Source organism: Myxococcus sp. MH1 (genome assembly GCF_059738865.1).
Map to the genome: position 1 here is coordinate 4220833 of NZ_AP026947.1, position 922746 is coordinate 5143578.

Here is a 922746-nt window from a genome sequence, read left to right on the forward strand (position 1 = left end):
GCTGTCGAGGATGTTGGCCGCGGGCGTCGGGCCCACCACCTTGTTGGCGGGCAGCACCACCAGCGACGAGGGGGCGACGCCGAAGCTGCATTGCAGCATCGCTCCCATGACGACCTGGGCACCCATGGTCCACCTCGCGCGCGTCCCGGGCTCCGGGATGGAGCGCCTGACGCGGAGCCACCCCATTGCGCGAGTCGTGCCAGCCAGTGGACAGCGGCGCTTCCCTCTGGGGACCCCCGTCGGGGGCTGCGGCGCGTTGGCGGTGCGCGTTGTCGACGAACGCGGGCGCGTCCGGCGCGTACGCGTGGATTACCGCGAGCCTGTACGCTCGTCCTCGCCCGGGGCCCGGACGCTCTCCCGCAGGCGGCCGCGCAGCGCGGTGAGGGCCTGGAACATCGGATCCGTGGACTTCTGATGGAGGGCGCCGATCAGGTACTGGGCGCGGCACCAGGCCTCGTCGATGCGCCCCTCCTTCGTCCGGTGGGGGAGCAGGGGGAAGAACTCGACGCGGTCTGGCAGGTGCTCGGCGCCCAGGCGCAGCTCCAGCCTGCGTCTGACCTCGACGCGGCGCGCGTCCTGCTCCTTGGCGAAGCCCTCCGCGTCCTCCGCTCCGGTGAAGAGGATCAAGACGTGGGGCGCGTGACGGGAGGTGCCCGCGGAGGCGGCGGGGGTGACGGACGCGCCGTGGCAGAAGGGCAGGTCGGCGAGCGCCTCGATGACCTCGGCGGAGGGGTAGACGCGGCCCTCGCGGCGCGTGTCGCGGGTGCCGGAGAACAGGTACTGCTCGCGCTGGCGGGTGAGCAGGACGAAGGGCGGGGGGCGGCCCTTGTCGGGCAGCGGCGTGAAGAGGCCCACGTCCCCGGCGGCCTCCTGGCCGCTCAGGTTGAGGTCCTTGAAGGCCCAGGCGCGGCCCGGCGAGGGGGCCAGGGCGGTGTGGAGCTCGCCGGTGTGCCGGCGGGACGCGAGCACCGCGCCGCCCTCGGCCGCGTCGATGAGCACGTGGGTGTGGGGCACGTTGGCCACGTCGCACTGGCGCATCCAGTCGCGCCACGACTCCCAGTCGAGCGCGTCATCGGCGGAGCGGAACCAGTGGGCCACGCCGCGCAAGGCCCCCTTGTTGGCGCGGACCAGCGCCTCGCGCAGCGCGGGGGAGACGCCGAGCGAGCGCAGGGGCAGCTCCGTGAGCCGCGCGGGCGCGCGCTCCACCTCCGCGGGCTCCAGGTGGACATAGGTGGCGCCGCGCAAGAGCGTGGCGAAGAGGAGCGCGGGCTGGTGCTGGAGGAAGTGGAAGCCGGGCGCGGCGAAGGCGTCCCCGGCGCCCAGGCCGAAGGTGAGCAGCCCGTCGACCAGGGCGCCGTTCCACGCCCGCTCGGCCGTGAGGGGGACGGGCGTGTCCGGCGGGTCGACGAGCGGGGAGAACAGCAGGGCCACGGTGTCGCCGGGCTTGTACGTGTGGGACGTGAAGCCGGGCGCGACGTCGCCCTTGGAGCGCAGGAGGAGCGCCTCATGGCCCTTGATGAGCGGGGCCTGGTGGGCCTCCGCGGAGATGTGGGCGGGCTCCAGGCGCGCGAGCCTGCGGGCCAGGAAGTGGGTGCCAGTGGGGGGCAGCACGCTGACGCACGCGCCCAGCTTCAGTGAGGCCAGCAGGGACACGAGCAGCTCCGGCCCCAGCGGATGCACCAGCGCGACCCTGGCGCCCGCCTTGACGCCCTGGGCGGCCCACTCGGCGGCGCGGCGCGAGGCCCGGTCCGCCAGCTCGCGGTAGCCGAGCAGCTGCCACCGGGCGCCGTCCCAGGTGCGCAGCGCGGGCGCGGTGGAGTCCGCGTGACGGACGACCAGGTCGTGGAAGAAGTCGTGGTGCTGGCCCGGACGGCTCTTGGGCGCGGGCCCACCCCGGCTGGCGTGGTGGGCGGCGAGCGTGGCGATGAAGCCGGGCGCGTCGCTCCAGCTGTCGCGCAGCCAGGCCGGAAGTGCTCCGTCGCTGGTCGTGGCTTCCGTCTGGCGGAGGATTTCCCGGAGGTCGAAGGGCATGGTGGCGTTCTCGGGGGGAGTCTACGCGACGCGACGGACGCGTGGGGCCACCCGCACGCAAGACCCGGGCCGTCGGTGAGGCGCGCGGCCGCTCCGATGGAGCGGGTGGACGCGGGGTGGGGTGGGGCTCGGGGGTATCCACTAGGGCGGGGGCAATGGCTTGCATTGCCAACAGTCGTGACGCGGCCGAGCTTGACTGGAATTGCCAACAAGCCTGCGTGGCTGGGATTGAATCGGGTGGAGCGGATCGGCTTTGCTGATCCGCATGATCATCGCCATCCCCCGTGAAACGGTGCCGGGTGAAAGGCGGGTCGCGCTCGTGGCGGAGAGCGTGAAACGCCTCGTCGGCAGGAAGCACGAAGTGGTGGTCGAGAGCGGCGCGGGCCTGGGCGCGGAGTGCTCCGACGAGGAGCTCCACGCGGCGGGCGCGCGCATCGAGCCGAGCACCGACGCGTTGTATGCGAAAGCGGAGGTGCTGCTGAAGGTCCAGCCTCCGGATGACGCGGAGGTGGAGCGGCTGCGGCCGGACTCGGTGCTGGTGAGCCTGGCCTATCCGCTGGCGAACCCGGCGCTGGCCAGGGCGCTGGCGAAGCGGCGGGTGACGCTGCTGGCGGCGGACATGGTGCCGCGCACGACGCTGGCGCAGATGATGGATGTGCTCAGCTCGCAGGCGACCATCGCGGGGTACCGCGCGGTGGTGCTCGCGGCGGAGGCGCTGCCCCGGCTGTTCCCCATGTTGATGACCGCCGCGGGCACCATTCCCCCCGCGAAGGTGCTGGTGCTGGGGGCGGGCGTCGCCGGCTTGCAGGCCATCGCCACGGCGCGCCGGCTGGGCGCGGTGGTGGAGGCGTACGACGTGCGCAAGGTGGTGAAGGAGCAGGTGGAGAGCCTGGGCGCGCGCTTCGTGAACATCGACATCGAGGACGCGGCGGGCTCGGGCGGCTACGCGAAGGAGCTGGGCGAGGAGGCCCGGCGCAAGCAGGCGGAGGTGCTCGCCCAGCACGTGGCGAAGTCGGACGCGGTCATCACCACGGCGCAGATTCCCGGACGGCGCGCGCCGGTGCTGCTGCCCGCGGACATGGTGCGGCGGATGAAGAGCGGCTCGGTGGTGGTGGACATCGCCGCGGAGCAGGGCGGCAACTGCGAGCTGACGCGGGTGGGGGAGCGCTACCGCACGGACTTCGGCGTCACCATCGTCGGTGAGCGGAACCTGCCCAGCCAGCTCTCCGTGCATGCCAGCGCCATGTACTCGCGCAACATGGAGAAGCTGCTCGCGCACGTCACCGACAAGGACAACGTGCTGAAGCTGGATGTCTCGGATGAAATCGTGAAGGGCATGCTCATCACCCGCGGCGGCGAGGTGGTCCACCCCGCCGTGGCGGATGTGGCGATGAGGGAGGGCTGACATGTCATTGACGTTGATCTTCGGCCTGTATGTCTTCTTCCTGGCGGCCTTCACGGGCTACCAGGTCATCTCCAAGGTCCCGCACCTGCTGCACACGCCGCTGATGGCCTTCACCAACGCCATCTCCGGCATCTCCCTGGTGGGCTCGCTGCTGGCGGCCGGCGGGCACTACGGCACGGTGTCCACGGTGCTCGGCGCGGTGGCGGTGCTGGCGGCCACCATCAACGTGGTGGGCGGCTTCCTCATCACCGACCGCATGCTGCGCATGTTCAAGAAGAAGGGCGGCGCGCGATGACGGCGGCCCTCTCGCTCACGGAGACGTTCGTCCAGCTGCTGTACCTGCTCGCCTCCATCCTCTTCGTGCTCGGCCTGAAGGACCTGGGCGACGCGCAGACGGCCCGGCGGGGCGTGCTGCTCGCGGAGCTGGGCATGGTGGCCGCGGTGGCCGGCACGCTGCTGTATGGCGTGGGCGTGACGCACGTCATCGTGCGCTGGGAATGGATTGTCGTGGCGCTGCTCATCGGCTCGGCGGTGGGCACGGGCATGGGCTTGTGGATTCCCATGACGAAGATGCCGGAGCGCATCGCGCTCTCGCATGCCTTCGGCGGGCTCGCGGTGGGACTGGTCGGCGTCGTCGAGTATCTCCAGCACGGCGGCCCCCAGATGACCACCCTCCAGATCTCCGCCACGGGGCTGGAGGTGGCGCTCGGCGCGCTGACCTTCACCGGGAGCTTGATGGCGTTCGGCAAGCTCCAGGGCTTCATCACCGGCCGGCCCGTCACCTATCCGGGGCAGAACCTCTCCAACCTGCTGATGATCGTCGGCACGCTGGGGTTGATTGGCCTGCTCGTGTATTCGCCGGGCTCGGCGTGGGCCTTCTACCTGGTGGCCGCGCTGGGCGTGCTGCTGGGGGTGTTGCTGGTGCTGCCCATCGGCGGCGCGGACATGCCGGTGGTCATCTGCTTGCTCAACTCGTACGCGGGCCTCGCGGCGGCGGCCACGGGCTTCGCGCTGGGCAACAACGTGCTCATCATCTGCGGCGCGCTGGACGGCTTCTCCGGCTTCCTCTTGGGCATGATGATGTCCAAGGCGATGAACCGCTCGTTCTCCAACGTGCTCTTCGGCGCGTTCGGCGCGGTGCCGGAGGCCAAGGCCGTCACGGAGGGCGCCCAGCCCTCGGGACCCGCGCCCAACGTGGGCAGCGTGGAGGAGGCCGCCGAGGTGCTGCGCGCCGCGCGCTCCGTCATCGTCGTGCCGGGCTACGGCATGGCCGTGTCGCAGGCGCAGCACGCGGTGCGTGAGCTGGCCAACGTCCTCCAGGCCAACGGCTGTGACGTGCGCTACGCCATCCACCCGGTTGCGGGCCGCATGCCGGGCCACATGAACGTGCTGCTGGCGGAAGCCAACGTGCCGTACGACCACCTGTTCGACCTGGACGTCATCAACGACGACTTCACCGCCACGGACGTCGCGCTGGTGGTGGGCGCCAACGACGTCGTCAACCCGGCCGCGCGCAGCAACCAGAGCAGCCCCATCTACGGCATGCCCATCCTCTCCGCGGACCTGGCCAAGACGTGTGTCGTGCTCAAGCGCTCGCTCAACGCGGGCTTCGCCGGCATCGAGAACGAGCTCTTCGTCCGCTCCAACACGATGATGGTGCTGGGGGACGCGAAGAAGACGCTGATGCAGTTCACCTCCGCGCTCAAGGAGTAGCTAGAAAGGGCGCATGCCCCTTCCGCGCGAAGCGACCTCGGACGACGCCGCGCTCCTCGCCCGCCTGCTGCGCGAGTCGTTCGAGGAGTACCGTGGGCGGCTGGAGCCTCCCTCCAGTGCCCACGGCAAGACGGAGGCCGCGGTCCGCCGAGAGCTGGAGGACGGCGGCGCGCTGGTGTCCGAGACGGACACCGGTGACCCGGTGGGCTGTGTCTTCTTCCACGTGAAGCCGGACCACGTGTACCTGGACCGCCTCGCGGTGCTGCCCGCCCATCGGGGGCGGGGACTGGCCCGTCTGCTCGTCGACGCCGTGGAGGCGCGTGCCCGCGCGGCGGGACGGGACAGGGTGCGCCTCTCCGTCCGGCTCGCGTTGAAAAACCACCACGTCTGGTATGGCCGGCTCGGCTACCAGCTCCACTCGCAGGGCACCCACCCGGGCTTCCCCGCGCCTACCTTCCTCGTCCTGGAGAAGCACCTCTGTGTCGAGTGAGACTGGAGGTCTTCTGCTGTATGCGTGGGGAGATGTGCGGTGGTGTGTCTCGTGATTCGGCGTGAGAATGGAGATTTCCGCCCCCTCTCCTTCTTGAGTGTGGACCCTGGCCACCTTCGCGCAGAGACTCCCCGTTGACGAAATCGCGCGTCGGCATTCCATTGTTGGGGTTCTGATGGCGTCGGGGCGTGGTGGAAGCAAGGAGCTGGCGAATGGTCGGCGATTCACGGGACGGTAAGTCCCAGCCGGATGAAACAACCGCGGGCCCCCACGAGCCGGACGGCGGAGGCACCCCTGTGTTCGGCGGGGTGTCCGAGGCGGAGCTCGACGTCTTCGTCAGCAAGCTGCGCACGGACAAGAACCCCCGCGTGGCGGCGGCCAACGCGCGCGCCCGCAACGACGTGAACGAGGAGCGGCTGCACAAGGGTGTGCGTCGCTCGCTCGTGTCCTCCGTGCTGGTGGAGGAGGACGCCACGCCCACGCCGCCCATCGCGGCGAACCACGCCTGGTTCCTCGCCCTGGGCGCCCAGCCCTCGGGCCCCTTCGACGCGGAGGCCCTCAAGGAGCCCTGGGCGCGCGGTGAGCTGCGGCCGGAGACGCTGTGCTGGCGCGCGGGCTTCCAGGCCTGGGTGCCGGTGAGCCAGGTGCCGGAGCTGGTCGAGGCGCTGATGCCGGCGACGCAGGAGCTCAGCGCGGCCCTGGACGCCGCCCTGACGGAGCTGCCGGGCGCGCCTGGGCTCGCGGTCGTGAGCGAGGCGGATGTCTCGGGCATTCCCGCGTGGGCCGTGGTGGCGTCACCCGCCGCGCCGAGTGCTCCCGCTCCCGCCGCTTCGGTGCCGGTGGACCCGGTGGGCGCCCACGCGGTGCTGGCCGAGGTGACGGCGGCCACCGAGCAGGTCGAGGCGAAGTGGAGGCTGGGTGGCTGGTGGTTCACGCTGGCCGGCGGCGTCGCCGGAGGCGTCACCGTGGCCATCGTCATGGGCCTGTTCGGCTCGGGTGTCGGGGCCTCGCAGCTGCTGTCGCGCTTCAACCTGCCCGCGTTCATGAAGTCCGAGCCGCCCGCTGCGTCCGCTCCGGCCCCGGTGGCTCCGGCCGTGCCCGCCGCGGCGCCGGCTCCGATGGCACAGGTGCCGGCCGAGCTGTCCGTGGCGCCCGTGCTCGTCGAGACGCCTCGCGAAGTCGCGGCGAAGCCTCCCGCGCCCGCCGTGGCGGACGCGCTCGCGCGCTCAGCCGTGGGGGCGCCCGGCGGTGGCGCCGTGATTCCAGCCGGAGGCGCCGTCGCGACGGCGAGCGCGCCCTCGCGTCCCTCGCTCACGGGGGTCGTCACCGTGGAGCGGGGTGGCTCGGTGCCGGTGGTGCCCGCGTCGGGTGGCGGGCTCGCGGCCGAGGTGAGCGGCATCTCTCGCACGTCGCGCCAGGAGCGGGACGTGGAGTCCGCGCCGCCCGTGTCGCCGAGCTCCCGCGCCGCCTACGTGAAGCTGTCCTCCCGGTCCACCGCGCCCGCGCCCACGCCCGCCGAGGCGCCCGCGGCGGCGGAGGATGACTTCGGGGACCTGGAGAGCGACCTGGGCCCGGACGCGGCCTATGCGCGCGAGCTGTCGGGCCCGGCGTCGGGCCCGCGCAAGCGTGAGCCGCCGCCGTCCGTCTACATCCCGCCGGTGGCGCCCATCCAGAACCCGCGCCTGTCGCTCACCCAGTCGGACGTCTTCGAGGTCGTGCTCGCCAAGAAGGGCGAGGTCACCGCGTGCGCGAACGTGAAGCCACGCCCGGTGGACGAGGGCACGCGCGTCGTCGTGCGCTGGTCCATCCTCCCCAGTGGCGAGGTGTCGGAGGTCGTCACCGAGACGGCGTCACTCCGGGGCACGTCGTTCGCTCGCTGCATCGAGGCCAAGGTCCGTGCGTGGGACTTCCCCAAGCACCAGGAGCAGGGGGGGCCCGTGCGGTTCCCGTTCGTGTTCTGAAAGCCCACCGACAGGAGAGCGCCCATGCCTGCCTACGTCGTCGTCGAAATCGCGGTGCATGACGTGCAGACGTATGAGCGCTACCGGCAGCTGGCGCCGCCCTCCATCGCGCGGTACGGCGGGCGCTACCTGGTCCGGGGTGGGGCGACGGAGGCGCTCGAGGGGACGTGGCAGCCGCCGCGCTTCGTCATCCTCGAGTTCCCCAACGTCGAGCAGGCCCGCTCCTGGTGGTCCTCGCCCGAGTACGCCGCCGCGAAGGCGCTGCGCCACGCGAGCGCCCACACGATGATGTTGTTGATGGACGGCCTGCCGCGCGACGAGGGCCTCCCGGTGGTCGCCGGCGTCTCCACGCTGGCGCCCTGAGCGGGCCCTTGCGCCGAATCGGAGTAGCCTCCACGCCCGAGCCCGTCCCGCGCGTCGTCCCGGCGCGAGCGGAGCGGTGCGAACTGGAGCGTCATGTCCGCCGAGCCTGTCCTGCGTCGTGGGCTTCTTGCCCTCGCTCTCGCCGCCTGTCTGTCTTGGGCTTGTGATGACGGAGACCCCGTCGTCGAGGAGGACATCTTCGCGCGCCTGTCCGCCATCCCCGGCCTGACGGTGCGCGAGGAGGCCCTGGACGCGCAGTTCCCCGCGTCGGCCCGCTTCTTCGTCATGGAGTTCGAGCAGCCCGCGGACCACACCCGCCCGGACGGCCCGCGCTTCCGTCAGCGCATGACGCTGCTGCATGTCTCCAGCGACCGCCCCATGGTGCTCTACGCGGGCGGCTACTTCGTCTCGCTCCAGGCCTCGCGGCGCGAGCCCACGCAGCTGCTCGACGCCAACCAGCTCTCGCTGGAGCACCGCTTCTTCGGCCCCAGCCGCCCGTCGCCCGCGGACTGGAGCCTGCTCACCATCAAGCAGTCCGCGGACGACTTCCACCGCGTCGTCCAGGCCTTCAAGCCGCTGTATCCCCGGAAGTGGATCTCCACCGGCGCCAGCAAGGGCGGCGAGACGATGGTGTTCTTCCGGCGCTTCTATCCGGACGACGTGGACGGGACGGTGGCGTACGTGGCGCCGCTCGCCCGCTACGACGACGCGCGCTTCGTCGCCTTCCAGGAGTCCGTCGGCACCGCGGAGTGCCGTGAGCGATTGAAGGCCTTCCAGCGCGCGGCCCTCGGCCGGCGCGAGGCGATGCTGGCGCTGATGGAGACGCGCGCCCGGGAGCGGCAGCTCGCCTTCACGCACCTGGGCCTGGAGCGCGCCTTCGAGCACGCCCTCATCGAGCACTATTTCTACTTCTGGCAGTACGACAGCCTCTCGCGCTGCGACACCGTGCCCCCGGCGACCGGCAGCGACGCCGCGCTCATGGACGAGCTGGACGGGCGCGTGGGGCTCGCCTTCTTCGCGGACGCGGACGTGGACGCCTACGGGCCCTACTACTACCAGGCCGCCGCGGAGCTGGGCTTCCCCCGGCCGTTCGAGTCCCACCTGGCGGACCTGCTGCGCTTCCCGGGCACCGACGTGCCGGCGACGTACCTGCCCCAGGGCGTGACGGCCACCTTCGTCGAGCACGCCATGCCGGACATCCAGGACTGGGTCTCGCGCGAGGGCGAGCGCTTGATGTTCGTCTACGGCGGGCAGGACCCGTGGACGGCGGCGGCCGTGGAGCTGGGCGGCGCGCGTGAGTCCGCGCTGTACACCGTGCCCGCGGGCAACCACGGCGCGCGCATCTCCCAGCTGCCCGTCGCCGAACGCAACGAGGCCCAGGCACTCCTTCGCCAGTGGGCTGGCGCGGAGTCCCGGGCCTCGGGACTGCAATCACAATCCTGGCGACTGGAGCCGGAGGGCGAGGAGTTCGGCCCCCGTCCTCCCGGCTCACGTCAGCGCTAGTTCACGCCGACGGCGGTCCAGCTCTCCTTGACCTTCGCCACCTCGGTCGAGTCCGCGCCGTACAGGTCCGTGGCCGCCTGGACGGTGGCGGCGCGGGCCTGGGCGAACGTGGTGTTCGGCGTCATGTAGTGGGCCAGGGCGCGGTAGTAGATCTTCAGGCCCTTGTCCATGCCGATGCCGTCCTTGACCTCGATCTGCGACGTGCGGTTCGTGCCGCCGTTGGCCAGCAGGTAGAACGCGTTGTTCGCGATGCCGCTGGAGCCGTGGACCTCCGTCTGCTTCGGGTAGTCCTTGTAGTTGTCGATGGAGTAGTTGTCCCGCTTCGGGTCGTCCATGTAGCGCAGGCCGTCCTCGGAGTCGCCGTTCGTCGGCGTCCAGGCCGTCTCGCCCACCGTCCAGTTGAACTTCACGGCCGGGTTCTTCGTGGACGCGTACCACTCCACGCCCGCGCCCATGATGTCGCTGAACGCCTCGTTCAGACCACCGGACTCGTTGCGGTAGATGAGGCCGGCGGTGCGCTCCGTCAGGCCGTGGGCGATCTCGTGGCCGGCGATGTCCAGCGCGGTGAGCGGGCCGGACGTCTTGCCGTCGCCGTCGCCGTAGCTCATCTTCGTGCCGTCCCAGAACGCGTTCACGTAGTTGGTGCGCACGTGGACGAAGGAGTTGAGCGCCTCGCCCGCGCCGTCGATGGAGTCACGGCCGAGGACCTCCTTGAGGAAGTCGTACGTCATCGCCGCGCCGTAGTGCGCGTCCACGCCCGCCTTGGTGCGCTGGCCGTCGGTGGCCTCGCCCCAGACGTCGTTGTCGTCCGTCAGCTGCGTCTTGCCCGACGCCGTCGACTTGTTCATCGCGTCGTAGGTGTTCACGCCCTTGCCGCGCGTGCTGTCCTCGAGCGTGTACGTGCCGTCCGGCTGCTGCTTGGTGTCCAGCGCCACCTTGCCGCTGTACAGCGACGTGTCGTCCGCCTTGCTGCCGGGCTCGGGGGGCACTTCCTTCGGGGTGATGCTGATGCCCCAGCCGTTGAGCGTGCCCGTGTCGCGCTTGGCCTTGTCCTCGACCGTCAGCGTCCACTCGCCCTTGGCCGACTCACCGGCGAAGTCGCTCAGGTCGAACGTGCCCTTCACGTCGTCCGCGCTGCCACCGGCGCGGTTGTGCACCACCGCGCTCTTGCCCGAGGGGCTGGTCAGCGTGACCTTCAGGTCGCCCTTGAACGTGTGGGCGATGTCCAGGTCCAGCTTCAGGCTCTCGATGGTGCCGTCCTGGTCCACCTTGACCTTGGACGTCACGGTGCTGTTGTCGGCGATCTCCGCCTTGGTGGTGTTCGTCGCGGAGATCTGCCCGGCCGACACGCCCGCCTTCGGCAGGCCCTTGTTGGAGCCGTAGAAGCCGCCGATCTCGTTGTACGACTCGAAGATCTTCCCGGTGTTCGCATCCACCAGGTAGTTCATCTTGCGGGGGCGGTCCTGGCCCTCGATCTGCGACATCTGCACGCGGTAGGCGGAGTGATACTCACCGGCCTTGTCCTGGTAGATGACGCGCTCGGCGTGCGGCTGCTTGTCCGGCTTGCCGCCGAACTCCTTGCGCGCGATGTCGATGGCGGACTGGGTGTTCAGCTTGGGCAGCTCCTTGCCCAGGCCCTCGGGGACCACGGACTGCTCGCCGGTGACGCTCGTCACCTTGCCGTCCTTGTCCAGGTGCGTGATGACCTGCTCGCCGAAGACCTTCACGCCCTCGTGAACGCGGTCCAGACGCACGTGCGTCATGCCCAGCGCGTCCTTCTCCACGTTGGCGGCCGCGAACGCGGGCTGCTGCGCCATCAGCGTCTGCGCGCCCTTGAGCGGGTTGAGGTGGCTGAGCGAGGTCTGCACGGCCTTCTGCGCCTCGGGGCTCTGCAGCGCCAGACGGCCCGGGCCGGCGGGGACCTGCGTCAGCGTCTTCTCCGCGCGCGCCAGGTCCGTCGTGCGCGCCGCGGGGCCGAAGCCGTCCTTGGTCTGCAGCGGGGTGCTGGCCGCCTTCGCGGTGTTCTTGGGCTGGGTCTCGGTGGTCGCGGGGCGAACGCTGACGGGCTTGGTGTCGACTCGGCGGATGGTCATTTCAAAGCTCATTCACAGCGGGGGATGCGAGAATTGTCGCACCCACGTCACATGGAGTTGCCGCCCCCCCTGCTGCGACGCGCCATTTCGGGTTTGTCGGCTTGTTTCAGCCCGTGTTTCAGTGTTTTCAAGCGGTTTTGAGGACACGGAGTGCTGGCCGTCACTCTGGGGGTATGAGCCCACCCGGGCGGGTTTCCGGACCGCGAAGCCGAATTAACCGTGAATTATCCCAGGATTTTTCCAGCCTCACCGGCATGGAAAGGCGCTCTTCCGGGGCTTCGGGGTGGATCAGGGCCCGCCGAAGAAGGACGCCTCGAGCACGCGCACGAAGAGGTTGCAGGCGGCGTGGAAGAGGGCGGCGCCGACGACGGTGCCGGTGCGCTCGCGCATCCAGCCGAACAGCAGGGCGGGGAAGAAGACCGACAGCCGCCAGGTCTGGAAGATGGCCAAGTGGCCCAGGGCGAAGAGCAGGGCGGTCACCCAGAAGGCGGGCCCCAGCCGGGCGCCGAGGAACTTGCGGCCCTGGGGCCAGGCGTCGCGCAGGCGCGCCTGCAGATACCCCCGGTAGAAGAACTCCTCGGGCAGGGCCACGACGAAGAGCTGATCCACCACCCACTCGCCGAAGCGCGGCGGCAGCCGGAGGCGGAAGTGGACCTCGCCGCCCAGGGGCGTGAGGTGTCGCGCGAGTGACTCGGGCAGGTGGGGCAGCAGCTCCACGAAGCCGGCGAACGCGAGGAAGAACAGCGGGCCCACCAGCGCGGAGACCTTGAGGAACAACACCAGGTCTTCGCGCCACGCGCGGGCGGACAGGCCGTAGTCGCGGTAGTCCTCGTCCCGCCAGCGCATGGGGATGAGGGGCAGGTAGAGGAAGCCCACCGTGGCCACCAGCTTGGGGATGCTGGTGCCGCCGAAGGCGAGGAACGAGGCGATGATGCCCGCGAAGCCCAGGGCCCACAGGCCCACGGCTTCCTGCACGGCGCTGGGGCGCCAGGGAGTCGCCACCGACTGCTGGGTCATGGTCCGTCCGCGGAGGCGAGCGTCACCTTCACCTCGCCCATGGGCAGCACCCTGCAGCCGCGCCGGGTGCGCTGCACCACCACCGCCACCAGCCTGCCGTCCCCATCGAACACGGGGCTGCCGGGAGGAAGGGCGAGGGGCACGTCATAGAAGGGCGCCGTCGCGCGGGAGACCTGGGCCGCCGTCGGCTTCGCGGGACGGCCCCGGGTGCCGGGCACCACGCCCACCACCCAGCGTCCCTCCAGGCTGTCGCCGTCCTTGAGAAGCCGCACCGCCACCGCGGGGTACGCGCCATCCGGCGCCGCGACGACGGCGACCTTCAGCGCGCCGTTGGCGAGCAGGACGCGCGCCGGCAGGGCCTGGCCCGCGTGCTCCACGGTGGCGACCTGGAGGCCGACATACTCCTCGCCCACGGGCTCCACGGAGGTGAGCACCTGTCCGGCGGCACCCACGATGACGCCGTGGCCGGTGCGCTGGGGGCCGGTGACCTTCACCACGGAGCGGGTGTGCTGCTCCAGCACGCGCTGGAGGTCCGCGCGCGAGGGGCGCGCCTTGTCCGCCGCGACGGCGGGCAGGGCGAGGAGACACAGTGAGAGGACGAGCGGGGACAGGCGGGACATCGGCGCGCCAGGCAGCCTATCACCGCCCGGCGCGCAGCGCGGTGAGGAAGCGCTCGGCGCTCTGGGTGTTGAGCACGTCCTGCTTGCGGGCCCAGCCCCGCCGGGCGGTGGCGACCCCGAAGGCCAGGTTGGCCAGGTCCTCGCGGCGGTGTGCGTCGCAGCTCACCACCAGCTTCACGCCCAACTGCACCGCCTTGCGGACATACTCGGCCTTGATGTCCAGCCGCGCGGGCTTGCCGTTGATCTCCACCGCGACGCCGCGCCGGGCGGCGTGCTCGAGCACCTCGTCCATGCGCAGGGGATAGGGCTCGCGGCTCTGGAGCAGCCGGCCGGTGGGGTGCCCGAGGATGTGCAGGTGCGGGTTGTCCAGCGCGGTGAGGACCCGCTTCGTCATCTGGTCCTCGTCCATGGAGTGGCGCACGTGGATGGAGGCGATGACCACCTCCAGCTTCTCGAGTACCTTGTCGTCGTAGTCGAGCGCGCCGGACTCGAGGATGTCCACCTCGATGCCCTTGAGCAGGCGCATGCCGGGGACGGCGGCGTTGACGCGGTCGATCTCCTCCCACTGGCGCTCGAGCGCCTCCACCTTGAGGCCGCCCGCGTAGATGGCCGCCTCGCTGTGCTCGGTGATCGTGAGGTACTTCAGCCCCAGGGCCTTGGCGGCGAGCGCCATCTCCTCGAGCGTGTTGCGGCCGTCGGACCAGGTGGAGTGGGCGTGCACGGCGCCCTGCAGGTCCTCCATCGTCACCAGGTCGGTGGGCAGCTTGCCCGCGCGCGCGGCCTCCACCTCGCCGTTGTCCTCGCGCAGCTCCGGCGGGACGAACTGCATGTCGAGCAGCGCGTAGAGCGCGGCCTCGTCCGCGACGGGCAGCTTGGTGCCGTCGTCGCGGTGCACGCCCCACTCGGAGATCTTCATGCCGCGCTCGTGGCCCAGGTTGCGCAGGCGGATGTGGTGGGCCTTGGAGCCGGTGAAGTGGTGCAGGGCGGTGGCGAAGTCCTCGTCGGGGAGCACGCGCAGGTCCACCTGGAGGTCGCCGGCCTCCATGCGAACGGAGCACTTGCTGTCGCCCTTGCCAATCACGGTGGCCACGCCGGGGGAGGTGGCGAGCGCGTCCAGCACGGGGCCGGGGTCCGCGGCGGAGGCGATGATGTCCACGTCCGCCACCGTCTCGGCGCGGCGGCGCACGCTGCCGCCCAGGCTGGCGCGGATGACCCCGGGGGAGGCGCGTACGCGCTCCAGCAGGCCCTCGGCGATGGGGAGCACGTCGCCCAGCAGCTTCCGCTCGCCGCGGGCGCGGCGATACAGGGTGATGCCCTCGAGGATCTTCGCCTGGCTCTTCTCTCCGAAGCCCTTGAGCTGCTTCACGCGCCCCTCGCGGCAGGCCTGCTCCAGCGCCTCGACGCCGCCGATGCCCAGCTCCTTCCAGAGGGTGGCGACCTTGCGCGGGCCGATGTCCGGCAGCTTCATCAGCTCCAGGAGTCCCGGAGGGAACTTCGCCCGCAGCTCCTCGAAGTAGGTCATCCGTCCGGTGGTCACCAGCTCGGTGATCTTCTCGGCGAGCGCGGGGCCGATGCCCGGCAGGCTCTCCAGGCGGCCCTCGGCGACGAGGGTGCCCAGCTCCTGGGTGAGGCCGAGGATGCGGTCGGCCCCCATGTCGTAGGCACGGGAGCGGAAGCCGTTCTCGCCCTGGAGCTGGAGCAGCAGGGAGATGTCCCGGAGGACCTGGGCAACGGTGGCTTTGTCGACGATGGGCGGGGTCACGTCAGAGGTCACCTGGAAGAAGGTAATGCCCGGGGAACGGGGGTGCAGCTTGCTTCTCGTTGTGGGAAAAGGGCGGCGATGACGAAGATCAAGCTCGGACCGGCGGACTTCGCCGAGAGGGAAATGCGCGGCTACGAAGTCGGCAAGCGCAATGTCTGCATCGCGAAGATTCACGGCCGTTACAAGGGCCTTGATGACTGGTGCAACCACGCGGGCTGTCTGCTGTCGGGCGGACGCATCGAGGACAACATGGTCGTCTGCCCGTGCCATGAGGTCGGCTTCGACATAGACACGGGGAGGAACGAGACCTCGCCCGGGGTCTGTGACGACCAGCCGACAGTGAGCGTCGAGGTCCAGGACGGCGCCCTCGTCGTCGAGCTTCCCGACAACACCTGACGTGCCTCCGGCACCGGAGTCTCCTCCTCATGGCACACGACGACCATGACCACGGCGGCGCGCCGCCCTCGCATCGGCACGAGCACCACCACGAACATCCCCACACCCATGAGGATGGCGTGGTGCATTCCCACGAACACGCGCATGAGCACGAGCACGCGCATGACCACCGACACGGTCATGACGCCGCGCACGCGCATGACCACGGGCACTCGCATGAGCACGGCCACGGTCATGACCACGAACACCGCCACGGCCACGAGCATGAGCACGCTCATGACCACGGCCACGAGCATGGGCACGCTCATGCCCACGGCCACGGCCACGAGCATGGGCACGCTCATGCCCACGGCCACGGCCACGGACACGAGCATGGGCACGGCCACGGCCACGGCCACGAGCATGGGCACGGCCACGGCCACGGCCACGAGCATGGGCACGCTCATGCCCACGGCCACGGACACGAGCACGGTGCGGCAAGCGTCTCGCACGAGCACAAGTCGCGTGCGCCGGTGCACGTCAGCACCTTCGTGGTGACGTGCTCCGACAGCCGCGATGCCTCACGTGACGCGAGCGGCAGGGTGCTGCGCGAGGGCCTCGAGTCCGCGGGCCACGGCGTCGCCGGCTACGTCGTCGTGAAGGACGACCCGGAGGCCATCCGGCAGGCGGTGGCGGAGGCCCAGTCGGTGGGCGCCCGGGCCATCCTCTTCACCGGGGGCACCGGCATCGGTCGGCGCGACACCACGGTGGAGACGCTGCGAGGTCTGTTCGAGAAGGAGCTCCCCGGCTTCGGTGAGCTGTTCCGCATGCTCTCGTACAAGCAGATTGGCAGCCCGGCCATGATGTCGCGCGCGACCGCCGGCACGTATCAGGGAATGATGATCTTCGCCCTGCCGGGCTCGCCGCAGGCCGTACGGCTCGCGCTGGAGGCGCTCATCCTCCCCGAGCTGGGCCACGCCGTTCGGGAGCTGACCCGGTAACGAACGCGCGGTTTTTTCATCGCGCGAGAGTTATTGCGGCTTTCCCTTATTGCCAGGGGCTTGAGGATTGACCCACGGGAAATGTTTACGCAGAGTATACGGAATTCGCTGCTCTGTCGCGAATAGGTCCCGTTGGTCGTCCCTTCAAAGTTGACCCTCCCGGAGAGGAGGAGCCCCATGCATATGAAACGACTGGGTTCGTTGGCGTTGATGCTTGGCTGTGTCTCGGCGTACGCGAAGGCGCCGGAGCGCGAGGTGTGGATCACCCTCGGCGCGGATGCCGTCACGGAGGTGAACGCCGCGTTCATCGTGGCCGGAGAGCGGGTTCCGGCGCTCGCGGGGCGCCAGGGCGACGTCGTCGCGATGAAGCTGCCCGAGTCGCGCATCGACCTCGTCTCCGAGGTGATGCACGAGAAGCTCAAGCGCTGTGGCGGCTTCCTCTATCACGAGACGGAAGCGGACGCGCTCGCGGAGCTGGCCATCGAAGGTGCGCCCGCGCTGGCCCCCTCGCTGGCGGTGACGTACTCGCTGGACAAGGCCCCGGTGGTCAACACGCTCATCGGCGGCATGGCCGCGACGAACATCCACGCCAACATCCAGTACCTCTCGACGCAGTTCCCCACGCGTTACTACACGTCCACCCATGGCGTGGCCGCCGCCACGTGGGTGCGGGACCTGTGGGCGGGTTATGCCGGCGCGCGAGCGCAGACCGGCGGCGACGTCACCGTGGAGCTCTTCACCCACGCGTTGTGGGCGCAGCCGTCCGTCATCCTGACCATCCAGGGCACGCAGCAGGTGCCGGCGGGAGACGAGGAGATCGTCGTCCTGGGTGGCCACCTGGACTCCACCAACCTGTCGGGCTCCGCGGCCCCCGGCGCGGATGACAACGCGTCCGGCATCTCGACGTTGTCCGAGGTCATCCGCGTGGCCATGGCCTCCAACTACCAGCCGCTGCGCACGGTGAAGTTCATGGCCTACGCCGCCGAGGAGGTGGGCCTGCGCGGCTCCAAGGAGATCGCCGACAAGGCCAAGAACGAGGGCGACAAGGTCGTCGGCGTCCTCCAGCTCGACATGACGAACTACAAGGGCTCCGTGGCCGATGTCGTGCTGATGACGGACTTCACCAACGCGGCGCAGAACGCGTTCATCGGCAGCCTGATCTCCACCTATGTCGCCGGCGTGCAGCAGGCCACCTCGGCGTGTGGCTACGGCTGCTCGGACCACGCGTCCTGGAACGCGGCGGGCTTCGCGGCCTCCATCCCGTTCGAGGCGATGATGGGGCAGCACAACAGCACCATCCACACCGCGAACGACACCCTCGCGGTGAGCGGCAACAACGCGAACCACGCGCTCAAGTTCGCCAAGGTCGCGGGCGCGTACATGGTCGAGCTCGCCAAGGGCACCGCCACGCTGTCCGACCCCGTGGCGCCCACCGTGTCGCTCACCGCTCCGTCGGCGGGCACCACCGTGTCCGGCACCGTCACCGCCAGCGCCAACGCGCAGGACAACCAGGGCATCAGCCGCGTGGAGTTCCTGGTGGACGGCGCCGTCGTCGGCACCGCGACCACGTCCCCGTACTCCATCGCGTGGAACACCGCCGTCATCGCCAATGGCAGCCACGCCGTCGTCGCCCGGGCCTATGACCTCATCGGCAACACCACCGACAGCGCCCCCGTCACGGTGACCACCAGCAACTCCTCCGGCAACGCCATCTACGACCCGGTGCTGCGCGTCCCGCGCTGCGCCAACGTGTCCAACGTGTGTGACTCCACGACGCTGCTCGTCGGCCGCGCGAGCCTGGGGCCCGAGGCGAACGGCCCCAACACCGTCAACAACTCGTGCGCCGACGGCATCAACGGCACCTTCCACTTCGATGAGTCGAACGACCGCATCAAGGTGTCCACCGTGAGCGGCAACCCCTTCGCCGCCGGTGAGACGGTGCTCATCGAGGCCACCGTGTGGGCCCTGGCCGCGCGCCCGGACAAGCTGGACCTGTACCACGCGCCCGACGCCAGCAACCCGGTGTGGACGAAGATCACCACGCTGGCGCCTCCGGCGGGCGGTCAGCACACGCTGTCGGCCACCTTCACGCTGCCGGCCGGCGCCAACCAGGTCGTGCGCGCGCGCTTCCGCAAGCAGGGCAGCGCCACGCCGTGCTACGCGGGCGCCTACGACGACCACGACGACATCGTGTTCGCCGTCAGCCCGTAGCCGTGTCGTAGGATGCCCTCCCGTGCCTCCTCCTGATTCGCTGGAGGAGGCGCGGGACTCCCGGGCCCCATGTGGGCCCGGGAAGCGTGGGCGGCGGGCCGCCGTTCCAGGAACATTTGGGAGCCCCGACGTGACACGCCGCTCGAAGACGCACCCTGGCCTGAGCCCTCGGGCAGTGCAGCACCTGCGCCCCCGGCTCGACGCCGTGCTGGCCTCCACGGATGCCCGCGCCCGCATCGGGTTCGACCCGGTGGAGTTCCCCCACCGCTACCAGGACGCCCGCGACATCGAGGTCTCCGCGCTGCTCGCCGCCTGTCTGGCCTACGGGCGCGCGGACCTGTTCCGTCCCAAGGTGGACTCGCTCCTGAAGCGGATGGGCCCGTCGCCCGCGGACTTCGTGCGGAAGCTGGACGTCGCTGGCGCCAAGGCCCTGCTGACGGGCTTCGTGTACCGCTTCAACGTGGGCACTGATTTGGCGGTGCTGCTGCTCGGCATGGGCCAGGCGCTGCGGGAGCACGGCAGCCTGGAGTCGCTGTTCGTGAGGGGACTTGCGGCCGAGGGCTCGCTGCACGGCGGCTTGAGCGCCTTCACCACCGCGCTGCGCCGCCTCCCCATGGAGCCCCTGCGCGAGGCGATGGGACCCGAGCGGGGGCTTCACCACCTGTTGCCCTCGCCGCTGGGGCCGGGCGCGGCCAAGCGGTTGAACCTGTTCCTGCGGTGGATGGTGCGCGGACCGGACACGGTGGACTTCGGCATCTGGAAGCGGGTGCCCGCGTCGGCGCTGCTGATTCCGTTGGACACGCACATCGGCCGCATCGCCGGACACCTGGGCCTGACGCGTCGCACGGACCTGACGTGGCGGACGGCGGAGGAGGTGACGGCGTCGCTGCGGGCGTTGGATGCGGCCGACCCCGTCCGCTACGACTTCGCGCTCTGCCACTATGGAATGAGCGGCGCGTGTCCGGCCCGGCCGCTCCCGGAGAACTGCGAGCGGTGCCCGCTGCTGCCTGCCTGCCATGTCGGGCCGGACGTGGTGGCGGGGGCGACCCGACGGGTCCCCAGTGCCTCGCGGCTCAAGGGCCGCGCAATGTCCGGAAGGGAACGTCGTTGATTCCTGCATGAGGGAACGCTGCAATCCGGCCGGGTGTCTGCGTGTGAATTCCACGGGGACATCAGGGCCTGCCCGGGCCGAGGAGCGTGATGCGGTGCTCGCGACACTGGTGTCGGTGCCTGCGGCGGTGGTGGAAGCGGTGGAGCGCGGCCTGCGCGCGTCGGGGGCGAGCCCGTCCTGCCATGTGTTGAGCGTGACGGGGGCCGATGTCATCGCCGCTCCGGTGGAGGAGGGGCTGCTGGTGGCGTGGGACGCGGGAGGGCCGCTGGACGCCCTGCTCGAGGATGTGCGCCGCCTGCATGCGCTGCGCGTGGTGGCCCGCACGCACCTGGTGGTGCTCACCTCGCGGGACGACGCGCAGACCGAGGCGCTGGCGGAGGCGGGCGCCGACGAGTGCGTGGCCTCGGTGGGCCCGGGCTGGGGCGCGCGGGTGGTGGCGCTGCGTCGACGGCTGGCCTCGGACACGGAGGCGCATGATGTCCGGGCCCTGCGCCGCGCCAACACGTTCCTGCGCAGCGCGCTGGACGCGGTGCCGGAGCCGCTCTTCGTCAAGGACCGGCAGCACCGCTGGGTGGCGGTCAACCAGGCCTTCTGCCGCGTCATGGGACATCCGGCGGAGGCGCTGCTGGGGCGCTCCGACCACGAGTTCGTCGCCGCGCACGAGGCCGACAGCTTCTGGCGCAACGACGAGCGGGTCTTCCTCACGGGGGGCCCCGACGAGAGCGAGGAGACGCTCACCGACAGGACGGGGCTGGCCCGCGTCCTGGTGACGAAGAAGGCCGGGTTCGACGGCGCCGGGGAGGCCTTCCTCGTCTGCATCATCCGGGACATCACGGACCAGAAGCGCCTGGAGTCGCAGCTGCTGCTCGCCGAGCGGATGGCGTCGGTGGGCACGCTGGCCGCGGGCGTGGCGCACGAAATCAACAACCCGCTGGCCTATGTCAGCTCCAATCTCGCGTACGTGAGGGATCTGCTCGCGCTGCCGGAGCTGTCCGCCGAGCAGCTGCCGGAGCTGCGAGAGGTGGTGGCGGAGGCGCTCGACGGCGCGGGCCGCGTCTGCGCCATCGTCCGGGACCTGCGCACCTTCGCCCGAGGCGACGAGGAGCGACACGGACCGGTGGACGTGGTGCGGGCGGTGGAGGGCGCGCTGCGGCTGGTGCGCAACGAGCTGACGCACCGCGCGCGCATGGTGTGCACCCTGGAGCGCGTGCCGCCCGTGCACGGCAACGAGGTGCGGTTGGGGCAGGTGGTGCTCAACCTGCTGGTCAACGCGCTCCAGTCGTTGCCCGAGCGGCCGGCCGAGGAGAACCGCGTGCGCGTCAGCCTGCGCACCGGGCGCGCGGGCCAGGTGGAGCTGGAGGTCAGCGACAACGGGCACGGCATGGCGCCGGAGGTGCAACGCCGCATCTTCGACCCGTTCTTCACCACGAGGCCGGTGGGGGAGGGCACGGGGCTGGGGTTGTCCATCTGCCTCACGCTGGTGCAGGCGATGGGCGGGCGCATCGAGGTGAGCAGCGCGCAGGGGTGGGGGAGCACCTTCCGCGTGGTGCTGCCCGCGCTCGCGGTGGGCACCGTCGCCGCGCCGGAGTCCCCGGTGCTGGGCAACGTGGTGCCGCTGGCCATGCGCAAGAGGCTGCTGCTCATCGACGACGAGCCGTCCGTGGGCAACTCGGTGAGCCGGCTGGTGCGGGACGTGTACGAGGTGCACGCGGTGCAGGACGCGCGCGAGGCGCTGAGACGGTTGTCCACCGGCGAGCGATTCGATGCCATCCTGTGTGACCTGATGATGCCGGGCATGAGCGGAATGGACTTCGTGGTGGAGCTGGAGCGGCTGGCGCCGGAGCTGGTGCTGCGCACCGGGCTGATGACGGGTGGGGCCTTCACCGCGCAGGCGCGGGAGTTCGTGGGGCGCCACTCGCGAGGGCTCTTGGAGAAGCCCTTCGAGCGCGAGCGCCTGTGCACCTTCGTGGAGCACCTGTTCCCATGAAGCGCAAGACCTGGCGGTGGGTGGGCATCGGCCTGGTGGCGATGCTCGGGGCCCTGGTGTTCGTGGGCGCCGACTGGCTTCGTGGGTTGTCCTTCGTGGTGCGCGCCGCCGGGATGCAGGGTCCGGTGCCGGAGGCGGTGGCGGGGTTTCGCAACGCTCCGTTCGAGAAGAGCGAGCTGCGGGTCCCCACCCGGCATGGCGAGGTCCGCGCGCGGCTGTATCGCCCGCGAGAGGTGCGAGGGCGCACGGTGGTGCTGACCTCGGGCGTGCACGCGGATGGCATCGATGAGCCGCGCCTGGTGAAGCTGGCGGAGGACCTGGCCCGGGGCGGGCAGATGGTGCTCTCGCCCGAGCCGCCGGACCTGCTGCGCTACGAAATCACCCCGCGCCTCCCGGACATCATCGAGGACGCGGCCCTGTGGGTGAGCGGCCGCGAGGACCTGGCGCCGGGCGGGAAGGTGGACCTGTTCGGCATCAGCTTCTCGGGCGGGCTCTCCGTGGTCGCAGCGGGACGGCCCGCGCTCCGGGACAAGGTGGCCTCCACGCTCTCGTTCGGAGGCCATGGTGACCTGCCCCGGGTGCTGACCTTCCTGTGCAGCGGTCAGCTCCCCGATGGCTCGCACCTGACGCCGCATGACTATGGCGTGGTCATCATCCTCCTCAACGTGGCGGACCGGCTGGTGCCTCCCGAGCAGGTGGAGCCGCTGCGCGAGGGCATCCGCACGTTCCTGCGGGCCTCGCACCAGACTCAGACGGACCGCAAGCTGGCGGAGGAGACGTTCGCGCACGCACGGGTGCTGGAGACACGGATGCCCGAGCCCGCGTCGAAGTTGATGGGCTATGTGAATCTTCGGAACGTGGCGGCGCTGGGTCCGTTGTTGTTGCCGCTGGTGCGTGAGTTCGCCGCGGACCCGTCGATGTCTCCGGCACGCTCACCCGCGCCGGCCTCGCCCGTCTATCTGCTGCATGGCGCGGGCGACACGGTGATTCCGTCCATGGAGTCGGTGCTGCTGGCCCAGGCGCTGCGGCCGTACACGGAGGTCCATCAGCTCTCCACGCCGCTCATCAGCCACGCGGAGGTGGACAAGAAGGCGGGCGCGGCGGACATGGTGCGGATGGTCGGCTTCTGGGCGAGCCTGCTGGACGAGTGAGGGGAAGGCTCAGCTCTCGCGCGCGACGCTCGCCGCCGTGCGCACGCCGCCCACCGCCGTGGCCAGGGTGCTCTGTCCGGGGAACGCCGAGTCGCCCACCAGCCAGAGGCCCTCCATGACGCGCAGCGGGCCCAGCTGTCGGTAGTGGCTCAGGCCCGCGCGACGGGGGACGCCGCCCACCGCGCCGGACTCCCGCTGGGTGAAGCGTTGGAAGGTGCGCGGGGAGGCCGGGAGGACCTTGGTGACGTGGGGCATCCACTCGGGCGTGAGCTGCTCCAGCGACTCGCGCATGCGTGTCTGGATGTCCGCGATGTAGCGCCCCTGCTCCTCGGTGGACATCGCCCCCAGCTTGCGCAGGGGCACATGTGTGGACGTCGTCACCGTGCGATGTCCCTCGGGTGCACGGCCCGTGTCCTCCTCGCCGCTGATGGACATGAAGACGTGGTTGCCCTCGATGAACGGAGCCTGCTCGTCACGCACGAGCTCCAGGTGGCTCGCCTCGCGTGACACCGCGTCGGGCGCCTTGATGACGAGATAGAGCATCGCCGCGCCCCAGCCCTCGGCGACGCGCTCCGACAACACACGCATCGAGCCGACGCGCTCGGGTGACAGGCCCGCGAGGCGCATCAGTCCTCCCGGCAGCAGATTGGCCACCACGTGTCGGGCCCGGAGCACGCCTCGACGGGTATCGACCTGCCAGTGTCCTGGCTGACGGGACAGGCCTTTCACGCGGTTCGCCAGCATCAGCGTTCCACCGCGGGCCTCCATCGCTCGGGCCAGGGCCCACGCGAGCTGTCCGATGCCGCCCCGGACGTGGCCCGTGCCTCGCCAGTAGTAGTCCATCGCCGCGAGCGCGAACGGTGTCTCCGCTTCCGCGGCCGAGCACTGCACGGTGATCTGACAGAGGGCATCCAGGTAGGTACGCAGCGGAGTGAAGCGCGAGAGGCCGAGGTGCTCCAGCACCGCTCCGAGCGGACGCCCGAGCCACCGCGCGAGGGGCGCATAGCGATGCAGCCGCGCGGCGTGACGGAAGAGCGCGCGAAGGTCGAAGGGTGGCAGCAGGTCCGGGTCATCGAACATGGCCCAGAGCGCGCCGGCCACCTGGGACTGGAGGTCGAACAGGCGACGAATCGCGGGTGCGGGCGCTTCCGGCAGGGCGCACAGGGTCTCGATGAAGCGGGCCCGGTCTCGTGTCACCGGCAACCGCAGCCCGGGCGTGCGCAGCTCCACCACGGGGTCCAGCCAGTCCACCGTCACGTCCAGCGCGTGCTCGCGAATCCAGCGACCGAAGAGCTGATGGGGCTCGAAGCCGGAGAACAACGTCGCGCCCGACTCGAACGCGAAGCCGCCGCGACGAAACGTGCTGGCGCAGCCCCCGGGATAGCTGAGCGACTCGCACAGCGCCACGCGCGCACCTCGCCGGCTCAGCTCCAGCGCCGTGGCGAGCCCTCCGAACCCCGCGCCCACCACCACCACGTCGTAATCCAAGTCCGACATCTCCAGGTCGAGTCCAGGGGCGGACCTCCTAACGGGTCCACGCCAGGGGGGCGACTCTTTCGTCACAAGGGTGGGGCTCCTGACACTGGTGTGCGCCTCGACTCGCCCGGGCCGAGCCGTGGAATCCGTGCGGAGAAATCGTTTCGATTCGAGGCCGGAGCCAGGAGGCTGGCGCGGGGAGGGCGTAGACTGTTGTCGACTGCTCACTGAAAGGGCTCCCGTGCACCGCCTCCTCGCCGTCCTCTGCCTCGTGCTCGTGGCCGGTTGCGCCTCCGCCCCCAGGAGCAACCCGGAGCCCCAGGCCGCCGCCGCACCGGAGCCCTCGAAGCGGCCTCCGTTCCTCAATCCCGCCGAAATCATCAAGCGCATCGAGGACTCGCCGGTGACGTATCGCATCGACGGGAAGGACTCGCCGCCGGGTGGCTGGGCGGACCAGCTGTGGCCGCAGCGCGTGCAGGCGCTCGAGGCGCCGCGCGTGGTGGAGCAGGGCGGCGAGCGCGTCATCGTCGAGTGGCCCGAGAGCCCCGAGGCGCGAGCGCTGCTCGACGAGGCCGAGCCGCACTTCCAGGCCAAGCGCTACGAGGAGGCGGGGAAGCTGTACGAGAAGGCCACGAGCGTGTGCCCGCAGTGCTATTTCGCGTGGAACTTCCGCGGCGACGCGGCGTACTTCGCGGGCGACTCGGCCACGGCGCTGGGGCACTACCAGCAGGCCACGCGCCTCAACCCGAATGACCACCGCTCGTGGTTCTTCCTGGGCAACGCGCTCGCGCGGCTCGGACGCTTCGAGGAGGCCCTGGAGTCGTGGGCGTGGTGCCTGGTGCTCAACCCTCGCTACCCTGTCATCCGCCAGTTCTTCCGCGCCAACGCGGGCCTGGGGCTGGTGGTGCGCGAGGACGTCATCGTCCCTCGTGGCTACGCGGAGCGGGACGGCGAGGAGATCTCCATCCAGTTCGACCCCGACCACGACCCGGCGTGGTTCGCCTTCGCCAACTGCAAGGCGCTGTGGCTGGGAGAGCCGTCACACCGCCAGGAGATGACAGGCACCACAAAGGAGCACTTCACGTCGCTGGAGGAGATGGAGTGCCTGGGCTCGGCGCTGCTCGTCCACGAGAACCAGAAGAAGAAGGGCGAGACGGAGCGCTCGGACCCCACGCTGGAGCGGCTGTCCCGCATCACCGAGGAGGGCCTGTTGATGCAGGCCGTGCTCTTCGAGGTGGGGGCCCGGGTGCACCCCCAGGTCGTGCTCACCCTCGATGACGACATGCGCCAGCGCCTCAAGACCTACGTGCTCAAGCACGTGCTGGTGCCGGCGTCATCGGTGGGCAACTACGACCTGTGAGGCCCCGTCGCGTGACTAGCGCGGCAGCTTGAAGCGGAGCGTGAACACGTAGGAGACGCTCACGGCCTTGCCCTGGAACTTCACGGGGCTGTAGCGCCGGGTGTGCAGCGCCTCCGTGACGTGCTCATCCATGTGCGCCATGCCCTTGATGATGCGGCAGTCGCGCACGTCGCCCTCGCGGGTGATGACGCACTTGGCGATGACCGTGCCTTCCACGCGCGCCATGCGGGCCTGCTCTGTGTAGTCGAGCGGCTGGCCACCCATGAGCACCGGCGGCGTCATGCCTCCGCCGAACGGGATGACGTCCTCACCGGTGCCCTCGCCGACTCCGCCCGGAGGCAAGCCGGGGACGAAGGGCAACCCGATGACCGTGCTGTTCGGGTCACCCTCCGGATGACCGCCCGGGACGCCCGTGGGCTCGGTGTCACCCGTGTCCGGCGCGTTCGCCACCGGCTCCGGCTCCACGTCGACGGGCTTGGGGTCCACCGGCATCGGGTTGATCTGCGTGGGGAAGGTGTCGCGCTTGGGCTTGCGCGGCTTGGGAGGAGCCGCCTGCGTCTTGGGCTGCGCCGGCGCCGCGTAGCCCTTGGCCACCTGCGGACGCGCCGCGAGCTTGATGACGATATCCGGCTCCGGCTCGGGCGGCACTTCGGCGGGCCGCGCGGAGATGACCAGGACCGCGCCGAAGAGCGCCGCGTGCACGGCGACGGACCACCACATCCCAGCACCCAGACGCCCAGCTCGCTGCCGCTCGATGACAGACTTGAACATGGAAGGCCTCCTCCCCGATGGGCGCTCCCGGAGGTCCACCACGCCATGCGGCGTCTCTCCGGCGTGGGCGTCTTGGCTTCGGAGCGCCCCGTCCACGCAGGATTCAAACTACGAAGTCCCGGGTGGGCGATGGCGAAGGGCCGTCCATCTGTTGGTCATGGTTGCGTCATGGTGACGAGACCTCCATCCGGTACCCCACACCGCGCAGCGTGTGGATGCTGAAACCGGAGGCGCTCGTCCACCCGAGCTTCTTCTTCAGACTGGAGACGAAGTTGTCCACCGTGCGCGGGTCCACCACCACGTCACGGCCCCACACCGCGTCCAGGATTTCTCCCCGGGGCAGCGCGCGCTCGCGGTGGCGCAGGAGGTAGGCGAGCAGGTCGAACTCCGTGCGCGTCAGCTCTACGCCCGTGCCATCCGGCTTCGTCACCGTGCGGCGTCCCAGGTCCAGCGAGTACCCGCCGAACGTCGTCACCTGCGCCGGGGCCGTGCCCGCACGGCGCACCAGCGCGCCCACCCGCGCGAGCAGCTCCCTCAACCGGTAGGGCTTGGTGAGGTAGTCCTGCGCCCCCGCCTCGAACCCGCGGACGATGTCGTCCTCGAGCGAGCGCGCGGTGAGCATCATCACCAGGCTCTTCACCCCTTGCGCCCGCAGGCGCCGGCAGAAGCTGTAGCCGTCCTCGCCCGGGAGCATGACGTCCAGGATGAGCAGGTCGAACTCGCGCTCGCGCAGGAGCGGCTCCGCGTCTCGCGCGCTCGGGGCCTCGGAGACGACGTAGCCCTCGTCCAGCAGGTTGTCCCGCAGGCCCACGCGCAGGTGGGCGTCGTCCTCGACGATGAGGATGGTGGGACGGGTGGTGGAGGGTGTGGAGGTGGTGGTCATCGACGCGGCTCGTGAAAGGTCAGCGCGAACGTGGTGCCCTCGGGCGTGGACGAGGCCACCTGGATGTCGCCGTGGTGCAGCTTCATGATTTTGCGGCAGAGCGCCAGTCCCAGGCCGCTACCGTGGACATCCTGTCCGGGAGGCGTCAACCGATAGAAGTCCTGGAAGACGTTCTCCCATTCATAATCCGGGATGCCCACGCCGTTGTCGCGGAAGAGCACCGTGCAGCCGTGGCCTTCAATCACCCGGGCGCTCACCGACAGGCGCACCGGCGTGCGTTGGTTGTACGCACACGCGTTGCGGCCCAGGTTGGAGAAGAGCAGTCGCAGGAGCGTGGGGTCCGCCTCCAGCTCCGCGTCGTTCAGGTCCGTGGTCAGCTCCACCGGCGTGGAGGTGGCCGCGGCCAGGTCATCGCGCAGCGGGTTGACCAGCTCCTCCAGCCGCACCCGCGAGGGGCGCAGCGTCCAGCGCCCCTTGTCGATGCGGTTGAACGACAGGATGTTCTCCACCAGGAAGTGCAACCCGTCCGCGGCCTGGACGATGCGCGTCGGGTAGTCGCGCACCTCGGGCGCGTGCGCCAGCCTGCGCTCCAGCGTCTCACCCATCAGCCGGATGGAGGCCAGGGGCGTGCGCAGCTCGTGCGACACGGTGGCGACGAAGTCGCTCTTGAGCTCGAGGAAGCGGTACTTGCGCTGCTGAGACACGACGGCGAGCGCGACGATGGCCGCGGCCAGCACGCCGCACACCGCCACCAGCAGCGTCTTCAGGCCGTAGCGCGCCTCGATGTCCACCTCCGCGCGGGACCACTCGGGCAGGTCCACGCGCACGGGCAGCTCGCGGACCGGAATCGCCGGGCGGTCGCCCACCAGCCGCACCTGACCGCCGTTGCCGAACAGGCCGCGCGCCCGCATGTCCTCGGCGATGGGGACCAACTGCGCGGCGATGTCCACCGCGATGCCGTAGACGACCTCGCCCCGGGGCTCCACGTACCACTGCTGGCCCAGCAGCGTGGGCTCCACCAACTGCTCGGGCATCACCAGCGCGCCCGCGCCCGTCTCTCTCGAGCGCTCCAGGAAGTCCCCCATGGGCTCGCCCAGGGCGCTGCTCAACAGGAGGATGCGCGCCTGCAGGAAGTCGAAGTCCGCCTGCGTGAAGCGCGAGCGCTCGCGCAGCAGGTCCCGCTGCAGCCCCGCGCCTCGGCCGATGCCGCCGAACTCCTCCGGCAGCCCCTCGCGAAGCAGCGAGCGCACCAGCGGCGTGGAGCGGGCCCCCTGCTGCAGGTGCTCCACCGCCAGCAGCAGGAACGGCAGCTCCTGGTCCGCGGGCAGCGCGTGGTTGGCGTGGTAGCGCAAGAGCTCCTCCACCATCGCCGTGGCTCGCGCGGGGCTGCCCTCCCGGAGCGCGGACTCGGCCGCGCGCAGCCGGGCCAGGCGCGCCTCCCACGGGCCGGGCGTGGCGCCGTCCCGCAGCTGGTCCGCGAGCGTCTCGTACAGCGCGCGCGCGGGCATGTCGTGGCCGGGCAGGGGACGGGTGAGGCGGGGGAGGAACTGGTGGCCGCGGAACTGGAGGTAGAAGCCCTCGCCCGGCGCGAGCGGGTTGTCCACGGCGGCGTGGATGGCGGAGACCTGCTCCTCCAACTGCCGCGCGAGCACCTGGCGCAGCGACTCCGTGGCGGCGTGCGCCAGCGCGTCCCGGCGCGAGCGCACCTGCGCGTGCGCGTCCTCACGCTCGCGCGTGAAGATGCGCTGGAGGCTCACCAGCCCCCAACCGAGGGCGAGGAGCCCACAGCCCAGGGCCACGAGGGTGGGGAGGAGCCGGCGCAGCATGTGTTTTCGCTGCGGGCCACTATCGCACAGCCCCTGGCTTCCGGAGCGCTTTCACATCACCCCCGGGGACAGGGCCAGTGTCCCTGGCGGGCGGACGGCCGGGCTCGCGGTCCACGGGATGACAGCCGCGAGGGGAGGGGACTGGCCGACAATGCAAGAGGGTGCCGAGCTTGCGTCGTGGGCCCGAGGAGTCCACGCGGGGCCCTCACTCAATGGAGGGAGGTCCGCCCATGCACTTTCCCCTGTCACGGCTGTCCCCCGAAGGGCCGGTGGTGCTGTGGGGGGGAGAGCTTCCCTCCGGTGGTCTGAAGTACCTCACCTTCTCCCGCTACCTGGAGACGGTGCCGGAGGGTGCGTGTGGACTCGTGGAGCTGTCCGGCTCCTCGTCCTCGCTCGCGCTCGACGCGCTGGGCCGCGAGCGGGGGCTGCCCGTGCTCGCGCTCACCGACACGGCCGGCGCCGCGTACCTGAGGGACCAGGGCTTCGGCGGCGAGGTGCGCACCGTGCGCCGGCTGTCCGAGGCCTGGGAGGTGGCCCTGGGCTACGAGCGTCAGGGGTGGTGCTGGCCCCGGCAGCTCTCCAATGGCGCCCTCGTGGGGTGCGTGGAGGGCTGGGCGGGCGAGCTGCGCGACTTCGTCCGGGACGCCTTCCCCTCCGTGCGGCGGGTGGTGTGCGGCTTCGGCACCGGCGCCACGCTGGTGGGCCTGCACCGCGCCTTCACACCCCAGGGCTATGAGGTGGTGGGCCTCCAGCCCGCGAAGGGCTCGTCGCTGCCGGGCTGGCGCCGGTGGCAGGAGCAGAACCTGGGCAAGGAGGACCTGTTCCATCCCCACCGCGAGGAGGTGGTGCTGGAGACGGCCGCCCCCAAGCACTCCGATAGCCTCGCCGCGCTTCTGAAGTATGCTCGCGCGGAGACGCACCCGGAGGAGATGCTCGTCATCGGCCACAACGCCCGGCCACCGTTCGGGTGACGCCGCGCGCCCGGATTCGCGTCTGGGAATAATCCTAGACGTGAATTCCTGGCATTGGCCGTCAGGCTTAGCGTCTATCCTGGGTTTGCTGGCACCCTGAGGGAGTGAGTTCAGGGGGGCCTATTGTGTTCATAACAAAATAGTAAATAACCTCTGGACGCCCCAGCCGAGCAGGCGTCCGACGGCGAGGGGCCCTCCTCCTCAAACCCCCGAAAGAGGTTGTCGTTCATGAAGCGTCTCTGGATGGGCACAGTGAGCGCCGTGCTCGCCGTGCTGATGTGGTCCCCGTCGGTCTCCGCGCGAGGGGCCTCGGTCGATGCCTTCCTCCGCTCCCCGGCGGATCGCTCCCTGCCTTCGTCCGCGGCGAACGCACCCCAGCGCGGGCTGCGCATCAACAGCGTGGAAGGCCGCCTGGGCGTCCCGACGTTCGTCTTCAGCGAGCGCGCCCTGAACGCGACGTCGGCCCCGAAGGCCGCGCGTCCCCTGACCAAGGCGAGCGTGAACGCCTCGGCGCGCGAGCACCTGCGCGGCGTGGCGGACCTGTACCGCCTGGGCTCCGCGGATGTGGATGGCGCGGAGCTGCGCCAGGTGCACCTGCCCAAGGACAACGACGGCGCGGTCATCGCGACCTACGGTCGTCGGGTCAACGGCATCGAGGTGTTCCGCAACGAGGTCAAGGTGGTGATGGACCCGAGCCAGCAGCTCGTGGCCATCTCCGGCTACCTCCAGCCGCGCAACAAGGATGACGAGAAGAACGCCCAGGCCTCGGCCTTCCGCGTCTCCGCGCCGCAGGCGATTGCGCGCGCGTTCCAGGACGTGACGGGCGCGTCGCTGGATGCCCGGGCGCTGGCGCCTGCGGGCTCGCAGGGCGACTACAGCCACTATTCGGTGGACCGCAACCTGCTCTCCACGCACGGCTTTGGCGATGCGCCGCGCGCGAAGAAGGTCCTCTTCCCGCTGCCGGACGGCCTGGTCCCCGCGTACTACGTGGAGATCAACGCGGGCCTGGCGAGCAACCCGGACGCGAACTACGTCGCCTTCGTGGTCAACGCGCAGGACGGCTCGGTCCTCTTCAAGCACGACCTGACGAAGTCGGAGGCCTTCACCTACCGCGTGTGGGCGGACCCGGCGACCAAGCTGCCCTACGACGGTCCCCAGGGCAGCGGCGCCACGCCGCACCCCACGGGCGAGCCCGACGGATACCAGGAGCCGCTGGACAACCCGGCCAACCTGGTCACCCTGCAGAACTTCCCGTTCAGCAAGAACGACCCGTGGCTGCCGGCCAACGCGCAGGTGACGACGGGCAACAACGTCGACGCGTACGCGGACCTGGGCGGCACTGACGGCTACCAGGAGGGCATCGACCTGCGGGCGCCCCTGAGCAACGCGGGCTCGCGGACGTTCGACTACACGTTCGACGTCACGAAGTCCCCGGCGTCCAGCGTCGAGCAGCGGCAGGCGGCGGTGGTGAACCTGTTCTACGTCACCAACTTCCTGCACGACTGGTTCTATGACGCGGGCTTCGACGAGGCCTCCGGCAACGCCCAGATGAGCAACTACGGGCGCGGTGGTCTGGAGGGCGACAGCCTCCGCGTCGAGGCGCAGGACTTCGGCGGCCGCAACAACGCCAACATGGCCACCCCGGCCGACGGCGCGCGTCCCCGCATGCAGCAGTACATCTTCGATGGCGTCGCGGAGCTCGTCGTCTCCGAGCCGTCGCCCCTCGCCCGGGGCTACCTGACGTACAACGCGTCGTTCGGCACGCGGGTGTACGACGTCTCCGCGGACTTCGTCGTGCCTCCGTCTCACGAGGATCCGGCGATTGCCTTGGGCTACCGCCGTGGCTGCGCGGACGGGACCGGCGCGGACCCGTACGGCGGTCAGAAGCTCTTCACGGGCAAGATCGCCCTCATCGAGCGCGGTGACTGCAGCTTCGGTTTCAAGGTCCTCAACGCCCAGAACGCGGGCGCCGTGGCCGTCATCATCACCAACAATGCCACGGGCGCGCTGGGCACGATGGGCGCCAGCGGCGTCCCGGCGGTCGACAATGCCATCACCATCCCCTCGCTGATGGTGTCCAAGCCGGACGGCGATGCCTGGCGTACGGCGCTGGAGTCGGCGGCCGTCAAGGGCCGCCTGCGCCGCAACGCGGACCTGGATCGCGACGGTACGCTCGACAACGAGATCATCGCGCACGAGTGGGGGCACTACATCTCCAACCGCCTCGTGGGGAACGGCTCTGGCTTGACGAACAACCAGGGCGGGTCCATGGGCGAGGGCTGGGGCGACTTCCACGCGATGATGCTGTCCGTCCGCGAGGAGGACCGTGACCGCAATGGCAACAACAACTGGCAGGGCACGTACGGCATGGCGGGCTACACCCAGGCCGGTGGCCGTAACGACGGCTATTACTGGGGCATCCGCCGCGTCCCGTACAGCACGAACCTGGCGAAGAACGGCCTGACGCTGCGCCACATGGCGGACGGCACGGCGATTCCGGCCGACGTCAAGTCGAACCCCGACTACGCGGGCTCCAACAACGCCGAGGTGCACAACGCCGGCGAGGTCTGGGCCACGATGCTGTGGGAGTGCTACGCCAGCCTGCTCAACGCGCACCCGTTCGGCGAGGCGCAGGACCGCATGAAGCGCTACCTGGTGGCGTCGTACAAGGCCACCCCGTCGTCGCCGACCTTCCTCGAGGGTCGTGACGCGCTGCTGTCCGTCGTCGCCGCGGCCGACCCCGCCGACTACCAGCGCTTCGTGGCGGCGTTCGCCAAGCGCGGCGCCGGCTTCGGCGCCCGGGTGGCGGACCGCGACAGCGCGGACCACATCGGCGTGGTGGAGAGCTACCAGACCGGCAACGTGCTCGAGGTCGTGAGCGTCACGCTGGATGACTCCTCCGTGGGCTGCGACAAGGACGGCGTGCTGGATGCCGGCGAGACGGGCCTCCTGCGCGTCACGCTGCGCAACGTGGGCGCTGAGAGCGTCTCGGGCGTGACGGCCACGGCGGCCTTCAACGAGTCGAGCGAGGGTGTCGCGGCGACGTTCGGTGGCGGCAACACGCTGACGTTCGGCAACATCGCGCGCGGTGGCACCGCGGTGGCGACCATCCCGGTCTCCCTGACGGCGGCGCCGGCGCAGGCCGATGGCGTGCTCGCTGTCGTGGGCGTGGACGTGACCTTCCCCATCACCCTGCTGCAGGGTGGGACGGTCCACGAGTTCCGCACCAACGTGAACTACGACGAGGTCGCGAACTCCTCCAACACGGACTACGTCGAGACGCAGAACACCAGCTGGACGAACTCCACGTTCAACTACCGTCCGCTGTGGCAGAACGGTCATGCGACCACGGGCTACTGGCACGCGGCGAACGAGTCGGAGTCGCGTGACATCCGCCTGACGTCGCCGCTGTTCGACGTCGCCCAGGGCCAGAACTTCGTGCTGTCCTTCTTCCACCGCCACTCGTTCGAGTCCGCCGTCGTTCAGGGCCAGTGGGTGCACTTCGACGCGGGCGTCATCGAGGTCTCCGTCGATGAGGGGCCGTGGGAGAACTGGTACCTCTACCTGACGGCGGCCGAGCGGGCGCGGCTCACGAACCAGGGCATCATCGACGCGGGCAACCCGTACATCGGTGACTGGCCGGGTTACGTGCGCATGAGTTCGGACTACCCCAGCTTCATCCCGGCGCAGACCAACTTCGGTCGCATCTTCGGCGGGCACCAGGTGCGTCTGCGCTTCCGCCTGGGCACGGATGGCTTCGTGGGTGCGTATGGCTGGGACGTGAGGAACATCCGCGTCACGGGCATCACCAACACGACGCCGTTCTACTCACGCGTCGCGGAGACGGGCTCCGGGACGTGCAACGTGGCGCCCATCGCCGAGCCGGGCATCTCCCAGACGGTGACGGAGTACGTCGTCGGCCCGAACGGGACGCGCACGCTGCGCGTCATCACGCTCAACGGCTCCGCGAGCTTCGATCCGGATGCCGTCGCGGGCAGCACGCTGACGTACGCGTGGACCCAGATTGGCGGCCCCGCGGTGACGCTCACGGGCGCCGACACGGCGACCCCGAGCTTCACGGCGGAGGTTCCCGCGGCCACCATCTTCACGTTCCAGCTCGTGGTGAGCGATGGCACGGACTCCAGCCACCCGCGCGTGGTGCAGGTCCTGGTCAACAACGTGAACGCGGCGCCCGTCGCGGTGGCCCGCGTGAAGGACAACGGCCCCACGACGGTGGACGAGCGCTCGGGCAGCGTCACGCTCGACGCGACGGGGTCGTCGGATGCGGACGGCGAGCCGCTCGACTTCGCCTGGACGCAGACGGCGGGCCCGGCGGTGGAGCTGGATGACGACACCAGCGCCACGCCGACCTTCACGCCTCCCGAGGTGACGGCGGACACGGCCTTCACCTTCACCCTGGTCGCCAGCGACGGCATCGCCGCGAGCGCTCCGGCGACCATCACCATCACCGTGCGCAACGTGGACCGTGCTCCCGTGGCGAACGCGGGTGAGAACCAGACGGTCAACCAGGGCAGCCAGGTGACGCTGAACGGCAGCGCCACCGACGAGGATGGCGACACCATCACCTACGCGTGGACCCAGACGGCGGGTCCGTCCGTGACGCTCACGGGGGCCGATGCGGCCACCGCGACCTTCACGGCGCCGAGCGTGACGGGGAACTCCGTCGACCTGACGTTCAGCCTGGTGGCCACGGCCGCGGGGCAGGCCAGCGCGGCGAGCACGGTGACGGTCACCGTGACGCGCACCAACACCAAGCCGGTGGTGAGCGCGACGTCGAGCTACACGGTGCACGAGGGCTCGGGCGTGAAGCTCACGGCCACGGGCACGGACGCCGACGGTGACGAGCTGTCGTACCGCTGGGTGCAGGTCGCGGGTCCCACGGTGAAGCTGGATGGCGCAGAGACGGCCCAGGCCTACTTCGTGGCGCCCGAGGTCTCCGAGACGACCATCTTCCTGTTCCGCGTCCGGGCGAACGACGGCGTGGCCAACAGCGACACGGTGGACGTGGCGGTGACGGTGCGCAACCTGACGGACAGCGGCGGCTGCACCGCGGCGGGTGGTAGCGCCACCAGCGCGCTGCTGCCGGCCCTGGCCATGTTGGGCCTCGCGCTGCGCCGTCGTCGCAAGTAATGAAATGAGCCCGCCGGCCTCCGTGTGAGGTCGGCGAGCGGAGTGTGAGGGGCGGTCCCGGGATGTCTTCCGGGGCCGCCCCTTGTTTTTCAACGGGCTCGCGTGCGAGGTGCTCGGGGAGGAAGTGAGGATGCGGATGACCAGGACGTGGAATCAAGCGCTGCGGTGGACGTGCTGTGTGGCAATGGTGTGGGCGCTCGGGTGCAAGGGGGGAGGGGAGGAGCAGCGTCGTGACGCCGCCTCGGCGCCGGAGACAGCGCCCGCTGCCGAGGCCCCCAGGTCGGCGGACGTGCCGGAGTCGAAGGAGCGCCCCCGGGTGGCAGAGCCGGAAATGGACGCCGGGCGCACGGTCTGCCCGGAAGGTCAGTACCTGTGCTGCGACGGGAGCTGCGGCGACAGCAAGGGATGCCCTGGCATTGCGTGCGACCCGCGCCGGATGCCGCCGACCATGACGAAGTAGCGGCCTCGGCGCGCAAGCTCGTGCGCGCCCAACGACTTGCATGGCGCGGAGGGGCGGGCGACGGCGCTCCTACTCGGGAGTGCTCTGCTCCCAGGGATTGACACACCGGGTTCTCCGCCTGTTCGCGGGAGCGTCGGCTGCGTCAATCGTGCTGGGGAGCTCCTTCCCGTAGTAGGTGAATCGCAGCTCAACGAGCTTCTTCGCGCCATGGGCACGGACCACGAGTGGCGTGCCCGCGAGGATGCCTCCACCGGGAGGGCCCGGGCAGGTCATTCCCTGGCGCTGCCCATCGCTCAACTCAATGTCTTCGTCGAGCACGACGAACTGGGCGGGGCCATACCACCCGTCCAGAATGTAATCCCGAGCAATGATGCTTGAGAGAATCCCCAGGAGAAAGCCGCCGAGGATGGCAATGGAGGTCCTGGTTCGTGACATTGAATGGCGCTCTCGCGCATGTCCGCGGATGTCTGTCTTTGCAAGCGCAGACCTCCTTGTGAATCATTGCGTTACTGGTCGCCGAAGCGTCCCTCGCGAGGTCCGCGAGGGCGGGAGTTCATCTGCTCCTCGCGCCGCATGACCTGGTACTTGGCCAGCTGCTCCGCGTCGAGCATTCCCTTCATGACCTGGTCCGTCTCCTCGCGCTGGGCTCGCAGGGCCTGGCGGATGTCACGCGCGGACTTCGTCCCGGCGCGGACCTCGTCGAACAGGGTGTTTCGGGAGGTCTCCTCCTGCTCCAGCCGGCGCGTCAGCTCCTGCTCCTGCGAGTAGTTCAGCTTCGCCTCGGACACCAGCCGCTTCACCCGCTCCTGGCGCTGCTCCTGCCCGCGGACCTGCGCCTGCATCCACTCCTCCTGGCGCCGGTTGAGCTGCTCGGTGCGCATCTCCTGCTGCACCGAGCGCATCGCGTCCTTCAGCGCCTCACGCCCGCCCTCCGTCGTCAGCGTCTCGCCCGCCATCAGCCCGCGCACCTCGTTGCGCAGCTGCTCCAGCTCGCCCGCCGCCACCGCGGTGCCTCCGCCCGCGGGCGCAGTGCCGGGCTGCTTCTCCAGCTCCATCAGGCGCCGGGACAGGCTCAGCGTGGTGTCCTCGAGCGCCTGGATGCGCCGCTCCAGGGCCTCCTGGTTCGCGGGCCGCTCGGCGACGGGCTCGGGCGTCTGGGACGGGGAGGGCGCCTCGACACGCCCGGGGGCCCAGAGGGCCACCGCGAGCGCGGCCGAGGCGAGGACGAAGGAGGCGGGACCCAGTAGCTTGTTCATGGCTTCTCCGACGGGGACGGCAACGACGTATTCCATACCCCGTCGCGCCCACCTGGCTCCACCCCGTCGTGGCCCTCCGGGCGCCAGGCCCTCGCGCGGCTCCTCGCCCGAGGGCCCTCGGCTTCAGCTCCGGGGCTGCTCGGCCTTCGCCGGGTCGTCCATGTCGATGGGGCCCTGACCCGGACCCAGCGGCAGAGCGCACTCGTCGCACATCCAGAAGCGGACGATCATCCCGTTGTCACCCGTGGAGACGTAGGTGGAGCCGACCACCTCGCCGCCCTCGGTCTTCTTGCAGGAAATGCAGGTATGCGTCTGCTTGCTCTGCGTCATCTGGGAGTCCTCGGGGTGTGGAAACGCGGACGGACCGACACCCTCGCCGGAGTGCCGGTCCGCTCGAAGTCTACTTCACTCCATCCAGGCGCGGGTCATCTCACCCGATGGACATCTGGTAGCCGCCGTTGGGGTTGGAGTTCAGGAAATGCCGCATCTGCTCGGGCGTAATCGTCTTCACGTTCGCGTCCGCCGGGTCGCGCACGATGAAGTTGCCCTTGGCATCCATGCCCGCCACCGTGACGTAGTGGCCGGACGTGCGGCCCTCGTTCTGGTGCGGCGGCATCGCGTGGTAGTCGCCGTTGGCCACCACCAGCTTGCCCTGCTTGAGCTGGTCGGCGATCCACTCCACGTTGGCGCCCGGGCCCTTCGTCACGGCGTCCTTGCCCATCGCCTTGGCCATCTTCGCGATGCCGTTGACGTCCGTGCCGTTGCCCGACGTGCCGCCAATCCGGCCCAGGTGGTTGATGAGCTGGGCATCCGTCATGTCCTTGCCGTATCCAAAGGCACGCGCGATCTGCGCCATGGACGTGGGGCCGCAGTTGGCCGGGCCATTCGTATACGAGCCGTCCTTGCCCGCCGGGCTGTACTGGCTGATCTGCGGGACCTTGCTCGGGTCCACGCGGCCGTCACCCGTCACCGGCGCGGCGCCGTCCGTGGCCTGCGGGCCCGTGGGCTTGGGGTTCAGGTCCACCGGGCCCGGCTTGTTCGTGCCCGGCGTGAAGGTGCTCTGGTCCTTGCCCGCGATACCCGGCAGCTTCAGCGTGTCGCCCGCGAAGATGAGGTTGGGGTCGGTGATCTTCGGGTTGAGCTGGCGGATCTGGTTGATGACATCCCAGTGCGAGCCCTCCATGCCCTTGGCCTTGAGCTCGGAGGCGATGCCCCACAGCGTGTCGCCCTTCTTGATCTCCCGGTCCGACGCCGCCACGGGCGTGCGCGCGTCGTCCGTCTTGCCCGGCGTGAGCCCCGGCTTGCTGCCCGGCTTCGACGTGTCCGTGCCACCCACCGTGGTGTCGGGCACGTCGGCCGTCGTCCCGCTCGGCGTCTTGCCGCCCGGGAACAGCCGGCTCATGTGGTTCTGGATCTTGTTCTGGTAGTCGTAGCCCCGCGCGTCGTTCATGTTGCCCGCGCCCCGGTGCCACTCGCGCGCGGCCGCCATGCCGCTGCCGTGCTTCTTGGTGAGGTCACCAATCGTCTTCGCCAGGAACTCCATCTGCTTCTCGGGCGGAATCGTCTTGGCGTTCGCCCCGCGGCCCACCTGCATCCCGGACCACTTCTCGAACGAGGGCAGCAGGCCGTTGTCGTCCAGGCCGATGAGCCCATGGCCCGTGCCGTCCGCGTGCACGCCGTGGTTCTTGAAGGAGGACTCCTGCGCGACGATGCCCGCGAGCACCTTCGGGTCCGCGCCGTACTTCTGCGCGTACTTCTCGATGTACGGCCAGAGCTGCTGGAGGTTGAGCTGCGCGTCGCGGCCCTGCGGCAGGCCCTCGGCCTGCGCGGAGGTGGGCGAGTACGTCTGCTGGCGACGCTCGATGCGAGGAGACATGGGGTCACTCCACGAGTGGAGAAACAGGGGGTGTGGGAACGACTGATGACCGATTGTCGGCGGCTGAGAAAAAGAGTTGCGGCGACCCAGGTCGGTTTGGCCTGACTTCCGGGTTCGGAGAGCGATAGGAGTCGCCCTGTCTGGGTGAATCCACACAAGGAGTCGCGAATGAATGCACTGCGTTACGGACTCGTGACTGGCGCGGCATTGTGTCTGTGGGCGGGCCTCGCGGCCGCGCAGCAACAGTCGCTCACGGGGGTCTATGCCAAGCAGGGCGGCTCCCTCGTGGTGCTTGAGGGGGATGGGCAGACGCTCGTTCAATACGAGTCAACTTTTCCACAGGGCCAGAGCATGGGTGCCTGTGAATGCACCTTCGCTGTCCAGAAGAAGACCTCTCCGAAGTCGTGGGCCCTGACGACCTTCCAGTCCCAGGGGAAATGGACGCTGTATCTGGAGCCCAACAAGCTGGTGCTGAAGGGGCCTGGGACGGATTGCTGCGGGGCGGGGTGGTCCGGACAGGACAGCTTCTCGCGGCCATTCAGCCGAGCGCTGTCGACGTGCACGGTGAAGGCGAAGGAGGCGCGCCTGCAGCCGCTGGATGGGAGTCGGCAGGGGCCCACGGTGGTGAGCGGGGACAAGGTGGAGGCGCACGCCGCGTCACCGTTGCCGGACGTGGTGCCCGTGCGCGTGGTGAAGGGGACACAGGTCGTCACGGGCCTGTTGCCGGGTGGTGAGCTGGACTGCGGGACGCAGGCGGCCGGCGTCGAGGCCGCGTCGTCCGGGGCGCTCAAGGCCCTGGCCGGCAAGTGGCTCCAGGTGCGCCGCAAGGGCAAGGGCTACCTCATCGAGGAGTGGTGCGGGGCGAACACGCCCTCGGTGACGGTGGACGCGGCCGGGTCCATCCTCATCGACTTCGGCCAGGATGACCTGAAGGGCCAGGTGAAGTCCGTGAAGTCCGAGGCCCGCGGCGGCTCGACGCTGCAGGTGGCCTATCCGAGCGGTTCCAGCGAGACGCTGAAGTGGACCGTCACCGACGCGAAGCGCAACGTGATGCGCGTGCAGGGCGGGAAGGACTATTTCCGCGAGGGGTATCTCTACGTGCGTGACGACGCGCGCAAGGACATCCCGGTGAAGGCTGAGGTCTGCGAAGAGGAGGAGTAGTCGCCCTGTTCGCGAGGGACGGGAGGCGAGGGCGCCTCCCGTCTCTTTGGCACGGCGTCGTGCTTCAGCCGAGCTTGAACGGCTCCAACTCCGGCACCTTCTCCAGCAAGAGCGGCGGCGAGTGCAGGTAGGCCGTGCTGCGGCGCTTCTGGTCGATGTCGTCGTAGACGCGCTGCACCTGGGTGGGCGTCAGGCCCATCACCTGCGCGGCCTCGTCCGTGGGCACGTCGTGGTTCTTGGCCCACATGAGCAGATCCAGCTGCGAGTAGTGCACGGAGAAATAGAAGTCCTCCTGCGACTGGGGAAGGCTGAAGGTGTCCGTGGTCGGCTCGCCGCTGGTGATCTCCTCGATGACGCCCAGGTGCCTGGCCAGTTGATATGTCTGGGTTTTGTAGAGGCCGGCGATGGGCTTCACGTCCGCGGCGCCGTCGCCCAGCTTCACGAAGAAGCCCTGGTCATACTCCAGACGGTTGGGCGTTCCCGCCACCGCGAAGTTCAGGCGGTCCGCGTGGAAGTAATCCATCATCTTCCGCGTGCGCTGCTTGAAGTTCGTCGCGGCGACAATCTGGGTATAGGCCTGGGGCGGCAGCCGGAAGCGGCGCTCCTCGCCATTCACTTGCACCACGACGTAGAAGAAGTTCACCGCGTCCGTGTTGAGCCGGTCGCCGTGCATGACGATCTTCCACTTCATGTCCGGGGTGAACTCCGGGAAGACGGAGCGCACGGCCTCGTCGCGCTGGCGATAGCAGCCGGCGGCCTCGAGGATGGGGGCGATGTCGTGGAGCTGGTATTTGATTCCCAGCTTCTCGCAGAGCTTGCGGCCCAGCTGCGAGCTCCAGCCGCTGGAGTCGCGCTCGGGCAGGAGGATGCCGAAGACGCGCTCGGGGCCCAGGGCCCGCACGGCCAGGGCCGCGACACACGCGGAGTCGATGCCGCCGGAGATGGCCACGACGAGGCCGCGCTTGCGCAGCTTCTTGAGCACCGTCTCGCGCAGCCCCTCGGACAGCTCGGCCGCCTTCGCCTCCCAGTCCAGCTCCAACACCTGCTTGGAAAACTTCATTGTGTGACCCCTCTCGAACCCTTCACGACGAACCGATGGATGAATATTGGGTGCGCAGCTCCGCCTTGAGCACCTTCCCACTGGGCCCTCGCGGCAGCGCGTTCGTGAACACCACGTGCCGGGGCACCTTGTGTGCCGGCAGCGATTCCCTGCAGAAGCGCCGCAGCGTGTCCTCCTCGACCGTGGCTCCTTCCTGGAGCACGACCACGGCGCAGGCCGCCTCTCCGCCCAGCGCGTCCGGGACCCCCACGACGGCCACCTCGCGCACCGATGGGTGCCTCGCGAGCTGATGCTCCAGCTCCGCCGGGCTCACGCGGTGGCCGCCGACCTTGAGGATCTCCTTCGCGCGTCCCACCAGGAAGATGAAGCCCTCCGCGTCGCGCCAGGCCAGGTCTCCGGTCCACAGCCAGCCGTCGCGCAGGATGGCCGCGGTCTCCTCGGGGGCGCCCAGGTAGCCCGGCGTCACGTTGGCGCCGCGCGCCACCAGGTGGCCTGTCTCGCCCGTGGGGAGCGCCTTGCCGTCCTCGCCGACCACGCGCAGCTCGACACCGGGAATCGCCACGCCGATGGAGCCCGCCTTCTCCGCGGCCCGCGTCGGGGGCAGGTAGCTCAGTCGCGCCGTGGCCTCGGTCTGGCCGTACATGACGTACAGCTCGGCGGGGTAGAGGGCTTCGCGCGTCCACTGGATGGTGTCCGGAGACATGCCGCCGCCGGCCTGGGTGGCGTAGCGCAGACGGAGCTTCGAGAGGGCCTCCGCGCCGGCCTGGCGCTTGAGCAACTCGAAGGTGAGGGGGACGCCCGCGAAGCCGGTGCTGCGCTCCTGGGCCATCGCCTCCAGCACCACCTGTGGGTACATGAAGCGCGGGTCCAGGAAGACGGAGCCGCCCACGAGCAGGTGTGTCTGGAGGACGCTCTTGCCGTAGCAGTAGTGCAGCGGGAGGACCAGGTGCGCCCTGTCGCGTGAGGACAGGCCCAGGTACTCGACGATGGAGCGCGTGTTGGCGGCGATGTTGCCGAAGGTCTGGATGACGCCTCGGGGCGTGCCGGTGCTGCCGGAGGTGTAGACGATGGACGCGTGGGCGTGGGAGGGCGTGGTGGGCAGGGCGTCCAGCGGCGCTGCCTTTGCCTCGGGGTCCACCGCGCCGTCCTCTTGCACCCACGTGCAGGTGGCGGGGGCGAGCGCCTGGAGCATCCGCTCCGGTGGGCGCGTGGCGTGAATCACATACACGTGCGTCAGGCCCGGCTTTCCGGTCCACTTGCGCGCGTCCTGTCCGAAGACGAAGGCCTGTCGCGCGCCCGTCTGCGCGAGGATGGCGTCCACGGATGTCGCGCCCGTCTCACGGTCGAGCTCCACCGCGCATGCTCCCAGGGCCTGCACCGCGAGCCCTGCCACCGCGCCCGCCGAGCCGAGGGGCAGGGCGATGAGCACCTTGTCTCCGGCGGAGACGCCCGAGGCACGCAGGTGCCCCGCGAGCGCGGTCATCCGCTCCGCGAGCTGCGAGTACGTGAGCCGGGTCCACGGCGAGTCCACCGCCGAGGCCGTGGGGGTGCGCTGCGCGTGGGCCATGACCCACGCTGGTGCGGAGTCCGTCGCGCTCACGCGACCTCCTGAAGCACGGCTGGTTTAATCGCGGCGAAGATGTGCGCGGGGAGGTCGCGAGTAATCACGCGACCTTCCGATGCGGGACATCTGTGGTTGCGGCGAGGCGCGAGACCGTCGCGAGGGTTCACGCGACCTCCCGATGCAGGACATGTGCGGACGCACCAGCGCTCCGCACGTGAGCATCACTGCCGCTCATGCCGCCTCCAGCACCACGGCGTCGAGGTCCGCCTGCGGCGGTGCGCGCGGCGTGAGGAAGTGGTGCGCGAGCAACTGCGTCGACGCGATGGCAAACAGCGCCATGGTGTCCGCCTCGCTCTCCGCCGCGTTGGGAGCGCGCAGCTTGGCCACGAGCCGCTCCGCCTTGCGTGCATCGAACACCCCCACCTTCGCCACGGCCTCGGGCGCGAGCAGCTCCCTCGCCCACGCGGGCGCCTCCGGTCCCACCAGCGCTCCGGCAATGGGCGCACGGTACGGGAACTTGCTGCGCTCCAGGATGGACGCCGGAACACGGCCCTTCGCGTAGCGCTTGAGCACGTGCTTCTCGTCCAGCCCCTTGAGCCGCATGCGCTCGGGGATGCGTGCCGCCAGCTCCATCACCGACGTGTCGAGGAATGGGAAGCGCCCCTCCACCGCGTTGCCCAGCAGCATCCGGTCTCCCTGCGCCGACAGCAGGTATCCCGACAGCAGCGTCTTCGCCTCCAGGTACTGCGCGCGCGCCAGCGGCCGCCAGCGGGCCACGTGTGCGGGCACCGTCGAGAGCACCGACGCCGTCGGCTCCTCGTCCGCCACGCTCGCCGCGAAGTCCGGCGCCAGGAAGCGCGAGATCCGCCCGCTGTTCGCCCACCGCACCAAGTGCGAGAAGCCCAGGCTGCCCGGGTCCTCCAACCCCATGCCGAAGAACTCGCGTAGCAGCTCCACGTTCTGCTGGCTCACCGACAGGGTGGGGTAGAGCCGACGAAGCAGCAGCGGCCGCCACTTCGACGCCGGCTGCCGCGCCCAGAACTGCCGGACCTTCGTCTCCTTGAACAGGTCGTAGCCCAGGAACATCTCGTCCGAGCCCTCCCCCGTGAGCACCACCCGGATGCCGTTCTGCCGCACCCACTCGCTCAGCCGCAGGAACGGCGCGGGCGCCGAGCGCATCATCGCCTGCTCCGCGTGGAAGATGACGCCGGGCACCAGCGTGCCGATGTCCCCGTCGCGCATCTCCACCACGCGGTGCTCCGTGCGAAGCTCCCCGGCCACCGCGGCCTGGTGCTCGCGCTCGTCGAACCGCGCGTGCGCGAAGCCCACCGAGAACGTCCGCAGCGTCCCACCCAACTGCCCCTGCGCCAGCGCGCACAAGAGGCTCGAGTCCAACCCGCCCGACAGGTACGCCGCCACCGGCACATCCGCGCGCAGCCGCAGCCGCACCGCGCGCTCCAACGCCTCGCCCAGCTCCTCCTGGATGCGCGCGTCGCTGGCCGTGCTCGGCTCCACGCCGAAATCCAGGTCCCAGTACCTGAACGTCTCCAGCACCCCCGCGCGGAACCGAGCCGAGTGCGCGGGCGGCAGCAGCCGCACCCCCTCGAACGACGTGCGCGGCGCCACCGGCGACCACAGCTGGAACGTCTGCTTCAGCCCCCGCGCGTCCAGCGCCGGCGTCACCAGCCCGCTGGCGAACAGCGCCTTGGCCTCCGAACCGAACGCGAGCTGCCCACCCGGCAGCTCCGCGTAATACAGCGGGCAGATGCCCACCCTGTCGCGCGACATCCACAGCGTGGAATCCCTCGGGTCCCACAGCGCGAAGGCCCACTGCCCCTCGAACCGGCGCACACAGTCGATGCCCCACGTGAGGAACGCCGCGAGGATGACCTCCGTGTCCGAGCGCGTGCGGAACGCATACCGCCCGGCGAGCTGCTCGCGCAGCTCCACGTGGTTGAAGATCTCCCCGTTGAAGACGACGGTGAGCCCCGTTGCCGCGTCACGCATCGGCTGGTGGCCCCCCTCCAGGTCCACGATGGACAGCCGCGTGTGGCCCAGGGCCACCCCGTTCAACACCAACGCCCGCTGCGCGTCCGGGCCCCGGTGACGGATGCTCGCCGTCATCCGGACCAGCCGCTCGCCCGCCTCGGCCCCGGCGCCCCCTCCCGCCGGGTAGGTGAATCCCGCGATGCCACACATGGCGCGCTCTTTTCAGCCCGCTTGCGGCAGGCGCTGGTTCTGCTTGCGCTCGACGAACGCCACCACGCGCGTCAGCGAGTCCAGGTTCTCCGGAACCAGCTCCTTGTCCTCCAGCTTGATGCCGAAGTCCGACTCCAGGAACGCCACCAGCTCCATCATCCCCGTGGAGTCGATGAGCCCCTTGCGCAGGAAGGAGTCGTCATCGCCGAAGTCGTCCACGAAGAACGTGTCGACGATGAAGGTACGGATGCGTTCACGAATGCTCACGGTAGGACGTCCTGTCTGGAAGTGCGGTGGTGAAGTGATGGAACAAGCCGGGCGCGAAGCAAGACGCGCCCGGGACGAAGACTTGAGGTGCTCAGCTGCCCGTGTCGCGGGAAACCAGCTCCAGGCTCATGTTGCGCGCGGGGTTGCCCATGGCCAGCGTGTCGGGCGGCACGTCCTGGGTGACGATGCTCCCGGCGGCGACCACCGAGCGCGCTCCCACGCGCACGCCGGGCATGATGATGGCGCCGTGCGCCACCCAGACATCGTCCTCGATGATGATGGGCGCGGTGTGGAGCCCATCCCGGTCTCCCACGCGCACGAACGACGCGAACATGCACCGGGCCCCCACGCTCACCGAGCGCCAGGCCTCCAGGCACACCCCGTAGTTGAACTGCGTCTCGTTCCCGATGGTGAGCTGGCCACCCGGGTGGCACACGAGCGAGCTGGGCAGCATCCCCCCGGAGAACGTCAGCCGATCCCCGAGGACCATCTCCCCTTCGTTGTGCACGCTCACCGGCCCATAGGCCGCCACGTTGCGCCCCAGCGACTGGACGGCGCGGAACTGCCAGCGCGCGCGCACCATCGCCACCGCGCGCTCCGCGCGAGGCCGGGCCGCCCGGCCCATCTCCTCCAGCTGGGCGACCACTTCGGGAATCCGGACGAATGGGCTACGCGACGTCATCCCATCACCTCCCTGCGCAGCACCCTCGCGGGCGCTCCCCCCACCGTCACCCCCGCCGGAATCCGACGCGAGATGACGGTGCCGGGCGCCACGGTGCAGCCCTTCTGCAGCTGCGCGCCCGGCAACAGGATGGCACGACTGCCCACCGTCACGCCCTCTTCGATGACCAGGGGCACCGACGGAGGCCGCTCATGGCGGTTTCCCCTCAGCGGGTGGTGTTGGTTGTCCATCACCTTGCTGAACGGCCCCAGCCGGGCGCCCCGGCCCACCGAAATCGAGCTGAGCGCCTCCAGCGACGCGCCTCCCTCGATGTGGGCCTCGTCCCCCAGGATGATGACGCTCTGGGGCGACATGGCATGCAGCTCGATGGGCGCCAGCCGGCCATCCAGCACCACGCGGTGTCCCACGAGCACCCGGCCCGCGCCGTGGATCCACACGCGGCCCAGCACCGTGGGCGAGTCCCCTATCTCCTGACAGCGCCTCAACTTCAGGCGCGCCATGAGCTTCCCCCACTCGCGCGACAGTGATTGATGTAACGGCCTCATGTCACGGCGTGGCCTGGACCGCGGGGATGGGAGGCTGCACCACGGGCGCGGGCAGGCCGGCCAGGAAGTTGAGCAGCTCGGTGGCCAGGCGCTTCTGGGCCGCCGCGTTCAGGTGGCCGCCGTCATCCGAGTAGCCCGACACCATGGCCGGCCACGTCTGGCCATTGAGCTCGTACGTCTCCCGCGAGCCGTCGGGCGCGGTGGACTCCAGGCGCGCCAGGTCGAACAGGGGCTCCTTGTCCGCGTACGTCTTGCGCATCAGCTCGTTGAACGTCTCGCGCTGCACGTTCTCCGCCACGCCCCAGACGGGCCGGCCGAGCAGCTCCTTCAGCCACGCCTTCGCGCCGCGCTGCACCGTGGTGAGCGGCGCCGTCACGTGCACGAAGGTGGTGCCGGGGTGGCGCGCCTTCAGGCCCTCCATGGCCACGCGGTACTTCTCGAACAGCGCGCGCGTGTCCGTGGCCCCGTTGATGTCGATGTAGCAGAACTTGAAGAAGGCCACGTCCGTCGACTTCGCGAGCCCCGCGTCCATCAGCCGCTCGAAGTCGGCGATCTTCGACTCGGGCTTCTCGTTCTGTCCCACCATGGCGTGCGCCAGGGTGCCGGGGGCCAGCGACTCCGTGGGGCTCTGCACCTCCACCACGCGCGGCACCACGCCCTGGGCCGAGTTGGGCAGCGCCTTGACGCCGTCCAGGATGTTGCCGCCCACCGACTGGTGGCCGAAGAAGATGCGACGACCCGACAGCTTCTCCAGCGGAGCGCTCGGCGCGGAGGCCTGCGCCACCGTGCCGTGCAACGCCATCAGCAGCATGGCGGGCAAAGCCAGCACGCTCACGCGAACCAGAAACGTCCAGTCGAAGTGCATGCGGACTCTTAAACCCTTCCGTCGGCAAGCGTCAAAGGGCAGCCGAGCAGGACGTCCGCTGGTGCCCGTAAACGCGTGGAACGCAGGGGCTGGGGCGAAGTCACCCCATGCCTGCCCGCCGAGCTGGCGCGGGCCCGTGGCGGGGCCTTGAAGCTGCCTGGGCGCGGCGTTCCGCCAGCGGCGGAAGCTACTCCGCGCGCAGTGACACGGACGGTGACACCCGACTGGCGCGCAGCGCGGGAATCCACGTGGCCAGGAGCGACACCAACCCCAGCGCCGCCGCGACTCCCAGGAACACGCCCGGCTCGTGGGCCTTCACACCATAGAGGAGCGCCGCGAGCAGGCGCATGCAGCCGAAGGCCGCCAGCAGGCCCACCCCCACGCCCAGGAGCGTGAGCATGAGGCCCTGACGCATCACCAGCCCGAGCACCTGTCTGGGGTGGGCGCCCAATGCCAGGCGGATTCCCAGCTCCCGGGTGCGCTGGCCCACCGCGTAGGCCATGACGCCATAGACGCCCACGCCCGCGAGCACCACGGCGAGCGCCGCGAAGGCCGCGAGCAGCCGCGCCGTCGCCAGGGGCCGGGATACCTGCCGGTCCATCCGGTCGACGAAGGGGGCCACGTCGTACGCGGGCTGCTCCGCGTCCACGGCCTTGAGCTCCTGGCGCACGGCGGCCACCAGGGCGGAGGGTTCGCGCGAGGTGCGCAGCAGGATGGACATGGTGCGCACCGGGTACTGCTCGTACGGCAGGTAGGTCTCCGGCTGGGCGGGCTCCGTCAGGCGGTTGTGACGCACGTCCGCCACCACGCCGACGATGTCGCGGAAGGGCTCGTTGTCGCTCCAGCCCAGGCGAACCCTGCGGCCCAGCGCCTCGCCGCCGCCGAGGAACTTGCGCACGAAGGCCTCGTTGACGATGACGCTGGGGGCGCCCTTCTCCGAGTCGCGGCCGTCGAAGTCGCGTCCCTCGCGCAGCGCGACGCGCAGGGCCCGGAAGTAGCCCGGCGAGGCCACCCGGTACTCGGTGACGTAGCGCAGCCCCGAGTCCCGCGGCGCCCCCTCCAGCGTGAAGTCACCGTTGGAGTTGGTGCCCCCCAGCGGCGCGTCGTTGACCATGCCCACGCTCTCCACGTCCGGCAGCGCGCGCAGGCGCTCGAGGTAGTCGGCGAAGAAGCCGCGCTGCTGGTCGGGGCCGCCATACTTGAGGTCCGGCAGCGCCAGCCGCGCATGCAGCACCCGCTCCGCGTCGAAGCCGGGGTCCACCGCCTGCAGGTTGCGCAGCGTCTGCACCATCAGCACCGTGCCCACCAGCAGCACCAGCGCCAGCGCCAGCTGCACGGCCACCAGCCCGTTGCGCAGCGGGTGATTGGCGCGCGCGCCCGCCGCGCTCCCGGACTGCTTGAGCAGCGGCAGGACGTCCGCACCGGAGGTGTGCAGCGCGGGCGCCAGGCCGAAGAGCAACCCGGCGCCGAGCGACAGCGCCACGCTGAACAGCAGCGCGGGCACGCTCAGCTCCACCGGCGTCATGCGCAGCATCGAGGCTGGCAGAAGCGCGCGCACCAGCTCCATGCCCCACATGACGAGCAGGAGGCCCACCAGCCCGCCGACGAGGCCCAGGAGCACGCTCTCCGCCAGCGCCTGCTGGATGCGCCGACCCCGACTGGCCCCGAGCGCCGCGCGGATGGCGCCGTCCCGCTGCCGCGCCAGCGCTCGCACAAACAGGAGGTTGGCCACGTTGGCGCAGGCGATGAGCAGCACGAAGCCCACCGCGGCCCAGAGCGCCCACAGCACCGGCCGCGAGGTGGACGTGAGGTAGCGCTGCCACAGGTCCGTCGTCACGCCGTGGGCCTTCTCGCCCGGCGCGCCCGGCCGGGCGATGAGCTGGGCCACCCGCGCCAGGTCCGCCGTCGCCGCCTCCAGCGTGACGCCCGGGGCCATCCGCCCGATGACGCTCATGTAGTGGTTGCCGTGCGACTCCGGGTCCAGCCAGTTGGGCAGCCACACGTCGACGTCCTCGGAGAACTCCGGGAAGGTGAAGCCCTCCGGCAGCACGCCCGCGACGGTGTACGTGCGCCCGTCCAACCGCACCGTCCCGCCCACCGCGTCCGAGGCTCCGCCCAGCGCCTTCTTCCAGAAGGCATGGCTCACCACCACGCCGCCCGGGGGATTGCCCGGCTGCGCGTCCTCGTCCCGGAAGTCGCGCCCCTGCGTGGGTGTCACGCCGAGCGTCTGGAAGAAGTTGGGGGTGACGCGGGCCGCGCGGACGCGCTCGGCGGAGTCCGCCCCCGTGCGGCTCATGTCCCGACGGGCGAAGCCGGCCAGCTGCGCGAACGAATGGCCATGCTCCCGCCAGCCGAGCAGCTCCGGCGGGGACACGGACGCCTGAGGGAAGTCCAGCTGCTGGCACCACAGCCGCACGAGCGCCTCCGGCGCCTGGAAGGGCAGGGGCTTGAGCAGCATCGCGTGGATGGCGCTGAAGAGGACGGTGTTCGCGCCGATGGCCAGCGCGAGCGTCACCACGGCGGCCAGGGTGAAGGCCGGCGTGTGCCTCAGCGTGCGCAGCGCGTAGCGGAAGTCCTGACGAAGCGAGTCCATGGCGGGCCCCCGAAGCGAAGGCCATGCCAGCCCTCCTGGAGCGAGGCAACCCCCCAGGTTCCCTGGAGGGAGGCCCGCCGCGGGCTCCGCGCCGTTCGCGGATGCGGGAAGCCCGTGTCCCGGAAGCGGACACGGGCCCCGCGGGCCGTCAGTGGAAGTTCCAGCGGCCGGCGATCTCCTCGCAGGCGAGCACGACGTCCTGGAGCCGGCGCTGGCGGGCCTTCGGCGCGACGAACAGGCGGCCGGCGAACACGTCGAAGACGCCCACCAGGCGCGGGTCCACGGGCCCCTGCTGCTCCAGCCGCTCCTCGGCGAAGAGCTGGAGCACGGTGGCGATGTACTGGCCGGCGCGCTCGTCGAGCGGCGTGTGCTTGGAGAAGTAGAGCTTCAGCACGCCCGAGCGCATCTGCCCGCGCGCGTCCACGCCCCGGAGGAGGACCTCGGGGCGCACCTTCACGGCGACGCCGGCGAGCTCCAGGGGCGCGAGCTCCGGGTCCGCGGGGCTGGCCACGGCGCGGGTGGCCAGGTCCTCCGTGGCGACGAGGCAGCGCTGGAGCGCCTCCGCGCACAGGGCGAGCCGGTGCGCGTCGAAGTCCGAGTCCGCCTGGGCGTTGAGCATCCGGCGCTGGTGGTAGCGCAGGATGACCTCGTCCCGGCCCTCGCAGAGGAACTCGGTGATGGCCTGGGCCGCCGCGGGGTAGCGCAGGTACTGCGGATCCACCGGGTTCTTCTGTCCCTGGATGATGCGCTTTCGCAGCGACGGCGTTCCGGTGAGGTACTGGCCGAGCTGGTTGACCGAGACACACGGGTTCTCACGAGGGGTGGTCATGTCGACGACTTCCTTTCCGGTAGCGGGAATGAAGAGAGACTACCGGAAGGGTCTGACATTCCCTCGGAGACGGGGCGGCCTGGAGGCCCCCAGAAACGCACCCCCTGGCAGGTAGGGTGGGCGGGCACGACCAGGGCGGGGAAGGGGCTTCGGGAGGCCCGGTGCGGGCTACTCGTGGTGGGAGCCGTGCAGGCCGAAGATCTGGCGCAGGCGGCCGAGGATGCGGCCCACCTCGGCGGGGATGGGGTCCCCGGTGGCGCCGCTGGCCTGGGCCACGGCGCGCAGCTGGGTGCGCCGCTGCGCGAGGATGGAGGACAGCTGCCGGGCCAGGTTGGGGTGCTCGCCGAACAGCCGCGCGAAGGTGGGCCGGTCCACCTCGAGCAGCAGCGAGTCCTCCAGGGCCACCACGGTGGCGGCGCGCTTCTCGCCGGTGAGCAGCGACATCTCGCCGAAGTAGCCGCCCTGGCCCAGCCGCGTTACCTCGGACTGGGACTTGCCGGCGCGCACGCTGACCTCGCCGGAGGCGAGCACGTAGAACGTCCGACCATCATCGCCCTCCTGGATGATGTGCTCGTCGCGGCCAAAGCGGCGCACGTGGACCTCCTGGCCCAGCCGCTCCAGGTCCGCGTCCTTCAGGGGCTCGAACAGGTCCACCGCGCGCAACAGGCGCAGCACGGTGTGCGCGGGCAGCTCCGGCCGGGCCGCGTCCTCGCGCATGCGCACCACGCGGTGGGGCACGGGCGGCTCGATTCCGTCGCGCCGCATCCGGTACCACAGGCGCGTGTGCACCTCCGCGATGGTCGCGTCCGCGAGCGAGAAGTCGTTCACGAAGAAGCGCAGCATGTAGCGCACCGACTGCTCGTCGAACGCGAGCGTGCGGGCGATGGGCGGCGGGTCCACCAGCACCTGCGGAATCTCCCGCGCCACGTCCAGCAGGGCCGCCTTCATCACGTTGGGCGGCGTTTCGTACGTGGCGCGCACCTGCATGTCCACGCCCACCGGCTCGCGGTCCTGGTTGAACGTCTTGAGCTGCTCCTTGGCCACCATGGAGTTGGGCAGCGTCACCAGCTCACGGCGGAACGTCATGATGCGGATGGAGCGCCAGTTGACCTGCGCCACGCGCCCCACGTGCTCGCCGATGCGCACGAAGTCGCCGACCTCGAAGGGCTTGTCCAACTGCAGGGACAGGCCCGCGAAGAGGTTGCCCAGCGTCTCCTGGAGCGCCAGACCGATGACCACCGACAGCACCGCGGACGTGGCGACCAGGCCCGTCAGGTCCAGGTCCAGCTGCGTCTGGACGATGGGCACCGCGGCGAGCGTGTAGAGCAGGAAGTCGATGACGTTGCGGAGGATCTTCGGCGTCCCCACCGACGTCGAGCGCAGCCGGGCCAGCTTCAGGCCGAAGCCCACGCCCGCGCGGATGACGCCGAAGGCGAACGTCAGCATCCAGGCGACCTGCAGCGCCTTCATCGGCCCGGGCGGCGTGGTGGCGGGCAGCGCCCAGGCGCCCACGCGCAGGATGAGGAACATCACCATCAGCCGCAGGGCCCCGGTGAGGTCCCGCTTCAGGTCCGCGTCCTGGCTGGAGGCCCGGGTTCCCAGCAGCACCAGCGCCAGTATCGCGCCGACGGCCAGGGACAGATTGCTCTGGAGGAAAGGCAGCAAGGCCCCCTGACTCTCTCCCGCGCGTACATGGGGGGTCAAGGCAGCGGTTGACGCGTGGCGCGCAAGCGGGGATACACGCGCCATGACCCTCGCATCGGTGCTGGGACAGCCCCGCGCGATTGATTCACTTCAGGCGGCACTTCGCTCCGGCGCGGTGCACCACGCGTATCTCTTCGCGGGGCCGGAGGGCGTGGGCAAGGAGCGAGCGGCCGTGGGCCTGGCCCAGGCGCTCACCTGCCCCGAGCAGCCGGACGTGGGCTGCGGCACCTGCGCCAGCTGCACGCGCGTCTCGCGCGGCCTCCACCCGGACGTCACCTGGGTGATGCCGGACGACGAGCGCGTGTCGCGGGGCCTCGCGGGGCGCTCGGACTTCACGGGCACGCCGAGCCGGGACCTGCGCGTGGAGCAGATCCGCCAGCTGCAGGAGCGGCTGGCCCTGCGCGGCCTGGAGTCGCGCCGCAAGGTGGCCATCCTCGTCTCCGCGCAGGCGATGAACGTGCAGGCGCAGAACGCGTTCCTCAAGACGCTGGAGGAGCCGCCCGCGGACACCACGCTGGTGCTGGTGGCCAGCGCCATGGACAAGCTCTTGCCCACCATCCGCAGCCGGTGCAGCAAGGTGCACTTCGGCCCGCTGCCGGTGGAGCTGGTCGCCGAGCGCGTGCGCACCGAGCGCAAGCTGGACGCGGACACCGCGCAGCTGGCGGCCATCATGGCCGGAGGCAGCCTGGGCCGCGCGCTGTCTCTGGACGTGGAGGCGCTGGCCCGCCGCAAGGACGTGGTGACGGCCTTCGAGAACCTGCGCGGCGACAACGCGGTGGGGCTGTTGCGCTTCGCGGACGAGCACGGCGGCTCGCGCGAGGACGCGGAGGCGACGCTGGAGCTGTTGACGCTCTGGACGCGCGACGTGGCCCTGGCCAAGGTGGGACGCGAGGACGCGCTGGCGAACCGCGACCTGCGCCAGCTGGCGGTGGAGGTGGGCGCGCGCCTGTCCGATGCGTGGCTGCACCGTCGCCACGCGCTGCTCGACGGCGCGCGCGCGGCGGTGGCCCGCAACGGCGCGCCCCGGCTGCAGCTGGAGCGGATGCTCATCGACCTGTTCACGGAGACGTCCCGATGAGCTCGGAGCTGGATGACGTGCTGGCGGGCGTGAAGGCCGGGAAGCTTTCGCCCCTGTACCTGCTGTGGGGCGAGGAGTTCCTGGTCCGAAAGGGCGCCGACGAGCTGGTCAAGGTGCTGGTGCCCGACGCGGCGGTGGGGCTCAACCTGGTCACGCTGGACGCGGGCAGCCCGCGCGAGGTGGCGCAGGAGCTGGCCACGATGCCGCTGTTCCCCGGCCGCAAGGTCGTGGTGGTGAGGGACCCGGAGTTCCTCGCGCCGAAGAAGGGGCGGGGAGACCCGCTCGCCAAGGCGCGCGAGGCGTGGAAGGCGGGCAAGCGCAAGGAGGGCGCGCGGCGGCTGCTGGCGCTGGCGGCGCGCGCGGGCTGGGGCGTGGACCAGCTGGACCCATCCGCGTCCAGGGCGCCGTCGGTGGAGCAGTGGAAGGAGGAGCTGAACGTCGACCTCGCCGAGGCGGACGTGGCGTTCCTGAAGGAGGCCGCGGCCTTCTGCAAGGAGGAGCGCATCAGCGCCCCGGAGGGTGACGCCACCGCGCTCATCGAGCTCATCCAGAAGGGCGCGCCTGCGGGACACGCGCTGGTGATGGCGGCCACGGAGGTGGACGCGAAGAACCCGCTGGTGAAGCTGGCGCAGGACAAGGGCCACGTCGTCGAGCGCAAGGTGGCCGCGCGCCACAAGGACCTGGACCTCTCCGACATCGCCAAGGAGTTCCTGGCGCCCTTCAAGAAGAAGCTGGGGCCCGGCGCGCTGGAGGAGCTCAAGGAGCGCGTGGGCGGCAACATCCGCCTGTTGCAGTCGGAGCTGGAGAAGCTGGCCACGTACTCGGAGGGCCCCGCAATCGAACGCTCCGACGTGGTGATGCTGGTGCACCACGCGCGCGAGGAGGAGTTCTTCGAGCTGTCGGAGGCGCTCCAGAAGCGCGACTTCCGCGGCGCGCTGTCCTACGCGGAGGACGCGATGGGGCAGGGCACGCACGCGCTGCAGCTGTTGGGCGCGGTGGCCTCCATCGTCCGCACGCTGCTGGAGAGCCACGAGTGGCTGACGCGCTACGCGGGAGGCACGCCGCCGCGCACCGCGAAGGACGTGGAGGCCCGGGTGTTCCCCAAGCTGGAGGCGGAGCTGAAGGGCACCCGGCGCAAGATGCCCAACGCGTGGGCGCTCACCTTCAGCATGAAGGCGGCCGCGGGCTACGAGCGCAAGGAGCTGCTGGGCGCGCTGGTGGCGTGCGCGGAGGCGGACCTGTCCTTGAAGTCCTCGGGCAACGGGCGGCTGGTCATCGAGCGGCTCCTGGCCACGGTGTGCCTCGGCGCCTGAGGGAGCGGGCGGGCACACTGGGACGTGCACTCGGAGTCCGGCTCGGGTAGAGGAGGCCGCGTATGGCGGACAAGCGTCGCTTCGACCTCTTCGCGGACTTCATCGTGTCGCGCTTCATGGCCCCTCGCGTCTTCGACGTGGCGGGAGGGCAGGGGCGCCTCAACGAGGCCCTGACCCGGCGGGGCCGCGCCGTCACCACGTTCGACCTGCGGCACAAGCACCTGCCGGTGACGTATGCCCAGCGCATCTTCACGCTGGACGAGCCGTGCGAGGCGGAGCTGGTGGTGGGAATGCACCCGGACGGCGCCACGCGCGTCATCATCGAATACGCGGCGAGACATCGGCTGCCGTTCGCCGTGGTGCCGTGCTGCTCGGACAACGGGATGCCCTACAACCCGTGGATGCGTCACCTGGCGGAGCTGGCGCGTGAGTCCGGCTTCGGCACTGTCGAGGAGGTGAAGCTCTCCATGGACGGCCGGGCACGCGTCCTCGTGGGCGAGCCCGCGCCCGCCGGTCCGGCCTGAGGCGAGTGCCGGCCCGACGACACGGCCTGTGTCCCGGGGGCTGGCTGCGCCGAACCCACATCGGCGTCTAGCTTCCCGTACATCGACGCGGGGAGCGGGAGATGGTGACGGAGTGGGACGGGCATGCGACGGCGCAGGTCTGGCGACCCGGCACATACCCGGGACTGGTGCTGTATCGGGTGAGTGGCCGCGCCACCACGCAGGCCCTGCATGTCCATGACGAGCTCCAACTCACGCTGGACGCGGGGCATGTCCAGCAGGTGTGCTGCGGAGGTGTCCGGCTGATGGCGCCGCCCGGAAGCCTCGTCGTGATTCCTCCAGGTGAAGTCCACGCGCTGCACGCCGAGAGCGGTCGCCCCGGGGTGCTGTGCGGGATGCTCGTGCCGGTGGCCCTGCTCAGGCCGCCGTCGCGCCGTGGATGGGAAGACGAGGACGTGGCGCTCGTCGACGACCTCTTTCCCGGAGGGGGCGCCGTGCTCGACGACCCGGACGTGGCGCGGGACTTCGTGGCGCTGCATCGCGCGCTGCGCGGGCTCGGCGCCGAGCAGGGCGCGCACCCGTGGCCCCTGCTCTCACGGTTGCTGGCGCGCCTGGGCGAGGGGCGCCGCGGGCTCAGCGCGTCGTGGGAGGGGGGACATCGAGCATCCCCGTGATGTCCTCCCAGGAGCCCTCGCACGGCGCGGACTGCGACACCAGGTAATGCCCCACGCGTCCCGGAGCCAGGGCGACGATGGAGGACCAGCGCGTGCCATAGGCGGGCGTATGGATGCAGAGCGCCTGCAGGCGACGCAGGAAGTCGGGGGGCAGCGACTCCCCGGGCGCGGGGCGCGGCGTCCCGCTCTCCGGGGGCAGCAGGTCGTCCCCGAGCAGGGCCTTGAGCCCGGATTCGAACCGGGGCCAGGGCTCGTGCGGCAGCTCGGCGGCGAGCATCCGGGCTCGCGCCACCTTGGGGAGCTCCGGACTGTCGAGCACGTCATTGGGGAGCACGTGGATGCCTGGGGGGACGTCCTCGCGCCGCAGCTCGGCCTGGCCCGTCCTGGCGTAGGCGACCCGCAGCGTCCGGGCATCGCCGTAGAGGAGGTTGAAGGGGAGGAAGTCCTCGCCGGACAGCGTGTCCAGGTAGCGCTCGATGCCCTCCACGCTGGCGGCCCGCAGGGCCTGGAGGACCACCTCTCCCCTCGAGCGGGGGGCCGGGCCCTTCCCCTGTCCTCCGCGCTGGTTCGTCAGGCCCACGAAGAGGCCCTCGTTAGTCACTCCCATCCACGTCCCGCCGCGCTCCACGTCCCGTCCGCCGACGGCGCGAGGGGACTCGAGCAGGACCTGGGGGCCCGTCGTGGGACGTGCGTAGAACTCGTCCCGGTTGGCCGCGAGCACCAGCGGCCACTCGGGGTGGACCTGACGAAGGATGACGATGGTGCACATTCGTATCCGGTCGATAACATCCCCGGCTCCGTCGTGCATTCGTGCGCGCGGCCCCACGCCGTCGATGACCTCGGCCCCCCGAGCGGCTAATGTCCGCCGCCCCCAGGAGAGTCCATGGCGGAGAGAATCCTCGTCACCAGTGCGCTTCCGTACGCGAACGGCCCCATCCATCTCGGGCACGCCGTCGAGTACATCCAGACCGATATCTACGTGCGCTTCCTCCGCTCATGCGGCAAGGACGTCGTCTACTTCTGCGCGGACGACACGCACGGCACGCCCATCGAGCTCAACGCGGCGAAGCACGGGCTCAAGCCCGAGGAGTTCATCGCCCGCTTCCAGGACGAGCACCAGAAGGACTTCCACGACCTGGACGTGCGCTTCGACTCCTTCCACTCCACCAACTCGCCGGAGAACCGCCACTACGCGGAGCTCATCTACGGGCGGCTGAAGGAGAAGGGCGACATCGAGCGCAAGGACGTCGAACAGGCGTACTGCGAGAAGGACCGCCGGTTCCTGCCGGACCGCTTCATCAAGGGCACCTGTCCCAACTGCAAGTCGCCCGACCAGTACGGTGACGTCTGTGAGAAGTGTGGCAAGGCGTACAGCCCCACGGACCTCATCGAGCCGCGCTGTGCGCTCTGCGGGACGCCTCCGGTGCGCAAGTCTTCGGCGCACCTGTTCTTCAAGCTCTCGAAGCACGCGGACTTCCTCCAGGCGCTGCTGCGCAAGCCGGGCTTCCTCCACCCGGGGCTCGCGACGCAGCTGCAGGGCTTCTTCGAGAAGGGGCTCGCGGACTGGGACATCAGCCGTGACGGGCCCTACTTCGGGTTCGCCATCCCCGGTGAGACGGACAAGTACTTCTACGTCTGGCTGGACGCGCCCATCGGCTACATCGCCACGACGGAGAAGTGGGCGAAGGAGACGGGCAAGGCGAAGAGCGCGCTGGACTACTGGGAGAAGGACAGCGGCGCGCGCATCGTCCACTTCATCGGCAAGGACATCGTCTACTTCCACGCGCTGTTCTGGCCCGCGGTGCTGGACGTGGCGGGCCTGCATGTGCCGAGCGAGATCAAGGTCCACGGCCACCTCACGGTGAACGGGGAGAAGATGTCGAAGAGCCGCGGCACCATGATTCCGGTGCGCGACTACCTGAACCAGCTGGACCCCAGCTACCTGCGCTACTTCTACGCGGCCAACCTGGGCGCGGGCGTGGAGGACCTGGACCTCAACCTCAAGGACTTCCGTCTGCGGGTGAACGGGGAGCTGGTCAACAACGTGGGCAACCTGGCCAACCGCGCGCTGTCGCTCCTGGCCGGGCCGCTGGGCGGGAAGCTGGCGCCGGGTCGGGCCGAGGGGCCTGGACGCGCGCTGGTGGAGTCGGTGCTGGCCCGGGTCGGCGAGGTGCGCGAGGCGTTCGAGAAGCTCGAGTACCGCAACGCCATCCGCGTCATCACGGACATCGCGTCGGCTGCGAATGCCTTCGTCCAGGCGCAGGCGCCGTGGGCGCTGGTGAAGAAGGACGCGGAGGCGGCGCGCGCGGACCTCTCCGACGCGGCGGACGTCGTGTACCTGCTGGGCGCGTTGCTGGGCCCGGTGACGCCGAGGTTGTCCGAGAAGCTGTTCGCGCAGCTGGGCGCGCCGCCGCTCACGTTCCAGGCGCTGGAGGGCGGGAAGTATCCGCTGCTGGACCGCAGCCGTCCCATCGGCACGCCGGAGCCGCTGTTGCCCCGGCTGGAGGAGGAGCGCGTCAACGCCATCCTCTCGCTGCCCGCGGGCGGCGCGCCGGCTCCGGCGGTGGAGGCGAAGAAGGCCGAAGGTGGCAAGGAGAAGAAGGTGGAGAAGAAGCCGGCCGAGGCCGCGCCCGTCACGCAGGCGACGGAGGGCGCAGGGGAGGCGTCCGCTGAGATCGAGTACGCGGACTTCGCCAAGGTGGTGCTCAAGTCGGGCAAGGTGCTCGCGGCGGAGAAGGTCCCCAAGGCGGACAAGCTGCTGAAGCTCACGGTGGACGTGGGCGAGGCGACGGGGCCGCGCACCATCGTCTCGGGCATCGCCGAGGCGTTCGCGCCGGAGTCGCTGGTGGGGCGCAACGTCGTGGTGGTGGCGAACCTGAAGCCCCGCAGCCTCAAGGGCATCTCGTCGCGCGGCATGCTCCTGACGGCGGGGCCGGGCGGCAAGGACCTGTCCTTGTTGGATCCGGGCAACGTGCCGCCGGGCAGCGACGTGAAGTAGTCGGCGCGGACGGGGCAGGGTGGCAACCCCCTGCCCCTGTTCGCTCGAGGTGCTCGAAGCGGACGCTGTCGGGCAAGCGAGGTGATGGGACGTGACGGATTGGCGTGCGGAGCGGGACCGGGCCTTGCTGGCGCTGGAGAACGAGAAGCGCCCCGCGTTTCGCGCGGAGGCGGCCGAGCAACTCCATCACCTCGCGGCGGAGGTGCCCTCGCGCGCGCCCGAGTTCACGGAGGTCGTGCCGCGGATGCTGTCGGACGCGCAGCCCGAGGTGAAGCGCTCGGGCATCGCGCTGGCCACCGTGGTGCTGCCTCAAGAAGAGGCGATCGCGCTGCTCATCTCGCGGCTTCGCGATGAGGAGTCGCTGGTGCGCCTGGAGGCCACGGGCCGACTGGCGGACATGGCCCGTCCCGAGCTGCGCGGTGCGCTCGCGGGCATGCTGGAGGACTCCGTCCCCGAGGTGCGCTTCGAGGCCGCGCGAGGCATCGCCGCCCTCAAGCACCCCGCGGGGCTCGAGGTGCTCATCGACGCGCTGGACGCGGACCTGCTCCGCTTCCGCGCCCTGGGTGCACTGGCGGAGCTCGAGGACGCTCGCGCGCTGCCCGCGGTGAAGAAGCTGTTCGGCCGCTGGCTGCTCCCCGCCTTCGACAAGACGCAGGCCGCGGGAGTCCTCGCCCGGCTGGGTGACGCCGACGGCGCGGCGCACCTGCTCCAGCGCTCGCGCAAGAAGTGGAGTCAGGACCGCGCGCTCGCGGTGGAGCTGCTCGGCGAGGTGAAGGCGCCCGGCGCGCTGGAGCGTTTGAAGGCCATCCTCGATGACCCGAAGGACTCCTGCCGGGGTGCCGCCGCGCGCGGCCTGGGGCGCCTGGGGGACGAGCGGGCCTTGCCCTGGCTGCTCGCGCTGCTGCGGGACGTGAGCGCCCAGGAGGAGGACCGGCTGGACGCGGCGGATGGGCTCTGGAGATTGGGCCTCCCCGAGGGCCGCGAGCACGTGCGCGCGGCGGTGAGCACCTTCACCTCACCCGAGGCACGGCAGGAACTGGACGACTTGTTTCAGGAGGGGACATGAGACTGGTGGATGCGCACTGCCACCTGGAAGTGAAGGACTTCGCGGACGCGGCCCCGGTGCTGGAGCGCGCGCGCGCCGCGGGCCTCATCCACGCCATCGTCGTGGGCCAGTTCCACGGTCCTGGCGAGTGGGGCAACGCACTGGAGCTGGCCGCCGCGCATCCGGAGTTCCTCTCGCCCACGCTCGGCATCCATCCGCACGAGGCCGCGCGCGCCACGGAGGACGACCTGGCCACGCTGGAGCGCACCTGCGCCCGGCCCGAGGTCCGCGCCGTGGGCGAGGCCGGCCTGGACTACTACTACGACCACTCGCCCCGGGAGGCGCAGGCGCGCATCTTCCGACACCAGTGCGAGCTGGCCGTGAAGCTGGGCAAGCCGCTGGTGGTGCACGTGCGTGACGCGCACGAGGACTGCGACGCGATTCTCGGCGAGGTGGGCGTGCCCAAGGGCGTCATCCACTGCTTCACCGGAGACACCGACGCCGCGCGGCGCTACCTGGACCGGGGCTTCTACCTCTCGCTCTCCGGCGTCATCACCTACAAGAAGACGGAGGCGCTGCAGGACGCGGTGCGCTTCGCGCCGCTCGACAGGCTGATGGTGGAGACCGACAGCCCGTACCTGGCGCCCGTGCCGCACCGGGGGCGCAAGAACGAGCCCTCGCACGTGGTGGAGACCGCGCGGAAGCTGGCGGAGCTCAAGGGCGTGACGCTGGAGACGGTGACCGAGGTCACCACCGCCAACGCCGCCGCCCTCTTCAACCTCAACCTGCGCTGACGCCGCCGGCCAGGGCCTGGAGGTCCTGGTCCATCTGCGGCACGTCCAGCAGCAGCGCGTCCGGGTCGTACTGGAAGTCGGCCTGCTTGAGCTTCAAGAGCGCCTGGAGCGCGGGCTCTCCCGTGTGTCCGCCGAATGAAGCGAACACGACGCGGCCGCTCTCCAGGTGCATCGAGCCCTCCAGGGTGTGCTGACGCAGGTTGAGCTTGCCGCTCTTCCTCGCGCTGCCCAGCGTGCGCAGCAGCTCCTTCGGAGGCAGCTCGTCGAAGCTGCCACGCACCACGCGACCCGGGCCGTTGTGCAGCACCCGGTCCTCGAGCAGCGCGCGCACCGCCTTGGCGACGAGGGACTTGTCCCCGGGAGGCAGCAGCTCCGTCGCGCCGCCCATCATCAGCCGCTCGCGCGTGGGCGCATCCGGCTCACCCACCACCGCGATGGGCAGCCCCGCCGTCTCCGGCGCGGAGCGGGCCTGCTGGAGCAGATCCAACACCTCCTGCTGACCCAAGCGCAGGCTCACCACCAGGACATCGCAGTCCTGCCGGGCGAGGCCATCCTGCGCGCCCTCTTGCGTGGACAGCGCATGGGCCACCAGCCCCTGCTTGAGCACGGCCTCCAGCAGCTCGCCGCGAGCCGTCTCGTCCGGCTCCACCACGAGCACCTGCCGGCCCTCGCTCTCCAGCCGGTGGCGGAGCAGCTCGCCGCTCTGCAACTGGATGACGATGTCCGCCACCACCGGGTCGTAGAGCACGCCCGCGTTCGTGCGCAGGTGCTCCAGGGCCTGCTCCTTGGGCAGGGCCTTGCCCAGCGCGTTGCCGGGGTTCTTGGTCAGCTCCAGGAAGCTGTCCACCGCCGCGAGGATGCGCGCGCCCAGGGTGATCTCCTCTCCCTTGGCGCCCTGGGGCGTGCCCGAGCCATCCCAGGCCTCATACAGCTGCGCCAGGATGGTGTTGACCTGCGCGGGCAGGTGCACCGTCTCGAACAGCTTCGTGGGCGCGCGGCACGCGGCGCGGGCCTGCGCCTTCCACTCCGAGTTGACGGCGTTGCTCGCCAGCGAGAAGTGCCGCTCGGACGGCTTGCCCAGGTCGTGCAGGTACGCGGCGATGGACAGCGCGGCCAGCTCCTTGTGGGGCATGCCCATGCGCTGACCGACGATGCCCGCCTGCCGCGCCAGCTGCGCGGAGTGTCCCCGGTGCCGCTGGCGGTCCTGCTCCAGCAGCCCCACGAGGATGCCCAGCGTCTCCACGTAGTCGATGTCGCTGACCAGCCCGCGCGGGCCACCCGGCTCGCGCCGCTGCGTGGACGACGGACGCCCGGCCACCTGTGTGCCGCCGCTGGGGCGCTGCACCCGCATGCGCGGGTCCGTCTCCATGCGGAAGGACAGGCTGCTGCGGTTGCTGGTGGACGTGCGGTTGTGCTCCGGCGCGCCGGAGCGCGACGTGGACTCGGCGGGGCCGGACTGCGCGCTCGCGGCCTCCAGCAGCGCGGCGAACGCGGTGGGGTCGCCGTAGTAGTGCTTGCGGATGGCCGCGGCGATGGCGCCGCGCAGGCCCACGTACGCGTAGACCTCCGACATGCCCGTGACGAGGGCAATCTCGTCCATCAGCGCCTTGTTCTGCGGCTCGGCGGCGACCACGGACAACAGCTTCCGGTCCGGGTCCACCGCCAGGGGCAGCACGTTCTGCGCCTCGGCGAGTCGCACCGGGAGCCTGTCGAGCACCTCGGTGGCGATCTTCGCCTTGGCCAGCTTGTCCGCGCTCACGAAGCGCGTCTGGAACTCCGCGGCCAGGAAGCGCAGCAACGCCGCTTCCTGGAGGAGCCCCAGCTCCACCAGACAGTCCCCCAGCTTGTGGCCGGTGATCTTCTGGTGCTCCAGGGCCTGCTCCACGGCCCCGGCGTTGACGAGCCCCGCCTCGATGAGGCGCTCACCCAGCTTCTTCGCCATGACGACTCAGCTTTCCGACGAACCCTCGCCACTCTTGTCGCCCGAGAGCGTCGTCAGCGCGCTGAAGGGCTTGAAGGTCAGCTCCTTCGGCAGGCTGTTCGGATCCCTCGGCGGACGCGGCGGACGCTCCTCGCGGGGCGCGCGCTGCTCGTCCCGGGCGCGCTCCTCGCGCGGCGGACGGTCCTCGCGGGGAGGCCGGTCCTCGCGAGGCGGCCGCTCGCGGCGGGGAGGACGCTGCTGCGGCTGCTGCTCCTCACGCGCCACCACCGGCGCGCCGCCCTCATGCGAAGGGGCCTGCTGCTGCGGAGCCTTGTCGCCCCGGTTCTTGCGCTTCTCCTCGCGCGACTTGCGGCGGCCACCGCCACCACCGCCGCCACCCTCGACGGGTCCGCGGCCGCGCACGGTGGGCAGGGGGCCCTTCCAGAGCTGCCGGTCGTAGTGGCGCAGCACGTCCGTCCACTTCTCGTTCGAGTCGCGCTGCATGGCCTCCAGCCACGAGGCGATGCGCGAGTCGAGCGAGTCGAGCGCGTGGACGATGTGCGCCTCGATGGTCATCGGCACCTTGGGGCTGCCGTACTCCAGCTGCCCGTGGTGCGAGATGGCCAGGTGCGTGAGGTGGTTCTCGAGCAGCGGCGGGAAGCCGGGGATGGACAGCGTCTTCTCGCGGATCTTCTGGGCCGTCATCACCAGGTGGCCCACGAGCTTGCCCTCGTCGGTGTAGTCGAAGCCCTTGTCCGGGGAGATCTCCGCCACCTTCATCACGTCGTGCAGAAACGCGCCCGCCAGCAGCAGGTCCCGGTCCGCCATGGGGTAGTGGTCCGCCACCCGCAGGGTCAGCCGCATCACCGACAGCAGGTGCTCGGCCAGGCCGCCGCGCCACGCGTGGTGCATGCCCTTGGCGGCCGGCGCCACCGGCAGCCCCGCGGCCACCTGCGGGTCGTCCAGGAACGCAATCAGGAGCTGCTTCACGAACGGATCGTTGATGCGCTCGTTGATGAGCTCGCGGATGAGGCCCGCGGCCCGGGCGCCACCGCCGCCGTCGTGACGGGGCTCGCTCTTCTCGCTCTTCTCACCCTTGTCGGCCTTCTCGGCGCGCGGCTCGGCGGCGGGCTTCGCCTCCGGGGCGGCCTTGGCCTCGACGGGAGGCGCCGGGGGCGGCTCGAACTCCTTGGGGTCCAGGGGCTCGGGGTCCAGGCGCTCCAGGCCCTCCACCACCACCTGCGTGCGGCCGTGGAACTGGATGACGTTGCCCTGGACGAGCACGAAGTCGCCGGACTGGAAGGACGGCTCGAGCGCGTCGACCTTGTCGAACACGCGCGCGTCCACCTCGCCGCTCTTGTCGACGAGCGTCAGGGCCAGGAACACCTTGCCGCTGCGGGCCGTCACCTTCTCCTTCTTGGTGACGCGGAAGACGGTGTGGACGCGGTCCTTCTCACGCAGGTCGGCCGCGTACACCTTGCGGACGGTCTCGACGGAATCCGCCGGGGTGGAGGTCGCGGTCTGGGGGGCGTTTTCGTTGGTCATCGCGGGCGCGGACACTAGCACTCCCCACGGCGGAGCGGTGCTTTCCCGCGTCAGCTCACCTCCAGCGCCACCGTGTCCAGGTACTCCGCGCCGGGGGAGCCCACCAGCGTCGGGTGGTCCGGAGGCAGTCCGGGCCGGGCCAGCCGGGTGGCGATTCGCGCCTCCGCCTCGCACGCGGTGGCCACCAGCTCGTCGAAGCCGCCGAACGCCAGGGGTGGGTGATAGCCGACCACCATCAGCCGGCCCCCATGCCGGGTGCGTCGCAGCGCGTACCGCAGGTGCTCCACGAACTCCTCCTCGGTCGCCACCCGGAGTGTGTCCAGCAGCACCAGGTCGAAGGTCTCCCGCACCGCGCGCAGGGCCTGCAGCGCGGTGCCCTTCTCCACCAGCACGCGCCCCAGAAGCCCGTTCGCCTCGGCGTTCTCGCGCGCCAGGTCCGCCGCGTCCGCGTCCGCGTCGAAGGCGAGGATGTGCCGCGCCCCGTGCAGGCCCGCGTGCACGAAGAGCCCGCCCACGTTGCAGGCGGCGTCCAGCACCCGGCCGTCCCAGGCCATGCGGCCCACCACGCGGCGCAGCTCCCTCTGGTCATAGGCGTAGCCCGTGCCCTGGCCGTACGTGAGGTCCACGGTGAACCTGGCGCCCAGCTCCAGCAGCCGGCACCAGCGGGGTGGGGTGCCGTAGAGGACATGGGGGCGCTGGGTGGACAGTCCCAGGGCCTTCCTGCGCGGGGAGTCGTTGCGCAGCAGCACCGAGCTGGCGCCCGTCACCTCCACCAGCGCGCGGGTGATGTCCTGGTGCCGGGCGTCCATGGAGCGCGTCAGCGTCTGCACCACGAAGTGGGTGTCGTACCGGTCCACGATGAGGCCGGGCAGCCCGTCCCCGTCATCGTTCACCACCCGGCAGAAGCGCGGGTCGTCCACCATGCGGCCCCGGCGCTCGAAGGCGCGGCGCAGGTGGCGCGGAATCAGCCCCTCCACCGCCTCGTCCGGCATGCCCAGCCGCCGCACCGCGAGCGAGGCCTCCAGGTCCACGTCCCCCAGCCCGAGCACCGCGCCGTCCTCGTCCCGCAGCTGCACGGGCTCGCCGGGTTGGGGCGTTCCCTCCATGGAGACGATGTCCTCCCGGCGCAACCAGGGGGCTCCATGGCGCAGTCGGCGGGCGGCATCTTTGGACAGGTAGGTGCTGAGCAAGTGCGTCCTCCCCTCTCGCGTGGCTGACTTCCAGCGGACAAGATGGGCCGTGCGCTTGCCGATGTCGGCGGGCGTCGGGCCCTCCGGCTGGAGAGCAGGGGAGGAGGCGGGCCTCAGGCCTGGGGCGGAGGCCGCTTGAAGGCCTTGAACGTCACCCGCGTGAGCAGCGAGCTGACCACCAGGGCCAGGACGATTCCCAGGATGCGCAGGTGCCAGGAGTCGCGCAGCACCAAGGACAGGGCCAGCGCGCCCACCAGCACCGCGCCCGCCACCGTGAGCCACTGGCCTCGCGCCGCCAGCCCCGAGGACGGCGACTTCGCGCGCGCGAGCACCGGCAGGCTGCCCGCCTTGCGCCACGTCTGGGAGGTCTCCTCCCGCACCTCGTCATCGGCGTCCACCAGGCCCTGGACGTAGGCGCGCTCCACGTCCAGGAGGCTGGGGTAGGTCAGCTCACCATCCGGAGTGCGCACGACGTAACGCATGGCAGGGCTCCCTCTGTTGGGGCGCGGGCGTGGCTCACGCCAGCTCGGTGGCAATCTGCTCCGCGACGCGCAATCCATCAATGGCCGACGAGACGATGCCGCCCGCATAGCCGCACCCCTCGCCCGCGGGGTACAGGCCCTTGCAGGACACCGACTGCAGGTCCTCGCCGCGGGTGATTCGCACGGGGGACGACGTGCGGCTCTCGATGCCGATGAGCTTGCCCTCGTCGCTGATGAAGCCGCGCATCTTCCGGTCGAAGGTCTTCAGCGCCTGCTTGAGGGACGTGGTGAGCCGCTCCGGGAACAGCCGGTTCAGGTCCACGTGCGCCAGGCCCGGACGGTAGCTGGTGCCGCCCGGGTCCTTCTTCACGCGCCCGGCCAGGTAGTCCGGAATCGTCTGCGCGGGGGCGAAGAACTTCCCGCCGCCCAGCTCGTACGCCTTCTGCTCCCAGTGCCGCTGGAACTGCAGGCCCGCCAACGGTCCGTGGAAGCCCTCGCGCTCGAAGTCCGCCACGGAGACGGAGACGACGATGCCCGCGTTGGCGTAGCGCGCGTTGCGGCGCGAGTTGCTCATGCCATTGGTGCACTGCAGCCCGTCCTCGGTGGGCGTGGGCACCACGATTCCGCCCGGGCACATGCAGAACGAGTAGACGCCGCGCACCTCGCCGTCGACGTCCAGGTTCTCCGCGAGCTTGTAGTCGGCGGGGGGCAGCTTCGGGTTCTTCGCGGCGCTGCCGTACTGGATGCCGTTGATGAGCGTCTGCGGGTGCTCGGCGCGGAAGCCCAGCGCGAAGGGCTTGGCCTCCACGCTGACGCGGCCGTCGGCGGCGAAGCGCTCGTACAGCTCGCGCGCGGAGTTGCCGGGGGCCAGGATGACGCGGTCGCTCTCCAGCGTGCGCCCGTCCGCGAGCTTCACGCCCGCGACGCGGCCGTCCTTGTAGACGAGGTCGTCCACGCGCTGGCCGAAGTGCACCTCGCAGCCGCCAGCGATGAGCTCCTCGCGCAGCTTCGCCACCGCGCCCGGCAGCAGGTCCGAGCCGATGTGCGGCTTGCCCTCGACCAGGATGGCGTCCGGCGCGCCGTAGCGGGCGAAGGCCTCGATGACCTTGCGCACCATGGGGTGGTTGATGCGCGTGGACAGCTTGCCGTCCGTGTACGCGCCGGCGCCGCCCTCCCCGAAGTTCATGTTGCTCTCCGGGTCCAACGTGCCGTCGCGCATCAGCTTCGCCACGTCCTTGCGCCGCGCCACCACCTCGCGTCCCCGCTCGATGAGGATGCTCTTCACGCCGCGCTCCAGCAGCCCCAGCGCGGCGAACAACCCCGCGGGGCCCGTGCCGATGATGATGGGCCACTGCTCGGGCGGCTTCACCGACGTCAGCGGCTCGGGGGGCGGCGGCGCCTCGCCCACGTCCGGCGGCAGCTGCTTGGGCTTGCGCCCCGGCGCCATCTCCACCTCCAGCGTGTAGATGTAGCGCGGGCTGCCCTTCTTGCGCGCATCCAGCACGGAGCGCACCACCCGCACGGAGGCCAGGTCGGAGCGGGTGACGCCCAGCTTCTCCGCGGCCCGCTGACCGAGCAGCTCCTCCGGCTCGTCCAGCCACAGCCCGATGTTGTTCACCCGATACGCCATTGCCATTCGCTCCTGGTGGGGGGCGCGTTCTGCTCCACCCCGCTGAAAGATTGCAAGCACTTGAAACCACGAGGGGCTCGCCGCCGCGGAACGGGTGCGTACCTCGTGATGCACCCGGCCATCCAGTTCCCTCGGGGGTTCCCCCGGGTGCGTAGCCCCCTTCGCACCCCAATTCACCCCATGCCGACCCGCGCGGCTCTTCAACCCCTGGGAACTGCTGGTGAATCCGTTTGGAAGAGAACGACTGGCACGGGGGTTGAAGAACAAGGCTCAAGTGATTAGCCGGCGGCCCTCGTTGTTCGCGCCGCCCCCAAATTTGGAGGCATTGACTGTGAGCACCGATCAAAAGGGCACCCGGATCCTGGCGCGCACCTTCTTCAACCAGCTTCGCGCCAGCGGCTACACGCCGCACCAGGTCATCGGTATCGCCACGGAGCTGCTCGATCTGGTGACATCGGACCTGAAGGAAGGCGACAAGGCCGTCGCCGTGCCTGCGTCCCCGGAGCAGGGCTCCGAGTGGCGTCAGCGCGCCTGAGCGTGCGAGACTCACCCTAGCGACCCTCGGCGGGTGAGCGAGCTCCGGACGGGTTCCGGGGCTCCCGCCCCCTGAGGCGGTGGTGGACCGGCGTCAGCCGGTTTTTTTATGTCCGGTTGACCGCCGAATCGCCCGCTGGCGCCCCTGGAGAGCCCGCTTCGCGTCGGCGGGTGTAGGCCGCCGAGCCCGCGACGAAGAGCAGCCCCGCCGTCATCGCGGTGAACACGGTGCTGGCCGTGTACTGGGCCAGGAATGCGAGCAGCACGCCGCCCGCCACGAAGGCGCCCACGTCCACGCCGACGGGCCTTCGCTGCGGCAGCACCAGCACCACCACGCACGCCGTCAGGGGCAGGCCGAGCGCCACCTGGCGGACGATGGCGTCGGTGCTCGTGCGCACCGTCTCCCAGTTGTGCACGAGGATGGCCGCGAAGATGACCACCGTGCCCAGCGCGAGCACCAGCACGCCCGCGGCGGCCGCGTCCTTGGTGAGCCGGGCCTTCTCGTCGAACTGCTGGACGGCCAGGTCCACCAGGTGCTCCAGCGCGCTGTTCAGGATTTCCGCGAAGAAGATGAGCAGCACGCAGAAGATGAGAGTGACCTTCTCGGCGAGCCCCAGGGGGATGCCGCTGCCCACCAGCCCCACCAGCACGGCGGAGATGAGGTGCAGGCGCATGTTGCGCTGGTGCACGACGGTGTGGATGAGGCCCGCCCAGGCATGGCCGAACGAGGCGAGGAACCCCGAGCCGCGACGGGGAGGGAAGGTGGGAGGTGGCCGGGCAGGTACGGTCATCGGAACCTGAAGGGACGGGCAGGCTAGCACTCACGGGTCCGATTGCCGTGGAGATGTGAATGGGTAAGGTCGGCCGCCATGAGCACCGACTTCTTCCGGGCGCGTCCAGGTGGCGTGCTGCTGGCCCTCCTGTTGACCTCCACCCTCGCCGCCGCCCAGGCCCCCGTGCACACCCACGAGGGCGAAGTGGGCGCCTGTGGACTGGAGCCCCCGGACGCGGTGTACCTGCCGGCGCCGACCCGCCGCGCGCACGAGTCGAGGAAGCTGAGCGCCTCCGACGCCCCCGTGGTGCGGCGCGAGCAGCGGGATGGCACGACGAAGGCCTCGCTCGCGGGGGTGCCCCAGACGCGGACGCGGGCGGGCGCGCTGTCCGGGAAGGTCATCTACCTGAGCCCCGGCCACGGCTTCTACCGGGCGCCCACGCTGTCGCGCTGGGCCACGCAGCGGCCCAACACGTGGGCGGTGGTGGAGGACCTCATCTCCGCGGAGGTGGTGAACCAGTACCTGTTGCCCATGTTGATGGGCGCGGGCGCCACGGTGGTGCCGGTGCGCGAGGCGGACCTGAACTCGCGCATGGTCATCGTGGACGACGGTGGCCCGGGCTACTCGGAGGAGGGGGACACGGGGCTGTTCCGCGCGACGGAGCAGAAGGGTTGGGCGACGCCTGCCTTCCCCATGGGCAACGGCGTGGAGCCCTTCACGCAGGGCACCACGCGGGAGCTGCTCACCACGCAGACGTCCACGGCCACGGCCACGTGGGCTCCCGTGGTGCCCGCGGACGGCAACTACCACGTGTACGTCTCCTATGGCGCCGCGCCCACGCGCACCGAGAACGCGCACTACGTCGTGCGCCACGCGGGCGGCGAGAGCCACTTCCGCGTCAACCAGCGCCGCCACGGCGGGACGTGGGTGCTCCTGGGCCGCTTCTTCTTCAAGGCGAACGCGGGGCCGGAGCGCGCTGCGGTGGTGCTGATGAACGACGCGGAGGAGGGCGCCACGGTGTCGGTGGACGCGGTGCGCTTCGGCGGAGGCTCGGGCGTCATCGGCGACGCGCAGATGGCCGCGCTGTCGCGTCCCCGCTACGAGGAGGCCGCGCGCTACCACGTGCAGTTCAGCGGCGCGCCCGCGACGGTGTACGCGCCCACCGGGGCCAACGCCATCGCCAACGAGCGCAACGCGGACGTGACGGCCCGCGCGCGCTTCGCCGCGTGGCTGCACGAGGAGGGGGAGGACGCGGTGTACGTGGCCTGGCACACCAACGCCTCCACCACCGGCAACGTGGTGGGCACCGAGGCCTATGTCTACGGGCCGAACCCGGTGGACGGCACGCTCAACTTCACCGGCGTGCCCGGCAGCGACGTGCTGGGGCGGGCGCTGTTGGACGAGCTGGGCGCGGACCTCAAGCGCGAGGTCGACCCGTCGTGGCGCGTGCGCAGCCTGCGCTCGGCGAACCTGGGCGAGGTCAACCCCACGCACAACCCGGAGATGCCGTCGGTGCTGCTGGAGATCGCCTACCACGACGCGGTGGCGGACTCGAACCGGCTGAAGGAGCCGGCGTTCCGCCGCGTCGCCGCGCGCGCCATCCTCCAGGGCCTCATCAAGTACTACGCCGCGCGGGACGGCGTGGCGGTGACGCTGCCGCCCGAGGCCCCCGACGCGGTGGTGGCGCGCAACGTCTCGGCCGGCACGGTGGAGGTGCGCTGGGCCGCGCCCCAGGCCAACCCGGACGAGGAGGGGCGCGATGCGCCCAGCGCGTACCGCGTCTACCAGAGCGAGGACGGCCAGGCCTGGGACGACGGCACCGAGGTGTCCGGGACGAGCCTGAGCGTGCCGCTGGCGGCGGGCGTCTCGCGCTACTTCCGCGTCGCGGCGGTGAGCGCGGGCGGCGAGGGCTTCCCGTCCGCCATCGTCGGCGTGCGCTCGGGGGACGCGCCCCCGGCGCTGGTGGTCAACGCCTTCGAGCGGCTGGACTCCGCGCTGGCGTGCGGCGAGGCGCTGGACGCGTATGGCCTGGAGGCCCCGCTGCGGGTGCTCCTGGAGACGATGAACGACGGCACGTACGTGCGCCGCCACGGGGACGCGATGAGCCAGTCGGGCGTGGCCTTCGACAGCGCGACGAGCGGGGCGGTGGCGGCGGGGCTGGTGTCCGTCGGAGCGGGCTACCGGGTGGTGGACTGGTTCACCGGGCGGGGTGGCGCTGCCGGCGCCGGACTGACGCGCGCCGAACAGGACACGCTGCGCGCGTATGTGATGGGCGGTGGACATCTGCTGCTGTCGGGCAGCCAGGTGGCGTCCGCGCTGTCGGTGGGGGACGCGGACGACAAGGCCTTCCTCACGGACATCCTCCGGGCCTCGGTGGGGACCGGCGCGCCGCCTCGGAGCGTGGAGGGCGTGCCGGGAGACTTCCTGGCGGATTGGACGGGCGTGGCCCTGGACGACGGCACCCGGGGCGCCTATCCGGTGGGGTCCACCGATTTGCTCATCCCGGCCTCGGGCGGCTCGGCGGTGGTGCGGTACGCGGGGACGGAGCTGGGGGCGGGCGTGTTCTCCATGCCCGCGGGGCAGGTGCTGCTGTTGGGGGTCCCCTTCGAGGCGGTGGTGGACCGGGCGGCGCGGGCGCGGCTGTTGTCCGCGTTCCTGGTGCGCGCGGGCTTCCCCGCGCCGGGCTCGCCGCCCGTCGGGGATTCCGGCGAGACGGGGCCCGGCCTGTTGAGCGGGTGCGTGGCGCCGCGCGGGGTGGACCCGCATCCTCCCGAGGAGCCCGAGCCTCCCGAGCCCCCCGAGCCCATCGTCCTGGACGTGCTGCCGCAGTTCTACCATCCGCTGGGCGACTCGGGCTGCGGCTGCGGGGCCGGCGGGGGAACGGGCGCGGGGCTGTGGCTGTTGGTCGGGGTGATTGTTCAGCTTCGACGCGCGCGCCGTCGCACGAGCGACCTGAAGCGTTGACTCAGCGGGGCCGCGTGCCTACGGTCGGCGGCCCTCGTTTTCTGACGTGAAAACCGTTCGTGGGCGCGCCTTTCGCGCCCACCTCTTCTAAGGAGACACGCACATGGCCACTCGCATCGCCATCAACGGGTTTGGACGCATCGGTCGCTGCATCCTCCGCGCCGCGCTCAGCCGCAAGGAAGACCTGGAGATCGTCGCCATCAACGACCTGGACAAGCCCGCCGCCCTGGCGCACCTGTTCAAGTACGACTCCGTGCACCGCACCTGGCCGGGTGAGGTGAAGGCGACGGACAAGGGCATCGTGGTGGACGGCAAGGAGATCATCGTCACCGCGGAGAAGGACCCCACGGCGCTGCCCTGGAAGAGCCTGAACGTGGACGTGGTGCTCGAGTGCACCGGCCGCTTCACCGGCCGCGAGGGCGCCGAGAAGCACCTGAAGGCGGGCGCCAAGAAGGTCCTCATCTCCGCGCCGGCCAAGGGCCCGGACCTGACCATCGCCTACGGCATCAACCACGGCGAGTACGACGCGTCCAAGCACCACATCATCTCCAACGCCTCGTGCACCACCAACTGCCTGGCGCCCATCGCCAAGGTGCTGGTGGACAACTTCGGCATCGAGAAGGGCCTGATGACGACGGTGCACAGCTACACCAACGACCAGCGCATCCTGGACCTCACGCACGAGGACATGCGCCGCGCCCGCGCCGCCGCGCTCTCCATGATTCCCACCAGCACCGGCGCCGCGAAGGCCATCGGCGAGGTGATTCCGCAGCTCAAGGGCAAGATGCACGGCCTGGCCGTCCGCGTCCCCACGCCGAACGTGTCCCTGGTGGACCTGACGGTGAACACCGAGAAGAAGATCACCCAGGAGGCCGTGGTGGAGGCCTACCGCGCCGCCGCCGCCGGTCCGCTCAAGGGCATCCTGGAGTTCAGCGACGCGCAGACGGTGTCGGTGGACTACAACGGCAACCCGCACTCGGCCATCTTCGACTCCACCAACTGCTTCGTGATGGGCGACAACATGCTGAAGGTCATGGCCTGGTACGACAACGAGTGGGGCTTCTCCAACCGCATGGTCGACACGGCGAAGTTCCTCGTGTCGAAGGGCGTGTAGTCCGTTTCCGGTCCAGGGAGAGCCAAGATGATCCGCTACATCGACGAGCTGCAACTCACGGGCAAGCGCACCTTCATCCGCGTGGACTTCAACGTCCCGCTCGACGGCCGGAAGGTGACGGACGACACCCGCATCCGTGAGGCGCTGCCCACCATCCGCCGCGCGCTGGAATTGGGCGGCAAGGTCATCCTGGCCTCCCACCTGGGACGTCCGAAGGGACCGGACCCCAAGCTGTCGCTCGAGCCGGTCGCCGTGCGGCTGGCCGACCTGCTCGGCGGCAAGCACGAGGTCATCCTCACGGATGACTGCGTGGGCGACGGCGTGAAGAAGCAGGTGAAGGAGCTGAAGGAGGGGCAGGTGGTGGTGCTGGAGAACCTGCGCTTCCACAAGGAGGAGGAGGCCAACGACGAGGCCTTCGCGCGCGAGCTGGCCGCGCTGGCGGACGTCTACGTCAACGACGCCTTCGGCACCGCGCACCGCGCCCACGCCTCCACGGCGGGCATGGTGCCCTTCGTGAAGGAGAAGGCGGCGGGCCTCCTGATGAAGAAGGAGATCGAGTACCTGGGCCGCGTGCTGAAGACGCCGGAGAAGCCCTTCGTGGCCATCCTGGGTGGCTCGAAGGTGAGCGACAAGATCAAGGTCATCGAGAACCTGCTGCCCAAGGTGGACGCGCTCCTGGTGGGCGGGGCGATGGCGTACACGTTCCTGAAGGCGCAGGGCGTGGAGGTGGGCAAGTCCCGCGTCGAGGAGGACAAGCTGTCCTTGGCCACGCGCCTGCTCGAGGCGGCGCACCGGCTGAAGACGCCCATCGTCCTCCCGGTGGACCACATCGTCGGCACCGAGCCGACGGAGAAGAGCTCCGCGCAGGAGACGCCGGACAACGCGGTGCCCAAGGACATGATGGGCCTGGACATCGGTCCGAAGACGCGCTCGCTGTTCACGCAGCACATCCGCGACGCGCGCACGGTGGTGTGGAACGGGCCCATGGGCTTGTTCGAGGTGGCGAAGTTCGCCGAGGGCACGCGCTCGGTGGGCACGGCCATGGCGAACAACAAGCAGGCCATCACCGTGATTGGCGGCGGGGACAGCGCGGCGGCCGTGGAGCAGATGGGGCTGGCGGAGCAGCTCAGCCACGTGTCCACGGGCGGCGGGGCCTCGTTGGAGTTCCTGGAAGGCCGCGAGCTTCCGGGCATCAAGGCGCTGGAGACGCGGTAGTCTCCGTCGCGCCCAAGCAGCAGCACCACCACATCCACAGCGCTGGGGGAGTGACACATGGCCGTCTCGTCTCGACGTCGGAAGATCGTCGCCGGCAACTGGAAGATGAACAAGACGGTGCCGGAGGCCCTGGCGCTGGTCCGTGAGCTGCGGGGGGCGGTGACCTCCGTGGGGGATGTGGTGGAGGTGGTGGTGGCGCCGACGTACCTGGCGCTGCAGGCGGTGCACGTCGCGCTGGAGGGCGCGCCGTTGCAACTGGCGGCGCAGAACTGCCACTGGGAGTCGTCGGGTGCGTTCACCGGCGAGGTGTCCGCGCCGATGCTGGCGGAGCTCGGGTGTGCCTACGTCATCGTGGGGCACTCGGAGCGCCGGCAGCTGTTCGGCGAGACGGACGAGACGGTGAACAAGAAGGCCAAGGCGGTGCTGGCCGCGAAGATGACGCCCATCCTCTGCGTGGGCGAGACGCTGGCGGAGCGCGAGGCGAACCGGACGTTGGAGGTGGTGGAGCGTCAGGTCCGGGGAGGGCTGGAGGGCTTCGAGGCGAAGGACGTGGCGGGCTTCGTGCTGGCGTACGAGCCGGTGTGGGCGATTGGGACGGGGCGCAACGCGACGTCGGCGCAGGCGCAGGAGGTCCACGCGGCCATCCGGGCGCTGGTGGGCCGGCTGTACGGCGAACAGACGGCCGCCCAGGTGCGCATCCAGTACGGCGGCAGTGTGAAGCCGGATAACGCCGCGGAATTGCTGGGGCAGCCGGACGTGGACGGGGCGTTGGTGGGGGGGGCGAGCCTGAAGGTCGGCGATTTCGCGGCCATCATCCAGGCGGCCCGGTAGGGTAGGGCGCGCGATTTGGTGCTATCGGCGCACTGTTTTCTGCAATAAGGTGCGCCCTCTTTTCACGGAACGTTCGGAAAACTCCACATGCTGACCTTCGTCACGATCGTGCACGTCCTCGTGTGCGTGTTCATGATCTTCGTCATCCTGCTGCAGCCGGGTAAGGACGCTGGCATGGGCTCGGCCCTCGGCGGCGGCGCGGCCACGAGTGCCTTCGGTGGTCGTGGCGCGGTGACCTTCCTGAGCAAGCTCACCGGCGTGTGCGCGGCGATGTTCTTCTTCACGTCGCTGGGCCTGTCCTTCGTCGGCCTGAAGTCCTCGGTGGCGGCGGGTGGTTCCATCGCGGCGCCCGCCCCGGCGGCTCCCGCGGCGCCGGCTCCTGCGGCGGGTGAGACGTCGTCTCCGGCGGGTCAGCAGGCGGCCCCTGGGACGGTGGAGCAGCCGCGCGGTGAGGCGGCTCCGGCCGAGGGCCAGCAGGCCCCCGCGCCGACCCCGGCTCCCTGAGGAGCGGGTTGAAACAAATCGGAGCACGCAGCGGTTAGAAACTCGTTGCGTGATCCGAAGCGGTCCTGTAGATGGTCCGCGCAGCAACGCCCAGGTGGTGGAACTGGTAGACACACCATCTTGAGGGGGTGGCGCCGAAAGGTGTGCGGGTTCGAATCCCGCCCTGGGCAACCCGAAAGAGCCTCCAAGTCCCTAGGACTTGGGGGCTTTTTCATTTCTAGGCCGTGGCCTCCTCCTCATGTTGCACGTATGTCGCACGCGGCATCACGGGCCCGTCGAGGACTCGCACTGCATCCCGTCGGGTGTCCGGACTCAGATGGGCGTACCGCATCGTCATGTCGAGCGTGGCGTGCCCCATCAGCTCCTGGATGACCTTCATGGGGATGCCCCTCATCGCGAGGTGGCTGCCGTAGGTATGGCGCAGGTCGTGCCAACCGATGGTCCCCTTCTCCCGCGTGATGCCCGCCCGCTTCAGCGTGGTGATGAGCAGGTGGTCCATCATCCCCGGCGTGAGGTGCTCTCCGTTCTCCTGGCAGAAGACGAAGGGGCCTCGGAGGTGCCGGTGGGCCTTGAGAGCGTCCACGACGGACAGAGGCAGGTCCACCGTCCGGGTGCTGCCTCCCTTGGGAGTGCCCTCGACACCGCGCCAGATGGTCCGCTTGACGTGGAGCTTGGCGCGGACGAGGTCGACGTCCGACCACTGGAGCCCGATGAGTTCCCCCTGCCGTAGGCCCGTCTTGAGCGCCGTCGTCAGGAGGGCCATCTCTTGGGGCGTGGCCGCATCGAGGAGCTGCTCCACCTCCTCGAAGGTGAGGAAGTCGTAGTCGGGCTTCGCGACCTTGAAGAGCTTCACGTCTGGGGTGTGGGCCAGGACGTTCTGCTCTTTGGCGAGGTTGAGGAGCTTGCTGAGGACGGCCAGGGCGTTGTTGATGGTCTTCAGGCTCAGAGGCTTCGGCGTGCGGACCTTGCGCCTACGGAGAGCGCGCTTGGAGGGCGCTTCCGAATGTCCGCTGAGCCGTCGAGGCTTCTTCTTCATGGCGGCCTTGAAGTCCTCGATTTCGGCCGGGCCGATGGCGTCGAGTGCCATCTCCCCGAAGAACGGAATGAGGTGGTCGTCCAAGATCTGCCGCTTGCTCACGACGCTGGAGTGCTTGTTGTTGTTCTCGCTGTAGGTGAGGAATCGCTGGGTGAACTTCGCCAGCGTGAGGGGGGCTTCCTCGCTCTTCTTCTCCTTCCCGAAGGACCCATCGAGGAGGGCGGCTCGCAGCTCGCGTTCGTAGGCTTCAGCACCTCGACGGGTCTGAACGGGCGAGAACTTCACGACTCGCTGTTTCCGTCCGTCCGCGTGCTGAAAAACGAAGTCCACTTGCCACGCCTCCTCTGACTTCCCTTCCTTCGTCGTCCACTTCCGCAACCTGGCGCTCATCGTCGACTCTCAAGCGCAGAATCACGGCCCTTACCGGCCGTGGAATCTACCAACACGACATGCCGGATGCGCAGGGCCTTGCCGATGCGAACAACGCCCGGCACTTGCCCCAGGCGAATCGCCTCGTAGAGCGTCTTCCGGTTCACTCGGAGGAGAGCTGCGGCCTCGTCGACCGTCAGGAACTCGGGAGGGTTCCCCACTTCGACCTGCTCGGGCTGCTTCATTTCGAGTCCCTCAAGGCGGCACCGAACAGCCGTGCGTGCAAGAGTCCGTAGGCGAGTGCCGCTTGCTGGGGCACGACGCCGTTTCCGAGGAGCCGCAGTCGGTCGATCCGATGGGCCAGCCCATCAGCCATTCGACAAACCGCGGGTTCAACGTCCGGGCGCCCGGCGAGGACGGAGCGCCATCCTTCGAGGTCGTCGCGTCCTGGGGGCCATGAGGGAAGCTCAGGATGGCTTCCGAGAGCTGCCGTCGACGCTGGCCGATGCAGCTCGCGGCCTTCCAGTCGCACGCCCCCGGCGTCGGCCAGTCCTTCACGAGCGCGCTCAGGTCCGCCCCCGATTGCCGGCCGTTGCGTGGTCTCCCGCCACGTCTCCCATGGCCGTTCGAACTCTCCCCGGTGTTCGGCGTGGGCCAGGAGGAAGAGCCGCTCTCGTTTGTGGGGAGCCCCGGCGTCGGACGCTCGGAGACAAATCCACTCCGCATCGAACCCGAGGGCGGCAAGGTCGGCGAGCACGCGGTCGAGGCCCCTCGAACGGAGCGCCGCGACGTTCTCGACGAAGACAAAGCGGGGTCGAACCTCAGCGACGATTCGCGCGTACTCGCGCCACAAGCCAGAGCGCTCGCCTTCGAGGCCAGCACCCTTGCCAGCAAAGCTGATGTCCTGACAGGGGAAGCCCCCACTGACGCAATCCACGACGCCACGCCATGGGATGCCATTGAAGGTTCCAACGTCGTCCCAGACAGGAGCCGAATCCAGTTCTTCCTTTTCCATCCGGGCCACGAGGCAGGCCGCTGCGTATGCCTCCCGCTCGACGTAACAAACAGTCCGAAGGGAAGGCACGGCCAGCTTGAGGCCGTGAGCGATCCCGCCGCCGCCAGCGAAGAGTTCGAGTGCGCGGCGGGGATGAACTCCGAGGGGATGAACAGCCAGGCCATGCGCGCTCACCTCGGAAAGACTTTCCTGGGTGCGAGTCGGCCGACGACGTGCAGGCCGATGCCAATCGCATCCCAAACGTTGTGGTGCTTGTCCTGGGCTCGCGGGAGTTGGACTCGCAGGTATTCGTGCGGGCGCTCGGCGAGGCGTGCCTTGATGCGCTCAATCATCACGTCGGCATCGAGCGTGCCCTTCCACTCGCGCGGCAGGTAGCTCCGCTCCGACGTGGCCTTCAGGGAGCCCGCGACGCGCCCCACGACTCCCGCCAGTTCGATGAGGTCGTTCGGGTCGCCCTTGCTCTTCCCGGCCGTGTAGACCTGGGGGCATTCGCTCGCGAGGGTGATGGAGATGACTTCACCTGCGGCCCTGTACGGCTCCAGGAACGACGAAACGAACGCGGACACCCCATCGGCCATCCGCGCCCATGCCGGAAGCCCTCGGGCCTTCCGCTCGGCATTGGTGGGCATGCCCGCCGCGAGCAGCTCGCCCGAGTCCATGTCGAAGAGCGCGACGCCACATTCGCGAAGCCCGGGGTCGAGCGCCACGAGGAGCTGTCGCACGGTGGAAGCTGAGGTCATCCGTTGCACCATCCAGAGAGCGCGTGTGCTTCCTAAATGGGTGCGGATTCGGAGCGTGGTTCATGCCGCGCGCTTCGCGGGTGGCTCCCAGATGAGCAGCCGGCCCGAGCTGTCGCGCACCGTGGCGACGTCCTTCGACATGATGCGGGACAGCGCGGGCTCTGCTTCGATGGACGGTGCCAGGTCGGGCGTCACCTCGCGCATCGCCTGCCGCATCAGCTCCGCCTTGCGCTCGGCCGCGTCGTGCAATCGCTGCGGGTCATCGGCGCGCAGCTCGCTAATCAGCTCGTCGTGGACCATGAGCACGAGCCGGGAGCCGTACAGGGGCGAGCTGCGGTCGACGTACATCTCGCGACTGACGCGCCACATGGCCCGCTTGCACCCGACGGCCCCCAGGCCCTGGAACGGCGTGTTCAGAATCTGGGTGTAGCCGCATGCCCCGCGCAGGATGTTGGCGCCCGGAATCATCACGTCGGCGAACCCGCCCCCGTAGGTGCGCGACTTCGCCCGGTGCTGTAGCTCGCGCTGCTCGGGCCACGCGTTGAGCCACTTCGTGTCCAGTTCCTTCGCGACCTCGACGCACGCCCGGCAGACCATCTTCGGCTTGCGCTGGACATGCACGACGACGCGCTCGACACCGCAGACGTCTGCGCGCTTCGCCAGCAGGCAGAACGAGACGCGGTCTTTCGCACGCGCGTTGTAGACGAGGGAGCCACCCGTCATGCCGCCGCCCTTACCGAAGTTGAGAATCTTCGCGAGCTGCCGGAAGGCGACCGCGACGGGTTCCTTCGCCTTCACCTTGGCGAGCAGCTCGTCGTAGCTCGCCCCGAGGAACTCGGCCGCGGCAAGAGTGTGGACGTCGAGGCCACTGTTCAGGGCGTCGGCCATCTTCGAGAAGCCAAGTTCCCAGATGGCCCGCTGAGCCATGGTGCGAAGCTCAAGCCCGCCGTAGTCGACTGAGCAGTAGACGAAGCCGGGGCGGGCCTCGTGGACCTCGCGGATGCCGCCCTTCTGCGGGAGCTGCTGGTAGTCGCTGGAGACGCGCGTCGTGGACACCAGCACGTTGAAGCGCGGGTTGATGGGGTGCGAGGTGCCGGCCTCGACGACATCCAGGTAAGTGGACTTGTACTTGTCGACGCGTCCGCTCTTCCCCAGGTCTTCGAGGAGCGCGTCACCCGAGCCCATCAACGTGTCGCGGTCGGTCGCGACCTGGCCCTGGGGGAACCTGTCGCTGGGCGCGGTGATAGGAGGCTGCCCGTCATAGGCGGCAGTCACGAGCGCCGCGAGGCGCTTCGAGTCCTTCGTGCCGTCCTCGCGGTAGATGCCCGCCGCCTGGAACTTCGCCCGGTTCTCGCCCCACTCCCTCTCGACGCGCTCACGGAGCTGGGCCACCGACGCGCCGCTCGTCCGCATGCCCCAGATGGAAGCGAGGTGGAGCGCGAACGCCGCGCGCATCTGGTCGGCCTCGGCATGCAGGTTGCCGCCGTTGGGAGCCTCGCGCGCGATGGCCTCCTGCCGGAAGTAGACGTCGAGCGTGTAGCGAGCGTCGCGCTTCGGGTAGTCCGCCGCTTCCTGGGGCCAGCGCTCGACATGGACGCCGTCGAGTTCCGCGTAGCGCAGTCGCCATGCCTTCGGGTTCTTCTTCTCCTCGCTGATGTCGAGCCCCAGGTGGCGCTGGACGAGGAGCGCGAGCGGGTAGCGGGCTCCCTCGTCATCGTCGAGCTTCCGGCCGGTGGACGGGTCGACGCCGTACACCCCTCGGGCGATGTCGATGAGGGCTTCACGGACCTGGACGCAATGCAGCCGCCCGGCATCGAGCGCCGCGAAGATGGGGGCGACAAGGCGCGGGTCATCCGCCGCCATCACTCCCAGGTCATAGACGAGGTTTGCGCCGACGAGGTGTGTGTCGAGGGCGTTGATTGCCTCGCGGAAGAAGGCGCGGGCCTGGGCCTTGTCGAGTAGCCGTTCGGTGCCCGGGGCCTGTGCCGCGACGCTCCCGCAGACGAGAGGGGGCGCAAGCAAGCCGGGCTGAATCAGCCACGTCTCCGTGTCGAACGACCAGACGTTCACGGGAAGCCTTGTGTGGGAGGGAGAGCGGCCCGTGTCGTGGGCCATCCGCTGACGGAGCGCGCGCCGTCAGTCGCCGCCCGGCATCAGGCCAGGGCGTCAGCGAGCGCGGGGAGCTTGCTACCCTTGCGGGCCTGCTCGACCTGGGAGAGCTGCTCGTCGTTCAGCTCGACGTGGGACCAGCGGAAGCCGGTGATGACCTTGCCGGCGTGGCCGTCCTTCGCGGGGAGCTGCTTGGGGAAGACCTCGCAGCGAATCAGGACGTGGGTGCCCGCCTGCCGCTCGTCGAAGAACTTCTTCAGGACGGCCGGGTTGGCGAACTCGTGCTCGTCGGCACCCACCAGCGTCATGAGGAAGGACTTGAAGCGCCCGCCGCCGCCCTTCTTCTGGTCGCTGAGGTTCTCGACGTAGTCGACCGTCTCGCCCACGCGGCTGGGTGACTCACTACCCGGGAGGGCTTCGGACTCGCGGACCTTCAGCTCGGCGATGGCCGAGTCGCCCTTGAAGCCCTCCTTCATGCGGATGACGGCGACTTCGAGCAGGTAGCGCCCGGCGCGGGGGTAGCGGCCTCCGGTGGCGGCCTGGGCGGTGGCAATCTTCGTCAGTGCGTTGTTCATGGTTACGTGGGCCCTTGGGCTTGGGTTGAGTCAGCGAGGAAGTGTGCTGACCCCACGTAAATGCGTGCGGATTCTGGGAGTGGCTCGGTAGCGCGAAGGGACTTGAACCGAGCTTGATTCTTGAACCATCATCCGACCGAGGAGCCAGAGCCAAATCCGGCGCCTAGTGTCAGCCAGTCCCAGGGGGAAATTATGTCGATGGTTGAGCGTGAAGTGCGCAGAAAGAAGGTTCGAGAGCTCCTTTCTGACTACGAGAAGCAGGCGCGCGAGAAGTGGGCCGACTCGACCGAAGAATCTCTCGATGTGGTCTTAAACACGTGCATGAACAAGAGCAGGGCAGCTCGCGCTAAACTTCTCTCTTCGTCACGAGCGGTTGTCGCACTAGGGCAAGCATTTGAACTGGTCCGCGATGACTTGAATGAGGATGAACGAGAAGAGGTTCTCAAAGCGCTTGATTTTCAGCGCCAGGATTTTGTGGACGCATCTGAAGAGTTTGCCAGATTGGAAATCATGTCCATGGGCTTAGTTGGTGCTAGGAATTCGCTATTCCCTAAGTAGTCGTACTCGCATGGTGCGTCCTGAAGGACGAGAAAGAGGAGCACGTCCATGCTCCACCAGACCTGCGGGTGAGAGTCCCGTCCGGGTAGACACCGGAGTGCCCGGTAGCAGGCCCCAGCCGGTCGCCGAGAGGCGGCAGGCCACAGCGGGGCGTCAAAAGCCTCCGACAGGGAGGGAGCAAGAGCACGGGCCGCAACATGAAGTGAAGCCTGCCGCCTCGACAGAGACACAATGGGAGAGCCGAGCCGAGCATGTCACGGTGAAGGCCAGGTCCGCTGCGGACGAGTCCGGGTGTGAAGCAGCGGAACTCCCCGGGGTATGGGGCGCGGCACGTGTTCAAGGAGTGGTGGGGAACAGGAGAGACCCGACTGCGCAGCCGTCGTCGCGGCAGGGCCCCGCGTATAAGCCGAAGGCGAAAGCGAGGGGAGTGCAGCGGGAGTCCGAGGGGGCCGTAGTACCGATGAGGGGCGTGCAGGACAACGCGCCCGGAGGGAAGGGCCCCTGCTTGAGTGGTGCTTGGGTGGGAGGTAAGCGCGAGGGCATGAGCCGCCACGGCGGCTCCAATCTCCCCGGTGGACCAGAGTCCACCGACAAAGTTCGACGACTCCAGCGCAAGCTCTTCGTGGCAGCCAAGCGGTGCAAGGAGCGCCGTTTCCATGCGCTGTATGACCGAGTCCACCGGAGTGACGTCCTGTGGGAAGCGTGGGAGCGGGTTCGACGCAACAAGGGCGCGGCTGGCGTGGATGGAGTCACGCTGGCGGCGGTGGAGCGGTACGGCGCGCAGCGGCTGGTAGAGGAACTGGGCGAGGTGCTGCGAGCAGGAGCGTACAGGCCGCCCGCGGTACTGAGGCGGTACATCCCCAAGGCGGACGGGAAGCGAAGGCCGCTGGGCATTCCGACGGTGAAGGACCGCATCGTGCAGATGGCGGTGAAGTTGGTGCTGGAGCCGGTATTCGAGGCGGACTTCCTGCCGTCCTCGTATGGCTTCCGGCCTCGCCGAAGCGCGTTGCAGGCCCTGGAGCGCATCCGGGAGGTAGTCAATGCCGGATGTCGCCACGTGCTCGACGCGGATATCCGCGATTACTTCGGCAGCATCGAGCATGAGCTGCTGATGGAGCGGGTGGAGCGACGGGTGTCGGACCGCAGGGTGCTCAAGCTGCTGAGGCAGTGGCTGAGTGCGGGAGTGGTAGAAGAGGGCCGGTACTCCGAGACGGTCTCGGGGACGCCGCAGGGCGGAGTGGTTTCTCCGTTGCTCTCCAACATCTACCTGCACGTCTTCGACAGCGTGTGGCAGCGGCAGTGCGCGCGGGTAGGCGAGCTGGTGCGCTACGCGGATGACTTCGTGGTGCTGTGCAAAAGCCGCGAAGCTGTCGAGGAGGCTGAACGAAGAGTGCGAATCATCTTCGAGAGGCTGAAGCTACGACTGCATCCGGAGAAGACGCGGCGAGTGGAACTCACCGAGGGCAAGGAAGGCTTCGACTTCCTGGGCTGTCACCTGCATCAACGCATGTCGGGCAAGCTGCTGGAGGAGCGTGGCCTCAAGCGCTACTACCTGCACAGATGGCCGTCAGCGCGGAGCATGAAGCGGGTGAGGGCCCGGGTGAAGGAGCTGACGAGTCGTCAGCGGTACGGGGTGAAGGACGTGCGAGTCATCATCGCCGACCTGAATCCGGTGCTGCGAGGGTGGGGCAACTACTTCCGCAGCGGGAATGCAGCCCGGAAGTTCAATCAGCTCGACTCCTACGTGTGCAGGCGGCTGCACCAGTTCATGGTGAAGCGCAGGGGAAGGAACCTGCGAGCCGGACAGGCTCACGAGTGGAATCGGGAATGGTTCTGGGGACAGGGGCTCCACCGATTGCGTGGGACGATTCGTTACCCGAAACCGTGCATGCTGCACGACAACACTCTCGTTAAGCCGTATGCGGGAAAACCGCACGTACGGTTTGAAAGGAGGCGGGTGGAAACGGGCCGCTGACCGGTACCGCGCCACCCATCTACCAATGAGTGGTTCGACGTGTAGCTCGCCGAAGCACAGCTTCTGCGGAGTGCCTTCTGTCTGTTCGATGAACCGGGCGAAGTCGCGGGCCTTCTGGAAGGCCCCGACTAGCTCGTTCGTGTGCTGGTACAGCTCCACCTCGACTTCGTCGGCGAACTGCCCCTGTCGGTGGCATCGGCCGATGGCCTGTTCCCATGCGGCCCCATCCGCTGGCGGGTTCACGAACAGCATCCGGGAGAACATCGTCAGGTTCTTGCCCGTCCCATGGGCGCGCAGCGACGCGACGATGGACCGCTTCCCGCTCTCCCGGATGATGGTCGCCGACGCTTCCGGGCCGCCGCCGTAGAACGGCACTCCCGCCGCCTTCGCGATCCGCTCGCCCAGTTCCGGGAACTCTACCCAGACGATTCCCGGCTGCCCCTTACGAGTCGCCCACTTCGCCGCGTCCTTCACGATGAAGTCGGACAGCCACACGGCCTCCGTGACGTGGACCACGCGCTTGTGAATCTCGCCCCATGCGGGCCAGGACGCCGCGCGCCACGTGGGCAGGTCGCCGTCATAGGGCGGGGACTGGTGGGCGCGAATCGCGGCGCGCACTAGCAGCCCGGGCGAGTCGAGGTGCTCGGCGGGCCGCTTGAGGCGCTCGCGCAGCTCCCGGTTGAACTCCTGTCGGCGTGAAAACCAGCGAAGAATCAGCTCGGGGTCCTGCGGCACTCCCTGAATGGCCGGGTATCGCCAGCGGTGGAAGAAGCCGCTCGCGAGCTGACGCGCGCAGACGACGCGTTGCAGCTCGTCGACGAACTCCTCGCCGTCGGGGCGTTGCCCGCCGAGCGCCGTTTGAATGTGGGCGAGCAGCTCGTCGGGCACCTTCCCCGGGTCGCGAGTGCGGATGACCAGCGGCATGCCGACGGCGCTCTCGTCCGTGGCCACGACGCCCGGGGTTGCGTTGCGCCAGCGCCGATAGGCGTCACGCACCCGCCGCCGCTCGCGCTCGGCCTCGTTCTCTCCTTCGAGCGGGGCCAAGGGGGCGGCAGGGTCGACGAGCTTGAGCAGCTCTCCAGGAGGCGCAAGGGCATGTCCTGGGTCCAACGCCGCGGCCCACTCCTCGACGACGTGGTGCTTGAGCGGGAGCGGACTCCTGTCGCGTAGGGCGTACTCCGCGAGGTGGGCGTAGTCCTTCACCGTTCGTGTCGCCAGCGTGCCCGACTGGGCCACGAGGCGCGTCTCGGGGTGCTGTTCCAGATAGCGGAGGAACCGGCCCGTGCGCGCGCTCTTCCGGTCCTTCAGCTTGTGGGCCTCGTCGCAGACGATGAGGTCGGGGCGGATGCGCGTCAGGAGGTCGGTGCCTTCCTGGGTGGAGAACTTCTCGTAGGTGATGACGTGGAGGACCGGTAGGCCAGGCCGGAACCACCTGCCGCCCGCGAGGTTGGGCAGGCGCCAGTGCCCGCCGTAGTAGTGCCAGTCGACGTCGACGAGCTGCGCGCGCAAGTTGGACGGCAAGAGGAGCACGGCGACCTTGCACCCGGGCATGACCAGGGGCAGCAGCAGGTCGACCAGCGTCTTCCCGTGGCCCACTCCGATGGGGAAGAGCCCGCCACCCGTGCGCGCGGCTTCCAGGAGGGCAAGGCGCTGGATGGGGAGCAACGAGGACGGGCACCGCTTCCCGAGCGTCCGGCAGGTGCAACGAACCTCGGGAGGGGCCCGCAGCGAGGCTTCCAGGGTGGCGAAGTCGCCGTCCCCGTAGACGCGCGTGAGGTCCCGGCGAGGGAGGCCGAGAACCCGGGCGAGGTCGGGGGACCAGCCAACGGGCTGCCCCTTCGCGATGGTGGCGCGGTCACCCGCGAGCTTCGCGAGGGCGAAGGGCGTAGTGGTTGCGGGGCGCTCAGCGGAAATCGCCGCACCCGGGTTGAGCCGGTGGAGGAGTTTCATTTGCGGCGTTCTAGAGGCTAGAGTTGACCTCAAACAGGGGAGGGGTTCATGTCCTATCGAGAGCTTCTGAGTGCACGTTTTCAGGTCAGGCTTAGAGAAGAACAGCAAGCAACCCGTCAGCGTATCGGAGATGACGATGAGTCGTATCGCGCGCGTGGGGGGTATGGCAGTGGCCCGCATGTGACGAGCGGAGCTCAAATCTACATTGAGGGTGTTGAGCGATTGGTGGTGGGGATTCTGAAGGAGTTGCGCCAGGAGTCGATGCAGCTTTCGCCGAGAGCATTTGCCGAGCTGTGGGAGTCTGCTGGATCATGCTTGGATGAGCAGATGAAGACTGAATTTAGGCGGCGCAAGCTCACGCTGAAGTCGGCACTTGAGCAAAGAGGGCGCTGGGATATGTCCATGGAGATGGTCGTAGGGCAGATGTTCGAACAGCATGCGTCGAATCTTCGCCTTGATGTCCATCACCGCATTGAGGAGGCTAAGCATTCCTACGTTCTGCTTACTGTTCCGAGTCGCCCTCCAACAAACGAACTGCTGGTTCTTGTTGAGGAGGTGAAAAAGCTCGTGGCTGCTCAGGGGGATGTTTCGGCGTTCTTGAGCCAGAACGCGCCACGCTTGGATCGGATTGAGTCGGAGATCAAGCGTGTGGGGCTGGATGTAGAATTTGCTGCCGACGTGCTTACGCAACAGCTTGGGGACAAGCTCACGAATAGAGGTGCGATATCTCAATTCTTGAGCGGGGTTTCCACTAACGCCGGCTATGACGTGATCAAGTCTGCTCTTGGTGCACTGTCGGGACTTGCTGGCGGGTAAGCAGGCTTCAGGAGGAACTGTCGCGCTGCGGAGGCGAGCTAGAACTCTACCGGGTTCCACGAACGACCACGTCGAATGACGGTTCGAGGGCCTCGACGATGACCTGCATCAGCTCCGAGTGCGCGAGGCCGAGCGCGAAGTAGTGCCCCGGGCAAGGCGGCTCGGCGCGAACGGCCATCGCCAGCGCGCCACGCCACTTGCCGAACCCCAGTGAGGAGTCGGAGCCCGCGAATCGCACGTCGTCGACACCGCCCGCTTCGGCGACCTTGCGGTGCATCCTGTCGACGTAGGCGGTGAGCGCCATGGGGGGCGGCCCGTCGAACGTGGTCGGCAAGCAGTCCACGAAGAGGACGCTGCGCTGACGCACCGACGGCGCCACCTCCGCGGCCTGCTCGGGCTTCGGCGGGCGGCCTCGACGCTTCGGCGCGGGCTGCTCGGCGACCTCGGGCGCCACCTGGACGGGATTGGGCTGGGGCGCGTCGGGCGGCAGGACGGCGGGCAGGTCGGACTTGTTGAGCAGCTTGTCACGCAGGGACATCGTCTTGCTTCCTCCAGTGAGGCACTTCGCCATGAACGGACACCCGCCGTACTTGGCGCAGGCGGGGCCGTAGTTCGCGGGCACGTCGGAAGCGCGGGCGGCTTGCGCGTGCGCTTTCATCGCTTCGACCTGGGGCTCGGCCTTGGTCCGCCACTCGCGCGCGACGTGCTCGACGGGCACCGACGCGACGACGGAGGCGGCAAGGCGCTGGCCTCGGGTCTGGTAGTAGATGTGTTCGAGTTCCAGGACACGCAGGCCCGGGAAGCGCTCGACCTGGCCGAGTGTCCACGCGCCATAGCCGACCATCTGGAGCCCGGGTTCCGTGTCGGCGTCGGCGAGCTGCTCGGCGCTCGCGGCGTTGCTCGCGATGTTGCTCGTGAACTTGTGGTCGGTGATGCGCAGCACGCCCTCGGAAGCGAGACGCCGCGCGTCCACGAGGTCGATGAACCCGGTGAAGGGGATGCCGCCCGCCGTTAGTGGGGGCGCGCCGTCGAGGGGCTGTTCTACGAGTAGGTCGGCGCCGGGCGTCGGCAGGAGATGGGCGCCCGCCTTCGCGAACGCGCCGAGCACGTCTTCGCCCGTGGACAGGAAGTGCTCAAGCTGCGCGTGGCCTTCGGTGCCGACCTGCTGAGCCCCCGTGGTGGGCTCCGGAAGGCGCATGACCTTCTGGAAGAACCACGCACGAGGGCACAGCTTGTGGCGCTTGAGTTGCGAGACGCTCAACCGTTGGATGACCCCGGCGATGACCGAGGCGGTGTTGCTGGGCGCATCGAGCGAGGGCGTCACCCTCCCTAAATGAGTGCGGCTTCCGGGAGTGGCTCATCTGCGCGATGAATGAGGGATGCTCCCCACCTTCGTGCCCATTGGTTGTCCCTGCTCACCAACGCGTTAGGCAGTAGCTGATGGCGGGCTCCATGTGGTTACGAGTGCGCACAAGACTGATGGTCTCAAGGCCAGGCGCAGGGGATGTGTAGTTCTTGAGTGATTCTCGATAGTTAGATGGAGTGGGGATGGTCAACCATCCTCCAGTGATACCCAGGTCGACGAGCTTGGGGGCTGGGAGCGTGCTGCTGTCGGGTTTCTGTCGCCCTGCTGTCGTGGTGCGGCGAGCCCTCCCAGATGAAATTCAGGGGGCGGAAGAGGAGAACTCCACTTGAACGAGGTCATTGAATTGAACGCGGTCATTGCAGAGAACGTCCGGCGCCTGCGGGAACATAAGTCGTGGAGCCAAGAAACCCTCGCTGGAGCTGCGGAGATCAATGTCCGAACGGTCCAGCGGGTGGAGAGGGGGAAGGGGGCAGGAAAAGAATCGCTCCTTGCGATCGCTAGTGCGCTGGAGGTGTCCGTAGACGACTTACGCACAGATCCGCGGCAGGGACTTGCACAGTTGTTTGGGGTCGCGCTGCATGACATTACGCCGGAATTTATTGCAAAGAAGGCGGAGGAGGCAAAGGAGAAGTACGAGACTGTCCCACTTGTTGCTGCAAGCACGGCCGCCGAGTTGGATGCGATTTTTGATGTTGATTCAATGCGAGTCGACTGCATCTCTGACTTGGAGGCAGTCAAGGACGTGGCGGCAGAGTTGGAGGAGTTTCTAACGGATTTGCTTGATGTCTCCGGAGAGTGTGGGGCCGTCCAACGACGAAAATATGCGAAGGCTGCATTCGAGATCGTTCAGCAGATTCAGGAAATGGGCTCTGTCGTTTCAATTGGCGTCGATAGCCATCGGCTCTCTTTGGCCGGGGGGGAGTCCGTGCCTTGGCGCACGCTATATGTAGTGATCGCTCCATCCGATCAGATCAAGACGGCCGCTATTGTAGAACGCAATGTGAAGGTGCGATTTCGTGTCTGAAGTACTTGCGGCGTCGGTCTGATGTGGCTGTTTCCTGTGTCGTGCCCCTCTGGCCGAAAGTCTGCTCGGGCTGTGGGGGACGTGGCTAATTCCCTGGGAGCGGTGTCATGAATGTGTCGAGTGCGTTCGGTGTGGCCATGAAGGCTGGGCTTGAGCTGGACCTCGTTGGGTTACTTGTTTTTATTGTCGTGTTTTCGTTTGTCTGCCTGTGGGCCATGGTCTGGAGTGCATGGCAGCGGTACGTCACTGGCGGTGCAGTCGTTAGGTCAGGTGGACGTTCTGCGCATAGACGGAGGATGCGTCGGTAGGGGCTCTTTGGCTCGGAACTAATCAACGGGATGTAGTTGTGTGATGTGCGCTGCCATTGAAAGGCTGGTCTATTGGTGGTTGTTCTAGGGTCCTGTCAAGCGGGGTGCAAATTGATTGTCTAGCCGCGATGGTGCGCAGTCTCGATGATGCCTTCTTGGGGAGCACGTCACTTGCCACGCTTCTCCATCGGCGCGTTCTTCAGTTCGTCCGGGAGGTAGTAGACCAGCGGGCGCTTCCCGTCCCCCATCCGGCGCTGGCCACGGGTGAAGCCCAGTGACTTCAGGGCCGCCCCAATCTCCCGTGAGAACCGCATGTCCACCTGGGCGGGGTGAAGCGCGAAGGCTTCGACGCCGACCTGGAGCAGCGTCACGTCGTTGGGCCGCCTGTCGGCCGGCATCTCCAGCAGCCATTTCAAGATGACTTCCTTCCGGCTGTCTCCCACGTTCTCCATGCGCAGCGCGGCCTGCTGCTCGGCCCCGGCTGCTTCCTCGTTGGTCAACCACCAGTCCTCTCCCTGGTGGAAGCGCACGACGGCCTCGGCCCAAATCTGGCTGCGGTCGCGCGCGAGCCCCTCGGTGTCGATGCGAGTGCACTTCACCGGCCAGAAGCGGCGATGCCCCGTAGGGTCTCTCAGGTAGTCATCGTCGTTCGTGGTCCCGACGAAGATGCACCGACGCGGAGCCTTCACGTTGGCGCGTCCGTAGGGAGGCCGGTACGTGTCCTCAACCCGCGTGATGAACGCCTTGAGTGCCTGATCCTCGCTCTTGCGGAACGTGCTCAGTTCGGCCAGTTCGATGAACCAGAACTGAGAGGCCAGCATCGCGCTGTCCTTGCTGGTGACATCGATGGTCGCGTCGCTGAAGTACCTGCCGCCCAGAATCCGGAACGCCGTTGACTTCCGTAGGCCCTGGGGGCCCTCCAGAATCATCACCGTGTCGACCTTGCATCCAGGGCGCAGGGCACGTGCAACGGCTGAGATGGCGAACTTCGCTCCGACGGCCCGCAGGTAGTTGGGCTCACCTCGCGCGCCGAAGTACGTCACGAGCAGCTCGTCGAGCCGCGGCTTTCCATCCCAGACGAGTTCCGCGAGGTAGTCGGCCACCGGGTCGTAGCTGTTGGCCTTCGCCACGGCGAGGAGCTGCTGCGCGACGACGTGCGCCTTCGGCATCAGGCCGAGCTGTCCGTACTTGCTGAGCTGAATCCAGTTGGCGACGAGCACGTCGAGCGTTTCCAGGTCCACACTGGGGCCGAGCGGGCTGGCCTCCACTTCGAGCCCCTTCGTGACTTCGTTGAAGCGGAAGACGTCGCGCCACTCGGGGGACTTGAGGAGCACCGTGAAGACGTTCGCCTCGCAGTTGCGAATGCGCTTGCCGCCGTCCTTCGTGGTGTCGAGCAGCAGCTCCCCCACCCAGGCGTCGGGGTCCGGGGCGTCTTCCTCGAAGCCGGGGGCGTCGATGGAGAGCGAAGCAGGTGTGCTCCCGCCGAGGGCCTCCCAGATGGCGCGGTTATCGGCGAGCTGCGACGCGTCCCTGGCTCGACGACGTTCCTTGTGGCGCCGCAGCTTGAAGAGGGCCTGCTCGCACAGGTGCTCCGTCCCTTCCTGCCAGTCCGTAGCCGCGAAGGACGCGCGGAACAGCTCGACGATGGCCGATTCGGGCGTGGCGAGCGGCAGGACGAAGGCCGCGCACGACATCAGGGCGTTCAGGGCGTTGTCGTGGCCGCCGACGGGGGCCAGGGGCTCACCGGCAAGGGCTCGGCGCACGAGGTCGACATGCTCGGGCTTCCGGATGCGCCGCAGAAGGGCCCTCAGCTCGTGCAGGTCGGTCGGAGAGGCATCAGGGGGCGGGGGAGTAGCCGGAAGGCCCGAACGCGCCATGGCGAGCAGCCCGTCGACGTCCAGGGGCATTCCCTCGCCGCTGAGGGCCATGGGTTCGACTCCCTCGGGGGCATCCGGCAGGAAGTAGAGGCGAGCCAGGTCCTTCGTGGCCGGGTCGGCGGGGAGGTTGAGCAGGCGGATTGCGGCCTCGCGAACGGCGGACCACTCCCGGGGCATGACGGGCCGGGACAACGGCATGACGAGCCGCAGGCAGTAGTCCTCGGGCGGGCGGTTGCTGTGCGTCGAGTGGACCGCGAAGGCCAGTCCCCGATTCCTGACGGCATCCAGGCACGAGAGCTGCGACGCGCTGAGGTGGTCCAGGTCGAACACGGCGACGGTGACGGCGCGCACGTTCTCGGTGCGTCGTCGCTCGACGATGTCGACGGGGCTCCATGCCGGGCCATTCTTCGCGGGACAGCCACGAGGGCAGGGCGACGTCGGGCAGCGGCTGCGACGATGGGCGACGAGCTTTGCTGACAGCTCGGGCCACGAGAGGTCCGCGACTTGCGGCACGTTGTCTTGAGCGGACGCGTAGAAGGCGACCTTCAGCCGGTGGGCATGGAGGGGCGAGGGGACGGGCTTCGGGGCGGAAACGTCGAGTGGTTGGCTCACCCCTGCTAAATGCGTGTGACTTCTCGCAGTGGCCCGCGTGCTCGTTTTGTTCGCCGGCAGGAGGGGTGTCAGCTCGTCACTCGTCAAAAAGGCTGGCTTGCTAAACCCCTTAGCTCCCCCTACCTCTTCTCCTCCCTTATACTACTTCACCTTCTTAATCTTTAGAGAGTTAGAGAGAGTAAAGAGAAGAGAGGATAGTCAGTTGACTAGATAGGGTCGGTTTGGAGCTGAGGTCTCTACCTCGGGCTCGACTCGCCTTCTTCTCCTGCCGCCTGCTTCGCTGGGCCACGGTGAGAAGTCACACGCATTTACTCAGGGACGGCACTCATGCCGTTGGGCTGCCGCAGTGCGGTCCTGTTACGAGGGGCGATGTGTCACCGTGTCTGAGACTGCGTGTGAATTGGGTGGGGTCGGCATGAGGCGTGCTTTGCGCGCGGCGATGTTTCACGAGCCCAAATGTTTCAGGGCCAGCGCTGGGAGGGCCGTTGCACGCTACGGGTACGTCACCGAGGCAGCACAGCAGACTGTCCTCGTGACGCGAATCGTTCAGGCCCGAGAGGACGGGGACGCCGCGCTTGAGCGACTCCTGTCCGCCGAGCTGCTCGTGTCCGTGCGTCCCGTCATCCGGTGCGCCGTCTTCAAGTGCCTGCCGTTCGCCGGCTCGCTGTCGCCTGAAGATCTCGAACAGGTCGCCGCGATGGCCGTGCTGCGCACCGTCGACAAGTTCGACCCGTCGAGGGGACGGCAGTCGTTCGGCGATGTGGCCTACTTCCGCGCACGGACCGCGTGTGAGCAGTACGCGCGACTCCACGCGAGCGACGTGCATCCGAGCGATGGCGCGCACAAGGGCCGCACGGCGGGTTCAGTGCGTGATGCCGAGCGCAACACGATTCGAATCCATCGCATGGACACACTGTCTCATTTCTCGGACGGTTCCCCAGGCCACGAAGAGCTGTTCGACGAGTTGGAGGCCGCACTCTACGAGCGCTCGGGACGCGATGCCGACGACGAGACGCCCGAGGCGATGCTGCTGGCGGCTGAGTCACGAGCCCTCGTGTTCGAGGCCGTGCGGCAGTTGGCTCCCCAGCAGCGCGAGCTGGTGTCGCGCGTCTTCGGTATCAACCGCCCCGCGCAGTCGGTGCGCTCCGTGGCCGAAGCATGGGGCGCGCCAAAGAGCCGGGTCGACCGGATGCTGGCGCGAGCCCTGGTGGAGCTGCGAGTTCGGCTTGTTCGTCAAGCGGAATAGCGTACCCCGTCGTTGTGGGGCGACGAGCACTAGAACTGTAGTGGATTCCCTGCGACGGCGTCACTCCATCCGCTGACTACAAACCGTGTTACGCGTGGTCCGCCACCTGGATGTGACGCTGTTTCGTTGAGCCCGAGATGCAGCATTAGGTCTGTGGGAAATGAGCTTACGGGTGTGTTGAAGGTGCCAACTCCGTCGGTCACTGTTCTGATGTCTGACTCGATGAGTGGATGTTCATGGATAGGAATGCCCCACTTTCCAAGTAGCCAACCTCCGACGTAGTCGGCAACATACTCTTCGTCGTGTGCCGATGTATTGAGGATACCTGCCTCCTGCTTGGAAGTGGCATAGAGATGGCCGACTTCATGGAAGACAGAGAACGCCAATAGGCGCGGGGTGCAGGCTGCGAGATAAGTAGGTCGAAAGACTATCAGTTGGCCAAGGCCTGCAAATGCAGCGTCTCCATCCTCGCGCCCGAGATCTACCGAGATTGGTTCTAGCGACAGTTCTTTGGACGCCCAGTCGGCGTATTTTTGGGCAAGTTGGCGCAGGGGCTCATGGGCTGATGTTCTCATTTTGACTTAGTCCACTTGTGTGACCACTTCGCCTGAGGGGGCTGTTGCGAAGGTCCAGTCCCCAAACAATGGAGGTTAGTGTCGCGCGTGTTCAGCATCCCAGGTCCCTAGATCGTGGTCGATTGTGGCTGGACGAGCAGGAGGTCCGACGTTGTCACGGTACTTAGGCCAACGGCGCGTGCAGAGTTGAGCATCTTTTTGTCATTGGTGACCAGAATCCAATCCTTGCGCACGAATAACAGATGTGCTAGGTCGAGAGCTTCGTTTCGCCCCATTGTGCCAATGGACATGGCCGTCTTTGAGAATGCTGAAATAAAGGCATCGATTGATCCATCGTAGCTGTTGTAGATGCGGCCGATGAAGTCCTCGGTTGGCCTGCTTGTGACGTCGTTTGCAGCTCGCAACGCCAATCCGTGGATGGTGATTGACTCGTTTGATTTTCGGCATTCGATCGAGAACCACTCGCAGAATTTTGAGTATCCGGCGTCGAGGATCTCGCGGGGCACCTGCGTGACTAGTTGTCCTGCCTTGGCTTTCTCAAAGGCATCTCGGACCTGTGGGTTCCCTTGGCGGTTCATCTGTATCAGGGCATCTCCGAAGTTAGTGTCGTATTCTTCGAAATATGGCCTGCCGAAGTCCAATTTTAGTTTGGACTCTTTTGTTTTGAAGTCGTCCCGGTCGCTGGATGTTGTTATGCATTGGGCGAGTTGCTGGAGTGAGGATGGGCGCTTGTCAGTGAAGGTGTAGTTTTTTTCTATTTCTGAGAAGCACAGGGCGAGCGGCCTGTCTGGTAGTGTCCACTCGATTTCGCAGCTCTTTAGACTCAGAAGAGCTGTCAGTGCGGCCCGCCTGCTCTTGAATTCTTTGTCGCATGCAAGGATGCCGTTCACGAGTTCGGAGACAGTAAGTGCGGACGTTTTGAAGACTCTATCTGGCGTCTCGATCTGATTCAGGCGAGAGCTGAATCTGCGGACGGCGCTCGTGTCTAGGTAGTATGTCGTGGGCATGGTTTTTATGGGCTGGATAGTTGAAGCTTGGTGATGGTGGCCTGGGAGTTGCCGTAGTTGAGTGTATAGGTGACGCCAGCTATGCTATAGGTGTGCTGCTTTTGGCTGGAGTGGTCTAGTTGTTTGGATTTGCCCTGACGTCTCCTGGGCGGCTTGCTTGGGGCTCAATCTCGACCCAGGTGGATAGGTTGTTGAGGACGAATTGTCGAGCGGCGGTGGGAAGCCGCTGGAATTGCTTTTCTGCGTCGGGATGAATGTCGATTTTTATGGTGGGTGAAGACATCGTTTCAACCTCGCTGGCGTTGCTGATTGAGTAGACTATATCCTACGCTCAGTTGCGGTTGCGCTATCGGGAAAGTGCGGCCCAACTTTGTCGGTATGTGACTATGTGCTCTTGTGTGGGTGGGTTGTCTGGGCTGCCCCCGGCTAGCATTTCCTTCCACGGGCTGAATCCTGGCTTGCTCGGCGCGCACCACTTTTCAGAAATTTTTGGGAAAACCGCTGGGGCCGCTGCGTTTTGTTGGGCGCCCCCATGAAAAAGCCCGCGAAACCGCACGCATTTAGATGGGGTGGCACGACCGACCAAACTCACCCCTGAGCTTCAGCAGCAGATCTGCGACCACTTGAGGTCCGGCCTCTTCCGTCGAGCGGCGGCGGGCCTCGTGGGCGTCGACGAGCAGACCCTCTCCCGCTGGTTCCATCGTGGCGCGAGCGAGCCGCGCGGGCTCTACCGCGAGTTCTTCGTCGCGGTGAACCGGGCGGAAGCCGAGTTCATGCAGGGGGCGACCGAGACCCTGCAAGCCGCCGCGACGACGAACCCCAAGCACGTCCAGTGGTTGCTGTCCCGACGCTTCCCGGAGCTGTACGGCCGGCGCGACAACGTCGAGGCGAAGAGCCCCGAGGACCAGGCCGCCGACACCGCCGCCCTGCGCGAGCTGCTGATTGACCGGCTGGGGAAGTTCCTCCCCGACGAGCTGCCCGCCACCGAGGCCGCTTCCCCCGTGCCTCCCAATGAGAAGGGGGGCGAGTGATGCGCAGCGTTCTGACTGGGGCCTGGGCGAAGTTCGCTGAAGGGCTCGCTCCCCACGAGTCGCCCGCGTCGAGGATGGTCCAGGTGGCCGGCTCCCGCGCGCAGCTCGCGAAGCTCTTCGGCGGGCTCGACGACAAGGAAGTCGAGCTGCTCGTCTACGACCTCGACTACTGGGCGCGGCGCGAGCAGACCCCTCCGGACAAGTTCTCGACGTGCTTCGTGATGGCCGGGCGCGGCTTCGGGAAGACGTGGTGCGGCGCGCGGTGGGTCATCAAGAAAGCGTGGCAGGCGAAGAGCGTCGGGGCGCTGATTGGCCCGACGGCGGCGGACGTGCGCGACACGATGATTCGCGGTGCGTCCGGCATCCTCGCCCTGTCGCCGCCCTGGTTCACCCCCAAGTACGAGCCCAGCAAGCGCCGGGTGACGTGGCCGAACGGCGTCTACGCCATCTGCTACTCGGCGGATAAGCCCGACCGGCTGCGCGGCCCGAATGCCGGCTGGGGCTGGGGCGACGAGCCCGCTTCGTGGAAACACGACATGGCGGCGGTGGACCAGCTTCCCCTGGTGCTGCGCATCGGCTCGCGCGAGGACCCGCCGCAGCTCCTGCTGACGGGGACGCCGCGCCCGCTGAAGAAGATTGAAGAGCTGCTCTTCTCGAACACGGAGACCCAGGAATTGAAGCCGGGCGTCGTGCTGCGCACGGGCTCGTCGCTGAGCAACGCCGCGAACCTGGCGCCCACTGCCGTGGCGAACATGCGTGCGCTGGCGGGGACGCGTTGGGGGCAGCAAGAGGTGCTCGGGCGACTGCTGCTCGACACGCCGGGGGCCATCTTCGGCTCGGCGAAGTGGCGGCGTGTCGACTCGGACCCGCACGATTACGCGCAGCAGTTGGACCGGCGCATCGTCAGCGTGGACCCGAGCCCGACGAGTGAGACGGGCTCCGACGAGACGGGAATCATCGTCGAGGGCTGCAAGTCGAGCGCGCTGTTCGGTGCCGACGGCATCCCGCTCAAGCGCGTGTCGGTGCTCGCGGACCTGTCGTGCCGGGCCAGTCCTAGGGAATGGGCGACGAAGGCCATTCGCGCCTATCTGGAGTGGGGCTGTGACGCGCTCGTGGTGGAGGTGAACACGGGCGGGGAGATGGTGGAGACGCTTATCTCCACTGTCGCGGGCGAGATGGGCGTGTCCGTCAACGTGAAGCCCGTCCGGGCGACGAGCGCGAAGAGCAAGCGCGCTGAGCCCGTGTCCGCCCTTGCCGAGGCGAGCCGCGTCGAGTTCGTCGGGACGTTCCCCAAGCTCGAACAGCAGCTCAGCAAGTTCACCGGCATCAACGGGCGGCGTGATGACCGTGCCGATGCCTTCTGCTGGGGCGTCCACGACCTCGTGTTCGCCGAGCAGTTCTTCGCGGTGTGAGGTGATGGGTATGGGGTTGCTCGACAAGATGCGCGCCGCGCTGGGCGGTGGCAGCAATCGCAAGGGAACAGGGCTGGAGCTGAGCCGGTGGACGTCGGCCCCGCCGCGCCGCGAAGTGCCCGCGCTGCTCGCGGCCTACGCGGAGATGCCGTGGCTTGGGACCATCGTCGACACGGTGGGCGACGCCTTCGCGGACGTGACGTGGCGCGCCTTCGTGCGGCAGGACCCCGCGACGAGGAAGGCGCTCGTCGACGTGTCGCTGCGCCGGGCCTGTGGCGACATGCGCCGGGAGCGGTTGAAGTCGCTCGTGGAGTTGGGCGGCGCGGTGGAACTGGCGGACCATCCCCTGTTGCGACTGCTCGCGGACCCAAACGACATGATGACGGGCCGCGACTTCGCGAAGCTGTTCTGCCTGCACTACGACCTGACGGGCGAGTTCTTCGCCGTCGTCGAGGAGCTTGCTAGCGTGCCTGTGGGACTGTGGCCGGTGCCTCCCGACTGCGTGCTCGCGCTGCCCGACTTGAGCAAGCCGAAGGCGGAGCGCACGTACACGGTGACGGCGGGTGGGCGCATGTTCTCGCTGCCCGCCGCGAGCGTCGTCTACGTGAGGCGGCTGAACCCTGCGGACCCGCTCGGCCGCGGCATCGGCATCGCCTACGCCCTGGGCGACGAGGTCGACACCGACGAGCACGCCGCGCGCTTCACGAAGAATGCCTTCTTCAACAACATGTTGCCCGGCGCCGTCATCGCGATTGAGGGCTTCAACGAGGGACAGGCCGGGCCCGCGCGCGCCTTCAAGGAAAGCCTCGCGCGCGAGTACGGAGGCCCCGCCAATGCCGGCCGGGTGATGATTACGAGCGGCAAGACGACCTTCGCGCGGCTCGACACGCCCTTTCGCGACATGCAGCTCGTCGACCTGCGCCGCTTCCTGATGGACTACATCCGGATGGTGTACCGCGTGCCCCCGGAGATTGTGGGCGACGTGACGAGCAGCAACAAGGCGACGAGCTACGCCGCGCGCGAGCACCTCGCCGAGCAGGCCACGAAGCCGCGCGCGGAAGTCTTCCTGGCCGCCGTGCAGAAGTACCTGGCCCCGCGCTTCAACGACGACGTCCTGCTCTCCTACGACTCACCCGTGCCGGCCGACCGTGAACACCGCTTGAGGGTGATGGGGACACTCCCGAGCGCCTTCACCTTCGACGAGTGGCGCACCGAAGCGGGCTTCAAGCCCCACGCCGAGCGCAAGGGCTTCGCGGAGCTGTTGCCGGGCCAGAAGCCCAATGAGCCGGGGCAGACACCGACGCCCGCCGAGGGCAGCTCAGCGGAAGCGCATGCCGAAGCTGCAAGCGAGCGCTGAGCCACTCCCAGAAGTCACACGCATTTACAGGGGGAATGACACGACCCATTACACGCTCCCTGAGCTTGAGCGCCGTCCGAAAGGACGCGGCGACGTTGAGCGCCGTCGAGTCCGTCGGCGGGCGGCGCGTCTACAAGTTCCGGGCGAGTGACGGAGACTTCGACCGCTACTCGGACCGGCTCAACGTGAAGGGCTGGCGCGTCGACGGCTACAACGCCAACGGCGTCGTCCTCTTCAACCACGACGACGGGGCCGAAGCCGCATCGTCGGGCGCCGAGCCGCAGTTGCCCATCGGCAAGGGGCGGGTCTACGTCGAGGGTGACGCCCTGATGGTCGACGTGGAGTTCGACGACGAGGACGAGTTCGCGAAGCGAGTCGAGCGCAAGGTGTCCAAGGGCATCCTGAATGCCGTCTCCGTCCGCTACCTCATGCTCCCGGGCCAGTACCGGCAGAACGAGCGGGGCGGCTACGACTGCGACGCGCAAGAGCTGCTCGAAGTCTCCGTCGTGACGATTCCGGGAAACGCTCGGGCCGTGAGGGCGAAGTCCTTCGAGGACGAGGGCGAGGACATCGTCGAGCGGATTGCCGCGCGCGTCGTTGAGCTGCTCGACGCACGCGCCGAAGCGAAGTCGACGGACGACGAGGACGAGACCGAATCGCCGGAAGCGGCCGACGAGCCCGCGCCCGAGACGAAAGAGGCGCCCGCCGACTCGCCGAAGGCGGACGACGAGGACGAAGAGGACTTCAACGCCCCCGACGCCGCGAAGCGCTTCGTCGAGGCATTCAAGGGCTACATCCGAGGAGTGAAGCAATGACGCGCGAGCAGGTTGCAGAGATGGTGAAGGCACTGGGGCCCGAGGTGGCGCGCGAGCTGATGGACGCCGCCGCACGAAGCGCGCCCGGCCGAGTGGAGTCGGACAAGGGGGCGCTCCCGGGAGGCGTCTATTCGAGCGTCGAGAACCTCGGTGCGTTCGCGAAGAGCGTCATCGCGGCGGGCCGTCGCACGGGCGCCGTCGAACTGGTCGACGCCGCGAAGCGCTTCGGCAATGCCGACGTGCAGAAGGCCGTTCAGCTCAGCAAGTTCGACTCGGCGGGTGTGCTGGTGCCCATCCAGCAGAGCGGCGAGGTCATCGAGTTCCTGCGGCCCGAGGCCGCGCTGCTCAAGCTGGGTGTGAGGACTCAGGCATTCAAGGGCGAGCTGCATATGGGGCGGCAGACGGGCACCTCCGAGTTCCGCTGGGTGGGTGAAGGCGAGACGGTGCCGAAGAGCGCGCCCAAGTACGGCAAGGTTGTACTCAAGGCGCACAAGGGCATGGTGCTGACCGACATCAGCAACGACTTGCTGCGCACCCCGGGAGTCGGTGACGCGGGCGTGGGCGAGGACATCCGCGCGACGGTGGCGGACGGGCTCGACGACGCGGGCTTCAACGGCGATGGGTCGGGCCCGGCGCCGAAGGGGCTCTTCGCGCAGCTCGACGCGGCGCACTCTTTCGCGTCGACGGGCACCACGGCCGCCGCGTACCTGGCCGACATCGATAAGGCGGTGGAGCTGCCGCTGACGGCGCATGTCCGCATGGGCAATGCGGCCTGGGTGCTTCACCCGACGCGGGCTACGGCGCTGCTTCAGCTCCAGAACTCCGGAGTCTGGGTGTTCCGACAGGAGATGCTCGACCGGGGCACCATTCGGGGCTTCCCCTTCGTGATGACGACGCGCGTCCCCGCGACTCGAATCACCTTCTCGGCCGACTGGCGTCAGTTCATCTACGGAATCGACGAGGACCTGATTCTGAGCGAGCACGACACGCGGGCCGAGTTCGACGAGACCACCGTTCGCGCCATCGTGAAGGGGGACTTCAAGGTCCGCCAGCCGAAGGCGTTCAGCTCCATCACCTACGGCACCTGAGAGGCCCCACCATGAACGCCAGTTCCACCGACGCGGGCGTGCTCGTCGGCATTCGCCCCGGAACCGTGCCCGCCGCCGTTGGCGCGGGGACTCGCAACAGCGCCGCCATCGACCGCATGGGCTTCGACTCCTGCGTGCTGACGGCTTCGACAGGTGCCGCCACGGGCGCGCCGTCGGCCCTGTCGCTTGCCGCGAAGCTCCAGGACAGCGCCGACGGCCAGAACGGATGGACCGACCTCCCCGGTGCCGCTGTCGAGCCCCTCACGGCCCCCAACGCCGTGGCCCGGGTCAACGTCCGGTTGCCCACTGCGCGCCGCTACCTGCGCGTCGTCGAGACGGTGGCCCTCACGGGCGGCACGTCCCCGACGCTCGGCGCGTCCAGCCTGATTGTCCTGTGCGGCCCCGACGAGATTCCCGCCACCTAGCGCCACGAGACGAAGCCGGGGCCCCTCACCCCTCCTGGCCCCGGCTTCGTCGCTCCTAGGCCCTCCTGAGCCCCTTCCATGGCCCGTCCGACAGACCTCTGCCTTGCCGCCACCGTGGCCGCCGACCTGGGCGTGGCCGTCGACCCACACGTTGAGCGCTGCGTCAGTGCCGCGAGCGGCGCCATTGCCGCCCTGTGTGGCCGGGCCTTTGAGCGGGCCACGGTGACGGAGTACCCCGCCAGCTACGCGCGCCCCTACGTCCTGCTCGCCCGCCCGCCGCTGGTGGAAGTCCTCCAGGTGCGTGTTGGGGGCGAACTGCTCGACGCCCTGGCCTACACCATCGCCGGGGACCTCGCGGCAGGGGGGCTCCTCTACCGGCTCTCCGGCGTGTGGCCCGAGACGGCGCATGTCGGCGGGCTTGTCACCCTCACGGTGGACAGCCGCCAGGGCCATCCCGGGGCGCTGGCGGTGACGTACACGGGCGGCTTCGTGACTCCTGGGCAGGTGGCCGGCGACGCGTCCCTGGGCCCCGTCACCCTGCCGGCTGAAGTCGAGGAAGCCGCCATCCTCGAAGCCTGCGCGCTCTACCGGGGCCGGGGGCGCGACGCCGACGTGTCTGCTGAGAGCCTTGGGGATTGGTCCGTGAGCTACCGGGAGCGGGGGGCGGGCCAGCACCTCGCGAATCCCCGCGCGGAACTGCTCGTCGCGCCGCACGTCCTGTGGAGGGCGAGCTGATGGGCGGCCCCGAGACTCACTTCCGGCAGCTCGTCCGCTACGCCGAAGTCACGGGCCGCGACGCCTGGGGGGCTCCACTCCTGGGGCCCGTCCATGAGGCCCGCGCGCGCATCCAACCGAGCCGCAAGCTGATTCGCGACGCCAACGGCGCCGAGTTCGTCGCGTCCTTCGTCGTCTACACCGCCGCGCCGCTCACGTTGCGTCATCGGCTCTGGTTCAAGGGCGACGACACCAGCGACTTCAACCACGCCCGCCGCCCTGCCGCCGTTGACGAGCACGTCGACGGTGGAGGCGTGGTGCGCTACCGGAAGGTCTGGCTCTGATGGCTCGGGATACCGCCGCCGACGTTGCGAGTCTCCTCGCAGCAGCGGAGCTGGGCCTTCGCGTCGGCACCAACCTCTTCCTGGGGCCCACGCTTGAGGACGACGACGCGACGGTGCCGGACGTCTCGTGCTTCGTGCTCCAGACGGGAGGCGACCCGCCGCAGGGCTACTTGGGAGGGCGCAAGTCGTACCGGACCGTCACCTGTCAGGTTCGCGTGCGCTCGGACCGCGAGAGCTTCCGGGCGGGACAGTCCCTCGCGCTCGCGGCCCTCGGGGTGCTGCACCTCGCGGATGCCGCGTCCTACGTGCTGATAGAAGTCGACGAGGGCAGTCCCAACTACATCGGCACGGATGGCAGTGACCGCCACTGGTGGACCTTCACCGTGGACGCGTCCTTCGTCGATTCGGGCGCGTGAGCCACTCCCGGAAGTCACACGCATTTACAGGGGGCAATGGCACTCAAAGTCACCCTGGACTTCAGACTGCTCGACAAGCTGCGCAAGGTCGAACGGCCCGTGCTGGAAGACCTGGCTCCGCTGGCCCACGCGCACGCTTCCACGGTGCTCCAGGCGAGCCGGGCCCTCGTCCCCGTCGGTAAGAGGGACACGGACGGCAAGCCGCCGCTGAGCACCTCGGGGTTCGTCGATGGCCCGGAGGTGAATCGCGAAAAGTCGAGTGTCAGCGCGACGGCCGGCTACGCGCACGACGCGGCCGGCGCCATTCACGAAGGCTTCCACTGGGGAGAGCAGCGCTTCGCCGAGCCCGTCCACTTCCTGCGCAAGCCCGCGAGGAAGGGTCGCGCGAAGTTCCGCAAGGCGGTGGCGGCCCAGATTCTTTCAACCCTCTCGCGGCTCTTCCCGAGCCGATAGGCACTCGCATGTCCACCCCTGTTGCTGCCCACCTCGATAGCGTGTCGGTGCGCTCGGACACGAATGCCGCGCTGCCTGCGGACCGTGTGGATGGACTCACCGACGCGTCGCTGAGCGAGACGGGCGACTTCACCGAGACGAACTACCTCGGAGGCTCGGGCTACAAGTCCCGCGTCCAGACGCTGAAGGACACGAGCGCGGACCTGTCCGGCCACTTCATGGAGGGCGACGCGCCGCAGTCAGTCCTGCGCGACGCACGCGACACGGGGGGCACCGTCTACGTGACGTTCGTCTTCGACCCGGGCGCCGCCGCTGGCAGCAAGGGCAAGCGCATCCCCATGGTGGTCAACAGCTACGACGAGAAGATGACACCCGGTGGTGTCGTCGAGTTCTCGTGCAAGCTCCTGGGCAACGGCGCCCCGGTGGCCGTCTGATGTCGGTCATCCCCGCGCACGTCGGCTCCCTCTCCATCGCGGGCGAGCCGGAAGAGTTCCTCAATGCCGACGCCGCCCTCGTGGCGGGTGGCGTGTTCCGAATCGTCGACCCGGCCCTTCGTCGGCTCGCCCCTGGGGCACCTGTGCTCGTCGAGACCTCGTCCGACGGTGACGAATGGGAGGATGCCGAGGCCGTTGTCGACGCACTCTTCGGATTCGTCCACCTCGCCAGCGCTCCAGGGCCTTCGGCGCGCGTGCGTGTCTCGGGCGCCTCGCTCCCAACCCTTCCCGTGGCGCTGGTGCGCTCCATCTCCCTGTCGGTGACGAACGACGTCGTCGAGCTGCAAGTCATGGGGGATGGGTACAAGCGGCGCGCGGTGTCGCTGCGGGACTTCTCCGGGGAGCTGGTGGGCCTGACGGCGCTCGACGTGCGCTTCGAGGATGGCGCTCCGCTGCTCGTCGAGGTGAGCAAGGGCGCTGGCTCCGAGGTGTTCCGCGCCTGGGTGAAGGTGCCTGAGCTGTCGCACAAGCTGACGCCCGGGGCCCTCTACGAGCGCACGGTGAAGTTCATCGGCCACGCCTTCCCCATGGGGAGCGGCGGCGCCATCGCCTGGGGCTACGGCATCCCCTGAACCACTGCCGGAAGGAAAGCACATGTCGAACAAACACAAGCTGCTCGCGAAGAACCGGCGCGTCGTGAAGTCCGTCGAGATTGATGGCGTCAAGGTGGACATCATCAAGCCCACCATGGGCGACCGGCTGCGGCTGATTGAGCAGGCACGCGCGGCCGGGGAGATGACGGAGAAGAACGAGCCGACGGGCGATAGGGCCGGCGCGCGCATGCTGGCGCGAATCGCCGTGTGCGTCATGCAGGACGCGGAGACGGGCCGCCCCATGTTCTCCGTCAACGACGTCGACGAGCTGCTGGACGAGTCGTGGCTGGAGGACTTCGCGACGGACCTCACGGACGTGTTCAACGTCACCGAAGAGAAGATGCGGGGAAAATAGACGGCGACCCCGAGGCGAGTCTGCTCTACGGGGTCGCGTCTCTCCTGAAGGTGCCGCCCGACACAGTGCGGGCGATGGCTTACGAAGACGTCGTCGGGCTGGTGGCCTACGCCCGGAAAGAGGCCGAGGAGTTGGAGCGCCGCTCTTCCTCGCCAACCGCCTCGGGCACGTCTCCACAAGGACAGCAGTCGGTTCGACGTTTGCGTCGGAGGTGATTCGTCATGGCGGGTGGTGGTCTCAAAGTCGGGGACGTCTATGTCGTCGTGACGGCCGCCGTCGGCGAGTTCTCCAAGTCCATGCGGAAGATTGTCTCCGACGTGGCCGCCACCGCTGGGAAGGTCGAGCAGCTCGGCAATAAGATTGGAGAGATTGGCGCGATTGTGAGCGCGGGCCTGTATGGGGCGCTCGCGGCGGCGGCTGCCTTCGACGCTTCGGTGACGGAGCGCATGGACCGAATCGCGCTCGTCTTTCAGAACGTCGGCGCGGAGATTGGCGACGCGATTCTCCCTCACCTGGAGCGGCTCTCCGACTCGTTGGAGTTGGCCCTCGGGTGGTTCCAACGGTTGGACCCTGCGGTGAAGTCCTCCATGGGGAGCTTCCTCTTCTGGGGCACGGCGGCGGGGCTCGCGGGCGGGGCCGTCGGCAAGGTGGCGGGCGCGGTGAAGCAGATGGCCGAGAGCTTCCTGGCCTTCGTGGTGCCCGCGTTGGATGGGGCCGGCAAGTCCGTGGTGCGCTTCTCGTCATTCCTCCGCGCTGAGACGCCCGTCGTCGAAGGCAACCTGAAGAAGGTCGCGAAGGGGGCCGAGCAGGTCGACGAGAGCTTCGCGAAGGCGTTCCGCAACGCTGCCGCTCGCATCCTGACGGTGGGCGCGCCACTCGCCGCGGTTGCGCTGGCGGTGGCAGGCGTCGTCATGCTCGCGGGCACGCTCTACAAGGCATGGCACGACAGCAGCACGGGGATGCGTGACGCCTTCGTCGCCATGTGGCGGGCGGTGACGGACGTCGCGTCGCGCGTCGCGAGGTTCTTCCAGGAAGTCTTCGCGGGGCTGGCGGCTGTCGTGGGCATGTGGGCGCGGCGGCAGCTCGACACCTTCGCCTTCGTGGTGCGCAACCTGGCTCGACTGGCGGCGCCTCTCGCGCGTGCGCTGAGCCTCGACGGCGTCGCGGGCGCGCTGGAGGGGCTGAAGGATTTGACGGGCGACACCGTGCTCGGCGGGCTGAAGGGACTCGTCGACAGCACTGTCGGCACGCTTCGCGATGGGATGGTGTCCGTCTGGGAGGGTGTGTCCTACGGGGCAAGCTACGCCTTTGACGGCGTGAAGATGATGGGAGGAGATGCCGCCGCGTTCCTCCGCGAGAAGTTCGGCGGTGTCTTCGACGACATGCTCGGGCCGAAGGGCAAGCTACGCACGCCCACGGAGTCACCCGAGATTGAAGTCGGCAACGTCGAGGTCGGGAAGTTTGACGCGAAGAAGTTCCTCGCGAGCGTCGGCAACACCGCGTCCATTATCGCTGAAGTCGCGCGCCGCAAAGCGAAGGAACTCGCCGACGCGCTCGCCCGTGCGGCGGACGAAGCGAAGCGGGCCCTGACGAGCCGCTTCTCCCAGGCATTCGGGCGTGTCTACGAGCTGGTCGACCGCTTCCAGCAGGGCATGTCGGCTGGTGGCGTGTGGGGTGGACTGATTGCCGTCGTCGCGGAGCTGCTCTCGCAGTCGACGACCTTCGGCACGTTGCTCCAGATGGTGACGAACTTCATCCAGTACGTGGCGGACGTCATCGGCCGCGTGTTGGCCCCCGTGCTGCCGCTGCTCGCGTCCGTGTTCAACATGGTGACACCGCTCCTGGACGCGCTGGTGCCGGTGCTGGAGATGTTCTCGAAGCCCATCGAGGCGATTACACCCATCTTCGAAGTGCTCGGCATGCTCTTCGAGGGGCTCGCTCCCGTCGTGACGGTGTTCGGCCAGATTCTCGTCGCGCTGCTTCAGCCCCTGACCCTGCTCAGCGGCCCCATTATGAAGGGACTCTTCGCCGTCATCCGCGTGGTGGCGATGGGCATCCTCTACGTCGTGAAGGGAATTGGGACGGTCTGGAACGCCATCATCGGGTTCATCGCGAGCGTGTTCAAAACGCTCGGCAAGATTCCCTTCGTCGGTGGTGCCTTCAAGAAGATGGCGCAGGGCTTGGAGAGCATGAAGGTGCCCATGGACCAGGTCGACGGCGCCTTGGATGCGCTGAAGGACTCCAGCTATGACGCCGCCGCTGCGAATGCCGCCGCTGGCGTTGCCGCCTGGGAGAACGCCGCCGCGACCAACCGCGCGACGGAGGCCCTCACCAACGTCCCGACGGGCTTCAAGGTGGCGCTCGCGCGCTTCAACGCGCAGGACCCGATAGGAGGGGCGCCGCTGGCCCCTGGTGCGTCGCCCGTCACGCCGAGCCCCGTCGTTCCAGTGAGCGGCGGAAACGTGAGCGTGGGGCAGATTGTCGTTCAGGGCGTCGACGACCCGGAGGCGACGGCGCGACACGTCTACATCGAAATGAAGCGCGAGGCCCACCGACGCCGAGGCAACGGTGAATGGCTGAGTGGGAGGTACTGAGATGACCTTCCTCGCGCTGAACGGCATCCCCGTGCCCGTGGTGGAGGGCCGGCGTAGGCAGGTGAGCATCGGCACGGACTCGCGCGCCTTCAGCGGGGCCTATCGCCTGGGGCGGCGCGCCGTCCGGCAGGAGTGGGAATTCAGAACGCCCCCCTTGCCGCGCGACGAGGTGCTCGCCCTGCGTGGGCTGATTGCTGGGGACGGGCACACGGTGTCCTTCGACGGTGACGCCTTCACCAGTCGCGGGCTCAATCATGCGAGCGCTACGGGGGGCGTGTTCCAGGGCGCGCGCTTCGGCGGTGGGTTGAACCTGGCTGTCGGCGCGTCCGCTTCCTGGTCCATGCAGCTCGGGGCGCGCTGGACGGCGTTGCACCACGTCTTCAGCAGCTCGGCGGGCGCGTGGCTCCAGGTCATCAACAGGAGCGACGGCAAGCGGTGGGTGCAGGGCGTGCCTTCGACGAATGCCAGGGGCCTGTCGGTCGTCTCCGGTGCGCTCGCGGTGACGGGCGCCACCAACGCGGTGAGCTTCGACGACGTGGTGGGGCTGCCCTTCGAGGTGCCCGACGCGTGGGTGCCTCACCTCGTCGCGTGGCACGCCGCGCGCGCCTGGAGCGCTCTTCCGTTCCTCGTGGCGAGCGGGAGCTTCCTGGCCACTGAAGCGAAGGTGCTCGGGGAGGTGCGCGACGGCGAGTTCGTCGAGTTCAGCCACAACGGGACGCGCGTCGTCGGCGAGCGGCTCGAATTCACTCTGCGGGAGGTCTAGTCAGCATGCGTGGTGTGTCGTCTCAGGGGCTCGCGGTCCTCACGAATCCGGCGGGGCATGCGTCCCATGTCCGGGTGAAGGTCCGTGGCGGGGCAGGTGCGTGGGTGGACTTGAGTCAGCTCGAAGGGCGCGACTTCCTCGACGCGGTGGAGGTCGACGAGGACGTTGACCAGCCCGTCTCCGCCGCGACGGTGACGCTCAAGCGGCAGGTGGACCTAATGAGCCTGTCGCCGCTCCGGGCCGACTCGAAGCTGAACGCCAGCAACGCGCCGCTCATCCGGCCAGGTCGCGAGTTCATCGTCGAAGCTGCGGTGTCTCCGGTGGACATGGCGCCGAGCGCGGGCGAGTGGCGCATGCTGTTCCATGGCCACATCGACGAGGTGGACTTCGGGAGCGATCCGCTCGTCTTCCGTGGAAGGGACCTCGGGGGCCGGCTCCAGGACACGTTCATTGAGATTGAACGGCCCTACGGGGACGACGTGGCAGGTGTCGCGTTGGAAGTCGCGATGCAGAGCATTCTCGCCGACAACGGGACGGGTGTCCTGCTGCACACGCCCGTCGCCCCCGGCTGGAAGATTCGGAAGTACGCCCAGAAGAAGGCGAGCGTGCTGGACGCGCTCCGCGACTTGGCCCAACAGATTGGCTGGGAGGTGCGTTACCGCTGGCGAGAGGCGAGCGGGAGCTTCGTCCTGACGCTCAGCGAGCCCCAGCGCGTGAGTCCCATGCTCGCGTGGACCTTCGGCCCCAGCGACTACCGCGACGTCTCGAAGCTCACCATCAACGTGGCGCAGGTGCGTAACAAGGTCGAAGTCATTTACTCGGACGCGGGGGATGTGGACGTCACGGGGCAGCCCAAGCGCAAGAGCGTCATCGTCGAGGACGCCGCTAGTCAGACCACTTATGGCACGCGCTTCATCCAGCTTGCCGAGGACGCGTCGAGCAACATCGACCGCGAGGCCGAAGCGAGGAAGATGGCGGAAGCGGCGCTGTCCGACTTGAAAGAGCCGCTCGCGGACCAGGAGGTTGAAGCCGACTTCTTCCTGCCGGTGGAACTGGGGGACTTCTACCAATTCCGTGCGAACGGCGTGCATTACTCGGATGACCAGAACCTGGCTGTGACGGGCTTCCGGCATGCCTTCACGGCGGAAGGCGACGCACGGACCACGCTCACCACGCGAGGCAAACCTTCCTTCGGTGTCTCTGTGTGGCTGGAGATGGACGCGCGCCCCGGGCTGAGTGAGCCGGCCCACACGCTCCCGCCGCTGGACCCGCTCAACGTGACGGTGTCGCCCGTGGTCAACGGCTTCAGCGTATCGCTCAAGCCGGCCCTGAGTGGCCCTGCCGTGGCGTCCTACGAACTGCACGTCTCGACGACGAGCGGCTTCTCGCCGAGCAGCTCCACGTTGCGCGGCACCTTCGACACGACGTCCTTTGGTGTGGCGGACCTGATGCCGGGGACGGCCTACTTCGTGCGCGTCGTTCCTCGGGACAGGTTCGGTAACCGCGGCAATGCGTCCCCTCAGTTCGAAGTCGCCCCGAAGAAGCTCGAAGGTGCGTCGCTGAGCGACTCCGCAGTCAGCTACCAGCACCTCCTGCACCCGCCGACCGACAACCTCATCCCCAACGGGTACAACGACGCGGGCCTGCGCGCGGTGGGCAAGCTCCCCGAGGGCGACAAGCTCGTCGAGGACCCGGTCAACGCGCGCTCGGGGCGGTGGGTGCGGCGGGTGGAGCTGGCGAGCGCCGGGAGCTGGGTGGGGCTGAACTGGACGGGCGGCTACGGCTCTTCGGCTCCCGGTGGCCGGCTCAAGTGCTCGCCCGGGGACCAGTTCTTCGCGGAGGTCTACGTCAAGGCGTCGTCGGCCACCGTGGGTGGCATGGGCACGCTCTATCTGCTCTGGGAGGACGCGAGCGGCACCTACGCGGGGCAGACGTCGGCCGTGGAACTGGGGACGGTGGGGACGTCCTATCGGCGCGTGACGCTGATGGGGACGTGCCCGGCTGGATGCACGGGGCTTCAGCTCTTCTGGGAGACGGAAGTCATGCCGGCCGACGTGGGCAAGCGGCTCAACTTCGACGCTGTCTCGCTCCGGAAGATGGTCACCTTCGACCTGTTGGCCGCGAACACGTTGAAGACGTCGAACTACGCGGAGGACGCCAACGGCATGCCGACGGCGGGCGCGAAGCTGGACAACGTGGGGACGACGCTGAAGGTCGCCTCGAACAACGTACAGGTGGGGCGCTACTACCTGAGCGATGGGTTCTTCCGGTCCGTCCAAGCACTCGCGGACACAGGGAGTCGCGTCTACTACCGGGGCAACAACGACGGAGTGCCGAACATCGAGCGTCTCAACATTCAGGTGGTTGAGGGCAACGCGCTCGTTGGGGGCAGTGGTGGCGCGGCGAACTTCACCTGGGCGCACTACAGGGCCTCGATTCAGCCGCAGGCTCAGGGCGACAACCTGGACGCGCTGCGCTTCATGGAGGTGGGCTTCTATTGGGCGTATGGGGACAACAACGTGCCCCAGTGGCTCTACGGCACCGCTGTCCCCCTGCCGGACCGGAAGTATCAGAACGGAGTGCAGGACGACGACGCCAGTAACGCGGTGAGCGCGGGGTTCTCATTCATGTATGGCGACCGCTTCAATCGCCTGCGCGACTCACTCTCGAACAAGCTGCTCTACCTCAAGGTCCGCATCCACAACGCGAGCGGCTTCAGTGCGGAGCGGTGGTTCTTCCCTCCGTACGCCTACAACACCAACATGGCTCGCAGCGCGACGGGTCCGGCCTCGACACCATCAAGCGGAGGCGACGACGGGGGACGCGACCATGGAACGTGCGTGGCGCCCTGGGAGCTGGTGATGCTCAGCAACGGCGCCGAGCTGCCTGCTGGGATGCTTCGCCCCGGCATGCGGGTGCTCACCATGCACGAGCACGAGAAGGACGGGGGCGTGTTCGAAGTCGTGCACGTCAGGCGCCACAAGGCGCCGCGCTCAAAGCTCTTCATGGAGGATGGCCGGGTATTGGTGGTGACGCCCGACCACCGCTGGCGCACCGTGGAGCGCGGATGGACTCGCACGGATGCGCTGCGAGCTGGCGAGATGATTGAAGGCTTCGCGCCGGGCCGCGTGGTGAGAGTCGAGCCCACGGCGGCCGGCGACGTAATGCAGATTTCGGTGCGCTTTGCGAAGACCTATGTGGTGAACGGGCTGCTTGCCCACAACCTCAAGCCACGTAGCTAGATGGCAGGCGGCACCGAGGGGGATGGGCTGGTGGGCGTCTGGCTGATGCCAAGTTCAGCGAGGAACTTCTCCTGAATTAGGACAAAGTCTCGCCTTAGGACAAGTGTGTTGGAAAAAGGTAGTGGCTTGTCCAGGGCTTCGAAGCTGCGCCATAGTTGGCCATATAGTTTGCTGTCGTCTGACAGGTAGTCGTCTAGGTCATGACTGGAGAAGGTGTCCCCTTTCCATTGATTGATCTCTTGGGGAGGGCCGTCAGGTGGCCACGAGGTTGTCTTTCCGTGTTTGATAATATTCTCCAGTTCGCGATTGTGACGAACAGGGTGCTTGCCGAAGGATGCGCCTGAAAAGATGCGATTGCCCAAGACTATGGCCGTCCTGACCTCGTCTATCTGATTGAGGTTGTAGCCTGTTTTTTGGCTTATGGTTGTGCGGAATTCCTTGTCCTTCCATAGCGCAAGGAAGCGATCGAGTTGCTCGACACCTTTCTGTATTCTTCCGAGGGTGGTCTGCTGCTCGGTTGTGCTGGTCGGAAGAATCGTGTTCTTGCACTCAAAGATGTAGAGCTTTCCATCCAGCACTGCAAGGACATCGATATCTCCTTCCTTTTTTTTGTGGCGGTATTTTACGTTTAGTGCCGTCAGAGGTGTCTTTGTGCGAAGAGCCTCTTCGAGGTAATGAGATATGGGGTCGTCTGCTCCGTCGGCATAGAACCTCTTGTTCTCTGTTATTAGTGGATTTCGGAAGATGTTCGAGGTTAGGTGGATTGCCAGCGGAATTGCAATTGTTTTGCCGAAGCGGATGAATGGTCGATACTGGAGGTCTACGAGTTGCTCGCTGTTTTGGGGATTCCACGTGAATATTTCGATGTAGGATTCTGCTTGCTGCGGTGAGAATCCTGCGGCGGTGATTATTTCGACTAGGCTTGTGTCGGGGATGCCAAGCAGGGAGGAGTTCCACATTGCGACGATGTTGCTATCTCGTAGTTCGATCAATTTCTGTAAACGTGCAAAGAATACAAGTCGGAGCAGTCTTGAGATTGCGAGAATGTCGAACAAGGAGAGGTCCGGCGTGACTTTAAGCGCCTCCATGTCGGAAAAATTTGTTCCGAGCTCGTAGCAGGCGTTGTGTATGCCGTGCATCTCCTCACGAAAGAATCTGCGTTTCGAGAGAATGAGTTCGCCTAGGTGCTTGACGTGATCGACCGGAATTGCAAGCCGTATTCTGGGGATTTTGTCCGATGTGACCTGGACGATTTGGTTGCCGAATTTTTCGAACCATAGCTTGAATGTGTCTTTGAGCGATGCTGCCTCGGAATAGTCGGCAGGGGCATTTTTTATGGCCGTCATCCACTGGTTCTTGATGTATCCCAGGGCGACTGACATGCCTATTCTGTCGGACTCGGCAGTGTGGATGTATGTGTTTTTGGCGGTTTTGGTGAACCTGTAGTTGAGACGAAAGATGGACGCCTCCATCTCTTTGAGTTCGCGAAGGCGGTGTGCGCTCAATAGGATTCCCTCTGCCTTCTCAGGGGAGTCTTCGATGTGGGTGAATGGTTTGAATTGATTGAAACTTAGTGGTGTGCTTTTGTTGAGTGTGTCAAGGGCGAAAGATGCTGCTGATGCACTCTCTTCTAGAGTTAAATCCTTTAGTCCCGTTGGTAGAGTTGGAGAGGAATACCAAGTCGCTCGACTGTGGAGGCCGCTGAATTGGTACTCGACAAGCGTTAGGATGGAAAGTGCTGGACGGCTTGGGGACTTCAAGGCTTGCAAAAGGTGGTGCTTGTCTGTCTGTGTGTCGGCGATGACTTTGGTGTAGTTTGCTATGGAGTCGAGTTTTGTTGAGGTGGGTGTGCTGGGGAGTAAGATGGAGATGGAGTTTGAGAGTCTTTGGAGGAGGGAGGAGAGCTTTGGCAGGGCGTGGGGTGGGTGTTTGGATGGTCTGAATGAGTCTGTGAATTTTGCGTGCTCAAGTATTTCGCCCTGGGAGAGGTGTAGCGCAAGTAAGGCCCAATTGTATGCGCGGCCGATTTGGCCTTTTTGGAGATATTTCTGAACCTCGGAAACAAAAAGACTTCGAGCGGTATCGTCAAGGGTGCCGGTAGAGAGTTTGGGGGCTTTGTTCTCCCAATCGCGTGTGTCCCATGTGGAGGTGATGCTCTGGATTGTGTTGCGTGAGTAATTGGTGGTGGTGCCTATTTCTTGGGTGGGCTTGATTGGGTTCATGTTTTCTGGTTGCAGTGTTGTGCTTTGCTGGTCAGTGAGTGGGAGCGGGTGGTCGGTTCCTATTGTGCGGTATTCGCGACGCCGGGCCATCTTCAATATTCGCACGCATTTACCAAGGGTACTCTCGCACCCTGGTGATGCTGTGACCGTAGAAGAGACCCAGTCCCTACAGCTCGTAGTCGGCTCCCTGCTCGGAACGGCGGGAGTCGGTGTCCTCACCTGGGCCGCGAAGTCCCTCGTCGGAGAGATTCGCTCGCTCGTCGAGAAGGTCGCCCGTCAGGACGAGCGCATCAATGCCCTCGCGGTGGAGCTGGGCGCCTTGCGGCGTTGGCGCGACGAGTTCGCCGTCGGTCTTCCCGTCCAGGTCCGGCAGACGGTGGAGCTGGAGCTTCTTCGCAGGGCCCAGGTCGTGTCGGGGGATTCCAGATGACCCGGGCCAACTTCAAGCGGGTCGACCTTGACCGCGTCTACCTGCCGCTCGTGTCGGTCGCCCTTCAGCTCGTGGCGCGGTGCGAGGCCCGGGGCGTGAACTACGTCGCGACCTACGGCTTCCGGAGCCTCGAAGAGCAGGCCGAGCTGCGGCGCCTGTTCCTCGCGGGCAAGGGCGGCAAGGCGTCTGCGGCGGGTCTGTCCGCTCACAACTACGGGCTCGCCTTCGACTTCGTCTGCGACGGCGACGCGCGGCCGGGAGTCCAACCCGATTGGCGCCTGCCAGCGTACTGCGTGCTCGGCGAGGAAGCGACGAAGGCGGGACTCGTCTGGGGCGGCAGGTTCGGCGACGCGCCGCACGTCCAGTGGCCGGGCTACGTGAGCGCGCTTCAGCTCACGCCCCTTCGCACGCTGGTGGAGAGCAGCTCGGTCGCCGCTGTGTGGGCTCGGCTCGACGAAGAGCGCAAGTCGCCGCAGTGGCGTGCCGCAAACCCGAAGCTCGCGGCCGAACTGAATCGGCTCGACTTCTAACTCGGAGGAAACATGGTTGACGTGGGCATGGTCGGTCCGAACCCCGAGCAGTTCGAGGTGTTCGCCCAGATGCTTCTCGACGCGGTGACGGGCCAGAACTACGCGCTCGTCGCGTCACTGGTGGTGGTGCTGCTCGTCTACCTCCTGCGACGGTTCGGCGGGTCGTTCGTTCCGTTCTTCAACACGGACCGGGGCGGCGCGCTGCTGGTGCTGGGCGTCTCGCTCGCGGGGGCCGTGGCGAACGCGCTCGCCGCTGGGGCGCCGTTCTCCCTGTCCCTGATGCTGACCGCCGTGAAGGTGGCCCTGACGGCGGCGGGTGGCTTCACGCTCATCAAGCGGCTTCTCTTCGGGGACGCCGCGATTGAGAGCGCGGAGCACGCGGGCGAGATTGCCGCCGGCCAGGTCGCGGGCAAGGCCGCGGCGCTTGCCGTGCTTGAGCAGCTCGACAAGCGGGGCGACAAGTGAATCTCGGCGCGCTCGTGCTGGTGGTGCTCGTCGCGACTCCTGCGGCGGGCTCCGAGGTCATCGGCGTGGAGCGCGCTCAGCTCTTTCCGGATGGAGGGACGGCAGCCGTCGAGGTCGAGGGCGGCTGCTGGCTGTCCGAGAGTCTCTGTGTGCGGACCGCCGCCGAGATTGAGCGGCTCCGGGCCGAGAACAAATCCCTACGCGAACAGGCCGGGGACGTGTCCTTCACCGTCGTTGCCGTGGCCCTGGTGCTCGGGCTCGGGGCCGGGTTCGCCGTTGCGAGGCTCTCTGACTAAGAGTGGGCGGCTGCGGCATCGGCGCGGTTGGTCTGGGACCTCGCAACGCCGTGAACTGCGTACTCACCACAGCCGCCCGACACGGGACTTAGGCACGGAGCCCCGGTGGCGGCAACGAGGGGAGGGGGCCAGGTCGTCTTTGGTTCGCACCGTGTGCTCGGTTTCGTGGCTCATCGGACCAAGCCTCGTTTCCGAACCGGTCTACTCAGGACGTCGGCCCGAATGACGGACCTGCTGTTGGTCGTGCCTCCAGGGCTGTTCGGGTGCCGTTGGCCTGTGGCATCTCTAGGCTCCAAGGTGTGCCGACAACCACATGAAGAGGCGCTTCGGCTGTAGGAAAGAGACCGACTGCGCGCACGTCCGCGGTGGTAGTCTCCCCATTTGGGAGGTCACGCACCGTTGCTCCAACCTTTCAGATTGGCGCTCTCTCTCGTGCTCGTGTCGGGGGTTGCTGCTGCGGCTGAGCCAATTCCCAAGGGACGAGTCCGGCGGGAGCGCTCCGTGACCGTCGCTCGCTCTTCCTCCGAGGCCCCTCCCGTTATTCGTGTCGCGGGGGACACCTCGACGGTGATCCTCTTCTCCGCGCCCATCCAGAAGAACTCCCTGACCTTCGACGAGACACGGCTCCGTGTTCTGGACGTGGGGGAGCGGTCCGTCATCGTCCAGCCCCTTGCCGACCTCCGGGGCGATGAGCGGCAGGAGATGGGCGTCTTCTTCGCCGATGGTAGCTCGCCAGCACGGGCCGCTTTCGTCCTCGTGACCGACCCAGCGGAAGTGGACTCGCGCATTGATGCGCAGCGGCCCGAGTCGTTGAACTCGCCCTGTCATCCGGACACGCCCATGCCAGCGCCGAGACCGGAAGACTTCGTATTGCTTGGCTTCGTGGACGACAGCGGCGTGACTGCTTCGAAGGTCAAGGACGTTGCCGACGAGGCTCAGGGGCTCTCCTCAAGCTTGACCTTCTCCTACAAGGGTAATGGCTGGGCACTGGTTGATGTGACCATCAGGAATGAGGCAGGTCGACCGGCATGGACGCCGCGAGAGGCCGCGTTTGTCGGTCGTGCGGGTATGCCTCTTCGGGCACGACTAGTTTCAGCCAAGAAAGGTGCGATTCTCCCCGGTGCGGAGAGGCGCGTTCTTGCGGTCGTTGATCTGCTGGAGCCGAAAGCGAGTCTCGTATTCACAGTAGAGGTGCGGGGCGATGGCGGCCGGCACCTCGTGATTCCGAACGTTCGCTTTCCCAAGGCGGGTGCAGGGGAGGTTCGATGACTCCCCTCGAAACGGTTGTCGATGGATGGCAAGTTTCAAGGGAGCTTGGAAGTGGAGGGTTTGCATTCGTCTTCCTGGGCGAGAAGAACGGCAAGAGTGCGGCGCTCAAGGTGGCCCGGCATCGCGAGGCCAGTGGTGATTCCAAGCAAACCCATGCCCGGACATTGAGGGAGTTGACGGCGTTGCTGATGCTGGAGCACCGCAACGTTGTCCGTCCTCAAGGGTATGGCTACACGTTGACTGGCAACGTCTACCTTGCGCTCGACTACGTGGACGGCTGGACGCTCGCGGAGTGGGCTGAGCGCAAGCATCCAACATTTCGCGAGATCATCCGTGTCTTCGAGAAGGTCGTCGGCGCCCTGTCGTACATGCACGGCCGGGGCGTCCTGCATCGGGACTTGAAGCTGTCCAACGTCCTCGTCCGGAAGAGCGACGGCGAGCCCGTCATCATCGACTTCAGTTGCGCGACCTACACACTCGCCGAAGAGCTGACGGACGGTGGGCTTCCCCCAGGCACCGACCGCTACCGTGCGCCTGAGCAGTTCAAGTTCCTGCAAGAGCACAAGGACGAGCATCGGGCCCGATATGCCTTTCAGGTCGCCGATGAAATCTTCGCGGTCGGAGTCATGCTGCACGAACTGCTGACCGACCCTCGCCCGATGGAGCTTCACGCGCGCTTCGACCTGAACGACCCTCGCTATGCGCCCCCGGCTCCTCGGCTGGTGAATGCGCGTATCCCCGAGGCGCTGAGCGAACTCGTCGAGGGCATTCTGTCGAGGTGCCCGTCGCGGCGTCCGGTTGATACCGAATCGCTTCGGCGAGAACTGGCGGAACTCCGCGACGACCCGGTTCCTGGCTACGACGTTCCGGCACATGCGCCCTCGGAGCAGCGTCAGCTCGCTCTTGCCGTGCATGAGGGAACTGCCGATTCGTTGCCTCCGGAGTACACCCCCCGCAAGTGGCAAGGCGGCCTTACTGCTAGCTCTCGCAGGGCTGGGAGGTGGGGCGTCGCGATAGTCGGTGCCGTGGCTCTCGTCGTGGGCGTTGCCTTGTGGCGTTATCCGGCCGCGAAGCGCGAACCCCCAATGGGGCTGGACGTTGCTTCGGTGCCTCGTGCTCCCACCGCTCCAGATTCTTCGCCGCCCAGGATGGGCCCCCCTGCTATGTCACTCTCGGGCCCCTTTTCTTTGGATACCCCGGGGCTGGCTCTTGTCGCTGCACAGAAGGAAGGTTCAACCGTGAAGACCCCGCCGGCCGAGTCGCCAACCCAGGGCCGCGCAGCCCGCATGTCGAAGAAGTTCGTTGCTGCCGCTGAGTGCGCGTCGTTGTCGCTCGTCGCGGCGCTGGCGGCGGGTTGCCCTGGTGCCCAGATACGGCCTGAGTCGTTCACCTGTCCTGCTGGTGCCGAACAAGCGATGCTGGAGAACCTCCGCTGGACCTACGGTGAGCGATTCTCGCTTGTCCTCGATGACCGACACGGGGTCGACGACAAGGTCTGGTTTACCGCAGGGGGGGATGTGGTGGGCGTCGTCCCGAAGGGCATGGACGAGGATCGGCAGAGGGAGGTCGCGCCTGTCGGGACTCGCTTCTATGGGAAGGCTTACTACCTGTCCGACAAGATGGGCCGGGCGGATGGACCCGCGCTCGTCGTTCGGTATGACCGGGTGAAGCTGCCTGGGCAGGACGAGCAACCCATCTGCTTCGTCGTGGAGGGCACCGTGTTGGCCTACAAGGATGGCCGGGTGAAAGCGCGGAACTGGAATGGCGGCATCGTCGTGGCCCGATGGCCTTGAGTCTGCGTGCAGGACGTATTGGGTAGGTGGTCGATTTCGCCAGAGTCGTCGACGGACGGCATCGGACCTACCAGGGCCTTCCTTCGATACCCCATCTCATGGGTAGCATGGTCTCCGCAGCGCGTGGCGTTCGGGCCTCGCGCAGGTGGAGGGACACGCATGGCGGCAATCGAGTTCGGCGTTCCACGGGGGGCGATCCTCTTCGAGAAGGACGGCTTCAAGTACGAGTTCCGCGACAGCTTGGGGGAGGCTCATCACGGGCTGAGCCTGTTCGTCGCGAGGCGCCGGACGCTGGAGGGCAACCATCCACGGGGGAGGGTGCTACTCAAAGCGGTCGCGGCGCATACGAGCCAGGATGTGAGGCGCGTCAAGAGGGCGAGGCAGAAGCTCGAAGAGCAGGTGCGCCTCGCGATGTTCCTCGACCACCCGGCGATCCTTCGTGTCCACGGACTGCACAAGGCGGAAGGGGCTTCGTACGTCATCACGGAGCACCCGTCCGGGCATTCGGTGCGGGAGCTGCTGGCGCTCGCAGGGGAGTGTGGGCACACCTTCTCTCCGCTGTTCGTGCTCTACCTGGGAGCGCAGGTTGCCGCGGCGCTGGAGCATGCCCACGAAGCGAAGGACGAGCAGGGGCGGCCCCTCAACATCGTGCATCGAGCCATCGACCTCGGAACCCTCTTCGTTGATTGGAAGGGTGGGGTGCAGGTCGCCGACTTCGGTCTCGCCCTATCGAGCTTGCCGGGCCGCGTTTCATCGACGGTGCACCGACCGCAGGGGGATGCGTTCTACTCGTCTCCGGAAATGCTCCTGACGGGGCGGGTCGACGCGCGCTCGGACCTGTTCGCGCTCGGTGTCGTGATGCTCGAACTCGCGACCGGGAAGAACCTCCTCGACGCTCCGGACGAGGTGACGGATGCGGTGAAGGACTCCTTGTCGAGGCGTCAGCGGGTCCGCGTCCGGCGTGCCATCAAGCGGGCGCATCTCGCCGACTGTCATCCCCTGGTGGGGGACGCCATCTGGCGCGCGGCGACCTACACGCAAGCGGACCTGGTGGCATTGACGGCGAACCTGCCGCAGGGGCTGGGCCTGACGTTGCTCAAGCTGCTTCAACGGTCTCCCGATGCCCGCTACCCCTCAGCGAGGGAGCTGGCGACGGACCTGGGGCGATGGCTCGGGGGCGAGGGGGTCTTCGGTAAGGCGGACGCAGAAGCCGAACTGCTCGGGCTCATGAAGAAGGCTGGAAGCGCGATGGCCGAGCTGGGGATTCGGCGACCCCGTGGCGTCGAGGTCTCCGACGAGGCCAGCACCCACTAATCGGGCGCTTTCCGGTGCCGAACCGCACGTTCAGGGGCCGGCCGCATGTTGCACGTATGTCGCATGAGCCTGCGGAATGGGCTGGGACAAGGTGGGATGAATCGGCACAGGGCGGGACTTCGACTTCTAGCGATTTCGGGCGGTTGCGCGGTAAGGACCTGATTCTGCTGAAGTTTTCGCACCGTCCGTCGCGGGTTCGAATCCCGCCCTGGGCACTCTCAGAAGGCTCGTAATCCTCCGGGGTTACGGGCCTTCTGCTTTTTTAGCTTCCGGTCATTGCCCCTGTATTGCCCCTCGCCAGCAAGGGGCCGTCGAGGAGCTGCACTGCGTCCTGCTTCACCTGGGGACTCAGGTGCGCGTACCTCATGGTCATGTCGAGCGTGGCGTGGCCCATCAGTTCCTGGATGACCTTCAGCGGCACGCCCCTCATGGCGAGGTGGCTTCCGTAGGTGTGACGGAGGTCGTGCCATCCGATGGTGCTCTTGTCGCGCGTGACGCCCGCCCGCTTCAGCGTGGTGATGAGCAGGTGGTCCATCATTCCCGGGGTGAGGTGCTCTCCGTTCTCCTGGCAGAAGACGAAGGGGCCTCGGAGGTGCCGGTGGGCCTTGAGGGCATCCACGACGGATTGCGGAAGATCCACCGTCCGCGAGCTGCCGCCCTTGGGAGTGCCCTCGACGCCGCGCCAGATGGTCCGCTTGACGTGGAGCTTGGCGCGGACGAGGTCGACGTCCGACCACTGGAGCCCGATAAGTTCCCCCTGCCCCCCCGTAGGGTCGTGTCCCTATAAGTGTGTAGTCGGCGAGCAGGGACGAGCGGGAAAGAGGGAAGCTCCTCGGTGAAACCAACCGAGACGGTCTCCCCCTGGCAGGGGAGCCGAGGAGTTCCCTGAAGTGGACGATACCGAGTTTGCCGCGCCCTCGCACGAGGAGGTGCGCACCGACGTGCGAGGCCTGTTCCTGGGAGCCATCCGCATGACGCTGGAGATGCTGCTGGAGGAGGAGATTCGAGGGCTGGTGGGGGCCGGGCGCTGGCAGCAGGTGGCAGGGCGGAAGGACCAGCGCAACGGCAGCTACCTGCGAGGCCTGCTGACGTCCATGGGGCACCCGTGCCCCGGACGCGGGCCAGCGGCTCGGCGGAGGCCGTCCTGGGCCGCTACAAACGGCGCAGCGAAGAGCTCGACGAGGCGATTACCAGCGCATACGTGCAGGGCGTCTCCACGCGGAAGATGGGCCGGGTGACGCGAGCGCTCATGGGTGAGGAGGTTTCGCGTTCGACGGTGAGCCGAGTGACGAAGTCCCTCGAAGAGAAGGTGGAGGGCCTTCGCACCCAGCCTCTCACCCAGGCCTTCCCCTACCTGTACCTGGATGCCACCTTCCTGGACGCCCGGTGGGCGCGCACGGTGCAGAACGTCTCGGCCCTGGTGGCCTACGGCGTGGGAGAGGATGGGCACCGGCACCTGTTGGCCGTGACTCTGGGGGGCAGCGAGTCGCAGGACTCCTGGCTGGAGTTGCTGCGCCAACTGCTCGAGCGAGGGTTGAGGGGCGTGCGCCTGGTCATCGCCGACGGGCACGCGGGACTGGCCGCCGCGGCCCGGCAGGCACTGCCCGAGGCCCAGCTCCAGCGCTGCACGGTGCACCTCACCCGGAACGTCCTCGCCAAGGCTCCCTGGCGCCTGCGCGGACGCCTCGGCAAGGAGACCTCGGCCGTCTCGAGGCCCCCTCTCTCCTGGACGCCAGGAAGCGTCTGGAGGCGCTCCAGGCCGGACTGGGCCGCCAGGTCCCCGAGGCCATGGAGTGCCTGCGCGAGGGCTTCGCCGCCGCCACCTGCTTCTTCTCCTTCCCCAAGGCCCACTGGAAGCGCCTGCGCAGCACCAACGGCCTGGAGCGTCTGCACGGCGAAGTCAAGCGCCGCATCCGCTCCGTGGGCGCCTTCCCGGACCGTGCCAGCGCGCTGCGTCTCATCACCGCCGTCGCCCTCGAAGTGACTGGTATCTGGGACGACCGCCGCTACCTCGACATGACCCTGCTCAACTCAACCCCAGACACTGCCGCTGCTTGACCCCGCCAAGGAGCATTCCTCCCCCGAACCCCCCTCCGAACAACTACACACGATTCGGGACTTGACCCCGACAATGGCGGCCATGACACGGACCTGGTGCTCGCAATCGAATCCGCCACGCTCGTTCTCGTGGTAGCGGTGCATGAGGTAGCGCACCGACACTGCATTCAGGATGCCACGGGCCACTTTGCTCTCCACCTTCCGAGCAAAGGCGTCCTCCTGGTCGAACTCGATATCCACCAGGAGGGCATCGCCCTGAACGCAGGCGCGCGCCTTGCCGATGGGCAGCACGTCCTTGCGCCCCGTGCCAAAGAGGCCGCAAGAACCGTCGTCGTGGTTATAGAGGACGACGGGGTTTGCTTTGAAGGCCTCCAGCATCCAGCCCTGGACGCTCAGACGATCGTTGAAGCGGTCGAAGTCGCCGTCGTTGGCGAGGAAGGTGTGGAACCTCGGCGCACTCTCGGCGAGCTAAGGGGCGTCCTGCTGAACGGTGAAGGGGCGGGCTCTTGATAGAGGACATGTCATTCACCTCTCATTATGGGGGTGCTTTTTGCGAGTGGCCCGCGCGGCGACCAAATGCAGGATCTGCGCCCAAGGACACCTGCCCCTGAACAGCAATGGCAGTATCTTGCCAGGGACCTGCTCTACTGATTAGCTCCCGACATGGGGGATTTATGAAAGCTCGCTATGAGGGCGATAAAGGGAAGCGGATACTCATTGAAGCTCTGATGCAACAAGCAGTTGTGCAGCACGATCCTGCACTTGCCGAGGGCCTCGCCAATATAGGGAGCCTAATTGAGTTCAAGGCTGGCGACGTAATCATGGCCCAGAACGACATTGACAACAGTATCTTCTTTATTCTCTCTGGAACAACGTCTGTCTTCATCAATGGCCGCCACGTTGCCGACAGAGGGTCACGCGAAGCCCTCGGAGAAATGGCCCTTATCGATCCGTCCGCCCCTAGGGCGGCGACCGTCAAGGCCAAAGACCCCGTAGTCGCAATGAAGATACAAGAGCCAGACTTTCATCAAATAGCCGATACTCATCCAAAAATCTGGCGCGCCATGGCCCTCGTCATGGCTCAAAGACTCAGACAGCGAAACAATTTCTATCGCCCCCCCAACGAACACCCACTGATGTTCTTGGGCTCGTCAACAGAGGGACTCTCGATCGCAAAAGAAATACAGCTAAACCTAAAGCACACCGCAACCGTTTGCATATGGACTAACGGGGTTTTTGGTCCTTCGGGAGTTCCTATTGACGACTTAATTAAGCAGGTCGATGCATGCGACTTTGCCGCCTTCGTATTCGGGCCTGATGACACCACCATAAGCAGAAGAGAACTCTATGATGCCCCTCGCGACAATGTGGTTTTCGAGCTCGGGCTCTTCATGGGGCGTGTTGGGAGAGAAAGGGCATTCATAATCAAGGAGCAGAACACTGAGATAAAGATACCTAGCGACATGCTTGGAATCACCCCAATTACGTACATCGCGAGACCTGGGGACAAGGAACTCTCGGCGGCATTAGGGCCTGCCTGTACCGAGATCGAAAACGTCATTAAAAGAATTGGCACACGATAAGCAAGGACCTCTCTCAGAATGGCACTGAAAGACGATCTCAAGTCCGAAGTCGTGGCAATCTTCAAGACTGACTGGAAGAAGAGGGCTGGACAACAGGTCCCTGAGCCTGAAAATATCGCGCTGGGAAACGACGCCGTCGAACTCGACGCCACTGTTCTGTATGCCGACCTTGCAGAATCCACGGGGCTTGTGAACGATTACAAGGCCCCCTTTGCGGCAGAGATATACAAGACCTACTTGGTATGCGCATCAAGAATCATCAAGGCCGAAGGCGGCGCCATTACTGCATTTGACGGCGACCGAGTAATGGGCATCTTCATTGGAGACAGCAAGAACACATCGGCCGTCAGGTCAGCACTCAAAATCAACTACGCAGTGACGCAGATTATCAATCCATCACTCAAGGCGCAGTATCCGACCAGTGAGTACGAAGTCCGACAGTCGGTTGGCGTAGATACAAGCACCTTATTTGCAGCCCGAACCGGCATTCGGGGTTCTAACGATCTTGTCTGGGTAGGGCGAGCAGCGAATTACGCAGCAAAGCTCTGCTCTTTGCGCGAGGGCGTATACACGTCATGGATCACATCATCAGTATATGACGTGATGGCTAATGAGGTGAAGACCACCAATGGTACTTCCATGTGGGAGAAGCGACACTGGACTGCTCGAAAGATCGATGTCTATCGGTCCTCATGGCACTGGGCACCATGACAATTAGGAACGAAGTCTACCCTTCAACTTCGATAGGAGACTGGCCCGGCATAGGCAACGGATGCCCCTGCCTGTTAGGGTCCGGGCGAAGTCCAGCGAGTTCCCGCCATTCGTCGTAGCTGAACGCCTCCGGCGTGGCGCCCATGACGCGGAGCTGGTGTTCGCGGTCCGCCGGCACAGGGCTGTCGTAGTCGAGAATGACCCCTTCGTCGCCCAGAAGAGGCATCAATCGCATCTGATACTCGGTGCGCAGGAACTCCATGCGAGGTAGCGTCGCTTGCTCGGCAAGGTTCTCCCTCGCAGCGAAGGCCGTGGCCTTGTTCGAGCTGGAGATGTCTCCCACGATTTCAGGCGGCACCCGGAAGGTCATCCGGACGAAGTCTATCAGGAAGCGGCGCAGTTCCACCCTCAGTGGTCACCCAAAACCGGCCAATGAAGGTCCCCTGAAAAGCGGCCAAAGGGGAGGGCCGAGACGTTGACGCCCGGTTAGGACGTGGGGTCCGCCTGGGGGATGGCCACGTCCTCGGCCCGTACGCCACGCGCCTTGCGCAACTGGCGCACCATCCGCTTCACCGGCGAGGCGCTCGCCGTGAAGCCCTCCACCTCCAGCCGGAGCCTGTCGTGAATGGCTCGCGGCCCCAGTCCTTGGCTCAGCAGCGCCTCTACCCGCTCCTGCCAGGGCACCAGCGAGGACGTCTGCTGCGGTGACACCTTGGACGGCAGGTACTCCTGCACCAGGGCCTTGAGCACTTCCAACTCGGGCACCTCGTCCACGGGGCCTTCCAGTGCGCCGGCCCTCACGAGGGCCGCTCGGTACTCCCTCTCCGTATTCGGACCCATTCCCAACAACCAGGCCACTTCGCGCGCACCCGCCCCCATGCGGTGCAACCGCACCCACTCTCGCAACCTGTCCATGTCGACTCTCCGGTAGCTCATCCGCGCGCGTCCCTGGCCGCACCGCGGGGCGGTGCTCTTGGACTCGCGAAGATGCACGGGATGACTGGCCCCGTAGGCGCTCTCGCCCCCGCCAACTGCGTTTCTTCCAACGGTCTTCAGGGTGGAACGGACCGCCGCCCCGACTGCTCCTGATTGCGGTCCGCTTGGCCGACCCCGCTACGAACAGCTTGGGTGACCCGCCTGCGATCCATTACCCCGGTCCGTTACGCTCGTCGCTGGGACGGGCTACGCGCTCTCCGCCTCGGGGCTTGTCACCTTCGCCGCAGCCCCAGCGGCGGGCGCGGCGCTCACCTTCACCGGGGCCGGCGCGCGGGTGCACCGCGTCGTCTGCGAGAGCTGGTCCACCAGCGTGAAGGAACTCAACGCCCACGACGTCAGCGCGGAGTTCCAGGAGGTGGCAGGGTAGGAGCCTCGGGGTGGTAGCTGCTCAAGAGTCAAAACCACTGAGGGGTATTTGCATCATGATGGCATATGTTGTTTGGTGGCAGTCTCGATGCATTTGCGCTATATTCTAGTTAAGCGCGAGTTTGTGCGCGCTTTCTCAGGGAGAATACATGCGGTCTAGCATGAGGTGGCTGTTCCTGGCGGTCGCGCTGTCGAGCGGGCTCGTGGCAGCTGAGGAGCCGAACGAAGTCTCGGAGACGTGTACCGGAATCGTGACGGATGAGACGGACCCGAAACTTCGGGAGTATCTCGCGCGACCTGATGTGTCCGTCTACCAGGTAGGGGAGACGAGGACCGTGCGGGTGTCGAAGGACAAGACGGTCTCGACTGTGGATGTCGTGTGGGTGAACTCCTCTCTCAATGATCCGCTGCCGGAGCCGGGAAAGGTGGAGTGCATCCTTGAGTGCAGCGGACCGTCGTGCAGTGGCTATGGGTGTCAGGCGCATATGAATGGCTCATGTACGCCCTTCAGTTGCTCTGGAAATGGCTGTTCTGGCAAGTGCACGCAGAAGACTGTTAGCGGTGGCCCCCTGCCTGAGTAGCTGCTGACCGTGGTGTTGTGCGTCCATATCAATGCCTTCCCCGGCGACGAGAGGTCGGTCGCCGCGGTGGGCCGGTTCATGAGAGCATGCGACGGCCAAGGCGCTCATCCTCGATGCGCGGACCCATCGCGGCGGAGGCCCTCGCGAGATGAACGTCCTGCTGTCCTATCTCTTCGAGCAGGAGACCCTCCTGGCGTACTTGGACACCCCACGGCGCAACCTCGAGCTCGAATGCGGGCCGCCCGAGGACGTCCTGATGCGCGAGGGCCCTGGGCCCGAGGGAATCCATCGGCGGGAGCACCGCGTGCACCCCCACACGACGGAGTCACGCCTCTTCGGCGCGCGGGTCTTCTACCTCGTCTCCAGCCGGACCGCGTCCGCGGCCGAGCACCTGGCGCTGGCCCTCCAGCGCACGGGGCGCGCGACCCTGGTGGGCGAGACCACGGCAGGGGCCAATCACTTCGCCTGCCCACAACCGCTCGGGGACTCGCTGGCCGTGGTCCTCCCCGTCGGGCGGACCCTGGACCCCGACACGGGAAAGGACTGGGAGGGCGTCGGCATCACCCCCGACATCCTGGTCCCCGCCGACCAGGCGCTCGAGGAAGTGCTCCAACGCCTCCGGTGAACCGGGCTCCGCGTTCACGCGCACGGACCTGTCGGACCCGGGGCGCGGCGTCACGAGAGGGCCGCGATACCGCGCTTCATCGCCACGGTGACTGACCGGAGGAGCCGTGGGTCGCAGCTCCTGCGTGGACTCGGACTGGAGGACCCAGGACGCATCTCGGAAGAGGGCCATGCCGCGAATCCACACTGCGCCGGGGCGGCACGGGCCCGCATGGAGACCCGGTGTTGCCCGGCACGTGCGATTCGTGACGACAGTCTCTGGGGGGCGCCTTCGCCGTGCGCTGCGGCCTGAAGACAACCTTCAACAGGAACGGCAACCGCGCGCCTCCCACAATGAGCAGGAGGCGCGCGACCGGACGTTCAGTACACCACCACCGAGGCGTAGACGCTGGTGCCGTTCGTGTACGCCACCAAGGCGCCGCCGTTCGACGGGAGCGCGGCGACCGCGGGCACGTTGCCCGGCCCGATGGTCCTGGCGTCCGTGGGCTGAATCAACGTCGCCCCCACGAGCATCCGGTCCAACTGGATGTTGCCCGTCCCCCGCTGCGTGACGATGTAGCCGTTGCCGAGTGCGTCCGCGTCAATCGACCGGACCGGAGCCGGAGAGACATCCGTGGGCAGGCCCGTCACCTGGATGCTCGTCCCCGGCGCGGACACCGGGATGACATCCACGTTGTCGTCCCCGAAGGAGCCCGTGACGTAGATGAACCCGTTGGAGCCCGTCCAGTCCGAGAAGAACGCCTGCCCCGGCGGCGAGCTCTGCGGACCGAAGCTCGTCCCCTGATCGCTGCTCCGACGGATGCGGAACGTCGGGTCATCGCTCACCGAGAAGACATCGCCGCTGATCTTGTCCACGAGTACGTCGAAGAAGGCATTGTTCTGGTCCACGTCCGTCACGCTGAAGTCGCCCGTGCCGCGCGCGAAGTTGCGCAGGACGCGCACCCCCGCGCCGCCTCGTGAGACGGCGACGTAGACCGCGTCGCCTGTCGAATCCAGGCTGACGGTGGGGTTGCCCGCGTTGCCGAGGCTTCGCGGCGCCTCCCAGCTCGTCCCCGCGTCCACGGTCCGGGTGAACAGCAGCGAGCCCGCGCTCGTGGCCGCCACATACGCGGTCCCCGTGGGGCCGCCCTCGATGGCGACCTCCGCCGCGTCGGTGATGCCCAGCGGCGTCGGCCCTACCCAGGTGAAACCCCGGTCCGCGCTCACGCTGACATGGACCGAGCCACCGCAGAGCATGACGACGTAGAAGCGCCCCAGGGCGTCCACCGCGGCCTTGCGGCCCGTGTTCGAATTGGCCGTGGTGCAGTTCAGCGTCCCGCTGATGAGCGTGGGAGGAATGTTCGAGAAGGCGTCCAGCTGGCACTCGGCGTCGCAGCCATCTCCCGGCGTCGTCCCGCCATCATCGCACTGCTCTCCCGCCGCGCTGTCGACCAGGCCGTCGCCGCACACCTCCAGGCCCTGACAGTCCGCTCGACAGCCATCGCCCGCGGCCCGGTTGCCGTCGTCGCACACCTCGCCCGAGTCGACGAAGCCGTCACCGCAGACCGGCGGCCCCCGGACGGTGATGCTGACGGTGGCAGTGTTCGACGTCAGCACGCCGTCGTTGGCCGTGAAGGTGAACGCGTCCGTCCCCTGGTAGTCCGCGTTCGGCGTGTAGAGCAGCTGGGCCCCCGTCCCGGACAAGGTCCCGTGGGCGGGCGGCGTCGTCACCGTGAAGCCCAGCACATCCCCGTCCACGTCCGTGGCCACCACGGTGACGGGCGTCGACGTGTTGTGGTTCACCGTCACCGCCGCGGAGGTCGCCACGGGCGCGTCGTTGACCGGCGTCACCGTGACGGTGACGGTGGCCCTCGCCTGCTTCTTCCCGTCCGAGACCGTGACCTGGAACGCATCCGTCCCGTTGAAGTTCGCGTTCGGGGTGTACGTCACCACGGCTCCCGTGCCCGTGAGCGTGCCATGGTCGGGCAGGGTGAACGTGTAGGTCAGCGCGTCGCCATCCGGATCCGTCGCGGGGAGGGTGATGTCCACCGCGGTGTCCTCGGGGGTGGTCGCCTGGACGGGCTCGACGGTGGGGGCGCGGTTGTTGTCGCAGACGCTCGGCTGTCCCGTGCAGGTGTAGCCCGGCTCGACCTCGCAGACACTGCTGCAGCCGTCTCCGGAGTGCTGATTGCCGTCGTCACAGACTTCGTACCCGTCCAGCACGCCGTCCCCACAGATGACCCGCAGCGACGTCTCCACCGCGTCCACCAGATACACGGCGAGCGCCCCCTTCAGGCGCACGTAGCGATAGGGCACGTTCCCAGGGTACCTCGCCACCGCGATATGGGTCCCCAGGCCCAGCTCGACCAGGTGCAGCGGGCTGGAGCCAATGAAGGTCCCATCCGCCTTCAGGAAGTCCACCTGGGCCACCAGCGCCAGCGACAGGCCCTGGTAGTAGACGCGCAGGTCCCCGGTCCCTTCTTCACCCTGGCCCAGGTCCAGCACCAGCGCCGCGTTGAGCAGGCCCAGCAGGGTCGCCGCCCTCCCGTCCGGAGCGCCCAGCGCCGCGCTCGCGTTGAGCACCGCCGCGTTGGTGCCCGACGCCACCGCGTCCGCATACGGGTCCCACGTCAACGCCGCCTCCCCGGATTGCGACATCCCGGGCTCCGGAGCACGGACCTGCTCCTCCACCACGGGTTCCGCACCGCACGCCGCCAGCGACAGGGCCAGCGTCACGCCGAGCCCCCATGACCACGTCATCCCAGGACCACTTCGCATCGATGGACTCCCCCCGAGGAGCAAGATGATGCCCGGAATGGACCATCCCCCTCGTGGATTGAACGACAGCTCTTCTTGCGACCGACGTCTCGTCGCGCAATACATGAATGGCCAACGTCCTCCGGCCACCAGCCGCCAGGCACTCGAGTGCCATGGACACATGTCAACGACAGGTGTCGACAGCGCTTCGCGTCTCAGGGGCTCGCTTCAGACATGCTCGTGACGGGGCCTTCAGTGACCCTGACCAGGAGCGGCTCGGAGACGACCCGGCGACTCATAGCGCATTGCCTGTCGTGATACCAGGAATGCCGTCAATTCTCGGGCGCTAGGGCAGACATCCAGCATCCTCGGCCTGGCGTCACGACCCCGCTCCTGACACGTCAAATCCTTCCCTTGACATGTCAAACCACGCGGCGTGGCCCCAGGCCGCGAACGGGGTCACCGGGCCCGGGCTTCTTCATCTCCGGGTGTGAGGTTTGCAGCGCGGGCTCCCGCCCGACGATCCGGGCCCAACCGGAGATGACCGATGATGCCTCGCCGCTCCTTGTCCTTCCTCGCACTGGGAAGCTGCCTCTTGATGTCTGGCGCCGAAGCGCAGACGCCTTCCTCCCAGGCGCCCGCGAATGCGTGCTACCTGTGGAAGGGGCGCGGGGGCAATCCCACGCAGAGCTACATGGTGACCCACGCCAGCTGCCGCCCCTGGAATCGCAACCACGGGTGGAGCTTCATCCAGACGAACAATGGGGTGGACTACTATCGCGGAACCTTCGAGGGCGCGGCGGCCACGCCCTCGCTCTGGGCCGTCTACGCGGACTTCGGCTCCGCGGTGCTCACCACCCAGGCGGACTACGACGCCTTCATCGCCAACACCCGGTTGTCCGGCTCCTGCGCGGACTGTCTGCCGTAACCGCGGAGCTTCGGTGCTGGTGGGGCCGCCAGGCGTGGCCCCCTTCGAGATGAGGCGCCGAGGGTCCCTCGCGCCTCATCCGCCGCCTCGGTCTGTCGCCGCACAACGGGCTTCGCACCCGGGCGGGAGTGTGCACCGGGCTGCACATGCCAGGCACCACGTCGCGTGAGCGGGCCGCGCATCTGCTGGAAACTCCTCGGGGCTCGGAGGGGCTCCTGGCTTGCAGTGGCGCATGCGCATGTTCGTCATCACGGCACGACTCCTGTCGACATGGTCCTTGCTGTTTTCACTGCTGTTCCTCTCCCCGCGCCTCGCGCTCGCGTCCAGCGAGGGCCCCGGGGCCGCTGAAGCGCCCCTTCCGGATGGAGCCACGAGCATTCCGCCTCGGGAGGCGGCCCCGTCATCCGACGCAGCGGCGCTCGCGGCGCTTCGCACGAGTGCCCGCATCGCGGTGGAGATTGGCGCCATGTCCGTGACCTCCTTGTCGATGGGGCTCCCCGGCTTCTTCGTGGGCAATGCGTCTTGTCAATCCCGCTCGGGAATCGGTGCGTGCATCGACAATGCAGCTGCGGGCTTCCTCGTGGGCGCCGCCGTGGGCGCGCCCATCGGCATCATGTGGGGAGCACGCATCCTGGATGGAAAGGGGACGTGGAGCGGAACGCTCCTGGGGGCCGGGGTCGGCGCGGGGACGGGCACCGTGGTGTCTCTGCTCCTGGTGGAGAAGGGCGACTTCATCATCGTCCCTTCGGTCGCCCTGGTGGGCTCGGTCCAGGGGTCCTTCGTGGGCCATGAACTGTCCCATGCCGCCAACAGCGCGCCGCCGGCCCCGTCGGACGTCCACCTGCAACCCCTGGTCTCGGTGACCCAGGGGGGGATGACGTTGGGGTTGGGCGGCCGGTTCTGAGCGTCGCCTCACAGGCGGTAGACGAGCACGTCGTGGTTCGAGGGACTCATCCACACGATGGCGTCCAGGCTGGGGAAGTCGATGGCCCGGCGCCGCGCGATGCCGCACCGCGGGGCGGGGGCGGCATTGGCGAACGTCTTGGGCCGCGGCGTCGCGGGCGTGGTCCTCCGGTAGACAGTTTCGCTGACATGCGCGTGAGGCCCCCATGGCTCGGGGGCGCGCGAATTCATTCGGAGGGCTTGCGTGGAGCGGGGCTATCCTCCCTGGAGGGGCGGAGGGCAGGCGGAGACCTGCCAAGAAGCGCAATCCTGTTGCAGTCATTGCGTAGGGCCACAGGGGTGTTCTCGCGCAGGAGCTTTCATGCAAGGTCGTTCGGGGCAGAGGCGGATCTTCGGCGTCATCCTTGGTGTCCTCCTCGCGGCGGGGCCCGCGTTGGCGCAGGGCTCGTTGCGAGGGCGCATCGACGCGTTCGTCCAGGCGGAGCAGAAGCGTCAGGGCGTGGTGGGGCTCGCGGTGGGCGTGGTGCACAATGGGCGCGTCGTGCTCGCGAAGGGGTACGGCTCCGCCGACCTGGAGCACCGCGTCCCCGTGGGGACGGACACGCTCTTCCAGTCGGGCTCGGTGGGGAAGATGTTCACCGCCATGGCGGTGATGGCGCAGGTGGAGGCGGGCAGGGTGTCGCTGTCCGACTCCATCACGAAGCACTTCCCGGACGCCCCCGCGTCCTGGGCGCCCATCACCGTGCGCCACCTGTTGACGCACACGTCCGGCATCCAGGACCTGGAGGGGAAGCTCGACGAGCGCAAGGACTACACGGACGAGGAGTTCGCGCGGTTCATCTACACGCTGCCCCTGGAGTTCCCGGCGGGCCTGCGCTTCAGCTACAGCAACTCCGGCTATGTCCTGCTGGGCCTGCTGGTGAATCGCATCACGGGCACGACGTATGTCGATGTCCTGGACGCGAAGGTCTTCAAGCCCGCGGGCATGAAGACGGCGCGCGGCATCAGCGAGGCCGACATCATCCCCAACCGCTCGTCCGGTTATCAGTTGGTGAAGGGCACGCCCAAGCACCAGACCTGGGTGTCCCCGTCACTCAACACGACGGGAGACGGAGCGCTCTACTTCTCCGTGAAGGACCTGCTGGCGTGGGACACCGCCGTGCGGAAGCGCGCGCTCTTGAGCGAGGAGAGCTGGCGCGAGATCCTCTCACCGGTGCGGCTCAACAGCGGCGCCACGCATCCCTATGGGTTCGGCTGGCAACTGCTGGAGCGCAATGGCAAGCCGCTGCTCCAGCACGGTGGCGCGTGGCAGGGCTTCCGCGCCAACTACTCTCACTACGTGGGGGACTCGCTGTCCATCATCGTGCTGGCGAACACGGCGCAGGCCAGCCCCGGGCGGTTCACCGAGGGCATCGCCGCCATCGTCAACCCGGCGCTCGGTCCGCCGAAGCTCGCCGCCGTCGAGGACACCGAGCCGCAGGTCACCGCCCAGCTGACGGCGTTCCTCGAGGAGGTGAGGGCGGGGACGGTGGACAAGGCCCGCTTCGCCTACGCGCCGCCGTGGCTCGCCTCGGAGGCGCTGCCGCATTTCACGGAGCGCCTGAAGAAGCTGGGGCCCACGGGGAAGTTGCGGCTCGCCCAGCGAGAGGTGGTGGGCGATGACCGCGTCTACACGTACCTGGTGGACTTCGGCACCGACACCTACGTGTACAAGGTGTCGGTCATCCCGGATGGCCGCGTGTCCCTGTTCGGCATGAACGAGCTGAAGAAGTAGCGAAGGCCCTGGAGGCCCATGCGGCCAGCGGGTTGGTCCCCGGGGCGGTGCTATGACATTGGGCGCATCTCAGGTTGAAGAGCAGTGGCCCCGTGATGGGGTTGCCCGGCAGGAGGTCTTCCGCGTGAGCGACGGGGGATGCCACGACAAGCACAGGGCCAGCAGTCCCAGAGTCAACCTGTGGTGGGAGGTCGAACGCAGCCTGGTGGTGCTCCTTGTGTGGGGTGATTCATGAAACACGTCCCAAACGAGCTGAAGTCGGCTTCAAGGAGGGTGTTCGAAGAGGGACGCTCCCTGTGTCTGCGGGCGAGTGGATGTTCGAGGATGTCTCAGACTCGACTTTCGCCATTTTAGAGCGAGGGAGAGAGCGCGACGGTCTACTCCGTGCTCTCCTGAGATGGCGGGGCGCGAGAGGCAGCACGTAAGTTGGCGCGAAGTCGACGCGGCGAATGCCAGCGGGCCCGGGCCAGGGAGGATTGAGCCAGGCGGAGGACATCCGCGAAGCTGACCGTGGTCTTGGTGGTGTACCAGGGGCGCAGAGGCCACCTCATCTGTTGCCAGCTGGCGGTGAGCTCCAGGTACCAGAGGACGAGAAGGGTGTAGCTCAAGCCAGCGAAGGGAGCGGTGCGAAGCACGGCCAGGCGACGGCGGGCCCGCGAGTCGGCGAAGCCAAGCAGTTGCTTCAAGTCCCGGAAGAGCACTTCGATGCTCCACCTGAAGGCATACCGTTCCACCACTTCGAGGGCAGACAGGGAGGGGGCGGTGCAGAAGAAGACTCGCAGGGGGCGGCTTCCACTTGTCATCCGCACGACGACCACCTTGAGCATCCGCTCGCCGGCAGCACTCCTCCACCGGGCCACTACCTCCTTGTAGTCCACCTGCTGCGAGCGGCCGTAGAGCTGGGCTGTCAGCCGCATCCAGGGGAGTGCTGAATCTCTGGCAAGGGCCTCGGGCTTGGGCACCGGCACGTCACGCGTCAGCCAGCGGCCCGTTTTCCGCGAGCGGCAGCGGTGCACGCGCGGGCGCGTCAGCACTGCATCTGGACGCATGGCTCCGACGAAGACGAGCCGCTGCGGCAACCCCTTGAGCAGGGTGCTGCATGAGTACGCTTCGTCCGCGGCCAGTTCCAAAGGGCCCGTTGGCAGCCAGCTGAGGACACGCTCAACCAACTCTCGGCCCAACTGCGTTTTCTTCCGGTGCCGGATGTCCCTCCTCTGGCACTCGGCTTGGGTGCGGTAGAGCCGGAAGAGAACGGGCAGTGCCCAGGGGCGCGCAGCAAAGGGCACGTGCACCAGCACCGCGAGCGTCACCCAGACGTGGCCGAAGCAGAAGACGCGCATGGCCCGGGTGGAGCGAACCGCATCCAGGTGACTGCCCAGGCCGAAAACCTTCGGCCCCTTGTGACTGCAAAGGGTGTCATCGAGTACCAACCGCACGGGTCCCAATGCCGCCAGCTTCAACAGGAGCAGTCGGCCTACCTCGTCCGTACTCCACCGCGTCCGGGAGAAGAAGCGATGGAAGGCCGCATGGTGCTGCACGCCCGACACTCCCGCTGCCACCAGCGCCTCGGTAACGGCGTGCGTGCCTCCACTGCACACCCAGCCGGCGAACAGCACCAGGAAGCGGAGGAACGAGGGCTCGGTGAACGCCGGCCGAACCAGCTGCAGGACTCGAAGCAGTGCATACAAATGGGAAGCGGCCATCGCAGACCTCGAAGGTGCTGGAAGAGGCGTGTCTTGCCGGACACCTCTCTCAGCTGGTCTCGATGGCCGCTCTTTACCTACCCTCAGCCCTCTCTCCTCTCGGCCCCCTGCTTGGGCATCCCACCCCAAAAGGGCGAAAGTCGAGTCAGAGCTCGACACCTGGGCTCGACCTGGGGCGCTCCAAGGCGGCCCATGCGGGCCTGGGGCTCCCCGGACCTGCGCTGTAGCGCGGGGACGTGCGGGGCCCCCTCCCAGACCTGTCCCGCTCAGGGCATGCTAGGCACCCGTGGAGGGTTGTTGCCTGTTCCTGACCGCGGGGTCCCATGGCTGTCCAGGATGGTGATGAGCCGTTGCTCGGGGTGGCGCTGGCTGAAGGCCTGCTCACCCGGGACGAGGTGACTGCGATTCGCGAGGAGGCGCTCCGGATGGGGAAGAGCCCCCTCCAGCTCCTGCTGGAGCGTGGGCGGCTCTCCGCGCAGACGCTGGCGGCGCTGCGTCAGGACCTGTCCAGTCACCCGGCTCCGAACCCCGCGGCGGGCCCTTCTCCCGACGACACGGTCACGGTGTCGCCTCCCGTCGAGGCACGGAGCGCGATAGCGCCCGAGGACTTCCCCGTGCCCGGGTGGGACCGCTACCAGCCCGTCCGGCTCCTGGGGCAGGGCGGCATGGGGCGCGTGTTCCTCGCGTGGGACCCGCGCCTGCGACGTCAGGTGGCGCTCAAGTTCGTCCGCGACGAGTCGTCGTGGCTCACGCGCCGCTTCATCGCGGAGGCCCGCGCCCAGGCCCGCGTGAGTCACGAGCGCGTCTGCGAGGTCTATGAGGTCGGTGAGGTCCAGAACAAGGTCTTCATCGCCATGCGGTTCATCGACGGGCAACCCCTCGGCACGCTCGCTCCGTCGCTGCGCCTGGAGCAGCGGGTGATGGTGCTCCGGGATGCCGCGCTCGGCGTGCACGAGGCGCATCGCGTGGGCCTCATCCATCGCGACCTGAAGCCCTCCAACATCATGGTGGAGCGCGCCGATGACGGCACGCTGAAGCCCTATGTCATGGACTTCGGCCTCGCCCGTGACTGGTCCGCGAGCACCACCCTGGATGGGACGCTGCTGGGCACGCCCCACTACATGGCCCCCGAGCAGGCCCGCGGCGAGCACGCCTCGCTGGACCGCCGCGCGGATGTCTACAGTCTGGGCGCCAGCCTCTACTTCCTCCTCACCGGGCGTGCTCCATTCGAGGGGCACACGGCCCTGGAGGTGCTGGAGCAATTGCGCACCGCGGAGCCTCGGCCACCCCGGATGCTGGACAAGGCCATCCCCGAGGACCTGGAGGCCATCACCCTCAAGTGTCTGGAGAAGGACCGCTCCGCTCGCTACGACTCGGCGCGCGCGCTCGCGGAGGATTTGGAGCGCTACCTCTCGGGCGAGCCCGTGCGCGCGCACCGGGGCGCCAGCTACCAGCTCCGCAAGCGGTTGCGCAAACACTGGCGCCGCGTGGCAGTGGCCGCCGCGATGCTCCTGGTCGTCGCGAGCGCCCTCGGGCAGGTGGCATTGGCTCGCCATGAGGCCTCGGTGCGTGAGCGCCTGGCCCGCCGCTTCACCGAGCAGGTGGAGCGCATCGAGGCCCTGGCGCGCTACTCCGCGCTCGCCCCGCTGCACGATACGCGCGAGGACCAGCGCAGGTTGCGCGAGCGGATGGAGGTGCTCGCCGCCGAAATCGACACGGGTGGGCCGAGCGCCCAGGGCCCCGGACACTACGCGCTGGGACGAGGCGCCCTCGCGCTGGGCGACCTCGCCCAGGCCCGCCGCTCCCTGGAGTCCGCCTGGAGCGCGGACTTCCGTGAGCCCCGCGTGGCCCAGTCCCTGGCCCTGGTGATGGGGCAGCTCTACCGGGAGCACCTGCTCGAGGCCGAGCGCCTGCGCTCTCCCGAGCAACGACAGGCGCGCCTGAGTGATCTGGAGCGCGACTATCGAGACCCGGCGCTCGCGTACCTGCGCCAGAGCCAGGGCGCGGAGGGGCTCGCTCCCGAGTACGGCACGGCCCTGCTGGCCTTCTACGAAGGGCGCCTGGACGAGGCCCTCGGTCTGCTGGACACGCTGGGCACCCAGCAGCCCTGGCTCCACGAGGCGCCGATGCTGCGCGGGGACATCCTGGTGGCTCGCGCGACTCGCAAGGGCACCTCCGGTGCGCGTGAGGAGGCGCTGCGCGACTTCGAGGCCGCTCGCGGCGCCTACTCCCGGGCCATCGCCATCGCCGAGAGTCTGCCCGCGTCGCATCGGGCCCTGGCTGGGCTCGAGTACGCGGTGCTGTTGATGGAGCTCTACGACAAGGGCGATGTGGGGCCCGCCTACGAGCGGGGGCTCGCCTCCGTCGCGCGGGCGCTGGCCGCCTCACCCGAGGACTATGAGTCGCTCGTCCTGGAGGCGCGCTTCCATCGTCGCTGGGCCGAGGACCGGGGCCGCCATGGCGTGGACCTGGAGGCGCTGCTCCAGAAGTCCTCCGAGCGCCTGCGGGCCGCGCTGGCGCTCGCACCCCAGCGGCCCGAGGCGCGGCTCGAGCTGGTCAACGTCCTGCTCCAGTGGGGACAGTCCCGCCGGGAGCACGGAGGCGACCCGCGCGAGCGCTTCCGCGAGGCCCTGGCGATGCTGGAGGGAATCGCTCCCGGGCAGCGAGACCACGGGTTCCACAACCAGCGAGGGCTGCTCCACAAGGAATGGGCGGAGTACGAGGAGCAGGCGGGGCTGTCCTCGCGGGCAGCCCGTGGGAGGGCCATGGAGGCCTATCGCGAGGCCATCGCGCTCGACCCTCGACTGCCCGAGCCGTACATCAATCTGGCCATCGCATACATCACCCGGGCCGAGGGTTCGCACGGCGCGGAGCAGGAGGAGGACCTGTCCCGGGCGCGCGATGCCCTGGCCGAGGGCCGACGCATCAATCCCAGACACGTGGTGGCGTTCTTCTATGGAGGCGAGGTCCATATCCTCCTGGCGGCGCGCCGACGGAACTCGGGCGGAGACCCGGAGCCGGAGCTGAACGCCGCGCTGGAGCTGTACCGCCAGGGATTGGGCATCAATCCGCGACTGCCCCACCTCCACAACGGCGTGGGACGGGTGCTCCGACGGCTGGCGGAGGATGCGTGGGAGCGCGGCGAGGCCTCGGAGCCGCTGCTGGCCCAGGCCCAGGCGAGCTATGAGAAGGCGCTCGAGGTGGCGCCCAAGTGGCTCCCCGCGCTCAACAACCTGGGCGAGGTGCACGCCGTGCGGACCCTGCACCTGCGCGAGGCGGGGAAGGACCCGGGCGTGAGCCTCCGCGCGGCGCTGGAGGCCTACCAGCAGGCCGTGGTGCTGGCGCCGGAGCATGCCCAGCCCTGGTCCAATCTGGGCACCAGCGAGGTGCAGGGGGCCGCGGAGGACCTGGTACGAGGTAGAGACCCGGGCCCTGCGTTGAGGCGCGCGGAGGACGCGCTCCAGAAGGCCCTGAAGCACAACCCCCGGCTGGCGGAGGCCTGGAGCGGGCAGGGGGAGCGGCTCGCGGTCCTCGCCCGCTGGCGTGCATCGAAGGGGCAGGGGAAGGATGAGGACTTCGAGGCCTCGGCGCGAGCGTTCGATGAGGCCCTGAAGCTTGCTCCCGAGCGCCATGACTTCCGGCTGGCCTTCGTGCGGCTCTGTCTGGATTGGGCGGCGTGGAGCGCCGGGCGGGGCGCGGACGCGAAGGCCCTGCTGGTGCGAGGTCTCCTCCGCGTGGACGAGGCGCTGGAGGCGAGGCCCGGATGGCCCAACGCACAGGCCCACCGCGCGGGCCTGCTCCTGGCGCGGGCGGAGCTCACGCCAGGAGAGGGTGAGGACTCCCGAAGGGCGCGGCTTCAGGCGCGGGAGGCGTTGAACCTGGCGCTCTCCCGCAACCCGAATCTTGCCCCCCGTTGGTCGAACGGACGGGAGCCGCGGGGCGCCACGCTCACGCGTTGACGTGGGAGTTTCCGCGGGGCTCCTCGGTCCCCATGCCGACGTTCAACGTCCCGGTGATTTCGCCAGCCAGGACGTCTCGGAACTGGCAGGTGATCGTGTATTGCCCCGCGGGCAGGAAGTCTGGAATGGGGACGTTCTTCGGGACGAAGAGGTCGACAGGCGGACGCGAGTCGAAGCCTTGCGTCCGGAGCTGGATTCGAGCATCTCCGAGGTCGTGTGCGGTCATGAACAGGAGCACATGGGTGCTGCCCGCCGTGACGTTGATTCTACCGTCCTTGACCGGTTTCTCGTTGTGGAGCCAGTACTGCCGCGTGGCCTTGATGACGTCGAGTCCACCGCGCGCCGGGTCTTGTCTCTGTTTGGGTGGAATCCCCATGCACAACCTCCGTGATGTGAGAAGTGCCCGGGATGTGCAATCCACGGGCCCCGCCCATTCGTGCGGCTCGGGTTCAGCAACCCGGGCTGGAGTCGTCCACGCCCGCTGCTCGTGGCGACACCGAGGATGGGGGCTCATCTCCACCCTTTCCGACGTTCAACGTCCCCGTCATGTCACCCAGCAGCTTCTTCTCCGAGGAATAGACCGTGAGCAGGTAGCTCCCGGAGGGCAGGACGTCGGGAAGCAGGGTGTTCAGGCGGACGGGGGTGTGGAGGGCGGCTGCCGCGCCGCTGAGTCCGATGTGGAGCTGGACAGGTACGTCCTCGAGGATGGAGCGGGTCCCGGCCGTGATTGTGAACAGGAGGGTGTTTTCGCGGCCCGCTGGGATGCTCATGCCTTGGCGGGGCGACTTCACGTTGTTGAGATACCAGCCATCGTCCCTGAGTTCGATGCGGTAATCGGCGTGTCTCTCCAGGGGGCGCTGAGGAGCTGGGGTGCTCATCCTGGCCTCGCTTTCGCCCTGCTTACTTGTGTGCGTCGTCATCGGTGCCGGTGCCGACGTTGAGGGTCCCCGTGAGGTCTCCAGCGACGTCGCCCTCGCCCGTGTATGTGCATTCGACCGGGTGCATGCCGGGGGCCAGGCCCATGATGATGGCCCCGTCCCCGACGGGGGAGCCATCCAGGTAGAGCTGCGGTTTGATGAACTGAGGCGACGCCTCGAGTTCGACCGAGGCATGCCCTGGGATGGGAATGACCTGGCCGGGCTGATAGCCCGTGCCGTCGAGGCTCCAGAGATCCGGCTCGGCCTCGAGGGTTTCGAGGCCCGGGGCGGGTGCCAGTGGTTGCTTCTTGGGAAGGGGATTGCTCATCCATGCCTCCACTTCGTGAGAGGCACGATGTGATTGCAATCCAGGGGCCCCGTCATCGGGTCAGCCGAGCCCCAGCTCCTTGATGCGACGGCTGAGCGCGCGCCGGGAGACTTCCAGGCGGCGGACCATGGTGTCGAGGTCACCCTGGCACTCGTGGAAGCAGCGGGTGAGCTCCTCCACGCTCAAGTCCCCGGCGAGCCGGATGACCGGGCTGCGCTCGATGAGGTTGTAGATGGACGAGCGGGGGATTCCCAGGTGGTCCGCGGCGCGCTTGACGTCCCACTCGTGCGCGCGCAGGGCCTCGAGCAGCTCCGGCTCCGTCACCTCCGTGGACTTGCGGCGGGTGAGGGGCTCGGCGTCAGGCGACGCGGGAGCCGGAGGCCGCGCGAGGGGCAGGGGAGACTCCAGCTCCTGTGCGAGCCGCGGGCCCAGCTCCAGCTGGGATTGTCCCCGGCTGCCGACCACGAGCTGTCGCGCGACGTTGCGCAGCTGGCGGATGTTCCCGGGCCAGGAATGGCGCAGCAGCCGGACCGCGAGCGCCGGTGGCAACCAGGGCTCCTGGTAGGGGTCTCCCGGTGTCAGTCGATGCGACTCCCCGATGGACTCCAACGCCTCCCGGGCGAAGTGGAGGAACAACGGGGCGATGTCCTCGCGGCGCTCGCGCAGGGGCGGCAGCTGGATTTCATAGCCCGCGAGCCGGTGGAGCAGCGGCGCCTTGAAGCGGCCGTCGCGGATGTGGGTCTCGAGGTCCGCGTCCGTGGCGGCGACCAGCCTCACGTCCGTGCGAACCGGCGTGCTGGCGCCGACGGGGAACAGCTCACCCGTCTCCAGGACTCGCAGGAGCATGACCTGGAGCTCGGCGGAGGCCTCGCCGATTTCATCCAGGAAGAGGGTGCCGCCCTGGGCGGCGCGGAAGAAACCATCACGTGCCTGGTTCGCCCCGGTGAAGGCCCCCTTGGCGGCGCCGAACAGCTCCGCCGCCGCGAGCTCCCTGGGGATGGCGCCCAGGTTGATGCTCAGGAAGGGCTTCCTCGCGCGCGGGCCCTGCTGGTGGAGCGCCTGGGCGACCAATTCCTTTCCGGTCCCCGTCTCACCCCGGATGAGGACACACAGGTCCAGGTCCGCCACGCGCTGGATGTCCTTGCGCACCCGGCGCAATCCCACACTCTCTCCCACCATGCCCGGCGATGCGAGCGCGGTGGACGGTCCGGGTTCGCACAGATGCAGCAGCAGGACGAGTCGCCCCGCCAGCTCCAGGGGCACCCCCGAGCGCACCGCCTCCAGGTCCCACTCGCGCGAGTCCCGCAGTGGCACGCCGTCCGACGTGCACCGGGTCTCGGGCCCCACGCTGACGCGAATCCCTGTCTGCGTGCGATTGAACCGGAGGAAGGGCTTGCGGCTCAGGAACGGGTCCCCCAGCGGCGCACCGAAGGCGCTGGACGCGGGCGTGAAGTCCGGAGCGTTGCGCGAGAGGACCCACTCCTGCCCCGCGAGGAGGTCCTCGAGCACCCGCCGCTCGCCCACCCGGGCGAGCTGGGGATGGGCGACGAGCGTCAATACCGCCGCCGGGTGGTGCATGGGCTCACCGCCCCGGCGCGGGGGCTCCGCGGCCGTCGAGACATCCGCGAGGAGCTGGGGCGATGGAGGGGAGACGAGAGGGGGCCGGGACACGAGCTGGCATTGTAGCCGGCTTCCCACCCGCGGAGGCGCTAGTCCTGGACCAGCTTGTAGAGCGAGGCGAGGCTCTGCAAGGCGATGGACGCAGTCTGTGAGTTCTGGAGGCTGGTCGCGTTGATCCACACCACCTGCTCCCCGTTGCCCTGGAGGTTCCACTGCAGTGTCTGGGACTCGGCGCGGTTGATCTGCACCAGGTCCTTGAGCCGGGAGGTCGCGTAATAGAACGCGCTCGTGGGCTCCACCTGGCTGTTCACGAGGTTGACGGTCGCCTTCTTGGAGGTGAACTGGACGGACATGAACTGATTGACGTTGCTCTGCAGCTGTCCCTGGTACCAGGAGGGCTGGGGCGCGGTGTGGTACCGCGTGAACGTCTTGAGGGGATGCAGCTTCCCATCCGCCTCCAGCAGCGTGTTGTTGAGGCCCGTGGTGTTGGTGGGCATCTTGACGCTCCCGATGAAGCACTGCACCTGGGCTCCAGGCTGGTTGTTGCTCATGCCCACCGAGACGCTGTTGGTGTCGTCACCCGACACGAAGAACAGCGACGCCAGCCCCTGCTTCGCGTTGGTGCCGGGCACTCGCACCGTCACAGGCGCCTCGCTGGTCTTCCACACGACGGTCAGCGTGGCGCCGGTCTCGTTCTGCGCGCTGTTGTAGAAGAAGAGCGCATGGAGCAGATCCTTGTTGAGTCCGCCCGCGCAGCTCGCGGTGTCGCCTTGGGACAACGTCAGGATGTGGCCGTCGTTCCATTGATAGGAAGCCATTGCTCTCTCCAGGAGTGGGGACCGGCGTGTCGCTCACGCCGAGCCTGTCGAGAGCAGGACATGTGCCACGCAACCCGACGGCCCCGTGGAGGGCGGCCTCGAAGACCTGGCGTGTCGACGACATGTCCACGGCATGTCCTGGACACACTCCCTGGAGCTACCCGCGCATTCGCGGAGGGTGAGTCTCACCGTGTGAGACGGCAGGCGGAGCCGGGCTGCATTTCCCTGCGCGTCCAACAGGGCTGGCTTGGAAAGCCTGACTCCCAAATGAGGCGGTGTCGCGGAGAGTGTTTCGGGGTCGAAAAATCGCCCGCACTCCTTTATAGGTGACCGAACGTTCGCTGAGGCTCGTGCCCCGGTCGGCCCGCTGGGAGTCGTCCCCTGAAGTACTCGCACTCATTGGTCTTCCCCACGCACACCCTGTCCTGGCTGGCGGGGGGGCTCGTCCTCATCTACTTCGCGCTCGCGATGATGCTCACGCCCTCGGGCATCCATCTGCTGCCCGCGGACATGGTGAAGGGGATGGTGCGCAGTCAGACGGGGTTCGCCTTCTCGCTGCTCGGCATCCCGTGTGGGCTCTATCTGATTCTCTGGCGCGCGGGCGACCTGTTCGCGTGGCTGCTCTCGCCGAACTCGCTGGTGCTCGACGCCCGCGGCATCCACGTGGGCAAGAAGTCCGTCCTGTGGCGCGACATGACGAGCATCGTGCGCGAGCACAACAACGAGTGCCTCATCCTCGCGCACCGCGGCAGCAAGTACCGGCTGCGGCTGCACCTGTGGAGCGACTCCGACGAGCTGGAGGCCGTGGTCACCCAGCAGGTCGTCTCCATGCTGCTGCCGGCCATCCGTCGCCAGGTGGCTCGCGGCGAAGAGGTGCGCTTCGGTCCGCTGTGGATCCGCGCCGAGGGGCTGGTCTTCAAGAAGAAGCTCATCGAGTGGGAGGACATCGAGTCGCTGCGGCTGCAGGACGACTTCGAGCAGGGCGTCTCCACTCGGGAGCTGCACATCCTCGCGAACGGTCGGCTGCACAAGATCGACGAGGAGAAGCTCGTCAACGCGCCCGTCCTGTTCTCCTACCTCTCAGACCGGCTCGCCGGCTGAGCTTTTCGTCCTCACCCCACCGTCAGGCAGCACATCATGGAACTCTACCGATCCGCTCAGTCGAAGGCGAAGTCGAACCAGCCCCAGCATTTCTACTACTCGCGCACGAAGCTCATCATCGGCACCGTCATCTGGGTGGTGGCCACGGCGTTCTTCGGCTACCTCGCGTTCGCCGCGCGTGACAAGGGCGCCGCCGTGCTCGCCATCGCCGGGCTCATCCTGTTCGGCTGTCTGGTGATGCTGGTCAACTGCATCAAGCCGATGGTGCTGGGCAAGATGGACCAGCCCGGGCTCACCATCGGCCACGACGGCATCCACTTCGCGGATGGCGTGCACATCGCCTGGGAGCACATCGAGGAGAACACCTACCTCGACCAGTCGTACATGGGCATCCCCATCGGGAAGTTCGTGGTCATCAAGACCACGCTGAAGAAGCCCAAGGGCAAGCAGTACCGCGTGGCCGCGCTCGACATGTCGAGCGACGAGTACCTGGCCACCTGCGACCGCTACAGCCAGCGCTGAAGCCCTCGCTCGCCGCCTGTCTCCAGGCGGCCGGCCGTCCCCGTGTGCGCGTGGCACGCGGCGCTTCGTGTCGCTTGGGGGGACCGGCCCTCCGGTCTACCCTCGGGGCATGAGCTCCGAGCACCGCACCGCGATTCTCGACGCCGCCACGGACAGCTTCTCCCGGCTCGGCTTCAAGAAGACCTCCATCGAGGACATCGCGAAGCGCGCGGGCATCGGCAAGGGGACCGTCTACCTCCACTTCGAGAGCAAGGAGGCCCTGCTCGGCGCCGTCATCGACCGCAACCGGGGCGAGGCGCTCGTCCACCTGGAGGCCGCGGTGCGCAGGGCGGCGACTCCGGAAGCGAAGCTGCGCACGTTCATCGAGGTGCGCGAGGCGCAGCTCACGCGCGTCACGCGGACGCTCTCGCTCCCTGAAACCGCGATGCTGGAGTTCATCCCCGTCGCCGAGCCCTTCCTCCGGGAGGACCGGGCGCGGGAGCTCGCGCTGCTGGAGTCCATCATCGTCGAGGGGAAGGCGCGGGGGGCCTTCGTCGTCCGCGAGCCCCGGAGCGTCGCGATGGGGCTGTTGGCCGGGCTCCACGGCATCACCGGAATGCTCCTCACGTCAGCGGAGGGCGCCGGTCAGCGTGCGGCGCTCTCGGAGATGCTCGAGCTGGTGCTTCGTGGGCTGACGATGCGGTCACCCGTTTCCGATGACACTTCATCGCGAGGGTGAGTGGGGCGGGGCACATCGAACTGCCGGGCCTCGCGCGTTAGAGTCGCGCGGCTGTCCGTCCAAGCCGGGGGTACGCACATGAAGCCGTCGGGAGTCATGTTGGCGTTGTTCGTCGCGCTTTCGTTCATCGGATGTGGTGGAGCGGAGCTGGAGCCCGGCTCCGCGGCGCCTTCGGAGGAGGGCGCGACGCATTCCCAGCTCGCCGTGTGTTCCGTGTCGTGTCCCGGGTCCACGTCCGTGTCGTGTTCGGGGACGACGTGCTCGGGCACGGATGGGCAGGGCGTCACATGTGATGGCGTGTTCACCGCCTGTTCCCAGTCCACCTGCGCGGGTCTCCCCGTGTGCGGCCATTACGCGAACCAATCCTGTCCCCGCAGTCAGATTGGGACGCAGATGGCGTGTTGCAGCGCCAGCGGGTCCGCGGATGCGCTGTTGTGCACGCCATCCTCGGGCTCGCCCACCGGCGCTCGGTGGCTCTACTTCTGAGGTCCTCGAGGTGAGCGTGCTCGGGAGCTTGGGGTCGTGACGTCGCGCCGCATGTGGCTCCCGCGGCAGGGGCGCGCGGTGGGAGTGGACTGGAGTGGCGCGGTCCACGCCCACCGGAAGGTCTGGGCCGCCACCGTGGAGTTCGAGGCGGGGCGGGCGAGGCTCGTGTCGCTCGTGCGCCCGTTCTCCTCCGGAGGCGCGCTCGTGGTGGCGGAGGGGCTGGGGCCCTGGTTGTCGTCCCACGGCGCCGACGTGGCCGGGCTCGACTTCTGCTTCAGCCTGGAGGCGAGCCAGCTCCAGCGCCTGGGGCTCCCCGTGACGGGCCCCTCGCGGTTGGGGGCCGCGGTGGCGAAGGCGCATGCCTCGGCTGACGCGTTCAGGGACGCGGTGGGGCCGGAGAAGAAGCGCGTCACGGACGTGACGTGCTCGGCGCCGTTCGCGCCCACGAACCTGCGCATGTTCAGACAGACGTACTGGGGCCTGCGTGCGCTCGCGGGCTGGCGCGGGGCCGTTCCTCCGTGGAGCATGCACCCCGGGCCGGCGGTGGTGGAGGTGCTCCCCGCGGAGGTCGTCCGCTGGTTGGGATTGCCCAGGACATACAAGGGCCGCGACTTCGCCGAGCGCCGCCGCGACCTCCTCCGATGCGTTCGTGCATCCACCGGGCTGGTCATCTCCACCCGCGACCAGCTCACCCTGGTCTCCGACGCGGATGGCGACGCGCTCGATTCGCTCCTCGCGGCGCTGTCGGCCGCGTCGGCCTGGGCCTCGGGGTTCAGTGGGGCTCCCGCCTCCGTGGTGCGCTCGGGAGAAGGGTGGATCTACCCGGTACAGGAGCGCCCCGGCCCATAGCGCCCCGAGGAGACGCGCGGCACTCGCAACCGACGAGGTCCTCCGTCCCCACGCCGCGAGGTGCGCTCCGGCTCGGAGCGCGCGCGCCGCAGCTCACCAGGGGCGGCCTTGGTCTGTGCCAGGTCGGAGCGATGAGGACCTCGAGGCTCGGCGTGCCGCTCGCGGCAGGGCTTCTGTGGACGCCATGCTGGCACGAGCCGCTCGGCTTCATCAGCTCGGGGCGCGCAGCTTGCGCGTGGCCTGCAGCTCCGTGGGCGCGGCCTCCACTGGCGCCACCAGCTGGGTGGGGACGAGCTCCACCGGAGCCACCCCGGGCGCGCGCGACTGGAGCGCCTCCACCTGCTCGGGCGTGGGGTCGCTCAAGTCCGCGAGCGCGCACTCATGCGCGTACTTCTCCACGAAGTCCTCGCGCAGCCACCGCGCCAGATTCACCGCAGGCAGCGCGTGCCTCAGCCCCTCCAGCGCCAGCTCCATCTGCCGCGCATCCTCGAAGCGCCGCGCGGGCATGGGGTGCAGCGCCCGGTCGACGATGGCCCGCAGCTTCCGGTTCACCTCGGCCGCCTCGGGCCCATCCCACAGCGCGCGCTGCTGGAGGCTCATGCCGATGCCCGGTAGCTCACCCCACAGCAGCTCATGCAGCACGCAGCCGAGCGCATACACATCCCCGGACACCGTCGCCGGGGCGCCCGCCCTCCGCTCGGGCGGCATGTACGCGACCTTGCCGATGACGTCGCCTTCCTGGGTGAGGTGGCTCAGCGCGGGCACGGACGCGGTGGACACGGACGACTCCTGCGGCGCGCCCAGCCCGTGCGCGATGCCGAAGTCCACCACCTTCACCACGCCGTCGAACGTCACCACCAGGTTGTCCGCGCTGATGTCCCGGTGGATGACGCCGCGCTCGTGCGCGTACGCGAGCCCCCGCAGCGCCTGCACGCAGATCTCCACCACGACCTCGAGCGGCACCACGCTCCCGCGCCGCACCTGCCGCGCGAGCTTCAGCGCATTCACGCCGCTCAGGTACTCCATGACGATGAACCACGCGCCGTCGACCTGTCCCAGGTCATGCACGGAGACGATGTTCGGGTGATGCAGCCTGGCCGCCGTACGCGCCTCGCCGATGAAGCGCTGCAGCCGCACCGCGAGGTCCTCGCCCCCCTCGTCGACCATCCGCTTGAGCACCACCAGCCGGTGGAACCCCGCCCGCCCCGTGCGCACCGCGAGCCACACCTCGCCCATCCCGCCACGCCCCAACCGCGACAGGCGCCGGTAGCGGTGGATGCCCGTGCCCAGGTCCGCGCCCCGCAGCGAGCGCGCGGTGAGGATGGCCAGCGCCGTCGTCGCCAGCATCAGGAAGGGAATCCCCACCAGCGTCGTCAAGGACGGCCCCTGCGTCCACCCCAGGTCCACCGCCAGCTCCCGCCCCAGGATGCCGAGCGCGCACAGCGCGGCGAACAGCACCGCCACCGCCATGGCCCCGCGCCGCTTGAGCGCCCGCAGCGCCTCCACCGCCCACGTCCCGCCCACCGTGAAGGCGAGCAACCAGAACATGGGCAACCCCAGGCTGGAGGTCGCCTGGCCCAGCTCCGCCGGCGTCATCCGCACGCTGGCGCTCGAAAGCACCGAGCCCAGCACGTCCACGATGCGCAGCGCGCCGAAGGCCACCGCCAGCGCCACCAACACCTTGCGCCAGGGCGTCAGCGGCAGGTCCAACAGCGCCCACAGCACCCGCAGCAGCGTGTAGGGCAGGGGGATGGCCATCAGCGCGCCCAACAGCAACCAGGGCCGCGTGTCGATGAACAGCCGCCCCGCCTCGTGGCTCGTCACGCCGGTGGAGAAGCTCAGCGCCGCGAAGCCCAGGAAGCTCGTGGCCAGCCACAGCTGCACCCGCTGGGAGCGCACCGCGCCCCACGTCGCCAGGTGCACCAGCGCGAGCACCAGGAAGGCGCCGGCCAATGCCAGATGCAACATCGTGTAGGGCGTCACGACGCGGGAGCCTAGTCCAGGCCTCCCGCTCCTCGCGAATTACGACTTAGACGGGGCTCAAACCAAGCCACCGGGGTGGTCGAGGACCCCCGTGGAAAGGCGCTACTTCTTGCCCGCGACCTTCGCGTACGTGCCCTTGAGGGCGACGCCGATGGCGAAGGTGCCGGCGTGGCACTCGATCTCGGTCGCGTGCTGCAGCTCGTTCTTCTTGTAGTAGCTGACGATGCCGACCACGGCGTTGGCGCCGCGCTTCTTGGCGCCCTCCTGCAGGGCGATGAGCGCGGACAGGGTGGCCCACTTGCAGCCCTCCTCGTCGGACTTGTTGAGGCCGTTGGTCTTCTTGTTGGAGACGTCCTCGCCCATCTCCTTGACGATGTCGGGCGTCTTGGCGCCGGCCAGGTAGAAGCGCACCGTGCCGTCCAGCTTCTCCTGGGCCTGGGGCATGGCCAGGACTTCCTTGAGCGGAATCATGACCACGGTGTCGCGCGCCAGGGCCGGGGTGGAGACGGTGAGCGCGAGCAGCGACAGCAGCATTGCCTTCTTCATGGAGTTCTCCGTCACTGCCACCGGCGGAAGATCAACGAGGTGTTGATGCCACCGAAGGCGAAGTTGTTCGACATGACGACGTCGGCCTGGATCCTTCGGCCATTTCCCGTCACGTAGTCCAGCGGGGCGCAGCGGGGATCCACCGACGCTTCATCCAGATGGAGCGTGGGGGCGAACCACTCCGAGCGCATCATCTCCACCGTCATCCACGCCTCCAGCGCGCCGCAGGCGCCCAGCGTGTGTCCCATGTAGCTCTTGAGGGACGAGATGGGCATCCGCTCGCCGAAGACCTGGTTCGTGGCCACGCTCTCCGCCACGTCGCCCGTGTCGGTGGCGGTGCCGTGCGCGTTGACGTAGGCCACCGCGCCCGGCTCCACGCCCGCGTCCTCCAGGGCCAGTCGCATCGCCAGGGCCATGGTCTCCGAGTGCGGCTGGGTGATGTGGCGCCCGTCGCTGTTGGTCCCGTAGCCGATGAGCTCCGCGTAGATGCGCGCGCCCCGGGCCCGGGCGTGCTCCAGCTCCTCCAGCACCAGCGTGCACGCGCCCTCGCCGAGCACCAGGCCGTCGCGCTGGGCGTGGAAGGGGCGGGGCGTCAGCTCCGGGGTGCCGTTGCTCTTCGTGCTGGTGGCGAACAGGGTGTCGAACACGGCGGCGCCGGTGGCATCCAGCTCCTCGGCGCCTCCGGCGAGCATGGCCACCTGCCGGCCCATCTTGATGGCCTCGTACGCGTAGCCGATGCCCTGGCTGCCGGACGTGCACGCGCTCGACGTGGTGATGATGCGCCCGGTGAGCCCGAAGAAGACGCCGATGTTGACGGCGGCCGTATGGGACATGGAGCGCACGTAGGACGTGGCGGTGATGCCCTCGGTGCTCTTGTTCATCAGCATCCGGCCGAAGTCGCCGATGCTCGGCGGCGAGCCGGTGGACGAGCCGTACGACACGCCCATCCTCCCGCTGGAGAGCAGCGCGTCGCCCAGGAGCCCCGCGTCGACGAGCGCCAGCTCACTGGCGCGCGTGGCCAGCAGCGCCACCCGGCCCATGCCGCGCATCGTCTTGCGCGAGTAGGTCTGCGGCGGCAGCTCGAACGGCGCGGTGGGCGCGCCCACCTGGGTGTTGAGCCCCTCGTACTGCTTCCAGTCCTCGATGACCTGCACGGCATTGCGCAGCGACCTGAGCCGGGCCTCCACCTGCGGCCAGTCATGGCCCAGGGGGCTCAGCGCGCCCACGCCCGTGACGACGACCCGCTTCATCCCAGCAGCCCTCCATTCACGGAGATGACCTGCCGCGTGACGTACGCGGCGTCCTCGCTCATCAGGAAGCTCACCGCGGCGGCGACCTCCTCGGGCCTGCCCAGCCGCTTCGCCGGAATCATCTTCAGCGCCTCCTCGACGACGTGCGGCTCCACCATCTCCGTGTCGATGAGGCCCGGCGCCACGCAATTCACCGTGATTCCACGGCTGGCCAGCTCCACCGCCAGCGCCTTCGTGGCGCCGATGATGCCCGCCTTCGCCGCGCTGTAGTTCACCTGGCCCCGGTTGCCCATGAGGCCGGACACCGAGGACAGCGTGACGATGCGCCCGGGCTTGCGCCTGCGCACCAGCGGCATGCTCAGCGGGTTGAGCACGTTGTAGAACGCGTCCAGGTTGGTGTGGATGACCGCGTCCCAGTCCTCCGCGGGCATGGCGGGGAAGGCGTTGTCCCGGGCGATGCCCGCGTTGCACACCACGCCGTAGTAGCAGCCGTGGGCCTCGATGTCCGCGAGCAGCACCTTCTCCGTGTCGGCGCGGTCGGCCACGTCGAAGCGCAGCACCCGCGACGCGCGGCCCAGCTCGCGCACGCCCGCGGCCACCGCCTCCGCCTCCTCCACCTTGGCGCGGCAGTGCACCACGACGTCGAAGCCGTCGCGCGCCAGCCGCAGGGCAATGGCGCGGCCGATGCCCCGGCTGGAGCCCGTCACCAGTACCGTCTTCTCACTCATCCTTGCCCACCTTCGTCAGGTCCACCGAGGCCGGCGGCTGGAACACCGTCAGCGCCGCGGTGGCCACCGTCTCCCCGCCCACGCCCAGGGTGCAGTCGAACTGGCTCATGCCCTCGTCCGTCCAGAATTGTCGGCGGACCTCGATGCGAAGGTGCTCGCCCACCTTGAACGACGGGCGGCTGCACTCGTACTTGCGCGTGCCCAGGAGGAAGCCCATCCGCTGGGGCTGTCCCTGCAGCCGCTGCCGCCAGCCGGCGTAGGCGGCGATGGCCTGGGCCATGAACTCGATGCCCACCCAGCCGCCCACCTCGCCCCCTTCCTGGAAGAGGCAGTCCTCGCGCAGCGTCACCTCGGCCACCAGGCCCTCCTCGTCGCCTTCCACCGCCCTGTCTATCAGCCGCATGCGGTCGGCGTGGGGGACAATCTCCGAGATGTCGAAGGCAATGGGCGTGCGCATCAGGCCGTCCCCAACAGAAGCGCGGCGTTGCTGCCGCCGAAGGCGAAGGAGTTGCTCAGGACATAGCGCGGCGGGCGCCCCAGCGCCGTTCCCGGCTTCACCAGCGCCAGCGCGGGCAGCTCCGGGTCCGCCTCGCCGTCCCACCAGTGGGGCGGAAGCCGCCCGTGGGCGTCGGTGAGCGTCAGCCAGCACAGGGCCGCCTCCAGCGCGCCCGCGGCCCCCAGCGTGTGCCCGGTGAGCGGCTTGGTGGAGCTGCACGGCACGGCCTGCCCCAGGAGCGAGGCCACCGCGCGGCTCTCCATGGCGTCGTTCTGCGGCGTCGCCGTGCCGTGGAGGTTGACGTAGCCCACGTCGGCCGCCGTCACGCCCGCGCGCTCCATCGCCGTCCGCATGGCGACCAGGGCGCCCCGTCCCCCGGGCTCGGGTGCGGAGAGGTGGTGAGCGTCGGAGGACTCGCCCCAGCCCGCGAGCCGCACGGGCCCCGGCTCGCGCGTCATCAGGAACAGCGCCGCGCCTTCCCCGATGTTGATGCCCCGGCGGTGGACGCTCATCGGGTTGCACCGGGCCTCGCTCACCGAGTCGAGCGAGGCGAAGCCCGCCACGGTGAAGGCGCACAGCGCGTCCGCGCCGCCGGTGATGACCGCGTCGGCGATTCCCGAGCGCAGGAGCCGGGCCGCGGTGGCCAGGGACTTGGCGCTGGACGAGCACGCGGTGGAGATGACGAACGACGGCCCGTTCACCCCGAGCACGTGGTTGAGTGCCAGCGCGGGCGAGCCCAATTCCTGTTGTCGCACGTCGAAGTGCGCGGGCAGCTCGCCCGTGGCCTCGCGGACCTTGATGGCGGCCTCGCTCTCGCCGATGCCGGAGGTGCTGGTGCCCAGGACCACGGCCACGCGCTGGGGCCCGTAGCGCAGCAGGGCCTCATCCACGGCGGGACGCACCTGGGCGAGCGCGGTGAGCAGGAGCGCGTTGTTGCGGCTTCGCAGGTGCACCGGCAGCGCGTCCGTGGCCACGAGCGGCGAGGTGACCTGCCCCACGTGCAGCACGCGGGAGGCGAAGTCGGGGCTGGGGGCCACGCCCGTCGGCTGGGTGCCGAAGAGGGCCTGGGCCACCTCGGTGGTGCCATGGCCCAGGGCGCACACCACGCCGAGGTGGTTGAGGAAGACGGGCGGCGTCACGGGCTCACTCCTCCGTGGGTTGGGAGTCGATGGTCAGCCGGTAGTGTTCCGCCGCGTTGACCAGCTCCGCGCGGCCCTTCCAGCGGGGCTCTCCACCATAGCGCACCGACATCCACTCCTTGTCTCCATACCGCAGGACCCGCTGGCCCGGGGCGTCCTCGAGCGTCCATCCTGGCGGCAGCGCATCCCGCACCGCGGGGGCGGGCCAGTAGACCCACTGGATGTCGCGCAGCACCGTCCGAGCCTGGAACTGCTCGGGCACCCGCGCGTCCCGCTGCTCCTCCAGCCGCTCACCGTCCCACTCCATGGTGAAGACCCGCTGGCCCAGCGCGAAGCCGGCCAGGCGCAGCGCCGCCGGGTCGACCTCCAGCAGGGCCTCCAGCGAGCGCGGGCCGCCCGGGTCCAGCGCGTGGGCGAAGCTCAGCCGCTGCGTCAGGCTGACGCTGGCGCCGAGCGAGGCCGGCGGCAGGGCGAGCGCGGGCAAGGCCACCTCCGGCGCGCCCCGGCGCGGGGCCGGGGTGACGCAGGAGGCGAGCCCCACCAGGGCGAGGGTGGCGCTCAGGCCGCGCACAGCTTCTCGAGCACGCCGAGCCGGCGCTTGCTGTCGGCCACGAAGGGGTTCTCCTTGTCCCACGCGTAGCCGGCGAGGATGGCGGAGATCATCTTGCGCACCTCGGGCGAGGCGTTGGGGTGGAAGATGACGTCCTGGAAGCCGCCCTGGTACCAGGACTCGACGAAGGTGCGGAACGTGTCCACGCCGCCCTTGAGGGGCACCGCGTAGTCGGCCTCCCAGTCGACCTTCTCACCCGCGAACTCCCGGGCGATGCACTTCGCCGCCAGGCTCGCGGACGTCACGGCGATGGTGACGCCCGAGGAGAAGACGGGGTCCAGGAACTCGCCCGCGTTGCCGAGCAGCGCGAAGCCGTTGCCCCACAGCGACTTCACGTTGGCCGCGTAGCCGGTGATGGCGCGCGCGGGCGTGTCCCAGACGGCGTCCTTCAGGAGGCCGGACAGCGAAGGGTCCTCGGCGACGATGGCCTTGAGCCGCTCGGTCTCCGTGCCCTTGAACTGCTCCAGGTACTCGCGCCTGGCCACCACGCCCAGCGAGCAGCGCCCGTTGGAGAAGGGGATGGTCCAGTACCAGACGTGCACGTGCTGGGGGTGCACGGTGATGCGGATCTTGCTGCGGTCGAACGTGCCCGGCGCGACGCGGTCCTCCACGTGCGTGAAGAGCGCGCCGCGCACCGGGAAGTTGGACGGCGTCTCCAGCGACAGGAGGCGGGGCAGCACGCGGCCGAAGCCGCTGGCGTCGAGCAGGAAGCGGGCCTGGACGCGGTAGGGCTCACCGTCGGGGCCGCGCGCCGTCAGCTCCGGCGTGGGGCCGGAGACGTCCACGGACTCCACGGTGTGGCGGAAGCGCAGCGTGGCGCCCATGCGCTCGGCGGCGAGCGCCAGCACGTGGTCGAATTGTGCGCGCTGCACCTGGTACGTGGTGCCCCAGCCCTGGGAGAACTTCTCGCGGAAGTCGAAGTCGGTGTACTTGTCGCCGCGTACGAAGGACGCGCCGTTCTTGTACTGGAAGCCCGCCTCCACGACGTCGCGGAGCATCCCCGCTTCCTCGATGTACTGCATGCTCTGCGGCAACAGGCTCTCTCCGATGGAGAAGCGGGGGAATTCCTCGCGCTCCAGGATCAACACCTGACGGCCTTGTTTGCGCAGGATGCCCGCCGCCACTGAACCCGACGGACCCGCCCCGATGATGACGACTTCCGTTTTTTCGATCTTCACGACACGTCCTTGCCTGATGGCAGTCTGCAACAGGGCGTGAGCACCCAGATGGTGACTTCGCCCAACAACATGGTGAGTCCGAAGGAGCGCAGCGCCGGCGTGGCGGAGAGTCCCAGGAGTCCGAAGGAGAGCAGGGTGCTCACGCCCGCCAGCGCCACCGCGAGCCAGGCGGAGTTGTCCCCGGGGTGCTCCAGCATGAAGATGCCGTAGTCCACGCCCATGCCCAAAAGGAGCATGAAGCCGAGCACCGTGAAGAGCTGGAGCGGCTCGCCGACCCAGCCGAAGCAGGCCAGCGTCACCAGTGTCCCCAGCGCGGTGGGCACCCACGCCCGCCAGGCCTGTCGGCCGAAGCGCGCGACGAGCAGCAGCAGCACCGCGACGTAGCCCAGCACGATGAGCCCGCCCATGAGCCGGCGGTAGCGCTCCAGCAGGCTGGAGATCTCCCGCGTCTTGTCCACCCAGCGCACGCCCTCCAGCCCCTGTGCGGCATCGGCCACGCGCGGCAGCACGGACGGGTCATTGAGCCCGCGCAGCATGACGATGCTGAAGTGGCCGTCGCCCAGCTGGCCCAGCCACTGCTGGCGGATGGCCGCCGAGGCGGGGCTGGCCAACAGCCGCTCGGGGGTGAGCACGTCGTCGGCGAAGCGGGCGCGCGTGGGGGCCTCGCCCGTGGCCTCGGCCACCGCGGCCACCGCCTGCGCCTCCGCGCGCGCGCTCAGCTCCGCGTCCGCGCGCTGCCGCGCCATGCTGGGCAGCCAGTCCGACACCGCGCGGTAGCCCGAGAGCACCTTCTGCATGACGAGCGGGTCCAGCTTCGCCTTGAGCGCGGCCTCCCGCTCCAGTACCTGCTCCGCGTCGTCACCGCCCACCAGGAAGAACTGGGCGGGGCTGGGCAGGCCGAGCAGGCGCCCCAATTCGCGCTGGTCGGAGATGAGGTGCGCGGGCGCGTTCTGGAGCTGGCGCACGTCGTCGCGCGTGCCCAGCCGCCACAGGCCGCCGACGACGAACAGGCCGAGCACCGCCGTGCCCACCCACCACGCGGGCGTGTGCGTGAAGCGCGGCCAGCGCGACAGCGACGCGCCGAAGCGGGTGGCGAAGGACGTCACCGGCAGCTCACCCGTGTCCAGCAGGGGGAACCAGCACGCGACGGTGAGGAACGCGGCGACCAGGCCCGTGGCGGAGAAGAGCGCCATCTGCCGCAGGCCGGGGAAGGGCGCCACGCCCAGCGCCAGGTACGCCACCACGCTGGTGGCGAGCGCCAGCACCATGCCAGGCAGGAGGCCGCGCATCAGCGGCCAGCGCTCCGAGGGCGGCCTGCCCTGGCGCGCGGCGAAGTAGTGGAAGCCGTAGTCCTCCGCCACGCCCACCAGGCTGGAGCCGAACACCAGGGTGAGCAGGTGCACCCGCTCGAAGACCAGGGCCGTGACGCTCAGCGCCACGGCGCACCCGAGCGCCAGCGACACGCCGACCAGGACGATGGGCCGCACCGAGCGGAACGTGAGCCAGACGAGCAACAGCACCGCCGCGAGCGAGCCGATGCCGATGGTGGACATCTCCGAGCTGGCCTGGGACGCGGCGGCCTCCGCGTACAGCGGCACGCCCGCGGACACCATCCGGCTGCCGGGCACCTGGGCCTCCATGGTCGCGCGCGCTCGCGCCACCGCGGAGGTGATGTTCCCCTCGTCGCCCAGCGCGAAGGCGGACACCTGGCTGTGCCACGCGAGCAGCACCCACTCACGCCCCTCGCCCGACAACCACAGGCGTCCATCCCGCGGACGCGCGGTGCTTTCCGATGCGCGCGCCGCCCACCAGTCGGGCCACAGTCCCAGCGGGTCCGCCTCCCAGTCCGTCAGCTTGGGGCCCGCGGGCTGGTACAGCTTCATCAGCGCGGTGCCGCCCAGCTCCTCCGGGCTCGCCTTCGCCAGCCACTCGCGCTGCGAGGCGGTGAGCAGCCTGTCGCGATAGGGCCGGTACAGCTCCAGCGCCGTCTCCAGCGAGGACGCATCCAGCGCGGAGGCCTTCAGCGGCGAGTCCTCGCGCGACAGCTCCGCCTTGACGACGTCCGCCGCGCGCTGAGCGGACTCCCAGTCCGCCGCGCCCACCAGCATCACCAGCTCACGGCCGGCCTGGTCGGCGAGCTTGCGCGTGGCGGCGCCGACCTCGGGGGCCTGCTCGTCCTCGGGCAGCAGCGCCAGCACATCCGTGTCCAGGCGCGCCGAGCGCCAGAACCGGACCTGGTGCGCGCCCACGACGAGCACCACGAGCAGCCACAGGATGGCCCACTTATTTCGCAAGGCGTCCGGCTTCCGCGTCGCTGGGAGGAGGCGTCTGGCTCAGCTTGTCGAAGAGGATGACGCTCGAGTCGCCTCGGGCCTCCTCCAGTTGCACTCGCCGCACGTACTGGTCGCCCTCCAGGTGGATGCTCCGGAACACGCGCTGCAGGCCCGTGTCCGTGGGCGTGAGCGTCAGCTTCCAGCCCGCCGCGCCCACCAGCTCCCCCTCGACCTTGAAGCGCCTGGAGAGCGCCTTCACGTCGCCGGACAGCAGCGCGAACATCACCTCGTTCACCGCGGCGAGCCCCGGCTCCTTGCTCGCGTCCAGGTGGTACGACGCCGCGCCCGTGCCCTGCTCGGCGCTCAGCGACTTGCGCGTCAGCGTGAGGGTGGAGGCGAAGGGCGCCTTCGTGTCCCACAGCACGCCCTGTTCGCGCGACAGGAGGAAGACCCCGCGCGACACCAGCGGCTTCTTGAAGCCGGAGACCGTCTTCTTCTGCTCGAAGTCGCCGCGCAGCAGCGGCACATCCACGAGCCGCTCGCGGACCTGGGACACGACGTCACGGGCGCTCGCCGCCGCTCCCCAGAGCAGCGCCACGAGCAGGAGCACGCGCTTCATTCGGGCTTCACCCCCAGCCGCTGCCAGAGCACCGGCGGACAGACGTACAGCATCTCCTTGGTGGCGATGGACACGGCGACCTGGATGGTGTGGGCCTGGTTCACCTTCTGGCCCGTGGCCGCGTCGCGCAGCACGTAGTCGATGCGCAGCCGGTTCTCCCACTCGGTGATTTCGGCGCGAATCCTGAGCGCCTTCCCGTACGTCGCCGAGCGCACGTACTTCAGCCGCATGTCCACCACGGGCCACGCGTAGCCGGACGCCAGCATCTGCGGGTAGTCGTAGTCGAACTTCGCCAGGAGCGCGCACCGCGCCAGCTCCAGGTACTTCACGTAGTGGCCATGCCAGACGACCTCCATCAGGTCGATGTCATGGAAGGGCGGCGTCAGCTCGATTTCGTGGCTGAGGTCAGGCTTCATAGAGCCTCCACTCACGGGCGCGGATGGCCCCCAGCAGCGCTTGCAGCTCACGGTCCATCGCGCGGTCCTCCACCACCAACGGGATTCGCTGCTCCAGCTCGGCCTGCATCGACGCCAGAGACGCCGTGAGATTCAAACCTTGAGCAACGCGTTGCCGCAGCGCGATTCCCTGACGCGCCGCGATGAGCATGGCGGCCACCACCTGCTCGGACAGCTCGAGGACGCGCAGGCAGTCGCGCGCGGCGATGGTGCCCATGCTCACCTTGTCCTGGTTGTGGCACTCGGTGGAGCGGGAGAAGACGGACGCGGGCATCGTCTGCTTGAGCGCCTCCGCCGTCCACGCGGACACGCTGATCTGCACCGCCTTGAGGCCGTGGTTGATGGCCGCGCGCGGGCCCGTGGCCCCGGAGAGGTTGGACGGCAGGCCGTGGTTGTAGCGGGTGTCCACCAGCAGCGCGAGCTGACGGTCCAAGAGGTCCGCCACGTTGGCCACCGCGTTCTTCAGCCCGTCCATGGCGAAGGCGATGTGGCCGCCGTAGAAGTGCCCGCCGTGCAGCACCCGCTCGCTGTCCGGGTCGATGAGCGGGTTGTCGTTGGCGCTGTTGAGCTCGTTCTCAATCTGCGCGCGGAAGAAGGGCAGGGCGTCCTCGAGCACGCCGATGACGTGGGGCGCGCAGCGCAGCGAGTAGCGGTCTTGCAGGCGCTGCTCGTTGCGGCTGGGGCGCTCGGTGGCCAGGTCCTGCCGCAGCCTCGCGGCCACGCGCTGCTGGCCCACGTGCGGCTTGACGGCGAACAGGGCCTCGTCGAAGTGGTGCGCGTTGCCGGCGCTCGCCACCACGTTGAAGGCCGTCAGCCGCGTGGCCAGCCGGCTCAGGTACTCCGCGCGCTCCCACGCGAGGCAGGCCAGGGCGGTCATCACCGCCGTGCCGTTCATGATGGCCAGCCCCTCCTTGGGGCGCAGCCTCAGGGGCACGAGCCCGTGCTTCGCCAGCACCTCGGCTGCGGGACGGCGCTCACCCCGGTGGAGGACTTCGCGCTCACCGCACAGCGCGGCGGCCACGTAGGACAGGGGCGTCAGGTCACCGCTGGCGCCCACCGAGCCCTCGGCCGGAATCAGCGGCAGGATGTCCAGGCGCAGGAACTGCTCCAACTGGTGGAGCAGCCCCAGGCCCACGCCGGACACGCCCTGCGACAGCGACGCCAGCCGGGCCGCGAGCACCGCGCGCGTCTCCTCGGGGGTGAGGAAGCGGCCCGCGCCGATGCCATGGTAGGCGTAGAGGTGGTGCGGCAGCTCGGCCACCAGCTCCGGGGGGATGGTGACGGTGCACGAGTCTCCGTACCCCGTCGTCACCCCGTAGATGTGCCCGTCCTCGGCCAGCAGCCGGTCCAGGAACTCCGCGCCCCGGGTGATGCGTCCCCGGAACTCCGCGGCGGTGCTCAGCTCGGCTTCGCGCTCGCGGCGCGACAGCGCGGACACGTCCTCGATGGCGAGCCGGCTCCCATCGAACCGGACCGCGCGCTCACTCTTGATTCCTGGCGGAGACATTCGCCTGATCCCAGAAGGGAAAGAAGTTGAACCAATCGAACGGTGAGCGCTTCAGCAGCGCCGTCACCTGTCCGGCATAACGCCTGGCGTGCTCCGTCAGCGCGGGCACGCGCCTGCCTCTGGGCAGCTCGACCTTCTCCGCCAGGCACTCGAAGTGGATGGTGTAGCCGCCGTTCTCGTGGATGCAGCCCAAGAGGTACAGCGGGCACTTGAACAGCGAGGCCAGCACGTACGGCCCCACGGGGAAGGCGGCCGGGTGCCCCAGGAACTCCACGTCCACCGTCTGGCTGGCGTTCACCGGCACGCGGTCCCCGGCAATCACCACGAACTCGCCCGCCGCCACGTACTTCTCCAGCGCGACGGCGGTGCCCGGCCCCATGTCCGTGACCTCCACCAGTTGGAACATGCTGTCGGGGTTGAGCCGCTTGAGCAGCCGGTTGAACTGCTCGGCGTGGCGGGTGTGCACCAGGATGTGGAGCTTCACCTCGCCGCGCTTCTCCGCCATGGCCCGGCACAGCTCCAGGCAGCCCATGTGCGCGGTGACGATGATGCCGCCCTTGCCCTGCTTCACCACCTCGTAGAACTGCTCGCGCCCCTCGGTGCGGACCTGCTCGAAGCGGTAGCGGCCGCTGACGGCGAGCAGCTTGTCGAGCATCGTCTCCGCGAAGGTCACCAGGTGCTTGAGGCTGTCCTTCCGGCCCGGGGTGTGGCCGATGGCGCCCGTGGCCGCCTGGACGCGCGTGAGGTACTGCAGCGACGCGTCGCGGACCACGGGGCGCGACAGCCAGTGGACGAACACGACGGGGTACAGGCACAGGCGGAACGGCCAGCGGCCCAGGAGCCGGTGGACCCAGTACAGGAGCCAGATGCCGAGCACGAACGTGCTCTCTCCCATCTCCGCCCAGTGCCGCGCCCTCATGAGGAGACCTTCCTCCAGAGGAGCAGCGGCAGCCGCGCCAGCATCCCGAAGAACAGCTTCGCGTGCATGCCGGAGATGCGCACGTTGTCCCAGAGCACGTCGAAGTGGGAGATGCCGTCGGTGGGGTAGCGCACGCGGGTGGGCTGGTTGAGGATGCCCATCCCCCGCCAGTACAGCCGCACCAGCACCTCCACGTCGAAGTCCATCCGCTTGCCGATGCGCACCTGGTCGATGAGCGCCACGGTGGGCGCCAGCGGATAGACGCGGAAGCCGCACATCGAGTCGCGGATGGCCAGGGACAGCGTGTTGATCCACACCCAGATGTGCGTGGCGTAGCGGCCGTACAGCCGGCCCTTGGGCACCGACTCGTCGTACACGGGCGTGCCGCAGACGAGCTTGTCGGGCGCGCCCTTCGCCAGCTCCAGGAAGCGCGGGATGTCGCCGGTGTCGTGCTGACCGTCGGCGTCGATCTGCAGCGCGTGGCTGTAGCCCGCGGCCTGGGCCGCCTTGAGGCCCGCCATCATCGCGCCGCCCTTGCCCTCGTTCTGGGGCAGGCGCACCACGGAGACACCGGACGTGTCGCTTGCCGCGAGCGAGTCCAGCACCCGCGCGCAGCCCGGCTCGCTGCCGTCGTCCACCAGCACGCACGGCAGCCCATGCGAGCGCACGGCGTGCACCACCGCGCCCACGGCCTCGCCGTGGTTGTAGACGGGAATCACCGCGCAGACCTTCATCCGTGGACCTCGGTGAACAGGATGCGGCCGCTCCCGTGGGTGCCGGCCTCGGAGGTGTACTTGAAGTGGAGGCTGCCCTTGGCCGCGCTCCACGTCAGCTCCAGCGTCACCTGCGTCCTGGGGACGATGAGCTGCTGGAACTTCACCACCTCCATGCGCAGGAAGTGGGGCGGCAGCGTGAACAGCTCGCGGGCGAACTGGATGGCCCATTCAATCTGCGCCACGCCGGGCAGGATGGCCTTCTGGGGGAAGTGGCCCTTGAACTGGGGCAGGCTCGCCGGCGTCTCCAGGCTCAGCACGGCCTTCTCCGGACCCTGCTCGAGCACGCGCAGGGGCGGCCTGCGGGAGTCGAAGAGGGCGGTGAGTGCCGCCTCGGTGGATTTGCCCTGGCTGTTGACTGGCATCGCCTCCAGATACCGGAATCGACGCGGAAGGACAGCAGGCTCGAAGCCGTGGGCCAGCTGTTCCCGCAGGGCCTGGTTCAGCGAGCGCTTGCCCTGTTCCGTGAGGAGCCTCCCGCCAGCGGCCGTGGGCACCGCCACCACCGCGAGCGTCACCCGCAGGCCCTCTTGCAGCGGCACCACGCGCGCCTCGGTGAGGAGCCCGCCCGCCACGAGCGTTCGCTCCATGGCGCTCAGCGACACGCGCTTCTCCTCGAGCTTGAGCAGGCGGTCCTTGCGCCCCAGCAGCTCGAAGCCCTCCGGCAGGAGCCGCGCCCGGTCCTCGGTCTGGAACCAGCCGTCCTCCGGCAGGTGCGGGGAGCGGACCGCGAGCGCGTCGTCCTCCAGGCGGACCTCCAGGCCCGGCATCAGCGTCCAGCCCGCGTCGTCCTCGCGCGAGCGCTGTCTCCACGCGATGCCGCCCGTCTCCGAGCTGCCGTAGACCTCCACCGGCGCCTGACCCAGGAGCGTCCGGCACGCGTGCAGCGCCTCGGTGGGAAGCGGCCCTCCGGACGAGTACACCGCGCGAAGGTTCCCGCGAGCGCCCTCCCACGCCAGCGTCCCGGGCAGCCGCTTGAGGTGGGCGGGGCTGGCCACGAGCACGGAGGGGCCCTTCGTCAGCTCCGCGAGCAGCTCCTCCGGATACGGCAGGCTCCGCGCGAGGAAGGGCCGGCCCGCCGTCAGCGGCCAGAGCACCCGGAACAAGAGCCCGTAGATGTGCTGATGCGAGACGGTGGCGAGCACGCGGGCGTCGCCGACGCGCGCGTCGAAGAGGCGGCCCAGCGTGTGGACCTCGCGCGTGAGCTGGCCCAGGTGCTTGTCGATGGCCGCGGGCTCGCCGCTGGAGCCGGAGGTGTAGACCACCAGCGAGCGCGCCCCCGAGGACAGCGGCCTCCAGTCGGAGCGCCGGGCCTCCTCGGGCACGAGCGGGGAGAGCGAGGCGGGGACCTGTCCGGCGAAGCCCTCCACCTCGCGCGCGAGCCGCTCCAGCGTGGCGGGCTGGAGGTCGGACGGCAGGTAGACACACTTCCCCGCGTGCCAGGCGCCCAGGAGCGCGGCGGCGAACTCGTACGTGTCCTCGAAGTACAGCGCCAGGCGCCGACCCTCGCGCCGCTCGAAGGCCGCGCGCCAGCCGGCGGCCCGGGCCTGGAAGGCCGCGAACCCCAGCACGTGCCCGTCCCGCAGCGCCACCGGGAAGTCGGAGGGGCGGCCGTGGGTGAGGAGCTCTTCGAGGGCGACGCTCTCAGCCATGGACGTGGCCCGCCCTCACGCGTCGGCGCACCAGCCACTCGCCGGCGAAGAGCAGCCCCATCAGGCCGTAGGAGATGAGCCCGTTGTACAGCGCCCACGTGGCGTCGCTCGCCCACAGGGCCGTGGCGAGCGCGATGCCGCCGTTGACGACGAAGAAGCCGCACCACACCTGCGTCACCCGCCGCGTGTAGGCCACGCCCGACGCCGGGAGCTGGGGCTCGCGCAGCCGCGCCAGCCGCTCGATGACGGTGGGCGGATACACCAGGCTGGTGGCGAAGACGGCGAGCAGCATCGAGTTCACGAGCACCGGATAGAGCTTCAGCGGCAGGGCGTGGTTGCCCAGCATGCTGGTGCCCGCGAGCACGAGCGCGAGCGCGGCGGTGACGAGCCACACGCGCTCCTTCGTGGCCACGGCGCGCAGGACGGCCATGACCACCAGGGGTATCGCCATCCAGCGAGGCTCGAACCGGCCCAGCCCGCTGTACATCAAGAGCGGGTACGCGAGGCTCAGCACGCCGAGCAGCGCTGGACGCAGGTGCTTCACGCCGCCACGGATTCGTCGAGCAGGCTGTGCAGCGCGTCGACGACGTCCTGGATGGTGCGGACCGACTTGAAGACCTCCGGCGAGATGCGCTTGCCCGTCACGGGCTTGAGCTTCACCAGCAGGTCCACCGCGTCGATGCTGTCGATGTCCAGGTCGTCCCGGAGGCGGGCCTCGGGGGTGATTCGCGCCGGGTCGATGTCGAAGGTGTCCTGCAGGAGCGTGCGCAGGTTCTCGAAGAGCTGGTTCTTGGTCATGTGGTGCATAAGGGCCCCCTCGAATGAATGGTGGATGCTCAGGACTTGCGGTGGGCGCTCACGAAGGTCGCGAGGGCGCGCACGCTGGCGAAGTGACGACGGTTCTCCTGGGAATCGCTCGCCAGGGCGACGCCATAGGTCTTCTGCAGCGCCAGGCCGAGCTCCAGGGCATCGATGGAGTCCAGCCCCAGGCCCTCGACGAACAGCGGCGCACCCGGGTCGATGTCCTCGGGTTTGACGTCCTCGAGATTCAAGGTCTCGATGACCAGCTTCTTTATCTCCTGCTCAAGCACCTGCATGACGTTGTGTCTCCGTGGAGAAGTAGTCGTGCAATCTCTCGGTGAGATGGCGGGCCGCGAGCGCCTCTCCGTGCGCTTCGTCGACCATGGACGCGACCTGGAGGTCGTCCTGGACCACGATGGTGAAGTTCATCTTCGAGGGGGGCACGCGCCACCAGGGCAGGCCCTTGGTGAGGCTCAGCGGCTGGCAGCGGATGGTGACGGGGGTGATGTCACAGGGCCCGCGCACCGCGATGTTGGCCGCGCCGCGCTGCAGCTTCATGGGCCCCGTCACCGGCGTGCGGGTGCCCTCGGGGAAGATGATGAGGTTGTTGCCCGCCTTCACGGACGCGATGCACGCCTTGACCAGCTCCGGGCCGGAGTCGTTGCACAGGTAGCCGGTGGCCTCCACGGGCCCCCGGGTGAAGGGGTTGTTGGCCAGGCTCGCCTTCACCACGCAGTCCGCGTTGGGCACCAGCGAGATGAGGAACACCACGTCGATGAGCGTGGGGTGGTTGGCGAGGATGAGCAGGCCGGGGCGCGCGAGCTTCTCCACGCCCTCGATGCGGTAGGCCAGCACGCCCACCACGCGCATCAGCTCGATGAAGAAGCGGAACGAGTGGTGCACCGCCAGCCGGGCCAGCCGCGTGCGCCGGGGCCGGTCGCGCACCAGCAGCGACAGCAGCGGGAAGAAGAAGATGCGCAGGGCCAGCCCGCCCAGCCCGAAGGTGGCGAAGCAGAAGCCCGTGGCGAACACGCGCCAGTAGTAGTTGAGGCGCTCAGACATCGCGTTCCCACCGCCACAGGCGCGAGCCCAGGACCCGCTCCAGGCGCGCGTCGCCCAGGACGAGGAAGCGCAGCACGGACAGCTCCTCCGGGAGCCCCTCCGGCGTCGGCGCGGGAGGGACACCCTCCGCGGCGCCGCAGGACAGCCGGAAGCGGGGGCCGTCGCCCGCGGGCCTCACGCTGCAGGCCCAGGCGTGCGCCAGGGACGTCTGCTCCGGGAAGTGCTGGAAGGGCGCGGGGCGGGGCTCGTCGTAGACGATGACGACGACCTCCGGAGCGCCCTCGCCGAGCAGCCCGCACGCCTCCACGAAGGCGGCCTCCACCGTCTCCGCGCCCGCGGCCACCGCGCTCTGCGCCGTCAAATCCCCCCGGGCGATGGAGTACAGCCCGCCGATGGCGTTGTGCACCGACAGGCTGAAGGACGTGGGCGACAGCGGGGTGGACCTCGCGAGCTGCTCCAGCAGGTCCACCGAGCGGCCCATGTCCCCATACCGGGACGCGAACACCAGGGGACACGCGGGGGCGTCCGCCTGGCACGTGTACGCCGCCTGGAGCGCGATGCGGCCCAGCCTGTCCACCCGACGGCGCATCATCGGCGGCATCTCCGTCAGGGGAGGCGTTCCCTCGGACGGGAGTGGATGGGGCTTGGAGAGCCAGGACCTCCAGGCGTCTTGCCCGAAAAGCCCAGGAGCCCACGCGGCCCAGTGGTGGACGGAAAAAACCATGATGGCGGGGAAGAAAGGCGGGTGCTGCCTGCGGCGGTCCTCTACCAAAGCATCATATACGAGACAATTGGCTCCGATGGGGCGTTGCCTCCGAGGACGAGACAGGGCACCCGCGCATTCACTCGCTCATGCTACGCCGCGCCCGCACCGGGCCGAGAGGGGTGGGGTGGACGACGCGCTCGCATGGCCGGTGGGGAGGTGGCCGGCGCCCGCCCACGGGTCGATTCCGCGTCGAGGGCCCTGGGCCACGAGCGCGCGAGCGTGCCGTCCGGAATGGTGACGCCCCGTGCGCCGCCTCCAGACCCTGGGTGGTAGAGGGTAGGAGAGACCTCGTGGTTTCCCATGGTGTGATGACGACCCGGATCACCGAGGGACTGCGCAAGCGGCCGGACCCCGTGATTTCCGCCAGGGAGGAATCGACGCCGCGGGCCCCGCGCTTTCGAAGAAACCGGGCGGAGCGCGTTGGCGCGAAGCGTGCGCCGGGCCGGGATGACACGCGGGGCAATGACATACGGCGGCGGTCCGCTCCTCCCGGGCGACGGAGGCGGTCCCCGCGCGCCCGCATGCGCAGCTGTCCCGCAGTCAGGTGTCACGCGTCGGCGCGTGGCCGTCCCTTCGGGGCTCGTTGCCGCGATGCATGACCGGAGGCAGCTTGGCCGCTCCCTCGACAGCCCGCTGTGGGCCGCACGGGCCCCGGGCAGGAGCGTCACACCATGTTCCAGGTCCTCGCAGGCATCCTCGCCGCGGCGGGTGTCGCCGGTTCACAACCCGTCCCCGAGGCGCCTCCCGACGCCGCCCCGGAGCTGGCGCGGGCCTGCACCACGCTGACCGCGCCCGGGAACCGCCGGGCGAACGTCTGCAAGACGTGGACGGCGATGGGCGGTGGCGTCTATCGGGGCACGTGGTCCACCAGCAGCCACGCCAGCGGCACCCGGCTCCAGTTCTACGCGGACGGCTACGTCTTCAACGCGGCCTGGAGCGGCGAGTACTCGGGCGTCCAGCGCTTCCTGCTGCGGCTGTGCAACACGAGCACGGGGCGCTGCTCCGCGTGGTGGTAGCCGGCGTCAGGGCGCCGCGCTCCAGTCCCACGCCACCACGGCCCACTCGTCCGTGGCGTCGCGATAGGTGTGCAGCGTCCTGAAGCCCACGCGCTCGTGGGCGCGTAGGGAGCGCGTGTTGCGCGCGGACACCTCGGTGACGAGCAGGTCGAAGCGGCCGCGGTAGAGCTCCCGGTGCTTCGCGTAGAGCTGGTCGAAGAGCCCCTTGCCCCGGTGGGCCTTGTCCACGCAGACCTGCCCCATGACGTAGAAGCGCTGCTCTCGCAGCGCGCGCCCCCGGTACTCCAGCGTGTCGAGCAGGTCGAACATCGGGACGAGCAGGGGCATCAGCGCCCGGCACTCGCGGGGCATCGTCAGCGCGTACGCCACCAGCTCGTCGCCGTGGTGCGCGACGATGCTGGGCGCCAGCGCGTGCATCTGCTCCAGGGCCGTCACGTCGTGCTCCACGGTGACGAAGCCTTGCGAGCGCATCTCGTCATCCTCGAGCACCTGCTTCAGGTTCCTGCGCTGCAGCTCCAGGATTCGCGGGAGCTCCGACGGGCCGCGCACCGCCGTCACCTCATAGGGGCTTGCCATGGTGCTGGGAGGATAGACGAGGCGCGGTGTGTCGCACGAGCCAGCGCTCGACGTCCTTGAACTGCTGGGTACGGGCGGGCAGGTGGGACTGGTTGTAGCGCTGCGCGGCGTTCGCCAGCGTGAGGGCGCGCTGGCGCTGGCCGGGCTCGGCCTCGAGCGCTCGGGCCATCGAGTAGCGGGCGCTGGCCAGCTCATCGGCGTAGCGCTCGGCGGAGGGCTGTTCGAGCAGGCCGAGGGCCCGCTCCAGCAGGGGGATGGCCTTGCGCGACTCCCCCAGGCCCAGGTGGTCATCGGCGACGTTCATCAGCTCCATCCCCACCCGGGCATCCTGGGGACCGTAGCGCTTCTCGCGGATGGTCACCGCGCGCTGGTGGTGCTTCAGCGCCTCCTCGTGCCGCCCCAGCGAGGCCAGCACCAGGCCCATGCGTGAGAGGGACGCGCCCACGTCGCTGGCGTCGGGGCCCTGCACCTTCTCGTGGATGCGCGCCGCCTTGATGTAGTGCTGGAGGCTCTCCTCCGGGCGCCCCTGCTCCATCAGGAACCCCGCCAGGTTGTGGTACGCGCTGGCCACCGCCTCGCTCTCCTCGCCGTAGACGCGCTGGTTGATGGCCAGCGCCTCCCGTCCGTATCGGAGCGCGGCCTCGATGTCGCCGAGCCGCACGTTGAAGACGGCGAGGTTGCTGAGCACGGTGGCGAGGTACGGATGCTCGGGGCCGTACTTCTCCCGGTAGATGGCCTCCGCCTCGGTGAGGAAGCGAAGCCCCTCCGCGTGGCGGTCGAACTCGTGGAGCGCGTGGCCCATGGTCAACAGCGCCGTGCCGAGCTCCGGCTCGTTCGAGGTGTAGAGCTTGCGCGCCAGCTCCACCGCGCGCTGGCTCGCGGCCAGCGCCTCCTCGCGTCGCCCGCGCCTGCGGTGGAGGCTGGCGAGGTTGCGGAAGTACATCGCCTCGATGCGCGCGTCGCCGCCCAGCCTGCGCAGCGCCGCCTCCGCGTGTCCGGGCACGGCGCCGTCCGGGTCCACCTCCGGCCCCACCAGGCTGAGCAGGCGGATCATCCCCGCCCACGACTCGGCGGCCTGTCGGTCATGGCGACTGGCGGTGGCCACCTGGATGGCCTGGTGCAGGGTCTTGATGGCGTCGCGGTACGCGAGGTTCTTCCCCTGCGTCTCGGCGAGCAGGTCCAGCACCTCCGCCTCGAGCGGCCCGTAGCCGATGGCGTGGGCCTCGGCCGCCACCTCGTTCGCCATCAGGAGCGCGGGCGCGACCTGGCCCGCGTTGAGCTTCGCGCGCACCTGGGCCCGTCGGGTGCGCAGGGCCTCCATGTGCTTCTGGCTGGCCTCGTCGGTGGGCGGCGGCTCGGGCGCGGCCAGCGCGGCCAGGTTGGCGCAGACGGACACGCTCTCCAGCGAGTGCACCACGCGCGTCGCGTTCTGGATGACCTGCGCGTCCGCGGCGGCGAGCGTGTCCACCACGGCGCCCAGGTCCTTGAGCCGCTGGTCCAGGCAGATGACCTGTCGCTCGAGCAGCCGCTCCGTCTGCTGTCCCTTCACGCGCGTGGCGACACACGCCTCGTGGCTCGCGGTGAGCCAGGCCCGTGCCTGGCCGTTCAACGTGCGCTCCACCTCGCTCCACGCGCCTGCGGCGTAGGGCAGGGGACTCTGCGTGAAGCGCGCGCGCACGGCGGCCGCGCGGGCGTCATCCCAGACGCCGACGAGGGCCTGCTCGTTGCTGGCGCAGGGCGACGCGGACGTGGTGCGGTGCAGGACGGCGCCTCCGACGAGCAACACCAGCCCCGCGGCCGTGGCGAGCGCGGCGCGGCGCCACCGGGTCCCGGGGGCATGGCTGAGCCCGCGCAGGAGCGCGTCCATGGATTCGTGGCGCGCCTCCGGCGAGGCGGCGAGTCCTCGCAGCAACACCTGATGCAGCCACACCGGGACATCCGAGCCCGGTGGTGGCCGAGGTCCGGGCGGCACGCGGACAGGCAGCTGCGTGCCGGGGCTCGCGGGCTCGGCCGGGGTGAAGGGGCGCTTGCCATAGAGGGCCTCGTGCAGCGCGACGCAGAAGCTGTACTGGTCGCTGCGCGCGTCGGAGGGCTCGCCGCGCTTCTGCTCGGGCGCCATGTAGGCCGGCGTTCCCAGCACCATGTCCGAGCGGGTGTGCCACTCGCTGCGCAGCGGGGTGGGCGGGCCGCTCGGGGGGGGCGTGGGCGTGTCCTCGACGCCCTCGACGATGCGCGCCAGCCCGAAGTCGGTGATGCGCACGCGCCCGTCCTTGCCGACGAGCGCGTTGTCGGGCTTGAAGTCCCGGTGCACCAGCCCCTGCGCGTGCGCCGCCGCGAGCCCGCGCCCGGCCTGGATGAACAGGCCCAGCGTCTCGCGCCAGTCCTTGGGGCCCTTGCTCGCGCGGATGTGCGCGCGCAGCGTGGTGCCGTCCACCAGCTCCATGGCCAGGAAGACGTGCTCACCGAAGCGGCCCACGTCGTGGATGGTGATGACGTTCGGGTGGATGACGCGGGCGGTGGCCTGGGCCTCGCGCAACAGCCGCGCCTGGGCGCGCTCGAGGTGGGCGGAGCTGCTGGAGTCGATGCGGATCAGCTTGAGCGCGACGCGCCGGTCCAGCTCCGGGTCATACGCCGCGTGGACGACGCCCATGCCCCCGGAGCCGATGCGCTCGAGTACCACGTAGCGCCCGAGCAGCGCCCCGCGCTCGATCCACGAGCGCGCGGAGGTGGGCGTCGCGGGCGTCGAGGACGGAGGGCTTGCCTCCTCGTCCCGCGAACGCGCGGCCTCCGCCAGGAGTGCTCGACAGGAGGCGCAGGAATCAAGATGCTGCTCCACCTCATGCGTCGCTTCGACGTCCAGCTCACCCAGTGCGAAGGCGAAGAGTCGTCGTGTCTCGATGCATTCCATGACCGTGGCGAAGATAACCGACGTGGGCGGTCAAGACGATGAGTGGCTCCGAGCATGATGAGGACCTGGCCTTCGCGCGCGCCTGTGCGCGGCAGGACGCCAGCGCCCTGACCGAGTTCGAGTCGCGCTTCATCCCTTCGCTCCGCAAGGCGCTGCTGCACCGGGGGCTGGAAGTCACGGTGGCGGATGAGGCGCTCCAGTTGCTGCGCGTGAAGCTTTTCCTTCCCAGCGGAGAGCGCGCGCCGCGCATCGCCGACTACGAGGGGCAGGGCTCGTTGCTGGCGTGGCTCCGCGTGGCCGCCCTGCGCACCGCGCTCAACCTGATGCGGGAGCGGAAGATTTCGCTCGACCTGGATGACTCCAAGCTCGCGGAGACGAGCGTTCAAGACGTGGACATGGACCGGCGCTTCATCCAGGAGCGCTACCGCGAGGACTTCACGGTGGCGTTCCAGGAGGCGCTCGGCGCGCTGGAGCCCCGGGGGCGGACGCTGCTGCGGCTGCACCTGGTGGAGGGCATGGGCACGGCGCAGATTGCCCGCGCGTACCAGGTGGACCGCTCCACGGTGAAGCGGTGGCTGGCGCAGTTCCGCGAGCGGCTGCGGCAGGACGTGCGCGAGCGGCTCGCGGCCCGGCTGGGCGAGAACTCCGAGGGGCTCACCAGCCTGTTGCGGGTGCTCCAGAGCCAGCTGGACCTGAGCATCCGCTCGGTGATGCGCGACGCGACGCCGTCTTGAGCGCTGGCGCGCCCGGATTCTTGGGGAAAAGCGAGGCGCGAATGCGCCACTTCGCGCCGGGGCGTGTCGAGAGGGTGATGTGCCCCGATACCGCGCTTGCTTCCCCACACCCCCTGCGCGGACCCGGGGACGGCTGACCGCTCCTGGTCGGGAATTCGAGGGGAGCGTGGAGAAGGTCCGCGGGGGGCCTCTCCACGCTCCTTGTTCGAGCGTGCGCTCAGGCCTTCGTCGTCGCGAGCGCCTGTCGGATGGCGACCACCAGGGGGCAGTCGTCCTTCTCCAGGTCGAAGGGCTTGCGAGGGAAGAGGGGAGGCTGCGCCATGAAGCGGGGGCGGGTGCCCCGGTGCGGCTGCGCGGCGTGGGCGATGAACGGATGGCAGAGGTAGACGGTCCCCGCGTCGCCCGTGGCCAGCGCCTCCGGTCGTGACGCCGTCTGCTCCATCCGCTGCGCCAGCTCCATGAACGAAAGGCCCGCATCGCCCATGGGGGCCAGCATCCGCGCGACGTCGTGATGCGAGCCGACACGGAGTCGCGTGGGAGCGTCGCTCTCTCCGACGTCGGAGAACAAGAAGAGCATCAGGAGCGCGCGCCCCTGGGTGGAGACGTTGCTGCGCCACTCGAAGAAGGAGTCGGTGCCGCCCGGTGGAGGGAAGCTGACGTCGACGTGCCAGCCGTCGTCACCGGGGTTCTCGGTGCTGGGGAAGCGGACCGGGAAGGAGCCCAGGCTCATCCTCGGCCACCATCGCTCGAAGCCGACGAGCTGGTCGTACGCGGCCTTCAGCCTCGGGGTGTTCGCGGCCGCGCGGAAGACGTCCTGCGTGTACTCGCCGAGCCGGACCACGGGGCGGGTCCAGCTCGAAGGGTCGTCGGGTGAACAGCCGGTGTCCTTCCAGAGGAGGGCGCGCGCCTCGGCGGCGACCTCCTTCGGGAAGGCGTCATCGAGCCGGACGAAGCCCTGCTCGATGAACTGTTGAAGCTGGGACGCACTCAGGACCGGGGAGGATTCAGGGGGCATGGGGCGCGGGGACGGAGGGTCGCGCTGATCCTGACAGGTCCCGCGTGGGGACGTCAGGGCTGTCCCACGACCTGGAACATCTGGATGAGGTTGCCGCAGGTGTCCTCGAACGTGGCGATGATGGCGGGCCCGAACTGGGTGGGCGCCTTCGTGAACACCACGCCGCGCGCCTTCAGGCGCTCATATTCCTCGTGGATGTTCGTCGACGTGAAGGCCGTGGCGGGGATGCCATCCGCGAAGATGGCCTTCTGGTACGCCGTCGCCGCCGGGTGCCCGTTGGGCTCCAGCAGCAGCTCCGTGCCGTTCGGGTCGTCCGGCGACACCACCGTCAGCCAGCGCGCTCCACCCGCGGGCACGTCCACCTTCGTCACGAAGCCCAGCTTCTCCGTGTAGAACTTCTGGGCCTTGGCCTGGTCGTCGACGAACACGCTATTCATCGAGATGCGCATCGGTTCCTCCAAGAGGGGACAACGTCGTCGACGCGGTCCTCCCGCGTGACGTTCAACCATTTCGTTGAGAATAGCGATGGAGGCGGGACAGTCAACCATCTGGTTGTGAGTGCGGCTCGGGCGTGAAGGGGGTCAGCTTCCGGACTCCCTGGCGCGGGCGCGGACCTCGGCGGCGAACAGCTCGGCGGCGGGGGCTCGGGGCGCACCCTTGCGCCAGAGGAGGGCGGCCAGCTCGGAGCGCGGCGCCGGGGACAGCCGCTTGACGACCAGCCGCTCCACGTCGGCGAGACGTGGCTCGGGCAGCACCGTGACGGCGAGCCCCGCGCGGACGATGGCGAGCACCGTGCCCACGGCGTTGGACTCGAGCGCGATGCGCGGGGACAGCTTCAGCGTGGCGAAGTACGCGTCCACGCGCGAGCGCACCCGCAGGCCCGGGGAGAGCAGGGCGAAGGGCTCGTCCGTGAGCTGCTTCACGCCCACCGTCTCCGCGCCCGCCAGCACATGGCCTCGCGCGACGACGAGCGCGAGCCGGCTGTCGAACACCGGCTCCGTGTCCAGGTCCGGCGCGCGCGCCGGTGCGTAGCCCAGCCCCACGTCCAGCTTTCCGTCCGTCAAGCGCCGCTCCATCCTGCGCACCACCAGCTCCTCCGCGCTGAGCGCGAGGCCGGGGTGCCGGCGCAGGACGGCGGCGAGCGCGGGGACGACCAGGCCTCGCATGCTGGGGGGATAGCCCACGCGCAGCGCGCCCGTGGCCAGGCCTCGCAGCGCGCCCACCGCCATCCGTCCCGCGTCCACGTCCTCCAGCGCGCGCGACGCGTAGCTGCGGAACAGCTCTCCGGCCTGCGTCAGGCGCACGCCCGCGCGGGAGCGCTCGAAGAGGGGCGTCCGCAGCTCCTCCTCCAGCTGGCGGATCTGCTGGGACAGCGTGGGCTGCGAGACGTGGACCCGCCGCGCGGCCCGGCCGAAGTGCAGCGTGTCCGCCACGGCGGTGAAGTAGCGCAGGTGTCGGAGCTCCATGGGGCCATCATAGATGGTGCCTATCGAAGCGATGCGAACAAACGAATGTACGAATCGAGACCGGTCCGTAGAACTTCGGTGTCACCGGAAGGAAGGACCGCGAGATGAAGGCATCGGACCTGTTCGTCAAAGCGCTGGAGGCCGAGGGCGTGCGCTACGTCTTCGGGCTGCCCGGCGAGGAGAATCTGGACCTCTTGGAGTCGATGCGCGGCTCCAGCCTGAAGCTGGTGCTGACCCGCCACGAGCAGGCGGCCGGCTTCATGGCGGCGACGTGGGGGCGGCTGACCGGCAAGGCGGGCGTCACCCTGGCGACGCTGGGGCCGGGCGCCACCAACCTCGTCACGCCCGCCGCGTACGCGCAGCTGGGCGCCATGCCCATGGTGATGCTCACCGGGCAGAAGCCCATCAAGGCGAGCAAGCAGGGCCACTTCCAGATTGTCGACGTGGTGGGGATGATGCGCCCGCTCACCAAGCTGACGCGCACGCTCGTCTCCGCGGAGCACGTCCCGTCCGCCGTGCGCGAGGCCTTCCGCCGCGCGGAGGAGGAGCGCCCCGGCGCCACCCATCTGGAGCTGCCCGAGGACGTCGCGCGCGAGGCCACCGAGGCGCCGTTGCTCGCGCCCAGCGCGTGGCGCAGGCCCGTGGCGGACGAGGGCTCCATCGCGCGGGCGGTGGAGACGATTGCCTCCGCGCGCCGGCCGCTGCTGATGGTGGGCGCGGGCGCGAACCGGAAGCTCACCTCGGAGATGCTGCGCGTCCTGGTGGACCGGGTGGGGATTCCCTTCTCGAGCACGCAGATGGGCAAGGGCGTCGTCGATGAGTCCCACCCGCTGTGGATGGGCACCGCCGCGCTGTCGGACGGAGACTTCGTCCACCGCGCCATCGAGATGTCCGACTGCATCATCAACGTGGGACACGACGTCATCGAGAAGCCGCCGTTCGTGATGCGCGACAGCAGCCGCGCCGTTGTCCACCTGAACTTCTCCTCGGCGGAGGTGGACCCGGTCTACTTCCCGAAGCTGGAGGTGACGGGGGACATCGCCAACGCCGTGTGGCGCATCGCGGAGGGGCTGGGACAGCGTGGGGCGAGCTGGGACTTCGCGCCGTTCGAGAAGGCCCGGGCGGGGCTGGAGGCGCAGCTGGCGCGAGGCGCGGCGGATGACCGCTTCCCCATCTACCCCGCGCGGCTGGTGGCGGAAGTGCGCCGCGCGCTGCCGGATGACGGCATCGTGTGCCTGGACAATGGCATGTACAAGCTGTGGTTCGCCCGGTACTACCGCACGCGGCGGCCCAACACGCTCCTGTTGGACAACGCGCTCGCGACGATGGGGGCGGGGCTGCCCTCCGCGATTGCGGCGAAGCTGGTGCATCCGCGCCGCAAGGTGGTGGCGGTCTGCGGTGACGGTGGGTTCATGATGAACTCGCAGGAGCTGGAGACGGCGGTGCGGCTGGAGCTGGACCTGACGGTGGTCGTCGTGCGTGACGACGGCTACGGGATGATTCGCTGGAAGCAGGGGGAGATGGGCCTGCCGGATTTCGGTATGGCGTTGGGCAACCCCGACTTCGTCCGCTACGCGGAGGCGTACGGCGCCAGGGGGCATCGACCCACGAGCGCGTCGGAGTTCGGCTCCACCCTGTCACGTTGCCTGGAGTCGGGCGGCGTGCATGTCATCGACCTGCCCATCGACTACTCGGACAACACCCGCGCGCTCGGCGTCGGGGAGAAGGAAGGCGAGGTGCTCCATGTTGGCTGAACGCTACCCGTACTACGTGGCCAACCGGCCGCGCTGGCCGAACACGGACCTGCCCGTGGTGGACAAGTACTCGGGCGAGGTGGTGACGCGCGTCGCGCTCTCGGACGCGGCCGCGGTGGAGGAGGCCATCGCCGCCGCGGTGCGCGCGGCGGGGCCGATGCGGCGGCTGCCCGCGCATGCCCGACAGGCGGTGCTGGAGCACTGCGTGCGTCGCTTCCAGGCGCGCGCGGAGGAGCTGGCCTGGGTCCTCTGCATCGAGGCGGGCAAGCCCCTGCGTGACGCGCGCGGCGAGGTGACGCGGCTCATCGAGACCTTCAAGGCCGCCGCCGAGGAGGCGGTGCGCGGGGGCGGCGAGGTGTTGAACCTGGAGGTGTCCGCGCGGGCCGAGGGTTATCGAGGCTTCACGCGTCGGGTGCCGGTGGGGCCCGTGTCGCTCATCACGCCATTCAATTTCCCGCTCAACCTGGTGGCGCACAAGGTCGCCCCCGCGATTGCCGCGGGCTGCCCGTTCATCCTGAAGCCGTCGGACCGCACGCCCGTGAGCGCGATGATTCTGGCGGAGGTGCTCGCGGAGACGGACCTGCCCGAGGGCGCGTTCTCCGTCGTCACGCCGACGCTGAAGGACATCGGTCCGCTCATCGAGGACGAGCGGCTGAAGCTCCTGTCGTTCACGGGCTCGGAGAAGGTGGGCTGGGAGCTCAAGGCGCGCGCGGGGCGCAAGAAGGTGGTGCTGGAGCTGGGCGGCAACGCGGCGTGCGTGGTGGACCGCGAGCCGGGCGCGCCGCTGGAGGCGGTGGCGGACCGCGTGGCGCTCGGGGCGTTCTTCCAGTCGGGGCAGAGCTGCATCTCGGTGCAGCGGGTGCTGGTGCATGCGTCGCACTACGACGCATTCAAGGCGCTCATCGTCGCGCGGGCGCGGGCGCTGCGCTCGGGGAACCCTCGGGACGAGGCGACGACGCTGGGGCCGATGATCGACGAGCCGGCGGCGAAGCGGCTCGAGGGGTGGATCCAGGACGCGGTGGAGCGGGGCGCCCGGGTGCTGACGGGCGGTGGACGCAAGGGGGCGCTGCTGGAGGCCACGGTGCTGGAGGGTGTGCCCGAGGACGCGCCGCTGAGCGCGGAGGAGGCGTTCGGTCCGGTGGTGCTCTTGCAGCCCTTCACGTCCTTCACGGAGGCGATGGCCCAGGTCAACGCGGGGCGGTACGGGCTCCAGGCAGGGCTCTTCACCAACGACCTCTCACGGGCGATGCACGCCTGGGACGAGCTGGAGGTGGGCGGCGTGGTGGTGGGGGACGTGCCGAGCTTCCGCGTGGACACCATGCCCTACGGCGGCGTGAAGGGCTCCGGCCTGGGGCGCGAGGGCGTGAAGTACGCCATCGAGGACATGACCGAGCTGCGGTTGCTGGTGCTGCGCCAGCGCGCGCCCCAGGAGGATTGAGGCGCGGCGCGAGCGTGGCCAAGATGCCCGGATGGACCAGGACGAGCGCGACTTCATCGAGCGCATCAAGAAGGAGGATCCCTCCCGGGGGCTCCGCGTGCGCGTGAGCGACTCGGAGGAGTACCGAATCACGGCGCTCGGCCGCGGCGAGATGGGCTTCTACCAGCAGAACGACAGGGCCCTGCTGTTCGAGTTCAGCGCCGGCTTCGGCTTCATCGTCAAGAAGTCCATCCGGCGCTGGGACGACGGCAAGAAGGTCACCGACGCGGAGCGCGAGGTCATCGTCCAGCGCATCGCCGACTACCTGAAGGCCGGCGGTGCGCAGTACGTCAAGGTCATCGAGTGACCCCGCGTCAGCGGATGATGGCGTAACCGGCGTGCGCGTGGTCGCTCACGCCGTCCGTCTTCACCTGCGCGGCGTTGTGCGTGTCCAGCCCGCCCGACACCCAGACCTGGTCGAAGTTGTCGCCGTTGGCCTTCTTGCCGCCGACCACGCGGTGCAGCCCCGCGCCCTCGAGCGCCTTGCCCACGTTCTCGGTCGAGTCGTTGAAGTCACCCATCACCACCAGCTCGCGCGCCGGCGGCCCCTTGGCCTCCGCGCGCGCCACCTCCGCGAGGAACTGGAGCTGCTTCTCACGCAGCCCCGCGCCTTCCTTCCCCGCGGCCAGGTGCACGTTGATGATGCTCTTCTCCTGGCCATCCGGCCCCACCACGCGCGTCACCAGCGCCGTGCGCGGCTCGGAGGGACTGTTCTTCCTGAGCGCCTCGTTGCGCTCCCCCAGCGCCTTGCGCTCGGACTCCGTCAGCTTGCCGTCGCCCAGCGCCGCCAGGTCCTCCTTCGACGACACCGCGGGCCCTCCGGACTCCGCCGCCGGCAGCGTCACCGTGTACGCGTCCACCACCTTGTCCGGCGCCCCCACGTAGATGGCGTTGCCGTACGTCGCGTCCGCGCCCGTGTCGCCCTTGATGCTCCTGTCGTCCCCGGAGAACGACTCGCCCGTCACCAGCGTCCCCTCGGGCGTCTGGTACAGCGTCGTCCCATCCGCGCCCTGGCGGATCGCCGTGGCCGGCGCGTCCTCGTGCAGCCCCACCGTGGGCACCGTGCCCGACTTGAACGCCTCGAACGCCGGGTTCAGGTGCCGCGCGATGTCCAACGCCGTGTTCGCGTTCCCGCTGCGGTCCACGCCGATGTCCACCTCCTGGAACCCGGCGATGGTCGCGCCCGTCTCGCGGATGAGCTCCGCCTGCTCCTCCCGGTTCTTCGCCGTGCGGTACTCGGAGCCCGCGCCGTTGGCCAGGTTCAGCGTCAGCACCCCCGTGCCGTTCTGGATGTCCGGCAGCTCGTCCGCGTGCACCGGCTTCGAGTAGCCGCTCGGCCCCTCGTTCGCTCCCCCAGACAAGTCCGGCCGCGTGGGGCTGGGGCCCGGTGACGGAGACGGCGTGAAGGAGTCCTTCGCCTGCGCCGAGCCCGACGCCGCGCCCGCGCCATCCTTGGGCCGCGCCTCGTTGGCCGTGGAGGGGGCGGGCGGCTGCTGAACGACGCTCCGGGCCCAACGGCCCGCGACATTCCAGATGCTCATCACCATCTCCTGCGCTCAGGAAGCACACGGCCCGGGCCGTGGTTCCGCGTGGACAGCGTGGGGCCCGAGTCTCCCTCAACCCGGTCATCCCGGAAAGCCGCGCCGGGTCCAGGGGAACCTCCCTCCAAAAAAGGTCCTGGACCATCCCCGCTCGTACCGTTAGTAGGTTTGACCTCAAACATTAAGCCCGGGAGCACGGAGTCCACGCGAGAGGGAGGCGCGGGACCGGGGCTCGCCGTGCGCCCCGACTCGAAAGGTCCCAGACATGGTGCGTTCCATCCCCTTGCCCTGGCTCTCCGCCGCGACTCCCGAAGCACCCGTGGCGAGCACCCCGCCGCCTCCGTTGCCCGTCCCGGTGCCCGAGGGCAGCGCGTGGGGCCTGGAGCTGTGGCAGTGGGCGGGGCTGGCGGTGCTGTTCGTGGGGGCGTGGCTGTTGGGGCGGGCCCTCGAGTGGCTGGTGCTCAGGTTGGTGGACCGGGCCACCGCCATGACGAAGTCGGGCTGGGATGACCAGCTGGCGACGTCCGCGCGAGGCCCCACGCGCTACGTGCTGTTCGCGGTGTTGGTGGCCTCGGGGCTGTGGGCGCTGAAGCTGCCGCCGGTGGCGAAGCACGGCGTGGAGCTGGTGACGCGCTCGGTGGGCCTGGTGGCGGTGGCGTGGTTCCTCTTGCGCTTCGTGAAGCTCGCCGCGGGCTTCGTCGAGCAGACGGTGGTGCGCGAGGAGAAGGGCGGCAACGTGGGCCGGGCCCGCGGCCTGCGCACGCAGCTGGCGGTGCTGCGGCGGGTCGTCGAGGTCGCCGTGGTGCTCATCGGCGCGTCGCTGATGCTGCTGCAGTTCGAGGCGGTGCGGAACGTGGGCGTGTCGCTGCTCGCCTCGGCGGGCATCGCCGGCCTGTTCATCGGCCTGGCGGCGCAGAAGTCCATCTCCACGCTGCTGGCCGGCATCCAGCTGTCCATCACCCAGCCCATCCGCATCGGCGACACCGTCATCGTGGAGAACGAGTGGGGGTGGGTGGAGGAGATCACCCTCACGTACGTGGTGGTGAAGGTGTGGGATTTGCGCCGGCTGGTGATTCCCATGGGCCACTTCCTGGAGAAGCCCTTCCAGAACTGGAGCAAGGTGTCTCCGGACATCATGGGCACCGCGGAGTTCTACGTGGACTTCCGCACGGACGTGCCCGCGGTCCGCGCCGAGCTGCGGCGCATCCTGGAGCAGGAGTCCAACGGGCTGTGGGACGGCAAGGTGGGCGGGCTGCAGGTGACGGACATGTCCGAGCGCACCATGAAGCTGCGCGCCCTGGTGAGCGCGGCGGACTCCGGCAAGGCGTTCGACCTGCGGTGCCTGGTGCGCGAGCGGCTGATGGCCTTCCTGCGCGAGCAGCCCTACGGCCTGCCCATGGTCCGCACCGAGGCCTGCCTCACCGAGCACGAGCCGTCCTCCCACAACGGCGCCCGGCCGGGCACGAATGTGGTGGCCGTGCTCCCCAGCGAGTGACTGGCCCGCACTCCACGGCCGTGCAGGTGGGGCCGTGGAGGCGCAACGCCCATACGGAGCGTCCATGTTGAATGGTGAATAGTTCACCCTGCGTCTCCGGGGTGGGGTAGGTTGTCCGCAATCGCGGATTAAGCGGAAAGTGCGGTTCCGTCTCCCGAGGGCGCGCGCGGCAGCAGTGCGCGCGCCATGTGGAGTCCACACGCGGAGGCCGTGCGATGCGGCTGGCCGCGGTGATCCGCGACGCACCACCCACCCAGCAAGGAGCGCTGCCCATGAAGCGGTTGATTCCGTTTGCCCTGATGTTGCTGAGCCCTACCGCGTCGTTCGCGGGGGCCGAGGACCGGGAGCTGTGGATTTCGTTGGGCGCCGACGCCATGGAGCCCGTGGCGGAGGCGTTCGCGAAGGAAGGCTGGAAGCTGCCGCCGCCGTCGCTGACGAAGAAGGAGGTGTCGGTGATTGCGGTGCGCGAGTCGCAGCTGGAGCGCATCGCGCATGTCATGCACGAGAAGTTCAACCGGTGTGCGGGCTTCGTCACGTTCGAGACCCGGGACGAGGCGGAGAAGTCGCTGGTGCCCGAGCCGCTGGCGGCCACGCAGGAGCTGGTGACGTACACCATCGACAACGCCACCGCCGTCAACTGCATGATTGGCCGGCTGACCGAGCCCGGCGTGCGCTCCACCATCACCACGCTGTCGGGGTACACCACGCGCTACTACACGCACACGACGGGCGTGAACGCGGCGAACGCGCTGCGCACCCTCTGGGCGAACATCGCCGCGTCGCGCAGCGACATCACCGCGTCGCTGTTCACCCACGCGGCGTGGGCGCAGCCCTCCGTGGTCCTCACCATCCCTGGCTCCACGCTGGCCAGCGAGGTGGTGGTGGTGGGCGGCCACCTGGACTCCATCTCCTCGGGCTCCACGGCGCCTGGCGCGGATGACAACGCCTCCGGCATCGCGTCCTTCACGGAGGTCATCCGCGCCGCGGTGTCCTGCAACTACCGTCCGCTGCGCACGGTGAAGTTCATCGGCTACGCGGCCGAAGAGGTCGGCCTGCGCGGCTCGAAGGAGATCGCTGCCTGGCACAAGAACAACGGCATCAACGTGGTGGGCGTGCTCCAACTGGACATGACCAACTACAAGCGCGCCGGCAACACCCATGACGTGGGCGTGGTCACGGACTACACCAACGCCGCGCAGAACACGTTCCTGCGCAACATCATCACCACCTACGGCGGTGGCATCGTCCAGCGCGACACCACGTGTGGCTACGCGTGCTCGGACCACGCGTCGTGGACGAACCAGGGCTTCGCCGCCTCCATCCCGCACGAGTCCACGGTCAGCTCGGGCAACCCCTACATCCACACGGTCAACGACACGATTGCCCAGTCGGGTAACAACGCCAACCACGCCCTGAAGTTCTCGCGCATCGCCGCGGGCTTCGTGGGTGAGCTGGCCAAGGGCGTGACGAACTAGGCCGTCCGTCCTCCGCCGCGCCGGCTGTCCCGGGGCGCGGCGGAGGGCGTCGAATCGTCGTCCCCGTCGGCAGGGGGCACTGTAGGCTCGCGCGCGCAGCTTGGACCGCGCAGTGCGAGGACCCATGGCCTACTCGTCGGAGATCAGCCGCACCCAGCCCGCTTGCATCCTGCTGCTCATCGACCAGTCGGGGTCGATGGACGACCCCTTCGGGGGGCAGGGCGGCACGCGCAAGAAGGCCGAGGGTGTGGCGGACGTCACCAACCGCCTGTTGCAGAACCTGGTGGTGCGGTGCGCCCGCGAGGAGGGCATCCGGGACTACTTCCACCTGGGCGTGCTCGGGTATGGCGAGAAGGTCGCCCCGGCCTTCTCCGGCGCGCTCGCGGGGCGGGGGCTGGTGCCCATCAGCGAGGTGGGGCATGCGCCCGCGAGGCTGGAAGAGCGCACGCGCGAGCGCGAGGACGGGATGGGGGGCCTGGTGCGCGAGAAGGTCCGCTTCCCCATCTGGGTCGAGCCGCACGCGCACGGCCCCACGCCCATGTGCGAGGTGCTCCTCCGGGCCCGCGAGCTGGTGACGACCTGGAGGCGCGAGCACCCGGAGAGCTTCCCGCCCATCGTGGTGAACATCTCCGACGGCGAGCCCACGGACGGCGACCCGACGGAGGCCGCGGCGGCGCTCCGCTCGGTGCAGGGCGCGGACGGCGCGGTGCTGCTGCTCAACGTGCACCTGTCCTCGAACCCGGCCGTGCCCATCCAGTTCCCCGACTCGGAGACGAACCTGCCGGACGCGCACGCGCGCAGGCTCTTCGCGCTCTCCAGCCCGCTCACCCAGGGCATGCTCGCCGCGGCCAGGGACGAGGGCCACGCGGTGCGCGAGGGCGCGCGCGGCTTCGTCTTCAACGCGGACATCCTCTCGCTCATCAAGTTCCTGAACATCGGGACGCGGCCGAGCAACCTGCGTTGAGCATGCGAATCGGGCTCGAGGTGATGGGCGTCCAGAAGGACGGCAACGCGCCCTCGGAGAACGAGGACGCCGCGGCGCCCGAGCACGCCTGTGTCATCGAAGAGGACACGCTGCACGTGGCCGTCGCGGACGGGGCGACGGAGAGCCTCTTCTCCGGTCTGTGGGCGCGGCTGCTCGCGCGTGAGTACGCCCAGGGCCCGCTGCGGGCGCCCCCGGACCTGCTCCAGGCGTTGCCGGGACTGCAGCGTCGCTGGCTCGCGGAGGTCGAGGGGCGGGAGCTGCCCTGGTACGCCCAGGAGAAGCTCCGCGAGGGGGCCTTCGCCACGCTGCTGGGCGTGAGCCTCGTGGGGACGCCGGCGCGAGGGGACGGCGTCGTGGGCACGTGGTCCGCGCTGGCGGTGGGGGACTCGTGTCTGTTCCAGGTGCGCGACGAGCAGCTGGTGCGGAGCTTCCCCCTGGAGCTCGCGTCGTCGTTCGGCTCGCGTCCCTTCCTGGTGTCCACGCACGGCGCGCAGAACGCACGCGTCGTCGAGCAGGCGCGCGGGGCGACGGGCGAGGTGCGCGCGGGTGACATGCTGCTCCTGATGACGGATGCGCTGGCCCACTGGTTCCTGGGGGAGCATGAGCGGGGAGCGCGGCCCTGGCTGGCGTTGCCCGCCCGGGCTTCATTCGAGTCGTTCGTGGCGGGCCTGCGCGCGGCGCGGAGCATCCGCAATGACGACACCACGCTGATGCGCCTGTCGGTGGGGGCGTGACGTCATGTCCCTGCCTTCCGACAGCGACTATCAAGCCGCCCTCCAGCATCCGGGACAGGCCTTCTCCGACGCTCGGCTGAAGGCGGGCGTCGTCGAGCAGGGGACGGGGGCGATGGCGGGGCTGCCCCGGCCTCGCGCGGGCAACTTCGCCACCACGTACAAGGTGACCTGCGGCGACCAGGTCTACGCCGTGCGCTGCTTCACGCGCCCGTATCCCCGGGACCAGGAGTCGCGCTACCTCGAGATCCGGCGGCATCTGGAGCAGCGCTGGCTGCCATCGTCCGTGGGGGTCTGGTTCCAGCCTCGTGGCATCCACGTCCGTGGCCGTTGGCTGCCCATCGTCACGATGGAGTGGGTGCAGGGCGAGTCCCTGGAGCGCTACGTCGGCCGACACCTGCATGAGCCGCTGACGTTGTTCAGGCTCGCCGCGGAGTGGCTGGGGCTGCTGTCGGCCCTGCGTGACGCCGGCATCGCGCACGGCGATTTGCAGCACGGCAATGTGCTCGTCACGGAGCGGGGGCTGCGGCTCATCGATTACGACGGCATGTGCGTACCCGCGCTGGTCGGGCGCACGGGCCACGAGACGGGTCACCCGAACTACCAGCACCCCGGCCGCGACGCGGCGTTCTTCGACCTGCGGCTGGACCACTTCTCGGGCTGGGTGGTGTGGCTGTCGCTCGTGGCGCTCGCGCACGAGCCGTCGCTCTGGGAGCGCTTCCAGGGCGGGGATGACTGTCTGCTGTTGCGCCGCAGGGACTTCGTCGAGCCGGAGCGCTCCCCGCTGCTCCAGGCGCTGCGGACCTCGCCCCACGCGCGGGTGCGCGAGTACGTGGCCCCCATGTTGTCGCGACTGCTGGCGATGCGCGCCGACGCGGTGCCCGAGGTGTCGCTGGACGTGTCGCCGCCCAGGGCGGGCGAGGCGTCGCCGACGATGGCCTGGCTGCGCGAGCTGTCGCGGTTCCTTCCCCTCGACAAGCCCGTGGTGCGGGAGTTCTCCCGCGAGGGCTCGCTGGAGCGCGGCATGGTCGGCGGGCTGCTGGTCACCGCGGCGCTGGGCCTGGTGCCCGCCGTGGTGTTCTCGCCGTGGTGGCTGCTGGGCGCGGGGTTCGTCGGGAGCGTGGGGGCGGTGCGCAGTCGAGCGCTGTACCTGCGCGACGCACTGGCGCGCGAGCGCCTCGCGTGGGAACGCCAGCGGACCGAGGCGGCCACGGCGCGAGTCCGGTTGGAGGAGCAGCTGCGTCGGCTGACCCAGTCCCGTCCCGCCGTCCTGCGCGAGTCCCAGGCCGCGCGCTCCCCATTGCTCACGGAGCAGGACGCCCTGCACGCGTGGATGGAGGACGTGCGTCGACGCAACCTCGACGTGGACAGCTCCGAGCTGGAGCGCATCGAGGGACGGCGGGCGCAGGTGGAGCGCGAGGAGCTCAACGCTCGCAAGGACCTGGAGGTCGAACGTCGACGCTGGGAGGACGACGCGGAGCTTCAACAATCGCTCTCAGCCCGCGCGCGCGACGAGGCGCTGCTGCGTTTCAAGCAGCGCCTGGCTGCGCTCGAGGCCCGGTTCGACGAGCGCCGCGCCGCGCTGGAGGCGGAGGAGGACACCGCGGCGGCCCAGGCTCGGACCTCTGGCGTCCTCTCCAGGGCCTTCCGTGAGGCCATGTCCCGGGCCGCCGCGCTCATCGAGCTGCTGCGGACGCAGGTGAGTCCGCTCACCGAGGTGGACCGCGCGCTCGCTCAGACGCGACATGACCTCGTCGTCGAGGGCTCGCGTGAGCTCGTCGCCGAATGTGCGCTCGCCGCTTACGGCTCCAGCCAGTTCTCCCATTTCCTCGGCTGGCTCTTTCAGGAGACTCCCGACAAACCGTGAAAAGTTGTATTGAGCAGGTCCATGACGACTCGCTCGAGCATCTTCACTGCGGCAGTGGGATGGGCAGTCCTCGTCGTGGAGGGCGGGTGCTCGGAGCTCATCGGCGCTGGCAGCGGCTCCATCTGGGTGGATGGCTCCAGCGCGGGCCCCGAGCGCATCATGTTCCAGGGCCTGGGCGGCTCGCTGGTGATGAACAACATCATCCTCGGAGCCCGGACGGGGACGCGCTTCAACGTCACCTTCTCCAACAACATCGTCGCGGGCGCGCCGACGACGCACGCGGGCAATGGCAACAACACGGCGTGCCTGGACCCGCTCGCGAGGGCGAACCTGGTGTCCACGCAGCTGTCTGCGGCGGGCTTCAGGGACGCGGCGGCGAAGGACTTCCACCTGCTGGCCTCCTCGGCCGCGGTGGACAAGGCCGTGACGCTCACCGGCGTGGTGGACTTCGACTACGACGGCGCCCAGCGCCTGCCTCCCTATGACTACGGCGCGTACGTGGCGGCCGCGGGGATTCCGCTCGTCACGCCGCAGCTCCAGGTGGAGCGCTGATGTTTCGGGTGGGAGCGTTGGTGCTGGGGCTGCTCGCGGTGGGGACCGCTCAGGCGACGGATGCGGGCCCCGCGCGTGCTTCGCTCCAGTCCGTCGTGGACTCGCTGGCAGCGGAGGCGGCGAGCCTGTCGCCGGGCTCGGACATCGCGTTGGCGGTGCGGGACTCGAGGACGGGGGAGTACGCCGGGTTCTCGGACACGGTGCCGCACATCTCCGCGAGCTCGGCCAAGGTGTTCTGGGTGGCCGCGGCGCTGAAGAAGGCCGAGGAGAAGAAGGTGGCCCCGCTGGCGGAGAAGGTCTTCCGCACCTCGGACAACGAGGCCTCGGGCGCGGTCATCGACCTGGTGGGTGGGCCGGACGCCATCAACGACTATCTGCGCTCGCTCGAGGTGAAGAACACCGCGCTGACGAAGTGGAACTACGGCAAGCCGCGCTGGGCCACCAACTCCCCGAAGGTGATGGGGAACGACAACTACCTCTGCGCGGCGGACGCGGTGGCCTTCCTCCATCGCCTGGCGGCGGGCGAGCTGCTGAAGCCCCGGCCGACGTCGCGCCTGTTGAAGTGGATGGAGCTGACGCCTCGCGAGGGCTGCGGTGGGTGGCTGGGCACGCGCCTGCCGGCGAAGGCCCGCGCGAGCTTGCGGCACAAGGCGGGGTGGCTGCCTCCGGGGTGCTGCTCGGACGACGCGCGCTACAACGTGCTCAACGAGGTGGGCGTGGTGCGGCTGCCGGACGGCGGGCACTACACGGTGGCCATCCTGGTGGCGCGCGGGCCGGACTGGCCACGTCAGGCGTTCTTCGTCGAGCGCGCGTCATGTGTGCTCTACCGCACGCTGTCGGGGGAGGCATCGCTCGACTGCGGAGAGGCGCTGGCGAAGCGGGGCGGCCCCGCGCCGGTGGTCATCGAGGACGGGGGGACACCTCCCGACTACGACTGCTGACGACGGCGCGCCCCTGGGGCGTCGAGCCACGGTAGATTGCGGCCTGGACCCTCGCGGGAGGACGTCATGGGCTTCGGGTGCTGCCACTACCAGGAGGTGGGGGAGGGATGTGACTCCGCCTTCACCATGGAGTCCTCGCGCGTCACCTTCGGACGGGGCTGCCTGTCGGAGGTGGGGGACAGGGCGAGGGCGCTCGGGATGCGGCGCGTGGCGCTCTTCACCGACGCGGGGGTGGCCAGGCTGCCCATCTTCGGCACCGTGGTGGAGTCGCTGCGCGCGGCGGGGCTGGAGTTTGGCGTCTTCAAGGACGTGAGCATCGAGCCCACGGACCAGTCCTTCCTGGAGGCAATCCGCTTCGCCGCGGACCTGCGTCCGGATGGCTATGTCTCCCTGGGCGGTGGCTCCGTCATCGACACGTGCAAGGCGGCGAACCTCTTCGCCACCTGGCCGTCCGACTTCCTGACGTACGTGAATGCGCCGGTGGGCGAGGGCCGGCCGGTGCCCGGGCCGCTCAAGCCCCACCTCGCGTGTCCCACCACGTCCGGCACGGGCAGCGAGGTGACGGGCATCACCATCTTCGATTTGCGCTCGCTGGGCGCGAAGACGGGCATCGCGTCGAACGCGCTGCGGCCCACCGAGGCGCTGGTGGACCCGGACTGCACCGCCACGCTGCCGGGCGAGGTCGTGGCGGCCAGTGGACTGGATGTCCTGTCCCACGCGCTGGAGAGCTATACGGCCCGGGCCTATGTGCGCCGGCCCGCGCCCGCGCGTCCGACGCTGCGGCCGATGAGTCAGGGGGCGAATCCCTGGAGTGATTTGGGCTGCCGTGAGGCGCTGCGGTTGATGGGGCTGTATCTGGAGCGGGGTGTGGCGGACGCGACGGACCACGAGGCTCGAGAGCAGTTGATGTGGGCGGCGACGCTGGCGGGCATCGCGTTCGGCAACGCGGGCGTGCATGCGCCGCACGGCATGGCGTACGCGGTGGCGGGGCTGGTGCGGGACTTCCGTCCCTCGGGTTATCCCCAGGAGGAGCCGCTGGTGCCACACGGCATGGCGGTCATCCTCAACGCGCCGGCGGTGTTCCGCTACACGGCGGCCGAGAGCCCGGAGCGTCATCTGGAGGCGGCCACGTGGCTGGGCGCGGACGCGCGGGGCGCGGGGCCTGGGGACGCGGGCGAGGTGCTGGCGGACAAGCTCATCCGCATCATGCGCGCGGTGGGGATGCCGAACGGGCTGCGGGGCGTGGGGTACACGCAGGAGGACGTATCGGCGCTCGCGTCGGGGGCGCTGCCCCAGCAGCGCCTGCTCCAGAACGCGCCCCGAGAGATGACGCGGCCGGTGCTGGAAGGGCTCTTCCAGCAGGCCCTGGGGTACTGGTCGCCGTGATGAGAGGGATTGTGCCGTGAGTGACGTCGAGACCGCCGAGCGCTACACCTACTTCCTGCCCATCACCACGCGGTGGATGGACAATGACGTCTACGGTCACATCAACAACGTCACGTACTACAGCTACTTCGACACCGTGGCGAACCACTACCTCATCCACGAGGGGGGGCTGGACATCCACGCGAGCCCCATCATCGGGTTGGTGGTGGAGTCGAAGTGCCAGTACCGCGCGCCGCTTGCGTATCCGGACCGCCTCCGGGCGGGGCTGCGGGTGGACAAGCTGGGCACGCGCTCGGTGACGTATGGGATTGGCATCTTCAAGGAGGGCGAGGCGGAGGCCGCGGCCCACGGCCACTTCGTCCATGTGTTCGTGGACCGACAGACGCGCAGGTCCACGGCGATTCCCGAGCGATTGAGAGAAGCGCTTTCGCGGTTGCGGCTGCCCTCCTAGGGAGATGTCATGGCGTCCCTTTCCCAGTCAGGTCCTGCTCTCGAGCTCTTCCTGCCGCTCGCGGCGCTGTGGTTCGCGTTCGTGTTGTGGGTCTTGTCGTGGGTGAGTGGCTGGCGCGGGCTGGCGCGGAACTTCGGGACAGACGCCGGGGACCGGCCCGAGTCGATGCGGTGGTTGCGCTCGGCCCGGTTGGGGTGGGCCTCGTACAACCATTGTCTCTGGATGGGTGGAGACGAGCGCGGCCTCTATCTGCGGCCCGTCCTGCCGCTGCGGCTGTCCCATTCCCCGCTGCGCATCCCCTGGTCGGAGATTCGAGCGTGGGAGCGCAAGAAGTTCCTGTTCCGGTGGACCGACACGCTCCTCCTCGGCCCGACGCACCTTCGGCTGACGGTTCCCTCGTCCGCGATGGAGTCGCTCACTGCCTACCTGGAGGACGGCCGCGATGGACGCGTTCAGACTCGTCTTCGATGAGCAGCGGGAGCTGGTGGGGGAGGTGCCCCCGGTGTCGTGCGGGCTGTGCGCCGCGCCGGCGAAGGGGCGGCTGCTCGAGGAGGGCGCGCTGGCGGGGAGCTTCGGGTGGGAGTGTGGCTGTGGCGCGCTGGGGATTCATGCGCCGCTGTATGATCTGGATGAGCTGTACGACGAGCTGCTGGCCGCGTGGGGGCTGGGGGTGGACCTGCCGGAGGCGGAGCCGCTGACGCCGGTGGGCGCCTCGGGGTTCCTCTTCGCGACGTATGTCGATGGGCCGAAGCTGCTCCAGCAGCTCTTCAATCGGGCCAGGGCGGAGGGGGCACAGGTGGCGGCCACCGAGGTGCAGGTCGTCATCGAGACCCCCGGCTCCGCGGGGTTGGAGCTGACCTGGGATGTGCTCTGGGCGCGTGCTCCGCGCCGGGGCGAGTGAGGAGGGATTCAGATGCTGGAGTCACGAGACATGCTCCTGCTGGCGACGGGGGCCTTACCGGGCTGGCTGTTTCCTCCGTTGTTCGTGCTGGGCCTCGTGGGCATCTCGTTCTTCGCGTCGGTCAAGGGTGGCTGGTCCGGGCTCGCGAAGCGCTACCGGACGAGCGCGCCCCGGCCGGACCTGTTCATGAAGATGTCGACCGGGCGGATGGGCTGGACGCACTACAACCGCTGCCTGACGGTGGGCGCGAGTGAAGCGGGGCTCTATCTCGCGATGATGCCCAGCTTCACACCGTTCCATCCGCCGCTGCTCATCCCCTGGTCTGAAATCAAGGAGCGGCGGCGTGAGACCTCCCAGTTCCAGCGCGTCGAGACACTCGTCATCGGGCCCGACCGGACCGTGGTCCGAATCGAGGCCCTGGTGATGGATGGACTCGGCCGATACCTGCCGCGCCTGGAGCCTGGGCTTCAACGGTTTCCGTCTCGAGGCGAGTGAGGTCGCTAGGATGTCCGTCAGGCTGACCCGATACTTCCGGCTCCCCGACGCCGTGCAGCCAGGCACCTGGTCCTTGGGCGCCCCGCTGGATGGACAGGGCCAGGAGCTGGATGACCCGACGGTTTTTATCGGGGGCCGGTCGCTACCAGGGGGTGGAGCGCGCCCACTCCGGCTTTGGGTCAGGCGGAGAGGTTCTCCGGCGCCTGCGCCGCGTGCACGGGCGGCCTGCGCACGGACCAGGGGCGGGCGTGCTCCAGCTGGCCCGCGAGCCGGAACAGGGTGGCCTCCTCCGCGAAGCGGCCGACGAACTGCACGCCGATGGGCAGACCCTGCGCGTTCCAGTGCAGGGGCACGGACATGGCCGGCTGTCCCGTCACGTTGAAGAGCGGCGTGAAGGGAATCAGCGTGAAGACGTGCCGGTACCACTCGCCCGCGCCCATGGGCTTGTTCGAGTCCAGCACGCCGAGCGGGTAGGGCGGCACGGCCACGGTGGGCGTCAGCAGCGCGTCGTGGTCCACGAAGAACGCGCCCACCACGCGGCTCACCTGGTTGAAGACCGCGAACGCCGCCTGCAGGTCCAGCGCGCGCAGACGCCGTCCGTGCTCCACGGCGGCCCACGTCGTGGCCTCCAGCGTGTCCGGCCCCAGCGTGCGCCCCAGCGCCCCGCCGAGCATCTCCGCGAGCGCCGCGTTGCTCGCGCACCACACCGACACCATGGCCTCCACCAGGACCGCGTCGTCATAGACGGGCGCGGCCTCCACGATGTCGTGCCCCAGCGACGCGCACAGCTTCGCCGCGTCCTCCACCGCCGCCACGTTGTCCGGGTGCACCGGCACGCCCGACGCCGCCTTGCGTGAAATCGCGATGCGCAGCTTCCCCGGCTCCCGACGCACCTCCTCCAGGAACGGCCGCTCCGGCGGCGGCGCGTAGTACGGGTCACCCGGCGCCGCGCCCTGCGTGGCATCCAGCATCGCCGCGCTGTCGCGCACCGAGCGGGTAATGACATGCTCGATGCCCAGGCCGTTGACCGCGTCGCCTCCGTCCGGACCCACCGAGACGCGCCCGCGCGTGGGCTTCAAGCCGAACACACCGCACAGCGAGGCCGGGATGCGCAGCGAGCCGCCGCCATCGTTGCCGTGCGCCACCGGGACGATGCCCGACGCCACCGCCGCCGCCGAGCCGCCGCTCGAGCCACCCGGGCTGCGCGACAGGTCCCACGGGTTGCGCGTGGGGCCGTACGTCACCGGCTCCGTGGTCGCGTTGTTGCCGAACTCCGGCGTGTTCGTCCGCCCCATCAGCACCAGGCCCGAGCGGCGATAGCGCTCCATCAACACCGTGTCATGCGGGAGCACCAGGCCACGCGCCAGCCGGCTGCCCAGCTCCGTGGGGATTCCCGCGGCGTGCACCACCAGGTCCTTGATGAGGAAGGGCACCCCACGGAAGGGCCCATCGGCCACCCCCCGCTTCAAGGCCTCGCGCGCGTCGGCTTCCCGGACGTCGATGACCGCGTTCAGCTTCGGATTGACGCGGGCGATGGCCTCCAGCGCCGCGCGCAGCAGCTCGTCGGGGCTGACTTCCTTCTGACGCACCAGCTCCGCCAGCCCCAGCGCGTCGTATCGCGTGTAGTCGTCCAGGTGCATGAGTCCTCGTGGCGCACCGGCCGACGGGACGCGGCCCAGGTGCGGCGCGAGAGGATACCGCTACACCTCTCGCCGCTGCTCGCGCGCGCCGCGCCGGGTCGCCACCGCACCACCACGCGAAGCCGATGACGCAAGGCGGCGACAACTGTCACCGAATGTTTCAAGCAGCACGGACGCGGCTCGAAATGCGCGTTGAGCGAGGAGTATCCTCACCACCGCGGCCGCGGAGCCATCCGCCCGCATCCCGAGAAGGAATCCCCCGCTTATGTTCATGTCCCCGCGTCATCGACGCCAGGGTGTCCTGGCCCTTCTTCCCTTGAGCCTGTGTCTGGGGCTCGCCTGCGGTCCCGTGCAGGAGGAGGCGCCGTCCGAAGCGCCCGCGACCGAGTCCGAATCCCAGCCGCTGACGGCCCCGGGCTTCGCGGAGCTGCACCACCACATGTTCGCGGAGGAGGCCTTCGGCGGTGGCTGGTTCCACGGCAGCCACACCGGCTCGCTGACGAGCTGTGACGGCGGCCTTCCGGAGAGCGACCACGCCCGCGTGCGCATGGACTTGAGCAACCTGCTCAACCTGTGCCCGAACTCGGGAGGCATCAACCTGGGCGGCAACCCGCTGCTCGCGGCGCTCTTCGGCCTGGGCGGCGCGGTGGGCTCGGAGTTCATCGGCAAGATTGAGGGCACCGAGGGCGACACCGGCATCCACCTGGGCCGCATGTCCGTCAACACCCAGTGGCCGCGCTGGGACACCATCGCCCATCAGCAGTCGTGGGAGGGGTGGCTGCGGCAGGCGCACCAGGGCGGCATGTCGCTGGTGATGGTGTCGCTGGTCAGCAACGAGTTCCTCTGCAAGGTGTTGCCGTACCAGAACATCTCGCGGCCGTGCGACGAGATGGTGGACGTGGAGCTCCAGCTCCAGATGGCGCGTGACTTCGACGCGCGCAACGACTGGGTGGAGATCGCCCTGACGCCCTCGCACGCGCGCAACATCATCGCCTCCGGCAAGCTCGCCATGGTGCTCTCCATCGAGACGAGCAAGCTGTTCGGCACCAAGGACTGGCGCACGGAGCTGGACCGCTTCTATTCGTTGGGTGTGCGCTCGCTCCAGCCGGTGCACCAGCTGGACAACCGCTTCGGCGGCGCGGCGCTGCACAACGCCATCTTCCAGGCCGCACAGTTCCTGGAGACGTGCCACGTGGACACCGACTGCGGCGTGACGACCGACACGATGACGCTCGGCTTCGACGTGTACCGCGACGCGGCGGGCAACTGCCGCAACACCAAGGGCCTCACCGCGGACGGCAAGGCGCTGGTGCAGGCGATGATGAGCCGCGGGATGCTCATCGACGTGGCGCACCTGTCGGAGAAGGGCCTGCAGGACGCCTTCGCCCTGGCGCAGGCGAACACGTACTACCCGCTGGTCATCTCCCACGGCCACTTCCGCGAGGTGATGAACCCGAAGCTGGCGGACGACGAGAAGACCACGCCCGCGTGGGTGGTGCGCTACCTGCGCCAGACGGGCGGCATCTTCGGCCTGCGCACGGCGCATGACGAGACGCGCACGTACTCGCGCTCGGGCGTGGCCAACAACTGCCACGGCTCCACGCGCTCCTTGGCGCAGGCGGTCGAGTTCGGCCGCCAGGGCCTCAAGGTGCCCATGGCCTTCGGCGCGGACCTGAACGGCTTCATCCAGCAGACCCGTCCGCGCTTCGGCAACAACGGCGCATGCTCGGCCACGTTCCAGGCGGAGGCGGACGCGCACCTGCGGCAGCAGAACGTCGCCGGCCCCACGCGCCTGGGCACGGGCTTCGACGAGTACGGCCTCGCGCACGTGGGCTACCTGCCGGACCTGCTCAAGGATTTGGGCCGCGTGGGCGCGAACACCGCGGGCCTGTCGGGCTCGGCGGAGACGTTCCTGAAGACGTGGGAGCGCGCCGTGAACCCGCGCACGGGCATGGCGGACGCGGCGGCGGACATCGACACCAGCGGCGTGGCCACCTACGTGGACAAGGCCACCCGCGAGACGCAGTACCCGCTCTTGTGCGGCGTGCGCTACGCGCCGGACTCCAAGGCCGTGGGCGAGTCCTGCCGCTTCAAGGAGGAGTGCATCAGCGACGCGTGCACCGCGTCCGGCTGCAACAGCTCCGGCACCTGCATCTGCGACGAGGAGGCCGACTGCGCGTCGACGCAGTACTGTGGTTGGGGTCTCAACAGCGGCAAGTGCCAGCCGAAGAAGGCCCGAGGGGCCACCTGCCTGTACGGGAAGGAGTGCTTGTCGGGTAGCTGCCGCTGGACGCTGACCTGCGGCTGAGCCGGGGGGCCGGGGTGCGCATCGCCGTTGCGCGGCGCACCCCGGGGGCGTAGGGAGTTCCCATCCCCTATGTCCGCCACCGTCCAACTGCTCGAAGCCGTCCGGAAGGAAGCCCGCCCCGGTATCTGGTCCAACGGAGTGAACCTCTCCCGCGCCGGGGCGGTGGTCCTCCAGTCGAAGACGGAGAGCGAGCTGGAGCTGAGGGTGCGCTCGTCGGGGCGCCCGGTTCCCTTCACGGTGACGCTCTATCCGGCCGACGAGGCCTGGGAGTGTGACTGCCCCAGCCGCGTGGACCCGTGCGAGCACGTGGTGGCCGCGGCCCTGTCGCTCCAGCAGGCGGAGAAGACGGACGCGCCCATGGAGACGGCGGCCACCCGCTGGTCGCGCGTGGTGTACCACTTCGCGCGCACGGGCGACGGCCTCCAGCTCAAGCGCACGCTGGCCCACGCGGACGGACGCGAGGAGGCGCTCGACGGCAGCCTCGCCTCGTACATGGCGAAGCCGGCGCAGGCCGCGCAGCTCCAGGTGGAGCAGGCCGACCTGCTGGCCGACCGCATCCTCGAGCAGCGCCGCACGCGCGGCGCCCTGGCCCCCGAGACGCTGGAGGCGCTGCTCAAGGTCCTGGTGCAGGCGCGCAACGTGCTGCTCGATGGCCGCCCCGTGGCCATCCCCGACGAGGTCGTCGTGCCCCGGGCGCTGGTGGAGGAGCGTGGCGGGCAGCTGGTGGTGACGGTGGCGAGGGACTCCCGCGTGACGGAGGTGGTGAGCCCCGGCGTCGCGCTGGTGGGGGACGCGCTGGCGCGGCTGGGCGAGACGGGCATGACGGGCCCGTGGCTCAACAACCTGCCCATCGTCCGCACCTACGGCGCGGAGCAGCTCGGCGAGCTGACCTCCAAGGTGCTGCCGGAGCTGGGGCGTCGCATGCCCGTGGACGTGCGCACGAAGCGGGTGCCGTCCATCGACCGCGAGCTCAAGCCGCGCATCCTGCTGGAGCTGCACCAGCTGGAGTCCGGGCTGTCGGTGCTGCCGACGCTGGTCTACGGCGCGCCGCCGGCGGTGCGCATCGACAACGGCCGCATGGTGTACCTGCGCGGCGCGGTGCCGCTGCGCGACGAGGCCGTGGAGCAGCGCCTGGTGCACGAGCTGCGCGAGGAGCTGAACCTGGTGCCGGGCCGTCGGGTGACGGTGCAGGGGCCGGAGATGGTGCGCTGGGCGGACAAGCTGCGGCGGTGGGGCGGGGACCTCGCCGGTGACGGCGCGTCGGTGGTGAGCCCGGACGTGCGGCTCAAGCCCTCGTTGTCCGTGGAGGGTGCCACCAACGCGCTCGGCGTGCCGGAGGTGCGCTTCACGCTCGACTTCCAGGTGGAGGGGGGCAAGGGCGGCGAGACGCGCTCGGTGGACGCGGCCGCAGTGGTGCGCGCGTGGCAGGAGGGGCTGGGCCTGGTGCCGCTGGTGGGCGGGGGCTGGGCGCCCTTGCCTCGCGCCTGGCTGGAGAAGAACGGCCAGCGCGTGGCGGACCTCCTGGCCGCGCGTCAGTCGGATGGCCGCGTGTCCAACCACGCGCTGCCGCAGCTGTCGCAGCTGTGCGAGACGCTGGAGCAGCCGCCTCCGCCGGGCCTGGACAAGCTGGCGCCGCTCGTCGAGGGCTTCGAGAAGCTGCCGCCGCCGGTGTTGCCGGAGGAACTCAACGCGTCGCTGCGCCACTACCAGCAGACGGGCGTGAGCTGGCTGGGCTTCCTCAAGAGCGCGGGCCTGGGCGGCATCCTCGCGGACGACATGGGCCTGGGAAAGACGCTCCAGACCATCTGCGTCCTGGGAAAGGGCTCGCTCGTCGTGTGCCCCACCAGCGTGCTGCCCAACTGGGCGGCGGAGCTCAAGCGCTTCCGTCCCTCGCTGAAGGTCTGCGTCTACCACGGCCCCGGCCGCGCGCTGGACGCGGCGGCGGACGTGACGCTCACCACGTATTCCATCCTGCGCCTGGACGCGGCGGTGCTGGGGGCGCAGGACTGGGCCATGGTGGTGCTGGACGAGGCGCAGGCCATCAAGAACCCGGAGAGCCAGGTGGCGCGCGCCGCCTTTGGCATCAAGTCCGGCTTCCGGCTGGCGCTCAGCGGCACGCCGCTGGAGAACCGCCTGGACGAGCTGTGGAGCCTGATGCACTTCACCAACCCGGGCCTGCTCGGCGGACGGCGGCAGTTCGAGGAGAAGCTCGCGCGCCCCATCTCCGAGGGCAACGCGGGCGCCGCGAGCGAGCTGCGCCGCCGCATCCGTCCCTTCGTGCTGCGCCGCCTCAAGCGCGACGTGGCGCCGGAGCTGCCGCCGCGCATCGAGTCGGTGATGCACGTGTCGCTGGATGAGCGCGAGCGCTCCATCTACGACGCGGTGATGGCGGCCACGCGCGCGGAGGTGGTGGCCCTGCTCAACGAGGGCGGCAGCGTGCTCAAGGCGCTGGAGGCGCTCCTGCGCCTGCGTCAGGCCGCGTGCCACCCGGCGCTGGTGCCCGGGCAGAAGGCCACCTCGTCGTCGAAGGTGGACACGCTGGTGGAGGCGCTCGACACGGCGGTGTCGGAGGGCCACAAGGCGCTGGTGTTCTCTCAGTGGACGTCGCTGCTGGACCTCATCGAGCCGGCGCTCAAGCGCGCGGGCATCGGCTTCGACCGGCTGGACGGCAGCACGGCGAACCGGGGCGAGGTGACGGCGCGCTTCCAGGCGGACGACGGCCCGCCGGTGCTCCTGATGTCGCTGAAGGCGGGCGGCACGGGCTTGAACCTGACGGCGGCCGACCACGTGTTCCTGGTGGACCCGTGGTGGAACCCGGCCGCGGAGGCGCAGGCGGCGGACCGCGCGCATCGCATCGGCCAGGAGCGACCCGTGAACGTCTACCGGCTGGTGTCGCAGGGCACCGTCGAGGAGCGCATCCTCGGGCTGCAGGACAAGAAGCGCGCGCTGATGGAGGCCGCGCTGAGCGAGGCCGGCGGCGCGGCGGCCATCACCCGTGAAGACCTGCTGGAGCTGTTCTCGTGAAGCGGTTGCTCGGACTCACCCTGGGGTTCTTCCTGATGCTGTCCATGGATGCCGAAGCCAAGAAGCAGGACGCGGCCACCACGCTGCGCACCATCCTCGAGCGCGACTGGCAATACCAACTGGAGCGCAGCCCGACGTACGCGTCCGTCGCCGGAGACCGGCGCTGGAACACGCGCTGGGATGACCTGAGCCTCACCGCGCTCCAGGCGGACAACACGCACTCGCGCCAGGTGCTCGAGCAGCTGAAGAAGGTGGACCGCGCGAAGCTGTCCGAGGAGGACCAGCTCAACCTGGACCTGTTCCGCAAGGAGCACGAGACGTGGCTGGAGGAGTTCCGCTTCGGCTGGCACCTGCTGCCCGTCAACCAGGTGGGCGGCATCCCCGAGGGCATCCGCCAGCCTCCGGGCGTGCAGACGGCCTACCAGCTCGCGGACACGCTGCGCTTCGACACGGTGAAGGACTACGAGGACTGGGTGGCCCGGCTGGAGGGCTTTCGGACCTACGTGGAGCAGGTGACGGCGCTGATGCGCGAGGGGGTGCGCCAGAAGAAGGTGCACCCGCGTGTCATCCTCCAGCGCGTGCCGCCGCAGATCGAGCGGCAACTGGTGGAGGACCCGACGAAGAGCGGCTTCTACACGCCCTTCCTGCGCTTCCCCGCGAAGCTGTCCGCCCAGGACCAGCAGCGCCTGGCGGCGGCGGGGCAGAAGGCGGTGCGCGAGGGCGTGGTGCCCGCGCTGCGTGCCTTCCACCGCTTCCTCGTCGAGGAGTACCTGCCCGGCGCGCCCGAGGCGGTGGGCATCTGGCAGTTCCCCGACGGCCAGGCCGCGTACGGCTTCTTCGCGCGCCGGTTCACCACCACGTCGCTGACGCCCGAGGAGATCCACGCGCTCGGGTTGTCGGAGGTGAAGCGCATCCGGGCGGAGATGGACGCCATCATGAAGCGCACGGGCTTCAAGGGCACGCTGCCGGAGTTCTTCCAGTTCCTGCGCACGGACCCGCGCTTCTACTCGCGCACCGGTGAAGAGCTGTTGATGCGCTACCGGAGCCTGGCCAAGCAGATCGACCCGCTGCTGGTGCGGCTGTTCAAGACGCTGCCCCGGCAGCCGTACGCGGTGGAGCCCACGCCGGAGGCCATGGCGCCGGACGTGACGACGGGCTTCTATTACGCGGGCTCCTCGGACGGCTCGCGCCCTGGCACGTACCTGGTGAACCTGTACCGTCCGGAGACGCGGCCGCACTGGGAGATGGTGCCCCTCACGCTGCACGAGGCCGTGCCGGGACATCACCTGCAGACGTCCCTGGCCACCGAGCAGACGGCGCTGCCGGACTTCCGCCGCTTTGGCTACTACGTGGCGTACGGCGAGGGCTGGGCGTTGTACTGCGAGACGCTCGGCGACGAGATGGGCCTGTACGAGAACCCGTACGACAAGTTCGGCCAGCTCTCGTACGACATGTGGCGCGCGGTGCGGCTGGTGGTGGACACGGGCATGCACGCGAAGCAGTGGACGCGTCAGCAGGCGCTCGACTACTTCATGGAGAACGCGCCCCGCCAGGCGTTGGACATCACCAACGAGGTGGACCGCTACATCGCCTGGCCGGGACAGGCGCTGGCGTACAAAGTGGGGCAGCTCAAGATTCGCGAGCTGCGCACCCGCGCCGAGGCCTCGCTGGGTGAGCGCTTCGACGTGCGCGAGTTCCACGACGTGGTGCTGCTGAGCGGCTCGCTGCCGCTCGACGTGCTCGAGCGCAAGGTGGACGCGTGGGTGGCCCGCCAGAAGGCCCTCGCGAAGTAGGGGAGCGCGGGCTACTTGCCGCGCCCCACGGTGACGCGCACCAGGTGCTTGATGGCCCGGTGCGCGCGCTGGCCTCCGGCGGACTTGATGAGCCGGTCATTCAGGTCATCCACCAGTCGGTGGCGCAGGGGCGGCTCGGTGGTGAGCAGGGCCTCGTAGCTGGCGCGCAGCTCCTCCTCGCGCCTCGTGGAGCACTCGAGCTCGAACTCCTTCGACGCGAGCAGCTCGCGCACGCCGTGCAGCTCTCCCCTGAGCGCCGTGCCCTCCGCATCCCGGTGGGCGAGCTGCTGCTCCAGCTCCCTCACCCGCGCCTCACCCGCCTCGCAGCGTGCGAGCAGGGCGTGGTGGCGCGCCTGGAGCTCCTCGAGCGCGGAGCGCGTCGCCTGGGTCTCCTCGGCGCGCAGCTGCTTCTCCTGCCGCAGCTCGGCGCGGACCTCCTCCAGCCACGTCGCCGCGCGCGACACCCAGTTCACGTTGGCCACCGGCTGCGCGAGGTTCGTCGCCAGCCGTGACAGCCACTCGCGCCGGAGCTTCCGCTGCTCCTCGATGTACGCGCCGCCGCGCTCCAGGGACGCGGGCAGGCCGCCCTCGAGGAAGTCCTTCAGCGACGTCTCCGACTCGGCCAGCCCCGCCTTCTTCTGGCGGTAGTACTCGTTGAAGGCGAACAGGTGGCTGGGCACGCCGGACACCTTGCCCAGCAGCGTCACGTGGTACGAGGACGCGACGAGCGCCTCGCACTCGCGGATGCGCTCCACGGCCTGGGACAGGCGCCCCTGGAAGAGCAGCCCCACCAGGTCCACCACGTCCGCCTGCGGGAAGTGCTCCGTGAAGGCCGTCTTGCGCATGGCCGCGAGGCTGTCCTCCACCACGGGGCGCTCGTCGATATATGCATTGAGCACCACCGGCGCCGCGGCCTCGCCGAAGTGCGCGCGCAGTGCCTGGAGCTGCTCGTTCATCGTCGCGGCGGGAGGCGGCAGCGAGTCCGGGTCCACGCCGGGGTCCGTATACGCGTAGGTGGACAGGTTCATGTGCAGCGCGAAGCGACCCGGCGCCTTCGGCCGGGGCTCCTGACGCGAGGCCTCCTCGGCCGCGCGGTCCAGCTCCTCGAGCGCGTCATCCCCGGACAGGAGCGCCGGGGCGCCATGCTCCACCAACGCCTGGACGGACTCGGGGTCCCGACACCCGAGCAGCAGCGGTTGCCATTGGTGCGCGTGCGCGGCCAGCCGGCTCGCGAACTCGGGACCGACCTGCAGCCCCGACAGCACGTAGTGCCCCGGCAGCCAGGCGTGCAGCAGCGACTCCACGAGCGCCAGCATCCCGTCGCCCCAGCGGCCATTGAAGTAGCCACCGCCATAGACATGCAGCCGGGCCGCGCCCCTCAGGCGCGTGGGCGAGACGGGCTCCAGGCCCAGCTCCCTCGCCTTGGTGGACGCGGTGTCTCCGCTGTCCGCGGAGAAGAAGACGAAGTCCTCCGTCCCGAGCACCACGGGGAGCTGACGCAGGTACTGCGCGTCCTGCACCCGCCCCAGCTCGTGGATGGAGACGACCGCCGACTCCTTGCGCCCCAGGTGCCAGCGCACGGCGCCCTGCAGCATGAGGATGTCCCCGAAGTTCCAGTATCCATTGAATCCTCCGGCCAGGAGGATCTTGGACATCTCGGGGGCATAGAGCTTCTTCAGGGTGGTGGAAGTCGCGAAGAACGAGAAGCGCATTCCCGTTCCTTAATCACGGACGTGACAATGTCGTCACTCGATACTTGCATGACAAAGAATGACTGTGGCCCGGGCGACGGCGGGTGGGTCTCCGAGTGGCCGCCTGGAGCCCATGCGAGCCGCCGCCCGAGTCCGGTCAGGGCTTCGCCGTCTTGCGGGTCGCCGGCGCGGGCGCGGCGGGCTTGAGCCGTCCGTACTTCTTCATCGCCTTGACCAGGCCGTCGTGCGGCAGGCCGAAGACGCGGATGTTGTCCGCCCCGGTCATGGTGTCGGAGGCCAGCATGGAGTTGAGGATGGCCTCCTGCGTGGCCTGGACGGTGGCCGCGAAGAGGGGGTTGAGGCGATCATTTCCGAGCACCGCCACGTTGGCGACGTGTGCCTGGGTCGGCGGCTTCAGGTGCTGGGTGGAGAAGGCGAGGAAGATGTCGCCCGAGTAGTTCTCACCCAGGCCGCCCATCTTGGCGATGCCCAGCGGCACGCGGCGGACGAGCCGGTTGAGCTGGTGGGGCAGGAGCGGCGCGTCCGTGGCGACGATGACGATGATGGAGCCCGCGCCCTCGAAGGGGTTGGGTGCCTTGGACGGGGCGCCCGTCGCGTCGCAGGACGGCACCGCCTGCATCATGGGGCTGCCGGGCTTCTGGGAGCCGAGGTAGCACGGCCGCTGGTCCGGGAGCTCCTCTCCCACGGGCACGCCCTCGACGGAGAAGAGGCGGCGCGAGCCGTAGTTGCATTGCACCAGTACCCCGAGCGTGTAGCCGCCGGCGGACTCGGGCAGCTTGCGCGACGCGGTGCCGATGCCGCCCTTGAAGTTGTGGCACACCATGCCCGTGCCGCCGCCCACGGAGCCCTCCGGGACGGGGCCGGTGCGCGCCGTCTCGAGTGCCTGGTGCGCGTGCTCGGGCTTGACGTGGAAGCCATACACGTCGTGCAGCATGCCGTCCCACGTCTCCGCGACGACGGGCAGGCCCAGGTCCCACGCGAGGTCCTTCTTCACCGCCCAGGTGATGACGGCCTCGCGCACGGCGCTGATGTCGTTGGTGTTGGTGATCATCACCGGGCCGTTGAGCTCACCGGACTCCTGAATCCAGTGCGTGCCGGTCATCTCGCCGTTGCCGTTGAGGGCGTAGGTGGAGGCGAAGACGGGCTCGCCCACGTTGGCCTTGCCTCGGGGCAGCACGGCGGTGACGCCGGTGCGCACGGGGCCCTTGCCCGCTTCGATGCGGCCCTGGCCGGAGATGAGCGTGGTGTGGCCCACCTCCACGCCCGGCACGTCGGTGATGGCGTTGAGGGGGCCTGATTGCCCCCCGAAGGTGATGCCCAGGTCCCTGGCGCGAGGCCTGGGGCGCTCGGCCTGGGCGGCGCCGAGCGTGGGAGTCAGCAGCAGCGACAGCAGCACGGAAGAGGAGAGCAGGGTGCGCATGCACCGCTTCCTACTCCTCCGCGCGGTGGTCGTGTAGCGCGGGGATGAGGGCGCCCGCGTCATTCCGGGCGCCCTCGCACCGCGTCAGAACGCGGTGCCGTCCGCGCGCAGACCCGGCGACGAGGTGAGGCCCGTGGGGGACACGACGTTGTGCGGCTTGAACAACGAAGCGCGCGGGGGGTGTTTCCACTGTAGCGCGAGTGCCTGTCATGGGGGGAGGTGTGCGCCCGCGGGGAGCGTCAGGTCCCCTCCGGACCTGGCGTCTGCGGCCTCGAAACCGGCCCCCCCGAGCTCGGTTCCCAGACCAGGAAAAAGCCATGTCAGAACGCGAGTTGACCCATCTCGAGGTGCCGTGTTTCGTCGATTTCTCGGAGGCCCTGGCGGGCCGAGAGGTGGTGGCGCAGGGAGTTGGGCCCGACCTCGACCTGTGGCTCGTGGCATTGGACGGCAAGCGCGACGACCGGATGTCCTTCACGCCGGGAGGTGCCTCGTTCGCCAAGTCCCACGCGGACGCTCCGCAGTCCTACGAGGTCCTGCGCTATCCCTCCCCGGACGCCGAGCCCGAGTCCATCCTCCTTCCACCCGAGCGCCTCAACTTCCACTTCGTCCAACCCCTGCCCGATGGAGACCTGCTGCTGGCGGGGGCCCGGTGCGCCTACGTGGACAAGGACGCTCACGCCCGCAACGCCATCGTCTACTCGCGACAAGGCGTGGCCCGGCGCGAACTGACGCTCGGTGATGGCATCCAGGACATCCAGACCACGAGCGATGGTCGGCTGTGGGTGAGCTACTTCGACGAAGGTGTGCTCGGCAACCGGGGTTGGGGGCAGGGTGACATCGACAGCGAGCCCATCGGCCGCAGCGGGCTGGTGCAATTCGATGCGATGGGGCGGCGCTTGAGTGAGTTCGACCCGCGCGCCGCCGGGACGGACATCATCATCGACTGCTATGCGCTCAACGTCGCGTCGGACGACGAGACCTGGCTGTACTTCTACACGGACTTCCCGCTGGTGCGGCTGCGCGACGGCGCGAAGCCGGTGACCTGGAAGACACCCGTCGCGGGAGCGAGCGCGATGGCGGTGGGCTCTACGCACGTGTTGTTCGGCGGCTCGTATTCGGCGCGCTCCCAGTTCGAGCTGTACGTGCTGCACGGTCGCCGCGAGAAGACGTTGGCCTCCGCGGGGACCTTCGTCTTCGTGGACCCGGACGGCGAGCGCTGGCAGCCCACGTGGATGCGCGGGCGTGGGCCCTGGTTGTATGGCGGCGAAGGCACTCGCGCGTTTCGCATCGACCTCGACACCCTCGTGGCCTCGGCCCGGGTCTGGCACTGAATGCTCCTGACACTCTCGACGACCCACTCTCCCGCGACGGACCTGGGCTACCTGCTGCACAAGAGCCCGCACAAGCCCCAGTCGTTCGACGTGTCGTTCGGCACGGCGCACGTCTTCTACCCGGAGGCGACCGAGCAGCGCTGCACGGCCGCGCTCCTGTTGGAGGTGGACCCGGTGGCGCTGGTGCGCGAGCGCAAGGGCCCCTCCGGCGACGGCGGCGCGCTGGAGCAGTACGTCAATGACCGCCCCTACGTGGCCTCGTCGTTCCTGAGCGTGGCGCTCTCGCGCGTCTTCGGCGCGGCCCTCTCCGGCCGCAGCCGCGAGCGGCCCGAGCTGGCGGCCCGGGCGCTGCCGCTCACCGCGCGGCTGTCCGTGCTGCCGTGTCGTGGAGGCGAGCCCTTCCTGCGGCGCCTCTTCGAGCCGCTCGGCTACACCGTGACGGCCACCCGCCACGTGCTCGACGAGACGGTGCCGGAGTGGGGGCCCAGCCGCTACTTCACGGTGACGCTCCAGGGGGACAAGCCGCTGTCGGACCTGCTCAGCCACCTGTACGTGCTGGTGCCGGTGCTGGACGACGACAAGCACTACTGGGTGACGGAGGATGAGGTCGACAAGCTCCTGCGCCACGGTGAGGGCTGGCTCGCGTCGCATCCGGAGCGGGAGGTCATCACGCGGCGCTACCTGCGCCACCAGCGCAGCCTCGCGCGCGAGGCGATGTCGCGTCTGCTGGAGGGCGAGGACACCGGTGTGACGGACGCGGTCGAGACGGCCCGCGACGAGGCCGAGGCCACGCTGGAGCGGCGGGTCAGCCTGGACGAGCAGCGGCGGGAGGCCGTGCTGACGGCGCTCGTCGAGCAGGGCGCGGCGTCGGTGGTGGACGTGGGTTGCGGCGAGGGCAAGCTCCTGCGGGCCTTGCTCCAGGAGCGTCGCTTCACGCGCATCACCGGCATGGACGTGTCCACGCGGGCGCTGGAGGTCGCCGCCGAGCGGCTGAAGCTGGAGCGGCTCCCCGACCTCCAACGTCAGCGCATCCAGCTGCTGCAAGGCTCGCTGCTGTACCGGGACGCGCGGCTCTCGGGCCATGACGCCGCGACGGTGGTGGAGGTCATCGAGCACCTGGAGCCGTCCCGGCTGGCCGCGTTCGAGCGGGTGCTGTTCGAGTGGGCGCGTCCGGGCGTCGTGGTGCTGACGACGCCCAACGCGGAATACAACGTGCGCTTCGAGGGCCTGGCCCCGGGCGCGTTCCGGCACAAGGACCACCGCTTCGAGTGGACGCGGGCGCAGTTCGAGTCCTGGGCGCGGCGGCAGGCGGAGCGCTTCGGCTACGGCGTGCGCTTCGTGCCCGTCGGGACGCTGGATGCGGAGGTCGGCGCGCCGACCCAGATGGCGGTGTTCACACGATGAAAATCTCCCTTCCCGAGCTGTCCCTGGTCCTGCTCGTTGGCCCCTCTGGCGCCGGCAAGTCCACCTTCGCGCGCAAGCACTTCCTCCCGACGGAGGTCCTCTCGTCCGACACCTGCCGCGGCTTCGTGTCCGACGACGAGAACGACCAGGACGCGACGCGCGACGCGTTCGACGTGCTGCGCTTCATCGCGGCGAAGCGGCTGGCGCGCGGCCGGCTGACGGTCATCGACGCGACCAACACCCAGCCCGAGGCGCGCAAGCCGCTGGTGGCCCTGGCGCGCGAGTACCACGTGCTGCCGGTGGTCATCGTCCTGGACGTGCCCGAGGCCACCTGCCACGCGCGCAACGCGCTGAGGCCCAACCGTCAGTTCGGACTCCGGGTGGTGCGCCACCAGCTCCAGCAGCTGCGCCAGTCCCTGCGCGGCCTGGAGCGCGAGGGCTTCCGCCACGTCCACATCCTCAAGCCCGAGCAGCTCGAGGACCTGGTCATCGAGCGTCAGCCGCTGTGGAACAACCGCAAGCAGGAGACGGGGCCCTTCGACATCATCGGCGACATCCACGGGTGTCTGGACGAGCTGGTGCTGCTGCTGACGAAGCTGGGCTACGTCGTCACGCCCCAACCGGTGGGGGACCCTGGTTTCGACGTGCGCCCGCCCGAGGGCCGCAAGGTGGTGTTCCTGGGCGACCTGGTCGACCGGGGGCCGGGAGTCGTCGGGGTGCTGCGGCTGGTGATGGGGATGGTGGAGGCGGGCACGGCGCTGTGCGTGCCGGGCAACCACGAAATCAAGCTGATGCGGAAGCTGCGGGGCGGTGACGTCAAGCTGTCCCACGGCCTCGCGGAGTCGATGGAGCAGCTCGAGCGCGAGCCCCCGGAGTTCCGCGCCCAGGTGGTGAAGTTCATCGACGGGTTGGTGTCCCACTACGTGCTGGACGGTGGAAGGCTCGTGGTCGCGCACGCGGGGCTCAAGGAGTCCATGCAGGGGCGCGGCTCGGGCAAGGTGCGCGACTTCGCGCTCTACGGCGAGACGACGGGGGAGACGGACGAGTACGGGCTGCCCGTCCGCCACGACTGGGCCTCCGAGTACCGGGGCAAGGCGATGGTGGTCTACGGCCACACGCCCGTGCCGGAGGCCGAGTGGCTCAACAACACGCTCTGCGTGGACACCGGCTGTGTCTACGGCGGGAAGCTGACGGCGCTGCGCTATCCGGAGCGGGAGCTGTGCTCCGTGCAGGCGGCGCGCGTGTACTGCGAGGCGCGCAGGCCGCCGGGCATCGGAGGCGCTCCCGCCGCGCTGACGGCGCAGCAGCAGGACGACGACGTGCTCGACGTGGCGGACGTGCTGGGCAAGCGCATCGTGACCACGGGGCTGATGCGCAACATCACCCTCCGCGAGGAGAACGCCGCGGCCGCGCTGGAGGTGATGAGCCGCTTCGCGGTGCACCCCAAGTGGCTCATCTACCTGCCGCCCACCATGTCGCCGTCGGAGACGAGCGCGCGCCCCGGGCTCCTGGAGCACCCGGAGGAGGCGTTCGCCTACTTCCAGCGCGAGGGCGTGCTGGAGGTGGTGTGCGAGGAGAAGCACATGGGCTCGCGCGCCGTCGTCGTGCTGTGCCGCGACGCGGACGTGGCCCGCCGGCGCTTCGGGCTCGACGGGGACGAGCGGGGCGCGTGCTACACGCGGACCGGGCGGCGGTTCTTCCAGGACGAGGCGCTGGAGGCGGCGTTCCTGGCGCGGCTGGGCGCGGCCTTCGACGCCTCCGGGTTCTGGGGGGAGCACCAGACGGACTGGGCCTGCCTGGACTGCGAGCTGATGCCGTGGTCGCTGAAGGCGCGGGAGCTGGTGCGCGAACAGTACGCGGCGGTGGGCGCGGCGGCGTTGGCCTCGGTGGGCGCGGCCCGGGAGGCGGTGGCCCAGGCGGCGGCGCGGGGGCTGGACCTGTCGGCGCTGGTGAGCCGCTTCGAGCGCAAGGCGGACGGCGTGGGGCGCTATGTCGCGGCCTATCGGCGCTACTGCTGGCCGGTGGCTTCGCTGGAGGACGTGCGGCTCGCGCCGTTCCACCTGCTGGCGACGGAGGGCGCCGTGCACACGGACAAGGACCACGTGTGGCACATGGAGTCGCTGGCCAGGGTGTGCCGCGCGGATGCCGGGTGGCTGGTGGCCACGCCCTATCGCGTGGTGTCGCTGGCGGACGCGGAGGAGGTGGCGGCGGCGACGCGGTGGTGGGAGTCGCTGACGGCGAACGGCGGCGAGGGCATGGTGGTGAAGCCCCGGGCTTATGTGGCGCGTGGCAAGAAGGGCTACCTCCAGCCGGCCATCAAGTGCCGCGGGCCCGACTACCTGCGCATCATCTACGGCCCCGAGTACACCGCGCCCGAGCACCTGTCGCGCCTGCGCCAGCGGGGCGTGTCCACCAAGCGCTCGCTGGCCATGCGGGAGCTGTCACTGGGCCTGGAGGCGCTGGAGCGCTTCGTGCGCCGGGAGCCGCTGCGGCGCGTGCACGAGTGTGTCTTCGGCGTGCTCGCGCTGGAGAGTGAACCGGTGGACCCCCGGCTGTAGCCGAGGGTCCGCCCCGCTCCCCGAGTCAGTGAACGCCCGGCGGCTGCTGGGTGGAGGACTGCACGCGCGCGCGGCCCTGGGACGCGCCGCGCTCCGCGTAGTGGCCCATGCCCTCGAAGTCCACCGCGATGCAGGGCTCGTCGCCAATCACCCAGCCATCATGGCCCGGCGGGATGATGGCCACGTCTCCCGGGCCCGCTTCGAGCTCGGTGCCGTCATCCATCCGGATCACCATGCGCCCGCTGACGATGTAGCAGGCGTGCGCCACCTGGCAGGAGTCGGTTCCCGCCAGCGGCTTGACGTCCTGGGACCACTTCCAACCCGGCTCGAAGACGACCCTTCCCACCGTCGTGTCGTCGTCGAAGCGGAGGATCTCCGCGTGCCCGTGGTCGGCGAACGGCCGACGCTCGTCGGGCGTGGAGAAGCGCTTGATGCTGAGCTCGCTCATGATGTTCCCCCCTGCGAGCCTGCGGAGGAGCGCCGGAGCGCCCCGGAACCCGTGGCCCGACTGTGATGTCTCAAGGGAAACGTAGGGATGCTCCCGGGGCGCGACAGGGCCTCAGGTCGTCAGCTCCAACGACATGGCCTGGCCCGCCTCGAAGCCCGGCTCGCGGCGCAGCCGCTCCAGCACGCCGCGTGTGCAGTGCAGCGTCACCAACGGAAACACCCCGGGCTCGCTCACCCAGCGCACCGCGCTCATCAACTGGTGCGCCCGCAGGAAGCCGAGCACCTGGTCGCGGAACTGGCGGCTCTCCTCCCCCGCACGCTGGTGGATGGCCGCGCGGCTCTCCAGGGGCGCGGCCGCGGACGCACGCCTGGCCTCGCCGCGTGGAGCGGCTCGAACCTCCGCGGGCTTCTCTCGGGGCATGACGATGGCTTCGACCCACATCGCGTCGCCTCCTTCCGGGCGTGATTCCAGGTCTGCTTGAAGATTATCGGACATGGCGCAGTCCGGTTGTGTCCCGTCGCTGTCGGACTGAAGGGTGGGGCGCCAGCACCCTCACGGCACAGGTTCGTTCCGGCGCGCCGCCAACCGCCCCGTGGAGTCAGCGCGCGCACGGGGGCTCGGCCGTCCGCCTGCTCCACGAGACACCGAGCGTCGACGCCCCTGGGCCCGGGCGCTCGTGCGCGCGAGCGTCCCGCGCTCGTGTGGGTGGGGGACTGACTGGCGGCGCGCCACTTCCTACCTTGTCGCGCATGAAGGACTCAGGACGCCAGCTCCCCGTCTACGTGCCCGCCCGCACGGTGTGGGCCGTGGGGCTTCAGGTGCTGTTGCTCGCGGTCTGCTGGCTGGTGCTGCGCAGGCTCTATCCGCTCCTGACGCTGCTGGCCGTCGTGCTCCTGCTGTCGCTCGCGCTGGACCCGCTGGTGCGCAGGCTGGAGCGCTGGGGCGTGCGCCGCGGCCTGGGCGTGGCGGCGGTGGCGCTGCTCCTGCTGGGGTTGATGGGCGTGCTGGTGGGGACGCTGGTGCCCGCGCTGGTGCAGCAGCTGGAGGGCCTGGTCCAGTCCGCGCCGGGGCTGTTGGAGAAGCTCTCCCAGTCGAAGTGGCTCCAGGAGCTGGGGACGCGCTACGGCTTCGAGCTGAAGCCGGAGGAGCTGCTGCGCTTCGAGCCGCTGGACCTGGCGGGTCGCGCGGTGGGCGTGCTGTCCTCCTCCCTGGGACTGCTCGCCGGTGGAATCACGGTGGTGGCGCTCACCGTGTTCGGCCTGCTGTTCGGCGGCGAACTGTACGAGAGCATCCTCCAGTGGGTGGCGCCGCGGCGGCAGCACCACGTGCGCCAGCTGGTGGGCCGCATGCGCGAGGCGGTGAGCAACTACATCGCCGGCACCCTGTTCGTGATGACCATCGGCGGCGTGGTGGCGGCCATCGTCGCGCTCGCCCAGGGCGTGCCGTACTTCCTGCCGTTGGGGCTGGCGGTGATGGTGCTGGGCGTCATCCCCTACATCGGCAGCATCGTCAGCGGTGTGCTGGTGTGCCTCACCACGCTGGCCACCGTGGGGTTCCGCTCGGCGGTCATCGCGTTGATCATCTTCGTCGTCTACAACCAGATTGAGTCCAACGTGCTGGGCCCCATGGTGCAGCGGCGCGCCATCCGGATGAACCCGCTGCTCATCTCGCTGGTGGTGCTGTGCGGAGGCGCCCTGGCGGGGCTGCTCGGCGCGGTCATCGCCGTGCCGCTGGCCGCCGCCGCGCAGGTGCTGCTCCAGGAGGTCCTCCGCGAGCGGCAGCTGCGCTTCAGGCGCGCCCACCACCGCGAGCGCGCGCGCCGCCAGGTGGGCAAGGGCGCGGTGGAGGAGGGGCTGTTGCTCGCGGGCCCGCTGGAAGGCGGCGAGCCTCCGTCGGAGCAGGGCCCCGGCGAGCGCCACTGAAAGACAGAGGGCCTCCGGCGGACCGCCCGGAAGCCCTCGTCATCCATCCCTGCTGTCACTCACCCGCGTCCCTCCGGCCCGCTTGCACCGGAGGGGACGGGAGGCGTCGGTCAGCGGCCGGCGGGAGCCGCGCGGCCCTGGGACGTGGTGGACTTGCCCGAGTCCGCGGAGGCCACGGCCGCGCCGACGGAGAAGACCATGTCGTCGCGATCGTTGTAGCTGCCGCTGGCGCAGGCGCTCGCCGTGCCGGTGAAGCGGAACTGCGGGCGGATGGCGTGCGTGCCCGCCGTGTTGGCCAGGTTGAACGTGTGCGTGAACTTCTGCACGCCGCCCGCCGGGCAGACCACGCCGGTGACCAGGGCCGTCCACGTCGGGGACGCGGCGTTGGTCGTGTAGTACAGGTCGAAGAAGTCGGAGGAGCCGGTGCTGTAGCACCACACCGTGACCTCCACCGTCACCTGCTTGCCCGCGGCGAACGGACCCTGGTCGACCGTCTTGATGACGACCCGGTCGATGCTCTCGTCGCCGTGGTAGGAGCCGGAGGTGCCGTCCGCGCACGAGTCATTGATGGTGTTCGGCTGGTTCGGCTCGATACCGCCGGACATCGAGCCGCGGCCGTTGACCAGCGTGGGGCCGGTGTCGCAGCCGCACACCGTGCCGCACGTGGGGGCCTGGCGGGTGGTGTCGAACGTGGCGAGCGTCGGCGTGCAGACGGTGGACGTGGTGAAGCTGCGCACGGCGCTGAAGGCGCTGGTGCCGCAGACGTCCGCCGCCCGGGCCCGCCAGTAGTACGTCGTGGCGCTGCTCAGGTTGGGGGACACCGTCCAGTTGCTGGTGGTCAGCGCGTTGGCGGAGCGGACGATGTTGGCGAAGCCCGCGTCCGTGGCCACCTGCACCTCGTACGTCGCCGCGCTCGGCACGTCGGCCCAGTCCAGCGCCGTGGCCGAGGCCACGCCCGTGGCGCCATCCGCCGGGGACGCGAGCGTGGGCGCGGAGAGCGCCACGCAGCCGCGCGTGGTGAAGCTGGACGCCGTGGACCAGGTGCCCACGCCGCCGCACGAGTTGTTCGCGCGCACGCGCCAGTAGTAGGTCGTGTTCACGTTGAGCGACGGCGTCACCGTCCAGGTGCTGCCCACCAGCGAGTTGGCGGACGCCACCACCGTGGCGAACGTGGGGCTGGTGGAGACCTGCACCTCGTACGTGGACGCACCCGTCACGTCGTTCCAGTCCAGCACCGTGGCCAGCTCCGCGCCGGTGGCGCCGTTGGACGGCGTGGACAGGGTGGCGACGCCCGGCGCCGCGCAGACCGGCGTGGCGCACGTGCAGGCGCTCGCCGCGCCGTAGCAGGCGTTGGAGGACGCGGGGACGATGGAGTAGCAGTACTCGCGGCCGTTGGCGACCTCGGTGTCCGTGTAGCTGGTGCCGGAGACGGTGGCGACCTTCGCCTTGCCGAAGTCGCAGCCCATGCCCTCGGTCTTCATCACCCAGTACTCCGTGGCGCCCGCGGAGGCCGTCCAGTTGAGGGACACCTGGCTATCACCCGCCGTGGCGGTGTGCGTGGGCGCCGCGGTGGGGCCGGACGAACAGCCGGAGTTCACCGGGGTGATGGTGTTACAGGCGATGTTGTGGCGCGCGAACGCGGAGTGGATGGCCGTCATGTGCGGCGTGCCGTCGTTCAGGTTGCCGTTGTCGTCGTCCGCCGCCAGCCACTGCATGTAGCCGTTGGTGGAGCCGCAGCCGTCGGACGTGCCGCCCGAGCAGTTGCAGGCGTGCCAGGCGCCGATGTTGCCGGAGCCCTGGTAGAACAGCTTGTTGCCGACGATGAACGCCGTGTTGGAGTCGTAGTTGAACGGCGCGGCCGTCAGGTCACGCGTCACCAGGTCCCACGCGGCCTGACGCGCGGGCGAGGCCGCGCAGTGCACCTGGCGGCTGCAGGGGCCGGAGCCGGACGAGCACATGGGGCACACGAAGTTCTGCGGCGTGGCCGGGGGCGCCGGCACGAGCGTCGGAGCGGACGGGGTGGCGTACAGGGCCGCGCCCCAGTCCGCGTCGCGAACGCCGGAGCAGCGCGTGTCGCACCACTTGTAGCCGGAGACCTGCGACTCCTGCTGGTTGTAGCCCGAGCCGTCCGGCGTCTGGCCGCAGCCCAGGTTGGACGTGTGGAAGAAGCCGTAGCCGACGCAGGAGGTCTGCAGGCGGTAGATGGCCGCGATGTCCGCGTAGCCCTCGCTGGAGCTGGACAGCGAGCCGTTGGCGTCGAAGTCATCCAGGCCGTGGCCCCACTCGTGGTCGAACACGGCGCCAATCTCACCCGTGTTCCGGCAGCCGCCGCCGCTGCGGTAGAAGTTGACGGACGTGCCGTTCCAGAAGGCGTTGCACGTGCTGTTGATGTTCACGTTGGCGAGCAGCTGCTGCTGCAGCCACGTGTTGTTGGGCAGGTAGCCGCGGGCCTGCTCCGCCAGCTTGTTGAGCTCGTAGAAGCTGGAGCGCGACGCGGCGGTGTTGCCCGGGGACGTGCCGGTGGGCACCGTGCAGTCGTGGTCGTTGTTCACGCCGCCCAGGGCGATGGTGCCCGTGGCGGAGCTGACGTTGATGGCGCCGCAGCCGTCGGACACGCGGACGTAGCGGCCGGCGAGCGACGTGGTGGTGGTGCCGGAGCTGTAGTTGAAGACGCCGGCGCCGTCCGTGAAGTTGTTCGGCGAGGCCAGGCCCGTGTTCGCCCAGGGCATGGGCGAGTTGGGCTTCATGGTGCCGCACACGGTGTTGTCCGCGCACGTGCCGATGTTCGTGGACGGGTAGATGCCGCCGTTGATCTGCGCGTCGAGGTAGTGGTTGTCGTCCTCGACGGCGAGCGTCTCGCCCGAGTTCGCGTCCACCGTGACCTTCCAGCGCTGGTGGCCGTTCGGGTCCTGGAACCCGTAGGCGTACACCAGCTGGTGCTTGTAGCCGGTGCCCACGGCGCCGGCGAAGGACTCACCTTCCGGCGCGACGGGGGCGATCTCCAGCGTGGGCTGCTGCCACAGGCCCTGGGGGCTGGTGTTCAGGCCCACGAAGCCGTTGCCGGCCACCAGCGCGTCACCGGCCGAGAGCGCCGGGCGGGTCTCGATGCCCACCGTGGCCCACGCCTCGGTGCCGACGAGGACGAGGTTGCCGTGGCTGATGGTCGCCGCGATGCGCGCGTGGCGCACGGGGATGCCGTTGACCACCTGGCCGATGTGCACCTGCCAGAGGTTGTCGTTGATCTTCGTGACGCGCGGCGCGCTCATCTGCATCACGTCGAGGTTGAAGGCGGCCTGGTTGTCCGCGATGTACTTGAACACCAGGTCACCGACGACGGACTCGTCCACCTCCGCCACGGAGCGGCCGATGGCCTCGCGCACGCTGTCGAGCGTGACGCGGTTGCGCACGCCCTTGCCGGGGATGATGGGGTAGGCGCCCTCGATGCCCGACGGCGTGCCGGTGCGAGGGTCGATGTGGACGCGGAAGTCCCTCCCGTTGCGCTTGAAGAAGTCGTCCCAGCCTCCCACCGCCGCCTTGTCCAGCGTCTGCTGGGCCTGCTGCAGCGGCATGTTCTGGATGGGAAGGTAGAACTCCGGCTTGAAGAAGGCCTTGTCGGCGACGGCGCTCGGTCCCGCCTGGGGGGGCTGGACCGCCCAGCTCGTCCCTGACAGGAGCAAGGCAAGACATGCTGCTGACACCTGGGTGTGGCGCATGCGGTTCTCCTCTATGGGGGTCCCGAGGGGCGGACCCCGAAGGCTCCGGTGCGGAGCCCGCAGACGCCTTACTGATGCCCCGCAGAAAATTGAATATGGCTTATTCCCAGAGATTCGTTCCAGACATGTGCTCTAGGGAAAACGCGGGGTAGGAGTGTTGACTGGCGAACACTTCGACGCACCCTAAGTGAATACCGCTATGGCGCTGGGCGCGTATTTGTGCCACCCTCATCCAAATTTTATTGACAGGTTGTTCTGGCTCACTTCGGCCAGATGCGCACCCAGTCGTCCTGGATGAGCTTGCCGCTGGTGCGGTCCGTGCTGCCGCTGGCCATGAAGCCGCGGGGCGCGCCGAGCGCGAGCGCCCCGGCCTCCACCCACAACAGGAGCAGCAGGACGCCCGCGACCGCGGGCACGCGCAGGGCGAGCGCGGGCCTTCGCGCGGTGAGCGCGACGAGGGGCAGCAGCAGCAGCGGGAGCAGGGCGGGGAAGATGGTGAGCAGGCCGCGCGTGTAGCCGAAGAAGGCGGCGGTGATGAGCGCCCGGTGCAGGACGACGAGCGACAGCAGGCTGAAGGCGCGCCAGCGGGGCGTCACGGACAACAGGACGCCCGCGACGAGGAGCGCGACGAGCGGCCACTTGAGCGCGCCGCCCTCGGGGACGAAGAGGTCCACGGGCGCGCGCGAGCCGCTCAGGCCCGAGGGCAGGTTGGACGCGCCCAGGCCCAGGCTCAGTCCATCCAGCCACCGTCCCAGCTTGGCGCTCCACAGCCGCGCGGCGTCGGCGGGGTGCTCGCGCATCCACGCCAGGCCCACCGCGTAGCCGTGCAGGAGCAGGTGTCGCTGGGCGGTGTTGGCCACGTCCAGGTGGCCGTCCTGGCCCAGCTGGTTGACGGAGTCCGGGGTGAAGCCGCCGGTGGCGCCGGCGTGGTTCGCCATGGCGAAGTTGATGGGGCCGTACACGGTGACGGGCGCCATGACGGGCAGGGGCTCCAGCGCGGGCGTGCTCGCGTTGAGCTCCTGGAGCACGCGCGCGTTGCGCAGGGCCCACGGCGCGAGCACCAGCGCGGACACGAGCACCGCGGCGCCCCAGCGGGTGGCCAGCGACGTCAGCGGCGTGGAGCCCCGGTACAGCCAGGCCCACGCGAGCAGGAAGGGCCACAGGTACAGGTGCTCGGCGCGGGTGAGCGAGCCCAGTCCCATCGCGAGCCCCAGCAGCACGGCGCCGACGGGCGTGGGCCCCGCGCGGTGGCGCAGCACGAGCGCGAGCGTGGCGGTGAGGAAGAAGGCGTACAGGACCTCGTTGCTGTACGTGGTGGACAGCACCAGCCAGCCGAAGCTCGCGGCGAACAGGCCCGCGGCCACGAAGCTCCACGCGGTGCCCAGCAGGCCCCGCCACCACGTCCACGACAGCGCCACGGTGGAGGCGCTGAGCGCGGCGAGGCACAGCTTGTACGGATAGGCGTTGCCCTGGGGCTCGCCCAGCACGCGGTACAGCAGGCCCAGGAGCCACGGGAACAGGGGCGGGTGGTAGGGCAGGGTGGCGGAGCTCGCGAGGCCCCGGGCGTGCTCGAGCGCGTACGTGTGGAAGAAGCGCGAGTCGCCGTAGAAGAAGATGGAGAAGGGCCAGGCGCGGTCCGGCGCGGACTGGAGATACAGCCAGCGCAACAGCAGGCTGAGCGAGAACGTCACCGCGACACCCAGCGCCACCGGGTGCCGCTGCCACAGCTCCCTCGCGCTGACGACGAACCGGCGCATGCCACCCCCAGGGGAGGCGTGCACGCTAGCACCAAGGCCCGGGGCGGGGCCCGTCGTTCAGAAAAGCGCCCTTGCCCCGACTTGTGGATGGCAAGGGGCACGACGCGCTTCCTAGAGTCCGGCCCGCCGTCGTGCTTGGGCGGCTCCCCATTCCGGCTCGGAGGGCCGAGTGTCCCACGCAGGTGACAAGTCCATCCTGGCCATCGACCTGGGTACCTCCGCCGTGAAGCTGGCGGTCGTCACGCTGCGCGGGCGCATCCTCGGGGGCGAGGTGGAGCCCCTGGCGCTGGACTTGTTGCCGGACGGCGGCGCGGAGCAGGACCCGGAGGCGTGGTGGAGCGCCATCGTCCGGGGCACGCGCAGGCTGCTCGGCGCGGGGGCGGTGTCCGCGCGCGACATCATCGGCGTCAACTGCAGCTCGCAGTGGTCCGGCACGGTGGCGGTGGACGAGCAGGGGACGCCGCTGCGTCCGGCGCTCATCTGGATGGACTCGCGCGGGGCGCCCCACGTGAAGCGCGTGGCGGGGGGCCTGGTGCCCATCGAGGGCTATGGCGTCACGCGGCTGTTCCAGTGGATCCGCCTGACGGGCGGCGTGCCGAGCCTGTCCGGGAAGGACCCGGTGGGCCACATCCTCTACCTCCAGGCGGAGCACCCGGAGGTCTACCGCGCGACGTACAAGTTCCTGGAGCCCAAGGACTGGCTCAACCTGAAGCTGAGCGGACGCTTCGCGGCGTCGTACGACTCCATCACCCTGCACTGGGTGACGGACAATCGGACGCTGGGCCGCGTGGACTACGACGCGGGGCTGTTGCGCATGTCGGGCCTGCACCGCGAGAAGCTGCCGGACCTGGTGCCCGCCGCGAGCGTGCTGGGGCCGCTGAGCCCCCGGGCCGCGAGCGAGCTGGGGCTGAGCGAGGACGTGCGGGTGGTGACGGGGGCGCCGGACATCCTCGCCGCGGCGGTGGGCTCGGGCGCGGTGCGCGACTTCGAGGCGCACCTGTGCGTGGGCACGTCGTCGTGGCTGTGCTGCCACGTGCCGTACAAGAAGTCGGACCTGTTCCACCAGATGGCGTCCGTGCCGTCGGCGCTGCCGGGGCGCTACCTGCTCGCCAACGAGCAGGAGTCCGCGGGCATCTGCCTCACCTTCCTCAAGGACAACATCCTGTATGGCCAGGCGGGCCGGCCCGAGGGGCAGGAGGAGGACTCCGCGGAGGTGTACCGGTTGATGGAGCGCGAGGCGAGCCAGGTGCCCGCCGGAAGTGACAGGCTCATCTTCCTGCCCTGGCTCAACGGCGAGCGCAGCCCGGTGGACGACAAGTCGCTGCGCGGCGGGTTCTTCAATCAGTCGCTGAAGACGACGCGGGCGCACCTGGTGCGCGCGGTGATGGAGGGCGTGGCCTTCAACTCGCGCTGGCTGTTCACCTACGTGGAGCAGTTCGTCGGGCGCAAGCTGGAGTCGCTGCGCATCATCGGCGGAGGGGCGCGCTCGGCGCTCTGGTGCCAGATTCACGCGGACGTGCTGGGCCGCTCCATCCAACAGGTGGACGAGCCGGTGCTGGCCAACGCGCGCGGCGCCGCGTTCCAGGCGGCCGTGGCGCTGGGGGAGCTGACGGTGGAGCAGCTGCCCGCGCTCGTCCCCGTGGCGCGGACCTTCGAGCCGGACCCCGCGAACCGCGCTCTGTACGACGAGCTGTTCCGCGAATTCGTCAACCTCTACAAGAGCAACAAGGCCATCTTCGCGCGGCTCAACCGCGCGCGAAGCGCCTGAAGGCCCAGGAGCCGCGCATGGCATTGCCCGACCCCAAGTCGCTGAACCTGCTGAACCACGTCCCGCCCCGCCTGCTGTCGGCGGCCGAGCGCTATCTCAAGGCCGTGCCGCTGGTGCGCGACCTGCTCTCGAAGGAGACGGACACGCTGCTGTCGGAGCTGGAGGGAGGGCTCAAGCCGTACCGGGGCAAGATGCCCGCGTTCGACCGGCTGCCGGTGACGGGGCGCTCGCGCGAGGAGGTGCTGCGCGAGCTGCAGGCGCTGGAGTCGCAGGAGGAGGAGCGCTGGCGGGACGGCAAGGTGTCCGGCGCCGTGTACAGCGGCGACTCGGAGCACATCGACTTCCTCAACCGCGTCTACGCGCTGCACTCGCAGAGCAATCCGCTGCACGCGGACCTGTGGCCGAGCGCCACCAAGTTCGAGGCCGAGGTCATCGCCATGGCCGCGACGATGTTGGGCGCGGACGCGGCGAACGCGGGGCGCCCGGCCTCCGAGCACGTCTGTGGCTCGATGTCCTCGGGTGGCACCGAGAGCATCATGCTCGCCATCAAGACGTACCGGGACTGGGCGCGGGAGACGAAGGGAATCACGAAGCCGGAGATGGTGGCGCCCTCCAGCGCGCACCCGGCCTTCGACAAGGCGGCGCACTACTTCGGCGTGAAGATGGTGCGCGTGCCGGTGGGAGCCGACTACCGCGCGGACGTGGCCGCGACGAAGAAGGCGCTCACCCGCAACACCATCGTGCTCATCGGCTCGGCGCCGGGTTTTCCCCACGGTGTCATCGACCCGATCGCCGAGCTGTCCGAGCTGGCGCGCAAGAAGCGCATCGGCTTCCACACCGACGCGTGCCTGGGCGGCTTCGTGTTGCCCTTCGCGAGGAAGCTGGGGCGCGAGGTGCCGCCGTTCGACTTCCGGCTGCCGGGCGTGACGTCGATGTCCGCGGACACGCACAAGTTCGGTTACGCGGCGAAGGGCTCGTCGGTGGTGTTGTACCGGGGCACCGAGCTGCGCTCGCATCAGTACTTCACGGCCACGGAGTGGCCCGGCGGCATCTACTTCTCGCCCACGTTCTCCGGCAGTCGTCCCGGCGCGCTCATCGCGGTGGCGTGGGCGTCGCTGGTCAGCATGGGGGAGCAGGGCTACCTGGAGGCCACACGCCGCATCCTCGAGACGGCGGATACGATCAAGCAAGGCATCCGCGCCATCCCCGAGCTGCACGTGCTGGGGGACCCGCTGTTCGTCATCGCGTTCGGCTCCGAGACGGTGGACATCTTCAAGGTGATGGAGCGGTTGGGTGAGCAGGGGTGGAGCCTCAACGGGTTGCACAAGCCCGCGGCGGTGCACCTGTGCGTGACGTTGCGGCACGCGCAGCCGGGCGTGGCGGAGCGCTTCCTGTCGGACCTGCGCGCCGCCGTGGACCACGTGAAGGCGAACCCCGGCCAGAAGGGGACGATGGCGCCCGTCTACGGCATGGCCGCCGCCGTCCCCTTCCGTGGCCTCGTGAGCGACTTGCTCAAGAAGTACATGGACCTGCTCTACAAGGTCTGAGGCGCCCTGGGACGTGGGCGCGCGGCCCACTCCCACGTGGTCCCCTGGTGCAGCGTGGCGTAGATGTCGTCGCGCAGCTCGTTGCACTCGTCATGCGTGAGGGTTCGCTCCAGGGAGCGCAGCACCACGCGCAGGAGGACGTTCTTCTGGTCCGGGCGGAGGGCCAGGCGCTTCATGGCGTTGGGGTGGAGCTCGGCGTAGGGCGTCTGGCTCACCACCTCGACGCTCTCCACCAGCTCCGCCCGTGCGCCCAGCGCGGCGCGGACGGCGTCGCCCAGCTCCTCCGCCGTGCGGTGCTCGTCGATGACCAGGGACATGTCGCGGCGCACGGCGGGCATCGAGGACACGGGCTGATAGGGCGTCAGGTCCAACAGCTGCGTGGCGATGCGTGGGTCGGTGGAGCGCAGGAGCCGGATGTCGTCCAGGCCCTTGCGCAGCATGAGGATGCGGTCGAGTCCCAGGCCCATGGCGAGTCCGGTGACGGGGCCCGCCTCCAGGACGCTCTCGGCCAGCAGGGCGGGGAGCGCGAGGCCGCACTCGCCGATCTCCACCCAGTCGTCGCCGTCCCGGACGTCGATCTGCAGGCCGTCCGTCGTGTACGGGTGCACGGCGTCGGTGAGCTTCAGCTCGCGTCCGGGGAGGAGTGCCTGGACCACGGTGGCGATCATCTGGCGCAGGTCCTGGGGGGTGAGGGGCGGGCCACGGCGGATGCGCCACAGGTCCATCTGATGGGGCTCGCCGGTGTGGAGCCGGTCGATGCAGTCGCGTCGATAGACGAGGCCGGGACAGGCGACCAGTACGTCCTCGGGTGGGGAGGAGGCGAGGCGGCGCAGGACGCCGGGAATCATGGCGGAGGTCTGCGAGCGCAAAAGGGCGGTGTCACAGACGTATCGGGTGTAGCGCGCGTCGCGGGCGACGCCTCCGGGTGGGTAGTGGAGGCGGTCGTAGTTGTCGGCGATGGAGACGACGGGGCTTTGTCGATGCGTCAGGACCTCGCAGCGCCAGGCGGTGCGCAGGGCGTCGAGCGCGGAGGCGACGAGGAGCTGGAGGGCGTGAGGACCCGAGGCGGGGTCGGTCAAATCGCGAACGGACAGGGCGCGCCGAAGCTCCTCGGCGCTGAGGACGGCGATGGGAAGGGACGACATGGGGAAGACCTCTCGGAAGCGAACGGGAAACGCAGCGGTCTCCGGCACGCCGAGCGAGGAGTCCGCCAGGCGTCACCGGCCTCGGATGCCCCCCCGGCGGCTCCGGGTGGGCGTCGCGCCAGACGGCGTTTCGCCAACGAGAGGTGCGTGCGCGCTCAGAGCAGCACGGCCTCCCGACACCCGAAGGGGGCCGGGGGGCGGCTAAATCGACGAGCAATCACGACGCGAACCATGGGCGTACGAATAACGCTCCCGCGATTTGCTGGCAAGAGGGCCTCGGGTGGGCCTCACTTCGCCAGCGTGCGTCCCATGACGTCGAGCAGCTCGCGCCAGTGTTCCTCGGCGGCCTCGGGCTGATAGGCGGCCGAGTCCTCCACCGCGTAGCCGTGGCGGGCTCCCACGTGGAGTCGGGACTGGTGTCGCACGCCGGCCGCCTTCAGCGCTGCTTCCAGTCGCTGGATGGCATCAGCCGGCATGGAGGCGTCCTGGTCCGCGTGGCCGAAGACGAGCTCGCCCTTCACGTCGCCCAGGCGCAGGTGAGGACTGTCCGGCGAGTCCGTCGCGAGTCGACCGCCATGATTGGACACGGCGGCGGCGATGACGTCAGGGAAGTCCGCGGCCAGCCGCACGGCGATGCCGCCGCTCATGCAGTAGCCGGCGACGCCGACCTTGGGGCCACGCACCTGAGGAAGCCGCGCGAGGAAGTCCAGCTCCGCCGCGCCGTCCGTGCGCACGCGCTCCGGCGTCAGCGTGGCGATGAGCGCGTAGATGCGCTTGCGGAAGGCCTCATCCGCGAAGGAGCCGTTCAAGTCCAAGGTCGCGGCGCGCCCCTCGCGATAGAAGACATTGGGCAGCAGCACGACAAAGCCGGCGTCCGCGAGCCGCTGGGCCGCGTGCTCGAAGGCGGGGCGGATGCCCATCGCGTCCGTGAGCAGCAGCACGGCGGGCCAAGGGCCGCGTCCTTCGGGCTGGAACAGCTTCGCGTCCATCGTTCCATCAGGCGTGTCGAGGTCGATGTCTTCCATAGGGTTCCTCGTGAATGCCGGGGGCTACAGCGCACGGGTGGCGATGTGCGTGAGCTCCGCGTCAGTGAGTGGAAGCGGGTTGGCCTTCATGCTGCTCGCGGCGCGCGCCTTCGTCACCAGCTCCGGCACCCGCTCCAGGCTCAGTCCATGACGAGCCAGGCCAGGGATGCGCAGCGCTCCCCGCAAGGACTCCACCCATTCGATGGCATCCTCGGCGCTCGCGCCCTCGCGGCCCGTGAGCAGCGTCGCCAGCTCCCGGTAGCGCGGCAGCGCCGGGTGCTCGGGAGCACGCTCCCGCAGCGCGCGCAGATTGGTCTCGAGCACCGCGGAGAGCAGCGCCGCGCAGACCGCCCCATGCGGCGCATCGAACATGCCTCCGAGCGGCGCCGCGAAGCCATGCACCGCACCCAGCCCCGAGTTGGCCAGACACAGTCCACCGAAGAGGCTGGCCAGCGCCAGGTCCTCTCGGGCCTCGGCATCCGGCTCCGTCGACAACACAGCCCGGCGCAGCGAGCGCGCGGACCGACGCAACCCCTCACGCGCCAATGCGTCCGTGAGCGGATTGGCGCGCGCGGAGAGGAACGGCTCGATGAGCTGCGACAACGCATCCATGCCACTGGACGCGAGCACCGACGGCGGCGCGCCGATGAGCAGGTCCGGGTCCACCAACGCCACCCGCGGCAGCAGCTGCGGTCCGCGCAGGCTCGCCTTCACCTGCGCCTCCTTCGACCCCAGCACCGCGTTGCGTGTCACCTCCGACCCCGTGCCCGCCGTGGTCGGAATCGCCAGGAAGGGGAGGGCCACCCCGGTGAGCGGCTGTCCGCGGCCGATGACCTCCAGGTAGTCCAGCGGGTCGCCCCGCTGCGTCGCCAGCGCGGCGAGCGCCTTGCCCGCGTCGAGCGCGCTGCCACCTCCCAGCGCCACCACCGCCTCGCATCTCGCCGCCGCGAGCACCGACAGCCCACGCCGCACCACGTCCACCGTGGGCTCGCCCTCCACCGAGAACGTGCTCACCACCAACCCCTGCGCCTCCAGCGCCGTCTGGAGCCCGCGCGCACGCCCGGGGTTCTTCCCTGTCACGAGCAACACGCGCTCCGCGCCCAGGCCGCGCACCAACGCGGGGGCCTCCGACAACCTGCCCGGTCCGAAGACAATCCGCGTGGCGGTGGCGAACTCGAAGACCGCGGGGCCCGCCGTCACCACCCGGCGTCCTCGGGGAACAGGTTCACGTACTTCCGGCTGGTGCGCGGCTCCGCCATCATCGGCGCCACCGTGTCGCGCCAGCGCAGGTAGTGCGCCGTGTCCTTGTGCGCGGCCGGTGCCTCGGCGCTCCGGTACACCTCCACGAGCACGAACCGCGTGGCGTCCTCGCTGTCCTGGATGACATCGAAGCGAGCCACCCCCGGCTCCTTCACGCTCTCGCGCGCGTTGGCCAGGGTGGCTTCCCGGAAGGCGTCCACGTGCTCGGGCTTCACGTGGACGTGGACATGGACGACCCGCAGGGTGTTGGGCATGCCCCGAAACTACTCCGGGCCCGGGCCGCGTGGGGACGCGACCAGGACCCGGAGGTTGAAACCGTGTGGAGTGCCGTACAGCCGTCGCCGGGCTACGGCGCCTTGACGATGGCCGTGGGGCTCAGCACGTCCTCGAGCTTGCGCGCCATCACCCAGCCATCGTGGTAGACGATGCCGGTGGGGGAGATGGTGTCGTTCCGGTACAGGCCGATCTTCAGGTAGTTGACCTGCCCCTTGTACTGCGTGGCGATGTAGCGCTTGGGCAGCACCAGCTTGCCGTCCACGTACAGCTCCACGAAGCCCACCTTCGCGTCCGCCGACCAGCGCACGTGGAAGATGAAGTCCATCCACCTGGCGCGCACCAGCGGCGCCCGCCAGACGATGGTGCCCGGGTTGCCGCCGATGTTCAGCCGGACCTCGTTGCCGTAGACGTAGAACTCCACCGGCGGCGAGCCGCCCACCGTGTCGCTCTCCTGGTGCCACTGCGTGAACAGCTGCCACGTGTTCACGTTGGGGAACGTGGAGTCGAACATCGTGCTCCAGCGGTAGTAGTACTCGGAGCCGGACGGCTCCTTCGTCATGCGCACCAGCTCGTTGCGGTTGCCGCTGGAGTTGATGGGGTCATCGCCCTTCTTCACCGTGGCCTTCAGCGCGTAGCCGCCCTGGCGCTTGGGTGAGGACACCAGCGCCAGCCGGTCCGAGCTCACCATCTGCGCGCGCGTCCACTGGGTGCGGTCTCCCGTCTCGAAGTCACCCACCCACACCACGCTGCTGCCGGTGGGCGGAGGCGGGGACGTCACGGTGCTGCCGCAGGCGCGGGCCTCCGCGATGGACGCCCAGTCGTTCACGGTGTTGCCCATGACGGTGATGCGCACCCGGCGCGCCGACGTGGTGCCGAAGGAGTACGTCTGCGCCGCGGTCTGCAGCGCGCTCGTGCCGCTGTAGACCTGCGTGTACGTATAGCCATCCGGCGACACCGACACGGTGAAGGTGTTGGAGCGCGTGTTGCCCTCGTGCCAGGCCACCGTGACGCCGGAGATCGACTTGATGGCGCCCAGGTCGTAGTCGATCCACGCGCCCTTGCCGAGCATGCTCCAGCGCGTGTCGAGCCGGTCATCCATCGTGTTGGCCGGCACATTGCCGTCGTGGCCCTTGGCGATGACGGAGGTGGCCGTGAGCTGCGTGCAGTTGGAGGCGGTCAGCGCGGCGGCGGACGTCGCGAACGCGGTGGCCTCCGCGCCGGAGGGGGCCTCTCCCAGCTCATTGTAGTCCTGGGGACCGCACGCGGTGGCGCCAAGGCCGAGCAACGCGCCGGCCAGCAGAAGAGACTGCTTCATGTGGGAACCTCTGGGGGGATTCAAAAACAGACAGACGGGGAGTGTGTCCGGCGACGTCTCACGACGGGCCGACGAGTGATTTCAGTTGCGGGGCTTCTCCAAGGTCACGGCGGGGGTTCGCCGCGTTGCAGCGGAGGACAACCATCGCCTCATTTTATTTCGTATTCAACAGTTCTCGTCGAGCCTGCCTGCTGGGCAGGAAACGCGGCGCGCATACTCGGCGTGTGGGTCTGGGCGATGGCGCTGGAAATGTCTGGCATTGGTGGCGAGCCCATCCATGCCGTGAGGGAAAGGGCATACATCCAGCGGGGGCGTGCGTGCGTGCGGTGGCCTGGAGGGCAGGCCCACAGGCGGATTCAATACAGACGCACAGCCCCCGGGCGCGAGGCGCGTGAAGGGGCCGTGGCGTTAGAGGTTCGGGCTCTGGAGGTGCTCATGACCGCGTCGTCGGGCGTGTGCCTGGCCTGTGGGACACGACTTTCCCCGGGTCTCTCCACGTGCCCGCGCGCGCTGCTGCTCGCGCCCCTGGCGGGCGGGGTGCGCCGCTGGGGGCTCGCCTCGTGTCAGCCGCCGCTCGTGGGGCGGGTGGCGCACCTGGAGCGGCTGAAGTGGTGCGCCGAGGAGGCGCGCCGGGGGCTGGGGCGGGCCATCTGGCTGGTGGGAGAAGAGGGCATCGGCAAGTCGAGGCTGAAGGACGCGCTGGTGGAGTCGCTGTCCGCGCACCGCTTCGACATCTGGGAGGGCAGCGGCTTGGCCCATCCAGGGACTCCGGCGGGGCCGCTGTTGGACCTGCTGGACGCCACGCGCTCGCTGCGGCCGGTGGCGGGCGTGGGGCGCATGTCGAGCGCCGAGGCGGAGCGGGTGGCGGGGTGGCTGGAAGGGCGGCGGTGGCGAGGCGTGCCCGCGAGCCTCTCCGCGGAGAGCATCGCCCTGCTCGACGCGCTCTGCCATGCGCTGCTGCCACACCGGACGCCGCGCGTCCTCGTCCTGGAGGACTGGCAGCACGCGGATGGCCTCAGCCGGGCGATGCTCGAGGTGCTGGTGACGCGGCTGGCGCATGCGCCGGTGCTCGTGCTCGTGCTGGAGCGCACGGGGGCGTCCGTGCCGCCACCGGCCGAGGTGCTGGAGGTGGGAGCGTTGAGCGCGAGCGAGGCCGCCACGCTGGTCTCCGCGCGCCTGCCCGCGGGCCTGCCGCGGGAGGCGCTCTTGCGCGTGGGCGCGGGCCATCCGCGCAGGTTGTTGCAGGCGCTCGCGCTCCACGAGGAGTCGCCGCTGGAGCCGTTGCCCGCGACGGCGGAGCAGGTGGTGTCGGCCCGGTTCCAGGCGCTGTCGGACGCGCGGCGCGAGGCGCTGCGGGTGGGCGCGTTGCTGGGGCCGTGTTTCCCCCGGGCGGTGCTGGGCGCGCTCGTGGGGGGCTTCGCGTCGCTCGCGGGGTTGGAGTCGGGCGGGTGGCTCACGCCCGTCTCGGGAGGCCGCTACGCGAGCGCGACGCGGGCGCCGGGGCTCGAGGCGACGTGGACGGAAGCGGAGCGGGTGGCCTTGCACGCGCGCGTGGCGGAGGCCTACGAGGCGCTCTCCGAGGAGACGCGTCGGCGCGCGTGCGCGGAGGTGGCCCGTCACTGGCTGGGGGCGAAGCGGCCGGAGCGCGCGCTGCCGCACCTGTTGGAGGTCGCCGGGTGGAACCTGGCCGCGATGGAGCCCGCGGCCGCGCTGGAGGTGTACCGCTTCGCGCTGGAGGTGACCTCGCGGCTGTCATTGGAGTCCGCGTGTCAGTGGGGGCGGGTGTTGTGGGAGCGGATGGGGGATGCGCACCGGCTGGCGGGGGAGCGGGGGGAGGCGGAGTCCGCGTGGCGCATCGCCCTGTCCCTCGACGAGGTGGGGGGACGCGGGGGGACGGCCGGGCGGCTCCAGTGCTTGAGCAAGCTGGTCTCGGTGGTGTTGTCGCTGGAGCGCCACGAGGAGGTGGTGGCGCTGGGCGAGGTGGGCGTCGTGGAGGAGTCGTCCGAGGAGGCGCTCGTCGCCGCCGCTTCGTTGGACGCGCTGTCCTCGCTCGCGCTGTGCTGGCTGGGCCGCTTCACCGAGGCGGAGGCGCGGCTGGGGAGCGCGCGCGCGCGGCTGCTCCAGGTGTCGGGGCAGGACGGCGTGGGCCGGGCGAGCGCGGAGGCGTCCCTGCATCGCGCCATGGGGATGCTGCTGATGCGGCAGGGGCGCGCGGAGCAGGCCACGGCGGAGTACGCGGCGGTGCTGCGCTGGACCGAGCGCGCGGGGGACACGTGGGAGCACTCCACGGCGCTGTTCAACCTGGGGGATGCCTACGCGCGCTCGGGGGACCGTGAGCGCGCGGTGCACTACTTCCAGCTCGCGCTGGACTCGAAGGCGCGCACGGGGGACCGGGGCGGCATGGCGTACACGCACCATGGCCTCGCGCTCTTGCACAGCCAGGCGGACGCGCCGGAGCTGGCGAAGGAGGACGCCGTCCGGGGGCTCCAGCTCGCGGGCATGCTGGGAGACCGGAAGCTGAAGTCGCTCCTGCGCTGCGCCCTGGGGCGCGCCCACCTGCGGCTGGGAGAGCGCGAGGAGGCCGCGCGACAGTTGCGGCTGGCCGCGCAGGACGCCGCCGCGGCCAATGCCCACCCGGAGCTGCTCCAGGCCCAGGCGGCCCTGCGCGCGCTGGAGGCCCGGCGCTGACGAGGGGGTTGACGGAACCGTCGGCGCGGCCCGAGTGTCCAGGACACGTGCCTCGATTCGTGCTCCGTCGTGGCGGGCTCCTGTCCTGCCTCCTGTTCGCCCTGGTCACCCCACGCGCGCTCGCCGAGGCGCCGGATGTCTTCGAGGCCTGGCTGCGTCCGGCCCACGCTCCCGCGGACGGGTTCGAGGCGTGGGCGGACCTGGGCGGCGCGAAGCCCGGCGCCGAGGCGCGCTCCCTGGCGCGAGGCCGCGTGGTGGCGGCCACGGGCGAAAGCGTCACCCTGGAACATCTGTATCACGAGAACCACGAGCTCCAGCGCGTGCGCGCCGTGTACTCGGGACTGGCGTCGGTGTCGCTTGAGCGCGGAGCCGGGGTGTCCCGCGGACAGGTGCTCGGGCGCGTGGGGCCGCGGGCCTCGGTGGTGCTGCACACGGACCGCGAGCTGTCCCCGGCGGAGGCCCGGCGCTTCACCCGGGAGCGGGCCCGCCTGCCGCAGCCGTTGGAGGAGCCGGTGCTGGTGCTCATCTCGCACGCTCGGAACGAACTCCGGTTGTACGAGCGGGGCGTCGAGCGGGCGAGGGTGGAGGTGGGCTTCGGCCAGGGCGAGGGACCCAAGCAGGAGCGAGGCGACAACCGCACGCCCGTGGGCATGTACTTCATCGTGCAGACGGTGCGCGGGAACATCACCGGGCCGTACGCGGCCTATTACGGCGGCCACTGGCTGCGGGTGAACTACCCGAACCCGTGGGACGCGAGCCGGGGCGTGAGGCGCGGGTGGCTCACGGAGAAGGCGCGCCAGGGGATTGCGCGCGCGTGGACGGCGCGCGAGGCGACGGACGCGAGCACCCGGCTGGGCAGCGGCATCGGGTTCCACGGCTGGTCGGGCGAGTGGTCCCTGGAGGAGAGCGGCGGGCGGCTGTCCTGGGGCTGCGTCGTGTTCCACCCGGGGGACATCACCAGGCTGTACGAGCAGATGCCCAAGGGCACCATGGTGGTCCTCTTCTAGCCTTCAAGATGGCCGCGATGCGTGGAATCCTTCCGGGGTGATCGAGCTAGAGACTCCCGAGGCCTTCGAGCGGCATCTTCGCGAGGGACACAGCCTCGCCAACGTCGTCATCCAGGGGCTGGACCTGAGGCGCTACACGCGCGAGCTGGGCACGCTGCCGCTGGCGGGCACCGTGTTCCTGGGCTGCGAGCTGGAGAAGGACGCGCTCCAGGCGGCGCTCGCCCACGGCGCGCTCGTCTTCCCGCCCATCTCCGGGGTGCCCTATCAGCCGTACCGGGGCACGCTCTACACGCCGGAGGAGCTGTACGCGGGCTTCGACCCGGCGCGCCCGGAGACGTACGAGGACACGCTCGACGCGCGCATCTATCGCCACTGGGAATCCCACGGCCGGGGCACGCCGCCGACGCTGCTGGAGACGCTCGCGCAGCGGCTGCATGACCACGCGGTGACGGACGCGATGGAGGGCCTGCTCTTCAAGGCGGGGCCGCCGCGCAAGGTGGTGGCCATCATGGGAGGGCACTCCATGAAGCGCGGCATGCCCGACTATCGCGAGGTGGCCACGCTGTCGCGCGAGCTGACGCGCGCGGGCTTCTTCCTGGTGAGCGGCGGAGGCCCCGGCGCGATGGAGGCCACACACGTGGGCGCCTGGTTCGCCACGCGCACGGAGGCGGAGCTCGACGCGGGGCTCGAGATCCTCGCCAGGGCCCCCAGCTATACGGACCGCGAGTGGCTGGCGCGGGCCTTCGAGGTGCGCGGCGCGTTCCCCCTCGGGCCCAAGGACGTCTTCGCCTGCTCGAGCCTGGGCATCCCCACGTGGCACTACGGCCACGAGCCGCCCAACCCGTTCGCCACGCACATCGCCAAGTACTTCGCCAACAGCGTGCGCGAGGACGGCCTGCTCACCATCGCCAAGGGCGGCATCGTGTACGCGCCCGGCAGCGCCGGCACCATCCAGGAGGTGTTCCAGGACGCCTGCCAGAATCACTACAACAGCGTGGGCGTCATCAGCCCGATGATCTTCCTGGGCCGGGAGTTCTGGACGCGCACCCGCCCGGTGTACCCGCTGCTGGCGCAGCTCGCGCAGGGCCACGAGTACGCGCGGCACCTGCTCCTCACGGACTCACGCGAGGAGGTCGTCGAGGCGCTGCGGGCGTACGACCGCTCATCGCCGGCCGCCAGCTGAGCCGCTGGACTTCACCCGCGCCGTGAGGCACGGGAGGATGCGATGCGAAAGAAGGGTGGGCAGTACGCGGACAGACGCTGGATGGACAAGCCCCGGGCCTTCGGGAAGCACGGCCCGGTGCGTCCGAAGGCGCTCTTCTTCGACGTCGACGACACGTTGGTCGACCGAGGGGGCGCCTTCACGCGCTACTTCGAGAGCTTCATGGCCCGCTTCCCGGACGTCTTCCCCGCGCACCGTCGCGCCGAGGACCTGGCCACCTTGCGCGTGCTCGACGAGCGGGGTGGGCGCGACCGGCAGGCGTTCTTCCAGGACCTGCTCGAGCGCTTCCCGGTGGGGCTCTCCGAGAAGGCGGTGCGCGCGGAGTTCCACGTGGGGCTGGCGCGGCAGGTGACGTCGGACCCGGAGCTGGTGGCGTGGCTCGCCGCGCGGGCGGGCCGTCAGCCCGTGGTGGTGGTGTCCAACGGCGCGGCGGACACGCAGCGCATGAAGCTGCTCCACGCCGGGCTCTACCACTGCGTGCCGCAGGGCTTCTTCTCCAGCGAGGTGGGCGTGGAGAAGCCCGACCCGGCCATCTTCCAGGCGGCGCTGAAGCACGTGAACCGCGCGCCCTCGGAGGTGCTCCACGTGGGCGATGACCCGGTGCGCGACATCGTCGGCGCGGGGCGGCTGGGCATCACCACGTGCTGGGTGTCGCACGGGCGCGAGTGGCCCGCGTCGCTGCCTCCGCCCGACTTCACCGTGGAGCGCGTCTCCACGGCCGTGCGGGACCTCGAGCGGGTGCTCTCGACATGGACATGAACCAGGTGGTCGGCTCGCACGACCTGCTCCTCCTCACGCTGGACACCTTGCGCCACGACGTGGCCACCGAGCTGGCCGCCTCGGGGCGCATCCCGAACCTGGCCGCGCTCCTGCCCGGAGGACAGTGGGAGGAGCGGCACTCGCCCGCGAGCTTCACCTACGCCGCGCACCACGCCTTCTTCGCGGGCTTCCTTCCCACCCCCGCGCGCCCGGGTCGCCACCCGCGCCTGTTCGCCATGCGCTTCGAGGGCAGCGAGACGACGGGGCAGGGGACGTGCGTGCTGGATGCGCCGGACCTGGTGACGGGGCTCGCGGGGCGCGGCTACCACACGGTGTGCATCGGCGGCGTGGGCTTCTTCAACAAGCTGAACCCGCTGGGCAACGTGTTGCCGGGCCTGTTCGCGGAGAGCCACTGGGCGCCGGAGCTGGGGGTGCGCGAGCCCCGCTCGACCGAGCACCAGGTGGCCCTGGCGGTCCGTCGCCTGGACGCCCTCCCGAGGCAACAGCGAGTCTTCCTGTTCATCAACATCTCCGCGCTCCACCAGCCCAACCGTCATTACCTGCCGGGCGCCAGCGAGGACTCGCGGGAGACCCACGCGGCAGCCCTGGAATACGTGGACAGTCAGCTCCCTCCCCTGTTCGCCGCGCTGCGGCGGCGGGGGCCGGCTTTCTGCATCGTCTGCTCGGACCACGGCACGGCGTACGGCGAGGACGGTTATAACGGTCACCGCGTGGGTCACCCCGTCGTCTGGACGGTGCCCTACGCGGAGTTCACCCTGCCGTGAGAGCCCGCACCATGACGCGCCTGGAGCAGATGTTGGGAGAGTCGCCGTACGTGGCGTACCTGTATGGGTACCCGCACAAGACGGCCTACCGGCCCTTCACGCCGCCGCTCTCGTTGGAGTCGGTGTGGGCCGAGGAGCGGCGCGACGCGCTGTTCCTCTACTTCCACGTCCCGTTCTGCGAGATGCGCTGCGGGTTCTGCAACCTGTTCACCGCGGCGGGCCCCAGGCAGGACGTGGTGGACGGGTATCTGGGCGCGCTGGAGCGCGAGACGCAGCGGGTGAAGGACGCGCTGGGTCGGGCGAGCTTCGCCAGGCTGGCGCTGGGCGGAGGCACGCCGACGCTGCTGGACGTGGCGGGGCTGAACAAGGTGTTCGACCTGGCGGAGAAGGTGCTGGGGGCGGACCCTCGGAACATCCCGGTGTCGGTGGAGGTGTCGCCGGAGACGGTGGACGCGGAGAAGCTGCGGACGCTGCGCTCGCGGGGCACGGACCGGGTGAGCATGGGCGTGCAGAGCTTCATCGAGGCGGAGGTGGCCGCGGTGAAGCGACCGCAGAAGACGGCGCAGGTGGAGTCGGCGCTGGACCTCATCCGCTCGACGGGCTTCCCGACGCTGAACCTGGACCTCATCTACGGGATGGAGGGGCAGACGCCGGAGAGCTTCCTGTACTCGCTGCGGGAGACGCTGCGCTTCTCGCCCGAGGAGATCTACCTGTATCCCCTGTACGTGCGTCCGCTGACGTTCCTGGGGAAGAAGGCGCGCGCGTGGGATGACCTGCGGCTGTCGCTGTACCGCACGGGCCGGGACTTCCTCCTGTCGCAGGGGTACACGCAGGTGTCGATGCGCATGTTCCGCGCGAAGCACGCGCCGGACGCGGGGGGCCCCGTGTACCGCTGCCAGGAGGACGGGATGGTGGGGCTGGGCTGCGGGGCGCGCTCGTACACGGGGGCGGTGCATTACTCGTCCGAGTACGCGGTGGGCTCGCGCGAGGTGCGCAACATCATCGCGTCGTACAGCGCTCGGACGGCGGAGTCCTTTGGAGAGGTGGGGTACGGCTTCCGGTTGGACGAGGGGGAGCGGCGGCGCAGGTTCATGTTGCTGTCGCTGCTCGCGGAGGGAGTGGACCTGGCGGCGTACCGGGCGCGGTTCGGCGCGGAGGTGCTGGAGGACTTCCCGGAGCTGTTGGAGCTGGAGGCGCACGGCCTGGGGCGCAGGGACGCCACGGGGCTGCGGCTGACGGCGGCGGGGGTGGAGCGCTCGGACTTGATTGGTCCGTGGCTGCATTCGGACGGGGTGCGCGCGCTGTCGTCGGAGTATGCCTGGCGATGAAGCTCACGGTGCTCTATCGGGGGCCGTTGTCGAGCTGCAACTACGGCTGCGAGTACTGCCCGTTCGGGAAGTGGAAGCACACGGACGAGGAGCTGGCGAAGGACCGCGCGGACCTGGAGCGGTTCATCGCGTGGGTGGAGGCGCGCACGCAGGACACGGTGTCGGTGTTCTTCACGCCGTGGGGTGAGGCGCTCATCTGGCCCTGGTATCAGCAGGCGCTGGCGCGGCTGACGCATCTGCCGCACGTGGAGCGAGTGGCGGCGCAGACGAACCTGTCGTGTCGGCTGGACTGGGTGAAGGACTGCCGCGCGGAGAAGCTGGGCCTCTGGGCGACGTACCACCCGGAGTGGACGAAGCGGCCGCGCTTCCTGAAGCAGTGTGAGACGTTGGTGTCGCTGGGCGTCCGGCACAGTGTGGGCGTGGTGGGCTTCCTGCGCTTCGTGGAGGAGGCGGAGACGCTGCGCCGCGAGCTGCCGGCCGAGACGTACCTGTGGATCAACGCGGTGAAGGACGGGCAGGAGGAGCCCTACACGCCCGAGGACGTGGCGCGCTTCACGCGGTTGGACCCCCTGTTCCCGGTGAACAACGTGCGTCACCCGAGCCTGGGGAAGGCGTGCAGGGGAGGGGAGTCGGTCATCTCCGTGGACGGGGAGGGCACGGCGCGGCGGTGTCACTTCATCGACGAGGCGATTGGCAACATCTACGCGCCGGACTTCGACCAGGCGCTGCGACCCCGGCCGTGCTCGAAGGCGACCTGCGGCTGCCACATCGGCTACGTGCACATGGACTACCTGGAGCTGGATCGGGTCTTCGGCTCCGGAATCCTGGAGCGCGTGCCGGCCGAGCCGCTGTGGCGGCGTGAGCCTGTCGCGAGTCGCTGAAGCCTGGGCGTCGCGGCCGCAAAGCTAGACATGGCGCGTCTGTTTGTGCGCTGCACCTGCATGGCCCGGGGCTATTGGGGCGGTTGATGTGAGGGCAGCGGGGGCCAGGTGCGTCGACGGCCCTCGTGTCGCATTTGAATCCCGATTGTATCAGCAGGGCTGTGGCTGTTTCCGGGATTCCAGCTTTTGTGCAGACTCCAGGTGCCTACCGTCGTTCACCCTGGAGAGCACACCATGCTGCTACGTTGGATGTTGCTGTGTTTCGTGATGGGGGTTGTTGCTTGCGGAGGGGAGCTGGGGGAGCACGAGTCCCTGGAGGCGCAGGGCTCGCGGCTCACCGTCACCACCGAGGACCAGCTCGTGACGCGCATGCCCGCGAGCACGGGCACGCTGTACGGCTACGTCGAGTACCTGCCGCCCGGCTACCTGACGTCTCCGGAGACGCGCTACCCGGTCATCATCCACCTCAACGGCCGGGGTGAGTTCGGCACCGCGCAGAACGAGGCGGCCCTGTTCGAGAAGGGCACGGCCAACGGGGCGCTGAAGAAGATCCGCCACGAGCCCACGGCCAAGACGTACTTCGGTCAGAAGCAGGTGATGATCTTCACGCCGCAGGCGGCGACGAACTGGGTCCCCGCCGAGGTCAACGCCTTCGTCGACTTCATCGTGGCGAACTACCGCGTGGACCTGTCCCGCATCTACGTCACGGGCCTGAGCTACGGCGGCTATGGCGCCTGGCAGTACGCATATACTTACGGCCACCGCCTGGCGGCGCTCGCGCCCATGGCGACCAACATCGGCGGCCCGGGACCCACCATCACCCAGCTGAAGAACGTGCCGGTGTGGGCCGTGCACTCGTTCGCGGATGGCAACTCGCTGCTGGCCGAGCGCTCGTGGCTGATGGGCGTGACGAAGAACTTCAACCAGGGACAGATGGTGACGGTGCCGCAGCCGTCCGCGACGCTGACGTACCTGTTCGCCGGCGCCGCGAGCAACGTGTGGACGTCCCAGCCGGGCTACGTGTCGACGGGCAACCTCCAGGCCCGGCTCACCGTGATTCCCGGCAGCGCGCATGACTGCTGGACCCAGACCTACAACAACTACGCCTTCTGGGACTGGCTCCTCGCGCAGCAGCGCGCGTCGGTGCCCTGAGCTCCGGCTCCTGAGGACGGGCGCCCTCGTGGGGTGGCGCCCGTCCTCACCTCCGTGACGTGCGCGTGTCGCGCCCGAGAACGACCGTTCGTCGTGCTCGAAAACGCGTGCACGCCGCACAACCGGAAATCTCGCGTGCACACAACTCCTGTCAGGATTCCAGCGGGATTTCGTCCGCCGCGAATTGCTGACGTCGCTTCGGAGGATTCACTCCGGGCGCATGCGGATTTGGTGGCATGAGCGCGCGTATTCGGTAGAGGAGAGGCCGCGCCGGAAGCATTTCGGCCGCCCGTTTCAGTCCCCCACCCCCGAGGACTTCATGTGGTCTCGTTCACGTCGGCTCACGCCGGCGTTCGTTGGAATGCTGTCTGGCGCCGTGCTGCTCGTCGCCTGTGAGAAGCCCGCCGAGCAGCAGCAACAGCAGCAGCAGGCTCCCCAGGCCGCCCCCGTCACCGTCGTCACCCTCAAGTCGGAGTCCGTGCTGCTCACGCGCGAGCTGCCCGGGCGCACCCAGGCGTTCCTCGTCGCGGAGGTCCGCCCCCAGGTCAACGGCCTGGTCCAGCGGCGGCTCTTCACCGAGGGCGGCCAGGTGAAGGAGGGCCAGGCCCTCTATGAGCTCGATGACGCCACCTACCGCGCCGACTACGCCAGCGCCAAGGCCGCGCTGGAGCGCGCCCAGGCGACGCTGACCTCGGTCGCCCTCTCCACCAAGCGCTCCGCCGAGCTGTTCAAGCTCGAGGCCGTCACCCCCGCCGACAACGAGAAGGCCGTCGCCGCGCTCGCCCAGGCGGAGGCGGACGTCAAGGCCGCGCAGGCCGCCGTCCAGCGCGCCGGCGTGACGCTCGGACACGCGCGCATCACCTCGCCCATCTCCGGTCGCATCGGCAAGTCGTCCGTCACCCAGGGCGCGCTCGTCACCGCCAACCAGCCGCAGGCGCTCGCCGTCGTGCAGCAGCTGGACCCGCTCTACGTCGACCTGACCCAGTCGAGCAGCGAGCTGCTCCGCCTGCGCAAGGAGCTCAGCGCCGGCACGCTCAAGCCCACCGACAGCACGCCCGTCACGCTCCTGTTGGAGGACGGCAGCCGCTATGCCCACCCCGGCTCGCTCACGTTCTCCGACGTGACGGTGGACCCGGGCACCGGCACCTTCGCGCTGCGCATCACCGTCCCGAATCCCGACCAGATGCTCCTGCCCGGGATGTATGTGCGCGCGCTCGTGGGCAACGGCCTGCGTCAGGAGGGACTCCTCGTCCCGCAGCAGGGCATCGCGCGCGACGCGAAGGGCAACGCCTCCGCGCTCGTGGTGGGCAAGGACGGCAAGGTGGAGCCGCGCACCGTCGCGGTGAGCCGCACCGTGGGAGACCGCTGGCTCGTGGACAGCGGCCTGTCCGAGGGCGACCGCGTCATCATCTCCGGCCTCCAGAAGATCCAGCCGGGCATGCCCGTCCAGGCGACGGAAGCCCCGCCGACAGAGACGAAGGGGGGCGAAGCCGCGCCCCTCGTCCCGCCGGCTCCCAACCAGTGACGGAACGCGGCCATGGCAAGATTCTTCATTGATCGACCCATCTTCGCGTGGGTCCTCGCCATCATCATCATGATGGCTGGCGCGCTCTCCATCACCCGGCTGCCCATCGCGCAGTACCCCATCATCGCTCCGCCGACCGTGACGGTGGGCGCCGTGTACCCGGGCGCCTCGGCGAAGGCCATCGAGGACTCCGTCACGCAGGTCATCGAGCAGACGATGAAGGGGCTCGACAACCTGCTCTACATGTCGTCGACCAGCGAGTCGAACGGCGCGGCGACCATCACCCTCACGTTCGCCAACGGCACCGACCCGGACATCGCGCAGGTGCAGGTGCAGAACAAGCTGCAGCTGGCCACGCCGCTACTCCCGCAGGCCGTGCAGCAGCAGGGCATCGCCGTCACCAAGGCGGCCTCGGGCTTCCTGCAGGTCATCGGCTTCGTGTCCGAGGACGGCAGCATGGGCGGTGACGACATCCAGGACTTCGTCGCCACCAACATGGTGGACCCCATCTCCCGCGTCCCGGGCGTGGGCAGCACGCAGGTGTTCGGCACGAAGTACGCCATGCGCATCTGGCTGGACCCCAACAAGCTGGACACCTACGCGCTGACGCCCACGGACGTCATCGGCGCCATCCGCGGGCAGAACCAGCAGGTGGTGGTGGGCCAGCTGGGCGGCACGCCCGCGGTGAAGGGCCAGCAGCTCAACGCCACGGTGACGGCGCAGGACCGCCTCCAGACGCCGGAGCAGTTCCGGAACATCGTCCTGCGAGGCAACGCGGACGGCTCCGTGCTGCGGCTGGGCGACGTGGCCCGCGTGGAGCTGGGCTCCGAGGATTACAGCGTCATCAGCCGCTACAACGGCAAGCCCGCCACGGGCATCGCCGTGTCGCTGGCCACGGGCGCCAACGCCCTGGACACCGCGCAGGGCGTGGCGGCGGCCCTCAAGGAGATGGAGCCGACGCTGCCCAAGGGACTCAAGGCGGTGGTGCCGTTCGACACCACGCCGTTCGTCCGGGTCGCCATCCAGGGCGTGGTCTCCACGCTGCTGGAGGCCATCCTCCTGGTGTTCCTGGTGATGTACCTGTTCCTGCAGAACTTCCGTGCCACGCTCATCCCCACCATCGCGGTGCCGGTGGTGCTGTTGGGCACCATCGGCGTGCTCACCGCGCTGGGGTACTCGGCGAACATGCTCACCATGTTCGCGATGGTGCTCGCCATCGGCCTGCTCGTGGATGACGCCATCGTCGTGGTGGAGAACGTCGAGCGCGTGATGAGCGAGGAGGGGCTGTCCCCCAAGGAGGCCACGCGCAAGTCGATGTCGCAGATCACCAGCGCGCTGGTGGGCATCGGCGTGGTGCTCTCCGCGGTGTTCATCCCCATGGCGTTCCTGGCGGGCTCCACGGGCGTCATCTACCGGCAGTTCTCGGTGACCATCGTGACGTCCATGGCGCTGTCGGTGCTGGTGGCGCTGGTGCTCACGCCGGCCTTGTGCGCCACGCTGCTCAAGCCCATTCCCAAGGGCCACCACGCGGCGAGCAAGGGCTTCTTCGGCGCGTTCAACCGCGCGTTCGACTGGAGCAACGCCCGCTACCAGTCGGTGGTGAAGGGCATCCTGGGCCGGGCGTGGAGCTTCATGGTCGCCTTCGTGGCCATGGTCGCGCTGATGGTGGTGCTGTTCCTCAAGCTGCCCACCTCGTTCCTCCCGTCCGAGGACCAGGGCTTCCTGTTCGCCCTGGTGCAGACGCCGGTGGGCGCCACGCAGGAGCGCACGATGAAGGTCATCGAGCAGCTGGAGGACCACTTCCTGGAGAACGAGAAGGACACCGTCAAGGCGCTCTTCAGCGTGCAGGGCTTCAGCTTCGCCGGCAGCGGTCAGAACGCCGGCATCGCGTTCATCAACCTGCGGGACTGGAAGGAGCGCAAGTCGGCGGAGCTGGGCGTCAACGCGGTGGCGGGTCGCGCCGCGGGGGCCCTGGGGCAGATTGAGGACGCGCTCGCGTTCGCCTTCCCGCCGCCCGCGGTGGCAGAGCTGGGCAACTCGGCCGGCTTCACGTTCTTCCTCAAGGACAACATCGGACAGGGGCACGAGGCGCTGACGGCCGCGCGCAACCAGTTCATGGGCGCCGCGATGCAGAACCCGCTGATTGCCTACGTGCGGCCCAACGGCCAGGAAGACACGCCGCAGTTCCGCGTGGACGTGGACGTGGCGAAGGCGACCGCGCTGGGGCTCTCCACGACGGACATCAACAACACGCTGACGGCGGCGTGGGGCGGTCAGTACATCGACGACTTCATCGACCGGGGCCGTGTGAAGCGGGTGTTCATCCAGGCGGACGCGCCGTTCCGCATGGTGCCGGAGGACTTCAGCCGCTGGTCCGTGCGCAACGCGAAGGGGGAGATGGTGCCGTTCCCCGCGTTCGCGAGCGTGCGGTGGGGCTCGGGCTCTCCCCGGCTCGAGCGCTTCAACGGCGTGTCCGCCATGGAGCTGACCGGTGAGGCGGCGCCCGGAGTGAGCTCCGGCGATGCCATGGCCGCGGTGGAGCAGATGGTGGCGCAGCTGCCGCCGGGCTTCAGTCTGGAGTGGACGGGCCAGTCGTATCAGGAGCGGCAGGCGGGCTCGCAGACGCCGCTCTTGTACACGCTGTCGCTGCTCCTGGTGTTCCTGTGTCTGGCGGCCATGTACGAGAGCTGGACCATCCCGACGGCCGTGCTGCTGGTGGCGCCGCTGGGCATCCTCGGCACGGTGCTGGGCAGCTTCATGCGAGGCATGGACCGCGACGTCTACTTCCAGGTGGCCATGCTGACCACGGTGGGGTTGTCGAGCAAGAACGCCATCCTCATCGTGGAGTTCGCGAAGGAGAACGTCGAGAAGGGCATGGAGCTGGTGGAGGCCACGCTGCTCGCGGTGCGTGCGCGTCTGCGGCCCATCCTGATGACGTCGCTGGCGTTCGGCTTCGGCGTGGTGCCGCTGGCCATCGCCTCGGGCGCGGGCGCCGGTGCTCAGCGGGCCATCGGCACGGGCGTGCTCGGCGGCATGCTGGTGGGCACGTTGCTCGGAATCTTCTTCGTGCCGCTGTTCTTCGTCGTGGTGCAGCGCCTGTTCACCCGACGCAAGACGGAGTCCTCGGCTCCCGTGGATGACTCACACGCGACGTCCTGAGCCTGGGACGACGTGAAGCCCGAAGAGGCCGCCGGCGCGTTGTCGGCGGCCTCTTTTCATTCCGACGCCCAGGTGATGCGCTCGAAGGTGGCCCTCAAGCGGGCTCCTCGCGCCGGGTGCAGATGCTCCACCCAGGCAATCCTCCCGAGCAGGTGCGCGCGGAAGTCGGGATGCTGCTCGGTGTTCTGGCTCTCGGGGCCGCGTGTGCGGCACAGGTGCAGCACGGCCTTCAGGCGCTCGTAGTCCTCGCGAGGGACGGTGGGGTGTGCGTTCACCACGACGCCCGCGAGCCGCTGCTGCTGGCCCTGGTGCATCACGCGCGTCTTGCCGTGGCGCACGGTGAAGCCCTCCTCACGGATGATGCGCGTCACGCACGTGAGCAGCCTGCGCGCGCGTCGCGCCAGGGCTTCGTCACCGGAGAAGGCCAGGTCATCGGCGTAGCGCGTGTACCGGGCGCCCAGCGTCGCCGCGAGCGCGGACAGGCGGACATCGAGTCGATAGGCCGCGAGGTTCGCGAGCGCCGGTGACGTGGGCGCTCCCTGCGGGAGGTGTCTCGCGGAGAGCCTGCGCGACAGTCGCCAGCAGGCGTCAAGCTCCTGTGCGCTCTCGGCCCGGCGTGCCTGTTCAACGACGGCGCCCGGCGTCCGATTGGTGCAGAGCCCGGCGAGCGCGTTGACGACGCCATCGGGGTAGCCGGCCGTCCGGAACACGCCCCACACCTGCGCGGGCCGCACCGCGTGGAAGAAGTCCTCCAGGTCCACGCGCACCACCACTGCGCGGCCCACGTGGGGGCTTGCGAAGTCCTTCACTCCGAGGCCCCGGACGAAGCCGCGAGCGGCGGCGTGGGGCGGGATGACGTCCAGGATGTCGTGGAGCACCTTGCGCTGCAGTCGCGCGAGGTCCAGCCCTGGCTGCTCCAGGAGTCGCTTGCCTCCCGTGCGCTTGGGAATCCAGACGTAGCGATAGCGTCGCCACTGGCCGGGACGCGACGTGCGCTCGAAGCCCGAGCCATCCACGAGCCAGCCGAGCTGCGCATCCGTCACCCCGAGCCACTCCGCGAGGGCTGCCTGCGTCGTCAGCTCGGGAACGGGCCAGGGCCGCCGGCCCATCTGAGGCTCCGCGTCCAGCCAATGGTGGATGCGGATGGGCTCGGCGCTGTTGCCGCAGGCGCGGATGAGCGCTGGGCGGGTGGCGAGCAGCTCGGTGAGCAGCTCGATGCGGGCGTGGGGCGGGCGAGGAAAGTACCTCAGGATGCCGCGGACGACGGGCACGAGCCAGCGCGGGCGGCCGCCCACGACATGGGCGCCTCGTTCCCTCAGTCCCGCTCGAGTCCAGGGACCCGCGAGGAACGCGGACGCGAGCGCCGCCGCCACGGGGTGGCGCGTGCTCACGTCCGGGCCTCCGGGTGCCATGCGGCGGCTCGGGCCCACCTGTCCCGTCCGGCGTGGCCAGACTCGCGGCTCGCCGCGATTCCGGCCTCGAGTGGGAGTGTGTTCCTCATGAAGAGTCCCCGGGGGTGCCCCGGAGATGCAGAGGGTCGTGTCACCACGGACCGTCTACGCGCTGGGTTTCCGAGCCGCCGCATGGCGAGGCGGACCCTACTACTTCAGCGCCTCCAACAGGGCGGCTTGCATCGCCTTGCGGTTCTCCGGGAAGCCCTGGCTGGGGAAGGGCCGCGCGCCGTGGATGAGCGGCTCGAACTTGCGGTACATCGGGTCCGAGCGCGCGGGCTCCTGCTGGTAGAAGGCGCGGTTGGCCTGGAGCAGATAGCGGGGCAGGGTGCCCTGCGGTCCCTCGCCGCTGAAGGCGATGAGGCCGCGCACCTCGGGGCTCCCCAGGAACGTGGTGAGCGCCTTCGCGTCCTCCGCGCACGTGCCCGTGCAGCCCGCGTTGAGCACCAGCGCGTCCACGAACACGGTGGGCGCCGAGCCGCCACCCAGCGGCACCGAGACGACGTCCGGCAACGCCATCCCCGGCCGGGCCTTCAGGATGGGCACCAGGCGCTCGGTGTAGCCCATGAACCCGTTGGCCTGCTCCGTGGCGAACGCCTCCTCCGCCGCCGTGTTGTCCGCGTACGTCCCATCCAGGCACGGGTTGACGCCGGGCTCCATCGCGCAGCTGTCCACCACGGTCTCGAACGGGGTCAGCGTCGTCGCATCCAGCGGCAACGACAGCGCGCCGGGCAGGGCGTCCGCCGGGTGCGTGTCTCCCCAGGCATCGATGTACGAGGAGGGCAGCGTCCAGCTCCCGTCGAAGTTCGCCGCCAGCGGCCGCTTGCCCGGAGAGACCTCTCGCAGGATGTCCACCAGCGTCGCGCCATTCGTGGCGGAGCGGATGTTCGTGCTGTGCGAGTACACCACGTAGGTGCACAGGTACGTGGGCATGCCGTAGCTGGTGCCGGAGATGCGCACCGCCTCCTCGGCCGCCGGATGCACCGTGCCCGCCGCCGGCGTCACCGGCTGAATCCAGCCCTTCGACACCAGTGAGCCCAGGATGAGCGTGTCCACCTCCACCACCTGCGCCGCCGAGGGGCCCGAGCCGAGCAGCTGGTTCAGCGTGCCGCCATCATCCAGGTCATACACATCCAGGTTGGCATCGAACACGATGTCCAGGTCGATGTCCGAGTGCTCCCGCTCGAAGTCCGCTTCGAGCCGCGCCGCGAGGCTCGCGAAGCCGTCCCCCACCGTGTCCGGGATGTACGGGAACAACACGGCCTTCATCGGCCGGGGCGGCGTGGGCGTCGGGTCCGGAGACTCCGAGCAGGCCGTCAGCGTGAAGAGCAACGCACCGAGTGACGCTTTCCAATTCATGGCGGAACCTTCCTCGAGAAAGGTTCGCACTCTAGGCCCGGTGAGGCGGATAAACCGCTCTTTCGCGTCCGTGCCTGTCTTTGCGACGGAGGTGTCAGGCGGGCACGTCGAAGCCCGCGGCCCGCAGGGCCTCGCGAATCTCCCACTCGTACACGGTGAGGCCATCGCGCTTCAGGCCGGGCAGCAGGTCACCGAAGGCATTCGCCTCCAGCACGCGGTGCCCGGTGAAGTACTCCTCGAACATGAGGTCGATGCCGACGTGCAGGCAGTCATGGGCGCGCGCCACCTGGCGGCAGCTCTCCATCGCGGCGTCCCATTCGTTCCGGGGCACCGCCGCCTCCAGCTCCTCCAGCTCTCCGCGCCAGCCGCCCAGATGCAGGTTGGTGATGGGCAGCCGGCTCTGGCGCACCACGATGAACGCGGGCTCGCCGCGCACCGCCAGCACCCGACAGTCGAAGAGGTCGCCACCCAGCCGCGCCTTCGGAATCGAGCGCTCCACCTGCGAGCCCTCGCGCAAGAGGAAGCCGAGCACCTGCTCCAGCGGCTCCGGCTCGCGGATGCGGCGCACCTTGAGCGTGTTGAACCAGCCCCTCGGCGACTGCTCGACGGTGGTCACCAGCGACTCGTGGCCGCGAAGTCGCCGGAAGATGCCCAGGCACGACGCGGACGAGCCGCAGGACACCTTCACGAACACCTCGCGCCAGCCTTCCTCGTCCATGCGCTCGCGCAGCGACGCCACGTCCGTCACCCCGTCCAGGGGCTCCGGCACCGGCACACCCAGCCCGGCGTACCTGCGCGAGGTGATGCGCTTGTCGAACAAGTCCCCGATGCTCGCGGGCGACTGGAGCACCCGCCACGACGGGCGCTCGCGGAACACGGCCTCCAGTTCCGAGAGGACGCGGAGGAAGCCGAGGTGTCCCTGCCGGGGCGCGAGGATGCGCCCGGGGGCCTCGACGAGCGCGTCGACTTCGTCCGGGGCGAGCACCTGTCCGCGGTGCGCGAGCGCGTCCTCGTAGCCCCGCTTCAACAGGCCCTTCTCCACCTCCCAGCTCTCGCCCGCGGCGTCGATGCGGACGAGCGCCTCCGTGTCGGGGAGCTCGGCGAGGCGGGCAGGGGACTCCAGCAGCTCCCGCCAGGGCACCACCTTCGCGGGCGGCAGGCCCTGACGGTCCAGCGCGTCCTGGAACAGCGAGACGCGCCGGTTCTCCGCGTTGCCGATGACGATGAAGCCGGGCAACGCGGACATGGGAGGACTACTCGCCCACCGCGGCGTAGTGGTACTCGGGGTCGTAATCGCGCTGGTTGCCCGCGGCCACGGTGCCGGCGAGCTTCGCCACCAGCTTCGCCCCCGCGTCGGTGAGCGTGTTCTCCGTCAGGTCCAGGTGCTTGAGGTGCTTGAAGGCCGCCGCGTTCTCCGCGAGCGTCTTCGCGCCCTCGTCCGTCAGACAGCCCATGGACAGGTCCAGCTTCTCGAGCTGGGGGAGCACCTTCGCGGTCGGCAGCACCTTGACCAGGTCATTGGTGAACTCCGAGTTGCGCAGGCCCAGCACCTTGAGGTTCGACAGGCCCTTGCCGTCGAGGATGGGCTGGATGTCCGCCACGCCACCCTCGGCGCCGTAGCTGTCCTGGCCGAACCACACCTCCAGCTTCTCCAGCTTGGGCCACTTCGCGCTGGCGATGGACTTCACCGCGCCCAGCGGCAGGCCGCCCGTCTCGATGGTGAACTCGCGCAGCTCCGGCAGGTCGATGTCGCCCAGGTCCGCGCCCGCGCCGCGCAGCCGCAGCGAGCGCAGGTTTGGCACCAGCTTGTAGAGCGCCGAGACGTCGTTCACGTAGGACCAGGAGATCTCGGTCTCGTCCGGGTACTCGAAGTCGCCCAGGAACAGGTGCTCGAGCCCCTTGGGGGGCGCCTCCTGCAGGGCCTCCAGGACGGGCTCGTAGCTGTTCTCGCCATCCGAGGCGTCGACGATGCCCACCGCGAGCGAGCGCAGGAAGCGCCCCGACGGGTGCGTCAGCAGTGTCTTGACGCCCTCGCCCACGTCGAACTCGGAGTCGTACTCCTTGCGGCCCAGGCGCGCCGAGCGGATGAAGCCCAGGTGCCACTCGAGGGTGATCTCCTCGTCGCTCCAACCCTTCGCCATGGAGCCGAGCAGCAGCGCCTTGTGCTTCTTGATGTGCGCGGACACCTGCTTCTTGAGCGCGGTGGCCTCGGCGCCGGACGCCTTGGAGAGCGCGTGCTGCAGCGCGATGAGCTCGCCGCGCGGGTCGCCCTGGGCCTGGAGCCAGTCGCCATAGACGAGGTACGCGTCGACGTTGTCCGGGTCCTTCTGGATGGCGGCCTCGAGCTCCGGGTTCGACTTGCCCTCGACGGCCTCGCCCTCGTCGTCGTCGTCGCCCTCGCCGTCGCCCACCAGCTCGTAGCCCTTCTTCTCCTTCTCACGGACGAGCTTGTCGTACTCCTTCTGGGCCTTCTCGTCGGAGTCGAACGACTGCGTCTTCTCCTGGCCGTCGGTGCCGATGCGGCCCCAACGCGTGGTGAAGGAGTCGCCCTCGAGCTTGATCTCCCAGAACTTGCTGGAGCTGCCTTCCTTGAACTCGTACCGCGGCATGGCCGTCCTCTCCTGCGCCGAGCGTGGCGCGTCCGACCGGAAGCTAGAGAAGCCCTCGCGCAAGCTCAAGCGTCGCGCCCATCCAGGCTTCCCAGGGCGTCTCGGGCACGCGCCCTGCCTGCCCGTCTTCCGGGATTCCCTGCGCGGGGACACCCGGCCGTGACGTCTGCACCCGAGGGCTCGGCCCGCTCAGGTCCACCCGGTGCACGCTCACGTGCGAGGGCAGCCCGCGCGTGTCGAGCGGCGACTGACGGACCGCGTCGAGCCACAGCACGTCCACGCGTGCCCGCTTCGCGTCGACACGCACCTGCTCCAACACCTGCTCATTGTCTCGCGGCGTGAGAATCTCCACCGTGCCGCGGGCGCGCCACTCACGCAGGAGCAGCTCGCACAAGCCGCGCTCGGCCTCGAGCGGGTGGGGGCCCTGTCCCTCCCAGGGGAAGGCCACCTGGAAGCGCAGGTCCTGGTCTCCGAGCCACACGGAGAGCCGCCGCACCAGACACAGCACCAACCCCAGGGCCACGACGGCGCGCTGCCAGCTCACGCCGCTGTCCTTCACGCGCGCGTCCGCGAGGCTCACGGGCAAGAGGAACACGAGCACCCGACGGCGGCGCACCGCGAGGCTCTCGTCGCGCGTGTAGTAGAGCAGCTCGCCCTCGACGTAGCGCACGTCGAACAAGTCGAGCGTGGGCTCGTCCTCCATGTAGACGAGCTCGGAGGTGACCAGGTTCTCCAGGCTGCCCACGTTGGAGACCGACGAGAAGCCGCCCTGCGGGAACGCGGCCTCGTCCTCCAGCGCGGTGGGCGCGGGGCCCTGCGAGACGGCGCGCGCGCGCAGACGCGGCGGCAGCGTGCGCGACAGGGACTCGGCGGCCTCCACGGCCTGCTCCAACGCCAGGCGCTGCGCCTTGCCCTTCAGGTGCTCCAGGTTCTCCAGCGTGAAGACCTCGGCGTCGCCGAGCAGGGCGCTGGCGCGACGCGCCCCGGTGGCCAGCGCCTCGTAGCCCCGGGCGAGCGACTCGAGCGCGGAGTCCCGCTCGCGCAGGGCGCCGTATCCCGATTGCAACAGTTCACCCGGTGGCTTCTCGAGGATGCGCCGTGCCAGCGCGGGGCTGACGGGCGTGCCCGAGGTGAAGCCCATGCGCGTGAGCACGCGGCTGACGAGGAAGGCCAGGCCCTTGGGCCGCAGGGCCTGGGGCACGCGGGCCAGCGCGGCGGACACGGCCTCCAGGGAGGGCTCGGCGGCCAGGCGCGCGAGGACGTGGTCGTCGTAGGCCCGCACGGCGTCGCGCAGGCGGGGCAGGGTGTCCGCGATGGGGAGGGAGGGTGCGGGAGGCTGCCCCGAGACGAGCCGCCCCAGGTCGGCGATGAGCGCGGGCGGCGGGAGCGTGGGGGCCTCCTCGAGCATGGCCCTCAGCCCGGGGATGCTCGCGGCGAGCGCCTCCGCGTCGAGCTCCTCCTGCCGTGAGAGGCAGAGCCCCGCGCACAACCAGCGTTCCAGGTCCTGGGGGGTTCGCGGCTCGGGGACTCCCATGCGTCCACCATGTATCACTTCCCGCTGGGGGCGGATGCAGGGGCGTGTCGGTGCGCGGCGCCGAGGCGCCGTGGTTTCGGCAGGGGACCGGAGGAGCGGTCCCTGTCTCGACGCGGACAGGCCCCTGCGACTTCGGGGCAGTTGTCCAGCCCAGGGTCGGTTCCCACCCTCGCTTCCTTGCTCCCTCGCGGGAGAGGAGGCCACATGCGCGCGAAGTCTGGCTGGGCGGTGATGTTGCTGGGGGCCCTGGGCTGCGGAGGACCGGAGGCGAGGGCGGAGAGTCCCGTGAGCACGGCGGAAGCGCCGCTGCTGGCACCGTCATGCCCGACCGGTGGCGCGCAGCGGGTGAAGGTCGTCATTCCCCCGGGGACGCCCGAGCCTCCGCCGTTCGCGGGGCTGTCACCCGCGGGCTTCGTGGGTGTGCAGGGCACGGCGTACTTCACCGTGAACTACCCCGACGGCGCCTCCGTGCTGTGGCGTACGCAGGGCACCGAGGGCAGCACCGTGCAGGTCCGCGCCTTCTCCGCGATGTGGCCCGAGCGTGCGCTGTCTCCGCGGGCGCCGCTCGGCGACAAGCTGCTGTTCACCGTCTACACGCCGGAGTCGGGCCGCGAGCCGTGGGTGTCGGACGGGACGGAGGTTGGCACGCGGCTGCTGAAGGACGTGACACCCGGACCGGAGGGCACGGCGATGTCGCAGGTCTCCGTGTGGGGCAACAGCGCGTCGTTCTTCCGCACCCGGCAGGTGCTCACGCCGCCCCGGACGCAGGTGGAGCTGTGGCGCACGGATGGCACGGAGGCCGGCACGCGGATGGAGGTGAACCTGGGCGTGCTGAGCACGCTGTCGGAGAAATACGTGCGGACCACGAGCGCGCACTTCTTCTTCATGTCCAATGCGACGGACGGCACGTCGCTGTGGCGCACGGATGGCACCGCGGGCGGAACGGTCTTCGTCAAGAAGCTGGATGCCGGACAGGTCCCCGTGATGGACGTGGGCACCACGCAGGATGGCGCCGTGGGGCTGTTCACCCTGCTGGATGGCGGCAACACGGAGGTCTGGAAGACGGACGGGACGGCCGCGGGAACGGTGCGGCTGGAGACCTTCGGCAAGCGCATGCTGATGCTCGGCTCGCTGGGCGGCTCGGTGTACCTGGTGGACAGCGCCTACCTGCCCATCATGACGCTCTCCAGCGTGTCGCTGGCGGGGGGCGGGAAGGCGAACGTCACCCAGTTGGAGAACCCATGGGGGAATGACCCGGATGCGGGGACCTACGTCCAGGGCGTCGTGCGTTCGGGGGACACGCTCTACTTCTCCGTCGCCATCGGGACGTCGGGTCCCGCGCCGCGCAGGGTGTGGCTGTGGGTGACGCAGGGGACGGCCGGGACGACGCGGCGGGTTCCCGCGGCGCTGAGCACCTCCGACGAGTACTGGTCTCCGCTCATCGCCGCGGACAATGGCGGGGTGGTGTTCACCGCGGGCGGCGAGGGCTCCTTCGCGGTGCCGTGGGTGTCCTACGGCACCGACGAGACCTCGTCCGAAATCACCACGAGCCCGTCGCGCACGCATCTGGCGACCGCGTTCGCCCGGGTGGGCAACCGCATCTACTTCGGCGCGAGGGATGACACGGGCTACCACCAGCTCTGGGCCATGCCCTCGAACGTGAGCTGCACGCCGTAGCCGAAGGGACGGGAGCGGAGGGCAGGGCGCCTTCCGCTCCTTCCGGACTCACGTCAGGCCGAGCAGCCGGGGCACCTTCTCCTCCAGGAGGTCGATCTCCTCTCGCGTCTCTCCCAGGTAGGAGAGGAGCTGGAGGTCCTGCCGCTCCACCGCGCCGCCGTGGAAGATCCACGCGCGCGTGCGCAGGAGCCGGTAGAGCTTCACGAGCTTGCGGTCGCTGATGAACACGCCGTCCTCGCGCGTCAGCGTCTGCACCACGCGGCGGAACTCACGCAAGAGCTCGTCGCGGAAGAACAGGTCGCGGTCTCTCAGCTCGCGTCCCTCCGGCCCGGCCTCCTTGCGGCCCATCATCAGCGTCAGGTAGCGGTGCGCCTTGAGCACGTCCTCCAGCGTGGCGTGCCCCTCCGCCCAGGGCTTCTGGTTCAGCTCCCGGTTCGTCTGCGATTCCAGGCCCGAGTCGAGCAGCTCCAGGAAGTAGCGGTCCTGCACCGGCCGGCACGCGGCCTTGAGGCAGAAGCGGTCCTTGAGCGCGCCCAGCTCCGCGTGCTCGGGCAGCTCGTTGGTGGCGGCGAAGAGCACCTTGAGGCGCACCGGCTGCGGCGCGCCGTCCTGGTAGAACTTGCGCTCGTTGATGACCGTGAGCAGCGCGTTGAGGATGGCGGAGCTCGCCTTGAAGACCTCGTCCAGGAAGACGAGCCGGGCGGTGGGCAGCTTGCCGCCCTCGCGGCGGATGTAGCGCCCCTGGCGCAGCAGGTTGATGTCGATGGGGCCCAGCACCTCCGACGGCTCGGTGAAGCGCGTCAGCAGGTACTCGAAGTAGTCCTCGGAGGGGATGCGCAGCGCCTCGCGGAACTTGAGCACCAGGTCCGACTTGGCCGTGCCCGGAGGGCCCACGAGCAGCAGCGGCTCCTGGGCCACCGCCGCCACCGTCATCAAGTCCACCAGGGTCTGCTTGCCCACGAAGTGCCGCCCCAGCGCCTGACGGAAGCGGTTGAGTCGGTCTCTCAGCCCCTGGGCCTCGCGCGACAGCGCATCGAACGTCAGCGCGGAGATGGGGTCGGCGGCGGGCTCCTCACGCCGGGGAACACTGCTCATAGACGCTCCTCCAACTCCTGGTGGATGCGTCGTCGCACCAGGAACTCATCCTCATCCAACCAACCACGCGCGCGCTCACCCGAGCCGCGCGCCACTTCCACGTGTCCCAGCACCAGCATGTCCGCCAGCTCCACCACCGAGAGGCAGAAGTGGCTGTTGGTGTTGTAGCTGTCCGTCACCAGGGGCAGCACCTCGGACAGGCGCGCCAGGCCCGACAGCGCCAGGTCCGCGGGCGCATGGGACAGCGCTCCCGCGAGGCTGCGCATCAGCGCCAGCCGCTCCGGGAGCGTGCCCTTCAGCGCGTCGAGCGCCTCGAACGCGGCGTCGAACACGGGCAGTGCCTCCTGCATGCGGCCGACGAAGGCCATGCCGGACGCGACGCCGAGTCGCGCGGCCACCGGCGTCTTGGGCCGCGTCAGCAGGCCGCGCGTCGCCTCCACCAGGTCGCCCGCCTCGCGCGTCAGGCCCACCCGACGCAGGCCGCGCAGGCTCGCCTCCAGGATGCCCGCGCTCCACGCGTGGGAGTCGGGCGGCAGGCCCGCCAGCACGGTGCGCAGGCGTCCCGCGAAGGTGGTGGCGCGGTCCACCCGGCCGAAGAGCGCCGCCAGCGCGAGCGCGTCTCCGAGCAGCCGCGCCTGCACCTCGCCCGGCAGCGTGTCCACCGCGGACACGAGCGAGTCCATCAACGGCAGCGCGCGCGCCATCGGGAGCCGGGGCAGCGTCTCCAGCAGCCCGCCGATGAGCCGCTGTCGTTCGGCCGCGTTCAGCTTCGCCCCGGTGGCGCGCTGGACGAGCTGGCGCACCTCGTGGTCGACGACCTCCGGGTCGCGGATGTCTCGCAGCGCGGCGAACTCCTCGCCACGCAGGTCGCGCGTCCCGCGTCCGAAGGCGCGCGCCGGGTCCAGTCGCTCGCTGGGCTCCAGCAGTCCGGAGCCCTGGCGCAGCCGGTCCACCTTGTACCGCTGGAAGGTGACCAGCGCGTTGAGCTCCGCGGCGATGTCCGCGGGGAGCGGCGTCTCCAGGGGCTCGCCCTCCATGGCCTGCGTCACGCGCGCGCCGTACGCCCGGACGAGGAAGCCGTGGATGGGGTCCGACTTGGAGAGCGCCGCCGTGGCCGCCTCCACCAGCGTGCGCGCGTGCTCCGGCTGGCCCACCCGTGCGAGGCCGCAGGCGAAGACGAGGCGGACATAGGCCTGGGTGAGCGCGGTGGGGGCTTCCACCGACGAGCGTCGGCGCGTGGTGCGCTCGAAGCGGTCCAGGAGCGTCGTCAGGTGCGTCGCCAGCCGGGGCAGCAGCGCCGCGTCCGTGCCTCCGCGCAGGAAGAGCGGCACGTCGCGCGACAGGGAGAGGCCGCGCTGGAGCATCTCCTGCACCCGGTCTCCCGCCTTCGCGAGGCTCAGCGGATCTCCCCCCGCGAGCTTGTCCAGCGCCGCGCGGGACAGCCACAGCGTGCGCACGTCGAGCGCGGTGTCGTGCTTGTCCAGCCAGCGCTGGACCGTCGGGACGTCGCTGAAGGTCGCCCCTCCCGATGCGCGTGCCGCGTGCACGAGCGCGCTCGCGAGGCCGCGGACGTCGTCCTCCGACGGCGTGTCCCGGGTCAACAGCTGCTCGGGGGGCTGGCCATTGCGAGTCTCGGCGCGGGCCCAGCGCTCGGCCAGCTCGGTGGCCTCATCGCCCGTGGCGCTCCACAGCGCGCGGGTCCAGCACAGGGTCGCCTCGCGAGCGCGTCCGAGCTGCACCTGCAGCTCCGCCATGCGCACCCACAGCGCCTGTCGCTCGGGGGCATCGGCCGGGACGTCCAGCGCGAGGAAGTCCTTCTCCGCGCGGGCGAGCGCCTCGGCCGCCGCGTCCTGTCGCTCGGGCGCGAGGGGGACGAGCGGCGCGCTCGGGGCCTTCGTGGCCGCCTTCTTCGAGGCCTTGCGCGAGGGCTCCGCGACGGGCTCGGGCTCGGCGGTGTCATGGGCGCGGCGCTCCGTCCGCGAGGGCTGCGCGTCCTTGGGCTTCTTCTCCGCGGACGGGGCGCGCGTGGTGCCGGGAATCCACTCCCCGTCAGCGAGCTCGATGGCGTCGAAGTCGAACGTCGCGCCCTTCATCCAGGGCTCCAGCGCGACGGCGCTCGCGTCCACCACGTAGTCCACCCAGGTCTCGAGTGGCTGGAAGGCCTTCTCGCAGATGCGCTCGGCGCGGAAGCCTCCGTCCCCCGTGGGGTGCAGCCACGTCACCGTCTCCGGCGTGGGGACGAGCAGCGCGCGCAGCCGCTCCTTGCGCACGGGCGGCTCCAGCAGTCCGTCGCACGGCAGGTACAGCTCCGCGACCTGCGGCAGCGGCGCATAGGCCATCGCGGACAGGCCCAGCTCCGGAGGTCGCTCCCGGCCGGCGCGCGCGCGCAGGATGATGCAGGGCGCGTCCGGTGGACCCGTCACCGCGAAGCGGAGCTGCGCGAGAACGGGCTCGGGCAGCGTGTGGACGAGTGACTCCACCTGGGCCACGGCGTTCTCTCGCAGCACCCAGAGGCTCGCGGCCTCGGTGCGCGCGGCGCGGGTGAGGCGCAGCGGGACGGACAGCCGGCCGGGCGCGGGCAGGGGCTCCCAGGCCCGCGCGGGCTCCGGGAGCCGCAAGTCCGTGAGCTGGTACAGGTCCAGCCAGGGGCCATCCGCGGCCGTCAGCCACGCGCCCTCGCCCGGGATGAGCAGCACGTTGCCGGCGGCGGGCTGGAGCGTTCGCGCCAGCGGATGCACATGCCCCAGCTCCACCCAGACGGATGTCTGACCCGGGACGGCGGGGACGAAGGCGCGCAGCCCGCCCGCGCGGTCGAGGGCGCCCGTGAGCGTGAAGTACGGAGGCGCCACCGCGCGCAGCAGCGCCCGCGAGCCCGCCTCGCCCTTCGCGAAGCAGAGCTCCTGTCGGTCGCATCCCAGGCGCAGCAGCTCACCCGCGAGCGCGAGCAGCGCGTCCGCGTCGGTGGGCAGGAACATCACCGTGCCGGGGAGCACGCCCTCCAGCGGGACGCGGTGGGTGGGCAGCAGCTCCGCCCAGCAGCGCACCATGGCCTCACCGCGAGGGGCCTTCGCGTCGACGCGGACGCCGAACGCGGCCAGCTCCGCGAGCGCGGCCTTCGTCAGCGGCGCGTGCGGCGTGACGTAGAGCGGGCCCTCGGCGCGGGTGTGGTGATGGGCCGGCGCGGCCTGGACTTCGGGAGGGACGAGTCGGGAGGTCAGCGCGAGGTGGAGCGCTTCCCGGGTGGGAAAGACGAGCGTGGACATCAGGCCTTCTGGCTCACCTTCTCGGCGTTGCCGTCGGACGTGGACTCGGGGTTCGCGGCCTGGCCGGACGGCGTGTCGCGCTGGACGATGACCTGGCCCAGCTCCGACGCCTTCAACGCGCCCCCGGCGATGAGCTGGTCCACGAGGCGGCGGTGCTCGTCCTCGTGCTCCATGGGCAGCGCGTCGGAGTCGCTCTCGTACTGGATGACGACGTCCTTGCGGCCCGTCTGGGGATTGACGAGCAGGCGGAGGATGAGACTAGCCATGGGCCGGCTCCTTCTTGGGCGCCGCCTCGGGCGCCAGGTGGACGAATGCCTCGCGGTCCAACACCTTGCGCTCCAGGAGCAAATCCCGCAGCGCGACGAGGCGGGGCTTCTCGCGGCGCAGGATGTCGCGCGCCCGGGCCCGCTGCACCTCGAGCACCTCCAGGATGGCCGCCTCCAGCGTGCCGCGCGTCGCGTCGGAGAGCGCGTGTCGGTCCGCGTTCCTGCCCGGCGCGTCGAAGCGGCGCACGGGCAGGCCGTCGCCGCCCATGCCCAATTCCTCCACCAGCTCGCGGGCGATCTCCGTGGCGCGCTCCAAGTCATGCGCGCTGCCGATGGACAGGTCCTCGAGCAGCAGCGCCTCCGCCTCGCGTCCGCCGAAGAGCATGCAGATGCTGTCGAGCAGCTGCCCCCGGGTGACGACGTGGCGATGCGCGGGGTCCGCGTACTGCACGAAGCCGAGCGTGCCCGCCAGGTCACCGCGGATGCTGATGCGGTCGATGGCGGGAGCGCTGGGGCAGAACAGCGCGCACACCGCGTGGCCGGCCTCGTGCGTGGCGACGACGCGCTCCTCGGTGGGCGTGAGTGCGGGCCGGTCCAGGTAGTCGGTGAGGGCGCGTTCGACGTCCACGGGCTCGGTGGGCGTCTGGGCGCCTTCACGCAGCCGGCGTCGCGCGAGCGCGCGACACAGCGCCTGGATGTGGTCGCCGGAGAAGCGCGTGCCCGTGCCCTCGACGCGGTCTCCGGTGCGCTTCACCGCGTAGTCCAGCGCGCGCTCGGTCATGCCCAGGGCCAGCTTCTCGTTGTAGATGGACAGGATGGCCCGGCGGTCCGTGTTGTTGGGGTAGGGGATGCACAGCTGGAACTCGAAGCGCCCCGGCCGCAGCAGCGCGGGGTCCAGCGACTCCACGAAGTTGGTGGTGCCCACCACGAAGACGAGCTCCTCCTTGCGAAAGCCGTCCATCTCCGTGAGCAGCTGGTTCACCATCGAGTGCTCCACGCCGGAGCCCGTATAGGTCCCACGCGCGGAGGCGAACGAGTCCAGCTCGTCGAAGATGATGATGCTCGGCGCCGCCTGCCGGGCCCGGACGAAGATCTGCCGGAGGTTCTCCTCGCTCTCGCCCACCCAGCGGCTCTTGAGCTCCGGGCCGCTCACCACGAGCACCGCCGCGCCCAGCGAGGACGCCATGGCCTTGGCGAAGAGCGTCTTGCCCGTGCCCGGCGGGCCCCAGAAGATCATCCCGCGCGGGAGCAGGCCCTCGACACGCTTCACCGCCTCCGGGTCCGACAGCGTGTCCTTGTGCGCGAGCACGTCGAGGATTTCGCGCTGGAGCCGGTCCTTCACCTGCGTGTAGCCGCCGATGTCCGCCCGCAGGTCCAGGTCCGGCACGTTCAGCGAGCCGCTCAGCGTGGCCGAGCGGAGCTGCGCGTACGCGGGCCGCGCGTCGCTCGGATAGTCCTCGCCAGTGATGGCGCCGAGCAGCCGACGCAGGCGGACGGCGTTCACTCCGGACACGTGCTTGTAGAGCACGTAGGGCTGGAGGCCCCGGCCGAACTTGCGGCACTCGCGCTGGGTGACCAGGTGGCGCAGCCGCTCGCGGCTCACACCGAGGATGGTCTCCTTGTGCGGGAACAGGTTCTCGATGACCCGAGGCAGCGGGAAGGACGGGTCCTTGAAGCCGACCCAGACCATCTCCGGGTTCTCGTAGAGCAGCGGAATCACCTCGCGCGCCTCGGAGGTAAGCCCTCCGCTGCTGGTGGTGAGCAGGTCGAGGTGCGGCAGCACGACGATGCGCTCTCGCACCGCGCCGCGCACCGCGTCCCGCAGCTGGCCGATGAGCGTGGCCATCATGCTGGGCGCGGGCATGCCCGGAGGCGGCTCCGCGGCGGCGCGTCCGTCCAGATAGAGGAACTGCTTGCCGTCCTTCTTCAGCCTGTCTCGCAGGCACTTGTAGAAGTAGGGCGTCAGCTCCTTGTCCGCCTCCACCATGACGGGCAGGCCGCGCAGGAGCGCCTCGCGGGTGCGCTCCAGCTCCGCGGGGTACGCGGCCTCGACCGCCTGGAACGGCGTCAGCTCCGTGGGGAGCGAGTCGTCGGGGATGCGCTGGCTCATACGCGGACCTTGATGGTGAGCGAGCCCGTCGCCGCGTCCTCGTGGATCTCCTCCACCGTGCCGAGCTGGGAGGCGCGCACCTTGAGCGCCTCCGCCGTCACCTTGTTGGAGATGGCGTCCAGCTCCGCCTTGAGGTCGCGCAGGCGGCCCTCCAGCTTGCGAGTGACCTCCTCGCGCAGCGCCTCCGTGGCGTCCTGGGCGCGGTCCTCCAGCTTCGCGCGTGCCTTCTCCCGGGCGAGCTTCTGCGTGGCCTCGGTGCCGGAGGGGGCATTGGTGAGGACCTCGCCCACGGCCGTCAGCTCCACCTCCTGCTGGGCCGCGAGCGTGACGCTGACCTCGCCGGTGGTGACGTCCACGGCCACGCGCACGCCGTCCGCCTCCGTGCGCACCGCCACGTCGCCTTCCTGGACGAAGCCTCGCGCGGCGAGGTCCGCGGCGAGCAGGCCCGCCGTCTCCTCGCGCGACAGCAGCGGCAACAGCTCCAGCTTGGAGCACACGCCGTCGTCGGCGTGGACGATGCGGTTGAGGGACTCGGAGACGGAGATGCGATAGGCGCGGCTCATGGGGCGCTCCCGGTGAAAGTCGAAGAGGCCCCGTCCTCGGGGACCTCGGAGGAAACCATCAGGTCCGAGCCCAGCTCGCGCTCCCGGTCCGCCGCGAGCCGGAAGCCCGCGTCGCCGAACGAGGACCACTCGGAGAGCAGCAGCTGGGCGTCATCGTGGTCATCGTCGAAGAAGCGCACCGCGCGGTGCTCCTGGTCCCACCGCGCCAGTCGGGCCAGGGCACGCAATCCCGCGCCAGCGCCACGGCGTGCCTCGACCTTCGCGCCCAGCGGCGCGCGCGGCGACAGGTGGGCCACCCAGCGGGCCGCGGGCTGGTCCACGAGGGGGCGCAGCGCGTCCAGCAGGAAGCCCGCGAGGTCTCTTCGGCGCGCGCGGTCCAGCGCATCGAAGAAGGCGTCCAGCACCCGCGTCTGCGAGGCCCCCAGCTCGACGAGCTCCCGGGGTTCGATTCGCCGGCTCTTGGACTCCTCCATCTTCCGCCAGCGCAGGGCCAGCTCGTCCTGGACGGCCTCCAGGAGCCAGCCACCCTCGGCGAGCAGCGGCGCGAAGTCGTCGGCCGAGAGCGAATCGGACACGGAGGCGAACACGTCGGGGAACCCGAGCCGGCACAGGGCGGAGCGGCGGAACTGGGGCTCCTTGCCCAGCGCCGGCGCGCAGGAGGTCCCCACGAGCATCCGGCAGCACAGATACAGGAACAGCTCATCCGCGAGCGTCGGAGGCGCGTCGACGTCCAGGGCACGGTGGTCGGGGACGGTGAGCGGCTGCTCCACCAGCCAGCGCAGGGTGTGGAAGCAGAGCGCGGAGAAGTGGAGCGGGCGGGGCGGGTGTCGCTCCCAGAGCCGCGTCGTTCCGGAGGTGGAGGGCAGGTGACGGCGCTTGCGACCCCCGCCCATCCGCGCGAGGGCGAGCACGGTGCCCTTGGACAGCAAATCCCTCAGCGCGGAGAGCGCCGCGGGGCCGAGCTGGGGAGGACAGACGTGACTGCCCCGGAACAAGTCCTCCACGGCCACGTAGGGGCCCTGGCCCAGGATGGCGCGCGCGAGCGTGAGCAGCCGGTGCTCGGAGGGCGAGACGCGCGTCATGGGCGCAGTCGGTCCGCGAGGTCGGGCCAGCCGTTGACGATGATGCGCCCCTCGATGAGGTGGACCTCGGCCGTGTTCGGCGCGGTGAACGTTGGGTCCTCCGGGGCGTAGCGCGGCGTGAGGAAGTGCATGACCTGGTTGCGAGAGCCGATCCACCGCCGGCGCGTCTCCGGCTGGTCCTTCTCGTAGCGCCCATCCACCAGCAGGTCCAGCGAGGCGAGCAGGCGCTCGACTCCGGGGCGGCCCTGCGCCTTCAGCTCGGCCAGCGTGTAGCCGGTGAAGACGAGGGTGCTGAGCCCGCCGGCGCGGACGCGCTCACACAGCTCCGCCACGGCGTCCGCTTGGGAGAAGGGCTCACCGCCCAGGATCGTGAGGCCCTCGATGCCGGGCGTCGCGAGCACCCGGGCCGCCATGGCTTCCACCGTGACGACGGCGCCGCGCTCCATCGCGAACATCTCCGGATTGCAGCAGCCGGGGCAGCGCAGCGGACAGCCCTGGACCCAGAGCGCGAAGCGGCGGCCAGGGCCCTCCGCCTCGGTGCGAGGAACCTGCTGGGCGACCCGGAGCACCGGGCCGGTCGAGGACGTGTCCGGGCTCGAGGACATGGCGGAGGGGCGCAGCATGCCAGGAACGGCGCGGGCCGCGCATCACCCCAGTCGGGAGGGGAGCTTGCCGCCGCCGCGCCGGACGCTCGGGTCCGTGTGGGAAACACCGGAAGTCCCGGAGCCCAGCGCGTTCTGGAGCGCGTCCCGCATCCGGCCCGCGAGCCGCAGGTCCAGCGTCCGGGCGACGGGCACATCCGCGTGACACTTCGGACAGCGCGAGGCCTCCTGTCGGATGCGCGCGCCACAGCCGGCGGGGCAGGGGCGCCGGCCACGTGCCTCCAGCCGGTAGGCGAACCAGCCGGCCACGGCGCAGGCCAGGGTGAACAGCAGGACGAGCACCAGGGCGAGCGGGGCCCAGAGGATGGCGACCGCCGCGAGTCCCAGTCCGAAGCAGTCCTCGATGCGCAGGAGCCACTTCCGGGGGCGCAGGACCTCCGTCTCCAGTTGGTCCACGCGCGTGTGCAGCCACTGGCGCAGCGACAGCGTGGACACGGCGACGAAGGCGCCCACCGCGCCCACGGCCCAGGGTGGGAGAGTCTCGGTGCCCACGCCCACGGAGGCGAGCGCCACCGTGGCGCCGCTGCCCGCGCTCAACGCGAACTGCGCGAGGCCGAGCACCATGCGCAGGTCGCTGTCGCGCTGCGTGTACATCTCGAACGCGAGCAGGGCCACCATGGCGCCGAGCGCCTGCGGCGTGGCGAGCCACGTCAGCTCAGGAGGCAGCGTGAGGTACTGCGCATGCGCGGCCAGCGCGAGCAGCAGCAGGCTGCCTCCCGCGCGAGTCCCCGAAGCACCGCTCAGGCCGATGGCCTGCGAGACGAGGGCGTACGTGAGCATCGCTCAGCCTCCCACCGGCATGACGAGGAACTCCTTCACGAACCCCAGGGACTGGAGCACGTAGAGCACCAGCAGCACCGACGCCGTGGTGAAGGCGAGTAGCAGGAGCATCCACGCTACGAGAAGCCCCAGCTCCCACCAGGCGATGGGCACGCCCCGGGCTTCGCGTCCGGTCTGCCACGCCAGGTAGCGACGCGCGAAGAGCCCCGCCACGGCGACCTGTCCCGCGCTCAGCGCCACCTTCGCCAGCGCGCCCAGGCCGGGCACCAGCGTCAGGAGCTCCAGCAGGAGGACGGACAGCGCCACGAAGCAGCCCGCGGCCAGCCGCAGCGTCCAGCGTGCGACGAGCTTGCGCTGGAGCGAGAGGAGCTGGAGCGCGGGCGTCACCAGCGTCACGCGAAGCCACACGAGCGCGGCGACCAGGAGCAACGACGTGAGCAGCGGCACCCAACTGGCCACCAGGGCCGCGGCCGCGACGCCCACCACCGCGACGCTCAGGCGCACCGTGGCGCGCTGGGTGGCGAGCTGGTGGAGCACCTCCCGGTCCTCGGGGCTGGGCAGCGTGGCCTCGGCACAGCGAGGGCAGGGGCGGCCGCGCAGCGCGGTCCCTCCCGGAATCCGCTCGGCGCAGCGCCGACAGCGTCCGCCGAGCAGCAGCGCGAGCTCGTGTTCCTCGCCGCGAGGGCTCGCGGTGGTGGTCATCGTCAAGATGGGACTCCCCCTCATCTGCGTGCGCGCATCATGCCCCGAACCCGCGAGCGAGTCAGGTCCGGTCTCCGCACCCCGTCGCGACCTCCCATGTCGACAGGTCCGTTACCGGGAGCGTGCTCACTGAGGGAGGGGCCTTCCTGCCGTCTCGCCAGCCCGTGTCGACAGGCTCGTCATCAGCGGCGCTCTCGTCGAAGGAGGGGCGTTCCATGGGTGGAGCGTGCGGAACGAGGGGCGGCTCCGTTGCCTCGCCATTCCAGGTCGATGCTCCCCCCGGCGGTTGCTCCTGCTGAAGGCGGCCGGCGCTATCTCTCCAGCCCATGTCGACTGTCTCTCCGGCCGTCGCGCTTGTTGAAGAAGCGCCCTCGGGCATCTCGTCATCCCATGGCCATGCCGCCTTTCGCGAGGGCGCTCTTGCCGAGTGAGGCGACCCCCTGTCTTCTCTCCCCCTGGAGTCTTGCTCGATGAAGGGTGCACCGATGCGCTTTTCGCCCGTGTCGCTGTCGCTGAAGGAGGGTCGTCCCTGTCTCATCCGGGAGGCGACGCCCGAGGATGGACCCGCGTTGTTCGAGCTGGAGCGCGCCGTCGTCCAGGCTCGCGAGGGGCTGGTGAAGCTGCCGGACGAGCTGCCCGCGGACGCGGCCGCCTTCACCGCCCGACGTGAGGCCGCGGGGCTCCACCGCCAGGACGGCACCGCGTTCCCACTCGTCGCCACCGCACCCGGAGGCGCGCTCCTGGGCGAGGCCTCCTTCCTGAGGCCGAGCTACCGGATGCTGCGCCACGGCGGCGTGCTCGGCATCGGCGTCCACCCCGACGCCCAGGGCCTGGGCGTGGGTCGCGCGCTGATGCATCACCTGCTCGCGTGGCTGCGCGCCCATCGCGACGTGAACGGCGACAGAATCCACCGCGTGGAGCTCCAGGTCCGGGGCGACAACCCCCGCGCCCAGGCCCTCTATCGCTCCTTCGGCTTCGTCCTCGAGGGCACCCGTCGCGACTTCCTGCGCACCGAGGAGGGCGTCTGGGTCGACGACCTCCTCATGAGCCTGCTGCTCCACCCCGAGCGGCCCTGAGTCGCCTTCCACCCTCACTCCGCCACCGGGCTCGCCCGCACCGCCCCTCGACGACCGGACGGCGACATTGTCTTTCCCCTGCCGCCGCAATTTCCCAGCAAGGCTTCATCCGTGAAGTAGACTGCGGGCGTCATGACGCGGCCTGTGTCCGCCTACGCCCCTCGAAGCGAACGCAAGCCGTTGTACGTGAAGGTGGTGACGCAGCCCGCGCTCCCTGGGTGCTGGGCCGTCAACATCAGCGAGACCGGCATCGGCCTCATCGCCACGCCGCGTGGCCCGCAGGAAGGCCCGTGCGAGGGCGAGTCCGTGGAGCTGTCCTTCTCCCTGCCGGACTCGGGCGAGCACATCCGCGCCCGGGGCGACGTGCGCTGGCGGCACGAGACGGGCGGCCCGGTGACGGCGCTCGGCGTCTTCTTCCACGCCTTCGAGGACTCGGACGGGGTGAAGCTGGCGCGCTATCTGGCCACCGCGCGGCTCCACGTGGTGGTGGCGTTCGCCAGCGACGAGGAGGCCCAGGACGTGCGGGCCGCGCTTGAGGGCCAGGCGGTGCCACACTTCGCGTCGAGCGCCGAGGAGGCCCAGGCGCTCCTGGCCCGTGGCGACGCGGCGGCGCTGCTGGTCTGCGGCCGTGACGAGGAGCGCGCGCTGTCGTTGGTCGCGGGGCTGGGCACGCCGGCCGAGGACGTGGACCTGTCCTCCGCGGGGCCCCCCTCCGACCTGACCTCGCGCATCATCTACTGCGCGCCCGCCGCGCCCGAGCGACTGGTGGCCCTGTTCAACGCGGGGCTCGTCTTCCGCGCGCTCGGTGAGTCTCCCCCTCCCGAGGCCGTGCTCCAAGCCGTGCTCCAGGCAGGCCGCGAGCGGGGCGTGCGCACCGAACAGTGGCGCATGGCGCTGGAGCTCGAGCGCAACCTCCTGCGTGAGCGCGCGCTGTCGCAGGCCCTGCCCTCGGTGTCGGGGGCACGGGGTGAGGAGGAGGTGGGCCTGCGCAGCGCCGCCATGCAGCGGGTGATGGAGATGGTGCGGCTGGTCGCTCCGCACCGCGTGGCGGTCCTGCTGCAGGGCGAGACGGGCACGGGCAAGGAGGTGCTCTCGCGCATCGTCCACCGCCTCAGCGGGCGCGGCGAGGCCCCGCTGGTCATCCAGGACTGCGGCGCGCTCACGGAGACGCTGCTGGAGAGCGAGCTGTTCGGCCACGTGAAGGGCGCCTTCACCGGCGCGGTGGCGGACCACCCGGGCCTGTTCGTCCTGGCCAACGGCGGCACCATCTTCCTGGATGAGATCGAGAACACCACCCCCAACCTGCAGGCGAAGCTCCTGCGTGTGTTGGAGACGGGCGACGTGCGTCCGGTGGGCGGCACCCAGGTGCGCCACGTGGACGTGCGGGTGCTGGCCGCGAGCAACAAGGACCTGGGCGAGGAGGTGCGCGCGGGGCGCTTCCGCGCGGACCTGTTCTACCGGCTCAACAGCTTCACCATCGACATCCCGCCCTTGCGCGAGCGGCCCGAGGACATCCCGGAGCTGGCGCGCTACTTCCTGGGCCTGTTCAACCGCACCCTGCGCCGCTCGGCCAGCGGCATGTCCCAGGAGGTGGAGGACATGCTGCGGGCCTACCCGTGGCCGGGCAACGTGCGCGAGCTGCGCAACGTGCTGGAGCGCGCCGTGCTGCTGTCGCGGCCGGGGGAGGTGGTGTCGCGCCGGCTGTTGCCGCCGAGCCTGGCGTCCGCGTCCCCGCCCCGGAACGAACTGGCGGGAGACGGCTCCTTGCGCGCGCGACTGGAGCGGGTGGAGCGTGAGCTCATCCGCGAGGCGCTCGAGCGCCACGGCGGGGTGCTCCGACGCGCGGCCATGGCGCTGGGCATGGACCCGGTGACGCTGGGCCGCCGGGCCCGGCGCCACGGCCTGTGGAAGCAGGACTGACGTCCGGGCGTCAGTGGGCGCGCACCCACTGGAGGATGGGACGCCACACCCGCTGACGGGCGCTGGCCGCGAGGAACAGGTCCGCGTGACCGAAGTCGAGCGCGCGCTCGGCCACCGGGTGGTCCCTCACGATGAGGGACACCACGTCGTTGCTCCCCAGGAGCGACGTGGAGAACACCCCGTACTCACCCACGCCGCCGCCCGCGCCCACGTACAGCACGGGCAGCTTCACCTGGCTCAGCCGGTCGTCGTAGGGCACCTCCAGCCCGCACGTCCACGCATCCGACTCCACCACCTCGTTGAGGCTCTGGTAGGGCGCCGCGCGCTGGGCGTACTCGTAGAGGTAGGCCTCGGACGTGTACGTCAGGCTGCCCGGCAGTCCCGTCTCGTCCGCCTTGCCCGCCAGCAGGTGGTAGCCCGGGGCGAGCGGCTCCAGCGGCTTGAGCAGCGCGCCCGTGGCCGCGGCGGAGACGATGGCCGCCCGGCGGTTGGTGGGCCGACCCGTGCCGGGGCCGAAGACATCATCCGGCAAGAGCGGGGACGGCGCCGACGGCGCCAGGGCCGCGAGCTGGCCGATGGCCTGCAGCGTGATTCCCGGCGCCGCGCCGAGCAGCCCACCCTCGTAGATGCCCGAGTCCCGCCGGGCCTTCATCGCCGCGTGACGCCCGCACGCCCAGGCCCGCTGCTCCGCGTTCTGCGGGGCATGCCGCATCACCATGTCCACGGGGATGAACCCATCCACCTGGCGCAGCCCCCTGGGCAGCCGCGCCTCGTCGTTCAGATAGGCATACGCGACCATGGCGCCGCGGCTCCAGGCGAGCAGGTGCAGCGAGCCCAGGCTTCCATTCGTCAGCCGCAGCGCCTTGGCCAGGAGGATGCTGGCGCCCAGGTCCTTCGCATGCGTGCCCAGGTTCCACCCGGCCATGAAGGAGAAGTCCTGCTGACCGGCGGGCACGCCCACCCACCGCATGTCCATGCCCCACACGTCCACGCCCTCCTCCGCCAGGTACGCGGCGATGGACTGCTCGCGCGGCACGTGCGCGGAGCCCACGCTCGACAGGAACGCGGCGTCGAAACCCCACGCGTCGCCGTGCAGCATGAACACCGCCCGCTGCGTCCGTGCGGGCCACCAGGGCGCGTTCTCCCGCACCACGCGGTGCACCGTCACCACGTCATGCTCACCGGGCCCCACCTGGAGCTCGAAGCGGTAGTGCGCCAGGTCTCCGAAGAGCGCCTCGCGCGTCGCGTGCCGCGCGGTGGCGGGGCCCGCCACACCCAACAGCTCGGAGCCGTTCGTCGCGAGCGCCTCCGTCGCGCTGTCCCGCAGCGCCTCCGGCGTGGCGGGCGGCTCGGAATTCCCACAACCCAATGACAAGAATGTCAGACAGACAAGAAGGCTGAACCTCAAACGCATAGGGACCTCGAATCGAAGAAGAGGGGTTCGGAGGAGGCCGCGCGTCGGTGTCCTGGCTCCTCCGTGCCGTGTCACCCGCTGAGCAGAATCCACGCCAGAGTTTGAACACACGAAACTCGCGGAGTGTCTCCTATCCCTGGACTTCACGCCTGGTGTCCACTGTGAAGCAACCGTCTGACATGCCCTGGCGGGTGCGGTGGGAAAGACCCCGCTTCACGACTGAAGCAGGCACATCACGGGTGTGGCGCGGGGCGGATGGCTGAGGCTGTCGGACGTGCCGAGTGCCGTGCGCCGGACACCGTCCCCGGGGGAGGCGGACTGGTGAACATCCCGGGCCGCCAGCCCCTCCCGGGAGCGGGGGACGAGGACCACATCGACGGGCCCTGGGATGACGCGAGGGCGACACGTCGCACGCACACCTCGACGCTCCCGGGAAAGAAAGGGGAGGCGTCATGGTGGAGCCCCGTTTCGAGCGCAATCTGGGAGTGGTGAGCGCCGAGGTGATGGCGCGTCTGGCCCGCACGCACGTCCTCGTCGCCGGGGTGGGAGGGGCCGGAGGCCAGTGCGCGGTGGACCTGGCGCGGCTGGGCGTGGGGTGCCTGACGCTCGCCGACTTCGACACCTACGAGGTCCACAACATGAACCGGCAGGTGGGGTGCTTCGAGAGCACGCTCGGCGCGTCCAAGGTGGACGTGGTGGGGCGCATGTGCCTGGACATCCACCCGGACCTGCGCCTGCGGCTGGTCCACGAGGGCATCACCGAGGACAACGTCACCGACGTGCTGGCGGGCACCCAGGTGCTGCCGCCGGTGGACTACGTGGTGGAGGTCATCGACATCGCGGGCGCGCGCGCCAAGCAGGCCCTCCACAAGGCGTGCCGCGAGCGCGGCGTCCCGGCGATGACGGGGTTGATGCTGGGGTTCGGGGCGGCGTTGCATGTCTTCCAACCGGATGCCCCGCTGTACGAGGAGCTGTACATCCTTCCGGATGGCCGCGTGGACCTGCCGGCCATCATCCCGCATCTGGGCGACTACCTGCATCAGGCCGCCATGGAGGCGTGCTTCGCGGGCAAGGGGCCCGCGCCCACCTGTGTCGTGGGGGCCACCACCGCGGCGGGGATGATGGTGAGCGAGCTGATGCGGGGGGTGATGCTCGGCGCCCACACCATGGTGTCGTGGCCGGAGTACCTCTACGTGGACCTCTTCGACCACCGCTACGTCAAGGCCCGCGCGAGGCCCCGGAGCGAGGAGCCCGCGCGCCAGCCCGCGTGAGGGCGGGCCGACGCGCGTGCAGGTGGCTCACACCACGCCGCGCCTTTTGGCCTCCTCGATGACCCGGGGCCCGTCCACGCCCAGGGTGTCGGAGAGCAGCGGCGCCACCTGTTCGGCGCGCTGGTGCACGCGCTGGAGCGTCTTGTCGTAGGTGCGCGTGACGATGTTGATGCCGGCGATGATGACGCGCTGGAGGTTGTACTGCAGGTCATTGCCCTCGACGATGGCGTGGATCTCCGTGAACAGCGGCCGCGCATCCGACTGGAACGCGGACAGGTTCGAGCGCTGCTCGCTGTTGGGGACCGCGGACCTGGAGGACAGGCTCGCCACCAGCACCAGGGGTGGCTCGGGCCTCGCGTGGGCGTCGCGCATCTGCTGGAACACGCGCTGGATGTCCTGCGGGTCGGGAGGGGACTCCCACCGCAAGAAGAAGACCCTGTCGATGATGGCTGTCTTGAAGACGGGTGTCGTCGTCATGGTGCGCTACCGCTCCTTCGCAGTACCGGTGCCCCCGGGGCCGTTTCACCGCGTGCTGCTGGCGGTGCCGGGCGGTCTGCCCGCGCATCCTGGGTTCGCCCCGCCGTGACGCCAGCCGCCCACGGGGGCGGGCATCACCCGCTGGACACGGGGCTCGTCCCCACGTCGCGCCGAGTGTCGCCCCGAGGTTGCCCGCGCCCCCGCCGCTGTCGCGTGGTGGACTGCGGGCTTCATAGGGCCGGCCCGGGAAGGTGCGGGGCGGTGTCCCCCACGCGCCCGAAAAAACGAAGGCCCCCGCCGTGGAAGGGCAGGGGCCTCGGGTGCTTCAAGGGGGGCGCTGCCTCACGCGAGGAGCGAGCGCCCGGACGGCTTGGGGCTAGTTGCCGGAGATCTTCGTCTCCTCGACCTTGGCGGCGTTGATGGCCTCCTCGGTGAAGACGATGTTGCGCCACTGCTTGTTGGAGAACAGCTCCGTCTGGTCGGCGTAGTACGGCGAGCTCTTGTCGCTGGACTCGCTGTAGGTCAGCACCGCGCGGCCCTCGACGCCCGTGTCGGTGAAGCCCATGGCCATGATGAAGCTGCTGCCGTTGTTGATGACGTAGCCCTGGTCGGTGAGGTTGGTCCGGGAGTTGATGACCGTGCTGCCGCGCACCGCGCTGTAGTCGGAGTCCGGCGTGGTGGACTTGAGCGTGCCCCACGACACGATGTTCGCCGTGCCGTCGTAGCTGCCGCCGCCGTGGATGGGGATCTTCTTGCCGTCCACGCGGGTGGAGTACTGCGACTCACCCAGCGGCGCGTCCACGGGGATGCCGGCGACCTGCAGCCGGTAGACGGCCGCGGCCAGGGCGAGCAGCACCGGGTCCGAGCCCGTCGCGGGAGCGGCCGCCAGCGTGTGCGGCGTGGCCAGGGGCTCCGCGGCGTTGAAGGGCACCGCGAACAGGGTGCCACCGTTGGACAGCGTGCCCATGGTGTGGTGACCGGAGAACTCGCGGAACAGCGCCGCGCCGCGGCTGTCCGCGTTGAACAGGCCGTCCCAGGCCGTGAGCGCCGCGCAGCCCGCGCGGATGTCGATCTGCGTGGTGTTGTACTGCACCGTCGTCACGCCCGTGCAGCGCGCCACCACCTGGTCCTTGAGCAGCTCGGAGACCATGCCCCGGTTGCTGAGGATGGCGTTCTCCAGCTCCGCCACGGTGAACTTGTTGTCCGCGCCCGACGCGCCGTTCTCCTCCATCAGGAGCTTGGCGTTGATGCGCGTGCGCGGCGTCTGGCCCACGTTCTCCAGGCCGTGCATGGGGGAGAAGCCCGTGAGCGGCTGGTTCGGGTTCGCCAGCCAGTAGCTGTCGTTGGCGTTGAAGACGAAGTCGCGGCGGGCGAGCTTGGGCACGCCGCTGAAGGGGACCAGGCCGGGGCCGCGCGCGCCCTCGGCGTCACGCCACTCGTTCTCCGGGTTGCTGCCGTCGAGCAGCACCAGGCCCATGCTGTTCCAGATGGCGGCCGTCGTCGGGTCCGCGCCGGCGGAGGCCGCGCGCCAGGTGCCGATGGCGACGGGCGACAGGTTGGGGGTGGGCGTCGCGTCGGTGTACCAGACGTTGCCCGCGCGGTCGGCGGCCATGGTGTTGACCCAGGGGATGCCCTGGACGGTGGCGTAGACGTTCTGGAACTCCTCCAGGCTCTTGGCCCGGTTCATCCCCACGAACTGGCTGACCAGCTGGGTGTTGTCCAGGTTGGCGTCGCGGTAGGTGAGCACCGACTGCGCGGTCCACGGCGCGGTGCCGGGGATGACGATGACGGGGCCGTAGTGGCTGCTGTAGAAGCGCTGCGTGATGTGCGTGAGCGAGCCTTCGGGCAGCTTCACCAGGATGGTGATGTCCTGGGCCACCATGTCCCGCTCCTCGGTGCCGTACTTGTAGCGGGTGGGGTTGCCGGGGACGAGCTGCAGCCCGTAGAGCGTCATGCGCTGGCCGGAGGAGAACGTGTGCGTCCAGGCCACGTGCTCGTTGAAGCCGATGAGCACCGCGGGCACGCCGAGCAGGCCCACGCCGTAGACGTTGAGCTGGCCGGGGACGGTCAGCTGGCTCTCCCACAGCTTGAGCTCACCCTCCCAGGGGAAGTGGGGGTTGGCCACCACCATGCCGTGGCCGGACGCCGAGCGGTCCGCGCCGATGGCCCAGCCGTTGCTGCCCACGCTGCTCCACTCGGGGCGCTCCACCTTGAAGCTGCCGGGGGCGGGGCGGCCCTCGCTGCCGGCGCCCGGGATGGGGGGCGTGGCCGCGGCGATGGCGAGGATGAGCTGGTAGCTGCTGCCAGCGAGGCCGACGCTGATGTCATAGGCCAGCAGGTCCACCGCGCTGATGGGCTTGACCCAGGGCGCGTTCGTGCAGGGCGCGGGGAGCTTGTCCGGCGGCGTCTCCTTCACGTAGCGGTTGAAGCCCGCCACGTAGCCGTTGAACATCTCCTGCACGTCCGTGGGCAGCTTGGGGAAGGCGGCCTCCGCCTTCTTGTCCAGCGCCAGCACCCGGTAGCCGAAGTCGCTGCCCGCGTACGTGTTGCCCGGGCCCGCGCCCAGGTAGCGGGCGCGCTCGCCGCGGACCTTGAGGATCTGATCCGACAGGATGCAGACGTGGTCCTTGGCGAAGGCGAAGCCCTGGCCATAGGACAGGCTGCCCAGGTCGTCCGCGATGATGTGGGGGATGCCATGCGCGGTGCGGCGGATGGTGGCCTCGTACTTCGCGGGCTCCTCCGGCGCTGGCGGGGTGGGCTTGCCGTCATCATCCTCACCACAGGCGGTGGCGAGCGCCAGGCTCACGCCGGCGAAAAGGGTGAGGTGCCAGCGAGAGCGCCCGGACTTCCAGGACGCCCCTCGCGGGGAGGACACGGTTGGGTTTGGATGCATGGCAGTCGTCGAGCGTAGGAAGGGGCTGATTCAGCCGTCAAAAGTTTTCTCGAACTCGACGATTCCTGAGAGCCTGAACTCAGACGCACCGCGGCATGAAACACGACAGCGAGGGACCGGCAGTGAGGGTTCACTGTGCTAGGAGAGCGCGCATATGACGACCGAGCAGCCGCGAGCCCGCCGCCCGCGCCGCCACTTCTCGATGATCCGCACCTTCGTGCTCGCCGACTTCGTGACGCTGGGCAACGGCTTCGCGGGAGCGGGGACCATCCTCGCCGCGATGCAGTACCTGGCGACCGGGCAGGTGATTTGGATGTGGGTGGCCTTCGCGCTGATGCCCCTGGCGCTGGTGATGGACTTCCTGGATGGACGCATCGCCCGGTGGCGCTTCAAGAAGTCGCCGCTGGGGGCGGACCTGGACTCGCTGGCGGACGTCATCTCCTTCGGGATGGCGCCGGCGGCGCTGGCGTTCGCGGTGGGGATGCGCGGGGCGCTGGACGTGGCGGTGCTGCTGTACTTCGTGGCGTGCGGCATCAGCCGGCTGGCGCGCTTCAACGTCACGTCGGCGGAGTTGGCCGACCCGACGGGGAAGGTGAAGTACTTCGAGGGTACGCCCATCCCCACCAGCCTGGCCCTGGTGATGGTGCTGGCGGTGGCCACCTACATGGGCCGCATCGGCGATGCGCTGTTGGGTGGCACCTGGGAGGTGGGGCCGCTGGTGCTGCACCCGTTGGTGCTGCTGTACGCGGCCAGCGGCAGCGCGATGATCTCCAAGACGCTGCGCATCCCGAAGATTTGAGGGAAACCGGACGTCGTAGGCCCCCCTGACACCGGGATTGGCCCTCGTGGGTGGTTGCCCGCCCCTGGGTGGGTGCCTAGTTTCGCCATCGGGTCCGCTCGGCTGCCTCACTGGCGGCAAGCAAGCGGCACAGGGCGATGGGCGCGGGGAAGGGGTGGAAGCCATGACGGGGCGCTTGGGCATTTGGGCCCTCGCGGTGTTGGGGCTGGTTGCGGGGTGCGCGGATCGCGAGCGCTCGACGCTCGCGGACGGGCGGTTGACGGCGACCCCGGGCGGGATGGATTTCCAGAAGGTGGCGCTCTACGACGCGCGCGAGACGGAGATCTCCCTGCGCAACGTGGGACGTGCGCCGGTGGACGTGAACGAGGTCTGGGTGGAGGGGCCGGAAGGCGCCTACCGGGCGGAGTTCACCAGCGACGTGCCCCACAGCCTGGTGCCTGGGAGCGCGGCGTCGCTGAAGGTGCGCTTCGCGCCGACGAAGGAGGGTGGGCAGCCGGCGATGCTGGTGGTGCGCTCGGACACGCGCATCGAGCCGCTCTTGCGCATCCCGCTCACTGGCTCGGGCGTGGACGCGTGGGCGCGGGTGTCGCCGCGCTCGCTGGACTTCGGGCGCATCGAGGCGGACTCCAGCAAGACGCTGGCGCTGTCGCTGGAGAACCCCACGGAGCTGGCGGTGGAGGTGACGCCCCGGCTGGTCGGCGCGGACAAGGACGAGTTCGTGGCGAAGTCCGTGGTGGTGGAGCCGGGCGCCAAGGTGGAGCTGCCCATCCAGTTCAACCCGGTGAAGGTGGGCCGCAAGCAGGTGGCGCTGGCGCTCACGCCGTGCCGGGGCTGCGCGGACGTGCCGGTGCTGGTGGCGGCCGAGTCGCTGGAGCAGGCGGTGGTGGCCGAGCCCCCGGTCCTCGACTTCGCCGCGGTGCCGGTGGACCGCGAGGCCTTCCGCGAGTCGCGCATCCGCAACATCAGCACCGAGCCCATGACGGTGAACCAGCTCACGCTGGACGGGCTGGACCTGTCCTATTCGCAGGCGAACACGGGCTTCCCGCTGGTGCTCCAGCCCGGCGAGGTGCGCGGGTTCCAGGTGCGCTACAGCCCCGGCCACATGGGGCCCGCGGAGGACATGGCGCGCTACCACGTGGTGAGCAAGCGCCACCCGACGACGGACGTGAAGCTCAAGGGCTTCGGCGGCGCGGCGGAGCTGTGCGTGTCGCCGGTGACGCACGACTTCGGCACGCAGCCGCTGGGCTCCAAGACGCGCGTCATGGTCAACGTGAAGAACTGCGGCTCGTCCAACGCGGGCGCGCTCACGCTGGAGTCGCTCACCTGGCAGCCGGACCCCGCGGGCGCGGCGCAGTTCAACCACACGCCGCTGGCCATGCCGCATACGCTGCAGCCGGGGCAGGAGATCAACATCCCCGTCTTCTACGAGCCCACGCGCACGGGCTCCGCGTCGGGCGTGCTGGTGATGACGACGAACGCGTACTCCGCGGCCACGGTGCAGATGGACTTCCGCGGCACGGCCCTGGCGCACGCGCCCTGCGAGCTGGCGATCACTCCCATGGCGCTGGACTTCGGCACGGTGCCGCCGGGGCGGGGCGCGGTGCTGGGCGTGAAGCTGGAGAACAAGGGGCGCGACCTGTGCCCGGTGAAGAACATCCAGCTGCGCGACAGCGACGGCGGCGTGTTCCGCATGCCGGGTGGGGACCTGTTCGGCGTCATCATCTACCCGGGCGACTGGTTCAGCTTCCAGGTGGCGGTGCAGATGCCCGTCACCGGCGGCACCTTCGCGGGCACGCTGCAGGTGGAGCAGATGGAGCCGGCCAACCCGGTGGTGCTGGTGCCGCTCATCGCCAACGCGCAGGCGACGTGCCTCATCCCGTCGCCCTGGTACGTGGACTGGGGCGTGGCCCGGCGCGACTGTCCGCCCGAGCCGCGCGAGGTGAACTACCTCAACGCGTGCACCATGCCCGTGTCGGTGTCCAACGTGTGGATCGGCCCCGGCACCACGGACGGCGAGTTCTCCGTGAGCGGCGTGCCCACGCCGCTGCCCTTCACGCTGCAGCCGGGCGAGGCCTTCACGGTGGACCTGGACTACACCGCGCAGGTGTACGGCATGAACCTGTCGCCCTTGTTCGTGAGCTCCGACGACCTGGCCGCGCCGCTGCTGGTGCCGCTCATCGGCGAGTCCTCCAAGCGCACGGACAAGACGGACCACTTCACCCAGCAGGACGTGAGCAAGGTGGACGTGCTCTTCGTCGTGGACAACACCGCGTCCATGGTGGAGGAGCACCCGCGGCTCGTGTCGGCGATTCCGTCCTTCGTGGACGCGGCGCTGGCCAAGCAGGTGGACCTGCACGTGGCCGTGACGACGACGGGCATCTCTGCCGTCTCCAACGCGTGCCCGGGCGGCGCGCAGGGTGGCGAGGCCGGCCGCTTCTTCCCGGCGGACAACGCCCGGCCGCGCATCCTCACCCAGAACACGCCGAACCTGACGACGCTGCTGCAGCAGAACGTGCAGGTGGGGCAGTGCGCCCAGGTGGAGCAGGGCTTCGAGGCGATGCGGCGGGCGCTGTCGCCGCCCCTGGTGAACAACGCGGATGATCCGCGCACGTCCCTGCCGCGCGACGGCAACCTGGGCTTCCTGCGCGACGCGGCCGCCCTGGTGGTGGTGTTCGTGGGCGACGAGGATGACCACTCGCCGGACGCGGTGGACACCTACGTGGCGTGGGCCCAGCAGCTCAAGGGGCAGAACCAGCCCCAGCGCGCGACGTTCTACGCCATCGCCCCCACGGCGACGGCGTGCGGCACCGCGGGCGGCACGGGCACGCGCTACGCGGAGGCCACCGCGCGCACCGGCGGCGAGGTGATGAACGTCTGCGCGGCCAACTACGGCCCGCTCCTGTCCGCGGTGGCCAACAAGGCCTTCTCCGCCCAGGACCGCTTCCCGCTGAGCGACTCGCCGGAGCCGGGCAGCGTGACGGTGACGGTCAACGGCGCCCCGGTGACGACGGGCTGGCGCTACGACGCGCCCACCAACAGCGTGGTCTTCACCAACGTGCCGGCGCCGGGCGCCAAGGTGTCCATCAGCTACCGCCGCTCGTGCGACGCCGGGTGAGCAGGCGGGCGCGGGCGGGGGCTTCCAGACAGGAGGTGTGAGCCAGTCGAAGGGCCGGTCATCCGGCCCTCGACGTTCATGTCGGTCCCGGGTGCTACAGGTCTGCTTCCGCCTGTGCGGATGACCAGAAAATTGGAGCGCTCCTCACGGTGTGTACCCTGAGGTCGTACCCGCTCCCGCCGAGGAGGCACCCGGTGATGTCCCCAGACTCCGAAGGAACCAAGACGACGAGCCCGGCCCGCCCCAGCGCGGCGCGCTCGCCGGGCCTGCGGGTCATCCAGGGCGAGGGCCGCCGCAAGGAGGAGCCGCTCGCTTCTCGGGATGCCGTCGCCCGCGCCCTGATGGAGGCCGGCGCCGACCTGCTCCTGCGCCGCATCTCTCCGGCGCGAGCCCAGGAAATCGAGCGCAAGGTGGACCGGGTCCTGGACCTGTTCGACCGGGTGGACCGGGCGCCGGTGCTGATGCCGGTGCTCAAGCGGTACCTGGACGAGCTGGAGGCGCTGATGCGCGAGACGCGCGAGGTCCGGGTGGCCCGGCGGTAGCGCGCGGGCCGGGATTAACCGGTTCCGCCATGCCTACAAGGGTTTGACCCCCCTGTCGTGTGGGCTTACGCTCGGGACTTCGCCGCGCCCGGATTCCGGTAGGCCACGGGCCGTGGGTATCCCTGTGGGAGTGCCGGTCAGGTCGCCGTGACCATTGAAACGTATGGCAGGTACCAGCTCCTGAAGCGACTCGCCATGGGCGGGATGGCGCAGCTTTATCTCGCGCGCCAGCAGGGCCCGGAGGGCTTCGAGAAGCTGGTGGTGGTGAAGCGGATCCTCCCGCACCTCGCGGAGAACGACGACTTCGTCAAGATGTTCCTAGACGAGGCGCGCATCGCCGCGCGGCTGAACCACGCGAACGTGGTGCAGATCTTCGACCTGGGCGCGCAGGACGACTCGTTCTTCATCGCCATGGAGTACATCCACGGCGACGACCTGCGGCGCATCTGGAAGCAGTCGGAGGCGATGGGGCAGCCGGTGCCGGTGCCGCTGGTGTGCCGCATCCTCATCGAGGCGTGCTCGGGCCTGGACTACGCGCACAAGCGCACGGACCCGTCGACGGGGCGGCCCCTGGGCATCGTCCACCGCGACGTGTCCCCGCAGAACATCCTGGTGACGTTCGAGGGTGGGGTGAAGGTGGTGGACTTCGGTATCGCCAAGGCGGCGGACCAGGCCACCGTCACGCGCTCGGGCGTGCTGAAGGGGAAGTATTCGTACATGTCGCCGGAGCAGGCCGCGGGTCAGCGCGTGGACTGCCGGGCGGACATCTTCGCCTTGGGCGTGGTGCTGTACGAGCTGCTCACCTGCACGCGCCTGTTCAAGCGCCCCAGCGACATCCAGACGCTGGCGGCGGTGGCCGAGTGCAAGGTGCTGCCGCCCTCGCAGGTGAACCCCCGGGTGCCGCAGGACCTGGACGCCATCGTCCTCAAGGCGCTCGCGAAGGACCCGGTGGACCGCTACCAGGAGGCGGTCCACCTGCAGCTGGCGCTCGAGGACTGGCTGAGCGCGAACCGGCTGCCCTCGTCCACGGCGCACGTCGCCGTGTACATGAAGGACATCTACGCGGAGCGGCTGGCGTCGGAGGCGCGCTCGGGCGAGGTGCCGATGGAGGACTCCGACCCCGCGTCGGGCTCCGGGCGCCAGGAACAGGGCCCTCGCAGGAGCGGTCTGCGGCCGTCGTTGTCGCGCTCGGCGGTGGCGCCCGAGGGGGAGACGGCGGCGCTCAGGCCTCGCGGGCAGACGCGGAACACGGGGCGCATCGAGCTGGAGTCACCGGCGGGCCGGCTGACGGGCCAGCGCCGGGCGTTGGAGTCGTCGTCCGCGCCGGAGCGGGCGTCGCGCTCGGGGCTGGGCGCGGTGCCGGCGGCGCCGCGGGTGGAGGAGGACGCGCCGACGATGGACGGGCGCGCGGCGTCCCGGGCCACGCTGACGGACGTGAAGGCGGCCACCGAGCCCAAGCCCGAGGGCAGGCCGCCGACGCGGGCCGTGCCCGTCGTCGTGCACCACGGCCACCACGTGGAGGAGGACGCGCCCACGCTGGCGATGCCGGAGCTGGCGTCGACGCCGTCGCGGCCCTCCCGCCTGGCGCTGCCGGAGGTGGCGTCACCCTCGAGGCCCTCCCGCCTGGCGCTGCCAGTGCCGCGTGAGGAGGATGAGGAGCAGGAGGAGGACGCGCCCACCTTGTCGCTGGGCATGTCGCGGCCGGGGCGCAAGAAGGGCGCGGCGCGCACGGGCGAGGTGTCGCAGGCGACCACGTCACGGCTGGGCTGGTGGATTCCCGCGGTGGGGTTGGGGCTGGTGGTGCTGGTGCTGCTGTGGGCATGGATGAAGCCGGGCGAGTCGGCGCCGGTGCAGGCGCTGCTGGAGACCGAGCCCGCGGGCGCGCGGGTGGTGTTCGACGGGCGCGAGCTGCCCGAGCGCACGCCGCTGACGCTGCCGGGGATGCCCGAGGGGCGCTACGCGCTCGTGGTGTCCCTGGAGGGCTACCAGGAGCTGAGGACGGAGCTGGAGGTGCAGGCCTCGGGGCCTTTGCCGCTGGGCGTGCTGAAGCTGGTGTCGGTGGCGCCGGCGGAGAAGAAGCCCGTGCCCGTGGCCGAGCCGGAGCAGGCGCCCGTGGAGGCGCCTCCCGCGCAGGTCGCCCAGAAGGTCCGCCTGCGGCTGGAGTCGCAGCCCGCGCAGGCGCTCGTGTACGTGGATGGGCGCCAGCAGGGAGCGGCGCCGCTGGTGGTGGAGTCCGCGCCGGGCGTGGCGCTGGCCGTCCGGGTGGAGGCCGCGAAGCACCACCCGCTGGAGCGCACCGTGACGGTGGGCTCGGGGCCGGAGCAGGTGGAGCGCTTCACGCTGCAGCCGGAGGCGAGGGTGGCCCCGGTGGTGACGCCGCCGCGTCCGCCCCGGCAGGAGGTCCGCGCGGAGACGCGGATGGCGAAGGTGCGCTTCGCCGTCAGGCCGTGGGCCGAGGTGACGTGTGGAGGGAAGAAGCTGGGCGAGACGCCCTTCGAGGCGGTAGAGCTGCGCGTTGGCAGCTACGACTGCAAATTCTTCAATCCCGACCTCAAGAAGACGCTCAGTCGACGTATCGAAGTGAAGCCCATCGACCTGAACGTCGTGAGCGTGAAGTTCGAATAGCGCACATGCTCCGGAAGCTCCCTTGACGCTCCTCGCCGGTACGCAGATCGGCAAGTACGTCGTCCGCCGCAAGCTCGCGGAGGGCGGGATGGCGGAGATCTACCTCTGCACCGCCCGGGGCGCGGAGGGCTTCGAGAAGGAAGTGGTCATCAAGCGGGTGCGCGCGTTCCTGGCGAGCGACCCGGAGTTCGTGGGGATGTTCATCGCGGAGGCCCGGCTGGCCTCGCGGCTCAACCACGCGAACGTGGTGCAGATCTTCGACTTCGACAAGCACGAGGACACGTACTACCTGGCGATGGAGTACGTGCGCGGCTGCTCGCTGTGGGAGCTGCGGCGCAAGTGCAAGGAGCTGATGGAGCCGATGCCGCCGATGCTGGTGGCGCACATCGGCGCGGAGGTCGCCCGGGGGCTGCACTACGCGCACCGGCTGAAGGTGAACGGGCACCCGCTGGACCTGGTGCACCGCGACGTGACGCCGCACAACGTGCTGCTCTCGTACGACGGCGCGGTGAAGCTGACGGACTTCGGCATCGCCAAGGCGGGCAAGAAGCTCACGCAGCCGGGGATGCTCAAGGGCAAGTTCGCGTACATGTCCCCGGAGCAGTCGCGGGGCGAGGACGTGGACTCGCGCACGGACCTGTTCGCGCTGGGCGTGGTGCTGTGGGAGATGCTGACGGGCGGGCGGCTGTTCGACGGGGACTCGGAGCTGGCGGTGCTGCGGGCAGTGCAGCACAGCGTCATCCCGCCCCCGGCGCGGCTCAACCCGGAGGTGCCCGAGGAACTGGACGCGGTGGTGATGCGCGCGCTGGAGAGGGATCCGGCAGCGCGGTTCCAGACGGCGGGAGAGCTGGAGCGCGCCCTGGCGCAGTGCGTGTTGCGGCACGCCCGCTCCGTGGATGACACGGACCTGGCGGGCTTCCTGCGGCGGCTGTTCCCCACGACGCCCACCATGGCGCTGCCCGCAGTGCAGGAGCGCACGCAGGTGCTGCCGGGCGAGCAGGGGCCCGAGGGTGACGATGAGGACGTCGCGCCGCTGGCTCCGTCGCGCAGGGAGCCCACCGCGGTGATGAGGCCGGGGCGGACGGGTGGAGCGCCGTCCTCGCCCGACGAGGACTTCGACGCGTCCACCTTCGTGCTGCCCCGGCGCGACGAGGCCGTGATGGAGGCGCCGCTCGTCCCGTTGCCGCCCATGGCCACGCCGATGATGCCGCTGCCGGCGGTGGCGTCGTCGCCGGTGCCTCGCGGGCCCACGCCGTCTTCGCTTCCACCCGTGGCCGCGCCGTTGGCCTCGGTGCGCCCGAGCCGCCCGGAGGGGACCCCCTCGGTTGCGTTGCCGCTCGAGAAGGAGACCTCCGGCGTGTCGGCGGTGCCCGCTCGGACGCCGAGCCGTCCGGGCGACGTGGCCGCTGTCTCGCGACGGGACTCACTCGCGGAGCATGACGACGCGGTCTCCGACGTGTCCGAGGGGGCGGCGACATCCTCGCCCCGGCCGGAGGGTGCTCCGGAGCCCGTCGGTGAGGGAGACTCGGGAGCCTGGGCGCAACGAGACGCGAGCCAGGGCCGTGCGCGGACCTCGACGGACGGGAACCACGTCGCGGTGCCCGATGCGCGGGCAGGGGGGCCACAGTCCCTGTCGGGCAGTGAGGTCCCCACCGTCACCGATTCCTCGCCGGGCAGCGCTTCGACCTCGAAGTCGCGGCGGCCGAGGACGTGGCTGCTCGTCGGCAGCCTGGGCCTGTCGCTGCTCGTGTCCGCCATCGTGGTGACGCAGGATCGATGGAACCCGGTGCCGACGGGCACGCAGACCCCTTCCACCTCCGCGGTGAAGACTCCGCCCGAGGCCGTTCCCGCGCCGAGCGAGTTCAGCGCGCGGGGTGGCACGGGGCAGGCTCCCACCGCGCCGAAGGCCGGCGTGGAGACCGGTGACGCCGCGAGCCCGGTGGTGGAGCCCTCGTCCTCCGATTCAGAGGCCGAGGTCGAGGGGATGAAGCGCGAGGAGGTGCTCGCGGCGGGACCGACTCCCTCGAAGGGAGGAGACTCCGTCCCCGAGCCCTCGTCGCAGGTCCCCGCGAGCACGGGCACGCTGCTCGTCCGGGCCACGCCGTATGCCACGGTCTTCCTCGACGGACGGAAGCTGGGCGAAGTCTCCGGCCGAGCGACCTTCAAGCTCGCGCCGGGCACCTACAAGCTGCTCTTCCATCATCCCGCGGGCGAGAAGCTCTTCGTCATCACCCTCTCCGCGGGCGGCACGGTGACGCGAGAGTTCCGACCGCCGCGCGGTCGTTGAACCTCCGCGGCGACGTCGCCCCCCGAAGCATCGCGTTGTCTGCGCCGCGCGCCGTGAGCTGACCCGGTCCGCCTGCATCCCCGTTCCGCCCTCGCGCCACGCGTGACGGAGCCTCGCTTCGTCCTCATCACTCCGCGTCCGAGTCGCACGCCGGGTCTCCTGTCACCCCGCGTCGCGCGTCGCCTCGTGGAAAACCGAGGGGTCCTCCGGGTCCGCGAGCACTCCGTTCGAAGCGCCGTTCGCTCGGGCGCGGGCGCACCCGCCGTCTTTCTCGAAAGCGTGAACAGGCCGACAGCACAACAGCCCTGTAGCGGTCTGCCTTGACACCGAATGGTCGTTTCTGGCACTCAGTGTCTTCTACTGAGTGGCTTATATTCAATGGAACCGATGGACCTGTTGGCTCCCGACGAGATTGCTCGGATCGAGCGCGAGAACGCGGGCGGTCTGCCCGCGAGCGCCATCCTTGAAATCTTTCGTCCGAGGGGCGTGAGGCTGTCGGAGGCGACCTTCCGCAAGTACGTCCAGGCGGGGTTGCTACCGAGGAGTCGCCGGGTGGGGCGGAAGGGGAAGCACCAGGGGAGCCTGGGGCTCTACCCCGTGGAAGCGGTGCGCCGGATCAATGTCATCAAGAAGATGATGGCGGAGGGGCACACCCTGGAGGACATCAAGAAGTCCTTCGTCTTCCACCGCAACCACATCGACCAGGTGGAACGCGACCTCGGCGGTCTATTGGATGGGCTCCAGGAGGAGTTGGGAGAGCGCGCCTTCGGGGGGGAGCATCGACGTTCGCTCGAGGTGGAGTTGGCAACGCTGCGGCAAAGAGCGCAGGATCTGGTCCGGGACGTGGCCCGGCTGGGCAGCGCGGTGACCGCACGCGAAGACGAAACGATGAGTTCGCAATAAGATGCCGGCCCTGCAACCGGTGGACCCGGTTAGACTGGCCTCACGTGGAGGGGACATGTCGGAAGTGAAGCAAGTGGAGGAGGGCGGAGACCAGGCGCAAGAGGACCTGGCGCAGGAGCGCCGACGGTCCAAGACGATGTCGCGCAAGGAGATGGCGCGTGATTTGCGCCGCCGTCGGCTCACCGGGCAGGTGGACCCGGAAGAGGCGGACCTGCTCAAGCAGATGGACGACACCCGGCCGCGCACGCGCGCGGACTGCGTGAACGGACCGCGTCCGTGCATGTTCGTCTCCTGCAAGCACAACCTGTATCTGGACGTGAACCCGGAGACGGGGTCCATCAAGCTCAACTTCCCGGACAAGGAGATCTGGGAGCTGGAGCACACCTGCGCCCTGGACGTGGCGGAGAAGGGCGGCATCACGCTCGAGGAGGTGGGGGAGATCATGAACCTCACTCGTGAGCGCATCCGCCAGGTGGAGACGCGCGGGCTGATGAAGCTGCGCGAGGCCACCGAGGCCGAGCCTCCTGTCTCGGCCCGCAAGCCCTGAATCGACCGGCGGCCTGGTGCCGCCAACGTCGCGCCGACGTGTTGCGTTGACACCCCAGGGGGTGGTTGCTAGTACCGCCGCTTCCCGCACACCGAGGCGCACACGTGCTGGCACTCCTCAGCGTTTCCGATAAGCGCGGTCTGGTTCCCTTCGCCCAGGGGCTGGTTCACCTGGGGTTCCGGTTGCTGTCGACGGGGGGAACCTTGGAGGCGCTCAAGGGCGCCGGCATCCCCGCCTCCCAGGTGTCCGAGCACACGCAGAGTCCCGAGATTCTCGGCGGCCGCGTGAAGACGCTCCACCCGCGCATCCACGGCGGCATCCTCGGTCGCCTGGAGCTGGAGGCGGACCGCGAGGAGATGAAGGCGCACGGCATCGAGCCCATCTCCCTGGTCGCGGTGAACCTGTATCCGTTCCGTCAGACGGTGGCGTCGGGCGCGGCGGAGGCGGACGTCATCGAGCAGATTGATATTGGCGGGCCGGCGATGGTGCGCGCCTCCGCGAAGAACTTCCGCCACGTGGCCGTGGTGGTGGACCCGGACGACTATCCGTCGGTGCTCGCGGAGCTGGAGCAGCACAAGGCGGTGGGCGAGGCGACGCGGCGCAAGCTGATGCGCAAGGCGTTCGCGCACACGGCGGCCTACGACGCGTCCATCTCCGCGTGGCTGTCCGCGCAGGCAAGCGAGCCCTTCCCCGGAGAGCTGTCGCTGTCGTTCAAGAAGGCGCAGGACCTGCGCTACGGGGAGAACCCGCACCAGCGCGGTGCTTTCTATCGCGAGCACTCGGCGCCCTCGGAGCCGACGGTGGGCTTCGCCAAGGTGCTCCAGGGCAAGGAGCTCTCGTACAACAACATCCTGGACCTGGACGCGGCGCTGGGCCTGGCGCTCGAGTTCGCCGAGCGGCCCGCCGCGGTCATCATCAAGCACAACACGCCGTGCGGCGTGGCGGTGGATGACGCGCTGGTGAAGGCGTACCGCACGGCGCGGGCGGTGGATGAGACCTCCGCGTTCGGCGGCATCGTGGCGTTCAACCGCGAGGTGGACGAGGCCACGGCGCAGGCGATGGCGGAGACGTTCCTGGAGGCGGTCATCGCCCCCTCGTACTCGCAGGCGGCGCTGCAGGTGCTGGCGGCCAAGAAGAACCTGCGGCTCTTGGAGGCGGGCGCGGCGCTCGCGTCTCCGACCGCGCGGCCAAGGGCCCAGCTGGACGGCCGGAGCGTGTCCGGAGGCCTGCTGCTGATGGACCGGGACGCGGTGGAGCCGGAGCTGGGGTGGAAGGTGGTGTCCAAGCGGGCCCCCACACCGGACGAGGAGCGCGCCCTGCGCTTCGCCTGGAAGGTGTGCAAGCACGTCAAGAGCAACGCCATCGTCTTCGCCTCGGGCAGCCAGCTGTTGGCGCAGGGCGGCGGACAGACGAACCGGGTGGACTCGGTCCGGATCGCGATGCAGCGCGGCGGAGCGGCCCTCCAGGGGAGCGCCGTGGCCTCGGACGCCTTCTTCCCCTTCCGGGACGGCCTGGACGAGGCGGCCCGGGCGGGTGCGACCTGCGTCATCCAGCCGGGCGGCTCTGTTCGGGATGCGGAGGTCATCGCCGCCGCGGACGAACATGGGATGGCCATGGTGGTGACCGGAGTGCGACACTTCCGGCACTGACTCATGCGCATCGTCTGCCAGAAATGCGCCGCCGCCTATGCCATCGATGATCGACTGATCACGGCAAAGGGCGTCCGCGCGCAATGTCCCCGCTGCCGCAACCTGCAGCTCGTCCGGCGGGATCCCTCGGCCGCGCCTTCACAGGACGCGCCAGCGGCCCCGTCACGTCCCGCGGCGGCCGCTTCCTCCGCGCCCCCTCCCGCGGATGACCTGTTCGGTGACTTCGGCGCCCCGGCGCCGACGCCCGCGCAGGCGCCCGCCGCTCCGGCCCGGCCCGCGAAGGCCGCGGCGCCGGAGGCCGACCTGTTCGGAGACTTCGGTGCGATGCCGGAGCCCTCGCCGAGCAGCGCGCCGCCGGTGGACCCGTTCGCCGACCTGGGCGGGCCCGCGCCGGCGCCCTCGGCGGGAGCGGATCCGCTGCTCGACTTCCTGGGGCCCGCGCCCACCTCGCCGCCCGCGCCCGTGGCTCGCATCTCCTCGGAGCCCGGCGCGGTGCCTGTCTCCGTGGCGCCGCCGCGTCCCGCCGCGCCTCCGCCCGCCGCTGCCGCCGCGCCGAAGCCGGCGACGATGGGGTGCCGCACCTGCAACAAGCCGCTCGTCGACCCGTTCGACCAGGCGCTCGGCATCTGTGATGCGTGCCGTCAGCGCGAGTCCGCGGGCAGTGCGCCCAAGTCGGCCGCGCCCGTCGCTGCTCCGGGAAGCATGGACTTCCTGCCCCCGCTCACCGCGCCCGAGGAGGGTGGGGTGGACGCCTCGCTGGGGCAGAGCATGCGGGACGACGTGAGCTCGATGCGGGGCCCGCCCGCGCCGGAGCTGGGCGCGGAGCCGCGCAGTGGCAAGCGCGCCGCGGCGCGTCCGCCGTCCAACGTGCGCTCGGGCTCCGCGCAGAAGCAGGGCTCGTCGGGCGGTGGGGGGCGCTGGGGATTGGTGGGCGGGCTGGTGCTCGTGCTCGGTGGCGCGGGGGTGGGCGGCTACTTCTACCTGCAGCATCAGGAAGAGGCGCGGCAGGCGGCCGCGACGCCCGTCGTGGCGCCCATCCCCGAGGTCATCCAGACGGTGCTGCCGCGCTGGAAGCTGAAGTACCTGGAACTGGAGGGCACGAGCGCGCAGCGACTCGAGGACGGCCGGCGGCAGCTGGCCCGCGAGGAGCGCTCCGCGTACACGGAGGCCGAGGAGTCCTTCCAGCAGGCGTTGTTGCTGGACCCTCGCAGCGACGAGGCCATCGCGGGCTATGTCCAGTCGCTCGCGCTGGGGCGCGGCGCGGGGTTGGATGACGGGGCCTTCAAGGAGGCGAGCGAGCTGGTCGAGGCCGCCCAGTCGCGCGCTGGGCGCGTGCCGCAACTGCTCCTGGCGGAGGCGAACCTGTTGCTGACGCGCTCGCGGCAGAGCGCGCCGCGTGAGCGGGCCCGGGTGCTGGCGGAGGAGTCGCTGGCGCACGCGAAGGCGACGGATGCGCAGAAGGCGGAGGCGCATCTGGTGATGGGCCGCGTCTACCTGTCGTCGTCCGGGGGGCTGGCGGACCAGCAGTTCGGCATGGCGCAGAAGCTCGCTCCGGACCTCAAGCGCATCCAGTACTACCGGGCGCTCGCGCACGAGTCCGCGGGTGAGTACAAGCTCGCGCTGGAGACGCTGCGCAAGCGCCTGACGGCGGACCCCCGGGACTGGGACAGCCTGGCGGCCACGTCACGCATCTACCAGGAGGTCGGTGAGCCGCAGGAGGCGCGCAAGCTGTACGAGGCGCGCGTGAAGGCGGACCCCGGGGAGCTGCGGGCGCTGCTGCCGCTCGCGGTGCTGCGCTATCAGGCGGAGGGCAATGCCGCCGCGGGCGTGCGAGAGCTGCGGGCGCTGTTGAAGACGCGCGAGCGACATGACCACCGCGACGTGGCGCAGGTGCTCGTGCACCTGGCCGCCGCCGAGCGCGCCGCGGGCAACAGCGACGCGGGCGTGAAGGCCGCGGAAGAGGCGCTGGGCCTGTCGAAGGAGCTGCCCGAGGCGCACCTGCAGGTCTTCCTGGTGGCGCTGGAGCAGCGCGACGCGGCGAGGGCGCGCAAGCACCTGGACGGCATCAAGGGTCGGCTCGAGGACCGCGCGCTGGAGGCGGTGCTGGAGGGCCGCCTGCTGCTCCTGGAGAAGAAGCCCCTGGAGGCCCTGGAGCGCTTCCAGACGGCGACGAGCCTGGATGCGCGGCGGCTGGACGCGCAGTTGCTGGCGGGCGTGGCCGAGGCCGCGGCGAAGCGGAGCACGGAGGCGTTCCGGGTGCTGAAGCAGGCCCTGGCGGCGGACCCGCTGCGGCTGGAGCCCCGGCCCGTGAGCACGCGCTTCTGGCTGCGGCCCGCGGAGACGGTGAGGGGCGTGGAGGGCACCATCCTCGCGCTCGCGCAGAACCCCGATGACCCCGGCCCCTCCCTCTATGAGGGCGTCCTGCGCTTCCACCAGGGGGAGCTGGACGCGGCGGACCGGCACCTGCGCGACGTGCTGGAGTCGGACGCGAACAACGCGGACGCGCTGGCGTACCGCTCGCTCATCGCCTCGCGCAAGGGCAACACCACGGAGGCGCGGGCGCTGTCGGCGCGCGCGGTGTCGGCGGGGCGGCAGCACCCGGTGGCGCACCTGGCGCATGGCTGGGCGCTGGCGGACGGCCGTCAGGTGGAGCCCGCCAAGCGCGCGCTGCGGGATGCGCTGGGGTTGTCTCCCACGCTCTGGTCCGCGAGGGTGCGGCTGGCGGAGCTGGAGTCCACGCAGCGGCGAGCCGAGGCGCGCAAGGAACTCGTGAGCGTGGTGGGGTTGGACCCCGAGTACCTCCCCGCCAAACGGATGCTCTACCTGTTGGACAGATGAGGTGGATGTGAAGGTCCTGTTGCTGGGTTCCGGAGGCCGTGAGCACGCGCTGGCGTGGAAGCTGTCGCAGAGCCCGCGCCTGACGCGGCTGTGGTGTGCCCCGGGCAACCCGGGCACCGCGAAGCTGGCCACGAACGTGCCGGTGAAGGCGGAGTCGCCGGACGAGGTGGTGGCGCTGGCGAAGCGCGAGTCGGTGGACCTGGTGGTGGTGGGACCGGAGGCGCCGCTGGTGGCGGGGGTGGCGGACGCGCTGGCGAAGGCGGGCATCGCCTGCTTCGGACCGGTGGCGGGCGCCGCGCTCATCGAGGGCTCCAAGGCCTTCGCCAAGGAGATCATGGCCGAGGCGGGCGTGCCCACCGCGGCCTTCCAGACCTTCACGGACGCGGCGGAGGCGGAGGCCTACGCGGTGGCGCAGGGCCGCATCGTCGTCAAGGCGGACGGGCTGGCCGCGGGCAAGGGCGTCATCGTCGCGCATGACGTGGAGGCCGCGCGCGAGGCGGTGCGGGCCGTGGCGGCCCTGGGCTCGTCGGGCCAGCGCATGGTGCTGGAGGAGCTGCTCGAGGGCGAGGAGGTCTCCGCCATGGCGCTCTGCGACGGCGAGCGCTACGTGATGCTGCCCCTGTCGCAGGACCACAAGCGCGTGGGGGATGGCGACACCGGTCCGAACACGGGCGGCATGGGGGCCTACAGTCCCGCGCCCTTCCTGGACGCGCGGCAGCTGGCGGAGGTGGGCGAGAGCGTCATCGCGCCCACGCTGGCGGTGCTGCGTCGGCGCGGGCTGGCGTTCCGGGGCGTGCTGTACGCGGGGCTGATGCTCACGCGGAGCGGGCCCAAGGTGCTGGAGTTCAACGCGCGCTTCGGAGACCCGGAGACGCAGGTGTTGATGATGCAGCTGGGAGAGGACCTGCTGCCGCTGGTGGATGCGTGCGCGCGGGGGCAGCTGGAGTCGAGGCCGCTGGTGGCCGCGTCCGGCGCTTCGGTGGGCGTGGTGGTGGCGGCGGAGGGGTATCCCGAGTCACCGCGCAAGGGGCAGCGCATCGACGGGGTGGACGCGGTGCCGGCGGACGCGTTGGTGTTCATCGCGGGCGCGGAGGAGCGGGGTGGGGCGCTGGTGACCAGTGGCGGACGCGTGCTGACGGTGTGCGCCCGGGGCGAGGACCTGGCGCGGGCGCGGGAGCGCGCCTACGCGGCGGTGGAGGCGGTCCGCTTCGAGGGCATGCACTTCCGTCGGGACATCGGCGCGAAGGGGCTGAAGGCGACGTCGTGACGCGCATCTCGCGTTATCTGCTCAAGGAGCTGCTGGTGCCGCTCGGTGTCTGGGTGGCCTTCATGTTCCTGCTGCTCTTCGTGATGCAGTTCCTGCGGGGCACGGACGTGCTCTTGGGTTCGTCCGTGACGCTGACGGACCTGGGCCGGCTGGTGGCGTACCTGACGCCGCACTTCCTGATGATGGCGCTGCCCATCGCCTTCCTGCTGGCCATCCTGCTGGGGCTGGGGCGGCTGGGCGAGGACCGCGAGCTGACGGCGCTCCAGGCGTTGGGCGTGGGGCCCTCGCGGCTGCTCGCGGCGCCCATGGGCATCGCGGTGGCGCTCAGCGCGCTCATGCTGCTCATCACCTCCACCGCGCAGCCGTGGGGGCTCACCGGCGTGAAGGAGCTGGTGAGCGAGGTCATCCGCAAGAACGTCGTGGGCGACGTGAAGTCGGGGACCTTCTACGAGGACCTGAGTGACCTGACGCTGTACGCGGAGAAGGTGTCCGCGGACGGCAAGTGGACGAACGTGCTGCTGCACGATGACCGCGAGGCGAGCTCGCCCCTGCTCGTGCTGGCGCATCGCGGACAGGTGGGCACGTCCAACAGCGGCGAGGTGCTGCGCTTCGCGCTGGAGGACGGCGAGGTGCACCGCTCCGGGCGCGCGAGCGAGGACTACAGCGTCATCCACTTCGATGGCGCGGAGATCAGCGTGGGCGTGGGTGCGTCCATGGGCAAGCGGGGCCGCTTCACCTCCGCGAAGGAGGAGCTGACGCCGGTGGAGTTGATGCAGGCGGCGAGCGAGGCGGAGGCGCAGGGCGGCGACGCGCGAGGCTTCCGGATGGCGCTGCACAGCCGATTGGGGGGCGCGCTGGCGCCCATCGCGTTCGCGCTGCTGGGCACGCCGCTGGCCATCGGTCGGCGACAGGCGGGCCGCGCGTGGGGCTACCTGCTGACGCTGGGTGGCTACGTCCTGTACTACCTGCTCAGCCGGGCCTTCGAGCAGCTGGGACAGCAGGGCAAGCTGCCGGCGGCGCTCGCGGGACAGCTGGCCAACGTCGTGTTCATGGTGGTGGGGGCGGTGGCCCTGTATCGGGTGAGCCGCTCGGGGACGGTCCGGTGAGACTGACGCTCTTCGGCTATGTGCTGCGGACGTACGTGCGCTTCGCGCTGGGAATCCTCGGCGGCCTGGTGCTCGTGTTCGTGGTGGTGGACTTCGTGGACCGGGCGAAGACGTACACGGGCCCGGGCTGGGTGACGGACGCGGCGAAGCTCTACGGCTACAAGGCGCTGATGGCCGTCCAGCAGCTGGGGCCGGCCGCGCTGCTGTTGGCCGCGGGCACCACGGTGTCCGCGCTGCGCAAGCAGGGGGAGGTGACGGCCATCCGCGCGCTGACCTTCGGCCCCTCCGCGCTGTACATGCCGGTGCTGGCGTTCGGCCTGTTGGCCTGCTCGGGCCTGGTGGTCTTCGACGAGGTCGTGGCGACGCACGCCGGGCGCCGCGTGGACGAAATCACCACCCAGCGCTTCAACCGCTGGGGGGACTGGCGCTTCTACTACACGCCGAAGCAGTGGTTCCGCCGAGGGGACCGCATCTTCTTCCTCCGCGCGGGCAGCGCGCAGGAGGGCTTCCAGGATGTGTCCATCTTCACCCTGTCGCGCGAGTTCGAGCTGCGAAGCCGACTGGACGCGGCGCGCATGGAGTGGCTGGACGGCAACCGCTGGCGACTGACGGGCGTGGTGGAGCGCACGTTCAGCGGGGAGCAGGACACGGCGGTGAAGAGCCTGGAGAGCGCGGAGTACGAGCTGGGCATCGCCGCCTCGGCCTTCCGCATCCGCCCGGGCCGTCCGGAGCAGATGCGCGTGCGGGAGCTGCGCGAGCAGATCGTCGCGCGGCGCGAGGTGGGGCTCGCCACCAAGCAGTTCGAGCTCGCGCTGCACAACCGCTTCGCCTATCCGCTGGCGGCGCTGCCGGCCGCGCTGCTGGGGGTGGGGCTGGCGCTGCGAAACAGCCGCAAGGGCCACCTCACCGCCGCCATCGTCGAGGGCCTGCTCGTGGCGGTGGGCATGTGGGGCCTGATGATGGTGTGCCGCACGTTGGTGCTGACGGAGCGCCTGTCACCCCCGGTGGCGGCGTGGACACCCCCCATCATCCTCGTGCTGGTGGCCGCCGCGCTCTGGCTCCGTCGGGAGGGGTTTCTTCACGTGCCCCGTCGTTGGCTCGCCGTGAGATAGCGTGAACCCCCTCATGGACCAACCCTCCCAGCCCCGGCTGGAGATTCTTCTTCGTCGCGTCGTGGCCGGAGTGCTGCTCGCCTGGGCCGTGGGACTCGTGCTGGCGGAGGTCGTGCTGCAGGTGGCCGCGTCCGCCGCGGTGCTGCTCTCGCTGGTGCTGTTGGCGAAGCGGAGGCTCGTGCTCGCCAGGGACGTGCGCGCGTATGTCCTGGCGAGCGTGGCCTTGTGCGCGTGGCAGGTGGTGTCGCCCGCGCTCGCGCTCATGACGGGCGCGGCGGCGGCGTGGCCGCGGAGCTCCCGCTACGGGCAGGTGCTCGACTCGGTGGCGGGCGCGGCGGTGGCGTGCGTGGGCTCGGTGGGGGTGCCCTGGTTGGCGCTTGCCGGGACGGTGTTGGGCGGGTGGTTGTTCGCGGCGGGCCTGGGCGTCTTCCAGAACCGCGTGCGCTGGCCCTGGGAGCCCCCCGCGTTCCTGAAGCTGAACCTGGCCCGGCTGCACGAGAACTTCGGCACGGAGGCCTCACCGCGCTACGCGGCGGGCGGTATCTTCTTCCACCGGTTGCGCTTCGCGCACGGCGCCATCGCCGCGCTGGGGCCCGCGCTGGCCATCCTCGGAGGCTCCGAGGTCGCGCGCCGTCGGCTGCTGGCGGGCGTGGTGGTGCTGGGCATGTTGGTGTCCATCTACAACGCGTTCGCGCGCGCGGCGCTCGGCGCGGCGTTGATGGTGAGCGTGGTGGCGCTGTTGCTGCTCGTGAGCGGCCTGGCGCGCAGGGTGGGGCTGGGGCTCATCGCCGGATTGATTGTCGTCGTGCTCGCGTCTCCCGCGTGGCGCGCGCGCCTGGGGAAGGCGGTGGACAACATCTACGGCGGCGAGCGCGAGCTGGCGATGACGGTGGGTTGGAGCCTCGTCCAGGACCACCCCTGGGTGGGCGTGGGCTTCGGCAACCACAAGGCGGCGGTGCTCGCGCGGCAGGACGAGTCGGGCATCACGGACCTGCTGGCCACGGACTCGCACAACCTCTGGCTCACGGTGTGGGCCGAGACGGGGCTGGTGGGGCTGGTGTTGATGCTCACCGTGCACGGCCTGTTGGGCTGGGCGCTCATCCGTCGACACCGCGCGGGGTCGATCGCGGCCACCGGCGCGCTGCTGTCGTTCGTGGGCTTCCACATCCTCGCGCTCGTGCACTACCTGCCGTTCCACTCCAGCGTGCACCTGTCGTTCGCGCTCGTGTGGGGACTGGGGCTGTGCGAGGGCAGCGGGGTGCTGCGCGGCGCTTCGCCACGTCGGCCCGCCGCACCGGCGCCCGCCGCGCACGAGTGAGGTCCGAGCGGCGTTGCGTGTCGCCGCTCTGCCTCGGCCTGGCGCGTCGTCGTGTGTCAGGGCTTTTCCATGGCTCGCGCCATGAATTGCTTCGAGGCCGCGTGAGGAACAGGTGTCGCCGCCCGCGGGATGCGACGTGCAGGCGTGACGTCGGTCGACTCCTCAGGTCGTGGAGGGCGCGCGGTTCTCGAGGACACGCCGGTACACGGCGACGGTGCGCCGAGCACACTCGTCCCAGGTGAAGCGCGCGGCGCGCTCTCGCCCCAGCTCCATCAACTCCGAGCGCAGCGCATCGTCGCGCAGGATTCGCAGCGTCGCCTCGCGCCAGGCGTCCGGGTCATCCGGAGGCAGTCTCAACGCCGCGCCTCCCACCACCTCGGGCAGCGCCGTCGCGTCCGCCGCGAGCACCGGGCACCCGGTCGCCATCGCCTCGAGCGCGGGCAGCCCGAAGCCCTCGTACTTCGAGGGCAACAGCAGCGCCGCCGCGGCGCCATAGAACAGCGGCATCTGAGACTCGGGCAGCTCCTCGAGGTCCAGGACGTTCTCGTGCAGACCCAGCTCGTGCGCCACCGCGCCCTTGCCGGCCAGCAGGACGATGGGCACCGGCAGGTCCGCGGCGAAGTGGCGCAGCAGCTCCAGGTTCTTGAACCGCTTCGCGTTGCCCACCGCGGCCACGTAGCGCGCGGGCAGCTCGTGCCGCTCGCGGAACGCGCGGGCCTCCACCGGGGACGGCGGCTGGAAGCTCGGGTCCACGCCGTTGTGGATCACCTGCAGCCGATAGGGCGACAGCCCCAGGTGTCGCGCCAGCTCCTCCCGGGAGAACTCGGACACCGTCACCAGCGCCGAGGCCCGCCTCGCGCGAGGACCCACCACCAGCCGGTAGTAGAGCGCCTGCGCCGGCGTGTACTCGCGGGCGAGCGCGACGTGGTTGGCATCATGCAGCGTGGCGACCAGCGGACCGCGCCAGAACAGCGGCAGCGAGAACGACGTGGCGTGGAAGACGTCCGGTGACAGCTTCGTCAGCTCCGCCGCCAGCGCGGCCTGCTCCACCGGCGAGAGGAAGCCCGCGAGCGAGCGGTGCAGCGGGATCCGGGGCGCGAGCACCCCCAGGTCCGAGGGGAGCCCCTCGGGTGGCACCAGCGCGGAGAAGCGCAGGTCCGGCGCGAGGAGCGGCACACGTCGCGCCAGCTCCAGCGCGTAGCGAGCGATTCCATGCAGCCGGCCGCGCACCATGCGCAGGTCGAGGAGGACTTGAGCCACGCTTCCCGCGTACCACACGCGCGGCCCTCGTGGGGGCAGGCAGCCACCTGCTTCATGTTGCTGGCCGTGCACGGCATGGGGGGTGCTAGAAGCCGCCCTCGTGAAGGTCGCCCTGGTCCACGATTGGTTGGTCACCCACCGCGGGGGAGAGCGCGTGCTCGACGCGCTCTGCGAAGCACTGCCCGACGCGGACATCTACACCCTCATCCACCAGCCGGGCACCCAGTCCCCCGCCATCGAGTCCCGGCGCATCTTCACCTCGTTCCTCCAGCACATCCCCGGCGTCCACGGCCGCTACCGGCACCTGCTGCCCCTGATGCCCCGGGCCATCGAGTCGCTGCGCCTCCAGGGGCACTACGACCTGGTGCTGTCCTCCAGCCACTGCGTGGCCAAGGGCCTGCGCGCGCCCGCGGGGGTGCCGCACCTGAGCTACGTGCACGCGCCCATGCGGTACATGTGGGATTTGTTCGACGACTACTTCGGCCCCGGCCGCGCCCGGCTGCCCGTGCGCGCGGCGGCGCACGCGGTGCGGCCCTGGCTGCGGCGCTGGGACCGTGCCTCGGCGGCGCGCGTGGACCGCTTCGTGGCCAACAGCCACCACGTCGCCGCCAAGCTCCAGCGCTTCTGGGGGCGCGAGGCCACCGTCGTGCATCCCCCGGTGGACCTGGAGCGCTTCACCCGGTCGCCGCTGGAGGGCGGGGGACGCGGCGGATACTTCCTGTGGCTCGGCGCCTTCGCGCCCTACAAGCGGCTGGACATCGCGCTCGAGGCCTTCCGCGAGCTGGGCGTTCCCCTCTGGGTGGTGGGCACCGGCCAGGAGGCCGCGCGGCTCACCTCCGGCGCTCCGCCGCCGAACATCCGCTTCCTGGGCAACGTCTCCGATGACGCCCTGCCGTCCTTGTACCGGGACGCCCGCGCCCTCATCTTCACGCCCGAGGAGGACTTCGGCATCACCCCGCTGGAGGCCCAGGCCACCGGCCGCCCCGTCATCGCCTTCGCCAAGGGCGGCGCGTTGGAGACGGTGAACAGCCGCACCGGACTGTTCTTTTCAGAACAGACACCCGCGTCGTTGTCGGAGGCCGTCCGCCGCTTCGATTCCTGGGAAGCGAGCTTCAGTCCCCGAGAGGCCCGCTCGCAGGCCGAGCGCTTCAGCCGCCAGTCCTTCCAGCAGGCGATGCTCCGCGAAGTGGAGTCGCTCCTCAGCCTGTCGACGAAATCCACAACCCGCGCCACGGCGGTGTGACGCGGCTGTCATCCCCACCTCCGTCTTTCATCGACGGGCTGTGTCCTCTGCCCACCATTGTCCAGCCGGGGTGGAGGTAACCCATTGGTTTCACGCGTTTTTCCGTGTTAGGAGGCCGTCTCGTCAGAGGGAGTCGGGCAGGACGCGTGCTCGTCGGACCAGGGTGCGAGTCTTGCAGTGGGGTGGCGCCCCGTTGACCAGGTTACAGGAGTCCAGGCGTGTTCAGTCGTCTCCAGCGCTTCTACACGTCCATCAAGGTTGTCGCGGACATGGTGATGCTCGCGCTGGCGTTCGCCTTGGCGTACGCCACGCGGTTCTCGGGCATCGTCCCCGTCACGGAGGGCATCCCTCCCTGGGAGGACTCGTTCGTCTTCCTGCTGATGCTGCTGGTCATCTTCCCGGTGACCTTCAAGCAGTCGCGGCTGTACGCGGCCATCCGCTCCCGGACGAACACCGGTGAGGTGTTCGAGGTCTTCAAGTCCACCATCACCGCGACGCTCATCCTGGTGGCGGTGACCTACTTCGTGCGCGAGCGCTACTCGCGCCTGACGCTGGTCATCTTCGTCGTCTACGCCTTCGTGCTGGTCACGTGCAGCCGGCTGGCGTTCCGCTACGTGCTCAGCGAGGTGCGCCGGCGGGGCCACAACCTGAAGTCCATCCTCGTCATCGGCGCGGGGGAGCTGGGGCAGCGCGTGGTGGAGACGGTGGAGGTCCACAAGGAGCTGGGCTTCCGGGTGACGGGCCTTCTGTCGCTGCGGCCGGAGAAGGTGGGCCAGTACGTCAACGGCGTGCGCGTGATTGGCCACGTGGGCGACGTGGAGCGCGTGCTGGACGCGCACCCGGTGGACCAGGTCATCCTCGCGCTGCCGCTGCAGGAGCAGGCCCACGTCAAGCAGCTCATGGAGCAGCTGGCGCTGCGCACCGTGGACGTCCGCGTCGTCCCGGACCTCTACCAGTACATCACCCTGTATGGCGGCCTGGAGGAGTTCGGCGGCCTGCCCATCATCCGGCTGCAGGGCGACCCGATGGAGGGCTGGAGCCGGGTGGCCAAGCGGGCGTTCGACATCCTCTTCTCGCTCCTGGCCATCCTCGCCACCTCGCCGCTCATCCTGGCCACCGCGATCGCCGTGCGGCTGACCAGCCGCGGGCCGGTGCTCTATCGCCAGGAGCGCATGGGGATGGACGGGCGCACCTTCTCCATCCTCAAGTTCCGCACCATGCGCGTGGACGCCGAGCACTCCGGGGCGATGATGGCGCGCAAGGACGACCCGCGCCGCACCGTCATCGGCACGTTCCTGCGCAAGTACTCGCTGGATGAGCTGCCGCAGTTCTTCAACGTGCTGACGGGGGACATGAGCCTCGTGGGCCCTCGCCCCGAGCGCCCCGTCTTCATCGAGGAGTTCAAGCGCCAGATTCCGCGCTACCACCTGCGGCACAAGGTGAAGGCGGGCATCACCGGCTGGGCGCAGATCAACGGCCTGCGCGGCCAGACGTGCATCGAGAAGCGCATCGAGTACGACCTGTACTACATCGAGAACTGGTCGCTCCTGATGGACCTGAAGATCCTCGTGCGCACCGCGCTGGGCGGCTTCCTCTCGAAGAACGCCTACTGACGTCGGGAGGGCGAGCGGGCCTCGGAAATCCGAGGCCCGGGGCCGCGTCGGGCCGTGGAAATCCGAGGGCCCGACGCGCCGTGGAACCGGACCCGCGCTACTGGAGGTTCCAGACCACCGTGCCGCTGCAGGTCCCGCTGGTGTAGCAGCCCGCGCGAATCTGGACCGTGCCGTTGGCGGTGGCGGTGTAGCTCACGCTGGAGCCCCGGCCCCCGCACGCGTCATCGTTCGCCGCGACCTGCGCCCCGTTGCCGTAGAGGCGCAGGAAGGTGTCCCCGCTGAAGGACGTGTTCGGCAGGCCGCAGGTGGCCACCAGGAGCGTCTGGCCCGCGGCGACGACGACATCCCGGTTGGTGGTGTTGCGCTGGGCGCTGTCGGTGTTCGTCCCGTTGTACTGGAAGGTGCCGGAGGTGGGGGGCGTGGGGGGATTGCCTCCGCCGGAGACCTCCCACACCACGGTGCCGCCGCAGCTCCCGTTGGCGTAGCAGCCCGCGCGCACCTCGTACTCTCCGGTGACGGTGGCGACGTGGGTGATGCTGGAGCCGCGGCCTCCACAGGCGTCGTCGTTGGCGGCCACGGAGGCGCCGGACGGGTTGTGCAGGCGCAGATAGGTGTCCCCGGAGGTCTTCGCTCCCGTCAGGCCGCAGGTGGCCACGGTGAGCGTCTGGCCGGCGGTGAGGGCGATGCGCTTGTTCGTCGTGTTCTGCTGGGCGTCGTTGGTGTTGGAGGCCGTGTACGCGAAGGAGTTGGCCGGCGGAGGCGGCTCCTCCGGGGGCGGCGTGCCGTCGCCGTTGGGGTTGGGGCAGCCGGCGGCGGGCAGGGCGCACGTGGGCAGGTTCGCTCCCAGGTGGCTGATGACGGCCTGGATGGGGACGCCGCGGTTGGGGCAGTTGGCGCAGTGGTGCAGCGACACCACCAGGTGGTCGCCATGGCCAATCACGGGGGAGCCCGAGGAGCCGCCCTGTGTGTCCGCGAAGTAGCCCACGTCGTTGGGGCCGCCGGACTGGCAGGACGGCTCGTTGAGGCTGTAGACCTCCGCGAAGCCGGACGCGTCCGAGGCGTCCGTGGAGGCGACGGCGATCTTCTTCCCGTACCCGGCGGGGTGCTGCGGGACGTAGATGCGCTCGTTCACCACCGCGCCCGAGCCGCGAAGCTGGAGGTAGCCGAAGCTGTTGGTGGGATTCACCGCCAGCCGTACCAGCGCGTAGTCACGGGGCGCGTCCGCCTGGACCAGGGTGCCGCCGGAGATGACGTGGCCGGGGCAGCCGAACCAGCTGCCGCAGCTCGTGGCGCAGCTGGCGCCCTCCGCCATGAACTCGAAGTCGGTGTTCTGCGCGTCGCTCGCGGTGGCGATGCAGTGCTGGTTCGTCATGACGTGACCCTGGCTGCCCACGAGCCAACCGGTGCACGCGCTGGAGCCGCCGATGAGCAGGCGCGCCACGGGGCGGGCGCGGCCATAGAGGGTGGGGTCGCTGGCGGCGTAACAGGGCGCCCAGCGCGAGTCGTCCGCGCCACAGACGGCCTTGTTCAGCTCGGAGGTGAAGCCCATCTCCTGGTTGGTGTAGCCGCGCGCGAACCGGTCGATGCTGTAGCCGTACTGGTTCAGGATGCCCTGGCGGCCGGGGTGGTCGGCGCTGTGCAGCTCGATGATGGCCGTGTCGCCGGGGATGTGCAGGGCCCAGAAGCCGTCGCGCGCGCCCGGGTGGCGGTTGTCGTAGCGCTTGGCGCGGGAGCCGTCCGGGGCGCGCACCACGACGAAGTCGCCCTCCGCCAGCTCCAGCCGCTCGAAGTGCGCGGCGATGTACGCGGCGCCCGGGTGGGTGATGACGTCGGTGTGGAGCGGACCGCTTCGTGTGCGCAGCTCCGGGGTGGCGTAGGGATGGGCCGACTCGAAACGCCGGTGCACGTCTTCGCCGACCTTCGTGGCGCGCTGGGAGGCGGGCGACACGGTCGCCTCACACACGGGCGCCGAGGCCAGCGCCGCCGGCGCGCTGAGCGACAGCGCGGCGACGAGACCTGCGAGCTGGAATCGTTTCATCGGTTCTCCTGCAGGGGATGGGACTTCGCAGCGTGGGCTGCACGCACCGTTATAGCGGCAGTCACGTAGGGCCCCGACTCGCAGTTGAGTACCCGGTTGCAACAAGGCGATGGGATGTGGGCCTGGCGGCGTTTGCCGGGAGCAAGGGTCCTGGACGCGGAACTGACACTGTCTCGGGGGGAGGGCAGGCAGGTTGGGCGCCCGTCTGATTTCACACGGAGCGCGATTGTTGCCGCCGGGTTGTGTGCGAGGTACCCGCGGACCTGGGCGAAATGACGCGAGGGCGCACGGGGGCCGGTCCGGTGTGGGGCGAAGCCGTCTAGACTCCGGGAGGCATGGCCGAAAAGCTCGGAGCAATCCTGGTCCGCAAGGGCCTCCTCTCGCAGGCGCAGCTCGACGAAGCCCTGAAGGCACAGCTCATCTACGGTGGGCGGCTGGGCTCCATCCTCGTCGAGCTGGAGATGCTGGACATCGACACCCTGGCGATGGTGCTGGGGGAGCAGACCCGCTACCCGGTGGCGCAGGAGGCCGACTTCGAGGCCGTCACGGACGCGACGCTCACGTTGCTTCCGGCGGCGCTCGCGGAGAAGCACCTGGCCTTCCCGCTGGGACAGGAGGGGCGCCGGCTGAGGGTGGCCATGGCGAGCCCCTTCGAAATCCAGCACACGGACGCGCTGGGGTTCATCACGGGCCTGCGAATCCTCCCGCACATCACGCCCGAGCTGCGGCTGTTCCACTACCAGGCCCAGCGCTATGGCATCCGGCGCGAGTCGCGCTCGTTGAGCATGGCGACGGCCCGGCGGTTGGCTCCGGCGCCGCCGCCTCGTCCCGCGGCCCCGCCCGTGCAGACGCGGGGCGGGGTGGTGGAGCAGCCCGAGTCTCCGCCCCCGCCCGCGCCCGTGCGGGCCGCTCCGGGGACGGAGGGGATGTTCGGTGGATTGGCGCCCGGGCAGTTCCTGAGTGACGACTCCGACGACGCGACGACGGAAGAGACGCCGTGGACGGGAGCGAGCCCGGTGCTGGCGCCAACGGGGGGGCTGCTGGGGGATGCGTCGGAGGCGCCCGCGGCGGTGGTGACGAAGTCCGGGCCACCCGTGCTGGGGCCCGCGGCGTCGGCCCGGCCTCCGGGGCCGCCCCAGTTGGCGTCCGTGGACGCGGCGCGAGGGGCTCGGCCGTCGGGGCCTCCGCCTCGGCTCGCGCCGGCGGAGCCGCCTCGGCTGGCTCCGGCGATTCCTCCCACGCCGATTGAGGAGGCGGAGGAGATCGAACCCGAGGAGGAGTTCGAGGCGGCGGAGGAGATCGAGCCCACCGAGGAGCTCGATGTGGTGGACACCGAGGAGGTGCTCGAAGGGGTGATGGAGGAGGTGGTGGAGACTCCCGCCCCGAGGAGCCCGGTGCTCGCCGGCAACCCCGAGGGACAGGGGGGACAATCCGCTCAACCGCCGGGCATGGTGTCGCGACAGTCCGCGGGGCAGTGGTCTCCGGTCCAACCTCCGGGGTTGGCCCGGGCGGCGGGGCCTGGTGGCGCGGGGCTGCCTCCGGTTCGTGGACCTGGAGCCGGAGGCGCACCCGTGGAGCCGCAGGCGCCGGTGTCTCCGGCGATGGCCGCGCGACCGCCGTCTGCTCCCGGTGGAGTCGTGGAGGCCGCTGCCTCGGGACCGCAGGGTGGGATTCCTTCGGGGATGGGGGCTGCGGCGCGGCCGTCCGCTGCCGCGGGTGGCATTGCCGAGCCGGCCGTGGCGACGCAGGGGACGGTGCCTCCGGGGCCCGTGGCGGGACCGGGAGCGCGGCCGCAGCCGGGCCTGGGCGCTCCGGTGGTGGCTCCGTCCGCGGCGCCTCAAGGCGCGAAGCCGCCTGCGTCACCGGGATGGGGACCGGCCGCCGCGCCAGGCGCAAGGCCTCCTCCGAACACCGGCGCGCCGGGGGGCCCAGGGGCTGTCCCGCCGGGGCTCGCAAGTGCCCGGCCGTCGGGGGTGGGGATTCCCGTCGTGTCCGGTGCGCAGGGACCTGTTCCTCCAGGGATGAGCGGAGCGAGACCTCCGTCGAGCGCGGGCACGGCCGTGGTTCCTGGTCCTGTGCCTCCTGGGATGCCGGGTGGACCGGGCCCCGTGGGGCCGCCTGGGATGCCAGGCGCGCGTCCTCCCTCGAGCAGTGGAGTGCCCTCGGTGCAGGGGGCTGTCCCGCCCAGGGCGCCTGGAGGTGGACCTGTCGCTGGTGGACCTGGTGGGCCCCCTGGAATGATGGGGGCCCGGCCTCCGTCGAGCAGCGGCATGCCTTCCGTTCAGGGAGGGCCTCCTGTTCCGGGTGGACCCGGAGCGGGAGGTCAGGGGCTGCCGCCTGGAATGGTGGCGAGACCCGCGCAGGGCGTGGGCGGGCCGCCTCCGGGACCAGGGGCGCCGCCGATGCCTGGGACCGCGCCTGCTCCGGGGTCGATGGGGGGGCCAGGCTCCGCACCTCCTGGGATGATGAACGCTCGGCCTCCGTCGGGGCCCGTGCCTCCTGGGATGACGGGGGCACGGCCTCCGTCGCGTACGGGAGTTCCCACGGTGCCCGGGCCCGTGCCTCCTGGGATGGGACCTCGTCCTCCGCTGGGAGCGGGCGGTCCGGGACCGCAGGGGCCGGTGCCTCCGGGGGGCGCGGGGACGCGTCCTTCGAACCCGGGCATGCCGAGCATGGGGGCCCCACAAGGCCCCGTGCCTCCAGGCATGTCGGGTGCGCGCCCTCCCTCGGGAACGGGCTTCCCCACGGTCCCCGGACCACCGCACGGTGCGATGCCTCCCGGAATGCAAGGGGGACGACCTCCCTCGATGTCCGGAGGACCCGGAGCGCCACCGCCTCCAGGAACGGTGCGTCCGCCCCAGCCCATGGGCGGCATGACTCCCGACGTGGGCGGTGCAGCGCCGCGTCCGTCGATGGGGCCGCAGCCGCCTCCGGGCATGAAGGGAATCGCCGCGCCACAACCTCCGGGGATGGCGCCAAGAGGAGCGCCACCGCACGCCGCCGCCAGCTCCGTTCCGTCGAGCATCGGACCCGCAACGCCTTCGGTCGGCGATGTCTCGCAGGCTCCTCCGAGCGCGCTCGATGCGCGCGTGGAGTCTGAGTCGGGTCCGGAGATTCTCTCCACGGAGGACAGCCAGTCCGCTTCGGGCCCGGATGCCTCCGTGGCCGGAGCGGTCCTCGATGGAGGCGCGCTCGAAGTCTCCAGCGAGGTGCTCAGCGCTCGCGAAGGCAGTCAGGCGCAAGCCTCGGATGGCTCCGAGGTCTCCGCGGTTCGTGAGGGTGGAGCACCTGGGGTCCCTCAAGCGGGGCACAGCGCTCTCGACGATGGGCCGGCGAAGGCCGCGGATGCCTCCGAGGTTTCGTCGGTTCGCGAGGCAGACGCACGTGACGTCTCTCCAGCGGCGCTCGGTGCTCTCGACGATGGACCTGCGCAAGTGGCGGGGCTCGCGTCGTCGAACACGCAGGGTCTGGACGATGCGGCCGCCGCAGCGAGTCCTCCGACGGCATCGGGCTCGGCTCCAGCGCTGAACGTCGAAGCCGCGAGCGACCTGACACGGGGGGACGTGTCCGGGGAGGAGCTCCCTCCTGGGGAACGTGCCGCGGAGAAGTCGCCGCAGGCCACGACGTCCGACGTCTCCGGGTCACCGTGGAGTGAGGGTGACGCGGGTGCTCGAACTGAGCCTGCGCCGAGCGGCGAAGTCGCCTCGCACGAGACCGTCGCCCAGCACCCCGAGCCGTTGAGCGGAGCGCAGACGCACCTCGCGCAACCCCGTGTGGCGGACGAACGCATCGAGGCACGTGATAACGCGCAGGTCGATGGGGTCGAGCCCGCCTCATCGCATGAGGCCGGTGCCACGTCGCGCGCGGCCCACCCGCTCGAAGGAGAGGGCGCGGCTGCGACGACCGATGTGCCGGTCCCTGCCCGACTGGAGGAACACGTCGCTCCCGCGGACAAGGACGCAGCCGCATCGTCGTCCGAGGATGCCGAGGCGGTTCGGCTCTCCACTCCTGAAGACGTCGGGGAGGGCGCGGTGGTGGCGCCGTCCACCACGGGCTCCGATGTGCCGACGCTGGACGGGGCCGCACCAGCTGATGTCGAGACGGTTTCGGACGTGGCCCTCGCCTCGGTGATTGCCTCCGCGCCGTTCGCGGTCGAATCGCAGACAGCACAGGGCAGTTCGCTCCAGACGGTCGAGGTCGATTCGAGCGCCGCGGCTTCCGACCGTGCGCCTTCCGCGCGTCCCGTGGCGGAGGGTGTCTCCGGGGCGGACGGCCGCATCACCGGCCAGGACGCGAGCCCGCTTGATGACTGGGGTGATGTCGCGCAGCCGGAGTCGAAGGTCACGGGGGCTTCCGTGGATGTGGAGCCTGCCGCGCGAGAGGTGAGGACCCCGCCGGAAGAGCGCCGAGCTGTCGACGAGTCGTCCCAAACCGTCGCGCGGTCTTCCAGCGAGGTCTCCACGCTCGAGCCGAGCGTTGATGCCCCTTCCATCTCCGCGCAGTCCGATGTCAGCGCAGCGCCTGAGGTGCCTCTCACATCGACCACCGGGTCGGCTGCACGAGCGCTCCAGACCGCCGCGCTATCGAACGACGCGACAGAGACGCGCAACGCGGAGACGTCGAGCGCTCCCGAGGTCCAGTCGTCCTCCGCGGTGGCCTACCTCGACGAAACCGAGGTGAAGCCTCACTCCGAGGTCCCGTCGTCACCGGAGGTCCCCGAGGCCGAGCACTCGGGCGCCGCCGCATCCGACAGCACGGAAGCGCCGTCGGTCGAACACTGGAAGCTCATGAAGGCAACGCTCGGTGACGCGAGCCCGGTTGCCCAGGACACGCCCGCCTCCGCGATTGACTCGGGTGCGTCGTCCTCCGTGCCCGTCGAGGGCGACGTGGGGGAGACCCTGACCCTCGAGGCCGCGGGCACGATGCTCGCATCCCACGGTGAGTCCTCCGGCTCCGCGACCGTGGCTTCGGCTCCCGTGGATCCACCGTCACCCAGTCCCCACTCGGGCGCCGAGGTGATTGCCCTGCGCGAGCCCCAGGTGCCCGACGCGGAGCCCACGCCCTCGGCGCCGCCCCCCAGGCCCGTCCCGCAGCGCCGCGCGGCCATCGAGTTGGACGAACTTCCAGCGGCGGACGATGCGCCGATGCAGCTCGCGTCCACGTGGGAGTTCGTCGGGTGGCAGGGGGCCGAAGGCAACGGAACCATCGGTCACTCCGTGGAGAACACGTGGGAGGACCGCGCGGTGGACCTCGAGGGCAACGCTCGTCCGGCGGCGCCAGCGGGCGCCACCACGGAGCTTCCCCTCGCCTCCGCCTGGGACTTCATCCAGCAGCCCTGGCAGCCCCAGGCCCGTGCTCCCTCGGAGGCACTGACGACGCTGCTGGCCGCCGCGGACGAGTCCACTCCAGACGCGAGCCCCGACGGCCCCAGGGTCTCCGCGGACCAGGTCCTCACGGCGCTCGATGACGTCGGCTCACAAGGCGTGCTCGGCAAGGTGTTGATCGCCTACTGCGCGGGTCGATTCCAGCGAGCCTTCCTGCTCGGGGAGAGTTTCGGGCTCGTGCGCGTCGGCCATGCATGGGGGCCGGGGAGTGACAGCCCCGCGGTGGCCTCGCTCAAGGTGGACCTGGAGGCCCCGTCGCTGCTCGTGTCCGCGCTCGGCCAGCTGGGGCCCAGCAGCTTCGATGCTCCGTCCTGCGTCCAGGACGAGGCCATCTTCGCCGCGCTCGGTGGGCCCACGTCACACCTGCTCGTCGTCCCCATCCGCGCCCGTGGGCGTCCCGTGGCGTTCGTCGTCGCGGATTCGGGAGGCGCGCAGGTGGCCGCCACGACGCTCGACGAGCTGACGCGAGTGTCCGCGAAGGCTTCGGAGGTCTACGACCGGCTGCCCGCGACCCGGGCGGACTGAGCCACGCATCGTCCGCTCCCGCGCGAGGTCCCGCATCCACGGACCTCGCGCCCCAAGTGGGCACGGCGGGCGTACCGCGCCACCCGCGTGGCCGCCGCCGCGAGCGCGAGAACAGCGAGGGCCCCGGAAGCAGCGCTCCGGAGCCCTCGAGTGCTTCAGCTCATCGCGTGAGGTTCAGCTGCAGCCGCTGGTCGCGCCGCAGTTGCCGCACTTATAGCAAGCGCCACTGCGGACCATGATGGCGCCGCAGGTGTGGCAGGGCGGGGCATCCGCCTGGTTGAGCCACGTCGCGCGCGTGTTCGTCGACGGGAGCGACAACGAGGCCGCCTGGGCGGGCAGGGCGGGCTGCTTGGACGCGCCCTCCGCGGGAGACAGGACCGCGTCCTCCACCAGGTCCTCGCTCGGCAGGAACTTCAGCTCGAGCCACCGGAAGATGTAGTCGGTGATGGACTTGGCGATGGGGATGGCGGGGTTGCCCGTGAAGCCGCTCGGCTCGAAGCGGGTGTGGCTCAGCTTGTCCACCATGACCTTCAGCGGGACGCCGTACTGGAGCGCCAGGGAGATGCTGGTGGCGAAGCTGTCCATCAACCCGCTGACCACCGAGCCCTCCTTCGCCATGACGATGAACAGCTCGCCCGGCGAGCCATCCTCGTACATGCCGACCGTGAGGTACCCCTCGTGGCCGCCAATCGAGAACTTGTGGGTGATGGAGCGGCGCTCGTCCGGCAGGCGACGGCGCACCGCGCGAGGCTCCGGCTTCACGGCCGGCTCCACCACGGGGGCCGCCTCGGCCTTGCGCGTGTCCTTCACGCCGGCCTTCGACGTGTTGAGCGGCTGGGTGCGCTTGCAACCATCGCGGTAGACGGCGACGGCCTTCAGGCCGCGCTTCCACGACTCCATGTACGCCTTCTCGATGTCCTCCACGGTGGAGTCCGAGGGCATGTTGACGGTCTTGGAGATGGCGCCGGAGAGGAAGGGCTGGCAGGCCTCCATCATCTGGATGTGGCCCATCCAGTGGATGCTGCGAGAGCCGTTGGCGGGCTTGAAGGCGCAGTCGAAGACGGACAGGTGCTCGGGCTTGAGGTGGGGAGCGCCCTCGATGGTGTCGGCCTTGTCCAGGGCGGCGACGATGTCCTGGGCCTGCGTCTGGGGGTAGCCCAGCTTCTCGAGCGCCTGCGGCACCGTCTGGTTGACGATCTTCAGCATCCCGCCGCCGACCAGCTTCTTGTACTTGATGAGCGCGATGTCGGGCTCGATGCCGGTGGTGTCGCAGTCCATCATGAAGCCGATGGTGCCGGTGGGGGCGAGCACGGTGACCTGGCTGTTGCGGAATCCATGGACCTCACCGAGGGCGAGCGCCGAGTCCCACGCGGCCTTCTGCGCGGCGTGCAGGTCGGCCGTGACGCCCGCCTGGGGGACGCTGTAGGCGGCCTTGCGGTGCTTGCGGATGACACCGAGCATGGGCTCGGCGTTCTTCGCGTAGCCGGCGAAGGGGCCCTGCTTCTCGGCCAGTCGCGCGCTCATCGCGTAGGCCTCACCGCACATCAGCGAGGTGATGGCGGCCGCGTAGTTGCGGCCCGCGTCCGAGTCATACGGCAGGCCCGACGCCATCAGCAGCGCGCCCAGGTTCGCGAAGCCCAGCCCCAGCGGCCGGTAGTCGTGGCTGTTCTTGGCGATGCGCTCGGTGGGGTAGCGCGAGAAGCCGACGATGATCTCCTGCGCCATGAGCATGACGTCGACGGCGTGCTTGAAGGCGGCCACGTCGAAGTCACCCGCGATGTCGCGGAAGTGCATCAGGTTCAGCGACGCCAGGTTGCACGCCGAATCGTCCAGGAACATGTACTCGGAGCACGGATTCGACGCGTTGATGCGCGCGGTGGTCGAGCACGTGTGCCAGCCGTTGACGGTGGTGTCGAACTGCATGCCCGGGTCACCGCACAGGTGCGCGGCCTCGGCGATCTCGCGGAACACGTCGCGCGCCCGGTAGGTGTCCAGGGGAGAGCCGTCGCGCACGGCGCGCGTCTGCCAGGGGCCATCCGAGACGACGGCCTTCATGAAGTCGTCGGTGACGCGCACGGAGTTGTTGGAGTTCTGGAAGAACACCGAGGCATAGGCCTCACCGTTGAAGGACGGGTCATACCCGGCCTCGATGAGGGCCCAGGCCTTCTTCTCCTCGGCGGACTTGCAGCGGATGAACTCGAGCACGTCCGGGTGGTCCGCGTTGAGGATGACCATCTTCGCCGCGCGGCGCGTCTTGCCGCCGCTCTTGATGACGCCGGCGAAGGCGTCGAAGCCGCGCATGAACGACACCGGGCCGGACGCGGTGCCTCCGCCCGCGAGCAGCTCCTTGCTGCCCCGGATGGTGGAGAGGTTGCTGCCGGTGCCGCTGCCGTACTTGAAGAGCATGCCCTCCGTACGGGCGAGCGTGAGGATGGACTCCATGGAGTCATCCACGCTGTTGATGAAGCACGCCGAGCACTGGGGCTGCGCCTCCACGCCGACGTTGAACCAGACGGGGGAGTTGAACGAGGCCTTCTGGCGCAGGAGCAGGTGCGTCAGCTCGGCGTGGAAGGTCTCCTTGTCCACGTCCGTGGCGAAGTAGCCGCCCTCCACGCCCCAGCGGGTGAGGGTGTCCACCACGCGCGCCACCAGCTTGCGCACGCTCGTCTCGCGCTCGGGCGTGCCCGGCGTGCCGCGGAAATACTTCGAGGCCACGACGTTGGTGGCCAGCATCGACCAGGAGCGGGGGACCTCGATGTTCTTCTGCTCGAAGACGGCCTTGCCGTCCTCACCGGTGATGCTCGCGCTGCGGTACTCCCACGCCAGCTCGTCCGCGGGGTCCACGCCCGGCGTCGTGAAGTAGCGCTCCAGGCCCAGCCCCGTCGAAACCCCCTTCGGCTTGCTGCGTGCCGCACGGCGCTCCTTGCCGTTGATCAGGGCCTTCGAACTCAGTTCCTTCTCCATGTCGCCACCCTCCGGGTTCACTCTGAGTTGGAATGCAAAATTTTGCGCAACGCTAAACGCGCGAGATTCCGGAGGTTCCAGGGACGTCACGCGGACAGGCGTGAGCGGCACTGGATCAGGCTCGCGAGCGGTGCGTGGGGGGCTGCTGGCCCCGGACTTCCGTTGTGGAGATTGCCCGGCCGAGGACCGGGCGGCCGGGATCAATACGCGCTTCGCCTCGGCTGATCAAGGAACAGCTCAGACCCTATTTGTAGTGCTGTGCCTTGTCGCACACACAACTAAATGGGCTCTATCCCGCTGCCGTCCGTGCGGGCAGAGGACGTAGCAACCTGTAGCTCGGAGGGCGTGCAAGGGCGGATCTAGACCCTTGGCGCCGGCACCGCAAGCCAGGCTCTACCTTGACGGATAACAGCGTGCGAGACATGTATCGTCACTCCGACGCAAACGGGCGTGATCACTGGGGGACGTTTGCTGAAAGTCTGTGCATGGGATCCGCGATGCCACAAGTGGGGGCGATGATCCGCGCGCCCGCCGCTCGACAGTCCCGTCGCCGGGTGGCCAGGAGGGGGTCGATTTCGGACATCCGGCGCGTTAGGAGGCCAGCATGCCTCCTCCCTTCCAGCGCCACGTTTTCGTCTGCACCAACCGTCGACCGGACGGACACCCCAAGGGGTGTTGCGCCACCAAGGGCGCGGAGGAGGTGCGCGCCGCGTTCAAGGAGGAGCTCGACAAGCGCGGGGTGAAGGGCCGCATGCGCGCCAACGCCGCGGGGTGCCTGGACACCTGCGCCTTCGGCGTGTCCGTCGTCATCTACCCGGAGGGCTCCTGGTACGCGGGCGTGAAGGTGGAGGACGTGCGAGAGATCGTCGAGGAGCACCTGATGAACGGCCGCCCCGTGGAGCGGCTGCTGATGCCGTTCTCCCGCAAGGAGAAAGCGGGGAGCTGACGCAAGGCACCTGGCCCCCGGCAACCCCCCGCCCATCCACTGCGTCATCGCGTCGGGACCGACCTCGAGCGCTCCTTCAGCGCACGAACTCCCACGCGTCACTCCAGTGGCTGCCCGTGCCGGGCGCGTAGTACGGCGCGGAGCCCTTGCACCAGCCGGAGTAGGGGAAGGGCTTGCACCGGTAGATGCTGCCGTTGGTCCCCTCGACCAGCGTCCCCGCCACGTAGCTGTCGATGCCATTGGGATACTTGTACTGCGCCGGGTCCCCGCCGCCGCCCGTGGGCTTCTCGATGTCGAGCTGGAACGAGTCGCTCGCCTCGCGCGAGTAGACGCGGTTCGCGGTGGCGCTGTTGGCAGGCCGCACGGTGCCGTTCGTCTGGAGCTCACCCACCTGCACCCGGCTGGAGGTGGCGTTCACCTGCTGGGCCAGCTGGTAGATCCACGTGGCCGCGGGCGTCGCGGCGGAGAGCGTCAGCGGGTGCGTCTCCGCGTCACGACCGCCGCTGTCGAACAGGCGCAGCGTCACCTTGCTCTGCGCGGCCAGGTCCTCGCGCGCCAGCACCGCGCCCAGCTCCTTCCACGTGGTGGGTGGCGGGGGCGTGTTGCTGAACTTCACGTCGGTGCACGCGTAGAAGGCCTCCGGGCTGTCGGAGCGCTGCCAGATGGCGTAGATGACGTGCTGGCCGGTGCGACCCTGGGGGAACGGACAGGTGAAGCGGTAGCGGTTGTTCTGCGGGGCGGACGGCGCCGTCAGCGTGCAGAAGGGCGAGGCCTCCAGGTCCGACCACTTCAGCGGCAGCGCGGGGTTGTAGCCCTCCTTCGTGACGTAGAGGTGGAAGTACGCCGTCGCGTGCACCGCCGTCGCGTGGAAGACGAAGTCGAAGCGGTTGTTCGCGTCCGGAGAGATGAGCGTCGCGGGCCAGTCCGTGCGCGCCAGGTCCAGGCCCCGGTGGCTCTCGTTGGCCGCGCTGCACAGCTTGCCGTCCGCGATGAGCTCGCGGTGGCGGCCGTTGGCGTTGCCTTGCCGGACACCGTTCCAGTCATAGAGCGCCTGGGTGCCACCACTCTGGATGGCGGCCTTGCACGCCGCGGACTTGGGCGTCTCCGGTCCTTCCTTGAAGCAGCTGTAGACGCGGCTGAGCGGCACCTCCATGGAGCCGTGCGCGGACGCCAGGCTCGAGGACAACAGGGACAGCACGACGAGGGATGATGCGAGAGACCTCTGCATGGGGTTTCCTCCTGTGCCCACGGATGGAGCAGGGAGGGCCGGCAATCGGGTCAAACACGCCCCAATAAAAAAGCGGCGACACGTGCCCACATGGGCCGTGCCGCCGCTCGTCGCGAACGGAGGGTTGTCGCCTGCCTGACTACCGACGGCGGCCGAGCAACCGGAGGATGGCGAGGAACAGGTTGATGAAGTCCAGGTACAAGGTCAGCGCGCCGACGATGCTCACCGTGGCCGCGCTGCTGTAGCCGGTGTTGGCGTGCATCTCCCGCAGCTTCTGCGTGTCGTACGCCGTCAGACCCGCGAACACGAGGACCGACGCGCACGCGATGACGAACGACATCATGTCACTGCGCATGAAGAGGTTGACCAGGCCCGCGAGCACCACGCCGATGAGGCCCATGAAGAGGAACGTGCCCCAGGCGCTCAGGTCCTTCTTGGTCACCGTGCCGTACAGCGCCATGGCGCCATAGACGCCCGCCGTCAGGAAGAACGCCTGCGCGATGCTGCCCGCCGTGTAGACGAGGAAGAGGATGGAGAACGTCATCCCCGTGAGCGCGGAGTAGCCCAGGAACAGGGCCGCGGCCGCCGGGCCCGACAGGCGGGGCGCCAGGAACGACAGCGCGAACACCGCGCCCAACTGCGCGATCATGAACCCGAACCGCCACTCGAGCACCGTGCGCAGGAGCGCCTCGTTGCTCAGCGTCACCATGGCCATCACGCCCGTGAGCAGCAGCCCCGCGAACATCCAACCATGCACGCGCGTCATGAACGCGCGCTTCGACTCCTGCACCAGGACGGAGTTGACCGAGTCGCTCTCGGCCGTCTGCCATCCGGAAGTTTCCCAGGCCATTTGAATCGTATCCTTTCGCGCCGGGGACCCGCCCCGGCGGCGCCACTGCTTATAGCGTCTTCGACCCGGGCGTGCGCGGACCCTGGCTGAGGCCCTTCCTTAAATCGCCTTCCACGCGAGCAAAAGCTTCGAGGCGACCTCGGTGGTGATGAGGGGCAGCACGCCGCCGCCGCCCACGATATTCACGATTTCCGCCATGGAGCCCCGGCACACGCCGCCCCAGGCGGGCTGCTTCGCCAGCCCCACGGACGCGTAGGCCGAGTAGTCCACGAAGAACGACGTGGGCAGCACCGTCCCATGCGGCTCCACCAGCAGGTGGTCCTCGGGAGGAGAGTCGACGATCTCCTGCACGACGAAGCCGCCGCCCGTCGGGTCGCTCGCCGCGCGCGCGCACAGCTCCGGCCAGCCCAGGGGCTCGCCATACGCCGCCGTCACGCGCTCGGTGTACGGCACCGTGCCCGCCGAGCGACCGAGGAACACGGCCTTGCCGCCGTAGTCCCACGCCCGCTTGAGCACGAAGCGGGCGGGGTTGCGCGCCACCTCCGCCACCACGTCGTCCAGCTTCGTCCCATCCGGCCCCGTCGTCGGGCCCGCGCGGAACAGCCGCGTCCAGGGAACGGAGGCGCGGATGGCCTCCAGCTCCGTGGGGGTGAGCCCCGCGGCCTCGGCGAGCTCGGGCTCCGCCAGCGCCTGCGACAGGCGCGCGAAGGTGGACTTCACCTCGACCTGCGACGCGGGCGGGTTGAGGAACACGGCCTTCTTGCCGGGCACCGTGGCGAGGAAGTCCTCGACCCACGGCGAGGGCTGCTGCTCCAGCCGCCGCACGAAGAGGTGGCGGTAGACCAGGTCGTACTTCTTGCCGCGCGCCTCGAACGTCGCATCACCGGACACCTCATCCGGGTGAACGATGTCCGCGTCGGCGCCGAACTCCCGGAAGCGCTCGCACAGCCACCGCAGCTCCGAAATCTGCGCGTCGTTGCGGCGGCACAACAGCGCCACCGTGTCCGGGAACCGGCCAGGGCGCTCGGCGGCGTACCCGTCCAACAGCGAGCGATAGAGCGCCAGCGCGTTGCTGCCGTTGAGCGTGAGCAGCGAGGGCAGCGCCTTCTCCGGATAGCGGAAGTGGCGCGCCACCACCTCGATGAACGTGCGGGCCGCGATGTCCGAGTAGCCCTGCATGGCTGGAATGGTCGCGTTGACCTCCAGCGCCCACGGCTTTCCGCCGGAGACGAAGTAGTCCACGCGCGTGGTGGCCAGCCGCACCGCCTGGGGCCAGGTGCGCTCCGCGAGCGCGCGCTCGAGCGGGGAGAGCGAGGCCAGCAGGAGCTCGGCGTCGGGCGCGGCGAGCCACGCGCGCGCCATCTTCACCGTGGCGGAGGCCAGGTGCGCGGACAGCTCCGCGCGGCGGCGGATCTCCGCGGCGTCGAGGATGACGGGCGTCGCGGTGATGGGGATGGGGCGCGTGGTGCCGTCCGACTGGGTGACGGCCAGTCCGCGCTTGTACGCGAGCTGCGCGAGTTCGGGCGCGAAGTGGCGCGCCTGATGTCGCAGCACGTCGATGAGCTCTTGCACGGGTGTTTCTGTCCTTCTCGAGATGCCGGGGCCTGCCCGGGGCGGCGAACCTATGCGCGGACAGGCTCACCGGTCCATCGGCGCGCCGCCTGCACGGCCCCTCACGGCGCGCGCGCCAACAAGCAGCGGGGCCCGCGCGCGCCACGGACTCGCTCGTGTGACTTGCACGCGCGCTCCGTCTGGCTTACAACCGCGTTGCGTTCAACGCTGGAATCCCTATCACCGTGAGCCGCTCCCTCCACTCGCTGCCCTCGCGTCTCGTCCGGTCGCGCCTCCTGGCGCTGCCGCTCGCGGCTGTGTGTGCGCTGGCGTACATGGGGACGGTGCTCCACTTCGCCATGGTCCAGCACGCCACGTGTCTGGAGCACGGTGAGGTGGTCCACGTGGAGGAGGGGGGCTCGCACACCGCCCCCGTCGCCGAGGAGTCCTTCGACGACGTCCGGCTGACTTCTCGTGACGACGCTCCTGCGGGCCACGGCTCCGAGGCCCACTGCGTCCACACGTTGATCCGTCGCGAGGGTCCTCCTCCGACAGAGGTCACCCCGGTCGTCACCCGGGTGCCCACCCGTTCCTCGCCGGCGCTGGCCGTGTTCCGCTTCCACGCGGAGCCCGTGGCCCGTCTGCACCTGGCCCCCAAGGCCTCTCCGCCTCGCGCCTGAGTCAGCACCCAGGGTACGCGTCCCTCGCTCCCGGCACAGCCATGCCGTGAGAAGGCCGCGGTCCGTGGTCGACGCCTGACGTCCGGCTCCGGAATTCGGAGCCCCGCGTCAGACGTCGCGCGACGCGCCGCCGGATGACTCGTTTCCCCTGCGTGCACGCTCTCGCCCCCCGTGTCGCGCACGGTTCGCGCGATTCCCACCCTGTCGCCCATGTCTGTCTTGGCTCTGCCCTCGCGGGTGGGGTCCGTGGCGGCGTTGGTGGCTGGGTATCCGCAGTCCATCCACGTGGAGCTACACACATGAACAAGAAGCTTCTGGCCGCCCTCCTGATGTCCACCGCGCTCCTGACCACCGCCTGCGGTGACGACGAGCCGCACGAAGAGGACGTCGATGTCGAGGGGTGCGAGCACCTGGCCGAGGGCCCGTCCACGGCCGTCAACGCCACGCTGACGGGCACGCCGCCCTCCGTGTCGAACGACCACCGCCGCTACGACATCTCGCTGGTGGATGGCGCGGGCGGCCGTCGGGGCTCGGTGTCGTTCGCCGCGGCGGAGGCCACCGACTACGTCCTCTACCTGAGCGCGGACGTGCCGGTGGTCATCACCGACGCCAGCGGCGCGGCGGTGGAGATCGAGGAGAGCGCCAAGAGCTCCGAGTCCTGCACCGACATCAAGGGTCGCCACGTCGTCCCGCTGTCCGTCGGCACGTTCACCTTCACCTTCGGCCCCACCACCTCCGCGTCCGTGAACCTCGTCATCGAGGAGGCGTCGCACGAGGGCCACGAGCACTAGCCGGCCGCGTGTCCGGGGCCTCGCGAGGGGCCTCGTGTCCTGCCTCAACCGAATCCGGGGTCGGCCTTCCGGCCGGCCCCTCCTGGAGAGAAGACCATGGGTACCTTTCAGCAGTTCCTGACCGAGAAGCAGATTGCCTCCGACGCGTTGCTGCGACTGTCCCGTCAGCTGGAGGCGCAGGGGAGTGATGGCCGCGCGCTCGCGCGCAAGCGGACCTCGAAGCGGCGGGACAAGGAGACGCAGGGCAAGAGCTACACGGAGCTGTCGCTCGCCAAGCCGAAGAGCGGCCGGGGTGTGAGCTCGCAGCAGCTCCAGGCGGCGCTCGAGGACAAGCCGTTGCCCCGCAAGGTGCGCGGCAAGCTGGTGCGGGCCATCAACGCGGTGCTGTCGAAGAAGGGCGGCGCGGCGGTGGACTCCAAGGCCCTGTTCGGTGACACGGCCATCCGCTCCGGCGCCCCCGCGAAGAAGTCCGCGAGCTGAGCCCCGGAGACCCCATGTCTGGAACCGAGGCCCTTCAGCTGCTTCCCCGCGACGTCCTCCGGGACGCGGACCGCCTGTTCGACGTCACCATGTGGTGTCTCGGACAGGATGTGCGCTGCCCTGAGGGGAACCTCCTCTTGCGTCGAGGGCTCACGCGTCACGCGCGGCCCGAGGGCGTGGAGGGGCAGAGCGCCTACTCCATCGCGCTGGCGCACGGCGGAAGGCTGTCGCTCTGGGGCTTCGGTGCGCTGTGCGAGTGCGGTCAGGCCGTCTTCGTCCCACGGGACGGCTTCACCCCTCGCTGGCTCGAGCACGCGCCCGCGCGTCCGGCCTTCCAGGCGAGTGAGCTGGGTCCCTCGCGGGCTCCGGCCACCGTCGGAGAGCGGCGGGAGGTCCACCAGTGTCTGGTGGAGCTCGCCGAGTGGTTGGCCGGGCACGAGGACTGGGTGCTGCGGGAAGTGGGACTGGACTGGAGGCGTGCGTGCGTCGCGTCGCGGCGCAAGGCGTCTCCGGTTCCACCGGAAGCGCTGGCCGCCGCGTGGTGGCGGCTCGGCGCGCGCATTCGCTCACTGGGTTGTGAATTCGAAGCCTGTGGCGCCTCGGATGCCGGGGCACTGGGAGGACATCATGCTGTCGCGACTGCTGCGCAACGATGAGCCATCCGTCTACGTCCAGGCCGCCTGGGAGGACGTCGCGGACGAGGCGCTTCCGCGTCCCCGGCTGCGCGAGGGACTGGGCGCCTCGCACCTGAAGGTGAGCACGCGTGTGCCGCTGGCGCAGGCCTGGTTCGACCAGGGCTTGAGCCTCCTGCACCTGGGCTGGGGCTCGGAGGCCCGCCGCGCCTTCGCGGAGGCGGCGAGGCACGACCCGGAGCTGGCCATGGCGTGGTGGGGCCTGGCCCTGACGCGCGGGCCGGGAGCGCGCTTCGCGGCCGCTCGCGCCGAGGCCATGGCCCGCGCGCTCGCGCTGAGCGAGGGCCTGCCGGACCTGGAGCAGCGCTACATCGTCGCGGCCAGCCTGCTGTCGGACAAGGGGCCCGCCAACGGTCGCCATGCCTTCATCCGCGAGATGGAGAGCCTCATCGACCGCTATCCCGAGGACGTCGAGGCGAAGCTGCTGCTCGCGGGCTTCCTCGTGGACGGCTACGAGCCGGACGGCCGCCCCGGACAGGGCCAGCCCTACGCGCAGGCGATGTTGCGGGACTTGATGCGCACGAGTCCGGACCACGTGGGCGTCCACTTCGCCTGGGTGTGCGCGACGCTGCCGAGCTCCCGCCCCGAAGCGGCGCACGAGAGCGCGCTGCGACTGCCCCGGCTCGCGCCTGGAGCGAGCCCCGCGCTGCTGGCGTCGGGGCGGTTGCTGAGCCGGCTGGGGGAGACGGACGCGGCCTATCGGGTGCTGGAGGCCGTCGTGGAGACGGATGACGCGTACCTGGCGGCGGAGTCGCTGCCCGCGTCCTTCGCGCCGTGCGCGGAGCTGGCCATGCGACTGCTCAGCCAGGGCTGCGCGGAGGCGGGGCAGTACAGCGACGCGCAGACGTGGGCGCGGCGGCTGCGTCAGCGCGTGGAGTCCGCGGGCGCCGAGCCCCAGGCGCTCCTGTTCGCGGCGTCCACGCTGGTGTCCACGCACCTGCGCTTCGGCTTCTGCCGTGCGGCGGCGGACGTGCCCCTGGAGCTTTCGGGCGAGCTCTCCGCGGCCGAGCGGGGCCTGCGCGATGGCCTGCGCCTGTACACGCGCGGCATCAACGCGATGGATGCCGGCCGGCTCTCGGAGGTGGAGCGCGCGTGTGATGCGCTCGCGCTGCTGCACGCGCCCCTGTCCGAGCTGCGCCGCGCCGAGGGACGGCAGCTGTGTCCGCGCGATGTCGCCCGCGTCGTGGAGGTGGCCGAGCAGGAGCTGCGCGGCGCGCTGGAGTCACGCCGGGGTGATGGTGGCCGCGCCGAGGCCACGCTGGTGCGCGCGTGGCGCATGGAGCGGCGGCTGCGGACCGCGGGGCCCTCGGCCTTCTCCCGCCCCGCGCGGGAGACGCTGGCCCGGGCGCGGCTGCGCGGCGAGCGCGAGCAGAAGGCGCTGGAGCTGGCGCGCGCGCTGGTGGAGGAGCGCCCCGCGTGTGGCCACTACCGGCTGCTCCTGGCGGAGACGCACGTGGCGATGGGGGAGCGGGTGCTCGCGGTGCAGGACTTCGAGCGCTTCCTGGAGCGGTGGCGTGACGCGGACGAGCACCTGCCGGAGCTGCGGCGCGCGCGCACGTACATCTCCGGCCGCGGGCGCATCCTGCGACTGGTCCACACGGCGGAGGCGCCGCCCCCGGTTCCTCCCGACTTCCGTCCCCTGGAGAAGGTGTCCTGTTGAGCTCTCTTGAACGGAGCGCCGTCGCGCCCTCGCGCTGGGATGGCGTGGGACAGCTGCTCTCCGCGTTGTGTGTCGTGCATTGCCTGGGGCTCCCCGCGGTGCTCGGGCTGTTGCCCGCGGCGCTGGCGGGGTGGCTGGGCGGGGAGGGGGCTCACCGCGGGCTGCTGGCGTTGGCGTTGCTCGGAGCGCTCGCGGCCTTCCTCCCGGGGTGGCGGCTGCATCGCCGCGCGTGGGTGCCGGTGCTCGCGGTGGGAGGGCTCGGGTTGCTCGGCGCCGGGGCCTTCCTGGTGCCCGAGGGCATGGACGAGGCCTGGGAGGTGGGACTCACCGTGGGCGGCGGCGTGCTGTTGGCCGTGGCGCATGGTCGCAACCGGACGCTGTGCCGCGAGTGTCGTCCGCCCGAAGCGGGCCGCGCGGAAGCGTGAGGCGTCGGGCGTCCGCCGTGCCTCGCGCTTGACGGCCCCGCGCCATTCGCGCGAGGAGGGGGGCATGGCCACCTTCCGTCTCACGCAGGACCAGACCGCGCTGCTCATCGTCGATGTCCAGGAGCGCCTGTGCGCGGCCATGGAGCGCGACGCGCTGGACCGGATGCTCGCGCGCACCAACGCGGCCATCCAGGGGGCCCGCGCGCTGGGGCTGCCCATCATCGTCACGGAGCAATACCCGCAGGGGCTGGGGCCCACGCACTCGCTCCTGAAGATGTTCCTGAAGAGCTACAAGGCCGTGGAGAAGCTCGAGTTCAGCGCCGCGGTGCCGGACGTGCTCGCGCAGCTGGGTGAGCGCAAGCAGGTGCTCATCGCGGGAATGGAGACGCACATCTGCGTCTTCCAGACGGCGAGGGACCTGGCGCAGAAGGGGCTGCTGCCCGTGCTGCTGGCGGACGCGCTGCTGTCGCGCTCGACGGAGGACCGCCGGGTGGGGCTGGACCTGTGCCGCGACGCGGGCGCCGTGGTGGCGACGGTGGAGACCGCCTTGTTCGACGTGCTCGGGCGCGCGGGCACGCCCGAGTTCAAGGCCATCTCCACCGCGGTCCGCTGACGCCTAGAACATGGGCGGCTTGTCGTCGCGCATCGGCCGAGGCGGCCGGATGTTCGTGGGCGGCGGTGCTTCCTTGTGGGGCGAGATGGCCGGGAGCGACGGCGACAGCTCGCCCACGTAGAGCAGTCCATGCGTGCCCTCGGGCGTGGGTGCCTCGAACAGGGTGATGTGGGGCGACAGGCCCGGCCGCGCCGCCACGCGTCCGCTGGGCGTCGCGCCGACGAAGCCGCACTGGATCTTCCCGGCGCGGTCCAGGTCACACCCCCACCGCGTGCCCTGCGCGTAGCTCATCTCCAGCACGACGAGCCGTGAGGCCTTCAGCAGGTGGGCCATGGGCGTGAAGGCCTTGTCCCACGGCGTGCCCGCGACGGTGCGCGTGTGCGTGTTGCCCGCGAGGACCACCTGCACCTCGTCCTTGAGCGCCTGCCTGCGACGATTCCAGAGGTCCGCCTGCGCCTGGTCCCGCTCGCTGCCGCCCTTCAGGTCGGTGTCATACGCCACCAGCGACACCGCGAGCCCCGCGAGCCGCATCGCGCGCACGCGGTCGATGAGGTCCAGGATGGCCCGGCTGCTGCGGCCGTCCTGATAGGGCCGATGCCAGAAGCGCCCCTCGAGCAGCGCGTCCTGGTCCGCCGGCGCACCGGGGCTCGCGAGGTAGCGGTCCAGCCGCTCCTGCTCCTTGCGAGGGATGGACACGCCCAGCGCGACGGGCAGCCCCAGCTCGGCCACCTGACACACCAGCTCGCCCACGACCGCGGGCGCTTCGCGTGAGCCCAGCTGCTCGCCCACCAGCAGCGTGAGCCCCGGAGCCAGGAGCTCATGCAGCCCTCGCATCGTCTCTGCGCAGGGGCCCTCCTTCACGCCGTCCTCCTTCCAGCGCGTGAGATAGAAGTCCGAGTCGCGCACGGGAGCCGGTGGACGCGGGTCCTCCTTCACGTTCCCGCTCACCACCTCCAGCGACGGGCCGGACTCCAGCCGCAGCGTCAGCTCCTTCTCCAGGTCCAGGTCTCGGGTCCCCTTGAGCGCGTTGCGCAGCTCGATGGGGCCGCCTCTGCGCGGCATGGCACGCTGGAGGCCGGTCTGGAACTGGGCAGGGCTCTGGATGTCCATCTCCGCGCGCTCCCAGAGAATCTTCCACCAGTGGTCGCCGCGACTGGCGTCGTTCCCGGACGACTGGAAGGTCGACTTGAATACGCGGACCACGGACTGGCGCGGACCCACGGCGATGCCCGTCACCAGATAGCGGGTATAGGTGTTGTTCGCCGTCCGCATGGAGTCACGGACCTCCCAGGTGGTGAGCAGCTGGTGCGGGTCCTCCGTCTGTTCGAAGGTCATGCCGCGGTTGGCGAGCAGCTCCCGCGTGACGGCCAGCGCCTCCTCCAGGGGTTTCTGGAAGACGTGCTCGAACTTCGGCGTGTCAGGCTCCCCGGTGCGGGGGGCATGGGCGCACCCCACGAACAGCAGCCAGACGAGACACCACCACCCGCTTCGCGGCTTCATGTGCAACCTCGCATCATTCATCGCTGAGATGAACGGGGAACGGCCTTTGCGCGGGTGCATATCTGCGCGCCGGGGGATACCCCTCACCCGGCACGCACGGGTTTCAACTGGCTCTGCGCAGAACGAGCTGGATGAGTGCGCGTGCACCCATGGCCACGCCGACCAGGAGCGCGGCGACCACCGTCTGCGAGCCGCCCACCGGGAAGTCGAAGAAGTAGGCGAACATGTAGCCACCCACGCCGGAGACGATGCCCGCGAGCGTCGCCACGACGAAGGTCCACGGCAGCCGCAGGTCCAACATCAGCGCGGCGATGGCGGACAGCGTGGAGAACGCGAACACGGGCAGGGCGCCCAGGGCCCGCGCGCACACGCCCACCATGACGCCGATGGACACCATCAGCACGCCGTCGAGCAGCCGCACCGGCAGCCCCTGCACCAGCGCGCCGATGCGGTCGAAGCTCGCGAAGGTGATGCCTCGGTACCACCACAGGTGGAGCGTCATCACCGCGATGCCCGCGACGGCCACGGTGCGCAGCTGCTCGGGGGTCACCAGCACAGCGGTGCCGAAGAGGATGCCCTGGATGTCGTGCGACTCCTGGGCGATGCGGTCTCCCACGAGGATGGCCGCGCCGCCGGACAGGGCATAGGCCATGCCCAGCAGGCTCTCACGCGTCAGGCGCAGCCGCGTGGGGTCCATCATGAGCAGCATCGTCGCGAGCAGGGCGAGCGCGGTGGCGCCGATGACGGGTTCCACCTCGAAGCCCAGGTGGATGCCCGCGTAGAACGCGAGCGCCACGCCCAGGCCGGCGGACTGGGCCACCGCGGCGCTGACGAACACCATGCGCCGGAGCACGACGTAGACGCTCAGGAAGCCCAGCACGCCCCCGGCCAGGAGCGCGCACAGGAGCGGGTCTCTGAACAGCTCGAACCCCTCGACGAACTGCTGCCACTGGGAGGGTTCAGCGAGCATCGGGTCCACGGTGGGGTCCCTCGGGAGCGCGGTGGCAGTACTCGTCGCCGTACTGACGACGGAAGGCGGGGTGGCAGAACACGGTGCGCGCGTCGCCCACGACGAAGGCGGAGGTCTCCCGGTCCACGAAGAGCAGCACGTCCGCGTGCTCGGCGGCGACCTCCAGGTCGTGGCACACCACCACCACGCCCAGGCCCCGCTCACGCGCGAGCGAGCACAGCCGCTGCATCGTCTCGCGCTCGGCGACGGCGTCCATCGCGGCGGTGGGCTCGTCCAGCAGCACCAGGTCCGCCTCGGTGGCGATGAGGCGGGCCAGCAGCGTGCGCTGCTTCTGTCCCTCGGACAGCTCGCGGTAGGGCTTGTTGGCGATGGCCTTCGCGCCCGCCGTCTCCAGCGCCACCTCCACCGCGTCGCGCTCCGGCTTGCGCGCGAAGGGCCACAGGAAGCTCCACCCGCGCAGCCGTCCCCACGCCGTCAGCTCCCTCGCCCGCAGCGGGAGGATGGAGTCGATGCTGGACGTCTGCGGCACGTACGCGCTGCGCATCGTCGGATGGCTCCGGGAGATGGTGCCCGACACCGGTTCGAGCATGCCCAGCAGCGTCTTGAACCAGGTGCTCTTGCCGGAGCCGTTGCGACCGACGACGGCGATGAACTGGCCGCGACGGATGACCATGTTGATGGGCGGCAGCATGGCCTTGTCGTTGTAGCCGATGACCAGCTCCGTGCAGGTGAGCAGCGGCTCGCCCACGGTGAAGGTCGGCGACACGGCGTGCGCGGTGCCCTCGGAGGGCACGGGCTCATCGGTCTTCACGTCGGACCTCCGCCTGGGGTGTCAGCTCCGCCAGCTCCGCGAGCAGCGCCTTGCGGGTCGCCTCGTTCGCGGCCGTGCCCAGGTCCAGCACGCCGTCCGCGCCGGGCGTCACCTGGGCCCAGTCCACGGTGTCGAAGATGCTCGGAGGCACCGCGAGCGACAGGTCCAGCTTCACGCGCGGCTTGTGCTCCCGGTCCGACGGGACGTCCACGTCCCCCGTCACGGTGAACAGCGGCTCGGCCTCCTCGCCGCCCGTGGACTCGAGCGTGAGCCGGAAGGGGACCTCCTGGAGCCTGGGGCTTGCGCGCGAGTCGCGCACGACGCCCGTCAGCGTGACGGCCGTCACCTCCCAGACGCCGCGGGACAGCGCGGTGCGAGGCAGCTCGCAGTCCGGCTCGCACTCCACCGGCGTCGCCGCCGACGTCAGCAGGTCCAGCGTGCCATCCACGTGCAGCGCGGCCACCACGGACGAGGACGCGCCGCCGCCCAGCTCCGCCTCGATGTCCTCGTAGTCCACGAGCGCGCCGCTGTCGCTGTGACAGTGGCCGTTGTGGCACAGCGAATAACCCGGAGGCGGATTGGCGGGGTCGAACGTCGTCGGCCCACCACCGCCCGAGCCACCCACCAGCTCGACATGCGAGACGCCCAGCGCGGCCGAGTCCAGTCGCAGCTGGTAGTCCGACGCGAGGCGCTGGAAGCCATTGCCCGCGTCGCGCGAGACCGCCGGGACATACGTCGCGTGGACGGTGGGCTCGAGCACGGCGAAGCCCTCGCCCGCGTCCAGCGCGCAGCCGGACAGCAACAACAGGGGAAGCAGTCGTCCAAGCTTCATGGCGTCAGCCCCCCTTCCCGGCGTTGAGGCCCTTCTCCAGGTTGCCCACCATCTCGTTGATGTGCTGGAGGTACGTCTCGCCCGCGCGGAAGTCCGTGCCGCCGTGGAGGATGACGAGCGGCGCCGGAATCATGCCGGCGAGCATCTTCGCCTCGCGGTCGTTGTAGTAGCTCTCGATGAGCACCATGCGCGCCTTGCGCTGACGCGCGAGCACCAGCACGCCGGCCACGTGCGACGGGTTGGGCGGGATGCCCGGCTTGGGCTCCAGGAACGCGATGGCGTCGAAGCCGAGCCAGTCCGCCAGGTACGCCGTCGTCCGGTGGAAGGCGACCACGGGCGCGCCCTTCAGGCCCGCCAGCCGCTTCTCCCACTCCACGCGCGCCGCATCCAGGTCCGCCGTCAGCTTCGCCGCGTTGGCGCGGTAGGTGGCCGCGTTCTTGGAGTCGAGCTGGGCCAGCCGCTCGGCGATTCCGCGCGCCACGGCCGCGCCCTGCCTCGGGTCGTAGAGGTAGTGGGGGTTGCCGCCGGGGTGCACGTCGCCCTCGCTGCGGTCCACCTTGGTGGGGGGCACCTCGAGCAGCCGCACGAACTGCGAGGCGTTGAGGAAGCCCGGGTTGCCCTGCTGGATGCGCGGGTTGCGCGAGCCGGTCTGGAGGTTCGGCAGCCAGCCCACCTCCAGGTCCAGTCCCACGCAGACGAGCAGGTCCGCGTTGCGCAGCGCGAGCGCCAGGCTGGGCTTGGCGTCGACGCGGTGCGGGTCCTGCGTCCCGAGCGCCATGGACTGCACCTTGACCAGGTCTCCGCCCACCGCCTTGGTCAGCGCGGCGAGGTCCGGCAGGGTGGTGACGACATTGACGGCCGCGAGCGCGGGGGCGGCGGCGAGCACACAGAGGGCGGCGCACAGGGCCGCGACGAATCGAAGAGAACGCATGGGGAAGGGCTCCCGTGAAAGAGGTTCAGAACGCATGGGCGCCATGGGCACCCGTGACCAGTTCGAGGGCGAGGAACGCCGAGTAGTCCGCCTCGTCGCGCCACCGTGCGTTGTCACGCGCGGCCTGGAAGCGGAGGCGGGAGAACTCGGTGGGCCAGAAGGTGAGGTTCACCGAGACGCGGTCGCGACGCTTCGTCCACTCCGGGTCCAACGGGTCCACGGCCACCTGGCCGTCCTCACCCTTGGCCGCGGTCCCCAGCTCGTAGCGCGCGGCGGTGGCCCATCGCTGGGAGAAGCGCCACGCGAGCTGGGCGTAGGCGTTGAAGTCCGTCAGCACGTCGCCGGGCACCTGCCTGCGTCGGTAGAGCGCCTCCACCTGCAGCGACACCAGCGTGTTGCTCGCCTCCGTGATCGGGCGGTAGCGCAGGTACAGGTCGGTGCCGAAGATGTCCGTGCGGTTGCGGTAGCCGGTGGGGTTGGGGCCCGTGGCGCCGGACAGACCCCACATGAAGGACAGGTCGTCCGACAGCGGGAAGAACTGCTTCACGACGCCCGTGGCCTGCAGGTCCAACGGCGACAACACGCGGTCGCCCGAGGACGCCAGGAAGCTGCGCGCGGTGGCCTCGCCGGTGGCGTCGGTGAGGCTGCCCGTCACCTCGACGAACCAGGGCAGTGGCGTGAGCCACGACAGCTCCACGCCCAGGCCCCGGTTGCCCTCGCCGCCGAAGACGCGGCTCATCGCGAAGGGCTGGTCCACGAAGTCCCACGCGTGCGGGTGCGTGGCGTTGAGCCGGCCGAAGCGGGTGAGGAACTGACCCGCGCGCACCTGGAGGCTCGCGGGGAGCGCCAGCGTGGTGCCGTAGGCCTCCTCGATTTCGACGCCGAACTGGCTGTAGACGATGTTCGCGTCGAAGCGGAAGTACGGGTCCACCACCGAGCCGATGGACAGCTCCAACTGCTGCAGGTTGAAGCCGTTGCGCGTGGGGTCATGCGCGCCGCCCTGCAGCGGCTCCTTGGACGTGAAGGCCGCCGCGGCCACATCCAGGATGAAGCTCATGTCCAGGAAGTTGGTGCCGCTGCTCGCGCCAGGGATGGACAGCGGAAAGCCCCCGCCGGGTGTGGCATCCGGCGCGGCGGAGGTGCTGGCGGGCACGCCCTGCTGCGTGTCGCCGCCGAAGGCCTTCTCGATTTGAGCCATCTCCTCCGGCGTCAGGCCGGCGGGCAGGTCGGAGGACGGGCCGGCGTCGGGCTCGGCGGTGGGCGCGTCCGACGCGGGGACGCCCGCATCGGGAGAGGGTGGGGAAAGCTCCTGCGCCGCGGCCGTGGCCGTGGACAACAGGACGGAGAGGGACACGACGAAAAGCGCGCCGTGCGGACGACGTGGAACGGATGACACCGGTGATGCTCCTCGGACGGGACGCACGCGTGCGCGTGGCGCCCCACAGCACAGGACCTGCAAGCTCACTGCGGACGCGACTCAGGCGTGCGCGGGTGGCGAGGACTTGGGCGCGGTGTCGAGGACGGAGAGGGGAGGGGTGACGTGGGGCGGCGCGGTGGTGGGACGGCTCACCACGAGCCGCGCGAGGACCCACGAGGAGGGCGCGACGAACCACCCCTCGTCGCGCGAGCTCGACGTGAGGAGTGGGCACGTCTCGTGGGTCGGCCGGCTGGAGTCCGTGCCCGAGGGAGGAACGGCGGTCAGCTGCGCCAGCTTCTCCGGGGCGAGCCGGGCCTGGATGGCACCCGTGCCCTTGGCCGTCTCCTCGAAGGTCTGGTGCTCGGGACAGAAGCGGTGCGCGTGCGCGTCCCGGGCATGGAGCAGGGTCCCCAGCGGCTGCAACGCCCACAGCACGACCAACAGCGTCGCGGTGCCGCGGGCGAAGGTATGGGCGCGCTGGGTCATCGGCGGGAAGGGGGGAGGCCCGGGTGCTCTACTGACGGCCCCCGGGAGAGTCAAGGCAGGCTAGCACGGTGGTGGGACGCATACTCGTGTCACCGCATTCACGTAGGGCGGCCCGGTGGGCCCGGGCGAGGGAGACACCTGGATGGAGGAAGGACAACCGGACGGACGCTTCATTCCGGTGGCGCGGCTCACCGCGTTGGACGCACGCGGTCGCGCCGTGGTCCAGGTGGGAGACACCCGGGTGGCCCTGGTGCGGGTCGACGGGCAGGTGCACGCGCTGGAGGACACCTGTCCCCACCGTGGCGGCTCGCTTCATGAGGGAGATCTGGAGGGGACGCTGCTGCACTGTCCCCTGCACGCCTGGCCGTTCGATGTCCGCACGGGGCTGTGCCCCTGGCGCCCGGAGGCGAAGGTTCGCATCTACGACGTGCTCGTGCGAGGTGGGGAGATCCTCATCGCCGCATCGGATAGGGTGCCCGGCCGTTGAGCGCCCGCACCCCCGCAGGAGTCCTTGCCCCGTGAGCTCGTCCAAAGTCCGTCCCCGCGGAGTCCCTGCCCCCAGGTCCTTCGCCAGCGTGCCAGACCCCGTCGCCATGGCGAGCGCGGTGGAGGCCTTCCTCCGGGCCGCCGGCCTGCCGATGGATGACGAGAACCTGGTGGACACGCCCAAGCGCGTGGCCGACGCCTGGAGCCGCGAGTTCCTGGACGGCTATGCCCAGACGCCCGGAGAGGTGCTGGGCAAGACGTTCTCCGCGCCGCGCGGCTCGTCGCGTGAGCTGGTGGTGGTGACGGGCCTGCGCTTCCATTCCATGTGTCCGCACCACCTGTTGCCGGTGACGGGCGTCGCGCATGTGGCGTACGTCCCGGGCAAGCACGTGGCGGGCTTCGGCGGCCTGTCCGCGCTGGTGGACTGCTTCGCGCACCGGCTCATCCTCCAGGAGGACCTGGCGCGCGAGGTCGCGGGCTCCCTGGCCCGTGAGCTGGGCAGCCCCGCCACCGCGTGCATCATCGAGGCGGAGCAGGCGTGCCTGCGCATGCGCGGTCCCCAGCAGCGCGACGCCATCACCCACGCGGAGGCCTATGAAGGCGAGCTGCGCAGCGACGGTGCGCTGCGACGCGAGCTGTGGGCGCGGCTCGGGGCGCGGCGATGAGTGACGTGTCCGCGCGGCCGGACCGCGTGGAGCCCGAGCGGGTGGAGCGCGTGTGCGAGGCGCTCTCGCGGGTGCTCGCCGCCGGGCAGCTGAAGCGCGACGAGGCCACGCTCGCCGCCTACGCGCGGGACGAGTCCGACAGCGGCATCTTCCCTCCGGATGTCGTCGTGTTCCCCGAGGACACCGCGCAGGTCTCCGCCATCTTCAAGGCCTGCGTGGCGCACGGAGTCCCCTACACGCCGTGTGGCGCGCGCACGGGCAAGAGTGGTGGCTCGCTGCCCCTGTGCGGCGGCGTGGCGGTGAGCCTGGAGCGCATGAACCGCATCCGCTCCATCTCCGTGGAGGACCTCACCGCGGTGGTGGAGCCCGGCGTGGTGACGGGCGACCTGATGAAGGCCGTGGAGGCCGTGGGGCTCTTCTATCCACCGGACCCCAACTCCTGGGAGTCGTGCACGCTGGGCGGCAACGTCGCGGAGAACGCGGGCGGCCCGCGCGCGCTGAAGTACGGCGTCACGCGCGACTACGTCATCGGCCTGGAGTGGGTGCTCCCGGACGGCGAGGTCGTCAAGGTGGGGCGGCGCACCATCAAGGGCGTGGCCGGCTACGACCTGGTGGGCCTCTTCGTCGGCTCCGAGGGCACGCTGGGCGTGGCCACCGAAATCACCCTCCAGCTCATTCCGCTCCCACGAAAAGTGCTGACCGCCCTGGTCGTCTTTCCGTCGGTGCTGGACGCGGCCCGCGCGGTGTCGGCCGTGCTCGCGGCGGGCCTGTTGCCCCGATGCCTGGAGCTCATCGACGACGTGGCCCTGCGCGCGGTGGACGGACGCGGCTTCCAGTTCCCACCCGGCGCGGGCGCGGCCCTCATCGCCGAGGTCGATGGCCACGGCGCAGAGGGTTTGTTCGAGGAGCTGTCACGCCTCGGCGACATCTGCGCACAGCAGGGAGCCAGTCAAACACTCGTCGCGCAGGATGATTCCCAACGCGAGAAACTGTGGGCCGTGCGTCGGGTCATCTCCCCCGCGCTGCGCGCGCTCAAGCCGCGCAAGGTCTCCGAGGACATCGTCGTCCCACGTTCGAGAATCCCCGAGGTCATCGAGCGCTTGAAGGCGATGGGCGCCCAGCTGGGCCTCACCGTGGCCACGTATGGCCATGCGGGCGATGGGAACCTCCACGCCAACATCCTCTATGAAGGCCCGCATCAACGCCCGCTGGTGGATGAGGCGCTGCGCCGCATGTTGTTGATGACGGTGGAGCTGGGCGGGACGATCACAGGCGAGCATGGTGTGGGCCTCGCGAAGCGGGAATTTCTCGCGCTCGAACAGCAGCCAGCGCTGCTGGAATTGCAGCGGCGGCTCAAGGCCTTCTTCGACCCATCAGGGCTGCTCAATCCCGAGAAAATCTTCCCCGCGCTCAAACGTTGATGAGTGAGTGGCCGCGTCGCGGCCATCGCCGTGGGAGTCGGTGCTTCTCGACCTTGCAAGTCAGCGGAAGCGCAAGCCTTGCGTCCGCGTGAGGGCGAAGTTCGACAGTCGAAACGACTTTCGGCGATGGAATGAGAAACCCTTTCGCTCGTTGGGCGTCCTAGAGACAGGTGGACGCGAGTCGGCGGGGACGGCGCGTCCGGCATCGAACGGAGGACGGGAAATCATGGCCAACTCGACGAAGTTTGCGGCGGAGGGCCTGTCGCAATACCTGCGTCAGCTGGGGGGACACCAGCAACTGACTCGCGAGCAGGAGTACGAGCTGGCTCGGCGCGCTCGCAAGGGCGACGAGTCGGCGAGGCAGACGCTCGCCACCTCCAACCTGGCTTTCGTTGTCGCCGTCGCGAAGAAGTTCGCCAATCGCGGCGCTCGCCTGGATGACCTCGTCCAGGAAGGCAACGTCGGCCTGATGAAGGCAATCGAGCATTTCGATCCGAAGAAGAACGTGCGCTTCGCGACGTACGCGGTGTGGTGGATTCGCGCCTACATCACCCGCTATCTGAAGGACAACCGCAGCCAGGTACGCGGCGGCGAGGCCGAGCGGGGCAGCATGGTGGACTTCTCGCTCGACGCCTCCATCGACGAGGAAGGCGAGACGACCTTCTTGGACCGGCTGGAGGACAACGGGCCGTCGCCCCAGGACGTGTTCCTGTCGAACGAGCAGGACACCGAAATCCAGGACGCGCTCACCAAGGTGCGCAAGCGCATCGGCGACCTGGGCTGGGACATCCTCACGGAGCGGCTGACGCAGGACAAGCCGCTGACGCTGGAGGAACTGGGGCAGCGCTGGGGCGTGTCGCGCGAGCGCGTGCGCCAGGTGGAGCTCAAGACGAAGACGTTCCTCGAGCGCTACCTCTCGGCGTTCAACGAGAACGAGGAGCAGGCCCTGCAGGACGTGGCCTGAGCCACCTCGCTTCCCCACCTGGGGAGGCGCTCGAATGGGGCGGGACTGGCGGGGTCTTCAACCCTTGCTGGACCCGCCCCTTCTGTTTGGTGGAAAAGTCGGTCCTGGTCGTTTGCGTGCAACCGAGCGTGCGTGCTAAGCCCACCCGCCATGCGCTTGATTTTATTCGCCTTGTGCTCGTTCGTGGCGGTTTCGGCACGGGCGGCGGAGCCGGAATTGCTCGCTAGGCTGGATGCCCTGCATGAGCGACGTGGCGAGGCGGAGGGTGGCAAGGCGCTGGAGGCCGAGCTCAAGGCGGCGCTGTCGGTGACGCCGGACGACTTCGAGCTGGTGTGGCGCCAGGCGCGACAGCTCCAGTGGCAGGCGGACGGGGCCGCGAGCGAGAAGCTCAAGAAGGTGCTCGGCCGGCAGACGTGGGACGTGGCGGAGAAGGCCGTCAAGCTGGCCCCCAACCGCGTGGAAGGCCACTACTTCGCGGCGGCGGGGATTGGCGCCTACTCTCAAGCAGTGGGGGTGATGAAGGCGCTGGGCGAGGGCCTTGAAGGCAAGTTCAACGAGCGGCTCGACGCGGCCATCAAGCTGGACTCCGGCTTCTACGGCGCCGCGCCGCTGCTGGCCAAGGGGCGCTACTACTACGAGCTGCCCTGGCCCAAGCGGGACCTCAAGAAGTCGGCCGAGTATTACGAGAAGGCCATCCAGCAGCATCCGGAGATGTTGCGCGCATACTACTTCCTGGCCGAGACGCTCCTCAGGGACGACAAGGCGAAGGAGGCGCGCAACGCCATCCAGAAGGTGAAGCAGGGCAGCGTCGCGTACGACCCCCCGGAGGGACGGCGCATCCAGGAGTGGGCGAAGAAGGTCGAAGCCGACATCGAGGAGGAGCTCAAGTGAGAGCAGAGAATCAGGTAGGACCTTCGGCTTCGGCGGCCGGAGCGCAGGAGGGAAACCTGGTCCAGTTGCTGATCCAGCGCGCGCAGAACGCCTCCAAGGCGGGTGTGACGCACAAGAAGGACGGCCGCTGGCAGGACGTGAGTTTCGGGCAGGTGCTGGACGACGTGAAGGCGTTGTCCGCGGGCCTGGTGGCGCAGGGCGTGAAGCCCGGGGACCGGGTGGCGCTGTTCGCCAACACCAGCCTCATGTGGATCGTCGCGGACCTGGCGATCACGGCGGCGCAGGCCATCACCGTCCCCATCTATTCGTCCAACCTCCCGGACGAGTTCCGCTACGTCATCAAGCACTCGGAGACGTCCTTCGTCTTCGTGGACAATGACGAGAAGGATGCCAAGCAGGCGGGCCGCCTGACGCGCGTGCGGCAGAAGCTGGCCGAGTGCCCCACCGTCCAGAAGGTCATCGTCTTCGAGGGCGCCGTGGCGGGCGGCCAGGAGGTCGCGCTGGCGGACGTGATGGCCCAGGGCCGCGAGGCGCACCAGGCCAACCCGGCGTCCTTCGAGGAGCGGGTGGCCTCGGTGAAGTCCGAGGACACCAACTGTCTCATCTACACCTCGGGCACCACGGGTGACCCGAAGGGCGCCATCCTCACGCACGGCAACTGGACGTACCAGGCGCACGCGGTGCAGGCCATCGGGATGATGGAGCCCAGCGACGCGGTCATGCTGTTCCTGCCGCTGGCGCACGTGTTCGCGCAGGTGGTGAAGGCGGCGTGGCTGTCCATGGGCTTCCGGCTCATCATCGCGGAGTCGGTGGACAAGCTGATGGCGAACATCGTGGAGACGCGCCCCACGGTGCTGCCGTCGGTGCCGCGCGTGTTCGAGAAGGTCTACAACACGGTGGTGTCCAACGGCACGTCGGCCCCGGGCCTCAAGGGCCGGATGGCGCGCTGGGCCTTCAAGCTGTTCGACGAGTACGTCGAGGCGAAGCAGCAGGGCCGCGAGTACGACGGCCTGGCGTTCACCCTGGCCAAGAAGCTGGTGTTCACCAAGGTGCGCGGCACGCTGGACGAGAAGCTGGGCGGCAACATGCGCCTGTTCGTCTCCGGCGGCGCGCCGCTGTCGCGGAAGATCGGCTACTTCTTCGACCTGCTCGGCTTCAAGGTGGTGGAGGGCTACGGCCTGACGGAGACGGCCGCGCCCACCAACGCGAACCGCCCGAACAAGATCAAGATCGGCACCGTGGGCCCCGCCATGCCGGGAACCGAGGTGAAGATCGCCTCCGACGGCGAGGTGCTCGCCCGTGGCCCCTGCATCATGAAGGGCTACTACAAGAACGACACGGCCACGGCCGAGGTCCTGGAGGCGGACGGCTGGTTCCACACCGGGGACATCGGTGAGCTGGACTCGGACGGCTACCTGCGCATCACCGACCGCAAGAAGGACATCATCGTCACCGCGGGCGGCAAGAACGTGGCGCCGCAGAACATCGAGAACACGCTCAAGACCTTCCCCATCCTCAGCCAGGCCATGGTGTACGGCGACAAGCGCCCGTACCTGGTGGCGCTCATCACCGTGGGCGAGGACACGGCGAAGAAGCTGCTGGAGGAGAAGGGCGCCCCGGTGGGCAGCTACGCGGAGAACGCCAAGCGCCCCGAGGTCCACGCGGCCGTGAAGGCGGTGCTGGACAAGGTGAACGCGGACTCGCCGCCGTACGCCACCATCAAGCGCTTCACCATCATGTCCGCCGACTTCACCCAGGAGTCCGGCGAGCTGACGCCCACCCTCAAGGTGAAGCGCAAGGTGTGCAGCCAGAAGTACAAGGCGCAGATCGACGCCATGTACGACAACGTGGCCGTCGTCGAGTAGCGCTCAAGGCCGCTCGCCCCCGGTGCGGTCGACCGGGGGCCCGGCTGGCCGGTGGAAACGTCAACGCCCGCTCGGCCCCTGGAGGAGGGGTGGAGCGGGCGTCGCGCTTCAAGGGTGCTTCAGGAAGCGGGGCTCAGGCGTGGCTGCTGGGGGACGAGGACTTCACGTCCTTGTCCACGTTGCCGCCGCTGGCCAGGTTGCCGCCCTTCTTGTCGGCGCCGGGCGTCCCCGCGTCCTCCTCGCCGCCGAAGCCGCGCTTGAAGTTGCGAATCGCGCTGCCCAGGGACGAGCCGAGCTGCGGCAGCCGCGTGGCCCCGAAGAGGAGCAGCAGCACAAACAGGATGAGAAGAAGTTCCATCGGCTTCAGCCCCAGCATCACGGCTCCTTCGTGAAAACGGGCGGAGCATACCGGGGGGCGCCTTGGACCGCCAGCAAGAGCGGACGTGTCATGCCTGGAGGGCCGCTGCCTCTGCGAGCGTGGCCCCCGGCACCGCCGTCAGGGTGATGAAGAGGGAGCTGCCGGACGGATCCGTCTCCACCCCCACGCTCCCCCCGTGCGCCTCCACCTCCTGGCGGGCCAGGTAGATGCGCAGCGGATCCTCCAGCTTCTTCTCCCGGAAGGCCCGCTCCTCGCGCCGGAACACCGCCGAGGCGTCCTCGTCCGACAGGGGCACCCCCTCGCGGCGCACCTCCACCCGCACCCGGGGCGCGCCGGGATGGATGCGCAGGTGGATGACCTCGCCGGGCTGGGCGCGGGAGAGCTGGTAGAGGATGAAGGCCTCCAGGGCGTGCTGGATGCGGGCGCCGTCCACGCTCACCTCGGGCTGGGCCTCGCTCGGGTCCAGGTCCAGCACGAGCGCCACGTTGGCGGCGGTGGCCGCCGCGCGCTGCCGCTCCACCGCCGCGTCCAGCAGGGGCAACAGGGGCTGGCGCTCCGGCTCGCAGGCGAGCGAGCCCAGGTCGGCGCGGCTGGAGTCGAAGAAGTCCTGCGAGAAGGACAGCGAGCGGTCCGCGTTGCGCAGGATGGTCTCCAGCCCGCGCTGCACCTTGGGCTCCAGCGGCGAGCGGCCGTTGAGCAGCAGCGCGGCATAGGAGCGGATGTTGGCCAGCGAGCCGCGCAGGTCGTGGGACGCCATGCCCAGGTAGCGCACCCGCCGGCGGTTGTCGGCCTCGTCCCACGCCACGGGGAAGGTCCAGAACAGGCGCCCCCCGTCGCCCAGGGACTCCTCGCCCGCGAGCAGGACGTGGTCGTCGTCCTTCTCCCAGAGGCGCGCGTCCCCCATGCGGCGCTGGAAGCCGGCGGCGCCCAGCAGGGCGTCCAGGGAGCTCACGTCCCCGGGCAGCGCCTGGAGGCCCAGATGCTCGAGCAGCAGGCCGCCCAGCAGGCGCGGGGGCCCCTGCGTGGGGACGAGGACGAGGCCAGGCGCTTCCGCCGTGCTGCCAGCTCCCATCTCCCCTGGGCTCCTCACGTTTTCCACCTCCCGTCCAGCAGGTCACGGAAAGGGTGGGGCGTGACTGTCGGTTTTGCAACGTGCACCCCCGTCGCGTGCGGGGAGCGCGTTTTTGTTGCGCCGCCGGGTGGGAGGATGGTGGAAGAATCCCCAGCGTCGCACCGAGGGAGACTGCCCTGACTCCGCCTAACACACAGCCTGATGGTGCCCCCGTCGTCCTCGTCGTGGACGATGATCCGGACATCCTCGAAGCCCTCTCCGAAATCCTCGAGGCCGAGGGCTTCGTCATCCGCCGCGCGCGCAACGGCAAGGAGGCCCTGGAGCGCCTCGAGCCGGAGCCCCCCCACCTCATCCTGCTGGACTTGATGATGCCGGTGATGGACGGGTGGGAGTTCGCCCAGCGCATGCGCCAGCGGCCCACGACGCACGCGGAAATCCCCATCATCGTCCTCAGCGCGGACCGCAACGTGGGCAGCAAGGCCCAGGACATCGGCGCGGTGGGGCACCTGGCCAAGCCGTTCGAGCTCAATGATCTGCTCAACATGGTGCGCCGCTCACTGCCCTCGTCGGCCGCGAACACGACCAGCGCGTGATGAACACGGCGCATCTGATGCCTTGACCTGCCAGGGGGGCGACATTACGGTCCCCCCGTCTTGATTCTCCAATCAACGACCAGGCCAAGGAGCGCCCCATGACGACCGCGAAGGAAATCATCGAGACCGAGATTCCGCAGAAGCTCACGGCGAAGCCGGAGCTGGCGAAGGAGGTCAACGCCATCATCCACTTCGACGTCTCCGGTGAGGGTGGCGGGAAGTGGACGCTGGACCTGACCAAGTCCGAGGGCTGGGTCTCCGCCGGCCACGAAGGTGCGTCGAAGATGACCATCCTCGTGAGCAACGACGACTTCGTGAAGATCAAGAACAAGACGCTCAACCCCCAGATGGCGGCCATGCAGGGCAAGCTGAAGTTCAAGCCCATGGACATGGGTCTCGCGATGAAGCTGGCGAAGATCCTGGGCTGATGGCCGTTTGAGTGAGTCATGTGCGGCGCGCCCCCGTCCTCGGGAGCGCGCCGCGTGTCGTTTCGGGCCCCCGAGCACCTCCTGGAGAGACTCCCATGTCGACGTTGCCGCTGAAGGGTTTGCGCGTGTTGGACCTGTCGCGCCTGTTGCCCGGTCCCTACGCCACGCTGGTGCTGGCGGACCTGGGTGCCACGGTGGTGAAGGTGGAGGAGCCGGAGGGCGGTGACTACGTCCGGGCGATGCCGCCGTCGCGTGACGACGTGGGGGCGCTGTTCTACGGGCTCAACCGGAACAAGCGCTCGTTGACGTTGAACCTCAAGACGCCCGAGGGGCGCGAGGCGCTCAAGAAGCTCGCGCGCACGCACGACGTGCTGGTGGAGAGCTTCCGTCCGGGCGTCATGGACAAGCTGGGCGTGGGGGAGGCGGTGCTGCGCGCGGAGAACCCCCGGCTCGTCTTCTGCTCCATCTCCGGGTACGGGCAGACGGGGCCGGACCGGCTCAAGGCGGGGCATGACCTGAACTACATCGCCCGGGCGGGGCTGCTGGGGTACGGCGGCGAGGCGGGCGGTGCGCCGGCGTTCCCGGGCGTGCAGATGGGGGACATCGGTGGCGGCAGCCTCTTCGCGCTGGTGGGCATCCTGGCCGCGCTGTACGAGCGCGAGCGCACGGGGCTGGGCCGGTTCGTGGACGTGTCGATGACGGACGGGGCCACGGCGTTCCTGCACATGCACCTGGCGGCGCGGCTCTTCATGGGTGAGCAGGGCGCGCCCCTGGAGCGCGGGCGCGAGGCGCTCAACGGCGGGTATGCGTGCTACGGCCTGTACCGCACGGCGGACGACCGGTGGCTGGCGGTGGGCGCGCTGGAGCCCAAGTTCTTCTCGGGCGTGTGCGAGCGGCTGGAGCGGCCGGACCTGATGGAGGACGCGTACGCGCCAGGGGAGGCGGGCGCGCGGGTGAAGGCGGAGCTGACGAAGCTGTTCGCCTCGAAGCCGCTGGCGCACTGGGCGGAGCGATTCGCCGGCTCGGACCTGTGCGTGGAGCCGGTGGCCGAAGGGGACGACGTGCTGAAGGACGCGCAGCTGCGTGCCCGGGGGCTCTTCGTCGAGGCGGAGGACTCCAGGCTGGGCAAGGTGACGCACCTGCTGACGCCGCTGCGCATGGGGCCCACGCCGCTGCGCGAGCCGCCCGCGCTGGGGCAGCACTCGCGCGAGGTGCTCGCCGAGGCGGGCTTCACCGAGGAGGAGATGGCGCGGCTGGGCGTGTGAGCTCTCGGGGGCTCCACAAGGACTCTCCTCGCGCGGCGTGACAGGTGTCGCCCACCAGGTCGAGCGCGAGCTGCTTGTCGCGCCCGGCCACCGACGCGGGAGCGGCGAGCAGGCCCGTCTGGTCCATCCGGCGCACCGTGTTCTCCAGGTACCGGCGTGCCCGCTCCACCGTCTGCTGCTGTGCGGGGGTAGGGCGCCAGCCCGTGTCCTCCCGCAATCGCCCGAGGGTTTCCAGCAGATGCCCCTGGAACTTCAGCATCTGCGCGAGGACGCGCTCGCGCTCCGCGGGCGCCGAGGCCCACGCGGTCTCGTACTGCCGCGTCTCCGAATCCAGCCGATACAGCAGCACGTCCACCTGGGCCGCGAGCCGTCGTCTCCATGCCGCACGCACCGAGGCATGCCGCGCCCAGCCGGCCACGGCCTGGAAGTAGTGCAGCCCGCCACACGGATGCGCGTAGATGCCCTGGCCCCGCTTGGGCACCTCGGGCCGCTTCGCCTTCATCCCCTCGGCCAGCTCCGCGTTCGCCGTCTCCAGCGCCGTGAGCGCACGGGTCATCACCTCATCCACGCGCACCCGCTGCCCCGTCGAGTCACGGAACGAATCCCCGGGCCGCGAGCTCAGCGAGAGCGCCTCCAACATCCACGCGCTCTCACCGGACTCCACCTGCGCCATGCGGAAGTCGCGCTTCACGTCCTCCACCAGCTCCCGCAGCGTCACCTCGCCCCAGTCCGTCTTGAAGCGCTGTGACAAGGGCAACCCGGAGGCGAGCAGCGTCTTCACCTGGAGCGCCGGGTGCGGCTCCACCGGTGTGCCGTCGGACGTGAACGAGTCGAAGTAGACGTCCACCCGGCTCGCCGCGGTCTGCTCTCGCGCGGGCGCCTGGCGCAGGAAGTCCGCCACCACGACCTCGGCGGCGAGCCGTCCATCCGCCGCGCGGAACGTACGCCCGTCCAGCGCCATGCCATGCGCGAGCGCCCACGGAGCCCGTGCATCCGAGGCCCACGCACGGCACCTGGATGCCAGCTCACGCGCGAGCGGCGAGGGCTCGGCTCGAACCTGTGGGGTGAAGAAGAGACAGGGGAGGCACGCCAGGAGACGGAGCGCGCGTCGGGCGGAGGTCGCCACCGACGCGCGCTCGTCCATCCTAGATGGCCTGCTCGGGCGTGGTCCCGAGCCGCTTCAGCACCCGCTCCAGGAGGCCGAAGAGGGCCTCCTGGTCATCGGGGGGAAGCAGGTCCAGCATCCGCCGCAGCCCCTGGTCCACGCTGCGGCTGATGAGGGTGAAGAGCTTGACGCCCTCCGGGGTGAGCTGCGCGACGACGGCGCGCCGGTCCTCGGCGTCCCTCGTGCGCTCCACCATCTTCATGTCCTCCAGCCGGTCCACCACGCCGGTGATGGTCTTCTTCGTGATTCCGACCCGCTGGGCCAGGACGCCCACGTGCGTGGGGCCGTCGTTGCCCAGCCACATCAGCACGTGGATCTGCGTGGGGGTGAGCTGGTTGCTCTCGCAGATTCCGTGCAGCGGATCCCTCAACGAGCGGTAGCGCCCGAGCTGGATGATGAGGTCGTGCAGCCGCCGCGACGCGGGAGTGGAGGTGTCCTCCTCGGGGGGCGCCTCGTAGGCCGCGCCCGAATCCTCGGTGGACTCCAGCTCCTCCTCGCCCGCGCCCGTCGGCTGCACGCGGAGGGCCGGTCTGTTGGCCGGCACTCGCATCAGGCCGTCTCCACTCGCGCGGCGGCGGCCACCGCGGGCTTGCCGCTGTGCGGGTCCACGGCGTGCGGCGTGCCGTGGTCCGGAGCGGAGCCCGGGCCCTTCTTGCGCTTGAACTTCTCCGTGAGCTGATCCAGCAGCGAGTACACCACCGGCACCACGGCCAGCGTCAGCACCGTGGAGGTGATGAGACCGCCGATGATGGTGATGGCCATGGGCGCGCGCGTCTCGGCGCCGTCGCCGCGGGCGATGGCCACCGGCACCATGCCGGCGATCATCGCGATGGTGGTCATGAGGATGGGACGCAGACGCACCGGGGCGGCGCCGAGCAGCGCCTCCGTGGCCGACTTGCCCTCCTCACGAAGCTGCAGCGTGAAGTCCACCAGGAGGATGCCGTTCTTCACCACCAGACCCATGAGCATGATGACGCCGATGAGGGCGAACATGGACATGGCCTGCCCGGTGATGAGCAGCGCGCCGATGGCGCCGATGAAGGCGAAGGGCAGGGACAGCATGATGGTGAACGGGTGGACCAGGCTCTCGAACTGGGCCGCGAGAATCATGTACACGAGGATGATGCCGAGCAGCAGCGCGGAGACGAACGCCGTCACCGCCTTGCCGAGCTCCTTCGCGTTGCCCTCGAAGTCGTGGATGACGCCCGCGGGCGCCAGCTCCTGCGCCGTCGTGTTCATGAACGCGATGGCCTCGGAGAGCTGGTAGCCGCTGGCCAGGTTGGCCAGCAGGGTGATCTGCCGCTTCTGCGCCTCGCGGTCGATCTGCACCGGACCGTCGGCGGGGGTGATCTTCGCCAGGTTGCGCAGCTCCACCAGCTGGCCGCTCGGCGAGCGCACCGTGAGCTTGCCCAGCGAGTCCGCGGACGCCAGCGTGGAGGGCGGCAGGCTCAGCTTCACCTCGTACGTCTCGCCCCCCTCGCGGTAGTCCATGAACTTGTCGCGGCCGAGGAAGGCACGCAGCGTGGCGCCCAGGGACGCGGCCGGCACGCCGAGGGCGGCGGCGCGCTCGCGGTCCACCTCCACGTCGTACTGCGGCTTGCCCGAGCGGTACGTGGAGTCGACGTCCACCAGGCCCGGGTTCTTGGCCATGGCCGCCTTCACCTTCTCCGCGGTCTCGATGAGCTGCTGCCAGTTGTCGCCGCGCAGGTTGAACTGCACCGCCTGCGTGCGCGAGCCGCCACCGGCCACCGGCGAGATGTCCTGCACCGCGAGGTGGACTCCAGGAGGCGCCTTGATGTTCTGGCGCAGGTACGTCTTGAGCTCGCCCTGCGTGTAGCCGCGCAGCTTCACGTTCACCAGGTTGATGAGCAGCTCACCCTTGTGCACCTCCTCCTGAACGCCGCCGCCGGCGGTGGCGAAGGTGGAGGCGATGCCCGGCAACGGCCGGATGACGGCGTCGAGCCGGTCCAGCTCCGCCTGCGTCTCCTGCAGCGTCGAGCCGATGGGCAGCTCCACCGTCATCTTGATGTTGCCGTTGTCCTGCTCGGGGATGAACGTGAACTTCAGGAAGCGCGCCATCGCGAAGGTGGCGAAGAGCACGCCCACCGCGATGACCAGCGTCAGCGCCCGGCGACGCAGGATGCCCGCCAGCAGGTTGCGGTAGCCGGTCTCCATGCCCACCAGCACCTTCTCCACCTTCGCGGAGATGCCCGTCGGCTGGCCGTGGTGACGAAGCAGGCGCGACGACATCATCGGCGTGAGCGTCATGGACACGGCGTAGGAGATGAGCGTGGCCACCGCCACCGTGACGCCGAACTGGTAGAAGAACTTGCCCATCATGCCGTCCATGAAGGCCACGGGGATGAACACCGCCACGATGGCCAGCGTCACCGCGAGCACCGCGACGGCGATCTGCCCGGCGCCGTCCATGGCCGCCTGCATGGGGGACTTACCCTCCTCCATGTGACGCACGATGTTCTCGATGACCACGATGGCGTCGTCGATGAGCAGACCGATGGAGAGCGTCAGCGCCAGCATGGTGATCATGTTGAACGTGAAGCCCAGCGCGGCCATCACGGCGAACGTGCCGACGATGGACACCGGCAGGGCAATCGCGGCGACGATGGTCGAGTTCAGGTTGCGCAGGAACACCAGCACGATGAGCACGGCGAGCACACCGCCGAGCACCAGGTCGAACTGCACCGACGCGATGGACGAGCGGATGAACCGCGAGTTGTCCGACACCGTCTCGATGAGGATGCCCTCGGGCAGCTGCTTGTTGATGTCCGCCAGCGACTCCTTGATGAGCTCGGCCACCTGCACCGTGTTGGAGCCGGACTGCTTGCGCACGATGAGCGCCACCGCGCTCCGGTCGCCGTTCTTCGCCGCGCCGCGCGCCTCCTCCGGACCGTCCACCACGTCCGCCACGTCACGCACGCGCACCGGCGCGCCGTTGGTGTTGGTGAGGATGATGTTGCGGATGTCGTCCACGCTCTTGGCCTCGGACGTCAGGCGCAGCACGCGCTCGCGGCCCGAGTCCATGGTGCGACCACCCGGCATGTCCAGGCTCTGCGCCTTGACCGCCTGGCTCACGTCGCTGATGGCCATGCCGAAGCCGCGCAGGCGGTCCGGGTCCACCACGAGCTGGATTTCACGCTCCCGGCCACCCGTCACGTCGATGCTGCCCACGCCCGGCTGACGCTGCAGCGCCGGCTTGACGATGTCCTCGGCCGTCCGCGTCAGCTCCTGGATGGGCAGCGCGCCGGACAGCGACAGGGTGACGATGGGCGCCGCGCCGATGTCGAACTTCTCGACGACGGGCGTCTCGATTTCGTTCGGCAGCTTGCTCAGCGTCGCCTGGACGCGATCACGCACGTCCTGCGCCGCCACGTCGACCGCCGTGTCCAGCGTGAAGCGCACGACGATCTGCGACACGCTCTCCATGTTGATGGAGCGAAGCTGCTCCACGCCGTTGAGCGTGTTGAGCGCCTCTTCCAGCGGATCACTGACGTTCTTCTCGATGGTCTCCGGGTCCGCGCCGGGCAGCACCGTCGTCACCGTGACGACGGGGAAGTCGACGTCCGGGAACTGGTCCACGCCGATGCGCGGGTACGCGTTGATGCCGAACACGACCACCGCCATCATCAACATGGCGGTGAAGATGGGTCGTGAAATGAATGTCTTGAGTGGGCTCATTCAGCAGCTCCCTATAAGTCTCGAAGGGGAAGGGCAGGGCGTCACTGCACCACGCGGACGGCCGTGCCCTCCTTCACGTCCAGGGAGGAGTCGGCGAGCACGCGCTCGTCCGCGCTGAGTCCCTGGAGGACGCGCACGTAGCCGGGGAGCACGCGCTCCACGCGCACGTCGCGCTTGCGCACGGTGCCGTCCTGCACTACCCACACGAAGCCGTCCTGGCCTCGCGCGGAGACGGCCTGCGTCGGCAGGAACAGGCCCTTGTCGTCCGCCTGCTCCGCGACGTTGGAGAAGTCCAGGTCCACCAGCGCGCCGGGGCGCAGGGGGTTGGTCGTCTCACCCACCACGTCCGCCAGCACCTCCACGGTGCGGTTGGTGGCGTCCACCACCGCGCCCACCGTGGCCACCTGCACCTCGAAGCGCATGCCGCTGGGGCTCACCGTGCCGTGCGTCTTCACGCCGGGCTTGACCTTGTCCACGACGGACTCAGGCACGAGCGCGCGGACCTCCAGGCCCGTGGTGTCCACCAGGGTGAACACCGCGGTGGGCGGCGTCATGGCCACCGAGTCACCCAGGTTCTTGAGCCGGGCCGTGATGACGCCGTCGAACGGGGCGACGATGGTCATGTCGCGCAGGTTCTCCTCCGCCATGCGCAGCGCCGCCGTGGCCTGGGCCGCCTGGGCCGCCGCCTGCTTCTGGCCGATCTCCGCCTGGTCCAGGCCGGCCGCCGCGATGCCGCCACCCTCGGCCACCTTGCGGGTGCGCTCCAGGTTGTTCGTCGCCAGCTGCAGCCCGGCCTCCGCCGCCGCCTTCACCGCGCGCGCCTGCTCCACGCCGATGAGGATGTTGGAGGTGTCCAGCACCGCCAGCGCCTGGCCCTTCTTCACCTTGTCGCCCACCTTCACCAGCATCTTCGCGATGGTGCCGCTGGCCTGCGGGCTGAGCGTCGCCTCCTGCTTGGAGCGGACCTGACCGGTGACGCGCGTCACGCTGGCCTCCAGCTCCGTGGCGGGCGCAATCGCCTTCACGCCCATCGCCGCCGGGCCCGTCTGCTGGGGCAGGGTCGGCTGGGCTCCACCCTTGCCGCAGCCCGTCGAAATCACCGCCGCCAGCACCGCGGCCATCCACATGCGTCGAATCACGATCGTCCTGCTCCTGCCGGCTCGCGTGACCTGGACTCCTCCAGGTCGCTGCTCCGGCTTGATGCCATGGAAAGTCTGCGCCCCAGAAACTACAGAGACTGAACTGTCTGTCAAGGGGATACTCCGTGATGCGGACTATCTCCTGCCGCGCCTACCTAACGCCCGCTTACCGGGCAAGCAGGACTTTCTGCGGGACCTGCCCCGGAGGGCGAGCGGGTTGGCTCACTGCGTCACCTTGCCGGTTGCGTCACGGGTGTTGCCCACCGGACGGGGCTGCGTATTGATTCGCGAATCAATCCCCCGAGGTACCCCCCGGATTTCTCCAGGGAGGAGCGTGCATGCCGAACCCGTTCACCGAGGAGCACGAGGCGTTTCGCAGGACGGTGCGAGCCTTCGTCGACAAGGAGATGGCGCCGTACGGGCTGGAGTGGGACCGGGCCGGCATCTTCCCGCGCGAGCTGTTCAAGAAGTGCGCGGAGCTGGGCTTCCTCGGCATCAACCATGATCCACGCTTCGGCGGCAGTGGACTGGACTACTGGTACGTCACGGCGTTCTGCGAGGAGCTCAGCTACAGCAAGAACGCGGGCGTGAACATGGCGCTCTTGGTGCAGAGCCAGATGGCCACGCCCATCATCAACGAGATCGGCACCGACGAGCAGAAGAAGGAGTTCCTGGAGCCGGCGCTCAAGGGCGAGAAGATCGCCGCGCTGGGCGTGAGCGAGCCGGGCTGCGGCTCGGACGTGGCGAGCCTCAAGACGACGGCGCGCAGGGACGGCGACGACTACGTCATCAACGGCTCGAAGATGTGGATCACCAACGGCACGCGCGCGGACTTCATCACGCTGGCGGTGCGCACGGGTGAGGCCGGCTACGGCGGCATCTCCCTGGTGACGTTCCCCACGGACGTGAAGGGCTTCGGCGTCTCCAAGAAGCTCGACAAGGTGGGCAACCTGTCCTCGGACACGGCCGTCCTGTACTTCGAGGACTGCCGCATCCCCGCGCGCTACGTGCTGGGGGAGGAGAACGAGGGCTTCTACCACATCATGACGAACTTCCAGGGCGAGCGCCTGGTGGGCGCCATCACCGCGGTGGCCGGCATGGAGCGGATGATGGAGGACGCCATCCAGTACGGCAACGAGCGCGAGGCGTTCGGCCGGCCGCTGATGAAGTTCCAGGTGTGGCGCCACAAGTTCGTGGAGCACCTGACGGCCATCGAGGCGGCCAGGCGGCTGACGTACCACGCGGTGGACCTCTTCGACCGGAAGGAGAACCCGGTGAAGGAGATCTCCATGGCGAAGCTGTTCGCGGGCGACCTGGCCCAGCGCGTGGCCTACGACGCCCAGCAGTTCTACGGCGGCATGGGCTACGTGGAGGAGACGCCCGTCGCCCGCATGTGGCGCGACGTGCGCCTCATCACCATCGGCGGCGGCACCTCCGAGGTGATGAAGGAGATCATCTCCAAGCTCTACGGCTTCTAAGTAGGTCGCCAGAAGTTCTCTAACAAATCGCGTAGCCAGAAGCCCTCGGCGAGGCAGCCGGCCTTGCGGAGGGCGTCCCGTGCAGAAAGGCCCAGCACCCATCGGATGGCGGCGCCGACGTGCTGCTCGACCGTGGGGTACTGACGGTTGGCGGAAACGCGTTGCTTCAGGGAGCGCCACAAGTGGTCCATGCAGTTGAGTTCTGAGCGCTGCTTGGGCAACAGCAGCAGGTGGATTCCGAGGCGAGCGGCGAGCTGCTGGGACTTCTGGGCCGTGTGACAGCTGGCGCGGTCCAACACCAGCAGCAGAGGGCGACCGGGGTAGGCGGCACGCAGGGCGCGCAGAAAATCCATGAAGTCTTCGCGTCTGGCGCGCTGGGTTGCCAGCAGCACGCGCTTGCCGGTGCGAGGGTTGATGGCGCCCCACAGTGTGCGCTTGGCGTTCTCGCCTGTAATCGGCACCACGGCCTGCTCTCCCCTGGGGGCCCAGGCGGCGCGCAGCGGCGGAAACCACCGCAGCACCGTGCTGTCCATGACGAGCAGCACGGCCCGGGGGAACAGGCGTTTGAGCCGTTTCAGACGGCGGACAAGGCCCCCTTTTTCTGCCCTGGATGGGGCGCCGCCGTGGCGTACACGTACCGTGGCCGCTTCCACGCCAGGCCCGCCTCGTGCAGCCGGCGGCGCAGTGTACGGGGCGACACCTCGATGCCCTGTCGCTTCAGGTGCGTGCACAGCAGCGGCACCGTCCAGCCGTGGCTCGCCCAGGACTGCTTCTCTGGGCTGCCTCGGACGACTTCGCGCAGGCGCTCGGCCGTCAGGCGCGGCGCATTCCTCGGCCGCCCCTGCCGCGGGGCATCTCGCAGCGCTTCGGGGTCACGCTGCGCCAGATAGCGCTCCAGCCAGAAGTAGACGGCTGGCCGACTCAGGGCTGCCAGATGCGCAGCCTCGCCCGGGCCTTTGCCCTCTGCGAGGAGTCTCACTGCCAGTAGTCGACGGAAGTGGCGGGCGTCGCGCACGCTTCGCAGCGCATGCTCCAGCTTCCGCCTGTCCTCTGCTGTCAGCCCCAGTTCGGCAGGGCTCCTTGCCGGTCGCATGGTCCAGAAAATGCGCATGCGACCGGCATTTGTCTCGGAACTTCCGGCGACCTACTTAGGAGGCCGTGAGCACGGCTCGGGCGGACGGTGGTGTCCGGTCCGCCCGGGCGTGCTCCTTCAGCGGACGCCGCCCTGCTGCGAGGCGTAGGTGCCGCTCTGCTGCTCGTCGTCGAGCACCGCTCCCGCCGCCGCCGCGCCCATGTCCTCGGGGGTCGCCGGCTTGCCCTTGGGGGAGCACACGCACCCCGCGGAGTTGCGGATGATGACCAACGCGCCCAACTCCATGTCCAGGTCGGTGCAGATCTTCACGCACTCCGTGGCCCGCTCCTTGGGCACGGCGGCGGTGGTGGCGGCGACGGTGACGCAGCCGGGGAGCACGAGCAGCGCGAGCAGTCCGATGAGCTTTCGGTTCATGCCCGAGCGTCTATCACGGGCCCGCCGTGGGGCGTTTCATCGCTTGCGGAACAGGGCCTCGGCGGCGCTCATGAGCGCGTCGCGGCTCGCCTTCGCGTGCAGGCCGCCCTCGCCAATCTGGAACAGCTCGCAGAAGTTGGCGCCGTCCTTGTCGGAGGGCACCTCCGCGAAGGGCTCCTTGCACTCCTTGGCGAAGCTCGCGTCGTAGTGCCGGCAGTTGCGGCACGAGCGCACGTCCTCGTCACACTTCGGACACGTGTCGCTGCGACCGACCTGGTTGGCGATGATGTCGAGCGTGTGTCCACAGTGCGCACAGCCGGCCATGACCACCTCCGCGAAAGAGCAGGGGGGACATTCTGCCAGCGTGGCGTGATGGCCGGGAGGCCTACCGTTGGAGGCTGGACACGAGCGCCGGCGTGCGCTCCGAGGGAGCGGGCGAGGGCGGCGCGGAGGGGCGCAGCTCCCCGAGGGCATCCAGGAGCTGGTCATCCAGGCGCTTGAGGAGGAACAGCACGTAGGCACCCACCAGGGACAGGGCGGCGGCCAGCACGGCCAGCATCATCCCGCGCTCCCACAGGTGCGCCTTCTCCATCACCCCGCGGCGCTCGGAGAACGTCTTGAGCTGGGCGGCGGCGGCCTTGTCGTCCAGCCGCTGGGCGTACTCCTGGGCCTGGGCGGTGCCGCGCTCCATCAGCCACTGCCCCTGCACCTGGAGCGCATCCGCCCGGGTGTAGCAGTAGACCGCCCCGCCCGAGGAGAGCAGGGTGAAGCACAGCGCCAGCGTCAAGCTCCGGGTGCCCATCGCCTCGTCCTCCGGAATCGCCATTGCGCGGGCCTCGACACCCACGCCTGCCCCGGCTTCCCGAAGACAGTAGCGGATGGTAGGGAGCCCCCCTGACATGGGCAAGCCCTACCGTCCTAAAGACCACTATTTCCAGAAAGCCAAGCAGGAGGGCCTCCGAGCGAGGTCCGCCTTCAAGGTCGACGAGCTCATCAAACGCTTCCCCATGGTGAAGAAGGGCCATGTGGTGCTGGACCTGGGGGCCGCGCCTGGAGGGTTCCTCCAGATCCTCGCGGACGCGGTGGGAGGCACGGGGCAGGTGATTGGCGTGGACATCGTCGCCATCCGTCCCTTCACCCAGCGGCACGTGCGCACGGCGGTGCTGGACGTGCTCGCGGACGACTTCGACGCGAAGCTCACCGCGCTGCATGACGGCCTGTTCGACGCGGTCATCTCCGACATGGCGCCCAAGACGAGCGGCATCAAGGCCACGGACGAGGCGCGCAGCCTGCGGCTGGCGGGCAAGGCGCTGGAGCTGGCCCAGAAGCGGGGCCGGCCCGGCTCGTCCTTCGTGGCGAAGGTGTTCATGGGGGGCGACTTCGAGGACTTCCGCGACCAGGTGCGCGCCCTCTTCGAGGAGGTGAAGGTGGTGCGCCCCGAGGCGACGCGCGGCGCCAGCATGGAGGTCTACCTGGTGGGGCTGCGCCGCAAGGCGCCGTCGGAGGGGGCGCCCCCCGCGAGTTGATCCGCATTGTGGAACGGTGGGGCGGCCTCCTGTGTCTAGAGTGCCGACCATGCACCACACCCTCCGCACCTGGGCATCCACTGTCTCGCTGTTGTTCGTGTCCCTGCTGCTCTTCGCCCCGCCCGCGCTCGGCGCCGCGGCGGCGAAGGCGCCTCCCTCGTGGAAGGACATCGACGCGCTGGAGTCGAATCAGCAGTACGAGGCCGCCGCGAAGGGCGCGGAGGCCCGGCTCGTCAAGGCGCGTGAAGGTCAGGACGAGGCCGAGTGGACGCGCGCGCTGCTCCGCACGGTGCGCCTGCGCAGGGCGCTGCACGGGTACGAGACGGCGGTGCGCTTCCTGCGCGAGGAGCCCTGGCCCAAGGGGCAGCTGTCTCGCGCCGCGCTGAACCTCTACTACGCCAACTCGCTCGTCGCGTACGCGCGCGTCTACAGCTGGGAGGTCCGTCAGCGCGAGCAGGTGGCGTCCTCGGGGCCGGTGGACCTGAAGGCGTGGACGTACTCGCAGCTCATCACCGAGGCGCAGCGCGCGTACGAGGACCTCTGGAAGCAGCGGCAGGCGCTGGGCCAGGAGCCGGTGAAGGCGCTGTCCGAGTACCTGCAGCTGAACACGTACCCGGAAGGCATCCGGCCCACGCTGCGCGACGCCGTCACGTACCTGCGCGTGGAGCTGCTCGCCGACAGCACGCACTGGTTGCCCGAGCAGGCCAACGAGGTCTTCAAGCTGGACCTGCGCTCGCTGCTGGAGGGCACGCCGGTGGTGGACCTGACGGACCCGAACATCCACCCGCTGGTGAAGGTGGCCGCGGTGCTGGGGGATCTGGAGTCCTGGCACCGCGCGGGCGGACGGCGCGAGGCGGCGCTGGAGGCGCGGCTGCGTCGCTACGAGGTCCTGCATCAGCACATCACCGACGCGGAGGACCGCGCGCGCATCCGCGAGCACCTGACCGCGCACCTGGCGGGGTTCAAGGACGTGCCCTGGTGGTCCATGGGGCAGGGGCTCCTGGCGGAGCAGGAGAACGCGGCGGGCCACGCGGTGCGGGCGCACGCGCTCGGCAAGGCGGGCATGGCGGCGTTCCCCAAGTCGCTGGGCGCCTCGCGGTGCCGGACGCTGGTGGAGTCGCTGGAGGCGCCGGACTTCCGTGTCGTCTCCATGCAGTCGGACGGCGCGAACCGTCGCTCGGTGGAGGTCACGCACCGCAACGTGCCGGCGCTCCACTTCCGGGCGTACCCGCTGGATGTCGAGGCGCGGCTGAAGAAGATCGACGACTACAACCTGCTGCCGTACGGGGACGCGCTCCTGCGCCTCGTCCGGAGCACGAAGCCCGTGGCCACGTGGACCACGCAGCTGCCCGCCACGCCCGACTTCCAGCCGCACCGTACCTTCGTCACGCCGCCGCTGAAGGACGTGGGCACGTACGTCATCGTCGCGTCCGCGCGGGAGGACTTCCGTGAGAAGGGCAACCGCATCCAGGCGTCGTTCCTGTCGGTGACGCCGTGGGTGGCCATCACCCGCAACATCCGCGGCCAGGGCGTGGACGCGCGCATCGTGAAGGGCGACACGGGCGTCGCCGCGCCGGACGTGGCCGTGCGTCTGGTCCAGATGGACTACCGCCAGGGCCCGCGCACCGTGGCCCGGGCGAAGAGCAATGCCCAGGGCGAGGTGTCGTTCGACGCGCCCAAGGGCCAGAACTATCAGAGCTACATCGTGGTGCTGGGCGAGGGGAAGTCCGCGCTGATGCTGCTCAACGGGGTGAACTTCTATCCCTTCTCGGAGCCGCAGCAGGTCGTGTCGTCGCTCGTCTTCACGGACCGCAGCGTCTACCGGCCGCTGCAGAAGCTGCAGTGGAAGGTGGTGGCGTACAGCGGACAGACGAGCCAGTCGCGCTACGAGACGATGCCGCACACCTCGGTGAAGGTGCGGCTGATGGACCCGAACTACCAGGAGGTCGCGTCGAAGGAGGTCCGCACGAACGACTTCGGCTCGGCGGCGGGCGAGTTCACCATTCCCACGGGCCGGCTGCTGGGCGCGTGGCAGGTCCAGGTCGAGTCGGGTGGCAGCGCGGCGGTGCGCGTGGAGGAGTACAAGCGGCCGACCTTCGAGGTGACGCTGAAGGACCCGGACTCGCCGATGCGGCTCAACCGGCCGGCGACCTTCAAGGGCGAGGCGCGCTACTACTTCGGGCTGCCCGTGGCGTCCGGCACGGTGCGCTGGCGCGCGTACCGCGAGCCGGTGCTGCCCTGGTGGTGGTGGTACGACACGCGCTTCATCTCGCAGCAGCGGCAGTTGGTCGCCGCGGGCTCGTCGTCGGTGAAGGAGGACGGCGGCTTCGACATCACGTTCACGCCGGAGGCGGACGAGCGCTCCGCGAGCACGCCCGGGCTGACGTGGCGCTACCGCGTGGAGGCGGATGCCACCGACGAGGGCGGCGAGACGCGCTCGGCGGAGCGGGCGTTCCGCCTGGGCTTCGTCGCGGTGGAGGGCCGGGTGGAGACGGACACGGGCTTCCTCTCCCAGGGCGCGAAGTCCGAGGTGCGCCTCGTGCGCTCCACGCTGGACGGCGCGCCGCAGCCCGGTGAGGGACGCTGGCGCCTCGTGGCGCTCAAGCAGCCCGCGCAGCCGCTGCTGCCGGCGGACGAGCCGATTCCCACGCCGCCGAACCTGAAGGAAGACCCCGCCACCGCGCCTTCGCCCACGCCGGGGGACGCGCTCCAGCCGCGCTGGGCGCAGGACTACAAGCCCGAGTCGGTGCTGGCCCGTTGGGCGGATGGCGCGGAGCGCGCCAAGGGCAGTGTCCAGCACGGTCAGGACGGCGTGGCCAAGGTGACGCTGCCCGCGCTCGAGGCGGGCGCCTATCGGCTGCACTACGAGACGAAGGACGCCTTCGGGCAGACCTTCACCGTGGCGCGCGAGCTGCTGGTGGCCGGAACGAAGTCGCCGGCCGAGCTCGCCGCGGCGCTGGTGGTGGAGCGGTCCTCGGTGCGCGTGGGCGAGAAGGCGCGGCTGCTGGCCACGTCCGGCTTCGAGGGACAGCCGCTGGTGCTGGACCTGTACCAGGGAGACACGCGCATCCTGCGCAAGGCGCTGGTGGCGGGCGAGGGCGCGTCGGTGGTGGAGATTCCGGTGACGGAGGCGATGCGCGGCGGCTTCACCGCGGTGCTCGTGGCCGTGCGTGACTGGCAGTTCGTGCGCTTCACCGAGCACGTCTTCGTCCCGTGGGACAACAAGGAGCTGCAGCTGGAGTTCTCCACGTTCCGCGACAAGATCCGCCCCGGCGCGAAGGAGACCTGGCGCGTGACGGTGAAGGGCCCGAAGGGCGCGAAGGTGGAGGCGGGCGCCGCGGAGCTGCTCGCGTATATGTACGACCAGTCGCTGGACCTGTTCGCGCCGCACTCGCCGCCGAGCGCCTCCAGCCTCTATCCCAACCGCGCGACGGCGGTGGAGCTGGGGACCTCGCTGTCCATGTCGCATGCCCAGTGGCTGGTGTCACAGGGTTACGGAGAGTTCTCCTCGTGGACGCAGCCTTCGTCGGACCGGCTGCGGTTCGATGACGGCTACGGCGTGGGAGGACCCGGGCGTCGGCACCGGTCCTCGCGCATGAGCTTCGGGGGTGTCGCCAGTCCGTCCGCGGCGGCTCCGGAGATGGTCCGGAACGAGTCGAGGGTGATGCGCGAGCAGGATGCTCCGGGGGCTCCTCCTCCTCCGCCGCCTCCGGCGCCGCCGATGGAGCAGAAGGCGAAGGCCGAGAAGCCCAACCCGGGCGGCGGTCAGGCCGAGGCGCCGTCCAGCGGGCTGCGCTCCAACTTCGCGGAGACGGCGTTCTGGGTGCCGCACCTCATCACGGGCAACGACGGGTCCGCGTCGTTGGAGTTCACGGTGCCCGACTCGGTGACGGCCTGGAATGTCTGGGTCCACGGCCTCACGAGGGACTTGAAGGGGGGCTCGGCCCAGCGCACCACGCGCAGCATCAAGGAACTCATGGTGCGGCCGTACGTGCCGCGCTTCCTGCGCGAGGGAGACCGCGCGGTGCTGGAGGTGGTGGTGAACAACGCCTCCGAGCAGCAGAAGCAGGGCACGCTCACGCTGGACATCGTCGACCCGGATACTCGCAAGAGCCTGCTGTCGGAGTTCGGCGTGAAGAACGCGTCGCAGGCCTTCACGGTGGCGGCGGGGCGGGGGACCAGCCTGCGCTTCCCGCTCACCACGCCGACGCGCGTGGGCCAGGTGGCCTTCCGCGTGGAGGCCCGCTCCGGGGATTTGAGCGACGGAGAGCTGCGGCCCTTGCCCGTGCTTCCCGGCCGCGTGCACCTGGCGCAGTCGCGCTTCGTGACGCTCAAGGGCCCGGGCTCGAAGACGATGCGCTTCGACGACTTGAAGAAGGGCGGAGACTCCACGCGGGTGAACGAGCAGCTCGTCGTCACGGTGGACACGCAGCTCTTCTACTCCGCGCTCCAGGCGCTGCCTTACCTGGTGGACTACCCCTACGAGTGCTCGGAGCAGACGCTCAACCGCTTCGTGTCCTCCGGCATCCTGGGCAGCCTCTACGACAAGTACCCGGCCGTCGCGAAGATGGCGAAGGAGATGAGCCAGCGGGAGACCCAGTTCGAGACCTGGGACGCGGTGGACCCCAACCGGAAGATGGCCCTGGAGGAGACGCCCTGGCTCGAGCTGGCCAAGGGCGGCCGCGAGGGCAACGCGGGCCTGGTGAAGGTGCTGGACCCGAAGGTGGCTCGGGCGGAGCGGGACTCGGCGATGGCGAAGCTGCGCAAGGCGCAGACGTCCAGCGGCGGCTTCCCCTGGTGGCCGGGTGGCCCGCCGTCGCCGTACATGACGCTCTACATCCTGCACGGCCTGTCGCGCGCCATGGAGTACGGCGTGGAGGTCCCGGCGGACATGACGAGCCGTGCCTGGGAGTACGTGGCCCGGCATTACCGCGAGGAGTACTCCGAGAAGCTGATGAAGAAGGGGGTGGGCTGGGAGTTCCTCACCTTCCTCAACTACGTGGCGTCCAACTATCCGAACGCGAGCTACACGGGCGACGCGCTGACCGAGGACGAGCGCAAGGCGATGCTCGCCTTCAGCTTCACGCACTGGAAGAAGCACTCGCCGTACCTGAAGGGCTACCTGGCCCTGACGCTCAAGCGCGCCGGGCGCAACCCGGACGCGCTGAAGGTCTGGGACAGTGTGATGGACTCGGCGAAGACGAGCGAGGAGCTGGGCACGTACTGGGCCCCCGAGGACCGCAGCTGGCTCTGGTACAACGACACCACGGAGACGCACGCCTTCGCGCTGCGCACGCTGACGGAGCTGCGGCCGAAGGATTCCCGACGCGAGGGACTGGTGCAGTGGCTGCTGCTCGACAAGAAGCTCAACCACTGGAAGTCCACGCGGGCCACGGCCGAGGCGCTCTACGCGCTGGTGAAGTACCTGGAGGCCGAGGGTGCGCTGGGCATCCGCGAGGACGCGAAGGTGACGGTGGGCCCGCGCGTGGTGCGGATGGAGTTCGCGCCGGACGCGTACACGGGGAAGAAGAACCAGGTCGTGGTGCTCGGGCCGGAGCTCCAGCCGGAGACCATGAGCAGCGTGGTGGTGGAGAAGACGACCCAGGGCTTCGCCTTCGCGTCGGCCACGTGGCACTTCTCCACGGAGAAGCTGCCGGACGAGGACCGGGGTGACTTCTTCCAGGTGTCGCGGCGCTACTTCCGTCGCGAGCGCGAGGGCAAGCAGGTGGTGCTCCAGCCGCTGAAGGAAGGGGCGATGATTGCCCCGGGTGACGAGGTGGAGGTGCAGCTGTCGCTGCGCACCAAGCACGCGGCGGAGTACGTCCACCTGAGGGATCCGCGCGCGGCGGGCCTGGAGCCGGAGAACGCGCAGTCGCGGCACCGGTGGGACCTGGGCATCGTCTGGTACGAGGAGACGCGGGACTCGGGCTCGAACTTCTTCTTCGAGTGGCTGCCCGCGGGTGAATACACCTTCAAGTACCGGCTGCGCGCCAACATGGCGGGGACGTTCCGCGTGGGGCCCGCCACCGTGCAGTCCATGTACGCGCCGGAGTTCACCGCGTACTCGTCGGGAGCGGTGATCACGGTGGGGGCCGCGAAGTAGGCTCGCTCCAGGGCCCGGGCCGGGCGGGCCCGGGTCCCCTGGGAGCGGGTGTCGTCATGTCCTTGTCGCGCGGTCTGTGTCGGTCGGGTGGGTGGCTGCTGCTGTGTCTCGGTTTGGCGTGCTCCGACGGTGGTGCGGAGAGGCCCGCGCCCGAGTACCGGCTGTCACCCGAGCGCGCCGCGCGACTGGAGGCCCTGAGGACGGAGATCCTCTCGGATACGTGCTACCAGGGGGAGGACACCCGCGGCTGTCCCCGCGTGACGGTGCCGTTCGCGCCGACGCGCGACTTCGCCATGAAGGACAGCACGGGCGAAGCATTGCTCATCGTCGACGACTTCCCGACGTTGCCCGCGAGGGCGTTGCGCTATCGCAATCGACTCCTCGGGTACTACCGGGCGCTGGAGGGCGGTGACGTCGTCGCGGCGGACCCAGGGTGGCTGGTTCCCCCCAGGTTCCACGAGGCACTGACCACGTTCGCCACCGAGGACTTCATCCCGGCCGAGGCGTTGCGCGCGCTGGCGGAGCCGCTGCGGGCCCACTATCCCGAGCAGGGTCGACAGAGCGTGGGACACGGCAGCACGGTGTTCTCCCTGTTGGTGGAGGCCAATCCCCGGCAGCCCATCGTCGTGATGGACCATCCGGGCCTGTATGAACTGTCGCGCTCGGAGTTCTGCGAGCCCACGGGTGAGCCGGGCGCCCTGGAGCGACTGAGGGGCAGGGCTCAGCGCGCGGCCACGGGGCTGCGGGGCGTCATCGAGCGACATGGCGTCCGCTTCGTGAACCTGAGCCTGGGCGAGACGGTCGACTCCCTGCGGCGCGCCTGGCCCCGGTACTGCTCGGGAGAGGCGCCGGGAGTGGAGGTCCTCCGCGCGAAGCTGGCCGCCTACGCCCCCATCGCGCAGGTGCTCTTCGCGACCCCCGGCGTCTTCACCGCGCAGGCGGCGATCGACGCCACGGACCCGCTGGATTACCCCTACGACTACCCGTCGGCGGAGTACCCGAACCGGCTTCGCGTGGGCTTCTTCACGACGCTCGAGTCAGGACTCGATGAGTCGGGGCGAGGGGACACATCGAAGCTGGAAGGGTGGCCCGCGCGCGAGGACGTCGATGTGTACGTGAACAGCGGCGTGCTCCCGACGCGCCCCTTCCCACACAACGCGACGCCGTGGCTCCAGGTGGACAGCTTCGGCGTGGACATCTTCCCCATCACCGCGGCGACGACGTCGTGGATGGCTCCTCTGGCGCTGTCGCGCTTCATCCATGTCCGCTACGAGCGCTTCGCGGACAGGACGATGACCGACGAGCTCATCCAGCGCATCACCAAGTGGATGGTGCCCTCTGCCTGCGAGGACAGGACCGACCTGGTCTGCGTGTTCCAGGACCCGCTCGCGCACGGGCAGCTCGAGGTCACCCGGCTGGGCTACCGGCCACGCGAGTACGTCGCGCCCTGAGGGCACTGTCGGGGACGTCATCGACCTCGCGGCGGTGGCCGCCTGGTCCGTCCAGGCGCGAGCTTCCGCGTCCCTGAGGGGGGCCGTGGTGACCAGGGGGCGTGCGACTGCTGAAGTGGCCCCATGAGGCGCGTGCCTGTCGAGGCAGTCCGCGAGCTGAGCGGCTACTCACCGCGGGAGGCGGCGTGGTCCGTGGGATGGCGGAGTGGCGCCATGAGGCACATCGTGTGCCTCTCGAGGTGGTCCGCGAACGGAGCGGCTCCTCGCCGCAGGCGGCGGCGTTGTCGGTGGGGGGGCGTGTGGCGAAGCCTTCGGTGCTGCCCAGCGGCTACTCGCCGCAGGTGGCGGCGTTGTCCGTGGGGTGCAGCGTCGCGATGCCGTAGGTGCCGTTGCGCGTGCCGCACCAGATCTGCCAGCGCGTGTTGCCCAGGTCCTTCGCTGCGTACACGCCACCTTCCTTCTTCGCCCCATCCCGAGCGCAGCAGCGCGCGAAGGCCCGCGTCCCGATCGACATCAGGCCCACCGCGTCCTGCGAGTCGGTGAACCCGCCCACGCGCTTCTCGCCACAAGACCACGGGGCCACGCCCTGGAAGCGGATGAGGTACTGCTCCTTCGTCTTCGCGGAACCTCCGCGCACCGGGCCGCCGTAGCAGATGCGTCCCTCCGCCTCGAGCTGGGCGTAGCGCGGCAGGAAGTGCAGCCCGCCAATGGGACCGCGCTGCCAGTCGTCCCCACAGAACACGTGCGTGAAGGCGTTGCGCGGCCCCGTGCTCACCCACAGGCTCGTCAGCCAGTCGATGTTCGCCTGCCGGTTTCCAGGGCGCCCCGCAGCGGACAGCGCCGTCTGGAGCCGCGAGTCGTCGTAGTGCCGGGCGACGAAGCGCCGCACGTCCGCCGCGCTCACGCTCACGTCCGGCCGCGCGGGGCACAAATCCAACACCTCCCGGTCCATCGCCGACAGGGGAGGGGGCCTGGCGAACAGCGGCTCTCGCGAGCACGTCGTGGCGCAGCCCGAGGCCGGCTTCCACGACACGGCGGGCTTCGTCTCGGCGGCATACCGGGGAGCCTCGGCGCTCGGCGCGGTGACGACGACAGGCGCGCGGCGCTCCTCCTCACGCTCCGCCAGCTGCTTCTCACGACTGCGTGCGCGCTCGGACGACTCCGCCCGGTCCGCCGCCGCCAGCGTGGCCGCGCTCGGCGCCGAAGGGGCCGCGGACTCCTCGGCGCCCTCGCACAGCACCCAGCCCTCGGCGGAGGGGCCCCGCAGCTTGCACCACGCCCGGGCAGGGCCGCCCTTCTTGAGCAACGGATACGTCTTCCCAGCCTCCACGGTGAAGACGACGCGGGAGGACTCGGGCTGCTCCACCGCGTCGACGGAGGACTCGGAGACGAACGCGCCCGGGCCCGCGAGGGCGGGGAGGGCGCTCAGCAGCAGACCGAGGCTCAGGGCGGCGGAAAGACGCATGGTGCGCGGGACTGTATCCCAATCCCACCCCGCCCCTCGACACGAGGGACGGGACGGGCCACTCCTCGGCCACCAGGGACGCACCACCCCCGGAGGGAATTCACGCCAGCTTGACGCGCGCCGCCTTCAGCTTGCCCACCTGGAGCGTGTACTCGCCGGCGGACAGCTCCGCCTTCGGGTCCGTGGCCTTCTCGCCGTTCACCCGCACGCCGCCCTGGGCCAGCATCTTCCGGCCCTCGGTCGAGGACGCCACCAGCTTCGCCTCGGCCAGCACCTTCGTCAGCGGCAGCGTCGGCGCGCCGCCCAGCGACACGTCCACCTGGGGCAGCGCGTCCGCGGACAGCTCCTTCTTCGCGAAGCGCTTCTCGAAGTCCTCCTCCGCCTTGCGGCCCGCCTCCTCGTCGTGGAAGCGCGCCGTCATCTCCCGGGCGAAGGCCACCTTCGCGGCCTTGGGGTGCACCTCGCCGCTGGCCACCTTGGCCTTCAGCTCCGTGACTTCCTTGAGCGTCTTCGACGAGAGCAGCTCGTAGTAGCGCCACATCAGGTCGTCGGTGATGCTCATCAGCTTGCCGAACATGGTGTCCGCCGGCTCGCTGACGCCCACGTAGTTGTCCAGGCTCTTGGACATCTTGTCGCCGACGATCTTCCCGTCGATGAGGCGGGCGCCCAGGCCCTCGAGGATGGGACCCGTCATGATGACCTGCGGGGCCATGCTCTCCTCGCGCATGAGCTGCCGGCCCACCAGCAGGTTGAAGAGCTGGTCCGTCGCGCCCAGCTCCACGTCCGACTTCAGCGCCACGGAGTCGTAGCCCTGCAGCAGCGGGTAGAGCAGCTCGTGGATGGCGATGGAGACGTTGTCCCGGTGGCGCTTCTTGAAGTCGTCGCGCTCCAGCATGCGCTGCAGCGAGTAGCGCGACGCCAGGCGGATCATCCCCTCGGTGCCGAGCTTGTCGAGCCACTCGGAGTTGAAGCGGACCGTCGTCTTGTCCGCGTCCAGCACCTTGAAGACCTGCTGCTTGTACGTCTCCGCGTTCGCCTTCACCTCGTCGCGGGTGAGCGCCGGGCGCGTGGCGTTGCGCCCCGTGGGGTCTCCAATCAGCGCCGTGAAGTCGCCGATGAGGAACACCACCGAGTGGCCGAAGTCCTGGAAGCGCCGCATGCGCGTGAGCAGCAGCGAGTGGCCCAGGTGCAGGTCCGGCCGGCTCGGGTCGAACCCCGCCTTGATGACCAGCGGCTTGCCCGAGTCATACGAATACTGGAGCTTCTTCTTCAGGTCCTCGGGCGAGTGGAGGTCCACCGTGCCGCGGGTGACTTCTTCGAACTGCTCCTCGGGGGTCGCCTTGCGCAGTGCGTCCTGATTCATGGCCGGCGGACCATAACCGAAACCCCCGCCCTGCACGCGAGCCTTCCGCTTCCGGAAGTTCAGGTGCCCGGCAGGTGGACGCGCACGCGCTCGATGCTCCGGCCGCGGCCGGTGGCGTCGTCGATGTCCACCACCACGCCCTGCAGGTAGACGAGCCGCTCGGCCACTTCATAGGGCGCGTGCTTCTGCCCGAGGAACCGCGCCAGCGACTGCTCCTTCTTCATCCCGATGACGGAGTCGAGCGGGCCACACATGCCCACGTCGGTGATGAAGGCCGTGCCGCCGGGGAGGATGCGCTCGTCCGCCGTCTGCACGTGCGTGTGCGTGCCCACCACGACGGACACCCGCCCGTCCAGGTGCGCCCCCATGGCGTTCTTCTCGCTGGAGGCCTCGCAGTGCATGTCCACGAGGACGCACGGCGTGCGCGCCTTCAGCTCCTCCACCAACCCCAGCACCACCTCGAAGGGGTTGTCGTGGGGACGCATGAAGACGCGGCCCTCCAGGTTGATGACCCCCAGCGCGCGCCCGTCCGGGAGCGTCACCAGGCCATGGCCCTTGCCCGGGGTGTCCTTGGGATAGTTGGCGGGCCGGAGCAGCTTGTCCGGCCGCGCCGTCACCCAGGGGATGATGGATTTCTTGGACCAGAAGTGGTTGCCGCTCGTGAGCAGGTCCACGCCCGCGGACAGCAGGGTGTCGGCCGTCTCCGGAGAGATGCCGGCACCCTGGTCGCTGTTCTCCGCGTTGGCGATGGTCACTTCGATGCCATGGGTGGCCTTCAGGCGTGGCAGGAGGGCGCGGACGGCTTGAAGCCCCGGACGACCCACCACGTCTCCCATGAAGAGGACCTTCACGTATCCAGGAACTCTGGCTCGCGATGCAGGCCGCGGTGGACCTCGGACTCGGTCACCACGAGGTCCATGTCCACGTCGTCACCCGTCGTGGGCAGCACCGACACGAGCTGCTCCTTGAAGGCCAGTCCCACGCGCCGGCTCCGGGGACTCGCCGCGCGCAGGGTGGCGTCGTAGTAGCCGCCTCCGCGCCCCAGCCGCTTGCCGTCCTCCGTGAAGCCCAGTCCCGGCACCACGAACAGGTCGATCTGCTCCACCGCGATGAGATCCGACGCGTTCGTCGGCTCCCTCACGCCCAGCCGCCCGGGCTCCAGCTCCAGCTCGGACTTGATGGCCCGGAAGGAGAGGATCCGCCCGTGCACATGGGAGAGCGGGTAGCAGACGATCTTCCCGTCCTGCAGCGCCGCCTTGAGGATGTCCTGCGTGGGGACCTCGCCCTTGATGGGGGCGTAGAGCGCCACGTACCGCGCCTTCTCGTAATACTTCGTCGCCAGGAATCGAGATTGGACCTTGAGACCCCGCGTATCGATGAGATCGGGCGTCATCGCCTTGCGGCGCGCCGTCAACTCATCCCGCAGCGTCTGCTTCCTCGCCGCCGCCGCCTCTTCCACCACCGTCTCGCTCACCGCCGCCGCTCCGCAGAAAAAGTCCCCCGCCGCATGGCCGTGTGCCCAGCGTCCATTGAACCCTCAAAAGCCAGGTGGGAACCGAAATCATGCCGCCGCAGGCTTCCCTCATCCCCCGTGAGGAGGGAGGGCTTGCACATGGCGACCGAAACGGACCCCGGAATGGACGTATCGGTTCGAATTTCTGCTGGGCATCACGCGCCCCGCAGGGGACAGCCCTTGAAACAAAGCTACAGTGCCACCAAGGTCCCGAAATTACAGCGAAAACTCGCGACCACCTTTTGAAATGATAAGGATGGGAAGCGGCGAGGTCAAGGCATCCTCGCGCGTTTACAAGGCGGGCGCAGGCCCCCTATGATGGCAGTCCCCCACACCCCGCACATGCCGCCCTCGCTTCTAAACAAGGGACTCGTGACGGCTCTTTCCGTCGCCTCCGGCCTCGCCTGGGCGGGACCGAAGCTCGCAGGCCCCTACCAGGGGGATACCTACGGGCAGGTGGACCTGCACATGGAAGGCGAGCGCCTGGTGGGCTTGTCCGCCGGGTCCGGAGGTGGCTGCAAGTTCGCCCCTGGCACGGAAGTCCTGTCCGGAGAGTTCCAGGGCAACGTCCTGGTGGCCACGGTGCAGCTCTGCCTGGAGGGCCCCCCGCCGGACTGCGTGGGGGTGAGGCCCTTCACGGCGCTGGCCGTCTACAACCCCAACTCGCTGGTGCTCAGCGCGCACTTCCGGCTGCCGCCCAAGTGTCACTCGCCCGGGTTGAAGGACTCGGTGCTGACGCTGCGCGGAGTCCGGGGGGCGGAGCCGGTGGAGCGCGAGGAGGAGGTGCCCGCCGCGCCCCCCGATGCGGTGGAGGCGTCCCTGGCGCCGGCGAAGGAGGCCTCGGCGGCGCGGCCCCAGCCCCTGGGGACCCGGCCGGTGGAGCTGGGGCAGAACCTGCTGGCGAACGGCAAGTGGGACATGGCCCGGGCGCGCTTCGAGGCGGCGCTGGCCGAGGACAACAAGGACATCGACGCGCTGGTGGGCATGGCCGCCAGCAACCTGGGCTCGGGCAACGCCGTCCGGGCGGTGGAGTACCTGGAGCGGATCCGCCCGGTGCCGCCGTCGCGGCCGGACGTCTACGCGTGGCAGGCGTACGCGGCGGAGCAGCAGGGCTTCAAGGGGCGCGTGGTGCCGCTGCTGCGCCGGGCGCTGGAGCTGAACTGGGCGCCGGAGAGTCCGAAGCCCTGGGAGGCGGTGCTGGTGCGGGCGCTCGCCGCGGACATCGAGCAGGTGCAGAAGACGGTGAAGAATCGCAAGCGCGCGCCGGGCCGCGAGTCGGCGGGAGCCGGAAGCTCGAGCCCGTGAGCCAGACGCCTTCGCCTCCGAAAGCCCAGCGGGTCTTCGGCCCCTATGAAATCCTCTCCGTGCTCGGCAAGGGCGGCATGGCGGAGGTGTACCGCGCGCGGGTGCTGTCGGGCCCGCGCGAGGGGTGGACCGTCGCGCTCAAGCGGCTCTTGCCGGCGCTGACGGCGGACCCGGACTCGGTGACGTTGTTCTCGCGCGAGGCGCAGCTGTCCAAGCAGCTGCACCACCCGAACATCGTGACGGTGTTGGATGCCGGTGAGCTGGAGGGCATCTACTTCATCGTCATGGAGCTGGTGGACGGGCGGGACCTGGGGCAGATCCTCCGCCGCTGCAAGGTGCGAGGCATCCCCCTGCCGCTCGACTTCGCGGTGTACCTGGGCAAGGTGCTGCTGGAGGCGCTGGCGTACGCGCACTCCGCCACCGGCGCGCAGGGCGAGCCGCTGGGCATCGTCCACTGCGACGTGTCCCCGTCGAACCTGTTCATCTCCCGCGTGGGGGAGATCAAGCTGGGGGACTTCGGCGTCTCGCGCGTGCTCGTGGACGGCAAGCTCCAGGAGGGGGAGGTGCTGGGCAAGCCGTACTACCTCTCCCCGGAGTCGCTCCTGGGCGAGGTGAGCCCGGAGGCGGACCTGTGGGCGGCGACGGTGGTGCTCTACGAGCTGCTCACCCTGGAGCGCCCCTTCACGGGCGCCACGCCGGACGAGGTCTTCCAGGCCATCCGCTCCCGCGCGTACCGGCCGCTGCGCGAGCTGCGTCCGGAGGTTCCCGAGGCGCTCGAGGACGTCGTGCGGCGCGCCTTCTCCGAGCGCCCCGAGGACCGGTTCACCACGGCGGAGTCCTTCGCCCAGGCGCTCGCGCCGCATTACGACGAGCGCGTGGGGACGCCGCTGGCCATCGCCGCGGTGGTGCGCGGGCTGTTCGGCGCCAGCGACATCATGCCCGCGGTGGTGGTGCCCCCGCCTTCCTCGGGCACGGAGTAGGGGAGCGGCCACGCGCCCCGCTGTCGCCTCGGCGCTGGCAGTCCCACGAGGGCGCGGGGATGACGAACCTCCTCGCATGCCGCGCCAAGGTGCGCGCGGCGCCCCCTCGCGAGGACCGCCATGGCCACCCAGAAGCCCCCGCCGCCGAAGCCCGAAGAGTCCGCCCCCGAGCGCAAGACGCGTGAGGAGCAGCCCGAGCGGCTGCCCGCCCGGCCCGAGGAGCCTCGCGAGGACGGGATGCCGGGCTACGGCCAGCCGGACGAAGAGGTGCGCGAGAAGTCGCTGCCCGATCAACCGTGGTAGCGCCCAGGCGCCGCTCACCGCGCCGCGGGCGACGTGTCACTCCTCGCCGACCATGGGCGGTGATTGCCCATCGTCGGGCTCGGCGGTGATGAGCGAGGAGCCCTGTTCCAGGTTGAAGGGGGCCAGCCGGTTCTGCCAGGTGGTGAAGGTGCCGATGGAGAGGAGTCCGAAGGCGCTGAACTTGCCGTCCGCCCCCTCGTAGCGATTGCGGTCCATCCGCAGTCCGGGGCGGGCGGTGTCGCGTCCCAGCTTCACGAAGCTCGTCATGTCGCGCAGCGTGTTGCCGTAGACCTGCAGGTCCGTGACGACGAGCGGCTCGTCCGCGGCGAGCCGCAGCCCCGAGTCCTCCGTCCGCTCGATGATGTTGTCGAGCACCCTCACCCGGTGCGCCCGCACGATGCGGATGCCCTGGCCATTGGCCCGGTTCGCGAAGTTGAAGATGTCCGTCACCACGTTGCCCTTCACCAGCACGTCGACGGGATTGTCCACGGGGGAGAGGCCGCCGATGGAGATGCCCCTCCCCGCCAGGAAGATGGCGTTGCCGATGATGCGGATGTTCGTGGCGTCCTCGTGCACCAGCACCGCCTCCGCCGCCGACGTCGTCGCCTGCCACGGGAAGCGCTCCAGGTTCGGGAAGCGGAAGAACACGTTGCCCTGGATGGCCAGGTCGTCACACGCCTTCACGTCGATGCCGTTCTCCCCGCAGTCGTGCATCTGGTTCCCCTCGATGAAGAGCGCGGAGGGGCGGCCCTCGTTGGGCTGGCACTGCACGGCGTCTCCCGAGGCGTCATGCAGATCGTTCCCCACGATGAAGACCTCGCGCGACGCCCCCTTCACCACGACGGCGTGGGAGTCCTGACCCCATCGCGAGAAGTCATGCACCTTGTTGCCGGAGATGAGCAGCCGTGAGGCGTCGCTGACGACCACGCCACCTCCCGCGCGCCCGCCGTGGAGCAGCGAATCGGTGAGCTGCGTGCACGTGGTGTCGTTCTCGAACAACGCCGCGAACGAGGGCCGCTCGCGCACGTCGACCTCGACGAACTCGACCACCCAATAGGGCTGGCTCAGCATCACCAGGCTGCCCACGTCGGTGGCGGAGGGGACGATGATGGGGCGCGCGGCGCGCTCACCTCGCAGCACGATGGGCGCGGAGGCCGTGCCGGCGCGCGCCTTCAGCGGCGTGATGGCGACCTGCTCCGGATAGATGCCCGCGTGGACCTGGATGATGTTCCCTGGCTGTGCCTCCCTCACCGCCGCCATGATGGTGGTGAAGGGATTGGCGCGAGAGCCGAGCGGCGCCTCGGCATCCCGAGGTCCCAGGTTCGCGACGTGGAGCGTGGCGCCGAGCGCCGCCTCCGGCCCCGGGCAGCGATCTCTAAAAGCACTCGCGGCCTCGAGCGGCATCGCGTCCTCGTCCCACAGCGGCGTCGGCGCGCTCGCGGCCCGCGTGACGTCCTCCGTCGGCGAGGCGTCCTCCTGCCCCGAGCCCGGCGCGCACGCGAGCGCGAGCGCACCCGCGAGCACCGCGAGTCGATGCGTCAGCCACTGCTTCCCCCCTGAGCCCATCCCCATGTGTTCCCCCCGTGCATCGGCAGCGGAAAGAATGGTTTCCACCGGAGCGGGCATGTTCAAGGTCCATGCACCCCAGGGGGGATGGGGCATTCAACGCCGGATGCTCGCGCGCGTGATGGGCGGCCGCGTCAATCGCGCCTTGCACCCTGCAAGCACGCCGGGCCACGCCGGCCTCAGCCCGAGAGCGCCCTGACGGTGGGGACGTGACGACGCAGGGCGTCGACGACCTGTCGCACGTCCTCCTCGCGTGTCTCGGAGCCCAGGCTGAAGCGCAGGCTGCCTCGGGCCTCGGCCGCCGACAGGCCCATGGCCCGGAGCACATGCGAGGGCGTCAGCGTTCCGGAGGCACACGCGGCGCCCATCGACACGCAGATGCCCTCGAGGTCCAACGCGATGAGCAGCGCCTCGCCCTCGACCCCCTCGAAGCGCAGGTTGCTGGTGTTGGGCACGCGCGGCGCGCCCGCGCCATTGACCACCACGCCCGGCACCTGCGCGAGCACCGCCTGCTCGAAGGCGTCTCTCAGCGCGCCGACGCGCGAGGCCACCTGGGGCTGCTCGCTCGCGGCCAGCTCCAGCGCGAGCGCGAGTGCTTCCGCGTGCGGGATGTTCTGCGTCCCTCCGCGCCGGCCCCCCTCCTGGTGTCCCGGCGTGAGGGCCCGCACGTCCACGCCCTTGCGCACCACCAGCACGCCGACCCCCGAGGGGCCGCCGAACTTGTGCGCGGACAGCGACAGGAGGTCCGCGTCCACCTCGCGCAACGACAGCGGCACCTTGCCCGCCGCCTGCACCGCGTCCGTGTGGAAGAGCACGCCCTGCTTGCGACACGCGCGCGAGAGCTCCGCCGCGGGCTGCACCACGCCCGTCTCGTTGTTGGCCCACATCAACGAGCACAGCGCGGTGTCCGGCGTCAGCGCCGCGAGCAGGTCCTCCTCACGCACCCGTCCGTCCGGGCCCGGCGCCACCCGCACCACCTGCGCGCCCTCTTGCTCCAGCCGCGCCACCGCGCCGAGCAGGGCGGGGTGCTCCACCGAGGACGTCACCACGCGGCGTCGCTCCGCCACGGGACGCGTGTGAAAGGCGCCCACCAGCGCGAGCGCGTCCGCCTCGCTGCCGGAGGCGGTGAAGCAGACTTCCTTCGGCTCGCAGCCCAGCACCCGCGCCACCCGGGCCCGGGCGGCATCCAGCCTGGCGCGGGCCTCGCGTCCGGCCGCGTGCACGCTGGACGCGTTGCCGTGGCCCCCTTGCAGAAAGGCGCGCGCGAGCAGCGAGGCCACCTCCGCGCGCACGGGTGCGGCGGCGTTGTGGTCCCAGTAGATCACGAGTCCTGCGCGGACAGCAGCGACACGGGCCGCTCGTCGGCGACGCCGAAGGCCTCGAGGAAGCGGATCACCAGCTCGCGCTTGAGCGCCTTGCGCTGCGCCGCCTTGCCCGACAACGGCAGCCGCGCGCCCGCCATGCTGCCGTGGCCGCCGGACGAGCCGCCGTAGTCCTCGAAGATCTCCCGGATGAGCCGGCCCGCGTTCATCCGCCGGTCCTTCACGCGCAGGCTGAAGTAGAGCTGGTTGCGGTACGTGCCGAAGGCCAGCGACCACTTGGTGCCCTCGAGGAACATCAGCCGCTCGGCGACCTCGGCCACCATGTCCGGGGAGTAGACCTCCTCCAGGTCGGTGACGATGGCGGTGCCGTACACCTTCGCCCGCTCGAAGGCCGTGTGGTACAGCTGGAAGTAGCGCGCCGGCAGCTCCGGGTGCTCGATCTGCGCGAGCATCGACTTGTCCATGCGCGGGAACAGCCACAGGTAGCTGTCGATGTCCGTCTGCGTCGTCTCGCGGCCCAGGTCGCGCGTGTCCGCCTTGATGCCGTAGAACAGCGCGGTGGCCACCTCCACCGAGGGCTCCACGCGCGCGGCGCGCAGGTACTCCACCAGCATGGTGGACGTGGCGCCGAAGTCGCCGCCCACGTCCGCGAACGGCGAGGCCAGGCTCTCCTCACGCAGCGGATGGTGGTCCACCACCAGGTGCGCCTCCATGCGCGCGGGCAGCGAGTGGTTGCCCACCTTGGGCTGCGTGTCCACCAGCCCGAAGAGGTCGTACTCGTCGAAGTCCAGCTGCGACACGTGCGAGACGGGCAGCCGCAGCACCTTCACGAAGGCGATGTTCTCCGCCCGGCCGATGATGCCCCCGTAGCCCACCTGGGCCTCCAGGTTCGCCCGGCGCTCGAGCAGTTGGGCGAGCGCCACCGCGGCGGCCAGCGAGTCCGGATCCGGGTTGTCGTGGGTGAGGATGAGCGCCTTGCGATGGCCCTTGGCCACCTCGAGCAGCCGCTCCAGCTTGTCCCGCGCCGACAGCAGGGCCAGTCGCGGTGGCGGAGGCTCCGTCAGCTCGCCCCCCGAGGCTCCCTGGGCACGGCGGCTGTTGAAGGACTGTGTCACGGGCATGGAGTGGTCTTCTTTACTTCCTCCGGCTCCCGGTTTCGAGGGGCCGGCGGGTGCGGGGTGTCTGCCGCACACCAAAGTTGCAGATGCCCCGGCCGACGTTCACGCGGGGGCGGAAGACCGGGTGCCCGGACGCCTTCCTGCCCCGGGTGCGGAGGCCCGCCCTTCCGGCGGCGGGCCTTGCCGGCCGGAGGGGGCCTGGTCTTCCTGGCGGGAGGGGACCTAGTTGTTGATGGCCTTGTACTTGCGGCCCAGGTCCCGGAAGTACTTCACGCCGTTGTCGAGCGAGTTCTCCATCGCGTCCATCAGCACCGTGCGGAACTGCGCCGCCGGGCCGCGGAAGCACTCGTAATAGCGCTGCCGATCGATGGAGTGGATGACCGCGGGCATGTAGTTGTTGCGCAGCAGGATGAGGTTGCTGCACATGCGCCCCACCTTCCCGCTGTGCTCGGTGAAGGGGAAGATCTGCAGGAACATGTGCTGCACCGTGGCGGCCTGCTTGATGGGGTGGAACTCGCGGAACTCCGCGCTGGCCGTGTAGTCCACCAGCTTCTCCAGCGCGGGCTGGATCTTCGCGGGCTGGTGGATGTCGTGGAAGTACGTGCGGTGCAGCGGCATGTCCTTGCGCAGCCCCGAGCGCTCACGCTCCTTGGCGAGCTCCTTCTCGGTGCGCTCCCGTCGCTCCATGCGCGCGCGCTCGGCCAGCGCCTCGGGGGTGTTCCCGAGGAAGAGGTCGTGCATCCGCTTGATGGTGGTGAGGGTGATCTGCGCCTGCTTCTTGGCGCCCGCGGCTTCCTCGCGGATGAAGTCGCAGACGGCCTTGTGGTTGCGGATCTCGAGCACCACCGGAATCATCGAGGCCTCGGCGCTCGCGCGTTGCGGATACAGCGCGGCCTTCAGCTCCTGGTGGGTGTAGACCACGCCTTCCAACGCGGCGTCGTGGTAGATCCACGACATCTCGAACTGCTCGAGGAAGTCACGCGCCTGCTGCTTGTCCTTGAAGATCTCGAGGTAATCGCGCAGCGCCTCGTTCTTCTCGTCGATGTCCTGGTAGCGTTCCTTCACGGACTGCGGCTCCTTCTTGCGCCGAGCCACCCAAGAGTGGCCATAGCGTGCGGCCGAGCGATACAACGGCATGCGGATTCTAGAAATTCCGCACGGTTGTAACAACGAATTCCGTTAGAGATTGACGAGGAAGACCTCGCACGCCTGGTCGAGCAGGTCCTTGGAGAGGGCGGGCGGGATCTGCCGGTAGCGCGCCGCGTCCTTGATGAGTCCCACCAGGTCCCGGGGGTGACAGGCGCGCAGCTGCATGGTCCGCGGCTTGTAGTAGTGCTCGATGAGGTACGTGACGGCCTGGTCCACATAGGGGATTCCCGCCGCCTCGCACACCCGGCGGAAGATCTCCCGGTAGGACTCCTCGTCCGGATTCGTGACCTCAATCTTGTACTTGATGCGCCGCAGGAAGGCCTCGTCCACCAGCTCCTTCGGATCAAGATTCGTTGAAAACACGAGAAGCTGATCAAACGGGATTTCGAACTTCTTCCCGGTATGCAGGGTAAGGAAGTCGACGCGCTTCTCGAGGGGGACGATCCACCGGTTGAGCAGGTCCGTGGGGTGGACCTTCTGGCGGCCGAAGTCGTCGATGAGGAGCATGCCGCCGTTGGCCTTCACCTGGAACGGGGCCTCGTAGAAGCGGGTGCTCTCCGAGTAGATGAGGTCGAGCGTCTCCAGCGTGAGCTCGCCGCCGACGACGACGGCGGGTCTGCGGCAGAGCATCCACCGGTTGTCCATCTCGAAGGTCTGCCGGCGGCCGGAGGTGTCGCGGCCCAGCTCCAGCGGGACGGGGGTGTGGATGAGGTGGTCATGCACCTGGATGATCTGATTGCCGATCTCCAGGCAGTGCGGGACGTACACCTCGCCGCCGAACATGTGGGAGACGGCCTCGGCCAGGCTCGTCTTGCCGTTGCCGGGCGGGCCGTAGAGGAAGAGCGAGCGGCCGGAGTTCACCGCCGGGCCCAGCTTGTCCATCAGCTCCGCGGGCACGGTGAGGTGGCTGAGCGCCATCACCAGCTCCTCCTGGCTGACGACGGGCGTCTCCTCGGTCTGGCTGGTGATGAGCGCGTTGTACTGCTCGATGGGGACGGGGGCGGGGCCCACGTAGGTGGTGCGGGTGAGCGCGTCGCGCGCGTACTCGCGGCCCTTCTCCGTGAGGATGAACTCCACCGAGGCGCGGCCGAAGCCCTTGCCACCCCGCAGGTCCACCAGCTTCTCCGTGGCGAGGAAATCCACCACGTGCTCGATGACGCCCGGCCACGGCAGCCGCATCTCGTCGGCGATGCCCATGCCGGTGCCCGTACCGGAGTAGTAGAGGAACTTGAGCGCGATGTCCGCGAGCAGGCCCATCTTGAGCCCCGTCTCCTCCACCGTCTTCGGCTCGGCCGGGGCGATGTCCAGGATGGACGGGTTCTCTAGCTTGAATGGATTGTCGTCGTATGCGGGGCCGGCGGGTGCCATCGGGGCCTTTCTAGCCCAATCCGGTGGGTGGAGGGCAGGCGACGATGGGGGGGAGGGTCTTCCGTCACCGGGGCGTCGGGGCCCTCGGGTGGAGGAAGGGACGTCGGGCTCCCGGGCCGTCAGGGGCGCCGGGAGCCGGACGGGTGGAGCGTCAGACGTAGGTGAGCCACTCGGCGTAGCGCGGCTCCTGGCCCCGGACGGTGCGGAAGTACGTCTCCTGCACGAAGGTGCCGATGGGGCCGGGCTTGCCGGTGCCGACCATGCGGTCGTCCACCTCGCGCACCGGGGTGATTTCCGCGGCGGTGCCCGTGAAGAAGATCTCGTTGCAGATGTAGAGCGCGTCGCGGGTGAAGGTGACCTCGTCCACCTCGCGGCCGCTGTCGCGCAAGATCTTCAGCACGGTGTCGCGGGTGATGCCGTCGAGGATGGGCGAGGACAGGGGCGGCGTCTTGATGACGCCCTTCTTGTTCACCATGAAGATGTTCTCGCCGGACGCCTCGGCCACGAAGCCGCTGATGTCCAGGAGGATGGCCTCGTCATAGCCGCCGAGCACCGCCTCGCGCTTGGCGAGGATGGAGTTGACGTACTGGCCCGAGATCTTGCCGCGCACCATGTTCACGTTGACGTGCATGCGGGTGAAGGAGCTCACCTTGGCGCGGATGCCCTCGCGGATGCCCTTGTCGCCCAGGTACGCGCCCCAATCCCACGCCGTCACGGCGACGCGGGTGGGGTTGACGGCGCCCAGGCCCATGGCGCCGTCGCCCATGAAGGCCACCGGCCTCAGGTACGCGCCGTTGGCGAACAGGTCCTTCTGCTTGCGCAGCACGTCCAGGCACGCCTCGACCAGCTCGTCCTCGGAGTACGGAATCTTCAGCATGATGATGTGCGCCGAGTCGAGCAGCCGGCGGATGTGCTCACGCAGGCGGAACACAGCGAGCCGGCCATCATGCGTGCGGTACGCGCGGATGCCCTCGAACGCGCCCAGCCCATAGTGGAGGGCGTGCGTCATCACATGGACATGGCCCTCGTCCCATTTCACCAATCTGCCGTCGAGCCAGATCTGGTCGGCACGCAATACGCTGGTCGAGGTGGAGCTCATGCGGGGGTTCCTTCGCCCTGAAAAGTGGAACTGCCCCGCCCTTCTAGCCACCACACGCTATGAGGTCAAAGCGTGAAAGCCGTTCCCCGGAATTCAGAGCACGGCGGGCAAGGGGGTCAGCATGCGGCGGAGCCACGGCAGGTCGTCCGCCATGGCCTTGCGGCCGAAGTGGAGGGCCTTGGAGGCGAGCTCCACGGAGGGCACGACGTCGAGCGGTGAGAGCGTGCGAGGGAAGCGCTTGATGTGATGCGCGTAGGGCAGGTTGGGCGCCACCGTCATCGCCGCGAGCCGCTGCAGGGGCAGCCAGAAGGGCGTGGCGAGGCGGGGCGCGAAGCCGTCCAGCGCGAGGATGAAGGTGTTGCGCGTGCCGATGCGCCCCTTGGCCACGGCCTTCCAGGCGGCCTTGGCGGGGAGGTTGTCGACGAGGCCTCCGTCGATGAAGCGCGCGATGCCGTGGTGCGCCATCAGCCCGTCGAGCAGCGAGTGCATGCGCGGGTCCTCGCGCAGCACGTCGTAGTGGATGACGCCGGGCAGGGCGGAGGAGAAGCCCGCGGCGTCGAGCGCGTCGAACTCGCCGCTCGCGTCGTCGGCGCCCAGGTGCAGGCGCATCGTGATTTCGGGGCGCGTGAAGAGCTCGGCCATGGCGCCCATGGCGGCCTGGATGCGGCGCGCGACCCCCACGGGGTCGAGCAGCCCCAGGGGGCTGGTGCCGAGCAGGCGCTCGTAATACTCGAGCGGCCTGGGGAGCATGCCCCGACGGATGCCGCCCACGGCGATGAGCGTGGGGACGGGGAGGTCCTTGAGCCGCATGCCGCTGCCCTCGGGGCCCGCGCCGAAGAAGCGGCCCAGGCCCGCGCGCAGGAACAGCCGCAGCGCGGCGGGCAGGCCGTAGCGGCTCTCCGTGGAGATGAAGCGGAAGAGCTTCCGGAAGGACAGGCCCCGGACGATGTTGATCATCTCCGTGGGGTCGAAGCGCGCCATGCGCGAGCGCATCAGCGCGAGCACCGCGCCCATCGACGCGCCCGCGAGCAGCCGGGGCTCCAGCGCGTGCTCGGCCAGCAGGCTCATCACGCCCAGGTACACGAAGGCGGTGCCGCCTCCGCCGCCCGTCACCATGACGAGCTCCTTGTGCCGCAGCTCCCTGTCCAGCGCCTCGGGCGGTACACGTCCCCGCAGTCGCGCGAGGACTCCATCGCGCGCGCGGGCCGCGTGCTCGCGCAAGTCCCTCACGTGCGGCACCAGCCTGTCCCGCGTGGGAGGCCTCGCGCCGTTCAGCACCGGGCCGAGCCGCCGCTCCACCTCCTCACGGAAAGGGGTGAGCTGCGCGCCCACGCCCACGTCGAGGCCGCCGTGCTGGACCTTGTAGAGCTTCGCGAGCGACAGCGCGGTGCGCAGCACGGCCTCCTCGCGCGCGTCGAGCAGGCCGGGGCCGTCCACGCACGCGCGCACGAGCGTCAGCTCCTGCTGCTCGAGCGGGCGGTTGATCTGGAAGCGTTCCTTCAGGAGCACGAGCGGCCAGGGCCTCGAGGAGAGCGGGCCGCCTGAGCATACACCGGTGGACGGATGCCCCGGCTCACGCGGAGGCGGGTGTCCCGACGCACCTCACGCCTGGGCGATCTGCGGCAGGTTGGCGCGCGCCTTCTCGATGTCGCCTTCGTACTTGAGGACGAGGTTGAGCGTGGAGGCCACCACGTCCGAGGTGAGCTGGTCCGCGTTGAGCAGCACCAGGCTCTGCGCCCAGTCCAGCGTCTCGCTGATGGAGGGAGCCTTCTTCAAGTCCAGCGCGCGGATGGCGGCGACGGCCTCCACCACCTGCTCGGCGAGCACCTGCGGCACCTGGGGCAGCCGGGAGCGGACGATGCGCAGCTCGCGCTCGCGGTCCGGGAAGTCGATGTGCAGGTGCAGGCAGCGGCGCTTGAGCGCGTCCGACAGCTCGCGCGCGGCGTTGGACGTGAGCAGCACGCGCGGGATGTGCTTCGCCCGGAACGTGCCCAGCTCCGGAATCGTGACGGCGTTGTCGGAGAGGACCTCCAGCAGGAAGGCCTCGAACTCCGGGTCCGCCTTGTCGATCTCGTCCACCAGCAGCAGGGCGGGGCGCTCGGACAGCTGCGCGCGCAGGATGGGGCGGGGCAACAGGAAGCGCTCGGAGAAGAACACCGCGTCGCCGGACGCCAGCCGATCCGCGGCCTCCGCCAGCGACTGGGTGCCCTCCACCATCTCCCCAATCTTGTCCTTGAGCAGCTGGGTGTAGAGCAGCTGCTTGGCGTACTCCCACTCGTAGAGCGCCTTGGCCTCGTCCAGGCCCTCGTAGCACTGGAGCCGGATGAGCTCGCGGCCCAGCGCGGCGGCCATGGCGCGCGCCAGCTCCGTCTTGCCCACGCCCGCGGGGCCCTCCACCAGGATGGGCTTGTCCATCCGGTCCGCCAGGAAGGCCGCGGTGGCGATCTCCGGTGAAGGCAGGTATCCCACCTGCTCGAGCTGCTTCTCTGCGTCCGCGACGCTGTCGAATCCGCGGACCTTGGCCGTCTCTGGGGTGCTCACGCGGCGGAACTTAACCGAGGGCCTTTCAGGCGACTGCGGCAAAAATGCCAGGATCCTCACCCCCACGTCGCGGCTCTCTTGCCCCGCTGGTCCCCAACCCTGCGGAAAAGGGAGGGAAATTATTTGCGCACCGTGGGCACGCACCGTGCATCTCAGTGACGCAACTCACGAAGGGAAAGCAGCGAGGTCCGTGGTCATGGTGTGGGCGTGGATGAGGATGGTGATGGCGGTGGCGGTGCTCCTGTTGCCGGGAGGCTTCCCGCTGCTGCTGGCGTACATCACGCTGCGGACGCTGATGGCCCGCTGGCGCGAGGCGCAGGCGCAGGCGCACAGCGTGGGCCGTGAGGCCTCCCTCCGCGACGTCCTCGCCTCACTGCACTTCAAGGAGCTGGTGCGCGACGCGCGCGCCGTCCTCTGAGTTTTTCACCCTGGTAGGGCACGGATGTCGCGGCTCCAGGCAAGTCGCTCCCGAAGCCCTCCGGGTCGGCGGACCGCCGGCCTTCCGGTGGATGCCGGGACTCCAGACAGCCAGGGTGACGGGAAGCCGGCGGGGCCGCCCCACGTGAGGCGGCCCCAGGCCCGCTACTTGTCCAGCTCGTCCACCAGGGCCGTCCAGTCGTCATCTTCCTTGGCGGCCTGGGTGGGCAGCTGGATGACCATGGTGCGGTCCGTGGGCTCCGACTCGTCGCCACCCAGCGGGGCGGGGGCGGGAGCGGCCTTCTTCGCGGCGGGCTTCGCGGCGGCCTTGGCGGCCTTGGCGGGAGCGGGGGCCGCGGCCGCGGGGATGACCTGGTTGAGCTGAGGCCGGGTGGCCAGGTCGTCGTCCTCGACGGGCGCCGGGGCCTTGGCGGCCTTGGCGGCGACGGGGGCGGGCGTGGCGGCGGGGGCCTTGCTCTTGTAGCGAGCCAGCTCCAGCTCGGCGACCTTGAGCGCCTTGCTCTTCTCCTGGACGGACTGCTGCAGGCGGGTGACCTCCTGCGTCTTGATGGCCTCGCGCCGCTCGAGCTCCGCCTTCTGCTTGGTGTTGAGCTCCTCGATTTCGCGCAGCTGACGGGCCTCCAGGTCCTTGCGCTCCTTCTGGGCGGTGGCGAGGCGGGCGGCGGCCTCGTTGGCCTTGCCCTCGGCGGCGGCCACCTTGGCGGCCAGGTCCTTCTCCGCGCGGGCCTTGGCGCCCTGCGCGTTCTCCACCGCCAGCTCCAGGTCCTGCACCTTCTTGGTGCGGGTGGCGAGCTGGGCCTGCAGGTCCTTGGCCTTGGCGTCCGCGTCGGCCGCCTTCGCCTGAGCCTCCTGGGTGAGCTGGGCGATGCGCTGCTCGGCCTTGGCCAGCTTCGCCGCCAGCTCGTCGGACGCGCGCTTCGCCTCGGCGCGCTCCTGCTGCCAGGCCTGGGCCGCTTGAGCCTGGGCCGCCTGCGCCTGCTGGAGCTGTCCTGCCAGGCCGTCGCGCTCCTGGGTCAGCTTCTGGTGGCTGGTGCCCGCCGCGCGCAGCTGCTCCTCGCGCTCGCCGAGCGCCTTCTTCGCCAGCTCCAGCTGGTTGTTCAGGCCGGCCATCTGCTGGCCGAGCCCGTCCGCGTGGCGCTTGGCGTCGGTGGCCTGCGTCTGGAGCTTGGTCTCCAGGGCCTTGACCTGCTCGGTGCGGGTGGCGACCTCGCGGTTGAGCACCTCGGCCTGACGCATCTTCTCCTGCGTCACCTGGGTGAGCTTGCGCAGCGTGTCCGAGAGCTCCTTGCCCTTGGTGGCCAGGTCGTTCTGGAGCAGCTCCTCGCGGCGCTGGGACTCCTCGGTGAGGGTGTCCAGGCGCTCCTTGAGGTTCGCGCGGGTGTCCTCCACCTGGGCGAGCTGCGCGGTGAGCTGGGTGACGTCCGCGACGCGGGCGCCCAGCTCGTGCTTGGTGATGGTGAGCTGCTCGCCCAGCTCCTCCGCCTGGTTGCGCGCCTCGTTGAGCTCGCCCTCCAGCGCGGACTGGGTGCTGGCCGCCTGCTGACGGCTGGTGGTGTGCGCCTGCTGCTCGCGCGACAGGGCGTCGCGGGTGGCGGCGAGCTGGCCCTGTACCTGTTCCAGCGTCTGGCTGGTGGCCTCCAGCTCCGAGCGCAGCCCGTCACGCTCGCCGGTGAGCGCCTCGATGGTGGCGCTCGTCTCGGCGGCGAGCTTCTCGTGCGCGGCGCGCTCGGCCTCGTAGTTGCCCAGCGTCTCAGACAGTTCGCCGCGCAGCTGGCCAATCTGGCCGGTGAGCAGCTGCTCCAGCGCGTCCTTGGCCTCGCCCAGGGCCTGGAGCTCGGCGATGCGCTGGTTCCTCTCGCCCGTGGTCCGGGACAGCGAGGCCTGCGTCTCCTGGAGCACGGCGCGCGTCTCGTCCAGCTCCAGCTTGAGCTGATCCCGCTGCGCGGTGGTGGTGCCCAGCTCGTCGCGCGTCTCCTCCAGCGTGTTCTGCGTCTGGGTGAGCGTCTGGCTGGTGGCCTCCAGCTCGCCGCGCGTCTCGGCCAGGCTGCCCTCGGTCTGGGAGAGCGTGCCTTGTGTCTGCGCCAGCTGCTGCTCGGTGCGCGCCAGCGTGTCCTGGGTCTGCGCCAGCGTCTGGCTCGTCGCATCCAGCTCCCCGCGCGTCTCGGAGAGCGACTGCTCCGTGTTGGCGAGCGTCCCCTGGGTCTGCGCGAGCTGCTGTTCGGTCTGCGTGAGCTGCTGCTCGGTCTGAGCGAGCGTCCCTTGGGTCTGCGCCAGCGTCTGGCTGGTGGCGTCCAGCTCGCCGCGCGTCTCGGAGAGCGACTGCTCCGTGGTGGCGAGCGTGTTCTGCGTGTCCGCGAGCTGCTGCTCGGTGCGGGAGAGGGTGTCCTGCGTCTGCGCGAGCGTCTGGCTGGTGGCGTCCAGCTCCCCGCGCGTGGAGGACAGCGCCTCCTCCGTCTGGGCCAGGCGCGTCTGCGTCTCGGACAGCGACTGGCTGGTGGCCTCCAGCTCGCCGCGCGTCTCGGACAGCGACTGCTCGGTGGAGGCGAGGGTGCCCTGCGTGTCCGCGAGCTGCTGCTCGGTCTGCGCGAGCGTGCCCTGCGTCTGTGCCAGCGTCTGGCTGGTGGCCTCCAGGTCTCCGGTCAGCTCGGAGATGCGCTGGTCGCGCGTGGCGACATCACCCTGGAGTCCCTCGATGGTGGACTCGCGCTGGGCGACGGTGTCCTCGAGGGACGCGACGCGGGCCTGGAGCTGCTCGCCCTGGTTCTGGGCCGCCTCGAGCTGCGAGGTGAGGGCCTGGATTTGACCTGTGAGGTCGGCCTCCTGCTCCGCCTTGGCGGCGCGGACCTCTTCGAGCTGGCGGGTGAGGTCCTCCTCCAGCGCGTCCTTGGCGACGCGCAGCGCCTCCAGGCGGCCGGTGAGGTCCTCCTCCAGCGCGTTCTTCGCCTCGGTGAGCGCCTGCAGCTCACCGGTGAGCTCGGCCTCGCGGTCGGCCAGGTGGGTCTTGACGGCCTCGACCTCGCCCTCCAGCTCGCCGATGCGCTCCAGCTGCTGCTGGATGCTGGAGTTGAGGTCCGCCTCGGTGCGCTCGTTGCGGGCGATGGTCTCCGACAGCTCGCGGTCCAACGCCGAGATCTTGGCGTCGCGGTCCTCGATGCGCTGGCTGAGCTCCGCCTCCTGGGCGTCCTTGTCCAGCCGGAGCTGATCCCGCTCGCCGGTGGTGCGCGCGAGGTCCGTCTCGAGATCCGCCACCTGCTGGCTGAGCCTCGCCTCGAGCGCGTCGCGCTCCGCGTTCAGCCGGGTGATCTCCGCGTCGGCGCGGGCGCCGTGCTCCTCGGCGGAGGCGGCGCGCGTCTCCAGGCCGCGCACGGTGGAGTCGCGCTCCTGCTCGGTCTGCTGCAGCCGCTCCTGGAGGGCCTGAATCTCGCCGTCCAGCTCGGCGTAGCGCTGGTCGCGCTCGCTGATGGTGCGGCCCAGCTCCGCCTCGAAGTCGTCACCGCGCTTGCCCAGCCGGGCCTCTTCGGCCTCGTGCGCGCGCACGCTGTCCTGGAGCTTCTGCTCCTTGACCTCGAACTCCAACGTGACGACGTTGAGGTGCTTGTCGAGCTTCTCGTATTCGCCGCGCAGGTGCTCCAGCTCGGCGCCCCGCCGCGCGAGGTCGTCGTCGCGGTTGTGGACCTCCTTGCGCAGCAGGTTGATGTCCTTCTCCTTGGAGGCGACGACCTCGATGAGGTCCTTCTCCGAGGAGAACTTCTGCAGCAGCAGGTCGTCGACGGTGGCGCCGTGCTCGCGCTCCTTCTGGAGCATCGCCTGCTGGGCCTCGTTGAAGCGCCGCAGCAGATCGTCCACCTGCATCTTGAGGCCCTGCAGCTCCACGTCCTTCTCGTGGAGGCGGTCCTCGCCGGAGAGCAGCTCGCGCTCGCGCACGCTCCAGATCTCGGAGAGGCGGGCCAGCTGGGCCTCGCGCGTCTTGAGCTCGTCGCGGAGGATCTGGATCTTCCCCTCCGGCGTGCCCATCAGCTCGCGGCGCGGGGGCGGGCGCTTGAGCTGACGCGACTCGGCGAGCAGCTCCGCCTTGCGGTCGGCGATGGACTGGAAGGCGCGGTCCAGGAAGGCGCGGTCCTCCTCGGTCATCGCGCTGCGGCGCTCGCGCTTGGGGAGCTTGGGCGGGCCGCCGGCGTTGGTGCGGATGCCTGGCATGGGGGGCGGCGCCTCGCGCGGCGCGTTACCGGCGAGCGCGGCGTCGAGCGAGGCGTCCGACTCGTCCTGGCCCGGCGGCATGATGCCCGTGCTCATCGTGGCCAGCTCCCCCATCTCGAAGGGGATGACGAGGTAGCCGTCCGCGGCGCCCGGCGTCTGCCGGTGCTGCGTGAGGCCCTCGACGCCCGTGTCGGAGGAGAGGAGCAGGACCTTGAGGTTCTGGCCCCACTTGCCCTTCTTGATCTGCCCGCACAGCGTGAAACCGGATTGATCCGGAAGCTCGGCCCGAAGGACGACGAGATCCGGTCGGCGCTTCTCCAGCTCGCGCTGCGCATCCGTCGCGGTCGCCGCCATGGCGGTCTGGTAACCCGCGCTCTTGAGCACGGTCGCCATGCTGAGGGCGAAGTCGTTCTGGCTTTCAACGATGAGGACGCGGCGCTCCATGAAGCCCTTTCACCCGTAAAAAGTGCAGTGAAAACCGCGACATCCTACTGGGCGGGAGCGACGCTTGGAAACTTTCCGGAGGGTGCTCGGTTGGCTGCTTCACGAGCTCTTGCCGCGAACGACGCCTGGTGCACGGGGGGCGGAGGGCGTTCGGGATGGATCCGCGTCGTCGTCCCGCCCCGGGAAGGTGGTGGGGGGCGTGTGGCGCGCGAACTGAGTGCCTTCCGGTGGACAGTAGCCGTGGGCGAGCTGGGCGAACCAGGGGTTCAGCGTCGAGGAGAGCGGCTCGGGCGGGGGGCCCTCGTCCTCGTCGGGGATGGGGTCCGCGTCGGCTTCCTGGAGGTCGTCCTCGTCGTCGACGAGCTGGGCGGCGCTGCTGGCGGAGACCTCGGCGTCCTCGACCTCGTCGCTGCTGATTTCGTCCGGTTCATCGTCCAGACGTGGGCGCGAGTGGGGCGGAGTGGGGCCCGCCTCCTCGCCATCCTCGATGGCGTGGGCCTCGTCCTCGGAGATCTCCTCCGGTTCGTCCTCGGCTTCGGGGGACCTGATGGCGGGCAGGCCGGGGCGGGACGCGGAGGTGTCGACGGGCTCCAGTCGAGGGGGCCCGTCGATGGACAAGAGGCGCGGCGGCCGCTGCCGGGGAACGGGCGGCGGGGCGCTGGTGGCGCGAGGGGGGAGGGAGGGGGGCCGGTCGGCGTCGCTGGAGGGGCTGAGGACGGGAGGTCCTCGGTCGGTGTCGGGCGGCGGCAGGTCGCCCAGCAGGGAGGACTTTCCGACGGAAGGGGTGCCGGCTCCCGGGGTGAGGATGGGCGGAGGGCGATCCGGGTCGAGCGCGCTGCCGCGTGATCCGCTGCGCGAGAGGTCGGGCGGCGGGCTGGGACGGACGAGCGGCGGGAGCCGATCCGTCTCACCCGTGCGAGGACGTTCCGGTTCGACGATGCCGGAGGGGCGCGGGGTGTTGCGTTCCGGGTCCGTGGTGTGACCGCGAGCGGCCAGCTCCGGCAGGGCGCTTCGGCCCGAGGGCCGCTCCGAGTCGGGATTCGGGACGCGCACGGAGGCCCGTTCGGGCTCGGGGACCGTCGGAGTGCGCCCGGAGGGCCGTTCCGGGTCGGGGACGGGGGGGCCTCGGACGGAGGGGCGCTCCGCGTCGGGGAGTGGCGTGCCGCGAACCGAGGGGGGCTCGGAGTCAGTTGTCGCGCCCGCGCGCCCCGCGGGACGCTCCGGATCCGGTACGGGCGCACCACGAACCGACGGACGCTCTGAGTCGACTCGCGTCGATCCGCGGTCTCCGTCGGGTGAGCCCTTCGTCTGCGGAGTGAGCGGCGCCATCCGACGCGACGGTGTCTCGACCCGTGCGGACGTGCTCCGACTCGCGAGCACCGAGCGCGCGGGGATGATCGGAGTCGGTGCCGGTGCGTCGTCCTCCGCTCGCGAGGCGAGCGGGCTGCGAACAATGGGCGTGGGCGAGGGCGGCTCGTCGAACGGCAGCGGCGCGGGCGCCTTGACGATGGGGGTGGGCGAGGGCGGCTCGTCGAACGGCAGCGGCGCCGGCGCCCGGACCACCGGCGTCGGCGAGGGCGGCTCCTCCCGCGTCGAATGGCGGCCGTTGGAATACGGCCCCCCGTCCCGCGCCATCGCGCCCCGGTCATCCCTCAACGAGGCCGGCATGCGGATGATGGGCGTGGGGGACGGCGGCTCATCCATCGGAAGCGGAGCCGGCGCGCGAACCACGGGCGTCGGCGACGGAGGCTCCTCGGCGCGCTCATCACGGGCCTCCTTCCCGCCCGGTTCCTCGCGCGACTCGTCGGGGAACCTCGCCGATTGTGACTCCACGGGCGTCGGCGCCGGTGGCTCATCGCCAAGCCGGGGCGTCCCATGCGGCGGGACCTTCGACAGCCGCTCCTCCGTCGCGTCCTCCTCGCGTGCATCCTCGCGACGAGGTGAGGCTTCAGGCGCGTCCTGCTCCGGCTCCTCGGGCTCCGTCGTGCGACGGGGCGTGACCGGTGTCGGATCCGGAGGGATGCCCTGCGCCGTCACCGGCGTGGGCTCGGAAGTCGTCGGGGCAGAGGTCGACGATGCTGCGCCCGGAGTCGACGTCTGCGCGGCGCGCTCACGCAGCGGCAGCCCCATGACGACGGGAGGCTCGATGGGTCGCGCGTCCGGCTCCGTCTTGATGAGCCGCGTATCGAACCCGTCCTCGAGCACCATCCCCATCACCACGGGGGGCTCCTCGGCGGCCACCTCGGACGGGGGCTCGGCGGGCTTCTCCTCGACGGGGTCTCGCTTCGCCGGCTGCGGAATCTTGATGCGCCCGCTGTCGGGCGGCAGCAGCGACGCGAGCCGGCTGGTCGGCGTGCCCGTCACCATCGTCGCCGCGGGCAGGTCATCCTCGCTCCGGCCCGACACGGGGACCGAGCGCTTGTCCAACAGCGAGTCGTAGATATCCAGCAGCTGCCCGCGGATGACCCCCGCGTCGAGCGCCGACTCGGCGTGCTCCCGCGCCCGCTGCCCCAGCTCGATTCGCCGAGGAACGTCGCGCGCCAGCTCGACGATGCGGGCCGCCATCGCCTGGCTGTCGCCGACGGGGAAGAACACCGCCGCGTCCGCCGGGATGAGCTCGCGGCACACCGGCAGGTCGGCGGCGATGATGGGCCGGCCCGCGGCGCAGTACTCGGACACCTTCGCCAGCGGTCCGCCCTGCAGCCGGTTGCGCTCCACATCGTCGAGCGCCAGCACCCCCACGTCCGCCAGCGCCAGCACCTTCGCCACGTCGTCGTGGTGCACCGGCGGCTGGAACTCCACCTGGTCCTTCAGGCCGAGCTCCTTCACCAGCTCGTCCAGGTGCGGCTGCCAGTCCGGGTGCTGCGCGCCCACGAGCGTCAGCCGCACCTCCACCTGCTTCGCCGCCAGCGCCACCGCGCGCAGCAGCGTGGGCAGCCCCTGCCAGCCCACGTGACTGCCCAGGTACATCAGCCGCAGCGGCTCCCCATCCGGAGCGCCCAGCACGTCGGGCGAGAAGGGCCCCAGGTCCACGGGGGCGCGCACGACACGGATGAGCTCCTCGCTCGCGCCGAGGGACTGGATGTACGAGCGCGTCGTCTCGGAGCCGGTGATGATGCGGTCCGCGTTCATCAGGCAGAACAGCTCCTGCCTGCGGACCTTCGACAGGAAGCGCCGGTCGCCCTCCGTCTGCGGGTGCGTGTAGCGCAGCTCCTGGGACGGGAAGGTCTGCGCCTCGTAGATGAGGCGGTAGCCGTAGTCCCCCTTGAGCTCGCACAGCGCGTAGCCCCCGAAGGGGTCCGTGAAGTGCGCGAGCGCATAGTCCTCGCTCTCGAGCTGGCGCCGGACGGCCCGCTCGAAGGCCTGGATTCGCGAGGCGAGGTCCCCCGAGCCTACCGGCACGCGCAGCAGCCGAGCGCCCTGGTACTTCTCGATATGGGAGTGGTCAGGCGTCTTCGCCGATAGCACCACCACAGAGAAGCGGTCGGGCAACGCCTTGAGGTACTCGGTCAAACGGCGTGACGAGCCGGATGGGCCGGGGATGACGTCGAAGCTGCACAGGAGCAGTCTGGGCAGGTCGCTCAAAGCGGGGGCAGAATACCCAGCCGCATCGTGGGTGTCATCGGTTGATGAGAAGCTGAGGGGGTCGGGCGACGAACACAAGCAATGCTGGCACGTTGACCCTCCAGTGCCAGCGACCTAAAGGCGAACGGTGCCTATGGACGACCTCAAGAGCGTCACCGTCGGCTCCCTGCGAGAGCTGGCTCGGAAGCACCTGGGGAGCGGATACAGCAAGCTCAAGAAGGAAGAGTTGATCGCCGCCCTGGCCGCCTTCGTGCCCGCGCTGGCGAAGCTCGCCCGGCTGGCGGGCCTCAGGATTCCCGGGAAGAAGGCCGCCGCGAAGAAGGCCCCGGCTGAAAAAACTCCGGTCCCGGCGAAAATCGCGACCCGACCCGCTCCGCCGGTGAAGGCCGCCGCGGCCAAGGCTCCAGCGCCGGCGTCCAAGACCGCCAGGGCCCGGCCCCCCACGAAGGCGGTGCCCCTGATGAAGACCGCCGCGTCGAAGGCCCCGGCCGTGTCCGCCAAGGTCGAGGCCCCGACGTCTCGCGGTGGCGCCACGAAGGACGCGCTGGCCTCGAAGCGGGCGACTCGGGCGTCCCCGGTGACGGTGGCGAAGGCGCCCGCCGAGTCGAAGCCGAAGCCAGGTCGTTCCCGGGCGGAGGAGCCCTCGGAGCAGGGGAGGGTGTCCGCACCCAAGCGCGTGGCTGCGAAGCGCGCCTCCGAGAAGCCCGGCAGTCCTCCCTCGGCGCGGCCCGCGCAGGTGGTGAACTTTCCGCCCAAGCCTCGAGCGCCTCGTGAACCCGCGAGGGCGGAGGCCGAGGGCTCGGCACCCACGCCTTCGGCGCCGATGGGCGCCCCCGAGTCATCCCAGGCGCCGCCGCCCGCACCTGCTCCCGTCGAGCAGCATCGCGCGGAGCCGGTCATCGAAGGCTTCTTCGTCGCCCGTGTCGCCGGCGAGAGCGAGGCCCGACGTCATCACCTCCAGGAGAAGGTCGAGCACCCGCCCGTGTCCGCGGAGCGAGGCGAGGGACATACCGCCGCGCGGGATGCGCTGCCCTCCGAGTACCAGGACGACACGGTGTTGCTGCTCGCGAGAGACCCGAACACGCTCTTCGCGCTCTGGGACTTCAGCGCCGCGACGCGGACGCGCGCGATGCGTGACCTCGATTCCCCTCGCGCCGTGCTGCGGGTCTTCGACGGAGACGCGCTCGTGCGCGAGCTCGACTGCGTGCTCGAGACGCGCGGTTACTACATCCACGGGCTGCCCTCCGGACGTCTGTACCGCATCGAGGCACACTTCCTCGGGAGCGATGGTCGTTCGCGTAGAATCGGTGGTTCCAGCAACCGGGTTGCACTTCCTCCGGCGGGCGTGTCGACCGACACCTCCGTGCGGTTCATGCGTCGCCCGGTCCCCGTGGAGCCCGAGGCGCCTCCCGTTCCCAGGCGCCAGGTGCCTCCGGTGGAGGAGCGCGAGTACGTCACGTGGCATCGCGTGGAGCTGCCAGGAAGCGCGGGGATGAAGGACATCTCCGTCGTCCACCGCGAGCGCTTCGACGTCGAGGGTGTGCTTCCAGGTGAATCCTCGGGCCCGCACCTCGCCGGCATCGGACGCGCGCCGGGAGCCTCGGATCAGCGTTACGTCGCCTCGCAGCGCTACCTCGAAGCCCAGGCTCGGATGGCCGGGGCCTCGGACATGCGCTACGCGGAGCAGCCGCCCCTCGCGCCTCCCGCGCCGCGCACGCTCGTGTATCTCGAAGTGGGGCCGCCGCGGGCTCCGGGGGCTTCGGACCAGCGATATCAATCGCCCTCGGTGGGTAGGCTCGAAGGCGCCCGTCCACCCGTCGAAGGTCCTCGCCCCACGTATGCGTATCTGGAGGTCGGTCGAGCTCCTGGCGCATCGGACATGCGCTACGTCGACGTCGCGGGTGGCACCGCGCCACCGTCGCCGTCCGACCGGAGATACTTCGAATCGCCCCCGCGTGCTCCGGGCGCATCGGACATGCGGTACTTCGATGCCTCCGCGCAGGTTCCGGGGGCGTCTGGCTGGCGCTATCTGGAGTCACCTCCGAGAGCCTCGGGTGCATCGGATTGGGCCTACAGCGACGCCGCGGGCTGGCAGTACCTCGTGTCACCTCCACGCGCGCTGACCAGCTCGGACTTCATGCCCCTCGCGTCGCCCGTGGTCGTTGCGGGGCCGCGTCATGGCGATGTGGCGGCGTCCCGCCACGTCGAGCCCAGCCCGCGAGCCTTCGAGGCCTCGGACCTGCGCTATGGGGACACGTCCTCGCGCGAGGGCCCGGACCTTCACCAGGGCCCTGGGGTGTCTGGTGCGGCCACACCGGCGAACAGCGAGGCGCCACGAGGTACCCGAGAGCTCCCCGGCGCAGGGACGCCCACCTCGCCGGAGTCCGGCTACTTCGAGGCACGCCCACGAGAGACTCGCGAGCCCGCGCCGCCGCGACACGACGAGCCCGCGTCGGTCATCCCCGTGTCGGGCTTCTTCGACGCGCCTCCCGGGTCGTCGGACGCCAGGGACCGCGCCGCCTCCGAGCGCGTCCTGGAGGTCAGGAGTCCTCCACCCGCTGTCTCGAACGAGCCCTCGCATCGGAAGCCGCCCTCGGGCGGCGGCCGCTCGTGAACCTCCACGGACCTCCCGACCGACCATGAGCCTGGGCTCCCTTTCTCTCGTCCTCCACGCGCACCTGCCGTTCGTCCGTCATCCCGAGCACGAGGACTTCCTCGAGGAGGACTGGCTCTACGAGGCCATCTCCGAGACCTACCTCCCGCTGCTGCTCGCGTTCGATTCCCTGGCGGAGGATGGAGTCCCGTTCCGCCTGGCGATGACGCTGTCGCCCACGCTCGTCACCATGCTGCGCGACGAGCTGTTGATGAAGCGCTACGCGAGGAAGCTCGAGCAGCTGTGTGAGCTGGGCGAGCGCGAGGTCCATCGCACGAGGACCGACGCCACCTTCGGTCCCCTGGCGCGCTTCCATCGCGACCACTTCGAGTCGCTGCGCCGCGCCTTCCATGACCGCTACCGGGGAGACCTCGTCTCCGCGTTCCGCCGACTCCAGGACGCGGGCCACCTGGACATCCTCACGTGCAACGCGACCCACGGCTTCCTGCCGCTGATGCAGCAGGTGCCCGAGGCCGTGCGCGCGCAGGTGTCGGTCGCCGCCAACCACTACCGGCAGAACTTCGGGAAGGACCCCGCGGGCATCTGGCTGGCCGAGTGCGGCTACTTCCCGGGCCTGGAGCGCGTGCTCGCCGCCGAGCGCATCCGGTACTTCTTCGTCGACACGCACGGCCTCACGGACGCCACGCCGCGTCCGCTCCACGGGCCCTACGCGCCCATCTTCACCGAGGCCGGCGTCGCCGCGTACGCGAGAGACCCCGAGAGCAGTCAGCAGGTCTGGAGCTCCGAGTACGGCTACCCCGGCGACCCCGAGTACCGCGAGTTCTACCGGGACATCGGCTGGGACCTGGAGCTGGACTACATCCGCCCGTACATCCAACCCACGGGGGACCGGAAGAACACGGGCTTCAAGTACTACCGCATCACCGGCAAGACGAACGACAAGCAGCCCTATGACCCCGCGCGCGCCCGCGCACGCGCCGAGGTCCACGCCGGCAACTTCCTCTTCAACCGGCAGCGGCAGCTCGAGTACCTCGCCTCGCGGCTCGGGGGCCGCAAGCCCGTGGTGGTGGCCCCGTACGACGCGGAGCTCTTCGGCCACTGGTGGTTCGAGGGGCCGTGGTTCCTCGAGTCCTTCATCCGTCAGGCCGCGCGCGCCCGGTCCACCTTCGACCTGGTGACGCCGGCGGACGACCTGCGAGACCACCCCGAGAACCAGGTGGCCACGCCGCCGATGTCCTCGTGGGGCGCGGGCGGCTACGCGCACATGTGGCTGGACGACAGCAACGACTGGGTCTACCGCCACCTGAACCACTGCGCGCGGAAGATGGTGGAGCTGGCCCGGGACTTCCGGGAGGCCACCGATTCGCAGCGCCGCGCGCTCAACCAGGCCGCTCGCGAGCTGCTTCTCGCCCAGAGCTCCGACTGGGCCTTCATCATGAAGACGGGCACCATGGTGGACTACGCCAAGCGCCGCACCCAGGAGCACGTGCGCCACTTCCTCCGCCTGCACGACGAGCTCCGCGCGGGTACCCTGGACGAGCCCTGGCTCACAGGGCTGGAGGCGCGCGACAACGTCTTCCCGGAGCTGGACTACCGCCTCTACCAGCCCGGCTGACACCACGTTCCGCTGGATGACCGCCCACAGGCCGTTTCGCTTGCGGGACCGCATTTCGGCTTTAGCTTGGGGTGCATATGAACCGTTCTCCCGTCATGTTCCGCAGGGCCCTGGTCGGCGCGCTCCTGCTCGCCGTCCCGTCGGTCTCCTGGGCCCAGGCTCCGGCGCAGACCGCGCCGGGCAACCTCCAGCCCGCGACGCGGGAGGCGCAGGCGCTGCCGTCGCTGGCTCCGCTGGTGGAGTCGGTGAAGTCCGCCGTCGTCAACGTGGACGTGCAGGCGCGCGGGGGCGGCGGTCCCCGGGGCATGGGCGGTGGCATGGATGACAACCCGCTCTTCGACCGCTTCTTCGGCGGCGGGAGGGGCGGGCGGGAGCCGCTGCGCCAGGGCGCGGGCTCGGGGTTCATCATCGAGCCGACGGGCATCGTCCTCACGAACAACCACGTGGTGGAGGGCGCCGTCTCCATCACCGTGCGCCTGGATGACGGGCGCTCGTTCGCCGGCACCGTGGTGGGCAGGGATCCGCTGACGGACGTCGCGCTGGTGAAGCTCAAGGACAAGGTGGAGGGGCTGCCCACGGTGAAGCTGGGCGACTCGGACGCGCTGCGCGTGGGGGACTGGGTGGTCGCCATCGGCAACCCGTTCGGCCTGGCCTCCAGCGTCAGCCTGGGCATCGTCTCGGCGCGCGCCCGCGACATCGGCGCGAGCCAGTACGACGAGTTCCTCCAGACGGATGCCGCCATCAACCCGGGCAACTCCGGTGGTCCGCTGTTCAACATGAAGGGCGAGGTCGTCGGCATCAACACGGCCATCGTCGGCGGTGGCACCGGCATCGGCTTCGCGGTGCCCAGCAACCTGGTGAAGGCGCTGGTGCCGCAGCTGGAGAAGGACGGCTCCGTCACGCGCGCGTGGCTGGGCGTCGGCATCCAGGATTTGACGCGCGACCTGGCGGGCGCGCTCAAGCTGCCCGTCACCGAGGGCGCCATCCTCACGCAGGTGAACCCGGGCTCTCCCGCGGCGAAGGCGGGGCTGAAGTCCGACGACGTCGTCACCGCCATCGACGGGCAGCAGGTGACGTCCAGCGGCCAGCTCACGCGCACGGTGGCGCTCAAGCGGCCGGGCAGCACGTCCACGCTGACGGTGTTCCGCGAGGGCAAGAAGCAGGACGTGAAGGTGACGCTCGGCACGCGGCCGGACCTGGAGGGCGTGGCCGCGCGCAAGCAGGAGGGGGACGAGTCGCAGGAGAGCTCCCGCCGCGTGGGCGTCAGCCTGCAGAACCTGGATGCGCGCACGGCGCAGCAGGCGGGCTTCACGGACCGCCAGGGCGCGCTCATCACCGACGTGGTGCCGGGCTCTCCCGCGGACCGCGCGCAGCTCGAGGCGGGCATGGTGGTGGTGGAGGTCAATCGCAAGCCGGTGGCCCGGGCGGATGACCTGGCCAAGGCGATTCGCGCCGCGCCCGCGGGCAGCACGCTGCTGCTGCGCGTGACGGGGCCGGGTGGTGGCCGCCTGCTGCGCGCGCTGCGCGTGCCGTAGCGGAGGGATGGCGCACATGAGCGTCAACTACGTCGCGCTCGGAGACAGCACGGCGATGGGCGTGGGCGCGACGCGGGGAGGGGGCTATCCAGAGCGCCTCGCCTCGCGGTTGCGCGGCGATGGCCTGTCACTCGGCTTGACGAACCTGGGCGTCAGCGGCGCGCGCATCCGGGATGTCTTCACCGGCCAGGTCAAGGCGGCGGTGGCCGCGCAGCCGACGCTGGTGACCCTGGGCGTGGGCACCAACGACATCTGGCGCGGCACCTCGCTGGAGGACTTCCGCGAGGACCTGGAGCGGATCGCTCGCAGGCTCAAGCAGACCGGCGCGCCGCTCGTGCTGGTGAACATCGCGGACATGGCGCTGGCGCCGATTGCGCGGATGGTGCCGAGCACCCTCTACGAGGGCCGCATCGAGCCCTTCAATGCCGCCATCGCCGAGGTGGCGCGCGCGGAAGGGCTGCACCTGGTGGACCTGCACTCGGCCAGCCGGGAGATGTTCCCGCGCTCGGCGCACTTCTTCTCGCAGGACGGGTTCCATCCCTCGGATGAGGGCTACGAGGAGTGGGCGGACCTGATGCTGCCCACGGTGCGCACGCTCGTGTCGCGCTGAAGCGGTGGGGTACCCCGGTTTCAGGCCTTGGCCACGCCACCGGGAGGCGTCGACGCGGCGGCCTCCGCGGGAGGCGCGTGGGGGCCGCGCTCACGGCCGGGGTGGATCTCCATCCCCACCTCGAACGCCGTGCTGCGGTTGCGGCCCGTGCGCTTGCTGCAATAGAGGGCCGCGTCCGCGCTGTCGACCAGGCCCTCCTGCGTGGAGGCGTCGCTGGGGAAGTGGGACACGCCGACGGAGACGGTGACGTGTCCTCCGGGCAGCCCCGGCTGCGAGAGCACCAGGTGCTCCGCCACCGCGCGCCGCAGCTTCTCCGCCACGTCCATGGCGTCCTGCTTGGTCGTCTGTGGCAGCAGCAGGACGAACTCCTCGCCGCCGTAGCGCGCCAGCGTGTCCACCTTGCGCACGCGCGTGCGCAGGATGTCGCAGACGCGGCGGAGCGTCTCGTCGCCCACGCGGTGGCCCGCGAGGTCATTGAGGCGCTTGAAGTGGTCCACGTCCACCATGAGCAGCGCCAGCGGCGTGCCGAAGCGCTGCGCCCGCGCCAGCTCCAGCTCCATGCGCTGGAACAGGTGGCGCCGGTTGGGGACCCCCGTCAGCGGGTCCGTCATGGTGAGCTTCACCGTCTCCGCGTGCAGCCGCGCGTTCTTCACCGCGGCCGCGGCGATGTCCGCCACGGCGGTGAGCAGCTCGATTTCGCCTGCGGAGAAGCTGGCGATGTGCGGCCGCTGGAAGTTCACCACGCCCAGGAGCGTGCCCGCGTGCACCATGGGCACCGCCAGCAGCGCGCCCGTGTTCAGCGCGTCCGCCGACAGTCCGCGGCGCGCGAAGATGCTCGTCGGGTCCGCCACGTCCGGCAGGTACACCGCCTTGTGCGTCTGCGCCGCGCGTCCACACGCGCCCTCGCCCAGGGCGAAGGTGAGGCCCTCGGAGCCACGGTGCTCCGGCCACGCCTGCCGCACCTCCAGCGCGCCCTCCGGGTTGAGGAGCATGATGGAGAACTCGGGGATCTGCAGCCGCTCCACCACCAGCCGGGTGACGCCGTCGAGCAGCTCGTCCAGCTCCAGCGTGTCGTTGAGCGAGCGCGTGATGTCGAACAGCAACGACAGCTCCCGCAGGCGGTCCTCGAGCTCGTCCTTGAGCGCGAGCTTCTCCTTCACCAGCTCCAGATCTCGGTGGGTGTCGATCTCCTCCGCCTTCATGGCGGTGAGCCGCGCGAGCATCTGGTTGAAGGCGGCGCCCAGCCGGGCGATTTCATCCGTGCCGCGCACGTCCGCGCGCACCAGCAGGTCTCCGGCCTCCGCGCGCCCCATCGCCGCGCTCAGCCGACGCAGCGGCCGCGTGAGGTTGAAGTGCAGCGAGAGCGCGATGACCAGCGCGAGCAGGATGGCGAACAGCGCCATGGACGCCAGCGCGCCGCCGAACACGTGCGTGAGCTGCTGGTGCAGCGCGGGCTCCAACATCCGCATCTGCAGCACGCTCTCGCCAGGGACCTCACCGCGCGTGTGACAGCCGCCGCACTCCGGTCCGCCCAGGGGACGTACCACCTCGGTGACGCCGTCCGCCGAGCGCGCCGTCTCCGGCCCGGGGCGGGTGAGTCGCTCGGCCTCGCGGTGCCGGGTGCCCACCTCGGACGGGTTGCGAGACCAGCGGATGATGCCGTCCGCCGTCAGCACGCGCACGTCCTCGACCGAGCGGAACAGCCGCGTGTCCGAGTGCAGCACCTCCGTCACCGCCCCGTGCGCCGCGGCGCCAGGAGGCTGCGGAAGCAGGAAGGTGGAGGCGACGAACTCCGCGAGCGCGAGCGACTCCACCTGCGTGGCGTCCTGCACCGCCACCCGGGCCTCGCGCCAGAAGTGACCGACCCCCAGCAGCGCCACCACCAGTCCCGGCAGAGCGATGCTCCAGAGGAGCTTCCGGCCTACGGTGTCGGGACCCAGGGGCATGGCGCGTTCGCGTCACTTCGTTCGAAAAGACGACACTCGTTTCACGAAGAGTCCGCGGAATTGTCAATGGGCTGACGCGGACTGTCAAACGTACTTCCATGGGAAATTTATCATTCCGTTGGCGCATCCGGCTGGCGCGAGCCGACGTCCGCGTGCGTCGCGCGGGGAGGGGAGGTTAGAAGAGGCTTCCCCATGTCGATTGAGTTGCTGACGTCCCGACTGCTTCCAGTCCCTCACGGCTTCGCGACGCGCGCGGGGGGAGTGTCCGAAGGCCCGTTCTCCTCGCTGAACCTGGGTTTCTCCACCGGAGACGCGCGCGAGAAGGTGGAGGAGAACCTGCGCCGGCTCGCGGGCGCGGCGGGTGCTCCGCTGGGCGCGCTGTCCCGCGTGTCACAAGTGCATGGCGACGTGGTGCTGGAGGCGCGCGTCGAGCAGGTGGACGAAGCACTGCGGCCGGTGGAGGGCGAGGCGGACGCGCTGTGGACACAAGTCCCTGGCACCTGGGTGGCGGTGGGGACGGCGGACTGTGTGCCGGTGGTGCTGGTGGACCCGGACGGGCGGCGCGTGGCGGCGATCCACTCGGGGTGGAAGGGGACGGACCTGGTCATCAGCGCGCGCGCCGTGGAGGCGCTGGTGGCGCGGGGGGCCCGGCCGGAGCGGTTGCTCGCGGCGGTGGGGCCTTCCATCCAGCGCTGCTGCTACGAGGTGTCGCAGGAGCTGGGGCAGCGCTTCACGCAGCGCTTCGGCGCGGACGTCGTGGAGGTGGAACGCTCCGGCCGCGTCCGGCTGGACCTGAGCCGGGCGGTGCGGAGGTCGCTGGTGGGCGCGGGGCTGCGGCCGGAGCACGTGGACGTGCTACAGGCCTGTACCGCCTGTGAGCCCTCGCGGTTCTTCTCCCACCGCCGTGACGCGGGGCGCACCGGACGGCACCTGAACCTGGTGGTGAACCGGTTCTAGGGGCGGCTTCCGGCCGTTTTCTTGACGCTCTTGGACGTGCCTTCCTATCCTCGCGGGGGAATTCCCTTGCGTCCATCGAGGCCCGTGCTCGCGCGCTCCGTCATCTTCCGCCTGCTCGTCGCCGCGCCGCTGTGCGCGCTGTGCGCCTGTGCCAACAACGCCGCCTCCCAGGCGGACGTCGGGGCGCTGACGGCCGAGGTGCGCGCGCTGCGTGAGTCGCAGTCCCGGCTGGTGGAGCGGTTGGAGCGCCTGGAGGCCCATGCCGCGGTGGACCGCGCGCGCACGGCTCCCAGCGCGGCCCGGCCCGCTTCCTCCGCGACGGTGCCCGTCACGGCGGTGGAGTCGGGTGGGGCGCTGATGTCCACGCCGGAGCTGTCCGTGGTGAAGCTCAAGCCGCGCTTCGAGCCCGCGCCCAAGCTGAACACGCAGGTGGCGGTGGTGGAGCCGGACTCCGAGCAGATGGAGATGTTCATCAGCCCGGTGGGCGAGGACTCCGCGCCCGTGGCCGCCATCTCCTCCTCGGGCGGCGCCACCCTGGTGAGCACGCGGGGCGAGGACCCCGCGGACCAGCCGGACCCGGACGTGCTCGACGCGGACTACGAGAAGTACGTGTCCATGCTGCGCACCGGCAACGTGGAGGGGGGCGTGCAGCGCCTGCGCCGCTTCTCCGAGGAGAACCCCCGCCACCCGCGCGCGGACAACGCGCTGTACTTCAGCGGGCTGGGGCAGATGGGGCTCAACGACTTCAAGGACGCCGCCAGCACGTTCGAGCGGCTGATCGCCACCTATCCCGCCGGGGACGCCGTGTTGGACGGCATGCTCCGGCTCGCCGAGTGTCGGGTGCGGCTCAACCAGGCCGCGGATGCCCGGGCTCTCTACACGCGCGTCGTCACCCAGTTCCCGGGGACGGCCGCCGCCACGCAGGCGGAGCAGCGGCTCGCCGCGCTCTCGCAGTGAAGTCTTCATCGAAAGGAAGTCGTGCGATGCGCTCCCGGATCCTCACCTCGCTGATGTTGAGCCTCGCCGTCGCCCCCGCCTGGAGCGCGCTCGCGCAGCAGGAGGGTGGCGAGCAGGACGACACGGAGGCTGGCGGAGAGACTGAAGGCGCCGACGTCATGGACGAGGCCCCCGAGCCTCCTTCCGGCGGCACCACCGTGCAGCTGCCCCCGGGCGCGCCCAGGGGCCGCGAGAGCGCGCCGGGCACCGTCCACACGGTGCAGGAGGGCGACACGCTGTGGGACCTGTCCCAGCGCTACCTGGACAGCCCCTGGTACTGGCCGAAGGTCTGGTCCTACAACCCGGAGATCGCCAACCCGCACTGGATCTACCCGGGCAACCAGGTGCGCTTCTTCGGCTCCGGCGAGGAGGTCCCCCAGCGCGTGGAGACCGAGCAGGACCCCGGGGACGTGGTCGCGCCCACGGAGCTCGCCGACAACACCGTCACCGTGACGGGGAAGATCGGCTACGACGTGTCCTCGTCGCGCCCCGTGACGACGCAGGGCTTCGTGACGCCGCGTGAGCTGGACGAGGCGGGCCGCATCGAGGGCTCGCCCAACGGCGCGCACATGCTGTCCTTCCCGGACAACGTCTACGTGCGCTTCAAGCGCAAGGCGGACGCGAAGGTGGGCGACCGCTACGTCGTGTTCCACACCACGCAGGCGGTGCACCACCCGCGCACGGGCGCCAAGCTGGGCTACCTGACGGACTTCGCGGGCACGCTGCGCGTGGTGCGCGTGGACAAGGGCCTGGTGACGGCGCAGATCGTCGACACCTGGGACGGCATCGAGCGCGGCTTCCTGGTGGGCCCCTACGGCGAGAAGCTCACCGAGCGCGTGGCCCCGCGTCCGAACACGAACTCCAAGGACCTCAACGCCACGGTCATCACCTCGCTGGTGCCGTACCTGACGCTCCTGGGCGAGCACAACACCATCGTCCTGGACAAGGGCAGCGCGGACGGCGTGCAGCTGGGCAACACCTTCGTCATCCTGCGCCAGGGGGATCCGGCGCGCGCGGTGCTGGGCAAGAAGGTCGTGCCGGCCCAGTCGGAGGCGGACAAGGCGCTGCCCTGGGAGCGCATCGGCACGTGCATGGTGACCGAGGTGAAGGAGCGCACGAACAACTGCCTCATGATGAACTCCCTGGAAGAGGTCTCCACGGGAGATCGCGCGCTCATGCGTCCGAGTGGCGCCGCGCCGGCGACCAGCGCCAGCCGCTGAGTCCGGCAGGAAAAGTGCATCCCCCTCCACGCCGGAGGGGTTGAGTGCTTGACCGGTGGCGGCCCGGTGTTTATGTGTCGCGCCCCTCCCAGGGGACCCATCTTCTATATAGGTGGGTCTCGAGTGGGGGTCGGTATGGCGGACGCTGAGACGGACAGCCTCACGGCGGAGCAGCAGGCGTGCCTGGCGCTCTGGGCCGTTCCCGGCCTGGGGCCGAGGACGCTGGTCGCCCTGCGCGCGTTCGCCGACGGTCGCCTGGCGCCCCTGGCCTCGACTCCTGTACGGGACTGGGTGTCCGACGCGCCGGTTTCCCCACAGGTCCGCCAGAGGCTGGCGGCGGTGGCGGGGCTGCCGGCCGTGGCGGAGCGGCTCCTGGAGCTGTGTCGGACGAGCGGCACGCGGGTGGCGTTCTCCGACGAGCGGGCCTACCCGGAGCGACTGCGGGACGTGGAGGACGCGCCGCCGCTGCTGTTCTTCCGGGGCCAGCCGGGCCCCCCGCGCCGACGGGTGGCGATGGTGGGCAGCCGGCGTCCGGACCAGGGCTTCCTGCCGTTCGCCCGGTCGCTGGCCCGTCAGGTGGCCGAGGGCGGGGTGGGGGTGGTCTCCGGAGCGGCGGCGGGCGTGGACCGGGCGTGTCACTGGGGCGCGCTGGATGCGGGAGGGGAGACCTGGGCGTTCCTGGGGTCGGCGCTGGACGCGTTGGACCCGGCGCAGGCCCGCCTGCTGCCCCACTTCCTGGAGCGGGGTGGGGTGTTCTTCAGCGAGCTGCCGCCTGGGGTCCGGGCGAGCACCACGACGTTCCCCCGGCGCAACCGCCTCATCTCCGGCGCATCGGATGCGGTCCTGGTGGTGAGGGCGGGGGCGGAGTCGGGGAGTCTGTACACGGCCCGGGCGGGGCGGGCGCAGGGACGGCCCGTCCTCGCGATGCCCGGGGACGTGCGGCAGGAGGGGGCGGCGGGCTGCAACGCGCTGTTGCGAGAGGGCCACGCGAGCGCGTGCCTGGACGTGAAGGACGTCTGGCGGGCGGTGGGTGTTGACCCTGGGTGGATGGTGGCGCCGGGCAGGGAGGATTGCTGGGCCCGGCTCTCCGCGGAAGCACGCGGGGCCTATGCGGTGTTGGACCGGATTCCCCGGACGTTCGACGAGGTGCTGGCCGGGAGCACCCTCACGCCGGCCGCGCTGGTGAGCGCGCTGGTGGAGCTGGAGATGACGGGGCTGGTCCTCCAGCACCCGGGCAGGTTGTACGAGAAGCTCTAGGTAGGAGAGTCATGGCCACGCGGACGAAGAAGAAGGCGGAAGAGACCGAGGCGACCGAGGAGAAGGCGCCCCGCAAGGCAGCCGGCAAGGCGGCCGGTCGCACCGCCGCCAAGAAGAAGCCTGCGGCCAAGAAGGCCGCGGCGAAGAAGACGGCCGCCCGTCGGCGCGCGACGAAGAAGGGTGACGACGACGCGCTGCCCTCCGTGGAGGCGGATGCGGAGGAGGAGGCCACGCCGCGCGGCAAGGGGCCGCACTACCTGGTCGTCGTGGAGTCGCCCGCGAAGGCGAAGACCATCAAGAAGTACCTGGGCTCCGGCTACACGGTGAAGGCCTCCGTGGGGCACGTGAAGGACCTGCCCAAGAGCAAGATCGGCGTCGACGTCGAGCACGACTTCCAGCCCGAGTACGAGGTCATCAAGGGCAAGGAGAAGGTGCTCAACGAGCTGAAGAAGATGGCGAAGTCCGCCGACAAGGTCTTCCTGGCCACGGACCCCGACCGCGAGGGCGAGGCCATTGCGTGGCACATCAAGGAAGAGCTGGCGCACCCGGACGCGATGCGGGTGACCTTCAACGAAATCACCAAGAAGGCCATCCAGGAGGCCATCGCCCAGCCGCGCGAGCTGAACCAGGACAACTACGACTCGCAGCAGACGCGCCGCATCCTGGACCGTCTGGTGGGCTATCAGATCTCCCCGCTGCTCTGGCAGAAGATCCGCCGGGGCCTGTCCGCCGGCCGCGTGCAGTCGGTGGCGGTGCGGCTCATCGTGGAGCGCGAGGCGGAGATCAAGGCCTTCGTCCCCGAGGAGTACTGGACGCTGGACGCGCTCCTGGAGGGCCCGTCCGGCCCGCCGCCGTTCAAGGCCAAGCTGTCCAAGGTGGACGGCAAGAAGGTGGAGCTGAAGGACCGCGTCAACACGGAGGCGCTCGTCGCCGAGCTGCAGGGCGCCGCCTTCAACGTGGCCAAGGTGGACCGCCGCGAGCGCCGCCGCAACGCGCCCGCGCCCTTCATCACGTCCAAGCTCCAGCAGGAGGCGGCCAACCGGCTGTCCTTCACCGCGAAGAAGACGATGACGCTGGCCCAGAAGCTCTACGAGGGCGTGCCCCTCGGCGAGGAGGGCCAGACGGCGCTCATCACGTACATGCGCACGGACTCCACGCGTCTGTCGGACGACGCCGTGAAGCAGGTGCGGGAGATGATCGGCACGAAGTACGGCGCGGAGTACCTGCCCGAGGAGCCGGTGGTCTACAAGTCGCGCAAGAGCGCGCAGGACGCCCACGAGGCCATCCGCCCCACGTCGCTGGAGTACCCGCCGGAGCGGGTGCGCCCGTTCTTCGACGCGATGGACGAGCAGGACATGTTCCGGCTCTACGAGCTCATCTGGAACCGGTTCGTGGCGTGCCAGATGAAGCCCGCCGTCTACGACCAGACGAGCGCGGACATCGCCGCGGGCCGGGCCACGTTCCGCGCCTCCGGCAGCACGCTGAAGTTCCCCGGCTACCTCGCGGTGTACGGCGCGGGCCTGACGCCGGAGGAGGAGGCGGAGAAGGAGAAGGCCAAGGCCGCCGGTGACGAGAGCGCGGACGGCGCCGACGCGGTGGGCGACCTGCCGGTGCTCAACGACGGCGACAAGCTGGGGCTGCAGAAGCTCGTGCACGAGCAGCACTTCACCCAGCCGCCCCCGCGCTTCAGCGAGGCCACGCTGGTGAAGGAGCTGGAGGAGAAGGGCATCGGCCGGCCGTCCACGTATGCGGCCATCCTCTCCACCATCCAGGACAAGAAGTACGTGGAGAAGCTGGAGAGCCGCTTCCGGCCCACGGACCTGGGGCAGATGACGAACGAGATGCTCGTCAAGCACTTCCCCCACGAGCTGGACGTCACCTTCACGGCGACGATGGAGGAGAAGCTCGATCAGATCTCCGAGGGCGGCGCCAAGTGGGTGGCGGTGCTGCGCGACTTCTACGGGCCCTTCAAGGACACGCTCGAGAAGGCGAAGGCGGAGATGCGCGACGTCAAGCGCGAGGAGATCAAGACCGACATCGCCTGTGAGAAGTGCGGCAACCACTTCGTCATCAAGTTCGGAAAGATGGGGCACTTCCTCGCCTGCTCGAACTACCCCGACTGCAAGAACACCAAGGACTTCAAGCGGGACGCCGAGGGGAAGATCGTCATCGTCGAGGAGGAGACGACGGACGAGCTGTGCGAGAAGTGCGGCAAGCCCATGGTCATCAAGCGCGGCCGCTTCGGGCGCTTCATGGCGTGCTCGGGCTACCCGGACTGCAAGACGTCCAAGCCCATCTCCATCGGCGTCAACTGCCCGGAGTGCAAGCAGGGCTACCTGACGGAGCGCCGCAGCGGCCGGGGGAAGATCTTCTTCGGCTGCAACCGCTACCCCGACTGCCGCTTCGCCGCCTGGGACCGGCCGCTCGCCGAGTCCTGCCCCCAGTGCGCCTCGCCGTACCTGCTGCAGAAGTTCTCCAAGCGGGACGGGGCGTACATCTCCTGCCCCAACAAGGAGTGCGACTACCGGCGGGAGGTCGCGGAGCAGCCGGGCGTCCCCACGGACCCGGGGACCAGCTCGGCTGCCTGAAAACCCAAGTGTTTACAGGGGGCTGGCCCGTCCGTGGCTTGACAGCTTCGGCGGGCCCGCCCTACAACCCGGCCAATGATTTCCTCGGTGGTCAGCGAGTGGCTGGTCAACGCGAGCCTCGCGGCCGCGGACGCCGGCAAGCTGGGTGTCACGGACTCCGTCATCAAGTTCTTCAAGGATGGCGGTCCGTTCATGTTCGTGAACCTGTTCTGGCTGGCGTGCGCGCTGGCGGTGGCCACCGAGCGCATCGTCACGCTGGTGTTCCGCTACAACCTGAACCCCGCGCCCTTCATGGAGCAGATCTCCAAGCTGGTGCGCAGCGGCAACCTGGACCGGGCGGTGAAGGTCTGCGCCATGGCGCCCAACGCGCCGCTGGCGAAGGTCATCCGCGCGGGGCTGGTGAACGCCAACCGGGGTGAGATCGAGGTGGCCAAGGGCGTGGAGGAGGCCATCGTCGAGTACAGCCCGCACGTGACGAAGCGCATCCCCTGGCTGTGGTCCCTGGCGAACATCGCCACGCTGGTGGGCCTGGTGGGCACCATCTTCGGCCTCATCGGGACGTTCCAGGCGCTGGGCAATGTGCCGGCGGAGCAGAAGCAGGTGCTCCTGTCGGAGGGCATCTCCAAGGCGATGAACAACACGGCCTTCGCGCTCTCCATCGCGGTGCTGTGCATCGTGTTCCACCTGTTCCTGACGTCGTACGCCAAGGGCATGGTGGAGAGCCTGGAGCTGCACGCGCTGAAGCTGGAGAACCTGCTGTCGCGGCGCGGCGGCGTGGACCCGGCGGCCACGGAGCTCGAGGCTCGCGCGTCGTAGCGCGGGCGGAGCGCGCGTCCATGGCGTTCTACTACTCCCGCCGCAAGCTGAAGGTCCGCGAGGAAGAGGAGTCGGGCGAGCTGAACGTCGTCCCGTACCTCGACATCCTCATGAACCTCATCATCTTCATGCTGCTGTCGATCACCGGCCTGGCCTCGTTCGGCATCCTGAACGTGAGCGCGCCGGCGTACGGCCCTCCGTCGGCGGGCATGACGCAGGAGTCGGCGAGCGACGAGCCGAAGCTGACCTTGTCGGTGCTCATCTCGCGCAAGGGTCACTTCGTCAGCAGCGAGAACGCCATCCTCGGCGAGGCCGGGGCGCCCACGGTGCCCACCCGCGCCGACGGTGACTTCGACTACGCCGCGCTCAACGCGTGGATGGTGAAGATCAAGTCGGAGTTCCCCAAGGAGACCAAGGTCATCGTCGGCGCGGACGCGGACATCCCCTACGACGCGCTCATCCAGACGATGGACGCCATCCGCGAGGAGCAGGGCGCCCAGCGCCGCCTGCTGTTCCCCGACGTCACGCTGGCGGGGACCTGAGCCATGGCCGAGACGCTGCCGCACGTGCCGGAGGTCGTCGACGAGGAGGCCCTCGCGCGGCTGCGCTACCGCCGGGCCCTGGCGCGCAAGAAGCGCAAGGAGCGCGAGGCGGCGGGGGAGATCAAGGAACTGAACATCACCGCGATGATGGACATGATGACCATCCTCCTGGTGTTCCTGCTCAAGTCCTTCGCCTCGTCCTCCGCGGCGGTGACGGCGTCCGAGGACGTGCGTCCCCCCGTGTCCACCACGCGCGCGACGCCCCGGGACACGGTGGCCGTCACGATCACCCCCAAGAGCATCCTCGTGGGCGAGCGCGAGGTGCTGCGGCTGGTGAACGGTCAGCTCCCGGCCGAGGCCCTCCAGGGCCGGCTGGTGCTCCCGCTCGACGCGCGCCTGAAGAAGGAAGTGGAGAAGCTCAAGTACATCGCGGAGCGCAATCCGCAGGCGCCCTTCAGCCAGGAGCTGTCCGTCATCGCGGACCGCAAGGTGCCGTACGACATGCTCCTGAGCGTGCTCTACACGGCGGGACAGAACGAGCTGGAGAACTACCGCTTCGTCGTCCTCAAGAAGGACGGAGACTGAAGGCGCCCCCTGGCGTGAGTCAGGGAGCGCCCGGCCCGTGTCCGTGTCCCGCGTCGCCTAGAGGGACGGCGTGGCGTAGTGGCCGCCGCGCATCTCCTGCTCGTGCGCGGTGGCGTCCTCCTCGCAGCGGATGGCGAAGGGCAGGGCCTCCAGGCGCTCCTTGGAGATCTCCTGGCCGCAGTCCACGCACTCGCCGAAGACGCCCATGTCCATGCGCCGCAGCGCGGCGTCGATGAGCATGATTTCACGCCGCTGGGCCTCCATCAGGCTGGACAGGGTGTAGTCCGCCAGCTCCGACTGGGCCTGCTCCTCGTATTCGGGGTCGCGCTCCTGCTCCTTGAGCGCCGTCAGCTCGCGGTGCGCGCCGTCGCTCGTGGTGAGGATTTCCCGCCTGCGGCGCTGGAGTATCTCGCGTACCCTCAGCAAGTCTTGGGCTCGGCTCATGATGGGCCTCGTCTTCGTGGATGCTGCTTCGAGTGCGTCTTGCGCTCGCTCGGAAGCACGCGGCCCCGAGCGACGAACGCGAGAAACGTAGGGGTGCAACCCAGGTGCGGAAACCGCGCCTTCCAACGGGGGGCAAAGGTGGCTCGGGGGGCGGGCGGGCGGACACGGCGGCCTGTCCCCGACGACGGGTTGACGCTCGTGGATTCACGGTCGGGACAGGGCGTGCCAGTCCTGCTAACTGTTGGCTGACGGGCACGCGCGCGTGGGCGCTCCCGGGAGGACGCGGATGTCGGACGTGAAGCAGCGGGTGACGGTGATTGGCGGCGGTCTCGCGGGCACGGAGTGCGCGTACCAGCTCGCCCGCAGGGGCGTGCCGGTGGTGCTGCGCGAGATGAAGCCCCACAAGCGCTCGCCAGCGCACAAGTCGGATTCGCTCGCGGAGCTGGTGTGCAGCAACTCGCTGCGCTCGGACAACCCGGAGAGCGCCATCGGCCTGCTGCACGCGGAGCTGCGGGATTTGGGCTCGGTGGTGCTGTCGAGCGCGGATGCGCACCGGGTGCCCGCGGGCGACGCGCTGGCGGTGGAGCGCGAGGGGTTCTCCCAGGCCATCACCCAGGCGCTGAGGAACTCCGGCGGCGTGGAGCTGGTGGCGGGCGAGGTGGAGACGCTGCCCGAGGAGGGCCCCGTGGTGGTGGCCACCGGGCCGCTGACGTCCGACGCCCTGACGCGCGAGCTGGAGCGGCACGTGGGGCAGAAGCTCTATTTCTACGACTCCATCGCCCCCATCCTGTCGGCGGACTCCATCGACCTGACGGTGGCCTTCCGGCAGAGCCGCTATGGCAAGGGCGGCGGGGACGACTACCTGAACCTGCCGATGAACCGCGAGGAGTACTACCGGTTCATCGCGGAGCTGAAGGCGGGCCAGAAGGTGGTTCCGCACAGTTTCGAGGAACCGAAATACTTCGAAGGCTGTCTGCCCATCGAGGTGATGGCGGAACGCGGCGACGACACGCTGGCCTACGGGCCGATGAAGCCGGTGGGGCTGAGGGACCCGCGCACGGGCAAGGAGCCCCATGCCGTGGTGCAGCTGCGCATGGAGGACCGCGCGGGCACGGCGTGGAACATGGTGGGCTTCCAGACGCGCCTGACGTGGGGTGAGCAGAAGCGCATCTTCACCACCTGCATCCCGGGCCTGCAGAACGCGGACTTCCTGCGGATGGGGCAGATCCACCGCAACACGTTCATCGACTCGCCGCGCCTGTTGTCGAGCGACCTGTCGCTCAAGAGCGAGCCCCGGGTGTTCTTCGCGGGGCAGGTGTCGGGCGTGGAGGGGTACGTGGAGAGCGCGGCGTGCGGCTATCTGGTGGCGCTGGCGCTGCATGCGCGGCTGAGCGGCAAGCCGTGGGTTCCGCCCCCGGCGACGACGGCGCTGGGCGCGCTGTTCCGGCATGTGACGGGCGAAGCGCACCCGCCGGACTACCCGCATCAGCCCTCCAACATCATCTTCGGCCTCTTCCCGCCGCTGACGGGGCGGATGAAGAAGGCGGAGAAGCGGGTGGCGTATTCGGCCCGCGCGAGGACGGACCTGGCGGCGTGGCTGCCACACGCGGGTGTCCCGGCATCGGGCGCCCCGGAGCACGAGGAGCAGAGGAGCGCATGATTCGGCCGAGGCTGGGACGACTTCTGGGCGCGGGGCTGGTCGCCTCGCTCGTGGTGGCTGGCGGCGGATGCAAGAAGAGCGAGGACGCGAAGCCGGCGGGGAGCCCGTCGGCCGCGACTCCCTCGGCGGCGGCGCCGAGCGCGCCGGCCGCGCCGAGCCCCACCGGGCGGGCTCCGGCGGGCGCGGGGCAGGGGCTGCTGCTGGACGCGGGCCGCGCGGCGGACCTGCGGCTCACGTCGGATGGGCGCTTCGCCACGTACCTGATGAACGGGCAGAAGCCCCGGCTGGACGGTGTGCCGCCGCAGATGCTGCTGGGCGAGCTGCGCGTGGTGCCGGTGGAGGGAGGGGAGCCTCGCAAGCTGGGCGACAGCGTGACGAACGTGCCGGGCGGGCTCTTGTTCTCGGCCGACTCGCGCTACGCGCTGTACCTCACCGGCTACAACCCGGCCTCGCAGTCGGGCACGCTCAACGTGGCGACGCTCGACGACGCGAAGGCGGAGCCGGCGGTGCTCGGCACGGCCGTCAGCTACATGCTGCCCTCGCCGGATGGAACGAAGGTGGCGTTCGTCGACGGCGGCAAGCTGAAGCTGGGGCCGCTGCCCGCGGGGCCCTTCGTCGACGTGGCGGCCGAGGTGAGCACGGCGCAGTTCACCGCCGACGGCAAGGCGCTCCTGTTCAAGCGGCGGCTGTCCGCGGCGGGCGGACTGGCGGTCGTCGCCGTGGACAAGCCGGAGGCCGCGCCGCGCAAGCTGGCGGACCAGGTGGGCGACTACTCGGTGTCGCCGGATGGCCAGCGCGTGGCCTTCCAGGTGCGCAGCGAGTCCGTGCGCGGGCTCTATGACCTCTACCTGGCGGAGCTGCCCGCGGAGAAGCCCAAGCGGCTGGCCGTCGCGTCGCAGTCGTTCGGCTTCTCTCCGGACGGCAAGTGGCTGGCGCGCTCGGAGAACGGCAAGCCGGACGTGCCGGGGGACTTGTACGTGGGCCCCGCGGCGGGCGGCCCGGGCCGCAAGGTGGGCGAGCGCGTGGAGACCTTCGCCTTCTCGCCGGACTCGCAGGCGGTGGGCTTCCTGGACAAGTACGACGTGACGGCGCGCGCGGGGTTGATGGCGGTGGCGTCGCTGCCGGACGGCGCGCCCAGGCGGGTGGGGGACCGGGTGCCCAACTTCGTGTGGGGCTCGGACGCGCGCTACGTGGCGTTCCTCTCTCGCTTCCTCAAGCCCGAGTACTCGGTGGACCTGATGCTCTATCCGATGGGCGCGGAGAAGGCGGAGAAGGTGCACCGGGGCGTGTTCGGCTACGGCTTCATGCCGGGCAACGGCCAGGTGGTGTTCCGCTCGAACTGCATCCGCAACGGCCGCGCGTGTGACTTCAAGGCGCTGGAGCTGCCCCAGAAGGCCGAGCCGCAGACGTGGCTCCAGGGCATCTTCAGCTACAAGCTGTCCACGGATGGCAAGCGCGTGCTGGCCACGTACGCCCGCATGGACTCGGACACGTACGACATCGCCGTGTACGACGCGAAGACGCAGGCGCGAAAGCCGCTGGACCAGGGCGTCCAGGTGCCCGTGTACTTCGGCGGCAAGGAGGACTCGCGCGCCGTCTACATCATCGCGCAGGGGCCCAAGGCGGGCGTCTACAGCGTGAGCGCGCTGCCCTGACCCGGAGGACCTCGGGACTCACCGGAGCGTGAGCTGGAAGCTCACGCCTCCTTCCCCGATGCTGAAGCCCGCGTGCGGGCCGAAGGCGAGCACGGAGAAGAGCGCCACGCCCAGGCATGCGAGCACCACCTTGTGGCCGGTGCGCAGCGAGTGGAAGAAGGTCGTCTCGTAGTTGGCGCCCACGAAGCGCAGCGCGAAGAAGAACCCCACGGGCAGCAGTGGGGTGTCGTTCACCGTGAACCAGAGACTGGAGAGCGCGAGCAGCTGGAAGTAGCGCTTGCGGCTCAGGTGGAAACGGTCGTCGTACTCGGTGGTGGCGGCGGTGTGCATCGGCTCCCTCGCGGAGGTGAAGCGGTGTGCCGCCGACGGGTGCAGGGGCCTCGCCAGCGGGAGGCACGTCGTTCCGATGGCTTGGCCCGCGCCGTCGTCCTGGCCCGGAGACACCGGGTCCGGGATGACAACCCAGGAGTCCCTCGCTCGGTGTCGCCCGAGGGTCCTCGGGTGTGCTTAGGTCCGCGGCGCGCATGACTTCGACTCCGCTCACGTATCGCCGCTATGGCGGCTCGCTCCAGGTCGACATCCCCACCTTCGACGTGCTCGTGGAGGCCTCGCGCATCCCCGAGACGCAGTGGATTGCCACGGCGTGCCCTTTGGAGGGCTTGAGCTGTGACCCGGCCTTCCTCAAGTTCCTCGACACGGATGGCAATGGCCGAGTCCGCGTGGCGGAGGTCCGCAGCGCGGTGGACTGGGCCGCTCGACACCTGAAGGACCGGCGCGGCGCGGACGCGAGCAGCGACGTGCTGGAGCTCAACGCGCTGTCCTCGGAGGGGGCCCCGCTGCGGAGCGCGGCGGAGATGATCCTGCGCACCGTGGGCGCGGCGGACACGGGCCGAATCTCCCTGGCCCAGGTCCGCGCCAGCGACGAGGCGCTGCGCAAGGCGGGGCAGAACGGCGACGGCATCATCGCCCCGGACCGGCTGCCGGAGTCCCTGCGTCCGCTCGCCCGCGACATCATGGCGTCCTTCCCCGAGGTGAAGAACCGCGCGGGGGAGGCGGGCGTCGACAAGCCCATGCTCCAGCGCTTCCGCGACGAGCGTCAGGCGCTGCTCACGCACCTGGGCAAGCGCGGCGAAGTCTTCGTCTGGGGCGAGGAGAGCGAGGCGCGCGCGAAGCGCATCCGCGAGGTGGCGCCGCTCCTGGACGCGTACTTCCTGCAGTGCCGGCTCGTCGCCGCGCAGCCCGAGGCGGCGGCGGCCCTGCGGCTGCGCGCGGAGCGGGTGGAGGGCGCGCTCGGTGACACGGCCGCGCTGGGCAAGGCCGCGGGCGACCTGCCGATTGCTCCTCCCGACGCGGCGGGTGTGCTCGAGTGGTCGCGCCTCTTGCGCGGCCCCGCGTACGAGCAGCTCCAGGCATTCCGTCGCGACGTCGCGGCGCCGCTGACGGGGGACCCGGAGCGCCTGACGGACACTGCGTGGCGCGAGCTGGTGGCGAAGGCGGACGCGGTGCTCGCGTGGTTCGCGACGCGCGACGCGAGCCCCCTGCACAAGCTGGCCGGCTCGCTGGAGACGGTGTCGCTCGCGGACGTGGATGCGCTCGACGCCGTGAGCCAGGCGGACCTCGCGCTGGCGCCCACGCTCGCGTCCATCATCGAGCTGGAGCGGCTGGTGCTCTACCAGCGCTGGCTGCTGGTGTTCGCCAACAACTTCATCAGCATGCCCAACCTGTACCTGCCCAAGGCCCCGGCGCTGATGGAGCGCGGGACGCTTATCCTCGGCGGGCGCAAGTACACGCTGTCGGTGCTCGCCAAGAACCGCGCCGAGCACGCCGCGCTGACGAGCCAGGGCACCACGTGCATCCTCTACGTGATGGTCGCGCCCAAGGACGGCACGCCCGGCTACGAGGTGGCGGTGCCCGTCACGCGCGGCCGCAGCACGGACCTGGTCGTGGGCAAGCGCGGCGTCTTCTACGACGTGGACAACCAGGAGCACGACGCCACGGTCACGCACGTCATCCGTCAGCCCGTGTCGCTGTGGGAGTCGATGACCATGCCCTTCACGCGCATGGCCGGCTTCATCACCAGCAAGGTGGAGGGCATGGCCACCGCGGGCGAGAAGACCTTCGACGCGACGCTGGAGGAGGGCTACGCGAAGACGGTGGCCGCGGCCCCATCCCCCACCGCGCCCCCGGCTCCGGCCACGGCGGCGCCCGCTCCCGCTCCCGCGGCGGCGCCTGGCGGGCTCGCGGGGGTCATCGCGGCCGGCAGCATCGCGGCCGCGGCGCTCGGCTCCTCGTTCGCGTTCATCGTCTCGCAGGTGAAGTCCCTGACGCTGGGGGACGTCATCACGGCCGCGTCGCTCATCGCCATCGCGGTGATGGCGCCGGCGGGGCTGCTCGGCTGGCTGAAGCTGCGTCGGCGCAACCTGGCGCTGCTGCTGGAGGGCTCCGGCTGGGCGCTCAATGATCGGCTGATGCTCACGCGCGGGCTGTCCACGCTGGTGACGCGCCGGCCCCGACTGCCCAAGGGCGCGCGCGTGGACCACCGAGACATGGTCCGCCCGGCGCTGCTCGCCCAGCAGGACGAGGATGGCGAGCAGGAGGGGCTGTCCTGGTGGTCCCGCCTGGGGCTCGCGGCGCTGGTGCTGTTCATCCTGCTCTGGCAGGTGCGCAACCCCATCCTCACCTGGATGTGCCAGAAGGCCTGGCTGTCGGACGCCACGTGCGTGGCGCTGCTGCCCACGCCTCCCGTCGCGCCGGTCGTCGTGCCCACCGCCCCGGCCGTGCCGACGAAGTAGGGGTTTCGTGGGGCCCGGAATCTTGCGAGGCTCTCCGGGCCCCCTACGCTCGACCTCGCCATGACGAACCTGTCGCCGCTCTTGGAGAAGTTCCGGGTCCACCTGGAGGACGAGAAGGGCTCGTCCCCGCACACGGTGCGCAACTACCTGGTCGACCTGGTGGACTACGAGCGCTACCTGGTCGAGCGGATGAAGTCGTCCCTGCTCGCCGGCACGCACGCGGCGATTCGCGGCTACCTGGGCACCCTGAGCGTGGACCACGCGCCCGCCAGCCGCGCGCGGCGCCTGGCCTCCATCAAGTCCTTCTACAAGTACCTGGTGCGCCAGAAGCTGCTGCCCGCCAGCCCCGCCAAGCTGGTGAAGAGCCCGAAGCTGCCCAAGGCGCTCCCCAAGGTGCTGCCGGTGGAGGAGGTCTTCGCGCTGCTCGACGTGCACGACTTGAAGTCCGTGCTCGGCCTGCGCGACAAGGCCATCCTGGAGATGCTCTACGGCGGCGGGCTGCGCATCAGCGAGCTGTGTGACCTGGACCTGCTCGCCGTGGACCGGAGCGGCCGCATCGTCCGGGTCATGGGCAAGGGCAGCAAGGAGCGCCTGGTGCCCGTCAACGCGCAGGCCATCCGCTCGCTGGAGGCGTACCTGGCGCGCCGGGGAGAGCTGCTCGCGGAGCCCAGGCCGGGGCAGGCGCCGGAGGCCATCTTCCTCAACTTCCGCGGCGGCCGGCTGACGCCCCGGAGCATCCGCCGACACCTGGACCAGCACGTGCTCAAGTGCGCGCTGGCGCGCAAGGTGAGTCCGCACGCGTTGCGTCACTCGTTCGCCACGCACCTGCTCGGTGGGGGCGCGGACATCCGCAGCATCCAGGAGCTGCTGGGCCACGCGAGCCTGTCCACCACGCAGCGGTATACCCACGTCAGCTGGGAGCAGCTCCAGCAGGTCTACGACGCCGCCCACCCCCGCGCCTGAGAAACGGTGCGGGAGCGGACAGGCGGGCGGTGTTCCTTGGAAACGCGGGGCGCGGCTTGTTAAACCCGCTCCATGTTCCACGGCACCACCATCCTCTGTGTGCGACGCGACGGAAAGGTCGCCATCGCCAGCGACGGTCAGGTCTCGCTCGAAAAGACGGTGATGAAGAACACGGCGAAGAAGGTCCGCAAGCTGGGCGAGGGGCAGGTCCTCGCCGGGTTCGCGGGCAGCACCGCCGATGCCTTCACCCTGTTCGAGCGCTTCGAGGGCAAGCTCAAGGAGCACCAGAAGAACATGGCGCGCGCCTGCGTCGAGCTGGGCAAGGACTGGCGCACGGACCGCTTCCTGCGCCGGCTGGAGGCGCTGCTCGTCGTCGCGGACAAGGACAAGACGTTCATCCTGTCCGGCGCCGGGGACGTCATCGAGCCGGACCACGGCATCGCCGCGGTGGGCAGCGGAGGCCCCTACGCGTTCGCCGCCGCCCGGGCGCTGATGGCCCACACGCAGCTGACCGCTCGCGAGGTGGCGCAGCAGTCGCTGTCCATCGCGGGCGAAATCGACATCTACACCAACTCCAACATCTCCATCGAAGAGCTCTAGGAGCCTCCCCGTGGCCGAATCGCGCAAGACGTCCGCCTTCACGCCTCGTGAGGTGGTGGGCGAGCTGGACCGCTACATCGTCGGGCAGAACGCCGCCAAGCGCGCGGTGGCCATCGCCCTGCGCAACCGCTGGCGCCGCCAGCAGGTCTCCGACGACCTGCGCGACGAGATCCACCCGAAGAACATCATCATGATCGGCCCCACCGGCGTGGGGAAGACGGAGATCGCCCGCCGGCTCGCGAAGCTGGCGCAGGCGCCGTTCGTCAAGGTGGAGGCCTCCAAGTTCACGGAGGTGGGCTACGTGGGCCGCGACGTGGAGTCGATGATCCGCGACCTCGTCGAGGCCGCCATCGGCCTGGTGCGCGAGGAGGAGACGGAGAAGGTCCGCCCCCGCGCGGAGGAGCTCGCCGAGGACCGGCTGATGGAGCTGCTCCAGAACAACGGCGCGCCGCGCACGCCGTCCTCGCCGCCGCCGTTCGGCTTCGCGCCGCCGCCTGCGCAGCCCGCGCCCCAGCGCCTGGGCGACAACGAGCGCGAGAAGCTGCGCGCCCAGCTGCGCGCGGGCACGCTCGATGACCAGTTCGTGGAGGTGGAGACGAGCGACAGCGCGCCCACCTTCATGCGCGGCTTCTCCGGCCAGGGCATGGAGGAGATCGGCGTCAACCTGCAGGACCTCTTCAAGAACATGCCCGGCATGAGCAAGACGCGCAGGCGTCGGGTGCGCGTGCCGGAGGCGCTCCAGTTCCTGCGTCAGGAGGAGGCCCAGAAGCTGGTGGACCCGGACCGCGTCCAGCGCGAGGCGGTGGTGCGCGCCGAGTCGAGCGGCATCGTGTTCATCGACGAGATCGACAAGATCGCCAGCCGCGACGGCGGCGGCAAGGGCGGGGGAGGCCCGGACGTCTCGCGCGAGGGCGTGCAGCGCGACATCCTCCCCATCGTCGAGGGCTCCACCGTCAACACCAAGTACGGCATGGTGAAGACGGACCACATGCTCTTCATCGCCGCGGGCGCCTTCCACGTCTCCAAGCCCAGCGACCTCATCCCGGAGCTGCAGGGCCGCTTCCCCATCCGCGTGGAGCTGGAGCCGCTCTCCGGCGACGACCTCATCCGAATCCTGCGCGAGCCGAAGAACTCCCTCTTGCGCCAGTACACCGCGCTGCTCTCCACCGAGGGCGTGCGCCTGTCCTTCACGGACGACGCGGTGACGGAGCTGGCGCGCATCGCCCAGCAGGCGAACGAGCGCACGCAGAACATCGGCGCTCGCCGCCTGCACACCGTGCTCGAGCGGCTGCTCGACGAGGTCTCCTTCTCCGCCAGCGAGCTGGGCCCCCGGGACTTCCAGGTGGACGGCAATTATGTGCGCGAGCGGCTGGGCGCCATCGTCCAGGACGAGGACCTGTCGCGCTACATCCTCTAGCGCGCTATATGGCGCGCACACCGCAGTGCCCTCACCACAAGGAAGGTTGACTCCCTTGCCGCAACCCGTGCCCTCGGCCGCCCCCAGCTCCAACGACACCCTCATCCAGAAGGCCCGCCACCACCTGCTGCAGAACTACAAGCAGCAGCCCATCGTCCTGGCACGTGGGCAGGGTACGCGCGTGTGGGACGCGGATGGGCGGGAGTACCTGGACCTCATCGGGGGCGTGGCCACGTGCGCGCTCGGGCACTGTCACCCGGACGTGGTGGCGGCGGCGCACGCGCAGCTGGACACCCTGTGGCACGTCTCCAACGCGTTCTACTCGCAGCCGCAGATCGACCTGGCGGCGCAGCTGTGCGAGTGGAGCGGCCTGTCGCGCGCGTTCTTCTGCAACTCGGGCGCGGAGGCGAACGAGGCCCTGCTGAAGCTGGCCCGCAAGGTGATGAAGGACCGGGGCACGCCGGAGCGCTTCGAGGTCATCACCTTCGAGCGCAGCTTCCACGGCCGCACCCTGGCCACCGTCACGGCCACCGGACAGCCGAAGTACCACGCGGGCTTCGAGCCGCTGCCCGCGGGCTTCCACCACGTGCCCTACGGGGACCTGGACGCGGTGCGCGCCGCGGTGAAGCCCACCACGGCCGCCATCCTGGTGGAGCCCGTCCAGGGCGAGGGCGGGGTGCGTCAGGCTCCCGCGGGCTTCCTCAAGGGCCTGCGGGCGCTGTGCGACGAGAAGGGCCTGCTGTTGCTGGTGGATGAAATCCAGACGGGCATGGGGCGCACGGGCATCCCGTTCGGCTTCATGCGCGACGGCATCCTCCCGGACGCCATCAGCATGGCCAAGGCGCTGGGCAACGGCCTGCCCATCGGCGCCATGCTGTGCCGCGACGACGTGGGCGCGAGCATGGTGCCCGGCAGCCACGGGTCCACCTTCGGTGGCAACCTGGTGGCCGCCGCCGCCGCCAACGCGGTGCTGAAGGTCATCCGCCAGCCGGGCTTCCTCGACGAGGTGAACTCCAAGGGGGCGTACTTCCTGGAGAAGCTGCGGGGCATCCAGTCCCGGCTGCCCGCGGGCCGCGTGGTGGAGGTCCGGGGCCAGGGCCTGCTGGTGGGCCTGGAGATGGACCGCGACGCGCCCCAGGTGCTCGGCAAGCTGCGCGAGGCGGGGGTGCTCGGCAACGCCGCGGGGGAGCGGACCGTGCGCTTCGCCCCTCCGTTCACCATCAGCCGGGAGGAGCTGGACCAGAGCCTGGCCATCATCGAGCGGGTGCTGACCGCCCTCTGAGGGCGGCCTCCCCTCGGCCGGAGCCGCGGGTTGGGGGACACTGGGTGTTTGACGCCCCGCGTCCCCCAAACCTAGGCTGTTCCATTCGGCAACCCTTCAGCGGACCGTCCTGTGAGCGCGTCAAACACGATTGTCGGCCTGGGGGCCCGGACGGACCACATCGCCACCGTGCCCAACCTGGACCTCGCTCGCCTCCAGCTCTCGCCGGAGGAGGCGGGCGTGTTGTCGCTCGTCGGCAGGGTGGAGCGCATCGACCAGGTGCTGTCACGTTCCACCCTGGGTGAGGCGCGCACCATCGCCGTGCTGCTGGCGCTGCGCGCCAAGGGCGCCATCGTCCCGGCGCGCGTGGTGCAGCGAAACCAGCCGGCGCCCGCCGTGGACGCGGCGATGGCCGAGGAGGTGGACCTCGAGCCGGAGCGCAAGAAGGAGATCATCGACCTGGAGCGCGCGCTGGACGGCCTGGACTACTTCGCCGTCCTCGGCCTGCGTCCGGGCGCTCCCGCCACCGAGGTGAAGCAGGCGTATTACAACGCGTCGCGCCGCTTCCACCCGGACCGCTACTTCGGCAAGAACCTGGGCAGCTTCCGCGCGCGGATGGAGCGCATCTTCCGCAAGCTCACCGACGCCCACAACGTCCTCAGCCAGCAGGACAAGCGCGACGCGTACCTCAAGGCGAACCCGGCGCTCGCACAGGCCTCCGCCGCCGCCTCGGCTCCCTCGACACCGCCGCCCGTGGCCTCCTCGCCGGCTCCAGCCGCGGCCTCGTATCCGGCCACGGAGCTGACGCCCATTGGCCTCACGCCTCCGCCCGCGCCCTCGCCCCTGCGCATGGCCCGGCCCGCGCCGCCGCCGCCGCGCGCGCCCGCACCGCCACCGGTGAACGACGCGGAGTCGGAGGCCCGGCGCGCCGAGCGACAGGCCCGGCTCGCCCGCCACCCGTACATGGCCAAGAACGTGCGCCTGACGGAGCTGGTGGCCCGGGGCAAGGCGGCCGTGGCCCGAGGGGACTGGGAGCGCGCGTACCAGGACTTCCACCAGGTCCAGACGATGGACCCGAAGAACCGCGAGGTGGCGACGCTGCTGGTGGAGGCGCGCCGCCGTCACGACGAGCAGCGGGCCTCCGTCGAGGTGACGCGGGGGCGGGAGCTCGAGCAGCACGGGGACGACGTCGGGGCGCTCGCGGCGTACCGGCTCGCCTTCTCGCTGGACAACCAGAGCGCCGAGGCGGCCTTCCGCTCGGCGAAGCTGGGGCTTCAGCAGGGCCAGGATGTCGGAGAGGTGCGCGTCCTGGCGCAGCGCGCCGTGGACCTCTTGCCGGGGCGTGTGGAGCACCAGGTGTTGTTGGGGCGGGTGCTGATGGAGTCAGGGGCCAAGAAGCAGGCCAAGCGGGTCTTCGAGGACGCGGCGAAGCTGGACCCCGACAACGCCGAGGCCAAGGCGGCGCTCAAGAAGCTGCGCTGGACGTTCTAGTAGGATGAGCACGCTCACCCATGGCTGAGTCCGAACCTCTCATTGGCATCGACCTGGGCACGACGAACAGCATCGTCGCGACCGTCCAGGACGGGCAGCCCATCGTCATCAAGAACCGCACCGGCATGGCGCTGACGCCGTCGGTGGTGGCGGTGTCGAAGAACGGCAAGCGCCTGGTGGGCGGCATCGCCAAGCGCCAGGCCATCACCAACCCGCAGGAGACGGTGTACGCCGCCAAGCGGCTCATCGGCCGGAAGTTCTCCTCGCACGAGGTGCAGGACGCGCTGCGCTCGCTGCCCTACGAGGTGGTCGTCGGACAGCACGACGATTTGCGCATCCGGATGGGGGGCAAGGACCTGTCCGTCCCGGAGATCAGCGCGATGATCCTCCAGGAGCTGAAGGCGGACGCGGAGGCGCACTTCGGCAGGCCGGTGACGAAGGCCGTGGTCACGGTGCCGGCGTACTTCAACGACGCCCAGCGCCAGGCGACGAAGGACGCGGGCCGCATCGCCGGGCTGGACGTGCTGCGCATCATCAACGAGCCCACGGCGGCGGCGCTGGCGTACGGCTTCAGCCGCACGGTGAACGGCCGCGTGGCGGTGTTGGACCTGGGCGGCGGCACGTTCGACGTGTCGGTGCTGGAGATCAACCAGGGCGTCTTCGACGTGGTGGGGACGGGCGGCGACACGTACCTGGGCGGCGAGGACTGGGACAACCGCATCATCGAGTGGCTCGTCTTCGGCTTCGCGAAGGAGCACGGCATCGACCTGCGCAAGGACCGCATGGCGTTGCAGCGGCTCAAGGACGCGGCGGAGAAGGCGAAGGTCGAGCTGTCCAGCGTGCGCGAGGCGCAGATCAACCTGCCGTTCATCAGCACGCCCCCGGGTGGAGGCGCGGCGCTGCACCTGCAGGCGGCGCTGTCGCGAGAGAAGCTGGAGGACCTGACGGCGGACCTGGCCGAGCGCGTGGTGGGCATCACCACGGAGGTGCTGGGCGAGGCGGGGGTGCGCGCGTCGGAGCTGAAGGAGGTCATCCTGGTCGGCGGCATGTCGCGCATGCCGAAGGTGGTGGAGGCGGTGCGCGGCTACTTCCGCCGCGAGCCGTGCAAGGGCGTGCACCCCGAGGAGGTCGTGGCCCTGGGCGCGGCGGTGCAGGCGCACGCGCTGGTGGCGCAGGAGAGCGAGCTGCTGCTCCTGGACGTCACGCCCCAGAGCCTGGGCGTGGCCATCGCCGGGGGCTTCGTGCGGCGCATCATCCCGAAAAACACCACGGTGCCCACGTCCGCCACGGAGGTCTTCGCGACGTCGAAGGACTTCCAGCGGCTGGTGAAGATCATGGTGCTCCAGGGCGAGCACGAGCTGGCGCACCAGAACGAGCTGTTGGGCGAGTTCGTCCTCACCGGCCTGCGCGAGGCGCTCCGCGGGCAGGTGGAGATCGAGGTGACGTTCGACATCAACGCGGAGGGCATCGTGTCCGTCTCCGCGCGCGACAGGGAGACGGGGCTGCGCCAGTCCATCACCGTCACCGCGTCCAGCGGCCTCACCGAGGAGGAGCTCAAGCGCATCATGGACGAGCAGCGCGGCTACCTCATGGCCGCGCGCATCTCCGAGGAGCTGAAGGTCAAGCGCGTGGAGCTGGACACGCTCGCGCGCGACGTCATGGACGCGCTGACGCGGGCGAGGCTGTTGCCGGGCGGTGGTGGGCTGACGCCGGACGCGGTGCCTCGGGCCGAGCAGGTGCTGGAGCACGCGCGCCAGGTCCGCGCCAACGAGGACGTGGCCGCGCTGGGGCGGGCGTGTGAGCTGCTCGCCGGGTGTCTGGCGCAGCTGAAGGGCTCCTCTCGCGGCGGTGCGGGGCGATAGATGGGCAGCCAGCGCGCCAACCAGCTCGTCGAGGCCGGACTGTGGCTGCGCCTGAGCGGCGACGCCCAGGGCGCGCAGAAGCTCTTCGAGCGGGCGCTGGAGCTGGACCCGCAGAACGTCCGCGCGCGTGACTGTCTGGCCTCGCTGGAGGCCTCGCCGGGGAAGAGCTTTCCGTTCTCGCCGGGGCCGTTGGATGCGGGGACGCGCGGCACGCCGTTGGCGTCGCTGGAGGGTGACTGGGGGGCGTGGGCGGAAGGGGAGGGCGGGCCGCTGGACGAGGAGGACGAGGAGCGCTCTCCCAGCGTGCTGATTCCCGACGTCGACGAGCCCACTCCGGGGAGCGACGTGCTGGAGTTGCTCGCGCGCGACGAGTCCACGACGCAGGAGTACGGCATCCCCGAAGGCGAGACGGACGAGTACGGCGTCCCCGCCACGGAGAGCGAGCTGGAGCGGCTGCTGCGCGGGGCGGCGGACCTGCTGGAGCTGGATGACCACTCGGGCGCGGTGGATCTGCTGTTCAAGGCGCAGGAGCTGGCGCCCGGAGACCCTCGCGTCGAGGCGCTGCGGGCGCGCAGCGAGCGGATGCTGATGGCGATGCTGGAGTCGAAGCTCGGAGACCTGGGGCGGGTGCCTCGCGTCCGGCTCCAGGCCGACGACATCATCTGGCTCAGCCTGGACCACCGCGCGGGCTTCGTGCTCGCGCAGATCGACGGCGCCGTGACGTTCGAGGACCTGTTCTCACTGTCGGGGATGACGCGGCTGGATACCGCCCGCATCCTCGCGCAGCTCCTCGACGAAGGCGTCATCGCCGCCGCCTGAGTCCCGATTCGGCTGCCGCACCTCCATTCCGTCTGGCCTGATTGACAGTTGGCTGTCTGGATGACAGGTTCCTGTCTTGTCGTACGGCTTTCCAGGACCGCGTTTGAAGAGGAGCACCTGCCATGCACGCGGATGCCAGCATCCCGGCGTTGCCCTGTGTGGAACTGGAGTCGACGCTCGCGTTCTACGGCTTGCTGGGCTTCGACGTGACGTACCAGCAGCGCACGCCGAATCCCTACGCGGCGACCCGACGAGGGGGCGCTCATCTCCACTTCTTCGGCTTGAAGGGCCTGGACCCGGCGACGGCCTTCAGCACCTGTCTCATCATCGTGGACGAGGTCGAACGTCTGCACGAGCACTTCGCGAGCGCCTTGCGCGAGCAGTACGGAAAGCTGCCGCTGCGTGGCGTCCCCCGAATCACCCGGATGCGGACGGGGCAGTCGCGCTTCACCATCGTCGACCCCTCTGGGAACTCGGTCATCTTCATCCGTCGTGACGAGCCTTCGGGCCACGGGGATGACGGGCAGGAGCCCCAGTCCGCCCTGGCCAAGGCGCTGAAGACCGCGCGCCGCTTGCGCGACTTCAAGAACGACGATGCCTCCGCGGCCAAGGTCCTCGATGTCGCGCTGAAGAAGCCCGACGGCGGGACGGGGGTGGAGAGGGCACGCGCATGCCTGGCGCGCGCTGAGTTGGCCGTGGTGCTGGACGACGCGCCGAGGGCGAAGTCCCTGCTGCGAGAGCTGGACTCCCTGACCTTGTCGAAGCCGGAGCGGGGCTCCCTGCAGGACGAGCGTGAGTCCCTGGAGCGCCTCCTCCGAGTCTGAGCCGTCAGCCCACGGTCCGCGGCGGGCGCCTCGTCACCGTCAGAGGTGCTCGAGGATCTGCTTCGCGCGCGTCCTCGGACTCCCCTCGACTTCGAGCACCGCCACGCCGAGCCCATGCGGGTCGTCGAGGAGCAGCTCCTTCAACGTCTCGTCCACGGCTTGCCGCAGCTCCGCGTCCTCCGAGGCGGAGAGCGCGATCCGATCCGGCGACTCGATGCCGACGAACACCACCAGGTCGAGCTTGCGCAGGGCCTCGCGCACCCGCGGCAGCCACGCGTCCAGGTCGAACGCGTCACCGTCCTCGTGGGCCCGCAGGTAGCCGAGGAAGTCCACGGGGCACCGGTCGAACAACACGTCGCGCCCGTCCTCCTCCGCCAGGTTCTCGAGGGAGCGAACCAGCTGCGCCTCGAAGTCCTCCAGGGACGGGGGCTGCGCGAACTCGTGCCCCTCTTCCTCCAGCTGGTGGTACGGCTCATCCACCGTCACGTAGGAAGAGGGCAGCAGCTCCGCCAGCTCATCGAGGAGCGTCGACTTGCCCGCGCGATGGGTACCGCAGAAGGCGATCCTCATGGCGCGAGCGGGGGACTACGAACCGCGGATGACGGCGGTCCAGGTGCCCTTCACCACCACGTCGCCGCGCTGGTTGCGCGACTCGCTGGTGACGACGACGAACTCCATGCCCGCCTTCTCATAGATGTTCGCGATGCGGCCCGTGGTGGTCATCACATCGCCCGGCCGCATGACGTCCAGGAACTCCAGCTCCTGCTCGCCATGCACCAGCATCAGCAGATTCACGCCCAGCTCCGGGTCCGCCACCGCCGAGCCGAAGGGCCGGATGGCGAAGACGACGGCGAAGCTGGGGAACGCAATCAAATCCCCATACGGCCCCGCCTTCGCGGCCTGCTCGTCGTGGAGGAGGGGACTGACGTGCGCGGGAGCCTCGCCCGGCGTGCCCGCGGCCGGGTGCGCGCCGCCGAGCGCCAGCGCGAACTCGCGCAGCTTCTCCGCGCCAATCGTGTACGTGTACGGGCCGTATTCCCGGCCGATGAAGCGCTTGTCGATGGCCATGGTGGTCTATCCCAGGGAGGCTTCGACGACGGCGCCCTTGAGGACGGCCTCGCCGCGCTGATTGGTGGCGGTGACTTCGGTGACCATCCGGTTGCCCTCGATGGACGTCACCTTGCCCTCGAACGTCACGGTGTCCTCGGGGCGCACGGGGCGCGAGAAGCGCACCTTCACCCTGCGGATGCGGCCCGGGTCTCCCACGAAGACCGCCACGGCCTCCACCGCCCAGCCCAGGGTGCACAACCCCTGGAGGATGACGCCCCCCAGGCCGGCCACCTTGCCGACCTCCGGGTCGATGTGGATGGGATTGAAGTCCCCGGATGCGCCCGCGTAGTAGATCGGCCGGTACAGGTCGCACTCGCGGACATGCGTGAAGGTGTCGCCTACCTGGAACGTGCGTGCCATGAGGCCGTCTTGTCTAGCACGGCCGGCCCCTCGCCCAGCCCACGAACTCACCCCGTCGCGGTGCCCTGGTCCAGCGGGTCCTCCACCTCGGAGCCCTCGCGGCGCTTGCGGTACTGCTCCCGCACGTACGCCACCAGCTGGTCCAGATACGACGACAGGGGAGGGCAGCGCACCCCCGAGCCATCGAGCAGCTCCAGCGTGTTGTGGCAGTTGTAGATGGCCAGGTGGTTCACGTAGCTGATGGCCGCGCGCTGCGGACGCGCCAGCTTCTCCAGCACCGGCAGCCGCAGCATCACGTCGGCGGCGCGCGCGGACAGGTTGAAGCGCGGCAGCTTCTTGTTCGCCTTCTCCGCGATGAGCTCGTACACGCGCCGCGCGCTCATGGGATTCGGGTCCACCAGGTGGAAGGTGCGCCCCGCCGCGCGAGGGTCCTTCGACAGCCGCCACACCGCCTCCACCACGAAGTCCACCGGCACCACGTTCAGCGGCGCCACGCCGTTGCCCGGCAGGGGCAGCGGCACGACGAGCGGCGACGTCACCAGCAGGATGCCCAGGTAGTAGGGCCCCTCGAACTTGTCGATCTCCCCCGTGCGCGAGTCGCCCACCACGCTGGAGGGCCGGTACACCGTCACGGGCAGCGTCGCCCCCGCGCGCGTCACCAGCCGCTCGGCCTGGAACTTGGTCTCCTCGTACGGGTTCCTGAAGCCCTGGCCCCGGTCCAGCTCGTCCTCGGCGATGACGCCCAGCCGGTCTCCGGACACGTAGCAGGTGGAGAAGTGGTTGAAGCGCGCCAGGTGCTCGCAGTCGCGCGCCAGCTCCAGCATGTTTCGCGTGCCGTCCACGTTGACGCGCCACGCGGTGTCCTTGGGCACGCCCAGCTGCGCGACGGCGGCCAGGTGGAAGATGTCCGTCACCCGCTCGCACAGGCGCTGGTACTCCTCGCCCGACAGGCCCAGGTGCATGTCCACCACGTCGCCGGTGAGCAGCTCCACGGTGGCGCCCTTCAGCTTGGAGGCGTGCTTCTGGGCCTCCTTCAGCGCCTTGGGCTGGACCAGCGCGTACACGTGGCCCTTCGGGTCCTCCCGGGCGATGTGCTCCACCAGCCGCTTGCCGATGAACCCGGGGTAGCCGGTGATGAAGTACGTCCCGCCGCCGGCCTTCTTGCGCGTCTCGCTCATTGCGCGCGCAGCATACTCGCCCGTCAGCCGCGCGCGAGCATGGCGCGCCAGACCGACTCCACTTGCTCCCGGGTGGACGTCAGATCCCCGCTGTTGTCGATGACCCACGTGGCCACCGCCCGCTTGTCGTCCAGGGGGAGCTGGGAGGCCAGCCGCGCCTCCGCCGCCGCCGCGTCCAGCCCGTCGCGCGCCATCAGCCGCGCCTTCTGCACGTCCCGGGGGACCCACACCACCGCCGTGCCCTCCATCCAGGCGTGCATCCCGGACTCCACGAGCAGCGGGACGTCGTAGACCACCCGGGTGACGCCCCGGGCCTCCAGGGCCTGGACCTTCTCGAGGAAGGCCTCCCGCACCCGGGGGTGGGTGATGGCGTTGAGGGCGGCGCGCTCCTCGTCGTTCCCGAAGACGCGCGCGCCCAGCTTCGCCCGGTCCAGGCGGCCGTCCGGGCCCACCACGCCGGGGAAGCGCTCGGCGATGGCGGCCAGCCCCGGGGTGCCCGGCTCCACCACCTCGCGGGCGAGCACGTCCGCGTCGAGCACCTCCGCGCCCAGCTCCCGCAGCATCCGGGTGACGGTGCTCTTGCCGGAGGAGATGCCGCCCGTCAGCCCGAAGACGTGCACGGGCGCGGACCTACTTCGCGGCCTTCTGCGTGGTGAACGTGAGCGACTGCACCGTCTTGCCGTCCTCGTTGAAGAAGATGGCCAGCCCCAGCTTGGGGTAGAGGAAGTAGGTGCGGAAGTCGTCCGTCAGCTTGCGCTGGTAGCAGGGCGCCGAGGGCACCGGACCCGAGGGGCACGCGGGGCCGTAGCTCGTCTCGATGGTCTCCTTGTCGATGATGGGCCCGGGGAACACGTCGATGCGCTCGATGACCCCGCCGGCGTCCACCTTGAACTGCGCCTGGCTGGTGCCCTTGATGGCCTCCTTGCCCAGGTAGGCGATGGTCTCCTTGCCGTCCTGGCTCACGGTGCGCGAGGGCTCACCGAACTTCTTGACCACCTCGTCCTTCTTCGTGACGCCGGGCTCCACGCCCTGCCAGGGCTTGGCGACAGCGGGAAGGGAGACGGCCACCACGGCGAGCGCAATCAAGGTCCTCATCACGACATCCTCCCTAATGGAAAGGGCGGGCGGGGCTCAAGCGCTGCCCTCTCTTTCAACGGACGATTCCCGCTGGCATTCAACCACGAGACGCCTTGCCCCGTCCGGAGGGGAGTGTTACTTCGCGAGGTCATGCGCGCTCCTGGCATCCGGCTCCTGCCCGTCCTCCTGCTGGCCCTCTGCGGCGTGGCGGGGGCGGCTGATTTCGTCGGCGCTGACAGCTGCAAGGGCTGCCACCCGGAGGCCTACGAGGCGTGGATGCAGTCCAAGCACGCCCGGGCCGTGAGCTCCCTGTCCGAGCAGCAGCAGAAGGACGGCCGCTGCCTGTCATGCCACTCGCCGGATCAGGTGGCCCAGACGCAGGCGAGTGTGAGCTGTGAGACATGTCACGGTGGGGGGCAGTACTACTCGCCGGAGTACGTGATGAAGGACCCGGAGCTGGCGCGGCTGGTGGGGCTGGTGGACCCATCCGAGAAGCAATGCCGCTCCTGCCATGACGCCTCCTCGCCCTCCCTGCGGCCGTTCGACTTCAAGGAGTCGCTGAAGGCCATCGACCATTGGTCCGCCGAGCGCGCCCGCAGGGCCGCCCGGACCGAGGCGACCCCGGCGACGCCTCCTCCCGCCACCGCGAAGAAATAGCCGCAACGTGATCAAGATTCTCGACGCCCGCTTCGTCATCACCGCCGTGGAGCCCAAGGGCTATCCGCAGGGGCACACCGCGGAGGTGGCCTTCGTGGGCCGCTCCAACGTGGGCAAGTCCTCCATGATCAACACGCTCACCAACCGCAAGAAGCTGGTGCGCGTGTCGAACACCCCCGGACGCACGCGCACGCTCAACTTCTTCGACGTGGACCTGGAGCGCGGCACCGCCCGCTACCAGGTGCGCCTGTGCGATCTGCCCGGCTACGGCTTCGCCCGCGCCAGCAAGACGGACAAGGCCCAGTGGGAGAAGATGATCACCACCTACCTGGAGAAGCGGCACCGCCTGGAGGTCGTGGTGAGCATCATCGACGCGGAGGTGGGTCCCACGCCGGACGACCTGGCCACGCTCGACTACCTCCAGGCCCACAAGCGCAAGGTGATGGTGGTCGCCACCAAGATCGACCGCCTCACCAAGGCGAAGACGCGCCCCCGGCTCCAGGAGCTGGCGAAGCTGATGGACCTGCCGCTGGAGGCGGTGCTGCCCTTCTCCTCCACGGAGCGGCGGGGCGTGGACGAGGTCTGGGGGGCGCTGCTGGACACCTTCGGCCGTGCCTCTCGGGTGCGCGCGGAAGCCGCCCAGGACCCGGACTGACTCCATCGGGTAGTGGCCGCTCGGGCGGGGTTCCCCTCCCGGTGGGAGGGGCCCTGTGGTAGGCACGCCGCCGTGTCCGAGAACGGCAAGGGAAATGGCAGGGATTCGCAGCTCGCCTTGCGCGAGCTGCAGCAGCGGTTGATGGGGCTGTCGCCCCGGCGGCGGATGGAAGCGCTGCTGGAGGGCGCGGATGCGGGCGCGGTGGTGCGCGCGCTGCCTCCGGAGAGCCTCTACCTCACCATCCAGGAGGTGGGCCTGGCGGACGCGACGGAGCTGGTACAGCTCGCGTCCCCCGCGCAGTTCCGCGCCTTCGTGGACCTGGGCGCGTGGAAGCGCGACAAGGTGGACCCGCACGCCGCGCTCACGTGGCTGCGCGCCGCGCGCGGCGGCTTCGACGACACCGCCGAGTACCTGCGCAAGCTGCACGCGCTGGACCTGGAGGTGCTGGAGCTGGTGCTGCGCGAGTTCGTCGTGCTGCATGACCGGGAGGAGAACCCGGACGTCAACCCGCAGGGCGTGACGCTGGAGACGCCCGAGGGGCGCTACCTGGTGGAGATCACCGCCGAGGGCGTGGAGATGTCCGCCGTGCGCGCGCTCGTCAACGACCTCATCGCGGAGAACCCCTTCGAGGCCGTGCGCCTGCTGGAGGCCGTGCGCTGGGAGATTCCCGGTGAGCTGGAGGAGACGGCCTTCCAGTTCCGCAGGGGGCGCCTGGTGGACATGGGCTTCCCGTCGCTGGAGGACGCGGTGGCGCTCTTCAGTCGCGTGGACCTGGCCGCGCCGAAGAAGCCCCTCGTCACCAGCGCGCTGGCCGCTTCGCAGGGCCACGTGGACTACCTCGATGCGTCCTTCCGGGGCCTGACGGCGCTGGAGCGGCAGAACGCCGAGGACGAGCTCGCGGGCGTCGCCAACGCGGCGCTGGTCGCGGAGCTGGAGGACCCGGGCGACCTGGACGCCGTGCGCCGCGTGGGGGAGATGACGCGCGACTCCCTGTCGCTCGGCCTGGAGTACCTGACGGGCGCGGACCCCTCGCAGGCGACGGAGGTGCTGCGCGACGTGCCCCTCAGGCGCGTCTTCCAGACGGGCTTCACGCTGACGCTCCAGCTCAAGTACCGCGCGGACCGGCTGGCGAAGTCTCCCGGCGCCGTGGTGGACGGCGTGCTGCTGGTGCTGCCGGAGGAGGCCGCCGCGCTGGAGGCCCTGCGCCGCAAGCGCCCCCGTCGCGCGCTGAAGGTGGAGGGCGCGGAGCCCGTGCCCTTCCGCTCCCTGCGGGAGATTTCCGCCAGCGAGGCGGTGCTCACGCGCGCGGAGGCGCAGGTGGACGTGCTGCGCGGGGTGCTGGGCGGGACGCCCGAGGCGGCGCGCCAGGCCGTGGCCCGCTTCGGCGCGCCGCTCGAGTCGCTGGGGGTCCCGCGCCTGTTCGCCGCCGTGGTGGCCATGGCCATCCTGGACGGCCGGGCGGAAGCGCGCCCCGTGCCCCTGGGCCGTGGGGCGGAGCTGGGCGCCCGTCTCTTCGAGGGCACCCCGCAGGCGCCCCGGCTGCATGCGTCCGCGGCTGAACGCGCGCTGGCGGGGCTGGAGGGCGCGGTGCCCCAGACCGCCCGCGAGGAGCTGCGCCGCATGGTGGGCGTGACGCTCGCGAAGCTGCTGGAGGAGCTGGGCGCGGCGTGGCTCGAGGACACGACGTGGAGCCCCGTGGCCTCCGAAGTGCTCCCGATGGAGAGCGGCCCGGTCCCGTAGCTTTTTCAGCCTGGGAGGGTCTCCGTGCGCCGGAGGCCCTCCGGGCCCGTGGAGATCCAGGCGGTTGCGAGCCCGACTCCTGGCACGCCCTCTGCTTTCAGGCAGCCCCACGCGGAGGTGTACGCGCGTGACTGCCAGAGGAGGAGGGACATGGTGCCGGGAGAGCAGGGGCAGCGCCGTGACGTGTGGGCCTTCTATTCGCTGACCGCTTTCGCCGCGGTGATGTACGCGGTGCCGGGCGAATGGATTCCGGCCATGGCGCCGCTGCGGCTGGCGCTGATGACGTCGGTGGTGGCGGCGGGTTTGATGTTGATTCGCAGGTTGGGGCGCGGCGAGCCGCTCTACCTGGACGGAGCGCGAGGGTGGGCGCTCATCGGCTTCTCCTCGCTGGCGGTCCTGTCCGTGTCGTGGGCGGTGAACGCGGAGGTCGCGCGCTACACGGGCATCGAGCTCTTGAAGCTGACGGCCATCTACCTGACGCTCGTCAACGTCATCACCAGCGGCAAGCGGCTGGTCGTCGTGTGCGGCGCCATGGTGCTGGCCTCGGTGGTGACGTCCATCGGCGTCATCAACTGGTACATGGTGGGGGAGGACCTGGTGGAGGGCTTCCGCGCGCGCTGGGTGGGCGTGTACGCGGACCCGAACCACATGGCCATGAACCTGGTGCTGGTGGTGCCGCTGGCGGTGGCCTTCGTGGCCCGCAAGGGCAGCGCCTGGGTGTGGCGGATTGCCTGTCTGGTGGCGGCGGTGCTGGCGGTGGTGGCCATCGTCCTGTCGCACTCGCGCGGCGGCTTCATCGGCCTGACCGTGGCGATGGGCCTGTGGGCCTTCCGTGAGAAGCGCCGCATCCAGGCCATCGTCGTGGGCTCGCTCTTCGTGGTGGGCCTGGTGGTGTTCGCGCCGGAGAGCTTCTGGGCGCGCAACGAGACGGTGGCGGCCTTCCACGAGGACGCGTCCGCCATGGGCCGCGTCTACGCGTGGCAGGTGGCCAGCCGCATGAGCCTGGACAAGCCGCTGTTGGGCGTGGGCGCGGGCAGCTTCCGCTACGCGTGGGCGGAGTACGCGCCTCCGGAGGCGACGCGCGCGTACGTGGCGCACAACATCTTCCTGGACGTCATCGGAGAGCTGGGCTGGGTGGGCCTGGCCTTCTTCCTGGTGTTCGCGGGAGGCGCGTCGGGCGGGGCCTTCGCCGCGTCGGCCAGCCGCACGATGGGGTGGATGGCGCGAGCGCTGTCGGCCTCGGTGGCCGGCTATCTCGTGTGTGACTTGTTCTCCGGCTACATCCTGTCCGCGCACTGCTACGTGCTCTTCGGCCTGGCGGCCGCCGCGCACCGCATCGCCCGGGCGGAGGAGGCCAAGGAGTCGCTGGGTGTGCCAGAGGGGCGCTCGTCCGCCGCACCGGTGGGGGCGTGGGAGGGGTCGGGACATGCGGCGTGAAGAGGTGATGATGGGGGCCAGGCCCATGCGCCTGGTGCAGTTCACCCGCTCGTTCCACATCGGCGGGACGGAGGTGCAGGTGCTGGAGCTGCTCCGGGGCCTGCCCCCCAGCTACCAGCTCCAGGTCGCCGTGCTCGAGGACGCGGGCCCGCTGATGGGCGCGGTGTGGAAGCTGGGCCACACCGCGGAGAGCTTCCCGCTCAAGGGCTCCGTCGCGCAGCCGAACACCGCGTACCAGGTGATGCGCATGGCCCGGTGGCTGAAGTCCAACCGCGTGGACCTGGTCCACGTGCACGACTTCTACTCCACGCTCATCGCCGTGCCCGCCGCGAAGCTCGCCGGCGTGAAGGTCATCGTCGGCCGGTTGGACTTGTCCCACTGGCAGGGCACCGCCCGGCGCGCCGTGCACTCGCGGCTGACGGCCATGGCGGACCACGTGGTGGCCAACGCGGAGGCCATCCGGCGCATGCTGGTGGAGGAGGAGGGCCTGTCCGCCTCCCGCGTGTCCGTCATCCACAACGGCCTGGACCTGGCCCGCTTCGATGCGCGCATGCGCGAGGGCCTCAAGGCGCCGCTGCCGGAGACCGGTGACGCGCCGGTGCTCGTGCACGTGGCCAACATGAACCACCCGGTGAAGCGCCAGGAGGACCTGCTGCTCGCCCTGGCCATGCTCCACCACGGCGGCACGCCCCTGCATGCGTTCCTCGTGGGCGACGGCCCCCGCAGGAAGGGCCTGGAGAAGCTGGCCGCGGAGCTGGGCGTCTCCGACACCGTCCACTTCCTGCGTCACCGCACGGACGTGGCCGCCATCCTGTCTCGCGCCACCGTGGGCGTGCTGTGCTCCAGCGCGGAGGGCATGTCCAACGCCGTCATGGAGGGCATGGCCGCGGGCCTGCCCATGGTCGTGACACGCGTGGGCGGCAACACCGACCTGGTGCGCGATGGCGAGCGCGGGCTCGTCGTCCCGCCCGAGCGCCCCGCCCAGCTCGCCCAGGCCATCAGCCAGCTCCTCTCGGACCCCGAGAAGGCCCGCCGCATGGGCCGCTCCGCCCGTGACTTCGTCGCCCGCGAGCTGTCCCTGGAGCGGCTGATCCGCCTCCATGACGCGCTGTATCAACGGGTGGTCCACGGCCACTAGCCAGGGAATGTCAGACCGCCGTGGATACTTCGCGTCGTTCGCCGGCAATGGGGGGCCGGCTCCTCCGTAGGGTGGGGTGGACCTACCCTACCTCGGAGCACCCGCCATGTTGCTGCCCCTCCTGGCCATCCTCGCCGCCGCGCCGGCGACCCAGACCTGGAAGTTCGACACGGACGGAACCCCTCAGGTTCACCTGTCCAATGTTAATGGCGCCGTTCGCGTAGATGCGGTAGACGGGAATAGTGTGGTAATCGAGGCTGTTCCGGAAAATCCCGGAGATTCCGGTCCTCGGATGGACGTCGAGGTCACCCAGGAGGGTGACGAGGTGCGGGCGAGGGCGTGCTGCGGCCCCTGCGAGGAGCGGTGGCAGTCGTGCAAGGGCACGGCGGGGGCGGTGCGCTTCGTGGTGAAGGTGCCGAAGGCGTCGGAGCTGGAAGTGTCGGTGGTGAACGCGGGGGTGGTGGTGAAGGGGGTGACGGGCCCGCAGAAGCACTCCACCGTCAACGGCCGTGTGGAAGTGAACGGCTCGGAGCGACGTTTGTCGGTGAGCAGCGTTGAGGGAGAGGTGGTACTGGCTCCCCGGAAGCTCGAGGACACGGAGGTCAGCACGGTGTCGGGCAACGTCCGGCTGAAGCTGCCGGAGCGAGCGGACGCGCGGGTGGAATTCAGTTCCGTGGGGGGCAGTTTCAACGGGAGCTCTGTCAGCCTCGGGTCGAAGAAGAAGACCTACGGCGCGGGCACCCACACGGTGGAAGTGAGCACTGTCGGAGGCTCGCTGACCGTCCAGGAATAGCTTTCGAGGCCCGTCTCCAAGTCAGACGGCCCGGGGCGCTCGCCGGTGAAACTCCAAGGCGCCGGCGAGCGCTCACTTTTTTACGCGGGGCCCCTCGTCCTCCCATGGCGGAGCGAGGGGCCCTTCGTGTTTCAGGGCGCGTCGTCGTCGCCCTGGACGGTGCCCGGGTCTCCGCGGTGATCCGCGCCCACCAACTGGGCGACGCTCTGGTACCCATCCCTCTCGAGCATCTGGGCCAGCGTGGGCAGAATCCCCCGCACCATGCCCGGCCCCTCGTAGATGAAGCCCGTGTAGACCTGCACCAGGGACGCGCCCGCGCGCAGCTTCTGGAACACGTCCGCCGCGGTGAAGACGCCGCCCACGCCGATGATGGGCAGCTTCCCGCCCGAGCGCTGGTACGCGCGCGCGATGACGGCGTTGGAGGCCTCACGCACGGGCGCGCCGGACAGGCCGCCGGCCTCCTTCGCGAGCGGGTGCTCGAAGGGCCGGGCCACCGTGGTGTTGGTGGCGATGAGGCCGGCGAGCTTCTGGGCCAGCGCCACGTCCACCACCTCGTCCACCGCCTCGGGCGTCAGGTCCGGGGCGATCTTGAGGAACAGCGGCTTGCCCGGCGCCACGGTGTCCAGCCGCGCCCGCACCGTGCCCAGGAGCGCCGACAGCACCTCCGGCTCCTGCAGCTTGCGCAGGCCCGGCGTGTTGGGGGACGACGCGTTGACCACCACGTAGTCACCCAGGGGCCCGAGCGCGTCCACGCACGCGACGTAGTCCTCCACCGCGCGCTCCAGCGGCGTGTCCTTGTTCTTGCCCAGGTTCACGCCCACGGGACCGGGGTGCCAGGTGCGCGCGCGCAAGTGCTGGGCGGCCACGGCGGCGCCGTGGTTGTTGAAGCCCATGCGGTTGATGACGGCCTGGTGCTCCGGCAGGCGGAACAGGCGGGGCGTCGGGTTGCCGGGCTGGGGGCGGGGGGTGACGGTGCCCACCTCCACGGCGGAGAAGCCGCAGGCGAACAGGCCGTCCACCGCCTCCGCGTCCTTGTCCAGGCCCGCGGCCAGGGCCACCGGGTGGGCGAAGCGCAGCCCGGCGACCTCCACCGCGAGCGAGGCCGGCACGCCCTCCAGCGCCCGCTCCCGCAGGGACTCGCACAGGTCGCGCGAGTGCCCCAGCTGGCGCAGGCCCCAGAGCCCCAGCCGGTGCGCGCGTTCGGCGTCCAGCTTGAAGAGCAGCGAGCGAGTCAGTCCGTACATGCTCGCTGCTCAGCCCGGGATGAACGACGCCTGGCGCGCCCACGCCAGCGTCTGGTCCACCTGCTCCGGCGTGAGGATGCCGTGGCTCTCGATGAGCTCGATCTCCCGGCGCATGTCCGTCTCGAGCAGGTAGGGGCCGTCGGTGTTGATGGTGAACTTCACCTTGCGGTCCCAGAACGTCCGGACGATGTGGCGCAGCTCCTCGATGCCCTCCACCGCCTTGGTGTGCAGGTTGGAGGTGGGGCACAGCTCCAGGACGATGTCCTGCTCGCGCAGCACCTTCATCGCGTTCTCGTCATAGGCCGCGCGGATGCCATGGCCGATGCGGTGCGGCTTGAGCTTGTCCACCACGGACATGACGCCCTCGGCGCCCGTGCCCTTCGTCTCACCCGTGTGCACCGTGCACTTCAGGCCCGCCTTGCGCGCCCGGCCGAAGAGGTCCTCGTACTGGGCCACCACCTCCGGCTTGAGCTCCATCGCGTTCGTCTCCGTGCCGGCCAGGTCGATGCCGTACACGCCGCGCGTGCGGTACTTGATGGCCTTGTCCACGAGGATGCTGTTGAGCCGGTGGTCGAACTCGCGCGCCAGGCAGAAGATGAAGCCCACCTTCACGCCGTACTCGAGCACCGCCCGGTCCATGCCGCGAAGCGCGGCGTGGATGATGTGGTCCAGGTCCAGCTCCGAGTGCAGGTTGCGCTTCATCGGGTTGAAGCGCAGCTCGATCTGCGTCACCCGGCTGCCGCGGTACTCCTTGCCGATGATCTCGTAGACGGAGCGTTCGATCGCGCTCGGCGACGACTGGATCTTCTCCGTCCAGGTGTGGAGGATCTTCAGGTAGTCATCCAGGCTGCCCACCTTGCCCGGACGGGAGGTGATGAGCTCCACGAAGTCGAAGTACGTCTTGACGGGGAGCTTGAAGCCTTGCTGATGGGCGATGGACCAGAGGATGTGGGGGGCCACCGAGCCGCCCACGTGGATGTGCAGGTCGATCAGTTCGCGTGCCATGGCGGCATGTATGCACAGTGCCGGGCGCGCGTAAAGGATACGGCCGTCACCTGCGCAGCAGCAGGTACAGCGCCCCCGTCCCACCGTCTTGCGGACGTGCGGTGCAGAACGCCAGCACCGCCGCGTTGATGCGCTTCTGCGCGAGCCACGCCTTGAGCAGCTCCTTCAACACCGGCAGCTGTTGCTTGGAGTGCAAACCGCGGCCGTGGACCACCAGCACGCAGCGGCGGCGGGCGCGGCGGCTGTCGGACAGGAAACGCTCCAGCGCGGCGCGGGCCTCCAGCTGCGTCATGCCGTGCAAGTCCAGCTGCCCCTGGATGGAGAAGTCCCCGCGCCGGAGTGAGCGCAGCAGGTTGCGGTCGACGCCGGGCCCCAGGCCCTCGATGTGCTCGCCCACCTCGGCGATGTCGAACTCGCCCGGGCCTCCGGCGACCAGCTCGCTCAGCTCCGCGAGCGCCTCCGCGTTCTCGTCCACCAGCTCCGGCAGGCGGGGGTTGGACTTGGGGGGCTCGCCGCGGTGGGTGATCTGCGCCACGCCGTCCATGGCGGAGAAGAAGAGGGACGCCTCGTCCTCGGGGCTCTCGTGCGCGGCCTGGCTCTTGCGCGCGGGGGCGGCGGGCGGGGGCGCCTTCTGCTTGCGAGCCTCCTCCGCCGCGCGGGCCTGGGCCTCCTTCTCCTTCTTCTCCTGCTCCTGGATGCCCTTGATTGCGCTCTTGAAGGGGTTGTTGTGGAAGGCCTCTTCCTTCTTCTTGGGCGGGGGCGGCTTGCGGTGCTGGCTCATGGGGGGCTTTCTCTTCGAGTCGCTCGCGCGGGTTGTAACCCAGGGCTACAGGCCGCGCAGGCGTCGGATTTCCTCGTAGGCGTCGCGGACCTCCTGGAAGCGGCGGGCCACCTCGTCGGCGTCCTCGCCCTTCAGGTGGGCATGCTTGTCCGGGTGCAGCTCGGCCGCGAGCCGGCGGAAGGCGCTCTTCACCTCGGAGTCCGTGGCGCCGGAGGACAGCCCGAGCGCCTCGTAGTGGGCCGAGGCGTCCCCCAGGTGCAGCGCGGCGATGGCACGCTGCTCGTCGGCGGACAGGCCCAGCGCGTCACCCACGCGGGCGAGCACCTCGCGCTCGGAGCGCTGCAGCGCCCCGTCCACGAGCGACAGCTCGTACAGCGCGTCCAGCAGGCGCCGCCGCTCGAGTGACGGCAGGGCCTCCTGGCAGGCGGCCGCGGCGTCCTCCAGGTCGGGCGGCACGGCGATGAAGTCCTTGAGGCGGCCGCGCACGAAGTCGAGCGAGTCCGGGCCGTACTTGAGGACCTCCTCGAAGTAGCGGCGGATCTCCTTCACCTCCTCGCGCCGCACCTCCCCGTCGGCGCGGGCCACCTCGACGAAGAGCGCGCACAGGCTGCGGGTGAGGTGGGCATCGGCCTCCTCTTGCACGGAGCGCGCGTCGAGTGGCGCGTTGGGGGCGCTGAAGCCCGGGTGGGCCAGGGGTGGGAAGTCCGCGAGCGCGTCGGGGGACTCGGCGGGCAGGGCGTTCATCTCGTCGAAGCGGTGGCCGACGACGCCGCCGACGACACCGAGCAGGATGATGGCCCAGGGACTGCCGATGAGCAGCCCGACCATGAGACCTATCATCGCCCCCAGCACTTTTCCTGAGCCCATGGCCGCCGTTTACCTCCCTGCTCGCGGGGGAGTCTCTCATAGAGTGGGGTGACCTATGGCCCAGTTGATCGATGGCAAGGCAGTGGCGGCGCGCGTCCGGGCGGAGGTGAAGGCGGAGGTGGACCGCCTCAAGGCGGAGCAGGGCCTGGTCCCCGGGCTCGCGGTGGTGCGGGTAGGGGAGGACCCCGCGTCCAAGACGTACGTCACCGGCAAGAAGAAGGCGGCCGAGGAGGTGGGCTTCCACTCCTGGGAGCACCACCGCGACTCCACCGTCTCCCAGGACGAGTTGCTCGCGCTGGTGCGTCGCCTCAACGAGGACCCCGCCGTGCACGGCGTCCTGGTGCAGCTGCCCCTGCCCCGGCACATCGACCCGGACGTCATCATCTCCGCGGTGCGGCCGGAGAAGGACGTGGACGGCTTCCATCCCCTCAACGCGGGCAACCTGGTGCTGGGCCGCCCGGCGACGCGCGCGTGCACGCCGCTGGGGGTGATGCGCCTGTTGGAGGAGATCGGCTGCGAGCCCTCCGGCAAGCGCGCGGTGGTGGTGGGGCGCAGCAACATCGTGGGCAAGCCCATGGCGCTGATGCTCCTGCAGCGCAACGCCACCGTCACCCTGTGCCACAGCAAGAGTGACCTGCCTTCCGAGGTGTCCCGCGCGGACATCCTCGTGGTGGCCGCGGGCGTGCGGGAGCTGGTGAAGGGCGCGTGGATCAAGCCCGGCGCCGTCGTCATCGACGTGGGGATGAACCGCAAGGAGGAGGACGGCAAGCTGGTGGGGGACGTGGAGTTCCAGGCCGCCGCCGAGCGCGCGTCGTTCATCACCCCCGTGCCCGGCGGCGTGGGGCCCATGACCATCGCCATGCTCATCCGCAACACGCTCGAGGCCGCGGTGCGTGGCGGGGGCCCTTCCTCGGCTTGAACCGACGGTGGTTGTCCTTTTCTCCCATTGACAGACTCACGGAGTGAACGCCTCCGTGAGGCGTCATGGCGGGTGTGTGTGTTTCAGGACGTCGCTGGCGCCCATGCCCGCGCCGTCGGCGGCTCCCTCGTAAGAAAGACAGACGCTCACCGGCGAGTCCTCCGCCCGGGCCACCCTGGCCCGTCGTCTCGCGCCGCACCTTGACCGTCGGCGGGCCCCTGCCTGGTTTCAGCGGGCCGGACACGAGCCGTGCGGGAGAGGGGGATGCCCGCATGGCGTTGCGCCCGGCGAGTGCCGCGGGCATGGAGTCGCGACATGAGTGTCATTCGAAGCGTGGGACTGCTGGCCTGTGTCTGGTTCATCGCGGGGCCGCAGACGGCGCGGGCCCAGCGCGCACAGCGCACGCAGCATCCGGTGGTCTTCGCGCATGGCCTTGCCGGGTTCGACAAGCTGCTGGTGCTCGACTACTTCGGGGACGAGCTGGGCAGCTTCGTGGGAGACGCCTGTGACGAGCTGCTGGAGCTGGCCTGCAATCCCTTCCTGAATCCCGGACAGAAGGCCTTTGCCGCGCAGGTCCTGGCCTTCCACAACTCGGATGTCCGCGGGCTGGACCTGGCGTCCGACATCGAGGGCGTGCTGGCGACGACGGGCGCGGCGCGGGTGAACCTCATCGGTCACTCGCAGGGCGGAATCGACGCGCGCAAGGCGGCGCGGGTGCTCGCCGAGCGGCGGGGACGGCCCGTGGTGGATGTCCTGGTGAGCGTCTCCTCGCCGCATCGGGGCTCGCCCGTGGCGAAGTTCGTGCTGGACCTGAACCCCACCGTGACGGAGCTGGCCAACCTCCTGGCGGCGGTCTACGGGAACATCATCTACGAGGCGGGCAATGACGGCTTCGCGGCCCTCAAGCAGCTCGTCTACGACGACTACGACGCCAATGACGGCGTCACCACCGGCGCGAAGGCGTTCAACCAGAACCACCCCATGGACCCGCGCTACGCGTCCCACTACGCGTCGTTGATGACCGCGCAGGCGGGGTTGGACGTCAGCCCCGTCTTCCTGCTCGTCCAGAAGACCGTCTATGACATCGACGGGGATGGGTACTGCGTGGATGACTGCGACAATGACGGCGCCGCGGGGCAGGGCGACGGCATCCGCGACGAGCGCGATGACGACGGCGTCGTCGGCATCAACTCGCAGCAGATGGGCCCGCGCCTGCGCTACACCGAGAACCTGCTGGGCCTGGGCGCCGTCACCGTGGATGCGTCCCTCGGCCCCGTCACGGACCTGAACGCGCCGGGCCCCGCGCAGATGACGTCCCTGTCCAGCGTCATCGACCAGGACCACCTGGATGTCGTGGGCTTCGGGCCGGACCTCTTCAGCGAGCGCTCGTTCTACGCGGCCATCATCCAGTACATCAGCCAGAACGAGTGACCGCCGCCGTGCGCGTGGCGCCTCACTCCCAGGACAACGAGTAATCACAGTCGAGCAACTCCAGCTCGCGGCCCTCGATGTGCACGTGTCGCGCGCCGAGGGCCTCGAGCGCCGCCCTCAGCACGCCGTGGTGATACGGCGGCGGCATGAAGTCCCCACGCACGTGCAGGCACCCCTCGCGCTCGCTGCTCCATGACACGGTCCGCTTCCCGTAGCTGACGGACGCCGCGTAACCCCACGGCATGTTGTCCACCAGCCTCCGCGGTGAGCCATTGGCCACGCTCAAGAGCGTGCGGCCCACCGCGGACTCCAGGAAGTCCTTCGTGGCCTTCTCGCCGAGAGTCTTCATCGCCGCGTCGAAGCCCCCCAGCCGGGGCGCGAGCAACCCCGCCGCGCAGTACGTCAGCCGCAGGAAGTCATTGACGGGGTAGAGGAAGAACGGGACGAACCTGCGCTCCTTCGAGGCCCGCGCGCAGCGCTCCCGCGTCGCCTCGCCGGCGATGGCGCGCACCACGTCCAGCGTGCCCAGGAAGAACATGCCCCGCGTCTTGTCCTGGGCGGTGGCCGAGGCCAGCCTCCGCGCGAGCTGCGTGAGCGGATCCACCACCCTGCCGGGCTCGGAGCCCGCCTGCGCCGCCTCTTCCGATTGCGTGCTCACGTCCATGTCCCGGATGAGATTGCGTCGCTTCCTACGCCCAGGACACGACGTACTCGCAATCCAGGAGGCTCAGCGGTCGTCCACGCACCCGCGCCACCCGCGTGCCCACCGCCTGCAACACCGCCAGCAACACCCCCTCGTGGTAGGTGTGCGGCATGAAGTCCCTGAACACGTTGATGCAGCCCTCCTGGTGGCCCTTCCACGTGACATGGCGCTCGCCGTACGTGACGGCCGTGCGGTAGCCCGACGGCAGGTTGTTCACGAGCCGACGCGGATCTCCCGCCGCCAGCATCAGGAAGCTGCGCCCCACCACCGAGTCCAGGAAGTCATGGGTGGCCTGCGCGCCGATGATGCGCATCGCCGTCTCGAAGCCTCCCAACCTTGGCGCCAGGATCTCCGCCGCCGCGAAGGACATCCGCAGGAACGCGCCGACGGGGTAGAGGAAGAACGGCACGAAGCGCCGCTCCCCGGACGCCGCGAGACATCGCGCCGCCTGCGTCTCACCCGCCTCGCGCCGCACCACGTCCAGCACGCCCAGGAAGAACATGCCGCGCGCGCGGTCCTCGCTCGCGGCCAGCCCCAGCCGGCGCTCCAGCTCACAGCCAGGGTCCAGGACCTCCCTCTCCCGGCTCCGGAACGCAATCACAGTCATGGACTCCCCCCGTCATGGAACTCGCGACCCGCGCCACTTCGCGCCCGGGCTGCCTCCCCTTGAAGGTGAGGCAAACCGCGTAGCCTGGAAAGCCCGCCTGGCTGCGACGCGAGTCGGTGTGCGCTGTCCTTGTGGGGACAGTTGAGGGCGCCTCCAGACGGAGGGCCAGGGCGCGACGCGTGCAGACGGCCTTGGCGCGAGGTGACGGCCAATGCACAGCCCGCGCTGCGGGCCGGGGGCGTTCTGGCGTTTTCTGGTCGTTCCTCGAGGACCACGCCTGGAGGAAACGGGGCCTGACGGGACGTGTCGCATGGAAAAGGCATCCAGGGCGGACGCCGCGATGCGACAAGCCCCCCGCGCGAGGGCTCGCGCGAGGGGCCTGGATGCCCAGGGAGGGGAGGGCGCTTCAGCGGCTCAGGACCTGGACCTCGATGCGGCGGTTCATGTCGCGCCCCTGCGCCGTGTCGTTGGACGCCACCGGCTGCCCGGAGCCCACGGCGGCCACGTCCACGCGGTTGGCGGAGATGCCGTCCGCGACGAGCGCCGAGCGCACCGCCTCCGCGCGCTGCTGGGCCAGCTGCCGGTTCACGTTCGCGTCGCCGGTGGAGTCGGTGTGCCCCTCGATGCGCACGCGCGCGTTGGGCTTCTCGCGCAGCACGGAGGCCAGCTGCCCCACGCTCGCGTCGCTCTGCGGCGTCAGGCGCGCGGAGCCCTCCTCGAAGCCCACGCCGGCGAGCACGAAGCTCTTCGCGCCCCCCTCGATGGCCTGGCGCATCGTCTGCGCGTCCCGGGCGATGGTGGGCGTGCTCGTGCCCGCGGTGCCCGCGCCGCCCACGCCGGTGTCCGTCTGCTGGCGCGGCGCCGGCTGGGTGACGCTGGCCTGCTGCCGGCGGGGCTCGTCGCGCCGCGAGCGGGTGAGGAACCACCCGGCCAGGAGCGCGAGCAGCGCCACCGGGATGACCCAGCCCAGGTTGCGCTTCTTGGGCTCGTCATGGTGCACGGGCATCCGCTCGATGGGCTGCTGCCGGCGCACCGTCTCCACCGTGGGGATGGAGCGCGCCTCCTGGACCTCCTCGACGACGCGGGGCCCCGCGCCGCCCATGCCCAGGATGCTGCCCAGGCCCGCGGGCATCGCCGCCGCGAGCAGGGATCGCTGGCCGCCCAACAGCTGCGACAGGCCGGAGGCGCCCATGCGGTTGTCGCGCACGTGCTTGCCGATGACCCCCATCACCATGGGCGCCACCATGGCCATCATCCCCGTGGCGGACCTGCTGTTGCTGAAGCCGCCCGTGCGGCCCAGCGCGCTGGAGACGGCGCCCAGCTTGTCGCCGAACAGCCCGCTGAGCATGCCCTGTCCGCGCTCAGCCATGTCCGGCGCGAAGATGTCCTCGTTGCCCGCGTTGGGCCCCGTGAAGCCGCCTTCGTTGAGCTGGGACAAGAGCCGCTGCGCGCCACCCTCGGTGGAGCCCCGCTCCGCCACGCTCCCGCCAATCGCGGCGATGGCGCCCGGCAGGGCCCGGCCCAGCGACATCGGGTCCTCACCCAGCGAGGACCCCATCTTCTGCATCACGTTGCCCGTGAAACGCTCACGCACCATGTCGATGAGGTTGAACATGTGATTTCTCCTCCGCTTCGTTCGGCACCAGTCGCCCCGGTGCGGGGAGTCGCTCTCGGACGGCATGGAGCTCCGGGCTCCGGTGCGAACGACTCTTCAGGGAACGAAGGTGCGGAGCGCGTCGCCAGGGCACATCGCCCCGATGTCGCGCTCGGGCGCGGAGGCCTCCGCCCGTCCGGCCGCATGCGTCCAGCCAGGCCGCTGGCGGGGCTTGACGCCGGGAGGGCTCGGCGGGAGCGTCGCCTCCTGTCGGTTCGAGGGAGGACGAGCGTGCCATCGCGTGAGGAGCGGCTGGAGGGCGGGCTCTGGGGGTTGCTCGTGGGAGATGCCCTGGGGGTGCCCTATGAGTTCCACGCCCCGGAGGCGATACCCCCGGCGCGCGACATCGAGCTGGAGCCGCCCGCGGGCTTCCACCGCGCGCACCCGGGCGTGCCGGCGGGGACGTGGTCGGACGACGGCGCCCATGCGCTGTGCCTGCTGGACTCGTTGCTCTTCAAGGGCCACCTGGACCTGGACGACCTGGGCCGGCGGCTGGTGAACTGGCGCGAGTGGGGCTACCTGGCCGTGGACGGGCAGGTCTTCGACGTGGGCATCCAGACGGACCGGGCCCTGGCGATGTTTCGCGCCGGCGCCCCCGCCACGAGCGCCGGCCCCTCGGGCGTCCAGGACAACGGCAACGGCTCCTTGATGCGCGTGCTGCCGCTGGCCCTGTGGCACCGGGGCAGTGACGCCCAGCTCGTCTCGGATGCGATGCACCAGTCCCTGGTGACACATGGCCACGTACGCGCTCGCGTGTGTTGCGCCCTGTACTGTCTTTGGGCCCGCCGCGCGCTGGAGGGCGCCGCGCGTCCCTGGGACGAGGCCGTGTCGGGCATGCGCGCGCTGTACCCACCGGGCAGCGAGGCCCGCGAGGAGCTGGACGGCGCCATCCTCCCGCTCGGCGCCGAGGACATGCCGGGCCACGGCACCGGCTACGTGGTGGACTGCCTGCGCTCGGCGCGCGACTGCGTGGCCACGGGCGGTGACTTTGAAGGCGTGGTCCGCGGTGCCATCCGCCTGGGCCACGACACCGACACCACGGCCGCGGTGGCCGGCGGAATCGCGGGCGTGCTCGGGGGCGTGGGGGCGATTCCTTCGCGCTGGCGCTCGGCCATGCGGGGCACCGAGCTGGTGGCGCCGCTGCTGCGCAAGCTGCTGGCGCACCACGCGAGCCCCTCGGCGCAGTGAAACCACGGGCTCCACTCCGCCCACCCCCCCGGGGGCGGAGCGGAGCCCTGAACCAACGCCAGCCGTCGGCGGGACCTCGGGCCCGGGTTGGAATCGCCCTTCTGACTCCGACAGGCTTCGAGCCGGGTCCTTACGCCAGCACCACGCGCGGATGATATGACCCGGGTGATTTCCTGCAACTCGATTCAAAACGGGATTGTGTGGATGTGTGGACGTCTGGCTTTGGAATTGTACCTGGGTACAATGCCTGTCATTGCAGCCAGGGTGTCGGCTGGTCCTGGAGCGCGACGAAGATGTCGTCGGTACCACAACCGGTCTAAGTGGAAATAACTGTATTGCTGGATAGGTGCGTCGCGTTAAGATGGCGCGGATCCTGAGGGGCCAGTACGGCCGGGGTGAGCCTGAGGATGGCGACCAATCTTGAAGTGGAATCGCTCGTGGGCCGGGCGACGTCGGCTCATGCGGGCAAGCGGGAGTCCCGCTCGAGTCCCACCGTGCCGACGACGGAGTCCGGGCGGCTGGCCTCGCTGTCGTCCGATGGGGCGATGGCGGCGCGTGTGCGAGCGGTGGTGGCGGAGTACCTGGCCGCGGTGCGGGCCCGCGCGGACCGGCTGTGCCTGGGGCTGATGGTGGGCCAGTGGCTCTTCGCGCTCGGCCTCGCGTGGGTGACGTCCATGCCCTCCTGGGGGCCGGAGCCGCACCTGTCGCCCCAGCCCTTCTGGGGGGCGGTGTTGTTGGGCGGGCCCCTGTCCATCATCCCGGTGACGCTGGCGTTCCTGCGGCCGGGCGCGGTGGTGACGCGGCAGGTGATGGCGGTGTCGCAGGTGCTGTGGTCCGTGCTGCTCGTGCACCTGTCGGGTGGGAGGCTGGAGACGTACTTCCATGTCTTCGGCTCGCTGGCGCTCCTGAGCTTCTACCGGGACACCCGCGTGCTGGTGACGGCGGGGGTGACGGCGGTGGTGGTGCACGTGGCGCGCAGCATCGGCTGGCCGGAGCCTGGGGCCGCGTTCGCGGGCGGGCCGACGTGGGGCGCGCTGGAGCTGACGTTCTGGGTGGGGCTGGTGGATGCGGTGCTGGTGCTCGCGTGTCAGGGCGCGGTGCGCGAGATGACGCGCGTCGCGGAGCGGCAGGTGTTGCTGGAGCGGGCGTGTGAGCGCGAGCGGCAGGAGCGCGTGCGCCTGGTGGAGAACAGTGGCCGGGAGCTGCGCGACTCGCGGGAGCGGGTGGCCCGGATGGAGAAGCTCGCGACGGTGGGGCAGCTCACCGCGACGGTGAGCCACGAGCTGCGAAACCCCCTGGCCGCGGCGCGCACGGCGAACGCGGCGGTGGTGCGGCGGCTGCGCAACGTGAGTGGCGCGCAGGAGGACGAGCGGATCCAGCGCTTCCTGGGCATCATCGAGCGGGAGCTGTCCGTCTGCGCCAGCCTCACGTCGGAGATGCTGGAGCTGGTGCGTGACAGGCCGCTGGTGCTCCAGCCGTGCTCGCTGCATGGGCTGGTGGAGGAGGTCATCGACCTGGTGCCCGCGCGCGAGGCCGTGCACGTGGTCAACCACGTGTCCGTGGGCCTGGAGCCGCCCTGGGTGGACCGCGAGCTCTTGCGCAAGGTGCTCATCAACCTGGTGCAGAACGCGGTGGAGGCCATGCCGCGAGGCCGCGAGGGCAGGGTGGAGGTCTCCGCGGAGATGGCCACCGGGCGCGCCTTCCACATCCGCGTGGCCGACAATGGGGATGGGATTCCGGCGAGCGTGCTGGAGCGCATCTTCGAGCCGCTCTTCACCACCAAGGAGCACGGCACCGGCCTGGGCCTGACGGTGGTGTCCTCCACCCTCCGGCAGCACGGCGGCACGCTCCGGGTGGAGAGCCGCGAGGGGGAGGGCAGCGTCTTCACGGTCAGCCTGCCCGGGACGCAGGCTGCGAGCGGTGTCGCCTGTCCGTCGTGACGGCCCGGCTCAGAACAGCCGGGTGAGGCGCAGCGTCGTCGGGCCCGACAACGAGTGGAGGCCCGAGTACAGGCATGGCGCCAGGTCCATGGTGGAGAGCGCGTGGGTCATCACCACCGCGTCGCCCTGGAAGCGGCCCTCCGTCACCATGCCGATGGACACGTAGGCGCGCGTCCCGTCGATGTTGTGGATGCCCGCGCCCTGGACGGAGAGGGTGGACATGGAGCCGTCGTCCCACGTCACGGTGGCCTGGAGGGGGCCCAGGTTGGACGCGCAGCTGGTGGTGTGCCGGGCCAGCGCCACCAGCCTGCCCGAGGTGACGAGCGGATCACTCGAGGAGCAGCGCTCGTAGGTCGTCTCGTTCGAGTAGATGACGTCCCGGTTCGACAGCCGCAGGCCCGGGTCCCACGCCTGATAGGCGGCGCCGGTGCACGTCAGGTCCGTCATGCCCACCTGCGCCCGGGCGGGTGGGGTGAAGAGGACGAGCGGGGCCAGGAGGACGGGGAGGAGTTTCGAGGGCATGGGTCGGCTCCGTGGAAACGGACGGCTCGGGGTGAGCCGTCCGTGCCTCGCTCGCCAGTGGCGGTGCGGGGACGCCGGATGAGTGGTGCCCCTCCGGGAGCGTCACCAGTCCGCCTTTCGGTCCCATGCGCCTGTCGGGAATCGGCCGCGCGGAAGCTCGCGCGGTCCGCCGCGTCAAGGCTGGGGCAGCGGCAGCGGCAGTGACGGCGTGTTGATGATGAGGGCCGTCCTGCCCTGCAGTGCCCTCAGGCCCATGGGGGTCAGGCACGGCAGGAAGTCCCTGGCGGCGAACGCGTTGGTGAGGGACACCAGGCCGCCCTCGAACTGACCCGACGTCACCCGGCCGAGCGAGGTGAAGATCTGCAGGTTGCCCACGACGTTCACGCCGATGCCCAGCAGCGAGACGGTGGACCCGCTCCCGTCGCTCCACTCGATGACCGCCTCGACCCGCTCGATATTGGCCAGGCAGCTGTTGTTGAACGTCTCGTCGACGCGGATCCTCCCGGAGGTGATGCCGGTGGACGCCGACGTGCACTCGGTGAAGTCCGTGTCGTTCGTGTAGCGCACGTCCGCGGGCAGCACCTTCAACCCCGGCGTCCACGTCTGCTTCACGGTCCCCTTGCAGGTGATGTCCGTGAGCTGGACCTGGGCGGAGGCGGGGGCGGCGTGCAGCAGGACGGCGGCGAGCAGCGCGGGAAGGATGGACAGCAGGTGACGCGGCGACATGACGGCTCCGTGAGGACTGGGCTGGACGGTGCATCCGGTCCAGCACCCCGGGCCGACACGCTGGATGGGCCGGTCATCGGGGCTCCGAATGAGTGCTGCCCCACCCGGTCCCCATCACCCGGACCACGGGTGCCGGATGACTGTCGGCTCCTCCGTGCCCCTTGCGCGCGCCGTCCGTCAGCTCCGGAACGCCTCACGCACGCCCTCGCGGCGCAGCGTGAAGAGCATCCAGATGGCCACCGGCACGCCGACGACACACGCGGGCGACAGGATGTAGAGCGCCGTGATTCCGCCCACCGTGGCCAGCCCGTAGCCCTTGAGGTTCATCGCGCTCATCGCGCCCCACGCGGAGAGCACGCCGCACAGGATGCCCACCACCAGCATCAGCGCCAGTGACCAGCTCAGCTCCAGCGTCGTCGCGGGTGCGCCCGCTGGCACCAGCGGCGACGTCACGTGCATCGCGGCCAGCACGAAGCCCGCCAGGTTGAAGAAGACGTTCAGCACCCCGGTGCACAGCAGGAAGAAGGCCGGGGCCCGGATGATCTCCACGACCTTGTAGCGGGGATCATCGGGGGGAAGATGGAGACCAGGACCGCTCATAGATGGGCTCGAAGGGCGCTCACGATCATCCGCGTCGCCGGGGACTTGTTGAGCGTATAGAAGTGGATGCCGGGCACGCCGCGCGACAGCAGCTCCATGCACTGCACCGTCGCGTGCGCCACGCCCAGCTGCACCAGCGCCTCCGGCTGGTCCTTCACCCGCTCCAACTGGAGCCCCAGGCGCATGGGCACCGTGGCTCCGCACATGCGCGTGAAGCGCTGCACCTGCTCGTAGTTGGTGATGGGCATGATGCCGGGGACGATGGGGATGTTGATGCCCGCGCGGCGGGCCCGCTCCACGAAGTCGAAGTAGAACGCGTTGTCGAAGAACAGCTGCGTCACGACGAAGTCCAGCCCCGCGTCGACCTTCGCCTTCAGATGACGCAGGTCGTCGTCACGGGAGGCCGTCTCCACGTGGCCCTCCGGATAGCACGCGCCCCCCAGGCAGAAGTTGAAATCCTCTTCTCGGATGAATCGCACCAGCTCCGACGCATAGGAGAAGCCGCCCTCGGTGGGCTGGAAGGTCGTCTGGCCCTGGGGCGGGTCCCCGCGCAGCACCAGCACGTTGTCCAGCTTCGCGTCGGCCAGGCGCTGGAGCACGTCCCGCAGCTCCTCCCGGGTGTGCCCCACGCACGTCAGGTGGGCCATCGCCTCGATGCCCGTCTGCTGCTTGATGCGGCTGACCAGCTCCAGCGTCCTGTCGCGGGTGCTGCCGCCAGCGCCGTACGTGACGGACACGAACCCCGGCTCCAGGGGCGCCAGGTCCTCCAGTGTCCGGAGCAGGTTGGCCACCCCCTCGTCCGTCTTCGGGGGGAAGAACTCGAAGGAGAAGCAAGGGTTGGACGGATTCAACCGATTACGAATCTTCATGTCGGACCCAGTGTAGACGTTCCGCGTCGGCCTTGATCGGCGAAGGTGCGCGGCTATAGTCCGCGCCGTTTTCATCCCCCCTTCAGGAGAAGCCGATGACCCGGCGTACGCCGCTCAACGAGGCCCACCGCGCGCTGGGCGCTCGGATGGTCGACTTCGCGGGCTGGGACATGCCCGTGCAGTATTCCTCTGTCATCGCCGAGCATGAGGCGGTGCGCAACGCCGTCGGCCTCTTCGACGTGTCGCACATGGGCGAGGTGGAGTTCAAAGGCCCGGGCGCGCTGGAGACGGTCAACGGCCTCATCTCCAATGACCTCGCCCGCATCGCGGACGGCCAGGCGGTCTATGCGGGCCTGCTCAACGAGCAGGGAGGCTTCGTCGACGACGTCGTCGCCTACCGCTTCAGCCCCGAGCGCATCCTCATCTGCGTCAACGCCAGCAACCGCGAGAAGGACTTCGCGTGGATGAAGGCGCACGCGCGCGGCGTCACCCCCGTGGACCGGGGCGACGAGTACGCGCAGATCGCCGTGCAGGGCCCCAAGGCGGTGGGCCTGGTGCAGCGGCTGACGAAGACGGACGTGTCCAAGGTGGGCACCTACCGCTTCGCCGAGGGCGAGGTCGCTGGCAAGCCCGCCATCATCTCCCGCACCGGCTACACGGGCGAGGACGGCTTCGAGCTGTACTGCGCTCCGGGTGACGCGGCGGCCCTGTGGAGCGCGCTGCTCACGGAAGGCCAGCAGGACGGCGTCAAGCCCTGCGGCCTGGGCGCGCGCGACAGCCTGCGCACGGAGATGAAGTACGCGCTCTACGGCAACGACATCGACGATGCCCACACCGCGCTGGAGGCGGGCCTGGGGTGGATCGTCAAGCTGGACAAGGCGGGCGGCTTCATCGGCAAGGACGCGCTGGTGGCCCAGAAGGCCGCGGGCGTGAAGCGCAAGCTGGTGGGCTTCGAGCTGACCGGCGCCGGCATCCCCCGCCACGGCTACCCCATCAAGAAGGACGGCACCCTGGTGGGCGAGACCACCAGCGGCACCATGGGCCCCACGGTGAAGAAGCCCATCGGCATCGGCTACGTCCCCACGGAGCTGTCCGCCGAAGGCTCCACGTTCGACGTGGAGATCCGCGGCCGCGCCGTGCCCGCCGTCGTCGTCAAGACGCCCTTCCTCAAGAAGTCCTGAACCCTTCCCGCCCCCTGGCAGGAGCACCCCATGTCCGACGCGAACATTCCCGGCGACCTGAAGTACACCGCAGAGCACGAGTGGGCCCGTATCGAGGGCAACAAGGTGGTGGTGGGCATCACCCACCACGCCCAGAGCACCCTGGGTGACGTCGTCTACGTGGAGCTGCCCAAGTCGGGCGCCAAGCTGGAGAAGGGCAAGCCCTTCGGCACCGTCGAGTCCGTGAAGGCCGTCTCCGAGCTGTTCAGCCCCTTGTCCGGCACCATCACCAAGGTGAACGAGGAGCTCACCGCGAGCCCCGAGACGCTCAACGAGGACCCCTACGGTGACGGGTGGATCATCGAGCTCGAGCTCTCGGACAGCAGCCAGCTGGGCGAGCTGCTGGACGCCGCCGCCTACGCCGAGCTGCTCAAGAACGCCTGAGAGGGAAACGCCGAGCGGCCGTTGTTAGTGACGGTCCTCGAATTTTCCGACTCGGATGTCTTCGAGTCGCCAGCGAGTCACCACCGCCATGTCCCTGAACTGGAAGTACCAGGAGTCGTTCGCCGGCCGGCACATCGGTCCGGATGAGCAGGAGCTGAAGCAGATGCTGTCCGCGCTGGGCGTGGACTCGCTCGATGCCTTCATCGACCAGACCGTGCCCCCGGCCATCCGCTCCAAGGAGCCGCTGCGGCTGGGGCAGGCGCGCGGAGAGCACGAGCTGCTCGCGCAGCTGGAGACCATCGCCGCGAAGAACCAGGTGTTCCGGTCCTACATCGGCATGGGCTACCACGACACGCACACGCCCAACGTCATCCTGCGCAACATCTTCCAGAACCCGGGCTGGTACACGCAGTACACGCCCTACCAGGCGGAGATCGCCCAGGGTCGGCTGGAGGCGCTGCTCAACTTCCAGACGGTGGTGATGGACCTGACGGGGCTGGAGGTCGCCAACGCGTCGCTGCTTGACGAGGGCACCGCCGCCGCCGAGGCCATGTCGCTGGCCCTGCACGTCAAGGGGGAGGACGCGGGCGTCGCCTTCTTCATCTCCGAGGCGTGCCACCCGCAGACGGTGGACGTGGTGCGCACCCGCGCCGAGCCGCTGGGCGTCGAAATCGTCGTCGGTGACCACCGCACGGTGGACCTGACGGCGAAGAAGTACGTGGGCGCGCTGGTGCAGTACCCGGCCACGGACGGCGCGGTGGTGGACTACCGCGCGTTCGGCGAGAAGGTTCACGCCGCGGGCGGCCTGCTCATCGTCGCCGCGGACCTGCTGAGCCTCACGTTGTTGACGCCCCCGGGCGAGTTCGGCGCGGACGTGGCGGTGGGCAGCGCGCAGCGCTTCGGCGTGCCCATGGGGTACGGCGGTCCGCACGCGGGCTACTTCGCGACGAAGAACGCGTACACCCGCGTGATGCCGGGCCGGCTCATCGGCGTGTCCGAGGACGCGCAGGGCCGGCGCGCGCTGCGCATGGCGCTGCAGACGCGCGAGCAGCACATCCGCCGCGAGAAGGCGACGAGCAACATCTGCACCGCGCAGGTGCTGCTGGCCGTCATCGCCAGCATGTACGCCGTCTACCACGGGCCCAAGGGGCTCAAGGCCATCGCCGAGCGCGTGCACGGGCTGACGGTGGTGCTGGCGCGGGGCCTGGCGAAGCTGGGCCTGAAGACGCGGCACGAGCAGTACTTCGACACGCTGTGCGTGGAGCTGACGGCGCCGCAGGTGCGCGCGGTGCTGGCGGCGGCGGAGTCCGCGCGGATGAACTTCCGCCGCATCGACGAGAAGACCCTGGGCGTGGCCCTGGACGAGACGACGCGCGCGTCCGACGTGGAGGCCATCCTCACCGCCTTCGCCACCGGCGCGGGCAAGGCCTCCCAGGTGCCGTCGCTGGACGACGTGGGCGCCAACGTGGAGAGCTCCATCTCCCCGGAGCTGCGCCGCCGGAGCGAGTTCCTCACGCACGGCGTCTTCAACAGCTACCACTCCGAGACGGAGATGCTGCGCTACATCCGGCGGCTCGAGGCCAAGGACCTGTCCTTGACGCACTCGATGATTCCGCTGGGCAGCTGCACCATGAAGCTCAACGCCACCGCGGAGATGATTCCGGTGACGTGGCCGCAGTTCGGCCGGCTGCACCCGTTCGCGCCCACCTCGCAGGCGGCCGGCTACAAGGTCATCTTCGAGCAGCTGGAGCAGATGCTCTCCGCCATCACCGGCTTCGCGGGCTGCTCGCTGCAGCCCAACGCCGGCAGCCAGGGCGAGTACGCGGGCCTCTTGGTCATCCGCGCGTACCACCAGGGCCGGGGCCAGGGGCACCGCGACGTGTGCCTCATCCCGTCCTCCGCGCACGGCACCAACCCAGCCTCCGCCGTCATGGCCGGCTACAAGGTCGTCGTCACGAAGTGCGATGAGAACGGCAACATCGACGTGGCGGACCTGCGCGCCCGCGCCGAGGAGCACAAGGACAAGCTGGCGGCGCTGATGGTGACGTACCCGTCCACGCACGGCGTGTTCGAGGAGGAGATCAAGGAGATCTGCTCCATCATCCACGAGCGCGGCGGCCAGGTTTACATGGACGGCGCCAACCTCAACGCGCAGGTGGGGCTCACCGCGCCGGGCCTCGTCGGTGCGGACGTCTGCCACATCAACCTGCACAAGACGTTCTGCATCCCGCACGGCGGCGGCGGCCCGGGCATGGGGCCCATCTGCGTGGCCAGCCACCTGGTGAAGCACCTGCCGGGGCACCCGGTCATCCAGACGGGCGGCTCGGACGGCATCGGCGCCATCTCCGCGGCCCCGTGGGGTAGCGCGAGCATCCTGCTCATCTCCTGGGTCTACATCTCGATGATGGGCGGCGAGGGCCTCACCCGCGCCACGAAGCTGGCCATCCTCAACGCCAACTACATCGCCGAGCGGCTCCAGCCGCACTTCCCGGTGCTGTACCGCGGCAAGCGGGGCAGGGTGGCGCACGAGTGCATCGTCGACCTGCGCCCGCTGAAGAAGACCTCCGGCGTCGAGGTGGAGGACGTGGCCAAGCGGTTGATGGACTACGGCTTCCACGCGCCGACGGTGTCCTTCCCCGTGGCCGGCACGCTGATGATCGAACCGACGGAGAGCGAGTCCCGCGCGGAGCTGGACCGCTTCTGCGACGCGATGATCGCCATCCGCCAGGAGATTCGCGACGTGGAGGAGGGGCGCATGCCCAAGGACAACAACGTCCTGAAGAACGCGCCCCACACCGCTCGCGTCATCACCGGGCCGGAGTGGAACCGTCCGTACTCGCGCGAGCTCGCCGTGTTCCCGGCGGCGTGGGTGCGCGAGAACAAGTTCTGGCCGTCCGTGGGCCGCCTCAACAACGTGCTCGGGGACCGCAAGCTCGTGTGCTCGTGCCCGCCCATCGAGGACTACATGACGCCGGAGCCCAAGCCCGCCGTCGCCTGACGCGGGCCCGCGGGGCTCGAGCGTGACACCGAAGGGCCGTCTCCCTCAGCGGGAGGCGGCCCTCGTCGTTGTGGGGACTGGCTTCAGTGGGACTCGGTGGCCGGGGCCCGCGCGTGTGCCGAGGCGCCGTCGTGCTCGGGCTCCACGTGCACCACCACGTCCACCACCTGGGGATACGCGGTGTGCAGCGTGCGCTCCACGCGGTCCGCCACCTCGTGGGCCTGGGCGGTGGTGAGGTTCGGGTCGACCTCGATCTTCAGGTCGACGTAGACGCTCTCCTCCATGCCCCGGCTGCGCACGTCGCGGCAGCTGCGCACGCCCGCCACGCCCATGGTGTGCTGCGCCACCTGCGCGGGGTCCAACCGCGCCGTGTCGGAGAGGATGCCCACCGCCTGCCGGACGATGCCGTAGGCCACCCACGCGACGAAGACCATGACGCCCAGCGCGATGATGCCGTCCGCCTTCGGGTAGCCCAGCGCCACCAGCCCCAGCGACGCGAGCACCGCCAGCGAGACGTAGACGTCGGACATCGTGTGGCTCGCGTCCGCCATCAACAGGCTGCTCTGGTACTTGCGCCCGTAGTGGCTCTCCACGCGCGTCACCGTGATGTTGACCACGAGCGTCAGCCCCATCACCACCGCCATGGCGGGCGTCACCTGCGCGTGCACGTCATGCAGGAGCGAGTCGAGCGCCATGCGCCCCAGCTCCAACATGCCGATGCCAATCATCGCGCCGATGCCCAGCGACGCGAGCGCCTCGAACTTGCCGTGTCCGTAGGGATGGTCCGCGTCCGCGGGCCGCGAGGCCACGCCCATGGCGACCAGCCCCAGCACGTTGGAGCCGCCGTCGATGAAGGAGTGCAGGCCGTCGGCCGTCACCGCGGCGGACTGGCTCAGCAGGCCGAAGACGAGCTTCGCGCCCGCCACCACCCAGTTGGCCGCGAGGATGGCGAGCAGCACCGTGCGGATGCGCTGGCTGCGTTGCTGGAGCGCGGCGCTCCGGTCGGCGAGGGTCGTGTCCACGGCGCGGCACCGTAACCAGAACCGCGCTCGGGCGCGAGGACCTGCCGCGTGTTCCGCGCGACGTCAGTTGGGTTGGCGGAACAACCGCATGCGGGGCCCGCCGCCCATCTCCAGGAAGAACCCGAAGGAGAAGCGCACCCGGGAGTCGTCACCCAACAGGCCTGGCGGCGGGTTGGGGAAGGGCTGCGCGCGCTGGAACGAGGACACCGCCTCCATGTCCAGGAAGTCCAGGCCGCTGCTCTTCTCCACCTGGATGTCGGTGATGCGGCCCTTCTCGTCGAGGGTGATCTCCAACAGCGTGTGCCTGTCGCGACCGGAGTACGTGCGGCCCGTCGGGTCCCTGCGGCGCAGCGACTCGTTCGGGTTCCAGTGCATGCCCACGCTCTGCTTCACGCGGTTGAAGAAGCTGGCGTACTTCCACTCGCGCGAGTTGAGCAGGGTGCCGTCGCCCTCGTCCACGTCCTTCAGGTGGTCATTGGGCGCGGCGCCCAGCACCTTGTCCATGGCCGTGCGCGACGGCATCAGCGCGGCGATTCCCGGCGAGCCCACGCGCCCCGCGGAGCCTTCCTCCTCCCCGCCCGTGCCGGGCTGGATGCGCAGCCGCTTCGAGTTGCCCGTCAGCTCGTCGCTCTCGGTCTGGTTGTTCACCGCGACGCCACCCGGCGAGGTGGGGTCCGACTTCACCTTCACCTCGTTCTTCTTGTGGATGTCGGGGATCTCGAACGCGAACTTCTGTCCGCCCTCGGCCAGGGGCCGATCATCGTTGCCCATGCCGTTGTTGCCGGCGATGCGCGGCGCCGTGGGCTCCACGTCCGCGCCGTCCTGCTTCTGGGGGGCGGTGCGCTGGGGCATGGCGTTGCGGTAGAAGGGCGTCTGCTCGCGGGCCCGCGTCTCCTTGTCGACGCGGTTGTTGTGCTCGGCCAGGTACTTGGCGTCCGGGGCCTCCTGCTCGTTGCCCGGCGCCAGGTCCACCACCTGTCCCTGGGGGCGCGTCTCCGGCTTCTTCTCCTCGGGCTTCTTCTCCTCGACGCGCGGCCGGCTGGACAGGTTGGGCTGCGTCTTGGTGTTCGCCTGGCCCCGGTTCTTCGCCCACTGGGATTCCGTCATCGGCCGGACGGCCACGGAGGTGGGAGGGCGGGTGACGGCCTTGCGCTCACGGGGCGTCACCGGGAGTGTCCCGGTGAACAGGACGACGGCCAGGTAGCCGCCGTGCACCAGCAGGGCGAGCACCACCGCGGCGACCAAGCGCCACGGAGAGCCTCGCCGCCGCTTGCGGCGCCAGTCTGTGGGAGAAGAACCCGTGCTCACGGCGCGATGATAAACCTCCGGGCCCGCTGCCTAGTCCCGTCCCGTTCGCGGCAGAACAGGTGGACTGGGAGGGACATTCGCGAAACGTGCACGGTTCCCCGCGCGCGCCCCTTTTTCGAGCTCAGTAGATGGGGGCGACTTCAGCACCATTGAAGTAGTGGCGGAGGATGTCCTGGTAGCGATGTCCGGCCTCGGCTCGGCCGATGGCGCCAGTCTGACACATCCCTACTCCGTGGCCCCAGCCGCCGCCACGGAAAAGCCAGTGGGTGGGCCGGCCCTCGGCGTCCCGCTCGGCGTCCACCAGGGCCATGCTGCTGTTGAGCATCCCGAAGAGCCTGCGGATGTTCAGCTCTCCACGCACCTGCGTGGCCCCCTTGTCCCCGGACAGCGTCAGCACCCGCGCCCGGCCGGACACGCCCCGCTCGGTCAGCTCCATCGCCTGCACGCGGCCCACGCCCAGCCGGGCCACCAGCGCGTCCACCTGGGCCGCCGTGAAGCGCTTCTCCCAGCGGAACTTGCTCGGCTGCGCGAAGCTGGAGAGCCGGCAGGCGGCCCCGACCTCCGACGTGGCCAGCCACGCGGACAGCCGGGACGGGGAGGGGCCCGAGGCCACCGGCACGAGGATGTCCGGACGTCCCCGGAGACTCGGGTCCGGAGGGCCGCCCCAGACGATGTCGTTGTCCTCCGTGTGGCCGCCGCACACCGCGCTGTAGACGGAGTCCACCAGCCGCCCCTCCGCGCTGAAGAGCGCCTCGCCCCGGGTGGCCTCCACCGCGGCGGTGGTGCTCACAGCCTCGCCCGTGCGTCCCCGGTACACCGCGCAGTGCTGCTCCGAGCAGAGCAGGTACGGGTCCGCCAGGTGCTTGATGCCCACCTTCGCGAGCACCTCGCCGCGCGCGGTGACGGCCTGGGCCTTGAGCGCCTCCGAGTGGGCGCGCGCGAAGATCTCCGCCGGCACCAGGCCCTTGAGCAGGTCCTCCAGGGGCACCACGTTGACCACCGCGAGCAGGCCCGCGCGGTCCACGGCGAACTGGAGCGAGCCCCGGAACGTGCGGTCCTCGAAGCCGTGGAAGTCGTAGCCCACGCCGAACTCCACCTGGCGCACGTCGAAGCCCGCGCCGTCCGGCGTCTCCGTGTCCAGCCGGTCCTGCGCCAGCCCCACCACCGCGCCGGACTCGTCGCGCACCTCGAGGATGCCGCGCCCCGGCGTCTTCGCCTCCTCGAACAGCGTCGTGCGCACGCCGAACGTGCGCAACAGCTCCGCCTGTCGCGCCGCCGCCTCCTCGGGCGTGAGCGTCTCGTCGACGAGCAGCAGCGTTCGCCGGTTGTCGATGACCTTGCCCGCGATGCCGTACACCGCGCCCAGCACGTGCGTGCGCACCGCGAGGCCTCGCGCCTTCCACTCCTCCTGCGCCGCGGCCAGACCCTCCTTGTCCGCGAAGCGGTGCTCGCTCAGCTGCACCCGCGCGGACAGCACCGCGGCCTCCGCCTGCGTCACGCGCACCGTCCACCGCGTGCCCGCCGCCGCGTCCAGCACCTTGTCCTCCGGCCCGCCGAAGCGCATCCGCATCCGCCCTCGGGGCGAGAACGTCGCCTCGCGCCGGCCCTCCATGAGGCGGATGGGCAGCCGGGGCTCTCCGCCTCGGAAGTCCAGGCGCTTGAGCTCTCCCGGACCGGGGATGCCCTGCGACAGCGCGTCCGGGAGCGGCGCGGGAGCAGGGGGCTCCTCGCCCGCGTCCGCGGCCCCTGCGTCCACGGGCGGCTGCGTGCCCGCGTCGACGGGCACCTCCTGGCGCTCGTCCGCTCGCCCGTCCACCGGGGTGGTGGTTCGGGACGGCGGCTTGGGGCTCGCGCAGGTGGCGAGCAGCAGGGCGGAGAGCAGGAGCGGGACGGCGGTGCGCACGGGGGGCGACACCGTACCCGTCAGTCCGGGGCGTGTCACGGACCGGACGCCCGTGAGCCCGTCCGGGTCCACTTGTCCTGTGGCGAATAGAACGCGGCGCGTCTCGCGTTGGTCCTGCTCATGCGAATTTCCAAAGGCAACTTCCTGAAGCTGAAGACTCCCGTGGCCGCCGTGGCCACCAGCCTGCTCATGCTCGGTACGACCGCTCACGCAGCGGGCCTGGATGCCTTCGTTCCCACGCCGAACATCCCCGGCGTCTCCACGACGCGCGCGCCCGCGTCGCAGCCCACGACGGGCAGCCTGCCGGCCATCGGCGTGCAGCCCGTGGCGGGGACTCCCGTGGAGGCGTTGCCGGACCATGCGGACCACGCCGTCATCGCCACGCCCTCGCCGCAGCCGGGCATCCAGGCGAACGGGCTCGCGCCCGCCTCCGCGTCCGCGCAGTCCTTCACCCGCGAGTGGGTGGTGAGCCCCTCGGGCGACGACAACGGGGACGGCAGCGCCGCGCAGCCGCTGAAGACCATCACCAGGGCCGTGAGCCTCGCGGGCCCCGGTGAGGTCATCCGCGTGCAGGCCGGCACCTACGCCGAGCGCGTCATCATCGGCGCCAACGCGAAGGCGGGCACCGAGGGCGCGAAGATCACGCTGCAGGGCGAGGGCAGCCCGCGCATCGTCCCGGGCCCCGGCAGCGGCGGCATGGTGCAGGTGCGTCAGCCGCACTGGGTCATCGACGGGTTCGAGCTGGACGTGCAGCGCCAGCCCATCTTCGGTGTCACCTTCGAGGGCGACGTCACCGGCTCCATGCTGGTGAACTCCCACCTGCACCACGGCGGCGGCGGCGCGGCCGTGACGACCTTCAACAAGGCCACGGGCGCCATCATCGAGAACAACCACATCCACGACTTCCTGAAGACGACGGGCAACCAGGACTCGCACGGCGTCGTCGTGCAGCCCACGTCCAAGGACATCACCGTGCGCAACAACGACATCCACTCGAACTCGGGCGACTCCGTGCAGTGCCTGGGGCCGGAGGGCTTCAGCTCGCTGCCGCCCGCGGATGGCCTCGTCGTGGAGAACAACCACTTCTACGCCAACCGTGAGAACGCGGTGGACATCAAGACCTGCTACGGCGTGGTCATCCGCAACAACCGCATGCACCAGTTCCGCCCCTCGAGCACCGCGAAGGGGGACGTCGTCGTCATCCACTACTCCGCGAGCAACGTGCTGGTGGAGGACAATGAAATCTACGACGGCGCCAAGGGCATCTCCGTGGGTGGCAACCACGAGGGCCCCGTGCCCTCCGGCATCGTCGTGCGCCGCAACCGCGTGCACGGCATCTCCAACGCCAACGGCGGCGAGGGCACCGGCATCCGCCTGGAGAACTCCCAGGGCACCGTGGTGGTGAACAACACCGTCACCGGCACGACGACCGGCCTCATCATCGGCCACGGCACCGGCGGCCCCACCCAGTCCGCGGTGGTGCAGAACAACATCCTGGATGGCTCCGTCGCCGTGGACCTGGGCGGTCAGGCGCCGGGCCTGAAGCTGGGCAACAACCTCTTCGCGGCCAGCGGCCAGTTCAAGAGCCAGGGCGCCATGGTGGGGACCGAGCAGTTCCTCGCCACCACCGGGGACGCGTCGTCCTCCAGCGGCTCCGCCGACCTGGGCGAGGCCTTCGGTCCCGGTCCCCAGGCCGTGGACCGGGGCGTCGACGTGGGCCTGCCGTTCTGCGGCGGCGCCCCCGACATCGGCGCCGTCGAGATGGGCTGCTGACCCGGCCGACGGCCTGCTCCGCGGGGGAGGGCGCACCTGACGCCCGAAAATGAAAAGGCCCGATGCGGAGCGACTCTCCGCATCGGGCCTTGTCTATGAGGCGCCACCCGGATTCGAACCGGGGAATGAAGGTTTTGCAGACCTTTGCCTTACCACTTGGCTATGGCGCCGACGGCTTGGGGCCGGGTTTATACGCAGCCAGCCACCACCCGGTCAAGGAATCAACGGAACCGGCCCCCGGGTCCTGACGTGACGGTACGATTCGCGCGGAAACGGTGATGTCCGCCTCGGGTGGACGTCGCGTGCTCGAGACGACCGAGGAGTCGCGTGATGCTGCATGGGCATGGGGTGTACCAGGAGGAGCACGAGGCCTTTCGCCGTACGGTGAGGGCGGTGGTGGAGAAGGAGATCCTCCCTCACGTGGCGCGCTGGGAGGAGGCGGAGGAGTTCCCCCGGGAGCTCTTCGCGCGCTTCGGCGAGCTGGGCTTCCTGGGCCTGAAGTACCCGGAGGCGTACGGCGGCACGGACGCCGGCGTGCTCTACGAGGCGGTGCTCCTGGAGGAGCTGGGCCGCTGCGGCTCGGGTGGGGTGTCCGCGGGCCTGGGCGCCCAGTTCACCATCTCCACCGGACCGCTGCACCTGTTCGGCACGGACGCGCAGAAGCGCCGGTGGCTCGCCCCCGCGATTCGCGGCGAGAAGATCGGCGCGCTCGGAATCACGGAGCCGGACGCCGGCTCGGACGTCGCGGGGCTGCGCACCACCGCGCGTCGTGACGGGGCGCACTACGTCGTCAACGGCTCCAAGACGTACATCACCAACGGCGTGCGCGCGGACTTCATCGTCCTGGCCGTGAAGACGGACCCCTCCAGGGGCCACAAGGGCCTGTCCATGCTGGTGGTGGAGAAGGACACGCCTGGCTTCACGGTGAGCCGCAAGCTCAAGAAGCTGGGCTGGCGCGCCTCGGACACCGCCGAGCTGTTCTTCGAGGACTGCCGGATCCCCGCGGAGAACCTGCTGGGGGTGGAGGACCAGGGCTTCTCGCAGATCATGGGCAACTTCCAGTGGGAGCGCCTGTCGCTCGCGCTGGGCGCGGTGGGCGCCATGGAGGACATGCTGGAGCGCGTCGTCGAGCACGTGAAGTCGCGCCGCGCCTTCGGCCAGTCGCTCAGCCAGATGCAGGTGGTGCGGCACAAGCTGGCGGACCTGTTCACCGCCCGCGAGTGCGCGCGCCAGCTCACCTACCACGCGCTCCGGCTGCACGCGGCGGGGGAGTGGGCCGTCGCCCAGACCTCCATGGCCAAGAAGGTGGCCACCGAGACGGCGTGCCGCGTCGCGGACGAGTGCCTGCAGCTCCACGGCGGCGCCGGCTACATGATGGAGTACGACATCCAGCGTCACTGGCGCGACGCCCGCCTGGGGCCCATCGGCGGTGGCGCCAGCGAGGTGATGAACGAAATCATCGCCAAGCAGCTCGGCCTGTAGGCCGTCCGGGACATGGGGGAGGGGCAGGCGACCAGGCGGGACGGAAGAGGCCCCGGGGGCCCCGGGTTGAGCCTGGAGAGCCCCCGCGGAGGTGTTGGTGGAGCCCACCATCCTGTGTACCGAGCTGTACCTGCGCCTGGGAGATGACGAACTGCTCGTCATCGACTGCCGGGCCCCCTTCGACTGGGAGCACCACGACTTGCACATCCCCGGTGCCCTGAGGATGTTGCCCACGGAAGTGGCCCGGGACCACCGGATGCTGCCCGATGACGAGCTCATCGTCCTCTGTGGCGGCGCGCCGGACGGCTCGGATGTGCGCCGCGTCTGTCGCCTGCTGCGCATGCACGGGCGCAAGGCCGTCTGCCTCGACGGAGGCCTCCCCGCCTGGATTCGCGGGGGCTATCCCACCGAGCGGCACGTCCGTGCCCAGGTGGCGGGTCTGCATCGCTAGGTTTCTCCTGGGTGCGGTGCGTCGTCAAAGGGTGTATGGAGCGGCGGACTTCCTCCCTTGGAGAACCGTTCCCATGGCCAAGCTTCGTGCCGCCCTCATCGGCGCCACCGGACTCGCGGGGCAGCAGTTCATCGCCGCCCTCAGGAACCACCCCTTCATCGAGCTGACCGGCCTGGCCGCGTCGCCTCGCTCGGCGGGCAAATCCTACGGGGACGCCCTGCGCACGGCCAACGGCATGACGGCGTGGTTCGTCTCCGAGCCGCTCTCGCCTGAAATCGCCCGCATGCAGGTGGTCAGCGGCGACGCGCTCCAGGCCCAGGACTACGACCTGGTCTTCTCCGCCGTGGAGGCGGACGTCGCGCGTGAGCTCGAGCCCCGGCTGGCCCGGGACATCCCCGTCTTCTCCGCCGCGAGCGCCTTCCGCTACGAGGACGACGTCCCGCTGCTCATCCCGCCCGTCAACGCCTCGCACGCGCCGCTCGTGCGCGAGCAGCAGCGCCGCCGCGGCTGGAAGGGCTTCATCGTCCCCAGCCCCAACTGCACGACGACGGGCCTGGCCGTGACGCTCGCGCCGCTCGTCGAGCGCTTCGGTGTGAAGGCCGTGCTGATGACCAGCCTGCAGGCCATGTCCGGCGCCGGCCGCTCGCCGGGCGTCATCGGCATGGACATCCTCGACAACGTCATCCCCTACATCCCCAAGGAGGAGCACAAGGTCGAGGTGGAGACGAAGAAGATCCTCGGCGCGTTGGGCCAGGACGGCTCCGCCCTCACGCCCCACGACCTCCGGGTCTCCTGCACCTGCACCCGCGTGGCCGTGATGGAGGGCCACACCGAGTCCGTCTTCGTCTCGCTGGGCACCAAGGCCACGGTGGCTGAAGTCACCCAGGCGATGCGCGAGTGGCGCGGCGCCGAAGTGGCCCGTGACCTGCCGTCCTCGCCGCCCCGGTGGATCGAGGTGCTGGACGACCCGTTCCGTCCTCAGCCCCGGTTGGACCGGGAGACCCATGGAGGCATGGCCACCACCGTCGGCCGCGTGCGCGAGGATGGTGTCCTGGAGAACGGCTTCAAGTACGTGCTCGTCTCCCACAATACGAAGATGGGAGCGGCGCGTGGGTCCATCCTGGTGGCCGAGCAGCTGCGGGCCCAGGGGTTGCTCGGCTGACACCGCCGCGCGTCGGACCGATGGCACAAATTCAGGGTGCCATCCCTGTAACGAACCATTAGTCTGCGCGCCCACGGACGCGCTGAAGATTTCTAGAGGAGAGCTTTCATGGCCTACGTCGTCGCGGACCCTTGCATCAAGTGCAAGTACACAGACTGTGTCGAGGTCTGCCCGGTCAACTGTTTCTACGAGGGTGCGAACTTCCTGGTCATCCACCCGGACGAGTGCATCGACTGTGGCGCGTGCGAGCCCGTGTGCCCCACCAAGGCCATCTTCCCGGAGACCGAGCTCCCCGCGAAGTGGAAGGACTACAAGGCGCTGAACGCGGACTTCTCGTCCAAGTGGCCCAACATCGCGGAGAAGAAGACGTCCCTCCCCGAGGCCGAGGAGTACAAGGACAAGGAGGACAAGCGCTCCCTCCTGAGTGACGCGCCCGGCAAGTAGTCCGCTGGCGCCTGTCGCGCCCGTGAGTCTCGAGAAGGCCCTCCCGCTTGTTTCCGGCGCGAGGGCCTTCGCCATTGCGGGGCGCCTCATTCAGCCCGCGCTCAGCGAACGCAGCCGGAGCCCGCGTGCCTCCAGGGCCTCGCGCAGTCGGGTGAGCTCCGTGTCGGGGACGGGCCCCTGGTGGCCCTGGATGCGCAGCGAGACTTCACGGGGACCCGTCCGCTCCACCTCCACCGTGGCGTGCAGGCTGCCTCGGACGCTGAGGCTCAGCGCGGGGCGCTGTGACTTCACCAGCACCTCGATGCGCTCGATGACCTCCAGGGTCGACTCCACGCGGCTCGGTGGCTCGGGTGGGCTTGCTCCCGTCGACGCCGGGGCCAACTGCCGCGCCTCCGGAAGCGGGCCCTCCTGGGGAGGGACCAGCCGTGGGTTGTCCACGGGGACGGGCTCGGTCCTGGGCGTGCTCGACCCGCGCGTCGTGGGGAGCTGCGCCGCCTGACGGGAGACCTCCCGGACGACGAGCTCCGTGAGGCGCTGCTCGGTCCGCTCCTGATTCAGGACCTGCGCTTCACTCCGCACCGCACCCAGCCGGTGGGACTCGACGTGCATCGCCTGTCGGGCCATGCCCAGCCGCTCGGGACTGGCCAGCACCCCGCGGGAGGTCGAGAGCACGGTGGTGGTGGTCCGGACGGTGGCGAGGCTCCGGGCTCCGAGCGGGAGGCTCGGCGGACGCGCCTTCACGCCTGGAGAGGCCCTGGGCTCGCCGGGCGCGGGCCGGGGCGGGGGGGGCGAGGGGCGGCGGGAAGCGGACTCCTGGAGGGCTCGCTGGAAGCGCTCGCCGTCGGCGGGCCGTCGGGTGGAGGTACCGCTGTCGGTGGAGGCGTCGGTGTCGACCTTCATGTCATCCCTCGCTGGCGTGCGGGGGCGACACGAAGCAGCGGTCATGCCAGGAGGCTCCCCCCATGGGACGGTGGCGTCACCGTCCCAGCCGATGGAGGTCCAGGCTCTGGCGTGGGATGGGCCTTCAGCGCGGCTTCGAGCCGAACGCTCCGGGCTGCACCGGTGCGATGCCGGTCAGGTCGTTGACGGCCAGGGGACAGGAGGCCAGCGCCATGGGCTCCACGAGCCCGCCGATGCGCGCCCAGTCCCGCTCCTGGAAGAGGAGCGCGTCGCGCAGCTCGATGGACGACAGGCCCTTCTTGTACTCCCAGAAGCGACCCCTCACGAGGACGGTGTTGCCCTTGAGCAGCTTGTTGAGGTCCACGTACTGCTTGTCCTGGAGGATGGCGACGACCTCCACGCGCTCGCGCTTGCGCGGCTTGCCGAACTGGAACTCGTAGGTCGCCGTCGGCGCGGGCTCGGGCTCCGTCCAGATGAGGCGGGCCACCATGCGCTCCGGCTCCGGCTCCTCGCCCTTCTTGAGCTTCTTCTTCTTGGGCTTCTCCAGCTTCACGTCCACCAGCTCCAGGCCGCTGAACGCCAGCTCGTGGTCCAGGTAGTTGTCGCGGAACAGGGCCTCGGCGGTGGAGACGGCCACCGAGTTCACCCGCTGGACCTCCTCCTTGTACCGCTCTCGCAGCACCGGCAGCGTGAGCAGGAAGCTGTCCACCGGCTTCGTGCCGTCGGCGAGGAAGCGCAGCCGTGCCATGTCGATGGCCGGGTAGTAGGGGACGAGCGACTCGGCCGTCTTCAACCAGTCGGGGCGCAGCTGCTTGTCGATGAGCACCCGTCGCACCATGGTGACGAAGTAGCTGTTGCCCGGGAAGCGGTCCGTCACCAGCTGGGTGTTCAGCGCCTGCACGAGCGCCGGATCCAGCATGAAGTTCTCGTCGCGCTTGTGGAACTGCGTGCCCACCTCGCCGAGCAGCGTCAGGTACGCGCCCACCACCTGCGCGCAGTTGGCGTCGGCGGTGCCCTGGTCCAGGGCCTGGAACAGGCGCGTGCGCAGGAAGCGTTTGTCGATGGCCTCCTCGCGGAAGACGGGAGCCTCTCCGGTGCCGAAGAAGAACTCGGGCTGGGCGAGTGCGGGGCTGGCCAGCAGCCCCAGGGCGAGGACGAGCAGTCGGGCGGTACGCATCACCCGGCAGCCTATCATCCCGGGCTCGTCGTGGAGAGTGGGGCGGGCACGGCGGACGCCCGCAGGACCAGGCCCGCGGCGACCAGCTCCACCACGCCTGCCACCGCGAAGAGCCGATGGCCGCCGAGCCAGTCGTAGCCCACTCCCGACGACAGGTAGCCCACCAGTCCGCCGAGTCCGAAGGTGAACGCCGCGAACAGCGCCTGCCCGGACGCGCGCAGCTCCGGGGGCACGCGTCGCGACAGGAACGCCACGCTGGCCACGTAGAACGCACCGAAGGTCATCCCGTGCAAGGGCGCTATCAGCACCATGCCCTCGGGGGACGACACCAGGGCCATGCCGCCCCAGCGCACCGCGCTCGCGACGAAGGCCACGGCCAGCACGACGCGCGGCGCGGTGTCCTTGGCCACGCGCGAGTAGAACGCCATCACCGCCACCTCCGCGATGACGCCGATGCCGGCCACCGTGCCGACCACCGCGGGCGACAGGCCCAGCGACATGACGTGGATGGAGAAGGTCCCGTGGAAGGGCGCGCACGCCATCCAATGCAGGCTGGTGGCGGCGAGCAGCCAGCGCAGGTCCGGGTGTCTCAGGAGCGCCAGGCCCGCCAGCGGGCTCAGGCCCCGGCTGGGCGCGGCGGTGTCCCGCAGGGTGAAGCTCCAGGGCACGAGCGCGGACAGCAGCGCGAGCGGGACCAGGACCACCCACTCGTTCACGCCCGTGACGAGCCAGCCGAAGAGCACCGTCGAGGTGATGAACCCCACGGAGCCGAAGAGCCGCACGTGCGCGAAGCTGTCCCCGGTGCGCGCGACATGGTGCAGGGTGAGGCTGTCCATGAGGGGCGTGAAGGCGCAGACGAAGCACGCGTACAGCGCCATGGCCGGCACGAGCGTGTCGAAGGTCCGCGCGCGGCCCACGAGCGCGAAGGCGAGCGCCGCGCCGAGCGCCAGCACGGTGAGGACCCGGGACGCACGGCCGGTGCGGTCGGCGAGGTGGCCCCACATCGGCGGAACGAGCAGGGAGGCCAAGGGGCTGAGGCACAGGAGCAGCCCCACCTGCGTCGCGGACAGCGACAGCGACTTGAACCAGGCGGGCAGGAACGGGAGGACGATGCCCACCGCGGCGAAGTAGAGGAAGTAGAAGCCCGCCAGCGGCAGGCGGCTGGCGACGGGGCGGGGGCTCATGGACGGTTGGGACCTTGACATGTCCGGGTGCTTTTCCGCCTGTTGACCTCGCTGCCTTTTGTGTACCTTGCCCTCGACATGGCCAGTTCCACGGACATTTCCGCGCCCGTCACCGTCGCCCAGATCCGGGACGAGGCGGAGCTCATGCAGGCGCTCGCCATCCGCGAGGTGGTGTTCATCGAGGAGCAGCACGTCCCCGAGGGCATCGAGCGCGACGCCGAGGACGCGAACGCGTACCACATCATCGCCCACCAGGGAGGCCACGCCATCGGCACGGGGCGGCTGGTGATGTTGCCTCAAGCGCCCGAGGGCGAGCAGGGCCCCTGGGGGCAGGTGGGGCGCATGGCGGTGCTGCAGGCGCATCGCAAGGCCCGCGTGGGCTCGCTGCTTTTGACGACCCTGGAGGCGGAAGCGGTCCGCCGCGGGGTCAAGGGCATCATGCTGCACGCGCAGCTCTACGCGCTCGAGTTCTACAAGAAGCACGGCTACACGGAGGTGGGCACCGTGTTCCTCGAGGGCGGCATCGACCACCTGGAGATGCGCAAGCGCTTCTAGGTGGCCGTGGTTTCAGCGGCGCGGAGGACGGGGCGCGGGAGGCTGTGCGTGCCTGGGGTCCTCCGGCCAGGAGTGGCGCGGGTACTTGCGCCCCAGCTCCTTGCGCAGCGCCGGGTAGTGTCGCTCCCAGAAACCCGCCAGGTCGGTCGTCACCTGCACGGCGCGCATGTTGGGCGCGAGCAGGTGGAGCACCAGCGGCACGCGGCCCGCGCACACGCTGGGCCCCTGCGCCATCCCGAAGAAGTCCTGGAGCCGTGACTCCACCCAGGGCGGCTTGCCCGGCTCGTAGTTCACCTTGACGCCCCGGCCGCCCGGGAGGGTGACGCGCTCGGGAGCGTGTGTGGCGAGCAGTCGCTGCTGTTCCGAGGTGAGGCGCGCGTAGAGCGCGTCGAGCAGCGAGACGCCCTCCAGGTCCTTGAAGCTGCGCGCGTCCGAGCACAGGGACGCGAGCGCATCGCGCAGGAAGGTGTCGTCGACGGTGGGGAACTTCGCCTCGGGGAAGGCCTGGGCGAGCAGGGCCACGCGGGTGCGCCATTGCTCCAGCGCCTCGGGCTCCGCGAAGCGGCCGGGGCCGGCGGCGAGCGCGGCTTCGACGAGGACGCGCGCGGTGGCCTCGGAGGCGGGCGCGGGCGTTCGGGTCTCCTCGAGGACGAGGTTGCCGTAGGACAGGCGGGTGAGGCGCTCCACGCGGCGCGCCTCGGCGTTCCACTGGAGGGTGTCCACCTCCTCGAGCGTCTCCGGGTAGAGGTCCAGCAGCCACTCGGGCTCCACGGCGCTGGCCAGTCGCACCACGGCGCCGCGGCCGGGGCGCTCCTCCGCGTCCGCGGCGACCATCAGGTCCGCGTCCTGGACGACGCTCAGCTCGGAGAGGGACGCGGTGCCGCCGCCGAAGAGCAGCAGCTCGGGCGCGCGGGGTCGACGACGTCGCGCGACGCGGTCCGGGTAGCCCGCGAGGACGCTGAGCATGAGGGCCTGTTCCACGTCCTCGGGTCGGTGCGGGCGCTCGCCCTGGCTTCGCACGGCGCGGCGGAGCTGCTTCTGCACGCGGTCCACGGACTGCACCGCGCCCTGTTCGAGCGAGAGGGAGTGGAGGCGTCCGGAGGAGAAGTTGGAGCGCTCGGCTTCGCGGAAGCGTTCGAGGAGCTCGAGCAGATCCGAGGGGCCACTGACGACGGCGGCGGCGCGCTGGCCACCCCCGAGGTTGGCGCGAGCCTCGCGGCGGATGTCGCGCTCGCCCATGAGGGCCGCGAGGGTGGCCGCGTCGGCGCCGACACCGCGTCGCTCGCCTTCGACGATGATGCGAGCTTGGCGCGGGTGGACAGGGAAGCGCAGGAGGCGCTGGCCCACGTCGGTGACGGCCCCCTTGGCATCCACCGCGCCGAGGCGACGCAGCAGCGTCTCCGCCGCGTCGAGCGAGGCGGTGGGAGGTGGTTCGAAGAAGGGGAAGGCGGTCAGGTCGGTCACGCCGGAGGCGCGAAGGGACAGGATGGTCTCCGCCAGGTCCATGCGGCGGATCTCGGGCGCGTCCTGTTCCGGGCGACCGTCGAAGTCGTGCTGGGTGTAGAGGCGAAGGCAGTGCCCGGCGCGGGTGCGGCCGGCGCGGCCTGCGCGCTGGACGGCGGAGGCGCGGCTGACCTTGGACAGCTTGAGCGTGGGGAGTCCTGACCAGGGCGAGTGGCTGGCCACGCGCGCGAGGCCCGTGTCGATGACCACGGCGACGCCGTCGATGGTGACGGAGGTCTCGGCCACGTTGGTGGAGAGGATGATCTTCCGGCGCGAGCTCCTGCGCACGGCGCGGTCCTGCTCCGCGGGGGACAGGTCGCCGTGGAGGGGGAGGACGTCGGTGTCGTGGCGTTCGGCGAACTCGGCGCAGGCGTCGCGGGTGCGGCGGATCTCTCCGGCGCCGGGGAGGAAGACGAGCACATCGCCGTCGACGCCCTGGGTGAACAGGCGCTTGATGCCGGAGAGGACCTGCTGGTCCAGGTGCCGGTCATCGGGAGTCGGGAGGTATTCGACGCTCACGTCGAAGCGGCGTCCCTGGGAGCGAAGAGAGGGACAACCTCCGAGGTATGCCCGGACGGGTTCGGCCTCCAGGGTCGCGGACATGACGACGAGCTTGAGGTCCGGGCGACGCGTCTCCTGGAGTCGACGGAGCATCGCGAGGGAGATGTCGGCGGACAGGTGGCGCTCGTGGAACTCATCGAGCACGACGATGCCGACGTCGCGGAGGGTGGGGTCGGAGAGGAGGCGTCGGCCGAGGACGCCCTCGGTGACGAAGGACATGCGCGTCTTCGCGCTGCGGACATCCTCGAAGCGGACCTGGTAGCCGACAGTTTCTCCCACGCGCTCGCCGATCTCCTCGGAGACACGCTGGGCGGCGAGCCGGGTGGGCAGTCGGCGCGGCTGGAGGACGACGATCTCCTTGCCCGCGCCGAGGCCAGCTTCGAGCAGGGCGCGCGGGACTCGGGTCGTCTTGCCCGCGCCGGGAGGTGCTTCGAGCACGAGCGAGCGAGCGCCGCGCAGCGTGGAGACGATCTCCGGGAGGAGCGGGTCGATGGGAAGGGTGGCATCCGCCATGGCGGGTGTCCTCTCAGGGGCGAGCCGGGGCTCGCTCACGGGGCGTCGCACGATGGCGCGTGCGGTACGCAGTAGGGAAGGGCGGCATCCATTCAGTCGCGAGCCGGGGCTCGCTCACGGGGCGTCGCACGATGGCGCGTGCGGCTCGCAGTACGGAAGGGCGGCATCCATCCTGGCCGGTGTGCTCTCGCGCACGCCTTGGGCTCGCATGGGTGAACGGGCCTCGCCAATGTGGAGAAGCCCGCTGGAAGGGGCGGTCGGCATCCGTCATGTCCGGTCTCCGCTCAACGCGCGCGGAGGCTCGCTCACGGTGTCTCGCTGCCCGCCCCGCCGGAAGGTGACGTCGCGTTTCGCTTCTTCCGCACGGAAGGGGCCTGCGCCCGAGCCGCCTCGGAGTCTCGGGCACCGCGAGTGCGGTGCTGCTGGGGGGCCTCGGTGTCGTCGCTCGACTCACGCTTCCGGCCACGAGGAGTGCCACCCGTATCCTCTCCGGAACCGGATGGGGCGCCCGGGGATGCGCCTGTGCCTCGCCGGCCGCGTGGGGTCGAGGTGCCTGCGTCGTCCGAACCCGCGCTGTCATTCGCCGTCAGGTTCGTTCCGCCCTCACGCCTCCGTCCACGTCCCGTCGAGCCGCGAGGCCCTTCGGAAGAAGCCGCTCCATCGCTCGGGCTTGAAGCCGCTTCCTCGGAACCCATCGAAACAGAGGCCGTGTCCTCAGTGGAGCCCGAGTGGGTGGTCGCGCCATGCCGAGCGTCCTGTGTCGAAGCGACGGGAGGCGCATCTGCCCCCGCGTCGGCCGCATCGAGATGGGCACCGGGCATCGACGCAGCGCGGGCGGTGTCTGCGCCGGTTTCGGCCGCACCCGAAGCACGTCGGGGGCCGCGACCCGCCTTCACGCGGGGCTCCTCCGCCGTTGTGCGCCCACCTGTCGCGGCAGGGACCGTCACGACGGCAGCCGTGGCGCGCCCGTTCACGTGTTCCGCGGAGTCCACATCGGCATTCACGGTTGCATCTGCCACACCATCGTCAACAATGGCGAGGTCCGCGGAGTCTCCCTCCCTTGCCCCAGTGGGCTCATCGAGAGCCGGCTGCTCCACCTCGGATGTTTCGAGCGGAGCTGCGGGCGGCGCGTCACCCTCCTCGAGAGGAGAGTCGAGCGCGGCGACCTCGGCGAGCTCCGCCTCGGTGGGCTCCATGGAGTCCGAGGGCTCGAGGTCGAGCGCGCCGAGCCCCTCGTCGGACGGAGCAAGACCGCGTCCCGCGCGGCGCTTGGGCTTGAGTCCGAGCGCCGCGGCCTCATGGACGCTGGGCACGGGAACGAGCGCGGCCTCGGAGAGAAGACGCGCCTGGCGCAGCGCCACTTCCAGCTTGCGGCCGAGGTTGACCAGTTCCTCGCGCAGCACCGCCTCCTGTTCCGGGGACAGCGGCGCGGGCTCATGGCTGGATCGCCAGGCGGCGTGCGCCGTGGCCACCTGCTCCATCACGGGCCGGACGAGCGCGAAGTCGTCGCGAGCGAAGATGCGCGTGACGTAGGCGCTGCGGGTGCGACGGTCGTAGGAGGTCGCGTACTCGAAGATGGTGTCCCGGGGGGCGCGGCGGAGCTGCGCGAACTTGAGGTGGGGGAAGAGCGCCTCGATGACGGGCGCGCGGCTGCTCGCGGTGAAGGTGATGCCCGCGTGCAGCTTCTCCAGCGCATCGACCCACAGGCCTTGCTGGTGGAAGGCGAACTCCTCGCGGGCCTCATCGAGCTCGGGCAGGTCCTTCACCCGGTCGACGACCCCAGCCGCGGGAGCGCGGGTGGTGCGCACCAGCTCCAGGGCGGTGGCCAGCCAGCTCTTCTCGGCATCGAGGCCGGGGCGGCCAGCGAGCATCTCCCCCGCGGTGGCGAGCCGTGCCTCGAAGGCCTCGGCGAAGCGGATGAGCTCATAGGACTCGAGCGTGGATGACATGCGGCGGGCTCCTCGGAAGGGCGGCGGGAGATACCACAGCCCGGGCTCGGCTCCGAGCGCGGGCGGGGGCCTCAGCTTCGGCCGAGCAAGGTCGGAAGGGCGTCGCGGTGCGAGAAGTCGGCGAAGGCCGCGTGAGCGCCGGCCTTCAACAGGGCCTCGGCGGTGAAGGTCCCGGTCCCCACGCCGATGCACTCGGCGCCGATGCCCAGGGCCGCGTCGACGTCCTTGGGCGTGTCGCCGATGATGACCACCCGGCACTCCTCGCGAGGCACCCCGAGCAGCGCCGCGCCCGCCTCCGCGCCCCGGCGGATGAGCTCCACGCGGTCCTCGTGGTCGCAGCCGAAGCCACCGAAGGCGAACTGGTCATGGATGCCGACGCGCTCCAGCTTCACGCGAGCGCCCTCGCGCACGTTGCCGGTCCCCAGTCCCACCGCGAAGCCCTCGAGGCCACGCGCCGCCTGCACGGCCTCGCGCATGCCGGGGTAGACGAGGTAGCGCTGCGCGTCGACCTTCCGCACCTCGTCCGCCAGGTGCGTGAGGTAGGCGGCGATGCCCGCGTCGATGGCCGCTTCGGTGTCCTCGACGCCGATGACGCGCAGGGCCTTCCGGACGATGCCCCGGTCGGTCATGCCGGACATGGGGAACGAGTCGCACGCATCGCGGCGGCCGTGGAGCTGCTCGAAGGCACGGTCCATGGCGCGGCGGCCCGCGCCGCCAGTGGTGATGAGGGTGCCGTCGATATCGAACAGGAGGACCGTGGGACGCATGGACCCCATCTAACGGAAGGCTCGGGCCGAGGCGAGCGCCGAGTCACGGCTCCGCGAGGCTGAGGCCGCGCTGGAGCGCCTCTCGCACGAGGGGACGCTCCTCCAAGGGGAGTCGTTCCTCGAGTGCCTGTCGGACCTGCTGTCCGCCGAGCCGTCCGAGCGCCAGGGCGACGGCCTCCCGCACGGGCTCCTGCTGGTCCGTGAGGCGGGCGGAGAGCGAAGGAATGGCGTCGATTCCCAGGCAGCGCGCCAGGGCTCCCGCGGCGCTCGCGCGAACGTCCGCGGGAGCGCGTGCGTCCTCCAGCACCTCCTGGATGGAGTGCGCGCTCTGCGTCGGGTCCACCAATGCCAGCGAGGCCACGGCCCGGGCCCGTCGCGTCGAGGGCGCGGAGCCATCCATCACCAGCGAGCTGAGGACAGGCACGGCCTGAGGCCCGAGCCGTCGGAGTTGCTCGTCGCGCGGTGTGCCCTGGGAGGCATCGAGCAGGGACTCCACCTGCGCGCGCAGGTCGCGAGGAGGAGTGGCCGTGGGAGGAGGCTCGCCAGCGCCCCGGGAGTAGGCCAGCGCGGAGCCAGCGGAGGTGGCCAGCAGTCCGGCGCCGAGCACGAGGGCGCGCCATCGTCGTCCCCGCGTGGCGCGAGGAGCGAAGGTGGAGGGGGGCGGCGAGGTCGGGGTCGACATGGGGCGCCTCGGCGAGGGGAGGGGGGAGGTCCAGGGTTATACGCCTTTTGCCCGCCCGGACTCGAACCCCGGTAAGGTGCTTCGTCGATGGCTGGACGGGTTTTCTTCTTTCTTCAGCACGCCACGTATGAGCCGGCGTTCCAGGCCGCCTCCATGGGCATCACCGCGGTGGCCATGGGGGACGAGGTCTACTTCGTCCTCGCCTTCGATGCCCTCCGTGCCTGGGTGGACGGAACCTTCGGTCACCCCGACGGCGAGCGCGAGCAGGAGGAGCACGCGCGAGGTGAGAGGCTGGGCGTGCTGGCCCCCGCGAAGATGCTGGAGGAGGCGAGGGCGCTGGGGGCGAGGTTGATCGCCTGCGACACCACGGTGCGCCTGTGTGGCTACCCGCCGGAGGCACTGAGTGGCGCCCTGGACGAGGTGATGGGGCTCGCCTCCCTCTGGCGCCTCACGCAGGGCGCCCGCACGCTGTCGCTCTAGCCACTCCACCCCGAGGCGCGCCAGGCAGGCGACAATGTCGTCTGCTCCGCTCCGGGTGTGTGCCTGACGAAGAGGCGCGTCGGCTCCTGCTGTAACCTCGCAGTCTCATCCGAACCCTCGGACCCCTCCTCTTGAGGCTGTAGCCTCCAGGGGGAGTCACGCGTTACTCTTGCGCCCAAGCCGTCCCCCTGAAGAGCCCGGCCGCGCGGAGCTCCGCGTCCCCCCATAGAAGCAGAAGGAATTCATCACCTATGCGCGCCAAGTTGAACCTCCTGAGCCTGAGCGCCCTTGCTCTGGGCGCCCTCGCAGGCGTCGTCACGGGCTGTCAGTCCTACGACTTCGAGCCGGTGGAGCCGCTCGCCATCGCGCAGACGACGGTCGAGGAGACCATCTCGGCCCTGTCGAGCAAGCCCAACATCATGCTGTTGGTGGACGTCTCCGGCTCCATGACGCTGCCGGTGAATCCGAGCGAGCCCACCTGCATGGTGCGCAACAACCAGGGCAACCTGGTGGTGTGCGGCCAGTCGCTGGCGTGCCCCACGGACACGTGCCCCACGCGCTGGACGGATCTCCAGGCCGCCGTCCCCCAGTTCCTCGCGACCAGCGGTCCGTTCGTGCGCTTCGGCCTGACGACCTACCCGGAGGCCACGGGCAACTCGGGCGTCGAGGCGTGCACCAAGGCCTCGGCGACGTCCGTGCGCAAGGACCTTCCCGCCGTCGAGGACGACGGCTCGCTGCTCGAGCACGCCAACTCCATCAACGCCATCCTCCAGGGCATCCCCAACTTCGGCACGGGGCAGCCCATCGGCGGCACGCCCACCAGTGGCAGCCTCCGGTTCGTCGGAAGCCTGGAGGCGTTGAAGGACCCGGACCGCAAGAACTTCGTCATCCTGCTGACGGATGGTCTGCCCAACTGCAATGAGGCCAATGAGTACTCCGGTGCGGAGAACCCGGCCCAGTGCAAGTGCACCATCTCCGCCACCGGCTGCTCCACGGCGGGCACCGCCTTCGAGCGGCGCGGCTGCCTGGACACGAACGCCTCCGTGACGGCGGTTCAGGAGTTGAAGGCCGCGGGCGTGACGACCATCGTCATCGGCTTCGGCGCGGAGACCGCGACGGGCGAGGGCACCGCGGTGCTGCAGGCCATGGCCGCGGCGGGTGGCTTCGCCCGCTCCTGCGCGGATGACCCGACGGCGTGCGGCGCCAATGACACCTGCATCGCGGCGACAGGCCTGTGCAGCCGGACCTTCTACCAGGCGGGCAACCAAGAGGAGCTCGCGGCGGCGCTCGAGCGCATCAGCAAGGAAGTCATCAACCCCGAGCCGTGCCTGATCCCCCTGAAGGGCCCGCAGCTGCCGTCCAACCCCCAGCTCATCGTCGTGTACGTCGAGGAAGAGCGGCTCCAGGCGGGTGATGGGACGTGGAGCCTCACGGACGAAGGTGTGCTCTTCAACGGCGCCACGTGCGACCGCATCAAGAACTCGCGCCCGGAAGATCCCATCAAGATCGAGATCCGCGCCATCCGTCAGCGCTGAGCAGGCGGCCGGGGGCGGCTTTACCCCGGGGGTGGTGGGGATTATAGGTCCCGTCCGCCTCCGGCCCGGTTGCCGCCCCTGCCCATGAAAGTCACCCTTCTCTCGCGCTCCGCTTCCATTCCGTCCACCCGACGTCTTGTCGAGGCGGGGCGCGCGAGGGGGCATCAGCTCCGCGTTCTCAACCCTCTCCGGGTGCAGATGCACCTGGATGGAGGGGGAAGCGCCACCCTCTATTACGACCGCAAGAAGCTGGCGCCCACCGACGTGGTGCTGCCGCGCATCGCCCAGTCCATCAACACCTATGGCCTGGCGGTGGTGAACCAGTTCGCGCTCCACGGCGTGCCGCTGGTGAACCACGCGCAGGCCATCGCGCAGTCGCGCAGCAAGATGCGCTCGCTGCAGCTGTTGTCCGCGCACGGCATCGACATCCCCGCCACGGTGATGGCGCGCGACGCCGCCCAGCTCAAGGAGATGGTGGGCCTGGTGGGCGGTGTCCCCGTCCTGGTGAAGCTGCTGCAGGGGCAGGAGAAGCACGGGGTGATGGTGTGCGAGAGCCTCCAGTCCCTGGAGGCCGCGCTCGAGGCGGTGCTGGGCCTGGGGCACAACCTGGTGATGCAGGAGTACGTGAAGAGCACCAGCCAGGACGTGCGCGTGCTGGTGGTGGGCGGCAAGGCGATCGCGGCCGTCCGCAGGCGTCCTCGCCCGGGCCGGCTCGCCCACACGCTCATCAAGGGCGCGCGTCTGGAGGAGATGGACCTGTCCCCGGGGCAGCGGGCCACGGCGGAGAAGGCCACCCGGCTGGTGGGCCTGGAGGTCGCGGCCGTGGACCTCCTGGACGTCCAGGGCCAGTCCAAGGTCTTCGAGGTGAACAGCTCTCCCGCGCTGCCGGAGATGGAGGCGGTGACGGGCATGGACCTGGCCACCCCCATCATCATCCGGGCCGAGGAACTGGTCGCGGGCGCGGAGCCTGTGTCGATGCCGGACCTGCTCCCACCGAGCCCGCTCGCGAGTGCCCTCGTCCCATCACCGCGCAAGAAGCGCGCGAGCCGTGCGCCGCGGAGCGGCTCGGAGGGCGCGTGAACAGAATCCCGGCACCTCACGTCGAGGCGTGATACGCAACCCCCGCATCCAGGAGACCCAGCCATGTCGCACATCCGAAGCGTCACCTCCGTCGCCGCCCTGCTGGTGGCCTGCGTCTGGGCGGTCCCGGCGTCCGCGAACGAGGTGGACCCCGCCAGCCTCTATGACGTGTCCACCGACGGCTCCTCCTCCCAGGTGAAGGCGGGAGAGAAGGGCGTGTTCGTGGTCTCGGTGAAGACGAAGTCCGGCGCGCATGTCTCCGAGGAGGCCCCGCTGAAGCTGGACGTGAAGGGCACCCAGCTCACCGTGGCCAAGGAGAAGCTGGGCCGCGAGGACTCGGTCTCCAAGAAGGCCGCGGGTCAGGAGTTCGCCGACCCCCGCTTCGAGGTCCCCTTCACCGCGGCCGCCGCGGGCAAGGGCTCGGTGGACGCCAAGCTTGTCTTCTTCATCTGCACGGAGAAGATCTGCGCGCGTCAGCAGAAGACCCTCTCCGTCCCTGTCGAGGTCCTCTAGTCCCCATGCGTGAGCGTTCCTCCCGAGGTGGTCGAGGCGAGCGCGAGGGGGGAGATTCCTCCGCGCGGCACGTCTATGGGGTGAATCCGGTCCTCGAGGCCCTGCGGGCCCGGCCGGATGAGGTCGAGCGGTTGTTCATCGTGGAGGGACAGCTCGCGGCCAAGGCCGCGGGGGAGCTGCTCAGCCGCGCCCGGGACGCGGGCGTCCGCGTCGAGAAGGTGTCGCGCGAGCGGCTGGCCGTGATGGCCGACGGCGGCGTGCACCAGGGCGTGGTGCTGGAGCTCCGGGGCTTCAAGTACGCGGAACTCGAGGACCTCCTCGACGCGGCCCAGGCCAGCAAGCGGCCCGCGCTCGTGGTCGTGCTCGACGGCATCCAGGATCCGCACAACCTGGGGGCCATCATCCGGTCGGCCCATGCGCTCGGGGCGCATGGGGTGGTCATCGCCAAGGACCGGGCCGTCCAGGTGACGGGGACGGTGGCCAAGGCGTCCGCCGGAGCGGTGGAGCACTGCCTCATCGCCCGGGTGGTGAACATCTCGCGCGCCCTGGAGCAACTGAAGGAGGCGGGGCTCTGGGTGGCCGCGGCCGACGTGGACGCGACCGAGCCCATGTGGAGCGCCCGGCTGGACGGCCCCCTGGCCCTCGTCGTGGGCGCCGAGGGGGGAGGGGTGAGGGAGGGTGTGCTCAAGCACTGCGACCACCGCCTGCGGATTCCCATGGCGGGTCAGGTCGGTTCACTCAATGCGTCCGTTTCGGCCGGCATTCTGCTATACGAGGTCGCCCGCCAGCGGGGGAGCAGCTCCTCCCGTTAGTCGGTCTGAACCCGGGATCAATCTCCTTGACTTGGGTGATGGGGACTTCTAAAAGGGCGCGCCTCGCACATCGGAGTCGGGTGGTTGACGGCTTCGGTGCAGGTAGGGTAGGGCAGGAGCCGATGAGTGCCGGTGTAGCTCAGTCGGTAGAGCAACTGATTTGTAATCAGTAGGTCGCGGGTTCAAGTCCCGCCGCCGGCCAAGCAGGACGGGGCCGCGGATGAGGGCCCGGGACGAGCAGTGCGGGGGGCAGTTGAAGTCGGCGGTTCAAAATTCTGGAGGGATACCCAAGCGGCCAAAGGGAGCAGACTGTAAATCTGCCGGCTCTACGCCTTCGATGGTTCGAATCCATCTCCCTCCACTCGGCATTGCGGGAATAGCTCAGTTGGTAGAGCGTCAGCCTTCCAAGCTGAATGTCGTGGGTTCGAATCCCATTTCCCGCTCCAAACGTTGTAGTTCATAGCATCGCCAAGCCCTGATAGCTCAGTTGGCAGAGCGCATCCTTGGTAAGGATGAGGTCACCAGTTCAATCCTGGTTCAGGGCTCCATTTTTTAGAGGAGTGTCATGGCCAAGGAGAAGTTCGAGCGTAACAAGCCCCACGTGAACATCGGCACGATCGGACACGTGGACCACGGCAAGACGTCGCTGACGGCGGCCATCACGAAGGTGCTGGCGAAGACGGGCGGCGCCACGTTCCTGGCGTACGACCAGATCGACAAGGCGCCGGAAGAGCGCGAGCGCGGCATCACGATTTCGACGGCGCACGTGGAGTACCAGACGGCGAACCGTCACTACGCGCACGTCGACTGTCCGGGCCACGCCGACTACGTGAAGAACATGATCACGGGCGCGGCGCAGATGGACGGCGCGATTCTGGTGGTGTCGGCGGCGGACGGCCCGATGCCCCAGACGCGTGAGCACATCCTGCTGGCGCGCCAGGTCGGTGTTCCGTACATCGTGGTCTTCCTGAACAAGGTGGACCTGCTGGACGACCCGGAGCTGCGCGAGCTGGTGGAGATGGAGGTGCGTGACCTCCTGAAGAAGTACGAGTTCCCCGGCGACACCATCCCCATCATCCCGGGCTCCGCGGTGAAGGCGCTCGAGGGTGACACGAGCGACATCGGCGAGCCGGCCATCCTGAAGCTGATGGCGGCGGTGGACAGCTACATCCCGACGCCGCAGCGCGCGACGGACAAGCCCTTCCTGATGCCGGTGGAGGACGTGTTCTCCATCGCCGGCCGTGGAACGGTGGCGACGGGCCGCGTGGAGCGTGGCAAGATCAAGGTCGGCGAGGAGGTCGAGGTCGTCGGCCTGCGCCCGACGCAGAAGACCGTGGTCACGGGCGTGGAGATGTTCCGCAAGCTGCTGGACGAGGGCATGGCGGGCGACAACATCGGCGCGCTGGTCCGCGGCCTGAAGCGCGAGGACATGGAGCGTGGGCAGGTGATTGCCAAGCCTGGCAGCATCACGCCGCACACCAAGTTCAAGGCGCAGATCTACGTGCTGTCGAAGGAAGAGGGTGGTCGCCACACCCCGTTCTTCAAGGGCTACCGTCCCCAGTTCTACTTCCGCACGACGGACGTGACGGGAACGGTGAAGCTGCCGGAGAACGTGGAGATGGTGATGCCGGGCGACAACATCGCGATCGAGGTGGAGCTGATCACCCCTGTCGCGATGGAGAAGGAGCTGCGCTTCGCTGTTCGCGAGGGTGGCCGCACGGTGGGCGCCGGCGTCGTGGCGGAAGTCATCGAGTAACCCGCCCGGGGAGCTTTCAAGCTCCCTGGCCCCAAACACCGGATTCCGAGGGGAAGGTGCCTGATGGTAACCTTCCCCTTCCGTGTCTGAAGAGGTAGGCCATGCCGAAGGGCAATCGTTCCATCATTTCGCTCGAATGCACGGTGTGCAAGGAGCGGAACTACACGACCACGAAGAACAAGCGGAAGAGCCAGGACAAGCTCGAGCTGAGCAAGTTCTGCTCGCGGTGCCGCAAGCACACGGACCATAAGGAAGGTAAGGTCTAGGTCGGTAGTTCCTGAGAGATTCTAGGCCAGTAGCTCCAACGGTAGAGCAGCGGTCTCCAAATCCGCGTGTTGGGGGTTCGAATCCCTCCTGGCCTGCCAAGTCTCAGTGGGAGCGGGGCCCCCGGTACCTGGAGGTACCGGGGGTTCCTGTGTTTCCGCAGTTCGTGAAATTTCGCTTTCGCAGTACCTCGTGAGGCACCATGGCGACGGCATCAGAGGCCAGCCAGCAGGCTAACCGCTCGGCGATGGATCCGAAGCGGCTCGTGGTCATCTTCTACCTCCTCGCCGGCATCATCCTGGCGCTGTTCCTGGAGCGCTTGTTCGGAGCGCTGTGGGCCAGCTTCGGATGGCCCGATGCGGTGCTCGTCGAGGGGTTGGACTGGAAGGTGTCCACGCTCGTGGGCTACCTGGCGGCCGTGGGCCTCGCACTGGCCGGCTACTTCCACCCCAAGACGCACACCCTCTCCATGGAGGTCGCGTCCGAGCTGATGAAGGTGTCCTGGCCTACCTGGCCGGAGACCCGGACGTCGACCGTGGCCGTGGTCGTCGCCTCGCTCGTGGCCGCGGTGCTGCTCTTCTGCATCGACACCGTCGCATACAACTTGATGGTGGAGTGGCTGCCGTCCCTGTGGGGGAAGCTGTAATGGCGATGAAATGGTTCGTGGTCCACACCTACTCGAACTTCGAGAACCAGGCGAAGAAGAGCCTAGAGGAGAAGATCCGCCTCGAGGGGCTCCAGGACCAGTTCGGTGAGATCCTCATCCCCATGGAGCAGGTCGTGGAGATGGTGAAGGGCGAGAAGAAGACCTCTCGTCGCAAGTTCTTCCCGGGCTACATCTTCGTGCAGATGGAGCTGAACGACCGGACGCTCCACCTGGTGAAGAACACGCCGAAGATCACTGGCTTCCCGGGCACGGGGCAGAACGAGCAGCCGCGGCCCATCTCGGAGAAGGAGGTCGCGAACCTCACGTCGCAGATCTCCGAGGGCACGCTCAAGCCCAAGCCCAAGGTGCAGTTCGACGATGGTGACACGGTGCGTGTGGTCGACGGCCCGTTCGCCAACTTCAACGGCACGGTGGAAGAGGTCAACGCGGAGAAGGGTCGCGTGAAGGTGCTCGTGAGCATCTTCGGTCGCGCCACCCCCGTGGAGCTGGACTTCATGCAGGTGGAGAAGACCACCGGCTAGTTTTTCGCGGGCGACTCGGATAGAGCGCGCCTCGCGGTGCTTCCGCGTCCGTCAGGACGCGGTCCCATGGGTGGGAGAGCCTCCCCGTCTGGAGGCCCGTCTGGACCACCCCCTCGAAAGGCAGTTGTCAGCCGATGAAGAAGGTCACAGGTCAGGTCAAGCTGCAGATTCCCGCCGGCAAGGCGAACCCCGCTCCGCCGATCGGCCCCGCGCTCGGTCAGCAGGGCGTGAACATCATGGAGTTCTGCAAGCAGTTCAACGCGAAGACGCAGGCGGAGGCCAAGGAGGGTCTGATCATCCCGGTGATCATCACCGTCTATCAGGACCGCTCCTTTACGTTCATCCTCAAGACGCCTCCGGCGGCCGTCCTCATCAAGAAGGCGGCGGGCCTGCACACCGAGAAGAAGAAGGGCTCGGGAGCGAAGAAGCCTGGCAAGGAGAAGGTGGGGCAGATCACCCGCGCGCAGCTCGAGGAGATCGCCAAGAAGAAGATTCAGGACACCACCGCCGCGTCGCTCGAGGCCTGCATGAACACCATTGCTGGCACCGCGCGCTCCATGGGCATCGACGTCGTCGGCTAGGCCGCCGCCCCACTCACGGACGAGGATTTCTGTCATGGCTAATGGGAAGAAGTTCCGGGCGGCCGCCGCGCTGGTGGACCGCGAGAAGCGTTACACGGTGGCCGAGGGTTTCGCGCTGCTGAAGAAGACGGTGGATGCGCGCGCGTCGAAGTACGACCAGACGGTCGACGTGGCCATCAACCTGGGTGTGGACCCGAAGCACGCGGACCAGATGGTCCGTGGCGCCGTGGTCCTCCCGAACGGTACGGGCGCCACCGTGCGCGTGGCCGTGTTCGCCAAGGGCGAGCGCGCCACCGAGGCTGGCAACGCGGGCGCGGACATCGTGGGCGCGGAGGACCTCCAGAAGCGCATCGAGGAGGGCTTCCTCGACTTCGACACCGTCATCGCCACCCCGGACATGATGGGTATCGTGGGTCGCCTCGGTAAGGTGCTCGGTCCTCGTGGCCTCATGCCGAACCCGAAGGTCGGCACGGTGACCATGGACGTGGCCAAGGCCATCCGCGACGCCAAGGGCGGTAAGGTCGACTTCCGCGCGGAGAAGGCCGGCATCGTCCACGCGAAGATGGGCAAGTCCTCCTTCTCGGTGGACAAGCTCGAGGGCAACTTCAACGCGCTGCTGGACCTGGTGATGAAGCTCAAGCCGGCCACCGCCAAGGGCGTGTACCTGAAGGGCATCGCCATCTCCACCACGATGGGCCCGGGCATCAAGATCGATACCCAGGAGATTCTGGCCCGCCACCGCTAGGCGGCCAGCAGGCGGGCGGTGCTCACTTCCCCGCAGTGGGGGAGGCAGAGCTGCCGCCTGCCTGACGTCTCAGGTTCGAAAGTTCTGGATCTTTGCCGAAGCCGGGGGTATAGGCCCCCGGCTTTTGCAATTGGAGCGCCACGTCATGAGGCGTGCGCTTCGACCTGGTTCATGACAGCAGGGACCCGGTCAGAGGAGAAGTGCCCCGTTGGGAACCGGACAACCGGTCGGGGCGTGGCTTCCTCTGGCGGGTTCAAACGGCCGCAAGGCCAGCCCTGCCGAGACTGGAGGTGCGGTGTGGTGTCTCTCGGAGGCTCCTCTCGCTCTGCCACTTTGGCCCAGGCATCACGCCCGTCGGAAGACGGGCCAAGAAGGAGGTGAGTCAAAGTGCTGAAGAGCGAGAAGGAGGAGATGATCAAGGAGCTCCACGAGAAGTTCTCGCGGACCAAGTCGGCCATCGTCGCGGAGTTCTCCAAGGTGGATGTGGAGACGGTGACGAAGCTGCGCAAGAAGTTCCGCGAGGGCGGCGTCGAGTACAAGGTCATCAAGAACACGCTGGCGCGCCGTGCCGCGCAGGGCACGGACGTGGCTGTCATCGCTGATGACTTCACGGGTCCGGTGGCTCTGTGCCTGAGCTACGGCGACGTGGTGGCCCCGGCGAAGATCCTGACCGAGTTCACGAAGGACCTCGAGGACAAGATCAAGATCCGCACCGCCGTGGTCGACGGCCGCAAGGTCGACGTCAACGGCGTCAAGCAGCTGGCGAAGCTGCCGGGTCTCAACGAGCTCCGGGCGCAGCTGCTCGGCATGCTCAACCAGCCGGCTGGCAAGCTGGTTCGGACGATTGCCGCCCCGGGTTCCCAGCTCGCGCGGGTCGTTCAGGCCCACGCGGACAAGGCGCAGGGTTAGTTTTCCTGATTCATCCGAGAAGTTTCTCTACACCAACCTTGACGGCCGTAGCTCCCACGGGGACGCAGGCCGTTAGTCAAACCCAGAAGGACGAGTTCCATGGCTGACCTGAATGCAATCGTTGAGCAGCTCTCCGGCCTGACCATCATCGAGGCCGCCAACCTGGTGAAGGCCCTCGAGGAGAAGTGGGGCGTCTCCGCCGCCGCCGTCGCCGTTGCCGCCCCCGCGGGTGGTGCTGCGACCGCCGCCCCGGTCGAGGAGAAGACGGAGTTCACGGTGGTGCTGTCGAACGCCGGCGCCAACAAGATCAACGTCATCAAGGAGATCCGCGCGATCACCGGCCTGGGCCTGAAGGAGGCCAAGGACCTGGTCGAGGGCGCGCCCAAGACGGTCAAGGAGGGCGTCAACAAGGACGACGCCAAGAAGATCAAGGACCAGCTCGTTGCCGCTGGCGCCACCGTCGACATCAAGTAAGTCGTACAGGGGCTGCTTGGTTTCCGGGAATTTCCAAGCAGCCTCCTGACCGGATGAGCAGGCCGGCGCTCCCAGTAGGGGGGCTGCCGGCTTTGCCCATTTGACCGTTGCAAATTTCCCGGCGCCGCCGCGCGTTACTGAAGTTTGCCCCGCCCGAGCAGCCGTCCCCGGAGCCAGAATGCCGACGCAGATCCAGAACAATTTCCGCGTGCGGAAGACCTTCGCGAAGATCGCGAAGATCATCGACATTCCCAATCTTATCAACATCCAGAAGCAGTCCTACGAGAAGTTCCTCCAGGCCGATATCGCCCCGGAGAAGCGTGAGGACATCGGCCTTCAGGGTGTCTTCAACTCGGTTTTCCCGATTCGGGATTTCAACGAGACGTCGTCGCTGGAGTTCGTCAGCTACCACCTGGAGAAGCCGAAGTACGACGTCGATGAGTGCCACCAGCGTGGCATGACCTATTCCGCGCCCATCAAGGTCGTCGTCCGCCTGGTGGTGTGGGACAAGGATGAGGAGACCGGCGCGCAGTCCATCCGCGACGTGAAGGAGCAGGAGGTCTACTTCGGGGAAATCCCGCTGATGACCCAGAACGGCACCTTCATCATCAACGGCACGGAGCGCGTGGTCGTCAGCCAGCTGCACCGCAGCCCGGGCGCGTTCTTCGACCACGACAAGGGCAAGAGCCACTCGTCGGGCAAGCTGCTCTACAACGCGCGCATCATCCCCTACCGCGGTTCGTGGATCGACTTCGAGTTCGACCACAAGGACCTGCTGTACGTGCGCATCGACCGGCGCCGCAAGCTGCCCGCCACGGTGCTCATCCGCGCCCTGGGCGCCGTCAGCGACACCGCGAAGAAGAACCCGCTGGAGTTCAAGGGTTCCACCGAGGAGATCCTCAACTACTACTACGCCACGGAGACCATCTACCTCCAGAGCGCGACGGACTTCGAGAAGAGCGTCGAGCTGGAGCTGCTCCCGGGCCAGCGCGCCACCCGCGACATCAAGACGAAGACGGGTGAGCTGATCGTCAAGAAGAACCGCAAGTTCACCCGCGTCGCCATCAAGAAGCTCGAGGCGGCGAAGATGAAGACGCTCCCCATCGACGCGGACGAGCTCTTCACGAAGGTGTCCGCGTACGACGTGGTGGACGAGAACACCGGCGAGGTCATCCTCGAGTGCAACGAGGAAGTCTCGCAGGAGAAGGTGGACGAGCTCCTCAAGCGCAACATCAAGGAGTTCAAGGTCCTCTTCATCGACAACCTCAACGTGGGCCCCTACCTGCGTGAGACGCTCATGCTGGACAAGCTCGAGACGCCCGAGCAGTCCATCATGGAGATCTACCGTCGTCTGCGTCCTGGCGATCCGCCGACGCCCGAGACGGCCATCAACCTGTTCACGAACCTGTTCTTCAACCCCGAGCGCTACGACCTGTCCAAGGTGGGTCGCCTCAAGCTGAACTTCAAGTTCGGCCTCGAGGAGCCGCTCGACGGGCAGATCCTCACCAAGCGGGACATCCTCGAGGTGATCCGCTACCTGATCGATCTGAAGAACGGCAAGGGCACCATCGACGACATCGACCACCTCGGCAACCGGCGCGTGCGCGCGGTGGGCGAGCTGCTCGAGAACCAGTACCGCATCGGTCTGGTTCGCATGGAGCGGGCGATCAAGGAGCGCATGAGCCTCCAGGAGATCGAGACGCTCATGCCGCACGACCTCATCAACGCCAAGCCCGTCACGGCGGTCATCAAGGAGTTCTTCGGGTCCAGCCAGCTGTCGCAGTTCATGGACCAGACGAACCCCCTGTCCGAGGTCACGCACAAGCGTCGTCTGTCCGCGCTCGGGCCCGGCGGCCTCACGCGTGAGCGCGCGGGCTTCGAGGTCCGCGACGTCCACCCGACGCACTACGGCCGCATCTGCCCCATCGAGACGCCGGAAGGTCCGAACATCGGTCTCATCGCGTCCTTGTCCACCTACGCGCGCGTCAACGAGTTCGGCTTCGTGGAGACGCCGTACCGCAAGGTCGACGCGGGCGTTGTGACGACGGACGTGGCCTTCTACTCGGCGCTCGAGGAGGAGAAGCACACCATCGCGCAGGCGAACGCGGAGACGGACAAGAAGGGCAAGTTCGTCAACGCGCTCGTGTCCAGCCGCCGCGGCGGTGAGTTCGTCCAGGCGCGCGCCGAGGACGTGGACCTGATGGACGTGTCGCCGAACCAGCTGGTGTCGGTGGCCGCGTCGCTCATCCCGTTCCTGGAGAACGACGACGCCAACCGCGCCCTCATGGGCTCGAACATGCAGCGCCAGGCGGTTCCGCTGCTGCGCACCAGCGCTCCGCTGGTGGGCACGGGCATCGAGGCCATCGTCGCGCGCGACTCGGGCGTGACGTGTGTCGCGCGCCGTGACGGCACGGTGGAGAGCGTGGACGCCGGCCGCATCGTGGTGAAGGCGGACGTGCCGGCCTCGCTGAGCGACGTGTCGAGCGAGGTCGACATCTACAACCTGCTCAAGTACCAGCGCTCCAACCAGAACACCTGCCTCAACCAGAAGCCCATCATCAGCAAGGGCGACAAGGTCCGGAAGGGTGACGTCATCGCCGACGGCCCGGCCACCGAGACGGGCGAGCTGGCGCTGGGGCAGAACGTGGTCGTCGCGTTCATGCCGTGGCAGGGCTACAACTTCGAGGACTCCATCCTCATCAGCGAGCGCATCCTCAAGGACGACGTCTTCACGTCGATCCACATCGAGGAGTTCGAGTGCATCGCGCGCGACACCAAGCTGGGCAAGGAGGAGATCACCCGCGACATCCCGAACGTGGGTGAGGAGGCCCTCAAGGACCTGGACGAGAGCGGCATCATCCGCATCGGCGCCGAGGTGAAGCCCGGCGACGTGCTGGTGGGCAAGATCACCCCGAAGGGCGAGACCCAGCTGTCTCCCGAAGAGAAGCTCCTGCGAGCCATCTTCGGCGAGAAGGCCGGCGACGTGCGCGACAGCTCCCTGCGCGTGCCCCCGGGCGTGGTGGGCACCGTCATCAACGCCAAGGTGTTCAGCCGCAAGGGCGTGGAGAAGGACGAGCGCGCCAAGCAGATCGAGTCCATGGAGGAGGCGAAGCTCCTCAAGGACCAGAACGACGAGATCAAGGTCCTCCAGGACAGCGCCATCGGCCGCATCCGCGCGCTGGTCCGCGGCAAGGAGGTCCAGGGCAAGCTCGTGGACGACAAGGGGAAGATCCTCCTGAAGAAGGGGGACATCCTCGACGACGCGCTGCTGGCCACGGTGCCCTACAAGTACTGGGGTGAGATCTCCGTCGGCGACCCGCTCGACTCCCGCGTGCGCGACATCCTGCGCAACCTGGAGGAGACGAAGGAGGCCGTGAAGCTGGCCTTCGGCGAGAAGATCGCCCGCATCAAGAAGGGCGACGAGCTGCCTCCGGGCGTCATCAAGATGGTGAAGGTGTACGTCGCCATCAAGCGCAAGCTGGCCGTGGGCGACAAGATGGCCGGCCGCCACGGAAACAAGGGCGTCGTGTCCCGCATCCTCCCCGAGGAGGACATGCCCTACCTGGAGGACGGCCGCCCGGTGGACATCGTCCTCAATCCGCTCGGCGTTCCCAGCCGCATGAACATCGGGCAGATCCTCGAGACGCACCTGGGCTGGGCCGCCAAGGGCACCGGCGAGGCGCTGCAGCGCTACGTGGAGGACAACTGGGGCGCGGAGGCCATCAAGGAGCGCCTCAAGGTCATCTACGGCGCGGAGACCCCGTTCGCGGCGTTCCTCGACAAGCTGGACGAGGAGGAGATCCGCCAGCTGTGCCGTCGCTCCAAGCGCGGCATCCACGTGGCGACGCCGGTGTTCGACGGCGCCCAGGAGCTGGAGATCCACCAGCTGCTCGACGAGGGCAAGCTGCCCCGCACGGGCCAGATGGTGCTCTTCGACGGCCGCACGGGTGAGCCGTTCGACCAGAACGTCACCGTGGGCGTGATGTACATGCTCAAGCTGCACCACCTGGTGGACGAGAAGATCCACGCGCGCTCCATCGGGCCCTACTCCCTGGTCACCCAGCAGCCGCTGGGCGGCAAGGCGCAGTTCGGCGGTCAGCGTCTGGGCGAGATGGAAGTCTGGGCGATGGAGGCCTACGGCGCGGCGTACACGCTGCAGGAGTTCCTCACCGTCAAGTCGGACGACGTGGTGGGCCGCACGCGCATGTACGAGGCCATCGTCAAGGGCGACAACGTCCTGGAGAGCGGCCTGCCCGAGTCGTTCAACGTGCTCCTCAAGGAGCTCCAGTCGCTCGCGCTGGACGTCGAGCTGCTCGAGAGCGCCCCCCCGGAGCGGCAGCGCAGCTTCGGCGGCGACTTCCTCGGCGGCGGTGACGGCGAGGAGCGCAAGACCGGGACCGAGGCCTGAGTTAGAGCCGGCGCGCCCGCCTGACCGGCCGCCCGCCACCCCGTGAGGGGGTGGGCGCGGCCGGGTCCGGGGCGGGGGCCCGAATCAGCTGGCGTTCCCCACGGGGGACGCCTCACGAGATTTCGGAGGCAACGTGAAGGACATTTTCAACTTCTTCGAGAAGCCGAAGGACCCGTTGTCGTTCAACGCCATTCGCATCGCGCTGGCGTCGCCCGACAAGATCCGCCAGTGGTCGCACGGTGAGGTGAAGAAGCCCGAGACCATCAACTACCGCACGTTCAAGCCGGAGCGTGACGGCCTGTTCTGCGCCCGCATCTTCGGGCCGGTGAAGGACTACGAGTGCAACTGCGGCAAGTACAAGCGCATGAAGCACCGTGGCGTGGTGTGTGAGAAGTGTGGCGTGGAGGTCATCCAGTCGAAGGTCCGCCGCGAGCGCCTGGGTCACATCACCCTGGCCACGCCGGTGGCCCACATCTGGTTCCTCAAGTCGCTGCCCAGCCGCATCGGCAACCTGCTCGACATCACGCTCAAGGAGCTGGAGAAGGTCCTCTACTGCGAGAGCTACATCGTCCTCGACCCCAAGTCGACGCCGCTGCAGGCCGGTGAGCTCATCAGCGAGGAGAAGATGCACCGGCTCTACCAGGAGCACGGTGAGGACTCCTTCACCACGGGCATGGGCGGCGAGGCCGTCCGCGAGATGCTCAAGGGCCTGGACGTGGAGAAGCTGTCCGAGGCGCTGCGCAAGGACATGCGCGAGACCACCAGCGAGGCGAAGCGGAAGAAGTACGCCAAGCGCCTGAAGGTGGCCGAGGCGTTCCGCGTCTCTGGCAACAAGCCCGAGTGGATGATGCTGGACGTGATTCCGGTCATCCCGCCGGACCTGCGCCCGCTCGTTCCCCTCGACGGTGGCCGCTTCGCGACCTCCGACCTGAACGACCTGTACCGCCGCGTCATCAACCGCAACAACCGTCTCAAGCGCCTGCAGGAGCTCAACGCTCCGGACATCATCATCCGCAACGAGAAGCGGATGCTGCAGGAGGCCGTCGACGCGCTGTTCGACAACGGCCGCCGCGGCAAGACGATCACGGGCCCCAACAAGCGCCCGCTCAAGTCGCTGTCCGACATGCTCAAGGGCAAGCAGGGCCGGTTCCGTCAGAACCTGCTCGGCAAGCGCGTGGACTACTCGGGCCGCTCCGTCATCGTCGTCGGTCCCGAGCTGCGCCTGCACCAGTGCGGCCTGCCGAAGATCATGGCGCTCGAGCTGTTCAAGCCGTTCATCTACAACAAGCTCGAAGAGAAGGGCTACGTCACCACCATCAAGTCGGCGAAGAAGATGGTGGAGAAGGAGCGTCCCGAGGTCTGGGACATCCTCGAGGACGTCATCCGCGAGCACCCGGTGCTCCTCAACCGCGCGCCCACGCTGCACCGCCTGGGCATGCAGGCCTTCGAGCCCGTGCTCATCGAGGGCAAGGCCATCCAGCTGCACCCGCTCGTCTGCGCGGCGTTCAACGCCGACTTCGACGGTGACCAGATGGCCGTGCACGTGCCGCTCTCCATCGAGGCTCAGATGGAGGCCCGCGTGCTGATGATGTCGACGAACAACATCCTCAGCCCCGCGAACGGCAAGCCCATCATCGTCCCGACGCAGGACATGGTGCTCGGCATCTACTACATGACCCGAGCCCGCGAGTTCGCCAACGGCGAGGGCCGCGTGTTCAGCTCGCCCGACGAGGTCCGCGCCGCGTACGACCACGGCGAGGTGCACCTGCAGGCGAAGGTGGTCTGCCGCATCGACGGCAAGCGCAAGGAGACCACCGTCGGCCGTGTCCTGCTGTGGGAGGTGGTTCCCCGCCGCGTGGGCTTCGACGCCATCAACAAGGTGCTCGACAAGAAGTCGCTCGGCGGCCTCATCGACCTCTGCTACCGCCTGACGGGTGAGAAGGAGACGGTGCTGCTCGCGGACCGCATCCGCAGCCTCGGCTACTTCAACGCCACGCGCGCCGGTATCTCCATCGCGCTGAAGGACATGATCATCCCCGCGAAGAAGCAGGAGTTCCTGGACTACGCGGGCAAGGAGGTGTCGGAGATCGAGAACCAGTACCTCGAGGGTCTCATCACCGACGGCGAGCGCTACAACAAGGTCATCGATATCTGGGCCGAGGTGACGGAGAAGGTCGCCCAGGAGATGATGCAGCAGATCTCCCAGGAGGAGGCCTCGCGGGAGAAGGACGGCAAGCGGGAGTCGCGCAAGCAGCCGTCGTTCAACCCCATCTACATCATGGCCGACTCGGGCGCGCGTGGTAGCGCCCAGCAGATCCGTCAGCTCGCCGGTATGCGCGGACTGATGGCGAAGCCGTCCGGCGAAATCATCGAGACGCCCATCACCGCGAACTTCCGCGAGGGTCTCTCGGTGCTCCAGTACTTCATCTCCACGCACGGCGCCCGCAAGGGTCTGGCGGACACGGCGCTCAAGACGGCCAACTCCGGTTACCTCACCCGCCGTCTCGTTGACGTGGCGCAGGACGCCATCATCAACGAGTACGACTGCGGCACCATGGACGGTCTGTTCATCGGGGCCCTGGTCGAGGGTGGCGAGATCATCGAGCCGCTCGGCGAGCGCATCCTGGGCCGCGTGGCCCTGGACGACATCCTCGACCCCGTCACGGGCGAGGTGCTGGTGCGCGCCAACGAGGAGATCGACGAGGACCGCGTCCGCCGCATCGAGAACAGCGGCCTGGACAAGGTGAAGATCCGCTCGGTGCTCACGTGCCAGGCCAAGCGCGGCATCTGCGTGGAGTGCTACGGCCGTGACCTGGCGCGTGGCCGCAAGGTGTCCGTGGGCGAGGCCGTGGGTGTCATCGCGGCGCAGTCCATCGGTGAGCCGGGTACGCAGCTGACGATGCGCACGTTCCACATCGGTGGTGCGGCGACGCGGCGCGCGGAGCAGTCCAGCCTGGAGAACCGGTACGCCGGTAGCGTGAAGTTCGCGGGCCTCATCACGGTGCAGAAGACGGACGGCACGCTCGTGGCGATGAACCGCAACGGCGAGCTGGTCGTCGTCGACGACTCCGGCCGCGAGCGCGAGCGCTACCAGGTCATCTACGGCGCCCGCATCCTGGTGAAGGAAGGCCAGCGCATCGAGGCGAGCACGCTGCTGGCGGAGTGGGATCCGTTCGCCATCCCGCTGCTCACCGAGGTGGGCGGTACCGTGCGCTACGAGGACATCATCGAAGGCGTGACGATGTCCGAGACCCTGGACGAGGTGACGGGTCTGTCGCGTAAGACGGTCATCGAGTCGAAGGACCCGGAGGCGCGTCCGCGCGTCTCCATCCGCGACGCCCAGGGCAACACGAAGGACCTGCCCTCGTCCCGCAACCCGGCGAGCTACTTCCTGCCGCAGGGCTCCATCATCACCGTCAACGACGGCGATGAGATCCACCCGGGCGAGGTCATCGCCAAGGTGCCGCGCGAGACGACCAAGACGAAGGACATCACGGGCGGTCTGCCCCGCGTGGCCGAGCTGTTCGAGGCGCGCAAGCCGAAGGATGCCGCGGCCATCGCGGAGATCGACGGCGTGGTGTCGTTCGGCAAGGACACCAAGGGCAAGCGCAAGCTCATCATCACCCCCGAGGTGAACGGCGAGCAGCGCACGGACCTGGCCAAGGAGTATCTGATCTCCAAGGGCAAGAACATCAGCGTCCACTCCGGCGACCGCGTGAAGGCCGGCGAGGCGATGATGGACGGCGCGGCCAACCCGCACGACATCCTCAAGGTGCTGGGCGAGAAGGAGCTCGCGCGCTACCTGGTGGACGAAGTGCAGGAGGTCTACCGCCTCCAGGGCGTGAAGATTAACGACAAGCACATCGAGACCATCGTCCGGCAGATGCTGCGCCGGGTGCGCGTCACGGATGTGGGCGACACCAACTTCCTGGTCGACGAGCAGGTGGAGAAGTGGGTGTTCGAGGAGGAGAACGAGAAGATCATGGCCGAGGGCAAGCGCCCGGCCGTGGGTGAGCCGCTGCTGCTCGGCATCACCAAGGCCTCGCTCTCCACCGAGTCGTTCATCTCGGCGTCCTCCTTCCAGGAGACCACCAAGGTGCTCACCGAGGCCGCCATCAACGGCAAGGTGGACTACCTGCGCGGCCTCAAGGAGAACGTCATCATGGGTCGGCTCATCCCCGCCGGTACGGGTCTGCCGAACTACAAGCACCTCGACATCGAGGTGGAGAGCCCGACCGACGAGGTCAACGAGATGGAGGCCGCGCTGGCCGGTGCCCACGGCGATGGTGGGCCCCTGTCCGCTCCGGCTCCCCGTCCGGAAGGCACCCAGACGACGGGCGCCGCCTAGCGCTCGCCAGGCCGCCCCTCGGGCGAGCCTGGGTGCAGTCCTCCCGCCGCTCCGGTCTTCGTGCCGGGGCGGCGGTTTCATTTTCAGACCCAGTTAGTCGGGCTTTCCGGGACGTCGTCCTTGACGGTCATGGCGCGCCGCGTTATGTTTTGCGCGGAGAGTTTCTGACTCACTGGGTTACTGCCCGGCGATGCCGGGTGAAAAGGGGAGGACGACACATGGCCACGACGAAGCAGGCGGAGACGAAGCACGAGGAGACGACCCCCGCGGTGGACGCGAGCGCCGAGGCGGCGAAGAGCGGTTTCTCCAACGTGGAGGTCTTTCTCAAGGCCCAGCTCGCGCAGGCGCAGAAGCGCATCGAGGAGCTGGAGGGTGAGGCGGGCAAGGTGGTGAAGGCGCTGGACGCCCGCCGCCAGGAGGCCACGAAGGAGGCCCAGGCCCTGTGGACCAAGTTCCAGGCCGGTGAGCTGCTGACGGACCCGCGCGTGAAGGAGCTGGGCAAGAAGGTGGACGCGGCCGGCGCCGAGCTGAAGAAGCGCCTGGACGGGCTGCAGACCAAGGTGGTGGGCGCGGTGGGCGTGGCCAGCCAGTCCCAGCTGCAGGAGCTCAACAAGGAGCTGTCCAAGCTGTCGCGCAAGGTGGACTCGCTCTTGAAGCCCATCCGACGCTCGGGTGCCTCGAAGGGCACGGACTCCTCTCCCCGCGCCTGAACAGCGACGGGTGGTTGACGCATGGTGCCCCCTTCCCACTCCACGAGTGGACATGAGGCAGGGGAGGGGGCTCGTTCTCGTTTCCTTCACCCCGGGGGTGTGATTACGTGGCAGGTCCGTTCGACTGTTCCAGGCCCACGGGTCTGGTACACCCCCTCCCGGAGAGACCCATTGGACAACAAGCCCGAGGCCCCCCGAGAGAAGAACCCTGTCGCGGAAACTTTTGAGCGCATCTGGAGTCAGGCGCTCCTCGCGGTCAGCACGGCCGAAGAGGAGGCCTCCCGCGCGGTGCAGAAGGTGGCGTCCGTGGCCGGCTGGAGCCAGGACGAGGTGAAGCGCCAGGCCCAGGCCTTCTCGGACCGCCTGGCCGGCCACCGTAGGGACTTGGAGCACAACGTGGAGGACCGGGTTCGCACGGCCCTCACCCGGATGAAGCTACCCCGTCGCGAGGAGCTCCAGGCGTTCGGCTCCCGGTTGGAGCGCGTGGCCGAGCGCATCCAGGCCCTGGAGCAACGCAAGTGACTTCTCCCGCCCCCACGGGCGGGAGGTCGTTCGCGACGCGTTTCTTCGAATCTCTCCACGCTCTGAGCTCAGGCTGTTCCCGACTCCCCCTGCTGGCGGGGGTGGCGCTCGTCGTGTCCGCGCGGCTGGTGCCGCTGCTGGAGGAGCGCTCGGTCCAGCCTGTCCTGTCCGAGCGCGTGGTCGCCGAGAGCCCCTCTCCGGAGGCGTCCCTCATCGACCTCGTGCTCGCGCGGCGCGCTCCGGGCCTGGGCCTCACCCTGCGCCGGCAGCTCGGCAACGCCATCGCCGAGGAGGCCCGGACGGCGGGGTATGATCCGCTCCTGGTGCTGGCCCTCATCGACGTGGAGTCGGACTTCGCCGAGGAGGCGGTGTCCGAGAAGGGCGCGCGGGGGCTGATGCAGATCAAGCCCAGCACGCTCCACTTCCTGGCGGAGAAGGAGGGCCTTCGCCTCTCCCGGGAAGAGGTGACGGCCGACACGGCGCTGTGCGTGCGGCTGGGCATCCGCTACCTGCGCTCGCTGCAGGACCGCTTCGGCGGCGACCTGGAGCTGGCGCTGATGGCCTACAACGCCGGCCCCACCCGCATCCGCAATGCCATCAAGCAGGGCGAGCTGGACCGCTTCCGGCGCTACCCCCGGGCCGTCCGGCGCGACTTCCGCCGCTTCCGCGAGGGCCATGGCCTGGGCGGAGACTGGGCGCTCGCCCAGCGCGAGGCGGACGCCGTCCCCACGCCTTGATACACCCCGTGTGAATCTCGCCGCGCCATGGCCGCTCCAAGCGGAGGCATGTGCGCCTTGTCCCGGTCCCCAGGGTGCGCTAAGCGTTGCAAGTGCCCGGGAATGTTGGAGATTCCGAGGAGTGAACCCATGCATCGTCCCTTTTCGCGCGCGGCGCTCGTCGCCACCCTGGTGGCGCTGGCCCCGCTGAGCACCCTGGCGGGTTCCGTCTATCTCAACGGCGTGTTGATCGACGGCGTCACCAACCAGAAGTTCGAGAAGGCCACCGTCCGCATCGACGAGTCCGGCAACGTCCACATCGAGGCGGCGGGCTACCGCGTCTCGACGGTGACGACGCCCGCTCCGGCGGCTCCCGCCCAGGCCGCGGTCCCCACGCCGAGCGCCGCGCAGGCCGTCCCCGCGGGTGGCGCCGCCACGGCGGCTCCGGCGGCGCAGGCGGTACCCACGGCGGGGATGGCCTCGGCGCAGCCGACGGTGGCCGCGGCCACCCAGCCGACGCGCATCACCCAGCGCTACTGGCTGGTGACGGAGCAGACGGTGCCCGGGATGACGGAGTACGACATCGACGTGTACGTGAACTCCCGGTGGCTGCGGAAGCTGCGCGGCAACGAGGACCAGGTGGTCGCGGACATCACCCAGCACCTCAAGCCCGGGGCGAACCAGGTGATGCTGATGGCCCGGAAGATTTCCACCGGTTCCAAGCGCAGCGATTCGCCCAAGCACCTGTTCCGGGTCATCATTGGCGAGGGCAACGAGGGCGGTGGCAACGTGATGATCGACAACCCGCTCATCCGCTTCCAGACGTCGGCGGCGGAGTCGAAGGACATCACGCAGGAGTTCACCCTCACCACGCGCTGAGGGGCGAGACTCTCGGAGACACGACGTGTTCAACCTGGATGAGCGCTACCGCGGCCTTCCCGCGACGCGCGAGCAGATCCTCGCGCTGCACACCTCGCTCAACACGCCGCACGTGGCCATCCCCGGCAAGCAGGCCGGGCCGGCGCAGGCGTTCGTCGTGGGGCTGCGCGGAGGGCAGGGCGCGGCCGTCTTCGTGTACCTCTACCTGGCGGAGGCCGAGGACTGCGCGGTGTACCTGTCCGGCCGCCGCAACACGACGGCGGACGAGTACCGCGAGGACGAGTCGGACGCGCTCGCCTTCGTCGAGTCGCTCGGCTTCATGATGGATGACGCCAACTGGCGCGGTCAGCCCCCGGAGCAGCAGGACGAGTGGCTCAAGACGCTGCCGGTCTTCTTCAAGGACCCCACGCTGGTGCCCGCGGTGAAGGCTCGCGCCGAAGAGAAGAAGAACGTCACCACCACCCTGGGCCGCTTCCTCGCGGCCTTCTGAGTCTTGCTCACCCCCGTCGTCGAGAACCGCCCCATGCTCCGCTTCGCCTCCGCGTTCCGCCCACTCGCGCTCGTGCTCGCGCTCGCCGGCTGTGCCCATGTCCCCACGGAGAAGGAGCGCCGCAAGGCGGAGATCCACTACGACCTGGCGCTCCAGGCCCAGCAGCAAGGCCACGTCCAGGACGCGCTGCGCGAGCTGCAGGTGTCGCTGGAGAGTGATCCCGACTATCCGGAGGCGAACAACGCCATCGGCATCCTGCTGCACCTCGTCTTCGCGCGCCCGGCCGAGGCCATTGGCCACTACGAGCGCGCGTTGAAGGTGCGTCCCACCTTCTCCGAGGCCCGCACGAACCTGGCCAACGTGCACCTGGACCAGGGGCGCTACGACGAGGCCATCAAGCTGTACGAGCAGGTCCTCAACGACATGCTCTACGTGACGCCGTACATCGCGCAGGGCAACATGGGCTGGGCCTTCTACAAGAAGGGCGACACGCAGCGGGCCGTGGGGAGCCTCAAGGCGGCGGTGACGACCAACCCCGGCTTCTGCATGGGCTACCGCAACCTGGGCATCATCTTCGACGAGACGGGCAAGCTGGACGAGTCGTGCCGTAACTTCTCCCGCTACCGCGAGAACTGCCCGGACGCGGCCGATGCCCACATGCGCGAGGGCGTGTGCCTGGCGAAGCAGGGGCAGGCGGAAGGGGCCCGGCAGGCCTTCTCCACTTGCGAGGCCAAGGCGAAGGCGGGAGAACAGGAGCTGAAGGACGACTGCCGAAGGCTGCTCGAAAAGCTCTAGTCTTCTGCTATCTGGGCGCACCGTGGACCACGTCGACTTCGGCAAGTACCTCAGCCAGCAGCGGGAGCTTCGAGGCATGTCTCGCGAGGATGTCGCGCGAGAGACCAAGATTCCCCCGACGCTCATCGCCGCGCTCGAGGCAGGGCAGGTGGAGCGGCTGCCCTCGCGCATCTTCGTGGTGAACTACATCAAGGCCTACGCCCAGGTGATTGGCCTGTCCCCCGAGGAGGCCATCCTCCGGTACGAGGAGGTGGACCGCTCGGTGCCGGCGCCGTCGCCCGCGCAGCTGGAGCAGGAGCGCCGCAAGCGAGCCTACGTGGGGTTGTCCGTCCTCCTGGTGGCCCTGGCGCTGGGCCTCTACGTGTTCCTCGTGCTGAGCGGGAAGCTTCCTTCTCCGCTCGCGCGTTGAATGACGCCATGGAGCGCTACGACGACGATGCGCTCGTGCTGTCCACCGTGGACTACGGCGAGTCGGACCGGCTCGTCACGCTGCTGACGCGCGAGCATGGGAAGCTGACGGCCTTCGCCGCGGGGGCGCGCAAGAGCAAGCGGCGCTTCGCGGGCGCGCTGGAGCCGTTCATGCGGCTGCGCGTGCACATCGTCGAGACGCGCGGCTCCACGGTGCGGCTGGACTCCACGGACATCGTCGCCGGGTACTACGCCGCGCGCGAGGACCTGTCGCTCATCGCCCGGGCCCTGTACGCGGTGGAGCTGTGCCGCGAGCTGACGCGCGACCACGAACCGCACCCGGAGCTCTTCATCCTGCTCGAGGGCTACCTGGGCCGCCTGGATGCGAAGGAGGCGGGGCCCACGTCGCTCCTGGCCTTCGAGCTGGCGGCGCTGGCCCACGCGGGCCTGATGCCGCGCTTCGATGCGTGCTCGCTGTGTGGCGGAGCGCCCGGTGAGCGGCCCCGGTTCGACCAGGCGCACGGGGGCGCGGTGTGCGAGCCGTGCAGCGCCCGTGCTCGGGAGGCGGTGCTCGTCCCGTCCGCGCTGCTGTCCGGGCTGCGAGCGCTCCAGGAAGGGGCCCGCACGCCGCTTCCCGCGGACCTTCGTGCCCGCGCGCGCGGACTGCTCAACGTCTTCATCGCCCACCACCTGGGACGACGCCTCAAGAGCGTGGACTTCATGGCCCAGGTGGGGCTGGACTGACGCGGGTCCGAAGCCGTCACACGAGAGGGGTCACATGAGCGAGGGGCAGGAGTCGCCGCTGGACGTGGTGTGCTTCGGTGAGACGCTGGTGGACTTCCTTCCCTCCGAGCAGGGCAAGCGCGTGCGCGACGTGCCCGCGTGGCACCCGTGTCCCGGTGGCTCTCCCGCCAACGTCTCCGTGGGGCTGGCGAGGCTGGGGCTGAAGCCGGCGATGCTCGGCGTGGTGGGCTCGGACGAGTTCGGCCACTTCCTCAAGGACAGCCTGTCCCGCGAGGGCGTGGACGTGAGCCACCTGCGACAGACGACGGAGGCGCGCACCGGCCTGGTGTTCATCTCCCTGGATGCGAAAGGGGAGCGCAGCTTCACCTTCTTCCGCACCCGCTCCGCGGAGTTCCTCCTGGGGCAGACCGACGTGGACGCGGACTTCCTGCTGCGCGCCCGCGCGGTGCACTGCGGCTCCAACTCCCTGCAGCGTGAGGATGCCCAACTGGCGACGGTGCGGATGCTCGGCCTGGCGCGCGAGGCGGACCGCATCGTCAGCTGTGATCCGAACCTGCGGCTGCACGCGTGGGAGGAGCCCACGCAGCTCAAGACGCTGCTCGCGCGGATGCTGCCGCTGTGCACCGTGGTGAAGCTGTCCGAGGAGGAGATCGGCTTCGTCACCGGCACGGAGTCCCCCCAGGAGGCGCTCACGCGACTGTCTGGCATGGGCGTGAGGCTGCCGGTGGTGACGCTCGGCGAGCGGGGCGCGCTGTTTCGCTGGAAGGGCGAGGACGTCCACGTGCCGGCGCCTCGAACCCGGGTGGTCGACACCACGGGCGCGGGGGATGGCTTCGTCGCGGGGCTCCTGCACGGGCTGGTGCGCTGGTACGGCGGCACCCGTGCGCTGGAGTCCGCCACGCGCGAGGAGCTGGTGGTGCTGGCGACCTTCGCGTGCGCCGTGGGGGCGCGGGTCGTCGAGAAGCCCGGCGCGGTGGAGGGCCTGCCACGCGCGGAGGAGCTCTCCTCGGTGTGGCCCTCCCGACCTGACGCTTGCTGAGCGGTTCGCGTCTACTCCGGCGACACGCGCGTCAGGAACGAGTCCGTGGGCGACATCCCCGTCACCGGACCCGAGCCGAAGTCCAACGTGCCGAGCAGCCGTCCCCACAGGACGACATCCCGTCGGCCCGCCGTGGCGACGCGCATCGCGGACTGGTTGCGCAGGTCGCCGAAGCCTCGGCTCCACCAGGTCTCGCCGTCACGACCGAGCTTCACCACGTAGACATCATCGCCTCCCGCGCTCGTCAGGGGCCCGTCACCGAAGTCGATGCGGCTGGTGAACGTGCCCGTCACCACGGGGCTGCCCAGGGGGTCGACGTCCACGTCGTAGGCCCAGTCGAACCCGGCCCCGCCGAAGCTCCGGCTCCAGCGGTTGTTGCCATCACCGTCGAACGCGGAGACGAACACGTCACCGTCCGCGCTGAAGAGCGGTCCGCCGCCATGGTTCACCGTGCCGATGAATGCGCCCGTCGCGACGACCTGGCCCTGAGGGTCCGCGGCCAGCCGCCAGAGCGTCTGGCTCCGCAGCTCGCCGTAGCCCTTCGCCCAGAGGGGCAGGCCATGCGCGTCCAGCTTCATCACGTAGACGTTGAAGCCCGGCGTCGTGAGCCAGGGCATGCCGGCGACCGACAGCACGTCCAGGAAGCCGCTGCTGAGGTAGAGGTTGTCCTGGGCATCCAGCGCCAACGACGTGAGCGCGGTGGCCGTGCCCGCTTCGTATTGGCTGTGCCAGACGAGGGCACCGGTGTCTCCGGCGAGCCTCGCGACGAACTGATTCAGCGCACCCGTCCCGGGTATCGGTCCGGTGCCGTAGTCGATGAAGCGCTCGAAGTATCCGCTCACCAGCACGTCGCCGTTGCTCGCCGTGACGAGCGAGCCCGTCTGCTGCTGTCCGCCGTCCCCGAAGCAGCGGCTCCAGACGTGCGTGCCCTGCGCGTCGAACTTCGCCAGGAACGCGCTCGGGACGCCCGGCTCACCACGGCAGGGCAGGGGACCTCCACCGAAGTCGAGCGAGCCCCAGTAATCCCCCGTGATGACGATGTTGCCCGCGCCATCCACCGCGAGGCCCGTGGCCTGCTGGTAGTTCTCGTCACCGAAGCGCCTCGCCCAGAGGGGCTGACCGCTCGGGTCGAACCGCGCCACGAGGATGTCCCACGACGACGTGGCCACGAACGCCACCTGTCCGCTCGACTGCACCGCCACGTCCCCGAAGCCCTCGATGCCTCCGTACGTGGAGGTCCAGGGGGCCGGCACAAGCTCACTCGCTCCGAGCAGCTCCCGTTGTCCGACGGGTAAGCGCTCCGTCACCTCCGACTCGCCCGGCGCACCGCAGGCCGGCACCAGGCTCAACAGCAACAGGGAGGATGAAGGTCTGAATGTCGAGCTCATGCGGACAGGCTAGGAAAGCGCTTCCGCACGAGGCAAGCCAGCGTGTCCAGGCTCGACGCTCACCCATTCCTGGGCGACTTGCTGGCGAGCAAGGGCCGCAGGATGTCGTAGTCGAAGCGCTCGTAGGGGGGCGTCACCCGCTGTCGGCGACGCTCGTAGCGCTCCAGACAGTCCGCTCCCACATCCGTCTTCCGCTCTTGCGCCGTCTCCCACTGCGCGAGCCCCATGTACGCCGCGTCGATGGCGGATGCCTCGCCCAGCGCCGTCGCCAAGGCGTACTCGCGCGGAGGAAGCTCCCGACCGTCCATCCCTTCGGGAACGGAGCCGAGGTGACGGACCTGGACGCAGACGCTGTACGTGTAGACACCGTCGACGCTCTCCTTCAGGTGGTCGCTCTCCGGGAACACGCCGTAGAGCACGTCCGGATTCACGGCGTTGGGAATGGAGCCCAGGCGCGCGACGAGCTCGAGCCACGCCAGGGGGACGCGGTGGCTCAGCTCGCTGCGGCGCCCCACGACCTTGAGGCCGACCAGGCACAGGCCACCCAGGGAGACGATGGAGATGTTCATGCGGCCATACCCTGCACCTTGAACCTGGTTGAAGCTCCAGGAGAATGTCGTCGCATGCTGTCGATTTCCCAGTTCTCCGAACGCTGTGGCATCTCCGCGAGCGCCCTGCGCTTCTACGAGCGCAAGGGCCTGCTCGTCCCCGCCGGGCGGCAGGAGAATGGCTACCGCGCGTATTCGCCCAAGCAGGTCGCGGAGGCGCGCTTCCTCGGGAGCCTTCGCGCCGCGGGCATCCCCCTGCGCGCCATCCGCGACTTCCTCCGCAAGGACGTCCGCGCGAGAGAGGCGATGCTGTCCTCATGGCGCCAGGAGATGGCCGCGAGGCTGCTCTCGCTCCAGGTCGCGAACCAGTACCTGCGCGGCCTGACACCCGAGCGCCCCCCGCTGCATCTGGAGCACTGGAACGAGCCTTCCGTCCTTGTCTGGTTTCCCGCGAGCGCCGACGAGGCGCCGCTCCCGTTCCGCGCGGAGGTGGCCTCCAGGAAGCGGGCCCTCCAGCAACGGGGAGTGCCGGTGCTCACCGGTGGCTATGTGAGGACGCTCGACTCCCAGGATGGGACGCTGTCGGGGGAGGTCGGGTTCCGCATCAAGGCGAGCAGGCGGACTCCCGCGGGGGCGCGGCGTCAGGAGGTCCCGCCCACGCTCTTCGCCACCTTGGAGTGCGGCCTGCGCGACGACGTGGCCGCGCACCGCGTGTTCCGCTTCCTCGACGAGCTGGGCTTCCGTCCAGGCTCACTCCACCTGGAGCGTTACCTTCCCGGAACGCCGGACCGCTACCTGCTCATGTTGGCCGTGCAGCGTCGCTGAAGCCTCCCGGTCACCGCGTGTCCACCTGGAAGCGACGGGAGGGGCTCGTGCGGAAGAGGGCGGGGTGGAAAGATGGAGAGGCCCATGGCTTTGTCCCCCCCTCAAGCATCGCCCGAGGCAACGGCGCCTCCGCGCTCGCCGTCCGCCGCGTCATTGACCCTGCTGAGCATCCCAGGGGACTCGCCCGAGGCGACGGATTCGTACTGGCTGGAGCATGTGTACCAGGGAGACCGACTGCCGCAGCTCACGCTGCGCTCGGTGCTGTTGGGCGCGGCCATCGGTCTGGTCACCTGTGCCACCAACCTCTACGTCGGCCTCAAGACGGGCATCGTCTTCGGTGTCGCCATCACCGCCGTGCTGCTCGCGCAGGGCGCCCATGGATTGTTCCGGCGCCTGGTGCCCGGCATCGCGGGCGCGCCGCTGTCTCCGCTGGAGACGTGTAATGCGCAGGCGGTCGCCTCGGCCGCGGGCTATGCCACCGGTGGCGCGCTCGTGTCCGTGCAGGGCGCGTGGCTCGTCGTCACCGGACACCATCCCTCCGGGCCGATGCTGCTCGCGTGGACCTTCTTCCTGTCCGCGCTCGGTGTCCTGTTCGCCGTGCCCTTCAAGCGACAGCTCGTGGACCATGAGCAGCTGCCCTTCGCTTCCGGCACCGCCGCGGCGACCACCATCCGCGCCATGCATGGCACGGATTCGGAGGCGTCCTCCCGGTTGCGGCTGCTCGGAGGTGGCGGGCTCTTCTCCGGACTCGTCACGCTGGCACGCGATGCGTGGGGAAAGCTGCCTGTCTCCGTGCCCTTGCCGGGGACCTGGCGTGGACTCACCCTGGAGCGCCTGGGCTTCGGACTGGAGCTGAGCCTGCTGCCCATCGGCGCCGGCGTGCTGCTGGGGCCGCGCATCACGACGTCGATGCTGCTGGGCGCGGTGCTCATCCACGGCGTCGTCGCGCCCCGCGTGTTCGCCTCGGGCGTGGTCGACGCGAAGGAGGGGAGCTACCTCGAGTGGAGCCTGTGGCCCGGCACCGCCGCGCTCGTCGTCGGCTCGCTGCTGCACTTCCTGCTCCAGGGCCGTGTCGTGGGTCGTGCCCTCCGCGGTGTCCTCTCCCGAGCGCCCGGAAGGCCGCATCCGGTGGATGCGCTGCAGGTTCCGCGAAGCTGGTTGCTCACGGGGCTCGTCGTGCTGACGCCCGCGTCCGTCGCCGTGGCGTACGTCGGCTTCGGGGTTCCCGTGGCGCACGGAGCGCTCGCCGTGGCGATGTCCTTCGCGCTGTGCCTCATCTCCTGTCGTGTCACCGGTGAGACGGACTCGACGCCGGTGGGCGCCCTGGGGCAGGTGACGCAGGTGACCTACGGAGTGCTGCTGCCGAACCAGGTGCAGGCCAACCTCGCCACGGCGGGCATCACCGTGAACACGGCATCGTCGTCCGCGGACCTGCTCACCGACTTGAAGACGGGACACCTGCTGGGGGCCCATCCCCGTCGCTTGTTCCTCGCGCAGTTGATCGGCTCGGGCATCGGCGCGCTCGCGGTGGTTCCGCTGTTCTTCCTGCTCGTGCCGAACGCGGAGGCGCTGGGCGGCGAGCGCTTCCCCGCACCCGGTGTCTTCAGCACGGCGGGTGTCGCGCGCATCCTCGCCTCGGGCCTCGACAGCCTGCCGCCGATGACCCGCGCCGCGGTCGGGTGGGCCTCGCTCCTGGCGGCGCTCCTCGTGCTCGCCGAGCGACTGCTCCCCGCACGGTGGGGCCGGTGGATACCTTCGCCCCTGGGCATGGGGTTGGCTTGTCTGCTGCCCGCGTCGTACGCGCTCGGCTTCTTCCTGGGCGGCGTCATCTCCGGAGTCGTGAGCTACGTGAAATCCACGACAGCCGAAGGGCGGGTGGTGACGCTCGCGGCGGGCTGCATCGCGGGCGAGGGGCTGGTGGGCGTCGCCATCGTCCTGTCGCAGTCGCTCTGGTAGCGTCTCCTCATCGATGCGCTGCCTGAACTGTCACCGTCGCCTTGCTCCGGGCGCGGCTTGTCCCGTGCACGGCGCGAGTGTTCCAGGCGGCTCGCTCGCCGGGACACTGACGCTCACGGACGTGCCGGGCGTGCGCGGCGCCGCGCCGCTGGGGCGTGGTGGCTTCTCGCAGGTGTTCACCGCGTATCGCGACTCGGATGGTCGCGAGGTGGCGCTCAAGGTCGGGCATGGGCCACATCACGAGCGCTTCGCGCGCGAGGCCGCGGCGCTGCGGCGCGTGGGGGCTCCCATCGTCCCGGAGCTGCTGGAGCACGGCGTCGCGCGCGGACGACCGTTCCTGGTGATGGAGCACCTGCACGGGCAGACGCTCGCGGCGTGGATGGCGGCGCTGCCGGGCACAGGCGCCGCGTCGCTGCCGCGCGTGCGGGAGCTGCTCCGTGGCTTGTGCTCGGCGCTGGAGCACATGCACGCGGCGGGCGTGGCGCACCGCGACCTCAAGCCGGAGAACATCTTCCTGCGCGAGGGCGGCGCGCTGAGCCTCCTCGACCTGGGGCTCGCGCGCTTCCACGACCTCGAGGACCCGGACGACGCGGACGCGCTCCCGCCCGGAGTGACGCCCGCGGGGCAGCGGCTGGGCACGCCGTTGTACATGGCTCCGGAGCAGTGTCTGGACGCGCGTCTGGCCAGCACGCCCGCCGACATCTACTCGCTGGGCATCGTCCTCTTCGAGCTGCTCACGGGCGCGCCGCCCTTCGTCGGCAGCCCGGAGCAGATCCGCCACGGACACGTCAGCCTGCGCCCGCCGAAGGTCTCCGAGCGCGCGGAGGTCCCCGCCGCGCTCGACGATGTCCTCCGCTCCTGTCTGGCCAAGTCGCCGCTGGAGCGCTTCGCCAGGGCCCCCGACGTGCTCGCGGCCTTCGACGCCGCATGTCGCGCCACCACCGCGCTCGGCCCCGTCGCGCCGGGCGAGGCCGTGTCCCCGCAGCAGCCGCTCTCGTCGGGCGCGGGGCCTCGGCAGGTGGCGCTGCTCGGGCTCCACACACCGCTGGCGTTGGACGCGGTGAAGGCCGCCATCGAACCGCGCGGCGGGCTCATCGCGCGCGTGAGGCCCGGTGGCTACGTCATCGCCTTCGCGGAGTCGCTCACCGCCGAGGCGAACGTGCGCGCGGGCGCGCTCGCCGCGAGGAAGCTGCTCGAGGAGTCGGAGGCCTCGGCCGTGCTCCATCTGGCGGAGCTGCACGTGCGCGTCGGTGCGTCCACGTTGCGATTGGCGGGGGCCGCGCTGGACTCGCCCGCGGACTGGTGGCCGCAGACATGGGTGCCCGGTGAGACGCGCGTCACGGAGGCCGCGGCCGCGCGCCTGGACTCCAGCGCCACCGAGGCCGTGGGCCGCGACACCGCGAGCCTCCTGGACTCCACCTCGGACGTGGGGCGGCTGAGACTGCTCGACAGCGCGGCGTCCAGCGCCTCCTCCGAACCGCCTCCGCTCTTCGGCCGCGAGGACCTGCTGGAGTCGCTGGCGAAGGAGGCGTTCCGCAGCCTCTCGGAGAGCGTCCCGGGCTTCTCGGTCGTCACCGCGGACGTGGGGCTCGGCAAGTCGCGCGTCATCGAAGCGCTCGCCGCGCGGTTGGAGTCGAGCGGCCAGGCCCAGGTCATCCGCTTGCGCGCCACGGCTCCGGACGTCCGATCGCCGGAGGCGCTGCTCGAGACCCTGCGCGCCGCTCTCGTCGACGGGCCCTCGCCGCTGCCCGAGTCCCCCAGGACCAGCGGCGTCCCGCTCGCGGACGCACGTCACGCGGCGGCGCGCTGGCTCGCCGAAGCGCTTCGTCACCGCGCTCGCGAGCTGCCCCGGGTGTTGCTGCTGGATGATGCGCACCTGGCGGACCCGACGACGCTCGACGCGCTGGAGGTCGCCACGCTCACGGGCGCGTCCGCGCCGCTCTGGGTCTGCGTCGTCGCTCGACCGGCGCTGCTCGGCCTGCGGCCCCACCTGGGCGAGCGCAGCGCGAGCGCCGCTCGACATGTCCTGCCGCCGCTGCCTCCCGAGGCCAGTCGCGCGCTGATGCTGCACCTGCTGCGTCCCGCCGAGCACATCCCGGAGCCGGTGCTCGCGCGATTGGAGCAGCTGGCCCAGGGCGTGCCGCTGTCGCTCGTGGAGCTGGCCGTGGCCCTGCGGACCGCAGGCGCGCTGAGGGCCTCGCCCGGGGGCGGTTGGTACATCGCCCCGGACGCGCTGCTCGACGTGTCCGTGACGCCGCTCTTCCAGCGGCTCGCCAGTCGCGCGCTGGATGGACTGCCGGATGCGTACGGCGGGCTCGCGCGACTGTGCGCGGTGCTCGGCACGGAGCTGGAGGTCGAGCGCGTGGACGCGGCCTTGCGACACCTCGGGCCCGCGGAGGAGGGCGTGGGCATGGCCACCTCCCTGGACGCGGGCGCGGGCCTGCAGCGTCTGGCGCGCGCGGGGCTCCTCAGGCCCGTGGGCCTGGGCCGCTTCGCGTTCCGTCACCCCTTGCTGCGCGAGTCCATCGAAGCGCTCCTGCCTCCGGTGACTCGGCGTGCGCTGCATGCCGCCGCGCGACTGGCGACCACCGGGGATTCACCCGTCGAACGTCATCGTCGCGCCCTCCACGCCGCGGCCTGCGGCGCGCACGACGAGGCCGCCACCGCGTTCCTCGTGTTGGCCGAGGAGTCACGCCGCGCGCACCGCTCCGTGGAGGCCGAGCAGCTCTACACCCGCGCGCTCGCGCTGCTGCCGGACCGCGACTCCGAGCAGCGGGCACGGGCTCTCGCGGGACGAGGACGCGTGCGCCATCGCCTCCAGCGCTTCCACGAAGGGCTCGGTGACCTGGCCGCCGCGCGCGCCCTGGCGGAGGTCCGCGGCGACAAGGCCCTGTGCGTGGACCTGCTCCTGGAGGAGGCCACCGCGCGCGACTGGATGGAGGACGTGGAGGGCTCGACGCTCTGTGCTCGCGAGGCGCTGGAGCGCATCGAGCAGCTCGACGACCCGCGCCTGTCCCTGCGCTGCACCCTGGCCCGAGGACGGTTGCACGTGCGCCAGGGGGAGTGGGGCAATGCGGCCCGCATCCTCGACTCCGTCATCGAGGGCGCAGAGCGCGCCAGGGAGCACGAGACCCTGGTGGTGGCCCTCACCATGCTGGGCTCGTCGCTGACGTTCCTCGAGCGCACGGAGGAGGCCGCGTCGCGCTTCGAGGAGGCCCTGGCCCGCTGCGAGGCCGCGGGCGATGCGCTGCACCTGGCCGCCACGCTCATCAACCGCGTGCTCCTGTGGCTGGGGCAGGGCGATGTGGCGAGGATGGAGGAGGACCTGCGGCGCGCGATGGGCCTGGGACGCGAGCTGGGACACGCGCAGGTGGAGCGCTGGTCCACCTTCAACCTCGCCGAGGTGCTCTACATGCAGGGGCGCCTGCAGGAGGCGCTCCCGTTGGCGCGCCGGGCCCATGAGCTCGGCGTGCGCTTCTTCCTCGAACATCCGGTGCCCGTGGACGCGCTGCTGCTCGCGCGCATCGGCGTGGCGCTCGGCGATTGGGAGGAGGCGTCCCGCCAGCTGCGCTGGATTGAGTTCCATTGCCCGCCCGCCTCGCTGCCGCCCACCGCCGTCATGCGCAAGCTGGTTGAGCTCCAGGTGCGCGAGGCCGAGCGCGGAGGCGGAGTGCACGAGTCGCCCGCATGGACGGCGCTGGAGGACGAGGCCCGCGAGCTGGCCTCTCCCGACGAGAAGGCGGAGCTGCTGCTCCAGGCCGCCCACTCCGCCTTCCGCTCCCGCCTCCCGGACGAAGCCCGCACGTGGCTGACCCGCGCCGAGAGCGCCATCGCCTCCGCTCCGCTCTGGCGGACCCGCTGGGAGGCCCTGCGCGACACGGTGGGGCGGGTGTAGCGCGGGACGTCACAAACCCGCCGGGGAGTGACCTCCCACGCTACAGCGGACGACCTCCCAGGGCGGTTTCCCGCCGGCAAGGTGACGGGCGGCGCGGCTGGCCTGGAGCGTGCTTCAGTGGGGGGGTATTTCTCCAATTTCATGTTTTTCACTGGAGGAGCGTCCATGGGTGTCACTGTCCGTCGCGCCCCGTCGGGTGTCGTGTCCTTGCTGTTGTTGGCCCTGGCCGGCTGTGGGGGAGGGAGCAGCGTGCCCGTCGCCGACGCCCCGACGTCCGACGTCGGGGAGAGCCGGGCGGAGATTCGCATCGCGAACTCGCTGTCCACGGATGCGCTGGTCCTCAACGCCCTCTCCACCAACGCGCTGGCCAACCGGATGTTGGCGACGCAGAAGCTGCAGGACCTGTTCAGCGCATCGGGAGGGGACGCGTACATCCGCAAGCAGCTGCATGATCCGGATGCCCAGACGTTCATGAGCTACCTGGTGAGCTGCGCGCTGGGGCCCAACCAGGTGCTCTGGTACTACAACCCTCGCGGGCCGACGCCGGGCGCCAACCTGTGGCAGGGCAAGGCGGGCCTGTGTACGTCGTGGCTGACGTCGGCCCCGACGCCCGATTGCCTCAACCGCGTCTCCGCGTGCCTGCTGGCGCGCAACAACGCGTTCGGCCGCCGCGTGGAGCTGTCCATCCGCGGCGAGGTCTCCGGCAACCCGAGCATCTTCTACCTGGAGCCGGTGTCGCGGCCGGCGGAGTACGACCCGACCACGGCGACGAAGCTGCCGAGCTTCGAGGGCTGCCATGAGGGCGAGACGGGCGCGCAGCGCGACTGCGGGTGGACGCCGGACGGTATCGGCTCCTGTCTGCCCGGCTCGCAGGTCTGGGTCGGGGCGGGCGGCGCCGTCTCCTGCCCGGGGCCGACGCTGGGGGCCTCGACCGGCGGGCGCATGGCGCTGCGGGTCTGCTCGGGCGTGGTGGGCTGTGGCTCCGCCAGCGACACGGCGCTCGGCGAGTCGGAGTCCAGCTGCTCCGGCACGGGGCCGGTGGTCGGCTTCACCTGCCCGGCGGAGGGATACTTCAGCGTGATGACGGCGCCGTATGACAGCAACGACAGCGGCGTCGCGAGCGTGGCCGCGGACTCCTCCGAGCTGGCGGCGTATCCGCTGGCGGAGGCCGAGGTCTTCGGCGTTCGCGAGGGCGCCTTCTACGGCAACATCTTCGACTCGAAGGCGCTGGCCACGCAGGTGTACGTGGAGGAGGTCCGCCAGGGCGACATCACGCGCTATCGCGTGGTGGGAGATGACGCGGTGGTGGATGGTGCCATCTACAAGCGCATGTACTCCTGTTACGACCCGCAGTGGAGCAACGGCGCGGCGTACTCCTCGTACCGCGTCTGCGCGCTGCCCGGCACCGGCGCCAACTGCGCGTCCACGGTGGCGGGCCCCTGCTGGGGGAGCGCGACGAAGGGCGAGGGGCGGTGTGAGATCGACGATGGCCCGGAGGTGCCGGGGGATGGCGACTACGAGCGGTGCAGGGATCCGTTCGGCGGTCTGTGGAGGGAGCCGGTGACGACGTTCCTGCATGACGCCTGCGGCCCGGTGAAGGGTGAGCGCGCGCTCAAGCTGTGCTCGCGGACGATTCGCACGAGCAAGGAGCGCTAGTCGATGACGAGCGGAGGCGTGGAGGCCCTCTACGGTGAGGAGCTGCGGCCCGGCGCGCTGGTGGGGCGCTGGGTCGTGGAGCGTGTCCATTACCGGGGGCCGGTCTCCACCCTCTATCGGGCGCGGGATGCGACGAGCGGGACGCTCGCCGCGCTCAAGGTCCTGCAGTCGTCGGCCTTGTCCACGGACACCGCGCTGCGCCGCTTCCGACGGGAGGCGGCGACGCTCCAGCGGCTGAGTCATCCGCACATCGTCCAGGTGCTCGACCATGGCGAGCTCCCGGAGGGCCGGCCCTTCATCGCCATGGAGTGGCTGGAGGGCCGCGACCTGGCCGCGGAGCTGTCCGCGCGAGGGCCCCTGTCCTCACGTGAGGCGCTGGAGGTGCTGGAGCAGGTGGGCGCCGCGCTGGGCGTCGCGCACGCGGCGGGCGTGGTGCACCGGGACCTCAAGGCGCAGAACGTGATGCGCCTGTCCGGCGGGGGCGAGGCCCCGTGGGTGAAGCTGGTGGACTTCGGCGTGGCGAAGGCGCTGACGCCAGGGGTTCCCGGGGCCTCGTCGCTCACGCACACGGGCGTCGCCCTGGGCACGCCGCTGTCCATGGCGCCCGAGCAGATCCGCGGTGAGGTGCCCGACGCGCGCACGGACCTGTATGCGCTGGGCGTGCTCCTGTTCCAGCTCGTCACCGGGCAGCCGCCGTTCCAGGGCGCCACGCGGCACGAGGTTGAGGAGCAGCACCTGCACGCGCCACCCCCCAGGCCCACCGAGCGCGCGCCCGTGCCCTCGGGGCTGGATGACGTGGTGTCGCGCTGCCTGGCCAAGACTCGCGAGGAGCGCTACCCGGACGTGGCCCTGTTCCTGGAGGAGCTGCGTCGAGCGGTGGGGGGCGTGGGGCCTCGCGCGAACCCGGGCCACGCGGTGGCGCTCTACGCGGAGGCCCGCATGTCCCACGCGCCCGACTCGACGAGCCTGGAGCGCATGGACTCCCTGCTGGAGCGCACGGGCCTGGTTGCCCGCGAGGTGGGGCTGGAGGTGCGGCTGGAGGGGAGCGGCTGTCTGATGGCGCTGGCGCCGCTGCCCGATGACGCGGCCTCCGAGCGCGCCGTGCGCGAGCGCGTGCTGGCGGCGGCGCTGTCCCTCCTGGAGCAGGAGGGGGCGCGAGACCAGGACGCTCGCGAGACCGCGTCCCCGGTCCGCCTGGCCATCACCGTCCACGTGGACCAGCTGCCGGGCGCGGAGGGCCGCGTGGGCGCGAGCCTGTTGCACCTGCCGGGCTGGGTGGCGGACGCGACGGACGGAGGGCTGGTGGCCACCGAGTCGGCGCTGAGAGGGCTGGAGTCCGGCTTCCTCGCGGCGCCGTTGCCCGGTGGCGGGGCCCTCTGGTCCCGCGTCACCGGACGGCGGTGAGGCTCACGGCTTGATGCCGTGCCGGCGCAGCAGCCGGTAGAGGTGCACCCGGTCCATGCCCGCGGTGACGGCGGCCTGGGCCACCTTGCCCTGGTGCTTCTCCAGGAGCGCGCGCAGGTAGCGGCGCTCGAAGTCGTCGACGGCGCGGCGGCGCTGGTCGGCGTAGGGCAGGGTGGGGTCCACCTCCATGGGGTTGCCCGAGCGCGACTCGTCCTCGGTCAGCTCCACCGCCTCCTCGAAGACGAGGCAGCGCTCCAGGTAGTTGCGCAGCTCGCGCACGTTGCCGGGCCACGCCGCGTAGCGCAGCCGGGCCAGGAAGTCCGGCGTGCGCAGGGACGCGGTGCGCTCCTTGTCCGCGCCCAGCGTGCCCAGGATGCCCTCCACCAGCAGCGGCAGGTCCTCGGGCCGCTGACGCAGGGGGGGCAGGGCGATCCTCAGCACCGCGAGGCGGAAGAAGAGGTCGGAGCGGAAGCGCCCCGCGTTCACCTCCGCGCGCAGGTCTCGGTGCGTGGCCGCCATCAGTCGCACGTCCACCGGCTGGTACGTGTTGCTGCCGACGCGGCGGATCTCCCGGTTCTCCAGCACGCGCAGCAGCTTGGGCTGCAGCTCCGCGGGCAGTTCGCCAATCTCGTCGAGGAAGACGGTGCCGCCGATGGCCTCCTCGAAGACGCCCGCCCGGCGCTGGAGCGCGCCGGTGAAGGCGCCCTTCTCGTGCCCGAACAGCTCGCTCTCCAGGAGGTGCGCGGGGATGGCGCCGCAGTCCACCACCAGGAAGGGGCCGTCCTTGCGCCGGCCCGCCTCGTGGATGGCCTGGGCCGCCTGGCTCTTGCCCGTGCCCGTCTCGCCCTCCAGCAGCACGGTGACGTCGCGCGACGCGGCGCGCTCCATCATCGCGAAGCACACGCGCATGGCCACCGACGCGCCCACCAGCGTCCCGAAGCGCGTGCTCTCCGACACCGGCAGCCGGTTGTTCTCCGCGCTGAAGTCGAAGCGCAGCACCACCCGGCCCAGCCGCAGCAGCGAGCCGCTGCGCAGCACGCCCTCCATCACCAGGACGCCGTCCAGGATGACGCCGTTGAGGCTGTCCAGGTCGCGCACCTGCGGCCCCTTGGGCCCGATGCGAATCTCGCAGTGGAAGCGCGACACGGTGGAGTCATCCACCGCGAAGTCGTTGAGCGGATGCGAGCCCACCGAGCACGTGTCCGCCGTGGACTCCCACGTGCTGCCGGACTGGGGGCCTTCCACCACCGTCAGCCGGAAGCGGCGCACGGTGGAGGCGTCATACGCGCGGCGGCCCTGCTCGTAGGGGAGCGTGACGTGGAGCGCCTCGTCGCCGGAGTCCCGTGCCTCGACCTTCCAGACCGGATCACTCTTCACGTCGGGAATCGGAGGTGGTGTGCGGGCCCGGTCGGAAGCAGACATGAGCTTCAAGATACCATGGCCACGTGACGCGAAGTTCCGGTCGTCCATCCTGTCCCATCCGTCAGGTTGCTCCGTGAAAGCCCCCGCGGAGGCCCGGCTCGGTCTGTCTCCCGGCCGGGCCCCGCGTCCCCCCTCTCCGCCCCCCGGCCCCCCTGCTGCACGGAGCGCACGGTCGTGGTGGGTTGCGCCCGACCGTGTGGCAGTCCACGACAATGCAGCGGGTGTGCCGTTCCACCCTCACCCTGGGGTCACTCCCGCCCTCGAGACAGGGGCGTAGCCTGGAGGGTTACAAATCCGGCCCGCCTGTAGCGTGGGGCGCTACAGGTGCGGGCCCTGCCGTCGATGGGGCGCCTGGCGGCGGCGTCTCCTGGCCATCGACAGGCGCACGGCATGCGCCGCCTGGATGCTCGCAAGACGGGGGCGCTAGAACGCCAGGTTGAGCTGCAGGGTGATGAGCTGCGAGGTGCCGGGGTCCTTCGGAATGACGACGGAGGCGTCCTCCGCGCCGTTGGCGGCTTCCTGGTGGGCAATCTGGTAGCGCAGCTTGAACGCCAGGTGCGGCGCGTTGACGAACCAGGCGAGCTGGGCCTCGCCGATGTAGAGCAGGTCGTCGTCCAGGTCGAAGCTCGGGTTGAGGTAGCTCAGGCGCACGCCCACATCCACGGTCTTCTTGTAGACGACGTAGTCCGCCTGCACCCACGCGCCGAAGCTGGAGAAGTTGCGCGCGTTGTTCATCGGGTCGACGCGGCTGATGTACGCCTCGCCGAAGAGGCTGAAGCGCCGCGCCTGGATGAACAGGTCCACGCCGCCGGTGACGAAGCGGCGCTCACCCTCGCGCAGGATTTCGAAGACGCCGGACTCCGGGTTGAAGTTCTCCTTCACCTGGGAGACGTCGCCGGCGGCCCCCTGCAGCGTGAAGGACACGTTGAGTGGAGGTGGCTCCTTGTCGCCGGACATGATGTACGGCAGCTCGCCGTAGCCGGGCTTGCCCATGGGGGAGAAGGTGGCGCGCGCGTTGAGCTGATACTTGTCGGACTCGGAGCGGACGCTGCGCAGCGGAGAGCCGCCGTAGACGCCGACGTAGTACTCCAGCCGGTCCATGGTCCCGAAGAACGTCACGCCCTTGTCGCGACCGGTCCAGTAGTAGTTGGCGATGGTGGAGAACTCGGGGAAGAGGATCTGCTGCGGGCCCCAGGACTCGTGACGGCTCAGCGGGGTGTACTGTTGGCCCGCGCGCACGCCCAGCTCGTCCCAGGGTTGGATCTCCACCAGCGAGTCGAGCAGGTACAGCGGCGGGTCCGCCAGCTCCAGCGACGTCCAGAAGCGAATCCAGGGGCGGAAGACGTTGCCGCGCATGATGGGGCGCAGGAACGAGAAGGCCGTGCGGGACTCGGCCTTGCCATCCAGGAAGACGGGCTCGAGCTTGTAGCCGGCCTGCAGCCCGATGCCGAGCAGGTAGTTCCCGTCCTCGGACTGGACGTGGAAGCCGTTCTTCTCATCATAGCCTCCGGTGATGGTGGGCTTGTCGTCGTCCTTCTTCTCGTCCTGCGCGTGACTCTCCGTCGGGGCGAGCAGTCCGCTCACGCCCGCCACCACCGCCGCCACTCGTATCCAGCGCATGCCCTGTTCCCTCGAATGAGCGCGGTCCCCAAGCGAGGCGACTCGCCAGGGGCCGAGCGGCACGGTGGGCATGCGGCTGGAGGGCGCCAGTCGGGGGCGTCGTGCGCTATCCGCGAGCGGACGGCGGGCGCGGCGCGACGATGGCTGACGGACAGCGGCCTCGCCCTCGTGGACGGGGCTCATCGAACACGCAACGTGAGAGGGCGCCCCTCCCTCGTGATGGGAAGAGGCGCCCGCGAACCACGGCGGCGAGGGTCTATGGCGACGGAGGCGTCTTCTGCTCCGCGCCGTCGCGGCCCGCGCCACCGGTCCCCATCGTGCCCGCGCCGCCAGGCGTGGCGGCGTACAGGTTGTCACCCAGCGAGTTCACGACATGGGTGATGGCGCGCTGGGCTCGCACGCTGTTGCCCGCCTTGTCGAGCGGCGGGGAGAAGGCCGCGATGGCGTAGCGGCCCGGCACCACGGCGACGATGCCACCGCCCACGCCGCTCTTCGCGGGGACGCCGGCCTGATAGAGCCACTCGCCGGTGTTCTCATACAGACCATTGGTGGCCATCAGCGCCAGGGTGCGCCGCGCGGTGTCCGGGCTGATGACCCGCTCACCCGTGACGGGGTTGATGCCACCGTTGGCGAGCGTGGCGCCCATGGTGGCCAGCTGCCGGGCCGTGACGTTGACCGAGCACTGCCGCGTGTAGAGGTCGAGCGCCTGCTCGCGCGGAGAGCCGAGGACGTCATAGGACTCCAGCAGCGCGGAGATGGACTGGTTGCGCGTGTTGGTGGCCGTCTCCGACTTGTAGACCTCCTCGTTCACGGAGAGCGGCTCGCCCGCGAAGGCGTTGAAGTTGCCGCTGATCTTCCTCCAGCGCTCGTCGGGCGTCTTCGCGGGAATCAGGCTCACGGAGGTGATGGCGCCCGCGTTGACCAGCGGATTGCCGGCGCGGTGGTCCTCGTTCATCTCGATGGCGACGATGGAGTTGAACGGCTGCCCGGTGGCGTCCACGCCAATCTTGTCCTCGACCTTCTTGGCGCCCACCTCCTCCATCAGCCGCGCCAGCGTGAAGGGCTTGGAGAGCGACTCGATGGGGAAGGGCGAGGCGGCGTCGCCGGCGGTGTAGATCTTCCCGTCGACGGTGACGAGCGCGAGGCCGAAGAGGTTGGGGTTCACCGTGGCCAGGTACGGGATGTAGTCCGCGTTCTTGCCTTCCTTGTTCCCCTTGAACTGCGTGTGGGCCTTCTGGAGGGCCTGCTGGATGTCCGTCTCGGACGGCATCGCCTCGTCTCCCGGGGAGGGGCGGGCGGTCGTCTGGGACGCGGCGGGCTTGGACCTGGGCGCCGCGCCGAGCGCGACACCGGGGCCCGCGAGGGCCAGCAGACATGTGGAGAGCAACCAGCTTCTGCGACCGCGACTTGCGAGCTTCATGTCATCTCCTCCCAGCGACGTGGGCGCCCGCGAGCGCAGGCTGCTGGCGCGTCGGCTTCGGTGGTTGAGGAGTGGGGGCCGCCCGGCCGCGCGGCAACGCCGGGAGCGCACGAGCGAAGAGGCCCTCGCGTCCATGCGTGGGCCCAGGAACCCTCCCCGCCGTCCGGGCTTCGCGTCGATGACGTGGCGCCTACCTTGTCCGACGTCGAGTCGCACGGCGCTCCGCCCGTGCCCGTCGACGAAAGGAGGGCGTGCCGCCATGGCGGAGCCCCTGAGCTCGCTGGAGTCCGGTGTCCAGGCACACCTGTTGTCCGCGGTCTTCAATCCCGAGCAGGTCCGACTGGACGTGTGGAACCGGCTGCGGGAGGAGGTGACGCGGCTGGAGGCGCGGCACGCCGAGGGGCAGGTGTCGCCCGAGCACATGGAGCAGGTGCTCTCGCTCTTCGCGGAGGTGCACCCCATCGAGCGGCTCTTCGTGTTCCCGGGCGAGGCCCGGCTGCAGAGGCTGGCGGAGATGGCGCGTCGGCACGACGTGGAGGAGCTGGCCGAGGAGGTGCGTCGGCTGGTGGGCCTGTTGAGCCTGCATCGCGACCGCGCCTGTCTGCTCACGGACCTGGATGGGACGCGCGCGGCGGCGCCGGAGGGCTCGCACTACTTCACCACGCTGGTGGTGGATGACATGGCGGCGGCGGACTTCGAGCGGGTCCACCGCGGGATGCTCGAGGCGCAGCGCGGGGAGCACCAGTTCCTCTACGAGCTGCTCCAGGTGCGCTCGGTGGAGGACGCGCTGGTGGCGGTGCTCGTCAACGACGACGTGCAGGTGTGCGTGGTGCGGCAGGACCTGCCGCTGCGCTCGCGCTCGCCCGTGAAGCAGCTTCGCTCCACGCTGGAGCCCATCCTCGCGGAGGCGGAGCGCAACGGCGACGAGGCGGGGCTCGTGGTGGCGCGCTGGGTGCGGCGGCTGCGTCCACACCTCAACGTCTACCTCATCACCGACGAGTCCCTGGTGGGGCGGGAGATGCACACCGAGCGCCTGTTCGACCGCGTCTTCTACCGGTACGAGTCCGCGCACGAGCTGAACGTCACGGTGGTGGACGGCGTGCGCGAGCGCTACCGGACGCCGTTCTTCGACGCGCTCAAGCACTACGCCTCGCGGCCCATCGGCAACTTCCACGCGCTGCCGATTGCCCGAGGCCACTCGGTGTACAACTCGCGCTGGCTGCGGGACATGGGGGAGTTCTACGGGCCCAACCTGTTCATGGCGGAGTCCTCCTCCACCGCGGGTGGACTGGACTCCCTGTTGGAGCCGACGGGCTCCATCAAGCAGGCGCAGGAGAAGGCGGCCAAGACGTTCGGCGCGCAGCAGACGTTCTTCGTCACCAACGGCACGTCGACGGCGAACAAGATCGTCCACCAGACGCTGCTCCAGCCCGGTGACGTGGTGCTCATCGACCGCAACTGCCACAAGTCGCACCACTACGGGCTGGTGCTGGCGGGCGCGCACACGGTGTACCTGGATGCGTATCCGGTGCGGGAGTTCGCGATGTACGGCGGCGTGGCGCTGAGCACGCTGAAGGCGAAGCTCCTGGAGCTGAAGTCCGCGGGGCGGTTGGACCGGGTGAAGCTGGTGGTGTTGACCAACTGCACCTTCGACGGGCTCGTCTACCACCCGGAGCGGGTGATGGAGGAGCTGCTGGCCATCAAGCCGGACCTGGCGTTCCTCTGGGATGAGGCGTGGTTCGCCTACGCCACGTTCATGCCGCTGGCGCGTCAGCGCACGGCGATGCGGGCCGCGCAGAAGCTGGCGGAGCGGCTGCGCAGCCGCGCGTTCCGCGAGGAGTACCGGGCGTGGCGTGCACGGCGCGGAGACGGGGACGCGGTGGCGGGGGCCCGCGCGCTGGAGGAGCGACTGCTGCCGGACCCGGACAAGGTGCGCGTGCGCGTGTACGCGACACAGTCCACGCACAAGTCGCTGTCGGCGTTCCGTCAGGCCTCGATGCTGCACGTCTGGGACGAGGACTTCGAGCGCCGCGCGGCCGCGCCGCTGACGGAGGCGTACTTCACGCACATCACCACGTCGCCGAACCACCAGCTCGTGGCGTCGCTGGACCTGGCGCGCCGACAGATGGACCTGGAGGGCTTCGCGATGGTGAAGGAGGCCTACCAGCTGGCGATGCGGATGCGCGAGCGGCTGCGCGAGGACCCGCTGCTGCATCGATACCTGCGGCTGCTGGACGCGGAGCAGATGGTGCCGGAGGTGTTCCGGAGCTCGGGGTTGAACCGCTACGTGGGGCCGGGCTCGGCGGGCGTGGACGAGATGACGCGGGCGTGGGCGCAGGACGAGTTCGTGCTGGACCCGACGCGCCTGACGCTCTTCACCGCGCTCACCGGGCGCAACGGGTTCGAGTTCCGGAGCAAGGTGTTGATGGAGCGGCTGGGCATCCAGGTGAACCACACGTCCATCAACACGGTGCTGATGAACGCGACGATTGGCGTGACGTGGGGCTCGCTGTCGTTCCTCCTGGACGGGCTCCGGCACGAGGCGGAGCGACTGGAGGCGACGCTGGCGCAGGCGACGGGCGCGGAGCGCAGGCTGTTCGACGCGAAGGTGCGCGCCATCACCGAGGAGCTGCCGCCGCTGCCGGACTTCAGCGGGTTCCATCCGGCGTTCCAGCCGTCGGGCGGAGTGGGGGAGGGCGACTTGCGCAGCGCCTTCTTCCTGGCGTACCGCGAGGAGAACGCGGAGTTCGTGACGTTGCCGGAGGCCGCGCAGGCGCTGGACTCGGGGCGGCGGCTGGTGTCCACGCGCTTCGTGGTGCCGTATCCGCCGGGCTTCCCCATCCTGGTGCCGGGGCAGGAGGTGAGCCCGGGCATCGTGGAGTTCATGCGGAAGCTGGACGTGAAGGAGGTCCACGGCTACCGGCCGGAGCTCGGGTTGAGTGTCTTCACGGAGGACGCACTGGAGCGCGCCGCGAGCACCCCGGCACCGGAGGTCCCCGATCCCCGTACGCGCGGCCCACGCCACGCGCCGGGCCACAACGGGTCCACGCCCGCGACGCACTGAGCGCGGCCTCAGACGTGCCAGGTGAGGGAGCTGTCCGCCGAGTGGATGGCGGGCAGTGAGCAGTAGAAGGTGGTGCCGAGTCCGGGCTGGCTGTCCACCCAGACCCGGCCGCCATGGGCCTCGGTGATGCCCTTGACGATGGTGAGCCCAAGGCCCGCGCCTTCCTTGGCGCGGCTCCGGGCCTGCCAGAAGGGCTCGAACAGGTGGTGCTGGTCCTCGGGGGGAATCCCCGAGCCCGTGTCGCTCACCGAGCAGCGCACCATCTCCCCCCACGGGCGCGCGCGCAGGACGATGCAGCCGCCCATCGGGGTGAACTTCAGCGCGTTGCCAATCAGGTTGGAGAAGAGCTGCAGCACCCGGTCCCGGTCCACGAAGAGGTCCGGCGTGTCGCGGCTGACGTCCAACTGGAGATGGACGGACTGGGCCTCGGCCAGCGCCCGGTGCAGCTCCAATGCCTCCGTGAGCAGCGCCATCGTCGACTCCGGCCGACGGTCCACGGTGAGGCTGCCGCCCTGCATCCGCGCGACATCCAGCAGGTCCGCGATGAGCGCGGTCGCCCGGGTGACCGCCTTCTGGATGGAGGTCAGTGGACGCGAGTCCGCGGCGCGCTCCGCCGGCGAGCGCTTCATCATCGTCCCCGCGCTCAGCGAGATGACATTCAGGGGCGCGCGCAGGTCATGGGCGACGATGCGCAGCACCTCGTCGCGAAGGTGCGTGGCCTGCTCGGAGCGCGCATGCAGGCTCGCGTTGTCGATGGCCAGCGCCGCGCGCCGCGCCAGCTCCTCGACGAGCGCCAGGTCCCGACGCCCGTAGCTCCGCCCGGACTCGGAGGTGCCCAGCGCGACGACGCCCACCGTGTGCCCGCGCGCGCTCAGCGGCACCACGATGATGGAGCGGGGCGCGAGCCGTCGAAGCAGGTCCAGGTGCCGGGCATCCTCCGCGGTGCTCTCCAGGAGCGACGCGGGGACCTCTTCCAGCAGCAGCGACTGGCCGCTGGTGAAGACCTCCGCCAACGCATGTCCCCGCCGCAGGTGGGCCTGCGGATACGCGCCGAACAGCTCCTCCATCAACAGCGTCCTCTCGTGCGTGGAGGCGAGGCACTCGCGGCGTTGGACCTTCCCGTGCTCGTCGATCATCGTCACGACGCAGAAGTCCGCGAGCGCTGGGACGAGCAGCCGCGACACCGTGGTGACCGTCGTCCCCGGGTCCAGCGAGCTGGCGAGCCTGGGCCCAGCCTCCGCCAGCAGGCGCTGCTCCCGCTCCTGCTGCTTGCGCTCGGAGATGTCCTGCACCTGGGAGATGAAGTGCAGCGGTCTGCCCTTCGAATCGTGGACGAGGGACGCGGTGAGCAGGACGTACACCAAGTGGCCCAGCTTGTGACGGTAGCGTTTCTCGAGCTGATACGTGCCCAGCTCCCCATCCAGCAGCCGCCCCACCTGGAGCAGGTCCCCCTCCAGGTCCTCCGGGTGGGTGAGGTCCTGGAATGTCATCGCGCACAGCTCCTCGCGCGTGTACCCGAGCATCTGGCTCAGCGCCTCGTTCACGTTCAGGAAGTGTCCGTCCAGGCCAACCAGGGACATGCCGATGGGGGCATGGTCGAAGGCGGTGCGGAACAGCTCCTCCCGGTTGCGCCGGGCCTCCTCCGCTCGCACCCGCGCGCTCAGGTCGCGCAGGATGACGGCCCTGAACGCGACATCATCCACCCGCACGTCGGCGAGCGTGGCCTCCGCGGGAAACACCTCCCCACTCCTGCGACGGCCGGACAGGGGTCTTCCCTCCTCGTCGCCCGGGCCTGTTCCGGCGGCCTCCCGCGCCGGGAGGTCCAGGGGGCCGCTCAGCAACAGGTCCATCGACCTGCCCAGCACCTCGCCCGCGGCGTAGCCGAAGATGCGCTCGGCGCCGGTGTTGAACAGGGTGATGTTCCGCTGCTCGTCGACGGCGATGATGGCGTCCGCGGCGTTGTTGACGATGCCGGCGAAGCGGGCCTCGGAGATGCGCAGCGACTGCGCCACTTCGCGCTGACGCGCATCCAGTCGGGAGAGGGCGTTCGCGTTGCGAGCCAGCAGGAGCACGAAGGCGAGCACCGTGACGAGCGCGAAGACCGACGTGCCGAACGGGCCGCTGCGAAAGCCGAGCTCCTCGCTGACCAGCCGCAGCCCCCACACGAGCAGTGGCAGGGTGATGACGGCGGGCAACAGCCTGCGCGCCATGAGGCCGCCGGCGTCGTCCCGCAGCAGCACCCCCATCAGTCCATATCGGGGATGCACGGAGAGGATTCCCACCGAGAGCAGCAGGAACAACAGCGCCGAGTGCAGCGCCATGGGCGTGTAGGGCCCGAAGGCCCGCTGCCCGATGAACGCGGTCAGCGGAGCCTCCTCCAGATACGCATAGCCGATGAGGGCCTGGGCGGAGACGAGCGCGACGAGCAGGGCGAGCGGACGGGCCGGATGCCACCCCGAGCGGGTCCTGACGTGCAGCAGCAGCAGCGCGGACCCGAGCAGCACCAGGCTCGCCGCTGTCAGGGGAGACGGCCGGCCCGGCATGTGCGGCGACAGCCGGGTGAGGGTGTCCGCGAAGAAGAGGGGGGCGATCCCGAAATCCCGCCGCGTCAGGTACTCGAGCAGCACCAGTCCGCCCAGCACCATGGCGAGCAGCGCCAGTGCCAGCCCCAGTCCCCTTGCCAGGCGCTCCGCCGACTTCCTCCTCAGCAGCCACAGCGCGCAGCCGATGGAGAACTGCCCCACGGCGGTGAGGGGCATCATCACCCCGGCTCCCGGGAGGAAGACCACACGGGTGAGCCGCTCGCTGGCCATCGCCCAGCCCGCCAGCACGGTGGCCGTCACCAGGACGGTGAACGTGCACACGAGCGGGACCAGCCAGTCGAGCACCCTTTCCAGAGGGCGCGACGAAACCTCCATCCACGAAACTGGAGTCACGTCCTGTCGTTGACCAATGTCGCGGCGGCGACCGCTCCGCCGCCTGCTTCAGCGCTCCTCCCAATGAATCCAGCGCAGGTCCCTCACGAAGAGCGTGTAGAGGACGGGGACGAGCAGCAGGGTGAGCACCGTGGCCACGGTGAGTCCGCCGATCTGCGCGTAGCAGAGCGGCTGCCACAGCGGGCCGCCGTGCAGCGCCAGGGGGATGAGCCCCAGCACGGTGGCTCCCACCGTCACCAGCACGGGCCGCAGGCGGTGGACCCCGGCGTCGAGCAGGGACTCGCGCAGGGACTCTCCGCGCTCGTGGGCCTCCTCGATGTAGTCGAAGAGCACGATGATGTGGCTGACGATGACGCCCATCAGGCTGATGATGCCCAGGAAGGCCATGAAGCTGAAGGGCGCGCCCATGAGGACCAGCGACACCAGCGCCGCCGCCGCGCCGAAGGGCAGGGCGGCGAACACGACCAGCGGCTTGACGGCGTTCTTGAACTGGATGACCAGCGCCACGTAGATGGCGACGATGAGCATGCCGAGCACGACGACCATGCTCGCGAAGCTCTTCTTCTGCTCCTCCGCCTCGCCGCCGATCTCCAACGTGTAGCCGATGGGCAGGTGCTGCTGGAGCTCATCGAGCTTCGGACGGGCCTCCTTCAGGACCTCCGACGCGAGCACGCCCTGTTGCGGGAACGTGGAGATGGTGATGGTGCGGAACTGGTTGCGGCGGCGGATCTTCTCCGTCTGGAGCGAGTAGGCGACGCGGGAGACCTGCCGCAGGGGCACCTTCTGGGGCCCGCTGCGCGAGCTGATGTACAGGTTCTCGATGTCACCCAGCTGGGCGCGCTCCTCGGCGCGGAGCCGGGCGACGATGTCGATTTGATGGATGCCCTCGCGCAGCTGACCCACCGTCATGCCGTTCATCGCCGAGGCGGAGGACGTGGCCACGTCCAGGTTGGTGACGCCCGCGAGGTTGGCCCGGTCCGGGTCCACCTCCAGCTTCACGGAGAACGTGTCGCTGCCCCAGTCGTCGCGCGTGCGCGCGGTGCCGGGGACGGAGCGGAAGATGGCCTTGGCCTGCTCGGCGATGTCGCGCAGCACGGAGATGTCCTCGCCGGAGACCCGGATGGACACGGGGATGCCCACGGGCTTGCCCGTCTCCAGCTCGCGCACGTCGACGCGCGCCCCGGCGATGCGGCGTGACAGCGCGTCCTGGAACAAGGGCACCAGCATGCGGGTGTCCTCCTTGTCTCGGACCTGGATGACCAGCTGCGCGTAGTTGAGCTGCTGGAGCTCCGGTGCGACGGAGAACCAGAAGCGGGGACCTCCGCCGCCGATGAACTCCGTCACCGACTCGAGCACCTGGCGCGGCTTGCCGTCGCTCGGGTGGGCCTTGCCGTACTCCTCGGCCACCTCCTGGAGGATGCGGGTGGCGTCCCTGGCGGTGTCGCGCGTCGCGGTGAGGGTGGCGTCCTCGGGCAGCCAGACGTCCACGTAGGACAGATAGGACAGGTCCTTGGGGAAGAAGGCGGAGCGGACGCGGGTGCCCACGAGCGCGCCCGCGATGAGGACGAGCAGCGCCACGCCGACGACGAGCAGCCGGTGGTCGATGGCCCAGCCGACGACCTGCTGGTATCTCCGGGCGAAGCGCGAGGTCTTCTGGTCCGATGCGGGAGTCTCCGTCTCGGGCGCGCGGAGGATGGCGGAGCCCAGCAGCGGGATGAACGTCATGGAGACCACGCGCGAGGCGACCAGGGACAGCGTGAGGACGATGGGCAGGGTGCGGATGAACCTGCCCGTGTCTCCAGGCAGCGAGAGGAAGGGCAGGTAGGCGGCGATGTTGGTGAGGGTGGCGAAGAGGATGGCGGTGGCCAGCTTCGTGGGACCGAGCCACGCGGCGATGCGCGGCTTCCACCCCATGGACATCGAGCGCTTGATGGCGTCGCTGGCCACGACGGGGTCATCCACCAGCAGGCCCAGCGCGATGATGAGCGACGCGATGGAGATCTGCTGCAGGTCCACGCCGAACAGGTGCATCAGCCCGAAGGTCATCGCCAGGGTGATGGGGATGGACAGGGCCAACAGCAGCGCCGTCCTCCACTCCCAGAAGCCGATGAGCGCGACGAGCACCACCAGGATGATGGCCTCGTAGAGCGAGGACATGAACAGGTCCACGTTCTCCTTCACCTGGAGCGGCTGGTCCGAGGTGCGGCGGATGACCAGGTCTTCGGGCAGCAGCCGTTGGACGTGCGCCAGCTCCTCGCTCACGGCGTGGCCGAAGGTGTCGATCTGCTCGCCCGGGCGCATGTTGACGGCGAGGGTGATGGCGCGGTTGCGGACGAACTCGCCCTGGGCGTTGCGCGCGTCCAGGTAGTTCAGGAAGCGCGGCGGGCTCTGGTAGTCGCGGCGCACGTCCACCATGTCGCGCAGGTACACCGGCGTGCCGTTGGTGCTCGTGGTGGCGACGATGTCTCCCAGCTCGCGCTCGCTGGACAGCTCGCCCGACGGGTCGATGGTGATGCTCTTGCCGCCCATCTCCAGGATGCCGCCGGGCGCGGTGATGTTGCGCGCGGAGATGAGGTTCGCGAGCCCCGAGGCCTGGACGCCGTAGGAGGCGAGGCGCTCCTGCGAGTACTCCAGGAAGATCTTCTCCGGCAGCACGCCCACGCGGGTGACCTTGGAGACGACGGGCAGCCGCTGGAGGTGTCGCTGAATCGTGTCGGTGAAGTCGTCGAGCTGCCGGTGGCTGTAGCGGTCTCCCGCGTTCGCCGTCAGTCGGGCGCGGACGTCCTTCGGGTCGCGGACGATGATGGGGCGCCACACGTCGGGGTGGAGCTCCGACAGGCTCAGGTGGTCCTGGGCGAAGGCGCGCAGGTGTCGCAGCAGCGTGTCGTCGTCCAGGGACGTGGCCATGTCCACGCCGATGAAGCCGGGGCTCTGGATGAAGCGCGCGTCATCCGTCTCGGGCAGGGCGTCGAAGAAGCGCAGGGCCTGGTCTCCCAGGCGCTGCATGGACGTCGCGTTGATGGAGGGCGGGAAGCTCACCACCAGCGTGGCCCGTGGAGCGGAGGACGACGCGGACGCGCGCACGTCCTCGATGGCGCGGGCGACGGCGCGCGAGCGCAGCTCCAGCTCCACGTCGTTCGCCGGAGGGCTGGCCACCGTGAGCATCAGCGTCGCGGTGTCGCCGAAGTCCTTGAGGAACTGCACCGGCCCCGCGCCGCTCGGCAGGTCGCGAATCGTGTCGAGCCGCCCCTGGATGTCGTCGAACTCCTTGGCGCGGTCCGCGACGTCCTCCTTCAGCGTGACGTAGACGACGGACAGGCTGGTGCGACTGATGGACTCGATCTTCTCGACGCTGGCGTTCTCGGAGATCTTCTGCTCGATGCGGCGGGTGACCAGCTGTTCAATCTTCTCCGCCTCCGCGCCGGGCCACAGGCACGTGGCCACCGCGACGCGCACTGCGATGACCGGGTCCTTCGCCTTGGGCATCTTGAAGTAGCCGTAGACGCCCCACACCAGCGTGAAGGCCAGGAACACCCAGGCCACCTGCCGCTTCTCGGTGAAGTAGCGCGCGGTGTTGTGTTTGTGGCGCACCAGCGCTTCGTCGCGCTCCCGCTCCGCCTGCTCCGCCTGCTCGGGCGTCACGGAATCACCTCCACCGCCTCGCCGTCGGACAGGAGGCTGGCGCCGGTGACGACGATGCGCTCACCGGCCTCCAATCCCTTGCGCACCGGGATGACGTTGCCCAGGTACTCGCCCAGCTCCACCTCGCGGGCACGCACCAGTGACTTGCCGTCCTGCTGCTGGAACACGAAGACGGCGAACCCGTCCGGCTTGCCGGGCGCGCGGACGATGGAGGACAGCGGCACGAGCAGCTCCGGCTGGAGTCGGGCGGAGCCGCCGTCTCGCAGCGACAGCGCGGCCACCATGCCGGGCTTGAGTCGCTGGTCCTCGTTGGGGATGGAGACCTCCACCGCGAACACGCGGCTCTTGGGGTCCGCGGAGGGCGCGATGCGGGAGATGCGCCCCTCGAAGCGCTGTCCGGGGAAGGCCTGGGTGATGACGGCCTGGGGCGCGCCGAGCCGGACGCTGGGCAGGAGCGTGTCCGGGACGCCGAACACCACGCGGACGCTGCGCGTCTCCGCCACCGAGAAGGCGACGGTGCCCGGCGCGGCCAGGACGCCCACCTCCACGGTGCGCTTGAGCACCACGCCGGAGAGCGGCGAGCGCAGCTGGGTGTCCTCGAGCGCCGTGCGCGCTTCCTCCACGCGGGCCTGGGCGACGGCCGAGGCGCCGACGGCGCTGTCCTTCTGCGTGCGGGCGGCGTCGAGCTGCGCGGGCGTGGACACCTCCGCGGCGACGAGCTTCGTCGTGCGCTCGAAGTTGATGCGCGCCTGCTCCTCGGCGGCGCGGGCCTGGGAGAGCGCCGCGCGGGCCTCGGTGAGCTTCTGCGAGTAGTCCGTCTTGCGCAGCGCGGCCAGCTCCATGCCCTCGCGCACGGCGTCGCCCTCCTGGATGAGGCGGGGGCGTCCGTCCACGTCCTTCACCTTCGCGATGGACTCCACGTAGCCGCCGACCTTGAAGGCCAGGTCCACGCGCGTGGCGGGCTGGATCTCCGCGGAGAAGCGCGCATCCGCCGTCGTCCCGGCGCGGCCCACGGTGGCGATGCGCACGGCGGTGGGCGGCGCGGGCGGGGGAGGGGAGCGCCCGCAGGCGAGCCCGAGCGGGGCGCCCAGGACGAGCGTGAGGGCCAGCAACGACGTCCTCATGAGACGGACTCCAGCGACGCGTCGGAAGCGACGACGTGAAGGACGGCGCCCGGGATTCGGGGCCGTCCGGGGGGAAGCTCACCACGATGAAGAAGGGACTCAGGGGGTGGGCACGACGGGGTGGGCCTTGCCTGTCGCGCGCCCGACACGGTGGGCCGCCGGATGCTCAGAGGACGACGAGCAGGCCGAGGGACGCTGTCGGGTAGACCTGCCGCAGCTTCAGCTCACCATTCGAGATGCGCAGCGTGCGCACGTCCGTGAAGGTGAAGCCCGGGCCTCCGCGCGCCGTCAGGCCCAGCCGCCCCGCACCCGGCCGCCACATGAGTCCCACCGCGGGCTCCACGAACGCCGCCGTGCTCGCGCCCTGCGAAGGGCCCTTGCCCGTGCGCGCCACGAACTCCTCGAAGCCCGCCGTCAGCCCGACGAAGGGCCGCAGCGTGCCGTTCGCGAACGTCGTCACCGTGTAGCGCGCGTCCGCGCCCACCGCGTAGTTGAGCTTCACCTCGCCCAGCTCCGCCCCCTCGAAGCGCGTGCGCACGCCCACCGCGTTGCCCCACTGGCCCGCGCGCGCTATCAGTCCGAAGGAGAACGGCCCCTCGAACCGGGGCGAGATGTCCAGTCGCACGCCGTACATCGACGCGTCCAGCGCGGGCGGCTGCAGCTCCAGCAGCACCGCGCCCCGGCGCTCCCGCTCCCGCGAGGGAATCAGCTCGCCCGCGTCGTCCGCCCACGCCGGTGCACCCATCAACACCGCCGCCGCCAGCACTCCCGTCAGGACTCCCTTGGACTGGACCTTCATCTCGTGCTCCCGTGTTTTTAGTCGTTCGACTAATTTAGTTACACGACTAACTAAGACTGCGCCCGGGTGATGTCAAGGCGACCGGGCGGCCGGCCTCGGGGTGCTTGCGGGTAGGTGTGTGGCGTCCTATGGGAGACAGATGGCCCGTCCACGCAGCCCGAAGAAGCCTTCGTCCCCTCCGCCGGAGCCGGCGCTCACGGGAGAGCCGGATGCCCGGGAGCGGCTCATCGCCGCCAGCTCGCGCGTGCTGGCGGAGCGGGGCTACGACGCGACGACGGTGAAGGAGGTGGCGCGCGTGGCCGGGGTGAACCAGGGGCTGGTGCACTACTACTTCGGCAGCAAGGACGCGTTGCTGCTCGCCGTCACGCGCGCGCACAGCGCGCAGTACGTGGCGGAGCTCAAGAAGCTGCGGGACGAGACGCCGCTGGAGGACCTGGCGGACACCAGCTTCGCGTGGGGCGAGCGCCACCTGCGCGCGTCACCCGAGCAGTTCCGGCTGCGCTACGAGCTGTTCGCGTTGGGGCTGCGCAACGCGGAGCTCACCTCGGCGGTCTCCGAGCTCCAGGCGGAGGGTGACCTGGAGGTGGCCCGCACGGTGGCGCGGTATCGGGGGGGGGAGGCCTCGCGCCCCGAGCCCCTGGACCACCACTACGCCGTCATCATCAAGTCGTGCTTCGACGGACTGGCGCTCCAGGCGCTGTTGGATCCGAAGTTCGACCCGGGGCCGGTGTACGCGCTGCTGAAGCATCTGGTGCTGTCGAGTGTCGACGGACCCGGGAGCGGCAAGGCGCCAGCGCGTCGGGGAACTCGGAGCCAGGCGCGTCGAGGCACACCGAAGCCTCGACGTCGCCCGAGCACTCGGCCCCGCCGCTGAGCGTCGTCAGAGGGCGGTCTGCTCGCCGGGCGTGAGGAACCGCACGCGGCGGTCTCCCTGGAACGCGGCGCGGACCTGGGCCTCGGTGGAGAGGGGCTCGAAGGTGCCCGCGTACGTCACGGTGAGTCCGTGGGCGGTGGCGTGGCCTGTCCACAGGCGGGTGTCATCCTCTACTCGGAGGACCTGGACCCCGGGGGCTCCGGCGGGCGTCCAGGTCGAGACGGTGATGGGCCGCGCGCGGGGCATGGGATGTTGTCCGGCTGGATGCTTTCTATCTCACGTTTAAGGCCTGTACGAGGTATGGGGGCGTCGTGTCAGTCGGTGGCGTCGCGATACAACGCGTCGAACCGGGCCTTTTCTGGCGGCCAACCGGGCCGGAGGATGAGACATGCCAGGAGCCACAGTGGGGCTTCGCGTGGGGGGAGCACGCATGGGGACGGATGCAGAAGGGGCGTTGCGCGCCGTGCGGTCTTTGGTGGAGCTGGAGGACACGGAGCAGGCAGCGCAGCTCTACGAGGAACTGGGGGCCTCCCAGCGCGAGCGGCTGCGCAAGCAGGCCGCGCAGGGGCCGGTGAAGGAGCGACGCGGGTTGGTGGAGGTGCTGCGACGCGCCCGGGACTTCCTGGGCGCCGCGCGGCTGATGGATGGCAGCGGTGACGACGCCGTGGCCGCCGACCTCTACGTCCAGAGCGGCCAGTACCTGGAGGCGGCGGAGGCCTGGCTGCGCGCGGGTGAGTCCGAGCGCGCCGCGTCGGCCTTCGAGCGCGCGGGGGCCCTGGAGCGCGCGCTGGAGGTGTACCGCGGCCTGGGCGCGCGTGAGTCCATGGCGCAGTGCCTGGTGCGCCTCAAGCGCCCCTTCGACGCGGCGGACCTCTACCGCGAGCTCGGTCAGCCCCACGCGGAGGTGGAGGCCCTGGGCGGCGTGACGCCCGAGGACCCGCGCTACATCGAGGCCGTGCTTCGCATGTGCCGGCTGCTGGACGTCGAGGGCTTCACGCACCGCGCGCTCGCGGTGCTGGTGGACGCGCTGACCAGCTCCGACGTGGCGCGGGCCGAGCCGGCGATGGTCACCGAGCGCGCGCGCCTGTTGCGTCGCATGGGCATGAACGCGGAGGCGGAGGCGGTGCTCGGCCGTCGCAACACGCCCTCCACCACGCCCGTGGCCAACGGCTATCGCTTCCTCAAGGCCATCCCCATCTTCAGCGAGCTGTCGCTGGAGGACATGAAGGACCTCTACCGGCAGGCCCGGCAGGTGGTGCTCGCGCAGGACTCCGTGGTGCTGGAGAAGGGAGAGCCGGGCGTGGCGCTGCTCGTCCTGATGGAGGGGACGGTGGACGTCTTCAGCGGCCCGGAGTCGGACGCGCGGCTGCTCAACTCGCTGGGGCCGGGGGAGTACCTCGGGGAGATCTCCCTGGTGCAGGACGCGCCGGTGTCCGCGCACGTGCGGGCGCGCACGGCCGTGCGCGCGCTGCGCATCAGCCGCACGGCCTTCGAGCACTACCTGGACACCCACGAGGCCGCGGCGCTGCGCATCTACCGCCTCTTCACGCAGAACCTCGCGGCCCGGGTGCGCGCCCTCAGCGCTTGAAAAGGCGGCTCACTTCCAGGAGCAGCCCTTGATCTTCTCGCAGAAGGCCGCGTTCGTGGCCTTCGTGCACTCCATGGCCAGCCCCATGCACCGGTTGGTGGAGTACGAGTAGGAACAGCCGGGCTGGCTGTTGCAGAAGACGCTCGAGTACACGCCGCAGAAGGTCGCCTTGCCGGTGCACTGGCCGCCCTTGCTCGGCGCCGCGTCCTCCGCGGCCTGCTCCGTGTCCTCCTTCACGGGAGTTTCCTGCTTCGCGCCGTCCTTCTTCGGGGAGGACTGGGTTTTCGTGTCCTTGGGCGCCGCGGCCTGTTCGTCCGCGTGAGCGGGAGCACAGGCGATCAGCACCAGGGTGGCGAGCATTCCCACGAGGAGTCGAGGCTGCGCTGCGTGGCGAGACATGGGCGTCCTTTCGGCGAGGGGCTCGGCTTTCGCCCCGGCATGATGAGAACAGCGCACTGTAGAGGACTCCTTCCGGGCGTGGGGAAGAGGGCACGGCGGGTGGCTCGGCTCACCCAGGAGGTGGGTCCTTTTCGCGCGACTGTCATCGACGTGGACGCAGCGCGCGGCTAACATGTCCGGCTTCATGGCCAGGCAGGATGGCGCCAGCGAAGATCCCGACCGGGGGCGGCGCATTGGAAAATACGAGATCCTCACCCGCCTCTCGATGGGAGGAATGGCGGAGCTGTTCCTCGCCTTCACCTCGGGGCCGGGCGGATTTCGCAAGTTCGTCGCCGTCAAGCAGATCCTCCCGGACATCAAGAAGGACGAGCAATTCGTCCAGATGTTCCTGGATGAGGCGCGGATCACCGCGGCGTTCTCGCACGCGAACATCGGACAGGTCTTCGACCTGGGCGAGGACGGCGGCGAGCTGTTCCTGGCGATGGAGTTCCTGCCCGGGCAGAACCTGGAGCAGGTCATCAAGGCCGCCTCGCGGCGCCAGTACGGGCTGCCGCTGGGGTTCATCGGTCGGGTGATCCGCGACACGTGCCTGGGGCTGCACTACGCGCACCACTTCACGGACCCGTCGGGGCGCTCGGTGGCGGTGGTGCACCGGGACGTGTCGCCGAAGAACGTGATGCTCACCTACGACGGCGTCGTCAAGGTGATCGACTTCGGCATCGCGAAGGCGAGGGGGCGGCTGGGGCGCACGCAGGTGGGCACGGTGAAGGGGACCAGCGGGTACATGTCCCCGGAGCAGGTGCGTGGCCACGCGATGGACGGCCGCAGCGACCTGTTCTCCGTGGGCGTGATGCTCCACGAGATGCTCACCGGCCAGCGGCTGTTCAACGGTCCGCACGAGGCCGCGGTGATGTTGCAGATCGTGGAGGCGGACGTCACGTCGCCCCGCGCCGCCAACCCGGACATCCCTGAGGCGCTGGACGCGGTGGTGATGCGCTCGCTGGCCCGGGACGCGGCGCAGCGCTTCACCAGTGGCCGTGAGATGGCGCGCGCCATCGAGGCGGCGCTCGGCCCGGAGCTGTTCGACGAGGACGGCGTCACCGCGGTGATGGGCGAGCTGTTCGAGGAGAAGCGTCAGAAGACGCGCACGCTCCTGGAGCTGGCCAGCCGCGCCGAGGACGCCCGGGTGAGCGAGGCGGCCGGCGAGCTGCAGCAGGACGACGTCGGCGAGATGGGCGCCACCGCGCAGCTGCCGACCCCGACGGCGGCCCGCACGGTGGCGCGCGCGGATGGGAGCAGCGCGCCCAAGCCGACGCCGCAGCGGCGCACGGATGGGAGCAGCGCGCCCAAGCCGGTGCCCCAGCGGCGTCCGGCCACGCCCACGGACCCGGAGGTCCCCACCCGCGCGGGCAGCGGACCCAAGCCGGTGCCGCAGCGGCGTACGGGGGCCGAGGCGGCCTCGACGACGCCGCGTGCCCCGCGCGCGCTGCTGGAGGCGGGCGGCACGTCCCGCACGCCGCGCCCGCGTCCCGCCGCGCGCGAGGAGCCGCTGGAGGACGTGGACTCGCTCGATGAGCCGAGCGACCTGTCGACGCAGCAGTTCCGCACCCGTCCTCCGCGCCCGGGCGCCGGCTCCTCGGGCCGTGGCCGGGGCGTGTCGCGCTCGGACACGCCGGTGCAGACGCCGGCCGCGAAGCCGAAGTCCCGCTGGATGGGGCGGCTGTTCCTGCTCGTGCTGCTGGGGGCCGTGGGCTGGGCCTCGACGCAGCCCATGGTCCGCGCCCAGTTCGTCCCCGCCTTCGAGTCCGCGAAGGCCTGGGTGAAGGCGGAGCTGGATCCGCAGCCGCCCGCGGACCCCACGCTCAACGCCGCGTGGCCGCCCCAGCAGAAGCCGGGACCGCCGCCGGGCTTCCCCGGCACCACGCCCGCGCCGGACCCGCGTCCGGGCGCCCAGGCGGAGGCGCCCTCCGCGCCGGAGCCCACCGCCCAGGTCGAGACTCCGCCCGAGCCGTCCCCGGCCGCGCCCGACGTGCGCCCCGCGTCCACCTCCACGGCGCGCAAGGGGAAGGAGACGCCGAAGGAGGACCCGGCCCGGACCGCCGAGGCCTCCAAGCCCGTCACCCGCAAGCCGCGGGTTTACGCCGGCAAGGAGAAGCCGGAGGATGAGCCCGTCACCACGGTGACGAAGGACCCGGACGCGCTGGCGGAGGTGATGGACACCAGCACGCCCAAGGGCGCGGCGAAGGCCGGGCTGGGGTGGATCACCCTCTACACGGTTCCCCGGGCGGCGGTGTTCGACGGCGCCACCCAGCTGGGCACCACGCCGCTGTTGAAGTTCCCGCTGCCGGTGGGGACCTACACGCTGCGGCTGGTCGACCCCACGAGCCCCGACGGGGTGAGCCGGCGCCTGTCCGCGCCGGTGAAGCCCGGCGAGGTGACCAAGCTGCAGATTCGACTGGCGGACCTCCCTCTGTACAAGGAGTGAGCGCCGTCCTTGACGCCCTCGGACCCCCTCAATAGGGTCCGCGGGCTCTTTTCCTTCGACGCACTGCGAGAAGGACACCCATCGCTATGTATTTCCAGGACCTCATCTTCACGCTCCAGAAGCACTGGGCCGACCAGGGCTGCCTCTCCACGCAGCCGTACGACCTCGAGGTCGGCGCCGGCACCATGGCCCCGACGACGTTCCTCCGCGCGCTGGGGCCGGAGCCCTGGAACGTGGCGTACGTGCAGCCCTCGCGTCGCCCCGCGGATGGCCGCTTCGGTGAGAACCCGAACCGGCTGTTCCAGCACCACCAGTTCCAGGTCATCCTCAAGCCCGCGCCCAAGAACGTGCAGGAGCTGTATCTGGAGTCGCTGCGGAAGATCCGCATCGACCCGCTCGAGCACGACATCCGCTTCGTCGAGGACGACTGGGAGTCGCCCACGCTCGGCGCGTGGGGCCTGGGCTGGGAGGTGTGGTGTGACGGGATGGAGGTGACGCAGTTCACCTACTTCCAGCAGTGCGGCGGCTTCGACTGCAAGCCTGTCTCCGCGGAGCTCACGTACGGGCTCGAGCGCATCTGCATGTACCTGCAGAACGTGGAGAACGTCTTCGACATCGAGTGGGTCAAGGGCGTGAAGTACCGCGAGGTGTTCCACCCGAACGAGGTGGAGATGAGCCGGTACGCGCTGCAGGAGTCGGACGCGGCCATGCTCTTCTCGCTGTTCGATGCGTACGAGAAGGAGTGCAAGCGGCTCATCGAGCGGCAGTTGCCGCTGCCCGCGTACGACTTCGCGCTGAAGTGCTCGCACACGTTCAACCTGCTGGACGCGCGCGGCGCCATCTCCGTCACGGAGCGCGCGGCCTTCATCAAGCGCGTGCGCGACAACGCGCGGCTGTGCGCGGAGGGGTATCTCCAGATGCGCGAGCGGCTGGGCTATCCGCTGCTCAAGACGCCGTGGACGGTGGGGGAGCAGCCCGCCATCCTCGAGGGCAAGGCGGCCAGTGACTACTGGAAGACGGTGCAGCTCAACAAGCCGGTGGAGAAGAAGGAGAAGGCGGAGGTGACCCGTGGCGCGTGATCTGCTCCTGGAAGTGGGCGCGGAGGAGATTCCCGCCTCGTTCATCGCCCCCGCGCTGGAGGACCTGCGCCGGGTGGTGACGGAGCGCCTGGCGGACGCGCGCCTGGAGCACGGTGAGGTGAAGGTCTACGGCACGCCCCGGCGCCTGGCGGTCTGGGTGCGCGACGTGGCGGACGCGGGCAAGGACGTGGTGAAGGAGGTGCTGGGGCCCAGCGCCAAGGCCGCGTTCGACGCGCAGGGCAAGCCCACCAAGGCGGCGGAGAAGTTCGCCGAGGGGCTGAAGCTCTCGGTGGACCAGCTGGGCCGCGCGCAGACGGCCAAGGGCGAGTACGTGTCCGCGCGCGTGGAGGAGAAGGGCCGCGCGGCGGCGGACATCGTCCCGGACGCGCTGCACGCGGCGGTGCACTCCATCAACTTCCGCAAGTCCATGCGCTGGGGGGACGTGGAGTCGTCCTTCGCCCGGCCCGTGCAGTGGCTGGTGGCGCTGCTCGGCGGCGACGTGGTGCCCGTGGTGTTCGGCGACGTGAAGAGCGGCCGCGTGACGTACGGCCACCGCTTCCTGTCGCCCGGCGCCGTCGAGCTGAAGGCGCCCGCGGACTACGAGGCCGCGCTGGCGAAGGCGAACGTGGTGGCGGACATCGGCAAGCGCCGCGCCATGCTCGTGGAGAAGGTGACGGCGGCGGCGAAGGCGGCCGGCGGCGCGCTGCTCGAGGACGAGGGCCTGGTGGACCAGGTGACGAACCTGGTGGAGCTGCCCAGCCCCGTGGTGGGCACGTTCGAGGAGCGACACCTGGACCTGCCGCCGGAGGTGCTGGTGCAGGAGATGAAGAGCCACCAGCGCTACTTCTCGCTGGTGGACGGGGCGGGGAAGCTGTTGCCCAAGTTCATCGCCGTGTCGAACACGCCGGTGCGCGACGAGCAGCTGAGCCTGCGCGGCTACCAGCGCGTGCTGCGCGCGCGTCTGGCGGATGGCCGCTTCTTCTTCGACGAGGACCGCAAGACGCCGCTCGCCGACCGCGTGGAGAAGCTGGGCCGCGTGGTGTGGCAGGGGCAGCTGGGCACGTATCTGGAGAAGGTGGAGCGCTTCCGCTCGCTGGCGGTGTGGCTGGCCGGGCAGACGAAGCGGGCAGGGGAGAGCGCCACCATCGAGCGCGCGGCCACGCTGGCCAAGGCGGACCTCGTCACCGGCATGGTGGGCGAGTTCCCGGAGCTCCAGGGCGTCATGGGCCGCGAGTACGCGCGCGCCAGCGGCGAGCCGGACGCGGTGGCCCTGGCCATCTTCGAGCACTACCTGCCGCGAGGCGCCGAGGACGCGCTGCCCACGCAGGACGCGGGCGCTCTCATCGGCATCGCGGACCGGCTCGACTCGCTGTGCGGCATCTTCGCCATCGGCAAGGTGCCCAGCGGCGCGGCGGACCCGTTCGGTCTGCGCCGCGCGTGTCTGGCCATCATCCGGCTGGTGCTGGGGCGGGGCTACCGCTTCAGCCTGTCGGCGGCGGTGGACGAGTCGCTGCGGCTGCTCGCGCCCCGGCTGGCCAACGTCAAGCGCAAGGCGGGCGAGCCCGCGCCGCGCGAGCAGGTGCTGGAGTTCTTCCGCGGCCGCCTCAAGGCGCTGTGGGGCGAGCAGCACCGCACGGACGTGGTGGAGGCGGTGCTCGCGGCGGGCTTCGATGACCTGGTCGCCGCGCAGAAGCGCCTGGAGGCGCTGAGCCTCATCGTCGGGCGGGCCGACTTCCAGCCCCTGGCCGCGGCCTTCAAGCGCGTGGTCAACATCGTGGAGAAGCAGGGCCGCGACGTGGCGGGGGGGCAGACGCAGGCCCAGAAGCTGGTGGACGACGCCGAGAAGCAGCTCCACGCGGCCTTCTCCCACGCGCGCACGTCCGTGACGGGCCTGCTGCAGGGGGATGATTTCTCCGGCGCCCTCAAGGAAATCACCGGGTTGAAGCCCGTGGTGGACACCTTCTTCGACAAGGTGATGGTGATGGCCGAGGACAAGGAGCTGCGGGAGAACCGCATCCGGCTGCTCACGGAGATTGGCGCCCTGTTCAACCAGGTGGCCGACTTCTCGAAGATCCAGGCCGAAGTCGCGGCCTGAGGCCCTCACGAGGCCGCCTGCCCCCCGGGGGATGGAGCACGTCCCCGGGGGCGCCGGTTCGTCGGCTGCCGTGCGCCCGGGAATGACGCGGCCCCTTTCCGGTTGCCCGGGGGGAGGCCCCTTCCTACACTCCCGCCCCCTCTGATGCGCCCCTACCTCGTCACCTCCGCGCTGCTGCTGCTGTCGTCTTGTGTCGACACCACGCAGAAGCCTCCGCCGTCCTCTCGCCTCGTCTATCCGAGCGGTGTCGCCTTCTGGCGCCCCGAGGTCACCTCGTCCACGAACGGCTTCCTGTACGTGGCGGGAGCCAACTTCGACAAGTGCTACGAATCCGGCGCGGTGACGGCGCTGGACCTGGACGCCCTGGGCCTGCGGCCCTTCGGCAAGGACTTCGCCGACGCGGGGGAGCTCGCAAGCTTCCCCGCGCTCTTGACCGACCTGAAGGTCGACGCCAACCGCAGCTACGTGCGCATCGACAGCTTCGCCGGCGAGATGACGCTGTGGACCCCGCCTGGACGCTCACCCCGCCTGTTCGTCCCGACGCGCGCCGAGGGCAGCTACCTCCAGGTCATCGACGTGGCGGATGACGGGCTGGGCCTGACGTGCGCCCAGTCCACGTCCAACCGCGACTGCCGCGTCAACGCGCTCTCGCTGGTGGGCGTCCCGGGCGCGAACAAGGATGGCGTCCCGGGCGCGCCGGCGCCGCTGGGCGTCACGGTGGACCGCTTCAACCCGGACGGCCGGGTGTGGGTGACGCACACGGAGCTCGTCGGCCCGCAGTCAACGGACGTCCAGCAGTCCGACCTCCAGGGGTACCTGGTGAACCTGCCCGCCGCGGCGCCCACGCGCGAGACGCTGACCACGTCGAGCTTCGTCCCGCTGGGCGTCAACGGGCTGTTGCCGGGCGCGGCGCACTCGGTGGCCATCGGCAGCCGGTACCTGTACGCGTCCGGCCGCAGCTCCGCGACGCAGCAGCTGGGCACGCTGTCGGCGGCGTACGTGCTGCGCCTGGTGGACCGCACCGCGACGGACCGCGTGCTGGAGTCCGACGTGCGGAGCATCTACTCCATCCGCGAGGCGCGCGGCGTGGCGGTGGTGTCCCGTCCCCGGCGCGACGACCCGACGCAGGTGGACCTGGACCGCGAGCGCGTCTACCTGCTGGCGCGAGGTCCGGACACGCTGCTCATCATCGACATCGAGAACGCGCGCGCGGACCTGCCGACGCTGCGCGTGGTGTCCGCGCAGTCGCTGCCCGAGGGCGCCAGCGAGCTGGAGGTCATCCCCCGGGCCGCCGGTCGCGGCAACCTGGTGGCGGTGACGGGCAGCGGCGACGAGGCGGTCTCCATCTACGACGAGGAGGTGGGCCAGCTGGTGGCCCAGGTGCTCGTGGGAGACCAGGACCCGGCCCAGCCCAGCCAGCCCTACGGGTTGACGGCGGACGTGCGGGGCAACTCGGCGCGCCTGTTCACCACCACCTTCGGCGACGGACGCGTCGCCGTCATCGACATCCCCAACCTCGACCGGCCGCAGGATGCGCGGCGGGTCGCCCTGCTCGGCGTGCAGCAGCTCCGCGACACGCGTCAGGGCACCAGCGTGTGTCAGGAGTCCTCCCCGTGAAGCGCGGCACCCTCACCGTCCTCCTCGCGTGCGCCGGGCTGGGCGCCGGCTGCTCGGATACCCAGGCCACCACGGGCTTCGCCGGCCTGTCCGGCACCTATGACCTGACCATGGTCGGCGACCTGGTCTTCGTCACGTCCTCGGACCGCGACGAGCTCCAGGTCCTGGACCTGTCGAAGGACCCCAAGCAGTTCATCCCCGCGCCCAACCCGCTGCAGACGCTGGCCATCCCGGTGCTGGACCGGCCGGACTCGCTCACGCGGGACGTGGGCTACAAGGCCGACGGCTCCGACCATGCGGGCCCGTATGTCTACGCGCGCAGCGCCGGCGCCTCGCAGATCTCCGTGGTGGCCGCGGGCCCGGACCGGCTGGTGCAGGTGCTCCGGCTGGAGGGCCGCAGCCTCATCACCGCGTTCGCGGCGCGCTCTCCCGCGCCCGTGCCGGAGGGCCAGACGCCAGGACCCGGCGTGCTCTACTACGGCATCCAGGACCCGGACGCGCCCTTCGAGGCCGACACCGGCGGCTCGCGCATCGAGCGTCAGTGGGTGCCCGGTCCCGACGCGCTCGGGGCAGGGGAGGTCGTCCCCGCGGCGGTGACGCTGTTCTGTCTGCAGCCGGGGGAGTCCGTGCAGGCGATGGCGGTGCTCCCGAACGACCAGCTCGTCGTGGCCACGCGCCAGGCCACCGGCCTGACGGGCCGCACGCTGCTGGTGCAGGACACCCACCCGGAGACGAGCGTCGACTGCACCACGCCCTCCGCGGCGGTGCGGGACCTGTCCGGCGGCTTCGACAACTTCCCGGTGCGCTACCTGGTGACGCACCCGCGCGTGTCCATCCCCGACAATTCGGAGACGCCGCAGAACGAGGCCCAGGTGATGGAGGCGGGGCAGTTCGTCTTCGGCATCAAGGACGAGCTGTCCTGCGGTGGCGCCACGGAGTGCACGGGTGTGCTCGCCGTGGACACGCTGACGGGCCTGACGGCCACGGACCTGAGCGGCGCGAAGATGCTGCCCATCCGCCCTCCGGACGGTCTGCCCACGGGGCTGGCGCTCATCCCGACGGCGACCCTGCGGCTGCGGCTGGTGGGCCCGGAGGGCACCATCACCACGGACGCCTCCGCGACGGTGCCCCTGCTGGGGTTGATGCCGTCATCCAACGGCAGCATCACCACGTTCTCCGCGAGCGACCGGCGTCAGTTCGACCTGGACCTGCGCCGCGCCAACGTGGTGGTCGAGGCGCGCAACGAGCAGGAGCAGGTCATCACGGTGGGCGGCGCCTCCACGCTCGTCGACGTGAGCCAGGCGGTGGAGCACCTGTGTGATCCGTCGAATCCGACGGGGCCGAGCGTCACCCGGCGCACGCTGCTCGAGGGCTCGGTGGTGGGCGGGGTGTTCCGCTTCATCTACCAGGGCGCGTTCCCGAGCATGGTGGACCTGCCGCGTGACCTGACCACGCCCACGAGCTTCGTGGTCCCCCAGGCCACCGAGGTCTCCCGGCAGGTGCGGCTCGACGACACCATCGTCCTGGCGAACCAGGACATCCGCTGCACGACGGACCTCAAGGTGACGAGCATCCGGCCCGCGAGCGAGGCCGGCAAGGTGGTGCTCGAGACGACGACGCCCATCCCCGAGGACTGCGCGGAGCTGCCGCTCTTCACGGTGCGCGTCGGCGGGGACCAGCGCTTCGTGCTGGTGAACGACCTGGGCGAGTTCCTGTCCCGCGACGTGGAGGACTCGGGGCCGGGCTACCAGATTCCGACGAGCTACTACTTCCACCCGGCGGACTTCACCCAGACGACGACGGTGCCCGACTCCGCCAGCCCCTGTGGCACGCCTGGCGACATCACCGTGCCGCTCTTCCCGCCCACGCCGCCGCCCCTCACGCTTCGTGCGACCGCGACCAGCGCGCTGAGTCGGGGTGATCGGTTCGTGGTGTCGGTGGGCTCCGGCGTGCGCAACCACATCTCCGGCGTGGACACGTCCTCGTCCTCGGGCGCGGGCCTGGCGTTCTACACGCTGCCGGGGCCCGTGGTGGCCGCCCAGAGTGGCGGGGCCTCCCTGGCCTACATCGCCTACCCCTCCGCGGATGGAATTCTACAGCTGAACCTGAGCGTGATTATCGACAACGCCGTCAACGCGTTCGGCCTGTCCGCGTTCGAGTAATTGGGCGTGGCCAGAGGTGTCTGTTAGAGTCCGGGTCATCCTGTACCGTCCGAGTCAAGACCGATGATCGATCAGAACTCACGCCCCGCCCGCAAGGTCGGTATCGCCGACCACCTGTGGGAGACGTACGAAGACATGGCCCAGCAGATGGGCTCGGACCGCGACGCCCTGATCAACCAGGCGCTCTTCATGTTCGCGCGCCTCAACGGGTTCATCGAGGCGAAGTCCCGGGGGGAGGCGCACGTCGCGCCCGCCGCCGTGGCCGCGCCCTCGCGTCCGTCCCCCGTCGCGGCGGCCCCCGCCGCCCGTCCCTCCGCGCCTCCGGTGCTGGCGCCCGCGCCGGCTCCCAAGGCCGAGCCACCCGCGCCCGTCCGGGCGGGAGGCCGTGGCGCGCCGCCTCCTCCCGAGGAGCGCTCCTCTTCCAACGGCCTGGACAACGACCCCGTCCGCCGCGAGGTGGCCGAGCGCGTGCTGGAGACCGCCGCGGAGCTCGAGCGCCTCATCAAGGGCAAGAACGAGCCGCCCCCTCCCAACGACGAGATGGTCGAGGAGGAGGAGCCGCTGCCCGACCAGGACGAGCCGCCCCTGGAGGACGAGGAGCAGGCCGAGCCCGAGGAGGAGCCCGCCGACGAGCTGGCCGAGGAGGAGGGCGCCGCGCTGTACCTGGTCACCGAGGACGGCGGCGAGGAGCGCATCGTCAAGGAGCGCTACGTCATCGGCCGCGGCAAGCACTGCGACTTCGTCATCAACTCCGGCAAGGTCTCGCGCGAGCACGCCGTCATCGCCCAGGAAGGGCATGACTGGATCATCGAGGACCTGGGCTCGTCCAACGGGACCTGGTTCAACAAGCAGCGGATCAAGCGCCGCAAGATCGAAGACGGGGACGAGTACTTCATCTGCAGCGAGAAAATCCGGCTCGTCGTCCGCTGAGACAGTGAGACGACCCTCGTTCCAGGGGGTCTCTCGCTGTTCGCCAATTGACGGGCTCCAGGCGTCCCTGGTTTGATACCGGACGCCTGGACGCGAATGGGACAGGCGACGGATGACGCCTGGACAACTCGCGCTGTGGACGGCCCTTGGAGTGGCCCTGGTGATCTCGGTGGTGACGGACGTCATGCGCCGGGAGATCCTCGACTGGGTCACCTACCCGCTGATGGCGGTGGGGCTGGGAGTGCGCCTCGCCACCGAGGGGGTGGGGGGGCTGGACCAGGGGCTCATCAGCGGGCTGGTGTCGGGCGTGGGCCTGGCACTGCTGCTGGTGCCCGCGGCGGTCCGGGGGCGGATGGGGTGGGGTGACGTGAAGTTGATGGGCGGGGTGGGCGCCGTGCTGGGGTTCCCAGCGTCGATGGCGGCCGCCGCGTTCATCTCCCTGGTGGGCGCGGCCCAGGCGGTGGTGTCGCTCCTGTGGCAGGGGGCGGCCTGGGACACGGTGGCGGCGGCGCTGCGACGCTGGGCGGTCCGTCTTCGCCTGACGCGCGCGGTCACGGAGCCCTCCGCGCAGCGACACATCCCCTACGGGGTGGCCATCGCGCTCGGGACCTTCTGGGCGATGTGGTGGCAGCAACAAAGCTTGGGTTAGCGCAGAGACTGTAGGCGCAGAGACTTTGGAAGAGGGGACACGCACGATGTTCACACGCTTCACGCATGCCGCCGCCCTGGGCGCGCTCGTTGCCCTGGTTGCCGGCGGCTCCGCCCTGGCCCAGGAAGGCACCACGTTCAGCCTCGGGGTGGGCGCCCAGAAGGTTCTCAACATCCCGGGCCTCAGCAAGGTGGCCCTCGGCGATCCGTCCATCGCCGACGTGAAGACGCTCGGCTCCGGCCAGCTGCTCGTCACCGGCCAGGCCGAAGGCAAGACGACCCTCCTCATCTGGAAGTCCACCGGCCAGCGCACCAGCTACCTCATCAACGTGCGCAAGCAGGACCCCAACGACGTCATCGCGGAGATCAAGCGCCTCTTGGGTGAGATCGAAGGCGTCTCCGTCCGCATGGTGGGCGACCGCATCTACCTGGACGGTCAGGCCTACACCACGCAGGACGCGGACCGCATCGAGCAGGTGGTGAGCCTGTATCCGAACGTGAAGTCGTTCGTGAAGATCGCCCCCAACGCCAAGAAGCTGGTGGCGCAGAACCTCAACGCCGCGTTCCAGAAGGGTGGCCTCAAGAACGTGCAGGCCAACGTGGTCGGCGCGACCATCTTCCTGGAGGGCTCGGTGGAGAGCCAGCAGGACCTCCAGAAGGCGGAGCTCATCACCAAGGCCATCGGCGAGAAGGTGGAGAACCTGCTCGTGGTCGGCATCAAGCGGATGATCCTCTCGGAGGTCCAGTTCGTCGAGATCCGCCGCAACAGCCGCGACCGCTACGGCATCCGCTACCCCCTGGACATCACGGGCACGGCGTCCGCCGCGGCCACGGTGACGCAGGAGCTGTTCCCGGGCACCTTCGGCCAGGGCGGCTCCAACCTGGGCCTGACGGCGGGCGCGGACTTCTCCATCGGCTTCCAGGGCAACGACGGTTACGGCCGTCTGCTCGCCCAGCCCAAGCTGGTGTGCGCCAGCGGTGAGAAGGCGGAGTTCCTGGCGGGCGGCGAGGTCCCGATTCCGCTCATCACCAACAACCAGTTCTCCGTCGAGTACAAGAAGTACGGCGTCATCCTGAACCTGCGCCCCACGGCGGACCGCAACGGCAACATCCAGACGGAGATCGAGGCCGAGGCCTCCGAAATCGACACGTCCGTCGCGGTGTCCTTCGGTGGCTCGTCCACGATTCCGGGCTTCCGCACCCGCAAGGTGAAGACGAACGTCACCGTGCGCCACGGCGAGACCATCGTCCTGTCCGGCGTGTTCAGCCACGACGAGCAGAAGTCCGTGTCGAAGATTCCCGGCCTGGGTCACATCCCCATCGTCGGCGAGCTCTTCAAGAGCCGCGGCTTCGACTCGACCAAGCGCGAGCTGGTCATCTTCGTCACGCCGCGCATCGTCAACCCGGACTCCGACAAGGTCCGCACCATCATCGAGGACGTGAAGAGCCGCTACAAGCAGGCCCGGTCCGAGGTGAACTTCAACATCTTCGACTGACGCCGCGGGCGCCGCTCCGCCGGCGCCCAGGGGCACCGGGGCCCACCTGGGGCCCCGTCACGGGCCGGTTTCCTTCCCTTCCGGGGGCGGGAGCCGGCCCGTCGGCTTTGCGGGCGGGCATTCGGCTGCGACCGACGCTTTGAGGTGGAAGGGGCGCTTGGTAGCATCAGCCCCATGTTTTTGATCACCCTCGCGGAAAAGGGCGGCGGGACCGAGCAGCGTGAGTACCACAAGCCGGAGATCACCATCGGTCGGCTGCCCGGCAATGACATCATGCTCGCGAAGGGCAATGTCTCGAAGTACCACTCCCGCATCGTCGCCAAGGATGGCAAGTGCATCATCGTGGACATGAAGTCCACGAACGGCACCTTCGTGAACGGCAAGAAGATCGCCGCGCCGCAGGTGCTCAAGCCGACGGACCAGATCTACATCGGCGACTACATCATCAACGTGGAGCCGCTGGAGGACGCGGGTCCGGCGATGACGCGCGCGGGCCAGGAGGAAGAGGCCTACGACGACCAGGGTGAGGAGGAGGGCTACCCCGAGGAGGAGCAGTACGAGGACGAGGAGCCCTACGAGGAGGAGCCGCCGCCTCCGCCGCCCCCCCAGCCCGCCGCGGGCCGCATGCCCGCGTCCATGGCGTCCGCGCTGGCGAAGAACAAGAAGAAGGTGGACCCCCGGGTGGAGCGCTACACGCGGCTCCAGAAGGAGATCCACGACCGGCTCATCGAGTACCTCGACCTGCGTCGCATGGACATGGACCGGCTGGGTGACGACGAGCTGTGGCGTCGCACCGAGAAGGCCATCCGCGACATCATCGACCAGATGGAGGCCGATGGTGAGCTCCCGGAGGACGTGGACCGGGAGGAGCTGCTCACCGACGTCATCAACGAGGCGCTGGGCCTGGGGCCCCTGGAGGCGTTCCTCGCGTCGGATGAGATCAGCGAGATCATGGTGAACCACGCCAACCAGATCTACATCGAGCGCAAGGGCAAGCTGACGCTGTCGGAGAAGACGTTCTCCTCGAACCAGGCGGTGCTCGGCGTCATCGAGCGAATCGTCGCGCCCATCGGCCGGCGCATCGACGAGTCCAGCCCGCTGGTGGACGCGCGCCTCAAGGACGGCAGCCGCGTCAACGCCATCATCCCGCCGCTGGCGCTGAAGGGTCCCTGCATCACCATCCGCAAGTTCAAGAAGGACTCGCTGAAGATCCAGGACCTCATCAAGTACAAGACGCTGACGGCGCAGATGGCCGAGTTCCTGGAGATGTGCGTCAAGGCCCGGCGCAACATCGTCATCTCCGGCGGCACCGGCTCCGGCAAGACGACGACGCTCAACATCATCAGCGCCTTCATCCCCGACGACGAGCGCATCGTCACGGTGGAGGACGCCGCGGAGCTGCAGCTGCCCCAGGACCACTGGGTGCAGTTGGAGAGCCGGCCGCCCAACCTGGAAGGCAAGGGCGCCATCACCATCCGCGACCTGGTGAAGAACTGCCTGCGCATGCGTCCGGACCGCATCGTCGTGGGCGAGTGCCGCTCGGGTGAGACGCTGGACATGCTCCAGGCGATGAACACGGGCCACGACGGCTCGCTCACCACGCTGCACGCCAACACGCCGCGCGACGCCATCGCCCGGCTGGAGACGATGGTGCTCATGTCCGGCATGGACCTGCCGGTGAAGGCCATCCGCGAACAGATCTCCAGCGCCGTGCACATGATCGTCCAGCAGACGCGCTTCTCCGACGGAACGCGGAAGATCTGCTACGTCACGGAGGTGTCCGGCATGGAGGTCGACATCGTCACGCTCCAGGACATCTTCTATTACAAGCAGGACGGCTTCACGGAGGACCACAAGGTGCGTGGCCGCTTCGTGGCGTCGGGCTTCGTGCCGAAGTTCTACGACGAGCTTCAGCGCAAGGGCATCCCCGTCAACATGAGCATCTTCCGCGAGGACTGACGCGCCATGGCCACACTGGTCGTCCGTCTGCCCGACGGTACGGAGAACGAGCACGAAGTCGTCGGCGAGCTGAAGCTGGGCCGCCAGCAGGGCTGTGACATCCTGCTCACCGAGGGCGGCGTGTCGCGCACGCACGCGCGCGTCTTCACGGAGGCGGGCACCGTCTTCATCGAGGACCTGGGGAGCGCCAACGGCACCTTCGTGAATGGCGAGGCCATCGCGGAGCCCACCGCGCTCACGCCCCAGACCGAGGTGGTGCTCGGCGACTACACGCTGACGCTCAAGGCCGCGCCCTCCCGCGCGTCCGGTGCGCGGCGCGCCGCGAAGTCCGCCGGCTCCGAGCCGCCCATGCCCGTCGGCGGCGAGGGCGGTGGGGCGCGCGCGACGCGGGCCCTGCCCAGCGTGAAGTCGAAGCCCGCCGGGGCTCCTCCTCAGGGTGGGGCGCTGGCGAAGCGTCCGAAGCCCGCGGGAGGGGGGGGCGCGAGCGGTCCGCTGCTGCGGGGCACCGTGGGGCCGTGGGCCGGCAAGACGTACCCGCTCAAGGGCAAGGTGCTGGTGGGGCGGCTGCCTCCGGCGGCCATCATCCTGGAGGACGACTCCGTCAGCCGGAAGCACGCGGAACTCGAGGCCACGGGCCGGGGCGTCCTGGTGCGCGACCTGGGCAGCGCCAATGGCACGCTGCTCAACGGAGACCCGCTGGGCCCGGAGCCGGTGGAACTCCAGCCCGGGGACCAGCTCCAGTTCGGCGTCATCGAGCTGACCTTCGAGGCGCCTCAGGAGGACGCCGCGGTGCCCTCGCGGCGTGGCGCGGGCGCGCCTCCGCCCTCCCGGCGGCGAGACGCCGGCAACGGCGGTGGAGACCCGGAGGCCGCGCGGCGCAAGAAGCTGATGGTGGCCGGCGGCGGCCTGGTGGCGGTGCTGCTCGTGGCCGGCGTGGTGAAGGTGATGCTGCCCTCCACGCCCGCGCAGACGGACGGTCCCATGGGCCCGGGCGTGCAGGTGGACCCCGCTCAGCAGATCGCCGACCTGCTCAGCGAGTGTCGTTCCTTCGCGTCCAGCGAGCTGGGCGCGCCCAACTGGGCCAAGGCCGAGCAGATCTGCTCGCAGGTGCTGGACCTGGACCCCATCAACACGGACGCCAACACCCTCATCCGCCGCATCAAGCTGGAGAAGGAGGCGTACGAGAACTTCTCCACGGGCGAGAAGCTGGTGCAGCGCCTCAAGCCCGAGGAGGCCCTGGCGTCGTTCCGCAAGATTCCGCGTGAGAGCGAGTACTTCCGCCGCGCGCGCTCGAAGGCGAGCGAGGCGGCCGAGCAGGTGACGAAGCGCGCGCTGGATGACTGCAAGCGCTACCTGAACAACTCGCAGTGGAGCGCCGCGGTGCCGCGCTGCCAGACGTACATGGCGGTGTGGTGCCAGAACCAGCCGCGCGAGGACCTGCAGCCGCCCCTGGGCTACACGCTGAAGCTGGACGGGCGCCTGCGCCGCAACGAGTGGCGGCCGAAGGACCCCCTGTTCGTGAAGTTCCTCATCTCGCGCCAGAAGCTGGATCCGAACTCCGTCCCGTGGACGTGCCCGGTGGCCGAGGTGCTCAACCAGGAGAACCTGCCCACGGACCCGAAGATGGTGGTGCTGGAGGCGGTGAAGCAGCGCTACCCCAACAAGCTGATGCAGGCGGCGATGATGGACTACTGGTCCGGCCGCGGCAGCGAGGCGCTGGCCACGCTGCAGAAGCTGCGCGCCAACTACGAGTCCTCGGCGCTGCACGGGGCCGCGGACGAGATGATGAAGACCATGTCCACGGTGGATCAGCTCTTCAAGGGTGGCCAGAGCTACCTGGCCGCGGATGACCCGGAGAAGGCGTCGGAGCCGCTGCGCGAGGCGCTGGAGGTGGACAAGTCGCTGATGCTCGACCTGGCCGAGTCCAAGCCGTCGTTCTACCGGCGCAGCATCCTCCAGGACATGGCGGACAAGGCCTATCAGCGCGGCCGGCACTGGGCGGACCGCGAGGACAACCGCCGCGCGTGCCGGGTGTGGAAGCTGGGCTTCAGCTTCTATGCGGGCAACGCGGACCTCAACAAGGCGGCGGGCTTCTGCTCGACGCTGGCGCTCAACACCTTCCGTGGCGCCGGCGGCTGTCCGGACCTGGCGGCGGTGCTGGACCTGGCCGTCAAGGGCGACGGCGTGGAGGAGATGGTCGAGGCGAAGAAGCGGGAGTGGAAGTGCAACTAGCGCGCGACATGGACAGGGAGGGACGGGCGCGCTAGGCACGGGGGCATGGCCGACACCAGCCCCCCGCGCTCCGCGCCCACCCTGGTCCTCATCGACGCGTCCGGCTTCATCTTCCGCGCCTACCACGCGATTCCGCCGCTCACGACGAGCAAGGGCGTGCCCACCAACGCCGTGCTCGGCTTCACGCGCATGGTGCTCAAGTCCCTGAGGGACTTGAAGCCCACCCACGTCGCGCTCGCCTTCGACAAGGAGAGCCGCGTGGAGCGCCAGAAGATCGACCCCACGTACAAGGCGAACCGCGAGGGGCCTCCCGAGGACCTGGTGCCCCAGTTCGCGCTCATCCGCCGCGTGGTGGAGGCGCTCAACCTGCCCATCCTGGAGATGCCGGGCTGGGAGGCGGACGACGTCATCGGCACGCTCGCGCAGAAGGCCAAGGCGGAGGGCTTCTGCGTCCAGGTCGTCACCGGGGACAAGGACTTCATCCAGATCGTCGACGAGGACGTGCGCCTGTTCGACCCGATGAAGGACGTGCACACCCGGCCCGAGGACGTGAAGGAGCGGCTGGGCATCGAACCGAGGCAGATGCGCGACTACCTGGCGCTCATCGGCGACGCGGTGGACAACGTGGCCAAGGTGCCGGGCATCGGCCCGAAGACGGCCACGGAGCTCATCCAGCAGTTCGGTGACGTGGACACGCTGCTGTCGCGGCTGGACGAGGTGAAGAAGCCGAAGATTCGCGAGAACCTCGCCTCGCACCGCGAGAGCCTGCTGCGCGCCCGGCAACTGGTCAGCTTCAAGACGGACCTGCCGTTGGAGGTCCGTGTGGCGGAGCTGACCCGCAAGGAACTGGACGCCACGCGCGCCCGGGAGCTGTTCACCGAGCTGGAGTTCTACGCGCTGCTCAAGGAGCTGCCGCAGGCGGGGCAGGGCGGAGCGCCGGGCGCCTCCGAGCCCGTGAAGGAGAAGCCCGCGCCCTTGCCCACCACCACCGCGCTCGTCACCACGGACGAGGAGCTCCAGGCGCTGGCCCAGGCCGTGCGCGCGGCGGGCTCGGTGAGCCTGGTGCCGGCCTACGAGGGTCTGCCCTTCGCCGCGAGGCTGGTGGGCCTGGGCGTGGCCCTGCCGGACGCGAGCACCCGCTACGTGCCGCTGCGCCACGATGTCCTGGGCGCCACCCAGGTGCGCCCGGACGCCTTCGCCGCCGCCTTCAAGGCCGTGCTCGAGGACGCCGCGGTGAAGAAGGGCGGCCATGACCTCAAGGCGCTCACCCTGGTGCTCGCCAACGAGGGCATCGACCTCACGGGCGCGCACGACGACGTGGAACTCTTGAGCTACCTGCTCAACCCCTCGCGGCGCGAGCACGCGCTGGCGGACCTGGCGCGCGAGCGGCTCGTCACCGAGCTGCCCGCGCTGCCCCCCGCGGCCGAAGGGCGGCGCGGCAAGAAGGACCGCGCGCTGGCGGACCACTCACCGGAGGAGCTGGCGCTGGGCTTCGCGGTGCGCGCCGAGGCCGCGCGCAGGCTCGCCCCCGAGCTGTGGAAGGAGCTGGACGAGGCGAAGCTGTCGGAGCTGGCCCAGAAGCTGGAGCTGCCGCTGCTGCCCATCCTCGCGCGCATGGAGCGGCGGGGTGTGAGCCTGGACACCCAGGAGCTCGCGCGCATCTCCGTCAAGGTGGACGCGGCCGTCGAGTCGCAGGTGAAGGAGGTCTACAAGCACGCCGGACGCGAGTTCAACATCGGCTCCAATCCGCAGCTGGTGCAGGTGCTCTTCACCGACCTGAAGCTGCCCATCATCAAGCGCGGCAAGACGGGGCCGTCCGCGGACCAGGAGGTGCTGGAGAAGCTGGCCGAGGAGCACCCGCTGCCCAACGCCATCATCGAGTACCGCAGCCTGTCCAAGCTCAAGAGCACCTACCTGGACACGCTGCCCACGCTGGTGGCCGCGGACGGCCGCATCCACACCACGTACCACCAGGCCGCCACCGCCACGGGCCGCCTGTCCTCCACCGACCCCAACCTCCAGAACATCCCCGTGCGCACGGAGCTGGGGCGGGAGATCCGCCGCGCCTTCGTGGCGGCCCCGGGCCACCAACTGGTGAGCGCGGACTACAGCCAGGTGGAGCTGCGGCTGTTGGCGCACATCGCCGACGACGCCGTGCTGGTGGAGGCGTTCCGCAACGACGAGGACGTGCACAGCCGCACCGCCGCCGAGGTCTTCGGCGTGGCGCCGGACCAGGTGGACCGCGAGCAGCGCCGCGTGGCGAAGATGGTGAACTTCGGCATCGCCTACGGCCTGTCACCGCACGGCCTGTCCACGCGCCTGGGCATCCCCCAGGAGACGGCGCGCGACATCATCGAGCGCTACTTCATCCGCTACGCGGGCATCCGCCGCTACCTGGAGGAGACCGTCAACACGGCCCGCAAGACGGGCTACGTGGAGACGCTGTACGGCCGGCGCCGCTACATGGCGGACCTGAACTCCAAGAACCGGGGCGTGGCGCAGGCCGCCGAGCGGGCCGCCATCAACATGCCCATCCAGGGCACCGCCGCGGACCTCATCAAGAAGGCCATGCTGGTGGTGGACGAGGAGCTGCGCGCCCAGAAGCTCTCCACCGTGCTGCTCCTGCAGGTGCACGACGAGCTCCTGCTGGAGGCGCCGGACGCCGAGGTGGAGCAGGTGAAGGCGCTGGTGGCGCGCGGCATGGCGGGCGTCGCCTCGCTCAAGGTGCCGCTGAAGGTGGACGTCGGCGCGGGGAAGAGCTGGGCGGACGCCCACTGAAAAGCAACGCGGGAGGAGCGCCCACCCCCGTAGACGCTCCCCCCGCGGTCCCACGCGCTATCTCACTGCCCCCACGAAACAGCCCCCACGACAACAATGCCGACCCGTCCGACCGGCGAGTCGCGCGGACCCCCATCCACGCGTCTTGCCAGCGGCTCGCGATGCGCGCTCACCACTCCCCAGCGGGAGCACGCGTCCCCATAAGGCGCGCCACGGGGTCCCCACCCCTGGCACGCTCCCTCCCGCCGGCCTCGGACCCTCCCAGTCTGGAGCGTCAAGCCGAACGGGTCGGCAAACCCGACCACCCCTCACTCAATGCATCGCGGTGCGTCCATCCCTCGAGCCGGGCGGCACGTGCCTGACGCGCGACGGCCGCTCGAAGTACTCCACCACCAATCCCCCGAAGGGTACCCTGGGCCCCTCCACCCTCGAATCCCTGAGCCGCTGGAGCAGCGCCACCGCCGAGTCCACCGCCTCGTCCACGGCGCGGTTGATGCGCTCCTTCTCCCCATCCCCGCCGCCCAGCACCTCCGCGGCATCCACCAGACAGCGCCGCAGCGCCGAGAACTCCTCGTGCAGGGCGCGCGCGCCACGCTCCGGCGACAGCCGCAGCACCGCCTTCGTGCGGCTCCAGGGGCTCGTGTCGTCCCCCTCCAGCATCACGCCCAGCTCCCGGACGAAGGGCTCCACCAGTCCGTCCAGCTGGCTCAGCGGCGCCTGCGAGCCATCCGAGTCGTGTGCCGTCATCCGCATCCGCCGCCACAGCGCAGCGATTCGGTCCGGCTGCTGGCGGAAGAACCTCGCCAACCCCGCTGCCTTGCGTCCCCGCTCGCTCATGTCCGGTGCCTTCCGCATCGCATCGGGAGCTATAGCAAGGCGGTTGCCAGCGCCTGAGACCCGCGCCCTCCAGCAATTCCAGCCACTTGGCCGGGTGGAGTGTGGCGTGGAGGTGCCTGGGACGGTAAAAACTTCCGGGTTCGGCTTGTAGAGGTGTCCGAAGGTCCAGATGCCCCGGGCGCTTCAATGCAGGGTGGGCTTGAGCGTGCGGGCGCGCGGGTCCTCGCCGTCCGTGTCCGGAGCCTCACCCTCCGGTCCCATCCCGAACTCGCCCGAGGGCGACTCCGCGTGGGGGGCGCTGTCGGCGTGCTCGGGCTCCGGCGCGGGTGGCGCGCCCGTCCAGTACACCTCGCCGGGGGGCGCGCCGTCCTCGGGGGCGGGCAGGGGCGTGGCATTGGCCTCGGCCGCCTGCTGCTGGGCGACGAGCATCAGCCGCAGGGCGGCCTCGTCCGCGGCCTCCTGGGCGGCCATCTCGGCCAGGCGCAGGTTCTTCTGCCGGCGGCGGCGCGCGTACGCGGCCACGCACAGCACGGAGGCCGTCAGCCACAGGAGCGCGGAGCTGGTGGTGAGCGGCAGCCAGCCGTAGCGGGCCGCGAGCCCGTCGCGCCAGCCGGCCTCCTCCACGTCCAGTGACGTGTGGAAGGCCTTGCCGAAGGCCGTCTCGAAGGGCTCGCCCGCGCGCACCCCGTCCACGAGCTGCCCCATGGCGTGGGCGCCGTAGCGGGTGCCCAGGTGCGCGACGAAGGCGGCGCTCTGGGCATACGCAATCTCCACGTCGGCGGGCAGGTCCGGCCAGTCGTCGGACAGGTCCTCGAAGTGGAAGACGCGCTCCTGCGTCACCGCGCGGAAGAGGGCGGAGTAGTGCGTGAGCGAGAAGCGCTCTCCGGTGACGTTCTGCGCGACGCCCTCCTGGAACCAGCGCGGCCAGTCGCGCGCGAGCTGTCCCAGCGCCACGTGCGCCAGCTCGTGCCGCAGCGTCTGTTGCCCGTCCGGCGCGTTCAGGCTCAGCGCGTCCAGCAGGATGATTTGATGGGCGGGGTAGGCGAGCGCCACCGCCCAGCCCGGGGGCTTGCCGCCGGGGAGCGCCAGCGCGTCGAACTCGTCGCGCCCCACGCCCAGCCGCACCTCCGTCACCCCCGGCCAGTCCCGCCCGAGGATGCCGCCGAAGCCGTCACGCACCGCTTCAATCTGCCCCGCCAGCTCCCGGGCCGCCCCGGTGGCCGCGGCCGTGTGGAGGATGCGGAAGCGCTTCGTCGTCACCTCGCCGACGACCTGGGGAGGCCGGGCATGGGGGACGAGCACCACGTTGTCCACGAGCGCGTCGCCCGCGCCGTGGGGATGGGAGACGGAGCCTTCGACCAGGCCCTGGGCCCACGCCCGAGGCATGGCCCAAAGCAACAGCAGCAGGACGAGCAGGTGGCGCATGCGGGGGCCTCGCTAGGCCCCAGACATAACAGCCTCGGTCCGCGCCGCATCAATGCCGACCACGTGCACGCGTTTGCGGCGCGATGCGTCACCGGCCACGAGCCTCACCTGCCTCCGAGGGACACCCAGCTGCTTGCCCAGGAACTCGAGCAGGGCGGCGTTGGCCTCTCCATCCACGGGCGGAGCGGCGAGCTGGATTTTCAACAGCCCGTCATGCTCGCCGACGACGCGGGTGCGCGAGGCGCGGGGCTGGATGAGCAGCGCCAGCTCCACGCCGTCCGGCAGGGACTTCAGCCAGGGCGGGGCCACGGCGCTACTCGCTGACGGTGGCCTTCTTCTGGGACAGGTAGGCCACGTTGTCCTCGACGCGGGCGTAGTCGCGGTCCGCGAAGGCGGGGGCCTTGAAGGTCTCCAGCAGCTTCTGGTGCGCGTCCAGCACCGAGCGCACCTGCGACTCGAACTGGGTGCGCTGACGCTTCAGCTCGTTGATGTCCTCCACCACCTGCACCAGCCGCTGGTGCGCGCCGTGGACGATCTTCTCCGCCTGGTGCTCGGCGTCCGCGATGATGATCTCCGCCTCCTTCTTGGCGGCGGACTGGAGGTCCTCGCTGATGCGCTGCGCGGTGACCATCGTCTCCTGGAGGGTGCGCTCACGCTCCTGATGCTGCTCGAGCTTGAGCTGCGTGCGCTTGAGCTCCTCCTTGAGCGCGATGTTCTCCTTCACCACCTCCTCGAACTCGCCGGCGATCAGCTCGAGGTAGGCCTCGACCTCGCGGCGGGAGAAGCCGCGCAGCGCCGTGTCGAACCGCTTCTGCCGGATGTCGAGCGGAGTGATCTTCATGCGCCGGGAGTCTAGCGCAGGACCGCGACTTCTCCAGGAATCGGCCCCGGGAGCCCGCCTGCCCGCAGGGCGGGGGTCAGGGCGCGGCGGTGGAGGGGGCCTCCCACTGGGCGGCCACGGCGCGGGCCGCGTTCTGCACGGCGGAGGTGAGGCGCGCGTCCGTGGTGGCGTCCTGCAGGGTGCGCCGGGCGGAGGCGGTGCGCTGGAAGATGAGTCCGTTGAGGGCCTGGATCTTCAGCGCGTCCGGCATGCGGGGGTGGCGCACCACGTTGCCGAGGATCTCCTCGGCCCGGGGATGCTGGAACAGCGCCACCGCGCGCAGCACGGCCTGCTGGGTGCGGGGGTTGGGGTCCCACAGGTGGATGGCCAGCGAGTCCAGGGCGCGAGGGTCCCCCAGCAGGGCCAGGTCCTCCACGGCGATGGCGCGAATCTCCTCCGGCGCGGGACGGGCGGCCCACAGCAGGGCGCGCAGGAAGGCGGCGTCGTCGCCGGGCACGGCCTGGGGGGCGGGGGCGGACGGCTCCGGGGCGGGCCGGGTCGATTCGGTGGCGGGACGGGCCTGGGCGGCCGGGGGCCGGGCCGGGGCGGCGGCGAGCAGCAGTCCGGCGACGAGCAGGGGGCTCATGCTGTGGGTTCTATCCGAAAGGCCGGGGGTCCGGCGGGGCGCGGTGGAGATTTTCTTGACGCGATCTCCCGACGTGGGAGCTTGGCGGTGCTACAGGACTGTTGCTGACGGGAGCAAGGGCCGATGAACGCGGTGGCTTCGAGCTGGCGGACACTGGAGAACGTCGAGGTGGAGTGTACCCACTGCGGCATCCGGATGACCCTTCAGATGGGGAACCGGATTCGCTACTTCCGGTGTTCCGGCTGCCACCGCTGGGTCTCCAGTACCTACTCCGAGGTGTTCCGGGCGGACGCCAAGGTGCGCACCCACCCCGTGAAGGACACCGGGGCCCGGGACGAGCAGTTCATCGAGGTGAAGGACCGGCTGGAGCGCTGGCTGTCCGCCATCGAGGACCAGGACCCCTACCAGCTGCTCGGCGTGTCGCCGCTGGACTCGGCGGACAAGGTGCGCGCGCGCTACCACGCGCTGGCCATGGAGCGTCACCCGGACCGGGGCGGCTCCGCGGAGAAGATGCGCGAGCTGAACGTGGCCTACGAGCGCATCCTCCGCCACCAGCAGCGCAAGCGTCAGGAGGCGCTCACCTCGGGCGCGTCCGTGGTGTCGGCGTCGGTCCTGCCGGCCCGCAGCAGGTAGGCCCAGAACAGGCCCCCCAGGGACAGGCCCAGCGCGGCCTTGGCCCACGTGGGGAACAGGTCGCCCGGGGACACGTAGCCCTCCACCACGCCGATGCAGGCCAGGAAGGGCGCGCACCCCAGCACCAGCTTCACCGCCTCGCGTCCGCGCAGGGCCAACGCCTGGCTCCGGGGCAGCTCCCCGGGGGCCACCAGCGCCTGGCCCACCATCAGCCCCGCGCCCCCGGCGATGACGATGATGGACAGCTCCACCGGCCCGTGCGCGGCGATGAAGTCCAGGAAGCCCACCGTCATGCCCTCGCGGATGCACAGCGCGGAGATGGCGCCAATCTGCACGCCGTTGTTCACCAGGATGAACATCGTCCCCAGCCCCGCGAAGATGCCCATCGCGAAGGTGAGGATGGTGACGGTGAGGTTGTTGGTGGCGATGCCGGAGGACACGGAGTTGGGCGGCGCCACCGACAGGATGTCGTCCGTCCACATGCGCCCCTGGGCCACGTACTGACGCACGCCCGAGGGCACCAGCAGCTCCGCGCCGCGTGGCTCCCACAGCACCACCAGCGCGCCCAGCAGCAGTCCCAGGCAGAACAGCGCGGCGCTCGCGCCCACGAAGCCCAGCTCGCGGCGCAGCGTGCGCGGGAAGTCGCGGCGGAAGAAGCCTCGCACCGCGGCCCAGCGCTCGCGCGGAGGCTGGTAGATGGCCGCATACGCGCGCGCGCAGAGCTGGTTGAGGAAGCGGTGCGCGTCGGTGTCCGGGTAGAACGTCTGCGCGAGCGCCAGGTCCGAGGTCGCGCGGCGGTACAGCGTGTCCAGCGTGCGCAGCTCGTCCAGCGTCAGCGTGCCCGCGCGCTGGCGCTCGAGCAGCCCCTCCAGCGACTTCCAGCCCTCCCGCTTCTGGGCGACGAACGCCGTCAGCGCCTGGGCCATCCTCAGCGCTCCGTCCGCACGAGGCCGCGCAGGTGGGCCTCGATGGACGTGGAGGACGCGAGCACCCCGTCGCGCTCCGCGTCCGTCAGGCCGCCCAGCTTCTCCACCATCCGCGCGCCCATCCGGAGCCGCACGTCGGGCGCCAGGCCCGGCGCGCGCGTGAGGAACGCCAGCACCAGCTCCACCTCGTCGGGCTTCAGCGCCCGCGTCGTCGAAGGCGCGGCGCCGCTCGTCGCCTGGGACGCCGGCTGCGTGTACTTGTCCAGGTCGATGCGCTCCTCGCGCACCAGCACCGTGCCGGCCAGCACGTCTCCCAGCCGCTGATGCCTGGGCGTGAGCAGGAGGCTGATGCAGCCCACCGCGTAGACGCCGGGCAGGAAGTCCACCGCGCGGCACAGGTTGCGCACGGCGCTCTCGTAGAGGCCCACCGGCGAGCCGTCCAGGCGCACCACGCGGATGCCCAGCGCGCGCTTGCCCGGCGTCTGCCCGTGGAAGAAGACCTCGCCCAGCGTCCAGTACAGCCACTGGGTGGCGAACACGCCCACCACCAGCAGCGTCTGCCCCAGGCTCGACAGCCCCTGGAACACCCCCAGCACGTCCGACACCAGCAGCGTGAAGACGAAGTACGCCACCACCCAGAGGAAGAAGAGCAGGCTGGCGTCCACCAACCACGCCAGGCACCGGTAGCCGATTCCGGCCACGGGCAGGGAGAGCGCCACGCGCTCCGGCGTGGCCACGGCGAGATGCGGGCTGGGTGCGGTCCTCATGTCCGCTACCCAGCATACACGCCGAGGACCCATCTCCCGTCGTCACCTGGGGCAGGCCCTGCGACGATTCCGGACATCACCCGCTGTCGCATGGTGGACAGCCGACCACGTGCCAGGGCCCGGCGGATATCGGCTGTTGGACGGAAGGGCTTGTCATTCCAACGACAGCGATGACGAACCAACGGACGCGGTGGCCGAATCCCATCGGATTCGCGCACACTTGACACTCTGTCCAGGGTCGGCTTCGCCTCTGCGCTTCCCCGGTGTTAGGGTATTGGTGACGTTGGACCTGGAGCTGGCTCCAGCGGAGGTGGAGCCCGGAAGGACGTCACCAGTTGTGAGGAGTGAAAAGCAGTCACGGAGTCAGGTCGTGCATCATCGGACCGACCCCGGAGTGGTTCAGCGGACGCGCAAGCTCGACCTGGAAGCCTCATCCCGCTGACCGAGCAGTCCCGAGGTCGGAAGCAGTCAACACGCTAGTACAAGTTGTTTCGCCATGGCGGCTGGGGGGCCTTCGCATGGCAACTAATCAAGCTGCGATTCGTGTATCCATTCTCGAAGGGCCGTTCGTGATGTGGGAGAACATCGCCGACGGTCTTCGTGGTGAGGGCGTGAGCGTGACCTCGGTGACGAGGGATGCGCGCTTGTTCCTCGACAGCCTCGGGACCGATCCGCCGCAGGTGGCGGTGATGGATGTGGAAGGAGACGGCGAGGCATCCCTGGGATGCTCCGTGACGGAGGGCATCAACCTGCTGCGCGAGGCGCGCAAGCGACGTCTGGAGGTGCGCATGCTCCTCCTGTCGGCCGTGAGCGTGCCGGAGATCATCTCCCAGTGCTTCGACGAGGGCGCCTCGGGGTATCTCTTCCGCAAGGGGCTGGGAACCTCCGCGGTCTCCTCGGCCATCAACTCACTGGTGCGAGGGGAGCGGCTGTTCCCGGTCCAGCTGCTGCGCAACGACTTCGAGCATCCACCGGTGACGACGCCCACCGCGAGCGTGCTCATGGCGCTCACGCAGCGCGAGCGCGAGGTGCTGCAGTATGTCTCCGGCGGTGCGGACAACCTGAAGATCGCCGCGCATCTGCAAATCGCCGAGCGCACCGTGAAGTCGCACGTCACGCAGCTCTACCGGAAGCTCGGGGCGGAGAACCGCACCCAGCTCGCGTTGCGCGCGTGCCACCTGGGGGTTCGTCCGCCTCCGGACCTCTGAGTCGACACCGCCCGCCACGGACCCCAGCCAGGTCGCCGGGGTCCGTCGGGCACGACTCGGGTGCCTCAGTTCTTCAGGGCCTGCTCTTCCATCTTCTTTCGCAGGCTGAGCGGACGCATGTCCGTCCACACTTCCTTGATGTACGCGAGGCACTCGGCCTTCAGGCCCTGCTTGCCCGCGTCCTTCCAGCCCAGCGCGTTCTCCCGGTCCGCCGGCCAGATGGAGTACTGCTCCTCGTGGTTGACGACGACCTTGTAGATCGTCGTGTCTTCGCGCTCGTCCGCCATGTGAGTCACCCCTGAAAGTGGCTGTATCTTGTTCACATCCCAGGAAAATGGGTCAAGACCGCCAAAAGTAGGCTGACGCCCACTTTCCCCTCTCCTGGTCGCACTGCTCCGACAGGCTGTTCATCGCGGCACCGTGGGTGCTGGTGCGCGAGGGCCGCCCGGCCCCGGTGTGAAACGCGGCCATCATTCCCCGGAACCTCCCAGGTCCACCCACCGCTTCACCCACTCGGTGACGGCCGGCGCGTGCAGCAGCGCGACGGCGTCACCGGATGTTTCCAACATCGTCAGGCCACCCTCGGCCAGCTCGCCCCAGCCGCCATCGAGCTCATCCTCGTCACGCTCGGGGGCGTCCGCGGCGCGCAGGAGGTGCACCGGGCCCTCGTAGGGCTCGGGCAGGTAGCGGCGCGCGGCGCGCAGGTGGCTGGCGAAGACCTTGAAGCGCGTGCGCAGCTCCCCGAGCGACAGGTCCTCGGGCAACAGGCCCGTCTTCGCGCCCTGCTCGTGCATGAGGGTGAGCAGCGGCTCGGCGTCCTTGCCGGACGTGAGCGCGGCGGGGAACACCGGCGCGTCGATGCCCGCCTGCGTGGCCAGGGCCCGGGCGAAGAGCGCGGCCTGGGCTCCCGCGGTGGTCGCGGCCGTGGATGCCTCCGGCTCTGCGGGCAGCGGCTCGACGAGGAGCAGCTCCACGGCGTGCCCCTCGCGCTGGAGCTGCTGCGCCATCTCCCAGGCGATGAGGCCACCCAGGCCCGGGCCCGCCAGGCGATAGGGGCCCTGGGGCGTCGCGCCGCGCAGCGCCTCCACGTAGAGCGTGGCCATGGCCTCCACGGACTCGAGCGGCGCGCGGCCTTCCTCCAGGCCGCGGGCCTGGATGCCGACGACGCTCCAGCCCTCGGGGGCGTGGCGGGCCAGCTCGGCGTAGCGCTCCACGCGGCCATCCAGGTCATGGATGACGTGCAGCACGCGGCGGTGGTCGGCGCCCGCGCGCAGCGTGACGAGCGGAGACCAGGCGGGCGTCGCGGGACGCGCCTTGGGCCGCGCCTCCTGCGCCTGGGCGCGTTGCAGCAGCAGCGCCAGCGACTCCACGGTGGGAGCCTCGAAGAGGGCGCGCAGCGGCAGCTCCACGCCCAGGGCCACGCGCACGCGGGAGACGACCTGGGTCGCGAGCAGCGAGTGTCCACCCAGCGAGAAGAAGTTGTCGGTGACGCTCACGCGGGGCGTGCGCAGCACCTCCGCGAACGCGTTGGCGAGCAGCTCCTCCAGCGGCGTGCGGGGCGCGGCGAACGGCGTGGTGCCGCGCAGGCTCTCCTCGTCCGGCTGCGGCAGCCCACCTCGGGCCACCTTGCCGGTGGGCATCAGCGGCAGGGACTCCAGCCGCATGAAGATGGAGGGCACCATGTACTCGGGCACCTTCTCGCGCAGCACCTGCCGCGCCTCCTCGGTGCTCCACGGCGCGTCGGGCGGCAGCACCACGTAGCCCACGAGGCGCCGGTCTCCCGGCACGTCCTCGCGGACGATGGCCACCGCGTCGCGCACGTGGGGCAGGGCGCGCAGGGCCACCTCCACCTCTCCCAGCTCGATGCGGAAGCCGCGCAGCTTCACCTGGCTGTCCAGGCGGCCCAGGAACTCCAGGTTGCCGTCCGCGAGCCACCGGGCCTTGTCTCCCGTGCGGTACAGCCGGGCGCCGGACTTGCCGCCCATGAAGTGCGGCAGGAAGCGGTCCGCCGTCAGGTCCGGGCGGCCGTGGTAGCCGTGCGCCACGTTGGCGCCGCCCACGTAGACCTCGCCCGCGACGCCGATGGGGCAGGGCGCGCCGTGCGGGTCCAACACGTAGATCTGCATGTTGGTGAGCGGCGAGCCCACCGGCGGCAGCGCGGGCCACTGCTTGCGGTCCTTCGGCGCGCGCCACGCCGTGACGACGTGGGCCTCCGAGGGGCCGTACTGGTTCTCCAGCGTGCACTCGGGCAGCCGGTCGAAGAACGCGAGCAGCGCGGGCGTCACCTGGAGCTGCTCGCCGGCGGTGACGATTTCACCCAGCGGGGGCAGCTCCTTCTCCGTGAGGGCCGCGTCGCACATCGCCTGGAGGGCGACGAAGGGCAGGAACAGCCGCTCCACGCGGTGCTCGCGCATGTAGCGCAGCATGGCGGGCGGGTCCTGTCGCAGCGAGCCGTTGATGAGCAGCACCTTGCCACCCAGGCACCAGGTGCCGAAGAGCTCCTGGAACGACACGTCGAAGTTGAGCGAGGCGAACTGGAGCGTGGTGGCGTCCGGCTTCACCGCGCGCTTCATCAGCCACCACAGCATGTTGCCCACCGCGCGGTGGGACATGACGATGCCCTTGGGGCGGCCGGTGCTGCCGGAGGTGTAGACGAAGTAGCAGTTCGTCTCCGGCGACATGTCCACGTCGGGCCGGTGTGTCGGGCGCGACTGGACGGCCGTCTCCTCCTCGATGCGGACGATGCGCGCCGTCAGCCCCGGCGGCAGCGCGGAGACCAGGGCTGAGTGCGCCAGGACGACGGGCGCGCCGGTGTCCTCGAGCATCAACGCCAGTCGGTCCGCGGGGTAGCTGGGGTCCAATGGCAGGAAGGCCGCGCCCGCCTTGAGCGTGGCCAGCACCGCGACGGGCATGTCCAGGCTCGCGCGCTCCAGGCACAGGCCCACCGTGCTGTTGACGCTCACTCCGAGCGCCCGCAGGTGGTGCGCGAGCTGGTTGGCGCGCGCATCGAGCTGGGCATAGGTGAGCGACTGCGTGCCGTCCGTCACCGCCACGCGCTCCGGCGTGCGGGCGACCTGGGCCTCCACCCACTGGTGCATCAGCCCCGGCACGTACGTCGGATCCACGGCGGTGTTGAAGTCCTCCACCACCTGCCGGCGCTCCGCCTCGGAGAGCAGCGGCAGTCGACCCAGCGTCTGGTCCGGCTGGGTGACGGCCCCCTCGAGCAGGCGCTGGAGCGCGCCCACCATTCGCTCGGCCGTCTGCCGCGTGAAGAGGTCGGAGCTGTACTCCAGGTAGCCGGTGAGGCCGTGCGACGACTCGAACACGGAGAGCGTCAGGTCGAACTTGGACGTGCCGCTGGTGGCCTCCATCGGCGACATCCGCAGGTCGCCGGTGTCGTAGTTCTCCTTGTAGACGTTCTGCAGCACGAACAGCACCTGGAACAGCGGCGTGCGGTTCAGGCTGCGCTCGGGCTGGAGCTCCTCCACCAGCTTCTCGAAGGGCACGTCCTGGTGCGCGTACGCGTCCAGCGTCGTCTCGCGCACCCGGCCGAGCAGCTCGCGGAAGGTGAGGTGCTCCGACAGCTGCGTGCGCAGCACGAGCGTGTTCGCGAAGAAGCCGATGAGCTTCTCCAGGTCCGAGTGACGGCGGCCGGCGATGGGCGAGCCGATGCTGATGTCGTCCTGGCCGGAGTAGCGCGCGAGCATCGTCTGGAACGCGGCGAGCAGCACCATGAACGTCGTGGCGCCTTCACGTCGGGCCAGGGTCTGCACCGCGTCCTGCAGCTCGCGAGGCATGGTGAAGCCCACCATGTCGCCGCGGAAGGTGCTCACCGGAGGCCGGGGGAAGTCCGACGGCAGCTCCAGCGCGGGAGGCGCGCCCGCCAGGTGCTTGCTCCACCAGGCGACCTGCTTGTCGAGGACGTCGCCCTTGAGCCAGCCGCGCTGCCACGCGGAGTAGTCCACGTACTGCAGCGGCAGCTCCGGCAGCGTGAGCGGCAGGCCCTTCGAGAACGACGCGTACGCGGAGGCCAGCTCGTTGACGAGCAGGCCCATGGACCAACCGTCCGAGACGATGTGGTGCATGGACATCAGCAGCACATGGTCCTCGGCGCCCAGCTTCAACAGGCGCACGCGCAACAGCGAGCGGTCCGCCAGGTTGAACGGCTTCTGCGTCTCCTCGATGGCCGCGCGGCGCGCCTCGGCCTCGCGCGCCGTGGGCTCCAGCGCGCTCAGGTCCAACACATCCAGGCGCGTCGGCTCATGCGGATGGACGACCTGGATGGGCTGGCCGCCGTTGTTCTGGATGGATGTGCGCAGCGACTCGTGGCGACGCAAGAGCTCGTTGATGGCCCTGCCCATCGCGTCGACGTCCAGCGCGCCCTCCAGCCGCACGGTGGCGGGGATGTTGTAGAAGGCGCTGTTCGGCTCCAACTGGTCCAGGAACCACAGGCGCTGCTGCGCGAAGGACACCGGCTGGTGGCCCGTGCGCGGCACCGGGACGAGGGCCGGAATCTCCAGGCCCTGACCCTGCTGCACCGCCAGGTCCACGCGCTGGGCCAGCGCCTCCAGCGTCGGCGTGTCGAACAGGTCCCTCAGGGGCAGCTCGACGCCGAACACCGCGCGCATGCGGCTGATGGCCTGCGTCGCCATCAGCGAGTGGCCACCCAGCTCGAAGAAGTTGTCGTGGATGCCCACGCGCTCCACCTCGAGCACCGCGCACCAGATGGCACCCAGCCGCGCCTCGGTGGGCGTGCGGGGACCGACGAAGTCCGGGCGTCCGCTGACCGTGCTCATGTCGGGCGCGGGCAGGGCCTTGCGGTCCACCTTGCCGTTCGCCGTCAGCGGCAGCGCGTCCAACACCAGCACTGCGGCGGGCACCATGTACTCGGGCAGCACGTCCTTCAGCGCCGCACGCAGCGTCGCGCCGTCGGTGGGCACGCCCTCGCGCGCCACCGCGTAGCCGACCAGTCGCTTGCCACCGGGGCCGTCCTCGCGAGCGATGACCACGGCCTCGCGCACGGCGGGGTGCCGGGCCAGCGCGGCCTCGACCTCACCCAGCTCGATGCGGAAGCCGCGCACCTTCACCTGCGCGTCCACGCGGCCCACGAACTCCAGCGAACCATCCTCGCGCCAGCGCACCACGTCGCCCGTGCGGTACAGCCTCTCGCCCGGCACTCCGGAGAACGAATCCGGGATGAACCGCTCGGCGGTGAGCGACGCACGGCCCACGTAGCCCCGGGCCACGCCGACGCCTCCCAGGTACAGCTCACCCTTGACGCCCACGGGTACCGGCTCTCCGCGCGCATCCAGCACGTGGACGCGCACGTTGGCCAGCGGACGTCCGATGGAGGGCACGCGGCCTTCCTCCGCCACGACCTCCGCGAGCGTGGCCACCACCGTGGCCTCCGTCGGACCATACGTGTTGAGGAACCGTCGACCCGGCGCCCAGCGCGCGACGACGTCCGAGGGCAGCGCCTCGCCGCCGGAGATGACCGTCTTGAGCGAGGGCAGCCCCTCCGCGGGCGTGGCCGCCAGGGCCGCGGGCGTGAGGCTGATGACCGTGAGCGCCTCGTCACGCAGCAGCGTGTGCAGGGGCGCGCCCGGCATCACCTTCTCCAGCGGCGCGAGCACCAGGGCGGCGCCGGAGGTCAGCGTGGTGAAGATCTCCTCGACGGACAGGTCGAAGGAGAGGTTCGCGAACTGGAGCACGCGCTCGCCGGGGCCGATGCCGTAGGCCCGGGCCTCGTGGGTGACGAGGTTGGCCACGGAGCGGTGCTCCACCGCCGTGCCCTTGGGCTGGCCCGTGCTTCCGGACGTGTAGAGCACGTAGGCCAGGTTGCCCGAGTGCACACCGGAGACGGGCGCCTCGGTGCTCTCGCGCGACAGCGCCTCCAGCTCCGTGTCCAGGCACAGCGCGCGGGCACGGTGGGCCTCGGGGTAGCGCTCCAGCAAGGGCGCCTGGGTGAGCAGCATCGCCGCGCCGCTGTCCTCCAGCAGGAAGGCCAGTCGCTCACGCGGGAGCAGCGGATCCACCGGCACCCACGCGCCACCGGCCTTGAGGATTCCGAGCAGGCCGACGACGACGTCCAGCGAACGCTCCACGCTCAGGGCGACCCGCACCTCGGGGCCGACGCCGCGGCGGCGCAGCGCGTGGGCGAGCTGGTTGGCGCGCGCGTCGAGCTGGGCGTACGTGAGCCGCGATCCCTCGAAGCTGGCCGCGAGCGCGTCGGGCGCGCGGCGGACCTGGGCCTCGAAGAGGCTGTGCACGCACGTGTCCGGGAAGTCCGCGCGCGTGTCGTTCCAGGCCACGAGCTGACGCGAGCGCTCCTCGTCGGAGAGCAGCGTCACCGTGGACAGGCGGCGCTCCGGCGAGGCGACCAGCACGTCCACGAGCGCGAGGAAGTGCCGCGTCATCCGCTCGATGGTCGACGCGTCGTACAGGTCCACCTGGTAGTCGAGCTCACCCGTGAAGCCCGCGCTGTTTCGACCCAGCGAGAGCGTCATGTCGAACTTGGCGACATGGCCCTCGTCGGGGCCGGGACGCAGCTCCAGGCCGGGCAGGGACACGTCCGCGTCCGGGGTGTTCTGGAGGATGAACATCACCCGGAACAGCGGTGACTGCTGCAGGTCGCGCAGCGGCTGGAGCTGCTCGAAGGGCAGGTGCTGGTGCGCATAGGCCCCGAGCGCCGTCTCGCGCACGCGGGCCAGCAGCTCGCGCACCGTCGGGTCACCGTCCAGCTTCGTGCGCAGGACGAGCGTGTTGAGGAAGAAGCCGACCAGGCCCTCCAGCTCCGCGCGGTTGCGTCCCGCCACGGGCGAGCCGACGGAGATGTCGTCCTGGCCCGAGTAGCGCGACAGCAGGAGCTGGAACGCACCCAGGAAGAACATGAACGGCGTCAGGCCCTCGCGGTGGCAGAAGGCCTCGATGGCCTCCGCCTTCGCGGGCGCAATGGCCAGGGACACCACGCCACCCCGAGGCCGCGACAGGTGCGTGCGCGGCCTGTCGGTGGGCAGCTCCAGGTCCTGTGGCGCGCCGTCCAACTGCCGCTGCCACCACGCGAGCTGGCGGTCCAGCTCCGCGCCCTCCAGCCACCCGCGCTGCCACGCGGCGAAGTCCGCGTACTGGAGCGGGAGCTCGGGGAGGCTCGGCGTCCGGCCGGCCTGGAGGTCGCCGTACAGCGTGGACATCTCGCGCACGATGACGCTGATGGACCAGCCGTCCGACACGATGTGATGCAGGTTGAGCAGCAGCAGGTGCTCACGCTCCGCGAGCACCAACAGCTCGGCGCGAAGCAGCGGCCCGGTGCTCAGGTCGAACGACTGGAGCGCATGCTCGCCCGCGCGGCGGCGGGCCTCGGCCTCACGCTGCTCGGGTGCCAGGGCGCGCAGGTCGGTCAGCGGCAGCACGAACGGCGCGGGCGCGTGGATGACCTGCTCGGGGCCGTCCGACTCCGCGCGGAACGTGGTGCGCAGGGCCTCGTGACGGTGCACGACGGCCTCGAGCGTCCGGCGCAGCACCTCCACGTCGAGCGCTCCGGAGAGCACCAGCGCGGCGGGGATGTTGAACGCGGGGCTGCCCGGCTCCAGCTGATCCAGGAACCACACGCGCTGCTGCGAGAAGGACAGGGGCAGCTTGCCGTCGCGAGCCACGCGCTGGATGGGCGGAGCGGCCGTCGTCGCGCCGGTGCGCAGGGCGGTGTCCACGCGCTGGGCCAGCGCGGCCACGGTGGGCGCCTCGAACAGCTCGCGCACGGGCAACTCCACCGCGAAGGTGGAGCGGATGCGCGAGGTGACCTGCGTGGCCAGCAGGGAGTGGCCACCCAGCTCGAAGAAGTTCTCCGTGATGCTGACGCGCGCCAGCTTCAGCACCGTCGCGAACAGCTGCGCCAGCTTCTCCTCCACCGGCGTGCGCGGGGCGACGAAGGACGCGTCCGTGCGCAGGCTCTCCGCGTCCGGCGCGGGCAGGAGCTTGCGGGCCAGCTTCCCGCTGGGCGTCAGCGGCAGGGCCTCCAGCGTGACGAACGCGGAGGGCACCATGTACTCGGGCAGGCGCTTGAGCAGGAACGTCCGGAGCGTCTCCGCCGTCGTCGCGGAGGCAGGGGCCTCGTCCGCGGGGACGGGGACGACGTAGGCCACGAGTCGCTTGTCGCCCGGCACGTCCTCGCGCACGGCGGCGGCCGCGTCGCGAACACCCGGAGCGGTGCGCAGGACGGACTCGACCTCGCCCAGCTCCACGCGGAAGCCGCGCACCTTCACCTGGAAGTCGATGCGGCCGAGGAACTCCAGGTTGCCGTCCGCCGTCCACCGCGCGGAGTCACCGGTGCGGTAGAGCCGGTCGCCGGGGATGCCGCTGAACGGGTTCGGCACGAAGGCGGCGGCGGTGATGTCCGGCCGGGCCAGGTAGCCGTGGGCCAGGTGGCTGCCGCCGACGAAGACCTCACCGGCGACGCCGATGGGCGCGGGCTGACCGAGCGGGTCGAGGATGTAGAGCTGCGTGTGACCCAGCGGGCTGCCGACGGGAGGCAGCCGGGGCCACGAGGCCGGCGGGCCGCGCATCCGGTACGCGGAGACGACGTGCGCCTCCGACGGGCCGTACTGGTTCTCGAGCGTGCAGCCCGGCAGCTTCTCGAACATCGCGGCGAGGGTGGCGTTCACCTGGAGCTGCTCGCCGGCCGTGATGACCTCGCACAGCGCGCGCGGCAGCGTGGCGCCGTGGGCCACGGAGTCGGCCATGGCCTGCAGGGCGACGAACGGCAGGAACAGCCGCTCCACGCCCTGGCGGTCCATGAAGTCGAGCAGCGCGGGGATGTCCCGTCGCAGCGTGTCCGTGGGCAGCACCACCCGGGCGCCGACCCACCAGGACGCGAACAGCTCCTGGATGGACACGTCGAAGTTGAGCGACGCGAACTGGAGCGTGGTGGCCCGCGGACGCGGCGACTGGCGGATCTGCCACGCCAACATGTAGCTGAGCGCCCGGTGGGGCATGACGATGCCCTTGGGGATGCCCGTGCTTCCGGACGTGTAGATGACGTACGCGTTCGCCTCGGGCGACACGTCACGCGCGAGGGCATCCGTCGGCTGCCGCGCGATGAGCACCGCTTCGGTATCGAGCGCGATGCGGCGGGCCAGGCTCTTGGACGGCAGGCTCCCGCCCAGGTGCGACTGCGTGAGGACCACCGGAGCGCGCGTGTCCTCGAGCATGAACGCGAGCCGGTCCGCGGGGTACGTGGGGTCCAGCGCCACGTAGTACGCGCCGACCTTGAGCGTCGCGAGCACGGCGATGGCCATGTCCAGGCTCTTGTCCACGCAGATTCCCACGGCGCTCCCAGGCGTCACGCCGTGCTGGACCAGGTGATGCGCGAGCTGGTTGGCGCGCTGGTCGAGCACTGCGTACGTCAGCGAGCGCTGGCCATCCGTGATGGCGATGGCGTCCGGCGTGCGCGCGACCTGGGCCTCCACCGGGCCGTGCATCGTCGTGGCGGTGTGGGCCTCGCGCGACGTGTCGTTCCACTCGACGAGGAGCTGGCGCTCCTCCTCGCGGCTCAAGAGCGACAGGCTCCACGGCGACTGGTCCGGGTTCTCGACGGCGGACTGGAGCAGCCGCACCCAGTGCGCGCCCATGCGCCGCGCGGTGCTCGCGTCGAACAGGTCGGTGTTGAACTCGACGAGGCCCTCGATCTCCTGGCCCGAGTCACCCAGCAGCAGCGACAGGTCGTACTTCGCCGTCCCGCTGTCGACGTCCACCGAGCGGAGCGCATCGGCGCCGCGCGCCTGGGTGACACGCTCGCCGCGAGGCGTGTTCTGGAGGGCGAGCATGACCTGGAACAGCGGCGAGCGGCTCAGGTCGCGCTCCAGCTTCAGCTCCTCCACCAGCTTCTCGAAGGGCACGTCCTGGTGGGCGTAGGCGCCGAGCGTGGTCTCCTTCACCTGCGCCAGCAAGGCGCGGAAGGTGATGCCGGATGTGAGCCGCGCGCGCAGGGCCAGCGTGTTGACGAAGAAGCCGACGATGTTCTCCAGCTCCGCCTGGCGGCGGTTCGCGATGGGCGAGCCGACGACGATGTCGTCCTGTCCCGAGTAACGGGCGAGCAGGACGTGCAGGCCGGTGAGCAGCGCCATGAACGGCGTGATGCCCTCCTGCTTGCACAGGGCGTGGAGCGCGGCGGACAGCTCGGCCCCGAGCTTCACGGGGAAGCTGGCGCCGTGCGAGGTCTGCACGGGAGGTCGAGGCCGGTCCGTGGGCAGCTCCAGGGCGTGGGGCACGCCCGAGAGGTTCTGGCTCCACCAGCCCACCTGGGCGGCGAGCGTCTCGTCACGCAGCCAGCCGCGCTGCCAGGCCGCGTAGTCCGCGTACTGGAGCGGCAGGGGCGCCAGCGGTGAAGGCAGACCCTGGTTGAAGGCGGAGTACAGCGCGCCGACCTCGCGCGAGAGGATGCCGCTGGACCAACCGTCCGAGACGATGTGGTGCACCGTGACGAGCAGCACGTGCTGCTCGGGGGCCAGCTTCAGCAGCGTGGTGCGCAGCAGCGGGACGCGCGTCAGGTCGAACGGCTTCTGCGCCTCGGCGGTGGCCAGCTTCAGGGCCTCGGCCTCGCGCGCGGACTCAGGCATGCGGCTCAGGTCCACGACGGGGACGGCGAGCTCCACGCGCGGATGGACGTGCTGGTAGGGCTCACCGTCCTCGCGGGTGTGGAAGCTGGTGCGCAGCGCCTCGTGACGGTGGACCAGCTCCTGGAGCGCGCGGATGAGCGCGTCGAGGTCCACCACCGTGTCGAGCCGGAGCGCGGAGGGGATGTTGTAGAAGGCGCTGTCCGGCTGGAAGCGGTCGAGGAACCAGAGCCGCTGCTGCGCGAACGACAGCGGCAGCGGTCCGTTCTCACGCGACACCGGGACCAGCGGCGGGAGCTGGACGCTCTTGCCCGCGAGGATGGCCTCGTCGACGCGCTGGGCGAGCGCTTCGATGGTCGGCACGGAGAACAGGTCTCTCAGCGCGAGTTCCACGCCGAAGCTCGCGCGGATGCGGGAGACGAGCTGCGTGGCGAGGAGGGAGTGGCCACCGAGCTCGAAGAAGTCGTCGGTGAGGCCGACGCGCTCGACGTGGAGCAGCTCCGCCCAGAGCGCGGCGAGACGAATCTCCGTGGGCGTGCGCGGCGCGACGTAGTCCCGAGCAGAGGGCTGTGTGTCGAGCGCCGGGAGCGCGTCGCGGTCGACCTTGCCGTTGGGAGTGAGGGGGAGTGCGTCGAGCTGTGCAATGGCGGAAGGCACCATGTGCTCGGGCAGGCGCAGCTTGAGGAAGTCGCGAAGGACGGAGACGTCGACGTCCTCACCGACGACGTAGGCGACGAGGCGCTTGTCGCCGGAGGCTTCGGTGCGGATGGAGGCGACGGCCTGGGAGACGGAGGGGAGGAGGAGGAGGGCGGCTTCGACTTCGCCCAGCTCGATGCGGAAGCCGCGCAGCTTCACCTGGGAGTCGAGGCGGCCGAGGAACTCGAGGGTGCCGTCGGGGAGCCAGCGGGCCTTGTCACCGGTGAGGTAGAGGCGGGCGCCGGGGGCGAGGGAGAAGGGGTTGGGGACGAAGCGCTCAGCGGTGAGGTCGGGGCGGTGGAGGTAGCCACGAGCGAGGCCGACGGAGTCGATGCAGAGCTGGCCGGGGACGCCGACGGGGAGAGGACGCAGGGAGGCGTCGAGGATGAAGAGGCGGACGTTGTCCCAGGGGGTGCCGATGGAGGGCGTCTGGCCTGGGAGAAGGGGCTGGGAGATGGAGGCGCAGACGGTGACTTCGGTGGGGCCGTAGGCGTTGAGGAGGCGGACGCGGGAGCCCCAGCGGGAGACGAGCTCGGGAGGGCAGGCCTCGCCAGCGGAGATGAGGGTGGAGAGAGAGGGGAAGTCCTCGGGGTGGAGCTGGGCGAGGACGGAGGGAGTGAGGGTGACGGCGGAGATGGACTCGTCGCGGAGCAGGTCGCGAAGGGGAGCGCCGGGCATGAGGCGCTCGCGAGGAGCGAGGACGAGGGTGGAGCCGGCGAGGAGGGCGCCGAAGATTTCGGCGACGGAGGCGTCGAAGTTGAAGGAAGCGAACTGGAGGACGCGGGAGGCGGGAGAGAAGCCGTGGCGGCGGCCCGCGGCGAGCGCGGTGTTGGAGAAGCCGCGGTGCTGAAGGAGGGTGCCCTTGGGGGTGCCGGTGGAGCCGGAGGTGTAGATGACGTAGGCGAGGTTGTCGGCCACCGCGTCGGAGTCAGGTGCCGACGTCGACTGGGTCGCAATCTTCGCGGCCTCCGAGTCGATCAACACACGCCGCTGCGTCGAGACAGGAAGCTGCTTCGCGAGCGCCTCGGTGGTGAGGAGGACAGGCGCGGAGCTGTCGCGGAGGATGAAGGACAGTCGCTCGGCGGGATACGTCGGATCGAGAGGCACCCAGGCGCCGCCAGCCTTGAGGATGGCGAGCATGGAGACGACGAGGTCGAGCGAACGCTCCAGGCAGAGCGCGACAGGGACCTCGGGCCTGACGCCGAGCGAGCGCAGGTGGTGGGCGAGCTGATTGGCGCGCGAGTCGAGCTGCGCGAAGGTGAGGGACTCGCCCTCGAAGCGAAGCGCCTCGGCCTCCGGCGTACGCCGAGCCTGGGCCTCGAAGAGCGAATGCGCGGTGGCCTCGCGCGGGAAGTCGCGAGCGGAGTCGTTCCACTCCACCAGCACGCGCTGCTGCTCCGCCTCGGTGAGCAGGGACAGCGAGGCGACAGGCGCCTCGGGTCGCTCCACGGCCTTCTCGAGCAGGACCCCCAGGTGGCGAATCAGCGCATCCACGGTCTCCGCGGTGAACAGGTCCGTGCGGTACTCGACGCCGAAGGACAGACCCTGTGCCGTCTCCGCTGCGGAGAGCGTGAGGTCCAGCCGCGAGGTGCCCGTGTTGGCGGGCTGCAGGTGGAAGGTGAGGTCGGGGAGCTTCAGCTCCGAGTCCGGCTGGTTCTGGAGCACCAGCGCCACCTGGAAGAGCGGCGCGTGCGCGGGGTTGCGCTCCGGGTTGACGGCCTTGACCACTTCCTCGAACGGCAGGTCCTGGTGCGCGTAGGCGCCCAGCGTGTCCTTCCTCACGCGTGCAAGCAGCTCGCGGAAGGACGGATTGCCACCCAGCCGCACGCGCAGCGGGAGCTGGTTGATGAAGAAGCCGATGAGGTCCTCGGTCTCGGCCTGGTGACGGTTGGCGATACCCGTTCCCACGACGAAGTCCTCCTGGCCCGAGTAGCGGGACAGGACGGCCTGGAGGCCCGCCATCAGCGCCATGAAGAGCGTGGTGCCCTCACGACGGCACAGCGCCTGGAGCGACTCGACGAGCGAGCGCGGCAGCACGCGCGACACCAGGGCGCCACCGAAGCCCTGACGCGCCGGGCGCGGGAAGTCCGTGGGCAGCTCCAGCAGCGGAGGTGCCCCTGAGAGGTGCTCCTTCCACCACGAGACCTGGGCCTTGAGCGCCTCGCCCTGCAGCCACGCGCGCTGCCAGGCCGCGTAGTCGGCGTACTGGATGGACAGCTCGGGCAGCGGAGAAGGCTGGCCCGCGCGGAACGCGGCGTAGAGCGCCGCCGTCTCACGCACGAGCACGCCCATGGACCAGCCATCCGAGACGATGTGATGCATCGTCAGGAGCAGGATGTGGCGCTGCTCACCCAGGCGCAGCAGCTTCGCGCGCAGGAGCGGACCGCGCGCGAGGTCGAACGGACGACGCGCCTCCTCATCGACCCAACGCTGGACCTGGCCCTCGTCGAGCGAGGACACCTCCACGACGGGCACCGTCACCGGCGACGGAGCATGGACGACCTGCTCGGGACCCGCTCGGAACGTGGTGCGCAGCGACTCGTGACGCCGCACCATCTCCGTGAACGCCCGCTCCAGGGCCCGCGTGTCCACGACACCCTCGAGCCGCAGCGCGATGGGCATGTTGTACGCGGGGCTCCCCGGGTCCAACTGGTCGAGGAACCACAGCCGCTGCTGGGCGAAGGACTGGACGAACGCCCTCGGCGCAGCTCCCTCGCGAGGCAGCGCGGTGAGCGGCGGACGCTGGAGCCGCGCGCCCGTGCTCAGCGCTGTGTCGATGCGCTGGGCGAGCGCCTGGACCGTCGGCGACTCGAAGAGGTCCCGCAGGGGCAGGTCGACCTGGAAGGCGGAGCGCACGCGCGAGACGAGCTGCGTGGCGAGCAGCGAGTGACCACCGAGCACGAAGAAGCTCGCGGTGGTGCTGACACGTGACACACCCAGCACCTGGGCGAAGAGGCCCGCGAGCAGCTCCTCGGTGGGGGTTCCTGGCGCGACCTGTGCGTCGTCCGTGAAGGACCCGGTCTGCTCGGGAACAGGCAGGGCCTTGCGGTCCACCTTGCCGTTGCTCGTGAGCGGCAGCGCATCGAGGACCCGCAGAGAGGACGGGACCATGTACTCGGGCAGCCGCTGTGCGACGAACGTCCGCAGCGCGGCGGTGTCGAGCGAGGCGGGCGCCACGACGTAGCCCACGATGCGCCTGTCGCCGGGACGGTCCTCGCGCACGAGCACCACGGCCTCGCGCACTTCGGGATGCGCGAGCAGGGCGGACTCGATCTCCGCCAGCTCGATGCGGAAGCCGCGCACCTTCACCTGGTCGTCCGCGCGGCCGAGGAACTCCAGCACGCCGTCTCGACGCCAGCGGACCTGATCGCCCGTGGCGTACAGCCGCGCTCCAGGGACGGAAGAGAACGCGTCGGGCACGAAGCGCTCGGCGGTCATCGCGGCCTGGCCGATGTAGCCCCGCGCCACGCCCTCGCCTCCGATGAACAGCTCACCCGTGACTCCCACGGGCACGGGCTGGCCATGCGCATCGAGCACGTACACCTGCGTGTCCGCGATGGGACCACCGATGGGCGCGGTGGCACCCTGGATGTCCCCGCTCACCGTCCACGACGTGGCGTCGACGGTCGTCTCGGTGGGGCCGTAGCAGTTGGCCAACCGAGTCTCGGGCCACTGCGTGCGCACCCGTCGCGCCAGCTCGGCGGACAGCGCCTCACCACCCGACACGAGCACTCGCAGACCCGAGGCCCGCTCGAGTCGCTCGGAATCCACAAGGAGGCGGAGCTGAGACGGGACGAGTTGGAGCACCGTCACCCGCTGGTTCGCGAGCACGGACAGGAGCGCGTCCATGTCCAGGTCCGCCGAGGACGGCGGCAGCACCAGCGTGGCGCCGCCGGCCAGCGTGGCGAGCAGCTCCGGCACCACGGCGTCGAAGCCGGGCGCCGTCTTCTGGAGCATGCGGTCCGCCGGGCCCAGTCCCAGGCTCTTCGTGAACCAGGCCGTGTGACGCGCGAGCGCGCGGTGCGGGACCACCACGCCCTTGGGGCGACCCGTCGAGCCGGACGTGAACAGGACGTAGGCCGCGTTCTCGGAGGTGAGACCCGGCGCGGTGAACGTGCTGCTCGCCACCGCGTCGGCGCCCACCAGGTCCTCGAGGACGAGGACCGTGCGCGTCGACGGCAGCGCCGTACGCAGCGCGCGCTGGGTCAGCACCACCGCGGGGGTGGTGTCCTCCAGCATCATGCCGAGGCGCTCGGACGGAGAGGAGGGATCCAGCGGTACCCACACGCCTCCGGCCGCGAGCACGCCCAGTACGCCGATGACCAGCTCCGGCGAGCGGCGCGCGAACAGACCCACGCGCACCTCGGGGCCCACGTTCCGATGACGCAGCAGCTCCGCGAGCGCGAGGGCACGCCGCTCCAGCTCCCGATACGTGAGCGTCCCGCCGGTCCACTCGAGCGCCACGGCCTCGGGCGACCGCGCCGCGCGCGCCTGGAACCACGTGAAGACGGAGCTGTCGCGCGGGAAGTCGGAGCGCGTGTCGTTCCACTGCACCAGGAGCTGGTGTCGCTCCTCGGCGGAGAGCAGCGGCAGCGCGGCGAGCGAGACGTCCGGCGTGGAGACCGCGGCCTCCAGCAGGCGGGTGAACTGACCCGTCATCGCCTCGAGCGTCCGGGCGTCGAACAGGTCCGTGTTGTACTCGAAGCCGCCCATGAGGCCCGCGGGCGTCTCCTGGAGGACCAGGGACAGGGAGTACTTCGCGATACCCGGGTCCACGTCCGCTGGCGTGAGCGACAGCTCCGGCAGCGTCAGCGACGGCACGGGCGTGTTCTGCAGCGCGAACATCACCTGGAAGAGCGGCGAGTGGCTCAGGCTGCGCGCGGGCTGCAGCTCCTCCACCAGGTGCTCGAACGGGACGTCCTGATGCGTGAGGGCGCCGAGCGCGGCCTCACGGGCCTGCTCGACGAGCGCGCGGAACGACATGGCTCCGGACATCTGGCCACGCAGCACGAGCGTGTTGATGAACACGCCGATGAGACCCTCTGTCTCCGGGCGATTGCGACCCGCCACCGGCGAACCCACGAGCACGTCATCCTGGCCCGTGACGCGGTACAGGAACGCCTGGAACGCGGCGAGGACCACCATGAAGGGCGTGGCGCCGAGCTGCTGCCCCAGGGCCGCCACGGCGGAGGAGACCTCCGGGGACAGCCGCACGGGATGCGTGGCGCCGGCCTGCGTCTGCATCGGAGGCACGGGACGGTCCGTGGGGAGCGCCAGCACGTGGTTGGCTCCCGCGAGCTGGGTCTTCCAGTACGTGAGCTGACGCTCCAGCTCACCGGCGCCGAGCCACTGGTGCTGCCACGCCGCATGGTCGGCGTACTGCACGCGCAGCGTCGGGAGGGACGCCGTGCGCCCCTCGCGAGCCGCGCTGTACAGCTCCGCGGCCTCGCGCACGAGCACACCCGTGGACCAGCCGTCGGAGACGATGTGGTGCATCGTCAGCAGCAGCACATGCAGGCGCTCGTCCAGACGGAGGAGCGTCACGCGCAGCAGCGGACCTCGGGCGAGGTCGAACGGCTTGCGTGCCTCGGCGAGCGCGAGTCGCCGGGCTTCTTCCTCACGCTGCGCGGAGGGGAGCGTGGACAGGTCCACCAGGGCGACGTTCAGCGTCGCTTCCTCCGCGATGGCCTGATGCGGACTGCCATCCGCGTTCGCGGGGAACGTGGTGCGCAGCGCCTCGTGGCGTCGCACGAGCGCGGCGAAGGCCTGCTCCAGCGCGGAGACCTCGACCGCGCCTTCCAGCCGGATGGCCGCGGGCAGGTTGTAGAGAGCGGTGCCCGGCTCGAGCTGATCCAGGAACCACAGCCGACGCTGGGCGAAGGACAGCGGCAGGTTGCCCGTGCGCGCGACAGGCGTCAGCTCCGGTGCGCGAGGAGTGGTTGCTCCGGCCTGGACGAGCACCTCCACACGCGCCGCGAGCTTCTCCACCGTGGGCGCCTCGAACAGCTCACGCAGCGGCACCTCGATGCCGAACGTGGCCTGGAGTCGAGACAGCGATTGCGTGGCGAGGAGGGAGTGGCCACCGAGCTCGAAGAAGTCGTCGGTGAGGCCGACGCGCTCGACGTGGAGCAGCTCCGCCCAGAGCGCGGCGAGGCGAATCTCGGTGGGCGTGCGCGGCGCGACGTACTCGCGCACGGGGGCGGCGATGGACGCGTCGGGCGAGGGCAGTGCGTCGCGGTCGACCTTGCCGTTGGGGGTGAGGGGGAGTGCGTCGAGCTGTGCAATGGCGGAAGGCACCATGTGCTCGGGCAGGCGCAGCTTGAGGAAGTCGCGAAGGACGGAGACGTCGACGTCCTCACCGACGACGTAGGCGACGAGGCGCTTGTCGCCGGAGGCTTCGGTGCGGATGGAGGTGACGGCCTGGGAGACGGAGGGGTGGAGGAGGAGGGCGGCTTCGACTTCGCCCAGCTCGATGCGGAAGCCGCGCAGCTTCACCTGGGAGTCGAGGCGGCCGAGGAAGTCGAGGGTGCCGTTGGGGAGCCAGCGGGCCTTGTCACCGGTGAGGTAGAGGCGGGCGCCGGGGACGAGGGAGAAGGGGTTGGGGACGAAGCGCTCAGCGGTGAGGTCCGCGCGGTGGAGGTAGCCACGAGCGAGGCCGACGGAGTCGATGCAGAGCTGGCCGGGGACGCCGACGGGGAGAGGACGCAGGGAGGCGTCGAGGATGAAGAGGCGGACGTTGTCCCAGGGGGTGCCGATGGAGGGCGTCTGGCCAGGGAGAAGGGGCTGGGAGATGGAGGCGCAGACGGTGACTTCGGTGGGGCCGTAGGCGTTGAGGAGGCGGACGCGGGAGCCCCAGCGGGAGACGAGCTCGGGAGGGCAGGCCTCGCCGGCGGAGATGAGGGTGGAGAGAGAGGGGAAGTCCTCGGGGTGGAGCTGGGCGAGGACGGAGGGGGTGAGGGTGACGGCGGAGATGGACTCGTCGCGGAGCAGGTCGCGAAGAGGAGCGCCGGGCATGAGGCGCTCGCGAGGAGCGAGGACGAGGGTGGAGCCGGCGAGGAGGGCGCCGAAGATTTCGGCGACGGAGGCGTCGAAGTTGAAGGAAGCGAACTGGAGGACGCGGGAGGCGGGAGAGAAGCCGTGGCGGCGGCCCGCGGCGAGCGCGGTGTTGGAGAAGCCGCGGTGCTGAAGGAGGGTGCCCTTGGGAGTGCCGGTGGAGCCGGAGGTGTAGATGACGTAGGCGAGGTTGTCGGCCACCGCGCCGGAGTCAGGTGCAGACGTCGGCTGCCGCGAGATGAAGCGAGAGTCGGAGTCGAGCAGGACGAGCTGCTGCGTCGACACGGGAAGCTCGTCGGCCAGGGACTCGGTGGTGAGGAGGACGGGCGCGGAGCAGTCTCGGAGGATGAAGGACAGCCGCTCGACGGGGTAGGACGGATCGAGAGGCACCCAGGCGCCGCCAGCCTTGAGGATGGCGAGCATGGAGACGACGAGGTCGAGCGAACGCTCGAGGCAGAGCGCGACGGGGACCTCGGGCCTGACGCCGAGCGAGCGCAGGTGGTGGGCGAGCTGATTGGCGCGCGAGTCGAGCTGCGCGAACGTCAGGGACTCGCCCTCGAAGCGAAGCGCCTCGGCCTCCGGCGTACGCCGAACCTGGGCCTCGAAGAGCGAATGAGCGGTGGCCTCGCGCGGGAAGTCGCGAGCGGAGTCGTTCCACTCCACCAGCACGCGCTGCTGCTCCTCCTGCCGCATGAGGGGGAGCGTGGAGATTCGGGCCGAGGGCTTGGTCGTCGCGGCCTCGAGCACATTGCCGAGGTGGCGAATCAGGCCGTCGATGGTCTCCGCGGTGAACAGGTCCGTGCGGTACTCGGCCGAGCAGGAGAGGCCGTGCGCGGACTCGGTGATGGACAGCGTGAGGTCGAGTCGCGCGGTGCCCGTGCCGCTGCCCAGCGGACGGAAGGTGAGGCCAGGGACCTCCAGCTCCGTGTCCGGCTGGTTCTGGAGCACCAGCTTGACCTGGAAGAGCGGAGCGAAGCCCAGGCCTCGACCGGGGTTGAGGTCCTTGACCAGCTCCTCGAAGGGCAGGTCCTGGTGCGCGTACGCGCCCAGCGTGTCCGTCTTCACGCGTGAGAGCAGCTCGCGGAACGACGGGTCTCCACCCAGCCGCGCGCGCAGGGCGAGCTGATTGATGAAGAAGCCGATGAGGCCCTCGGTCTCCGCGCGGTTGCGGTTCGCGATGTCCGTGCCGAGGACGAAGTCCTCCTGGCCCGAGTAGCGCGACAGCACGACCTGGAAGCCCGCGAGCAACGCCATGAACAGCGTGGAGCCCTCTTCACGGCACAGCGCCTGGAGTGAATCCACCAGCGAGCGCGGCAGGACTCGGCCCACCATCGCGCCCTGGAATCCTTGCACCACGGGACGGGGGAAGTCGGTGGGCAGGTCCAGCTGCGGCGCCGCGCCGGACAGGTGCGTCCGCCACCACGAGAGCTGGGCCTCGAGCGCGTCACCCTGCAGCCATTCACGCTGCCACGCCGCGTAGTCGGCGTACTGGATGGGCAGCTCGGGCAGCCGCGCGGGCTGGCCCGTCACGAACGACGCGTAGAGCTCGGTGGATTCGCGCACCAGCAGCCCCATGGACCAGCCGTCCGTGGCGATGTGATGCAGCGTCAGCATCAGCACGTGCTGCGTGGCCTCCAGCCGCAGCAGCGACGCGCGCAGCACGGGGCCGCGGCCCAGGTCGAACGGGCGCTTCGCCTCGGCGAGCACGCGCCGCTGGACCTCCGCCTCGCGAGCCTCACCCGTCAGCGAGGACAGGTCCTCGACGGGCATCGGCACCGGTGCGGGTGCGTGGATGACCTGGACAGGGCCTTCCTGGAACGTGGTGCGCAGCACCTCGTGACGGCGCACGAGCTCGGTGATGGCCTGTCGCAGGGCCTCGACGTCCACCACACCCTCGAGCCGCAGCGCGATGGGCATGTTGAACGTCGGGCTGTCCGGCTGGAGCTTGTCGAGGAACCAAAGGCGCTGCTGCGCGAAGGACAGCGGCAGCGGCCGGCTCCGGTCCGCCGGGACGAGCGGCGGCACCTTCGTCTCGGCGGCGTACTGCTCCAGGCGCTCGGCGAGGCCCGCGACGGTGGGCGCCTCGAACAGCTCTCGCAGCGGGAGCTCCACGTTGAACGCGGCCCGGATGCGCGAGACGACCTGCGTGGCGAGCAGCGAGTGTCCACCCAGCGCGAAGAAGCTGTCGGTGGCACCCACGCGCGGCAGCTTGAGCACGGCGGCGAACAGCTCCGCGAGCTTCTCTTCCGCGGGCGTGCGGGGCGCGATGAACGTCGCGTCTCCGCGCAGGCTCTCCGCGTCGGGCGCCGGCAGCAGCCGCCGGGCAATCTTTCCGCTGGGCGTCAGCGGGAGCGCGTCCAGCGTGAGGAAGACGGACGGCACCATGTACTCGGGCAACTGTCCGAGCAGCGCCGAGCGCAGCGCGCCCGGAGTCAGCGCGACACCGGACTCCCCCGTGGGAACGACGTAGCCCACCAGGCGCTTGTCGCCGGGCACGTCCTCGCGCACCACGGCCGCCGCGTCCCGGATTCCCGGGAGCGCACGCAGCGAGGCCTCGACCTCGCCGAGCTCGACGCGGAAGCCTCGCAGCTTCACCTGACCGTCCAGGCGTCCCAGGAACTCGACGGTGCCGTCCGCCTTCCAGCGCGCGGAGTCACCGGTGCGGTAGAGCCGCGCGCCCGGAGCCTTGCTGAACGGATGCGGGACGAACTTCTCGGCCGTCAGCTCTGGACGGCCCGGGTAGCCGAGCGCCAGGTGCTCGCCGCCGATGTGGAGCTCGCCCGGCACGCCGATGGGCGTCGGCTGTCCCATCGCATCCAGCACGAACAACTGCGTGTGCGGCAGCGGCGCGCCGATGGACGGCAGGCGCGGCCAGGACGCGGGCGCACCCTGGAGTCGGTGCGCGGAGACGACGTGCGTCTCGGACGGGCCGTACTGGTTCTCGAGCACGCACCCGGGCAGCCGCTCGAAGAGGGCCACGAGCGCGGGAGTGACCTGGAGCTGCTCACCGGCCGTGACGACCTCGCGCAGGGACACGGGCAGCGTGGCGCCGTGCGCGACGGCGTCGGCGATGGCCTGGAGCGCGACGAACGGGAGGAACAGTCGCTCCACGCCCTGCGCCTGGAGGAAGTCGAGCAGCGCGGGCACGTCCTGGCGCAGCCCGCCCGTGGGCAGCACGAGCGTTCCACCCGCCCACCACGTGGAGAACAGCTCCTGGCAGGACACGTCGAAGCTGAGCGACGCGAACTGGAGCGTCGTGGCCTGGGGCTTGCGCGACTGGCGGAGCTGCCACGTGAACAGGTTGCTCAGCGCTCGATGCGGCAGCGCGACACCCTTGGGCCGGCCTGTGGAGCCGGACGTGTAGATGACGTACGCGGGCGCATCGGACGACAGCGTCACCGTGAGCGCGTGCGTGGGCTTCGTGGTGATGACCTCGGCCTCGGCATCGAGGAGGAGGTTCCGCACGGAGCCGGCGACCGGGAGCGAATCCCGGAGGCTGGAGTGCGACAGGACGACGCGCGTACCCGAGTCCTCCAGCATGAAGGCGAGGCGCTCCGCAGGGTAGTTCGGGTCGAGCGGCAGGTAGGCCGCTCCGGCCTTCAGCGCGGCGAGGACCGCCACCGCCATGTCGAGCGACTTCTCCAGGCAGATGCCGACCGTGGCGCCCGCGAAGACGCCATGCTGACGCAGCACGTGCGCGAGCTGGTTGGCCCGCGCGTCGAGCTGGGCGTAGGTGAGCGCCGTCGTGCCGTCCGAGACCGCGATGGCCTCGGGCGTCCGCGCGGCCTGGACCTCCACGGGGTGGTGGATGGCCACGGGCACGTGCGGCGCGTGCGCCGTGTCGTTCCACTCCGTGAGGAGCTGCTGACGCTCGTGGGTGCTCAGCAGCGGCAGTCGGGCGAGCGACTGGCTCGCGTCGGAGACCGCCGAGGCGAGCAGTCGGGTGAGGTGCTCACCCATGCGCTGGGCCGTGCTCCGGTCGAACAGGTCCGTGTTGAACTCGAGCAGACCGTGGATGTCGTCGCCGGTGTCGACCAGCAGCAGCGAGAGGTCGAACTTGGCAGTTCCGCTGTCGACCTCGAGGCTGCGAGGGGCTCCGGCTGGGACGCCCTCGGCGCGGGCCGTCTGCAGACCGAGCATGGCCTGGAAGAGCGGCGAGCGGCTGAGGTCGCGCTGCGGCTGGAGCTCCTCGACGAGCTTCTCGAAGGGGACGTCCTGGTGCTCGTAGGCCGCGAGGGTGGACTCTCGCACCTGGGTGAGCAGCTCGCGGAACGTCATGTCCATCCGCGTCCGGGTCCGGAGCGCGAGCGTGTTGACGAAGAAGCCGATGATGCCCTCGAGCTCGGCCCGCTGCCGGTTGGCGATGGGCGAGCCCACGACGATGTCATCCTGACCCGAGTAGCGGGCGAGCAGGACGTTGAAGGCGGACAGCAACACCATGAAGGGCGTGACGCCCTCGCGCTGGCACAGGGCGCGAAGCGCGGTGGTGAGCTCCGCTCCGAGCCTCACCGGCAGGTTGGCGCCGTGGGCCGACTGCACGGCCGGACGAGGACGGTCCGTGGGCAGCTCGAGGGCATGCGGCGCCCCCGAGAGGTGCTCGCGCCACCAGGCGACCTGCTGGGCGAGGACGTCATCACGCAGCCAGCTTCGCTGCCAGGCGGAGTAGTCGGCGTACTGGAGCGACAGCGGGGCGAGCGGCGACGGCAGGCCACGCGAGAACGCGGCATACAGCTCGCCGACCTCGCGGCCGAAGATGCCGCTGGACCAACCGTCCGAGACGATGTGGTGCACGGTGACGAGCAGCACGTGACGCTGCTCGGAGAGTCGCAGCAGCGTGGCCCGCACCAGCGGCGCGCGCGTCAGGTCGAAGGGCTTCTGGATCTCGAGCGTCGCGAGCTTCTGGGCCTCGGCCTCGCGCGCCTGCTCGGGCAGCTGGCCCAGGTCCACCACGGAGACCGACAGCGTGGCGTCCGGATGGATGCGCTGGACGGGCTCGCCATCCTCGCGGGTGTGGAAGCTGGTACGCAGCGACTCGTGGCGACGCACGAGCTCCCGGAGCGCGCGCGTGAGGGCCTCGGTGTCCAGCGCTCCGTCGAGCTGGAGCGCGCTGGGGATGTTGTAGAACGGGCTGTCCGGCTGGAGCTTGTCGAGGAACCACAGCCGCTGCTGCGCGAACGAGAGCGGCAGCTCCCCCGTGCGCGGCACGGGCGCCAAGGGCGGGAGCTGGAGGCCGTGACGCTCCTGACGCGCGGACTCGATGCGCGTCGCGAGCTGGGCCACCGTGGAGGCCTCGAAGAGCGCCCGCACCGGCAGCTCGACGCCGAATGACTGACGCACCCGCGACACGAGCTGCGTGGCGAGGAGCGAGTGTCCGCCCAGCTCGAAGAAGCTGTCGGTGACGCCGACGCGCTCGACGTGGAGCACGGAGGCGAAGAGGGATGCGAGGAGCTGCTCCGTCGGCGTGCGGGGCGCGGTGTACTCGCGGGCCGTGGCGAGACGCTCCGGCGCGGGGAGTGCCTTGCGGTCGGCCTTGCCACTCGGCGTCAGCGGCATGGCCGCCAGGTGCATGAAGACCGAGGGCACCATGTACTCGGGCAGCCGAGGTTCGAGGTGTGCCCGGAACTGCGCCTGGGTCAGCGACTCCGCGTCGCCTGTGACGTAGGCGACGAGGCGTGCGTCACCCGCGACGTCTTCGCGCACGGTGACGATGGCATCGCGCACGGACGGGTGCGCGAGCAGCGCGTTCTCGACTTCACCGAGCTCGATGCGGAAGCCACGCAGCTTGACCTGGAAGTCGGAGCGGCCGAGGTACTCGAGGGTGCCGTCGGGGAGCCAGCGAGCGAGGTCACCGGTGCGGTAGAGGCGTGCGCCGGGAGCGTCGCTGAAGGCATCGGGGATGAAGCGCTCGGCGGTGAGGTGAGGAGAGCGCCAGTAGCCGAGGCCGACCTGGACACCGCCGATGAAGAGCTCGCCCGGGACGCCGACGGGAGAAGGCTGCCCCTGGGAGTCGAGGACGTAGAGGCGGGTATTGGCGACGGGCCTGCCGATGGGGATGGAGGAGAGGGAGGAGCCGCGAGCGCAGTGGAAGAAGGAGACGTCGACGGCGGCCTCGGTGGGGCCGTAGAGGTTGTGGAGCTCGGAGGAGGGGTGAAGGCGCGAGTGGGCGCGGTGGACGAGGTCCGCGGGGAGGGCCTCGCCGGAGCAGAGGACGCGGCGCAGGTGGTTGAGGGAGTCGAGCCCCGGCTCCTCGAGGAAGGCGCGGAGCATGGAGGGGACGAAGTGGACGGTGGAGACGCGCTCGTCGGAGAGGAGGCGGACGAGGTAGGCGGGGTCCTGGTGTCCGCCGGGCCTGGCGAGGACGAGGCGAGCGCCGGTGAGAAGGGGCCAGAAGAACTCCCAGACGGAGACGTCGAAGCTGAAGGGAGTCTTCTGGAGGACGGTGTCGAGGGCGGTGAGGGAGTACTGCTGCTGCATCCAGAGGAGGCGGTTGACGACACCGGAGTGGGCGTTCATGGCGCCCTTGGGGCGGCCGGTGGAGCCCGAGGTGAAGATGACGTAGGCGAGGGAGTCCGGGCCCGCGAGAGGAGGGAGAGAGGCGGAGGACTGACGGGAGACGGCGTCCCACTGGGTGTCGAGGCAGAGCACCTGGGAGGCGTGCTGAGGCAGGACGGAGGTCAGGCGTGAGTGGGTGAGGAGGACGGGAGCCTGGGCGTCCTCGAGCATGCCGGCGAGACGCTCGCGGGGGTAGGCGGGGTCGAGGGGGACGTAGGCGGCGCCGGACTTGAGGACGGCGAGGAGTGAGACGACGAGGTCGAGGGAGCGCTCGAGGCAGACGGCGACGAGGAGGCCCGGGCGGGCGCCGAGGGAGCGCAGGTGGTGGGCGAGCTGGTTGGAGCGGGCGGCGAGCTGAGCGTAGGAGAGAGACGTGCCCTCGAAGCGGAGGGCTTCGGCGTGAGGCGTCCGGAGGGCCTGGGCCTCGAAGAGGGAGTGGAGGGTGGCGTCCTCGGGGTAGCGGACGTGCTCGCCCTGGAAGTCGGAGAGCAGGGTCTGCGTCTCGGTGGCCGAGAGGAGCTTCAGGCTGTGCAGCGGCTGGTCGACGTGTGTGGTCGCCTCGGTGAGCAGGCTCGTGAAGTGGCGAGCCATGCGCTCCACGGTGGAGGCGTCGAACAGGTCTGAGTTGTAGTCCAGCGCGCCCTGCAGCTTGCCTCCAACCTCGCTCATGCCGAGGAAGAGGTCGAACTTGGCGGAGTGCAGTTCGGAGGTGAGGACGTCGAGCTCGAGGCCAGGGAGGTCGAGGTCTTCGTCGGGAGTGTTCTGGTAGACGAAGGACACCTGGAACAGCGGCGAGCGGCTGAGGTCGCGCTGCGGCTGGAGTTCCTCGACGAGCTTCTCGAAGGGGATGTCCTGGTGCTCGAACGCGGCGAGCGTGGACGCACGCGTGTGGGTGAGCAACTCCCGGAAGGAGTGCTCGGGGTTGATGCGCGCGCGGTGGACCAGCGTGTTGACGAAGAAGCCGATGAGGCCCTCCGTCTCGGCGCGGTTGCGGTTGGCGATGGGCGAGCCCACCGAGATGTCGTCCTGCCGTGAGTAGCGCGACAGGAGGACCTGCCAGCCAGCGAGCAGCACCATGAACGGCGTCGCGTTCTCACGCTGCGCGAGCGCCTTCACCGCCTGCGTCAGCTCCGTTGAGAGCGTGAACGGAAGGACCGCGCCGTTGTAGGTCTGGACGGCGGGACGAGGCCTGTCGGTGGGCAGCTCGATGGCGGCGGGAGCCCCCGCGAGCTGATTGCGCCACCAGCCGAGCTCCTTCTCGAGCACGTCACCGTGCAGCCACTGGCGTTGCCAGACGGAGAAGTCGGCGTACTGGATGGGAAGCGGCGCGAGCTGCGTGGGCTCGTTGCCGGAGAACTGGCGATAGAAGGCCGCCAGCTCGCGGACCATGACGGAGATGGACCAGCCGTCGGACGCGATGTGGTGGATCGTGACGAGCAGCCTGTGCTCCCGCGCATCCAGACGGACGAGTGAGGCACGGACCACGGGGCCCCGAGCCAGGTCGAACGGACGCACGGCCTCCTGGGAGGCCAACCGCTGGGCCTCGGCCTCACGCTCCTGTGCGGGCAGGGCGGACAGGTCGATGACCGGCATCTCCAGCACGAAGTCCGGCTGGATGACCTGGACGGGCTGACCGCCGTGGACCGCGAAGTGAGTGCGGAGCACCTCGTGGCGCGCGAGGAGCGCGTTGAGCGACTGATGCAGCGCGCTGACGTCGAGTGAACCGGAGAGCTTGAGGGCCCAGGGGATGTTGTAGGTGGAGGAGCCGGGCTGGAGCTGGTCGAGGAACCAGAGGCGCTGCTGAGCGAAGGAGAGAGGCAGCGGCTGGGAGCGGTCGACAGGGACGAGAGGAGGCTGGCGGGAAGCGGAGCCGTGCTGCTCGAGGCGCTGAGCGAGCAGAGCGACGGTAGGCGCGGCGAAGAGCTCACCGAGAGGGAGCTCGACGCTGAAGGCGGAGCGGATGCGAGAGACGACCTGGGTGGCGAGGAGGGAGTGGCCGCCCAACTCGAAGAAGTCGCCGTGGAGGCTGACGCGCTCCAGGCCGAGGACGTCGGCGAAGATGGAGGCGAGGCGAGCCTGGGCGGGAGTGGAAGGCTCGACGAATTCGTCAGCGGAAGCCGCCAAGGCGAAGTCGGGAGCAGGGAGCGACTTGCGGTCGAGCTTGCCGTTGGCGGAGAGGGGGAAGGCCGACAGCGAGACGAAAGCCGAGGGCACCATGTACTCGGGCAGTCGTTGCTGGAGGAAACCCTTGAGCGCGGTGGTATCGACGGACTGCTCTTCTGCGGCGGTGAAGTAGGCGACGAGGCGCTTGTCACCAGGGACGTCCTCACGAGCGAGGACGACAGCCTCCTGGATGCCGGAGAAGAGACGCAGAGCGGCCTCGACTTCGCCGAGCTCGATGCGGAAGCCACGAATCTTCACCTGGAAGTCGTTGCGGCCGAGGAACTCGAGGGTGCCGTCGGAGAGCCAGCGAGCCTTGTCACCGGTGCGGTAGAGGCGAGCACCGGGCGAGCTGCTGAAGGGGTGAGGGACGAAGCGCTCGGCGGTGAGGTCCGCGCGGTTGAGGTAACCCCAAGCCAGGCCGTCGCCGCCGACGAAGAGCTCTCCGGGAACGCCAGGAGGAAGCGGCTGGAAGGAGGAGTCGAGGACGAAGGCGGAGGAGTTGGAGAGAGGCGAGCCGATGGGGACGGAGCGGGAGACAGCGTCACCGTGGCGAAGGGCGTGGGTGGCGGAGAAGGTGGTGTTCTCGGTGGGGCCGTAGCCGTTGACGAGGACGTGGCCTTCGGGGAGGCGGGCGAGGTGCTCACGGACGCGGTGAGGCGGCAGCACGTCACCGCCGGCGAGCAACTGGCGCACGCCAGAGAGGGCGACGGGCTGGTGCGCAACCATCTGCTCGAAGAGGGCCGCCGTCAGCCAGAGAGAGGAGACCTTCTCGCGGGAGAGGACAGCACCCAACTCCTCCAGGGAGAGGGAGTGGGGAGGCGCGAGGACGAGCTTCGAGCCGTGAAGCAGGGCCCCCCAGATTTCGAGGGTGGAGGCGTCGAAGGCGACGGGAGCGGCGTGGAGCCAGACTTCGGAGGCACCGAAGTGGATGAAGGAAGAAGAGACGAGGCGAGTGACGCCGCGGTGGGGAACGCAGACACCCTTGGGCTCGCCGGTGGAGCCCGAGGTGAACATGACGTAGGCGAGGTCGTCGCCGGAGACGTCAGAGGCCAGCGCAGTCGTGGGCCGACGTGAGATGCGAGAGGCCTCCTCGTCGACGAGGAGGAGGACGGCGCCGAAGGCAGGCAAGTCGTCTGCGACGTCGGAGTGGGAGATGAGGACGCCGGCGGCGGACTCACGGAGGACGAAGGAGAGGCGCTCGGAAGGCCAGGCCTTGTCGAGGGGGACGTAAGCCGCGCCGGCCTTGAGGACGGCGAGCAGGGAGACGATGAGGTCAGCGGAGCGGTCGAGGCGGACAGCGACGCGAGAGCCGGGGAGGACACCCAGGGCACGCAGGTGGTGGGCGAGCTGGTTGGAGCGCGCGTCGAGCTGCGAGTAGGTGACAGCCTCATTCCCCGAGACAACAGCGACTGCGTCGGGTGAACGGGCCACCTGCTGCTCGAACAGCGCATGCACGCTCGCGTTGCGCGGGTAATCCGTGACGGTGTTGTTCCACGTCGAGAGCACGGCCTGCTTCTCGGCGGACGTGAGCAGCGGAATCTGGCGGAGCTGCGTCTCCGGTGAAGAGACGACCTCGATCAAGAGCACCGAGAAGTGCTGTGCGAGGCGCTCCATCGAGGTCGCGTCGAACAGGTCGGTGTTGTAGTTGATGATGCCGGAGAAGCCGTCCTTGCCCTCTTCGAGGAGGAGGCTGAAGTCGTACTTGGACGTCTCGATGCTCGGAGGCACGCCACCCAGCGTGACTCCAGGGAGCGTCAGTGCCTCTTCCGGAGCGTTCTGAAGCGTGAGCGTGACCTGGAACAGGGGCGAACGGCTGAGGTCGCGCTGCGGCTGCAATTCCTCGACGAGCTTCTCGAACGGGATGTCCTGGTGCTCGTAGGCCGCGAGGGTGTTCAGGCGCACCTGTCCCAGCAGCTCGCGGAATGAACGCCGCGCATCGATGCGTGAGCGCAGGACGAGGGTGTTGACGAAGAAGCCGATGAGGCCCTCCGTCTCGGAGCGGTTGCGGTTCGCGATGGGCGAACCCACGGAGATGTCGTCCTGTCCCGAGTAGCGAGAGAGCAGGAGCTGGAAGGAGGCCAGCAGGACCATGAAGGGCGTGGCACCTTCGCGCTGGGCCAGCTCCTTCACCTGGGCACTGAGGTGCTTGGAGAGCGCCACAGGCACGACGGCGCCGCCATAAGTCTGGATGGCGGGACGAGGCCTGTCCGTGGGTAGCTCCAGCGCCGGAGAAGCGTCCGCGAGCTGCTTGCGCCACCAGTCGATCTCCGAGGCGAGGACGTCGCCATGGAGCCACTGGCGCTGCCAGACGGAGAAGTCAGCGTACTGGATGGGCAGGGGCGCGAGCTGCGCGGCTTCTCCACCGGAGAACTGGCGGTAGAAGGCGGCGATTTCCCGCGTGATGACCGCGATGGACCAACCATCCGAGATGATGTGGTGGGCGGTGACGAGGAGCAGGTAGTCCTCGTCGCTCAGTCGCACCAGTGACGCGTGCACGAGCGGACCGCGGGACATGTCGAACGAGTACAGCGCCTCCGCGCGCGTCAGTCGTTCGGCTTCGGTTTCGCGAGCCGCGGGCTCCAGTCCTCGCAGGTCGATGACAGGCAGCTCGAGTCGAACGTCAGGACGAATGACCTGAACGGGCTGACCGTCGTGGACCGCGAAGTGAGTACGGAGCACCTCATGGCGAGCGAGGAGTGCGTTGAGCGACTGGCGCAGCGCGCTGACATCGAGTGCGCCGGAGAGCTTGAGGGCCCAGGGGATGTTGTAGGTGGAGGAGCCAGGCTGGAGCTGGTCGAGGAACCAGAGGCGCTGCTGGGCGAAGGAGAGAGGCAGCGGCTGGGAGCGGTCGACAGGGACGAGAGGAGGCTGACGGGAAGCGGAGCCGTGCTGCTCGAGGCGCTGAGCGAGGAGGGCGACGGTGGGCGCGGCGAAGAGCTCACCGAGGGGCAGCTCGACGCTGAAAGTGGAGCGGATGCGAGAGACGACCTGGGTGGCGAGGAGGGAGTGGCCACCCAACTCGAAGAAGTCGCCGTGGAGGCTGACGCGCTCCATGCCGAGGACGTCGGCGAAGATGGAAGCGAGACGGGCCTGTGCGGGAGTGGAGGGCTCAACGAATTCGTCGGCGGAAGCCGCCGAGGCGAAGTCGGGGGCAGGCAGAGACTTCCGGTCGAGCTTGCCGTTGGCGGAGAGGGGGAAGGCCGACAGCGAAACGAAAGCCGAGGGCACCATGTACTCGGGCAGTCGCTGCTGGAGGAAGCTCTTGAGCGAGGTGGTGTCGACGGAAGAGTCGCCAGAGGTGAAGTAGGCGACGAGGCGCTTGTCACCAGGGACGTCCTCACGAGCGAGGACGACGGCCTCCTGGATGCCGGAGAAGAGACGCAGAGCGGCCTCGACTTCGCCGAGCTCGATGCGGAAGCCGCGAATCTTCACCTGGAAGTCGTTGCGGCCGAGGAACTCGAGGGTGCCGTCAGAGAGCCAGCGAGCCTTGTCACCGGTGCGGTAGAGGCGAGCACCGGGGGCGCTGCTGAAGGGATGCGGGACGAAGCGCTCGGCGGTGAGGTCCGCGCGGTTGAGGTAGCCCCAAGCCAGACCGTCACCACCGACGAAGAGCTCTCCCGGGACGCCCGGAGGAAGCGGCTGGAAGGAGGAGTCGAGAACGAAGGCAGAGGAGTTGGAGAGAGGCGAGCCGATGGGGACGGAGCGGGAGACTTCGTCACCGTGGCGGAGGGCGTGAGTGGCGGAGAAGGTGGTGTTCTCGGTGGGGCCGTAGCCGTTGACGAGGACGTGGCCTTCGGGGAGGCGGGCGAGGTGCTCACGGACGCGGTGAGGAGGCAGCACGTCACCACCGGCGAGCAACTGGCGGACGCCCGCCAAAGCAGAAGGCTGGTGGGCAACCATCTGCTCAAAGAGAGCAGCGGTCAGCCAGAGAGAGGAGACCTTCTCGCGGGAGAGGACAGCACCCAACTCCTCCAGGGAGAGGGAGTGGGGAGGCGCGAGGACGAGCTTCGAGCCATGAAGGAGCGCACCCCAGATTTCGAGGGTGGAGGCGTCGAAGGCGACAGGAGCGGCGTGGAGCCAGACTTCCGAAGCGCCGAAGTGGATGAAGGAAGAAGAGACGAGGCGAGTGACGCCGCGGTGAGGAACGCAGACACCCTTGGGCTCGCCGGTGGAGCCTGAGGTGAACATGACGTAGGCGAGGTCGTCGCCAGAGACGTCAGAGGCCAGCGCAGTCGTGGGCCGACGTGAGATGCGAGAGGCCTCCTCATCGACGAGGAGGAGGACGGCGCCGAAGGCCGGCAAGTCGTCTGCGACGTCGGAGTGGGAGACGAGGACGCCTGCGCCGGACTCGCGGAGGACGAAGGAGAGGCGCTCGGAGGGCCAGGCCTTGTCGAGGGGGACGTAAGCCGCGCCGGCCTTGAGGATGGCCAGAAGGGAGACGATGAGGTCAGCGGAGCGGTCGAGGCGGACAGCGACGCGAGAGCCGGGGAGGACACCCAGTGCACGCAGGTGGTGGGCGAGCTGGTTGGAGCGCGCGTCGAGCTGTGAGTAGGTGACAGCCTCATCCCCGGAGACAACGGCGACTGCGTCGGGCGAACGGACCACCTGCTGTTCGAAGAGCGAGTGGATGCTGGCATCGCGCGAGTAGGCGGACTGCGCACCGTTCCATGCAGGGAGCAGTTGCTTCTCTGCCGGTGTGAGCATCGACACGAGGCCGAGCTGTCTGTCGGGGCTGGTGAGAAGCCCATCGAGGAGCACCGCGTAGTGACGAGCGAGGCGCTCCATCGAGGCCGCTTCGAACAGATCGGTGTTGTAGTTGATGATGCCCGAGAAGCCTTCGCTTCCTTCGTCGAGGAGAAGGCTGAAGTCGTACTTGGACGTCTCGATGCTGGGCGGGAGGGCGTCGAGGCTGAGCCCGGGAAGCGTCAGAGCCCCCTCGGGTGCGTTCTGGAGCGTGAGCGTGACCTGGAACAGGGGCGAACGGCTGAGGTCACGCTGAGGCTGGAGTTCCTCGACGAGCTTCTCGAAGGGGACATCCTGGTGCTCGTAGGCCGCGAGGGTGTTCAGGCGCACCTGTCCCAGCAGCTCACGGAAGGACTGCCTGCCATCCAGGCGTGAACGGAAGACGAGGGTGTTGACGAAGAAGCCGATGAGGCCCTCCGTCTCGGAGCGGTTTCGGTTGGCGACGGGCGAGCCGACCGAGACGTCGTCCTGTCCCGAGTAGCGAGAGAGCAGGAGCTGGAAGGAAGCCAGCAAGACCATGAAGGGCGTGGCGCCCTCGCGCTGGGCCAGTTCCTTCACCTGGGTGCTGAGGTGCTTGGAGAGTGCCACAGGCACGACGGCGCCACCGTACGTCTGGATGGCGGGCCGGGGCCTGTCCGTGGGTAGCTCGAGAGAAGTGGAAGCGCCGGCGAGCTGCTTGCGCCACCAGTCGATCTCCGAGGCGAGGACGTCGCCATGGAGCCACTGGCGCTGCCAGACGGAGAAGTCGGCGTACTGGATGGGCAGGGGCGCGAGCTGCGCGGCCTCTCCATTGGAGAACTGGCGGTAGAAGGCCGCGATCTCTCGGGCGATGACGGAGATGGACCAACCGTCGGAGATGATGTGGTGGGCGGTGACGAGGAGGAGGTACTCCTCATCGCTCATCCTCACCAAGGTCGCATGAACAAGAGGGCCCTGAGCGAGGTTGAAGGAGTGCTGGGCCTCCTGTCGCATCAGCGCCTGTGCTTCGGTCTCGCGAGCCGCAGGCTCCAGTCCTCGCAGGTCGACGACAGGAAGCTCGAGCCGAACGTCAGGCTGGATGACCTGAACGGGCTGACCGTCGTGGACCGCGAAGTGAGTGCGGAGCACCTCGTGGCGCGCGAGGAGCGCGTTGAGCGACTGATGCAGCGCGCTGACATCGAGGGAGCCGGAGAGCTTGAGGGCCCAGGGGATGTTGTAGGTGGAGGAGCCAGGCTGGAGCTGGTCGAGGAACCAGAGGCGCTGCTGAGCGAAGGAGAGAGGCAGCGGCTGGGAGCGGTCGACAGGGACGAGAGGAGGCTGGCGGGAAGCGGAGCCGTGCTGCTCGAGGCGCTGAGCGAGCAGAGCGACGGTAGGCGCGGCGAAGAGCTCACCGAGAGGGAGCTCGACGCTGAAGGCGGAGCGGATGCGAGAGACGACCTGGGTGGCGAGGAGAGAGTGGCCACCCAACTCGAAGAAGTCGCCGTGGAGGCTGACGCGCTCCAGGCCGAGGACGTCGGCGAAGATGGAAGCGAGACGGGCCTGCGCGGGAGTGGAGGGCTCAACGAATTCGTCAGCGGAAGAGACCGAGGCGAAGTCAGGAGCAGGGAGCGCCTTGCGGTCGAGCTTGCCGTTGGCGGAGAGGGGGAAGGCCGTCAGCGAAACGAAAGCCGAGGGCACCATGTACTCGGGCAGTCGCTGCTGGAGGAATCCCTTGAGCGCGGTGGTATCGACGGACTGCGCTTCGGCGGCGGTGAAGTAGGCGACGAGGCGCTTTTCACCAGGGACATCCTCACGAGCGAGGACGACGGCGTCCTGGATGCCGGAGAAGAGGCGCAGAGCGGCCTCGACTTCGCCGAGCTCGATGCGGAAGCCACGAATCTTCACCTGGAAGTCGTTGCGGCCGAGGAACTCGAGGGTGCCGTCGGAGAGCCAGCGAGCCTTGTCGCCAGTGCGGTAGAGGCGAGCACCGGGGGCGCTGCTGAAGGGATGCGGGACGAAGCGCTCGGCGGTGAGGTCCGCGCGGTTGAGGTAACCCCAAGCCAGACCGTCACCACCGACGAAGAGCTCGCCCGGAACGCCAGGAGGAAGCGGCTGGAAGGAGGAGTCGAGGACGAAGGCGGAGGAGTTGGAGAGAGGCGAGCCGATGGGGACGGAGCGGGAGACTTCGTCACCGTGGCGGAGGGCGTGAGTGGCGGAGAAGGTGGTGTTCTCGGTGGGGCCGTAGCCGTTGACGAGGACGTGGCCTTCGGGGAGGCGGGCGAGGTGCTCACGGACGCGGTGAGGAGGCAGCACGTCGCCGCCGGCGAGCAACTGGTGCACGCCAGAGAGCGCGACGGGCTGGTGGGCAACCATCTGCTCGAAGAGAGCAGCGGTCAGCCAGAGAGAGGAGACCTTCTCGCGGGAGAGGACGGCCCCCAACTCCTCCAGGGAGAGGGAGTGAGGAGGAGCGAGGACGAGCTTCGAGCCGTGAAGCAGGGCCCCCCAGATTTCGAGGGTGGAGGCGTCGAAGGCGACAGGAGCGGCGTGGAGCCAGACTTCCGAAGCGCCGAAGTGGATGAAGGAAGAAGAGACGAGGCGAGTGACGCCGCGGTGGGGAACACAGACACCCTTGGGCTCGCCGGTGGAGCCTGAGGTGAACATGACATAGGCGAGGTCATCGCCCGTCACTTCGGAAACAAGCGCAGTCGTGGGCCGACGTGAGATGCGAGAGGCCTCCTCATCGACGAGGAGGAGGACGGCGCCAAAGGCAGGCAAGTCGTCCGCGACGTCAGAGTGGGAGACGAGGACGCCTGCGCCGGACTCACGGAGGACGAAGGAGAGGCGCTCGGAAGGCCAGGCCTTGTCGAGGGGGACGTAGGCCGCGCCGGCCTTGAGGATGGCCAGCAGGGAGACGATGAGGTCCGCGGAGCGGTCGAGGCGAACAGCGACGCGAGAGCCGGAGAGGACACCCAGTGCACGCAGGTGGTGGGCGAGCTGGTTGGAGCGCGCGTCGAGCTGCGAGTAGGTGACAGCCTCATCCCCGGAGACAACGGCGACGGCCTCCGGCGAACGGACCACCTGCTGTTCGAACAGCGCATGCACGCTCGCGTTGCGCGGATACTCGACGGCAGTGCCACTCCAGTTCGTGAGGACCTGCGCCTTCTCCTCCGTGGAGATGATGGGCAGGTCATTCAGCGTCAGATCGGGGCGAGTGACCGCGGCCTCGAGCAACACGGTGAAGTGACGGAGCAGGCCCTTCATGGTGGCCGCTTCGAACAGATCGGTGTTGTAGTTGATGATGCCCGAGAGCTGCTCGGCCTCCGTGAACAAGAGGCTGAAGTCGAACTTCGACGTGTTGATCTCGGCTGGCAGCGCCGTGATGTCGAGTCCCGAGAGCGCCAGAGATGACTCCGGCGCGTTCTGCAGGGTCAACGAGACCTGGAACAAAGGGGAACGGCTGAGGTCGCGCTGAGGCTGGAGTTCCTCGACGAGCTTCTCGAAGGGAACGTCCTGGTGCTCGTAGGCCGCGAGGGTGCTCAGGCGCACCTGTCCCAGCAGCTCGCGGAACGAACGCTGTCCTTCGATTCGCGCACGCAGGACCAGCGTGTTGACGAAGAAGCCGATGAGACCTTCGGTCTCGGAGCGGTTGCGGTTGGCAACGGGGGAGCCGACCGAGATGTCGTCCTGTCCCGAGTAGCGAGAGAGCAGGAGCTGGAAGGAAGCCAACAGGACCATGAAGGGCGTGGCACCCTCGCGCTGGGCCAGGGCCTTGACGGCCTGAGTGAGTTCCCGAGAGAGCTCGATGGGGAGCACGGCGCCGCGGTAGGACTGAACGGCGGGGCGAGGCTTGTCGGTGGGCAGCTCGAGCGCGGAAGCGGCGCCCGAGAGCTGCTGACGCCACCAGTCGAGCTCGGAGGCGAGGACGTCGCCGTGGAGCCACTGGCGCTGCCAGACGGAGAAGTCGGCGTACTGGATGGGCAGGGGGGCGAGCTGCGCGGCCTCTCCGCCCGAGTACTCGCGGTAATACGCACCCAGCTCGCGGACCATGACCGCGATGGACCAACCGTCCGAGATGATGTGGTGGACGGTGACGAGCAGCAGATGCTGCTCGTCATCCGTGCGGATGAGTGAGGCACGGACCAGTGGCCCTCGGGCCAGGTCGAACGGTCGCGAGGCCTCTTCCCACGTGAGTCGCTCGGTGGTGGCCTCCTGCTGTGCAGGCGCGATGCCTCGCAGATCCACCAAAGGCAGTTCGAGCCGGAGATCGTCCTGGATGATTTGGACGGGCTGTCCTTCGTGCGTGGAGAAGCGAGTGCGAAGGACCTCGTGGCGTTGAGTCAGAGCCTGGAGGGACTTGAGGAGGGCGGAGGAGTCGAGTGCGCCGGAGAGCTTGAGGGCCCAGGGGATGTTGTAGGTGGAGGAGCCAGGCTGGAGCTGGTCGAGGAACCAGAGGCGCTGCTGGGCGAAGGAGAGAGGCAGCGGCTGGGAGCGGTCGACAGGGACGAGAGGAGGCTGACGGGAAGCGGAGCCGTGCTGCTCGAGGCGCTGAGCGAGGAGGGCGACGGTGGGCGCGGCGAAGAGCTCACCGAGGGGCAACTCGACGCTGAAAGTGGAGCGGATGCGAGAGACGACCTGGGTGGCGAGGAGGGAGTGGCCACCCAACTCGAAGAAGTCGCCGTGGAGGCTGACGCGCTCCATGCCGAGGACGTCGGCGAAGATGGAAGCGAGACGGGCCTGTGCGGGAGTGGAAGGCTCGACGAATTCGTCGGCGGAAGAGGCCGAGGCGAAGTCAGGAGCAGGGAGTGCCTTGCGGTCGAGCTTGCCGTTGGCAGAGAGAGGGAAGGCCGACAGCGAAACGAAAGCCGAGGGCACCATGTACTCGGGCAGTCGTTGCTGGAGGAAACCCTTGAGCGCGGTGGTATCGACGGAAGAGTCGCCAGAGGTGAAGTAGGCGACGAGGCGCTTGTCGCCGGGGACATCCTCACGAGCGAGGACGACGGCCTCCTGGATGCCGGAGAAGAGGCGCAGAGCGGCCTCGACTTCGCCGAGCTCGATGCGGAAGCCGCGAATCTTCACCTGGAAGTCGTTGCGGCCGAGGAACTCGAGGGTGCCGTCAGAGAGCCAGCGAACCTTGTCGCCAGTGCGGTAGAGGCGAGCACCGGGGGCGCTGCTGAAGGGGTGAGGGACGAAGCGCTCGGCGGTGAGGTCCGCGCGGTTGAGGTAGCCCCAAGCCAGGCCGTCGCCGCCGACGAAGAGCTCGCCCGGGACGCCAGGAGGCAGCGGTTGGAAGGCGGAGTCGAGGACGAAGGCGGAGGAGTTGGAGAGAGGCGAGCCGATGGGGACGGAGCGGGAGACAGCGTCACCGTGGCGAAGGGCGTGGGTGGCGGAGAAGGTGGTGTTCTCGGTGGGGCCGTAGCCGTTGACGAGGACGTGGCCTTCGGGGAGGCGGGCGAGGTGCTCACGGACGCGGTGAGGCGGCAGCACGTCGCCGCCGGCGAGCAACTGGCGCACGCCAGAGAGGGCGACGGGCTGGTGGGCAACCATCTGCTCGAAGAGAGCAGCGGTCAGCCAGAGAGAGGAGACCTTCTCGCGGGAGAGGACGGCCCCCAACTCCTCCAGGGAGAGGGAGTGAGGAGGCGCGAGGACGAGCTTCGAGCCGTGGAGCAGGGCCCCCCAGATTTCGAGGGTGGAGGCGTCGAAGGCGACGGGAGCGGCGTGGAGCCAGACTTCGGAGGCACCGAAGTGGATGAAGGAAGAAGAGACGAGGCGAGTGACGCCGCGGTGAGGAACGCAGACACCCTTGGGCTCGCCGGTGGAGCCTGAGGTGAACATGACGTAGGCGAGGTCATCGCCCGTCACTTCGGAAACAAGCGCAGTCGTGGGCCGACGTGAGATGCGAGAGGCCTCCTCGTCGACGAGGAGGAGGACGGCGCCGAAGGCCGGCAAGTCGTCTGCGACGTCGGAGTGGGAGATGAGGACGCCGGCGGCGGACTCACGGAGGACGAAGGAGAGGCGCTCGGAAGGCCAGGCCTTGTCGAGGGGGACGTAAGCCGCGCCGGCCTTGAGGACGGCGAGCAGGGAGACGATGAGGTCAGCGGAGCGGTCGAGGCGGACAGCGACGCGAGAGCCAGGGAGGACACCGAGGGCGCGCAGGTGGTGGGCGAGCTGGTTGGAGCGCGCGTCGAGCTGCGAGTAGGTGACAGCCTCATCCCCGGAGACAACGGCGACTGCGTCGGGCGAACGGACCACCTGCTGTTCGAACAGCGCATGCACGCTCGCGCTGCGCGGATACGCCCGGGCTGTCTCGTTCCACGTCGAGAGCACCTGCTGCTTCTCGTGAGCACTCAGTGCCGAGAGCGTGCCCAGAGACTGTTCGGGCCGAGAGACGGCCGTCTCGAGCAGCACGGTGAAGTGGCGAAGCAGGCCCTGCATGGTGGCCGCTTCGAACAGGTCGGTGTTGTAGTTGAGGACGCCCGAGAACCGGTCGCCTTCATCGAACAACAGGCTGAAGTCATACTTCGATGTGTTGATTTCAGCGGGGACCGGCTCGAGCACCAGGCCCGAGAGCGCGAGGGCTGCCTCGGGTGCGTTCTGCAGCGTGAGGGTGACCTGGAAGAGCGGGGAGCGGCTCAGGTCACGCTGGGGCTGGAGTTCCTCGACGAGCTTCTCGAAGGGGACATCCTGATGCTCATAAGCCGCGAGGGTGTTCAGGCGCACCTGTCCCAGCAGCTCGCGGAAGGACTGCCTGCCATCGATCCGGGCGCGGAAGACGAGGGTGTTGACGAAGAAGCCGATGAGGCCCTCCGTCTCGGAGCGGTTCCGGTTGGCGACCGGCGAACCCACGGAGACGTCGTCCTGTCCCGAGTAGCGAGAGAGCAGGAGCTGGAAGGAAGCCAGCAAGACCATGAAGGGCGTGGCGCCCTCGCGCTGGGCCAGGGCCTTGACGGCCAGAGTGAGTTCCCGAGAGAGCTCGATGGGGAGCACGGCGCCGCGGTAGGACTGAACGGCGGGGCGAGGCTTGTCGGTGGGCAGCTCGAGCGCGGAAGCGGCGCCCGAGAGTTGCTGACGCCACCAGCCGAGCTCGGAGGCGAGGACGTCGCCGTGGAGCCACTGGCGCTGCCAGACGGAGAAGTCGGCGTACTGGATGGGCAGGGGGGCGAGCTGCGCGGCCTCTCCCCCGGAGAACTGACGGTAGAGGGCTGCGAGTTCGCGCAGGATGACGGCAATGGACCAGCCGTCGGACGCGATGTGGTGAACGGTGACGAGCAGCAGATGCTGCGATGCGGTCCGGCGGACGAGTGACGCCCTGACCACGGGCCCCTGCGCGAGGTCGAACGGACGCAGTGCCTCCTGCGAGGCCAACCGCTGGGCCTCGGCCTCTCGCTCCTGTTCCGAGCGCGAGGAGAGGTCGGTGACCGGCAGTTCCAGAGAGAAGTCCCGGTCGATGAGCTGGACGGGCTGACCCTCGTGAACGGCGAAGCGAGTGCGCAAAGCCTCATGTCGCTGGATGAGCGAGTTGAGGGAGAGGCGCAGCGCGCTGACATCGAGTGCGCCGGAGAGCTTGAGAACCCAGGGGATGTTGTAGGTGGAGGAACCGGGCTGGAGTTGGTCGAGGAACCAGAGACGCTGCTGGGCGAAGGAGAGAGGCAGCGGCTGGGAGCGGTCGACAGGGACGAGAGGAGGCTGGCGGGAAGCGGAGCCGTGCTGCTCGAGGCGCTGAGCGAGGAGCACGACGGTGGGGGCGGCGAAGAGCTCACCGAGAGGCAGTTCGACGCTGAAGGCGGAGCGGATGCGAGAGACGACCTGGGTGGCGAGGAGGGAGTGGCCACCCAACTCGAAGAAGTCGCCGTGGAGGCTGACGCGCTCCAGGCCGAGGACGTCGGCGAAGATGGAGGCGAGGCGAGCCTGGGCGGGAGTGGAAGGCTCGACGAATTCGTCAGCGGAAGCCGCCGAGGCGAAGTCAGGAGCAGGGAGCGACTTGCGGTCGAGCTTGCCGTTGACGGAGAGGGGGAAGGCCGTCAGCGAAACGAAAGCCGAGGGCACCATGTACTCGGGCAGTCGCTGCTGGAGGAATCCCTTGAGCGCGGTGGTATCGACGGACTGCGCTTCGGCGGCGGTGAAGTAGGCGACGAGACGCTTGTCACCGGGGACATCCTCACGAGCGAGGACGACGGCGTCCTGGATGCCGGAGAAGAGGCGCAGAGCGGCCTCGACTTCGCCGAGCTCGATGCGGAAGCCACGAATCTTCACCTGGAAGTCGTTGCGGCCGAGGAACTCGAGGGTGCCGTCGGAGAGCCAGCGAGCCTTGTCACCGGTGCGGTAGAGGCGAGCACCGGGGGCACTGCTGAAGGGATGCGGGACGAAGCGCTCGGCGGTGAGGTCCGCGCGGTTGAGGTAACCCCAAGCCAGACCGTCACCACCGACGAAGAGCTCGCCCGGAACGCCAGGAGGAAGCGGCTGGAAGGAGGAGTCGAGGACGAAGGCGGAGGAGTTGGAGAGAGGCGAGCCGATGGGGACGGAGCGGGAGACTTCGTCACCATGGCGGAGGGCGTGGGTGGCGGAGAAGGTGGTGTTCTCGGTGGGGCCGTAGCCGTTGACGAGGACGTGGCCTTCGGGGAGGCGGGCGAGGTGCTCACGGACGCGGTGAGGCGGGAGCACGTCACCACCAGCGAGCAACTGGCGGACACCCGCCAAAGCAGAAGGCTGGTGGGCAACCATCTGCTCGAAGAGGGCCGCCGTCAGCCAGAGAGAGGAGACCTTCTCGCGGGAGAGGACAGCACCCAACTCCTCCAGGGAGAGGGAGTGGGGGGGCGCGAGGACGAGCTTCGAGCCGTGAAGCAGGGCCCCCCAGATTTCGAGGGTGGAGGCGTCGAAGGCGACAGGAGCGGCGTGGAGCCAGACTTCGGAGGCACCGAAGTGGATGAAGGAAGAAGAGACGAGGCGAGTGACGCCGCGGTGGGGAACGCAGACACCCTTGGGCTCGCCGGTGGAGCCCGAGGTGAACATGACGTAGGCGAGGTCGTCGCCGGAGACGTCAGAGGGCAGCGCAGTCGTGGGCCGACGTGAGATGCGAGAGGCCTCCTCGTCGACGAGGAGGAGGACGGCGCCGAAGGCAGGCAAGTCGTCTGCGACGTCGGAGTGGGAGATGAGGACGCCGGCGGCGGACTCACGGAGGACGAAGGAGAGGCGCTCGGAAGGCCAGGCCTTGTCGAGGGGGACGTAGGCCGCGCCGACCTTGAGGATGGCCAGCAGGGAGACGATGAGGTCCGCGGAGCGGTCGAGGCGAACCGCGACGCGAGAGCCGGGGAGGACACCCAGGGCGCGTAGGTGGTGGGCGAGCTGGTTGGAGCGCGCGTCGAGCTGCGAGTAGGTGACAGCCTCATCCCCGGAGACAACGGCGACGGCCTCCGGTGAACGGACCACCTGCTGTTCGAACAGCGCATGCACGCTCGCGCTGCGCGGATACGCCCGGGCTGTCTCGTTCCACGTCGAGAGCACCTGCTGCTTCTCGGCGGACGTGAGCAACGGAAGCCGCGCGAGCTGCATGTCGGGCGTGGAGACCGCCTCGGTGAGCAGCACGGAGAAGTGGCGCGACAGGCCCTCGATGGTCGCCGCGTCGAACAGGTCGGTGTTGTAGTTGAAGACACCCGCGAATCCGCCCGAGTCCTCCTCGAGCAGCAAGCTGATGTCGAATTTCGACGTCTCCAGCTCCGGCGGTAGCTGCGTGAGCGTGATGCCGGGGAGCGTCAGCGTGGCGCTCGGCGTGTTCTGCAGGGTGAGGGTGACCTGGAACAGGGGCGAGCGGCTCAGGTCACGCTGTGGCTGCAGTTCCTCGACGAGCTTCTCGAACGGGACGTCCTGGTGCTCGTAGGCGGCGAGGGTGCTCAGACGCACCTGTCCCAGCAGCTCACGGAACGTGCGCTGCGTGTCGATGCGCGAGCGCAGGACGAGCGTGTTGACGAAGAATCCGACCAGGCCCTCGGTCTCCGCGCGGTTGCGGTTCGCGATGGGCGAGCCCACGGAGACGTCGTCCTGGCCCGAGTAGCGCGAGAGCACGAGCTGCCAGGCCGCGAGCAGGACCATGAACGGCGTGGCCCCCTCGCGCTGCGCGAGCGCCTTCACCGCGTTGCTCAGGCTCCCGGAGAGTTCGATCGGAAGCACCGCGCCGCGCTCGGTCTGCGCGGCCGGACGCGGCCTGTCCGTGGGCAGCTCCAACGCCGACGGCGCCCCCGTGAGCTGCTCCCGCCACCAATCCAACTCGCCCCGGAGCCGCTCGCCGTCGAGCCACTGCCGCTGCCAGACGGAGAAGTCCGCGTACTGGATGGGGAGCGACGCGAGCTGCGCGGGCTCTCCGCCCGAGAACTGGCGGTAGAAGGCCCCCAGCTCACGGACCATGATCTCCGTGGACCATCCATCCGAGATGATGTGGTGGACGGTGACGAGCAGCAGATGCTGTCGCGCATCCAGCCGCAACAGAGAGGCTCGGACCAGCGGTCCACGCGCCAGGTCGAACGGACGGAGCGCCTCTTCGCGCATCAGTCGACGCGCTTCCTCCTCGCGCGGCTGTCCATCCAACCCAGCGAGCTCCACCACGGGCAGCTCGACCTCGGCTTCGGGCCGGATGACCTGGAGGGGCTGTGAATCACGAACGACGAAGTGCGTGCGCAGCACCTCATGGCGCTGAACGAGCGCGCGCAGCGACTGCCTCAGGGCCGCCACATCCAGCGAGCCCTCCAGTCGCAGCGCCGCGGGCAGGTTGTACGACGCAGTGCCGGGCTGGAGCTGATCCAGGAACCACAGGCGTTGCTGCGCGAACGACAGCGGAATCGCACCCGCCCGAGAGACAGGCGCCAGCTTCGCCGCGCCGTCGGATTCCCCCTGCGACAGCGCTCCGAGCCGCTTCGCGAGCAGCTCTACTGTCGGCGCCTCGAAGAGGTCCCGCAACGGCAACGTGACGCCCGTGGCGGAGCGCAGCTGCGCGACCAACCGCGTTCCCAACAGCGAGTGTCCACCCAGCTCGAAGAAGTGGTCGGTGGCACCGACCTGCTCGACCCGGAGGACCGAGGCGAACAGGGACGCAAGCAACTGCTCCGTCGGCGTGCGAGGCGCGACGAACTCCCGCGCGACAGGGACGAAGTCAGGCGAGGGGAGCGCCTTGCGGTCCACCTTGCCGCTGGGGCTCAGCGGGAGCGCGTCGAGGAAGACGAACGCGGACGGCACCATGTACTCGGGCAGGCGCTGGGAGAGCGTATCCCGGAGAGCCGAGGTGTCCTGTGACGTGGAGACGAGATAGGCGACGAGACGCGCCTCGTCGCGCACGGTGACGACCGCATCGGAGACGGACGGAACCGAACGCAGCGCGTTCTCGACTTCACCGAGTTCGATGCGGAAGCCACGCAGCTTGACCTGGAAGTCGGAGCGGCCGAGGTACTCGAGGGTGCCGTCGGGGAGCCAGCGAGCGAGGTCACCGGTGCGGTAGAGGCGCGCGCCGGGAGAGTCGCTGAAGGCATCGGGGATGAAGCGCTCTGCGGTGAGGTGAGGGGAGCGCCAGTAGCCGAGGCCGACCTGGACACCGCCGATGAAGAGCTCGCCCGGGACACCGACGGGGGCGGGTTGCCCCTGGGAGTCGAGGACGTAGAGGCGGGTATTGGCGACGGGCCTGCCGATGGGGATGGAGGAGAGGGAGGAGCCGCGAGCGCAGTGGAAGAAGGAGACGTCGACGGCGGCCTCGGTGGGGCCGTAGAGGTTGTGGAGCTCGGAGGAGGGGTGAAGGCGCGAGTGGGCGCGGTGGACGAGGTCGGCGGGGAGGGCCTCACCGGAGCAGAGGACGCGGCGCAGGTGGTTGAGGGAGTCGAGCCCCGGCTCCTCGAGGAAGGCGCGGAGCATGGAGGGGACGAAGTGGACGGTGGAGACGCGCTCGTCGGAGAGGAGGCGGACGAGGTAGGCGGGGTCCTGGTGTCCGCCGGGCCTGGCGAGGACGAGGCGAGCGCCGGTGAGAAGGGGCCAGAAGAACTCCCAGACGGAGACGTCGAAGCTGAAGGGAGTCTTCTGGAGGACGGTGTCGAGGGCGGTGAGGGAGTACTGCTGCTGCATCCAGAGGAGGCGGTTGACGACACCGGAGTGGGCGTTCATGGCGCCCTTGGGGCGGCCGGTGGAGCCCGAGGTGAAGATGACGTAGGCGAGGGAGTCCGGCCCCGCGAGAGGAGGGAGAGAGGCGGAGGACTGACGGGAGACGGCGTCCCACTGGGTGTCGAGGCAGAGCACCTGGGAGGCGTGCTGAGGCAGGACGGAGGTCAGGCGTGAGTGGGTGAGGAGGACGGGGGCCTGGGCGTCCTCGAGCATGCCGGCGAGACGCTCGCGCGGGTAGGCGGGGTCGAGGGGGACGTAGGCGGCGCCGGACTTGAGGACGGCGAGGAGTGAGACGACGAGGTCGAGGGAGCGCTCGAGGCAGACGGCGACGAGCAGGCCCGGGCGGGCGCCGAGAGAGCGCAGGTGGTGGGCGAGCTGGTTGGAGCGCGCGTCGAGCTGAGCGTAGGAGAGAGACGTGCCCTCGAAGCGGAGGGCTTCGGCGTGAGGCGTGCGGAGGGCCTGGGCCTCGAAGAGGGAGTGGAGGGTGGCGTCCTCGGGGTAACGGACGTGCTCGCCCTGGAAGTCGGAGAGCAACTGGACGTGCTCATCCTGGGTGAGCAGCGGCAGCTCGGACAGACGGGTGTCCGGGTTGGCGGCCACCGCGCCGAGCAGCGTGTAGAAGTGCCCACGCAGCCGCTGGACCGTCGTCACGTCGAAGAGGTCGGTGTTGTACTCGAGCCAGCCGAAGATCTCGTCCGGCCGGTCCTCGCGCAATTCCAGCAGCAGGTCGAACTTGGCCGAGCCCGGGTCCACGAGCAGATACGTGGACTGGAGCCCCGGCATGGACAGGTCCTGGCGCGGGGTGTTCTGGAAGCTGAACATCACCTGGAACAGCGGGTGACGGCTCAGGTCGCGCGGGGGCTGCAGCTCCTCGACGAGCTTCTCGAACGGCAGCTCCTGATGCGCGTACGCCGCCATGCACACGTCCTTCGCGCGGCGCAGCAGCTCGCGGAAGGTGGGGTTGCCGCCCAGGTCGTTGCGCAGCACCAGCGTGTTGACGAAGAAGCCGATCAACGACTCCAGCTCCGGCACGTTGCGGCCGGCGATGGGAGAGCCGACGGTGATGTCCGTCTGCCGCGAGTGACGGTGCATCAGCGTCTGGAACGTCGCCAGCAACGTCATGAAGAGGGTGGCGCCCTCCTGCTGGCTCACTTCCTTCAGCGCGCGCGTGAGCGCCACCGGGAGCGTGACGAACTGACGCGAGCCCCGGTACGTCTGGCGCACGGGACGCGGCCTGTCGGTGGGCAGCTCCAGCGGCGCGGGCAGCGTCTTCAGGTGCTGCTTCCAGAAGTCGAGCTCGACGCGCAGCCGCTCGCCCTGCATCCGCTCGCGCTGCCACTCCGCGAAGTCCGAGTACTGGATGGCCAGCTCGGGAATCGCGGGCGATTGTCCCGTGACCTCCGCGGCGTAGAACGCCATCAGCTCGCGCACGAAGACGCCCAGCGACCAGCGGTCCGTCACCAGGTGGTGCATGGTGACGAGCGCCACGTGGTTGTCGGGCCCCAGGCGCAGCACCTTGCCTCGCAGCAGCGGACCCTTCGCCAGGTCGAACAGGCGCTGGGACTCCTCGCTGGTGCGGCGCTCCACCTCCGCGTCCTGCTCCTCCTTGGCCAGCGCGGAGATGTCCTCCACGGGGATGTGCAGTGTCAGCTCCGGCAGGACGACCTGCACGGGGAGCCCGTCGTCGCGCGCGGCGAACACCGTGCGCAGCGACTCGTGCCGGCGCACCACCTGGTTCACGCACCGCTCCAGCAGCGGGATGTCCAGTGTGCCGCTGAACTGCACGGTGATGTGGACGTTGTAGGCGAACGCCTGGCCGCCCTCGAGCTGATCCACCACCCACAGCCGCTGCTGCGGGAAGGACGCGGGCGCCGGCTCGGTGCTGGCGCGACGCGGAATGGTCCGCTCGAGTGCCTGGGCCGACGAGGCCTGCAGCTGGCCCTTCTTCTCCTTGAGGAGCAACTCGTACAGCGCGCGCTGCTTGGGAGTGAGCTTGTCGAGGTTCTTGGAACTACCGCTCATTGCTGGACTCCGGGTCCTCCGGTGGCTGGGGATGGCCCAGGGCGGAGGGAAGTTCGAGGGGACCGGACGAGCAGGGCTCTCCGGTCCATGAAAGGTTCAGGGCCGGCTATCGCGAGCGACGCGCGAGCTCGGCTTCGATTTCTTCGTCACTGAGGTTGGCCAGCTCATCGAGCGCGGCCTGACTGGCGGCCTCTTCCAGCGCCGCCTGATGGTCCGCCACCAGCTTCGCCAGCGAGGCCACCGTGGCGGCCTCGAAGAGCTTCGCCAGGGGAATGTCCAGGTCGAACTGGGTGCGCAGCCGTCCCGCCACGCGCGTGGCCAGGAGCGAGTGGCCACCCAGGTCGAAGAAGTTGTCGTTGAGGCCCACGGAGTCGACGCCGAGGACCTCCTGCCAGAGCGCCGCGAGCTGCTTCTCCAGCTCGGAGCCGGGCGCGACGAAGGGCGTCTTCGAGCGACGCGGCTTGCCGGCCGCGCGGGCTCCCGCGGTGGGCTGCGACGTCTCCCTCTGAATCCACAGCCGCCAGCGCTGCGCCAGGTCACCGGTGGCGACCACCACCTGACCATCCACGCCGAGCGTCACCAGTCGGCGTACGGCCTCCGCGCCCTCCGCGGGCGTCATGGCGTACTGGTCCATGCTGGTGCGCACGTTCGTGTGCTTCGTCTCCTCGGGCCACGGGTCCCACGACGCGCTCACCCAGCGCGTCCCCGTGCGGCCCGCGCGCGCGTGCGCGAAGGCATCCATGAACAGGTTCGAGGACGCGTACGTCAGGTAGCCCAGGCCGCCGAGCACCGCGGCGTTGGACGAGAAGAGCAGCACGAAGTCCGCCGAGCGCCGGCTCAGCACCTGCTCCAGGGCATAGGTGCCATGGACCTTGGGGCCGAACTGCGTCTCGGACTCGCTCCGGCCGATGTCCGTCAGCGGGTTGTAGAGCGACGGGCCCTGCGTGACGCCCGCGCAGTGGAGCACGCCGTTCAACGCGCCGAAGCGGGCCTCCACCTTGGCGACGGCCGCCTCCAACCGCGCCGCGTCCGCGACGTCCGCGTGCACCACCATCACCTGGGCGCCCGCCTGCTCCAGCTCTCGCACGCGGAGGATGCGGCGCGCCACGGCATCGTCCTCGGGATGCGTGGCCAGGTAGGAATCCCACTCGGAGGGCGCGGGCAGCGCCGTGCGACCCAAGAGTGCGATGCGCGCGTGGAGCGTGCGCGCCAGATGCTCGGCCAGCATCAGGCCGACCCCGCCGAGGCCGCCCGTGATGAGGTACACGCCCTGCTCACGCAGCGGCGTGGGAGCCTCGCCGGCGGGCTCCAGGCGCAGCGGCGAGTGCGTCTGCGCGTAGCGGAGGCTGCCGCGCCATGCGACCACGGCGTCACGCGAGCGCTGGCTCAGCTCGGCGAGCAGTCGCTCCGCGAGCTTCTCCACCGCCGGGCTTCCGGGCGCGGGGGCGACGACGTCGAGGCAGCGCGTGGAGACGTGCTCCTGCTCCTGCGGAATCACCTTGCAGGGCCCCAGCAGCGTGGCCTTCTCGGGGAGCGCCGTGCCCTCGCCCGCGACGTCCTGCACGCGGTCCGTCACGACTTCAACGCGCACCGGGCGCGACGTGTCGCCCTTCGCGAGCGCCTGCCCCAGGTGCAACAGGCTGTAGTAGCCCGTGTCCTGGACCTTGCGGAACAGCTCGGGGCTGGACGGCTCGTCGCCCGAGGAGCCCAGGCTCCACAGGTGCACCACCACCGAGGGGCTCAGGTCCTGGTCGGCCAGGTCCTTCCACAGCGTCGCGTAGTCCCCGCGCAGCCGGGCATCCAGCGCGTAGCGCTTCGCCGCGTCGCGCATGAAGGCGCCGCCCTGGCGCACGCGCACCACGTCCTGCCCGGCCTCCTCCAGTCGACGGGCCAGCGCCTCGCCGACGCCCAGGCCGTCCACGAAGAGCACCCAGCACCGGCGCTCCTGCAGGGCCTTGCGGTCCAGGGCGATGGGCGCCGTGCGGTGCCACGCGGGGACATGGAACCAGTCCGCGACGTCCGCGAGCTTTCCTTGCGGCGTCTGGGACGACACGGCCTGCGTGGACTCGGCGCGCGCGGCGGGGGCCACCCAGTAGCGCTGTCGCTCGAAGGGGTAGGTGGGCAGCGGCACGCGGCGAAGGCCACGGTCCTCGTTCACGTCGTCCCAGTCCACCTCCACGCCGTCCAACCAGAGCTGGCCCAGGGTGTTCAGCACCGAGGCCAGCGCGGGCAGCGAGTCCGCGAGGCTGGTCCTGATCGCGCGCGTGCCCGTGGTGCCGGCCAACGCACGGGCGCGCTCGACCAGCGCCCCCGGGGTCCCCATCGTGAGGACGACGCGGGTGGGCTCCTTCACCAGCTCGCGCAGCGCATCGTCCAGGCGGGACGTGTTGCTCGCCGCGTCCAGCCAGGTCTCCGGGCGCACGGCCTCGGCGTCCGTGACGAAGGCGCCTGTCGCGGAGGAGAGCAGCGGCGTCTCGGGAGCCTTCAGCCCCGAGCCCGTCAGGCCCGCACGCTGACTGCTCGGGTCCCCGAGCAGCGCCATCGTCAGGGCCTTCTCCAGCGGGAGTGCTCCCGAGAGCGCCGCCGCGACCCACGCGCCGGTGCCCTCTCCGAGCACGGACTCGGGCACCAGGCCCCAGGCCATCCACAGCCGCGCCAGCGCGTACTGCTCGACGAAGCGCGCCATCGTGCCCAGCGGGGCGGGGAGCGAGGGACGGCTGCCGTCCTCGGGATACATCGCGGCGCTCAGGTCCAGGTCCAACGGCGAGCGCAGCAGCTTCGCGCACGCGTCCACCTCCGCGCGGAACACCGGCTCCGAGCGGTAGAGCGACTCCAGCGGCGTGCCCGCGCCGGCATCGGAGAAGAGGAACGACACGGGCCGCTGGCTCGTCTCGTGCGTCGCCGTGAGGACGCGCTGGGGCTCGGCCATGCGCAGCACGCGCACGGCGTCCTGGACGTCACGGGCGACGAGGACCCGGCGATGCGAGTGCGCCTTGCGACCCACCTGGAGCGTGTGGGCCACGTCCGCCAGCGACAACCCGGGCTGCGACTCCAGGTGCTGCGCGAGCCGCGCGGTCGCCGTGTCGAGCGCCGTGTGGCTGCGCGCCGACAGCACGAGCAGCTCCCAGGGCCGGCTCACGGACGACGCGGGCGTGGCGGGTGCCTCCTCGATGATGACGTGCGCGTTGGTGCCGCCGATGCCGAACGAGCTCACGCCCGCGCGCCGGGGCGTGCGCCCACGGGGCCACGGCTGGAGCGTGGTGTTCACGTAGAAGGGGCCGCTGTCGAAGTCGATCTGCGGGTTGGGTGACTCGAAGTGGAGGCTGGGCGGGAGCTGCTGGTGCTTCATCGCCAGGATGGCCTTGAGCAGGCTCGCGCTGCCGGCCGCCGCGTCCAGGTGTCCCACGTTCGTCTTCACCGAGCCGATGGGGATGGTGCGGCGCCCCTTCGTCTTGTTGCCGAAGGCCTTCGTCAGCGCGCGGATCTCGATGGGGTCGCCCAGCGCGGTGCCGGTGCCGTGCGCCTCCACGTAGTGGATGCTGTCGGCGGACACCTCGGCGGCGGCGAGCGCGTCCTTGATGACGGTGGCCTGGCCCTGCACGCTGGGCGCGGTGAAGCTGGCCTTCACGGCGCCGTCGTTGTTGATGGCGGAGCCCTTGATGACGGCGTGGATGGTGTCACCGTCGGCGAGCGCGTCCTCCAGCCGCTTGAGGACGACGAGGCCGATGCCGCTGCCGAAGATGGTGCCCGCCGCCTTCGCGTCGAACGCGCGGCAGTGGCCGTCCGGCGAGACGATGCCGCCGTACTGGTACAGGTAGCCCACGTTCTGCGGGACGTTGATGGCCACGCCGCCCGCGACGGCCATCCGGCACTCGTCGGCGAGCAGCGCCTGTCCGGCCAGGTGCAGGGCGACGAGCGCGGTGGAGCACGCGGTGTGCACCGAGTACGCGGGGCCGCGCAGGTTGAGCCGGTGTGCGACTCGCGTGGTGAGGAAGGCCAGGTCGTTGCCCAGGCCGATCTCGAACGGGTCCAACCCGCCCAGCGCGGCGGGGTTCGAGAAGAGGTTGAAGACGTACGTGTCCGTGCGCGCGCCGGCGTACACGCCGATGCGGCCCTTGAAGCGCTCGGTGTCGTAGCCCGCGTGCTCCAGGGCCTCCACGGCGCACTCCAGGAACACGCGCTGCTGCGGGTCCATCACCTCCGCTTCCTTGGGGGTGACGCCGAAGTAGCCCGCGTCGAACAGGTCCGCGTCCTCGAGGACGGCTGCGGCCTTCACGTAGTTCGGGTCCGAGCGAACGGCGGCGGTGTCGAGCGCGCTGGGCTCCAGGTCCGCGTCCTCCAGGAACCGGATGGACTCCACGCCGTCGCGCAGGTTCTTCCAGAAGGCCTCCAGGTCGCGCGCCCCCGGGAACCGCCCCGCCATGCCGATGACGGCGATCTCCAGTCCGGTGGTGTCCGCGTTGGACGAATCCGTGGCCATGTCTCTCTCCCGAGTCCCGCTCAAGTGTCGACCTTCCTCGCCCGCTGCTGCTTCAGCGCGCTCCTGCGCCGCTGACGCCGCCCCTCGTCTTCCGCGTCCTCATCGCCCTCGTCCCCGCTCACCGGGTCCGAGGCGAGCCCCACCCGACGGACCAGGTCCTCGATGTGGTGACGCGCCTTCGTCGTTCCGTGCTCTTCGCGGAGCTGCTCGCCCAGCCGCGCCGCCGAGGCGCGCAGGCCCGTGTCCTCGTGCGCCGCGCGCAGCGCCGCCGCGAGTCGCTCCACGCTCAGCTCGCCGATGGGAATCGCCGGTCCACCGCAGCCGCGCTCCTGGACGACCTCGCCCCAGGTGAACTGGTCATAGGTGTGCGGCACGACGACCTGGGGGACGCCCGCGCGGAACGCCGCGCCCGTGGTCCCCGCGCCGCCGTGGTGCACCACGCACGACACCCGCGAGAACAGCCACGAGTGCGGCACCTGTCCCAGCGCGTGCGCCGTCGGAGGCAGGGCGCGCTGGCCCAGGCCGCTCCAGCCGTGCTGGATGAGGGCCCGTCGTCCCGCGCGCTCGGCGGCGGCCACCAGCGTGTCCGTCAGCGCCGCCGGGTCCGCGTGCGTCATGCTGCCGAAGGTGATGCACACCGGCGGCTCGCCCTCCGCCAGGAACGCGGCCAGCTTCGGGTCCGGCGTGAAGTCCGGCTCGTCGAGCAGGCAGTAGCCGACGGTGTGGTGGTGCGCCGGCGCGTCCGAGGCGGGCGGGCGCACGTGCCGGCTCAGCGCGGTGAGGACCAGCTGCGGTGACAGTCCATCCACCAGCGGATTGTCGAGCGGAGGCAGTCGCAGGGACTCGCGCAGCGGGTTCACCAGTCCGCGCACCGCGGCCTGGAACGCCGGGCTCCCGCCACCGCTGCCGCTGTGCTCCACGAGCACCGTCACGAAGGGCAGGTGCGTGAGGTCGTGCACCATGCGGGCGGCGGGCTGCACGCGTCCGCTGACGAGGACATCCGCGTTGCGGCATGCCGCGCGCAGGTCCTCCAGCATGAGGGGCACGGCCTCGGCGAGCGGCTGGAAGAGCTGGAGCATGCCTCCGGCGGAGTGGGCGACCGCGGGGTTGCCCATCATCGCCTGGGTGATGCCGCTCTGTGCGTCCCTCAGGTCGGGACCCACCGGGGCGAACTCCAGGCCGTGGTGCCGCGCCAGCGCCTCGTACGAGGGCGCTGCGGCGAGCACCGGCTGATGGCCGTGGCGCTTGAGCTCGACGGCCAGGGCCACGAAGGGCTGGACGTCACCGAGAGACCCGAAGTTGGTGAGGATGACTCGCATGGTGCGCGGGCAGGGTCGACTGCGGGCCGACTCAGCCCTCGTCCTCCACTTCCTCGTCGTCGGAGCGCCGCCGGGAGCGCTGCCGCTGGAGGTTCTGCTTGCGGCGCTGCACCGTGGACTCGCGCTCGTCCGTCTCCGCCTGCACCGTGCCCGCCTCGGGAGGCTGGAGCAGGGCGGCCAGGGCCTTCACCGTGACGCCTTCGTAGAGGCTGGAGGCGGGCACGCTGATGTCCAGGCGCCGCTTGAGCCGATCACTGAGCTGCACGGCGATGAGGGAGTCACCGCCCAGCTCGAAGAAGTTGTCCTGGATGCCGATGGGCGCGACACCGAGCGTCTGCTGCCAGAGCTCCGTGAGCGTGCGCTCCAGCTCCGTCGTGGGCGCGACATAGGCGCTGCGCAGGTTCGATGGCCGGGGATGCTGAGGCCGCGCGGCCGGGGTGGCGGAGTCCACCGCCTCGACGGCGCGGGGGCGGGCCTGTCGCGCCACCGGGTCGTGCGTGGACACCACCCACCAGCTGCCCTCGGACTGCGAGAGCACGCGCGCGAGGGCCTCGGCGCCCTGCTCGGGAGCGATGGCCAGCCGGTCCAGGGCCTCTCCGCGTGCACCCGGATGCGCGCCGTAGTCCTCCACGCGCACCACGTCCCAATCCAGGCTCACCCAGCGCCGCCCCGCGCGAGTCGTCGCCTGGGCGAACGTGTCCTGCCACGCGCTCGCCGCGGTGTGCGCGACGGTGGCCATGCCGCCCAGCACGGAGGAGATGGAGGACGCCACCACGCGGAAGTCCAGGGGACGCTCGCCGAGCACCTGGTCGAGCAGCGCCAGTCCCCGCACGCGCGCATCGAAGTGCCACGCGCTCTCCTCGGGCCCCGTCTCGGAGACGAGCCGCGCCACCAGCTCGCGCGGCAGCCAGGCCCCGTACACCACGCCGTGCACGGCACCGAAGCGCGCCAGCACGGCCTCCACCGCTTCGCGCAGGGACTCCTGCCTCGTCACGTCGCCGGAGATGACGGTGACCTCGGCGCCCAGGCTCTCCAGCTGACGAGCCCGACGGATGCGCTGCGACGAGGGATGCGCCTCGCCGTGCTGGGACAGGTGCGTGTCCCAGTGCTCGCGTGACGGCAGGTCCGCGGGCTCCAGGCAGACCAGCTTCGCGCCGGGCGAGATGCCCGCGAGGGCGCGGGCGTTCATCGCGCCCACGCCGCTGAGGCCATGCACCAGCAGGTACACGCCACCCGGGCGCGAGAGGACCTTCGCGCCCGTCGCGTCGGGCAGCGGCAGCGGCTCCAGCGTGCGGACCCAGCGGTGCGGACCTCGCAACGCGACCACCGTGTCCAGAGCCGTCGAGCGCAGCTCCGCGCGCAGGGACTGGAGGCTCGCGGGGGGCAGCTTGAAGTCCGCGTCCGTCACCACGTCGATGTGGCGCAAGCGCAGGAACGGCTGCTCCTGCGAGACGACCTGGCAGGGGCCCAGCACCGTGGCCTTGTCCGGCGAGAGGGCTTCGTCGCCCGTCACCTCGTGGACGTGATTGGTCACCACCCAGATGGAGCAGGGCTTCTCGGGGGCGTGCTCGACGAGGGCACGCGCGAGGGCGACGAGCGAGTGGTACCCGCTCGCCTGCGCCTGCGCGAAGGACGTGGGCAGCCCGGGCGTGAGGCTCCACAGGTGCAGCACGGCGTCGGGCAGCAGGCCCGCGTCACGCAGCGCGCCGAGCAGCGCGCGGAAGTCCGACAGCGAGCCGGGCGCGACGGTGAACTCGGAGTCCTTTGTGCGACTGAAGGCCGTACCCGGGCGCACGCGGAGGACTCGTCGCTCCTCACCAGGGGCGGCAGCCAGGAGCGCGTCGGTGGGAGAGGCCTCGTCCTCGAACACCAGCCAGACGCGAGGCGTGACCCCTCGCGCGACGAGCGAGGACGACAGCGGGGCGCGCTTCCAGGACGGCACATGGAACCAGCGCTCCATCGGCTCCTGGACGAGCGCGGTCTCCGTGGCGGCGGGCGCGCTCTTCGCTTCGGAGGACGGCGTGTTCCGCGTCTCCGGCTCCACCCAGAAGCGCTGACGCTCGAACGGGTAGGTGGGGAGGGGGAGCCGCTGGCGTCGCTCCTCGCCGTGGAAGCCCTTCCAGTCGACGGTGACGCCCGCGAGCCAGAGGTCGCCCAGCGTCGAATACGCGATCGGTGGTGCGCCCGGTGCGACGGTGTCCTGCGACGTCGGCATGGACGCGAGCACCGGGCGCGACGCGACTGTGTCCGGATGTCTCCGCGCGAGCCTGCTGAGCACCTGTCCCGGGCCGCATTCGAGCAACACGCGCTTCGGGTCCGACAGCAGGGCGTGGAGCCCATCGGCGAAGCGCACCGCGCCGCGCAGGTGCTGTGCCCAGTAACGCGGGCTCGTCGCCTGCTCGGTGGTGATCCACGTCCCGGTGACGTTGGAGACGAAGGGCAGGGTGGGCGGCCGCAGCGGCATGGCCGCCGCGCGAGCGGTGAAGGCGTCGAGGATGGGGTCCATCATCGTCGAGTGGAACGCATGCGACGTGGCGAGCACGTGGCTGCGCACGCCGGCCTCCTCGAGCAGGCGGCGCACGCGCTCCACCGCCTCATGCGGCCCGGAGACGACACACTGCATGGGCGAGTTCACCGCGGCGAGGCTCAGCTCGGTGCCGAGGTAGGGTCGCACCTCGTCCTCGCTCAGCGGCACGGCCAGCATCGCCCCGGACGGGAGCGACTGCATCAGCCGTCCACGCGCCGCCACCAGTTGGAGCGCGTGCTCCAACGAGAAGACACCCGCGAGGCACGCGGCCACGTACTCACCGATGCTGTGGCCGAGCATCGCGGCGGGCTTCACGCCCCAGGTCATCCACAGCCGCGCGGTGGCGTACTCGAGGACGAAGAGCGCGGGCTGGGTGAGCTCCGTCCTCGCCAGCGTGCGCTCGTTCTCCTCCGGTGTGCCGGCCTTCGGATACAGCACGTCGCGCAGGTCCTTGCCGCCCAGGTGCGGAACCAGCAGCGCCGTGCACCGGTCCACCTCGGCCCGGAACACGGGCTCCGCGTCGTACAGCGCGCGGCCCATGCCCACGTGCTGCGAGCCCTGGCCGGGGAACAGGAACGCCACCGGCCGGTCCACGCTGTCCTGGGCTTCGGGGGCTGACGGCTCGGTGGGAGTCCGGGTCAACGCCTCCACCGCGTCGCCCGCATCGCGCGCGAGGATGAAGCGGCGGTGCGAGAAGCGCTGACGACCCGCCTGGAGCGTCCACGCCACGTCCGCGAGCTTCGCGTCGGGGAGATTCTTCAGCGCCTCCGCCAACCGCTGCGTGCTGGTCTCCAGCGCGGAGGGCGTGCGGGCCGACACCGGGAGCAACTGCCACGCACGGCGCGGAGTCGCGCTGTCGAGCGGACGCGGCGGCTGCTCCAGGACGACGTGCGCGTTGGTGCCGCCCACGCCGAACGAGCTCACCCCGGCGCGGCGAGGCATGGCGGTGGCGGGCCATGGCTTGAGCGTCGCGTTGACGTAGAATGGGCTGTTGTCGAAGTCGATGGCCGGGTTGGGCCGCTCATAGTGGAGGCTGGGCGGCAGCTCGCCGTGCTTCACCGCCATCGCCGCCTTGATGAGGCCCGTCACGCCGGCCGCCGCGTCCAGGTGGCCCAGGTTGCCCTTCACCGAGCCGAGCGCGCAGTAGCGCCGTCGCTGCGTGGACGCGCGGAAGGCGCGGGTGAGCGCCTCCACCTCGATGGGGTCACCCAGCGGCGTCGCGGTGCCGTGTGCCTCCACGTAGCCGATGTCGTCGGCCTCCAGCCCCGAGGCCGCCAGCGCCTCGGCCACCACCTGGGCCTGACCCTCGACGCCCGGCGCGGTGTAGCCCGCCTTGAGCGAGCCGTCGTTGTTGATGGCCGAGCCCTTGATGACCGCGTGCACGGTGTCGCCATCGCGCACCGCGGCCTTCAGCTTCTTGAGCACCACCACGCCCGCGCCGCTGCCGAACAGCGTGCCTCGCGCCTTCGCGTCGAAGGGCCGGCAGCGTCCATCCGGAGACGCCATGCCGCCCTCCACGTGCCGATAGCCATGGAGGAAGCTCACGTTGACGGAGGCGCCGCCCGCGAGCGCCATGTCGCACTCGCCGTTGAGCAGGCTCTGGCAGGCCAGGTGCACCGCCACCAGCGACGTCGAGCACGCGCTCTGCACCGCGTGGCTCGCGCCCCGGAGGTTCAGCTTGTACGAGACGCGGGTGGCCAGGAAGTCCGTGCCGTTGCCGATGTTCACCTGCACCGGCTCCACCGACTCCAGCACGCGCGGGTTGCGCGCCAGGTTCATCAGCAGGTACGTGTTGAGCGTGGCGCCGCCGTACACGGAGATGGCGCCCGGGAAGTCGCGCGGCGAGTAGCCCGCGTGCTCCAGCGCCTCCCAGCAGACCTCCAGGAAGACGCGGTGCTGGGGGTCCGTCAGCTCCGCCTCACGGGGCGGCATGTCGAAGAACGCGGCGTCGAAGGACTCGGGCTCGGGCATCACCGCGGCGGCGCGCACGAAGTCCGGGTCCTCCACCTGCTCCGGAGCGACGCCCGCGGCGAGGCTCTCCTCGGGCGTGAAGAAGCGGATGGACTCCACGCCGCCGCGCAGGTTCGCCCACAGCTCGGTCGTGCTCCGCGCGCCAGGGAAGCGCCCGGACATGCCGATGATGGCGAGGTCCGCGTCGTCGATGTCTGACGGCTGCTTCACGTCCACGACGTCCGCTCCTTCACTCACGGCGGCTGCGCCGCTCGCGTCGCGCGGCTCCACGGTTCTGACTCGACTCGAACCCGGGCGGGTCCGAAGGGGCGCCGAGCGCTCCCAGCTTCTTCGCCAGCGCGGCCACCGTGGGCGCCTCGAAGACGGAGGTGAGGGGAACCTCGCGCCCCAGCTCCCGCTTCAGCCGTCCGACGATCTTGAGCCACAGGAGCGAGTTGCCGCCCAGGTCGAAGAAGTTGTCATGGATGCCCAGCCGCGACAGCCCGAGCTGCTCCTGCCACACCTTCGTCAGGGCCAGCTCCAGGTCGCCGGTGGGCGCCACGTACTCGGTGCCCAGCTGCGGCCGCTCGTGCGTCGCGCCGCCCGAGGTGTCCTGGTTCTTCTGCCCACCCTCACGCTTCAACCAGCGCGCCACGCGCGCCTCCAGGTCTCCGGTGGAGACCACCACCTGCCCGCCCAGAGAGGACTCCGCGACGCGGCGGAAGGCCTCCACGGCCTCGTCCTCCGTCATGGCGAATGCGTCCAGGCTCGTCTTCGTCTCACGGGACTCCTCGTCCACCGAGGGCCACCCATCCCAGTTCGTGCTCACCCAGCGCGTCAGCCCCTGCTTCGAGCGCGAGGTCGCGAACGCGTCGAGGAAGGCATTCGCCGCGCCGTACGCCGCGAGCCCCAGGCCCCCGAGCACCGAGGCGTTGGACGACACCAGCATCACGAAGTCGAGCTCACGGCCCGCCAGCGCCAGCTCCAGCGCGTACGTGCCCTGCACCTTCGCGCGGAAGTGGGGCTCGCACGCGGCGGCATCCAATCCGGAGAGCAGCGCCACGGCGCCTTCGCCCGCGAGGCCCGCGGCGTGGATGACGCCGTGCACCTCGCCGAACTGCATCGCCCCCTGGGTGATGGCGACGCTGAGCAGCATGTCATCCGCCACGTCCGCGCGAGCCAGCAGCACCTCGGCGCCCGCCGCCTCCAGCTCCCTCACCGCGCGGCGCTTGTGGCCGCCGCGGTCCATCTCCAGACCCCACCGGCTCACGAGCACGAGCCGCGCCTGATGCTGGCGCGCCAGGTAGCGGGCGATCATCAGGCCCACGCCGCCCAGGCCGCCGGTGATGACGTAGACGCCCCGGTGACGGAAGGGCCGCGCGGGCTGGGTGTCCGCCTCCAGCCGCACCGGCTCATGCGTCTGCACCAGCCGAGTCGTCCCGCGCCAGGCGACGACGGGCTCGCGAGCCTCGGTGGCCGTGCTCGTCACCTCCTGCAGCAGCGCCCGTGTGTCGAGCGCCACCGGGCCACGGCCCAGGTCCACGTAGCGGCAGGAGAGGAAGTCGTGCTCCTGCGGGATGACCTTGCACAGGGCCGGAAGCGTGGCGCGCTCGGGGGCGACTTCATCCGAGCTCTCCACGTCGAGCGCCTGACGACCGACGACCGTCAGCTCCACGGGGCCGGGGAGCTCCGCCTCCGTGAGCGCCCGCGTCAGGCGGAGGAGCGGATGGAACCCTCGCGCCTGGGCCTGCTCGAAGCGCTCGTTGCCGAAGGCGTCCTGCTCGCCCTCGCGAGAATCCAGGCTCCACAGGTGGACGATGTTCTCCACCTTGAAGTCCTTCGACTTCAGCGCGAGCAGCAGGAAGCCCGGCTCGTCGGCATCCGCCGGATCCAGGCTGAAGTGGTTCTCGCCCAGCTCCTCGAGCCTCGCGCCCGGAGTCACCCGCGCGACGCGATGTCCCTGCTCCTCCATCGCCATCGCCAGGGCCGAGCCCACGCCGGTGGAGTCCAGGAACACGACCCAGTCCTTCGGCGTGACGGCCCCGGCGCGCGGCGGCGCCAGCGGGGCGCGCTTCCAGGACGGCAGATAGAACCAGCTGGAGACATCCGCGCTCTTGTTCGCCGCGGACCGCCGACGCGCGGAAGGGGCCTGGGGCGCGAGCCAGTAGTCCTGTCCCTCGAAGGGGTACGTCGGCAGCGGGACGCGCAGCCGCCGCGCCTTGCCGCGCACGGCCGTCCAGTTCACCTCGACGCCCGCGGCCCAGAGTCGCCCGAGCGTCGCGGTGAGGTGCTCCTCGTCCGCCACCGGGTCCTGCGGATGGCGCAGGGACGAGAGCACCGCCGGCGCGGAGGGGCCGTTGACCTGGAGCCGCGCGAGTGTGCTGAGCGTCCGGCCCGGACCGACCTCCAGGTAGACGTGCGCGGGGTCCTTGGCCAGCTCGCGGATTCCGTCGCCGAAGCGCACCGTCTGCCGCAGATGCTTCACCCAGTACGACGGGTCCAGCGCGTCATCCAGGTCGATCCACGTGCCGGTGAGGTTCGACAGGAACAGCACGTTCGTCGGCGGGTTGAGCTTGATGGTGCGGATGAAGTCGCTGAAGCGGTCGAGGATCGGGTTCACCACGTACGAGTGCGCGGCGACGTCGATGGGGATGTGACGGAACTCCACCTCGCGGCGGGTCAGCTCCGTGGCCAGGGCCTCCACGGCCTCCACCGTGCCCGCGACCACGCACTGCGCGGGGCCATTCACCGCCGCCAGGGACAGCGTCTCCCCGAGCAGAGGACGGACCTCCGACTCGGGCAGCGGCACGCTGAGCATGCCGCCACCGGGCAGCTCCTCGAAGAGCTTGCCGCGCATCACCACCAGCGCGAGCGCGTCCTCCAGCGAGAAGATTCCAGCCAGGTGCGCCGCCATGTACTCACCCAGGCTGTGGCCGATGACCGCTTCCGGCTTCACACCCCAGGACTCCCACAGCTTCACCGTCGCGTACTCGATGGTGAACAGCGCCGGCAGCGCCAGGGAGGTGCGCTTGAGGCGCTGGCCCGCGCTCTCCGCCGAGGCCGCGTCCGGGTACATCACGGGCTTCAGGTCGAAGCCCAGCTTGGGCCGCAAGAGCTTGCAGCAGTGGTCCACCGCCTCGCGGAACGCGGGCTCGGCGTCGTAGAGGCCACGGCCCATGTCCGGGTACTGCGCGCCGCCCCCGGGGAACATGAAGACCAGCGACACCGACGTCGTGCCGGGCGAGTGCGTGAAGAACCGCTGTGGATCCCGCGTCTCCAGGACCCGCACCGCGTCCTCCCGGTCCTTGCACACGATGACCCGGCGCAGTTCCAGGGCCTTGCGGCCGGTCTGCAGCGTCCACGCCACGTCCGCGAGCTGCTGCTCGGGATGCGCCTTCAGGTGGGCGAGCAGCGCCGAGGTCTGGGCCTCCAGCGCCGTCTGCGTCCGCGCGGAGAGCACGAGCGACTGCCAGGCGCGAGAAGCGTCGCCCGGCTGGGTGAACGGCGGCTCCTCCACGATGAGGTGCGCGTTGGTGCCGCCGATGCCGAACGAGCTCACCCCGGCGCGGCGCGGCGTCGGCCCCTCGGGCCAGGGCGTGAGCTTCGTGTTGACGTAGAAGGGGCTGTTCGCGAAGTCGATGCGCGGATTGGGCTTCTCGTAGTGGAGGCTCGCGGGCAGCTCCGCGTGCTCCAGCGCGAGCACCGTCTTCACCAGGCCCGTCACGCCGGCCGCCGCGTCCAGGTGTCCGACGTTCGTCTTCACCGAGCCGAGCCCGCAGAAGCCGCGCTTGTCGGTGCTCCGGCGGAACACCATGTCGAGCGCCTGCACCTCGATGGGGTCGCCCAGCGGCGTGGCCGTGCCGTGCGCCTCCACGTAGGTGATGGAGTCCGCTGGCGTCTCCGCGAGGCTCTGCGCCCGGGCGATGACCTCCGCCTGTCCGCTCAAGCCCGGCGCGGTGAAGCCGACCTTGAGGGCTCCGTCGTTGTTGATGGCCGAGCCACGGATGACGGCGTGGATGGTGTCGCCGTCCGCCAGCGCGTCCGCCAGGCGCTTGAGGACCACCACGCCCGCGCCGCTGCCGAACAGGGTGCCCTGGCCCCGCTCGTCGAACGCGCGGCAGTGCCCGTCCGGAGAGGTGATGCCGCCTTCCTGATAGTGGTAGCCCGTGCGCTGCGGCATGTGCACGGAGACGCCGCCGGCCACGGCCATGTCGCACTGGTAGCCGAGCAGCGACTGGCAGGCCAGGTGCGTGGCCACCAGCGACGTGGAGCAGCCCGTCTGCACCGTCAGCGCCGGGCCGCGCAGGTCCAGGTGGTAGGCGACGCGCGTGGCGAGGAAGTCCTTGTCGTTGGCCACCATGGCCGGGAAGGTGTCTTCGGCCCGTTGGAACTCCTCGCGCGACAGCAGGTTGAAGAGCAGGTAGCTGCTGAGGCTCGAGCCCGCGAAGACGCCCGTGGAGGTGCCCGGGAGCCGTCCCGTGGAGTAGCCGGCGTGCTCCATCGCCGTCCACACGCACTCGAGGAAGACGCGGTGCTGCGGGTCCAGCAGCTCCGCTTCCCGAGGGGCGTAGCCGAAGAGGCCCGCATCGAAGCGGCCCGGGCGCTCCAGCACGGCCCCGGCGCGCACGAAGTTCGGGTTGGCCAGGAACGACGGGTCGACCCCGAGGGACTTCAGCGCGTCGTCGGAGAAGAGGGTGATGCCCTCCACTCCGTCGCGCAGCATCCGCCAGAACGCGTCCACGTCCGCGGCGCCGGGCACACGCACGGCCATGCCGACGATGGCCACCGCCAGCCCCGAGTCACCCTCGTACACCTTGTGACGACGACCCATGACGGACCTATCCCTGTTTCCTTGCCCGTTGCTGCTGTCGCTTCAGGCTCTCGAGCTGGCGTTTCGCGCGGTCCTGCGCCGTCTCCACCGGATTGGCCTGCGGCGTGGTGGCGCCCTGGCGCAGGTGACGCGCGAGCGCGCTGACGGTGGGGTATTCCAGCAGCTTCAGCAGCGGCAGCTCCCCACCGAGCACCGCCCTGAGCCGCGCGTGGACCTGGACCATGAGCAGTGAGTGCCCACCCAGGTCGAAGAAGTTGTCGTTCACGCCGACCTGCTCGACCTTGAGCACCTGCTTCCAGATGTCGGCGATCTGCTGCTCGAGCTGACCCTGCGGCGCCACGAAGGCCGCGCGTGAGCTCCGCGTCGCGCTGGGGGCGGGCAGGGCCTTGCGGTCCACCTTGCCGTTGGGCGTGAGCGGCAGCGCCGGCAGGTCCACCACCACGGAGGGCACCATGTGCTCGGGCAGCTTCTGCGCCACCGCGTCGCGCAGCGCCGTCGCGTCCACCGTCTGCCCGTCGCGCGCCACCACGTAGGCCACCAGCCGCACGTCGCCCGGTGAGTCCTCGCGGGCCACGACGACCGCCTCGCGCACCTCGGGGCGTGCGCTGAGCACCGCCTCGATTTCACCCGCCTCGATGCGGAAGCCGCGCACCTTGAGCTGGTGGTCCACGCGGCCCAGGAACTCCACCGTGCCGTCGTCGCGCCAGCGGGCCCGGTCTCCGGTGCGGTACAGCCGGGCGCCCGGCTCGGAGGAGAACAGGTCCGGCACGAAGCGCTCGGCCGTCAGCTCCGGACGCGACAGGTAGCCGCGCACCACGCCCGCGCCGCCGATGTAGAGCTCGCCCGGCACGCCCACGGGCACGGGCCGCAGCCGCGCGTCGAGCAGATAGAAGCGGGTCCGGAGGAACGGCGTGCCGATGGACACCACCGGCCCCGACTCGCCGCGCACGTCGTGCGTGGAGGACCAGATGGTCGTCTCCGTGGGGCCGTACATGTTGAGCAGCCGCGCGTCCTCGGGGAGCACCTGTCGCAGCGACGTCGCCAGGGAGGAGGGGAGGGCCTCGCCGCCCACCATCCACCGCTTCAGGCCACGCAGGGCCTCGGTGGACTCGGAGTCCGCGAGGAGGGCGCGCGCCAGCGAGGGCGTGCACTGCAGATGCGTCACGGCGTGCTCACGCAGGTTGAGCGGGATGGAGCGCGCGGTGCGCTGGCGCGCGCCGTCACGGTCCGCCTGGCACTTCACCTCGTGCAGCAGCGGCAGGCTGGCCAGCACGGTGTCCGCGGGGATGCCGAAGTCGATGAGGCAGCCCACCTCGTCCACGCCCAGGGCGCGCAGCTGCTCCATCCGCTCGCGCACGGAGCGCGGCGTGCCGAACAGTCCGCTCGTCTCGAAGTAGCGCTCGAAGGCCTGCGCGGCCAGCCGGTCCAGGTCCGCCTCGGTGGCGGTGTCCAGGTCCACGCCCAGCGTGCGGCCGAGTCCGCGCATCAGGTCCGCGGAGCTGCGCAGGTAGTTCCGGAAGGGCTTCTCCACCACCGAGCGCACCGTCGCGGCGTCCTCACCGATGAACGTGTGCAGCATCAACGTGACGTGTCCGTCGCCCGCGTGTCCCGCCGCGCGCCAGGCCTCACGGTAGAGGGCCAGCTTCTTCTCCAGGTCCTCCCACGTCTGCCCCAGCAGGTGGGTGAGGACGTTGCAGCCCAGGCGCCCCGCGGTGACGAACGTGTCGGGGTTGCCCGCCGCCGTGAGCCACACCGGCAGCTCCTGCTGCACCGGCCGCGGCCGCAGGGTGACGTCCACCTGGGCACCCGCGCCGCCCGGGAAGCGCAGCGAGTCGCCGCGCCACAGGCGGCGCACCGTGTCCAGCCCCTCCAGCATCAGCTCGCGGCGCTGCTCGTAGCGCTCGGGCGCGAAGACGAAGTCGTTCGCGTGCCAGCCGGAGGCGACGGAGATGCCCACGCGGCCTCGCGACAGGTTGTCCACCAGCGCCCACTCCTCCGCGACGCGCACCGGGTGGTGCAGCGGCAGCACCACGCTGCCCGCGCGGATGGCCACGCGCTCCGTCACCGCGGCGATGGCCGCGCCCGCCACGGACGGGCTGGGATACAGCCCACCGAAGGCATGGAAGTGACGCTCCGGCGTCCACACCGCCGCGAAGCCGTGACGGTCCGCGAACTTCGCGCCCTCCAGCAGCAGCTTGTAACGGTCGCCGGCCGAGGCCTCCGCGTCGTCCGCGAAGTAGAAGAGGCTCATCTGCATCGGCGTGGCGCGCGCGGCCGAGGCCCGGGCCGGCGCCTTGATGGACGCGCCCTCGCCCTGGACCACCACCTTGAAGCCGCGCGTGAGCGTCCACAGAAGCTCCAACACGGAGATGTCGAAGGAGATGCTCGTCACGGCCAGCCACGTGCCCGAGGGCGGATGGCCGATGCGCGTGTCCATGGCCGAGAAGAAGTTGGCCACCCCTCCGTGCGGCACCATGACGCCCTTGGGGCGGCCCGTGGAGCCGGACGTGTAGATGACATACGCCAGGTGCCCCGCGCCCGTGGTCGACGGCGGAGGCGTGTCCCGCTGCGTGCCCTCCGTCAGGGACAGGTCCTCCAACGCGACGACGCGCGCGCTGCCCGTGGGGATGGCGCCGCGCAGGTGCGTCTGCGTGAGCAACACCGGCGCGCCCGAGTCCTCCAGCATGTACGCCAGTCGCTCGCGGGGATACTCGGGGTCCAACGGCACGTATGCGCCGCCGGCCTTGAGCACCCCCAGCATCGCCACCACCATGGCGGCCGAGCGCTCCACGCACAGCCCCACGCGCGTCTCGGTGCCGACGCCCTGGGCGCGCAGGTGCCACGCCAGCGCGTTGGAGCGCGCGTCCAGCTCCGCGTACGTCAGCGTCGCGTCGTCACCTGCCACCGCCACCGCGTCGGGAGTCCTGGCCACCTGCGCCCGGAACTGCGCGTGGATGGAGGTGTGCTCGGTGCTCGCGGGCGTGAGGTCGTTCCAGTCCACCAGCAGCTGTCGCGACTCGTCCGCGCCGAGCAGCGGCAGGTCGTCCACCCGCGTCTCCACGGTGTCGACGACCGCGCGCAGCAGCGTCTCCAGCTGTCGGGCCAGCCGCGCCACGGTGGCGGGGGTGAACAAGTCGGTGCGGTACTCGAGCGCGCCGGTGAGGCCGTCCGCGCCCTCCGCGAGCGAGAGCTGGAGGTCGAACTTCGACGTGCCCTCCACCGCGCCATCCGGCACCGGCAGCACCGGACGCCACTGCATGCCGGGCACCGACAGGTTCGTCGGGGGCAGCGCCTCCAGCAGCAGGGCCGTCTGGAACAGCGGATTGTCCGCGCCGCCCCTCGGCGCACGGGCCGCGCCCACGACTTCCTCGAAGGGGAGGTCCGCGTGCGCCAGCGCCTCGTGGAACGTCTGCCGCGTGCGGGAGAGCAGCTCGCGGAAGCTCGGCGTGCCGGAGAGGTTCGCGCGCAGCACCAGCGTGTGCGCGAAGAAGCCCACCACGCCGCGCAGCTCCGGACGCTCGCGGTTCGCCACCACGGTGCCCACGGCGAAGTCGGCCTGTCCGCTGTAGCGGTGCAGCAGCGCCGTCCACGCGGCCGTCAGCGTGACGAAGAGCGTGCAGCCCTCGCGACGCCCCAGCGCGCGCAGGGATTCGACGAGCGAGCGCTCCAGCGCGAGGTGATGCAGCGCGCCCTGGAACCCGGGCTCGCGCGGACGCGGGAAGTCGGTGGGCAGCTCCAGCCTTGGCAGCCCCGCAAGCTGCTTGCCCCAGTATGCGCGCTGCGCGTCGAGCAGCGGCCCCAGGCCCTGCTGCCACCGGGCGAAGTCCGTGTACTGGAGCTTCACGGCGGGCAGCTCGGTGGCCGCGCCCGTCACCTGCGCGCGGTACAGCGCCGCCAGCTCATGCGCGAGCACGCCGATGGACCAGCCGTCGGTGGCGATGTGGTGCTGCGTCATCAGCAGCACATGCTCGTGTTCGCCCAGCGTCACCAGGGACGCGCGCACCGCGGGGCCCTCGGCCAGCCGGAAGGGCTCACGCGCCTGCTCCAGCGACAGACGGCGCAGCTCCGCGTCACGCGCCTCGGACGCGATGGAGCGCAGGTCCACGACGGGGAACGACAGCTTCACGCTGGCGCGCACCAGCAGCCGGGGCTGTCCGTCGACCTCCGGGAACGCCGCGCCCAGCACGGGGTGACGCTCGACGAGCGCATCCAGGCTCCGCGCCAGGGCCCCGGTGTCCAGCGCACCGGTGAGCCGGAGCTGGAAGTGGAGGTTGTACAGCGCGCTGTCGGGGACCAGGCGGTCCAGGAACCACAGGCGGAGCTGACCGGAGGAGAGGGGATGCTCGCCCTCGCGAGGTCCCGCGCTCAGCGGCGGCGCCACCAGCGAGTGCTCGGGCCGGACGCCACGCCACGCCTCCAGGAGCCGCAGGGCCGCGGCCTCCAGCGTGGGGCTCACCCAGAGGAATGCAGCGGGCAGCGCCACGCCCAGCTCCGACTCCAGCTGGCCGTGCACCTCCAGCACCATCAACGAGTCGAGCCCCAGGCCCGCGAGCTCCGTGTCGCCCGGGAGCGTCGAGGCATCCAGCCGCAGCGCGCGCGCCACGGCCCGGCGCAGGAAGTCCTCCACCAGCGCGAGCCGCTGGCCGTCCTCCGCCGTGGCCAGCTGCTCCTTGAGCGGGATGGCGGACTCGGGGACGCTCGGCGAGGACACCGCGGCGGCGACCGAGGCCTCGACGATTTCGAGCTCACCCGCGAGCCAGGCCGCCTTCGTGGCGCGGCGCTGAATCTTCCCGCTCGACGTCTTCGGGATGCTGCGCGCCTGGAGCAGGACGACGGCGTGCGCGTGGACGGCATGCTGCTCCGCCAGCGCCTTGCGCACGGCGGCCACGACGATGCTCGCGTCGAAGCCGTCGCGCACGTCGACCTCGGCCGCGACCACCAGCCGCTCCTCGCCCTCCACCTCCACGCTGAAGGCGGCGCAGCAGCCCGCGCGGATGGCGCGATGCGCGCGCTCGGTCTCCAGCTCCAGGTCCTGGGGATACAGGTTGCGGCCGCGGATGATGAGCAGGTCCTTCAGCCGGCCGGTGACGAACAGCTGCCCCGCCTCCGACAGGAAGGCCAGGTCACCGGTGCGCAGGAACGGCCCCTCGCCCGACGCGAGCCGCGCGTCGAACGCGTGCGCGGTCTCCTCGGGACGCTCCCAGTAGCCCGTCGCCACGCTGGGGCCGCGCACCCAGACCTCGCCCACCTGGTTCGCGCCGAGCCGCTCGCGCGTCTCCGGCTGGACGATGAGCACCTCCTGGTCCACCGCGCTCACGCCCGAGCCCACCAGCGTCCGCGCCCGCGTGTCTCCGCTCTCCGGCGCCGCCGCGCGACCCTGCTCCAGCGCGTCCGCGGAGAAGTCGCCGTGGACGAACGCCTCGCCCTGCGTGCCGCCGGTGACGATGAGCGTGGCCTCCGCCAGACCGTAACAGGGGTAGAATGCCGTGCGCTTGAAACCACAAGGCGCGAAGGCTTCCGCGAAGCGCTCCAATGTCTCTCGCCGCACCGGCTCCGCGCCGTTGAACGCCAGCTCCCAGCTGCCCAGCTTCAGCTTCGCGCGGTCCTCGTCGGTGGCCTTCCGGACGCACAGGTCGTACGCGAAGTTGGGCCCGCCGCTGCACGTCGCCTGGAAGTGGGAGATGGCCTCCAGCCAGCGCAGCGGACGCTGGAGGAACGAGATGGGCGACATCAGCGTGCACGGGAAGCCCAGGTACAGCGGCTGGAGCACCTTCCCGATGAGCCCCATGTCGTGGAACATGGGCAGCCACCCCATCCCCGACGAGCGCGACGCCTCCAGCCCGAAGCCCCGGGTGATGAGCGCCTCGTTGTGCAGGATGTTGGCGTGGCTGACCATCACCCCCTTGGGGTTGCCCGTCGAGCCGGAGGTGTACTGGAGGAACGCCGTCGTGCCGCCCGTCAGCTCCGGCCGCCGCCAGTCCGCCGCCATCGACTCCGGCACCGCGTCGCTGGCCAGCCACTGCAGCGCGGCGAGCTCCGGCGCCTGCGGCTTGAACAGCTCCGACATCTCCAGGATGAAGCTCGTGGTGAGCACGTAGCGCGCGCCACAGTCCTGCGCGATGGCCCGCAGGCGGGGCAGGGTGCGCTCCAGCCGCGTCGGGTCCGGCGGATAGCACGGCACCGCGACGACGCCCGCGTACAGGCAGCCCATGAAGCCCGCCACGAACTCCATCCCCGGCGGATACAGCAGGAGCGCACGGTCTCCCGGTGAGCCCGAGGCCCGCAGCAGCGCGCCCAGCGCCCGCGCTCGCGCGTCCAGCCGGGCGTAGCTCCACTCCTCCACCGGGCCGTCCACGTCTCCCGTTTCGAGAAAGCGATACAGCAGCGCGTCGCCCTGGGTGCCCGCCCGATGGCACAGCAGGTCCACGAGGTGGTGGAAGTCCCCCGCGGACGTCTCATGGTGCTGTTTCATGCGTGCTCCCCGGCGGACGACTCGCGATGGTGGTACCGCGGGCCCGGGCGTGGCCGTCCCGGTACCGCTTCACGTCCTGGTGGCTGGTGGGGGTCTGGCGTCTAACAGCGACGACACGAAACGCCGCGGCGCCTCAGGGGGGACGCTGTCCCGATCCGCCCCTGGCTCTGCCGCGAGTGGCCCGCTACCGCACGCCGGCACGGCACCGTCGTCCGGAGCCGTGAGTGAGGAAAATTAGGTCGAAGGTGAAGCATGCCCTCTGCCTTCATCCCTTGTTTTATCTGGAATGTCTAGTCAGCCACGAACCGCTCTAACTCCTTGGTTTGTCAGGGGGTCAGGCTCTTCTGATAAACTGGAGAACTTCGCTCGCGAGACCTCATGGCATCGCCTCAAGCACCTTCGTCCGCCCCCGGCCCCCGGGGTCTTCCCGTCTGGCTCAATGTCCTGCGTCAGGAGCACGACCCGCTGGGTTACTTCACCCAGGGTTTCCGCAAGTATGGGGACGTGGTCCGCTTCGACACGGGCGCCTCGGCGACCTACATGGTGAGTCATCCGGATCAGATCCGGTACTTCCTCACCGAGAACGCGCCCAACTACTCGAAGCAGGAGCTGTCCGAGGACCCCTTCCTGGGCAACGGGCTGTTCGTGAGCGAGGGGAACTACTGGCGGCGCCAGCGCCGGCTCGTCCAGCCCTCGTTCCACCGGGACCGCCTGGCGGGCCTGCTGGCGGGCATGGTGGACCTGGTCCAGCGGACGCTCACCGCGTGGGAGGCGGATGCCACCGCGCGGCCGTTCGACATGGCCGCGCAGATGGGGAGCCTGTCGCTGCGGATGACCACGCGCGCGCTGTACTCGGAGGAGCCGGACGCGGCGGCGGCGGCGGCCGTCGGGCGGATGATGTGGATCATGAACGACCGGGGGACGTTCATGTCGCGGCTGCTGCGGCTGGAGCGGCTGCCCATCTACAAGAAGAAGTGGGCGGACTTCTTCGGCACCCTCCGGATGCTCAACGTCAAGGCGAAGGAGGTCATCGCCCAGCGCAAGGCCGGCGGTCCCCAGGACGACATCATGGCGATGCTGGTGGCGGCGAAGGACCGCGACACCGGCGAGTCGATGACGGACAAGGAGCTGCGTGACGAGTTCATGAACCTGTTCTCCGGCCACGAGGGGCCGGGTGTGGCGCTCTCCTGGGCCTGGCACCTCCTGTCGCGGCACCCGGACATCGAGGCACGCCTCGCGTCGGAGTGCGCCGCGGTGCTCGGTGGCCGCGCCCCGACGCTCGAGGACCTGCCCCGGCTGCGCTACGCGACGCAGGTGTTCGAGGAGACCCTCCGCCTGTATCCCCCCGCGTGGCGGTTGCTTCGCACGGCGAAGGACGCGGACACGCTGGGGGGTTACACCGTGGAGCCGGGCGCGTCCGTGCTCGCCGTGCCCTACGTCTTCCACCGGCATCCGGAGTTCTGGCCGCGTCCGGACGTGTTCGACCCGGAGCGCTTCACGCCGGAGCAGAAGGCCGCGCGGCACAAGTTCGCCTACCTGCCGTTCGGCGCGGGCCAGCACATCTGCATCGGCAACAACCTGGCGCTGATGTTCGGCGCGCTGGTGCTGGCCATGGTCTCCCAGCGCTACCGCTTCCACGCCATCCCTGGCCGGCGCGTGGACATCTACCCGGGCATCGCCCTGTTGCCCAAGGGCGGCATGCCCATGCGCCCGGAGCGGCGCGGCTGAAGCGCCTCGAAGCAGCGGCGGCGCGCGGCTCAACCCACGGCGCGCGTGGCGTCCTGCTCCTTGGCGGCGTAGAGCGCCTGGATGTTGGCGCCGCCGAAGCCGCGCGCCTGGTGGCGCTGGATGACCTCGAAGAACAGCGTGCGCCGCGCGTGCTGCGAGCGGGTGAAGACCTGGAGCAGCACCCCCCACGCATCGCGGTCCATCAGGATGTTGCGCGACTGGAGCTGCTCGCGGGGGAACGGCCCCAGCGAGCCGAGCCGCGCCTCCAGCGCCTCGTAGTAGCCCCGAGGCGCGTCGAGCAGGCCCACGCCGCGCTGCCCCAGCGAGTCCACCGCGCGGACGATGTCGTCCGCCAGGAAGGCCAGGTGCTGCACGCCCGCGCCACCGTGGGCGTCCACGAAGTCCTCCAGCTGTCCCCGACGCGTGCCGGAGACGGGCTCCTGCAGCGGGAAGCAGATGCGTCCGCCCGCCGCCTGCACCACGCGCGAGCTCATGCCGCTGTACTCGGTGCGCACGTCCTCCTGGTGGGTCTCTTCGAAGCCGAGCACGTCCACGTAGAAGGCCACCGTGTCCAGCAGCGTGCCCGCCCGCAGCGCGAAGGCGAGGTGGTCCACGTCGCGAAACAGTGACGCGCCTCCGGACGGCCCCGCGTCCACGGGCAGGTAGACGCCCGGAAGGAACGCGCCCCCGGGCGTGTCCCGCTGGATGAGCGAGTGCACCCAGCCTCCGGGCCCGGCGAGCGTGGCCTTCACCACGCGCTGGCCTGCCGCCTCGAAGACCGCGGGCCGTGCCACCGGACGCGCGCCCCGGCGCACCGCCTGGTCGAACGTGGCGACGACGTCGGGTGTGCCCAGCGCGATGTCCCGCACGCTGTCACCGTGTGCACGGACATACTCCGCGACCTCACCTTCGGCACCCAGCGCCGAGGTGACGACGAGCCGGGCTGCGCCTTGCTCCAACACGAAGGAGCGCTGTCCCGCGAGCCCCGACTCCGGCCCGCCGCTCGCCACCATCCGGAAGCCCAGCGCATGGCAGAAGTAGTAGGCGGAGAGGACCGCGTCGCCCACATACAGCTCCGCATGCTCCACGTTCGTGAGCACCACTCGCAGAACCTCGATTCAGGGGACCTGAGCGAACCGCGCTCAGTCCGGTGCACGTGTCAGGCGGTCACTCCGTTACAAAAACCATTATCACGGATTGCCACTGAAAGCGTGACACTCAGGTATCCGAGTGATGTGTCGGAGTCTGTATCACCCTGTCTTCATGCGGGCACGGCCGCCACCAGGGGCGTGGAGGAGGGCACGAGCTGCCCGGCCTCGAGCTTGAGCACACGGTCCGCCAGGTGGAAGTAGCGGTCATCGTGGCTGATGACGAAGACGAGCTTGCCCTGGTCCCTGAGCGCCGGGAGCATCTCGCGGTAGAAGAGCTCGCGGAACACCGGGTCCTGGTCCGCGGCCCATTCGTCGAAGACGTAGATGGGGCGGTCCTCCAGGAACGACGTGAGCAGGGCCAGGCGCTTGCGCTGCCCCTGGGACAGCGCCACGGTGGACAGCTTGCCGTCCTCCACCCGGACCTTCTTCTCGAGCTGCAGGCGGGTGAGGTACTGGCGGGCCTTGTCCTCCATGCCAGGGTGGTCCAGGCCGAGCATCCGCTCGAAGAGGTGGAAGTCGAAGAAGACGGCGGAGAACAGCTGACGGTAGGCGCGCCGGGTGGCGGCGGTGACGGGGACGCCGTCCACGCGCAGCTCGCCCTGCTCGGGGGCGTAGAGGCCCGTGAACAGCTTGGCCAGCGTCGTCTTGCCGCTGCCGTTGCCACCCACCAGGAACACCAGCTCCCCGCGCCGCAGCGTCGCATCGATGGGGCCCAGCGTGAAGCTGGCGCCGTCCAGCTCCCGCCGGTAGGTGTGGCCGAGGCCGACCAGCTCGATGCGCTGGAAGTCGCGCGGCATGCCGTCGTCGGACGCGGAGGGCTCCGGGTCCTCCAGCGACAGGCCCAGCTTCTCCAGCTTCTTCATCGCCACGTGGCTGCGCGACAGGTTGGGCCACTGGTTCATCAGCCCGTCGAGCGGCTGCTGCAGGTACAGCACCACCAGCGCGTACGCCGCCAGCGTGGACATCTCCACGTCCTGGAATCGCGGCACGCCGAAGAGGATGAAGCCGATGACGGCCATCACCATGAAGCCGCCCCAGCTGCCGGTGATGATGAAGAGCTTGCTCGTCGTCAGGGAGATGCGCGAGACCTCCTCCGCCGTCGGCTTCAAGTCCCGGTTGAAGAAGTCCTCGCTGCGCGCGTGGTGGAGCTGCAGCTCCTTCGAGCCGTCGATGAGCGTGCGAAAGCCGCTGTACATCGCGTCATGGGTTTCACGCCGCTTGAAGAACTGCGCGTAGGCATAGCGGTTGGGCAGCGCCACGCTCGCCATCACCACCGCGATGACGCCCAGGATGAGCCCCAGGAGGGGACCGGACAGCCACGCCAGATACACGAGACAGCCGACCAGCGTCGCCAGACAGATGATGACCCCGGGGATGACGGCGATGGTGCTGTTGATGACGCTGATGTCCTCGGTCAGCGCGGCGAGCAGCTTGTGCGGCCCGGCTTCCTCCAGCTTGCGCAGGGGCGCCTCGAGGATGCGTCGACACAGCGACAGCCGCAGGTCCAGCAGCGCCTCCTGCTGCATCGAGGCCAGCTGGAGCTGGGAGATGATTCGCAGCACCAGCACGGCCACCGCCAGCCCCACGAAGACGGGCATCAGCGGCATCGCGTCCGCCACCGTCCGGGACGTCAGGGCCTGGTTCATCGCCGCGACGAGCGCCGCGCTACAGGCTCCCGTGAGGATGCCCAGCAACGCGGCGAGGATGATGGGCAGCTTCGACTTCTTGAAGAGCAGGGCGAGCAATGACACGACGGCTCCAGGAGACCCGGAGGGCTCTGATAACCGAGCCCTCCCGGCTCTCATATGTCATCGCCGCGCGAAGTGATACCCGGGGGCAGGCGGCTTCTCCGGAGAACCGGGCGGGCCCGACGGGCGGGGTGGCGGTGGACGGCGGGGCAAGGAATACTGGGGACATGCGATTCTCCTCGGGGGCTTCCAATGTCATCACCGGGCTCGTCGTCCTGGGCGGCACCGGCTGGGCCGCGCTCGCGCTCGCGCTGACGGGAGCGGGGCCGGAGGGGCCGCACTGGGTGCGGGCCCTGGGCGCGCTGCTGGTGGCGGGGCTGGCCGTCTTCGTCTGGAAGAAGGGCTCGAAGCTGGGCGCGGTGGGCGTGGTGGTGGCGGCGGGCGCGGGCCTGCACTTCTGGGCCTTCTCCCACGCGCCGTCCAACCAGCGGGAGTGGGCGCCGGACCTGGCGCGGATGGCCCGGGCCGATGTGGAAGGCTCGCGCGTGACGATTCACGACGTGCGCGACTTCCGCTACCGCAGCACGACGGACTGGGATGCCTCCTGGTACACGGCCACCTACGACGCGAAGGAGCTGACGGGGGCCTGGTTCATCGTCGAGCCGTTCTCCGGCTTCTACGGCGCCGCGCACACCATGGTGAGCTTCGGCTTCTCGGACGGGCGCTACGTCGTCTTCTCCGTGGAGGTGCGCCGCGAGAAGGGCGAGACGTTCTCCGCCGTGGGCGGGCTGTTCCGCCAGTTCGAGCTGGTCTACGTGGTGGGTGACGAACGGGACTTGGTCCAGCTGCGCGCAAACCACCGCCGCGACGACGTGTATCTCTACCCGGTGAACGCGTCGAAGGAGCGCATCTCCGACTTCTTCCTGGACATGGTGGCGCGGATGAACGCGCTGCACGAGCACCCGGAGTTCTACAACTCCGTCTACAACAACTGCACCACCAACCTGGTGCGTCACTTCGAGAAGGTGAGCGCGCTGAAGGTGCCGTACGACCACCGCACGCTCCTGCCGGCCTTCTCCGACGAGCTCGCGTACGAGCTGGACCTCATCGACCGCGACGCGCCCCTGGCCGACGTGCGCGCCCGGCACCTCATCAACGCGCGTGCCCTGGAGGCCGCGGGGCAGGCCGACTTCTCGCAGCGCATCCGCGAGGGCGCGGCCCGCGCGACGACCTCAAGCCCCTGAGGCGGCCTTCATCTCCGGGGGTGGGGCGGGCGTCGTCAGGTGGCGCGCGTAGTGCGCCTCCAGCGTCGTGAAGTAGCCGCGCTCCTCCCAGAGGAGGGCGAGCAGGCGCTCCGACAGCGACTTCACCTCGGTGCCCTCGCCGGGCTCCGGCGTGCGGGGACCGACGTTGCCCGGGTTCCGGAACACGCGCGTGGCCTCGGCCATCAGCACGCGGCTGCTCGCGAAGAGCCGGCGCAGGGCCTGGTTGATGGGCCGGGCGTCCACCTCCGCGCAGGCCGCGACGATGGCCGCGTGCACCGCCGCGGGCTTGTCGCCCTGCAGGCTCAGCGCGTCCAGGTCGCCTCGCTCCAGCGCGTGGTGCAGCAGGTAGCCGTGGTGCAGGGACACCGAGGCCACGTCCACGCAGTCCTTCACCCACAACACGAAGAAGACCTTGCGGAACACCTTCTTCACCGGCAGCAGCATCAACCCCTTGAGGTAGCTGGCCAGCCGTCCGCCCAAGGTCCTCCCCAGGCTGGAGCCCGCCAGCGCCTCCACCGCCTGGGTCGAGGCGCGCAGGCCGCGCTCCTCCAGGAGCGAGCGCACCAGCTGCTCGCGCACCTGGTAGAGCGCGTAGTCATCCAGGAACGGCACCGGGATGAGGGGCGTGAGCCCCGCGGCGACGGCGTGGAGCGCCACGCGCCCCAGGGGGGCGGACGACGGGGCACCGGGCGGTAGACGGGGGTTCGGCTCGCTCATCGCTCTCCTCTATGCGCGAAAGGGCGAATCATTGCATCCGGACCGGACCGCGCGCCTGCTCGCCCGGGGGGCTGCCGGGACGTCACTTCTGGCGCGCGCCCTTCGCGTGCGGCAGCAGCACGGAGTACAGCGTGCTCATCACGGGCGTGGGGACGCCGAGCGCGTGGCCGCGCCGCGCCACCGTGCCCTGGAGGTACTCGACCTCCAGCGGCTTGCCCGCGTCGAAGTCCACCATCATCGAGGGGCGCACCTCCGCAGGGACGCCGTCCATGTAGTTCATCACGTCGTCCGCCCGCGTGGTGGTGGTGACACCCTCGGCGGCGGCGACCCGGAGCACCTCGGCCGCGGCCTCCCGGAACGTCTCCCGGAAGAAGGGGCCTTCCCGCAGCGGCCCCACCGGGGTCCTCGCGGCGGTGCAGAAGCCCGCCATGGGGGCCAGGAAGGCGAGCTTCTCCCACAGCGGTGCTCGGACGTCCGCCACCGCCTCCGCGTTGAGCCCCGCCTGCGCGAGCACGTCCCTCACGGCCTGCACCCGCCGCGAGACGCGCGAGGTGTCACCGAAGGCCTCGCCCAGCACGATGCGGTGCTGCGTGCCCGTCTGCTTGATGACGCCCGGCTCGCTGATGGCGGTGGAGATGTACGTGGTGCCGCCGATGACCGCCGCCTCGCCCACGGCCGCGGCGACCTCGGACGGACTGTCCACGCCGTTCTGCAGCGTGACGACCCCCGCGGTGGCGCCGCCCAGCGCGGGCTCCCTGGACGCGGCCAGCAGCGTCTTCACCTGGGGAAGCACGCTGGCGACGTCGTAGTTCTTCACGCCCAGGATGACGACGTCCACGGGGCCCAGCAGGGCGGCGTCCTCCTCGGCGCGCACGGGGACGGTGAAGTCGCCCTCCGGGCTGAGGATGGTGAGGCCCTTCTTCCGCAGGGCGGCCAGGTGCGCACCCCTGGCGAGGAAGCCCACCTCATGACCCGCGCGAACCAACCGCGCGCCGTAGTAGCCGCCCACTCCTCCCGAACCGACGATGGCGAATCGCATGGTCCGGGAGGATAGCGAAGGCTCGCGCCCGCGCCACGACGCTTTCTGGGCGCCGGTCAGCCCGCGAGCGGCCGGATGCGCGTGCCGGTGTCCCAGCCCAGCACGCCCGTGGCCGCCAGCACCTCCGCGCTCGGGCGGCTCGCGTTCATCACGAACTCCGCGGTGGCCTCGGGAGAGGCGCACGCGCCCAGGATGCGCTCGGGAATCATGAACGCGCTGACGATGGCGTCCGCCACCCGGCTGTCGCGGCTGCCCGCCACCAGCAGGTCGATGACGTGCGCGGGAGGCGGCTCGAGCAGCGCGTTGGTCCACGTGGTGGCCGGCGCCACGGCGGCCCACATCCGGGCCTCGGTGTCGCGGCAGAACGTCTCGTCGAAGGGGCGCTCCGACAACAGCGTGTCGTGGATGGCCACCGCCAGCGTGAAGGCGGACGCGGACGCCGCGTTGGCGCCCTGGCCCGCGATGGGGTCGTTCGTCACGTGCGTGTCGCCCACCGCCATCGCATAGCGCCCCTCGCCCAGCTCGGCCCACGCGCGGCGCACCGTCGGCGCGAAGCCGCCCTGCAGGAAGTCCAGCGGACCGCGCACGCCGAACTCCGTCGGGTCGATGCGCTCGTACGTCGCGGGCGCGAAGCGGCGGAAGATGTCCAGCAGGCCCGCGTCGAACGCGGCCGGGTCGTCGTCCCGCTTGCGGGAGATCAGCGCCGCCAGCTCCGTGCCGGGGAGCGCCTCGATGAGCGTGCTGGGCACGCGGCCCTGGCGGGTGATCATCTGCGACTCGAAGACCTCGCCCTGGCCGGGCACCAGGTTGACGTGCATGCCGAGCGGCTCCGGCATGCGCAGGCCCTTGAGGATGGCCGCGAACAACACCCGCGGAGGCTTGGTGTGCGGGGACAGCTCCGGCACGCGCGGGAACAGCGCGTTGAGGCCGTTGCGGCCGGTGGCCACCACCATCAGCGTGTGACGGCGCGACAGCGCCTCCAGCTCCCTGGCGTCCACCGGGCGGACCTCCAGGTGGCCCCCGCGCTCCACGAAGGCCTCGGCCAGGCGCGGCTGGTACAGCCGGTAGTCCACGCACAGGCTGGGCTCGCCCACCCGTCCCCTCAGGCTGATGAGCTCCGGCCCGTGGACGTGGATGGCGCAGCGGTTCATCGCCAGCTCCGGCGCGCCCCAGAAGTCCACCCACAGCTCCCGCTCGCGCGTCCGCGTGGGCGCGTGGTGCGTCACCGTGTTCATCAGGCGACCCGAGCGCAGCGCGTCCGGCTCCTGCTCCGCGTAGATGCTGACCGGGATGCCCTGCGAGAGAAGCTTCAGACCCAGGTGCAGACCGGCAGTGCCGGCGCCGACGATACCGATGCTCGCCATCTGTCTCTCCTTCACTTTTCCCGAGCCGGAAGCTTCGAGGTCGGGAAGGCCCCCCCAGGGGATGTGGGGTTCCCCGGGTGTTCCGGGGTGTGCAGGGCTCCATATCACAATGCGAATGGAGTTCTTCAGATTGGACATACCCAGAGTCTTAGAGCCAAGGGGGGCTGGGGGGCCCCGTTCGCGAATGGACCGTTGGGTCGGACCTTGGGCCAACCCGTCCGGAGCCCTACAGTCCGAGGGATGAGCGCGGCTCTCGACGTGGTGCTGGAAGTGGGGGACGTCACCGAGGCGACCGCCGACGTCGTCTTGTTCAAGTTTGCACAGAAGCTGTACGGCGCGGCCGGGAAGGCGGTGCGTCTGCTGGAGGTGGTGGGGGTGCCACCGACGCAGGTGTCGGTGCTGCCCGGGGAGCACCGCTTCGTGGAGACGCACGGCGCGCTGGGCTCACCGTTGGCGCTCTTCGTGGGCACGGTGCGGCTGGGCGAGTTCGGCTACCACGAGATCCGCCAGTTCGCGCTGCGCGCGCTCAAGGCGATGGAGTCCAGGCCCGGGCTCAAGCACGTGGCGAGCACGGTGCACGGGCCCAACTACGGGCTGGACGAGGACGAGGCGGTGCTCGCCTTCGTGGGCGGGCTCATCGAGGCGTTCCAGCGGGGCTCGGGGCCCAAGGAGCTGGAGCGCTTCACGGTGGTGGAGGTGGACGAGCGGCGCGCGCTGCGGCTGCGCAGGGCGCTGGAGCGCGGGCTGGGGGGCACGCCCGGCGTGGAGCCCCTGCCCGGCGGTGGTTTCCGCGTGCGCCGCGAGCGCGGCTTCGTGCAGGCGCCTTCCATGGCGAGCGCGGGCACGGTGTCCAGCGCGAAGCCCCACGCCTTCGTGGCGATGCCCTTCACGCCGGAGCTGGAGGACACGTTCCACTACGGCATCCAGGGGCCGGTGAAGGCCGCGGGCATGCTGTGCGAGCGCGTGGACCAGGACGTGTTCGACGGGCCCATCATCCAGCGCATCAAGGAGCGCATCGACACGGCGAAGGTCGTCATCGCGGACCTGTCGCTGGCCAACCCCAACGTGTACCTGGAGGTCGGCTACGCGTGGGGCAAGGGGCGGCCCACGCTGCTGCTGGTGCGCGACGTGCGCGAGCTGCGCTTCGACGTCGCGTCGTACCGCTGCATCGTCTACCGGAACATCCGCGAGCTGGAGACGCTGCTGACGCGGGAGCTGGAGCGGCTGGACGTCGTGCGCGTGCCGGGCTGATTCACCAGCCGCGCGCCGCGACCTCCCAGGTCTCCATCACGGTGTCCTTGCGGAGGACGTGCAGCCGCTCGTGCAGGTTGACGGCGGCGCAGACGTGGTTGGGCACCACGCGCACGCGCTCGCCCACGCGCGGCCGCCAGGACGTGGACGAGACGTCGAGCAGGCCGTGCTCCTCGGAGACGCTGCGCACCACCAGCTCCGGCCTGTCCAGCAGCGCGCCATAGCCTCCCGAGGGCGCGAGGCCCTCCTCCTTGGCCAGGGCCTTGGAGCCCGCGTCGAGCACCACCTGGCCGGGCACGGCGGTGCTCACCACGGTGGCGAGCACCGAGAAGGCGCAGTCGCTCCAGGCGCACGCGCCCAGCGAGGCCGTGTTGCGGTCATTGAGCACGTTGATTCCGGGGCGTATCTCCGTCAGGCCCGGTACCTCGTGCGAGCGCCACAGCATGGGCGTCGAGCCGCCGCTCACCACCCCGGGCCTCAGCCCCTCGGCCGAGAGCGCGTCCAGGAAGGCGCCCAGTCGCGAGCGCTGGTCCGCGAGCGCCGCGTCCTGCTGCTCCACCGGTGCGCGCACATGGCCCGGATAGAAGATGACGCCGCGATACGCCACGGACTTCGTCTCCGCCACCGCGCGCGCCAGCGCCACCGCGTCCGCCGGCGTCTGCACGCCCACCCGCCGCATGCCCAGATCCAGCTCCACCAGCACGCCCACGGTGCGCCCGGCCTCTCGCGCCGCGTGGCCGAGCCCGTCGAGCGCCTCGGTGGAGTCGAGCGCCACGGTGAGGCGCGTGCGCGAGGGCAGGGCCATCAGCCGCGACAGGCGCGCCAGGCCCACGGGTGGGTAGGCGAGCAGCACGTCGTCCGCGACGGTGGCCATGACCTCGGCCTCGCGCACGGTGGCCACCGTGGCGCCCACGGCCCCCGAGGCGAGCTGCAGCCGCGTGAGCTCCGCCGTCTTGTGGGTCTTCGTGTGGGGCCGCCAGTGGAGCTTGTGCTCGCGCGTGTAGTCCGCCACGCGGCGCAGGTTGGCTTCCACGCGGTCCAGGTCCACGAGGGCGGCGGGCGTGGTGAGGGCGTCGAGCGGGGTGGGGGACATGCCGCGCATGGTGGCACGCGTGCCCGTGGCCACTCCAGGCGACAGTGCACCCCGGACATGACGAGGCCCGCGCACGTGTCCGGAAGAACAGTCCCGGACCCGCGGCGGGCCCCATGCGTGACGATGCAGCGGTTACTGCGGCTTCGGCGCGGCCACCTTCTTCGCGGGCGGCAGGTACTTCACGCCCAGCTGGCTGAAGATGAATGAGTACGCGTCCACCTCCTCCTCGATGCGCGCGTTGAGCGGCGTGCCGGCGCCGTGGCCCGTCTCCGCGTCGGCGCGCAGCAGGATGGGGTTCTTCGTCGACGTGGCCGCCTGCATCCGCGCCACCATCTTGCGCGAGTGGAACGGGTCCACGCGCGGGTCATTGGCGCCGGAGGTGAAGAGCACGGACGGGTACTTCGCGCCGTCCTTCACGTTGTGCACGGGCGAGTAGGCCAAGAGCGCCTTGAACTGCTCGGGGTCCTTCACCGAGCCGTACTCCGTGACGTTGAACTGGCCGTTGGACGTGCGCTCCGAGCGCAGCATGTCGTAGAGGCCCACGCGGGCCACCACGGCGCCGTACGCCTCCGGGTGCTGCGTGACGACGGCGCCCATGAGCAGCCCGCCGTTGCTGCCTCCCTGGATGGCCAGCTTCCTGGGCTGCGTGTACTTCTGGTCCACCAGCAGCTTCGCGCAGGCGTAGAAGTCGTCGAACACGTTCTGCTTCTTCGTCAGCGAGCCCTCGGCGTGCCACTTCTCGCCGAACTCCGAGCCGCCGCGCAGGTTGGCCACCGCGTAGACGCCGCCCTGCTCCAGCCACAGGCCCGCCAGCGCGTTGAAGCCCGGGGAGATGGAGATGTTGAAGCCGCCGTAGCCGGTGAGCAGCGTCGGGTTCTTCCCGTCCAGCTTGGTGCCCTTCTTCTTCAGGATGGAGAGCGGAACCTTGGTGCCGTCCTTGGACGTGGCCTCGGTGCGCACCACCTCCACGTCGCTCATGTCCAGCGGCGCCGTGCGCGCCAGCGCCGTCTTCGTCACCTGGCCGTCCTTGGCGGAGAAGCGGTACCAGGCCTGCGGCTGCACGAAGCTGACGTTGCTGAAGTACACGTCGTCACCACCGGCGCTCACCAGGCCGCCGGTGGAGGACACGGGCGGCGTGGGCACCAGGCCCAGGTCCTTGCCCTTCAGGTCCACCATGCGGACCTGCGACGGGCCACCCAGCTGCTCGTTGATGTACAGGCGCGTCTTCGCGGGGAAGAAGCCCTGGATGCTGGCCTCGCCCTCGGGCACCAGCACCGTGGCCTTGTCCAGCGTCGGCGTGGCCAGGGGCAGGCGCAGCACCTTGCCGCGCGGCGCGTCCTGGCGGCTGAGCAGGTAGATGGCGCCGTCGTGGCCGAAGCGGCTGCGGATGACCTTGTCCGCGAACTTCGTCACCTGCGTCCACTTCCCGTCGGGGCCGTGCAGGTAGAGCATGTACTCGCCGCCGTCGCCGTTGGCGACCATGGCCGCGATGTGCTTGCCGTCCGGAGACGTCTCCAGCTCCGTCATGGCGATGCGCGGGAAGTCCTTGCCCAGCGCGTACGTGTCCTGCTCGGTGGGCGTGCCCAGCTTGTGGAAGTAGACCTGCTGGAAGAAGTCGCGGTCCGCGGCCGGACGCTCCTCGCCGCGCGGATAGCGCGTGTAGAAGAAGCCCGTCCCGTCCGCGTTCCACGCGAGCCCGCCGCCGGCCGTGCCGCCGTTCACGCGCGGCACCACCTCGTTGGGCAGCGGCTTGCCGGTGGCCACGTCATAGACGGAGACGTCGCCGCTCTCCGTGCCGTTCTTCGACAGCGACACCGCCAGCTTCTTGCCGTCCAGCGTGGGCTCGAAGAAGTCGATGGTGGTGTGGCCCTTGGGGTCCAGCACCATCGGGTCCAGGAGCACGCGCTCCTTGGACGGGTCCTCCACCGAGCCGAGCACCGCCAGGTACGGCTGCTGGCGCGGCGGCTGGAACTTGATGACGAAGAGCGTGCCGCCCGCCTCGGTCAGCGCGCCGTAGCCCGGGGACTTCCACCCGAGCAGCTCGGAGATGCGCTGGCGCAGCGGCTCACGGCCGGGCAGCTTGTCGAGGATGGCGCGCGTGTGGGCGTTCTGCGCGTCGTTCCACTGCTTCACCTTCGCGTCGTCGGTGGCCTCCAGCCACTGGTACGGGTCCTTGACCTCCGTGCCGTGGTAGGTGTCGACGACGTCCTTCTTCTCCGTGGCGGGCGGCTTGGAGGGGCCCTTGGCCGCGGCCAGGGACGCCAGGGGCAGCATCAGCGCCGCCGCGGCCATCGCGGTTCTCAGCTTCATGTTCACACCTCGGAAGGGGGATTTGGCGGGCCGCAGCCTGCCATGTCCTCCCACCTCCTGGGGTGGGTTCCCGCCAGGGGAATGCCGCGAGGGGCCGGGTGTTGCCTCGGATTGCCTCCAGGCGCGCGGCGCGTCAAGCGCGCCGGGAATACCGGCCGTTCCCGCCTTCTATGGCGCGCGCAGCGGCAGCTCCACGAGGGCCGCGGCGAAGCGGTCGAACGCCTCGTTGGCGGGCAGCGCGGTGGCCTCGTCCATGTTGCCCAGCATCAGCGCGAAGACGACGCGCGGGTGCTCGGCGTCCCCGGGGCGCTCCACCACGCCCGCGAAGCACTTCTGCCCGGACAGGGTGCCCGTCTTCGCGCGGATGCGGCCTGCGGTGACGGGCGTCACCGGGCGGTTGGCGAGCGTGCCGTCCACGCCCGCCACGGGCAGGCTGTCCACCAGCGCCGCGCCATACGGCTCGCGCAGGCTGGTGAAGAGCACGCGCGCCAAGCCCCGCGCGGTGGCCAGGTTGTAGCGCGACAGGCCGCTGCCATCGACGGGGCGCAAATCACGGGCGGGGATGCCTCGGCGGGTGAGCTCCTCGGCCAGCGCGGTGCGCAGGTTCGCGTAGCCCTCCGCGCCGCCGCGCTCACTGGCGAAGCGCAGGCCCAGCCGCTCCGCATAGAGGTTGAGCGACTCCTTGTTGGTGACCTTCACCAGCTCGGACAGGGGCGGGCTGGCCAGCGTGACGAGCGGCTCGGGGACGGGCGGACGCAAGGGGGCGGGGGCCTCCAGCGTGAAGGGCAGGCGCGGCACGCCTCGCTTGAGCAGAGCCTCCTCGACACACGCGGCGAAGAGCACCTGGGGCTCGTCCACGGAGAGCCGCACGTTGGCCGTGCGCGGACACTGGTTGACGGGCGAGCGCCACACACAGCGAACGCCCGGAGCGCCGCGCTGACGGGTGCAGGAGAGGTTGGCGCGCTCCGCGTTCGGGTCCACGCGCACGACGGTGGAGAGCGTGGCGAAGGCGGGCGTGAGCTGGACGTGGGGCGGCTGCGCGCAGTCCGCGCCCTCGGGACGGGAGAGCGCGAGGTCCACCACGTTCTCGCGGAAGACGAAGGGCGTGGGCGCCGCGCTGTAGGCGTACGCGACATCATCCCAGGCCCAGCCGGGGCCGAAGGGAACGTCGTCGTCGATGCCGCGCACGCGCACCTGTCCCTTCCACTGCCGCACGCCCTTCGCCTGGAGCGCGTCGGCCACCTGCTCACAGGCGAGCGCTGTCTCGGGGAAGCGCCACGAGCCCAGGGACGGGTCTCCCGACGAGTCCACCACGAGGTCGCCGAGGAACAGCCCGTCGGTCAGCGTGCCCTCCAGCGTCACCGGCGTCTGGAAGCGATAGTCCGCGCCCAGGGCGGAGAGGACGGACGCGGTGGAGACGACCTTCATCGTCGACGCGGGGAGCAGCCGCACGTGCTCGCGGTGGGCATACAACGGCTCGCCCGTCGTCGCGTCCAGCACGAAGGCGCTCGCCAGCGCACCCTCGTCCTCCAGCGTGGCGAAGAGCGAGCTCGCCACCGAGCTCACGGTGGGCGTCGCGGGATGTCGGGTGTGACGGCAGCCGACGGGCAGGGCGGCGGCGGCCAGGACGAGACAGAAGGAGAGGGCGCGGCTCATCACGGGCGCCACGCTAACGCCCACGACCTGGAGTGTCATGTGGCGCGACGGGCCCCGCGGGTCGCTGCGGCACCCCGGCCGTCCGGTATCCGACCCGGCCCGGTGACCTGTCGGGCGGGCGTGGCCGGGGCGGACGCGTCCGGCGCCGAGCAGTCGACAAAGGAGGTCACCCGCCACCGGCTCGAGGACGGCGTCGACTCCGAGCTCGAGCCGGTGGGTGCCGCCGCCGCGTCCGAGTGACTACGAGGCGGGCCAGGGTGACAGCTTCTCCGCCTCGTACTTCAGGAGCAGCGCGTGCGTCTCGCGCGCGGCGGACTCGACCTCCCCGGGGGAGAGCCCGGGGGGCAGCTTGGGGACGAGGGTGGGGAACGGGCCGTCGAAGACGAGCAGGTTCTCCAGCTCCAGCGCGTCATTCTGCAAGTCATACAGCTCCCACTGGTCCGCGTGCTCGCCCGACGGGTCGAACGTCCGCGACAGCTTCCAGCGCGGCGTGCGCACGCAGCGCACGTGGTTGGGCTGGCACACCGGCCCCGGCGCGAGCCACGGCAGATGCCCCGCGCGCGTGGTGCCTTCGCGAAGCGCCTCCACCGAGCGCACGAACACCGAGTAGATGGCCTCGTCGTGAATCTGGTGCGGGTCGCCGGTGCGCGGCAGGGGCTCGGTGATTTCGTCGTCCGTGATGAAGAGCACGCCCTGACGGGCCTTCCCGTCCTGCTCCGTCACCGTGTCCGCGGTGCCCTGCACCAGCGGGCTCAGGTCCGCGCCGACGAACGGCGGCACGGGGTGATGCAGGCGCAGGTCCGTGCGGATGGCGTCGACCTCTCCCGATGACAGGCCCGCGAGCCCCAGCAGCGTGGGCAGCACGTCCACGTGGCTGGTGAGCGCCTCGTGCTGACGCGTCTGGGGACGTTCCTTCTCCAGCGGCATCCGCACCACGAGCGGCACGTGCAGCGCCTCCTGATAGGCGGTGTGCCACTTCTCCATCATGTAGCCGTGGGAGCCGGCGTACTCACCGTGGTCCGAGAGGAAGACGACGATGGTGTTCTTCGCGAGGCCACATTCATCGAGCGTGCGCAGCACGCGCTCGATGTGTCCGTCCACCAGGTGGATGAGCCAGGTGTAGTACTGGTTGAAGCGCAGCGTGGACTCGTCCGGGGCGGCGGTGAGCTGGAAGGGGATGCCCGAGTTGAGCGTGACGGCGACGGGGTCGATGGACTCCTTCGCCTGGTGCATCGCGAGCCCCGTCTTCGCCGCGAGCGCGAGCCCCATCTTGTACGCGTAGTCGCGCTGACAGGTGGGCTTGTTGGCCAGCGAGTCATGCACGTTGGGCGGCAGGTGCGAGTTCTCCTGCGGGAAGCCCATCGGATTGAGCGGGAGCGTCCAGCTGCCCGCGACGGGCGTCGCCGACTGGCTGTGCTGACCGGGCACGAGCAGGGGGCCCACGGGACGCGCGTCCGGGTCCATCTGCCTGGGGAGGATGGGATACGTCGCGATGTCGTGCGGGTTGGTGAACGACGCGACGGCGAACCACGGCTGCGGCGTCGTCGACGGTCCGTCGGCGCGGGGCGCCGCATAGGCCTGCTCGGCCAGCGCGCGGTTGTAGGGCTGCCCCAGGCCCATCCTGCGCAGGAAGGTGCACGCGAGGTCCGCGAAGCCCACGTCCCGGAAGGTGCCCAGGTTGTTGACCGAGGACCCGTGGGGCTCCGGATAGGACAGCTCCCAGTCGTCGAAGCCGAGCCGCTTCAGCGAGTGCTCGGGCGGATTGGCGAAGTGACACTTGCCGAAGTAGTGCGTGTGATAGCCGGCCTTCTGGAACCAGTGGCCGATGGTGGGAATCCCCTCCGGCACGAGCCACGGAAAGGCCGCCGCGTCGCCGCTCTTGAAGAGGCCGTCCGTCTGGGTGACGCCCGTGCGCGTGCCGTACTGGCCCGTGTAGATGGCGGCGCGACTGGGGATGCAGGCCGAGGCGGCGATGGTGTGGTTGCGGAAGATGGACGCGTTGCGCCGCAGCGCCGCGAAGCCCGGGAAGAACTTCCGATAGGGATTGTCCTCGCCCCCCTCGTCGATGAACCCCAGGAGGTCCTTGATGCCGGGAAGGAATCCTCCCCCCGCGCCATAGGCGAAGCGCGGGAACATGAGCTGGTCCACCGTCAGCAGCAGGATGTTGGGGCGTGTGGGGTTGTCCATCCCGACGGCGATTGCAGCCACCGTGCCCGGTTGTCCCGGTGCACGCGGGGGCTCGGGAGGACAACCCCGTCGATGCGCCATCGCGCGTCGCAATGGTACGCGTCTGCGTTCATCGCGGACGCGAGGCGGTGCCTGGGAGAGGGGGTGGGAGCCGGACCCGCGAGGCGTCACGACTCCCGCCCCCTCCTTCACGCTCCCGTCATGGCGTGCGCGTCAACTCGTAGCCGATGTCGACGTTGAAGACCTCCGGCTGGCACATGAAGTCCCGCGTGCCGAGCGACGCCTGCCAGCACAGGCTCTGGCCCTGGAAGGTCGAGACATCCATCACCGTCTCCGTCACGCCCGTCGCCAGGGGCGCATGCAGCCAGGTGGGCGTCGGGTTGGGCACGCAGGTGCCCGCCGAGCACACCCTGCAGTCGGGGGAGATGGCGTAGGAGGCGTAGACCTCGCTCGTGGAGGCGCAGTAGGGGCCGAACGCGTCCGACTTCGCCACCCTCACGCGCGAGACGAAGCAGCGCGGGTCCAGGTCCTGGGGCAGGGCGCCGAGCGAGGCGGCGCGCGCGAGGCCCGTGGGCTCCGCCTGCAACTGGAACACGACGTTGGCGAAGTCCCGGTCGCCGCCGCCATTGAGGTCCTCCCAGCCCATCAACCAGCGCCGCGGGTACGCGGGTGTCGAGGCCAGGGCCAGGTGCGGCATGGCGCCGTTCGACGCGGCGGGGACGACCAGCCGCTCCGAGGGGAGCATCATGGCGCCGTACTCGGGCCTGCGCAGCGTGTGCATGCCCAGGTCATCCAGCCAGCCACACATCGGCCGCCCGTTGCCCGGCAGGGCGCACGCGGTGGGCGTCGTGGGGTGCACGCGGTCGCAGGTGTCGCGATAGGTGCAGCCCTGGTTGAACTCGGCCGCGGGGCTGGTGCCTCGCGTGTCCATGTCCAGGTTCCAGGCGGCCTTGGAGAAGAACACGGAGACGGGGGACTGGAGGAACAGGGCGCACCTGCCATCCGGCGACTTCTTCAAGCAGGGGAACGTGATGCCCGTGTCGGCGGGCGCGTGCTTGCTCTCGTAGTAGGTGACGAGGAAGAAGACGATCTCCCGGTGACGGTCGATGGTGCCCAGGGTCATCTTCCGGTCGCGCGGCGTGATGCCGGGGTCGGGGTTCTGGGGATTCGGCAGGCCCTGGGCCGTGTACGCGGAGACGTCATAGTCGGGGATGCCATCCGGCAAGGCCAGCCGGCCGTCCTGGACGGGCCCCATCTGATTGTAGGTGGTCGCGTCCTCGTCGTCGTCCGTGAGGAGGACGGCGAGCCGGCCCAGCCCCTTGAAGTCGTTGTCCGGCAGCGCGGGCTCGAGCAGGTTGGGGATGCGCGCGAAGCGGCCTCGGTCCGAGTAGCCGTTCGGGTGGGCGTCGACGGTCCACTGCCCCACGATGTCCGTGGTGTACGCGGTGTTCCCCTGTCCCGGACGGGGATCCGCCAGCGGCTGACGCCGGAAGGTCGAAAGACAGGTGGACCTCATCGCGAGGTCCGGCTCGCTGTACGCGAAGCCCCCCGAGACGAAACTCCGCGGGCACCGGGGATTCACGCCGATGTAGGGCCGCGCCTGGGGACCGCTGTGCGGCGCGACGTTGTAGAGGTCCTCGTGCAGGTCGGCGATGCCATTGGCATTGGTGTCGAGTAGCTCGTCGTTGGCTCCGACGTACCCGCGCGCCACGAGCTCGTCGTGGTACATCCACCCGAGCGTGTGGCTGGCGACGGCGCTCTTGCGCACCATCTGGAGCGACAGGAACACCGGCTCCTCGAAGATGATGCGCTCCGCGCTCATCGGCCTGTGCGACAGCGCGAGCCGCAGCGAGCCGCTCTCGGAGAGGGTGACGCCGTCCAGGTGACTGAACTGCGAGGCGGCGAAGGGCTTCTGGTAGTCGAGGTACAGGTCACCGCCGACGTTGAAGGTGAAGGCCACCTCGGACGTGAGGCCGTGGCCGTTGGTGATGGCCACCTTCACCGGCGCGCTGCTCGGAGGAAGGCAGTCCGGCGCGGTCCAGGTGACCTCGCTCGTGGTGGCGCCGTGGACGGGCGGCGCCAGGGCTCCCTCCGTGGAGGTCCACGTGAAGGTGAGCGGCGAGCCCTGTGGGTCGCTCGCCGTCACGCCGAGCACCGACGTGCCTCGCGACGGGACCTGCTCGGCGGACTGGGTGGTGCTCTCGACTCGCGGTGGCAGCAGCGCGAGCGAGGCGGGGTCCGCGTGTGCGCTCGTGGCGGCGAGAGACAATAGACAGCCCAAGGCCATCCACCTTGGGGCGGGGCGGGATTGCTGTGGCATGTGTGTCCTGTGGGGTGGCGTGGACCGCCGGGCGCCGTCCACGCGTTGGGGCTGTCACGCCCGGACAGGGGTGACAGCCCGCAGACGCGGGCTTCATCAGAAAATTCTAGAAAGCATGAGAATCCCGGAGAGGGTCCGTCCGAGGAGAGCACCAGGAGTGCCTTGACGAGGTCGCCCGCGCCCCCCATCCTGCCGCGCCCCATGCCAGTCCTACGTGGTGCCGTCACCTTCTCGCGCTTCCGGGTCGAACCGTCGAAGGAAGCGCCTTCCGACATCAAGCGTTCGCTCCCGCGGGGCCTCAAGGCGAACGCGTTCGAGCCCATCGACCGCCGCTCCGAGGATGACCGGGCCGCGGGCTTCGTGGAGCTGGAGAACGCGGACGCCGTCGACTTCTCCGTCGGGCGCGTCTTCTATGGCGAGTACGCGCTGTTCTCGTTCCGCATCGACTCGCTGAAGGTCCCCGCCGCCGCGATGAAGGCGGAGCTGGCGAAGTGGACCACCCAGTTCGAGGCGGAGAACGACCGCCCCGCGTCGCGCGCGGAGAAGACGCAGGCCAAGGCGCAGATCAAGCAGATGCTGCGCACGCGCACCACGCCCCGCACCAACGTGCTGGACGTGAGCTGGAACCAGAACACCCAGCAGCTGCAGATCTGGGCCGCGTCGCGCAAGGTGGTGGAGGAGATCCTCATCGCGCTGGAGAACGCGCTCGGGCTGAAGCTCGTCGCGCTGACGCCGGCGGCCATCGCGCAGGCGTCGGGCATCGACGAGGGGGCCCTGGGGCCCACCGCGGAGCTCATCGGGATGGACCTGCCGGCGGGTGCCGGGGCGGAGGTGGTGCATGGCGAGGCGTGAGCAGGCGCGGGCGGATGCCGCCTTCGCGCGAGGAGACATCGGCGTCGACGGCGCCTCCACGGAGGAGACGAAGGACGTCGCCGAGGTGGAGAAGGGTCAGGCGCGCGAGCAGCTCCTGCGCGGCCGCGCGTACCTGGGCCGCGAGCTCTTGACGTGGATGCTCTGGCGCTCGGAGTCGGGTGACGCGCTGGTGGAGCTGGAGGGCACGGGCGTCAACGTGCTCTTCATGGGTCGCATCATCCTGCGCGGCGTGGCGGGCGACGTCACGGAGCTGAGCGCGAAGGGCACGCTGGCGCCGTACTCGGAGCAGGTGAAGCACGCGCTGGACAAGGGCCTGCTGGTGGCCCAGGCGCGCATCCGCTTCACCCATGGCGAGAAGGAGTACGAGGCCACCATCGACTCGGAGTTCCTCGACATCCGCGCCGCGAAGCTGCCCGCGCTGATGAGCGAGGAGGAGGATGACCAGCTCAGCGAGCGGCTGTTCCTCACCGAGCAGCTCTCCGCGATGGTGGACGCGCTGGTGAACGACTTCCTCAAGGTCCGCGTCGGCAAGACGTGGAGCAAGCAGGTCGTCCCGGCGATGAAGGAGTGGATGCGCGGGGACGAGCAGGGCGCGGATGCGCTCTCCAAGGCCGCGCGTGCCCGGGGCCGCGAGGCCCGTGCCCCCCGGCACTGAGTCCGTCTGAAGTCGGCTTCGTGAGCTCGCCCCGGACCGGCGGGCTCACGGAGCGGGCGGCGCGAGCGCGCGGAAGCCCTCCGCCAGCGCCAGCCCGATGTTCCCCATCAAGTCCTGTCGCGCGTTGACGACGTACAGGTGCGGCGTGAGCGCCCACACCTCGCGGACGATGCGCCGGGGTGGGGGAGGCGGCTGGACGCTCAGCTCCGCTTGCAGCAGCGGCAGCACCTTGTCGGAGAGCCGCAGCGCGGTGTCCATGACGAAGACGCTGACGTGGGGGCGCAGGGCGCGGACGCGGCGGAAGAACGCGCCCACCTCGTCCGGCGCCAGGTGCTTGGGCGGCGAGGACTTCATCTCCAGGTAGACGAGGCGGCCCTCCGCGCTCGCCACCACGTCCAGGTCTCCGCCGACGTCGGGCGCGTGGAACTTCACGCCCGCGGCCACATCGAAGCGCAGTCGCTCGCGCAGCTCGTGCGCGACGTACCACTCCAGCGTGCCGCCGAAGCTCAGGGCGGGGTGGGTGAGGCGGTAGCGGCCGGCCTCCTCGCGCGTGGCGAGGTCCATGGACACCAGGTCCTCGGCGAAGGCGGTGGCGCGGTCCTCCTCGAGGTAGCGGGTGGCCTCCTGGGGCGTGAAGCTGCCGCGCCGGAGGATGGCGCCGCGCAGGAAGAGTCGGAACGCGTAGTGGCCCAGGCGCTCCACCAGCCGCTCCGCGCGGCTCGGGTCCAGGTCGGCGGGGAAGGGCAGGTCGAGCGGCGCGACGGTGGCCTGGAAGCCTCGGCGCGCGAGCATGGCGAGCGGCTCGTTGCCGGGGGGAAGCAGCAGGCGCGACGTGGGCGTGGCGCTGGCCTCGTCCTGCTCCAGCTCACGGGCCGTGGGAAGCTCATCCTCGGAGGGCGGCTGCACCGTCATGACGCCACCCTAGCCCGTATCGGGGCGACAGGTGCGTCAGCCTACTGCACGGGCACGGGGCAGTAGCGCAGGAACTCCGTCACCGGAGGCTGGCAGAGCTGGAGCAGGCGCGCGTCGTCGCCGAAGCTCTTGCCTCGCGCCTGGAGATAGCATGCGGCCGGGTCGTCCTCAGCGGTGGCGAACTGGCAGAGCTGGAGCGCCTGCGCCTGCGTCAGCGAGCCCTGTTCCTGCACGCGCAGGAAGCACTTCGCCGGCGCGGAGGAGCGCGCGCCGCGACACAGCTGGGTGGCCGCGGAGTCGTCCGTCAGCCCGCCCTGGCTCGCGGCCGTGTAGCAGGCGACCTGGGGCGCCACCGCCTCCTCGTCATCATCGTCGTCCTGTGCCAGCCCGCTCGTGGGCGCGAGGGTGAGCAGCCACGCTGTCAGGCCACCCAGGCCAGCGAGCGTGCGGACGAAACGGAACCGGCAGTGGGCTGGTGTCATCGCGTGTCCTCTCGGCCCTCAATCTAGGGAGTGCGCGCGTCGTGCTGTCCCACCGTGCCTCCCGGCCGCTCCAGGACGGTGCGAGCGACGGGGCGCCACGCGCCACGCACGCAGACGCGGATTCGGTAGAGTGGCCCGCGCACGCGACAGCGATGGGGGCATGGTGGACGTCGCTTCATCCAGCCTGGATCCGGAGTGGCGAGCGTGGCTCGCCGAGAACGTCGCGCGAGGCGTGGCCCCGACGCGACTGGTGGACACCCTGGTGTCCGCGGGAGTGCCGCTGTCCGAGGCGCACGCTCACGTCGAGGCCGTCCAGCAGCATCCCGCCGTGTCGATGGGACGTGGCCACCTCACCCGACACGAAGACGTCCTCTCGCTCCTCGACACCCGCGTCGCGCTCCATCGTCAATCCGGTCGACACCGCCACCTGGCGCGTCACACGGACCTCTCCATCCCGGCGCTGATGGAGCGCCACTACCTGGCCCACGAGCCCGTGCACCTCCAGGGCTTCATGCGCGACTGGCCCCTGATGGAGCACTGGCGCCCATCGTCCCTGGCCCGGCGCTACGGCCACGTGGACGTGGAGGTCATGGCCGGCCGGGAGGCGCGCGTGGACCACGACCTGGACCCGGACGCGTGCCGCGCGGTGATGCGCTTCGAGGAGTTCCTCCGTCGCCTGGAGGAGGGCGGGCCGTCGAACGACCTCTACCTCACGGCGCGCAACTTCGCGCTGGAGCGCGAGGAGCTGCGCGGCCTGCTCGACGACGTGCGCTACCCGTCAGGCCTCCTGCGCGCCTCCGACCGGCCGGGCGCGGTGAAGCTCTGGGTGGGCCCCGCCGGCACGCTGACGCAGCTGCATCACGACCTGGGCACCGTCCTGTTCGGACAGGTGCATGGACGCAAGCGCTTCCGCCTCATCCCCTCGTTCCACACCCACCACGTCTACAGCCACCTGGAGGTGTGGAGCCAGGTCGACGCCGAGCACCCCGACCTCACGCGCTTCCCCCTGTATCGCGAGGCCGACGTGCTCGAGGTCGTGGTGGAGCCCGGTGACATGCTGCTGATTCCCGCGGGCTGGTGGCACTGGGTGCACGCGCTCGACGTCAGCGTGTCCGTCACCTTCCAGGAGTTCGACGTCCCGGGAGGCAACACGTGGTGGAGGCTCGGATGAGGCCCGCGGGCGTCGTCACTTCTTCAGCGGCGGCGTGGTCGGCGGCTCGGTGGGCGTCGTCCTCTCCACGGAGGGAGCGGAATGCCCTCCCGGGTTGGGGACGATGCGCGGCGCCTGCCGCGTGGCCGGGTTGGGCGGAGGATTCGGAACGATTCTTGGAGCAGGTTCCTTGGACGTCGTCATGCCATCCCCAGTGCAACGTGGTTGCCTTCGTGGGTGGTATATCGCACCGCGCGAACCATGACTCGTGACGACAGCGAGACCCTGCCGGCGTCCCTGCGTTCCTGGCTCGCGGAAAACTTGACCGCGGGGGTGGGGCCCGCCCGGCTCGTCGAGGTGCTGCTCACGCTGGGGCTGTCCGAGCCCCGGGCCCACGAGGCCGTGCGCACCATCGCCGAGCACCCCGCGGTGCGTCACGGGCAGCGCTCCGCGCCCCTGCGCGACGAGCTGGAGGCCTTGTTGACGGCGCGCGCCGCGCTGCACGCCCAGCGCCACCCGGGGCCCACGCCCGCGACGGTGGAGCGGTGTCACGGGCTTCCGGCCGAGGACTTCTTCGAGCGCTACTACGCGCGCAACCAGCCCGTCGTCATCGAGGGGCTCCTGGACGACTGGCCCGCACGGACGCGGTGGACGCCGGAGTGGTTGGAGGAGCGCTTCGGTGACGAGCCGGTCGAGGTGATGGCGGGCCGGGACGCGGAGGCGGACCCGGACTTCCACGCCGAGCGCCTGCGCCGCACGTGGCTCCTGCGAGAGCTGGTGACGCACGTGCGCGGGACGCGAGGCTCCGACGACGTCTACCTGGTGGCGCGCAACAGCCTGCTCCTGCGTCCCGCGTTCCGGCCGTTGATCCAGGACCTTCGTCCTCCCGCGGGCTACATCCATCCGGACCTGAGCGCGCCGGACAGCGTGCACCTGTGGTTCGGTCCCGCGGGCACGGTGTCCAACCTCCACCACGACCACCTCAACGTCCTGTTCTGCCAGGTGCTGGGGCGCAAGCGCTTCTGGCTCCTGCCGCCCTGCGAGACGCCCCGCCTCTACAACGACCGGGGGCTCTACAGCGCGGTGGACATCCGCGCCCCGGACCTGACGCGCTACCCCGGCTTCGCGCGCGCCACACTGCATTCGTGTGTGGTGGGGCCGGGAGACACGCTGCTGATTCCGGTGGGCTGGTGGCACGCGGTGGAGGCGCTGGACGTGAGCATGTCGGTGACGTTCGTCAGCTTCGACAGACCCCAGCGCAACGTGGAGTGGCGCGACTACTGGATCGGCCCCAGGCCGGAGAGGGCTCCCCGATGACGGAGGCAGACAAGCCGGACGTGCTCGCGCCGGAGTGGCGACGCTGGGTGGTGGAGAACCTGCTGCGAGGCTCCGAGGTCGAGGACCTGGTGGCCGTGCTCTCGCGCGCCGGAGTCGACCCGGCGCTGGCGCGCGCCGCGGTGCACGCGGAGGCGGAGGACCCATGTTTCCAGGGCGCCGCGCGGGCCGTGGCCATGCAGCGCAAGCTGGAGGGACTGCTCGACCTCTATGGAGACCTCCATCGACAATCGGAGGGACACGCGCGCATCGATCGACACGAGCACCTGTCGCCCGAGGACTTCTTCGAGCGCTACTACTTCCAGAACCTCCCCGTGGTGACGCGCTCATCCGTGGGACTGGTGGCCCCGGAGTCCCCCTCGGTCGAGTGGCGGGACGCGCCGGGCGCCGCGCGCGCGTTGACGCCCGTGCGCCGCAACACCTTGCTGTGTCAGGTCCAGGGTCGCGCATGTCTGGAGTTGCTCCCCGCGTATGCGTTGCACCGCGTGTGGGGCGCCAGGTCGGTGCCGGAAGGGGTGCCGCGTCTGGAGGTGGAGCTCCTGCCCGGTGAGCTGCTGCTCCTTCCCGTGGGCTGGTGGTTCACCCATCACTCCCCGGAGGGCGGTGCCGCCACGGTCCACGAGTCCTTCGCCGTGCCCGGGCCCGACGTGTCGTGGACTCCCCGGCCGGAGTCCCGTGAGCCTACGCCGGCTCCTCTCCGCCGCCCCGGTTGAGCAGCCGTCGCGCCATCGCCTTCAGGGCGGGGGAGCCGGGCTCGCGGTCGAGCCGCTCCAGCACGTCCTGGGCACGGTCGATGCTTCCCGCCTGCTCGAGGATCTTCAGCGCCTTGAGCTGGAGCAGCTCCTCCGGTGGCATCGAGTGCGTCGCCGGTGTCTGTCCCCGCATGGGCAGTCGGCCCTTCTGGTTCAGCAGCTCCACCAGCGCGCTCACGTCCTCGCCCTCCAGGGGCGCCGCCGCGAGGGGCTTCGCGGCGTCCTCCAGCTCCTCCAAGGCCTCCATCAGCTCTGCCCAGGCGAAGCCTCGCGGCGGGACGTCGCGCTCCGTCACCATCCGCCTGAGCTGCTCGCGTATCGTCGGCATGACAACTCCTAGCGTGTCCACATGATGTCTATCTCTGGGACCTGCTCCGTCCCGACGGTGATGCCGAACGCGTTGCGCTCCAGGTCCACCTCCCAGAGTCGCCCCTGGGCTCGCAGCGTTCCCATGAGGAACGGCAGGGTGGGGTGCAGGTAGCGACGACGCAGCGAGGAGTCCTTCCCCAGTCGGACGGGCCTGCCGTCCGCGGGAGGCAGCGGCATGTCCAGCTCCACCGGCTCGCTGCGGAAGCAGGCGTCGTAGAGGTAGAGCCGGCCGGAGTCCTCCAGGAAGTTCAGGCAGTGGCCGTCATCCCAGCCCGCCATGAAGGCATAGCGGGACTCCACGCGGCCCAGCAGCTCCACCGGCTCGTCCGGCGCGAAGGGGTAGTGCGCGCAGTCCTGGAAGCGGCCGTGCAACCGCGTCAGCCGGCTGGGCTCGGGTTGGTTGATGCCCGGCGCCACCGCCACCATCGCCTCCCAGCGCACCTCGTCCGTGCGCGCGTCCTCGCGAGGCCTCAGGTGCAGCGTGCGCCCCTCCAGCCTGACGCCCTGGATGTTGGCCAGTTGCTGGAGCAGCTGATACCAGCCGCCGCACATGCCGCCGCCGACCGCCAGCATGTGCCGCACCGTCCACGCCGGCACGCCGTAGCGCAGCCCCGTCTCCGGGAGCCCCCGGAGCACGGCGTCGCAGATGTCCTTGCGCGACTCCAGCCCCGCGCACCAGCGCGAGGACCAGCGCACCAGCGGCGCGTAGGCCCCCGAGACGGGCGCCCCCGTCTCTCCGTGGCGCATCGGCGCGCCCGTGGTGAAGAGCTCGTGCTGGCTGTCCCCGAGGAAGAGGGTGCGCGGGCTGCCGTCCGCGTCCGTCCACTCCGCCACCCATTGGAGCTCCAGCGCGTGGGTCCCGATGTGGTTGGGCAGCGGCCGGTTGAAGGGCACCGGCTCCGCGAGCGTGCTCCAGCCCGCCGTGCGCTCCAGGCTCACGGGATGGGGACCGAGCCAGCGGATGCGCGTGCCCGGACTGCCCGGCGTGGAGAGGGCGGGGCCGAAGGCGCTCAGCTCGAAGGAGGAGGGGACGAAGTGGTTGGCGAGCAGGGACACCCGGACGGAGGGGCGCGCGCCTCGCACGTACGCGACGGGCTCGGCGCGATGGTTTCGAATCCACTCCGGCAGCTCGCCCAAGCGGGTGTCCGTGACGGGATTCCAGAGTGGAATCGTGCCGCTGTCCGCGTCACCTCGGTCGAAGTGCAGGCTGTAGATGGCCAGCGGTTCCGCGTGGTGCATGTCCACCTCCCCCTCGCGCGTGCTCCCGGGCACGGCTCTGCTTCACCAGCACCCGCGGCCTCCCCGAAGGCCGTGGGTGGCGCTACTCGTACAGCAAGACCTGGCTCACCCAGGGCGCGCCCTTGACCTCGCGCAGCCAGCGCAGCCGCTCCGCGCGCAAGGCCACTGCCGGCGTGGCGCCGCCGTGGATGCGCTCTCGCACGCCCTGGAAGAAGCGCCCCGCGGAGTCCGGGATGTCCACCGTCGCCGCGAACACCGCGCGCGCTCCGGCGCCCACGAAGGCCTGGGGCAGCGACGACGTCTGATGCAGCAAGGGGGGCAGTCGCGCCGCGCTGCACGCGCCCAGCAGCACCACCGGCGAGCCCTCCAGCTTCACCTGCCGCAGCGCCTCCGAGGTGAGCGCGTAGCGCCCGTCGTACTCGGGGGCCAGCGCGATGACCGGTGCCTCGGACAGGCTGCGGTCCACCACGCCGTGAGCGTGGAACTCGATGTCGGTGGCGCGCGCCATGGCCTCCAGCACGCGCGAGGGCGTGGCCTGCGCGCCCGACAGCTCCATCGACTGACCGACGGGCGCGGGCGTCGACTCCCACGAGGACAGGCGCGCGAGTCCCAGCCCCGCGGGGGTCTCCACGTTGGCCACCACCACGTGCAGCGGAGCCGCGGGCTTCCTGTCGGGCGCGGTGGCGGTCCGCGTCGCCACGCGGTAGCTCCACGCCATCTCGGGCGGCAGCAACCCGGCGCGGCTGTCGAGCGGCGGCGCGGCGAGCACGTCCACCTGGGGACAGGGCCTCAGCAGGGCCAGGAGCGACTCCGGCACGAGCCCCGACAGGTCCTCGCCCAGCGGCTCCTTGCGCGAGGCATCCAGGTGTCCCAGCACCTGACCCCGGGGCCCCAGCGCCACCGCCACCGTGCGCTCGGCCTCCATCGCGGCGATGAGCGCGCACTGCTGGGGCCGTGTCACGCCGAGCTGCCTGGCCACCACGTCCGGCACCTCCTTGAAGGCCCCGGCCTCGCCCGCGGTGACGGCCATCGTCTGGTAGGCCACCGCCGCCGCGTCGCGCGCGTCCGCATCGGTGGAGAGGTACGGCTCCGCGTCGCGGATGACGGCGGCGAGCTTCTGGTTGCCGACGCTCCGGTTCAGGAGCAGCTCGAAGCGCGCCTCCACGAGCCGGGCCAGCATCCTTCGCCCGGGTGTCTCGCGGGCCGCGAGGGCCCGGGTCAGCTCCGCGCGAATCTGCTGTTCGTCCTGGGGCTTGCGGTCCAGCCGCATCAGGTCCGTGAGCGTCCACGCGCCGACGAGCCCGACGGTGGGTCCACACTCCTGCGCGCGCACCAGGGCTCGGCGCGCCTCCTGGGGCCGCAGCCGCATCAGCTCCAGGGCCGCCACGTTGCGGTGGACGTAGTTCTTCACGTCACAGGTGTCGGGCGCCCGGGCCAGGTACTCGGCGAGGTAGGCGCGAGCGGCGGCCACGCGGAACTGGAAGCGCGCGGCCTGCGAGAGCGCGCGCAGCGCGGCGGACTCCAGCTCCCACTCGCCCATGGACTGCGCCTCGCGCCAGCTCGCGCGCGCCGCCTCGTCGGCCTCCAGCAGGCGATTGGCGGACGTGGCCCGGTGGCTCACCTTGCGCAAGAGGTCCGCGCAGCGCGGGCGCAGCCGCTTCTCCCGGCACAGCGTGAGCGCCGCCTTGAGCCGCTGGTCCGCCTGCCACGCCTCACCCGCGAGTCCCTCCTGCATCGCGAGCGCGTCCTGGACGAGCAGCTCCACCCAGGGGTCATTCCACTTCCGGGCCAGCGACTCCCATTCGTCGGGAGGGCTCGGCGCGTCGGGGGAACGCAGCTTCGCGCCGAGCAGCAGATCGGCCTCCCCCGAGGCGCGCAGCCGCGTGAGGAGGTCCGCGGAGGCGGCGGCACGCGTCTCGAGGAGCCTGGCGTACTCGGCGGCCAGCGGCGCGCGACGGGTGAAGTCCCGCGCGGCGGTGGCGCGCGTGTACTCGGCCAGCGCCGTGCCGCCGTGGATGCCGTCGAGCAGCTCGGCCAGGGGCAGCAGCGCCGTCACCCGCGCCGAGGAAGGGGCGGTGCGGACGGCGTCATAGAACAGCCCGCGCGCGATGCCGGGATGCTGGCGAGCCTCCTCCAGCGGCACGGGCGCGCGTGCGTCCGTGCTCAGCCGCGTCATGGCCGCGTGGGTGCGCTTCCAGGACTCCATCCGCTGCGTCACGGAGCGCCGCAGCGCGGCCGCCTGCTCGCGGGCCTCCTTGCTCCAGCCCGCCTCGCCCAGCGCGGCCACCTCGTCGAAGACCGAGGCCGACACCAGGTGCAGCCCCATCTCCCGCAGGACGAGTGCCCGGTTCCACAGGGCCTGGGGATGGCGCCCGGATGCCTCCAGCAGCGTGTCGAGTCGCTCCAGCGCGTCGTCATGCCGCCCGAGCAGGAGCAGCGCCACGGCCTGGTCATTGTCCCGGTTCAGGGACGGCTGTGCGTGCTGCAGGTGCGCGAGCCCCTGCTGCGGGTCGCCATGCACCAGATAGGACGCGGCGATGCCGGCGCGGTCTGCCTGCTCCTCCAGCCGCGCCAGCTCTCGCAGTGGCACGGCGACCGAGGCGCGCTCCTCGCGGGGACGCGAGTAGGGACGGTGCACATCCGCGGCGGGGACGGAGAGGCGCGCTTCCAGCGGCCGGGTGCGTGCGTCGGTCAGCCAGAGCAATTCCTGGCGGCGGTGGGCCAGCGGCCCCGAGCGGGCGATGAGGATGGCCGGGAACACGAGCAGCGGGATGAGGTGCCACGCACGCAGGCGAGGGGCGCGTCGCCCTCGAGTGGACTTCCCTGGTGCATCCAGCTCGGCGGCCATCCGCTGGACCCTCCCCGTCACTTCGCGTCCCGGGGCGCGAAGCCAGCACTGCGTTCGTGTGTCTTAAGCCAAAGACGCGGATGTCGACAAACCGTGGAAAATAGAGGCGCGAATCGCACACCGCCTCGCGGATGACGCTGCGGGTCAACCCTGACGTGCCGCGCGCGGTAGGCTGCGGTCCCATGTTCATCGTCGTCCTGGGTGGTGGTGTGTCAGGTCTGACCTGCGGCATCCGCTTGCTGGAGGCGGGGCACACCGTCGAGGTGTGGGCGCGGGAGGTGTCACCGCACACGACGTCGGATGTCGCGGCGGCCGTCTGGTATCCCTACCGCGCCTGGCCGCAGGAGCGCGTCAACGCCTGGGCCAGGAGGACATACACCGTGCTGGCCTCGCTCGCGCACGAGCACCCCGAGGCGGGCATCCTGCAAGTCTCCGGCGTCGAGCTGTTCCGTCGCCACGTGGAGGACCCGTGGTGGCGCGACAGCGTGCCCGACTTCCGCCGCGCGAGGCCGGAGGAGCTGCCGCCGGGATTGTTGGAGGGTTATCACTTCACCGCGCCCGTCATCGAGATGCCGCGCTACCTGCCGTTCCTGATGTCACGGCTGCGCGCGCTGGGCGGAAGGATTGTCCAGCGCGAGGTGCGCTCGCTCGACGAGGCCTGGGCGCGCGCGTCGCTGGTGGTCAACTGCACGGGGCTGGGAGCGCGCGAGGTGGTGGGGGACTCGACGCTCTATCCGGTGCGGGGCGAGGTGCTGCGCGTGTCGCCGCCGCCCACGGACCGCTTCCTCTTCGACGACGAGCACGAGGACGGCATCGCCTACGTGATTCCGCGCTCGGCCGACTGCATCCTCGGCGGCACGGTGGAGGAGGGGAACGGCTCACTCACTCCGGACCCGGCCGCGGCGCGCGGCATCCTGGCTCGCAACGCGCCGCTGTTGCCGCCGGGCGCGGTGTTCGACGTGGTGGAGCACAAGGTGGGTTTGCGCCCCGGACGACCCACCGTGAGGCTGGAGGCGGAGGTCATCGCGGGGCGCTGGGTGGTGCATGACTACGGACACGGAGGCGCGGGCGTCACGCTTTCGTGGGGTTGCGCGGAGGAGGTGGTGGAACTGGTCCACGCTCACCAGACGCAGCTGACGTAGCCCGTCTTGCCGTTGGTGACCTTGAGGTCCGTCCAGCCGGTGGCGTCGTTCTTGGTGAGCGTCACGCCGTCCTCGTAGCCGCCGGTGAAGTCACCGAAGACGCCGCGCAGCAGGCCCACGGTGGAGGCGCCGTTGCACATCTGCACGGTGGCGTTGCCCTCCCACGAGCCATCGGCCACGCCGCCGCCGGGGAAGTCCACGCAGTGCGCGGTGCCGCCCATGTTGGCCGGCTCGCTCGCGTCGTCGGACGACCAGCCCTTGAGCACCCACGCGTCGTAGGCCGCGCCGCCGTTGGGCGGGAAGATGGTCTGCTTGCTGACGAGCAGACCCGGCTTGGAGTCACCCTGGTAGTGGAACGTCATGCCGGCGCGCGACCAGATGCTGGTGATGAAGCAGCGGCGATTCGTGTTCACCGGCACGTAGGGGAAGGCACAGCTGAAGGACGTGCACTCCGACCAGCTCATGGACACGCGGTTGGCGGTGTTGGCGATACAGGTCGCCTCGCCCACCACGCCCGTGCCGATGCCGTCGCGCGTCTTGAGCTTCCAGCGGCCGCCCTCCTCGTAGACGCCGACGCTGGAGATGGGGTTGTAGGGGTAGGCGGACTGGCCCTTGAGGTTTCCGCGCACGCCCGTGAGGAAGCACGTCTGGGTGTTGGAGGGGCCCAGGTCCAGGTCCGGGCCGCTGTTGCCCGGCGTGCCCCAGCCCCAGCGCCCGGTGACGACGAGGCCCTGCTTCGCCTCGCCCAGTTCCTCCATCGCCGGGGTGTTCTCCGGCGTCTGCGCCACCTCCATGCCCTCGCCGCAGGCCACGGCGAGCAGGGTGAGCGGCAGGGTCCACAGCAGGTTCGTTCCACGCGTCATGATTCAGTGCCTTTCCAGTCGAGTGCTTCGCCGGGGGTTCAATCCCGGTGTCGCTGGCTGGAACGGACCTTCGCGCGGATATTCCCGCGGCATTTTCCGCCGTCAGGCGTTGGCGCGCAGCACGCCGCCGAAGCCCCGCTCGCGGCCGAGCGCCGGGGACACCGCGCCGTCACTCACCGCCTCGCGGCCGGAGATGAGCACGCTCTTCACGGCGGCGTCGTTGCGGCGCACCAGGCGCACGAAGCCGCCGAAGTTCTCCATGGGCGCCTCCGCGATGGCGTCGAGCTTCGCGTCCAGGCCCTCGGGATTGACGATGACCAGGTCCGCGCGCTTGCCCTCGGCGAGCACACCCGCGTCCATGCCCAGCCACTCGCCAATCTCACCCGTGAGCCGGTGCACCGCGCGCTCCACCGTCATGAACGACTCGCCGCGCTTGTCGGCCTCGCGCACCAGGCGCAAGAGGCGCAGCGGGAAGTTGTAGTGCGCCATGTTGCGCAGGTGCGCGCCCGCATCCGAGAAGCCGATGAGGATGTCCGGGTGCTTGCAGATGTACTCCAGCTCCTGCAACCGGTCGTTCGCCATCACCGTGTACCAGCGCAGCGCGTCCCCGTGCGTGGCGATGAGGTCCAGGAACACGTCCACCGCGTCGCGGTCCTGCTCCTGCGCCACCTGCGCGAAGGACTTGCCCACCACGCTTTTGTCCGGGCACTCGAGGATCTGCGATTGATTGAAGTCGCGGTGGAAGGCGCGCGGCAGGAAGCGGTTGGTCCACTGGCTTCGGAATTGCGCGCGGTAGACGGGGTCCTTGAGCAGGCCCGCGCGGGAAGTGGCGTCCTGCAGGTGCAGCGCCGCGGCGCCCGCGCCGAACTCCTCGAAGACGACCAGGTCGATGCCGTCCGCCCACAGGTCGAAGATCTCGGGCAGGGCCTGCCAGCGGAAGTTGGCGCCCAGCAGCGTGTTGGCCGCGCGCGAGAGCACGCCGATGAGGCGGTGGATGCCTCGGCTGGCGCGCGGGTCCATCATCGAGATGACCGTGGTCTTCAGCGTCTTGCGCCACAGGCCCATGCTCTCCAGCAGGAACAGCACCACGTTCACCTTGGTGCTGATGTTGGGCACGCCCTGGAAGACGCGGCCGCGCTCGCGCAAGAGCTTCGTGAGCCGGCGGTACTCGCTCCAGCGCGCGTAGGTGGAGGGCAGGGGGCGGCTGCGGATGTCGCGCGAGCCGCCCATCTTGTCCCACTTGAGCGTCATGATGGACAGGCCCAGGTAGCCCAGGTCCAAGCCGTCGCGCACGAGCGACTCCATGCGGCGCAGCTCGTCCTCGCTGGGGCGCACGGTGGCATCCAGGCTGCGGTGCAGGCCCATGGCGTGGGCGCGCAGCGCGGAGTGTCCCAGGAAGGACGCGACATGGGGACCCAGCGGGAGCTGATCCAGGTGTTCCATGTAGCCGCCCAGCGTGTCCCAGGACTTGCGCTCCTCGAGCAGCGAGCGGACGGTGTCGTAGGGGATGGCCTCGACGCGGCAGAACATGTCCGCCAGGTCCTCGGGCTTGCCCACCGCGAGGCTCAGCGAGCAGCTGCCCACGACGACGGTGGTGACGCCGTGGCGGACGGATTCGGAGAGGGACGGGGCCAGCTCGACTTCGGCGTCGTAGTGGGTGTGGAAGTCGATGAAGCCCGGCGTCACCCAGTGTCCCGTGGCGTCGATGACCCGGGTGCCCGGGCCGCGCTCGATGGGGCCCTCGGAGAGTCGCGCCACCTTGCCTGCCTGGATGCCCACGTGGAGCTTGCGGGGTGGGTTGCCCAGACCATCGAACACGAGTCCGTTCTCGACGATGAGGTCCATGGCGGGAGCCTAGGTCCGCTGTTCTGTCGAGTTCCAGGAAGAAGCCGTGCCGGGGATGGATGTGCTTGCGCGCGGGCGCACTGCGTCATGGTGATGGATTGCCCCTGGGACGAGGGAGAGGGGGCTCGGCTGAGTGCCCGCTGTCAGGGGTGGGGGTGCCTAGCTTGGTCGGCGGAAGAAACGAACGCGACGAGCACGGGAGGCGAGATGGCACGGACACGATGGAAGTGGCTCACGCTGCTGGGCTTGGGGACGTCCCTGGTGGCCTTCGCGGGGTGCGAGGACGGGGAGGTACGCGAGAACTCGCGGCAGATGGGGCGTGAGGTGGGCAAGGCCGCGAAGGACGTGCGCGAGGGCACGCGCGAGGCGGCGAAGGACATGAAGACGGCCGCCGAGGAGGCCTCGCAGGGCTTCAAGGAAGGCATGGGCGGCGCGGGTGAGGCCGGTGAGGTGGAAGAGACTCCGGACGCGCGGGAACGTTCGCTGGAAGACCACGAACTGCCCGCCGAAACGCCTGCTCGCTGACGTTGCGGGAGGCTCGGTGGCGTCATGGCTTCGCGGGGTGACAGGATGTGCCCCGCGGCCACGAGCTGGCGCGCGGGTGTCCCATGAGCGAAGTCGAGTTGGGCAAGGTGTTGCGCCGGGGTGAGGAGTCCTCCGGTGTGCGGCGCATCCAGGAATGGCTGACGTTGAGCGGGTTCGCGGTCGCCATCGACGGGGACTTCGGTCCGGCGACGGAGGCCGCGCTCAAGCGCTTCCAGGCGAAGGTGGGGCTGCCCGTCTCGGGCGTCGCGGATGCGGCGACGTTCGAGCGGCTGACGGGGCCGCTGCGCGCGGCGCTGGCCACGATTCCGCCGGCGGGGCGCACGTTGGGGGCGCTGACGGTGGCGTACGCGGCGCAGCACCTGCGGCAGCTGCCGCGCGAGGTGGGCGGACGCAACCGGGGGCCGTGGGTGCGGCTGTACCTGGATGGGAACGAGGGTGCGTCCTTCTGCTGGTCCGCGGGGTTCGCGACCTTCTGTCTGAACCAGGCTGCGAGGACGCTGGGGACGCCGATGCCGCTGGAGCGCACGTTCTCCAGTGACCTGCTGGCGGCGCAGGGCAGGGCGCGCGAGCGCTTCGTGTCGAGCCTGAGCGCTCCGCCGGACCGCGCGCGAATCCGCCCTGGGAGTCTGTTCTTGCGAAGGCGTACGCCGGGGGACTGGTCCCACTCGGGCATCGTCACCGAGGTGGATGAGGAGACGTTCCAGACCATCGAGGCGAACACCAACGACGAAGGCGCGCACGAGGGCTACGAGGTCTGCGCGCGTACCCGGGGCTTCAAGAACGTGGACTTCGTCGTGGTGTGATGGGCCTCAGACTTCGCGAGCGCGGGCGAACCGCCAGGCGAAGTGCGTGAGCAGCCCGGCGATGAGCGCCTTGAGCAGCCCGCCGGGGAGGAAGGGCACGAAGCCCTTCTGGAAGGCCGTCGCGAGGTCGAGCGACTTCGCCACGCTCAGCCAGCACATCCCGATGACCAGGACGAGCAGCTGTCCCGCGAGGAACAGGGGCACCGCCGTCCACAGTCGCCGGTCGTAACCACGCCGGGCCGCGAGTCCCACGAGGAAGGCCGTGGGGATGAAGCCCACCAGATAGCCGCCCGTTGGCCCGAGCAGGGCGCCCCATCCGCTCGCGGCCTTGGCGAAGAAGGGCAGGCCCACCGCCCCCAGCAGGAGATAGGCGAGCTGTCCCAGCATCCCGCGTCGAGGCCCGAGCGCGGCGGCGGTGACGACGACGGCGAGCGTCTGCCCCGTGACGGGCACCGGTGAACCCGGCACCGAGATGGCGACCTGCGCGAACAACGCCGTGCAGAGCGCCGCGCCGAGGATGACCGCGACCTCGTGGGTTCGTGTCCGGACGAACATGTCCGTCAGGACGTGACGAGTCGGGACGTTGGCGCTCACCGTGGACCTGTCCACGAACTGCGCGCGGTGCGATGACCTGGAGGAGCGCGAAGACACGAACGGATGCTCGGCGAGGAGGCATCTCCACGCAAGGTGCCGATTCAGGCCCACGAAGGGCTCCGAGCGCTGTTCGCGAGCTTCGTGCTCCTCCGTTTCGACTGGAACGCTCAGGAGTTCATCCGTCCCTGCTACGCACAGCAGTCCGCGGGGCAGGTGACGCGTTCATTCCCGTCGCAGCTCCCGTCGCCGCACTGGTAGTAGAACGCCCCATCCGGAGGGACCTCGCGCGTCGGCGATGAGGACATGCGACACGAGCCACAATCTTGGGGACACATGTTGCTGTTCTCGCCCGCGTCGCAGATGCCATCTCCGCAAGAGGTCGGTGACAGCCAGCAATCGAACGAGCAGTTGCCGGGGTGCTCTCCCGACTCGCAGACGCCGTTGCCACAGATAGGACCAGACCAGCAGTCGCTCGGACATGTCGACGTATTCTCGTAGGGTGCGCAGTAGCCGTCTCCGCACAGTCCTGCGCAGTCCGCGGGACAGGTGGTGGGTTCGTTCCCATCACAGCTCCCGTCGCCGCACTGGTAGTAGAAGTCCGCCTTCGTAGAGCCAGGTCCGTCGGCCGTCGACGCGTCTGACTCCGGTGCCACTCCACCGCACGCCAGCAGGACCAGGGCGGCCACGACAGTGGCCGTCACTCCACTCCAATGCTTGCTCATAAAGCCTCCTGGGAAAGGAGCCGGACAGTATAGTCTTTGGAGTTCGTGGGAGGCGTACGGTCGCTCGGGCGCGGGCCTGGCGTATGGGTATCGACCCGACGAATGTCGCTTGGGCGACGCTCCCGAGGCGATGACCCCTTTGGCTCCAGGGGCCTGCCTGACAGGCTCCGGATGGATTCAACCACGCGGAGGACATGCCCCATGGGGATGCAAGTCCGGCCCCTGCCGGAGGTGGACCCGTCGACGCCCGCTCCGAAGGGCTCGACGCCCGAGGTCGAGCAGACGCCCTCCGCCTCGATGTCGGCCGGCAGCCCCCTGCTCGCGGTGCTCGGGAGCTGGCGCGCGCGGCTGGCGCTGATGAGCGTCTGGGGCGTATTGCTCTTCGTGGCCTTCCAGCCCGGGCTGCTCTCCAGCGACTCGCTCGACATGCTGGCGCAGGGGCGTGCGGGTCGCTACTCGGATTGGCACTCTCCCTTCTTCTCGTTCGTGTTGGGGAAGTCCTTCGCGCTGACGGGGTCGACCTGGCCGGTGCTGGCCCTCCAGCTCCTGGTGCTGTCGCTGGGCCCTGTCCTCCTGCTCGGGCGTGTCTCCGGAAGACGCGGGCTGGGGGCGCTCGCGCTGCTCGTCGTGTACTGCCTGCTGCCGAGCACCTGGGCCGTCGGGGTGACGCTCTGGAAGGACGTGTTCAACGCGGTAATGCTGCTGGGGACGGTGGTGCTGCTCACCCGAGGGCGTCCGGGTTGGGCCTTCGCCTGCCTGGTCTTCGCGACCCTGACGCGGCACAACGCCATCGTCGCCAGTGTGTTGCTGGTGCCCATGGTGGTGGCGCGCGTCCCCGCGCTGATGAAGGAGCGGGCTCGCCCGTTCATCGCCGGTGGCATCCTGCTCGGAATCCTGGCGTGCGCCCCGGGCTTCGTCGAGCGAGCCATGGGCGCGCAGAAGTCGTGGATCGCCGGCGCGCTGCTGGTGTTCGACGTGGTGGGCGTCTACGTGCGCGAGCCCTCGGCGATGGATGGCTCGCCGCTCGTGGAGCGGTGGCAATGGACTCCGGAGCAACTGAGCGGACTGTATGACCCCCGGTCCATCACTCCGCTTCTATGGGGAGAACCGGCGCGTGGCTCCATCTCCACGACGCAGGTGCTCGAAGCAAGGGATGCCCTGACACGCGAGTGGCTCCGGGTCGTGCGCACGCATCCAGGCGCGTATCTGCGGCACCGCTTGTCGACGTACTCCGCGAGCCTCGGCCTGGGAGACTCCTCCGACAGCTACTATCGGGACATCGGGAGCTTCCACCGCGTCATCGATCCCAACGACCTGGGCTTGACGCTGCGAACCCACACCGCGGTCTATCGGGCCCTGTCGGCGATGCGCGAGGAGTTCCCGTGGGTCGCGGCCAGTGGCGCACCGTGGCTGGCGTTGACGCTGGCGCTGGCGGTCGTGGGCTGGCGTCGTCGCGCGTTGGATGGTGGGTTGATGTTCTGCGTGGCCGCCTCGGGCGCCTGCTATGCGTTGGCGTATCTCCCCGTCAGCGTGAGCGCCGAGTACCGCTTCTATTACTGGACAGCCATCTCCGCGTTCGTCGCGAGCGCGCTGTGGCTGGCCCGGTCTTCCTCGGACAGCGTAAAGGCACCTGCGCTAGGGTCTCGCTCATGACATCGTCCTCTCTTCTCCAGAAGGCTGCACTCACCGCGGTCGTCGCCTGCGGTGTGGCCTGTGGCGAGTTCGACCCCGAATCGGCCCGGACCATCTCCCAGGGTGTCTACGGGCTCACCGAGTATGTCGACGACGTGTGCTCCTCTTCCTGCGACCCCGAGCCGCGGTCGATGGAGTTGAGCATTCGCACGCAGTCCGACGGTGAGCTGGTGACCTCGGTGAAGTCGGACGGCGACGGGTTCTACGAGGCCGAGCTGGCCTCGGGGGACTACGTCATCTGCACGAGCTTCGAGCGCTGCACGGACTTCAGCGTCGAGTCCGGGCAAGCCGTTCGTCTCGACTACGAGATGTCCGTGGGACCAGGCTGGAAGAAATAGACCTGGGAACGCGCCCGTGCGGATGTCCGCGACGGGTCCACACGTGGCGGGTAAGGTGGCCGCATGGCTCTCACCTCCCACCTGCGCGTCGTGCTGCACCAGACCCAGGGCCCGGACAACCTCGGCGCCGTGGCGCGCCTGGCCGCGAACTTCGGTGTGGCGGAGCTGGTGCTCTCCGACCCCCAGCTCCAGGAGATGGACGGCGCGCGCCGCATGGCCGTGCACGCCGGCCACATCCTCGAGTCCGCGCGCATCTACCCCACGCTCCCCGAGGCCCTCGAGGACGTGGTCTTCGCCATGGGCACCACCTCGCGCCAGAACCTGCGCGGCATGTCGACCCTCTCCCCCGAGGACGCCGTGGCGCTGCTGTCGCTGCACGCGCAGCGGGGCAAGGTGGCCCTGGTGCTCGGCGGCGAGAAGCGCGGCATGTCCGACGAGGACCTGAGCCACTGCCAGCAGGCCCTGGTCATCCCCACCCGGCCCGAGCAGCCCTCCATGAACCTGGCCCAGGCGGCCGCCGTCCTGCTCTACCTCTGCGCGCGAGAGCAGGTGGAGCAGACCACGCCCGGCGCCGTGGAAGGTGCCCCGCTGCGGCTGGTGCAGGCCCTCCAGGCCTGGATGCGACAGGTCCTCCTGAAGGTGGGCTTCCTCAACACGCAGGCCCCGGACGCGCTGCTCGCGGAGATGATGCACTCGCTCACCCGCGCGGCGCTGTCCCGGCGCGAGGTGGAGATGTGGCTCACCGCCTTCAAGCACCTCTCCCGGAGCGTCGGGCTCCCGAAGCTCGATTCAGATTCCAAGAAGGAGAGTTGAGCCCACGTCTGTGAATGCGGTGGGCCGGGTCTCGTCGGAAGCGGCCCGGGGGTACTGGAAAACCCCCTGAAGGGCGCCTAGAAGCACGCCCCTCATTCACGACGAGGCACACCCACCGTATGAATCGAAAGAACGCGCTCGGCACCCTGCTCGCGCTGGGACTGCTGACCACCCTGACCGCTCACGCCGAGGTGGTGTTCGCCCAGGCCAACCTCCTGCTCAACAAGAACCAGCTCTCCGCGGTGAACTACCGGGGCAAGGGGCTGTCGCTTCCGGTGGGCACGAAGGTGCAGGTCCTCGAGCGGGATGACGACGAGGTCCGCTGCCGCGTGGTCGACTCCGGCGCCGAGTTCCGGTTCGTCTCGCACAAGAGCCTGGGCAAGACGGCGCTGGCGCTGTTCCCCGGCTTCTTCTCCGCCAAGGACCCCGCGGCGCGCATCGCGGCGCTCACGCCCGAGGAGCAGAAGCAGGTCAAGGCGGGCACGCTCGCCAAGGGCATGTCGCGGGACGCGGTGCTGCTGACGGTGGGCCCGCCGCCGCCGCACCGGACGCTGTCGCTCGAGAGCACGAAGTGGACCTACTGGAGCTCGAAGTTCTCCACCTTCGAGGTCATCTTCGACGCGGACGGCAAGGTCGTCTCGTACGGCGGTGAGCCCGAGCCCGCGCCGGCCGCCGAGCCGGCTCCCGCGCCGGCGCCGAAGTTCTTCCACGCGACGGCGAACTTCCACTTCCAGGACGACACGGTGTCGTGGGTGAACTACCTCAAGGGCCCCATCCTCCCGTTCAACACGAAGGTGGAGGTGCTGGACAAGGGCAGCTCGAAGGTGAAGTTCAAGGTCGTGGAGACGGGCAAGGAGTTCGTGTTCGAGAACGACTCGCGCTCCGGCGCGGACACGTGGGCGCTGTTCCAGGCCTCGTTCGCCGCCGAGGACCAGGCCGGCAAGCTCGCCGAGCTGTCGCCGGAGGACCGCAAGAAGGTCTCCGCGTCGGAGGTGGTGATTGGGATGTCGCGCGCCGCCGTGCGCATGGCCTGGGGCCCGCCGCCTCCGCACGAGACGGCGTCCTTCAACTCCACCACCTGGACCTACTGGAAGTCGTCGCTCGCCAAGGTGCGCGTGACGTTCGACCAGGACGACAAGGTCAAGTCCATCGACTAGCGGTCCGCAGTCACGACGGCTGTCCTGGTGGAGTCTCGTCCCGGGACAGCCGCGCATCACCCGCCGAGCCGCAGCGCGGGCGGCAACGGCGCCTGGAATTGGAGGCGCTCGCCCGAGCCCGGATGCGTGAAGGCGAGGGACTCGGCGTGCAGCAGGTAGCCGCCGTCTCCGGGCAGGCCCGGGTGCTCCGCGTGTGGCAGTCCCCCGGCGACGAAGAGCGGGTCTCCCACGAGCGGGTGGCCGATGAAGGCCAGGTGGATGCGGATCTGCTCCGAGCGCCCCGTGTGGATGTCGACCTCGAAGAGCGTGTCCTCCGCGCGTCGCTCCAGCACCCTCGCCGTGCTGTGTGAGGGCTTCCCCGTCGCACAGGCGCCGTGCACCTCTCCCAGTCTGGGGTGCGGCACCAGCCCGATGGGCGCGCGGATGTCGTAGGTCTCCTCGACGGCGAGGCCTTGCGCGAGCGCGCGATAGCGCTTGTTCACGCGGCCCTCGCGCCAGTCGCTCGACAGGCGCACCGCGGCGTCGCGCGTCCGGGTGAAGAGCACCAGGCCCGACGTCGCGCGTCCCAGCCGGTGCATGGGGACCGCCTCGGGCCAGCGCTCCTGGACGCGGGAGAGCAGGGTGTTCTTGAGGAACCCGCCCGAGGGCAGCGTCGGCAGTCCGCTCGGCTTCACCACGATGACCAGCTCCGCGTCCTCGTGCACCAGGTCGAACGACCGCGGCGCGTCCGGCTCCTCCCAGGGCGGGCGGTGCCAGCACAGCCACTGCCCCGCCTTCAGCGGCTCCGAGCCATCCGCGACGCGGTCATCGAGGCGCACCTCACCGCGCGCGAAGCGCCTGCGCCACTCCTCCTCCGTCGAGTGCCGGTACTTGTTCGTGAGGTGGGCGAGCGCGCTGCGGCCGGGCTGACGCCCGAGCTTCTCGCGGTACACATAGCCATCGTTGAGCAGCACCCGGGCACCCTATACCGCGCGAGCCCGAGGCGGGAGCCGCTCGTCCCAGGGAGCCGGGTGGGCGAGGGGCCGGACGTGGCCCGAAAATCCGCGGGAAATCCCCGCTGTAACCATGTGGGCGCTTCTGGCGAAGAAGGGGTGTCTGTCCCTCATTGCGCTCGGAAGGAAGTGACCCGTGAACATGCTGAGCAAGGTGGAGAATCGCTCGTCGGTGCGGCAGCAGCAGGGCCCGAAGACGGATGACGCGCAGCGCGCGGACGAAGCACGCAAGCGGGCCGAGGCGGAGGTTCGCGCGGCGAACGCGGCGAAGGAGGCGGAGAAGCAGGCCCGTCGCCAGGCGGAGGCCGCCCAGAAGGCCGAAGCGGAGGCCTCCCGCGCGCGTGAGGAGGCGGAGAAGAAGGCGAAGGCGCCGGGACAGACGCCCGAGCAGCAGGAGCTGTCGAGGCAGGCCCTGAAGGAAGCCCAGGCCGCGGAGAAGGTCGCCGAGGCGACGCTGACCGACGCGAAGAAGCAGCTCCAGGCCGCCTCCGCCAAGACGACCGAGGCCACGCGCCGCGCCGAGGAGGCCAAGAAGAAGGCGAACGACGCGGCCGAGCGCGCCGGGCAGACGCCGCCGTACGGCAAGCAGCAGGCGATGACCCACGAGATGTCCACCTTCGAGGACGCTCCGCCGAACCAGGAGATGGAGAAGATGATGGGCCGCACGCAGCCCGCGAGCGGCATGCAGTCCATGCCCGCCTCGGACCTTCCCATGATGAAGCCCTCGGAGGGCATGCGCTCGATGAGCGTCTGAGTCCGGCTCCCGCATTCCCACGTCCTCGACGCGCACGCTATGGTCGCCGCGCGGCGAACGGGGGACATGAGCCATGGCGCAGATCGAGCAACACCTCGCGAAGGGTGACTTCCAGGCGGCACTCCAGTTGATCGACGCGGAGCTGTCCTCCGCGCCATCCGCGGACCGGTGGCTGATGGCGTTCAACGTGCGAGTGCGCCTGGAGGACTTCGACGGAGCCCTGCGCGCCCTCGACGCCCTGGTGAAGCTGGACCCTGGCATCTCCGATGGAGCGACGTTCCTGGGCCACTGCGCCAACCTGGAGCGCCTGCACTCCCTGCGCAGGAAGGACCCCGCCCTGGCCAACGAGCGAGGCGCGCTGCAGGCGCCGCAGCCGTTCTCCCGCGCCTACCTCCAGGCCGCCGTCTCCCACGCGAAGGGCGACTTCTCCGACGCGGCCCGCGTCCTGAAGGACATCGCGGGCGCCGCACCCAAGGTCCCTGGAACGCTGACACGCACCAACGGCGCCCGCGTCCGCTTCACCGATATGATCGACTCAGATGACCTGACCGGACCGCACCTGCCATGCTTCCAGGCCGGCACCGTGCTGGACATCCCCTACAACGAGCTCGCCTCCATCCAGTTCGAGCGGCCGCGCAGCTCCATGGATGCCGTGTGGGTCCCCGCCGTCTTCCAGACGCTCACGGGGCAGCAGTTCGAGACCCGCGTGCCCTCGCGCTATCCGGGCTCCGGTCTGCACGGCAACGCCGCCGTGCGCCTGGGAGAGATGACCCTCTGGGAGCACGAGCCCCACGGTTATGCCGTGGCGTTCGGCCAGCGGGACTTCAACCTCGCGCACGAGGACGGCGGCCTCGGCCTGGTGGGGCTCCTCCAGGTGGCGCGCATCGACTTCGACGCGGGGCGCCGGCCCACGGCCGAAGAGCCTCGGCCGAAGGAGAAGAAGTCCTTCTGGTCGAAGCTCTTCGGGTGAGCCGGCGCGCTGGCTACTCCATTGTCATGGCGCTCGGGTGCGCGAAGCCCTTCTTCAGCGGAGCGGTGGGGCCTCCGTTGAGGATGCACTCGCCGGAGCGCTCCGAGACGATGTTGTCGCAGCCCGCCTTGTCATTGCCCCAGTCCGACGTGATGTTGAGCCACGCCAGCGAGCCGGTGAAAGTCCCCATCGGCTGCCAGTGGAAGATGACCGGCCGGTCCCACGCGTTCCAGCTCACGCCATGGCCCGTCATGTCATCCAGCGTGCCGTTGTTGGGGAGGTACTCGTACGTGTGCTTGCCCGGGGTTGCGTAGAGCGCGTGGGAGCCCTGCGCCGCGTAGGCCGTGGGACGGAAGCCCGACAGCGCCATGTCCTTGTGCCCGAACTCGAAGAGCCCGCCGTGCGAGTGCTGGCTCATGTAGACATACGCGGGCCGCCCGTCGATGAACCGCACGGTGAGGTGCTCCCAGTCCCCCACGTGGTTGCCGAAGGTGGACTTGCCCACGCCCAGACAGCCGCCTCCGGTGTCGTAGCCGATGCAGACCTCCTTGCCCGCGTTGTACGGGTAGAACGTCCAGTAGATGAGGTCGGTGACGTTCGTGGGCATCTCCAGCGACGTGCGGCGGACCTTCTGGATGTAGACGGGCACGTGCGTCTGGTCCGGCCGCTGACCGTCGAGGAACGCGGGGTCCGTACACGACGGGCACCCGAGCGACTGGTTCGTCTTCAGGTGGGTCCCGGTGTCGTGCACGTTCGCGAGGAAGAACTCCACCGAGGAGGGCATGTAGTACTCCCCCGGGTGGAGGTAGATGCGCGGCGCGTACTGGAACGCGGCCAGCTCGTCGACCAGCCCGCCTTGCAGCTCCGGATTGGCGAGCATGCTCTTGTTGAGCGCCCAGAAGCGCGAGGCGTCCGCGCCGCCGTAGCCTCCCTGGCCCACCATGACGGGGACCGTCAGCGCGCGATGGTCCACGCCGCCCGTCTGGAAGACGGAGCCGTCATTGTGTCCCCCCGAGCCCTGGTCGTTCCAGATCCAGCTCGAGGTGCCCGGAAGGACATACTCCGAGCGGACGCAGCGGATGAGGTCGGTGGAAGGCTTGTCGTAACCCAGCTGGGCCACTGAACCCAGACACGTGTAGCCCGGGGGCGCCACGGGGTGCCAGAAGCCGACGTCGTGGCTGCCGCCCGTGCCACGGTCATTCCAGACGAACGTGTAGTCGACCGGACGCGCCAGCACGTCCCCCTCGCCCTTGACCACGAAGGTCATCCTCGGCGCCGGGTTGTGGTCCGGCATGGCGACATCGCCCAGGGAGTAGTAGCCGGGCAGCTGGCTGAGGTTGGGACGCCAGACGGAGACGTCGTTGTCCGCGTGGGTCCCGAAGTCGTCGTAGATCCAATCGAACCCACTGGTCGCCTGGACCCAGAGCCGGAGCGGGGCTCGCAGGCGCGCCTTGTCGGAGCGGAGCGTGAACTCCCCCGCGCGTCCCACCAGCGTCGTCGCGGCGACCAGCTTGTACGTGCCGGGGTTGAGGTAATACGAGATGCGCGCGACAGGGCCCCCGTCCCGGTTGTTGACCTCCGCGAGCACCCGGTTGCTGGTGTCCAGCAGGTAGAGATAGGGGCCGACGTTGGCCTCCAGCTCGAACGTCACGACGTCCGGCGCTCCGGTGTAGTCGACGATGAACTGGCGGTTGTCGAGGCTGCTCGGGAACTGGCCGCCGGACGGCGTCCAGCGTCCGTGCAGGGTGTTGTGGTCATTCCGCTCGGTGGTGGACTCGACGATGATGCTGGACGTCTGCGCCTGGAACGGCTGTCCGGCGAGGTCCGTGTCCTGGGTGAGCACGAGCCGTTCGCCCTGGAAGCCGCCGTGCCAGAACAGGGTGACGCGGTAGCCCTCGGGCACGCGGATGGAGCGCAGCGTGTCGTTGCCGAGGGTCAACTGGCTCAGGTCGTAGCGGCCCGCGAGCAGCGTCTGCTGCGCTCCCTGGAAGCCATTGCCCGTGTAGAGGATGACCGGCGCCTCCACCTTGAGGCTCGACGCCTTCAAGTCGATCGCCTGGCCCGTCAGGTCCGTGTCCGACGTGAGGGTGGCCGGTGTGCCCTTGAAGGCCCGGTCCGGATAGAGCGTGAGCAGCCAGCCTCGCGGCACGCGCACCGAGTGGATGGCGTCCTCGCCCACCGACAGCTCGGCGGCGTCGTAGAACCCGGGCTGGAGCGTCTGGGGCAGGGCGGTGGACGTGCTCGCGGGGTAGACGCCGACCGTGGGCGTCCACGCCGTCGCGGCGCCAGCGTAGAACAGGGGGAGGCTTCCGCCGTCGAACCCGTTGGAGTCCGCGGGGCCGATCCAGCCGCAGTAGCCACCGCCTCGCAGCGCGACGACCTGGTCTCCCCAGGAGTAGACGCTCGCGCCGTGCTGGGCGTAGCCCTTCACCGCGAAGGCCTCGGTGGCCACCTTGAACGCGGTGCCCCGGAGGTCGATGTTGGCCCGGCCCGAGTCCGCCCAATCGCAGGACATCGCGTTGGCGAACGGCATGGAGGTGACGGGCTGGCCACCATGGAAGACCTGTCCGGTGGAGGTCGCGAAGGTCGTGTCCGTCGTGTCCACGTGCAGGGTGTGCGGATTGATGCGCAGCCTCGAGTAGACGGTGCGAACCGTGGTGCCAGGGGTCGCGCCTCCCGCGGTGTACTGGGCGAAGTTGGCGAGCTGTCCCTTCTCACGCGGCGTGAGGTACTCACGCGGCGTCCCCGCCATGTCATGGCACCAGGCCATCCACGGCCGCGCGGGGTCTCCCATGAAGTGCAGGGCGTACTCGCCATCTCCCGCGGTGGGACGGGCCGCGCGAATCTCCTGACAGGACTTCTCCCTCACGGGCCCCAGCGGCTGCTCCACCACCTGCAGCGCGTCCAGCTCTCCGGGCCCTGGCTCCTCCGGGGTCACCTCGTCGGGTGACACCGGCTGACAACCGATACAGAGCACGACGAGGGCGCTCCACCGCTTCCATCCAAGACGCCGAGGCATTCTTGCAAGACCGTCCTTTCATCCAAGGAGTGATGTCTCCTTCGACGAAAGGACGGCGGGGTGGAGCGCGTGTTATTTCCGGCGACTATTGCATCGACAGGTTGCCCGGCTGGGTGAACGGTCGGGCCATGGGGGCCTTGGGGCCCGGGTTGAGGATGCAGTCGCTCACGTAGATCAGGTTCGGGTTGCCGCAGCCGGCCTTGTCATTGCCCCAGTCCACGGTGAGGTTGAACCGCTCCAGCCCGGGCGTGGTGTACGTCCCCGCCGGCTGCCAGGGGAAGATGACGGCGTTGCTCCAGCCATCCCAGGCGAGGCCTGGCCCCGTGTCATCGTGGTAGTACTCGCTGAAGTTGGCCTGGGCGTAGGTGTATCGGCCAGGGGCTGGATACAGGCCATGGGAGCCCTGGGCCGCGTAGACCTCGGGGTGGAGGTCCACCAGCGCCAGGTCCTTGCTGGCGAAGTGGGTGGGCGGACGTCCCGCGCGCTGGCTCATGGCCAGCTGGGTCGGTCGGCCGTCGACGAACCGCAGGGTGAGGTGCTCCCAATCCCCCACGTGGTTGTCGAAGGTCGTGTATTGCATGCAGGTACGAAGGAGGTGATGCCACTGTGTGCAGATGGGCTTGCCACGGTTGTAGGGATAGAACAGCCAATAGACGACGTCCGTGGTGTTGGTAGGCAGGCCCGCCTGGGTGCGCGGGATGATCTGCGCGTAGACGGGGACGCTGTGCTGGTCCGGGCGCTTGCCCTGTAGGAACGGCAGGTTCGTGCACTCGGGGCAGGCGAGCGCGTCACGGGTCCTCAGCCGCGTGCCGTCGTCCACCATGTTCGGCACGAAGTCATTCATCCCGGCGGGAAAGTACGTCTCGTTCGGGTGGAGCCGGATGCGCGGGGCGTAGCGGAGCACCGTGAGGTCGTCGACGAAGCCGCCCTGCAGCTCCGGGTTGGCGAGCGCGCTGTTGTTGAGGGCCCAGAACCGCGAGCCATCCGGACCGTCGTAGTTCCCCTGGCCGACGAAGGTGGACGTCGCCAGCGTGCGGTGGTCCCTGGGGTCCGCCTGCCACAGCGCGATGTCTCCACTCGCCTTGCCGGAGCCCTTGTCGTTCCAGACCCAGCTGGCGCCCGCGGGCAGCACGTACTCATCCTTGACGCAGCGGATGCGGTCCGTGGGAGGCGCGTTGTAGCCCAGCTCCACGACGGAACCCAGACAGGTGTAGCCAGGGGGAGGCACGGGTTGCCAGAAGGCGGCATCGTGGTTGCCTCCCGTGCCGCCGTCCTCCCAGATCCGGTTGTAATAGAGCGGCTTGGCGAGCAGGTCTCCCTCGCCGGAGACCGCGAACGTCATCCGCGGTGCCTGTCCATGGCCGGGCATGGCGATGTCGCCCAGCGAGTAGTAGCCGGGGTGCTGGCTGAGGTCGGGACGCCAGACGGAGACATCGTCATGGGAGCCCGTGCCGCTGTCGTCGTAGGCCCACGTGAAGGTGTTCACCGTCCTCACCCAGAGCTTCTGGGGATAGCTCAGGCGCGCCTTGTCCGAGCGGACCGTGAAGTCCGCCGTCCGCCCCGCCTGGGCGGTGGCGGCCACCAGCTTGTACGTGCCCGGGCTCAGGAAGTACGCGAGGCGCGCGCGGCCGTCTCCCAGCGTCTCCCCGCCCTCCAGGAGCACCTGCCCGTTGGCATCCAGGAGGTAGAGGTAGGGGTCGACGCCGGCCTCCAGCTCGAAGCTCACGACATCGGGGCGGCCCGTGTAGTCGACGGTGAAGGCGCGGTTGCGAGTGCTGCCCTTGTCCTGTCCTCCCGAGGAGAGCCAGCGGCCGTGGATGATGTTGTTGTGCCGGGCGGTGGTGGACTCGACGATGATGCTGGAGGTCTGCGCGTCGAACTCGTGGCCCGCGAGGTCGGTGTTCTCGGTGAGGATGAGCCGACCGCCCTGGAAGCCGCCATGCCAGTAGAGGGTGACCTGGAAGCCCTCCGGCACCTCGATTGAGCGCAGGGCGTCGTTGCCGATGGTGAGCTGCGACAGATCGTAGCGGCCGGCGCGCAGCGTCTGACGGGCGCCTTGATAGCCGTGGCCGGCGTGGAGCGTGACCTCGGCCTTCACCTCGATGCCGCGGGCCTGGCGGTACCATGGGTTGCCGACGATTTCGGCGTCGCCGCCGAGGAAGTGCCTGGTGCCGGTGAAGCCCGGGCCGGCATGGAGCACGACGCTCCAGCCTCGTGGGACATGGACGGCGCCGAGGCCCTGGGGGCCCAGGTTCAGGTCCTGGGTGAGGTAGTAGCCGGGCTGCAGCGGCTTCGCGGTGGCCTCCGAGCCGTCCACGGGATAGACGCGGGCGACGGGCGTCCAGGGGCTGTCGGCCAGGGTGTAGAACAGGGGCAGCTTCCCGCCGGTGAGCCCGTCGGCGTTGAGCGGGGCGTTCGAGCCGCAGTAACCGCCGCCCTTCAGCGAGACGACCTGGTCGGCGAAGCTGTAGACCTGGGAGCCGACCTGTCCCCAGCCGGTGACGACGAACGCCTCTGGGGCGACCCGGAACGGCGTGCCTCGCAGGTCGATGTTGGCCCGGCCGGAGTCAGCCCAATCGCAGGACATCGCCGTGGCGAAGGGCATGGAGGTGACGGGCAGGCCGGCGTGAGCAAGCTCACCGGTGCTGGTCGCGAAGGTCGTGTCGGAGGTGTCCACCTCCAGGGTGTAGGGATTGATGCGGAGCCTGGAGTACCGGCTGCGCACGGTGGTGCCCGGTGAGGCGACGCCCGCGGTGTATTGGGAGAAGTTGGAGAAGAGGGTGCGCTCCTGGAGGGGCAGGTACTCCTTGGGTACTCCTGTCATCCCGTGGCAGTAGACGCGCCATGGCCAGGCCGGGTCCCCCAGCACATACAGCGTGTACTCCCCATCCGGAGCCGAGGGCCGGGCCTGCTGGATGTCCAGACATGACTCCTCCCTGGGGGAGGCGAGCTCCCGCTGGAGGGAGGCGAAGCTGAGCTCCGCCCCTTCTTCCAGGACTTCACCCTGACAGCCCATCGCGAGTGTTGTGAGGCACCCCAGCAGCTTCCTGCCAATCCGACCCATTGCTTTGACCTCTCCCAGCGTGAATTCCGCGAGCAGGAGACGGGATGGGGGCCTGGGTTGTTATTTTCGTTGGGGACTTCCTGAATTTTCGGGCCGCGGTGTCCTTGATGATGAGTGACGGTGAGGGCGGACTCGAACCCCGAGGTTCGAATCCGCCGTCCCGAAACCCTCACGTCGCCTTCGTGGGTGCCGGCTTCCCGTTCTGGCCCTTCGCCGGGCGTGGCGTGTAGTGCGCCACGACGGGCTGGTGGTCCGAGGACTCCGTGCTCCGGTCCACCTCGAAGAGGACAGGCTCCAGCTCCGGGCTCGCGTAGAAGTTGTCGAAGCGCTTGCCCGTGGCCGGCACCACGCCGGACTCGTCCGGCAGGGACGTGAGCGTCGCGCTGTCCGCGATGTCCTGCAATCGCAGCCAGTGCTCGCTGCCGCGCTGCACCTTGCCCGAGCGCAGCTCCGCGCAGGCCTGCTTCGGCGTCATCATCGCTCCGCCGGGCAGGCGCACCCGCGTCACGGCCGCGTGGGCAATCGTCTCCGGCAGCCCCTGCTCCAACATGTGCAGCTCGTGCCGCAGGCGCGGGTCCGAGATGTTGCCCACGCCCTTGTCGCCCACGCTCGTGTTCGGCTCGCCGTAGCGCACGGCGTACTCCTCCACCGTGTCCGTGTCGTCGTACGTCCTCAGGTGCGCCATCAGCCAGGAGCCGCCCGTCTTGATGGCGGTGTTGGCGTTGAAGTCACCCAGCGCCACCGCGTGCGGGGCCTCCCGGTGACGCACCAGCAGGTTCAGCTGGCGCATGTTGTGCGCGTTGATGCCGGAGTCCCCCAGCGTGTGGTGCACGTTGTAGAGAACGACGGGCAGCCCCGCGACCTCCAGCCGGACCATGAGCGCGCCCCGGTCCTCGGGAATCTCGCACGGGTCCCCGCCTCGTCGCTGGATGGCGGCGGCGCGCTCGGCGTCGGAGATGACGTAGGTGAAGTGGGCCGCGTCCGCGAGCGGATGCCGGGCGAGGAAGGCCTTGCCGTTGACCAGCCGAGTGCCGTGGAGCCCGTCGCTGCCGTGGTACGCCAGGTGGAAGCCGTAGCGCGCCGCCAGCAGCACGGAGATGGGGACGTTGGCCTCCTGCAGGCCGATGACGTCGGGCATGCGGCCCTCGGCCTCCAGCTCGTCGAAGTACGCCAGCAGCGCGGCGCGGCGCTGGCCCCCGAGCAGGATGTTGTACGTCATCACCGTGAGCCCCGGGCCCGTGGCGGGGCGGGGCTCGGGGTGACGGACGATGATGGCGCGCCCGTCGCCGAGCTGGCGCTCCGTGGCGGGCAGCTTGAGGGCATCGAGCGTCGGCAGGACGAGCGTCGAGTCCCTCCGCGGATGCGGCTCATCAATCGGGGTGGCCATCCGGCCGAGCAGGGGGCCCACGCCGGGCAGGTGCTCCAGGACCTCGGGCACCTTCATACGGCCTCCCGGGATGCGCGCGGGGCGCGGGGCAGCGAGTCGAGCTGGCGAGCGACGGTATCCACCAATCCTCCTGAGTGCCCCTCAAGTTCGGTGCGGATCCTCCGACTGGCCAGGGGCAAGCCCCCCCGAAACGCGGGGTTGTCTTCCTCGCCGGGACGGAGAGCAGGCGGGCAGGAGGGCACCACCTTCCTTCCCGGGACTCGGGGCAGGGGACCGGGGACAGGTCCTCAGCAGCAGGTGCGGCGACACGAGCGCAGGCGCGACGTGCACACCGCCTGGCAATCGGCCTCGCCCTCGCAGGCGTCCCAGCAGGTGCCGAAGGTCCCGTCGCAGTCATCGCAGCACGCGGCCGCGAGCCGCTCCATCTGCTCCACCTCGACCCGCGGAGGCGCGTCCTCGGCCGCCACGGCGGCTCCGGCCCCACAGCAGACTCCGACGAACAGCGCCACGAGCATCGTTCTCATGTGTCCCCCCACGGCCTGGGCTCGACCCGGACCGTCGTTGTCCCACGGCGACGGCGGGTCGACCCCTGAGGAGACGGCGCTTGTCCGATATCTTCGGTCGCCTCGTACCGCGGGGCAGGTGTGCGGCGTCCGGGCGACGGCTCAACGCACCCAGGCGAAGGCGCGCTCCAACCGGGGCAGGGCATCGTCGAGATAGCTGCGCCCATGTCCCACGACGACGCGCTGGGGCCTCCACGCGAGCATCCGCTGGTAGCAGGCGCGCGCGGCGGCCTTGCGTCCCCAGGCCGTGAGCTGGACCTCCCTGGGCGTCTGTCCCGGCCACATCGCCCCGCCGAGCGTGAGCATCCAGCGGAAGCGCGGCTGGACGCGCTCGTGCTCCAGCGCGATGACCATGTCCGCGACGAGCAAGGTCGACGAGTCCCGATGGAAGAACACGACCTCTTCGATGAAGCGGCTGCCTCGGAAGATGAGCTGGTCCAGGTCCCCCGCCCAGACCCCCGGCGCGCCGTCGGCGAGGTCCGCGTCGAACGGCGCCTCGAGCTTCTGCGAGCGCGCGCGCTCACGCACTCCCGGAGACGCCCAGGCCGTCGCGGCGGGGTAGCGCGCCTTCCACGCGGCGATGGAGACGTAGTGCAGCCGGTTGGGTGAGACCAGGTGCTCGACGGGGCCGAGCGCGTCGACCTCCGCGAACAGCTCGGGCGTGGGCGCGATGGGGGACCACAGCCACAGTCCCCCCGAGCGCAGGCGGATGATGACCATGCGCGTGGGGAAGGGCAGGGTGATGGGCCCCACCTTCATCTCGATGACGGGTCCGTCCACGCACCAGAGCCCCTCCGCCACCGGCTTGAGCGTGCACAGCGGCACATAGGGCCGGAGGCCGTGGGACCACTCATCCTGTTCGTCGGCGTGCTCGCGGCTCCCAGCGCTCATGGCCGCGAAGCCTACCGTCCGGGGCCAGGGCCGTCGAAGGTGCTCAGCGCGAGCGCACCGTGCACGAGGTCTTGATGAAGTCCACGTCGTCGTAATACGCGCAGGTGAAGTACACGTTGACGTCGGGCCTGTCGGCGCAGTCCCGGCGCCCCGTCTGCGAGATGAGGTCCGCGTCCAGGTTCACGCACTCGCAGCTGTGGCAGCTTGCCTCCTTCTTCAGACACACGTGGCTCGTCGTCGCGGTGACGATGGTGCCGCAGTACTCCGTGGCGCGCTTGCAGCGCGTGTCCCCACACTCGACGGTCTCCGGGAAGGACGTGTTGCCGCCGTCCTCCTTCCCATCGTCCCCCTTCGAGTCACTCCCACAGCCCACCACCAGCATGGAGAGAAGCACCAGGTACTTCGCCGTCGCCTTCATGTCGTCCTCCCGAGAAGTCACGGGGGCGGCAGCGCCCCCTCTTGTCGAGAGGAGACAGGCCGCGAGACACCGTTGCAGGAAATCGACAGCCCCCCACGCGCTCGGAGGCCATACCGCGCCATCGGAATATTCGTTATGTTCCGGACAATGACGCGGTGGCGACTGCTGGTGATGTGTCTCTTCGGGGTGACGGCGTGTGCGACGACACCGACGACCCCTGCGGCGCCTCCCTCGTGCGAGCCGGGGGCGTTGCTGCCCTGCGCGGAGTGGGGGCGGAAGCTCCTGCGCGAGGGCGACCGCTATCGCGCCACGGAGGCCTTCGCCAAGGCGTGTGAGGAAGGCGACCTGTCCGCGTGCATGACGGAGGGCGAGCTGCGCAAGGAGGCCGGTGACTACAACGGCGCCGAGCGTCCGCTGCGCAAGGTCTACGACACGGGCCAGGAGTCCGCCGCCATCGCGCTGGCGGAGGTGCACGAGGCCCGTGGCGGCCCCAGGGACCTCCAGCTCGCGTCGGACTTCCGACACGAGGCCCTCGCGCTGAACAAGCCGGCCACGGAGGTGGTCTTCGCCCTGCGCGTGACGACCGAGGCGGGCGCCGCGACGGAGCTGTCCTTCAACCTGCAGCCCATGGCCTTCCACCACCGGCGCCTGGGCTTCGGGTTCAACACCGTGCTGGGCCCTCCCGACCTGTTCGAGCTCAACGGCTTCGGTGGTTACCAGCACTACGTGTCGCCCTGGCTCATCCCCTACGCGCGGTTGATGATGGGGGCCCGCTCGGTGGCCGGGGGCAGCGCGCTGAACGTCGGCGGCGAGGCCGGGGCCAAGGTCGCCTGGGAGGACATCGGCCACATCAACATGGCCGCGGGCGTCTCCATGGCCAGCGGTGGCTACTTCTCCGTGGGCCTGGGCCTCAATGGCATCATCGTCCTGGCGATCCTGCTGCAGATCCGCTGAGCTCACTTCGAGGGCATCCCCAGCACGTAGGAGATGGCCGCCTTGCCCGGCGCCTTCACCTCGCCGACCTCCCAGGTGTAGCCCTCCTTCGCGAGGGACTCGGTCATCGCGGCGAGCTCACGCGGATGGTGCACCCGCAGCGCGGACACCAGCCCGTCCCAGAAGATGAGCAGCGGCGCCACCGGCACCCCGTACGTGAGCAGCAGGCGCAGCGGCGTCATGGGCCGCACCAGCGGGGTGAAGAGCAGCACCAGCACCGGCACCAGCAGCATGGACAGCACCCCGACCGGCGTGCGGCGCACCGTCTCGAACGCTGCGATGGGGACCCCCTTCGCTTGCGCGTCCGCGAGCACCTGCCGGGCTTCTTCGGGACGGAAGTGGTGGAGCGCGTTGAACAGCGTCCGCATGCCGCGCAGGTCCGAGGGCACCTGGAGCGCGTCCACCGAGCGCTCCAGGTAGGTGACGCCCTCGCCGCGCGCCCGCTCGGCGGCCTCCGCGTTGGGATACTTGTCCGACAGGAGCACGCGCGCTTCCACGCCGTGCTTCTCCGCCAGCAGGCGCTTGAGCCGGGGCAGCGGTCCGCGTCCCCCCGAGCCCAGATCCAAGAGCGCGTCGCTCCCAGAGGCCTTCAAGCCTCGCGCGAGCACCTCCGTGGCGCCGTCGAAGAGGCCCAGGCGCGAGCTGACGGTGTGCAGGTAGTCGGTCGCCAGGTCCCTCAGGGCGTGGGGGAACCAGTCCTGGTCGATGAACTCGAAGAGGTGCAGCCGGGGCACGCAGGCGCGAGCGGTGACGGTGTCGTTCATGCGCCAAGGGTGCCGTCCCGAGCGCCCGGCCGCAGTGACAGCCCGCGCCAGAACGGCTTGCCGCGCGCGCCAGCCGGCGACTACCGTCCGCCGTGTGCCGAAGCCGTCCTCCAGTGGCGTGCCGTCACTCTCCGCCCGACTGGCGCGCCAGGCCCTGCGCATCGCGAGTCGGATGGGGCTGCCCGTGGAGACGCTGCTGCGGCGCGCGGTGGGCCTGAGCCTGGAGGACCTGGACGACCCGGAGCTGCGCGTCCCCTACGCGGTCCTCGACGACCTGCTGGAAGAGATGGAGTCCCTGTCCGGCGACGCCAACCTGGGGCTGCACCTCGCCCGCGTGGACATGGTGGACCTGGACGACCCTGCCACCTTCGTGGTGCTCACCAGCGCCACGCTGCGCGACTCGATGGAGCGCGGCGTCCGCTACCAGCGCGTGTGGGGCGACGGCGAGCGCTTCCGGATGGAGGACACCGCGCGCGGCGTGCGCATGCGCTTCACGCCCGTGGGCGCGTGGCGGCCCGCGCACCGGCACCTGGTGGAGGCCGCGCTGAGCCAGTTCGTCACCGGCGTGCGCGCCTTCACCGGCGAGGACGTGCACCCGCTGCGCGTGCGCTTCGCCCACCCGGCGCCCCAGGACGTGTCCGAGCACCAGGCCCTGTTCCAGGCGCCGCTGGAGTTCGACGCGCCCTTCAGCGACATCGAGTTCTCCCACGAGGACGCCAGCCGCCCCTTCGTCCACGCGGACACGCTGCTGCACGCCATGTTCGAGCGGCTGGCCCAGCGCGCCCTGGAGAAGCTCCCGGCGCTGAGCACCACGGCGGACCGCGTGCGCGAGCAGGTGCGGCAGGCCCTCTCGGGTGGGGACGCGTCCTTCCAGGCCGTGGCCCGGGCGCTGCGCGTGCCTCCGCGCACCCTCCAGCGTCGTCTGGCCGAGGAGGGCCACTCGTACGCGGGCATCGTCGACACCCTGCGACGTGAGCTGTCCGGCATCTACCTGCGACGTCGCATGTCCATCGCGGAGGTCTCCTTCCTGCTGGGCTACGCCGAGCCCGCCGCCTTCCACCGCGCCTTCAAGCGCTGGTGGGGCCAGAGCCCCGAGCGCTTCCGCCGCGAGCAACAGGACTCCTCTTCTTCCTGATTTACACGTGTTACGGCGTGTCAACGGGTCCGCCGGGACTGCGCGCGACATGTCTGGGAATGCTTGAGCGGCCGAGCGGACAAGGACCGTTTGACTCGCTTGGCGGCGCGTTCCTAGCATCCGGGGATATCGCAGCGGGGGACTCTCCACTCACATGCCGGCTTTGACTGAGTCACCTGGGTTCCTGACCCAGGGGGAGGACTCGCTCTATTACGTCCACCATCGGGCCCGGGCGGAGCGTCGCGCGGCGGTGTTGCTCGCGGGGCCGTTGGGATTGGAGCGCGCGCATGGCTACGTGGTGTGGGTGCGGTGGGCCCGCTACCTGGCGGAGCGGGGCGTGGAGGTGCTGCGATTGGACTACCGGGGCTCGGGGGAGAGCACGGGCCGCTTCGATGAGATGACCTTCCCGCGCTGGGAGGAGGACGTGCGCACGGGCCTGGAGCACCTGCGCGCGGCGAGCCCCGGGGTGCCGGTGTTCGTGCATGGCTTGCGGCTGGGGGCGCTGCTTGCGGCGCGGGTGTTCCGGACGGACGCGGTGAATGGGTTGTTGATGTGGGAGCCGCCGGAGTCGGGGCGGGCGCACCTGATGGAGGTGCTGCGGCGCAAGGTGGCGGCGGACAACCTGGAGGGGACGGGGGGACAGGCGCGCTCGCGTGAGGACTACGTGGCGCGGATGGAGGCGGGGCAGGTGGTGGAGGTGGAGGGGCTGCCCTGGTCGCGGGCGCTGTGGCGCAGCGCGGAGGGCTATGAGCTGGCATTGCCGGAGGCGCACGAGGCGCGGCCCTGGCGGGTGGTGCACCTGGATGGCAGGCCGGCGGAGCGGTTCGTCGCGCCGGGGCGGAGCGGCTCGGTGCGTGCGCCGCGGCCGTTCTTCTGGACCACGAGCAACCGGCTGCTGCCGGAGCTGACGGAGCTGTACGCGGATGGCATGGGCTTCATCGCGGGCGGCGGGGCGCGCGCGGAGGTGCGGTCATGAGGGCGCTGGTGCAGTTGGACGTGAAGGGGCATCGGCTCTGGGGGACGTACCATCCGCCCGCTCCGGGGACTCGGCGCTCGGTGGGGGTGCTGTTCCTGAATCCGGGGCATGTGCCGCGCTCGGGGCATGGCGGGCTGTCGGTGCTCGCGGCGGACCGGCTCGCGTCGAAGGGCTTCGCGTGCTTCCGCGTCGACCTGCCGGGGTTGGGGGACTCGGCGGGGGAGCTGCCGGAGACGACGGCGGAGCTGTACCAGCACGTGTGTCAGGGCGGCTTCGTGGAGGTGGCGAGCGCGGTGCGAGAGGAATTGCAGCGTCGGTTCGGCTTGCGCGGCCTGTTGATGGGGGGGCTGTGTGGGGCGGCGACGACGGCGCTCTACCTGGCGGACCAGGAGCCCGAGGGCGTGCCGGGGCTGTTCATGTTCGAGCCGGAGTTCTACCTGTCCGAGCAGGAGGCGAGCGCGGTGGGGGAGGGGGACGTGACGGAGGCGGCTCCGGGGCGGCTCAAGCGGGTGACGTCGAAGCTGTTCTCGTACTGGGGATGGATGCGGATGCTCACGCGCGAGAACGAGTACGCGCGGCTGTTCAAGTACGTGCCGTTCCCGCGTCAGAAGTTGTTGGACCTGTTGATGGACTGGGATGCGTTGCCGGCGGTGGCGAACGTGCCGTTGGTGCGAGCGTGGCAGCGCGTGGTGCGGCGCGGGCAGCCGGTGTTGGTGATGACGGCGGAGGGCAAGCTGCGCGACGTTTTCTTCGACCGCATCCACCGCTCGGCGCTGGCGGACCTGCCGCATCCGAACCTGTCGCGCGTCCGACTGCGGGGCACCAATCACATCTTCACGACGGGGGGCGCCATCGAGGCGTGCGTGGCGGAGCTGGCCCGCTGGGCGAGCGCGAGCTTCCCCGAGTCCACCGCGATGCCCGAGGGTGTTGACGCCGCGCGTCCGGGGCTGGAGCGGGTGGCTGGCTGAGATTGTCAGGCCATTTCCTGACGTCGGACAGGTGACCCGCGGATGAGCGGTCCGTGACCCTCGCGCGGTGGTTCTTTCACTGTGCAAGGAGTGGAAGGCGAGAGGTCTCCTATTACTTCAAGGTGATGGACGCCGCTGACGAGTGGTCCTTCGAGACCTATTGTCGGTACACCAACAGCCGGTGGCTCTGCCTCGCGTAGTCTGCTCCGCGTCTGGCTGGAGGTGGACGCTTCTGTCCGCCTCGGCGACGCCGAGAGGGACGTCGATTTGAGCGAGGGGTGGCCCCTGCGCCATGCTCTGGCTTCGCCCTGGCGGGATGCGCCGCAAGGGTGAACGGGGGACATGCAATGAAAGACAACGAGCTGCTCGAGGCGCGCGCGGAGCCGACGTCCCCTCCTGCTCCGGGAGGGCTGCGCGGCTGGTGGTCGCGGTGGCGCGCGGAGCGGCGGGCTCCGAAGCGCGCCGCCCCGAAGAAGCCTGGGGTGGTCCGTCGCGGCTGGACGCAGCACGTGGCGGGTGTCGTGGACGTGGCGCTGGTCGTCCTCGCGCTCGCCATCGTCGCCGTGGCGGGCCAGCACGCCGCGGCCACGGCTCCGGACGTCCCGGGTGGGTGGCGGCTGCCGGTGTTCCTCATCCTGTTGCCGTTCGGTTTGACCTATACGTCGTTGCTCTCGGCGCGCTCGCGGCTGACGCGGACCCGGTTCGAATTGGCGCATCCTCCTGGCAACTACAGTCCGACGGACCAGCGCATCCTCTTGAGCGTCCAGAAGTCGTGGAGCTACGAGCGGCTGCTCTTCCGGGCCGCGCTGGGCAAGGTGGGGCTCCACGCTCAAATCTATGGGCTGGTCACCACGCTGACGCTGGGGCTCACCTACCTCATCTGCTTCCCGCTCCCGAAGCCGACAGCGGACGGGTACACGATGGTGCCGCTGGTGGCAGTGGCCGCCGCGTCCGCCGCGACGGTGTCGTTCGCCATCCACTTCGGGCGCATCGTCGTGCGGCTGGCGAGCCAGGACTTCAACGCGCGGATGTACTCGTGGGCGACCCGCTCGATGTTGCTCTCGCTGTGCGCGACCGTGGTGGCGGCCATGTTCCTGACGCCCAAGGCGGGCTCCGAGGCGCCGCTGGTGCAGTGGTTCGACCGGGCGGTGCTCTTGGGAGCCACGGTGGCGGCGCTCGGGGACCAGGTGCTCGAGTTCGTCGTGGCCAAGGCCGCATCGCTGTTCGGCATCGCGGTGCGAAACCCCGCGGGCGTGGCGGACCTGGAGGAGATCGCCGGGCTCACCCGGGACGACGTGGCCCGGCTCGCGGAGGAGGGCATCGAGTCGACGCATGGGCTGGCCTATGTGCCCACGGCGCGGCTGTTCTTCTCGACCAATCACAGCCTCCAGCGACTGGTGGACTGGCAGGACCAGGCGCTGCTGCTCCAGTGGGTGGGCAGCGCGCGAGCGAAGTCACTCGCGGACCGGCTGCTGGTGCGCGGGGCCATCGACCTGTGGGGCACGGTGGTGGCCCTGGACGCGGCCCCGGATGACGCACGTCGTGCCGCCCTGGCGCAGGCGCTGGGGATGGACGAGTCGCAGGTGTCGTCCATCGTGAAGCTGGTCGAGCACGACCAGGTGGTGCGGCGGCTCCACGCACACTACGTGTCCACCGCGTGGGTGAACCCGGGGACGGAGCCCGTACCGGTGCTCAACGTGTCGTTGATGAACGGCGTGGGGCCCGAGGACCTGGAGCGCATCGTCGCGAACGCGCTGGTGCAGCGGCCAGGGCTCAACGAGGCGGACGAGGCCCGGGTGCGCGCTGTCGTCGAGCAGGCACTCCAGTCCGCCGCGGACAGCCGTCCAGGGCTCTTCGCGCGGCCGGAGTTCGGGCAGGTGATGACGGAGTGTCTGAAGGATGCGCTCGCGCAGCAGCCGCCCTCAGCGCCGGTGGACCTGGAGGCGCTCGCGCGGGTCATTCAGGAGTCGGTGCGCACGGCTCCGGCGGACGTGCCGCCGACCCGGAGCTGAGCCCTCGTTCGCTCGACGCTCTGCTGTGGCCGCTCCAGGTTGGACATTGTCTTCAGCTGCCCATCATGCGGCGGCGCGTCCGTCCTCCGCCTTGCCTCGAGACAGGCGCTTCTGGATGGCCAGGAACAGGGCCTCGTGCGTCGCGGGGGCGGCGAGCTCCACGTCACCCCCTGGCTGGCCGAACGCGCCCACGGCGTCGCGCAAAGCCTCGCGCACCGACAGCGCGAGCATCAGCGGCGGCTCGCCCACGGCCTTGCTGCCGTGGATGGTGTTGTGCTGCGTCGCCCGCTCCAGCAGCTTCACCCGGAAGTCCACGGGCGCGTCGCTGAACGCCGGCACCGGGTACGTGCTGGCCGAGTGCGTGAGCAGCCGGCCCTTCGCGTCCCACCGCAGGTCCTCGCCCGTGAGCCACCCCAGGCCCTGCACGAAGCCGCCCTCAATCTGTCCCCGGTCCACGCCCGGGTTGAGCGAGTCGCCCACGTCCTCGAGCACGTCCACCCGGAGCACGCGCTTCATGCCCGTGAGGCCGTCCACCTCCACCTCCGTCACCGCCGCGCCATACGCGAAGTAGAGGAACGGCTTTCCCTTGCCCTTCGCCTTGTCGTAGCCGATGCCCGGCGTCCGGTAGTACCCCGTCACCGACAGGCCCACGCGCGCCAGATACGCCGCGTCCACCACGGCCGCGAACGCCGCCGACACCTCGGGCGCGCCCTTCACGCCCACGCGGCCGCCCTCGAACACCAGCGACTCCGGCGCCACCCCGCGCCCGTGCTTCTCCGACAGGAGCTTCGCCGCCACCGGCGCCAGCCGCTCGCGGAGGCTCACGCACGCCTCGCGCACCGCCGCGCCGTTCAAGTCCGAGCCGCTCGACGCCGCCGTCGCGGACGTGTTGGGCACCTTGTCCGTCACCGTCTTCGCCAGCCGGATGGCATCCGCGGGCACGCCCAGCTCACGCATGGCCACGCCTTGAATCTTCGTGTGCAGGCCCTGGCCCATCTCCGTGCCGCCGTGCGACACCATCACCGAGCCATCCCGATACACGTGCACCAGCGCGCCCGCTTGATTCAGGAACGTCGCGGTGAACGAGATGCCGAACTTCATCGGCGTCATCGCGAGCCCCCGCTTGATGCTCGGTGAGCTGGCGTTGAACGCGTCCACCTCCGCGCGCCGACGCGACAGCTCCGAGGACTCCTTCAGCTCACGCCACAGCCCCGGCAGCCGCTCGTCCTCCAGCTCCTGTCCGTAGTGCGTGGTGTTCGTCTCACCCGTGCCCCGGTAGAAGTTGCGCTCGCGCACGTCCTCCGCGGACAGACCCACCGCGCGCGCCACCCTCGCGAGGACCTCCTCGCCCACCAGCATGCCCTGCGGACCGCCGAAGCCCCGGAACGCCGTGTTGGAGACCAGGTGTGTCTTCGCCACCCGCCCCGTGTAGCTCGTGGCCGGGATGTAATAGGCGTTGTCCAGGTGGAAGAGGGCGCGGTCCGTAATCGACTCGGACAGGTCCAGCGACCAGCCGCCGTTCGATACCAGCACGGCCTTCAGCGCCAGCAGCTTGCCCTGCTCGTCGAAGCCCACCTCGTACGTGGCATGGAACGGGTGCCGCTTGCCCGTCACCACCATGTCCACGTCCCGGTCCAACATCCATCGCACCGGTCGGCCCGTGTGCCACGACGCCAGCGCCACCAGCGCCGCGGGCGCGTTGCCTTGCGTCTCCTTGCCACCGAAGCCGCCACCCATGCGCGGCGACTGCACCACCACGCGGCTGCGCGGCAGGTGCAGCACGTGCGAGATCACCGCCTGCACCTCGGACGGGTGCTGCGTGGAGGACACCACCGTGATGTCCCCGTCGTCGCCCTTCTCGGCGTAGGCCGCGTGCGTCTCCAGGTAGAAGTGCTCCTGGCCGCCAATCGACACGGTGCCGGACAGCCTGCGAGGGCTCGCCGCGAGCGCCGCGTCCACGTCACCCCGGCGGATGATGTGCGGCTCCGTGTGGTAGCTGCCCTGGGCGATGGCGTCCTCCACCGTGAGGACCGCGGGCAGGGGCTCGTACTCGACCACCACCTGACGCGCGGCCTCGCGGCATGCGTCCACCGACTCGCCCACCACGAGCGCGACAATCTGCCCGTGGAACAGCACCTCGTCCCTGGCGAGCAGCGGCTCATCGTGGCGGATGGGCCCGGTGTCGTTCATCCCCGGGATGTCCTCGGCGAGCAGCACCGTCACCACGCCGGGCAGGGCCCGAGCGGCCGTCGCGTCCCGGCGCAGGATTCGCGCGTGCGCATGCGGCGAGCACACCGGCCACACCTCCAGCATCGGCCGAGACTGCGCCACGTCGTCCACGTACTTCGCCGCGCCCGTGACATGCCCCAGCGCGCTCTCGTGGCGCAGGACGCGCGTGGCGTCCGTGGGCACCTCACCGTCACCTCCGACGAAGCCCGGCGCCGCGTCCAGCGAGGGGCTGCGCTCACCCGTGAAGAACTTCTCGAACAGGCTCACGATGAGCCCGCGTCGGTACTCCGCGCTCCCGCGCAAGTCGCTGATGGGGGACAGCTCCGCGCCGAGCACCGGCAGCACCTGGTCCACGGTCTCCCGCGTCCACGGCTTGCCGACCAGCAGCTCCTCGGTGCGACGCGCGCGAATCGGAGTCGCCGCGACGCCGCCGTAGCCCAGCCGCGCCGACCGCACCACGCCGCCCGAGTCCACGTCCACGCAGAAGCCCGACGCGACGATGCTGATGTCCAGCTCGCGCCGCTTGGACACCTTGAAGGAATCCGAACGCCGCGTCAGCCCGCTGTCCGCCGAAGGGCCGTGGGGGATGACGATGGCGCGCACCACCTCGTCCGCCTGGAGCGCCGTCTTGCGGTACGCGAGGAAGAACTCCGACAGCGCCACCGTCCGCTTGCCGCGCACCGACGCCAGCACCAGCCGCGCATCCAGCGCGAGCAGCACGGGCGCCAGGTCGCCGATGGGCGACGCCGTCACCAGATTCCCGGAGAGCGTGGCCCGCTGGCGGATCTGCCGCGAGGCGAAGACGTTGAGCATCTTCGTCACCTCGGGCAGCGCCGTGCCGAGCGCGTCCTCCAGGTCGACGAGCGTCGCCGCTCCGCCCACGTGCCATCCATCCGCTTCCCGACGGACGTCGCGCAGGCCCTCCACCGCCTCGGTGGAGATGAGGAAGGGGTAGCGCCTGGACTTCTTGGTGATGTCCACGCCCAGCTCGGTGGCGCCCGCGACGAGCATCGCCTCCGGGTGCGCGGCCTTCAGCGCGAGCAGCTCCTCCCACGACGTGGGCCGCAGGAACTTCTGTCCCTTCGCCTCGTAGCTCACGGACGACAGGGCCGCCGCGGGACCACCGAGCGGCGTGCCGGGAATCGCGCTCAACCCCACCGCGGCGTCGCGCGCGGCGAGCGCGTCCATCATCGCGTCGCGGATGGGGCGGTAACCGGTACAGCGGCAGATGTTCCCACACAGCTGGTCCGCCACCGCCTCCGGGCTACAGACGGCCGGACGCGAGTACGCCTCCGCCATCGACACGACGAAGCCCGGCGTGCAGAAGCCACATTGCGAGCCGTAGTGCTTCACCATGGCCTGCTGCACGGGGTGGGGCTTCTCCCTCGAGCCCACGCCCTCCACCGTGACGATTTCACGGCCGGCCACCATGGGGACCAGGGTGATGCAGGCGTTGAACGCGCGCAGGTTGCGGTGGCCCTGCGCGTCGCGGTCCACCATGGCCACCGTGCACGCACCGCAGTCACCCTCGGCGCAGCCCTGCTTCGTCCCCGTGGCGCCCTTGGCGCGCAGGAAGTCGAGCAGCGTGGTGTTGGGGGACACGTCGTCGACGCGGACGACGCTCCCGTTGAGCCGGAACTCGAACATGGTGCTCATTCTCCAGACGAAACCCCGCGCAGGCGGGGCGGCTCCGAGACGGACGGCTCGGGGCGGGTTTCGACGAAAGGCTGGTGGTGGAGCTGGAGCAGGCCCGCGGCGATGCTCACCGCGACCTCCTGGGGCGACTTGCCGCCCAGCTCCAACCCCATGGGGCACTGCACCCGGCTCAAGAGGCTCGCGGGCACGCCGCGCGCCTCCAGACGCTGCCGGAACCGCGCCCACTTGGTCTTGCTGCCGATGAGACCCAGGTAGCGCGCGGGCTTCTCCAGCGCGGCGGCGACGATGTCCTGGTCCAGGTCATGTCGGTGCGTCATCACCGCGACATAGGTGCGACGGGCGTCCCACGTGGCGCGGGCGAAGAAGTCCTCCCACGGCTCGTCGTGGCGCGTCACGGACGCGGGGATGCGCTCGCCCTGGAGCCACTCGGGGCGCTCGTCCACCAGGTGCACCCGGAAGGGGGTGCCCTCCAGGATGCGACACACCGCCTGGCCCACGTGGCCGGCGCCGAACAGGTACAGCCGAGGCCCGTGGTTGACGGGCTCCACGAAGACGTCCACCACGCCTCCACAACACTGGCCGAGCTTCGCGCCCAGCGGGTAGCGGTACGTGCGGGACTCGCCGCGCTCCAGGCACCCGCGCGCGTCGGCGAGCACCAGCTGCTCCAGGTGTCCGCCGCCCACGGTGCCGTGGAACACGCCGTCCCCGCGCACCAGCAGCTTCGCGCCGGGCTCGGCGGGGGTGCTTCCCTGACACATTGTTACGGTGGCCACGGCGAAGGGCGCACCCTCGCGCGCCCACTCGCCCAACTGGCGGACCCAATCCCACATGGTCCCCCAGACTCTGCCACACCCTGTGTCCGGTGGGGATGGGTCTGCGTGCATCCTGTGTGGAATGGATGGCGGCCCGGCGGGCGGGCGGGCCCGGAAGTCTCAGGTCTCGAACAGGTGCGCCGCCATGAAGTCCACGAACACCCGCAGCTTGGGGGACAGGTAGCGGCTGGAGGGCCACAGCACCCGGAACGTGCCCTGGTGGTGGAGGTGGCTGTCGAGCACCTTCACCAGGGTGCCCTGCGCGAACTGCCGGCGCAGGGCGAAGTCCGGCAGGCAGGTGATGCCCAGGCCCTGCTCTGCCAGGTGGATGAGCGGCTCGATGGTGCTCGCCACCACCGTGGTGGGCAGCTCGACTTCCTTCTTGCGCCCCTTGCGGAACGGCCAGCGCTCCAGCTTGCCGGTGGTGGCGAAGCGGTGGTGCAGACACGCGTGCTGCTTCAGGTCCTCGGGCCTGCGGGGTGTGCCCCGGCGCGCGAGATAGTCCGGCGAGGCGACGAGGACCAGCCGGAACGTCCCCAGCACCCGCGCCATCAGCCGCGAGTCGCTGATGCTTCCGCCGCGCACCACGCCATCGAAGCCCTCGTCGATGACGTCGACGAGCCGGTCCGAGAAGTCCAGGTCCAGCTCGATGTCCGGATATGCGCGCATGAACGCGCTCAGGGTCGGCATCATCAACATGCCCACCAGGGGCATGCTGATGCGCAGCTTGCCGCGCGGAGCCTCCTGCGTGCGCGCGAGCTCCAGCTCCGCGGCCTCGATTTCACAGAAGATGCGCCGGCAGCGCTCCAGGAAGAGCGAGCCCTCCGGCGTCAGGGTGATGGTGCGTGTCGAGCGGTGGAAGAGCCTGACGGAGAGCCGCTCCTCCAGCCGCGACACCGCCTTGCCGATGGCCGACGACGACACCCCGAGCTGTCGTCCCGCCACGGTGAAGCTGCGCGCCTCCGCCGCCTGAACGAAGGCCTGCAGTGAGCCGAGACTGTCCATCCACCGCGCTCCGATTCCGGACATCCATGTCCGATGTGTTCCGAACTCTAGCGTGATGGTCCGCGAGCCCGCCCGAAATTACCTTGCCCGCCAACACCTCACGGTCGACGCGCACGGGCCCACCTCGCCTCTTCGGCACGAGGGCCTCCGTGTATCGACCTCATCCCCACAGGCCATGACCACCTCCTCGCTTCCTGTCGATGCCACCCCGCGGACCGAACCCGCGCTCCCTCTCGGAGGGCTCCTCGCGCTGGCGATGGCGGCCTTCATCACCGTGCTCACCGAGGCGCTCCCCGCGGGGCTGCTGCCCCGGATGAGCGTGGACCTGGGCGTCTCCGAGTCCCTGGCCGGACAGCTCGTCACGCTGTACGCGCTCGGCACGTTGCTGACGGCGATTCCCCTCACTGCGGCGACGCAGGGGTGGCGCCGCAGGCCGTTGCTCCTCGGCGCCATCCTGGGCTTCGCCGTCGTCAACACCGTCACGGCGGTGTCGTCCAGCTTCGCGGTGACGCTGGCGGCGCGCTTCCTGGCGGGGGTGTTCGCGGGGCTGCTCTGGGCGCTCGTCGCCAGCTACGCGGCGCGCATGGTGTCCGAGCGACAGAAGGGCCGGGCGATGGCCATCGCGATGGTGGGCATCCCGCTGGCGCTGTCCCTGGGGATTCCGGCGGGCACGTTCCTGGGCGCGGCCGTCGGCTGGCGCGTCACCTTCGGAATCATGAGTGGCCTGACGCTGGTGCTCGTGGGCTGGGTGCTCGCGCGCGTGCCGGACTTCCCCGGGCAGCCCGAGGACCAGCGGCTGTCGCTCGCCCGCGTGTTCCTGATGCCCGGCATCCGCCCCGTGCTGTTCGTCACGCTGGCGTTCGTGCTCGCGCACAACGTGCTCTACACGTACATCGCCCCGTTCCTGGGGGCGATGGGGCTGGCGGGGGACATCGACGTGGTGCTGCTCGTCTTCGGCGTGGCGGCGCTCGCCTCCATCTGGGGCGTGGGCGTGCTCATCGACCGGTGGCTACGGGAGCTGGTGCTCCTGAGCACGGCGCTCTTCATCGGGGTGGCGGTGGTGCTCACGGTGTCGAGCGGGCTTCCCGCCGTGGTCCACGCGGGCGTCGCCGTCTGGGGGCTGGCCTATGGCGGCGTGGCCACGCTCTTCCAGACGGCCTCGGCGAAGACGGCCGGGGAGGCCTCCGACGTCGCGCAGTCCATGGTCGTCACGGTGTGGAACATCGCCATCGCGGGAGGAGGGCTTGTGGGCGGCGTGCTGCTCGACACGCTGGGGACGCGCTCGTTCCCGTGGATGCTGATGCTCCTCCTGGTGCCCACGCTGCTCGTGGCCTGGAGGGCGCGGGAGCACGGCTTCCCACCCGTGCCCCGGCGCTGAATCACGGCGCGCGGCTCAGGTCGCCATCGCCGCGCCAGGGGACCCGGTGGCCTTGCGCATCGGCTGGGCCTTGCCGTACGTCAGCGAGCGCCACACCCACTCCATGGGCCCGAAGCGGAAGCGCGACAGCCACAGGTGGCTGAAGACGATCTGCACGGCGAAGACGCCCAGGCAGTAGAGGATGCACAGGCTGGGCGCCAGCTTCCCGAACAGCCCCAGGCCGTAGCCGTAGAACACGAGCACGCTGATGACGGACTGGCTCAGGTAGTTCGTCAGGGCCATGCGACCCACGGGCGCCAGCACCGACAAGATGCGCTGGAAGGTCGCGCGCTGGAAGAGCAGGGTGATGGCCAGCACGTACGTCGCCGCGAAGCCAATCTCCCCCATCGTCCGGATGGGGGTCAGCGCGAACGGCAGCCACGCGGGCAGCGCGTCCGGGTCCAGGATCTTCCGGATGACCAGCTGCTGCACCACGGCGCCCACGCCTCCGCCCACCACACCCATCGCCAGCGCTCCGTAGAGCAGCCGGCGGAAGAGCGGCAGGTGCTGGGCGGCGTCATGGAAGAGGCGCCGGCGGCCCACGTAGAAGCCCAGGAGGAAGCGGCCCATGAGCCCCACCGAGTGGAGGACCATGATGTGCAGGAACTCGACCCGGTGGAACGTCGCGCCCGCCTTGACGACATCCCACCAGCTGCCGTCCGTGAAGCTGGGGAACAGGGCGACCTTCAGCGCCGCCGAACGTTCGCTCTGCGCCTTCGCGAGCGCGGCGGCGGCCTCGGGGGTGGCGGCGAGCAGCTGCGGGAGCTTGAGGACGAAGGTGGTGAGCAGCGGGCCCACCACCAGCAGGGCTATCGCCCATCCCAGAATCGTGCGGTCGTCCCGCTTCCGGAACAACAACAGCCAGAAGCCGAGCAACGCGTAGTTGCTCAGGATGTCTCCGTACCAGATGAGGTACAGGTGGCTGAGCCCCAGCGCCAGCATCACCACGAGCCGGCGGATGTAGAGCCGGGTGATGTCCGAGCCCCGGGCGTCCGCACGCCCCATCTGCACCGCGAAGCCCAGGCCGAACAGGAACGAGAAGATGGTGATGAACCGGCCGCCCACCAGGATGCCGAAGGCCGGCATGATGATGCGGTCGATGAGCGATCCTTGGGTGAACTGCGCCTCGAGCTGCTCCTTGGGGAGGAACGCCCGACCGCTGAACCACATGAAGGTGTTGGAGATGAACACGCCGCAGAGCGCGAAGCCTCGCAGCGTGTCGAGCAACGCCAGGCGCTCGCCTGAGTCTACCGGGCGGGCGTCGGTGGGGGTGGCCGACGAAGGAGCAGGGGTCATGTCTTGCGTAGATACGCTCGAACCCCCGTTTCATTGTCTGTATTCCGTGCTTGCGGCGGATACGGCGCTGACCCGGCAAGCCGGGTGGGCCTATACGCCGATGCGTGGGCAGATGTCCTTCACGATGCACGTCTCACATCTGGGATTCTTGGCCGTGCAGGTGTAGCGGCCGTGCAGGACGGTGGCGGGGCCGAAGAAGGTCCAGGTGTCCTGGGGGACGAGCTTCATCAGGTCCTGCTCAATCGCCTCGGGCTTGTCGTGCTTCGTCAGGCCCAGGCGCTGGCTGACGCGGGCGACGTGGGTGTCGACGATGATGCCGGAGGGGATGTCGAACGCGGTGTTGAGCACCACGTTGGCCGTCTTCCGGGCCACGCCGGGGAGCTTCACCAACTCTTCCACGGTGCGGGGTACCTCGCCGCCGAACTGCTCCAGGAGGGCCCGGCTCATGGCCTGCACGGATTTGGTCTTCTGTTTGTAGAAGCCGGTGGGCTTGAGGTCCTCCTCCAGTTGGGTGGTGTCCGCGTCGGCGAAGGCCTGGGGGCCGGGGTACTTGGGGAAGACGGTGGCGGTGACGCGGTTGACGCGCTCGTCGGTGCACTGGGCCGCGAGGATGGTGGCGACGAGCAGCTCGAAGGGGGTGGACCAGTCAAGCTCGTAGCGTGCGTCGGGGTGCTGCTCGCGCAGGCGCTCGAGGAGGAGGGCGGCTTTCTCGGCGGGTTTCATGGGGTGTGTGAGCGCCACCCTACCTGAGGCATCTGACATCCGGGGCTTGGATTCGCGTTTTCCCCAACGGCACCTTCTCCGTTGCGCGCGTCGACCGAGTCCTTCTGCGCCCCGGCTCGCATTGGCCGCACCGGACACCACGCCCGGTGTCCTGTGCGTCATGGCGCTCGTGTGGCAGCTTTCCCCGCTTCGCAGCGTGGGCTCATGCTGCGGGAACACCATTGTCCGGGAGCAGTCCATGACAGTGCGTAGGTGGTGGGCCGTGCTGTTTTTCCTGCTGGTCAGCTGCGCGTCGGCACCTGCCGTCCGCGCGGAGGTCGAGGGGCTGTCGCTCGAGGATGACTCCGCGGCGGACTGCCGGACGGCCGCGGAAGACGACGGGGATGAGGGGTGTGTCACCACCGCGTGTGACGGTGGCGTGTGTGGACTCTACCGTTGCGAGGACGTTGCATCCGCTGCAGTGGCGTTCCGTACGGGCGCGCCAACCGCGCCGATGGCGGGTGTAGGTAACGCGCCCCAGAGATACTGGGGCGCGCCTCAGGTGCTGCCCGGCCGCGAGCCGGTGCTCGTCTTCCGGAAGGAGCGCCCCGAGGAGCTTCCGAGCCAGAAGGCCCTCCGCAAGGCTCGCCAGGAGTGGGAACAGGCGACGAAGGAGAAGCACCACATCTTTCCGCGGGCGTTCGAGTCCTACTTCGCGAGCCGCCGCATCAACATCCACGAGTGGACCCTTGCTGTCGACGTGAAGCGGCACAAGGAAATCCACGGCGGCGCATATGGCGCCCCATGGAACGCGGACTGGCGCCAATTCATCGAGCGCGTGGAGGGAGAGGTGGCGAAGAAGAGCGACACCACGCCGGAAGAAGTCCGCAGGAGGCTATTCGACTTCGCGGGGCTGATGATCCAGAAGTATCGTCTGGTTGGAATGCCCATGTCGTACTGGCAGCAGCTCACTGCGAACATGCAATTGTCGAAGGACTAGAGATGCGCTTCTTCCGACTCGACCCTATCGATGATGCGGCGGCCACCCAGTGGCGATGGTCGCTGGACGCGAAGCGTCGTTGGGGGCTTCCCGGAACGGAGTGTCCCCGGTGCCACGCCGGGCCGATGACCATCGCGCTCAACTACCCGAGCGTCGATTTGTCCGGACTTCCCGAGGAGAGGGCGTACCGAAAGGCCCGGTTCGTGCCTTGGGAAGAGTATGCGCCGCTGAGGGACCGAGTCCTGCCGCTCCTCCCACCCGGCGCTGTCGTACGCCCCGGGATGGGAATGGGGCCGTTGGAGGGGCGAGTCCGCGGCCGTCCGGCGCCCCTGTCGATGGATGCTCCGTGGAATCTGTACGCCCAACCCACTGGCGTGGAGCGGCTCCTCTCGGCGAACCTACGCGGCATCAAGCCCGTGCCGACGGCGACGAAGACTCCTCGCGACGTGCCGCCGCTGCTCGAGTTCGAGCTTCAGGTGGGCGGCGACTACGTCCCCGAGTGTCGTCCGCTGCCGATGGGCGAGTCGTGCCCGGTGTGTGGTACCCAGCCACGGTCGGCCCCATCGATTGATGAGGAATGGCTCGATGCCGATTCGATGCCGGTAGAGGATGTCTTCCGGTTTCGCTGGAACCCCGCCGTGACTCTCGCGAGCGAGCGCTTCGTCGAAGTGCTTCGCGGCCTGGGTGACACAGGCATCCGAGTGGCGGAAGTGGTGGTGGGCAGGCCAGCAGGGGCTGGCGTCGTCTCGACTTGAGCTTCAGTCTGGCCTTCTCCGAGCCGCCTCAGCCGTTGAAGGAGCGCGGGGGGATGGGGGCTGGGGTGGAGCGCCCGCGCTCCACGGCGTCCAGGCGGGCCATGGTCTGCGCGTACAGGTGGTCCAGCTTGGTGTGTAGGTGCGTCACTTCCAGGCCTGCGCGGATGTTGGCCTCGTACTCGACGTCCGAGCGGATGCGGTCCTTGGCGGCCTGGCGGCTCTGGCTGATGAGGACGAAGCAGGACAGGAAGATGGCCTCCAGGCTGACCACCATGGTGAGCAGGCCGAACGGGAACGGGTCGAAGGCGTGGAAGCCGGGGATGAAGTCCAGGTTGATGGAGATCCACACCGCGAACCAGGCGGCGTGCAGGAGCATGAAGGTGAAGGTGCCGCTGAATGCGGAGAGGCCATCCGCGAGCCGCTGGATGGTGGTGAGCCGCTCTTCCACGGTCTCGTTGGGGCTGAGGGTGGGGCGGCTGTGGAGCATCTTGTCCGCCTCTCGCAGGCGCCGGCCGATGGCGGTGAGGACGTCCATGGCGCTGGAGGGGTGGCGTTGGAAGAGCAGTTGGAGGTCAGCGCGGTCGACCTTGAGGGCGTGGGTGTCCTGGATGGCGCGGGCGTCGGCGCTGCGCGGGTCTCCGTCGAGCAGGGACAGCTCGCCGAAGAAGTCACCGCGGCGGGCGGTCTCGAAGACGATGACCTGGCCGGTGGTGTCCTCGACCGATATCTGCACCTCGCCGGCGCTGACGATGTAGATGGCGCCGCCGGGGTCTCCGCGGGAGAAGACCTTCTCTCCGGCGGAGAGGCGGACCTCTTCGAGCTGGGCGGCGAGCAGCTCGCGCTCCTCGTCGTCGAGGGCGGCGAAGAGGGGGACTTCCTTGAGCAGGGCGACGTCGGCGGGCATGACGCGGAGGTCCTCGCGGAAGGGATGCCCCCGCACGCTGGCACCTTCCGGGCCCGCCGCCCAGCGTCCCCGTGTCACGGGGATGTCGAGCCCCGGGCCCGTGACGGGGCGCTGGTGAAAAGGCGGGGCGGGTCCTCGGAAATCCGAGGGCAGGCGGGAAGGGGACAAGGCCAAACATCTGAAGTTCCAGGCCCGTGGCATGTGCATGGCCCTTGCTTTCGGAGGCGAACCTTCTTGCTCCCGAAAGGTCTGGTTCATGGCTTCATCGACGTCGCTGAAAGCTTGCATGTTCGCGGTGGTGTGGGGACTGGCGGGCTGCCATTCCGACGAGCAATCCCCGGCCGAGCGGGAGCCGCCTCCACCGGGGGCGCTCGTCGCCTCGGAGAAGGAGCGGGTGAGGTCTCCCTCCGTCTCCGACGTGGACTTCGCGGCGCTGGTCGCCGGCAACACCGACTTCGGCGTGGCGCTCTACCGTCGGCTCGCCGAGCCTGGAGAGAACGCCGCCGTGTCTCCCCTCAGCATCACCCGGGCCTTCAGCCTGGTGTACGCCGGAGCACGCGGCGAAACCCAGGCGCAGATGGCTCGGACGCTGGGCTTCACGCTGCCCGCGGAGCAGCTGCACCCGGCGCTCAATCGGCTGGACCTGGCGCTCCAGGAGCAGGTGGGGCAGGCGCATGGCGACAAGGGGCCGGCGCCGACGTTCCGCGCGGTGAATGCCCTCTGGGGACAGCAGGGCTATCGCTTCGAGCCCGCCTACCTGGACGTGCTCGCCGAGCACCACGGCGCGGGCTTGCGCACGGTGGACTTCGCCGCGGACCCGGACGGCGTACGCCGCGCCATCAACGACTGGGTCTCCGGCGTGACGGCTGACCGCATCTGGGATCTGATTCCCCAGGGGGAGGTGCGCGCCGACACGCGACTGGTCCTGGCCAATGCCCTCCACTTCAAGGGGGCCTGGCGTACGCCGTTCCCTGCCCAGGCCACGAGCCCGAAGACCTTCCATGGCCTGGCGGGTGGCACGACGCAGGTCCCGATGATGCACACCTCGTGGTCGTTCCCCTTCGCGCGTGGAGAGGGCTATGACGCCATCGCGCTTCCCTACGTGGGCCGCGCCTTTCGCATGCTCGTCATCGTCCCCGACGCGGGACGCTTCCAGGAGGTGGAGCAGCGCCTGTCCGCCGCGTTCCTGGACACCGTGCGAGCGAACCTGAGCGAGCGGCACATGCTGCTGCGCTTCCCTCGCTTCGAGGTGAGGCAGTCGGCCGCCCTGGGGGATGCGCTGAGCTCGCTGGGAATGGAGGATGCCTTCTCCGACCGCGCGGACCTGTCTGGCATCACCAGCGAGGAGCGACTGATGCTCACTGGCGCGCAACATCAGGCTTTCGTCGCCGTGGACGAGGCGGGCACCGAGGCCGCCGCCGCGACCGCCGTCGAGATCGGGCCCGTGTCGCTTCCTCCCGAAGTCCACGTGGACCGCCCGTTCGTGTTCGTCATCGAGGAGGTGGCGACGAGGAGCGTGCTCTTCCTGGGTCGGGTCGTGAGCCCCTGAGGCGACGAGGCGCATCGGTTCGACCCATCCGATGACACATGACGGGCTCCGGGATGAAGCTCCGGAGCCCGTATCGGGGCGTGAATGGATGAGCGTGAACGCCCGCCGCCAGACACGTCAGAAGCGCTCATGTGTGCCAATCCCTGCCCCGAATCTTCTCGGGATGCAAGGTGCAAGGTCAGCAGCAGTTGCTTGGCTTCCGCGCGATGACGGCGATGAGGACGGCGATGTTGATGAGCAGTTGTGCCAGCACGACGGCCAGGTAGGCGCCCCCGGACGTGAAGAGGCCCACGACCATGAGGATGAGCGACGCGCAGTTGAGGGCGATGGAGACCCAGTTCCCCATCAGCATGTCACCCAAAACCTTGCCGAGTGTCCCCGCGACGTAGAGTGCCTTGATGACCTTGATGACGGTGCTGCCACTGGTCGCGCCCTTGGCCGCCTCGCCGATGGCCTTGAGCAGGGGCGTGCTCTCGCCGACGACCTTGCTCAAGGAGGAGACGGCTCGGCTCGCGGAGAAGCCCAGGCCCACGACGGTCAGGAACAGGCAGAGGGACGTCGCGGCGACGGAGACGACCCAGCCGATGCACTCCGTGTCGACGGCCAATTCCATCCGTCCGCACTCGACGGGGCCCTTGGCGGTGTGGTGGTAGAAGACATACGCGGCGCCCTCCACCTTGCCGGCGATGGCGCCCACCGGCATGCCTCCGGGGCCGTTGCCCTTCGACAGTCCAAGATAGAGATTGTTCCGGAACAGCGAGCGCAGGCGATCCTTCAGCGCCCCGGGAACCGAGGCGAGCACCGGCTCGTAGGCGGCGATGATGGCTTGGATCTGGTCGGGCGAGAGCGGGCTGTTCGCGGGGTAGGGCACCTCGTCGCGGGACCAGCGCACAGCGGGTTCGAGCCGCGCGGACGAAGGCTCCACCGCCAGCTGGGTCGAGGCGGTCCCGGGAGGAGGCGTGGACTCCGACGGAGGGGTGCTCACCGTGGCGGGGAAGGCCGTGTTGAGGAGCACCGGCGGATTCCCTGTCACCTGGTTGGTGAGCATGATGCTGCTCCAGGCGTAGTACGCGACGCAGCCCTCCGCGTCCGCGGGCGATTGCGACATGTACTGCTGGACCTCGTTGGCGGAGATGGCGCGGGACCAGAGCGCGGCCGCCTGGAGGTATCCCTGGAGGTCGCTGAGGGTGGACCCGGCGGTGTCCGGGCTGTACGTCGCGCCGAACAGCCACACCGGGTTCGCCAACACCGGCAGGGTGCACGGGATGGTCAGGTCATGCGAGCCGTCGAGGTAGATGAGGACCGTGGAGTTGCTGTACGTGGCCGCCAGGTGATGCCAGGTGCCCGGGGGCAAATGGATGCTGTTCCCCCAGCCGCTGGAGCCTCCCGCCGTATCCAGCTTGAACTCGAGGTTGAAGCCTCCACCATTCCACTGCACGCCCAGGGAGCAGCCGTAGCCGCTGTCCCGGTCCCTGCATGAGAACAGGGTTCGGGACGACTCCTGGAAGTCGGAGGGCGCGTCGAGGTTGAACCAGCCCTGCACGCTGAAGGGGGCTCCGTCCGCCGCCACCGTGAGCGCGTCGCGGGGCGAGGGCTGGACACCCGTGTTGATCAGTCGCAGCGCCGGGGCGACCATCAACACCTGGGCGCCGCCCTGGAAGGTGGCCGCGTTGTGATGATTGCCGGAGACGTCGTTGCTCGAGCCGTCGACGAAGCTGTAACACGCGGCGAGGTGGGTGCTCGGCGAGGGGATGTCCCACGTGGGGAGGCGCTCGCCCTCGGGCAGCGCCGTGGACCAGAACGCGACGTTGATGAACTGCGCGTCCACCGTGCTCCCCAGGCTGAACGGGGCGTTGGTCGTGGTGGGGCCGGAGATGAAGCCCTCGATGACCGGCGTGCCATTCGCCCACAAGGTGTAGCTGCCCTGGGTGGTTCCCTGCGACTCGAAGACCAGCAGGAGGTACTGCCATTGGCCTGGCAGCAGTTCGATCTCCGCGCACTGTGGCGTGTTCATCCCAGGGAGCTGCAGGGTGGGGAGCAGCCCATGCAGTCCGATGGAATAGGAGGTGCCGGACCGCAGCAACACCCCGTCATAAGCGGGCGCTCGGGGGTTCAACCAGAAGCCGATGGAGTAGGAGCTGCTCCCGCTCAGGTCGATGGGGCTCGACGTTCCGAGTTGGATGCTCTGTCCGAAGTGGACGTCCGCGGCGCCGTACTGGTAGGTGGGTCTCATGGCGCGGAGCGCATAGCAATGGGTGCGCCAGCTCGGCCCATCGAGGAGCTCGCCCGGTGAGGTCCTGGTTCGGGGGCGGGTGAGCCGACCTGGCGCGTCCGGTCGCAACGCAGTTGCGTCTCGCCGGGCCGCATTCGCGCACGAGGGCGAGAGGTATTCGAGACCCACCGGGCTCGTCTGCCGCTGGAGGCGCGTCAGACCTCCTCGAAACTTGCTCCCGTGACCAATAGATCACCTCTTCCGAGGCAAAGTCCCCGCCGGATGGAGCTCACAGCTGATTGGCGCGTTCGTTCAAGCCCGGGTGACCTGGCCTCCCTATCCTGGTGATGACGCTGTCACCAGGAGGGCTTGCATGGATGTGTTTCGTTTGTCTCGCGCGGGGCGGCTCGTGCTCGTCGCGCTGACGAGTCTGGTGGGTTGCTGGGGTTGTGCTTCATCTCCGACCCGGGCCGTGGTCTTTCCCTCGGAGCCCCTTGCTCCGGCGGAGGTCCGTGCTCCGGGCGCCGTGCTCATGGTCCTCTCGGCGGCCTCCGAGCAGAAGCTCGCGGATGGGAGTGTTCGTCAGACGGGCGTCTTCCTGAACGAGTTCTACGAACCCTACAAGGTGCTCGTCGACGCGGGATATCAGGTCGTGCTCGCGACTCCCGGTGGCCGTGTTCCTTCGTTCGACCCGGAGGGGATGGATCCGAAGTACTGGAAGGAGCACCCCGAGGCGCTCGAGGCGGCCAAGGCGATGGTGACTCGATTGGATGCGCCGGTCTCCATCTCCGACGTCCGGGGCCGTGCGGAGGAATTCCAGGCGCTCCTCGTGCCAGGAGGGCAGGGCGTCATGGTGGACCTGCTCCACGATGCGGAGCTGCACGGGCTGTTGATCGACTTCGGCGCCTCGGGTCGGCCCGTGGGACTCGTCTGCCACGCCCCGGCGCTGCTCTCGCGACTGCCTCCGGATGCGAGCCCCTTCGCGGGGCGACGCGTCACCTCGGTGTCGGGATTCGAGGAGTGGTACATCGAGACCTTCGTCATGGGGGCGCGCGCGGAGGTTCGTGGCATCGGCGACCAGCTCGATGACGCGGGCTACCTCCATGAGACGGCTTTCCCTGGTCGCTCGCGGGCCGTGCGCGATTGCAACCTGGTGACGAGCCAGAACCCGTTCTCCGGGGCGGACTTCAATGCGAGCTTCCTGGCGGCGCTCGGTGATTGGCGCAACGGGGGCCGTTGTGCGCAAGAATCCGGCGGGACGGAGAAGGCCACCCGCTGACGAGGGCTCGCGGACCATGGAGGACCAAGGCGTCATGACGAGCCCGGCCTTGCGCCGGGTGCTCGAGGCCACGGTGGCCCGTTCCTACCCGGAGATCGCCACCGGTGGGCGCGACAAGGTCGCCATCCTCCAGGCCGTCCTGGACGCGCATGGCTGGCGCCCGGTGCTGGAACTGGGACTCATGCTTCGGACCCTGTCCGCACATCCGGTCCTGCGTGCGCTCGGGGCCGGGGCGACTCCCTGGCACACCATGGAGCGGTGGCAGACGCTCGAGCGGTTCCTGCACTCGCGTCACCGCACCCGGTTCGTCGAGCGTGACGCGAGCCTCACGCGGATGACCCTTCAGCACGTGGCCATCGATGGGGGCAGGATTCGCGCGGTCAATGACCTGTTCATCTGGGGCGTGCTGATCGCCGTCTTGGAGTCCGCGGGCTTCACGGGGATCACCGTGTCGCTCGCGTCGACGGAAGGACGCTCCGTCGTCATCCATGGAGGGCGGGGCCCCAAGGTGCTACCGGCGAAGACCGATGTGGCGACCTTCGCCTGGAAGTCACCGCGGGACGTTCCTGTTCGCGAGAGTCCAGCTCCAGGCGAGGAGTCGCGGTCGGTCCGGGACCGGCTCCAGAAGCTGATGAGCGTGGACCTGCTGCATCCATGGACCTTGGAGGAGTGCGCGCAGCGACTCATCCTCTCCCGCCGAGGACTTCAGCGAGCCCTGCAGTCCGAGGGGACGACGTTCTCCGCCACCCTGCAGCGCACGCGGGTCGAGGCCGCGCATGCGCTGCTCGGTGAGCCGGAGCTGACCTTGACGGATGTGGCGTTCTGCACGGGCTTCGCCGACCAGGCCCATTTCTCGCGGACGTTCCGCAAGTTCAACGAGGTCCCGCCATCCGCGCTGCGAGGGCTCCTGCGATAGCTGGCGGTCAGCCCTGGTCGCCGCGGAAGCCGATGGGCCCTTCGCCGTTGTAGGTCATGGTCCCCGTGAGGGATTGGCCGCCGTTGGGCGAGGTCAGGTCCAGGTTGATGACGTTCTGCCCCTGGCGCGAGCCGAGGACGAAGGTGCCGCCTGGATTCCACGGGGCGGTCGGCCCGCCCCACTGGTTCTCGACGGCGTAGTTGTTCGGACTGGTGAGGGTGGCGCGGAAGCCGATGGGGCCCTCTCCGCTGTAGGTCATGGAGCCCGTCAGCGTCTTTCCTCCATCACTGGAGGAGACCTTCATGGCGACGACGTTCTGCTTCTCCCGACCACCAATCGTCCACGTGCCACCCGGATTCCAAGGAGCCGACGAGCCGCCCCATTGGTTCTGCACCTTGTATGAAGACATACCTGGCACTCCTGTGTTTGTGGGTTGAGGGCCCAAAGACAGGCTTTGTCCAACGTCAATCCGGGTGGGAGGCGCCTGGAGTCGTCTCTGGGGTGCGCGGAGGATAAACAGACCGAATTCGAGTGCGCCGAGGAAATCACCAAGTGTGGAGGGCTGATCAGTAGGCATGCGATGGGGACTAGCCCCTCGGTCCCGGGTCGTTGGGTTGAAGCTGTCACATGATGCTGACTGGGGCCTGCGTCGTCAGACCTCCTTCGCCGGGAATTCATCGCCGAAGGCTTGGCGAAGCGGTGCCGTAGTCCCGGTGCTTCTCGCGCTGGCGAGGAGGCGGTTGAGCGTGAGGAGGCGTGCGTGGAATTCCACCATCTGCTGATGAGTCATCCACTTGAACACATCGTCGTGGGGCGCCTTGGGGAAGAGGAGCGACAGCCGTGGCGTGTTCCTGGCCGTCGATGGGTTCCACGTGCTCCCGAAGCCATTGATCATGGCGTCGACCAATGCCGATGTCGCGTTCAGGTCGTCGTATTCACGGCCTTCTCCAGCGAACCTCGCCATGGGACGGAACCACTTGTAGGCCGCGACAGTCAGACTCAATCCGGTGGGGGCTGCAGATCCTTCGAGCGAGAAATGCTGGTCCTTCCATCTCTTCAGGTATCGAATCACTCTGCGGAACTGCTCGGCATCCTCGCCCGTGAATTGGTTCTCGACTGCCGCCATGAATCCCTTGCGGTCGTCTGCTTGCCACTCTTGCTGGTCTGCGGCTGAGTGCTGCTTGCCGACCGCCAGCCTCAATCCACCCGTTCCTGGGTCTCGCGCCATGATGGCCAGGTCGACGTGGTAGATGGGCTCTCTCTCCTGCTGGTAATAGACGGTGAGGCAGGGGCGGCGCCATTCGACGCGCTTCGTGTGTGTCTTGATGGCTTCGTAGACCCAGCCCTTGACTTCGACAGGGGTGTAGTCCCGATAGCTGAAACTGAACTCAATCCCGACGTCGATGTCGTAGTCTCCACCCAAGGGTTTGATGCCCGTGCCCATGGCGTAGCTGCCCTGGTCGAAGGGCTGGAAGGTCATCCTCTCTCCCTTGGGGCCTCGGATGTTCTCTCGAATCCTCGTCAAGACCCTGTCTCGCTTCTCGATGAGTTCTGCGTTCTCGCTGAATCGCTTGAGTTTGATGGCTTCATGGAATGTGCGGAACAAGGGCTGCATCGACATGGCTGACTCCTTTGATAAGCGAAGAATACTCTGCGGTTCAGCGAATCATCGGCTCGAAGGCTGGACGGAGGGCTTCCCGCAATCCTTTGGGCGAGCGCGCCGTGAACTGTGCGAGCAGTCGGGTGATGGAGAAGTCGGTGCGAGGACCGACTCGATGGAGCTGCCCGTCGTGATAGAGCGCCAGCTCAGGGGTACTCGGTGACAACTCAAGGGAGAAGAAGATGCGCTCTCCACGAGTGTGGAGCTCGGGACCCGCCAGCTCGATGATGGGACGATGCGCGAGGATGGAGAGGACCGTGCTCAGGGGCGTTGCCTCCCCACGCCCCGCTCCTCGCCCTAGCAAGAGACTCTGCCATGCCCAGATGAGGTATCGGTTGATGCGACGAACCTGCATTTCGGAGGGCGGAGGCCCCTCGTCATCGAACGCCCACATCGTGTTGGTGGCGATTTCCACCAAGCCTTGGAAGAAGAGCCTGACATTAGAGACGTCGCTCGGGGCCGACAGTCGTGTCAGGGCATATTCGTGCAGCATCGCCCAGACATCCGCGTGGTAGTCCATCTCCTCCAAGACCTTGGGGAAGCGGCCGATGCCCGGACTGGTGAAGCTGGTCAGCACTTGTCGCCCGCGGTGCGCGAGTTCATGGAGGACGAGCATCCGAAGCGCGCGATGTCTCGATGCCTCATCCGGGAGTCGATCCGCGAGCCGCGAGAGCCAGTGATCGTCCAACTGCCAGCGATTCTCTGTCGGCTCGAGGCTGAAGCTGTCCGCGACGCTGCGGGTCGTGATGTCCACGCTCATTTCGAGCAAGGAGGTCTCAATCAGGGTCGGCAGGTGCAACCATGAATGAGTGAATGCTGCGTACTCCGTAGCGCTTGAGAAGACTTGAGAGAGCCAGCCCTCCGCCTTCGCGGTCTTCGCCATCCCCTTCATCCGCTCCAGGTCTTTCTTGAGCTGTTCGCGGTCACGCTGTGCCTGGACCACCTGCTCCGCCGTCAGCTCGGGACGCGTCACGGGAGGTGGTGCGTTCACGAGGATGGCTCGCACATGATTCGCCGCGCCGTCCGCGTTCCGAGCGTATTGGTAGGTCTGCACGGGCGGGTGCATCGTCGGGCTGATCTGCGCCCCCATCAGGAGCGCCATACCGGGCTGGACGGAGGCGAACAGGTGGACACGCCCGACCCCCGTGAACTTGTCGCCGAGGGTGTCCAGAGCCTCTCGAAAGGCCTGCGCCACGCGCTGTAGGTCCTCCTGGTTTGAGAACGCGTCTTCGGACGGCGGCGACAATGAGATGTCCACATCGAAGATGGGAGTGTTGACCACTCGGCGCGTCAGCATGGCATCGACGACATGAGAGGTGGAGACCCGGATGATTGCATCCCCCGCCGTGCGGTCCCGTTCCTGGGGTAGGACCATCCGGAGCGGGGACGCCGTTCGCTCTGCTTCTTCCTCGCCCCAACCCCAGGTCCGGCTGACATGGTGGTGGGGAACGACCTCGATTTGCTGCCAGGTTCCGAGCAGGACGCCGAGATGGATGGCGAGGGGAATGGGGCAGGAGCCGAAGTACACCACCTTGTAGTCGGGATTCGCCTTGCGAAGTGGCTCCAACTCCTGGTGGAACAGGGCCTCTTGTTCTCGCTGCGCGGCGCTCCAGTCACGCGAGCGCAGTGCCTGCGCGGCAATCGCTTCCATTCGCAACTCGACGAGAACTTGCGGTAGGCCCCTGTAGGTCGAGGGGAGCGCCTCGACCATCTCCCGATGCGAAACCGGGAACTGGTGGGTGTGGGCAACAAGGATGAGACCGCTGGGCGTGTTGTTGGGTAGGGGCATGAAAGGGTCCTCATCGCCAGAGATGCCGTCCGCGGCAGATTCCCTCGCGGAGAGTTCATTTTATTCTCGGGGGGCTATCGACCCATCCGCGATGGGAGACCTCGACTGTTGCCCAGGATGGACGCTCCAGGCGGGCCGGCGTAGGGTCCGCGCCGTTTCCACCCTTTCTCCCGAGTGAGCACCCATGGTCTCGGCCATCTTCAATCCGGCCCGCTGGAAGCCCGTCGAGGGCCCCAAGTTCAAGGACATCACCTTCCACCGCGCGGTGGACCAGGGCACCGTCCGCATCGCGTTCAACCGCCCCGAGGTGCGCAACGCCTTCCGCCCCCGCACCGTCGACGAGCTGTCCCGCGCCCTCGAGGCCACCCGCTTCATGACCGACGTCGGCTGCGTCCTCATCACCGGCAACGGCCCGTCCCCCAAGGACGGCGGCTGGGCCTTCTGCTCCGGCGGTGACCAGCGCATCCGCGGCAAGGACGGCTACAAGTACGAAGGCGAAGAGGGCGAGTCCGACCCCGCCCGCCTCGGCCGCCTCCACATCCTCGAGGTCCAGCGGCAGATCCGCTTCCTCCCCAAGGCCGTCATCGCCGTCGTCCCCGGCTGGGCCGTCGGCGGCGGGCACAGCCTCCATGTCGTCTGCGACATGACCATCGCCAGCCAGGAACACGCCGTCTTCAAGCAGACCGACGCGGACGTCGCCAGCTTCGACGGCGGCTACGGCTCCGCGCTGCTCGCCCGACAGATCGGCCAGAAGCGCGCCCGGGAGATCTTCTTCGTCGGCGCCAACTACTCCGCCCAGGAGGCCTTCCAGATGGGCATGGTCAACGCCGTGGTCCCCCACGAGAAGCTCGAGGACTTCGCCCTCGAGTGGGCCGCGGAGATCAACACCAAGAGCCCCACCGCCATCAAGATGCTCAAGTACGCCTTCAACCTGCCCGATGACGGAATGGTCGGCCAGCAGCTCTTCGCCGGCGAGGCCACCCGCCTGGCCTACGGCACCGACGAAGCCCAGGAAGGCCGCGACGCCTTCGTCCAGAAGCGCAAGCGCGACTTCAAGCGCTTCCCCTGGTCCTACTGACTCCTCGCGCCTCGACCCGCTTCGGTGTCTCCCGGAGCGGGTCGCGCGCGTTCCCTGCCTACGCCGTGACGACCACCGAATCGGCCGAGCGCTTCGAGGGACCGTGGAACACGGCCTCGATGTTGTTCCCATCCGGGTCCAGCATGAACGCCGCGTAGTACCCCGGGTGGTACGGCCGCTCACCCGGCGCGCCGTTGTCCTTCCCGCCCGCCGCCAGCGCCGCCTCGTAGATGCGGTGCACCGTCTCGCGGTCCTTCGCCTGGAAGGCCAGGTGCACGCTGGAGGTCTTCGTCGAGCCCGGGTCCACCGGCGACACGAACAGCTCGTCCGCGAAGAAGTGCCCCGGCCCGTGCGCGCCGATGGGGATGCCCAGCACTCCCAGGATGGCCTGATAGAACCGCCGACTTGCCTCCAGGTCACGGGTGCGCAGGTGCACGTGGTCGAACATCCGGCCGCGATGGAATTCCATGGTTGCTCTCCGCCGATTTGTGCACCCCTAATGGGGTACGCGTGTGAGGAGGCGCGAGGCTGCCATGAAACCCCACTTCCTGACGTTCTTCTGTGAGCTGGCACCGGGCCCGCTCGGCGAACTGTTCGACACTGAAGGCGTCCTCGAGGACCTGCGCGAGATGCGCGCGGGCGTGAGCCTGGGGCTCGTGGATCTGACCGGCGAGCGCGCCCAGGTGGTCCGCCGCCTCAACCGCGAGGGCATTCCCGTCACCGCGTGGCTCCTGCTCCCTCCCGAGCAGGGCTACTGGTTCCACGCCGGCAACCTCGTGCAGGCCCGCGCGCGCTACGAGGCCTTCCGCACCTGGTCCTCCCAGCACGACCTCGAGTGGGCGAGCGTGGGCCTGGACATCGAGCCCGACATCGAGGAGCTGCGCCGCTGGGCCCGCGCGCCCCTGAGAAGCCTCCCGGGAATGCTGTCGCGCCTCATCCTGCGCGGAGGCCGCTCGCGCGACGCCAAGGCCGGCTACCGCGCGCTCGTCGAGCGCATCCGCGCGGATGGCCACAAGGTGGACACGTACCAGTTCCCCTTCATCGTCGACGAGCGCCAGGCGCGCTCCTCCGTCCTGCGCCGCGTGGCGGGCATGCTCGACGTGCCCACGGACCGCGAGGTGCTGATGCTCTACACCAGCTTCGTGCGCCCCCAGGGCCCCGCGCTGCTGTGGAGCTACGCGCCCGGCTCCACCTCCATCGCCGTGGGCAGCACGGGCGGCGGCGTGGAGCTGCCGGGGCTGCTCGCGTCAGCTCCGCTGGATTGGACCGAGCTGTCGAGAGACCTGCGACTGGCGGTGCGGTGGACGCACGACCTGCACGTGTTCAGCCTGGAGGGCTGCGTGAAGCAGGGCTTCCTGCCCCGGCTGCGCGACTTCAACTGGGACGCGCCCGTGGAGCCGCCCTGGGTGGACTCCCGGCGCGTGGACGCCGTGCGCCGGGCCGCGCGCAGCGTGCTCGGCGTGTCGGGCCGCCTGCTGCGCTGAAGCGAGCAGGGCAGCGCACATCCGGCGGGCGGGAAGGCGCCTCGCGTCAATGTGCGGCGGCGGACGGGAAGGGTTGACGCTCGGGGCGCACGGCAGTGTCATGCGCCCCGACTCCCCGAGCTTCAAGCCCCCGCAGGCTCGGGATGGGAACGCCATGACCGACTCCTGTCCGACGACGAAGCTCCTCGGCGCGCTCGTGCTCTCCACGAGCCTGCTCACGGCCGCCCCCGCCGTGGCCGCCGCGCCCGTCAACTCCACGACCGTCCCCAACGGAGGCTTCGAGACCGCGGGCGGCGCCTCGTCCGTGCCCGCGTTCTGGACGGCCCGGGGCTCGGGCAAGGTGTCCTCGAACGGCGCGAGCAAGGCGGAGGGCTCGCGCGGCCTGCTCATCGAGAGCCCGCAGGGCGGCGGAGAGACCACCGTCGAGTCCGGCGAGCTGAAGCTCCAGGTCGGCCAGCTCTACCGGCTGAGCGCGTGGGTTCGCACCCAGGGCGTCCAGGCGGACCCGCTCGCGCGTTATCCCACGCCCCACGGCGCGTGCGTCTCGATGAAGAGCTTCCCCTTCACCAACTGCACGCCCGCCACCAGCGCGGACGCGGGGGGCCGCGCCTCCGTCGTCTTCTTCGCCACCCAGGCCACGGACCGCGTGCAGCTCCACCTGGGCCGCAACGGCAAGGCCACCGGCTCCGTCTGGTACGACGACGTGCGCGTCGAGCCCGTGGAGGACATCAACGCGTACGTGCCGCTGGAGTCCGTGAGATGGGCGGGCAAGGGCTTCCGCTACGACGACGGCGGGTGGATCTACGTCCACATCGAGGGCGACCCGTACGAGCGCGGCCACCAGTTCGGTGAGCTCGTGCCGCAGGAGATCGTCCGCTACATGGAGAAGCTCGGCGTCCAGAAGGACAAGGCCGACCCGGCGAAGGGCTGGAGCCACCAGCGGCTGCTCGCGGACTCGCTCTTCCTGCGCAAGTTCGACCCCGAGTACCTGGAGGAGATGAAGGGCATCGCGGACGGCGCGAACAAGGCCGGGGCGAAGTTCAAGGACCGCCCGCTGGACCTCATCGACATCGTCACGCTCAACACCGCCGTGGACGCGGGCCAGCTCGAGGAGGCCAACCGCGCCACCTCCACCTCGCTGTCCGGCCGCACCTTCCTCAAGGCAGAGGACGAGGCCGAGCGCGGAGGGAAGGGGGACCACTGCTCGTCCTTCGTCGCCACCAGGTCCGCCACCAAGGATGGCCGCGCCATCATGGGGCAGATCTTCATGTGGAACGGCTACACCGGCGTCCACTGGGACGTGGTGCTGGACGTGCAGCCCACGCGTGGCCACCGCTTCGTGATGCAGACCTTCCCCGGCGGCATCCACAGCGGCGCGGACTGGTTCATCAACGCAGCCGGCATCGTCATCGGCGAGACGACGGTGGGCCAGACGCCGTTCGACCCGAACGGCACGCCGCAGAGCAACCGCATCCGCAAGGCCGCGCAGTACGCGTCCTCCATCGACGACGTCGCGCGCATCATGAAGGACCAGAACAACGGCCTGTACACCAACGACTGGACGCTCGCGGACACGAAGACGGACGAGGGCGCGTGCCTGTTGCTCGGCACGAAGAAGACGCGTCTGTGGCGCACCGGCAGCAAGGGCAACGCCGCCGACACGCCGGGCAACCTCAAGGACTTCATCTGGGCGAACAACAACAACCGTGACCTGGAGGTCCGCAAGGAGTCCGTCTCCAACCCGGACAACGCCCCCGCGGACCTGGCCTTCAACACGTGGAACCGCGACATCGCCTTCTGGGAGTACTACCAGCAGCATGGCAAGAAGGGCTTCGACCTGGACTCGGCCATCCGAATGCTGGCCTCCAGCCCCATCAACCGGCCCCACGCGTGCGATGGGAAGATCACCACGTCCGAGATGGCCGAGAAGATGATGTTCCTGGCCCACTACGGGAAGACGACGCTGCGCGAGAAGATGATCGGCAGCCGCTTCATGCCGGACCTGCCCGGCGCCACGCCGCACCTGTCCCTGGGCTACACGACGTTCAGCCCGCTCTACGTCTCCGCCAAGCTCAAGCAGGCCCAGAAGACGTGGAAGGCGCCCGAGGAACCGCAGGCCCTCAAGCGTGACTTCTCCCGCGTGAAGGACGCCGTCGGCTTCGACGAGAAGCTCCTGTGGTCCAACACGCTCTTCCCCGCGACGGATGGCGAGAACTGGCTGGTCAGCGGCACCGCCGCGTACTGGAAGCTGCTCAAGGACGTCTCCGGGCAGGAGGGCAAGCAGGACAAGGCGTTCGAGGCGCAGCGCGACGTGCTCGCGGACCTCAATGACCGCTTCCTCTTCACCACCTCGCGCGAGGCGGATGTCGCGCCGGCCACCGCGAAGACGGAGTACGGGCGCTACGGCACGTACCTGGTGCCTCGGGTCAAGGGCACCTTCGCGCTGCACCAGCTCCGCCTGCTCGTGGGCAACGAGGGCTTCAGCAAGGTGATGAACGCCGTGCACGCGAAGTACGCGAACAAGGACATCACCACCGCGGACTTCAAGCGTCTGGCGCAGGAGGCATCGGGCAAGGACGTGAGCGCCTTCGTCGGTCAGTGGCTGGAGCGCACGGGCCTGCCGCAGCCTCGCTTCAAGGCGAGCGCGGCGCAGGTGAAGGACGGCTACGAGGTGACGCTGAAGGTGGAGCAGCCGGGCCCCAAGCCCTGGCACTTCGTCACGCTGGTGGAGGTGCGCACCGCGAAGGGCTCCACGCTGGAGCGCATCGAGGTGAAGGCCGCCGCGAACGAGACCTTCGTCCTGAAGACGGCCGAGGCGCCGGTGCGCGTGGTGTTCAACGCGGGCAACGATGTGCCCGTGGTGCGTGAGCGCTTCCAGGTGCTGGGCAACCAGACGGACGCGTGGGAGCGGCTGCTGCTGGTGCACGGCACCGCGCGCCAGACGGAGTCCATGCGCACGCTGGCGCTGGGCTACCGCGAGGTGCTCGCGGATGTGTTCACCGAGCGGCTGGTCCCCATCGCGCCGGACGCCGAGGTGACGGACGCGCAGCTCGCGGACCGGGACCTGGTCCTCTTCGGTGGCGCGGAGGACAACGCGCTGCTCGCGCGGCTGGCGTCCGAGAAGAAGCTCCCGGTGGAACTGGGGCGGCGCTTCTTCCGCTGGCAGGGGAAGACCTATGGCCGCCCGGATGACGGCATCGCGATGGCGCTGCCCAACCCGTGGAACCCGAAGCGCGCGCTGTATCTCTACGTCGCGAACAGCGGCCTCCAGCTGTGGCAGATGACGCGGACCTATCAGCGCAACCTGCAGGGCTGGGCCGTGTTCCGCGGTGGGGACGTGGCCTCGAAGGGCTTCCACGACCTGGATGCCCTGTCCCAGGACGTCGCGGTGACGCCGGCTCCGCCCGCGACGCCGGCCCCCACGACTCCCGCCGCGCCCGTTCCGGCGCCCGTGATGGGTCAGCGCTGACGCATCGACCCCGAGGCGAGCCCTGATGGAGGGCTCGTCGTCGTGGGGGCGGTGGGCAGCGCCCCCTGGTCGCCGTGGTGGACCGAGGGGCGAGCTCTCCGGAACGGCTCGGAGGGCGTCGAGACCAGGTGCGCCGTGGCGGACCAGGCGGCGAACCCGACTGACGGGTTCGTCGTGAAGTGCCCGGGGGCGTCGGTGCTTGGCGCTTGTCCTCGAGGCGGACCGCCACAGGGCCAGGCGCCGTCGTGGAGGGGCGCTCTGGACGCCGTGGATGCGTCGGACGGGCTCAAGTCGGCGGGCCCTGACGCCGTCGCCTCACGGGAGCACGGTCAGCGCGCGGGCTCTCACGCTCGGAGCGACCCGCGAGGGGCTCGCGGGTCTGCTCTGACGGAGACCTGCGTGAGAGCCAGGAAAGAGGGGAATGGCCCGGATGGCACGACCCGAGGAATAGGGTGGCCGCCCGTGTGTTTTTCCCGTCTGCCTGGATGGACGCCGGCCCTTCGGGTCCGGCAGATTCCGGCGTCCCCCAATTCTCCCGGAGCCTCATGAGCCCCAAGAAGTTCATTGCCCACCGAGCCTGGGCCAGCAGCGCCCTCGGCACCCTTCTCCTGACTGGCTGCGCCAGCGCGCCCCAGCCCGCGCCCACCGCCGAGACGCCTCCGGCCGTCGAGGCCGCGCCCGCCGCCGAAGCGCCTCCCGTGGCCGAGGCCCCCGCCGCCGCTCCCGCGGCACCCGCCGCCGTGGCCGAGGCTCCCGCCGCGGCGCCCGTCGTCGAGGAGGTCTCCGAGGAGGCCGTGCGCCGGCTGGGCGTGGAGCTGAAGAACCTGGATCGCGCCGTCCGGCCGCAGGACGACTTCTACCAGTTCGTCAACGGCACCTGGCTGAAGACCACGCCCATCCCCGCGGACCGCGCTCGCTACGGCACGTTCATCGAGCTGGCGGACAAGTCCGAGCTGGCGATGCGCGCCATCATCGAGGAGGCCGCCGCCGCGAAGAAGCGCCCCGCGGGCTCCACGCCGCAGAAGGTGGGCGACCTCTACAACAGCTTCATGGACACCGCGCGCATCGAGAAGCTGGGCCTCAAGCCCGTGGCTTCGGAGCTCTCGCGCGTCAAGGCGCTCAAGAGCAAGGCGGGCCTGCCGGAGCTGTTCGCGGAGATGCAGCGCAACGGCCTGCAGACGCCGTTCGTCATGTACGTGGGCCAGGACCAGAAGCAGGCCACGCGCTACATCGCGCAGGTCAGCCAGAGCGGCCTGGGGCTGCCGGACCGCGACTACTACACGAAGACGGAGCAGCGCTTCGTCGACATCCGCGCCGCGTACCTGACGTACATCGAGAAGCTGCTCACGCTGGCGGGTGAGAAGGACGCGAAGAAGGCGGCCGAGGACATCTTCGCGCTCGAGGCGAAGCTGGCCGAGAAGAGCTGGGACCGGGTGAAGAACCGGGACCGCGAGGCCACCTACAACCTGAAGACGGTCCAGGAGCTGGACGCGCTGACGCCCGGCTTCTCGTGGGCGCGCTTCCTGAAGGCCACCGGCGCGCAGAAGACGCCCGGTGTCATCGTCCGTCAGCCCGACTTCCTCCAGGCGCTGGCGCAGACGGTAGAGGCCACGCCGCTGCCCGTGCTCAAGCAGTACCTGACGTACAAGGTGCTGTCCGGCCGTGCGCCGATGCTGTCGTCCGCCTTCGAGCAGGCGTCCTTCGAGTTCTACGGCAAGACGCTGCAGGGCCTGCAGGAGAACCGTCCGCGTTGGAAGCGCGCGGTGACGGCGGTGGAGGGCTCGCTGGGCGAGGCCGTGGGCCAGCTCTACGTGGAGCGGCACTTCTCGCCGGCCTCCAAGCAGCGGATGCAGGAGCTGGTGGCGAACCTGCGCGAGGCGTTCCGTCAGGGCATCGACGGGCTGGACTGGATGAGCGCCGAGACGAAGGCGCAGGCCCAGGCGAAGCTGTCCAAGTTCAACGTGAAGATCGGCTACCCGGACAAGTGGCGTGACTACTCGCGCCTGAAGATCGTCCCCGGGGAGCTGGTGGCCAACGTGCGCCGCAGCGAGGTGTTCGACCACGCGTACATGGTGAGCAAGCTGGGCAAGCCCATCGACCGTCAGGAGTGGGGCATGACGCCGCAGACGGTGAATGCCTACTACAGCTCCACGATGAACGAGATCGTCTTCCCGGCCGCCATCCTCCAGCCGCCGTTCTTCAACCCGGATGCGGACGACGCGACGAACTACGGCGCCATCGGCGCGGTCATCGGCCACGAGTTCAGCCACGGCTTCGACGACCAGGGCAGCCGCTCGGATGGTGACGGCAACCTGCGCAACTGGTGGACGGAGCAGGACCAGGCGGGCTTCAAGCAGCGCACGGCGGTGCTGGTGGAGCAGTACTCGGGCTTCAGCCCGCTGGAGGCCATGAAGGTCAACGGCGAGCTGACGCTGGGCGAGAACATCGGCGACCTGAGCGGCCTGGCGGTGGCGTACAAGGCCTACACGCTGTCGCTGCAGGGCAAGGAGGCGCCCTCCATCGCCGGCTTCACGGGCCCGCAGCGCTTCTTCCTCGGCTGGGGGCAGATCTGGCGCGGGCTGTACCGCGACGATGCGATGCGCCAGATGCTGTTGACGGATCCGCACTCGCCGCCGCAGTACCGTGTCAATGGCGTGCTGCGGAACATGACGGAGTTCTACGAGGCGTTCGGCGTGAAGGAAGGCGACGCCGCGTACCTCGCTCCCGAGAAGCGCGTGAAGATCTGGTAGTGCGCTCCCATGCCCCACGGTCCGACCTGGACGGTGGGGTGTGGACGTGAGGGCGTGCCGGGGCCGGGTGGACAGGGGCTCGCGGATGTTTAGGCTGGGGGACTCCTGTCCCCGAGGTCTTGCTCCGTGAGCCCCATCCTGCTTCGGCTCGTCTGTGGTCTGTTGTTCTCCGCGCTGGTGTTGGGCGCCGTGGTGCGTCCTCCGGAGAACCTCACGCAAGGCCTGGGCATGTTGCTGCCCGCCAGCATGCTGCTCGGCGTGGCCCTCAAGGGCCCCCGGCGCAACCTCATCCCCAAGAAGAAGGCCGCGCCGGCGTCGCCCTCGCTGCCGGACGTCTGACGTTGAACCCGCCAGACGCCGGCGCGATGTGACTCAGCCCTTCTTCGCCGTGGGCTTGTTGATGTTGGCGAAGAAGTCGTTGCCCTTGTCATCCACCACGATGAACGCCGGGAAGTCGACGACCTCGATCTTCCACACGGCCTCCATGCCCAGCTCCTCGTACTCGAGGACCTCCACCTTGGTGATGCAGTCCTTGGCCAGTCGCGCCGCGGGACCACCGATGGAGCCCAGGTAGAAGCCGCCGTGCTTCTTGCACGCGTCCGTCACGGCCTGCGAGCGGTTGCCCTTCGCCAGCATCACGAAGCTGCCACCCTCCGCCTGGAACTGGTCCACGTACGCGTCCATGCGACCCGCCGTCGTCGGACCGAACGAACCGGACGCGTAGCCCTCCGGCGTCTTCGCCGGACCCGCGTAGTACACCATGCGGTCCTTCAGGTACTGCGGCATGCCCTCGCCCCGGTCCAACCGCTCCTTGAGCTTCGCGTGCGCGATGTCGCGCGCCACCACCATCGGCCCCGACAGCGACAGGCGCGTCTTGATGGGGTAGCGCGACAGCTCCGCCCGCAGCTCGCTCATCGGCCGGTTCAGGTCCAGCTTCACCACCTCGCCGCCCAGGTCCGACTCCGTCGTCTCCGGCAGGTACTTCGCCGGGTCCGCCTCCAACTGCTCCAGGTAGACGCCGTCCCGGGTGATCTTCCCGAGGATCTGCCGGTCCGCCGAGCACGACACCGCGATGGCCACCGGACACGAGGCGCCATGACGCGGCAGGCGGATGACCCGCACGTCGTGGCAGAAGTACTTGCCGCCGAACTGCGCGCCGATGCCCATGCGCTGCGTCAGCTCCAGCACCTTCTGCTCCAGCTCCACGTCGCGGAAGCCCCGGCCCAGCGCGTTGCCCTCCGTGGGCAGCGTGTCCAGGTACCGCGCGGAGGCGTACTTCGCCGTCTTCAGCGCGAACTCCGCGGACGTGCCGCCCACCACGATGGCCAGGTGGTACGGCGGACACGCCGCCGTGCCCAGCGAGCGGATCTTCGCGTCCAGGAACGCCAGCAGGCTCTGCGGATTCAGGACCGCCTTGGTCTCCTGGTACAGGTAGCTCTTGTTCGCCGAGCCGCCACCCTTGGCCATGAACAGGAACTTGTAGGCGTCACCCGCCGTCGCGTAGAGCTCGATCTGCGCGGGCAGGTTGTTGCCGGTGTTGACCTCCTTGTACATGTCCAGCGGCGCCATCTGCGAGTAGCGCAGGTTGGACGTGCGGTACGTGTCGAACACGCCCCGGGAGATGGCCTCCTCGTCGCGCCCGTCCGTGAGGACGTGCTGGCCCTTCTTGCCCATGACGATGGCGGTGCCCGTGTCCTGGCAGGACGGCAGCACGCCACCAGCGGCGATGTTCGCGTTCTTCAGGAGCTCCAGCGCCACGAAGCGATCATTCGAGGACGCCTCGGGGTCCTTCAGGATGTTCGAGAGCTGGCCCAGGTGCCCGGGACGCAGCAGGTGGGCGATGTCGCGCATCGCCTCGCGCGTCAACAGGGAGATGGCCTCCGGCGCCACCTGGATGAAGGAACGCCCGGCGGCCTCGATGGGCGTGACGTAGTCCTTCGTGAGCAGGCGGTAGGGCGTCTCGTCCTTGCCCAGCGGAAGCATTTCCTGGAACTGAAAGTCGGTCATCTCACGGCCTTTTCGAGGAGTCTCCGGCGCCGAGGAGTAGCCCCCCGTGGCTCAGTCGTCCAGGGGTTCGAAGGAGGACTTCGGAGACATGCAATCCGGGCACATCCAGTCGTCCGGGAGGTCTTCGAAGGCCGTCCCCGGGGGGATGCCGGTGTCGGGGTCGCCCAGAGCGGGGTCATAGATGTGCTCGCACGCGGTGCAGCGGTAGCGCCTGGCCTTGGACATGGAGTGAGGATAGCGCGGTCTGGGAGGGGAGGGGGCCTGACGGTCGTCTGGTGGTCAGCTTGCCCGGCTGACAACTCGCGGAGGGCCCAGGTTGTGCGATGCTGTGGACCCCCGTGGCTTCCTCTTCCGTCCAAGCACTGTGGCTCGGCATCCTGGCTCTCGCGAGCGCCACGGCGCGCGCGGCCGAGCCCTCCTCCGTCGAGCAGCGCGCCCGCGAAGACCTGGACCGTCAGCTCCAGGCGCTGGTCAAGACGCCTCCGCCCGAAATCGTCATCACCTACGAGGGCCTGCCCGGCGCCGGCGGCGCGCGGGCCTACAAGCTCCTCGAGGTGGACTTCATCCTCAATGGCCAGCCGCTGGCGGTCCCCGGGCTGGACGTCCTCAGCGGCCCCGGTGTCCACCGGCTCGCGGCGCTCAAGGTGGACGAGGGCTCGTACACGCTGGTGTCGCGCGTCACCTACACCAACAACGACACGTGGAACCTCTTCAGCGAGGAGAGCGGCTTCCTCTGGAAGATGACGGCGTCCGTCACGTTCCAGGCGCAGAAGGGGCTGCGCATGAAGGTGCGGGTGCTCCCCGGCATCAACCCCACCGCGCCGGACCCCCGTCTCAAGCTGAAGCTCAACCATGACGTGTCGGCGGAGATGACCGCGCAGCTCGCGGACGCCTCGCTGGTCGAGGACGCGGGCACGCCCGCCGTGGTGGCCCGGGCGCCGGTGACGCTGCCCCTGCCGCCTCCGCCGGTGACGCCGCCGCCCACGACCCAGCCGCTGGCGATGGCGCCGCCCCCCGTGGCGACGCCGGAGCTGGGGCCGGTGGCGCCGGGCAAGCTGCTGTTGAAGGTGCTGTCGGGCAAGAAGCCGGTGGAGGCCACGGCGTATGTCCGGGGCAAGGGCGCGCCGCAGCAGGTCATCCTCGAGAAGAGCGCGAAGAAGCCCGTGCCGGTGATGCTGCCTCCGGGCGAGTACACCGTGGACGTGCTCTCCAAGGGCTTCCTGGCCCAGACGCGTCAGGTGAAGGTGACCCGCGAGCGCGAGGCCACGGTGTCCTTCACGCTGACGAAGGCGCCGGCGAAGAAGACGGCGCAGGCCAGCGTGAAGAACGAGCGGGTGGAGCTGCCCAAGCCGCCGCGCTTCGCGGAGAAGCAGGCCGCGCCGCGCAAGGGGTCCACGGGTGACATCGCGCTGCTGGTGGACATGCTGGTGCGGGACGAGTCGCTGAAGCTGCGGCTGGAGGGGCACACGGACAACCGCGAGGCGCCCGCGACGGCCCGGCAGGCGCTCTCCGAGGCGCGTGCGAAGGCCCTGGCGGACGCGCTGGTGCGCGAGGGGCTGAATCCCACGCGCATCGAGACCGCGGGCCTGGGGGACACCCGTCCCAAGGCGCCCAACCTGATTCCTCGCGGCCGTGAGCTGAACCGCCGCGTGGACATCGTGCTGGTGCGCGGCAAGTAGCGCGGGCCGCGCCCGCGTCCCCGGATGGGCTAGTGTCTCCCTCGAAGGGGGGAGTCCATGCGTGCCATCTGCTTCACGGGAGTGCTGCTGCTAGGCGGTGCGGTCCTCGTCACGTCGTGCGCCGGAGCCGAGCCGGAGGAGACAGCGACGGTCTCCAGTCAGCGGCTCGAGGCGTACCGGGAGCCCGACTCGGAGGTGTACGTCGTCGAGGGTGACCTGGCCTTCGATGGCGCGTCGGCGCTCCGGGCGTACCTGGAGCCTTCGGAGGGGCCGGGCCTCGTGGTGGGCTGTCCCGAGGGTGTCATCGTCAAGTGGACGCCCTCCGAGGCGCGCGACCTGCGCTACTGCGTCAGCACGGCGTTCGGTGCGAGGCACGCGGTGGTGGTGAACGCGTTGAACCAGGCGGCGGCCGCGTGGGAGGCGGCGGCCAACGTGGACTTTCTCCACGCGTACAGCTTCGACGGCGCGTGCACGGCCTCGCAGGCAGGGGTCATCTTCGATGTCCGTCCCGTCAACGGCGCGGCCTACTACGCGCGGGCGTTCTTCCCGAACGCGGCTCGCTCGGCGCGCAACGTCCTCATCGACACCACGGCCTTCGGCTCCATCGCGCCGTACACGCTGGCGGGCCTGCTGCGGCACGAGTTGGGACACGTGCTGGGCTTCCTGCACGAGCCGAGCGCCACGTGTCCGGGGCAGGCCAACACATGCCCGCTGACGGACCCTGACCCGGCCTCGGTGATGCACTATCCCGGGTGCGGACGCATCGCGGGCGATCTGGTGCTGAGCCGCTTGGATGCCCAGGCCGCGGGCTTCTTGTACCCGTAGGCGTCAGCGGCCCGCGGCGCGCGGCTTCGGGGCGGGCGCCACGCGGTACTCGCCCGTCTTCGTGTCGATGCTCGTGCGCGGCACCCGCCGGCTCTCCTCGAACCCGGTATACGCGGGCGCGAGGCTCCGCCAGAGGGCGAGGAGCTTCGCGTCCGTCCCCGCCTGGGCCTCCAGCGCCGTCATCCCCGCCGCGTCGAGCCTGCGCGGGAAGATGTGGATGATCGGGTCCCGCTTCGTGTGCGCGCGCGTGTCGAGGGCCATCAGGTACAGCTCCTCGATGGGGCCGTCCTCGATGGCGATGCACCCGATGCTCACGCAGTCCCCGTGCACGTAGATGTCGCCGCCGAGCGAGACACCGGGCGTCTTGTGGTGCTTGTCCGCCGCGTTCGGATAGCTGACCCGCATGGACAGGTGGTAGCTGCTCACCGGGTTGAAGAGGTCGATGGTGTAGAAGCCCTCGGGGACCTGCAGGTCTCCCTGCCTCCGCTTGGGGCCGAGCTCGCCGGACGCGGCGCAGAAGGGATAGGTCCGCACCTTCACCAGGGGCCCGTCCTTCGGACCCGCCCAGACCTCCAGCTCGCGCTCGTGCTTGAAGGCCCGCACGTAGAGCTGCTCGGTGGGCCACGGGGTCTTCGCCGCGGCGAAGAGGGCGGTGACGTCCTTCATGCGGCCCTGGCGCGCCGTGGCGACGCGGTCCTTGGCCTGCGCGCCCAGCGCGACGAGGACGCCCAGGAGGCTGACGATTCGGAAGAGGGAAGGGCTCATCGCGGCTTGGACACCGCGTGTCCCGGCATCGTTCCCGCGCTGTCCGTCATGGCGCGTGACGCTCCCGGCGCAAGGGCCGCCAGCGGTACGCGCACTCGGTCAGGTGGAGCACCGAGTCCAGCCGCGCGCCCGGCGCGAGCGGACCGTCCTCGAAGTACTCGCAGTACAGCTCCACGGGCGTGCAGAAGCGCGCGTTCCACGGTGCACGGTCGATGGTGAGCACGTAGACGAAGTCGCCCGAGACGCCGAGCGCGTCGTAGCACTCGACCAGGGGCTCGTGCAGGTCCTCCAGTCCCGCCCACACGCTGCCGACGGGAGGCTCGGTCCTGGGGCGCGTGTCGAACACCGCCACCAGTCGCCCCCCGGCGAAGCGCGCCGCCGGGTCCACCGCCAGGGTGAGCAGATCGCCCTCGCGGGCCATCACCATCTGGGCCTCGCCGAACTCGTGGAAGCGGAACTCGTCCAGCGTGTTGCCCACCCGGCGCATCACCGGATCATTCGTCTCGCTGCGCACGAAGTAGCCGCCGCGCCGCCACTCGCCCCGCGCGTTGCGGTAGCGCACCGCGGCCCGGTAGCTCACCTGGTAGAAGCACACGCCGAGCAGCGGAGACACCCCCTGGGGGCGCATGTCGCGCAGCGAGGACATCAGCACCTGCACCCACGCCGTGCCTCGGTGCAGCTCGGGCACCAGGGGCGCCGGCAGGATGCGCGCGAGCCGCTCCGGGTCCACGGCGTAGTTGAGCGACACGGCCTCCACCCAGTGCGTCTGCACCTGCGTGAGCCAGGGCACCGACGGACACTCCTCCATGTCCGGAGAGCTGGGGCTCGGGTCCTGACTCGCCGCGAGCAGGCCCTCGGCATGTCTGAGCGCCTCGTGTCCGGAGGGCGTCGGTGTCCAGCGGCGTCGCTCCTGTCGCACCAGCCCGGCGCCCGAGAGGGCTCGCAGCGCGGAGCCTGGATCCTCCACTCCCGCGAGCGAGAGGCGTGCATGGAGCTCCTGCTCGTCCAGCCCCCAGGGCTCGGTCGCGAGGGCCACCAGCGCGGCGAGCGACTCCGGCTTCATACCAGCCGCGCCTCGGGGCGCTGCGACGCGAGCCTGCGCAGTCGGGCCCGGTGCAGCGCGAGCCCGCCTCCGCACTGCACCACGAGCCACAGTCCCGCCAGCAGGCCGTAGGCGTGGTCCGGCAGGCGGGTCATCACCAGCGCCATGGCCGCGAAGAAGGCGGCCACCGCGAACCAGACGCGGCCCATCAGCGCGCCCATCATCGAGAAGGCCGTGGCGAACAACACGCAGGACATGGCGGGCATGAACAGCCGGTCCAGACCGAGCAGCCAGTTGCAGAGCGCCACCAGCACCATGCCGCCCACGAAGGTGCTCCAGATGGCCCAGATCTGCCGCTCGATGAACGAGCGCGCGCCCGCCGTCTGCCCGCGCTTGAGCAGGAAGATGGTGACGATGTTGAAGCCGAGCACCAGCGCCCAGAGCACCACGTAGGCCTGGGGCGTGCGGTGGCCCCCGGTCCACAGCCACTGCGTGCCGGCGAAGCCCGCGGCGTTGGTGAAGCCATGGAGCATCCAGATGACGCCCCAGTTCTGGAGGGCCGAATCATCCCGTGCCTGGGAGACGACCCGGCGGATGAGCTCGAGGGCCTGGTTCGCTTCGTCGCGGTTCATCGTGGCGCGAAGTCTACGCGACCCGGCGCGGCGCGCGGAGGGGGGGCTCCCGTGAGGAACGCCTCCACCTCTTCCAGCCGCGGGCTCCGGGGCTCGGAGGTGGGCGCCACGGCGTCGCGGGCCGAGAGCGCCAGGGCCCGGGCCCGCTCCGGTTCCACGCCTGCTTGCCGCAGCGCCCGGGCGAGGGCGAAGCGTGTCTCGGCGAGCGTGAAGGCGCTGGCCCCATCCTTCTCCCAGTCCTCCAGGGCCTGGTCGAGGAGGCCGCGGGCCTGCTCCGCGTCTCCCTTCGCCAGCAGCACCTGTCCCAGGATGGAGCGCGCCTCCGCCAGGTCCTCGGGCAGGGAGGACCCGGTGCGCTCTCGCAGCGTCACCGCCTCCCGGGCCACGCGCTCCGCGTCCACGAGCCGGCCCGAACCCAGCAGGGCCATCGCCAGCCGGCACAGCGGCGTGGCGCGCTCGGCGTGCACGCCCAGCTCGCCCAGGAGCGCGGCGGCCGCGCGGGCCTGGGTGGCGGCCTGCTCGAAGCGACGCACCTTCAGGAAGATCTCCGCCATGCGCGTCTGGAGGTCGGCGTGGCGTTGGCTGCGCCGTCCCTCGGCTTGGGCGGCGTCCAGCTCCGCGCGCATGGCCTCCACGCGCGCGACTGCGTCATCCACCTTCCCGAGCCCCGCGAGGACCACCGCGAGGTTCCCCGCGACGAAGGCCCGGTCCGGGTGGCCCGGAGGTCGATGCTCGCGGGCGAGCGCCCAGGCGCGCTCCAATGCCTCACGCGCCGGCTCGTAGCGTCCCCGCGAGGCCTCCACCGCGCCGATGTTCCCATGCAGGCTCATGAGGTAGCTGGCCGGCTGTCCCGGGCCGTGGATGCGCTCGAAGAGGCGGATGCTCTCGTCGTACGTCGCGAGTCCCTCGTCGTAGCGGCGCAGCTTGATGAGCGTGCCCGCGAGGTTGTTGAGCGTCATCGCGACGAAGGGATGCTCGGCGCCCACGTGCCGCACCAGCAGCGTCCGGGTGCGCTGTTGCGTGGCCAGGGCCTCCTCGAGGCGTCCCACGCCGCGTTGCGCGGTCCCGAGCGCGAGCAAGGCATCGAGGAGGACATACGCGTCCTTGCCCTGCGTCCGCTCGCGGATGGCGATGCACCGCTCCAGCTGGACGATGGCCTCCGCGTGGCGGCCCTGTCGGGTGAGCACCAGCCCGTGGGCGAAGGTGAGGTTCGACTCGAGCTGCTCGTCGCCGCCGATGCGCTCCAGCTGGGCTTGCGCCAGGTCGCGCCACAGGTCGGCGTGCTCGGGGCGCTCGGCCAGCTCTCCCTCGACCTGGACCAGGAGCGTCATCTCCTCGATGACCCGGTCGTCGTCGCGGCCCGCCTGTGAGGCCAGCACCGCCTGGCGCAGGAGCCGCGCTGCCTCCTTCTCGTCCCGCTCGTGGAGCTTCACGCGGCCCTGGGCGAGCAGCGCCTCGCCGAGCAGCGGCTTGTAGCCCACCGCGCGCGCCGCGGCCTCCACCGTGGCGGCGAGCGCCTGCACCTCGCTCCAGCGCCCCGCGATGTCGCGCGCCTTCGCGTCCGCGAGCGTCTCATAGGCCGCGCGCACCTTCTCCACGTCGGGGCCCTTCGAGGGAGGCGGCACCGGCCGCGCGAGCGCCTCCGCGTCGTCGCAGCTCGAGACGTCACTCAGCCCCCGCGCCATCTGGGGCGCACCGGAGACCTCGTTCGCGTTGGCGGTGCGCAGGACGTCCACCAGGGCGCGCAGCTCACGCCTGGCGCGCTCCAGGCAGTTCATGCGCAGGTCCATCGCCGCCTCGGACTGCTCCTGGCGGACGTGCGTGTCCTCGCAGGCGTCGCGATGGGCCTCGGCCCACGCTCCGGCCTGCGCATCCAGGGACTGACTCAAGGCCGCGTGCGCGCTCTCCGCCTCGGGAGCCTTCGTGGCGAGGAAGGCTTCGCGCAGGGACGCCTTGCGAGACGCGTCCCAGATACCGACGAGCCGCGACGCGCTGTCCGTGCACGGCCGGGGCCCTCGCGTGACGAGGATGGCGGTGAGGACCGCGGCCAGGCCCACCAACGCTCCCGCGGCTCCCAGCCAGCGCGACGTCCTGGGGAAGGCCGCGCGCTCCAGCGCCACGAGGAGCGCGTCCATCGACGGGTAGCGCTCGGTGGGAGCAGGGCAGAGCCCGCGTTGCACCACGGCGAGCAGCGCGCGGGGGACCGAGGCGCGTGCGAGGGCCTCGCGTGCCTCCGGAGCACCGGGCTTCACACCGGACAGCCCCTCGAACAGCGCGACGCAGAAGCTGAACTGGTCCGAGCGCGCATCCACCCGTCCTCCCGCCAGCACTTCCGGCGCGATGTAGCCCGGAGTGCCGGCCGCGGCCGTGGAGGCGATGTGCGGCGCCGGTTCGATGTCCGTCGATGCGCGAGCGGGCAGTGACTCCATGGGCGCGGCGAGGCGCGCGAGCCCGAAGTCCGTCACCTTCGCGCGCCCGGCGCGGTCCACCAGGACGTTGTCGGGCTTGAAGTCGCGGTGGATGACACCGGCGGCGTGCGCGGCGGCGAGCCCGTGACCCGCCTGCAGATAGAGGCGGGTCACCCCTCGCCAGTCCGGACGCGCGCTGGCCAGGTGCTGGCGCAGCGTGCCGCCCTCGACCAGCTCCATCGCGATGAAGACCCGGTCGTCGACCCGACCCACGTCGTGCACGGCGACGACGGAGGGATGCTGGGTGCGCGCGGCGGCGCGGGCCTCGCTCAGCACCTGGTCCGTGGCCGCGACCAGCTTGAGCCCGACGCGTCGGTCGATGCTCGGGTCATAGGCCGCGTAGACGACACCCATGCCCCCGGCCCCGATTCGCTCCAGCACCACGTAGCGTCCCAGGAGCGTGCCCCTCTCCAGCGCGGACAAGGGCATCCGTCGTGACGACGGCGGTGCCTCGAGCAACGTGGTGGGCGTCCGTGGCGCATCCGTTGGTGTGTCCGGCGTCGACGGCGCACGCGCGCGCAGGAAGCCCGCGAGCCGTGCCTGGCAATCGGGGCAGCGGTCCAGGTGGGTGTCCGCCCGGGCCCGCAGCTCCCGCGACGCCACTCCGTCCGCGAGGTCGAGGAGCTGGGGGTCATCCAGGCACGCGGTGTCGGAAGCTGGCGCCATGTCGCTCATCCTTCGGCGAGCAGCGAGGACAGGCTCACCGCGAGGCTCGCGTCCATCATCCGCAAGAGGCTGTCGAGCTGCGCCGTGTCCAGCGTCAGCCGCCGGCGGAGCCCTTCGCGAGTGCCTTCGAGCAGCGCCTGCCGCGCCCGCGCCAGCCACCGCGAGACGGTGGAGGCGTGCACCTGATGCAGCGTCCCGAGCGACTCCACGCCCAGGCCCTGCACCAGGCTCAGCCGCAGCAGGTTCCTGTCGCGAGGCGACAACAAGGCGAGGGCCTCCGCGAACGCGGCGCGGAAGGCGGGCCGGTAGCGCTGCTGGATGAGCGCGAGCTCGGGGTCCGCGCCATGCAGGTCGGAGACGAGGAGCGCATCGTCCAGGGAGGTGGCGCGGACAGGCGCGCGCTTGAGGGACAGGGCCATGCCCACGGCGATGGCCTCCACCCAGCGGCGCAGCGCGCCTCGCCCCTCGTACTCGGCCAGTCGAGGCCCCTGCCGCGTGCTGCCCACGAGCAGCCGCATCCGCGTGAGCTGGAGCACCTCGTCCGCGAACGCCTCGGAGCGGTCCACGCGGCGGATGGCGCGGGTGACGGGCTGGAGGATGGCGCGCTGGAGGGACTCGAGCGCGGGACGCTCTCCCTCCAGACAGGCGCGAGCGAGGTAGAGGTCCTCGACCCTCAACGCGTCCAGCCCTTCGGCCAGTGTGAGGCGGGGAGGGATGCGCTCGCCGAGGTGCCTCGCGAAGACGTCGCCGGACAATGCAATCTCCGGCCACGCCTCTCGGCAGCGGACCATGGCTTCCCCCAATCGCCGGGCCAGGGCGTGTGACTCGTCTGGCCCACACGGACGCAAGGCGCCCGCGAGAAACGACAGCACGAGCTCCATCGTGGCTGGGAGTCTAGCGAAGCTGTTCGCGCGCGCGAAGAGGGCCCCTCCCGTCCACCCGGACCTCCCACCGACTCGCCGCGTCGGCTCGGGAATCCCGACCGCGGGGCGGGGAAGTGCTCGCGGGAATGAGCGCGCGGCGTACCGGTGTGCAGGATGGACGGCGAGCGCAGCGGGCTCGCATCGGACCGACATGCGATGGTGGGGGCTTCCCGCCCGTGTTACCTGCCCGCACCTCATGAAGACTCCGTCGCGACCGCTGTCGATGGCTCATTGGGTGCTCGTATGCCTGTCATTGTCCGTGCCCGCTCGCTCCGAGGCCTCCTCGCCACCGCGCCCTCACGCGCGTGGCGTGGCCAAGGGCCCGAAGGCGGGCACCGTCATCACGGGGACGCTCTCCGGGACGCTGACGGAGGCGGGCTCGCCCTATCAGGTCATCGGCGATGCGCAGGGCGTCGTCACGATTCCGAAGGGCCAGGTCCTCACGGTCCAGCCGGGCGTCGTCATCGACTTCAAGGGCCGCCCCGAGGTGACCCAGGCCGACGTGAACAGCTCCATCGACGACGTGATGAACTACCACAAGGGGCGCGTGGAGCTGCGCGTCTACGGCGGCATCCAGGTGCGCGGCACCGCGCAGAAGAAGGTCACCTTCACCTCCACCAACCCGTATGGCTGGTGGGGCATGAACTTCTACGGCCCCGGCTCCGTGGGCAACGGGCACCCCGTGTTCGAGCACATGGTCTTCGAGCGGGTGCGCAAGAACGACTACAACGGCGAGCGGGATTGGACGCGCGCCGCGCTGTGGGCCTACTACCCGGGGCCGGTGACCATCCTGAACTCCCTGTTCCGGGACAACGAGTCCGCGGCCAAGTGCGGCGCGCTGGACCTCATGTTCACCAACGGCTCGCGCGTGGAGAACACCGTGTTCGAGAACAACCGCACGTTCGACATCGACCGCTTCGCGCAGCCGGGCACGTCGTCCATGGCGGGCGGCGGCGCGATGTGCGTCACCCACGGTCAGAACTCCGTGGTCCGCGGCAACACGTTCCGCGGCAATACCCTGGTGGCCTTCCGGGGCAGCCAGTGGAGCACCCTCGTCGTGCGCCCGTTCCTGACCTGGCCCAATCCGCAGGGCACCTATGACCTGGGAGGCGGCGGCGCGTTGCACTACTTCCAGCCGAACAACGACCTCCTCGAGGACAACCTCTTCGAGCGCAACACCGTGACGCGAGGGCCTGGCGCGGCCATCTACCTGGAGGACCTGGGCACACGCGCCGTCACGCTCCGCCGCAACCGCTTCCTCTACAACCAGGCGGGGATGGGGGGCGTGGTGGTCTGCAACCGGGGGAGCGGCGCGGTGGAGCTGGTGCTGGCGTCGGACAACGTCTTCACCGGCAACACGGTGAACGGCGCTCCGGCCTCCACCGTGACGGGGGACTGCACCGTCGGCTCCCAGTAGTCGGCGTGAATCCCACCTCGGCGCCAAGGGGGAGCGGGGTGGCCTCGAATAAATCGGGGCCAGGGGCGTCGGAAAGCCCAGAACACGCAAGCGAGCTTCGTGCTCCCGAGGACCCCTCCCCATGAACGCCTTCTCTTCCGCCCTGCTCGCTGGACTCCTCTTCGCCGGCAGCGCCCAGGCGCAGTTCCGTGCGAATCCGTCCGAGCGCGGCCAGAACCACCACGAGCAGCACGAGAACCGGCGCGAGCTCAAGGATGACCGCCTGGATGTGGCGGAGCTGAAGTCGGTGCTCGGCCGCTTCGACCGGGCCTGGAGCCGCAACGACGAACGTGAGATGCGCGCCGTGGAGCTCCGCCTCCGTCAGCTGATGCGCATGGAGCTGCAGGAGAGCCGCGTCGAGCTGGCGTCGGCGAGCTCGGAGGCGAAGCGCAGTCAGCGCGAGGCCCGCGCGGAGGCCTGGGAGGTCCGGGACGATGCGGCCTGGGGCCGCCGCTCCGACGGGCGCCGCGACCTCCGGGATGACCGGCGCGATGCCCGCGACGACAAGCGGGACGTGAAGGCGGAGCTGGCCACTCTGCGCTCGCGGCAGGCCATCGCGAAGGACCTGGCGGAGCTGGAGGGGCGTCGGAGCGGCGGGGCCCTGCACCGCAAGCGCGACCTCATCCAGGAGCTCATCCGCCTGGGTGAGCGAGAGATTCGCGAGGGCTACCAGGAGGTGCGCGAGGACAAGGCGGAGCGTCGCGAGGACCGCCGTGAGCGCCGCGAGGACCGTCGCTGGTAGGCGATTCGCTCGCCGGGTGACAGTTGCGCGGCGCCCTCCGACCTCCGCGCTTCCCGAAGGCTCGTGAGTCGGCGTTGACTGCCGGCCGTGGGAATCTGGTCGAAGAAGAGCCTGGCGAGGCTCCAGGGTGAAGACGGCGAGGGACAGCAGCTGCACCGCACCCTCAATGGGTTCCAGCTCACGTTGCTGGGCATCGGCGCCATCATCGGCGCCGGCATCTTCGTGGTGACGGGGACGGCGGCGGCGCAGCACTCGGGCCCGGCCATCGTCCTGTCCTTCGTGCTGGCGGGCTTCGGCTGTCTGCTCGCCGGGCTGTGCTACGCGGAGTTCGCCTCGATGATTCCCGTCGCGGGCAGCGCGTACACGTACGGCTACGCGACGCTGGGCGAGCTGGTGGCGTGGATCATCGGCTGGGACTTGATGCTGGAGTACCTCTTCGCGTCGTCGGCGGTGGCGGTGGGGTGGTCCGGTTACTTCACCGCCTTCCTGCGCGACTACGTGGGCTGGGAGCTGCCCGCGGCCCTGGCCAACGCGCCCTTCGGGACGACGCCCGGCTCGCTCGTGCCGCACGCCACCGGGGCGCTCATCAACCTGCCGGCGGTGGTGCTGGTGGGCGTGCTCACCGCGCTGCTCGTCGTGGGCATCCACGAGTCCGCGCGCGTCAACAACATCATCGTCTTCGTGAAGGTGGCCATCGTCCTGCTGGTCATCGTCTTCGGCGCCTTCCACGTCGAGCGCGAGCACTGGACGCCCTTCATCCCGCCCAACCAGGGGGAGTTCGGTCAGTTCGGCTGGAGCGGGGTGCTGGCGGGCGCGGGCGTCATCTTCTTCGCGTACATCGGCTTCGACGCGGTCTCCACCGCCGCGCAGGAGACGAAGAACCCGAAGAGGGATTTGCCGAGGGGCATCCTCGGCTCGCTGGTGGTGTGCACCGTGCTCTACGTCCTGATGGCGGGGGTGATGACGGGCCTGGCGCCGTACCACGAGCTGGATGTCGCCGAGCCCGTCTACGTGGCCATCTCCAAGGGCGGCCCCGCGCTGGCGTGGCTTCGTCCCATCGTCGGCCTGGGCGCCATCGCGGGCCTCGCGTCGGTGGTGCTGGTGATGTTGATGGGCCAGCCCCGCGTCTTCTACGCCATGGCGCGCGACGGCCTGCTGCCGGACTTCTTCGGCCGCATCCATCCGCGCTTCCGCACGCCCTACGTCTCCACGCTCATCACCGGCGTGGTGGCCATGGTGGTCGCGGGGCTGTTCCCCATCGGCCTGTTGGGGCACCTGGTGTCCATCGGCACGCTGTTCGCGTTCATGGTGGTCTGCGCCGGCATCCTGGTGCTGCGCTACACGCAGCCGGACCTGCCCCGGCCGTTCCGCACGCCGTTCGTCCCCGCGGTCCCCATCCTGGGCATCCTCACCTGCGGCGCGCTGATGCTGGGGTTGGGACTGGAGACGTGGCTGCGGCTGGTGCTCTGGCTGGGCCTGGGCCTGGTCATCTACTTCGGCTACGGGCGGCGCCACTCACGCGTGGCCCGGGAGGAGGCGTCTCACACCCCTCCGCCCTGAGCCACCCGGCGGGCGGGGAGGCGAGCGTTGGCGTGGATGTCCGGGCTGCTGGCGAGGTGGCCAGAGTCAGGGGCGCCCGTTAGAAGAGGCCGCATGGGTTCTTCCAGACGGGATTGTGGGCCTTCGGGCCCGAGGCTCGAGAAGATGCGCGCCTCGCGGCGGTACGAAGATGGCCGGTTTCGCAACACCGCCCCCGTGGGGCCCGGGCTCCAGGGCAATCCGCTCCCGCTGCTGGGTGAGTACTTCTTCGGCGGCACCCAGCGCACGCCGCCCGGCGTCCTCCCGCTGGAGAGCCCGCTCGAGGCGTGGACCCGGCGGCCCGACTCCGGCCTGCGGGTGACGTGGCTGGGGCACAGCACGATGCTGCTGGAGCTGGACGGCGCGCGCATCCTCACGGACCCCGTCTTCGGCGAGCGCGCCTCGCCCATGTCCTTCGCGGGCCCTCGCCGCTTCCACCCGGTGCCGGTGTCACTGGAGACACTCCCCGCGCTGGATGCGGTGCTGGTGTCGCATGACCACTACGACCACCTGTGCCGCGCCACCATCACCGCGCTGGCGAAGCGGCGCGTCCCGTTCATCACCGCGCTGGGCGTGGGGATGCACCTGGAGGCCTACGGCGTGGCGCCGGAGCTCATCACCGAGCTGGACTGGTGGGAGAAGCACCCGGTGGGGCCGGTGACCTTCACGGCCACGCCCTCGCAGCACTTCTCGGGACGGGGGCTGGCGGACCGGAACCGGACGCTGTGGGCGTCGTGGGTGTTGGAGGGGGAGCGTCATCGGCTCTTCTTCAGCGGCGACACGGGGCTGACGGAGGAGTTCCGCGAGGTGGGCCGGCTGCATGGCCCGTTCGACCTGGTGATGCTGGAGGTCGGCGCGTTCCATCCGAGCTGGGGTGGCATCCACCTGGGGCCGGAGAACGCGCTCAAGGTCCACGACATGCTGGGCGGTGGACGGCTGATGCCGGTGCACTGGGGCACCTTCAACCTGGCGCTGCACGCGTGGGACGAGCCCGCGGAGACGCTCGTCCGGCTGGCCTCGGAGCAGCAGGTGCGCTTGTTCACGCCCCGGTTGGGGGCCGCGAGCGAGCCCACGCGCGTCGAGACGGTGACGCCCTGGTGGCGCGAGGTTTCTTCCCCGGCGCTGGCCCCGCGTCCCGTGCTGGGCGGGTAGGCGGCCGTGCTGGCGGGTGATAGCCCCCGGCTATCACCTTCATCCAAACGATGTCTTGGAACGGGGCATGCGCGATGGGCATCTTTCCATGCAAGGTGGAAGGAGCCTTGACGATGCCTCTCATCGCGCTGGCGGGTGTTGGTTCAGGTGCGCTGCACGCGCTGGCGGGACCGGACCATCTGCTGAGCCTCGCGCCGCTGTCCGTCGGACGGCGTCAGGGGGCCTGGCGGGTGGGGTTGCTGTGGGGGCTCGGCCATGGGCTCGGCACCCTGGTCGCGGCGGGGCTGCTGATGGTCGTCCTGTCCGCGGTGCATCTGGAGTCCGTCGACCGGTGGGCGGAGCGCATCGCGGGGCTGGCGCTTCTGGGCATGGGCGTGTGGGGGCTCAAGCGGCGCGTGGGGACGGGCGATGAGGCGCGGCAGTCGCGGGGCATCGCCGCGGTGGGGCTGGTCCACGGCCTGACGGGCGCGTCGGCGCTGCTGCTGCTCCTGCCCGTCGCGGTGGCGGGGACGGGGGTGGAGCAGGCCCTCTTCCTGGGCGGCTTCTCGGTGGGAAGCACCCTGGCCATGTCCGCGCTCACCGCGGGAATCGCCGCCTTCTCGCGCGCGAAGCGGGTGTCCGCGAAGGTGGCCACCCATGTGCCCCGCGTGGCCTCCACGCTCTCCATCGTCCTGGGTGGCGCGTGGATGGCGGGGAGCTTCTGACGCCGACGCGGCTTCAGCGGCCTCGCGCCGGGCCTCGGGGACGGGCGGGTGGTGTGTCGGGGTAGTGCTCGCGGAGCACGGCGGACAGCTGTCGCAGCGCGCTCGCGAGCGGGGTGCTGCGCCGCCAGACGAGCGCGAGCGTGCGATGGGGCGTGGGGGCGGCGATGGGGCGGATGTCCAGGTCCGCGCGTCGGCTCTCCGTCGGCAGGGCCAGCGCGGGCAGCAGGGTGACACCCGCGCCGCCCGCCACCATCTGCGCGAGCGTCAACAGGCTGGTGGCGCGGAACTCCTGCTCGTGGGTCCTGGCGCGGGTGCAGAACGAGAGGGCCTGGGCGCGCAGGCAGTGGCCCTCGTCCAGGAGGAGCACCTTCGCGTCGCGCAGCTCCGAGGGGGTCACCGGCGTGTCCCTCGCGCCGAGCGGATGGCCCTTGGGCGTGACGAGGAAGAACGCGTCCCGCGCGATGATGTCCCGCTCCACGTCGCCGACGTCCGCCTCCAGCGCGAGCAGCGCCGCGTCCAGCGTGCCCGCCTCCAGCTCGCGCGTCAGGACCTCCGTCTTGTCCTCCACCCACGCCACCGTCAGGCGCGCGAAGCGGCGGCGCAGCGCGGGCGTGAGCGAGGGGAGCAGGTAGGGCGAGACGGTGGGGATGATGCCGATGCGCAGCGTGCCGTCGAGCGGGTTGCCCACGCGCCGGGCCTCCTCCTGGAGGTCGTCCGCCTCCAGGAGCAGCCGGCGGGCGCGCTCCACCAGGCGCTGGCCCGCGGTGGTGGGCAGCACGCGCTTCCTGTCCCGCTCGAAGAGGCGGACCCCGAGCGCCTCCTCGAGCTGCGCGAGCTGCGCGCTCAGCGAGGGCTGGGAGACGTGGCAGAGCGCGGCGGCCTTGCGGAAGCTCAGGCTGTCCGCGACGGCGACGGCGTACTGGAGTTGCCGTAGGGTGAAGGGGTGGGGCTGGAGGCGCACGGGCCCTTTGTACCGCGTCCGGGCTCACGACCTCGGCGAGCGTTCGCCCCGGTGCCCGCGCTTCCCCGGGCGGGGACGGGGGGAGTTGGAGGGTTGCTCCAGATGACCCGGGGGAGGGCCGGACATAGGGTAGGGGCGCATGGGGCCAGCACGACGGGATGGGGTGAAGCGACGCGACGAGCTGCTGGACGCGGCGTTGCAGTGCTTCACGGAGCGGGGTGTCCTCGGCACGGGCATCGAGGAGATTCGCAAGGCCGCGGGGGCGAGCCCCTCCAGCGTCTACCACCTGTTCGACGGGCTGCCGGACCTGACGCTGGCACTGCTCCTGCGCACCTTCGAGCGGCTCTTCTCGCATCAGACGGAGCGCGTGCTGGCCACGTCCACGGCGGAGGAGGTGGTGCTCGCGCTGGTGGATGGGCACCTGGAGTGGGTCCTGGCCCATCCGGACGAGGGGCGCTTCATGTACCAGGCCATGGCGATGGAGCTGAGCGCGGGCGCCGCGGAGGTGCTGCTGGCTCGCAAGATGGAGCTGCTCGGGCCCATCATCCAGCACACGGCGCGCTTCATCGCCGAGGACGGGGTGCCCGTGTGGACGCCCCTGCAGCTGGACGTCGTGTTGCTCGGCCCCAGTCACGAGGCGTGTCGGCGCTACCTGGCGGGCGCGGCGCTGGACCCGGCGTGGATTCGCTCCCGGCTCCCGAGGCTCGCGTGGCGGAGCATCCAGGCCGAGCTCCCGCGCTCCTCCTGACCCGCCTCAGCCGCCGCGCAGCACCGCGCGCAGCCACGCGAAGTAGGCGCCCACGCTCGGGCTCACCTGGGCCTGCGTCCATCGCAGCTTGCGCACCTGGCGCGGGCCCTTCGCCTCGGCCTCGAGCGGCGAGAGCATCTCCAGCGCCTGGTCCCGCTGCTTCTGGCGCGCGAGCTGGAGCGCCAGGTCCAGCTTCACCTCGAACAGCGACGCATCCAGCGCCAGCGTCTCGCGCAGGAGCGCGATGGCGCTGCCTTGCTCCGAGGCCCGGGAGAACTGGAGCCGTCCGCGCAGCAGCGACTTCACCGCCTCCGCGCGATGTCCCTTCTCCACGTGCAGCCGCGCCACCTCGCGCCACAGGTCCAGCTCGCGAGGGAACAGCTCCGTCGCCTGCGCGTACACCGCGAGCGCCTTGTCGGCGAAGCCCTTGTCCAGGTGCGCCTGGGCCGCCGCGCGGAAGCTCTCCAGCGCGGCCTCCGACTGCTTCGTCTTCGCCAGCAGCGGCGCGAGCTTGCCCAGCACCACCGCGTCCTTGGGCTCCAGCTCCAGCGCCTTGCGATAGCCGGAGATGGCCTTGTTCAGCCGACCCTTGGAGCGCGCGAGGTCCGCGTCGGTGACGAGCTGGGAACGGGAGGGGGGCGTCTTGCTTCCGAACAGCATCGACTCCGCATTGAAGTCGGCCCGCGAGTCAGGGGCAACCCCACGCGCCCTGGCGCGCCGCGCCGTGCACGCTCAGCGACGGATGCGTGACAGCTGGAATGGAAGATTCCCAAAAGAAGTGGGCCCGATCAGGGTGTCCTCCTGACCGGGCCCGGGGTGCTGCCATGTTGGAGTCCGCACGTTTAAGTCTTCGCCTCAGGATGAGGCCTCGTGTCCTGCGATTGAACGACCGCCGCGCGAGGGTGGAACAAGCGGCGGGCTGGAATTGAACCAGCATCTCGAGGAGAAGGGCGAAGACGGTTGATCGGACCCACGACAGCGAATGTTGAGTCTGGAGTGAGAGTCTGAAACTGGGGTGCTTCGCGGGCCCGGTCTATGTCGCTCGCCTCTACCATTTGGGCTACCCCGCCACAGGGTTGGCGGGGGCAGGGTTCGAACCTGCACTGGAAGACGACCCGGGAACGCTCGGCGTCAACTTGCTGCTGAGCTTGAGTTTGTACTCCGTAGGACTGCGTGCGCGAGCCTAGCTGAAGAGGTAGCCGAGGAGAACATCCCCGGCCTTCATCTCCTCCGCCGCGACGGCGTTGGCCTCCTCGCGCGCGAACTTGACCGCTTGCTGGAGCTTCTCCACGCGCTCCAATAGCTCATTGACCCGGACGGCCGGCAGGGCGCCCGAGTACTTCACCGTCTTCCAGTAACCGACGACGATGTCCTCGTAATAGACCTCCACCTGGGCGGGGTGCTTCTCGGTGGCCTCGGCCTTCACGTGGTTGCGGGGGACCTTCTTCGTCTTCGCCGTCTGCACGGGCTCGGTGGCCCACAGGCCCTGCGCCGGGTCTGGGATCCAGGACTCCGACGGGTCCAGCGTGGGCAGCTTCTTCACGAAGGTGTGCAGGTCCACCAGCTGCTTCTCGAGGAAGAGCAGGTACGTCGCGGGCACGCCCTTGAGCAGGACGCGGCCGTCCACGCTCACGTCGGCCTTGGCGCGACAGTTGGTGAGGTCCTTGGTGGCGGTGACGTCGAAGAGGCGGGTGAGGATCTCCTTCGTCTTCTTCAGCACGTCGTCGGTGCGCACCTGCACGCGCGTGGACTCGGGGGGGAAGCGCTCACCCTCTTCGTCCCGGGGCTGATAGGTGCGGGAGATGCCGTTGAGCAGCTGCGGCTTCTGCAGGTCGTGGTGCGCCTGGGTCAGCTCCTGCTGGGAGCGGTTCTTGACGCCCTTCTCGACGGCGATGATCTGATTGAGCTTGGTCACGATGTCATTCTCTTGAATTTGAGTTGCGGCGCTCGACGCTTCGTCCCGAGCGGACCTGACGGCGGTGACGGCTTCTCAGTTCGGCCGGCCGTAGCCGAGGAGCGCGTCGTCCTCGAACTCGGCGACCCAGCCCACGGGCAGCGCGAGCGCGGACAGCAGGGCGGGGCGGCGATGGAGCAGGGCGTAGAGGGGGAGGGACTCGGGCTCCTGCCCGGTGGCGGCGCCCGGGGGGATGATGAGCCAGCCGGAGTCGGTGGCCTCGGGGGCGCGGATGCGCGCGACGGCGAGCCGCGAGCTGGACTCCCAGCCGGGCAGGGCGTCGACCCGGTCGCCATAGCGGGGGAAGAGGGGAGCGCAGCCCACCGCCTGGGTGGTCTCGAGCATGCGGCCCTGGACCCGCAGCGTCACGGTGATGTCGTCTCGCCAGTCCGTCATCGGGTTGCCGGCGAAGTCGGGCTCGGTCACCACGAGCGAGGTGCCCCGTGGGTCGAGTCGCAGGCTGGACCAGCCGAAGCGCAGCGTGCGGCCCGGGAGCAGCCCACCGGGAGGCAGGCGGGTGAGCACACCGAGCACCCACTCGGCCTGCTCCTCCGCGTCGTCCTCGCAGTGCAGCACGACGTGGACGCCGTGGAGGTGTCGTTCCAATCGAAGGGGTGCCATGTGCTCATGCTCCTTGTGGCTAGCGCCCGTGGAAGACGGGAGGACGGCGGGCCGCGGCGGCCGCGAGTCCCTCGCCCAGGTCCGCGCTGCCGTAGCTCTCCGCCTGGAGCCGGGCCTCCTCCTCCAACGCACGGCGCAGGGCCGCGCGGTCCAGGCCGAGCCGTTGCTTGAGCCCTCGGGTCGCGAGCGGCGCGTTGGACGCGATGGTGCGGGCGAGCGTGGAGGCGCGGGTCCGCGTCTGGTCCGCGGGAGTGGCCTCGAGGGCGAGGCCGAGCCGGGCGGCCTCGCGGCCATCGAAGCGGCGGCCGGTGAGCAGCAGCTCGGCGGCGCGCTGGGGGCCGGCGCGCAGTGGGACGAGGAAGGTGGCGCCCATGCCGGGGTGCAGGCCGAGCTGGACGAAGTTGAGCGCGAGCTTCGCGTCCTCGGAGGTGATGACGAGGTCGCACGCGAGGGCCACGCAGAGGCCCGCGCCGATGGCGGCGCCCTCGACGGCGGCGATGGTCGGCACGGGCAGGTCGAGCAGGCAGAGGTAGCGCGAGTAGAACTCGAGCATGAAGAGGCGGGCCTCCTCGAAGGGGACCTGGCGCAGGCGGTCCAGCATCTGGAGGTCTCCGCCGGCGGAGAACGTCCCGCCCGCGCCGGTGAGGAGCACGGCGCGCACGTCGCTACGTCCGCGCAGCTCCTCGACGCGCTCGCGCAGTGCGATTCCCAGTTCGGGGGTCATCGCGTTGCGGCGGGCCGCATCGTTCATCGTGAGGGTGGCGACGCCGTCGTCCACCTCCAGCAGTACGCTCATCGCCTGGACAGTCATGGGCGGACTGTAGCCGCCTGATTGTGCCCGTCCATCTCGTCCGTGCGACGTCGAGGATTCTCCCGCGTGCCGATGGGACTTCATCGTGTGTCAGTCGGTGGCCTGGGTGATGGCGCGTCCCACGGTGAACGTGGTGCGCGTGCCGCCCGTGGCCCAGTCATACCGGCCGGGGGCGTCCGTGTTCCAGCCTTGTCCACCGATTGCCGATGTCTGGCTTTGGAACGGCCGGGCGACGGATGTCTGTCTTGACGCGGGGGTTGCCCCATGGCCACCGTCCCCGCCATCGGAACCCAGACGGCCTGCATCCATCGCTTCCGCAGGCCACCGTCGCCGAGGGCAACGAGGACAACAACGGGGGCTTCTTCACCCTCGACGTCACCGAGCCCGCCCTGGCCGCGCCGGAAGGCCCGCCGCGCCAACTGGAGCCCGCGCCCGCGCTGCCCTTCGACGGGGTCCAGGCGCTCACCCAGCCCACGCGGGGGGCCGCGGAGGACCTGGCGTCGTTCCGCCCGGCGCCCACGCCACGCTAGCCGGCCACCACCTCCCCCGGCATGGGGAGGTGGGCCCGTCCGCTCAGTAGAGGGTGAGGGTGACTTCCTCGCCCGGCTGGACGGAGATCTCCTGCTCGCTCTCGAAGCGGCGCTCGCTGCCGATGTTCTTGCCGCCGAACGTGCCGATGATCTCCACGCCGAAGCGCACGCGGTCCGTGACGCCCACCATGTCCGGGGGCAGCACGAAGCTGCGGCTGGACATCCCCGGCACCGTGCCCAGCCGCACCCTGCGCGCCCCGTTGAGGGCGTAGAGGTTCACGTCCACCGTCTTGCGGCTCTCCACCTGCACCGTCGTCTTGGGCCGGGGAGGCGGGTCGGCGTCCGCCGCCTGCGTCGTCGCGCAAGCGCAGGCGAGGGCGCCGATGAGCAGCAACACGACCGATAGCGCGGCACGGGTGGGCATATGGGCTCGCAGCGTGAGAGGAACCTCGTTCAGCGGTGCGGAGCGGCGTGTGTGCCGCTCTCCGTCCGGAGCGACTGGGTGGCCAGGCCCGACATGCTCTCCGCCAGCGACTGCACGGAGCGCGTGGCCTCCTGGGTCTCCTGCACCGTCTTCAGCGTGCGCTGCATCTGGCCGGACAGCTCCTGGATGGCCAGGGCCATCTGCTGGGTGCCCGCGTCCTGCGCGCTCACCGCGGCGGTGATCTGCCGCATGCTGGCGCTGGAGTCGCCAATCAGCACCGCCAGCTCCTGGAACTGCGCGCTGGAGGTGCGCACCGCGTCCAGGCTCTGCCGCACGCGCTCGTCGCCCTTCTCGCTGAACTGGGCCGCCTCGCGCATGCTCGCGCTCACGCCGTTGAGCACCTCGCGGATGCGGTGCGTGGCGCGGATGGACTGGTCGGCGAGGCCGCGCATCTCGCGCGCCACCACGCCGAAGCCCCGGCCACTCTCCCCGCTGCGCGCCGCCTCGATGGCCGCGTTGATGGCCAGCATGTTGGACTGGTCCGCCAGGTCCTTCACCGAGTCGACGATGCCGGACACCTCGCGCGTGCGCTCGTCGAGCGCCAGGATGCGCCGCGCCATCTCCGACACCTCGTTGCGGATGGCGGCCAGGTCTCCCAGCGTGCGCTCCAGCGCGGCGCTGCCCTCGCGGCCCACCTGCTCGGCGCCCTCCGCGGAGGCCGCCAGCGAGCTGGCCTTCTCCGCCGTCATCTGCGACGAGCGGCGGATCTCCTTCACCGTCTGCTCCGCCTCCTGCAGCGCCGCGGCCTGACGGCTGACACCCTCGGTCTGCTGATCGCTCGTGGAGCGCAGCTGCTGCACCACCGTGGCCAGCTCCCCGGCGCCGGTGCCCATGCGCTCGGCGAGGTTTCGGACCTCCGCCTGCCGCTCCTCCAGCTGACGGGTGTGCGCCTCCAGCGAGCGCACCACCTCGATGGAGCGCCGCGCGACGATGCCCAACAGCGACAGCGTCAGCGCCAGATAGCCCCAGTGCGACACATTGCCGAACGACACGCTCAACACGCCGATGACCGGCAGCACCGTGAGCGCCAGGAACAACACCAGGCCCGCCAGGCCTCCCATGAAGATGCGCGCGTCGGGGTTGCCACGCCACGCCTCCGTCGCCGCCACGATGAAGCACACCAGCAGGATGGTGAAGGAGAAGGGCAGGAAGGGCACCAGGATGCGCTGCGCCGTCCCCAGGTCGATGAAGACGGTGAACGCCGCCACCACGCACAGCGCGGTGTAGCCCATGGCGCCCAGCCGGAACCACCGCCGCTGGTTGTCCAGGATGGCGTCCGACACGAACTCGATGAGGCCGGACACCAGCAGGAAGATGCCCAGCACCGTGAAGCGAGTCGCGGTGATGGGCGCGTCCCACAGCGCGTTGGGCATGCCGCTCAGGCCCAGCAGCACGAAGCCGCCGCTGGCGGAGAAGACCGCTAGGCCCGCGAGCATCCGCCGCCGCCAGTGCATCAGGAACGCACCGCCCGAGCCCAGCGCCACCGACAACAGCAGCATGCCCATGACGAACGGCGCCTGGCCGTCACGCGTCACCAACGCGAGCAGCTGGTGGCGCGAGCCCACCTGCGCGCCCTGCGCCACGCCGATGTTCGGGTTGCTCGACTGCACGCGCAGCAGCAGGTGTCCCCCCAGCGCCGAGCGAGGCACCGGCACCAGGTGCCAGGCCATGTTGTCGGACAGCTCCGCGCCGGACGTGTTCAGCTTGCCGCTCACGTAGATGCGCTGACCGTTGGCGTACGCCTCCACGGCGTTGGTCACCTCGCCCAGCATCACCGCGGGCTCGGCCCACGGGCCCTCCGGCAACGGGATGCTCAGCCACAGGAACGTGTTCGTCCCGCGTCCCGGGGGCGGCTTGTTCGCTTCCACCGGGCGCCAGTCCTCGGCGACGTTGGCCGTCTGGGCCCACAACGGAATGCCATCCGTTCCGGGAGGAGAGTCTCCCCAGCGATAGCGCCAGCCTTCCTTCAACTGGACGGGAGCGCCTGCCTCCGCGGCATTCGCCGTCGGTGAGTGCAGGAGCGCCACGAGCAACGCGCAGCCCATCAGGGCCAGCAGCGCGGCTCGGCGCGATGGGTTGTGAAGCCTCACGGAACCAGCGTGTGAGGCAAGGCTGTCGAAAGATGTCGGGGTAGGGCGGTGGGCAGCCATGAGGGCCCCAATGCTCGACCGCGCGATGCATGCCTGTAAATAGGTCTGCATCCCCTGACATGTAGGAAAGGTTTGGGAGGGCTTTTCGGGAGGGGCTTTTGCGACCCGGGTTCAAATGCCACAGGGCATCCGGTGCGGGAAAATGACGCAATATACCGTGAGCCGGGAACATTCGGCCGAGGCGTCGTTGGTGAGTGCGAACCGCCCTCCGAAAGGAACGCACCTCATGCAGCTGACCCGACTCCGTTGGTGGCCCCTGGTCTTCCTCGCGGGTTGCGCGGGGCCCGAAGTTTCCGAGCCCATCAACAACTCCGAGGCACTGGACGCGTCATGCGCCGCCGTCGTCTATGCCGCGAGCCACATCCAGGTCGTCAGTGACAGCGCCATTCCGGCCACCGGGGGCGTTGCCTCGGCGCGTCACGAGAACTGCCTGGTGCCCAACCAGGACCTGAACGGGGACGGCATCCTCGACCCGATTCCCCCACGCACGCAGCTGCTCATCTACCGGGGCGCCACGCTGCGCGGCGTCTGCACCGTCGTGGGGCCCTCGGGGAGCCCCAACATCCTCATGACGCAGACGGGCTTCCGCAACCGGGTGGACATCGACGCGGACTTCGACGTCAACGGCAGCATCGACCTGGACCTGGATGGCAACGGCACGGACGACGAGACGAACCAGACGCTCACGCTGCCCACGGTGCGCAGCAACTTCGCGGGCGCGGCGGGCGCGAACTGGGCGCTGCCCGCGCTGACGACGCCGTCGGTGGCCGTCGTCACGGGCGGCTCGGCCAACTCGCTGGTGGAGCTCTACAAGCCCCAGTCGGCGCCGAAGGTCCTCTACACCTGGCCGCACCTGATGGAGAACGGCACCCTGGCCCAGCTGCAGGCGATGGACGCCGCCACGGGCGCGCGGACGTGGGAGACGCTGTGGGGCGCGGGCTTCAACAACGCGCAGCGCACCCATCACGAGCTCGACCGCTTCCACATCACCTCCGCCAACCTCCAGCACAGCTGGCCTGCCTTGTCGCTGCACACGGGGGCCGGGGGCACGCGCATGCCGTACGCGGTGTCGTTCCACACGCATGGCGCCAGCTGCGCGTCCTCCATCGCCGTGCGCGTGGGCGGACAGAACGGGGACCTCGAGGAGCAGTCCATGCACCGGGGCGTGGCCGAGGTCATCCGCATGGCCTTCCCCGACTCCGCCTTCGATGACGGCTCCCGCGTCACCTACAAGTGGGGCGACTGCTTCGACGGGGACGGCCCCGAGAACTTCGTCAACGCGGCCAGCGCGTTCTCCAATGGCATCCAGCTGGAGCAGTACTTCGGGTGGATCACCGCGAACCATGACGGCGTGCAGACGCGCGGGCCCGTCGTCGCCGCCGCGGTGCGCTCCGTGTTCGACTGCCTGTCGGAGCCCGCCGACGCGTCGTCCGCGCCCTGGTACTACGGCAACGTGACCAGCGGCGGCACAGGCTACCACACGTCGGGGCTGTGCCCGGGCTTCATCGCGGACGTGGACATCACCCACGCCTGGTCCGCGGCCCATGCGATGTACCCCGGCATCCAGAACTGCCCGGCGAACGGCGGCGCCAACGGCCGCGCGCACGTGGACCTGTACCGGGAGCAGACGGCGGCCGGAGGCCAGAAGCGCTGGTACCGCATCGGCGGCGGACGCATGGACTACGACGCCAGCTGCAACCCGACGCTGAAGGTCCTGAACACGGCGGGCATCTGGGAGACGAACAGCACGCTCTTCAACCCCACCGCGGCGGACACCACCGTCAACGCGAACCAGACGGTCCGCTTCCGCGCCGTCATCCGGGCCTTCAAGGCGGATGGCACCACGCCGCTGCCCGCCTTCTTCAACGTCAGCGGGTGAGCGGCTCCGGAGCCTGGCGGGGCCGCTGGAGGGGGCGGCCCGCCGGGTTTCCGGGGGGCGGCGGACGCCGCGCGCTAGAAGGCGCGGAAGATGCCGCGCACGCCGAGGGTGAAGAGCGCGTGGAAGCCGTCGTCCACGGCGCTGACGGCGCTGGTCTGCGCGGGCAGGCCCGTCACCGTCACCGTCTGCTCGCCGGTGCGCACGGTGTAGCTGCCCACGGACGCGGTGAGCATGGGCCCCAGCGCCAGGAAGTTCGAGACGCGCACGTCGCCGCCCACGCTGATGCGCGCGTAGGTGGGGCCCCGGTCCTCCACCCGCGTGTCGATGCGCGCCGGCGCGAAGCCACCCGTGGGCAGCGGCACCTGCGTGTCACCCTTCACGTGGCTCTTGAGGAACTCCAGGCCCACCGACAGGCCCACCCACGGGTCGAAGCCCGACGCCGGGTTGATGTGGTAGCGGACCTCCGGTCCGAAGCGCCATTGGTAGTTGTTGCAGTCGAAGTCCTCCGGGCAGGAGATGTCGTTCGTCTTGGTGAAGACCTTCTCCCACGAACCCCAGACGCCCACGTAGAAGCGCGGGTTGAGCCGATAGCCCACCTCCGCCAGCAGCGGCAGCGAGGCGTTCGCCGCGTCGGTGATCTTCAGGTCCTCGCGCGAGCCGGTGCGCGACGTGCCGTCCTTGTACACGTGGCCCGCGCCCAGGCCCAGGTTGACGCCTATCGCCACCTGGGGCCCGGACATCCCGTGCGCCGCGCGAACGTCCATCTCCACCGCGCCCGACTCGCGCTCCTGTGCCCATGCCGTCCCGGACACTCCCAGGCTGGCGATGACTGCCAGCGTCCAGCGGTGCTTCTTGGCCATGCGTGCTGCCCTCCAACGTGACTCGTGGGGTTTCACGGAGGTGGCTCCTCGGGGTGCACCGCGTGAACCGGACCGGAGGGCCAAGCGTCCGGAGTCGACACATGGCCGGACGGGATGTCCGCCGTGCAGCACCCGCCTGCCCGACAGGGGGCGGGGTGGGGATCGCTTCGCCCCTCGGGTCTGGTGCCTGTGCGCCGTCGCGCACCCGCCCCGTCCGTCGTCCGGCCCCGCTCAAAGCTGCTGCGCAGCACGCTGCTGTTGTCCGGGGCCCGGCGCGTCGTCGTCATCAGCGTCCCCTGGTACCTGCGCTCGGGCCTGGAAGCCCGGGGCCAGGCCCCGCTGGAGCCCCGCGCGCCGAGTGCTCCCCACTGAGCGCTCGCGGCTGCAATTGTTTCCGCTCAGCCGGGTCAAAACTTTCCGATTCCGCCAGGGCCCGCGCCACGCATCCCCGCACGTCGACTGCCCCCGGGGATGAGACAGCCTTTCGTCACACGTCATCCCCGCGCTCTCGAAGCTCCAGCATTCGGGAATGTCCAAGGTTCTCCGCCCGATGATGAATAGACATTCACGACTCGAAGACGTGTATAAATGGAAAATCCAGAATGTATTGCAAGCGAGGAATTTCCGGGCACCTTCCGTGCAGGGCGAGCGGCACCCCTTGCCACAAGTCCCCCAAGGGGCGTGGAGGCATCCGAATGAATCGCAGATGGTTCGCAGTCCTGCTGGGTGGTGCGTTATGGGCCCCGGCAGTCGCGGCACACGACTTCCGAGCGGAGAAGCTCGTGAATGGCCAGAAGCAGGTGTCGGTCCTCACCTATCCCGCGACGCTGAACTTCACGTTCAGCGCCACGAACATCCACCCCACGCTGGAGTCCATCCTGCTCACGGCGGTGGATCCACTCCTGACGCAGTGCACGCTCACTCCGGCGCCACCGTTGACGGTCCCGGTGGGTGGAAACGTCACCTACCAGTGCTCGTACACGATGCAGAACTACGAGGCCTGTCTGGCGCTGGGGGCGCTCGACACGAACCCGTCGACCCCCAACGAGGAGGTGACCTTCACCAACGTGTTCGGCATCAGCTGGGACAGCGGCTCGGCGCAGGACGGGGTCAACGTCTTGTGCGGACAAGAGCGCATCCTGGCCTGTGACGACACCGTCTACATCTCCACGGCCTCGTCTTCGTCGGGAGGGCTGCCCGTGGGGCCCTCGCGGCTCTATGTGTTCGACCCCGCGACGGCCACGCTGGCGCTCCAGGGCGAGACGTCGCTGCCCTACAACGGGCTCGCCTTCAACCATGTCGACGGCTTCATGTACGCCCTCTCCTCCGACGGCCTCACGCAGCCCTCGCTCATCCGCGTGGACGCGAACGGCTCGGCGACCGTCGTCGCGCCGCTGGTGTCGGGCGCCGCGAACTCGGCGGGCTGGGCGGCGGGCGCCATCCTCGAGGACGGCACCTACCTGGGCTTCGAAATCACCACCAACCACCTGGTCCGGATCAACACCAGCACGGGCGTGACGCTGTCCGACGTCGTCGTGGGGACGCCCGCGACGTTCCGGGTGGCGGACTTCGCCGTGAACCCCATCAACGGGCTGCTGTATGGCTTCAATTCGGCCACGCAGCGGGTGACGGTCGTCAACCCGGAGCTGGGCACGTTCACCGACTTCCTGCTGCCCGCGCTCATCAACGGCCTGCCCTCGGTGGGCAACGCCATGGTGGCGGCCGTCTTCACCCAGGTGGGGGAGCTGTTCTTCTATGGGTCGACCAACCTGAACAACAACCTGGCCAATACATTCTACTCGGTGAACCTGGTCACCGGGGCGCTGACGACCGTCTCCACCGGTCCGGCGACGCAGTTCGCCGATGGCGCGACGTGTGCCTTCAACGTGGAAGGTGGCGGAGGGCAGCCCCCGAGAGCCCACGTGACGCGGGACCATGGCTTCTTCGGCTCCTCCGAGGACGCGCTGGCGGAGTGTCTGTCGAAGGGCCCCATCTCCCTGGGGCAGCTGGGCAAGGTGACCACGATGGAGGGCGCGCTGGGCGTGCTGTGGGCCAACCCGGCCATCGCGCAGGGCGGGGCCATCCGCTCGGATCTGGAGTCGCTCAAGGCCCGCTTCGCGCGTGAGCTGCTCACGGCCACGTGCAACGAGCGCTACTTCGGCACGCCCGCGCCGCAGCTCTCCGGGTTGGAGGCGTGGGTGGCGCCGCACCCGATGGTGCTCCAGAAGGTGCTGGGGCAGTTGGAGAAACACAACCGCTCCGGCGCGCGCCTGGCGGTTCCGTTGGGCAAGAAGGCCTGGAAGCTGGAGCCGCTGAAGGGGCAGGAGCGGGCCGTGGAGCCGCAGTACTGAGAGGGGGATGACATGTCGACGAATCCGAATTGGAAGATCCTGTCCGGAGTGTTCCTGGCGCTGTCCTTGACCGCGTGTGACGGCGGCGAGACGGTGCCCATCGATGTCCCCCAGGGAGACCGCTTCGAGCTGCGGCTGCTGGGGCAGGACGCCGAGGACTACGAGAAGCTGATGCTGGGCGTGGGGCGCGTGGAGGTGATGGTGCAGGGCCGGCTGGTGCCGTTCCAGCTCTCGCCCGCGGCGCGGGCCATGGACCTGGCGCGGACGGACCACGCCTATCTGCTGGGGTACTTCTACCTCCCGGCGGAGGCGGACGCGGCGGACGTCCGGGTTCACTTCGATGACGTGGGCGCGTTCCAGGCGTCGGGCGGGTCGGGCCTCATCAACGCGCGCTCAGGCTCGCTCCTGTTCACGACCCGGCGCGTGGATCTGGAGAAGCGCAAGCATGTCGTCGTCCAACTGCACCTGAACGACAGCTTCTTCCAGGGCCGCGGCGCGAAGGTGCTGTTGCCCTCGACGTTCGTCGTCCACTGAAAGATGGGGGAGGGGGCTGCTCGCTGGGGGCCGGGAGGCCTCCAGCGGGCAGCGGTGGTTCCGGGCTACAGCCCGAGCGCCACGCCCACCACGATTCCCACCAGCGTCGCGCCGACCACCAGGAGGTTGTCCCTCCAGGGGGAGCGTCTCCGGACCGGCTTGGGGGCGGGAGCCGGCTTCGGCTCGGCGCTGACCTGTGAGCGCACGGGCGCGGCGTCGACCTTCGCCTCCAGGGGCGCCGGCTCGAGCTGCGTCACCTCGTCATCGTCGTCGAGGCCCGTGTCCTCGACGGCGGGCTCGGACGGACGCTCCACCAGCCGCAGGGTGGGGGCCGCCTTCTCCACCTGGGTCCAGGGCCGCAGCGCGTCCGCCATCTCCTCGGCCGTCGCGAAGCGCTCCGCGGGGTCCTTGTTCAAGGCGCGGGCGATGAGCCGGGCGAAGTCCTCGGGCACGTCCGGGCGCAGCTCCGACGCCAGGGGCGGCACCCGCTCGATGATGGCGGAGAAGAGGGCCACGGTGTCGGCCACGTCGATGGGCTGCCGGCCCGTCACCATCTGGAACAAGCAGGCGCCCAGGGCATAGACGTCCCCGCGCGCGTCCACCGGCAGGCAGCGGACCTGCTCGGGGGGCATGAAGGAGGGCGTGCCCACCCACGCTCCGGCCTCGGCGCCCACCGAGCGGGCGTCATCCTCGTGGAGCAGCCGGGCCACGCCGAAGTCCAGCACCTTCACCTGGTCGCCGGTGACGATGAAGAGGTTGTCCGGCTTGATGTCCCGGTGGATGACGCCGGCCTTGTGCGCGGTGTCGAGCGCGGACAGCGTCTGGAGCGCCAGCGTCGCGGCCCTGGCCACGGGCAGCGGGCCCTGCTCCTTGAGCAGCAGCCGCAGCGTCTGGCCCCGGAGCAGCTCCATCACCATGAAGGGCGGCTCGTCCTCGTTGCACTGGAAGTCCTTCACCTGGACCAGGTGAGGGTGGCTCAGCCGCGCGGTGGCGTGCGCCTCCCGCTTGAAGCGCGCCAGCACCGCGTCATCGTCCATCAGGTGCTGCTGGAGCACCTTGATGGCCACCACGTCCTCCGCGTCCACCGGCGCCGCCTCGTAGACGATGCCCATGGCCCCCACGCCGATTCGCTGACGCAGCTGATACCTCTGACCCAGCAAAGTTCCAACGCGAGCTGACGAGCGACTCATGAATCAACCGGTATACCCAAGTGGCGCACATGGCGAGGGGGTATCCGCCTGATGACGTATGTTTCAGTCGTTGATACCTCGAAAGCCTTGATGAGTCGGACTGGGGGTGCAAGGTGCCGCGGTGACTGTCTCGGGACGTGAGGCGTCGCTTCTCGGGCCCCGAGAGCGAAGCCGTCCGCGAGTACCGCGACACTGGACTCAGAACAGGAAGCCGATGCGGACCAGGTCCATGTCCACGTCGAGGATGGCCCGGTCTCCGCGCGCCACCACGTCGTCGCTGTTGCGGATGAAGGCATACTGCGCGCCGATGTCGACGGTGTCGCGGCGCTGGTTGAAGCTGTAGCCCACGCCCAGGCCGACGAGAGGCTCGAAGAAGAAGGCCTGGCCGCGCGTCACCGCCCGGTAGCCCACGTCCAGGCCGAGCGTCACCTGGAAGCCCTGCTCGTCCTCGTACTGCAGCGAGTAGTTCCTGCCGTTGGGGCGGTAGCGCAGCGTCTCCCGGCTCCAGGTGCCCGACAGCCGCGGCTGGAGGAAGAAGCCCTGGCCTCGGGGCCGCGGCGAGGGCTTCCAGGCCACGCCCAGCGTCACCTTCAGCTGCCGCAGCTTGGAGCAGCGCGAGGGCTCGAAGTCACACCGGTTGGCCGTCATCATGGGGGTGACCTCGAGCACGCCCGTGGTGCTCTCCGAGAAGCTCCGCCCGAAGCCGACGGGGAGGGCCAGGTGGAGCCGCTCCGTCATGGGGCCCACCAGGAGCAGCGACAGGTGCGTCACCGGGGACAGCCAGAGCGCGTTCTTCGGGGCGGAGTCGTGCTCCCCCTGCGCGTTCGCCGCGGGCGCGAGGAGGAGCAGCATGGCGAGGGCAATGCGTTTCAGGGGGGGCGCTCCTGTTGCTGGGTGGCGTTTGTCTCCAAGCAACACCCATGCCTCGCGTCATCCCCGTCGACACCGCCCGTGTGCCCGGGCGATGGGGGACTCGATTCGCGACAGGATTGTCAGGACCGCCTTCCGCGCCCAGGGGCGGCCATGTCGTGCTCCCCGGCGCCAAAGACAGACGGGGCTGGACGGTGAGCACCGTCCAATCCCGTGGCTCAGCGGCGCGTGAAGCGGGCGCCTAGAAGTCCTTGATGCGGTCCGCCAGGTTGGCGTTGTCGACGAAGGCGTTGGTGTTGCCCTGGATGTTGGCCACGCGGCGGTTGCGCTCGATCTCCGCGGCGTCCACGGCGTCCAGCTTGTTCCACGCCTTGAGGGCCGCTTCCTCGTCGTTGGGGATGGGCTTGTTGTACGTGGAGGAGAAGTAGAACATCGCGCGCGCCACGTTGCCCTTGTGGGAGTCCGGCGGCTCGAAGACGGTGTTGCCCTTGCTGTCGGTGCCCAGCTTGGCGCCGTTGTGGCTCCACTTGACGTTGACCACCTCGCCGAACGGGAAGCTGCTGCGGCGCGAGTTGGCCTTGCTGTCGGTGGGGAACAGGTGGTGCAGGTCGCTCTTGGCCGCGCCCGTGGCGCCCTTGGACTGGGGCCACGTGTGCTCCACGTTCATCACCGCGTTGTTCGGAATCTTGCCGCCCTTGGTCTCCAGGCCCGTGTAGACGCACTCCACGTTGCCCGCGGCGTTCACGTCCAGGCTGGTGAAGATGAGCCGGCGCGCCTCGTTGTAGCTGACGACCTTCTTGTCGGAGGACGACTCGCGCACGGCGCGCAGGAGCGCGTCGTCACGCAGCCCGTCGAACGGGTCATCCGACGGCTCGGGATCCGGCTCGGGCGCCTTCGTCTCCGGGACGATGTTCAGGCCCCACTGCTTCAGCGTGCCCGTGTCGCCCTTGGCCTGGTCCTGCACCTCCAGCGTCCAGGTGCCCTTCGTGGACTCGCCGGCGAAGGCGGTCAGGTCGAAGCTGCCCTTGAGGTCGTCGGCGGAGCCACCCTGGCGGCTGGACACCACCGCGCTCTTGCCGGAGGGGGCCGTCAGCTTCACCGTCAGGTCGCCGCGGTAGGTGTGGGCGATGTCCAGGTCCAGCTTGAGCGACTCCACCTTGGCGTCGTCCGCGACGTCCAGGGTGCTGGTGACGGTGGCGTTGTCCTTGATGGCCGCGTTGGGGCTGGTGGTGTGGACCAGCGGGGCGGCCTGGGCGCCGGCGGCGGCCTTCAGGCCCTCGGCGGCCGCGTTCGACACGGTGGGCTTCACCGGCACGAAGACGGCGCCGAGCTTCGTCAGCAGGGAGGGCGACAGGCCCGCGAGTCCGGAGCGCGAGGGCTCGAACTCGTTGCGAGCCACCGAGGCCGTCCGGGGGGCGGACGTCTCACGGGTGGTCTCAGTTTCAGTCGGGCGGGCGGGGAGGGGCGAGCGACGGGGGCCGACGACACTGGTCATGCGGGCATTATCGGCAACGACGCGTCACAGGTTGTCCCGTCGCCGTGTCTTTTTTGATGACGCCGGAAAACTGGGGATTTCCCGGCGATATTGACGTCTTTTCCAGGGTTTGGCGGCGCCCTGCAGCCCCGGAGGCTCAGTTCCGGAGGAGCTCGGTCTGCGTCCGGCCGTCGGCGCCGAGGCCATCCAGGCGGACGAAGTCGACGGAGAAGGGCCAGGACGTCTTCACGAAGATGTGGAGCAGTTGGGCGGGGCCGGCGCCGAACTTCGTCCAGGCCTGCACGGCGCAGCCGCCGCCCTGGACCTGGGTGGTGGTGAGGTCGATGGGGCGATCAGCGAAGGCCCGCAGGCGGATGCGGACGCGGCCCCCGTCGGGCGTGAGCTCCACCTGCTGCGTGTCCTCCAGGCCGTACGCGGGCTGCTCGACGCCGAGCAGGTCCTCCACCTCCGACTCGCCGCGCTCCAGCATGCGCCAGTACACGCGCACGGGCTTGCTCCCCACCGGATGGCAGGCCTCGTCGAGCCGCACGGCGTAGTGGACCTGGTTGCGGTTCTCGCTCCGGGAGAGGAAGAAGGCGGATGGCTCCTGGGGCGACGGCTCCGCGGCGGCCAGCGAGGGGATGAGCGCCAGCGCGGCGGTGACGACGGTCCTGATCCAGAGGTTGCGGTGCACGACGGTTCCCCCCTTCACGGCGGAGTGACGCGGACGGCGATGCTGGGAAGGTAAACACCCCAGCCGCCGCCAGCTGTCACCCGGCCCGAGCCCTGCGGCCGGGCGGTGCCTAGCATGGACGGCGGCCCGGGTCTGCTTTCACACGCGCCCGGGTGTCCTGCGGTGGGCGCCCTCCGCGTGGCCTGACTTAACCCCGGCCCCTGGCGGCCGCATGACGAACCGCCAGGGAGGGCTGGACCCAGGCCCGGGCGGTGCGTGCCCCATGCCCGGGGGTGCATCACGGCGTGGTGAAGAAGGAGCTGATGGCCTCGGCGCTGTGGAAGGGCAGCTTCTCGAGCGACGTGAAGGGCTCGCTCAGGTCGAACCCGGGCGACACGATGGAGGCCACGCGCAGGTAGTAGATGCTGTCGGGCTGCAGCGTGCCCGGGGGCAGGCGGACCTGGGTGGTGGAGCCCGGGGCGTAGATGCTGCCGGCGGGCATCAGGAAGCGCAGCTGGGCGTCGTAGCGGTAGAGCGTCACCCGGTAGGCGTGGGGCGTGCCGAGCGTGGGCGGCGTCCAGGCGAGGACGGGGCTGTTGGTGCCCACCTCGCGCTGCACGTTCGCGGGGACGCCGTCGATGGTCAGCGAGCGGGGCGGGGACACCTGCGGCTGCACGGGGCCGGCGATGAGGTTGTCGAACACGTCGTACGAGTAGAGGCGACCCGACAGGTACATGGAGACGCCCGAGTCATCCGGCACCGGGGACAGGACGCGGAACGGATAGCTGTGGATGCCGACGAGGCCCCAGCTGGACGGGAAGGGATTGCCGAACTTCAGGCGGCTGGTGAAGTTGAACGACGCGTTCCGGGGGAGGAACAGGTTGAGCAGCTCCCCGGAGTAGCCCACCCAGCGCCCGCCGGTGTTGTGCGCGTTGGGGAGGACCTCGAAGAGGGGCGTGGAGCCGGTGGCCTGCGGGTGCACGTCCGTGGCGAACTGGGTGTACGCGGGCAGGCGCCACTCGATGGGGAACTCGCGCATCGGCGTGGGCTGCAGGTAGCCCGTCACGGGCAGCGGGGTGATGCCGTCCGGCACGTAGTCGAACGCGCCCATCTGCACGGAGCGCTCCACCGCGGCGTAGCCCAGCGCCGTCCCATCCGGCGCCGTGCCGGCGCTGAACTGGCTGAGCTGATTGACATACATCCGGTCGCCCTTGGAGGCGTCGAAGGTGGGCAGGTTGTAGCCGCTGCTCAGGCCGAGGTCGGCCTGGTTGGTGAGCAGCGTCGTCTGGCCGTCGGGAATCTGGTCGAAGACGTTCACATAGCCGAACAGGTCCACCTCACCGGAGGTGAGCTGGAGGCTGGAGCCGGGCTGCTGGCTGCTCCAGGTGTTCTGCCACGGCGCCAGGTTGAGCAGGTTGATCTGCAGCGTGGTGAGGTAGCTGTTCGAGTACTCGGCGTCCATCCGCCCCAGGCGGTTGCGGCCGAGGTCGATGTGGCGCGCGTCGGTGATGACGTGGGTGGCGCCGGTGCGCAGGTAGAACGGGCCGGAGGGCACACCATTGAAGCGCCAGCCGCCCGGCACCGCGGAGCCGAGGATGAGCTGGAAGGTGGAGCCCTGCTGCACGAGGATTTCGGGCGGGTTGGCGGACAGGTCATTGACCTGCTCGGCGATGCCCACCGACGTGTAGAAGCGCGTGGTGTCGGTCACCAGCACCGCGTCGGACGGTGGGCCTGCGTCGGGGGTGGGGCCCGCGTCGGGGGTGGGGCCACCATCGGTGGGGGAGCTCTCCGTCCCCGGGTCGATGTTCGCCTGCCCATCATCCAGTTCCTGCTCCTGTCCGGGGGCACCGCCACAACCGACCAACCAGACCACGCATGCCGAGCCGAGTACCGCGGAGAAACGAGACCGCTTCACGAAGACCTCCTGATGGAAATGCCGCGGTCACAATACGCGCGGGCACCTCGGCTCTGGCTGTCTTGGCGAATCAATCCCTCACCGCGAAATCACCCGCGAGTGTTTTGCGCAATCCGGGCGCGTCGGGTGTGGTGCTTGCGGAGGTCTGCCCGCGACTCAGCGGGCGGCGAGCAGGCCCTTCTTGCGCCAGTCGTCCAGGTGCAGGGACAGCATTTCGCGGTCCACGCGACGGAACGCGAGGCCGAGGCTGGCGATGGCCTCGCGGGTGTTGGCGGCGTCGTAGACGGGCTGTCCCTCGTGCAGCTCCCAGCGCGTCGCGCTGCCGCCGTACACCTTCTCGTAGAGCATGGGGAGCAGGGCGCAGAGCGGGTTCTCGGCCGCGCGGGGATGCTGCATGAGGCGGTCCACCCATGCCTCGTAGGGCACGCGGCTGAGGTGGTGTCCGCATTGGTCGAGCATCGTGTAGATGCCCTCCATGTCCGTGTTGTCTTCCGGCGTGGGCGGAACGAGGTGATAGGCCTTGCCGACCGCGCCCTCGTGTGAGGCGATGCCCAGGAGGGCGGCGCTGGCGAAGTCCACGGTGACCATCTCCTTGCCCTGTCGTTCGAGGATGGGGCAGCAGCCGATCTCGATGCAGCCGAGGATGAAGCGCCCCATGAAGTCGTCCGGGTTCCCGACGCCTGTCTCCGAGTGGCCCATGACGAAGCCGGGGCGGTAGACGTTCACCGCGAGGCCTCGCGCATGGGCCTCCCAGACGCGCTTCTCCGCCACCCACTTGGTGGCGGAGTACCCCAGGTCGTAGCGCAGGCATTCCAGGTGATCGTCCAGGTCCGCGTCCTCGCGGAGGACCTGGGTGTTCTTGAAGTAGCCGGTGGGGCCGAACGCGGCGATGGTGGACACGTAGTGCACGGGCGTGGGCCCCATCGCGGCCAGCCGCAGCACCTCGGTGGTGCCTCCCACGTTGGCGGCCCGGAGCGCCTCGTAGGTCTGCACGAAGTTCACGTGCGCGCCGATATGGAAGATGGCCTCGGCGCGTCCGGCGAGGGCCTGTCGTTGCCGGGCGTCCATCCCCAGCCCTGGGGCCCCCAGGTCTCCGGGCACCGGCTCGATGCGCGAGGCGAAGGGCTCCTCCCACAGGTCGTACTTCACGAGCGTCTGTCGGATGCGCGCGAGCGCCGCCTCCGGGTCCTCCGCGCGGACGAGGCAGGCCACCTGGGCCGTCGTCGTCCGAAGCAGGTCGCGCAGGATGAAGGCGCCGAGGAAGCCCGTGGCGCCGGTGAGGAAGATGCAGCGCATCTCCTCCAGGCGCTTGCCCTTCGTCACGGGTCTGCCCTTGGCGGGGATGATGTCCTCGGGCAGGTGTGCCTCCTCGCGCCAGGTCTCGGGCCCCGCGATGGCGCGGCCTTCACCCTGGGCCCCAGAGCGCGCCCGGCGGACCGCTTCGATGAAGTCCCCCAGCGTGTGCGCCTCGTGGAGGGCATACGCGGAGAGGCCGACGCCGAACTTCTCGCGCAGCCGCAAGGCCAGGCGTCCCCTCATCAGGGACGTGCCTCCCAGCCGCGCGAAGTCATCGTCGGGGGAGGCTGTCTCCACGCCGAGCATCTCTGTCCAGAGGGCGCTCACACCCGAGACGACCGGGTCCTCCGAGGTCATCAAATCCTGCGGGATTGCCGACCCGCCAGGAGGGGGCGGGATCGCGGGGCGTGCTTCGATGGATGTCGTGGTCATGGGTTCTCTCCTGGAGGGACAAAGACGTCAGCTTCGCGACGACAGGAGCGCGGGCAGCGCCGAACGGTCCGTCTTTCCGTTCGCGTTCACAGGGAGGCGCTCGAGCACCACGAAGCGGGAGGGCACCATCTGCTTCGACACCTGGGCGAGCATGAAGTCCCGCAGCGCCTCCTCGATGTTCGGGGACGGCTCCTTGGGTACCACGAAGGCCGCCAGTGACTTCTCGCCGTCCGCTCGCTCCTGGAGCGTCACCACCGCGTCCCAGAGGAGCCCGCTCTGCAGGAGCATCTTGGCGACCTCGTCCAGCTCGATGCGGTGGCCGTAGATCTTCACCTGATGGTCGTTGCGGCCCAGGAACTCCAGGTTCCCGTTCTCGTCCCAGCGCGCCATGTCGCCCGTGCGGTAGATGCGCAGCGCCTGTCCGTCCTTCAGACCCTCCACCGTGGGGAAGCGCTCCGCGGTGAGCTCCTGCTGGTGCAGGTATCCCCGTGCGAGGCCCGCGCCCGCGAGGCACAGCTCTCCGGGCTGTCCCGGCGCCACGGGGCGCAGGTGCTCATCGAGCAGGAAGACCTCGGTGTGGGCGACGGGCTGCCCGATGGTCACCGAGCCGCCCAGGGTGTCCTGGAGCCGCACCCGATGCGTGGTCGAGTAGATGGACACCTCGGTGGGGCCGTAGGCGTGGACGAGCTGCTCCGGTGGTTTGCTCTCGAGGACCGCGCGGAAGGTGCGGGCGTTCGCGCGCTCCCCACCCACGATCAACCGGCGCAGCTGGCTGAAGGCATCGGGGTAGGCCTGGGCCATCATGTTGAAGACGGCGGTCCCGATGCTCAGCACGTCGACGCGCATGTCGCGCAGGGCGTCGCGCAGGGCGTGGGAGTCCAGGAGCGTGGCCTTGGCGATGACCACGACCAGGCCTCCGTTGAGGAGCGTGCCCCAGATTTCATACAGCGACATGTCGAACGCGAGGTTCGACGTCTGGGCCACCCGCTCCCCGGGCCGGACGACCAGGAGGGGGTTGTCGAAGATCAGCCGGCGGATGCCCCTGGCGAGGATCTGCACGCCCTTGGGCCGGCCCGTGGTCCCGGAGGTGTACATGATGTAGACGCGCCGCTCCGGCGGGTCGTCCGGCGCGACGAACGACTCGGGCTCTCGTGCCACGGAGGCCCTGTCGCGTTCCATGCACAGGCGGGTGATGCTCCCCGCCATGCACTTCGCCTCATCCGTCACGGTCTCGGAGAGGAGCACCTGGGCCTGTGAGTCCCGCATGATGTAGGCGATGCGGTCTCGGGGGTACTGGAGGTCCAGCGGCACGCAGGTGGCGCCCAGCTTGAGGAGCGCCACCAGGGCCGCGATGGCCTCGATGCCCTGATTCATGGCCAGGGCGACAGGCGTCTCCTCGCCCACGCCCAGCTTCTTCAGGGCGTTGGCGAACTGGTTGGCGCGGCGGTCCAGGGCGTCGTAGGTGATGCGTTTGACGCCCCAGTGGACGGCGATGTCCATGGGCCGGAGCGCGACTTGTGCGTGCCACAGGTCGGAGAGCCCGCCCTGGTTGGGGTCGATGACCGCAGGGTTGTTCCCCTCTGCCTTGGCTGCGAGATGCGCGATGGACATGGATCCTCCTGTGGGTAGACGACGGGGTGCGACTTCAGCCGCGAGGGGCTCTCGCGGAGTTCGTGGGAAGCAGGCCCTTCTTGCGCCAGTCCTCGAGGTAGAGGGACATCAGCGGTTGGTCCAGGCGATGGAACCCGAGGCCGAGTCCGGCGAGTGCCTCCCGGGTGTTCCGGGCGTCGTAGACAGGCATTCCCTCGTAGACCTCCCAGCGCGTCGAGCCGCCGCCGTAGACCTGCTCGTAGAGCATGGGCACCAGGGGGCAGAGCGGGTTGTCGGCCGCGCGGGGGTCCTTCATGAGCCGGTCCACCCATTCCTCGTAAGGGACGCGGCTGAGGGGCTGACCACAGTCGTCGAGGAGGTCATAGAGCGAGTCCATGTCGATGGAGTCGCGAGGGGAGAGGGGCACCAGGTGATAGGCCTTGCCGATGGCGCCCTCGCGAGAGGCGATGCCGAGGAGGGCGCCGCTGACGAAGTCCACGGGCACCATCTCCTTGCGTTGGCGCGGGAGGATGGGACCGCTGCCAATCTGGATGCAGCCGCGCACGAAGCGCGCGACGAAGTCGTCTGGATTGCCGACGCCCGTCTCCCCGTGGCCCATGATGAAGCCCGAGCGGTAGATGTTCACCGCCAGCCCGCGCTCGATGGCCTCCCACACGCGCTTCTCGGCCACCCACTTGCTGGCCGCGTACCCCAGGTCGTAGCGCAGGCAGTCCAGGTGCTTGTCCAGGTCCTCGTCCTCGCGCAGGACCTGGGTGCCGTTGAAGTAACCGGTGGGGCCGAACACGGCGATGGTGGACACGTAGTGCACGGGCGTGGGCCCCAGCGCGGCCAGCCGCAGCACCTCCGTGGTGCCATCGACGTTGACGGCCTTGTGCGCCTCGTAGGGCTGCACGTAGTTCACGTGCGCGCCGACGTGGAGGATGGCCTCGGCCCGCTCGACGAGGGCCTGTCGTTGCCCGGCGCCCAGGCCCATGCGGGGGGCGCCGAGGTCTCCGAGCACCGGCTCGATGCGCGCGGCGAAGCCGTCCTCCCACAGGTCGTACTTCTCCAGGGCCCGCTGGATGCGCGCGAGCCCTGTCTCCGAGTCCCTCGCGCGGACGAGGCAAGCCACCTGGGCTTTCGTCATCCGCATCAGGTCGCGGAGCATGAAGGCGCCGAGGAAGCCCGTGGCGCCCGTGAGGAAGACGCAGCGCATCTCCTCCAAGGCCTTGTGCTGGATGACAGCTTGGCTTGGGACGATGTCCTCGGGCAGGCGCGCGTCCTCTCGCCAGGTGTCGGGCCCCGCGATGGCGCGGCCTTCGTCCTGGGCACCCGACAGGGCCTGCCGCACCGCCTCGATGAAGTCTCCCAGCGTGTGCGCCGCGTGGAGCGCATGCACGGACAGGCCCACGCCGAACTTCTCGCGCAGCCGCAGCGTCAAGCGCCCCGCCATCAGGGAGTTGCCACCCAGCCGCATGAAGTCATCGCCAGGGGAAGCGGTCTCCACACCGAGCAGCTCGCTCCAGATGTCGCTCACGCCCGCGACGACCGGGTCCTCCGACAGAGGCGTACTCCGTACGAGTGACGGTCGGTTCCTGGGCGGGTCGAGCTGGGGCAGCGCGGCGCGGTCGACCTTGCCATTGGCCGTGACGGGGAGCCGCTCCAGCATGACGAAGCGAGACGGCACCATGGGCTCCGACACCCTGTCGCGCATGAAATCGCGGAGGGCGTCCTCGAGGCCCGCGCCGGTGTCCTTGGGTACGACGAAAGCCGCCAGCGACTTCTCGCCATCGGGTCGCTCCTGGAGAGTCACGACCGCGTCCCAGACGAGCCCGCTCTGCAGGAGCGACTTGGAGACCTCGTCCAACTCGATGCGGTGGCCGCGAATCTTCACCTGATGGTCGGCCCGGCCCAGGTACTCCAGCGTCGCGTTCTCGCGCCACCGCGCCAGGTCTCCGGTGCGGTAGATGCGCAGCGCCTGGCCATCCTTCAACCCTGGCACCGTGGGGAAGCGCTCGGCGGTGAGCTCCGGCTGGTGGAGATAGCCGCGCGCGAGGCCCTCTCCCGCGAGGCACAGCTCTCCGGTTTGTCCCAGCGCCACGGGGCGCAGGTCCTCATCGAGCAGGAAGACCTCCGTGCGCGCGATGGGCTTGCCGATGGAGATGGACCCGCTCAGGGTGTCCTGGAGTTGAATCCGATGTGCGGTCGAGTAGATGGACACCTCGGTGGGGCCGTAGCCATTGACGAGGTGCTCTGGTGGATGGCTCTCGAGCACGGCGCGGCAGAGCCGGCCATTGGCTCGCTCTCCGCCCATCACGACGAGGCGCAGTCCGCTGAAGGCATCGGGGCACGCTTGGGCGACCATGTTGAAGAGCGCCGTCGCGATGCTCATGACGTTGACGCGCATGTCGCGCAGGGCCTCACGCAGGGCGTGCGCATCCAGGACGGTCGCCTTGGAAATCACCACGAGTGAGGCGCCGTTGAGCAGCGCCCCCCAGATTTCATACAGCGCCATGTCGAACGCGTGGTTGGACGCCTGGGCAACCCGCTCCCCGGGATGGATGCCGAGGATGGGGTTGTCGATGACCAGTCGGCGGATGCCCTGGGCGAGAATCTCGATGCCCTTGGGCTGCCCGGTGGTTCCGGACGTGTGCATGATGTAGGTCCGTCGCTCCGGAGTGTCGCGGGGGCCGGTGAAGGTCTCGGGCTCGCGCGTCACGGCATCCCTGTCTCGTTCCAGGCAGATGCAGGTGATGGCCCCCGTCGTGCACTGCGCCTCCTCGGTGACTGTCTCGGCGAGGAGGACTCGGGCCCGTGAACTCTCCACGATGGAGGTGATGCGCCCGCGCGGATGCTGCAGGTCCAGGGGGACATGGGTGGCGCCCAGCTTGGCGAGGGCCACATGGACGACGAGTGCATCGATTCCCCTTCGCATGGCCACGGCGACGGGCGTCTCCTCTCCCACGCCTCTCCTGTGCAGGGCATTCGCGAGCTGGTTGGCTCGGCGGTCCAGGGCGCCATAGGTGATGCGCTTGACGCCCCAGTGGATGGCGATGTCCATGGGCCGGAGCGCGACTTGCGCATGCCACAGATCTGCGAGTCCGGCTTGGAGGGGATAGATGGACGCAGGGGTGACCCCCTCGGCCGTGGATGCGAGGTGTGTCGTCATCATGTTTCTTCCAGTCGATGGAGGAGAGAGGACTTCAGTGACCGCGTGCCGTTGTCGATGGGCTGGGGAGCAGGCCCTTCTCGCGCCAGTCCTCGAGGTAGAGGGACATCAGCGGTTGGTCCAGGCGATGGAACCCGAGGCCGAGTCCGGCGAGTGCCTCCCGGGTGTTCCGGGCGTCGTAGACAGGCATTCCCTCGTAGACCTCCCAGCGCGTCGAGCCGCCGCCGTAGACCTGCTCGTAGAGCATGGGCACCAGGGCGCAGAGCGGGTTGTCGGCCGCGCGGGGGTCCTTCATGAGCCGGTCCACCCATTCCTCGTAAGGGACGCGGCTGAGGGGCTGACCACAGTCGTCGAGGAGGTCATAGAGCGAGTCCATGTCGATGGAGTCGCGAGGGGAGGGGGGCACCAGGTGATAGGCCTTGCCGATGGCGCCCTCGCGAGAGGCGATGCCGAGGAGGGCACCGCTGACGAAGTCCACGGGCACCATCTCCTTGCGTTGGCGCGGGAGGATGGGGCAACTGCCAATCTGGACGCAGCCGCAGACGAAGCGCGCGACGAAGTCGTCTGGATTGCCGACGCCCGTGCGGGTGTGTCCCATGATGAAGCCCGAGCGGTAGATGTTCACCGCCAGCCCTCGCTCGACGGCTTCCCATACGCGCTTCTCGGCCACCCACTTGCTGGCGGAGTAGCCCAGGTCGTAGCGCAGGCAGTCCAGGTGCTTGTCCAGGTCCTCGTCCTCGCGCAGGACCTGGGTGCCGTTGAAGTAACCGGTGGGACCGAACACGGCGATGGTGGACACGTAGTGCACGGGCGTGGGCCCCAGCGCGGCCAGCCGCAGCACCTCCGTGGTGCCATCGACGTTGACGGCCTTGTGCGCCTCGTAGGGCTGCACGTAGTTCACGTGCGCGCCGACGTGGAGGATGGCCTCGGCCCGCTCGACGAGGGCCTGTCGTTGCCCGGCGCCCAGGCCCAGGCGGGGGGCGCCGAGGTCCCCGAGCACCGGCTCGATGCGAGGCGCGAAGGAGTCCTCCCACAGGTCGTACTTCTCCAGGGCCCGGCGGACGCGAGCGAGCGCTGTCTCCGCGTCCCTCGCGCGAACCAGGCAGGCCACCTGTGCCTTCGTCGTCCGCATCAGGTCGCGGAGCATGAAGGCGCCGAGGAAGCCCGTGGCGCCCGTGAGGAAGACGCAGCGCATGTCCTCCAGCGCGCGTCCCTTCGTCACCGGCTTGCCTGAAGCGGGCGCGATGTCCTCGGGCAGGCGCGCGTCCTCGCGCCAGGCGTCGGGCCCCGCGATGGCGCGGCCCTCGGCCTGGACACCCGCCAGGGCCTGCCGCACCGCTTCGATGAAGTCCCCCAGCGTGCGTGCCTCATGGAGGGCGTGCGCGGACAGGCCCACGCCGAACTTCTCGCGCAGCCGCAGCGTCAGGCGTCCCGTCATCAGGGAGTTGCCGCCCAGGCGCACGAAGTCATCGCCAGCGGACGCGGTCTCCACGCCGAGCAGCTCGGTCCAGATGTCGCTCACGCCCGCGACGACGGGGTCCTCCGGCGGGGGAGTGCTCTGTGCGGGCACCGCTCCGGGTCCTGGCGACACGGGGCGGGGCAGCGCCGCGCGGTCGACCTTTCCATTGGCGGTGACGGGGAGCCGCTCCAGCAGGACGAAGCGAGACGGCACCATGGGCTCCGACACCCTGTCGCGCAGGAAGTCGCGGAGGGCGTCCTCGAGGCCCGGGCCGGTGTCCTTGGGTACGACGAAAGCCGCCAGCGACTTCTCGCCATCGGGTCTCTCCTGGAGTGTCACCACGGCGTCCCAGACGAGCCCGCTCCGCAGGAGCGTCTTGGAGACCTCGTCCAGCTCGATGCGATGACCGCGAATCTTCACCTGATGGTCGGCCCGGCCCAGGTACTCCAGCGTCCCGTTCTCGCGCCACCGCGCCAGGTCGCCGGTGCGGTAGATGCGCAGCGCCTCGCCGTCCTTCAATCCGGGCACCGTGGGGAAGCGCTCCGCGGTGAGCTCCGGCTGGTGGAGATAGCCGCGCGCGAGGCCCTCTCCCGCGAGGCACAGCTCTCCCATCTGTCCCGGTGCGACGGGGCGCAGGTCCTCGTCGAGCAGGAACACCTCGGTGCGCGCGATGGGCCTCCCGATGGGGATGGAGCCGCTCAAGGCATCCTGGAGGCGCGCCTCGTGGGCTGTCGCGTAGATGGACACCTCCGTGGGGCCGTAGCCGTTGACGAGCCGCTCGGGAGGGTGGCTCTCCAGCACCGCGCGGAAGAGGCGGGGATTGGCGCGCTCTCCCCCCACGACCACCAGCCGAAGCCCGCCGAAGGCATCCGGACAGGCCTGGGCCACCAGGTTGAAGAGGGCGGTGGCGATGGTCATCACGTCGACGCGCATGTCGCGCAGGGCCTGGCGGAAGGCCTGGGCATCCAGGAGCGTCGCCTTGGAGATCACCACGAGCGCGGCCCCGTTGAGCAGCGCGCCCCAGATTTCATAGAGGGAGATGTCGAACGCGTGGCTCGTGAGCTGCGCGACGCGCTCCCCGGGATGGATGCCGAGGATGGGATTGTCGATGACCAGTCGGCGGATGCCCTTCGCGAGGACCTCGATGCCCTTGGGACGTCCCGTCGTCCCGGACGTGTACATGATGTACGTCCGTCGCTCCGGGGTGTCGCGCGGACCGGTGAAGGTCTCGGGCTCGCGCGCCACGCTGTCCGCGTCACGTTCCAGGCAAAGGCAGCTCAATCCAGCCAGGGCGCAATGCGTCTCTTCCGTCAGGGTCTCGGTGAGGAGGACCTTCGTTCCTGAGTTTTCCAGGATGTATGTGATTCTCTCGCGAGGGTGCTGGAGGTCCAGCGGGACGTGAGAGGCCCCGAGCTTCGCGAGGGCCACGTGCGCCACGATGGCCTCGATGCCGCGCCGCATGGCCACGGCGACGGGCGTCTCCTCGCCCACGCCTCGCTTGCGCAGCGCGTTCGCGAGCTGGTTGGCCCGGCGGTCCAGCGCGTCATAGGTGACGCGCTTGACGCCCCAGTGGATGGCGATGGCTCCGGGCTGGAGGTGGACCTGGGCCTGCCACAGGTCCGCGAGCCCTGACTGAGACGGATGACGCCTTGCAGGAACGCTGCTTTTCGATGGGGATTCGATGATGTGCATGCTCGTCGCGCGCTCCTCATGGATGTGTCGGGTGGGGGTGTTTGACATTTGTTTAATGTCAATTGGGCGTTTGTCGATGAAATTCCTCGCATGTCTTGCGTCTGGAGGTGGCCGGTGGCGCCTGCGGGCATCCGGGGTGCCCGCAGCGCCTGTTCATGCGGGCCTGAGGTCTGCGTCAGGTGTCGTCGCAGTCTTGAAGCGGGATGAACCACACCTGGAAGGAGCCGGTGTCATCGATGGCGCGGAAATAGATGCGGTCGCCGACGCGGGTGAAGCCCTCCGGGAGCGAGTTCTCGCCGCGCGTCGCGATGTCCGCCAGGGGAAGGCTGGAGGCGACCGTGCCGTGGGTGAACCAGGGTTCGAGCCCTTCGCCCGGCGCCGAGGCGGCGAAGAGGGCGGCGTTCTGGCCCAACGGGAACAGGGGCGAGGCGTACTCGTCACTCAGGCTGAGCGCTTCCGACAAGGCGGAGGTGCCCGCGGTGGTGCCGTCGGAGGTCCAGAGTGTCGCGGCGCGCGGTGCGGGCCCGGGGCTCGCGATGGCCACGGAGAAGAAGAGCCGCTCTCCCGAGACGGTATATTGTTGCAGATAAGGGTAGGCCGCCTCCTCGCCCGCATAGGGATTGGGGAGGGTGACGACCGCGCCCTTCCCGCCGCCACTCAACGACAGTCGCTGGATGCGCATCCGCATGCTCGTGGCGTCGACCGAGGCCAGGTAGGCATTGCCTTTCAAGGCGCCGAGCAGGGTGACACCCTTGCCGAAGGCATCCACCCGCCGGGTCCCCGTCGCGGTGCCATCCGTCCTCCACACCTCCGTGTTCGCTCCGTCCACGAACAGGAACAGCCCCACGTCACCGGCCTGTCCCGTGCCGGTGATGGGCACTTGCTGGGCATCGACCTTCTTGACGAGGGCCGTGCCGGCGGCGGTACCGTCCGTGCGCCACAGTGAAGTGCCCTGCGCCGCCGAGGACAAGAAGAAGAGCTGGTAGGGGCCCACGCGCAGCGACATGTTCCCGAGCGTCGACTCCGGACCGAAGCGCGCGAAGCGCAGCGTGCCCTCGGGCGTTCCATCCGTGTGCCACAGCTCCAGCTCCGGTGCCCCGGGCGTGGGGCTCCATTGGCGCATGAAGGTGAGCTTCCCGTTCTGGGCCGCGACGAAGCTGAGGTGCGTGCCTTCAGGGCCTGGAGTCAAATCCCTGACCAGGTGCGTGCCCGCCTCGGTGCCATCGCTGACCCACAGCTCGCGTCCCGTCGCGGGCTGGTCGAGCAGGAAGAACACCCGAGGGCCCACGGGTATCAGGTTGCGCAGCGCGGGGATTCCCACCGACGCCGCGGGGAAGGACTTCACCCGGGTCGTCCCCACGGCCGTGCCGTTGCTGCGCCAGAGGGCGGCGCTTCCGTCGAACAGGTTGGTGGCGAAGTAGAGCGTGCCTTCGACGTCGGCGAACCACTCGGGGAAGGGGCCGTTGAGCGTGGCGCCCGAGCCGGGGGGGATGACCACGGCGAGGCGCGCGGGGAGTCCCGGGCAGACCTGCTCCGTGTGCTCCTTGTGCGCCGTGGCTCCCCGGAAGCCCGCCGTGGAGCGGGCAGGGGGCGCGACGCCCGCGCCTCGAAGCTCAAGTCGGGTGGGGCCCCCGCAGCCGGCGAACACCAGACCCATCAGCACACACACATGTCTCGCTTGCATGTCCCTCTCCTCCGTGGCGACAACCGACGGAGGATGGGATGAGCGGAAGGGATTCCCCTATCCGCCAGCGAGGCGAGCCCTTATTCAGGGACGGACAGGTGCCCTCCCTCGAAAGGGAGGACACCCGCATGGGGGTTACGGGGCGAAGGCCGTGGAGGCCCAGATGCCGAACGAGCAGGAGCAGTCCCCCGTGAGCTGCTCACCCTGGCAGCAGTCCCGCGTGCGTCCATTGGGCGAGCACGCCTTGCCGGCGGGCGCCGCTGACGTCGAATCGAAGCGCAGGGCCTGGCGATATCGCCATGGAGTTGTTCTTGAATCCCGGTGGCTGATTCGTGGCGCCGTGGCGTGAGGTTCCTGGGCCCAGGGGGGAGGGGGGCATCTGAGTTCCCCTCGGCGAGTCACCGGGCGCTATAACGCTGCCTGGACAGCTCGAGGAGAACTCGTGGGAATCATCCGGCTCGTGGGAGTGATGCTCGCCGTCGCGGGCGGCGTGTTGCTGTGGACGGGGCTCAATGCGCGGGAGTCGCTCACCGAGCGAGCCACCCAGGCCTTCACCGGCAAGTACACGGAGCAGACCACGCTGTACCTGGCGGGCGGGGGCGCCGCGCTCGCGGGAGGCATCCTGCTGGTGCTGTTCGGCGGCGGTCGCGGCAAGCGTCGCTAGTCCCGCACGAGCGGGGGCTGGTTTCTCGCGCCGCCCCGGCGCGAGCAGGTGTCGCCCCTGCTGAGTCGCTCGCGGGCGCGGGTGTTGCTTCGTCCGGGTCGCGCGCTGGCGCGGGCGTTTCCTCGTCCGGGTCACTCGCGGGCGCAGGTGTTGCCCATCGCCCCCGCTGCGCGCTACCCGGAAGCGGTCTGCCTCCCGGCCGCGCGTCAGCGCGCGAGCAGTTGCTCAGGTAGGGCGCACCGGCGCCTCGTGCGCGGGGTCGCCGACGGCGTGCAGTCGGGACCATCCCCGCTCCCGCAGCAGCCGGTGGATGGGCTCACGCAGCGAGGCTCGCAGTCGCTGCTCCGCGTCCGGCGTTCCCTCTCCGCTCGCGGGCACTCGCCAGACGGCGGCGCCCTCTCCGGAGGGAGGCGCCTCGCCCTCCAGCATGAGCCGGATGACCATCGGCGGCGGCCCCAGGGCGTCCACGGCGCCTGTCCCCGTGTCCAGCGTGGCATGCGCCCGGTCCGGTGCGCACAGGCCGTTGAACACGGCGGCGGCCTGCTCGGCCACGCCGCGGTGGGAGCACTCGAAGATGACGCGCCAGGGGCGGTGCGCGGGCTTCGCCGTCGGCGTCATCAGCCATCGGAACAAGAACACCGCGAGCGTCGCGCCGAGCAACTGCGCGGCCACGAAGGACTCGACATCCATCGCGTGCAGGGCGCTGGCACGGGTGCTCACCGCCCGGGCGAGGATGAGCGCCGGGTTCGCCAGCGAGCGCGAGTCGGTGAACCACACCGTGGCCGCGGCATACCCGGCCACGACGAAGTGGGTGGCGGAGGGCCGGGTGCGCACGCAGCCGCGCACCACGATGAGCAGGCCGAACGTCGCCACCAGCTCCGTGAGGAACTGCGCCGAGCTGGCCGAGGGCGTCCGCGTGGCGATGAGCAGCGGCTCTCCGCACATGAGGTGTGCCACCAGCCGTCCCGCGAGCCCTCCGCCCAGCTGTGCCAGCACGTAGCGCGGCACGTCCCGCCACGGAGTGCCGTCCTCCAGCGCGTCCGCGAAGGTGAGGGCGGGGTTGAAGTGCGCGCCGGACAGCGGCTGGAGCACCCAGGTGAGGCACGCGAGCACGACGCCGGCCGCCAGGGACATGAAGAGGCGGTTGTCGGTGGCGCTCACGCCCAGGTGCTCGGCGCCGTGGTGCGCGCCCTCCAGGGCCACCACGAGCAGTCCGCAGCCGAGCGCTTCGACGGCGAGCCGTCGGGGGCGATTGAGCCGCCCGGCGCTGGCGGAGGTCGTGGATGCATCTGCGCTCGTCATCGCGGGGCCCTCCAGCGGCGCTCCCACCCTATGCCTGGGGGAAAGGGCCGTCAAAGCCGACGCGAGCGCCTGCCCGGCACGACTATTCGAAGGTCAGCGAGGAGCCACCGGACAGGTCCTCCTCCAGCATCTCGGGGCGGCCGAAGACGCGCACGTGGCTGCCGCCCGAAGCGCTCACTCGCAAGGTGTCGGACACTCGCAGCGAGGCCATGCCGCCGCCGCTGGACTCCAGCGCCGCCTCCCGCGACGCGAGCTTTCCCGCATACACCTCGCTCCCACCCGACAGGTCCAGCCTCATCTGGCGCGCCTCGCCCTCCAGGAGCGCATACGCGCCTCCGCTCAGGGAGAGCGCCACCGACTGCGCGCGCAGCTCACGCACCAGGATCGCGCCGCCTCCGCTGGCGGACACGCTGAAGTGATTCGCGTCGACGCCGCCCGTCACGTCCGTGCGCCCGCCACCCGAGCGCTCCAGCGCCTCCAGGCTCGGCACCACCACCTCGACGCGCAGCGGATTGGGCGAGTCCCAGCCCACCGAGCCGTGCCCGCCGAAGTGCACCCGCAACCGGTCCCCGTCGTGGTCCGTCCGCATGCGGGCGACGAGGTTGTCATCGCCGATGATGAGGACCGAGTGGGGCCGCGTCGGGTCCACCTGGACGTGCGCCGGGATGCCGTCCTCCACCTCCAGCCGGTCGAACACGGGCGTCGTCCGCGACTCCTCAATCGAATGCCCGCTGCCCTCCAGGTGGTGCCCGAAGCCACAGCCCGACAACCACGCCGCCGCCAGCAGCGCGAGCCCCGCGCCTTGCTCCCGTGCTCCCAGTCGCATCGTCCCGCTCCCGTGTCCGACAGGTCCGGGCACTGGAACACCGCGGGGGCCGGGATGTGTCACCCGGGCCCCCACGGAGCTCGCGAAGGAGGGCCTACGCGTTCAGCGCCGCGGCGTGGTGCCGCAGGTGGTCCTCCATGAACGTGGAGACGAAGTAGTAGCCGTGGTCGTACCCCTCGTGGATGCGCAGGGTGAGCGGCTGTCCCGTGGCGGCGCAGGCCTCGCGCAGCAGCTCCGGCTTGAGCTGCTCCTGGAGGAACTTGTCGCCCGTGCCCTGGTCCACCAGCAGCGTGGGCAGGTGCTGCTTCGCGGCGCGGATCAGCTCCGTGGCGTCATACGCGCGCCACGCCTGGGTGTCCTCGCCCAGGTAGCCCTTGAAGGCCTTCTGTCCCCACGGCACGCGCATGGGCGCGACGATGGGAGCGAACGCGGACACGGAGCGGTAGCGCCCGGGCTGCCGCAGCGCCGACACGAGCGCGCCATGGCCTCCCATGGAGTGGCCGAAGATGCCCTCCCGGTCCTCGCGGGCCGGGAAGTGTCCGGCGATGAGCGCGGGCAGCTCCTTCGTGACGTACGTGCCCATGCGGTAGCGCGCGGACCACGGCGCCTGGGTGGCGTCCAGGTAGAAGCCCGCCCCCACGCCGAAGTCCCAGGACGCGTCCTCGCCCGGATACCCCGCGCCCCGAGGGCTGGTGTCCGGCGCCACCAGCATCACCCCCAGCTGTGCCGCCACACGCTGCGCGCCGCCCTTCGTCAGGAAGGTCTCCTCCGTGCACGTGAGGCCCGCGAGGTAGTAGAGCACCGGCACCTTGCGCTCCCGCGCCTGCGGCGGGACGAAGACGCCGAAGCGCATCTCGCCCCCGCACGCCTCGGACACGTGCTTGTAGAAGCCCTGCGTGCCGTCGAAGCAGCGGTGCTGGCTGAGGAGCGTGGGCGCCGCCGTCATGAGTACTTCACCACGCTGCGGATGGACTCTCCCTTGTGCATCAGGTCGAAGCCCTGGTTGATGTCCTCCAGCTTCAGCGTGTGGGTGATGAGGTCGTCGACGTTGATCTTCCCGTTCATGTACCAGTCGACGATCTGCGGCACGTCCGTGCGGCCGCGCGCGCCGCCGAAGGCGCTGCCCTTCCACACGCGCCCGGTGACGAGCTGGAACGGCCGCGTCTTGATCTCCTGCCCCGCGCCCGCCACGCCGATGACGATGCTCTCGCCCCAGCCGCGGTGGCAGCACTCGAGCGCCTGGCGCATCGTGTTCACGTTGCCGATGCACTCGAAGCTGTAGTCCGCGCCGCCGTTGGTCAGGTTGACCAGGTACGGCACCAGGTCGCCCTCGACCTCCTTCGGGTTGACGAAGTGGGTGAGGCCGAACTTCTCCGCCATGGCCTTGCGCGCCGGGTTGATGTCCACGCCGACGATCTGGTCCGCGCCCACCATGCGGGCCGCCTGCACCACGTTGAGGCCGATGCCGCCCAGGCCGAAGACGACGACGCGCGCGCCGGCCTCCACCTTGGCCGTGTACACGACGGCGCCGATGCCCGTCGTCACGCCGCAGCCGATGTAGCAGACCTTGTCGAACGGAGCGTCCTCGCGAATCTTCGCGACGGCGATCTCCGGCAGCACCGTGTACTGCGCGAAGGTGGACGTGCCCATGTAGTGGTGCACGGCCTGCTTGCCCAGGCGGAAGCGGCTGGTGCCGTCCGGCATCAGGCCCTTGCCCTGCGTGGCGCGGATGGCCGTACACAGGTTCGTCTTGCGCGACAGGCACGACTTACACTGCCGGCACTCGGGCGTGTAGAGCGGGATGACGTGGTCGCCCTTGCGCACCGACGTCACGCCCGGGCCCACGTCCACCACCACGCCCGCGCCCTCGTGGCCGAGGATGGCGGGGAAGAGCCCCTCCGGGTCCGCTCCGGAGAGCGTGAACTGGTCCGTGTGGCAGATGCCGGTGGCCTTCAGCTCCACGAGCACCTCGCCCGCCTTGGGTCCCTCCAGGTGCACCGTCTCGATGACCAACGGCTTGCCTGCCTCGAGCGCCACCGCCGCGCGCACGTCCATACACGAGCCTCCCTGTGAGAAATGAAGGGCGGGAGCGTAATGCGCGGCGGGCGGGCGTCGCACGACGGATTCGCTCGCTGATGCCTGGCGGACGCTTCCGGGGCTTATCGACAAATGAAGAAGGGCCTGGAGCCGACGCGCGGTTCCAGGCCCTTCGGGCAAGGCAGGGGAGCGACTACGGCGTGCCGGCCGCGGCCTGGGCCTTGGCGGCCTTCTGCGCCTCGCTGAACTTCTTGGTCATCTCCGCGAACTGACCCTGGTACTCGTCCATCTTCTTCTGGTGCTCGGCGGCGCGGGCGTTGGCCTCGTCGACGATGGTCTTGTCCTTGGCGTTCTCGGCGGCCTCGGACAGCGCCATGTCCTTCTGCTGCCGCTCGTACTCCATGAGGCGGCCCATCACGACGCGCTTGTTGAGGTACGTGTTGGCGGAGTTCGGGTTGATGGCGATGACCTGGTCATAGATGCTCAGCGACTTCTCCAGGTCCGCCTTGACGATGGGGGCCGACATGGAGCGCGCGCCGCCCTTCTGCGCGTAGATCTCCGCGATCCACCCGAGGGACGCCTCGTCCTTGGGCTCGATCTTGAGCGCCTCGTTGAAGTACTTCTCCGCGTCCTCCAGCGTGCCGCCCTTCATGTGCATGCTGGCCAGGGTGCGGTAGGTCTCGGCCTTGTCCGCGGGGGTGGTCTTCATCTCGAGGATCTTCAGGACGGCCTCGCTGGCCTTGTCCATCTGTCCGAGCTCGAGGTGGGCGAAGGCCTTCTTCTCCCAGACCTTCTCCTGCTTGGGGTCCGCCTGGAGCGACAGGGCGTAGGCCTCGGTGGCCTCCTTGTACTCCTTCTTCGCCAGGTGGTTGGTGCCCTTGACGCGGTTCTGCTTGGCGACGTCGTTCTCCTCGCTACAGGCCACGGTGCCACCCAGTGCGAGAACTCCGACCATCAGACCGACTCGTGCCAGTCGCTTCATGTGTGTGAACCTCTCGAGCGGGCCTGGGGAGTCGACCCCGGCCCAGTCCATCCTGCTGTTCGCTCAGCGTGGGACCCGCCCTCACGCGGATCCGGAATCAGGGGCGAGCATACCCGAAGTCACGGCCCCGCCACCCAGGAGCAGCGCGCGCCTGCCTCCCTGCCTTCCGGCCACCCCCTCCTGGGCCCCGGTCCACCCGACGTGGGGGCGCCTGTGGACACCCGGGGTGTGGGGGCGCTGCTAGGGTGCGGCCCCGTGTTTCCCCCCGTCGGAGCTCTCGCGCCATGACCGTCCTCACCCGACGTACCGTCCTCCAGGGGCTCGCCGTCACCGCCGCGGGCTGTGCCTCGACGCGCCCCCTCGTCGCGCCGCGCTCCGGACCGTCGCTGCCCCTGGGCGCGCAGCTGGGCGACGTGCGCACCGGGGCCGTCAGCGTCTGGGGCAAGGCGGAGCGGGCGTCCCGGCTCGTGGTGGAGTGGAGCGAGGACTCGCGCTTCGCCCGGGGCGTCCACCGGGTCGAGGGGGGACGGCTCACGGCCGAGACGGACTTCACCGGCGTGGTGGACCTCACGGGGCTGCCTCCGGGGCGGCAGCTCTTCGTGCGGGTGCTCGCGGAGGAGGGCGGTGCCACGGGGGAGGCGTGGACGGGGAGATTCCTGTCGGCCTCGGATACCGCCCGGGACCTCTCCTTCGCCTGGAGCGCGGATGTCTGCGGGCAGGGGTGGGGCATCAACCGGGAGTGGGGTGGGTATCGCGGCTTCGCGGCCCTGCGCGCGCTGAAGCCGGACTTCTTCCTGCACGTCGGCGACGTCATCTACGCGGACAACCCGCTGTTGCCCGAGGTGACGCTCCCGGACGGGCGCGTGTGGCGCAACGTCGTCACGCCCGCGAAGTCCAAGGTCGCCGAGACGCTCGAGGAGCTGCGCGGGAACTTCGCCTACAACTTCCTCGACGAGTCCCTGCGGGCCTTCGCTCGCGAGGTGCCCATTGCGTACCAGTGGGACGACCATGAGGTGCGCAACAACTGGTATCCGGGCCGCTCCATGGCGGAGGACCCGCGCTACACGCGGGTCTCGGATGACGGCGTGCTCGGTGCACGGGCGCGTCAGGCGTTCTTCGAGTACTCACCCGTGGGCGGCGCCGCTCGCGCGGAGGGGCGCATCCACCGTCAGCTCTCCCAGGGGCCGCTGCTGGATGTCTTCATCCCGGACGTGCGGGCGTTCCGAGGCCCGAACACGCTCAACCGTCAGACGAAGCAGGGCCCGGAGACGGCCTTCCTGGGACGCGCGCAGCTCGATGGCTTGAAGCAGGCCCTGGCGTCCTCGCGCGCGACGTGGAAGGTGATTGCGACCAGCATGCCGCTGGGGCTCGTGGTGCCCGCGGAGAAGACGCCGGACGGTCCGCTCATGGAGGCCTGGGCCAACGGGCCGGGCGCGCCGATGGGGCGCGAGCTGGAGCTGGCGGAGCTGCTCTCGTTCCTGAAGGAGCGACGGGTGCGCAACGTGGTGTTCCTCACCGCGGACGTGCACTACCCGGCGATGCACCACTTCCATCCGGACCGGGCGCGCTTCCGGGACTTCGACCCGTTCTGGGAGTTCGTCGCGGGGCCGCTCAACGCGGGGACGTTCGGCCCGAGCCCGCTCGACGAGACCTTCGGCCCCGAGGTGAAGTGGCAGAAGCCGGCCACGGTGATGAACGCGGCGCCGTGGGAGGGACAGCAGTACTTCGGCAGCGTCCGCATCCAGGGCGCATCGGGCGTGATGACCGTGGCCATCCACGACCTCACGGGCAAGGCCCTGCATCAGGTGGAGCTGGAGCCGAGCCGATGACGTGGGTGGTCATCGTGTTCTCGCTCGGGGCGGCGGCCTTGGGTTGGCACCTGATGACGAACCGGCGCGCGCTTCCGGTTCCGTCGCTCGGGGCATGTGCTCGCTGTGGGAAGGCGCGCGAGCTGCTCGACGAGGAGCTGGATGACCATCACCTCGACGCGGAGCAACGACGCCACGAGCAGAGCGGCGCCGTGGACTATCACGTCTGGTGGTGCGGCTCGTGCGAGGAGGGCGTGGTGGTGCGCAACACCGCCTTCGAGCAGACCTGGAGCCCGTGTACCGGGTGCGGCGCACGCGCGACGTTCAGCGTGCACACCGTCGCCGCCGCCACCGAGCGCAAGGGCGGAGAGCTCCGGGTCGAGGTGACGTGTCCGGCCTGTGGCCGCGTCGACAGCCACCGTCGCTATACGCCCCGCATCCCTCCTCGGGGATGACTCACGTGGTGAGCACGAGCTTCACCAGCTCCGGAGGACTGCCCACGCGCATGGGCGGTCCCCAGAAGCCGCAGCCCCGGCTCACGTAGATGTGCGAGTCCTGATGGCGGTACAGGCCCGCCACGTGCTCCCAGGCGAAGTTGATGAGCAGCGTCATGGGCACGAGCTGCCCGCCGTGCGTGTGGCCTGAAATCTGGAGGTCCATCCCGCGCTCCGCGGCCACCTTGAAGTTCGCGGGCTGGTGCGCGAGCAACACCGCCGCGCGCTCCGGGTCCCTCCCTTGGAGCGCGAGATCCAGGTCGTAGCCCTTCTGGTTGCGTCGCTTCCAGCCGCTCCAGTCATCCACGCCGACCAGGTCCAAGGATGCGCCTGCGTCACCGATGCGCACGTGGCGGTTGCGCAGCGACTGGATGTCGAGCGACTGGAGGAACGTGGTCCACTCCACGTCACCCGAGTAGTAGTCGTGATTGCCGGTGACGAAGTAGCTGCCGTACCGCGAGCGCAAGTCCCGCAGCGCCGCGACGGAGGGACCCAGCGTGGGCACGTCGCCGTCCACCAGGTCGCCGGTGATGGCGAACAGGTCCGGCTTCAGCGCGTTGGCCTGCCGCACCAGCTCGTCCATGAACCGGCGCTGGATGAACGGGCCCACGTGGATGTCCGTGAGCTGCACGATGCTGAGCCCGTCGAGCGCGCGCGGCAGCTTGGGAATCCGGATGGCGACCTCGGTCACCATCGGCGGCGCGAAGGCTCGCCAGTGGCCGTAGGACGCGAGGCCACCTCCCGCGATGGCCGCGCCTCCCGCCAGCGCGCGTCCGAGGAACTTCCTCCGCTCCGGGTCGATGGGCTCCTCGTTCGGGGACGCGAGCGGCGTGGCCCGGCGCTGCTGGAGGCGGCGACCCAACGCGAGGAACGCGCGGGCGAGGTCCATGGCTCCCAGGGCCAGCACGAGGCAGAGCGCCACGCCCATCCACGTGTACGTGGCCACCGTGACGGTTTGCTCGTGCTGCTCGGGGACGGCGTCCAGGAGCGTGCGTCGCAGCCCCAGGAACAGCGTGAGCAGGCCCAGGACGACCATGGCCACGAGCCGGCCGACGCGGCCTCGCACCAGCTCACGCACCAGTCGCCGGTAGAGATACAGGTGGCCCAGCACCGCGCCGAGGCCGATGAGCATCGAGAAGGAGGAGAACCGGAACGGCATGGGGATGTGCCCGGGCTGAGAACGGACGGGCAGGGTAGCACGCGGCCTCGGGCCCGGCCGTGTCCCGGAGATTGAACACTGAGCGTGGCACACGGCGGACGAGAACCGGCCAGGTGTGCTCCGGGCAGGTAGATTCCCCGGCCGTGACAGCAGGCGAGCCTCGGGAGGGGACACACATGGACAAGGTCATCGTCATCACGGGGGCGAGTGGAGGAATCGGCGCGGAGCTGGCGCGGGTGGCGGGCGCGCGTGGGGCGAAGCTGGTGCTGGCGGCCCGTCGCAAGGATGCGTTGGAGACGGTGGCGACCCGCTCCGGCCGGGACTCGCTGGCGGTCGTCACCGACGTGACGTCCCGCGCGCAGGTGGAGAAGCTGCGCGACGCGGCGCTGGAGCGCTTCGGTCACATCGACGTCTGGGTGAACAACGCGGGGCGCGGCATCACCCGCTCCGTGGCGGACCTCTCGGACGAGGACCTGGAGGAGATGTGGCGCGCCAACGTCAACAGCGCGCTCTACGGGATGCAGGCCGTCCTGCCGCACTTCCAGGCACGCAACGCGGGGCAGATCCTCAACATCTCCAGCACGCTGGGGCGCCTGCCCGTCGTGCCCCATCGCTCCGCGTACAGCGCGGCCAAGCACGCGCTGAACGCGCTGAGCGCCTGTCTGCGGCAGGACCTGCACAAGACCCATCCCGGCATCCACGTCACGGTGGTGATGCCGGGCGTGGTGGCCACGGAGTTCGGGACGAACGCGCTGGGAGGAGGGCCGGACTCGCGCATGCTGCCCGGCGCGCAGCGGGTGGAGGAGGCCGTGGAGGTCATCCTCGACGCCATCGCGCATCCGCGCCCGGAGGTCTTCACGCGGCCCGCGGCGCAGCAGGAGGTGGAGCGCTACTACCGCGACGTCGCCGCCTACGAGCTGGACCCCGGCCCTCGCCCCGGACGCTGAACGCGCGAGGCCCGGGAGGCGTGCTCCCGGGCCCGACGCGACGTCACTCGTAGCGCAGCGACTCGATGGGCGCGAGGCTCGCGGCGCGGCGCGCGGGCCAGATGCCGAAGAACACGCCGACGGTGGCGGAGAAGGCGATGGCCAGGATGATGGCCTCGGGCGCCACCACCATCGTCCACCCCATGAGCTTCTGCAGCAGCGCGGCGCCGCCCACGCCCAGCGCCAGTCCCAGCGTGCCGCCCGCGAGGCAGAGCACCAGCGACTCCACCAGGAACTGGAGCAGGATGTCCGTGCCGGTGGCACCCAGCGCCTTGCGCAGGCCGATCTCGCGCGTCCGCTCCGTCACCGAGACGAGCATGATGTTCATGATGCCGATGCCGCCCACCAGCAGGGAGATGGCGGCGATGCCCGCCAGGAGCAGCGAGAAGGTCTGCGTCGTCTCCTGCACCGTCGCCAGCAGCGACGCCTGGTCCCGGATGTTGAAGTCCGCCTGCTCCTCGGGACGCAGCCGGTGCTCGCGGCGCAGCTTGAGGTCGATCTCCGCCATCGCGTCATCCATGGCGCCCTCACCCGAGGCCTGCACGGCAATCGAGCGGATGCGGTTGCTGCCCATCACCCGGAACTGCGCGGTGGCCAGCGGGATGTAGAGGCTCTCGTCCGGGTTGGAGAAGCCCTGCGAGCCCTTCTCTGCGAGCACGCCGATGACCTCGAAGGGGATGCCGCGGATGCGAATCGTCTCGCCCACCAGCGCCGAGGAGTCCCGCACCCCCAGCTGCCCGGCCGCCAGCGCGCCCAGCACCACCACGCGGCGCCGGCCCTTGTCCTCCGCCTCGGTGAAGAGCCGCCCCGAGACGATGTTCGACTCGTTGATGTTGAAGTACGCCGGCCACGTACCGACGACGGACAGGTTCGCGTTGCCCGCGCCGTACTCCACCTGGAAGCGGGACTCGATCTCCGGGGCCACGTTCTGGATGTGCTTGGGGTTGGCGCGCAGCGCCTCCGCGTCGTCGATGGTCATGGTGGCCTGACCTCGGCCGAGACCGCCGGAGAAGGACTGTCCGGGGCGCACGGTGAGGACGTTGGTCCCCAGCGTCTTGAGCCGCTGCTCCACCGAGCGCTGGGCTCCCTCGCCCAGCGCCACCATGGTGATGACCGCCGCGATGCCGATGACGATGCCCAACATCGTCAGCAGGGAGCGCAGCTTGTTGGCGAGGACCGCGTCGAACGCGACCCGGATGATTTCTCCCATGACCTGTCCTCCTCCTCCTGCCGCCGACTACCGTCCGCCGCGCATGCCGCCGCCGCCCGCACCCGGAATCATGCCGGCCGACTGACGCATGCGCTCCGAGCGCTGCTGCTGTTGCTGCTGGAGCTGCGCCACCGACACCAGCATCACCTGGTCGCCCTCCGTCAGGCCGCTCAGCACCTCGGAGCTCTCCCAGTCGCTCAGCCCCAGCGTCACCCGGCGCGGCTCCGGTCCGTTCGGCCCCTTCACGAAGACGATGCCCGGCCGCGTGTCCCCGGTGCCCTGACGACCCTCGCGCCCACCGCCCCGGTTGCGACGGCCGCCACCCTCCGCGCCCGGCTCCGCCGCCTGCGCGCTCACGTTCACCGGCGTCGCTCCACCCGGCGCCACCGCGCCCTTGTCCGCCGCGCCCTCGGGACGCGCCGCCGCGTCACCGCCCGGCGCCCCCGCGTTGCCGCTGCCGCCCGTCGGCCGCATCAGCGAGCGCACGGACTCCTCGGTCAGCCCCACCGCGAGCGCCGCGGCGCGCGCGTCCCGCAGGCCCACCACGGCGGAGTTGGGGACGGTGATGGCGTCACGCCGGCGGGAGATTTCAATCGCCACCTCCGCGTTCATGCCCGGCCGGAGCAGGCCCTCCGGGTTGTCCAGGCGCACGAGCACCGGGAAGAGGGTGACGTTCTGCTCCACCAGCGCCTGCGGTTCGATCTTCACGACCTCGCCGATGAACGTCCGGCCCGGGTAGGCCTCCATCGTCACGCGCGCCTTGAGGCCCGCCTTGAGCTGGCCCACGTCCGTCTCGTCCACCTTGGCGCGCACCTGCATCACCGACAGGTCCGCCATCTTGAACAGCGTGTTGCCGCCGGACACGTTGGAGATGGCCGAGGCGATGATCTGCCCGGGTTGGATCTGCCGCTCCAGCAGCGTGCCCGAGCTGGGCGCGCGGATGGTGACGTCGCGGCTGCGCTCCTTGGCGAGCTGGAGGTTGGTCTCCGCGCGCACCTTGGCCGCCCGCGCCGTGGCGAACGCGTCGATGGCGGACTCGTACTCCTGCTGGGTGACGTAGCCGGACTGCCGCAGCGCCTCCATGCGCTGGCGCTGGGCGTCAGTCGTGTTCAGCCGCACCCGCGCGGACTCCACGTCCGCCTGCGCCTGCGCGAGCGCATTCTGCACGTCGCGCGGGTCGATCTCCGCCAGCAGGGCGTCCTTCTCCACCTTGTCGCCGGTGTCGAAGAGCACGCGGAGCACCTCGCCGGAGGCCTTGGACTTCACCTCCACCACGCGCAGGGGCTCCACCAGGCCCGCGGACTCCGCGACGACCTCCATGTCCCGGCGCTCCACGACGGCCACCGCCGCCGAGCGCTCGGGCGTCTTCGGCTGGCTTCCCTGCTGGGTGGCGTACACGCCCGCGCCAATCAGGACCGCCGCGACACCCGTGATGACCACCTTCTTCACCTTGCTCACGACGACCTCCAAATCTTCGTGGCCTTCTCCATCCAGGAGACGGACCTGCTCAGTGCTTCTTCAGCTCGTCCCGCTCGATGACGCCGTCCTTCAGGAACAGCACCCGCTGCGCGTGCGCCGCGATGTCCGACTCGTGCGTGACGAGCATCAGCGTCTGTCCCTGCGAGTGCAGCTCCCCGAAGAGGGCCATGATCTCCTCGCCCGTGCGACTGTCGAGCGCGCCCGTGGGCTCGTCCGCGAGCAGCAGCGCCGGCTGCGTCACCAGGGCGCGCGCGATCGCCACGCGCTGGCGCTGGCCGCCGGACAGCTCGTTGGGGCGGTGGTCCTTGCGGCTGCCCAGGCCCACCTTGTCCAGCATGGCCGCGGCGCGCTCCAGGCGGAGCTTCTTGGGCACGCGCGCGTACACCAGGGGCAGCGCCACGTTGTCGAGCGCGGACGCGCGCGGCAGCAGGTTGAAGCTCTGGAACACGAAGCCCAGCTCGCGATTGCGGATGCGCGCCAGCGCGTTCTCCGTCATGCCCGCCACCGGCTGGCCGTTGAGCCAGTACTGGCCCTCGCTGGGCACGTCCAGGCAGCCGATGAGGTTCATGAAGGTGGACTTGCCCGAGCCGGACGGGCCCATGACGGCCACGTATTCGTTGCGGCGGATGGTGAGGTCCACGCCGCGCAGCGCGCGCACCACCTCCGAGCCCATGGTGTAGTCCTTGCGAAGGCCCTCCACCCGGATGACCACGTCCGCGATGTCGCGCGCCTTGTCGGCCGGTGCTCCCGTCGTGTCGTTCATGGGTGTCGTCACAGCTGCCTCCCGGCGAGCGCCTCCAGCTCCGCGTGCGCGATGCGATAGTCGAAGCGCGAGGACACGAGGTTGATCTCCGCCTGGACCAGGTTCTCCTGGGACGTCAGCAGCTCCAGGATGGTGGTGGCCCCCAGACGGTAGCGCTCTTCCTGCACCTTCAGGTCCTCGCGCGCCACCTCCACCGACTGCTCGGAGAGGCCGATGCGGTCGGCGGACAGGCGCAGCTGGTTGAGCGCCTGGTGGGCACCGGTGCGCACCGCGCGCCGCGTGTCCGCGAGCTGCACCTGCGACACCACCTCCGCCGTCTTCGCCCGCTGCACGCGCTCCTCGCGCAGGAAGCCGTCGAAGATGGGGTAGGAGAGTCCCAGCCGGACGTTCCAGCTCGTCCTGCCGCCATTGAAGCTCGGGTCCTGGTTGAACCAATCGTAGCCGGCGGACAAGCGTACCGTCGGCAGGTAGGTGGCCTTGGCCACGTCCACGCCCGCCGCGGAGGCGCTCAGCGTGGAGGCCGCCGCGAGCACCGCGGGGGCCTGCGCCTCCAGGTCCGACACCAGCGTCTCATCGGAGACGGCGAGCGGCTTCGGGTCCAGGTTCTCCGTGCCCTTGGCCTCCACCGCGCCCTCCGCGCCGATGAGCCGTCCGAGCGCCAGGGCCGCGGAGGCGCGCTGCGTCTCCGCCGTGCGCAGGGCATCGCGCGCCGTGGTGTGGTCCAGCTGCGCGCGCAGCAGGTCCGAGCGCGTCGCCGAGCCCACCGCCAATCGGCGCTGCGCGGCCTCCTCGTTCTGCCGGGCCCGTTCGATGCGCGAGCGCGCCACGTTCTCCAGGCCCGTGCCGCGGAGGACCTCGTAGTACGCGCGCTGCACCTCGAGCACCGCGCTGGCGCGCTGCGCCCTCAACTGCGCGGAGGCCGCGCCCGACTGGGCCTTGGTCTGCTCGCGCGTGGCGCTGCGCTGGCCGCCGGTGAAGACGTTCCACCCGGTGGACAGGCCCGCGCTGTAGTTGTCGGCCGAGCCGTTGATGACCGCGCCCGTCACCGGCTCGACGCGCTGGGTGCTGGAGAGCGAGCCGCTCGCGCTCGCCGACAGCGTGGGGATGTACGCGCCCACGGCGCTGCGCTCGGCCGCCGCCGCGTTGGTGACGTTGCCCTCGGACTGCGCCACCGCCGGGTTCGTCTTCAGCGCCCGCGCGATGGCCTCCTCCAGCGAGACGCTGGGCACCTCCGGCTGGGCCTGCCTGGTGACGCCCAGGTCCGTGGGCACCGCCTCGCTCGGAGCGCTCGGCTCCTTCGGAGGCGCCGCGGTCTCCGCCGGCGCGGGCACCACGCCCGCCTGGGCGAGGCCCAGGAGGGCGACCTTCGTGGGCGCATCACCCGGCAACAGCGCGGCGCCCTTCGTCGCGCCCGCCAGACCCGTACCGGGCACCACCACCACGCCGAGCATCCCCAGGGTCAGCGCCGTCAGCCGCTGGGGCCGCCTCTTCAACCACGCTTTCCGGAGCATCGTCATCGCCGCCATGTCCCGTTGCAGGCCGGTGCGCTCCTGGCGCTCCGGCGTTCCCAGGCAGGGTCGATTGCATGCACCTTGCCACATTTCAACCCTGCGGAATCACATGGAGAATGTCTCCAGGGACTGCGGGAGTCGCCGGTGGGGTGCGGATTTCGCATGCGCTCGACGCGGCTCGTCATCGAGGGATGGGGCCATGGGCCTCGTGCTTGCACAACGGAGTCTCGAAGAGAGGTGGTGACCCGGCTCGGGCGCCACCCCCAACCCTCGGGGAGAGACAGATGGGCTCGGCAGCGTTCAAGCAAGGAGGAGCCCACGCGGCGCCACGTCGTGACGGAAGGGAGTGCGGATTCCGCATCCTGGATGCAGAGTTCGCAGCGAGTGGAGGAGCCGCATGGAGTGGAAGACACCCGGAGCGAGGGCCGCGTCGATGAGTGGCCCGGCCCGTTGGAGACCGCGGGGTCCCTGGATGCCCTGGGTGGCGGCCGGGCTGATGTGCGCGGTGCTGCTGTCCGCCGTCGTGTTCATCCGTCGCTCGGCGCTGGAGTCGTCCTCGCTGGTGGTGCGCGGCATGGCGAACGTGCTGATGCTCGCCGGCGTGGAGGCCTTCCGGGAGGGCACGGGCGTGCCGAGCCAGCAGGCGCTGGAGGCCTTCCTGAACACCCACCAGGAGGGCGGGCTGCGCTACGTCGCCATCGTCGAGGACGGGCAGGTGCTCGCCTCGGCGGGTGTCGGCTCGTTGGGGAAGATCGAAGACGGCACGCAGCTGCGCTTCGAGGAGGGGCGGGGCCGCTTCATCCACCGGCTGCGCAAGCCGAGGCCGCCGGACGGCCCGCCCGCCGTGAGCGGGACGCCGCCGATGGTGGAGCCTCCTGTCTCGCAGGAGCCTCGCCGCAACCTGCGCATCGGCTACGACTTCGAGCCCGTCACGGCGCTGGAGTTGAAGGAGCGCTCACAGCGGCTGCTGTTCGTGGCCGCGGTGTCATGCATGGGCATCCTGGGGCTGGCGTTCGCGTTCTCGCGCTCGCTGGCGCAGCGTGAGGCGCTGGCGGCGGAGCTGGAGCGTGGGCGTCGGCTGGCGGCGCTGGGCACCATGTCCGCGGTGCTGGCGCACGAGCTGCGAAACCCGCTGGCGTCGCTCAAGGGGCATGCGCAGCTGCTGGCCGAGCGCGTGGAGCGCGACGAGGTGCTGCGTCCCAAGGCGGACCGCATCGTCGGCGAGGCGGTGCGGCTGGAGCAGTTGATGAACGACCTGCTGAACTTCGTGCGCAGCGGCGAGCTGCGCCGCTCGGGCACGGACCCCAACGAGGTGCTGCGCGCGGCGGTGGAGGCCACGGGTGAGTCGAGCGTGGAGGCGCGGTACCTGCCGGGCCACGAGAAGGTGGAGCTGGACGCGGGCCGCTTCCAGCAGGCGCTGGAGAACGTGCTGCGCAACGCGGTGCAGGTGAGCCCCGCGGGGCAGCGCGTGGAGGTGGGGGTGGCGCAGGAGGGGCCGGCGCTCGTCTTCACGGTGAGGGACCATGGTCCGGGCATCCCCAAGGGCGACGAGGAGCGCATCTTCGAGCCCTTCGTCACCGGGCGCCTGCGGGGCGTGGGGTTGGGGCTGGCCATCACCCGCCGCATCGTCGAGCTGCATGGGGGCTCGGTGAGCGCGAGGACGCACGCGGAGGGAGGCGCGGAGTTCCGCCTCACCGTGCCGGCGAGGGGGACCTGAGATGGCGCGCATCCTGGTGGCGGATGACGAAGAGGGCGTGCGCTCGTTCATCGCGGAGGCGCTCGAGGTGGAGGGCCACGCGGTGACGACGGCGGCCGACGGCGAGGAGGCCGCGCGGCTGTTGTCGAAGCAGGGCGTGGATCTGCTCGTCACGGACCTGCGCATGCCGGGCATGGACGGGCTGACGCTGTTGCGCAAGGTGCGCGAGGAGCAGCCGGACGTGGAGGTCATCGTGCTCACGGCGGTGGGCTCGGTGGAGAGCGCGGTGTCGGCGATGAAGGCCGGCGCGTTCGAGTACCTGCTCAAGCCCGTGGGCAGTCCCGCGGAGCTGCGGCTGACGGTGGCGCGGGCGCTGGAGCGGCGCGCGCTGCTCAACCTGAAGACGGAGGCGCGCCAGTCCACGAGCGAGGTGGTGCTCAGCTGGGGCGCGCCGACGATGGGCCCGGTGGTGGAGGCGCTGCGCAAGGTGGCGCCCACGCAGGCCACGGTGCTGCTGGTGGGGGAGAGCGGCACGGGCAAGGAGGTGGCGGCGCGCGCGCTGCATCAGTGGAGCGAGCGCTCCGAGGGGCCGTTCATCGCGGTCAACTGCGCGGCGTTGACCGAGACGCTGTTGGAGAGCGAGCTGTTCGGCCACGAGAAGGGCGCGTTCACGGGCGCGGTGGCGCATCGGCGCGGGCGCATCGAGCTGGCCCAGGGTGGCACCTTCTTCCTGGACGAGGTGGGCGAGCTGAAGGCGGAGCTGCAGGCGAAGCTCTTGCGTGTCTTGCAGGAGCGGCGCTTCGAGCGCGTGGGTGGGACGCGGACGCTGGAGGCGGACGTGCGCTGGGTGGCGGCGACCAACCGTGACCTCAAGACGATGATGGCGCACGGCGAGTTCCGCGAGGACCTCTACCACCGGCTGGCGGTGTTCCCCATCCGGCTGCCCTCGCTGCGCGAGCGACGCGAGGACCTGCGGCCGTTGGCGGAGCTGCTGCTGCGGCGCATCGGCGAGGAGCTGGGACGTCCGGGGTTGAAGCTGTCACCGGAGGCGTCGGAGCGGCTGGAGTCGTTCGCCTGGCCGGGCAACGTCCGGGAGCTGCGCAATGCACTGGAGCGCGCGGCCATCCTCGCGGACGGCGCGGTGGTGGAGTCGCGTCACCTGTGGCTGGACCCGACCAGCGCGCCGACGTCCACGCCGACGCCGGCGGTGGGAGCGCGGCTGCCGGACAAGACGTTGGAGGAGCTGGAGCGGATGGCCATCGAGCAGGCCATCGCGGACGAGGGCGGCAACCGCAAGCGCGCGGCCCAGCGACTGGGCATCGGCCTGCGGACGCTCTACGACAAGCTGCGGCGCTACGGGATGCAGTAGCGCCGCGGGGCGCGGCTCACGGAGGGCCGTAGCCCTGCACGCGGGAGTTGAGCTCCACCGCGGTGGCGTAGATCTGCGCCCACGTGCGGTACTTCAGCCGGTCGCCGAAGCCCTTCTGGTCATTGGCGTAGTCGAACAGGTCCTTGCGGAAGAGCGCGTCGGCGGCCTTGCGCGCGTCGCCGCTCAGGGGCGTGCCCTTGCGGTCGAAGTAGCGCAGCAGGTCGTACCCGTAGTCGTGCGTCTTCGCCGCGGGGTCGAACTCCTTGTCCGGTCCAATCTTGCCGGGCGCGGACGCGGAGCCGTGCGGGTCCTGCATGCGCTGACCGTGCTTCGTCTGGATGGCGAAGGGCTTGTAGCCCATGACCTTCTCGAAGTCGGCCGGAGGAGGACGGGCACCCGTGAGGTACTCCGTCATCAGCTTGCCGTGGTCTCCGGCGGGCGCCTTGCCCACGCGCGCCGTGGCGGCCGTGCCCTTCGTGAAGGTGTCCTCGGTGTTCGGACGGACCAGGGCCGTGTTCTGGGCCTTCTCCGAGGCCGGAGCCTCCGAGGCGGAGGGCGTCTGGCGGCGGGGGGCGACGGGAGCGTTGCGAACGAGCATGAAGGGACCCGGGGGAAAGCTTCTCTCGGGTTGTCGCAATTTGTAGGGTGGAAGTTGCGCGGGTGGGATTGACGCATCGCATTGTGAGAAGGAGAGCACGTGGGCGCGGACCTGTATCGAGACGGAGTGGCTCGGCTGGAGGCGGGGGATGGGCGGGAGGCGGCGCGCCTGTTGGAGGCCGCGCTTCGCGAGGCCCCCGGAGACGTGAAGGTGATGCATGCGTTGTCGCGGGCCCTGGATGTGACGGGCGAGCGGGAGCGCTCCGTGCAGCTCCTGGAGTTGGTTCACGCGAAGGCGCCCTCGGACCCCGAGGCCGCGTGTGAGCTGGCGATGGCCCTGCTGGAGCGCACCGAGGACGCGCGCGCGGCGGAGGTCCTGGCGCCGGTGCTCGCGGCGCAGCCCGACCACCCCAGGGCGAACCTCTGCATGGCCATGGCGCTGGCCAAGACGGACCCGGAGCGGGCGAAGGCTCACCTGAAGCCCGCGAGCCGGAGCGCGGACGCGGACCAGCGGGAGCAGGCGGCGGCGCTGGAGCGCGTGTTGTCGGGACAGTCCCCCGGCTGAGGCCAGGGCCTCACGTCAGCCGGACACAGGCCTCGATGTTGTTGCCGTCCGGGTCCAACAGGAAGGCGGCGTAGTAGGAGAAGCCGCCCTCGCGGACACCGGGGGCGCCGTTGTTCCGTCCTCCCGCGGCGAGGCCCCGCTGGTGGAAAGCGTCCACCACCTCGCGCTCCTTCGTGGAGAACGCGAGGTGGAGCGGGCTGCGCGCCGGCGCGTGCTCGGCCGTCCAGGTCGATGGCCGCAACGTGCCCACCCAGAGGAACGGCGACTTCGCGTCCGTGCCGAAGATGACGAAGCCCTCCCCGCGCTCCAGGACGCCCAGGCCAAGCGGTTTCAGGCACGCCTCGTAGAAGCGCACGCTCGCGTCCAGGTCCGTCGTCACGAAACCGAAGTGGTCGAGCTGGAGCATGCCCGTACGGTGTGGACCCGCCCGTTCCCTCGACAAGCTCCTCCCGGAGTGCCGGGCGCCTGCCTTCCCGCCTGGATAGCGTTTTGAGTGTTATGCTGCTTTTGCGGCTTATCGCTCATCCTTGTCGAGGGCTTCATGTCAGTCCTGCGTCTGCGTCACATCCTCGTGTCCCTGGCGGTGGGGCTGGTGGCGGCGGCCCCCTCCGCGCTCGCGCGAGGGCGCTACTACAACGACTCCGGCAGCATCGAGACGACCCATCCTTCGTGGATGAGCTGGGTGTCGAACTCGACGAGCCTCGCGTCGTTGTCCATCCCCGGCACGCACGACACCATGGCGTATCAGTCGTATGGCGGGAGCCTGACGCAGACGCAGTCGTTGGACCTGCGCAAGCAGTTGGATGCGGGCGTGCGCGCGTTGGACATCCGGTGTCGACACATCGGCGACCGGTTCACCATCCATCACGGCGTGGTGTACCTGCACGTCAACTTCGATGACGTCCTGCGCACCACCATCCAGTTCCTGAGCGACAACCCCACCGAGACGGTGGTGATGCGCGTGAAGCGCGAGCACACCGAGGAGGACATCACCCGGAGCTTCAACCAGACCTTCGAGTGGTATCGCGACCAGCCGGCCTACAGTCCGTATCTCTGGCGAGGCTCGCATGTGCCCACGCTGGGCGAGGTGCGCGGGCGCATCGTCGTGTTGGACGACTTCGCGGGGGGCGCTTACGGCATCCCCTGGGGGGCGCTGGAGCTCCAGGATGACTGGACCGTGTCGCAGCTCGCGGACATCGACGACAAGTGGAACAAGGTCCGGGCGCACCTGGACCGGACGCAGGGTGGCGCGCCGTCGAAGCTGTTCGTGAACTTCCTGAGCGGCGCCTCCGCCATGGCGCATCCGCTCCACGTCGCGGGCGGCATCAATGTCCTGGGCATCGGCTATCGCGGGGTGAACGACTTCGCCATCGACCACCTGGTGGGCGGGTACGCGCAGCGCGCGGGAATCCTGATGATGGACTTCCCCGGGGCGGGCCTGATTGACGCCATCCTCGCGCTCAATGTTCGGCTCCTGCCGAGCAGCGCGGCGCTCCCTCCGGACTTCGGAATCATCTTCCGGAACACGGCGCACACGGTGGGCGGTGACGCGGAGGCCCGGTGGCGCGGGACGCGGGCGTTCCTCCAGAACGCGGCGCCGGGGCGGTACTGGCACATCCTGGCGCTGAAGCGGGAGTGGGGCGGCTGGATGCACTACGAGGGCGCGTTCCTCCAGTCCGACTCCATGGATGAGTACACCCACCTGGCCTTCACGACGCGCACGGTGACGAGCGTGGTGGGGCCCTCGTATCTCGCCAGCTACGTGAACGGACAGCTCGGGAGCCTCTCTGGCGGCGCGGGAGATCGGGCCACACAGCTCCATGGCCGGCTGAGTGCGCGCTTTCCGTTCCAGCTCTGGTCCGTGGTGGTGAAGCGCTCACCGGGAGGCCTGAGCAACTGGGCGTACTCGGACTACGGTCGTGGTTACAAGACGTCGTCGGGTGATTACACGTACGCGGTGCAGGGGTACTCGGCGGGAGACGGCGTGTACCTGCACGAGCACGGGGGCTACGAGGGCAACGTGATGCGGCTCACGTCGAGCGTCGGCAACCTGGGGGACTTCGGCTTCAACGACGTCACCAGCTCCGTGACGGTGCTCGGCTCGTATCAGGCGACGCTGTGTGAGCATGCGTTCATGTCTGGACGGTGTTTCAGCACGTCCTCCAGCATCGACAGTGTCGACTCGGTGGCGGGCGGGCCGTGGAATGATCGCATCTCCTCGCTCGCTGTCTCACGCTAGGGACCTGGGGCCGTGGTCGGAGGTGAGCACGTGAATCATGTTCCCGGTGGGAGGGGACATGAGCAACGAAGGCACCGGCTTGGATGGGTCGGCCCCGATGGTGTTGGGGCCGTGTCTCAGGAATCGACGTGGAGCCGTGGAGGTCTCGCTGACGAACCAGGTCGCGGACCTCCAGCTCATCCGGGTGGGGGTGGTGCGGGTGAACGGGCGGGAGGTTCCGCTGGAGGACATCGTCCTGGTCCCCGAGGAGGGGGCCGTGTGGCCCGGTGTGGACCTGTCGTCCCGGTGTCCGTTCCTCTTCGAGCGACAACGTCGTGTGTGGCTCCGGGTCGGTATTCCGCCGCTCGCGATGGGGGAGCACCGCGTCGAGCTGGAGCTCGAGTGTGGGGTTCATGGCGTCATCCGCGCGGACGTGACCCAGGTCATCGACGAGCCGCATCCGGAGGCGGATGGGCGGATTCCGCGCGCCCCGGATGACGACTTCGCCGAGGGGGTCGTCCGCGCGCGGCGGGCCCACGCGGAGCAGTGGGCTGGGACGCGGCTGAGCCATGTGTCGAGCCCCTCGTTCGAGCCCGCGCATGCGAGGAACGCGTGTGAGCACTTCACCGGGGTGGCGCAGGTCCCGCTGGGTCTCGCGGGACCGCTCATCATCCAGGGAGAGTACGCCCACGGTCCGTACCTGATTCCGCTGGCCACGACGGAGGGCGCGATGGTGGCGAGCTACAACCGGGGCATCAAGCTGCTCAACGCGTGTGGCGGAGCCCGCTGTACGGTGCTGGAGGATGCCATGCAGCGCGCGCCGGTCTTCGTGTTCGACGATGCGAGGGCGGGGCGTGATTTCTCGCGGTGGCTGCGAGCGAACGAGTCCGCCATCGCGGAGCAGGCCGAGGCGACGAGCCATGTGGCGAAGTTGCTGCGCCTGGAGACGTATCAGCTCCACCGGTTCGTCTTCGTGCGGTTCAACTTCGCGACGGGGGACGCGGCGGGCCAGAACATGGTGGGAAAGGCCACGTTCGCGGCGCTGCTCTGGATTCGCGAGCAGTATCCGCACATCCGAGCGAGCTTCCTGGATGGGAACGTCTCCACCGACAAGAAGTCGTCACGGCTGAACATCCTCCAGACGCGGGGCAAGCGCGTGACGGCGGAGGTGGTGGTACCCAAGGCGCTGTTGCTGGAGAAGATGCGGACCTCCGTGCAGCAGGTCGTCCTGTTGCAGCGGGTCAGCGCGGAGGGCTCCAGCCTCGCGGGGGCGCACAACAACGGGTGTCAGTCCGCCAACGCGCTCGCGGCGTTGTTCATCGCCACCGGCCAGGACGTGGCGACGCTGGCGGAGTCGGCCGCGGGCGACCTGTACATGGACGAGACGCCGGAGGGCGACCTGCATGCCTCCATCACGCTCCCGTCGCTGGTGCTGGCAACACACGGAGGTGGCACGGGGCTGCCCACGCAGCGCGAGTGTCTGGAGCTGATGGACTGCTTCGGGCGAGGCAAGGTGCGTCGGCTCGCGGAGATTGTCGCTGGCGTGGTGCTCGCGGGGGAGCTGTCGCTGGCCTGCGCGGTGGCCTCCGCGTTGGGCTCGGAGGAGTGGGTGACGAGCCACGAGAGCCTGGGGCGACATCACTGAGGGCGCGCCGGCCGCTCGCGAGAGGCCGGCGCCTTGCTGTCTCCATCGTCTCAGAACGGCATCGACTCGATGGCGTCGACCATCTTCCCCACGTCGTAGGCATAGAAGCCCGCGGCGTTGAGCGTGTTGATCTCCCCGACGTGGGGCCGGTGCTCGTGGACGAAGATGTCCAGGGCATAGGCCCTGTCCGGCCCCCACCGCGCCGCCATCCGCTGCGCGAAGGTCCATACGTCCGGCTCCACCTCCGACGAGGAGAAGACCCGGTCACCCAGCTTGTAGCGCGTCCCGGTGACGACGCGGCCATCCACGACCACCATCCGGTACTCGCTCTGGATGCGACGAGGCTCGCTCACGGCGACCCAGGTCTCCGCGGTGAGCTGCGGCGTGTCGCCCACTCGCAACACCTGCTCGCGCCAGGGCTCGAAGTCCTCCCACCGCGCCACCATCCCCGAGAACGCCTTGTCATCGAGGCAGGGGCGGATGAAGAACGCGCCCTCCTGGCGAGGCACCTCGGCGAACCGGCAGACGCGCGCGTCCCCGTTCAGGAGGAATTCCCCCAGGTGCTCGCGCCAGACGCGGAAGTCGAACCGCTCGTTGATGAACGCCCCTGGCGTCCATCCGCGCCGCCGCGCGTACCGGGCCAGGCTCAACGAGCCCATCACCATGACGTGCCCGTCCACGTCGACGGTGGGCTCGACGCCCCCGTCGAACGGAATGACCTTCACCAGGGTGTGCGGAATGCCGCCGCGCTCCAGGACCCGCAGCAGCTCGTGGAAGCCGCGCTCGTTGAACAGGTTGTCCTGAACGACCCAGTGCATGACATGGCCCTCCGTGGAACCGCGAGCGCCGGGGACGCTCGGGCTCCACGGGGCCTGACTCAGGAGCGCAGCGCGACCACCGTGACGCCGTCGCCGCCCTCGTGGCTCTCTCCCGGGCGATACATCCGGATGTAGGGCGAGTTCGCCAGATAGTCCCGCAGCGCCTGCTTCAGCGCGCCCGTGCCATGTCCGTGGACGATGAGCGCGGCCTCTTCACCGCTGCGCATGCCCTGGTCCAGGAAGGACTCCACCTCCGCCAGGGCCTCGTCCGCGCGCATGCCGCGCACGTCGCAGCGGAAGTTCATCGCGTCCACCGGCGCGCCCGCCGCCGTGGACGCGCGCTTCAGCGCTGCATCCTGCTTCTGCCGCTCCGGGAACTTCGCCTGCTGCGGCTTGCGCGTGCGAGAGCCCGACAGCTCCGAGGTGGGCACCCGCATCTTCATCGCGCCGCCCGCGGACACCACCGCGTGCCCATCCGCCAGCTCGAGGATCTCCACATCCCGAGCGAGCCCCGAGTGGTGCACCCACGCGCCGACCTTGAGGTTCACCGGCGCCGGAGCCTCCACCTGGAACAGCTCCGCCCTCGCGGCCAGGGCCCGCTTCTGCGCGTCCTCGGCCCGCTGCAGCAGCTGCTGCCGCGCCTCCGACAGCGCCTTCTCGTTCTGCTCGGCGCGCAGCTTCGTGAGCAGCTTCTGGACCTCCGTCGCCGCCAGCTCGCTCGCCGCGTGGACGTCCTCGTTGAACTGCATCATCTTCGCGCGGCGCTCGCGCTCGAAGGTCTGCTTCTGCTTCTCCAGCTCCACGCGCAGCGCCTCGGCCTCCTTCGCCGCCACCCGCGCCTTCTCCAGCTCCTCGGAGAGCTTGCGCCGCTCCTCCTCGGCCGCCGCCAGCGCCTGCGACAGGGGACCGCCCGCGTTCATCGTCAGCTCACGGGCGCGCTCGCACACCCGCTGGGGCAGGCCCACCCGCGCCGCGACCTCGATGGCCGAGGACTGTCCCGCGGCGCCAATCTGGAGCCGGTACGTCGGCGCCATGCGCTTCGAGTCGAAGCCCACCCGCGCGTTCAGGAAGCGCGGGTCCATGTGCGCCAGCGCCTTGAGCTCCTCCAGGTGCGTCGTCACCAGGGCCACGGCGTTCTTGGCCAGCAGGTCCTCGAGCACCGCGATGGCGATGGCCGCGCCCTCGCGCGGGTCCGTGTCCGCGGCGATCTCGTCGATCATCACCAGCGAGCCCTCGCCGACCTCGGCGATGATGTCGCGCAGCATCACCACGTGCGCGCTGAACGTCGACAGGCCCTGCGCCAGGTCCTGCGAGTCGCCCACCGTCGAGTGCACCGAGCGGTACAGCGGCATCCGCGAGCCTTCGCCCACCGGAATCGGCAGGCCCGCGCGCAGCATCAGCGCGCACAGCCCCACGCCCGTCAGCGTCACCGTCTTGCCGCCCGCGTTGGGGCCGGACACGATGAGCGCCTTCGCCCCGCCGTTGAGCGTCACGTCGTTGGCCACCACCTCGGTGCCTCGCAGCACCAGGCGAGGGTGGCGCAGCATCCGCAACTGGAGCTCCGTGGCGCCCGCGAACTCCGGCGTCGTCGCGTCCAGGTCCGAGGAGAGGATGGCCACCGCCTCCACCTCGTCCAGCTCCGCCACCGCCTCCAGGCCCTCCAGGATGCGGTCCGCCTCCCGGCCGAGCAGCTGGCTCAGCTCCTGGAGCACCCGCCGCTCCTCCTCCAACACCACCGACTGCGCGATGGCCAGGTCGTTGCCCAGCCCCACCATGGCCTGCGGCTCCATGAAGAGCGTCTGGCCCGTCTGGCTCGCGTTGTGGACGATGCCGTCCACCTCCGCGCGGTAGTTCGACACCACCGGCACCACGTAACGGCCATTGCGCAGGGTGTAGTAGTTCTCCCGCAGCTTGGCGACGAAGCCCTGGTCGTGGAGCATCTCGTCCAGGCGCGACTTGATGCGACGGTGCAGGCCGCGCGCCCTGTCGCGGGCCTCGCGAAGCTCCGGGCTCGCCCGGTCCGAAATCTCACCGTCCGGTTCGAAACACTGGTCGATGCGCCGGGCCAGCGACTCCAGCAGGGGCAGCCGCCGGGCGATGTCCATCAGCCGGGGCACGCGCTCCTTGCGCTCGTCCAGGGCCTCGCGGGTGCGCACGAAGGCGAACAGGAGCTGGGCGCCGTCGATGAGCTGCCGGGGCTCCAGGGTGCCGCCCTTGGCGGCGTGGCCCACGTGGATTCGCAGGTCCACCACGCCGCCGAGCGGGAGGGAGAACTGCTCCTGGGAGAGGGTTCGCGCCTCACCCACCAGGGCCAGCGCCTCCGAGACCTGCTCGGCCGTGTCGAGGAACGGGCGGGCGAGCACGCGCTCCCGGCCTGGCTCCGTCCGACACCGCTGCGTCAGCGCTCGGAGCACATCCGCGAATCCGAGGTCTTCCAGCGTCTTTTGGGATATCTGCACGGTCATGGGTTTCATGCGTGGCCGTCCGGCCGTCAAGAGGATCTATTGAGGCGCCCGGCTCGGCTCTGCTATCTGCCGCGCATGCACTGGGTCATCCTGGTGGCGTGCCTGGCGGGCGCCTCTGACGCCGCACAGCCCTCCGCCCTGACGGGAGCGCGAACCCCGGCCGCCGCCCCCTCGCCCGGCACGCTGTCGGACGCGCTCGCCCTGGAGGCGGGTGGGGACGACGCCGCCGCGCTCCAGGCCGTGGAGGCCCTGGTTCTTAGCCAGCCCCGGTGGGAGCTGCCACGGATGGAGGCGGCCCGGCTGCTCCTGAAGCTGGGAGGCTCCATGGAGCAGGCCGAGGCCCACCTGGAGGTCGCCACCCGCGAGGCCCCCACCAACCCCCGCGCCTGGTACCTGCGGGGGCTCCTCTGGGAGGAGCGCGGCAACCCCATGCAGGCGGCCCGCGCCTACGAGACGGCGGTGCAGCACCGGGGCTCCTACGAGGAGGCCCGCTTCCGGCTCGGGGGCCTGTGGGTGTCGCTGGGCGACCTGCTCAAGGCGGAGCTCCACTACCGCTACCTGGCGCGCGCGAAGCCCGAGTGGGTACAGGTGCGCCTGCAGCTGGCGGACGTGCTGGAGAAGCAGGAGCGGCTGCTGGACGCGGAGACGGAGCTCTTGGCGGCGAGGAGCTTCCAGCCGGACAGCCCGTTGGTGCTCCGGCGACTGGCCGACTTCTATGACCGCACGGAGCGGCCCCAGCTCGCGGCGAAGGTGCGCAAGTCCATGGAGCCGCAGGAGAAGCGGCGCATGCGAGCACTCAAGCCGTCGCGTCGCTGACGGTCGACGTCGCGATGCGTCGTTGCGATTGCACCCCAGAGCGTGGCGCATAGACTGCGCGCGCTTTGAAGACCGCCAACCTCGCCATCGTCTTCACCGACATCAAGGGCTTCACCGAGCGGACCAGTCGGCAGACGCTGGAGGAGAACCAGCGGCTGCTGCGCATCCACGGTGCCCTGCTGTCTCCGCTCTTCAAGGCGTTCGGTGGCCGCATCATCAAGTCCATCGGTGACGCGCTGCTGGTCACCTTCGAGTCGCCCACCCAGGCCGTGCTCAGCGGCGTCGCCATCCAGGACCGGCTGTGGCACCACAACCGGGTGTCCCCGGAGGCGGACCAGCTCCACGTGCGCTTCGCCATCAACGTGGGCGAGGTGCGCCTGGATGGCAACGACATCTTCGGCGAGCCGGTGAACATCGCCGCGCGCGTGGAGGGGCTGGCCGAGGCGGGCGAGGTGTACTTCACGGAGGCCGTCTACCTCGCGATGAACCGGGCCGAGGTGCCCGCGCGCGAGGTGGGGGCCTTCGAGCTCAAGGGCATCCCCGGGAAGATCCGCGTCTTCCAGGTGCCGCGTGCGCCGTACCGGGTGGAGGCGCCGTCGGCGGGCGCCATCGCCGAGGCGCCGGGCAGCGAATCGAATCCGCCCTACGGCAACCTGGCCCTGTCGCGGGTGCCGGAGTCCGCGCTGGAGGCGCCCGGCGGAGAGCTGGCGCAGCTGGGCGTGAAGGCGGCGGCGCTGGGCCAGAAGGCCGCGGCGGGCGCGGCGGTGCTGGGGCAGCACGCGGTGGTGTTGGGGCAGCAGGCGGTGGGACTCGGGCGACATGCCACCTCCCGCTTCGAGGAGGTGGGTGGCGTCTCGGGGGCGTTGAGGGCGCTGTCTTCCCAGCGCAAGGCGCTGGTGGTGGCCGGCTGCGTGTTGCTGGCGGTCGCGGTGGCGGGCGTGGGCATGGTGGCGCTCGGTGGCGGCCCCGCGATGCGGGCCATCTCCGCGGTGGAGAAGGCGCCCAAGGCGGAGCGCGACCCGCTGGTGAAGGAGGCGCGCAAGGTCATCGCCGAGGAGCAGGACCCGGGCCAGCGGCTCTACCTGCAGGGGCGGCTGGACGAGGCGATGGAGAACACCCGTCGCTCGCTGGAGGACTACGGGCGCTCGGCGAAGGTGGGCAACCGCGACGCGGAGAAGCGCATCATCGAGTTGCTGGCGCATCCGACCTGCAACGTGCGCGTGGCCGCGGTGGACACGGTGCGCTCGCTCAAGCTGACGAGCGCGGTGTCGGCGCTGGAGGACCTCGCCGAGGATGGCGGCCCGGATGATGGCTCGGGCGGCTTTCTGGGCATGGGGAAGTGTGACTCCCGGGCGTATGCCGAGCACGCGCTCAAGAGCTTCAAGGATTAGGCCCGGGCCCGGATGGGCTCGCGCGAGGAAGGAATCACCGTGACGAAGGTGAAGACGGGACTGGATGTCTGGGTGGAGCAGGGCTTCTGCGCGCTGAAGGGCAAGCGCGTGGGCGCCATCGTCAATCCCACCAGCGTGGACTCGCGCTTCCGGCACCTGGCGGACCTGTTGTCCCAGGCGCCGGGCGTGACGCTGGCGGCGCTGTTCGGCCCCGAGCACGGCGTGCGCGGAGAGGCGCAGTACATGGTCGCCGTGGACGAGGCGAAGGACCGGCGCACGGGCGTGCCCGTGCACAGCCTCTATGGCTCCACCTTCGAGTCGCTGTCCCCGCGCGCCGAGTGGCTCAAGGGGCTGGACGCGCTCGTGTTCGACATCCAGGACGTGGGCAGCCGCTACTACACCTACGTCTACACCATGGCCCTGGCGATGAAGGTGGCGGCGAAGGCGGGCGTGCCCTTCTACGTGTTGGACAGGCCCAACCCGCTCAACGGCGTGGCGATGGAGGGCAACCTGGTGGGGGAGGGCTTCCGCTCCTTCGTGGGCCTGTATGCGCTGCCCAACCGTCACGGCATGACGGCGGGGGAGCTGGCGCGGCTGTTCAACGCGCAGGAGGGCTTCGGCTGCGACCTGACGGTGGTGCCGTGCGAGGGCTGGCGCCGCGAGCAGTTCTGGTCCGAGACGGGCCTGCCGTTCATCTCCCCGTCGCCCAACATGCCCACGCCGGACACGGCGCTGGTGTACCCGGGCATGTGCCTGGGCGAGGGCACCAACGTCTCCGAAGGACGTGGGACATGCCGCCCGTTCGAGCAGTTCGGCGCGCCCTGGGTGGACACTGACGCGCTGCTGGCGCGGCTGGCGAAAGAGCAGCTGCCGGGGGTGGCCTTCCGCGCGGTGGGCTTCACGCCGACGTTCGACAAGTACCGGGGTGAGTCCTGCAACGGGGCCTTCATCCACGTGACGGACCGGCGGACGTTCCAGCCGCTGCGCACGGGCATCGCCATCTTCCAGGCGTTGCACGACATCGGCCCGGGGAGGTTCGACTGGCGGGCGGACGCGTACGAGTTCGTGGAGGACGTGCCGGCGTTCGACCTGCTGTGCGGGACGGACCAGGTGCGCCGGGGCATCCTGGAGGGGTGGAGCCTGGACCGGCTGATGGAGGGGTTCCAGGCCCAATCCGAGCGCTTCGCCGGGCACAGGGAGCCCTACCTGCTGTACGCTTGAGCGTGGGACCTTCCACGTGATTGGTGTCTTCTCCGACAGCCACGGCGACCTTCAAGCCTTCGATGCGGCCTACGAGCTGCTGCGCTCCCTGGGGGCGCGGCGGTTCCTGTTCACGGGCGCGCGCTACACGGACCTGGACGAGTGGCTGCTCTGGCGCCGGCAGAAGTCGCGCGGCGGCCGGGAGTACTCGGACGCGGACTTCCTGGCGGACGTGAGCCAGTGGCTGGGCAGCCAGGACGCGCTGCCCCGCACGCCGTCCCGGGGCGAGGCCCCCGCGGATGTGGCCTCCGAGGAGGACCGGCGGCTGGTGATGGAGCGCTTCGTGCGCGTGCCGGAGCGGGACTCGCTCCAGTATCGGGACCCCGCCATCAACAACAAGGCGATGGACCTGCTGGGCGACACGCTGTGCTGCGTGGTGCACGACAAGAACGACCTGACGCGCGAGGACCTGCTCAACGCGCTGGTGTTCATCCATGGGAAGGACCCGGAGCCCAAGGTGGTGCAGATTGGCCCGCGCTACTTCCTGACGCCGGGGAGGCTGGTGGGCGCGGCGGAGCAGACGTGCGCGCTGTTGGACCGGGTGGACCGGGAGCTGCGCTTCTCCGCGTACCGGCTGGATGGCCACGTGGTGCTGGAGCCCCGCGTGCTGACGCTGGACAAGAAGTCCCCGAAGCTGACCTTGAAGTGACGTGAGGCCCTGACGTGCAGGTCGCGCTGCTTGGAGGCTCGTTCAACCCGCCGCACGTGGGGCACCTGATGGCCGCCTCGTATGTGCACGCGACGCAGGGCGTGGACCAGGTGTGGCTGATGCCGTCCTGGCAGCACCCGTTCGGCAAGCAGATGGAGGACTTCGACCACCGCATCGCGATGTGCGAGGCGATGTGTCGGGAGACCTCGGGCTGGCTGAGGACGACGCGCATCGAGAGCGAGCCGGGGTTGACGGGGCGCACGGTGGACACGCTCGAGCTGCTGGTGGCGCGTCATCCGGACGTGCGCTGGTCCATCATCATCGGCAGCGACATCCTGAGGGACCTGCCGCACTGGAAGGACTTCCACCGCATCGAGGCGATGTCGCGCGTGCTGGTGCTGTACCGCGCGGGCTATCCGGCGCCCAACACCGTGGGGCCTCCCTTGGCGGAGGTGTCCTCCACGGAGATTCGCGAGCTGCTGGCCCGAGGCAAGGAGCCCTCGGACCTGGTGCCCTCGGGAGTGCTGGCCCATGCCCGCGCGGCGGGGCTGTACGGGCTGGGCCGCGCGCGGTAGGTCGTGGCGGTTCGCCAGGAATCAGGGCCCGTGCTTGATATGACCGTGGGCATGTCGCTGACGCGTGCCCTGTGCTCCCTCGTGCTTCTGCTGTGTCTGACGAACTGCGCGTCGCGTGCCGTGGATGTGAAGCCGTCGTCGTCCTCCGATTGCGCGAAGGCCTCGCTGTTCGAGCGCTTCGCGCGCGGCGGCATGGTGGCGTCGCTCGCGGGAGGCGACGTTCGCCTGTCGGTGATGGCGGATGTCCACAGCGCGGACTGCGGGACGCCCGACTGCTACTTCACCCGGCTGCAGGCGGTGTTCCGCTTCGAGGCGGGGCAGGGCTGCCGGCTGCGTGAGGTGGACGTCTTCACGGAGGACGGTGGCTGCAACGTGGGCGGCGCGTTCGAGCCTCCGAAGCAGGAGACGTTCTTCCCGGACGGTGCCGCGGACCTGTCCGCGCCGACGCTCGGCCAGCTCACCCTGCGCACGCGTCAGGGAGACCGCGCCCTCGTCCTGGTGCCTCGGAACCTCTTCTACTTCGCGGACGTGAAGCCGGGCGCCCCGCTGCACACGTCGCTCCCCGCGGATGCGGAGGGCGAGGACGCGTGCTGCTGGGGCGCGTCCGTGGCGGAGTCACACTTCCGCGATTAGAGGCCGAACCCCACGAGGTGCAGGTCTCCCAGCCCATCGTCGTAGCGACGGGCGAACTGGTAGAAGATGGAGAACGGCACCGACTGGCCGATGGTGGACTGCAGCGACAGCGCGGTGCCGAAGGCCCCGTGGTTGTCCCGGTTGTCCGTGCGCGCCAGCGTCCCGAAGACCTCGAGCTGGAGGTTGCTCACGAACAGCGACGGGAACAGCCACAGCGTGGAGGCCCAGCCGTAGTCGATGGGCATGCGGTAGCGATACGTCGCCGTGCCGACCATCGCGTTCTTCGCGCGGAGGGTGATGTCCTCGTAGCCGCGCACGTACTCGCTGAAGGCGATTCCGGGCTGGAGCTGGAGGGGGAGGGGGCGCGTCTCCGTGGATCGGCGGCTGCTGTACCAGGTCTGCCCCGCAGTGAGACCGCCGACCTCCAGCAGGCCCTCGGGCGCGCCGGGCAGATAGCGGCCCACCGCGGAGAGCTGGAGGTGATCCCTCCCGATGAAGAAGCCCGCGAGGAACGCGTCCAGGCCCACGCGCAAATCACCCACCGTCGAGTCCAGGGCGAAGGCCCCCGGATAGATGGCGGCGCTCAGGTTGATGCCCAGTCCGCGCTGGAGACCGCCGTAGGACGTCGCATCGCCCGCGAAGTAGGACGTGGAGACCTCCGGACCGATCAGCCGGGTGACGAGGCCGGGGAAGCGGCCCACGGCGTCGTACTCGCGCCGCAGGGCGAGCACGCCAATCGTCACGGGCGTCGTCCAGAATGTACGCGACGCGTAGGCCAGGGCCTGCAGGTCCGTGCGCTCGTTCTCGCGCAGGCGCGACACGGAGGCCTGGAGATACCAGGGCGCGAGCTGCGCGTTGCCGTACGCGAGCGCGACGTTCGGCTCCTTGTCCTGGGTGCTGTAGGCGAAGGACAGCGCGTAGGCGTGGAAGCCGAGCCGGTCCTGTCCCGCGAGCGCGAGGCCGCCGCTGAAGATGAGGTCGTCCGAGTCCTCGCTCTCGGTCGCGAGCCACACGTAGGGCAGGCGGAACTCGGGGATGAGGAAGCCCTCGAGCGTCGAGTAGGGCTCATCGCCGAGGACCGTGACGGCCTTGCCGGGGTCCGGAGGCGGCGCGACCACAGGCGCGTCCAGGTCTCCCAGGTCCGCGACGGGCACGGTCGACGGCGGCACCGCGATGGGCGGCGGCGCGGTGGGAACGGTCTCCGCGAGAGGGGCATCGGGCGCGGCGGGGAAGGGCGTTGGCGTGAAGTCGCTCGGTGGTGGCTCGGTCCCCGCGGGTGTCTGTTCGTTGGCGACGGGCGTGTTCGCCGGACCGGGCGGGCTCGTTGCCTCGGACGTCACGTTTCCCGTCTCCGGGGTCGACGCGACCGCTCCCGTTGGCGGCGCTGCATCCGGTGGGGAAGGAGCCGGTGCCGGTGTGACCTCTTGCCCCGGCATCGATGACGCGGCGCCCTGCTCCGACGGCGACGTTCCGGTGGGGGCGGCGGTGAGCGGAGGGGGGCTCATCGGCGAGTCCTCCGAGGTCGCCTCGGCGTGCGAGGACGTCGTCCCCGTGGGGGCAATGACGGGAGCCACCGTGGCCTGTCGCTCGGGGATGTCCACCATGGGCGCGTGGTCGATGGTGAACGCGGTGCCGTCCCTGTTCAGGAACGTCACCTCCTTCGTGCCCACGGGATTCACGTCCAGCACCAGGAAGGGCGCGTCGGTGATTCGCTCGAACGCGCGCGTGTCGACGTTCATCACGTGCGCCTGGAGGCGCGTCTCGTACTCCCGCAGGAACACGATGCGTTCCGCGTCCAGCCAGCGCGGCGAGTAGTTGAACTGCCCATCTCGCGTCAGCCAGCGCAGTCGGCCATCCTCCTCGCGCATCACCAGGTCCCAGCCCTGGCTCCCGCCGAGCGGGAACACGATGCGCTTCCCATCCGGAGACACGGAGGGCGGCCCCACCGGGGCGCTCGCCTCGAAGCTCGTGAGCGGCTCCTGCTTCCCCGTGTCCAACTCCAGCCGCCGCAGGTTGGCGGTGTCCCCCTCGACGTGGACAAAGACATACGCCTTGCCGTCCGGGGTGATGCTCCCGCCCATGCCCTTCAGGCCATCCCAAACGCGCACCACGTCGCCCGAGCGCGCGTCCACGCGCCACAGCTTCGCATCGTACGCGCCCACCGCGTTCAGGTCCGCCATGACCAGGTACAGCCACGCGCCATCCGCGCTGAACGACATGCCGCTGACCAGCGTGGACGTCCCCAGCACCCAGCGGCGGAAGGGCAGCAGCTCCACCAAGGGCCGCTCGAAGCGCACGCGCCCGTCCTGCTCGCGCACCGTCAGCCGCGAATACTCCGTGCGCCCCACGCTCACCAGCGCTGTCGTCCCCGAGTCCGGATGCGAGGCGAGCCGCGAGAAGTAGCCCGCGTCGCGCTGCCACACCGTCTGCGTCGGAGGGCGCTCGCGGACGATGAGCTGCTCACGCAGGTTCTTGGTGAACTCGGCGAACAGCGAGCCGATGTCCCGGCCGTATACCCGCTTGAAGCGCAGCGTCACCGCGATGGGCGGGATGATGGTGCTGCCCTGGTCATCCACCAGCTTCCAGAGCTTCTCCTCGCCGTACTGCGAGGCCAGGTACTCCACGAAGTGCATGCCCGTCAGGTAGTTGCCGCCGAACGGATCCAACGCGCGGTTCTCCGGTGACAGGAACCCCGGGTCCATCCGGCCGTCACGCGCCTGCACCACCGATTCGAACCAGCCACGCCACACCGGGCTGTGCGGACGCCCCGTGTCCTTGCCGAAGCGGCCCTCGTAGTACGTGGCCAGGCCCTCCAGGAACCAGGACTCCGTGAAGGTGTTGGGTTGGAACAGGCCCCCCGTGAAGGTGTTGAGGAAGCCCCAGAGCCCGTCCGCCTGCTGGAGCTGCACGTAGTGCACGGCCTCGTGGCAGGCCACGTCGCCCACGTCCACCTCGCCCAGCCCGAAGAGGTGGAACAGCTCCAGCGTCATGTGCGCCGGCATCACCATCTGCTGGGGGACGCTGGCGTAGTCCGGGACGACGTACGCGTTGTTGAAGTTCGCGCTCGTCAGGTAGACGAGGACCTTGTCCCTCGGCTTCTGCCGCACGGTGTGGCCGCGCAGCCGCTCCACGCAGCCCTCCAGCCTCGCCGCCATGCGCAACGCGGAGGCGCGCAGGTGCTCCGGGTAATAGAGCTCCAGTGTCTCCGTCGTCAGCTTCCGCATCGAGTCGCGCGCGAAGGACGTCTGGATGTCTTGGGGAAAACGGGGTGTGACGGAAGCGCACCCCCAGCATGTCAGCAGGAGACAGACGACCCAGGCGTGCCAGCGGAGGGGCCGGCGGGTAGCAGGCATGGGAGCCATCCTACTGGCCACAATTCGTAGCCACGAACGCGTTTTTCACGGTAAGGGGAGGCCCTCCGCTTCCCTTACGATTTCGGATTCCTCCATGTCCCAACCGGATACCCAGGCGCATCCTGTTCCCCAGCATGTCCACCAGGCGCAGCTCCAGGTCGCCGCGGCCCTCGAGAAGGCCGAGGGCAAGCCGATCGATCTGCTCAAGGCGCCCTGGGCTGATGTGGAGAAGGCGGTCGCGAAGGTCCTCGGTGGCCCGTTCCAGGTGAACCAGCCCGAGCACCAGACGCTGGCGCTGGGCCTGGCCGGCGCCTTCGCCATGCGCCTCATCATGGAGCACCAGGCGTTCTGGTTCCCCAACCGGGACTCGCCCGAGGGCGCCACGCTGGGCTTCCCCGAGGCCATCATCATGCTGTCGCCGTTCGGCGCGGCGATGGACGCGCTGGGGCAGAGCAAGCTGAGCCGGCTGGACGACCTGGCGGGGGACATCCGCCGTTCGCTGGGCCAGGCCCGCTTCGGCACCAACCCGGCCCAGGCGCTGGGGGGGCAGGCCCCCAAGCTGACGCCGGTGGACTACCAGCGGCTGTTCGACCCCGGCTTCCTGCAGTTCGTCGTGGTGGACCCGGCGAAGGCGAAGACGGCGCTGGAGACCAAGCCGGATGTGCTCGCCCGTGACGTGCGCGCCGCCCTGGGCCGCGCGCAGGACCTGCCGGCCGAGGCTCGCCAGCAGTTCGAGGGGCAGATCGTCCAGTCCCTGCAGCGATTGGATCCCAGCAAGTCGCTCATCGAGCAGGCCGAGCGCGCCCCGCGTCTGGCGGAGCTGATGGTGCACCTGTTCGCCACGGTGAACGGCACGGGCTCGGCGCCCGAGGACTTCTGGCACGACATCGTCCTGCCGCTGCTCTTCATCGGCGCGCCGACCACGTTCCCGCCGCTGGATGACGAGGAACTGGAGCTGTTCCGCAACGGCGCGGACCCGCTGCCGCTGTTCGTGGACGTGGTGCCGCACGCGCACAGCGCGCCGGACGAGGGCCTGCTGGGCGCGTTCGAGATGAGCGACATCGGCCTCTTGCACCCGGGCTTCGCTCGGGTGGGCGCGCTGCGGCTCATCCGCATCGACCCCACGCGCATCAAGCCGCTGCTGGCCAGCTTCGACGCGCAGAAGCTCGCGACGAGCATCAAGACGTTCGGCGAGACGGTGGCGACGGCCGCGGGCAAGCCGGTCAACGACACGCCGCAGGGCAAGGAGATGCTCCAGGCCTCGCTCACGCTGCTGTCGGACCTGAAGCGCGGCGTGGGTGAGGGCAAGGGCGAGCTGTGCCTGCGCCGCCTCACCGAGGCCGAGGCCGCCTCCGAGCGCGCCCTGGGTTCGGTGCGCAAGGGCCTTCAGGGCTCGCTCATCATCACCTGAGCCGCTTCTCCAGCGCGGCGCGCGATTCAGGGCTGAGTCTCTCCGAGACGAGCTTCAGCGCGCGCCGCGACAGCAGTCGGTAGATGGGGGCGAGGTCGTCCGGGAGCGCATCCAGGTGCGCGCCGACCACGCCCGCATCGCCCCGGACGATGGGACCGGTGAGGCTCCCGGCGAGGCCGCGTGCGTCCATGCCTCGCAGCGCGGAGCGCATCAGGGGCAGCAGGGCGCGGAGTGCTGCGTCGGGCGCGATTCCCGCGGTGCCGAGCGCCGCGACGGCCGCGTCGGCGAGCGCCACGACGAGCCCCGCGCTCATCACCGCGCCCGCGTGGTAGGCGGGGCGGTGAGCCTCGGGGACCTCGATGGCTTCGAGCTTCACGTCCTCGGCCATGTGGCGAAGCACTTCGCGCAGGGGGCTGGAGCGCGTGCTGATGGACGCGGTGTGGCCGGCGAGCGAGTCGTGCGCGGACGACACGGCGCAGAGCGGATGGAACGAGCCGAGGGCGCGGCCTCGTGGCTCGCCGAGGGCTTGGAGTGACAGCGCTCCGGCCGTGTGCACGAGGGCGACGGAGCGGGGCAGGGTGCTGGCGAGCTCTTTCGCGACGCGGGGGACCTCCGCATCCGGGACGCAGAGGAGGATGAGCCGCGCGCGCCGCAAGTCCTCGGGTGTCGATGGCTTCAGGCCGAGTGCTGCGATCCGCCGACGACCTTCGTCACCGCGTGAGTGGAGCGTCACGGGCCAGCCCGTCGCGCTCAGCGCGAGACCGAGGGCTCCGCCGAGGCGACCTGTTCCGACGATGACGACAGGGGGACGCTTCGCTGAGCGTGTGGCTCGTGGAGTCGGTGCGCTGGTGACGCTGCCGGGTGCCGGGCGGATGTTGGTGGTGTGGCTCGCGGAGGTGCTTCGTCGCGGGGGCTTCACGCGCTTTGCGCTGGTGGCGACAGGAGGCGTAGCGGGCGGTGTGACGCGGTTCGCGACGGGGAGTTCCTGCGCTGCCTCCGTGGGCTCGACGCCTGAGGGGGCTGACCGCTTCGCGGTGGAGGTAGCTCGCTTCGCGCCGGGTTTTCTCGATGATGCTTCGGCCTGCGCGGCGCCGGCGGATGCGGACCGCTTCGTGGTGCTGGTAGCTCGCTTCCCGCCGGGTCTGTTCGATGAGACTTCAGCCTGCCCGGCGCCAGTGGATGCGGACCGCTTCGTGGTGCTGGTAGCTCGCTTCCCGCCGGGTCTCTTCGATGAGACCTCGACCTGCGCGGCGCCGATGACGGTCTCGAGGGTCGTCGGAGAGCTCTCCTGATGAGGCTCTATCCCCCCGTCGCTGGCGGACGCGGGGCGCTTCGCGGTCGCGCGGCCCCGGGAGGATTCCTTCCTCGGGGCACTTCGCTTCCGCGAGGCGCGCTGACTCATCGCTCCCGCTGGAACGCGAGCTGTCCGGCGTGGAGCGCGACGCGCACGCGGTCTCCCGCGCCGAACTCACCGGACAGGATGCGCTCGGCCAGCGGACCTTCCACCAGCCGCTGCACCATCTGCCGCATGGGACGCGCGCCGAGCTGCGGGTCGAAGCCGCCCGACTTCAGCAGGTGCCCCACCACGTCGTCGCCCGCCACGTACTCGATGCCGCGCTCGGTCGACAGCCGCTTGCTGCTCTCCTCCAGCAGCAGCGTCGCGATGCGCGCGACCTCCTCCTCCTCCAGCGGACGGAAGGGGAGCCGCTCGTCGATGCGGTTCCACAACTCCGGCGGAAGCGCCCGACGCGCGGCCGACGCCGCGTGCTCCAGCGCGCTCGCCGCGCCCGAGCTCTCCTGCCCGAAGCCCAGCGGACGACCCGTGCGCGAGAACGCCTCCGCGCCCAGGTTGGTCGTCAGCACGATGACGGTGTTCGAGAAGTCGATGTGCCGACCCTTGCCATCCGTCAGCCGCCCCTCCTCCAGGACCTGGAGCAGCAGCAGTTGCACCTCGCGGTGCGCCTTCTCGATTTCGTCCAGCACCACCACGGACGAGGGACGCCGACGCACCGGCTCCGTCAGCTGGCCACCCTCGCCATGGCCCACGTAACCCGCCGGCGAGCCGATGAGGCGCGACACCCCGTGCGCCTCCGACATCTCGCTCATGTCCAGCCGGACCAGCGCGTCGCGGTTGCCGAAGAGCACCTCCGCCAGCCCGCGCGCCATCTCCGTCTTGCCCACGCCCGTGGGGCCCAGGAACAGGAAGCTGCCCATGGGGCGCCGCGACGCGAAGCCCGCGTAGTTGCGACGGATGACCCGCGCGATGCGCGCGATCGCCTCCTCGTGTCCGATGACCCGCTCGCCCAGGTCCTGCTCCAACCGGAGCAGCCGCGCCGAGTCGTTCATGAGCAGCCGCTCCTCCGGAACGCCCGCGAGCTTCGCCACCACCCGCGCCACGTCCGACGGCTCCACCACGTCACGCCCCTCGCGGTGGCACCGGCTCCCCGCCAGGTCCACCACCGAGATGGCCTTGTCCGGCATGAACCGGTCCGTCACGTAGCGGCTCGCCAGCGACGCCGCGGCCTCCAGCGCCTCCGGCCGATAGCGCAGCGCGTGGTGCTCCTCGTACCGGCCGATGATGCCGCGGAGGATCTCCACCGTCTCCGGCACCGACGGCTCGTGCACCACCACCGCCGTGAAGCGCCGCTCGAGCGCCGGGTCCGCGCTGATGAACTTGCGGTACTCGTCGTGCGTCGTCGCGCCGATGCAGGGGAACTCACCCCGCGCCATCGCCGTCTTCAGCTCGTTGGCCGCGTCCTGCGGCCCGTCGCCCGTGGAGCCCGCGCCCACCAGCGTGTGGATTTCGTCGATGAAGACCATCACGCGCCCCTCGGCGCGGCGGACCTCCTCCTTCAACGCGTTGAGCTTCTCGGAGAACGAGCCGCGAAGCTGGGTGCCCGCCACCAGCGAGGCCATGTCCAGCTCCACCACCACCTTCTCCGCCAGCCCGCCACGCAGCCCCAGCAGCCGCTGCGCCACGCCCTCCACCACCGCCGTCTTGCCCACGCCCGCCTCACCCAGGAGGCAGGGGTTGTTCGTGCGGCGCTTGCCGAGGACGTCGATGACCTCCTCGATTTCGCGCGCGCGGCCCACCACCGGGTCCAGCTTCCCCTCACGGGCCGCCTGGCTCAGGTTGCGGCCCAGCGACGTGAGCAGCGGGAACGCCTTGGGGTCCAGAGCCATCGAGGGGCCCTTCGCCACCGCCACGGCCGCCTGGGCGGGACGCGCCGCCGGAGCGGGCGCGGGGGGCGGCGTGGGACGCGCCACGGGCGCTGACGTCGGCGCCGGGGGCGTCACGGTGGGCGTGACGCGCGCGGTCGGAGCGGGAGCCGGAGGCGGCGGAGCGGCAGCGGGGGGCGCGGCCTTCTCCTGCGGCTCCTCGTCCACGTCGATGAGGTCGCGAGGCGACAGCGCGGGCGTCGTCGCGCGCGGGGGGGCGGGGGGAGGAGGCTTCGGCGGCGCGGCCGGCATCGGGCGCGGCAGGCTCACCGCCACCGCGGAGAAGGGCAGGGGAGACGGCGGCGCCCCGAGCGGTCGGCTCTGCACCGGCCGCGAGGTGGTGACGTGCGTGCGCCCTGGCTGCAGCTTGCGCGGCATCCGCCCGCTCACGAAGTAGGAGACCGCCGTGGTGCGCAGCGTCGCCAGATCCAGGCCCGCGTGCATCAGCAGCTCCTGGGCCCCGCAGCGCACCCGCGTCACCGCGATGAGCAGATGGAGGCAGTCCGCCTCCTGGGAACCGCAGCTGACCGCGATTTCACGGGCCTTCTCCCGCAGCTCGCGGACCAGGCCGTCGTGCTCGGCGGGGGCGGCGGTGAGCAGCTGGAGGAGGGCATCCTCGTCCACGCCCCGCTCCTTGAGGAGCAGCTGCGCCCGGTTCTCCACCGTGAACAGCGCCAGGAGCACGTGGGCCGAGGTAAGCTTCTGGGCCACGCTCCGGGCAATGTCGTTGGCTTCTTGGAGGACCTGGGCGAGATCCGTGCTTTCGACCATTCGAGCTCCGGCAGGCGTGCAGCCGAGCGGAATACACCCTCTCGATCCCGACGGCAAAATTTCCGCAACAGGTTGCTACAGGTCTGCGGAATCCTTGAAGTAGAAAGCCGCCCGACCTTCCATGCGGATGGAATTCGGCCGGCTGGCTGCCCGTTCACCGCGGAATTTCGACTGGCCGAGCAATTGCCTGAGGGGGACTGCCGTACTTCCCTCCGAGACCACCCACCTTATGACCTCACTCGTCCAACCCGTGCGCGTCTTCATCGACCCTGTCGAGGGGACGCCCGCCGCCGTCGAAGCCCGCCGTTGGGTCTGGCCCCTCCTCATCCTCGCCCTCTGCGTGTCCGCCTCCGGGACGCTGTTTTCCCTGCGCTGGGACGCGACCCCGGATGTCATCCGTGAGCTCCAGTCCTCCGGGGAGATGGCGACCATCTCCGAGGCGGACCTGAGCGACAAGATCCAGACCGCCTCCCGCAAGGCGCTGGTGGGCGGCATCGCCAAGGGCGTCTTCGTGATGCCGTTCATGGCGCTGCTGCTGGCCGCCATGCTCTGGGTCGTGTCGTGGCTGTTCGACCGGCCCGTCCACTTCGAGAAGCTGATGTCGGTGGCGGCCATCGCGCTGCTGCCCATCGCGCTGTACCACCTCATCCTCACCGGCTGCCTCGCGGCGCAGCACACCGTCTCCGTCTCGCGCGTGCTCCAACTGGTCCCGTCCCACCTGGGCGCGTTCCTGGGGGAGCTGAGCCCGAAGATGGCGCGCGTCGCCTCCACCGTGGACTTCTTCAACCTCTGGAGCACCGCGCTGCTCGGCCTGGGCTTCTCCGCCGCCACCGGCATGCCGCGGACCCGCGCGCTGCTGCTGTCCCTGGCGCTCTACGCGATGTTCGCGGGCGTCATGATGGTGGGCTTGCCCGGCTCGGCGGGAGGTGGCCAATGAACGCCCTCATCGTCGCGACGCTCCTGTCCGCGTCCCCCGCGCCCACGCCCATCACCCTGCAGCAGGCCCGCGAGGAGGGCCGCCAGAGCACCACCGCCCTCACGGCGCTCCAGGACCTGGAGGTCAGCCAGCAGGACGTGAACATCCGCCGCTCCGCGCTCCTGCCCCAGCTCTCCATCAATGGCTTCGTGGGCAAGCGTTGGCTGGGCCGCCGGCAGCAGTTCGACCTGGTGCCGGATGTGAACAACCCCGGCGAGTTCGTGCAGATCTCCGTCGAGTCCAAGCCGACCAGCACGGGCGACTACGACCTGGGCGCCGTCCTGAGCCAGAGCGTCTATGACCGCGCGCTCTGGAAGCAGCTGGAGCAGGCCGGAGTGCTGCGCGACGCGCAGGCGAGCCAGGCCAAGGAGGAGGCGGACACCGCGGAGCTGGAGGCCATCCGCCGCTTCTTCACGCTCTTCCGCACCCAGGCCACCCGCCAGGTGCTGGACGCCACCGTCAAGCGCAGCGAGGAGCAGCTCGAGCGTGCCCGCTCCCTGTTCCTGGCCGGCCGCGTGGGCAAGGTGGAGGAGATCTCCGCCCTGGTGAACCTGGGCAATGATCGCATCTCCTTCGTCCAGTCGCTCAGCCAGCTCGTCACGGACCAGGGCCAGCTCGCGGTGTGGCTGACGCGTCCGGGCACCCAGCCCGTGGAGGCGGTGGACCCGGGCGTGCTCCAGTCGGAGCCCGGCCCCGCGCCCACCATCGAGCAGGCCATCAGCGTGGCCCGCGAGCAGCGCCCGCTGCTCAAGGCGCTCGAGGCGCGGGTGAGCGCGGCGGAGCTGGAGCGCGCCATCGCCCGCGCGGACTACATCCCGAAGCTGTCGGCCCAGGGCCTCTACACCCGCCAGGGCCCGGACGCCGGCCAGGTCTTCACCGAGCCGCGGCTGCAGAACAACGTCATCGCCCGCCTCAACCTGGACTGGAACATCTTCAACGGCTTCATCACCCCCGCGCAGACCAAGCGGGCCGAGGCCAACATCCGCAAGGCCCAGCTGCAGCTGGCGCAGTCCGCGCGGGAGATCGAGGCCGAGGTGCGCACCGCGCACCAGTCGCTGGAGGCGCAGATCGTCGCCGCCCGGCTGGCCGCGGAGAACCGCGAGGCCGCCGTCCAGGGACTCAACCTGGCCGAGGAGCGCTTCAAGGCCGGTGCGGGCTCCACGCTGGAGGTCCGTGACGCGCAGCTCAGCCTCACGCAGGCGGAGCTGAGCTTGTTGGAAAACAGAATCGATGTCGAAATCGCCCGCTTCACCTTGATGCGGGCCATGGGCGCCCTGATGAGCCCGGGAGAGACGAAATGAAGTGGTGGAAGGGTGTGATCGCCGGTGCGCTGTTCCTCGGTGCCGCGGCCATCACGGCGGGAGGCCTGAAGGAGCGTCCCCCGCCGTCCCAGGAGGTGCAGATCGCCAAGGCTCGCAAGGGCACCATCACCCGCACCATCACCGGCGCGGGCAAGGTGCAGGCGGCCACGACGGTGAAGATCTCCTCCAGCCTCTCTGGAGACCTGGTGGAGCTGCTGGTCAAGGATGGCGACGCGGTGAAGAAGGGCCAGGTGCTGGCCCGCATCGACCGGCGCGTCTACGAGGCGGCGCTGAAGCAGGCGATGGCCTCGCAGAACGCGGCGCGCGCCGACGCCCAGGTGGCGGAGGTGGAGGTCAGCCGCACCACGCAGGAGCTCGGACGCGTGGAGGGCCTGGTGACCAAGGGCCTGGCGTCCGGGGCGGAGCTGGACGTCGCCAAGGCGAGCAAGAACACGGCGGAGGCCCGGCTCGCGTCCGCCAAGCAGCTGCTCGCGCGCAACGTCGCCGTCGTGGAGCAGGCGCAGACGGACCTGTCGCGCACGACGATGTTCTCGCCCATCGACGGCAACGTCATCGAGCTGTCGCGCGAGGTGGGTGAGCGCGTGCGTGGCTCGGAGCTGGCCGAGGACGTGGTGATGACCATCGCGGCGCTGTCCGCCATGGAGGTGAAGTTCGAGGTGGGTGAGCACGAGGTGGTGCACCTCAAGCCGGGCCAGCCCGCGGACGTGACGCTGGACGCGCTGGAGGGGCAGACCTTCGCGGGCTCCGTGGTGGAGATCGCCCAGAAGGCGCTCATCAAGAACGAGGGCACGGAGGCCGAGGTGACCAGCTTCCCCGTCACGGTGGCGCTGGACATGCGTCCGCCGGGCGTGCTGCCGGGCATGAGCGCGGAGGCCCGTATCTCCGCGGAGACGCGCAACGACGTCGTCCTGGTGCCCATCCAGGCGGTCACGGTGCGTGCGGAGCGCACGCTGCCCGATTACAAGGAGCCCATCGAGGGTGGCGCGCTCAAGGCGCGGCGCACCGAGTCGCTGGCCAAGGTGGTGTTCGTGGTGGACGCGGCGAACAAGGCGCAGGTGCGGCGGGTGCAGACGGGCATCGCGTCCGACACGGAGCTGGAGATCCTCTCCGGGCTGAACGATGGAGACCGCGTGGTGGAGGGCCCCTACCGCACGCTGTCGAAGGAGCTCAACCACGGGGACAACGTGCAGGAGCCCGAGCAGGGCGGCGGTCCGGGCGGAATGAAGGGCGGGCGGAAGTCGTGAGCCACGGCAGCGGCGCCGGCGATGGCCGGCTCATCCAGGTGGACAACATCACCCGCGTCTTCCACGTCGGTGGCGAGGAGGTGCGGGCGCTGCGAGGCGTCACCTTCGGCGTGGGCCGGGGCGAGTGGGTGGCCATCATCGGTCAGTCCGGCTCCGGCAAGAGCACGATGATGAACGTGCTGGGCTGCCTGGATACGCCCTCCAGCGGCCGCTACATGCTCAACGGCAAGGACGTGTCGCGCATGAGCGACGACGAGCTGGCCGTCATCCGCAACGTGGAGATCGGCTTCATCTTCCAGACGTTCCAGCTGCTGCCAAAGGAGACGGCGCTGGCCAACGTGGAGCTGCCGCTGGTGTACCGCGGCATGCCCGCCAAGGAGCGGCGGGAGCGGGCGAAGGCGGCGCTGGACAAGGTGCAGCTCACGCACCGCATGCACCACCGGCCCAACGAGCTGTCGGGCGGTCAGCGTCAGCGCGTGGCGATTGCCCGCGCGCTGGTGTCCGAGCCGTCCATGCTGCTGGCGGACGAGCCCACGGGCAACCTGGACTCGGCCACGGGCGAGGAGATCGTCCGGCTGTTCGAGCAACTGCACCAGGCCGGCCACACGCTGGTGCTCGTCACGCACGAGCCGAAGCTGGCGGCCCGGTGTCCGAGGGCCATCCGCCTGAGCGACGGTGAGATCGTCGCCGACGGGCCGGGGCGCGAGGTGGCGCTGGGCAACGCCGCGGCGATGGCTGCGGGGGGCGCATGAAGCACTGGGCGGGTTTTCGGGTGGACATCCTGGAGGGCGCGCGCATCGCCCTGTTCTCGCTGCGCGCCAACCGCCTGCGCACCGTGCTGACGACGATGGGCATCGGCATCGGCGTGGCCACGCTGCTGGCCATCGTCGGCATCATCCAGGGGCTCAACACGTCCTTCCACCGGCAGCTCGCGAGCTTCGGGGCGAACACGCTCTACGTGAGCAAGTACCCGATGATCATCAAGGGCGACTGGTGGAAGTACCGCGGGCGCAAGAACTTCACGCTCGACCAGGTGCAGCGGCTGCGCTCCATGGCGCCCTTCATCAGCGCGATGTCGCCGTCGGTGTCGCGGCTGGCGGACGTGTCGTACGCCAGCGAGCAGATGTCCACGGTGCGCATCCAGGGCGTCAACCACGAGTACCTGAGCATCTCCGGGTTCGACATCACCAGCGGGCGCTTCCTCACGGAGGCGGACGAAGAGGTGACGCGGCCGGTGGCGGTGCTGGGCGCGGACGTGGCGGACCGGCTCTTCCCCGGCATCAGCCCGGTGGGGCGCACCATCCGCGTGGACAACCGCTCCTTCCAGGTGGTGGGCACGCTCAGCCGCAAGGGCAAGGTGGTGAACCAGAGCATGGACCTGCTCGTCATCATCCCCTTCAAGACCTTCTACAGCAGCTTCGGCAAGGGGCGCCCGTTCGAGATCGCCATGGCGGTGGCGGACGCGGGCCAGGTGCGCGCGGCCGAGGACCAGCTCATCGGCATCCTCCGGCGCATCCGCGGCACGACGCCGGGTGAGCCGGACGACTTCAACATCAACAAGCCGGAGGCCATGGCGCAGACGTACGCGCAGCTCACGGGCGCGCTGTATGGCGTCGCGGTGGGCGTGGGCCTCATCACGCTGCTGGTGGGCGGCATCGGCATCATGAACATCATGCTGGTGTCGGTGCGCGAGCGGACGCGGGAGATCGGCGTGCGGCGCGCGCTGGGGGCGCGCAAGCGCACCATCGTGGTGCAGTTCCTGATGGAGGCCGCCAGCGTGTCCGCGGTGGGCGGCCTGCTGGGGACGACAGTGGGGCTGGGGACGGCCAAGGTGGTGTCGCTGATAACGCCCCTGGCGGCGGACGTGCAGACGGGCACCATCCTGGGCGGGGTGTTCTTCGCGGCGCTGGTGGGCCTCTTGTTCGGCATCTGGCCGGCGGCGCGCGCGGCGAACCTGGACCCGGTGGAAGCCCTCCGGTACGAGTGAGCCGATGCGAGCCTTCTTCGACAACCTCCGGCTGGCGCTGGGCACGTTCCTGGGCAACCCGCTGCGCTCGCTGCTCACGCTGCTGGGCATCGTCATCGGCGTGGCCACGGTCATCACCATGATGGGGCTCATCGAGGGCCTGCGCACCAAGGTGAACCGCGACCTGGGCCGCCTGGGCGCGCACACCTTCCAGCTCACCAAGTGGCCCGCGGGCGGCTTCGGCCGCTTCAACTGGGCCAAGTTCGCCAAGCGTCCGGACATGACCCTGGAGGACGTGCGCGCCCTGGAGCAGTTCTGTCCGTCGGTGGGGCTGGTGGCGCCCTCGGACGACCAGGGCGGGCAGAAGGTGTCCACGGTGAGCAAGGAGACGCGGCCCGCGGTGCTCATCATGGGCGCGTCCACGACGTACCCGGCGGTGAGCGGGGTGTCCGTGCAGTCCGGCCGCTTCTTCAACGAGGTGGAGGGGCTGGACGGCCGCAACGTCATCATCCTGGGCGTGGACGTGGCGGACGAGCTGTTCCCCGGCATCGACCCGGTGGGCTTCGAGGTCCGCCTGAAGGGCCGGCCGTTCCGGGTGATTGGCGTGCTCCAGCGGCGCGGCAGCTTCCTGGGCATGGTGAGCCTGGACAACCAGGCCATGATCCCGCTGCGCGTGTTCCAGCAGCTCTATGGCAAGGAGCGCTCGCTGGACATCGACATCCAGGCGAAGGACCCCGGCCTGTTCCGCAAGGCGCAGGACGAGGTGGCCACGCTGATGCGCCGCCGGCACAACCTGGCGCCCGACGAGGCCAACGACTTCGAGCTGCACACCAACGAGTCGGTGACGGCGTCGTTCAACCAGCTCTCGCAGGTCATCACCATCGCCGGCGTGGGCGTGTGCCTGTTGTCGCTGGTGGTGGGCGGCATCGGCATCCTGAACATCATGTTGGTGTCGGTGATGGAGCGCACGCGGGAGATTGGCGTGCGCAAGGCGCTGGGCGCGAAGCGGCGGCGCATCCTGGGGCAGTTCGCCACGGAGGCGGTGCTGCTGGCGCTGCTGGGCGGCGCCATGGGGGTGGGCCTGGGCTTCGGCCTGGTGTTCCTGGGCGACTGGATGGTGGGCTTCCCCATGTCCGTGCCGCCGTGGGCCGTGGCCCTGGCGCTGTCGATGAGCTGCGGGGTGGGCCTGTTGTTCGGAATCTACCCGGCCGCCCGCGCCGCGAAGCTGGACCCCGTCGAGGCGATGCGCAACGAGTAGCCGCAAGCGGACCTGGCCGGTTGCCTCCCTCCCCGGACTCCATTAGGGGAGGGGGCATGGCGCCTCGCATCGGCTCGCTGTGGGACTCGGTCGGCAACACCCCGCTGCTTCGCATCGGCTCGCTCAGCCGCGTCACCGGCTGCGACATCCTGGGCAAGGCGGAGTTCATGAACCCGGGCGGCAGCATCAAGGACCGCGCCGCCAAGGGGATGATCCGCCGCGCGGAGGAGCAGGGGCGCTTGAAGCCCGGCGGCACCATCGTCGAGGGCACCGCGGGCAACACGGGCATCGGCCTGGGGCTGCTCGGCCGCGAGCGTGGCTACCGCGTCGTGGTGACGATGCCGGACAACCAGGCGCGCGAGAAGTACGAGTACCTGGAGGCCATGGGCGTGGAGGTCCGCAAGGTGCCGCCCGTGCCCTTCGCCAACCCGGCCCACTTCTTCCACCAGGCCCGCGCGCTGTCGGAGGCGCATGGCTGGTTCTGGGCCAACCAGTTCGAGAACACGGCCAACGGCGACTTCCACTACGAGACGACCGGGCCCGAAATCTGGGAGCAGTGCGAGGGGCACGTGGACGTGCTCGTCGCCTCCGTGGGCAGCGGCGGGACGATGTCCGGCGTCAGTCGCTTCCTCAAGGAGAAGAACCCCGCGCTGCGCGTGGTGCTCGTGGACCCGGCGGGCTCGGGCCTCTACTGCTACGTGCGCGAGGGGAAGCTGGAGTCGTCGGGTTCCTCCATCACCGAGGGCATCGGCATCATGCGACTCACCGCCAACTTCCAGGCCGCTCGCGTGGACGAGGCGATGCGGCTGGGCGACGGCGAGATGCTCGACATGCTCTACCACCTGGCCCGCGAGGACGCGCTGGTGGTGGGCACCTCCGCGGCGCTCAACGTGCGCGCCGCGTATGAAATCGCGCGGCAGCACGCGGGGAAGGGCCTGCGCATCGTCACCTTCCTGTGTGATCACGGCAGCCGCTACGCGTCCAAGGTCTTCAACGCGGAGTTCCTCGCGTCCAAGCAGCTCCAGGTGAAGCCGCTCCCCACCGACGCCCGCTGACGCCCGCCGTGCAGTCCCCGCCGAAAATACGGACGCCCCCGCAAGAGGCTCCAGGCCCTCGCCAAACGTCCGACAGGACTGGATAGTCTTTCTTTGATTTCTGGAAAAACCGTTGTTGCGGGTTTGTGGCGGCGCTACAGGTGCGCGACCCATCCGTCCCGCGTCGGGGCGGGGGCTCACGAGGGAGTCCGCATGTCGCGCACGGGATTCACATCCAGGGCCTTGGTCCTCGAAGCGGTGTTGGCGGTGGTGCTGATGGCGTGTTCGGGGCCGCCGGACGAGGCGGCGCCGAGGGACGCATCGCTGGAGCGACGGGAGGACGCGGCGCTCGCGACGCGCGTGGTCGGCTACTTCCCGACGTGGGCGGGGGACGTCAACGCGATTCCCTACGAGCGGCTCACGCACATCAACTACGCGTTCGTGGTGCCCACGGCGTGGGGTGGGCTGACGGGCCCTGGGGCGACGGATGCGCGGCTGCGCTCGCTCGTCACCGCGGCGCACGCGCGTGGCGTGAAGGTGCTCATCGCGGTGGGCGGGTGGAACAACGGCGACGACAGCGCCTTCGAGCAGCTCGCGGCGAGCGCGGGCACGCGGACCACGTTCGTCAACACGCTGGTGAGCTACGTCACCACGGCGGGTCTGGATGGGGTGGACATCGACTGGGAGTACCCGGACCCGGGCGCGTCCGCGCAGAACTTCGCGGCGCTCATCCGTGAGCTCGGCGTGGCGATGCGCGCTCGCGGCAAGCTGCTCACCGCGGCGGTGGTGGCCAACGGCTACTACGGTGACGGCGTCCCCGCGTCGACGTTCACCGACTTCGACTTCCTCAACATCATGGCGTACGACGGCGGCCAGCCGCATTCGACGTACGACTACGCGGTGCAGTCGCTGAACTACTGGAAGGGGCGGGGGCTGCCCGCGTCCAAGGCGGTGCTGGGCGTGCCGTTCTACGGGCGCTCGCCGTCGTCGTATGTCGGCTACGCGGACCTGGTCGCTCGCGACGCGCAGGCGCCGTACAAGGACAACGTGGGCGACGTCTTCTACAACGGCATTGCCACCATCCAGGCGAAGACGCGGCTGGCGTTGCAGCAGGGCGGCGGGGTGATGATCTGGGAGCTGAGCCAGGACACGCGCAACGACACGTCGCTGCTGCTCGCCATCTACAACGCGGCGCAAGGCAGCCCGACGCAGCGCTACCGCATCGTCAACAAGAGCACCAGGCGGTGCCTGGACATCGACGGGCCCAGCACGGCGGACGGCGCCACCATCCACCAGTGGGATTGCCATACCGGCGCGAGCCAGATCTGGGTGGTGGAGCCCACCGACAGCGGCTACTCGCGCTTCGTCTCCCTGCACAGCGGCAAGGCGCTGGACGTGCGGGACGTGAGCACCGCGGACGGCGCGGGAATCCAGCAGTGGGGTTATGGCGGCGGCGCCAACCAGCAGTTCCGCGCGGTGGCGACGTCCGGCGGCTACGTCCGCATCGAGGCGCGGCACAGCGGCAAGGTGCTCGACGTGACGAACTGTGGCTCGAGCACCAACGGCACCGTGCTGCAGCAGTGGACCTGGTCCAACAACGACTGCCAGCAGTTCCGACTGGAGCCGAGGTAGCGCACGTCCGCGCGCTCAGTGCGGTGCGGAGAATCGCCCGGGCTCCTGGGTCGAGGGGCCCGGGTGTGTCTTGCGGAACACGTAGTAGTCCGCGTGGCGCGTCCACTCGGGGCGGCCCTCGGAGCGTGACGCGCGAGGCCCCCGCGTGGCCTGCCGGGGGACCAGGTACGTGTCGAGTTCCTGGTCGCTGAAGGTGAACTTGCCGCGCAGCTCCTTCACCACCGCGACGAGCGCCAGGTTCTCCTCGGCCGCGGCGTCGGCCGCGTCGCCGTGGTGGTCGTTCGTCACCAGCAGCCCGCCCACCTTGAGGTACTTCCCGCACGCGCGGGCGATGCCTCCGGCGTAGAGCGAGAGCACCAGGTCGAAGCTCTCGTCCAGGATGGGGATGGGCTGCGTGAAGTCCTGCGCGACGAAGCGCACGTAGGCCTTCTGCGCGTACTGCTGCCGCGAGCTGATCTTGCGCAGCACGCCGTCCTTGTTCGCGAAGAAGCCCTGCGCCAGATCGTTGCGGTCCACGTAGACCACGTGCTGGAAGAAGAACGACGGGGTGATGTGCACGAAGCACCCCGGGTACAGCACCGTGTCCACCGCCACGTAACGCTCGCGGAGCACCTCGAAGAGGCCCGCGCGCTCGAGCTGATGATCGACCACGAAGCCCTGGTAGATCTCCTCGACTCTCTCCATTTCCTGGATTTGAGCCCCTTCCTGGGGCGGCTGACAACTTTGTGACAGCGACGGGCGCGGTGCGCGCGACGGGCGCGGAAAGTCACAGTCGGGGCGGCCGGTGTGGTCCGAGAGGACTCCGTCGCGAGGTGTGCTCAGCCGCGTTCGGCGCGTGCGGGTCGACGCGCACTCACCTCCGTGCCTGTGACGAGGGCTTGCACGAAATCCGCACGAACATTCCTCGGGAAGCGCACGGGTGCGCCATCCGCGTTGCACCGCGCGGGACGAGTCTGGGCGCATGAATCCTCCTGCCTTCCCGCCTCGTGCTCCGAGGACGTCCGATGGCCCCATCCGCGGGGCGTTCCGGTGGCTCGTCGCGCACCACGTCTTCGGCAGTCTCTTCATCGTCGTCTTCGCCACCGCGGTGATTGCCGGTCAGGTGGCGGGGCGGACGGACTTCGCGAACTCGGAGCTGGCGGCCGGGGTGGAGGACCGGTGGGGCGCGCCCGTGGTGCAGCCCGCGCCATCGCTGCGCTACGTGCACAGCGGCACCATCTTCACGGAGCTCAAGCCGTTGGCGTTCGACCGTCAGCACGTGGAGGTGCTGGCGAAGATGAACTACCGCAAGCGAGGCCTGCGCTACTTCTCCGGCTTCGACTTCAACCTGGGCGCGGAGTACGCGGTGGTCAACCGCGAGGGCCACGACATCGACGTGGCGTTCATCTTCCCCATGGAGATGGACAAGTCTCAGGTGCTCCTGTCGGAGCTCCAGTTCCTGGTGGACGGCAAGGAAGCCAGCCTGGACCTGGGCGAGTCCGGCAACCGGCTCGTGTGGACGGGCCGTATCGCCAAGGGGGCCACGGCCCGCTTCGTCATCCGCTACCGCGCGCGAGGGCTCGACTCGTTCATCTACAAGCTGGATCCGGCGCTCTCCGCGCGCGACGTGCGCGTGCACCTGGCCGTCGAGGGCGGGGACAACTACGACTATCCGGCGGGCGTGCTGTCCGCGTCGTCCGTGCAGGCGGGCAGCGACACCGTCACGCTGGACTGGGCGTTCCAGTCGCTGGAGTCCGGCGTCAACCTGGGCGTCATCCTCCCGTCGGAGAAGACGTTCGACTCGATGGTGTCGCGCATGGCGGGGCGCGCGTGGGTGCCGTTCCTGGTGCTGGTGGCGCTGCTCGCGGCGCTGGGGCTGCGGCACAAGCGGCAGCTCGCGCTGCATGAGTCGTATCTGCTCGCCGCCGTGTACGGCTTCTTCTTCGTGCTGCTCGCGTACCTGGCGGCCTTCATGAACTTCTATGTGGCCTATGCGGTGAGCGCGCTGGGCCTGGGCGCGGCGGTGGTGGCGTATGCCCGGTGGCTGTTCCCGAAGGAGCGCACGTCGCTGCTCGCGGGGCTGTGGGCCGCGACGCTGCTGGTGCCCACCGGCGCCGTCATCCTGGAGGGCTACACGGGCCTCATCTACACGCTGGAGATCCTCGCCGGCCTGCTCGGGCTGATGGTGCTCTCCACCCGCGCGAGCGTGCGCGCGTTCCTGTCGGACCTGTCCCAGCCCGGCGCGGCTCCGAGCGCGGCCCCCGTGTCCACTCCTGTCACCCCGGAAGCGAGCTGAGCCCATCATGCGGACCTTTTCCCTCGTCGTCGGAATCCTGCTGCTCGCTCCCGAGGCCCTGGGCGCGCCCGAGTCCACTCCGGCTCCCGCCGGCACCGCCACCGTGCCGCTGGAGCAGCTCATCCCGCTGTATTCGCAGCGACAGACACCACCTCCCGCGCCCCCCACCGAGGCGCTGGTGAAGACCGAGCTGAGCGGACGGTTGTCCGCGGATGCGCTGCAAGTGGAGGCGAGCTTCGAGGTGGAGGTGCTCGCGGATGGACGCTGGACGCAGGTGCGCTTGCTGCAACTCGACGCGGACACGTACCCCACGGCCCTGCCCACGCTGGAGGGCGCCACGGTGGGCGTGGTGGATGGCTTCCTGTGTCTGCTCACGCGCAAGGCGGGGCGTCAGAGCTTCGACGTGAGCCTCACCGTGCGCTCGTCGGGCACGGGGCCGGAGCGTCGCGCGCAGCTTCGCTTTGGCTCTCATGCCTCGCCGGTGCCGCTGGAGCTGGAGGCGGACACGTCCGTCTTCACGCTGCTGGAATCGCTGTCGTCCTCGGGTGAGGGCTACGTGCTCTATCCGGTGCAGGGCGCGCTGCGGGTCGGCTGGAAGGCGGCGTCCCAGGTTGCGCAGGCAACGAAGCCGCAGGTGCGTCCTCCGCTGGAGCCGCGCATCCCCGAGGCCACCGCGACGTGGGTGTCCACGCTGGAAGGCCGCGCCACGCTGCGCGTCGGCTACACGTTGAGCCTGGACCGTGAGCAGGCGCTGGAGCTGAGCATCCCGGAAGGGCACGCATTGGAGCGCGTCACGCTCAACGCCATCCCCGTGCCCGTGGAGGCGGTGACGGATGGGGTGCTGCGGCTGAAGGTGGCGCCCGCGCGACTGGGCGAGACGTCGGGTGCGCTCGAGGTGGTGATGACGCGGGAGCTGGGCGTGTTCCACCTGTCCGGTCGGTTGAAGCTGGCGCTGCCGCGCGTCTCGTGGCCGGTGGCGGAGCTGCGGGCCCGCGCGCACTTCCCCGCGGTGTTCAACTATCGCCGAGAGGGCGGCAGCCTGGAGCAGTTCGAGGCGGCCGAGGGCACGAGCCAGGGCGCGACGTTGCCGGGCAAGGTGCTGCACTTCCGTCAATACCTGGTGGCCGCGTCCTCGCCCACGCTTGAGCTGGGCTACTCGGTGGACATCTCCAACAGCTACTTCCGCTGATGCACGGCGACGGCGAAGGCGGAGCCCTTCGTCTCCGGGCTCGCGGGCAGGAGTTCCAGGGTGGAGCCGAACGCGCGCAGCATGGACTGGGAGATGGTGAGACCCAGGCCCGTGCCTCCGCGCTCGCGCGCCGTGGTGAAGAAGGCGTCGAAGATGCGGGCGCGGTTCGACTCGGAGATGCCTCTCCCGTCGTCCCGCACCACGACGCGCACGACGCCGTCCGCCTGCGTCTCCACGGCGAGCGACACGCGCACGTCCTCGCCGCCGTGCTGGCGGGCGTTGGTGACGAGCTGCCAGAGCACGTCCTCCATCACCTCGGAGGGCAGGGCCACGGTGAGGCCCTCGGGAACGGGGCCCACGTCCACGCGCTCCAGTCCCTCCGCGTGGGCCCTCGCGGTGACGGCCTTGAGCAGCGGGGCCAGCTCCACCTGGGCGGGCGTGGCGGTGATGGAGTCGGCGCGGGCCAGCTCCAGCAGGCGTTGCACCAGCCGCGTGAGCCGGCGCGCGTCGGCGTCGATGTTGGAGAGGAAGCGCGTGCGCTGCTCGGGTGTCATCGCGTCCGCGCTGTCGCGCAACAGCTCCACCGCGCCCTGGATGGAGGCCAGTGGCGTCTTGAACTCGTGCGAGACGTTGGCCGCGAAGGAGCGGATGTACTGGTTGCGGTCCCTGAGCGCGGTGGCCATGCCGGCGAGCGACTCGGACAGCTCGGCCAGCTCCGCGACGACGGGACGGGCCAAAGGCTCGTAGCCCTCCGGTGCGCTGGCGGCGATGGCGCGCGTCTGCTTCACCAGGGCCCGCACCGGGCGGCCCAGCAGCGCGGCGGCGGCCAGCGACATCAACCCGAGCGCGCCGAGCAGCACCAGGCCCGTGGCCGTCAGGTTCCAGCGGTCCGCGTACGTGGCCTTGGCGAAGGTCATCGGCGTGCGCGCCAGCACCACCACGCCCCAGACGCGCTCGCCTTGAAGGACGGGCAGCGCCACCGAGACGCGGATGCCGGTGTCTCGACTGAGCGAGGCCAGGGGTGTGTCCTCGGCCTCGGAGTGACGACGGCGCAGCACGCTCGCGGGCTCTCCTCGCAGGGCCTGCTGCACCTCGGGTCGGTCGGCCAGCGTCGTGCCCAGCACGGCCGGGCTGCTGCTGGCCACCACCACGCCGCTGGTGTCGACCACGCGGATGCCCGCGAGCGTGGCGGCACGCACGTTCTCCAGGAGCGGGTTGAGCTTCAGGCCCGTCTCCAGGGCCCACGGCTCGCCGGGCACGAGCGCGCGCGGCGGCTCCTCGTCCGCGGGGAGCGGCTCGTCCGAGGCCTTGAGCGAGGGGAGGATGGGCCGCAGCCGCTTGTCATCGGGGATGGGGAAGGGCCACTTCGCCGTGCGAGCCCGTCCATAGTCGCCCTCGCCGACGCGCTCTGCCAGCGTGGCGCGATAGAGCTCCACCACCACCGCGCCCTGCGTGAGCAGCTCCATCTCCGTCTGGCGGATGAGCTGGTTGTCGTAGACGCGCACGAAGGCGAGCCCACCCAGCGTGAGCACGAAGCCGGCGAGCCCCACGGCCGCGAAGACCATCCACAGCCGGGGCTGGGGGCGGCGGCTACGGGATGGCGAGCCGATAGCCGAGGCCATGCACCGTCTCGATGACTTCGCCGCCGACGCCGGCGAACTTCTGCCGCACCCGACGCACGTGGCTGTCGATGGTCCGGTCACTCACCACGCCGTCGTCGTAGACGCGCGTCATGACCTCGTCCCGGGTGAAGACCTTGCCCGGCACGCGCAACAGCGCCGCGAGCAGGTGGAACTCCGTCACGGTGAGCACCACCTCGTGCTCGCCCCACCAGGCACGGAAGCGCTCCTCGTCCAGCTTCAAGGGGCCGCGCATCAACGGCTTCGACGCCGCGGAGGCCGGGTTCTCGGGCGCGGGCCGCGCGCGGCGCAGCACCGCCTTCACGCGCGCCACCAGCTCACGCGGGCTGAAGGGCTTGGTGAGGTAGTCGTCGCCGCCCAGCTCCAGGCCGAGGATGCGGTCCACCTCGTCGTCCCGCGAGGAGAGGAAGACGATGGGCAGTTCGTGCGTGCGCCGCACCTCGCGGCACACCGTGAGCCCGTCCATCTCCGGCATCATGATGTCCAGGACGATGAGCGCGGGGGGCGAGCGCTGGACGTGGGCCAGCGCCGCTCGCCCCTCCGCGGCCTCCTCCACGCGGAAGCCGCCTTGCTCCAGCGCGAAACGGACGATGTCCCGCAGGTGCGGATCATCATCGACGACCAGGACGGTGGGACGTTCAGCCACGCGGCACTCGGGTTGGGGAGGGCGTGGAGTCTACCTCCGACACGCCCGGACCTGGGCGTACAGTCACCTTTCCATTTTTTATTCGGGTCGGACGCAACCCGGTGCGGGCAGGACCGATAACCCCAAGGAATGCGGTCGTCTGGCTTCGGGGGAAGTCAGCGCCACCTGATTGACGGAAGGACGAGCGACCTCGGGGGAGGGGCTCGTCCGGTTCGAGCCGGGGCGGCTGCCTGCGCCCCGGCTCAGCCTGTCAGTGGGCTTCGCGAACCTTCAGTCGCCGCGAGCGCCGTCGCGGGCGACGGATGGCCACCGCCGCCGCGAGCATCAACACCACCGGAACGAACACCAACAACGTTTGAGCCGTCACCGTCTCCCTCCTCCATGCACTATGGCGGAGGGGTCTGACGTTCCTTCTCCGGAAAACCTGAAATACCCCGGACTCCCGGTGTCAGGAGAGGTGTGACGCTCCGGCTCAGGGGATGCTCAGGTCGGCGGGTTCCCGGGGGGCGACCTCGTAGGTCGTCTCGTACTGGGCGGCGAGCCCCACGACGGTGATGCTCTGGCCGAGGGGCAGGGCTCGCAGCGTGTCCGGGTTGAAGCCGGCGGAGGCGTGGACGAACACCTGGACCTCTCCGGACCCATCGTCGATGTAGAGCTTGTACCCGTAGGGCGAGTCATCCTCGAAGGTCTTGGTCACGGCGCCGGTGACGCGGATGAGCTGGCCTTCGACGGGCTCCTTGACGGAGCCGGTGCCGATGTTCTTCGGGGTGGGTGTCTGGGTTCCACTTCGCGTCGACACGTCCGCGGGCACGGCCTTCAGGATGCGGAGCTGGTTCTGCTCGTCGAGCGTCCCGGTGACGCGAACGCGGGCGCCCACGGCGAGCGACAGCTTCTCCTCCAGCTTGACGTAGACGCCGCCGGTGTCGTCCTGCACCGCGAAGCCCTGATCTCCGAGCGCTGAGCTGAAGGCGCCAGGCGGGACGGTGACGTGGCCTTCGACGGTGACGGCCTCGCCGGTGGCGCGTCCGCGCGCCTCGCCGATGGGCGTCGCGGGTGAGGGGTCGTCCGAGTCGTCACACGCCGGAGCGACGAGGGCGAGAAGCGCGAGCAGCACCCAGCTCTTCGCGCGGAACACGGAGCGCGAGCTGGTACGGAGCCTTCCAGGGGAATCGAGCATCCCACCTGTCTAGAGCCTTCCGTGCCTCGCATTCAATCCGGGGAGCGCGTGCGCGGTGGCTCGTCGACACCTCGCGGAGGACTGGAGGTACAGCGGGGCAGGGGCTCCGAGGAGCAGCCCTGCCCGGAGGACGTGGCGCGGGACTACCACCGCTCGATGGAGGTGATGGTCAGCGCGAACGGGGGGCCGGAGAAGCTGGAGTTGTTGGTGCAGGGCCGCTCGGCGATGTCACCCAGGTTGGCCGAGTAGAAGCCGTAGGTGGAGCCGTTGCCCTTCTCGTAGAACACGCTGCCGCCGGGCAGGGTGACCTTCCAGACGAAGTTGAAGCTGTCGTACCACTTGGGGGACGTGCGGTGGGAGATGAAGCTGCGCACCGTCACCGTCCAGGTCCACGGCGCGGAGGCGGGCGCGGCGACCGTCTGCGTGTTGTCCCAGTCGAACGCGACCCAGTTGTCCAGCCCGCCCCAGCCGTGGATGAGCTCCACCGACGTGCCCCACGGCAGCGAGAGGTTCCGGTACGACATCCGGATCTCCGCCTCGTAGGAGCTGGCGTACAGACAGGAGTGGAGCGACGCGCGGCCATCCGCCCAGTGCTCGATGGCGAAGGACGACGAGGACGCGAGGAACAGCGCGAGGGCGCAGAGCTTTCGGACAGCCGAGGTCATGAAGAGACTCCCTGGTGATTGGTTCGGCGCGCGTCTCTATCACGAGGGTGGGTTCTCGTGAACTCCCTGTATGTCTGTTCACTCCTTCTTTCCCTGGGAGTTGTCGGGTCCGTGAAACATCGTCTCGTGACGCGGGGGAGGTGCCGAGGCATCCGGAATGACCCATCCCTCCCTGGGGCGTGGGCCGGGTGGGCGGTCCAAAACCGACGCGCATGATTTGCGCACGGGTGTCGACCTGGCCCCGGTTGTGATTGTGTCTGATTCCACTTCCGGCGTGTCTGTCATTGTTGCAGGCTGGGGCTCCGCGCACGGCCAGGCGATTCGCGTCTGCGTGCGAGAAGGGGAACATCCATGCGCATGGCGAAGAGTGTCTGCGTCGTCGGCTTCCTGCTGGCGATGGTGGTGGGCTGTGGCTCCGGTTCGCAGTCGGGGGCCGTGCAGTTGGTGATTGGCGACCAGGAGGCGGCGGCGACGGAGGCGAGCGTCGTCCGCATCCAGGTGGTCGTCTCCGGCGCGGACTTCGCGGACATCCAGCAGGACCTGGTGAAGACGGGATCGGTCTGGGGAGGCACCATCGCCGGGATTCCCGCGGGCACCGACAGGACGCTCACGGTGTCGGCCTTCGCGGCGAACAACGGGCTCGAGTACCAGGGCCAGGCGACGGGCGTCACCATCGTCGGGGGCGAGACGGCGCTGGTGGCCGTCACGCTGCATGACATGACGTTCGGCCATCACGACGACAACGACGTGCCCATCATCGACTCGGTGTCGGTGTCGTCGAGCACGGTGGTGGTCGGGGAGCAGCTCACGCTGGGCGCCACGGCGCATGACCCGGTGCCGAACGACCTGCTGTCGTACTCGTGGGGCGCCACGGCGGGGCAGCTGAGCAGCACCACGGTGGCCAACCCCACGTGGACGGCGCCGACGTCGCCGCAGACGGTGACGCTCACGCTGACGGTGCGCGACCAGCGCAATGGCGTCAGCACCGCGCGCCTCACGGTGGAGGTCGTCGGAGCGCCGCCTCCCCCGGGCGGGAGCGCGGAGGTCCACGTGAGCTTCAACAGGCCGCCGCTGGTGCTCTACGTGCACGCGAGCGAGGGCCGGGTGGTGCTCGGACAGAGCACGGCCGTCATCGCGAACGTGTTCGACCAGGAGCGCGATGCGGTGACCTACCAGTGGACCGCGTCCTGCCCCGGCACGTTCAGCACGCCGACCGGGCAGTCCTCGAACTTCACGCCGACGGAAGTGCCGTCCGGCGCGTGCAACAACTGCAGTGTCACCATGACGGCTCGGGACAGCCGCGGCGGCGTCCGCTCCGGCTCGGTGAAGCTGTGCGTCGTCTCCACGCCCGCGCCGTGACTCCGGGCGTCCGCGGTTGAGCGGCTTCACGGGGGCAGGGGATTCCGCCGCTGCCCCCGCGCATGCCTTCAGCGGATGAGCGGGGTGGTGCGCTCCGAGCCGGTCCTCGACACGCGGCGGGTCTCCCGGCCGTTGAAGTCCACGGCCTCGCCTTCGCCCACCAGCGTGCGGATGGTGATGCGCGACAGGCACTGGCTGTCATCCACGGTGTGCGTCACCACGTAGCGCGGCACGCTGGAGGCGGGCTCACCCAGGCGCAGGCGCATCTCCCGCAGGGCGTCGATGTAGCCCGCCAGCGGCTCCATCCTCGCGAGCGCGCGCCGCAGCACCTTGTCCGAGCGCTTGCTCATCACGCGATCCCACACCAGGTAGCCCGCGCCGAGCGTGGCGGAGCTGGTGAAGAACATCACGAAGTTGAGCATCCCCCCGAGCAGCCGGTTGCGGGTGAAGCCCTGCTCGCCCGTCGCTTCGGTGAGGATGTCCTTGAGCGTCTCCACCGCGGACTGGTTCGCCATCCCCAGCCACTCGCGCGCGTCCTTCGGGCTGCCCAGCAGCAACCGGCACAGGCCCAGGTGCAGGGAGATGAGCGAGACGCGGGCCGTGTCGCGCTCGGCGCCCAGCGCCTCCGTGAAGCGGTGGCCCGCGGCCCTGATCTGCTCCAGCCGCTCGTCGCGCGTACACGAGGGCCGGGTGGAGGCCTCCAGGTGCGCGCGCCCGGCGTGGAATGCGCCCTCGCGCAGCAGGTGCGGCTCCCGATGCAGATGGCCCAGCAGGACCAGCTGCTCTCCCTCCGTCCCAAGCAGCGCCTCCTGCAGCGCCACCGGTCCCTCTTCCTGATGCCTGCCGTTCACCTGTCGAGGTGTGGCCAGGATGAGGTCATTCCACGTCGCCATTCGCGGACTCCCGTGTGCTGCGGCGCCTCTTGTCTCCGGCGATCCCCCTGGAGACCAAGTCTGCCACAGCCACGCGGTTTCACGAGCCTGGGTCAGCGCTTCCGCCACCGCCTCTCGCTCTCTCATCCCTGGATGGCCGCGCGCTTTCAGGCCCGGCAGAAAATGGTGCCCGTGTTCTCGTGAGGTCACGTTTCTTCGCGAGGCTGTCGCGCATTGCTGGATTGGTACCGCGAGAATGATGAGGCCTCGGGCCCATGGGTCCTTCGTGCCCTCCAGGGTGGGATTTCGTGCAGAGCCCTCGTTCGCGAGGGAGGGGTGAGGACGTCCTCGTGGCGGGAGCCGCGTGCGTGTCAGGTGCTCCCGGGCGCGGGGGCCTCGTACATTCGGAAGCGCGTCACGGGGCGATAGCCCATGCGTTGATACACGGGCGCGCCGGCGTCGGTGGCGTGGAGCACGGAGCGCTCGATGCCCCACGTGTCGCGAGCCTCGCGCAGCGCGTGCCTCATGACGAGCTCCGCGGCGCCGAGCCGCCGGTGGCCGGGGGACGTGGCGACGAGCGCGATGTACGCGAGGCCGTCCACCCGGAGCACCACGGTGCTGCTCGCGGGAGCGCCCTCGCGGCAGGCCACGAAGCCTCGGATCTCCTCGTCGTACAGGGCCTCCGCGTCCAGGGCCTCGCGCCCCGACTCGCGGCTCACGTCGTAGGCGAGCGAGTTGATGTCGGCCACGGCCTGGCGTCCCCAGGTGTCCTTCACGGGGCGCACGTCGAGCGAGGGCAGGGCGCGCACGGGCTCCGAGAGCCGCTCGCACACCATGCCGGTGACGGTGGTGAGCGGGCGCAGCTTGTACCAGGCGAGGATGGACCCGGCGCGCTCGCGCACCTGGGGCGCGAGCCAGTCGTCGGAGATGAGGAACGTCCACGGGTGGCGGCCCGTGGAAAAGTAGCGCGCCGCGGACGCGACGGCGGCGGAGAGGGCCTGCTCCGTCGTGGCGGGCGCGCGCAGGAAGGCCGCGTTCATCATCGCCCAGGAGACATGGCTCGACGCGATGAAGACCTCGGGGCGCTCCACCACCTCGCCCGCTCTGCCGCCCAGGGCCATCTTCCGCCAGGCGCCTCGGAATTGCGCATGGGACTCGTCGATCTCTGCCTGCGTCGCGGAGTGCATGGAGGGCTCCAGGGGCGAGGGGTGAAGGATCGATTGTACCCCAGGTGCTCCGCCTGGAGGCGCGGTGCCCCCGGTGCCCTCTGTTCCTGACTCAACGCGCGGCCACGTCGCGCAGCAGGTGATGCGCCTCGCCCAGCAGCGCGAGGAACTCCTCACGCTCCTCGTTGCCCGAGGGCGTCGCGGAGCGCGCGATCTCCCGCACCTGGTCCAGGCTCCATTTCTCCGCGTGGGGGCTGCGTCGCAACAGCTCCGCCGCGCCCATCACCGCGGTCGCGAAGCGCAGGTCCGAAGGGGCCTGCTTGAACGTGGGGGAGAGCGCGCTGGCGGGGAAGGGGAAGGCGCGCTCGGAGGCACTCTCTCCACGAGGGCGCTTGGCGCGCACGCGCACCGTGGCCAGACCCTCGCCCGCGCCGGGCATGAGCTCCAGCTCGTACAGCGCGGTGACGGAGTGGCCCGAGCCCAGCTCTCCCGCGTCCACGCGGTCATCGCGGAAGTCCTCGTCCGCGATGTCGCGGTTCTCGTAGCCGACGAGGCGATAGCGGGACACCTGCTTGGGGTCGAACTCCACCTGGAGCTTCACGTCCTTCGCGATGACCTCCAGCGTGCCTCCGAGCTGCTCCACGAAGATGCGCCGCGCGGCCATCAGCGAGTCCACGTAGTGGTGGTTTCCGTTCCCCTGGTCCGCGAGCTGCTCCATCATCGTGTCCTGGTAGTTGCCCATCCCGAAGCCCACCGTGGTGACGGTGATGCCTTCCTTCACGTGGCCTCGGATGGTCTTCAGGATCTCCTCGTGGGAGGTGCTCCCCACGTTGGCGTCGCCGTCGGACAGGATGACGACGCGCGACACCGACTCGCCATCCAGCGTCTTCATCGCCTCCTGGTAGGCCAGCTGGATGCCGGAGCCCATCGCGGTGCTCCCGCCCGCGGTCAGGTCCTCGATGGCGGCGTGGATGCGGGCCTTGTGCTCCATGCCCGTGGGCGGCAGGACGCGGCGCACCGCGCTCGCGTAGGTGACGAGCGCCACGGTGTCGCCGTCGCGGAGCTGGTCCACGAGCATCCGCAGGGCGCGCTTCGCGAGCGGCAGGCGGTCCGGGGACTGCATCGACCCGGAGACGTCCACGAGGAAGGTGAGGTGCGAGGGCTTGCGCTCGGAGACGCTCAGGCGCTTGCCCTGCACGCCGACGCGCAGCAGGTGTCGTCCGGGCGTGAAGGGGGAGGGCGCGGCGTCGAGGTGCACGGCGAAGGGGCCCTCGTCCGGTGCGGGCGCGGGGTACGTGTAGCGGAAGTAGTTGAGCATCTCCTCCACGCGCACGGCTTCACGCGGCGGCAGGGTGCCTTCCTTGAGCTTGCGCCGTGCCAGCGTGTACGAGGCCGTGTCGACATCCGCCGCGAACGTGGAGAGGCGGTCCTTCTCCGTGGAGACGAAGGGATTCACGCCGTGGTCGCGGTAGCCCTCCTGGCTGGAAGTGGCGTCGGCAGCAGGACCTCGGGACGAGCCCGCGAGGCGTCCGCTGCCGCGACCCATGGTGCCGATACCCGTGATGCCGCTGCTCTTGCCACCCAGTATCGCGACGCCACCGCCACCGGAGCCGCTGCCCTTGACCCCCAGTCCGCCCTGGCCATGGGCCGCGCCGGCCGCTCCGAACATGTTGCCCATCGCGGAGCGCAGGCGCGCGGAGTTCCCGGAGGGCGGGGGCGCCGCGCTCGGTGCGGGGGCAGGTTTTTCGAGAGCGGCGACGGGGGAGGGGGCATCAGGGCTCGTGGTCCCGGCGGCTGGCGCCAGGGCCGTGTCTGCCTGGGAAGGGGGGGACTTGGAGGCCATCTGTCCCGCGTGCGCGTCACGAGGGGCCAGGTTCTTCGTGTCCACGTCCGATGACCGGCACGAGAACACCACTCCGCTCAACGCGAGCGCACACACGACACCCGTGACGGCCTTGAGGTTCCGCCTCATTCACTGCCTCCCTGTTCCTGGATTCGCCAGTGCTCCGACAGCGGTCCGTGGAAAAGGTTCCGCGGATTCACCCGAGGCCTCGCGCTGGTGTCATCCATCCCCAGCTCAGGTCCGCCGTGTAGTTCGGTCGAAGTATTCGCCAGCCTCCTCGCGGAGGACCTTCCTGGCGTGTTGCTCACAGCGCCAGATGGCATGCCTGTGGTCGGAGGCCTGCTGTGGTGCTCGCCGCCCGACATGTCCATGTTGTATTCGACGTAGAAGCCATAGATGAGGGTGGCCAGGTAGTCCTGCCGCCAGTCCCCGAACTCCCCCGTGCTGAGTCCGCCGAGCACCGCCACGGCGAACGTGGGGTAGCTCGCTGTGCCTCTCAGGCCCTGTTCGTTCATCGTCTGCTGCCACAGCGGATGCGTGCAGCCGGAGACCTCCGAGGACTTGGTGCTCCGGCCCTGGTTGGCGCCTGCTCGCGCGCGTTGGAGGACCTCCCGGACGAGGCCGTCCTCGCCATGGACGCTCACCCTCCAGGCCAGGTCTGCCTTCGACGGCGCTCCCTCCGCGGTGCCTCGCAGGCGGGCCCTGGTCCGCGAAGGGCGAGTCCGCGCTGGCCTTCCTGGCGTGGAGCACGTCTTGCGCGGACTCGTCGAAGCGGGGACGCGCTTCGTCTCCGTGCAACGCTCGCTCCGGATGGATGCGCTCGAGAATGGAGGGCAGGTTGACTTCAAGGCTGTCTGATTCGTCGACACGGGCCATGTTCGATGTCTGTGAACCCGGCGCTGGGTTGTCATCACGATGAATCACCGAGGGGCCGCTCGATGTTGTTTTTCAAATGCCCACGGAGGGTGTGCGGGCCTCACGCGGGCTCGCCCGGTCGCCCGCAACTCCGAGCACAACAGACGCGAGCGGTGGACTAGGTTGCGCCGCATGACGCAGGCCGTTTCGGACGCATGGACGTTGCCCTGGCGGGGTCTGGGGCTGAGCAGCAACCTGAGCACCGCGGATGTGCCGCAGCCGTACCGGCTGTTGGACGCGTCGCCGGGGCTCTTCGACTTCGTCGAGTACAGCGCTCCGTTGGACCTGGAGGAGGCGCGTGCCCAGGCCTCGCTGTTTCCGGAGATGTGGCGCCGCCGCGCCGACGTGCCCGTGCTCTTCCACCCCGTGCACCTCAACCTGTGGGGGCCGGAGCTGGAGCCCGCCGCCACGCTGAAGGCCCTGGACGCGCACGCGCGCGCCGTGGGCAGCCCGTGGGTGGGCAATGACGTGGGGTGGTGGCACGTGCAGGGCCAGCCGTTCCCCGGCTACCTCTACATCACGCCCCCGTTCAACGAGGCCGGGCTCGCGGACTGCGCCGCGCACGCGCTCCATGTCCAGTCACACCTCTCCATGCCGCTCGTGCTGGAGAACCCCGCGGTGCTGGCGCGCCGAGGCGAGCTGCACGCGCTCGACTTCCTCGCGAAGCTGCACCAGCGCACGGGGCTGCCGCTGCTCCTGGACCTGGGCCACCTGTTCAGCCACCAGCTCTCCGCCGGGCTGCCGCTCGAGGCGGGCCTGGACGGCTTCCCGCTGGAGCAGGTCGTGGAGATCCACCTCGCGGGCGGTGTGGTGACGCGCCGGGGCTCGCGTCGGTTCTACGTCGACGACCACACGCAGCCGGTGCGCGAGGAGCTGTTCAAGCTGTTGGAGTCCTTGCTACCGCGTTGTCCGTCCCTGCGCGCCGTCACCTTCGAGGGCGACGGCCATCCCCCGGAGGTGGCCCGGCTGTCCCTGCGGCGGCTGCGCACGCTCATCCCCCAGGGCCCTCGCGAGCCGTTGACCCTTCGCGCGCCGGATGTGAGCGCGCCTCCGGCGCTCTCTGGCGACAGCCGTCCGTGGGAGCTGTTCGACGCGGGCCACGGCGTGTCGGCCCCGGACGCGAGCGAGGACCCGGAGGGCACCGCCGCCGACCAGGACTTCCGCCTCGCGGTGGTCGCCGAGGCGCTGGACAAGGACTGGCCGCTGACGCGCCTGCTCCTGGCTGGCACGCGCGAGGCGCTGCTCGACTTCACCCGCTCGCGCGAGTACCGCAACCTCTTCGGCGGGGGAGGGCGCTCGCTGCCGCAGGTCTTCTCCGCCTGGGCGATGCGTCGGCTCCGGGAGCAGCCCGACGAGGGCGCCTCCGCCGCGCTGAGCCTGGAGATGCTCGCGCCCACCACCTTCCTCAAGGCCGCCCCGGCTCCGGGCCCCGGCCAGGTGGGGCTCGCGGAGGACGTCCGGCCCGGCAGCTTCCCCGTGGACCTGTCCGAGCTCGTCTTCGCCGCGCGCGCCGTCCGGCGCCACCTCACCGCCCGTGCGTGGGCATGTGGGGCGCTGGAGCTGTCCGGGCTGGAGGCGCTGGCGCAGGTGGCTCGGCGGCCGGGGGGGACCCCCTGGAGCTTCGCCGTGCGACGCAAGGCCCCGGGATTCGAGGTGTCGGGCGTGTCACGAGGGCTGGCCGTGCTGCTCCGGGAGCTGGGCTCCAGGCCCGTGCCGGTGGAGTCGGTGCCCCCGGAGGTGCTGGCGGAGGGGCTGAATCACCGGATGATCCGCCTGGGGGATGCTTCCGGGTTGGACCGAACCCTTGCGCCTGTGCGTCCGGTAGGGTAGGTCGCGCCGCAATGACGTCGTCACCCCTCGTTATCGGCATCGCGGGTGGCACCGCGTCCGGCAAGACCACCGTCGCCCGAAAGGTTCGTGAGGCGCTTGCCGACTGCCGCGTGGCCTTCATCGATCAGGACTCGTACTACCGGGACCTGAAGGACCTCCCCATCGCGGACCGCCGGGAGGTGAACTTCGACCATCCCGACGCGTTCGACACCGAGTTGCTGGTGAGCCACCTCCGGGAGTTGAAGGCCGGGCGGCCCATCCAGAAGCCCGTCTACGACTTCGTCACCTCGTCGCGTCAGCCCCGCACCATGGGCGTCGACCCGGGGGACATCATCCTCATCGAGGGCATCCTCGTCCTGCACATGAAGGAAGTGCGCGAGCTGATGGACGTGAAGATCTACGTCGACGCGGATGATGACCTGCGCATCCTTCGTCGCCTCACCCGCGACATCAAGGACCGCGGCCGCGACTTCGACCACGTCGTCAGCCAGTACCTGCGCCACGTGCGCCCCATGCACATGGGCTTCGTCGAGCCGTCCAAGCACTTCGCGGACATCATCATCCCGCACGGCGGCAACAACGAGATCGCCATCAGCATGCTGGTGGGCGCGCTGCGCGGGAAGCTCTCCGCTCCGCAGCCTCGCGAGTAGCCCCAGCGCCTCAGCCCACGCGCCGCAGGAAGTCTCCGAGTGGCGCGCGCAGGCGCTCGGTCTCCGTCAGGAGCGCGCCATGGTCCCCCGGGCCGGGCAGCTCCACCAGCCGGGCGCTCACGCCCGCGGCGGACAGCAGGTGGTAGGTGTCCCGCACCCGGTTCACCGGCGCGAGCACGTCCGAGCTCCCCGCCACCAGCAGCACCCGCGCCCGGATCTGCGCGAAGCAGTCCGCTACGTCACAGCCCGAGTAGGCCGAGCACAGCGTCGCCCATGACGACGCGTCGAACGACTCGGAGAAGGCGTCCGCCTCCGCGTCCAGCGCGAGCCTCGCCGCCTCGGCGTCGGCGAAGCGCTGAGACAGGTACTCGCGGCCGTACAGCAGCTTCTGGAAGTCCAGCCTCAGCCGCCGCATCGTCTTGCGAGGCTGCGCGTCCGGCTCATAGAGGCCCTCGCGGAAGTCCGGGTCCGCGCGCAACAGCTGCCACGCCAGGCCCAGCTTCTCGCGCACGCCCTCCGGCAGCGCGCGCGCCGAGCCGATGGCCACCACCGAGTCGGACAGCTCCGGGAACAGCGCCGCCAGCCGCAGCGCCACCTGCGCGCCCAGGCCCACGCCCACCAGCGCGCGCACGTGGTTCAGCCCCCGGGCTCGCAGCAGCGCGGACACCCCGCGCGCCATGTCGAGCACCGTGAGGGGAGGCAGGCTCAGACCCAGTCGCTCGCCCGTCTCCCGGTCCATCGACGCGTTCGACGTGCTGCCGAACGGACTGCCCAAGAGCCCCGGGACGATGACCGGCATGATGTCCGGGTCCAACGGCAGCCCCGGCCCCACCAGCTCACGCGCCCAACCCGACGGCTGATACGCGGAGTCCTCCGCCGGCCCCACCGCCCGGTGCGAATGCGACAGGTCGTGCAGCAGCACCACCGCTTTGCCGTCGCACGGTTCTCCGTACGCCTCCCACGCCACCTGGGGGTTGCGCAGCAGCTCGCCTTCCTCCAGAGGGAGCAGGGAGGTGAACAGGTGGGTGCCGGTGGCCTGGATCACGTTGGGGAATTTTCATATCACTGCCTGCTCCACCGCACAGGAGACTGCCGCTTGAAGCGCTATTTCGGAGTCATTGTCCTCGTCGCTGGTGTGCTGCTGGGCGCCATCATGAGCTACCGCAGCGCCAGTGCCCGCACCAAGGAGGCGCAGCGCGAGGCAGACGTCCAGCGCATCCGCGCGGACTATCTGGAGCGCGTGGCCTGGCTCCGGGTCAATCCGGACGAGAACGCCTATCGCGAGGAGCTCAAGCCGTTCTTCAAGACGTACTTCGAGCAGGTGGATGACCACCTGAAGGCGTTCAACGGGAACAAGAACTTCGACGGCTATCTCCAGGAGCTGGAGAAGCGGGCGGAGAAGGACGAGCGCGCCGGGGACCGCAAGGCGTTCTACGACTACACGCGCAAGGTGTTCGACAGCCTGCGCGAGGGTCGCTACCGCCCGGTGTGGACGGCGACGGACAAGGGCATGCGCCTGGACGTGGTGTCCTCGGACACCATCATGGTGATGGGCAAGCCGCAGATCCGGCTGCAGCTCGCGCTGTGGGGCGCGCAGCGGCAGCTCAAGGACGAGGGCAAGGTCCTCAAGATGCTGACCAGCGCCACGTTCGACACGGTGTGGAAGCTCACCGACGCGAAGGGGAAGCTCCTGGGCGAGATGCGCGGTGGGGATCCGTCGATGAAGATCGACCACCCGGAGCGCTTCATCGCGGAGTTCCCGCCGCAGCTGGTGCTGGGCCACTACGACCTGGACCTGATGCCCAACGAGGTGGCGAAGCTGGACATGACCATCACCGTCTCGTCGCGCTCGCCCTCGGGCGGGGACGCCACGGCCACGTACGTGTGGAAGCTGGACGTGCCCTCGGAGTGGAAGCTGGGCGCGGGTGAGACGTGGGAGGGCGCCACGCAGGAGGAGCGTCCCGAGGAGGAGATCGACCCGGCGAAGAAGGCCGCCGCGAACTAGCGGTGTGTCGGGTGGGGGAGGGCGAAGCGGGTGTTCGCCCTCACTCCACCACGGTGAAGTGGGAGCCCAGCCGGTACGCGGACAGCGCGCCGGTGTCGTCCAGGAAGTAGAGGTTGAGGCGCACGTCGGCCTGGAGCGCGACGAGCCCCGCCCCCGCGCGCACCTCGGCCAGCACCTGGCCTCCTCGAGGGTCCACCGCGCGCACCCGCTCACCCGGCACCAGCGTCACCCCGCGCGCGGTGCGTGCCGGCAGTGCGCCGATGAGCGGCTCCCCCGCGGCGCCCACGCGCCAGTCCACGGTGCCCGACGAGGCCACGCGCGCCGCGGCCCCCGAGGCGCTGGTCACCACCACGGCGCGAGGCAGGGGCGAGAGCGCGTACGGCCCCGGCCCCAGGTTCAGCGGCCGCTCCCACACGCGCTGGCCCTTGGCGTCCAGGCACAAGAGCATGCCTTCGCGCTCGCGCTCCCCGGCGATGAAGACGCGCGAGCCCACCGGCAGCGGCGCCGACGGGTGGGTGAGGTCCGGCTCGTGCGTCCACGCCGCCTCGCCCGTGTGCGCGTCCGCGAGCAGCAGCGCCCAGTGCGAACCCCGACCGAGCAGCGCGAGGAACCGACGACCCCACGGCACCGGAGCGCCGTGGAAGGGCAGGGGCGCGCGCATCCGGTAGCGCACCTGTCCATCCTCCAGGTCGAGCCCGTAGACATAGCCGGAGTCCGTGGTGACGAGGGCGCGGTGGCCCTGCGTCGTCAGCCAGCTTCGCTGCGTGCGCGGAGGGGCCAGCCGCCACACCTCGCGCCCGGTGGCCTCCGCGAAGGCCACCACGGTGCGGTCCTCGGACAGCGTGAGCAAGAGCCCGTCCTTGCGCAGGAGCAGCGGCCCCAGGGGGATGCCGTCGTGGTCATGCAGCCAGCGCGCCCCCGCGCCCCGGCCCGTGAAGCCGTACACGCGGGAGAGGTCCGCCGCCACCGCGTGGCCGTCCGCCGAGGCCGCCACGCCCAGCGCCGCGGCGCGGCGCCACAGCCGAGACCCGTCCTTGCGCGAGAAGGCCACCGCGGCTTGAGGCGAGCAGCACACCGGCCCGTGACGTCCGAGCAGCAGCCGCGACTCCTCCGTGTCCTCGAGTCCGCGCTGCTCCCACAGCCGCTCGAAGCGCAGTCGCCTCAGCCGGCCGGGGACCTTGAGCGGCTTGGAGGCGCTCTCCGTCGTCCGGGTGCGCTTCTCCCTCGCCGCGCCGGACTGCTCGGGGGGCTCCACGGGGCCGCGCAGATGGGAGAGGCCCTCCCGGCAGCGCTCCGCCAGCTCCACCAGGTAGGGGTTGCCCACCTGCGTCCGGTCCTCCTCCGCGAAGGTGGCCGCGAGCGCCTCGCCCAGGTGGAAGAGGCTCGCCGCGAGCTGCATGCCGGTGAGCGGGAAGGGCACGCCCGCGCGGCCCACCCGCGCCTTGCCGGCCTCCAGGTCGAGCAGCAGCGGGGAGCGGGTGCCCGCGGGCTCCAGCTGGAACCGGGGCTCCTTGAGCTCCACCGCCCGCGCCAGCTCCACCGCCTGCCGCGACAGCTCCAGCACCGTGAGGAACGGCGGCGCCTGGACCTTCCACGCCTCCGGCTTGCCGGGCAGGGCGAGCCATACCTCGCCTGGGCCCAGCAGGGGGGCCAGCGTCCCGGATGGGCTCCGCTTGCCTCCGGAACGATGCCCCCGGGCGCCGGCGTCCCGGAGCTCGAAGCCGAAGCCGGGCGTCCCGGGCGGCTCCACGCGCTTCACCGAGGGGCGGGCGGGCTCCTCATCCGGGGGCCGCGAAGGCCTCGCGAGCTGCTTGAGCGGCTCCGCCAGCGCCTGGGCGAGGGGGGCGGAGACACCCTTGGGCGCCACCTGGGTGACGTCCGCGAGGAAGCGCGCGCCGGTGGCCTTCACGGCCTCGGTCAGCTCCTCGGCGTCCACCCTGACGGGGGGCCGCATCAGCCGGGCGGGGCGGGCCAGGCTCACCACGAGCAGCTCCACCTCGGCGCCCACCCGTCTCAGGACCAGCTCCAGGTGGGCCTCCGCCAGGGAGACCTGGGCCATGGGCCGGCCCCCCGTGCGAAGAGAGGCCACTGCGCGCACCAAAGCGGGCACCACTTCTGCTAAGGACTCCTCCACCGCTCCGGACAGCAGGTCCACGCCGTCCAGTTCCAGTGCGATGGAATCCAGCGGGGAGGCCGAGGGTTCGCGTTTCCAGCGCTGTCCGATGCGTATGCGGGTCATCTTCCGTTCGTTGACAAGCCAGTTTAGCGATGGCTAGCATCCGCCGCCCATACGGACCTACATTTTTGTAACCGTTCGGAATTCTTGGGGAATACTCGATGACATTTTACGAGGCCGCGCTCCGCATCCTGGAGAGCGAAGGACGTCCCCTCCACTTCCTTGAAATCACCGAGAAGTCCATCCAACAAAGCCTGCTCTCCCACGTCGGCAAGACGCCCGAGGTGACGATGCTCTCGCGCCTGGCCGCCATGGCGCGTCGCACGAGGGATCGCAAGGTGATTGTGACGGCGAAGGACACCTTCGCCCTGGTGGATTGGTCGATTCCCGAGGACGTGGAGGCGTTGGCGCAGACAGGCGTAATCGAGCCGAATCCGGAAGAGGACCTGCCGCCGCTCAGGCCGGCGGAGCGCCATCCGGAGCCGCGCACGGACAACGTGCGAGCCGCGGGCCGGGGCAGTGAGCGCAAGCGCCGCCGGGACGAGGACGAGGAGCGGGGTGGAAAGCGCAAGCGCTTCCCGCCGCTGCCGGAGGTGGTGTTCGAGATCCTCAGCGACGCCGACGGTGGGCTGCGCACGGAGGCCATCATCGAGCGCGCCCGGAGCAAGGAGCTGTGCGCCGAGGACCTCACGGTGGAGGCGGTGCTCACGGCGCTCCTGGAGGACAACCAGCGTCGCATCGACGCGGGTCGCCGGCCGCAGTACGCGTTCAACAAGGACTCCGGCGAGGTGACGCTGGAGCGCGCGGGCTCGCCGAGCGAGGCGCCGTCGCTGGAACTGCAGGCCGCGTTCGCGCAGGCGCTGGGGATTCCGCTGGAGGCGGGCCGGCCGGTGCTGGCGCGCTCCTCGGCCGCGGCGGTCGCGGGCGAGCCGGTGGTGGACGCGGCGCTGCTCACCACGCTGCGCACGTCGCTCAAGGACGCGCGCCGCGCGGTGGCGCGAGGGCTGCGCAAGCGCCTGGGCGACGCGGACGTGGGTACGTTCGAGAAGTCCGTCGTGAAGATGATGCACGGGCTGGGCTTCCGCGAGCTGAAGGTGGCCAAGCGCTCCAAGGAAGGCCCCCTGCTCACCGCGCGCAAGCGCGAGGGCAGCGTGGAGCTGCGCTACGCGGTGCGGATGCTCAAGGGCATGCCCGGCATCGACCGCAAGTGCGTGCAGGAGCTGCGGCGCGACCTGAGCCACTACTCGGCGCAGGTGGGCCTGCTGGTGAGCGCGGGCGACGTGCGCGGCGACGCGCGCACCGAGGCGCAGGCCAGCGGCTCGCTGGTGATGCTGTGGTGCGGCGACGCGCTGGGTGAGAAGTTCCTGGAGGCCGAGACGGCCGTCACCGTCACCCGGGTGGAGCTGTACGAGATCGACGAGCGCTTCTTCGAGGCCGCCAAGCTGGACGCCGAGGAGGCCCAGAAGCGCCGCGAGGAGCGTCAGCGCGAGAAGCAGTCCCGCGAGGACGAGTCCCCCGAGGTCGCCGCGTCGTCGGAGCGCCCGCGCGAGAAGCGTCGCCGCGAGCGTGGCGAGAAGCGCGCGTCCGCTTCGCCTTCGTCCGACGAGGTGGAGGTCTCCTCCGAGGGCGGTGAGGCTCGCGCCCAGGGCGACGTCGCGGTCGAGGCCGCTCCCGCCGTGTCCGCGCCCGCGCCCCAGAACACGGGCTCCGAGGACGAGGAGGGCGAGGACGACGACGAGGGTGATGACGACGACCTGGAGGCCGCGAGCGCCTTCGTGGGGGCCCGTCCGGAGGGCGCCGAAGCGAACGGCGAGCCCGGCCAGGGAGACCGCAAGCGCCGCCGCCGTCGCCGTCGTGGACGTCGGGGTCGTGGGAACCGGGGTGCCGAGGCTGGCGCCACTCCGGCGGGTGGCACTCCGGCGGAGGCCGCGAGCGGCGCCGCTCCCACGGGCGAGGCCGCGAGCGCGCCCCAGGCGCAGGCGGAGGGCGCTCCCGCTCCCGAGGGTGAGGCGAGCATCGCCGCGCCCCAGCCCCAGGCGGAGGGCACCCCCTCTCCCGACGGTGAGGCGGGCATCGCGAAGCACCAGGACCTGGTGGCCGCGCCCGAGGTCAACGTGAGCGAGGCCACCGCGCCGAGCCCGGAGGCCGTCCCCGTGGCGGGTTCCCTGGCCGAGGCGCTGGAGGCCAGCACCCGGACCGAGGGCATCACCGAGCCCGAGGCGCCGGTCCGCGAGGCGCAGGTCCAGCCGGAGGCGGTCGTCCCGTCCGTGTCCGGTCCGGAAGCGGAGTCGCACGAGGTGCGAGAGGATGCGCACCGTCCCGCGAAGAGCCCGTCCGAAGGGGGAGAGGGCTGACACCGTCTGGCGCGGAGGGTGGGAATGGCCGGCGCGGGCCCGCTTCGGGTGTTACCCTGAGGGGGCGATGAAGCCGGCCCTGATTCTCGCCTTCTGCGCCGTCCTCCTCGGCGCCTGCCGCTCGCAGGCGCCGCGCTACCCCGTCTCTCCGGTGGATGTCTCCGGAGCGACGGTGAAGGACAACGCCCTCCTGGGCCTGGCGCCCGAGGGCGTGGCGACGTTGTTCACCCAGTCCCTGAAGTCCTCCGGCCGCTTCGAGCTGAAGGGCGACGAGGTGACGAAGGACGTCCGGCCCTGGCGCCTGACGTTGGACGTGCCCTTCACGCGCGAGGTCCTGAAGGACGGGGATCCGCGCAGCTTCGCCGAGGTGGGCGCCAACCTCGTGCTGGAGCGCTTCGGAGGGGAGCTGCCCCAGCACTACGAGGTGGTGGGACTGGGCGAGGCGCCGGTGATGGAGGACTCGCCCGCGGGCCGGCAGGCCGCCATGCGCGCCGCGCTGGACGCCGTGCTCAAGCAGGTGACGGACTCCGCGGTGATGCAGCTCAACGCGCTGGAGCGCACGGACGACGTGCTGGTGCAGGAGCTGCGCGCGGACGATGCGCGGCTGCGTGAGTTCGCGCTGCGCACGCTGGCCGAGCGCCAGCACCCCGCCGCGGCGCCGCTGCTCATCGAGCGGCTCAAGGAGTCCTCGGACGGGGACGTGCTGCGCAAGACGATTGGCGCGCTGGTGGAGATGAAGGCGCGCGTGGCGGTGCCGGCGCTCATCGACCTGGCGCGCGGCAAGGACAATGGCTTCGTGCAGGAGCTCGTCTTCGCGGTGGGCGAGATTGGTGGCCCGGAGGCGGAGGCGTACCTGTATACGGTGGCCCAGGGGCATGACGCGCCCGCCGTGCAGGCCGCGGCGCAGCAGGCCCTGGAGACGCTCTACGCTTCACGCAAGCACATCACCGCGGAGGCGCGTGGCCGGGACCACGCGGACTGACATCGAGATGAACCGTTCGTTCGGAGTGGGCGCCGCCGCCCTGCTGGCCACGATGATGCTGGGGAGCGGCTGCTCCAAGCGCGTGGAGTCGGAGTCGCAGACGTCGGCCGTGGCCGGGAGCGTGGCGGACTACTACCCGCTCGCGGTGGGCAACAGCTGGACGTACCGGCAGAACGGCCGCGCCGACAAGCTCGTCACGGTGGAGATCCTCAAGCAGGAGGAGGGCTTCTTCCACGACAACCAGGGCGGCCAGCTCGCCGTGGATGCCTACGGGCTGAGGGACCCCAAGCGCTACCTGCTGCGGGGCCCCCTGGAGACCGGGCACGCGTGGACGAACGTGGTGTCGGTGTCGTCCACCGAGCGCTATCGCATCGTCCAGGCGGGCAGCGCGTGTGACACCCCCGCGGGCACCTTCCCGTCCTGCGTGCAGGTGGAGGGGCGCAACCGGGTGGATGCCCAGGCCACGCTCGTCAACGCGATGACGTTCGCGCCGGGCGTCGGGATGGTGCGCATGGAGATCTTCCTGGAGACGGCGAGCCAGCAGCGCATCCCCCAGACGCACCTGGAGCTCACCGCCTACGAGGTGGGTGGGAGTCGTGCCCCCGGGGCGAGCACCCCACCGGCCGGCTGAAGGCCGGGACGGAGGGCGAGGAGGGGCCGCCGAGGGCCCCGGCCCGGCGAGTTGAAAGCCCGGCCGCCGCTCCGTACCCTTGCGCTCTCGTGAGGTGTCGCCGTGGCCCTGGAATCGACCGAGCAGACGCAGGAGGAACTCATCCTCGGGTTCCTCTCCGAGAGTGGTGAGGACTACACCTCCGGGGAGGCCCTGTCGGGCAAGCTGGGGCTGTCCCGCACGGCGGTCTGGAAGCGGGTGGAGGCCCTGCGCACCAAGGGCTATCGCATCGAGGCCATCCCCGCCCGGGGCTACCGGCTGGTGGAGGTCCCGGACCGCCTCACCGCGCTGGAGGTCGCGCCGCTGCTGGAGACCCATGACCTGGGCCGGACGGTCCATCACCACGCGGTGCTGGGCTCCACCAACGAGGTGGCGTTCCGGCTGGCGCAGGACGGCGCCGAGCACGGCGAGGTGGTGGTGGCCGAGCAGCAGACCTCTGGCAAGGGCCGCCGGGGCCGCGCCTGGGTGTCGCCGCCGGGGCTGAACCTGTACTTCTCCGCCATCCTCCGCCCGGAGCTGCCGCCCCAGCGCGCGCCGGAGCTGACGCTGGTGGCCGCCGTCGCGCTGGCGGAGACGCTGCGCGAGTGCGGGGTGGACGCCGCCATCAAGTGGCCCAACGACGTGCACATCGACGGGCGCAAGGTGGCGGGCATCCTCACGGAGCTGTCGGCCGAGCCGGAGCGGGTGCACTTCGTCATCGTCGGGGTGGGGGTCAACCTCAACTGCCAGGACGAGCACTTCCCCGAGGAGCTGCGCGGGGTGGCCACCTCGCTGTCGCTGGCCCGGGGCGAGAAGGTGCACCGCGCCCGGTTCGCCGCCTCCCTGTGGACGCGCCTGGAGGAGTGGCTGGACCTGTACCTGGAGACGGGGTTCGACGCGGTGCGCGCCCGGTGGAAGGAGCTGTCGTCCACCCTGGGGCAGGACGTGCTGGTGCGCACGGACCGCAGCGAGCTGCGGGGCCTGGCCGAGGACATCGACCCGTCCGGCGCGCTGCTGGTGCGCACGGAGGGCGGACAGCTGGAGCGCGTGCTGGCCGGAGACGTGGAGCAGCTGCGCCCCAGGCAGTCGCCGCGCTCGCGCCAGACGCCCCGCTGAGCGGCGCCTTCGGAGTAGAGTGCGCGGGGTGATGCTCCTGGCCATCGACGTTGGCAACACCAACACCGCCCTCGGGGTGTTCGAGGGCCGACGGCTGCTCGACCACTGGCGCGTGGAGACGAGCACCCGGCGCACCTCGGATGAGTACGGCATCCTGGTGCGCCAGCTCTTCTCGCACAGCGGCATCGACGCGGCGAAGGTGGGCGCGGTGGCGGTGTCCAGCGTGGTGCCGCCGCTCCAGTTCAGCCTGGAGAAGATGAGCGAGCGCTACTTCCGCATGCGGCCCATGTTCGTGGGGCCTGGCGTGAAGACGGGCATGCCCATCCTCTACGACAACCCTCGCGAGGTGGGCGCGGACCGCATCGTCAACGCGGTGTCCGCGTACGAGAAGCACCGCTCGGCGCTCATCGTCGTGGACTTCGGCACCGCCACCACGTTCGACGCGGTGTCCGCGCGGGGCGAGTACCTGGGCGGCTGCATCTGCCCGGGCATCAACATCTCCATGGAGGCCCTGTTCCAGAACGCCTCCAAGCTGCCGCGCGTGGAGTTCGCGCGGCCGCCGCATGTCATCGGCCGCAACACGGTGCACTCGATGCAGTCGGGGCTCGTGTACGGCTACGTCGGGATGGTGGACGGCATCTGCGCGCGCATGCAGGCCGACCTGGGCCACCCCGTGAGGGTCGTCGCCACCGGAGGGCTCGCGCCGCTGGTGGCCAGTGAATCCAAGGCCATCCACGAAGTGGACGAGTTCCTCACGCTCGAGGGCCTGCGCATCATCTACGGAAGGAACCACGCGACATGACCACCGCCGCCCCCAGCAACGTCCCGGCGCCTCCCCCGGGCTGCCCCTTCAACGCGGAGTTCCTCCCGCCCAACCTGCGCAAGCACGTGGACCCGGCCGCGCCGGTGCCGCTGCGGATGATGGCCGCCAAGTCGCTCGTGCCGCTCAGCCCGTCCGACATGCTGGGCGCGCTGTACATGCTGACGTACGACCCGGACGCGGGCGTGCGCGAGACGGCGGCGAAGACGTCCGCGGGCCTGCCCGAGAAGATCCTCGGCTCCGCGCTGCGCGACGAGGAGGTGCAGCCCCAGGTGCTGGGCTACTTCCTCGGGCTGCTCAAGGACAAGGACGCCTACGCGGAGATGCTCGTCCTCAACTCGAACACGCCCGACGAGGCCGTGGCGCAGGTGGCCCGCGAGTGTGGACCGAAGCTGGCGGAGATCATCGGGCAGAACCAGCTGCGCCTGTTGCGCTACGAGGACATCCTTCGCGGCCTGTGCGCCAACGCCCAGGCGCCGGTGTCCCTCATCGACAGCGTCTGTGACTTCGCGGTGCGCAGCGGCCTGCAGCTGACGGACGTGCCGCAGATGAAGGCCGCGCGCGTGCGCCTGTTCGGCCCCGAGGCCGCCGAGGCGCCGCCGGACCCGGGCCCCACCGCGCAGGAGGTGCTCCAGGAGATGGGCGGCGAGGTGGCGGACGAGAACGCCGCGCCCATGGAGGAGGGCAAGCGCCTGACGCTGGCCCAGCGGCTGATGAAGATGTCCATCGCGGAGAAGATCAAGCTGGCCACGCTGGGCAACAAGGAGGCCCGCGGCGCGCTCATCCGCGAGACGAACAAGCTGGTCGCCGTGGCCGTCATCCGCAGCCCGCGAATCACGGACGGCGAGGTGCTCGCGTGCGCCTCCAACCGCGCGATGATGGATGACGTGCTGCGCGTCATCTACAACAACCGCGAGTGGACCAAGAACATGAAGGTGAAGCTGGCCCTGGTGAAGAACCCCAAGGTGCCGCTCACCGTCACGATGAAGTTCCTCAACGCCCTGCGCGACGGCGAGCTCAAGGACCTGAGCCGCGACAAGAACGTGCCGGCCGCGGTGCAGACGTTCGCCAAGAAGCTGCTGGAGAAGAAGACCGCCCCCAAGAAGACCGACGACAAGTAGACGGGGCGGGGTGGGGGAGCCCTCTTTCAAAGAGGGCTTCGACCCCGGGTTCCACCGCCGCTCCAGCGCCTTGCGTCGAGCCAGTGGCGGGAGCGGCGTGGGGGCTGCCTCAGGCCGCCGCTTCGTCGGCGTCGTCGGCCACGGAGGAGGCGTTCTCCTCGAGCAGCTGCTGGGCGATGGCGAGCGCCTTCTTCGTCTTCTCGCGCAGCTTCTCGTCGTTCTTGATGCGCGCGTAGAGCTTGGTGACCCGCTCCTCGTTGCGCACGGCGGTGGCCTCCAGCTCGGCGATGCGGCGGCGCAGCTCGTCGGCCTCCTCGGCCGCGCGGGTGCCCTGCTCGGACAGCTCCGTCTGCGTCTGCTCCAGTTGGGAGCGCAGCTCCTCGGCCTCGCGCTGGGCGCTCTCCACCTGGCCGCGCAGGGTGTCGGCCTCCTCGCGCGCCGTCTGCACGTCGACCTCGAGCTGACCGGTGCGGTTGCGCAGCTCCTCCAGCTCCGCGTTGAGGCCCGCCGTCTGCGCGGCCTGCTGATCCAGCTCCTCCTGGAGCGTCGTCACCTGGGCGGCGGCGCCACGCGCCTCCTCCTTGGAGGTGGCGAGCTGCTGGTCCACGCGCTTGCGCTCCGCCGTCAGCGTGTCCACGCGGGTGGTGAGCGTCTTGATCTGCGCGTCGCGCCGGGCCATCTCCGACTCGGTCGTGCTGGACGCCTGCTCGAGCTCCAGGTGCTGGTCCTTGAGCTCGACGATCTCCTGGTCCTTCTGGTTCAGCTCCGTCTTGAGGCGGAGGATCTCCTTGTCGCGCTTGTTGACGGCGTCGCGCAGCGCGAAGGTGTCCTTGTCGTTCTTGCCGGTGGCGGCGCGGGCCGTCTCCAGCTCGGTGGCCTTGCCCTCCAGCTCGGCCTCCAGCTCACGCACCCGGTCCTCGGCCTGGGAGGCCGTGCCGCGCGAGTCCTCCAGCGCGGCCTGCAGCTCGGTCACCTTCGCGCGCAGGCTGCGCAGCTCGGCGGCGTCCGCGGCGGAGGTGACAGGCGCCGCGGCCACGGGCGCGCTGGTGGCCACCGCGGGCGTGCGCGCGGGCGGCGTCGGCGTGCGCGCGGGGGGCGGGGTGGTGGCCTTGGGCGGCTCGATGACCTTCAGCGGGGCGGGCGCCACCGGCGCGGTGGCGACGGGCATGAAGCCCACGACCGTCTTCTCCGAGTCGTCCAGCGAGTCCAGCGCATCGTCCGCGTCCGAGCCGAGCGCGTCCAGGCCGGAGAAGTCCTCCTCCACGCCCTCGACGACGGCGTCGGGCGGGGCCTCCACGGGCTCCTCGACGATGGCGGCGGGCTCGGGCTCCGGCGACGACATGTCGCTGAACGCCGCGTCCAGGTCCAGCTCCTCGCCGGCGACCGCGGGCTCCTCGTCCTCGCCGGTGTCGACGGAGATCTCCTCACCGAAGTCCGCCGTCATCGGCTCGTCGCCGAGCGCGTCCAGCGTGAGGCTCTCGTCGACCACGTCCTCGGAGACGGCCACTTCGGGGAAGCCGATGATGGCGCCCACGCGCTCGGTGAGCAGGTTGGCGTCCACCGGCATGGGCACGTACTCGTCCGCGTGCGCCTTCAGCTTGCGGTGCTGCGCGAAGCCATCCGGGTTGCCGACGATGACGATGGGGACGTTCTTGAGGTCGTCGTCCTTCTTCAGCTTGCCGCAGATGAGGTAGCCGTTCTGTCCGGCGGACAGCTCCACCGCCAGCACGACGAGGTCGGGCCTGTCGCGGCGAATCTGCTCCACGCTGCCCTTGCCGTCCGCGGTGTCCTCCACGGTGAAGCCCCGTCCTTCCAGGACGGGCCTCAGGGTGGCTGCGAGGGCGGTGTCGCTCTTTTCGACGATCAGGATTTTCTTGGACATGTAGGAACGGCCCGACCTGGGTGCGGCGCGCGCGGGCGCCACGGGTGACGGTGGCGCGCGAGGAAAGAAGCGCCGTCGAGGCTATCGGCCATGTCAGGGACCGTCAAATGTTCGGGCCGTACGAAACTCCGCCCGCAGGGCAGTCGGGCAGGCGCCACGGCGCGCGCAACAGCACGCTTCAGGGAAACGACGCGGGCTCGACAGAGACGGCGGGGCGCGAGCGCGCGGGCATCGGGAGTGTCTGGTACGAGTAATTCCCGTCCGCGGACTCCATCGCCCGGGGCGTGCTGGCCAACGCGGCGCCGTGCTCGCGCTCCTCGAGCATGCGCAGGATGTCACGCTCGTCCATGTCGGTGACCATCTCGTAGACGACCTCGTGATCCCGCCAGGTCACGATGTTGAAGCCCTGCGCGGAGTCGACCTCCACCGCGGGCAGCGCCTGGGGACGGGGGCTCGACTCGTCCGGCACCACGAACACGCCGAGCCGCCGGCTGGGGCCACCCTCGTCGGGGAGCGTCTCGTAGCTGATGTACGCCACTTCGCGGCCGTTGAGGATGGAGATGCGGCCGCCCAGCGGCTTGGCGCGAGGCAGCTGTGGCAGCGCGACGCGAGGGTCCACCGTGCCCTTGAACCACGTCTCCAGCTGCTCGGAGTTGGACGCGGTGACTTCGTACGGCAGCGGACGCTTGAAGCGCAGGACCAGCTCTTCCTTCGCCAGCCGCTCGCGCTTGCCCGCCTGATACGCGGACCAGCCGCTCGTCACCGTCACCACCACCAGGGCGACGGCGCCCGCGCGCAGCCAGACCCCATATTGCGCGCGGCGGTGCTCCTGGTGGAGCCCCTGGGCGATGCCCGCGCGGAGCGAGGCCGGGGCCTGCATTCGCTGCACGGAGTGTCTGGCGGCCCGCCGCAGGGCGAGCTGCATGTTCCGCTCTTCCTCCACGCGGCGCTGACATCCAGCGCACGCGGAGAGGTGGGATTCGAGGTCGACCCGCTCCTCCGGCTGGAATTCGCCGTCGAGGTACGGATACAGAAGCCGTTCGAGTTCCTGGCAGGTCATGGGCGCGCGGTAGGAACCTGTTTCTACCCCGTCTTCTTCCTTTGACGATACTCTTCGAGGTTCGCCGGGGGCTCCGCGCCCTCTCCCTCGTGGCGGAAGACACCCTGGCCCACCGCGTACTCGCGCAGCGTCTTCTGCAGGAGCTTGCGGCCTCGGAACAGGCGGCTCATCACGGTGCCGACAGGGCACTCGAGGATCTCGGCGATCTCCTTGTAGGAGAACTCCTGCAGGTCCGCGAGGATGACCACCAGCCTGAAGTCGATGGGCAAGGAGTCGATGGCGCGCAGCACGTCGTCCGACAGGAGCCGGTCGAAGAAGTACTGCTCCGGGTTGGCCGCGAAGTCCGTCGCGTCCCGGCTCACGAAGCGCTCGTGCACCGCCTCGCGCTCGACGCCCTCCACCACCGTGCGCTCCTTCACCTTGCGCCGGTAGCGGTTGATGAACGTGTTGGTGAGGATCTTGAAGAGCCAGGCCTTGATGTTGGTGCCCCGCTCGAACTTGTCGAAGAAGCGGTAGGCCCTCATGCAGGTGTCCTGCACCAGGTCCTCGGCATCGCGCTCGTTCTTCGTCAGGCGCAGGGCCGCCGAATAGAGCGGGTCCAGGTGGGCCAGCGCCAGTTCCTCGAATTCCTGCTTCGTCCGGTTGGGTTGTCTGAAATCCAACATGTCCCGCCTTCCAGAGGCCCGAAACAATTGGGGAATGAGTTGTCGCCTGCCCATCAATGTATGCACGGGAACAGAACTGGCAACAACGGCTTCCCAGTCACACCCGCCCGTCCGGTCGCTTCGGGTACGCCAGACTCCCGACGGGGAACTTTATTCCCCATTTTCAATAACGAAGGGGAGACGGGATGTCGCCATCCACGCCTCCCCCTCGGGAAGTGCCCTGCCTGTCAGGCTGCTGGGCGGGCTACTTGCGCGCGAGCGCCTCGGAGATGGAGAGGTACTCGTACCCCAGGTCCTTGGCGACGGCCTCGTAGGTGACGTGGCCGTTGTAGGTGTTCATCGCACGGGCCAGGGCGCGGTCCGACTTCACGGCCTCCACCAGGCCCATGTCGGCGATCTTCCGCGAGTAGGGACGGGTGGTGTTGGTGAGGGCGTACGTGGACGTCTGGGGGACGGCGCCGGGCATGTTGGCGACGCAGTAGTGGACGACGCCGTGCACCTCGAACGTCGGGTTGTCGTGCGTGGTGGGCTTGCAGGTCTCGATGCAGCCGCCCTGGTCCACCGCGACGTCGACGACGACGGAGCCCGGGGTCATCTCGGAGATGAGCGACTCGGAGACGAGCTTGGGGGCCTTGCCGCCGGGGATGAGCACCGCGCCCACGACCAGGTCGGCCTCGCGCACGGAGGCGGCGATGCTCTCCGTGTCGGAGGCGAGCACGCTGACGCGGCCGAGGAACACGTCGTCCAGGTAGGTCAGGCGCTCCAGGTTGACGTCGAGGATGGTGACCTCGGCGCCCATGCCCACGGCGACCTTCGCGGCGCACAGGCCGACGACGCCGCCACCGATGACGGTGACGCGGCCGCGGCGCACGCCGGGCACGCCGCCCAGCAGGATGCCCTTGCCACCGTGCGCCTTCTCCAGGCACGCGGCGCCCACCTGGATGGCCATCTTCCCGGCCACCTCGGACATGGGCTTGAGCAGGGGGAGGCTGCCGTCATCCAGCTGCAGCGTCTCGTAGGCGACGGCCGCCGCCTTCTTCTTCACGAGCGTCTTCGTCAGCTCCGGGTCCACGCCGGCCAGATGGAAGTACGTGTAGATGATCTGCCCGGGCTGGATGCGCTCGTACTCCGGCGCGATGGGCTCCTTCACCTTGACGATCATCTCCGCGCGCTTCCAGACCTCGTCCGCGCTGGCGACGAGCGTCGCGCCCACGCGCTGGTACTCCGAGTCGGGGATGCCAGAGCCGACGCCGGCGTTCGTCTCGACCAGCACCGTGTGGCCCGCGCTCGTGAGCGCGCGCACGCCCGCAGGCACCATGCCGACGCGGTACTCACGGGTTTTGATCTCCTTGGGAACTCCGACGATCACGACTTGCCTCCGAGAGGGGGACTGAAAAAGCGCGCGGACCCTAACGGGGCCCCCAGAGGGAATCAAGGCGTCCGCCCAAGCGGTGCACATGTCACCGGTGAGCCTTTGTTACCTCGGAGGGATGACGCGCGGCGTTGAATGCAGTGCGTCCGATGACGGTTCGCCATCGAAACAGAAGGGGGGCCGGTGGTAGTTAGCGTCCCCATGACGTCCGCGCCGAAGCTGCTGTTCGCCGACCCCAAGGGCCGGGTGATGGAGCATCCCTACCTGCTGGCCACGCTGCGCAGCGGAGAAGAGCTCGTTCCTCCCCAGGACAAGCCCATCCCGCTGCCGTCCGCCGGGCGGCTGGTGCACCTGCCGGGCAGGCTGCCCGTGGGCCTGCACCCCGACACGGGGGAACTGGAGCTGGTGCGGCAGATGAACGTGGGTGGCAAGACGTTCGTCCCCAACGCGGTGGGCGCGCTGCTGCCCCCGGGCTACACGCGCACGTTCCTTCCGGGCGAGGTGAAGGGAGACGGGCCGGTGCTGCCGCAGTGGGCGTATACGGCGGCGGCGTGGGGGAAGGATGGGCCGGTGGCGTGGGCCATCCACACGGACCGCCGTTCGCATTGGGATCCGGAGCGCTACTCCACGCCGGACATGAAGGCGCTCGTGGACGCGCACATGAAGCGCTTCCCGGACAACCGCGTGCTCAAGCAGCTCAAGACGTGCGCGCTGTTGTACCGGTGCTTCACGTCGCAGAACACGTTCTACGTCCGCGACGAGGCGGCCATCCCCGCGTCGGTGATGTGCAACGCCAGATGCGTGGGCTGCATCTCCGACCAGCCGGCGGACGGTCCTCCCGCGTCGCACGAGCGCATGGATGACGGGCCCACCGCGGAGGAGATGGGCGCCATCGGCCTGTTCCATCTGGAGAACGCGCAGGGCCGCACCATGGTGAGCTTCGGCCAGGGCTGCGAGGGCGAGCCGCTCACGCGCTGGAAGTTCATCGCGGAGTCCATCCGCTACATGCGCGCGCGCACGCAGAAGGGCTCCATCAACATCAACACCAACGCCAGCCTCACCCAGGGCCTGGAGGCGCTGCTCGACGCGGGCCTGGACGCCGTGCGCGTGTCGCTCAACGCGGCGACCAAGGGCCTCTACGAGGCGTACTACAAGCCGGTGAAGTACGGCTGGGAGGACGTGGAGGCGTCCATCGCCCTCGCGCGCGAGCGCGGCGCGTACCTGGCGCTCAACCTGCTCCTGTTCCCCGGCGTCACGGACCGCGAGGGCGAGGTGAAGGCGCTCGAGCGGCTGGTGAAGAAGTACCGCGTGGACCAGGTGCAGACGCGCTCCCTGGCCATCGATCCGCTCCAGTACCTGGAGGCCGCGCGCGACGTGGGCGCCGGTGGAGAGCCGGTGGGCGTGCGCACGCTGCTGCAGCGACTGAAGGCGGCGCGGCCCGGCATCATCATCGGCAACTTCGCGCGGGGACTCGAGGAGCGCGAGAACGCCGCGGGGCGCGGGTAGGGCGCTCGACTCGGGAGGATGGGGCCCGGTGAGGAGGGCCCTTCATCCAGGACGGGACGACGTGGGCGGAGGGCTACTCGCCGCCGGGGGGCATCAGCTCCTTGGCCACCAGGTTGCCCATCACGGCGTCCTTGGGGATGTAGCCGTCGGCGCCAGCCTCGCGGCAGATGCGCTGGAGCTCCTCGACATTCTCGCCGGAGCACAAGAGCACCTTGATGCCCTTGAAGAGGCTGTTGCTCTTGATGAAGCGGCAGAACTGCTCGCCGTTCACGTTGGGCATGCGCACGTCCAGCAGCACCAGGTCCGGACGCGTCTGCTTCTTGAGGATGATCTTCGTGGCCTTGTCCGCGGTGTCCGCGACGTGGACCTCGAAGCCCTTGGCGACCAGGTCCGCCTCGATGATCCGCGCGGTCATCTCACTGTCGTCGACGATGAGGATGCGCGGCTTGCGGCCGCCCGTGCTGGGCGCGGCCTTGAGGCCCGTGGAGGCGATGGGCGCGGGCGCGGCGGGGGCCGCCTGGGGGGCCTCCGTGGGGGCGGGCGCGGCGGGAGCGGGGACGGCGGCGGGGACACCCAGGGCGGGGGCGCCGATGAGGTTCATCACGCCGCTGATGACGGCCTCCAGGCCGCCGCTCTTGAGGATGTAGCCGTCCGCGCCGGAGGCCTTCGTCTTGCCGGCCAGCTCCGCCTCCGAGATGTCGGAGTAGAGCACCAGCTTGGAGGTGACCTTCTTCTGGCTCCGGAGGTACTCGACGACGTCGTCGCCGAACATCTCCGGCATGTTCACGTCCATGAGGATGAGCGCGAACGGCCCCTCGGAGAGCTTCTGGTTGAGGCTCGTCAGGTCCTGGGCCCCGCTCACCTGATAGCCGGCGGCGGTGAGGGCCCGGACGGTGAGCTCCACCAGCATCGGGCTGTCATCAATGACCAGTACGCGCGACATCGTCCTCCTCAAAGGATTCGGGGTGGAACCCTACACCTTTGGTTCAGCGCGGACCATCGAAACGGCGAGCGGCCGGCCAGCTTGATGCCGACACTTGACCGGTTTTCGTCCCCTCCGGATACTCGGACGCCTTGACCACGACCTCGACTCCCCTCCAGCGAGCACTCCGGATGGCTCCGGACCGCGCCGTGGCCGTCCAAGCCCGACCGGAGCAGGAGTTCTTCTGCTTCCGGGTGGGAGACCTGCGGCTCGGCGTGCCCAGCGAGAACGTCCTCGAGGTGTTCCGCGCCGGCCTGCTCACCCCCCTGCCGAGGACGCCCTCCTTCATCATGGGCGTCACGGGCCACCGCGGCGAGGTGCTGCCTGTGGTGGACCTCCTGCGCTTCCTCTCCAAGGGCGAGGCGCGCATCGGTCCCCGCACGCGCCTGTTCATCGGCATCACCGGGAGCATCGTCGCCGGGGTCGTCGCCGACACGGTGCTGGGCCTGCGCCGCATCCCCGTGGCGGACATCCTCCCACCGCCGCTGGGCGGTGACGCGGCGGCCGAGCACCTGATGGGCGTGGTGCCGGGCGCCACGCCGCAGGACAGCATCAACCTGCTCAACTTCTCCAAGCTCTTGCAGACGGCCAGGCAGCGCGCGGTGGCCCGATGAACGACGAGTCGCTCGACCTGGAGGAGAAGGTGGAGGAGGTGGACATCCTCTTCTTCGAGATCGGCGGGGGCGTGTTCGGCACGGACGCGTCGCAGGTGCTGCGGATCGATCGCTCGTTGCCGGAGGACATCACCCTGCCGGAGCTGGGCCTGTTGCACCGGGGCAACCGCGCGCTGGTGTTCGACACGCCGGAGGGCGAGGGCCACCTGAAGGTGGACGCCGTCCGGGGCGTGCGCCCCATCCCCGTGACTCAACTTCGCCGCATGCCCCCCACGGCGGGCGCGGCCGCTTATGCCGTCGGTGTGTGCCTGGAAGAAGCCCGCACCGTGTTGCTGATTGACCTGGTGGAGACCGCCAGGACCCGAGGAACTCAAGGAAGGCACTGACCGCAATGTCCCTGGACACCCCCAACGAGAAGCCCACGTCCAAGGCCCGTTCCGCCCGGAAGGCCCCTGCCTCCAAGGCGGCCGGTGCCGCCGCGCCCGCGGCCCCCATCCCCCACAAGGCCTTCACCGACACGCTGTTGACGGTGCTCGCCGGCAACCTCCAGGCCCGCGTCCCCAAGGAGCTGGTGGGCGAGGGCGGCGAGGAGCTGGCCCACCTGCTCAACCAGGTGCTGGACAACTTCGCCAGCTCCGAGCACCGCAAGCACGTGGCGGCGCAGGAGATCGACCAGGCCCTGGACGCGCTCATCAGCCTGGTGCGCGAGGGCGATTTGTCCCGGTGGAACACCACCACCGAGGACCCCCAGCTGGGACCGCTGCTCGAGGGCTTCGGCAAGGTCATCGAGACGCTGCGCACGTTCGTGCGGGAGATCAACGAGGCGGCGCTGAGGCTGTCCTCGTCCGCCAACCAGGTGCTCGCGGCGTCCACGCAGCACGAGACGTCCTCCACGGAGCAGGCCGCCGCCATCCACGAGACGACGGCGACCATGGAGGAGCTCAAGCACGCCTCCGCGCAGATCGCCGAGAACGCGGGCAGCGTGGCGCGCGTGGCCGAGGAGACGCTGGGCGCGGCGCGCGCGGGCCGGGGCGCCATCGGTGAGTTCATCCAGGCGATGCAGCAGATCCGCAGCGACGGCGTCGCGGTGGCGGACTCCATCGCCAAGCTGTCCAAGCGCGTGGAGCGCATCGGCACCGTGGTGGAGGTCATCGACGAGATCGCCGACCGCTCGGACCTGCTCGCGCTGAACGCGGCGCTCGAGGGCAGCCGCGCCGGTGAGGCGGGCAAGGGCTTCTCCATCGTCGCGGCGGAGATGCGCCGCCTGGCGGAGAACGTCCTGGACTCCACCAAGGAGATCAAGAACCTCATCACGGAGATCCGCGAGGCCACCGCCGCGGCCGCGGGCGCCGCCGAGGCGTCCAAGTCCGCCACCGAGTCGGGTGAGAAGCTGGGCGCCGTCGCCGCGCAGGCCGTCGAGGGCATCCTCGCCGGCGTGCAGGAGACGAGCGACGCCGCTCGCGTCATCAACCTCGCCACGCAGCAGCAGCGCACGGCCACCGAGCAGGTGGTGGCGTCCATGGCGGAGATCGAGGACGTGACGCGTCAGACGACGCAGGCGTCGAAGCAGGCGACGGGCGCGGCCGCGGAGCTCACGCAGCTGGCCGCTCGTCTCGCGGAGCTCATCAAGCGCTTCAAGGCCGACTAGCTCTTCCGGGAAGGGGAGGGTGCGCAGCACTCACCGCCCATGGACACCGAGGCTCTCAAGAAATCCCTCCTGAAGAAGTTCCAGGAGGTCACGGCCGACCGCCTCCAGAAGATTCAGCTGGGCGTGTTGGACCTGGAGAAGGAAACCGCGGACCAGGCCGCGGACGACGTCGCGCGCGAGCTGCACACGATGAAGGGAGAGGCCCGCATGCTGGGCCTCGCCGCCATCGGTCAGCTCGCCCACGCGGCGGAGGACGTCCTGCGCGCCGAGCGCGAGGGACGCACGGCCACGGAGATCGCCACGGACGTCATGCTCCGTGCCTGCGACGTCCTGTCGGACCTCATCGAGGACCTGTCCGGTGCCAACACCGGCACGCCCGCCAGCGAGGACATGGTCCGCGCGCTGGCGGAGGTCTCCGGTCAGGCCGCGCCCGCCATCCCCGGCGCGAAGCCCCCGCCGCCCGCGCCCGCCCCCATGGTGGCCGCGCCGGTGCAGGCGCCCGTGGTCCGGGCTCCGGCGGTGGAGGCGCCCGTCATCGCCGCGCCCGTGGCCCATGCTCCCGCGCCCGCGTCGGGCCGCGCGGAGGAGGAGGCCCCGAGCGCCGCCAAGTCGGCCATCGCCGACCGCACCATCCGCGTCAACGTGGAGGTGCTGGACTCGCTGGGGCTGCTCGCCGGCGACCTGCTGGTGGAGAGCGCCCGGGGGCGGCTGCGCAGCTCCGAGACGGAGGAGCTGTTCGAGCGCTTCAGCCGCATGGGCGACCGGTTCCTGCGCCTGGCGGAGGCGCTGGACATCCCGCTGGAGGTGCGCGCGCAGCTGGACCGCGTCGAGAGCGACCTGCACATGCTGCGCGACGATGCGTTCCGCTTCGTGCGGCGCAACGACGACGGGATCAACACGCTGCACGGCAACCTGTCGAAGATGGCGGACCACGTGGCCGAGGCCCGGCTGGTGCCGCTGTCCACGGTGTTCGACGCCTTCCCGCGCGCGGTGCGCGACATGGCGCGCACGCAGACGAAGGAAGTGGACCTGCTCATCGAGAACGCCGACATCGGCGTGGACCGGTCCATGCTGGGCGACGTGCGCGACGCGCTGGTGCACCTCTTGCGCAACTCGGTGGACCACGGCCTGGAGTCCCCGGACACGCGCCAGGCGCTGGGCAAGCCGCAGACGGGCCGCATCCGCATCCGCGTGCGTGTGGACGGCGACATGCTGCACATCGAGGTGGAGGACGACGGGCGCGGCATCGACCCGGAGCGCCTGCGCCAGGTGGCCATCAACAAGCGCCTCATCACCGCGGTGCAAGCCGCCTCGCTGTCGGAGCGCGAGGCCATCGAGCTCATCTTCCGTCCGGGCTTCTCCACCCGCGAGCAGGTCAGCGAGCTGTCCGGCCGCGGCGTGGGCATGGACGTGGTGAAGCGCAAGGTGGAGACGCTCGGCGGCTCCGTCGGCGTCAACAGCCGCATCGGCCGTGGCACCACCATCACCCTGCGGCTGCCCCAGTCGCTCGCGTTGATGAAGGTGCTGCTGGTGCGCCTGGGCGACGACGTCTACGGCATGCCCGCCGCGGACGTCGAGGCCGTGATGCGCGTCAAGCCGGAGGACCGGCTGGAGATCTTCGGCACCCTCGCGGTGCGCCACCGGGGCAAGCCCACGGCGCTCGTCGCGCTGGGGCCGCTGCTCGGCCTCAACGGCGGCAACCGCTTCGACAAGCCGCCGGCCGTCGTCGTGCGCCACGGCGAGGACCACGCGGCGCTGGTCGTCGACGGCTTCGTGGACGAGCGCGAGGTGGCGGTGAAGCCGTGCGGCGGTGAGTTCCTCAAGGGCGCGCCCTTCATCGCGGGCACCGCCGCGCTGGAGGACGGCCGCATCGCCGTGCTGCTGCACGTCCCGGACATCATGGCGGAGGTGCGCCGCATGGCGCGGCCCGTCACCCAGGCTCCGGCCGCCAAGCGGCTCCGGGTGTTGCTGGTGGACGACTCGCCCATTGCCCGCGCCACCGAGGGCGCGCTCGTCAAGGCGCTGGGGCACATGGTGGAGGAGGCGCAGGACGGCGAGGAGGCCTACGGCAAGGTGCAGAACAACACCTACGACCTCATCCTCACCGACGTGCAGATGCCGAAGATGGACGGCTTCTCGCTCGCGCGCAGGCTGAAGTCGACCCCCGCCGTGGCACGCATCCCCGTCATCATCCTGTCGTCGCTCGCCTCGCCCGAGGACAAGCGGCGCGGCCTGGATGCGGGCGCTGACGCGTACCTCGTCAAGGGAGAGCTGGGCGTGGAAGTGCTCGCCCAGGCCATCGATCGGCTGACCTGAGGAGCGGCGTTTGGGCGGACCGGTCGCGGCGGCGATGGCGTTCAGGGTGCTCATGGTGGGCAAGGGGCTGCGCGCGCTCGCGGCCCGGGGCCTGTTCGACGGCGAGTCGCTCGTCCCGGTGGGGCCCGCCGAGGTCGACTTCCCCGGCGCGCTCGTCGCCGTGCAGCGTCACTTCCCGGACGTGGCGCTGGTGGACCTCACCGGCCTGGAGGCGCTGGAGGCCATCGAGCAGGTGATGGCGGGGCGGCCCGTGCCCGTGCTGGCGCTCCACCCCGGGGCCCTCACCGGCCAGGAGGCCTTCCAGGCCATGGCCCTGGGCGCGCTGGACGTGATGGAGCGCCCCGCGATTCCGGGCCCGGAGTTCTGGGCCCACGTGTCGCGCAAGCTGGTGATGCTGGCCCAGGTGAAGGCCGTGCGGCAGACCCAGACGCGCCCCTCGGCGAAGCTGCCCAAGGAGGACCTGCCCGCGCCGCCCTATCCCCTGGTGGCCATTGCCGCCTCCCTGGGGGGGCCCAAGGCGGTCGCACAGGTACTGCGGAAGATTCCACGAGACTTTCCCGCGCCCATCGCCTACTGCCAGCACATCAGCGAGGGTTTCACGGAGGGCCTCGCGCACTGGCTGACGATGGAGACGGCGCTGGGAGTGACGGAGGCGGAGCACGGCATGGTGATGGTGCCCGGGACGGTGTACATCGCCCCGTCGGGCAGTCACCTGTTGGTGCGACCCGAGGGCAGGTTGGAGCTGGACTCGGGGCCCGCGCTCCGTGGATTCCGGCCCTCGTGTGACATGCTGCTCACTTCGGCCGGGGAGTCCTTCGGCTCGCGCTGTGTCGGAGTCATCCTGACGGGAATGGGGCGGGATGGGGCTCGGGGGATGAAGGAGATCCGGGAGCGGGGAGGGCGGACCATCGCCCAGGATGAGAGCACGTCCGCGGTGTGGGGCATGCCTCGCGAGGCGGTGTTGCTCGGGGCGGCGCAGGAGGTGCTGCCGCTGGAGCGCATCGGCCCCACGTTGGTGCAGTGGGTGGAAGCGTGCTGAACGTGAGCAACAAAGTGCTTCAGCAGCTCGCCGCGCTCCTCCTGGAGCGCGCGGGGCTGAAGATCACCCCGGATGGGTTCCACAGCCTGCGGCTGGCCCTGTCCACCCGCATGCCCGTGCTCGGCATCGAGGAGCCGGAGCGCTACCTCCAGCGCCTGACGGGCGTGGGAGGCGAGGAGGAGCTGCGCTCGCTGTTGCCCCTGGTGACGGTGGGGCACACGGAGTTCTTCCGCGACGCCAAGCAGTTCCGCGCGCTGGAGAAGAGCGTGCTGCCGGACCTGCTCGCCCGCGCGCGGCGGGAGATGCGCAAGGTGTCCATCTGGTCCGCGGGCTGTGCGACGGGCGAGGAGCCCTACAGCATGGCCATGGTGCTGGCGGAGCTGGGGGCGCTGTCCGCGGAGGTGGACCTGTGGGCCACCGACCTGAACCTGGCCGCGGTGGAGGCCGCCCGGCAGGGGAGGTTCTCCACGCGCCGGAGCATCAGCATCCATCCGGAGCGGCTGGCCCGCTTCTTCCGCCCCGTCGAGGATGGCCACGAGGCGCTGCCCGCGCTGCGTGAGTACATCCGCTTCGATGGACAGAACCTGGCGGTCCCCGTCTTCGACAAGGTCGCGCTGAACTCGCTGGACCTCATCCTCTGCCGCAACGTCATCATCTACTTCGACCTGCCCACCATCCGCGGGCTGATGGACCGCTTCCTGAGCGCGCTCCGGCCCGGGGGGCTCTTGTTCCTCGGGTACTCGGAGAGCCTCTTCAAGGTCTATGACCGCTTCGAGATGATCGAGGTCGACGGCGCCTTCGTGTACCGGCGCCCGCCCAGCGACAAGGGCTACCGTCCGCCGCCGCTGCGCATCCACCCGTACCCCGTCTCCACCGAGCCGCCGGCCCGCGCGCCGGAGCCCGAGCCCTTCTCCCCGGCCGTCTACGCCCGCCCCGCGGTCGAGCTGGCCCAGGGCGCCCGTCCTCGCGCGAGCACCCCGGACACCGCGTCCACCCGAGGTCCCGGCGCGCTCTCCGGTGCCTTCCCGGCCGTGCGCCCGCTGCCCGCCGCGTCCACGACGCAGGCCTCCGGCACGCAGCCGCCCGCGACGACGAAGACCAACGACCTGGGCCGTCCCCGCGTCACCGTGGAGCTGCCGGCGGTGAGCGCCGCGGACGCGGTCCGCACGCGTCCCACCGTGGAGCTGCCGGCGGTGTCCGCGCCCGCGCGCACCGTCACCGGTGAGCTTCCCGCCGCCACCGCGTGGCCCAAGCTGCTGCCTCCCGCGGAGCGGCTGGCCATGGCGGTGCGGAAGATGACGCAGGGGGACTTCCCCGCCGCCATCCAGGGCGTGCAGCGCCTGCTGGTGGACGAGCCGAGTGATCTCGACGCGCTGCTCACGCTGGGCAATCTCTACTCGCTCACCGGCCGCATCACCGAGGCGCGGGAGGCGTTCGCCCAGGCCATCCAGCGCGAGCCGCTGTGCGTGGAGGCGCGCGTGTTCGGTGGCGTGGCCGCGCTGCAGGCCGGGGAGCTGCGGGAGGCGCGCTCGGAGCTGGGCAAGGCGCTCTTCCTGGAGCCCACGCTCGCCATCGGCCACTACCTGCTGGCACAGGTGCAGGAGCGCAGCCACGACTCCGAGGCGGCCCGTCGCAGCTACCGCAACGCGATTGCGCAGCTGCGCTTCCCCCAGCGCACGCTGGCGGGGCACTACCCGGAGATGCTGGACTCGGCCGAGGCCATCTCCCGCGCGGCGCGCTATGCGCTCGCCGCGCTGGAGGAGCAGCCTCCGCACTGAGTGTCGCGCGGAGGCGGAGGGCCCTCAGTCCAGCGAGGACTTCACCTGGTCCAGCGACTTGCTGGGGTCCAGCACGGCGCCGAACTTCTTCTGGAGGTAGGACTTGGCCTGCCCGCGCAGGAGCATGCCCGGGTCCGTGCCCTCGCCCTCGACGGCCTTGTCGGTGATGACGAACGAGGCGTCCAACTGGATGCCCATCACCTTGCCGACAATCTTGGCGCCCTCGCCCTGCCAGTCGGCCTTCACTCCGTACTTGCCACCCCAGTACCGGAGGAGCTCCTCGACGCGCTGCTTCACCTGGTCCTTCGGCAGGGAGTGGGGGATATCGAACTTCAGCATGCCCATGGCACGGCTCCTGATTTCAGTGTCCTGGCCATTCGTTTATCGACGCCGGGCCGAGAAGGGAACCGCCGAGTCGCCCTTGAGCGCACGAATGTCAACGGCCCGGCGCATCACTCCTGGACGCGGCGCGAGCGCTTGAGCTTCACCGGCGGATCTCCCGGCCGGCCCCAGCGCGTCATGTAGGGCGCCAGGTTGAACTTCTCCGCCGTGCGCGGCGAGCTCATCGGCCGCACCTTGCCCAGCACCTTGCGCTCCTGGAACGGCCTGTCGTGCAGCCCCAGGACCCACATGAAGTTGGCCACGCTCGCGGGGTCCCTGCCGTCCACCGCGTACTTGTCATTGAGGTGGGCGATGCGCTTCAGGCCCTCGTCGGGCGTGGCGCTCCACTCGAGGATCTTCTTGCCCCACAGCATGCGCAGGTAGTTGTGGATGCGGCCGCGCTCCAGGAGCTCGCGCTGCGCCGCGTTCCACAGGCCGTCCGCCGTGCGCGCGTGCTCCAACTGCTCCAGGGAGTACAGGTGCTCGCGCGGGTCCTTCTGGTGGGTGGACAGCGTCTCGCGCGCCCAGCCCGGCAGGGACTCCACGGAGAGCTGCTTGTCCTCGGGCGTGTGGAAGCAGAAGTTGAAGCCCAGCTCGCGCCGCACCAGCAGCTCCTCGAGGAAGCTCCTCACCGCGGGGTGGTCCGTGCCACGCGCGCGGATGGCCGCCCGGGCCGCCTCGCCCGCGAAGAGGTTGCCCCAGTGGAAGAAGGGGGACAGGCCGGACTGGTGCGCGCGGCCGGGGTCATTGCGCTCGGTGTCGTAGCCGTCGAGCTTGCCGTGGAGGAAGGCCTCCAGCGTCTTGAGCGCCGCCTTGCGTCCACCGCGCTCCTCGAGCGCCGCCACCTTGTGGTCGATGTGGAAGGCGGACAGCTCCTGCCGGGCCTGCTTCGCGTCGGCCAGCTCGAAGTCCGGCTCCAGGGCGCGCCCCGCGGCCGCGGCCTTCACCGGACGCGCGCGCAACGTCCGTCCAAGGTACTCGGGCCACAGCTTCTGGAGCTTGGGGCGCAGCGTGTACGCGCCGGCCTGCACCGTGGGGATGCGCTGCATGGGCACCACGCACGAGGCGTCCACCGCGAACAGCGGCACATCCAGGGCCTTGGCCGCGCCTCGCAAGTGGCCGGGGATGATGTACGTGGGGAAGAGGTCGGACACCACCGCCGCCGCGCGCCGTCCCAGCTCCGCCAGTCGGGGGCGATGCTGCTTCGTCGTGCGCGGCAGCTCCAGCCAGTAGGGCAGGCCGCGCGACGCGAAGGCCGACGCGAGGTCCGCCATGCCCTCCAGCGCCCACGCGTGGAGCCGGTCCGATGCATGGGGGTAGTCCGGACGCAGCGCTTGATACACGACGACGGGCAACCCCAGGTGGTTGCCCAGCGCGATGGCCGCATCGAGCGCGTGGTTCTCCTCGGCGCGATGGTTGACCATGCACCAGTACAGGACGAAGTCCCGACGTGAGGAGGGCAGGGGGACATCCTTGATGACGACCACACGAGCGGAGTCGACATCGAGCTCGGACCACGAGAACCCGTTGGGCATGATGTGCACGGATGCCCGAGGTCGCTCCGGGTCGCGAGGGAATTGAAGCAGCCGTGCACGAATGCCGTGCCCGTGACGCTTCGAGCCACCGAGACACACTTCCACCCGCCCAGGTGCGCGCAAAAAACACCACCCGGGCCTGGGTTGTGGTCTTGTGTCGTTTGGACCCAAGGAGTCCTTGCGTGTCACCTCTGCGAAACTGGCTCTGTCTCTGCTCCGTCTTCACGCTGCTGCTCGCGACGCCCGAAGGCGCGCGCGCCCAGGTGGGCTCGTCGTACCCGTCGGAGCCGGCTCCGGCGCAGCCCGCGTATCCTCCGCAGGATCCCGCGCCCTCGACTCCGCCGGAGCCGTCGCCGCTGCCGCCCGTGGACCCGTACGCCGACCCTCGGATGGCCGAGCCGCCGCCGTCGAACACCGTGCCGGCCACTCCTCCGAACCCGGCGACGATGCCTCGCGTGGACAACCCTCCACAAACGTCAGACGTGCCGCGCGCGGACGCGCCGGACCTGCGCCAGTCACCGCTGACGCAGGACGGCACGCCCGCGTCGCTGACGCCGTCGGCCTCGGCCACGCCGCCGCCGTATGTGGACAGCGGCGCCATCCTGGATGGGCGTCAGCGCCTGGGGCCCTTCCTGTCGGGGCCGGGCAGCTTCCGCTTCATCGCGCATCACACCGCGCTGGGCGCGCTGGGTGGCTTCTTCACGCAGGCGTTCGCCAATGACTTCGACTTCGACCAGAGCTCGCGCGAGGCGATGCTGGCCGGCACGTTGATTGGCGCGGGCCTGGGCTTCGGCGCGTCCTCCTGGTGGCAATTCAACAACTGGGTGGACAAGCCCATGGCGTCCTTCACCATCATCAACTCGGGCGTGGGCGGCGCCTTCATGGCCGGCTTCATGGACCTCTTCACCCAGGACGCGGGGGTGCTCACCTGGTCCGCGTTCCTGGGCGCGGAGCTGGGCGCGTGGCTGACGGCGGGGCTCGGCGGCGGGCAGCTCCCGCTGAACGACGGCCTGTTGATCTCCTCCGGCGCGGGGTGGGGCGCGGCCTACGCGGCGCTGCTGCTGGCCGTCATCCACTTCTCCGGAACGGACATCTCCTCGAAGACGTGGCGGGACACGCTGCTGCTCGCGCCGGGCATCGGCGCGGGCGCGCTGGCGCTGGCCACCATGCGCTACAACCCGACGCCCTCGCAGATTCTGCGCGCGGACCTGTTCGGCGCGGGCGTGGGCGCGGCGGTGCTGCTCATCTCCGGCCTGGTGCTGGGCGGCTTCGACCAGTCGACGCCGTACGTGCTGTCCTTCCTCGGCTCCGCGGGCGCCATCACCACGGTGAGCCTGCTGTGGGAGGAGAGCGTGGACCGCTCCGCGCTGAAGTCCGCCAAGGACCGGCCCTACCGCAACGTCTGGTGGTAGACGGCCCGGGGGGCGGGCGAGCATGCGTCGTGGCACCGAGGGGAGGCAGACACCACCTTTCCTCGCGACATGGCGCGCGTCCATCCCTTCACGGCCCTGCTGACCCCGCTGGCTCGGACCCTCGAGCCCAGCGGCTACGTGCCGCGCAGCAACGCGGTGCCCCAGCCTTCCCACGTCCGGCCCCTGCTGGAGGCCGCCAACCCCTCGGCGGAGCTGCGACGCCAGCGGGAGTCGGGCACGTTGCTGCGCGACGCCCGGCCCGCGCTCTACGTGGTGGAGGTCCACAGCCCGGCGGGCAAGCTGGGCGGCCCACCGGTCCGCTACCTGCTGTGCTCGCTGCGGCCGGACGCGGGCACCCCGCTGGAGGATGACCCGTACCGGCCCCGTGCGTGGGAGGCCGAGCCCGCCGTCACGCTGACCGCGGACGACCATGGTGTCTTCCGGGGCCTGCTGGCCGAGGCGAGCGAGCGCTCCACCCTGGTGTGGGAGGGGGACTACGACGGCCACCCGCTGTCGCTGCGCCGCATCGAACCTTCGCCCGTCTCCAAGCGCATCCAGGCCGTGCTGGACGAGGCCCCCATGCGCCCGCTCAGCGCGCTGGCGGAAGGCGGGCCCACGCTGGCCGCGGTGGTGCCCCTGTCGGACCCGGGGCTGGAGGTGCTCCCCATCCACCGCGCGCTCAAGGGCGTGGACACGTTCAGGGAGGAGACCTTCCTCACCCTCGTCACCGCGTACGCGCGGGTGTACGAACTGGACGAGCCGCTCGACACACCTCGAGGGCTCGTCGCCGCGCGGGAGCGGCTGGCGACGCTCATCACCGGGCACCACGCGGTGCTGCTGGTGTTGCCGGGCGGCAGGGGGCGCATCCTGCGCTTCCGACAGGGGTTGGACCTGGCGCACCTGAAGGGCGCGCCGCGCAACCCGACGCTGCGCAGCCTGGACCTGGCGCTGCTCAACGCGCTGGTGCTGAGGACGGTGCTGGGCATCCGCGAGCCCGAGGCGGCGGGACATCCCCAGGTGTTCCCGGTGCAGGGACTGGAGACGCTGGTGAAGGGGGTGGAGTCGGGCACGTTCCAGGTCGGCTTCGCGCTCAATCCGCCGCCCATCTGGGAGGTGCGCGCGGTGATGGAGGCGCAGGCCACGCTGCCGCCGAGGACACTCCGTGTGGAGCCGTTGCCTCCGGCGGGCCTGCTGTTCCTCGACACGGAAGCGTAGTCCGCCCGCGTGAGGGTGCTGACGCACAGCGCGCCGGACGAGTCGGGGCGCTCGGCGCCGGAGCTCCAGGTGGGGCCCGGCGAGACGTTGGACGCCATCTGTGGCGGAGCGGTGCGGGTGCTCCAGCGCCGGCTGGGCTATCGCTTCACGTTGGACCCGCTGTTGCTGGTGCACTTCGCGGTGTCGGTGGGCGGCGCGGGGCGCGGGCGGCTGATGGACCTGGGCACGGGCTGCGGCATCATCCCGCTGGTGCTCGCCTGTCGGTGGCGCGGCAAGGACCTCCTCGGGCTCGAGCTGCAGCCGGGCCTGTTCTCCCTGGCCCGACGCAACGTGCTGCTCAACCACTGCGAGCGCGAGGTGTCGCTGGTGTTGGGGGATTTGCGGCGCGTGGACGAGCAGTTCCCGGCGGGCGGCTTCGCGCAGGTGCTGTGCAATCCGCCCTACCGCGCGCGGGCGACGGGGCACACCAGCCTGTCCACGGAGAAGGCGCTGGCGAGGCATGAGCTCGCGTGCGAGCTGTCGGACGTGTCGAGGGCCGCGGCGCACCTGCTCGAACCCCGGGGAGGGCTGTGCATGGTGTACCCGGCGTCACGCTTCGCGGAGCTGGTGACGGTGCTGCGCGTCTTCGGGCTGGAGCCGCGCGTGGTGCGGTGGGTCCATCCGCGCGCGGACCGGCCCGCGAAGCTGGTGCTGCTGCACGCGGTGAAGGGGGGACCCGCGGAGCTGACCGTCCTGCCACCGTTGGTGGTGCACACCGAGGACGAGCACGCCTTCACGGACGAGGTGCGCGCCATGGTGGTGTGAGGGCGGCCCGGTGTGGGCCGCCCTCGGTGCGTCCGTGCTACGGCGCCGTCTCGGTGGCCTGACCCGGGGCGGTGGGCGCCGCGGGCGTGGGGGCCGCATCCGAGGACTGCTGCACGGGCGCGGGAGTCTCCATCGTCTGGCTCATGAACACGGCCGGGGCCTGGGAGATGAGTCGTTGCAGGTCCGCTTCCGCGTTGAGTGCCATGGGGTGGCCGTGGTGCTCGTAGCAGCGCCGCCGGTCATCCAGCATCTTGCTGTCCCAGACGGTGAAGGGCTCGGTGGGCTCCAGCACGGAGACACACAGGCCCATCCAGTCCACGAGCTTCGCGAGCTCGATGCGGGTCTCCTCGCGCGCCACGGTCAGCGAGTCCGCCGCGAACGGCACGGCCAGCACGTCCACCAGCTTGCGGCCCAGGGCCTTGTCCGTGCGGGCGATGACGGCCAGCTCCGCGAAGATGGAGGAGGTCACCTCGCGCGCCGGCCATGGATTCGTGCGCAGGGCGATGAGTCCTCGCTCGAACAGGGCGGCGGCCTCGGGCAGCTTGCGCTGTCGCATTCGCAGCACACCCTCGAGCAGGTCCGCCTCCACGGGGAGCGTCGCGCGCATGGGCTCGAGATACTTCAGGGCCTCCTCGTCGCCGACACTCGCGAGCACCCGCGCCAGCACCAGCTGTTCGCGCGGGCCCACCGGCTCCCACCGCTCCTTCTTCCAATGCGCGTGGATGGCGCCCAGCTGCCCCTTGTTGAACGCATCGATGATGGGAACCCAGCCCTTCACGACGGAGCTGTTGGCCTCCTCGCGCGACAGCGGGATGGTGTACCAGGCGCGGTTGATGGCCACCCGGTCCCAGTCCACCTTTCCCTTGATGTCCGGACGGCCCGTGCCCAGCACGTTCGTCATGGACCACAGCGTGCGGATGGAGAATCCGGTGTCCCGGCCCAGGCTGCGCGCGAAGGCGAACTCCATGAACGACACGTCGTCCGTGTTGATGAGCTCCTGGCTCTCCTCCGCGACCTTGGCGGTGAAGGCCGGACCGGCCACGAAGCGCGCGAGCACGCCCTCCACCTCGTCCGTGCGCCAGGTGGCGCGCAGCGCGCTGCGGTAGGGCTCTTCGGCGATGCGGGTCCGCATCCTGTCGACGTCGTGGACCAGCGGCTTGCGCGTCGCCACCAGCAGCAGGTCCCCGGAGTGGACCTGCCACGTCTCCACGGCCTCGAACTCCGAGGAGAGCGTGGCATAGGCGCTCTGCACCGTGAGCGCGTCCACTTCATAGGCCTGGAGCCACTGGACGAAGATGCCGCCCTCGGCCAGGCGCTCCTTCACGGCCTGATAGAAGTCGCGCGTGAAGAGGCTGGAGATGCCCGCGCGGTAGGGATTGGACGGCTCGGAGAAGATGATGTCGTAGCGCTGCCGCGTGGTGAGCAGCACCTCGCGCGCGTCGGCGATGAACGTGTGGACCTTGGGGTTGTCCATCACCTTCTGGTTGACCGCCTCGCATCGCCGCGCGACGTCGAGGATGGCGGGCTCGATCTCCACCACGTCCACGCGCTCCATGCCCGGCACGGCGCCCAGCCATCCCGCGGTGCTGCCGGTTCCCAAGCCGATGACGAGCGAGTTGCGGGCCTCCTGATGGAGCAGGGCGCCCAGCAGCCCGCTCATCACCTGGGTCGGCGCATCACCGATGGCGTTGCCGTCCGACTTGCCGTTGACGATGAAGGACAGGCCGTTGTCGGAGTTGAGCGCGACGCTGCTCTCGACGCCATCCTTCTCCCACACGATGCCGCGCGACTTGCTGCGCACCCATGCATCGATGTGGTTGAGCGTCGGGTTGGCGAGCGCGGCGCGTCCGGCGCCCACGCTCCCGTGCCGCCACGCCGCGGTGGGCCCCTGGGTCGACAGCAGCACCAGCGCGAGCACGGCGACGGAGACGGGAGCGAACAGCGCCGGCACCTGGCGCTCCAGCTTCAACGATAGCACCGCGGACGCGAGGCCCAGCACGGCGAGGATGCCCGCGACGAGCTGCCAGGTGACCGGCGCGCTCATCAGCGGAATCACACCGAAGCCCCCCGCCAGTGAGCCGACGATGGAGCCCACCGTGTTCCAGGCATAGACCTGGCCCACCTGCTTGCCCACGTCCTGACTGCCCTTGCCCACGAGCGCGAGCAGCAGCGGGAACTGCACGCCGGAGATGAACGCGGCGGGGAGGATGACCACCGAGCCCACCAGCGCCCAACCCAGCATCATCCCGCCGAAGCCGGCGCCGCCCAAGGGGCGTAGCAGCGCGGCGAACACCGCGAGCCTGTCTCCCAGCGCGAAGGGCAGGGCGATGAACGCGGCCTCTAGGGCACACGTCAGCGCGAAGCCCGACAGCGTGGCCGGCCGATGCCGGAAGACGATGGAGTAGGCCGCGCCACCCAGGCCGATGCCGAGCAACGCCATGGCCAGGATGAGGCCGAAGGTGAAGGTGGTCCCGCCCAGGATGGGGCCCAGCATCCGGTACCAGACGAGCTCCATCAGGAGGAACGAGAAGCCGACGAGCAGGGCCGCCACCAGCGCGAACATGGACGACGGCGTCGCGCGCGCCACGGAGCTCGCGGGCTGCGCCACCGGCGCGGCGACGACGTCAGCAGCGACGGGCGCGGCGGAGGACTCGGAAGCGGCCTGGGGCTTCGCCGTCGCGGCCTCCGGCTCCATGGAGCGGCTCACGCTGCGCGCGCAGATGGCGACGGCCGCGTTGAGGAGGCAGGCGATCCACAGCGTGGTGCGGTTGCCGTACACCTCCAGCATGAAGAAGGTGGACAGCGTCGCGCCGGTGACGGCGCCCAGTGTGTTGACGCCGTAGAGGATGGCGAGGTGTCGACGCGCGGGGTCCTCATCCGACTGCACCGCGCGCGCGGCGGCCGGCAGCGTGCCGCCCATCAGCACCGTCGGCACGGCGAGCACGAGCGTGGAGAGCACCAGCCGCGCCACGCTGCCGCCGAAGAGCCCCAGGCTGGGCGTGCCGCCGACGCCGATGTAGGCCGCGCGCGCCAGCTCCACCAGGAACGGGCTCAGGCCCGCGCTGGCCGCGATGAGCAGCTCCAGGTTGGCGTAGTAGTTCAGCGGGCGTGGGTTCCGGTCCGCGCGCGCGCCGAGGAGCACACCGCCCAGTCCCAGCCCCGCCATGAAGATGGCCAGCACGGCCGCCGACGCCGCGGTGCTGGCGCCGAAGATGAGACGGAACTCCCGCAGCCACACCGTCTGGTAGACAAGGGCGCAGAGCCCCGAGCCGAACAGCAACGGGGCGACCCTCGACACACGTGAAATCATCAATCGGTTCTCTCGTCGGGGGACTGTCTCGAGGGGGGTGAGACAGGCCTTACGGCGCGAGAGTGTCGCAGAGATCCCCGCGACTTGGCCATGGCGCTCGGCCCTCCGGACGCTCGGAGAGCATGCACCCACCGGGCGTCCGGCCGTGGATCAGGGCGCTGGGGCCTGCTCGACCCCCACCTTGGCCTCGCTCCCGGTGGGGGCCGCGGCCTCGGCGGCGCGGCGCTCCTCCTTGCAGAAGGCCAGCCGCTCCTGGATGACGGCCAGGGGGACGGCCATCTCCAGGGTGAAGGAGTTGCCATCCGGCTTCACCTTGGCGAAGTCGAGCAGCTGGGCCAGGTCCTTGTCCTCGCCCGCCTGGGCCTTGATGCGCGCCAGTGACAGCGCGGCGCCGAGGGACTTGCCCAGGTCCGTCACGTCGTCCGCGTTGGCGCCCTGGATCTCCGCCACCAGCGCCACGTCCGAGCTGGCGTCCAGGTGCAGTTCCACGTTCTGGGCCACGTCACGCAGCCGTTGCGCGAGCGCCGCCTGCTCCTTCGGCAGCAGCCGGGCGATGTGCTCCACGGACAGCACACCGTACATCTCTCCGTACGTGCTGTTCTCGGAGATGGCGGGCGGCTCGTCCGGCCCGCGCCCCTCGACGCGGTCGATGGCGGCCTTCACCTCGTCGGGGGACCTGCCCATGACGAGCAGCTGGTTGTTCCACGTCCCGATGGAGGGCCCACCCCGTCGCGTGACGGTGGTGCCGTCCTTCAGCGTGTCGGTGGACTCGCCCGGCTCGTACACGCGCGCGCCCTGGCCGTAGTCCGCGGACACGCGGTCGCCCAACAGCTCCTGGTAGCGCGCGTTGCTGAAGTTGCCCGACAGCATCATCCCCTCGTCGGTGATGACCAGCCGGTCCAGGTCCTGGAGCGGATCCACGCCGCTCTTCTGGCGGAACTGCTCCAACTGCTTGCCGCCGTCGCGCATCATGCAGTCCAGCAGCAGCGCGCCGATGGGCGAGTGCCTCAGCGCGTTGGCCTCGATGACCACCGCCGTCTTGCCCGGACCCCGGGGCAGCGCCGCGAGCAGTGGATCCCTCGGCTTCGCGGGCACCGCGGCCTGCTCGCCCGCGTCCGGCGCGACGGGCGTCGGCTGCGTCCTGCGCCGCTCCGCGCGCTCACGCTCCGGCGCGCGCATCCGTCGGGGGAACTCCACCTTGGGCTCCTCGGTCTCGGTCTTGTCGCCCTGACCCAGGAACATCAACACCGCCGCGGCCACGAACAGCAGCGCCGCCATCGCCAACCACGCCCCTCGCTTCTGGCGCCTCTCCATCTCAGTAGTCCTTTCCCTCGAACCGCCAGAATCCCACCACCAGCGCCGCCATCCCGAAGACGAAGACGCCCAGCAGCAGCGTCCCCAGCGAGCTCACCTCCAGGGGCAGCGACGCGGCCAGGTCCCCGGCGGCCTCCGCCAGCGCGGACAGCCGGGGGAGCAGCAGCGTCACCCCCAGGAACGCGTCGCGGCTCAGCCCCTCCTCGAAGAACCGGGCGATCTGCTGCCGGTTGCCCGCGATGATGCCGCCCACCATGAAGGCGAAGCCCGCCGCCGCGCACAAGGCCGCGCTGCGCACCAGCGTCGCCGTGGTCAACATCACCGCGTACACCGCCGCGAAGCCCACGCACGCCATCAACCCCGCGACGAGCGGCCCCACCGTCCAGTACCCCGCCTTCACCCCGAAGATGAGCACCAGCCCCGTGGTGCCATACAGCGTCCCGCCCAGCGCCAGCGTCATCACCCCCAGGAACGTCCCCGCGAGCAGGTGCCAGCGCTGGATGGGCAGCGCGAGCAGGTGCTCGATTCTCCCCGGCGACATCAGGCTGGGCGCGAAGTCCGAGCACGCGACGATGCCGAACAGGATGCCCCCGTAGAACACGATGAACGCCGCCGCCTGGTACACCGGCCGCAACGCCACGTCGACGGACTGGATGTTCGCGCGGATGTCCTGACCGAACAGCCGCGACGCCGCCAGCGCCCCGTCGATGACCTCCAGCCTCAGGCTCAGCGCCACCACCGCCAGCACCAGGGTGATGCCCACCATGAAGGCGAGGATGAACTTGCGCGACACCGCCTCGCGCAGCACGTAACCCGCGATTCCCACCACCGGCCTCATGCCGCCACCTCCGCCCGCCCCGCGCCGGCGCCCATCGTCCCCAGCAGCACCGACTCCAGATCCATCCCGTCCCGCCGCAGCTCGACCAGCAACGCCCCGGTGGCCCGCGCCCGGTCCAGCGCGCCGTTGAGCGCCGCCGGGTCCTCGGCCTCCACGTGGTACACGCCGTCCGCCCGCGCCTGGGTGAAGCCCGCGACGGCCAGCGCCTCGGCGCTCGTGCCCGGCGCGAAGCGCACCACCCACCGCGAGCCGCCGCGCACCAGCTCCTCCAGCCGCCCCTCGCGCACCACGCGGCCGTCCGCGAGGATGGCCACGCGATCGCACACGCGCTCCGTCTCCGCCAAGAGGTGCGAGTTCAGGAAGAGCGTCGTGCCGCGCCGGACCTCCTCCTGGAGGATGCGCCGCACCTCCATGCGCCCCATCGGGTCGATGCCGTCCGTGGGCTCGTCCAGGATGAGCAGCTCCGGCTCCCCCACGAGCGCCGCCGCCAGCCCCAAGCGCTGACGCATGCCCTTGGAGTACCCACCAATCTTCCGGCCCACGGCGTCCGAGAGGCCCACGCGCTCGAGCAGCTTCAGGTGGCCCGGCGCGTCCGGCTTCAGGCCCTTGAGCTGGCGCACCGTCGCGAGGAACGCGGTGGGCGTCCACGAGCCGGGCAGGTGCAGGCGCTCGGGCAGGTAGCCGATGCGCGCGCGGATGCGGGCATCCTCGGGCGTGCCGCCCAGGACGCGCACGGTGCCCTCGGTGGGCTGGACGATGCCGAGCAGGCTCTTGATGAACGTCGTCTTCCCCGCGCCGTTGGGGCCGATGAGGCCGAAGGCACTTCCTTGGGGAACCGACAGGTCCATGCCCCGGAGGGCGATGTTCCCCGTCCTGCGGAAGGCGCGCTGGTACGTCTTGCGCAGGTTCGTCACTTCGATGGCGGGCGTCTGGGATGTCACGGTCGAAACTGTAGACGAGCCAGCCGTGCGGCGATTGCCTGTGTCGGTCCTCCGGGGGAGGGGCGTGCGGCCGTGCACCCGCTTCGAATCCCCGCGACCTCGTTTTCGCGGCCCTGGGAAATCGGTTTCGCACGCCCGAGGTCGCTGCCGCGCCGCGACACCTCGTCGTTTCGCCCCCTTGCGATGTGGCCCTCCGCTGGTCCGTCCCGTGCAATCCCCGCCGGCACACCCCAAGGCAGGAGGAAGTGGATGACGTACGCGGAACGCGTCGAGCAGCAGCGTGAAGAGGCCCGTCGGGAGCTGGCGGCCGCCGAGCAGGAGCTGGCGTCCGGCGGGGAGGCGGCGCGCGTGCGCTACGCCCGGGCGCTGCACGAGGCGGACCTCGCGGAGGCCCGCGCCCAGCGCCACGCCCGGGAAGGCCGGCGTCATCAGCACAGCTGGAGGCTCGTCGCAGGGTGAGCGGGCGGGCGCCCGGACGGAAACGATGAAGGCGTGGGCGCGCCGGTTTATACCGGCGAGCACCATGGCCCATCCCGTCCACCGCCCCCGCCGCCTCCGTCGTTCGCCCGTCCTGCGCGAGATGGTGCGCGAGACGCGCCTCGACCCGGGGAACTTCATCTACCCCCTCTTCGTCGTGGAGGGCCGGGACGTGCGCCGTCCCATCGCCTCCATGCCGGGCATCTTCAACCTCTCGCTCGAGCACGCCGTGGCCGAGGCCCGCCTGGCGAAGTCCCTGGGCGTCCCCTCGGTCATCCTCTTCGGCATCCCCGACCACAAGGACGCTCAGGGCACCCAGGGCTACGCGCGCGACGGAATCGTCCAGCGCGCCATTCGTGAAATCAAGGCGGCCGAGCCCGACCTCCAGGTCATCGCGGACGTGTGCCTGTGCGAGTACACGGACCACGGCCACTGCGGGGTGCTGGAGGACGGCCACGTGGTCAACGACGCCACGCTGCCGCTGCTCGCGCAGATGGCCGTCACCTGCGCCCAGGCGGGCGCGGACATCATCGCCCCCTCGGACATGATGGACGGCCGCGTGGGCGCCATCCGCAAGGCGCTGGACGAGGTGCGCCTCATCGACGTCCCCATCATGTCCTACGCGGTGAAGTACGCCTCCGGCTACTACGGCCCCTTCCGCGAGGCCGCCCAGAGCACGCCCAAGTCTGGAGACCGCCGCGGCTACCAGATGGACCCGGGCAACGTGCGCGAGGCGCTCAAGGAGGCCGCGCTGGACGTGGAGGAGGGCGCCGACATGCTGATGGTGAAGCCCGCCCTGGCCTACCTGGACGTCATCCGCGCCGTGCGCGAGCGCTTCGACCTGCCGCTGGCCGCCTACAACGTCTCCGGCGAGTACGCCATGCTCAAGGCCGCCGGCCAGAATGGTTGGATTGACTACGAACGGGTGATGCTGGAGACGCTCACCGGCATCAAGCGCGCGGGCGCCGACCTCATCATCACCTACCACGCGCTGGAAGCCGCGAAGCTCCTGTAGCCAACACCACCAGGGCCCGCGCGCGGGTTGCGCTTGATCCGCCGCGGGCGTTGCGTCCAAATAGCCGGCGCACGATGCCCACCAAGAAGAAGCGTCCCAGACGCAAGTCGGAGAAGCCCCCGCCCCAACGTCGGCGCGGTCCGGCGAAGCCGAAGCACTCCGGCACCCGGCGCGCCCCCGTGATTCGTACCGGGGCTTCGTTGCAGTACAAAGTGGTCGAGCTGTCCACGGTGGACGAGGGGGCGCTGGAGCGCACCCTGAACGAGTGGACGGCGAAGGGCTGGAACCTGGACGGCGTGCAGTTCGCGATGCGCGAGTCCTCCAAGCGGCCGGCCATGGCGTTCATCTTCTTCACCCGGGAAGGCGTGGCGGCGGCGCCGGACGAGGACGCCGCGCGGGCGAAGCTCTTGCGCCTGTCCGAGTCGGGGCCGACGTCGGCGGGGAATGCGTGGACGCCGGGCGAGGGTTCCCATCCTCCGTTCCATCCCTTGAGCGCGCATGAGCGGCTGGCGCGGCTGGCGGGGTTGGACGAGCCGGAGCCACCCGAGGAGGGTCTCACGTTGGAGCCCGAGGAGTGAGCGCGCCCCCAGAGCGCATCCTGATGGCGGCCAGCCGTGGCGGTGGCCGCGCGTTGAGGCTCGTCGTCGAGGACAGTGAGCCGGGCTCGCCGTACCCGAAGGCGTCGCTGTGGCTGCGCCTTGGCGCGCGCGCGGTGGACGTGGCGGTGGCGTGGGGCCTGTATGTCGTGTGCGGCCGCGCGGGCTCCGTCGTCGCGCTGCTGTTCCTCCTGCTCGCGGACGGGATGATCCAGGGCCAGAGCGTGGGCAAGCGCATCTTCGGCGTGAAGGTGATGCACCTGCCCACGCGCTCGGCGGCGCGACACCGCGACAGCACGCTGCGCAACGCGCCGCTGTCGCTCATCGTCTTGTTGGGGATGATGCCGGAGCCGCTGGGGCCGGTGGCCGCGGTGGCGGGGCTGGTCGTCATCGGCGGCATCGAGGCGTGGCGCGTGGTGAGGGATCCGCTCGGCTGGCGGCTCGGCGACACCTGGGCGCAGACGCAGGTGGTGGACGGGAAGGTTGTGGCGGGCGCAACCGTTGCAGCCCGCGACCCGGTGGCGCATCAGCGCGCGCCGGGCAGACTCATGTCCGCGGCGAAGGTGCGCCGCGGTCGCTCGCTCAAGAAGAGAAGGGGGCTACCGTGCGCATCGCGCTGACCCACAATCTCAGGTTGTCTGATTCGGAAGAAGAAGCGGAGTTCGACACCCAGGAGACGGTCAACGCGCTGGCGGCGGCCATCGAGCGGCTGGGCCACCGGCTGGAGCGCTTCGAGGTCAGCGGCCCCGCCTCGCGCACCGTGGCGCGGCTGGAGGCGTACAGCCCCGACCTCATCTTCAACACCGCCGAGGGCCGCCGCGGCCGCTTCCGCGAGGCGTTCTATCCCGCGCTCTTCGACGAGCTGGGCTTCCCGTACACGGGCTCGGACGCGTACGCGCTGGCGGTGACGCTGGACAAGCAGCTCACCAAGCTCGTGTTGTCCAAGCAGGGCATCCGCACTCCGGGCTGGCAGTACGTGGAGAAGCTCAGCGAGCTGACCGCGGAGAACCTGCGCTTCCCCGTCATCGTGAAGCCCAACTTCGAGGGCTCCTCCAAGGGCATCACCCAGGACTCCATCGCGGAGACGCTGGACGAGGTGCGCGCCAAGGTGTCCGCCGCGCTGGAGAAGTACCCCGCCGGCGTGCTGGTGGAGGAGTACATCCCGGGCCGCGACCTGACGGTGCCGTTCCTGGCCGCGGTGGACAACGACTACGACGGCGTGCTCACGCCCGTGGAGTACGTGGTGGACCCGGCGGTGACGGCGGGCCGGCGCTACGCCATCTACGACTACGAGCTGAAGACGAAGAAGGAGAGCGCCGTCTCGGTGCTCGCGCCCGCGCGCATCCCGGCGCGCACCGCCGAGGACGTGCGGAAGATGGCGCAGAAGATCTACCAGGCGCTCGACTGCAGGGATCTGGGCCGCATCGACTTCCGCCTGAGCGACGCGGGCGTGCCGTACTTCCTGGAGATCAACGCGCTGCCCAGCCTGGAGCCGGGCGCGGGCATCTACGCCTCCGCGGAGCTCGACGGCCTGCACCTGGACGGGGTCATCAACTCCATCATCCAGAGCGCGGCCAAGCGCTACAAGATCAAGGACTCCTCCCGGCGCCAGGGCAAGCCCGCGCGCAAGACGGGGCCCTTGCGCGTCGGCTTCACGTACAACGTCAAGCGCGTCAAGCCGAGCGCCCACGGCGAGGCGGTGGAGGACAGCGAGGCGGAGTACGACTCGCCCAACACGCTGCAGGCCATCCGCGAGGCGATCGCCTCCTGGGGTCACGAGGTCATCGACCTGGAGGCCACCGCGGAGCTGCCCACGGTGCTGTCGAGCACGCCGCTGGACATCGTCTTCAACATCGCCGAGGGCTTCAAGGGCCGCAACCGCGAGAGCCAGGTGCCGGCCATGCTGGAGCTCCTGGACATCCCGTACACGGGCAGCGATCCGGCGACGCTCTCCATCGCCTTGGACAAGGCGCTGGCGAAGAAGATCGTCCGTCAGGCGGGCATCCTCACGCCCAACTTCCAGCTGATGGCCACGGGCAAGGAGCGGCTCAACAAGGAGTTCACCACCTTCCCGCTCATCGTGAAGCCGGTGGCGGAGGGCAGCTCCAAGGGCGTCGTCACCAAGAGCGTCTGCCACAGCGAGGCGGAGCTGCGCGAGGTGGTGCGCGAGATCGCCAGCAAGTACCAGCAGCCGGCGCTCATCGAGGAGTACATCGGCGGGCGTGAGTTCACGGTGGGCCTGCTCGGCGAGCGGCGCCCGCGCGTGCTGCCGCCCATGGAGATCGTCTTCCTGGACAAGGGGGAGAAGAACCCCGTGTACAGCTTCCAGCACAAGCTGGATTGGACGGACCGCATCCGCTACGACGCGCCGGCCAAGCTGGAGCCCGCGCTGCTGGAGAAGCTGCGCACGGCCGCGCGCAGCTCGTTCATGGCGCTGGGATGCCGCGACGTCGCGCGCATCGACTTCCGCATGGACGACAAGGGGCGCATCTACTTCATCGAGTGCAACCCGCTGCCCGGCCTCACGCCCGGGTGGAGCGACCTGGTGCTCATCGCGCAAGGCGCGGGCATGGACTACCGCGCGCTCATCGGTGAGATCATGGCCCCCGCCATCCGCCGCTACAAGGAGCGCGCGTCGCGCCGCGCCGCCAGCGAGCACCCGCATCCCGTCGTGCAGCCAGGGCTGCACAAGGGCCCCGCGCTCGACGAGCACGCCGCGTCTGTCGCCACCTCGGCTCCGGTCGCGCCCGGGAGCAGCGCTGCGCCGAATGGCTCGAACACTCCCGTGAATGATGCCAGCACCGCGCCCGCGTCGACGGACGGCGTGCCGCGCATCGAAGCCAAGGCGTGATGCGCGGCCTCGAGGGGCCCTCCGAGGAGGGCCTTTCGAGCGCCTGAAGATATTACGCGGTCGGAGTGGTTGACGGTGGGTGATGGTCCGCTAGTGTGCCCGGCATGGTGCACATCCCCGAGTACATGGGACCGCGGGTTCGCGCCCGCGAGCTGGGACTTCCGTTGGGCCGGTTCAAGCCCGGCAAATACAACGCCATCACCGACGTGGAGGGCGTGCTCGTCGGCCACTGCACGCTCATCCAGGGCGACGGTCCGCTGAGGCCGGGGCACGGCCCGGTGCGCACGGGCGTGACGGCCATCATGCCCAACAAGGGCAACATCTTCATGGAGCGGATGACGGGAGGCGGCTTCGTGCTCAACGGCGCGGGCGAGGTCTCCGGCATGACGCAGCTCATGGAGTGGGGCCTCATCGAGACGCCCATCCTGCTCACCAACACCATGGCGGTGGGCGCGGTGTCCGACGGCGTGGCCCGCCACCTGGTGGAGCGCTACCCGGGCATCGGCGACGAGCACGACGTCATCATCCCCGTCGTCGGCGAGTGCGACGACTCGTGGCTCAACGACATCTCCGGCCGGCACGTGCGCGAGGAGCACGTCTTCGAGGCCATCCGCAACGCGGCGTCCGGCCCGGTGGCCGAGGGCAACGTGGGCGGCGGCACCGGCATGGTGACGTGCGACTTCAAGGGCGGCATCGGCACGTCCTCCCGCAAGCTGCCGGAGGTGCTGGGCGGCTACACGCTGGGCGTGCTGGTGATGTCCAACTTCGGGAAGATGCACAACCTGCGCGTGGGCGGCCTGCCCATGGGCGAGGTGCTGGCGGAGAAGTTCAAGGGCGCCCCCAAGCGCGGCACCACCTACGGCTCCATCATCGCGGTGGTGGCCACGGACGCGCCGCTGCTCAGCCATCAGATCAACCGCCTGTGCAAGCGCGTGGGCCTGGGCATCGGCCGGGTGGGCAGCTATGCGGCGCACGGCTCGGGCGAAATCGTGGTGGGCTTCTCCACCGCGAACATCATCCCGCGCCGCACGCAGAAGATGGTCTACAAGCTGAAGCTGCTGCTGGATCAGCGCCTGGACCCCCTCTACGAGGCGGTGATGGAGGCCACCGAGGAGGCCATCCTCAACGCCATGTGCATGGCCACCTCCATGACGGGCGCCAACGGCAACCACTGCCCGGCGCTCCCCCTGGACGAGGTCCGCCGCTTCCTGGACGCGTTCAAGCCCATCTTCGCCTCGGTCAAGAAGCGCCCCCAGCAGAGCAGCGCCCCCGCCTCCCGGGAGAAGCCCACCGACGAGGACCGGGAGGGGGAGGTGACGGTGTCCGCCGCCAGACCCACCCAGGTCCGGGGGGCGGAGGGCATTCCCTACCCGACGCGCCCCGCTCCCGAGGTGGCCGAGGGGGCGGCCCCTGGCCCCGAAACGGCCTCCGGACCCCCTCCGGAGGGTTCCTCTTCCGGGAGCCCTTCAGGTTCTGATAGTTAAGCGCCTCTTTTCACGTCTCCGTCATGGAGCACAGGAGTCAACGATGGCCCGCAGCAAGAGCAAGCACCGCCGCGTGCAGATGAAGATCAAGCAGGCCTGGAAGAAGCGGGCCAAGAAGAACAAGGCGGAGGCCAAGGCCGCCGCCGAGAAGAAGAAGTAGGCAGGTCCGCCCCGTTGGCGGCCCGTGGCGCTATTCCCGGGTCGCCGAGAACGGGGTGACGAAGCTGCACCGCTGGGGCGGTTCCACGCCCGGGCGCGAGAAGTTCCCCGTGAACGTCCCGTCGAGTCGCGCCGTGCCGCCGTCCCCCTCGGGGGACGTGTAGCGACCGGCGAGGCTCAGCGTGTCCATCCTCCCGCCGTCCTGTCCCGGGCCCGTGCCGGCCATGGAGAAGGAGCCCTCGGCGGAGATGGTCCCCAACAGTCCCACGCCTTCCAGGTTCCCGATGAGTCGGTCCGCCGAGCGGGTGACGTCCAGGGGCCTGTTGCGCGGCAGCTCCACGCCCAGGTTGAGGCACTCGGCGGGCACCCCCGCGTCGCCGAAGGCCATGCGGTAGCGGCCCTCCATCGCCGGACAGTCGGTGCACGGCGCGGCGGAGTCTCCGCAGCCCGGGGCGCCGAGTCCCAGGGCAGTGGCCAGTACCGCGAGGCCCGTCAGCGTCAAACGTCCAGTAGTCATGGGTGGTGTCCTCATGTGGGGGATGTCGGACTTCCCGGCGGGAAGCGCGATTCCTAGGTTGGAAGCGGGCAGTGGGCTCGTCGGGCGGGGTGGGGTGGGGCGGTGGCTGATTCGCGGCGGTGGTCGAACTACGTGTTCGCGGCGCTGTTTGCGCTGGCGTTGATTCTCTTCTCCAGGATTCTGTTGCCGTTCCTGATGCCGGTGTTGCTGGGCGGCTTCCTGGTCGTCCTGTTCATGCCGGTGCAGGACTACCTGTGTCAGAAGCTGCGGGGCCGCAAGCCCTTGTGCGCCGGGTTGTCCACCCTCACGGTATTCCTCCTCATCCTCGCGCCGCTGGCCCTCGTCGGGTGGATGGTGGCGCGTGAGGTGTTCCAGTTCGTCGGCCAGGCGCAGGACCTGCTCGAGCGGGTGGACCTGCGTCACCAGTTCGCCTCCAGCCTGCCCCGCGGCCTGAGCCGCTACATCCGGTTCGACCTGGAGAGCGCGCAGACGGAGCGCTCGCTGATGGCGGCGGTGACGGGCGGCGCGGCCCTGCTCAAGGACCTGGTGGGCGCGGGCACGGAGCTGGTCATCAACATGTTCCTGATGACGGTGGCCATGTACTACTTCTTCCTCGACGGTCGCCGGCTCGTCGCGGAGGTGACGCGGCTGATTCCGTTGGACCGCCGCTACTTCGAGGCCTTCTCGCGCGAGTTCACCGACGTCGCGTACGCCATCGTCTACGGCAACACCGTCACGGCGCTCATCCAGGGCGCGGTGGGCTTCGTGGGGTTGCTCATCGCCGGGGTGCCGCACGCGGGGGTGTGGGGCGCGGCCATGGTGCTGGTGGCGCTGGTGCCCGTGGGCGGCACGGCGCTGGTGTGGGGCCCCATCGGCGTGGTGTTCATCGCCATGGGCAAGGTGAGCGAGGGCGTCTTCCTTCTCGCGTGGGGCACCTTCCTGGTGGGGACCATCGACAACGTCATCCGCCCCCGGCTGTGCGGCTCGCGCATGGCACTGCACCCGCTGCTCGTCTTCCTGTCCATGTTCGGCGGTCTGGCCGTGTTCGGGATGATGGGGCTCCTGGTGGGGCCGCTCATCGCGTCCATCTTCATGGCGATGGTGCGCATCTACCGTCGCGACTTCCTGGGCATCGGTCGCGCGGCCTACGTGGCGGAGTCCACCGGGTCGGCGCGGCAGGCCACCGACGACGAAGGGAACGAGCCTGAGTCGGAGGGGCGGCCCGTGTCCGCTCCCTCGGTGGTGGGAGCCCCGGCGCACCTCAACGCCTGAGAGCGGACCGCCGGGCAAGCCTGGACATCGCGTGCGGGCTGGGTGAACCTTCCAGTCCCGAATGATGAACTCCCAACACGCGATGGTCCGCTGGGGCCTGGTGCTCTTCACGGCGGTGACGCTGGCCTCCCCGGGAGCGCTGGCGCAGGTCGTCAAGAAGAAGCGCGCGGTGCCCGCCCAGGTGGTGGCGCCCAAGGCGAAGGCGAAGCCGGCCAAGGCGCGGGAGGCGAAGTCCAGGAAGACGGCGACGCCCAGGGAGGCTCCCAAGCAGCTCGTCGTGTTGACGGTGGAGGGAGATCGCGGCGGGAAGGTCCGGGCACAGCTCGAGTCGGCCCTGCGCCGCGCGAAGCCGGTGAAGGTGGCGTCGCTGAAGCAGTACGCCACCCTCGGCAAGAAGGAAGGTCTGAAGGGAAACACCCTGTTCACCGACGCGCCCCTGGCCCGGGTGGCGCCGAGGATGAAGCTGGACGCGGCCGTCACGGGCACCGTGAGCGGCTCGAGCCTGACGGTGCGCGTGCTGGACGCGAGCGGCGCGGTGCTGGGTGAGCAGGACGTGAAGCTGACGCGGGGCAAGCTCGCGCCCGCGGACGTGAAGCTGGCGGTGGCCGCGGTGGTCGAGGCGCTGAGTGGCGCGACGCGCCCCTTCGAGGAGCCCGTCACCCCGTCCGAGCCGCTCGCTCCCGTCGAGCCCGTGACGCCTCCGACGCCCGTCGCCGAGGCGCCCCGGACGCCGACGCCTCCGTCCGAGAAGCCGATGGAGACGCCGAAGCCGCTGGAGCCCGTGGCGGAGCGTCCCGTGGAGAGCCCGAAGCCGCTGGAGCCCGAGCGCCCGAAGCCCGCTCCGAAGGCGCCCGACATGGTGGCCATCGGCCCCCAGCCGAAGGACGGACCTCCGCCGATGGACGAGGAGCCCGAGTCGCACACGACGACGGACCCGTTCCTCGAGGTGGAGCTGGACACGGGCTCGGGTGGCACCGTGGGCGAGGAGCCGCCGCGTCCGCCGCTGGCCCGGCTCACGCTGGGCGGCACGACGACGTGGCGGAAGTACTGCACGCGTCCGGGCGTGAAGTCCTGCGGCGAGTTCGACCGCAAGCCCGAGGAGGAGCAGGTCGGAGATCGCGCCGACTACGAGTCCTCCGTGCCGTACCTGGGCATCTCCGCGGAGCTGGAGCTGTTGCCCTTCGCGCGCCGTCCCTCCGCGTTGCGCGGCCTGGGCGCGGTGCTGGGCTACCGGCGCGGGTATGCCTCCACCAACGTGACGCTGTTCAACGACGTGGGCCAGTCCGCCACGCGTGAGGTGGTGGCCACCGACTCGGTGCTCACCGCGCAGGCGATGTACCGCTACTTCTTCGGCTTCGGCTCGTCGCGCCAGCTGCTGGGCTACGCCGGGGTGAAGGCGGGCCTGCTCACGCGCGCGTTCGACGTGGAGGAGGCCGCGGACAGTCCGCTGTCCAGCACGCATCGCTTGTACCCGGCGGTGGGCCTGGAGGTCTCCGTGCCGCTGCTTCGTCAGGTGCGGCTGGAGGCCGCGGGGCAGCTCTTCATCAGCCCGAAGCCCGGCCAGGGGTTCGATGACGAGGGCGGCGCGCTGGACCTGGAGGTGAGTGACTACGGTACGTCAGTGTCGACGTTCGGCTGGGAGGCGGAGCTGGGCGTCGCCGGCGAGCTGTGGGGCCCGTTCGGCTACCAGCTGCGCTTCAAGCTGTCGCATTACAAGGATACCTTCAGTGGCCCGGGCGCGCGCATCGGCTGGGACAACGGAGGCGTGGCCGAGGACACGTACTCCAGCATCCACTGGGGACTCACGGCGTCGTATTGACGCCCGAGCGGATCACGGGCGCGAGGATGGAAGCGCTCGCGCCGCGGCCCACACCGGACGGATGGCGACGGAGACCGCCGTCACCACCTCCGAGAGTCGCTCGGGGCGTCCCTCGGCCTGACTGGCCCGATAGCGCGCCCACTTCTCCAGGCTCCACGGACTCTGGCCCAGCTCGCCGGACACCAGCCGCTCCATCACGTCCAGCGAGTCTCCGCGCGAGTCGAACGCGAGCCGCAGCGCCGCGGGCAACAGCGCGGACTCCAGCGGCGCGTGACGCGTGAGCAGGTACACGTCGAACAGGTCCTTGGGGCGGAAGCGTCCCTTGCCTCGCTCGAAGAGGCCGTGGAGCTTCCACGCGAGCAACGTCTCGGGACGACACGCGAGCACGCGCGCGGTGGTGCCGTCGTCCGTCGCGTAGTCCAACCAGGCGGGCGGCGGATTCATCGGGTCGCCGAAGCCTGTGTCGATGCGCAGCAGCTGAGGGGACTCTTCGCCGGGCAGCCACGTCTCCACGTGGATGCGCACGCCGGGGAATGGTGTCTCCGCCCAGATGACCTCCGAGCGCAGGGCGCCGAAGACGAAGCCATCTCCGACGTCCACGCCCAGCACGTCCACGAACCGGTCCACCGTGTCGCCCTCGTGGAAGGGGAAGGCCGCGAGGAAGTCCAGGTCCTCCACCGGGCGCGGGACGGGGCCGCTCCACAGTCGCATCATCAGCCCGCCCCGCAGGATGAGGTGAGGGGCCTGGGACGTGCGCGCGAGCCGACGGAGCGCGGCGGCGCTGGCGCGGAGCGGGAAGGGCAGGGGGCTCATGTCGAGGTCTCCAGCCAGCCCCGGTCCAGCGCGTGGTTGGAGTCGTAGACGGTGTACTCGCGCAGCCGCTGCGTCAGCGGCAGACCCAGCCCCGCGAGGTCCTCCAAGAGCGCGTCGAAGCGCGCATCCGCCTTCACCTTGCCCAGGCCGTGGACGCGGAGCGTGACGAAGCGCTCGGAGGCGCCGTCCTCGCGCACCTTGCGCGCGTTGCGGGACAGGTGGGCACCATGGCTCGCGCAGCGGGCCTGCAGGGCCTCCAGGTCCGCGCCGTGCGCGGGGAGCAGGACCTTCACGTGGAACTCGAAGTAGTTGGACGGCTGGGCGAGCGCCGCGGCGTCGTCCTCCGGCATGTCGCGGTTCTTGCCCAGGGCCTCCAGCTTCATTCGCGTCACGTCGAAGCCGTCGCTGGCGAGAGCGCGCGCCATGTCCCTGACCTCCTCCAGCGCATGGCGGAGCGTGCCGTGGTGGTACGAGGCCGTCATGGGTTGGAACGGCTCGGCGCCTCGGCCCAGCTCGATGAAGATGCACTTCACGGAAGCCGCGTCGCAGAACGCGCGGAAGCGCCGCAGGTCCTCCTCCGAGCGGGCGGAGACGGTGAGGTGGGCCTCGTAGGCGCCGCCCGGGGACGCGGGGCGCAGCAGGTCGGCCAGCTCCAGGTAGGGCCGGTGGCGCATGTTGAGGAAGAACTTGTTGCGCTCCATCTCCGCGAGCGTGCGCTGATAGCCATCCGGCAGCCACGCGTTGTCCCAGCCGAAGCCGCCGCTGCCACGCGGCTCGGTGAGCAGCATGCCCTCGATGGCGTCCTCGAAGATGCGGACGTGGTCCGGATGCCCGTCCTCGCTGAAGGCCACGGCCACGCGCGTGCGCCCACGACGGCCACCGTGCTCGGAGAGGAAGTCCTGCATGCCCCGCTCGAGCAGCTCCTTCTTGAAGCGCGCGCCGGTGAAGCAGGTGCCGTCATCCAGCTCCAGGGCGGTGGTCTCCACGAAGCATGGCGCGCCCAGCACGGCGGAGGCCGCCAGCACCTTGCGCTTCGCGATGCTCGCGAGGTCCAACGGGCCCGGGCCCTGGAGCTCCGCGTCGGAGAGGCCGGGCAGCGCGAGCTTCCTGGGCGAGACGTCGAGTCCCGCCAGCAGTCGGCCGACCTCGTCGGCCTTGAAGCGGTTCCCGGTGACGAAGAGGGCCCGGCTCATGGAAGCACTTCCCGCGCAGAGGGCGCCGACGGGCGCCAGTTCCAGTGGGCGGGTCGCCCGGTGTTCTCGGGCAGGAGGCTCCCGTCCACCTTGTCGCGATGGACATACTTGGTCAGCAGCTCCACCCTGACACCCTTGCCGACCTGTCGCTCCAGGCGCCACACCGCGCCCTCCACGGGGTCCTCCGCCCCATGGAAGCCTCCCGACGCGAGGCGGCCCAGGGCGGACTCGATGTCGAGCGGGCCGCCCTCGTGGATGAGCCCTGGCGTGACGAAGCCGCCCGCACCGACTCGGGCGGTGAGCTGCTCCCACGGCAGGCGCTGTCCCTGGTGCATCAGGTCGAACACGACGAACGGCTCGTGCGGCAGCGCGTAGCGGGTGCCATGGGCGAGCGCGAGCCACTCGCCGACCATCCACTCGCCGGGTTGGAGCACGGCCCTGAAGCGCTCGGCATGGAGGGAGACCCAGTCCGCCCACATCCTACGGGCCTCGTTGGGGGAGCTCGCGGCGAGGCGCCCCTCGCGACCGAGCGCGACGACTTCATCCCCGAGCCTCGCGGCGGCGACACACGAGCCGTCCAGCTTCTCCAGGACGATGACGCGGTCCTTCTCGTCGCGAAGGCGCTCGGTGCAGACGCGGGCCAGCGCGGTGCTCAGGTGGTGGTCGGCGGGACCCGTGCGCGAGCCGGGCAGGTGGGGAATCGAGCCGTAGGCCTTGCGACCCAGCGGGCGGAGTGGAGCGTCGGGCGGTGTCACCACCCCGGAATCATGCCCTGCTCCGGTGCGCCGTGTCGGGCGCTCACTGCACGCGCCACACGGTGGGACGGGGCCGCTCGGCCTTCTTCTCGCGAGGCGGGCGCGGCAGGGGCGCGGAGGCCCACTCCGGCACGAGCTCGTCCATGAAGAACAGGTCCTCGCCCAGGCCGTCGACGCGCACCTGGATGAGCGGGTCCGCGGGGTACTGGGCCACGGGGTCGTCGTACACGAGCGCCACGACGACGCCGGTGTGGCCCAGGAAGCCGGCGCTGATGGTGCCGTCGGACGAGTGGGAGACGACCTTCACGCGCTCGCCAATCCTCACCGGCGCGCCGTCCACGTTCGTGCTCACGATGAGGGAGGGGTCGTTCATGGGGCGTAGGAGCGGGGCTTGAGGGTGCGTGAAACGACGAGGGCCACCACACAGATGAGCCCCCAGGCGAACAGGTGGTAGCCCGCGACGTGGCGCCAGTCCTGCTCGCAGGCCAGCTCGCCGACGAAGGCGCCCGTCGTGCCGACGGACAACCCCGCGCACAGGGCGCGCAGCGGCTGGAACGCGGCCCCGCGCAGCACCACCACGGCCATCACCAGGGGGATGATGCCCACGGCCAGGTGGCTCGCGGTGCACACCCAGCCGGGCAGGGACGGAGGCGTCGTCGGAGGGCCGCGCGCGAGCACCAGCGTCGCCGCGCAGGCCATGGCCAGTCCCACGGCGGCCCGACGCAAATCCCGTCCGCGCGGAGACAGCGCGCCCCAGGCACACACGCCGCTCGTCACGAGCAACAGGAGCAACAGCGGCGCGCGCGTCCACAGGGCCGCCGCGCTGACCGCGCCCACCGCCAGCATCACCCCGGCGGCCAGCAGCGCGATGCCTCCCGAGGACGCCATCATCCACGTGGCCAGGGTGCGCCAGCTCCGCACGGGCTTGCGCAGCGCCAGCTCGCTCCGGGCGCTCGCGAGGGCGCGCTCCAGCGCCGCGGTGTCCGGCGGGCGGGGCTCCTCCTGGAGCAGGGCGTCGATGTCCATGGGCGTCTTCATCGCGCCTCTCCCAGCCCTCCGAGCAGCTCCCGGAGCTTCTCGTATCCCCGATGCGCCCGCAGCCGCGCGGCGCCGGCGCTGATGCCTCGGAGCGCGGCAATCTCCTCGAACGACCAGCCCTCCACCTTGCTCAGCACCACCGCCTCGCGGTGGTCGGGAGGAAGCTGTTGTAACGCGTCCAGCAGGTGCCGGCGCAGCGACGGGTCCCCGGAGGGTGGGGGCGCGGATGTAGGAGCGCCTGTGCCCTCTCCGGAGGAGTAGGCGTCCACGTGCTGACGGTGGCGCAGTGCATCGCGCGCGGCGTTGGCGGCGATGGTCATCAACCAGGGGGAGAAGCGGGTGCCGCGCTCATAGCGGCCGCGGGCCCGGACGACGGACAGGAAGGTGGTCTGCAAGAGGTCCTCGGCGAGCGAGCCGTCGCGCACCATCCGCGTCAGGAAGCCCTGCACCCGCCCCGAGTGACGGGCGAAGAGGGCCTCGAAGGCGTCTTGTGCACCAGCGCAGAACCGTTCCATGAGCTCTTCGTCCGAGGGACTCCCCATCACCCGGCTCATGGACGGCCCACCCTGAAATGTGTTTCCGGAGTCCTCCAGGCCCCTCGGAGAGCCTGTGTCGGGCACCCGATGCAGGGATGCCCGACGAGGCGGCGCGCCAGCCCGCCAGGGCCTATCCGGGCATCAGCACCAGGCGGGCGATCTCGGGCGGGGCCCCCACGCGCATCGGCGGGCCCACGAAGCCGCAGCCGCGGCTGACGTAGATCTGCGAGTCGCCCGTGCGGCTGAGCCCCGCGTTGCGCTCCCGCCAGATGAGGTCTCCCACCACGTTGCCCGGGAACATCTGGCCACCGTGGGTGTGGCCGGAGACCTGGAGTCCCACGCCTCGCCGGGCGACCTCGTCGAAGTTGGAGGGCTGGTGCGCCAGCAGCACCGAGGCCTGGTCCGGGCTCACCTCGCGCAGCGCCGCGTCCAGGTCGTATCCGGGCAGACCCATCCGGTCCGCGCTCCAGTCGTCCACGCCCGCGAGCATGAACGATGCGCTCGCGTCGCCGATGGACACGGCGCGATTGCGCAACACGTTGATGCCCAGACGCTCCAGGTAGGCGACCCATGACGATGCGCCCGAATAGTAGTCATGGTTTCCGGTGACGAAGTACACCCCATGTCGCGCGCGCAGGGCGCCGAAGCCGGCCACGTAGGCCCCCAGGTCCGCCACGGTGCCGTCGACCAGGTCCCCGGTGATGGCGATGACGTCCGGCTTCAGCGCGTTGGTGCGCGCCACCAGCTCGTCCACGAAGTGGCGCTGGAGCACGTCCCCCACGTGGATGTCGGTGAGCTGCACCAGGGTGAAGCCGTCCAGCGCCCGAGGCAGCCGGGGCAGGCGCACCGGGGTGTCGCGTACGTCGGGCGGATGGAAGGCCCGCCAGGCGCCGAACGAGGTCGTCGCCACGCCCGCCAGGCCCGCGCCCAAGGCCAGGCCACCGGTGATGATGGCGCGGCGCTCGGGAGAGGGCGGACCCGAGGAGGGCTGCTCGGCGGGCGGTGCGGCACGGCGCGCGAGCCTGCGCCTGCCACGCTCGAGCAGCTCCGCCCCCAGCGTGAAGAAGAGCAGGTACATCACCAGGCCCATCCACGCGAGCAGGCCGATGCCCACCGCTCGCATCAGGTCCGAGGGGAACAGGCTCCCCAGGAAGCGGAAGCCCACCGCGCCGAAGAAGCCGAGCGTGAAGAGCACCTGCGCGGCGCGCCGTGGCGCCTGGCGCGGGATGAGGTCCCTCACCAGCCGGCGGTACAGGTAGACATGGGCGCTCGCCATCAGCGCGAGCACGGGGACGAAGAACAAGAGGAGGCTGAGCCAGCGGGGCATCGCGCTCCTGAATAGCGGAAGCCCTCGGCCGGTGCCCGTGCATTTCGCCAGGGGTCTCTCCACTGGCTCCAGACGCCCCTGGCGGCAGGCAGGCGGTCGCACTTCCGCTTTCGCGAAAGGACGCATCGGGGCAGGCTTGGGGTCGTTCATCGCCGGCCTCGCGGCCCGCGCTCCTTTCCGAGGACCTCCAATGCTTCGTCGCTTCGTGCTGCTCTGTGCCCTGGTGCTCCCGCTGGTGGGGTGTGGAGATGACCCCAAGGAGCCCACGCCGCCGGTGGGCAACCCGGACGACGGTGATCCGACGAAGGTGACGTACGCGGCGAGCCTGAACGTGGACCTGGCGGCGATGACGCGCCTGGACAGCGGCCTGTTCCTCCTGGACCAGGAGGTGGGCACGGGCCCCGAGGCCGTCGCGGGCAGGCGCGTCCAGGTGCACTACACGGGCTGGTTTCCGGACGGCACGCGCTTCACGACCTCCGAGGGCGGGCCCGCGCTGGCCTTCGACCTGGGGGCGGGGTACGTCATCAAGGGGTGGGATCAGGGCATCGTGGGCATGCGCGTGGGGGGCAAGCGCCGCCTCATCCTCCCGTATGACCTGGCCTACGGCGCGGAGGGCAACCCGCCGAGGATTCCCCCCTACGCGGTGCTCATCTTCGACACGGAGCTCGTCTCGGTCCGCTGAAGGCCGCGCCTCGTCCTCGCGTCCACTTGACGGGCGCCCCGGAGGCTCCTCGGTGAAACAAGGGGTGATATAGCCGCCCCACGTCTGCCGGGGAGTCGGGTCGTCCGAGGAGGAGTCCCGACTTGGGGGTTTCATCCTCCGGCGAGGGGGACGCAATGTCGGGTTCCGAGTCGGAAGTGGTCGAGGGGAATGGGGAGAAGGCCGGGGCGGAGGGAACGCTCCAGGCGCTGCAGGCCCTGATGGGGCTGGAGTCCGCCGCGACGGCCGCCCGGCTCTATGAAGAGCTGAGCGCGGCCCAGCGCGAGCGGCTGCTGCGGGACGCGGCGCTGGCCCCCGCGCGAGAGCGCCAGCAGCTGTCGGAGGTCCTGTCGTGGGCGCGTGACTTCGCGGGCGCCGCGCGGCTGTTGCAGGGCTGTGGCGAGGAGTCGCGGATGGCGGCGCTCTACGTCCAGGGCGGCCAGTACGTGGACGCGGCGGAAGCGTTCCTGCGCGCGGGCGAGCCGGAGCGCGCGGCCGCGGCCTTCGAGCGGGGTGGCGCGCTGGAGCGGGCCCTGGAGGTGTACCGGGGGCTCGGCTCGCGCGAGCAGGTGGCGCACTGCCTGGTCCGCCTGGGGCGTCCGCACGAGGGCGCGCTCCTGTACCGCGAGCTGGGCCAGCCCCACGCGGAGGTGGAGGCGCTGGGGTGCGTGCCCGCGGGGGACGCGCGCCACATCGAGTCGGTGCTGCGCATGTGCATGCTGCTGGACGCGGAGGGCTTCACGCGTCGGGCGCTGGCGCTGCTCGCGGACACGCTGCGCGCCTCGGAGACGGCGCGTGGAGACCCGGCGCTGGCCGCGGAGAAGGCGCGGCTGCTGCGCCGCATGGGCATGGACGCGGAGGCAGAGGCCGTCATCGCCCGGCTCCCCGCGCAGAGCTCGTCGCCGGAGGCCAACGGGTACAACTACCTCAAGGCCATCCCCATCTTCGGCGAGCTGTCGCTGGAGGACATGAAGGACCTCTACCGCGTGGCGCGTCAGGTCCTCATCCCGGCGGGCGCCGTCATGCTGGAGAAGGGCGCGGCGGGCGTGGGCCTCTTCGTGCTGCTGGAGGGCACCGTGGACGTCTACACCGGCACGGAGGACGACGCGCGCCGGCTCAACACGCTGGGGCCGGGGGCCTACCTGGGGGAGATCTCCCTGGTCCAGGACGCGCCCGTGTCGGCGCGGGTGAAGGCGCGCACGTCGGTGCGCGCGCTGCGCATCACCCGGGCGGGCTTCCAGCACTACCTGGACACGCACGAGGGCGCCGCGCTGCGCATCTTCCGGCTGTTCACGCAGAACCTCGCCGCGCGCGTGCGGGCCCTCAGCACCTGACGGCGCCCTCGCGGATGCCTTGCTCCTCGGGACGTTGCGCGTGCCCGCCTGGACGCGTGTACCAGGGGGGCGAATTGACAATCACAGTCGTCTGCTTTATCTCAATCCCATCATGAGGCCCGTCTCCTTCACAGCCCTGCTGATGCGCGTCCCCGCGCCGGCGGCGGACGTGTGCCTTGCCCCCCGTCACGAGGTTCTGCTCGACATTTGAGCAGGCGGGCCGGAGTCCTTCCGGCGCGCGGGTTTGCTGGTTCCCGTGTGTCGTGAAGTCCGGTTCCGCCCTGGCTCGATGAGGGCCGTCGTGTGCCTTCGTTCCATGCGTCCCTGAGCGGGCTTTCACGCCCCTCCGGCGCGTCGCGCGTGGACGGGCACCTCGACGGCGCCTCGTCCGTCGTCCCTCACCAACCGGCTCCTCACTTCATCACCCCCCGCGGGCCTCGCTGCCTGACGGGAACGGGAGTCCTTCATGCCTCGCAGCACTCGCATCGAGCGGTATCGCAACATCGGCATCATGGCCCACATCGACGCGGGCAAGACGACGCTCACCGAGCGCGTCCTGTTCTTCACCGGTCGCATCCACTCCACGGGCGAGGTGCACGACGGCTCCACGGAGATGGACTGGCTGCCGCAGGAGAAGCAGCGCGGCATCACCATCACCTCCGCGGCCACCACCGCGTTCTGGTCTCCTCGCACGGGGCCCTCGGCGGGTTTGCCCCACCGCATCAACATCCTGGACACGCCGGGACACGTGGACTTCACCATCGAGGTGGAGCGCTCCCTGCGCGTGCTGGATGGCGCGGTGGCCGTGTTCGACGCGAGCCAGGGCGTGGAGCCCCAGTCCGAGGCCGTGTGGCGTCAGGCGGACCGCTACGGCGTCCCGCGCATCGCGTTCATCAACAAGATGGACAAGGTGGGCGCGGACTTCGTCATGAGCCTGGAGTCCATCCGGGAGCGGCTGGGCGCTCGCCCGGTGGCGGTGCAGTGGCCGCTCATGGGCGCGGGCGCTGAGTTCCAGGGGCTGGTGGACCTGGTCCGGATGAAGACGGTCCTCTTCGACGGCGACGGCGGTGAGTACCGCGACGGCCTCCCCATTCCCGAGGAGGCGCGCGCGGAGGTGGAGCGCTGGCGGCTGCGGCTCATCGAGGCCGCGGCGGACCTGGACGACGCGGTGATGGAGAAGTTCGTGGACGGACGGCTGGAGGAGATTGGCGAGGCGGAGCTCGTGCGTGCGTTGCGCGCGGGGACGCTGTCGCGCGTGCTGGTGCCGGTGCTCGCCGGTGCGGCGTTCAAGAAGAAGGGAGTGCAGATGCTGCTGGACGCTGTCGTCGACTACCTGCCCGCGCCGTCGGACCTGCCGGCGGTGGAGGGCTCCGTGTACGGCACGGAGCAGCGGACCACGCGTGAGCCCGCGGACGACAGTCCTCCGGCCGCGCTGGCGTTCAAGATGATGAGTGACAAGAACGTGGGGAACATCGTCTTCCTGCGCGTGTACTCGGGCACGCTGCGCGCGGGCACCGTCCTGCTCAACTCCGCCACCGGCAAGCGGGAGCGGGTGGGCCGGCTGATGTTCATGCATGCCAATCGCCGGGAGGAGGTGGAGGAGGTCCATGCGGGAGACATCGCCGCGGCGCTCGGCCTGAAGGGCGTGCGCACCGGAGACACGCTGAGCGACGTGGAGGCCCCCGTGGTGCTCGAGTCGCTCGGCTTCCCGGAGCCCGTGGTGCACCTGGCCGTGGAGGCGAAGTCACCGGCGGAGCTGCCGAAGCTGGAGGAGGGCCTGCATCGTCTGGCGGCGGAGGATCCGTCGCTGCGCGTGGGCGTGGACCCGGAGAGTGGCCAGGTGCTGCTGTCCGGAATGGGTGAGCTTCACCTGGAGGTCGTCGTGGACCGCTTGAGGACGGAGTACGGCGTGGAGGCGCGCGTGGGACAGCCCAAGGTGGCCTACCGCGACACGCTCCAGCGCGCGGTGCGCCAGGAGTACCGCCACGTCCGTCAATCGGGCGGGCCGGGTCAGTATGCGTACGTGGTGCTGGACGTGGCTCCGGCGGCGCGGGGCGCGGGGCTCGTGTTCGTGGACGACACGAAGGGTGGCTCCATCCCGAGGGAGCTGGTGCCGGCCATCCAGAAGGGCGTGGCGGGGGCCATGGAGAAGGGCGTGCGCGACGGCGTGGCGCTCGTGGACGTGGAGGTCCGGCTGGTGGATGGAGACACGCACGTGCGTGACTCCACACCCCAGGCATTCTCCACGGCCGGCTCCCTGGCGCTGCAGGAGGCGGTGAGGGCCGCTGGCGTGCGGGTGCTCGAGCCCGTGATGGCGGTGGAGGTGACGACGCCCGAGGCGTACCTGGGCGACGTGCTGGGTGACCTCGCCGCGCGGCGGGGCAGGGTGTTGGGGATGGAGGAGCGGGGCAACGCGCGAGTCGTCTCTGCGCGCGTCCCCATGGCCAGCCTCTTCGGCTACGTGACGAGCCTGCGTGGTCGGACTCAAGGCAGGGCCCAGGCGAGCATGCGCCTGGGTGAGTACGAGCCTCTGCCGGACGCGCTCCAGCCGTCCTTGGCCGTGACTCACGCATGATGCAGGAGGCCCCGGGGCTCGTATCGGCCCGGGGTCTCGTTGTTTTCGAGCGCGAGCGATTTCTCTTGCTTGTACGTGGGTACAAGCCGCGAGCCTGTCTCGTCAGACAGGAGACCAGGCGGGCGTCCTGGCGCCCCCGAGGGGAGTGGCGCAAAACGTACACCCCGCCGTTGATTCCGCGGGACTTTGGCCCGGGGAGCGGGCAGGGTCTCGCGCCAAGACGTCGGAATGGGTGGGTCAGCCTCCCTGTTCCCTGACGTTCCCCGAGTGGTCCGGACCCAGTGAGGTCCGGCCGCGCACCGCCAGGCGCCTCCGGCATGGGTCGGAAGAGCGCGCTGCGCGGGCTTGCTCACCACCGCAAGGCGGTGAGCTCACTGTTTCCCAGGAAGACATGACTTTCGACGAACTGCAGCTTCACGACACCCTCCTGCGCGCGGTCAAGGCGGAGGGCTACACCACCCCCACGCCCATCCAGGCGAAGGCGATTCCCCACGCATTGCTGGGCAAGGACGTCCTCGGCGTGGCGCAGACGGGCACGGGGAAGACGGCGGCGTTCGCGCTGCCCATCCTCCAGCGGCTGTCCGCGAAGGCGCCCGCGGGCGGGCACCGACCGATTCGTTGCCTGGTGCTCACCCCGACGCGCGAGCTCGCCGGTCAGGTGGGCGAGAGCTTCATGACGTACGGCAAGAACCTGCCGCTCAAGCACGCGGTCATCTTCGGCGGCGTGGGGCAGGCGGCGCAGGTGCAGTCACTCCAGCGGGGTCTGGACGTGCTGGTGGCGACGCCGGGCCGTCTGTTGGATTTGATGGACCAGGGCTACGTGTCCCTGCGCTCGCTCGAGGTGTTCGTGCTCGACGAGGCGGACCGCATGCTGGACATGGGGTTCATCCACGACGTGCGCAAGGTCATCAAGGCGCTGCCGGCGAAGCGTCAGACGCTGTTCTTCAGCGCGACGATGCCGCCCGAGATCGTGGACCTGTCGCGCAACCTGCTGACGGACCCGGTGCGCGTGGAGGTGACGCCTGTCTCCAGCACCGCGGAGACGGTGGCGCAGCAGGTGTACTTCGTGGAGCGCGAGCAGAAGCGCGGCCTGCTGACGCACCTGCTGAAGGACGGAAAGATCTCGCGGGCGCTGGTCTTCACGCGCACCAAGCACGGCGCGAACCGCGTGGCCAAGCAGCTCGAGGGCTCGGGTGTGACGGCCGCGGCGATTCACGGCAACAAGAGCCAGAACGCGCGTGAGCGCGCGCTGGACGAGTTCCGCTCCGGGACGCTGCGGGTGCTGGTGGCCACGGACATCGCGGCGCGCGGAATCGACATCGACGGGCTGAGCTTCGTCGTCAACTACGACCTGCCGAACGTGCCGGAGCAGTACGTGCACCGCATCGGCCGCACGGGCCGGGCGGGTGCGACGGGCACCGCGGTGTCCTTCTGCGACGGTGAGGAGCGCGCGTTCCTGCGCGACATCGAGCGGACCATCCGGCGCAGCGTGCCGGTGGTGGAGGACCATCCGTACCGCTCGGGCATGGCGCCGCCGCGTCCGGGGGCCTCGGCCACGGTGGAGGCGCCGGTGTCGCGCGGTCCGAATCCTGGCGCGCAGGCGCGAGGCGGGCAGGGCGGCGGTGGTGGCCGGGGTGGCAACGCGCCCGGTGGTGCCTCGCGTCGTCGTCGGGGTGGCCGCGGTGGCGGCGGTGGCCAGGGTCGGTCCGAGGGCGGCAATCGCTCGGCGCGTCCGGGTGGCTCGGGTCCGAACCGTGGCAATGCGCAGGCGCCGCGTGGACCGGGTGGCTCCTCGCCCAGGCCCGCGGCCTCCGCGGGGCCGTCGAAGCCCGCTGACGCGCCTCCCGCGCGTCGCGAAGCGCCGAAGTGGCTGTGAGGTAGTGGCTCCGTGGCATCCGTGACTCCTTCCTGAGAGGCGACGGGTGCCGCGTGGAACGTCGCCTCCCGCGTCATCGCGCTGGAGGCGCCTCCCTCGTGCAACGGTGCGAGCGCTCGTGGCGCTATCGCCTTCGAGCCTCGACGCTGAGCCTGGGTGCGGCACGGACTCACGCTTGAGTCCGCGCGCAGGGCTCGGCGGTTGTCGGGTTCGGGCCGGACCTGCCTACTCGAGGTGGGCCGTCATCCCGCCGAGGTGAACGGGCTCGATTCGTTCGACCGCGAAGTCGCGGACGAACTCGAGTCGGCCCCACAGCAGGTCATGCCCCTTCATCCATCGGACCGCGCTCACCCGTCTCGCGAAGCGCTGCTGCTCCTCGTTCGTGGCGCGACGGGGCGGCCCGAGGACGCGGCCGACGAGTCGCACGGCGGGCGCCCGCGCGAAGTGTCCCCTGAACAGCGAGCGGAGCCAGAACCCCCTGCCGCTGTCCACGGCGAGGATGCTCAGCCGCGCATCGCGCGCGAGATTCCTCGAGAGCCGTCGGGTGAAGACCTCGAAGAACACCCCACGGCCAGGTTCACCCAGCAGCACGGAGCCGATGGGCGTGACATGGGGTGCTCCATCCTCATCGACGGTCGCGATGGAGAAGTGGAGCGAGCTGGCGAAGGCCCGCGAGAACAGCTGGCGCGTTCGAGTCCACTGCTCCCCGATATCCCGGGGCAGGGTGGTGCCGAGGTCAGCAGGTGCCAGGGCGCTCATGACTCCTTGCTGCTCCCCATCACGACGATGGTGCCCTGCGCCACGGCGACCAGCGTCTCCCCCTGGTCGTCGACCGCGAAGATCTCGCACTGGCACACCGACTGTCGTCGTCCCGTGTGCACCGCGCGAGCCCTGGCGACGAGCTGATGGCCGAGCGCCGGCCGCACGTAGTTGATCTTGAACTCCGACGTGATGATGGGCACGTCGAGCATCGCGGTGCCACCGGCGAACGTGAGCGCGTTGTCGGCCAGGTAGCTCAGGACGCCGCCGTGCGCGAAGCCATACTGCTGGCGCAGCTCCGGGCGCATGGGCAGTTCGAGCTCCACCTCGCCCTTCGTCAACCGCGTCAGCCGGGTCCCCATCAGGTTGCTGAAGCCCTGCCTGGCGAGGAGCTGCTGCCCAATCTCCATGAGTGAGTCCACGGTGCCCTCCCGGGCTGACTAGAACATCGTTCTAGAATGATGTTCTAATGTAGGGTGCGGCCATGCGCAACCCGGGTCACCGGAGAGAAGAGGTCCTCAAGGCGGCGCTCGAGTGCTTCCTGGAGCGAGGCGTGGAGGGCACGACGATGGCGGCCATCCGAGAGCGCTCCGGGGCCAGCACGGGGAGCATCTACCACCTGTTCGAGAGCAAGGAGGCCATCGCGGCCGCCCTCTACCTGGAGGTGCTCGGCGAGTACCAGACGGGCCTCTTGAAGGAACTGGAGCAGCATCCCGGCGCGCGCGAGGGCATCGAGGCGCTGGTGCGCCACCACCTGGACTGGTCCCTGTCGCGTCCCGACGCCGCCCGCTTCCTGGTGGAGGCTCGAAGTGGAGCCGCCGTCACCGCGGCGGAGAAGCGCATCCGCGAACAGAACAAGGGCTTCTTCCGTCAGCTCAAGGACTGGTGGCAGGGCCACGTCCGCGACGGCACGTTCGACGAGATGCCCTTCGAGCTCTTCCTCGCCATCCTCCGGGGACCGGCGCAGGAGATGCTCCGGGAGTGGCTCGCTGGCAGGACGAAGACCGACCCGCGCACCGCGATACCCGTCCTGGCCCGTGCGGCCTGGCAGTCCGTCGAAAAGCGCCCCACGAGCGCACGGAAGGGTGGGGCGACACCGCGACGACCTTGAGTCACGCGGCTCCGAGCCTCAAGGCCCGGAGGTCCGCGGATGAATCCGGGCCACCCGTCCGAGCACATCGGAGCGCCGTGCCCACCCGTTGAGCCTCCCCAGCGCGTTGCCAATCAAGACGCGCTCGGGCGTGGCGTCCTTGACCAGGTGGAGCAGCGCGCCGCCCTTCCAGCGCACGAAGACGACATCTCCCGCGCGCACCTCCAACGGATTCACCGGAGCCAGCGTCACGGGCTGGTTGTCCTCGATGACTCCGCGCATCGAGCCACCCCTGGGGCGTACGGTGATGTCCTTGCCTTGTGTCAGCGCCTGAAGTGCGTCCGTCATCCATCCCATGTCACGTCTCCTCGAGAAGTTCCTCGAGGAGACGTGGGGCGCTCAGCGCGCTGACAGACTACATGTTCCGCCGGTACTGCCCGCCGACCTCGTACAGGGCGCGGGAGATCTGCCCCAGCGTGCAGACCTTACAGGCGTCCATCAGCGCGGCGAAGATGTTGCCGTTGTCGAGCGCCGCGCGCTTCACGGCCTCCAGCGCGGCCGGAGCCACGTCCGCGTTGCGCTTCCAGAACGCGTCGCGCGAGGTGATGGAGTAGTCCTTCTCCTCCTTCGTCGCGCGAATCACCTCCGGCGGCGTCACGGTGGGCGAGCCCTTCGGGTCCAGGAATGTGTTCACCCCGATGATGGGCAGCGAGCCGTCGTGCTTCAGCGTCTCGTAGTACAGCGACTCCTCTTGAATCTTCGAGCGCTGGTACATGCGCTCCATCGCGCCCAGCACGCCGCCGCGCTCGGAGATGGCGCGGAACTCGGTGAGCACCGCGGCCTCCACCAGGTCCGTCAGCTCCTCGACGATGAACGAGCCCTGGTTGGGGTTCTCGTTCTTCGACAGGCCGAACTCCTTGTTGATGATGAGCTGGATGGCCAGCGCGCGCCGCACGCTCTCCTCGGTGGGCGTGGTGATGGCCTCGTCGTAGGCGTTGGTGTGCAGCGAGTTGCAGTTGTCGTTCAACGCCAGCAGCGCCTGCAGCGTGGTGCGGATGTCGTTGAAGGCGATCTCCTGCGCGTGCAGGGAACGGCCCGACGTCTGGATGTGGTACTTCAGCTTCTGCGAGCGATCATTGCCGCCGTACTTGTCGCGGATGGCCTTGGCCCAGATGCGACGCGCCACGCGGCCGAGCACCGTGTACTCGGGGTCCATCCCGTTCGAGAAGAAGAACGAGAGGTTGGGCGCGAAGTCGTCGATGTCCATCCCGCGCGACAGGTAGTACTCGACGAAGGTGAAGCCATTGGCCAGCGTGAAGGCCAGCTGGGAGATGGGGTTCGCCCCGGCCTCCGCGATGTGGTAGCCGGAGATGGACACCGAGTAGAAGTTCCGCACCTTCTTGTCGGTGAAGTACTGCTGGATGTCGCCCATCAGCCGCAGCGCGAACTCCGTGGAGAAGATGCAGGTGTTCTGCGCCTGGTCCTCCTTCAGGATGTCCGCCTGCACCGTGCCACGCACCTGCTGGAGCGTGGACGCGCGGATCTTCTCGTACACCTCGCGCGGCAGCACCTCGTCGCCAGACACGCCGAGCAGCAAGAGCCCCAGCCCGTCATTTCCCTGCGGCAGCTCACCCTGGTAGCGCGGACGCGGCACGCCACGCTTCTGGTAGAGCGCGTCGATCTTCTGCTCGACCTCCTCCACCTTGTTGTTGGCGCGGATCCACTTCTCGCACTGCTGGTCCACCGCCGCGTTCAGGAAGAACCCGAGCAGCATCGGCGCGGGGCCGTTGATGGTCATCGACACCGACGTCGTCGGGTCCGCCAGGTCGAAGCCCGAGTAGAGCTTCTTCGCGTCGTCGACGTTGGCGATGGACACGCCCGAGTTGCCGACCTTGCCGTAGATGTCCGGCCGGTGGTCCGGGTCCTCGCCGTACAGGGTCACCGAGTCGAACGCCGTGGACAGGCGCTTGGCCGGCAGTCCGCGCGAAACGTAGTGGAAGCGCTTGTTGGTGCGCTCCGGGCCGCCCTCGCCGGCGAACATGCGCGCCGGGTCCTCGCCCTCGCGCTTGAGCGGGAAGACGCCTGCGGTGAACGGGAACGCACCGGGCGCGTTCTCGCGCAGGAGCCACATCAGGATGTCACCCCAGTCCTCGTAGCGGGGCAGGGCGATCTTCGGGATGCGCAGGTGTGACAGCGACTCGGTGAACAGGTCCAGCTCGATGACCTTGTCGCGCACCTGGTACTGGTACTTGGACGCCGCGTAGCGCCGCTTCGTCGCGGGCCACTCGCTCAGGAGCCGGCGGCAATCCGGGTCCAGCCGCGACTCCAGGTCCTTGTACAGCTCCACCAGCTCGCTCAGGTACGCGGGCTCGCCCTCGACGCGCTCGGTGACGTGCACCACGTCGGACGCGTCCTTCGGCTCGACGATCTCCAGCCGCTTCTTGCCGACGTTCTGCCGCAGCGCCTCGATGGTGCCGTGGAGCTGGTACATCCGCCGGGCGATGGCCGCCTGCGCGCGGGCGAAGGCATCGTACGCCTCACACGTCTCGACGATCTCCGCGAGGTAGCGGGTGCGCTCGGGCGGGATGATCCACTTCTTCTCGCTCATGCCCGGCGTCTGGGCCAGGTGCGACTGGAGCGGGGCGCCCGTCTTCTTCACCACCGCGTCCATGATGGCGCGGTAGAGCTGGTTCATCCCCGGGTCGTTGAACTGCGACGCGATGGTGCCGTGCACGGGCACCGCGTCATCCGCCGTGGTGAAGGCGTTGTGGTTGCGCTTCCACTGCTTGCGCACGTCGCGCAGCGCGTCCAGCGAGCCGCGCTTGTCGAACTTGTTGATGGCGATGACGTCCGCGAAGTCGAGCATGTCGATCTTCTCGAGCTGCGTCGCCGCGCCGTACTCGGCCGTCATCACGTAGAGCGACACGTCCGAGTGCTCGGTGATTTCGGTGTCGGACTGACCGATGCCGGAGGTCTCCACCACGATGAGGTCGAAGCCCGCGGCCTTGCACACCTCGATGGAGTCGCCCACGTGCTTGGACAGCGCGAGGTTGCTCTGCCGCGTCGCCATGGAGCGCATGTACACGCGCGGGTTGTCGATGGCGTTCATCCGGATGCGGTCGCCGAGCAGCGCGCCGCCCGACTTGCGCTTCGACGGGTCCACCGACAGCACCGCCAGCGTCTTGTCCGGGAAGTCCGCCAGGAAGCGCCGCACCAGCTCGTCGACGAGGCTGGACTTGCCCGCGCCGCCAGTGCCGGTGATGCCCAGCACGGGCACGCGCGGCTGCTTCGAGCTGAGCTTCGTCATCGCGTCGCGGAGCTGGTCTCCCACCGACGCGAAGTTCTCCGCGATGGTGATGAGCGAGGCGATCTTCATCGGCTCGCGCACCGGCATCGCCGCCGCCGTCGGCGCGAAGTCCGCCGGGCGCTTCTCGAAGTCACACTCCTGGATGAGGTGGTCGATCATCCCCTGCAGGCCCATGGCCCGCCCGTCATCCGGGGAGTAGATGCGCGTGACACCGTACGCGTGGAGCTCCTCGATCTCCGTCGGCAGGATGGTGCCACCGCCACCGCCGAAGACCTTGATGTTCGCCCCGCGCTGCTTCAGCAGGTCGATCATGTACTTGAAGAACTCGACGTGACCGCCCTGGTACGAGGTGATCGCGATGCCCTGCGCGTCCTCCTGGATGGCGCAGTCGACGATCTCCGCGACCGAGCGGTTGTGTCCCAGGTGGATGATTTCGGCGCCCGAGGCCTGCATCAGGCGGCGCATGACGTTGATGGCCGCGTCGTGCCCGTCGAACAGGGAGGCGGCCGTCACGATTCGCACGTGGAATCGCGGCTTGTAGGGCCCGGGGACCGGGGTCAACTGGACGTTTCGCACGGCGCGTACAGTAGGAGCGCGGTGGATGTCGGGCAAGCGATTGAAGCGGGGCCCGCCGGGGCTCGACGCGGACTGTCAAGCCCTCGATGTCGGGAGGAAGGATTCCAGCACCCGCAGTGCGGCGGACGTCGGCGTGGCGCGTCCCTCGCGGACCTCCGCCTCCAGCACCGGCACCAGGGCGGCCACCGTGGGGTTCGCATGCAGGGCCGCTCGCAGACCGTCCTGCACCATGGACCACATCCAGCCCACCTGCTGCGCGCGCCGTCGCTGCTCCAGTGTCCCGGAGGCCACGCGCTTGCCCACCTGCGCCTCCAGCGCCTCCCACAGCTTGCCGATGCCCTGGCCCTCCAGCGCGCTGCACGTGGTGACCACGGGCTCGTTGCCCGGACGCATCAGGTGGAGCGCGGCGCGCAGCTCGGAGCGGGCCCGCTCGGCCCTCGGCAGGTTGTCGCCGTCCGCCTTGTTGATGGCGAGCATGTCCGCCACCTCGAGGATGCCGCGCTTGATGCCCTGCAGCTCGTCGCCCGCGCCCGCGAGCATCAGCACCAGGTAGAAGTCCACCATGTCGGCGACCACCGTCTCCGACTGGCCCACGCCCACCGTCTCCACCAGCACCACGTCGAAGCCCGCCGCCTCGCACAACAGCAGCGTCTCCCGCGTCTTGCGCGCGACCCCGCCCAGCGTGCCGCTGGACGGACTGGGGCGGATGTACGCGGCCGCCTCGCGCGACAGCCGGGCCATGCGCGTCTTGTCGCCCAGGATGCTGCCGCCGGAGATGGTGCTCGACGGGTCGATGGCGAGCACCGCCACGCGCCGTCCCGCGCCCACCAGGTGCATCCCCAGCGCGTCGATGAAGGTGCTCTTGCCCACGCCGGGAACACCGCTGATACCGATGCGCCGGCTGCCGCCCGTGAAGGGGAGCAGCCGGGTGAGGACCTCCTGCGCGAGCGCCTGGTGGCGCGGATGTCCGCTCTCCACCAGGGTGATGGCGCGCGCGAGCACGGAGCGATCCGCCGAGCGGACGCCGTCCACGTAGGCGTCCACCGTCAGCTGCTTCACGCCTCCTCCTGCGCCGCCGTCAGCTTCTCCAGCAGCTCCAGGGCCGCCTTCGAGATGACCGTGCCAGGGCCGAAGATGGCGGCGGCGCCCGCGGCGCGCAGCTCGTCGTAGTCCTGCGCGGGGATGACGCCGCCCACGACGACCATGATGTCCTCGCGGCCCAGCTCTCTCAACGCGCGCTTGAGCTGCGGCACCAGCGTCAGGTGTCCGGCCGCCAGCGAGCTGGCCCCCACCACGTGCACGTCGTTCTCCACGGCCTGGCGCGCGGACTCCTCGGGCGTCTGGAACAGCGGGCCGATGTCCACGTCGAAGCCCAGGTCCGCGAACGCGGTGGCGATGACCTTCTGTCCTCGGTCATGCCCGTCCTGGCCCATCTTCGCGATGAGGATGCGAGGCCGGCGGCCGAAGCGCGCGAGGAACGCGTCCGCCGCGGCGCGGGCCTCGGTGATGCCCTGGGCGTCCTTGCCCGCTTCGCTCGAGTACACGCCGGACACGCTCCTCACCGTGGCTTCGTAGCGCCCGAAGACCTTCTCGAGCGCGTCGCTGATCTCTCCCACCGTCGCCTTCGCGCGCGCCGCGTCGATGGCGAGCGCCAGGAGATTCCCCTCGTTGCGCCGGCCCGCCTCGGTGAGCGCCTCCAGCTTGCGGCGAACGTCGTCCGCGTTGCGCTCCGCGCGCAGTTCCTTGAGCCGGGCGATCTGCGCCTCGCGCACCGCGGAGTTGTCCACCTTGAGGATCTCGATGTTGTCGGGACGCTCGGGCGGGTACTTGTTCACGCCGATGATGGCCTGACGGCCGGAGTCGATGCGCGCCTGCGTGCGGGCCGCGGCCTCCTCGATGCGCAGCTTGGGCAGCCCCGCCTCGATGGCCTTCGTCATGCCGCCCAGCGCCTCGACCTCCTGGATGTGTCCCCACGCCTTCTGCGCCAGCTCGTGCGTGAGCCGCTCCACGTAGTAGCTGCCGCCCCACGGGTCGATGACGCGCGTGGTGCCGCTCTCCAGTTGGAGATACAGCTGCGTGTTGCGGGCGATGCGCGCGCTGAAGTCCGTGGGGAGGGCGATGGCCTCGTCGAGCGAGTTGGTGTGCAGGCTCTGCGTGTGGCCCTGCGTCGCGGCCATGGCCTCCACGCACGTGCGCACCACGTTGTTGAACACGTCCTGCGCGGTGAGGCTCCAGCCGGAGGTCTGCGAGTGCGTGCGCAGCGCCAGGCTCTTGTCGCTCTTGGGGCTGAAGCCCTTGATGAGCCGGGCCCAGATCATCCGGGCCGCGCGCATCTTCGCCACCTCCATGAAGAAGTTCATGCCGATGGCCCAGAAGAACGACAGGCGCGGCGCGAACGCGTCCACGCCCAGTCCCGCCGCGAGCCCCGCGCGCACGTACTCCACGCCGTCCGCCAGGGTGTAGCCGAGCTCCAGGTCCTGTGTCGCTCCGGCCTCCTGCATGTGGTAGCCGCTGATGCTGATGCTGTTGAAGCGCGGCATCTTCTCCGCGGTGAAGCGGAAGATGTCGCCGATGATGCGCATCGACGGGCCCGGCGGGTAGATGTACGTGTTGCGGACCATGAACTCCTTGAGGATGTCGTTCTGGATGGTCCCGCTGAGCTGCTCCGGCTTGACGCCCTGTTCCTCGGCCGCCACCACGTAGAGCGCCAGGATGGGCAGCACCGCGCCGTTCATCGTCATCGACACGCTCATCTGGTCGAGCGGGATGCGGTCGAACAGGATGCGCATGTCCTTGATGGAGTCGATGGCCACGCCCGCCATGCCCACGTCACCGGCGACGCGCGGATGGTCGCTGTCGTAGCCCCGGTGCGTGGCCAGGTCGAAGGCGATGGACAAACCCTTCTGTCCGGCCGCGAGGTTGCGGCGGTAGAAGGCGTTGGACGCCTCGGCCGTGGAGAAGCCCGCGTACTGGCGCACCGTCCACGGCTGCTGCACGTACATGGTGGAGTAGGGGCCGCGCACGAAGGGCGGCAGGCCCGGCAGCGAGCCCAGGTGCTCGACGTCCGCCAGGTCCTCGGGCGTGTACACCGCCTTGACGGGGATGCCCTCGGGCGTGTCCCAGTGCTCGGCGTCCTTCAGCGTGGCGCGGGCCTTCTCGCGCTGCGCCTCGAGCGCGGCGGCGGTCGGCTGGGTCTCCGGCGCATCGAAGGCGATGCCGGAGAAGTTCGGGACGTGGGGACTCATCAGGCCACTCCGAGCTGCGCGTGCAGCGAGTTCAGGAGCGCGAACAGGTCCGCTCCCGCGAAGATGAACAGGTCCACGCCGGCCGCGTGGAAGGCGGCCTCGTGCTCACCAGGGCGTCCCGCCACCGCCACCGTGCGCGCGCCCTTCGCCTTCAGCGCCGCCGTCAGCGCGGGCACCCACTCGGGATACATCGCGTCCGGACCGGAGATGACCGCGAGCGTCGCGCCCGACTCGGCGAAGGCCGTCACCACCGCCGCCGGGTCCGCGAAGCCGTGCTTCTCCTTCGACTCGATGCCGCCGGCCGCCAGCGCGTTGACCACCCACGTGGAGCGCGCCGTGTGCTCGGCCACCGTGCCCAGGCTCGCCAGGAACGCGGTGGGCCGCTGTCCGTGGGCCGTGACGTACCGGTCGCTCGCGTCACGCAAGGACTCGAAGGGCTCCGCGATGCGCGTGGGCTTCAATCCCTCGCTGCTCGCGACGGTGCTCCGCGTCCGGGCCTCGCGGCGCACGGGCGCCTCGCCCAGGAAGGGGAACTCGCTCACGCCCACGATGGGCTGCTTGCGGCTGCGCACGGCCTTCTCACGCGCGGCCCGCGTCTCCGCGAGCACCTTCGCGATGTCGCCCTGGGCCAGCGCCTTCTCCAGTCCGCCGAGCGACTCGATGCGCTGCAGCTCCGTCCACGCCGCGCGCGCCAGCTCCGAGGTGAGCTGCTCCAGGTAGTAGCTGCCGCCCGCGGGGTCCGCGACGCGGTTGAGGCTCGACTCGTCGCGCAGGATGAGCTGCGTGTTGCGCGCGAGCCTGCGCGCGCCCTCGTCCGGCGTGCCGAGCGGCTCGTCGAACGGGGAGGTGCTGACGCTGTCCGCGCCCGCGACCACGGCGGCGAAGGACTCGGCCGTGGCGCGCAGGATGTTCACCCACGGGTCTCTCTGCGTCTTCGTGCCGATGGCGGTGCGCGCGTGCAGCCGCATCGCCTGCGCCTCGGGCGAGCCACCCGACGCGGCCACGACCTTGGCCCACAACAGCCGCGCGGCGCGCAGCTTGGCGATCTCCGGGAAGAACTGGCCGCCGACCGACAGCGCGAACTGCACCGAGCGCGCCGCGACGTCCACCGCCACGCCCGCGCGCTCCATTCCGCGCAGGTACTCCACACCCGTGGCCATGGCCCATGCCAGCTCGTGCACCGACGTGGCCCCCGCGTCCGCGTAGGCCCGCGTCGACACCAGCAGCACCCGCAGCTCCGGCGCGCTCTGGGCCCGCGACGTGACGAGCGGCGCGGCCTCCGCGAGCACCGCCGCCACGCCCTCCGGCAGCGCGCCGGTGCGAGCGAGGATGCCCAAGGGGTCGATGCCCAGCGAGCCGCTCGGCTTGACGCCCGCCTTGTCGGCCACGGCCAGCAGCAGGGACGCCGTGGCGAGCGGCGCCGAGTCCGGCTCCAGGTGCACGGGAGTCCGGTCCAGCGGCACGTGGGCCAGCAGTCGGGCCAGCGTGGCCTCGTCCTTCACCGGGATGCCATGGGCCTCGCCCAGGCAGAGCCAGACACCCTGGGTGCCTCGCTCCAGGTCCGTGCGGAGGGCCTCGGCGGCGAGGGTGACGTCCGGCTCGGAGTACTCCTGGCACAGCAGCCAGCCGCCCTCGGTGTGGCCCAGGGGCTGGGTGCCCCGGACGTAGGGGGCGACGCCCGGCGGCTGTGGCGCGGCCGTGTCCGCCTGCGCGTAGAGGGGCTGGAGCGCCAGTCCACCTTCCAGCGGCGACTGGAGCACCGTGAAGGGCTTGCCCTTCAGGTCCTTGTCCACCAGCCGGCGCCACTCCTCGAGAGTGCGGGCCGGAAACTCGGCGGCGATGTGAAGAGGCACCTGCGACATGCTGTGTCCTCGCGGGGGATGTGGCCGATGACAGGGCGGCCGTCCCCGTCCCATAGGCGCAAAAACGCGCCCGTTCAATGGCGGCGAGCGGGGGAGGGCCTTGTTGGCATCGCCCCGGCCGCCGGGGTGTCAACAAGCCGGGAGTCATGGGCCGGTGGGACGCCGGGCGGACAGGGGTTGCTTTCACCCGCGAGGCGCGAGAAGGCTGACCCGGACGATCCACCGGGTGCGCACGCCATGACGCAGCAACAGTACGAGTTCCTGAACCTCATCAGGAAGGTCCGAAGCCACAACTTCATCGAAGACCACATCCGGCCCTGGGACCCGGCTGACTACGAGCAGCGACTGGCGAAGGAGCAGGCGGAGAACGAGGTCACGCTCGAGGAGATCCGTCAGGTGCTCGCCTCGGGGCTGAGCCTGGACTTCGCGGACCAGAATCACCACACGCCGCTCCTGACCGCCGTCACGCAGAACAACGTGGCGCTCATCCAACTGCTCATGGCCCACGGCGCGGACATTCGCGTGGCCCATGGCAACGAGATGCCGCTGCACCGCGCGGCGGAGTTCGGCGCGGACCGCGTCGTGCGCTTCATCATCGAGCAGGGCGTGGACCCGCGGACCCCTTCACCGTTCGGCAGCAGCGCGCTGCGCATCGCCCGGAGCTCGCGTCACAGCCGCGGTGTCCCGGCCATGCTGGTGCAACTGCTGCTGCCCACCAAGGACCAGCGCCCGCCGCCGCCCAAGAAGCTCAAGGGTCTCTCCGAGGAGAAGGTGATGAAGTACCTCTCCAGCGAGCCGCCCGCGGGTGTCGGCGCAGCGTCCTGGGAGATGCTCCGCGGCATCATGGACGCCGTCTTCGTGGAGGCCCACGCCGTCTCGTTGGCCGAGCTCTACGAGGGCATCGAGTCCCGCTCCTCCATGAACCCCGACCTGGTCTTCGCCGCCATCGGTCTCATCCAGGCCGTCAGCGCCGAGGCGCCCAAGAACAAGTCGGTGAAGAAGCTCTCCAAGGACTCCCATGCCCACCACGGAGACCTGGAGATCAACGGTCCGCTCACCGTGAAGTCGCTCCTGGTGACGGGCAACCTGACGGTGAAGGGCAAGGCCGCCAACCCTGTCGGAGCCTCGCTGTTCGTCGGGGGCTCCTTCCAGTGCGAGAGCTTCCACACCGAGGGGCCCGTCATCATCGGCGGCGACCTGGACGCCTCCCTCGTCGAGGCGAGGAACAACGACTACGCGCTCGAGGTCCGGGGCACCCTGCGCACCCCGAAGCTCGTGGTGAAACAGCATGTCGTCAAGGCGGGGCATTTCGAGGTCCAGGAGCGCGTTGACTCCTAGTGCTTGAACCAACGCGTCATGACCGGATGATGCGATTGCCCCTAGGGTGACGGCCCGAATGCCGACCGAAGTCAAAGTCCAGTCCACGTTGTTCGAGTCGCTGATTCGCTGCATGAACCCCGACTCGGCCCAGCGCGCCGAGCTCCTCGCGGCGGGCTACGACGTGGACCGGCCTCGCGCCACCTATCCCGCGTCCGTGTTCGCCGCGTGTCAGGCGGTGGCGCTGCGCACGACGTACGCGGGGCTCGCGCCGAAGGCCGCTCAGCGAGAGCTTGGGCGAGACCTGGTGCGCAAGTACTTCGACACGCTGGCGGGCCGCGTGGTGGGCATGGCGCTGAAGGTGGCGGGACCCGAGCGGGCGATGAAGCGCGTGGCGCTCAGCTTCAGCTCGGTGATGGAGCCGGTGGACATCACGGTGGAGAACCTGGGTCCGCAGGTCTGGCGCGCGAAGTTCCGCGGCTACGTCTTCCCCGCCGAGGCCGCCGCGGGCACGTGTGAGGTCGCGCTGAAGCAGGCAGGCGCCTCCACGGCCACCGTGGAGGTGGAGCGCTACGAGGGCACCGAGGGCTTCGACCTGCGTCTTCGCTGGTGAAGCCCCCGGGGCACTCCGGGCTCAGGGCTGGGGCGTGCCCAGCGCCACGGCCGCGCCCTCCGTGGGCTCCGTCACGTTGTCCTGTGACGTGCGGTCGATGAGCTTGTTGAGCGGATCGATACCGACCTCCACGGGCTTCACCGGCACCGTGAAGCTCAGCTCGGATTCACCCGGGCCCACCTGGCGCTTCTCCAGGAACACCGCGTTGCCGTCCTCGTCGAGCGCGCCCACGTCCATCCAGTCGGAGAACTTCAGCTCCGTCTGCTCGCCCTTGTCGTCGCTGCGGTACTTCTTCGCGATGACCTTGAGCGTGACGTCCCAGGCGCCCTGCGCGTTCTGCCGCATCGTCGCGGACACCGCCCGGTTGTCGTACAGGGTGATGGTCTCGAAGAGGTCCTCGAGCAGGTACTGGTACTCCGGCGGCGTCTCCTCGCGCAGGAAGCCGATCAGCTCCGCGGAGCCCGTGTACGGAGGCCCCTGGAAGCGGACCTTCTCCACGTAGCGCTTCAACGCGCGGTTGACGCGCTCCTCGCCGATGAAGTCCTGCAGCGCGTACATGGCGAGGCTGCCCTTCTGGTAGTGGATGTACGGCTGGTTCTCCACCCGCGACAGGGGCACCTCCTTCTTGCGCTCCATCGCGCGGCCCATCAGGTAGCTGTCCAGCTCGAACTTGAGGAAGCGCTTCATCTTCGTCGCGCCGAAGCGGTGCTTCATCACCATCAGCGCGGCGTACTGCGCCATCGTCTCCGACGTCATCGTGGCACCCTGCGCGCGCCCGCCCACCACCTGGTGCGCCCACCACTGATGGGCGATCTCATGCGCGGTGATGTAGTACGGGTAGTCGACGTCGTCCGGGCTGCCGTCGCGCACGCGGGCGATGAAGCCCACCGCCTCCGAGTACGGAATCGTGTTGGGGAACGACTGCGCGAAGCTCCCGTAGCGGGGGAACTCCAGGATGCGCGCCTGGCGGTGCTGGTACGGCCCGAAGTTCTCCGAGCAGTACGCCAGCGCGTCCTTCATGCCGCGCATCATCCGGTCCAGCACGTACGTGTGCGTGGGGTGGTGGTAGATCTCCAGCGCCACGCCCTTCCACGTGTCGCGCATCACCTCGTAGCGCGCGGACAGCACCGAGTAGAACTTCAGGATGGGCTGGTCCATCTTGTAGCGGAAGAAGCGCCGGTCCCCCACGGTCCACTCCTTCTCCAGGTATCCCGGGGCGATGGCGATCTGGTCCGGTGACGTGCTCACCGTGGCCTGGAAGGAGACGAAGTCCGCGTCGGGCGTGATGTAGTTGTTCGCCAGCGCCTTCGGGTCATCCCGGTCCGGCAGCCGCTCCTTGGGCGCGAGCCCGTACTCCTTGCGGTCCTTGTCCTCGGACAGCTCCGAGTCCTCCTGGTAGCCGAGCGTCGGCAGGTTGCCGCTGTTGAAGAAGGTGCCGTTGCTCACGATGTCCGTGCGCGCTGCCCCGTGCTTCAGGCGCTTCGCGTGGAACTCCAGGTCGAAGACCAGCTCGGCCTCCGCGCCCGGGGCCAGCGGCGTGGGCAGCTCCAGGACGAACAGGCCCAGCTCCCGGTCCGTGGGCTCCGTGCGCTCGGCGCCCGCGAGGCTCAGCTTGCGCACGCGCACGTCGGTGGGCATGTCGAGCAGCACCTTGGCGATGGGCTCCTGCGTCTTGTTGCGCAGCCGGTAGGTGCCGAGCGCCTCCAGCCGCTGCTCCTCCGGATGGATGTGGAACGTCACGTCCACGTCCGTCACGCGCGGGTGGGGCAGGGCGAGGAAGGACTTGTACTCCTTCTCATAGCGGGCCCGCGCGCGCTCCATGTCCTTCTCGGTGACGAACGGGTTGACCACGCGGGTCTGGTACGTGATGAAGCCGCCCAGCCCCAGGAACGCCAGCAGCGCCACGCTGGCGCCGGCCGTCCACGCCCAGCTCTGTCGGGCCCGCGCCTCGCGCAGCCGCTCCTTCCACCGCGTGGTGCGTCCCCGCACGATGAGCAGGTAGCCCACCGCGACGAGCAGCACCGCGAGCGCGTACCAGTACAGGCGGAACCACACGAGGTTGGACACGAAGTGGCCGTAGCCGTTCATGTCCGAGTACAGCACGCCCGTGTCCGAGCCGTAGCGCACCAGCCGGTCCTCCACGCCGAACAGGCCCAGCGCGGCCTGCGAGGCGAAGTGGATGACCATGACCAGGTACGCCAGGTACTTCTGGTGGATGAGCACCTGCGCGAAGAAGGCCAGCACGCACAGGAGCACCTCGTGCGTGAAGTCCACCAGGACGATGTCCGTGAAGTACAGGCACCATTCAATCTGGAAGAAGCCCCGGCTCACCTGCGTGATGAGCACCGCGAGCGCGACCACCACCTTGAGCGAGAGCACCACGAGCAGCAGCGCGCCGAGCTTGGACGCATAGCCCACCCACGTCGGGGCCCGCGTCGCGTCCACGATGTCGCCCAGGCCCGCGTCGCGCTCCTTCCACACCAGCTCACCGGCGTAGAAGGTGAGGGTGATGAGCACGAAGGGCTTGAAGGTGCCCGTCGCCACCTCCAGCGCCTGCCACGTCACGGGCCACGTCGAGGTGCCGTAGAGCTGCTTGGACACCAGCGCGCCCAGCGTGACGAAGATGAGCCCCGCCACCACGAAGGACCAGTACACCGGCGAGCGCAGCACGTCCCGGAAGGCCAGCCACGCGGACGCCGCGGCCGTGCGCGCCCAGCTGCCAAAGGTCGGCGCGGCCCGAGTGGTGGGGATGCCCACGGGCGCCTGGGGCGCCTCCTCCGCCTTCGTCGCGCGGCCACCGCGGTGCTCCTCCACCTCGGGCCGGAAGCGCAGCACCGTGAGGCCCAACAGCAGCGCGCCCACGGTGGACCACAACAGCCGGTTGACGAGCAGCACCCCGCTGAACGGAATCAGGTCGCGGTTGCGCTCGGCGGGGGTCCAGTAGCGCGTCACGTTGTCGACGGTGATGAACCCGAACGGGTCCAGGATGGAGCCCAGCGGCCGGTTGGCCACGTCGGACATGGCGGAGCTGAGCGCCAGGTAGCCCAGCACCAGCACGACGACGCCCACGTACACGGGGGCCATGCGGCGCGTGAGCGCGGCCAGTGAGAAGAACACCGTGCCCGCGAAGAACAGCGTGGGCCATACGCCCACCACGTACGGCCACAGGTAGGCGAGGGACTGGTGGGGCGCCAGCTGGGTCTTGTCGATGAGCCACACGACGCCGGCGCCCACCAGCAGGCCCGGGATGATGGACAACATCAGCACCGCGCTGAAGACGAACGCGCCGAGGAAGCGGCCCAGCAGATACGGCACCTTCTTCACGTTCTTCGTGAAGATGAGCATCCACGTGCCGTGGCCGAAGTCCTGGTATGCGGCCTGGCCGAAGACGGCCGCCACCATGAGGAGGGCGAACAGGCCCAGCACGGTGATGAAGTTGAAGAGCGTGTACGGGCTGTTGGCCAGCACGCGCTCGGCGCCGGAGCTGGCGCTGATGTTCCTGAAGACGCCGCCGGTCGCCAGCATCAGCAACAGGCCGGCGCCGGCGAGCACCGCCGCGTACACCCAGGTCGAGATCATCTTGACCCGGCGACGCAGCTCGAAGGTCACGAGTGCGCTGAACATGTCACGCCGCCTTCGACGCGCCGGACAGCGCGTGGAAGTAGACGTCCTCCAGGTCGGGGCTCGCCGCCTCGAAGCCCTCGGGCGCGCTCGGGGCGTGTACGTGCACCAGTCGCTGTCCCGCCACGCGCCGCACGGCGATGACCTCCAGCTGCTTCGACAGCGCGTCGAGCTCCTCCTGGCTCGTGACGAAGCGCTTCCACACCCGGCCTCGCAGCTGGTCCACCAGCTTCAGCGGGTGGCCGCTCGCCACCACGCGGCCCTGCGCCAGCACGGCCATGTCCTGACAGAGGTCCGCCACGTCCGACACGATGTGCGTGGACAGCAGCACCACCACGTCCGAGCTGATCTCCGCCAGCAGGTTGTGGAAGCGGAAGCGCTCGGCGGGGTCCAGGCCCGCGGTGGGCTCGTCGACGATGAGCAGCTTGGGGTCTCCGAGCAGCGCCTGGGCGATGCCGAAGCGCTGCTTCATGCCGCCGGAGAAGCCGCCGAGCCTGCGGTCGCGGTGCTCCCACAGGTTCACCTTGGTGAGCAGCGCCTTCACCGCGTCGTGGCGCGCGCGCCGCTGGGCCAGGCCCTTGAGCTGCGCCAGGTGGTCCAGCATGTCCCAGGCCGTCACCTTCGGGTATACGCCGAAGTCCTGCGGCAGGAAGCCGAGCACGTCGCGCAGCCGGTCCTTGTCACGTCGCACGTCGATGCCGTCGAAGGTCATCGTCCCACCGTCCACGTCCTGCAGCGTGGCGATGGAGCGCATGAGCGTCGACTTTCCAGCGCCGTTGGGCCCCAGCAGCCCGAACATCCCGCGCGGGATGGTGAGGGTGACGTCGTTCAACGCACGCGTACCGTTGGGGTACGTCTTGGACACGCCTTCGAGTCGGAGCTCCATGTCGGGCATCAACCTAGCCCATCCGTTACCATGGGCTCCATGTCTTCACGGCGCTGGCTCCTGTGTCTCACGCCCCTCTTCCTGCTGTGCGCGTGTGGCGAGGGAGAGCCCGTGATGCTCGAGGCCGCGGCGGCCGACTGTGGGAGCGCTCCACCGCAGCGGCTGGGGCGGCTGCCCGCGACGAGCATGGTGCTCAACGCCTACTTCCTCCAGGAGGAGGCCGCGCGCGATGTGCGCCGGGGCCTGTCCGACTCACCCATCGTCGAGGAGGTGTTCGCCAAGGCCGCCGCGATGGGCGTCGTGGCGCTCCGGACCAACGGGCACAACGAGGCGCCGGAGAAGGTGGGGGACAGCACCATCCAGGTCGCGCCGCTCCAGTACGACGAGGTCGCCCTGCGAGGGCTGGACCGCGTGCTCGCCCGGGCCCGGGCGCATGGGGTCCGGCTGGTGCTCACGCTGGGCAACTACTGGGATGCCTATGGTGGTACGCGCCAGTACGTGAGCTGGGCGGGGCTGCCGAACCCGGTGCAGGGGGACCCGCGCTTCTTCACCGAGCCCGTCGTCCGGGCGCTCTACAAGGAGCACCTGGCGCGGACGTTGGAGCGGGTGAACACCGAGGACGGCATCCGCTACGGCGACCATCCGGCGGTGCTGGCGTGGGAGCTGCTCAACGAGCCTCGGGGGCGGGGGCTGGATGCGCGCGGCGAGAAGCTGCGCGCGTGGGTCGACGAGATGGCGCGCGAGGTGAAGTCGCGAGCCCCGGGGCACCTGGTGGGCACGGGCGAGGAGGGCTTCGAGCCCTCGTCGGAAGGGTACGACGGCGCCTACTGGTCCCGCCTGGGGACGACGATGCTGCGCACGCCGGGCTCCAGCTTCACGCGCAACACGGCGTCGCCGTACATCGACTTCGCGTCGGTGCACTTCTATCCGGAGTCGTGGGGGCTGGATGGCGCGGGCACGGCGGAGGCGGGGGCCCGGTGGATTCGCGAGCACGCGGCCATCGCGCACGGCCTGGGCAAGCCGCTGCTGGTGGGGGAGCTGGGCCTGCGCAACGCGGGGGATCTGGATTTGTCCCAGCGTCGCGCGCTGTATCGCGGCTGGCTGGAGTGCATGCGCGGCGTGGGCGTGGGCGGCGGCGCGCTGTGGATGTTCGCCAACGACGCCCGACCCGACGCGTGGGATGACCACACCTTCTACTTCCGCGACGGCACCTCGCCCGATGACCCCTTGAACCGCTACGCGGACCTGGTCATCGAGGCCGCGGGTTCGACGAGGCCCTGACGCACGAAGGCCCGGTGCGGCGCGCTTCGCGCCACTCCGGGCCACGGGCCACGGTGGATTCGCGACGGCTCAGACGGAGATGAGGCCCTTGCGGATGCCCTCGGTGACGGCCTCGACGCGGTTGGTCACCTCGAGCTTCCGGTAGATGTGCTCCAGGTGCGTGCGGATGGTGGCCTTGCTGAGGTTGAGGAGCCGGGCGGCCTCGCTGTTGGAGACGCCCTTGGCGATGAGCTGGAGGATCTCGCGCTCGCGGTCCGACAGGGGCTTGAGCAGCGGCTCCTCGGCGGAGGCGCTCTCGGCGGGCGTGGGCGCGGGGGCCTCCGGACGCGGGGCGGCGGGGGCGGCGGCCAGCGGCTCGGAGGGGACGGGCGTGGCGTCCGGCTCCACGCGGAAGTGCCGCAGGAGCCTGCGGGCCAGGTTGGGCTGGATGACGGTGCCCCCCGCGCGGACCTCCTTGATGGCCTCGATGATCTTGTCGACCGGAGAGCCCTTGAGCATGTAGCCGGAGGCGCCCGCCTTCACGGCCTCCAGCACTTTGTCCTCCTCGTCGAAGATGGTGAAGATGAGGATCTCCATCTTCGGGTAGACGGCCTTGATCTCCCGCGTGACGTCGATGCCGCTCATGCGCGGCAGGCCGAGGTCGAGCAGCAGCACGTCCGGCATCAGCCGGGGCACGTCCTCCAGCGCGGCCTCGCCGGACAGCGCGGTGCCGACGATGTCGATCTCCGGGTGGCCCTCGAAGAGGCGCAGCTGGTTCTTGAGGATCTTGGTCTGGTCCTCGACGACGAACACGCGGATGGGCGGCTGCGCGGGAGTGGAGGGAGGCTGCGGGGCGTCCACGGGGGCTCCGGTCATGTCGGGGGGCAGGGAAGGGAGAAGGCCACCTGGGCGCCCGAGCCGGGTGACGAATCGACGATGAGCTGACCACCGAGCTTCATGGCGCGCTCGCGCATGTTGAGCAGGCCGTAGTGGCCCCGCGGCGTGTGCTTCGGGTCGAAGCCCTTGCCGTCATCCTGGACGATGAGGTGCACGCGGTCCTCGCCGTAGTCGAGCTTCACCTGCACGAGCTTCGGCTCGGCGTGCTTCACCGCGTTGGAGAGGCACTCCTGCAGGATGCGGAAGAGGGCCAGCTGCACGTCGGGGGACAGCTTGCGCTGCGCGCCCGTGCGCTCGAAGCGGATGGGCAGGCCCGTGCGCTCCTGGAACGTCTTGGCGTAGTCCTCCAGGCCCTGCGACAGCTCGAAGTCCTCGCGCATCATCCGCAGGTTGCGCCGCAGCTCGTCGATGGACTCCTCCGCGGTGGCCTTCAGCTCGCGGATCTCCTCGCGCAGCCCGTCCTCGCGCGCGAGGTTCAGGATGTACTCGGCCTGGATGATCATCGAGGAGAGCGACGCGCCCAGGCCGTCGTGGATCTCCCGCGCCAGGCGGTTGCGCTCCTCGACGACGGCCAGCTCCTTGAGGTCCCCCTGGAGCGCGACGACTTCGCGGTGGGCCGCGGCCTCGCGCTCGTTCAGGTATACGAGCACGTAGACGATGATGAAGTTGAGCGCCAGGTACCAGAGCAGCGTGAGCAGCTCCACCGCCGTCACGTTGCGGTTGAGCAGCAGGTCCAGCCGCGTCGTGATCGGCAGCGCGAGCAGCGGCGGGAGGATGGCGAGCGGCTTGGGGTAGAGGATGGAGAACAGCGTGGTGAAGAGCAGCTGGGTGGCGAGCAGCGGGCTCTGCAGACCGCCGCCCACCTGGGGCTTGGCGATGAGCACCACCAGGATGACCAGGTCCAGGCACAGCGTGGTGTACGTCACCCAGCGGCCGGCCTTGGGGTGGTCGATGACCAGCAGGTTCGCGACGCTGTAGAGCAGCATCGTGAAGTAGCCCAGGAAGGAGAGGGCTCCGGTGAGGCCGAAGTAGCCGCTCCACGTGGGCACCGCCAGGATGAGCAGTCCCAGCGTGAGGAACATCATGCGGGCGTAGAAGAGGGCGCGGGCCCGGGCGACGAACCGGTCCTGCTCCCAGGACGCGGTGGCCTGCTCCGTGGAGACGCTGTCCGTCAGCTTGCGGCGCGAGAGGACCTCGCGCACGCGCGCACGCAGGTCATTGGCCGGGGTCTCCTCGCCCAGGGCGAGATTCGAATCCATTGGGCCGGCAGCTTACGAGAGCCGCCGGGTGTGCGGGAATCCCTGGGGTGGTCCGTTCACCTTCTCGGCGAGCGAGAAGGCGGACGGGTGTCCCCGCGCGCCTCCGTCATCGGGAGGATGGCTGCATGCAGACCTTGCGGGCCTCGGGCCTGCTCCGGAAGATGAACTCCAGCCGGTCCGTGGACTCGCCGGTGCGCTCGTCGAAGAGGGGCGTGCCGCCCGCGTACATCGTGCCCTCCTTGTTGCCGTACGGGTCCAGGTTCTGCTTCTTCAGCCAGCGGTCCACGCACGCCTCGAGCGCGGCGCGGCGGGACTCGGGAGCCCCCGCGTCCTTGAGGTTCGTCCCCTCGGCCGGGGTGGACGCGTCGGGGGACCCGGCGACGAGCGTGCCGGAGTCCGTCCCGGTCTTCTCGGCGCCCGCGATGGGGGCCTCGAGGGTGGAGCCGCTGTCGACGAGCTTCGTCGCCTCGGCGGGGGCCGTGGCCTCGGCGGGGGCCGTGGCCTCGGCGGAGGGCTGGGTCGCCGCATCCGCGGGGCCGGCGGTCTCGCCGGTGTTCTTGTGGCACCCGAGCATGAGCAACAGGGTGGTGGAAAAGACGAGCACGCCGGTCAGGTTTTTCATATGTGTGGCAGCTGGTAGGGGCGCCTGCGCCCAACGGTCGCCTGATGCGACGCAGGGGTCCGCACGTTATTCGCATCCGCCTTCGCGGAGCAGCATTCGATGCACGGCCCAGAAGAACACCACCATCCCCGCATTCCCCACGCGTCCCGGATTGAGCGCGCGCGGGTGCTCGTCGTGGGAGCAGGCGGGCTCGGCTGCCCCGTCTCCCTGGCGCTCGCCCAGGCCGGTGTCGGCCACCTGACGCTGGCGGATCCAGACCGCGTGGACGTGACGAACCTGCCCCGACAGCTGTGGCACCGCGCCGAGGATGTGGGCCGCAACAAGGCGGAGTCCGCCGCGGCGGGGCTCTCCAGGGCGTTTCCCGGGCTGAGCACGGAGGTGCTGCCCGAGCGCGTGGACGCGGACAACGCGGAGGGCCTGTTCCGCTCACACGACGCGGTCATCGACGCGACCGATGGCGTGGCGACGAAGTTCTTCCTCTCGGACGTGGCGGTGCTGACCGGCGTGCCGCTCGTGTACGGCGGCGTGCTGCGGATGCAGGGGCAGGCGATGCGCGTGGAGCCGGGTGGCCCGTGCCTGCGCTGTCTCTACGAGGCTCCGCCTCCGCCGGACTCGGTGCCCACGTGTGCGCAGGCGGGGGTGCTCGGCTCGCTGGCGGGGCTGGTGGGCTCGGTGCAGGCGCTGCTCGTGCTGGAGCTGCTGGCGGGCGCGGCGCGGCGGGTACCGGGTGAGACGGCGCTGCATGTGCTGGACGGGCGGACGATGCTGGGGCGCGTGACGCGGGTGACTCGCGCGGAGGAGTGCCCGGGCTGTCAGGTCACCGCCGTTCCGAGCTTCCCGGACGAGGCCTCGGCATGCGCGCGATGAGTCGGTGCGGCGCGGGGGCGATGGGGCGCGTGGTTGGATTCGAGGCGAAGGTGAAGGCGTGTCCGAGCCTGGCGTACGCGAAAGGTGCGCGGGAGAGGACACGTTCGCGGCTGGCTGGGAGGTGGTCGGACCAGGACACGCGTCGCGGTGGAGCGACGGTGTCTCGTTCCTGGCCCCGAGTGAACGGCTGCTCGAGGCGACGTTCCATGCACCCTCGTGCAGTCGGTGACGCGTCGACGCCGCGGGAGGGCGCTGGCGCTCGTGCCCTCACGGAGTCGGGGCACTCGCATGGGTGACACGACGGCGACGCTGGACATCACGCGCGAGGTCTGTCCGATGACCTACGTGCGCACGAAGCTGCGGCTGGAGTCCCTCGAGCCGGGCGCGCTGCTGGAGGTCCTCCTCCGAGGCGCCGAGCCGCTGAAGAACGTCCCCCGCAGCGCGCGGGAAGAGGGGCACGAGGTGGTGTCACTCGAGGCTCGCGACGACGGGACGCATCGGCTGGTGCTGCGCAAGCAGGGAAGGTGAGTGGTTCATGGCGACGATTCGGATTCCCTCGACGATGCGCACGCTGACGCGCAACCAGGCGGACGTGGTGGTCCCGGGCACCACCGTGCGCGAGGTGCTCGCGAACCTGGATGCGAGCTACCCCGGTATCGGCGCGAAGCTGCTCGACGAGCGCGGCGCCGTGCGGCGCTACGTCAACGTCTTCCTCAACGAGGACGACATCCGCGCGCTTCGCGAGCTGGACACGCCCGTGAAGGACGCGGACCGGCTCACGCTCATCCCCGCGATGGCGGGAGGGTGAGGGCGCATGGCTCTGCGTGAAGATCAGATCCAGCGCTACTCGCGGCAGATCCTCCTGCGCGATGTCGGCGGTCGAGGTCAGGAAGCGCTCCTGACGGGCCCCGCGCGCGTGGATGCCACGGGCGCCTCGGGGATGACGGCGACGGCGTACCTGGCGGGAGGAGGAACCCCGGTCGCGGGCGTGGGCTCGCTGACCCTGGGCCCGTGGGCTCCCGGCTTCCTGGTGTCGGCCGGGGACGTGGGACAGCCCGTCCCGGAGACCCTGGCCCGCGAGGTCCCCGCGCTGAACCCGGACGCCGCGAACCCCGAGCGTCGGGGAGGCCTCCTGGCCGAGCTGCCCACGGCCTGGAGCGGCGAGGCCCCCTGGGTGGCCCTCTGCGGCGACGGCGCGAGGGCCGGCGTCGTGTTCCGAGGAAGCGAAGGCTGTGTGTGGTGCTTCGGCGAGACGGTGCGGCACCTGGGCTCGCCGCCGGATGGCGCGCTGGGCGTGGCGCTCGGAGCCCTGGGCGCGATGATCTTCCAGAACCTCCGCCTGGGCCTGGCCCCCCCGCTGGGAGGGCGTTGGCTGGTGCCTCCGGGGGGCCTGGAGGAGATGGCGCTGCGTCGCTGCTCGCGCTGCGCCGCTCGCGCCGAGCCGTGAACCCCTGGGTGGATCCGCGCTGGCCGGAGCCGGTGCGCACGCAGGTGCTCCGTCACCTGGAGGCGTCCTATCCCCTGGAGGGCTGTGGCGTGATCCTGGCGTCGTCCAGCGCCGCCCGCGTCCTGCCCCTGCGAAACGTGTCTCCCAGGCCCTCCGTGGCGTACACCTTCGAGCCCCACGAGTGGTTGAAGGTGTGCCTCGAAGCGGAGTCGAGTGGCGAGCGGATCACCGCCGTCTTCCACTCACATGTCGACAGCCCTCCCACCTTTTCCCCGGAAGATCGGGCCTGGGCGGCCCCGACAGGGCATCCGCTGCTGCCGGGAGTTTCCTACCTCATCGCATCCGTACACCGAGGCTGTGTCACCTGCGTGTGTGAGTACGAGTGGAGCGGGGGAGAATTTCGAACGCGACAGGTTTGAATCCCGCATTGCAAGAACGAAAAAGCCGAGGAGGTGCAGGCACTTGGCTGCCCGTTACCCCTACCTGCGGAAAGGTGCGCGTGAATTGTCAAGTGCGTGGGTTTTCGTCTATAACCACGCGCATCTTCTGGATCTGCGGCGTCCCAACGCGGCGTGCAAGAAGCGCTCCGGACGCAGGGAGTTGAAAATCCTTATGGCCTCCAACACTGGATTCACCCTTTGGCTGACCGGCATGTCCGGTACGGGGAAGACCACCACTGCCGCGTACATCGCGGCGCGGCTCCGTCAGGTGGGCCGTCACGTGGAGATTCTCGACGAGGGTGAGCTCGCCGATGAGCTGTGGGCGGGGCTGGGCGACTCGAAGGACGAGCGCAATGTCATCGCGGGCCGGCTCGGCTTCGTGGCGAACGTGCTGACGCGCAACGGCGTCGCGGCGCTGGTGCCCTGCGTGAGCCCGTACAAGGCGAAGCGCGAGGAGAACCGCCGCGCCATCGGCCGCTACGTGGAGGTCTACGTCGACTGCCCCACCGAGAAGCTGATCGAGCGTGACAGCACGGGCCGCTACAAGAAGGCTCTCAACGGGGAGATCCCCAACTTCATCGGGATCACGGAGCCGTACGAGCCGCCCACGTCGCCGGAGGTCACCATCCACTCGGACGTCGAGTCGGTGGAGGACGGCGCCGCGAAGATCTTCCAGTCGCTCCTGGACCTCGGCTACATGTCCACCGAGGAGCTGAAGATCATCACCGGCAAGAAGATGAAGGCCAACCCGCTGCCGGCCAAGGGCGAGAAGGCCGAGAAGCCGGAGAAGAACGGCGGCGTGAAGGCGCGTCGCGCGGAGGAGCCGAAGCCGGCCGCCGCGACGAAGGCCAAGCCCGCGAAGGCGGACAAGGGCGCCAAGTCCCGTCCCGCCACGCGCGCGGCCCGGGTGGCCAAGCCCGCCAGCCCCGCGAAGAAGCCGGCGGCGAAGAGCAAGGCTCGCTGAGCAAGGGGGCCGGCACCCGGCCCCGTCGGTGTTCATGACAAGGGCTCCAGGTTGCCGCGCGATGCGCGTGCAATCCGGGGCCCTTCCGTTTTAGGAGTCCAGCATGCTGAGCCCCGAGCGAATCCAAGCCCTGTGTGAGTCGTCGCGCCCCAAGCTGGAGGCCATGCGGGCCGCGCTGCGCACCCACGGCAGCGCGCTGGTGGCGTTCTCGGGCGGCGTCGACTCCACGTTCGTGCTGAAGATCGCCGTGGAGGAGCTGGGCGAGAGGGCGCTGGCGCTGACGGCGCTGTCGGCGTCCGTGGCCCCCGAGGAGGCGGAGGAGGCGAGGGCGCTGGCGACGAAGCTGGGCGCCCGGCACGTGGTGGTGAGCAGCAACGAGCTGGCGAACCCCTCGTACGCGGCCAACCCCACCAACCGGTGCTACTTCTGCAAGACGGAGCTGTACGACCTCTGCGAGGCGCGGCGCCAGGAGCTGGGGCTGGCGGTGGTGCTGGATGGCTTCAATGCGGACGACTTCAAGGATCACCGTCCGGGGCACAAGGCGGCGCGGGAGCACGCCGTCGAGTCTCCGCTCGCCGCGGCGGGCCTGACGAAGGAGGAGATCCGCGCGTGGAGCCAGGCGCTGGGGCTGCCCACGTGGGACAAGCCGCAGATGGCGTGCCTGGCGTCGCGAATCCCGTATGGGACATCGGTGACGCGCGAGCGGCTGTTGCAGATCGCCTCGGCCGAGTCGGAGCTGCGCAAGCTGGGCTTCCGGCAGTTCCGCGTGCGCTACCACGGCGAGGTGGCGCGGCTGGAGGTGGCGGCCGAGGAGTACGAGCGCTTCCTCGCGGCCGACGTGCGCCAGAGGATCAACACCGCGTTCCTGGCGCTGGGGTTCAAGTTCGTGGCGTTGGATCTGGAGCCGTTCCGCTCGGGCCGGATGAACGAGGCCGCTGGCGTGACGAAGCCCGCGACGCCGAGCTTCGCGCTGCCCGTGGTGAGCTGATCCCGGACTCCCTTCTCCGCCCGGCGCGCAAGGCCGCTGGGACTCCGGAGCAGATCATGACGGTCGAGCAGTCTTCGCGGCGCGAGCGGTCCTCCTGGCTGATGGGCGCCGCGGGCGTGGTGCTCCTGGGGCTCACCCCTGGCCTCGCCCACGCCGCCGAGTACGTGGACTCGCCGTACCGGGACCGGCGCTCCTTCTCGCTGATCCTCGGACCGGGGTTGTCCTACACGGAGCTGATCGGCGAGTCGGACGCGGACGTGGTGAAGGGGCTGGATGCCCAGCTGGATCTGGGGGCCAGCCTCTCGGTGGGGCACGGGGGGGACGAGGTCTTCGTGTTGATCCGAGGGAGCCTCCGCGGGCCGGATCTCTCCGTGGTGGGGGGCTTCCGGAGCGTCTTCGGAATGGAGGCGTGGCAGTCCTTCGTGGATCTCGGCGCTGTCGTGCGGCCGTTTTCTGGGCCGTGGGTGGGGCCTCGCGTAGCTTTCGGTTTGCGACACACCTTCTCGGAGCGGATCGCGGTGTACGGGGGACTCGGGCTCACGCTCGGGTTCGGATCCGGACTGCGCGCCGACGCCGAGGGCTTCACCGGGGTGCAGTGGATCTTCCCGGTCAGCGGATCCGAGTGAAAATCTTGCGATCAGAAAGGGCTGTGAGATGGTGTGTGCATCTGTAGGAGGTTGCGCACTTGGAACTGAATCCCCGCCTCACCTCAGTGGTCTTCCGGCTGAACCGCGAGAAGCTCGACGCCCTGAAGGAGCTGTCGCGCTCCACGCGCATCCGCCAGAGCGAGTACCTCCGGGAAGCCATCTCGGATCTGCTGGCGAAGTACGAGGAGCGGCTCGTCGATTGACAGCTGCTCGTGGATCCAGCCCCGTGTCACTCCGAGAAGGGTGACTCCGGCGGCAACCCCGGAGGGTGGAGACGCTCTGGGGCCGTGAAGGGATCCACCTTCGGAGGGTAGTGGACCTCCCAGAGCATCAGGCCGTGCGCGGGCGCCTTGAAGCCCTCCATGGCTGCCCCCGTCTCCAGGGCCGCGTGCCATGCTTCCTCCGGCAACAGCCCCGCCGCCACCTTGAGCGCGCCCCCCACCAGATAGCGCACCTGGTAGCGAGCAAAGCCGTCCCCGACCAGCCGCACCTCGTACAGCCCTCCGCCCCGCTCGTGCAGGGTGGCGGACTCCAGCGTGCGCGGCTTCTGGGGACTGGACTTCTCATGGAAGGCGATGAAGTCCCGCGTCCCCTGGGCCCTGGCGAGCAGCGCCGCCACCCGCTCGGGCGTCACGGCGCCGCCTCGTCCCAACAACCCTGGCTCGCCCGGAACGTCGAGCGAGTAGGGTGCCCAGTCCTCCGTCTGGGCCCCCCCCAGCCGCAGCCGGTACCGGTACACCTTGCCGCTGGCGCTCCACTGGGCATGGAATCCCTGGGGCCGGCGGACCAGGCACAGCCCGAGCCCCGGCGGCAGGTGCTCCGGGAGCCTTTTGGCCAGCGACTCGGGCGAATCCCCGGCCTCCAGCCGGACGCTCACCACCTGCATGCGGGCATGGACGCCCCGGTCCGTCCGCCCCGAGGGCATCACCGAGGCCGGGACGCCCACCGCTCGCAGCGCCGTCTCGAGCGCCTCCTGGACGGTGGGGCCCTCCGTCTGACGCTGGAAGCCGCGGAAGTTTCCGCCGCGGTACCAGATCCACAGTGCGACGGGAATCCGCTTGGAGGTCGAAGTGAGCACGGCGTTGCGAGGTCGCGGGGTTACACGGGATAATCGCGCGCGAAATGGCGGCTGGACAAGAACTCGCGGCGGACGTGGATGGGCAGTGGCTCTTCCGACATGGTGACCTGGTCCTCGGACCTGTCAGCGGCTCGGTCATCGTGGAGAAGCTCAAGACAGGAGAGCTGACCCCCGAGTCCCCGCTGGCCCTGGCCGGCGAGCGGGACTTCCATCCGATGCGCGAGGTGGAGCCCTTCAAGGTCCACGTGGCGCTCTCGGAGGCGCGCGCCCGCGTGGACGCGGCCGTCCTGGTGGAGCGGGAGAAGAACCACAAGCGCGTGCTGGTGCTCGGCGGCGTGGCCGCGGGCCTGGCGCTGGTGCTCGGCACCGTCGGCATCTACGTGGCGCGCAACGCCGCGGTGCACGGCTGGTTCGGCGAGGACGAGTTCGAGGGCATCGAGATGGAGGCCCCCGTCATCCGCGTGGCCCAGGCCCGGCAGGACGACGAGGAGCTCTTCGACTACCCGACGCAGGGCGCCGTGAAGCCCGGTACTCCCGCGGGCACCAAGCCCACGGGCGCCTCCACCGGCAAGCCCACCGCCGTGGCCTCCGCGTCCCGGACCGATGACCGCCGGCCGCCGCGCCCCGCGGGCAGCGTGGGCACGGACCCGGACGGCATGGAGGTGGCGCAGCAGTTCGACCAGTCCGCCATCAACCGCGTCGTGGCCGGCAACAAGTCCACGCTCTTCAAGTGCTTCAAGGAAGAGGCCGAGCGCAGCCCGGGGCTCGCGGCGAAGATTCCGCTCGAGTTCGTCATCGGCAACGACGGCAAGGTCAACAAGCTCTGGGTGGACAACCCCCAGTTCAAGAAGGGCCCGCTCTACGAGTGCCTGTTGACGGAGCTGCAGAAGTGGCCGTTCCGGGCCTACGAGGGGGAGCGGGCGACCGTCGGCCTGTCCTTCAACATCGGCAAGCGGGGCTAGGGCCACTTTCTTGCCCACCTCCCGGGCATGCCCCATACCGGGGCCATGTCCGCCGCATCCGTTGCCGAGACCGAAATCGCGAAGAAGGCGCTGAGCGTGCCGCCGGGGACCTTCCGTCACACCGTGCTGGTCGCCGCCAAACGCTTCAAGTCCACCTGGGCCGAGCTGGGCAAGCTGCTCGTCACCGTCCGGGACGAGGCGAAGTTCGAGGAGTGGGGCTACCCCACCTTCGAGGCCTACTGCCTCAAGGAACTGCACATCAAGAAGCAGACGGCCCTCAAGCTCACCCGCTCCTTCAGCTTCCTGGCCAAGCACGAGCCCGAGGAGGAGCTGCGGGCCCAGGAGTTCCCGGAGAAGGCGCCCGCCTTCGAGGTCATCGAAGTGCTGGCCGACGCCGAGGAGCGTGGCCAGTTGTCTCCCACTGAATACAAATCCCTACGTGACAGCATCTGGAGCCCGGAGAAGAACCCGACGGAGCTCAAGAAGGAGTTCACGGAGCGCTTCCCCCGGCCGCCGCCCGAGCCTCCCCCCGAGAGCCTCCAGGTGCGCAAGCTGGCGTCCATGGCCCGGAAGCTCGCCAGCGAGCTGGCGGGGTGCCGCAAGATTCCGAACGCTGTCGCCGAGCGGGCAGCCGCCCTGGCGGATGACGTGGAGGAGCTCGCCTCGGGCGTGACGGACGCCTGAGCCGCTGTTACTGAACGCTCACCCGTTGCGGCCGCTGTACGGTCCGTAACGGGCCCGCACCGTTGGGCTTCCTGCCCAGGTGACAGGGCCCTATAGTGGTTCAGGGCCCCGGTGTAGGTGGGCCTGACGGCTGTTCGAGACGTGGGCAGGCCGTGTGGGTAGGGGAGCGGTGGACGGCGAAGTGGCTCCGGCAAGTCTGGGGTCGGCGAACTCGGAGGCGGCAGTGAAGAAGGAGCACCACGTCAACCTGTCCTGCTCGTTCTGCGGAAAATCGCAGCGCGAGGTCCGCAAGCTCATCGCGGGACCGACGGTCTACATCTGCGATGAGTGCATCAAGCTGTGTAACGACATCATCGCGGACGAGAACGAGCGAGAGGAGGGCAAGCCCCAGGTCAGCTTGCCGACGCCTTCGGAGATCAAGGCGTTCCTCGACGACTACGTCATCGGTCAGGACCAGGCGAAGAAGGTCCTGTCGGTCGCGGTCTACAACCACTACAAGCGCATCTACCAGAAGAAGCCCACGTCCCGACCGCGCCCCGGCGTGAAGAGTCCGTCGGGCGAGGAGGTGGAGCTGAGCAAGAGCAACATCCTGCTCATCGGCCCCACGGGCTCGGGCAAGACGCTGCTCGCCCAGTCGCTGGCGCGCTTCCTCAACGTGCCGTTCACCATCGCGGATGCCACCAGCCTCACCGAGGCCGGCTACGTGGGTGAGGACGTCGAGAACATCATCCAGAACCTGCTCCACAACGCCGACTACGACGTGGAGAAGGCGGCGCGCGGCATCGTCTACATCGACGAGATCGACAAGATCGCCCGCAAGGGTGACATGCCCAGCGCCACCCGCGACGTCGGCGGCGAGGGCGTGCAGCAGGCGCTCTTGAAGATCATCGAGGGCACGCGCGCCAACGTCACCCCGCGGGGTGGCAAGAAGTACAACCAGCAGGAGTACGTCCAGGTCGACACGACGAACATCCTGTTCATCTGCGGCGGCGCGTTCCACGGCATCGACGGCGTCATCAAGCGCCGCGTGGGCGAGAAGGGCCTGGGCTTCGGCGCGAAGATCACCCACCGCGAGGAGCGCAGCGTGGGCGAGCTGCTCGCGCTGACGGAGCCGGAGGACCTGATGAAGTTCGGGATGATTCCCGAGTTCATCGGTCGTCTGCCGATGATCGCCACGCTGAACGACCTCAAGGAAGAGGACCTGGTCACCATCCTCGCCCAGCCGAAGAACGCGCTGGTGAAGCAGTACCAGAAGCTCTTCGAGATGGAGAAGGTGAAGCTCACCTTCACGAAGGAGGCGCTGCGCGCCATCGCCCGCGAGGCGATGCGCCGTCACTCCGGAGCGCGCGGCCTGCGCGCCATCCTCGAGGACGCCATGCTGGAGATCATGTACGACGTGCCGTTCCGCGAGGGCGTCAAGGAGTGCAAGATCACCGAGACGGTCATCACCCGCCACGAGCCGCCTCAGCTCGTGATGGAGAAGGAGAAGAAGACGGCCTAGCGGCCCTTCTGCTCCGTGCCGTTCTGCTCGGCCCCTCCTTCCCTCACGGGAGGCAGGGGCCGAGTCGTGTCCGGCGCCCGTTATGCGGCGGCCGTCGTGGGCAACAGCGACGGCAGGGAGATGACGAACTCGGAGTACTCGCCCATGACGCTCTCCACGCGAATCTCGCCCTGGTGCTCCTGGACGATGTCGTGGACCAGGGACAGGCCCAGGCCCGTGCCGGAGCCCGCGGGCTTGGTGGTGAAGAACGGGTCGAAGAGCTTCTCGCGAATCTCCAGGGGGATGCCCGGCCCGTTGTCGCGCACCCGCAGCTCCACGCGCGCGGCGAGCCTCCGGGTGGAGACCAGGATGCGGGGTGTGAAGGCGTCGCCCTCGCCGCGGCGCTTGGCCAGCGTCGCGTAGAAGGCGTTGTCGAGGATGTTGATGATGAGCCGGCTGATGTCCCCGGCCACCACCTCGACGGTGCCCACGCGCGGGTCCAGCTCCGTGTCCGTTTCCACCGCGGCCGCGCCCTCGCGCACGCGCAGGCCCTGGACGGCCAGGTTGACGCTGTCGCGAATCAGCATGTTCAGGTCCACGCGGGTGCGCGAGCCCTCGGAGCGGCGCGAGTGCCGCAGCATCGTCTTGATGATGTCCGAGGCACGGCGCCCGTGGGTCTGGATGCGGCGGGCGTTCTGCTTCAGGTCCTCCAGCGTCTCGAGGATGTCCTCGGCGGTGGTGGACTCCAGCTTCCCCGTCTGGGCGCGCAGCGTGGTGTCCAGCTCCGCGGCCAGCCGCGTGGAGAGCTCCGAGAAGTTGTTCACGAAGTTGAGCGGGTTCTGCAGCTCGTGCGCGATGCCCGCCGTGAGGGCGCCCAGCGACGCGAGCTTCTCCTGGGCGACCAGCTGACGCTGCATCTCCTGGATGCGGGTGAGCGTCTCGGCCAGCTCCACGTTCTTGCTCTGCAGCTCCGCGGTGCGCTCATCCACGCGGCGCTCCAGCGTGTGGCTGTACTCCTCCAGGCTCGCGTACAGCCCCGCGTTCTCCAGGGAGATGGCGGCCTGGAAGGACAACAGGCGCAGGACCTCCAGTCGCTCGGGGGTGAAGGCCCCGCGCGTGGCGTCGTTCTCCAGGTAGAGCACGCCCGTGAGCGAGCCCTGCTTGAGCAGCGGGCTGCACAGCACGGACTTGGGATGCGCGGTGCGCACGTACGGGTCCTCGGAGAAGGGCTCCTCCGTCGCCGCGTCGTCCAGGATGACCGTCTCGCCGGTGCGCACCACGTAGTGGACGATGGAGGCCGGCAGCGCCGTGGAGGACTCCACCGGCACGCCCTGGTCCAGCAGCACCCGCGCGCCGTCCACCGAGCCCTCGGCCTCGATGTAGAGCCCCTCGGGGCGCATGAGGATGAGGAAGCCGCGCCGCGCGCCTGCGTTCTCGATGAGCAGCGTCATCAGCTTGCGCAGGAGCTTGTCCAGGACGATTTCGCCGGACAGCGCGCGCGCCGTCTTGAGCACCGACTCCAGGTCCAGCGAGGCCAGCGGCGTGCCCGCGGACTCCTCGGCCCGCACGGGCTCGGGAGTGGTGGGGAGCAGGTGCGGGTACTCGCGCTCCAGTCGCGAGGCCACCGCGCGCGCGCCCCAGCGGACATACGCGGCCCGGGAGTCCTCCAGGTAGCCATGGGCCACGCGCTCGCGGCGCTGGTCCAGGTGGAACCTCGCCGCCAGCTCGCAGCCGACCGCCTCGTCGAGCGACAGGCCGTGCTCCCTCGCGAGCCGGATGGCCCGGTCATAGCCATCCGCGGCCTCGGTGGGCTTGCCGTCCACCCGGGCCCGCTCCGCGTCGAGCAGCTCCGCGCGCGCGGCGTAGTTCATCGGGGCGATGCGAGCCCAGCCGCGCATCTGCTTGCGGAGCGCGTCGATGGTGCGGGACGCGCGCAGGCGCTCCAGCGGCCCTCGCGACGTGTGCAGCTCGAGCAGGGCCAGGCCCTGGAAGAACTTGTACCAGGGCAGGTAGATCTGCCCGGTGATGAGCTCCGCGCGGGCATCCACCGCGGCCGCGCTCTCCAGGGCGCCCTTCGCGTCGCGCCACAGCCAGCGGCGCATGGTGCGCATGACCTCGCAGGTGGCGATGCCGTTGGAGTAGCCGGCTTGGTGGTACGGCGCGACGATGTCCCGCTCCCGGGCCTCCACGTCGCCGGTGAACGCGCCGGTGAGCACGTCGAGGGTGTGCCGCGTGTACTGGAGGAACGGCACGTTCGTGTGCCGGTGGCTCGCGAGCGCGTCGCGGAAGCGGTCGACGCGGGGGCCATGCTCCAGGAGCCCGTCCCGGCCGATGAGGGACACGGCGCAGCCGGCGCTCGCGTTGTAGGCGAAGTACTCGATGTCGCCCGTCTCCTGGCCCTTGCTCGCGCCGGCGAAGAAGTCATCCAGGCACGTGCCCAGCGGCTCCTTCCAGTGGCGGATGAAGAGGTTGAAGACGAAGTGCACCATCGAGCGCAGGCTCTCCGCGCCGAAGCGGTCCAGCGTCTTCAGCGCGAGCCGCCCGTAGCGATAGCCCTCCTCGGGGTTGCCCAGGTGGACGCTGAGCATCAACCCGTAGCCCACGTAGCCGAAGGCGGCCGTGCCCGTGGCGCCGTGGCGGATGGTGAGCTGGAGGTTGCGCAGCACCACGAGCGGGAAGAGCAGGGGGCGGGCCATGAACGCGGCCGTGGCCAGCTTCATCATCACCCGCAGCGTCGCGACGAGCAGCGGGTCCCTCAGCTCGGGGAGCGACTCCAGGTCCTCCGGCTTGCGCAGGCCCAGCAGGACCTTCGTCTTCGCGACGCCCGCCAGCACGTGCGCCTGGATGGGGCGCGCGGGCAGGTGCTGGCCCAGCATTCCGAGCACCTCCAGGCCCAGGTCCACGGCGCGCTCGTGCTCGCCGCGGTGGGAGTGGCACTGGATGCGCACCAGGTGCACGCGCACCTGCTCCAGCCGATCCTGGGCGTGGTCCAGGGCGGCGGTGGCCAGCCGCTCCATCTGCTCGAAGTCCGCCGCGAGATACGCGGCCTCGGCGGCCTCGACGTGCAGGTCGAACGCGAGCGCGCGGTTGGCGCTCCAGCCGTCGTCCCCGAGCAGCTGACGGCCTGTCGTCAACAGGCGCAGCGCCGCGGACCACGCGCCGCGTGACTTGGCGCCGCGACCCGCGCGCAGGTCCAGGGCCGCCACCCGGTGCCGCTCCTGCGCGTCCTTCAGCACGGGAAGGGCCAGGTGGAAGTGGCTGACGATGTCCGCGAGCTGCTCGTCCATCAGCTCGGGCGGCGTGTGCCGCAGCAGCAAGCGGCCGATGCGCGCATGGACCTCCGGGCGTTGCTCCGGGGGCGTCAGCTCCAACGCGGCCTGCTGGACGCGGTCATGCGCGAACTGGAAGCTGTCGGAGGGCTCGGTGTCCGTGAGCCGCTCGCCCACGGGCGCGACCAGGGCCGCGTGGAGCACCTCGTCCAGCACCTCCGTCGTCTGCTCGGGCGTCTGCTCCAGCACCGTGGAGAGGTTGCGCAGGGTGAAGGCATGACCGAGCGCGGCGGCCACGGGCAGCAGCGCCTGGGCGCCCGGGCTCAGCTCCCGGATGCGCGCGGTGAGCAGTGCCACCACGCCGTCGCTGAAGTCCTGACCTCGCAGGGCGCCGCCGTCCCAGCGGAAGCCTCCACCCTCCGCGTCGAAGCGCACGAGCCCGCGTTCATAGAATGCGCGCAGCAACTGCACCGCGAAGAAGGGGTTGCCCTCCGTCAGCGACAGGACCACCGCGTCGAGCTGCGTGTCGGGCTGTCCCGCCGCCGCGGGGAAGACATCCGCGACCAGGCGTGACAGCTGCTCGGGGGACAGGGGCTCCAGGTCGATGCGCTGCACGGGTGTGCCCGCCTCGCGCAGGGCCTGGGTGAGCCCCTCGACGGGGTGCTCGGCGTCGAGGACTTCGGTGCGGCACGCGGCGACCACGAGCAGGTTGCCCAGCTCCCGGTCCGTCAGGAGCTGGCGCAGGAGCTGGAGGCTCGCGCTGTCCGCCCACTGCAGGTCATCCAGCACGATGACGAGCGGATGCTCGGGCGTGGCGAGGACGCCCACCAGCTTGCGCAGCACCAACTGGAAGCGCAGCTCCGACTCCGCCGGGTCCAGTTCGGCCACGGGCGGCTGCTCTCCCAGCACCAGCCCCAGGCGCGGCACCGCATCCACGACGAGCTGGCCCATCCCGCCCAGCGCCTCCAGCAGGCGCTGCCGCCACAGGTCCAGGCGCTCTTCGCCGAGCAGGCTTCGGGCGACCTCGCGGAACGCCTCGAAGATGCCGGAGTAGGGCGTGTCGCGCAGGAGCTGGTCGTACTTGCCGCGCACGAACAGGCCGTGCTTCTCCGACACGGGACGCTTGAGCGTGCCGGTGAGCGCGGACTTGCCCATGCCGGCCGCGCCGGTGACGAGCACGAAGCCGGAGCGACCGGTGGCGGCCCGCTCGAAGGCGTCGCGCAGCGCGGCCTGCTGGGGGGCCCGACCATAGAGTCGCTCGGGGACGGCGAAGCGCTCGGGGACGTCCTTGGTGCCCAGCTCGAAGTCGGGCACGCCATTGCCCGTCTCCAGGCCATCGAGGCAGCGCTGCAGGTCGGCCACCAGCCCGTAGGCGCTCTGGTAGCGGTCCTCGGGGGACTTGGCGAGCAGCTTGAGGATGAGCGCCGACAGCGTGCGCGGCAGCTCGGGCACCAGCGACTGGGGCGGCGGCGGCGGCAGCGCGACGTGCGCGTGGACGAGCCCCAGCGCATCGGTGTCCGCGAAGGGACGGCGGCCGGTGAACAGCTCGAACAGCATGACGCCCAGCGAATAGAAGTCGCTGCGGGAGTCGACGCTGCGATGCGTGCGGCCGGTGGCCTCGGGGGACAGGTATTCGAGCGTGCCCTCGAGCCGGTCCGGAGCGACGGGGGCCACCTCCGCGCGGGCGCGCCGCGTGGCGAGGGTGAGCCCGGTCAGCTTCACGGACACGCCGTCCGCGCCCACGAGCACGGACGCGGGCTGCAGGTCCCGGTGCAGGATGCCGGCGGCGTGGAGCTGGCCCACGGCGCGCGCGAGGGCGACGGCGAGCCGGCAGCCGGCGAGGACCTCCATCCGGCCCACGGCCTGGCGCTGGGCGAGCGTCGTCTCGCCGAAGCCCTCGAGCACGAGCACGGACATGCCGGGACGGGACTCCTCCAGGGCCAGCGGGTGGAGGACGCCGTCGAGGCGCAGGGGATGGGTCAGCTCGAATTCGTGACGGAGCCGCTGCGTGAGGGCTCCGGTGCGCGAGGGCTCCGCGAGCTTGAGGTTGACGGTGGCTCCATCGTTGGCGCGGGTGGCGCGAACGAGTTGGAAGGAGCCGGAGCTGCAGAGCGCTCTGTCGCTTCGGTAGCCAGGGACATCAATCATTGCTCGACCCGTGCGCGCAGGGGCGCGGCACCCCCCTTGGGGCCGGCAGGCTAGCTGTGCCTGCCCGCGACTCGCAACCGAACCGGGCCCGCTTCACGGGGCGGCTGCCTGCTCACCGGAGTGGTGGTCTGGGGCCGGGTGTGCCATGCAACCTCCACGGTGATGAGAGCGACGGCCAGGGTGGAACAGGACACACGGCGGGACGGCAGGCGCGTCCTCATCATCGGCAGTGGTTTCGGAGGGCTCGCGGCGGCGGTGCGTCTGGCCGCGCGAGGCTGGCGAGTCACCGTCCTGGAGCGTCGCGCCGTCCCGGGGGGACGTGCCCATGCCTTCCAGCAGGACGGCTTCACGTTCGACGCGGGGCCCACGGTCATCACCTGTCCGCACCTGCTCGAGGAGCTCTGGGCCCTGGCGGGGCGGAAGCTCGCGGAGCACGTCGAGCTGCGGCCGGTGACGCCGCTCTACAGGATGCGTTTCCCGGATGGCTTCACGTTCGACTACCACACGGACCGGGAGCGGATGCTCGAGGCCGTGCGCCGCGTCTCCCCCGGGGACGAGGCGGGCTACCTGGCGCTGTCCGCCCGGGTGGAGCGGCTGTACGAGGCGGGAATCGGCCCCTTGATGAGCGCGCCCGTGCCGCACGTGCTGAGTCTTGCGCCCTTCACCGCGGCGCTGGTTCGAGACGAGGCCTTCCGGACGATGTACGGCCTGGTGTCGCGGCACGTGAAGGACGAGCGGCTCCGGCAGGCGCTGAGCTTCCATCCGCTGCTCATCGGCGGCAGTCCGTTCTCGGCCGCGAGCGCGGTGTACACGTCCATCCAGTTCGTCGAGCGGCGCTGGGGTGGGTTCTTCCCCGTGGGAGGGACGGGCGCGCTGGTGCGGGGCCTCGTGTCGCTGCTGGAGTCGCTGGGCGGCGAGGTTCGCTACGACAGCGAGGTGTCGGAGATCACCGTGGAGGGGCGCAAGGCCACGGGGGTCCGATTGGGCTCCGGGGAGTGGCTCCCCGCGGAGGCGGTGGTGTCCAACGCGGACGCGGCGTGGACGTACCGGTACCTGCTGCCGCGTCACGTGCGCAGCCACTGGACGGATGACCGCATCCAGCAGGCGCGATACTCGATGAGCGTGTTCCTCTGGTACTTCGGCACACGGCGCCAGTACCCCGAGGTCGCACACCACACGCTGCTGTTCGGTCGGGATTTCCGAGGCATGTTCTCGGGCCTGTCGGGCTCGGGTCAGCCGTCGCAGGACCCGCTGCTGTACCTGCACCGTCCCACCGCGACGGACTCGGGCCTGGCGCCGCCGGGACATGACGCGTTCTATGTCCTCGCGCCGGTGCCGCATCTGGGCGAGGGCTCGAACTGGAAGGCGAGGGCGGAGACGTTCCGTCGCATGCTGGCGGAGCGACTGTCGCGCACGGTGTTGCCCGGGCTGGAGTCGGAGTTGATGACGTCGAGGGTGATCACGCCCGAGGACTTCCGGGATGATTTGCGCTCGTTCCGGGGCGCGGCGTTCAGCTTCGCGCCCACGCTGTTGCAGACGACGTTCTTGAGGGCGCAGGCGAAGAGCGAGGACGTGGACCGGTTGTATCTGGTGGGCGCGGGGACCCATCCCGGCGCGGGCCTGCCCGCGGTGCTGTGCTCGGCGAAGATCGTCGACACGGTGATGGCGGGGGCGTGAAGGGGGGCCTCGGGCGCGGGCTCGCGACGAAGAACGGCGCGCGCCAGAACGCCGGAGGTGTCACGCTCTGTCGTGCATGGCGAGCGTGGGCTGCATGAGCGCCGGGGCGAGGTGTGACATTGCCCATGCCGTGCGGAGGTGAAGGGACATGGCGGAAGTCGCGGGACTCGAGCGCTGTCACGTCATCCTCAAGGCCGCGATACTCGCGGCGAAGCCCGAAGACCGGCCCGCGATTCGTTGGGCGCTGGGCGGCCCGCGTCCCGTGTGCCCGGCGGCGGGGCAGGTGGAGCTGGGGTTGTGGTTCTCCTCGCTCGTGTCGCCGTTCCTCGCGGACCGCTTCGAGGAGGCCGTGGCGAGCCGCATCGTCGAGCGCGTGCGGGACTTCCTGTCGAAGCCCCTGCGCCTCACGCCCCAGGAGTCACTCTCGCTGGGGCACGACAAGAAGCTGACGAGCAAGGCGGGCCGCGCCTATCACGCGCTCATCGCGGACTCGCGCTCCGAGGCTGACGAGTCGGAGGCGCTCGCGGTGGTCCGGCGGACGGCAGGTGCTGCGGCGGCGCTGTGTCGCGGCAAGGACACCTTCGTGCACCTCACCGCCGCGGTGGCCCGTGTCGTGAAGTACCTCGACGAGGAGCCCGGCCGCGCGGGGCTGAGCGTGCAAGGGCTCCTCACGGAGCTGGATGCGCGCATCCTCCGACTGGAGTGCCACGCAGCCATCGCACCGCTGCTCGCGGGGAGCGCGCCTCCGGACCTCGAGGCTGTCCTGTGGCGCGCTGACGGCGGCAAGGGGACCGCGAGGCACTTCATCGCGAGGCTTCGCGGCGGGAAGCTCGGACTGGTGACGAAGCTGGGCGCGAGGTGGACCTGGATTCAAGGAGGGAAGGACGAGGTCCTCGCCTCCGTGCCGGATGCCTGCTTCGAGGAGGCGACCCGCGCGGTCATGGCGGGTGACTGAGTCGCGCGAGCCCGTGCCTCGGAGAACCCATGCATCCTCCGAGGCACCACCGCCGTCATGCCGCTACTTCTTCCGAGGCGCTCTCATCGTGAAGCGCGGGTACACGTCGTTCTCGAACACCTCGCGCAGCTTCGGGAAGTTGAGCACCCAGCGCACGCCCATCCGCCACGGGGCGAAGAGCGCGCGCGGCACGCGGGGGAACAGGCCCGGCAGCCAGTCCTCGTAGGCCTTCTGCATCGCGCTCACGTCGTAGTCCTCGCGCACGTCCACGCAGTAGGGCGGGTCATCCGGCACGTGGCCATCGAGGATGTCCCCCAGGCCCGGCGGCAGATACGTCGTGTGCAGCGTCATGCCGATGTCGAAGTTCTTGCTGCCCAGCCGGCAGATGGGTCCCTTGGCGATGTCCTCCGAGTCGAAGATCCACACCTCGTCCCCCGTCGAGTCCGGCGGTAGGTTCGGCGTGGGGTCCGACACCACCAGCGCCACGACGTAGCCCTTCCAGTACGGGACCATCGGCAGCTTGATGCTCGGCACGAACTGCGGCGCGAAGCCGAACCAGCCGGTGGGCAGCACGTAGCCCTCGAAGCGGCCGGAGTTGACGAAGAACTTGAAGAAGCTCGCGGCCCGGCCCTCGCGGATGGGCATGCCCTCCCGGTCTCCGACGATGGGCTTGTACATCTGGTAGATGAACTCGGGGACCATGTCCGCCGTGAAGCCATCCGAGTTGAAGTAGATGGCCAGCTCGTCCTCCGGAATGCCCCAGTTGATGCCGCCGGGGGGCTCACCGCCAGGAGGCGGCTCGCGGGGGACCTCGTCGAGGTACAGCTTCAGATTGGTCTCGAGCTCGCCGTTGATGAGGCCCGTGTTCGAGAAGACGGTGAGCCCCCACGTGTAGTCATCGTGCGAGTGCAGCTTCGACTCGATGGTCCGCCGGCGCATGTCGATGTGGTGCACGCCCAGCGAGCTGCGCGTCACCGGCACCGCCGTGGGCATGCCCTGCTGGTACGCCTGGGCCCGGTTGCCGTTGATGAGCAAATCTCCCTCCTGGATGGTGTGGGAGAGGTCCTCGGTGGGAGAGTGCCCCACGACAATCGTGATGACGTCGTCCGGGTTCTCGTAGCGCGCCGCGAAGTGCAGACCGCCACCGCCGGACTGGAAGCGGTACGCGGGGATCCTCGGCGGGTCATCGGGCAACAGCGTGCCGGGCGAGGGACGCAGGTCCGAGCGCTTCACGACCCAGAACACCGCCTGGGGATAGGAGGGCTCGGAGGTCAACCGGCTCACCAGCCGCTGCAGCCGCGTCATGCCCGGCAGCGCGGACTGCACCGCGATGCTCCAGAAGTTGACCGGGAAGTTGCTGTCCAGCAGGACGACGTAGTCGCGCGTGACGGCGATCTGATGCAGCGACTGCGTCACCACCGGCTTGCCCGTGGCCGCGTCGATGAGCGACCAGTGGTGCAGCCGGTTCTCCCACGTGTCCCAGCTCACCAGGTGCGTCCAGCCCTCCCCGAGCGGCCACTTGGGCGCGTGATTCGTCAGGAACAGGCGCGGCTTCTGCCCGGCGCCCGGCGCCTCGGAGATGGCCACCGGGTGCTCGAACGCGAAGGCGGGGTGCGCGGTGCTCTGCAGCAGCGGGAACGTCCACGGCGTGCCGATGGCCGGCTTCCACTCGCGCAGGTAGCCCAGCGGCGTGTACGCCTCCAGCGTCATCGGATGGATGGCCCACGGACGGCCCGCGTCCGTCGTCACCAGCATCATGTTCTCGCCCTGCACCAGGAAGGGCGCCGTGTTGGGGGCCTCCTGCGCGCCCAGGGCGATGGACACGTCCGACAGCGTCGTCTCCCGGAATTCGTTGAGGTAGCGCGTGAGCGGCCCGCGCGACGTCTTGCCCGCGTTGACCGGCTCGCGCGCCACGTACGACGGCGTCTCCATGATGGAGGAGCTGAACGTCGCGTGGGCCCCGTCGAAGTCGAGCCGCAGCACGAGCCCGTCGGAGGCCAGCGCCGGTGAGCCCTCGGACACGCTGGGGCCGGCGACGAAGACGTGGCCGTGCAGGTCCGGGGGAAGCTTGCCGGCGAGCACGTGCAGCGGCTCGCGCGTGAAGCGCTCCCGGTTGGATGTCATCGCGTTGCGCGGCATCCCGGGTCTGAGACCCGGCGGGACGGCGACACCAGGGTACGTCGTCCCATCCGGCAGATGGGGCGGCGCGGGCGGCGGCACATCCTCCGCCGAGGGGGAAGGAAGGGGAGACACGGCGCTTCGAGTCACATCAGGCATGACTCCTCCACGGGTAGGGAGCTGCGGAACAGGTCGGGGAACGGGGCCAGCACGGTAACACGTGCGACGTCCGCGACTCGCACGAGGTGGCACGTCCGCCAGGGGAGGGAGGGGGCGGGATGGTGTTCCGGCGTGTGGACCCGATGTGCCATCATCGCGACGCCCGGTGCGACCAACCATGAACCAACACGACATGTCTGAGCCGCGCATCATCGGCGGGCGATACGTCCTCGAGCGGGTGCTCGCGGGCGGTGGGATGGGCACGGTGTGGGTGGCGACGGATCCCAAGCTCCAACGCCGCGTGGCCCTCAAGCTCATGGCCACCCACTGCGCGCCCACCCCGCACGCCTTGCGCCAGTTCGAGTGGGAAGCCCAGGCCATCGCCCGCTTCCAGAGCCCGCACGTCATCCAGATCCACGACTGCCATCTGGAGGGAGACACCCCCTACATCGTCATGGAGCTGCTCGAGGGCGAGGACCTGGAGGCCCTGCTCAACCGGCGCGGCCGCCTGTCGCTCGCCATGGTGGAGCGGCTGCTCACCCAGACCTCCCGCGCCCTCACGGCCGCCCACGCCGCCGGTGTCATCCACAGAGACCTGAAGCCCGCGAACATCTTCCTTTCCCGGAGCGCGTCCGGAGAGGTCGTGAAGGTGCTGGACTTCGGGCTTGCCCTGTTGACCCAGGGTGGCACGGCGCATCCTCACCCCGAGGAGGAGATGGCGGGGACGCCGCGCTACATGAGCCCCGAGCAGCTCCGGGGGCTGTCGCCGAGGTTGGACCACCGCTGCGACCTGTGGGCGCTGTCGGTGGTGGCGTACCGGGCGCTCACGGGACAGCACCCGTTCCCGCTGGAGTCGCTGCGCCAGTTCCGCCTGGGCAACGTGCCGCCGCCGCCGGTGGCGCCGTCCTCGCTGGCGCCCGAGCTGGGCACGGAGGTGGACGCGTTCTTCGCGCGGGCGCTGGACGTGGACCCCTCGAAGCGCTTCCAGTCCGCGCACGAGCTGTCCTCGGCCTTCAGCGCGAGGGTGGAGGCGGGGCGGCCCGCGCGTCCGGCCAAGGTGCTGGTGGTGGACGACGAGCCGGATGTCGCGGTGCTGATGGAGCAGGTGTTCCGCAAGCAGGTCCGCCGCAACGTCTACCAGTTCCTGTTCGCGGCGGATGGCGAGGAGGCGCTGGAGGAGCTGCGCCAGCACCCGGACACCGAGGTGGTCCTCTGCGACATCAACATGCCGAGGATGGACGGGCTCACGTTCCTGTCGCGCATCGGCGAGGTGACGACGCTCACGCGCGTGGTCATCGTCTCGGCGTACGGGGACATGAGCAACCTGCGCACGGCGATGAACCGCGGCGCGTTCGACTTCATCACCAAGCCCATCGACTTCCCGGACCTGGAGGCCACGCTCGTCAAGACGCTCAAGCACGTGCGCGAGCTGCGGCGCACGGTGCGCTACACCGAGGAGAACGGCCTCTTGCGCATGTTCGTCCCGGGCGGCGTGCTGGAGCGGCTGCCGCCGATGATGCAGGGCACGGAGGCCATGGCGGGCGAGTGGGTGGAGGGCACCGTCGTCTTCGTCGACGTGCACGGCTTCACCCCGGTGCTCAAGGACGAGGCGCCCCCGGAGTCGCTGCGGCGGCTCAACGCCATCTTCGAGGCCATCGTCCCGGAGGTGCTCTCGCGCGGCGGCACGGTGGACAAGTTCGTGGGCGACGCGGTGATGGCCGTCTTCCGCGGCCCCGGCCACGTGGACCATGCGCTGGAGGCGTGTCTGTCCATCCGACAGCAGCTCGAGGTGCTGGCCATGCGAGGAGGCGAGGGCGCCCCGTATGCCCATGGGGTCTGCATGGGGCTGGACTCCGGGGACGTGGTGTCCGGCAGCATCGGCGCGAAGGCGTCCGGGCGGCTCGACTACACGGTGCTGGGGGACGTGGTGAACACCGCGGCCCGGCTGTCCACCCTGGCGCGGCGCGGGCAGGTGCTGCTCAGCGAGCGGACCAAGGAGCGCGCACAGGAGCCCTTCGACTACGCGGCGCTGGGACCCCAGGTGCCTCCAGGGGCCTCGGTGGAGCTGCTGGTGTACGAGCTGCTCCGGGCGGAGGGGGCACGCACGCCGGTGTCGGAGGACTCGACGCCGTACATGCCCTCTTCGGGGGGCCACGAGGAGCCCGGGGAGGGCTCGCACGAGGCCGCGGGGCTGGTGGCGCAGCCGTCCCGATGAGCTGGGACGGCGCGCGGCGCTTCAGCTGCTCTGGGTGACGCGCACCGTGGTGTTCATCTCCCGGCCGGTGGCCGGATCCCGGGCGCGCATGGTGAGGATGCCTTCGATGTTCACGTCGAAGGTGATCTCCACCTGCACTCCGCCGGCGCGGGCCTGCTGGATGCCGGAGAAGGTGAACTCACCGAGCATGTCGTTGCGCGCCACCATCTCGTGGTCGCCCTGGAAGATGCGCATGGCCAGCTCGGTCTGGTTGTCCATGCTGGTGGTGGCGAGCAGCTGCTTGGCGTTGGGGATGGGCGCGTTGCGCGGGAAGACGACGTGGAACGCGCCGCCGGCCTTCTCCAGGCCGATGGCCATGGGAATCACGTCCAAGAGCTGGATGCGCAGGTTGGTGTCGTCCTGGAGCGAGTGCGCGTAGAGCGCCGCGCCGATGGCGACCGCCTCGTCCGGGTGCACGGCCTTGCTGGGCGCCTTGCCGAAGAACTTCGTCAGGCGGTCCTGGACGATGGGCATGCGCGTCTGGCCGCCGACCAGCATCACCTGGTCCACGTCCTTGGTGGACAGGCCCGAGTCCACCAGCACGCGCGCCACCATCTGCAGGGTGCGGTCGACGAGGTGGTTGGTGAGCTGCTCGAGCATCTTGCGCGTGAACTTCATCTCGATGTTCAGGGGCTGGCCCTGGGACGTCATCGTGATGAAGGGGATGTTGAAGGGCACCTCGTCGCGCGCGGACAAATCAATCTTCGTGCGCTCGGCCAGGTCCTTGATGCGCTGCATGGCCACCGGGTCCGTGGCCAGGTCGATGCCTGTCTTGGCCGCGAAGTCCTTGAGGACGTGGTGGATGATGGCGTTGTCGAAGTCGATGCCGCCCAGGAACACGTCGCCGCCGGTGGACTTCACCTCGAAGACGCGCTCGCGGATCTCGATGATGGAGACGTCGAAGGTGCCGCCGCCCAGGTCGTAGATGACGACCTTCTCCTTCAGGCCCTTGCCCACGCCATACGCGAGCGCCGCCGCGGTGGGCTCGTTGATGATGCGCACGACCTCCAGGTCGATGAGCTTGCCCGCGTCCTTCACCGACTGGCGCTGCCGGTCGTTGAAGTAGGCGGGCACCGTCACCACCGCCCGCTTGATGGGCATCTTCAGGTAGTTGGACGCGACCTCGCGAATCTTGCCGAGGATCTTCGCGCTCACTTCCTGGAGCGTGAACTCACGCTTGCCGACGTCCAGCGTGACGTCGTTCTTCTTGCCGGGGCGCATGTTGTACGCCACGACCTTCTTCATCGTCTCGACGACGTCGCTGCCGAAAGGACGGCCCACCAGACGCTTGGCGCCGTAGACGGTGTTGCGCGGGTTGAGCTGCCACTGGCGCTTGGCCTCGTAGCCGATGAGCTCGTTCCCCTTGTCATCAATCGCGAAGATGGAGGGGATGGTGTACTCACCGCCCTTGTAGGGGATGAGCTTGACGTTCCCGCTGTCCTCGACAATCGCCGCGCACGAGTTGGTCGTGCCGAGGTCGATGCCGATGATGGGCTCCTTGTGCATCGTGTCTGGGCTCCGGGTGGCCACCGAAGAGAAAGGCTGGACCGTAGCGCACCCCGGCCCACCACGCGAGTAAGCTGACACCCACCTGCGACAAAGCCCTGCAACCCCGCACCATGTCGGGCGAAAAGTCCACCTGGGCTACTCTCCCCCCTGGAGGACAGCCGACGGCCCGAGCACGTGGGGTGGACGACACGAGGCCAAAGGGCCCTGGACTTTCCGGAGGGCGGGCGGGAAAGGTCGAGGAGCAGAGGACGGCCTGCGGCCCGCCGGCGCCGTGGCTAGATCAACGGACCTGGACGACGACGAGGAGAGCCACGTGGACGCGAAGGGGTATCTGCAGGAAGTGGGCTCGCAGGTGAACGCCGACTTCGTCAAGAACCGTTCGATCCTGTCCTTCGAGGAGTACCTGTCGCTCTTCCTGAACGACCCCAAGGCCCAGGCGCGCAACGCGGCGCAGTACCTGCGGGACGTGATGGACCACTTCGGGACGGAGACGGTGCCGCACCCGACGGGGAGCATCCGGCGCTTCAAGGTGTTCGATGCGCAGCACAACGAGCGCGACGGGCGGGTGGCGGGGCAGGAGGAGGTGCAGAACGCCATCTACCGGGTGCTCGGCAACTTCGTGCGCGCCGGCCGCATCAACAAGCTCATCTTCCTGCACGGTCCCAACGGCAGCGCCAAGTCCTCGCTGGTCAACGCGCTCAAGTCTGGGATGGAGACGTACTCGCGGCTGCCGCAGGGGGCGCTGTACCGCATCGCCTGGGTGTTCCCCTCGGAGAAGCTCATCAAGGGCTCCATCGGCTTCGGGGAGCGGGCGAGCACCGGGGACGGGGAGCTGACGACCTTCGCGCACCTGGACGCGGAGTCCATCGACCTGCGCATGCCCTGCGAGCTCAGGGACCATCCGCTCTTCGCCATGCCCGCGGTGGACCGGCGCAAGGTGCTGGAGACGGCGCTCAAGAAGAAGGGGCTGGGCAACGGGGACGGGGAGACGGGGGACTTCATCCTCTCCGACTACGTGCGCGACGGCGAGCTGTGCTCCAAGTGCCGGCGCATCTACACGGCGCTGCTCAACTCGTACAACGGCGACTGGCTGAAGGTGATGCGCCACGTCCAGGTGGAGCGCTTCTACGTGTCGCGGCGCTACCAGGTGGCCACGGTGACGGTGGAGCCGCAGATGAGCGTGGACGCGGTGGTGCAGCAGCTCACCGCGGACCGCACCCAGCTCAACGTGCCCGCGCCCCTGCACAGCACGGTGCTCTTCGAGCCGCACGGCCCGCTGGTGCACGCCAACCGCGGGCTCATCGAGTACGCGGACCTGCTCAAGCGGCCGCTGGAGGCCTTCAAGTACCTCCTGGGCTTCAGCGAGACGAGCGAGGTGCCGCTCGAGCCGTTCGTCCTCCAGTTGGACGAGGTGCTCATCGCGTCCTCGAACGAGAAGCACCTGGGCGCGTTCAAGGAGCTGCCGGACTTCGCGTCGTTCAAGGGCCGCATCGAGCTGGTGCGCGTGCCGTACCTGCGCCGCTACCGCACCGAGCAGCAGATCTACGACGCGCAGGTGTCCGCGACGACGGTGGGCAAGCACGTGGCGCCGCACGCGACGGCGGTGGCCGCGATGTGGGCGGTGCTCACGCGGCTCAAGAAGCCGATTCCGGACCGCTACCCCGGCGACGTGAAGGAGCTCATCGACCACGTCACGCCGGTGGAGAAGCTGCACCTGTACGAGGAGGGCGCGCCGCCGGACCGGCTCAGCCTGGCCAACACCAAGGAGCTGCGCAAGCTGCGCGAGGAGCTCTTCACCGAGTCGGACGCGTACCCCAACTACGAGGGGCGCATGGGCGCGAGCGCGCGGGAGATCAAGACGGCGCTGTTCAACGCCGCGCAGAACCCCGACTACAAGTGCCTCAACGCGCTCGCGGTGCTGGAGGAACTGGAGGCCATCTGCAAGGACAAGAGCGTCTACGAGTTCCTGCTCCAGGAGGTGGTGGACGGCTACCACGACCACGAGGCCTTCGTGCGCGTGGCGGAGGCCGAGTACCTGGACCGCGTGGACACCGAGGTGCGCGAGTCCATGGGCCTGGTGTCCGAGGGCCAATACCGGGAGCTGGTGGAGCGCTACATCCAGAGCGTGAGCCACTGGGTGCGTGGCGAGAAGATGCGCAACCGCGTCACGGGCGAGATGGAGAAGCCGGACGAGCAGCGCATGCAGGAGGTGGAGGCCATCGTCATGCCCCGGGGCGAGGAGGTGGCGGACTTCCGTCGGGGGCTCATCGCCTCCATCGGCGCCCACCGGCTGGACAACCCGGACGTGGTGATGGACTACGCGCGCGTGTTCCCGGACATGTTCAAGCGCCTGAGGGACCACTACTTCGAGGAGCGCAAGCGCGTCTTGCGCAAGAACAAGGAGAACGTCCTCAAGTACCTCTCCGAGGACCGGGCGCAGCTGACGTCGCGCGAGCAGACGCAGGTGCAGAGCACGCTCAAGACGATGGCGGAGCGCTACGGCTACTGCGAGCACTGCGCGAAGGACGCCATCCTGTTCCTGATGAAGAAGCGCTACGCATGAGAAGCGGGCGAGCGGGCTGACGGGGCCTGCTCGGGCGCCTGCTTTCCATTGGTAAGCGGGCTCGGGAAGATGGGGGCGTCGAGCGAGTTCGCAGTCCTACGCACTTCCTTCCTCCCGGAGAGTCGATGACCCGCTTCCTCCTGGGCGCCCCCGTCGCCCTGCTCGCCCTCGCGTCGTGTGCCGGCGCCTCGTCGCCCCACGCGAGCGCCCCCGCGCCCAAGGCCGCTGCCGAGGTCGTGCGCGTGGTGGCGATGCCCGAGCCCGCGCGGCCGACGCGCAAGGAGATGGTGCGCCGCATCCTCCCGCACAACGTGCGGCTGCAGATCGCCGAGGGGGACAGCGTGCGTCGCACGGCGTCCGGCGTGGTGGTGGGCTCGGAGCGGGGCGAGGACGGCGTGGTGGCGTGGGTGGTGACCAACGCGCACGCGGTGGTGATGGAGGACCTGAAGGCCCCGGAGCTGCGCGTGCTGGTGGACCGGCGCGGGGACGTGGAGACGCACGTGGGGCAGGTGGTGGCGCGGGGAAAGGTGCCGGAGATGGACCTGGCGCTGGTGCGCGTGCCGGGGCTGGGGCTGCCCGCGGTGGAGCTGGCGGAGGAGGCCGAGCTGGAGCTCGGCGAGGACGTCGTCGTGGCGGCGTCTCCGTTCGGCCGCGCGCTGTCGCTGTCCGGCGGCATGTTGTCCCAGGTGGAGTGGGACCGGGAGTCGCGGCGGCCGAAGCTGGTGAAGACCGACGCGCCCATCGGCTACGGGGCGTCGGGCGGTGGCATCTTCAGCCTGGAGACGGGCCGGCTGCTCGCCATCGTGGAGGGCTACCGCACCGCGCAGGTGGGCTTCGAGGTGCAGCAGGAGATCTTCAGCTTCGATGTGCCCATGCCCGGAGAGACGTTCGCCGCGCCGAGCACCAAGGTGCGCCAGTTCCTCAAGGCCCAGGGCTTTGGCCGGCTGCTCGAGCGCAGCCTGCCTGGTGAGGGAGGCGTCGCTCACGCTGCGGGTCGCTGACCCGCCTTTTTGTCGACAGGCGCCCCGTCCGCGCTACATCCGTCCCGCTCTTTTTCGCGTCACCAGGAGGCGAGCGCATGTCCGGACGGGTTTCGTGGGATCAGTACTTCATGGACATCGCGAAGCAGGTGGCCACCCGGGCCACGTGTGATCGCAAGCACGTGGGCGCCGTCATCGTCCGGGGCCGCACCATCCTGTCCACCGGCTACAACGGCTCCATCCGCGGGCTGCCCCACTGCGACGACGTGGGCCACATGATGGAGAACGGACACTGCGTGGCCACGGTGCACGCGGAGGCCAACGCCATCATCCAGGCGGCCACCAACGGCGTGGGCATCGACGGGGCGACCATCTACACCACCGCCAGCCCCTGCTGGCCGTGCTTCAAGCTGATCGCCAACGCGGGGCTGGTGCGCATCGTCTTCGGGGAGTTCTACCGGGACCCCCGCATCTTCGAGGTCGCCACCCGGCTCAACCTGGAGTTGGTGGGCCTGGGCGAGGCCTCGCGCCCGCCCGCGTCGTCGACCTGAGCGGGAAGCCCCCGACTCACGCGGACGGAAGCGCCACGGGAAACGTCGCCCGGAGAACACTCGGGAGCCTGCGCAAGTAGGCGTCGCTACACGGGAATTTGCCGGTTCCGGCAAGAATTACCGACCCAGGGTTGACGTTGTGGAACACGCTCCCTAACTCTTGGCCGCGGTGGGGTGGCGGCGGGGGAGGGAGACGAAAAACCCGAGGAGTTTCCGTTGGTTAGCTCGACGGCTGTGTCCAGCAGCATGGTGCGTGTCCAGGAGTCGACGGATCCGGTGGTGGGCGCTGCCCGCTACGGCGCCGTGCAGACGCTGATGGACAGCCTGCTGCACGACGTCCGCAACCCGCTCAACGCGATGGCCATCCATCTGGAGGTGCTGTCGGAGAAGCTGAAGGCGGAGACGGGGCAGGTGCCCCCGTCGCAGGAGAAGAACCTCAAGGCGCTGCGCGAGCAGATCCAGCGCGTGGACGGCATCCTGCGGCAGTTCTCCGACTTCATCGTGTCCAAGGGCGGCGCGGCGGGCGAGGTGGACCTGTCGGACGCGACGACGCGGGCGATGAGCGTGGTGGCGCACGAGGGCCGCAAGCGTCGCGCCACGATGCAGGTGGCCGTGGAGGCAGGGGTGCGGGTGCGCCTCTCGGACACCTCGGAGCTCGGTTTCTTCGTCATCCAGGCGCTGCTGCGGGGAGTCCGGCGGGCGGAAGGTGGGGGCTCGGTGCGCGTGACGGTGCGCGCGGACGGCCCGGTGGCGGTGCTGGAGGTCGAGGACACGGGAGGGGACGGCGCGCCGGAGCTGGCGGACGCCGTGGCCGCGCTGGGGCTGCGCTGTTCGCAGCTGGGTGTGGACCTCCATGTCCGCGGCGGCTCCTGCCGTCTCATCTTTCCTCGCGCTTGAGGGCTGTACCGAGCAGCGGGCTTCTCATTCAGAGTCATCCCCAATCCGCGTCACGACGCAGTACCGGAGGTCTTCATCTTGGGTAGCGCACGAATCCTGGCCGTGGACGACGAACGCGACACGTGCGAGGCGCTGGCAGAGATGCTCAGCTCCTGGGGGCACAAGGTCGAGACGGCCTTCGACGGGCACGATGCCCTGCGCAAGGCCGGCGAGTTCCGCCCGGACGTCGTCCTGTCGGACCTGGCGATGCCCGAGACGGATGGACTGTGGTTGCTGCGCAACCTCAAGGAGGAGCTGCCGGACTGCCCGGTGGTGTTCCTCACGGGGCGCGGCACCATCGACGCGGCGGTGGAGGCCATCCGCGAGGGCGCGTATGACTTCATCGTCAAGCCGCTCGACACCGCCCGCCTGAAGGTCTGCATCGACCGGGCGCTGGAGAAGAAGGAGACCCTGCGCGAGGTGCAGACGCTGCGCCGGCGGCTCAAGCAGCTGGGCTCCTCGGACCTCATCGCCCAGTCGGCGGGCATGCGCAAGGTCATCGAGCTGGTGGAGAAGGTGGCCCCGTCCAAGGCCAGCGTGTCCATCAGCGGTGAGTCCGGCACGGGCAAGGAGGTGGTGGCGCGCGCCGTCCACAACCTGTCCCTGCGCCGCGACAAGCCCTTCATCGCCATCAACTGCGCGTCGATCCCCGCTACGCTGATCGAGTCGGAGATCTTCGGCCACGAGCGCGGCGCCTTCACCGGCGCGGATCAGCGCCGCCCGGGCGTGTTCGAGCTGGCCCACGGCGGCACGCTGTTCCTGGACGAGCTGGGTGAGATCCCCATCGACCTGCAGGCGAAGCTCTTGCGCGTCCTGGAGGAGGGGCGCCTGCGCCGGCTGGGTGGCAAGGTGGAGATCGAGGTGGACGTGCGCGTCTTGTGCGCCACGAACCGCGACCTGAAGCAGGAGATCAAGAACCAGCGCTTCCGCGAGGACCTCTACTTCCGCCTCAACGTGTTCCAGATCCACCTGCCGCCCCTGCGCGAGCGGCGCGAGGACGTGCCCATCCTGGTCCAGCACTTCGTGGACAAGTTCCGGGGGGACTCGGCCAAGCGCGTGTCCGGCGTGCATCCGGAGGCCATGGAGGTCCTGAAGAACTACGAGTGGCCGGGCAACATCCGCGAGCTGCGCAACGCGGTGGAGCGCGCGGTGATCCTGTGCGACGGGGAGCTCATCACCCGCGAGCACCTGCCGCCGGACATGGCTGGCAAGGGCCCGGAGCGGCATACCTTCCGGTTGCCATTCGGGTTGAGCCTGGACGCGGTGGAGCGTGAGTACATCCTCGGCAGCCTCCAGCGCAATGGCAACAACAAGGCGCGCACGGCGGAGGTGCTCGGGGTGAGCGAGAAGACGCTCTACAACAAGCTCAACCGCTACGCGGCGGAGGCTCGCACCCAGCAGTCCGGTCCTGGAGGGCCGTTGGGCGGGCAGGGGAGCGATGGTCCGCTGAGCGCCAGCAACCTGCTGGCGCGCTGACCTGACGGGTAGGAAATCCGCTCCGGATTCCGCGCTGTTGGAGCGGCTCGGAGACGGTGCGACGGGGGCCTCGGCAGGAGGGGTCGGCAGGGGCCGACCCTCCGCGAAACCCCGCGTCAATTCTTGACTTTTGACCTCTGGACAAGGGATTCTGCGGTCGCCTCCCACCCACAGGGAGGGCCCGGCCGTACAGGTCGACGCTCCGGGCGACTCCGAAGCCTTCAACTCGGCAAATCAGGAGTGTGCATCAGGGTGCCGCCGGGGGGGCACAAGGAAGGCCACAACGCAATGAGCGACGCGCGAGTTCTTCACTTCTTCGGCGGCAAGGGCGGGGTCGGCAAGACCACGCTCGCGGCGGCGTACGCGTTGCGATTGTCGGAGGAGGCCCCGAAGGAACGGGTGTTGCTCGTCTCGCTGGACCCCGTGCGCTCCCTGTCGGATCTGCTCAAGAAGAAGCTCGGCGCGAAGCCGACGAAGCTCGTCGCCGGCAAGGGCGAGGGCGGCGTCTGGGGCCTGGAGCTGGAGCCCGCCGCGCTGCTCAAGCCCTTCCTCGCGGAGTACCTGCCCGCGCTGAAGAAGGCCGCGGTCAAGGGCACGCACTTCACCGAGGAGGAACTGGGCTCGCTGTACCAGCAGGCCATCCCCGGGCTGGAGGAGCTGGTGGCGCTCTTCCATGTCGTGGCGCTGATCGACGACAAGGATTTCGACCGGATCATCGTGGACGCCTCGCCCACGTCGCACACCCTGCGGCTGTTCGATCTGCCGGTGGGGCTGCGCAAGTTCCTGGGCCTGGTGCGCGCCGGTGAGAAGCCAGCCGCGACGACGGGCAAGGGCAAGAAGGCGCAGGAGGCCGCGGCCGCGGAGCCGGGCTACCTGGAGGCGCTGGGACAGAAGGCGGAGAAGCTGCTGGCGCTCTTGAAGGATCCCGCGCGCACGGCCTTCCACCTGACGGCGCTGGCGGAGCCGGTCCCCGAGGCGCAGACGCGCATGCTCTTCACGCAGCTGCGCGAGCGCGGGCTGCCGGTGACGGAGATCGTCGTCAACCAGGTGGAGGACCGCGAGGGTTGCCCCGCGTGTCAGGGCCGCCGGGGACTGCAGGCGCCGCACGTGCGCAAGTTCCAGGCGCTGGACAAGACGGTGCCGGTCCACCTGCTGGGTCGCCGCGAGGTGGCGCCGCGCGGGCTGGACGGCGTGGGTCTGTTCGCCAAGGCGTGGGCGGGTGGCAAGGAGACGAAGGCGCTGGAGTTCGCCGCCGCGGAGGGCCCTCCGGCCCTGGTGCGCGCGCCGTCCATGCCGCCCATCGCCGCGCCGCCGCTGCCTCCCACGCGGCTCATCTTCTTCGTGGGCCAGGGCGGCGTGGGCAAGAGCTCCTGCGCGGCCGCGGCCGCCGTGACGCTGACGGAGAAGGAGGGGCCGGTGCTCCTCATCTCCACGGACCCCGCGCACTCGCTGTCGGACGTGCTGCAGAGCCGGCTGACGGACACCGAGACGCAGGTGAAGGGCACCAAGGGCCTGTACGCGCGCGAGCTGGACATGGCGGGCTGGTTCAACGCCCTGCGCAAGCGGCTCAAGGAGAAGGCGGAGAAGGCCTTCGAGGGCGCGCCCAAGGCGGGCAGCGAGGTCCCGGCGGATCTGCTGTACCTGCGAAATCTCCTGGAGTGCGCGCCCCCGGGCATCGACGAGCTGGCGGCGATGAGCGTGCTGACGGACGCGCTGGTGCAGGAGCGGTTCAAGCGCATCGTGGTGGACTCGTCGCCGGTGGTGAACTCGGTGCGGGTGGTGGAGCTGGCGGAGACGGCCAAGACGTGGCTGGGCGCGCTGCACACCGTGCTCAACAAGCACCGCGCCAAGGGCCTGGGCGAGCTGGCGGACGACATCGCCGGGATGATCAAGCACGCCAAGCGCTTCGAGGAGGCCCTGGCGTCCCCGTCGGAGGCGCGCTTCGTGGTGGTGACGCGCGGCGAGGACCTGGCCGCGGCGCGCACCGAGCGCGTGGTGGAGTACCTGAAGGAGAAGAAGCTCCCGGTGGAGCGCATCCTCGTCAACCGCGTGGGCCCCAAGTCCACGTGTGAGAAGTGCGAGAACCGCCGCAAGCTGGAGCTCAACGCGGCGAAGGCCATCGAGAAGAAGCTGGGCCTGCCCGTCACCATGGCCCCGGCGCTCGGTCGTCACCCGGCCGGCCTGCGCGAGCTGAAGGCGTTCCGCACGGCGTGGTACGCGCTGTCGCCGCCGGCCGCGAAGATCAAGGCCGCCTGAGGCCCCACTGGGGCGGCTCTGGCGGCCTCAGGCGTCACACTCGGACGGCGCGTCGGTGAAGGTTCCCCACTGGGGGAACGTCAGCGCGCCGGTCTCGGTCAGCGTGCCCGTCACGGGCGCCTCTCCGCGCAGCCTCAGCTCCACCTGGCGCCCCTTCACGGAGTACGTGCCGGAGAGCTCCGAGCGGTGGGGCTTTCCCTCCGCGTCCACGTCGCGATTCCAGAGCGTCACGCGGCCCTGGGTGCGGAAGCGCAGGCCCCGGGTGGTGCCGTGGACACCCACGCCCGGGCCGTACCAGCTCACGTTGCGCAGGAGGAAGGGGACGTCGGCCTCCTTCTCCGGGACGCGGCCCTGCAGGCGCTGCCAGCCGAGGGTGTCCCGGATGCCGTCGAAGTCCGCGTCCTGGCGGGCGCGCGTCAGCCGGCGGGCGTCCCGCTTCACGGCCTGGGTGAGGTGCTCGACGATGACGTCCCGGTGGGCACCGTACTCGCAGACCTGGCCCTGCTTGCGGAGCACGCCCAGGGTGGCGGCGGTGTTGTAGCGGGGCAGGGCGTAGTCCGGGGCCGCTCGGACGGCGGCCTGGAACTTCTCCAGGGCCTCTGGATAGCGGCCGGCCTGGTACAGGCGGAAGCCCTCGGTGTTGAGGGCCCTTGCGGGGGCCGGGACGGGGGCGGCGCTCAGCGCGAGGACGAGCAGCGGCAGGGCATGAAGCATGGCGTCCGGAGGGGCGTGGGGTGTCCGGCACCGTGACACGGTGCGGTGCGTAAGTGCTTGCGCGTTGAAAGGTGCCATACCCTGGTGCTAGTTCCGCGCCATGGCAACCGGCATCAGTTACGCGCTCGACTTCGAGCGCCCGCTCATCGAACTGGAGAAGAAGATCGATGAGCTCAAGGCGTTGTCCACGGGTGGATCCGCGGACTTCACCTCGGAGATTTCGAAGCTCGAGAAGAAGGCGAAGAAGCTCCAGACGGAGATCTTCAGCGACCTGACGCGGTGGCAGGTGGTGCAGATGTCCCGCCACCCCGCGCGGCCCTACTTCCTGGATTACGTCCGCTTCCTCTTCACGGACTTCGTGGAGCTGTGCGGAGACCGGCACTTCGGCGAGGACCCGTCCATCGTCGGCGGTTTCGCGCGCTTCGACGGCAAGCCGGTGATGGTGATGGGGCACCAGAAGGGCCGCAACACCAAGGAGAACATGGCGCGCAACTTCGGCATGCCGCGCCCGGAGGGCTACCGCAAGGCGCGCCGGCTGATGGAACTGGCGGAGCGCTTCGAGAAGCCCATCCTCACCTTCGTGGACACGCCGGGCGCGTACCCGGGCATCGGCGCGGAGGAGCGCGGACAGGCCGAGGCCATCGCCGTCAACCTGGAGGTGATGAGCCGGCTGCGCGTGCCCATCATCTCCACGGTGGTGGGTGAGGGCGGCTCGGGTGGTGCGCTGGCGGTCGGCGTGGGCAACCGCGTGCTGATGCTCCAGAACAGCGTCTACTCGGTCATCTCGCCGGAGGGCTGCGCCTCCATCCTCTTCCGCGACGCCAGCAAGGCGGACAAGGCGGCGGACGCGATGAAGCTGACGGCGAGCGACCTGCTCCAGATGAAGATCGTCGACGAGGTCGTGCAGGAGCCCGCGGGTGGCGCCCACCGCGATCCGGCGAAGATGGCGGAGGCCTTGGGCAAGACGCTGCGCAAGCACCTGACCCAGCTGGCCGAGCTGACGCCCGACGGCCTGGTCAAGGACCGCTACGCGAAGTTCCGCGCGCTCGGTGTGTTCTCCGGGCGCTGAGCCAGCCACCGCTCATTCGAGCCACCACTTCCAGGGCCCCGTCTCCCATGCGACCTCTCGTTCCTTCCTACGTCGAGACGCTCAAGCCGTACGTCCCGGGCAAGCCCATCGAGGAGACCGAGCGCGAGTTCGGGCTCTCCGGCGTCATCAAGCTGGCCTCCAACGAGAACCCGCTGGGGCCCTCCCCGCGGGCGCTCGAGGCGATGCGGCACGCGTCCGCCCAGGTGCACCTGTATCCGGATGCCACGTCGTTCCACCTGGTGCGCCGGCTGGCCGCGTCCCTGGGCGTGCAGCCTCAGGAAGTGGTGCTGGGCAGCGGCTCCAACGAGCTCATCGAGCTGCTCATCCGCACCTTCACCACGCCGGAGGATGAGATCCTCCTGTGCAAGAACTCGTTCGCCGCGTACCGCATCTCCGCGCAGGCCCACGGGCGGCCCTTCGTGGAGGTGCCGATGCGCGAGGGCTACCAGTACGACTTGGAGGCCATGGCGCGCGCGGTGACGCCGCGCACGCGGCTCATCTTCCTGGCCAACCCGGACAACCCCACGGGCACGGCGTTCGGCCGCGAGGCGCTGGAGAAGTTCCTGGCGGCGGTGCCGTCCGAGGTGCTGGTGGTCTACGACGAGGCCTACTTCGAGTTCGTCGACTGGCCCGAGTACGTCAGCGGGGTGGAGCTGTTCCGGCGCCACCCGAACCTGGTCGCGCTGCGCACGTTCAGCAAGATCCACGGGCTCGCCGGCATCCGGCTGGGCTACGGGGTGATGGACGCGAAGCTGGCGACGTACGTGCAGCGCACGCGCATGCCCTTCAACCTCACGGTGGTGGCGCAGGCGGCGGGGCTCGCGGCGCTCGAGGACACCGAGCACGTGAAGCGCACGCGCGAGAACAACCGGG

697 protein-coding genes, 7 tRNA genes, 1 other RNA gene and 5 pseudogenes (2 of these 710 cut by a window edge) are annotated in these 922746 nt (G+C 69.9%); 379 read left to right on the forward strand and 331 right to left on the reverse strand.

Annotated elements, in window-relative coordinates; all coding sequences use genetic code 11:
- Both AC6JA9_RS16930 and AC6JA9_RS16935 read right to left on the reverse strand, forming a co-directional pair.
- A protein-coding gene (locus tag AC6JA9_RS16930) for a DUF4280 domain-containing protein (protein ID WP_223746858.1) crosses the window boundary here: on the reverse strand, positions 1–126 show its start. It extends 261 nt beyond the left edge of the window; the window shows 126 of its 387 coding nt (coding positions 1–126); it begins with the start codon at positions 124–126; its stop codon lies beyond the left edge, outside the window.
- Between the two features lie 183 nt (positions 127–309).
- Positions 310–2031 carry an AMP-binding protein gene (locus AC6JA9_RS16935; protein WP_305070645.1) on the reverse strand — a complete coding sequence of 574 codons (1722 nt, stop codon included), beginning with the start codon at positions 2029–2031 and terminating at the stop codon, positions 310–312.
- A 265-nt stretch (positions 2032–2296) separates the two neighbouring features.
- Here AC6JA9_RS16935 and AC6JA9_RS16940 point away from each other — a divergent pair, with 265 nt between their 5' ends.
- The 7 genes from AC6JA9_RS16940 to AC6JA9_RS16970 all read left to right on the forward strand — a co-directional run bounded on the left by AC6JA9_RS16940 (position 2297) and on the right by AC6JA9_RS16970 (position 9466).
- A complete protein-coding gene (locus AC6JA9_RS16940) occupies positions 2297–3436 on the forward strand; it encodes a Re/Si-specific NAD(P)(+) transhydrogenase subunit alpha (RefSeq protein ID WP_483579413.1) in 1140 nt (379 codons plus the stop codon).
- A 1-nt stretch (position 3437) separates the two neighbouring features.
- Complete coding sequence (locus AC6JA9_RS16945) at positions 3438–3731, forward strand: NAD(P) transhydrogenase subunit alpha part 2 (RefSeq protein ID WP_046713014.1); 294 nt, start codon at positions 3438–3440, stop codon at positions 3729–3731.
- Positions 3728–5149, forward strand: a complete 1422-nt coding sequence (locus AC6JA9_RS16950; protein WP_223746859.1) for an NAD(P)(+) transhydrogenase (Re/Si-specific) subunit beta — start codon at positions 3728–3730, stop codon at positions 5147–5149. The genes AC6JA9_RS16945 and AC6JA9_RS16950 overlap by 4 nt, the downstream gene beginning before the upstream one ends.
- A gap of 13 nt (positions 5150–5162) precedes the next feature.
- On the forward strand, positions 5163–5639 hold the full coding sequence (locus AC6JA9_RS16955; protein ID WP_497960129.1) for a GNAT family N-acetyltransferase: 477 nt from the start codon (positions 5163–5165) through the stop codon (positions 5637–5639).
- Positions 5640–5851: 212 nt separating this feature from the next.
- Positions 5852–7600: a GYF domain-containing protein gene (locus AC6JA9_RS16960; RefSeq protein WP_497960130.1), complete on the forward strand. Its 1749-nt coding sequence runs from the start codon at positions 5852–5854 to the stop codon at positions 7598–7600.
- A 24-nt stretch (positions 7601–7624) separates the two neighbouring features.
- A complete protein-coding gene (locus AC6JA9_RS16965) occupies positions 7625–7963 on the forward strand; it encodes a DUF1330 domain-containing protein (protein ID WP_141329927.1) in 339 nt (112 codons plus the stop codon).
- Positions 7964–8056: 93 nt separating this feature from the next.
- Entirely contained in the window at positions 8057–9466 is a 1410-nt protein-coding gene (locus AC6JA9_RS16970) for a S28 family serine protease (RefSeq protein WP_497960131.1), read from the forward strand.
- Here the strand turns inward: AC6JA9_RS16970 and AC6JA9_RS16975 are convergent.
- From AC6JA9_RS16975 to polX, 4 genes are all read right to left on the reverse strand, one after another.
- The gene (locus AC6JA9_RS16975) at positions 9463–11559 is read right to left on the reverse strand and encodes a M4 family metallopeptidase (RefSeq protein ID WP_223746864.1); all 2097 of its coding nucleotides are present in this window, start codon (positions 11557–11559) and stop codon (positions 9463–9465) included. The two genes, AC6JA9_RS16970 and AC6JA9_RS16975, sit on opposite strands and share 4 nt — an antisense overlap.
- 288 nt (positions 11560–11847) lie before the next feature.
- Positions 11848–12576 carry a myxosortase MrtX gene (mrtX, locus tag AC6JA9_RS16980; RefSeq protein WP_223746865.1) on the reverse strand — a complete coding sequence of 243 codons (729 nt, stop codon included), beginning with the start codon at positions 12574–12576 and terminating at the stop codon, positions 11848–11850.
- Positions 12573–13196 carry an MXAN_2756 family trypsin-like serine endoprotease gene (locus AC6JA9_RS16985; protein WP_223746866.1) on the reverse strand — a complete coding sequence of 208 codons (624 nt, stop codon included), beginning with the start codon at positions 13194–13196 and terminating at the stop codon, positions 12573–12575. Before AC6JA9_RS16985 ends, mrtX begins: the two co-directional genes overlap by 4 nt.
- 19 nt (positions 13197–13215) lie before the next feature.
- Positions 13216–14958, reverse strand: coding sequence for a DNA polymerase/3'-5' exonuclease PolX (gene polX / locus AC6JA9_RS16990; protein ID WP_223746867.1), 1743 nt, complete (start codon positions 14956–14958; stop codon positions 13216–13218).
- Between the two features lie 78 nt (positions 14959–15036).
- Between polX and AC6JA9_RS16995 the strand changes: the two genes are divergently transcribed.
- The 7 genes from AC6JA9_RS16995 (at position 15037) to AC6JA9_RS17025 (ending at position 22794) form a co-directional block, all read left to right on the forward strand.
- The gene (locus AC6JA9_RS16995; RefSeq protein WP_497960134.1) at positions 15037–15354 is read left to right on the forward strand and encodes a Rieske (2Fe-2S) protein; all 318 of its coding nucleotides are present in this window, start codon (positions 15037–15039) and stop codon (positions 15352–15354) included.
- A 144-nt stretch (positions 15355–15498) separates the two neighbouring features.
- Complete coding sequence (locus tag AC6JA9_RS17000; protein WP_497960136.1) at positions 15499–15891, forward strand: hypothetical protein; 393 nt, start codon at positions 15499–15501, stop codon at positions 15889–15891.
- Positions 15867–16334, forward strand: coding sequence for a MogA/MoaB family molybdenum cofactor biosynthesis protein (locus tag AC6JA9_RS17005; protein WP_223746923.1), 468 nt, complete (start codon positions 15867–15869; stop codon positions 16332–16334). Before AC6JA9_RS17000 ends, AC6JA9_RS17005 begins: the two co-directional genes overlap by 25 nt.
- A 177-nt stretch (positions 16335–16511) precedes the next feature.
- Positions 16512–18545: a M20/M25/M40 family metallo-hydrolase gene (locus tag AC6JA9_RS17010; RefSeq protein WP_267696669.1), complete on the forward strand. Its 2034-nt coding sequence runs from the start codon at positions 16512–16514 to the stop codon at positions 18543–18545.
- A gap of 130 nt (positions 18546–18675) precedes the next feature.
- Positions 18676–19656, forward strand: a complete 981-nt coding sequence (locus tag AC6JA9_RS17015) for a TIGR02757 family protein (RefSeq protein WP_223746869.1) — start codon at positions 18676–18678, stop codon at positions 19654–19656.
- Positions 19657–19750: 94 nt separating this feature from the next.
- Positions 19751–21643 carry a hybrid sensor histidine kinase/response regulator gene (locus AC6JA9_RS17020; protein WP_426746822.1) on the forward strand — a complete coding sequence of 631 codons (1893 nt, stop codon included), beginning with the start codon at positions 19751–19753 and terminating at the stop codon, positions 21641–21643.
- Positions 21640–22794: a hypothetical protein gene (locus AC6JA9_RS17025; RefSeq protein WP_408890798.1), complete on the forward strand. Its 1155-nt coding sequence runs from the start codon at positions 21640–21642 to the stop codon at positions 22792–22794. The genes AC6JA9_RS17020 and AC6JA9_RS17025 overlap by 4 nt, the downstream gene beginning before the upstream one ends.
- A gap of 9 nt (positions 22795–22803) precedes the next feature.
- Here the strand turns inward: AC6JA9_RS17025 and AC6JA9_RS17030 are convergent, their stop codons facing one another.
- Entirely contained in the window at positions 22804–24291 is a 1488-nt protein-coding gene (locus tag AC6JA9_RS17030; protein ID WP_497960139.1) for a phytoene desaturase family protein, read from the reverse strand.
- Positions 24292–24511: 220 nt separating this feature from the next.
- Here AC6JA9_RS17030 and AC6JA9_RS17035 point away from each other — a divergent pair, with 220 nt between their 5' ends.
- The gene (locus AC6JA9_RS17035; protein ID WP_267696665.1) at positions 24512–25630 is read left to right on the forward strand and encodes a tetratricopeptide repeat protein; all 1119 of its coding nucleotides are present in this window, start codon (positions 24512–24514) and stop codon (positions 25628–25630) included.
- Between the two features lie 15 nt (positions 25631–25645).
- On the opposite strand, the gene AC6JA9_RS17040 is transcribed toward AC6JA9_RS17035, so the two are convergent.
- The 3 genes from AC6JA9_RS17040 to AC6JA9_RS17050 all read right to left on the reverse strand — a co-directional run bounded on the left by AC6JA9_RS17040 (position 25646) and on the right by AC6JA9_RS17050 (position 29110).
- Entirely contained in the window at positions 25646–26401 is a 756-nt protein-coding gene (locus AC6JA9_RS17040) for an energy transducer TonB (protein WP_497960141.1), read from the reverse strand.
- Between the two features lie 166 nt (positions 26402–26567).
- Complete coding sequence (locus AC6JA9_RS17045) at positions 26568–27284, reverse strand: response regulator transcription factor (RefSeq protein WP_223746875.1); 717 nt, start codon at positions 27282–27284, stop codon at positions 26568–26570.
- A complete protein-coding gene (locus AC6JA9_RS17050; protein ID WP_223782935.1) occupies positions 27281–29110 on the reverse strand; it encodes a sensor histidine kinase in 1830 nt (609 codons plus the stop codon). The genes AC6JA9_RS17045 and AC6JA9_RS17050 overlap by 4 nt, the downstream gene beginning before the upstream one ends.
- Before the next feature lie 230 nt (positions 29111–29340).
- Here AC6JA9_RS17050 and AC6JA9_RS17055 point away from each other — a divergent pair, with 230 nt between their 5' ends.
- Positions 29341–30081 (forward strand): pyridoxal-phosphate dependent enzyme, encoded by a 741-nt coding sequence (locus AC6JA9_RS17055; RefSeq protein WP_497960143.1) that lies wholly within the window; start codon positions 29341–29343, stop codon positions 30079–30081.
- 228 nt (positions 30082–30309) lie between these two features.
- A complete protein-coding gene (locus tag AC6JA9_RS17060) occupies positions 30310–35232 on the forward strand; it encodes a myxosortase-dependent M36 family metallopeptidase (protein WP_497960145.1) in 4923 nt (1640 codons plus the stop codon).
- 966 nt (positions 35233–36198) lie between these two features.
- On the opposite strand, the gene AC6JA9_RS17065 is transcribed toward AC6JA9_RS17060, so the two are convergent.
- The 3 genes from AC6JA9_RS17065 to AC6JA9_RS17075 all read right to left on the reverse strand — a co-directional run bounded on the left by AC6JA9_RS17065 (position 36199) and on the right by AC6JA9_RS17075 (position 38824).
- Positions 36199–36948 (reverse strand): hypothetical protein, encoded by a 750-nt coding sequence (locus AC6JA9_RS17065; RefSeq protein ID WP_497960148.1) that lies wholly within the window; start codon positions 36946–36948, stop codon positions 36199–36201.
- 123 nt (positions 36949–37071) lie between these two features.
- A complete protein-coding gene (locus AC6JA9_RS17070) occupies positions 37072–37278 on the reverse strand; it encodes a hypothetical protein (RefSeq protein WP_074957590.1) in 207 nt (68 codons plus the stop codon).
- 100 nt (positions 37279–37378) lie between these two features.
- A complete protein-coding gene (locus tag AC6JA9_RS17075; protein ID WP_497960151.1) occupies positions 37379–38824 on the reverse strand; it encodes a C39 family peptidase in 1446 nt (481 codons plus the stop codon).
- A gap of 168 nt (positions 38825–38992) precedes the next feature.
- Here AC6JA9_RS17075 and AC6JA9_RS17080 point away from each other — a divergent pair, with 168 nt between their 5' ends.
- Positions 38993–39985 (forward strand): hypothetical protein, encoded by a 993-nt coding sequence (locus AC6JA9_RS17080; protein WP_497960152.1) that lies wholly within the window; start codon positions 38993–38995, stop codon positions 39983–39985.
- 64 nt (positions 39986–40049) lie between these two features.
- Here the strand turns inward: AC6JA9_RS17080 and nadE are convergent, their stop codons facing one another.
- From nadE to AC6JA9_RS17130, 10 genes are all read right to left on the reverse strand, one after another.
- On the reverse strand, positions 40050–41045 hold the full coding sequence (gene nadE, locus AC6JA9_RS17085; RefSeq protein ID WP_046713037.1) for an NAD(+) synthase: 996 nt from the start codon (positions 41043–41045) through the stop codon (positions 40050–40052).
- A 22-nt stretch (positions 41046–41067) separates the two neighbouring features.
- Positions 41068–42645, reverse strand: a complete 1578-nt coding sequence (locus tag AC6JA9_RS17090) for a class I adenylate-forming enzyme family protein (RefSeq protein WP_497960153.1) — start codon at positions 42643–42645, stop codon at positions 41068–41070.
- Positions 42646–42840: 195 nt separating this feature from the next.
- Positions 42841–44808, reverse strand: a complete 1968-nt coding sequence (gene asnB, locus AC6JA9_RS17095) for an asparagine synthase (glutamine-hydrolyzing) (protein WP_497960155.1) — start codon at positions 44806–44808, stop codon at positions 42841–42843.
- Positions 44809–44820: 12 nt separating this feature from the next.
- Positions 44821–45075, reverse strand: a complete 255-nt coding sequence (locus AC6JA9_RS17100; RefSeq protein WP_141323149.1) for an acyl carrier protein — start codon at positions 45073–45075, stop codon at positions 44821–44823.
- Positions 45076–45166: 91 nt separating this feature from the next.
- A complete protein-coding gene (locus AC6JA9_RS17105) occupies positions 45167–45757 on the reverse strand; it encodes an acyltransferase (protein WP_141323150.1) in 591 nt (196 codons plus the stop codon).
- Positions 45754–46257, reverse strand: coding sequence for an acyltransferase (locus AC6JA9_RS17110; protein ID WP_223746885.1), 504 nt, complete (start codon positions 46255–46257; stop codon positions 45754–45756). The genes AC6JA9_RS17105 and AC6JA9_RS17110 overlap by 4 nt, the downstream gene beginning before the upstream one ends.
- A 46-nt stretch (positions 46258–46303) precedes the next feature.
- Positions 46304–47167, reverse strand: coding sequence for a hypothetical protein (locus tag AC6JA9_RS17115; protein ID WP_497960157.1), 864 nt, complete (start codon positions 47165–47167; stop codon positions 46304–46306).
- A gap of 187 nt (positions 47168–47354) precedes the next feature.
- Positions 47355–49760 carry an ABC transporter permease gene (locus tag AC6JA9_RS17120; protein ID WP_497960158.1) on the reverse strand — a complete coding sequence of 802 codons (2406 nt, stop codon included), beginning with the start codon at positions 49758–49760 and terminating at the stop codon, positions 47355–47357.
- A gap of 148 nt (positions 49761–49908) precedes the next feature.
- The gene (locus tag AC6JA9_RS17125) at positions 49909–50589 is read right to left on the reverse strand and encodes a hypothetical protein (protein ID WP_223746888.1); all 681 of its coding nucleotides are present in this window, start codon (positions 50587–50589) and stop codon (positions 49909–49911) included.
- A gap of 168 nt (positions 50590–50757) precedes the next feature.
- A complete protein-coding gene (locus AC6JA9_RS17130) occupies positions 50758–52254 on the reverse strand; it encodes a mechanosensitive ion channel family protein (RefSeq protein ID WP_223746889.1) in 1497 nt (498 codons plus the stop codon).
- 82 nt (positions 52255–52336) lie between these two features.
- Between AC6JA9_RS17130 and holB the strand changes: the two genes are divergently transcribed.
- The 4 genes from holB to AC6JA9_RS17150 all read left to right on the forward strand — a co-directional run bounded on the left by holB (position 52337) and on the right by AC6JA9_RS17150 (position 55861).
- Entirely contained in the window at positions 52337–53371 is a 1035-nt protein-coding gene (gene holB, locus AC6JA9_RS17135; protein ID WP_223746890.1) for a DNA polymerase III subunit delta', read from the forward strand.
- Positions 53368–54684, forward strand: coding sequence for a DNA polymerase III subunit delta (gene holA / locus AC6JA9_RS17140; RefSeq protein ID WP_141323157.1), 1317 nt, complete (start codon positions 53368–53370; stop codon positions 54682–54684). Before holB ends, holA begins: the two co-directional genes overlap by 4 nt.
- 62 nt (positions 54685–54746) lie before the next feature.
- The gene (locus AC6JA9_RS17145) at positions 54747–55208 is read left to right on the forward strand and encodes a hypothetical protein (protein ID WP_141323158.1); all 462 of its coding nucleotides are present in this window, start codon (positions 54747–54749) and stop codon (positions 55206–55208) included.
- A 101-nt stretch (positions 55209–55309) separates the two neighbouring features.
- Positions 55310–55861, forward strand: coding sequence for an AraC family ligand binding domain-containing protein (locus AC6JA9_RS17150; RefSeq protein WP_223782926.1), 552 nt, complete (start codon positions 55310–55312; stop codon positions 55859–55861).
- Here AC6JA9_RS17150 and AC6JA9_RS17155 read toward each other — a convergent pair.
- Positions 55821–56669, reverse strand: coding sequence for an NRDE family protein (locus AC6JA9_RS17155; RefSeq protein ID WP_497960161.1), 849 nt, complete (start codon positions 56667–56669; stop codon positions 55821–55823). The two genes, AC6JA9_RS17150 and AC6JA9_RS17155, sit on opposite strands and share 41 nt — an antisense overlap.
- Before the next feature lie 75 nt (positions 56670–56744).
- Between AC6JA9_RS17155 and metG the strand changes: the two genes are divergently transcribed.
- The 3 genes from metG (at position 56745) to AC6JA9_RS17170 (ending at position 60698) form a co-directional block, all read left to right on the forward strand.
- A complete protein-coding gene (gene metG, locus AC6JA9_RS17160; protein WP_497960163.1) occupies positions 56745–58859 on the forward strand; it encodes a methionine--tRNA ligase in 2115 nt (704 codons plus the stop codon).
- Between the two features lie 91 nt (positions 58860–58950).
- Positions 58951–59925 (forward strand): HEAT repeat domain-containing protein, encoded by a 975-nt coding sequence (locus AC6JA9_RS17165; RefSeq protein WP_223746894.1) that lies wholly within the window; start codon positions 58951–58953, stop codon positions 59923–59925.
- Positions 59922–60698: a TatD family hydrolase gene (locus tag AC6JA9_RS17170; RefSeq protein ID WP_046713053.1), complete on the forward strand. Its 777-nt coding sequence runs from the start codon at positions 59922–59924 to the stop codon at positions 60696–60698. The genes AC6JA9_RS17165 and AC6JA9_RS17170 overlap by 4 nt, the downstream gene beginning before the upstream one ends.
- On the opposite strand, the gene AC6JA9_RS17175 is transcribed toward AC6JA9_RS17170, so the two are convergent.
- The 5 genes from AC6JA9_RS17175 to AC6JA9_RS17195 form a co-directional block, all read right to left on the reverse strand.
- Positions 60685–62640: an HD domain-containing phosphohydrolase gene (locus tag AC6JA9_RS17175; protein ID WP_223746896.1), complete on the reverse strand. Its 1956-nt coding sequence runs from the start codon at positions 62638–62640 to the stop codon at positions 60685–60687. The genes AC6JA9_RS17170 and AC6JA9_RS17175 overlap by 14 nt on opposite strands.
- A 6-nt stretch (positions 62641–62646) precedes the next feature.
- Complete coding sequence (locus AC6JA9_RS17180; protein WP_497960164.1) at positions 62647–64164, reverse strand: 3'-5' exoribonuclease YhaM family protein; 1518 nt, start codon at positions 64162–64164, stop codon at positions 62647–62649.
- A 50-nt stretch (positions 64165–64214) separates the two neighbouring features.
- On the reverse strand, positions 64215–65354 hold the full coding sequence (locus AC6JA9_RS17185; RefSeq protein WP_223746898.1) for a class I SAM-dependent rRNA methyltransferase: 1140 nt from the start codon (positions 65352–65354) through the stop codon (positions 64215–64217).
- Between the two features lie 113 nt (positions 65355–65467).
- Positions 65468–65836: a hypothetical protein gene (locus AC6JA9_RS17190; RefSeq protein ID WP_141323166.1), complete on the reverse strand. Its 369-nt coding sequence runs from the start codon at positions 65834–65836 to the stop codon at positions 65468–65470.
- Between the two features lie 34 nt (positions 65837–65870).
- On the reverse strand, positions 65871–67466 hold the full coding sequence (locus AC6JA9_RS17195; RefSeq protein WP_046713058.1) for an NAD(P)/FAD-dependent oxidoreductase: 1596 nt from the start codon (positions 67464–67466) through the stop codon (positions 65871–65873).
- Positions 67467–67797: 331 nt separating this feature from the next.
- Between AC6JA9_RS17195 and AC6JA9_RS17200 the strand changes: the two genes are divergently transcribed.
- The gene (locus AC6JA9_RS17200; RefSeq protein ID WP_174816750.1) at positions 67798–68001 is read left to right on the forward strand and encodes a hypothetical protein; all 204 of its coding nucleotides are present in this window, start codon (positions 67798–67800) and stop codon (positions 67999–68001) included.
- A 106-nt stretch (positions 68002–68107) separates the two neighbouring features.
- On the opposite strand, the gene AC6JA9_RS17205 is transcribed toward AC6JA9_RS17200, so the two are convergent.
- A complete protein-coding gene (locus AC6JA9_RS17205; protein WP_483577677.1) occupies positions 68108–68791 on the reverse strand; it encodes a diacylglycerol kinase family protein in 684 nt (227 codons plus the stop codon).
- A gap of 78 nt (positions 68792–68869) precedes the next feature.
- Between AC6JA9_RS17205 and AC6JA9_RS17210 the strand changes: the two genes are divergently transcribed.
- The 6 genes from AC6JA9_RS17210 to AC6JA9_RS17235 all read left to right on the forward strand — a co-directional run bounded on the left by AC6JA9_RS17210 (position 68870) and on the right by AC6JA9_RS17235 (position 75571).
- On the forward strand, positions 68870–71737 hold the full coding sequence (locus AC6JA9_RS17210) for a golvesin C-terminal-like domain-containing protein (protein WP_497960167.1): 2868 nt from the start codon (positions 68870–68872) through the stop codon (positions 71735–71737).
- A gap of 103 nt (positions 71738–71840) precedes the next feature.
- Positions 71841–72851: a type I glyceraldehyde-3-phosphate dehydrogenase gene (gap, locus tag AC6JA9_RS17215; RefSeq protein WP_141323170.1), complete on the forward strand. Its 1011-nt coding sequence runs from the start codon at positions 71841–71843 to the stop codon at positions 72849–72851.
- Between the two features lie 27 nt (positions 72852–72878).
- Positions 72879–74066 carry a phosphoglycerate kinase gene (locus AC6JA9_RS17220; RefSeq protein ID WP_223746901.1) on the forward strand — a complete coding sequence of 396 codons (1188 nt, stop codon included), beginning with the start codon at positions 72879–72881 and terminating at the stop codon, positions 74064–74066.
- A 57-nt stretch (positions 74067–74123) separates the two neighbouring features.
- Complete coding sequence (gene tpiA, locus AC6JA9_RS17225; protein WP_046713063.1) at positions 74124–74897, forward strand: triose-phosphate isomerase; 774 nt, start codon at positions 74124–74126, stop codon at positions 74895–74897.
- A gap of 87 nt (positions 74898–74984) precedes the next feature.
- Positions 74985–75401 (forward strand): preprotein translocase subunit SecG, encoded by a 417-nt coding sequence (gene secG / locus AC6JA9_RS17230; protein ID WP_046713064.1) that lies wholly within the window; start codon positions 74985–74987, stop codon positions 75399–75401.
- Positions 75402–75489: 88 nt separating this feature from the next.
- Positions 75490–75571: transfer RNA gene (locus AC6JA9_RS17235), tRNA-Leu, on the forward strand.
- Between the two features lie 47 nt (positions 75572–75618).
- On the opposite strand, the gene AC6JA9_RS17240 is transcribed toward AC6JA9_RS17235, so the two are convergent.
- From AC6JA9_RS17240 to AC6JA9_RS17265, 6 genes are all read right to left on the reverse strand, one after another.
- Positions 75619–76815, reverse strand: a complete 1197-nt coding sequence (locus AC6JA9_RS17240) for a tyrosine-type recombinase/integrase (protein WP_497960169.1) — start codon at positions 76813–76815, stop codon at positions 75619–75621.
- Between the two features lie 8 nt (positions 76816–76823).
- Positions 76824–77051 carry a helix-turn-helix domain-containing protein gene (locus AC6JA9_RS17245; protein WP_497960170.1) on the reverse strand — a complete coding sequence of 76 codons (228 nt, stop codon included), beginning with the start codon at positions 77049–77051 and terminating at the stop codon, positions 76824–76826.
- A complete protein-coding gene (locus AC6JA9_RS17250; RefSeq protein ID WP_497960172.1) occupies positions 77048–77995 on the reverse strand; it encodes a DNA cytosine methyltransferase in 948 nt (315 codons plus the stop codon). The genes AC6JA9_RS17245 and AC6JA9_RS17250 overlap by 4 nt, the downstream gene beginning before the upstream one ends.
- Entirely contained in the window at positions 77992–78528 is a 537-nt protein-coding gene (locus AC6JA9_RS17255; protein WP_497960173.1) for a hypothetical protein, read from the reverse strand. Before AC6JA9_RS17255 ends, AC6JA9_RS17250 begins: the two co-directional genes overlap by 4 nt.
- Before the next feature lie 93 nt (positions 78529–78621).
- Positions 78622–80631 carry a DNA polymerase gene (locus tag AC6JA9_RS17260; RefSeq protein WP_497960174.1) on the reverse strand — a complete coding sequence of 670 codons (2010 nt, stop codon included), beginning with the start codon at positions 80629–80631 and terminating at the stop codon, positions 78622–78624.
- A gap of 83 nt (positions 80632–80714) precedes the next feature.
- A complete protein-coding gene (locus AC6JA9_RS17265) occupies positions 80715–81245 on the reverse strand; it encodes a hypothetical protein (RefSeq protein WP_497960175.1) in 531 nt (176 codons plus the stop codon).
- A gap of 198 nt (positions 81246–81443) precedes the next feature.
- Here AC6JA9_RS17265 and AC6JA9_RS17270 point away from each other — a divergent pair, with 198 nt between their 5' ends.
- Both AC6JA9_RS17270 and ltrA read left to right on the forward strand, forming a co-directional pair.
- Entirely contained in the window at positions 81444–81803 is a 360-nt protein-coding gene (locus AC6JA9_RS17270; protein WP_497960177.1) for a hypothetical protein, read from the forward strand.
- Between the two features lie 541 nt (positions 81804–82344).
- Entirely contained in the window at positions 82345–83778 is a 1434-nt protein-coding gene (ltrA, locus tag AC6JA9_RS17275; protein WP_408888341.1) for a group II intron reverse transcriptase/maturase, read from the forward strand.
- Between the two features lie 54 nt (positions 83779–83832).
- On the opposite strand, the pseudogene AC6JA9_RS17280 reads toward ltrA, so the two are convergent.
- A pseudogene (locus AC6JA9_RS17280) lies at positions 83833–85728 on the reverse strand (helicase); the annotation flags it as partial.
- Between the two features lie 48 nt (positions 85729–85776).
- Between AC6JA9_RS17280 and AC6JA9_RS17285 the strand changes: the two are divergent.
- Positions 85777–86544 (forward strand): hypothetical protein, encoded by a 768-nt coding sequence (locus AC6JA9_RS17285; RefSeq protein ID WP_497960178.1) that lies wholly within the window; start codon positions 85777–85779, stop codon positions 86542–86544.
- Between the two features lie 46 nt (positions 86545–86590).
- Here AC6JA9_RS17285 and AC6JA9_RS17290 read toward each other — a convergent pair whose 3' ends face one another.
- Positions 86591–87868: a PD-(D/E)XK nuclease family protein gene (locus AC6JA9_RS17290; RefSeq protein WP_497960179.1), complete on the reverse strand. Its 1278-nt coding sequence runs from the start codon at positions 87866–87868 to the stop codon at positions 86591–86593.
- Between the two features lie 367 nt (positions 87869–88235).
- Here AC6JA9_RS17290 and AC6JA9_RS17295 point away from each other — a divergent pair, with 367 nt between their 5' ends.
- On the forward strand, positions 88236–88934 hold the full coding sequence (locus tag AC6JA9_RS17295; RefSeq protein WP_497960180.1) for a helix-turn-helix domain-containing protein: 699 nt from the start codon (positions 88236–88238) through the stop codon (positions 88932–88934).
- Between the two features lie 475 nt (positions 88935–89409).
- Here AC6JA9_RS17295 and AC6JA9_RS17300 read toward each other — a convergent pair whose 3' ends face one another.
- The gene (locus AC6JA9_RS17300) at positions 89410–91818 is read right to left on the reverse strand and encodes a virulence-associated E family protein (protein ID WP_497960182.1); all 2409 of its coding nucleotides are present in this window, start codon (positions 91816–91818) and stop codon (positions 89410–89412) included.
- A gap of 445 nt (positions 91819–92263) precedes the next feature.
- Between AC6JA9_RS17300 and AC6JA9_RS17305 the strand changes: the two genes are divergently transcribed.
- On the forward strand, positions 92264–92977 hold the full coding sequence (locus AC6JA9_RS17305; RefSeq protein WP_497960183.1) for a sigma-70 family RNA polymerase sigma factor: 714 nt from the start codon (positions 92264–92266) through the stop codon (positions 92975–92977).
- 682 nt (positions 92978–93659) lie between these two features.
- Here the strand turns inward: AC6JA9_RS17305 and AC6JA9_RS17310 are convergent.
- The gene (locus AC6JA9_RS17310; protein WP_497960184.1) at positions 93660–94559 is read right to left on the reverse strand and encodes a hypothetical protein; all 900 of its coding nucleotides are present in this window, start codon (positions 94557–94559) and stop codon (positions 93660–93662) included.
- 623 nt (positions 94560–95182) lie between these two features.
- Between AC6JA9_RS17310 and AC6JA9_RS17315 the strand changes: the two genes are divergently transcribed.
- The 16 genes from AC6JA9_RS17315 (at position 95183) to AC6JA9_RS17390 (ending at position 110655) form a co-directional block, all read left to right on the forward strand.
- Complete coding sequence (locus AC6JA9_RS17315) at positions 95183–95590, forward strand: hypothetical protein (RefSeq protein WP_497960185.1); 408 nt, start codon at positions 95183–95185, stop codon at positions 95588–95590.
- A 74-nt stretch (positions 95591–95664) separates the two neighbouring features.
- A complete protein-coding gene (locus tag AC6JA9_RS17320; protein ID WP_497960706.1) occupies positions 95665–97002 on the forward strand; it encodes a terminase large subunit domain-containing protein in 1338 nt (445 codons plus the stop codon).
- Between the two features lie 10 nt (positions 97003–97012).
- A complete protein-coding gene (locus tag AC6JA9_RS17325; protein WP_497960187.1) occupies positions 97013–98359 on the forward strand; it encodes a phage portal protein in 1347 nt (448 codons plus the stop codon).
- A 35-nt stretch (positions 98360–98394) separates the two neighbouring features.
- Positions 98395–99174, forward strand: a complete 780-nt coding sequence (locus tag AC6JA9_RS17330) for an HK97 family phage prohead protease (protein WP_497960188.1) — start codon at positions 98395–98397, stop codon at positions 99172–99174.
- The gene (locus AC6JA9_RS17335) at positions 99171–100262 is read left to right on the forward strand and encodes a phage major capsid protein (RefSeq protein WP_497960189.1); all 1092 of its coding nucleotides are present in this window, start codon (positions 99171–99173) and stop codon (positions 100260–100262) included. Before AC6JA9_RS17330 ends, AC6JA9_RS17335 begins: the two co-directional genes overlap by 4 nt.
- Before the next feature lie 11 nt (positions 100263–100273).
- The gene (locus AC6JA9_RS17340; protein ID WP_497960190.1) at positions 100274–100687 is read left to right on the forward strand and encodes a hypothetical protein; all 414 of its coding nucleotides are present in this window, start codon (positions 100274–100276) and stop codon (positions 100685–100687) included.
- Positions 100688–100765: 78 nt separating this feature from the next.
- Entirely contained in the window at positions 100766–101422 is a 657-nt protein-coding gene (locus AC6JA9_RS17345; RefSeq protein WP_497960191.1) for a hypothetical protein, read from the forward strand.
- Positions 101422–101745, forward strand: a complete 324-nt coding sequence (locus tag AC6JA9_RS17350) for a hypothetical protein (protein ID WP_497960193.1) — start codon at positions 101422–101424, stop codon at positions 101743–101745. Before AC6JA9_RS17345 ends, AC6JA9_RS17350 begins: the two co-directional genes overlap by 1 nt.
- Entirely contained in the window at positions 101745–102161 is a 417-nt protein-coding gene (locus tag AC6JA9_RS17355; RefSeq protein WP_497960194.1) for a hypothetical protein, read from the forward strand. The genes AC6JA9_RS17350 and AC6JA9_RS17355 overlap by 1 nt, the downstream gene beginning before the upstream one ends.
- Before the next feature lie 36 nt (positions 102162–102197).
- Positions 102198–102614 (forward strand): hypothetical protein, encoded by a 417-nt coding sequence (locus tag AC6JA9_RS17360; RefSeq protein ID WP_497960195.1) that lies wholly within the window; start codon positions 102198–102200, stop codon positions 102612–102614.
- A gap of 8 nt (positions 102615–102622) precedes the next feature.
- Complete coding sequence (locus tag AC6JA9_RS17365; RefSeq protein WP_497960197.1) at positions 102623–103048, forward strand: phage tail tube protein; 426 nt, start codon at positions 102623–102625, stop codon at positions 103046–103048.
- Entirely contained in the window at positions 103048–103680 is a 633-nt protein-coding gene (locus AC6JA9_RS17370; protein ID WP_497960198.1) for a hypothetical protein, read from the forward strand. The genes AC6JA9_RS17365 and AC6JA9_RS17370 overlap by 1 nt, the downstream gene beginning before the upstream one ends.
- A 22-nt stretch (positions 103681–103702) precedes the next feature.
- Positions 103703–104056 (forward strand): phage tail protein, encoded by a 354-nt coding sequence (locus AC6JA9_RS17375; protein ID WP_497960199.1) that lies wholly within the window; start codon positions 103703–103705, stop codon positions 104054–104056.
- A 221-nt stretch (positions 104057–104277) separates the two neighbouring features.
- The gene (locus tag AC6JA9_RS17380; protein ID WP_497960201.1) at positions 104278–106650 is read left to right on the forward strand and encodes a phage tail protein; all 2373 of its coding nucleotides are present in this window, start codon (positions 104278–104280) and stop codon (positions 106648–106650) included.
- A 1-nt stretch (position 106651) separates the two neighbouring features.
- Entirely contained in the window at positions 106652–107413 is a 762-nt protein-coding gene (locus AC6JA9_RS17385) for a hypothetical protein (protein WP_497960203.1), read from the forward strand.
- A gap of 104 nt (positions 107414–107517) precedes the next feature.
- Positions 107518–110655 (forward strand): hypothetical protein, encoded by a 3138-nt coding sequence (locus AC6JA9_RS17390; protein ID WP_497960708.1) that lies wholly within the window; start codon positions 107518–107520, stop codon positions 110653–110655.
- On the opposite strand, the gene AC6JA9_RS17395 is transcribed toward AC6JA9_RS17390, so the two are convergent.
- Positions 110652–112877, reverse strand: coding sequence for a hypothetical protein (locus tag AC6JA9_RS17395; protein ID WP_497960205.1), 2226 nt, complete (start codon positions 112875–112877; stop codon positions 110652–110654). The two genes, AC6JA9_RS17390 and AC6JA9_RS17395, sit on opposite strands and share 4 nt — an antisense overlap.
- A gap of 142 nt (positions 112878–113019) precedes the next feature.
- Here AC6JA9_RS17395 and AC6JA9_RS17400 point away from each other — a divergent pair, with 142 nt between their 5' ends.
- From AC6JA9_RS17400 to AC6JA9_RS17430, 7 genes are all read left to right on the forward strand, one after another.
- Entirely contained in the window at positions 113020–113307 is a 288-nt protein-coding gene (locus AC6JA9_RS17400; RefSeq protein WP_497960206.1) for a hypothetical protein, read from the forward strand.
- Entirely contained in the window at positions 113304–113837 is a 534-nt protein-coding gene (locus AC6JA9_RS17405; protein WP_497960208.1) for a M15 family metallopeptidase, read from the forward strand. The genes AC6JA9_RS17400 and AC6JA9_RS17405 overlap by 4 nt, the downstream gene beginning before the upstream one ends.
- 12 nt (positions 113838–113849) lie before the next feature.
- Entirely contained in the window at positions 113850–114302 is a 453-nt protein-coding gene (locus tag AC6JA9_RS17410) for a hypothetical protein (RefSeq protein ID WP_497960209.1), read from the forward strand.
- Positions 114299–114598 carry a hypothetical protein gene (locus AC6JA9_RS17415; RefSeq protein WP_497960211.1) on the forward strand — a complete coding sequence of 100 codons (300 nt, stop codon included), beginning with the start codon at positions 114299–114301 and terminating at the stop codon, positions 114596–114598. Before AC6JA9_RS17410 ends, AC6JA9_RS17415 begins: the two co-directional genes overlap by 4 nt.
- Positions 114599–114997: 399 nt before the next feature.
- Positions 114998–115867: a DUF2381 family protein gene (locus tag AC6JA9_RS17420; RefSeq protein ID WP_497960212.1), complete on the forward strand. Its 870-nt coding sequence runs from the start codon at positions 114998–115000 to the stop codon at positions 115865–115867.
- Positions 115864–117660 (forward strand): serine/threonine protein kinase, encoded by a 1797-nt coding sequence (locus AC6JA9_RS17425; protein WP_497960214.1) that lies wholly within the window; start codon positions 115864–115866, stop codon positions 117658–117660. The genes AC6JA9_RS17420 and AC6JA9_RS17425 overlap by 4 nt, the downstream gene beginning before the upstream one ends.
- 159 nt (positions 117661–117819) lie before the next feature.
- Entirely contained in the window at positions 117820–118974 is a 1155-nt protein-coding gene (locus tag AC6JA9_RS17430) for a serine/threonine protein kinase (protein ID WP_497960215.1), read from the forward strand.
- A 262-nt stretch (positions 118975–119236) separates the two neighbouring features.
- On the opposite strand, the pseudogene AC6JA9_RS17435 reads toward AC6JA9_RS17430, so the two are convergent.
- Positions 119237–119734, reverse strand: a pseudogene (locus AC6JA9_RS17435) (tyrosine-type recombinase/integrase); the annotation flags it as partial.
- A 211-nt stretch (positions 119735–119945) separates the two neighbouring features.
- Here AC6JA9_RS17435 and AC6JA9_RS17440 point away from each other — a divergent pair.
- Together AC6JA9_RS17440 and AC6JA9_RS17445 are read left to right on the forward strand one after the other, a co-directional pair.
- Positions 119946–120622: pseudogene (locus tag AC6JA9_RS17440) on the forward strand (IS256 family transposase); the annotation flags it as partial.
- Between the two features lie 116 nt (positions 120623–120738).
- The gene (locus AC6JA9_RS17445; protein WP_483579415.1) at positions 120739–121032 is read left to right on the forward strand and encodes a transposase; all 294 of its coding nucleotides are present in this window, start codon (positions 120739–120741) and stop codon (positions 121030–121032) included.
- On the opposite strand, the gene AC6JA9_RS17450 is transcribed toward AC6JA9_RS17445, so the two are convergent.
- Positions 121006–121410, reverse strand: coding sequence for a hypothetical protein (locus AC6JA9_RS17450; protein WP_483577679.1), 405 nt, complete (start codon positions 121408–121410; stop codon positions 121006–121008). The genes AC6JA9_RS17445 and AC6JA9_RS17450 overlap by 27 nt on opposite strands.
- 296 nt (positions 121411–121706) lie before the next feature.
- Between AC6JA9_RS17450 and AC6JA9_RS17455 the strand changes: the two genes are divergently transcribed.
- Together AC6JA9_RS17455 and AC6JA9_RS17460 are read left to right on the forward strand one after the other, a co-directional pair.
- Positions 121707–122615 (forward strand): TIR domain-containing protein, encoded by a 909-nt coding sequence (locus AC6JA9_RS17455; RefSeq protein WP_497960217.1) that lies wholly within the window; start codon positions 121707–121709, stop codon positions 122613–122615.
- A gap of 18 nt (positions 122616–122633) precedes the next feature.
- Positions 122634–123326: an adenylate/guanylate cyclase domain-containing protein gene (locus tag AC6JA9_RS17460; RefSeq protein ID WP_483577681.1), complete on the forward strand. Its 693-nt coding sequence runs from the start codon at positions 122634–122636 to the stop codon at positions 123324–123326.
- Positions 123327–123342: 16 nt separating this feature from the next.
- Here the strand turns inward: AC6JA9_RS17460 and AC6JA9_RS17465 are convergent, their stop codons facing one another.
- From AC6JA9_RS17465 to AC6JA9_RS17475, 3 genes are all read right to left on the reverse strand, one after another.
- Positions 123343–123732, reverse strand: coding sequence for a phage portal family protein (locus AC6JA9_RS17465; protein ID WP_483577682.1), 390 nt, complete (start codon positions 123730–123732; stop codon positions 123343–123345).
- Between the two features lie 80 nt (positions 123733–123812).
- A complete protein-coding gene (locus AC6JA9_RS17470) occupies positions 123813–124100 on the reverse strand; it encodes a hypothetical protein (protein ID WP_497960218.1) in 288 nt (95 codons plus the stop codon).
- Positions 124101–124508: 408 nt separating this feature from the next.
- A complete protein-coding gene (locus tag AC6JA9_RS17475; protein ID WP_223785987.1) occupies positions 124509–124646 on the reverse strand; it encodes a hypothetical protein in 138 nt (45 codons plus the stop codon).
- A 726-nt stretch (positions 124647–125372) separates the two neighbouring features.
- Here AC6JA9_RS17475 and AC6JA9_RS17480 point away from each other — a divergent pair.
- Positions 125373–125894, forward strand: a pseudogene (locus AC6JA9_RS17480) (S41 family peptidase); the annotation flags it as partial.
- Between the two features lie 359 nt (positions 125895–126253).
- Here AC6JA9_RS17480 and AC6JA9_RS17485 read toward each other — a convergent pair.
- Complete coding sequence (locus AC6JA9_RS17485) at positions 126254–128632, reverse strand: Ig-like domain-containing protein (RefSeq protein WP_483577685.1); 2379 nt, start codon at positions 128630–128632, stop codon at positions 126254–126256.
- Between the two features lie 595 nt (positions 128633–129227).
- On the opposite strand from AC6JA9_RS17485, the gene AC6JA9_RS17490 reads away from it, so the two are divergent.
- Positions 129228–129557, forward strand: coding sequence for a hypothetical protein (locus AC6JA9_RS17490; RefSeq protein ID WP_223750199.1), 330 nt, complete (start codon positions 129228–129230; stop codon positions 129555–129557).
- A 466-nt stretch (positions 129558–130023) separates the two neighbouring features.
- Positions 130024–130461 (forward strand): hypothetical protein, encoded by a 438-nt coding sequence (locus AC6JA9_RS17495; protein ID WP_497960220.1) that lies wholly within the window; start codon positions 130024–130026, stop codon positions 130459–130461.
- Between the two features lie 8 nt (positions 130462–130469).
- Here the strand turns inward: AC6JA9_RS17495 and AC6JA9_RS17500 are convergent, their stop codons facing one another.
- Positions 130470–130691 (reverse strand): hypothetical protein, encoded by a 222-nt coding sequence (locus AC6JA9_RS17500; protein ID WP_223750197.1) that lies wholly within the window; start codon positions 130689–130691, stop codon positions 130470–130472.
- Between the two features lie 130 nt (positions 130692–130821).
- Between AC6JA9_RS17500 and AC6JA9_RS17505 the strand changes: the two genes are divergently transcribed.
- The gene (locus AC6JA9_RS17505) at positions 130822–132234 is read left to right on the forward strand and encodes a serine hydrolase domain-containing protein (protein WP_483577686.1); all 1413 of its coding nucleotides are present in this window, start codon (positions 130822–130824) and stop codon (positions 132232–132234) included.
- A 377-nt stretch (positions 132235–132611) separates the two neighbouring features.
- Here AC6JA9_RS17505 and AC6JA9_RS17510 read toward each other — a convergent pair whose 3' ends face one another.
- Positions 132612–133937, reverse strand: a complete 1326-nt coding sequence (locus AC6JA9_RS17510) for an IS701 family transposase (RefSeq protein WP_497958065.1) — start codon at positions 133935–133937, stop codon at positions 132612–132614.
- A gap of 323 nt (positions 133938–134260) precedes the next feature.
- Between AC6JA9_RS17510 and AC6JA9_RS17515 the strand changes: the two genes are divergently transcribed.
- A complete protein-coding gene (locus tag AC6JA9_RS17515) occupies positions 134261–137896 on the forward strand; it encodes a protein kinase domain-containing protein (RefSeq protein WP_497960222.1) in 3636 nt (1211 codons plus the stop codon).
- Here the strand turns inward: AC6JA9_RS17515 and AC6JA9_RS17520 are convergent.
- The 5 genes from AC6JA9_RS17520 to AC6JA9_RS17540 all read right to left on the reverse strand — a co-directional run bounded on the left by AC6JA9_RS17520 (position 137886) and on the right by AC6JA9_RS17540 (position 141579).
- Positions 137886–138272 carry a hypothetical protein gene (locus AC6JA9_RS17520; protein ID WP_223750194.1) on the reverse strand — a complete coding sequence of 129 codons (387 nt, stop codon included), beginning with the start codon at positions 138270–138272 and terminating at the stop codon, positions 137886–137888. The two genes, AC6JA9_RS17515 and AC6JA9_RS17520, sit on opposite strands and share 11 nt — an antisense overlap.
- A 73-nt stretch (positions 138273–138345) precedes the next feature.
- A complete protein-coding gene (locus tag AC6JA9_RS17525; RefSeq protein WP_497960224.1) occupies positions 138346–138816 on the reverse strand; it encodes a hypothetical protein in 471 nt (156 codons plus the stop codon).
- Entirely contained in the window at positions 138797–139141 is a 345-nt protein-coding gene (locus tag AC6JA9_RS17530) for a hypothetical protein (RefSeq protein ID WP_223750192.1), read from the reverse strand. The genes AC6JA9_RS17525 and AC6JA9_RS17530 overlap by 20 nt, the downstream gene beginning before the upstream one ends.
- A 60-nt stretch (positions 139142–139201) precedes the next feature.
- The gene (locus AC6JA9_RS17535; protein ID WP_324289043.1) at positions 139202–140812 is read right to left on the reverse strand and encodes a sigma 54-interacting transcriptional regulator; all 1611 of its coding nucleotides are present in this window, start codon (positions 140810–140812) and stop codon (positions 139202–139204) included.
- A gap of 38 nt (positions 140813–140850) precedes the next feature.
- The gene (locus AC6JA9_RS17540; RefSeq protein WP_473569365.1) at positions 140851–141579 is read right to left on the reverse strand and encodes a hypothetical protein; all 729 of its coding nucleotides are present in this window, start codon (positions 141577–141579) and stop codon (positions 140851–140853) included.
- A gap of 399 nt (positions 141580–141978) precedes the next feature.
- On the opposite strand from AC6JA9_RS17540, the gene AC6JA9_RS17545 reads away from it, so the two are divergent.
- The 4 genes from AC6JA9_RS17545 to AC6JA9_RS17560 all read left to right on the forward strand — a co-directional run bounded on the left by AC6JA9_RS17545 (position 141979) and on the right by AC6JA9_RS17560 (position 145255).
- Positions 141979–142680: a DUF6585 family protein gene (locus AC6JA9_RS17545; RefSeq protein ID WP_497960225.1), complete on the forward strand. Its 702-nt coding sequence runs from the start codon at positions 141979–141981 to the stop codon at positions 142678–142680.
- A 36-nt stretch (positions 142681–142716) separates the two neighbouring features.
- Complete coding sequence (locus AC6JA9_RS17550) at positions 142717–143202, forward strand: hypothetical protein (protein WP_223750189.1); 486 nt, start codon at positions 142717–142719, stop codon at positions 143200–143202.
- Between the two features lie 109 nt (positions 143203–143311).
- Positions 143312–143920: a TetR/AcrR family transcriptional regulator gene (locus AC6JA9_RS17555; RefSeq protein WP_483577690.1), complete on the forward strand. Its 609-nt coding sequence runs from the start codon at positions 143312–143314 to the stop codon at positions 143918–143920.
- Between the two features lie 522 nt (positions 143921–144442).
- Positions 144443–145255 carry a hypothetical protein gene (locus AC6JA9_RS17560; RefSeq protein WP_497960227.1) on the forward strand — a complete coding sequence of 271 codons (813 nt, stop codon included), beginning with the start codon at positions 144443–144445 and terminating at the stop codon, positions 145253–145255.
- A gap of 210 nt (positions 145256–145465) precedes the next feature.
- Here AC6JA9_RS17560 and AC6JA9_RS17565 read toward each other — a convergent pair whose 3' ends face one another.
- The 20 genes from AC6JA9_RS17565 to AC6JA9_RS17660 all read right to left on the reverse strand — a co-directional run bounded on the left by AC6JA9_RS17565 (position 145466) and on the right by AC6JA9_RS17660 (position 163970).
- Positions 145466–147238 (reverse strand): serine/threonine-protein kinase, encoded by a 1773-nt coding sequence (locus AC6JA9_RS17565; protein WP_426746786.1) that lies wholly within the window; start codon positions 147236–147238, stop codon positions 145466–145468.
- Positions 147239–147340: 102 nt separating this feature from the next.
- Positions 147341–147784: an excinuclease ATPase subunit gene (locus AC6JA9_RS17570; protein ID WP_223750184.1), complete on the reverse strand. Its 444-nt coding sequence runs from the start codon at positions 147782–147784 to the stop codon at positions 147341–147343.
- Between the two features lie 11 nt (positions 147785–147795).
- Complete coding sequence (locus AC6JA9_RS17575; protein WP_141325835.1) at positions 147796–149034, reverse strand: beta-ketoacyl-ACP synthase; 1239 nt, start codon at positions 149032–149034, stop codon at positions 147796–147798.
- Entirely contained in the window at positions 149031–149762 is a 732-nt protein-coding gene (gene fabG / locus AC6JA9_RS17580) for a 3-oxoacyl-ACP reductase FabG (protein ID WP_223750183.1), read from the reverse strand. The genes AC6JA9_RS17575 and fabG overlap by 4 nt, the downstream gene beginning before the upstream one ends.
- Positions 149755–150219, reverse strand: a complete 465-nt coding sequence (locus tag AC6JA9_RS17585) for a hotdog family protein (protein WP_141325833.1) — start codon at positions 150217–150219, stop codon at positions 149755–149757. The genes fabG and AC6JA9_RS17585 overlap by 8 nt, the downstream gene beginning before the upstream one ends.
- Positions 150219–151397, reverse strand: coding sequence for a beta-ketoacyl-ACP synthase (locus AC6JA9_RS17590; protein WP_223750182.1), 1179 nt, complete (start codon positions 151395–151397; stop codon positions 150219–150221). Before AC6JA9_RS17590 ends, AC6JA9_RS17585 begins: the two co-directional genes overlap by 1 nt.
- A gap of 4 nt (positions 151398–151401) precedes the next feature.
- Positions 151402–151968 (reverse strand): DUF3261 domain-containing protein, encoded by a 567-nt coding sequence (locus AC6JA9_RS17595; protein ID WP_408890755.1) that lies wholly within the window; start codon positions 151966–151968, stop codon positions 151402–151404.
- The gene (locus AC6JA9_RS17600) at positions 151956–153185 is read right to left on the reverse strand and encodes an NAD(P)/FAD-dependent oxidoreductase (RefSeq protein WP_497960229.1); all 1230 of its coding nucleotides are present in this window, start codon (positions 153183–153185) and stop codon (positions 151956–151958) included. The genes AC6JA9_RS17595 and AC6JA9_RS17600 overlap by 13 nt, the downstream gene beginning before the upstream one ends.
- Positions 153182–155479 (reverse strand): MMPL family transporter, encoded by a 2298-nt coding sequence (locus AC6JA9_RS17605; protein WP_223784759.1) that lies wholly within the window; start codon positions 155477–155479, stop codon positions 153182–153184. Before AC6JA9_RS17605 ends, AC6JA9_RS17600 begins: the two co-directional genes overlap by 4 nt.
- On the reverse strand, positions 155469–156077 hold the full coding sequence (locus AC6JA9_RS17610; RefSeq protein WP_497960230.1) for a LolA family protein: 609 nt from the start codon (positions 156075–156077) through the stop codon (positions 155469–155471). Before AC6JA9_RS17610 ends, AC6JA9_RS17605 begins: the two co-directional genes overlap by 11 nt.
- On the reverse strand, positions 156074–156493 hold the full coding sequence (locus tag AC6JA9_RS17615; RefSeq protein WP_046713096.1) for an acyl-CoA thioesterase: 420 nt from the start codon (positions 156491–156493) through the stop codon (positions 156074–156076). Before AC6JA9_RS17615 ends, AC6JA9_RS17610 begins: the two co-directional genes overlap by 4 nt.
- Positions 156483–158039 (reverse strand): HAL/PAL/TAL family ammonia-lyase, encoded by a 1557-nt coding sequence (locus AC6JA9_RS17620; RefSeq protein ID WP_497960231.1) that lies wholly within the window; start codon positions 158037–158039, stop codon positions 156483–156485. Before AC6JA9_RS17620 ends, AC6JA9_RS17615 begins: the two co-directional genes overlap by 11 nt.
- Positions 158014–158958, reverse strand: coding sequence for a lysophospholipid acyltransferase family protein (locus AC6JA9_RS17625; protein WP_223750176.1), 945 nt, complete (start codon positions 158956–158958; stop codon positions 158014–158016). Before AC6JA9_RS17625 ends, AC6JA9_RS17620 begins: the two co-directional genes overlap by 26 nt.
- Entirely contained in the window at positions 158955–159692 is a 738-nt protein-coding gene (locus AC6JA9_RS17630; RefSeq protein ID WP_223750175.1) for a glycosyltransferase family 2 protein, read from the reverse strand. The genes AC6JA9_RS17625 and AC6JA9_RS17630 overlap by 4 nt, the downstream gene beginning before the upstream one ends.
- On the reverse strand, positions 159689–161383 hold the full coding sequence (locus AC6JA9_RS17635) for an ApeI family dehydratase (protein WP_497960233.1): 1695 nt from the start codon (positions 161381–161383) through the stop codon (positions 159689–159691). Before AC6JA9_RS17635 ends, AC6JA9_RS17630 begins: the two co-directional genes overlap by 4 nt.
- A complete protein-coding gene (locus tag AC6JA9_RS17640) occupies positions 161376–161927 on the reverse strand; it encodes a COG4648 family protein (RefSeq protein ID WP_223750173.1) in 552 nt (183 codons plus the stop codon). The genes AC6JA9_RS17635 and AC6JA9_RS17640 overlap by 8 nt, the downstream gene beginning before the upstream one ends.
- Positions 161924–162190, reverse strand: coding sequence for an acyl carrier protein (locus AC6JA9_RS17645; RefSeq protein WP_223750172.1), 267 nt, complete (start codon positions 162188–162190; stop codon positions 161924–161926). The genes AC6JA9_RS17640 and AC6JA9_RS17645 overlap by 4 nt, the downstream gene beginning before the upstream one ends.
- 29 nt (positions 162191–162219) lie before the next feature.
- A complete protein-coding gene (locus AC6JA9_RS17650; RefSeq protein WP_046713101.1) occupies positions 162220–162480 on the reverse strand; it encodes a phosphopantetheine-binding protein in 261 nt (86 codons plus the stop codon).
- On the reverse strand, positions 162467–163246 hold the full coding sequence (locus AC6JA9_RS17655) for a lysophospholipid acyltransferase family protein (RefSeq protein ID WP_223750171.1): 780 nt from the start codon (positions 163244–163246) through the stop codon (positions 162467–162469). The genes AC6JA9_RS17650 and AC6JA9_RS17655 overlap by 14 nt, the downstream gene beginning before the upstream one ends.
- Positions 163239–163970: a beta-ketoacyl synthase chain length factor gene (locus AC6JA9_RS17660; RefSeq protein WP_223750170.1), complete on the reverse strand. Its 732-nt coding sequence runs from the start codon at positions 163968–163970 to the stop codon at positions 163239–163241. Before AC6JA9_RS17660 ends, AC6JA9_RS17655 begins: the two co-directional genes overlap by 8 nt.
- 713 nt (positions 163971–164683) lie before the next feature.
- Between AC6JA9_RS17660 and AC6JA9_RS17665 the strand changes: the two genes are divergently transcribed.
- Positions 164684–165028, forward strand: a complete 345-nt coding sequence (locus tag AC6JA9_RS17665; protein ID WP_267696622.1) for a hypothetical protein — start codon at positions 164684–164686, stop codon at positions 165026–165028.
- A 6-nt stretch (positions 165029–165034) separates the two neighbouring features.
- On the opposite strand, the gene AC6JA9_RS17670 is transcribed toward AC6JA9_RS17665, so the two are convergent.
- Together AC6JA9_RS17670 and AC6JA9_RS17675 are read right to left on the reverse strand one after the other, a co-directional pair.
- Positions 165035–165604, reverse strand: coding sequence for a GNAT family N-acetyltransferase (locus AC6JA9_RS17670; RefSeq protein ID WP_223784751.1), 570 nt, complete (start codon positions 165602–165604; stop codon positions 165035–165037).
- Positions 165588–168512 (reverse strand): tetratricopeptide repeat protein, encoded by a 2925-nt coding sequence (locus tag AC6JA9_RS17675; RefSeq protein WP_497960236.1) that lies wholly within the window; start codon positions 168510–168512, stop codon positions 165588–165590. Before AC6JA9_RS17675 ends, AC6JA9_RS17670 begins: the two co-directional genes overlap by 17 nt.
- Before the next feature lie 38 nt (positions 168513–168550).
- Between AC6JA9_RS17675 and AC6JA9_RS17680 the strand changes: the two genes are divergently transcribed.
- The gene (locus AC6JA9_RS17680; protein WP_223784749.1) at positions 168551–169246 is read left to right on the forward strand and encodes a sigma-70 family RNA polymerase sigma factor; all 696 of its coding nucleotides are present in this window, start codon (positions 168551–168553) and stop codon (positions 169244–169246) included.
- A gap of 217 nt (positions 169247–169463) precedes the next feature.
- Here AC6JA9_RS17680 and AC6JA9_RS17685 read toward each other — a convergent pair whose 3' ends face one another.
- The 3 genes from AC6JA9_RS17685 to AC6JA9_RS17695 form a co-directional block, all read right to left on the reverse strand.
- Complete coding sequence (locus AC6JA9_RS17685; protein ID WP_426746767.1) at positions 169464–170261, reverse strand: phytanoyl-CoA dioxygenase family protein; 798 nt, start codon at positions 170259–170261, stop codon at positions 169464–169466.
- Positions 170262–170314: 53 nt separating this feature from the next.
- Positions 170315–170710, reverse strand: a complete 396-nt coding sequence (locus AC6JA9_RS17690) for a VOC family protein (protein WP_426731783.1) — start codon at positions 170708–170710, stop codon at positions 170315–170317.
- Between the two features lie 132 nt (positions 170711–170842).
- Entirely contained in the window at positions 170843–171727 is an 885-nt protein-coding gene (locus AC6JA9_RS17695) for a LysR substrate-binding domain-containing protein (protein ID WP_497960237.1), read from the reverse strand.
- A 104-nt stretch (positions 171728–171831) separates the two neighbouring features.
- Here AC6JA9_RS17695 and AC6JA9_RS17700 point away from each other — a divergent pair, with 104 nt between their 5' ends.
- Genes AC6JA9_RS17700 through AC6JA9_RS17710 form a run of 3 tightly spaced genes read left to right on the forward strand, consistent with a single transcriptional unit; the run spans position 171832 to position 175265 of the window.
- On the forward strand, positions 171832–173481 hold the full coding sequence (locus AC6JA9_RS17700) for an acetolactate synthase large subunit (protein WP_497960238.1): 1650 nt from the start codon (positions 171832–171834) through the stop codon (positions 173479–173481).
- Positions 173471–174919, forward strand: a complete 1449-nt coding sequence (locus AC6JA9_RS17705) for an aldehyde dehydrogenase family protein (protein WP_497960240.1) — start codon at positions 173471–173473, stop codon at positions 174917–174919. The genes AC6JA9_RS17700 and AC6JA9_RS17705 overlap by 11 nt, the downstream gene beginning before the upstream one ends.
- A 31-nt stretch (positions 174920–174950) precedes the next feature.
- The gene (locus tag AC6JA9_RS17710) at positions 174951–175265 is read left to right on the forward strand and encodes a hypothetical protein (protein ID WP_497960241.1); all 315 of its coding nucleotides are present in this window, start codon (positions 174951–174953) and stop codon (positions 175263–175265) included.
- A 7-nt stretch (positions 175266–175272) separates the two neighbouring features.
- On the opposite strand, the gene AC6JA9_RS17715 is transcribed toward AC6JA9_RS17710, so the two are convergent.
- Positions 175273–176499 carry an endonuclease/exonuclease/phosphatase family protein gene (locus AC6JA9_RS17715; RefSeq protein WP_223750159.1) on the reverse strand — a complete coding sequence of 409 codons (1227 nt, stop codon included), beginning with the start codon at positions 176497–176499 and terminating at the stop codon, positions 175273–175275.
- 265 nt (positions 176500–176764) lie between these two features.
- Between AC6JA9_RS17715 and AC6JA9_RS17720 the strand changes: the two genes are divergently transcribed.
- From AC6JA9_RS17720 to AC6JA9_RS17775, 12 genes are all read left to right on the forward strand, one after another.
- Positions 176765–177994 carry a mechanosensitive ion channel family protein gene (locus tag AC6JA9_RS17720; RefSeq protein ID WP_408890743.1) on the forward strand — a complete coding sequence of 410 codons (1230 nt, stop codon included), beginning with the start codon at positions 176765–176767 and terminating at the stop codon, positions 177992–177994.
- Between the two features lie 272 nt (positions 177995–178266).
- Positions 178267–179469, forward strand: coding sequence for a M20/M25/M40 family metallo-hydrolase (locus AC6JA9_RS17725; protein ID WP_223750157.1), 1203 nt, complete (start codon positions 178267–178269; stop codon positions 179467–179469).
- A 124-nt stretch (positions 179470–179593) separates the two neighbouring features.
- A complete protein-coding gene (locus tag AC6JA9_RS17730) occupies positions 179594–180433 on the forward strand; it encodes a vWA domain-containing protein (RefSeq protein WP_223784743.1) in 840 nt (279 codons plus the stop codon).
- Positions 180434–180435: 2 nt separating this feature from the next.
- Positions 180436–181188, forward strand: coding sequence for a protein phosphatase 2C domain-containing protein (locus AC6JA9_RS17735; protein WP_223784742.1), 753 nt, complete (start codon positions 180436–180438; stop codon positions 181186–181188).
- A gap of 4 nt (positions 181189–181192) precedes the next feature.
- Positions 181193–183052 (forward strand): protein kinase family protein, encoded by a 1860-nt coding sequence (locus AC6JA9_RS17740; RefSeq protein WP_483577700.1) that lies wholly within the window; start codon positions 181193–181195, stop codon positions 183050–183052.
- A gap of 21 nt (positions 183053–183073) precedes the next feature.
- A complete protein-coding gene (locus AC6JA9_RS17745) occupies positions 183074–183604 on the forward strand; it encodes a hypothetical protein (protein ID WP_497960245.1) in 531 nt (176 codons plus the stop codon).
- Entirely contained in the window at positions 183604–184545 is a 942-nt protein-coding gene (locus tag AC6JA9_RS17750; RefSeq protein ID WP_223750153.1) for a serine hydrolase, read from the forward strand. The genes AC6JA9_RS17745 and AC6JA9_RS17750 overlap by 1 nt, the downstream gene beginning before the upstream one ends.
- 66 nt (positions 184546–184611) lie before the next feature.
- Positions 184612–185931: a hydroxyacid-oxoacid transhydrogenase gene (locus tag AC6JA9_RS17755; RefSeq protein ID WP_497960246.1), complete on the forward strand. Its 1320-nt coding sequence runs from the start codon at positions 184612–184614 to the stop codon at positions 185929–185931.
- A 16-nt stretch (positions 185932–185947) separates the two neighbouring features.
- The gene (locus tag AC6JA9_RS17760) at positions 185948–186382 is read left to right on the forward strand and encodes an acyl-CoA thioesterase (protein WP_497960247.1); all 435 of its coding nucleotides are present in this window, start codon (positions 185948–185950) and stop codon (positions 186380–186382) included.
- Positions 186383–186391: 9 nt separating this feature from the next.
- Positions 186392–186853: a hypothetical protein gene (locus tag AC6JA9_RS17765; RefSeq protein WP_497960248.1), complete on the forward strand. Its 462-nt coding sequence runs from the start codon at positions 186392–186394 to the stop codon at positions 186851–186853.
- Positions 186825–187283, forward strand: a complete 459-nt coding sequence (locus AC6JA9_RS17770) for a hypothetical protein (RefSeq protein ID WP_223750149.1) — start codon at positions 186825–186827, stop codon at positions 187281–187283. The genes AC6JA9_RS17765 and AC6JA9_RS17770 overlap by 29 nt, the downstream gene beginning before the upstream one ends.
- Positions 187284–187295: 12 nt before the next feature.
- Complete coding sequence (locus AC6JA9_RS17775; RefSeq protein ID WP_223750148.1) at positions 187296–187778, forward strand: hypothetical protein; 483 nt, start codon at positions 187296–187298, stop codon at positions 187776–187778.
- 179 nt (positions 187779–187957) lie between these two features.
- On the opposite strand, the gene AC6JA9_RS17780 is transcribed toward AC6JA9_RS17775, so the two are convergent.
- The gene (locus tag AC6JA9_RS17780) at positions 187958–189418 is read right to left on the reverse strand and encodes an amidase (protein WP_497960250.1); all 1461 of its coding nucleotides are present in this window, start codon (positions 189416–189418) and stop codon (positions 187958–187960) included.
- Between the two features lie 271 nt (positions 189419–189689).
- Here AC6JA9_RS17780 and AC6JA9_RS17785 point away from each other — a divergent pair, with 271 nt between their 5' ends.
- From AC6JA9_RS17785 to AC6JA9_RS17795, 3 genes are all read left to right on the forward strand, one after another.
- Positions 189690–191726, forward strand: coding sequence for a membrane dipeptidase (locus AC6JA9_RS17785; RefSeq protein WP_223750209.1), 2037 nt, complete (start codon positions 189690–189692; stop codon positions 191724–191726).
- A gap of 69 nt (positions 191727–191795) precedes the next feature.
- Positions 191796–194750 (forward strand): DEAD/DEAH box helicase, encoded by a 2955-nt coding sequence (locus AC6JA9_RS17790; RefSeq protein WP_223784731.1) that lies wholly within the window; start codon positions 191796–191798, stop codon positions 194748–194750.
- Between the two features lie 35 nt (positions 194751–194785).
- The gene (locus AC6JA9_RS17795) at positions 194786–196543 is read left to right on the forward strand and encodes a DUF885 domain-containing protein (protein WP_223750208.1); all 1758 of its coding nucleotides are present in this window, start codon (positions 194786–194788) and stop codon (positions 196541–196543) included.
- An 11-nt stretch (positions 196544–196554) separates the two neighbouring features.
- Here AC6JA9_RS17795 and AC6JA9_RS17800 read toward each other — a convergent pair whose 3' ends face one another.
- Entirely contained in the window at positions 196555–198255 is a 1701-nt protein-coding gene (locus AC6JA9_RS17800; RefSeq protein WP_497960251.1) for a hypothetical protein, read from the reverse strand.
- Between the two features lie 136 nt (positions 198256–198391).
- The gene (locus AC6JA9_RS17805; RefSeq protein ID WP_408890736.1) at positions 198392–199675 is read right to left on the reverse strand and encodes a DmpA family aminopeptidase; all 1284 of its coding nucleotides are present in this window, start codon (positions 199673–199675) and stop codon (positions 198392–198394) included.
- Positions 199676–199992: 317 nt separating this feature from the next.
- On the opposite strand from AC6JA9_RS17805, the gene AC6JA9_RS17810 reads away from it, so the two are divergent.
- Genes AC6JA9_RS17810 through AC6JA9_RS17820 form a run of 3 tightly spaced genes read left to right on the forward strand, consistent with a single transcriptional unit; the run spans position 199993 to position 204968 of the window.
- Complete coding sequence (locus tag AC6JA9_RS17810; RefSeq protein ID WP_223750143.1) at positions 199993–201006, forward strand: YxiH-YxzG fusion protein; 1014 nt, start codon at positions 199993–199995, stop codon at positions 201004–201006.
- Entirely contained in the window at positions 201007–202410 is a 1404-nt protein-coding gene (locus AC6JA9_RS17815) for a 3' terminal RNA ribose 2'-O-methyltransferase Hen1 (RefSeq protein WP_497960253.1), read from the forward strand. It abuts the gene before it with no gap.
- Positions 202407–204968: a polynucleotide kinase-phosphatase gene (locus AC6JA9_RS17820; RefSeq protein ID WP_223784728.1), complete on the forward strand. Its 2562-nt coding sequence runs from the start codon at positions 202407–202409 to the stop codon at positions 204966–204968. The genes AC6JA9_RS17815 and AC6JA9_RS17820 overlap by 4 nt, the downstream gene beginning before the upstream one ends.
- A 25-nt stretch (positions 204969–204993) precedes the next feature.
- Here AC6JA9_RS17820 and AC6JA9_RS17825 read toward each other — a convergent pair whose 3' ends face one another.
- Positions 204994–205416, reverse strand: coding sequence for a cupin domain-containing protein (locus tag AC6JA9_RS17825; RefSeq protein ID WP_223750140.1), 423 nt, complete (start codon positions 205414–205416; stop codon positions 204994–204996).
- 111 nt (positions 205417–205527) lie between these two features.
- The gene (locus AC6JA9_RS17830; protein ID WP_223750139.1) at positions 205528–205857 is read right to left on the reverse strand and encodes a hypothetical protein; all 330 of its coding nucleotides are present in this window, start codon (positions 205855–205857) and stop codon (positions 205528–205530) included.
- Positions 205858–206165: 308 nt separating this feature from the next.
- Between AC6JA9_RS17830 and AC6JA9_RS17835 the strand changes: the two genes are divergently transcribed.
- The gene (locus AC6JA9_RS17835; protein WP_497960255.1) at positions 206166–207338 is read left to right on the forward strand and encodes an AI-2E family transporter; all 1173 of its coding nucleotides are present in this window, start codon (positions 206166–206168) and stop codon (positions 207336–207338) included.
- A 110-nt stretch (positions 207339–207448) separates the two neighbouring features.
- Here AC6JA9_RS17835 and AC6JA9_RS17840 read toward each other — a convergent pair whose 3' ends face one another.
- Both AC6JA9_RS17840 and AC6JA9_RS17845 read right to left on the reverse strand, forming a co-directional pair.
- Positions 207449–211051, reverse strand: coding sequence for an endopeptidase (locus AC6JA9_RS17840; RefSeq protein WP_483577704.1), 3603 nt, complete (start codon positions 211049–211051; stop codon positions 207449–207451).
- A gap of 260 nt (positions 211052–211311) precedes the next feature.
- Complete coding sequence (locus AC6JA9_RS17845; protein ID WP_426746741.1) at positions 211312–212808, reverse strand: ArnT family glycosyltransferase; 1497 nt, start codon at positions 212806–212808, stop codon at positions 211312–211314.
- Positions 212809–212977: 169 nt separating this feature from the next.
- Between AC6JA9_RS17845 and AC6JA9_RS17850 the strand changes: the two genes are divergently transcribed.
- Together AC6JA9_RS17850 and AC6JA9_RS17855 are read left to right on the forward strand one after the other, a co-directional pair.
- Positions 212978–214576 carry a xylulokinase gene (locus AC6JA9_RS17850; protein ID WP_497960257.1) on the forward strand — a complete coding sequence of 533 codons (1599 nt, stop codon included), beginning with the start codon at positions 212978–212980 and terminating at the stop codon, positions 214574–214576.
- 17 nt (positions 214577–214593) lie between these two features.
- The gene (locus tag AC6JA9_RS17855) at positions 214594–216123 is read left to right on the forward strand and encodes a pyridoxal phosphate-dependent decarboxylase family protein (RefSeq protein ID WP_483577707.1); all 1530 of its coding nucleotides are present in this window, start codon (positions 214594–214596) and stop codon (positions 216121–216123) included.
- Here AC6JA9_RS17855 and srmL read toward each other — a convergent pair.
- From srmL to AC6JA9_RS17880, 5 genes are all read right to left on the reverse strand, one after another.
- Entirely contained in the window at positions 216111–217268 is a 1158-nt protein-coding gene (gene srmL, locus AC6JA9_RS17860; RefSeq protein ID WP_497960259.1) for a PheS-related mystery ligase SrmL, read from the reverse strand. The two genes, AC6JA9_RS17855 and srmL, sit on opposite strands and share 13 nt — an antisense overlap.
- 287 nt (positions 217269–217555) lie before the next feature.
- Positions 217556–218293, reverse strand: a complete 738-nt coding sequence (locus AC6JA9_RS17865) for a dienelactone hydrolase family protein (protein WP_141327136.1) — start codon at positions 218291–218293, stop codon at positions 217556–217558.
- Between the two features lie 24 nt (positions 218294–218317).
- The gene (locus AC6JA9_RS17870; RefSeq protein ID WP_370640410.1) at positions 218318–219493 is read right to left on the reverse strand and encodes an iron-containing alcohol dehydrogenase; all 1176 of its coding nucleotides are present in this window, start codon (positions 219491–219493) and stop codon (positions 218318–218320) included.
- Positions 219490–219807 (reverse strand): antibiotic biosynthesis monooxygenase, encoded by a 318-nt coding sequence (locus AC6JA9_RS17875; RefSeq protein WP_141327140.1) that lies wholly within the window; start codon positions 219805–219807, stop codon positions 219490–219492. The genes AC6JA9_RS17870 and AC6JA9_RS17875 overlap by 4 nt, the downstream gene beginning before the upstream one ends.
- 92 nt (positions 219808–219899) lie before the next feature.
- Positions 219900–221144 (reverse strand): heparin lyase I family protein, encoded by a 1245-nt coding sequence (locus AC6JA9_RS17880; RefSeq protein ID WP_473569307.1) that lies wholly within the window; start codon positions 221142–221144, stop codon positions 219900–219902.
- A gap of 435 nt (positions 221145–221579) precedes the next feature.
- On the opposite strand from AC6JA9_RS17880, the gene AC6JA9_RS17885 reads away from it, so the two are divergent.
- From AC6JA9_RS17885 to AC6JA9_RS17930, 10 genes are all read left to right on the forward strand, one after another.
- Positions 221580–223832 carry an AAA family ATPase gene (locus AC6JA9_RS17885; RefSeq protein ID WP_497960260.1) on the forward strand — a complete coding sequence of 751 codons (2253 nt, stop codon included), beginning with the start codon at positions 221580–221582 and terminating at the stop codon, positions 223830–223832.
- Between the two features lie 59 nt (positions 223833–223891).
- The gene (locus AC6JA9_RS17890) at positions 223892–224839 is read left to right on the forward strand and encodes a L,D-transpeptidase family protein (protein ID WP_473569306.1); all 948 of its coding nucleotides are present in this window, start codon (positions 223892–223894) and stop codon (positions 224837–224839) included.
- Between the two features lie 37 nt (positions 224840–224876).
- Complete coding sequence (locus AC6JA9_RS17895; RefSeq protein ID WP_223750129.1) at positions 224877–226022, forward strand: LOG family protein; 1146 nt, start codon at positions 224877–224879, stop codon at positions 226020–226022.
- Positions 226023–226064: 42 nt separating this feature from the next.
- The gene (locus tag AC6JA9_RS17900) at positions 226065–226820 is read left to right on the forward strand and encodes an HAD family hydrolase (RefSeq protein WP_223784717.1); all 756 of its coding nucleotides are present in this window, start codon (positions 226065–226067) and stop codon (positions 226818–226820) included.
- Entirely contained in the window at positions 226811–227605 is a 795-nt protein-coding gene (locus AC6JA9_RS17905) for an STM4013/SEN3800 family hydrolase (protein WP_223750127.1), read from the forward strand. Before AC6JA9_RS17900 ends, AC6JA9_RS17905 begins: the two co-directional genes overlap by 10 nt.
- A gap of 11 nt (positions 227606–227616) precedes the next feature.
- On the forward strand, positions 227617–228933 hold the full coding sequence (locus tag AC6JA9_RS17910) for an STM4012 family radical SAM protein (protein WP_223750205.1): 1317 nt from the start codon (positions 227617–227619) through the stop codon (positions 228931–228933).
- Complete coding sequence (locus tag AC6JA9_RS17915) at positions 228930–229814, forward strand: STM4011 family radical SAM protein (protein ID WP_223750126.1); 885 nt, start codon at positions 228930–228932, stop codon at positions 229812–229814. The genes AC6JA9_RS17910 and AC6JA9_RS17915 overlap by 4 nt, the downstream gene beginning before the upstream one ends.
- 234 nt (positions 229815–230048) lie before the next feature.
- Positions 230049–230966: a carboxylesterase family protein gene (locus AC6JA9_RS17920; protein WP_223750125.1), complete on the forward strand. Its 918-nt coding sequence runs from the start codon at positions 230049–230051 to the stop codon at positions 230964–230966.
- 361 nt (positions 230967–231327) lie between these two features.
- Entirely contained in the window at positions 231328–232491 is a 1164-nt protein-coding gene (locus AC6JA9_RS17925; protein WP_497960262.1) for an efflux RND transporter periplasmic adaptor subunit, read from the forward strand.
- A gap of 12 nt (positions 232492–232503) precedes the next feature.
- Complete coding sequence (locus tag AC6JA9_RS17930) at positions 232504–235650, forward strand: efflux RND transporter permease subunit (RefSeq protein WP_497960264.1); 3147 nt, start codon at positions 232504–232506, stop codon at positions 235648–235650.
- A gap of 56 nt (positions 235651–235706) precedes the next feature.
- Here AC6JA9_RS17930 and AC6JA9_RS17935 read toward each other — a convergent pair whose 3' ends face one another.
- The 5 genes from AC6JA9_RS17935 to AC6JA9_RS17955 form a co-directional block, all read right to left on the reverse strand.
- A complete protein-coding gene (locus AC6JA9_RS17935) occupies positions 235707–237041 on the reverse strand; it encodes a reverse transcriptase family protein (protein WP_497960265.1) in 1335 nt (444 codons plus the stop codon).
- Between the two features lie 210 nt (positions 237042–237251).
- Positions 237252–238460, reverse strand: coding sequence for a type 2 periplasmic-binding domain-containing protein (locus tag AC6JA9_RS17940; RefSeq protein WP_497960268.1), 1209 nt, complete (start codon positions 238458–238460; stop codon positions 237252–237254).
- A gap of 94 nt (positions 238461–238554) precedes the next feature.
- Positions 238555–239706: an STM4014 family protein gene (locus AC6JA9_RS17945; RefSeq protein ID WP_497960269.1), complete on the reverse strand. Its 1152-nt coding sequence runs from the start codon at positions 239704–239706 to the stop codon at positions 238555–238557.
- Positions 239707–239713: 7 nt separating this feature from the next.
- Positions 239714–241069 carry a WGR domain-containing protein gene (locus AC6JA9_RS17950; RefSeq protein WP_497960270.1) on the reverse strand — a complete coding sequence of 452 codons (1356 nt, stop codon included), beginning with the start codon at positions 241067–241069 and terminating at the stop codon, positions 239714–239716.
- A gap of 43 nt (positions 241070–241112) precedes the next feature.
- The gene (locus AC6JA9_RS17955) at positions 241113–242603 is read right to left on the reverse strand and encodes a hypothetical protein (protein WP_497960271.1); all 1491 of its coding nucleotides are present in this window, start codon (positions 242601–242603) and stop codon (positions 241113–241115) included.
- A gap of 204 nt (positions 242604–242807) precedes the next feature.
- Here AC6JA9_RS17955 and AC6JA9_RS17960 point away from each other — a divergent pair, with 204 nt between their 5' ends.
- Positions 242808–244280 carry a hypothetical protein gene (locus AC6JA9_RS17960; protein WP_223750118.1) on the forward strand — a complete coding sequence of 491 codons (1473 nt, stop codon included), beginning with the start codon at positions 242808–242810 and terminating at the stop codon, positions 244278–244280.
- Between the two features lie 48 nt (positions 244281–244328).
- On the opposite strand, the gene AC6JA9_RS17965 is transcribed toward AC6JA9_RS17960, so the two are convergent.
- The 9 genes from AC6JA9_RS17965 to AC6JA9_RS18005 are packed head-to-tail and all read right to left on the reverse strand — an operon-like array spanning position 244329 to position 254809.
- Entirely contained in the window at positions 244329–245375 is a 1047-nt protein-coding gene (locus AC6JA9_RS17965; protein ID WP_223750117.1) for an AAA family ATPase, read from the reverse strand.
- Positions 245372–248638 carry a DUF8586 domain-containing protein gene (locus AC6JA9_RS17970; RefSeq protein ID WP_497960272.1) on the reverse strand — a complete coding sequence of 1089 codons (3267 nt, stop codon included), beginning with the start codon at positions 248636–248638 and terminating at the stop codon, positions 245372–245374. Before AC6JA9_RS17970 ends, AC6JA9_RS17965 begins: the two co-directional genes overlap by 4 nt.
- Positions 248638–248904 (reverse strand): hypothetical protein, encoded by a 267-nt coding sequence (locus AC6JA9_RS17975; RefSeq protein WP_046713159.1) that lies wholly within the window; start codon positions 248902–248904, stop codon positions 248638–248640. Before AC6JA9_RS17975 ends, AC6JA9_RS17970 begins: the two co-directional genes overlap by 1 nt.
- Entirely contained in the window at positions 248897–251014 is a 2118-nt protein-coding gene (locus tag AC6JA9_RS17980) for an AAA family ATPase (RefSeq protein WP_497960273.1), read from the reverse strand. The genes AC6JA9_RS17975 and AC6JA9_RS17980 overlap by 8 nt, the downstream gene beginning before the upstream one ends.
- Positions 251011–251577 carry a hypothetical protein gene (locus AC6JA9_RS17985; RefSeq protein ID WP_223750115.1) on the reverse strand — a complete coding sequence of 189 codons (567 nt, stop codon included), beginning with the start codon at positions 251575–251577 and terminating at the stop codon, positions 251011–251013. Before AC6JA9_RS17985 ends, AC6JA9_RS17980 begins: the two co-directional genes overlap by 4 nt.
- Positions 251574–252659, reverse strand: a complete 1086-nt coding sequence (locus tag AC6JA9_RS17990) for a hypothetical protein (protein WP_497960274.1) — start codon at positions 252657–252659, stop codon at positions 251574–251576. Before AC6JA9_RS17990 ends, AC6JA9_RS17985 begins: the two co-directional genes overlap by 4 nt.
- On the reverse strand, positions 252656–253282 hold the full coding sequence (locus AC6JA9_RS17995) for a 4Fe-4S single cluster domain-containing protein (RefSeq protein ID WP_223784707.1): 627 nt from the start codon (positions 253280–253282) through the stop codon (positions 252656–252658). The genes AC6JA9_RS17990 and AC6JA9_RS17995 overlap by 4 nt, the downstream gene beginning before the upstream one ends.
- Before the next feature lie 24 nt (positions 253283–253306).
- Positions 253307–254101, reverse strand: coding sequence for a DUF4126 domain-containing protein (locus AC6JA9_RS18000; RefSeq protein WP_223784706.1), 795 nt, complete (start codon positions 254099–254101; stop codon positions 253307–253309).
- Between the two features lie 3 nt (positions 254102–254104).
- On the reverse strand, positions 254105–254809 hold the full coding sequence (locus tag AC6JA9_RS18005; RefSeq protein WP_497960276.1) for a hypothetical protein: 705 nt from the start codon (positions 254807–254809) through the stop codon (positions 254105–254107).
- Positions 254810–255273: 464 nt separating this feature from the next.
- On the opposite strand from AC6JA9_RS18005, the gene AC6JA9_RS18010 reads away from it, so the two are divergent.
- Positions 255274–255879 (forward strand): GNAT family N-acetyltransferase, encoded by a 606-nt coding sequence (locus tag AC6JA9_RS18010; RefSeq protein ID WP_497960278.1) that lies wholly within the window; start codon positions 255274–255276, stop codon positions 255877–255879.
- Positions 255880–256011: 132 nt separating this feature from the next.
- Positions 256012–257799 (forward strand): sigma 54-interacting transcriptional regulator, encoded by a 1788-nt coding sequence (locus AC6JA9_RS18015; RefSeq protein WP_223750109.1) that lies wholly within the window; start codon positions 256012–256014, stop codon positions 257797–257799.
- A 10-nt stretch (positions 257800–257809) separates the two neighbouring features.
- On the opposite strand, the gene AC6JA9_RS18020 is transcribed toward AC6JA9_RS18015, so the two are convergent.
- Complete coding sequence (locus AC6JA9_RS18020; RefSeq protein ID WP_497960280.1) at positions 257810–259168, reverse strand: alpha/beta fold hydrolase; 1359 nt, start codon at positions 259166–259168, stop codon at positions 257810–257812.
- Between the two features lie 497 nt (positions 259169–259665).
- On the opposite strand from AC6JA9_RS18020, the gene AC6JA9_RS18025 reads away from it, so the two are divergent.
- Entirely contained in the window at positions 259666–260484 is an 819-nt protein-coding gene (locus tag AC6JA9_RS18025; RefSeq protein WP_223750107.1) for a ThiF family adenylyltransferase, read from the forward strand.
- Between the two features lie 27 nt (positions 260485–260511).
- Here AC6JA9_RS18025 and AC6JA9_RS18030 read toward each other — a convergent pair whose 3' ends face one another.
- Positions 260512–260961 carry a DofA protein gene (locus tag AC6JA9_RS18030; RefSeq protein ID WP_141322761.1) on the reverse strand — a complete coding sequence of 150 codons (450 nt, stop codon included), beginning with the start codon at positions 260959–260961 and terminating at the stop codon, positions 260512–260514.
- Between the two features lie 376 nt (positions 260962–261337).
- A complete protein-coding gene (locus AC6JA9_RS18035; protein ID WP_223784702.1) occupies positions 261338–263854 on the reverse strand; it encodes a penicillin acylase family protein in 2517 nt (838 codons plus the stop codon).
- A 154-nt stretch (positions 263855–264008) separates the two neighbouring features.
- On the opposite strand from AC6JA9_RS18035, the gene pssA reads away from it, so the two are divergent.
- From pssA to AC6JA9_RS18100, 13 genes are all read left to right on the forward strand, one after another.
- Positions 264009–264653, forward strand: coding sequence for a CDP-diacylglycerol--serine O-phosphatidyltransferase (pssA, locus tag AC6JA9_RS18040; RefSeq protein WP_223784701.1), 645 nt, complete (start codon positions 264009–264011; stop codon positions 264651–264653).
- A gap of 163 nt (positions 264654–264816) precedes the next feature.
- Positions 264817–267768 carry a choice-of-anchor D domain-containing protein gene (locus tag AC6JA9_RS18045; RefSeq protein ID WP_497960283.1) on the forward strand — a complete coding sequence of 984 codons (2952 nt, stop codon included), beginning with the start codon at positions 264817–264819 and terminating at the stop codon, positions 267766–267768.
- A 197-nt stretch (positions 267769–267965) separates the two neighbouring features.
- Complete coding sequence (locus tag AC6JA9_RS18050; protein ID WP_497960285.1) at positions 267966–268310, forward strand: hypothetical protein; 345 nt, start codon at positions 267966–267968, stop codon at positions 268308–268310.
- A 147-nt stretch (positions 268311–268457) separates the two neighbouring features.
- Positions 268458–270935, forward strand: coding sequence for a protein kinase domain-containing protein (locus AC6JA9_RS18055; protein ID WP_497960287.1), 2478 nt, complete (start codon positions 268458–268460; stop codon positions 270933–270935).
- Positions 270936–270957: 22 nt separating this feature from the next.
- Entirely contained in the window at positions 270958–273222 is a 2265-nt protein-coding gene (locus AC6JA9_RS18060) for a serine/threonine protein kinase (protein WP_497960288.1), read from the forward strand.
- 378 nt (positions 273223–273600) lie between these two features.
- Positions 273601–274125, forward strand: a complete 525-nt coding sequence (locus tag AC6JA9_RS18065; protein ID WP_497960290.1) for a MerR family transcriptional regulator — start codon at positions 273601–273603, stop codon at positions 274123–274125.
- Between the two features lie 55 nt (positions 274126–274180).
- Positions 274181–274672 carry a sigma factor-like helix-turn-helix DNA-binding protein gene (locus AC6JA9_RS18070; protein ID WP_141322767.1) on the forward strand — a complete coding sequence of 164 codons (492 nt, stop codon included), beginning with the start codon at positions 274181–274183 and terminating at the stop codon, positions 274670–274672.
- A 104-nt stretch (positions 274673–274776) separates the two neighbouring features.
- Positions 274777–276321, forward strand: a complete 1545-nt coding sequence (purH, locus tag AC6JA9_RS18075) for a bifunctional phosphoribosylaminoimidazolecarboxamide formyltransferase/IMP cyclohydrolase (RefSeq protein WP_223750100.1) — start codon at positions 274777–274779, stop codon at positions 276319–276321.
- 3 nt (positions 276322–276324) lie between these two features.
- Positions 276325–279159 carry a zinc-ribbon domain-containing protein gene (locus AC6JA9_RS18080; protein ID WP_497960292.1) on the forward strand — a complete coding sequence of 945 codons (2835 nt, stop codon included), beginning with the start codon at positions 276325–276327 and terminating at the stop codon, positions 279157–279159.
- A gap of 1 nt (position 279160) precedes the next feature.
- A complete protein-coding gene (gene purD, locus AC6JA9_RS18085) occupies positions 279161–280426 on the forward strand; it encodes a phosphoribosylamine--glycine ligase (RefSeq protein WP_223750098.1) in 1266 nt (421 codons plus the stop codon).
- The gene (locus AC6JA9_RS18090) at positions 280423–281532 is read left to right on the forward strand and encodes an LptF/LptG family permease (RefSeq protein WP_223750097.1); all 1110 of its coding nucleotides are present in this window, start codon (positions 280423–280425) and stop codon (positions 281530–281532) included. Before purD ends, AC6JA9_RS18090 begins: the two co-directional genes overlap by 4 nt.
- Positions 281529–282644, forward strand: coding sequence for an LptF/LptG family permease (locus AC6JA9_RS18095; RefSeq protein ID WP_463750878.1), 1116 nt, complete (start codon positions 281529–281531; stop codon positions 282642–282644). The genes AC6JA9_RS18090 and AC6JA9_RS18095 overlap by 4 nt, the downstream gene beginning before the upstream one ends.
- A gap of 13 nt (positions 282645–282657) precedes the next feature.
- Positions 282658–283962 carry an O-antigen ligase family protein gene (locus AC6JA9_RS18100; protein WP_497960294.1) on the forward strand — a complete coding sequence of 435 codons (1305 nt, stop codon included), beginning with the start codon at positions 282658–282660 and terminating at the stop codon, positions 283960–283962.
- A gap of 162 nt (positions 283963–284124) precedes the next feature.
- Here the strand turns inward: AC6JA9_RS18100 and AC6JA9_RS18105 are convergent, their stop codons facing one another.
- Entirely contained in the window at positions 284125–285240 is a 1116-nt protein-coding gene (locus tag AC6JA9_RS18105) for a glycosyltransferase family 4 protein (RefSeq protein WP_497960295.1), read from the reverse strand.
- Positions 285241–285322: 82 nt separating this feature from the next.
- Between AC6JA9_RS18105 and AC6JA9_RS18110 the strand changes: the two genes are divergently transcribed.
- Positions 285323–286465, forward strand: a complete 1143-nt coding sequence (locus AC6JA9_RS18110) for a glycosyltransferase (RefSeq protein WP_497960296.1) — start codon at positions 285323–285325, stop codon at positions 286463–286465.
- 218 nt (positions 286466–286683) lie between these two features.
- Positions 286684–288078, forward strand: a complete 1395-nt coding sequence (locus AC6JA9_RS18115; protein WP_223750093.1) for an undecaprenyl-phosphate glucose phosphotransferase — start codon at positions 286684–286686, stop codon at positions 288076–288078.
- 97 nt (positions 288079–288175) lie between these two features.
- Here AC6JA9_RS18115 and AC6JA9_RS18120 read toward each other — a convergent pair whose 3' ends face one another.
- Positions 288176–290116 (reverse strand): trypsin-like peptidase domain-containing protein, encoded by a 1941-nt coding sequence (locus AC6JA9_RS18120; protein ID WP_497960298.1) that lies wholly within the window; start codon positions 290114–290116, stop codon positions 288176–288178.
- A 335-nt stretch (positions 290117–290451) separates the two neighbouring features.
- Here AC6JA9_RS18120 and AC6JA9_RS18125 point away from each other — a divergent pair, with 335 nt between their 5' ends.
- A complete protein-coding gene (locus tag AC6JA9_RS18125) occupies positions 290452–296025 on the forward strand; it encodes a GspE/PulE/PilB domain-containing protein (protein WP_497960299.1) in 5574 nt (1857 codons plus the stop codon).
- Positions 296026–296199: 174 nt separating this feature from the next.
- Here AC6JA9_RS18125 and AC6JA9_RS18130 read toward each other — a convergent pair whose 3' ends face one another.
- Entirely contained in the window at positions 296200–298989 is a 2790-nt protein-coding gene (locus AC6JA9_RS18130; RefSeq protein ID WP_223784692.1) for a vitamin B12-dependent ribonucleotide reductase, read from the reverse strand.
- A 604-nt stretch (positions 298990–299593) separates the two neighbouring features.
- On the opposite strand from AC6JA9_RS18130, the gene AC6JA9_RS18135 reads away from it, so the two are divergent.
- The gene (locus AC6JA9_RS18135) at positions 299594–299935 is read left to right on the forward strand and encodes a (2Fe-2S) ferredoxin domain-containing protein (protein WP_223750089.1); all 342 of its coding nucleotides are present in this window, start codon (positions 299594–299596) and stop codon (positions 299933–299935) included.
- A 76-nt stretch (positions 299936–300011) separates the two neighbouring features.
- On the opposite strand, the gene AC6JA9_RS18140 is transcribed toward AC6JA9_RS18135, so the two are convergent.
- From AC6JA9_RS18140 to AC6JA9_RS18150, 3 genes are all read right to left on the reverse strand, one after another.
- On the reverse strand, positions 300012–301163 hold the full coding sequence (locus tag AC6JA9_RS18140; RefSeq protein ID WP_223784691.1) for a lytic polysaccharide monooxygenase: 1152 nt from the start codon (positions 301161–301163) through the stop codon (positions 300012–300014).
- A gap of 139 nt (positions 301164–301302) precedes the next feature.
- Entirely contained in the window at positions 301303–302013 is a 711-nt protein-coding gene (locus AC6JA9_RS18145) for a Bax inhibitor-1/YccA family protein (protein WP_046713189.1), read from the reverse strand.
- Between the two features lie 99 nt (positions 302014–302112).
- A complete protein-coding gene (locus AC6JA9_RS18150; RefSeq protein WP_426746706.1) occupies positions 302113–303585 on the reverse strand; it encodes a hypothetical protein in 1473 nt (490 codons plus the stop codon).
- A gap of 224 nt (positions 303586–303809) precedes the next feature.
- On the opposite strand from AC6JA9_RS18150, the gene AC6JA9_RS18155 reads away from it, so the two are divergent.
- The 7 genes from AC6JA9_RS18155 (at position 303810) to AC6JA9_RS18185 (ending at position 308905) form a co-directional block, all read left to right on the forward strand.
- Positions 303810–304244, forward strand: a complete 435-nt coding sequence (locus AC6JA9_RS18155) for a hypothetical protein (protein ID WP_223750086.1) — start codon at positions 303810–303812, stop codon at positions 304242–304244.
- A gap of 299 nt (positions 304245–304543) precedes the next feature.
- A complete protein-coding gene (locus AC6JA9_RS18160; protein WP_223750085.1) occupies positions 304544–305035 on the forward strand; it encodes a hypothetical protein in 492 nt (163 codons plus the stop codon).
- A 96-nt stretch (positions 305036–305131) separates the two neighbouring features.
- Positions 305132–305515, forward strand: a complete 384-nt coding sequence (locus AC6JA9_RS18165) for a hypothetical protein (protein WP_223750084.1) — start codon at positions 305132–305134, stop codon at positions 305513–305515.
- A 14-nt stretch (positions 305516–305529) separates the two neighbouring features.
- Complete coding sequence (locus AC6JA9_RS18170) at positions 305530–306171, forward strand: hypothetical protein (protein ID WP_223750083.1); 642 nt, start codon at positions 305530–305532, stop codon at positions 306169–306171.
- Positions 306143–307867 carry a hypothetical protein gene (locus AC6JA9_RS18175; RefSeq protein ID WP_497960301.1) on the forward strand — a complete coding sequence of 575 codons (1725 nt, stop codon included), beginning with the start codon at positions 306143–306145 and terminating at the stop codon, positions 307865–307867. The genes AC6JA9_RS18170 and AC6JA9_RS18175 overlap by 29 nt, the downstream gene beginning before the upstream one ends.
- Positions 307864–308292, forward strand: coding sequence for a MerC domain-containing protein (locus tag AC6JA9_RS18180; protein WP_497960303.1), 429 nt, complete (start codon positions 307864–307866; stop codon positions 308290–308292). The genes AC6JA9_RS18175 and AC6JA9_RS18180 overlap by 4 nt, the downstream gene beginning before the upstream one ends.
- A gap of 64 nt (positions 308293–308356) precedes the next feature.
- Positions 308357–308905: an isochorismatase family protein gene (locus tag AC6JA9_RS18185; protein ID WP_141322786.1), complete on the forward strand. Its 549-nt coding sequence runs from the start codon at positions 308357–308359 to the stop codon at positions 308903–308905.
- Between the two features lie 3 nt (positions 308906–308908).
- On the opposite strand, the gene AC6JA9_RS18190 is transcribed toward AC6JA9_RS18185, so the two are convergent.
- The 7 genes from AC6JA9_RS18190 to AC6JA9_RS18220 all read right to left on the reverse strand — a co-directional run bounded on the left by AC6JA9_RS18190 (position 308909) and on the right by AC6JA9_RS18220 (position 315852).
- Positions 308909–310405, reverse strand: coding sequence for a hypothetical protein (locus tag AC6JA9_RS18190; RefSeq protein ID WP_497960304.1), 1497 nt, complete (start codon positions 310403–310405; stop codon positions 308909–308911).
- A gap of 103 nt (positions 310406–310508) precedes the next feature.
- On the reverse strand, positions 310509–311384 hold the full coding sequence (locus tag AC6JA9_RS18195; RefSeq protein WP_267696561.1) for a metal ABC transporter permease: 876 nt from the start codon (positions 311382–311384) through the stop codon (positions 310509–310511).
- A complete protein-coding gene (locus AC6JA9_RS18200; protein WP_223750078.1) occupies positions 311365–312186 on the reverse strand; it encodes a metal ABC transporter ATP-binding protein in 822 nt (273 codons plus the stop codon). Before AC6JA9_RS18200 ends, AC6JA9_RS18195 begins: the two co-directional genes overlap by 20 nt.
- Complete coding sequence (locus AC6JA9_RS18205) at positions 312173–313018, reverse strand: hypothetical protein (protein ID WP_223750077.1); 846 nt, start codon at positions 313016–313018, stop codon at positions 312173–312175. Before AC6JA9_RS18205 ends, AC6JA9_RS18200 begins: the two co-directional genes overlap by 14 nt.
- A gap of 4 nt (positions 313019–313022) precedes the next feature.
- A complete protein-coding gene (locus AC6JA9_RS18210; RefSeq protein WP_497960305.1) occupies positions 313023–313949 on the reverse strand; it encodes a metal ABC transporter substrate-binding protein in 927 nt (308 codons plus the stop codon).
- Positions 313950–313974: 25 nt separating this feature from the next.
- On the reverse strand, positions 313975–315345 hold the full coding sequence (locus AC6JA9_RS18215) for a zinc-regulated TonB-dependent outer membrane receptor (RefSeq protein ID WP_223784689.1): 1371 nt from the start codon (positions 315343–315345) through the stop codon (positions 313975–313977).
- Positions 315346–315426: 81 nt separating this feature from the next.
- Positions 315427–315852, reverse strand: coding sequence for a hypothetical protein (locus AC6JA9_RS18220; RefSeq protein ID WP_223750074.1), 426 nt, complete (start codon positions 315850–315852; stop codon positions 315427–315429).
- Between the two features lie 142 nt (positions 315853–315994).
- On the opposite strand from AC6JA9_RS18220, the gene AC6JA9_RS18225 reads away from it, so the two are divergent.
- From AC6JA9_RS18225 to AC6JA9_RS18250, 6 genes are all read left to right on the forward strand, one after another.
- On the forward strand, positions 315995–316339 hold the full coding sequence (locus tag AC6JA9_RS18225; protein ID WP_223750073.1) for a Rieske (2Fe-2S) protein: 345 nt from the start codon (positions 315995–315997) through the stop codon (positions 316337–316339).
- 106 nt (positions 316340–316445) lie between these two features.
- Positions 316446–317003, forward strand: a complete 558-nt coding sequence (gene folE, locus AC6JA9_RS18230) for a GTP cyclohydrolase I (protein ID WP_046713204.1) — start codon at positions 316446–316448, stop codon at positions 317001–317003.
- On the forward strand, positions 317000–318424 hold the full coding sequence (locus tag AC6JA9_RS18235) for an FAD-binding oxidoreductase (protein ID WP_223750071.1): 1425 nt from the start codon (positions 317000–317002) through the stop codon (positions 318422–318424). Before folE ends, AC6JA9_RS18235 begins: the two co-directional genes overlap by 4 nt.
- A 226-nt stretch (positions 318425–318650) precedes the next feature.
- Complete coding sequence (locus tag AC6JA9_RS18240; protein WP_046713205.1) at positions 318651–319388, forward strand: sigma-70 family RNA polymerase sigma factor; 738 nt, start codon at positions 318651–318653, stop codon at positions 319386–319388.
- Between the two features lie 150 nt (positions 319389–319538).
- Entirely contained in the window at positions 319539–320279 is a 741-nt protein-coding gene (locus tag AC6JA9_RS18245; protein ID WP_223750070.1) for a tetratricopeptide repeat protein, read from the forward strand.
- Positions 320276–322144, forward strand: coding sequence for an AMP-dependent synthetase/ligase (locus AC6JA9_RS18250; RefSeq protein ID WP_426746701.1), 1869 nt, complete (start codon positions 320276–320278; stop codon positions 322142–322144). Before AC6JA9_RS18245 ends, AC6JA9_RS18250 begins: the two co-directional genes overlap by 4 nt.
- Before the next feature lie 133 nt (positions 322145–322277).
- Here the strand turns inward: AC6JA9_RS18250 and tatA are convergent, their stop codons facing one another.
- On the reverse strand, positions 322278–322502 hold the full coding sequence (tatA, locus tag AC6JA9_RS18255; protein ID WP_223750069.1) for a twin-arginine translocase TatA/TatE family subunit: 225 nt from the start codon (positions 322500–322502) through the stop codon (positions 322278–322280).
- Between the two features lie 88 nt (positions 322503–322590).
- The gene (locus AC6JA9_RS18260) at positions 322591–323595 is read right to left on the reverse strand and encodes a sensor histidine kinase (RefSeq protein ID WP_223750068.1); all 1005 of its coding nucleotides are present in this window, start codon (positions 323593–323595) and stop codon (positions 322591–322593) included.
- A gap of 224 nt (positions 323596–323819) precedes the next feature.
- Between AC6JA9_RS18260 and AC6JA9_RS18265 the strand changes: the two genes are divergently transcribed.
- From AC6JA9_RS18265 to AC6JA9_RS18275, 3 genes are all read left to right on the forward strand, one after another.
- Positions 323820–324188, forward strand: coding sequence for a response regulator (locus AC6JA9_RS18265; RefSeq protein ID WP_174816746.1), 369 nt, complete (start codon positions 323820–323822; stop codon positions 324186–324188).
- Positions 324189–324286: 98 nt separating this feature from the next.
- Positions 324287–324616, forward strand: a complete 330-nt coding sequence (locus AC6JA9_RS18270; RefSeq protein ID WP_223750067.1) for an SCP2 sterol-binding domain-containing protein — start codon at positions 324287–324289, stop codon at positions 324614–324616.
- Between the two features lie 95 nt (positions 324617–324711).
- Positions 324712–325881, forward strand: a complete 1170-nt coding sequence (locus tag AC6JA9_RS18275) for a CaiB/BaiF CoA transferase family protein (RefSeq protein WP_141322799.1) — start codon at positions 324712–324714, stop codon at positions 325879–325881.
- Here the strand turns inward: AC6JA9_RS18275 and AC6JA9_RS18280 are convergent.
- The 4 genes from AC6JA9_RS18280 to AC6JA9_RS18295 are packed head-to-tail and all read right to left on the reverse strand — an operon-like array spanning position 325847 to position 331869.
- A complete protein-coding gene (locus AC6JA9_RS18280) occupies positions 325847–327025 on the reverse strand; it encodes a hypothetical protein (protein WP_223750066.1) in 1179 nt (392 codons plus the stop codon). The genes AC6JA9_RS18275 and AC6JA9_RS18280 overlap by 35 nt on opposite strands.
- A 1-nt stretch (position 327026) precedes the next feature.
- Positions 327027–327596 (reverse strand): MarR family winged helix-turn-helix transcriptional regulator, encoded by a 570-nt coding sequence (locus tag AC6JA9_RS18285; RefSeq protein WP_141322801.1) that lies wholly within the window; start codon positions 327594–327596, stop codon positions 327027–327029.
- Positions 327596–330742 (reverse strand): efflux RND transporter permease subunit, encoded by a 3147-nt coding sequence (locus AC6JA9_RS18290; RefSeq protein WP_223750065.1) that lies wholly within the window; start codon positions 330740–330742, stop codon positions 327596–327598. Before AC6JA9_RS18290 ends, AC6JA9_RS18285 begins: the two co-directional genes overlap by 1 nt.
- Before the next feature lie 41 nt (positions 330743–330783).
- Complete coding sequence (locus AC6JA9_RS18295; protein ID WP_255653572.1) at positions 330784–331869, reverse strand: efflux RND transporter periplasmic adaptor subunit; 1086 nt, start codon at positions 331867–331869, stop codon at positions 330784–330786.
- 350 nt (positions 331870–332219) lie between these two features.
- Between AC6JA9_RS18295 and AC6JA9_RS18300 the strand changes: the two genes are divergently transcribed.
- The gene (locus AC6JA9_RS18300) at positions 332220–333359 is read left to right on the forward strand and encodes an acyl-CoA dehydrogenase family protein (protein ID WP_141322803.1); all 1140 of its coding nucleotides are present in this window, start codon (positions 332220–332222) and stop codon (positions 333357–333359) included.
- On the opposite strand, the gene AC6JA9_RS18305 is transcribed toward AC6JA9_RS18300, so the two are convergent.
- From AC6JA9_RS18305 to AC6JA9_RS18325, 5 genes are all read right to left on the reverse strand, one after another.
- Entirely contained in the window at positions 333356–334012 is a 657-nt protein-coding gene (locus tag AC6JA9_RS18305) for an IS630 family transposase (RefSeq protein WP_223786110.1), read from the reverse strand. The two genes, AC6JA9_RS18300 and AC6JA9_RS18305, sit on opposite strands and share 4 nt — an antisense overlap.
- Positions 333934–334470 (reverse strand): helix-turn-helix domain-containing protein, encoded by a 537-nt coding sequence (locus AC6JA9_RS18310; protein WP_408889046.1) that lies wholly within the window; start codon positions 334468–334470, stop codon positions 333934–333936. Before AC6JA9_RS18310 ends, AC6JA9_RS18305 begins: the two co-directional genes overlap by 79 nt.
- A 99-nt stretch (positions 334471–334569) precedes the next feature.
- Positions 334570–334866 carry a hypothetical protein gene (locus tag AC6JA9_RS18315; protein ID WP_223750063.1) on the reverse strand — a complete coding sequence of 99 codons (297 nt, stop codon included), beginning with the start codon at positions 334864–334866 and terminating at the stop codon, positions 334570–334572.
- 36 nt (positions 334867–334902) lie between these two features.
- On the reverse strand, positions 334903–335190 hold the full coding sequence (locus tag AC6JA9_RS18320; RefSeq protein WP_046713217.1) for a hypothetical protein: 288 nt from the start codon (positions 335188–335190) through the stop codon (positions 334903–334905).
- A 61-nt stretch (positions 335191–335251) separates the two neighbouring features.
- On the reverse strand, positions 335252–335692 hold the full coding sequence (locus AC6JA9_RS18325; protein ID WP_223750062.1) for a hypothetical protein: 441 nt from the start codon (positions 335690–335692) through the stop codon (positions 335252–335254).
- A gap of 52 nt (positions 335693–335744) precedes the next feature.
- Between AC6JA9_RS18325 and AC6JA9_RS18330 the strand changes: the two genes are divergently transcribed.
- Genes AC6JA9_RS18330 through AC6JA9_RS18340 form a run of 3 tightly spaced genes read left to right on the forward strand, consistent with a single transcriptional unit; the run spans position 335745 to position 343946 of the window.
- Positions 335745–336392: an SAM-dependent methyltransferase gene (locus AC6JA9_RS18330; RefSeq protein ID WP_074957450.1), complete on the forward strand. Its 648-nt coding sequence runs from the start codon at positions 335745–335747 to the stop codon at positions 336390–336392.
- Positions 336393–336441: 49 nt separating this feature from the next.
- Entirely contained in the window at positions 336442–342495 is a 6054-nt protein-coding gene (locus AC6JA9_RS18335) for an alpha-2-macroglobulin family protein (protein WP_497960308.1), read from the forward strand.
- A 56-nt stretch (positions 342496–342551) separates the two neighbouring features.
- On the forward strand, positions 342552–343946 hold the full coding sequence (locus tag AC6JA9_RS18340) for a hypothetical protein (RefSeq protein ID WP_497960309.1): 1395 nt from the start codon (positions 342552–342554) through the stop codon (positions 343944–343946).
- 328 nt (positions 343947–344274) lie between these two features.
- On the opposite strand, the gene AC6JA9_RS18345 is transcribed toward AC6JA9_RS18340, so the two are convergent.
- From AC6JA9_RS18345 to ssrS, 5 genes are all read right to left on the reverse strand, one after another.
- Positions 344275–345411: a hypothetical protein gene (locus AC6JA9_RS18345; protein WP_497960310.1), complete on the reverse strand. Its 1137-nt coding sequence runs from the start codon at positions 345409–345411 to the stop codon at positions 344275–344277.
- A gap of 100 nt (positions 345412–345511) precedes the next feature.
- A complete protein-coding gene (tyrS, locus tag AC6JA9_RS18350) occupies positions 345512–346774 on the reverse strand; it encodes a tyrosine--tRNA ligase (RefSeq protein ID WP_223750057.1) in 1263 nt (420 codons plus the stop codon).
- 59 nt (positions 346775–346833) lie between these two features.
- Positions 346834–347625: a TIGR00282 family metallophosphoesterase gene (locus AC6JA9_RS18355; RefSeq protein WP_141322810.1), complete on the reverse strand. Its 792-nt coding sequence runs from the start codon at positions 347623–347625 to the stop codon at positions 346834–346836.
- Positions 347622–348248, reverse strand: coding sequence for a 5-formyltetrahydrofolate cyclo-ligase (locus AC6JA9_RS18360; RefSeq protein WP_141322811.1), 627 nt, complete (start codon positions 348246–348248; stop codon positions 347622–347624). Before AC6JA9_RS18360 ends, AC6JA9_RS18355 begins: the two co-directional genes overlap by 4 nt.
- Before the next feature lie 19 nt (positions 348249–348267).
- Positions 348268–348463: non-coding RNA, 6S RNA (gene ssrS, locus AC6JA9_RS18365), on the reverse strand.
- A gap of 196 nt (positions 348464–348659) precedes the next feature.
- Between ssrS and AC6JA9_RS18370 the strand changes: the two genes are divergently transcribed.
- The 3 genes from AC6JA9_RS18370 (at position 348660) to AC6JA9_RS18380 (ending at position 350875) form a co-directional block, all read left to right on the forward strand.
- Positions 348660–349592: a tetratricopeptide repeat protein gene (locus AC6JA9_RS18370; RefSeq protein WP_223750056.1), complete on the forward strand. Its 933-nt coding sequence runs from the start codon at positions 348660–348662 to the stop codon at positions 349590–349592.
- Positions 349589–350572: a serine/threonine-protein kinase gene (locus AC6JA9_RS18375; protein WP_223750055.1), complete on the forward strand. Its 984-nt coding sequence runs from the start codon at positions 349589–349591 to the stop codon at positions 350570–350572. The genes AC6JA9_RS18370 and AC6JA9_RS18375 overlap by 4 nt, the downstream gene beginning before the upstream one ends.
- Before the next feature lie 120 nt (positions 350573–350692).
- Positions 350693–350875, forward strand: coding sequence for a hypothetical protein (locus tag AC6JA9_RS18380; RefSeq protein ID WP_223750054.1), 183 nt, complete (start codon positions 350693–350695; stop codon positions 350873–350875).
- A 36-nt stretch (positions 350876–350911) separates the two neighbouring features.
- Here AC6JA9_RS18380 and AC6JA9_RS18385 read toward each other — a convergent pair whose 3' ends face one another.
- From AC6JA9_RS18385 to AC6JA9_RS18420, 8 genes are all read right to left on the reverse strand, one after another.
- Complete coding sequence (locus AC6JA9_RS18385; protein WP_408890684.1) at positions 350912–352135, reverse strand: right-handed parallel beta-helix repeat-containing protein; 1224 nt, start codon at positions 352133–352135, stop codon at positions 350912–350914.
- Between the two features lie 485 nt (positions 352136–352620).
- On the reverse strand, positions 352621–353766 hold the full coding sequence (locus AC6JA9_RS18390) for a cysteine desulfurase family protein (protein WP_497960312.1): 1146 nt from the start codon (positions 353764–353766) through the stop codon (positions 352621–352623).
- Entirely contained in the window at positions 353763–354884 is a 1122-nt protein-coding gene (locus AC6JA9_RS18395) for a DHH family phosphoesterase (protein ID WP_497960313.1), read from the reverse strand. Before AC6JA9_RS18395 ends, AC6JA9_RS18390 begins: the two co-directional genes overlap by 4 nt.
- 219 nt (positions 354885–355103) lie before the next feature.
- Positions 355104–355946, reverse strand: coding sequence for a Fic family protein (locus AC6JA9_RS18400; RefSeq protein ID WP_141322818.1), 843 nt, complete (start codon positions 355944–355946; stop codon positions 355104–355106).
- A gap of 114 nt (positions 355947–356060) precedes the next feature.
- Positions 356061–357398, reverse strand: coding sequence for a DUF8689 domain-containing protein (locus tag AC6JA9_RS18405; protein WP_141322819.1), 1338 nt, complete (start codon positions 357396–357398; stop codon positions 356061–356063).
- Between the two features lie 151 nt (positions 357399–357549).
- Positions 357550–358497, reverse strand: coding sequence for a branched-chain amino acid transaminase (locus tag AC6JA9_RS18410; protein ID WP_223750050.1), 948 nt, complete (start codon positions 358495–358497; stop codon positions 357550–357552).
- Between the two features lie 93 nt (positions 358498–358590).
- Complete coding sequence (locus AC6JA9_RS18415) at positions 358591–360006, reverse strand: patatin-like phospholipase family protein (protein WP_223750049.1); 1416 nt, start codon at positions 360004–360006, stop codon at positions 358591–358593.
- Between the two features lie 93 nt (positions 360007–360099).
- The gene (locus tag AC6JA9_RS18420; protein WP_141322822.1) at positions 360100–361038 is read right to left on the reverse strand and encodes an AAA family ATPase; all 939 of its coding nucleotides are present in this window, start codon (positions 361036–361038) and stop codon (positions 360100–360102) included.
- A gap of 211 nt (positions 361039–361249) precedes the next feature.
- Here AC6JA9_RS18420 and AC6JA9_RS18425 point away from each other — a divergent pair, with 211 nt between their 5' ends.
- A complete protein-coding gene (locus AC6JA9_RS18425; RefSeq protein WP_223750048.1) occupies positions 361250–361456 on the forward strand; it encodes a hypothetical protein in 207 nt (68 codons plus the stop codon).
- Positions 361457–361620: 164 nt separating this feature from the next.
- On the opposite strand, the gene AC6JA9_RS18430 is transcribed toward AC6JA9_RS18425, so the two are convergent.
- Both AC6JA9_RS18430 and AC6JA9_RS18435 read right to left on the reverse strand, forming a co-directional pair.
- Positions 361621–366117 (reverse strand): response regulator, encoded by a 4497-nt coding sequence (locus AC6JA9_RS18430; protein WP_497960315.1) that lies wholly within the window; start codon positions 366115–366117, stop codon positions 361621–361623.
- Between the two features lie 99 nt (positions 366118–366216).
- Positions 366217–369702 carry a glycosyltransferase family 4 protein gene (locus tag AC6JA9_RS18435; protein WP_497960316.1) on the reverse strand — a complete coding sequence of 1162 codons (3486 nt, stop codon included), beginning with the start codon at positions 369700–369702 and terminating at the stop codon, positions 366217–366219.
- 133 nt (positions 369703–369835) lie between these two features.
- On the opposite strand from AC6JA9_RS18435, the gene AC6JA9_RS18440 reads away from it, so the two are divergent.
- From AC6JA9_RS18440 to AC6JA9_RS18455, 4 genes are all read left to right on the forward strand, one after another.
- Positions 369836–372316, forward strand: coding sequence for a DUF4912 domain-containing protein (locus AC6JA9_RS18440; RefSeq protein ID WP_497960317.1), 2481 nt, complete (start codon positions 369836–369838; stop codon positions 372314–372316).
- Between the two features lie 25 nt (positions 372317–372341).
- A complete protein-coding gene (locus AC6JA9_RS18445; RefSeq protein WP_497960318.1) occupies positions 372342–373931 on the forward strand; it encodes a glycoside hydrolase family 57 protein in 1590 nt (529 codons plus the stop codon).
- Between the two features lie 77 nt (positions 373932–374008).
- Complete coding sequence (locus tag AC6JA9_RS18450; protein ID WP_223751777.1) at positions 374009–375466, forward strand: trypsin-like peptidase domain-containing protein; 1458 nt, start codon at positions 374009–374011, stop codon at positions 375464–375466.
- A gap of 16 nt (positions 375467–375482) precedes the next feature.
- Positions 375483–376076: an SGNH/GDSL hydrolase family protein gene (locus tag AC6JA9_RS18455; RefSeq protein ID WP_408890679.1), complete on the forward strand. Its 594-nt coding sequence runs from the start codon at positions 375483–375485 to the stop codon at positions 376074–376076.
- Positions 376077–376096: 20 nt separating this feature from the next.
- Here the strand turns inward: AC6JA9_RS18455 and AC6JA9_RS18460 are convergent, their stop codons facing one another.
- The gene (locus AC6JA9_RS18460) at positions 376097–378022 is read right to left on the reverse strand and encodes a GGDEF domain-containing protein (protein ID WP_223751775.1); all 1926 of its coding nucleotides are present in this window, start codon (positions 378020–378022) and stop codon (positions 376097–376099) included.
- A gap of 192 nt (positions 378023–378214) precedes the next feature.
- Between AC6JA9_RS18460 and pgeF the strand changes: the two genes are divergently transcribed.
- The 8 genes from pgeF (at position 378215) to AC6JA9_RS18500 (ending at position 386983) form a co-directional block, all read left to right on the forward strand.
- Entirely contained in the window at positions 378215–378979 is a 765-nt protein-coding gene (pgeF, locus tag AC6JA9_RS18465) for a peptidoglycan editing factor PgeF (protein WP_223751774.1), read from the forward strand.
- An 84-nt stretch (positions 378980–379063) separates the two neighbouring features.
- On the forward strand, positions 379064–379936 hold the full coding sequence (locus AC6JA9_RS18470) for a tetratricopeptide repeat protein (RefSeq protein ID WP_223751781.1): 873 nt from the start codon (positions 379064–379066) through the stop codon (positions 379934–379936).
- Between the two features lie 26 nt (positions 379937–379962).
- Positions 379963–381195, forward strand: coding sequence for a LysM peptidoglycan-binding domain-containing protein (locus tag AC6JA9_RS18475; protein ID WP_194869556.1), 1233 nt, complete (start codon positions 379963–379965; stop codon positions 381193–381195).
- 135 nt (positions 381196–381330) lie between these two features.
- A complete protein-coding gene (locus AC6JA9_RS18480) occupies positions 381331–382452 on the forward strand; it encodes a DNA-processing protein DprA (protein WP_473569225.1) in 1122 nt (373 codons plus the stop codon).
- Positions 382453–382463: 11 nt separating this feature from the next.
- Complete coding sequence (gene topA, locus AC6JA9_RS18485) at positions 382464–385040, forward strand: type I DNA topoisomerase (protein WP_223751771.1); 2577 nt, start codon at positions 382464–382466, stop codon at positions 385038–385040.
- Positions 385041–385115: 75 nt separating this feature from the next.
- Positions 385116–385856, forward strand: coding sequence for a MotA/TolQ/ExbB proton channel family protein (locus AC6JA9_RS18490; RefSeq protein ID WP_223784669.1), 741 nt, complete (start codon positions 385116–385118; stop codon positions 385854–385856).
- Positions 385857–385876: 20 nt separating this feature from the next.
- Positions 385877–386398, forward strand: a complete 522-nt coding sequence (locus AC6JA9_RS18495; protein ID WP_074957437.1) for an ExbD/TolR family protein — start codon at positions 385877–385879, stop codon at positions 386396–386398.
- 3 nt (positions 386399–386401) lie between these two features.
- Positions 386402–386983, forward strand: coding sequence for an ExbD/TolR family protein (locus AC6JA9_RS18500; protein ID WP_141329650.1), 582 nt, complete (start codon positions 386402–386404; stop codon positions 386981–386983).
- A 57-nt stretch (positions 386984–387040) separates the two neighbouring features.
- Here AC6JA9_RS18500 and AC6JA9_RS18505 read toward each other — a convergent pair whose 3' ends face one another.
- Positions 387041–387427 (reverse strand): TraR/DksA family transcriptional regulator, encoded by a 387-nt coding sequence (locus tag AC6JA9_RS18505; protein WP_141329652.1) that lies wholly within the window; start codon positions 387425–387427, stop codon positions 387041–387043.
- A gap of 286 nt (positions 387428–387713) precedes the next feature.
- Here AC6JA9_RS18505 and trmFO point away from each other — a divergent pair, with 286 nt between their 5' ends.
- Entirely contained in the window at positions 387714–389087 is a 1374-nt protein-coding gene (gene trmFO / locus AC6JA9_RS18510) for a methylenetetrahydrofolate--tRNA-(uracil(54)-C(5))-methyltransferase (FADH(2)-oxidizing) TrmFO (RefSeq protein WP_223751769.1), read from the forward strand.
- Positions 389084–390742 carry a gliding motility protein gene (locus tag AC6JA9_RS18515; RefSeq protein ID WP_497960322.1) on the forward strand — a complete coding sequence of 553 codons (1659 nt, stop codon included), beginning with the start codon at positions 389084–389086 and terminating at the stop codon, positions 390740–390742. The genes trmFO and AC6JA9_RS18515 overlap by 4 nt, the downstream gene beginning before the upstream one ends.
- Before the next feature lie 18 nt (positions 390743–390760).
- Here AC6JA9_RS18515 and AC6JA9_RS18520 read toward each other — a convergent pair whose 3' ends face one another.
- The gene (locus AC6JA9_RS18520) at positions 390761–391072 is read right to left on the reverse strand and encodes a hypothetical protein (protein WP_497960324.1); all 312 of its coding nucleotides are present in this window, start codon (positions 391070–391072) and stop codon (positions 390761–390763) included.
- Between the two features lie 194 nt (positions 391073–391266).
- Here AC6JA9_RS18520 and AC6JA9_RS18525 point away from each other — a divergent pair, with 194 nt between their 5' ends.
- The 9 genes from AC6JA9_RS18525 (at position 391267) to AC6JA9_RS18565 (ending at position 402771) form a co-directional block, all read left to right on the forward strand.
- Complete coding sequence (locus tag AC6JA9_RS18525; RefSeq protein WP_497960326.1) at positions 391267–393534, forward strand: EF-hand domain-containing protein; 2268 nt, start codon at positions 391267–391269, stop codon at positions 393532–393534.
- A 60-nt stretch (positions 393535–393594) separates the two neighbouring features.
- Positions 393595–394497, forward strand: a complete 903-nt coding sequence (locus tag AC6JA9_RS18530) for a tyrosine recombinase XerC (RefSeq protein ID WP_223751765.1) — start codon at positions 393595–393597, stop codon at positions 394495–394497.
- Between the two features lie 72 nt (positions 394498–394569).
- Positions 394570–395097, forward strand: coding sequence for an ATP-dependent protease subunit HslV (gene hslV, locus AC6JA9_RS18535; protein ID WP_223751764.1), 528 nt, complete (start codon positions 394570–394572; stop codon positions 395095–395097).
- A 10-nt stretch (positions 395098–395107) separates the two neighbouring features.
- Entirely contained in the window at positions 395108–396514 is a 1407-nt protein-coding gene (gene hslU, locus AC6JA9_RS18540; RefSeq protein ID WP_426746678.1) for an ATP-dependent protease ATPase subunit HslU, read from the forward strand.
- A gap of 46 nt (positions 396515–396560) precedes the next feature.
- A complete protein-coding gene (locus tag AC6JA9_RS18545) occupies positions 396561–397796 on the forward strand; it encodes an aspartate aminotransferase family protein (RefSeq protein WP_046713256.1) in 1236 nt (411 codons plus the stop codon).
- A gap of 111 nt (positions 397797–397907) precedes the next feature.
- Positions 397908–399266 (forward strand): J domain-containing protein, encoded by a 1359-nt coding sequence (locus AC6JA9_RS18550; RefSeq protein ID WP_267696528.1) that lies wholly within the window; start codon positions 397908–397910, stop codon positions 399264–399266.
- A 20-nt stretch (positions 399267–399286) separates the two neighbouring features.
- Positions 399287–401128 carry a molecular chaperone DnaK gene (gene dnaK, locus AC6JA9_RS18555; RefSeq protein ID WP_497960328.1) on the forward strand — a complete coding sequence of 614 codons (1842 nt, stop codon included), beginning with the start codon at positions 399287–399289 and terminating at the stop codon, positions 401126–401128.
- The gene (locus AC6JA9_RS18560) at positions 401129–401947 is read left to right on the forward strand and encodes a tetratricopeptide repeat protein (protein WP_223751760.1); all 819 of its coding nucleotides are present in this window, start codon (positions 401129–401131) and stop codon (positions 401945–401947) included. It begins immediately after the preceding gene.
- Between the two features lie 122 nt (positions 401948–402069).
- Positions 402070–402771 (forward strand): bleomycin resistance protein, encoded by a 702-nt coding sequence (locus tag AC6JA9_RS18565; protein WP_408890671.1) that lies wholly within the window; start codon positions 402070–402072, stop codon positions 402769–402771.
- Between the two features lie 39 nt (positions 402772–402810).
- Here the strand turns inward: AC6JA9_RS18565 and AC6JA9_RS18570 are convergent, their stop codons facing one another.
- Genes AC6JA9_RS18570 through AC6JA9_RS18595 form a run of 6 tightly spaced genes read right to left on the reverse strand, consistent with a single transcriptional unit; the run spans position 402811 to position 406514 of the window.
- Positions 402811–403341 carry an AAA family ATPase gene (locus AC6JA9_RS18570; protein ID WP_497960329.1) on the reverse strand — a complete coding sequence of 177 codons (531 nt, stop codon included), beginning with the start codon at positions 403339–403341 and terminating at the stop codon, positions 402811–402813.
- A 15-nt stretch (positions 403342–403356) separates the two neighbouring features.
- Positions 403357–403839 carry an FAS1-like dehydratase domain-containing protein gene (locus AC6JA9_RS18575; protein ID WP_141332445.1) on the reverse strand — a complete coding sequence of 161 codons (483 nt, stop codon included), beginning with the start codon at positions 403837–403839 and terminating at the stop codon, positions 403357–403359.
- 6 nt (positions 403840–403845) lie between these two features.
- Positions 403846–404241 (reverse strand): MaoC/PaaZ C-terminal domain-containing protein, encoded by a 396-nt coding sequence (locus tag AC6JA9_RS18580; protein ID WP_473569211.1) that lies wholly within the window; start codon positions 404239–404241, stop codon positions 403846–403848.
- 47 nt (positions 404242–404288) lie between these two features.
- Positions 404289–405419, reverse strand: coding sequence for an SDR family oxidoreductase (locus tag AC6JA9_RS18585; RefSeq protein ID WP_194869521.1), 1131 nt, complete (start codon positions 405417–405419; stop codon positions 404289–404291).
- A gap of 23 nt (positions 405420–405442) precedes the next feature.
- Positions 405443–406039 (reverse strand): dephospho-CoA kinase, encoded by a 597-nt coding sequence (coaE, locus tag AC6JA9_RS18590; protein ID WP_223784660.1) that lies wholly within the window; start codon positions 406037–406039, stop codon positions 405443–405445.
- Positions 406040–406049: 10 nt separating this feature from the next.
- Complete coding sequence (locus AC6JA9_RS18595; protein WP_223751755.1) at positions 406050–406514, reverse strand: hypothetical protein; 465 nt, start codon at positions 406512–406514, stop codon at positions 406050–406052.
- Between the two features lie 132 nt (positions 406515–406646).
- Here AC6JA9_RS18595 and AC6JA9_RS18600 point away from each other — a divergent pair, with 132 nt between their 5' ends.
- From AC6JA9_RS18600 to AC6JA9_RS18625, 6 genes are all read left to right on the forward strand, one after another.
- On the forward strand, positions 406647–407153 hold the full coding sequence (locus tag AC6JA9_RS18600) for a cytochrome c3 family protein (protein ID WP_141332449.1): 507 nt from the start codon (positions 406647–406649) through the stop codon (positions 407151–407153).
- A 7-nt stretch (positions 407154–407160) separates the two neighbouring features.
- A complete protein-coding gene (gene yihA / locus AC6JA9_RS18605; protein WP_046713267.1) occupies positions 407161–407808 on the forward strand; it encodes a ribosome biogenesis GTP-binding protein YihA/YsxC in 648 nt (215 codons plus the stop codon).
- Between the two features lie 72 nt (positions 407809–407880).
- Positions 407881–409548 carry a DUF6178 family protein gene (locus AC6JA9_RS18610; protein WP_223751754.1) on the forward strand — a complete coding sequence of 556 codons (1668 nt, stop codon included), beginning with the start codon at positions 407881–407883 and terminating at the stop codon, positions 409546–409548.
- A 150-nt stretch (positions 409549–409698) separates the two neighbouring features.
- Complete coding sequence (exoJ, locus tag AC6JA9_RS18615) at positions 409699–410985, forward strand: spore coat polysaccharide polymerase ExoJ (RefSeq protein WP_223751753.1); 1287 nt, start codon at positions 409699–409701, stop codon at positions 410983–410985.
- Positions 410975–412123, forward strand: a complete 1149-nt coding sequence (exoK, locus tag AC6JA9_RS18620) for a spore coat polysaccharide biosynthesis glycosyltransferase ExoK (protein WP_408890669.1) — start codon at positions 410975–410977, stop codon at positions 412121–412123. Before exoJ ends, exoK begins: the two co-directional genes overlap by 11 nt.
- Before the next feature lie 106 nt (positions 412124–412229).
- A complete protein-coding gene (locus AC6JA9_RS18625) occupies positions 412230–412916 on the forward strand; it encodes a DUF4097 family beta strand repeat-containing protein (RefSeq protein ID WP_223751751.1) in 687 nt (228 codons plus the stop codon).
- Positions 412917–413047: 131 nt separating this feature from the next.
- Here the strand turns inward: AC6JA9_RS18625 and AC6JA9_RS18630 are convergent, their stop codons facing one another.
- Genes AC6JA9_RS18630 through AC6JA9_RS18645 form a run of 4 tightly spaced genes read right to left on the reverse strand, consistent with a single transcriptional unit; the run spans position 413048 to position 416813 of the window.
- A complete protein-coding gene (locus tag AC6JA9_RS18630; RefSeq protein ID WP_473569205.1) occupies positions 413048–414160 on the reverse strand; it encodes a quinone-dependent dihydroorotate dehydrogenase in 1113 nt (370 codons plus the stop codon).
- A gap of 9 nt (positions 414161–414169) precedes the next feature.
- Complete coding sequence (locus tag AC6JA9_RS18635) at positions 414170–415165, reverse strand: amidohydrolase family protein (RefSeq protein WP_046713272.1); 996 nt, start codon at positions 415163–415165, stop codon at positions 414170–414172.
- 46 nt (positions 415166–415211) lie between these two features.
- Positions 415212–415946 carry a Smr/MutS family protein gene (locus tag AC6JA9_RS18640; RefSeq protein ID WP_223751749.1) on the reverse strand — a complete coding sequence of 245 codons (735 nt, stop codon included), beginning with the start codon at positions 415944–415946 and terminating at the stop codon, positions 415212–415214.
- A 45-nt stretch (positions 415947–415991) separates the two neighbouring features.
- Positions 415992–416813: a molecular chaperone DjiA gene (locus tag AC6JA9_RS18645; RefSeq protein WP_223784658.1), complete on the reverse strand. Its 822-nt coding sequence runs from the start codon at positions 416811–416813 to the stop codon at positions 415992–415994.
- Positions 416814–416868: 55 nt separating this feature from the next.
- Between AC6JA9_RS18645 and folD the strand changes: the two genes are divergently transcribed.
- Together folD and AC6JA9_RS18655 are read left to right on the forward strand one after the other, a co-directional pair.
- Positions 416869–417732 carry a bifunctional methylenetetrahydrofolate dehydrogenase/methenyltetrahydrofolate cyclohydrolase FolD gene (folD, locus tag AC6JA9_RS18650; protein ID WP_497960333.1) on the forward strand — a complete coding sequence of 288 codons (864 nt, stop codon included), beginning with the start codon at positions 416869–416871 and terminating at the stop codon, positions 417730–417732.
- 315 nt (positions 417733–418047) lie between these two features.
- A complete protein-coding gene (locus AC6JA9_RS18655; protein ID WP_497960334.1) occupies positions 418048–419163 on the forward strand; it encodes an esterase/lipase family protein in 1116 nt (371 codons plus the stop codon).
- A 22-nt stretch (positions 419164–419185) separates the two neighbouring features.
- On the opposite strand, the gene AC6JA9_RS18660 is transcribed toward AC6JA9_RS18655, so the two are convergent.
- The 3 genes from AC6JA9_RS18660 to AC6JA9_RS18670 form a co-directional block, all read right to left on the reverse strand.
- On the reverse strand, positions 419186–419821 hold the full coding sequence (locus AC6JA9_RS18660; RefSeq protein ID WP_497960335.1) for a TIGR02265 family protein: 636 nt from the start codon (positions 419819–419821) through the stop codon (positions 419186–419188).
- 31 nt (positions 419822–419852) lie between these two features.
- A complete protein-coding gene (locus AC6JA9_RS18665) occupies positions 419853–420473 on the reverse strand; it encodes a TIGR02265 family protein (RefSeq protein WP_426746664.1) in 621 nt (206 codons plus the stop codon).
- A gap of 406 nt (positions 420474–420879) precedes the next feature.
- Positions 420880–422088: an OmpA family protein gene (locus AC6JA9_RS18670; protein WP_473569198.1), complete on the reverse strand. Its 1209-nt coding sequence runs from the start codon at positions 422086–422088 to the stop codon at positions 420880–420882.
- A gap of 270 nt (positions 422089–422358) precedes the next feature.
- Here AC6JA9_RS18670 and AC6JA9_RS18675 point away from each other — a divergent pair, with 270 nt between their 5' ends.
- Together AC6JA9_RS18675 and AC6JA9_RS18680 are read left to right on the forward strand one after the other, a co-directional pair.
- Positions 422359–423315, forward strand: coding sequence for an ADP-ribosylglycohydrolase family protein (locus AC6JA9_RS18675; protein ID WP_497960337.1), 957 nt, complete (start codon positions 422359–422361; stop codon positions 423313–423315).
- A gap of 494 nt (positions 423316–423809) precedes the next feature.
- The gene (locus tag AC6JA9_RS18680) at positions 423810–425255 is read left to right on the forward strand and encodes a sensor histidine kinase (RefSeq protein WP_408890667.1); all 1446 of its coding nucleotides are present in this window, start codon (positions 423810–423812) and stop codon (positions 425253–425255) included.
- Positions 425256–425264: 9 nt separating this feature from the next.
- Here the strand turns inward: AC6JA9_RS18680 and AC6JA9_RS18685 are convergent, their stop codons facing one another.
- From AC6JA9_RS18685 to metF, 4 genes are all read right to left on the reverse strand, one after another.
- The gene (locus tag AC6JA9_RS18685) at positions 425265–425777 is read right to left on the reverse strand and encodes a hypothetical protein (RefSeq protein WP_223751741.1); all 513 of its coding nucleotides are present in this window, start codon (positions 425775–425777) and stop codon (positions 425265–425267) included.
- Between the two features lie 174 nt (positions 425778–425951).
- Complete coding sequence (locus AC6JA9_RS18690) at positions 425952–426503, reverse strand: hypothetical protein (RefSeq protein WP_408890666.1); 552 nt, start codon at positions 426501–426503, stop codon at positions 425952–425954.
- A gap of 177 nt (positions 426504–426680) precedes the next feature.
- Positions 426681–427103 (reverse strand): hypothetical protein, encoded by a 423-nt coding sequence (locus AC6JA9_RS18695; RefSeq protein ID WP_223751739.1) that lies wholly within the window; start codon positions 427101–427103, stop codon positions 426681–426683.
- Positions 427100–427972, reverse strand: coding sequence for a methylenetetrahydrofolate reductase [NAD(P)H] (gene metF, locus AC6JA9_RS18700; RefSeq protein ID WP_223751738.1), 873 nt, complete (start codon positions 427970–427972; stop codon positions 427100–427102). The genes AC6JA9_RS18695 and metF overlap by 4 nt, the downstream gene beginning before the upstream one ends.
- A 95-nt stretch (positions 427973–428067) precedes the next feature.
- Between metF and gcvT the strand changes: the two genes are divergently transcribed.
- From gcvT to gcvP, 3 genes are all read left to right on the forward strand, one after another.
- Positions 428068–429153 (forward strand): glycine cleavage system aminomethyltransferase GcvT, encoded by a 1086-nt coding sequence (gene gcvT / locus AC6JA9_RS18705; RefSeq protein WP_497960339.1) that lies wholly within the window; start codon positions 428068–428070, stop codon positions 429151–429153.
- A 30-nt stretch (positions 429154–429183) separates the two neighbouring features.
- Complete coding sequence (gene gcvH / locus AC6JA9_RS18710) at positions 429184–429576, forward strand: glycine cleavage system protein GcvH (protein WP_223751736.1); 393 nt, start codon at positions 429184–429186, stop codon at positions 429574–429576.
- Positions 429577–429664: 88 nt separating this feature from the next.
- On the forward strand, positions 429665–432574 hold the full coding sequence (gcvP, locus tag AC6JA9_RS18715; RefSeq protein ID WP_223751735.1) for an aminomethyl-transferring glycine dehydrogenase: 2910 nt from the start codon (positions 429665–429667) through the stop codon (positions 432572–432574).
- 83 nt (positions 432575–432657) lie between these two features.
- On the opposite strand, the gene AC6JA9_RS18720 is transcribed toward gcvP, so the two are convergent.
- From AC6JA9_RS18720 to AC6JA9_RS18730, 3 genes are all read right to left on the reverse strand, one after another.
- Complete coding sequence (locus AC6JA9_RS18720) at positions 432658–433596, reverse strand: cation diffusion facilitator family transporter (RefSeq protein WP_497960340.1); 939 nt, start codon at positions 433594–433596, stop codon at positions 432658–432660.
- 63 nt (positions 433597–433659) lie between these two features.
- Positions 433660–434904: a TonB family protein gene (locus AC6JA9_RS18725; protein WP_497960341.1), complete on the reverse strand. Its 1245-nt coding sequence runs from the start codon at positions 434902–434904 to the stop codon at positions 433660–433662.
- Positions 434905–435025: 121 nt separating this feature from the next.
- Positions 435026–436807, reverse strand: a complete 1782-nt coding sequence (locus tag AC6JA9_RS18730) for a SpoIID/LytB domain-containing protein (RefSeq protein WP_497960342.1) — start codon at positions 436805–436807, stop codon at positions 435026–435028.
- 120 nt (positions 436808–436927) lie between these two features.
- On the opposite strand from AC6JA9_RS18730, the gene AC6JA9_RS18735 reads away from it, so the two are divergent.
- Entirely contained in the window at positions 436928–438580 is a 1653-nt protein-coding gene (locus AC6JA9_RS18735; protein WP_267696515.1) for a right-handed parallel beta-helix repeat-containing protein, read from the forward strand.
- Between the two features lie 98 nt (positions 438581–438678).
- On the opposite strand, the gene AC6JA9_RS18740 is transcribed toward AC6JA9_RS18735, so the two are convergent.
- A tRNA-Cys gene (locus tag AC6JA9_RS18740) sits at positions 438679–438750 on the reverse strand.
- Between the two features lie 160 nt (positions 438751–438910).
- Here AC6JA9_RS18740 and AC6JA9_RS18745 point away from each other — a divergent pair.
- The 4 genes from AC6JA9_RS18745 to fdxA all read left to right on the forward strand — a co-directional run bounded on the left by AC6JA9_RS18745 (position 438911) and on the right by fdxA (position 442119).
- Positions 438911–440062 (forward strand): acyl-CoA dehydrogenase family protein, encoded by a 1152-nt coding sequence (locus tag AC6JA9_RS18745; protein ID WP_267696514.1) that lies wholly within the window; start codon positions 438911–438913, stop codon positions 440060–440062.
- 97 nt (positions 440063–440159) lie between these two features.
- Positions 440160–440513: a rhodanese-like domain-containing protein gene (locus tag AC6JA9_RS18750; RefSeq protein ID WP_223751729.1), complete on the forward strand. Its 354-nt coding sequence runs from the start codon at positions 440160–440162 to the stop codon at positions 440511–440513.
- Positions 440514–440586: 73 nt separating this feature from the next.
- A complete protein-coding gene (gene asd / locus AC6JA9_RS18755; RefSeq protein ID WP_267696513.1) occupies positions 440587–441675 on the forward strand; it encodes an aspartate-semialdehyde dehydrogenase in 1089 nt (362 codons plus the stop codon).
- 108 nt (positions 441676–441783) lie between these two features.
- Positions 441784–442119: a ferredoxin FdxA gene (gene fdxA, locus AC6JA9_RS18760; RefSeq protein WP_223751727.1), complete on the forward strand. Its 336-nt coding sequence runs from the start codon at positions 441784–441786 to the stop codon at positions 442117–442119.
- 90 nt (positions 442120–442209) lie between these two features.
- On the opposite strand, the gene AC6JA9_RS18765 is transcribed toward fdxA, so the two are convergent.
- The 3 genes from AC6JA9_RS18765 to AC6JA9_RS18775 all read right to left on the reverse strand — a co-directional run bounded on the left by AC6JA9_RS18765 (position 442210) and on the right by AC6JA9_RS18775 (position 445380).
- Positions 442210–443019 carry a hypothetical protein gene (locus tag AC6JA9_RS18765; protein WP_497960343.1) on the reverse strand — a complete coding sequence of 270 codons (810 nt, stop codon included), beginning with the start codon at positions 443017–443019 and terminating at the stop codon, positions 442210–442212.
- 124 nt (positions 443020–443143) lie between these two features.
- Positions 443144–444196, reverse strand: coding sequence for a hypothetical protein (locus tag AC6JA9_RS18770; RefSeq protein ID WP_141332229.1), 1053 nt, complete (start codon positions 444194–444196; stop codon positions 443144–443146).
- Positions 444197–444210: 14 nt separating this feature from the next.
- Positions 444211–445380, reverse strand: coding sequence for an MFS transporter (locus tag AC6JA9_RS18775; RefSeq protein WP_223751725.1), 1170 nt, complete (start codon positions 445378–445380; stop codon positions 444211–444213).
- A gap of 78 nt (positions 445381–445458) precedes the next feature.
- Between AC6JA9_RS18775 and AC6JA9_RS18780 the strand changes: the two genes are divergently transcribed.
- The gene (locus AC6JA9_RS18780; protein WP_141332227.1) at positions 445459–445935 is read left to right on the forward strand and encodes a GNAT family N-acetyltransferase; all 477 of its coding nucleotides are present in this window, start codon (positions 445459–445461) and stop codon (positions 445933–445935) included.
- Between the two features lie 12 nt (positions 445936–445947).
- Here AC6JA9_RS18780 and hrpB read toward each other — a convergent pair whose 3' ends face one another.
- The 4 genes from hrpB to AC6JA9_RS18800 form a co-directional block, all read right to left on the reverse strand.
- Positions 445948–448512 (reverse strand): ATP-dependent helicase HrpB, encoded by a 2565-nt coding sequence (gene hrpB / locus AC6JA9_RS18785; RefSeq protein WP_223751724.1) that lies wholly within the window; start codon positions 448510–448512, stop codon positions 445948–445950.
- Between the two features lie 305 nt (positions 448513–448817).
- Positions 448818–450461, reverse strand: a complete 1644-nt coding sequence (locus tag AC6JA9_RS18790; RefSeq protein ID WP_497960345.1) for a sulfotransferase family protein — start codon at positions 450459–450461, stop codon at positions 448818–448820.
- Positions 450462–450532: 71 nt separating this feature from the next.
- Complete coding sequence (locus AC6JA9_RS18795; RefSeq protein WP_223784643.1) at positions 450533–451237, reverse strand: HAD family hydrolase; 705 nt, start codon at positions 451235–451237, stop codon at positions 450533–450535.
- A 34-nt stretch (positions 451238–451271) separates the two neighbouring features.
- Complete coding sequence (locus tag AC6JA9_RS18800; RefSeq protein WP_223751721.1) at positions 451272–451910, reverse strand: HEAT repeat domain-containing protein; 639 nt, start codon at positions 451908–451910, stop codon at positions 451272–451274.
- An 87-nt stretch (positions 451911–451997) separates the two neighbouring features.
- Between AC6JA9_RS18800 and AC6JA9_RS18805 the strand changes: the two genes are divergently transcribed.
- The 29 genes from AC6JA9_RS18805 to AC6JA9_RS18945 all read left to right on the forward strand — a co-directional run bounded on the left by AC6JA9_RS18805 (position 451998) and on the right by AC6JA9_RS18945 (position 477306).
- Positions 451998–452390, forward strand: a complete 393-nt coding sequence (locus AC6JA9_RS18805; protein ID WP_223751720.1) for a hypothetical protein — start codon at positions 451998–452000, stop codon at positions 452388–452390.
- A 251-nt stretch (positions 452391–452641) separates the two neighbouring features.
- Positions 452642–453925, forward strand: a complete 1284-nt coding sequence (cglB, locus tag AC6JA9_RS18810) for an adventurous gliding motility lipoprotein CglB (protein WP_223751719.1) — start codon at positions 452642–452644, stop codon at positions 453923–453925.
- A gap of 84 nt (positions 453926–454009) precedes the next feature.
- The gene (locus AC6JA9_RS18815; RefSeq protein WP_141333272.1) at positions 454010–455005 is read left to right on the forward strand and encodes an ATP-grasp domain-containing protein; all 996 of its coding nucleotides are present in this window, start codon (positions 454010–454012) and stop codon (positions 455003–455005) included.
- Positions 455006–455068: 63 nt separating this feature from the next.
- Positions 455069–455518 (forward strand): hypothetical protein, encoded by a 450-nt coding sequence (locus AC6JA9_RS18820; protein ID WP_223751717.1) that lies wholly within the window; start codon positions 455069–455071, stop codon positions 455516–455518.
- Between the two features lie 5 nt (positions 455519–455523).
- On the forward strand, positions 455524–456330 hold the full coding sequence (rlmB, locus tag AC6JA9_RS18825; protein WP_223751716.1) for a 23S rRNA (guanosine(2251)-2'-O)-methyltransferase RlmB: 807 nt from the start codon (positions 455524–455526) through the stop codon (positions 456328–456330).
- Between the two features lie 128 nt (positions 456331–456458).
- Positions 456459–456531: transfer RNA gene (locus tag AC6JA9_RS18830), tRNA-Thr, on the forward strand.
- A gap of 76 nt (positions 456532–456607) precedes the next feature.
- A tRNA-Tyr gene (locus AC6JA9_RS18835) sits at positions 456608–456691 on the forward strand.
- A 9-nt stretch (positions 456692–456700) separates the two neighbouring features.
- Positions 456701–456776 (forward strand) — tRNA-Gly (locus AC6JA9_RS18840).
- 26 nt (positions 456777–456802) lie between these two features.
- Positions 456803–456878: transfer RNA gene (locus tag AC6JA9_RS18845), tRNA-Thr, on the forward strand.
- Between the two features lie 17 nt (positions 456879–456895).
- The gene (gene tuf / locus AC6JA9_RS18850) at positions 456896–458086 is read left to right on the forward strand and encodes an elongation factor Tu (RefSeq protein WP_267696508.1); all 1191 of its coding nucleotides are present in this window, start codon (positions 456896–456898) and stop codon (positions 458084–458086) included.
- A gap of 101 nt (positions 458087–458187) precedes the next feature.
- On the forward strand, positions 458188–458352 hold the full coding sequence (gene rpmG / locus AC6JA9_RS18855) for a 50S ribosomal protein L33 (protein WP_015349099.1): 165 nt from the start codon (positions 458188–458190) through the stop codon (positions 458350–458352).
- A gap of 23 nt (positions 458353–458375) precedes the next feature.
- Positions 458376–458451: transfer RNA gene (locus AC6JA9_RS18860), tRNA-Trp, on the forward strand.
- A gap of 101 nt (positions 458452–458552) precedes the next feature.
- Positions 458553–458996 (forward strand): preprotein translocase subunit SecE, encoded by a 444-nt coding sequence (gene secE, locus AC6JA9_RS18865; RefSeq protein WP_223751553.1) that lies wholly within the window; start codon positions 458553–458555, stop codon positions 458994–458996.
- Entirely contained in the window at positions 458996–459538 is a 543-nt protein-coding gene (gene nusG, locus AC6JA9_RS18870; protein ID WP_046713309.1) for a transcription termination/antitermination protein NusG, read from the forward strand. The genes secE and nusG overlap by 1 nt, the downstream gene beginning before the upstream one ends.
- A gap of 134 nt (positions 459539–459672) precedes the next feature.
- Complete coding sequence (gene rplK / locus AC6JA9_RS18875) at positions 459673–460119, forward strand: 50S ribosomal protein L11 (protein ID WP_015349101.1); 447 nt, start codon at positions 459673–459675, stop codon at positions 460117–460119.
- Between the two features lie 34 nt (positions 460120–460153).
- On the forward strand, positions 460154–460864 hold the full coding sequence (gene rplA / locus AC6JA9_RS18880) for a 50S ribosomal protein L1 (RefSeq protein ID WP_267696507.1): 711 nt from the start codon (positions 460154–460156) through the stop codon (positions 460862–460864).
- 387 nt (positions 460865–461251) lie between these two features.
- Positions 461252–461773, forward strand: a complete 522-nt coding sequence (gene rplJ, locus AC6JA9_RS18885) for a 50S ribosomal protein L10 (protein ID WP_141326200.1) — start codon at positions 461252–461254, stop codon at positions 461771–461773.
- A 99-nt stretch (positions 461774–461872) separates the two neighbouring features.
- Entirely contained in the window at positions 461873–462247 is a 375-nt protein-coding gene (rplL, locus tag AC6JA9_RS18890) for a 50S ribosomal protein L7/L12 (protein WP_223751554.1), read from the forward strand.
- A gap of 178 nt (positions 462248–462425) precedes the next feature.
- Entirely contained in the window at positions 462426–466655 is a 4230-nt protein-coding gene (gene rpoB / locus AC6JA9_RS18895) for a DNA-directed RNA polymerase subunit beta (RefSeq protein WP_223751555.1), read from the forward strand.
- A 133-nt stretch (positions 466656–466788) separates the two neighbouring features.
- Positions 466789–471003, forward strand: coding sequence for a DNA-directed RNA polymerase subunit beta' (gene rpoC, locus AC6JA9_RS18900; protein WP_141326203.1), 4215 nt, complete (start codon positions 466789–466791; stop codon positions 471001–471003).
- A gap of 218 nt (positions 471004–471221) precedes the next feature.
- The gene (locus AC6JA9_RS18905) at positions 471222–471713 is read left to right on the forward strand and encodes a hypothetical protein (RefSeq protein ID WP_223751556.1); all 492 of its coding nucleotides are present in this window, start codon (positions 471222–471224) and stop codon (positions 471711–471713) included.
- A gap of 171 nt (positions 471714–471884) precedes the next feature.
- Complete coding sequence (locus tag AC6JA9_RS18910) at positions 471885–472235, forward strand: phasin family protein (RefSeq protein WP_141326205.1); 351 nt, start codon at positions 471885–471887, stop codon at positions 472233–472235.
- Positions 472232–472972, forward strand: a complete 741-nt coding sequence (locus AC6JA9_RS18915; protein ID WP_141326206.1) for a lytic transglycosylase domain-containing protein — start codon at positions 472232–472234, stop codon at positions 472970–472972. The genes AC6JA9_RS18910 and AC6JA9_RS18915 overlap by 4 nt, the downstream gene beginning before the upstream one ends.
- Before the next feature lie 129 nt (positions 472973–473101).
- Complete coding sequence (locus tag AC6JA9_RS18920; RefSeq protein ID WP_223751557.1) at positions 473102–473830, forward strand: hypothetical protein; 729 nt, start codon at positions 473102–473104, stop codon at positions 473828–473830.
- Positions 473831–473855: 25 nt separating this feature from the next.
- Positions 473856–474320 carry a hypothetical protein gene (locus tag AC6JA9_RS18925; protein WP_046713319.1) on the forward strand — a complete coding sequence of 155 codons (465 nt, stop codon included), beginning with the start codon at positions 473856–473858 and terminating at the stop codon, positions 474318–474320.
- A 33-nt stretch (positions 474321–474353) separates the two neighbouring features.
- Entirely contained in the window at positions 474354–475115 is a 762-nt protein-coding gene (tgl, locus tag AC6JA9_RS18930) for a social motility TPR repeat lipoprotein Tgl (RefSeq protein WP_141326208.1), read from the forward strand.
- A gap of 22 nt (positions 475116–475137) precedes the next feature.
- Positions 475138–475524, forward strand: coding sequence for a helix-turn-helix domain-containing protein (locus tag AC6JA9_RS18935; protein WP_223751559.1), 387 nt, complete (start codon positions 475138–475140; stop codon positions 475522–475524).
- An 8-nt stretch (positions 475525–475532) separates the two neighbouring features.
- A complete protein-coding gene (recO, locus tag AC6JA9_RS18940) occupies positions 475533–476267 on the forward strand; it encodes a DNA repair protein RecO (protein ID WP_141326210.1) in 735 nt (244 codons plus the stop codon).
- 34 nt (positions 476268–476301) lie between these two features.
- A complete protein-coding gene (locus AC6JA9_RS18945; RefSeq protein WP_497960347.1) occupies positions 476302–477306 on the forward strand; it encodes a carbohydrate kinase family protein in 1005 nt (334 codons plus the stop codon).
- Between the two features lie 11 nt (positions 477307–477317).
- Here the strand turns inward: AC6JA9_RS18945 and AC6JA9_RS18950 are convergent, their stop codons facing one another.
- Positions 477318–478559: a hypothetical protein gene (locus AC6JA9_RS18950; protein WP_497960349.1), complete on the reverse strand. Its 1242-nt coding sequence runs from the start codon at positions 478557–478559 to the stop codon at positions 477318–477320.
- Positions 478560–478753: 194 nt separating this feature from the next.
- Positions 478754–479263, reverse strand: a complete 510-nt coding sequence (locus AC6JA9_RS18955) for a GyrI-like domain-containing protein (RefSeq protein ID WP_497960350.1) — start codon at positions 479261–479263, stop codon at positions 478754–478756.
- 54 nt (positions 479264–479317) lie between these two features.
- Here AC6JA9_RS18955 and AC6JA9_RS18960 point away from each other — a divergent pair, with 54 nt between their 5' ends.
- The 5 genes from AC6JA9_RS18960 to AC6JA9_RS18980 all read left to right on the forward strand — a co-directional run bounded on the left by AC6JA9_RS18960 (position 479318) and on the right by AC6JA9_RS18980 (position 488978).
- On the forward strand, positions 479318–480067 hold the full coding sequence (locus AC6JA9_RS18960) for a MerR family transcriptional regulator (protein WP_426746643.1): 750 nt from the start codon (positions 479318–479320) through the stop codon (positions 480065–480067).
- Between the two features lie 84 nt (positions 480068–480151).
- Positions 480152–482023: an OPT family oligopeptide transporter gene (locus tag AC6JA9_RS18965; protein ID WP_223751564.1), complete on the forward strand. Its 1872-nt coding sequence runs from the start codon at positions 480152–480154 to the stop codon at positions 482021–482023.
- Positions 482024–482036: 13 nt separating this feature from the next.
- Positions 482037–485918: a serine/threonine-protein kinase gene (locus AC6JA9_RS18970; RefSeq protein WP_223751565.1), complete on the forward strand. Its 3882-nt coding sequence runs from the start codon at positions 482037–482039 to the stop codon at positions 485916–485918.
- A gap of 165 nt (positions 485919–486083) precedes the next feature.
- Entirely contained in the window at positions 486084–487574 is a 1491-nt protein-coding gene (locus tag AC6JA9_RS18975; protein WP_223751566.1) for a hypothetical protein, read from the forward strand.
- Positions 487575–487577: 3 nt separating this feature from the next.
- Positions 487578–488978 (forward strand): serine/threonine-protein kinase, encoded by a 1401-nt coding sequence (locus AC6JA9_RS18980; protein ID WP_426746641.1) that lies wholly within the window; start codon positions 487578–487580, stop codon positions 488976–488978.
- Between the two features lie 3 nt (positions 488979–488981).
- On the opposite strand, the gene AC6JA9_RS18985 is transcribed toward AC6JA9_RS18980, so the two are convergent.
- From AC6JA9_RS18985 to glsA, 3 genes are all read right to left on the reverse strand, one after another.
- The gene (locus AC6JA9_RS18985) at positions 488982–490400 is read right to left on the reverse strand and encodes a sigma 54-interacting transcriptional regulator (protein WP_223751568.1); all 1419 of its coding nucleotides are present in this window, start codon (positions 490398–490400) and stop codon (positions 488982–488984) included.
- Positions 490401–490823: 423 nt separating this feature from the next.
- On the reverse strand, positions 490824–492020 hold the full coding sequence (locus AC6JA9_RS18990; protein ID WP_223785774.1) for a porin: 1197 nt from the start codon (positions 492018–492020) through the stop codon (positions 490824–490826).
- A 256-nt stretch (positions 492021–492276) separates the two neighbouring features.
- The gene (glsA, locus tag AC6JA9_RS18995) at positions 492277–493440 is read right to left on the reverse strand and encodes a glutaminase A (protein WP_497960353.1); all 1164 of its coding nucleotides are present in this window, start codon (positions 493438–493440) and stop codon (positions 492277–492279) included.
- A 259-nt stretch (positions 493441–493699) separates the two neighbouring features.
- Here glsA and AC6JA9_RS19000 point away from each other — a divergent pair, with 259 nt between their 5' ends.
- Positions 493700–496504, forward strand: a complete 2805-nt coding sequence (locus tag AC6JA9_RS19000) for an aminotransferase class I/II-fold pyridoxal phosphate-dependent enzyme (RefSeq protein ID WP_497960355.1) — start codon at positions 493700–493702, stop codon at positions 496502–496504.
- Between the two features lie 8 nt (positions 496505–496512).
- Here AC6JA9_RS19000 and AC6JA9_RS19005 read toward each other — a convergent pair whose 3' ends face one another.
- The 4 genes from AC6JA9_RS19005 to AC6JA9_RS19020 form a co-directional block, all read right to left on the reverse strand.
- Entirely contained in the window at positions 496513–499392 is a 2880-nt protein-coding gene (locus AC6JA9_RS19005) for a sensor histidine kinase (RefSeq protein ID WP_223785772.1), read from the reverse strand.
- Positions 499393–499488: 96 nt separating this feature from the next.
- Positions 499489–503082 (reverse strand): efflux RND transporter permease subunit, encoded by a 3594-nt coding sequence (locus AC6JA9_RS19010; RefSeq protein ID WP_223751573.1) that lies wholly within the window; start codon positions 503080–503082, stop codon positions 499489–499491.
- The gene (locus AC6JA9_RS19015; RefSeq protein WP_223751574.1) at positions 503079–504206 is read right to left on the reverse strand and encodes an efflux RND transporter periplasmic adaptor subunit; all 1128 of its coding nucleotides are present in this window, start codon (positions 504204–504206) and stop codon (positions 503079–503081) included. Before AC6JA9_RS19015 ends, AC6JA9_RS19010 begins: the two co-directional genes overlap by 4 nt.
- A gap of 166 nt (positions 504207–504372) precedes the next feature.
- A complete protein-coding gene (locus AC6JA9_RS19020; RefSeq protein ID WP_497960357.1) occupies positions 504373–505005 on the reverse strand; it encodes a hypothetical protein in 633 nt (210 codons plus the stop codon).
- Positions 505006–505144: 139 nt separating this feature from the next.
- Here AC6JA9_RS19020 and AC6JA9_RS19025 point away from each other — a divergent pair, with 139 nt between their 5' ends.
- Positions 505145–505879 (forward strand): TetR/AcrR family transcriptional regulator, encoded by a 735-nt coding sequence (locus AC6JA9_RS19025; RefSeq protein ID WP_223751576.1) that lies wholly within the window; start codon positions 505145–505147, stop codon positions 505877–505879.
- A 6-nt stretch (positions 505880–505885) separates the two neighbouring features.
- Here the strand turns inward: AC6JA9_RS19025 and AC6JA9_RS19030 are convergent, their stop codons facing one another.
- A complete protein-coding gene (locus AC6JA9_RS19030; RefSeq protein ID WP_497960359.1) occupies positions 505886–506125 on the reverse strand; it encodes a hypothetical protein in 240 nt (79 codons plus the stop codon).
- A 142-nt stretch (positions 506126–506267) separates the two neighbouring features.
- Here AC6JA9_RS19030 and AC6JA9_RS19035 point away from each other — a divergent pair, with 142 nt between their 5' ends.
- On the forward strand, positions 506268–507467 hold the full coding sequence (locus AC6JA9_RS19035; RefSeq protein ID WP_370642034.1) for a cyclic nucleotide-binding domain-containing protein: 1200 nt from the start codon (positions 506268–506270) through the stop codon (positions 507465–507467).
- A gap of 9 nt (positions 507468–507476) precedes the next feature.
- Here the strand turns inward: AC6JA9_RS19035 and AC6JA9_RS19040 are convergent, their stop codons facing one another.
- Positions 507477–507866: a hypothetical protein gene (locus AC6JA9_RS19040; RefSeq protein ID WP_223751579.1), complete on the reverse strand. Its 390-nt coding sequence runs from the start codon at positions 507864–507866 to the stop codon at positions 507477–507479.
- Positions 507867–508050: 184 nt separating this feature from the next.
- On the opposite strand from AC6JA9_RS19040, the gene AC6JA9_RS19045 reads away from it, so the two are divergent.
- From AC6JA9_RS19045 to polA, 11 genes are all read left to right on the forward strand, one after another.
- Complete coding sequence (locus AC6JA9_RS19045; RefSeq protein ID WP_473569367.1) at positions 508051–510351, forward strand: serine/threonine-protein kinase; 2301 nt, start codon at positions 508051–508053, stop codon at positions 510349–510351.
- An 86-nt stretch (positions 510352–510437) separates the two neighbouring features.
- On the forward strand, positions 510438–511430 hold the full coding sequence (gene glyQ, locus AC6JA9_RS19050) for a glycine--tRNA ligase subunit alpha (RefSeq protein ID WP_046713338.1): 993 nt from the start codon (positions 510438–510440) through the stop codon (positions 511428–511430).
- On the forward strand, positions 511420–513525 hold the full coding sequence (gene glyS, locus AC6JA9_RS19055; RefSeq protein ID WP_497960361.1) for a glycine--tRNA ligase subunit beta: 2106 nt from the start codon (positions 511420–511422) through the stop codon (positions 513523–513525). Before glyQ ends, glyS begins: the two co-directional genes overlap by 11 nt.
- A gap of 144 nt (positions 513526–513669) precedes the next feature.
- Positions 513670–515142, forward strand: a complete 1473-nt coding sequence (locus tag AC6JA9_RS19060) for a YncE family protein (protein ID WP_497960362.1) — start codon at positions 513670–513672, stop codon at positions 515140–515142.
- Positions 515139–517304, forward strand: coding sequence for a hypothetical protein (locus tag AC6JA9_RS19065; RefSeq protein WP_497960363.1), 2166 nt, complete (start codon positions 515139–515141; stop codon positions 517302–517304). The genes AC6JA9_RS19060 and AC6JA9_RS19065 overlap by 4 nt, the downstream gene beginning before the upstream one ends.
- A 63-nt stretch (positions 517305–517367) precedes the next feature.
- The gene (locus AC6JA9_RS19070; protein ID WP_473569161.1) at positions 517368–518234 is read left to right on the forward strand and encodes an FHA domain-containing protein; all 867 of its coding nucleotides are present in this window, start codon (positions 517368–517370) and stop codon (positions 518232–518234) included.
- A gap of 112 nt (positions 518235–518346) precedes the next feature.
- A complete protein-coding gene (locus AC6JA9_RS19075) occupies positions 518347–518883 on the forward strand; it encodes an A24 family peptidase (RefSeq protein WP_473569159.1) in 537 nt (178 codons plus the stop codon).
- Between the two features lie 46 nt (positions 518884–518929).
- Complete coding sequence (locus tag AC6JA9_RS19080) at positions 518930–520378, forward strand: type II and III secretion system protein family protein (protein WP_141332561.1); 1449 nt, start codon at positions 518930–518932, stop codon at positions 520376–520378.
- A gap of 174 nt (positions 520379–520552) precedes the next feature.
- On the forward strand, positions 520553–522337 hold the full coding sequence (locus tag AC6JA9_RS19085; protein ID WP_223751585.1) for a TadA family conjugal transfer-associated ATPase: 1785 nt from the start codon (positions 520553–520555) through the stop codon (positions 522335–522337).
- Between the two features lie 6 nt (positions 522338–522343).
- Positions 522344–524569, forward strand: coding sequence for an FHA domain-containing protein (locus AC6JA9_RS19090; protein ID WP_267696492.1), 2226 nt, complete (start codon positions 522344–522346; stop codon positions 524567–524569).
- Positions 524570–524614: 45 nt separating this feature from the next.
- Positions 524615–527347, forward strand: coding sequence for a DNA polymerase I (polA, locus tag AC6JA9_RS19095; protein ID WP_497960364.1), 2733 nt, complete (start codon positions 524615–524617; stop codon positions 527345–527347).
- Between the two features lie 312 nt (positions 527348–527659).
- Here polA and AC6JA9_RS19100 read toward each other — a convergent pair whose 3' ends face one another.
- The 5 genes from AC6JA9_RS19100 to AC6JA9_RS19120 all read right to left on the reverse strand — a co-directional run bounded on the left by AC6JA9_RS19100 (position 527660) and on the right by AC6JA9_RS19120 (position 531075).
- Positions 527660–528202: a hypothetical protein gene (locus AC6JA9_RS19100; protein ID WP_223785763.1), complete on the reverse strand. Its 543-nt coding sequence runs from the start codon at positions 528200–528202 to the stop codon at positions 527660–527662.
- A 165-nt stretch (positions 528203–528367) separates the two neighbouring features.
- Positions 528368–529609 carry a peptidase MA family metallohydrolase gene (locus tag AC6JA9_RS19105; protein WP_223751589.1) on the reverse strand — a complete coding sequence of 414 codons (1242 nt, stop codon included), beginning with the start codon at positions 529607–529609 and terminating at the stop codon, positions 528368–528370.
- Positions 529610–529621: 12 nt separating this feature from the next.
- The gene (locus tag AC6JA9_RS19110) at positions 529622–529918 is read right to left on the reverse strand and encodes a DUF167 domain-containing protein (protein ID WP_223751590.1); all 297 of its coding nucleotides are present in this window, start codon (positions 529916–529918) and stop codon (positions 529622–529624) included.
- Between the two features lie 4 nt (positions 529919–529922).
- Positions 529923–530450 (reverse strand): DivIVA domain-containing protein, encoded by a 528-nt coding sequence (locus tag AC6JA9_RS19115; RefSeq protein ID WP_046713350.1) that lies wholly within the window; start codon positions 530448–530450, stop codon positions 529923–529925.
- 76 nt (positions 530451–530526) lie between these two features.
- Positions 530527–531075, reverse strand: a complete 549-nt coding sequence (locus AC6JA9_RS19120) for a HEAT repeat domain-containing protein (RefSeq protein WP_223751591.1) — start codon at positions 531073–531075, stop codon at positions 530527–530529.
- 123 nt (positions 531076–531198) lie between these two features.
- On the opposite strand from AC6JA9_RS19120, the gene AC6JA9_RS19125 reads away from it, so the two are divergent.
- Entirely contained in the window at positions 531199–531708 is a 510-nt protein-coding gene (locus AC6JA9_RS19125; RefSeq protein WP_223751592.1) for a J domain-containing protein, read from the forward strand.
- On the opposite strand, the gene AC6JA9_RS19130 is transcribed toward AC6JA9_RS19125, so the two are convergent.
- On the reverse strand, positions 531642–532634 hold the full coding sequence (locus AC6JA9_RS19130; RefSeq protein ID WP_497960365.1) for a stage II sporulation protein M: 993 nt from the start codon (positions 532632–532634) through the stop codon (positions 531642–531644). The genes AC6JA9_RS19125 and AC6JA9_RS19130 overlap by 67 nt on opposite strands.
- 2 nt (positions 532635–532636) lie before the next feature.
- Positions 532637–533401, reverse strand: a complete 765-nt coding sequence (locus AC6JA9_RS19135; RefSeq protein WP_497960366.1) for an RDD family protein — start codon at positions 533399–533401, stop codon at positions 532637–532639.
- A 518-nt stretch (positions 533402–533919) separates the two neighbouring features.
- On the opposite strand from AC6JA9_RS19135, the gene fruA reads away from it, so the two are divergent.
- Positions 533920–534609, forward strand: a complete 690-nt coding sequence (fruA, locus tag AC6JA9_RS19140) for a response regulator transcription factor FruA (protein ID WP_046713355.1) — start codon at positions 533920–533922, stop codon at positions 534607–534609.
- 65 nt (positions 534610–534674) lie between these two features.
- Here fruA and AC6JA9_RS19145 read toward each other — a convergent pair whose 3' ends face one another.
- The 7 genes from AC6JA9_RS19145 to AC6JA9_RS19175 all read right to left on the reverse strand — a co-directional run bounded on the left by AC6JA9_RS19145 (position 534675) and on the right by AC6JA9_RS19175 (position 602111).
- Positions 534675–534896 (reverse strand): MbtH family protein, encoded by a 222-nt coding sequence (locus AC6JA9_RS19145; protein ID WP_046713356.1) that lies wholly within the window; start codon positions 534894–534896, stop codon positions 534675–534677.
- Positions 534897–535079: 183 nt separating this feature from the next.
- Positions 535080–580532 (reverse strand): non-ribosomal peptide synthase/polyketide synthase, encoded by a 45453-nt coding sequence (locus AC6JA9_RS19150; RefSeq protein WP_497960368.1) that lies wholly within the window; start codon positions 580530–580532, stop codon positions 535080–535082.
- Positions 580533–580638: 106 nt separating this feature from the next.
- A complete protein-coding gene (locus AC6JA9_RS19155) occupies positions 580639–585012 on the reverse strand; it encodes a type I polyketide synthase (protein WP_497960369.1) in 4374 nt (1457 codons plus the stop codon).
- Positions 585013–585032: 20 nt separating this feature from the next.
- Positions 585033–586331 (reverse strand): glycosyltransferase, encoded by a 1299-nt coding sequence (locus tag AC6JA9_RS19160; RefSeq protein WP_497960371.1) that lies wholly within the window; start codon positions 586329–586331, stop codon positions 585033–585035.
- 31 nt (positions 586332–586362) lie between these two features.
- Positions 586363–590991 carry a type I polyketide synthase gene (locus AC6JA9_RS19165; protein ID WP_497960714.1) on the reverse strand — a complete coding sequence of 1543 codons (4629 nt, stop codon included), beginning with the start codon at positions 590989–590991 and terminating at the stop codon, positions 586363–586365.
- Positions 590992–591058: 67 nt separating this feature from the next.
- Positions 591059–595639, reverse strand: a complete 4581-nt coding sequence (locus AC6JA9_RS19170; protein ID WP_497960372.1) for a type I polyketide synthase — start codon at positions 595637–595639, stop codon at positions 591059–591061.
- Positions 595640–595646: 7 nt separating this feature from the next.
- On the reverse strand, positions 595647–602111 hold the full coding sequence (locus AC6JA9_RS19175) for a MupA/Atu3671 family FMN-dependent luciferase-like monooxygenase (protein WP_497960373.1): 6465 nt from the start codon (positions 602109–602111) through the stop codon (positions 595647–595649).
- 378 nt (positions 602112–602489) lie between these two features.
- Between AC6JA9_RS19175 and AC6JA9_RS19180 the strand changes: the two genes are divergently transcribed.
- Complete coding sequence (locus AC6JA9_RS19180) at positions 602490–603839, forward strand: cytochrome P450 (protein WP_223784311.1); 1350 nt, start codon at positions 602490–602492, stop codon at positions 603837–603839.
- A 29-nt stretch (positions 603840–603868) separates the two neighbouring features.
- On the opposite strand, the gene hppD is transcribed toward AC6JA9_RS19180, so the two are convergent.
- Both hppD and AC6JA9_RS19190 read right to left on the reverse strand, forming a co-directional pair.
- A complete protein-coding gene (gene hppD / locus AC6JA9_RS19185) occupies positions 603869–604942 on the reverse strand; it encodes a 4-hydroxyphenylpyruvate dioxygenase (RefSeq protein ID WP_223784312.1) in 1074 nt (357 codons plus the stop codon).
- 158 nt (positions 604943–605100) lie between these two features.
- Positions 605101–606741, reverse strand: a complete 1641-nt coding sequence (locus tag AC6JA9_RS19190; protein WP_141322873.1) for a cyclic peptide export ABC transporter — start codon at positions 606739–606741, stop codon at positions 605101–605103.
- A gap of 164 nt (positions 606742–606905) precedes the next feature.
- On the opposite strand from AC6JA9_RS19190, the gene AC6JA9_RS19195 reads away from it, so the two are divergent.
- Positions 606906–607922, forward strand: coding sequence for an Lnb N-terminal periplasmic domain-containing protein (locus AC6JA9_RS19195; protein WP_267696482.1), 1017 nt, complete (start codon positions 606906–606908; stop codon positions 607920–607922).
- Here the strand turns inward: AC6JA9_RS19195 and AC6JA9_RS19200 are convergent.
- The 3 genes from AC6JA9_RS19200 to AC6JA9_RS19210 form a co-directional block, all read right to left on the reverse strand.
- Positions 607911–608660 carry a hypothetical protein gene (locus AC6JA9_RS19200; protein ID WP_223751037.1) on the reverse strand — a complete coding sequence of 250 codons (750 nt, stop codon included), beginning with the start codon at positions 608658–608660 and terminating at the stop codon, positions 607911–607913. The two genes, AC6JA9_RS19195 and AC6JA9_RS19200, sit on opposite strands and share 12 nt — an antisense overlap.
- Before the next feature lie 82 nt (positions 608661–608742).
- Entirely contained in the window at positions 608743–609699 is a 957-nt protein-coding gene (locus AC6JA9_RS19205) for a ketopantoate reductase family protein (RefSeq protein ID WP_497960375.1), read from the reverse strand.
- Positions 609700–609755: 56 nt separating this feature from the next.
- A complete protein-coding gene (locus AC6JA9_RS19210; RefSeq protein WP_223751039.1) occupies positions 609756–611063 on the reverse strand; it encodes a styrene monooxygenase/indole monooxygenase family protein in 1308 nt (435 codons plus the stop codon).
- A 240-nt stretch (positions 611064–611303) separates the two neighbouring features.
- Here AC6JA9_RS19210 and AC6JA9_RS19215 point away from each other — a divergent pair, with 240 nt between their 5' ends.
- Positions 611304–612314 (forward strand): TIR domain-containing protein, encoded by a 1011-nt coding sequence (locus AC6JA9_RS19215; RefSeq protein ID WP_223751040.1) that lies wholly within the window; start codon positions 611304–611306, stop codon positions 612312–612314.
- 1 nt (position 612315) lies between these two features.
- Here the strand turns inward: AC6JA9_RS19215 and AC6JA9_RS19220 are convergent, their stop codons facing one another.
- The 5 genes from AC6JA9_RS19220 to AC6JA9_RS19240 all read right to left on the reverse strand — a co-directional run bounded on the left by AC6JA9_RS19220 (position 612316) and on the right by AC6JA9_RS19240 (position 621841).
- Positions 612316–613416, reverse strand: a complete 1101-nt coding sequence (locus tag AC6JA9_RS19220) for a D-TA family PLP-dependent enzyme (RefSeq protein WP_473565730.1) — start codon at positions 613414–613416, stop codon at positions 612316–612318.
- 123 nt (positions 613417–613539) lie between these two features.
- Complete coding sequence (locus tag AC6JA9_RS19225) at positions 613540–615717, reverse strand: prolyl oligopeptidase family serine peptidase (protein ID WP_483577764.1); 2178 nt, start codon at positions 615715–615717, stop codon at positions 613540–613542.
- A 168-nt stretch (positions 615718–615885) separates the two neighbouring features.
- Positions 615886–617373 (reverse strand): D-alanyl-D-alanine carboxypeptidase/D-alanyl-D-alanine endopeptidase, encoded by a 1488-nt coding sequence (dacB, locus tag AC6JA9_RS19230; protein ID WP_473565726.1) that lies wholly within the window; start codon positions 617371–617373, stop codon positions 615886–615888.
- Positions 617374–617613: 240 nt separating this feature from the next.
- A complete protein-coding gene (locus AC6JA9_RS19235) occupies positions 617614–619560 on the reverse strand; it encodes a sulfatase-like hydrolase/transferase (RefSeq protein WP_497960377.1) in 1947 nt (648 codons plus the stop codon).
- Positions 619561–619759: 199 nt separating this feature from the next.
- Positions 619760–621841, reverse strand: a complete 2082-nt coding sequence (locus AC6JA9_RS19240) for a DUF4114 domain-containing protein (protein ID WP_408890635.1) — start codon at positions 621839–621841, stop codon at positions 619760–619762.
- A 240-nt stretch (positions 621842–622081) separates the two neighbouring features.
- Here AC6JA9_RS19240 and rdgC point away from each other — a divergent pair, with 240 nt between their 5' ends.
- Positions 622082–622732: a recombination-associated protein RdgC gene (gene rdgC, locus AC6JA9_RS19245; RefSeq protein WP_141322884.1), complete on the forward strand. Its 651-nt coding sequence runs from the start codon at positions 622082–622084 to the stop codon at positions 622730–622732.
- Entirely contained in the window at positions 622719–623408 is a 690-nt protein-coding gene (locus AC6JA9_RS19250) for a hypothetical protein (RefSeq protein ID WP_141322863.1), read from the forward strand. Before rdgC ends, AC6JA9_RS19250 begins: the two co-directional genes overlap by 14 nt.
- A gap of 45 nt (positions 623409–623453) precedes the next feature.
- Here AC6JA9_RS19250 and AC6JA9_RS19255 read toward each other — a convergent pair whose 3' ends face one another.
- Positions 623454–624320 carry a hypothetical protein gene (locus AC6JA9_RS19255; RefSeq protein ID WP_223751045.1) on the reverse strand — a complete coding sequence of 289 codons (867 nt, stop codon included), beginning with the start codon at positions 624318–624320 and terminating at the stop codon, positions 623454–623456.
- Positions 624321–624361: 41 nt separating this feature from the next.
- Positions 624362–624802 carry a hypothetical protein gene (locus AC6JA9_RS19260; RefSeq protein WP_223751046.1) on the reverse strand — a complete coding sequence of 147 codons (441 nt, stop codon included), beginning with the start codon at positions 624800–624802 and terminating at the stop codon, positions 624362–624364.
- Positions 624803–624932: 130 nt separating this feature from the next.
- On the opposite strand from AC6JA9_RS19260, the gene AC6JA9_RS19265 reads away from it, so the two are divergent.
- A complete protein-coding gene (locus AC6JA9_RS19265; protein WP_483577768.1) occupies positions 624933–625973 on the forward strand; it encodes a cupin-like domain-containing protein in 1041 nt (346 codons plus the stop codon).
- A 15-nt stretch (positions 625974–625988) separates the two neighbouring features.
- Here AC6JA9_RS19265 and AC6JA9_RS19270 read toward each other — a convergent pair whose 3' ends face one another.
- A complete protein-coding gene (locus AC6JA9_RS19270; protein WP_223751048.1) occupies positions 625989–626156 on the reverse strand; it encodes a hypothetical protein in 168 nt (55 codons plus the stop codon).
- 117 nt (positions 626157–626273) lie between these two features.
- On the opposite strand from AC6JA9_RS19270, the gene AC6JA9_RS19275 reads away from it, so the two are divergent.
- Together AC6JA9_RS19275 and AC6JA9_RS19280 are read left to right on the forward strand one after the other, a co-directional pair.
- Entirely contained in the window at positions 626274–627269 is a 996-nt protein-coding gene (locus AC6JA9_RS19275; RefSeq protein WP_473565717.1) for a cupin-like domain-containing protein, read from the forward strand.
- Positions 627266–628000 carry a hypothetical protein gene (locus AC6JA9_RS19280; RefSeq protein WP_408890630.1) on the forward strand — a complete coding sequence of 245 codons (735 nt, stop codon included), beginning with the start codon at positions 627266–627268 and terminating at the stop codon, positions 627998–628000. The genes AC6JA9_RS19275 and AC6JA9_RS19280 overlap by 4 nt, the downstream gene beginning before the upstream one ends.
- Here the strand turns inward: AC6JA9_RS19280 and AC6JA9_RS19285 are convergent.
- The 3 genes from AC6JA9_RS19285 to AC6JA9_RS19295 all read right to left on the reverse strand — a co-directional run bounded on the left by AC6JA9_RS19285 (position 627969) and on the right by AC6JA9_RS19295 (position 632495).
- Positions 627969–628367 carry a hypothetical protein gene (locus tag AC6JA9_RS19285; protein ID WP_408890629.1) on the reverse strand — a complete coding sequence of 133 codons (399 nt, stop codon included), beginning with the start codon at positions 628365–628367 and terminating at the stop codon, positions 627969–627971. The genes AC6JA9_RS19280 and AC6JA9_RS19285 overlap by 32 nt on opposite strands.
- A gap of 8 nt (positions 628368–628375) precedes the next feature.
- Positions 628376–629647, reverse strand: a complete 1272-nt coding sequence (locus AC6JA9_RS19290; RefSeq protein WP_473565715.1) for a hypothetical protein — start codon at positions 629645–629647, stop codon at positions 628376–628378.
- Positions 629648–629729: 82 nt separating this feature from the next.
- On the reverse strand, positions 629730–632495 hold the full coding sequence (locus tag AC6JA9_RS19295; RefSeq protein WP_408890627.1) for a CHAT domain-containing protein: 2766 nt from the start codon (positions 632493–632495) through the stop codon (positions 629730–629732).
- Positions 632496–632677: 182 nt separating this feature from the next.
- Here AC6JA9_RS19295 and AC6JA9_RS19300 point away from each other — a divergent pair, with 182 nt between their 5' ends.
- Positions 632678–633637 (forward strand): FAD-dependent oxidoreductase, encoded by a 960-nt coding sequence (locus tag AC6JA9_RS19300; protein ID WP_497960379.1) that lies wholly within the window; start codon positions 632678–632680, stop codon positions 633635–633637.
- On the opposite strand, the gene AC6JA9_RS19305 is transcribed toward AC6JA9_RS19300, so the two are convergent.
- Together AC6JA9_RS19305 and AC6JA9_RS19310 are read right to left on the reverse strand one after the other, a co-directional pair.
- On the reverse strand, positions 633616–634500 hold the full coding sequence (locus AC6JA9_RS19305; protein WP_497960380.1) for a hypothetical protein: 885 nt from the start codon (positions 634498–634500) through the stop codon (positions 633616–633618). The genes AC6JA9_RS19300 and AC6JA9_RS19305 overlap by 22 nt on opposite strands.
- A 102-nt stretch (positions 634501–634602) precedes the next feature.
- Positions 634603–636345, reverse strand: a complete 1743-nt coding sequence (locus AC6JA9_RS19310) for an N-acyl-D-amino-acid deacylase family protein (RefSeq protein ID WP_483577771.1) — start codon at positions 636343–636345, stop codon at positions 634603–634605.
- 207 nt (positions 636346–636552) lie between these two features.
- Here AC6JA9_RS19310 and AC6JA9_RS19315 point away from each other — a divergent pair, with 207 nt between their 5' ends.
- Positions 636553–636870: a hypothetical protein gene (locus AC6JA9_RS19315; protein ID WP_408890625.1), complete on the forward strand. Its 318-nt coding sequence runs from the start codon at positions 636553–636555 to the stop codon at positions 636868–636870.
- A gap of 83 nt (positions 636871–636953) precedes the next feature.
- Positions 636954–637694: a peptidoglycan-binding domain-containing protein gene (locus tag AC6JA9_RS19320; RefSeq protein WP_223751063.1), complete on the forward strand. Its 741-nt coding sequence runs from the start codon at positions 636954–636956 to the stop codon at positions 637692–637694.
- A 6-nt stretch (positions 637695–637700) separates the two neighbouring features.
- Here the strand turns inward: AC6JA9_RS19320 and AC6JA9_RS19325 are convergent, their stop codons facing one another.
- Positions 637701–638288: a biotin transporter BioY gene (locus tag AC6JA9_RS19325; protein WP_497960382.1), complete on the reverse strand. Its 588-nt coding sequence runs from the start codon at positions 638286–638288 to the stop codon at positions 637701–637703.
- Positions 638289–639211: 923 nt separating this feature from the next.
- Between AC6JA9_RS19325 and AC6JA9_RS19330 the strand changes: the two genes are divergently transcribed.
- From AC6JA9_RS19330 to AC6JA9_RS19345, 4 genes are all read left to right on the forward strand, one after another.
- Complete coding sequence (locus AC6JA9_RS19330; RefSeq protein ID WP_497960383.1) at positions 639212–640663, forward strand: hypothetical protein; 1452 nt, start codon at positions 639212–639214, stop codon at positions 640661–640663.
- Entirely contained in the window at positions 640660–641040 is a 381-nt protein-coding gene (locus tag AC6JA9_RS19335) for a hypothetical protein (RefSeq protein WP_426746603.1), read from the forward strand. Before AC6JA9_RS19330 ends, AC6JA9_RS19335 begins: the two co-directional genes overlap by 4 nt.
- A gap of 63 nt (positions 641041–641103) precedes the next feature.
- Positions 641104–641853 (forward strand): RNA methyltransferase, encoded by a 750-nt coding sequence (locus AC6JA9_RS19340; protein WP_223751067.1) that lies wholly within the window; start codon positions 641104–641106, stop codon positions 641851–641853.
- Between the two features lie 119 nt (positions 641854–641972).
- Entirely contained in the window at positions 641973–643010 is a 1038-nt protein-coding gene (locus AC6JA9_RS19345; RefSeq protein ID WP_267696457.1) for a hypothetical protein, read from the forward strand.
- A 56-nt stretch (positions 643011–643066) separates the two neighbouring features.
- On the opposite strand, the gene AC6JA9_RS19350 is transcribed toward AC6JA9_RS19345, so the two are convergent.
- Positions 643067–643963: an RluA family pseudouridine synthase gene (locus tag AC6JA9_RS19350; protein ID WP_426746602.1), complete on the reverse strand. Its 897-nt coding sequence runs from the start codon at positions 643961–643963 to the stop codon at positions 643067–643069.
- Between the two features lie 175 nt (positions 643964–644138).
- Between AC6JA9_RS19350 and AC6JA9_RS19355 the strand changes: the two genes are divergently transcribed.
- A complete protein-coding gene (locus AC6JA9_RS19355) occupies positions 644139–644756 on the forward strand; it encodes a hypothetical protein (protein WP_223751070.1) in 618 nt (205 codons plus the stop codon).
- Positions 644757–644829: 73 nt separating this feature from the next.
- Positions 644830–645726: a type VI secretion system accessory protein TagJ gene (locus tag AC6JA9_RS19360; protein WP_223751071.1), complete on the forward strand. Its 897-nt coding sequence runs from the start codon at positions 644830–644832 to the stop codon at positions 645724–645726.
- A 13-nt stretch (positions 645727–645739) separates the two neighbouring features.
- Here AC6JA9_RS19360 and AC6JA9_RS19365 read toward each other — a convergent pair whose 3' ends face one another.
- The 6 genes from AC6JA9_RS19365 to AC6JA9_RS19390 form a co-directional block, all read right to left on the reverse strand.
- Positions 645740–648745, reverse strand: a complete 3006-nt coding sequence (locus AC6JA9_RS19365; protein WP_497960385.1) for a Vps62-related protein — start codon at positions 648743–648745, stop codon at positions 645740–645742.
- An 85-nt stretch (positions 648746–648830) separates the two neighbouring features.
- The gene (locus AC6JA9_RS19370; protein WP_497960386.1) at positions 648831–651809 is read right to left on the reverse strand and encodes a Vps62-related protein; all 2979 of its coding nucleotides are present in this window, start codon (positions 651807–651809) and stop codon (positions 648831–648833) included.
- Positions 651810–651978: 169 nt separating this feature from the next.
- Positions 651979–653253, reverse strand: a complete 1275-nt coding sequence (locus tag AC6JA9_RS19375; RefSeq protein WP_497960388.1) for an endonuclease/exonuclease/phosphatase family protein — start codon at positions 653251–653253, stop codon at positions 651979–651981.
- Between the two features lie 230 nt (positions 653254–653483).
- Positions 653484–653720 (reverse strand): hypothetical protein, encoded by a 237-nt coding sequence (locus AC6JA9_RS19380; RefSeq protein WP_223784332.1) that lies wholly within the window; start codon positions 653718–653720, stop codon positions 653484–653486.
- Between the two features lie 141 nt (positions 653721–653861).
- Positions 653862–654650, reverse strand: coding sequence for a DUF4336 domain-containing protein (locus AC6JA9_RS19385; protein WP_223784333.1), 789 nt, complete (start codon positions 654648–654650; stop codon positions 653862–653864).
- Between the two features lie 43 nt (positions 654651–654693).
- Positions 654694–655068, reverse strand: a complete 375-nt coding sequence (locus tag AC6JA9_RS19390; protein ID WP_267696449.1) for a hypothetical protein — start codon at positions 655066–655068, stop codon at positions 654694–654696.
- Positions 655069–655215: 147 nt separating this feature from the next.
- Here AC6JA9_RS19390 and AC6JA9_RS19395 point away from each other — a divergent pair, with 147 nt between their 5' ends.
- Complete coding sequence (locus AC6JA9_RS19395) at positions 655216–656022, forward strand: tetratricopeptide repeat protein (RefSeq protein WP_497960389.1); 807 nt, start codon at positions 655216–655218, stop codon at positions 656020–656022.
- Between the two features lie 2 nt (positions 656023–656024).
- Here AC6JA9_RS19395 and AC6JA9_RS19400 read toward each other — a convergent pair whose 3' ends face one another.
- Positions 656025–656825, reverse strand: a complete 801-nt coding sequence (locus AC6JA9_RS19400) for a class I SAM-dependent methyltransferase (RefSeq protein WP_497960391.1) — start codon at positions 656823–656825, stop codon at positions 656025–656027.
- A gap of 118 nt (positions 656826–656943) precedes the next feature.
- Here AC6JA9_RS19400 and AC6JA9_RS19405 point away from each other — a divergent pair, with 118 nt between their 5' ends.
- The 4 genes from AC6JA9_RS19405 to AC6JA9_RS19420 all read left to right on the forward strand — a co-directional run bounded on the left by AC6JA9_RS19405 (position 656944) and on the right by AC6JA9_RS19420 (position 661916).
- The gene (locus AC6JA9_RS19405) at positions 656944–657960 is read left to right on the forward strand and encodes an AraC family transcriptional regulator (RefSeq protein ID WP_223751080.1); all 1017 of its coding nucleotides are present in this window, start codon (positions 656944–656946) and stop codon (positions 657958–657960) included.
- 154 nt (positions 657961–658114) lie between these two features.
- Entirely contained in the window at positions 658115–658936 is an 822-nt protein-coding gene (locus AC6JA9_RS19410; protein WP_223784336.1) for a serine aminopeptidase domain-containing protein, read from the forward strand.
- Positions 658933–659904 (forward strand): alpha/beta hydrolase family protein, encoded by a 972-nt coding sequence (locus AC6JA9_RS19415; RefSeq protein WP_497960393.1) that lies wholly within the window; start codon positions 658933–658935, stop codon positions 659902–659904. The genes AC6JA9_RS19410 and AC6JA9_RS19415 overlap by 4 nt, the downstream gene beginning before the upstream one ends.
- A 347-nt stretch (positions 659905–660251) precedes the next feature.
- Positions 660252–661916, forward strand: a complete 1665-nt coding sequence (locus AC6JA9_RS19420; protein WP_267696446.1) for a hypothetical protein — start codon at positions 660252–660254, stop codon at positions 661914–661916.
- A gap of 63 nt (positions 661917–661979) precedes the next feature.
- On the opposite strand, the gene xdhB is transcribed toward AC6JA9_RS19420, so the two are convergent.
- Genes xdhB through AC6JA9_RS19435 form a run of 3 tightly spaced genes read right to left on the reverse strand, consistent with a single transcriptional unit; the run spans position 661980 to position 667618 of the window.
- Entirely contained in the window at positions 661980–665792 is a 3813-nt protein-coding gene (xdhB, locus tag AC6JA9_RS19425) for a xanthine dehydrogenase molybdopterin binding subunit (protein WP_408890607.1), read from the reverse strand.
- 5 nt (positions 665793–665797) lie between these two features.
- Positions 665798–666685, reverse strand: a complete 888-nt coding sequence (xdhC, locus tag AC6JA9_RS19430; RefSeq protein ID WP_497960394.1) for a xanthine dehydrogenase accessory protein XdhC — start codon at positions 666683–666685, stop codon at positions 665798–665800.
- 48 nt (positions 666686–666733) lie between these two features.
- The gene (locus AC6JA9_RS19435) at positions 666734–667618 is read right to left on the reverse strand and encodes a LysR family transcriptional regulator (protein WP_141329041.1); all 885 of its coding nucleotides are present in this window, start codon (positions 667616–667618) and stop codon (positions 666734–666736) included.
- A gap of 256 nt (positions 667619–667874) precedes the next feature.
- On the opposite strand from AC6JA9_RS19435, the gene AC6JA9_RS19440 reads away from it, so the two are divergent.
- The gene (locus AC6JA9_RS19440) at positions 667875–668996 is read left to right on the forward strand and encodes an MFS transporter (RefSeq protein ID WP_497960396.1); all 1122 of its coding nucleotides are present in this window, start codon (positions 667875–667877) and stop codon (positions 668994–668996) included.
- Between the two features lie 15 nt (positions 668997–669011).
- Here AC6JA9_RS19440 and AC6JA9_RS19445 read toward each other — a convergent pair whose 3' ends face one another.
- Positions 669012–670331, reverse strand: coding sequence for a DUF418 domain-containing protein (locus tag AC6JA9_RS19445; RefSeq protein ID WP_497960397.1), 1320 nt, complete (start codon positions 670329–670331; stop codon positions 669012–669014).
- A 90-nt stretch (positions 670332–670421) separates the two neighbouring features.
- The gene (gene nth / locus AC6JA9_RS19450) at positions 670422–671054 is read right to left on the reverse strand and encodes an endonuclease III (RefSeq protein ID WP_497960399.1); all 633 of its coding nucleotides are present in this window, start codon (positions 671052–671054) and stop codon (positions 670422–670424) included.
- A gap of 238 nt (positions 671055–671292) precedes the next feature.
- On the opposite strand from nth, the gene sitA6 reads away from it, so the two are divergent.
- The gene (sitA6, locus tag AC6JA9_RS19455; protein ID WP_425537630.1) at positions 671293–672033 is read left to right on the forward strand and encodes a SitA6 family polymorphic toxin lipoprotein; all 741 of its coding nucleotides are present in this window, start codon (positions 671293–671295) and stop codon (positions 672031–672033) included.
- A gap of 2 nt (positions 672034–672035) precedes the next feature.
- Positions 672036–672788 carry a SitI6 family double-CXXCG motif immunity protein gene (gene sitI6, locus AC6JA9_RS19460; RefSeq protein ID WP_248546243.1) on the forward strand — a complete coding sequence of 251 codons (753 nt, stop codon included), beginning with the start codon at positions 672036–672038 and terminating at the stop codon, positions 672786–672788.
- Between the two features lie 28 nt (positions 672789–672816).
- On the opposite strand, the gene AC6JA9_RS19465 is transcribed toward sitI6, so the two are convergent.
- Positions 672817–673692 carry a DUF1003 domain-containing protein gene (locus AC6JA9_RS19465; RefSeq protein ID WP_223784345.1) on the reverse strand — a complete coding sequence of 292 codons (876 nt, stop codon included), beginning with the start codon at positions 673690–673692 and terminating at the stop codon, positions 672817–672819.
- Positions 673693–673978: 286 nt separating this feature from the next.
- Here AC6JA9_RS19465 and AC6JA9_RS19470 point away from each other — a divergent pair, with 286 nt between their 5' ends.
- Entirely contained in the window at positions 673979–675241 is a 1263-nt protein-coding gene (locus AC6JA9_RS19470) for a serpin family protein (protein WP_497960400.1), read from the forward strand.
- A gap of 178 nt (positions 675242–675419) precedes the next feature.
- On the opposite strand, the gene AC6JA9_RS19475 is transcribed toward AC6JA9_RS19470, so the two are convergent.
- Entirely contained in the window at positions 675420–677474 is a 2055-nt protein-coding gene (locus AC6JA9_RS19475; protein WP_223751090.1) for a LamG domain-containing protein, read from the reverse strand.
- 352 nt (positions 677475–677826) lie between these two features.
- Here AC6JA9_RS19475 and AC6JA9_RS19480 point away from each other — a divergent pair, with 352 nt between their 5' ends.
- Both AC6JA9_RS19480 and AC6JA9_RS19485 read left to right on the forward strand, forming a co-directional pair.
- Positions 677827–678732, forward strand: coding sequence for a type 1 glutamine amidotransferase domain-containing protein (locus AC6JA9_RS19480; RefSeq protein WP_426746582.1), 906 nt, complete (start codon positions 677827–677829; stop codon positions 678730–678732).
- A gap of 34 nt (positions 678733–678766) precedes the next feature.
- On the forward strand, positions 678767–679648 hold the full coding sequence (locus tag AC6JA9_RS19485; RefSeq protein WP_497960402.1) for a helix-turn-helix transcriptional regulator: 882 nt from the start codon (positions 678767–678769) through the stop codon (positions 679646–679648).
- Positions 679649–679664: 16 nt separating this feature from the next.
- On the opposite strand, the pseudogene AC6JA9_RS19490 reads toward AC6JA9_RS19485, so the two are convergent.
- The 3 genes and pseudogenes from AC6JA9_RS19490 to AC6JA9_RS19500 all read right to left on the reverse strand — a co-directional run.
- Positions 679665–680057, reverse strand: a pseudogene (locus AC6JA9_RS19490) (lectin OAA family protein); the annotation flags it as partial.
- 243 nt (positions 680058–680300) lie between these two features.
- Complete coding sequence (locus tag AC6JA9_RS19495) at positions 680301–681269, reverse strand: nucleotidyltransferase domain-containing protein (RefSeq protein ID WP_473565675.1); 969 nt, start codon at positions 681267–681269, stop codon at positions 680301–680303.
- Positions 681270–681306: 37 nt separating this feature from the next.
- Positions 681307–683097, reverse strand: coding sequence for an SAVED domain-containing protein (locus AC6JA9_RS19500; RefSeq protein ID WP_473565674.1), 1791 nt, complete (start codon positions 683095–683097; stop codon positions 681307–681309).
- A gap of 184 nt (positions 683098–683281) precedes the next feature.
- Here AC6JA9_RS19500 and AC6JA9_RS19505 point away from each other — a divergent pair, with 184 nt between their 5' ends.
- On the forward strand, positions 683282–684175 hold the full coding sequence (locus tag AC6JA9_RS19505) for a 1,4-dihydroxy-2-naphthoyl-CoA synthase (protein ID WP_046713424.1): 894 nt from the start codon (positions 683282–683284) through the stop codon (positions 684173–684175).
- 58 nt (positions 684176–684233) lie between these two features.
- Here the strand turns inward: AC6JA9_RS19505 and AC6JA9_RS19510 are convergent, their stop codons facing one another.
- Positions 684234–684644 carry a VOC family protein gene (locus AC6JA9_RS19510; RefSeq protein WP_141330773.1) on the reverse strand — a complete coding sequence of 137 codons (411 nt, stop codon included), beginning with the start codon at positions 684642–684644 and terminating at the stop codon, positions 684234–684236.
- 64 nt (positions 684645–684708) lie between these two features.
- On the opposite strand from AC6JA9_RS19510, the gene AC6JA9_RS19515 reads away from it, so the two are divergent.
- The 4 genes from AC6JA9_RS19515 to AC6JA9_RS19530 all read left to right on the forward strand — a co-directional run bounded on the left by AC6JA9_RS19515 (position 684709) and on the right by AC6JA9_RS19530 (position 692217).
- On the forward strand, positions 684709–685659 hold the full coding sequence (locus tag AC6JA9_RS19515; protein WP_223751095.1) for a hypothetical protein: 951 nt from the start codon (positions 684709–684711) through the stop codon (positions 685657–685659).
- A gap of 154 nt (positions 685660–685813) precedes the next feature.
- On the forward strand, positions 685814–689128 hold the full coding sequence (locus AC6JA9_RS19520; RefSeq protein WP_497960404.1) for a C45 family autoproteolytic acyltransferase/hydrolase: 3315 nt from the start codon (positions 685814–685816) through the stop codon (positions 689126–689128).
- A 545-nt stretch (positions 689129–689673) separates the two neighbouring features.
- Entirely contained in the window at positions 689674–691878 is a 2205-nt protein-coding gene (locus AC6JA9_RS19525; protein ID WP_267696429.1) for a M13 family metallopeptidase, read from the forward strand.
- Positions 691879–692004: 126 nt separating this feature from the next.
- Positions 692005–692217 (forward strand): hypothetical protein, encoded by a 213-nt coding sequence (locus tag AC6JA9_RS19530; RefSeq protein ID WP_223751098.1) that lies wholly within the window; start codon positions 692005–692007, stop codon positions 692215–692217.
- Positions 692218–692250: 33 nt separating this feature from the next.
- Here AC6JA9_RS19530 and AC6JA9_RS19535 read toward each other — a convergent pair whose 3' ends face one another.
- Together AC6JA9_RS19535 and rd are read right to left on the reverse strand one after the other, a co-directional pair.
- Positions 692251–693885, reverse strand: a complete 1635-nt coding sequence (locus tag AC6JA9_RS19535) for a fumarate hydratase (RefSeq protein ID WP_141331257.1) — start codon at positions 693883–693885, stop codon at positions 692251–692253.
- 51 nt (positions 693886–693936) lie between these two features.
- Positions 693937–694110: a rubredoxin gene (gene rd / locus AC6JA9_RS19540; protein ID WP_063789776.1), complete on the reverse strand. Its 174-nt coding sequence runs from the start codon at positions 694108–694110 to the stop codon at positions 693937–693939.
- Between the two features lie 113 nt (positions 694111–694223).
- Here rd and AC6JA9_RS19545 point away from each other — a divergent pair, with 113 nt between their 5' ends.
- Positions 694224–695564 (forward strand): OmpA family protein, encoded by a 1341-nt coding sequence (locus AC6JA9_RS19545; RefSeq protein WP_408890596.1) that lies wholly within the window; start codon positions 694224–694226, stop codon positions 695562–695564.
- Between the two features lie 57 nt (positions 695565–695621).
- Positions 695622–696389, forward strand: a complete 768-nt coding sequence (locus tag AC6JA9_RS19550; protein WP_497960406.1) for a zinc metalloprotease — start codon at positions 695622–695624, stop codon at positions 696387–696389.
- 3 nt (positions 696390–696392) lie between these two features.
- On the opposite strand, the gene AC6JA9_RS19555 is transcribed toward AC6JA9_RS19550, so the two are convergent.
- The 5 genes from AC6JA9_RS19555 to AC6JA9_RS19575 are packed head-to-tail and all read right to left on the reverse strand — an operon-like array spanning position 696393 to position 702753.
- Complete coding sequence (locus tag AC6JA9_RS19555) at positions 696393–697154, reverse strand: L,D-transpeptidase family protein (RefSeq protein ID WP_223751102.1); 762 nt, start codon at positions 697152–697154, stop codon at positions 696393–696395.
- Positions 697155–697200: 46 nt separating this feature from the next.
- Positions 697201–698217, reverse strand: a complete 1017-nt coding sequence (locus tag AC6JA9_RS19560) for a DUF2071 domain-containing protein (RefSeq protein WP_473565666.1) — start codon at positions 698215–698217, stop codon at positions 697201–697203.
- A complete protein-coding gene (locus AC6JA9_RS19565; RefSeq protein WP_223784359.1) occupies positions 698214–698828 on the reverse strand; it encodes a hypothetical protein in 615 nt (204 codons plus the stop codon). The genes AC6JA9_RS19560 and AC6JA9_RS19565 overlap by 4 nt, the downstream gene beginning before the upstream one ends.
- Positions 698825–701962: a tetratricopeptide repeat protein gene (locus AC6JA9_RS19570; RefSeq protein WP_497960408.1), complete on the reverse strand. Its 3138-nt coding sequence runs from the start codon at positions 701960–701962 to the stop codon at positions 698825–698827. The genes AC6JA9_RS19565 and AC6JA9_RS19570 overlap by 4 nt, the downstream gene beginning before the upstream one ends.
- A 5-nt stretch (positions 701963–701967) precedes the next feature.
- Entirely contained in the window at positions 701968–702753 is a 786-nt protein-coding gene (locus AC6JA9_RS19575) for a sigma-70 family RNA polymerase sigma factor (RefSeq protein WP_223751105.1), read from the reverse strand.
- A 442-nt stretch (positions 702754–703195) separates the two neighbouring features.
- Here AC6JA9_RS19575 and AC6JA9_RS19580 point away from each other — a divergent pair, with 442 nt between their 5' ends.
- From AC6JA9_RS19580 to AC6JA9_RS19600, 5 genes are all read left to right on the forward strand, one after another.
- On the forward strand, positions 703196–704302 hold the full coding sequence (locus AC6JA9_RS19580) for a right-handed parallel beta-helix repeat-containing protein (RefSeq protein WP_497960410.1): 1107 nt from the start codon (positions 703196–703198) through the stop codon (positions 704300–704302).
- A 121-nt stretch (positions 704303–704423) separates the two neighbouring features.
- The gene (locus AC6JA9_RS19585) at positions 704424–705083 is read left to right on the forward strand and encodes a hypothetical protein (RefSeq protein WP_223751107.1); all 660 of its coding nucleotides are present in this window, start codon (positions 704424–704426) and stop codon (positions 705081–705083) included.
- A gap of 87 nt (positions 705084–705170) precedes the next feature.
- On the forward strand, positions 705171–706643 hold the full coding sequence (locus tag AC6JA9_RS19590; protein ID WP_223751108.1) for an amino acid permease: 1473 nt from the start codon (positions 705171–705173) through the stop codon (positions 706641–706643).
- Between the two features lie 93 nt (positions 706644–706736).
- On the forward strand, positions 706737–707813 hold the full coding sequence (locus tag AC6JA9_RS19595) for an MBL fold metallo-hydrolase (RefSeq protein WP_223751109.1): 1077 nt from the start codon (positions 706737–706739) through the stop codon (positions 707811–707813).
- 113 nt (positions 707814–707926) lie between these two features.
- The gene (locus tag AC6JA9_RS19600; RefSeq protein ID WP_223784459.1) at positions 707927–708517 is read left to right on the forward strand and encodes a hypothetical protein; all 591 of its coding nucleotides are present in this window, start codon (positions 707927–707929) and stop codon (positions 708515–708517) included.
- 13 nt (positions 708518–708530) lie between these two features.
- Here the strand turns inward: AC6JA9_RS19600 and AC6JA9_RS19605 are convergent, their stop codons facing one another.
- The gene (locus AC6JA9_RS19605; protein ID WP_497960412.1) at positions 708531–709478 is read right to left on the reverse strand and encodes a LysR substrate-binding domain-containing protein; all 948 of its coding nucleotides are present in this window, start codon (positions 709476–709478) and stop codon (positions 708531–708533) included.
- Between the two features lie 163 nt (positions 709479–709641).
- On the opposite strand from AC6JA9_RS19605, the gene AC6JA9_RS19610 reads away from it, so the two are divergent.
- On the forward strand, positions 709642–710226 hold the full coding sequence (locus AC6JA9_RS19610) for a TetR/AcrR family transcriptional regulator (RefSeq protein ID WP_497960414.1): 585 nt from the start codon (positions 709642–709644) through the stop codon (positions 710224–710226).
- A 6-nt stretch (positions 710227–710232) separates the two neighbouring features.
- Here AC6JA9_RS19610 and AC6JA9_RS19615 read toward each other — a convergent pair whose 3' ends face one another.
- From AC6JA9_RS19615 to AC6JA9_RS19630, 4 genes are all read right to left on the reverse strand, one after another.
- Positions 710233–710886: a tetratricopeptide repeat protein gene (locus AC6JA9_RS19615; protein ID WP_223751112.1), complete on the reverse strand. Its 654-nt coding sequence runs from the start codon at positions 710884–710886 to the stop codon at positions 710233–710235.
- A 523-nt stretch (positions 710887–711409) separates the two neighbouring features.
- Positions 711410–712141 carry a DUF7873 family protein gene (locus AC6JA9_RS19620; protein WP_223751113.1) on the reverse strand — a complete coding sequence of 244 codons (732 nt, stop codon included), beginning with the start codon at positions 712139–712141 and terminating at the stop codon, positions 711410–711412.
- A 75-nt stretch (positions 712142–712216) separates the two neighbouring features.
- Positions 712217–712801 (reverse strand): hypothetical protein, encoded by a 585-nt coding sequence (locus AC6JA9_RS19625; RefSeq protein WP_223751114.1) that lies wholly within the window; start codon positions 712799–712801, stop codon positions 712217–712219.
- Between the two features lie 19 nt (positions 712802–712820).
- On the reverse strand, positions 712821–713597 hold the full coding sequence (locus tag AC6JA9_RS19630; protein ID WP_408890591.1) for an enoyl-CoA hydratase/isomerase family protein: 777 nt from the start codon (positions 713595–713597) through the stop codon (positions 712821–712823).
- A gap of 251 nt (positions 713598–713848) precedes the next feature.
- On the opposite strand from AC6JA9_RS19630, the gene AC6JA9_RS19635 reads away from it, so the two are divergent.
- On the forward strand, positions 713849–714142 hold the full coding sequence (locus AC6JA9_RS19635) for a hypothetical protein (RefSeq protein WP_223784364.1): 294 nt from the start codon (positions 713849–713851) through the stop codon (positions 714140–714142).
- 43 nt (positions 714143–714185) lie between these two features.
- On the opposite strand, the gene AC6JA9_RS19640 is transcribed toward AC6JA9_RS19635, so the two are convergent.
- Together AC6JA9_RS19640 and AC6JA9_RS19645 are read right to left on the reverse strand one after the other, a co-directional pair.
- The gene (locus tag AC6JA9_RS19640) at positions 714186–714566 is read right to left on the reverse strand and encodes a hypothetical protein (RefSeq protein WP_497960416.1); all 381 of its coding nucleotides are present in this window, start codon (positions 714564–714566) and stop codon (positions 714186–714188) included.
- Between the two features lie 29 nt (positions 714567–714595).
- Positions 714596–716671, reverse strand: coding sequence for a methyl-accepting chemotaxis protein (locus AC6JA9_RS19645; RefSeq protein ID WP_223751133.1), 2076 nt, complete (start codon positions 716669–716671; stop codon positions 714596–714598).
- Between the two features lie 331 nt (positions 716672–717002).
- On the opposite strand from AC6JA9_RS19645, the gene AC6JA9_RS19650 reads away from it, so the two are divergent.
- Positions 717003–718655 (forward strand): hypothetical protein, encoded by a 1653-nt coding sequence (locus AC6JA9_RS19650; protein ID WP_497960417.1) that lies wholly within the window; start codon positions 717003–717005, stop codon positions 718653–718655.
- Between the two features lie 74 nt (positions 718656–718729).
- Here the strand turns inward: AC6JA9_RS19650 and AC6JA9_RS19655 are convergent, their stop codons facing one another.
- Positions 718730–719515 (reverse strand): hypothetical protein, encoded by a 786-nt coding sequence (locus tag AC6JA9_RS19655; RefSeq protein ID WP_223751119.1) that lies wholly within the window; start codon positions 719513–719515, stop codon positions 718730–718732.
- Positions 719516–719704: 189 nt separating this feature from the next.
- On the opposite strand from AC6JA9_RS19655, the gene AC6JA9_RS19660 reads away from it, so the two are divergent.
- The 3 genes from AC6JA9_RS19660 (at position 719705) to AC6JA9_RS19670 (ending at position 722400) form a co-directional block, all read left to right on the forward strand.
- Positions 719705–719887 carry a hypothetical protein gene (locus AC6JA9_RS19660; protein WP_267696415.1) on the forward strand — a complete coding sequence of 61 codons (183 nt, stop codon included), beginning with the start codon at positions 719705–719707 and terminating at the stop codon, positions 719885–719887.
- A gap of 410 nt (positions 719888–720297) precedes the next feature.
- A complete protein-coding gene (locus tag AC6JA9_RS19665) occupies positions 720298–721866 on the forward strand; it encodes a DUF6923 family protein (protein WP_408890588.1) in 1569 nt (522 codons plus the stop codon).
- A gap of 12 nt (positions 721867–721878) precedes the next feature.
- On the forward strand, positions 721879–722400 hold the full coding sequence (locus AC6JA9_RS19670) for a hypothetical protein (RefSeq protein WP_408890587.1): 522 nt from the start codon (positions 721879–721881) through the stop codon (positions 722398–722400).
- A 65-nt stretch (positions 722401–722465) separates the two neighbouring features.
- On the opposite strand, the gene AC6JA9_RS19675 is transcribed toward AC6JA9_RS19670, so the two are convergent.
- From AC6JA9_RS19675 to AC6JA9_RS19720, 10 genes are all read right to left on the reverse strand, one after another.
- Entirely contained in the window at positions 722466–723560 is a 1095-nt protein-coding gene (locus AC6JA9_RS19675; protein ID WP_223784369.1) for a serine/threonine-protein kinase, read from the reverse strand.
- Between the two features lie 228 nt (positions 723561–723788).
- Positions 723789–724442, reverse strand: a complete 654-nt coding sequence (locus AC6JA9_RS19680; RefSeq protein ID WP_223784370.1) for a hypothetical protein — start codon at positions 724440–724442, stop codon at positions 723789–723791.
- Between the two features lie 259 nt (positions 724443–724701).
- A complete protein-coding gene (locus AC6JA9_RS19685; protein WP_426746563.1) occupies positions 724702–725859 on the reverse strand; it encodes an endonuclease in 1158 nt (385 codons plus the stop codon).
- A 232-nt stretch (positions 725860–726091) separates the two neighbouring features.
- Positions 726092–726628, reverse strand: a complete 537-nt coding sequence (locus AC6JA9_RS19690) for a DUF4833 domain-containing protein (RefSeq protein ID WP_497960419.1) — start codon at positions 726626–726628, stop codon at positions 726092–726094.
- Between the two features lie 277 nt (positions 726629–726905).
- Positions 726906–728522, reverse strand: coding sequence for a hypothetical protein (locus tag AC6JA9_RS19695; RefSeq protein WP_223784372.1), 1617 nt, complete (start codon positions 728520–728522; stop codon positions 726906–726908).
- A gap of 156 nt (positions 728523–728678) precedes the next feature.
- A complete protein-coding gene (locus tag AC6JA9_RS19700) occupies positions 728679–730250 on the reverse strand; it encodes an SDR family oxidoreductase (RefSeq protein ID WP_497960420.1) in 1572 nt (523 codons plus the stop codon).
- A 27-nt stretch (positions 730251–730277) separates the two neighbouring features.
- Positions 730278–731861, reverse strand: coding sequence for an amino acid adenylation domain-containing protein (locus tag AC6JA9_RS19705; RefSeq protein WP_473565649.1), 1584 nt, complete (start codon positions 731859–731861; stop codon positions 730278–730280).
- A 34-nt stretch (positions 731862–731895) separates the two neighbouring features.
- Positions 731896–735012, reverse strand: coding sequence for an amino acid adenylation domain-containing protein (locus tag AC6JA9_RS19710; protein ID WP_497960422.1), 3117 nt, complete (start codon positions 735010–735012; stop codon positions 731896–731898).
- A 31-nt stretch (positions 735013–735043) separates the two neighbouring features.
- Positions 735044–738160, reverse strand: coding sequence for an amino acid adenylation domain-containing protein (locus AC6JA9_RS19715; protein WP_497960423.1), 3117 nt, complete (start codon positions 738158–738160; stop codon positions 735044–735046).
- Between the two features lie 175 nt (positions 738161–738335).
- A complete protein-coding gene (locus tag AC6JA9_RS19720; RefSeq protein WP_497960424.1) occupies positions 738336–739844 on the reverse strand; it encodes a hypothetical protein in 1509 nt (502 codons plus the stop codon).
- A 442-nt stretch (positions 739845–740286) separates the two neighbouring features.
- Here AC6JA9_RS19720 and AC6JA9_RS19725 point away from each other — a divergent pair, with 442 nt between their 5' ends.
- Complete coding sequence (locus AC6JA9_RS19725; protein ID WP_267696411.1) at positions 740287–740508, forward strand: DUF3185 family protein; 222 nt, start codon at positions 740287–740289, stop codon at positions 740506–740508.
- A gap of 225 nt (positions 740509–740733) precedes the next feature.
- Here the strand turns inward: AC6JA9_RS19725 and AC6JA9_RS19730 are convergent, their stop codons facing one another.
- From AC6JA9_RS19730 to AC6JA9_RS19750, 5 genes are all read right to left on the reverse strand, one after another.
- Complete coding sequence (locus AC6JA9_RS19730; RefSeq protein ID WP_497960426.1) at positions 740734–741810, reverse strand: aquaporin; 1077 nt, start codon at positions 741808–741810, stop codon at positions 740734–740736.
- Between the two features lie 82 nt (positions 741811–741892).
- Positions 741893–742636: a head GIN domain-containing protein gene (locus tag AC6JA9_RS19735; protein WP_223750028.1), complete on the reverse strand. Its 744-nt coding sequence runs from the start codon at positions 742634–742636 to the stop codon at positions 741893–741895.
- 94 nt (positions 742637–742730) lie between these two features.
- A complete protein-coding gene (gene fghA / locus AC6JA9_RS19740) occupies positions 742731–743582 on the reverse strand; it encodes an S-formylglutathione hydrolase (protein ID WP_223750027.1) in 852 nt (283 codons plus the stop codon).
- Positions 743579–744691 carry an S-(hydroxymethyl)glutathione dehydrogenase/class III alcohol dehydrogenase gene (locus AC6JA9_RS19745; protein ID WP_046713461.1) on the reverse strand — a complete coding sequence of 371 codons (1113 nt, stop codon included), beginning with the start codon at positions 744689–744691 and terminating at the stop codon, positions 743579–743581. Before AC6JA9_RS19745 ends, fghA begins: the two co-directional genes overlap by 4 nt.
- 175 nt (positions 744692–744866) lie before the next feature.
- Positions 744867–745655 (reverse strand): tetratricopeptide repeat protein, encoded by a 789-nt coding sequence (locus AC6JA9_RS19750; protein ID WP_223750026.1) that lies wholly within the window; start codon positions 745653–745655, stop codon positions 744867–744869.
- A gap of 284 nt (positions 745656–745939) precedes the next feature.
- Between AC6JA9_RS19750 and AC6JA9_RS19755 the strand changes: the two genes are divergently transcribed.
- On the forward strand, positions 745940–747484 hold the full coding sequence (locus tag AC6JA9_RS19755) for an alkaline phosphatase D family protein (protein WP_497960427.1): 1545 nt from the start codon (positions 745940–745942) through the stop codon (positions 747482–747484).
- The gene (locus AC6JA9_RS19760; protein ID WP_223750024.1) at positions 747481–747918 is read left to right on the forward strand and encodes a hypothetical protein; all 438 of its coding nucleotides are present in this window, start codon (positions 747481–747483) and stop codon (positions 747916–747918) included. Before AC6JA9_RS19755 ends, AC6JA9_RS19760 begins: the two co-directional genes overlap by 4 nt.
- Position 747919: 1 nt before the next feature.
- Here AC6JA9_RS19760 and AC6JA9_RS19765 read toward each other — a convergent pair whose 3' ends face one another.
- On the reverse strand, positions 747920–749116 hold the full coding sequence (locus tag AC6JA9_RS19765; protein WP_223750023.1) for a metallophosphoesterase: 1197 nt from the start codon (positions 749114–749116) through the stop codon (positions 747920–747922).
- Between the two features lie 176 nt (positions 749117–749292).
- Between AC6JA9_RS19765 and AC6JA9_RS19770 the strand changes: the two genes are divergently transcribed.
- Positions 749293–750063, forward strand: a complete 771-nt coding sequence (locus AC6JA9_RS19770) for an SDR family oxidoreductase (protein ID WP_497960429.1) — start codon at positions 749293–749295, stop codon at positions 750061–750063.
- Between the two features lie 43 nt (positions 750064–750106).
- Here AC6JA9_RS19770 and AC6JA9_RS19775 read toward each other — a convergent pair whose 3' ends face one another.
- The 4 genes from AC6JA9_RS19775 to AC6JA9_RS19790 are packed head-to-tail and all read right to left on the reverse strand — an operon-like array spanning position 750107 to position 755047.
- Positions 750107–751312 carry an ABC transporter permease gene (locus AC6JA9_RS19775; RefSeq protein ID WP_141331918.1) on the reverse strand — a complete coding sequence of 402 codons (1206 nt, stop codon included), beginning with the start codon at positions 751310–751312 and terminating at the stop codon, positions 750107–750109.
- A 27-nt stretch (positions 751313–751339) separates the two neighbouring features.
- Positions 751340–752770 (reverse strand): efflux RND transporter periplasmic adaptor subunit, encoded by a 1431-nt coding sequence (locus AC6JA9_RS19780; protein ID WP_497960430.1) that lies wholly within the window; start codon positions 752768–752770, stop codon positions 751340–751342.
- A 49-nt stretch (positions 752771–752819) separates the two neighbouring features.
- Complete coding sequence (locus tag AC6JA9_RS19785) at positions 752820–753554, reverse strand: ABC transporter ATP-binding protein (RefSeq protein ID WP_223784461.1); 735 nt, start codon at positions 753552–753554, stop codon at positions 752820–752822.
- An 8-nt stretch (positions 753555–753562) separates the two neighbouring features.
- Positions 753563–755047 carry a TolC family protein gene (locus AC6JA9_RS19790; protein ID WP_223750019.1) on the reverse strand — a complete coding sequence of 495 codons (1485 nt, stop codon included), beginning with the start codon at positions 755045–755047 and terminating at the stop codon, positions 753563–753565.
- Positions 755048–755537: 490 nt separating this feature from the next.
- On the opposite strand from AC6JA9_RS19790, the gene AC6JA9_RS19795 reads away from it, so the two are divergent.
- Complete coding sequence (locus AC6JA9_RS19795) at positions 755538–756782, forward strand: sensor histidine kinase (protein ID WP_408890573.1); 1245 nt, start codon at positions 755538–755540, stop codon at positions 756780–756782.
- Between the two features lies 1 nt (position 756783).
- A complete protein-coding gene (locus AC6JA9_RS19800; RefSeq protein ID WP_497960432.1) occupies positions 756784–758130 on the forward strand; it encodes a sigma-54-dependent transcriptional regulator in 1347 nt (448 codons plus the stop codon).
- 16 nt (positions 758131–758146) lie between these two features.
- On the opposite strand, the gene AC6JA9_RS19805 is transcribed toward AC6JA9_RS19800, so the two are convergent.
- Positions 758147–758728 (reverse strand): hypothetical protein, encoded by a 582-nt coding sequence (locus tag AC6JA9_RS19805; protein ID WP_223750016.1) that lies wholly within the window; start codon positions 758726–758728, stop codon positions 758147–758149.
- Between the two features lie 99 nt (positions 758729–758827).
- Between AC6JA9_RS19805 and AC6JA9_RS19810 the strand changes: the two genes are divergently transcribed.
- Positions 758828–759292 carry a tetratricopeptide repeat protein gene (locus tag AC6JA9_RS19810; protein ID WP_223750015.1) on the forward strand — a complete coding sequence of 155 codons (465 nt, stop codon included), beginning with the start codon at positions 758828–758830 and terminating at the stop codon, positions 759290–759292.
- A 10-nt stretch (positions 759293–759302) separates the two neighbouring features.
- On the opposite strand, the gene AC6JA9_RS19815 is transcribed toward AC6JA9_RS19810, so the two are convergent.
- Positions 759303–759698, reverse strand: coding sequence for a VOC family protein (locus tag AC6JA9_RS19815; RefSeq protein ID WP_223750014.1), 396 nt, complete (start codon positions 759696–759698; stop codon positions 759303–759305).
- A gap of 135 nt (positions 759699–759833) precedes the next feature.
- Between AC6JA9_RS19815 and AC6JA9_RS19820 the strand changes: the two genes are divergently transcribed.
- Complete coding sequence (locus AC6JA9_RS19820) at positions 759834–761531, forward strand: phosphatidylinositol-specific phospholipase C domain-containing protein (protein WP_497960434.1); 1698 nt, start codon at positions 759834–759836, stop codon at positions 761529–761531.
- 58 nt (positions 761532–761589) lie between these two features.
- Positions 761590–763155, forward strand: coding sequence for a hydroxymethylglutaryl-CoA reductase (locus tag AC6JA9_RS19825; protein WP_223750012.1), 1566 nt, complete (start codon positions 761590–761592; stop codon positions 763153–763155).
- 50 nt (positions 763156–763205) lie between these two features.
- Here the strand turns inward: AC6JA9_RS19825 and AC6JA9_RS19830 are convergent, their stop codons facing one another.
- Complete coding sequence (locus AC6JA9_RS19830; RefSeq protein ID WP_223750011.1) at positions 763206–763973, reverse strand: ATP-grasp domain-containing protein; 768 nt, start codon at positions 763971–763973, stop codon at positions 763206–763208.
- A 59-nt stretch (positions 763974–764032) separates the two neighbouring features.
- Positions 764033–766438, reverse strand: coding sequence for an endonuclease MutS2 (locus AC6JA9_RS19835; RefSeq protein WP_497960717.1), 2406 nt, complete (start codon positions 766436–766438; stop codon positions 764033–764035).
- A 75-nt stretch (positions 766439–766513) separates the two neighbouring features.
- On the opposite strand from AC6JA9_RS19835, the gene AC6JA9_RS19840 reads away from it, so the two are divergent.
- The 6 genes from AC6JA9_RS19840 (at position 766514) to AC6JA9_RS19865 (ending at position 771762) form a co-directional block, all read left to right on the forward strand.
- Positions 766514–767254, forward strand: a complete 741-nt coding sequence (locus tag AC6JA9_RS19840) for a tetratricopeptide repeat protein (RefSeq protein ID WP_267701078.1) — start codon at positions 766514–766516, stop codon at positions 767252–767254.
- 65 nt (positions 767255–767319) lie between these two features.
- Positions 767320–768645: an adenylate/guanylate cyclase domain-containing protein gene (locus tag AC6JA9_RS19845; protein WP_223750010.1), complete on the forward strand. Its 1326-nt coding sequence runs from the start codon at positions 767320–767322 to the stop codon at positions 768643–768645.
- A gap of 39 nt (positions 768646–768684) precedes the next feature.
- A complete protein-coding gene (locus AC6JA9_RS19850; protein ID WP_223750009.1) occupies positions 768685–769866 on the forward strand; it encodes an exo-beta-N-acetylmuramidase NamZ family protein in 1182 nt (393 codons plus the stop codon).
- Between the two features lie 16 nt (positions 769867–769882).
- A complete protein-coding gene (locus AC6JA9_RS19855; protein ID WP_223750008.1) occupies positions 769883–770554 on the forward strand; it encodes a hypothetical protein in 672 nt (223 codons plus the stop codon).
- Positions 770555–770568: 14 nt separating this feature from the next.
- Positions 770569–771129: a nicotinate (nicotinamide) nucleotide adenylyltransferase gene (nadD, locus tag AC6JA9_RS19860; RefSeq protein ID WP_046713480.1), complete on the forward strand. Its 561-nt coding sequence runs from the start codon at positions 770569–770571 to the stop codon at positions 771127–771129.
- Positions 771130–771159: 30 nt separating this feature from the next.
- On the forward strand, positions 771160–771762 hold the full coding sequence (locus tag AC6JA9_RS19865; RefSeq protein WP_223750006.1) for a hypothetical protein: 603 nt from the start codon (positions 771160–771162) through the stop codon (positions 771760–771762).
- Here AC6JA9_RS19865 and AC6JA9_RS19870 read toward each other — a convergent pair.
- Positions 771759–774986, reverse strand: coding sequence for a TolB family protein (locus tag AC6JA9_RS19870; RefSeq protein WP_497960436.1), 3228 nt, complete (start codon positions 774984–774986; stop codon positions 771759–771761). The genes AC6JA9_RS19865 and AC6JA9_RS19870 overlap by 4 nt on opposite strands.
- A gap of 223 nt (positions 774987–775209) precedes the next feature.
- Here AC6JA9_RS19870 and AC6JA9_RS19875 point away from each other — a divergent pair, with 223 nt between their 5' ends.
- A complete protein-coding gene (locus AC6JA9_RS19875) occupies positions 775210–776526 on the forward strand; it encodes a hypothetical protein (protein WP_141329576.1) in 1317 nt (438 codons plus the stop codon).
- Here the strand turns inward: AC6JA9_RS19875 and AC6JA9_RS19880 are convergent.
- The gene (locus tag AC6JA9_RS19880; RefSeq protein ID WP_408890566.1) at positions 776519–777445 is read right to left on the reverse strand and encodes a Rossmann-like and DUF2520 domain-containing protein; all 927 of its coding nucleotides are present in this window, start codon (positions 777443–777445) and stop codon (positions 776519–776521) included. The genes AC6JA9_RS19875 and AC6JA9_RS19880 overlap by 8 nt on opposite strands.
- Here AC6JA9_RS19880 and AC6JA9_RS19885 point away from each other — a divergent pair.
- Positions 777375–777818 (forward strand): hypothetical protein, encoded by a 444-nt coding sequence (locus AC6JA9_RS19885; protein WP_408891844.1) that lies wholly within the window; start codon positions 777375–777377, stop codon positions 777816–777818. The genes AC6JA9_RS19880 and AC6JA9_RS19885 overlap by 71 nt on opposite strands.
- Positions 777819–777924: 106 nt before the next feature.
- Here the strand turns inward: AC6JA9_RS19885 and AC6JA9_RS19890 are convergent, their stop codons facing one another.
- Positions 777925–780516, reverse strand: coding sequence for an AAA family ATPase (locus tag AC6JA9_RS19890; protein ID WP_267696386.1), 2592 nt, complete (start codon positions 780514–780516; stop codon positions 777925–777927).
- 229 nt (positions 780517–780745) lie between these two features.
- Between AC6JA9_RS19890 and AC6JA9_RS19895 the strand changes: the two genes are divergently transcribed.
- The 8 genes from AC6JA9_RS19895 to AC6JA9_RS19930 all read left to right on the forward strand — a co-directional run bounded on the left by AC6JA9_RS19895 (position 780746) and on the right by AC6JA9_RS19930 (position 789948).
- Positions 780746–781453, forward strand: coding sequence for a YIP1 family protein (locus AC6JA9_RS19895; RefSeq protein ID WP_223750003.1), 708 nt, complete (start codon positions 780746–780748; stop codon positions 781451–781453).
- Positions 781450–782793 carry a TolC family protein gene (locus AC6JA9_RS19900; RefSeq protein ID WP_223750002.1) on the forward strand — a complete coding sequence of 448 codons (1344 nt, stop codon included), beginning with the start codon at positions 781450–781452 and terminating at the stop codon, positions 782791–782793. Before AC6JA9_RS19895 ends, AC6JA9_RS19900 begins: the two co-directional genes overlap by 4 nt.
- The gene (locus AC6JA9_RS19905) at positions 782790–784058 is read left to right on the forward strand and encodes an efflux RND transporter periplasmic adaptor subunit (protein ID WP_497960438.1); all 1269 of its coding nucleotides are present in this window, start codon (positions 782790–782792) and stop codon (positions 784056–784058) included. Before AC6JA9_RS19900 ends, AC6JA9_RS19905 begins: the two co-directional genes overlap by 4 nt.
- A complete protein-coding gene (locus AC6JA9_RS19910; protein ID WP_141328993.1) occupies positions 784055–784810 on the forward strand; it encodes an ABC transporter ATP-binding protein in 756 nt (251 codons plus the stop codon). Before AC6JA9_RS19905 ends, AC6JA9_RS19910 begins: the two co-directional genes overlap by 4 nt.
- Positions 784807–786045: an ABC transporter permease gene (locus AC6JA9_RS19915; RefSeq protein ID WP_223750000.1), complete on the forward strand. Its 1239-nt coding sequence runs from the start codon at positions 784807–784809 to the stop codon at positions 786043–786045. Before AC6JA9_RS19910 ends, AC6JA9_RS19915 begins: the two co-directional genes overlap by 4 nt.
- 4 nt (positions 786046–786049) lie before the next feature.
- Positions 786050–787282, forward strand: coding sequence for an ABC transporter permease (locus tag AC6JA9_RS19920; RefSeq protein ID WP_223749999.1), 1233 nt, complete (start codon positions 786050–786052; stop codon positions 787280–787282).
- Positions 787283–787338: 56 nt separating this feature from the next.
- The gene (locus AC6JA9_RS19925) at positions 787339–788337 is read left to right on the forward strand and encodes a cysteine synthase A (protein ID WP_223749998.1); all 999 of its coding nucleotides are present in this window, start codon (positions 787339–787341) and stop codon (positions 788335–788337) included.
- A 192-nt stretch (positions 788338–788529) separates the two neighbouring features.
- Positions 788530–789948, forward strand: a complete 1419-nt coding sequence (locus AC6JA9_RS19930) for an RICIN domain-containing protein (protein WP_497960439.1) — start codon at positions 788530–788532, stop codon at positions 789946–789948.
- A 15-nt stretch (positions 789949–789963) separates the two neighbouring features.
- Here the strand turns inward: AC6JA9_RS19930 and AC6JA9_RS19935 are convergent, their stop codons facing one another.
- Positions 789964–790632 carry a class I SAM-dependent methyltransferase gene (locus tag AC6JA9_RS19935; protein WP_223749996.1) on the reverse strand — a complete coding sequence of 223 codons (669 nt, stop codon included), beginning with the start codon at positions 790630–790632 and terminating at the stop codon, positions 789964–789966.
- Positions 790633–790909: 277 nt separating this feature from the next.
- Between AC6JA9_RS19935 and AC6JA9_RS19940 the strand changes: the two genes are divergently transcribed.
- Together AC6JA9_RS19940 and AC6JA9_RS19945 are read left to right on the forward strand one after the other, a co-directional pair.
- Positions 790910–792223 carry a hypothetical protein gene (locus tag AC6JA9_RS19940; RefSeq protein ID WP_408890563.1) on the forward strand — a complete coding sequence of 438 codons (1314 nt, stop codon included), beginning with the start codon at positions 790910–790912 and terminating at the stop codon, positions 792221–792223.
- 7 nt (positions 792224–792230) lie between these two features.
- The gene (locus AC6JA9_RS19945; protein ID WP_473565623.1) at positions 792231–793412 is read left to right on the forward strand and encodes a hypothetical protein; all 1182 of its coding nucleotides are present in this window, start codon (positions 792231–792233) and stop codon (positions 793410–793412) included.
- Here AC6JA9_RS19945 and AC6JA9_RS19950 read toward each other — a convergent pair.
- The 4 genes from AC6JA9_RS19950 to AC6JA9_RS19965 form a co-directional block, all read right to left on the reverse strand.
- Positions 793400–795034, reverse strand: coding sequence for a sensor histidine kinase (locus AC6JA9_RS19950; protein ID WP_223784390.1), 1635 nt, complete (start codon positions 795032–795034; stop codon positions 793400–793402). The genes AC6JA9_RS19945 and AC6JA9_RS19950 overlap by 13 nt on opposite strands.
- A complete protein-coding gene (locus AC6JA9_RS19955; RefSeq protein ID WP_141329011.1) occupies positions 795003–795698 on the reverse strand; it encodes a response regulator transcription factor in 696 nt (231 codons plus the stop codon). The genes AC6JA9_RS19950 and AC6JA9_RS19955 overlap by 32 nt, the downstream gene beginning before the upstream one ends.
- A 472-nt stretch (positions 795699–796170) precedes the next feature.
- A complete protein-coding gene (locus tag AC6JA9_RS19960) occupies positions 796171–796875 on the reverse strand; it encodes a DNA-binding protein (RefSeq protein WP_223749991.1) in 705 nt (234 codons plus the stop codon).
- Between the two features lie 143 nt (positions 796876–797018).
- Positions 797019–797540 (reverse strand): hypothetical protein, encoded by a 522-nt coding sequence (locus AC6JA9_RS19965; protein ID WP_254042880.1) that lies wholly within the window; start codon positions 797538–797540, stop codon positions 797019–797021.
- A gap of 351 nt (positions 797541–797891) precedes the next feature.
- Here AC6JA9_RS19965 and AC6JA9_RS19970 point away from each other — a divergent pair, with 351 nt between their 5' ends.
- Positions 797892–798899, forward strand: coding sequence for a hypothetical protein (locus tag AC6JA9_RS19970; RefSeq protein ID WP_223749990.1), 1008 nt, complete (start codon positions 797892–797894; stop codon positions 798897–798899).
- 68 nt (positions 798900–798967) lie between these two features.
- On the opposite strand, the gene AC6JA9_RS19975 is transcribed toward AC6JA9_RS19970, so the two are convergent.
- The 4 genes from AC6JA9_RS19975 to AC6JA9_RS19990 all read right to left on the reverse strand — a co-directional run bounded on the left by AC6JA9_RS19975 (position 798968) and on the right by AC6JA9_RS19990 (position 803424).
- Positions 798968–799792, reverse strand: coding sequence for a hypothetical protein (locus AC6JA9_RS19975; protein WP_223749989.1), 825 nt, complete (start codon positions 799790–799792; stop codon positions 798968–798970).
- Positions 799793–800142: 350 nt separating this feature from the next.
- Positions 800143–800958: a GNAT family N-acetyltransferase gene (locus AC6JA9_RS19980; RefSeq protein ID WP_473565620.1), complete on the reverse strand. Its 816-nt coding sequence runs from the start codon at positions 800956–800958 to the stop codon at positions 800143–800145.
- 91 nt (positions 800959–801049) lie between these two features.
- A complete protein-coding gene (locus tag AC6JA9_RS19985) occupies positions 801050–802606 on the reverse strand; it encodes a vWA domain-containing protein (RefSeq protein WP_473565618.1) in 1557 nt (518 codons plus the stop codon).
- Between the two features lie 299 nt (positions 802607–802905).
- A complete protein-coding gene (locus AC6JA9_RS19990; protein WP_408890560.1) occupies positions 802906–803424 on the reverse strand; it encodes a hypothetical protein in 519 nt (172 codons plus the stop codon).
- Between the two features lie 403 nt (positions 803425–803827).
- Here AC6JA9_RS19990 and AC6JA9_RS19995 point away from each other — a divergent pair, with 403 nt between their 5' ends.
- On the forward strand, positions 803828–805525 hold the full coding sequence (locus tag AC6JA9_RS19995) for an MbnB/TglH/ChrH family RiPP precursor modification enzyme (protein WP_497960441.1): 1698 nt from the start codon (positions 803828–803830) through the stop codon (positions 805523–805525).
- Positions 805526–805536: 11 nt separating this feature from the next.
- Entirely contained in the window at positions 805537–806175 is a 639-nt protein-coding gene (udk, locus tag AC6JA9_RS20000; RefSeq protein WP_074956956.1) for a uridine kinase, read from the forward strand.
- 10 nt (positions 806176–806185) lie between these two features.
- Here the strand turns inward: udk and AC6JA9_RS20005 are convergent, their stop codons facing one another.
- Positions 806186–807220, reverse strand: a complete 1035-nt coding sequence (locus AC6JA9_RS20005) for a homoserine O-acetyltransferase family protein (RefSeq protein WP_223784395.1) — start codon at positions 807218–807220, stop codon at positions 806186–806188.
- A gap of 51 nt (positions 807221–807271) precedes the next feature.
- Between AC6JA9_RS20005 and AC6JA9_RS20010 the strand changes: the two genes are divergently transcribed.
- A complete protein-coding gene (locus tag AC6JA9_RS20010; protein WP_223784396.1) occupies positions 807272–808180 on the forward strand; it encodes a hypothetical protein in 909 nt (302 codons plus the stop codon).
- Between the two features lie 40 nt (positions 808181–808220).
- Here AC6JA9_RS20010 and AC6JA9_RS20015 read toward each other — a convergent pair whose 3' ends face one another.
- Positions 808221–810419, reverse strand: a complete 2199-nt coding sequence (locus tag AC6JA9_RS20015) for an outer membrane protein assembly factor BamB family protein (RefSeq protein WP_497960442.1) — start codon at positions 810417–810419, stop codon at positions 808221–808223.
- 98 nt (positions 810420–810517) lie between these two features.
- On the opposite strand from AC6JA9_RS20015, the gene AC6JA9_RS20020 reads away from it, so the two are divergent.
- From AC6JA9_RS20020 to AC6JA9_RS20045, 6 genes are all read left to right on the forward strand, one after another.
- Positions 810518–812710, forward strand: coding sequence for an HTH domain-containing protein (locus AC6JA9_RS20020; protein WP_408890557.1), 2193 nt, complete (start codon positions 810518–810520; stop codon positions 812708–812710).
- A gap of 67 nt (positions 812711–812777) precedes the next feature.
- On the forward strand, positions 812778–813692 hold the full coding sequence (locus AC6JA9_RS20025; protein WP_223749980.1) for a HEAT repeat domain-containing protein: 915 nt from the start codon (positions 812778–812780) through the stop codon (positions 813690–813692).
- The gene (locus AC6JA9_RS20030) at positions 813670–814323 is read left to right on the forward strand and encodes a hypothetical protein (RefSeq protein WP_223784399.1); all 654 of its coding nucleotides are present in this window, start codon (positions 813670–813672) and stop codon (positions 814321–814323) included. The genes AC6JA9_RS20025 and AC6JA9_RS20030 overlap by 23 nt, the downstream gene beginning before the upstream one ends.
- 108 nt (positions 814324–814431) lie before the next feature.
- Complete coding sequence (locus tag AC6JA9_RS20035) at positions 814432–815457, forward strand: biotin--[acetyl-CoA-carboxylase] ligase (RefSeq protein WP_497960719.1); 1026 nt, start codon at positions 814432–814434, stop codon at positions 815455–815457.
- Positions 815458–815488: 31 nt separating this feature from the next.
- Complete coding sequence (locus AC6JA9_RS20040) at positions 815489–816259, forward strand: type III pantothenate kinase (RefSeq protein ID WP_223749977.1); 771 nt, start codon at positions 815489–815491, stop codon at positions 816257–816259.
- Positions 816256–817398, forward strand: a complete 1143-nt coding sequence (locus AC6JA9_RS20045) for a hypothetical protein (RefSeq protein WP_141331228.1) — start codon at positions 816256–816258, stop codon at positions 817396–817398. The genes AC6JA9_RS20040 and AC6JA9_RS20045 overlap by 4 nt, the downstream gene beginning before the upstream one ends.
- Positions 817399–817507: 109 nt before the next feature.
- Here AC6JA9_RS20045 and AC6JA9_RS20050 read toward each other — a convergent pair whose 3' ends face one another.
- From AC6JA9_RS20050 to ald, 4 genes are all read right to left on the reverse strand, one after another.
- A complete protein-coding gene (locus AC6JA9_RS20050; protein WP_497960444.1) occupies positions 817508–819280 on the reverse strand; it encodes a response regulator in 1773 nt (590 codons plus the stop codon).
- Positions 819281–819458: 178 nt separating this feature from the next.
- Complete coding sequence (locus AC6JA9_RS20055) at positions 819459–820340, reverse strand: anti-sigma factor family protein (RefSeq protein ID WP_223784402.1); 882 nt, start codon at positions 820338–820340, stop codon at positions 819459–819461.
- A gap of 23 nt (positions 820341–820363) precedes the next feature.
- Positions 820364–821005 (reverse strand): sigma-70 family RNA polymerase sigma factor, encoded by a 642-nt coding sequence (locus tag AC6JA9_RS20060; RefSeq protein WP_223784403.1) that lies wholly within the window; start codon positions 821003–821005, stop codon positions 820364–820366.
- Positions 821006–821249: 244 nt separating this feature from the next.
- The gene (gene ald, locus AC6JA9_RS20065; RefSeq protein WP_223749974.1) at positions 821250–822374 is read right to left on the reverse strand and encodes an alanine dehydrogenase; all 1125 of its coding nucleotides are present in this window, start codon (positions 822372–822374) and stop codon (positions 821250–821252) included.
- Positions 822375–822578: 204 nt separating this feature from the next.
- Here ald and AC6JA9_RS20070 point away from each other — a divergent pair, with 204 nt between their 5' ends.
- Positions 822579–823883 (forward strand): radical SAM family protein, encoded by a 1305-nt coding sequence (locus AC6JA9_RS20070; RefSeq protein WP_223784404.1) that lies wholly within the window; start codon positions 822579–822581, stop codon positions 823881–823883.
- A gap of 73 nt (positions 823884–823956) precedes the next feature.
- Here AC6JA9_RS20070 and AC6JA9_RS20075 read toward each other — a convergent pair whose 3' ends face one another.
- Positions 823957–824826, reverse strand: a complete 870-nt coding sequence (locus AC6JA9_RS20075) for a response regulator (protein WP_223749972.1) — start codon at positions 824824–824826, stop codon at positions 823957–823959.
- A gap of 170 nt (positions 824827–824996) precedes the next feature.
- Here AC6JA9_RS20075 and AC6JA9_RS20080 point away from each other — a divergent pair, with 170 nt between their 5' ends.
- The 6 genes from AC6JA9_RS20080 to AC6JA9_RS20105 are packed head-to-tail and all read left to right on the forward strand — an operon-like array spanning position 824997 to position 832260.
- The gene (locus tag AC6JA9_RS20080; protein WP_141332955.1) at positions 824997–825479 is read left to right on the forward strand and encodes a chemotaxis protein CheW; all 483 of its coding nucleotides are present in this window, start codon (positions 824997–824999) and stop codon (positions 825477–825479) included.
- Entirely contained in the window at positions 825476–825865 is a 390-nt protein-coding gene (locus AC6JA9_RS20085) for a Frizzy aggregation protein FrzB (RefSeq protein ID WP_223749971.1), read from the forward strand. Before AC6JA9_RS20080 ends, AC6JA9_RS20085 begins: the two co-directional genes overlap by 4 nt.
- 5 nt (positions 825866–825870) lie before the next feature.
- Positions 825871–827127, forward strand: a complete 1257-nt coding sequence (locus AC6JA9_RS20090; RefSeq protein WP_223784405.1) for a methyl-accepting chemotaxis protein — start codon at positions 825871–825873, stop codon at positions 827125–827127.
- Positions 827128–827166: 39 nt separating this feature from the next.
- Complete coding sequence (locus AC6JA9_RS20095) at positions 827167–829443, forward strand: hybrid sensor histidine kinase/response regulator (RefSeq protein WP_223784406.1); 2277 nt, start codon at positions 827167–827169, stop codon at positions 829441–829443.
- A 34-nt stretch (positions 829444–829477) separates the two neighbouring features.
- Entirely contained in the window at positions 829478–830482 is a 1005-nt protein-coding gene (locus tag AC6JA9_RS20100) for a chemotaxis protein CheB (protein WP_223750040.1), read from the forward strand.
- Complete coding sequence (locus AC6JA9_RS20105; protein WP_267696360.1) at positions 830476–832260, forward strand: CheR family methyltransferase; 1785 nt, start codon at positions 830476–830478, stop codon at positions 832258–832260. The genes AC6JA9_RS20100 and AC6JA9_RS20105 overlap by 7 nt, the downstream gene beginning before the upstream one ends.
- Before the next feature lie 24 nt (positions 832261–832284).
- Here the strand turns inward: AC6JA9_RS20105 and AC6JA9_RS20110 are convergent, their stop codons facing one another.
- Positions 832285–832605 (reverse strand): polyhydroxyalkanoic acid system family protein, encoded by a 321-nt coding sequence (locus tag AC6JA9_RS20110; protein WP_046713526.1) that lies wholly within the window; start codon positions 832603–832605, stop codon positions 832285–832287.
- Between the two features lie 107 nt (positions 832606–832712).
- Positions 832713–834176, reverse strand: a complete 1464-nt coding sequence (locus AC6JA9_RS20115) for a deoxyribodipyrimidine photo-lyase (protein ID WP_223750039.1) — start codon at positions 834174–834176, stop codon at positions 832713–832715.
- 182 nt (positions 834177–834358) lie between these two features.
- On the opposite strand from AC6JA9_RS20115, the gene AC6JA9_RS20120 reads away from it, so the two are divergent.
- From AC6JA9_RS20120 to AC6JA9_RS20130, 3 genes are all read left to right on the forward strand, one after another.
- Positions 834359–835588, forward strand: a complete 1230-nt coding sequence (locus AC6JA9_RS20120; protein ID WP_426746533.1) for a hypothetical protein — start codon at positions 834359–834361, stop codon at positions 835586–835588.
- A 69-nt stretch (positions 835589–835657) separates the two neighbouring features.
- Positions 835658–836803, forward strand: a complete 1146-nt coding sequence (locus AC6JA9_RS20125; RefSeq protein ID WP_497960446.1) for a DUF1015 family protein — start codon at positions 835658–835660, stop codon at positions 836801–836803.
- Between the two features lie 9 nt (positions 836804–836812).
- Positions 836813–837607: a tRNA1(Val) (adenine(37)-N6)-methyltransferase gene (locus AC6JA9_RS20130; protein WP_223749965.1), complete on the forward strand. Its 795-nt coding sequence runs from the start codon at positions 836813–836815 to the stop codon at positions 837605–837607.
- 37 nt (positions 837608–837644) lie between these two features.
- Here the strand turns inward: AC6JA9_RS20130 and AC6JA9_RS20135 are convergent, their stop codons facing one another.
- The 4 genes from AC6JA9_RS20135 to AC6JA9_RS20150 all read right to left on the reverse strand — a co-directional run bounded on the left by AC6JA9_RS20135 (position 837645) and on the right by AC6JA9_RS20150 (position 844010).
- Positions 837645–840905, reverse strand: coding sequence for a fused MFS/spermidine synthase (locus AC6JA9_RS20135; RefSeq protein ID WP_497960448.1), 3261 nt, complete (start codon positions 840903–840905; stop codon positions 837645–837647).
- A gap of 162 nt (positions 840906–841067) precedes the next feature.
- A complete protein-coding gene (locus AC6JA9_RS20140; RefSeq protein ID WP_223749963.1) occupies positions 841068–842231 on the reverse strand; it encodes a hypothetical protein in 1164 nt (387 codons plus the stop codon).
- A 1-nt stretch (position 842232) separates the two neighbouring features.
- Positions 842233–843069, reverse strand: a complete 837-nt coding sequence (locus AC6JA9_RS20145; protein WP_046713530.1) for a hypothetical protein — start codon at positions 843067–843069, stop codon at positions 842233–842235.
- Positions 843066–844010 carry an ABC transporter ATP-binding protein gene (locus AC6JA9_RS20150; protein WP_223749962.1) on the reverse strand — a complete coding sequence of 315 codons (945 nt, stop codon included), beginning with the start codon at positions 844008–844010 and terminating at the stop codon, positions 843066–843068. Before AC6JA9_RS20150 ends, AC6JA9_RS20145 begins: the two co-directional genes overlap by 4 nt.
- 249 nt (positions 844011–844259) lie before the next feature.
- Between AC6JA9_RS20150 and AC6JA9_RS20155 the strand changes: the two genes are divergently transcribed.
- The 7 genes from AC6JA9_RS20155 (at position 844260) to AC6JA9_RS20185 (ending at position 850593) form a co-directional block, all read left to right on the forward strand.
- Positions 844260–844469 carry a hypothetical protein gene (locus AC6JA9_RS20155; RefSeq protein ID WP_141331311.1) on the forward strand — a complete coding sequence of 70 codons (210 nt, stop codon included), beginning with the start codon at positions 844260–844262 and terminating at the stop codon, positions 844467–844469.
- Between the two features lie 64 nt (positions 844470–844533).
- Positions 844534–845502 (forward strand): porphobilinogen synthase, encoded by a 969-nt coding sequence (gene hemB / locus AC6JA9_RS20160; protein ID WP_223749961.1) that lies wholly within the window; start codon positions 844534–844536, stop codon positions 845500–845502.
- A gap of 74 nt (positions 845503–845576) precedes the next feature.
- A complete protein-coding gene (sglS, locus tag AC6JA9_RS20165; RefSeq protein WP_497960450.1) occupies positions 845577–846080 on the forward strand; it encodes a type IV pili motility protein SglS in 504 nt (167 codons plus the stop codon).
- Positions 846081–846103: 23 nt separating this feature from the next.
- Complete coding sequence (locus AC6JA9_RS20170) at positions 846104–846718, forward strand: RDD family protein (RefSeq protein WP_223750038.1); 615 nt, start codon at positions 846104–846106, stop codon at positions 846716–846718.
- A complete protein-coding gene (locus tag AC6JA9_RS20175; protein WP_223749959.1) occupies positions 846703–848949 on the forward strand; it encodes a D-alanine--D-alanine ligase family protein in 2247 nt (748 codons plus the stop codon). The genes AC6JA9_RS20170 and AC6JA9_RS20175 overlap by 16 nt, the downstream gene beginning before the upstream one ends.
- Positions 848950–849053: 104 nt before the next feature.
- A complete protein-coding gene (locus tag AC6JA9_RS20180) occupies positions 849054–850433 on the forward strand; it encodes a DmpA family aminopeptidase (RefSeq protein ID WP_223749958.1) in 1380 nt (459 codons plus the stop codon).
- A 43-nt stretch (positions 850434–850476) separates the two neighbouring features.
- Positions 850477–850593: a hypothetical protein gene (locus tag AC6JA9_RS20185; protein WP_046713536.1), complete on the forward strand. Its 117-nt coding sequence runs from the start codon at positions 850477–850479 to the stop codon at positions 850591–850593.
- Between the two features lie 30 nt (positions 850594–850623).
- On the opposite strand, the gene AC6JA9_RS20190 is transcribed toward AC6JA9_RS20185, so the two are convergent.
- Entirely contained in the window at positions 850624–851109 is a 486-nt protein-coding gene (locus AC6JA9_RS20190; RefSeq protein ID WP_223749957.1) for a hypothetical protein, read from the reverse strand.
- A 102-nt stretch (positions 851110–851211) separates the two neighbouring features.
- Here AC6JA9_RS20190 and AC6JA9_RS20195 point away from each other — a divergent pair, with 102 nt between their 5' ends.
- Entirely contained in the window at positions 851212–852381 is a 1170-nt protein-coding gene (locus AC6JA9_RS20195; RefSeq protein ID WP_223749956.1) for an AI-2E family transporter, read from the forward strand.
- 61 nt (positions 852382–852442) lie between these two features.
- Entirely contained in the window at positions 852443–854200 is a 1758-nt protein-coding gene (locus AC6JA9_RS20200; protein ID WP_497960452.1) for a hypothetical protein, read from the forward strand.
- A 12-nt stretch (positions 854201–854212) separates the two neighbouring features.
- Here AC6JA9_RS20200 and AC6JA9_RS20205 read toward each other — a convergent pair whose 3' ends face one another.
- From AC6JA9_RS20205 to AC6JA9_RS20235, 7 genes are all read right to left on the reverse strand, one after another.
- Complete coding sequence (locus AC6JA9_RS20205; RefSeq protein ID WP_223749954.1) at positions 854213–855013, reverse strand: nucleotidyl transferase AbiEii/AbiGii toxin family protein; 801 nt, start codon at positions 855011–855013, stop codon at positions 854213–854215.
- Positions 855010–856206, reverse strand: a complete 1197-nt coding sequence (locus tag AC6JA9_RS20210) for a non-canonical purine NTP pyrophosphatase (protein ID WP_497960454.1) — start codon at positions 856204–856206, stop codon at positions 855010–855012. The genes AC6JA9_RS20205 and AC6JA9_RS20210 overlap by 4 nt, the downstream gene beginning before the upstream one ends.
- Positions 856203–856961, reverse strand: coding sequence for an RNA ligase family protein (locus tag AC6JA9_RS20215; protein ID WP_497960456.1), 759 nt, complete (start codon positions 856959–856961; stop codon positions 856203–856205). Before AC6JA9_RS20215 ends, AC6JA9_RS20210 begins: the two co-directional genes overlap by 4 nt.
- A 43-nt stretch (positions 856962–857004) precedes the next feature.
- The gene (locus AC6JA9_RS20220) at positions 857005–857334 is read right to left on the reverse strand and encodes a Carotenogenesis protein CarS (protein WP_497960458.1); all 330 of its coding nucleotides are present in this window, start codon (positions 857332–857334) and stop codon (positions 857005–857007) included.
- Positions 857331–857999 (reverse strand): DUF1109 domain-containing protein, encoded by a 669-nt coding sequence (locus AC6JA9_RS20225; RefSeq protein WP_223749950.1) that lies wholly within the window; start codon positions 857997–857999, stop codon positions 857331–857333. Before AC6JA9_RS20225 ends, AC6JA9_RS20220 begins: the two co-directional genes overlap by 4 nt.
- Complete coding sequence (locus AC6JA9_RS20230) at positions 857996–858541, reverse strand: RNA polymerase sigma factor (RefSeq protein ID WP_223750037.1); 546 nt, start codon at positions 858539–858541, stop codon at positions 857996–857998. Before AC6JA9_RS20230 ends, AC6JA9_RS20225 begins: the two co-directional genes overlap by 4 nt.
- Before the next feature lie 124 nt (positions 858542–858665).
- Positions 858666–859862, reverse strand: coding sequence for a metallophosphoesterase (locus AC6JA9_RS20235; protein ID WP_408890544.1), 1197 nt, complete (start codon positions 859860–859862; stop codon positions 858666–858668).
- Positions 859863–860052: 190 nt separating this feature from the next.
- Here AC6JA9_RS20235 and AC6JA9_RS20240 point away from each other — a divergent pair, with 190 nt between their 5' ends.
- The 4 genes from AC6JA9_RS20240 to AC6JA9_RS20255 all read left to right on the forward strand — a co-directional run bounded on the left by AC6JA9_RS20240 (position 860053) and on the right by AC6JA9_RS20255 (position 866347).
- Complete coding sequence (locus tag AC6JA9_RS20240; RefSeq protein ID WP_223749948.1) at positions 860053–860544, forward strand: FKBP-type peptidyl-prolyl cis-trans isomerase; 492 nt, start codon at positions 860053–860055, stop codon at positions 860542–860544.
- A 155-nt stretch (positions 860545–860699) separates the two neighbouring features.
- Positions 860700–861896, forward strand: coding sequence for a cyclic nucleotide-binding domain-containing protein (locus tag AC6JA9_RS20245; RefSeq protein ID WP_223749947.1), 1197 nt, complete (start codon positions 860700–860702; stop codon positions 861894–861896).
- A gap of 466 nt (positions 861897–862362) precedes the next feature.
- Positions 862363–864471: an elongation factor G gene (fusA, locus tag AC6JA9_RS20250; protein WP_223749946.1), complete on the forward strand. Its 2109-nt coding sequence runs from the start codon at positions 862363–862365 to the stop codon at positions 864469–864471.
- Positions 864472–864862: 391 nt separating this feature from the next.
- Positions 864863–866347 (forward strand): DEAD/DEAH box helicase, encoded by a 1485-nt coding sequence (locus AC6JA9_RS20255; protein ID WP_223749945.1) that lies wholly within the window; start codon positions 864863–864865, stop codon positions 866345–866347.
- A 225-nt stretch (positions 866348–866572) separates the two neighbouring features.
- Here AC6JA9_RS20255 and AC6JA9_RS20260 read toward each other — a convergent pair whose 3' ends face one another.
- Positions 866573–867106, reverse strand: a complete 534-nt coding sequence (locus AC6JA9_RS20260; RefSeq protein WP_497960460.1) for a pyridoxamine 5'-phosphate oxidase family protein — start codon at positions 867104–867106, stop codon at positions 866573–866575.
- Positions 867103–867528 (reverse strand): PaaI family thioesterase, encoded by a 426-nt coding sequence (locus AC6JA9_RS20265; protein ID WP_223749943.1) that lies wholly within the window; start codon positions 867526–867528, stop codon positions 867103–867105. The genes AC6JA9_RS20260 and AC6JA9_RS20265 overlap by 4 nt, the downstream gene beginning before the upstream one ends.
- 62 nt (positions 867529–867590) lie before the next feature.
- Here AC6JA9_RS20265 and AC6JA9_RS20270 point away from each other — a divergent pair, with 62 nt between their 5' ends.
- Positions 867591–868217: a TetR/AcrR family transcriptional regulator gene (locus tag AC6JA9_RS20270; RefSeq protein ID WP_497960462.1), complete on the forward strand. Its 627-nt coding sequence runs from the start codon at positions 867591–867593 to the stop codon at positions 868215–868217.
- A gap of 18 nt (positions 868218–868235) precedes the next feature.
- Here the strand turns inward: AC6JA9_RS20270 and AC6JA9_RS20275 are convergent, their stop codons facing one another.
- The 5 genes from AC6JA9_RS20275 to AC6JA9_RS20295 form a co-directional block, all read right to left on the reverse strand.
- Entirely contained in the window at positions 868236–868544 is a 309-nt protein-coding gene (locus AC6JA9_RS20275; protein WP_426746518.1) for a hypothetical protein, read from the reverse strand.
- Between the two features lie 67 nt (positions 868545–868611).
- Complete coding sequence (locus tag AC6JA9_RS20280; protein WP_141325055.1) at positions 868612–872079, reverse strand: methylmalonyl-CoA mutase family protein; 3468 nt, start codon at positions 872077–872079, stop codon at positions 868612–868614.
- Positions 872080–872154: 75 nt separating this feature from the next.
- Positions 872155–873138, reverse strand: coding sequence for a methylmalonyl Co-A mutase-associated GTPase MeaB (meaB, locus tag AC6JA9_RS20285; RefSeq protein ID WP_223749941.1), 984 nt, complete (start codon positions 873136–873138; stop codon positions 872155–872157).
- A complete protein-coding gene (gene scpA / locus AC6JA9_RS20290) occupies positions 873135–875324 on the reverse strand; it encodes a methylmalonyl-CoA mutase (protein ID WP_497960465.1) in 2190 nt (729 codons plus the stop codon). Before scpA ends, meaB begins: the two co-directional genes overlap by 4 nt.
- A complete protein-coding gene (locus AC6JA9_RS20295; RefSeq protein WP_497960467.1) occupies positions 875324–877186 on the reverse strand; it encodes a methylmalonyl-CoA mutase family protein in 1863 nt (620 codons plus the stop codon). Before AC6JA9_RS20295 ends, scpA begins: the two co-directional genes overlap by 1 nt.
- 237 nt (positions 877187–877423) lie before the next feature.
- Here AC6JA9_RS20295 and AC6JA9_RS20300 point away from each other — a divergent pair, with 237 nt between their 5' ends.
- Together AC6JA9_RS20300 and AC6JA9_RS20305 are read left to right on the forward strand one after the other, a co-directional pair.
- On the forward strand, positions 877424–878524 hold the full coding sequence (locus AC6JA9_RS20300) for an ankyrin repeat domain-containing protein (protein WP_497960468.1): 1101 nt from the start codon (positions 877424–877426) through the stop codon (positions 878522–878524).
- Between the two features lie 58 nt (positions 878525–878582).
- Complete coding sequence (locus AC6JA9_RS20305; RefSeq protein WP_497960469.1) at positions 878583–879116, forward strand: DUF2378 family protein; 534 nt, start codon at positions 878583–878585, stop codon at positions 879114–879116.
- Between the two features lie 21 nt (positions 879117–879137).
- Here the strand turns inward: AC6JA9_RS20305 and AC6JA9_RS20310 are convergent, their stop codons facing one another.
- Both AC6JA9_RS20310 and AC6JA9_RS20315 read right to left on the reverse strand, forming a co-directional pair.
- Positions 879138–882740 (reverse strand): ABC transporter permease/M1 family aminopeptidase, encoded by a 3603-nt coding sequence (locus tag AC6JA9_RS20310; RefSeq protein WP_408890539.1) that lies wholly within the window; start codon positions 882738–882740, stop codon positions 879138–879140.
- Position 882741: 1 nt separating this feature from the next.
- Positions 882742–883623, reverse strand: a complete 882-nt coding sequence (locus AC6JA9_RS20315) for an ABC transporter ATP-binding protein (RefSeq protein ID WP_267696339.1) — start codon at positions 883621–883623, stop codon at positions 882742–882744.
- Between the two features lie 39 nt (positions 883624–883662).
- Here AC6JA9_RS20315 and AC6JA9_RS20320 point away from each other — a divergent pair, with 39 nt between their 5' ends.
- On the forward strand, positions 883663–884904 hold the full coding sequence (locus AC6JA9_RS20320; RefSeq protein ID WP_497960471.1) for a glycoside hydrolase 5 family protein: 1242 nt from the start codon (positions 883663–883665) through the stop codon (positions 884902–884904).
- A 69-nt stretch (positions 884905–884973) separates the two neighbouring features.
- Here the strand turns inward: AC6JA9_RS20320 and AC6JA9_RS20325 are convergent, their stop codons facing one another.
- From AC6JA9_RS20325 to AC6JA9_RS20335, 3 genes are all read right to left on the reverse strand, one after another.
- Positions 884974–885759 carry a response regulator gene (locus AC6JA9_RS20325; RefSeq protein WP_223749933.1) on the reverse strand — a complete coding sequence of 262 codons (786 nt, stop codon included), beginning with the start codon at positions 885757–885759 and terminating at the stop codon, positions 884974–884976.
- The gene (locus AC6JA9_RS20330; RefSeq protein ID WP_046713561.1) at positions 885756–887039 is read right to left on the reverse strand and encodes a sensor histidine kinase; all 1284 of its coding nucleotides are present in this window, start codon (positions 887037–887039) and stop codon (positions 885756–885758) included. The genes AC6JA9_RS20325 and AC6JA9_RS20330 overlap by 4 nt, the downstream gene beginning before the upstream one ends.
- 106 nt (positions 887040–887145) lie before the next feature.
- Positions 887146–887661, reverse strand: coding sequence for a hypothetical protein (locus tag AC6JA9_RS20335; protein WP_408890536.1), 516 nt, complete (start codon positions 887659–887661; stop codon positions 887146–887148).
- A 99-nt stretch (positions 887662–887760) separates the two neighbouring features.
- Here AC6JA9_RS20335 and AC6JA9_RS20340 point away from each other — a divergent pair, with 99 nt between their 5' ends.
- The 9 genes from AC6JA9_RS20340 (at position 887761) to AC6JA9_RS20380 (ending at position 893217) form a co-directional block, all read left to right on the forward strand.
- Complete coding sequence (locus AC6JA9_RS20340; RefSeq protein WP_408890535.1) at positions 887761–888528, forward strand: HesA/MoeB/ThiF family protein; 768 nt, start codon at positions 887761–887763, stop codon at positions 888526–888528.
- A 288-nt stretch (positions 888529–888816) separates the two neighbouring features.
- Entirely contained in the window at positions 888817–889056 is a 240-nt protein-coding gene (locus AC6JA9_RS20345) for a sulfurtransferase TusA family protein (protein ID WP_223749930.1), read from the forward strand.
- A gap of 7 nt (positions 889057–889063) precedes the next feature.
- Positions 889064–889336: a MoaD/ThiS family protein gene (locus AC6JA9_RS20350; RefSeq protein ID WP_223749929.1), complete on the forward strand. Its 273-nt coding sequence runs from the start codon at positions 889064–889066 to the stop codon at positions 889334–889336.
- A 6-nt stretch (positions 889337–889342) separates the two neighbouring features.
- Positions 889343–889975: a HesA/MoeB/ThiF family protein gene (locus tag AC6JA9_RS20355; protein WP_248545635.1), complete on the forward strand. Its 633-nt coding sequence runs from the start codon at positions 889343–889345 to the stop codon at positions 889973–889975.
- Positions 889976–890007: 32 nt separating this feature from the next.
- A complete protein-coding gene (locus AC6JA9_RS20360) occupies positions 890008–890394 on the forward strand; it encodes a M67 family metallopeptidase (protein WP_497960722.1) in 387 nt (128 codons plus the stop codon).
- Between the two features lie 193 nt (positions 890395–890587).
- Complete coding sequence (gene cysC, locus AC6JA9_RS20365; RefSeq protein WP_408890531.1) at positions 890588–891379, forward strand: adenylyl-sulfate kinase; 792 nt, start codon at positions 890588–890590, stop codon at positions 891377–891379.
- Between the two features lie 103 nt (positions 891380–891482).
- Positions 891483–892367 (forward strand): ATP-dependent sacrificial sulfur transferase LarE, encoded by an 885-nt coding sequence (gene larE / locus AC6JA9_RS20370; RefSeq protein WP_223749926.1) that lies wholly within the window; start codon positions 891483–891485, stop codon positions 892365–892367.
- 101 nt (positions 892368–892468) lie between these two features.
- Positions 892469–892993 (forward strand): hypothetical protein, encoded by a 525-nt coding sequence (locus AC6JA9_RS20375; protein ID WP_426749036.1) that lies wholly within the window; start codon positions 892469–892471, stop codon positions 892991–892993.
- A gap of 59 nt (positions 892994–893052) precedes the next feature.
- Entirely contained in the window at positions 893053–893217 is a 165-nt protein-coding gene (locus AC6JA9_RS20380; RefSeq protein ID WP_074956984.1) for a ribbon-helix-helix domain-containing protein, read from the forward strand.
- A gap of 26 nt (positions 893218–893243) precedes the next feature.
- Here AC6JA9_RS20380 and AC6JA9_RS20385 read toward each other — a convergent pair whose 3' ends face one another.
- Positions 893244–894092 (reverse strand): tRNA pseudouridine synthase A, encoded by an 849-nt coding sequence (locus tag AC6JA9_RS20385; RefSeq protein ID WP_497960476.1) that lies wholly within the window; start codon positions 894090–894092, stop codon positions 893244–893246.
- Positions 894093–894136: 44 nt separating this feature from the next.
- Here AC6JA9_RS20385 and AC6JA9_RS20390 point away from each other — a divergent pair, with 44 nt between their 5' ends.
- The 3 genes from AC6JA9_RS20390 to clpX all read left to right on the forward strand — a co-directional run bounded on the left by AC6JA9_RS20390 (position 894137) and on the right by clpX (position 897239).
- Entirely contained in the window at positions 894137–895054 is a 918-nt protein-coding gene (locus AC6JA9_RS20390; RefSeq protein WP_408890529.1) for an AgmX/PglI C-terminal domain-containing protein, read from the forward strand.
- A gap of 27 nt (positions 895055–895081) precedes the next feature.
- Positions 895082–895738 carry a hypothetical protein gene (locus AC6JA9_RS20395; protein WP_223784435.1) on the forward strand — a complete coding sequence of 219 codons (657 nt, stop codon included), beginning with the start codon at positions 895082–895084 and terminating at the stop codon, positions 895736–895738.
- A 223-nt stretch (positions 895739–895961) separates the two neighbouring features.
- A complete protein-coding gene (gene clpX / locus AC6JA9_RS20400) occupies positions 895962–897239 on the forward strand; it encodes an ATP-dependent Clp protease ATP-binding subunit ClpX (RefSeq protein ID WP_141323921.1) in 1278 nt (425 codons plus the stop codon).
- Between the two features lie 80 nt (positions 897240–897319).
- Here the strand turns inward: clpX and AC6JA9_RS20405 are convergent, their stop codons facing one another.
- The gene (locus tag AC6JA9_RS20405) at positions 897320–902635 is read right to left on the reverse strand and encodes a trifunctional serine/threonine-protein kinase/ATP-binding protein/sensor histidine kinase (RefSeq protein WP_497960477.1); all 5316 of its coding nucleotides are present in this window, start codon (positions 902633–902635) and stop codon (positions 897320–897322) included.
- Between the two features lie 180 nt (positions 902636–902815).
- Here AC6JA9_RS20405 and crtI point away from each other — a divergent pair, with 180 nt between their 5' ends.
- Positions 902816–904312, forward strand: a complete 1497-nt coding sequence (crtI, locus tag AC6JA9_RS20410; RefSeq protein ID WP_497960479.1) for a phytoene desaturase family protein — start codon at positions 902816–902818, stop codon at positions 904310–904312.
- A 148-nt stretch (positions 904313–904460) separates the two neighbouring features.
- Positions 904461–905267, forward strand: coding sequence for a hypothetical protein (locus AC6JA9_RS20415; RefSeq protein WP_426746507.1), 807 nt, complete (start codon positions 904461–904463; stop codon positions 905265–905267).
- 63 nt (positions 905268–905330) lie between these two features.
- Here AC6JA9_RS20415 and AC6JA9_RS20420 read toward each other — a convergent pair whose 3' ends face one another.
- Positions 905331–907520 carry a carotenoid oxygenase family protein gene (locus AC6JA9_RS20420; protein WP_223784439.1) on the reverse strand — a complete coding sequence of 730 codons (2190 nt, stop codon included), beginning with the start codon at positions 907518–907520 and terminating at the stop codon, positions 905331–905333.
- A 217-nt stretch (positions 907521–907737) separates the two neighbouring features.
- Between AC6JA9_RS20420 and AC6JA9_RS20425 the strand changes: the two genes are divergently transcribed.
- Positions 907738–909759 (forward strand): protein kinase domain-containing protein, encoded by a 2022-nt coding sequence (locus AC6JA9_RS20425; RefSeq protein WP_497960481.1) that lies wholly within the window; start codon positions 907738–907740, stop codon positions 909757–909759.
- Positions 909760–909780: 21 nt separating this feature from the next.
- Here the strand turns inward: AC6JA9_RS20425 and AC6JA9_RS20430 are convergent, their stop codons facing one another.
- Positions 909781–911304 carry an Hsp70 family protein gene (locus AC6JA9_RS20430; protein ID WP_141323915.1) on the reverse strand — a complete coding sequence of 508 codons (1524 nt, stop codon included), beginning with the start codon at positions 911302–911304 and terminating at the stop codon, positions 909781–909783.
- Between the two features lie 316 nt (positions 911305–911620).
- Here AC6JA9_RS20430 and AC6JA9_RS20435 point away from each other — a divergent pair, with 316 nt between their 5' ends.
- The 6 genes from AC6JA9_RS20435 to AC6JA9_RS20460 all read left to right on the forward strand — a co-directional run bounded on the left by AC6JA9_RS20435 (position 911621) and on the right by AC6JA9_RS20460 (position 920069).
- Positions 911621–913870 (forward strand): PrkA family serine protein kinase, encoded by a 2250-nt coding sequence (locus AC6JA9_RS20435; RefSeq protein WP_223750033.1) that lies wholly within the window; start codon positions 911621–911623, stop codon positions 913868–913870.
- Positions 913871–913995: 125 nt separating this feature from the next.
- Entirely contained in the window at positions 913996–914871 is an 876-nt protein-coding gene (locus AC6JA9_RS20440) for a S1 family peptidase (RefSeq protein ID WP_497960483.1), read from the forward strand.
- 77 nt (positions 914872–914948) lie between these two features.
- Complete coding sequence (locus tag AC6JA9_RS20445; protein ID WP_046713582.1) at positions 914949–915401, forward strand: deoxycytidylate deaminase; 453 nt, start codon at positions 914949–914951, stop codon at positions 915399–915401.
- A gap of 246 nt (positions 915402–915647) precedes the next feature.
- On the forward strand, positions 915648–916298 hold the full coding sequence (locus tag AC6JA9_RS20450; protein WP_083560397.1) for a sensor histidine kinase: 651 nt from the start codon (positions 915648–915650) through the stop codon (positions 916296–916298).
- Positions 916299–916376: 78 nt separating this feature from the next.
- Positions 916377–917813 (forward strand): enhancer binding protein Nla6, encoded by a 1437-nt coding sequence (gene nla6, locus AC6JA9_RS20455; protein WP_141323913.1) that lies wholly within the window; start codon positions 916377–916379, stop codon positions 917811–917813.
- A 288-nt stretch (positions 917814–918101) separates the two neighbouring features.
- The gene (locus AC6JA9_RS20460; RefSeq protein ID WP_223784442.1) at positions 918102–920069 is read left to right on the forward strand and encodes an ArsA family ATPase; all 1968 of its coding nucleotides are present in this window, start codon (positions 918102–918104) and stop codon (positions 920067–920069) included.
- A 27-nt stretch (positions 920070–920096) separates the two neighbouring features.
- Here AC6JA9_RS20460 and AC6JA9_RS20465 read toward each other — a convergent pair whose 3' ends face one another.
- Positions 920097–920783, reverse strand: coding sequence for a tetratricopeptide repeat protein (locus tag AC6JA9_RS20465; RefSeq protein ID WP_370640405.1), 687 nt, complete (start codon positions 920781–920783; stop codon positions 920097–920099).
- Positions 920784–920883: 100 nt separating this feature from the next.
- Here AC6JA9_RS20465 and AC6JA9_RS20470 point away from each other — a divergent pair, with 100 nt between their 5' ends.
- Together AC6JA9_RS20470 and hisC are read left to right on the forward strand one after the other, a co-directional pair.
- On the forward strand, positions 920884–921852 hold the full coding sequence (locus AC6JA9_RS20470) for an acetyl-CoA carboxylase carboxyltransferase subunit alpha (protein WP_141323911.1): 969 nt from the start codon (positions 920884–920886) through the stop codon (positions 921850–921852).
- A gap of 47 nt (positions 921853–921899) precedes the next feature.
- A protein-coding gene (gene hisC, locus AC6JA9_RS20475) for a histidinol-phosphate transaminase (RefSeq protein ID WP_223749914.1) crosses the window boundary here: on the forward strand, positions 921900–922746 show its 5' portion. The gene runs 245 nt beyond the window's last position; the window shows 847 of its 1092 coding nt (coding positions 1–847); the start codon lies at positions 921900–921902; its stop codon lies off the right edge, out of view.

Bases quoted from the DNA above. Each gene is read 5' to 3' on its own strand.
- AC6JA9_RS16935 (WP_305070645.1), bottom strand. From the start codon at position 2,031: ATGCCCTTCGACCTCCGGGAAATCCTCCGCCAGACGGAAGCCACGACC.
- AC6JA9_RS16940 (WP_483579413.1), top strand. From the start codon at position 2,297: ATGATCATCGCCATCCCCCGTGAAACGGTGCCGGGTGAAAGGCGGGTC.
- AC6JA9_RS16945 (WP_046713014.1), top strand. From the start codon at position 3,438: ATGTCATTGACGTTGATCTTCGGCCTGTATGTCTTCTTCCTGGCGGCC.
- AC6JA9_RS16950 (WP_223746859.1), top strand. From the start codon at position 3,728: ATGACGGCGGCCCTCTCGCTCACGGAGACGTTCGTCCAGCTGCTGTAC.
- AC6JA9_RS16955 (WP_497960129.1), top strand. From the start codon at position 5,163: ATGCCCCTTCCGCGCGAAGCGACCTCGGACGACGCCGCGCTCCTCGCC.
- AC6JA9_RS16960 (WP_497960130.1), top strand. From the start codon at position 5,852: ATGGTCGGCGATTCACGGGACGGTAAGTCCCAGCCGGATGAAACAACC.
- AC6JA9_RS16965 (WP_141329927.1), top strand. From the start codon at position 7,625: ATGCCTGCCTACGTCGTCGTCGAAATCGCGGTGCATGACGTGCAGACG.
- AC6JA9_RS16970 (WP_497960131.1), top strand. From the start codon at position 8,057: ATGTCCGCCGAGCCTGTCCTGCGTCGTGGGCTTCTTGCCCTCGCTCTC.
- AC6JA9_RS16975 (WP_223746864.1), bottom strand. From the start codon at position 11,559: ATGACCATCCGCCGAGTCGACACCAAGCCCGTCAGCGTTCGCCCCGCG.
- mrtX (WP_223746865.1), bottom strand. From the start codon at position 12,576: ATGACCCAGCAGTCGGTGGCGACTCCCTGGCGCCCCAGCGCCGTGCAG.
- AC6JA9_RS16985 (WP_223746866.1), bottom strand. From the start codon at position 13,196: ATGTCCCGCCTGTCCCCGCTCGTCCTCTCACTGTGTCTCCTCGCCCTG.
- AC6JA9_RS16995 (WP_497960134.1), top strand. From the start codon at position 15,037: ATGACGAAGATCAAGCTCGGACCGGCGGACTTCGCCGAGAGGGAAATG.
- AC6JA9_RS17000 (WP_497960136.1), top strand. From the start codon at position 15,499: ATGAGCACGAGCACGCGCATGACCACCGACACGGTCATGACGCCGCGC.
- AC6JA9_RS17010 (WP_267696669.1), top strand. From the start codon at position 16,512: ATGCATATGAAACGACTGGGTTCGTTGGCGTTGATGCTTGGCTGTGTC.
- AC6JA9_RS17025 (WP_408890798.1), top strand. From the start codon at position 21,640: ATGAAGCGCAAGACCTGGCGGTGGGTGGGCATCGGCCTGGTGGCGATG.
- AC6JA9_RS17030 (WP_497960139.1), bottom strand. From the start codon at position 24,291: ATGTCGGACTTGGATTACGACGTGGTGGTGGTGGGCGCGGGGTTCGGA.
- AC6JA9_RS17040 (WP_497960141.1), bottom strand. From the start codon at position 26,401: ATGTTCAAGTCTGTCATCGAGCGGCAGCGAGCTGGGCGTCTGGGTGCT.
- AC6JA9_RS17045 (WP_223746875.1), bottom strand. From the start codon at position 27,284: ATGACCACCACCTCCACACCCTCCACCACCCGTCCCACCATCCTCATC.
- AC6JA9_RS17050 (WP_223782935.1), bottom strand. From the start codon at position 29,110: ATGCTGCGCCGGCTCCTCCCCACCCTCGTGGCCCTGGGCTGTGGGCTC.
- AC6JA9_RS17055 (WP_497960143.1), top strand. From the start codon at position 29,341: ATGCACTTTCCCCTGTCACGGCTGTCCCCCGAAGGGCCGGTGGTGCTG.
- AC6JA9_RS17060 (WP_497960145.1), top strand. From the start codon at position 30,310: ATGAAGCGTCTCTGGATGGGCACAGTGAGCGCCGTGCTCGCCGTGCTG.
- AC6JA9_RS17065 (WP_497960148.1), bottom strand. From the start codon at position 36,948: ATGAACAAGCTACTGGGTCCCGCCTCCTTCGTCCTCGCCTCGGCCGCG.
- AC6JA9_RS17070 (WP_074957590.1), bottom strand. From the start codon at position 37,278: ATGACGCAGAGCAAGCAGACGCATACCTGCATTTCCTGCAAGAAGACC.
- AC6JA9_RS17075 (WP_497960151.1), bottom strand. From the start codon at position 38,824: ATGTCTCCTCGCATCGAGCGTCGCCAGCAGACGTACTCGCCCACCTCC.
- AC6JA9_RS17080 (WP_497960152.1), top strand. From the start codon at position 38,993: ATGAATGCACTGCGTTACGGACTCGTGACTGGCGCGGCATTGTGTCTG.
- nadE (WP_046713037.1), bottom strand. From the start codon at position 41,045: ATGAAGTTTTCCAAGCAGGTGTTGGAGCTGGACTGGGAGGCGAAGGCG.
- asnB (WP_497960155.1), bottom strand. From the start codon at position 44,808: ATGTGTGGCATCGCGGGATTCACCTACCCGGCGGGAGGGGGCGCCGGG.
- AC6JA9_RS17105 (WP_141323150.1), bottom strand. From the start codon at position 45,757: ATGACGTCGCGTAGCCCATTCGTCCGGATTCCCGAAGTGGTCGCCCAG.
- AC6JA9_RS17110 (WP_223746885.1), bottom strand. From the start codon at position 46,257: ATGGCGCGCCTGAAGTTGAGGCGCTGTCAGGAGATAGGGGACTCGCCC.
- AC6JA9_RS17115 (WP_497960157.1), bottom strand. From the start codon at position 47,167: ATGCACTTCGACTGGACGTTTCTGGTTCGCGTGAGCGTGCTGGCTTTG.
- AC6JA9_RS17120 (WP_497960158.1), bottom strand. From the start codon at position 49,760: ATGGACTCGCTTCGTCAGGACTTCCGCTACGCGCTGCGCACGCTGAGG.
- AC6JA9_RS17125 (WP_223746888.1), bottom strand. From the start codon at position 50,589: ATGACCACCCCTCGTGAGAACCCGTGTGTCTCGGTCAACCAGCTCGGC.
- holB (WP_223746890.1), top strand. From the start codon at position 52,337: ATGACCCTCGCATCGGTGCTGGGACAGCCCCGCGCGATTGATTCACTT.
- holA (WP_141323157.1), top strand. From the start codon at position 53,368: ATGAGCTCGGAGCTGGATGACGTGCTGGCGGGCGTGAAGGCCGGGAAG.
- AC6JA9_RS17145 (WP_141323158.1), top strand. From the start codon at position 54,747: ATGGCGGACAAGCGTCGCTTCGACCTCTTCGCGGACTTCATCGTGTCG.
- AC6JA9_RS17150 (WP_223782926.1), top strand. From the start codon at position 55,310: ATGGTGACGGAGTGGGACGGGCATGCGACGGCGCAGGTCTGGCGACCC.
- AC6JA9_RS17155 (WP_497960161.1), bottom strand. From the start codon at position 56,669: ATGCACGACGGAGCCGGGGATGTTATCGACCGGATACGAATGTGCACC.
- metG (WP_497960163.1), top strand. From the start codon at position 56,745: ATGGCGGAGAGAATCCTCGTCACCAGTGCGCTTCCGTACGCGAACGGC.
- AC6JA9_RS17170 (WP_046713053.1), top strand. From the start codon at position 59,922: ATGAGACTGGTGGATGCGCACTGCCACCTGGAAGTGAAGGACTTCGCG.
- AC6JA9_RS17175 (WP_223746896.1), bottom strand. From the start codon at position 62,640: ATGGCGAAGAAGCTGGGTGAGCGCCTCATCGAGGCGGGGCTCGTCAAC.
- AC6JA9_RS17180 (WP_497960164.1), bottom strand. From the start codon at position 64,164: ATGACCAACGAAAACGCCCCCCAGACCGCGACCTCCACCCCGGCGGAT.
- AC6JA9_RS17190 (WP_141323166.1), bottom strand. From the start codon at position 65,836: ATGCGTTACGTCGTGCGCACTCCGGATGGTGAGCTGACCTACCCCAGC.
- AC6JA9_RS17195 (WP_046713058.1), bottom strand. From the start codon at position 67,466: ATGGCGTATCGGGTGAACAACATCGGGCTGTGGCTGGACGAGCCGGAG.
- AC6JA9_RS17205 (WP_483577677.1), bottom strand. From the start codon at position 68,791: ATGACCGTACCTGCCCGGCCACCTCCCACCTTCCCTCCCCGTCGCGGC.
- AC6JA9_RS17210 (WP_497960167.1), top strand. From the start codon at position 68,870: ATGAGCACCGACTTCTTCCGGGCGCGTCCAGGTGGCGTGCTGCTGGCC.
- gap (WP_141323170.1), top strand. From the start codon at position 71,841: ATGGCCACTCGCATCGCCATCAACGGGTTTGGACGCATCGGTCGCTGC.
- AC6JA9_RS17220 (WP_223746901.1), top strand. From the start codon at position 72,879: ATGATCCGCTACATCGACGAGCTGCAACTCACGGGCAAGCGCACCTTC.
- tpiA (WP_046713063.1), top strand. From the start codon at position 74,124: ATGGCCGTCTCGTCTCGACGTCGGAAGATCGTCGCCGGCAACTGGAAG.
- secG (WP_046713064.1), top strand. From the start codon at position 74,985: ATGCTGACCTTCGTCACGATCGTGCACGTCCTCGTGTGCGTGTTCATG.
- AC6JA9_RS17245 (WP_497960170.1), bottom strand. From the start codon at position 77,051: ATGAAGCAGCCCGAGCAGGTCGAAGTGGGGAACCCTCCCGAGTTCCTG.
- AC6JA9_RS17265 (WP_497960175.1), bottom strand. From the start codon at position 81,245: ATGAACAACGCACTGACGAAGATTGCCACCGCCCAGGCCGCCACCGGA.
- AC6JA9_RS17270 (WP_497960177.1), top strand. From the start codon at position 81,444: ATGGTTGAGCGTGAAGTGCGCAGAAAGAAGGTTCGAGAGCTCCTTTCT.
- ltrA (WP_408888341.1), top strand. From the start codon at position 82,345: ATGAGCCGCCACGGCGGCTCCAATCTCCCCGGTGGACCAGAGTCCACC.
- AC6JA9_RS17285 (WP_497960178.1), top strand. From the start codon at position 85,777: ATGTCCTATCGAGAGCTTCTGAGTGCACGTTTTCAGGTCAGGCTTAGA.
- AC6JA9_RS17310 (WP_497960184.1), bottom strand. From the start codon at position 94,559: ATGCCCACGACATACTACCTAGACACGAGCGCCGTCCGCAGATTCAGC.
- AC6JA9_RS17320 (WP_497960706.1), top strand. From the start codon at position 95,665: ATGGTCCAGGTGGCCGGCTCCCGCGCGCAGCTCGCGAAGCTCTTCGGC.
- AC6JA9_RS17325 (WP_497960187.1), top strand. From the start codon at position 97,013: ATGGGGTTGCTCGACAAGATGCGCGCCGCGCTGGGCGGTGGCAGCAAT.
- AC6JA9_RS17330 (WP_497960188.1), top strand. From the start codon at position 98,395: ATGACACGACCCATTACACGCTCCCTGAGCTTGAGCGCCGTCCGAAAG.
- AC6JA9_RS17335 (WP_497960189.1), top strand. From the start codon at position 99,171: ATGACGCGCGAGCAGGTTGCAGAGATGGTGAAGGCACTGGGGCCCGAG.
- AC6JA9_RS17340 (WP_497960190.1), top strand. From the start codon at position 100,274: ATGAACGCCAGTTCCACCGACGCGGGCGTGCTCGTCGGCATTCGCCCC.
- AC6JA9_RS17345 (WP_497960191.1), top strand. From the start codon at position 100,766: ATGGCCCGTCCGACAGACCTCTGCCTTGCCGCCACCGTGGCCGCCGAC.
- AC6JA9_RS17350 (WP_497960193.1), top strand. From the start codon at position 101,422: ATGGGCGGCCCCGAGACTCACTTCCGGCAGCTCGTCCGCTACGCCGAA.
- AC6JA9_RS17355 (WP_497960194.1), top strand. From the start codon at position 101,745: ATGGCTCGGGATACCGCCGCCGACGTTGCGAGTCTCCTCGCAGCAGCG.
- AC6JA9_RS17360 (WP_497960195.1), top strand. From the start codon at position 102,198: ATGGCACTCAAAGTCACCCTGGACTTCAGACTGCTCGACAAGCTGCGC.
- AC6JA9_RS17365 (WP_497960197.1), top strand. From the start codon at position 102,623: ATGTCCACCCCTGTTGCTGCCCACCTCGATAGCGTGTCGGTGCGCTCG.
- AC6JA9_RS17370 (WP_497960198.1), top strand. From the start codon at position 103,048: ATGTCGGTCATCCCCGCGCACGTCGGCTCCCTCTCCATCGCGGGCGAG.
- AC6JA9_RS17375 (WP_497960199.1), top strand. From the start codon at position 103,703: ATGTCGAACAAACACAAGCTGCTCGCGAAGAACCGGCGCGTCGTGAAG.
- AC6JA9_RS17380 (WP_497960201.1), top strand. From the start codon at position 104,278: ATGGCGGGTGGTGGTCTCAAAGTCGGGGACGTCTATGTCGTCGTGACG.
- AC6JA9_RS17385 (WP_497960203.1), top strand. From the start codon at position 106,652: ATGACCTTCCTCGCGCTGAACGGCATCCCCGTGCCCGTGGTGGAGGGC.
- AC6JA9_RS17395 (WP_497960205.1), bottom strand. From the start codon at position 112,877: ATGAACCCAATCAAGCCCACCCAAGAAATAGGCACCACCACCAATTAC.
- AC6JA9_RS17405 (WP_497960208.1), top strand. From the start codon at position 113,304: ATGACCCGGGCCAACTTCAAGCGGGTCGACCTTGACCGCGTCTACCTG.
- AC6JA9_RS17410 (WP_497960209.1), top strand. From the start codon at position 113,850: ATGGTTGACGTGGGCATGGTCGGTCCGAACCCCGAGCAGTTCGAGGTG.
- AC6JA9_RS17425 (WP_497960214.1), top strand. From the start codon at position 115,864: ATGACTCCCCTCGAAACGGTTGTCGATGGATGGCAAGTTTCAAGGGAG.
- AC6JA9_RS17430 (WP_497960215.1), top strand. From the start codon at position 117,820: ATGGCGGCAATCGAGTTCGGCGTTCCACGGGGGGCGATCCTCTTCGAG.
- AC6JA9_RS17450 (WP_483577679.1), bottom strand. From the start codon at position 121,410: ATGCTGGAGGCCTTCAAAGCAAACCCCGTCGTCCTCTATAACCACGAC.
- AC6JA9_RS17455 (WP_497960217.1), top strand. From the start codon at position 121,707: ATGAAAGCTCGCTATGAGGGCGATAAAGGGAAGCGGATACTCATTGAA.
- AC6JA9_RS17460 (WP_483577681.1), top strand. From the start codon at position 122,634: ATGGCACTGAAAGACGATCTCAAGTCCGAAGTCGTGGCAATCTTCAAG.
- AC6JA9_RS17485 (WP_483577685.1), bottom strand. From the start codon at position 128,632: ATGACGTGGTCATGGGGGCTCGGCGTGACGCTGGCCCTGTCGCTGGCG.
- AC6JA9_RS17490 (WP_223750199.1), top strand. From the start codon at position 129,228: ATGTCTGGCGCCGAAGCGCAGACGCCTTCCTCCCAGGCGCCCGCGAAT.
- AC6JA9_RS17495 (WP_497960220.1), top strand. From the start codon at position 130,024: ATGTCCGTGACCTCCTTGTCGATGGGGCTCCCCGGCTTCTTCGTGGGC.
- AC6JA9_RS17500 (WP_223750197.1), bottom strand. From the start codon at position 130,691: ATGAATTCGCGCGCCCCCGAGCCATGGGGGCCTCACGCGCATGTCAGC.
- AC6JA9_RS17505 (WP_483577686.1), top strand. From the start codon at position 130,822: ATGCAAGGTCGTTCGGGGCAGAGGCGGATCTTCGGCGTCATCCTTGGT.
- AC6JA9_RS17510 (WP_497958065.1), bottom strand. From the start codon at position 133,937: ATGGCCGCTTCCCATTTGTATGCACTGCTTCGAGTCCTGCAGCTGGTT.
- AC6JA9_RS17515 (WP_497960222.1), top strand. From the start codon at position 134,261: ATGGCTGTCCAGGATGGTGATGAGCCGTTGCTCGGGGTGGCGCTGGCT.
- AC6JA9_RS17520 (WP_223750194.1), bottom strand. From the start codon at position 138,272: ATGGGGATTCCACCCAAACAGAGACAAGACCCGGCGCGCGGTGGACTC.
- AC6JA9_RS17525 (WP_497960224.1), bottom strand. From the start codon at position 138,816: ATGACGACGCACACAAGTAAGCAGGGCGAAAGCGAGGCCAGGATGAGC.
- AC6JA9_RS17530 (WP_223750192.1), bottom strand. From the start codon at position 139,141: ATGAGCAATCCCCTTCCCAAGAAGCAACCACTGGCACCCGCCCCGGGC.
- AC6JA9_RS17540 (WP_473569365.1), bottom strand. From the start codon at position 141,579: ATGGCTTCCTATCAATGGAACGACGGCCACATCCTGACGTTGTCCCAA.
- AC6JA9_RS17550 (WP_223750189.1), top strand. From the start codon at position 142,717: ATGGAACTCTACCGATCCGCTCAGTCGAAGGCGAAGTCGAACCAGCCC.
- AC6JA9_RS17555 (WP_483577690.1), top strand. From the start codon at position 143,312: ATGAGCTCCGAGCACCGCACCGCGATTCTCGACGCCGCCACGGACAGC.
- AC6JA9_RS17570 (WP_223750184.1), bottom strand. From the start codon at position 147,784: ATGAAGAAGGCAATGCTGCTGTCGCTGCTCGCGCTCACCGTCTCCACC.
- AC6JA9_RS17575 (WP_141325835.1), bottom strand. From the start codon at position 149,034: ATGAAGCGGGTCGTCGTCACGGGCGTGGGCGCGCTGAGCCCCCTGGGC.
- fabG (WP_223750183.1), bottom strand. From the start codon at position 149,762: ATGAGTGAGAAGACGGTACTGGTGACGGGCTCCAGCCGGGGCATCGGC.
- AC6JA9_RS17585 (WP_141325833.1), bottom strand. From the start codon at position 150,219: ATGCGCACGCCCATTGCCTTCGACATCTCGGAGATTGTCCCCCACGCC.
- AC6JA9_RS17610 (WP_497960230.1), bottom strand. From the start codon at position 156,077: ATGAAGCGCGTGCTCCTGCTCGTGGCGCTGCTCTGGGGAGCGGCGGCG.
- AC6JA9_RS17615 (WP_046713096.1), bottom strand. From the start codon at position 156,493: ATGAAGCCTGACCTCAGCCACGAAATCGAGCTGACGCCGCCCTTCCAT.
- AC6JA9_RS17620 (WP_497960231.1), bottom strand. From the start codon at position 158,039: ATGTCTCCGCCAGGAATCAAGAGTGAGCGCGCGGTCCGGTTCGATGGG.
- AC6JA9_RS17625 (WP_223750176.1), bottom strand. From the start codon at position 158,958: ATGAGGGCGCGGCACTGGGCGGAGATGGGAGAGAGCACGTTCGTGCTC.
- AC6JA9_RS17630 (WP_223750175.1), bottom strand. From the start codon at position 159,692: ATGAAGGTCTGCGCGGTGATTCCCGTCTACAACCACGGCGAGGCCGTG.
- AC6JA9_RS17635 (WP_497960233.1), bottom strand. From the start codon at position 161,383: ATGGCTGAGAGCGTCGCCCTCGAAGAGCTCCTCACCCACGGCCGCCCC.
- AC6JA9_RS17645 (WP_223750172.1), bottom strand. From the start codon at position 162,190: ATGCACCACATGACCAAGAACCAGCTCTTCGAGAACCTGCGCACGCTC.
- AC6JA9_RS17650 (WP_046713101.1), bottom strand. From the start codon at position 162,480: ATGCAGGTGCTTGAGCAGGAGATAAAGAAGCTGGTCATCGAGACCTTG.
- AC6JA9_RS17655 (WP_223750171.1), bottom strand. From the start codon at position 163,246: ATGTCTGAGCGCCTCAACTACTACTGGCGCGTGTTCGCCACGGGCTTC.
- AC6JA9_RS17660 (WP_223750170.1), bottom strand. From the start codon at position 163,970: ATGGTTTTTTCCGTCCACCACTGGGCCGCGTGGGCTCCTGGGCTTTTC.
- AC6JA9_RS17665 (WP_267696622.1), top strand. From the start codon at position 164,684: ATGTTCCAGGTCCTCGCAGGCATCCTCGCCGCGGCGGGTGTCGCCGGT.
- AC6JA9_RS17670 (WP_223784751.1), bottom strand. From the start codon at position 165,604: ATGGCAAGCCCCTATGAGGTGACGGCGGTGCGCGGCCCGTCGGAGCTC.
- AC6JA9_RS17675 (WP_497960236.1), bottom strand. From the start codon at position 168,512: ATGGAATGCATCGAGACACGACGACTCTTCGCCTTCGCACTGGGTGAG.
- AC6JA9_RS17680 (WP_223784749.1), top strand. From the start codon at position 168,551: ATGAGTGGCTCCGAGCATGATGAGGACCTGGCCTTCGCGCGCGCCTGT.
- AC6JA9_RS17685 (WP_426746767.1), bottom strand. From the start codon at position 170,261: ATGCCCCCTGAATCCTCCCCGGTCCTGAGTGCGTCCCAGCTTCAACAG.
- AC6JA9_RS17690 (WP_426731783.1), bottom strand. From the start codon at position 170,710: ATGCGCATCTCGATGAATAGCGTGTTCGTCGACGACCAGGCCAAGGCC.
- AC6JA9_RS17695 (WP_497960237.1), bottom strand. From the start codon at position 171,727: ATGGAGCTCCGACACCTGCGCTACTTCACCGCCGTGGCGGACACGCTG.
- AC6JA9_RS17700 (WP_497960238.1), top strand. From the start codon at position 171,832: ATGAAGGCATCGGACCTGTTCGTCAAAGCGCTGGAGGCCGAGGGCGTG.
- AC6JA9_RS17705 (WP_497960240.1), top strand. From the start codon at position 173,471: ATGTTGGCTGAACGCTACCCGTACTACGTGGCCAACCGGCCGCGCTGG.
- AC6JA9_RS17710 (WP_497960241.1), top strand. From the start codon at position 174,951: ATGGACCAGGACGAGCGCGACTTCATCGAGCGCATCAAGAAGGAGGAT.
- AC6JA9_RS17715 (WP_223750159.1), bottom strand. From the start codon at position 176,499: ATGAGCATCTGGAATGTCGCGGGCCGTTGGGCCCGGAGCGTCGTTCAG.
- AC6JA9_RS17720 (WP_408890743.1), top strand. From the start codon at position 176,765: ATGGTGCGTTCCATCCCCTTGCCCTGGCTCTCCGCCGCGACTCCCGAA.
- AC6JA9_RS17725 (WP_223750157.1), top strand. From the start codon at position 178,267: ATGAAGCGGTTGATTCCGTTTGCCCTGATGTTGCTGAGCCCTACCGCG.
- AC6JA9_RS17730 (WP_223784743.1), top strand. From the start codon at position 179,594: ATGGCCTACTCGTCGGAGATCAGCCGCACCCAGCCCGCTTGCATCCTG.
- AC6JA9_RS17735 (WP_223784742.1), top strand. From the start codon at position 180,436: ATGCGAATCGGGCTCGAGGTGATGGGCGTCCAGAAGGACGGCAACGCG.
- AC6JA9_RS17740 (WP_483577700.1), top strand. From the start codon at position 181,193: ATGTCCCTGCCTTCCGACAGCGACTATCAAGCCGCCCTCCAGCATCCG.
- AC6JA9_RS17745 (WP_497960245.1), top strand. From the start codon at position 183,074: ATGACGACTCGCTCGAGCATCTTCACTGCGGCAGTGGGATGGGCAGTC.
- AC6JA9_RS17750 (WP_223750153.1), top strand. From the start codon at position 183,604: ATGTTTCGGGTGGGAGCGTTGGTGCTGGGGCTGCTCGCGGTGGGGACC.
- AC6JA9_RS17755 (WP_497960246.1), top strand. From the start codon at position 184,612: ATGGGCTTCGGGTGCTGCCACTACCAGGAGGTGGGGGAGGGATGTGAC.
- AC6JA9_RS17765 (WP_497960248.1), top strand. From the start codon at position 186,392: ATGGCGTCCCTTTCCCAGTCAGGTCCTGCTCTCGAGCTCTTCCTGCCG.
- AC6JA9_RS17770 (WP_223750149.1), top strand. From the start codon at position 186,825: ATGGACGCGTTCAGACTCGTCTTCGATGAGCAGCGGGAGCTGGTGGGG.
- AC6JA9_RS17775 (WP_223750148.1), top strand. From the start codon at position 187,296: ATGCTGGAGTCACGAGACATGCTCCTGCTGGCGACGGGGGCCTTACCG.
- AC6JA9_RS17780 (WP_497960250.1), bottom strand. From the start codon at position 189,418: ATGCACCTGGACGACTACACGCGATACGACGCGCTGGGGCTGGCGGAG.
- AC6JA9_RS17785 (WP_223750209.1), top strand. From the start codon at position 189,690: ATGTCCCCGCGTCATCGACGCCAGGGTGTCCTGGCCCTTCTTCCCTTG.
- AC6JA9_RS17790 (WP_223784731.1), top strand. From the start codon at position 191,796: ATGTCCGCCACCGTCCAACTGCTCGAAGCCGTCCGGAAGGAAGCCCGC.
- AC6JA9_RS17795 (WP_223750208.1), top strand. From the start codon at position 194,786: ATGCTGTCCATGGATGCCGAAGCCAAGAAGCAGGACGCGGCCACCACG.
- AC6JA9_RS17800 (WP_497960251.1), bottom strand. From the start codon at position 198,255: ATGCGCTTCTCGTTCTTCGCGACTTCCACCACCCTGAAGAAGCTCTAT.
- AC6JA9_RS17805 (WP_408890736.1), bottom strand. From the start codon at position 199,675: ATGCGCACCCTGCTCTCCTCTTCCGTGCTGCTGTCGCTGCTGCTGACT.
- AC6JA9_RS17810 (WP_223750143.1), top strand. From the start codon at position 199,993: ATGTCAGAACGCGAGTTGACCCATCTCGAGGTGCCGTGTTTCGTCGAT.
- AC6JA9_RS17815 (WP_497960253.1), top strand. From the start codon at position 201,007: ATGCTCCTGACACTCTCGACGACCCACTCTCCCGCGACGGACCTGGGC.
- AC6JA9_RS17820 (WP_223784728.1), top strand. From the start codon at position 202,407: ATGAAAATCTCCCTTCCCGAGCTGTCCCTGGTCCTGCTCGTTGGCCCC.
- AC6JA9_RS17825 (WP_223750140.1), bottom strand. From the start codon at position 205,416: ATGAGCGAGCTCAGCATCAAGCGCTTCTCCACGCCCGACGAGCGTCGG.
- AC6JA9_RS17830 (WP_223750139.1), bottom strand. From the start codon at position 205,857: ATGTGGGTCGAAGCCATCGTCATGCCCCGAGAGAAGCCCGCGGAGGTT.
- AC6JA9_RS17835 (WP_497960255.1), top strand. From the start codon at position 206,166: ATGAAGGACTCAGGACGCCAGCTCCCCGTCTACGTGCCCGCCCGCACG.
- AC6JA9_RS17840 (WP_483577704.1), bottom strand. From the start codon at position 211,051: ATGCGCCACACCCAGGTGTCAGCAGCATGTCTTGCCTTGCTCCTGTCA.
- AC6JA9_RS17845 (WP_426746741.1), bottom strand. From the start codon at position 212,808: ATGCGCCGGTTCGTCGTCAGCGCGAGGGAGCTGTGGCAGCGGCACCCG.
- AC6JA9_RS17855 (WP_483577707.1), top strand. From the start codon at position 214,594: ATGGCATTGCCCGACCCCAAGTCGCTGAACCTGCTGAACCACGTCCCG.
- srmL (WP_497960259.1), bottom strand. From the start codon at position 217,268: ATGTCGTCCCTTCCCATCGCCGTCCTCAGCGCCGAGGAGCTTCGGCGC.
- AC6JA9_RS17865 (WP_141327136.1), bottom strand. From the start codon at position 218,293: ATGGAAGACATCGACCTCGACACGCCTGATGGAACGATGGACGCGAAG.
- AC6JA9_RS17875 (WP_141327140.1), bottom strand. From the start codon at position 219,807: ATGCCCAACACCCTGCGGGTCGTCCATGTCCACGTCCACGTGAAGCCC.
- AC6JA9_RS17880 (WP_473569307.1), bottom strand. From the start codon at position 221,144: ATGAAGCAGTCTCTTCTGCTGGCCGGCGCGTTGCTCGGCCTTGGCGCC.
- AC6JA9_RS17885 (WP_497960260.1), top strand. From the start codon at position 221,580: ATGACCGCGTCGTCGGGCGTGTGCCTGGCCTGTGGGACACGACTTTCC.
- AC6JA9_RS17900 (WP_223784717.1), top strand. From the start codon at position 226,065: ATGCGAAAGAAGGGTGGGCAGTACGCGGACAGACGCTGGATGGACAAG.
- AC6JA9_RS17905 (WP_223750127.1), top strand. From the start codon at position 226,811: ATGGACATGAACCAGGTGGTCGGCTCGCACGACCTGCTCCTCCTCACG.
- AC6JA9_RS17910 (WP_223750205.1), top strand. From the start codon at position 227,617: ATGACGCGCCTGGAGCAGATGTTGGGAGAGTCGCCGTACGTGGCGTAC.
- AC6JA9_RS17915 (WP_223750126.1), top strand. From the start codon at position 228,930: ATGAAGCTCACGGTGCTCTATCGGGGGCCGTTGTCGAGCTGCAACTAC.
- AC6JA9_RS17920 (WP_223750125.1), top strand. From the start codon at position 230,049: ATGCTGCTACGTTGGATGTTGCTGTGTTTCGTGATGGGGGTTGTTGCT.
- AC6JA9_RS17925 (WP_497960262.1), top strand. From the start codon at position 231,328: ATGCTGTCTGGCGCCGTGCTGCTCGTCGCCTGTGAGAAGCCCGCCGAG.
- AC6JA9_RS17930 (WP_497960264.1), top strand. From the start codon at position 232,504: ATGGCAAGATTCTTCATTGATCGACCCATCTTCGCGTGGGTCCTCGCC.
- AC6JA9_RS17940 (WP_497960268.1), bottom strand. From the start codon at position 238,460: ATGAATTGGAAAGCGTCACTCGGTGCGTTGCTCTTCACGCTGACGGCC.
- AC6JA9_RS17945 (WP_497960269.1), bottom strand. From the start codon at position 239,706: ATGTCCGCGTTGCCCGGCTTCATCGTCATCGGCAACGCGGAGAACCGG.
- AC6JA9_RS17950 (WP_497960270.1), bottom strand. From the start codon at position 241,069: ATGCCGCGGTACGAGTTCAAGGAAGGCAGCTCCAGCAAGTTCTGGGAG.
- AC6JA9_RS17955 (WP_497960271.1), bottom strand. From the start codon at position 242,603: ATGGGAGTCCCCGAGCCGCGAACCCCCCAGGACCTGGAACGCTGGTTG.
- AC6JA9_RS17960 (WP_223750118.1), top strand. From the start codon at position 242,808: ATGCGCGCGAAGTCTGGCTGGGCGGTGATGTTGCTGGGGGCCCTGGGC.
- AC6JA9_RS17965 (WP_223750117.1), bottom strand. From the start codon at position 245,375: ATGAGCAGTGTTCCCCGGCGTGAGGAGCCCGCCGCCGACCCCATCTCC.
- AC6JA9_RS17970 (WP_497960272.1), bottom strand. From the start codon at position 248,638: ATGTCCACGCTCGTCTTTCCCACCCGGGAAGCGCTCCACCTCGCGCTG.
- AC6JA9_RS17975 (WP_046713159.1), bottom strand. From the start codon at position 248,904: ATGGCTAGTCTCATCCTCCGCCTGCTCGTCAATCCCCAGACGGGCCGC.
- AC6JA9_RS17980 (WP_497960273.1), bottom strand. From the start codon at position 251,014: ATGAGCCAGCGCATCCCCGACGACTCGCTCCCCACGGAGCTGACGCCG.
- AC6JA9_RS17985 (WP_223750115.1), bottom strand. From the start codon at position 251,577: ATGAGCCGCGCCTATCGCATCTCCGTCTCCGAGTCCCTCAACCGCATC.
- AC6JA9_RS17990 (WP_497960274.1), bottom strand. From the start codon at position 252,659: ATGACGCGCGTCTCGCCCTCCGAGCACCGGCTGCTCACGCTCGCGCGC.
- AC6JA9_RS17995 (WP_223784707.1), bottom strand. From the start codon at position 253,282: ATGCTGCGCCCCTCCGCCATGTCCTCGAGCCCGGACACGTCCTCGACC.
- AC6JA9_RS18000 (WP_223784706.1), bottom strand. From the start codon at position 254,101: ATGCTCACGTACGCCCTCGTCTCGCAGGCCATCGGCCTGAGCGGTGCT.
- AC6JA9_RS18010 (WP_497960278.1), top strand. From the start codon at position 255,274: ATGAAGGGTGCACCGATGCGCTTTTCGCCCGTGTCGCTGTCGCTGAAG.
- AC6JA9_RS18015 (WP_223750109.1), top strand. From the start codon at position 256,012: ATGACGCGGCCTGTGTCCGCCTACGCCCCTCGAAGCGAACGCAAGCCG.
- AC6JA9_RS18025 (WP_223750107.1), top strand. From the start codon at position 259,666: ATGGTGGAGCCCCGTTTCGAGCGCAATCTGGGAGTGGTGAGCGCCGAG.
- AC6JA9_RS18030 (WP_141322761.1), bottom strand. From the start codon at position 260,961: ATGACGACGACACCCGTCTTCAAGACAGCCATCATCGACAGGGTCTTC.
- AC6JA9_RS18035 (WP_223784702.1), bottom strand. From the start codon at position 263,854: ATGCATCCAAACCCAACCGTGTCCTCCCCGCGAGGGGCGTCCTGGAAG.
- pssA (WP_223784701.1), top strand. From the start codon at position 264,009: ATGACGACCGAGCAGCCGCGAGCCCGCCGCCCGCGCCGCCACTTCTCG.
- AC6JA9_RS18045 (WP_497960283.1), top strand. From the start codon at position 264,817: ATGACGGGGCGCTTGGGCATTTGGGCCCTCGCGGTGTTGGGGCTGGTT.
- AC6JA9_RS18050 (WP_497960285.1), top strand. From the start codon at position 267,966: ATGTCCCCAGACTCCGAAGGAACCAAGACGACGAGCCCGGCCCGCCCC.
- AC6JA9_RS18065 (WP_497960290.1), top strand. From the start codon at position 273,601: ATGGAACCGATGGACCTGTTGGCTCCCGACGAGATTGCTCGGATCGAG.
- AC6JA9_RS18070 (WP_141322767.1), top strand. From the start codon at position 274,181: ATGTCGGAAGTGAAGCAAGTGGAGGAGGGCGGAGACCAGGCGCAAGAG.
- AC6JA9_RS18080 (WP_497960292.1), top strand. From the start codon at position 276,325: ATGCGCATCGTCTGCCAGAAATGCGCCGCCGCCTATGCCATCGATGAT.
- AC6JA9_RS18100 (WP_497960294.1), top strand. From the start codon at position 282,658: ATGGACCAACCCTCCCAGCCCCGGCTGGAGATTCTTCTTCGTCGCGTC.
- AC6JA9_RS18120 (WP_497960298.1), bottom strand. From the start codon at position 290,116: ATGAAACGATTCCAGCTCGCAGGTCTCGTCGCCGCGCTGTCGCTCAGC.
- AC6JA9_RS18125 (WP_497960299.1), top strand. From the start codon at position 290,452: ATGGCCGAAAAGCTCGGAGCAATCCTGGTCCGCAAGGGCCTCCTCTCG.
- AC6JA9_RS18130 (WP_223784692.1), bottom strand. From the start codon at position 298,989: ATGGAGAAGGAACTGAGTTCGAAGGCCCTGATCAACGGCAAGGAGCGC.
- AC6JA9_RS18135 (WP_223750089.1), top strand. From the start codon at position 299,594: ATGCCTCCTCCCTTCCAGCGCCACGTTTTCGTCTGCACCAACCGTCGA.
- AC6JA9_RS18140 (WP_223784691.1), bottom strand. From the start codon at position 301,163: ATGCAGAGGTCTCTCGCATCATCCCTCGTCGTGCTGTCCCTGTTGTCC.
- AC6JA9_RS18145 (WP_046713189.1), bottom strand. From the start codon at position 302,013: ATGGCCTGGGAAACTTCCGGATGGCAGACGGCCGAGAGCGACTCGGTC.
- AC6JA9_RS18160 (WP_223750085.1), top strand. From the start codon at position 304,544: ATGAACAAGAAGCTTCTGGCCGCCCTCCTGATGTCCACCGCGCTCCTG.
- AC6JA9_RS18165 (WP_223750084.1), top strand. From the start codon at position 305,132: ATGGGTACCTTTCAGCAGTTCCTGACCGAGAAGCAGATTGCCTCCGAC.
- AC6JA9_RS18170 (WP_223750083.1), top strand. From the start codon at position 305,530: ATGTCTGGAACCGAGGCCCTTCAGCTGCTTCCCCGCGACGTCCTCCGG.
- AC6JA9_RS18175 (WP_497960301.1), top strand. From the start codon at position 306,143: ATGCTGTCGCGACTGCTGCGCAACGATGAGCCATCCGTCTACGTCCAG.
- AC6JA9_RS18185 (WP_141322786.1), top strand. From the start codon at position 308,357: ATGGCCACCTTCCGTCTCACGCAGGACCAGACCGCGCTGCTCATCGTC.
- AC6JA9_RS18190 (WP_497960304.1), bottom strand. From the start codon at position 310,405: ATGAAGCCGCGAAGCGGGTGGTGGTGTCTCGTCTGGCTGCTGTTCGTG.
- AC6JA9_RS18205 (WP_223750077.1), bottom strand. From the start codon at position 313,018: ATGAAGCTTGGACGACTGCTTCCCCTGTTGTTGCTGTCCGGCTGCGCG.
- AC6JA9_RS18210 (WP_497960305.1), bottom strand. From the start codon at position 313,949: ATGCGTTCTCTTCGATTCGTCGCGGCCCTGTGCGCCGCCCTCTGTGTG.
- AC6JA9_RS18220 (WP_223750074.1), bottom strand. From the start codon at position 315,852: ATGACCCAGCGCGCCCATACCTTCGCCCGCGGCACCGCGACGCTGTTG.
- AC6JA9_RS18225 (WP_223750073.1), top strand. From the start codon at position 315,995: ATGGAGGAAGGACAACCGGACGGACGCTTCATTCCGGTGGCGCGGCTC.
- folE (WP_046713204.1), top strand. From the start codon at position 316,446: ATGGCGAGCGCGGTGGAGGCCTTCCTCCGGGCCGCCGGCCTGCCGATG.
- AC6JA9_RS18235 (WP_223750071.1), top strand. From the start codon at position 317,000: ATGAGTGACGTGTCCGCGCGGCCGGACCGCGTGGAGCCCGAGCGGGTG.
- AC6JA9_RS18240 (WP_046713205.1), top strand. From the start codon at position 318,651: ATGGCCAACTCGACGAAGTTTGCGGCGGAGGGCCTGTCGCAATACCTG.
- AC6JA9_RS18245 (WP_223750070.1), top strand. From the start codon at position 319,539: ATGCGCTTGATTTTATTCGCCTTGTGCTCGTTCGTGGCGGTTTCGGCA.
- tatA (WP_223750069.1), bottom strand. From the start codon at position 322,502: ATGGAACTTCTTCTCATCCTGTTTGTGCTGCTGCTCCTCTTCGGGGCC.
- AC6JA9_RS18260 (WP_223750068.1), bottom strand. From the start codon at position 323,595: ATGGGAGCTGGCAGCACGGCGGAAGCGCCTGGCCTCGTCCTCGTCCCC.
- AC6JA9_RS18270 (WP_223750067.1), top strand. From the start codon at position 324,287: ATGACGACCGCGAAGGAAATCATCGAGACCGAGATTCCGCAGAAGCTC.
- AC6JA9_RS18275 (WP_141322799.1), top strand. From the start codon at position 324,712: ATGTCGACGTTGCCGCTGAAGGGTTTGCGCGTGTTGGACCTGTCGCGC.
- AC6JA9_RS18280 (WP_223750066.1), bottom strand. From the start codon at position 327,025: ATGGACGAGCGCGCGTCGGTGGCGACCTCCGCCCGACGCGCGCTCCGT.
- AC6JA9_RS18285 (WP_141322801.1), bottom strand. From the start codon at position 327,596: ATGCGAGTGCCGGCCAACAGACCGGCCCTCCGCGTGCAGCCGACGGGC.
- AC6JA9_RS18290 (WP_223750065.1), bottom strand. From the start codon at position 330,742: ATGAGCCCACTCAAGACATTCATTTCACGACCCATCTTCACCGCCATG.
- AC6JA9_RS18295 (WP_255653572.1), bottom strand. From the start codon at position 331,869: ATGTGGATGGCCGCGGTGCTGGCGGCGGTGATTTCGACGGGCTGCGGC.
- AC6JA9_RS18300 (WP_141322803.1), top strand. From the start codon at position 332,220: ATGCCGAACCCGTTCACCGAGGAGCACGAGGCGTTTCGCAGGACGGTG.
- AC6JA9_RS18310 (WP_408889046.1), bottom strand. From the start codon at position 334,470: ATGCGCATTTTCTGGACCATGCGACCGGCAAGGAGCCCTGCCGAACTG.
- AC6JA9_RS18315 (WP_223750063.1), bottom strand. From the start codon at position 334,866: ATGAACCGAAAGCTCATCGGACTGCTCGCGCTGCTCGTGCTCCCCGGC.
- AC6JA9_RS18320 (WP_046713217.1), bottom strand. From the start codon at position 335,190: ATGGCCGGCTGTGCGCACTGTGGACACACGCTCGACATCATCGCCAAC.
- AC6JA9_RS18325 (WP_223750062.1), bottom strand. From the start codon at position 335,692: ATGGCGATTCCGGAGGACGAGGCGATGGGCACCCGGAGCTTGACGCTG.
- AC6JA9_RS18330 (WP_074957450.1), top strand. From the start codon at position 335,745: ATGGTAGGGAGCCCCCCTGACATGGGCAAGCCCTACCGTCCTAAAGAC.
- AC6JA9_RS18335 (WP_497960308.1), top strand. From the start codon at position 336,442: ATGCACCACACCCTCCGCACCTGGGCATCCACTGTCTCGCTGTTGTTC.
- AC6JA9_RS18340 (WP_497960309.1), top strand. From the start codon at position 342,552: ATGTCCTTGTCGCGCGGTCTGTGTCGGTCGGGTGGGTGGCTGCTGCTG.
- AC6JA9_RS18345 (WP_497960310.1), bottom strand. From the start codon at position 345,411: ATGCGTCTTTCCGCCGCCCTGAGCCTCGGTCTGCTGCTGAGCGCCCTC.
- tyrS (WP_223750057.1), bottom strand. From the start codon at position 346,774: ATGAATCAGGACGCACTGCGCAAGGCGACCCCCGAGGAGCAGTTCGAA.
- AC6JA9_RS18380 (WP_223750054.1), top strand. From the start codon at position 350,693: ATGGCCACCCAGAAGCCCCCGCCGCCGAAGCCCGAAGAGTCCGCCCCC.
- AC6JA9_RS18385 (WP_408890684.1), bottom strand. From the start codon at position 352,135: ATGGCGGCGGTGAGGGAGGCACAGCCAGGGAACATCATCCAGGTCCAC.
- AC6JA9_RS18395 (WP_497960313.1), bottom strand. From the start codon at position 354,884: ATGCCCGTGACACAGTCCTTCAACAGCCGCCGTGCCCAGGGAGCCTCG.
- AC6JA9_RS18405 (WP_141322819.1), bottom strand. From the start codon at position 357,398: ATGGCACCCGCCGGCCCCGCATACGACGACAATCCATTCAAGCTAGAG.
- AC6JA9_RS18410 (WP_223750050.1), bottom strand. From the start codon at position 358,497: ATGAGCTCCACCTCGACCAGCGTATTGCGTGCCGACCAGATCTGGCTC.
- AC6JA9_RS18425 (WP_223750048.1), top strand. From the start codon at position 361,250: ATGAGGATGGTGATGGCGGTGGCGGTGCTCCTGTTGCCGGGAGGCTTC.
- AC6JA9_RS18430 (WP_497960315.1), bottom strand. From the start codon at position 366,117: ATGGAGCGCCGCGTCCTCATCGTTGAAAGCCAGAACGACTTCGCCCTC.
- AC6JA9_RS18440 (WP_497960317.1), top strand. From the start codon at position 369,836: ATGGACGACCTCAAGAGCGTCACCGTCGGCTCCCTGCGAGAGCTGGCT.
- AC6JA9_RS18445 (WP_497960318.1), top strand. From the start codon at position 372,342: ATGAGCCTGGGCTCCCTTTCTCTCGTCCTCCACGCGCACCTGCCGTTC.
- AC6JA9_RS18450 (WP_223751777.1), top strand. From the start codon at position 374,009: ATGAACCGTTCTCCCGTCATGTTCCGCAGGGCCCTGGTCGGCGCGCTC.
- AC6JA9_RS18455 (WP_408890679.1), top strand. From the start codon at position 375,483: ATGAGCGTCAACTACGTCGCGCTCGGAGACAGCACGGCGATGGGCGTG.
- AC6JA9_RS18460 (WP_223751775.1), bottom strand. From the start codon at position 378,022: ATGCCCCTGGGTCCCGACACCGTAGGCCGGAAGCTCCTCTGGAGCATC.
- pgeF (WP_223751774.1), top strand. From the start codon at position 378,215: ATGTCGATTGAGTTGCTGACGTCCCGACTGCTTCCAGTCCCTCACGGC.
- AC6JA9_RS18475 (WP_194869556.1), top strand. From the start codon at position 379,963: ATGCGCTCCCGGATCCTCACCTCGCTGATGTTGAGCCTCGCCGTCGCC.
- AC6JA9_RS18480 (WP_473569225.1), top strand. From the start codon at position 381,331: ATGGCGGACGCTGAGACGGACAGCCTCACGGCGGAGCAGCAGGCGTGC.
- topA (WP_223751771.1), top strand. From the start codon at position 382,464: ATGGCCACGCGGACGAAGAAGAAGGCGGAAGAGACCGAGGCGACCGAG.
- AC6JA9_RS18490 (WP_223784669.1), top strand. From the start codon at position 385,116: ATGATTTCCTCGGTGGTCAGCGAGTGGCTGGTCAACGCGAGCCTCGCG.
- AC6JA9_RS18495 (WP_074957437.1), top strand. From the start codon at position 385,877: ATGGCGTTCTACTACTCCCGCCGCAAGCTGAAGGTCCGCGAGGAAGAG.
- AC6JA9_RS18500 (WP_141329650.1), top strand. From the start codon at position 386,402: ATGGCCGAGACGCTGCCGCACGTGCCGGAGGTCGTCGACGAGGAGGCC.
- AC6JA9_RS18505 (WP_141329652.1), bottom strand. From the start codon at position 387,427: ATGAGCCGAGCCCAAGACTTGCTGAGGGTACGCGAGATACTCCAGCGC.
- trmFO (WP_223751769.1), top strand. From the start codon at position 387,714: ATGTCGGACGTGAAGCAGCGGGTGACGGTGATTGGCGGCGGTCTCGCG.
- AC6JA9_RS18515 (WP_497960322.1), top strand. From the start codon at position 389,084: ATGATTCGGCCGAGGCTGGGACGACTTCTGGGCGCGGGGCTGGTCGCC.
- AC6JA9_RS18520 (WP_497960324.1), bottom strand. From the start codon at position 391,072: ATGCACACCGCCGCCACCACCGAGTACGACGACCGTTTCCACCTGAGC.
- AC6JA9_RS18525 (WP_497960326.1), top strand. From the start codon at position 391,267: ATGACTTCGACTCCGCTCACGTATCGCCGCTATGGCGGCTCGCTCCAG.
- AC6JA9_RS18530 (WP_223751765.1), top strand. From the start codon at position 393,595: ATGACGAACCTGTCGCCGCTCTTGGAGAAGTTCCGGGTCCACCTGGAG.
- hslV (WP_223751764.1), top strand. From the start codon at position 394,570: ATGTTCCACGGCACCACCATCCTCTGTGTGCGACGCGACGGAAAGGTC.
- dnaK (WP_497960328.1), top strand. From the start codon at position 399,287: ATGGCTGAGTCCGAACCTCTCATTGGCATCGACCTGGGCACGACGAAC.
- AC6JA9_RS18560 (WP_223751760.1), top strand. From the start codon at position 401,129: ATGGGCAGCCAGCGCGCCAACCAGCTCGTCGAGGCCGGACTGTGGCTG.
- AC6JA9_RS18565 (WP_408890671.1), top strand. From the start codon at position 402,070: ATGCACGCGGATGCCAGCATCCCGGCGTTGCCCTGTGTGGAACTGGAG.
- AC6JA9_RS18570 (WP_497960329.1), bottom strand. From the start codon at position 403,341: ATGAGGATCGCCTTCTGCGGTACCCATCGCGCGGGCAAGTCGACGCTC.
- AC6JA9_RS18575 (WP_141332445.1), bottom strand. From the start codon at position 403,839: ATGGCCATCGACAAGCGCTTCATCGGCCGGGAATACGGCCCGTACACG.
- AC6JA9_RS18580 (WP_473569211.1), bottom strand. From the start codon at position 404,241: ATGGCACGCACGTTCCAGGTAGGCGACACCTTCACGCATGTCCGCGAG.
- AC6JA9_RS18585 (WP_194869521.1), bottom strand. From the start codon at position 405,419: ATGAGCGAGACGCGCAAGAAGGCCGGCGGCGGGACGTACTTCATCACC.
- AC6JA9_RS18595 (WP_223751755.1), bottom strand. From the start codon at position 406,514: ATGAGGACCTTGATTGCGCTCGCCGTGGTGGCCGTCTCCCTTCCCGCT.
- AC6JA9_RS18600 (WP_141332449.1), top strand. From the start codon at position 406,647: ATGCGCGCTCCTGGCATCCGGCTCCTGCCCGTCCTCCTGCTGGCCCTC.
- exoJ (WP_223751753.1), top strand. From the start codon at position 409,699: ATGGTGCCGGGAGAGCAGGGGCAGCGCCGTGACGTGTGGGCCTTCTAT.
- exoK (WP_408890669.1), top strand. From the start codon at position 410,975: ATGCGGCGTGAAGAGGTGATGATGGGGGCCAGGCCCATGCGCCTGGTG.
- AC6JA9_RS18625 (WP_223751751.1), top strand. From the start codon at position 412,230: ATGTTGCTGCCCCTCCTGGCCATCCTCGCCGCCGCGCCGGCGACCCAG.
- AC6JA9_RS18630 (WP_473569205.1), bottom strand. From the start codon at position 414,160: ATGTACGGACTGACTCGCTCGCTGCTCTTCAAGCTGGACGCCGAACGC.
- AC6JA9_RS18635 (WP_046713272.1), bottom strand. From the start codon at position 415,165: ATGGCACGCGAACTGATCGACCTGCACATCCACGTGGGCGGCTCGGTG.
- AC6JA9_RS18640 (WP_223751749.1), bottom strand. From the start codon at position 415,946: ATGAGCCAGCACCGCAAGCCGCCCCCGCCCAAGAAGAAGGAAGAGGCC.
- AC6JA9_RS18645 (WP_223784658.1), bottom strand. From the start codon at position 416,813: ATGGGCTCAGGAAAAGTGCTGGGGGCGATGATAGGTCTCATGGTCGGG.
- folD (WP_497960333.1), top strand. From the start codon at position 416,869: ATGGCCCAGTTGATCGATGGCAAGGCAGTGGCGGCGCGCGTCCGGGCG.
- AC6JA9_RS18655 (WP_497960334.1), top strand. From the start codon at position 418,048: ATGAGTGTCATTCGAAGCGTGGGACTGCTGGCCTGTGTCTGGTTCATC.
- AC6JA9_RS18665 (WP_426746664.1), bottom strand. From the start codon at position 420,473: ATGACTGTGATTGCGTTCCGGAGCCGGGAGAGGGAGGTCCTGGACCCT.
- AC6JA9_RS18670 (WP_473569198.1), bottom strand. From the start codon at position 422,088: ATGTTCAACCTCATCGACATGGTGCGTGAGCGTTTCACGGGCAACGTG.
- AC6JA9_RS18685 (WP_223751741.1), bottom strand. From the start codon at position 425,777: ATGCCCTCGAAACTCCTCCCCGTCCTCCTGGCCCCGCTCGTCCTCTTC.
- AC6JA9_RS18690 (WP_408890666.1), bottom strand. From the start codon at position 426,503: ATGTCGCCGCGTCACCTGCTGTCCATCCTTCCCGCGCTGCTCGCCGCC.
- AC6JA9_RS18695 (WP_223751739.1), bottom strand. From the start codon at position 427,103: ATGAGCGGTCCTGGTCTCCATCTTCCCCCCGATGATCCCCGCTACAAG.
- metF (WP_223751738.1), bottom strand. From the start codon at position 427,972: ATGAAGATTCGTAATCGGTTGAATCCGTCCAACCCTTGCTTCTCCTTC.
- gcvT (WP_497960339.1), top strand. From the start codon at position 428,068: ATGACCCGGCGTACGCCGCTCAACGAGGCCCACCGCGCGCTGGGCGCT.
- gcvH (WP_223751736.1), top strand. From the start codon at position 429,184: ATGTCCGACGCGAACATTCCCGGCGACCTGAAGTACACCGCAGAGCAC.
- gcvP (WP_223751735.1), top strand. From the start codon at position 429,665: ATGTCCCTGAACTGGAAGTACCAGGAGTCGTTCGCCGGCCGGCACATC.
- AC6JA9_RS18735 (WP_267696515.1), top strand. From the start codon at position 436,928: ATGCGAATTTCCAAAGGCAACTTCCTGAAGCTGAAGACTCCCGTGGCC.
- AC6JA9_RS18745 (WP_267696514.1), top strand. From the start codon at position 438,911: ATGCTGCATGGGCATGGGGTGTACCAGGAGGAGCACGAGGCCTTTCGC.
- asd (WP_267696513.1), top strand. From the start codon at position 440,587: ATGGCCAAGCTTCGTGCCGCCCTCATCGGCGCCACCGGACTCGCGGGG.
- fdxA (WP_223751727.1), top strand. From the start codon at position 441,784: ATGGCCTACGTCGTCGCGGACCCTTGCATCAAGTGCAAGTACACAGAC.
- AC6JA9_RS18765 (WP_497960343.1), bottom strand. From the start codon at position 443,019: ATGAAGGTCGACACCGACGCCTCCACCGACAGCGGTACCTCCACCCGA.
- AC6JA9_RS18770 (WP_141332229.1), bottom strand. From the start codon at position 444,196: ATGCGTACCGCCCGACTGCTCGTCCTCGCCCTGGGGCTGCTGGCCAGC.
- AC6JA9_RS18775 (WP_223751725.1), bottom strand. From the start codon at position 445,380: ATGAGCCCCCGCCCCGTCGCCAGCCGCCTGCCGCTGGCGGGCTTCTAC.
- AC6JA9_RS18780 (WP_141332227.1), top strand. From the start codon at position 445,459: ATGGCCAGTTCCACGGACATTTCCGCGCCCGTCACCGTCGCCCAGATC.
- hrpB (WP_223751724.1), bottom strand. From the start codon at position 448,512: ATGGCGGATGCCACCCTTCCCATCGACCCGCTCCTCCCGGAGATCGTC.
- AC6JA9_RS18790 (WP_497960345.1), bottom strand. From the start codon at position 450,461: ATGTCATCCACGCTCGAGTCCTATGAGCTCATCCGCTTCGCCGAGGCC.
- AC6JA9_RS18795 (WP_223784643.1), bottom strand. From the start codon at position 451,237: ATGGGGTCCATGCGTCCCACGGTCCTCCTGTTCGATATCGACGGCACC.
- AC6JA9_RS18800 (WP_223751721.1), bottom strand. From the start codon at position 451,910: ATGTCGACCCCGACCTCGCCGCCCCCCTCCACCTTCGCTCCTCGCGCC.
- AC6JA9_RS18805 (WP_223751720.1), top strand. From the start codon at position 451,998: ATGGCTGGACGGGTTTTCTTCTTTCTTCAGCACGCCACGTATGAGCCG.
- cglB (WP_223751719.1), top strand. From the start codon at position 452,642: ATGCGCGCCAAGTTGAACCTCCTGAGCCTGAGCGCCCTTGCTCTGGGC.
- AC6JA9_RS18815 (WP_141333272.1), top strand. From the start codon at position 454,010: ATGAAAGTCACCCTTCTCTCGCGCTCCGCTTCCATTCCGTCCACCCGA.
- AC6JA9_RS18820 (WP_223751717.1), top strand. From the start codon at position 455,069: ATGTCGCACATCCGAAGCGTCACCTCCGTCGCCGCCCTGCTGGTGGCC.
- rlmB (WP_223751716.1), top strand. From the start codon at position 455,524: ATGCGTGAGCGTTCCTCCCGAGGTGGTCGAGGCGAGCGCGAGGGGGGA.
- tuf (WP_267696508.1), top strand. From the start codon at position 456,896: ATGGCCAAGGAGAAGTTCGAGCGTAACAAGCCCCACGTGAACATCGGC.
- rpmG (WP_015349099.1), top strand. From the start codon at position 458,188: ATGCCGAAGGGCAATCGTTCCATCATTTCGCTCGAATGCACGGTGTGC.
- secE (WP_223751553.1), top strand. From the start codon at position 458,553: ATGGCGACGGCATCAGAGGCCAGCCAGCAGGCTAACCGCTCGGCGATG.
- nusG (WP_046713309.1), top strand. From the start codon at position 458,996: ATGGCGATGAAATGGTTCGTGGTCCACACCTACTCGAACTTCGAGAAC.
- rplK (WP_015349101.1), top strand. From the start codon at position 459,673: ATGAAGAAGGTCACAGGTCAGGTCAAGCTGCAGATTCCCGCCGGCAAG.
- rplA (WP_267696507.1), top strand. From the start codon at position 460,154: ATGGCTAATGGGAAGAAGTTCCGGGCGGCCGCCGCGCTGGTGGACCGC.
- rplL (WP_223751554.1), top strand. From the start codon at position 461,873: ATGGCTGACCTGAATGCAATCGTTGAGCAGCTCTCCGGCCTGACCATC.
- rpoB (WP_223751555.1), top strand. From the start codon at position 462,426: ATGCCGACGCAGATCCAGAACAATTTCCGCGTGCGGAAGACCTTCGCG.
- AC6JA9_RS18905 (WP_223751556.1), top strand. From the start codon at position 471,222: ATGGCCACGACGAAGCAGGCGGAGACGAAGCACGAGGAGACGACCCCC.
- AC6JA9_RS18920 (WP_223751557.1), top strand. From the start codon at position 473,102: ATGCATCGTCCCTTTTCGCGCGCGGCGCTCGTCGCCACCCTGGTGGCG.
- tgl (WP_141326208.1), top strand. From the start codon at position 474,354: ATGCTCCGCTTCGCCTCCGCGTTCCGCCCACTCGCGCTCGTGCTCGCG.
- recO (WP_141326210.1), top strand. From the start codon at position 475,533: ATGGAGCGCTACGACGACGATGCGCTCGTGCTGTCCACCGTGGACTAC.
- AC6JA9_RS18945 (WP_497960347.1), top strand. From the start codon at position 476,302: ATGAGCGAGGGGCAGGAGTCGCCGCTGGACGTGGTGTGCTTCGGTGAG.
- AC6JA9_RS18955 (WP_497960350.1), bottom strand. From the start codon at position 479,263: ATGAACATCTCCATCGTCTCCCTGGGTGGCCTGTGCCTGGTCGGCCTC.
- AC6JA9_RS18960 (WP_426746643.1), top strand. From the start codon at position 479,318: ATGCTGTCGATTTCCCAGTTCTCCGAACGCTGTGGCATCTCCGCGAGC.
- AC6JA9_RS18965 (WP_223751564.1), top strand. From the start codon at position 480,152: ATGGCTTTGTCCCCCCCTCAAGCATCGCCCGAGGCAACGGCGCCTCCG.
- AC6JA9_RS18970 (WP_223751565.1), top strand. From the start codon at position 482,037: ATGCGCTGCCTGAACTGTCACCGTCGCCTTGCTCCGGGCGCGGCTTGT.
- AC6JA9_RS18975 (WP_223751566.1), top strand. From the start codon at position 486,084: ATGGGTGTCACTGTCCGTCGCGCCCCGTCGGGTGTCGTGTCCTTGCTG.
- AC6JA9_RS18980 (WP_426746641.1), top strand. From the start codon at position 487,578: ATGACGAGCGGAGGCGTGGAGGCCCTCTACGGTGAGGAGCTGCGGCCC.
- AC6JA9_RS18985 (WP_223751568.1), bottom strand. From the start codon at position 490,400: ATGTCTGCTTCCGACCGGGCCCGCACACCACCTCCGATTCCCGACGTG.
- AC6JA9_RS18990 (WP_223785774.1), bottom strand. From the start codon at position 492,020: ATGCGCTGGATACGAGTGGCGGCGGTGGTGGCGGGCGTGAGCGGACTG.
- glsA (WP_497960353.1), bottom strand. From the start codon at position 493,440: ATGAAGCTCGCAAGTCGCGGTCGCAGAAGCTGGTTGCTCTCCACATGT.
- AC6JA9_RS19000 (WP_497960355.1), top strand. From the start codon at position 493,700: ATGGCGGAGCCCCTGAGCTCGCTGGAGTCCGGTGTCCAGGCACACCTG.
- AC6JA9_RS19015 (WP_223751574.1), bottom strand. From the start codon at position 504,206: ATGAGGACGTCGTTGCTGGCCCTCACGCTCGTCCTGGGCGCCCCGCTC.
- AC6JA9_RS19020 (WP_497960357.1), bottom strand. From the start codon at position 505,005: ATGAAGGTCCAGTCCAAGGGAGTCCTGACGGGAGTGCTGGCGGCGGCG.
- AC6JA9_RS19025 (WP_223751576.1), top strand. From the start codon at position 505,145: ATGGCCCGTCCACGCAGCCCGAAGAAGCCTTCGTCCCCTCCGCCGGAG.
- AC6JA9_RS19030 (WP_497960359.1), bottom strand. From the start codon at position 506,125: ATGCCCCGCGCGCGGCCCATCACCGTCTCGACCTGGACGCCCGCCGGA.
- AC6JA9_RS19035 (WP_370642034.1), top strand. From the start codon at position 506,268: ATGCCAGGAGCCACAGTGGGGCTTCGCGTGGGGGGAGCACGCATGGGG.
- AC6JA9_RS19040 (WP_223751579.1), bottom strand. From the start codon at position 507,866: ATGTCTCGCCACGCAGCGCAGCCTCGACTCCTCGTGGGAATGCTCGCC.
- AC6JA9_RS19045 (WP_473569367.1), top strand. From the start codon at position 508,051: ATGGCCAGGCAGGATGGCGCCAGCGAAGATCCCGACCGGGGGCGGCGC.
- glyQ (WP_046713338.1), top strand. From the start codon at position 510,438: ATGTATTTCCAGGACCTCATCTTCACGCTCCAGAAGCACTGGGCCGAC.
- AC6JA9_RS19060 (WP_497960362.1), top strand. From the start codon at position 513,670: ATGCGCCCCTACCTCGTCACCTCCGCGCTGCTGCTGCTGTCGTCTTGT.
- AC6JA9_RS19070 (WP_473569161.1), top strand. From the start codon at position 517,368: ATGATCGATCAGAACTCACGCCCCGCCCGCAAGGTCGGTATCGCCGAC.
- AC6JA9_RS19075 (WP_473569159.1), top strand. From the start codon at position 518,347: ATGACGCCTGGACAACTCGCGCTGTGGACGGCCCTTGGAGTGGCCCTG.
- AC6JA9_RS19080 (WP_141332561.1), top strand. From the start codon at position 518,930: ATGTTCACACGCTTCACGCATGCCGCCGCCCTGGGCGCGCTCGTTGCC.
- AC6JA9_RS19085 (WP_223751585.1), top strand. From the start codon at position 520,553: ATGTTTTTGATCACCCTCGCGGAAAAGGGCGGCGGGACCGAGCAGCGT.
- AC6JA9_RS19090 (WP_267696492.1), top strand. From the start codon at position 522,344: ATGGCCACACTGGTCGTCCGTCTGCCCGACGGTACGGAGAACGAGCAC.
- polA (WP_497960364.1), top strand. From the start codon at position 524,615: ATGGCCGACACCAGCCCCCCGCGCTCCGCGCCCACCCTGGTCCTCATC.
- AC6JA9_RS19100 (WP_223785763.1), bottom strand. From the start codon at position 528,202: ATGCGGAAGGCACCGGACATGAGCGAGCGGGGACGCAAGGCAGCGGGG.
- AC6JA9_RS19105 (WP_223751589.1), bottom strand. From the start codon at position 529,609: ATGCGCCACCTGCTCGTCCTGCTGCTGTTGCTTTGGGCCATGCCTCGG.
- AC6JA9_RS19115 (WP_046713350.1), bottom strand. From the start codon at position 530,450: ATGAAGATCACTCCGCTCGACATCCGGCAGAAGCGGTTCGACACGGCG.
- AC6JA9_RS19120 (WP_223751591.1), bottom strand. From the start codon at position 531,075: ATGAGCCCCCTGCTCGTCGCCGGACTGCTGCTCGCCGCCGCCCCGGCC.
- AC6JA9_RS19125 (WP_223751592.1), top strand. From the start codon at position 531,199: ATGAACGCGGTGGCTTCGAGCTGGCGGACACTGGAGAACGTCGAGGTG.
- AC6JA9_RS19130 (WP_497960365.1), bottom strand. From the start codon at position 532,634: ATGGCCCAGGCGCTGACGGCGTTCGTCGCCCAGAAGCGGGAGGGCTGG.
- AC6JA9_RS19135 (WP_497960366.1), bottom strand. From the start codon at position 533,401: ATGAGGACCGCACCCAGCCCGCATCTCGCCGTGGCCACGCCGGAGCGC.
- fruA (WP_046713355.1), top strand. From the start codon at position 533,920: ATGGCAACTAATCAAGCTGCGATTCGTGTATCCATTCTCGAAGGGCCG.
- AC6JA9_RS19145 (WP_046713356.1), bottom strand. From the start codon at position 534,896: ATGGCGGACGAGCGCGAAGACACGACGATCTACAAGGTCGTCGTCAAC.
- AC6JA9_RS19150 (WP_497960368.1), bottom strand. From the start codon at position 580,532: ATGAGCGGTAGTTCCAAGAACCTCGACAAGCTCACTCCCAAGCAGCGC.
- AC6JA9_RS19155 (WP_497960369.1), bottom strand. From the start codon at position 585,012: ATGGCCACGGATTCGTCCAACGCGGACACCACCGGACTGGAGATCGCC.
- AC6JA9_RS19160 (WP_497960371.1), bottom strand. From the start codon at position 586,331: ATGCGAGTCATCCTCACCAACTTCGGGTCTCTCGGTGACGTCCAGCCC.
- AC6JA9_RS19165 (WP_497960714.1), bottom strand. From the start codon at position 590,991: ATGTCCGGGCGCTTCCCTGGCGCGCGGAGCACGACCGAGCTGTGGGCG.
- AC6JA9_RS19170 (WP_497960372.1), bottom strand. From the start codon at position 595,639: ATGGGTCGTCGTCACAAGGTGTACGAGGGTGACTCGGGGCTGGCGGTG.
- AC6JA9_RS19175 (WP_497960373.1), bottom strand. From the start codon at position 602,111: ATGAAACAGCACCATGAGACGTCCGCGGGGGACTTCCACCACCTCGTG.
- AC6JA9_RS19180 (WP_223784311.1), top strand. From the start codon at position 602,490: ATGGCATCGCCTCAAGCACCTTCGTCCGCCCCCGGCCCCCGGGGTCTT.
- AC6JA9_RS19195 (WP_267696482.1), top strand. From the start codon at position 606,906: ATGCGATTCTCCTCGGGGGCTTCCAATGTCATCACCGGGCTCGTCGTC.
- AC6JA9_RS19200 (WP_223751037.1), bottom strand. From the start codon at position 608,660: ATGAGCGAGCCGAACCCCCGTCTACCGCCCGGTGCCCCGTCGTCCGCC.
- AC6JA9_RS19205 (WP_497960375.1), bottom strand. From the start codon at position 609,699: ATGCGATTCGCCATCGTCGGTTCGGGAGGAGTGGGCGGCTACTACGGC.
- AC6JA9_RS19210 (WP_223751039.1), bottom strand. From the start codon at position 611,063: ATGGCGAGCATCGGTATCGTCGGCGCCGGCACTGCCGGTCTGCACCTG.
- AC6JA9_RS19215 (WP_223751040.1), top strand. From the start codon at position 611,304: ATGAGCGCGGCTCTCGACGTGGTGCTGGAAGTGGGGGACGTCACCGAG.
- AC6JA9_RS19220 (WP_473565730.1), bottom strand. From the start codon at position 613,416: ATGCGCGGCATGTCCCCCACCCCGCTCGACGCCCTCACCACGCCCGCC.
- AC6JA9_RS19225 (WP_483577764.1), bottom strand. From the start codon at position 615,717: ATGAAGCTGAGAACCGCGATGGCCGCGGCGGCGCTGATGCTGCCCCTG.
- dacB (WP_473565726.1), bottom strand. From the start codon at position 617,373: ATGAGCCGCGCCCTCTCCTTCTGTCTCGTCCTGGCCGCCGCCGCCCTG.
- AC6JA9_RS19235 (WP_497960377.1), bottom strand. From the start codon at position 619,560: ATGGACAACCCCACACGCCCCAACATCCTGCTGCTGACGGTGGACCAG.
- rdgC (WP_141322884.1), top strand. From the start codon at position 622,082: ATGCCAGTCCTACGTGGTGCCGTCACCTTCTCGCGCTTCCGGGTCGAA.
- AC6JA9_RS19250 (WP_141322863.1), top strand. From the start codon at position 622,719: ATGGCGAGGCGTGAGCAGGCGCGGGCGGATGCCGCCTTCGCGCGAGGA.
- AC6JA9_RS19255 (WP_223751045.1), bottom strand. From the start codon at position 624,320: ATGACGGTGCAGCCGCCCTCCGAGGATGAGCTTCCCACGGCCCGTGAG.
- AC6JA9_RS19260 (WP_223751046.1), bottom strand. From the start codon at position 624,802: ATGACACCAGCCCACTGCCGGTTCCGTTTCGTCCGCACGCTCGCTGGC.
- AC6JA9_RS19270 (WP_223751048.1), bottom strand. From the start codon at position 626,156: ATGACGACGTCCAAGGAACCTGCTCCAAGAATCGTTCCGAATCCTCCG.
- AC6JA9_RS19280 (WP_408890630.1), top strand. From the start codon at position 627,266: ATGACGGAGGCAGACAAGCCGGACGTGCTCGCGCCGGAGTGGCGACGC.
- AC6JA9_RS19285 (WP_408890629.1), bottom strand. From the start codon at position 628,367: ATGCCGACGATACGCGAGCAGCTCAGGCGGATGGTGACGGAGCGCGAC.
- AC6JA9_RS19290 (WP_473565715.1), bottom strand. From the start codon at position 629,647: ATGCACCACGCGGAACCGCTGGCCATCTACAGCCTGCACTTCGACCGA.
- AC6JA9_RS19295 (WP_408890627.1), bottom strand. From the start codon at position 632,495: ATGGCCGCCGAGCTGGATGCACCAGGGAAGTCCACTCGAGGGCGACGC.
- AC6JA9_RS19300 (WP_497960379.1), top strand. From the start codon at position 632,678: ATGTTCATCGTCGTCCTGGGTGGTGGTGTGTCAGGTCTGACCTGCGGC.
- AC6JA9_RS19305 (WP_497960380.1), bottom strand. From the start codon at position 634,500: ATGACGCGTGGAACGAACCTGCTGTGGACCCTGCCGCTCACCCTGCTC.
- AC6JA9_RS19310 (WP_483577771.1), bottom strand. From the start codon at position 636,345: ATGGACCTCATCGTCGAGAACGGACTCGTGTTCGATGGTCTGGGCAAC.
- AC6JA9_RS19315 (WP_408890625.1), top strand. From the start codon at position 636,553: ATGGCACGGACACGATGGAAGTGGCTCACGCTGCTGGGCTTGGGGACG.
- AC6JA9_RS19320 (WP_223751063.1), top strand. From the start codon at position 636,954: ATGAGCGAAGTCGAGTTGGGCAAGGTGTTGCGCCGGGGTGAGGAGTCC.
- AC6JA9_RS19330 (WP_497960383.1), top strand. From the start codon at position 639,212: ATGGGGATGCAAGTCCGGCCCCTGCCGGAGGTGGACCCGTCGACGCCC.
- AC6JA9_RS19335 (WP_426746603.1), top strand. From the start codon at position 640,660: ATGACATCGTCCTCTCTTCTCCAGAAGGCTGCACTCACCGCGGTCGTC.
- AC6JA9_RS19340 (WP_223751067.1), top strand. From the start codon at position 641,104: ATGGCTCTCACCTCCCACCTGCGCGTCGTGCTGCACCAGACCCAGGGC.
- AC6JA9_RS19345 (WP_267696457.1), top strand. From the start codon at position 641,973: ATGAATCGAAAGAACGCGCTCGGCACCCTGCTCGCGCTGGGACTGCTG.
- AC6JA9_RS19360 (WP_223751071.1), top strand. From the start codon at position 644,830: ATGGCGCAGATCGAGCAACACCTCGCGAAGGGTGACTTCCAGGCGGCA.
- AC6JA9_RS19365 (WP_497960385.1), bottom strand. From the start codon at position 648,745: ATGCCTCGGCGTCTTGGATGGAAGCGGTGGAGCGCCCTCGTCGTGCTC.
- AC6JA9_RS19370 (WP_497960386.1), bottom strand. From the start codon at position 651,809: ATGGGTCGGATTGGCAGGAAGCTGCTGGGGTGCCTCACAACACTCGCG.
- AC6JA9_RS19375 (WP_497960388.1), bottom strand. From the start codon at position 653,253: ATGAAGGTGCCCGAGGTCCTGGAGCACCTGCCCGGCGTGGGCCCCCTG.
- AC6JA9_RS19380 (WP_223784332.1), bottom strand. From the start codon at position 653,720: ATGAGAACGATGCTCGTGGCGCTGTTCGTCGGAGTCTGCTGTGGGGCC.
- AC6JA9_RS19385 (WP_223784333.1), bottom strand. From the start codon at position 654,650: ATGAGCGCTGGGAGCCGCGAGCACGCCGACGAACAGGATGAGTGGTCC.
- AC6JA9_RS19390 (WP_267696449.1), bottom strand. From the start codon at position 655,068: ATGAAGGCGACGGCGAAGTACCTGGTGCTTCTCTCCATGCTGGTGGTG.
- AC6JA9_RS19395 (WP_497960389.1), top strand. From the start codon at position 655,216: ATGACGCGGTGGCGACTGCTGGTGATGTGTCTCTTCGGGGTGACGGCG.
- AC6JA9_RS19400 (WP_497960391.1), bottom strand. From the start codon at position 656,825: ATGAACGACACCGTCACCGCTCGCGCCTGCGTGCCCCGGCTGCACCTC.
- AC6JA9_RS19410 (WP_223784336.1), top strand. From the start codon at position 658,115: ATGCCGGCTTTGACTGAGTCACCTGGGTTCCTGACCCAGGGGGAGGAC.
- AC6JA9_RS19415 (WP_497960393.1), top strand. From the start codon at position 658,933: ATGAGGGCGCTGGTGCAGTTGGACGTGAAGGGGCATCGGCTCTGGGGG.
- AC6JA9_RS19420 (WP_267696446.1), top strand. From the start codon at position 660,252: ATGAAAGACAACGAGCTGCTCGAGGCGCGCGCGGAGCCGACGTCCCCT.
- xdhB (WP_408890607.1), bottom strand. From the start codon at position 665,792: ATGTTCGAGTTCCGGCTCAACGGGAGCGTCGTCCGCGTCGACGACGTG.
- xdhC (WP_497960394.1), bottom strand. From the start codon at position 666,685: ATGCACGCAGACCCATCCCCACCGGACACAGGGTGTGGCAGAGTCTGG.
- AC6JA9_RS19435 (WP_141329041.1), bottom strand. From the start codon at position 667,618: ATGGACAGTCTCGGCTCACTGCAGGCCTTCGTTCAGGCGGCGGAGGCG.
- AC6JA9_RS19440 (WP_497960396.1), top strand. From the start codon at position 667,875: ATGGCGGCCTTCATCACCGTGCTCACCGAGGCGCTCCCCGCGGGGCTG.
- AC6JA9_RS19445 (WP_497960397.1), bottom strand. From the start codon at position 670,331: ATGACCCCTGCTCCTTCGTCGGCCACCCCCACCGACGCCCGCCCGGTA.
- nth (WP_497960399.1), bottom strand. From the start codon at position 671,054: ATGAAACCCGCCGAGAAAGCCGCCCTCCTCCTCGAGCGCCTGCGCGAG.
- sitA6 (WP_425537630.1), top strand. From the start codon at position 671,293: ATGACAGTGCGTAGGTGGTGGGCCGTGCTGTTTTTCCTGCTGGTCAGC.
- sitI6 (WP_248546243.1), top strand. From the start codon at position 672,036: ATGCGCTTCTTCCGACTCGACCCTATCGATGATGCGGCGGCCACCCAG.
- AC6JA9_RS19465 (WP_223784345.1), bottom strand. From the start codon at position 673,692: ATGCCCGCCGACGTCGCCCTGCTCAAGGAAGTCCCCCTCTTCGCCGCC.
- AC6JA9_RS19470 (WP_497960400.1), top strand. From the start codon at position 673,979: ATGTTCGCGGTGGTGTGGGGACTGGCGGGCTGCCATTCCGACGAGCAA.
- AC6JA9_RS19475 (WP_223751090.1), bottom strand. From the start codon at position 677,474: ATGAGACCCACCTACCAGTACGGCGCCGCGGACGTCCACTTCGGACAG.
- AC6JA9_RS19480 (WP_426746582.1), top strand. From the start codon at position 677,827: ATGGATGTGTTTCGTTTGTCTCGCGCGGGGCGGCTCGTGCTCGTCGCG.
- AC6JA9_RS19485 (WP_497960402.1), top strand. From the start codon at position 678,767: ATGACGAGCCCGGCCTTGCGCCGGGTGCTCGAGGCCACGGTGGCCCGT.
- AC6JA9_RS19495 (WP_473565675.1), bottom strand. From the start codon at position 681,269: ATGTCGATGCAGCCCTTGTTCCGCACATTCCATGAAGCCATCAAACTC.
- AC6JA9_RS19500 (WP_473565674.1), bottom strand. From the start codon at position 683,097: ATGCCCCTACCCAACAACACGCCCAGCGGTCTCATCCTTGTTGCCCAC.
- AC6JA9_RS19505 (WP_046713424.1), top strand. From the start codon at position 683,282: ATGGTCTCGGCCATCTTCAATCCGGCCCGCTGGAAGCCCGTCGAGGGC.
- AC6JA9_RS19510 (WP_141330773.1), bottom strand. From the start codon at position 684,644: ATGGAATTCCATCGCGGCCGGATGTTCGACCACGTGCACCTGCGCACC.
- AC6JA9_RS19515 (WP_223751095.1), top strand. From the start codon at position 684,709: ATGAAACCCCACTTCCTGACGTTCTTCTGTGAGCTGGCACCGGGCCCG.
- AC6JA9_RS19520 (WP_497960404.1), top strand. From the start codon at position 685,814: ATGACCGACTCCTGTCCGACGACGAAGCTCCTCGGCGCGCTCGTGCTC.
- AC6JA9_RS19525 (WP_267696429.1), top strand. From the start codon at position 689,674: ATGAGCCCCAAGAAGTTCATTGCCCACCGAGCCTGGGCCAGCAGCGCC.
- AC6JA9_RS19535 (WP_141331257.1), bottom strand. From the start codon at position 693,885: ATGACCGACTTTCAGTTCCAGGAAATGCTTCCGCTGGGCAAGGACGAG.
- rd (WP_063789776.1), bottom strand. From the start codon at position 694,110: ATGTCCAAGGCCAGGCGCTACCGCTGCACCGCGTGCGAGCACATCTAT.
- AC6JA9_RS19550 (WP_497960406.1), top strand. From the start codon at position 695,622: ATGCGTGCCATCTGCTTCACGGGAGTGCTGCTGCTAGGCGGTGCGGTC.
- AC6JA9_RS19555 (WP_223751102.1), bottom strand. From the start codon at position 697,154: ATGAGCCCTTCCCTCTTCCGAATCGTCAGCCTCCTGGGCGTCCTCGTC.
- AC6JA9_RS19560 (WP_473565666.1), bottom strand. From the start codon at position 698,217: ATGAAGCCGGAGTCGCTCGCCGCGCTGGTGGCCCTCGCGACCGAGCCC.
- AC6JA9_RS19565 (WP_223784359.1), bottom strand. From the start codon at position 698,828: ATGAACCGCGACGAAGCGAACCAGGCCCTCGAGCTCATCCGCCGGGTC.
- AC6JA9_RS19570 (WP_497960408.1), bottom strand. From the start codon at position 701,962: ATGGCGCCAGCTTCCGACACCGCGTGCCTGGATGACCCCCAGCTCCTC.
- AC6JA9_RS19575 (WP_223751105.1), bottom strand. From the start codon at position 702,753: ATGGTCCGCTGCCGAGAGGCGTGGCCGGAGATTGCATTGTCCGGCGAC.
- AC6JA9_RS19585 (WP_223751107.1), top strand. From the start codon at position 704,424: ATGAACGCCTTCTCTTCCGCCCTGCTCGCTGGACTCCTCTTCGCCGGC.
- AC6JA9_RS19595 (WP_223751109.1), top strand. From the start codon at position 706,737: ATGGGTTCTTCCAGACGGGATTGTGGGCCTTCGGGCCCGAGGCTCGAG.
- AC6JA9_RS19600 (WP_223784459.1), top strand. From the start codon at position 707,927: ATGCCTCTCATCGCGCTGGCGGGTGTTGGTTCAGGTGCGCTGCACGCG.
- AC6JA9_RS19615 (WP_223751112.1), bottom strand. From the start codon at position 710,886: ATGCTGTTCGGAAGCAAGACGCCCCCCTCCCGTTCCCAGCTCGTCACC.
- AC6JA9_RS19625 (WP_223751114.1), bottom strand. From the start codon at position 712,801: ATGGCACCCCTTCGATTGGAACGACACCTCCACGGCGTCCACGTCGTG.
- AC6JA9_RS19630 (WP_408890591.1), bottom strand. From the start codon at position 713,597: ATGAGCGTACTGCTGGAGGTGGACGACGGCGTCGCCACCCTCACGATG.
- AC6JA9_RS19635 (WP_223784364.1), top strand. From the start codon at position 713,849: ATGTCTGTCTTGACGCGGGGGTTGCCCCATGGCCACCGTCCCCGCCAT.
- AC6JA9_RS19640 (WP_497960416.1), bottom strand. From the start codon at position 714,566: ATGCCCACCCGTGCCGCGCTATCGGTCGTGTTGCTGCTCATCGGCGCC.
- AC6JA9_RS19645 (WP_223751133.1), bottom strand. From the start codon at position 716,671: ATGGGCTGCGCGTTGCTCGTGGCGCTCCTGCACTCACCGACGGCGAAT.
- AC6JA9_RS19650 (WP_497960417.1), top strand. From the start codon at position 717,003: ATGCAGCTGACCCGACTCCGTTGGTGGCCCCTGGTCTTCCTCGCGGGT.
- AC6JA9_RS19655 (WP_223751119.1), bottom strand. From the start codon at position 719,515: ATGGCCAAGAAGCACCGCTGGACGCTGGCAGTCATCGCCAGCCTGGGA.
- AC6JA9_RS19670 (WP_408890587.1), top strand. From the start codon at position 721,879: ATGTCGACGAATCCGAATTGGAAGATCCTGTCCGGAGTGTTCCTGGCG.
- AC6JA9_RS19680 (WP_223784370.1), bottom strand. From the start codon at position 724,442: ATGCTGCTCCTCCTCGCGCCCGCGGCGAACGCGCAGGGGGAGCACGAC.
- AC6JA9_RS19700 (WP_497960420.1), bottom strand. From the start codon at position 730,250: ATGACCACGACATCCATCGAAGCACGCCCCGCGATCCCGCCCCCTCCT.
- AC6JA9_RS19705 (WP_473565649.1), bottom strand. From the start codon at position 731,861: ATGTCCATCGCGCATCTCGCAGCCAAGGCAGAGGGGAACAACCCTGCG.
- AC6JA9_RS19710 (WP_497960422.1), bottom strand. From the start codon at position 735,012: ATGATGACGACACACCTCGCATCCACGGCCGAGGGGGTCACCCCTGCG.
- AC6JA9_RS19715 (WP_497960423.1), bottom strand. From the start codon at position 738,160: ATGCACATCATCGAATCCCCATCGAAAAGCAGCGTTCCTGCAAGGCGT.
- AC6JA9_RS19720 (WP_497960424.1), bottom strand. From the start codon at position 739,844: ATGCAAGCGAGACATGTGTGTGTGCTGATGGGTCTGGTGTTCGCCGGC.
- AC6JA9_RS19730 (WP_497960426.1), bottom strand. From the start codon at position 741,810: ATGACGAGCGCAGATGCATCCACGACCTCCGCCAGCGCCGGGCGGCTC.
- AC6JA9_RS19735 (WP_223750028.1), bottom strand. From the start codon at position 742,636: ATGCGACTGGGAGCACGGGAGCAAGGCGCGGGGCTCGCGCTGCTGGCG.
- fghA (WP_223750027.1), bottom strand. From the start codon at position 743,582: ATGACGGCGGCGCCCACGCTCCTCAGCCAGCACCGCTGCTTCGACGGC.
- AC6JA9_RS19745 (WP_046713461.1), bottom strand. From the start codon at position 744,691: ATGGACGTGCGCGCGGCGGTGGCGCTCGAGGCAGGCAAGCCGTTGGTC.
- AC6JA9_RS19750 (WP_223750026.1), bottom strand. From the start codon at position 745,655: ATGAAGCGACTGGCACGAGTCGGTCTGATGGTCGGAGTTCTCGCACTG.
- AC6JA9_RS19755 (WP_497960427.1), top strand. From the start codon at position 745,940: ATGACCGTCCTCACCCGACGTACCGTCCTCCAGGGGCTCGCCGTCACC.
- AC6JA9_RS19760 (WP_223750024.1), top strand. From the start codon at position 747,481: ATGACGTGGGTGGTCATCGTGTTCTCGCTCGGGGCGGCGGCCTTGGGT.
- AC6JA9_RS19765 (WP_223750023.1), bottom strand. From the start codon at position 749,116: ATGCCGTTCCGGTTCTCCTCCTTCTCGATGCTCATCGGCCTCGGCGCG.
- AC6JA9_RS19770 (WP_497960429.1), top strand. From the start codon at position 749,293: ATGGACAAGGTCATCGTCATCACGGGGGCGAGTGGAGGAATCGGCGCG.
- AC6JA9_RS19775 (WP_141331918.1), bottom strand. From the start codon at position 751,312: ATGGGAGAAATCATCCGGGTCGCGTTCGACGCGGTCCTCGCCAACAAG.
- AC6JA9_RS19785 (WP_223784461.1), bottom strand. From the start codon at position 753,554: ATGAACGACACGACGGGAGCACCGGCCGACAAGGCGCGCGACATCGCG.
- AC6JA9_RS19795 (WP_408890573.1), top strand. From the start codon at position 755,538: ATGCCCTGGGTGGCGGCCGGGCTGATGTGCGCGGTGCTGCTGTCCGCC.
- AC6JA9_RS19800 (WP_497960432.1), top strand. From the start codon at position 756,784: ATGGCGCGCATCCTGGTGGCGGATGACGAAGAGGGCGTGCGCTCGTTC.
- AC6JA9_RS19805 (WP_223750016.1), bottom strand. From the start codon at position 758,728: ATGCTCGTTCGCAACGCTCCCGTCGCCCCCCGCCGCCAGACGCCCTCC.
- AC6JA9_RS19815 (WP_223750014.1), bottom strand. From the start codon at position 759,698: ATGCTCCAGCTCGACCACTTCGGTTTCGTGACGACGGACCTGGACGCG.
- AC6JA9_RS19820 (WP_497960434.1), top strand. From the start codon at position 759,834: ATGTCAGTCCTGCGTCTGCGTCACATCCTCGTGTCCCTGGCGGTGGGG.
- AC6JA9_RS19825 (WP_223750012.1), top strand. From the start codon at position 761,590: ATGAGCAACGAAGGCACCGGCTTGGATGGGTCGGCCCCGATGGTGTTG.
- AC6JA9_RS19830 (WP_223750011.1), bottom strand. From the start codon at position 763,973: ATGCACTGGGTCGTTCAGGACAACCTGTTCAACGAGCGCGGCTTCCAC.
- AC6JA9_RS19835 (WP_497960717.1), bottom strand. From the start codon at position 766,438: ATGACCGTGCAGATATCCCAAAAGACGCTGGAAGACCTCGGATTCGCG.
- AC6JA9_RS19840 (WP_267701078.1), top strand. From the start codon at position 766,514: ATGCACTGGGTCATCCTGGTGGCGTGCCTGGCGGGCGCCTCTGACGCC.
- AC6JA9_RS19870 (WP_497960436.1), bottom strand. From the start codon at position 774,986: ATGCGGAAGCTGACGACGGAGACACTGGAGCTCTATTACCCGGAGCAC.
- AC6JA9_RS19875 (WP_141329576.1), top strand. From the start codon at position 775,210: ATGTCCCAACCGGATACCCAGGCGCATCCTGTTCCCCAGCATGTCCAC.
- AC6JA9_RS19890 (WP_267696386.1), bottom strand. From the start codon at position 780,516: ATGGTCGAAAGCACGGATCTCGCCCAGGTCCTCCAAGAAGCCAACGAC.
- AC6JA9_RS19895 (WP_223750003.1), top strand. From the start codon at position 780,746: ATGACCTCACTCGTCCAACCCGTGCGCGTCTTCATCGACCCTGTCGAG.
- AC6JA9_RS19900 (WP_223750002.1), top strand. From the start codon at position 781,450: ATGAACGCCCTCATCGTCGCGACGCTCCTGTCCGCGTCCCCCGCGCCC.
- AC6JA9_RS19905 (WP_497960438.1), top strand. From the start codon at position 782,790: ATGAAGTGGTGGAAGGGTGTGATCGCCGGTGCGCTGTTCCTCGGTGCC.
- AC6JA9_RS19915 (WP_223750000.1), top strand. From the start codon at position 784,807: ATGAAGCACTGGGCGGGTTTTCGGGTGGACATCCTGGAGGGCGCGCGC.
- AC6JA9_RS19920 (WP_223749999.1), top strand. From the start codon at position 786,050: ATGCGAGCCTTCTTCGACAACCTCCGGCTGGCGCTGGGCACGTTCCTG.
- AC6JA9_RS19925 (WP_223749998.1), top strand. From the start codon at position 787,339: ATGGCGCCTCGCATCGGCTCGCTGTGGGACTCGGTCGGCAACACCCCG.
- AC6JA9_RS19930 (WP_497960439.1), top strand. From the start codon at position 788,530: ATGTCGCGCACGGGATTCACATCCAGGGCCTTGGTCCTCGAAGCGGTG.
- AC6JA9_RS19935 (WP_223749996.1), bottom strand. From the start codon at position 790,632: ATGGAGAGAGTCGAGGAGATCTACCAGGGCTTCGTGGTCGATCATCAG.
- AC6JA9_RS19940 (WP_408890563.1), top strand. From the start codon at position 790,910: ATGAATCCTCCTGCCTTCCCGCCTCGTGCTCCGAGGACGTCCGATGGC.
- AC6JA9_RS19945 (WP_473565623.1), top strand. From the start codon at position 792,231: ATGCGGACCTTTTCCCTCGTCGTCGGAATCCTGCTGCTCGCTCCCGAG.
- AC6JA9_RS19950 (WP_223784390.1), bottom strand. From the start codon at position 795,034: ATGGCCTCGGCTATCGGCTCGCCATCCCGTAGCCGCCGCCCCCAGCCC.
- AC6JA9_RS19960 (WP_223749991.1), bottom strand. From the start codon at position 796,875: ATGCTCGATTCCCCTGGAAGGCTCCGTACCAGCTCGCGCTCCGTGTTC.
- AC6JA9_RS19965 (WP_254042880.1), bottom strand. From the start codon at position 797,540: ATGACCTCGGCTGTCCGAAAGCTCTGCGCCCTCGCGCTGTTCCTCGCG.
- AC6JA9_RS19970 (WP_223749990.1), top strand. From the start codon at position 797,892: ATGCGCATGGCGAAGAGTGTCTGCGTCGTCGGCTTCCTGCTGGCGATG.
- AC6JA9_RS19975 (WP_223749989.1), bottom strand. From the start codon at position 799,792: ATGGCGACGTGGAATGACCTCATCCTGGCCACACCTCGACAGGTGAAC.
- AC6JA9_RS19980 (WP_473565620.1), bottom strand. From the start codon at position 800,958: ATGCACTCCGCGACGCAGGCAGAGATCGACGAGTCCCATGCGCAATTC.
- AC6JA9_RS19985 (WP_473565618.1), bottom strand. From the start codon at position 802,606: ATGTTCGGAGCGGCCGGCGCGGCCCATGGCCAGGGCGGACTGGGGGTC.
- AC6JA9_RS19995 (WP_497960441.1), top strand. From the start codon at position 803,828: ATGACGCAGGCCGTTTCGGACGCATGGACGTTGCCCTGGCGGGGTCTG.
- udk (WP_074956956.1), top strand. From the start codon at position 805,537: ATGACGTCGTCACCCCTCGTTATCGGCATCGCGGGTGGCACCGCGTCC.
- AC6JA9_RS20015 (WP_497960442.1), bottom strand. From the start codon at position 810,419: ATGACCCGCATACGCATCGGACAGCGCTGGAAACGCGAACCCTCGGCC.
- AC6JA9_RS20020 (WP_408890557.1), top strand. From the start codon at position 810,518: ATGACATTTTACGAGGCCGCGCTCCGCATCCTGGAGAGCGAAGGACGT.
- AC6JA9_RS20025 (WP_223749980.1), top strand. From the start codon at position 812,778: ATGAAGCCGGCCCTGATTCTCGCCTTCTGCGCCGTCCTCCTCGGCGCC.
- AC6JA9_RS20040 (WP_223749977.1), top strand. From the start codon at position 815,489: ATGCTCCTGGCCATCGACGTTGGCAACACCAACACCGCCCTCGGGGTG.
- AC6JA9_RS20045 (WP_141331228.1), top strand. From the start codon at position 816,256: ATGACCACCGCCGCCCCCAGCAACGTCCCGGCGCCTCCCCCGGGCTGC.
- AC6JA9_RS20050 (WP_497960444.1), bottom strand. From the start codon at position 819,280: ATGTCCAAGAAAATCCTGATCGTCGAAAAGAGCGACACCGCCCTCGCA.
- AC6JA9_RS20055 (WP_223784402.1), bottom strand. From the start codon at position 820,340: ATGACCTGCCAGGAACTCGAACGGCTTCTGTATCCGTACCTCGACGGC.
- AC6JA9_RS20060 (WP_223784403.1), bottom strand. From the start codon at position 821,005: ATGTTGGATTTCAGACAACCCAACCGGACGAAGCAGGAATTCGAGGAA.
- AC6JA9_RS20070 (WP_223784404.1), top strand. From the start codon at position 822,579: ATGACGTCCGCGCCGAAGCTGCTGTTCGCCGACCCCAAGGGCCGGGTG.
- AC6JA9_RS20075 (WP_223749972.1), bottom strand. From the start codon at position 824,826: ATGTCGCGCGTACTGGTCATTGATGACAGCCCGATGCTGGTGGAGCTC.
- AC6JA9_RS20080 (WP_141332955.1), top strand. From the start codon at position 824,997: ATGGCTCCGGACCGCGCCGTGGCCGTCCAAGCCCGACCGGAGCAGGAG.
- AC6JA9_RS20085 (WP_223749971.1), top strand. From the start codon at position 825,476: ATGAACGACGAGTCGCTCGACCTGGAGGAGAAGGTGGAGGAGGTGGAC.
- AC6JA9_RS20090 (WP_223784405.1), top strand. From the start codon at position 825,871: ATGTCCCTGGACACCCCCAACGAGAAGCCCACGTCCAAGGCCCGTTCC.
- AC6JA9_RS20095 (WP_223784406.1), top strand. From the start codon at position 827,167: ATGGACACCGAGGCTCTCAAGAAATCCCTCCTGAAGAAGTTCCAGGAG.
- AC6JA9_RS20100 (WP_223750040.1), top strand. From the start codon at position 829,478: ATGGCGTTCAGGGTGCTCATGGTGGGCAAGGGGCTGCGCGCGCTCGCG.
- AC6JA9_RS20110 (WP_046713526.1), bottom strand. From the start codon at position 832,605: ATGGGCATGCTGAAGTTCGATATCCCCCACTCCCTGCCGAAGGACCAG.
- AC6JA9_RS20115 (WP_223750039.1), bottom strand. From the start codon at position 834,176: ATGCCCAACGGGTTCTCGTGGTCCGAGCTCGATGTCGACTCCGCTCGT.
- AC6JA9_RS20125 (WP_497960446.1), top strand. From the start codon at position 835,658: ATGGCGCGCGTCCATCCCTTCACGGCCCTGCTGACCCCGCTGGCTCGG.
- AC6JA9_RS20140 (WP_223749963.1), bottom strand. From the start codon at position 842,231: ATGGAGAGGCGCCAGAAGCGAGGGGCGTGGTTGGCGATGGCGGCGCTG.
- AC6JA9_RS20145 (WP_046713530.1), bottom strand. From the start codon at position 843,069: ATGAGGCCGGTGGTGGGAATCGCGGGTTACGTGCTGCGCGAGGCGGTG.
- AC6JA9_RS20155 (WP_141331311.1), top strand. From the start codon at position 844,260: ATGACGTACGCGGAACGCGTCGAGCAGCAGCGTGAAGAGGCCCGTCGG.
- hemB (WP_223749961.1), top strand. From the start codon at position 844,534: ATGGCCCATCCCGTCCACCGCCCCCGCCGCCTCCGTCGTTCGCCCGTC.
- sglS (WP_497960450.1), top strand. From the start codon at position 845,577: ATGCCCACCAAGAAGAAGCGTCCCAGACGCAAGTCGGAGAAGCCCCCG.
- AC6JA9_RS20170 (WP_223750038.1), top strand. From the start codon at position 846,104: ATGGCGGCCAGCCGTGGCGGTGGCCGCGCGTTGAGGCTCGTCGTCGAG.
- AC6JA9_RS20180 (WP_223749958.1), top strand. From the start codon at position 849,054: ATGGTGCACATCCCCGAGTACATGGGACCGCGGGTTCGCGCCCGCGAG.
- AC6JA9_RS20185 (WP_046713536.1), top strand. From the start codon at position 850,477: ATGGCCCGCAGCAAGAGCAAGCACCGCCGCGTGCAGATGAAGATCAAG.
- AC6JA9_RS20190 (WP_223749957.1), bottom strand. From the start codon at position 851,109: ATGACTACTGGACGTTTGACGCTGACGGGCCTCGCGGTACTGGCCACT.
- AC6JA9_RS20200 (WP_497960452.1), top strand. From the start codon at position 852,443: ATGATGAACTCCCAACACGCGATGGTCCGCTGGGGCCTGGTGCTCTTC.
- AC6JA9_RS20205 (WP_223749954.1), bottom strand. From the start codon at position 855,013: ATGAGCCCCCTGCCCTTCCCGCTCCGCGCCAGCGCCGCCGCGCTCCGT.
- AC6JA9_RS20210 (WP_497960454.1), bottom strand. From the start codon at position 856,206: ATGAGCCGGGCCCTCTTCGTCACCGGGAACCGCTTCAAGGCCGACGAG.
- AC6JA9_RS20220 (WP_497960458.1), bottom strand. From the start codon at position 857,334: ATGAACGACCCCTCCCTCATCGTGAGCACGAACGTGGACGGCGCGCCG.
- AC6JA9_RS20225 (WP_223749950.1), bottom strand. From the start codon at position 857,999: ATGAAGACGCCCATGGACATCGACGCCCTGCTCCAGGAGGAGCCCCGC.
- AC6JA9_RS20230 (WP_223750037.1), bottom strand. From the start codon at position 858,541: ATGGGGAGTCCCTCGGACGAAGAGCTCATGGAACGGTTCTGCGCTGGT.
- AC6JA9_RS20235 (WP_408890544.1), bottom strand. From the start codon at position 859,862: ATGCCCCGCTGGCTCAGCCTCCTCTTGTTCTTCGTCCCCGTGCTCGCG.
- AC6JA9_RS20240 (WP_223749948.1), top strand. From the start codon at position 860,053: ATGCTTCGTCGCTTCGTGCTGCTCTGTGCCCTGGTGCTCCCGCTGGTG.
- AC6JA9_RS20245 (WP_223749947.1), top strand. From the start codon at position 860,700: ATGTCGGGTTCCGAGTCGGAAGTGGTCGAGGGGAATGGGGAGAAGGCC.
- fusA (WP_223749946.1), top strand. From the start codon at position 862,363: ATGCCTCGCAGCACTCGCATCGAGCGGTATCGCAACATCGGCATCATG.
- AC6JA9_RS20255 (WP_223749945.1), top strand. From the start codon at position 864,863: ATGACTTTCGACGAACTGCAGCTTCACGACACCCTCCTGCGCGCGGTC.
- AC6JA9_RS20260 (WP_497960460.1), bottom strand. From the start codon at position 867,106: ATGAGCGCCCTGGCACCTGCTGACCTCGGCACCACCCTGCCCCGGGAT.
- AC6JA9_RS20270 (WP_497960462.1), top strand. From the start codon at position 867,591: ATGCGCAACCCGGGTCACCGGAGAGAAGAGGTCCTCAAGGCGGCGCTC.
- AC6JA9_RS20275 (WP_426746518.1), bottom strand. From the start codon at position 868,544: ATGACGGACGCACTTCAGGCGCTGACACAAGGCAAGGACATCACCGTA.
- scpA (WP_497960465.1), bottom strand. From the start codon at position 875,324: ATGAGTCCCCACGTCCCGAACTTCTCCGGCATCGCCTTCGATGCGCCG.
- AC6JA9_RS20295 (WP_497960467.1), bottom strand. From the start codon at position 877,186: ATGTCGCAGGTGCCTCTTCACATCGCCGCCGAGTTTCCGGCCCGCACT.
- AC6JA9_RS20300 (WP_497960468.1), top strand. From the start codon at position 877,424: ATGACGCAGCAACAGTACGAGTTCCTGAACCTCATCAGGAAGGTCCGA.
- AC6JA9_RS20305 (WP_497960469.1), top strand. From the start codon at position 878,583: ATGCCGACCGAAGTCAAAGTCCAGTCCACGTTGTTCGAGTCGCTGATT.
- AC6JA9_RS20310 (WP_408890539.1), bottom strand. From the start codon at position 882,740: ATGTTCAGCGCACTCGTGACCTTCGAGCTGCGTCGCCGGGTCAAGATG.
- AC6JA9_RS20315 (WP_267696339.1), bottom strand. From the start codon at position 883,623: ATGGAGCTCCGACTCGAAGGCGTGTCCAAGACGTACCCCAACGGTACG.
- AC6JA9_RS20320 (WP_497960471.1), top strand. From the start codon at position 883,663: ATGTCTTCACGGCGCTGGCTCCTGTGTCTCACGCCCCTCTTCCTGCTG.
- AC6JA9_RS20325 (WP_223749933.1), bottom strand. From the start codon at position 885,759: ATGACCGGAGCCCCCGTGGACGCCCCGCAGCCTCCCTCCACTCCCGCG.
- AC6JA9_RS20330 (WP_046713561.1), bottom strand. From the start codon at position 887,039: ATGGATTCGAATCTCGCCCTGGGCGAGGAGACCCCGGCCAATGACCTG.
- AC6JA9_RS20335 (WP_408890536.1), bottom strand. From the start codon at position 887,661: ATGAAAAACCTGACCGGCGTGCTCGTCTTTTCCACCACCCTGTTGCTC.
- AC6JA9_RS20340 (WP_408890535.1), top strand. From the start codon at position 887,761: ATGCACGGCCCAGAAGAACACCACCATCCCCGCATTCCCCACGCGTCC.
- AC6JA9_RS20345 (WP_223749930.1), top strand. From the start codon at position 888,817: ATGGGTGACACGACGGCGACGCTGGACATCACGCGCGAGGTCTGTCCG.
- AC6JA9_RS20350 (WP_223749929.1), top strand. From the start codon at position 889,064: ATGGCGACGATTCGGATTCCCTCGACGATGCGCACGCTGACGCGCAAC.
- AC6JA9_RS20355 (WP_248545635.1), top strand. From the start codon at position 889,343: ATGGCTCTGCGTGAAGATCAGATCCAGCGCTACTCGCGGCAGATCCTC.
- cysC (WP_408890531.1), top strand. From the start codon at position 890,588: ATGGCCTCCAACACTGGATTCACCCTTTGGCTGACCGGCATGTCCGGT.
- larE (WP_223749926.1), top strand. From the start codon at position 891,483: ATGCTGAGCCCCGAGCGAATCCAAGCCCTGTGTGAGTCGTCGCGCCCC.
- AC6JA9_RS20375 (WP_426749036.1), top strand. From the start codon at position 892,469: ATGGGCGCCGCGGGCGTGGTGCTCCTGGGGCTCACCCCTGGCCTCGCC.
- AC6JA9_RS20390 (WP_408890529.1), top strand. From the start codon at position 894,137: ATGGCGGCTGGACAAGAACTCGCGGCGGACGTGGATGGGCAGTGGCTC.
- AC6JA9_RS20395 (WP_223784435.1), top strand. From the start codon at position 895,082: ATGCCCCATACCGGGGCCATGTCCGCCGCATCCGTTGCCGAGACCGAA.
- AC6JA9_RS20405 (WP_497960477.1), bottom strand. From the start codon at position 902,635: ATGATTGATGTCCCTGGCTACCGAAGCGACAGAGCGCTCTGCAGCTCC.
- AC6JA9_RS20415 (WP_426746507.1), top strand. From the start codon at position 904,461: ATGGCGGAAGTCGCGGGACTCGAGCGCTGTCACGTCATCCTCAAGGCC.
- AC6JA9_RS20425 (WP_497960481.1), top strand. From the start codon at position 907,738: ATGTCTGAGCCGCGCATCATCGGCGGGCGATACGTCCTCGAGCGGGTG.
- AC6JA9_RS20430 (WP_141323915.1), bottom strand. From the start codon at position 911,304: ATGCACAAGGAGCCCATCATCGGCATCGACCTCGGCACGACCAACTCG.
- AC6JA9_RS20440 (WP_497960483.1), top strand. From the start codon at position 913,996: ATGACCCGCTTCCTCCTGGGCGCCCCCGTCGCCCTGCTCGCCCTCGCG.
- AC6JA9_RS20445 (WP_046713582.1), top strand. From the start codon at position 914,949: ATGTCCGGACGGGTTTCGTGGGATCAGTACTTCATGGACATCGCGAAG.
- AC6JA9_RS20450 (WP_083560397.1), top strand. From the start codon at position 915,648: ATGGTGCGTGTCCAGGAGTCGACGGATCCGGTGGTGGGCGCTGCCCGC.
- AC6JA9_RS20460 (WP_223784442.1), top strand. From the start codon at position 918,102: ATGAGCGACGCGCGAGTTCTTCACTTCTTCGGCGGCAAGGGCGGGGTC.
- AC6JA9_RS20465 (WP_370640405.1), bottom strand. From the start codon at position 920,783: ATGCTTCATGCCCTGCCGCTGCTCGTCCTCGCGCTGAGCGCCGCCCCC.
- AC6JA9_RS20470 (WP_141323911.1), top strand. From the start codon at position 920,884: ATGGCAACCGGCATCAGTTACGCGCTCGACTTCGAGCGCCCGCTCATC.